The organism is Pseudomonas orientalis (assembly GCF_002934065.1).
GTDB classification, from domain to species: Bacteria; Pseudomonadota; Gammaproteobacteria; order Pseudomonadales; family Pseudomonadaceae; genus Aquipseudomonas; species Aquipseudomonas orientalis_A.
This window is the reverse complement of sequence record NZ_CP018049.1, coordinates 3665187-4587932: the sequence shown is the minus strand read 5'-3', so window position 1 is coordinate 4587932 and position 922746 is coordinate 3665187. Positions and strand designations below refer to the sequence as shown.

Annotated in this window: 795 protein-coding genes, 21 tRNA genes, 3 rRNA genes, 1 other RNA gene, 11 pseudogenes and 3 riboswitches (2 of these 834 running past the window's edge); of the genes and pseudogenes, 499 read left to right on the top strand and 332 right to left on the bottom strand. The window is 60.5% G+C overall.

Annotated elements, in window-relative coordinates:
- The 4 genes from BOP93_RS20625 to BOP93_RS20610 form a co-directional block, all read left to right on the top strand.
- Window positions 1–915 carry the 3' portion of an MBL fold metallo-hydrolase gene (locus tag BOP93_RS20625; RefSeq protein ID WP_104504466.1) on the top strand. 144 nt of this gene lie to the left of the window's left edge, so only the last 915 of its 1059 coding nucleotides appear in the window; its start codon lies beyond the left edge, outside the window; it ends in the stop codon at window positions 913–915.
- 109 nt (window positions 916–1024) lie between these two features.
- On the top strand, window positions 1025–1762 hold the full coding sequence (locus tag BOP93_RS20620) for a hypothetical protein (RefSeq protein WP_205885771.1): 738 nt from the start codon (window positions 1025–1027) through the stop codon (window positions 1760–1762).
- A 199-nt stretch (window positions 1763–1961) separates the two neighbouring features.
- Window positions 1962–3413: an amidase family protein gene (locus tag BOP93_RS20615; protein WP_104505337.1), complete on the top strand. Its 1452-nt coding sequence runs from the start codon at window positions 1962–1964 to the stop codon at window positions 3411–3413.
- Window positions 3414–3548: 135 nt separating this feature from the next.
- A complete protein-coding gene (locus BOP93_RS20610) occupies window positions 3549–4106 on the top strand; it encodes an AAA family ATPase (RefSeq protein WP_104504465.1) in 558 nt (185 codons plus the stop codon).
- On the opposite strand, the gene BOP93_RS20605 is transcribed toward BOP93_RS20610, so the two are convergent.
- The 7 genes from BOP93_RS20605 to argH form a co-directional block, all read right to left on the bottom strand.
- The gene (locus tag BOP93_RS20605; RefSeq protein WP_104504464.1) at window positions 4036–4416 is read right to left on the bottom strand and encodes a helix-turn-helix domain-containing protein; all 381 of its coding nucleotides are present in this window, start codon (window positions 4414–4416) and stop codon (window positions 4036–4038) included. The genes BOP93_RS20610 and BOP93_RS20605 overlap by 71 nt on opposite strands.
- Before the next feature lie 107 nt (window positions 4417–4523).
- On the bottom strand, window positions 4524–5471 hold the full coding sequence (locus BOP93_RS20600) for a hypothetical protein (protein WP_104504463.1): 948 nt from the start codon (window positions 5469–5471) through the stop codon (window positions 4524–4526).
- Between the two features lie 54 nt (window positions 5472–5525).
- The gene (locus BOP93_RS20595) at window positions 5526–6695 is read right to left on the bottom strand and encodes an MFS transporter (protein WP_104504462.1); all 1170 of its coding nucleotides are present in this window, start codon (window positions 6693–6695) and stop codon (window positions 5526–5528) included.
- Between the two features lie 152 nt (window positions 6696–6847).
- Window positions 6848–7669, bottom strand: a complete 822-nt coding sequence (locus BOP93_RS20590) for an ABC transporter substrate-binding protein (protein ID WP_104504461.1) — start codon at window positions 7667–7669, stop codon at window positions 6848–6850.
- Between the two features lie 25 nt (window positions 7670–7694).
- A complete protein-coding gene (locus tag BOP93_RS20585) occupies window positions 7695–8459 on the bottom strand; it encodes an amino acid ABC transporter ATP-binding protein (protein ID WP_104504460.1) in 765 nt (254 codons plus the stop codon).
- A gap of 25 nt (window positions 8460–8484) precedes the next feature.
- Window positions 8485–9363, bottom strand: a complete 879-nt coding sequence (locus BOP93_RS20580) for an amino acid ABC transporter permease (RefSeq protein WP_104504459.1) — start codon at window positions 9361–9363, stop codon at window positions 8485–8487.
- Window positions 9364–9508: 145 nt separating this feature from the next.
- On the bottom strand, window positions 9509–10936 hold the full coding sequence (argH, locus tag BOP93_RS20575) for an argininosuccinate lyase (protein ID WP_104504458.1): 1428 nt from the start codon (window positions 10934–10936) through the stop codon (window positions 9509–9511).
- A gap of 193 nt (window positions 10937–11129) precedes the next feature.
- Here argH and BOP93_RS20570 point away from each other — a divergent pair, with 193 nt between their 5' ends.
- From BOP93_RS20570 to BOP93_RS20560, 3 genes are all read left to right on the top strand, one after another.
- The gene (locus BOP93_RS20570) at window positions 11130–12089 is read left to right on the top strand and encodes a LysR family transcriptional regulator (protein WP_104504457.1); all 960 of its coding nucleotides are present in this window, start codon (window positions 11130–11132) and stop codon (window positions 12087–12089) included.
- A gap of 256 nt (window positions 12090–12345) precedes the next feature.
- Entirely contained in the window at window positions 12346–12633 is a 288-nt protein-coding gene (locus BOP93_RS20565; protein WP_065894994.1) for a type II toxin-antitoxin system Phd/YefM family antitoxin, read from the top strand.
- The gene (locus BOP93_RS20560) at window positions 12623–12910 is read left to right on the top strand and encodes a type II toxin-antitoxin system RelE family toxin (protein WP_420220239.1); all 288 of its coding nucleotides are present in this window, start codon (window positions 12623–12625) and stop codon (window positions 12908–12910) included. The genes BOP93_RS20565 and BOP93_RS20560 overlap by 11 nt, the downstream gene beginning before the upstream one ends.
- A 123-nt stretch (window positions 12911–13033) precedes the next feature.
- Here the strand turns inward: BOP93_RS20560 and BOP93_RS20555 are convergent, their stop codons facing one another.
- From BOP93_RS20555 to BOP93_RS20545, 3 genes are all read right to left on the bottom strand, one after another.
- On the bottom strand, window positions 13034–13681 hold the full coding sequence (locus BOP93_RS20555; RefSeq protein WP_065887762.1) for an HAD-IB family hydrolase: 648 nt from the start codon (window positions 13679–13681) through the stop codon (window positions 13034–13036).
- Window positions 13682–13754: 73 nt separating this feature from the next.
- Window positions 13755–14471: an HNH endonuclease gene (locus BOP93_RS20550; protein WP_104504456.1), complete on the bottom strand. Its 717-nt coding sequence runs from the start codon at window positions 14469–14471 to the stop codon at window positions 13755–13757.
- A gap of 99 nt (window positions 14472–14570) precedes the next feature.
- Complete coding sequence (locus tag BOP93_RS20545) at window positions 14571–15149, bottom strand: BRO-N domain-containing protein (protein ID WP_104504455.1); 579 nt, start codon at window positions 15147–15149, stop codon at window positions 14571–14573.
- A gap of 344 nt (window positions 15150–15493) precedes the next feature.
- Here BOP93_RS20545 and BOP93_RS20540 point away from each other — a divergent pair, with 344 nt between their 5' ends.
- Window positions 15494–17311, top strand: coding sequence for a deaminase (locus BOP93_RS20540; protein WP_104504454.1), 1818 nt, complete (start codon window positions 15494–15496; stop codon window positions 17309–17311).
- 90 nt (window positions 17312–17401) lie between these two features.
- Here BOP93_RS20540 and BOP93_RS20535 read toward each other — a convergent pair whose 3' ends face one another.
- Together BOP93_RS20535 and BOP93_RS20530 are read right to left on the bottom strand one after the other, a co-directional pair.
- On the bottom strand, window positions 17402–18652 hold the full coding sequence (locus BOP93_RS20535; RefSeq protein ID WP_065935234.1) for a ribonucleotide-diphosphate reductase subunit beta: 1251 nt from the start codon (window positions 18650–18652) through the stop codon (window positions 17402–17404).
- Between the two features lie 555 nt (window positions 18653–19207).
- Window positions 19208–19477, bottom strand: coding sequence for a DUF2790 domain-containing protein (locus tag BOP93_RS20530; RefSeq protein ID WP_065884417.1), 270 nt, complete (start codon window positions 19475–19477; stop codon window positions 19208–19210).
- Window positions 19478–19876: 399 nt separating this feature from the next.
- Between BOP93_RS20530 and acs the strand changes: the two genes are divergently transcribed.
- The 7 genes from acs to argR all read left to right on the top strand — a co-directional run bounded on the left by acs (window position 19877) and on the right by argR (window position 27896).
- Window positions 19877–21832: an acetate--CoA ligase gene (acs, locus tag BOP93_RS20525; RefSeq protein ID WP_104504453.1), complete on the top strand. Its 1956-nt coding sequence runs from the start codon at window positions 19877–19879 to the stop codon at window positions 21830–21832.
- A 696-nt stretch (window positions 21833–22528) separates the two neighbouring features.
- Window positions 22529–23314, top strand: a complete 786-nt coding sequence (locus BOP93_RS20520; RefSeq protein WP_065884419.1) for an ABC transporter substrate-binding protein — start codon at window positions 22529–22531, stop codon at window positions 23312–23314.
- A gap of 92 nt (window positions 23315–23406) precedes the next feature.
- Window positions 23407–24096, top strand: a complete 690-nt coding sequence (locus BOP93_RS20515; protein WP_053257623.1) for an ABC transporter permease — start codon at window positions 23407–23409, stop codon at window positions 24094–24096.
- Window positions 24093–24791, top strand: coding sequence for an ABC transporter permease (locus BOP93_RS20510; protein ID WP_065892692.1), 699 nt, complete (start codon window positions 24093–24095; stop codon window positions 24789–24791). Before BOP93_RS20515 ends, BOP93_RS20510 begins: the two co-directional genes overlap by 4 nt.
- Before the next feature lies 1 nt (window position 24792).
- On the top strand, window positions 24793–25905 hold the full coding sequence (locus tag BOP93_RS20505; RefSeq protein WP_104504452.1) for a succinylglutamate desuccinylase/aspartoacylase family protein: 1113 nt from the start codon (window positions 24793–24795) through the stop codon (window positions 25903–25905).
- Window positions 25906–25932: 27 nt separating this feature from the next.
- Complete coding sequence (locus BOP93_RS20500) at window positions 25933–26697, top strand: ABC transporter ATP-binding protein (protein WP_104504451.1); 765 nt, start codon at window positions 25933–25935, stop codon at window positions 26695–26697.
- 218 nt (window positions 26698–26915) lie between these two features.
- Window positions 26916–27896 (top strand): transcriptional regulator ArgR, encoded by a 981-nt coding sequence (gene argR / locus BOP93_RS20490; protein WP_104504449.1) that lies wholly within the window; start codon window positions 26916–26918, stop codon window positions 27894–27896.
- Between the two features lie 8 nt (window positions 27897–27904).
- On the opposite strand, the gene BOP93_RS20485 is transcribed toward argR, so the two are convergent.
- A complete protein-coding gene (locus BOP93_RS20485; protein ID WP_104504448.1) occupies window positions 27905–33793 on the bottom strand; it encodes a leucine-rich repeat domain-containing protein in 5889 nt (1962 codons plus the stop codon).
- A 294-nt stretch (window positions 33794–34087) separates the two neighbouring features.
- Between BOP93_RS20485 and BOP93_RS20480 the strand changes: the two genes are divergently transcribed.
- The 7 genes from BOP93_RS20480 to astE all read left to right on the top strand — a co-directional run bounded on the left by BOP93_RS20480 (window position 34088) and on the right by astE (window position 41885).
- Entirely contained in the window at window positions 34088–35308 is a 1221-nt protein-coding gene (locus tag BOP93_RS20480; protein WP_104504447.1) for an aspartate aminotransferase family protein, read from the top strand.
- Window positions 35309–35495: 187 nt separating this feature from the next.
- Complete coding sequence (gene aruF, locus BOP93_RS20475; RefSeq protein WP_003175655.1) at window positions 35496–36515, top strand: arginine/ornithine succinyltransferase subunit alpha; 1020 nt, start codon at window positions 35496–35498, stop codon at window positions 36513–36515.
- A gap of 51 nt (window positions 36516–36566) precedes the next feature.
- The gene (gene astA / locus BOP93_RS20470; protein ID WP_104504446.1) at window positions 36567–37592 is read left to right on the top strand and encodes an arginine N-succinyltransferase; all 1026 of its coding nucleotides are present in this window, start codon (window positions 36567–36569) and stop codon (window positions 37590–37592) included.
- Window positions 37589–39058: a succinylglutamate-semialdehyde dehydrogenase gene (gene astD, locus BOP93_RS20465; protein WP_162303235.1), complete on the top strand. Its 1470-nt coding sequence runs from the start codon at window positions 37589–37591 to the stop codon at window positions 39056–39058. The genes astA and astD overlap by 4 nt, the downstream gene beginning before the upstream one ends.
- Before the next feature lie 150 nt (window positions 39059–39208).
- Window positions 39209–40555 carry an N-succinylarginine dihydrolase gene (astB, locus tag BOP93_RS20460; protein WP_104504444.1) on the top strand — a complete coding sequence of 449 codons (1347 nt, stop codon included), beginning with the start codon at window positions 39209–39211 and terminating at the stop codon, window positions 40553–40555.
- 26 nt (window positions 40556–40581) lie between these two features.
- Entirely contained in the window at window positions 40582–40869 is a 288-nt protein-coding gene (locus BOP93_RS20455; RefSeq protein WP_003175651.1) for a hypothetical protein, read from the top strand.
- Window positions 40870–40880: 11 nt separating this feature from the next.
- Entirely contained in the window at window positions 40881–41885 is a 1005-nt protein-coding gene (astE, locus tag BOP93_RS20450; protein ID WP_104504443.1) for a succinylglutamate desuccinylase, read from the top strand.
- 132 nt (window positions 41886–42017) lie between these two features.
- Here astE and BOP93_RS20445 read toward each other — a convergent pair whose 3' ends face one another.
- Entirely contained in the window at window positions 42018–42527 is a 510-nt protein-coding gene (locus BOP93_RS20445; RefSeq protein ID WP_057723717.1) for a 6,7-dimethyl-8-ribityllumazine synthase, read from the bottom strand.
- Window positions 42528–42625: 98 nt separating this feature from the next.
- Window positions 42626–42795, bottom strand: a riboswitch (FMN riboswitch).
- A gap of 190 nt (window positions 42796–42985) precedes the next feature.
- Between BOP93_RS20445 and ltaE the strand changes: the two genes are divergently transcribed.
- The 8 genes from ltaE (at window position 42986) to mgtE (ending at window position 50736) form a co-directional block, all read left to right on the top strand.
- Entirely contained in the window at window positions 42986–43990 is a 1005-nt protein-coding gene (gene ltaE / locus BOP93_RS20440; RefSeq protein WP_104504442.1) for a low-specificity L-threonine aldolase, read from the top strand.
- A gap of 146 nt (window positions 43991–44136) precedes the next feature.
- Window positions 44137–46755, top strand: coding sequence for an alanine--tRNA ligase (gene alaS, locus BOP93_RS20435; RefSeq protein ID WP_104504441.1), 2619 nt, complete (start codon window positions 44137–44139; stop codon window positions 46753–46755).
- A 97-nt stretch (window positions 46756–46852) separates the two neighbouring features.
- On the top strand, window positions 46853–48094 hold the full coding sequence (locus tag BOP93_RS20430) for an aspartate kinase (RefSeq protein WP_057723714.1): 1242 nt from the start codon (window positions 46853–46855) through the stop codon (window positions 48092–48094).
- Window positions 48095–48268: 174 nt separating this feature from the next.
- Window positions 48269–48457 (top strand): carbon storage regulator CsrA, encoded by a 189-nt coding sequence (gene csrA / locus BOP93_RS20425; protein WP_003175645.1) that lies wholly within the window; start codon window positions 48269–48271, stop codon window positions 48455–48457.
- A gap of 62 nt (window positions 48458–48519) precedes the next feature.
- A tRNA-Ser gene (locus BOP93_RS20420) sits at window positions 48520–48610 on the top strand.
- 108 nt (window positions 48611–48718) lie between these two features.
- A tRNA-Arg gene (locus tag BOP93_RS20415) sits at window positions 48719–48795 on the top strand.
- A 73-nt stretch (window positions 48796–48868) separates the two neighbouring features.
- Window positions 48869–48945, top strand: a tRNA-Arg gene (locus BOP93_RS20410).
- A 348-nt stretch (window positions 48946–49293) separates the two neighbouring features.
- Window positions 49294–50736 (top strand): magnesium transporter, encoded by a 1443-nt coding sequence (gene mgtE / locus BOP93_RS20405; protein ID WP_065892684.1) that lies wholly within the window; start codon window positions 49294–49296, stop codon window positions 50734–50736.
- 95 nt (window positions 50737–50831) lie between these two features.
- Here mgtE and BOP93_RS20400 read toward each other — a convergent pair whose 3' ends face one another.
- The 3 genes from BOP93_RS20400 to BOP93_RS20390 all read right to left on the bottom strand — a co-directional run bounded on the left by BOP93_RS20400 (window position 50832) and on the right by BOP93_RS20390 (window position 51969).
- The gene (locus tag BOP93_RS20400; RefSeq protein ID WP_003175643.1) at window positions 50832–51158 is read right to left on the bottom strand and encodes an Arc family DNA-binding protein; all 327 of its coding nucleotides are present in this window, start codon (window positions 51156–51158) and stop codon (window positions 50832–50834) included.
- A gap of 392 nt (window positions 51159–51550) precedes the next feature.
- Window positions 51551–51730 (bottom strand): PA3371 family protein, encoded by a 180-nt coding sequence (locus BOP93_RS20395; protein ID WP_104504440.1) that lies wholly within the window; start codon window positions 51728–51730, stop codon window positions 51551–51553.
- A gap of 11 nt (window positions 51731–51741) precedes the next feature.
- Window positions 51742–51969 carry a hypothetical protein gene (locus BOP93_RS20390; RefSeq protein ID WP_065884437.1) on the bottom strand — a complete coding sequence of 76 codons (228 nt, stop codon included), beginning with the start codon at window positions 51967–51969 and terminating at the stop codon, window positions 51742–51744.
- A gap of 318 nt (window positions 51970–52287) precedes the next feature.
- Between BOP93_RS20390 and BOP93_RS20385 the strand changes: the two genes are divergently transcribed.
- From BOP93_RS20385 to BOP93_RS20355, 7 genes are all read left to right on the top strand, one after another.
- Window positions 52288–52364 (top strand) — tRNA-Arg (locus BOP93_RS20385).
- 513 nt (window positions 52365–52877) lie between these two features.
- Window positions 52878–54414: ribosomal RNA gene (locus BOP93_RS20380) — 16S ribosomal RNA — on the top strand.
- A gap of 124 nt (window positions 54415–54538) precedes the next feature.
- A tRNA-Ile gene (locus tag BOP93_RS20375) sits at window positions 54539–54615 on the top strand.
- Between the two features lie 10 nt (window positions 54616–54625).
- Window positions 54626–54701 (top strand) — tRNA-Ala (locus BOP93_RS20370).
- Between the two features lie 237 nt (window positions 54702–54938).
- Window positions 54939–57830 (top strand): 23S ribosomal RNA (locus BOP93_RS20365).
- Window positions 57831–57987: 157 nt separating this feature from the next.
- A 5S ribosomal RNA gene (gene rrf, locus BOP93_RS20360) occupies window positions 57988–58103 on the top strand.
- The 16S, 23S and 5S rRNA genes sit together here with 2 tRNA genes alongside, the layout of an rRNA operon.
- A gap of 344 nt (window positions 58104–58447) precedes the next feature.
- Entirely contained in the window at window positions 58448–59821 is a 1374-nt protein-coding gene (locus BOP93_RS20355; RefSeq protein ID WP_104504439.1) for an MFS transporter, read from the top strand.
- Window positions 59822–59877: 56 nt separating this feature from the next.
- Here the strand turns inward: BOP93_RS20355 and BOP93_RS20350 are convergent, their stop codons facing one another.
- The 4 genes from BOP93_RS20350 to flgA form a co-directional block, all read right to left on the bottom strand.
- On the bottom strand, window positions 59878–60627 hold the full coding sequence (locus BOP93_RS20350; RefSeq protein WP_104504438.1) for a flagellar brake protein: 750 nt from the start codon (window positions 60625–60627) through the stop codon (window positions 59878–59880).
- 96 nt (window positions 60628–60723) lie between these two features.
- The gene (locus BOP93_RS20345) at window positions 60724–61194 is read right to left on the bottom strand and encodes a flagella synthesis protein FlgN (RefSeq protein WP_104504437.1); all 471 of its coding nucleotides are present in this window, start codon (window positions 61192–61194) and stop codon (window positions 60724–60726) included.
- Window positions 61195–61242: 48 nt separating this feature from the next.
- Window positions 61243–61563, bottom strand: coding sequence for a flagellar biosynthesis anti-sigma factor FlgM (gene flgM / locus BOP93_RS20340; RefSeq protein WP_065884811.1), 321 nt, complete (start codon window positions 61561–61563; stop codon window positions 61243–61245).
- A gap of 141 nt (window positions 61564–61704) precedes the next feature.
- Window positions 61705–62469 (bottom strand): flagellar basal body P-ring formation chaperone FlgA, encoded by a 765-nt coding sequence (flgA, locus tag BOP93_RS20335; protein WP_065892955.1) that lies wholly within the window; start codon window positions 62467–62469, stop codon window positions 61705–61707.
- A 75-nt stretch (window positions 62470–62544) separates the two neighbouring features.
- Here flgA and BOP93_RS20330 point away from each other — a divergent pair, with 75 nt between their 5' ends.
- The 7 genes from BOP93_RS20330 to BOP93_RS20300 all read left to right on the top strand — a co-directional run bounded on the left by BOP93_RS20330 (window position 62545) and on the right by BOP93_RS20300 (window position 68807).
- The gene (locus BOP93_RS20330; RefSeq protein ID WP_104504436.1) at window positions 62545–63477 is read left to right on the top strand and encodes a chemotaxis protein CheV; all 933 of its coding nucleotides are present in this window, start codon (window positions 62545–62547) and stop codon (window positions 63475–63477) included.
- 43 nt (window positions 63478–63520) lie between these two features.
- On the top strand, window positions 63521–64348 hold the full coding sequence (cheR, locus tag BOP93_RS20325) for a protein-glutamate O-methyltransferase CheR (RefSeq protein WP_104504435.1): 828 nt from the start codon (window positions 63521–63523) through the stop codon (window positions 64346–64348).
- A gap of 312 nt (window positions 64349–64660) precedes the next feature.
- On the top strand, window positions 64661–65068 hold the full coding sequence (flgB, locus tag BOP93_RS20320; RefSeq protein ID WP_104504434.1) for a flagellar basal body rod protein FlgB: 408 nt from the start codon (window positions 64661–64663) through the stop codon (window positions 65066–65068).
- Window positions 65069–65071: 3 nt separating this feature from the next.
- Window positions 65072–65515, top strand: a complete 444-nt coding sequence (flgC, locus tag BOP93_RS20315; RefSeq protein WP_024076985.1) for a flagellar basal body rod protein FlgC — start codon at window positions 65072–65074, stop codon at window positions 65513–65515.
- A gap of 16 nt (window positions 65516–65531) precedes the next feature.
- Complete coding sequence (flgD, locus tag BOP93_RS20310) at window positions 65532–66251, top strand: flagellar hook assembly protein FlgD (RefSeq protein WP_104504433.1); 720 nt, start codon at window positions 65532–65534, stop codon at window positions 66249–66251.
- Window positions 66252–66282: 31 nt separating this feature from the next.
- Window positions 66283–67593 carry a flagellar hook protein FlgE gene (gene flgE, locus BOP93_RS20305; protein WP_104504432.1) on the top strand — a complete coding sequence of 437 codons (1311 nt, stop codon included), beginning with the start codon at window positions 66283–66285 and terminating at the stop codon, window positions 67591–67593.
- A 173-nt stretch (window positions 67594–67766) separates the two neighbouring features.
- Window positions 67767–68807, top strand: coding sequence for a hypothetical protein (locus BOP93_RS20300; protein WP_420220242.1), 1041 nt, complete (start codon window positions 67767–67769; stop codon window positions 68805–68807).
- A gap of 96 nt (window positions 68808–68903) precedes the next feature.
- Here the strand turns inward: BOP93_RS20300 and BOP93_RS20295 are convergent, their stop codons facing one another.
- A complete protein-coding gene (locus BOP93_RS20295; RefSeq protein ID WP_104504431.1) occupies window positions 68904–71795 on the bottom strand; it encodes a ribonucleoside-diphosphate reductase subunit alpha in 2892 nt (963 codons plus the stop codon).
- Window positions 71796–72370: 575 nt separating this feature from the next.
- Here BOP93_RS20295 and BOP93_RS20290 point away from each other — a divergent pair.
- Together BOP93_RS20290 and BOP93_RS20285 are read left to right on the top strand one after the other, a co-directional pair.
- A complete protein-coding gene (locus BOP93_RS20290) occupies window positions 72371–73096 on the top strand; it encodes a response regulator (protein ID WP_104504430.1) in 726 nt (241 codons plus the stop codon).
- A complete protein-coding gene (locus BOP93_RS20285) occupies window positions 73093–74703 on the top strand; it encodes an ATP-binding protein (protein ID WP_104504429.1) in 1611 nt (536 codons plus the stop codon). Before BOP93_RS20290 ends, BOP93_RS20285 begins: the two co-directional genes overlap by 4 nt.
- 81 nt (window positions 74704–74784) lie before the next feature.
- On the opposite strand, the gene BOP93_RS20280 is transcribed toward BOP93_RS20285, so the two are convergent.
- Window positions 74785–75501, bottom strand: coding sequence for a 4'-phosphopantetheinyl transferase family protein (locus tag BOP93_RS20280; RefSeq protein WP_104505334.1), 717 nt, complete (start codon window positions 75499–75501; stop codon window positions 74785–74787).
- 152 nt (window positions 75502–75653) lie between these two features.
- Between BOP93_RS20280 and BOP93_RS20275 the strand changes: the two genes are divergently transcribed.
- The 3 genes from BOP93_RS20275 to BOP93_RS20265 are packed head-to-tail and all read left to right on the top strand — an operon-like array spanning window position 75654 to window position 77998.
- Window positions 75654–75959 (top strand): hypothetical protein, encoded by a 306-nt coding sequence (locus BOP93_RS20275; RefSeq protein ID WP_104504428.1) that lies wholly within the window; start codon window positions 75654–75656, stop codon window positions 75957–75959.
- An 18-nt stretch (window positions 75960–75977) separates the two neighbouring features.
- Window positions 75978–76655, top strand: a complete 678-nt coding sequence (locus BOP93_RS20270) for a response regulator (protein WP_010208358.1) — start codon at window positions 75978–75980, stop codon at window positions 76653–76655.
- Window positions 76652–77998, top strand: a complete 1347-nt coding sequence (locus BOP93_RS20265) for an ATP-binding protein (RefSeq protein WP_057726436.1) — start codon at window positions 76652–76654, stop codon at window positions 77996–77998. Before BOP93_RS20270 ends, BOP93_RS20265 begins: the two co-directional genes overlap by 4 nt.
- A 20-nt stretch (window positions 77999–78018) precedes the next feature.
- On the opposite strand, the gene BOP93_RS20260 is transcribed toward BOP93_RS20265, so the two are convergent.
- Window positions 78019–79017: an AraC family transcriptional regulator gene (locus BOP93_RS20260; protein WP_104504427.1), complete on the bottom strand. Its 999-nt coding sequence runs from the start codon at window positions 79015–79017 to the stop codon at window positions 78019–78021.
- A gap of 339 nt (window positions 79018–79356) precedes the next feature.
- On the opposite strand from BOP93_RS20260, the gene BOP93_RS20255 reads away from it, so the two are divergent.
- The 3 genes from BOP93_RS20255 (at window position 79357) to BOP93_RS20245 (ending at window position 82407) form a co-directional block, all read left to right on the top strand.
- Window positions 79357–80688: a dicarboxylate/amino acid:cation symporter gene (locus tag BOP93_RS20255; protein WP_065884792.1), complete on the top strand. Its 1332-nt coding sequence runs from the start codon at window positions 79357–79359 to the stop codon at window positions 80686–80688.
- A gap of 139 nt (window positions 80689–80827) precedes the next feature.
- Entirely contained in the window at window positions 80828–81814 is a 987-nt protein-coding gene (locus BOP93_RS20250) for an XdhC family protein (RefSeq protein ID WP_104504426.1), read from the top strand.
- The gene (locus tag BOP93_RS20245; RefSeq protein WP_104504425.1) at window positions 81811–82407 is read left to right on the top strand and encodes a nucleotidyltransferase family protein; all 597 of its coding nucleotides are present in this window, start codon (window positions 81811–81813) and stop codon (window positions 82405–82407) included. Before BOP93_RS20250 ends, BOP93_RS20245 begins: the two co-directional genes overlap by 4 nt.
- A 450-nt stretch (window positions 82408–82857) precedes the next feature.
- Here BOP93_RS20245 and rne read toward each other — a convergent pair whose 3' ends face one another.
- Window positions 82858–86016, bottom strand: a complete 3159-nt coding sequence (rne, locus tag BOP93_RS20240) for a ribonuclease E (RefSeq protein ID WP_430758785.1) — start codon at window positions 86014–86016, stop codon at window positions 82858–82860.
- A 758-nt stretch (window positions 86017–86774) separates the two neighbouring features.
- Here rne and rluC point away from each other — a divergent pair.
- From rluC to BOP93_RS20220, 3 genes are read left to right on the top strand one after another with little or no spacing between them, the layout of a single operon-like run.
- The gene (gene rluC / locus BOP93_RS20230) at window positions 86775–87734 is read left to right on the top strand and encodes a 23S rRNA pseudouridine(955/2504/2580) synthase RluC (protein ID WP_065951059.1); all 960 of its coding nucleotides are present in this window, start codon (window positions 86775–86777) and stop codon (window positions 87732–87734) included.
- Window positions 87721–88383: an HAD-IA family hydrolase gene (locus BOP93_RS20225; RefSeq protein WP_104504423.1), complete on the top strand. Its 663-nt coding sequence runs from the start codon at window positions 87721–87723 to the stop codon at window positions 88381–88383. The genes rluC and BOP93_RS20225 overlap by 14 nt, the downstream gene beginning before the upstream one ends.
- Window positions 88384–88404: 21 nt before the next feature.
- Window positions 88405–89388 (top strand): S49 family peptidase, encoded by a 984-nt coding sequence (locus BOP93_RS20220; RefSeq protein WP_104504422.1) that lies wholly within the window; start codon window positions 88405–88407, stop codon window positions 89386–89388.
- Window positions 89389–89519: 131 nt separating this feature from the next.
- Here the strand turns inward: BOP93_RS20220 and BOP93_RS20215 are convergent, their stop codons facing one another.
- Window positions 89520–90098 carry a Maf family protein gene (locus BOP93_RS20215; RefSeq protein ID WP_104504421.1) on the bottom strand — a complete coding sequence of 193 codons (579 nt, stop codon included), beginning with the start codon at window positions 90096–90098 and terminating at the stop codon, window positions 89520–89522.
- Window positions 90099–90203: 105 nt separating this feature from the next.
- Here BOP93_RS20215 and BOP93_RS20210 point away from each other — a divergent pair, with 105 nt between their 5' ends.
- The 20 genes from BOP93_RS20210 to BOP93_RS20110 all read left to right on the top strand — a co-directional run bounded on the left by BOP93_RS20210 (window position 90204) and on the right by BOP93_RS20110 (window position 107935).
- Complete coding sequence (locus tag BOP93_RS20210) at window positions 90204–90734, top strand: YceD family protein (protein ID WP_057721115.1); 531 nt, start codon at window positions 90204–90206, stop codon at window positions 90732–90734.
- 13 nt (window positions 90735–90747) lie between these two features.
- Window positions 90748–90930, top strand: a complete 183-nt coding sequence (rpmF, locus tag BOP93_RS20205) for a 50S ribosomal protein L32 (protein WP_003179396.1) — start codon at window positions 90748–90750, stop codon at window positions 90928–90930.
- A 4-nt stretch (window positions 90931–90934) separates the two neighbouring features.
- On the top strand, window positions 90935–91945 hold the full coding sequence (gene plsX / locus BOP93_RS20200; RefSeq protein ID WP_104504420.1) for a phosphate acyltransferase PlsX: 1011 nt from the start codon (window positions 90935–90937) through the stop codon (window positions 91943–91945).
- Window positions 91946–92070: 125 nt separating this feature from the next.
- Window positions 92071–93009, top strand: coding sequence for an ACP S-malonyltransferase (fabD, locus tag BOP93_RS20195; protein ID WP_104504419.1), 939 nt, complete (start codon window positions 92071–92073; stop codon window positions 93007–93009).
- A 24-nt stretch (window positions 93010–93033) separates the two neighbouring features.
- A complete protein-coding gene (gene fabG, locus BOP93_RS20190; RefSeq protein WP_104504418.1) occupies window positions 93034–93777 on the top strand; it encodes a 3-oxoacyl-ACP reductase FabG in 744 nt (247 codons plus the stop codon).
- A gap of 191 nt (window positions 93778–93968) precedes the next feature.
- On the top strand, window positions 93969–94205 hold the full coding sequence (acpP, locus tag BOP93_RS20185) for an acyl carrier protein (RefSeq protein ID WP_003175607.1): 237 nt from the start codon (window positions 93969–93971) through the stop codon (window positions 94203–94205).
- Between the two features lie 128 nt (window positions 94206–94333).
- The gene (gene fabF, locus BOP93_RS20180) at window positions 94334–95578 is read left to right on the top strand and encodes a beta-ketoacyl-ACP synthase II (protein ID WP_057721119.1); all 1245 of its coding nucleotides are present in this window, start codon (window positions 94334–94336) and stop codon (window positions 95576–95578) included.
- Window positions 95578–96393 carry an aminodeoxychorismate lyase gene (pabC, locus tag BOP93_RS20175; protein ID WP_104504417.1) on the top strand — a complete coding sequence of 272 codons (816 nt, stop codon included), beginning with the start codon at window positions 95578–95580 and terminating at the stop codon, window positions 96391–96393. The genes fabF and pabC overlap by 1 nt, the downstream gene beginning before the upstream one ends.
- A complete protein-coding gene (mltG, locus tag BOP93_RS20170; protein WP_104504416.1) occupies window positions 96394–97515 on the top strand; it encodes an endolytic transglycosylase MltG in 1122 nt (373 codons plus the stop codon). It abuts the gene before it with no gap.
- Window positions 97516–97534: 19 nt separating this feature from the next.
- Complete coding sequence (gene tmk, locus BOP93_RS20165; RefSeq protein ID WP_104504415.1) at window positions 97535–98167, top strand: dTMP kinase; 633 nt, start codon at window positions 97535–97537, stop codon at window positions 98165–98167.
- Window positions 98160–99149 (top strand): DNA polymerase III subunit delta', encoded by a 990-nt coding sequence (locus BOP93_RS20160; RefSeq protein ID WP_104504414.1) that lies wholly within the window; start codon window positions 98160–98162, stop codon window positions 99147–99149. The genes tmk and BOP93_RS20160 overlap by 8 nt, the downstream gene beginning before the upstream one ends.
- Before the next feature lie 56 nt (window positions 99150–99205).
- Window positions 99206–100009 (top strand): TatD family hydrolase, encoded by an 804-nt coding sequence (locus tag BOP93_RS20155; protein WP_104504413.1) that lies wholly within the window; start codon window positions 99206–99208, stop codon window positions 100007–100009.
- A gap of 558 nt (window positions 100010–100567) precedes the next feature.
- A complete protein-coding gene (locus tag BOP93_RS20150) occupies window positions 100568–101221 on the top strand; it encodes a TetR/AcrR family transcriptional regulator (RefSeq protein WP_065883737.1) in 654 nt (217 codons plus the stop codon).
- A 117-nt stretch (window positions 101222–101338) separates the two neighbouring features.
- A complete protein-coding gene (locus tag BOP93_RS20145; RefSeq protein WP_065883735.1) occupies window positions 101339–102307 on the top strand; it encodes a GTP 3',8-cyclase MoaA in 969 nt (322 codons plus the stop codon).
- Window positions 102308–102525: 218 nt separating this feature from the next.
- Window positions 102526–103131, top strand: coding sequence for a DUF4823 domain-containing protein (locus BOP93_RS20135; RefSeq protein ID WP_104504411.1), 606 nt, complete (start codon window positions 102526–102528; stop codon window positions 103129–103131).
- 16 nt (window positions 103132–103147) lie between these two features.
- Window positions 103148–103708 carry a DUF1285 domain-containing protein gene (locus BOP93_RS20130; protein ID WP_104504410.1) on the top strand — a complete coding sequence of 187 codons (561 nt, stop codon included), beginning with the start codon at window positions 103148–103150 and terminating at the stop codon, window positions 103706–103708.
- A gap of 69 nt (window positions 103709–103777) precedes the next feature.
- Window positions 103778–104491, top strand: a complete 714-nt coding sequence (locus BOP93_RS20125; protein WP_104504409.1) for a GntR family transcriptional regulator — start codon at window positions 103778–103780, stop codon at window positions 104489–104491.
- Window positions 104488–105501, top strand: a complete 1014-nt coding sequence (locus BOP93_RS20120) for an ADP-ribosylglycohydrolase family protein (RefSeq protein WP_104504408.1) — start codon at window positions 104488–104490, stop codon at window positions 105499–105501. The genes BOP93_RS20125 and BOP93_RS20120 overlap by 4 nt, the downstream gene beginning before the upstream one ends.
- A gap of 57 nt (window positions 105502–105558) precedes the next feature.
- On the top strand, window positions 105559–107025 hold the full coding sequence (locus BOP93_RS20115; protein WP_104504407.1) for a purine-cytosine permease family protein: 1467 nt from the start codon (window positions 105559–105561) through the stop codon (window positions 107023–107025).
- Window positions 107018–107935 carry a PfkB family carbohydrate kinase gene (locus BOP93_RS20110; protein ID WP_104504406.1) on the top strand — a complete coding sequence of 306 codons (918 nt, stop codon included), beginning with the start codon at window positions 107018–107020 and terminating at the stop codon, window positions 107933–107935. Before BOP93_RS20115 ends, BOP93_RS20110 begins: the two co-directional genes overlap by 8 nt.
- A 115-nt stretch (window positions 107936–108050) precedes the next feature.
- Here the strand turns inward: BOP93_RS20110 and BOP93_RS20105 are convergent, their stop codons facing one another.
- Genes BOP93_RS20105 through BOP93_RS20095 form a run of 3 tightly spaced genes read right to left on the bottom strand, consistent with a single transcriptional unit; the run spans window position 108051 to window position 109136 of the window.
- Window positions 108051–108431: a Rho termination factor N-terminal domain-containing protein gene (locus BOP93_RS20105; RefSeq protein ID WP_104504405.1), complete on the bottom strand. Its 381-nt coding sequence runs from the start codon at window positions 108429–108431 to the stop codon at window positions 108051–108053.
- A 48-nt stretch (window positions 108432–108479) separates the two neighbouring features.
- Entirely contained in the window at window positions 108480–108746 is a 267-nt protein-coding gene (locus BOP93_RS20100; protein ID WP_065883719.1) for a hypothetical protein, read from the bottom strand.
- A gap of 51 nt (window positions 108747–108797) precedes the next feature.
- On the bottom strand, window positions 108798–109136 hold the full coding sequence (locus BOP93_RS20095) for a hypothetical protein (RefSeq protein ID WP_104504404.1): 339 nt from the start codon (window positions 109134–109136) through the stop codon (window positions 108798–108800).
- 191 nt (window positions 109137–109327) lie between these two features.
- Between BOP93_RS20095 and BOP93_RS20090 the strand changes: the two genes are divergently transcribed.
- The 6 genes from BOP93_RS20090 to BOP93_RS20065 all read left to right on the top strand — a co-directional run bounded on the left by BOP93_RS20090 (window position 109328) and on the right by BOP93_RS20065 (window position 115264).
- The gene (locus tag BOP93_RS20090) at window positions 109328–109807 is read left to right on the top strand and encodes a GNAT family N-acetyltransferase (protein WP_065883715.1); all 480 of its coding nucleotides are present in this window, start codon (window positions 109328–109330) and stop codon (window positions 109805–109807) included.
- Window positions 109808–109957: 150 nt separating this feature from the next.
- Entirely contained in the window at window positions 109958–110779 is an 822-nt protein-coding gene (locus tag BOP93_RS20085; RefSeq protein ID WP_104504403.1) for an SDR family oxidoreductase, read from the top strand.
- Window positions 110780–110811: 32 nt separating this feature from the next.
- Entirely contained in the window at window positions 110812–111792 is a 981-nt protein-coding gene (locus BOP93_RS20080) for a substrate-binding domain-containing protein (RefSeq protein WP_104504402.1), read from the top strand.
- Window positions 111789–113288, top strand: a complete 1500-nt coding sequence (gene araG, locus BOP93_RS20075; RefSeq protein ID WP_104504401.1) for an L-arabinose ABC transporter ATP-binding protein AraG — start codon at window positions 111789–111791, stop codon at window positions 113286–113288. Before BOP93_RS20080 ends, araG begins: the two co-directional genes overlap by 4 nt.
- 19 nt (window positions 113289–113307) lie before the next feature.
- Window positions 113308–114273, top strand: coding sequence for an L-arabinose ABC transporter permease AraH (gene araH / locus BOP93_RS20070; RefSeq protein WP_065887792.1), 966 nt, complete (start codon window positions 113308–113310; stop codon window positions 114271–114273).
- Window positions 114274–114460: 187 nt separating this feature from the next.
- The gene (locus BOP93_RS20065) at window positions 114461–115264 is read left to right on the top strand and encodes an IclR family transcriptional regulator (protein ID WP_104504400.1); all 804 of its coding nucleotides are present in this window, start codon (window positions 114461–114463) and stop codon (window positions 115262–115264) included.
- Here the strand turns inward: BOP93_RS20065 and BOP93_RS20060 are convergent, their stop codons facing one another.
- A complete protein-coding gene (locus BOP93_RS20060) occupies window positions 115265–116317 on the bottom strand; it encodes an NAD(P)-dependent alcohol dehydrogenase (RefSeq protein WP_065932499.1) in 1053 nt (350 codons plus the stop codon).
- A gap of 181 nt (window positions 116318–116498) precedes the next feature.
- On the opposite strand from BOP93_RS20060, the gene BOP93_RS20055 reads away from it, so the two are divergent.
- Window positions 116499–117392 carry an AraC family transcriptional regulator gene (locus BOP93_RS20055; protein WP_065932493.1) on the top strand — a complete coding sequence of 298 codons (894 nt, stop codon included), beginning with the start codon at window positions 116499–116501 and terminating at the stop codon, window positions 117390–117392.
- 122 nt (window positions 117393–117514) lie between these two features.
- Here BOP93_RS20055 and BOP93_RS20050 read toward each other — a convergent pair whose 3' ends face one another.
- Window positions 117515–119179 (bottom strand): electron transfer flavoprotein-ubiquinone oxidoreductase, encoded by a 1665-nt coding sequence (locus BOP93_RS20050; protein ID WP_104504399.1) that lies wholly within the window; start codon window positions 119177–119179, stop codon window positions 117515–117517.
- A 507-nt stretch (window positions 119180–119686) separates the two neighbouring features.
- Between BOP93_RS20050 and BOP93_RS20045 the strand changes: the two genes are divergently transcribed.
- From BOP93_RS20045 to BOP93_RS19975, 13 genes are all read left to right on the top strand, one after another.
- A complete protein-coding gene (locus tag BOP93_RS20045) occupies window positions 119687–120436 on the top strand; it encodes an electron transfer flavoprotein subunit beta/FixA family protein (protein WP_024076934.1) in 750 nt (249 codons plus the stop codon).
- Window positions 120437–120438: 2 nt separating this feature from the next.
- Complete coding sequence (locus BOP93_RS20040; RefSeq protein WP_104504398.1) at window positions 120439–121368, top strand: electron transfer flavoprotein subunit alpha/FixB family protein; 930 nt, start codon at window positions 120439–120441, stop codon at window positions 121366–121368.
- 72 nt (window positions 121369–121440) lie between these two features.
- Window positions 121441–122256 (top strand): substrate-binding periplasmic protein, encoded by an 816-nt coding sequence (locus BOP93_RS20035; protein ID WP_104504397.1) that lies wholly within the window; start codon window positions 121441–121443, stop codon window positions 122254–122256.
- A 9-nt stretch (window positions 122257–122265) separates the two neighbouring features.
- Entirely contained in the window at window positions 122266–122628 is a 363-nt protein-coding gene (locus BOP93_RS20030; RefSeq protein WP_104504396.1) for a DUF4398 domain-containing protein, read from the top strand.
- Window positions 122625–123428 carry an OmpA family protein gene (locus BOP93_RS20025; RefSeq protein WP_104504395.1) on the top strand — a complete coding sequence of 268 codons (804 nt, stop codon included), beginning with the start codon at window positions 122625–122627 and terminating at the stop codon, window positions 123426–123428. The genes BOP93_RS20030 and BOP93_RS20025 overlap by 4 nt, the downstream gene beginning before the upstream one ends.
- Window positions 123429–124155: 727 nt before the next feature.
- The gene (locus BOP93_RS20010) at window positions 124156–125595 is read left to right on the top strand and encodes a PLP-dependent aminotransferase family protein (RefSeq protein WP_104504394.1); all 1440 of its coding nucleotides are present in this window, start codon (window positions 124156–124158) and stop codon (window positions 125593–125595) included.
- 93 nt (window positions 125596–125688) lie between these two features.
- Window positions 125689–126180: a translation initiation factor 2 gene (locus BOP93_RS20005; RefSeq protein ID WP_104504393.1), complete on the top strand. Its 492-nt coding sequence runs from the start codon at window positions 125689–125691 to the stop codon at window positions 126178–126180.
- 160 nt (window positions 126181–126340) lie between these two features.
- Complete coding sequence (locus BOP93_RS20000) at window positions 126341–126595, top strand: YkgJ family cysteine cluster protein (RefSeq protein WP_104504392.1); 255 nt, start codon at window positions 126341–126343, stop codon at window positions 126593–126595.
- A gap of 41 nt (window positions 126596–126636) precedes the next feature.
- The gene (locus BOP93_RS19995) at window positions 126637–127242 is read left to right on the top strand and encodes an START domain-containing protein (RefSeq protein WP_104504391.1); all 606 of its coding nucleotides are present in this window, start codon (window positions 126637–126639) and stop codon (window positions 127240–127242) included.
- A gap of 79 nt (window positions 127243–127321) precedes the next feature.
- Entirely contained in the window at window positions 127322–127582 is a 261-nt protein-coding gene (locus BOP93_RS19990; RefSeq protein ID WP_104504390.1) for a hypothetical protein, read from the top strand.
- A gap of 217 nt (window positions 127583–127799) precedes the next feature.
- Window positions 127800–128141 (top strand): ribonuclease E inhibitor RraB, encoded by a 342-nt coding sequence (locus BOP93_RS19985; RefSeq protein ID WP_057721151.1) that lies wholly within the window; start codon window positions 127800–127802, stop codon window positions 128139–128141.
- 453 nt (window positions 128142–128594) lie between these two features.
- Complete coding sequence (locus BOP93_RS19980) at window positions 128595–130001, top strand: circularly permuted type 2 ATP-grasp protein (protein WP_104504389.1); 1407 nt, start codon at window positions 128595–128597, stop codon at window positions 129999–130001.
- Between the two features lie 38 nt (window positions 130002–130039).
- Complete coding sequence (locus BOP93_RS19975; RefSeq protein WP_104504388.1) at window positions 130040–130843, top strand: transglutaminase family protein; 804 nt, start codon at window positions 130040–130042, stop codon at window positions 130841–130843.
- Between the two features lie 130 nt (window positions 130844–130973).
- Here BOP93_RS19975 and BOP93_RS19970 read toward each other — a convergent pair whose 3' ends face one another.
- Window positions 130974–131780, bottom strand: coding sequence for a c-type cytochrome (locus BOP93_RS19970; protein WP_104505333.1), 807 nt, complete (start codon window positions 131778–131780; stop codon window positions 130974–130976).
- A 647-nt stretch (window positions 131781–132427) separates the two neighbouring features.
- Here BOP93_RS19970 and BOP93_RS19965 point away from each other — a divergent pair.
- The 3 genes from BOP93_RS19965 to BOP93_RS19955 all read left to right on the top strand — a co-directional run bounded on the left by BOP93_RS19965 (window position 132428) and on the right by BOP93_RS19955 (window position 136613).
- Window positions 132428–133633, top strand: a complete 1206-nt coding sequence (locus BOP93_RS19965; RefSeq protein ID WP_104504387.1) for an acetyl-CoA C-acetyltransferase — start codon at window positions 132428–132430, stop codon at window positions 133631–133633.
- A gap of 16 nt (window positions 133634–133649) precedes the next feature.
- Window positions 133650–135797: a 3-hydroxyacyl-CoA dehydrogenase NAD-binding domain-containing protein gene (locus tag BOP93_RS19960; protein ID WP_104504386.1), complete on the top strand. Its 2148-nt coding sequence runs from the start codon at window positions 133650–133652 to the stop codon at window positions 135795–135797.
- Window positions 135798–135881: 84 nt separating this feature from the next.
- Window positions 135882–136613 carry an amidotransferase gene (locus BOP93_RS19955; RefSeq protein WP_104504385.1) on the top strand — a complete coding sequence of 244 codons (732 nt, stop codon included), beginning with the start codon at window positions 135882–135884 and terminating at the stop codon, window positions 136611–136613.
- Here the strand turns inward: BOP93_RS19955 and BOP93_RS19950 are convergent.
- The 3 genes from BOP93_RS19950 to BOP93_RS19935 all read right to left on the bottom strand — a co-directional run bounded on the left by BOP93_RS19950 (window position 136591) and on the right by BOP93_RS19935 (window position 139534).
- The gene (locus tag BOP93_RS19950; RefSeq protein ID WP_065895469.1) at window positions 136591–137562 is read right to left on the bottom strand and encodes a magnesium and cobalt transport protein CorA; all 972 of its coding nucleotides are present in this window, start codon (window positions 137560–137562) and stop codon (window positions 136591–136593) included. The two genes, BOP93_RS19955 and BOP93_RS19950, sit on opposite strands and share 23 nt — an antisense overlap.
- Window positions 137563–137720: 158 nt before the next feature.
- On the bottom strand, window positions 137721–138443 hold the full coding sequence (locus BOP93_RS19945; protein WP_104504384.1) for a lysophospholipid acyltransferase family protein: 723 nt from the start codon (window positions 138441–138443) through the stop codon (window positions 137721–137723).
- 398 nt (window positions 138444–138841) lie between these two features.
- On the bottom strand, window positions 138842–139534 hold the full coding sequence (locus BOP93_RS19935; protein ID WP_104504382.1) for a crotonase/enoyl-CoA hydratase family protein: 693 nt from the start codon (window positions 139532–139534) through the stop codon (window positions 138842–138844).
- Window positions 139535–139854: 320 nt separating this feature from the next.
- On the opposite strand from BOP93_RS19935, the gene BOP93_RS19930 reads away from it, so the two are divergent.
- A tRNA-Ser gene (locus tag BOP93_RS19930) sits at window positions 139855–139944 on the top strand.
- Between the two features lie 189 nt (window positions 139945–140133).
- Here BOP93_RS19930 and BOP93_RS19925 read toward each other — a convergent pair.
- The 9 genes and pseudogenes from BOP93_RS19925 to BOP93_RS19885 form a co-directional block, all read right to left on the bottom strand.
- On the bottom strand, window positions 140134–140715 hold the full coding sequence (locus tag BOP93_RS19925; RefSeq protein WP_104504381.1) for a DedA family protein: 582 nt from the start codon (window positions 140713–140715) through the stop codon (window positions 140134–140136).
- 236 nt (window positions 140716–140951) lie between these two features.
- Complete coding sequence (locus tag BOP93_RS19920) at window positions 140952–141326, bottom strand: cytochrome c (RefSeq protein WP_104504380.1); 375 nt, start codon at window positions 141324–141326, stop codon at window positions 140952–140954.
- A 130-nt stretch (window positions 141327–141456) separates the two neighbouring features.
- Window positions 141457–141726, bottom strand: coding sequence for a short-chain dehydrogenase (locus tag BOP93_RS19915; protein ID WP_104504379.1), 270 nt, complete (start codon window positions 141724–141726; stop codon window positions 141457–141459).
- A gap of 334 nt (window positions 141727–142060) precedes the next feature.
- A complete protein-coding gene (locus tag BOP93_RS19910) occupies window positions 142061–143101 on the bottom strand; it encodes a DMT family transporter (RefSeq protein WP_104504378.1) in 1041 nt (346 codons plus the stop codon).
- A 68-nt stretch (window positions 143102–143169) separates the two neighbouring features.
- Complete coding sequence (locus tag BOP93_RS19905; RefSeq protein ID WP_065937034.1) at window positions 143170–143505, bottom strand: hypothetical protein; 336 nt, start codon at window positions 143503–143505, stop codon at window positions 143170–143172.
- Window positions 143506–143715: 210 nt separating this feature from the next.
- The gene (locus BOP93_RS19900) at window positions 143716–144294 is read right to left on the bottom strand and encodes a DUF4337 domain-containing protein (RefSeq protein ID WP_104504377.1); all 579 of its coding nucleotides are present in this window, start codon (window positions 144292–144294) and stop codon (window positions 143716–143718) included.
- 55 nt (window positions 144295–144349) lie between these two features.
- Window positions 144350–144715, bottom strand: coding sequence for a DUF2784 domain-containing protein (locus tag BOP93_RS19895; RefSeq protein WP_104504376.1), 366 nt, complete (start codon window positions 144713–144715; stop codon window positions 144350–144352).
- A 49-nt stretch (window positions 144716–144764) separates the two neighbouring features.
- Window positions 144765–145121 (bottom strand): helix-turn-helix domain-containing protein, encoded by a 357-nt coding sequence (locus BOP93_RS19890; RefSeq protein WP_104504375.1) that lies wholly within the window; start codon window positions 145119–145121, stop codon window positions 144765–144767.
- Window positions 145075–145317 (bottom strand): annotated as a pseudogene (locus tag BOP93_RS19885) (type II toxin-antitoxin system RelE family toxin); the annotation flags it as partial. The pseudogene BOP93_RS19885 and the gene BOP93_RS19890, both read right to left, overlap by 47 nt.
- Before the next feature lie 236 nt (window positions 145318–145553).
- On the opposite strand from BOP93_RS19885, the gene BOP93_RS19880 reads away from it, so the two are divergent.
- Complete coding sequence (locus tag BOP93_RS19880) at window positions 145554–146240, top strand: HAD-IA family hydrolase (protein ID WP_104504374.1); 687 nt, start codon at window positions 145554–145556, stop codon at window positions 146238–146240.
- A gap of 126 nt (window positions 146241–146366) precedes the next feature.
- Here the strand turns inward: BOP93_RS19880 and BOP93_RS19875 are convergent, their stop codons facing one another.
- The gene (locus BOP93_RS19875; protein ID WP_104504373.1) at window positions 146367–147113 is read right to left on the bottom strand and encodes a 3-oxoacyl-ACP reductase family protein; all 747 of its coding nucleotides are present in this window, start codon (window positions 147111–147113) and stop codon (window positions 146367–146369) included.
- Window positions 147114–147219: 106 nt separating this feature from the next.
- Here BOP93_RS19875 and BOP93_RS19870 point away from each other — a divergent pair, with 106 nt between their 5' ends.
- Window positions 147220–148149, top strand: a complete 930-nt coding sequence (locus BOP93_RS19870) for a LysR family transcriptional regulator (protein ID WP_104504372.1) — start codon at window positions 147220–147222, stop codon at window positions 148147–148149.
- A gap of 48 nt (window positions 148150–148197) precedes the next feature.
- Here the strand turns inward: BOP93_RS19870 and BOP93_RS19865 are convergent, their stop codons facing one another.
- From BOP93_RS19865 to BOP93_RS19855, 3 genes are all read right to left on the bottom strand, one after another.
- Window positions 148198–148926 (bottom strand): aspartate/glutamate racemase family protein, encoded by a 729-nt coding sequence (locus BOP93_RS19865; RefSeq protein WP_104504371.1) that lies wholly within the window; start codon window positions 148924–148926, stop codon window positions 148198–148200.
- 13 nt (window positions 148927–148939) lie between these two features.
- Window positions 148940–150469: an NCS1 family nucleobase:cation symporter-1 gene (locus BOP93_RS19860; RefSeq protein ID WP_104504370.1), complete on the bottom strand. Its 1530-nt coding sequence runs from the start codon at window positions 150467–150469 to the stop codon at window positions 148940–148942.
- Between the two features lie 466 nt (window positions 150470–150935).
- Window positions 150936–151670 carry a phosphoadenylyl-sulfate reductase gene (locus tag BOP93_RS19855; protein ID WP_065949848.1) on the bottom strand — a complete coding sequence of 245 codons (735 nt, stop codon included), beginning with the start codon at window positions 151668–151670 and terminating at the stop codon, window positions 150936–150938.
- Window positions 151671–151820: 150 nt separating this feature from the next.
- Between BOP93_RS19855 and thrH the strand changes: the two genes are divergently transcribed.
- Window positions 151821–152438 (top strand): bifunctional phosphoserine phosphatase/homoserine phosphotransferase ThrH, encoded by a 618-nt coding sequence (gene thrH / locus BOP93_RS19850; RefSeq protein WP_065887826.1) that lies wholly within the window; start codon window positions 151821–151823, stop codon window positions 152436–152438.
- A 154-nt stretch (window positions 152439–152592) separates the two neighbouring features.
- On the opposite strand, the gene pabB is transcribed toward thrH, so the two are convergent.
- From pabB to BOP93_RS19830, 4 genes are all read right to left on the bottom strand, one after another.
- Window positions 152593–153936 carry an aminodeoxychorismate synthase component I gene (gene pabB, locus BOP93_RS19845; RefSeq protein WP_104504369.1) on the bottom strand — a complete coding sequence of 448 codons (1344 nt, stop codon included), beginning with the start codon at window positions 153934–153936 and terminating at the stop codon, window positions 152593–152595.
- 100 nt (window positions 153937–154036) lie between these two features.
- A complete protein-coding gene (locus BOP93_RS19840; RefSeq protein ID WP_065887830.1) occupies window positions 154037–155023 on the bottom strand; it encodes an alpha-L-glutamate ligase-like protein in 987 nt (328 codons plus the stop codon).
- Complete coding sequence (locus BOP93_RS19835) at window positions 155023–156555, bottom strand: inactive transglutaminase family protein (protein ID WP_104504368.1); 1533 nt, start codon at window positions 156553–156555, stop codon at window positions 155023–155025. The genes BOP93_RS19840 and BOP93_RS19835 overlap by 1 nt, the downstream gene beginning before the upstream one ends.
- Window positions 156556–156560: 5 nt before the next feature.
- Window positions 156561–157097, bottom strand: coding sequence for an ATP-dependent zinc protease family protein (locus BOP93_RS19830; protein WP_057721177.1), 537 nt, complete (start codon window positions 157095–157097; stop codon window positions 156561–156563).
- A 265-nt stretch (window positions 157098–157362) separates the two neighbouring features.
- On the opposite strand from BOP93_RS19830, the gene BOP93_RS19825 reads away from it, so the two are divergent.
- The 6 genes from BOP93_RS19825 (at window position 157363) to prpD (ending at window position 165797) form a co-directional block, all read left to right on the top strand.
- Window positions 157363–158061, top strand: a complete 699-nt coding sequence (locus BOP93_RS19825) for a GntR family transcriptional regulator (protein WP_104504367.1) — start codon at window positions 157363–157365, stop codon at window positions 158059–158061.
- A gap of 13 nt (window positions 158062–158074) precedes the next feature.
- Window positions 158075–158968 (top strand): methylisocitrate lyase, encoded by an 894-nt coding sequence (prpB, locus tag BOP93_RS19820; RefSeq protein WP_057721179.1) that lies wholly within the window; start codon window positions 158075–158077, stop codon window positions 158966–158968.
- 36 nt (window positions 158969–159004) lie between these two features.
- The gene (gene prpC, locus BOP93_RS19815) at window positions 159005–160132 is read left to right on the top strand and encodes a bifunctional 2-methylcitrate synthase/citrate synthase (RefSeq protein WP_104504366.1); all 1128 of its coding nucleotides are present in this window, start codon (window positions 159005–159007) and stop codon (window positions 160130–160132) included.
- 203 nt (window positions 160133–160335) lie between these two features.
- Window positions 160336–162930, top strand: coding sequence for a Fe/S-dependent 2-methylisocitrate dehydratase AcnD (gene acnD, locus BOP93_RS19810; RefSeq protein WP_104504365.1), 2595 nt, complete (start codon window positions 160336–160338; stop codon window positions 162928–162930).
- A gap of 11 nt (window positions 162931–162941) precedes the next feature.
- Window positions 162942–164132, top strand: a complete 1191-nt coding sequence (prpF, locus tag BOP93_RS19805; RefSeq protein ID WP_104504364.1) for a 2-methylaconitate cis-trans isomerase PrpF — start codon at window positions 162942–162944, stop codon at window positions 164130–164132.
- Between the two features lie 180 nt (window positions 164133–164312).
- The gene (gene prpD, locus BOP93_RS19800; protein WP_104504363.1) at window positions 164313–165797 is read left to right on the top strand and encodes a 2-methylcitrate dehydratase; all 1485 of its coding nucleotides are present in this window, start codon (window positions 164313–164315) and stop codon (window positions 165795–165797) included.
- A gap of 46 nt (window positions 165798–165843) precedes the next feature.
- Here prpD and BOP93_RS19795 read toward each other — a convergent pair whose 3' ends face one another.
- From BOP93_RS19795 to BOP93_RS19775, 5 genes are read right to left on the bottom strand one after another with little or no spacing between them, the layout of a single operon-like run.
- Window positions 165844–166575 carry an alanyl-tRNA editing protein gene (locus BOP93_RS19795; protein WP_104504362.1) on the bottom strand — a complete coding sequence of 244 codons (732 nt, stop codon included), beginning with the start codon at window positions 166573–166575 and terminating at the stop codon, window positions 165844–165846.
- Window positions 166576–166577: 2 nt separating this feature from the next.
- Window positions 166578–167570 carry a serine O-acetyltransferase gene (locus BOP93_RS19790; RefSeq protein ID WP_065887839.1) on the bottom strand — a complete coding sequence of 331 codons (993 nt, stop codon included), beginning with the start codon at window positions 167568–167570 and terminating at the stop codon, window positions 166578–166580.
- 37 nt (window positions 167571–167607) lie between these two features.
- On the bottom strand, window positions 167608–168522 hold the full coding sequence (locus tag BOP93_RS19785; RefSeq protein ID WP_104504361.1) for a PLP-dependent cysteine synthase family protein: 915 nt from the start codon (window positions 168520–168522) through the stop codon (window positions 167608–167610).
- Between the two features lie 14 nt (window positions 168523–168536).
- Window positions 168537–170399, bottom strand: a complete 1863-nt coding sequence (gene moeB / locus BOP93_RS19780) for a molybdopterin-synthase adenylyltransferase MoeB (RefSeq protein WP_104504360.1) — start codon at window positions 170397–170399, stop codon at window positions 168537–168539.
- Window positions 170400–170422: 23 nt separating this feature from the next.
- Window positions 170423–171316 (bottom strand): DMT family transporter, encoded by an 894-nt coding sequence (locus BOP93_RS19775; RefSeq protein ID WP_162303233.1) that lies wholly within the window; start codon window positions 171314–171316, stop codon window positions 170423–170425.
- Between the two features lie 160 nt (window positions 171317–171476).
- On the opposite strand from BOP93_RS19775, the gene BOP93_RS19770 reads away from it, so the two are divergent.
- Window positions 171477–172901, top strand: a complete 1425-nt coding sequence (locus tag BOP93_RS19770) for a PLP-dependent aminotransferase family protein (RefSeq protein ID WP_104505332.1) — start codon at window positions 171477–171479, stop codon at window positions 172899–172901.
- Window positions 172902–173132: 231 nt separating this feature from the next.
- Here the strand turns inward: BOP93_RS19770 and ppsR are convergent, their stop codons facing one another.
- Window positions 173133–173951 (bottom strand): posphoenolpyruvate synthetase regulatory kinase/phosphorylase PpsR, encoded by an 819-nt coding sequence (gene ppsR / locus BOP93_RS19765; protein ID WP_003230310.1) that lies wholly within the window; start codon window positions 173949–173951, stop codon window positions 173133–173135.
- 178 nt (window positions 173952–174129) lie between these two features.
- On the opposite strand from ppsR, the gene ppsA reads away from it, so the two are divergent.
- From ppsA to BOP93_RS19725, 8 genes are all read left to right on the top strand, one after another.
- Window positions 174130–176505, top strand: coding sequence for a phosphoenolpyruvate synthase (ppsA, locus tag BOP93_RS19760; RefSeq protein ID WP_104504358.1), 2376 nt, complete (start codon window positions 174130–174132; stop codon window positions 176503–176505).
- Window positions 176506–176611: 106 nt separating this feature from the next.
- Window positions 176612–177601, top strand: a complete 990-nt coding sequence (locus BOP93_RS19755) for an alpha/beta fold hydrolase (RefSeq protein WP_104504357.1) — start codon at window positions 176612–176614, stop codon at window positions 177599–177601.
- A gap of 230 nt (window positions 177602–177831) precedes the next feature.
- A complete protein-coding gene (rraA, locus tag BOP93_RS19750; protein ID WP_104504356.1) occupies window positions 177832–178323 on the top strand; it encodes a ribonuclease E activity regulator RraA in 492 nt (163 codons plus the stop codon).
- A 25-nt stretch (window positions 178324–178348) separates the two neighbouring features.
- On the top strand, window positions 178349–179344 hold the full coding sequence (locus BOP93_RS19745; protein WP_104504355.1) for a zinc transporter ZntB: 996 nt from the start codon (window positions 178349–178351) through the stop codon (window positions 179342–179344).
- Between the two features lie 86 nt (window positions 179345–179430).
- Window positions 179431–179676, top strand: coding sequence for a CrfX protein (locus BOP93_RS19740; protein WP_065887847.1), 246 nt, complete (start codon window positions 179431–179433; stop codon window positions 179674–179676).
- A 2-nt stretch (window positions 179677–179678) separates the two neighbouring features.
- Window positions 179679–180503 carry a mechanosensitive ion channel family protein gene (locus BOP93_RS19735; RefSeq protein ID WP_034099717.1) on the top strand — a complete coding sequence of 275 codons (825 nt, stop codon included), beginning with the start codon at window positions 179679–179681 and terminating at the stop codon, window positions 180501–180503.
- A gap of 87 nt (window positions 180504–180590) precedes the next feature.
- Window positions 180591–181181 (top strand): RNA polymerase sigma factor SigX, encoded by a 591-nt coding sequence (gene sigX, locus BOP93_RS19730; RefSeq protein WP_057721193.1) that lies wholly within the window; start codon window positions 180591–180593, stop codon window positions 181179–181181.
- A gap of 107 nt (window positions 181182–181288) precedes the next feature.
- A complete protein-coding gene (locus BOP93_RS19725) occupies window positions 181289–182269 on the top strand; it encodes an OmpA family protein (protein ID WP_104504354.1) in 981 nt (326 codons plus the stop codon).
- 60 nt (window positions 182270–182329) lie between these two features.
- On the opposite strand, the gene cobA is transcribed toward BOP93_RS19725, so the two are convergent.
- The 8 genes from cobA to BOP93_RS19685 form a co-directional block, all read right to left on the bottom strand.
- Window positions 182330–183073, bottom strand: coding sequence for a uroporphyrinogen-III C-methyltransferase (gene cobA / locus BOP93_RS19720; protein ID WP_104504353.1), 744 nt, complete (start codon window positions 183071–183073; stop codon window positions 182330–182332).
- A gap of 10 nt (window positions 183074–183083) precedes the next feature.
- Entirely contained in the window at window positions 183084–185792 is a 2709-nt protein-coding gene (locus tag BOP93_RS19715; RefSeq protein WP_104504352.1) for a nitrate reductase, read from the bottom strand.
- Window positions 185792–186109 carry a nitrite reductase small subunit NirD gene (gene nirD, locus BOP93_RS19710; protein ID WP_057721197.1) on the bottom strand — a complete coding sequence of 106 codons (318 nt, stop codon included), beginning with the start codon at window positions 186107–186109 and terminating at the stop codon, window positions 185792–185794. The genes BOP93_RS19715 and nirD overlap by 1 nt, the downstream gene beginning before the upstream one ends.
- Window positions 186106–188559, bottom strand: coding sequence for a nitrite reductase large subunit NirB (nirB, locus tag BOP93_RS19705; protein ID WP_104504351.1), 2454 nt, complete (start codon window positions 188557–188559; stop codon window positions 186106–186108). The genes nirD and nirB overlap by 4 nt, the downstream gene beginning before the upstream one ends.
- A 224-nt stretch (window positions 188560–188783) precedes the next feature.
- Window positions 188784–190454 carry a bifunctional protein-serine/threonine kinase/phosphatase gene (locus tag BOP93_RS19700; RefSeq protein WP_104504350.1) on the bottom strand — a complete coding sequence of 557 codons (1671 nt, stop codon included), beginning with the start codon at window positions 190452–190454 and terminating at the stop codon, window positions 188784–188786.
- Window positions 190454–191665: a nitrate/nitrite transporter gene (locus tag BOP93_RS19695; RefSeq protein ID WP_065887854.1), complete on the bottom strand. Its 1212-nt coding sequence runs from the start codon at window positions 191663–191665 to the stop codon at window positions 190454–190456. Before BOP93_RS19695 ends, BOP93_RS19700 begins: the two co-directional genes overlap by 1 nt.
- A 185-nt stretch (window positions 191666–191850) precedes the next feature.
- Window positions 191851–192426 (bottom strand): ANTAR domain-containing response regulator, encoded by a 576-nt coding sequence (locus tag BOP93_RS19690; RefSeq protein ID WP_065887855.1) that lies wholly within the window; start codon window positions 192424–192426, stop codon window positions 191851–191853.
- Window positions 192427–192436: 10 nt separating this feature from the next.
- Window positions 192437–193663, bottom strand: coding sequence for a CmpA/NrtA family ABC transporter substrate-binding protein (locus BOP93_RS19685; RefSeq protein WP_104504349.1), 1227 nt, complete (start codon window positions 193661–193663; stop codon window positions 192437–192439).
- Window positions 193664–193902: 239 nt separating this feature from the next.
- Between BOP93_RS19685 and BOP93_RS19680 the strand changes: the two are divergent.
- From BOP93_RS19680 to BOP93_RS19660, 5 genes and pseudogenes are all read left to right on the top strand, one after another.
- A pseudogene (locus BOP93_RS19680) lies at window positions 193903–194739 on the top strand (secretin N-terminal domain-containing protein); the annotation flags it as partial.
- Window positions 194740–194845: 106 nt separating this feature from the next.
- Window positions 194846–195067 (top strand): FliM/FliN family flagellar motor switch protein, encoded by a 222-nt coding sequence (locus tag BOP93_RS19675; protein ID WP_104504347.1) that lies wholly within the window; start codon window positions 194846–194848, stop codon window positions 195065–195067.
- Between the two features lie 160 nt (window positions 195068–195227).
- Window positions 195228–195614, top strand: a complete 387-nt coding sequence (locus BOP93_RS19670) for a winged helix-turn-helix domain-containing protein (protein ID WP_104504346.1) — start codon at window positions 195228–195230, stop codon at window positions 195612–195614.
- Entirely contained in the window at window positions 195607–196068 is a 462-nt protein-coding gene (locus BOP93_RS19665) for a lytic transglycosylase domain-containing protein (protein WP_237140377.1), read from the top strand. The genes BOP93_RS19670 and BOP93_RS19665 overlap by 8 nt, the downstream gene beginning before the upstream one ends.
- Window positions 196069–196153: 85 nt before the next feature.
- A complete protein-coding gene (locus tag BOP93_RS19660) occupies window positions 196154–197173 on the top strand; it encodes a quinone-dependent dihydroorotate dehydrogenase (protein WP_104504344.1) in 1020 nt (339 codons plus the stop codon).
- Between the two features lie 299 nt (window positions 197174–197472).
- On the opposite strand, the gene rmf is transcribed toward BOP93_RS19660, so the two are convergent.
- On the bottom strand, window positions 197473–197688 hold the full coding sequence (gene rmf, locus BOP93_RS19655) for a ribosome modulation factor (protein WP_002553055.1): 216 nt from the start codon (window positions 197686–197688) through the stop codon (window positions 197473–197475).
- Between the two features lie 532 nt (window positions 197689–198220).
- Here rmf and rlmKL point away from each other — a divergent pair.
- Complete coding sequence (rlmKL, locus tag BOP93_RS19650; protein ID WP_065892350.1) at window positions 198221–200485, top strand: bifunctional 23S rRNA (guanine(2069)-N(7))-methyltransferase RlmK/23S rRNA (guanine(2445)-N(2))-methyltransferase RlmL; 2265 nt, start codon at window positions 198221–198223, stop codon at window positions 200483–200485.
- 270 nt (window positions 200486–200755) lie between these two features.
- A complete protein-coding gene (locus tag BOP93_RS19640; RefSeq protein ID WP_104504342.1) occupies window positions 200756–203137 on the top strand; it encodes a sensor domain-containing diguanylate cyclase in 2382 nt (793 codons plus the stop codon).
- A 9-nt stretch (window positions 203138–203146) separates the two neighbouring features.
- On the opposite strand, the gene dacB is transcribed toward BOP93_RS19640, so the two are convergent.
- Window positions 203147–204607, bottom strand: coding sequence for a D-alanyl-D-alanine carboxypeptidase/D-alanyl-D-alanine endopeptidase (dacB, locus tag BOP93_RS19635; protein ID WP_065887863.1), 1461 nt, complete (start codon window positions 204605–204607; stop codon window positions 203147–203149).
- Window positions 204608–204844: 237 nt separating this feature from the next.
- On the opposite strand from dacB, the gene BOP93_RS19630 reads away from it, so the two are divergent.
- Window positions 204845–205189 carry a YggL family protein gene (locus BOP93_RS19630; RefSeq protein WP_057721210.1) on the top strand — a complete coding sequence of 115 codons (345 nt, stop codon included), beginning with the start codon at window positions 204845–204847 and terminating at the stop codon, window positions 205187–205189.
- 37 nt (window positions 205190–205226) lie between these two features.
- Here the strand turns inward: BOP93_RS19630 and BOP93_RS19625 are convergent, their stop codons facing one another.
- Window positions 205227–206417: a benzoate/H(+) symporter BenE family transporter gene (locus BOP93_RS19625; protein WP_104504341.1), complete on the bottom strand. Its 1191-nt coding sequence runs from the start codon at window positions 206415–206417 to the stop codon at window positions 205227–205229.
- A 361-nt stretch (window positions 206418–206778) separates the two neighbouring features.
- Here BOP93_RS19625 and BOP93_RS19615 point away from each other — a divergent pair, with 361 nt between their 5' ends.
- Window positions 206779–207543 carry a GntR family transcriptional regulator gene (locus tag BOP93_RS19615; RefSeq protein WP_104504340.1) on the top strand — a complete coding sequence of 255 codons (765 nt, stop codon included), beginning with the start codon at window positions 206779–206781 and terminating at the stop codon, window positions 207541–207543.
- A gap of 140 nt (window positions 207544–207683) precedes the next feature.
- On the opposite strand, the gene guaD is transcribed toward BOP93_RS19615, so the two are convergent.
- The 4 genes from guaD to xdhA all read right to left on the bottom strand — a co-directional run bounded on the left by guaD (window position 207684) and on the right by xdhA (window position 213796).
- Window positions 207684–208988 carry a guanine deaminase gene (gene guaD, locus BOP93_RS19610; RefSeq protein ID WP_104504339.1) on the bottom strand — a complete coding sequence of 435 codons (1305 nt, stop codon included), beginning with the start codon at window positions 208986–208988 and terminating at the stop codon, window positions 207684–207686.
- A 7-nt stretch (window positions 208989–208995) separates the two neighbouring features.
- Entirely contained in the window at window positions 208996–209838 is an 843-nt protein-coding gene (gene xdhC, locus BOP93_RS19605) for a xanthine dehydrogenase accessory protein XdhC (RefSeq protein ID WP_104504338.1), read from the bottom strand.
- A 117-nt stretch (window positions 209839–209955) separates the two neighbouring features.
- Window positions 209956–212355, bottom strand: a complete 2400-nt coding sequence (gene xdhB, locus BOP93_RS19600) for a xanthine dehydrogenase molybdopterin binding subunit (RefSeq protein ID WP_104504337.1) — start codon at window positions 212353–212355, stop codon at window positions 209956–209958.
- On the bottom strand, window positions 212348–213796 hold the full coding sequence (xdhA, locus tag BOP93_RS19595; RefSeq protein WP_104504336.1) for a xanthine dehydrogenase small subunit: 1449 nt from the start codon (window positions 213794–213796) through the stop codon (window positions 212348–212350). The genes xdhB and xdhA overlap by 8 nt, the downstream gene beginning before the upstream one ends.
- A 280-nt stretch (window positions 213797–214076) precedes the next feature.
- Between xdhA and BOP93_RS19590 the strand changes: the two genes are divergently transcribed.
- The 9 genes from BOP93_RS19590 (at window position 214077) to BOP93_RS19550 (ending at window position 226234) form a co-directional block, all read left to right on the top strand.
- Entirely contained in the window at window positions 214077–214736 is a 660-nt protein-coding gene (locus tag BOP93_RS19590) for a GntR family transcriptional regulator (protein WP_104504335.1), read from the top strand.
- A gap of 2 nt (window positions 214737–214738) precedes the next feature.
- Entirely contained in the window at window positions 214739–218227 is a 3489-nt protein-coding gene (smc, locus tag BOP93_RS19585; protein WP_104504334.1) for a chromosome segregation protein SMC, read from the top strand.
- A 258-nt stretch (window positions 218228–218485) separates the two neighbouring features.
- A complete protein-coding gene (zipA, locus tag BOP93_RS19580; RefSeq protein WP_065892358.1) occupies window positions 218486–219349 on the top strand; it encodes a cell division protein ZipA in 864 nt (287 codons plus the stop codon).
- Window positions 219350–219435: 86 nt separating this feature from the next.
- Complete coding sequence (gene ligA / locus BOP93_RS19575) at window positions 219436–221793, top strand: NAD-dependent DNA ligase LigA (protein WP_104504333.1); 2358 nt, start codon at window positions 219436–219438, stop codon at window positions 221791–221793.
- A gap of 77 nt (window positions 221794–221870) precedes the next feature.
- Window positions 221871–223037: a zinc-binding metallopeptidase family protein gene (locus tag BOP93_RS19570; RefSeq protein WP_104504332.1), complete on the top strand. Its 1167-nt coding sequence runs from the start codon at window positions 221871–221873 to the stop codon at window positions 223035–223037.
- Window positions 223038–223307: 270 nt separating this feature from the next.
- Window positions 223308–223404: signal recognition particle sRNA small type (ffs, locus tag BOP93_RS19565), an RNA gene on the top strand.
- 126 nt (window positions 223405–223530) lie between these two features.
- Window positions 223531–223962 (top strand): hypothetical protein, encoded by a 432-nt coding sequence (locus BOP93_RS19560; protein ID WP_104505331.1) that lies wholly within the window; start codon window positions 223531–223533, stop codon window positions 223960–223962.
- Between the two features lie 5 nt (window positions 223963–223967).
- Window positions 223968–224243 (top strand): hypothetical protein, encoded by a 276-nt coding sequence (locus BOP93_RS19555; protein ID WP_104504331.1) that lies wholly within the window; start codon window positions 223968–223970, stop codon window positions 224241–224243.
- Between the two features lie 29 nt (window positions 224244–224272).
- Window positions 224273–226234: an AAA family ATPase gene (locus BOP93_RS19550; RefSeq protein WP_104504330.1), complete on the top strand. Its 1962-nt coding sequence runs from the start codon at window positions 224273–224275 to the stop codon at window positions 226232–226234.
- 10 nt (window positions 226235–226244) lie between these two features.
- On the opposite strand, the gene BOP93_RS19545 is transcribed toward BOP93_RS19550, so the two are convergent.
- On the bottom strand, window positions 226245–226970 hold the full coding sequence (locus BOP93_RS19545) for a retron system putative HNH endonuclease (protein ID WP_104504329.1): 726 nt from the start codon (window positions 226968–226970) through the stop codon (window positions 226245–226247).
- Entirely contained in the window at window positions 226967–228343 is a 1377-nt protein-coding gene (locus tag BOP93_RS19540; protein ID WP_333965090.1) for an AAA family ATPase, read from the bottom strand. Before BOP93_RS19540 ends, BOP93_RS19545 begins: the two co-directional genes overlap by 4 nt.
- 336 nt (window positions 228344–228679) lie before the next feature.
- Here BOP93_RS19540 and BOP93_RS19535 point away from each other — a divergent pair, with 336 nt between their 5' ends.
- Together BOP93_RS19535 and BOP93_RS19530 are read left to right on the top strand one after the other, a co-directional pair.
- Complete coding sequence (locus BOP93_RS19535) at window positions 228680–229726, top strand: N-acetylmuramidase family protein (RefSeq protein WP_065887876.1); 1047 nt, start codon at window positions 228680–228682, stop codon at window positions 229724–229726.
- A 1-nt stretch (window position 229727) separates the two neighbouring features.
- Entirely contained in the window at window positions 229728–230318 is a 591-nt protein-coding gene (locus BOP93_RS19530; protein ID WP_104504328.1) for a hypothetical protein, read from the top strand.
- Window positions 230319–230517: 199 nt separating this feature from the next.
- Here BOP93_RS19530 and BOP93_RS19525 read toward each other — a convergent pair whose 3' ends face one another.
- The gene (locus tag BOP93_RS19525; protein WP_065892363.1) at window positions 230518–231381 is read right to left on the bottom strand and encodes a LysR family transcriptional regulator; all 864 of its coding nucleotides are present in this window, start codon (window positions 231379–231381) and stop codon (window positions 230518–230520) included.
- Window positions 231382–231484: 103 nt separating this feature from the next.
- Here BOP93_RS19525 and BOP93_RS19520 point away from each other — a divergent pair, with 103 nt between their 5' ends.
- From BOP93_RS19520 to recR, 5 genes are all read left to right on the top strand, one after another.
- A complete protein-coding gene (locus BOP93_RS19520; RefSeq protein ID WP_104505329.1) occupies window positions 231485–232399 on the top strand; it encodes a DMT family transporter in 915 nt (304 codons plus the stop codon).
- A 97-nt stretch (window positions 232400–232496) separates the two neighbouring features.
- A complete protein-coding gene (dnaX, locus tag BOP93_RS19515; protein WP_104504327.1) occupies window positions 232497–234554 on the top strand; it encodes a DNA polymerase III subunit gamma/tau in 2058 nt (685 codons plus the stop codon).
- A gap of 43 nt (window positions 234555–234597) precedes the next feature.
- Complete coding sequence (locus BOP93_RS19510) at window positions 234598–234936, top strand: YbaB/EbfC family nucleoid-associated protein (RefSeq protein ID WP_057721228.1); 339 nt, start codon at window positions 234598–234600, stop codon at window positions 234934–234936.
- Between the two features lie 237 nt (window positions 234937–235173).
- The gene (locus BOP93_RS19505; RefSeq protein WP_104504326.1) at window positions 235174–236208 is read left to right on the top strand and encodes an NADP-dependent oxidoreductase; all 1035 of its coding nucleotides are present in this window, start codon (window positions 235174–235176) and stop codon (window positions 236206–236208) included.
- A gap of 66 nt (window positions 236209–236274) precedes the next feature.
- Window positions 236275–236877 (top strand): recombination mediator RecR, encoded by a 603-nt coding sequence (gene recR, locus BOP93_RS19500; protein WP_014719453.1) that lies wholly within the window; start codon window positions 236275–236277, stop codon window positions 236875–236877.
- Between the two features lie 401 nt (window positions 236878–237278).
- Here the strand turns inward: recR and BOP93_RS19490 are convergent, their stop codons facing one another.
- Both BOP93_RS19490 and fnr read right to left on the bottom strand, forming a co-directional pair.
- Entirely contained in the window at window positions 237279–237827 is a 549-nt protein-coding gene (locus BOP93_RS19490; RefSeq protein ID WP_065934967.1) for an adenine phosphoribosyltransferase, read from the bottom strand.
- Window positions 237828–237905: 78 nt separating this feature from the next.
- On the bottom strand, window positions 237906–238640 hold the full coding sequence (gene fnr / locus BOP93_RS19485; RefSeq protein WP_104504325.1) for a fumarate/nitrate reduction transcriptional regulator Fnr: 735 nt from the start codon (window positions 238638–238640) through the stop codon (window positions 237906–237908).
- 155 nt (window positions 238641–238795) lie between these two features.
- Here fnr and BOP93_RS19480 point away from each other — a divergent pair, with 155 nt between their 5' ends.
- Complete coding sequence (locus tag BOP93_RS19480; RefSeq protein WP_205885769.1) at window positions 238796–239290, top strand: hypothetical protein; 495 nt, start codon at window positions 238796–238798, stop codon at window positions 239288–239290.
- A 6-nt stretch (window positions 239291–239296) separates the two neighbouring features.
- Here the strand turns inward: BOP93_RS19480 and hemN are convergent, their stop codons facing one another.
- The 15 genes from hemN to ccoN (BOP93_RS19405) form a co-directional block, all read right to left on the bottom strand.
- Window positions 239297–240679 (bottom strand): oxygen-independent coproporphyrinogen III oxidase, encoded by a 1383-nt coding sequence (hemN, locus tag BOP93_RS19475; RefSeq protein ID WP_104504324.1) that lies wholly within the window; start codon window positions 240677–240679, stop codon window positions 239297–239299.
- A gap of 103 nt (window positions 240680–240782) precedes the next feature.
- The gene (locus BOP93_RS19470) at window positions 240783–241466 is read right to left on the bottom strand and encodes a sulfite exporter TauE/SafE family protein (RefSeq protein ID WP_104504323.1); all 684 of its coding nucleotides are present in this window, start codon (window positions 241464–241466) and stop codon (window positions 240783–240785) included.
- On the bottom strand, window positions 241459–241671 hold the full coding sequence (gene ccoS / locus BOP93_RS19465) for a cbb3-type cytochrome oxidase assembly protein CcoS (protein ID WP_057721235.1): 213 nt from the start codon (window positions 241669–241671) through the stop codon (window positions 241459–241461). The genes BOP93_RS19470 and ccoS overlap by 8 nt, the downstream gene beginning before the upstream one ends.
- Window positions 241672–241693: 22 nt before the next feature.
- The gene (locus BOP93_RS19460) at window positions 241694–244138 is read right to left on the bottom strand and encodes a heavy metal translocating P-type ATPase (protein WP_104504322.1); all 2445 of its coding nucleotides are present in this window, start codon (window positions 244136–244138) and stop codon (window positions 241694–241696) included.
- 112 nt (window positions 244139–244250) lie between these two features.
- Window positions 244251–244790: a FixH family protein gene (locus BOP93_RS19455; protein WP_104504321.1), complete on the bottom strand. Its 540-nt coding sequence runs from the start codon at window positions 244788–244790 to the stop codon at window positions 244251–244253.
- 15 nt (window positions 244791–244805) lie between these two features.
- On the bottom strand, window positions 244806–246209 hold the full coding sequence (ccoG, locus tag BOP93_RS19450; RefSeq protein ID WP_104504320.1) for a cytochrome c oxidase accessory protein CcoG: 1404 nt from the start codon (window positions 246207–246209) through the stop codon (window positions 244806–244808).
- Between the two features lie 338 nt (window positions 246210–246547).
- Window positions 246548–246706, bottom strand: a complete 159-nt coding sequence (locus tag BOP93_RS27500; protein ID WP_157943533.1) for a hypothetical protein — start codon at window positions 246704–246706, stop codon at window positions 246548–246550.
- Between the two features lie 116 nt (window positions 246707–246822).
- Window positions 246823–247800: a cytochrome-c oxidase, cbb3-type subunit III gene (ccoP, locus tag BOP93_RS19445; protein WP_104504319.1), complete on the bottom strand. Its 978-nt coding sequence runs from the start codon at window positions 247798–247800 to the stop codon at window positions 246823–246825.
- On the bottom strand, window positions 247797–247982 hold the full coding sequence (locus BOP93_RS19440) for a CcoQ/FixQ family Cbb3-type cytochrome c oxidase assembly chaperone (RefSeq protein ID WP_003193169.1): 186 nt from the start codon (window positions 247980–247982) through the stop codon (window positions 247797–247799). The genes ccoP (BOP93_RS19445) and BOP93_RS19440 overlap by 4 nt, the downstream gene beginning before the upstream one ends.
- Before the next feature lie 5 nt (window positions 247983–247987).
- Window positions 247988–248596 carry a cytochrome-c oxidase, cbb3-type subunit II gene (gene ccoO / locus BOP93_RS19435; RefSeq protein WP_025854274.1) on the bottom strand — a complete coding sequence of 203 codons (609 nt, stop codon included), beginning with the start codon at window positions 248594–248596 and terminating at the stop codon, window positions 247988–247990.
- Window positions 248596–250038, bottom strand: coding sequence for a cytochrome-c oxidase, cbb3-type subunit I (gene ccoN, locus BOP93_RS19430; RefSeq protein WP_065887893.1), 1443 nt, complete (start codon window positions 250036–250038; stop codon window positions 248596–248598). Before ccoN (BOP93_RS19430) ends, ccoO (BOP93_RS19435) begins: the two co-directional genes overlap by 1 nt.
- 421 nt (window positions 250039–250459) lie before the next feature.
- A complete protein-coding gene (gene ccoP, locus BOP93_RS19420; protein ID WP_104504317.1) occupies window positions 250460–251371 on the bottom strand; it encodes a cytochrome-c oxidase, cbb3-type subunit III in 912 nt (303 codons plus the stop codon).
- Window positions 251368–251568 (bottom strand): cbb3-type cytochrome oxidase subunit 3, encoded by a 201-nt coding sequence (locus BOP93_RS19415; protein ID WP_104504316.1) that lies wholly within the window; start codon window positions 251566–251568, stop codon window positions 251368–251370. Before BOP93_RS19415 ends, ccoP (BOP93_RS19420) begins: the two co-directional genes overlap by 4 nt.
- A gap of 3 nt (window positions 251569–251571) precedes the next feature.
- Window positions 251572–252180, bottom strand: coding sequence for a cytochrome-c oxidase, cbb3-type subunit II (ccoO, locus tag BOP93_RS19410; protein ID WP_104504315.1), 609 nt, complete (start codon window positions 252178–252180; stop codon window positions 251572–251574).
- A 10-nt stretch (window positions 252181–252190) separates the two neighbouring features.
- The gene (ccoN, locus tag BOP93_RS19405; RefSeq protein ID WP_104504314.1) at window positions 252191–253615 is read right to left on the bottom strand and encodes a cytochrome-c oxidase, cbb3-type subunit I; all 1425 of its coding nucleotides are present in this window, start codon (window positions 253613–253615) and stop codon (window positions 252191–252193) included.
- Window positions 253616–253694: 79 nt separating this feature from the next.
- Between ccoN (BOP93_RS19405) and BOP93_RS19400 the strand changes: the two genes are divergently transcribed.
- A complete protein-coding gene (locus tag BOP93_RS19400) occupies window positions 253695–254387 on the top strand; it encodes an alpha/beta family hydrolase (protein ID WP_104504313.1) in 693 nt (230 codons plus the stop codon).
- A 95-nt stretch (window positions 254388–254482) separates the two neighbouring features.
- Here the strand turns inward: BOP93_RS19400 and BOP93_RS19395 are convergent, their stop codons facing one another.
- From BOP93_RS19395 to BOP93_RS19385, 3 genes are all read right to left on the bottom strand, one after another.
- Complete coding sequence (locus BOP93_RS19395) at window positions 254483–256048, bottom strand: methyl-accepting chemotaxis protein (RefSeq protein ID WP_104504312.1); 1566 nt, start codon at window positions 256046–256048, stop codon at window positions 254483–254485.
- A 205-nt stretch (window positions 256049–256253) separates the two neighbouring features.
- Entirely contained in the window at window positions 256254–257045 is a 792-nt protein-coding gene (locus BOP93_RS19390) for a CPBP family intramembrane glutamic endopeptidase (protein WP_104504311.1), read from the bottom strand.
- Window positions 257046–257148: 103 nt separating this feature from the next.
- On the bottom strand, window positions 257149–258054 hold the full coding sequence (locus BOP93_RS19385) for a DMT family transporter (RefSeq protein ID WP_104504310.1): 906 nt from the start codon (window positions 258052–258054) through the stop codon (window positions 257149–257151).
- Window positions 258055–258207: 153 nt separating this feature from the next.
- Here BOP93_RS19385 and aceK point away from each other — a divergent pair, with 153 nt between their 5' ends.
- Entirely contained in the window at window positions 258208–259923 is a 1716-nt protein-coding gene (gene aceK / locus BOP93_RS19380) for a bifunctional isocitrate dehydrogenase kinase/phosphatase (protein WP_104504309.1), read from the top strand.
- Window positions 259924–260134: 211 nt separating this feature from the next.
- On the opposite strand, the gene BOP93_RS19375 is transcribed toward aceK, so the two are convergent.
- Entirely contained in the window at window positions 260135–261217 is a 1083-nt protein-coding gene (locus tag BOP93_RS19375) for a hypothetical protein (protein ID WP_157943532.1), read from the bottom strand.
- Between the two features lie 192 nt (window positions 261218–261409).
- Window positions 261410–262144 (bottom strand): hypothetical protein, encoded by a 735-nt coding sequence (locus BOP93_RS19365; protein ID WP_104504304.1) that lies wholly within the window; start codon window positions 262142–262144, stop codon window positions 261410–261412.
- A 303-nt stretch (window positions 262145–262447) separates the two neighbouring features.
- Here BOP93_RS19365 and hrpA point away from each other — a divergent pair, with 303 nt between their 5' ends.
- From hrpA to BOP93_RS19345, 4 genes are all read left to right on the top strand, one after another.
- Window positions 262448–266359, top strand: a complete 3912-nt coding sequence (gene hrpA, locus BOP93_RS19360) for an ATP-dependent RNA helicase HrpA (protein WP_104504302.1) — start codon at window positions 262448–262450, stop codon at window positions 266357–266359.
- Between the two features lie 685 nt (window positions 266360–267044).
- Window positions 267045–268166, top strand: coding sequence for a beta-ketoacyl-ACP synthase III (locus BOP93_RS19355; protein WP_065894405.1), 1122 nt, complete (start codon window positions 267045–267047; stop codon window positions 268164–268166).
- A gap of 38 nt (window positions 268167–268204) precedes the next feature.
- Window positions 268205–268819: an RNA polymerase sigma factor gene (locus BOP93_RS19350; protein ID WP_104504300.1), complete on the top strand. Its 615-nt coding sequence runs from the start codon at window positions 268205–268207 to the stop codon at window positions 268817–268819.
- Entirely contained in the window at window positions 268813–269046 is a 234-nt protein-coding gene (locus BOP93_RS19345; protein WP_065887906.1) for an anti-sigma factor family protein, read from the top strand. Before BOP93_RS19350 ends, BOP93_RS19345 begins: the two co-directional genes overlap by 7 nt.
- 103 nt (window positions 269047–269149) lie before the next feature.
- Here the strand turns inward: BOP93_RS19345 and BOP93_RS19340 are convergent, their stop codons facing one another.
- Window positions 269150–270472, bottom strand: coding sequence for a putative porin (locus BOP93_RS19340; RefSeq protein ID WP_104504298.1), 1323 nt, complete (start codon window positions 270470–270472; stop codon window positions 269150–269152).
- A 286-nt stretch (window positions 270473–270758) separates the two neighbouring features.
- Between BOP93_RS19340 and BOP93_RS19335 the strand changes: the two genes are divergently transcribed.
- From BOP93_RS19335 to BOP93_RS19325, 3 genes are all read left to right on the top strand, one after another.
- Window positions 270759–271883 carry a GNAT family N-acetyltransferase gene (locus BOP93_RS19335; protein ID WP_104505327.1) on the top strand — a complete coding sequence of 375 codons (1125 nt, stop codon included), beginning with the start codon at window positions 270759–270761 and terminating at the stop codon, window positions 271881–271883.
- Window positions 271884–271960: 77 nt separating this feature from the next.
- Complete coding sequence (locus BOP93_RS19330; RefSeq protein WP_065894401.1) at window positions 271961–272239, top strand: BrnT family toxin; 279 nt, start codon at window positions 271961–271963, stop codon at window positions 272237–272239.
- A complete protein-coding gene (locus BOP93_RS19325; RefSeq protein ID WP_065887908.1) occupies window positions 272217–272465 on the top strand; it encodes a BrnA antitoxin family protein in 249 nt (82 codons plus the stop codon). The genes BOP93_RS19330 and BOP93_RS19325 overlap by 23 nt, the downstream gene beginning before the upstream one ends.
- A 122-nt stretch (window positions 272466–272587) precedes the next feature.
- On the opposite strand, the gene BOP93_RS19320 is transcribed toward BOP93_RS19325, so the two are convergent.
- The 4 genes and pseudogenes from BOP93_RS19320 to BOP93_RS19310 form a co-directional block, all read right to left on the bottom strand.
- Complete coding sequence (locus BOP93_RS19320; protein WP_104504296.1) at window positions 272588–274420, bottom strand: ABC transporter ATP-binding protein; 1833 nt, start codon at window positions 274418–274420, stop codon at window positions 272588–272590.
- A gap of 82 nt (window positions 274421–274502) precedes the next feature.
- A complete protein-coding gene (locus tag BOP93_RS19315) occupies window positions 274503–275066 on the bottom strand; it encodes a peptidylprolyl isomerase (RefSeq protein ID WP_065887910.1) in 564 nt (187 codons plus the stop codon).
- 3 nt (window positions 275067–275069) lie between these two features.
- Window positions 275070–275326 (bottom strand): annotated as a pseudogene (locus tag BOP93_RS27910) (alpha/beta fold hydrolase); the annotation flags it as partial.
- Window positions 275327–275358: 32 nt separating this feature from the next.
- Window positions 275359–276282 carry a LysR family transcriptional regulator gene (locus tag BOP93_RS19310; protein ID WP_104504294.1) on the bottom strand — a complete coding sequence of 308 codons (924 nt, stop codon included), beginning with the start codon at window positions 276280–276282 and terminating at the stop codon, window positions 275359–275361.
- Window positions 276283–276331: 49 nt separating this feature from the next.
- Between BOP93_RS19310 and BOP93_RS19305 the strand changes: the two genes are divergently transcribed.
- The 4 genes from BOP93_RS19305 to BOP93_RS19290 all read left to right on the top strand — a co-directional run bounded on the left by BOP93_RS19305 (window position 276332) and on the right by BOP93_RS19290 (window position 279004).
- Window positions 276332–276646: a 3-phosphoglycerate kinase gene (locus BOP93_RS19305; protein ID WP_104504292.1), complete on the top strand. Its 315-nt coding sequence runs from the start codon at window positions 276332–276334 to the stop codon at window positions 276644–276646.
- 151 nt (window positions 276647–276797) lie between these two features.
- A complete protein-coding gene (locus tag BOP93_RS19300; protein WP_104504290.1) occupies window positions 276798–277397 on the top strand; it encodes an FMN-dependent NADH-azoreductase in 600 nt (199 codons plus the stop codon).
- A gap of 203 nt (window positions 277398–277600) precedes the next feature.
- The gene (locus BOP93_RS19295) at window positions 277601–278476 is read left to right on the top strand and encodes a carboxylate/amino acid/amine transporter (RefSeq protein WP_104504288.1); all 876 of its coding nucleotides are present in this window, start codon (window positions 277601–277603) and stop codon (window positions 278474–278476) included.
- A 66-nt stretch (window positions 278477–278542) separates the two neighbouring features.
- A complete protein-coding gene (locus BOP93_RS19290) occupies window positions 278543–279004 on the top strand; it encodes an Lrp/AsnC family transcriptional regulator (protein ID WP_104504286.1) in 462 nt (153 codons plus the stop codon).
- On the opposite strand, the gene BOP93_RS19285 is transcribed toward BOP93_RS19290, so the two are convergent.
- Genes BOP93_RS19285 through BOP93_RS19265 form a run of 5 tightly spaced genes read right to left on the bottom strand, consistent with a single transcriptional unit; the run spans window position 278996 to window position 283575 of the window.
- A complete protein-coding gene (locus BOP93_RS19285; RefSeq protein WP_104504284.1) occupies window positions 278996–279679 on the bottom strand; it encodes a phenylalanine--tRNA ligase beta subunit-related protein in 684 nt (227 codons plus the stop codon). The genes BOP93_RS19290 and BOP93_RS19285 overlap by 9 nt on opposite strands.
- A 4-nt stretch (window positions 279680–279683) precedes the next feature.
- Window positions 279684–280910: an ATP-grasp domain-containing protein gene (locus tag BOP93_RS19280; RefSeq protein ID WP_237140375.1), complete on the bottom strand. Its 1227-nt coding sequence runs from the start codon at window positions 280908–280910 to the stop codon at window positions 279684–279686.
- Window positions 280911–280913: 3 nt separating this feature from the next.
- On the bottom strand, window positions 280914–282095 hold the full coding sequence (locus BOP93_RS19275; RefSeq protein WP_104504282.1) for an MFS transporter: 1182 nt from the start codon (window positions 282093–282095) through the stop codon (window positions 280914–280916).
- A gap of 5 nt (window positions 282096–282100) precedes the next feature.
- Entirely contained in the window at window positions 282101–282415 is a 315-nt protein-coding gene (locus BOP93_RS19270) for a Rieske 2Fe-2S domain-containing protein (RefSeq protein ID WP_104504280.1), read from the bottom strand.
- An 11-nt stretch (window positions 282416–282426) separates the two neighbouring features.
- Entirely contained in the window at window positions 282427–283575 is a 1149-nt protein-coding gene (locus tag BOP93_RS19265; RefSeq protein WP_237140374.1) for an iron-containing redox enzyme family protein, read from the bottom strand.
- A gap of 455 nt (window positions 283576–284030) precedes the next feature.
- On the opposite strand from BOP93_RS19265, the gene BOP93_RS19260 reads away from it, so the two are divergent.
- Entirely contained in the window at window positions 284031–284588 is a 558-nt protein-coding gene (locus tag BOP93_RS19260) for an RBBP9/YdeN family alpha/beta hydrolase (protein WP_104504278.1), read from the top strand.
- A 43-nt stretch (window positions 284589–284631) separates the two neighbouring features.
- On the opposite strand, the gene BOP93_RS19255 is transcribed toward BOP93_RS19260, so the two are convergent.
- On the bottom strand, window positions 284632–285921 hold the full coding sequence (locus BOP93_RS19255) for a mechanosensitive ion channel family protein (RefSeq protein ID WP_104504276.1): 1290 nt from the start codon (window positions 285919–285921) through the stop codon (window positions 284632–284634).
- Between the two features lie 192 nt (window positions 285922–286113).
- On the opposite strand from BOP93_RS19255, the gene BOP93_RS19250 reads away from it, so the two are divergent.
- A complete protein-coding gene (locus BOP93_RS19250; protein WP_104504274.1) occupies window positions 286114–287460 on the top strand; it encodes a DEAD/DEAH box helicase in 1347 nt (448 codons plus the stop codon).
- Between the two features lie 73 nt (window positions 287461–287533).
- On the opposite strand, the gene BOP93_RS19245 is transcribed toward BOP93_RS19250, so the two are convergent.
- The gene (locus BOP93_RS19245) at window positions 287534–287809 is read right to left on the bottom strand and encodes a hypothetical protein (protein WP_065896261.1); all 276 of its coding nucleotides are present in this window, start codon (window positions 287807–287809) and stop codon (window positions 287534–287536) included.
- Between the two features lie 154 nt (window positions 287810–287963).
- On the opposite strand from BOP93_RS19245, the gene BOP93_RS19240 reads away from it, so the two are divergent.
- Window positions 287964–288365: a transcriptional regulator gene (locus BOP93_RS19240; protein ID WP_104504272.1), complete on the top strand. Its 402-nt coding sequence runs from the start codon at window positions 287964–287966 to the stop codon at window positions 288363–288365.
- Between the two features lie 225 nt (window positions 288366–288590).
- Here the strand turns inward: BOP93_RS19240 and BOP93_RS19235 are convergent, their stop codons facing one another.
- The 3 genes from BOP93_RS19235 to BOP93_RS19225 form a co-directional block, all read right to left on the bottom strand.
- Window positions 288591–289457 (bottom strand): DUF6279 family lipoprotein, encoded by an 867-nt coding sequence (locus BOP93_RS19235; RefSeq protein ID WP_104504270.1) that lies wholly within the window; start codon window positions 289455–289457, stop codon window positions 288591–288593.
- A gap of 66 nt (window positions 289458–289523) precedes the next feature.
- Window positions 289524–290246, bottom strand: coding sequence for a TorF family putative porin (locus BOP93_RS19230; RefSeq protein ID WP_104504268.1), 723 nt, complete (start codon window positions 290244–290246; stop codon window positions 289524–289526).
- 207 nt (window positions 290247–290453) lie between these two features.
- Window positions 290454–290633, bottom strand: coding sequence for a hypothetical protein (locus tag BOP93_RS19225; RefSeq protein WP_003193095.1), 180 nt, complete (start codon window positions 290631–290633; stop codon window positions 290454–290456).
- Between the two features lie 324 nt (window positions 290634–290957).
- Here BOP93_RS19225 and BOP93_RS19220 point away from each other — a divergent pair, with 324 nt between their 5' ends.
- The 3 genes from BOP93_RS19220 (at window position 290958) to BOP93_RS19210 (ending at window position 293886) form a co-directional block, all read left to right on the top strand.
- Complete coding sequence (locus tag BOP93_RS19220; protein ID WP_104504266.1) at window positions 290958–291794, top strand: CvfB family protein; 837 nt, start codon at window positions 290958–290960, stop codon at window positions 291792–291794.
- 53 nt (window positions 291795–291847) lie between these two features.
- The gene (locus tag BOP93_RS19215; protein WP_104504264.1) at window positions 291848–292246 is read left to right on the top strand and encodes a DUF2177 family protein; all 399 of its coding nucleotides are present in this window, start codon (window positions 291848–291850) and stop codon (window positions 292244–292246) included.
- A 197-nt stretch (window positions 292247–292443) separates the two neighbouring features.
- On the top strand, window positions 292444–293886 hold the full coding sequence (locus BOP93_RS19210) for an NCS1 family nucleobase:cation symporter-1 (protein ID WP_104504262.1): 1443 nt from the start codon (window positions 292444–292446) through the stop codon (window positions 293884–293886).
- On the opposite strand, the gene BOP93_RS19205 is transcribed toward BOP93_RS19210, so the two are convergent.
- Window positions 293798–294997, bottom strand: coding sequence for an MFS transporter (locus tag BOP93_RS19205; RefSeq protein ID WP_104504260.1), 1200 nt, complete (start codon window positions 294995–294997; stop codon window positions 293798–293800). The genes BOP93_RS19210 and BOP93_RS19205 overlap by 89 nt on opposite strands.
- 104 nt (window positions 294998–295101) lie before the next feature.
- Here BOP93_RS19205 and ptrR (BOP93_RS19200) point away from each other — a divergent pair, with 104 nt between their 5' ends.
- Both ptrR (BOP93_RS19200) and BOP93_RS28000 read left to right on the top strand, forming a co-directional pair.
- Window positions 295102–295995 (top strand): putrescine utilization regulator PtrR, encoded by an 894-nt coding sequence (gene ptrR, locus BOP93_RS19200; RefSeq protein WP_104504258.1) that lies wholly within the window; start codon window positions 295102–295104, stop codon window positions 295993–295995.
- A 143-nt stretch (window positions 295996–296138) separates the two neighbouring features.
- Complete coding sequence (locus BOP93_RS28000; protein WP_017737772.1) at window positions 296139–296261, top strand: PA1414 family protein; 123 nt, start codon at window positions 296139–296141, stop codon at window positions 296259–296261.
- 116 nt (window positions 296262–296377) lie between these two features.
- Here the strand turns inward: BOP93_RS28000 and BOP93_RS19195 are convergent, their stop codons facing one another.
- Entirely contained in the window at window positions 296378–297760 is a 1383-nt protein-coding gene (locus tag BOP93_RS19195; RefSeq protein ID WP_104504256.1) for a sodium:solute symporter, read from the bottom strand.
- 158 nt (window positions 297761–297918) lie between these two features.
- A complete protein-coding gene (gene speB / locus BOP93_RS19190; RefSeq protein ID WP_104504254.1) occupies window positions 297919–298869 on the bottom strand; it encodes an agmatinase in 951 nt (316 codons plus the stop codon).
- A 149-nt stretch (window positions 298870–299018) separates the two neighbouring features.
- On the opposite strand from speB, the gene BOP93_RS19185 reads away from it, so the two are divergent.
- Together BOP93_RS19185 and BOP93_RS19180 are read left to right on the top strand one after the other, a co-directional pair.
- Window positions 299019–299912, top strand: coding sequence for a LysR family transcriptional regulator (locus BOP93_RS19185; protein ID WP_104504252.1), 894 nt, complete (start codon window positions 299019–299021; stop codon window positions 299910–299912).
- 5 nt (window positions 299913–299917) lie between these two features.
- Window positions 299918–300511 carry a tRNA-uridine aminocarboxypropyltransferase gene (locus BOP93_RS19180; RefSeq protein WP_104504250.1) on the top strand — a complete coding sequence of 198 codons (594 nt, stop codon included), beginning with the start codon at window positions 299918–299920 and terminating at the stop codon, window positions 300509–300511.
- A gap of 6 nt (window positions 300512–300517) precedes the next feature.
- Here BOP93_RS19180 and BOP93_RS19175 read toward each other — a convergent pair whose 3' ends face one another.
- Window positions 300518–301792 carry a glycerophosphodiester phosphodiesterase gene (locus tag BOP93_RS19175; protein WP_104504248.1) on the bottom strand — a complete coding sequence of 425 codons (1275 nt, stop codon included), beginning with the start codon at window positions 301790–301792 and terminating at the stop codon, window positions 300518–300520.
- Window positions 301793–302036: 244 nt separating this feature from the next.
- On the opposite strand from BOP93_RS19175, the gene cysM reads away from it, so the two are divergent.
- From cysM to BOP93_RS19150, 5 genes are all read left to right on the top strand, one after another.
- The gene (gene cysM, locus BOP93_RS19170) at window positions 302037–302939 is read left to right on the top strand and encodes a cysteine synthase CysM (RefSeq protein WP_065884490.1); all 903 of its coding nucleotides are present in this window, start codon (window positions 302037–302039) and stop codon (window positions 302937–302939) included.
- The gene (gene rlmD / locus BOP93_RS19165) at window positions 302939–304291 is read left to right on the top strand and encodes a 23S rRNA (uracil(1939)-C(5))-methyltransferase RlmD (RefSeq protein WP_104504246.1); all 1353 of its coding nucleotides are present in this window, start codon (window positions 302939–302941) and stop codon (window positions 304289–304291) included. The genes cysM and rlmD overlap by 1 nt, the downstream gene beginning before the upstream one ends.
- A gap of 120 nt (window positions 304292–304411) precedes the next feature.
- Window positions 304412–306658 (top strand): GTP diphosphokinase, encoded by a 2247-nt coding sequence (relA, locus tag BOP93_RS19160; protein ID WP_065893746.1) that lies wholly within the window; start codon window positions 304412–304414, stop codon window positions 306656–306658.
- Between the two features lie 67 nt (window positions 306659–306725).
- Complete coding sequence (gene mazG, locus BOP93_RS19155) at window positions 306726–307559, top strand: nucleoside triphosphate pyrophosphohydrolase (RefSeq protein WP_104504244.1); 834 nt, start codon at window positions 306726–306728, stop codon at window positions 307557–307559.
- Window positions 307560–307584: 25 nt separating this feature from the next.
- Window positions 307585–308130, top strand: a complete 546-nt coding sequence (locus tag BOP93_RS19150; RefSeq protein ID WP_057011833.1) for a DUF2058 domain-containing protein — start codon at window positions 307585–307587, stop codon at window positions 308128–308130.
- 67 nt (window positions 308131–308197) lie between these two features.
- On the opposite strand, the gene BOP93_RS19145 is transcribed toward BOP93_RS19150, so the two are convergent.
- The 7 genes from BOP93_RS19145 to purM form a co-directional block, all read right to left on the bottom strand.
- Window positions 308198–310315 carry a TonB-dependent receptor gene (locus BOP93_RS19145; protein WP_104504242.1) on the bottom strand — a complete coding sequence of 706 codons (2118 nt, stop codon included), beginning with the start codon at window positions 310313–310315 and terminating at the stop codon, window positions 308198–308200.
- The gene (locus BOP93_RS19140) at window positions 310312–311535 is read right to left on the bottom strand and encodes an MFS transporter (RefSeq protein WP_104504240.1); all 1224 of its coding nucleotides are present in this window, start codon (window positions 311533–311535) and stop codon (window positions 310312–310314) included. Before BOP93_RS19140 ends, BOP93_RS19145 begins: the two co-directional genes overlap by 4 nt.
- Window positions 311525–313450 carry an IucA/IucC family protein gene (locus BOP93_RS19135; protein ID WP_104504238.1) on the bottom strand — a complete coding sequence of 642 codons (1926 nt, stop codon included), beginning with the start codon at window positions 313448–313450 and terminating at the stop codon, window positions 311525–311527. The genes BOP93_RS19140 and BOP93_RS19135 overlap by 11 nt, the downstream gene beginning before the upstream one ends.
- Before the next feature lie 215 nt (window positions 313451–313665).
- The gene (locus BOP93_RS19130) at window positions 313666–313854 is read right to left on the bottom strand and encodes a hypothetical protein (RefSeq protein ID WP_104504236.1); all 189 of its coding nucleotides are present in this window, start codon (window positions 313852–313854) and stop codon (window positions 313666–313668) included.
- A 359-nt stretch (window positions 313855–314213) separates the two neighbouring features.
- On the bottom strand, window positions 314214–314927 hold the full coding sequence (locus BOP93_RS19125) for a DUF3108 domain-containing protein (RefSeq protein ID WP_104504234.1): 714 nt from the start codon (window positions 314925–314927) through the stop codon (window positions 314214–314216).
- An 8-nt stretch (window positions 314928–314935) separates the two neighbouring features.
- On the bottom strand, window positions 314936–315586 hold the full coding sequence (gene purN / locus BOP93_RS19120) for a phosphoribosylglycinamide formyltransferase (RefSeq protein ID WP_104505324.1): 651 nt from the start codon (window positions 315584–315586) through the stop codon (window positions 314936–314938).
- Window positions 315587–315597: 11 nt separating this feature from the next.
- Window positions 315598–316656, bottom strand: coding sequence for a phosphoribosylformylglycinamidine cyclo-ligase (purM, locus tag BOP93_RS19115; protein WP_104504232.1), 1059 nt, complete (start codon window positions 316654–316656; stop codon window positions 315598–315600).
- Between the two features lie 341 nt (window positions 316657–316997).
- Between purM and BOP93_RS19110 the strand changes: the two genes are divergently transcribed.
- From BOP93_RS19110 to BOP93_RS19090, 5 genes are all read left to right on the top strand, one after another.
- On the top strand, window positions 316998–318038 hold the full coding sequence (locus tag BOP93_RS19110; protein WP_104504230.1) for a DUF2066 domain-containing protein: 1041 nt from the start codon (window positions 316998–317000) through the stop codon (window positions 318036–318038).
- A gap of 68 nt (window positions 318039–318106) precedes the next feature.
- Window positions 318107–319180: an AI-2E family transporter gene (locus tag BOP93_RS19105; RefSeq protein ID WP_065884497.1), complete on the top strand. Its 1074-nt coding sequence runs from the start codon at window positions 318107–318109 to the stop codon at window positions 319178–319180.
- 205 nt (window positions 319181–319385) lie between these two features.
- Window positions 319386–320090 carry a DnaA regulatory inactivator Hda gene (hda, locus tag BOP93_RS19100; RefSeq protein ID WP_065884498.1) on the top strand — a complete coding sequence of 235 codons (705 nt, stop codon included), beginning with the start codon at window positions 319386–319388 and terminating at the stop codon, window positions 320088–320090.
- Window positions 320091–320303: 213 nt separating this feature from the next.
- Window positions 320304–320933 carry a C40 family peptidase gene (locus BOP93_RS19095; protein ID WP_104504228.1) on the top strand — a complete coding sequence of 210 codons (630 nt, stop codon included), beginning with the start codon at window positions 320304–320306 and terminating at the stop codon, window positions 320931–320933.
- A 144-nt stretch (window positions 320934–321077) separates the two neighbouring features.
- Complete coding sequence (locus BOP93_RS19090) at window positions 321078–321617, top strand: C40 family peptidase (protein WP_065934936.1); 540 nt, start codon at window positions 321078–321080, stop codon at window positions 321615–321617.
- Window positions 321618–321756: 139 nt separating this feature from the next.
- Here BOP93_RS19090 and BOP93_RS19085 read toward each other — a convergent pair whose 3' ends face one another.
- Window positions 321757–323070: a PQQ-dependent sugar dehydrogenase gene (locus BOP93_RS19085; RefSeq protein ID WP_104504226.1), complete on the bottom strand. Its 1314-nt coding sequence runs from the start codon at window positions 323068–323070 to the stop codon at window positions 321757–321759.
- Between the two features lie 99 nt (window positions 323071–323169).
- Window positions 323170–323426, top strand: a riboswitch (cobalamin riboswitch).
- Between the two features lie 79 nt (window positions 323427–323505).
- On the opposite strand from BOP93_RS19085, the gene cobO reads away from it, so the two are divergent.
- From cobO to BOP93_RS19015, 13 genes are all read left to right on the top strand, one after another.
- On the top strand, window positions 323506–324117 hold the full coding sequence (cobO, locus tag BOP93_RS19080; protein WP_104504224.1) for a cob(I)yrinic acid a,c-diamide adenosyltransferase: 612 nt from the start codon (window positions 323506–323508) through the stop codon (window positions 324115–324117).
- Window positions 324114–325520 carry a cobyrinate a,c-diamide synthase gene (locus tag BOP93_RS19075; RefSeq protein WP_104504222.1) on the top strand — a complete coding sequence of 469 codons (1407 nt, stop codon included), beginning with the start codon at window positions 324114–324116 and terminating at the stop codon, window positions 325518–325520. The genes cobO and BOP93_RS19075 overlap by 4 nt, the downstream gene beginning before the upstream one ends.
- On the top strand, window positions 325517–326167 hold the full coding sequence (gene bluB, locus BOP93_RS19070; RefSeq protein WP_065895743.1) for a 5,6-dimethylbenzimidazole synthase: 651 nt from the start codon (window positions 325517–325519) through the stop codon (window positions 326165–326167). The genes BOP93_RS19075 and bluB overlap by 4 nt, the downstream gene beginning before the upstream one ends.
- A complete protein-coding gene (gene cbiB, locus BOP93_RS19065; RefSeq protein WP_104504220.1) occupies window positions 326164–327072 on the top strand; it encodes an adenosylcobinamide-phosphate synthase CbiB in 909 nt (302 codons plus the stop codon). Before bluB ends, cbiB begins: the two co-directional genes overlap by 4 nt.
- Window positions 327065–328054: a threonine-phosphate decarboxylase CobD gene (gene cobD / locus BOP93_RS19060; protein WP_104504218.1), complete on the top strand. Its 990-nt coding sequence runs from the start codon at window positions 327065–327067 to the stop codon at window positions 328052–328054. Before cbiB ends, cobD begins: the two co-directional genes overlap by 8 nt.
- Complete coding sequence (locus BOP93_RS19055; protein WP_104504216.1) at window positions 328051–329502, top strand: cobyric acid synthase; 1452 nt, start codon at window positions 328051–328053, stop codon at window positions 329500–329502. Before cobD ends, BOP93_RS19055 begins: the two co-directional genes overlap by 4 nt.
- A gap of 550 nt (window positions 329503–330052) precedes the next feature.
- Entirely contained in the window at window positions 330053–330574 is a 522-nt protein-coding gene (gene cobU / locus BOP93_RS19045) for a bifunctional adenosylcobinamide kinase/adenosylcobinamide-phosphate guanylyltransferase (protein WP_104504214.1), read from the top strand.
- Window positions 330571–331626 (top strand): nicotinate-nucleotide--dimethylbenzimidazole phosphoribosyltransferase, encoded by a 1056-nt coding sequence (gene cobT, locus BOP93_RS19040; protein ID WP_104504212.1) that lies wholly within the window; start codon window positions 330571–330573, stop codon window positions 331624–331626. The genes cobU and cobT overlap by 4 nt, the downstream gene beginning before the upstream one ends.
- On the top strand, window positions 331623–332198 hold the full coding sequence (cobC, locus tag BOP93_RS19035) for an alpha-ribazole phosphatase family protein (RefSeq protein WP_104504210.1): 576 nt from the start codon (window positions 331623–331625) through the stop codon (window positions 332196–332198). Before cobT ends, cobC begins: the two co-directional genes overlap by 4 nt.
- Window positions 332199–332200: 2 nt before the next feature.
- The gene (locus BOP93_RS19030) at window positions 332201–332929 is read left to right on the top strand and encodes an adenosylcobinamide-GDP ribazoletransferase (protein WP_104504208.1); all 729 of its coding nucleotides are present in this window, start codon (window positions 332201–332203) and stop codon (window positions 332927–332929) included.
- Between the two features lie 42 nt (window positions 332930–332971).
- Window positions 332972–333376, top strand: a complete 405-nt coding sequence (locus tag BOP93_RS19025; RefSeq protein WP_065884512.1) for a MarR family winged helix-turn-helix transcriptional regulator — start codon at window positions 332972–332974, stop codon at window positions 333374–333376.
- A gap of 53 nt (window positions 333377–333429) precedes the next feature.
- Window positions 333430–334638: an MFS transporter gene (locus BOP93_RS19020; RefSeq protein ID WP_104504206.1), complete on the top strand. Its 1209-nt coding sequence runs from the start codon at window positions 333430–333432 to the stop codon at window positions 334636–334638.
- A 150-nt stretch (window positions 334639–334788) separates the two neighbouring features.
- Window positions 334789–335340: a glutathione peroxidase gene (locus BOP93_RS19015; protein WP_104504204.1), complete on the top strand. Its 552-nt coding sequence runs from the start codon at window positions 334789–334791 to the stop codon at window positions 335338–335340.
- A 69-nt stretch (window positions 335341–335409) separates the two neighbouring features.
- On the opposite strand, the gene BOP93_RS19010 is transcribed toward BOP93_RS19015, so the two are convergent.
- From BOP93_RS19010 to BOP93_RS18995, 3 genes are all read right to left on the bottom strand, one after another.
- A complete protein-coding gene (locus BOP93_RS19010) occupies window positions 335410–336687 on the bottom strand; it encodes an OmpP1/FadL family transporter (RefSeq protein ID WP_104504202.1) in 1278 nt (425 codons plus the stop codon).
- Between the two features lie 492 nt (window positions 336688–337179).
- The gene (locus tag BOP93_RS19005) at window positions 337180–337404 is read right to left on the bottom strand and encodes a hypothetical protein (protein WP_010208698.1); all 225 of its coding nucleotides are present in this window, start codon (window positions 337402–337404) and stop codon (window positions 337180–337182) included.
- A 442-nt stretch (window positions 337405–337846) separates the two neighbouring features.
- Window positions 337847–338152 carry a hypothetical protein gene (locus BOP93_RS18995; RefSeq protein ID WP_104504200.1) on the bottom strand — a complete coding sequence of 102 codons (306 nt, stop codon included), beginning with the start codon at window positions 338150–338152 and terminating at the stop codon, window positions 337847–337849.
- A gap of 454 nt (window positions 338153–338606) precedes the next feature.
- Between BOP93_RS18995 and BOP93_RS18990 the strand changes: the two genes are divergently transcribed.
- Both BOP93_RS18990 and rmuC read left to right on the top strand, forming a co-directional pair.
- Entirely contained in the window at window positions 338607–338930 is a 324-nt protein-coding gene (locus tag BOP93_RS18990; protein ID WP_104504198.1) for a hypothetical protein, read from the top strand.
- Window positions 338931–339105: 175 nt separating this feature from the next.
- Window positions 339106–340470: a DNA recombination protein RmuC gene (gene rmuC / locus BOP93_RS18985; protein WP_205885824.1), complete on the top strand. Its 1365-nt coding sequence runs from the start codon at window positions 339106–339108 to the stop codon at window positions 340468–340470.
- A 127-nt stretch (window positions 340471–340597) separates the two neighbouring features.
- Here the strand turns inward: rmuC and BOP93_RS18980 are convergent, their stop codons facing one another.
- The 3 genes from BOP93_RS18980 to BOP93_RS18970 form a co-directional block, all read right to left on the bottom strand.
- Window positions 340598–344068: a hybrid sensor histidine kinase/response regulator gene (locus BOP93_RS18980; RefSeq protein ID WP_104504194.1), complete on the bottom strand. Its 3471-nt coding sequence runs from the start codon at window positions 344066–344068 to the stop codon at window positions 340598–340600.
- A 114-nt stretch (window positions 344069–344182) separates the two neighbouring features.
- Window positions 344183–344566 carry a YbaN family protein gene (locus BOP93_RS18975; RefSeq protein ID WP_057721315.1) on the bottom strand — a complete coding sequence of 128 codons (384 nt, stop codon included), beginning with the start codon at window positions 344564–344566 and terminating at the stop codon, window positions 344183–344185.
- A gap of 20 nt (window positions 344567–344586) precedes the next feature.
- On the bottom strand, window positions 344587–345174 hold the full coding sequence (locus tag BOP93_RS18970; RefSeq protein WP_057721316.1) for a YecA family protein: 588 nt from the start codon (window positions 345172–345174) through the stop codon (window positions 344587–344589).
- A gap of 277 nt (window positions 345175–345451) precedes the next feature.
- On the opposite strand from BOP93_RS18970, the gene recQ reads away from it, so the two are divergent.
- Complete coding sequence (gene recQ, locus BOP93_RS18965) at window positions 345452–347578, top strand: DNA helicase RecQ (protein ID WP_104504192.1); 2127 nt, start codon at window positions 345452–345454, stop codon at window positions 347576–347578.
- 121 nt (window positions 347579–347699) lie between these two features.
- On the top strand, window positions 347700–348134 hold the full coding sequence (locus BOP93_RS18960) for a MarR family transcriptional regulator (protein ID WP_104504190.1): 435 nt from the start codon (window positions 347700–347702) through the stop codon (window positions 348132–348134).
- 129 nt (window positions 348135–348263) lie between these two features.
- On the opposite strand, the gene BOP93_RS18955 is transcribed toward BOP93_RS18960, so the two are convergent.
- The gene (locus BOP93_RS18955; protein ID WP_104504188.1) at window positions 348264–350453 is read right to left on the bottom strand and encodes a patatin-like phospholipase family protein; all 2190 of its coding nucleotides are present in this window, start codon (window positions 350451–350453) and stop codon (window positions 348264–348266) included.
- 83 nt (window positions 350454–350536) lie between these two features.
- Here BOP93_RS18955 and BOP93_RS18950 point away from each other — a divergent pair, with 83 nt between their 5' ends.
- Complete coding sequence (locus BOP93_RS18950) at window positions 350537–350824, top strand: SelT/SelW/SelH family protein (protein WP_104504186.1); 288 nt, start codon at window positions 350537–350539, stop codon at window positions 350822–350824.
- A 2-nt stretch (window positions 350825–350826) separates the two neighbouring features.
- Here the strand turns inward: BOP93_RS18950 and BOP93_RS18945 are convergent, their stop codons facing one another.
- Window positions 350827–351708, bottom strand: coding sequence for a DMT family transporter (locus BOP93_RS18945; protein WP_104504184.1), 882 nt, complete (start codon window positions 351706–351708; stop codon window positions 350827–350829).
- A gap of 142 nt (window positions 351709–351850) precedes the next feature.
- On the opposite strand from BOP93_RS18945, the gene BOP93_RS18940 reads away from it, so the two are divergent.
- Window positions 351851–352660: a UDP-2,3-diacylglucosamine diphosphatase gene (locus BOP93_RS18940; protein ID WP_104504181.1), complete on the top strand. Its 810-nt coding sequence runs from the start codon at window positions 351851–351853 to the stop codon at window positions 352658–352660.
- Window positions 352661–352785: 125 nt separating this feature from the next.
- On the opposite strand, the gene BOP93_RS18935 is transcribed toward BOP93_RS18940, so the two are convergent.
- The 3 genes from BOP93_RS18935 to phhA form a co-directional block, all read right to left on the bottom strand.
- The gene (locus tag BOP93_RS18935) at window positions 352786–353979 is read right to left on the bottom strand and encodes an amino acid aminotransferase (protein WP_104504179.1); all 1194 of its coding nucleotides are present in this window, start codon (window positions 353977–353979) and stop codon (window positions 352786–352788) included.
- Window positions 353979–354335: a 4a-hydroxytetrahydrobiopterin dehydratase gene (locus BOP93_RS18930; protein WP_104504177.1), complete on the bottom strand. Its 357-nt coding sequence runs from the start codon at window positions 354333–354335 to the stop codon at window positions 353979–353981. The genes BOP93_RS18935 and BOP93_RS18930 overlap by 1 nt, the downstream gene beginning before the upstream one ends.
- A gap of 98 nt (window positions 354336–354433) precedes the next feature.
- Window positions 354434–355225 carry a phenylalanine 4-monooxygenase gene (phhA, locus tag BOP93_RS18925; protein WP_104504174.1) on the bottom strand — a complete coding sequence of 264 codons (792 nt, stop codon included), beginning with the start codon at window positions 355223–355225 and terminating at the stop codon, window positions 354434–354436.
- A 256-nt stretch (window positions 355226–355481) separates the two neighbouring features.
- Between phhA and BOP93_RS18920 the strand changes: the two genes are divergently transcribed.
- The 35 genes from BOP93_RS18920 to flhB all read left to right on the top strand — a co-directional run bounded on the left by BOP93_RS18920 (window position 355482) and on the right by flhB (window position 391875).
- Window positions 355482–357044 carry a sigma-54-dependent transcriptional regulator gene (locus tag BOP93_RS18920; RefSeq protein ID WP_104504172.1) on the top strand — a complete coding sequence of 521 codons (1563 nt, stop codon included), beginning with the start codon at window positions 355482–355484 and terminating at the stop codon, window positions 357042–357044.
- A 359-nt stretch (window positions 357045–357403) separates the two neighbouring features.
- Window positions 357404–358144: a flagellar basal body rod protein FlgF gene (locus tag BOP93_RS18915; protein ID WP_057721327.1), complete on the top strand. Its 741-nt coding sequence runs from the start codon at window positions 357404–357406 to the stop codon at window positions 358142–358144.
- A gap of 70 nt (window positions 358145–358214) precedes the next feature.
- A complete protein-coding gene (gene flgG / locus BOP93_RS18910) occupies window positions 358215–359000 on the top strand; it encodes a flagellar basal-body rod protein FlgG (protein WP_057721328.1) in 786 nt (261 codons plus the stop codon).
- A gap of 52 nt (window positions 359001–359052) precedes the next feature.
- Window positions 359053–359748 (top strand): flagellar basal body L-ring protein FlgH, encoded by a 696-nt coding sequence (flgH, locus tag BOP93_RS18905; protein ID WP_057721329.1) that lies wholly within the window; start codon window positions 359053–359055, stop codon window positions 359746–359748.
- Between the two features lie 6 nt (window positions 359749–359754).
- Complete coding sequence (locus BOP93_RS18900; protein WP_420220240.1) at window positions 359755–360864, top strand: flagellar basal body P-ring protein FlgI; 1110 nt, start codon at window positions 359755–359757, stop codon at window positions 360862–360864.
- 4 nt (window positions 360865–360868) lie between these two features.
- Window positions 360869–362134, top strand: a complete 1266-nt coding sequence (flgJ, locus tag BOP93_RS18895; protein ID WP_104504168.1) for a flagellar assembly peptidoglycan hydrolase FlgJ — start codon at window positions 360869–360871, stop codon at window positions 362132–362134.
- A gap of 10 nt (window positions 362135–362144) precedes the next feature.
- On the top strand, window positions 362145–364190 hold the full coding sequence (gene flgK / locus BOP93_RS18890; protein WP_104504166.1) for a flagellar hook-associated protein FlgK: 2046 nt from the start codon (window positions 362145–362147) through the stop codon (window positions 364188–364190).
- A 14-nt stretch (window positions 364191–364204) separates the two neighbouring features.
- Window positions 364205–365809: a flagellar hook-associated protein 3 gene (locus tag BOP93_RS18885; protein WP_104504164.1), complete on the top strand. Its 1605-nt coding sequence runs from the start codon at window positions 364205–364207 to the stop codon at window positions 365807–365809.
- A 279-nt stretch (window positions 365810–366088) separates the two neighbouring features.
- Window positions 366089–367018 carry a ketoacyl-ACP synthase III gene (locus BOP93_RS18880; RefSeq protein ID WP_104504162.1) on the top strand — a complete coding sequence of 310 codons (930 nt, stop codon included), beginning with the start codon at window positions 366089–366091 and terminating at the stop codon, window positions 367016–367018.
- A 264-nt stretch (window positions 367019–367282) separates the two neighbouring features.
- On the top strand, window positions 367283–368704 hold the full coding sequence (locus tag BOP93_RS18875; RefSeq protein WP_104504160.1) for a flagellin: 1422 nt from the start codon (window positions 367283–367285) through the stop codon (window positions 368702–368704).
- A gap of 79 nt (window positions 368705–368783) precedes the next feature.
- Window positions 368784–369134, top strand: coding sequence for a flagellar protein FlaG (locus BOP93_RS18870; RefSeq protein WP_104504158.1), 351 nt, complete (start codon window positions 368784–368786; stop codon window positions 369132–369134).
- An 81-nt stretch (window positions 369135–369215) separates the two neighbouring features.
- Window positions 369216–370610: a flagellar filament capping protein FliD gene (gene fliD / locus BOP93_RS18865; protein WP_104504156.1), complete on the top strand. Its 1395-nt coding sequence runs from the start codon at window positions 369216–369218 to the stop codon at window positions 370608–370610.
- Window positions 370611–370748: 138 nt separating this feature from the next.
- A complete protein-coding gene (gene fliS, locus BOP93_RS18860; RefSeq protein ID WP_104504154.1) occupies window positions 370749–371153 on the top strand; it encodes a flagellar export chaperone FliS in 405 nt (134 codons plus the stop codon).
- A gap of 25 nt (window positions 371154–371178) precedes the next feature.
- Entirely contained in the window at window positions 371179–371475 is a 297-nt protein-coding gene (locus BOP93_RS18855; protein ID WP_065884542.1) for a flagellar protein FliT, read from the top strand.
- A gap of 170 nt (window positions 371476–371645) precedes the next feature.
- Window positions 371646–373121, top strand: coding sequence for a sigma-54 dependent transcriptional regulator (locus tag BOP93_RS18850; protein ID WP_104504152.1), 1476 nt, complete (start codon window positions 371646–371648; stop codon window positions 373119–373121).
- Window positions 373122–373231: 110 nt separating this feature from the next.
- Window positions 373232–374443, top strand: coding sequence for a sensor histidine kinase (locus tag BOP93_RS18845; RefSeq protein ID WP_104504150.1), 1212 nt, complete (start codon window positions 373232–373234; stop codon window positions 374441–374443).
- A 7-nt stretch (window positions 374444–374450) separates the two neighbouring features.
- Window positions 374451–375827: a sigma-54-dependent transcriptional regulator gene (locus BOP93_RS18840; RefSeq protein ID WP_104504148.1), complete on the top strand. Its 1377-nt coding sequence runs from the start codon at window positions 374451–374453 to the stop codon at window positions 375825–375827.
- 271 nt (window positions 375828–376098) lie between these two features.
- A complete protein-coding gene (fliE, locus tag BOP93_RS18835; RefSeq protein ID WP_017134937.1) occupies window positions 376099–376428 on the top strand; it encodes a flagellar hook-basal body complex protein FliE in 330 nt (109 codons plus the stop codon).
- Between the two features lie 16 nt (window positions 376429–376444).
- Window positions 376445–378217 carry a flagellar basal-body MS-ring/collar protein FliF gene (gene fliF / locus BOP93_RS18830; RefSeq protein WP_104504146.1) on the top strand — a complete coding sequence of 591 codons (1773 nt, stop codon included), beginning with the start codon at window positions 376445–376447 and terminating at the stop codon, window positions 378215–378217.
- Window positions 378210–379226 carry a flagellar motor switch protein FliG gene (gene fliG, locus BOP93_RS18825; RefSeq protein ID WP_057721344.1) on the top strand — a complete coding sequence of 339 codons (1017 nt, stop codon included), beginning with the start codon at window positions 378210–378212 and terminating at the stop codon, window positions 379224–379226. The genes fliF and fliG overlap by 8 nt, the downstream gene beginning before the upstream one ends.
- A gap of 10 nt (window positions 379227–379236) precedes the next feature.
- A complete protein-coding gene (fliH, locus tag BOP93_RS18820) occupies window positions 379237–380001 on the top strand; it encodes a flagellar assembly protein FliH (protein ID WP_104504144.1) in 765 nt (254 codons plus the stop codon).
- Entirely contained in the window at window positions 379991–381349 is a 1359-nt protein-coding gene (fliI, locus tag BOP93_RS18815) for a flagellar protein export ATPase FliI (RefSeq protein WP_104504142.1), read from the top strand. Before fliH ends, fliI begins: the two co-directional genes overlap by 11 nt.
- A gap of 3 nt (window positions 381350–381352) precedes the next feature.
- Window positions 381353–381802, top strand: a complete 450-nt coding sequence (gene fliJ, locus BOP93_RS18810; RefSeq protein ID WP_057721347.1) for a flagellar export protein FliJ — start codon at window positions 381353–381355, stop codon at window positions 381800–381802.
- A gap of 735 nt (window positions 381803–382537) precedes the next feature.
- Entirely contained in the window at window positions 382538–382843 is a 306-nt protein-coding gene (locus BOP93_RS18800) for an STAS domain-containing protein (RefSeq protein ID WP_104504140.1), read from the top strand.
- Window positions 382840–384558: an ATP-binding SpoIIE family protein phosphatase gene (locus tag BOP93_RS18795; protein WP_104504138.1), complete on the top strand. Its 1719-nt coding sequence runs from the start codon at window positions 382840–382842 to the stop codon at window positions 384556–384558. The genes BOP93_RS18800 and BOP93_RS18795 overlap by 4 nt, the downstream gene beginning before the upstream one ends.
- A 30-nt stretch (window positions 384559–384588) precedes the next feature.
- Window positions 384589–384933, top strand: coding sequence for an Hpt domain-containing protein (locus BOP93_RS18790; protein WP_104504136.1), 345 nt, complete (start codon window positions 384589–384591; stop codon window positions 384931–384933).
- 83 nt (window positions 384934–385016) lie between these two features.
- Window positions 385017–386300, top strand: coding sequence for a flagellar hook-length control protein FliK (locus BOP93_RS18785; protein WP_104504134.1), 1284 nt, complete (start codon window positions 385017–385019; stop codon window positions 386298–386300).
- Between the two features lie 211 nt (window positions 386301–386511).
- Window positions 386512–387012, top strand: a complete 501-nt coding sequence (gene fliL, locus BOP93_RS18780; RefSeq protein WP_104504132.1) for a flagellar basal body-associated protein FliL — start codon at window positions 386512–386514, stop codon at window positions 387010–387012.
- Window positions 387013–387021: 9 nt separating this feature from the next.
- Entirely contained in the window at window positions 387022–387990 is a 969-nt protein-coding gene (gene fliM / locus BOP93_RS18775) for a flagellar motor switch protein FliM (RefSeq protein ID WP_065884557.1), read from the top strand.
- Between the two features lie 34 nt (window positions 387991–388024).
- Complete coding sequence (fliN, locus tag BOP93_RS18770; protein WP_104504130.1) at window positions 388025–388492, top strand: flagellar motor switch protein FliN; 468 nt, start codon at window positions 388025–388027, stop codon at window positions 388490–388492.
- A 1-nt stretch (window position 388493) separates the two neighbouring features.
- Complete coding sequence (gene fliO, locus BOP93_RS18765) at window positions 388494–388928, top strand: flagellar biosynthetic protein FliO (RefSeq protein ID WP_104504128.1); 435 nt, start codon at window positions 388494–388496, stop codon at window positions 388926–388928.
- Window positions 388928–389671 (top strand): flagellar type III secretion system pore protein FliP, encoded by a 744-nt coding sequence (gene fliP, locus BOP93_RS18760; protein WP_003192937.1) that lies wholly within the window; start codon window positions 388928–388930, stop codon window positions 389669–389671. Before fliO ends, fliP begins: the two co-directional genes overlap by 1 nt.
- Before the next feature lie 4 nt (window positions 389672–389675).
- The gene (fliQ, locus tag BOP93_RS18755) at window positions 389676–389945 is read left to right on the top strand and encodes a flagellar biosynthesis protein FliQ (RefSeq protein WP_057721355.1); all 270 of its coding nucleotides are present in this window, start codon (window positions 389676–389678) and stop codon (window positions 389943–389945) included.
- A 4-nt stretch (window positions 389946–389949) separates the two neighbouring features.
- Window positions 389950–390735, top strand: a complete 786-nt coding sequence (gene fliR, locus BOP93_RS18750; protein ID WP_065884559.1) for a flagellar biosynthetic protein FliR — start codon at window positions 389950–389952, stop codon at window positions 390733–390735.
- Window positions 390736–390738: 3 nt separating this feature from the next.
- Window positions 390739–391875, top strand: a complete 1137-nt coding sequence (flhB, locus tag BOP93_RS18745) for a flagellar biosynthesis protein FlhB (protein WP_104504126.1) — start codon at window positions 390739–390741, stop codon at window positions 391873–391875.
- A gap of 903 nt (window positions 391876–392778) precedes the next feature.
- Here flhB and BOP93_RS18730 read toward each other — a convergent pair.
- A complete protein-coding gene (locus BOP93_RS18730) occupies window positions 392779–393033 on the bottom strand; it encodes a DUF6124 family protein (protein WP_104504120.1) in 255 nt (84 codons plus the stop codon).
- 583 nt (window positions 393034–393616) lie between these two features.
- Here BOP93_RS18730 and flhA point away from each other — a divergent pair.
- The 14 genes from flhA (at window position 393617) to BOP93_RS18660 (ending at window position 407860) form a co-directional block, all read left to right on the top strand.
- Window positions 393617–395731, top strand: coding sequence for a flagellar biosynthesis protein FlhA (gene flhA, locus BOP93_RS18725; protein ID WP_104504118.1), 2115 nt, complete (start codon window positions 393617–393619; stop codon window positions 395729–395731).
- A 12-nt stretch (window positions 395732–395743) separates the two neighbouring features.
- Window positions 395744–397060, top strand: coding sequence for a flagellar biosynthesis protein FlhF (flhF, locus tag BOP93_RS18720; protein WP_104504116.1), 1317 nt, complete (start codon window positions 395744–395746; stop codon window positions 397058–397060).
- Window positions 397061–397165: 105 nt separating this feature from the next.
- Complete coding sequence (fleN, locus tag BOP93_RS18715) at window positions 397166–397999, top strand: flagellar synthesis regulator FleN (protein WP_003192912.1); 834 nt, start codon at window positions 397166–397168, stop codon at window positions 397997–397999.
- Window positions 397996–398736, top strand: a complete 741-nt coding sequence (fliA, locus tag BOP93_RS18710; RefSeq protein ID WP_049712165.1) for an RNA polymerase sigma factor FliA — start codon at window positions 397996–397998, stop codon at window positions 398734–398736. Before fleN ends, fliA begins: the two co-directional genes overlap by 4 nt.
- A gap of 167 nt (window positions 398737–398903) precedes the next feature.
- Entirely contained in the window at window positions 398904–399278 is a 375-nt protein-coding gene (locus BOP93_RS18705; RefSeq protein WP_015885173.1) for a chemotaxis response regulator CheY, read from the top strand.
- An 18-nt stretch (window positions 399279–399296) separates the two neighbouring features.
- Window positions 399297–400085: a protein phosphatase CheZ gene (locus BOP93_RS18700; RefSeq protein ID WP_057721361.1), complete on the top strand. Its 789-nt coding sequence runs from the start codon at window positions 399297–399299 to the stop codon at window positions 400083–400085.
- Window positions 400086–400096: 11 nt separating this feature from the next.
- On the top strand, window positions 400097–402316 hold the full coding sequence (locus BOP93_RS18695) for a chemotaxis protein CheA (RefSeq protein WP_104504114.1): 2220 nt from the start codon (window positions 400097–400099) through the stop codon (window positions 402314–402316).
- 50 nt (window positions 402317–402366) lie between these two features.
- Complete coding sequence (locus tag BOP93_RS18690; RefSeq protein ID WP_104504112.1) at window positions 402367–403506, top strand: protein-glutamate methylesterase/protein-glutamine glutaminase; 1140 nt, start codon at window positions 402367–402369, stop codon at window positions 403504–403506.
- Window positions 403506–404246 (top strand): flagellar motor protein, encoded by a 741-nt coding sequence (locus BOP93_RS18685; RefSeq protein WP_057721364.1) that lies wholly within the window; start codon window positions 403506–403508, stop codon window positions 404244–404246. The genes BOP93_RS18690 and BOP93_RS18685 overlap by 1 nt, the downstream gene beginning before the upstream one ends.
- A gap of 142 nt (window positions 404247–404388) precedes the next feature.
- Window positions 404389–405276 (top strand): flagellar motor protein MotD, encoded by an 888-nt coding sequence (gene motD / locus BOP93_RS18680; protein ID WP_104504110.1) that lies wholly within the window; start codon window positions 404389–404391, stop codon window positions 405274–405276.
- Window positions 405277–405326: 50 nt separating this feature from the next.
- Window positions 405327–406115, top strand: coding sequence for a ParA family protein (locus tag BOP93_RS18675; protein WP_065888353.1), 789 nt, complete (start codon window positions 405327–405329; stop codon window positions 406113–406115).
- Window positions 406115–406906 (top strand): CheW domain-containing protein, encoded by a 792-nt coding sequence (locus BOP93_RS18670; RefSeq protein ID WP_065888354.1) that lies wholly within the window; start codon window positions 406115–406117, stop codon window positions 406904–406906. Before BOP93_RS18675 ends, BOP93_RS18670 begins: the two co-directional genes overlap by 1 nt.
- Window positions 406907–406984: 78 nt before the next feature.
- On the top strand, window positions 406985–407467 hold the full coding sequence (locus BOP93_RS18665; protein WP_057721368.1) for a chemotaxis protein CheW: 483 nt from the start codon (window positions 406985–406987) through the stop codon (window positions 407465–407467).
- Window positions 407468–407860, top strand: coding sequence for a DUF2802 domain-containing protein (locus BOP93_RS18660; protein ID WP_104504108.1), 393 nt, complete (start codon window positions 407468–407470; stop codon window positions 407858–407860). It abuts the gene before it with no gap.
- A gap of 78 nt (window positions 407861–407938) precedes the next feature.
- Here the strand turns inward: BOP93_RS18660 and BOP93_RS18655 are convergent, their stop codons facing one another.
- The gene (locus tag BOP93_RS18655; protein WP_104504106.1) at window positions 407939–408673 is read right to left on the bottom strand and encodes a DUF6875 domain-containing protein; all 735 of its coding nucleotides are present in this window, start codon (window positions 408671–408673) and stop codon (window positions 407939–407941) included.
- Between the two features lie 213 nt (window positions 408674–408886).
- Here BOP93_RS18655 and yegS point away from each other — a divergent pair, with 213 nt between their 5' ends.
- Window positions 408887–409807 (top strand): lipid kinase YegS, encoded by a 921-nt coding sequence (gene yegS, locus BOP93_RS18650; protein WP_104504104.1) that lies wholly within the window; start codon window positions 408887–408889, stop codon window positions 409805–409807.
- On the opposite strand, the gene BOP93_RS18645 is transcribed toward yegS, so the two are convergent.
- The 3 genes from BOP93_RS18645 to BOP93_RS18635 form a co-directional block, all read right to left on the bottom strand.
- Window positions 409766–410425 carry a response regulator transcription factor gene (locus tag BOP93_RS18645; RefSeq protein WP_104504102.1) on the bottom strand — a complete coding sequence of 220 codons (660 nt, stop codon included), beginning with the start codon at window positions 410423–410425 and terminating at the stop codon, window positions 409766–409768. The genes yegS and BOP93_RS18645 overlap by 42 nt on opposite strands.
- Complete coding sequence (locus BOP93_RS18640; protein ID WP_104504100.1) at window positions 410422–411315, bottom strand: sensor histidine kinase; 894 nt, start codon at window positions 411313–411315, stop codon at window positions 410422–410424. The genes BOP93_RS18645 and BOP93_RS18640 overlap by 4 nt, the downstream gene beginning before the upstream one ends.
- Before the next feature lie 273 nt (window positions 411316–411588).
- Complete coding sequence (locus BOP93_RS18635; RefSeq protein WP_205885768.1) at window positions 411589–412038, bottom strand: hypothetical protein; 450 nt, start codon at window positions 412036–412038, stop codon at window positions 411589–411591.
- Between the two features lie 577 nt (window positions 412039–412615).
- Here BOP93_RS18635 and BOP93_RS18630 point away from each other — a divergent pair.
- Both BOP93_RS18630 and BOP93_RS18625 read left to right on the top strand, forming a co-directional pair.
- Entirely contained in the window at window positions 412616–413551 is a 936-nt protein-coding gene (locus BOP93_RS18630) for a chemotaxis protein CheV (RefSeq protein ID WP_065888359.1), read from the top strand.
- 40 nt (window positions 413552–413591) lie between these two features.
- Complete coding sequence (locus BOP93_RS18625; RefSeq protein WP_104504098.1) at window positions 413592–414395, top strand: MOSC domain-containing protein; 804 nt, start codon at window positions 413592–413594, stop codon at window positions 414393–414395.
- A 49-nt stretch (window positions 414396–414444) separates the two neighbouring features.
- Here the strand turns inward: BOP93_RS18625 and BOP93_RS18620 are convergent, their stop codons facing one another.
- Window positions 414445–414726, bottom strand: a complete 282-nt coding sequence (locus tag BOP93_RS18620; protein ID WP_104504096.1) for a pyrimidine/purine nucleoside phosphorylase — start codon at window positions 414724–414726, stop codon at window positions 414445–414447.
- 198 nt (window positions 414727–414924) lie between these two features.
- Complete coding sequence (locus BOP93_RS18615; protein WP_104504094.1) at window positions 414925–415467, bottom strand: exonuclease domain-containing protein; 543 nt, start codon at window positions 415465–415467, stop codon at window positions 414925–414927.
- A gap of 225 nt (window positions 415468–415692) precedes the next feature.
- On the opposite strand from BOP93_RS18615, the gene BOP93_RS18610 reads away from it, so the two are divergent.
- The gene (locus tag BOP93_RS18610; protein WP_104504092.1) at window positions 415693–416316 is read left to right on the top strand and encodes a TetR/AcrR family transcriptional regulator; all 624 of its coding nucleotides are present in this window, start codon (window positions 415693–415695) and stop codon (window positions 416314–416316) included.
- A gap of 91 nt (window positions 416317–416407) precedes the next feature.
- Window positions 416408–417196: a substrate-binding periplasmic protein gene (locus BOP93_RS18605; protein WP_104504090.1), complete on the top strand. Its 789-nt coding sequence runs from the start codon at window positions 416408–416410 to the stop codon at window positions 417194–417196.
- Window positions 417197–417776: 580 nt separating this feature from the next.
- Here BOP93_RS18605 and BOP93_RS18595 read toward each other — a convergent pair.
- Entirely contained in the window at window positions 417777–418328 is a 552-nt protein-coding gene (locus tag BOP93_RS18595; protein WP_005789991.1) for an RNA polymerase factor sigma-70, read from the bottom strand.
- 300 nt (window positions 418329–418628) lie between these two features.
- On the opposite strand from BOP93_RS18595, the gene BOP93_RS18590 reads away from it, so the two are divergent.
- The 3 genes from BOP93_RS18590 to BOP93_RS18580 all read left to right on the top strand — a co-directional run bounded on the left by BOP93_RS18590 (window position 418629) and on the right by BOP93_RS18580 (window position 435216).
- Window positions 418629–419381 carry a thioesterase II family protein gene (locus BOP93_RS18590; RefSeq protein WP_104504088.1) on the top strand — a complete coding sequence of 251 codons (753 nt, stop codon included), beginning with the start codon at window positions 418629–418631 and terminating at the stop codon, window positions 419379–419381.
- Between the two features lie 51 nt (window positions 419382–419432).
- Complete coding sequence (locus BOP93_RS18585) at window positions 419433–432329, top strand: non-ribosomal peptide synthetase (RefSeq protein WP_104504086.1); 12897 nt, start codon at window positions 419433–419435, stop codon at window positions 432327–432329.
- A 151-nt stretch (window positions 432330–432480) separates the two neighbouring features.
- Window positions 432481–435216, top strand: a complete 2736-nt coding sequence (locus BOP93_RS18580; protein WP_157943529.1) for a hypothetical protein — start codon at window positions 432481–432483, stop codon at window positions 435214–435216.
- Window positions 435217–435289: 73 nt separating this feature from the next.
- On the opposite strand, the gene dsbG is transcribed toward BOP93_RS18580, so the two are convergent.
- Genes dsbG through dsbD form a run of 3 tightly spaced genes read right to left on the bottom strand, consistent with a single transcriptional unit; the run spans window position 435290 to window position 438599 of the window.
- Window positions 435290–436051: a thiol:disulfide interchange protein DsbG gene (dsbG, locus tag BOP93_RS18575; RefSeq protein WP_104504082.1), complete on the bottom strand. Its 762-nt coding sequence runs from the start codon at window positions 436049–436051 to the stop codon at window positions 435290–435292.
- A complete protein-coding gene (locus BOP93_RS18570) occupies window positions 436027–436872 on the bottom strand; it encodes a TlpA disulfide reductase family protein (protein WP_104504080.1) in 846 nt (281 codons plus the stop codon). Before BOP93_RS18570 ends, dsbG begins: the two co-directional genes overlap by 25 nt.
- Complete coding sequence (gene dsbD, locus BOP93_RS18565) at window positions 436872–438599, bottom strand: protein-disulfide reductase DsbD (protein WP_104504078.1); 1728 nt, start codon at window positions 438597–438599, stop codon at window positions 436872–436874. The genes BOP93_RS18570 and dsbD overlap by 1 nt, the downstream gene beginning before the upstream one ends.
- Before the next feature lie 175 nt (window positions 438600–438774).
- Between dsbD and BOP93_RS18560 the strand changes: the two genes are divergently transcribed.
- The 5 genes from BOP93_RS18560 to BOP93_RS18540 all read left to right on the top strand — a co-directional run bounded on the left by BOP93_RS18560 (window position 438775) and on the right by BOP93_RS18540 (window position 443605).
- Window positions 438775–439455: a response regulator gene (locus BOP93_RS18560; protein WP_104504076.1), complete on the top strand. Its 681-nt coding sequence runs from the start codon at window positions 438775–438777 to the stop codon at window positions 439453–439455.
- A complete protein-coding gene (locus BOP93_RS18555) occupies window positions 439452–440774 on the top strand; it encodes an ATP-binding protein (protein WP_104504074.1) in 1323 nt (440 codons plus the stop codon). Before BOP93_RS18560 ends, BOP93_RS18555 begins: the two co-directional genes overlap by 4 nt.
- 124 nt (window positions 440775–440898) lie before the next feature.
- A complete protein-coding gene (locus tag BOP93_RS18550) occupies window positions 440899–441666 on the top strand; it encodes an N-acetylmuramoyl-L-alanine amidase (protein WP_104504071.1) in 768 nt (255 codons plus the stop codon).
- 234 nt (window positions 441667–441900) lie between these two features.
- Window positions 441901–443301 (top strand): aspartate aminotransferase family protein, encoded by a 1401-nt coding sequence (locus BOP93_RS18545; protein WP_104504069.1) that lies wholly within the window; start codon window positions 441901–441903, stop codon window positions 443299–443301.
- Between the two features lie 82 nt (window positions 443302–443383).
- On the top strand, window positions 443384–443605 hold the full coding sequence (locus BOP93_RS18540; protein WP_057721389.1) for an MbtH family protein: 222 nt from the start codon (window positions 443384–443386) through the stop codon (window positions 443603–443605).
- Window positions 443606–443712: 107 nt separating this feature from the next.
- On the opposite strand, the gene BOP93_RS18535 is transcribed toward BOP93_RS18540, so the two are convergent.
- From BOP93_RS18535 to minC, 7 genes are all read right to left on the bottom strand, one after another.
- On the bottom strand, window positions 443713–445884 hold the full coding sequence (locus tag BOP93_RS18535; protein ID WP_104504067.1) for a mechanosensitive ion channel family protein: 2172 nt from the start codon (window positions 445882–445884) through the stop codon (window positions 443713–443715).
- A gap of 66 nt (window positions 445885–445950) precedes the next feature.
- Window positions 445951–446127, bottom strand: coding sequence for a hypothetical protein (locus BOP93_RS27645; RefSeq protein ID WP_167400620.1), 177 nt, complete (start codon window positions 446125–446127; stop codon window positions 445951–445953).
- A gap of 598 nt (window positions 446128–446725) precedes the next feature.
- On the bottom strand, window positions 446726–448015 hold the full coding sequence (locus BOP93_RS18530; protein WP_104504065.1) for a M18 family aminopeptidase: 1290 nt from the start codon (window positions 448013–448015) through the stop codon (window positions 446726–446728).
- Between the two features lie 185 nt (window positions 448016–448200).
- Entirely contained in the window at window positions 448201–448836 is a 636-nt protein-coding gene (locus BOP93_RS18525) for a pseudouridine synthase (RefSeq protein ID WP_104504063.1), read from the bottom strand.
- Between the two features lie 200 nt (window positions 448837–449036).
- Window positions 449037–449291: a cell division topological specificity factor MinE gene (gene minE, locus BOP93_RS18520; protein ID WP_003175252.1), complete on the bottom strand. Its 255-nt coding sequence runs from the start codon at window positions 449289–449291 to the stop codon at window positions 449037–449039.
- A gap of 3 nt (window positions 449292–449294) precedes the next feature.
- Complete coding sequence (gene minD, locus BOP93_RS18515) at window positions 449295–450107, bottom strand: septum site-determining protein MinD (RefSeq protein ID WP_065887939.1); 813 nt, start codon at window positions 450105–450107, stop codon at window positions 449295–449297.
- A gap of 200 nt (window positions 450108–450307) precedes the next feature.
- Window positions 450308–451045: a septum site-determining protein MinC gene (gene minC / locus BOP93_RS18510; protein WP_065887940.1), complete on the bottom strand. Its 738-nt coding sequence runs from the start codon at window positions 451043–451045 to the stop codon at window positions 450308–450310.
- Between the two features lie 119 nt (window positions 451046–451164).
- Here minC and BOP93_RS18505 point away from each other — a divergent pair, with 119 nt between their 5' ends.
- Window positions 451165–452100, top strand: coding sequence for a lipid A biosynthesis lauroyl acyltransferase (locus tag BOP93_RS18505; RefSeq protein WP_104504061.1), 936 nt, complete (start codon window positions 451165–451167; stop codon window positions 452098–452100).
- Between the two features lie 160 nt (window positions 452101–452260).
- Entirely contained in the window at window positions 452261–453391 is a 1131-nt protein-coding gene (locus BOP93_RS18500) for a patatin-like phospholipase family protein (RefSeq protein WP_104504059.1), read from the top strand.
- A 108-nt stretch (window positions 453392–453499) separates the two neighbouring features.
- Here BOP93_RS18500 and BOP93_RS18495 read toward each other — a convergent pair whose 3' ends face one another.
- The 7 genes from BOP93_RS18495 to puuE all read right to left on the bottom strand — a co-directional run bounded on the left by BOP93_RS18495 (window position 453500) and on the right by puuE (window position 460494).
- On the bottom strand, window positions 453500–454285 hold the full coding sequence (locus BOP93_RS18495) for an outer membrane protein OmpK (RefSeq protein ID WP_104504057.1): 786 nt from the start codon (window positions 454283–454285) through the stop codon (window positions 453500–453502).
- Window positions 454286–454511: 226 nt separating this feature from the next.
- Window positions 454512–455858, bottom strand: coding sequence for a nucleobase:cation symporter-2 family protein (locus tag BOP93_RS18490; protein WP_104504055.1), 1347 nt, complete (start codon window positions 455856–455858; stop codon window positions 454512–454514).
- A 176-nt stretch (window positions 455859–456034) separates the two neighbouring features.
- Entirely contained in the window at window positions 456035–457318 is a 1284-nt protein-coding gene (locus tag BOP93_RS18485) for a urate hydroxylase PuuD (protein WP_104504053.1), read from the bottom strand.
- Window positions 457319–457369: 51 nt separating this feature from the next.
- The gene (locus BOP93_RS18480; RefSeq protein ID WP_104504050.1) at window positions 457370–457873 is read right to left on the bottom strand and encodes an ureidoglycolate lyase; all 504 of its coding nucleotides are present in this window, start codon (window positions 457871–457873) and stop codon (window positions 457370–457372) included.
- A 145-nt stretch (window positions 457874–458018) separates the two neighbouring features.
- Window positions 458019–459014, bottom strand: a complete 996-nt coding sequence (gene alc, locus BOP93_RS18475) for an allantoicase (RefSeq protein WP_104504047.1) — start codon at window positions 459012–459014, stop codon at window positions 458019–458021.
- Window positions 459015–459055: 41 nt separating this feature from the next.
- Window positions 459056–459571 (bottom strand): 2-oxo-4-hydroxy-4-carboxy-5-ureidoimidazoline decarboxylase, encoded by a 516-nt coding sequence (gene uraD / locus BOP93_RS18470; protein WP_065887947.1) that lies wholly within the window; start codon window positions 459569–459571, stop codon window positions 459056–459058.
- The gene (gene puuE, locus BOP93_RS18465) at window positions 459568–460494 is read right to left on the bottom strand and encodes an allantoinase PuuE (RefSeq protein WP_104504045.1); all 927 of its coding nucleotides are present in this window, start codon (window positions 460492–460494) and stop codon (window positions 459568–459570) included. Before puuE ends, uraD begins: the two co-directional genes overlap by 4 nt.
- Before the next feature lie 437 nt (window positions 460495–460931).
- Between puuE and uraH the strand changes: the two genes are divergently transcribed.
- Both uraH and BOP93_RS18450 read left to right on the top strand, forming a co-directional pair.
- Window positions 460932–461285, top strand: coding sequence for a hydroxyisourate hydrolase (gene uraH, locus BOP93_RS18460; protein WP_104504042.1), 354 nt, complete (start codon window positions 460932–460934; stop codon window positions 461283–461285).
- A 143-nt stretch (window positions 461286–461428) separates the two neighbouring features.
- The gene (locus BOP93_RS18450; RefSeq protein WP_157943528.1) at window positions 461429–466699 is read left to right on the top strand and encodes a dermonecrotic toxin domain-containing protein; all 5271 of its coding nucleotides are present in this window, start codon (window positions 461429–461431) and stop codon (window positions 466697–466699) included.
- Here BOP93_RS18450 and BOP93_RS18445 read toward each other — a convergent pair.
- Window positions 466674–467312: a LysE family translocator gene (locus tag BOP93_RS18445; protein ID WP_104504035.1), complete on the bottom strand. Its 639-nt coding sequence runs from the start codon at window positions 467310–467312 to the stop codon at window positions 466674–466676. The genes BOP93_RS18450 and BOP93_RS18445 overlap by 26 nt on opposite strands.
- A gap of 65 nt (window positions 467313–467377) precedes the next feature.
- Window positions 467378–468724: an NCS2 family permease gene (locus BOP93_RS18440; protein WP_104504033.1), complete on the bottom strand. Its 1347-nt coding sequence runs from the start codon at window positions 468722–468724 to the stop codon at window positions 467378–467380.
- A 309-nt stretch (window positions 468725–469033) separates the two neighbouring features.
- Here BOP93_RS18440 and BOP93_RS18435 point away from each other — a divergent pair, with 309 nt between their 5' ends.
- A complete protein-coding gene (locus BOP93_RS18435) occupies window positions 469034–469636 on the top strand; it encodes a glutathione S-transferase family protein (RefSeq protein WP_104504031.1) in 603 nt (200 codons plus the stop codon).
- A 105-nt stretch (window positions 469637–469741) separates the two neighbouring features.
- On the opposite strand, the gene BOP93_RS18430 is transcribed toward BOP93_RS18435, so the two are convergent.
- Entirely contained in the window at window positions 469742–470638 is an 897-nt protein-coding gene (locus BOP93_RS18430; RefSeq protein ID WP_104505322.1) for a LysR family transcriptional regulator, read from the bottom strand.
- 125 nt (window positions 470639–470763) lie between these two features.
- Between BOP93_RS18430 and BOP93_RS18425 the strand changes: the two genes are divergently transcribed.
- Genes BOP93_RS18425 through BOP93_RS18415 form a run of 3 tightly spaced genes read left to right on the top strand, consistent with a single transcriptional unit; the run spans window position 470764 to window position 473714 of the window.
- Entirely contained in the window at window positions 470764–472056 is a 1293-nt protein-coding gene (locus BOP93_RS18425; RefSeq protein WP_065887954.1) for a CitMHS family transporter, read from the top strand.
- 15 nt (window positions 472057–472071) lie between these two features.
- Window positions 472072–473397 carry an acyclic terpene utilization AtuA family protein gene (locus BOP93_RS18420; protein WP_104504029.1) on the top strand — a complete coding sequence of 442 codons (1326 nt, stop codon included), beginning with the start codon at window positions 472072–472074 and terminating at the stop codon, window positions 473395–473397.
- Window positions 473394–473714 carry an AtuA-related protein gene (locus BOP93_RS18415; RefSeq protein WP_104504027.1) on the top strand — a complete coding sequence of 107 codons (321 nt, stop codon included), beginning with the start codon at window positions 473394–473396 and terminating at the stop codon, window positions 473712–473714. Before BOP93_RS18420 ends, BOP93_RS18415 begins: the two co-directional genes overlap by 4 nt.
- A gap of 145 nt (window positions 473715–473859) precedes the next feature.
- Here the strand turns inward: BOP93_RS18415 and BOP93_RS18410 are convergent, their stop codons facing one another.
- The 5 genes from BOP93_RS18410 to BOP93_RS18390 all read right to left on the bottom strand — a co-directional run bounded on the left by BOP93_RS18410 (window position 473860) and on the right by BOP93_RS18390 (window position 476640).
- The gene (locus BOP93_RS18410) at window positions 473860–474231 is read right to left on the bottom strand and encodes a glutathione S-transferase N-terminal domain-containing protein (RefSeq protein WP_104504024.1); all 372 of its coding nucleotides are present in this window, start codon (window positions 474229–474231) and stop codon (window positions 473860–473862) included.
- Window positions 474232–474333: 102 nt separating this feature from the next.
- Window positions 474334–474879: a GTP cyclohydrolase I FolE gene (gene folE / locus BOP93_RS18405; RefSeq protein WP_057700852.1), complete on the bottom strand. Its 546-nt coding sequence runs from the start codon at window positions 474877–474879 to the stop codon at window positions 474334–474336.
- 76 nt (window positions 474880–474955) lie between these two features.
- Window positions 474956–475513 carry a Smr/MutS family protein gene (locus tag BOP93_RS18400; protein ID WP_003175227.1) on the bottom strand — a complete coding sequence of 186 codons (558 nt, stop codon included), beginning with the start codon at window positions 475511–475513 and terminating at the stop codon, window positions 474956–474958.
- A gap of 73 nt (window positions 475514–475586) precedes the next feature.
- Window positions 475587–475907 carry a hypothetical protein gene (locus BOP93_RS18395; RefSeq protein ID WP_065887960.1) on the bottom strand — a complete coding sequence of 107 codons (321 nt, stop codon included), beginning with the start codon at window positions 475905–475907 and terminating at the stop codon, window positions 475587–475589.
- A gap of 142 nt (window positions 475908–476049) precedes the next feature.
- The gene (locus BOP93_RS18390; RefSeq protein ID WP_104504022.1) at window positions 476050–476640 is read right to left on the bottom strand and encodes a cysteine hydrolase family protein; all 591 of its coding nucleotides are present in this window, start codon (window positions 476638–476640) and stop codon (window positions 476050–476052) included.
- Between the two features lie 239 nt (window positions 476641–476879).
- On the opposite strand from BOP93_RS18390, the gene prmB reads away from it, so the two are divergent.
- Window positions 476880–477788, top strand: a complete 909-nt coding sequence (gene prmB, locus BOP93_RS18385) for a 50S ribosomal protein L3 N(5)-glutamine methyltransferase (protein ID WP_104504019.1) — start codon at window positions 476880–476882, stop codon at window positions 477786–477788.
- Between the two features lie 454 nt (window positions 477789–478242).
- On the opposite strand, the gene BOP93_RS18375 is transcribed toward prmB, so the two are convergent.
- Together BOP93_RS18375 and BOP93_RS18370 are read right to left on the bottom strand one after the other, a co-directional pair.
- Window positions 478243–479046: a hypothetical protein gene (locus tag BOP93_RS18375; protein WP_104504017.1), complete on the bottom strand. Its 804-nt coding sequence runs from the start codon at window positions 479044–479046 to the stop codon at window positions 478243–478245.
- Window positions 479047–479145: 99 nt separating this feature from the next.
- Window positions 479146–480108, bottom strand: coding sequence for an alpha/beta hydrolase (locus tag BOP93_RS18370; protein ID WP_104504015.1), 963 nt, complete (start codon window positions 480106–480108; stop codon window positions 479146–479148).
- A 143-nt stretch (window positions 480109–480251) separates the two neighbouring features.
- Between BOP93_RS18370 and aroC the strand changes: the two genes are divergently transcribed.
- The 4 genes from aroC to BOP93_RS18350 all read left to right on the top strand — a co-directional run bounded on the left by aroC (window position 480252) and on the right by BOP93_RS18350 (window position 483516).
- Complete coding sequence (gene aroC, locus BOP93_RS18365) at window positions 480252–481343, top strand: chorismate synthase (protein ID WP_104504013.1); 1092 nt, start codon at window positions 480252–480254, stop codon at window positions 481341–481343.
- Between the two features lie 10 nt (window positions 481344–481353).
- Window positions 481354–482514, top strand: coding sequence for an MFS transporter (locus BOP93_RS18360; protein WP_237140373.1), 1161 nt, complete (start codon window positions 481354–481356; stop codon window positions 482512–482514).
- On the top strand, window positions 482511–483038 hold the full coding sequence (locus BOP93_RS18355) for an acireductone dioxygenase (protein ID WP_104504009.1): 528 nt from the start codon (window positions 482511–482513) through the stop codon (window positions 483036–483038). Before BOP93_RS18360 ends, BOP93_RS18355 begins: the two co-directional genes overlap by 4 nt.
- A 208-nt stretch (window positions 483039–483246) precedes the next feature.
- Window positions 483247–483516: a response regulator transcription factor gene (locus BOP93_RS18350; protein WP_104504007.1), complete on the top strand. Its 270-nt coding sequence runs from the start codon at window positions 483247–483249 to the stop codon at window positions 483514–483516.
- Window positions 483517–483578: 62 nt separating this feature from the next.
- Here the strand turns inward: BOP93_RS18350 and BOP93_RS18345 are convergent, their stop codons facing one another.
- A complete protein-coding gene (locus tag BOP93_RS18345; RefSeq protein WP_003172952.1) occupies window positions 483579–483857 on the bottom strand; it encodes a DUF3509 domain-containing protein in 279 nt (92 codons plus the stop codon).
- 381 nt (window positions 483858–484238) lie between these two features.
- Between BOP93_RS18345 and BOP93_RS18340 the strand changes: the two genes are divergently transcribed.
- From BOP93_RS18340 to BOP93_RS18325, 4 genes are all read left to right on the top strand, one after another.
- Window positions 484239–484754 carry an ankyrin repeat domain-containing protein gene (locus tag BOP93_RS18340; protein ID WP_104504005.1) on the top strand — a complete coding sequence of 172 codons (516 nt, stop codon included), beginning with the start codon at window positions 484239–484241 and terminating at the stop codon, window positions 484752–484754.
- Between the two features lie 41 nt (window positions 484755–484795).
- Entirely contained in the window at window positions 484796–485326 is a 531-nt protein-coding gene (locus BOP93_RS18335) for a hypothetical protein (protein ID WP_104504003.1), read from the top strand.
- A gap of 69 nt (window positions 485327–485395) precedes the next feature.
- Window positions 485396–485587, top strand: coding sequence for a PLDc N-terminal domain-containing protein (locus BOP93_RS18330; protein WP_003172956.1), 192 nt, complete (start codon window positions 485396–485398; stop codon window positions 485585–485587).
- Window positions 485588–485990: 403 nt separating this feature from the next.
- Window positions 485991–488078 carry an LTA synthase family protein gene (locus tag BOP93_RS18325; RefSeq protein WP_104504001.1) on the top strand — a complete coding sequence of 696 codons (2088 nt, stop codon included), beginning with the start codon at window positions 485991–485993 and terminating at the stop codon, window positions 488076–488078.
- Window positions 488079–488142: 64 nt separating this feature from the next.
- On the opposite strand, the gene BOP93_RS18320 is transcribed toward BOP93_RS18325, so the two are convergent.
- Window positions 488143–488295: a DUF3309 family protein gene (locus tag BOP93_RS18320; protein WP_003192767.1), complete on the bottom strand. Its 153-nt coding sequence runs from the start codon at window positions 488293–488295 to the stop codon at window positions 488143–488145.
- A 329-nt stretch (window positions 488296–488624) separates the two neighbouring features.
- Here BOP93_RS18320 and BOP93_RS18315 point away from each other — a divergent pair, with 329 nt between their 5' ends.
- Both BOP93_RS18315 and csrA (BOP93_RS18310) read left to right on the top strand, forming a co-directional pair.
- Entirely contained in the window at window positions 488625–489440 is an 816-nt protein-coding gene (locus BOP93_RS18315; RefSeq protein WP_104503998.1) for an SDR family oxidoreductase, read from the top strand.
- A 128-nt stretch (window positions 489441–489568) separates the two neighbouring features.
- Window positions 489569–489772: a carbon storage regulator CsrA gene (csrA, locus tag BOP93_RS18310; RefSeq protein WP_104503995.1), complete on the top strand. Its 204-nt coding sequence runs from the start codon at window positions 489569–489571 to the stop codon at window positions 489770–489772.
- A gap of 8 nt (window positions 489773–489780) precedes the next feature.
- Here csrA (BOP93_RS18310) and BOP93_RS18305 read toward each other — a convergent pair whose 3' ends face one another.
- The 5 genes from BOP93_RS18305 to mnmC form a co-directional block, all read right to left on the bottom strand.
- Entirely contained in the window at window positions 489781–490008 is a 228-nt protein-coding gene (locus BOP93_RS18305; protein ID WP_003192759.1) for a YheU family protein, read from the bottom strand.
- A 75-nt stretch (window positions 490009–490083) separates the two neighbouring features.
- Entirely contained in the window at window positions 490084–491283 is a 1200-nt protein-coding gene (locus BOP93_RS18300) for an osmoprotectant NAGGN system M42 family peptidase (protein ID WP_104503992.1), read from the bottom strand.
- A gap of 162 nt (window positions 491284–491445) precedes the next feature.
- Window positions 491446–493191, bottom strand: coding sequence for an N-acetylglutaminylglutamine synthetase (gene ngg / locus BOP93_RS18295; RefSeq protein ID WP_104503990.1), 1746 nt, complete (start codon window positions 493189–493191; stop codon window positions 491446–491448).
- A gap of 3 nt (window positions 493192–493194) precedes the next feature.
- The gene (locus BOP93_RS18290) at window positions 493195–494967 is read right to left on the bottom strand and encodes an N-acetylglutaminylglutamine amidotransferase (RefSeq protein ID WP_104503987.1); all 1773 of its coding nucleotides are present in this window, start codon (window positions 494965–494967) and stop codon (window positions 493195–493197) included.
- 133 nt (window positions 494968–495100) lie between these two features.
- Window positions 495101–497104: a bifunctional tRNA (5-methylaminomethyl-2-thiouridine)(34)-methyltransferase MnmD/FAD-dependent 5-carboxymethylaminomethyl-2-thiouridine(34) oxidoreductase MnmC gene (mnmC, locus tag BOP93_RS18285; protein WP_104503985.1), complete on the bottom strand. Its 2004-nt coding sequence runs from the start codon at window positions 497102–497104 to the stop codon at window positions 495101–495103.
- Between the two features lie 156 nt (window positions 497105–497260).
- On the opposite strand from mnmC, the gene pap reads away from it, so the two are divergent.
- The 13 genes from pap to BOP93_RS18220 all read left to right on the top strand — a co-directional run bounded on the left by pap (window position 497261) and on the right by BOP93_RS18220 (window position 510385).
- On the top strand, window positions 497261–498775 hold the full coding sequence (gene pap, locus BOP93_RS18280) for a polyphosphate:AMP phosphotransferase (RefSeq protein ID WP_104503983.1): 1515 nt from the start codon (window positions 497261–497263) through the stop codon (window positions 498773–498775).
- A 180-nt stretch (window positions 498776–498955) separates the two neighbouring features.
- Complete coding sequence (locus tag BOP93_RS18275) at window positions 498956–500143, top strand: thiolase family protein (protein WP_104503981.1); 1188 nt, start codon at window positions 498956–498958, stop codon at window positions 500141–500143.
- A 491-nt stretch (window positions 500144–500634) separates the two neighbouring features.
- Window positions 500635–501144 (top strand): fimbrial protein, encoded by a 510-nt coding sequence (locus BOP93_RS18270; protein ID WP_104505321.1) that lies wholly within the window; start codon window positions 500635–500637, stop codon window positions 501142–501144.
- Between the two features lie 50 nt (window positions 501145–501194).
- The gene (locus BOP93_RS18265) at window positions 501195–501755 is read left to right on the top strand and encodes a fimbrial protein (protein WP_104503979.1); all 561 of its coding nucleotides are present in this window, start codon (window positions 501195–501197) and stop codon (window positions 501753–501755) included.
- A 20-nt stretch (window positions 501756–501775) separates the two neighbouring features.
- Window positions 501776–504379, top strand: coding sequence for an outer membrane usher protein (locus BOP93_RS18260; RefSeq protein ID WP_157943527.1), 2604 nt, complete (start codon window positions 501776–501778; stop codon window positions 504377–504379).
- A complete protein-coding gene (locus BOP93_RS18255; protein ID WP_104503977.1) occupies window positions 504376–505137 on the top strand; it encodes a fimbria/pilus periplasmic chaperone in 762 nt (253 codons plus the stop codon). The genes BOP93_RS18260 and BOP93_RS18255 overlap by 4 nt, the downstream gene beginning before the upstream one ends.
- A 17-nt stretch (window positions 505138–505154) precedes the next feature.
- Window positions 505155–505736 (top strand): fimbrial protein, encoded by a 582-nt coding sequence (locus BOP93_RS18250; protein ID WP_104503975.1) that lies wholly within the window; start codon window positions 505155–505157, stop codon window positions 505734–505736.
- Window positions 505737–505746: 10 nt separating this feature from the next.
- Window positions 505747–506229, top strand: a complete 483-nt coding sequence (locus BOP93_RS18245; protein WP_104503973.1) for a fimbrial protein — start codon at window positions 505747–505749, stop codon at window positions 506227–506229.
- Between the two features lie 62 nt (window positions 506230–506291).
- Window positions 506292–506771, top strand: a complete 480-nt coding sequence (locus BOP93_RS18240; protein ID WP_104503971.1) for a fimbrial protein — start codon at window positions 506292–506294, stop codon at window positions 506769–506771.
- Window positions 506772–506782: 11 nt separating this feature from the next.
- Window positions 506783–507319 carry a fimbrial protein gene (locus tag BOP93_RS18235; RefSeq protein ID WP_104503969.1) on the top strand — a complete coding sequence of 179 codons (537 nt, stop codon included), beginning with the start codon at window positions 506783–506785 and terminating at the stop codon, window positions 507317–507319.
- Between the two features lie 42 nt (window positions 507320–507361).
- The gene (locus tag BOP93_RS18230) at window positions 507362–508330 is read left to right on the top strand and encodes a fimbrial protein (protein ID WP_104503967.1); all 969 of its coding nucleotides are present in this window, start codon (window positions 507362–507364) and stop codon (window positions 508328–508330) included.
- Window positions 508331–508400: 70 nt separating this feature from the next.
- Window positions 508401–509357 (top strand): fimbrial protein, encoded by a 957-nt coding sequence (locus BOP93_RS18225; RefSeq protein ID WP_104503964.1) that lies wholly within the window; start codon window positions 508401–508403, stop codon window positions 509355–509357.
- Window positions 509358–509431: 74 nt separating this feature from the next.
- A complete protein-coding gene (locus BOP93_RS18220; RefSeq protein WP_065883282.1) occupies window positions 509432–510385 on the top strand; it encodes a DMT family transporter in 954 nt (317 codons plus the stop codon).
- 584 nt (window positions 510386–510969) lie between these two features.
- On the opposite strand, the gene BOP93_RS18210 is transcribed toward BOP93_RS18220, so the two are convergent.
- Entirely contained in the window at window positions 510970–512358 is a 1389-nt protein-coding gene (locus BOP93_RS18210; RefSeq protein WP_065895472.1) for a class II fumarate hydratase, read from the bottom strand.
- Between the two features lie 181 nt (window positions 512359–512539).
- Here BOP93_RS18210 and BOP93_RS18205 point away from each other — a divergent pair, with 181 nt between their 5' ends.
- From BOP93_RS18205 to BOP93_RS18190, 4 genes are all read left to right on the top strand, one after another.
- Window positions 512540–513058 carry a DUF2059 domain-containing protein gene (locus tag BOP93_RS18205; protein ID WP_003175221.1) on the top strand — a complete coding sequence of 173 codons (519 nt, stop codon included), beginning with the start codon at window positions 512540–512542 and terminating at the stop codon, window positions 513056–513058.
- A gap of 6 nt (window positions 513059–513064) precedes the next feature.
- Entirely contained in the window at window positions 513065–513358 is a 294-nt protein-coding gene (locus BOP93_RS18200) for a BolA family protein (protein ID WP_104503962.1), read from the top strand.
- 147 nt (window positions 513359–513505) lie between these two features.
- Entirely contained in the window at window positions 513506–516280 is a 2775-nt protein-coding gene (locus BOP93_RS18195; protein ID WP_205885766.1) for an RHS repeat-associated core domain-containing protein, read from the top strand.
- Window positions 516281–516510: 230 nt separating this feature from the next.
- Complete coding sequence (locus BOP93_RS18190) at window positions 516511–519498, top strand: RHS repeat-associated core domain-containing protein (protein WP_104503960.1); 2988 nt, start codon at window positions 516511–516513, stop codon at window positions 519496–519498.
- A 39-nt stretch (window positions 519499–519537) separates the two neighbouring features.
- On the opposite strand, the gene BOP93_RS18185 is transcribed toward BOP93_RS18190, so the two are convergent.
- From BOP93_RS18185 to BOP93_RS18175, 3 genes are read right to left on the bottom strand one after another with little or no spacing between them, the layout of a single operon-like run.
- Window positions 519538–524112, bottom strand: a complete 4575-nt coding sequence (locus BOP93_RS18185) for a SpvB/TcaC N-terminal domain-containing protein (RefSeq protein WP_104503957.1) — start codon at window positions 524110–524112, stop codon at window positions 519538–519540.
- Window positions 524109–528932, bottom strand: a complete 4824-nt coding sequence (locus BOP93_RS18180) for a neuraminidase-like domain-containing protein (protein WP_104503955.1) — start codon at window positions 528930–528932, stop codon at window positions 524109–524111. The genes BOP93_RS18185 and BOP93_RS18180 overlap by 4 nt, the downstream gene beginning before the upstream one ends.
- A 44-nt stretch (window positions 528933–528976) precedes the next feature.
- Window positions 528977–531775 (bottom strand): Tc toxin subunit A, encoded by a 2799-nt coding sequence (locus tag BOP93_RS18175; protein ID WP_237140371.1) that lies wholly within the window; start codon window positions 531773–531775, stop codon window positions 528977–528979.
- A gap of 350 nt (window positions 531776–532125) precedes the next feature.
- Here BOP93_RS18175 and BOP93_RS18170 point away from each other — a divergent pair, with 350 nt between their 5' ends.
- The 6 genes from BOP93_RS18170 (at window position 532126) to BOP93_RS18145 (ending at window position 541769) form a co-directional block, all read left to right on the top strand.
- Window positions 532126–534879 (top strand): RHS repeat domain-containing protein, encoded by a 2754-nt coding sequence (locus BOP93_RS18170; RefSeq protein WP_157943526.1) that lies wholly within the window; start codon window positions 532126–532128, stop codon window positions 534877–534879.
- 131 nt (window positions 534880–535010) lie between these two features.
- On the top strand, window positions 535011–535952 hold the full coding sequence (locus BOP93_RS18165; RefSeq protein WP_104503948.1) for a rhodanese-related sulfurtransferase: 942 nt from the start codon (window positions 535011–535013) through the stop codon (window positions 535950–535952).
- A 3-nt stretch (window positions 535953–535955) separates the two neighbouring features.
- Entirely contained in the window at window positions 535956–536594 is a 639-nt protein-coding gene (locus BOP93_RS18160; RefSeq protein ID WP_065895479.1) for a DsbA family protein, read from the top strand.
- Window positions 536595–536601: 7 nt separating this feature from the next.
- Complete coding sequence (locus BOP93_RS18155; protein WP_162303231.1) at window positions 536602–538386, top strand: ABC transporter ATP-binding protein; 1785 nt, start codon at window positions 536602–536604, stop codon at window positions 538384–538386.
- A 71-nt stretch (window positions 538387–538457) separates the two neighbouring features.
- A complete protein-coding gene (locus BOP93_RS18150) occupies window positions 538458–540920 on the top strand; it encodes an EAL domain-containing protein (protein ID WP_104503944.1) in 2463 nt (820 codons plus the stop codon).
- Window positions 540921–540995: 75 nt separating this feature from the next.
- Window positions 540996–541769: a TenA family transcriptional regulator gene (locus tag BOP93_RS18145; RefSeq protein ID WP_420220227.1), complete on the top strand. Its 774-nt coding sequence runs from the start codon at window positions 540996–540998 to the stop codon at window positions 541767–541769.
- 21 nt (window positions 541770–541790) lie between these two features.
- Here the strand turns inward: BOP93_RS18145 and BOP93_RS18140 are convergent, their stop codons facing one another.
- Complete coding sequence (locus BOP93_RS18140) at window positions 541791–542717, bottom strand: GGDEF domain-containing protein (protein WP_104503940.1); 927 nt, start codon at window positions 542715–542717, stop codon at window positions 541791–541793.
- Window positions 542718–543022: 305 nt separating this feature from the next.
- Window positions 543023–544159 carry an FMN-dependent L-lactate dehydrogenase LldD gene (gene lldD / locus BOP93_RS18135; protein ID WP_104503937.1) on the bottom strand — a complete coding sequence of 379 codons (1137 nt, stop codon included), beginning with the start codon at window positions 544157–544159 and terminating at the stop codon, window positions 543023–543025.
- A gap of 100 nt (window positions 544160–544259) precedes the next feature.
- Here lldD and BOP93_RS18130 point away from each other — a divergent pair, with 100 nt between their 5' ends.
- From BOP93_RS18130 to BOP93_RS27485, 4 genes and pseudogenes are all read left to right on the top strand, one after another.
- Window positions 544260–545162, top strand: a complete 903-nt coding sequence (locus BOP93_RS18130; protein ID WP_104503935.1) for a LysR family transcriptional regulator — start codon at window positions 544260–544262, stop codon at window positions 545160–545162.
- 54 nt (window positions 545163–545216) lie between these two features.
- Window positions 545217–545292: transfer RNA gene (locus BOP93_RS18125), tRNA-Asn, on the top strand.
- A gap of 121 nt (window positions 545293–545413) precedes the next feature.
- Window positions 545414–546301, top strand: coding sequence for a ParA family protein (locus BOP93_RS18120; RefSeq protein ID WP_104503932.1), 888 nt, complete (start codon window positions 545414–545416; stop codon window positions 546299–546301).
- Window positions 546298–546399 (top strand): annotated as a pseudogene (locus tag BOP93_RS27485) (DnaB-like helicase N-terminal domain-containing protein); the annotation flags it as partial. The gene BOP93_RS18120 and the pseudogene BOP93_RS27485, both read left to right, overlap by 4 nt.
- A 161-nt stretch (window positions 546400–546560) precedes the next feature.
- On the opposite strand, the gene BOP93_RS18115 reads toward BOP93_RS27485, so the two are convergent.
- The 4 genes from BOP93_RS18115 to BOP93_RS18095 all read right to left on the bottom strand — a co-directional run bounded on the left by BOP93_RS18115 (window position 546561) and on the right by BOP93_RS18095 (window position 550588).
- Complete coding sequence (locus tag BOP93_RS18115; protein ID WP_157943524.1) at window positions 546561–546944, bottom strand: hypothetical protein; 384 nt, start codon at window positions 546942–546944, stop codon at window positions 546561–546563.
- An 829-nt stretch (window positions 546945–547773) separates the two neighbouring features.
- A complete protein-coding gene (locus BOP93_RS18105; RefSeq protein WP_237140370.1) occupies window positions 547774–548007 on the bottom strand; it encodes a TIGR03758 family integrating conjugative element protein in 234 nt (77 codons plus the stop codon).
- Window positions 548008–548009: 2 nt separating this feature from the next.
- Complete coding sequence (locus BOP93_RS28310) at window positions 548010–548168, bottom strand: RAQPRD family integrative conjugative element protein (protein WP_430758801.1); 159 nt, start codon at window positions 548166–548168, stop codon at window positions 548010–548012.
- A 458-nt stretch (window positions 548169–548626) separates the two neighbouring features.
- Window positions 548627–550588, bottom strand: a complete 1962-nt coding sequence (locus BOP93_RS18095) for a hypothetical protein (RefSeq protein ID WP_104503923.1) — start codon at window positions 550586–550588, stop codon at window positions 548627–548629.
- An 845-nt stretch (window positions 550589–551433) separates the two neighbouring features.
- Between BOP93_RS18095 and BOP93_RS27480 the strand changes: the two genes are divergently transcribed.
- Window positions 551434–551628, top strand: a complete 195-nt coding sequence (locus tag BOP93_RS27480) for a hypothetical protein (RefSeq protein ID WP_157943523.1) — start codon at window positions 551434–551436, stop codon at window positions 551626–551628.
- A gap of 15 nt (window positions 551629–551643) precedes the next feature.
- Here the strand turns inward: BOP93_RS27480 and BOP93_RS18090 are convergent.
- From BOP93_RS18090 to BOP93_RS18035, 12 genes are all read right to left on the bottom strand, one after another.
- Window positions 551644–552794 (bottom strand): IS3 family transposase gene (locus tag BOP93_RS18090; RefSeq protein WP_104502081.1). Its coding sequence is split into 2 segments (ribosomal slippage): window positions 551644–552560 and window positions 552560–552794, totalling 1152 coding nucleotides; the frame shifts between segments, so codons are not numbered across the junction.
- A 716-nt stretch (window positions 552795–553510) separates the two neighbouring features.
- Window positions 553511–554320, bottom strand: coding sequence for a diaminopimelate epimerase (dapF, locus tag BOP93_RS18085; protein WP_104503920.1), 810 nt, complete (start codon window positions 554318–554320; stop codon window positions 553511–553513).
- Between the two features lie 56 nt (window positions 554321–554376).
- Complete coding sequence (locus BOP93_RS18080; RefSeq protein WP_157943522.1) at window positions 554377–555582, bottom strand: MFS transporter; 1206 nt, start codon at window positions 555580–555582, stop codon at window positions 554377–554379.
- A 37-nt stretch (window positions 555583–555619) separates the two neighbouring features.
- Window positions 555620–555865 carry a phosphopantetheine-binding protein gene (locus tag BOP93_RS18075; protein WP_104503914.1) on the bottom strand — a complete coding sequence of 82 codons (246 nt, stop codon included), beginning with the start codon at window positions 555863–555865 and terminating at the stop codon, window positions 555620–555622.
- On the bottom strand, window positions 555865–557415 hold the full coding sequence (locus tag BOP93_RS18070; RefSeq protein ID WP_104503911.1) for an amino acid adenylation domain-containing protein: 1551 nt from the start codon (window positions 557413–557415) through the stop codon (window positions 555865–555867). Before BOP93_RS18070 ends, BOP93_RS18075 begins: the two co-directional genes overlap by 1 nt.
- A 4-nt stretch (window positions 557416–557419) precedes the next feature.
- Window positions 557420–558334, bottom strand: a complete 915-nt coding sequence (locus tag BOP93_RS18065; RefSeq protein WP_104503909.1) for a hypothetical protein — start codon at window positions 558332–558334, stop codon at window positions 557420–557422.
- Window positions 558331–559575, bottom strand: coding sequence for an aminotransferase class I/II-fold pyridoxal phosphate-dependent enzyme (locus BOP93_RS18060; RefSeq protein WP_104503907.1), 1245 nt, complete (start codon window positions 559573–559575; stop codon window positions 558331–558333). Before BOP93_RS18060 ends, BOP93_RS18065 begins: the two co-directional genes overlap by 4 nt.
- Window positions 559559–560899 carry a hypothetical protein gene (locus BOP93_RS18055; RefSeq protein WP_104503904.1) on the bottom strand — a complete coding sequence of 447 codons (1341 nt, stop codon included), beginning with the start codon at window positions 560897–560899 and terminating at the stop codon, window positions 559559–559561. The genes BOP93_RS18060 and BOP93_RS18055 overlap by 17 nt, the downstream gene beginning before the upstream one ends.
- Window positions 560900–560904: 5 nt before the next feature.
- On the bottom strand, window positions 560905–562071 hold the full coding sequence (locus BOP93_RS18050) for a Rid family hydrolase (RefSeq protein ID WP_104503901.1): 1167 nt from the start codon (window positions 562069–562071) through the stop codon (window positions 560905–560907).
- Window positions 562072–562129: 58 nt separating this feature from the next.
- Complete coding sequence (locus tag BOP93_RS18045) at window positions 562130–563065, bottom strand: chlorinating enzyme (RefSeq protein ID WP_104503898.1); 936 nt, start codon at window positions 563063–563065, stop codon at window positions 562130–562132.
- Between the two features lie 11 nt (window positions 563066–563076).
- Window positions 563077–563325: an acyl carrier protein gene (locus BOP93_RS18040; RefSeq protein ID WP_104503896.1), complete on the bottom strand. Its 249-nt coding sequence runs from the start codon at window positions 563323–563325 to the stop codon at window positions 563077–563079.
- Window positions 563326–563349: 24 nt separating this feature from the next.
- On the bottom strand, window positions 563350–564765 hold the full coding sequence (locus tag BOP93_RS18035; RefSeq protein ID WP_157943521.1) for a coproporphyrinogen-III oxidase family protein: 1416 nt from the start codon (window positions 564763–564765) through the stop codon (window positions 563350–563352).
- A gap of 462 nt (window positions 564766–565227) precedes the next feature.
- Between BOP93_RS18035 and BOP93_RS18030 the strand changes: the two genes are divergently transcribed.
- The gene (locus BOP93_RS18030; RefSeq protein ID WP_157943520.1) at window positions 565228–566157 is read left to right on the top strand and encodes a LysR family transcriptional regulator; all 930 of its coding nucleotides are present in this window, start codon (window positions 565228–565230) and stop codon (window positions 566155–566157) included.
- 585 nt (window positions 566158–566742) lie between these two features.
- On the opposite strand, the gene radC is transcribed toward BOP93_RS18030, so the two are convergent.
- The 5 genes from radC to BOP93_RS18005 all read right to left on the bottom strand — a co-directional run bounded on the left by radC (window position 566743) and on the right by BOP93_RS18005 (window position 570626).
- Window positions 566743–567237, bottom strand: coding sequence for a RadC family protein (gene radC / locus BOP93_RS18025; RefSeq protein WP_104503888.1), 495 nt, complete (start codon window positions 567235–567237; stop codon window positions 566743–566745).
- A 105-nt stretch (window positions 567238–567342) separates the two neighbouring features.
- The gene (locus tag BOP93_RS18020; protein WP_104503886.1) at window positions 567343–567813 is read right to left on the bottom strand and encodes a DUF3577 domain-containing protein; all 471 of its coding nucleotides are present in this window, start codon (window positions 567811–567813) and stop codon (window positions 567343–567345) included.
- A 342-nt stretch (window positions 567814–568155) separates the two neighbouring features.
- Window positions 568156–569523 carry a hypothetical protein gene (locus BOP93_RS27705; protein ID WP_205885764.1) on the bottom strand — a complete coding sequence of 456 codons (1368 nt, stop codon included), beginning with the start codon at window positions 569521–569523 and terminating at the stop codon, window positions 568156–568158.
- Window positions 569524–569808: 285 nt separating this feature from the next.
- On the bottom strand, window positions 569809–570141 hold the full coding sequence (locus BOP93_RS18010) for a hypothetical protein (RefSeq protein ID WP_104503884.1): 333 nt from the start codon (window positions 570139–570141) through the stop codon (window positions 569809–569811).
- A gap of 221 nt (window positions 570142–570362) precedes the next feature.
- Window positions 570363–570626, bottom strand: coding sequence for a hypothetical protein (locus BOP93_RS18005; protein WP_104503881.1), 264 nt, complete (start codon window positions 570624–570626; stop codon window positions 570363–570365).
- Between the two features lie 340 nt (window positions 570627–570966).
- Here BOP93_RS18005 and BOP93_RS18000 point away from each other — a divergent pair, with 340 nt between their 5' ends.
- Window positions 570967–571509 (top strand): tyrosine-type recombinase/integrase, encoded by a 543-nt coding sequence (locus tag BOP93_RS18000; protein WP_157943519.1) that lies wholly within the window; start codon window positions 570967–570969, stop codon window positions 571507–571509.
- A 272-nt stretch (window positions 571510–571781) separates the two neighbouring features.
- On the opposite strand, the gene BOP93_RS17995 is transcribed toward BOP93_RS18000, so the two are convergent.
- From BOP93_RS17995 to BOP93_RS17955, 9 genes are all read right to left on the bottom strand, one after another.
- Window positions 571782–573326 (bottom strand): M28 family metallopeptidase, encoded by a 1545-nt coding sequence (locus tag BOP93_RS17995; RefSeq protein ID WP_157943518.1) that lies wholly within the window; start codon window positions 573324–573326, stop codon window positions 571782–571784.
- A 56-nt stretch (window positions 573327–573382) separates the two neighbouring features.
- Window positions 573383–573922 (bottom strand): dihydrofolate reductase family protein, encoded by a 540-nt coding sequence (locus BOP93_RS17990; RefSeq protein ID WP_104503873.1) that lies wholly within the window; start codon window positions 573920–573922, stop codon window positions 573383–573385.
- 81 nt (window positions 573923–574003) lie between these two features.
- Window positions 574004–575050: a methyltransferase gene (locus BOP93_RS17985; RefSeq protein ID WP_104503871.1), complete on the bottom strand. Its 1047-nt coding sequence runs from the start codon at window positions 575048–575050 to the stop codon at window positions 574004–574006.
- An 83-nt stretch (window positions 575051–575133) separates the two neighbouring features.
- Entirely contained in the window at window positions 575134–576201 is a 1068-nt protein-coding gene (locus BOP93_RS17980) for a methyltransferase (RefSeq protein ID WP_104503868.1), read from the bottom strand.
- Between the two features lie 59 nt (window positions 576202–576260).
- Window positions 576261–576446, bottom strand: coding sequence for an MbtH family protein (locus tag BOP93_RS17975; protein WP_104503865.1), 186 nt, complete (start codon window positions 576444–576446; stop codon window positions 576261–576263).
- A gap of 66 nt (window positions 576447–576512) precedes the next feature.
- Entirely contained in the window at window positions 576513–577565 is a 1053-nt protein-coding gene (locus BOP93_RS17970) for a hypothetical protein (protein WP_104503862.1), read from the bottom strand.
- 28 nt (window positions 577566–577593) lie between these two features.
- Window positions 577594–581892, bottom strand: coding sequence for a non-ribosomal peptide synthetase (locus tag BOP93_RS17965; protein WP_104503859.1), 4299 nt, complete (start codon window positions 581890–581892; stop codon window positions 577594–577596).
- Between the two features lie 2 nt (window positions 581893–581894).
- Window positions 581895–585080: a non-ribosomal peptide synthetase gene (locus BOP93_RS17960; protein ID WP_104503856.1), complete on the bottom strand. Its 3186-nt coding sequence runs from the start codon at window positions 585078–585080 to the stop codon at window positions 581895–581897.
- Between the two features lie 13 nt (window positions 585081–585093).
- Window positions 585094–588174 (bottom strand): non-ribosomal peptide synthetase, encoded by a 3081-nt coding sequence (locus tag BOP93_RS17955; RefSeq protein WP_104503854.1) that lies wholly within the window; start codon window positions 588172–588174, stop codon window positions 585094–585096.
- A gap of 538 nt (window positions 588175–588712) precedes the next feature.
- Between BOP93_RS17955 and BOP93_RS17950 the strand changes: the two genes are divergently transcribed.
- Complete coding sequence (locus BOP93_RS17950; protein WP_104503851.1) at window positions 588713–589375, top strand: class I SAM-dependent methyltransferase; 663 nt, start codon at window positions 588713–588715, stop codon at window positions 589373–589375.
- Window positions 589365–590909, top strand: a complete 1545-nt coding sequence (locus BOP93_RS17945; RefSeq protein WP_157943517.1) for an FAD-dependent monooxygenase — start codon at window positions 589365–589367, stop codon at window positions 590907–590909. The genes BOP93_RS17950 and BOP93_RS17945 overlap by 11 nt, the downstream gene beginning before the upstream one ends.
- A 141-nt stretch (window positions 590910–591050) precedes the next feature.
- Here the strand turns inward: BOP93_RS17945 and BOP93_RS17940 are convergent, their stop codons facing one another.
- On the bottom strand, window positions 591051–591692 hold the full coding sequence (locus BOP93_RS17940; RefSeq protein ID WP_104503847.1) for a TetR/AcrR family transcriptional regulator: 642 nt from the start codon (window positions 591690–591692) through the stop codon (window positions 591051–591053).
- A gap of 121 nt (window positions 591693–591813) precedes the next feature.
- Here BOP93_RS17940 and BOP93_RS17935 point away from each other — a divergent pair, with 121 nt between their 5' ends.
- Window positions 591814–593031, top strand: coding sequence for an MFS transporter (locus BOP93_RS17935; RefSeq protein ID WP_104503844.1), 1218 nt, complete (start codon window positions 591814–591816; stop codon window positions 593029–593031).
- 1 nt (window position 593032) lies between these two features.
- On the opposite strand, the gene BOP93_RS17930 is transcribed toward BOP93_RS17935, so the two are convergent.
- Complete coding sequence (locus tag BOP93_RS17930) at window positions 593033–593473, bottom strand: hotdog fold domain-containing protein (RefSeq protein ID WP_104503842.1); 441 nt, start codon at window positions 593471–593473, stop codon at window positions 593033–593035.
- 134 nt (window positions 593474–593607) lie between these two features.
- Here BOP93_RS17930 and BOP93_RS17925 point away from each other — a divergent pair, with 134 nt between their 5' ends.
- From BOP93_RS17925 to BOP93_RS17910, 4 genes are all read left to right on the top strand, one after another.
- Window positions 593608–594246, top strand: coding sequence for a TetR/AcrR family transcriptional regulator (locus tag BOP93_RS17925; protein WP_104503839.1), 639 nt, complete (start codon window positions 593608–593610; stop codon window positions 594244–594246).
- A 51-nt stretch (window positions 594247–594297) separates the two neighbouring features.
- The gene (locus BOP93_RS17920; RefSeq protein ID WP_104503837.1) at window positions 594298–595509 is read left to right on the top strand and encodes a YeeE/YedE family protein; all 1212 of its coding nucleotides are present in this window, start codon (window positions 594298–594300) and stop codon (window positions 595507–595509) included.
- Window positions 595510–595640: 131 nt separating this feature from the next.
- Complete coding sequence (locus BOP93_RS17915) at window positions 595641–596183, top strand: cysteine hydrolase family protein (protein WP_104503834.1); 543 nt, start codon at window positions 595641–595643, stop codon at window positions 596181–596183.
- 4 nt (window positions 596184–596187) lie between these two features.
- Window positions 596188–597183: a GlxA family transcriptional regulator gene (locus BOP93_RS17910; protein WP_104503832.1), complete on the top strand. Its 996-nt coding sequence runs from the start codon at window positions 596188–596190 to the stop codon at window positions 597181–597183.
- On the opposite strand, the gene BOP93_RS17905 is transcribed toward BOP93_RS17910, so the two are convergent.
- The 3 genes from BOP93_RS17905 to BOP93_RS17895 all read right to left on the bottom strand — a co-directional run bounded on the left by BOP93_RS17905 (window position 597155) and on the right by BOP93_RS17895 (window position 599153).
- Entirely contained in the window at window positions 597155–597325 is a 171-nt protein-coding gene (locus BOP93_RS17905; RefSeq protein ID WP_065895488.1) for a DUF2986 domain-containing protein, read from the bottom strand. The two genes, BOP93_RS17910 and BOP93_RS17905, sit on opposite strands and share 29 nt — an antisense overlap.
- Window positions 597326–597413: 88 nt before the next feature.
- Window positions 597414–598442 carry an alpha/beta hydrolase family protein gene (locus tag BOP93_RS17900; RefSeq protein WP_104503829.1) on the bottom strand — a complete coding sequence of 343 codons (1029 nt, stop codon included), beginning with the start codon at window positions 598440–598442 and terminating at the stop codon, window positions 597414–597416.
- 99 nt (window positions 598443–598541) lie between these two features.
- Window positions 598542–599153: a transferase gene (locus BOP93_RS17895; protein ID WP_104503826.1), complete on the bottom strand. Its 612-nt coding sequence runs from the start codon at window positions 599151–599153 to the stop codon at window positions 598542–598544.
- Between the two features lie 524 nt (window positions 599154–599677).
- Here BOP93_RS17895 and BOP93_RS17890 point away from each other — a divergent pair.
- Window positions 599678–599980 carry a type II toxin-antitoxin system RelE/ParE family toxin gene (locus BOP93_RS17890; RefSeq protein WP_104503824.1) on the top strand — a complete coding sequence of 101 codons (303 nt, stop codon included), beginning with the start codon at window positions 599678–599680 and terminating at the stop codon, window positions 599978–599980.
- A gap of 1 nt (window position 599981) precedes the next feature.
- A complete protein-coding gene (locus BOP93_RS17885) occupies window positions 599982–600338 on the top strand; it encodes an addiction module antidote protein (RefSeq protein WP_065883237.1) in 357 nt (118 codons plus the stop codon).
- A gap of 54 nt (window positions 600339–600392) precedes the next feature.
- On the opposite strand, the gene gudD is transcribed toward BOP93_RS17885, so the two are convergent.
- Complete coding sequence (gudD, locus tag BOP93_RS17880) at window positions 600393–601718, bottom strand: glucarate dehydratase (protein WP_104503821.1); 1326 nt, start codon at window positions 601716–601718, stop codon at window positions 600393–600395.
- A 19-nt stretch (window positions 601719–601737) separates the two neighbouring features.
- A complete protein-coding gene (locus BOP93_RS17875) occupies window positions 601738–603099 on the bottom strand; it encodes an MFS transporter (RefSeq protein WP_104505316.1) in 1362 nt (453 codons plus the stop codon).
- 326 nt (window positions 603100–603425) lie between these two features.
- Between BOP93_RS17875 and BOP93_RS17870 the strand changes: the two genes are divergently transcribed.
- The 9 genes from BOP93_RS17870 to BOP93_RS17825 all read left to right on the top strand — a co-directional run bounded on the left by BOP93_RS17870 (window position 603426) and on the right by BOP93_RS17825 (window position 615851).
- Window positions 603426–604136 (top strand): FadR/GntR family transcriptional regulator, encoded by a 711-nt coding sequence (locus tag BOP93_RS17870; RefSeq protein ID WP_104503819.1) that lies wholly within the window; start codon window positions 603426–603428, stop codon window positions 604134–604136.
- A gap of 13 nt (window positions 604137–604149) precedes the next feature.
- On the top strand, window positions 604150–604845 hold the full coding sequence (locus BOP93_RS17865; protein WP_104503816.1) for a tRNA (adenine(22)-N(1))-methyltransferase: 696 nt from the start codon (window positions 604150–604152) through the stop codon (window positions 604843–604845).
- Window positions 604846–605106: 261 nt separating this feature from the next.
- Window positions 605107–607164, top strand: a complete 2058-nt coding sequence (locus tag BOP93_RS17860) for a methyl-accepting chemotaxis protein (RefSeq protein ID WP_104503813.1) — start codon at window positions 605107–605109, stop codon at window positions 607162–607164.
- 67 nt (window positions 607165–607231) lie between these two features.
- The gene (locus BOP93_RS17855) at window positions 607232–607858 is read left to right on the top strand and encodes a glutathione S-transferase family protein (RefSeq protein ID WP_104503811.1); all 627 of its coding nucleotides are present in this window, start codon (window positions 607232–607234) and stop codon (window positions 607856–607858) included.
- A gap of 418 nt (window positions 607859–608276) precedes the next feature.
- On the top strand, window positions 608277–610010 hold the full coding sequence (locus BOP93_RS17845) for an OPT family oligopeptide transporter (protein WP_104503808.1): 1734 nt from the start codon (window positions 608277–608279) through the stop codon (window positions 610008–610010).
- A 159-nt stretch (window positions 610011–610169) separates the two neighbouring features.
- On the top strand, window positions 610170–610571 hold the full coding sequence (locus BOP93_RS17840; protein WP_104503806.1) for a hypothetical protein: 402 nt from the start codon (window positions 610170–610172) through the stop codon (window positions 610569–610571).
- 49 nt (window positions 610572–610620) lie between these two features.
- Entirely contained in the window at window positions 610621–613185 is a 2565-nt protein-coding gene (locus BOP93_RS17835) for a hypothetical protein (protein ID WP_104503804.1), read from the top strand.
- Between the two features lie 152 nt (window positions 613186–613337).
- A complete protein-coding gene (locus BOP93_RS17830; protein ID WP_104503802.1) occupies window positions 613338–614744 on the top strand; it encodes an amino acid permease in 1407 nt (468 codons plus the stop codon).
- A gap of 21 nt (window positions 614745–614765) precedes the next feature.
- Window positions 614766–615851, top strand: a complete 1086-nt coding sequence (locus BOP93_RS17825) for a GlxA family transcriptional regulator (RefSeq protein ID WP_104503799.1) — start codon at window positions 614766–614768, stop codon at window positions 615849–615851.
- Window positions 615852–615919: 68 nt separating this feature from the next.
- On the opposite strand, the gene BOP93_RS17820 is transcribed toward BOP93_RS17825, so the two are convergent.
- Entirely contained in the window at window positions 615920–617686 is a 1767-nt protein-coding gene (locus tag BOP93_RS17820) for a S8/S53 family peptidase (RefSeq protein WP_104503797.1), read from the bottom strand.
- A 131-nt stretch (window positions 617687–617817) separates the two neighbouring features.
- Between BOP93_RS17820 and BOP93_RS17815 the strand changes: the two genes are divergently transcribed.
- The 5 genes from BOP93_RS17815 to BOP93_RS17795 all read left to right on the top strand — a co-directional run bounded on the left by BOP93_RS17815 (window position 617818) and on the right by BOP93_RS17795 (window position 622181).
- Window positions 617818–619272, top strand: coding sequence for an MFS transporter (locus BOP93_RS17815; RefSeq protein WP_104503794.1), 1455 nt, complete (start codon window positions 617818–617820; stop codon window positions 619270–619272).
- A 100-nt stretch (window positions 619273–619372) separates the two neighbouring features.
- The gene (locus tag BOP93_RS17810; RefSeq protein WP_104503791.1) at window positions 619373–620104 is read left to right on the top strand and encodes a BPL-N domain-containing protein; all 732 of its coding nucleotides are present in this window, start codon (window positions 619373–619375) and stop codon (window positions 620102–620104) included.
- 84 nt (window positions 620105–620188) lie between these two features.
- Window positions 620189–620902 carry a hypothetical protein gene (locus BOP93_RS17805; protein ID WP_104503789.1) on the top strand — a complete coding sequence of 238 codons (714 nt, stop codon included), beginning with the start codon at window positions 620189–620191 and terminating at the stop codon, window positions 620900–620902.
- 55 nt (window positions 620903–620957) lie between these two features.
- The gene (locus BOP93_RS17800; protein WP_237140369.1) at window positions 620958–621818 is read left to right on the top strand and encodes an HNH endonuclease; all 861 of its coding nucleotides are present in this window, start codon (window positions 620958–620960) and stop codon (window positions 621816–621818) included.
- Between the two features lie 129 nt (window positions 621819–621947).
- A complete protein-coding gene (locus BOP93_RS17795; protein WP_104503787.1) occupies window positions 621948–622181 on the top strand; it encodes a hypothetical protein in 234 nt (77 codons plus the stop codon).
- A gap of 59 nt (window positions 622182–622240) precedes the next feature.
- On the opposite strand, the gene BOP93_RS17790 is transcribed toward BOP93_RS17795, so the two are convergent.
- The 12 genes and pseudogenes from BOP93_RS17790 to BOP93_RS17750 form a co-directional block, all read right to left on the bottom strand.
- Window positions 622241–622963 carry a hypothetical protein gene (locus tag BOP93_RS17790; RefSeq protein WP_104503784.1) on the bottom strand — a complete coding sequence of 241 codons (723 nt, stop codon included), beginning with the start codon at window positions 622961–622963 and terminating at the stop codon, window positions 622241–622243.
- Between the two features lie 132 nt (window positions 622964–623095).
- Window positions 623096–623419 carry a hypothetical protein gene (locus tag BOP93_RS17785; RefSeq protein ID WP_104503781.1) on the bottom strand — a complete coding sequence of 108 codons (324 nt, stop codon included), beginning with the start codon at window positions 623417–623419 and terminating at the stop codon, window positions 623096–623098.
- A gap of 160 nt (window positions 623420–623579) precedes the next feature.
- Window positions 623580–624548, bottom strand: a complete 969-nt coding sequence (locus tag BOP93_RS17780) for a tetratricopeptide repeat protein (protein WP_104503778.1) — start codon at window positions 624546–624548, stop codon at window positions 623580–623582.
- A 157-nt stretch (window positions 624549–624705) separates the two neighbouring features.
- On the bottom strand, window positions 624706–625401 hold the full coding sequence (locus BOP93_RS17775; protein WP_104503775.1) for a DUF1963 domain-containing protein: 696 nt from the start codon (window positions 625399–625401) through the stop codon (window positions 624706–624708).
- 30 nt (window positions 625402–625431) lie between these two features.
- Window positions 625432–625683, bottom strand: coding sequence for a hypothetical protein (locus BOP93_RS28305; RefSeq protein ID WP_430758784.1), 252 nt, complete (start codon window positions 625681–625683; stop codon window positions 625432–625434).
- Between the two features lie 94 nt (window positions 625684–625777).
- Window positions 625778–626300, bottom strand: a pseudogene (locus tag BOP93_RS28300) (methyl-accepting chemotaxis protein); the annotation flags it as partial.
- Between the two features lie 54 nt (window positions 626301–626354).
- A pseudogene (locus BOP93_RS28295) lies at window positions 626355–626465 on the bottom strand (hypothetical protein); the annotation flags it as partial.
- A gap of 905 nt (window positions 626466–627370) precedes the next feature.
- Complete coding sequence (locus tag BOP93_RS17765; protein WP_083208009.1) at window positions 627371–627613, bottom strand: hypothetical protein; 243 nt, start codon at window positions 627611–627613, stop codon at window positions 627371–627373.
- A gap of 253 nt (window positions 627614–627866) precedes the next feature.
- A complete protein-coding gene (locus BOP93_RS28290) occupies window positions 627867–628730 on the bottom strand; it encodes a methyl-accepting chemotaxis protein (RefSeq protein ID WP_370636043.1) in 864 nt (287 codons plus the stop codon).
- A 3-nt stretch (window positions 628731–628733) separates the two neighbouring features.
- Window positions 628734–628922, bottom strand: a pseudogene (locus BOP93_RS28285) (HAMP domain-containing protein); the annotation flags it as partial.
- 832 nt (window positions 628923–629754) lie between these two features.
- Window positions 629755–629928, bottom strand: a pseudogene (locus BOP93_RS17755) (IS66 family transposase); the annotation flags it as partial.
- Window positions 629929–630143: 215 nt separating this feature from the next.
- Window positions 630144–631028, bottom strand: coding sequence for an AraC family transcriptional regulator (locus BOP93_RS17750; protein ID WP_065932594.1), 885 nt, complete (start codon window positions 631026–631028; stop codon window positions 630144–630146).
- 139 nt (window positions 631029–631167) lie between these two features.
- Between BOP93_RS17750 and BOP93_RS17745 the strand changes: the two genes are divergently transcribed.
- From BOP93_RS17745 to BOP93_RS17735, 3 genes are read left to right on the top strand one after another with little or no spacing between them, the layout of a single operon-like run.
- The gene (locus BOP93_RS17745; RefSeq protein WP_104505314.1) at window positions 631168–631911 is read left to right on the top strand and encodes an SDR family NAD(P)-dependent oxidoreductase; all 744 of its coding nucleotides are present in this window, start codon (window positions 631168–631170) and stop codon (window positions 631909–631911) included.
- A gap of 11 nt (window positions 631912–631922) precedes the next feature.
- Window positions 631923–632324, top strand: coding sequence for a VOC family protein (locus tag BOP93_RS17740; RefSeq protein ID WP_065932578.1), 402 nt, complete (start codon window positions 631923–631925; stop codon window positions 632322–632324).
- Window positions 632321–633298, top strand: a complete 978-nt coding sequence (locus tag BOP93_RS17735) for a saccharopine dehydrogenase family protein (protein ID WP_104503772.1) — start codon at window positions 632321–632323, stop codon at window positions 633296–633298. Before BOP93_RS17740 ends, BOP93_RS17735 begins: the two co-directional genes overlap by 4 nt.
- Before the next feature lie 34 nt (window positions 633299–633332).
- Here BOP93_RS17735 and BOP93_RS17730 read toward each other — a convergent pair whose 3' ends face one another.
- On the bottom strand, window positions 633333–634193 hold the full coding sequence (locus BOP93_RS17730; protein WP_162303220.1) for an AraC family transcriptional regulator: 861 nt from the start codon (window positions 634191–634193) through the stop codon (window positions 633333–633335).
- Between the two features lie 201 nt (window positions 634194–634394).
- Between BOP93_RS17730 and BOP93_RS17725 the strand changes: the two genes are divergently transcribed.
- The gene (locus BOP93_RS17725; protein WP_065884166.1) at window positions 634395–635144 is read left to right on the top strand and encodes a glucose 1-dehydrogenase; all 750 of its coding nucleotides are present in this window, start codon (window positions 634395–634397) and stop codon (window positions 635142–635144) included.
- Window positions 635145–635264: 120 nt separating this feature from the next.
- Here BOP93_RS17725 and BOP93_RS17720 read toward each other — a convergent pair whose 3' ends face one another.
- Both BOP93_RS17720 and BOP93_RS17715 read right to left on the bottom strand, forming a co-directional pair.
- A complete protein-coding gene (locus BOP93_RS17720) occupies window positions 635265–635567 on the bottom strand; it encodes a LysR substrate-binding domain-containing protein (RefSeq protein WP_237140368.1) in 303 nt (100 codons plus the stop codon).
- Window positions 635568–635693: 126 nt separating this feature from the next.
- A complete protein-coding gene (locus BOP93_RS17715) occupies window positions 635694–636293 on the bottom strand; it encodes a TetR/AcrR family transcriptional regulator (RefSeq protein WP_065932575.1) in 600 nt (199 codons plus the stop codon).
- A gap of 174 nt (window positions 636294–636467) precedes the next feature.
- On the opposite strand from BOP93_RS17715, the gene BOP93_RS17710 reads away from it, so the two are divergent.
- The 3 genes from BOP93_RS17710 (at window position 636468) to BOP93_RS17700 (ending at window position 638319) form a co-directional block, all read left to right on the top strand.
- On the top strand, window positions 636468–637208 hold the full coding sequence (locus BOP93_RS17710; RefSeq protein WP_104503767.1) for an SDR family NAD(P)-dependent oxidoreductase: 741 nt from the start codon (window positions 636468–636470) through the stop codon (window positions 637206–637208).
- A gap of 205 nt (window positions 637209–637413) precedes the next feature.
- Window positions 637414–637899, top strand: coding sequence for a nuclear transport factor 2 family protein (locus tag BOP93_RS17705; protein ID WP_104503764.1), 486 nt, complete (start codon window positions 637414–637416; stop codon window positions 637897–637899).
- Window positions 637900–638022: 123 nt separating this feature from the next.
- The gene (locus BOP93_RS17700) at window positions 638023–638319 is read left to right on the top strand and encodes an SDR family NAD(P)-dependent oxidoreductase (RefSeq protein WP_205885762.1); all 297 of its coding nucleotides are present in this window, start codon (window positions 638023–638025) and stop codon (window positions 638317–638319) included.
- A 294-nt stretch (window positions 638320–638613) separates the two neighbouring features.
- Here BOP93_RS17700 and BOP93_RS17695 read toward each other — a convergent pair whose 3' ends face one another.
- Both BOP93_RS17695 and BOP93_RS17690 read right to left on the bottom strand, forming a co-directional pair.
- Entirely contained in the window at window positions 638614–638826 is a 213-nt protein-coding gene (locus BOP93_RS17695; RefSeq protein ID WP_104503761.1) for a DUF6124 family protein, read from the bottom strand.
- 353 nt (window positions 638827–639179) lie between these two features.
- Complete coding sequence (locus BOP93_RS17690; protein ID WP_104503759.1) at window positions 639180–639536, bottom strand: hypothetical protein; 357 nt, start codon at window positions 639534–639536, stop codon at window positions 639180–639182.
- A gap of 215 nt (window positions 639537–639751) precedes the next feature.
- On the opposite strand from BOP93_RS17690, the gene BOP93_RS17685 reads away from it, so the two are divergent.
- The 4 genes and pseudogenes from BOP93_RS17685 to BOP93_RS17675 all read left to right on the top strand — a co-directional run bounded on the left by BOP93_RS17685 (window position 639752) and on the right by BOP93_RS17675 (window position 643214).
- Complete coding sequence (locus BOP93_RS17685; protein WP_104503756.1) at window positions 639752–640645, top strand: helix-turn-helix domain-containing protein; 894 nt, start codon at window positions 639752–639754, stop codon at window positions 640643–640645.
- 99 nt (window positions 640646–640744) lie between these two features.
- A pseudogene (locus BOP93_RS28280) lies at window positions 640745–641461 on the top strand (PAS domain S-box protein); the annotation flags it as partial.
- A 45-nt stretch (window positions 641462–641506) separates the two neighbouring features.
- Window positions 641507–642013: a methyl-accepting chemotaxis protein gene (locus BOP93_RS28275; RefSeq protein WP_430758800.1), complete on the top strand. Its 507-nt coding sequence runs from the start codon at window positions 641507–641509 to the stop codon at window positions 642011–642013.
- Window positions 642014–642176: 163 nt separating this feature from the next.
- The gene (locus BOP93_RS17675; protein ID WP_104503751.1) at window positions 642177–643214 is read left to right on the top strand and encodes a GGDEF domain-containing protein; all 1038 of its coding nucleotides are present in this window, start codon (window positions 642177–642179) and stop codon (window positions 643212–643214) included.
- A gap of 143 nt (window positions 643215–643357) precedes the next feature.
- Here BOP93_RS17675 and BOP93_RS17670 read toward each other — a convergent pair whose 3' ends face one another.
- Complete coding sequence (locus BOP93_RS17670) at window positions 643358–644359, bottom strand: SLAC1 anion channel family protein (RefSeq protein ID WP_104503748.1); 1002 nt, start codon at window positions 644357–644359, stop codon at window positions 643358–643360.
- Between the two features lie 116 nt (window positions 644360–644475).
- Here BOP93_RS17670 and BOP93_RS17665 point away from each other — a divergent pair, with 116 nt between their 5' ends.
- Together BOP93_RS17665 and BOP93_RS17660 are read left to right on the top strand one after the other, a co-directional pair.
- The gene (locus BOP93_RS17665; protein WP_104503746.1) at window positions 644476–645432 is read left to right on the top strand and encodes a GlxA family transcriptional regulator; all 957 of its coding nucleotides are present in this window, start codon (window positions 644476–644478) and stop codon (window positions 645430–645432) included.
- A gap of 115 nt (window positions 645433–645547) precedes the next feature.
- Window positions 645548–646111: a nucleotidyltransferase family protein gene (locus tag BOP93_RS17660; RefSeq protein ID WP_104503744.1), complete on the top strand. Its 564-nt coding sequence runs from the start codon at window positions 645548–645550 to the stop codon at window positions 646109–646111.
- Between the two features lie 392 nt (window positions 646112–646503).
- Here BOP93_RS17660 and chrA read toward each other — a convergent pair whose 3' ends face one another.
- Entirely contained in the window at window positions 646504–647769 is a 1266-nt protein-coding gene (chrA, locus tag BOP93_RS17655; RefSeq protein WP_104503741.1) for a chromate efflux transporter, read from the bottom strand.
- A gap of 127 nt (window positions 647770–647896) precedes the next feature.
- Between chrA and tspO the strand changes: the two genes are divergently transcribed.
- The 3 genes from tspO to BOP93_RS17640 are packed head-to-tail and all read left to right on the top strand — an operon-like array spanning window position 647897 to window position 649545.
- Entirely contained in the window at window positions 647897–648337 is a 441-nt protein-coding gene (gene tspO, locus BOP93_RS17650; protein ID WP_104503739.1) for a tryptophan-rich sensory protein TspO, read from the top strand.
- Window positions 648337–649290 (top strand): alpha/beta hydrolase, encoded by a 954-nt coding sequence (locus BOP93_RS17645; protein WP_104503737.1) that lies wholly within the window; start codon window positions 648337–648339, stop codon window positions 649288–649290. Before tspO ends, BOP93_RS17645 begins: the two co-directional genes overlap by 1 nt.
- A gap of 30 nt (window positions 649291–649320) precedes the next feature.
- On the top strand, window positions 649321–649545 hold the full coding sequence (locus BOP93_RS17640) for a hypothetical protein (protein WP_104503735.1): 225 nt from the start codon (window positions 649321–649323) through the stop codon (window positions 649543–649545).
- Window positions 649546–650096: 551 nt separating this feature from the next.
- Here BOP93_RS17640 and BOP93_RS17635 read toward each other — a convergent pair.
- From BOP93_RS17635 to BOP93_RS17625, 3 genes are read right to left on the bottom strand one after another with little or no spacing between them, the layout of a single operon-like run.
- Window positions 650097–650861, bottom strand: coding sequence for an ABC transporter ATP-binding protein (locus BOP93_RS17635; RefSeq protein ID WP_104503733.1), 765 nt, complete (start codon window positions 650859–650861; stop codon window positions 650097–650099).
- Window positions 650858–651862: a FecCD family ABC transporter permease gene (locus BOP93_RS17630; protein WP_104503731.1), complete on the bottom strand. Its 1005-nt coding sequence runs from the start codon at window positions 651860–651862 to the stop codon at window positions 650858–650860. The genes BOP93_RS17635 and BOP93_RS17630 overlap by 4 nt, the downstream gene beginning before the upstream one ends.
- Window positions 651859–652869 (bottom strand): ABC transporter substrate-binding protein, encoded by a 1011-nt coding sequence (locus BOP93_RS17625; RefSeq protein WP_104503728.1) that lies wholly within the window; start codon window positions 652867–652869, stop codon window positions 651859–651861. Before BOP93_RS17625 ends, BOP93_RS17630 begins: the two co-directional genes overlap by 4 nt.
- A gap of 115 nt (window positions 652870–652984) precedes the next feature.
- A riboswitch (cobalamin riboswitch) is annotated at window positions 652985–653178 on the bottom strand.
- A gap of 23 nt (window positions 653179–653201) precedes the next feature.
- Here BOP93_RS17625 and BOP93_RS27895 point away from each other — a divergent pair.
- Window positions 653202–653291, top strand: a pseudogene (locus tag BOP93_RS27895) (outer membrane lipoprotein carrier protein LolA); the annotation flags it as partial.
- A gap of 7 nt (window positions 653292–653298) precedes the next feature.
- Here the strand turns inward: BOP93_RS27895 and BOP93_RS17620 are convergent.
- The gene (locus BOP93_RS17620) at window positions 653299–654228 is read right to left on the bottom strand and encodes a DNA/RNA non-specific endonuclease (protein WP_104503725.1); all 930 of its coding nucleotides are present in this window, start codon (window positions 654226–654228) and stop codon (window positions 653299–653301) included.
- Window positions 654229–654362: 134 nt separating this feature from the next.
- On the opposite strand from BOP93_RS17620, the gene BOP93_RS17615 reads away from it, so the two are divergent.
- Together BOP93_RS17615 and BOP93_RS17610 are read left to right on the top strand one after the other, a co-directional pair.
- On the top strand, window positions 654363–655424 hold the full coding sequence (locus tag BOP93_RS17615; RefSeq protein ID WP_065884131.1) for a M4 family metallopeptidase: 1062 nt from the start codon (window positions 654363–654365) through the stop codon (window positions 655422–655424).
- A 28-nt stretch (window positions 655425–655452) separates the two neighbouring features.
- Complete coding sequence (locus BOP93_RS17610) at window positions 655453–655752, top strand: protealysin inhibitor emfourin (protein ID WP_065884129.1); 300 nt, start codon at window positions 655453–655455, stop codon at window positions 655750–655752.
- A gap of 158 nt (window positions 655753–655910) precedes the next feature.
- Here the strand turns inward: BOP93_RS17610 and BOP93_RS17605 are convergent, their stop codons facing one another.
- A complete protein-coding gene (locus tag BOP93_RS17605; protein WP_104503723.1) occupies window positions 655911–657302 on the bottom strand; it encodes an aldehyde dehydrogenase family protein in 1392 nt (463 codons plus the stop codon).
- Between the two features lie 104 nt (window positions 657303–657406).
- On the opposite strand from BOP93_RS17605, the gene ptrR (BOP93_RS17600) reads away from it, so the two are divergent.
- Complete coding sequence (gene ptrR / locus BOP93_RS17600) at window positions 657407–658279, top strand: putrescine utilization regulator PtrR (RefSeq protein WP_104505313.1); 873 nt, start codon at window positions 657407–657409, stop codon at window positions 658277–658279.
- Window positions 658280–658429: 150 nt separating this feature from the next.
- Here the strand turns inward: ptrR (BOP93_RS17600) and BOP93_RS17595 are convergent, their stop codons facing one another.
- Window positions 658430–658639 carry a hypothetical protein gene (locus tag BOP93_RS17595; protein WP_043047518.1) on the bottom strand — a complete coding sequence of 70 codons (210 nt, stop codon included), beginning with the start codon at window positions 658637–658639 and terminating at the stop codon, window positions 658430–658432.
- Between the two features lie 100 nt (window positions 658640–658739).
- Window positions 658740–659936 carry an amino acid aminotransferase gene (locus tag BOP93_RS17590; RefSeq protein ID WP_104503717.1) on the bottom strand — a complete coding sequence of 399 codons (1197 nt, stop codon included), beginning with the start codon at window positions 659934–659936 and terminating at the stop codon, window positions 658740–658742.
- Between the two features lie 342 nt (window positions 659937–660278).
- On the opposite strand from BOP93_RS17590, the gene uvrB reads away from it, so the two are divergent.
- The 12 genes from uvrB to BOP93_RS27890 all read left to right on the top strand — a co-directional run bounded on the left by uvrB (window position 660279) and on the right by BOP93_RS27890 (window position 670492).
- Complete coding sequence (gene uvrB, locus BOP93_RS17585) at window positions 660279–662294, top strand: excinuclease ABC subunit UvrB (RefSeq protein WP_065884123.1); 2016 nt, start codon at window positions 660279–660281, stop codon at window positions 662292–662294.
- Between the two features lie 206 nt (window positions 662295–662500).
- Window positions 662501–663982 (top strand): glutamate--tRNA ligase, encoded by a 1482-nt coding sequence (gene gltX, locus BOP93_RS17580; protein ID WP_104503713.1) that lies wholly within the window; start codon window positions 662501–662503, stop codon window positions 663980–663982.
- Window positions 663983–664129: 147 nt separating this feature from the next.
- Window positions 664130–664205 (top strand) — tRNA-Ala (locus BOP93_RS17575).
- 78 nt (window positions 664206–664283) lie between these two features.
- Window positions 664284–664359: transfer RNA gene (locus BOP93_RS17570), tRNA-Glu, on the top strand.
- Between the two features lie 49 nt (window positions 664360–664408).
- Window positions 664409–664484: transfer RNA gene (locus BOP93_RS17565), tRNA-Ala, on the top strand.
- Window positions 664485–664562: 78 nt separating this feature from the next.
- Window positions 664563–664638, top strand: a tRNA-Glu gene (locus BOP93_RS17560).
- A gap of 181 nt (window positions 664639–664819) precedes the next feature.
- On the top strand, window positions 664820–665359 hold the full coding sequence (locus BOP93_RS17555) for a TetR/AcrR family transcriptional regulator (RefSeq protein WP_104503710.1): 540 nt from the start codon (window positions 664820–664822) through the stop codon (window positions 665357–665359).
- Window positions 665360–665373: 14 nt separating this feature from the next.
- Window positions 665374–666207, top strand: coding sequence for an alpha/beta fold hydrolase (locus BOP93_RS17550; RefSeq protein WP_104503708.1), 834 nt, complete (start codon window positions 665374–665376; stop codon window positions 666205–666207).
- Between the two features lie 39 nt (window positions 666208–666246).
- The gene (locus BOP93_RS17545) at window positions 666247–666681 is read left to right on the top strand and encodes an acyl-CoA thioesterase (protein ID WP_104503706.1); all 435 of its coding nucleotides are present in this window, start codon (window positions 666247–666249) and stop codon (window positions 666679–666681) included.
- A 55-nt stretch (window positions 666682–666736) separates the two neighbouring features.
- Window positions 666737–667696: a tRNA dihydrouridine synthase gene (locus tag BOP93_RS17540; RefSeq protein ID WP_104503704.1), complete on the top strand. Its 960-nt coding sequence runs from the start codon at window positions 666737–666739 to the stop codon at window positions 667694–667696.
- A 599-nt stretch (window positions 667697–668295) separates the two neighbouring features.
- Window positions 668296–669453 (top strand): hypothetical protein, encoded by a 1158-nt coding sequence (locus BOP93_RS17535; protein ID WP_104503702.1) that lies wholly within the window; start codon window positions 668296–668298, stop codon window positions 669451–669453.
- 88 nt (window positions 669454–669541) lie between these two features.
- On the top strand, window positions 669542–670492 hold the full coding sequence (locus BOP93_RS27890) for a hypothetical protein (protein ID WP_237140366.1): 951 nt from the start codon (window positions 669542–669544) through the stop codon (window positions 670490–670492).
- 66 nt (window positions 670493–670558) lie between these two features.
- On the opposite strand, the gene BOP93_RS17525 is transcribed toward BOP93_RS27890, so the two are convergent.
- Together BOP93_RS17525 and BOP93_RS17520 are read right to left on the bottom strand one after the other, a co-directional pair.
- Window positions 670559–673837 (bottom strand): EAL domain-containing protein, encoded by a 3279-nt coding sequence (locus BOP93_RS17525; RefSeq protein ID WP_104503699.1) that lies wholly within the window; start codon window positions 673835–673837, stop codon window positions 670559–670561.
- 65 nt (window positions 673838–673902) lie between these two features.
- On the bottom strand, window positions 673903–674793 hold the full coding sequence (locus BOP93_RS17520) for a LysR family transcriptional regulator (protein WP_104503697.1): 891 nt from the start codon (window positions 674791–674793) through the stop codon (window positions 673903–673905).
- Window positions 674794–674932: 139 nt separating this feature from the next.
- Between BOP93_RS17520 and leuC the strand changes: the two genes are divergently transcribed.
- The 19 genes from leuC (at window position 674933) to BOP93_RS17425 (ending at window position 693899) form a co-directional block, all read left to right on the top strand.
- Window positions 674933–676351 carry a 3-isopropylmalate dehydratase large subunit gene (leuC, locus tag BOP93_RS17515; protein WP_104503694.1) on the top strand — a complete coding sequence of 473 codons (1419 nt, stop codon included), beginning with the start codon at window positions 674933–674935 and terminating at the stop codon, window positions 676349–676351.
- Window positions 676352–676361: 10 nt separating this feature from the next.
- The gene (gene leuD / locus BOP93_RS17510) at window positions 676362–677006 is read left to right on the top strand and encodes a 3-isopropylmalate dehydratase small subunit (RefSeq protein WP_065884100.1); all 645 of its coding nucleotides are present in this window, start codon (window positions 676362–676364) and stop codon (window positions 677004–677006) included.
- A 130-nt stretch (window positions 677007–677136) separates the two neighbouring features.
- Window positions 677137–677901, top strand: a complete 765-nt coding sequence (locus BOP93_RS17505) for a class I SAM-dependent methyltransferase (protein WP_104503692.1) — start codon at window positions 677137–677139, stop codon at window positions 677899–677901.
- Window positions 677902–677954: 53 nt separating this feature from the next.
- Window positions 677955–679037 (top strand): 3-isopropylmalate dehydrogenase, encoded by a 1083-nt coding sequence (gene leuB / locus BOP93_RS17500; RefSeq protein WP_003192555.1) that lies wholly within the window; start codon window positions 677955–677957, stop codon window positions 679035–679037.
- Window positions 679038–679101: 64 nt separating this feature from the next.
- Complete coding sequence (gene asd, locus BOP93_RS17495) at window positions 679102–680214, top strand: aspartate-semialdehyde dehydrogenase (RefSeq protein WP_069786616.1); 1113 nt, start codon at window positions 679102–679104, stop codon at window positions 680212–680214.
- Window positions 680215–680462: 248 nt separating this feature from the next.
- The gene (locus BOP93_RS17490; RefSeq protein WP_065894108.1) at window positions 680463–681473 is read left to right on the top strand and encodes an aspartate-semialdehyde dehydrogenase; all 1011 of its coding nucleotides are present in this window, start codon (window positions 680463–680465) and stop codon (window positions 681471–681473) included.
- A 161-nt stretch (window positions 681474–681634) separates the two neighbouring features.
- The gene (locus BOP93_RS17485; RefSeq protein ID WP_104503690.1) at window positions 681635–684190 is read left to right on the top strand and encodes a FimV/HubP family polar landmark protein; all 2556 of its coding nucleotides are present in this window, start codon (window positions 681635–681637) and stop codon (window positions 684188–684190) included.
- Between the two features lie 170 nt (window positions 684191–684360).
- Entirely contained in the window at window positions 684361–685185 is an 825-nt protein-coding gene (gene truA / locus BOP93_RS17480; protein WP_065887082.1) for a tRNA pseudouridine(38-40) synthase TruA, read from the top strand.
- Window positions 685186–685249: 64 nt separating this feature from the next.
- Window positions 685250–685882, top strand: a complete 633-nt coding sequence (locus tag BOP93_RS17475) for a phosphoribosylanthranilate isomerase (RefSeq protein ID WP_104503688.1) — start codon at window positions 685250–685252, stop codon at window positions 685880–685882.
- Window positions 685883–686126: 244 nt separating this feature from the next.
- Window positions 686127–687047, top strand: coding sequence for an acetyl-CoA carboxylase, carboxyltransferase subunit beta (gene accD, locus BOP93_RS17470; protein ID WP_005789754.1), 921 nt, complete (start codon window positions 686127–686129; stop codon window positions 687045–687047).
- The gene (gene folC, locus BOP93_RS17465) at window positions 687044–688351 is read left to right on the top strand and encodes a bifunctional tetrahydrofolate synthase/dihydrofolate synthase (protein WP_104503686.1); all 1308 of its coding nucleotides are present in this window, start codon (window positions 687044–687046) and stop codon (window positions 688349–688351) included. The genes accD and folC overlap by 4 nt, the downstream gene beginning before the upstream one ends.
- Window positions 688335–688997, top strand: a complete 663-nt coding sequence (locus tag BOP93_RS17460; protein WP_104503684.1) for an SPOR domain-containing protein — start codon at window positions 688335–688337, stop codon at window positions 688995–688997. Before folC ends, BOP93_RS17460 begins: the two co-directional genes overlap by 17 nt.
- Window positions 688998–689253: 256 nt before the next feature.
- Window positions 689254–689811 carry a CvpA family protein gene (locus tag BOP93_RS17455; protein WP_104503681.1) on the top strand — a complete coding sequence of 186 codons (558 nt, stop codon included), beginning with the start codon at window positions 689254–689256 and terminating at the stop codon, window positions 689809–689811.
- A gap of 40 nt (window positions 689812–689851) precedes the next feature.
- The gene (gene purF, locus BOP93_RS17450) at window positions 689852–691357 is read left to right on the top strand and encodes an amidophosphoribosyltransferase (RefSeq protein WP_104503679.1); all 1506 of its coding nucleotides are present in this window, start codon (window positions 689852–689854) and stop codon (window positions 691355–691357) included.
- 64 nt (window positions 691358–691421) lie between these two features.
- Window positions 691422–692633 (top strand): O-succinylhomoserine sulfhydrylase, encoded by a 1212-nt coding sequence (locus BOP93_RS17445; protein ID WP_104503676.1) that lies wholly within the window; start codon window positions 691422–691424, stop codon window positions 692631–692633.
- Between the two features lie 11 nt (window positions 692634–692644).
- Window positions 692645–693409: an SDR family oxidoreductase gene (locus tag BOP93_RS17440; protein WP_065892472.1), complete on the top strand. Its 765-nt coding sequence runs from the start codon at window positions 692645–692647 to the stop codon at window positions 693407–693409.
- 100 nt (window positions 693410–693509) lie between these two features.
- Window positions 693510–693585 (top strand) — tRNA-Val (locus BOP93_RS17435).
- A 55-nt stretch (window positions 693586–693640) separates the two neighbouring features.
- Window positions 693641–693717 (top strand) — tRNA-Asp (locus BOP93_RS17430).
- A gap of 105 nt (window positions 693718–693822) precedes the next feature.
- A tRNA-Asp gene (locus BOP93_RS17425) sits at window positions 693823–693899 on the top strand.
- A 158-nt stretch (window positions 693900–694057) separates the two neighbouring features.
- Here BOP93_RS17425 and BOP93_RS17420 read toward each other — a convergent pair.
- Complete coding sequence (locus BOP93_RS17420) at window positions 694058–695341, bottom strand: NAD(P)/FAD-dependent oxidoreductase (RefSeq protein ID WP_104503673.1); 1284 nt, start codon at window positions 695339–695341, stop codon at window positions 694058–694060.
- Window positions 695342–695525: 184 nt separating this feature from the next.
- On the opposite strand from BOP93_RS17420, the gene BOP93_RS17415 reads away from it, so the two are divergent.
- Window positions 695526–695602 (top strand) — tRNA-Val (locus BOP93_RS17415).
- Between the two features lie 205 nt (window positions 695603–695807).
- Here BOP93_RS17415 and BOP93_RS27475 read toward each other — a convergent pair.
- The gene (locus BOP93_RS27475; protein ID WP_157943516.1) at window positions 695808–696122 is read right to left on the bottom strand and encodes a hypothetical protein; all 315 of its coding nucleotides are present in this window, start codon (window positions 696120–696122) and stop codon (window positions 695808–695810) included.
- Between the two features lie 156 nt (window positions 696123–696278).
- Between BOP93_RS27475 and BOP93_RS17405 the strand changes: the two genes are divergently transcribed.
- The 4 genes from BOP93_RS17405 to BOP93_RS17390 all read left to right on the top strand — a co-directional run bounded on the left by BOP93_RS17405 (window position 696279) and on the right by BOP93_RS17390 (window position 699085).
- Window positions 696279–696992: a DUF969 domain-containing protein gene (locus tag BOP93_RS17405; RefSeq protein WP_065896102.1), complete on the top strand. Its 714-nt coding sequence runs from the start codon at window positions 696279–696281 to the stop codon at window positions 696990–696992.
- Complete coding sequence (locus tag BOP93_RS17400) at window positions 696989–697939, top strand: DUF979 domain-containing protein (RefSeq protein ID WP_065934055.1); 951 nt, start codon at window positions 696989–696991, stop codon at window positions 697937–697939. Before BOP93_RS17405 ends, BOP93_RS17400 begins: the two co-directional genes overlap by 4 nt.
- Window positions 697940–697946: 7 nt before the next feature.
- A complete protein-coding gene (gene pcp / locus BOP93_RS17395) occupies window positions 697947–698576 on the top strand; it encodes a pyroglutamyl-peptidase I (RefSeq protein ID WP_104503671.1) in 630 nt (209 codons plus the stop codon).
- A gap of 62 nt (window positions 698577–698638) precedes the next feature.
- The gene (locus BOP93_RS17390) at window positions 698639–699085 is read left to right on the top strand and encodes an anti-virulence regulator CigR family protein (RefSeq protein ID WP_104503669.1); all 447 of its coding nucleotides are present in this window, start codon (window positions 698639–698641) and stop codon (window positions 699083–699085) included.
- 7 nt (window positions 699086–699092) lie between these two features.
- On the opposite strand, the gene BOP93_RS17385 is transcribed toward BOP93_RS17390, so the two are convergent.
- The 3 genes from BOP93_RS17385 to BOP93_RS17375 are packed head-to-tail and all read right to left on the bottom strand — an operon-like array spanning window position 699093 to window position 701464.
- Entirely contained in the window at window positions 699093–700493 is a 1401-nt protein-coding gene (locus tag BOP93_RS17385; RefSeq protein ID WP_104503667.1) for a heavy metal sensor histidine kinase, read from the bottom strand.
- Entirely contained in the window at window positions 700490–701161 is a 672-nt protein-coding gene (locus tag BOP93_RS17380; RefSeq protein WP_104503664.1) for a heavy metal response regulator transcription factor, read from the bottom strand. Before BOP93_RS17380 ends, BOP93_RS17385 begins: the two co-directional genes overlap by 4 nt.
- A gap of 42 nt (window positions 701162–701203) precedes the next feature.
- The gene (locus tag BOP93_RS17375) at window positions 701204–701464 is read right to left on the bottom strand and encodes a DUF2790 domain-containing protein (RefSeq protein WP_104503661.1); all 261 of its coding nucleotides are present in this window, start codon (window positions 701462–701464) and stop codon (window positions 701204–701206) included.
- Between the two features lie 207 nt (window positions 701465–701671).
- On the opposite strand from BOP93_RS17375, the gene BOP93_RS17370 reads away from it, so the two are divergent.
- Window positions 701672–702367: an HAD family hydrolase gene (locus BOP93_RS17370; RefSeq protein ID WP_104503660.1), complete on the top strand. Its 696-nt coding sequence runs from the start codon at window positions 701672–701674 to the stop codon at window positions 702365–702367.
- On the opposite strand, the gene BOP93_RS17365 is transcribed toward BOP93_RS17370, so the two are convergent.
- Window positions 702349–702609 carry a hypothetical protein gene (locus BOP93_RS17365; protein WP_104503658.1) on the bottom strand — a complete coding sequence of 87 codons (261 nt, stop codon included), beginning with the start codon at window positions 702607–702609 and terminating at the stop codon, window positions 702349–702351. The genes BOP93_RS17370 and BOP93_RS17365 overlap by 19 nt on opposite strands.
- Before the next feature lie 205 nt (window positions 702610–702814).
- A complete protein-coding gene (gene csrA / locus BOP93_RS17360; RefSeq protein ID WP_003192511.1) occupies window positions 702815–703009 on the bottom strand; it encodes a carbon storage regulator CsrA in 195 nt (64 codons plus the stop codon).
- Window positions 703010–703269: 260 nt separating this feature from the next.
- Here csrA (BOP93_RS17360) and BOP93_RS17355 point away from each other — a divergent pair, with 260 nt between their 5' ends.
- Complete coding sequence (locus BOP93_RS17355; RefSeq protein WP_104503655.1) at window positions 703270–703635, top strand: SPOR domain-containing protein; 366 nt, start codon at window positions 703270–703272, stop codon at window positions 703633–703635.
- Between the two features lie 31 nt (window positions 703636–703666).
- Here the strand turns inward: BOP93_RS17355 and BOP93_RS17350 are convergent, their stop codons facing one another.
- The 3 genes from BOP93_RS17350 to BOP93_RS17340 all read right to left on the bottom strand — a co-directional run bounded on the left by BOP93_RS17350 (window position 703667) and on the right by BOP93_RS17340 (window position 705894).
- Window positions 703667–704356, bottom strand: a complete 690-nt coding sequence (locus BOP93_RS17350; RefSeq protein WP_104503653.1) for an endonuclease — start codon at window positions 704354–704356, stop codon at window positions 703667–703669.
- A gap of 4 nt (window positions 704357–704360) precedes the next feature.
- On the bottom strand, window positions 704361–704612 hold the full coding sequence (locus BOP93_RS17345) for a DUF1654 domain-containing protein (protein ID WP_173667473.1): 252 nt from the start codon (window positions 704610–704612) through the stop codon (window positions 704361–704363).
- A gap of 193 nt (window positions 704613–704805) precedes the next feature.
- Entirely contained in the window at window positions 704806–705894 is a 1089-nt protein-coding gene (locus BOP93_RS17340; RefSeq protein WP_057721561.1) for an asparaginase, read from the bottom strand.
- A 451-nt stretch (window positions 705895–706345) separates the two neighbouring features.
- Between BOP93_RS17340 and BOP93_RS17335 the strand changes: the two genes are divergently transcribed.
- Genes BOP93_RS17335 through BOP93_RS17305 form a run of 7 tightly spaced genes read left to right on the top strand, consistent with a single transcriptional unit; the run spans window position 706346 to window position 713313 of the window.
- Entirely contained in the window at window positions 706346–707305 is a 960-nt protein-coding gene (locus BOP93_RS17335) for a sugar ABC transporter substrate-binding protein (protein ID WP_104503651.1), read from the top strand.
- 57 nt (window positions 707306–707362) lie between these two features.
- Window positions 707363–708916, top strand: coding sequence for a sugar ABC transporter ATP-binding protein (locus BOP93_RS17330; RefSeq protein WP_104503648.1), 1554 nt, complete (start codon window positions 707363–707365; stop codon window positions 708914–708916).
- Window positions 708913–709890 carry an ABC transporter permease gene (locus BOP93_RS17325; protein ID WP_065887162.1) on the top strand — a complete coding sequence of 326 codons (978 nt, stop codon included), beginning with the start codon at window positions 708913–708915 and terminating at the stop codon, window positions 709888–709890. The genes BOP93_RS17330 and BOP93_RS17325 overlap by 4 nt, the downstream gene beginning before the upstream one ends.
- Before the next feature lie 3 nt (window positions 709891–709893).
- Window positions 709894–710916 (top strand): LacI family DNA-binding transcriptional regulator, encoded by a 1023-nt coding sequence (locus tag BOP93_RS17320; RefSeq protein WP_104503646.1) that lies wholly within the window; start codon window positions 709894–709896, stop codon window positions 710914–710916.
- Between the two features lie 23 nt (window positions 710917–710939).
- The gene (gene rbsK / locus BOP93_RS17315) at window positions 710940–711857 is read left to right on the top strand and encodes a ribokinase (RefSeq protein WP_104503643.1); all 918 of its coding nucleotides are present in this window, start codon (window positions 710940–710942) and stop codon (window positions 711855–711857) included.
- A complete protein-coding gene (rbsD, locus tag BOP93_RS17310) occupies window positions 711854–712258 on the top strand; it encodes a D-ribose pyranase (RefSeq protein ID WP_104503641.1) in 405 nt (134 codons plus the stop codon). Before rbsK ends, rbsD begins: the two co-directional genes overlap by 4 nt.
- 26 nt (window positions 712259–712284) lie before the next feature.
- Window positions 712285–713313 (top strand): nucleoside hydrolase, encoded by a 1029-nt coding sequence (locus BOP93_RS17305; RefSeq protein ID WP_104503639.1) that lies wholly within the window; start codon window positions 712285–712287, stop codon window positions 713311–713313.
- A 31-nt stretch (window positions 713314–713344) separates the two neighbouring features.
- On the opposite strand, the gene BOP93_RS17300 is transcribed toward BOP93_RS17305, so the two are convergent.
- On the bottom strand, window positions 713345–713551 hold the full coding sequence (locus BOP93_RS17300; protein ID WP_104503637.1) for a hypothetical protein: 207 nt from the start codon (window positions 713549–713551) through the stop codon (window positions 713345–713347).
- A gap of 156 nt (window positions 713552–713707) precedes the next feature.
- On the opposite strand from BOP93_RS17300, the gene BOP93_RS17295 reads away from it, so the two are divergent.
- Window positions 713708–714016: a hypothetical protein gene (locus tag BOP93_RS17295; RefSeq protein ID WP_104503635.1), complete on the top strand. Its 309-nt coding sequence runs from the start codon at window positions 713708–713710 to the stop codon at window positions 714014–714016.
- Window positions 714017–714161: 145 nt separating this feature from the next.
- Window positions 714162–714482 (top strand): I78 family peptidase inhibitor, encoded by a 321-nt coding sequence (locus BOP93_RS17290; protein WP_065952947.1) that lies wholly within the window; start codon window positions 714162–714164, stop codon window positions 714480–714482.
- Between the two features lie 72 nt (window positions 714483–714554).
- On the opposite strand, the gene BOP93_RS17285 is transcribed toward BOP93_RS17290, so the two are convergent.
- The gene (locus tag BOP93_RS17285; RefSeq protein WP_007905882.1) at window positions 714555–714767 is read right to left on the bottom strand and encodes a cold-shock protein; all 213 of its coding nucleotides are present in this window, start codon (window positions 714765–714767) and stop codon (window positions 714555–714557) included.
- A 289-nt stretch (window positions 714768–715056) separates the two neighbouring features.
- Entirely contained in the window at window positions 715057–715371 is a 315-nt protein-coding gene (locus BOP93_RS17280) for a hypothetical protein (RefSeq protein WP_083203163.1), read from the bottom strand.
- Between the two features lie 366 nt (window positions 715372–715737).
- Between BOP93_RS17280 and thrS the strand changes: the two genes are divergently transcribed.
- From thrS to BOP93_RS17225, 11 genes are all read left to right on the top strand, one after another.
- Window positions 715738–717660, top strand: coding sequence for a threonine--tRNA ligase (thrS, locus tag BOP93_RS17275; RefSeq protein WP_065887180.1), 1923 nt, complete (start codon window positions 715738–715740; stop codon window positions 717658–717660).
- On the top strand, window positions 717660–718211 hold the full coding sequence (gene infC / locus BOP93_RS17270) for a translation initiation factor IF-3 (protein WP_169960276.1): 552 nt from the start codon (window positions 717660–717662) through the stop codon (window positions 718209–718211). The genes thrS and infC overlap by 1 nt, the downstream gene beginning before the upstream one ends.
- Before the next feature lie 59 nt (window positions 718212–718270).
- Window positions 718271–718465, top strand: a complete 195-nt coding sequence (gene rpmI, locus BOP93_RS17265; protein WP_002553160.1) for a 50S ribosomal protein L35 — start codon at window positions 718271–718273, stop codon at window positions 718463–718465.
- 29 nt (window positions 718466–718494) lie between these two features.
- Window positions 718495–718851, top strand: a complete 357-nt coding sequence (gene rplT, locus BOP93_RS17260) for a 50S ribosomal protein L20 (protein WP_003192488.1) — start codon at window positions 718495–718497, stop codon at window positions 718849–718851.
- A 109-nt stretch (window positions 718852–718960) separates the two neighbouring features.
- Window positions 718961–719977, top strand: a complete 1017-nt coding sequence (pheS, locus tag BOP93_RS17255; protein WP_104503633.1) for a phenylalanine--tRNA ligase subunit alpha — start codon at window positions 718961–718963, stop codon at window positions 719975–719977.
- Between the two features lie 26 nt (window positions 719978–720003).
- Window positions 720004–722382, top strand: a complete 2379-nt coding sequence (gene pheT, locus BOP93_RS17250) for a phenylalanine--tRNA ligase subunit beta (RefSeq protein ID WP_104503631.1) — start codon at window positions 720004–720006, stop codon at window positions 722380–722382.
- A 3-nt stretch (window positions 722383–722385) separates the two neighbouring features.
- Window positions 722386–722688 (top strand): integration host factor subunit alpha, encoded by a 303-nt coding sequence (ihfA, locus tag BOP93_RS17245; RefSeq protein ID WP_002553164.1) that lies wholly within the window; start codon window positions 722386–722388, stop codon window positions 722686–722688.
- Window positions 722669–723025: a MerR family transcriptional regulator gene (locus BOP93_RS17240; protein ID WP_003174972.1), complete on the top strand. Its 357-nt coding sequence runs from the start codon at window positions 722669–722671 to the stop codon at window positions 723023–723025. Before ihfA ends, BOP93_RS17240 begins: the two co-directional genes overlap by 20 nt.
- 90 nt (window positions 723026–723115) lie before the next feature.
- A tRNA-Pro gene (locus tag BOP93_RS17235) sits at window positions 723116–723192 on the top strand.
- 325 nt (window positions 723193–723517) lie between these two features.
- Complete coding sequence (locus BOP93_RS17230; protein WP_104503629.1) at window positions 723518–730147, top strand: DUF3320 domain-containing protein; 6630 nt, start codon at window positions 723518–723520, stop codon at window positions 730145–730147.
- A 305-nt stretch (window positions 730148–730452) separates the two neighbouring features.
- Entirely contained in the window at window positions 730453–731346 is an 894-nt protein-coding gene (locus BOP93_RS17225) for a hypothetical protein (RefSeq protein WP_237140365.1), read from the top strand.
- Window positions 731347–732245: 899 nt separating this feature from the next.
- Here BOP93_RS17225 and BOP93_RS17220 read toward each other — a convergent pair.
- Window positions 732246–732668: a winged helix-turn-helix transcriptional regulator gene (locus BOP93_RS17220; RefSeq protein WP_065892488.1), complete on the bottom strand. Its 423-nt coding sequence runs from the start codon at window positions 732666–732668 to the stop codon at window positions 732246–732248.
- 113 nt (window positions 732669–732781) lie between these two features.
- Here BOP93_RS17220 and BOP93_RS17215 point away from each other — a divergent pair, with 113 nt between their 5' ends.
- On the top strand, window positions 732782–733516 hold the full coding sequence (locus BOP93_RS17215) for an SDR family NAD(P)-dependent oxidoreductase (protein ID WP_104503625.1): 735 nt from the start codon (window positions 732782–732784) through the stop codon (window positions 733514–733516).
- Between the two features lie 70 nt (window positions 733517–733586).
- Here BOP93_RS17215 and BOP93_RS17210 read toward each other — a convergent pair whose 3' ends face one another.
- Window positions 733587–735065, bottom strand: a complete 1479-nt coding sequence (locus BOP93_RS17210; RefSeq protein WP_104503623.1) for a trypsin-like serine peptidase — start codon at window positions 735063–735065, stop codon at window positions 733587–733589.
- Window positions 735066–735348: 283 nt separating this feature from the next.
- Between BOP93_RS17210 and BOP93_RS17205 the strand changes: the two genes are divergently transcribed.
- The 5 genes and pseudogenes from BOP93_RS17205 (at window position 735349) to BOP93_RS17190 (ending at window position 742787) form a co-directional block, all read left to right on the top strand.
- Entirely contained in the window at window positions 735349–736989 is a 1641-nt protein-coding gene (locus BOP93_RS17205) for a methyl-accepting chemotaxis protein (RefSeq protein ID WP_104503621.1), read from the top strand.
- A 147-nt stretch (window positions 736990–737136) separates the two neighbouring features.
- Window positions 737137–737910, top strand: a pseudogene (locus BOP93_RS28270) (PAS domain-containing protein); the annotation flags it as partial.
- 102 nt (window positions 737911–738012) lie between these two features.
- Window positions 738013–738450: a methyl-accepting chemotaxis protein gene (locus BOP93_RS28265; RefSeq protein WP_244653295.1), complete on the top strand. Its 438-nt coding sequence runs from the start codon at window positions 738013–738015 to the stop codon at window positions 738448–738450.
- A gap of 85 nt (window positions 738451–738535) precedes the next feature.
- Complete coding sequence (locus BOP93_RS17195; RefSeq protein ID WP_162303219.1) at window positions 738536–740305, top strand: putative bifunctional diguanylate cyclase/phosphodiesterase; 1770 nt, start codon at window positions 738536–738538, stop codon at window positions 740303–740305.
- Between the two features lie 76 nt (window positions 740306–740381).
- A complete protein-coding gene (locus tag BOP93_RS17190; RefSeq protein WP_104503615.1) occupies window positions 740382–742787 on the top strand; it encodes a TonB-dependent receptor in 2406 nt (801 codons plus the stop codon).
- Between the two features lie 344 nt (window positions 742788–743131).
- Here BOP93_RS17190 and BOP93_RS17185 read toward each other — a convergent pair whose 3' ends face one another.
- Together BOP93_RS17185 and BOP93_RS17180 are read right to left on the bottom strand one after the other, a co-directional pair.
- Window positions 743132–744472 carry an LLM class flavin-dependent oxidoreductase gene (locus tag BOP93_RS17185; protein ID WP_104503613.1) on the bottom strand — a complete coding sequence of 447 codons (1341 nt, stop codon included), beginning with the start codon at window positions 744470–744472 and terminating at the stop codon, window positions 743132–743134.
- A 1-nt stretch (window position 744473) separates the two neighbouring features.
- Entirely contained in the window at window positions 744474–746666 is a 2193-nt protein-coding gene (locus BOP93_RS17180; RefSeq protein ID WP_104503611.1) for a TonB-dependent receptor, read from the bottom strand.
- Between the two features lie 207 nt (window positions 746667–746873).
- Here BOP93_RS17180 and BOP93_RS17175 point away from each other — a divergent pair, with 207 nt between their 5' ends.
- Window positions 746874–747914, top strand: coding sequence for a LacI family DNA-binding transcriptional regulator (locus tag BOP93_RS17175; RefSeq protein ID WP_104503609.1), 1041 nt, complete (start codon window positions 746874–746876; stop codon window positions 747912–747914).
- A 62-nt stretch (window positions 747915–747976) separates the two neighbouring features.
- Window positions 747977–748591, top strand: coding sequence for a TetR/AcrR family transcriptional regulator (locus BOP93_RS17170; protein WP_065887195.1), 615 nt, complete (start codon window positions 747977–747979; stop codon window positions 748589–748591).
- Between the two features lie 645 nt (window positions 748592–749236).
- Here BOP93_RS17170 and BOP93_RS17160 read toward each other — a convergent pair.
- Entirely contained in the window at window positions 749237–751987 is a 2751-nt protein-coding gene (locus BOP93_RS17160; RefSeq protein WP_104503607.1) for a beta-glucosidase, read from the bottom strand.
- A 509-nt stretch (window positions 751988–752496) separates the two neighbouring features.
- On the opposite strand from BOP93_RS17160, the gene BOP93_RS17155 reads away from it, so the two are divergent.
- From BOP93_RS17155 to BOP93_RS17060, 20 genes are all read left to right on the top strand, one after another.
- The gene (locus BOP93_RS17155; protein ID WP_104503605.1) at window positions 752497–752721 is read left to right on the top strand and encodes a hypothetical protein; all 225 of its coding nucleotides are present in this window, start codon (window positions 752497–752499) and stop codon (window positions 752719–752721) included.
- A 148-nt stretch (window positions 752722–752869) separates the two neighbouring features.
- The gene (gene gspE, locus BOP93_RS17150; protein ID WP_104503602.1) at window positions 752870–754600 is read left to right on the top strand and encodes a type II secretion system ATPase GspE; all 1731 of its coding nucleotides are present in this window, start codon (window positions 752870–752872) and stop codon (window positions 754598–754600) included.
- Entirely contained in the window at window positions 754597–755799 is a 1203-nt protein-coding gene (gene gspF / locus BOP93_RS17145) for a type II secretion system inner membrane protein GspF (protein ID WP_104503600.1), read from the top strand. Before gspE ends, gspF begins: the two co-directional genes overlap by 4 nt.
- A 20-nt stretch (window positions 755800–755819) precedes the next feature.
- Window positions 755820–756245 carry a type II secretion system major pseudopilin GspG gene (gene gspG, locus BOP93_RS17140; protein ID WP_083203132.1) on the top strand — a complete coding sequence of 142 codons (426 nt, stop codon included), beginning with the start codon at window positions 755820–755822 and terminating at the stop codon, window positions 756243–756245.
- A gap of 9 nt (window positions 756246–756254) precedes the next feature.
- Window positions 756255–756686: a type II secretion system protein gene (locus BOP93_RS17135; protein WP_065895707.1), complete on the top strand. Its 432-nt coding sequence runs from the start codon at window positions 756255–756257 to the stop codon at window positions 756684–756686.
- Window positions 756683–757045, top strand: a complete 363-nt coding sequence (locus tag BOP93_RS17130; RefSeq protein WP_065892509.1) for a type II secretion system protein — start codon at window positions 756683–756685, stop codon at window positions 757043–757045. Before BOP93_RS17135 ends, BOP93_RS17130 begins: the two co-directional genes overlap by 4 nt.
- Window positions 757042–757671: a prepilin-type N-terminal cleavage/methylation domain-containing protein gene (locus BOP93_RS17125; protein WP_104503598.1), complete on the top strand. Its 630-nt coding sequence runs from the start codon at window positions 757042–757044 to the stop codon at window positions 757669–757671. The genes BOP93_RS17130 and BOP93_RS17125 overlap by 4 nt, the downstream gene beginning before the upstream one ends.
- Window positions 757668–758393 carry a general secretion pathway protein GspK gene (locus BOP93_RS17120; protein ID WP_065935416.1) on the top strand — a complete coding sequence of 242 codons (726 nt, stop codon included), beginning with the start codon at window positions 757668–757670 and terminating at the stop codon, window positions 758391–758393. The genes BOP93_RS17125 and BOP93_RS17120 overlap by 4 nt, the downstream gene beginning before the upstream one ends.
- Entirely contained in the window at window positions 758390–759433 is a 1044-nt protein-coding gene (locus BOP93_RS17115; protein ID WP_104503596.1) for a PilN domain-containing protein, read from the top strand. The genes BOP93_RS17120 and BOP93_RS17115 overlap by 4 nt, the downstream gene beginning before the upstream one ends.
- Window positions 759408–760019, top strand: coding sequence for a type II secretion system protein GspM (gene gspM / locus BOP93_RS17110; protein ID WP_104503594.1), 612 nt, complete (start codon window positions 759408–759410; stop codon window positions 760017–760019). Before BOP93_RS17115 ends, gspM begins: the two co-directional genes overlap by 26 nt.
- Window positions 760016–760540 carry a general secretion pathway protein GspN gene (locus BOP93_RS17105; RefSeq protein WP_104503592.1) on the top strand — a complete coding sequence of 175 codons (525 nt, stop codon included), beginning with the start codon at window positions 760016–760018 and terminating at the stop codon, window positions 760538–760540. The genes gspM and BOP93_RS17105 overlap by 4 nt, the downstream gene beginning before the upstream one ends.
- Window positions 760537–762756: a type II secretion system secretin GspD gene (gene gspD / locus BOP93_RS17100; RefSeq protein WP_104503590.1), complete on the top strand. Its 2220-nt coding sequence runs from the start codon at window positions 760537–760539 to the stop codon at window positions 762754–762756. Before BOP93_RS17105 ends, gspD begins: the two co-directional genes overlap by 4 nt.
- A 587-nt stretch (window positions 762757–763343) precedes the next feature.
- Window positions 763344–765737 (top strand): TonB-dependent receptor plug domain-containing protein, encoded by a 2394-nt coding sequence (locus tag BOP93_RS17095; RefSeq protein WP_104503588.1) that lies wholly within the window; start codon window positions 763344–763346, stop codon window positions 765735–765737.
- A gap of 19 nt (window positions 765738–765756) precedes the next feature.
- A complete protein-coding gene (locus BOP93_RS17090) occupies window positions 765757–766728 on the top strand; it encodes an amino acid ABC transporter permease (protein ID WP_104503586.1) in 972 nt (323 codons plus the stop codon).
- Window positions 766721–767494 (top strand): amino acid ABC transporter ATP-binding protein, encoded by a 774-nt coding sequence (locus tag BOP93_RS17085; RefSeq protein WP_104503584.1) that lies wholly within the window; start codon window positions 766721–766723, stop codon window positions 767492–767494. The genes BOP93_RS17090 and BOP93_RS17085 overlap by 8 nt, the downstream gene beginning before the upstream one ends.
- Before the next feature lie 18 nt (window positions 767495–767512).
- Window positions 767513–768436 carry an ABC transporter substrate-binding protein gene (locus tag BOP93_RS17080; RefSeq protein ID WP_104503582.1) on the top strand — a complete coding sequence of 308 codons (924 nt, stop codon included), beginning with the start codon at window positions 767513–767515 and terminating at the stop codon, window positions 768434–768436.
- An 11-nt stretch (window positions 768437–768447) separates the two neighbouring features.
- Entirely contained in the window at window positions 768448–770031 is a 1584-nt protein-coding gene (locus tag BOP93_RS17075) for a flavin monoamine oxidase family protein (protein WP_104503580.1), read from the top strand.
- 57 nt (window positions 770032–770088) lie between these two features.
- On the top strand, window positions 770089–770511 hold the full coding sequence (locus BOP93_RS17070) for a RidA family protein (protein ID WP_104503578.1): 423 nt from the start codon (window positions 770089–770091) through the stop codon (window positions 770509–770511).
- Window positions 770512–770688: 177 nt separating this feature from the next.
- Entirely contained in the window at window positions 770689–771081 is a 393-nt protein-coding gene (locus tag BOP93_RS17065; RefSeq protein WP_104503577.1) for a DUF4398 domain-containing protein, read from the top strand.
- A gap of 10 nt (window positions 771082–771091) precedes the next feature.
- Window positions 771092–771865, top strand: a complete 774-nt coding sequence (locus BOP93_RS17060; protein ID WP_104503575.1) for an OmpA family protein — start codon at window positions 771092–771094, stop codon at window positions 771863–771865.
- A gap of 24 nt (window positions 771866–771889) precedes the next feature.
- Here the strand turns inward: BOP93_RS17060 and BOP93_RS17055 are convergent, their stop codons facing one another.
- The gene (locus tag BOP93_RS17055) at window positions 771890–772726 is read right to left on the bottom strand and encodes a 5'-nucleotidase, lipoprotein e(P4) family (protein WP_104503573.1); all 837 of its coding nucleotides are present in this window, start codon (window positions 772724–772726) and stop codon (window positions 771890–771892) included.
- Window positions 772727–772898: 172 nt separating this feature from the next.
- On the opposite strand from BOP93_RS17055, the gene BOP93_RS17050 reads away from it, so the two are divergent.
- Window positions 772899–773318, top strand: a complete 420-nt coding sequence (locus BOP93_RS17050; RefSeq protein WP_104503571.1) for a chemotaxis protein CheY — start codon at window positions 772899–772901, stop codon at window positions 773316–773318.
- Between the two features lie 3 nt (window positions 773319–773321).
- Here BOP93_RS17050 and BOP93_RS17045 read toward each other — a convergent pair whose 3' ends face one another.
- From BOP93_RS17045 to BOP93_RS17035, 3 genes are all read right to left on the bottom strand, one after another.
- Window positions 773322–774527: a DUF1835 domain-containing protein gene (locus tag BOP93_RS17045; protein WP_104503569.1), complete on the bottom strand. Its 1206-nt coding sequence runs from the start codon at window positions 774525–774527 to the stop codon at window positions 773322–773324.
- 152 nt (window positions 774528–774679) lie between these two features.
- On the bottom strand, window positions 774680–774922 hold the full coding sequence (locus BOP93_RS17040) for a hypothetical protein (RefSeq protein ID WP_104503567.1): 243 nt from the start codon (window positions 774920–774922) through the stop codon (window positions 774680–774682).
- 68 nt (window positions 774923–774990) lie between these two features.
- Window positions 774991–776067: an aldo/keto reductase gene (locus BOP93_RS17035; protein WP_104503565.1), complete on the bottom strand. Its 1077-nt coding sequence runs from the start codon at window positions 776065–776067 to the stop codon at window positions 774991–774993.
- 203 nt (window positions 776068–776270) lie between these two features.
- Between BOP93_RS17035 and BOP93_RS17030 the strand changes: the two genes are divergently transcribed.
- The 4 genes from BOP93_RS17030 to BOP93_RS17015 all read left to right on the top strand — a co-directional run bounded on the left by BOP93_RS17030 (window position 776271) and on the right by BOP93_RS17015 (window position 779784).
- Window positions 776271–776903: a glutathione S-transferase family protein gene (locus tag BOP93_RS17030; RefSeq protein WP_104505311.1), complete on the top strand. Its 633-nt coding sequence runs from the start codon at window positions 776271–776273 to the stop codon at window positions 776901–776903.
- Between the two features lie 16 nt (window positions 776904–776919).
- Window positions 776920–777840 carry a LysR family transcriptional regulator gene (locus BOP93_RS17025; protein WP_104503563.1) on the top strand — a complete coding sequence of 307 codons (921 nt, stop codon included), beginning with the start codon at window positions 776920–776922 and terminating at the stop codon, window positions 777838–777840.
- On the top strand, window positions 777840–778724 hold the full coding sequence (locus tag BOP93_RS17020) for a LysR family transcriptional regulator (RefSeq protein WP_104503561.1): 885 nt from the start codon (window positions 777840–777842) through the stop codon (window positions 778722–778724). Before BOP93_RS17025 ends, BOP93_RS17020 begins: the two co-directional genes overlap by 1 nt.
- Window positions 778725–778803: 79 nt before the next feature.
- Window positions 778804–779784: a pyridoxamine 5'-phosphate oxidase family protein gene (locus tag BOP93_RS17015; protein WP_104503558.1), complete on the top strand. Its 981-nt coding sequence runs from the start codon at window positions 778804–778806 to the stop codon at window positions 779782–779784.
- 53 nt (window positions 779785–779837) lie between these two features.
- Here BOP93_RS17015 and BOP93_RS17010 read toward each other — a convergent pair whose 3' ends face one another.
- Entirely contained in the window at window positions 779838–780113 is a 276-nt protein-coding gene (locus tag BOP93_RS17010; protein ID WP_104503556.1) for a DUF6124 family protein, read from the bottom strand.
- Window positions 780114–780665: 552 nt separating this feature from the next.
- On the opposite strand from BOP93_RS17010, the gene BOP93_RS17005 reads away from it, so the two are divergent.
- Both BOP93_RS17005 and BOP93_RS17000 read left to right on the top strand, forming a co-directional pair.
- Complete coding sequence (locus BOP93_RS17005; RefSeq protein ID WP_205885760.1) at window positions 780666–781787, top strand: type III secretion protein; 1122 nt, start codon at window positions 780666–780668, stop codon at window positions 781785–781787.
- Between the two features lie 116 nt (window positions 781788–781903).
- The gene (locus BOP93_RS17000; protein WP_237140364.1) at window positions 781904–782761 is read left to right on the top strand and encodes a hypothetical protein; all 858 of its coding nucleotides are present in this window, start codon (window positions 781904–781906) and stop codon (window positions 782759–782761) included.
- Here BOP93_RS17000 and BOP93_RS16995 read toward each other — a convergent pair.
- Both BOP93_RS16995 and BOP93_RS16990 read right to left on the bottom strand, forming a co-directional pair.
- A complete protein-coding gene (locus BOP93_RS16995; RefSeq protein WP_157943514.1) occupies window positions 782758–784182 on the bottom strand; it encodes an efflux transporter outer membrane subunit in 1425 nt (474 codons plus the stop codon). The genes BOP93_RS17000 and BOP93_RS16995 overlap by 4 nt on opposite strands.
- Window positions 784182–784976 carry a helix-turn-helix transcriptional regulator gene (locus tag BOP93_RS16990; RefSeq protein ID WP_104503552.1) on the bottom strand — a complete coding sequence of 265 codons (795 nt, stop codon included), beginning with the start codon at window positions 784974–784976 and terminating at the stop codon, window positions 784182–784184. Before BOP93_RS16990 ends, BOP93_RS16995 begins: the two co-directional genes overlap by 1 nt.
- 487 nt (window positions 784977–785463) lie before the next feature.
- Here BOP93_RS16990 and BOP93_RS16985 point away from each other — a divergent pair, with 487 nt between their 5' ends.
- On the top strand, window positions 785464–791736 hold the full coding sequence (locus BOP93_RS16985; protein WP_104503549.1) for a non-ribosomal peptide synthetase: 6273 nt from the start codon (window positions 785464–785466) through the stop codon (window positions 791734–791736).
- A gap of 670 nt (window positions 791737–792406) precedes the next feature.
- On the opposite strand, the gene BOP93_RS16975 is transcribed toward BOP93_RS16985, so the two are convergent.
- The 3 genes from BOP93_RS16975 to BOP93_RS16965 all read right to left on the bottom strand — a co-directional run bounded on the left by BOP93_RS16975 (window position 792407) and on the right by BOP93_RS16965 (window position 796467).
- On the bottom strand, window positions 792407–793924 hold the full coding sequence (locus BOP93_RS16975) for an ArnT family glycosyltransferase (protein WP_104503545.1): 1518 nt from the start codon (window positions 793922–793924) through the stop codon (window positions 792407–792409).
- A gap of 21 nt (window positions 793925–793945) precedes the next feature.
- Window positions 793946–795601: a lipid IV(A) 4-amino-4-deoxy-L-arabinosyltransferase gene (gene arnT / locus BOP93_RS16970; protein WP_104503543.1), complete on the bottom strand. Its 1656-nt coding sequence runs from the start codon at window positions 795599–795601 to the stop codon at window positions 793946–793948.
- Between the two features lie 188 nt (window positions 795602–795789).
- Window positions 795790–796467: a histidine phosphatase family protein gene (locus BOP93_RS16965; protein WP_163032601.1), complete on the bottom strand. Its 678-nt coding sequence runs from the start codon at window positions 796465–796467 to the stop codon at window positions 795790–795792.
- 280 nt (window positions 796468–796747) lie between these two features.
- Here BOP93_RS16965 and BOP93_RS16960 point away from each other — a divergent pair, with 280 nt between their 5' ends.
- The 10 genes from BOP93_RS16960 to BOP93_RS16910 all read left to right on the top strand — a co-directional run bounded on the left by BOP93_RS16960 (window position 796748) and on the right by BOP93_RS16910 (window position 810319).
- Window positions 796748–797416 (top strand): ABC transporter ATP-binding protein, encoded by a 669-nt coding sequence (locus tag BOP93_RS16960; RefSeq protein ID WP_057721635.1) that lies wholly within the window; start codon window positions 796748–796750, stop codon window positions 797414–797416.
- Window position 797417: 1 nt separating this feature from the next.
- Window positions 797418–799880: an ABC transporter permease gene (locus BOP93_RS16955; protein WP_104503541.1), complete on the top strand. Its 2463-nt coding sequence runs from the start codon at window positions 797418–797420 to the stop codon at window positions 799878–799880.
- A complete protein-coding gene (locus BOP93_RS16950) occupies window positions 799870–800934 on the top strand; it encodes a lipocalin-like domain-containing protein (protein WP_104503539.1) in 1065 nt (354 codons plus the stop codon). Before BOP93_RS16955 ends, BOP93_RS16950 begins: the two co-directional genes overlap by 11 nt.
- Before the next feature lie 146 nt (window positions 800935–801080).
- Window positions 801081–802523 carry a hypothetical protein gene (locus BOP93_RS16945; protein WP_104503537.1) on the top strand — a complete coding sequence of 481 codons (1443 nt, stop codon included), beginning with the start codon at window positions 801081–801083 and terminating at the stop codon, window positions 802521–802523.
- Between the two features lie 838 nt (window positions 802524–803361).
- Window positions 803362–804285 carry a substrate-binding domain-containing protein gene (locus tag BOP93_RS16935; RefSeq protein WP_104503535.1) on the top strand — a complete coding sequence of 308 codons (924 nt, stop codon included), beginning with the start codon at window positions 803362–803364 and terminating at the stop codon, window positions 804283–804285.
- A 62-nt stretch (window positions 804286–804347) separates the two neighbouring features.
- On the top strand, window positions 804348–805856 hold the full coding sequence (locus BOP93_RS16930; RefSeq protein ID WP_104503533.1) for a sugar ABC transporter ATP-binding protein: 1509 nt from the start codon (window positions 804348–804350) through the stop codon (window positions 805854–805856).
- Window positions 805822–806814 carry an ABC transporter permease gene (locus BOP93_RS16925; protein WP_065885041.1) on the top strand — a complete coding sequence of 331 codons (993 nt, stop codon included), beginning with the start codon at window positions 805822–805824 and terminating at the stop codon, window positions 806812–806814. The genes BOP93_RS16930 and BOP93_RS16925 overlap by 35 nt, the downstream gene beginning before the upstream one ends.
- A gap of 27 nt (window positions 806815–806841) precedes the next feature.
- Window positions 806842–807921: an alcohol dehydrogenase catalytic domain-containing protein gene (locus tag BOP93_RS16920; RefSeq protein WP_104503531.1), complete on the top strand. Its 1080-nt coding sequence runs from the start codon at window positions 806842–806844 to the stop codon at window positions 807919–807921.
- A gap of 2 nt (window positions 807922–807923) precedes the next feature.
- A complete protein-coding gene (locus tag BOP93_RS16915) occupies window positions 807924–809456 on the top strand; it encodes an FGGY-family carbohydrate kinase (protein WP_104503529.1) in 1533 nt (510 codons plus the stop codon).
- Window positions 809457–809593: 137 nt separating this feature from the next.
- A complete protein-coding gene (locus tag BOP93_RS16910; RefSeq protein ID WP_104503528.1) occupies window positions 809594–810319 on the top strand; it encodes an SDR family oxidoreductase in 726 nt (241 codons plus the stop codon).
- Here the strand turns inward: BOP93_RS16910 and BOP93_RS16905 are convergent.
- The 7 genes from BOP93_RS16905 to BOP93_RS16875 all read right to left on the bottom strand — a co-directional run bounded on the left by BOP93_RS16905 (window position 810316) and on the right by BOP93_RS16875 (window position 819226).
- Window positions 810316–811320 (bottom strand): LacI family DNA-binding transcriptional regulator, encoded by a 1005-nt coding sequence (locus BOP93_RS16905; RefSeq protein ID WP_065892579.1) that lies wholly within the window; start codon window positions 811318–811320, stop codon window positions 810316–810318. The two genes, BOP93_RS16910 and BOP93_RS16905, sit on opposite strands and share 4 nt — an antisense overlap.
- Window positions 811321–811378: 58 nt before the next feature.
- Window positions 811379–812242, bottom strand: a complete 864-nt coding sequence (locus BOP93_RS16900) for a LysR family transcriptional regulator (RefSeq protein WP_065892578.1) — start codon at window positions 812240–812242, stop codon at window positions 811379–811381.
- A gap of 79 nt (window positions 812243–812321) precedes the next feature.
- Window positions 812322–813578, bottom strand: a complete 1257-nt coding sequence (locus BOP93_RS16895; protein WP_104503527.1) for a Vps62-related protein — start codon at window positions 813576–813578, stop codon at window positions 812322–812324.
- Between the two features lie 238 nt (window positions 813579–813816).
- A complete protein-coding gene (locus tag BOP93_RS16890; protein WP_104503526.1) occupies window positions 813817–814572 on the bottom strand; it encodes a proteinase in 756 nt (251 codons plus the stop codon).
- Window positions 814573–814679: 107 nt separating this feature from the next.
- On the bottom strand, window positions 814680–816092 hold the full coding sequence (locus BOP93_RS16885; protein ID WP_104503525.1) for an efflux transporter outer membrane subunit: 1413 nt from the start codon (window positions 816090–816092) through the stop codon (window positions 814680–814682).
- Window positions 816085–818058 carry a MacB family efflux pump subunit gene (locus BOP93_RS16880; protein WP_104503524.1) on the bottom strand — a complete coding sequence of 658 codons (1974 nt, stop codon included), beginning with the start codon at window positions 818056–818058 and terminating at the stop codon, window positions 816085–816087. Before BOP93_RS16880 ends, BOP93_RS16885 begins: the two co-directional genes overlap by 8 nt.
- A gap of 1 nt (window position 818059) precedes the next feature.
- Window positions 818060–819226, bottom strand: a complete 1167-nt coding sequence (locus BOP93_RS16875) for an efflux RND transporter periplasmic adaptor subunit (protein WP_104503523.1) — start codon at window positions 819224–819226, stop codon at window positions 818060–818062.
- A 256-nt stretch (window positions 819227–819482) separates the two neighbouring features.
- Here BOP93_RS16875 and BOP93_RS16870 point away from each other — a divergent pair, with 256 nt between their 5' ends.
- The 5 genes from BOP93_RS16870 to BOP93_RS16850 all read left to right on the top strand — a co-directional run bounded on the left by BOP93_RS16870 (window position 819483) and on the right by BOP93_RS16850 (window position 824530).
- A complete protein-coding gene (locus BOP93_RS16870; protein ID WP_104503522.1) occupies window positions 819483–819965 on the top strand; it encodes a sigma-70 family RNA polymerase sigma factor in 483 nt (160 codons plus the stop codon).
- Between the two features lie 120 nt (window positions 819966–820085).
- On the top strand, window positions 820086–821423 hold the full coding sequence (locus tag BOP93_RS16865) for a lysine N(6)-hydroxylase/L-ornithine N(5)-oxygenase family protein (RefSeq protein WP_104503521.1): 1338 nt from the start codon (window positions 820086–820088) through the stop codon (window positions 821421–821423).
- 100 nt (window positions 821424–821523) lie between these two features.
- Window positions 821524–822744: a putative DNA modification/repair radical SAM protein gene (locus BOP93_RS16860; protein WP_065891856.1), complete on the top strand. Its 1221-nt coding sequence runs from the start codon at window positions 821524–821526 to the stop codon at window positions 822742–822744.
- Window positions 822741–823574, top strand: coding sequence for a TIGR03915 family putative DNA repair protein (locus BOP93_RS16855; protein ID WP_104503520.1), 834 nt, complete (start codon window positions 822741–822743; stop codon window positions 823572–823574). Before BOP93_RS16860 ends, BOP93_RS16855 begins: the two co-directional genes overlap by 4 nt.
- Before the next feature lie 62 nt (window positions 823575–823636).
- On the top strand, window positions 823637–824530 hold the full coding sequence (locus tag BOP93_RS16850) for a GNAT family acetyltransferase (RefSeq protein ID WP_104503519.1): 894 nt from the start codon (window positions 823637–823639) through the stop codon (window positions 824528–824530).
- Between the two features lie 128 nt (window positions 824531–824658).
- Here BOP93_RS16850 and BOP93_RS16845 read toward each other — a convergent pair whose 3' ends face one another.
- The 5 genes from BOP93_RS16845 to BOP93_RS16825 form a co-directional block, all read right to left on the bottom strand.
- Entirely contained in the window at window positions 824659–825678 is a 1020-nt protein-coding gene (locus BOP93_RS16845) for a branched-chain amino acid aminotransferase (protein WP_057721658.1), read from the bottom strand.
- Between the two features lie 205 nt (window positions 825679–825883).
- Window positions 825884–827263 (bottom strand): dihydrolipoyl dehydrogenase, encoded by a 1380-nt coding sequence (gene lpdA, locus BOP93_RS16840; RefSeq protein ID WP_104503518.1) that lies wholly within the window; start codon window positions 827261–827263, stop codon window positions 825884–825886.
- Between the two features lie 4 nt (window positions 827264–827267).
- Window positions 827268–828527 carry a dihydrolipoamide acetyltransferase family protein gene (locus tag BOP93_RS16835; RefSeq protein WP_104503517.1) on the bottom strand — a complete coding sequence of 420 codons (1260 nt, stop codon included), beginning with the start codon at window positions 828525–828527 and terminating at the stop codon, window positions 827268–827270.
- Window positions 828528–829586 carry an alpha-ketoacid dehydrogenase subunit beta gene (locus BOP93_RS16830; protein WP_065884833.1) on the bottom strand — a complete coding sequence of 353 codons (1059 nt, stop codon included), beginning with the start codon at window positions 829584–829586 and terminating at the stop codon, window positions 828528–828530.
- 1 nt (window position 829587) lies between these two features.
- Window positions 829588–830823: a 3-methyl-2-oxobutanoate dehydrogenase (2-methylpropanoyl-transferring) subunit alpha gene (locus tag BOP93_RS16825; protein ID WP_104503516.1), complete on the bottom strand. Its 1236-nt coding sequence runs from the start codon at window positions 830821–830823 to the stop codon at window positions 829588–829590.
- A gap of 195 nt (window positions 830824–831018) precedes the next feature.
- Between BOP93_RS16825 and bkdR the strand changes: the two genes are divergently transcribed.
- Complete coding sequence (gene bkdR / locus BOP93_RS16820; protein ID WP_065891861.1) at window positions 831019–831507, top strand: Bkd operon transcriptional regulator BkdR; 489 nt, start codon at window positions 831019–831021, stop codon at window positions 831505–831507.
- 120 nt (window positions 831508–831627) lie between these two features.
- On the opposite strand, the gene BOP93_RS16815 is transcribed toward bkdR, so the two are convergent.
- Window positions 831628–832491 carry an MBL fold metallo-hydrolase gene (locus BOP93_RS16815; protein ID WP_104503515.1) on the bottom strand — a complete coding sequence of 288 codons (864 nt, stop codon included), beginning with the start codon at window positions 832489–832491 and terminating at the stop codon, window positions 831628–831630.
- A 94-nt stretch (window positions 832492–832585) separates the two neighbouring features.
- Here BOP93_RS16815 and BOP93_RS16810 point away from each other — a divergent pair, with 94 nt between their 5' ends.
- From BOP93_RS16810 to BOP93_RS16790, 5 genes are all read left to right on the top strand, one after another.
- Window positions 832586–832921 carry an ArsR/SmtB family transcription factor gene (locus BOP93_RS16810; protein ID WP_057007617.1) on the top strand — a complete coding sequence of 112 codons (336 nt, stop codon included), beginning with the start codon at window positions 832586–832588 and terminating at the stop codon, window positions 832919–832921.
- A 51-nt stretch (window positions 832922–832972) separates the two neighbouring features.
- Window positions 832973–834217 carry an FAD/NAD(P)-binding oxidoreductase gene (locus tag BOP93_RS16805; protein ID WP_104503514.1) on the top strand — a complete coding sequence of 415 codons (1245 nt, stop codon included), beginning with the start codon at window positions 832973–832975 and terminating at the stop codon, window positions 834215–834217.
- A complete protein-coding gene (locus BOP93_RS16800) occupies window positions 834218–835030 on the top strand; it encodes a sulfite exporter TauE/SafE family protein (RefSeq protein WP_065933992.1) in 813 nt (270 codons plus the stop codon). It abuts the gene before it with no gap.
- A 163-nt stretch (window positions 835031–835193) separates the two neighbouring features.
- Window positions 835194–836840, top strand: a complete 1647-nt coding sequence (locus BOP93_RS16795) for an MFS transporter (protein ID WP_104503513.1) — start codon at window positions 835194–835196, stop codon at window positions 836838–836840.
- Entirely contained in the window at window positions 836837–837982 is a 1146-nt protein-coding gene (locus tag BOP93_RS16790) for an HlyD family secretion protein (protein WP_104503512.1), read from the top strand. The genes BOP93_RS16795 and BOP93_RS16790 overlap by 4 nt, the downstream gene beginning before the upstream one ends.
- Window positions 837983–838042: 60 nt before the next feature.
- Here the strand turns inward: BOP93_RS16790 and BOP93_RS16785 are convergent, their stop codons facing one another.
- The 9 genes from BOP93_RS16785 to copC all read right to left on the bottom strand — a co-directional run bounded on the left by BOP93_RS16785 (window position 838043) and on the right by copC (window position 846746).
- Complete coding sequence (locus BOP93_RS16785; RefSeq protein WP_104503511.1) at window positions 838043–838948, bottom strand: aldose 1-epimerase; 906 nt, start codon at window positions 838946–838948, stop codon at window positions 838043–838045.
- A 102-nt stretch (window positions 838949–839050) separates the two neighbouring features.
- Entirely contained in the window at window positions 839051–840331 is a 1281-nt protein-coding gene (locus tag BOP93_RS16780; protein ID WP_104503510.1) for a TRAP transporter large permease, read from the bottom strand.
- Between the two features lies 1 nt (window position 840332).
- Window positions 840333–840860, bottom strand: coding sequence for a TRAP transporter small permease (locus BOP93_RS16775; protein ID WP_104503509.1), 528 nt, complete (start codon window positions 840858–840860; stop codon window positions 840333–840335).
- Window positions 840861–840924: 64 nt separating this feature from the next.
- On the bottom strand, window positions 840925–841887 hold the full coding sequence (locus BOP93_RS16770) for a TRAP transporter substrate-binding protein (RefSeq protein ID WP_104503508.1): 963 nt from the start codon (window positions 841885–841887) through the stop codon (window positions 840925–840927).
- A gap of 51 nt (window positions 841888–841938) precedes the next feature.
- Complete coding sequence (locus tag BOP93_RS16765) at window positions 841939–842814, bottom strand: SMP-30/gluconolactonase/LRE family protein (RefSeq protein ID WP_104503507.1); 876 nt, start codon at window positions 842812–842814, stop codon at window positions 841939–841941.
- Between the two features lie 29 nt (window positions 842815–842843).
- The gene (locus BOP93_RS16760; RefSeq protein ID WP_104503506.1) at window positions 842844–843659 is read right to left on the bottom strand and encodes an NAD-dependent epimerase/dehydratase family protein; all 816 of its coding nucleotides are present in this window, start codon (window positions 843657–843659) and stop codon (window positions 842844–842846) included.
- Window positions 843660–843984: 325 nt separating this feature from the next.
- On the bottom strand, window positions 843985–845247 hold the full coding sequence (locus tag BOP93_RS16755; protein ID WP_104503505.1) for an OprD family porin: 1263 nt from the start codon (window positions 845245–845247) through the stop codon (window positions 843985–843987).
- A 272-nt stretch (window positions 845248–845519) separates the two neighbouring features.
- On the bottom strand, window positions 845520–846377 hold the full coding sequence (copD, locus tag BOP93_RS16750) for a copper homeostasis membrane protein CopD (protein WP_104503504.1): 858 nt from the start codon (window positions 846375–846377) through the stop codon (window positions 845520–845522).
- 3 nt (window positions 846378–846380) lie between these two features.
- Complete coding sequence (copC, locus tag BOP93_RS16745; protein ID WP_104503503.1) at window positions 846381–846746, bottom strand: copper homeostasis periplasmic binding protein CopC; 366 nt, start codon at window positions 846744–846746, stop codon at window positions 846381–846383.
- A 116-nt stretch (window positions 846747–846862) separates the two neighbouring features.
- Here copC and BOP93_RS16740 point away from each other — a divergent pair, with 116 nt between their 5' ends.
- Window positions 846863–847483 (top strand): TetR/AcrR family transcriptional regulator, encoded by a 621-nt coding sequence (locus BOP93_RS16740; RefSeq protein WP_104503502.1) that lies wholly within the window; start codon window positions 846863–846865, stop codon window positions 847481–847483.
- 104 nt (window positions 847484–847587) lie between these two features.
- Here the strand turns inward: BOP93_RS16740 and preA are convergent, their stop codons facing one another.
- The 3 genes from preA to hydA all read right to left on the bottom strand — a co-directional run bounded on the left by preA (window position 847588) and on the right by hydA (window position 851816).
- Complete coding sequence (gene preA / locus BOP93_RS16735; protein WP_104503501.1) at window positions 847588–848862, bottom strand: NAD-dependent dihydropyrimidine dehydrogenase subunit PreA; 1275 nt, start codon at window positions 848860–848862, stop codon at window positions 847588–847590.
- Window positions 848862–850229: an NAD(P)-dependent oxidoreductase gene (locus BOP93_RS16730; protein ID WP_104503500.1), complete on the bottom strand. Its 1368-nt coding sequence runs from the start codon at window positions 850227–850229 to the stop codon at window positions 848862–848864. The genes preA and BOP93_RS16730 overlap by 1 nt, the downstream gene beginning before the upstream one ends.
- A 147-nt stretch (window positions 850230–850376) precedes the next feature.
- Window positions 850377–851816: a dihydropyrimidinase gene (gene hydA / locus BOP93_RS16725; protein WP_104503499.1), complete on the bottom strand. Its 1440-nt coding sequence runs from the start codon at window positions 851814–851816 to the stop codon at window positions 850377–850379.
- Window positions 851817–852419: 603 nt separating this feature from the next.
- Between hydA and BOP93_RS16720 the strand changes: the two genes are divergently transcribed.
- Window positions 852420–853907 carry an NCS1 family nucleobase:cation symporter-1 gene (locus tag BOP93_RS16720; protein WP_104503498.1) on the top strand — a complete coding sequence of 496 codons (1488 nt, stop codon included), beginning with the start codon at window positions 852420–852422 and terminating at the stop codon, window positions 853905–853907.
- A gap of 159 nt (window positions 853908–854066) precedes the next feature.
- On the top strand, window positions 854067–855350 hold the full coding sequence (locus BOP93_RS16715) for a Zn-dependent hydrolase (protein ID WP_104503497.1): 1284 nt from the start codon (window positions 854067–854069) through the stop codon (window positions 855348–855350).
- Window positions 855351–855411: 61 nt separating this feature from the next.
- Here BOP93_RS16715 and BOP93_RS16710 read toward each other — a convergent pair whose 3' ends face one another.
- From BOP93_RS16710 to BOP93_RS16695, 4 genes are all read right to left on the bottom strand, one after another.
- Window positions 855412–855870 carry an REP-associated tyrosine transposase gene (locus BOP93_RS16710; protein WP_104503496.1) on the bottom strand — a complete coding sequence of 153 codons (459 nt, stop codon included), beginning with the start codon at window positions 855868–855870 and terminating at the stop codon, window positions 855412–855414.
- A gap of 205 nt (window positions 855871–856075) precedes the next feature.
- Window positions 856076–857494: an efflux transporter outer membrane subunit gene (locus BOP93_RS16705; protein WP_104503495.1), complete on the bottom strand. Its 1419-nt coding sequence runs from the start codon at window positions 857492–857494 to the stop codon at window positions 856076–856078.
- Entirely contained in the window at window positions 857478–858647 is a 1170-nt protein-coding gene (locus BOP93_RS16700) for an efflux RND transporter periplasmic adaptor subunit (protein ID WP_104503494.1), read from the bottom strand. The genes BOP93_RS16705 and BOP93_RS16700 overlap by 17 nt, the downstream gene beginning before the upstream one ends.
- Window positions 858637–861858, bottom strand: a complete 3222-nt coding sequence (locus BOP93_RS16695) for an efflux RND transporter permease subunit (protein WP_104503493.1) — start codon at window positions 861856–861858, stop codon at window positions 858637–858639. Before BOP93_RS16695 ends, BOP93_RS16700 begins: the two co-directional genes overlap by 11 nt.
- A gap of 205 nt (window positions 861859–862063) precedes the next feature.
- Here BOP93_RS16695 and BOP93_RS16690 point away from each other — a divergent pair, with 205 nt between their 5' ends.
- Window positions 862064–862474: a hypothetical protein gene (locus BOP93_RS16690; protein ID WP_104503492.1), complete on the top strand. Its 411-nt coding sequence runs from the start codon at window positions 862064–862066 to the stop codon at window positions 862472–862474.
- Here the strand turns inward: BOP93_RS16690 and BOP93_RS27640 are convergent.
- Window positions 862471–862632 (bottom strand): hypothetical protein, encoded by a 162-nt coding sequence (locus BOP93_RS27640; RefSeq protein WP_164485100.1) that lies wholly within the window; start codon window positions 862630–862632, stop codon window positions 862471–862473. The two genes, BOP93_RS16690 and BOP93_RS27640, sit on opposite strands and share 4 nt — an antisense overlap.
- A 211-nt stretch (window positions 862633–862843) precedes the next feature.
- Here BOP93_RS27640 and BOP93_RS16685 point away from each other — a divergent pair, with 211 nt between their 5' ends.
- On the top strand, window positions 862844–863506 hold the full coding sequence (locus BOP93_RS16685; RefSeq protein ID WP_104503491.1) for a peptidase C39 family protein: 663 nt from the start codon (window positions 862844–862846) through the stop codon (window positions 863504–863506).
- A gap of 120 nt (window positions 863507–863626) precedes the next feature.
- On the opposite strand, the gene pbpG is transcribed toward BOP93_RS16685, so the two are convergent.
- Together pbpG and folD are read right to left on the bottom strand one after the other, a co-directional pair.
- Entirely contained in the window at window positions 863627–864550 is a 924-nt protein-coding gene (pbpG, locus tag BOP93_RS16680) for a D-alanyl-D-alanine endopeptidase (RefSeq protein WP_057721691.1), read from the bottom strand.
- A 208-nt stretch (window positions 864551–864758) separates the two neighbouring features.
- Window positions 864759–865613 carry a bifunctional methylenetetrahydrofolate dehydrogenase/methenyltetrahydrofolate cyclohydrolase FolD gene (gene folD, locus BOP93_RS16675; RefSeq protein ID WP_104503490.1) on the bottom strand — a complete coding sequence of 285 codons (855 nt, stop codon included), beginning with the start codon at window positions 865611–865613 and terminating at the stop codon, window positions 864759–864761.
- A gap of 274 nt (window positions 865614–865887) precedes the next feature.
- On the opposite strand from folD, the gene BOP93_RS16670 reads away from it, so the two are divergent.
- The 11 genes from BOP93_RS16670 (at window position 865888) to BOP93_RS16620 (ending at window position 876289) form a co-directional block, all read left to right on the top strand.
- Window positions 865888–865964 (top strand) — tRNA-Arg (locus BOP93_RS16670).
- 32 nt (window positions 865965–865996) lie between these two features.
- A tRNA-His gene (locus BOP93_RS16665) sits at window positions 865997–866072 on the top strand.
- Between the two features lie 56 nt (window positions 866073–866128).
- Window positions 866129–866213: transfer RNA gene (locus BOP93_RS16660), tRNA-Leu, on the top strand.
- Window positions 866214–866290: 77 nt separating this feature from the next.
- Window positions 866291–866366, top strand: a tRNA-His gene (locus BOP93_RS16655).
- A 399-nt stretch (window positions 866367–866765) separates the two neighbouring features.
- The gene (tig, locus tag BOP93_RS16650) at window positions 866766–868076 is read left to right on the top strand and encodes a trigger factor (protein WP_104503489.1); all 1311 of its coding nucleotides are present in this window, start codon (window positions 866766–866768) and stop codon (window positions 868074–868076) included.
- Window positions 868077–868167: 91 nt separating this feature from the next.
- Complete coding sequence (gene clpP, locus BOP93_RS16645; protein WP_003174822.1) at window positions 868168–868803, top strand: ATP-dependent Clp endopeptidase proteolytic subunit ClpP; 636 nt, start codon at window positions 868168–868170, stop codon at window positions 868801–868803.
- A 112-nt stretch (window positions 868804–868915) separates the two neighbouring features.
- On the top strand, window positions 868916–870199 hold the full coding sequence (gene clpX / locus BOP93_RS16640) for an ATP-dependent Clp protease ATP-binding subunit ClpX (protein WP_017136464.1): 1284 nt from the start codon (window positions 868916–868918) through the stop codon (window positions 870197–870199).
- Window positions 870200–870390: 191 nt separating this feature from the next.
- On the top strand, window positions 870391–872787 hold the full coding sequence (lon, locus tag BOP93_RS16635; protein ID WP_065884860.1) for an endopeptidase La: 2397 nt from the start codon (window positions 870391–870393) through the stop codon (window positions 872785–872787).
- Window positions 872788–872936: 149 nt separating this feature from the next.
- The gene (locus tag BOP93_RS16630) at window positions 872937–873209 is read left to right on the top strand and encodes an HU family DNA-binding protein (RefSeq protein ID WP_003174819.1); all 273 of its coding nucleotides are present in this window, start codon (window positions 872937–872939) and stop codon (window positions 873207–873209) included.
- Window positions 873210–873440: 231 nt separating this feature from the next.
- Complete coding sequence (locus tag BOP93_RS16625; protein WP_104503488.1) at window positions 873441–875315, top strand: SurA N-terminal domain-containing protein; 1875 nt, start codon at window positions 873441–873443, stop codon at window positions 875313–875315.
- A 152-nt stretch (window positions 875316–875467) separates the two neighbouring features.
- A complete protein-coding gene (locus BOP93_RS16620) occupies window positions 875468–876289 on the top strand; it encodes a DUF2242 domain-containing protein (RefSeq protein ID WP_104503487.1) in 822 nt (273 codons plus the stop codon).
- Window position 876290: 1 nt separating this feature from the next.
- Here the strand turns inward: BOP93_RS16620 and aceE are convergent, their stop codons facing one another.
- Complete coding sequence (aceE, locus tag BOP93_RS16615) at window positions 876291–878951, bottom strand: pyruvate dehydrogenase (acetyl-transferring), homodimeric type (protein WP_104503486.1); 2661 nt, start codon at window positions 878949–878951, stop codon at window positions 876291–876293.
- Window positions 878952–879095: 144 nt separating this feature from the next.
- Here aceE and BOP93_RS16610 point away from each other — a divergent pair, with 144 nt between their 5' ends.
- The gene (locus BOP93_RS16610; RefSeq protein WP_104503485.1) at window positions 879096–879566 is read left to right on the top strand and encodes a MarR family winged helix-turn-helix transcriptional regulator; all 471 of its coding nucleotides are present in this window, start codon (window positions 879096–879098) and stop codon (window positions 879564–879566) included.
- A 21-nt stretch (window positions 879567–879587) separates the two neighbouring features.
- Here the strand turns inward: BOP93_RS16610 and BOP93_RS16605 are convergent, their stop codons facing one another.
- The 3 genes from BOP93_RS16605 to BOP93_RS16595 all read right to left on the bottom strand — a co-directional run bounded on the left by BOP93_RS16605 (window position 879588) and on the right by BOP93_RS16595 (window position 883096).
- A complete protein-coding gene (locus BOP93_RS16605) occupies window positions 879588–880595 on the bottom strand; it encodes a transketolase-like TK C-terminal-containing protein (protein WP_104503484.1) in 1008 nt (335 codons plus the stop codon).
- A gap of 331 nt (window positions 880596–880926) precedes the next feature.
- On the bottom strand, window positions 880927–881961 hold the full coding sequence (locus BOP93_RS16600; RefSeq protein WP_104503483.1) for an AraC family transcriptional regulator: 1035 nt from the start codon (window positions 881959–881961) through the stop codon (window positions 880927–880929).
- A 4-nt stretch (window positions 881962–881965) separates the two neighbouring features.
- Window positions 881966–883096: a carbon-nitrogen hydrolase family protein gene (locus BOP93_RS16595; protein WP_104503482.1), complete on the bottom strand. Its 1131-nt coding sequence runs from the start codon at window positions 883094–883096 to the stop codon at window positions 881966–881968.
- A 211-nt stretch (window positions 883097–883307) separates the two neighbouring features.
- On the opposite strand from BOP93_RS16595, the gene BOP93_RS16590 reads away from it, so the two are divergent.
- Both BOP93_RS16590 and BOP93_RS16585 read left to right on the top strand, forming a co-directional pair.
- The gene (locus tag BOP93_RS16590; protein WP_104503481.1) at window positions 883308–885347 is read left to right on the top strand and encodes an NADPH-dependent 2,4-dienoyl-CoA reductase; all 2040 of its coding nucleotides are present in this window, start codon (window positions 883308–883310) and stop codon (window positions 885345–885347) included.
- Window positions 885348–885401: 54 nt separating this feature from the next.
- Entirely contained in the window at window positions 885402–886292 is an 891-nt protein-coding gene (locus BOP93_RS16585; protein WP_104503480.1) for a 1-aminocyclopropane-1-carboxylate deaminase/D-cysteine desulfhydrase, read from the top strand.
- 535 nt (window positions 886293–886827) lie between these two features.
- Here the strand turns inward: BOP93_RS16585 and BOP93_RS16575 are convergent.
- From BOP93_RS16575 to BOP93_RS16565, 3 genes are all read right to left on the bottom strand, one after another.
- A complete protein-coding gene (locus tag BOP93_RS16575) occupies window positions 886828–887442 on the bottom strand; it encodes a cytochrome b (protein WP_237140363.1) in 615 nt (204 codons plus the stop codon).
- A gap of 111 nt (window positions 887443–887553) precedes the next feature.
- Complete coding sequence (phnX, locus tag BOP93_RS16570; protein WP_104503479.1) at window positions 887554–888381, bottom strand: phosphonoacetaldehyde hydrolase; 828 nt, start codon at window positions 888379–888381, stop codon at window positions 887554–887556.
- 30 nt (window positions 888382–888411) lie between these two features.
- Window positions 888412–889521 carry a 2-aminoethylphosphonate--pyruvate transaminase gene (locus BOP93_RS16565; RefSeq protein ID WP_104503478.1) on the bottom strand — a complete coding sequence of 370 codons (1110 nt, stop codon included), beginning with the start codon at window positions 889519–889521 and terminating at the stop codon, window positions 888412–888414.
- Window positions 889522–889632: 111 nt separating this feature from the next.
- Between BOP93_RS16565 and BOP93_RS16560 the strand changes: the two genes are divergently transcribed.
- Both BOP93_RS16560 and BOP93_RS16555 read left to right on the top strand, forming a co-directional pair.
- Complete coding sequence (locus BOP93_RS16560) at window positions 889633–890490, top strand: LysR substrate-binding domain-containing protein (RefSeq protein WP_104503477.1); 858 nt, start codon at window positions 889633–889635, stop codon at window positions 890488–890490.
- 99 nt (window positions 890491–890589) lie between these two features.
- Window positions 890590–891297: a YebC/PmpR family DNA-binding transcriptional regulator gene (locus BOP93_RS16555; protein ID WP_065884874.1), complete on the top strand. Its 708-nt coding sequence runs from the start codon at window positions 890590–890592 to the stop codon at window positions 891295–891297.
- A 533-nt stretch (window positions 891298–891830) separates the two neighbouring features.
- Here the strand turns inward: BOP93_RS16555 and BOP93_RS16545 are convergent.
- Together BOP93_RS16545 and zapE are read right to left on the bottom strand one after the other, a co-directional pair.
- A complete protein-coding gene (locus tag BOP93_RS16545; RefSeq protein WP_104505307.1) occupies window positions 891831–893120 on the bottom strand; it encodes a protein kinase in 1290 nt (429 codons plus the stop codon).
- 40 nt (window positions 893121–893160) lie between these two features.
- Entirely contained in the window at window positions 893161–894255 is a 1095-nt protein-coding gene (gene zapE, locus BOP93_RS16540) for a cell division protein ZapE (protein WP_104503476.1), read from the bottom strand.
- Between the two features lie 212 nt (window positions 894256–894467).
- On the opposite strand from zapE, the gene BOP93_RS16535 reads away from it, so the two are divergent.
- The 7 genes from BOP93_RS16535 to BOP93_RS16505 all read left to right on the top strand — a co-directional run bounded on the left by BOP93_RS16535 (window position 894468) and on the right by BOP93_RS16505 (window position 900798).
- The gene (locus BOP93_RS16535) at window positions 894468–894968 is read left to right on the top strand and encodes a Csu type fimbrial protein (protein WP_430758799.1); all 501 of its coding nucleotides are present in this window, start codon (window positions 894468–894470) and stop codon (window positions 894966–894968) included.
- Window positions 894962–895498, top strand: a complete 537-nt coding sequence (locus tag BOP93_RS16530; protein WP_104503475.1) for a spore coat protein U domain-containing protein — start codon at window positions 894962–894964, stop codon at window positions 895496–895498. Before BOP93_RS16535 ends, BOP93_RS16530 begins: the two co-directional genes overlap by 7 nt.
- Window positions 895499–895516: 18 nt before the next feature.
- Window positions 895517–896059, top strand: a complete 543-nt coding sequence (locus BOP93_RS16525; RefSeq protein ID WP_065885044.1) for a Csu type fimbrial protein — start codon at window positions 895517–895519, stop codon at window positions 896057–896059.
- 2 nt (window positions 896060–896061) lie between these two features.
- Entirely contained in the window at window positions 896062–896550 is a 489-nt protein-coding gene (locus BOP93_RS16520; RefSeq protein ID WP_104503474.1) for a Csu type fimbrial protein, read from the top strand.
- Between the two features lie 25 nt (window positions 896551–896575).
- On the top strand, window positions 896576–897364 hold the full coding sequence (locus BOP93_RS16515) for a fimbrial biogenesis chaperone (RefSeq protein WP_104503473.1): 789 nt from the start codon (window positions 896576–896578) through the stop codon (window positions 897362–897364).
- A 72-nt stretch (window positions 897365–897436) separates the two neighbouring features.
- Window positions 897437–899785, top strand: coding sequence for a fimbria/pilus outer membrane usher protein (locus BOP93_RS16510; RefSeq protein ID WP_104505305.1), 2349 nt, complete (start codon window positions 897437–897439; stop codon window positions 899783–899785).
- Between the two features lie 23 nt (window positions 899786–899808).
- On the top strand, window positions 899809–900798 hold the full coding sequence (locus tag BOP93_RS16505; RefSeq protein WP_167400618.1) for a Csu type fimbrial protein: 990 nt from the start codon (window positions 899809–899811) through the stop codon (window positions 900796–900798).
- Here BOP93_RS16505 and BOP93_RS16500 read toward each other — a convergent pair.
- A complete protein-coding gene (locus BOP93_RS16500) occupies window positions 900795–901532 on the bottom strand; it encodes an anti-sigma factor family protein (RefSeq protein WP_104503471.1) in 738 nt (245 codons plus the stop codon). The genes BOP93_RS16505 and BOP93_RS16500 overlap by 4 nt on opposite strands.
- Window positions 901529–902035, bottom strand: a complete 507-nt coding sequence (locus BOP93_RS16495) for a sigma-70 family RNA polymerase sigma factor (RefSeq protein WP_104503470.1) — start codon at window positions 902033–902035, stop codon at window positions 901529–901531. Before BOP93_RS16495 ends, BOP93_RS16500 begins: the two co-directional genes overlap by 4 nt.
- 171 nt (window positions 902036–902206) lie before the next feature.
- Here BOP93_RS16495 and BOP93_RS16490 point away from each other — a divergent pair, with 171 nt between their 5' ends.
- Together BOP93_RS16490 and BOP93_RS16485 are read left to right on the top strand one after the other, a co-directional pair.
- Window positions 902207–903289, top strand: a complete 1083-nt coding sequence (locus tag BOP93_RS16490; protein WP_104503469.1) for a catalase family peroxidase — start codon at window positions 902207–902209, stop codon at window positions 903287–903289.
- Window positions 903286–903825, top strand: a complete 540-nt coding sequence (locus tag BOP93_RS16485; protein ID WP_104503468.1) for a cytochrome b — start codon at window positions 903286–903288, stop codon at window positions 903823–903825. The genes BOP93_RS16490 and BOP93_RS16485 overlap by 4 nt, the downstream gene beginning before the upstream one ends.
- Window positions 903826–903842: 17 nt before the next feature.
- Here BOP93_RS16485 and BOP93_RS16480 read toward each other — a convergent pair whose 3' ends face one another.
- On the bottom strand, window positions 903843–904994 hold the full coding sequence (locus BOP93_RS16480; protein ID WP_104503467.1) for a M14 family metallopeptidase: 1152 nt from the start codon (window positions 904992–904994) through the stop codon (window positions 903843–903845).
- A gap of 463 nt (window positions 904995–905457) precedes the next feature.
- Window positions 905458–905808, bottom strand: coding sequence for a DUF6124 family protein (locus tag BOP93_RS16475; protein ID WP_104503466.1), 351 nt, complete (start codon window positions 905806–905808; stop codon window positions 905458–905460).
- 129 nt (window positions 905809–905937) lie between these two features.
- On the opposite strand from BOP93_RS16475, the gene BOP93_RS16470 reads away from it, so the two are divergent.
- Entirely contained in the window at window positions 905938–906573 is a 636-nt protein-coding gene (locus BOP93_RS16470) for a LexA family protein (RefSeq protein WP_104505304.1), read from the top strand.
- Here BOP93_RS16470 and BOP93_RS16465 read toward each other — a convergent pair.
- The 4 genes from BOP93_RS16465 to BOP93_RS16450 all read right to left on the bottom strand — a co-directional run bounded on the left by BOP93_RS16465 (window position 906570) and on the right by BOP93_RS16450 (window position 912214).
- Window positions 906570–908495 (bottom strand): acetyl/propionyl/methylcrotonyl-CoA carboxylase subunit alpha, encoded by a 1926-nt coding sequence (locus tag BOP93_RS16465; protein WP_104503465.1) that lies wholly within the window; start codon window positions 908493–908495, stop codon window positions 906570–906572. The two genes, BOP93_RS16470 and BOP93_RS16465, sit on opposite strands and share 4 nt — an antisense overlap.
- Entirely contained in the window at window positions 908492–909298 is an 807-nt protein-coding gene (locus tag BOP93_RS16460) for a gamma-carboxygeranoyl-CoA hydratase (RefSeq protein ID WP_104503464.1), read from the bottom strand. Before BOP93_RS16460 ends, BOP93_RS16465 begins: the two co-directional genes overlap by 4 nt.
- A 133-nt stretch (window positions 909299–909431) precedes the next feature.
- The gene (locus BOP93_RS16455; protein WP_104503463.1) at window positions 909432–911039 is read right to left on the bottom strand and encodes a carboxyl transferase domain-containing protein; all 1608 of its coding nucleotides are present in this window, start codon (window positions 911037–911039) and stop codon (window positions 909432–909434) included.
- 11 nt (window positions 911040–911050) lie between these two features.
- Window positions 911051–912214, bottom strand: coding sequence for an isovaleryl-CoA dehydrogenase (locus BOP93_RS16450; protein WP_065894891.1), 1164 nt, complete (start codon window positions 912212–912214; stop codon window positions 911051–911053).
- Window positions 912215–912364: 150 nt separating this feature from the next.
- Between BOP93_RS16450 and BOP93_RS16445 the strand changes: the two genes are divergently transcribed.
- The gene (locus BOP93_RS16445) at window positions 912365–914002 is read left to right on the top strand and encodes an AMP-binding protein (RefSeq protein WP_104503462.1); all 1638 of its coding nucleotides are present in this window, start codon (window positions 912365–912367) and stop codon (window positions 914000–914002) included.
- Between the two features lie 540 nt (window positions 914003–914542).
- Here BOP93_RS16445 and BOP93_RS16440 read toward each other — a convergent pair.
- The 3 genes from BOP93_RS16440 to BOP93_RS16425 all read right to left on the bottom strand — a co-directional run bounded on the left by BOP93_RS16440 (window position 914543) and on the right by BOP93_RS16425 (window position 917388).
- Window positions 914543–915442, bottom strand: coding sequence for a hydroxymethylglutaryl-CoA lyase (locus BOP93_RS16440; RefSeq protein ID WP_065896759.1), 900 nt, complete (start codon window positions 915440–915442; stop codon window positions 914543–914545).
- Window positions 915443–915458: 16 nt separating this feature from the next.
- Window positions 915459–915851 (bottom strand): MerR family transcriptional regulator, encoded by a 393-nt coding sequence (locus BOP93_RS16435; RefSeq protein ID WP_104503461.1) that lies wholly within the window; start codon window positions 915849–915851, stop codon window positions 915459–915461.
- Between the two features lie 601 nt (window positions 915852–916452).
- The gene (locus tag BOP93_RS16425) at window positions 916453–917388 is read right to left on the bottom strand and encodes a LysR family transcriptional regulator (protein WP_027606275.1); all 936 of its coding nucleotides are present in this window, start codon (window positions 917386–917388) and stop codon (window positions 916453–916455) included.
- 167 nt (window positions 917389–917555) lie between these two features.
- Here BOP93_RS16425 and BOP93_RS16420 point away from each other — a divergent pair, with 167 nt between their 5' ends.
- The gene (locus BOP93_RS16420; RefSeq protein ID WP_104503460.1) at window positions 917556–918785 is read left to right on the top strand and encodes an acyl-CoA dehydrogenase; all 1230 of its coding nucleotides are present in this window, start codon (window positions 917556–917558) and stop codon (window positions 918783–918785) included.
- Window positions 918786–918905: 120 nt separating this feature from the next.
- Here BOP93_RS16420 and BOP93_RS16415 read toward each other — a convergent pair whose 3' ends face one another.
- Both BOP93_RS16415 and xthA read right to left on the bottom strand, forming a co-directional pair.
- A complete protein-coding gene (locus tag BOP93_RS16415; RefSeq protein WP_104503459.1) occupies window positions 918906–920237 on the bottom strand; it encodes a substrate-binding domain-containing protein in 1332 nt (443 codons plus the stop codon).
- Window positions 920238–920501: 264 nt separating this feature from the next.
- The gene (gene xthA, locus BOP93_RS16410; protein WP_104503458.1) at window positions 920502–921314 is read right to left on the bottom strand and encodes an exodeoxyribonuclease III; all 813 of its coding nucleotides are present in this window, start codon (window positions 921312–921314) and stop codon (window positions 920502–920504) included.
- A gap of 169 nt (window positions 921315–921483) precedes the next feature.
- Between xthA and BOP93_RS16405 the strand changes: the two genes are divergently transcribed.
- Together BOP93_RS16405 and BOP93_RS16400 are read left to right on the top strand one after the other, a co-directional pair.
- A complete protein-coding gene (locus BOP93_RS16405) occupies window positions 921484–922134 on the top strand; it encodes a GNAT family N-acetyltransferase (protein ID WP_104503457.1) in 651 nt (216 codons plus the stop codon).
- Between the two features lie 64 nt (window positions 922135–922198).
- On the top strand, window positions 922199–922746 hold the start of the coding sequence (locus BOP93_RS16400) for an autotransporter assembly complex protein TamA (protein WP_104503456.1). It continues 1180 nt past the right edge of the window; only the first 548 of its 1728 coding nucleotides appear in the window; its start codon is at window positions 922199–922201; its stop codon lies beyond the right edge, outside the window.

Sequence of the window (922746 nt, the reverse complement as noted above, 5' to 3'; positions counted from 1 at the left end):
AACAAGCCGCGCACTACCCGGCCTGTGGGCGACATCCCGGTACAACGCCTGACCCGCGAACACCTGCTGGCGGCTTCTGATCACAGTGTATTCCGCCTGGGCCATTCAACCGTGCTGCTGAAAATGCGCGGTAAGTTCTGGATCACCGACCCGGTGTTCGCCGAGCGCGCCTCGCCGTTCAGCTGGGCCGGCCCGAAGCGTTTCCATCAACCGCCTATCAGCCTTGAAGAGCTGCCGCTATTGGAAGCGGTGATCCTGTCCCACAATCACTACGACCACCTCGACCGTACGGCTGTCGTCCAATTAGCCGACAAGACGCAGTACTTTCTTGCGCCTTTGGGGGTAGGAGACACGCTGGTCAAATGGGGCGTGGATGCCGGCAAGGTGCGGCAACTGGATTGGTGGCAAGGCACCGAAGTCGATGGCATTCGTTTTGTTGCCACACCGGCGCAACATTTTTCCGGGCGTGGCCTGTTTGACGGCAACCAGACCCTGTGGTGTTCCTGGGTGATGATCGATGATGCGCGGCGGATCTTTTTCAGCGGCGATACGGGGTATTTCGACGGTTTCAAGCGGATCGGCGAGCAATACGGACCGTTTGACCTGACCCTCATGGAGACCGGTGCCTACAACGTCGACTGGCCTCACGTGCATATGCAGCCGGAGCAAACATTGCAGGCGCATATCGACCTCAAGGGCCGTTGGCTGCTACCGATTCACAACGGTACGTTCGACCTGGCGTTCCACGCCTGGCACGAGCCGTTCGACCGCATCATGGCGCTGGCCTGGGAGCGCAATGTGTCGATCACTACACCGGCCATGGGGCAGGCGTTCAGGCTCAACCAGCCCGAGCGAGGGCATGCGTGGTGGCTGGACGTAGAGACGCATGATGCCAAAGAACACGCTGCCGGCTAATTGACGGGCGTGTGGAAAAAGGTATTTTCAGGGTGTTTCAACGCTGCGACAAACGTCGGAAGGGAGTGCGATGATCCCTCGGAAATTTAATTTCGGGGGATACGTTGTCATGAACGACGACTGCAAGAAACTATGGCGATTGGGCATACCCTGCTTTTCAGCGTCGCCGCATGCCTTTGCGCAGGAGGGCGCCGAACCTGGCTCTTCCACGACTCCCAAGGCGCGAACCGATAACGCCAGCCCCGGTGCTATCGTCTTCGCTGCCGGACGCGCCGAGGGAGCGGTGCTCATACCCGGCTACAATGCTCTGGCGCCCATGATCAAACCCACGCGAGACCCCGCTTTATCACTGGTGGCCATCAGTGGTGTCGACCCTACTGAGCCCGTGATGGTTGAAGTCCCCCTGGTGCAAAACAACAGTGCTTTTGGTGTCGCCCCGGTGCTGGATGGCTGGCGTATCGGCTACGCCGGCCGGTATGTACGCGGTGGTCATAGCGAACCCACAGAGCATAGTGCAACCTTGCGCCGAGCCTTCGCCATCCTGCGCCAAGCGGGGGTGGAGTTGGTGGCAGTGGACGCGCGGCGTACGGATGACCCGCTTGAGTCCGGCACTGCCATCGACGAGCTGGTGGCCAGCCATCGTTTGGATGCCTTGGTGTCAGACGAGCAGAGTCAGGCGTTTCATGCCGCTTGCAGAAGCGGATACCCCAGTGGCTGCCAGGCACTCGAAGAGGGGACTTGGCTCTGGTTTTATGGGGCCCGCTGGGCGGGCGACCGCGTGAAGGTTCTACTGCGTACTTACGCGCAACTGGTACTACTCGGTGTGCCTACAACGGGTATGGAATGATCATGCCGGGCAGCAGGATCAGTCTGTAAAGAGGCCCGTTAGCAGCCTCTTAGACTAGTGTTGGGCTATCGGCCGATAGCTCTCATTCAGTCAGTTACAGGGGTATTTCATGATCGGACCCGTTTCGGCAGGTGGGTGGGCATCAGGCTTGCTCCAAGAACTTTCAAATCCGCCGCAGGGCTTCAAGGGCGCCTGTCAAATGGCAGGGGAAATGGCCAGCCGCGGCGGGGTCACCTCAGAGTCACTGGTGAAAGACTCATTCAGACAAATCGCCAATATTGATCGTGGACTGCAGGGCGGTAACGCATTCGTGGAAACCAACCCGGATGCACTGAAGGATGCCAGGGCGCGCGATCTGGAGCGTAAAAAGGGCCATGTGCGCGGGTATTTGCACGGTGTTCCCATTGCGCTCAAGGACGTATTCGAAACCAGGGACCGTATGCAAACAAGCTCGGGCTCCAAGGCTCTGGTGGGGAAGGCCGCCTCAAAGAATGCCAAGGTCGTGGATAACCTGCTAAGGGCGGGGGTGGTAGTTGTAGGTAAAACGAATATGAGCGAACTGTCCAACTTCCGCTCTGAACTGCCGCTGGATGGCTGGAGCTCGCGAGGTGGTCAGACGCTCAATCCCCATCGCCTGGGAGGGCAGGTGGCAGGATCGAGTTCCGGTTCTGCCGTGGCGGTTGCCCAAGGGCATGTACCGCTGGCACTGGGGGTAGAAACCAGCGGCTCGGTTATTACGCCTGCGGCCTACAACGGCGTTTTTGGCTTGAAAACCTCCGTTGGCTTGCTGAGTACCGAGGGGGTCATGATCAGTTCACGCATGGATACGATTGGCACATTCACCCGCAATGTCTGCGATGCTGCAGAAGCGCTCAACGCCATGACCGAGACCCGTGCCTACACCGAAGGCCTGCGGTCCGATGCCTTGAAAGGTAAGCGGATTGGCTACACGCCTGTGCCTGAGTTGTCTGCAGAGGAGGCCAGCGACCCCGCGAAGCGGGCCGACCGCGAGCATTATTCGCAGGCGCTTGAGGTGTTGCGGTCTCAAGGTGCGATCCTGGTGCCCGTGGGAACGCTTGAGGATGGTGTCGAAGAGGGAACCTACACCGATTACAACGAAGCGTTGTTTTCAGACGTCAAACATCATATGGAAGAGTACCTTGCCGGACGCGAAGGCTTGCCTGTCAAATCGCTTACGGAGCTGATTGCATCCATTAAGCGTCACCAGCAACCCGGTGAGCCTGATCACAAGGTGCTGGAACTTATCAATGGCCTGGAAACGACTCAGGAGCAGCGCGATAAGCTGTGGGAGGCCATCCTGCCCGTTTTTCAGAAAACCATCGATGATCCGATGAAAGAGCACAAGCTTGACGCCATGGTGTCGAACTTTCTCTCAAACAATTATTTTTTCAGCGCTGCGGCAGGCTACCCGGGAATGTCCGTTCCATCGGGCATGGATGATGAGGGTATGCCAACGGCACTTTATCTTTACGGCGCGGCTGACAGCGAGGCCACATTACTGTCGGCTGCGTATGTTTATGAGCAAGCGACACAGGCGATCAAAGAGCCGGCTTTCCTGCCTGGCACTCCGTTTAAGCCAGCACCGGTAGCGGCAGATAACACGGCCGAGGTAACTGCCGGCAAAGCCTGACGCAGATCCAACCTCTGCTGAACCACGTGCAGCAGAGGTTGCCTCTGTGCGCAAACTCCGCACATCATGCGTGGAATCGCACCGTTGCGGGCCTGATGCCGGCATGGCTTAAACTCGACGTCATGGAGAGGAACCATGGCTTATAGAATTCACATCCTGGGTGCTGCGGGCGTAGGTGCCACCACCCTGGGCAAGGCGTTGGCCGAATACCTGAATGTGGCCTTTTTCGACTCGGACTTCTATTACTGGCAGCAAACCCCGGAGCCGTTCTCTGCTGCCCGACCCAAAGGTGAGCGCATCCGCCTGCTGCAGGAACACACCGCACGCCATGAAGGTTGGGTGTTGTCCGGCTCGCTATGCGGATGGGGGGATGCCCTGATCCCGCTGTTTACCCACGTGGTTTTTCTGCGCCTGGGCCCCGACGTCCGCCTGCATCGCCTGCGCGTGCGAGAACAACAGCGCTACGGCGACCAGATACTCGAAGGCGGCAGCCGCCATGCAAACAGCGCCGCATTTCTTGCCTGGGCTGCGCGTTACGACGATGGTAACCACAGCCTGCGCAGTTTGCGTCGGCATGAAAGCTGGCTGAAACCACTGAGTTGCCCGGTAATCCGGCTGGACTCTACGCACCATTCGGTTGAGGCGTTGTTGAATCAATTGATGCAGCGGGTGAGCCCAGCAACCGGGAAATAATCCCAGGTGCGGCAGGCTCGGCCGATACGACGTCGAACCGGCGTTTGCTCATTCCCCATCCGGGTGCAAACCCCGGGAAAAACACCAGCCCTTGGGCCTCCAGACAAAACGCCAGGGCCAGTCGAGTTTCATCCTCGACATCGCCATGGCTCTCCAGTTGTTGAACGGCCTGCACCGCCACGCCAGCCTGGCGGGCCAGTTCTTCGCGGCTCCAGCCCAACATGACACGGGCCTGGGCGCTGTGTTTGGCGGTGAATTGATGAAGGACGATCTGCTGTTCTACGAAAGAGCTCATTGCCAGAGAGGACATGGGGATTTCTCCAGGTTCGACAGGGGAGGCACAACTATACTGTGTTTTTATACAGTTGTTCCTACCGCTCATCAACTCAGGGCAATGGCTGGCGTTCCAGCCTGCGCCTACTCCACGCCGGGCGCCTCGCGAATGATCAGGTGATCCAGGTTTTCAATATTGGCACTGAATACCCCGAACGTCTGCTCGGGGTTCTTCTTGCTCGGCACGTGCTTGAGCTGCGGCGTGACGCCGTAGAAAAAGCAATACAGCGCGTGCTCGCTGGCTGCTGCGGCCTTGATCTGCTCCAGGAATGCCGTGCGCTTGCGATAGTTCTCGATGAGCTTTTTGCTCAGGTAGACGTTGACGGCGTAGGGCTTTTTGTCGAGCCATACCTTCTTTTCGAAGTCGATGCGAAAGCTGCTGGTGTAGTCCTTGATGGCCTTGATCCTGCCCCAGTAGATCAGGCCCTTGTTGTCCTGCAGGTATTCGATTTTTTTGAAGAGCGTCCAGTACGTCGCTGTGTGCTCGCCGATTTTCAACGGCATTGATTTGAGCTTGTCCTTGTCATCGATATTCGACACGTAGCACTCCACCGGGTGGGCGAATACGCTGGTTTTGTCCGGGGTGGTGTCGTTATTGCCGTGGGATGTGGCGACGCGATTTGAAGGGGCTTTCGTTGGTTCTTGCAGGGCGACGTTCTCGGTGCCTGTCAGGTGGCTCTTACGTTCGTATTGGCGCCGTGTCAGCACAAACTCTGACGGGAAGTTTTCCTCGCGATCGTCATCGCTTTCTCCGGTCGCGTTCCGGTGCGCGCTGGCGTAGCGGCAACCTTCGATATGCCGGGTGCCGGTCTTGTTCTTGAAGTGGGGCGTGCGCTTGTAGTTGACGTTCTTTGCGTTGAACGTACTCAGGGCATTGCCGGTATCGAACGCCGCGCGGCAGACATCGTTGGGGCAGAGAAAGTGGTCTGTGTCGGAATCGAAATCGGTGGTTTCGTCGAAATTCAGGTCTCGTACGTCATAGATTGACAGCTTGTCATCGAGACTCAGGCTGTAGGCCGTATCGAATTTCATGGGGCTCGGGTCCGTGAGAGGTTTGGCTATTAATAGCGAGAACCTGCGCAAATATCAGCAAGAACTTGCAACCCGTCGCCCACTCAGGAAACACAGGGTTCCGCCGGCTGCGGTCAATGCCGCCAGGGCATAAAACATGCTGGCCGGCGTCGCATTGATCAGCAGGTACCCACACATCACCGGGCTCATCGCTCCGCCGAACGCCGCCAGGTTCTGCGCGCCGTAGTAGCTGCCCCGCAGTGCATCGGGGGCGATGGTGTCGATAAACAGAAATTCTGCGGGGTAGATAATCATCTCGCCCAAGGTGAATACGAACATCGCCAGGCACCAACTGACCAGGCTGTCGGCCAGGCTGAACCCCATCAACCCGAGAATAAACAGCAAGGTGCCCAGCGCAATCCAGTGGCGTAACTGCTCGCGTTTGAGAAAACGGCCAATCTGGTACTGCAGCAAAATCACCGTGATGGCGTTGCAGGCCAGCACGGCGGACAGAATCTTTAAGGCGGCTGCGGGCTTGTAGGCAACCAGTAGAAACTGCGACAGATACAGGGTGTAGCGCCCGTGGACAATGGTGCTCAACAAACTGCCGCTGGTGAAGAGGATCAGCGTGCGGTCGCTGCGCAAGGTCTGCAGGGTGCGCAGAAAGCTTTGCGGTTTATGACGGCTATCCCGTGCGGTCGGGGCAATGCCGACCATCAGGAACAGGCTGCCAAAAGCAATTGCGCTGGCGATCAGGAATGGCGCCCAGGGCAGTTGGCCGGCGATCACCACGCCGACCATGGGGCCGGTGGCATAGCCGACGTTGGTCAGGGTGTAGCGCAGGGAAAACACTTTGGCGCGCTCACCCACCGCGAGGTTTTCGCTGATGATCGCCTTGGAACCGATCAGGAACAGCGCCGACGCGGCTTCAGTGATCACCAGGGTCAGCGTGGTGAGGTAGAGGTTGCTGGCAAACGTCAGCAACAGAAAACCGATGGAGCTGGAGAGCATGGCCAGGATCAGCAGCTTGCGCTTTTCCAGGCGGTCGATGATGTAGCCGCCGTACAGACCGAGCAACGTGGCGATAAACACGGCAACGCCCATCAGCAGACCGATGTCCTGCTGGTTGAGGCCCAGGCGGGTGCTCAGCCAGAGGGCCAGCAGTGGGCTGGTCATGGAACGGCTGACCACGATGGTCACCGAGCAAATCAACAGGCGGCGAATTACCAGGGAGTAGGTGGCCACGGCGGGGGAGAGCATCCTTGTTGTTGCTTAAGATCACACAGATCCAATGTGGGAGGGGGCTTGCCCTCGATGAGGGCGTGTCATTAAACGGATGTATAGCTGACCCACCGCAATCGGGGGCAAGCCCCCTCCCACATTTTCAGACCTCGTTTCTACTGGCCCGCATTGATGCTGATCTTCTCGACCGCACCTTGCTCCAGATCCCACTTCTTCAAAATCTTGCCGTAGGTCCCGTCATCGATCATGCCCTGCAATGCTTCACTGATCGCGGCGACCAACTCAGTATTGCTCTTCTCGATCCCAAGCCCGGTGAACTGCTTGGAAATCGCCAGCCCCACCGGCTTGTACTTGCCCTTGTCCAGCGACATCAGATAAGGAATCGTCTCGCTGCCCTGCATCGCCGCATCCAGGCGGTTCTGCTGCAACTGCGCACGCGCATCGGCCGAGCCTTCAGTACCGATTACCACGATCGCCGGCTTACCCGCCGCTTCGCAGTTTTCCTTGCTCCACGCGGTAATTTCCGACGGCCAGGTGGTCCGGCGGCTGGTGCCGACTTTTTTACCGCACAGGTCAGTCAATTCCTTGATCTCTTCACGCTTGGCCAGGGTGTACAACTGCGGGCCGCTGGTGAAGTAGTCGATAAAGGTCACCGATTTCTGACGCTCGGCGGTATCGCTCATGCCCGACAGCACGATGTCGACACGCTTGGTGGTCAGGCCGCTGAGCATCTGCTCGAAGCCGGTTTCCTGCCACTTGATCTTCACACCCAGACGTTCGGCCAGGGCGTTGCCCAGGTCGAAGTCAAAGCCGGTGAGCTTATTGGTGGCCGGGTCCTTGAAATCCATCGGCGGGTAGTTCGGCACGATGGCCGCGCTGATCTCACCCTTGTCCTTGATGGCTGCGGGCAAGGCCGCGAACACCGCGCTGGAAGCCATCAGGCCGGCGAGCAACGAAGGAATAAACATCTTTTTCATGGGGGCGTTCTCGTTAGTTTTTTAGTTAAGTGCGAACGGCAGAAATAAAGCTTTGGGTACGCGGGTTTTGTGGGCTTATTAGAATGTCTTCGGGGCTGCCGGCTTCCACAATCTGGCCGGCATCCATAAACACCATGCGGTTGGACACTTCGCGGGCAAAGCCCAACTCATGGGTGACCACGATCATGGTCATGCCGGTGGTGGCCAAATCGCGCATCACCGACAGCACTTCGCCTACCAGCTCCGGGTCGAGGGCTGACGTGGGTTCGTCAAACAGCATCAGCTTGGGGCGCATCGCCAACGCGCGGGCGATCGCCACACGCTGCTGCTGGCCGCCGGACAACTCCACCGGGTAGGCATTGTGCTTGTCCGCCAGGCCCACGCGGGCCAGCAACTCCAGCGCATCCTCGGTGGCCTCCTTGGGCGAGCGCTTGAGCACCTGGCACGGGCCTTCGATGATGTTTTGCAGCACGGTCATGTGCGGGAACAAATTGAAACGCTGGAACACCATGCCGGTGGCCAGGCGCTGCCGGGCGATCTGCACTTCGTTCATCTCGTGCAGCTTGTTGCCGACCACCCGGTAACCGACCAGTTCGCCGTCGACCCACAGGCCGCCCTTGTCGATTTTTTCCAACTGGTTGACGCAACGCAGCAGGGTGCTTTTACCCGAGCCGGACGGGCCGATGATGCACATCACTTCGCCTTGCTCGACCTCGATATTGATGTCGCGCAGCGCGTGATACTGGTCGTAATACTTGTTCAGGTTGACGGCCTTGACGATGCTTCTCATGGGGGCAAATCTCCTCAACCCAGACTTACGAACGCTTGCCGGCGCCGCGGGCAAAACGGCGCTCGAGGCGGCTTTGACCAAATGAAAGAACCGTCACCACCGCCAGGTACCAGATGCCGGCCACCATCAGCAGCTCCATGACCCGCGCGTTGGCGTAGTAGATGTTTTGCGCGTTGTGCAGCAGCTCCGAATACTGGATCACGCTGGCCAGGCTGGTCATTTTCACCATGCTGATGAACTCGTTGCCTACCGGCGGAATGATCACGCGCATGGCCTGCGGCAGAATGATCCTGCGCAGCGCCTGCAGGCTCGGCATGCCGATCGACTTGGCCGCTTCGTACTGGCCGGTGTCCACCGACAACAGCCCGGCGCGCACCACCTCGGCGGTGTAGGCGCCCTGGTTGATGCTGAGGCCGAGCAGGGCGGCCACGAACGGCGTCATCAGGTCGACGGTGTCGAGGCTGAACAGGCCGGGAATGGCGATCACCGGGAAGATCAGCGCCAGGTTGAACCACAACAGCAGTTGCAGAATCAACGGCGTACCGCGGAACAACCAGGTGTAAGTGATCGCCACGTAGCGCAGGATCGGGTTGGCCGACATGCGCATGATCGCCGTGATTACCCCGATGACCACGCCCAGCGCCATCGCCAGGATCGACATGATGATGGTATTGGCCAGGCCCCAAAGAATGGCTTCAGACGTCAGGAACTGCCCGATGTAGGACCATTCGATCTGACCATCGGCAAACGCACGCAACAGCGCCGCCAACGCAATCACGATCAACGTGGCAAAAAACATCCGCCCGTAATAACGCCGCGGTACGTGCTCGTACTGCGTGATATCGAACTGATTCTCGGACAACTTGCGCTCTATCTCCAAGCGCTCGGCCGGGGTTTGGTTCATGGTGATTCTCCAAAAATTTTGCTTGATGCTGATCGTTCCCACGCTCCGCGTGGGAATGCCGCCCCGGACGCTCCGCGTCCCGCGCATAATGTGGCGACGCGGAGCGTCACGGGATGCATTTCCACGCAGAGCGTGGGAACGATCGTCAAATCCTGAATCCCTGATAACTCTCAGCCCATACCTGCTGCTCAGCCAACGCCACCTTCAACCGCCCAATCTGCTCCTTCACCCGCTCCGGCGCCGTTCCGCCCCACCCATTGCGCGCCGCAATCGCCGCCTCCAGGGTCAAGCAATCGCGCACCTCAGGTGTGAGTCGCGCATCCACCTGCGCCAGCATCGCCGGCGAGGCTTCCCACAACTCAATCTCATGCTTCTCACAGGCCTGCACCAACGCGCCGGTAATCTCATGCGCTTCTTTAAACGGCACGCCCCGGGTGGCCAGCCAATCCGCCACCTCAGTGGCCAGGGTAAAACCCATCGGCGCCTGCCGCCGCAGCTCTTCGACCTGCACCTTCATGGTCGCGACCATCCCGGCCATCGCCGGCAACACCAGCAGCAAGGTGTCCACACTGTCCAACACGCTGTGCTTGTCTTCGCTCAAATCACGGTTGTACGACAGCGGCAACGACTTGAGTGTCGACATCAACCCGGTCAGGTTGCCAATCAAACGCCCGGCCTTGCCGCGCGCCAGTTCGGCAATGTCCGGGTTCTTTTTCTGCGGCATGATCGAGCTACCGGTAGCGTAGGCATCATCCAATACCACCCAGCGAAACTGGCGCGACGACCACAGGCAAAATTCCTCCGACAGCCGCGAAATATTCACCCCGAGCATGCCCGCCACAAACAGAAACTCCGCGACATGGTCGCGGCTGGCGACAGCGTCGATAGAGTTTTCGCACGGCCCGGTGTAACCCATTTCCTTGGCCGAATACTGCGGCTGGCGTGCAATCGCCGAACCCGCCATCGCCGCCGCGCCGAGGGGCGACAACGCCGTACGCGCGTCCCAATCCACCAGGCGCTGCACATCGCGCAGCATCGACTGCGCATGGGCCAGCAAGTGGTGGGCGAACACAATCGGCTGCGCCTGCTGCAGATGGGTGAAGCCGGGGCAGATGCTCTCAATATGCTGCTCGGCCTGCTCGACCAATGCCTGCTGCAACCCCAGCACCTCGGTGGCGATGGTGCGCGCATGGTCACGCAGGAACAGGCGCAGGTCGTTGGCCGTCTGGTCATTGCGCGAACGCCCGGCGCGCAGCTTGCCGCCCAGGGCGCCGAGGCGCTCGGTCAATACGCGTTCGATAAAGGTGTGAACGTCTTCGTCATCCAGGGTTGGATGCAGGCAGCCGGCGGCGAAGTCATCGCCGATACGGTCCAGGGCTTCCAGCGTGCGCAGGGTCTCCGACTCATCCAGCAACCCGGCGCGCTGCAACTCACGGGCATGGGCACGGGAGCCGGCCAGGTCGTAGGGTGTGAGGCGAAAATAACGCTCGGGGCAGCGTGACAACGCGGCCAATGCCGCAGACGGACCGGTCTTGAAACGAGCGCCCCAAAGGCGGTCGGTGGGCTGGGACATGGGTATTCCTCACGCTTGTTTTTAGAAGAGTCGGAGGCAGTAACAAGAAAATTTCAACGCGTTGGAACCGGCGTCTGACGCGCCGTATTCAAGGTTGCCAAGGGCGGATGTTTATGTTCATTATCGCCGCCTGGCTATGTTCAAGGATTGGGTTCAAGCCTGTTGAATATGGCACTCGAGGTCAACGCGCATTATGGAAACCCCACTTTCCACTTCTGGAAACCTGCCCCCCAAACCCGGCACAAGACCACCACTGCAACTGAGCGGGCTGGACTTCAAGTTGCTGCGGGTATTCATGGCCGTGGTCGAGGCCGGCGGTTTCAGTGCCGCGCAAAACGAACTGAACGTGGGCCTGGCGGCCATCAGCAAACAGATCTCCGACCTCGAGATTCGCATCGGCATGCGCCTGTGCACACGCGGCCGGGAAGGCTTCGGGCTGACCGAAGAAGGCAAGTTGGTGTATCAAGCGTCCATTGAGTTATTTACCTCAGTGGACAGTTTTCGCGACAAGCTTAGTTCAGCGCAAAACGAGCTGATTGGTGACCTTAGTGTGGGCGTTATTGATAACACCGTCTCCGACATTAACTCGCCGCTTATTGCCGCCTTGCGCACCTTGCACAGCGAATCGCCAAAGATCAGATTGCGCCTGCACGCCTCGCAATTGGATGAAGTTGAACGCGGCGTCGTGGAAGGGCGCCTGGTCGCCGGCATCGTCCCGGTGTACCAACGCCGCGAAGAGTTCGACTACTTCCCACTCTACGAAGAAAAGGCCCACGCCTACTGCGCCGTAGGACATCCGCTGTTCACCGCAAACGACATCCCGCCCGAGGTACTGCGCCAATACGAAGTGGTCAACCACCGCTACGCCATCCACCGAGACAAGCCCAACTTCGTCAACCACGACAGCCAGTCGGCCTCGGCCTCCCAAGTGGAAGCCGTCGCCATCCTGATCCTCACCGGCCGCTTCCTGGGCTTTCTACCGGAACACTACGCCGCGCCGTTGGTAAGGGAAGGGCGCCTGCGCGTACTGTGCCCGGAGCGGGTCCACCTGAGCACCGCGTTCAACCTGATCCTGCGCCACAACGCGCCAAGAAGCCCGATGGTGAAAGCCTTCGCCACGGCGCTGGGCGTGGACCTGAAGACGCCGCTCTAAGCCCCGCCAAAGATCAAATGTGGGAGGGGTGGAGCTTTAGCGAGGCTGCGATGGGATCACCGCGTTCTAGCTGGCGAGCGCGCTATTTGTAGCGACATATTTTCTGCATAGGCGGCAAGCCTATTGTCTTCAACATCCCGTAGGAGGGTGTCTATGCATCAAACAAAAATCACTTCAAGGAACCTCTCCGTCAGCCGCTTGTGAGTAAGCGAAAAAAAGACCAAAATAACGACCTGTTTTAAAAGGAGAGATCTCCATGCAACTTGTTTTGGCTGACGTGGCCGTCAGCGTATCCGAACTCAAAAAGAACCCTTCATCCGTCATGAACGGAGCCAACGGCTCGGCGGTGGCTGTCCTCAACCATAATCGCGTGATGGGTTATATGGTCCCGGCTAGCGTATACGAGGCGATGGTTGAGCGCCTTGATGAGCTGGAACTGGTGCAATTGGTCAAGGAGAGGCTGGACGCCAAGGAGGCACCGATTCGGGTGTCCCTTGATGAGCTGATTGCTGAGGCAGAGGCGGATATCGCCAATGGGCATTGAGTTTAGTATTGAGTGGGATCCGAAGGCGTTAAAGGAACTCAAGAAACTGGACGGTACAATTCGTCATCAGTTTTTGCGCAAACTTCAGGAGCGCCAAGATCACCCGCGGGTTCCAGCTGACGCGCTTTATGGAATGAAGGATTGCTACAAAATCAAATTACGTGGTGCCGGCTTTCGGCTGGTCTACCGTGTTGAGGACGATCGAATAGTCATCCTCGTATTAGCGGTGGGTAAGCGGGAACGTAGCACTGTCTACGATTCGGCCAAGAGCCGATAAGCAACCGACGAGGTCTGTTTCACAGCCCCTCCGTACGCTACGTAACCCGGTGGTAGAGTTCACCCGGCTATTTCAGAAAGTTGAGGGGCCGGAAAGCTTTTCGCTGTTCGTCTAGACGGCGCATCACCGCTGCAACCGAGCCCGCCTTTTCTTCTTCGCATGAAAATGCCGAAAATGCGCATCCTGCGCCGCCGCCAGCAACTCCCGATCCCCACGAGTATCGCCCCAGGCCCTGAGCCGATACTCCCCCAGGTCCCCATACACCGCTTCAAGCCGCAGCACCTTGTTCTCACAGCGGCAATTATTCCCCGTGAGCTTACCGGTCAGCACCCCGTCCACCACCTCAAGCTCAGTCCCGATCAAGCGGATCCCCAGCCGATCGGCAAACGGCTGCAACACCAACGCCGGCGACGCCGAACACAGCGTCACCACCGCGCCCGAGCCCAACTCCTGCTCCACCGACAACACCCCCGCCGGACGCATCAACCGCGCCCAATTGCGCTGGCAATACTCCTCGGCCTTCTGCTGCACCCACGCCTTTTCCACCCCGGTCATAAAGGTGCGGATCAACTGCGCCTTCAACTCATCCCGGCTGATCTGCCGCACCAAAAAACGCAGCCCCGGCACGGCCAGCTTCACCATCCGGCCATAAAACGCGCCAGTGCCAAAGGCAAACTTGAGGAACGGCACGAAACTGTCGTGGTGGGTGAGGGTGCCGTCGAAGTCAAAGACGGAGAGTACTTTGGCGTCGATGGGGCCGGCTTCGAGCATGTCTGGGTTCACGGGTTGGCCTCGGTCCTATCTAGTATTTTTTCGAATGTGCATCAGGTGTGACAGCAGGAGTCTACTCCCGTGCCAATCTTCCGACTTTGGCGTAAAGCCCCTCGGTGAAGGCATCCCGATCGCTCGACCGGTGACAACGCTGATGGCAATTGGGGCACAAGGCTACAGCATTGGTGATGCGATCCGAACCCTTCTGGGCGAGGTGCTTGACGTGATGTACTTCAAGAAATGGCTGGCCGTTGTCTAGCGTGAACGGTGCATGTAGGCCACAGCCTTCACAAACACCTGCTGCCTGCTGACGTACCCAAGCCCGCACTTCCGGATCGCGCACGTAGGATGTGCTGGCGGTACTGACTTGTTGCGGCGTAGTGATGCCTTCGGGCTTGGTCTTGATAGGTTTGCTTTGAAGCTTCGCTGCACGCCGCTCAAGTAACTCTTCGTCAAACGTTGGGGCGCTGTCTTGAGATTCAACGACTCCCCGCTGCGCAAGTATTCGGACGATACGAGAGACGATTCTTGAGCCGACATTATTTGCAGCTGTGTAACCAGCAATCGGTTTCTGATTCAGGGTTTCGAATACGGCGGAAATATTGCGCATGCGATAGTCGACTGACGCTGAAGACCTCGCGCTCAGCGCACCGGAACGTAAAAGCTCGTGTTCGACTGATTTTTTATAAGGCTGGCCAGCATCCTCCAGCTTCAACATCTTGAGATAAGCATCGACGGAAGCTTCAAGCTCCTCGTCGCTCCATCCGGTATTACCTTTTTGCGTATCCATACAGCCGCCGAGGGTAGAAAACCCTCGGACGATACTGAGTAGCCATTACTGCGTCTACGAAATTTCCTACGGATTGGTCGGAGTTGACTGTCGTGTTCGTCAGCAAATTCGCTGCTTAATTCGGAAAGGCTGCATGAGCTTGCGCCACCACGGAGTTTTTGAGAACTGTAGCCGATGGGTCCGGTTGACCAACAGGTAAGGCATATCCCGCAGCCTAATCCAGCCTTCGTCCTGCCAATGCAGCAAGTTCAAAGACATCTCCGGCCAATCCAGCATGCTCAGCAACGGTCTCTCTACCGTTCGTGGCTGACGCTCATCTCGCAATGTTGGAACCACTTCATGAGTGAGCCAGCTGCGTAACAGGCGATTCCCCGGTGTGTAGTGATAGACCAGCAGCGCGTAAGCGCCGGATTCGCTGATCATCAGCATTTCTTCCGGTTGACCGTGGAACAGTAGGGTTACCGTTCTTCGCTGGTCTTCATCGAGCTTGCGAGTCGTTCGCTCATCCAGATACCAGCCCATCAACCGCCCAAGATCGCGGGCACAAAACCAAGGCTGGTTTTCTAAAAGAAGGGCATGTAATGGATGGGTATAACGAGTGAAGACGGTGGCAATGAATGGATCAGGTATCACTACCCTCTCGTTGGCAGATGAGTCGAGCAGGTATTGACTACGCATTTCTATGACCTCTACGTGTTTTATGGAAGGGCTTGGCCCAACGTAGAGCGTGGATTAAAGAAATTCCAACGGGCATCGCCTCAACGCAGTATGAGTTCCGCAGGAGCTGAGGCCCGCCGGATTGTTGACTGTGCATGAGGGTTGCTTCTACGTTGGGCGTTTCTTAGGCACCTGAGATGAGGCTAGCTGTAAACCAAGACTACAAACAACTCCCCACGGGATGCAAATAAGTAAGAAATTTCCTTTTTTCTGCGCAGACGTGCAATACGTGATCTATGATCTAGCGGCCATTTGCCACTTTTTCAGATCGTGTTCTCAACGAATTGCTGTGTAACGAGGAATCTATGGAAAGTAGTACTGCGTCAGCAATTGATAATATATATAAAGAGACAAAGAATTTTCTCATAATTGGCTTGACTGGTCGTACAGGATCCGGATGTACTACCGCAGCTAAAATATTATCTTCTGGTGAGATAAATGTTCCTGCTGAAGGTTATGAAGGGTTAACTGCCAATGAATTAAAAAAGCATAGGATCATAAAAAGATATATTGATGGAAGCGGCTGGCAACCATTTTATAGAATTGAGGTGAGCTGTATTATTACATATCATTTATCTATTCTCTCAGTTCGTGCATTTAGCAGTTATTTGGCGAATTTTTTCCCCGACTTTTCTAGGCAAGATATAGTTGCGGCATCCAAGATTTTTCATGCGGTAAGAAAAAAGGTGGTTAAACTTAATTTGACCTATGGGGTGCTTGCTTCAAATCACGTTTTAGATTGGTTTGATCTTTACCTGGAAGAGTTGCCGATAATAACTGATAAGTTGAGAGTTGTTTTAGGTGGCGCAAATTTTACTCGGCTTTACCAAAAGACTGGCGACAATATAAGAGCGTCAGCGCGAGCTGATGAATCGAGATTTTTTGCGGGGGAAATATTTAATTTTCCTAAACATATTAATTTTATTATTAAGGTTGTTCGAGCTAAAACGAAATTGGATGGTTTGCCTTGCCGCATCGTGATTGATGCGATTAGGAGTCCTTACGAGGCATTCTTTCTAAAGCGCAGATATGCGAATTTTTATTTGTTCTCTATTAATACGACAGATGTTGAAAGGCGTCGTAGTTTGCGAGAATTTCGAAAGCTTTCAATTGAAGTGATTGCTGAGATAGACGCTAAAGAATATCCCAGTAAGCTCTCAGGAGCAGAGAGATTCATTGCGCAAAATATGCAGGAATGTATAGAAAATTCTGATGTTCACATTCATAACTCTAAGGGCAGTGAATTTAATCACAATGATTTAGTGAGTCAGTTGGCTTGGTATGTAACGCTGATGGCTAGGCCGGGAATTATAATGCCTACGTCTTTAGAAAACTGTATGCAGATAGCGTATACGGCAAAGCAAAATTCTGGCTGTATATCTAGACAAGTTGGGGCGGTTGTAACAGATGAGTCTTATAGTATTAAATCAGTCGGTTGGAATAGCACGCCTCAGGGGCAGACACCCTGTATATTGAGAAGTGCAGAGGACTTATTGCTGGGGTTAAATAAAGAGGACTACAGTGATTACGAGCAAAAGGATCCTAAGTTTAGAGCTGCATTGAGTAATAAGTTTTCCAAAATAATCGCCAGGAGTGGACAGGGGGATAGGAATCTATCTTACTGTTTTAAGGGTATACAAAATGAGATAGAGGGTGAGAAAAACCAAGTTCATACCCGATCTTTACATGCTGAAGAAAACGCATTTATGCAAATATCTAAGTTTGGAGGACAAAGACTTTCGGGCGGAATATTGTTCACTACAGCTAGCCCGTGCGAACTTTGTGCAAAAAAGGCATATCAGCTTGGGCTAAAGAAAATTGTTTATATAGATCCCTATCCTGGAATTGCTACTGACCATATTTTATCAGCGGGATCAAAACGTCCAGAACTCGAGCTCTTTAGAGGAGCGGTGGGACGAGCTTTTTACCAACTATACCAGCCTTTAATGCCCTACAAAGATGAGGTGGAGTTGGTTTTTGATTTGGGTGTGTATCATGACCCTAAAAAGCCATCGAAAAGTTTTCTGTTAGGTGAAAATTCTAAATTGGCCGAGCGAAATGACTTTCTTGAGAGTGAGTTGGTTCGGCTGAACGCTATTTTGAGTGGTGGAGGGGTGGTTTAAAGTCTTTTGAATTCGGGTAAGTAAGCCCTGGTAATCAGGGCTTACCAACCTCATTGGTCAGCATTGGCCAAATGCTATTTTTCTTTATAACTAATCCCAGCTCAACGCCCCACCCGTCTGATACTCAATCACCCGAGTCTCAAAGAAATTCTTCTCTTTCTTCAAGTCCATAATCTCGCTCATCCAAGGGAACGGATTCGTCGTCCCCGGATACTCTTCCTTCAACCCAATCTGCGACAGGCGACGGTTAGCGATGAACTTGAGGTAATCCTCCATCATCGCCGCGTTCATACCGAGAACACCGCGAGGCATGGTATCCCGCGCATATTCAATCTCCAACTGCGTGCCCTGCAGAATCATCTGGGTCGCTTCTTCCTTCATCTCGGCATCCCACAAGTGCGGGTTTTCGATTTTGATCTGGTTGATCACATCGATGCCGAAGTTCAGGTGCATCGACTCATCGCGCAGGATGTACTGGAACTGCTCGGCCACGCCGGTCATTTTGTTGCGGCGGCCCATGGACAGGATCTGGGTGAAGCCGCAGTAGAAGAAGATGCCTTCCAGCACGCAATAGTAGGCAACCAGGTTGCGCAGCAGCTCTTTGTCGGTGTCGACGGTGCCGGTTTCGAACTTCGGATCGGAGATCGAGCGGGTGTACTTCAAGCCCCAGGCGGCCTTTTTAGCGACCGATGGGATCTCGTGGTACATGTTGAAGATCTCGCCTTCATCCATGGCCAACGATTCGATGCAGTATTGGTAGGCGTGGGTATGGATCGCTTCTTCGAAGGCCTGGCGCAGGATGTACTGGCGGCACTCGGGGTTGGTGATCAGGCGGTACACGGCCAGCACCAGGTTGTTAGCGACCAGGGAGTCGGCGGTGGAGAAGAAGCCGAGGTTGCGCATGACGATGCGACGTTCGTCGTCGGTCAGGCCTTCGGGGTTTTTCCACAGGGCGATGTCGGCGGTCATGTTGACCTCTTGCGGCATCCAGTGGTTGGCGCAGCCGTCGAGGTATTTCTGCCAGGCCCAGTCGTACTTGAAGGGTACGAGCTGGTTGAGGTCGGCGCGGCAGTTGATCATGCGCTTTTCGTCAACGGCGACGCGGGCGGAGGCGCCTTCGAGTTCGGCGAGGCCTTCGGCGACGTCGAGTTTGTCCAGTTCGGCCTTGGCGCGTGCGATGGCGGCCGAATCACTGGCGGTGACGGCGCGGGCTTCGATGGCGGCGGCGGCGCCGGCTCCGTCGAGGCGGTCCATGTTGGCTTCGGTGGCGTGGCCGGCGTTGGCGCCTTTAGCGGCTACTTCGCCTTCTTCTTCTTTGTCGAATTCGTCCCAGCTCAGCATGACGTGTCGTCTCCTGCGTGAGGGCTCAAAGGTGCCCGTGTGAAACCGGATGGTGGGGTGTTCACACGGCCCTGAGGCCGCGGTGGATCTTAAGGAATCGTTTGTTGCAGCAGCTCGCGCAGGCAAATAAACGGAAATTGCGTAACGGGTACTGCATGAGGCTTGAGGTGCGGAGCGGTAGGTGCAGGCTCCAGCGGAGGCCTCAGGTCTGGCTCTTCATCCCTGTGTAAAGGGATATTGCAGGCCCGATTTACCCGCGCATTATAGGGAAAAAAACGGGTTTGTGTTGCGGCGGATGGTCACTTGCAGGCGCCAAATTAGCGTGGTTTACGGCCAAAGCGTGTGTTTGCGAGGCTTTGCCGGGATTGGATTTTTTTGACGGGCGGTGTGAGGGTTTTTATAGGGGGGCGCAGGCAGGGCTTTATAAGGTGGGTGCGGCGGCTGACGCTATCGGGAGCAAGCCCCCTCCCACATTTTGATCGCGGTGTTTCAACGGTCGGGCCTTGGCCGCAAGAGCGATTTCTTGCGGCATTAAGCATCCAACTTGAAAACCGATTATCCGTTAGAGCAACCATTGCCCATCACATGATAATTAAGAATATGACGCTGACCTTGCGAGTCTTCATATTCCATCTTCACCGGTACAACTTCACACACTTGTGGAATATCACTCATGGACACTACTTTGGCGACGTCCAGGTGGGTGCTGTAGGTGTAGTCCTCGACAATCGGCGCGTTGCCGCCAGCCAGCTCCGTCGGGGCTTCGTCGGCCAGGGCGGCGGTGGCGCACAGGCTGCTGAGGGCTAATACTACTAAAGCTTTCATTTCTCTATTTACCTTCTTCAGGGCGAAAGGGGTCACGGGCCCTTGTGAGGCCACGTGTGTCACTTGAAAGTTGGGAAGTTCGGATTAACGTTGCCTTCGTGGGGGCTGTTACGGTGTTAATCAGAGTGCCTTGGTTGGCGGAGTTGATTTTAGGCGCCCGGGTTATATTCATATACCCGTGGTTTTGATAAACACTTTTGACGGTTTTTGTAACAATCCCTCGATGGAGGTTTTTTCAGCAGGCCGCCAAGCGCCACAGGACCCGGGCCAGAGCGGGATACCGGCATAGCTGGGCAATTTGTAGGGTCTTGTTACTACCATCGTCGAATGGTTCTATAGGCCTACCCCGGCTACAACAGGGGCCATACAACAACAACTATTGTCACCGAGGTAAGAAAGATGAGTGCGGCTTCCCTGTACCCCGTTCGTCCCGAAGTAGCAGCCAACACGCTGACCGACGAGGCGACCTACAAGGCGATGTACCAGCAGTCGGTGGTCAATCCCGATGGTTTCTGGCGCGAGCAAGCCAAGCGTCTCGACTGGATCAAGCCTTTCACCACGGTGAAGCAGACCTCGTTCGACGATCACCATGTCGACATCAAGTGGTTTGCCGATGGCACCCTGAACGTTTCCTACAACTGCCTGGACCGCCACCTCGCCGAGCGTGGCGACCAGATCGCGATCATCTGGGAGGGCGATGATCCTGCCGAGAGCCGCAACATCACCTACCGCGAACTGCATGAACAAGTCTGCAAGTTCGCCAACGCCCTGCGCGGCCAGGATGTGCACCGCGGCGATGTGGTGACTATCTATATGCCGATGATCCCCGAAGCCGTGGTCGCCATGCTGGCCTGTACCCGCATCGGGGCGATTCATTCGGTGGTGTTCGGTGGTTTCTCGCCGGAAGCCCTGGCCGGTCGTATCATCGACTGTAAGTCGAAGGTGGTGATCACTGCTGACGAAGGCATTCGCGCGGGTAAGAAGATTCCGCTCAAGGCCAACGTCGATGACGCCCTGACCAACCCGGAAACCAGCAGCATCCAGAAGGTCATCGTGTGCAAGCGCACCAATGGCGCGATCAAGTGGAACCAGCATCGCGACATCTGGTACGAAGACCTGATGAAAGTGGCGGGCACCGTGTGTGCGCCCAAGGAGATGGGCGCCGAAGAAGCGCTGTTCATCCTCTACACCTCCGGCTCCACCGGCAAGCCCAAGGGCGTGCAGCACACCACCGGCGGCTATCTGCTGTATGCAGCCCTGACCCATGAGCGCGTGTTCGACTACCGCCCGGGCGAAATCTACTGGTGCACCGCCGACGTCGGCTGGGTCACCGGCCACACCTACATCGTTTATGGCCCGCTGGCTAACGGCGCGACCACGCTGCTGTTCGAAGGTGTGCCGAACTACCCGGATATCACGCGGGTGGCGAAGATCGTCGACAAGCACAAGGTCAACGTCCTCTACACCGCGCCGACCGCGATTCGCGCGATGATGGCCTCGGGCACCGCCGCCTGCGAAGGCGCCGACGGCAGCAGCCTGCGCCTGCTGGGTTCGGTGGGCGAGCCGATCAACCCGGAAGCCTGGGACTGGTACTACAAGAATGTCGGCCAATCCCGTTGCCCGATTGTCGACACCTGGTGGCAGACCGAAACTGGCGGCAACATGATGAGCCCGTTGCCGGGTGCCCATGCGCTCAAGCCGGGTTCGGCCGCGCGTCCGTTCTTTGGCGTGGTGCCGGCGCTGGTGGACAACCTGGGCAACCTGATCGAAGGTGCGGCCGAAGGCAACCTGGTGATCCTCGATTCGTGGCCGGGCCAGGCGCGTACGCTGTTTGGCGACCATGACCGTTTCGTCGACACCTACTTCAAGACCTTCCGCGGCATGTACTTCACCGGTGACGGTGCGCGACGTGACGAGGACGGTTACTACTGGATCACCGGGCGTGTGGACGACGTGCTCAACGTGTCCGGCCACCGCATGGGCACCGCCGAGATCGAAAGCGCCATGGTCGCCCACCCGAAAGTCGCCGAAGCGGCGGTGGTGGGGGTGCCGCATGACATCAAGGGGCAGGGCATTTACGTCTACGTCACCTTGATCGGCGGCGAAGAGCCCAGCGAGCAACTGCGCCTGGAGTTGAAGAACTGGGTGCGCAAGGAGATCGGCCCGATTGCTTCGCCGGACGTGATCCAGTGGGCGCCGGGCTTGCCGAAGACGCGCTCGGGGAAAATCATGCGGCGGATTCTGCGCAAGATTGCCACGGCTGAATATGACGGGCTGGGGGATATCTCCACCCTGGCCGACCCGGGTGTGGTTGCGCAGTTGATTGAGACGCACAAGACCATGAACGTCGCATAAAGCGGGGTAGGTGGGACAGAGCCCCATTCGGCGCAGGCCGGGTGGGGCTTTTTTATGGGATCCTGCACACAGTGAAGGTCCCTTGTGGGAGGGGGCTTACCCCCGATGGCAGTGGGTCAGTGGAGCATGTATCAGCTGGCACACCGCTATCGGGGGCAAGCCCCCTCCCACATTTGGATTGCATTTCAAGGCATGTGCAGAGGGTGGTCTGGCAGACCTGCATAACCAACAAGCCAATAAATATCGATTTGCGCAGTAGGACATTTCTGAATGTTACCGTCGAACGCAAATGTGTAACCCTGCGCCCTGGCATGAGGCGAACGGCTACGTCCGTGCCTCGAAAAACCGCGTTTCAGACACCCCCGCAAATAAGATTAAACGCCACACTTGCCGTGCCAGAAGGGTTTGCGAATAATAGGCCCGCAATTTGCAGCATTAGCTGGTTTAATATCTTTTGTCTCTGCATAAAATCCAGAGGCTGTCAATGGGCTGGAACCGCTTTCTCGATGCTTCTGTAAATTGTTGTCGCATTGAGGAAATATCGGCTTTCCGCCTGTCGTTAGAATGCCGATCACTCGCTCGTCGTCGCTGGCACTCTCTGGCGCAGGACGCTGCAACGCTATTCGGTTTCACCTTCGCCGCATCGTGGGCCATGGCTCATACTGCTGTTTTGCCCTATACCGATGGAGTCCCAAGATGAAGAAACTCGTGCTGTTGGGCGCCCTGGCGCTGTCCGTGCTGTCCATGCAGGCTTTCGCCGAAGGCAAGCCACTGAAGATTGGTATTGAAGCCGCTTACCCTCCGTTTGCCTCGAAGGCGCCGGATGGCAGCATCGTCGGTTTTGACTACGACATCGGCAACGCCCTGTGCAAGCAGATGGACGTGAAGTGCACCTGGGTCGAGCAGGAATTCGACGGCCTGATCCCGGCGCTGAAAGTGCGCAAGATCGACGCGATCCTGTCGTCCATGTCCATCACGGAAGACCGCAAGAAGTCCGTTGACTTCACCAACCGCTACTACCTGACGCCGGCGCGCCTGGTGTTGAAGGAAGGCACCACGGTCAGCGACAGCCTGGATGAACTCAAGGGCAAGAAGATTGGTGTGCAGCGCGGTTCGATCCACGATCGTTTCGCCAAGGAAGTGCTGGCTCCCAAAGGTGCCACGGTTGTGCCTTACAGCTCGCAGAACGAAATCTACCTGGACGTGGAAGCCGGTCGCCTCGACGGCACCGTGGCTGACGCCACCCTTTTGCAGGAAGGTTTCCTCGACACCCCCGCCGGCAAAGGCTACGCGTTCACTGGCCCATCGTTCACCGACGTCAAATACTTCGGCGACGGCGTAGGCATCGCGGTACGCAAGGGCGACCAGGAAAACCTGGACCGTATCAACGCCGCTATCACCGCGATCCGTGCCAACGGCGAGTACAAGAAAATCCAGGACAAGTACTTCAACTTCGACATTTACGGGCCTGAAGCCAAGTAAATCGTCGCAGCTGTCTGTCTGAAATGGCGCAAGCAACAGAACACTCTGAAGTTTGCGCCATTTTTTCATCCCCCTTTTCGAGGACCTGAATCATGTTGAAAGGCTACGGGGCCGTTATCCTCGATGGCGCATGGTTGACGCTTCAGCTCGCCTTGTCGTCCATGGCCCTGGCCATTGTTCTGGGTCTGATCGGGGTCGCGTTACGCCTGTCGCCGGTGCGCTGGTTGGCCTGGCTGGGTGACTTGTACTCCACGGTGATCCGCGGGATCCCCGACCTGGTGCTGATCCTGCTGATTTTCTACGGCGGTCAGGACCTGCTCAACCGCGTCGCGCCGCTGCTCGGCTACGACGACTATATCGACCTGAACCCCCTGGCCGCCGGTATCGGCACCCTGGGTTTCATCTTTGGCGCCTACCTGTCGGAAACCTTCCGCGGCGCCTTCATGGCCATTCCCAAGGGGCAGGCTGAAGCCGGCCTGGCGTATGGCATGAGCAGCTTCCAGGTGTTTTTCCGGGTGATGGTGCCGCAGATGATTCGGCTGGCGATCCCCGGTTTCACCAACAACTGGCTGGTTCTGACCAAGGCGACTGCGCTGATTTCAGTGGTGGGCCTGCAAGACATGATGTTCAAGGCCAAGCAGGCGGCCGACGCCACCCGCGAGCCTTTTACCTTCTTCCTCGCAGTGGCAGCGATGTACCTGGTGATTACCAGCGTGTCGTTGCTGGCCCTGCGCTACCTTGAGAAGCGCTACTCGGTAGGCGTAAGGGCGGCTGATCTATGATCTTCGACTACAACGTCATCTGGGAGGCCATGCCGCTGTACCTCGGCGGCCTGCTGACCACCCTCAAACTGCTCGCCATCGCGCTGTTCTTCGGCCTGCTCGCTGCCTTGCCCCTGGGCCTGATGCGCGTGTCCAAGCAGCCGATCGTCAATGGTGCGGCGTGGCTGTACACCTATGTGATTCGCGGCACGCCGATGCTGGTGCAGCTGTTTTTGATCTACTACGGGCTGGCCCAGTTCGAAGCGGTGCGGGAAAGCTTCCTGTGGCCGCTGCTGTCCAGCGCTACGTTCTGTGCGTGCCTGGCGTTTGCGATCAACACCAGCGCCTACACCGCCGAGATCATCGCCGGTAGCCTCAAGGCCACGCCCAATGGCGAGATCGAAGCGGCCAAGGCCATGGGCATGTCGCGCTACAAGCTGTACCGCCGCATCCTGTTGCCGTCGGCCCTGCGCCGCGCGCTGCCGCAGTACAGCAACGAAGTGATCATGATGCTGCAGACCACCAGCCTGGCCTCCATCGTCACCCTGATCGATATCACCGGTGCCGCGCGCACGGTGAACGCCCAGTATTACCTGCCGTTCGAAGCCTATATCACCGCCGGCGTATTCTACCTGTGCCTGACATTCATCCTGGTGCGCCTGTTCAAGTTGGCCGAGCGCCGCTGGCTGAGCTACCTGGCTCCACGGAAGCATTGATATGGAACGTATCGATCACCTGTTGCCCTGGGGTCACCTGGGCTGCGAACGCCAGCTGAGCGTGTTTCGTTTCGGCAGTGGCGAGCGCAAGGCCTATATCCAGGCCAGCCTGCATGCCGATGAATTACCCGGCATGCGCGCGGCCTGGGAGCTGAAAAAGCGCCTCACCGAACTGGAACAGCAAGGCGCGCTGAACGGCGTGATCGAGTTGGTACCGGTGGCCAACCCGATGGGCTTGGGCCAGTTGCTGCAAGGCAGTCATCAGGGCCGTTTCGAGGTGGGCAGCGGCAAGAATTTCAACCGCGATTTCGTTGAGCTGAGCGAACCGGTGGCCGAGCGGCTGCAAGGCAAGCTGGGCGATGACCCCCACGCCAATGTGCGCATGATTCGCCAGGCCATGAGCGATGTGCTCACGGCCTTGCCCGCGCCAGGCAGCCAGTTGCAAGGCATGCAACGTATCCTGCTCAGCCATGCCTGCACCGCCGACGTGGTGCTCGACCTGCATTGCGACGCCGAGGCCGCGCTGCACATGTACGCACTGCCCCAGCACTGGCCGCAGTGGCGCTCGCTGTCGGCGCATTTGAATGTGAAGGTCGGCCTGCTCGCGGAAGATTCCGGCGGCAGTTCGTTCGATGAAGCCTGTTCGTTGCCCTGGCTGCGTTTGTCGCGCGCGTTTCCCGACGCACAGATTCCGCTGGCCTGTCTGGCGACAACGCTGGAGTTGGGCGGCCAGGCTGACACCGGCCGCGATGAAGCGGTCTTCCACGCTGAAGGCATCCTGGCGTTTCTGGCCGAGCAAGGCCTGATCAAGGGCGAATGGCCGGCGCCGCAACACGAAGCGTGCGAAGGCATGCCGTTCGAAGGCACCGAATTGCTGTTCGCGCCCCACGCCGGGGTGATCAGTTACCTGCGTAAGGCCGGTGACTGGGTAGAAAAGGGCGAGCCGATTTTTGAAGTGATTGACCCCCTGCAAGACCGCGTGAGCGTGATTCACGCCGGTACGTCGGGGGTATTGTTTGCCGTTGAACGGCTGCGTTATGCCCAAGCGGGTTTCTGGCTGGCCAAGGTGGCGGGGCGCGAAGCGCTGCGTCACGGGCGCTTGCTCAACGACTGACCACCTGTTTTTGTGAGAACCGACCGCATGTACAAGCTTGAAGTCCAAGACCTGCATAAACGCTATGGCAGTCATGAAGTGCTCAAGGGCGTGTCCCTGGCCGCCGCAGCTGGTGATGTGATCAGCATCATCGGCTCCAGTGGTTCGGGCAAAAGTACGTTTTTGCGCTGCATCAACCTGCTGGAGCAGCCCCACGCCGGCAAGATCCTGCTCAACAACGAAGAGCTGAAACTGGTCGCGACCAAAGACGGCGCGATGAAGGCCGCCGACCCCAAACAACTGCAGCGCATGCGTTCGCGCCTGTCCATGGTGTTCCAGCATTTCAACCTGTGGTCGCACATGACCGCGATTGAAAACGTGATGGAAGCGCCGGTGCATGTGCTGGGCGTGTCGAAGAAAGAAGCCCGTGAAAAGGCCGAGCACTACCTGGCCAAGGTCGGCGTGGGCCATCGCAAGGATGCGTTCCCCGGCCACATGTCCGGCGGCGAGCAGCAGCGCGTGGCAATCGCCCGTGCCCTGGCGATGGAGCCTGAGGTGATGCTGTTCGACGAGCCGACTTCGGCGCTCGACCCTGAGCTGGTGGGCGAAGTGCTCAAGGTCATGCAGGACCTGGCCCAGGAAGGCCGCACCATGGTGGTGGTCACCCACGAAATGGGCTTTGCTCGTGAAGTGTCGAACCAGTTGGTGTTCCTGCACAAAGGCATTGTCGAAGAGCGCGGCAACCCGAGGGAAGTGCTGGTGAACCCGCAGTCCGAGCGGTTGCAGCAGTTCCTCTCCGGTAGCTTGAAATAATCAAGACTGCCACTCAACCCCTGTAGGAGCGAGCTTGCTCGCGAAGATCGTCAACGATAACGCGGGAAGCCTGATACCCCGCGGCGTTCTAAGGTTTTTCGCGAGCAAGCTCGCTCCTACAGGAGAGCAGGTCTTCATTGTTTTTGAGATTTGTGTTGGTTTACGGGCTAGCATTGGCCCACGGCTTCTTTCACTGTTTTCGCTTCGGATAGCACTCCATGACCGCCCACAAAATTGGTTTCCTGATTTGGCCCAGCACAAAAGCACTCACGCTTGCGCTGGCTGAGGAGGCCTTGCGCGTCGCCCAGCGGGTGCATCCGGAGGTGGTTTACGAGCTGTCTTTTTTGCTCGCCGAGCCGGCTACCCCGGGTGCCTGGCAACTGCCCGGCGAGCCATGGGCCGGTAAGCTCGAAGGTTTCCAGAAGCTGTTCCTGCTGGCGGACGAACCCCCCACCATCATTGCGTCCCAGCTCAGCACCGCACTCAAGCAGCTGGTTCGGGCCGGGTGTGTGATCGGTGGTTTGTCGGCCGGTGTCTACCCGCTGGCCCAGCTGGGTTTGCTCGACGGCTACCGCGCCGCCGTGCATTGGCGCTGGCAGGACGATTTTGCCGAGCGCTTCCCCAAGGTCATCGCCACCAGCCATCTATTCGACTGGGACCGTGATCGCTTGACCGCCTGTGGTGGCATGTCGGTGCTCGACCTGCTGCTGGCGGTGCTGGCCCGTGACCACGGCGCCGAGCTGGCCGGTGCGGTGTCGGAAGAACTGGTGGTCGAGCGCATCCGCGAGGGCGGTGAGCGCCAGCGCATCCCGTTGCAAAACCGCCTGGGTTCCAGCCACCCGAAGCTGACCCAGGCGGTGCTGTTGATGGAGGCGAATATCGAAGAGCCGCTGACCACCGATGAGATCGCCCAGCACGTGTGCGTGTCGCGACGACAACTGGAACGGATCTTCAAGCAATACCTCAATCGCGTCCCCAGCCAGTATTACCTGGAACTGCGCCTGAACAAGGCGCGCCAGATGTTGATGCAAACCAGCAAGTCGATCATCCAGATCGGCCTGTCGTGCGGCTTCTCCTCGGGGCCGCATTTCTCCAGCGCTTACCGCAATTTCTTCGGCGCCACGCCGCGGGAAGACCGCAACCAGCGGCGCAGCAGCAGCCCCTTCGAGTTGTCGTCGGTGCCCTCAGAGCGCGGCTGATTAAACAGTCAGTCCTCGTCTGGTACAGGCAGGCCCACCACCAGCGCCCTGCCTTGGGAGTCCAAGGTGGCGGCTGTGACCTGGAAGTCCACACCTGTGCGTTGGTAGTACTGACGCAAGCGCTCCATGCTTTGCGCCGACAGTGGGTTGCCGCTCAAGTCGCTGTCGCCATTGAAGGTTGCTGACGTCTCCAGCAAGTCCTGGGGTATCTCTCGGATTGCGTTATCGCTCAGGTCCAGCGTTTGCAGTTGATCCAGGCCAAATACGCCCTCTGGAACTTCGCTCAGTGCCGCGTTGCTCAGATACAGCGCAGCCAGTTGGTTCAGCGAGCTGACGTCAGGGGCGTGACCCAGGGGGTTGTTGCTCAAATTGATAAACTCAAGTTCGGTCGCCCCCGTCAGCACGCCCCGGGTTTCGGGTGTCAGTCGGATTGCGCACTCCGTTATCTCCAGTGTGGAGAGCTTGGGCATCCGCTGGATCGCTTTCGGCAGGGTGCCGAGGGAGCACTTGCTCAGTTTGAGGGTTTGCAGATGGATGAAGCTGCGCAACGTATCGTCGACACCAGTCGTGGTGCCGTTGCCGTCCAGTTGGAACGAGGTCACGTGGTCGAAGTTGGCGTTCAACTCCGGTAAATCGCCGAGTATCGGTGTGTCGAGTAGGACCTGGTGGGTCAGCTCATCGTCCAGGCTTTCTTCATCTTCGGGGGCTTCTCGCCGCCACGCCTGCTCCAGCAGTGCCTTGAAGTTGCGCCGCCTCAGTTGATCCTGGGCGCGGGTTTGTTCGTCAATAGGCACATCCAGGATGGGGTGCCGATCCGGTACAGCCTGCACCCACACCTGCAGGTCGTTGCTCAGTCGCTCGTACTCAGCTTCCAGGCGCGCCAACGTAGGTTCGATTGCCGCCATGTCGCCGGGCAGGCGGAAGATGAAACGGTCTGCCTCATTATCCAGAAACGAGGGGTATAGCCGCTGCGTGCGTATGCGTTGTGATTCGGATGCCTGGGCGGCGAAGCTTTCCCCGGTGCGCTGGCAGTAGCGTTTGATCGACTCCAGGGTTTGGGGTGTCAAGGGGTTTGCGGAAAGGTCCAGGCTACTGGTGGTTGAGGCCGGCATGGAAAAAAGTGTCTCGGGCAGTTCCTCGATGGCGTTCTGGCTCAAGTTGACTGACTGGCGTGGCGTGTCGCCCAGCAGGCTAGGGGGTACCTGCATCAATCCGGTGTCTTTGAGCGAGATCTTGCTCAGATTGGGCAGGTGACTGAAATCCGGAGTGCGTACCAGCGCGTTGTGCGCCAGGTTCAGGTATTCGAGGCGGGTCATGCCTTGCAAACCCGTTACGCTGGTGGGGCTCAGTTCTATTGAGCAGCGTGGCAGCGCCAGGATGGATAGTGCCTGCTGGCTGAACACCTGAGCAGGGATGTCGCCGAGCGTCACGTTTTTGATGTCCAGGATACTCAGGGCCGGGAAGCTTTCGATAAAGGCGGTTGACCCCATCGGGCTACCGTTGCCTTTGATGGTCAGTGAGCCAACATGCTTAAAGCGCGCGTTCAGCGTGGGTAGCTCGCCCGCGAGCGTTGCGGGGATTTCCAGCGTATGGACGAATTGAGTGTCTTGGTGGCGGGGGTCCCTGCGCCAGCTCTGCTCAAGCAATGCGCTGAGCTCACTCCGCCGGGTGGCTTCCAGTGGCGGCAGCTGCGGTTGTTGTGCCCAGTGCTTGAGCTCGGACTGCAGCGTATCCAATTCACCGGCCAGCCTTGCCAGTTCGCGCTTACCCGCTTCCAGGTCGCCTGGGAGGCTGTAGATAAACTGGTTGATCTGGTTGGTGTCCAGTGAGGGATACAGCATTTTTGCGTCGCGCGTATCCACTGCCGGAGCATCGACCTCCCAGTAGGTGCCGTGCTGCTGGTAATAGGCTTTAACACGCTCAAGGGTGGCCGATGACAGAGGGTTGTCAGACAGGTCGAAGGCAACGCTGATATGCGACGGCAGGTCGAACAGTGGCTGCGGTAATTCTCTGATCTGGTTACCGCTGAGAAAGGCCGCGCTAAGGTCGTTGCGAGTGAGCAAGCCAGGAGGGAGGCGATCGATGCCGGTTTCGGACAGGTCCAGGGTGTTCAGCTCGTTCATCGCGTCCACGCTGGGCACCCGACCCAAAGGGTTTCTATGCAGGTCCAGGGTTTGCAATTGGGTCATCGAGGCGAGCTGGGCCTGGCTGTGCGGCGTCAGGGCAACTGCGCAGTCGCTCAGGCTCAGTACGTTCAAGCCGCGCATTTGAGGTACGGCTGCTGGCAGGTTGCCTAAGGGAATGCCGTCAACGCTCAAGTGACGCAGTCGGGGAAAGTGGCCCAGGAACGCCGCTGCTCCTTGTGTGTGATTGCTGCCTGACAGAGTCAGCATTGATACGTGATCGAAGTTGGCGGACAGTCGCGGAAGTTCTCCACGAATATGGTAGTGCAAGTTCAGTCGATAGCCGTCGCGCGTCGGGTCTTCAAAGTAATCATCGACGGACGACTCCCTGCGCCAGCAGCGTTTGAGTTCGCGGGCGATGTGTTCGCGATTGCGTTGCTCGTACTGACGCTGGCGTGAGCTGAGTAGGGGGCCGTTACCGGGGTCCTGAAGCGGAATGTTGCGTTGCCAGGCATTGAGGTCACGTTCCAGTTGGCTGTATTCGATGCTCAGTGCCGCCAGGCCGGCGCGTGCACCGCCAGGCTGTGAGTGCAAGTGGTTCACCAGGGTCATCAATTGTTGTTCGCCAAGTCTGGGGTACAGGTGGTGCGCGCGATCAAGCAAGTTCGTAGGGCCTAGCGGCGCGGGCGCCCGGGCACGATAGCCGTTGTCGCTGCCCAACAGGCGCAGGGTTTCAGTGACGCTTTCCGGCTTGCTTTCAGGGGTGAGCAGTGTGCGCAGTTCACTGCGGGGCAGTGGCGCTTGCCGCAGGCGCTGCTTGAGTTGTGCGCCGTCGTGGATGCCAAGGCCAAGCTGGTCGCGCTGCTTATCGGGTAGGGCACTTAGCACGGCTGAGTAGAGGTCGGTCTCGCTCCAAAGGGCTCCCTGTTCATTGTGGGGCTGGTAGCGGCCGGCTTCAGTACGCACCAACGTGCGTTGGATCGGGGCGTCATCTGGACCGATCCGCAGCCAAGTCGGCCCGGTCAGCGAGTGGTGACGAGCCTCTAGCTGTACCTCGCCAGACCAGCCTGGCAGTGTGCGCAGGGAGTTCAGTGCCAGGCGATCAGTGTCCAGGGAGGGCGGCGCATTCAGGTGCTGACCTTCATAGGCGCGGTTGAGCCGTACTTCATTCAACGCGGTGCGTGCCAGTTCGGCCAGGCGCGGGGGCGTGTTTCGTTCGTGCAGTGCTTCAAGTTCTGCACCGCTGGCCTCGCTCACAAGTGTTTTCGCAACGCTTATAGGCAGTTCAGGCGTGATGGTGAGCAATTGCTGGGTAAGCGGTTCGGTGGTGGCTTGCAACGTCCCATAACGCGAGTCGAACAACGCGCTGCGCTGGCTATCGGCAATGTCCGCCAGCTTATGGCGTAGCAGGTGGGCGCGGCGATCCAGGCTGAGTTCGGGATCGCTGGCGCGCTCACCGAACTGCGCACGGATTTCTTCGGCGCTCATCCCACGCAGGACGGTTTTCAGCAAGTCGCCGTTCTCCAGCTGGGCCTCAAATACCTGAATCACTGGCATGCGCTCATCACCGAACTCCCAGGCTGTTTGCCCCTTGTCGTTGACGATGCGCAAGGCTTTGGTGGGCGGCCACGAGCCGTGGGTGGTCAACACTTGCAAGGTGTCTTGTGGGTCAATCAGGTGGTACACCGCCGGGTCGTCGCTGCGTAGCTGATCGATCAGCCGCTGGATGCTGCGGTCGATGCGCAGACGACTCAAGGTATCGTCCAGTAGCGGTGATAGAGGCTCGCTGTTGACGTGCATTTTGCGCACGACACCCTCATCCACGCCGCTGATGTGCAAGGCCAGTTCCCGGTCAGCTTCGCTTAAATCCTGCACGCTGTGCCCCAGTCTGCGCAGCAACGTGTGCTTGTCCCACTGCAAGGGCTGTTCGAGTTCGGTGTGCCACGCGCCGGCGCCGTTGTGTCGCACAATCGGGCGATAGGCGTCAGGGCGGCTGGGGTGTTTGATGTAGTAAAACTCACCGTCCGGACTTTCTTCCACGGTGTACAGCTTGTTTTCCAGTGGCAGGATGGTTTCCTTGCGTACCTCGTGCAGGCCCAGCTCGTTGATACCCAAGCGCGTTGGCAACGATGATGGGTACTCATAGGGCGCTAGGTCCGGTTTCCAGTAGCGTTTGGCGCCGTTGGCCAGGCTCACCGGTTTGAAGCTGTCAATGTACGCGAGGACGTTTTCGGGCAGCACTTTGCGCAGCTCGGCCGGGCCAATTTGAGTGCCCGCAGCGAAAGCACCCATCTGCACCAGGGATTCCAGCACGCTCATCAGATGACCGAAGGCTTCCTTGCCCAAGCCTTCAGCCCAGTCGATCACGCCTTCAAACACGTCATTGAGCAGTTGATAAGCCATATAGCCCAGCATCAATTCGCCCAGGCCCGGCACAAAGGGGGCGACCACCATCAGTGCGGCGTTGAGGATCGAGGAAGCCACATCGACGAAAGAGTCCCAAAGCCGCCAGCGCGCCTCACGATCGACGCTGGCGGTAGAGACGGCCAGTGTGCGGGCGTCGTTGAGAATCTTGTCGAGTTTGCGACGGTACAGATGCAACCAGGGGTCGCCCCAGACGGGCTGCGCATCAAACTGTAGCTTGGGGTCTTCGATGGGAGTGCTGCGCCAGGGCGATTGGCCGCTGCCCCCGACCGGTGGGTGCCAGGTGATGCGTGCCAGGCGCTGGCTCAAGCCGGAAAAAAACACCCCGCGTTGGGCGTGGGGTACAAAGCGGCTGAAGAAGGTTTGGTAGTCGCGGTCGCGCAGTTGCCGGGTCAGTTCCTGTTTGAATGCCAGGGGCGAGGCGTATTCCTTGAGCGGATGCTGCGGATCATCTGGAACGTATGCCACCAGGCGTTGCGGCGAGCGGGGTCTCTCAAGGTCGGGAGAGAACAGTTGAATGCCGGTCAGCGCAATGTCCATCATGCGCAGCTCCTGGCAGCGCAACGGTTGGCCGTTGAGCCTGAGGTTGGGCGTGCCAGCTATCAGCCCTTCGATCAAGTCAGCATAGTCGTCGCTGATATCGTCCTTGATACGTGCCAGTTGCACGGCTGCATGCAGGGCTGCTTTCTGGCTGGCGTCGACCTTCAGGCGCAATACCGCAGCGGCAACCGGGTTGGACATGCCCAGCTCATCGTTGAGGTAGCGGGCGTAGCGGGCACCCATGTCCAGGTCACGGCACAGGCTGGCGAATGCCTGGATCGATAGCACGCGTTTGATCTGCGGCAACGTGTCGAATTGCCCGCTGGCCGAAGGCTGCGTGATAAAGGTCGAGGCAGGCTCGTAGGCGTCGGCCAGGGTTTCCTTGTGTTCAAAGTTATGCAGGGCGGCGTCGAGCAGCGAAACCGTCCAGGTGCGCGCTGCACCGGAGCGTATCGGGAACCAGGGAGTACGATCAGGGATATACAGGCGTAAATAGGTTGTCTCGACGTTCAGGCCCAGGCCGTAATCGGCTTTCAATGCCTGTTCGAGGATCGGCTTGGCGAACGCCTTGGCGTCCTGCAGGTGCTGCAATGCCCGATCTACGCTGTTCTGTGCCTCCCAGTGGGCACCGGTCAGTCGCGCGAGCGCGGCGCGTTGTTCGGCACTGCCCGGCAGCTCTTGTGGCTGGGTGGCGGCAAGTGCCTGGCGTTTGTCGGCGCAGGCATTGCCGAGCCAGGAGGGCAGGGTGTCGGTCAACAATTGATAGTGGCTGTCGGGCAGGCGGGTATCGGAATAATCGAGGTTCGTCATGGAGCGGGTCCGTGCAAGTCATGAAGCCCGCAGTAAACCAGCCGGTTACAGAGGGGGGACTTTAGATAGTTAGGGGGCGCAACCCTTTCACTGGATAACCCTGACGCAAACCTGGCGCAGCGTTTAAACTGCGCCATTGCGACGCTATTTGTCGCATTGGCGTAAACCCGCTAAAAACGCGGGTTGGCGCTATAAGAAGTTGTCGCTTGGCGGCAAGGCCCTACTGAAAACTGTCCTTACAATCCCTGCATCGCCCGCCAGTTCCAGGCAGGCGTTCCTCTTCAGGAGACTCCGATGTCCGTTGAGCAAGCCCCGGTGCAACGTGCCGATTTCGACCAAGTGATGGTGCCCAACTACGCACCTGCTGCCTTTATCCCTGTACGTGGCGCAGGTTCGCGCGTGTGGGACCAGGCCGGTCGTGAGCTGATCGACTTTGCCGGCGGCATCGCGGTCAACGTATTGGGCCACGCCCACCCGGCGCTGGTCGGTGCACTGACCGAACAGGCCAACAAGTTGTGGCATGTGTCCAACGTCTTTACTAACGAGCCGGCGCTGCGCCTGGCTCATAAGCTGATCGATGCCACCTTTGCCGATCGCGTGTTCTTCTGCAACTCCGGCGCCGAGGCCAATGAGGCTGCGTTCAAGCTGGCCCGTCGTGTGGCCTTTGACCGTTTCGGCAGCGAGAAATACGAGATCATCGCCGCGCTGAACAGCTTCCATGGCCGTACCCTGTTCACCGTCAACGTCGGCGGCCAGTCCAAGTACTCCGATGGTTTCGGGCCGAAAATCACCGGCATCACCCACGTGCCTTACAACGACCTGGCTGCACTGAAGGCCGCTGTGTCGGACAAGACGTGCGCGGTGGTGCTGGAGCCGATCCAGGGCGAGGGCGGTGTGTTGCCGGCCGAACTGGCTTACCTGCAAGGCGCCCGCGAACTGTGCGACGCCCACGACGCGCTGTTGGTATTTGACGAAGTGCAAACCGGCATGGGCCGCACCGGCCACCTGTTCGCCTACCAGCATTACGGCGTGACGCCGGATATCCTTACCAGCGCCAAGAGCCTGGGTGGCGGTTTCCCGATTGCCGCGATGCTTACCCGTGAAGACCTGGCCAAGCACTTGGTGGTCGGCACCCATGGCACCACCTACGGTGGCAACCCGCTGGGCTGTGCGGTGGCTGAAGCGGTGATCGACGTGATCAACACCCCCGAGGTGCTGGCCGGCGTGAATGCCAGGCATGAGCTGTTCAAGGCGCGCCTGGAGCAGATCGGCAAGCAGTACGGCATCTTCACCGAGGTGCGCGGCATGGGCCTGCTGATCGGTTGTGTGCTCAGCGATGCGTTCAAAGGCAAGGCCAAGGACGTGTTCAACGCCGCCGAGAAAGAAAACCTGATGGTCCTGCAAGCTGGCCCGGACGTGGTGCGTTTTGCGCCAAGCCTGGTGGTCGAAGAGGCGGATATCAAGGAAGGGCTGGATCGTTTTGAACGCGCTGTAAAAACGCTGACGCAAGGCTGATACACATTTATCGGCCGGACCGGATCAAATGTGGGAGGGGGCTTGCCCCCGATGGCGGTGGATCAGTCACCTGATTTATCAACTGACAAACTGCCATCGGGGGCAAGCCCCCTCCCACATTGGATCTAAACGCAGATCCCGTGTCCGGTATTTTTTCTATGAGTTTTTCGAGTTAAGGAGTGACACCATGCTGGTGATGCGCCCCGCGCAAATGGCTGACCTGGGCGAGGTACAGCGTCTGGCTGCGGACAGCCCGATTGGTGTCACTTCCTTGCCGGATGACGTTGAACGCCTGAGCGACAAGATCGCCGCCAGCGAAGCGTCCTTCGCGGCAGAGGTAAGTTTCAACGGTGAAGAAAGCTATTTCTTCGTACTTGAGGACACCGAGACGGGCAAGCTCGCCGGCTGCTCGGCCATCGTTGCTTCAGCCGGCTACTCCGAGCCGTTCTACAGTTTTCGTAACGAAACCTTCGTGCACGCCTCCCGCGAGCTGAAGATCCACAACAAGATCCACGTGCTTTCCCAGTGCCACGACCTGACCGGCAACAGCCTGCTCACCAGTTTCTACGTGGTGCCCGAACTGGTCGGTTCGCCCTGGTCGGAACTTAACTCCCGTGGCCGCCTGCTGTTCGTCGCCAGCCACCCCGAGCGCTTTGCCGATTCGGTGGTGACCGAGATTGTCGGCTACAGCGACGAAAACGGCGACTCGCCGTTCTGGGACGCCATCGGTCGCAACTTCTTCGACCTCAATTACGCCGCCGCCGAGCGCCTGTGCGGGCTGAAAAGCCGCACCTTCCTCGCCGAGCTGATGCCGCACTACCCGATCTACGTGCCGCTGCTGCCGGACGAAGCCCAGGAAGCCATGGGCCAGGTGCATCCGCGGGCGCAGATCACCTTCGACATCCTGATGCGCGAAGGCTTCGAAACCGACCATTACATCGACATCTTCGACGGTGGCCCGACGCTGCACGCACGGGTGTCGGGGATTCGCTCGATTGCCCAGAGCCGCGTGGTGCCGGTGAAAATCGGCGAGATGGTCAAGGGTGTCGGCCGCCAGTACCTGGTGAGCAACGCGCAGTTGCAGGATTACCGTGCGGTGATGCTGGAGCTGGACTATGCGCCCGGCAAACCGGTGACCCTGGACCTGGCGGCAGCCGAAGCGCTGGGTGTTGGCGAAGGCGCCAGTGTGCGCCTGGTTGCGGTTTAAAAAGAGAGTTTCGCGGGTGGCTGACAACAGCGGCCCGTTCGAGGAGATAGCATGATCGTTCGTCCCGTACGCAGCAGCGATTTACCGGCCCTGATTGACCTGGCGCGCAGCACCGGCACCGGCCTCACCACCTTGCCGGCCAACGAAGAGCGCCTGACCCATCGCGTGGGCTGGGCCGAGAAAACCTTTCGCGGCGAAGCCGGGCGCGGCGATGCGGACTACCTGTTCGTGCTGGAAAACGATGAAGGCCGCGTGGTGGGCATCTCCGCTATCGCCGGCGCCGTCGGCCTGCGCGAGCCCTGGTACAACTTCCGGGTGGGGTTGACTGTCAGCGCCTCCCAGGAACTGAATATCTACCGCGAAATTCCGACGTTGTTCCTGGCCAACGACCTCACGGGCAATTCCGAGCTGTGCTCGTTGTTCCTGCACGCCGATTACCGCAACGGCCTCAACGGCCGCATGCTGGCCAAGGCGCGCCTGCTGTTTATCGCCGAATTCCCGCAATTGTTTGGCAACAAGATCATTGCCGAGATGCGCGGCGTGTCCAACGAGGCAGGGCGCTCGCCGTTCTGGGAGAGCCTGGGCCGCCACTTCTTCAAGATGGAGTTCAGCCAGGCCGACTACCTCACCGGCGTCGGCAACAAGGCCTTTATCGCCGAGCTGATGCCGAAGTTTCCGCTGTACAGCTGCTTTCTCTCCGAAGACGCGCGCAACGTGATCGGCAAGGTGCATCCGGACACCGAGCCGGCGCTGAGCATGCTCAAGAGCGAAGGCTTCAGCTACCAGGGCTACGTGGATATTTTCGACGCGGGCCCGGCGGTGGAGTGTGAAACCAGCAAGATTCGTGCGGTGCGCGACAGCCAGTCGCTGGTGCTGGCCATCGGCACGCCGGGGGACGACGCCACGCCGTTCCTGATCCATAACCGCAAACGCGAAGACTGCCGCATCACCGCCGCGCCGGCCCGTCTGGCCGCAGGTACCCTGGTGGTCGATCCTCAGACCGCCAGGCGCCTGCAGTTGGTGGTCGGTGATCAAGTGCGCGCTGTTGCGTTGTCTGCTGCTCGGGAGTCGAAATAATGAATTCGTTGTACATCGCAGGTAGCTGGCTGGCCGGCCAGGGTGAACTGTTTGAATCGCGTAACCCGGTGACCCAGCAGGTGCTGTGGAGCGGCAATGGCGCGACGGCCGAGCAGGTCGAGTCCGCCGTGCAGGCTGCGCGTCAGGCGTTTCCAGGCTGGGCTCGGCAGTCGTTGGAAGAGCGCATCGGGGTGCTCGAAACCTTCGCCGCCACGCTGAAAAGCCGCGCTGATGAAATTGCTCGCTGCATCGGTGAGGAAACCGGCAAGCCGCTGTGGGAATCGGCGACTGAAGTCACCAGCATGGCCAACAAGATCGCCATCTCGGTGCACAGTTATCGCGAGCGTACCGGCGAGAAGAGCGGCCCTCTGGGCGACGCCACCGCTGTGCTGCGCCACAAGCCTCACGGTGTGGTGGCGGTGTTCGGCCCCTACAATTTTCCCGGTCACTTGCCGAACGGGCACATCGTCCCGGCGCTGCTGGCGGGTAACACCGTGCTGTTCAAGCCGAGCGAGCTGACGCCGAAAGTCGCCGAGCTGACCGTGCAGTGCTGGATCGAAGCGGGTTTACCGGCGGGCGTATTGAATCTGCTGCAAGGTGCGCGGGAAACCGGTATCGCCCTGGCCGCCAACCCAGGCATCGACGGTCTGTTCTTCACCGGTTCCAGCCGCACCGGCAACCACCTGCACCAACAGTTCTCCGGGCGTCCGGACAAGATCCTGGCCCTGGAAATGGGTGGCAACAACCCGCTGGTGGTGGACGAAGTGGCCGACGTGGATGCGGCGGTGTACACCATCATCCAGTCGGCGTTTATCTCCGCCGGCCAGCGCTGCACCTGCGCCCGTCGCCTGCTGGTGCCCGAAGGCGCCTGGGGCGATGCGTTGCTGGCGCGTCTGGTGGCGGTCAGCGCCGCCATTGAAGTGGGCGCGTTCGACCAGCAACCCGCGCCGTTCATGGGCTCGGTGATTTCCCTGGCTGCCGCCAAAGCCTTGATGGGCGCCCAGGAACTGATGTTGGCCAATGGCGCTGTGGCGCTGCTGGAAATGACCCAACCCCGGGACCAGGCCGCCTTGCTGACCCCGGGCATCATCGACGTGACCGCAGTGACCGAGCGCGAAGACGAAGAACTGTTCGGCCCGCTGTTGCAGGTGATTCGCTACGCGGATTTTGCCGCGGCGATTGCCGAGGCCAACGACACTCAGTACGGCCTGGCCGCCGGCCTGCTGTCGGATTCCGAGGCGCGTTACCAGCAGTTCTGGCTGGAAAGCCGCGCCGGCATCGTCAACTGGAACAAACAACTGACCGGCGCCGCCAGTACTGCGCCGTTTGGTGGAGTAGGGGCCTCGGGCAACCATCGCGCCAGTGCGTATTACGCGGCCGATTATTGTGCGTATCCGGTGGCGTCGCTGGAGACCCCGAATTTGGTGGTTCCAGCCACGCTAACACCTGGCATTACGCTTATTTGAATGTGGGAGGGGGCTTGCCCCCGATGGCGGTGTATCAGTCACCTGATTTATCAACTGACAGACTGCTATCGGGGGCAAGCCCCCTCCCACACTGAATCTGTGGTGTGTTGAAGATTGCCTATAAGAACAGATGTTCGTGGAGCCTCGCCGATGAAATCCTATGAAGTCAATTTTGACGGTCTAGTGGGGCCGACCCATAACTACGGCGGCTTGTCCTTCGGCAACGTCGCGTCCCAGAGCAACAGCCAGCAGCATTCCAACCCCAGGGAAGCGGCGTTGCAGGGGCTGCAAAAAATGAAAGCGCTGATGGACATGGGCTTTGTGCAAGGCGTGCTCGCGCCCCAGGAGCGCCCGGATGTGGCCGCTCTGCGCAACCTCGGTTTCAGCGGCACCGACGCTCAGGTCATCGAGCAGGCGGCCAGGCACGCCATGCCGTTGTTGGTGGCGAGCTGCTCGGCGTCGAGCATGTGGGTGGCCAACGCCGCCACCGTCAGCCCCAGCGCCGACACGGCGGATGGCCGCGTGCATTTCACCGCGGCCAACCTCAACTGCAAATACCACCGCAGCATCGAACACCCGACCACCAGCCGCGTGCTGGGGGCGATGTTCGCTGACCAGAAGCACTTCGCCCACCACGCGGCATTGCCGGCGGTGGCACAGTTTGGCGATGAGGGCGCGGCCAATCACACGCGCTTTTGCCGTGAATACGGTGAGGCCGGCGTCGAGTTCTTTGTGTTTGGCCGCAGTGCGTTCGATGCTCGCTACCCGGCCCCGCAAAAATATCCGGCGCGCCAGACCCTCGAGGCGTCCCAGGCGGTTGCACGTCTGCACGGCCTGAAGGATGACGGCGTGGTCTACGCCCAGCAGAACCCGGCGGTGATCGATGCCGGTGTATTCCACAACGACGTGATCGCGGTCGGCAACGGCGAGGTGCTGTTCTACCACGAGGACGCGTTCCTCAACACCGAACAGATGCTCGCCGAACTGCAGGGCAAGCTGGGCAAACTGGGCGGTAACTTCCAGTCCGTGTGCGTGCCGCGCTCCCAGGTCAGTGTTGAGGATGCGGTACGGTCCTACTTGTTCAACAGCCAACTGCTGACACGTCCCGATGGCTCGATGCTGCTGATCGTGCCGGAAGAATGCCGCGCCAATCCGCGCGTCTGGGAGTACCTGCAACACCTCACGGCCAGCGGCGGCTTGATCCGCGAAGTGAAGGTGTTCGACCTCAAGCAAAGCATGCAGAACGGCGGCGGCCCGGCGTGCCTGCGTTTGCGTGTGGCGTTGAACGAAACCGAACTGGCGGCGGTGAATCCAGGCGTTATCATGACCGCGCCCCTCTACGACACCCTGACCCAATGGGTCAACAGACACTACCGCGACAGCCTGCGCGAAACCGACCTGGCTGACCCGCAACTGTTGCTTGAGTGCCGGACGGCACTGGATGAACTGACGCAAATCCTTAAACTGGGCTCGGTTTATCCTTTCCAGATCAATTAACGCCTTACCGCTGAGATATTTTATTTATGACCGACACCCTGAAGCTGATCCTTGAAGACACCGACGGCACCCAGCTGGAAACGTCCTGCACCCGCGTTGCCGTGGTCTGGCAGGGCAAGGAGATCTGGATCCAGCACGATGGCCGTGGCCAACTGCTGATCGGCGTAGATGTGGAGGAGGGCGACGCCGAGTACGCCAATCTGCTGATGCGCCCACTGGCCACCAACCTGATGAGCCTGCAACTGGAAATGGAACCGGCCGACGTCGAAGGTGATGACGATGATCACGTCCACGGCCCAGGCTGCAACCACTAAGGAAGCTGCTTATGCTCGCCCTTGGCAAACTGCTTGAACTGACCCTCGCCGGTCGCGAACCGGCGCAAAAAATTCAACTGACTGTCGACGGCGTGCAGATGCGCTGGCTCAGCGAGGGCGCGCTTGAAGTGCGTCCGCCGCAGGCTGCAGACAATGGCAGCGACCTGCTGTTGTCCTCCGGCATCCACGGCAACGAAACCGCGCCGATCGAACTGCTCGACCGCTTGTTGCATGGCATCGCCCGTGGGGAGATCAAGCCCCGCACCCGTATTCTGTTCCTGTTCGGCAATCCCGAGGCCATGCGCCGCGGTGAGCGTTACCTTGAACTGGACATCAACCGGCTGTTCAACGGCCGGCATGAAAGCAACATTGGTCCCGAAGCCATGCGCGCCGCCGAACTTGAACAGTTGGCCCGCAGTTTTTTCAGCCAGCCGGGCCGTTCGCGCCTGCATTACGACCTGCACACCGCGATCCGTGGTTCGAAGATCGAGCAGTTTGCGCTGTATCCGTGGAAAGAAGGGCGCCAGCATTCGCGCCGTGAGCTGGCACGCCTGCGCGCTGCCGGAATGGAGGCGGTGCTGCTGCAGAACAAGGCCTCTATCACGTTCACGGCGTTTACGTATGAACAGTTGGACGCCGAGGCTTTCACCCTGGAACTGGGCAAGGCGCGGCCGTTTGGGCAGAACCAGGGCGTGGATGTTTCCCGCCTGGAGCAGCGCCTCAAGCACATCATCGAAGGCACCGAGCCTGAGTCCGACAGCCTCGACGGCTTGAAGCTGTTCGCCGTTGCACGCGAAATCATCAAGCACAGCGATGCTTTCCTGCTGCATTTGCCGGCTGACGTGGAAAACTTTTCGGAGTTGGATAAGGGGTATCTGCTGGCCGAAGATGTGGCCCAAACCCGCTGGGTGATCGAGGAGGAGGGTGCGCGCATTATCTTCCCTAACCCGAAGGTGAAGAATGGTTTGCGCGCGGGGATATTGATCGTGCCGACCACGGATGCCGACCTGGCCTAGCTCTCAAGCCTTGCCTGGGCCCAAATGTGGGAGGGGGCTTGCCCCCGATAGCGGTGCTTCAGCTACAGATGAACTGACTGATACACCGCCATCGGGGGCAAGCCCCCTCCCACATTGGTTCTCTGGTGTTGCTTAGACCGCTACAGCACGAGGCTCGCTACGACGGATCGCCCGCACCTTATGCAGCGTATCGGCGCACGTACGCGCAGCTTCCTGGCCTTTGTGCACGAAGTGCTCGTAGAAGAACGTGGTGTGTTCGCTGCCCCCGTGGAAGTGGTGTGGGGTCAGGGACACCGAGAACACCGGCACTTCAGTTTCCAACTGCACCTGCATCAGGCCGCTGACCACCGATTGCGCGACGAATTCATGACGGTAGATCCCGCCATCCACCACCAGCGCGGCGGCGACGATACCGGCGTAACGGCCAGTCTTGGCCAGCAGCTTGGCGTGCAGGGGCATCTCGAAGGCGCCGCCGACTTCGAAGAAATCGATGTCCGATTCCTGATAACCCTGGGCGATCATTTCGGCGAGGAAGCCTTTGCGCGACTGGTCGACAATATCCTTGTGCCAGCAGGCCTGGATAAACGCGACACGCTCGCCGTGATGGTTTTTGCTTTTGCTGTCGATTGCGGTGGGTTGCATGTTCTGACTCCTGTTTAAGAAAAAAACAGGGCGTTATGAATCGAATGGGATTTAAGGGGACGCGTGCGCGAACAGGCGCGCGGGCCCTTAGGTGCCAATCCCGTTCTCTCTTCATCCGGACTATGACCGTCGGCCCCGGGATCACACCGGGTCTGCTGACCTTGTCGCCGTCCTGCCTGAGCAGTTCGAGGCGCCAAGCGCTCGCGGGCTATGCACATTGCGCGCAATTACCGCCGGTGGGGAATTGCACCCCGCCCTGAGAACGTTGCCACCAGAACCCTGGCGGCGCAGAGTTTTTAACATGGTTTTTCAAAAACTGCACGGTTGCCGTATCGATAAGCTATATCGGTTTGTTTGGTTGGTATTCGATTGAATGCAGTGGGGGCTTGATATTGCGTGGCTTTGCCCGCAGTAATCACTCACAAAAGGACTTATCCATTCCGTTAGAGGCCCCCTTCATGACCGTGATCGACCTGCGCAGCGACACCGTGACCCAACCCACCCCCGGTATGCTCGATGCGATGGCCAGCGCCGTCAGCGGTGATGACGTCTACGGCGAAGACCCCAGCGTCAACCAACTGGAGGCTGAGCTGGCCAGGCGCCTGGGGTTCGACGCTGCGCTGTTCGTGCCCACCGGCACCATGAGCAACCTGCTGGCGTTGATGGCCCACTGTGAGCGCGGTGAGGAATACATCGTCGGGCAACAGGCCCATACCTACAAATACGAAGGGGGCGGGGCGGCCGTGCTGGGTTCGATCCAGCCGCAGCCGCTGGAGGTGCAGCCAGACGGTTCCCTGGACCTCGACCAAGTGCTGGCGGCGATCAAACCCGATGATTTCCACTTCGCCCGCACGCGCTTGCTGGCGCTGGAAAACACCATGCAAGGCAAAGTGCTTCCATTGGCATACCTGGCCAGGGCGCGGGCGTTTACCCGTGAACACGGCCTGGCGTTGCATCTGGACGGCGCGCGGCTCTACAACGCAGCGGTCAAGCTGGGCGTGGACGCGCGTGAAATTGCCGGGCATTTCGACTCGGTGTCGGTGTGCCTGTCCAAGGGACTCGGCGCACCGATCGGCTCGGTGCTGTGCGGTTCCACAGCGCTGATCGCCAAGGCGCGGCGCCTGCGCAAGATGGTCGGCGGCGGCATGCGACAGGCCGGTTCCCTGGCGGCGGCGGGCCTGTATGCCCTGGATCACCAGGTACAGCGATTGGCCGATGACCACGCCAATGCGCAGTGGCTGGGGGATGCGTTGCGCCAGGCCGGTTATACGGTGGAGCCGGTGCAGACCAACATGGTCTATGTGCAGATGGGCGACCGGGCGCAGGCCCTGAAGGGCTTTGCCGCCGAGCGCGGGATCAAGTTGAGCGCCGCGCCGCGTCTGCGCATGGTCACGCATCTGGATGTCAGTCGGGCGCAGATCGAACAAGTTGTGCAGACATTCGTCGCATTTTCGCAGAAATGACAGTGCAGGCCGTCTAATTGACTGTTTCTATCACATAAACACGCTGTACCACCGGCAAAGGGCCGATATAATGCGGCCCTTTGCCGTCGCTTCGTCTGATGATGTTGCGCACTGGCCTTTGGCCGCAGCCTCCGTGGAAGAACCTAATGAAAAGCGCAGAAATCCGTGAAGCCTTCCTTCGCTTCTTCGAAGAGCAAGGCCACACCCGTGTAGCTTCAAGCTCCTTGATCCCAGGCAATGACCCCACCCTGCTGTTCACTAACGCGGGGATGAACCAGTTCAAGGACTGTTTCCTGGGTCAGGAAAAGCGCGCCTATACCCGCGCCACCAGCAGTCAGAAATGCGTACGCGCCGGCGGCAAGAACAGCGACCTGGAAAACGTCGGTTACACCGCGCGCCACCACACCTTCTTCGAAATGCTGGGTAACTTCAGCTTCGGCGATTATTTCAAGAAAGATGCGATCACCTTCGCCTGGACTTTCCTGACCGGCGTGCTGAAGCTGCCCAAGGAAAAGCTCTGGGTGACCGTCTATGCGACGGATGACGAAGCCTATGACATCTGGACCCAGCAAATCGGCGTGCCCGCCGAGCGCATGATCCGTATCGGCGACAACAAGGGCGCGCCTTACGCTTCCGACAACTTCTGGACGATGGGCGATACCGGCCCGTGCGGCCCCTGCACCGAGATTTTCTATGATCACGGCGCCGACATCTGGGGCGGCCCACCGGGTTCGCCGGATGAAGACGGCGACCGCTATATCGAAATCTGGAACAACGTGTTCATGCAGTTCAACCGCACCGCCGATGGTGTGCTGCATCCGTTGCCGGCACCGTCGGTGGACACCGGCATGGGGCTGGAGCGGATCAGTGCGGTCATGCAGCACGTTCATTCCAACTATGAAATCGATCTGTTTACCAACCTGTTGAGCGCCTCGGCTGCGGCCATCGGCTGCGCCAATGAAGGGCAGTCTTCGCTCAAAGTGGTCTCGGACCACATCCGTTCCTGCGGTTTCCTGATTGCCGATGGTGTACTGCCGTCCAACGAAGGCCGTGGGTATGTACTGCGCCGCATTATCCGTCGCGCCTGCCGTCACGGTAACAAACTGGGTGCGACCGGCAGCTTCTTCTACAAGATTGTGGCTGCGTTGGTCGCCGAGATGGGCGACGCCTTCCCGGAACTCAAGCAGCAACAAGCCAACATCGAGCGGGTGCTCAAGGCTGAGGAAGAGCAGTTCTCCAAGACCCTGGAGCATGGCCTGAAGATTCTGGAGCAGGATCTGGCCGAACTCAAAGGCACCGTGGTGCCGGGCGACGTGGTGTTCAAGCTCTACGACACCTACGGGTTCCCGATGGATCTGACCGCCGACATCGCCCGCGAACGCGAGCTGACCGTCGATGAGGCAGGTTTTGAGCGCGAGATGGAGGCCCAGCGTGTGCGCGCGCGTTCGGCCAGCTCGTTTGGCCTGGACTACAACACCTTGGTCAAGGTTGATGTACCCACCGAGTTCATCGGCTACAAGGCAACCGCTGGCTCCGCCAAAATCGTTGCCATTTATAAAGACGGCAAGTCAGTCGATGTGCTGAACGAGGGCGATGAAGCGGTTGTGGTCCTGGACCAGACGCCGTTCTACGCTGAGTCGGGTGGTCAGATCGGTGACTGTGGTTTCCTGGGTTCGACGTCCGGTCGTTTCGAGGTGCGCGACACCACCAAGACCGGTGGTGCGTTCCTGCACCATGGTGTGTTGGTACTGGGCAACCTGGTCGTGGGTGCGCCGGTCGATACTCAGGTCGATGCCGATGTACGGCATGCAACCGCGCTGAATCATTCGGCCACTCACTTGCTGCACGCTGCGTTGCGCCAGGTGCTCGGTGAGCATGTCCAGCAGAAGGGGTCGTTGGTCGATAGCCAGCGCCTGCGTTTCGATTTCAGCCATTTCGAAGCGATCAAGCCTGAGCAGATCAAGGCGCTGGAAGATATCGTCAACGCGGAAATTCGCAGGAACAGCCCGGTTGAAACCGAGGAAACGGATATCGAGACCGCCAGGAACAAAGGCGCCATGGCGCTGTTCGGCGAGAAATACGGCGACCAAGTGCGCGTACTGAGCATGGGCGGCAGTTTCTCGGTGGAACTGTGTGGCGGTATCCACGCCAATCGCACCGGTGACATCGGCCTGTTGAAAATCATCAGCGAAGGCGGTGTGGCCTCGGGTGTACGCCGTATCGAAGCGGTGACCGGCGCTGCGGCGCTGGCCTACCTCAATGCCGCCGAAGAACAACTCAAGGAAGCGGCCGGCCTGGTCAAGGGCAGCCGCGACAATCTGATCGACAAGCTGTCCGCCGTGCTTGAGCGCAACCGCGCGCTGGAGAAACAGCTGGAGCAATTGCAGGCCAAGGCAGCCAGTGCCGCAGGCGACGATCTGTCGGCCTCGGCGGTTGACGTCAAGGACGTAAAAGTCCTTGCGGCGCGCCTGGACGGTCAGGACGGCAAGGCATTGCTGGCCCTGGTCGATCAGTTGAAGAACAAGCTCGGCCGCGCAGTGATCCTGCTCGGCAGTGTCCATGAGGATAAGGTCGTTCTGGTTGCCGGTGTAACCAAGGACCTGACTGGCCAACTCAAAGCCGGTGATTTGATGAAGCAGGCTGCTGCGGCAGTGGGCGGCAAGGGCGGTGGTCGTCCGGACATGGCGCAAGGCGGTGGTGTGGATGCCGGCGCCCTGGACGCGGCCCTGGCCTTGGCCGTGCCGTTTGTCGAGGCAGGTATTTAAGGCGCTGTTAATGAGCCCATGGTTTAGTCGTGGGCTCGCTCGGTTGCTGGAAGATTCGTTTATTGGGCGCCCCTTTACGGGCTGAGGCGGCTTAGAAATGGCTTTGATCGTACAGAAATTCGGAGGCACCTCGGTCGGTTCTGTCGAAAGAATCGAGCAGGTCGCTGACAAGGTTAAGAAGTTCCGTGATGCTGGCGACGACCTGGTGGTGGTGCTGTCGGCCATGAGCGGCGAGACCAATCGCCTGATCGACCTGGCCAAGGCCATCAGTGGTGATCAACAGCCGCTGCCGCGTGAGCTGGATGTCATTGTGTCCACCGGTGAGCAGGTGACTATCGCGTTGCTGGCCATGGCGTTGAACAAGCGCGGTGTGCCGGCGGTGTCCTACACTGGTAGCCAGGTGCGCATTCTTACCGACAGCGCGCATACCAAGGCGCGCATCCTGCAGATCGACGATCAGAAGATTCGTGCCGATCTGAAGGCTGGACGCGTGGTGGTTGTAGCCGGTTTCCAGGGGGTGGACGAGCAGGGCAATATCACTACCCTCGGGCGTGGCGGTTCGGATACCACGGGCGTGGCGCTGGCAGCGGCTCTCAAGGCTGACGAATGCCAGATCTACACCGATGTGGATGGTGTCTACACCACCGATCCGCGCGTTGTGTCCGTGGCCCAGCGCCTGGACAAGATCACCTTTGAAGAGATGCTGGAAATGGCCAGCCTCGGTTCCAAGGTGTTGCAGATCCGTGCGGTGGAGTTCGCCGGCAAGTACAACGTTCCGCTGCGCGTACTGCACAGCTTCAAAGAGGGTCCGGGCACCCTCATTACTATTGATGAAGAGGAATCCATGGAACAGCCGATCATTTCCGGCATCGCTTTCAACCGCGACGAAGCCAAGCTGACGATCCGTGGCGTGCCAGACACTCCAGGTGTGGCCTTCAAGATCCTCGGCCCTATCAGCGGTGCGAATATCGAAGTCGACATGATCGTGCAGAACGTTTCGCACGATAACACCACCGATTTCACCTTCACCGTGCACCGCAACGAGTACGATGCGGCCGAGCGTATCCTGCAGAACACGGCGAAGGAGATCGGCGCCCGTGAAGTGATCGGTGATACCAAGATTGCCAAGGTATCGATCGTGGGCGTGGGCATGCGCTCCCACGCCGGTGTTGCCAGCCGCATGTTCGAGGCGCTGGCCAAGGAAAGCATCAACATCCAGATGATCTCCACATCGGAGATCAAAGTCTCGGTGGTGATCGAGGAGAAGTACCTGGAGCTGGCTGTGCGTGCGCTGCATACCGCTTTTGAGCTGGACGCTCCGGCCCGACAGGGCGAGTGATGCGATGCCAGAAAGGCGCGGCTTACCGCGCCTTTCATTTTTTTGTTGAGCGCATGTTCTTTTGCGTGGGCTCGACAATACTTAGGCGGTAGGGCTATGGCCGTCTGGTTGTAGGTCCAATGCCTTTTTTTTGCAGACTGTTGTTCCTGAAATGAATTGCGTGAGGTGAAAGGTATGTTGATTCTGACTCGTCGTTGCGCAGAAAGCCTGATTATCGGTGATGGCGAAATCACCGTGACCGTGCTCGGCGTCAAAGGCAATCAAGTGCGTATCGGGGTTAACGCTCCGAAAGAGGTAGCGGTCCATCGCGAGGAAATCTACCTGCGGATCAAGAAAGAGAAGGACGAAGAACCAAGCCTTTAATTTTTATCGTTTTTTATGTTTGCAAACGGGGAGGAACGTGGTTAATATACGCCCCGTGTTGCGGAGAGCTGGCCGAGTGGCCGAAGGCGCTCCCCTGCTAAGGGAGTACACCTCAAAAGGGTGTCGGGGGTTCGAATCCCCCGTTCTCCGCCATTATTTGCTTAGTACGTTGCAATCTGGTTTTTTCGGTAAGTTGTTGAAAATACTCGAAAAAATAGCTTTACATAGAGATTGAACGGCCTATAATGCGCGGCAACAAATGCACTCGTAGCTCAGCTGGATAGAGTACTCGGCTACGAACCGAGCGGTCACAGGTTCGAATCCTGTCGAGTGCACCATTTAAGAGTTGGTTGCAGTAATGCAGGTGACTTGGCTCCAACCAGTTGTGATCTGGTCTAAAAAGCACAATCTGCACTCGTAGCTCAGCTGGATAGAGTACTCGGCTACGAACCGAGCGGTCACAGGTTCGAATCCTGTCGAGTGCACCATACAAACAAAAAGCCCGCCTAGTGCGGGCTTTTTGCCGTCTGGGGTTTGTGTAGGTTTTATCCTGGCGTAGGCCTTTTTCGATTTTCCGTGTGTTTTCCCTTCCGGCTGTGTCGTCGCAGTTCATGGATGCAGCCAATACTCAACTTTGGCTTGCAAGCGCTTGTTCTTTCCAGTTTTTTGACGTTAAAAGCGGTTGGTCGGTGTATCATGCGCCGGTCAGCCCCGCCGGGGCTTATGGACCGCCTCCATGGACTTACCCAGTAGTTACTCAGTACCCCGCTTTACCAATCATGAATTGACTGATTGATCCTTCCGGCGCGCTCCGCTGCTGGGAGTGGAGTTCGCCTATGACCGAAGTAGAAGTAAAGAAAACACAAGAAAGCCTGCAGGATCGTCTGGCTCAAGTTATCGAGCTGCTGCAGCGCCAGCGCGTGGTCGAAGACCTCACGCACCGCCAGGAAGGTCCGCACCATGACCGCGTCGAAAACCTGGTGCACCGGCAAAATCTTGTCGAGTTGCAACGTAAGCTGGATGACCTGCACTCCGCCGACGTCGCTTACATCCTCGAAGCCTTGCCGTTGGATGATCGGCTGACGCTATGGCAGCTGGTCAAGGCTGATCGCGACGGCGACATTCTCCTCGAAGTATCCGATTCGGTTCGCGAAACCCTGATTGCCGACATGGACGATCATGAGCTCCTGGCCGCGGCCAAGGAGATGGACGCGGACGAACTGGCCGACTTGGCGCCTGAATTGCCGCGTGATGTTGTTCATGAGCTGATGGAGGCGTTGGACACTCAGCAGCGTGAGCGTGTGCGTTCGGCGTTGTCTTATGATGAAGACCAGGTCGGCGCGCTGATGGACTTCGAGATGGTTACCATCCGCGAGGATGTCAGTCTGGAAGTGGTGCTGCGTTACCTGCGTCGTCTCAAGGAGCTGCCGGGCCATACCGACAAGCTGTTTGTGGTCGACTACGAAGGCATCCTCAAGGGCGTATTGCCCATCAAACGCCTGCTGGTGAATGATCCGGAGAAGAGAGTTGCTGACCTGATGGCCAGCGATACCGTGAGCTTTCATCCGGATGAAGATGCCTACGACGCGGCCCAGGCGTTTGAGCGTTACGACTTGATCTCGGCCCCGGTGGTCGACAAGAACGGCAAGCTGATCGGCCGTCTGACAATCGATGAAATCGTCGACTTGATTCGTGAAGAGAGTGAAACCGAAGTCCTCAACATGGCAGGTTTGCGTGAAGAGGAAGACATTTTTGCGTCAGTCTGGCGTTCGTTGCATAACCGCTGGGCGTGGCTGGCCGTCAATTTGATTACCGCGTTTATCGCGTCCCGCGTGATCGGGCTGTTTGAAGGCTCCATCGAAAAGTTGGTGGCCTTGGCAGCATTGATGCCAATAGTGGCTGGCATCGGCGGCAATTCCGGTAACCAGACTATTACCATGATCGTACGTGCCATGGCCTTGGATCAGGTCAGTACCGCTAATTCTTCGCGTCTGTTGCGCAAGGAATTGGCGGTGGGCCTTATCAATGGCCTGGTATGGGGCGGAGTGATAGGGGTGGTGGCTTACTTGCTATATGGCAGTTGGTCGCTGGGCGTGGTGATGACCGCCGCCATGACCCTCAATTTGCTGTTGGCTGCCTTGATGGGGGTTCTGATCCCCATGACCTTGGCGCGTCTGGGACGCGACCCTGCCATGGGGGCCAGTGTGATGATTACGGCCATGACCGACAGTGGGGGATTTTTCATCTTCCTGGGCTTGGCCACCATCTTCCTGCTCTGACCTTCCCTGCGAGGGCAATTCTGCCCTCGCTCCCCTTGCTCAAATTCCAGGCAAAAAAAGCCAGCATATAGCTGGCTTCGGCTTTCAAGTGTAAATCAATTGGCTTCTGCGGCCGCCTCTACGTCGTGCGCGATCAGCGAAACGAGAGCATTTTGCTGGCGGTGGGAAAGCTGACGAAAACGCTGCAGCAGTTCGCGTTCGTGCAGTGACAGCTCTGGGCTGTCCAGGCGCATGCTCAACTCGTCACCCAAGGCACCTTCCTGAATAAGGCTCTGTTCCAGGCGAGCGATGATTTCGGAGTTCATGCTGCGATGATGATTGCGAGCCACCTCGGCAATGCGTTCCCGCATTCCGTCTGGCAGACGTACGACGAACTTGTCAGCCGTACGGCTGGAATAAATTGCCTGTTTCAATGGGCGCATATATTTAACCGGTTAGTTCAGGGGAGCGGTTTTTGGAATTGGCCGCAAGATGAGTGTTAAGACAAGGCTCACGACCAAAGTTCAACCCGAATTGCAAAGAGGCCGCATCATGCCTCAGATTTGACATTTCCTTGGCGTCAATTCTGTGACAAATATTGAACCGCCTACAGGCTTTATGCCAGCACTGATTTGCATTTTTGCGGACTGGTTGGAAAAGTTTCTGCTCGGATCGGACATTCCTGATCTTCACGCAAACCTGTCCTGCATCGGGTTGAAGAGCTTGTGCCGGAAGCAGTATGGCCTTTTGCCCTCATCTATAAGGGTAGTGGCAGTTTGCTCTTTTACTAGCGCGGGGCGACGTAAGGTAGGGGAGGGGCTTGAGGCGGGGAGGGCTAGCGCAGCACTGGGTCGAATTTGATCCGGCGACCAATGGCGAGCGACACGATCAGCAGGCAGCCGAACACAGCGCTGGCGATAAATGCGAGGGTCGCGCTTTCTCGCATACCGTTACTCAAGCCCAGTAGGGCGGTGAGAAGCATCAAGCAAAGAAATAACCATGCAGATTTGGACATGAGTAGCGCTCTCAAAATACCCAGTGTTCAGATGCTGGGGCGTCTTGCGTGCCTTGGGCCAAGCGAATGGGTGATTGGGCGTTGGCAGTCATCACCGCCAACTGTGGACGTTGCTGCAGATGGTGGGGGACGGGTTGATTGATCTGAGCGGTGTCTTGTAAATCGGCAGGCTGGAAGTGAAAGGTTGCCAGCGCGGCCAGTGCCAATGCGTTGAGGCCGAGCAAAAGGGCGCTGTTCATGATTTCTTCTCCGTATGCCTGTGTCAAATCGGGTTGGTAGAAGAACTATTGCAGCTCTCGTGCCAACTATTAGTTCAATATAAACAACGGCTTGCGGGTCATCCGAGGTTGTGGTGCATTGCAATTTGCAATGATGGCAATTTGCTGGGATGCAATCTGCACGATAGGCGGGGCGAGCGAATGTAGTGGCGGCACCACATATATGGCTGCAGGATTGGCCTACGATCAAAAAGCCAACGGATGACATGACAAACTTTACCGTGGCCGTTAACATGCACGCCGTCCGTCGCTGAGCCTTTGACTCGACGACCGCGACACGTCCCAGTAGCTCAATTGGATAGAGCATCCCCCTCCTAAGGGGAAGGTTGGCCGTTCGAACCGGCCCTGGGACACCACCTCCTTAGTCCTCCGTATAAATGACCTCCGCTACCTTGGCTCGCCATACTCTCTCCCGAAAGGGATGTATTCAGCTCGTTGAGCAGTAAGCCAACGCTTCCAATACGCTCCGTTTGTTCGTCTTCTATATAGAAGGACAACGACCTTGAAAGAGATTTCCTTTTTTTGATTTAATTGCTTGACGCCCTTGAGGGATTCTGTAGAATTCGCCTCCCGCTTACGAGAGATCGCAAGCGCAAGTGGTTGAAGTTGTTGAAGAATTCTTCGAAAACTTCTGAAAATAACCACTTGACAGCAAATGAGGCTGCTGTAGAATGCGCGCCTCGGTTGAGACGAAACATCTTAACCAACCGCTCTTTAACAACTGAATCAAGCAATTCGTGTGGGTGCTTGTGGGGTCAGACTGATAGTCAACAAGATTATCAGCATCACAAGTTACTCCGCGAGAAATCAAAGAATAACCAACGATTGCTGAGCCAAGTTTAGGGTTTCTTAAAAACCCAAAGATGTTTGAACTGAAGAGTTTGATCATGGCTCAGATTGAACGCTGGCGGCAGGCCTAACACATGCAAGTCGAGCGGTAGAGAGAAGCTTGCTTCTCTTGAGAGCGGCGGACGGGTGAGTAAAGCCTAGGAATCTGCCTGGTAGTGGGGGATAACGTTCGGAAACGGACGCTAATACCGCATACGTCCTACGGGAGAAAGCAGGGGACCTTCGGGCCTTGCGCTATCAGATGAGCCTAGGTCGGATTAGCTAGTTGGTGAGGTAATGGCTCACCAAGGCGACGATCCGTAACTGGTCTGAGAGGATGATCAGTCACACTGGAACTGAGACACGGTCCAGACTCCTACGGGAGGCAGCAGTGGGGAATATTGGACAATGGGCGAAAGCCTGATCCAGCCATGCCGCGTGTGTGAAGAAGGTCTTCGGATTGTAAAGCACTTTAAGTTGGGAGGAAGGGCAGTTACTTAATACGTGATTGTTTTGACGTTACCGACAGAATAAGCACCGGCTAACTCTGTGCCAGCAGCCGCGGTAATACAGAGGGTGCAAGCGTTAATCGGAATTACTGGGCGTAAAGCGCGCGTAGGTGGTTTGTTAAGTTGGATGTGAAATCCCCGGGCTCAACCTGGGAACTGCATTCAAAACTGACTGACTAGAGTGTGGTAGAGGGTGGTGGAATTTCCTGTGTAGCGGTGAAATGCGTAGATATAGGAAGGAACACCAGTGGCGAAGGCGACCACCTGGACCAACACTGACACTGAGGTGCGAAAGCGTGGGGAGCAAACAGGATTAGATACCCTGGTAGTCCACGCCGTAAACGATGTCAACTAGCCGTTGGGAGCCTTGAGCTCTTAGTGGCGCAGCTAACGCATTAAGTTGACCGCCTGGGGAGTACGGCCGCAAGGTTAAAACTCAAATGAATTGACGGGGGCCCGCACAAGCGGTGGAGCATGTGGTTTAATTCGAAGCAACGCGAAGAACCTTACCAGGCCTTGACATCCAATGAACTTTCCAGAGATGGATGGGTGCCTTCGGGAACATTGAGACAGGTGCTGCATGGCTGTCGTCAGCTCGTGTCGTGAGATGTTGGGTTAAGTCCCGTAACGAGCGCAACCCTTGTCCTTAGTTACCAGCACGTAATGGTGGGCACTCTAAGGAGACTGCCGGTGACAAACCGGAGGAAGGTGGGGATGACGTCAAGTCATCATGGCCCTTACGGCCTGGGCTACACACGTGCTACAATGGTCGGTACAGAGGGTTGCCAAGCCGCGAGGTGGAGCTAATCCCACAAAACCGATCGTAGTCCGGATCGCAGTCTGCAACTCGACTGCGTGAAGTCGGAATCGCTAGTAATCGCGAATCAGAATGTCGCGGTGAATACGTTCCCGGGCCTTGTACACACCGCCCGTCACACCATGGGAGTGGGTTGCACCAGAAGTAGCTAGTCTAACCTTCGGGAGGACGGTTACCACGGTGTGATTCATGACTGGGGTGAAGTCGTAACAAGGTAGCCGTAGGGGAACCTGCGGCTGGATCACCTCCTTAATCGACGACATCAGCTGCTCCATAAGTTCCCACACGAATTGCTTGATTCATTGAAGAAGACGATAGAAGCAGCTTTAAGCTCCAAGCTGATAGCTCTTAGCTAATCAGTTACGCGCTCGAAATTGGGTCTGTAGCTCAGTTGGTTAGAGCGCACCCCTGATAAGGGTGAGGTCGGCAGTTCGAATCTGCCCAGACCCACCAATTTTGTTATGGGGCCATAGCTCAGCTGGGAGAGCGCCTGCCTTGCACGCAGGAGGTCAACGGTTCGATCCCGTTTGGCTCCACCATTAACTGCTTCTGCTGTTAGAGTTTAGAAATGAATATTCTGAAGTGAATATTGATTTCTAGTCTTTGATTAGATCGTTCTTTAAAAATTTGGGTATGTGATAGAAAGATAGACTGACCGTTACTTTCACTGGTAACGGATCAGGCTAAGGTAAAATTTGTGAGTTCTCTTAAACGAGAAATTCGAATTTTCGGCGAATGTTGTCTTCACAGTATAACCAGATTGCTTGGGGTTATATGGTCAAGTGAAGAAGCGCATACGGTGGATGCCTTGGCAGTCAGAGGCGATGAAGGACGTGGTAGCCTGCGAAAAGCTTCGGGGAGTCGGCAAACAGACTTTGATCCGGAGATGTCTGAATGGGGGAACCCAGCCATCATAAGATGGTTATCTTACGCTGAATACATAGGCGTAAGAGGCGAACCAGGGGAACTGAAACATCTAAGTACCCTGAGGAAAAGAAATCAACCGAGATTCCCTTAGTAGTGGCGAGCGAACGGGGACTAGCCCTTAAGTGGCTTTGAGATTAGCGGAACGCTCTGGAAAGTGCGGCCATAGTGGGTGATAGCCCTGTACGCGAAAATCTCTTAGTCATGAAATCGAGTAGGACGGAGCACGAGAAACTTTGTCTGAATATGGGGGGACCATCCTCCAAGGCTAAATACTACTGACTGACCGATAGTGAACTAGTACCGTGAGGGAAAGGCGAAAAGAACCCCGGAGAGGGGAGTGAAATAGATCCTGAAACCGTATGCGTACAAGCAGTGGGAGCCCACTTTGTTGGGTGACTGCGTACCTTTTGTATAATGGGTCAGCGACTTATTTTCAGTGGCGAGCTTAACCGAATAGGGGAGGCGTAGCGAAAGCGAGTCTTAATAGGGCGTCTAGTCGCTGGGAATAGACCCGAAACCGGGCGATCTATCCATGGGCAGGTTGAAGGTTGGGTAACACTAACTGGAGGACCGAACCGACTACCGTTGAAAAGTTAGCGGATGACCTGTGGATCGGAGTGAAAGGCTAATCAAGCTCGGAGATAGCTGGTTCTCCTCGAAAGCTATTTAGGTAGCGCCTCATGTATCACTGTAGGGGGTAGAGCACTGTTTCGGCTAGGGGGTCATCCCGACTTACCAAACCGATGCAAACTCCGAATACCTACAAGTGCCGAGCATGGGAGACACACGGCGGGTGCTAACGTCCGTCGTGAAAAGGGAAACAACCCAGACCGTCAGCTAAGGTCCCAAAGTTATGGTTAAGTGGGAAACGATGTGGGAAGGCTTAGACAGCTAGGAGGTTGGCTTAGAAGCAGCCACCCTTTAAAGAAAGCGTAATAGCTCACTAGTCGAGTCGGCCTGCGCGGAAGATGTAACGGGGCTCAAACCATACACCGAAGCTACGGGTATCACGTAAGTGATGCGGTAGAGGAGCGTTCTGTAAGCCTGTGAAGGTGAGTTGAGAAGCTTGCTGGAGGTATCAGAAGTGCGAATGCTGACATGAGTAACGACAATGGGTGTGAAAAACACCCACGCCGAAAGACCAAGGTTTCCTGCGCAACGTTAATCGACGCAGGGTTAGTCGGTCCCTAAGGCGAGGCTGAAAAGCGTAGTCGATGGAAAACAGGTTAATATTCCTGTACTTCTGGTTATTGCGATGGAGGGACGGAGAAGGCTAGGCCAGCTTGGCGTTGGTTGTCCAAGTTTAAGGTGGTAGGCTGGAATCTTAGGTAAATCCGGGATTCTAAGGCCGAGAGCTGATGACGAGTCATCTTTTAGATGACGAAGTGGTTGATGCCATGCTTCCAAGAAAAGCTTCTAAGCTTCAGGTAACCAGGAACCGTACCCCAAACCGACACAGGTGGTTGGGTAGAGAATACCAAGGCGCTTGAGAGAACTCGGGTGAAGGAACTAGGCAAAATGGCACCGTAACTTCGGGAGAAGGTGCGCCGGTGAGGGTGAAGGACTTGCTCCGTAAGCTCATGCCGGTCGAAGATACCAGGCCGCTGCGACTGTTTATTAAAAACACAGCACTCTGCAAACACGAAAGTGGACGTATAGGGTGTGACGCCTGCCCGGTGCCGGAAGGTTAATTGATGGGGTTAGCTAACGCGAAGCTCTTGATCGAAGCCCCGGTAAACGGCGGCCGTAACTATAACGGTCCTAAGGTAGCGAAATTCCTTGTCGGGTAAGTTCCGACCTGCACGAATGGCGTAACGATGGCGGCGCTGTCTCCACCCGAGACTCAGTGAAATTGAAATCGCTGTGAAGATGCAGTGTATCCGCGGCTAGACGGAAAGACCCCGTGAACCTTTACTATAGCTTTGCACTGGACTTTGAATTTGCTTGTGTAGGATAGGTGGGAGGCTTTGAAGCGTGGACGCCAGTCTGCGTGGAGCCAACCTTGAAATACCACCCTGGCAACTTTGAGGTTCTAACTCAGGTCCGTTATCCGGATCGAGGACAGTGTATGGTGGGTAGTTTGACTGGGGCGGTCTCCTCCTAAAGAGTAACGGAGGAGTACGAAGGTGCGCTCAGACCGGTCGGAAATCGGTCGTAGAGTATAAAGGCAAAAGCGCGCTTGACTGCGAGACAGACACGTCGAGCAGGTACGAAAGTAGGTCTTAGTGATCCGGTGGTTCTGTATGGAAGGGCCATCGCTCAACGGATAAAAGGTACTCCGGGGATAACAGGCTGATACCGCCCAAGAGTTCATATCGACGGCGGTGTTTGGCACCTCGATGTCGGCTCATCACATCCTGGGGCTGAAGCCGGTCCCAAGGGTATGGCTGTTCGCCATTTAAAGTGGTACGCGAGCTGGGTTTAGAACGTCGTGAGACAGTTCGGTCCCTATCTGCCGTGGACGTTTGAGATTTGAGAGGGGCTGCTCCTAGTACGAGAGGACCGGAGTGGACGAACCTCTGGTGTTCCGGTTGTCACGCCAGTGGCATTGCCGGGTAGCTATGTTCGGAATAGATAACCGCTGAAAGCATCTAAGCGGGAAACTAGCCTCAAGATGAGATCTCACTGGAACCTTGAGTTCCCTGAAGGGCCGTCGAAGACTACGACGTTGATAGGTTGGGTGTGTAAGCGCTGTGAGGCGTTGAGCTAACCAATACTAATTGCCCGTGAGGCTTGACCATATAACACCCAAGCAATTTGACTACTCTAACGAGCATCAGATTGCGGTGTGTGAAGACGAGATGAACCGAAAGTTCGACGCTCACAAAACACCGATTGCTGTCACATACCCAATTTGCTGAAGCGAGGCCATGTGGTCACGACTCAGTACCCGAATTTCTTGACGACCATAGAGCATTGGAACCACCTGATCCCATCCCGAACTCAGCAGTGAAACGATGCATCGCCGATGGTAGTGTGGGGTTTCCCCATGTGAGAGTAGGTCATCGTCAAGATTAAATTCCAGAACCCCAATTGCGAAAGCAGTTGGGGTTTTGTTTTGGGCGATCGAAAAAATTGCCTCTGTCGAGCATGCTCAACATCTTATGGACCGCTCTATTCAGGGCTTTTATGGCAGATATCCAGACACCAGTCGAACCTTGCGCATGATCCAGGTTCACAGGTGGTGCGCTGTGTATTTATCTCCACTCTATGTACCTCGCAGCTATGCAGTCAGCGTCTGAGCTGGTAAGCAAAATAATCCCCGGAAATGGCCCATGCCGTCTGTCCGGACCCGACCACCGCGGACTATCATGCGATAGCCCTGTCCCCTCACTGCAAGGAGCCGCTCGGAACGCCGATGCGCCAGATCTGGAAATCTTTTCGAGCCCTTTATTTCGCCTCCTTGATGATGCTGATCGGCTCCGGCCTGCTCAGTACTTATTTGGCCTTGCGCCTGGCCGCCGACCATGTCGACAGCCTGTGGGTGGGTGCGCTGATGGCGGCCAACTATTTTGGCCTGGTGCTGGGCGGCAAGATCGGGCACCGTTTGATCGCTCGTGTCGGGCATATACGGGCCTACGCTACATGCGCCGGGATTGTCGGCGCGGCTGTGCTGGGCCATGGGTTGATCGATTGGCTACCTGCCTGGATCGTGCTGCGGATGATTGTGGGCCTGGGGATGATGTGCCAGTACATGGTCATTGAAAGCTGGCTCAATGAGCAAGCGGATGCCAAGCAGCGTGGCGTAGTGTTCAGCGGCTATATGATCGCTTCCTACCTCGGTCTGGTGCTGGGTCAACTGATACTGGTAATGCATCCCCATCTGGGGCTTGAACTGCTGATGCTGGTGGCGCTGTGCTTTGCCCTGTGCCTGGTCCCCGTGGCTATGACCCGGCGTATTCACCCGGCGCCGCTGCATCCGGCACCGATGGAACCGCGTTTCTTTATCAAGCGTGTGCCACAGTCCCTCAGCACGGTGTTGGGTGCCGGCTTGATAGTCGGCTCGTTCTATGGCCTGGCGCCGCTCTATGCCTCCCAGCAGGGGTTGACGACTGAGCAAGTCGGTCTATTCATGGGATCCTGTATTTTTGCTGGACTGCTCGTGCAGTGGCCACTGGGCTGGTTGTCGGACCGCTATGACCGCGCTCTGCTGATCCGCTGCTTCGCCTTGTGCCTGGCGGTGGCGGCGTTGCCCTTGGCGATCATGACTCAGGTACCTTTGGAAGTGCTGTTCGTGGCGGGCTTTTTTTGTTCGCTTGTGCAGTTTTGTCTTTACCCGTTGGCCGTGGCTTTTTCCAACGATCATGTGGAAGGTGATCGTAGGGTATCGCTGACCGCTATGTTGCTGGTGACTTACGGAGTGGGTGCCAGTATCGGCCCGCTTCTGGCGGGTGTGGTAATGAAGCTGTTCGGCAGCCAGATGCTGTACGCGTTTTTCAGCCTGTGTGCGTTGATCCTGGTATGGCGTATACGGCCCAAGGCGGTGACCAACTTGCATCAGGTGGACGATGCGCCGTTGCACCACGTCGCAATGCCTGACAGCATGTCCAGTTCGCCGCTGGTGGCCGCGCTTGATCCGCGGGTGGATGAACAGGTGGTACAGGAGCAGATGCAGACCACTGTTCCTGACCTGGAACCCGAACCTGCCGTCGACGAGCCGGCTGCCGAGATTGCGCCTGAGTCAACCGACCCGGAAGAACATCCCCATGACTTGAGTCGAGCGCGGCCCTAACGAAAAACGGGCAGATCCTATGAGGGTCTGCCCGTTTTCTACAGAGTGTTCAAGGCTTAGAAGTCGTCGTCTTTGTCGAAGCGTCGAGCTTCACGTTGCAGCTGATACACAAAGCGTTCTACTTGGCGCTGCACTAAACCGCTCATGTTATGAAAGCGCACGCCGGCAAAAGTGGTGTTGATCCTGTCTTCGAAATGCAGGTAACGCAACTCGACAGAGGTGGTCATGCTGCCGAATGGCAGCGCGGCGATGAAGCGGTCATAGACCTGGCCCAGTTGCAGGCGTTCGGTGATGTCGCCTTCAAAGCGCAATTTGCACCCAGTGGCCGAAATGTCGAGCAACTTGCCGTTGATCGGAGCCTTAAGCTTTTCGCCACCCAGTTCAATATTGACCAACTGCGCCAACTTCAAGGCCGCGCGGAATGCATCACGACGCTGATGATAGACCACCTCGCTGGGCATGCTGCCCCTGTAGATACGGTGACCGTCCTTCTCGCTGATGCTCAGCGTGCCATTACTGTCCCAGGCAACCCTAACGCCATCATGGAAACCTTCGATGCGGAACGGTTCGCCATTTTCGAGGTGACGCTCACCGTCACGTGGAATCATCTCGTCCAGTACCAACGTCTTGCTGTCTTTGTCGATATCTACAAGATAGCTTTGGAAGCGTTGGCTGCGTTCATGGAACGTAATGATCAAAGGATCATGGCTGTCTTGAAGCATTCGCAGCGTGCTGGCGATTTCCAAAGGCGTAGTAAGGACCTTCGGTGGCTGCGGTGCATCTTCCGCATTAGGGGCGTTGAACACGGTTGTTCCATCTCCAGGCAAAATACGACTACACGCAAGAATGGGCATTTTGCCAGTATGTAGCGCACCTTGGATAGGTCACGCTTTAAACCGGCGTCAGGCTTGGCTGCGGGTGCTTGGCTTGACCAGGCGCGAAGTGGAGCCTTGGGCGTTATACAGGGCCGGGGGCTCGCCGCCGTGAAGAATACGTAACTGATTGGCCGTGGTGGCTTGCTGAAGCTGAATCGACTGGCCGTTGAGCAGGTTGGCTTCCTGGCACTGGGTGAGCAGCTGATTGAGTGCTTTGCTTTGCGTCAGCAACTGATCGCCGACCGAGGAATGACTTGCCAACTGTGCCAGGCCGTCGTGATCGGCGGGCAGGCCCAGGCTGTTGAGGATCTCGCTGCGCTTCGTGCCGTGCTGTTCGAGCAGCACAATCAGCGATTGTTTGCGTGCGAGTATTTCTTCGAGCAAAGGCATATCCCGGCCATACAGGGCCAGGGACTCTTCTTTTAGCAGCTCGAGCAGTTGTTGCGTCGGCGCCAGATCATCAATGATCAGTTGAAGCAAATGTTCGTCGTGGTGCATGGCTGGCCTTGGGTTTTAAGCGTCCAGAAGCCCAGCGCAGGCCTTTGCCTAGCGCTCGGCTTCGAAGTTAAGCAGCTTGCTGGCTACACGGTTGCTGTCGACTGTGTAACTGCCATCGGCGATAGCCTGTTTCAACTCGGCCACGCGGGCTTTATTGACAACCGGTTGATCGCGCAGCGAGTCAGTGACCTTCTGCAACTGCTGAGCCTCATTACTCAGGTGAACCGACTCCCCACTCTGGCTCGCACTCGCCTGCTCTGCCTTGGCCGGCAGGGGCTGGGACTTGGCTTCTACGTTTTCCTTGCCGGCAGTACGCGTAGTGCCTGACGTCGTCGGGGTGTTATTTAAACGGCTGAAATCAATGACCATGATCAAAAAACCTCTGGGTATTTGGACGCTTGCCATGTTTTCGGCAATACCCGGACAAACTTTAGGCGCGAATGACAATAAATCTCCGCACGGAGCACTCTATGCACAGTGTAGGAAAACCTGGCGCCCCGTACCAGTCATCTATAACGCCACCTCGACTTGGCCCGGAGCTGTCACTCGCGCCTTGATCACGCGGTTGGAGTTGAGGTTCTTGACGCGAATCTGTTCGCTCATGCCACCGTTGGACAGCGCTTCCCCCGGCATTTTTACGTTCAACCCGCCGCTGCTGGCGGAAATCACGACCTGGTCACCTTTACGAATGACTTCAGCCTGCTCCAGGTGAACCAGGGTAATCACTTGGTCGGTGACCACTGGTCGGGTGAGCCGCTGCCCGATCGCCTGGTCCAGGGAGGTCAGGTAACCCTGGTTGATCAGGCTGATATCCCGTTCACGCAGTGCAACGTCGTCATCGCCAATGATGCCGGTGCGCTTCAATGGTCGCGCCACCACGACAACGTCGCGGAACAATTTGACTTGAGCCGGCACAAAAACAGTCCAGGGCGAGGCGCCCTCACACCGTACCTTGACGGTTACACGGCCAATAGGCTGGGCCGGGCTTTCCAGCGTGGCTGTCAATTCCTTGTCACACATCGGCATGCGCAGGCGCGGGTCCAACTGATTGACCTGGATCTCATAGCGCCCCGGTGTCTGGGTGGTCTCCAGATAATCTTCTACAGTGTATTCAAGAAAGCCCTGGGTGACGCCGATAAGGAGATCAGGCAGGGTGACGTTGTCGGCGCGAGCGGTGACGCCCACGCCCCAGACAAGCAGCGCCATCGCGGCGCAGAGCAATCTGCGATACTTTGGGCGGCAAGCGCGTCGGGAAACTGTCGTTTTAATATCCATAGCCAACCAAATAGCAAAGCTCGTGCCGTTTAGTGTTGGGTACGCATCGTACCTCTGGGATTTAGGAGTCTGGGCATGGCAGGTGTAATGGATTCAGTAAACCAGCGCACACAGCTGGTAGGGCAGAATCGCCTGGAGTTGTTGCTTTTTCGCCTGGACGGCAAGCAGCTGTACGGGATCAACGTGTTTAAAGTGCGCGAAGTGTTGCAGTGTCCCAAGCTGACGATCATGCCCAAGTCCAGTCCGGTGGTGTGCGGCGTGGCCAATATACGTGGCGCGACCATCCCCATTCTTGACTTGGCGATGGCCACCGGGTCCTCTGGTTTGCAGGACCGCGAAAGCCCGTTCGTGATCATTACCGAGTACAACACCAAGACCCAGGGGTTCCTGGTGCGCTCGGTGGAACGTATCGTCAACATGAACTGGGAAGAGATCCATCCACCGCCCAAGGGCACCGGCCGCGATCACTACCTGACGGCCGTGACGCGGGTGGATAACCAACTGGTGGAAATCATCGACGTGGAGAAGATCCTCGCCGAGGTAGCGCCCACGTCGGAGACCATTTCCGTCGGGGTAGTGGATGCCGAGACGGCGCACAAGGCGGTGTCCCTGCGCGTGTTGACCGTGGATGATTCATCTGTCGCGCGCAAGCAGGTCACGCGCTGCCTGCAAACCGTCGGCGTCGAGGTGGTGGCCCTCAATGACGGTCGCCAAGCCCTGGACTATTTGCGCAAGTTGGTGGACGAAGGCAAGAAGCCGGAAGAAGAATTCCTGATGATGATTTCCGACATTGAAATGCCGGAAATGGACGGATACACCCTCACGGCTGAGATACGCAGCGATCCACGCATGCAAAAATTGCACATCATCCTGCATACTTCGTTGTCGGGGGTATTCAACCAGGCGATGGTCAAGAAGGTCGGTGCAGACGACTTCCTGGCCAAATTCCGGCCTGATGACCTCGCATCCCGGGTAGTCGACCGGATCAAGGCAGCAGATCACGGCTAGGGGCGTTTCCTCTGGCGATCACACGATTTAAGAGGCGGTATCAGTGTCTACGGGTAATTTGGATTTCGAACAGTTCCGGGTTTTCCTGGAAAAAGCCTGTGGCATATTGCTCGGTGAAAACAAGCAGTACCTGGTATCCAGCCGTCTCAACAAGCTGATGGAACAGCAGGGCATCAAGTCCCTGGGTGAGTTGGTCCAGCGGATCCAGGGGCAGCCGCGCAGCGGGCTCAAGGAGATGGTGGTCGATGCCATGACCACCAACGAAACCCTGTGGTTTCGCGATACCTACCCCTTTGAGGTGCTCAAGAACAAAGTGCTGCCGGAAGCCATCAAGGCCAGCCCTGGCCAGCGCCTGCGTATCTGGTCGGCGGCATGCTCCTCGGGGCAGGAACCCTATTCGATCTCCATGTCCATCGACGAATTCGAACGGACCAACATGGGCCAGTTGAAAGCCGGCGCGCAAATTGTGGCGACGGACCTGTCCGGCAGCATGCTCACCAACTGCAAGACTGGTGAGTACGACAGCCTGGCCCTGGGCCGAGGCCTGTCCCAGGAACGCCTGCAACGCTTCTTTGACCCGAAGGGGGCAGGGCGCTGGGCGATCAAGGCACCGATCAAGAACCGCGTCGAGTTCCGCTCGTTCAATTTGCTCGACAGCTACGCCAGCCTGGGCAAGTTCGACATGGTGTTCTGCCGCAACGTGCTGATCTACTTCTCGGCCGAAGTGAAGAAAGACATCCTCTTGCGCATCCATGGCACGCTCAAGCGCGGCGGGTATCTATTCCTCGGGGCTTCAGAGGCCTTGAACGGATTGCCCGATCACTACCAGATGGTCCAATGCAGCCCGGGAATCATCTACCAGGCCAAATAACAACAGTTACGCGGTAAAGATTTGGGAGGGGGCTTGCTCCCGATGGCGGTGGGTCAGTCAGCTATTCATGACATGACACACCGCTATCGGGGGCAAGCCCCCTCCCACATTTGTTTCGCGGCAATTTCAACGGGGAGCGGCAATCCTTCCATTGCCGCTTTACTGGCGCCACGCGGAAAGCACTTGCCGCTTTTCTGGCATCGCCACTGGCATTTCTCCCGCAAACCCATGATATACGGGGCTTGAGCATATTGGCATGCACCTTGCTATAACCCTGCTAACGAACAGCAGGTCAGCCTAAAGGTCTCCGCCATGAGCATCAGCTTCGATAAAGCGCTCGGTATCCACGAACAAGCCCTGGGCTTCCGCGCCCAGCGTGCCGAAGTCCTGGCCAACAACATTGCCAACGCCGACACCCCGAACTACAAGGCTCGGGACCTGGACTTCTCCGCCGTGCTCGCTGCACAGCAGGACAAAACCAAAAACGGCACCTTCGCCTTGAACATGACCAACAACCGTCATATCGAAGCGCAAGGCCTGAGCAGTGGTGATGAGTCGCTGTTGTACCGCACGCCGATGCAACCGTCGATCGACCAGAACACCGTCGATGCTCAACTGGAACAATCGAACTACGCCGAAAACTCGGTGAACTTCCAGGCTAGCTTTACCCTGCTCAACAGCAAATTCAAAGGGCTGATGTCAGCCCTGCGTGGAGAATAAGCCATGTCCCTGTCCAGTGTTTTCAATATTGCCGGCAGTGGCATGAGCGCGCAGACCACGCGTTTGAACACCGTCGCCAGTAACATCGCCAACGCCGAGACCGTGTCCTCGAGCATTGACCAGACTTACCGTGCCCGCCATCCGGTGTTTGCCACCATGTTCCAGGGCGGCCAGAGCGGCGGCAGCGATTCGCTGTTCCAGAACCAGGATGCCGCAGGGCAAGGCGTGCAGGTGCTCGGTGTGGTCGAAGACCAGAGCAACCTCGAAGCGCGTTACGAGCCCAACCATCCGGCCGCGAACGAAAAGGGTTATGTCTACTACCCCAACGTCAACGTGGTCGAGGAAATGGCCGACATGATCTCCGCCAGCCGTTCGTTCCAGACCAACGCGGAAATGATGAACACCGCCAAAACCATGATGCAGAAGGTCCTGACCCTGGGTCAGTGATAAGGGGCGCCAAATAATGGCCATCGTTGATACCTCGAACAACTCAGCGGTCCAGGACCTGTTCAATTCCAAGGTCAAGGACGCGTCAAACAATGTAGCGAATGTTTCCAAGGCCGCCACCGGCAACCAGGCGTTGGGCAAGGATGCATTCCTGCAACTGCTGGTCACCCAGCTGAAAAACCAGAACCCGTTGTCGCCACAGGATAACGGTGCGTTCGTGGCCCAGTTGGCGCAGTTCAGCAGCCTGGAAGGCATCAACACCCTGAACGACTCGGTAAACAACATCTCTAGCAACTTCAGCTCTTCGCAGGCGTTGCAGGCTTCGTCGCTGGTGGGACGTTCGATCATCACCCAGACCGACAAGGCGCTGGTCGATACCAGCAAGAGCATGACCGGTTCGGTGGCGGTGACGGCGGCGACGGGCAACGTCTCGGTCAAGATCACCGACAAGGACGGCAATGTGGTGCGCACCCTCGATATGGGCGCCCAGAGCGCGGGTTCGTCGGACTTTATCTGGGATGGCAAGAACGACAACGGTGAGGTCGCTCCAGCGGGTACTTACACCTTCGCGGCCTCAACCAAAAACGACAAGGGCGACGCGGTTGCCCTGGCCACTTCGCTGCCGGCCACGGTAACCAGCGTAACGCTGAGCAAGACCGGCGGCGAAATGCTGCTCAACCTTGCAGGCGGCATGGGCAGCGTCAAGCTGTCGCAAATTCAGACTATCGGTACATAGAGCCGGCTAACGACGGCAGAGGGAGAGAAACATGTCTTTTAATATCGGCCTTAGCGGCCTCTATGCGGCCAACAAACAACTGGACGTGACCGGCAACAACATCGCCAACGTGGCGACCACGGGCTTCAAGTCGTCCCGTGCGGAGTTCGCGGACATCTACGCGGCGTCCAAACTGGGCACCGGGCAGAACAGCATCGGCAATGGCGTGAACCTGGCGGCGGTGTCGCAGCAATTCACCCAGGGCGATGTGAATGGCAGCGGCGGCATTCTGGACATGGCGATCCAGGGCGGCGGCTTCTTCGTGCAGAAAGGCAGCGACGGTTCGCTGGAGTACACCCGCAGCGGTGCCTTCCGTGCCGACAAGGACGGCTACATCACCAACAACACCGGTACCTCGCGCCTGCAAGGTTACGCGGCGGATGATGACGGCAAAATCATCAAGGGCGGCCTGACCGACCTGCAACTGAACCTGACGAACTTGCCGCCCAAGGCCTCCACCAAAGTGGACTCCACCAGTAACCTGAACTCCTCGGAGCCGGTGATCGATCAAGCGGCCAAGCCGTTCGATCCCACCAAGACCGATACCTTCACCACGCAATACAGCACCACCTTGTACGATTCCCAGGGCAACGCTCACCCGATGGTGCAGTACCTGGTGAAAACCGACGGCAACAAATGGAATGCCTACACCCTGATCGACGGTCGCAACCCCGATGGTTCGGCTCCAACCGGTACGCCCTCGACGCCACCTGTGGCGTCGACCCTGACCTTCGATGGCGCAGGCAAGCTCACCAGCGTCGTGACCGGTGGTGTATCCGATAAGACCCTTACCGTTGCCGGCTGGGTCCCGGGTACGGTGACCAATGGCGTGTGGAAGGCTAACGGTGCGGACGCCAACCCAGGTGGGATTGCCGTCAACATGGCCAACATTACCCAGTACAACTCGGCCACCTACCGCAACCCTCCGGTCACCGACGGCTATGCCACCGGCCAGATCACCGGCCTGAAGATCGACGGTAACGGCGTAATGTTCGCCACCTTCAGCAACCAGCAGAGCAAGGCCATCGGCCAGATTTCGCTGGCCAGCTTCAACAACGAACAAGGCCTGCAACCTGCCGGCAGCACCACCTGGAAAGAGACCTTCGCTTCAGGCCAACCGGGTTACGACACCCCGCAAGCGGGCACCCTGGGCTCGATCGTGGCCAACTCCCTGGAGAACTCCAACGTCAACCTGACCAACGAGTTGGTGGACCTGATCAAGGCCCAGAGCAACTACCAGGCGAACGCCAAGACCATCTCCACCCAGAGCACCATCATGCAGACCATCATTCAGATGACGTGATTCGCCAGCGTTTCACAGGAAGCCCCTCTTAAGAGGGGCTTTTTTGTGGGCGTAAGAAAATAGCCTGATGTGCATCAGGTTACTCATTGAAATGCTGGAGGAAGGAACGCGGTATCCCCGTTCTGCCACTGATCGGCCAGGACCTGAGAGGTTCGCCAATCAAGGGGACGGGTATGTGGAGTTCAGGTGTTTTCGGGCCCGGCGCTGGAGGCGCAGTGTTTGGGCGCGAGGAGGTGCGTGGGGGTTCAACCCCGGTCACGCCAGGCGGCGAAGTGATCGCGGTCAAAAAGTTGCTGAACGAAATGTTCGATGCGCAGCAAACCGGAAAAACGCAAGCGGTTCAAGACGCGCGCGATAAATTGAACAAGCTGCGCGAGCAACTGGGCGATGAAAAATTCAAAGAGATTCTCAACAAGCTCATCAATGATGCTGATGACAAGTTTCTCGAGTTTCTTCGGCAGTTGTTGAAGGAATTGTTTCCCGATGAAGATGTAACGCCACCCGCGCCATCACCCACGCCGCCTGGTGGCGGTGGTGGCCGAGGGGGTGGGCGAGTAAGCCCGGGCGGGTTCGGCCCCAGCGAGTCCATGAGTAACAAGCCGATCACCGAAGGCTCAAAGCATTTCAACTACAAGCCTGACAAAAGCAATCCAGGGAAAAAACCAGACAACATCTGGAGTGGTTTCAGCCAAGGACCTGATGGTAACTGTGTCACCGTTTCCGCCATAAAAGCCGCAATGATGCAGTTCGGTCAAAAACCCACAGATGTCTTCAAGGATGTCAAGGAGACGAGCAGTGGTTATGACGTCACGATGCGAGATGGCTTCAAGCTTTCATTGACCAAAGACGAAGTGAGGCAGGCTGCGACACACGCTCGTTTCAAGGGCGATGATCCAGCGATGATGACGGATGCCAATTTTATGTACGCCGCGAGTGCCAAGCGGGCGCAGATGGAAAACAATGATGGCACCGCAGGTCGCAGTTTCCAGGCTGCGATGAACAGCCTCAACGACGGTGAGTATTCTCGTGAAGGTCTTGATCGGCTGGGTCTGAAAGGTCACTACAGGCCGGCCACGGATTCCGACTTGAGAAGCAGCAAGGTGGGGACGGTGGAGTACGGCGGTCATTCGATGGCCGTGATCAACGGTCGGATTGAATTGTGGGGGCAGCGGGGCGGTGTGCCTCAGTCGGGCATCGCGACCGTATTGTTCTAAGGCACAGACACGTTTTTTTTGAGCAAAAAAAAGCCCCCGATACAGTGTGTCGGGGGCTTTCCAGCCTCGGGCGGTTAACCCCAAGTCGGGCTCAGCTTACTGGCAAGCCTCACAATCCGGCTCATCAATCGCACAAGCCTTAGGCACTGGCGCAGGTCCGGCCGGAGCGGCGAGAACCGAGTCATCACCATGGTTGCCGCTGGACACAGCGTTCAGCTTGCCGGTGTTGATGGTCGACTTCTCGGTGCTGGTCGCGGCCAGGGCACGGAGGTAGTAGGTGGTTTTCAGGCCACGGTACCAGGCCATGCGGTAGGTCACGTCCAGCTTCTTGCCCGAAGCGCCGGCAATGTAGAGGTTCAGCGACTGTGCCTGGTCGATCCACTTCTGACGACGGCTGGCGGCATCAACGATCCACTTGGTGTCCACTTCGAACGCAGTGGCGTAGAGCTCTTTGAGTTCCTGCGGGATGCGTTCGATCTGCTGCACGGAACCGTCGTAGTACTTCAGGTCGTTGATCATGACCGAGTCCCACAGGCCGCGGGCTTTCAGGTCGCGGACCAGGTACGGGTTGATCACGGTGAACTCGCCCGACAGGTTCGATTTCACATACAGGTTCTGGTAGGTCGGTTCGATCGACTGCGACACGCCAGTGATGTTGGCGATGGTTGCGGTCGGTGCGATGGCCATGATGTTGGAGTTACGAATGCCTTTCTGCACGCGGGCACGTACCGGCGCCCAGTCCAGGGATTCGTTCAGGTCAACATCGATGTACTTCTGGCCACGCTGTTCGATCAGGATCTGTTGCGAGTCCAGCGGCAGGATGCCCTTGGACCACAGCGAACCCTGGAACGTCTCATAGGCGCCGCGCTCGTCGGCCAGGTCGCAGGAAGCCTGGATCGCGTAGTAGCTGACCGCTTCCATGGACTTGTCGGCGAACTCGACGGCAGCATCGGAACCGTAAGGAATGTGCTGCAGGTACAAGGCGTCCTGGAAGCCCATGATGCCCAGGCCGACCGGACGGTGCTTGAAGTTGGAGTTCTGCGCCTGTGGCACCGAGTAGTAGTTGATGTCGATAACGTTATCGAGCATGCGAACGGCGGTGTTGACGGTGCGTTCCAGCTTGGCGGTGTCCAGCTTGCCGTTGACGATATGGTTCGGCAGGTTGATCGAGCCCAGGTTGCAGACGGCGATCTCGTCCTTGTTGGTGTTCAAGGTGATCTCGGTGCACAGGTTCGAGCTGTGGACCACGCCCACGTGCTGCTGCGGGCTGCGCAGGTTGCACGGGTCCTTGAAGGTCAGCCATGGGTGGCCGGTTTCGAACAGCATCGACAGCATCTTGCGCCACAGGTCTTTGGCCTGGATGGTCTTGAACAGCTTGATCTTGCCAGGGTACTGGGCCAGGGCTTCGTAGTACTCGTAACGCTCTTCGAAGGCCTTGCCGGTCAGGTCGTGCAGGTCCGGTACTTCGGACGGCGAGAACAGAGTCCACTGACCGTCATCGAAGACACGCTTCATGAACAGGTCAGGGATCCAGTTGGCGGTGTTCATGTCGTGGGTACGACGACGGTCATCACCGGTGTTCTTGCGCAGCTCGATGAACTCTTCAATGTCCATGTGCCAGGTTTCCAGGTAGGCACATACAGCGCCTTTGCGCTTGCCACCCTGGTTCACGGCAACGGCGGTGTCGTTCACCACTTTGAGGAACGGCACAACGCCCTGGGATTTACCATTGGTGCCCTTGATGTACGAACCCAGTGCACGCACCGGCGTCCAGTCGTTGCCCAGGCCGCCGGCGAATTTGGACAACATGGCGTTGTCGTGGATCGCGTGGTAGATGCCCGACAGGTCATCCGGCACGGTGGTCAGGTAGCAACTCGACAGCTGTGGACGCAGGGTGCCGGCGTTGAACAGGGTCGGGGTCGACGACATGTAGTCGAAGAACGACAGCAGGTTGTAGAACTCGATTGCACGGTCTTCTTTCTGCTTCTCTTCGATCGCCAGGCCCATGGCCACGCGCATGAAGAACACTTGCGGCAGCTCGAAGCGGATCCCGTCCTTGTGGATGAAGTAACGGTCGTACAGGGTTTGCAGGCCCAGGTAGGTGAACTGCTGGTCGCGCTCGTGGTTGATCGCCTTGCCGAGTTTTTCCAGGTCGAAGGTGGCCAGGATCGGGTTGAGCAATTCGAATTCGATGCCCTTGGCGATGTAAGCCGGCAGGGCCTTGGCGTACAGGTCGGCCATCTCGTGGTGGGTGGCGCTGTCGGCCACGCCCAGGAAGCCCAGGCCTTCGGCACGCAGGGTGTCCATCAGCAGGCGCGCGGTGACGAACGAATAGTTCGGCTCGCGTTCAACCAGGGTACGGGCGGTCATCACCAGGGCGGTGTTGACGTCGGTCAGGGCCACGCCGTCGTACAGGTTCTTCAGGGTTTCGCGCTGGATCAGGTCACCGTCGACTTCTTCCAGGCCTTCGCAGGCCTCGGTGATGATGGTGTTCAGGCGGCCCAGGTCCAGTGGCGCAAAGCTGCCATCGGCCAGGGTGATGCGGATCGACGGGTGGGCTTGCACGGCTTCGGCGGATGGCGCGTGTACGGCACGTTCCTTGGCGCGCGAATCGCGGTAGATCACGTAGTCACGGGCAACTTTCTGCTCGCCGGCACGCATCAGGGCCAGTTCAACCTGGTCCTGGATTTCTTCGATGTGGATAGTGCCGCCCGATGGCATACGACGCTTGAAGGTGGCGGTGACTTGTTCGGTCAGGCGGGCAACCGTGTCGTGGATGCGCGACGAAGCGGCAGCGGTGCCGCCTTCAACTGCAAGAAACGCTTTGGTGATGGCGACGGTAATTTTGTCATCGGTGTAAGGAACGACAGTGCCGTTACGCTTGATCACACGCAATTGGCCAGGTGCGGTGGCGGCCAGATCCAGATTCGAATCAGCGGCCTGCGGCACGGAGCCCTGCGGGTTCTCGCGAGTTGTGTCGGTTTGCATGGGGGGTTGTCTCCACGTTCTATATTTGATTGCGAGTGCCAGGCTTTCCTGCAACACCCGTACCGTTTTCCATGTCTCGGATGAAAAACAGCTGCCATCCGCGTGAGCGGTTTGGTCTACTGAAAATCGGTTGGTTCCACGTTGCGCCAGCAATAAAACGCTTGAATTTCGAGTCGCTTATGTGGTTGGGCAGTTTTCTCAAAAACCCTACATGTAGGGTCTCTTGAAGTGCCGAGGTACAAGATAATGCGTTTTACGGGTGTTAGCAACGCACTAACCTGTGGATAACACTGTGAGTAAAATGTGTAAGAAAGGGTGAATGGCTGTGTAGGCCGCATTACTACTGGATTGCGCCGTTTGTCATTAAATGTTTCGACGCCAAAACAAGCTGGCCATTTTCGGAGGGCGCGAACCCTATCACAAAAAAACGCCATGACCGAATCGATTTCCCGACTTGTGCTTATGGGTTGGCCCATGGCTACAATCGACCCTCGTTATGCCCTCAATACATGACAAACAGGCTGTGCCTGGACCGTCTCGGCCGGAAGAATTTCCTATAACAATGAGGACAACCCATGGGACAGGATCCCTGGCAGGTATTGATCGTCGAGGATGACGAACGTTTGGCCGAGCTGACCCGCGAATACCTGGAGAGCAACGGCCTGCGCGTGTCGGTGGAGAACGACGGTGCCCTGGCGGCGGCGCGCATCATCGCCGAGCAGCCTGACTTGGTGATCCTCGACCTGATGCTGCCGGGCGAAGACGGCCTGAGCATCTGCCGCACGGTACGCCAGCGCTATGACGGTGTGATCCTGATGCTGACGGCGCGCACCGATGACATGGACCAGGTGCTCGGCCTGGACATGGGCGCCGATGACTACGTGTGCAAACCCGTGCGCCCGCGCCTGTTGCTGGCACGTATCCAGGCCTTGCTGCGGCGCAGCGAACCGGCGGCAGCGGTGGTGGTGGAGCACCAGCGCCGCCTGCAGTTCGGCCCGTTGGTGGTGGACAACGCCTTGCGCGAGGCCTGGCTGCACCAGGGCGGCATCGAACTGACCAGTGCCGAGTTCGACCTGCTGTGGCTGTTGGTGGCCAATGCCGGGCGTATTCTCACGCGTGAAGAAATTTTCATCGCCTTGCGCGGCGTCGGTTACGACGGCCAGGATCGGTCGATTGACGTGCGCATCTCACGTATCCGCCCCAAGATCGGCGATGACCCGATCCACCCGCGCTTGATCAAGACTATCCGCAGCAAAGGCTACCTGTTTGTGCCCGAAGCCGCTGCCGACATGCCACTGTGAACTCGATCTTCCTGCGCATCTACGGCGGCATGTGCGCCGCGCTGATCCTGGTCGCGCTGCTGGGGGTGCTGGCCCTGCACTTGCTCAACGATGTGCGCAGCGGCCAATACCGCGAGCGCCTGGCCCATGGCACGTTCGCGTTGATGGGCGACAATCTGCGGCCCATGAGCGCCATCGAACGCCAGCGCGCATTGGCGGTGTGGGAGCGATTGCTGGGCATTCCGTTGCAGTTGCGCACCTTCGCCGACGCGCAGCTGGACATGAGCCAGCGCAAGCGCCTGCAACGTGGCCAGGTCCTGGTGGAGCAGACGGGGCCCCATGCTGCGCGGGTACTGCGTCTGGTCAGCGAACAGGAGCAATGGGTGCTCACCGGCGAAGTGCAGCAGATCAGCGAGCAATTGGCCCGCGCCACTATCTACCTGCTGGCCGACGAACTGGTGCGGTTTCCGGTGGCCGAGCAGCCGCAACGCCTGGCTGACCTCAAGCAGGCCAAGGGCTTTGGTTTCGAGATGCACCTGATGACCCTCGACCAGGCCGATATGGACGACGACCAGCGCCGTCGCGTGGCCGAAGGCGATACGGTGATGGCCCTGGGCAAGGGCGGTGATTCGATCCGTGTGTTTGCCGGCATGGTCGGCACGCCGTGGGTGCTGGAGATCGGCCCGCTGTATCAAATGAACCCGTACCCGGCGCAATGGCTGATCCTGATCGCGCTGATCGGCCTGACCCTGATCGGTCTGATCGTCTACCTGTTGGTGCGCCAGCTCGAGCGCCGGCTCAAGGGGCTGGAGGCGGCGGCCACGCGCATCGCCAAGGGCAACCTGGAGGTTCGCGTACCGGCGCGAGGCGTCGACTCGGTGGGGCGGTTGGCGGCGGCGTTCAACGGCATGGCCGAGCACTTGCAGCAGTTGCTGGCGATTCAGCGTGAACTGGTGCGCGCAGTGTCCCACGAGCTGCGCACGCCGGTGGCGCGCCTGCGCTTCGGCCTGGAGATGCTGGGCGACGCCACCACCGCCGAGGCCCGGCGCAAATACCTGGAGGGCATGGACGGCGATATCCAGGACCTCGATGGCCTGGTCGATGAGATGCTCACTTATGCCCGCCTGGAACAGGGCGCGCCGGCGTTGGACTTCCAGCGCGTCGACCTCGATGCGTTGCTTGATCAGGTGATCGGCGAATTGTCGCCACTGCGCCCGCAGGTCAGCGTCACCCGGGGGATTTACCCGTCATCGGCGCATCGGGAGGACGCCTGGGTCGATGCCGAGCCCCGCTACCTGCACCGCGCCCTGCAGAACCTGGTCAGCAATGCCATGCGCCACGCCAAGGGCCAGGTGTTGATCAGTTATCAGGTAGGCCAGGTGCGTTGCCGTATCGACGTGGAGGACGATGGCCCCGGCATACCGGAAAGCGCCTGGGAACGTGTGTTCACCCCGTTCCTGCGCCTGGACGACAGCCGCACCCGCGCCTCGGGCGGGCACGGCCTGGGGTTATCGATTGTGCGGCGGATTATCTATTGGCATGGCGGGCGGGCGTTGATCAGCAAGAGCAACAACCTGGGCGGGGCGTGTTTCAGTCTGAGTTGGCCCAGAGAACAGGGGAAACCCTGAGACCGCCATCGGGGGCAAGCCCCCTCCCACATTTGGAATGCATTCCCCTGTGGGAGGGGGCTTGCCCCCGATAGCGGTCTATCAGGCGCCAACCGCCACCAGACTCAACAACTGCTCCCCCGCCACCCCAAATTGCCCCTCCAATTCCTTGCCATGGCACCACTCACTGGACAGCTCCGTGAGCAACCGCAGCCGCACATGCCCGGCCTGCGACCATTCCACCACTTCGGCATGCTCAAAATAAAAGCGCTTGTGCACGAGCGGGTAGAGCGCCTTGAACAGACTCTCCTTGATCGAAAATGTCAGCGTCACCAGCAGGGCGGTGTGCTCGCGCGGCAGGCTGGCCATTCGTTGCATTTCATCGGGAGTAAGTATCTCACCCGCCAGGCGTTGCGCCCGTTCCAGCGTCAGCAGGTTCTCCAGGTCCATTCCCAGCCCGCGCCACTGCGCCTTGTGCGCGACGATCGCCGCGGCGTGGCCGGTGCTGTGGGTAATGGAGCCACTGATGTGCGCTGGCCAGATCGGCGCGCGGTCTTCGCCGATGGCCGGCACGCAATCGAGGTTATCGAGTCGCCGCAGCGCTTCGCGGGCGCACAGGCGGCCGGCGAGGAATTCCGCCTGGCGCTTGGCCACCGAACGCTGGATGCTCGCCGGTGGCGGCACGGCGCTGCGCTGGAAATCACCGGGGTTCAATAAGGCCGGGTCGAATCGCGTGCTCAGGAACACCGTGCCCGGCAAGGGAGCAGGCAGCGGCCAATGGGCATCGAGTGGGGTACAGCAGGCGGGTAGGGGCGTCATGCGCGACATTTTGCCGAGTTGGCGCGTCAGTGCATAGTCCGTGGTGCATAGCAGGTTGCGGTTCAGTCCGGGTTCAGAGCCCGTTCAGGGGGAGTTCAGGGGCGCTTGCGTAGTGTGGACCCCACAGCCTGAACGCTTACGAGGTAACCACCATGACTGCGATCAAGAAACTGCTGTTGGCGTTGACCATGCTCAGTGCCACCGCCGGTGTGCAAGCCAGCGATAGCACGTTTGCCGGCTTTGGCCGAGAGAAAAGCAAAAAAGCCAGCAACCTGATCCATCGTGTCAGCTTCGAAGAGATGAACGTTCAGGCCGCACCGTGGGGCCAGTCGTTGGTTACAGCGCCTCAACCGGGTTACCGCATCGGTTACGCGCCTCAGTCTGGCCACTACAATGGCATTAAACTGCGCCCGCAAGACCTGCAGGGCCGCTATGATATCCCTCGCTCGGACTGTTGAATTGCCTTGGAGAGCCTTATGAAATTGCTGGTGGTGGAAGATGAGGCGCTGTTGCGTCATCACCTGTTTACCCGCCTGACCGACAGCGGCCACGTCGTCGAAGCCGTGGCCAATGCCGAGGAAGCCCTGTACCAGACCGGCCAATTCAACCACGACCTGGCGATCATCGACCTGGGGCTGCCCGGCATGGGCGGCCTGGACCTGATCCGGCAACTGCGCACCCAGGCCAAGACCTTTCCGATCCTGATCCTGACCGCCCGCGGCAACTGGCAGGACAAAGTCGAAGGCCTGGCTGCCGGTGCCGACGACTACGTGGTCAAACCGTTCCAGTTCGAAGAGCTGGAGGCGCGGATGAACGCCTTGCTGCGCCGCTCCAGCGGTTTCACCCAGTCCACCATCGTCGCCGGGCCCCTGCTGCTGGACCTCAATCGCAAGCAAGCCTCGCTGGACGAACAACCGCTGGCGCTGACCGCCTACGAGTACCGCATCCTCGAATACCTGATGCGCCATCATCAACAGGTGGTGGCCAAGGACCGTTTGATGGAGCAGCTCTATCCCGATGACGACGAGCGCGACCCGAACGTCATCGAAGTGCTGGTCGGCCGCTTGCGCCGCAAACTGGAAGGCCCGGCCGGGTTCAAGCCGATCGACACCGTGCGCGGCCTGGGCTACCTGTTCAATGAGCGCTGCCGTTGATTCGCTCGCTCCGTGTGCGCCTGATGCTGGCCGCCGCCACCCTGGCGGTGCTGTTCATGCTGGGCTTGTTGCCCGCCATGCAAGGTGCTTTCAGCCTGGCGCTGCAGGATTCCATCGAGCAGCGCCTTGCGTCGGATGTCACCACACTGATCTCTGCGGCACGCGTGGAAAATAACCGGCTGCTCATGCCGGCGCAGTTGCCCGATGAGCGTTTCAATCTGACCGACAGTCGCCTGCTCGGCTACATCTATGACCGGGAAGGCCACCTGGTATGGCGCTCGCGGGCGACCCAGGAAGAAAACATCAATTACAAGCCGCGCTACGATGGGCGCGGCAACGAATTTGCGCGCATTCGCGAAGCCAACGGCCAGGAGTTCTTCGTCTACGACGTCGAGGTCCGTCTGTTGGGCGGCAAGAGCGCGGCTTTCAGCATCGTCGCCTTGCAACCGGTGCGTGAATACCAACTGACCCTCGAAGGCCTGCGCGAGAATCTCTACCTGGGGTTCGGCGCGGCGTTGCTGGTGCTGTTGACGCTGCTCTGGCTCGGCCTGACCTGGGGGCTGCAGGCCCTGCGGCGCCTGAGCCAGGAGCTGGACCAGATCGAAGGCGGCACCCGCGAAAGCCTCAGCGAAGAGCATCCCCGGGAACTGTTGCGCCTCACCGGTTCCCTCAACCGTTTGCTGCACAGCGAGCGTGAGCAGCGGGCGCGCTACCGCGACTCCCTGGATGACTTGGCCCATAGCCTGAAAACCCCGCTGGCGGTATTGCAGGGTGTGAGCGAAGACATGGCCCAGCGCCCCGAAGAACGCAGCCAGGCGTGGGTGCTGCAATCTCAGATCGAGCGCATGAGCCAGCAGATCGGCTACCAATTGCAGCGCGCCAGCCTGCGCAAGAGCGGCCTGGTCCGCCACCAGGTCCGCCTGGAGCCGGTGCTGCAAAGCCTGTGTGACACGTTGGACAAGGTCTACCGGGACAAGCGCGTCACCGTGTCCCTCGACCTGCCGGACGCGTGCGACGTGCCCATCGAGAAAGGCGCCCTGCTCGAGATGCTCGGCAACCTGCTGGAAAACGCCTACCGCCTATGCGTCAAGCAGGTCCGTATCAGCCTTGTGGAACACCTGGACGGCAGTGAACTGTGCATCGAAGACGACGGCCCCGGTGTGCCACCGGACCAGCGCGCACGGATTCTGCAGCGTGGTGAGCGGCTTGATCGTCAGCATCCGGGGCAGGGCATCGGGTTGGCGGTGGTCAAGGACATCATCGAGAGCTATCACGCGCGGTTGACCCTGGGTGATTCGGCGCTGGGGGGCGCGGCGTTCAGGATTCACTTTCCGGCCTTGTGAGGGGCTGGCAAGCTTCCCTTTTAACCTTCCTGCGCGCGATACGCCCCCGGCGTCAAACCGGTCCACTTCTTGAACGCCCGATGAAACGCCGACGGTTCCGAAAACCCCAACTGTTCTGCAATGTCCTGCAAGGATAAGTCCGCTCGCCCCAGGTGGTAGATGGCGATATCGCGCCGTAGCTCATCCTTCAGCGCCTGAAAACTGCTGCCTTCTTCACGCAAATGCCGGCGCAGTGTCTGTGGACTGATATGCCAGTGCTCGGCGACCGCCTCCAGGTCCGGCCAGGGCGTGCGATCACGGCTCAGCAAGCGGCGCAGTTGACTGCTCAGGCTGTCGCCCTCATCCGGTCGAGACAACAAGTCGGCGGGGGAGCGCTGTAAAAAGTGTTTGAGGGTGCGTTCATCCTGCAGCAGCGGCAGGTTCAGGTAACGGCTGGGAAACACCAGGCTGCTGCTCGGCGCCGCAAATACCTGGGGGCATGGAAACAGCAGGTCGTATTCACCGGCGTGGGCCGGCATCGGATAACTGAAGGTGACCTGATGCAGCCGAATACGCTGGCCGATCAACCAACTGCCCAGGCGATGCCAGATCACCAGCATGCATTCACTGAGAAAGTGGTCCGGGTCCCACAGGGGGGAGTCGTCCAGGCTCAAGCGAACGCTGTCGCCTTCGCGTGTCAGTTGCCAGCGTGGGCCGTGGGGGAACAGGCTGTAAAATAACAGGCCGCGTTCCAGTGCCTTCCCCAGCGTGCGGCAGTGAATCAGCGCGTGACACATCATGGCGAAGGTGCCGCGCTTGCTCGGCGCCTGGGCGAAACCCAGGTATTCGTCATCCAGCGCCAACCAGAGCATTTGCAGCAACCGGGTAAATTGCTCCGGAGCGATACGCGCACGGGGTTCGCTCAGCAGGTCGGGCGTGATACCCACCTGCTGCAGCAGGCCCGAGTAGTCGTAACCGGCGCGACGCGCGCCCCCCAGGGCAGCGCGGGCGAAGTGACTGGCGATGGTGCGTTCACGCATGACAGGGCCTCGTCCATGGAGTGGCCGAGGGTAGCCATCACCCCGGCGGGGTCGCAAGGCGGATATCCGCCAAATTGTAGGACGAGACAGGGTGGGTCGGCGGAAATCCGCCACTTGGTTTCGCGCTCGCCAAGTATCGGCCAGCCCCCAGCCCTGATGTCCAAAGGCTTTCATCGCTTTCATGCAAAGTGGCACGCTGTTTGCGATAAGGATCATAGCGCAGGATTGTTCCTACAGGCCTCGCCAACAACAAATCCCTCCAGTGCAGGAGGGTTCGCAATTCAAGTGTCGTGGGCAATGGCGGATATTTGCCACACGGTGCGATTGAGGAACTTTGCAATGACGACTCGTCAGCCAATCTACAAATCCCTGTATTTCCAGGTGATCGTCGCAATCGTTATCGGTATTTTGCTCGGTCACTTCTACCCGCAGACCGGCGTGGCCCTAAAACCACTGGGTGACGGCTTTATCAAGCTGATCAAAATGGTCATTGCCCCGATCATCTTCTGCACGGTGGTCAGCGGTATCGCCGGCATGCAAAGCATGAAATCGGTCGGCAAGACCGGCGGTTACGCGCTGCTGTACTTCGAAGTCGTTTCCACCATTGCGCTGCTTATCGGCCTGATCGTGGTCAACGTCGTGCAGCCGGGCGCCGGCATGCACATCGACGTGGCCACCCTGGACGCTTCGAAAGTCGCGGCCTACGTGACCGCCGGTAAAGACCAGAGCATCGTCGGCTTTATCCTCAATGTCATCCCCAACACCATCGTCGGCGCCTTCGCCAACGGCGACATCCTGCAAGTGCTGATGTTCTCGGTGATCTTCGGTTTCGCCCTGCACCGCCTGGGTGCCTACGGCAAGCCGGTGCTGGACTTCATCGATCGTTTCGCCCACGTGATGTTCAACATCATCAACATGATCATGAAGCTGGCGCCCATCGGTGCCCTGGGCGCCATGGCGTTCACCATCGGTGCCTACGGCGTAGGTTCCCTGGTGCAGTTGGGCCAGTTGATGATCTGCTTCTACATCACCTGTGTCCTGTTCGTGGTGGTGGTGCTGGGCGCCATCTGCCGCGCCCACGGCTTCAGCGTATTGAAGCTGATTCGCTACATCCGCGAAGAGCTGCTGATCGTGCTGGGTACTTCGTCTTCGGAATCCGCACTGCCGCGCATGCTGATCAAGATGGAGCGCCTGGGCGCGAAGAAATCCGTAGTTGGCCTGGTCATCCCGACCGGTTACTCGTTCAACCTGGACGGTACGTCCATCTACCTGACCATGGCCGCCGTGTTCATCGCTCAGGCGACCGACACCCATATGGACATCACCCACCAGATCACCCTGCTGCTGGTGCTGCTGCTGTCCTCCAAGGGCGCTGCAGGTGTGACCGGCTCGGGCTTCATCGTGCTGGCTGCCACCCTGTCGGCCGTCGGCCACCTGCCGGTTGCCGGCCTGGCGCTGATCTTGGGTATCGACCGCTTCATGTCCGAAGCCCGCGCGCTGACCAACCTGGTCGGTAACGCCGTTGCCACCATCGTCGTGGCCAAGTGGGTCAAGGAGCTGGACACCGACAAGCTGCAAAGCGAGCTGGCATCCGGCGGTACCGGTATCTCCGAAACCCGCGAAATCGACGACCTGGGCGTGGCCGAAGGCCCTGCACCTGTGGTCAAGTAAGCTGCAGATGGCGTGAACTAACGCCGACTGCAACACACAAACGCCCCGACTGGTTCGGGGCGTTTGCGTTTCTGCGCGTCACGGCAGTGGCTTTTGTTTTACAGTGAATGAATCGGTTGAAACGCTTGCGGGAGGTTTTGTGGACAGTGTGGATCTGAATGTCCTGCGCAGCGTGCTTGAATGGCGCCGCGCCGGGCAACGTGTGGTGTTGTACAGCGTGGTGCAGACCTGGGGCAGCGCGCCGCGTCCACCGGGTGCGATGTTGGCCTTGCGTGGCGACGGGGTGGTGATCGGCTCGGTGTCCGGCGGCTGCATCGAGGATGACTTGATCGCGCGCTTGCAGGATGGCCGTTTGCCCGATAACGGCTCGCCCGTGCAGTTGGTGACCTACGGCGTCACCCGCGATGAGGCCGCGCGCTTTGGCCTGCCCTGCGGCGGCACCCTGCGCCTGACCGAAGAGCGGGTGGACGATTGGGCGTGGGTCGCGCAATTGCTGGCACGCTGTGAGGATCATCAAATTGTTGCGCGGGAGCTGGACCTGGCCACTGGCAAGGTGACCCTCAGCGCCGCGAGCAAGACCGATGTAGTCACCTTTGACGACCAGCGTCTGCGCGCCATCTATGGGCCACGCTGGCGCCTGCTGTTGATCGGCGCCGGGCAACTGTCGCGCTACGTCGCGGAAATGGCGCGCTTGCTCGATTTCGAAGTACTGATCTGCGACCCGCGTGAAGAGTTTGTGTATGGCTGGGAGGAACACCACGGCCGCTTCGTACCGGGCATGCCCGATGAAGCAGTGCTGAATATCCAGACCGACGAACGCACGGCGATTGTTTGTCTGACCCACGACCCACGCCTGGATGACATGGCCTTGCTCACGGCGTTGAATTCCAGCGCGTTCTACATTGGCGCCCTTGGTTCGCGGGTCAACAGTCAGAAGCGAAGGGAAAATCTGGCGGCGTTGGGATTGTCGGCAGAAGCCATTGCACGTTTGCATGGGCCCATCGGCTTGCACATCGGCAGCCATACGCCGGCGGAAATTGCCCTGTCGCTGATGGCGCAAATCGTCGCGATCAAGAACGGCGTGCAGCAGGCACATAAAAGATCGGATGCGGTGGTGGCCGGTTGATCGCCGCAATTATCCTGGCAGCGGGGCGCAGCAGTCGTTTTCGTGCCGTGACGGGACAGGACAAACTGTTGGCCTCTTGCGTGGGCCGTGACGGGGTGACGCGCTCGGTGCTCGACCACGTGCTGGTCAACTTGCCCCCCAGTGTGGGCAGGCGCTTGGTGGTAACCGCGTATGACCAGGCTGAAATCATACGTCTCGGACAAACACGTGGTTGCCAGGTGCTGACACTGAGCTCCACAGGCATGGCTGACAGCATCGCGCAAGCCGTTGCGGCCAGTAGCGACGCTGAGGGTTGGTTGATAGTGCTGGGAGATATGCCATTCATTCTGACCTCCACGATTGAAAGCGTGGTCGCCGGACTGACCGTCGATACCATCCGGGTGCCCGTCCATACGGAAAAGTATGGGCATCCTGTGGCCTTCGGAAGGGGGTGCGCTCAAGCACTGATGGAATTGTCCGGGGATGGCGGAGCCAGGCCTTTATTCGCTGCTTTTCAGGTTACGCCGGTGAATGTGATAGACCCCGGTGTGTTGTGGGATGTTGATGTGCCGACTGGCCTGCAATGGGAGCAGGTACGTGTGCCTACGAGGTGAGGTGGCGTCTTCCGATACTCAATTGCATGCGGTCTGATGGTTGCAATGCAGGGGCTCGCACTTAAATAAGGGCCTCTGGAGTAAGGCTCCAGAGCTCTTTAATTGCAAGCACGGAGTAATAGCCATGAAAGTCAGTCCAGGCTCTTCACAGCCCTTCATCCCTCCAGCGACTCAGTCCACGTCTGCTTCCAGCACGTCGAATAATTCAAAACCCGAAGTCAAGGAAGAATCGAAAACTCAAGGGCACTCTTCGGAAAAAAGCAGGCCTATGATGCCGCTCAGTTCTGGGCAACGACTCCTTGAACAAGCGTCAAATCGTTACGATAAGATGTCGGGAGGCATGGGATGGTGAGTGCACATCGAATGTGATCATTCAGTTTTTCCTTTTTTCGATTTGAATAAAAAGCCCCGCCTGATCACTCAGGCGGGGCTTTTTAATGGCTGATGGAATCAGGCGAGTGGTTTAGGCTCGTGCTCTTCTTCCTGGGCCTTGTGCTCTAACGCTGCAGCAGCAGCGGCAGCCTCGGCTTCCTTGCGACGACGACGCACTTCACGTGGATCGTTCGGCGCACGGCCGTTTTCAGTCAGGGCGCTTGCCGGTGCAGCTTCAACCACCGGAGCAGCGACTTCAGCCACTACCGGCGCTTCAACCACGGGTGCAGGCTCAACGACTGGAGCGGGCTCAGCCACGGGGGCAGTCTCGACCTCCGGGGTCGGCTCGGACACTGCGACATCAGCAACCGGAGCCGGAGCCTCTTCTACCACGGGGGCAGGAGCGGGCGCGTCAACCGGAGTGGCAGGTTCGGCAGTCCATTGGAAGGCGGTCTGCTCTTCGCGAACTTCACGCACGGCCGGGGCAGCTTCTTCGACAACCGGTGCTTCAACAACGGCTTCAACCACTGGCTCAGGCTCGACGACCGGGGCGACTTCAACGGCAACCACTTCGGTCACAGGTTGAGCGTCGCGAACCGGTGCCACTTCCACTTCCGGAACCACTGGGGTTTCGATTGGGGTAGTAGCTTCAACCACCGGTGCTTCAACCAACGGCGTCTCGGCAACGGGCGCTTCTACCGCGGCGGTCTCTTCGACGGCTGCGGTGGCGCGCTCGGCCTGTTCGTGAGCCTGGGCTTCAGCTGGGGCGCTGATGACCGAGCTGGCAACGGCAGCGGTAACGGCCAGGCCGGCAGCCAGGTCGGCACCGGTAGGTTTGTTGTTGGCAGCTTCTGCATTCTCGCTGGTTTCTTCCGAGCCTTCGATCACGTTGCCGTTGGCATCACGCTGACGCTCACGACGGTTGCTGCGACGACGCTGACCACGGGAGCGACGGCGTGGGCGATCGCCTTCGGCGTTGTCCTGGCCCTCTTCCTGCAGTTGCTCTTCGCCGGTCAGCACTTCTTCTTCACTGGCGGCAGCGGCCTGTTCGGCGCGTGGTTGACGCTCTTCACGCGGGGCGCGTGGTTGACGTTCCTCACGTGGCGCGCGCTCTTCACGCGGCTGGCGAGCCGGGCGTTCTTCGGTGGCAGTGGCAGTAGCAGCGGCAGCGGCGACGGCAGGCGCTGCGTCCAGAGGCTCGCGCAGCTCACGTACACGCTCTTCACGCTCGCCACGCGGCTTGCGATCTTCACGTGGGGCGCGCGGGGTGCGCGCACGTTCCTCGCGTGGTGCGCGTTCTTCGCGGGCTACGGTCGGGGTTTCTTCACGGGCTTCGCGAGGGGCACGCTCTTCACGTGGCGCGCGCTCTTCACGCGGGGCTCGTTCTTCGCGCGGCTTGCGCTCTTCATCGCGACGACCGTTGCGGTTACGGCTCTGCTGACGACCATTGCGACGCTCTTCGTTACGCGCAGGGCGTTCGGTGGCGGCTTTTTCAACCACAACCGGAGCGGCGGGCTCTTCCTTGGTGGCGAACAGGCTGACCAGCGACTTCACCAACCCTTTGAACAGGCTTGGCTCAGGCATGGCGGCCGGCGCGGCAACCGGAGCGGCAGCTTCGGCCGGTACCGGTGCATTGGCGCGGGCCGGTGCGGTTTTCACGGCGGCTTCCTGGCGGACCAGGGTGCGAGTCGCAGCGGCTGGCTGGACTTCTTCCACTTCGGCGGCCGCTGCGGCGATTTCGTAGCTGGACTGGCCGCTGTGGGCTTCCGGGCTGTCATCACGCAGGCGCTGCACTTCGAAGTGCGGCGTCTCGAGGTGATCGTTCGGCAGGATGACGATACGGGCGCGGGTGCGCAGTTCGATCTTGGTGATCGAGTTGCGTTTTTCGTTGAGCAGGAACGCGGCAACCGGAATCGGCACTTGTGCGCGGACTTCGGCGGTGCGGTCTTTCAGGGCTTCTTCTTCGATCAGGCGCAGGATCGCCAGGGACAGCGACTCAACGTCACGGATGATGCCGGTGCCGTTGCAACGCGGGCAGACGATGCCGCTGCTCTCGCCCAGGGATGGACGCAGGCGCTGACGGGACATTTCCAGCAGGCCGAAGCGCGAGATACGGCCCACTTGTACGCGGGCGCGGTCGGCTTCCAGGCATTCGCGGACTTTCTCTTCCACGGCGCGCTGGTTCTTGGCCGGGGTCATGTCGATGAAGTCGATCACGATCAGGCCGCCGATGTCACGCAGGCGCAGCTGGCGGGCGATTTCTTCAGCCGCTTCCAGGTTGGTCTGCAGGGCGGTCTCTTCGATGTCGCTACCCTTCGTGGCGCGCGCCGAGTTGATGTCGATGGACACCAGGGCTTCGGTCGGGTCGATCACGATGGAGCCGCCGGAAGGCAGTTCGACCACACGCTGGAAGGCGGTCTCGATCTGGCTTTCGATCTGGAAACGGTTGAACAGCGGAACGCTGTCTTCGTACAGCTTGATCTTGCTGGCGTACTGCGGCATCACCTGGCGGATGAAGGTCAGGGCTTCGTCCTGGGCTTCAACGCTGTCGATCAGCACTTCGCCGATGTCCTGGCGCAGGTAATCGCGGATGGCGCGGATGATCACGTTGCTTTCCTGGTAGATCAGGAACGGCGCGGAACGATCCAGCGAGGCTTCTTTGATGGCGGTCCACAGTTGCAGCAGGTAGTCGAGGTCCCACTGCATTTCTTCGCTGCTGCGGCCCAGGCCGGCAGTGCGCACGATCAGGCCCATGTCGGCAGGGGCGATCAGGCCGTTCAGCGCTTCACGCAGTTCGTTGCGCTCTTCGCCTTCGATGCGGCGGGAGATGCCACCGGCACGCGGGTTGTTCGGCATCAGCACCAGGTAGCGGCCAGCGAGGCTGATGAAGGTGGTCAGGGCAGCGCCCTTGTTGCCACGTTCTTCTTTTTCGACCTGGACGATGACTTCCTGGCCTTCGCTCAGGACGTCCTTGATGTTCACGCGGCCTTCAGGGGCTTTCTTGAAGTACTCGCGGGAGATTTCCTTGAGGGGCAGGAAGCCGTGGCGCTCGGAGCCGAAATCGACAAAGGCAGCCTCAAGGCTTGGTTCGATGCGAGTAATACGGCCTTTATAGATATTGGCCTTCTTTTGCTCGCGTGCACCGGATTCGATATCCAGGTCGTAGAGGCGTTGGCCATCTACCAGCGCAACACGCAACTCTTCGGGTTGAGTTGCGTTAATCAGCATTCTTTTCATGTTGTACCGTCGGTTTCCGGGCTGCCGGAAACGGCGTTCGGCACACACGACTTCTCACGGTCGGTGTCAGGTGCGTCAAGAGTGGTTGGCCACTCCAGTGTCCAGCAAAACCTGCCAATTGGGCGGGTATCGCGACGGACGCGTCCTGCTTGTTAGCGGTGGTGACAAAGGCACCACTTCAACAAAAGCTAAGGTCAGGAGGAGGAATCAACCGGCGACTGTGGACGAGATGAAGCGTCTAAATATAAGCCTAGTGCTACACGGTCCGACGGTTGTGCATCTCCACCCTACACGTATCCCTGATAATTCGGGTGCTGCCGCGCGCAGAATCCGCAGCGGGTTGGCATTTACCGTGTTCTCCAAAGGGGAGTCCACGCTCATGGCTAAACAAGACTAGGTGTGGGCGATTGCGCTCTCACTCAGCTCTTAACAGGCGTTGTTTCCGAAGCATTCGCCATGGTCTGGCTCGGGACTGACTGCACTTTGTGAACTGGCCGTAAATATCGGCGCAGGACGCGAGTATTCACTCTGCGTACCGCACTCGCTTCAGGCCTCATGTCACCTGCGCTTGTTACAATCTCAAGCCTTCCAGGGTGGCGAACGCCCCGTAGGACGGCCTCGCGTCCTGATGAATTGCGATGGTCAGGGCCGGCAGTTTGCCGCAAGTCCTCTGTCCAGGCCGCTTTTGGCGGCGTTCGCGACTATAGCAGCAATGATTAAGTGCTTCAATTCCATAAAAAATTGTTATCATCGCCGCCATGACCACTACCGCCCCCCAGACCCCCAGCGTCCAGCTGCTCGAGGTCTCGCCGGAATATGCCGGCCAACGCATCGATAATTTTCTCCTGGCCAGGCTCAAAGGCGTGCCCAAGACCTTGATCTACCGCATCTTGCGCAAAGGCGAAGTGCGGGTGAACAAGGGTCGGATCAAGCCCGAGTACAAGCTGCAGGCGGGCGATATCGTCCGTGTGCCGCCGGTGCGCGTGCCTGAGCGCGACGAGCCCGTGCCGCTGGCCCAGGGCCTGTTGCAGCGCCTGGAAGCGTCGATCGTGTTCGAAGATAACAAACTCATCGTGATCAACAAACCCTGCGGCATTGCCGTTCACGGCGGCAGCGGTCTGACGTTCGGCGTGATCGAAGCCTTCCGCCAGTTGCGCCCGGATGCCAAGGAGCTGGAGCTGGTTCATCGCCTGGACCGCGATACGTCCGGCCTGTTGATGATCGCCAAGAAGCGCAGCATGTTGCGCCACCTGCACACCGCCCTGCGTGGCGACGGTGTGGACAAGCGCTATATGGCGCTGGTGCGTGGCAACTGGGCCAGTTCGATCAAGAGCGTGCGTGCGCCGTTGCAGAAGAGCAACCTGCGCTCCGGTGAACGCATGGTGGAAGTGGACGAGGAGGGCAAAGAGGCCCTGACCCTGTTCAAGGTGCTGCGCCGCTTCGGCGACTTCGCCACGCTGGTCGAGGCCAAGCCGGTCACCGGGCGTACCCACCAGATTCGCGTGCACACCCTGCACGCCGGTCACTGTATTGCCGGTGACACCAAATACGGCGACGAGGATTTCTCCAGGGAGATCCGCGACCTGGGCGGCAAGCGCCTGTTCCTGCATGCCTACATGCTGACCGTGCCGCTGCCCGATGGTGGCGAGCTGAAGTTGCAGGCGCCGGTCGATGAGATGTGGGCCAAGACCGTGGAGCGTTTGAGTGTCGCACCGTGATTACAAGCTGCTGATTTTCGACTGGGACGGCACCCTGGCCAATTCCATTGGCCGCATCGTTGAGTCGATGCACAGCGCCTCGAACCGCTCGGGCTTTGAGTTGTGCAGCGACCTGGCAGTCAAGGGTATTATCGGCCTGGGTTTGCCCGAAGCGATTCGCACGCTGTATCCGCAGATATCCGACGCCGAGCTGATCGCTTTTCGCGAGCATTACGCCGAGCACTATATTGCACTGGAGGCCGAGCCTTCGCCGCTGTTTGAGGGTGTGGTGCAGTCGCTGGAGGCGTTCCGTGCCGAGGGTTATCACCTGGCCATCGCCACAGGCAAGGCGCGTCGCGGGCTGGATCGGGTGCTCAAGGCGCACGGCTGGGAAGACTATTTCGACATCACCCGTGCGGCGGATGAAACTGCCAGTAAACCTCACCCTCTGATGCTGGAGCAGATCCTGGCGCATTGCGGCGTATCGCCGCGCCAGGCGTTGATGGTGGGCGATGCATCCTTCGACCTGATGATGGCGCGCAATGCGGGTATGGACAGCGTGGCGGTCAGCTACGGCGCCCAGTCTGCGGATGCTCTGCAGCCATACGAGCCCAGGGTCACGATCGATCATTTTTCTCAATTGCAGGCCTGGCTCAGCCGGGCTCGATAAGTCTTTGCTGGGGTTGATGGCATGAGTGACGAGTGGAAAGCGCCGGAAAAAGCGCAAAACGCTGATGACAAAAGCTGGAAGCTGCTGGAGAAAACCCTCCTGGCCAGCGTCCAGGAGCAACGCCGCGCGCGCCGCTGGGGGATTTTCTTCAAGCTGCTGACCTTCACTTACCTGTTGCTCATACTGGCGCTGTTCAGCCCGTTGATGGACATGGAAAAGAGCGCCACCCGTGGCAGCCAGTACACCGCCTTGATCGAGGTGCGCGGGGTGATCGCCGACAAGGAGCCCGCCAGCGCCGACAATATTGTCAGCAGCCTGCGCGCGGCGTTCGAAGACCCCAAGGTCAAGGGCGTGATCCTGCGTATCAACAGCCCCGGCGGCAGTCCTGTGCAGTCGGGCTATGTGTATGACGAGATTCGTCGCCTGCGCGCGCTACATCCGGACACCAAGCTGTATGCGGTGATCTCCGACCTGGGGGCTTCGGGCGCTTATTACATCGCCAGTGCCGCCGACCAGATTTACGCTGACAAGGCCAGCCTGGTGGGGTCCATCGGGGTGACGGCAGCCGGTTACGGGTTTGTCGGCACCATGGAGAAGCTGGGCGTGGAGCGTCGCACCTACACCTCGGGCGAGCACAAGGCGTTCCTCGATCCGTTCCAGCCGCAGAAGGCGGATGAGACCGCGTTCTGGCAGGGCGTACTCGACACTACTCATCGCCAGTTCATCGCCAGCGTCAAGCAAGGGCGTGGCGATCGGCTCAAGGACAAGGAGCATCCGGAGCTGTTCTCCGGGCTGGTGTGGTCGGGCGAGCAGGCGCTGCCGCTGGGCTTGATCGACGGCCTGGGCAGCGCCAGTTCGGTGGCGCGGGATGTGGTTGGCGAGAAGGAGTTGGTGGATTTCACGGTTGAGGAATCGCCGTTTGACCGCTTCTCCAAGAAGCTCGGTGCCAGCGTGGCCGAGAAGCTGGCCCTGTACATGGGCTTCCAAGGGCCGAGCCTGCGCTGATATCCCAAGCCAGCTGCAGATCAAAATGTGGGAGGGGGCTTGCCCCCGATGACGGTGTGTCAGCGCTAGATAAGCTGGCTGACCCACCGCTATCGGGGGCAAGCCCCCTCCCACATTTGGTCGGTGTGTACTCAAGGAATTAGTACGCCTTCGGTCAGCAGCATGTCCACCAGTCGAATCAGTGGCAGGCCAACAAGGCTGGTGGCATCCGGGCCGTCAGTGCTCTGGAACAGGCTCACACCCAGCCCTTCGGCCTTGAAGCTGCCCGCGCAGTCATAGGGTTGCTCGATCCGCAGGTAGCGCTCGATGCGCTCCGCGTCCAGTTCACGCATCTGCACGGTAAACGGTACGCAGTCGACCTGGCAGTGCCCCGTCTCGCTGTTGAGCAGTGCCAGGCCTGTAAGAAAGCTCACACGCTTGCCGCTGGCCGCCAACAATTGCTCGCGGGCATTTTCAAAGGTGTGGGGCTTGCCGATGATCCGGCCTTCCAGTGCCGCTACCTGATCAGAGCCAATGATCAAATGCCCGGGATGGCTGGCGGCGAGGGCGCGCGCTTTCTGTTCGGCCAGGCGCTTTACCAGCTCAAGGGCTGACTCACCCGGGCGATGGCTTTCATCGATATCCGGCGAGCTGCAGGTGAACGGCAAGTGCAGGCGGCTCAGCAATTCCCGACGATAAACCGAGCTGGACGCGAGTAATAAAGGCAGCATATACGTCTCCTCAAGACAGCCGCAGATTCTAGCGGCGTGACCGGCTGACGCACAGGGCTGAATTTCCTTTGACATGGCCGGGTGCATCCCTATAATGCTGCGCCTATGTTGAATGACCCGATTCCACCTCACGTTGACCCGCGCAAATTGGCTGATCGTGGCACTTCCCTTCAAGGTGAATTGCCGCTGGCCGATTTGGAGAGACTCTGCGACTCGCTTTCCGACACTGTCGGTGCGGTCCAGGCCAAATTCGTTTTTGAACGAGATGAACGTAAATCTGTGGTAATTCACAGCCTTATCGACACCGAAGTCAAAATGGTTTGCCAGCGTTGTCTTGAGCTGGTCACCCTGCCGATCCACAGCGAATGCAGTTATGCCGTGGTGAAGGAGGGTGCGAATACCCAGTCGTTGCCGAAAGGTTATGACGTGCTGGAACTGGGCGAAGATCCTTTGGATCTGCATGCACTGATCGAGGAGGAGCTTTTGCTCGCCTTGCCCATTGTGCCTGCTCATCATCCGGAAGAATGCCAGCAGCCGGCGGGCCTCGATGACGAGCCCGAACCGAGCGAGGACGAGGTAACGCGGTCCAACCCGTTCAGTGTATTGGCGCAGTTAAAGCGTGACCCAAACGTTTAGGAGTTAATCAATTATGGCTGTTCAGCAGAACAAAAAATCCCGCTCCGCCCGTGACATGCGCCGTTCGCACGACGCTCTCGAGGCTAGCACCCTGTCCGTTGAAAAGACCACCGGTGAAGTTCACCTGCGTCACCACGTATCGCCAGAAGGCGTTTACCGTGGCCGTAAAGTGATCGACAAGGGCGCTGACGAGTAATCACTTGTCTGCTCAAGTCATCGCGATTGACGCAATGGGCGGGGACTTCGGTCCCCGCAGCATTGTTCAGGCCTGCATTGCCAGCCTGTCTGCTACGCCCTCGCTGCACCTGACCCTTGTCGGTCAACCTACCCTTATTGAAGAACTGATTGCCAGCCATCCGGCGGTGGATCGCGCGCGCCTGACGGTTACGCCGGCCAGCGAAACCATCACCATGGACGAAAAACCGGCAGCGGCCCTGCGCGGCAAGCCCGACTCCTCCATGCGCGTGGCCCTGGAGCTGCTGCGCGACGGCAAGGTGCACGCCTGTGTCAGCGCCGGCAATACCGGCGCGCTGATGGCCCTGTCGCGGCATGTGCTCAAGACCCTGCCGGGCATTGATCGGCCGGCGATGGTGGCGGCGATTCCCACTCAGAAAGGTTATTGCCAGTTGCTGGACCTGGGGGCGAATGTCGATTGCAGTGCCGAACATCTGTTGCAGTTCGCCGTGATGGGTTCGGTGGCCGCCGAAGCGCTGGGCGTGGTCCGGCCAAGGGTGGCCCTGCTCAATATCGGCACCGAGGACATCAAGGGCAACCAGCAGGTCAAGCTGGCCGCGACCTTGCTGCAGGGCGCGCGGGGTTTGAACTACGTAGGTTTTGTCGAAGGTGACGGCTTGTACCGTGGCGAAGCCGACGTGGTGGTGTGTGACGGCTTTGTCGGCAACATTCTGCTCAAGTCCAGTGAGGGCTTGGCAACCATGATTGCCATGCGTATCGAAGCCTTGTTCAAGCAGAACCTGGCAGCGCGCATGGTCGGCGCCCTGGCGCTGCCGTTGATGCGTCGTCTGCAGGCCGACCTGGCGCCGGCTCGGCATAATGGCGCGAGTTTTCTGGGGCTGCAGGGCGTCGTGGTGAAAAGCCATGGCTCGGCGGGTGTCGAGGGCTTTCAGAGCGCGATTGCACGGGCCGTGATCGAAATTCAGGACAACCTGCCGCAACGCCTGCGCGGCCGCCTGGAGGACTTGTTGCCTTAGGCGAATCGGCCCGGGAGTGCTTAAATGTGACCGGCCAGTTCAATTGACCATCCAATCTGTCAGTTTCGCGCGCTCCCATCGTAGGTGTGCGCATTTTGACGACCAGATCATTAGGGGCTTGTTACATGTCTACATCCCTCGCATTCGTCTTTCCAGGGCAGGGTTCGCAGTCCCTCGGCATGTTGGCCGAGCTGGGCGCGCAATACCCCCTGGTCCTGGATACTTTCAAGGAAGCTTCCGACGCCCTGGGTTATGACCTCTGGGCGCTGACCCAGCAGGGGCCGGAAGAGCAACTCAATCAAACCGACAAGACCCAGCCGGCCATTCTGACCGCTTCGATCGCCCTGTGGCGCGTGTGGCTGGCCGAAGGCGGCGCACGCCCGGCATTTGTCGCCGGTCACAGCCTGGGCGAATACAGCGCCCTGGTCGCGGCGGGCAGCCTGACCCTCGGTGAAGCGGTCAAGCTGGTCGAGCGTCGTGGCCAGTTGATGCAGGAGGCCGTTCCGGCCGGGCAGGGCGGCATGGCCGCGATCCTGGGCCTGGACGATGCCGTGGTGATCGAAGCCTGCGCCGAGGCGGCGCAGGGCGAAGTGGTCAGCGCCGTGAATTTCAACTCTCCTGGCCAAGTGGTCATCGCGGGTGCCAAGGCAGCGGTCGAACGCGCCATCGAAGGCTGCAAGGCCCGTGGTGCCAAGCGCGCGCTACCGTTGCCGGTCAGCGTGCCGTCACACTGCGAGCTGATGCGCCCGGCGGCCGAGCGTTTTGCAGAGTCCATCGCCGCGATCAACTGGCAGGCGCCGCAGATCCCGCTGGTGCAGAACGTCAGCGCGGCGATCGCCCCGGACCTGGACACCCTCAAGCGCGACCTGCTGGAGCAACTCTACAAGCCGGTTCGCTGGGTTGAATCGGTCCAGACCCTGGCCGCCAACGGTGCCACCGAACTGGTTGAGTGCGGCCCGGGCAAAGTCCTGGCCGGCCTGAACAAGCGTTGCGCCGACGGCGTATCGACTGCCAATCTCAATACCCCGGATGCCTTCGCTGCCGCTCGTGCGGCGCTGGCCTGATCCCCGAACTTAGGAGAAGCCTGCATGAGTCTGCAAGGTAAAGTTGCACTGGTTACCGGCGCAAGCCGTGGCATCGGCCAGGCGATCGCCCTGGAACTGGGCCGTCAGGGCGCCGTCGTGATCGGCACCGCCACGTCCGCCTCGGGTGCCGAGCGTATCGCCGCGACCCTGAAGGAAAACGGCGTGCAGGGCACCGGCCTCGAGCTGAACGTGACCAATGATGAGTCCGTGGCGGCCGTGCTGGCTGAGATCACCGCTCAGTTCGGTGCCCCGGCAATTCTGGTGAACAATGCCGGTATCACCCGCGATAACCTGATGATGCGCATGAAAGACGACGAATGGTACGACGTGGTCGATACCAACCTGAACAGTCTGTTCCGCCTGTCCAAGGGTGTTTTGCGCGGCATGACCAAGGCGCGCTGGGGTCGAATTATCAATATTGGCTCCGTAGTGGGTGCCATGGGCAACGCCGGCCAAGTAAACTACGCTGCGGCCAAGGCCGGTCTGGAAGGTTTCAGCCGTGCACTGGCGCGTGAAGTCGGCTCGCGGTCGATTACGGTAAACTCGGTGGCCCCAGGGTTCATCGACACCGATATGACCCGCGAACTGCCCGAAGCACAGCGTGAAGCCTTGCTGACGCAGATTCCGCTGGGCCGTCTGGGCCAGGCCCAAGAGATCGCGAATGTGGTCACTTTCCTGGCATCCGACGGTGCGGCATACGTGACCGGGGCTACAATTCCGGTGAACGGCGGGATGTACATGAGTTAAATTGTGACGGATCGCTTCAAAAATATGTCATACGAGCTGTCTAAAATCCGTTATAAAGCTGCAACTTAATTTATAGGCAGGTGGTCGAGCGGGTACAGGGTGAAGCTTTCGGTTGAAAAACCGAAATGGCTTTCTATACACTTACCCACTGGCCAGCTGCCTGAATTTGTCCATTAGGAGTTAAACAAGGTATGAGCACCATCGAAGAGCGCGTCAAGAAAATCGTCGCCGAGCAACTGGGCGTTAAGGAAGAAGAAGTGGTCAACACTGCTTCCTTCGTAGAAGACCTGGGTGCCGATTCCCTTGACACCGTTGAGCTGGTGATGGCTCTGGAAGAGGAATTCGAGACCGAAATCCCGGACGAAGAAGCTGAAAAAATCACTACTGTTCAAGCTGCCATCGACTACGTTACTAGCCACCAGGCGTAATAGTTTGTAGTCGTCGCCTGCTGTCAGGGAAAAACCGCACTGCTGTAACGGCGTGCGGTTTTTTCTTTCAGCGGTGACGAAAAGTACGCTGCGAAGCAAAGTGTCGTCATTAGAAAAAGGAGAGTGCTGTGTCGCGTAGACGCGTCGTAGTCACCGGTATGGGTATGTTGTCGCCACTGGGCACGGATGTGCCAAGCAGTTGGCAGGGCATTCTGGCTGGCCACAGTGGTATCGGTCTGATCGAACACACGGACCTTTCTGCCTATTCCACCCGTTTTGGCGGCTCGGTAAAGGGTTTCAATGTCGAGCAATACCTTTCGCTCAAGGAATCGCGCAAGCTCGACCTGTTCATTCAATACGGCCTGGCAGCCGGTTTTCAGGCAGTGCGTAACGCCGGCCTGGAAGTCACCGACGCCAACCGTGAGCGCATCGGCGTGGCCATGGGTTCGGGGATAGGCGGCCTGACCAATATCGAAGAAACCAGTCGCACGCTGCACGATTCCGGTCCCCGTCGAATTTCACCGTTCTTCGTGCCGGGCTCGATCATCAATATGATTTCCGGTTTCCTGTCCATCCATTTGGGGGCACAGGGGCCTAACTACGCCATCGCAACGGCGTGCACCACGGGCACTCACTGCATCGGCATGGCGGCGCGTAACATCGCTTATGATGAAGCTGACGTGATGATTGCCGGTGGCGCCGAGATGGCTGCCTGCGGCCTGGGCATGGGCGGCTTCGGCGCGTCCCGTGCGCTGTCGACCCGCAACGATGAGCCTACCCGTGCCAGCCGTCCGTGGGACAAGGGCCGTGACGGTTTCGTGCTGTCCGACGGTGCCGGTGCCCTGGTATTGGAAGAGCTGGAGCATGCCAAGGCGCGCGGTGCCACCATCTATGCCGAGCTGATCGGGTTTGGCATGAGCGGCGACGCCTACCACATGACCTCGCCACCGTCCGACGGTGCCGGTGCCGCGCGCTGCATCACCAATGCCCTGCGCGATGCGAAGGTCAATGCCGACCAGGTGCAGTACATCAATGCCCATGGCACGTCGACGCCGACCGGCGACCTGGCGGAAGCCGAAGCCATCAAGTCGGTGTTCGGCGAACACGCCTACAAGCTGGCGGTCAGCTCCACCAAATCCATGACCGGCCACCTGTTGGGCGCGGCGGGTGCGGTCGAGGCGATCTTCAGTGTGATGGCCATCAAGGACCAGGTCGCTCCGCCGACCATCAATCTTGATGAGCCGGACGAAGGCTGCGACCTGAACTTCGTGCCGCACGAAGCGCAACCGATGCCGATCGACGTGGTGATCTCCAACTCGTTCGGGTTTGGTGGCACCAACGGCTCGCTGGTGTTCCGCCGGTTCGCCGAGTGATGCACAGCTGGGTCGACGGTCAGCCAGCGGACAGCGTGCCTCTGAAAGATCGCGGCCTGGCGTATGGCGACGGTGTGTTTGAAACCATCGCGGTCAAGGCCGGGCAGCCGCTGCTGTTCGACCGTCACCTGCAGCGCCTCGATGAGGGCTGCAGGCGCCTCGCATTGGCGGTGGATCACGCTCTGGTCCGCAGCGAAGTGCTGACCTATGCCGCAGCCCTTGGCGATGGCGTGCTCAAGTTGATCCTGACCCGTGGCGACAGCCAGCGAGGTTACGGCATCAATCCCGATGCCGTTGTACGCCGTATCTTGCAGGGTGGTCCGCCCGCCCTTTATCCCGAAAGCCATGGAACCGACGGCATCCGCCTGTTCCCGTGCGCCACCCGCTTGGCCGAACAACCGCTGCTGGCCGGGCTCAAACACCTGAACCGCCTTGAGCAGGTCATCGCCCGCGCCGAATGGCGGGATGCCGAGCATGCCGAAGGCTTGATGCTGGATATATCCGGGCGTGTCATTGAAGGCGTGTTCAGCAACCTGTTTCTGGTGCGCAACGGCGTGTTACTTACCGCTGATCTGAAGCGTTGCGGCGTTGCCGGGGTGATGCGTGCCGAGATCCTGGCCCAGGCGCAAGCCCTGGGCGCCCCGGTGGCCGTGGCCGATATTGACATCGAGCAGTTGCGCCAGGCCGACGAAGTCTTTGTGTGCAACAGCATTTATGGCATCTGGCCGGTACGCGAGTGCGCCGGGATGAGCTGGTCGGTTGGGCCGCTCACCCGTAAACTGCAGGGCATTGTTCGCGCACTATTGGATATCTGAGTGATACGAAAACTGGTTGTACTGCTGCTGATCGGTCTGTTCTCGGCGGCTTTGCTGTTAGGCGTCTGCGCCTGGAAATACAACGCTGCCTTGAAGCAGCCGTTGCATTTGACCCAGGAGCAACTGCTCGATGTACCGGCCGGGGCGACGCCCACCGGCACCTTCAATCGTCTGGAAGCCGATGGCGTGCTCGACGGCGCCTTCTGGCTGCGTCTCTACTGGCGCTTGAACCTCGAGAACCAGCCGCTGCACAGCGGCGAGTACCGAATGACCCCGGGCCTCACCGCCGAAGGCCTGATCGGTCTTTGGCAACGTGGGGAAGTGGTTCAGTACAGCCTGACATTGGTTGAAGGCTGGAACTTCCGCCAGGTACGCTCGGCCCTGGCCAAGCATGACAAGATCGTGCAGACCCTCGCGGGCCTCAGTGACAGCGAAGTGATGGACAAGCTCGGCCATCCTGGCGTGTTTCCTGAAGGGCGCTTCTTTCCGGATACCTACCGCTTCGTGCGTGGGATGACGGACGTCGAATTCCTGAAGAAAGCCTACAACCGCCTGGACGATGTGCTGGCCCAGGAGTGGAGCCGGCGCGCCGCTGATGCGCCTTACACCGAGCCCTATCAAGCGCTGATCATGGCCTCCCTGGTGGAAAAGGAGACCGGTGTGCCCGAAGAGCGTGGGCAGATTGCCGGTGTGTTCGTGCGTCGCATGAAGCTGGGCATGATGTTGCAGACCGATCCCACGGTGATCTATGGGCTGGGTGAGCGCTACAACGGGAAGTTGACCCGCGCCCATCTAAAGGAAGCCAACCCTTATAACACCTACATGATCGCTGGCCTGCCGCCGACCCCCATTGCCATGGTGGGCCGCGAGGCGATTCATGCCGCGCTGAACCCGGTGCCGGGCAGCAGCCTGTATTTCGTCGCCCGTGGCGATGGCAGCCATATTTTCTCGGATGACCTGGATGCGCATAATGCCGCCGTGCGTGAGTTTCAACTCAAGCGCCGCGCCGATTACCGCTCCAGCCCGGCACCACAGGCCAAGCCGCTGGAAGACACGGTGCCACCGGTTGATGTACCGGTAGAGCCCGCGCCGGACACCAACGCCCCGCAAAGCCCGCAATGACTCTGACTAAGGACTGCCTGTGACTGGCTTGTTTATGACCCTCGAAGGCCCGGAAGGCGCCGGCAAAAGCACCAACCGCGATTACCTGGCCGAGCGCCTGCGCGCCGCAGGCATCGAAGTGGTGTTGACCCGTGAGCCCGGCGGCACGCCGCTGGCCGAGCGCATCCGTGAAGTCTTGCTGGCCCCGGGTGACGAGCCGATGAATGCGGACACCGAGCTGCTGCTGGTGTTCGCCGCCCGTGCCCAGCATCTGGCCGAGGTGATCCGACCGGCCCTGGCCCGCGGCGCCGTGGTGATCTGCGACCGTTTTACCGACTCCACCTACGCCTATCAAGGCGGTGGTCGCGGCTTGTGCCTGGAGCGTATCGCTGCCCTGGAAAGTTTCGTACAGGCCGACCTGCGCCCCGACCTGACCCTGCTGTTCGATCTGCCAGTGGAGGTGGGCATGGCCCGCGCCAGCGCGCGCGGTCGCCTGGATCGTTTCGAGCTGGAAGGCCAGGCATTTTTCGACGCCGTGCGCACTGCGTTCCTCGAGCGTGCCAAGGCAGAGCCTGCGCGTTATCACCTGCTCGACGCAGCGCAACCGCTGGCTCAGGTGCAGCAAGCCCTTGATGCGCTGTTGCCCGCCCTGCTGGAGCGCGCCCGTGGCTGAAGCCTACCCGTGGCAGGACGGCCTCTGGCAGCAATTGGCCGGCCGTGCCCAGCATGCTCACGCCTATTTGCTGCACGGCCCGACAGGTATCGGCAAGCGTGCCCTGGCCGAGCGCTTGATGGCCAGCCTGTTGTGCCAGCGCCCCGTTGACCTGCACGCCTGCGGCGCATGCAAATCCTGCCTGCTGCTGAAGGCCGGCAGCCACCCCGATAACTATGTGCTGGAACCTGAGGAAGCGGACAAAGCGATCAAGGTCGACCAAGTGCGCGATCTTGTCAGCTTCGTGGTGCAAACCGCGCAGATGGGCGGGCGCAAGGTGGTACTGATCGAGCCGGTGGAGGCGATGAACATCAACGCCGCCAACGCGTTGCTCAAGAGTCTGGAAGAGCCGTCCGGCGACACCGTGCTGCTGTTGGTGAGCCATCAATCCAGCCGCTTGTTGCCGACCATTCGCAGCCGTTGCGTGCAACAGGCGTGTCCGTTGCCGAGCGAGGCCATGAGCCTGCAATGGCTGGCGCAGGCGCTGCCCGATTGCGCCGAGCAGGAACGGATCGAATTGCTGACCCTGGCCGCAGGCTCCCCGCTTGCGGCGGTGAAGCTGCACGCCCAGGGCGTGCGCGAGCAACGGGCACTGGTCGTAGACGGTGTGAAAAAGCTGATCAAACAGGAACTGTCCGCCACGCAATTGGCCGAAAGTGCGTGGAAGGACATTCCCCTGCTGCTGCTGTTCGACTGGTTCTGCGACTGGTCCAGTCTGATCTTGCGCTACCAGTTGACCCAGGACGAAAACGGCCTGGGTTTGCCGGACATGCGCAAGGTGGTGCAATACCTTGCGCAGAAAAGTGCGCAGGACAAGGTGCTGAGCATTCAGGACTGGATTCTCGCCCAGCGTCAGAAAGTGCTCGGCAAGGCCAACCTCAACCGCGTGCTGTTGCTTGAAGCATTGCTGGTCCAATGGGTCGGCTTGCTCGGCCGACGTTAATTTCCTTGGCCGACGGGTGTATCGTCGGCCAGACACTACTCAAGTTGTAATTGCCCATGCTCGTAGACTCCCATTGCCATCTCGACCGCCTTGATCTCGCCCAGCACAACGGCTCCCTGGACGCCGCCCTCGACGCTGCGCGCCAGCGCGGGGTAGGGCACTTCCTGTGCATCGGCGTCAGTGCCGAAAACGCCGCTGATGTCAAAGCTCTCGCTGATCGCTACGCCGATGTGGATTGTTCGGTGGGCATCCACCCGCTGGACCTAAAGCCCGGCCAGGCACCGGCCCTGGACTGGCTGCTCGGCGAACTCAATCACCCGCGCGTCGTCGCCATTGGCGAGACCGGCCTGGATTACCACTACGAACCCGAAGCCGCCGACCTGCAGCAGGCCTCATTCCGCCTGCACCTGCAGGCTGCGCAACACACCGGCAAACCGGTGATCGTCCACACCCGTGGGGCCCGCGCCGATACCCTGGCGCTCTTGCGCGAAGCCGCGTTGCCGCAGGCCGGTGTGCTGCATTGCTTCACCGAGGATTGGGAGATGGCCAAGGCCGCCCTGGACCTGGGGTTCTATATTTCCTTGTCGGGCATCGTTACCTTTCGCAATGCCGACGCGCTGCGTGATGTGGCCCGCCAGGTGCCTGCCGACCGGCTGCTGGTGGAAACCGATTCACCGTACCTGGCACCGATCCCCCATCGCGGCAAGCCGAACCTGCCGGAATATGTGCGTGACGTGGCGGATTATCTGGCGATGCTACGCGGCGAATCCTACGAGCGCTTCGCCGAGCAGACCACTGAGAACTTCAGGCGGCTGTTTCCATTGGCCCATGTGGCCGGCGTTACTACTTCTGCGACGTAGCGCGCTTGCCTTGCACTGTAGGAGCGAACTTGCTCGCGAAAAACGTCAACGATAACGCGTGCATCCTGGATAAACGCGGTGTCTATGAGTTCTTCGCGAGCAAGCTCGCTCCTACAGGAGAAAACCGCAGGCAAAAAAAACCCGGGTTCTGGGGGGTGAATCCGGGCTAAGACCATTAGGAGTAAACAAGGGCACACAGTCCGTCGGTACCCAGGTCGACGCTTCACTTGGGGGAGATGTCGCGCCGACACTTGAAGTATTGATCACTCTCGGATTCAGTCCAGTCTCGATTGATCGTTTTTTAAACAGATTTGGAATACGCGCGCTTTCCTTGAGTTCTCATTGAACGGATGTGCGCGTTGGAATCTCGCGTATTGTTTCTGACTGATATTCCATAAATCGTTGGCGTACTGAAAGTAAAGTGCATGCCGGGTTCACATAGGCGTTGCCCAACGACCGTTCAGTCGGGATAATCCCTCGCATCGGGTAAATCGTATCGCCACGTATCCGTGGCCTGCGCAACCCTTCCTATTTCCGACCTTTGCAGACCTCTTCCTCATGCATAAAGAACCCCGTAAGGTCCGTGAGTTTCGCCGCCGTGAGCAGGAAATTCTCGACACCGCACTCAAATTGTTCCTCGAACAAGGCGAAGACAGCGTCACCGTCGAGATGATCGCGGATGCCGTGGGTATCGGCAAAGGCACGATCTACAAGCACTTCAAGTCCAAGGCCGAGATTTACCTGCGCCTGATGCTCGACTACGAGCGTGACTTGAATGAGCTGCTGCATTCGGCCGATGTCGACAAGGACAAAGAGGCCCTGTCCCGTGCCTATTTCGAGTTCCGCATGCGCGATCCGCAGCGCTACCGCCTGTTTGACCGCCTGGAAGAAAAGGTCGTCAAGGGCCACCAGGTACCGGAAATGGTCGAGGAACTGCACAAGATCCGCGCCTCGAACTTCGAACGCCTGACCTTGCTGATCAAGGGCCGTATCAGTGAAGGCAAGCTTGAAGACGTGCCTCCCTACTTTCACTACTGCGCCGCCTGGGCCCTGGTGCATGGCGCCGTGGCGCTGTACCACTCGCCGTTCTGGAGCAATGTGCTGGAAGACCAGGAAGGTTTCTTCCAGTTCCTGATGGATATTGGCGTGCGCATGGGCAACAAGCGCAAGCACAGTACCGAGCCGCCGGCGGTGGAGTCGCCCTCCACCTGATGATTTACTGCCACGCGCAGGACCCCGGGAATATACTCAGGCAAGGCCCCCTTGCTAAAAGTTGATTTATCAGTCAGCTTTTAGCGCGCCCCGATTCATCCTCTGCCGGAGTGGTTCATGATCGTCGATCGTCAAGGCAGGCGATTTCGCAATTTGCGGATCAGCCTGACCTCAGCCTGCAATTATGCCTGTACCTATTGCGTGCCCAATGGCAAGCGGCTGGTGGCTGCCCAGGACGAACTCTCGGCCCAGGCCATGGCGCGGGGCGTGGCGTACCTGATCGAAGCGGCCGGCATCGATCGCCTGCGGATTACCGGGGGTGAGCCGCTGGTCAGTCCCAAGCTGGAAGCCTTCATGGGCGCCGTGGGGCAGATGGGGCTCAGCGATATCAGCCTGACCACCAACGGCCAGTTGCTGGCGCGCAAGCTGCCGCTGCTGGTGGACGCCGGTATCCGGCGCATCAACGTGTCCCTGGACACCCTGGATGCCGACGCCTTTCGCAGCATCGCCCGTGGTGGCGACCTGGCCACTGTGCTCGACGGCATGGACCAGGCCCGCGCGGCTGGGATCAAGATCAAGGTCAATATGGTGCCCTTGCGCGGCCAGAACCTGGACCAGGTGCTGCCGTTGCTTGATTACTGCCTGGAGCGGGGCTATGAGCTGCGCTTTATCGAATTGATGCGCATGGGCCACTTGGCCAAAGACTCCAACGCCTTCCTGCAGCAATTCGTCAGCCTGCAGCAATTGCTCAGCCTGATCGGCGAACAGCATGAATACCTGCAAGCCAATGCGCCCGTCGACGCCACGGCCGTGCGCTATGAAGTGCCGGGCAAGGGCTTCTTTGGCGTGATCGCCAATGAGAGCGTGCCGTTCTGCCGCACCTGTTCGCGGTTGCGGCTGTCGTCCACGGGGTGGTTGCATGGTTGCCTGTCTTCGAGCAATCGTCACTACGTCGGCGACCTGCTGGACAAACCGCGCCATCAGGCACTGCCGGCGCTGCAAGGGCTGCTGATGAAGGCCTTGGGCGACAAGCAGGAAGTGGCCTTCTCGGGAGGCGCGACGGTGATGAAGATCATTGGCGGCTAACTTGTGGATGCGGCCTGTAGGAGCGAGCTTGCTCGCGAACAACGTCAACGATAACGCGTGCCTTCTGAATGAGCGCGGTGCCTGTGGGTTTTTCGCGAGCAAGCCTGCTCCTGCAGGGCATCAGGGCTTGCCCCCTCCCACATTTAAATCAAGCTGGCGCAGATTCTGCATCTCACGCCCATTCGCCGGTTTTCCGTCACCGGCTTCTGGAGGATAGGATGCGTAGTCTGGTTTTGTTGCTGGCGTCGTTGGCACTCAGTGGTTGCATGACCGTCGGCGATATGGCCGAAGGCACCCGCTATCAGATGAGCGACGCCGGCTTGCTCGACCACAGTGATACGCGCCGCACCGCTTCAATTCGTGTGCAGCCGGACTCCTTCATCTTTATCGCCCAGGGCGCTTTCGTGCCGCCCGGCAGCGCGTATCCGCGCCCCAACGTGGTGGCCGAGGAAGCCTTCAACGGCTTCGTCGAATATTTCCCCATGGTGCGTCGCGCCCGTCAGCCCGAAGGCCTCGAACAGGCCATGGCCGAAGCGCGCGGGGTGGGGGCTCATTACTTGCTGTATTGCCGTTTTGCGGCAGCCGACGACCGTATCGGCAACGCCGATGAGTGGACCGACCAGCAAGCCCTGGACCGCCTTGGCCTGGACAGCGGCGTGATCCAGATCATGTTGATCGAGACCAGCACCCAGTATTTGATTGATACTGCACGCATTCGCAGTCGTGGCGGTTTACTGACGTTCCACGACAATACGCCACAAGATCTGATTGCCCGGCCGCTGGCCCAGTACGCCCGAAGCTTGCTCGGCATGAGCAATCAGTAAGCCTGAGGAGACCCCCATGACCGATACCGCCAAGGCCAATGATCTGTTGGCGCAACTGCCCAAAGGTAAAGGGCCGGCGCCGGTGCATCTGTGGAACCCGGATTTCTGCGGCAATATCGACATGCGCATCGCCCGTGACGGCACCTGGTTCTATCAGGGCACGCCTATCGGGCGCAAACCCATGGTCAAGTTGTTCTCCAACATCATTCGCCGCGATGGCGATGATTATTTCCTGGTCACGCCGGTGGAAAAGGTCGGCATCACTGTCGATGACGCGCCCTTTGTCGCGGTCACGCTTGAGGTGCAAGGGCAAGGCGAAAGCCAGGTGCTGCGCTTCTCCACCAACGTAGACGAACAGATCGAGGCCGGCCTTGAGCACCCGCTGCGGGTGGTGATCGATCCGCTCACCGAGGAACCGGCGCCTTACTTGCGTGTGCGCAGCAACCTCGAAGCCATGGTGCACCGCAACGTGTTTTATCAATTGGTCGAGCTGGCCGTAAGCCGTCCGATCAACGGTCAGAACTGGCTTGGCGTATGGAGCAATGGGCAGTTTTTCCCGATTGGCCTGGAGCCCTGAGGCCGGTTTTTTATCGTGCAGTAATAATTTGCTTGCTGGAGACAGCGCCTTTCGGGTATCAATTTGTACATGATTAGACATGTTCGATTCGATAAGAAAAAACGCGTCGTCGACGAGCTCATCCGCCGTATCGAGGGTGGGGTGATGGCCGACGGTTTCCTGTTGCCGGGTGAACACCAATTGGCCGAGGAGTTTGCGGTCAGTCGTGGCACCCTGCGCGAGGCGCTGGCCGAGCTCAAGCGGCGTAATTACATCGCCACCCAAAGCGGTGTCGGCTCCATTGTCACCTTTGACGGCATGGGGCTCGACCAGCGCCACGGGTGGGCCCAGGCCCTGGCGGACACCGGCGCGCAAGTCAGCACCGAGGTGCTGCGCTTCGAAGCGGTGACACGCCCGGACCTGTCCAGCCGTTTCGGCAGCGAGCAGTTTATCGCCCTCGACCGCCTGCGCCGCACCGCCGACGGTACGGCGGTGTCACTGGAGCGCTCGCTGATGCCGGCCACCGGCGACCTGGAAAGCCTCCCGCGCATCGGCCTGATCGACCATTCCCTGACCATCACCCTCGCAGCCTACGGCTATGTGGGCGCCACGGGCGACCAATGGATCGGCGCCGAGGCCCTGAGCGATGAAGACGCCCAATTACTCGGCCGTCCGTCCGGCACGGTATTTCTCAAGGCCTCGCGCACCACCTATGACCGTCGCGAGCGTTTCATGGAGCATGTCGAAAGCTTGCTCGACCCCGTGCACTTTCGTTTGCACCTGCAATTCGGGGCGTCCAAATGACTGCTGAAAACCGCGCGCTTGGCGCGTTTTATGGCCTGGCCCTGGGCGACGCGCTGGGCATGCCCACCCAATCCCTGAGCCGTGAGCAGGTCCGGCAGCGTTTCGGCGCCATCACCTCCCTGCAAGATGCTGGCCCCGACCAACCCATTGCGCCAAATATGCCCGCCGGTTCCATCACCGATGACACCGAGCAGGCGATCCTGGTGGCTGAGTTGTTGGTGGAAGGCCGCGGTGCGATCGAGCCTGGCGTACTCGCCCGACGCCTGATCGACTGGGAAGCGGCCATGCGCGCCAAGGGTTCCCAGGACCTGCTCGGGCCCTCCACCAAGCGTGCGATCGACATGATCCTCGCGGGGCACACCCCCGAAGAATCCGGGCGCTACGGCACCACCAATGGCGCAGCCATGCGCATCACACCGGTGGGCATCGCCGCCGATGTCAGCGACCCTGCACGGTTTATCCAGGCGGTGATCCAGGCCTGCCAGGTCACCCACAACACCAGCCTGGGCATTGCCAGCGCGGCGGCGGTCGCGGCGGTGGTCTCGGCCGGTATCAATGGTGTCGACCTGGGCGAAGCGCTGAACATCGGCACCCAGGTGGCGCAACAGGCCGAACACCATGGCCACTGGGTTGCCGGCGGACGCATGTCGACCCGCATCAGTTGGGCACGCACCCTGAGCGTCGGCAGCGGCGACAACGCGCTGTTCACCGACTTGCTCTATGAATTGATTGGCACCTCCGTCGCCTCCCAGGAGTCGGTGGTGGTGTCGTTCGCCCTCGCGCAGCAAGTGGCATCGGGCGACATGAACGCGTTCGAAGCGCTGTGCCTGGCCGCGAGCCTGGGCGGCGACACCGACACCATCGCCGCGATCCTCGGCGCCATGCTTGGCGCGTGTCTGGGGATGCAGTGCTGGCCCGGGCCGTTGATCGAGCAGGTCAAGCAGGTCAATAGCCTGGATGTGCAAGTGCTGGTTCAAGACCTGCTCGCCTTGCGCCAGGCATCACGTTGATCCGCCATTGAAGCGTTGCCACAACCATAACAATACAGGCACCAGGAGCCCCACCCCATGAGCAGCACCTCTTCCGGCCAAAGCGCCGGGCAATTGGAAACGCGCGGCATCGAGCCGGTCCCGGAAGGCGAGTGCAACGGGCATCCGCTGCAACTGTTCTGGGTCTGGTTCGCGGCCAATATCAGCATCCTCGGCTTGCCGCTGGGTGCCACCCTGGTTGCGTTTCGCGGCCTGGCCATCTGGCAGGCGATCATCGTCGCAATCCTGGGCGCTGCCGGTTCCTTCGCAGTGGTGGGCATCATTTCCATCGCCGGTCGCCGTGGCCGCGCGCCCAGCCTGACCTTGTCCCGCGCCATCTTCGGCGTACGCGGCAATATCGGGCCGACCCTGGTGTCGCTGATGTCGCGCCTGGGCTGGGAAACGGTCAACACCACAACGGCCGCGTTTGTGTTGCTGTCGCTGTGCTCGATCCTGTTTGGTTCCCCGGTGGAAGCGAAAAGCGCGCCGTTGCTCACCCTGATCTTCATCGCCGTTTTCGTGCTGCTGACCCTGGCCGTTTCCGGCCTGGGCCATGCCACCTTGCTGGTGATCCAGAAATGGGCGACCTACGTGTTCGGCGCGCTGAATATTCTGGTGGGCGGCTTCCTCTGCGCCACCATCGACTGGAGTGCGGTATTCAACGCCACGCCGGCGCCGCTGAGCGCCATGATCATCGGCATCGGCACCATGGCGGCCGGTACCGGTATCGGTTGGGCCAATGCCGGTGCCGATATGTCGCGTTACCAGCACCGCAGCGTCAAGGCCGTGCGCCTGGTGGCCTCCGCCGCGTTCGGTGCGGGCATCCCGCTGGTGTTGCTGATCACCCTCGGTGGCTTGCTGTCGGTGGGTAACAACGACCTGGCCTCGGCCACGGACCCGATCATTGCGATCCGCGACATGCTGCCGACCTGGATGGCAGTGCCGTACCTGATCACCGCGTTCGGCGGGCTGCTGTTGTCGAACAACCTGTCGGTGTATTCAGCCGGCCTCACCACCCTGACCCTGGGCCTGAAGGTCAAGCGCGTGCATGCGGTGATCGTCGACATCGTGGCGATTTTTGCCGGCTCCATTTACTTCATGCTGATCGCCGACAGTTTCTACGGTCCGTTCATCACCTTCATCTCCTTGCTGGCGGTGCCGATTACTGCCTGGGTGGGGATTTTCGTGGTCGACCTGATCCACCGTCACTACTACAGCCCCAAGGATTTGCTGGATGTCAGCCCGAGCAGCGCCTACTGGTATCGCGGCGGTGTGGAGTGGCGCGCATTTGGCGCCTGGGCGCTGGCCATCGTGCTGGGGTTCAGCTTCACCACCATCGGCACCACCGCCGAAAACATCTGGTTTGCCGGGCCGCTGTCCGATTCCTGGCTGGGCCATAACGGCCTTGGCTGGATTGTCACCTTCCTGGTGGCCGGCGGCGTCTATGCCGTACTCGGCGGCGCTGCCGATCGACGTCCCGCGTTAGTCGAGCGTCCCAATGTCTAGATTGCTGCACACCGGACAGGTCATCGTCGACCTGGTCATGGCCCTCGATACCTTGCCGCCGAGCGGGGGCGACGTGTTGGCCAGGTCGGCCAGTTTCGAAGCCGGCGGTGGCTTCAACGTCATGGCCGCCGCGCGGCGCAATGGTTTGCCGGTGGTTTACCTGGGACGTCACGGCAGCGGCCGCTTTGGTGACCTGGCCCGTGCTGCGATGCAGGCAGAAGGCATTGAAATGGCACTGCCGGCCAGCAGCGGCCAGGACACCGGCCTATGCGTCTCCCTGACCGAAGCCACCACGGAGCGCACGTTCATTTCCCACCTCGGCGCCGAGGGGGAATTGAGTGCCGATGACCTGGCCCAGGTAGCGCCGCGCGGCGATGACTATGTGTACGTCAGCGGTTACAGCCTGCTGCTTGAGGGCAAGGCGCAGGCGCTGATCGACTGGTTGCTGGCGCTGCCGCGCGAGATCGGGGTGGTGTTCGATCCAGGCCCGCTGGTCAAGGCGCCGGACTCGGCCTTGATGCGTGCGCTGCTGCCGCGTATCGATATCTGGACCAGCAATGGTCCGGAGGCCCTGGCTTTCACTGGCGCCATGGACATCGCCGCCGCGTTGCCCGAATTGGGCCAGCACCTGCCTGCCGAGACCCTGCGGGTGGTGCGCGATGGGCCGAATGGATGCTGGGTAGGGCAGGCGGGCGACATCAGGCATGTGCCGGGTTTCAAGGTGCAGGCGGTGGACAGCAATGGCGCGGGGGATGCGCATGCTGGGGTGTTTATTGCGGGATTGGTGAACGGTTTAGCGCCGGCCGTGGCAGCACGGCGGGCAAATGCGGCGGCGGCGTTGGCAGTAACGCGCTGGGGCCCGGCTACCTCTCCCGGCACCTCTGAAGTTGACGCATTGCTAGCTGAGTAAACACGGACAAAAATGTGGGAGGGGGCTTGCCCCCGATAGCGGTGGGTCAGTTATAGATGAGCTGACTGATACACCGCTATCGGGGGCAAGCCCCCTCCCACATTTGAAGCTATGTTCAACCGGCCTTGCGCAGCGCTTGGATTAGCTCATCCTTGCGCATGGAGGAACGCCCGGGAATATTCCTGGCCCGCGCTTCCTTCATCAGGCTTTCCTTGGTTTGCGTACCCAGCGACGCACGACTGCCGCGAGGATGTCCCTCACGGCTGGCTGCCGCGCGCTTGGCTGAATCCTGCTGGTCCTGTTTCTTCTTGGCCGGCGCCTTGCGCTGACCGGACCCGCCGGCTTTTTCGCCACCGCCGGATTGCTTGTTGACGGTGGCCCAGGCACGGGCTTCGGCTTCGTCCTTGGACAGGCCCTTGTGCTCATAACCGTCTTCGATATGAGCGGCCTTGCGTTTCTGTTCGGTGGTGTATTTGGCTTTGCTTCCACGAGGCATCGCTAAACTCCTTCCGGCCCCAGCGGCGGGGCCAGACCACAAATGAAATCACTGCAAGCCTTGACCCTCGAGCTTGCGCGCCTCATCCACACCCGACGCGGTCAATTTGATCGGCAGGTTCAACGAATATTCACCGGCGTCGTCGGTGGTCACATGTCCATCCTTGATCAGCCCGCGGTCCTGCAGGAACGCCAAGACACTGGCGACTTCTTTTCCGCCGCGGTAGTTATCCAGCACCTCCTTGCCCAAGCCTTGCGGATGAGCGTGCAGCAGGCGGGTGAGGACTTCTCGTTCAAGGTTTCTATCAACGTTCATGTGTACCTCTTCACTGGGAAATGATCGGGTGTCGAGCGTGTCAGGCAGGGATCAAGGTGCAGGCTGTTTTGGTGCGCCTGGCAGGTTCGAATCGTCGCCTTTATTGATCTTCGGTTCATTCACCGATGAGCCCATTTTGCCGTTGCCGACGGCAGCAGGTGCCTGGCGCTGGGTATCGTGACCCTGGGTGTGCGGGTCGGCGGCATTGGTGTTGTCGATGATCGCGCCGCCATTGGTGTCGAGACCGGTGCCCATGGACTTCTGCGATTCGGTGGTGGCGTCAGGCGTTGGATCGGTCGGGCCGGTCGCTGCGGTGGCGGCAAACGCGCTCAACGATGCAGCAGACAGCAGGCCGGTGAGGGCGAGGGCAGCAAATTTGGAATTTTTCATGAGGGTGTCTCCATATGATTAATGTCCTTACCCTTGATTGGTCAGCCGCACTTTGCTGTTGGTGCCTTGATGGCGACGAACGGTCTTACGCGGCCTGTAAGAATTTGTGTACCCGCCATAGGGAAATTGCGCTGCAATCAGTCATCAAAGCGTCTTAGTATGTGGGCTTTGAACTTGCCCAAGGCGCGCCCATGACCATCGAGATTCGCCCCGCCGTACCCAGCGATGCTGCGCAGATCCTGACTTTCATCACTGAACTGGCCGAGTATGAGAAAGCCCGGCACGAAGTGGTCGCCAGCGTGGTGGATATCGAACGCAGTTTGTTCAGTGAGGGCTCCACCGCCCACGGCCTGATCTGTTCGCGCGACGGCCTGCCGATTGGCTTTGCGGTGTTCTTTTTCAGCTACTCCACCTGGCTTGGCAGTAACTGTCTGTATCTGGAAGACCTTTATATCAACCCGGAACAGCGCGGCGGCGGGGCGGGCAAGAAGTTGCTGCGCCACCTGGCCAGGATCGCCTGCGACAACGGCTGCGGGCGCTTCGAGTGGAGCGTGCTGGACTGGAACGAGCCGGCGATTGCGTTCTACAAGTCCATCGGCGCGCAGCCCCAGGAAGAGTGGGTGCGCTACCGCATGGAAGGCAATGCGCTGAGGGATTTCGCCCAGGGCTGACAGGCGCGTGGAACCGGCCCTATACGGCCGGTTTTTTTTATAGGTTTGTTCACATTGTGGGATGTAAATTTATATATTGAGATGTTTCAAGCTGTGGGTTTATAGTCGCCTGCATCAGCACTCACTGCCAAAAATAAAACAGGTGAAGCGATGCAGGCACAACCGTTGTCCCTACCCGCCGTGCCCGAGCCCACTTACGGCGAGCGACTCAAGCATAAGGTGGTGATCATCACCGGCGCTGCGCAAGGCATTGGCGAGGCCATCGTGGCGTGCTTCCAGGCGCAGCAGGCGCGGTTGGTGATCGCGGATATCCAGGCCGACAAGGTCGAGAAAGTCGCGGCCCATTGGCGCGAACGCGGCGCCGAGATTGTCGCGCAGGCCGTGGATATCACTTCCACAGAGCAATGGCAGGCACTGGTCAATGTGGCCATCGAGCGCTTCGGCCGCGTGGACGTGCTGGTCAACTGCGCCGGGGTCAATGTGTTTCGCGACCCGCTGCAAATGACCGACGAGGACTGGCGCCGCTGCTTCGCCATTGACCTTGACGGCGCCTGGTACGGTTGCCGCGCGGTGCTGCCGCACATGATCGAGCAGGGCATCGGCAACATCATCAACATTGCGTCCACCCACTCCAGCCACATCATTCCCGGCTGCTTTCCCTACCCTGTGGCCAAGCACGGCCTGCTCGGCCTTACTCGCGCCCTTGGCATCGAATACGCGCCCAAGGGCATCCGCGTGAATGCCATCGCCCCGGGCTATATCGAAACCCAACTCAACGTCGACTACTGGAACGCGTTCCCCGACCCCCACGCCGAGCGCCAGCGCGCGTTCGACCTGCACCCGCCCAAGCGCATCGGCCAGCCCATCGAGGTGGCGATGAGCGCGCTGTTTCTGGCGACCGACGAGGCGCCCTTTATCAATGCCACCTGCCTGATGATCGATGGCGGGCGGTCTGTGATGTACCACGACTAAACCGTTTTCCAATAACAACAATGAGGTGGTCCATGTTCAAGAAGACACTCGGTGCTGTGGCGCTTGCGTTGGCGTTCAGTGGGTTCGCATCCGCTGAAGAAGTGAAGATCGGCTTCCTGGTCAAACAGGCCGAAGAACCCTGGTTCCAGACCGAATGGGCCTTCGCCGAAAAAGCCGGCAAGGAGCACGGTTTCACTGTGATCAAGATCGCCGTGCCGGATGGCGAGAAAACCCTGTCGGCCATCGACAGCCTGGCCGCCAACGGCGCCAAGGGCTTTGTGATCTGCCCGCCGGATGTGTCCCTCGGCCCGGCCATCGTCGCCAAGGCCAAGGTCAACGGCCTCAAAGTGATGGCCGTGGACGACCGCTTCGTCGATGCCAAGGGCAACTTCATGGAAGACGTGCCGTACCTGGGCATGGCCGCGTTTGAAGTGGGCCAGAAACAGGGCGCCGCCATGGCCGCCGAAGCGAAAAAACGCGGCTGGGACTGGAAGGACACCTACGCGGTGATCAACACCTTCAACGAACTCGACACCGGCAAGAAACGCACCGACGGCTCGATCAAATCCCTGGAAGAAGCCGGCATTCCCAAGGACCATATCCTCACCGCCGCGCTTAAAACCCTCGACGTGCCCGGCAGCATGGACGCCACCAATTCGGCCCTGGTCAAGCTGCCCAGCGGCGCGAAAAACCTGATCATCGGCGGCATGAACGACAACACCGTGCTCGGTGGCGTACGTGCCACTGAAAGCGCCGGCTTCAAGGCCGCCAACGTGATCGGCATCGGCATCAATGGCACCGACGCCATCGGCGAATTGAAGAAAGCCGACAGCGGCTTCTTCGGCTCGATGCTGCCAAGCCCGCATATCGAGGGCTACAACACCGCGCTGGCGATGTACGAGTGGGTCACCACCGGTAAAGAGCCCGCCAAATACACCGCCATGGACGAAGTGACCCTGATCACCCGCGCCAACTTCCAGGAAGAACTGACCAAGATCGGGCTGTGGAAATGACCGCTGCGGCCCTGCGTTTTGACGGTATCGGCAAAACCTTTCCTGGGGTCAAGGCGCTCGATGGCATCAGCTTCACCGCGCACCCGGGGCAAGTGCACGCCCTGATGGGCGAGAACGGTGCGGGTAAATCGACGCTGCTGAAGATCCTCGGTGGTGCCTATATTCCCAGCAGCGGCACGGTGCAGATCGGCGAGCAGGTCATGGCCTTCAAGAACGCCGCCGACAGCATTGCCAGCGGCGTGGCGGTGATTCACCAGGAGCTGCACCTGGTGCCGGAAATGACCGTGGCCGAGAACCTGTTCCTCGGGCATCTGCCGTCGCGTTTTGGCGTGGTCAACCGCGGTGTGCTGCGCCAGCAGGCGCTGGCGTGCCTCAAGGGCCTGGCCGATGAAATCGATCCCCAGGAAAAGCTAGGGCGCCTGTCCCTGGGCCAGCGCCAACTGGTGGAAATCGCCAAAGCGCTGTCCCGTGGCGCCCATGTGATTGCCTTCGATGAGCCGACCAGCAGCCTGTCCGCCCGCGAAATCGATCGCTTGATGGCGATCATTGCGCGCCTGCGCGATGAGGGCAAAGTGGTGCTCTATGTCTCCCACCGCATGGAAGAAGTGTTCCGTATCTGCACTGCGGTGACGGTGTTCAAGGACGGGCGCTTCGTGCGCACCTTCGAGGACATGAGCGCGCTGAGCCACGATCAGTTGGTGACCTGCATGGTCGGCCGCGATATCCAGGACATCTACGACTACCGCCCGCGCGAGCACGGCGAAGTGGCGCTCAAGGTCGACGGCCTGCTCGGTCCCGGCCTGCGCGAGCCGATCAGTTTCAACGTGCGCAAAGGCGAAATCCTCGGCCTGTTCGGCTTGGTGGGGGCAGGGCGCACGGAACTGTTCCGCCTGCTCAGCGGCCTGGAGCGTGCCAGCGCCGGCCACCTGGAGTTGTGCGGTGAGCCGCTGCAATTGCGCTCACCGCGCGATGCCATCGCGGCCGGCGTGCTGCTGTGCCCGGAAGACCGCAAGAAGGAGGGCATCATTCCGCTGTCCAGCGTCGCCGAAAACATCAACATCAGTGCCCGGGGCGCGCATTCGGCGTTCGGCTGGCTGTTGCGCGATGGCTGGGAAAAGGGCAACGCCGAGCATCAGATCAAGGCGATGAAGGTCAAGACGCCCAGCGCCGAACAGAAAATCATGTACCTGTCCGGCGGCAACCAGCAGAAAGCCATTCTCGGCCGCTGGCTGTCGATGCCGATGAAGGTGCTGCTGCTGGATGAGCCCACGCGCGGTATCGACATCGGCGCCAAATCGGAGATCTATCAGATCATCCACAACCTGGCAGCCAACGGCATCGCAGTCATCGTGGTGTCCAGCGACCTGATGGAGGTCATGGGTATTTCCGACCGCATCCTGGTGATGAGCGAAGGCACCCTCACGGGCGAGTTACCTCGCGACCAGGCAGATGAAGCACGACTGCTGCAACTGGCACTTCCGCGTACGCGGGCTTGAAGAACAAGAGGACGCAGGTATGTCTCAGGTAAAAACGGCAAAAGGCTTCTGGCCAGGGTTCAATCAACGCAAGTTTCTCGACGACTGGGTGATGCTGTTGGCCGCCTTGGGCATCTTCGTGCTCAGTGCGCTGTTCATCGACAACTTCCTTTCGCCGCTGAACATGCGCGGGCTGGGCCTGGCGATTTCCACGGTGGGCATCGCCGCATGCACCATGCTGTTCTGCCTGGCGTCGGGGCACTTCGATTTGTCGGTGGGCTCGGTGATCGCCTGCGCCGGCGTGGTGGCGGGCATCGTGATCCGCGACACCGACAGCGTGATGCTCGGCGTGTCGGCGGCCCTGGCCATGGGCCTGGTGGTGGGGCTGATCAACGGCATCGTCATCGCCAAGCTGCGCATCAACGCGCTGATCGCGACCCTGGCGACCATGCAGATCGTGCGCGGCCTGGCCTACATCTTCTCCAACGGCAAGGCGGTGGGGGTGATGGATGAAGGCTTCTTCGTGTTCGGCAACGGCCAACTGATGGGCGTGCCGGTGCCGATCATCATTACCGTGTTGTGCTTTGTGTTCTTTGGCTGGCTGCTCAACTACACCACCTATGGGCGCAACACCATGGCCATCGGCGGTAACCAGGAAGCGGCGCTGCTGGCGGGGGTCAACGTTGATCGCACCAAGATCATCATCTTTGCCGTACACGGCCTGATCGGCGCACTGGCCGGCGTGATCCTGGCTTCGCGCATGACCTCCGGCCAGCCGATGATCGGCCAGGGTTTCGAGCTGACCGTGATATCGGCGTGCGTGCTGGGCGGGGTGTCGTTGAGCGGTGGTATCGGCATGATTCGCCATGTGATTGCCGGGGTGTTGATCCTGGCGATCATCGAGAACGCGATGAACCTGAAGAACATCGACACGTTTTACCAGTACGTGATTCGCGGTTCGATCCTGTTGCTGGCCGTCATCATCGACCGCATGAAGCAACGCTGATCCCAAGCCATATGAGGATCAACATGTGGGAGGGGGCTTGCCCCCGATGGCGGTCTATCAGGGGGCAGATGTGCAAGCTGACCCACCGCTATCGGGGGCAAGCCCCCTCCCACATTGGATGCCCTGTGTTCAGACGGGCAGCTTTTGCCATAATGGCGCCGTTTTCGTACTTCCCAATAGGCCCGATATGCAGGAAAACGCTCACTCCCCCGTCAAAGACACCGCCCCCACCGGCACCCAGACCCTGCTGCGTGGCCTGGGCGTGGTGCAGGCGGTGGCGGCCGGTGCGCGGGATCTGAAAGAGATCGCCCGCCGTATCGGTACCACCCGCAGCACCACTCACCGCCTGGCCAGTTGCCTGGTGGAGGAGCGTTACCTGCGGGTGGTTCCGCAAGTCGGTTACCTGCTGGGCCCCAAGCTGATCGAACTGGGGTTCCAGGCGCGCGAAGAACTGCCGCTGGTAAACCTGGCCGTGCCCTACCTGGACGAGTTGTCGGCCCTCACCGGCGACACTATCCACCTGGCGATTCGCGAATACGACGAAGTGCTCTACCTGCACAAGAACCCCGGCCGCAACGGTCCGGAAATGCGCTCGCGGGTGGGCCATCGCATGCCACTGGCGCGCACCGGCATCGGCAAGGCGTTGATGCTTGATGACAGCGTGGAGGAATGGCAGCGCCTGTACGACGTCAGCCTGCCGGCGGGGGGCAGGAACCTGCAATGGCCGCAGCACCCCGAGCAGTCCTGGGCGCAGTTCGAGCAGCGCATGCATGAATACGTGGTGGGCGGCTATGCGTTCGATCTGGAAGACAACGAACCGTCGATCCGTTGCGTCGCGGCACCGGTGCGCGATGCCAGCCGGCGAATCGTCGCCGGCATCAGCATCGCCAGTACCGTGCCCTACATGCCGCTGGAGAAAATGGCCGAGCTGATCCCTGTGATCAAACAGGTCGCGGCCCGGCTCTCGGCGCAACTGGGCGCGAAGGCCTGATCAGGCCTTCAGGGTCGCCATGTCGATGACGAAGCGATACTTCACATCGCCGGCGATCATGCGGGCGTAGGCCTCGTTGATCTGGCGGATGTCGAGCATCTCGATGTCGCAGGTAATTCCATGCTCGGCGCAGAAATCCAGGACTTCCTGGGTTTCGGCAATGCCGCCGATCAACGAGCCGGCCAGCACTTTACGGCCCAATACCAGTTTGGCGGCATTGACGGGCGGGTCCACCGGCTCGATCAGGCCGACCAGGATATGCACGCCGTCAAAGCGCAGCACGTCGAGGTAGGGGTTCAGGTCATGCTGCACCGGGATGGTGTCGAGCAGGAAGTCGAAATGCCCGGCGGCGGCTTTCATCTGTTCGGCATCGGTGGACACGATCACATGGTCGGCACCCTGGCGACGGCCTTCTTCGGCCTTGCTTGCCGAGCGCGTGAACAGCGTCACTTCGGCGCCCATGGCCTTGGCGAACTTGATACCCATATGGCCCAGGCCGCCCATGCCGAGAATCCCGACCTTGTCGCCGGCCTTCACACCATAGTGCTTGAGCGGCGAATAGGTGGTGATGCCCGCGCAGAGAATCGGCGCAGCGCTGGCCAGGTCGAGCTTGGCCGGGATCTTCACCACGAAGTGTTCGCTGACCACGATGCTGTCGGAGTAACCGCCCATGGTGTTGCTGCCGTCCACGCGGTCCGGGGTGGCGTAGGTCATGGTCGGGCCTTCGAGGCAGTATTGCTCCAGATCCGATTTGCAGGCGTCGCAGTGGCGGCACGAATCGACCATGCAGCCCACGCCCACCAGGTCGCCGACTTTATGGGAGGTGACGCTGGCGCCGACGGCAGTGACCTTGCCGACGATTTCGTGGCCGGGCATCAGCGGGTACACCGCGATGCCCCATTCGTTGCGCGCCTGGTGGATATCGGAGTGGCACACGCCGCAGTAAAGAATCTCGATGGCCACGTCATCGGCGCGCGGGCTGCGGCGTTCAAACGACATGGGGGCGAGGGGAGTGGTGGCCGACTGGGCGGCGTAACCGATCGCTGTGTACATGAGGAAACCTCGCAAATGCATTGAAAAGTGAGGCGGGCCATTTTCCTCACTGACCCTGTGGACGGCCATGGCGATTGCTCCGAGTCTCATGCCTATTCGTCCGACAGTGCCCCTTGTTTGGATGCATGTGGCGCCAGACCTGCGATGATGTTCTTATCCCTTTTTCGCGAAGTTTTTTGCCATGCTGTTGACCCGCCATCTCGACGCTAACGCCACCCTGGTTTCCCTGATCGAGGGGCTTGCCTCCCGCGACGGCTTTTCGCCGACTCACTTGCCTGGCGTAAAGGTGTTGCGTGCCAGTTGCGACGTGGCGCGTGGGCCGCAGATCTACGAGCCGAGCCTGATGTTCGTGGCTCAGGGCAGCAAGGTCGCCTATCTGGGCCCGCGTACGCTGGAGTACGGCGCCGGGCACTACCTGATCCAGGCCATGCCGGTGCCGTTCGAATGCGAGACCTTTGCCATGGCCCCCGGGGCGCCTTTGCTCGGCGTGACGGTGGGGATTGATCGCGTGGTGCTGGGGGAATTGGTCATGGCGATGGGCATGCAAGCCGGACCGCCGCCGGCGGCGCAGACCCTGGAGTCGATGAGTTCGGTGGTGCTCGATGACGCCATGCGCGGGTGTGTCGAACGGCTGTTGCAGTGCCTGCACGATCCGCTGGAGAGCCGGATCATGGGCCCTGCGCGGGTGCGCGAATTATTGTTCACTGCACTGCGCGGTCCCCAGGCCGATGTGTTACGTGCATTGGTGGAACAGCAAGGGCAGTTTTCGCGGATTGCCACGTCCCTGAACCACCTGCATGCCCATTACGCCGAACCGCTGAATATCGAGACGCTGGCCGGTTTTGCGCACATGAGTGCGTCGACCTTCCACGAACACTTCAAGCGCTGCACCTTGTTGTCGCCGGTGCAGTATCTCAAGCGCCTGCGGCTATTGAAGGCCCAGCAACTGCTGCTGGTGGAGGGGGTGAGCGTGGCGCAGGCGGCGCATGGCGTGGGGTATCAGAGTACGTCGCAGTTCAGTCGCGAGTACAAACGCTACTTCCTGCGTAACCCCGGCGAAGAACGGGCCGCTTGAGCGTCCCTGACACAATCAGGTTAAAAATGTGGGAGGGGGCTTGCCCCCGATAGCGGTGGTTCAGCCACAGATAGGCTGACTGACACACTGCCATCGGGGGCAAGCCCCCTCCCACATTTGATTTACATATTCGGGTAAGTCGGCCCGCCCGCACCTTCCGGGGTTACCCAGGTGATGTTCTGCGAAGGGTCCTTGATGTCACAGGTCTTGCAGTGCACGCAGTTCTGGGCGTTGATCTGGAAGCGCTTTTCGCCGTCTTCTTTAGTCACCACCTCATACACGCCGGCCGGGCAGTAACGCTGCGCCGGTTCATCGTAGAGCGGCAGGTTGGTGCCGATCGGGATACTCGGGTCTTTGAGCTTGAGGTGGCACGGCTGTTCTTCTTCGTGGTTGGTGCCGGAGATGAACACCGAGCTCAGTTTGTCGAAGCTCAGCTTGCCGTCGGGTTTGGGGTAGTCGATCTTCTGGCTGTCCTTGGCCAGCTTGAGGCAGGCGTAGTCCGGCTTGGTGTCGTGCAGGGTGAAAGGAATTTTGCCGCCAAAAATGTTCTGGTCGAGCCAGTTGAAGCCGCCGCCGACGATGGCGCCGAATTTGTGCACCGCCGGGCCGAAATTGCGGCTGGCGAACAGTTCTTCGTACAACCAGCTGGCTTTGAAACCGTCGACATACGCGGTCAGTTCGTCACCGCCTTCGGACTCGGCAAACAGGCGGTCGGCCACTGCGTCGGCGGCGAGCATGCCGGACTTCATCGCGGTGTGGCTGCCCTTGATCTTGGCGAAGTTCAGGGTGCCGAGGTCGCAACCGATCAGCGCGCCACCCTTGAAGACCATCTTGGGCAGCGAGTTCAGGCCGCCTTTGCAGATCGCGCGGGCGCCATAGCTGACGCGCTTGCCGCCTTCCAGGTATTGGGCCAGCACCGGGTGATGCTTGAGGCGCTGGAACTCATCGAACGGCGACAGGAAGGTGTTGCTGTAGGACAGGTCGACAATCAGGCCTACCACCACCTGGTTGTTTTCCAGGTGATACAGGAACGAGCCACCGGTGTTCTCGTTGCCCATGATGTCCAGCGGCCAGCCGGCGGTGTGCACCACCAGGCCCGGCTGATGTTTGGCCGGATCGATTTCCCAGATTTCCTTGAGGCCGATGCCGTAGTGCTGGGCATCGGCGTCGCTGTCCAGGTTGAAGCGCTGGATCAGTTGCTTGCCGATATGCCCGCGGCAGCCTTCGGCGAACAGGGTGTACTTGCCGCGCAGCTCCATGCCCGGGGTATACAGGCCTTCTTTGGGCTTGCCTTCGCGGTCCACGCCCAGGTCACCGGTGATGATGCCGCGCACCACGCCGTTTTCATCGAACAGCGCTTCCTGGGCGGCGAAGCCTGGGTAGATTTCCACGCCCAGGTTCTCGGCCTGCTGGGCCAGCCAGCGGCACAGATTGCCTAGGGAAATAATATAGTTGCCTTCGTTGTGCATGGTCTTGGGCACAAAGAAGTCGGGAACCCGGGTGGAGGTATCGCCGCTGCGCAGTACATAGATGTCGTCACGCACCACCGGCGTGTTGAGCGGGGCGCCGAGTGCTTTCCAGTCCGGGAACAGTTCGTTCAGGGCGCGTGGTTCGAACACGGCACCGGAGAGGATGTGTGCGCCCACTTCGGAGCCTTTCTCGACCACGCAGACGCTGATTTCCTTACCGGCTTCGGCGGCCTTCTGCTTCAGTCGGCAGGCGGCGGACAGGCCCGCCGGGCCGGCGCCGACGATGACCACGTCGAATTCCATGTATTCGCGTTCCACAGGCTATCTCCTACTCAAGGCTCAACAGGCTTTTTTTCTAATGGGTGGAGGTTCGGTAGTGGTCATGCGGCAACGGCACGACCCACCTTTCTCTCTAGGTGGCGCATTATATCTACACCACTGGCAGCGTCCAATACAAACGTTTGTTTGAATTGCCCGCAGGCTAGGTAAATCAAAGCAACGCGGCTTATGACTGACCATTTTGCCGTATTGACCAGAATAGGCGTTCCGGTCAATATACGGTCGGTTTTGCGCTGACCGTAGGCAGACTGCAGGTTTCAAGAGCACGTCCAAAAGCAAGACAGGTGACGCGTGCCCAGACACTGGCGCGCAGTTTACATGCTGCGATAAAGAATGACCTCTCAGTCACCCCTGACGAACGGTCATCACTTCCCGTGAGCAAGGTCATCCGCCGAGGTTTTTGGAGGTGCCCTTGTGTGCCGATGAGCATCAACCGCCAGGTTCGCCTAGGCGACTTTCTTTTCACCGGAGAGTAACGAGGAATCCATGAAGGTTCTTGTAGCTGTCAAACGCGTTGTCGATTACAACGTGAAAGTTCGCGTCAAGGCGGACAATTCCGGCGTCGACCTTGCTAACGTCAAGATGTCGATGAACCCATTCTGTGAAATCGCCGTGGAAGAAGCCGTACGCCTGAAAGAGAAAGGCGTGGCGACCGAGATCGTCGTGGTTTCCATCGGCCCCACCACTGCCCAGGAGCAATTGCGTACCGCCCTGGCACTGGGCGCCGACCGCGCCATCCTGGTCGAGTCCGCCGAAGAGCTGACCTCGCTGGCCGTTGCCAAGCTGCTCAAAGCCGTTGTCGACAAGGAACAGCCGCAGCTGGTGATCCTTGGCAAACAAGCCATCGACAGCGACAACAACCAGACCGGCCAGATGCTGGCTGCACTGACCGGTTACGGCCAGGGCACCTTCGCGTCCAAAGTGGAAGTGAGCGGCGACAGCGTTGCGGTCACCCGTGAGATCGACGGCGGCGCGCAGACGGTTTCGCTGAAACTGCCGGCGATCGTCACCACCGACCTGCGTTTGAACGAGCCGCGTTATGCGTCCCTGCCAAACATCATGAAAGCCAAGAAAAAGCCGCTTGAAGTGCTGACTCCGGACGCTTTGGGCGTTTCCACCGCCTCCACCAACAAGACCGTCAAAGTCGAAGCGCCGGCTGCACGCAGCGCCGGCATCAAGGTCAAGTCGGTGGCTGAACTGGTCGAGAAACTGAAAAACGAAGCGAAGGTGATCTGAACATGACTATCCTCGTAATCGCCGAACACGATAACAAGGTGCTGGCCCCGGCCACACTGAACACCGTGGCCGCTGCCGCTAAAATCGGTGGCGACATCCACGTACTGGTAGCCGGTCAGGGCGCTGGCCCGGTGGCTGAAGCCTCCGCGAAAATCGCCGGTGTGAGCAAAGTGCTCAACGCCGACAACGCTGCTTACGCGCACCAGTTGCCGGAAAACGTTGCGCCGCTGGTTGCAGAGCTGGGCGCCGGCTACAGCCACATCCTGGCTGCCGCCACTTCCAACGGCAAAAACATCCTGCCACGCGTTGCCGCGCAGCTGGACGTTGACCAAATCTCCGAGATCATCTCGGTCGAAAGCGCCGACACCTTCAAGCGCCCGATCTACGCCGGTAACGCCATCGCTACCGTGCAGTCCAACGCTGCGGTCAAGGTCATCACCGTCCGCGCCACCGGCTTCGACCCGGTGGCCGCTGAAGGCGGTTCGGCTGCCGTTGAAGCCGTCGCCGCTGCCCACGACGCCGGTACTTCCAGCTTTGTCGGCGAAGAACTGGCCAAGTCGGATCGCCCGGAGCTGACCGCTGCCAAGATCGTCGTTTCCGGCGGGCGTGGCATGCAGAACGGTGATAACTTCAAGCACCTGTACGCCCTGGCCGACAAGCTGGGCGCAGCGGTCGGCGCGTCCCGCGCAGCCGTTGACGCAGGCTTCGTACCCAACGACATGCAGGTCGGCCAGACCGGCAAGATCGTTGCGCCGCAGCTGTATATCGCGGTCGGTATCTCCGGCGCGATCCAGCATCTGGCCGGTATGAAAGACTCCAAGGTGATCGTTGCGATCAACAAGGACGAAGAAGCACCGATCTTCCAGGTGGCCGATTATGGCCTGGTGGCGGACTTGTTCGAAGCCGTTCCCGAGTTGGAGAAGCTGGTCTAATCCAGTCGCTTCACTTATAAAGAGCCCGGTCTTGTGACCGGGCTTTTTTTTGACGTGTAGGAGCACCTCGCCATGCAACTGCGTTCCCTGATCCCGCTGCTGGGCCTTACGCTGCTGCCGACCTTGTCGCTGGCGGCCGGCAAGTGCGAGCGCCTGGTCATTACCGGCAGCCCGGATGCACCGCCGTTGCTGTGGCGCGACCCGCAGGACCCGACTCACCTGATCGGCGCCACCGCCGATGTGCTGCAACAAGTAGCCACGGACCTGGGCCTGAAAATCGACCTGCTTTACGGCGGCAAGCGCACCATGGCCCTGGAGGAAGTGCGCAGCGGGCGCATGGATGTCCTCGCCGATGCGCCGTTGAACCTCGGCGAGCTGGAAAACCTCGACTACATCCACCCGGCGTTGATGCAGATCGATTACCTGGTGTGGACACGCAAGGACTCGCCCCTGGTCTACACCACTGCTGCCGACTTGCACGGCCATAAGGGCGCCGCCTCGGAGCGCGCTCGCCTGAGTGCCGGGTTTGATGCCTTTGCCGGCGAGCAGTTGACCTTGCAGCGTCTGCCCAGCCTGACGCCAGCCTTCCAGAAGCTGTTGCTGGGGGAGGTGGACTATGTGCTCGCCAGCCGCTATTCCGGCATGGCCATGGCCCAGACCCTGGGCATGAACAATGACCTGGTCGCGCGCGAAGTGCCGATCGACCAGCCCGGCCTGTACCTGGCCATCTCCCACAATTCGGCCTGCAATGATCCGTGGCTGCGCGGACAGCTGGCTAAAAAGATGACAGAATTGCCCGCGTCCGGTGCCGCGGAAGCCGCGTTGCAGCGCAATCTCGAGCGCTGGAAGGCGCAATTGCAACAACCCGTCGGTACCCCAACAAAGTAGGGATTTTCAGTGACTCTTCGACCTCTTTTCGCGGCCCTGGCCGTTGTCGCCCTGGCGGGATGTGCCACCGATCCTGCGCCGATTGAACAAATGCGCCTGACCCAGCAAGCCCTGGAACAAGCCAACGCCGTCGGCGCCAATACCGATGAATCGCCCGAGCTGAAACTGGCTGAAGAAAAATTTGCCAGAGCCCAGGGCAACATGGCCGACCAGTCCTACAAACACGCACGCATGCGCGCCGAACAGGCTGAGCTGGATGCGCGTCTGGCCGAGGCCAAGGTGCTGACGGGCAAGAGCCAGGAACAATTGAACGTGATCAACACCCGCATCGCGCGCCTGCGCAAGCAGTTGCAGCTGGGAGAAGCCCAATGATCCGCGGTGTGAGTGTGGCGTTACTGCTGAGCAGCGCGGTGCTGGGCGGCTGTGCCAGCCAGCCCAGTAGCGAGCAGGCGTTGCGACAGGCCGGCAATGACTTTCAGTCGGTCAAGGAAGACGCCAATGTATTGCGCTTCGCGCCCAAGGATGTGATCCGCGCCGGGGAGTCCCTGGCGCGTGCCGATCGCCTCTCCAGCTACTGGGGCAGCGGCGCCGACGTGGTGCATTACGCCTACCTGAGCCAACGCTACAGCGCCATCGCGCGGGAACACACCGAGCAGGGGCTGAACGCCGAGCGCCTTGCCAAGCTCGAGCTGGAACGCCAGCGCCTGCAATTGGCCTTGCGTGAAAGCAAGTTGGCCAGCGTGCAGCAGCAGGGCAAGTGGGTCGAACAGCAAATCGCCAGCCTGACCACCCAGACCGAGCGTGGCCTGGTGATGACCCTTGGCGATGTCTTGTTCGATACCGGCGAAGCCGAGTTGCAGAATTCGGCCAACCGTACGGTGTTGAAGGTCGTGCAGTTCCTGCAACTGAACCCCAGGCGCAAGGTGCGCATCGAGGGCTACACCGATGATACCGGGGGCGAACGTGACAACCTGAACCTGTCCCGTGACCGTGCCCAGTCGGTGGCAGATGTGCTGATTGACCTGGGGATCGACGAAAAACGCATCCAGGTCGAGGGGTATGGCGACAAGTACCCGGTGGAGGCCAATGCCTCCGAGCGTGGCCGTGCGCAGAACCGTCGGGTGGAAATTGTGTTCTCCGACGAAAAAGGCCAACTGGGCGCCGCTCGCTAAGAACCAGGCCCGGATCAAAATGTGGGAGGGGGCTTGCCCCCGATTGCAGGGGTCCAATCACAGATGTGTCTACTGACACTCCCTCATCGGGGCATAGGCATCTACACAACTCTGTAGCGCCCAACCGTAACCACGATGCGAAGCGAGTCGCTCTTGATCTTGATCTTGATCTGCTTTTGATCTTGATCTCAGGCGCCCCGTTAAACCACGCTGGCCGAACGCAGGCTTGAATCCGTGGGTAACCCGGCAGGACGCCGGGTTAGCCGCACTGGGCCAGGGATGGCCCATTGCGGCGGCCCACGGATTCAAGCCGGAGAGAGGGCACACCGAGCCTAGGCGAGGTGCCGAGTGGTGGGGCAAGAGCCCTTTGGTTACTTTGGGGCTTTTCCAAAGTGACCCGCCGTCAGGGCGGAACCCTAAGTAGCCGTTACCGCAGAAACGGATATGTACTCGATCTGATCCAACATCCTGGTCGGCCCAGAGGCCGCCATCGGGGGCAAGCCCCCTCCCACATTTGGACCGGGATCGACACCAACATCCTGGTTGGCCCAGAGGCCGCCATCGGGGCAAGCCCCCTCCCACATTTCGTCAGGTGTACGCCCTTACAGTTTTTTCTGTCACTGCGGCCCGTGCTCGACTATTGTGGCAACTGTCCCCGTACACTTCTAAACTGTGCCGGTATGTTTCACACAAAAATAAAATACCCCGTGAAATCGAGTGCTGCGTCATGACCAATCTGTTGCTCTACCAACGTATTGCCCAGCAATTGGCTGAGGACATCCGGCGTGGTGTCTATCAGCCGGGGGAGCGTGTGCCTTCGGTGCGCAAGATGAGCTCTCAGCTCAATGTGAGCCATGCCACGGTATTGCAGGCCTATGCCAACCTGGAAGACCAGGGGCTGATCCGGGCGCGGCCACAATCGGGCTATTACGTGCACCAGACACCGGCACTCACGGCGCCGACGCCGGACATCGCGCGGGTTGAACGCCCGGGGCTGGTCACCCGCAGCAGCATCATCCAGCAAGTGCTGGTCGAGTCGCGCCGCGAAGGCGTGTTCCCCTTGGGCGCGGCGGTGCCGAGTGTGGATTACCTGCCGGTACGGGCGCTGCACCAGCAACTGGCCAAGGTCACGCGCTTCCAGAGCCCGCGTGCTTTCAGCTACATGTTCAGCCCGGGCTTTGAACCGCTGCGTCGTCAGGTGGCGATTCGCATGCGCGATGCCGGTGTAGTGGTGGACCCCTCCGAAGTGGTGATCACCCACGGCTGCGTCGACGCCTTGCAGATGTCCCTGCGGGTGCTGACGCGCCCCGGCGACTTGATCGCCGCCGAGTCACCGACCTATTACGGTTTGCTGCAACTGGCCGATCTGCTGGGCCTCAAGGTCATCGAAATTCCCAGCGACCCGGCCACCGGAATGAGCCTGGAAGCCCTGCAACTGGCTGCCAATCAGTGGTCGATCAAGGCGCTGGTGCTGACCACGCGCCTGAGCAATCCGTTGGGCGGCACCATGCCCGAAGAGCGGCAGAAGCAGTTGCTGCGCCTGGCCTCGGATTTCGATATCCAGATCGTCGAGGACGATATCTACGGCGAGCTGATGTTCGAACTGGGTCGCACCAAGGCCCTGAAAGCCTATGACCGGCTTGACCGGGTCATCTATTGCTCGAGTTTTTCCAAGACCTTGTCCCCCGGCGTGCGCATCGGCTGGATGATCGCCGGCAAATACCAGCAGGAAATCCAGCGCCTGCAGATGTTCAGCACCCACTCGGCGTGCAGCGTCACCCAGATGGGCGTTGCGGCTTACCTGGAGAATGGCGGTTACGACCGGCACCTGCGTTACATTCGCCAGGAATACCGCAAGAACCTCAGCGCCTTCCAACTGGCAGTGCAGCAGTATTTCCCCGAAGGTACACAGATGACCCGCCCGACCGGCGGCTTTATCTTGTGGGTCAGTTTGCCGGGGAGGGTCAATACCCAGGAACTGCACGTGCGCGCCCTGCAACAGGGCATCAGCATCGCCCCAGGGCTGATTTTCAGTAATACGGAGCAGTTCAACCACTGTATCCGGCTCAATTGCGGCACCCCGTGGAACCGCGAGGCAGAGCGTGCGCTGATGACCCTCGGCATGCTTGCCAGCCAGTTGTGCCAGGAGACGGCAACGGGCTTTTGAGCGGGGCAATGGGGACAAGATTGATCTGCGTGCTTGTCATGCCACGCACAACAAGCGAGCATATGGCCTTCTGCCGTTAATGCTGTTGGCGATATGACATCTATTTTTCGCGCTGTCTGGATGATTGGCTTGTTAAGCCTGTGCAATGTTGGCACTGCGCTGGCGGCATCGCCCGTCACGCAATCCCATACTGCCGCGAGTGCCGAGCAGAACACCGCTGCGCAAAAACCGGCCGCGGTAAAGAAAGCGCCGCAGACGAAGAAAAAAACCGCCAAGTCTAAAAAACGCGCACCGATAGCGAGCAAGTCCAAGTCCGCCCGCGAAGTCGCCCAGACCAAGCTGCCACCGGCACAGTTGGACCTGTCTTTGCCATCGGACATGGTCAGGCTGTTGCAACCCATCGGCACCATGCCCAAGCCCAAGAGCGTGCCGCTATTGCCACCGATGTTCAGTGAAAGACCTTCCGACAACAGCGCATTCCAGATCAATGGCCGCTTGCTCAGCAACGAGATGAAGCTGCAATTGCGTAACGAAGAGCGGCGTGACGTGGAAGGTGCCGCGCTGGATTTCGAATTCAAGCAATAAACGTCTGACTCTCAGTGACTCACGCTCCCGACCATCTGTCGCAGACTGGTCGGTCACCTGTGTTTTGTACGAAAAACCCCTGTTGGACCATTTTAAAACGGCTGTTTAAGGGCGTACTCTAGCCCGGCCATCCCATTGAGTCGTCGAGGACCTGCTGGTCATGAAATGCCGTGAAGGCTGTGGCGCTTGCTGCATCGCTCCCTCCATCAGTTCGCCGCTGCCGGGAATGCCCCAGGGCAAACCCGCGGGAGAACGCTGCCTGCACTTGTCGGTCGAACACCTGTGCCAACTGTTCGGCCAACCGGAGCGACCGGCGGTGTGCAGCGATTTCAAGGCAGATATCGACGTCTGCGGCAGCAACCAGGCCGATGCCATCCGCTTGATCGGCTGGTGGGAGCAGATGACGGCGGCTTGATGGGCTTTACTATCGGAACTTCAACAATAAGGAATACATCGATGGGTTCGCTGAAACGAATGGCTGTGGTCTGCGGTTTTACAATGATGTTCGCGGGCGCTGCCCAGGCCGAGGATTGGCAAGTGGCCAAGGACGAGGACGGGATCAAGGTGTCCCTGAGCGAAGTGGCCGGTTCCAAGTACAAGGCCTATCGCGGGGTGACGGTGATCAAGGCGCCAGTGGCAAAGATCGTTGCGCTGCAGGAGGACGTAGCGGGTGCCTGCAAGTGGATTCATGAGTGCAAATCGCAAAAGCTCGTCGACAAGAAAGGCGATGAAGCCTGGACCTACACCCAGTTCAAGGCGCCGTTCCCGGTGACGGACCGTGATTCGTACATCCATGTCACCACCACCCGGTCCGCTGACGGTACCGTCACCCGTAAACTGGAGGGTGTGCCGACCTACAAGCCTGAAGAGAAAGGCTATGTGCGGGTGGCCCAGGTGGAAGGTTCCTGGACGCTGGTGCCCAAGGGTGCCAACGAAACCGAAGTGACCTATCAGGTGCACACCGAGCCGGGCGGCAGCGTGCCGTCGTGGTTGGCCAACAAGTTTGTGGTGGACGCGCCGTTCAACACCTTGAAAGCCTTGAAGGAACACGCCGAGAAGTAAGCGCGGCGAATCCTGTGCCTCCTGCCTTGAGTGGAACGTTTGGTGAAGCCTCAAGGTCCAGATAGATGTGAGCCCACACATGGGTTTTATCGAGGAGGCACCGATGCCGAAGTGGAACATTTCTTTCATCAATGACCGTGGTGAGCCGGTAGTCGAGCAATTTGACTGCGATCATGAGCCGACGCTGGAAGAGGCTGCACAGCTGGTGCGTGTACGCGTGTCGCCGGTATTGGAAAAGCTGGACCTCAACGATCTTGCCGATCGTGTTCCCGATCCTACGGTCAAGAGCTTGCACGACCAAAACGGTATCAAAGACCTCAGGGTCGAACCCGCCGCCTGAATATTCCCTGCACGGCATCCTTGCGCCTCTGGTGCAGGTGGTAGCTTCGCGCTACTCTGCAATCGAGATCAGCGAATCAATCGCTCAGGTCTGGTCTTGTCAGCTACATGCTTGTTTTCCTGCGGTGGTCATTGCCGTGGTACCCGCGCCAGTAGCGCGCGGGCTTCAGCTTCAGGAAGCACGGAAAGTCTATCCATCAGTCTGAGGAGGACGTTTCATGAGCACAGCCTATCAAGAAGACATCAGCACCAACGTTCTGCGCCGCATGAAAGAAGGCGGCTTCGACTTCTCACGCTTTCACCCCATCGAGTTCTACGCCATTTTTCCTGATGAAGAACGGGCGCGCAGGGCTGCGGGTCGATTTCGTGGAGAATCGCTGAACGCCCAGGTCAGCGCACGCGACGATGGTGCCTGGTACTTGGAGTTGAGCAAAATCATGTCTGCAACCTACGACGGTATAGGAGACTTCGAGCAGGACTTTGAGGCAGTGGTAGAGCCGCTTGGCGGGATCATCGAAGGCTGGGGCGTCAAGCAGGAGGTGCGTGGGTTACCCATGTAGCGTTTATGAGCAACACAGCACATCGGCTGACCTTTGGGTCGGCCGATTTTGTTTGGGCTGCCCGCCAATGTTCGCAACGTGCCGCGCGCTTTGTGTGCGCCCAAAAAAAAGCCACCCGAATAGGGTGGCTGAAAGGGAAGATCGAGGAGCCGATCAGTACACGAGCTGACACGGTACTGGCTGTGCAAAGGGTTTAGCTGTAGGACATGTCCTTTTCAGCCGATGGAGATGATTATCCGCAGGTGCGGGCGGGCAGTGAAATCAACTCTGACTATGCTGGTGATAGTCAGAGGTCGCATCGCCATGAAGCGTGCGGCGAAACTCCGGTGATTACGCGCACCAGGACGGTGCAGTGAGAATCCCCGGGTTGTCCAGGTTTTTGATTTTCAAGTGTTTATGCCGCTGGCACGGGCCTTGCGAAGGTCCTTGCGTCCGGGTGACAAGGAGTACGGCATGATCCGCACTTACGATGAAATGTACGATGGGGCAGGGCAGGTCCGGCCCCATTACCGCCAGTTCGCCCGTTGGTTGGCCGATACCCCAGCCGAACTGCTGGCCCAGCGTCGGCGCGAGGCCGATTTGCTGTTCCATCGTGCAGGGATCACCTTCACGCTTTATGGGGACGAGCAAGGGACCGAGCGCTTGATTCCCTTCGACACCATCCCCCGCAGCATCCCGGCGAGCGAATGGCGAATGGTCGAGCGCGGCTGTATCCAGCGGGTCAAGGCGCTGAACATGTTCCTCGCTGACCTGTATCACGAACAACGCATCATCAGGGCCGGGATCATTCCCGCCGAACAGGTGCTGGCCAACGAGCAATACCAGTTGGCCATGCAGGGCCTGAACCTGCACCGTGATCTGTATTCCCACGTCTCCGGGGTCGACCTCGTTCGCGATGGCGACGGCACCTACTACGTACTGGAAGACAACCTGCGTACGCCGAGCGGCGTCAGCTACATGCTTGAAGACCGCAAGATGATGATGCGCCTGTTCCCGGAGCTGTTCGCGGCCCAGCGTATTGCTCCGATTGATCATTACCCCAACCTGTTGCTCGACACCCTGAAAAGCGCCAGCCCCCTGGATAATCCGAGCGTGGTGGTGCTGACCCCGGGGCGCTTCAACAGTGCGTTTTTCGAGCATGCCTTCCTCGCCCGGGAAATGGGCGTGGAACTGGTGGAAGGCGCCGATTTGTTCGTGCGCGATGACCGCGTATTCATGCGCACCACCGACGGCCCCAAAGCGGTGGACGTGATCTATCGGCGTCTCGACGATGCGTATCTCGACCCGCTGGCCTTCAACCCTGCTTCGATGCTCGGTGTGCCGGGCCTGCTGGCCGCCTACCGCTCGGGCAATGTGGTGCTGGCCAATGCCATCGGCACCGGGGTGGCGGATGACAAATCGGTCTATCCCTTCGTCACTGAGATGATCCGTTTTTACCTGGGTGAAGAACCGATCCTGCAGAACGTTCCGACGTTTCAATGCCGTAAGCCCGACGAATTGTCCCACGTCCTGGCCCACTTGCCCGAGTTGGTGGTCAAGGAAACCCAGGGCTCCGGCGGCTACGGCATGCTGGTGGGCCCGGCGTCCACGGCGGCGGAAATCGAGGCGTTCCGCGCACGCATCAAGGCCAAGCCCCACGCTTATATCGCCCAACCCACCCTGTGTTTGTCCACCTGCCCGACGTTTGTTGAAAACGGCATCGCGCCGCGGCATATCGACCTGCGCCCGTTCGTGCTGTCCGGCAAGGACACCCGCGTGGTGCCCGGTGGCCTGACCCGCGTTGCGCTGCGCGAAGGTTCGCTGGTGGTCAACTCGTCCCAGGGTGGTGGTACCAAAGACACTTGGGTGGTCGAGGACTGACCTATGTTGAGTAGAAACTGTTCCTACCTGGAGGCGGCATGAGAATTTCCATCAGCCACGAAACCACCTACCGCTACGAAGACCAGGTGCGCGCCAGCATTCAGTATCTGCGCCTGACGCCCCACGACAGCGAGCGCCAGCACGTGCTCAGCTGGCAGCTTGACCTGCCGCGCCCTGTGCGGGCGCAAGTGGACCCGTTCGGCAACATCCTGCATGTGCTGACGCTGGACGAACCTCACGACTCCATCATCATCGGCGCCCGTGGCCAGGTGGATATCGACGAGCTGCGCGAGGCCGAACATGAGAGCCAGTCGGCCTTTCCGTTCCTGCGCTGCACGCGCCTGACCGAGCCCGACGAAGCCCTGCACGGTTTTGCCCGGCAGCACTGCCACCAGCGTCGTGACCGCACGGCCCTGATCGACCTGATGCAGGCCTTGAACCAATCGATGCGCTACACGCCGGGCGCCACCCAAGTCGACACCTGCGCGGCTGAAGCCTTCGCCGGCCACGCGGGCGTCTGCCAGGACCATACCCATGCGTTCCTGGCCTGCGCGCGCAGCCTGGGCATTCCGGCGCGGTATGTATCAGGGTATTTGTACACCGAAGACACTACGCACCTGGCCAGCCATGCCTGGGCCGAAGCCTGGCTGGATGACGCCTGGTACAGTTTTGATGTGACCAACCAGTTGGCCCGGCCGGAGCGGCACCTGAAGCTGGCCGTGGGCCTGGACTATCTGGATGCCTGCCCGGTGCGCGGCATGCGCCGTGGGGGCGGGCATGAGCAGATGCATGCCAAGGTGTTCGTGGCGCCGACCCCGGTGATCTCTGTCCAGCAACAATAATCAGCGACTGAACGCAGTTCAAATGTGGGAGGGGGCTTGCCCCCGATGGCGGAGTGTCAGTCACAGCATCTGTGTCTGACCCCCTGCCATCGGGGGCAAGCCCCCTCCCACATTTTGATCTGCGCAAGCCTCAAGGCTGTTGCTTGCGCCCCGCCATATGCCGCAAGTACCCCACCAGCAGATCCAACTCGTCGTCCGGCAACACACTGGCCGCAAACGCCGGCATCTTCGCCTGCGGCCAGTGCCGCAGGCTCTGCGGGTCGCGAATGTACCGCTTGAGGAAATCGCCGCTGAAATATTCAGTGGGGTTGTAGGGAATATTCAGATCCGGCCCCACCTGTGCATCGCCGGCCCCATTAAGGCGGTGGCAGGCCAGGCAGTTCTTCTGAAACAGCGCAAAGCCGTGATTGATCGGGTCATCCGCCGGCAACGTCGGGTCGGGTAACAAGGCGGGGAAGCGCTCGGCGACCGTCTGTAATTGCTTGATCCTGGAGATCTGGAAGGGCCACTGCTCCGGGCTGACATGCCCTGCCTGCGGGTCGGTCCACACCAGATAGAACGGCCCGGCGCTCGGTTTGCCTGGCGTCAGGGCGGGCCAGGGATGGGCCGGGTCTTCCACTGCCAGCCAGGCGCGCGCGCCGTTTTTTTGCAGCAGGGGCGCGGCGGCGAGTTCAGCGGCAAAGCCGTCAAGGGCGATCGCTTGCAGATGGCTCGCAGGGTTCAAGCCCTTCAGGAGAACCGCCAAAGGCACCGCGCGATAGGTCATGGTGCGCTTGTAGGAAACATCATCGACAACCTGCACCGTCTGCGCGTCGGGGTGCTTGAGCAGGTCCGAGGTCTGCCAGGTCTTGCTGGCGTGGTCCAGTTCAATGGTCAATTGCGCGGCCCAGGCGGGCAGGGCCAGCAGCAGGGCAACGAAGGCGAGGATCAATTTCAAGGGATAGCCCGGGTTCGCAGTGGCAGAAAACGCACGATAGCGCAAATCCGCACGCAAAAAGACAGCCCCCGCAACGGGACCGCTATTCGCAATGTCCCGGCAGGTGCTGCCAAAAGCTGCAGTCCCGATACTGTGGGTGCGCGCAACAGGTCGCTCGCGTCGTCACCCGATAACCTTGGTTAAATTGGGCAAGATCAGAATCAGTGTGGTGGCGAACAGAATAAGTCCCGCCTGACGTACTTTCGAATGTTTGAACATGGCTGACTGCCTTTTGTTGTTATTCCTGAGCGTCAAATGCGTGCCGGTTAATCCAGTATCGCGATCTGGCGTGACACTTTTCTTACAACCGCTCCAGCAAAACCCGGCAGCAGCTTCTTACAGATTCAACCTTAGAGCCCTCGTTCTTCGGCGCTTAGATCCATTTCATATCAACTCATCACGTTTTCTGCTTAAAACGGCATGAGGCCTAGTGCCATCTTGGCGCCAACCCCAAGGCTAGACAGCTAAAACGATTAACCCGGGGTTTCCCATAGCTGCCTACCGTTCGTCCGAGCGAGGGGGTCAAAAGCATTGAGCGCATCCGTCATTGAAACCGTGTCAATCGGGCCTAAGGTAAGGGCATACGCCCACTGTGGTTCGAGGACATCATGACCCAAGCTTTGATCTTTGATGCGATACGCACGCCCCGTGGCAAGGGCAAGGCCGACGGCGCCCTGCACAGCGTCAAGCCGGTAAACCTTGTCGCCGGCTTGCTCACCGCGCTGGCGCAGCGTAGCGATCTCGACACTCGCCAGGTGGACGATATCGTCCTCGGCTGCGTCACCCCGGTGGGCGATCAGGGCGCCGATATCGCCAAGACCGCCGCGCTGGTCGCGGACTGGGACGTCAGTGTTGCCGGCGTGCAGATCAACCGCTTCTGCGCCTCGGGCCTGGAGGCGGTCAACCTGGGGGCGATGAAAATACGCTCCGGATTTGAAGACCTGGTGGTGGTCGGCGGTGTCGAATCCATGTCCCGCGTGCCGATGGGCAGCGACGGTGGCGCCTGGGTACTCGACCCGCAAACCAACCTGCACAGCCACTTCACGCCTCAGGGCATTGGTGCCGACCTGATCGCTACCCTGGAAGGCTTCACCCGCCAGGACGTGGACACTTTTGCCCTACAGTCGCAGCAGAAAGCCGCCAGGGCGCGGGCAGACGGTTCCTTCAACAAGTCGCTGATCGCGGTGCAGGACCAGAACGGCATCGTGCTGCTGGACCATGACGAATTCATTCGCGGCGACTCAACCCTCGAGGGCCTGGGCAAGCTCAAGCCCAGCTTCGAAATGATCGGCCAGATGGGCTTCGACGCCACTGCACTGCGGGTCTACAGCCATGTGGAACGCATCGACCATGTGCACACGCCGGGCAACAGCTCCGGCATCGTGGATGGCGCCGCGTTGATGTTGATCGGTTCCGAGGCCAAGGGGCGCGAACTCGGCCTGCAACCACGGGCGCGCATTGTCGCCACGGCCGTCACCGGCACCGACCCGACCATCATGCTCACCGGCCCTGCACCGGCCACCCGCAAGGCGCTGGCCAAGGCCGGCCTGCGTGTTGAAGACATCGACCTGTTCGAGGTCAACGAAGCGTTTGCGTCGGTCGTGCTCAAGTTCATCAAGGACATGGGGATCGACGCCACCCGCGTCAATGTCAATGGCGGCTCGATCGCCATGGGCCACCCCTTGGGCGCCACCGGCTGCGCGATCCTCGGCACCTTGCTCGACGAGCTGGAAGTACGTCGGCAGCGCTACGGCCTGGCCATCCTGTGTGTCGGCGGTGGCATGGGCATCGCCACCGTCATCGAACGTCTCTGAGCCAAAGGAACCTGTCATGACCGACGCCATTCGTTACGAAAAAGGCCAGGACCAGATCGTGGTGCTGACCCTCGACATGCCCGGCCAGAGCGCCAATACCATGAACGCGGCGTACCGTGAAGCGATGGCGGCCACCGTTGCGCGCCTGGAGGCGGAAAAAGACACCCTGGCCGGGGTGATCATCACCTCGGCCAAGAAAACCTTTTTTGCCGGTGGCGACCTCAATGAGCTGATCCAGGTCGACAAAGCCCACGCCAAGGCTTTCTACGCCGACGTAGGCGTGTTGAAGGCCCAACTGCGCAGCCTGGAAACCCTCGGCAAGCCGGTGGTGGCCGCGATCAATGGCGCGGCGCTTGGAGGTGGCTGGGAGATCTGCCTGGCCTGTCATCACCGGGTCGCGCTGGACGACACGTCCGTGCAGCTCGGCTTGCCGGAAGTCACCTTGGGCCTGCTGCCGGGAGGTGGCGGGGTGGTGCGCATGGTGCGCCTGCTGGGCCTGGAAAAAGCCCTGCCGTATCTGCTCGAAGGCAAGAAAGTGCGGCCGGCGCAGGCACTGCAGGCGGGCCTGATCGATGACGTGGCGGCAGACCGCGACGAACTGCTGACCAAGGCGCGCGCCTGGATCCTCGCCAACCCGCAGGCCAGGCAGCCGTGGGATAACAAGGGCTATCAGATTCCCGGGGGCACGCCGTCGAACCCGAAAGTCGCGCAGATGCTCGCCATTGCGCCGTCGATTCTGCGCAGCAAGACCCAGGGCTGTTTCCCGGCACCGGAGAAAATCCTCTGCGCCGCCGTGGAAGGCGCACAGGTGGATTTCGACACCGCACACCTGATCGAAACCCGCTATTTCACCGAGCTGGTGACCGGTCAGGTGGCGAAAAACATGATCGGCACGTTCTGGTTCCAGCTCAATGAAATCAACGCCGGCCGCTCGCGACCACAAGGTTTTGCGCGGTATGTGACGCGCAAGGTCGGCGTACTCGGCGCCGGCATGATGGGGGCGGGCATTGCTTACGTCAGTGCCTGTGCGGGCGTTGACGTGGTGCTCAAGGACATCAGCCTGGCCGCTGCCGAGAAGGGCAAGGCCCATTCGGCGGCGTTGCTGGACAAGAAAGTCAGCCGTGGGCAACTGACCGCCGAGCAGCGGGAAACCATCCTGGCGCGGATTCACCCTGCACAGGATGACGCCGACCTGGCTGGCTGTGATTGGGTGATCGAAGCGGTGTTCGAAGACCGCGAACTCAAGGCCAGGGTATCGGCCGCCGCACAACGCGTGGTCGGTGCAGACGCGGTGATCGCCTCCAACACCTCGACATTGCCCATCAGCGGCCTGGCGAGTGCGGTGCCCGACCCTGGCAAATTCATCGGCCTGCATTTCTTCAGCCCGGTGGACAAGATGGCCCTGGTGGAAATCATCAAGGGCGCCCACACCAGCGACGAAACCCTGGCTCGGGGTTTCGACTTCGTACTGCAAATCAAGAAAACCCCGATTGTGGTCAACGACAGCCGCGGCTTCTTCACCTCGCGGGTATTCAGCACGTTCACCAATGAAGGCATCGCCATGCTCGGCGAAGGCGTGGCCGCGCCGATGATCGAGACCGAAGCGCGCAAAGCCGGTATGCCGGTAGGGCCGCTGGCGGTGTCCGATGAAGTGTCCCTCAGCCTCATGAGCCATATCCGACAGCAAACCGCCAAGGACCTGCAAGCGCAGGGCAAGGCAGCGCCGACCCATCCGGCGACGGCGGTGATCGATCTGCTGGTCAACGACCACAAGCGCACGGGCAAAGCTGCGGGTGGCGGTTTCTATGACTATCCGGCAGGCGCCCAGAAGCGCCTGTGGCCCGAACTCAAGACGCGGTTCGAACAGCCCGATAAACAGATTTCGCCCCAGGATGTGCGCGATCGCTTGTTGTTTATCCAGGCCATCGAAACCGTGCGCTGTGTGGAGGAGGGCGTGTTGATGTCCACCGCCGACGCCAATATCGGTTCGATCTTCGGCATTGGCTTCGCGGCCTGGAGTGGCGGCGCGCTGCAGTTTATCAATCAGTACGGCCTGGACGACTTTATCGCCCGGGCGCGCTATCTGGCCGAGCAGTACGGGGAGCGTTTCGCGCCACCGGCGTTGTTGCTGGAGAAAGCGGCACAAGGCGCAACCTTTTGCTGATCAACCAGGGGCTTGCTTTGCAGATACCTTTCAAGGCACGCTCTGGGGTGTTCAATATTCCCATCGCCGTGTCAGGTATTTTTTATGTCGCTACGCGTCTGCATCCTGGAAACCGATATCCTGCGTCCGGGCCTGATCGATCAGTACCAGGGCTACGGGCAGATGTTCAAGCGCCTGTTCGCCAAGCAGCCGATTGCCGCCGAGTTTGTGGTGTACAACGTGGTGCAGGGTGAATACCCGCCGAATGACGAAGTGTTTGACGCGTACCTGATCACCGGCAGCAAGGCCGACTCGTTCGGCACCGATCCATGGATCCAGACCCTCAAGACCTACGTGCTCCAGCGCTATGAACGCGGCGATAAGCTGCTGGGTATTTGCTTCGGCCATCAGTTGCTGGCGTTGCTGCTTGGTGGCAAGACCGAACGCGCCAGCCAGGGCTGGGGCATGGGCATCCACGATTACAAGCTCGATGCCAAGGCGCCTTGGATGAGTCCTGAAGTACCGGAACTGACGCTGTTGATCAGTCATCAGGACCAGGTCACCACCTTGCCGAAAAATGCCACGGTCATCGCCTCCAGTGAGTTTTGCCCCATCGCGGCGTATCACATCGGTGACCAAGTGCTGTGCTTCCAGGGCCACCCGGAATTCGTTCAGGACTATTCCCGCGAACTGCTAGAGATACTTCAGACAACTCTGGGCGAAAAGGTCTACACCAACGGCGTGGCCAGCCTTGAGCGCGACCACCACGGTGCGACCGTGGCGGAATGGATGATGCGCTTTGTGGCGCAAAAACCTAAAGCCAACCCGACCGTTTGAAGCTCGCCCACAGGCTGGTGCAGCCCACCGCAATAAACCCGAGCACTGCAAAGTAGCCGTAGTGCCATTGCAGCTCGGGCATGTTCTGGAAATTCATCCCATAAATCCCCGCCACCGCGGTGGGGAACGCGAGGATCGCCGCCCAGGCGGCGAACTTGCGCTGCACCACACTCTGGCGCGAGGCCTCCAGCAGCACGCCGAGCTCGATGGTCTGGCTGGCAATGTCGCGCAGAGTCGTCAAGTCTTCCATCTGCCGCGTGACGTGGATCTGCACGTCACGGAAGTAGGGGCGCATGTTCTTGTCGATAAACGGAAAGCTCAGCTTCTGCAACTCCTGGCTGATCTCCACCATCGGCGCCACATAGCGCTTGAGCCGCAGCACGTCGCGGCGCAGGCCGTGGAGGTTCTGGATATCGCGCTCGCTCAGGGAACTGCACAGCACATTGCGCTCCAGTTCATCGATCTCGGCGTGGATCGCTTCGCTGACCGGCTGGTAGTTTTCGGTGACGAAATCCAGCAAGGCATAGAGTACGAAATCTTCCCCATGCTCCAGCAACAACGGACGCGCCTCACAGCGCTGGCGCACAAAACCGTAGGACGCCGAATGCCCGTTGCGGGCGGTGATGATGTAGCCATTGCCGGCGAAGATATGGGTCTCGATAAACTCCAGCTTGCCGTTCTCGCGCACCGGTGAGTACGTGACGATAAACAGCGCGTCGCCGAAGGTTTCCAGCTTCGGGCGACTGTGTTTTTCCATGGCGTCTTCGATCGCCAGCTCATGCAGGTTGAACTGGTGCTGCAGGTTGGTCAGTTCCTGGGCGCTGGGCTCTTCCAGGCCGATCCACACAAAGTGGCCGGGTTTGGCGGCCCAGGCTGCACCTTCGTCGAGGGTGATATCCGTGACTTTCTTTCCGGCGCTGTAGACGGCGGCGGCAACGACTCTACCCATGGTGCTGATCACTTCTTATCTGGATGACAGGTGTTGGGCAGCTTAGCGTGAATGGCGTTCCCTGAAGTGATCGTTCCCACGCTCTGAACTGATCGTTCCCACGCTCTGCGTGGGAATGCCTCCCGTGACGCTCCGCGTCGCCCGCACGGCGCAGGCGTTCAAGCGCCTTGCAGTTCGCGATCCATCTGCGCAATGCACGCATCCATCTGCGCCTGACACGCCTGCATCAACGCCGGAACGTCGTCCGCCGTCATCCCCACAGTAGGAATCGGCGCCAATGAGCGTATGAGCACCTCGCCACTGTTCCAGCGATTAAGGCGCATCTGTATGACGTAGTTGCTGACACACACCTGCACGATCGGCACACCGGCCGCAATCGCCATATGGAACGCGCCCTTTTTGAACGGCAACAACCCTTTGCCCAGGTTGCGCGTGCCTTCCGGAAATACCCAGATGGACGTGTCTTCATGCTGCAGGGTACGGGTGGTGGTGAGCATGGCCCGGCGTGCCTTGTGTGCATTGCCGCGGTCGATCAACACATTGCCGGCCAGCCAGAACAACTGGCCGAACAACGGCACCCATTTCAGGCTTTTCTTGGCGATGCACACCGTACGGTGCGGCACCACGGTACCGAGCACAAACAGATCGTAGTTGGACTGATGGTTGGCGATCACCACGCAGGTGCCGGGCTTGTTGCGCAGCGAGTCGACATCCGTCCGCACCTTCAAGCGCAGTATCCACATGGCGGGCAGTGCATAGAGGCGGGCGCAGAGGCGACTGTTGTCAGGATTGAACGGGCGGCATACCCCTATGAGCACGCCCACTATCCCGGCGAGCATAAAGTGCAGGCCCATCAACAACATACGTAACAGAAAAAGCATCGACACGGCCCATCGAAACAAAAGGTGGCGCAGTGTACGGATGTGCACTGTATTCGGCAATTGCCCCTAAAGACGTAGGAGATAGGCGATGTTTAAGCGCATGTTTCAACATGGGCCGATAAAGCCTGTCTAGAGCGGCGCAGGCTGTTTCGGCTTTGGCTGTAAGAAAAAGCCCGCCTCGAGGTCGTAATGTCGTTCAGTTAAGTAAGGCTTTTTGTAGGAGCGAGGGGGGCGCCTAGCTCTTGCTCGCGAAAAACCACAGGCGCCGCGTTCATTCAGGAAGCACGCGTTATCGTTGACGTTTTTCGCGAGCAAGCTCGCTCCTACAGGGGGCGATGTACGCTTAACTGAACAGCATTACGACTCAAGGTCGGGCTTTGGCACAGCAGGTTCAGGCATTACATCAGCACATGACCTTGATCCTGGATAATTGCATCGTCCAACGCCTCCAGCAGCGCCTTGCGCACCTTCAGCTTGGTCTGCTTGTGCGCGTTCATATTGATCTTCTTCAACTGCCGCGCCGCTTCCAATGCCGCCGCGTGCAATGCTTCCGGCGCCACCACCTTGTCGAGGAAGCCCGCCTGCAACGCGCCTTGCGGGTCGAACATTTCGGCATTGATCACCGAGCGATGAAACGCCGACTTGCGCAGACGATCCCGCGCCAACTCGATCCCGGCGTGGTGCATGGTCATGCCGATCGCCACCTCATTCAGGCCAATGCTGAACGGCCCTTCAACCCCAATCCGGTAATCCGCCGACAGCAACAGGAACGCCCCCTTGGCCACCGCATGCCCAGGGCACGCCACGATCACCGGGAACGGGTGCGACAACAGGCGCCGCGCCAGCGTCGAGCCAGACGTCACCAGGCCGATGGCCTCTTTGGGGCCGGCCGTCATCACCTTCAAATCATAACCACCCGACAGAATCCCCGGTGTGCCCGTGATGACCACCACCGCCCGATCCTTCTCCGCCTGGTCCAGCGCCGCATTGAACGCACTGACCACCGCTGGAGAAATGGCATTCACCTTGCCGTTGCTCAGGGTCAGGGTCGCGATACCGTCTTCGAGGTGGTAGGCAATCAACTCACTCATGACGCGATTCCTTATAGGGCTTGTTATAGAAGAATGCAGCAGACGTTACCCACCGCGCCCGCGCCGGTAAAGCGCCGTGACTGACTGCCCAGTCAGGCTTTTGCTTCACAGCTGGCAGCAGAGCGCCTGAAGCAGGGCACAACAGCCAGCGTAGACCATCCCGATTCATGCCCGAGATTGGCACAATCACCACCGTACACCGAGCATGTTCCGGCATACCGGTCTAAGCGCATGAAAATTCTGAAAAAAACCTTTGCCATCAGAAAGGCTTTCGACTACATTAGCGCGCCTCGACAGACTGAACTGGTTTGCCGAGATACGGTGAAGTGTCCGAGTGGCTTAAGGAGCACGCCTGGAAAGTGTGTATACAAGAAATTGTATCGAGAGTTCGAATCTCTCCTTCACCGCCACATTGTTACGAAAAAGCCCCGTTTTACGGGGCTTTTTTGTGCCTGCTGATTTTGTTCCATCTTCTGCACCCAGTCGGAGTCTGGAAGGCTAGCCTCGCCGTCAGGTGACGCTCGCGGTAGCGCTTTATCCAGGCATACAGGCTATGCGTCGACACACCCGGACGAGCCGCTACATCAGCAGCTTCTGTCTCAACGCTGCGACGCCCTGGATCGTCTTCGCCAATACCGCACCACTGCCGCCAGGGACACCAGTGCTACCACCGCAAGGAAGATCGGCAGGCGATAGGGCTTCAAGTCGCCAAAGAAGTGCTGCAATGCTTCGCCGGCCCAATAGCCGGCGCCGACGAACAGGGTGGCCCAGATTGCCGCACTTGGCACATTGATCAGGGCGAACTTCCAAGGCGATAGCCCACTGGCACCGATCACGATGGGCCCCACCAGGCGCATGCCGTAGAGAAAGCGCACGGTGAATACCGAGATCGTCGGATAGCGATGGATGAGGTTTTCTACCCGTTCGATGGCTGACTGGTGACGCTTGAGTTTGGGCAGCAGACGCTGCCCGGAATAACGTCCGGTCCAAAATAGCAGTTGATCACCGAGTATCCCCCCGGCGGTGGCCCACCCGATCACATGCAGCACTTGCAAGGTGCCCTGGTGCGCAGCCATTCCGCTCAGGATAAGAACGGTCTCGCCTTCGAGCAGGCAGCCCAGGAAGATGACCCAGTAGCCGTAGCCAGCGATCAGCGCATTTAGATCAAGATGTTCGAGCACGGGTTGGTCCTTGTCACTTCACACGGAAAAGCCGTGCCGGGATTCTTTGCGCTTGCTTTGAGGTATCCGCGACAAAAAGGTTTCGACAATATGGCTGGCGCTTATGGCCGGCGTTTTATTCAGGTCCACTACCTATGGCGAAGTCGCGTTCAGTGCACCCGTCTTGGGGCGGTACCTTCCAATGATTGCAGCTACCAATTGCCGTTACAGGGATGACGAACGTGCTCACCTTCAAGTCATCGGCTTTTTGAGATGACACCACCTATATATTCATTCAAATCGCGAAAGTCCTTAACGCTCCAGGCGTGCGGCGGTAGCTTCACGCCATTCTCCCGCAAGGTTTTCGGAATCAAGTCTCCATTTGGACGAAGTATTATCGACGACACGATAACGCCCGGGTAATCATGCAGCCGCTTTTTGAATGTGGGCGTTGTGAGATCCGGAGTAGGCGGTGTGCTTTTAGTCGCCAGCGGCCCCGTGCCTTTGATATCGGCTCCGTGGCACATGGCGCACCTTTGCAAATAAAGGGTTTTGCCATTGGTATTGTCTGCGACAGATAGCGTGGTGTAAGACAGTAGAACTAGAAGCATGGAGATGTATAAGGCTTTCATTTTTATAGGTTTAACCGAAGGGCGAGTCTTGATTTTCTGCACCTTGAGCTGAAAAGTAAAACAAACCCCTGATTTTGCGAAAAATCATGGGTTTTGTTATTTCTGCGGTTTGAAAATGTGGCGATCTAGGTCATGCGCAAGGCATGTCCATCCGCCGCCCAATGACGTCCAGCAAATCGCATCCGTCGCGTAGTGGTATTGAGCAGAGCAACGCGAAATCGCTGAGTACGACAGCATCACTGCTGATGTCACTGCGTAGTGCGAGGTTTTCAAGGACTTGGGTAACGGCGCGGAGTCGATAGGTTGCAGCGTCGAGAAGTATTTCCAGCGGCGCGGTGGTGTCGACAAAAAGTGCAGGGGGGGCGCTGTCGTTGTTGGTGAGGGCGATGTATTGGTTCATCTGTAACTCCGGTTGTCAGAGGAAAGCAGCCACACATTTGTCGCCAAACAAAAGGGTGGCAGCTGTACGCAGGTTGGCGAACCGGGACAATCGGAAACCGGCAGACCCGAAGGTCTCCCGCGCACAGCTACCGTCGAGCAGCTTATTGCGCGCAGAAGCATCCCGCAAATATGCGGAACATTTCTGTCGATTTATCGTCGAGTCGCCAAACCCGGTCACCCTATGAGTGACCGAGTGACTATAGGCATCGTAATTTTGAAACGGGAGCCCCCCGTTTCTGCGCGGCGTGTAGGACGTTGCCCAAATCCGTCATCAACAAGCGTGTTAATCGTCATCAATGCCTATGCCGATGATGCACATCCGGAAAATGCGCATGGCTATGCCTCATCACCCCATGTACATGCACATGACTGTGGGGCACCTTCGGGTCCCACTCAAACCCATGTTCATGCTGATGATGTTCATCATGCACATGCCGATGCCCATGTTCCGTCGCGTCATGCAGATGCTCGTGGGCATGTCGCTCCGTCAGGTGCAGCCACACCCCCACGGCCATCAGCGCCGAGGCAATCCAGAAGGCCACGGTTAAGGATTCTCCGAAACCCAGCAACGCCACTGCGGCGCCGAGGAAGGGCGCCGTCGAGAAGTAGGCGCCGGTGCGCGCGCTGCCCAGCCCGCGCAGCGCCAGCACGAACATGACCAGGCTGACTCCATACCCCAGGAACCCAACCGCCAGGATAGGCGCCAGTTGTGCGATGCCCGGAACCTGCGCGCCGAGGTAAAGCGCCAGGCTGCAATTGACCAGCCCCGCAATCAGGCCCTTGGCGCCGGCGATAAACAGCGCATCGGAGGCGGACACCTTGCGCGTCAGGTTGTTATCAATCCCCCAGCACAGACACGCCAACGCTACGGCAAGTGGCCCGGTCCAATCCTGGCTGGCGCCGCCAACGCCGGTCCATGACAATGCCACGCCGCCGAGCACGATGGCGAGCATGCCGAGGATGATGCGGCGGTCTGCATTTTCCCTGAAGACGACCCAGGCGATCACCGCGGTGAGCACCGATTCAAGATTGAGCATCAGCGAGGCGGTAGCGCCAGCGGTGCGGGTCAGGCCGAACATCAGGGCGACGGGACCGAGAATACCGCCGAAGGCGATGGCGCCGAGTAACCAGGGCCATTCCGAGCGGGTCAGGCCGGTGGGTGCCCAGCCGCGATCGCGGATCAGGCGTACGCCGGCCAGGCCAATGCCGCTGCCGAGGTAGAGCAGGCCGGCGAGCAGTACGGGCGAGAGGCCCAGGCCGAGGCTTTTGGCGAGCGGGGTGCTGGCGCCGAACAGGGCGGCGGCCGCGAGGGCGTAAAGGATACTGAGGTTCATGGGCCATCCTCTGGAGTCAGGCCCATGATACGTCGCTTGCCAGGCTCAGCGCTCTGGCAGCCGGATACTTATTGCGCGGTTTTCAACTTGATCACATCACCGGAAATCTTGGTGGTGTAGCCATTGAGGACCCAGGCCCAGAACCATTTTTCCTGGACTTGGGTGTTGATCATCGCGTCGCCGCCTTTGGCCTTGATGGCTGCATCCTGAGCGCGCACGAAGCGGCTGTTCTGGCCGATCGGGATAACGCCCAGCAGCATGATGCCGGTGGCGCTGGCTTCGCTGTGGCCCAGCACGGTGTATTGGCTGGCGTCGTATTGCTGGGTTTTCATGGCGGTGCCGGTGCAACCTGCCAGGGTGAGACCAAGAACGGCTGCTGCAACTACTTTACTGACGTACTTCACGCGTAACTCCATGGGCTGAATCTCGAGACTCAATTCTCGAGGCGCGACACTTTAATCGCTCAGATGGCGGATTGAAATCAGTGCGCCAAGGTTTGTGTAGACGATCAGGCCGCCATCCGGGGGCAAGCCCTAATGCCAGTCAGTTAGGCTTTTTGTAGGAGCGAGCAAGCTCGCTCCTACAGACGGTATTAGGCCAAGCCCCGCCCACCGTCAGAGATGCAGCCAGGCCAGGCTGCCGAGTACCATGGCCACGCCGCCGGCCGTGTACGCCATGCGCTTGAGCCATTCCTTGCGCGTGAGCAAGGTAATTGCCGCCAGTGAGATCGCGATCTGAATCGCCGTCATCGCCTGGGCCCAGCGATGGTGCTGGTGCAGCGCTTCCTCGGATTTGCGGTCCCATTCCAGGGAGGTGGCTTCAAGCTTCTCGGCTTGCTTGCGCACGTCTTCTTTCTGGCTTTTATAGCGCTGGATTTCGTCGTTGTAGTGGGCGGCATCCACACCGGGAATATGCGTGGCCAGTTCCGCCAGGTTCTGGCGGCTGGATTTGGCCTGGTAGTAATTCCACTGGTTGGCGGCTTCGGTCTTGATGATCGCGGCGTTGTTCTTGTCCATCGCCGCCTCACTTTCGCTGGAGCCGGCCTGGTAGCTGAGCATGGCGCCAACGGTGGCCATGATGGCGGTCATCACCGCGATACGGCTGGCAAAGGTGTCGCCCTGGCCGTGGGCGTATTCGGTGGTGTGTTCGAGGTGTTTTTCGTGGGGGCTGGGGACTTCGAAGGCTTCGGACATGGCGGCGTCTATGAAGAGGGCAGAGGGAGCCTGATTCTTCACCAGTGCGGCTGTCTCAAGCCTGTCGATGACGCTGGATCAGGCGCCCATACACCACAATGTTGATCAACAGCACCAGCGCGCCCAGGCCCAGCTGGATCTGCGGCGTGAGCCCGGCCGGGTAAATCAGCGCGAGGATGTAATGTTCGATGAAGCCTGCGCCATAACCCTCCTGCCCAGCCATGTGGCGCAACAGGTTTTCCCAGCGGGTGAGCGGGCAGGGCAGATGAAACACCTCGACGGCAACGCCCCAGGCGGCTGCGGGCAGGTGCAGCCAGATCAGCGGTCGCCATTTGAGCGCCAACAGGCCACCGAACAACACGAACAGGATGAAGCATAAATGGAACAGCACCAGGCTGTCGGCGGCTAGACGGTAGAGCATGCTTGGGTTCGCTTTGAGGGCGTCGAAGGCGCGGGCTTTGGGGATGAGGTTATAACTCAAGTTGACAGGCGTTTATGCCAAAGGCCTTGGCGATTTTTTCCCGGGTGGTTCGACGTGGTTTGGTGACCGCTTCTTGCTGGGCGAATGCCGATTGTGAAATGCCCAGGCGCTTGGCAACTTCATCCTGGGTGAGGTTCAAGTGCTCGCGCCAGGCCCGTATGGGTGTCGCTCCCTCTACCAGGCGGCTGACGACAGCGTGGGGAATCAGGTTCGGGTCGTTTTGCCGGGCCAGGTAATGTTCATAGGGGATCACCACAAAGGCTGGCTTGCCCTCGATATTGTGGATGATCTGTACGGCAGTAGGTTCGTTCGTCACGTTTCTTGACCTCTTGAATGCTGACCACATGGATGTCGCCGTCCCAGTCGAAAAGGACGCGGTAATTACCTACCCGCAACCGATAGCCGTGTGGGTGGTTAACCAACGCCTTGACGTTGACTGCATCGGGCATGCGCTCAAGCGCTGACACCGCATTGCGTACCTGTTGCTGATGGTAGGTATGCAACCGAAGCAGTTGTTTGACCGATTTGCGGGTCCAGTGGATCTAATTCATTGGAGGTTAATAAGTCTTTTATAAGGTTTGCAAGGTGCATTTTCAGATTGTAGTCAAAGGCAGATCACTGTTCACTCACAAACCCTAGACGGCCGCGGGCGCGCCAGCGGATAAAACTGTTGCTTGGTATGAATGCCTTATCGGGGCTTCACCAAGGTTGCTTGCAGGCAACCAGGGCCGCTATTGTGCTGAATCCTTTTAGTCTTCCCCCCAGGGTTTCTGTTGTGATGAACGCACCGCGTACCGCTGTCCCGATCAAGGCTGTGATTTTCGACATGGACGGGTTGTTGCTGGATACCGAAGGCATCTACACCGAAGTCACGCAAATTATTGCCGAACGCTACGGCCGCACCTATGACTGGAGCATCAAGCAGCACATCATCGGGCGCGGTGCACAGGACCTGGCCGACTACGTCGTCAAGGCGCTGGACCTGCCGATCACACCGGCCGAGTTTCTCGAGATTCGCGAGCCGCTGATGAGCGAGCGTTTCCCCAAGGCCCTGGGCATGCCTGGCGCCGAGGCGTTGGTGCGGCATTTGAAGGCGCATCACATTCCGATTGCCGTGGGCACCAGTTCGTCGCGCAATTCGTTCGGCCACAAGACCACCTTGCACCGCGAGTGGTTTGGCCTGTTCGACACCATCGTCACCGCCGACGACCCGGAAGTCGGCGCCGCCAAGCCTGCGCCGGATATCTTCCTCACCGCAGCGCGTCGCCTGGGCGTGGCGCCTGAGGATTGCCTGGTGTTCGAGGACTCGCCGTTCGGCGTGACGGCGGCGAAAGCGGCGCACATGACCGCCATCGCCGTGCCCGATGAAGCCATGGCTGACAGTAAATATCAGCATGCCGACCAGATCATCCGCAAACTGGCGGACTTTGATCTGGCGGCCTATGGCTTGCCACCCATGTCCTGATTCAGCACAGGGCTGAAAATGTGGGGGGCTTGCCAGTTGGTTAAGCGTACACCGCCCTTTGTAGGAGCGAGCAAGCTCGCTCCTACAGACGGCATTAGGGCAAGCCTATGCAGTGTTGTAAAAATCTCAGGCGCTGAACCCCCCATCGATGGTCAGGCTGGCACCGGTGATATAGCCCGCTTCCGGCCCGGCAAGATAGGCCACAAAACTGGCAATCTCCTCCACATGGCCATAGCGCCCCACCGCCATTAGCCCGATCAGGCTCTCGGCAAACTCACTGTTCGCCGGGTTCATATCCGTATCCACCGGGCCTGGCTGCACGTTGTTGATGGTGATACCTCGTGGCCCCAGGTCTCGCGCCAACCCCTTGGTCAAACCTACCAGCGCCGCCTTGCTCATCGCATACGGGCCGCCACCGCCAAACGGCATGCGCTCGGCGTTGGTGCTGCCGATATTGATTACGCGGCCACCTTCGCCCATATGTCTGGCGGCTTCCTGGGTGGCAATAAAGACGCTGCGTACATTGACCGCCAAGGTCTGGTCGAAGTCTTCAAGCTTGAAATCTTCCAGCGGGGCGATAGCCAGCACGCCGGCGTTGTTCACCAGGATATCCAGGCGCCCGAACGCCTCGACGGTGGCGTTGACCGCCGTGCGAATCGCTGTGGCATCGGCGCTGTCGGCGTGGATTGCCAGGGCTTTGCCGCCTGCGCTGATCACGCTGTCCTGCAAGGCTTGCGCCTTGGCGGCCGAGCTGACGTAGGTAAAGGCAACGGCAGCGCCCTGCGCAGCCAGGCGCTTGACGATGGCCGCGCCGATGCCACGGGAACCGCCTTGAACCAAGGCGACTTTGCCAGTGAGGGTTGCAGTAGTCATGTCGATCTCCAAGTAGTTGATGAGCCGAGTATCGGCCTCACGCGACCAGGCCGGTAGAGCGTGATTGCTATAGTCTGTGTAAACCAAAAGTTTAGAGTGGCGGGTCATGGAGAGCTTTGGCAGTATCGAATGCTTTGTGCGCAGCGCCGAGGGGGGCAGCTTCGCCGAGGCTGCGCGACACCTCAGCCTGACGCCGGCGGCGGTCGGTAAAAGCGTGGCCAAACTGGAAGCGCGCCTGGGCGTCAGGCTGTTTCAGCGCAGCACCCGGCGCCTGACCCTGACCGAAGCCGGCAAGCTGTTCCTGGGCGAAGTCAGCGGGAGCCTCACGACGATTCAGAACGCCGTGGCCAACCTGGCCAGCGCCGAGGGGCGACCGGTGGGCACGCTGAAGGTGAGCATGGGTACGGTGTTTGGCAATCGCTATGTGATGCCGTTGCTGGGTGAATTCATGCGGCGCTTTCCGGCGATCAGCCCGGATTGGCACTTCGATAACCGCCAGGTGGACTTGATCGGCCAGGGCTTCGACGCCGCCATTGGCGGTGGCTTTGAACTGCCCCAGGGCGTGGTGGCGCGCACGTTGACCCCGGCGCACCGGGTACTGGTGGCGTCGCCGGCTTATCTGGCGCAACACCCCGCAGTGCGTGCGCCCGAGGATTTGTCGCGCTGCCACGGCATCCTGATCCGCTCGCCGCAGACAGGCCGGGTGCGCTCATGGCAACTGACCCACCGCGAGCGCGAGCACAGCCCACTGCTGCTCAAGCCCGCCATGACCATGAGTGATTCCGAGGCCGCCTGCTGCGCCAGCGCCCAGGGCCTGGGCATTGCGCTGGTCAGCCTGCCGATGGCCGTGCCGTTCCTCGACAGCGGCGCGGTGGTGCGGGTGTTGCCGGACTGGTATGTAGATGACGGCAATATCTCCATCTACTACGCCGAGCACAAGTTGCTGCCCGGCAAGACCCGGGCGTTTGTGGATTTTGTGATCGAGCAGTTTTCCGAGCAGCAATTGGGCCGCAGATTCAGTGCGGTCGCAAAGTAAACAGAATTCCAAGTGTGGGAGGGGGCAAGCCCCTCCCACAGTTGATCTTCAGTGGCCGAACTTGCCGGGCCAGCCCAGGATTTTCTTCGGCCTTGGCGCCGCATAGGTCCTGACCTTGGACGTCGACAACCCCAACCGCACCAGCGACTCAGCGATCGTCACCGCCGCCGTCACCCCGTCCACCACCGGCACCCCGGTGCGCTGGCGAATCTGCTCGTCCAGCCCGGCCATGCCGCCGCAGCCCAGGCAGATCACTTCCGCCTTGTCCTCAAGGATGGCCAGTTCCGCCTGGCGCACGATCGCTTCCATGGCCGCCACCGGGTCTTCTTCCAACTCCAGCACCGCCATGCCGCTGGCCCGCACCGAGGCGCAGCGCTGGTACAGGCCGGCGAGTTTCAGTCGGTCTTCGATCAGTGGCACGGTGCGGTCCAGGGTGGTCACCACCGAGTAGGCATGGCCCAGGAACATCGCCGTGCTGGCCGCGGCCTCGGTGATATCCACCACCGGCACGTTGAGCAATTCCTGCAAGCCTTCGCGGCCATGCTCGCCGTAGCCGGCCTGGATCACTGCATCAAACGGCTGGTCGTAGGCCATTACGCGGTCCATTACGGCGATGGCGGCCAGGTAGCTTTCAAAGTTGCCCTCCACCGACTCGGCCCCGAAGTAGGGGGTCAGCCCCACAATCTCGGTGCCCGGCGAGGCCACGCTTCTGGCCTGCTCAGCGATAGTCTGGGTGATGGATTCGGTGGTGTTGACGTTGACCACGAGGATTCGCATGGAATGTCCTTGTTTAATGACTGACGTTATCGACGGCAATGCTTTCGCCGCTGACATCGGCGTAGAACGGCTGGCGCTTGGCGATCAGCAGGTAGAGCAACCCTGCAATACCAGCGCCAAACAGCCAGGAGAACGGCGAAACGCTGGCAAACCCGGGCAACAACGCCAGCAGGATGGCAATCACCGCTGCCGGAACGAACGCCGCCACCGCGCGCAGGTTCACGCCCCGGCTGTAGTAATAAACCCCCTGCGCGTCTTCGCTGTAGAGTTGCGGTACATCCACCTGGCTTTTGCGGATCAGCCAGTAGTCGACCATGATCACCCCATACAACGGCCCCAGCAGTGCGCCCAGGCCGGACAGGAAATACACGATCACCAACGGGCTGTTGTAGAGATTCCACGGCAAGATCAACACCGCGACGGTGGCGCTGATCAGCCCGGCGCGACGGAAGTTCAGGTACCTGGGCGCCAGGTTGCTCAGTACAAACGCCGGGGCGACGAAGTTGGCCATGATGTTCACCGCCACCGTGACGATCAGGAAGGCCAGGCAGCCGAGCACAAGAAAGAAGGTATTGGGAATGGCGGCGATGATTTCGGTCGGGCTTTCGATCACCCGGCCATTGAGCTGGAACTGCCCGCCGCACAGCAGCACGGTGATGGCGGCGAACACCAGAATATTCACCGGCAGGCCCCAGAAATTACCCACCAGGATCGTCCTGCGGCAGGGCGAAGAGCGTGCGAAGTCGCAGAAGTTGAGGATCAGCGTGCCGTAGATCGCCAGCCACAGCGCGCCTCCGGCAAAGATATTGCGCCACATCTCGCCGCCGCTCAGCGGTTCGCGGATCGACCAGGCAATGTGGCCGCCTGCCTGGAAGTACATCCAGCCGGCCAGCGAGGCCACGGTGAGCAGAATCACCGGTCCGGCGAATCCTTCATAGCGACGTACCATTTCCATGCCATAGGCCAGGATCACCAATTGCACCAGCCAGATCGCCACGAAACACGCCCAGCCGAGCGATGACAGGCCGAGAATCGAGTTGTGGTCGTAGTCGGCAAACCCTGGATGAATCGCCGTCAGCAGCACCCGGAAAACCACCGATGCCAGGTAGGTCTGGATGCCGAACCAGGCAATCGCAATCACCGCACGAATCAACGCCGGAATCTGAGCGCCATGGATACCGAAGCTGATACGGCTGATTACCGGGAACGGCACGCCGGTCTTCTGGCCCATGTACCCCGACAGGTTCATGAAAAAGTACACCAGTGCCGCGCCTATCCCCAGTGACAGCAGAATCTGCCAACCGCCCAGGCCCAATGCATACAAGCCTATGGCGAATGAATAGTTGGCGATGTTGTGCACGTCATTGGTCCACAGCGCAAAGATGCTGTAGCGCCCCCAGCGACGCCCTTCGGCCTTGGTCGGCGCCAGGTCCTTGTTGTGCAGGCGTGGGCTGAGAACCAGCGGGCCGGGGCTGGCTGCCTCGGGATTGAGGGCGGAGGAGGGCAGATCCAATGCGATGTTATTCGAGAGGCTTGTACGCATTCCGGCGGGCTCCAGCACATCCGCAGCAATGCGGCAGATGGCAAAGTGTATGTAGGTTTTGTATTTATTGTATACAAAGCGTAACTACCCTTAAGCCACATGCGTGCCAGTTTTCGATCTATGAACGGCGTGGTTAATTTCGTTTTTATTGGATATTAAATAAATGGCTGAATTTAAAGCGATATAAATTGACCGTTCGAACAGCTATTTATTTTCTCAACGAGGGGGATTGAACCAGGGGAGCGGAAAAATTTAGAAAGGAAGTGTTACGTTTTGGTGCGCTTCGAGTTCGATTGCACACATAAATGGCACCGATGGTTACAGGTGTGTGTACATTCTAATCGCCAACGCGAATCCAATGTGGGAGGGGGCTTGCCCCCGATTGCAGGGGGCCAGTTACAGATGTGCCTACTGACACTCCCTCATCGGGGGCAAGCCCCCTCCCACATGTTTTACCGCATCAACTTCAAGCCTTGCTGATGATGTTCCCCGCATGCAGCCCGCATTCCTTCTGCGTGGCCTCTTCCCACCACCAGCGGCCCTCACGCTCGTGCTGATTGGGCAATACCGGGCGGGTGCAGGGCTCGCAGCCGATGCTGATAAAGCCGCGTTCATGCAAGCTGTTATAAGGCAGCTCCAGCATGCGGATGTAACCCCAGACTTCCTCACTGGTCATCTGCGCCAACGGGTTGAATTTGTACAGCGTACGTTCCGGGGTCGAGAACGCCGTATCAATTTCCAGCGCGGCCACCTGACTGCGGGTGCCCGGGCTCTGATCGCGGCGCTGGCCGGTGGCCCAGGCGCGTACACCTGCGAGTTTGCGGCGCAACGGTTCGATCTTGCGAATGCCGCAGCACTCGCCATGACCGTCCTTATAGAAGCTGAACAGGCCTTTCTCCTTGACGAAGGGTTCCAGCTTGCTCTGGTCCGGCGAGATCAGTTCGATGTCGATCTTGTAGAAGTCACGCACCTGTTCGATAAACCGATAGGTTTCCGGGTGCAGCCGGCCGGTGTCGAGGCTGAACACCTTGACGTTCTTGTTCAGTTTCCAGGCCATGTCCACCAGCACCACATCTTCGGCGCCGCTGAAGGAAATCCACAGGTCGTCACCGAACTGGCTGAACGCCAGCTTGAGGATGTCCTGGGCGGACTTGTTGGCATAGGTCGTGGCGAGTTCAACGACGTCGAAGGCTTGGTTCATCAGGACGGTTCCTACAGGTCAGTGGCGCTGAGCGCTCTATAGGCGGCGATGGTATCAAAATCCGCCCTGCGTTGCGGCGGCGTGCTTGAATCGCTAGAGTTCGGCAGTCCTTTTGCTCGCTCAACTTGAATAATACGAACGGAGTGTCTTGTGGAAATTGCCTGTCTCGACCTGGAAGGGGTGCTGGTTCCGGAAATCTGGATCGCCTTCGCCGAAAAAACCGGTATTGAATCCCTGCGCGCCACCACCCGTGACATTCCCGACTACGACGTGTTGATGCAGCAGCGCCTGCGTATCCTCGACGAGCATGGGCTCAAGCTTGCCGATATCCAGCAGGTGATCGCGACACTCAAGCCATTGGACGGCGCCATCGAGTTCGTCAACTGGCTGCGCGAACGCTTCCAGGTGGTGATTCTCTCCGACACCTTCTATGAGTTCTCCCAGCCGCTGATGCGCCAGTTGGGCTTTCCGACCTTGCTTTGCCACCGCCTGATTACCGATGAAAGCGACCGGGTGGTCGGTTACCAACTGCGCCAGAAAGACCCCAAGCGCCAGTCGGTGCTGGCGTTCAAGACGCTGTATTACCGCGTGATTGCCGCCGGCGACTCCTACAACGACACCACAATGCTGGGTGAGGCTGATCGCGGAATTCTGTTCCATGCGCCAGACAATGTGATTCGTGAATTCCCGCAGTTTCCGGCCGTGCACACGTTTGAGGATTTGAAGCGGGAGTTTATCAAGGCGTCGAATCGGCCGTTGAGCCTGTAAGTTATCCGGCGCGGCTGATGGCCTCATCGGGAGCAAGCCCCCTCCCACATTCGACCGTGTCCCAACAGGACGCACGCGGGTAAATGTGGGAAGGGGGCTTGCCTCCGATGACGTCGGCTCCGTCACCGCCTAACCCCCGGAAGGGACTGCGCTTTTACAAACTTTCCAGGGTGTGTAACAACACCCGTACCTTGGTCAGCGACTCCTGATATTCCGCCTCCCACTGGGAGTCCGCCACGATCCCGCCGCCGCCCCAGCAGCACACCTGCCCGTCCTTGACCAGCAGGCTGCGGATGGCAATGGAGCTGTCCATTTCGCCGCGCACGTCCAGGTACATCAGTGAACCGCAGTACAAGCCACGTCGGGTCGGCTCCAGTTCGTCGATGATCTGCATGGCGCGGATCTTCGGCGCGCCGGTGATTGAACCGCCGGGGAAGCTGCCTTCGATGAGGTCGAGGGCATCCTTGTCGTCGGCCAGCGTGCCGGTGACGCTGCTGACCAGGTGATGCACGTTGGGGTAGCTTTCCAGGCTGAACAGCTCCGGTACGTTTACCGAGCCGATTCGGCAACTGCGGCCGAGGTCGTTGCGCAGCAGGTCGACGATCATCAGGTTTTCCGCGCGGTCCTTGGGGCTGGCCAACAGTTCGTCGGCGTGCGCGGCGTCTTCCTGGGGTGTCAGGCCACGGGGGCGGGTGCCCTTGATCGGGCGGGTTTCGACATGGCGCTCGCTGATCCGCACGAAACGCTCGGGCGACAGGCTCAATACCGCACCGTGATCCGGCAGGCTCTGAAATCCGGAGAACGGCGTCGGGCACGCTTGGCGCAATGCGCAGTAAGCCACCCAGGGATCACCGGCGCACGGCGCGCGAAAACGCTGGGCGAAGTTGACCTGATAGCAGTCACCGGCCTGGATGTAGTCCTGGATGCGCACGATGGCCTGGCGGTACGCCTCGGCCGTGAGGTCTGGCGCCATGGGGCCTTGCAGCGTGAAGCTGGCCGTTGACGCAGTGAATGGCCGACTGAACAAGGCAATCAGGCGCTGCCGCTCACGGTCGCCCAGTGTGGGGTGAAACACCAGCTGGCTGGTCTGCGCCTGGTGATCACTGATCAGCGCCCAGGCATACAGGCCCAGGCGCGCGTCCGGCAGGTGCAAATCGTCTACCGCCAAGTGGGGCATGTGTTCCAGGTGGCGGCCGAAGTCATAACTCAGGTAGCCGATCAAACCACCGGCAAAGGGCAGCTCTGCACCGGCGGGCAGCGCCGCTTCGCCCAAGTTCGTCAGGCTATCGCGCAAGCGTTGCAGGAAATTGTCGCCGCGCTCCTCAGGCTCAACCGCGAAGGTCGCCTCCGGCCAGGCGCTGAGCAGGTCGTAACGGCCACGCTCGGCAGCCGGCCGGCCGCTGTCGAGCAGCACCGCGCCAGGGGCATGGCGAATCGCCGAAAAGTACTCGGCGGGGTTGGCCCGATAGGGCAGCGGATGTACGGAACAGGTCGACATGCGGGGGTGGATCAGCCAGTGGCGCGAGGGAGAGGATTGTAGTCCCCTGTAGGAGTTGCTCCTAGAGGGGATGTCGGGGATAGACAGTTTGAAGACCGGATCAGCCTTCCACCGGCGGAATATGACCGAACATTTCCTGTACGAACTTCACCCGCTCTTCCACGGTTTCCGTCACGCCGGCGGCTTTCAGTTCTTCCAGCCGCGCCTCCACCGCATGGGTGCGCAGGGTCAGGCCGCAGTCGTTGGCAATCTGGATATTCAGCCCCGGCCGCGCATTCAGCTCCAGGATCAGCGGGCCTTTTTCCTGGTCGAGCACCATATCCACGCCGATATAGCCCAGGCCGCACAGCTCGTAACAGCCGGCCGCCAACTTCATGAAGCCGTCCCAGTTGGGCAGTTGCACGCCATCCACCGCATTGGTGGTATCGGGGTGCTTGGTGATGATGGTGTTCAGCCATGTGCCACGCAGGGTCAGGCCGGTGGCGAGGTCCACGCCCACGCCAATCGCGCCCTGGTGCAGGTTGGCCTTGCCACCGGACTGACGGGTCGGCAAGCGCAGCATCGCCATCACTGGATACCCCATCAGCACAATGATGCGGATATCCGGCACGCCTTCGTAGCTGATGCTCTTGAAGATCTGGTCGGGCACCACGCGGTATTCGATCAAGGCGCGGTCGCGGTGGCCGCCCAGGGAGTACAGGCCGGTCAGGATGCTGGAAATCTGATGCTCGATTTCTTCATGGCTGATGATCTTGCCGGACACCGTGCGATAGCGCCCTTCAAAACGGTCCGCCACCACCAGGATGCCATCGCCGCCGGCACCCTGGGCGGGCTTGATCACGAAGTCGCTGCGCCCGCCGATAATGTCGTCGAGCTTGTCGATTTCTTTCTCGGTGGAGATCACCCCGTACATTTGCGGCACATGGATGCCGGCCGCCATGGCCCGCTCCTTGGTGATGATCTTGTCATCCACGATCGGGTACAGGCTGCGCTTGTTGTACTTGAGCACGTAGTCGGCGTTACGCCGGTTGATGCCCATGATCCCGCGCGCCTCCAGGGCTTTCCAGGTCTTCCAGAAGCCGAACATTACGAGTCTGCCTTCAAGAACGCCTTGAAACGGACCAGCTCGGTCAGGCGATAACCGCGATAACGCCCCATGGCCAGCATGAAACCTACCAGGATCAGCAGGATCGCCGGGAAGGTGAACACGAAGTAGACCAGCTCCGGCACGCTCATGATGATGTGCGCCAGGGAGGCCGCGAACAGCGTGCCGATCGCGACTTTCAGCGCATGGTTGGCGCCGCGCTCTTCCCAGGTGATCGACAGGCGTTCGATGGTCATGGTCAGGATCACCATCGGGAACAGCGCCACCGACAGGCCTCGCTCCAGGCCCAGCTTGTGGCTGAACAGGCTGATGGCGGCAATCAGCACCACCACGAAGGTCAGCACCACCGACAGGCGCGGCAGCATCTGCAGCTTGAGGTGTTCCAGGTAGGACCTGAGCGACAGCCCCAGTGCGGTAATAATGGTGAACAGCACAATGCCGAAGCCCAGTTGCGTCTCGCGAAATGCCAGGGCAATCAGCACCGGGGTGAAGGTGCCGAGGGTCTGCAGGCCGATCAGGTTGCGCAGGATCAGGATCACCAGCACGCCAATCGGGATCATCACCATGATCATGAACGTCTGCTGGGTTTGCAGCGGCAGGCCGTACAGCGAGTATTCGAGAAAGTTGGCGTCGGTGTTTTCGTCGGTCAGCTTGGCCAGGCGAATGGCATTCATCTCGCTGTTGTTCAGGCTGAAGGTGACCATGGCTTTCTTGCCGCCATCGACCGTGATCAGGTTTTCGTCGCCGGTCCACCACAGCAGGCGGTCCGCGGGCAGGCCTTGTTCACCGGTTTCCGGGTTGAAGTACAGCCAGTCGTTGCCGTTGAAGCTGCGCAGCCACAGTTCAGGCGATTGCGGCTGGTCGGCGACGAGGCGGATGGTGTGGACCTTTTCCACCGGAACGTGGGCGATGGACAACAGCAATTCGACGATCTTGGCCTTGTGCGACGTCGACGGGTCGCCCGCCAGCAGCAGTTTCACATTGTCGTCGCTGAGGTTGTTGGTGCGCTTGATGGCTTCGGTGATGAACGTTTCGACGTCTGCCGAGTGCTGGCGAATCGGCGCGAGCAGGGCTTCGGCAGCGATTTTTTCCGGGCCTTCCACGGCAATGCTGTCGCGGAAGGTCGGGCCCTTGATCTTGACCTTTTCACCGCTATAGCGCTTGGTCAGCACCAGGCGGTAATACAGCGTCTGGTTACCCTTGGCGCGGCGCGCCGACCAGGTGACCTTGCGGTTGCCGTCGGCGCGGTTGACGCTCACCCCGTAGTTGTTCGAGATAAAACTCTCATTGAGGCTGACGAAATCGCGGCTCAACGGCGGCACGAACATCGAAATCTTCACCGGGTCCTTGGGATTGGCGACGAACTCGACCTTGGCGTCGATGTTCCACAAGTCGTCGGTGGCGTCCTCGGTGACAGGGATGCCCAGCACGAAGATCTGGTAGGCGGTGACCGAAATGCCCAGCACCACCAGAAGGGTGATCAGGATTTTCAGGTGCAGGGTCAAAGAGCGCATTCGGTTTACTCGGCGGTATGAGCGTCGGCGGCGCAGGCAGGTTTGCCTGCTGCATATTTAAGGCTGGGGTCGATCAGCGCATCAAAGCGCTTGAGCGCTTCGGAGCCGATCAGCAGCGGATATTGGAAGGTGCTGCGGTCGGTCAAGTTCACTTCGATACTGCGTAAAGCGCTGCCCATGCAGATATCCAGGGCAATCACCGGACGAGCGGTGTACTGCTTGTCCTCATCGGGGTCGTAGTCATCGGCGCGGCGCTTGATTTTGCTGACGCGGGCCAGGGGACGTTCGATGGGGTGGGAGTGGGCGGTATCGATGGCCAGGTAGAAGCGTACCCAGGATTCGCCGTTGCGCTTGAAGCGTTTGATATCGCGCGCACTCAGCGAGGCGGTCTTGGCGCCGGTGTCGAGTTTGGCCGCGACTTCCAGGTCGATGCCCGCCAGCTTGGCGTATTCGTTCAGGCCATACACCGTCTTCTCGGCGGCAACGCCAAGGCTCGGTATGGACAATAGGCATAACAATAGGGGGAAGGGCTTGAGTCTCATAATTCCTGAGGCGATGCAGTGCGAAATTCAAGGCGACTGGCATTACTGCGCAAGCTCCCTCGTGCGCCATTTCATCTTGAGATGTCAGGCAAAAGCGGCGGGCATTCTAACATGATGCTTTTTTGGCGCCAGCGCTGGCAGGCGGCCATGCTCATCAACGGCCAATAAGGTTATTAGAAGATTGTCGACAATGTTGATTTATTCTTTGACTAAGTAGTGAGTATTAGCTAGTTTTTGCCGCATTGCTTTTAAAGGTGTCGACAATATGCTGAGTCAATCGGAATTTCCGTCGGCGCTGTCGGATGAATCCCAAACCATGTCGGAAAACGTCTTCCGGCGCATCCAGGCCGCCATCGTCAAGGGCGAGATCGCCCCCGGCACGAAGATTTCCGAACCGGAGCTGGCGCGTACCTACGGCATCAGCCGTGGCCCGTTGCGCGAGGCGATTCACCGTCTGGAAGGCCAGCGCCTGCTGGTGCGGGTGCCCCATGTCGGCGCGCGGGTGGTGTCATTGAGTCACGCCGAGCTGATCGAGCTGTATGAAATCCGCGAGTCATTGGAAGGCATGGCTTGCCGGCTGGCGGCCGAGCGCATGACCGACGCGGAAATCGAAGAACTGCGCCAGGTATTGCACACCCATGAACGGGATGCCGCGTTCCAGGCCGGTGTCGGCTACTACCAGCAGGAAGGTGACTTCGATTTTCATTACCGGATCATTCAAGGTGCCGGTAACCGCACCCTGACCCAGATGCTCTGCGGTGAGCTGTACCAACTGGTGCGCATGTACCGCATTCAGTTTTCCACCACCCCCAACCGTCCCCGCCAGGCCTTTGCCGAGCATCACCGCATTCTTGACGCGATTGCCGATCGTGACGGTGAACTGGCCGAACTGTTGATGCGTCGGCATATCGGCGCTTCGAAACGCAACATCGCCCGTCACTTTCCGGACGGTGCTCCCCAATAAATAGAGGTGAGTCATGAGTTCCACGAACAAGAGCACCCCAGGCCAGCGTTTCCGTGACGCGGTCGCCAGTGAACAGCCGTTGCAGGTGGTTGGCGCAATCAATGCTAACCACGCCTTGCTGGCCAAGCGCGCCGGCTTCAAGGCAATCTACCTGTCAGGCGGCGGCGTGGCCGCCGGCTCCCTGGGCGTACCGGACCTGGGCATCACCGGCCTGGATGACGTGCTGACCGATGTACGCCGTATCACCGATGTGTGCGACCTGCCGCTGCTGGTGGACGTGGACACCGGTTTCGGTTCCTCGGCGTTCAACGTGGCGCGCACCGTCAAGTCGATGATCAAGTTCGGCGCCGCCGCCATCCACATCGAAGACCAGGTCGGCGCCAAGCGCTGCGGCCATCGCCCTAACAAGGAAATCGTCTCCCAGCAGGAAATGGTCGACCGCATCAAGGCCGCCGTGGACGCGCGCACCGATGACAGTTTCGTGATCATGGCGCGCACTGACGCCCTGGCCGTGGAAGGTCTGGAGTCCGCCCTGGAGCGCGCCGCCGCCTGCATCGAGGCCGGCGCCGACATGGTGTTCCCGGAAGCCATCACCGAACTTGAGATGTACAAGCTGTTCGCCTCGCGGGTGAAAGCACCGATCCTGGCCAACATCACCGAATTCGGCGCGACCCCGCTGTTCACCACCGAACAGTTGAAATCTGCCGATGTTTCCATCGTGCTGTACCCGCTCTCGGCCTTCCGCGCCATGAACAAGGCCGCCGAGAATGTGTACACCGCCATCCGCCGCGACGGTACGCAGCAGAATGTGATCGACACCATGCAAACCCGCATGGAGCTCTACGATCGTATCGACTACCACACCTTCGAGCAGAAGCTCGACGCGCTGTTTGCCGCGAAAAAATAACGGCTCTCTGAACAACTATAAAATGGGAGAAGAACCATGGCTGAAGCAAAAGTATTGAGTGGCGCCGGCCTGCGTGGCCAGGTGGCCGGGCAGACCGCACTGTCGACCGTGGGCCAGGCCGGTGCCGGCTTGACCTATCGCGGCTATGACGTGCGTGAACTGGCCGCCGATGCACAATTTGAAGAAGTCGCCTACCTGCTGCTGCACGGCGAACTGCCGACCCAGGCCGAACTGGCGGCCTACAGCGCCAGGCTGGGCAAGCTGCGCGACTTGCCGCAAGCGTTGAAGGAAGTGCTCGAGCGCATCCCCGCCGACGCCCACCCGATGGACGTGATGCGCACCGGTTGTTCGTTCCTGGGCAATATCGAGCCGGAAAAAGACTTCAGCGTGCAGCATGACGTCACCGACCGCCTGCTCGCCGCGTTCCCGGCGATCATGTGCTACTGGTACCGCTTCAGCCACGACGGCAAACGCATCGACTGCGTCACCGACGAGCCGAGCATTGGCGGGCACTTCCTGCACCTGCTGCATGGCAAGAAGCCGAGCGACCTGCATGTCAAAGTGATGAACGTGTCCCTGATCCTCTACGCCGAACACGAATTCAACGCCTCGACCTTCACCGCCCGGGTCTGTGCGTCGACTCTGTCCGACCTGTATTCCTGCGTCACCGCGGCCATCGGTTCCCTGCGCGGCCCGCTGCACGGCGGTGCCAACGAAGCGGCGATGGAGATGATCGAGCGTTTCGGTTCGGCCGAAGAAGCCGTCGAAGGCACCCTCGGCATGCTGGCGCGCAAGGACAAGATCATGGGTTTTGGCCACGCGATCTACAAGGACAGCGACCCGCGTAACGAAGTGATCAAGGGCTGGTCGAAAAAACTCGCTGACGAGGTGGGCGACACGGTGTTGTTCCCGGTGTCCGAAGCCATCGACAAGACCATGTGGGACCAGAAGAAACTGTTCCCCAATGCCGATTTCTACCATGCCTCGGCGTACCACTTCATGGGCATTCCCACCAAGCTGTTCACGCCGATTTTCGTCTGCTCGCGGCTCACCGGCTGGGCGGCGCACGTGTTCGAGCAGCGCGCCAATAACCGCATCATCCGTCCAAGCGCCGAGTACATCGGCGTTGAGCAGCGCAAGTTCGTGCCAATCGAACGTCGCTGAATGAGAGGGCCCACGGACCCGGGACTGGAATGCGATCAACGTGTGGGAGGGGGCTTGCCCCCGATAGCCGTGTGTCATGCAGCACATGTGTCGACTGATACACCGTCATCGGGGGCAAGCCCCCTCCCACCTTTTGGATTGCATTTCAATTTTCCGACCGGCGTAGGTCTTCCTTTTGCAATCACCGTGACCGAGTCCTGACGATGAACACTGAATTTCGCAAACCGCTCCCCGGCAGCCGCCTGGATTTCTTCGACGCCCGTGCGGCTGTCGAGGCAATCAGCCCCGGCGCCTACGCCACCTTGCCGTATACCTCACGCGTGCTCGCGGAAAACCTGGTGCGCCGCTGCGACCCGGCCACCCTCAACGCGTCCCTGAGCCAACTGATCGAACGTCGGCGTGACCTCGATTTCCCCTGGTTCCCGGCCCGCGTGGTCTGCCATGACATCCTTGGCCAGACCGCACTGGTGGACCTGGCCGGTCTGCGCGACGCCATTGCCCTGCAAGGCGGCGATCCGGCGCAGGTCAACCCGGTGGTGCCCACCCAGTTGATCGTCGACCACTCCCTGGCCGTCGAAGCCGGTGGTGCCGACCCCCAGGCGTTCGAAAAAAACCGCGCCATCGAAGACCGCCGCAACGAAGATCGCTTCCACTTTATCGAGTGGACCAAGAAGGCCTTCAAGAACGTCGACGTGATCCCGCCCGGCAACGGCATCATGCACCAGATCAACCTGGAGAAAATGTCCCCGGTGATTCAGGTACGTGACGGCGTGGCGTTCCCCGACACGTGCGTCGGCACCGACAGCCACACCCCGCATGTGGATGCCCTGGGCGTGATCGCCATCGGGGTCGGCGGCCTTGAAGCCGAAAGCGTGATGCTCGGGCGTGCTTCGTGGATGCGCCTGCCGGAAAGCGTCGGCGTGGAGCTGACCGGCAAGCTGCAGCCGGGTATCACCGCCACCGATATGGTGCTGGCGCTGACCGAGTTCCTGCGCCAACAAAAGGTCGTTGGCGCGTGGCTGGAGTTCTTCGGTGAAGGCGCATCGGCGCTGACCCTGGGCGATCGTGCGACGATTTCCAACATGGCCCCGGAATACGGCGCCACTGCGGCCATGTTCTACATCGACCAGCAGACCATCGCCTACCTGAAACTCACTGGCCGGGAAGACGAACAAGTCGCCCTGGTCGAACAATATGCGCGTCACACCGGTCTGTGGGCCGATGATCTCAAGGCCGCGCACTATGAGCGTGGCCTGACATTCGATCTCTCCAGCGTTGTGCGCAACATGGCCGGCCCGAGCAATCCGCATGCCCGTGTCGCCACCCGCGACCTGGCGTCAAAAGGCATCAGCGGGCAGTGGGACGAAGTGCCAGGGCAAATGCCCGACGGCGCCGTCATCATCGCCGCCATCACCAGCTGCACCAACACCAGTAACCCGCGCAACGTGATCGCCGCCGGCCTGCTGGCGCGTAACGCCAACAGGCTCGGGCTGACGCGCAAGCCGTGGGTCAAGTCGTCCCTGGCGCCGGGCTCGAAAACCGTGGCCATGTACCTGGAAGAAGCAGGCCTGGGGCATGAGCTGGAACAACTCGGGTTTGGCGTGGTGGCTTTTGCCTGCACCACTTGCAACGGCATGTCCGGCGCACTAGACCCGCTGATCCAGCAGGAAATCATCGACCGCGACTTGTACGCCACTGCCGTGCTGTCGGGCAACCGCAACTTTGATGGGCGTATTCATCCGTACGCCAAGCAAGCCTTCCTCGCTTCGCCGCCGCTGGTCGTGGCCTATGCGATTGCCGGCACCATTCGGTTCGATATCGAGAAAGACGTGCTGGGCCTTGATACCGACGGCAAGGAAATCCGCCTGCAGGACATCTGGCCAAGCGACGAAGAGATCGACGCGGTGGTCAAGGCGTCGGTCAAGCCGGAGCAGTTTCGCGCGGTGTACATCCCGATGTTCGCCATTCACGAAGACACCGGCCCCAAAGTCACCCCGCTGTACGACTGGCGCCCGCAAAGCACCTATATTCGCCGCCCGCCGTATTGGGAAGGTGCATTGGCCGGTGCGCGTCCGCTCAAGGGCATGCGCCCGCTGGCGGTGCTGCCGGACAACATCACCACCGATCACCTGTCGCCGTCCAACGCGATCATGCTCGATAGCGCCGCCGGCGAGTACCTGGCGAAAATGGGCCTGCCGGAAGTTGACTTCAACTCCTACGCGACGCACCGGGGCGATCACCTGACTGCGCAACGCGCCACCTTCGCCAACCCGAAACTGTTCAACGAAATGGTGCAGGAAAACGGCAAGGTCAAGCAGGGCTCCCTGGCGCGTATCGAGCCGGAAGGCAAGGTCACGCGGATGTGGGAAGCCATCGAAACCTACATGGAACGCAAGCAGCCGCTGATCATCATCGCCGGTGCCGACTACGGCCAGGGCTCGTCGCGCGACTGGGCGGCCAAGGGCGTACGCCTGGCCGGGGTGGAAGCGATCGCCGCCGAGGGTTTCGAGCGTATCCACCGCACCAACCTGGTCGGCATGGGCGTATTGCCCCTGGAGTTCCTGCCGGGCACCGACCGCCACACACTCAAGATCGACGGCAGCGAAACCTATGACGTGCTCGGCGAACGCACGCCGCGTGCGCAACTGACCCTGGTGATAAACCGCAAAAATGGCGAGCGTGTCGAAGTGCCGGTGACCTGCCGCCTGGACACCGCTGAAGAAGTGTCGATCTACGAGGCGGGCGGCGTGTTGCAACGTTTTGCCCAGGACTTCCTGGAATCGGCGGCGACCGCCTGAAGAGGATAACCATGGCACACGCAGCGCAAATCAAGATCCCCGCCACCTATATGCGTGGCGGCACCAGCAAGGGGGTTTTCTTCAGCCTTGAGGACCTGCCGCCATCGGCCCAGGTGCCGGGTCCTGCCCGTGACGCCTTGTTGTTGCGGGTGATCGGCAGCCCCGACCCCTATGACAAGCAGATCGACGGCATGGGCGGCGCCACGTCCAGCACCAGCAAAAGCGTGATCCTGTCCAGGAGCACCCGTGCCGGGCACGACGTGGACTACCTGTTTGGCCAAGTCTCCATCGACAAGCCATTTGTCGACTGGAGTGGCAACTGCGGCAACCTGTCGGCGGCGGTCGGTTCGTTCGCCATCAGCGCCGGCCTGGTCGACCCGGGCCGCGTGCCCCACAACGGCGTGGCCGTGGTGCGCATATGGCAGGCCAATATCGGCAAGACCATCATTGCCCACGTGCCCATCACCGACGGTGCGGTGCAGGAAACCGGTGATTTCGAACTCGACGGCGTGACCTTTCCCGCCGCCGAAGTGCAGCTGGAATTCATCGACCCGGCGGCGGAAGAAGAGGGCGGTGGCGGCTCGATGTTCCCCACCGGCAACCTGGTTGACGAACTGGAAGTGCCGGGTGTCGGCACCTTCAAGGCCACCCTGATCAATGCCGGCATCCCGACGATTTTCATCAATGCCCAAGACCTGGGCTACACCGGCACCGAGTTGCAAGGCGCGATCAACGGCGACCCGCAGGCCCTGGCGATGTTCGAGACCGTGCGCGCCTATGGCGCGTTGCGCATGGGCCTGATCAAACACCTGGACGAAGCGGCCCAGCGCCAGCACACGCCGAAGGTTGCGTTCGTGGCCAAGCCTGCCGATTACGTGGCCTCCAGCGGCAAGGCGATCAAGGCTGGCGATGTGGACCTGCTGGTGCGGGCCCTATCCATGGGCAAGTTGCACCACGCCATGATGGGCACGGCGGCGGTGGCGATCGGCACGGCGGCGGCGATTTCCGGCACCCTGGTCAACCAGGCGGCAGGTGGCGTGGAGCGCAACGCCGTGCGCTTCGGCCATCCGTCGGGCACCTTGCGCGTCGGTGCCGAGGCGACGCAAGTCAACGGTGAGTGGGTGGTGAAGAAAGCCATCATGAGCCGCAGTGCGCGGGTGTTGATGGAAGGTTTCGTTCGCGTCCCCGGCGACGCTTTCTAAATGTGGGAGGGGGCTTGCCCCCGATTGCGGTGTGTCAGTCGACATATTCATCAACTGACCCACCCCGATCGGGGGCAAGTCCCCTCCCACAATGGATTTCTATTCCAAGGCAGGCAACCAGACCTGCCCTGATGATCAACCGTGACCCTGAGGAATAAACCACCCATTTGGAGAACTGCCATGAGCGCCAACGTCGACCAGAACAACCGCCCCGACTACGACCAGGTCTTGCAGGACATTGCCGACTATGTCCTCACTTACCGGATCGAGTCCGAAACCGCCCTGGACACCGCACGCAACTGCCTGATGGACACCCTCGGCTGCGGCCTGCTGGCGTTGCGCTTTCCCGAGTGCACCAAGCACCTGGGGCCGCTCGTCGAAGGCACCGTGGTGCCGTTCGGCGCACGGGTGCCGGGCACTTCGTTGCGGCTGGACCCGGTCAAGGCCGCCTGGGACATCGGCTGCATCGTGCGCTGGCTCGACTACAACGACACTTGGCTTGCGGCTGAGTGGGGCCATCCTTCGGACAATCTGGGCGGCATCCTTGCGGTGGCTGATCATTTGTCGCAGAAACGCGTGGCCAATGGCGACGCGCCGCTGAGCGTACGCACGGTGCTGGAAGCGATGATCATGGCCCACGAGATCCAAGGCGTGATTGCCCTGGAAAACGCCTTCAACCGCGTCGGCCTCGACCATGTGCTGCTGGTCAAAGTCGCCTCGACGGCAGTCACCGCCAAGCTGATGGGCGCCAACCGTGAACAACTGCTCGCTGCCTTGTCCCATGCGTTTGTCGACGGGCAGGCGTTGCGTACGTACCGCCATGCGCCCAATGCCGGTTCGCGCAAGTCCTGGGCGGCGGGCGATGCGTCGAGCCGCGGGGTGCGTCTGGCGGATATCGCGATGCGTGGCGAGATGGGCATCCCCGGTGTACTGAGCGCGCCGCAGTGGGGCTTCTACGACGTTTTGTTCAGCCACACCAACAAGGACCTGGCCCTCAAGCCGGAAGAACAGCGCAGGTTCAGCCTGTCCCAGCCCTACGGCACCTACGTGATGGAAAACGTGCTGTTCAAGATCAGCTTTCCCGCTGAATTCCACGCGCAGACTGCCTGCGAAGCGGCGGTCATCCTGCATCCGCAGGTCAAGCAGCGCCTGCATGAAGTCGAACGTATCGTGATCACCACCCATGAGTCGGCCATTCGTATCATTTCCAAGGTTGGCCCATTGGCCAACGCCGCGGACCGTGACCATTGCCTGCAATACATGACCGCCGTGCCCCTGGCCTTCGGTGACCTGGTGGCCGAACAGTATGAAGACCCCTTCCATGCCGCCCATCCGATCATCGATGAGCTGCGCGGGAAAATGGTCATCGTTGAAGACCCGCGTTACAGCCGCGAATACTTGGAGGCCGACAAGCGCTCCATCGCCAACGCGGTGCAGGTGTTCTTCACCGACGGCACCTGCACCGAGCAGGTGGCGGTGGAGTATCCGATTGGCCATCGCCGTCGTCGGGTGGATGGGATTCCTCTGCTGGAAGCCAAGTTCAAAGCCAGTCTGGCGACGCGCTTCCCCGCGCAGCGCAGCGCCGAGATTTTTGCCCTGTGCAAGGACCAGGCACGGCTTGAGGCTACCCCAGTCAACCGTTTCATGGACCTGTTCATGATCTAGAAAACAACGCGGTCAATGTGGGAGGGGGCTTGCCCCCTCCCACATTTCAGCCTTCAAACCGCAAAATCACCCTGCGGTTATGCTTGCTCTTCTTTTCCATTTTCTCGCAGAACACCCGACCGATTTCCTCGGTATTGAGCACGTGGGTGCCGCCGCATGGCTGGATATCAATGCCGGGAATTTCAATCACCCGCACCGAACCCTGGATGACCGGCGGCGCAACGGCCTGGGTGCGGGTGATCTGCAGCAGGGTGGCGTACTCAGTGGCGGCCATCGACAGAGTTTGCACCGGGTGCGCCTGCTCGATCAGTGCGTTGAGGTCGCGGGTGATGCTGTCTTTGTCCAGGGTCATTTCCGGCAGGTCGAAATCCAGGCGGCCCTTGTCCGCGCTGATGCTGCAACCGGTGACGGGCGCGTCGATGATGGAACACAGCAAGTGCAGGCAAGTGTGCATCTTCATGTGCTGGTAGCGCCGCTCCCAGTCCAGGCCGGCGTCTACCTGGGCGCCGGCAATCAGTTGCGCCGGGCAATGGTCCACCTGATGCCAGATGATCGAGCGCAGCACCGGATCGCGCACCGTGCCGGTGACTTCCACGCGCGTGCCGTCGGCCAGGGTGAGGTGCCCGGTGTCGCCCGGTTGCCCACCGCCGGTGGGGTAGAACAAGGTGTGCTCCAGCGCGACGCCGTGCTCGCCGACGGCAAGCACCCTGGCGTTGAAGGCGTTTTGATAGGGCGCGCTGTCGAACAGCGTCAGGGTTTCCATGGTGTGCACGGACATGTTCAACCTCCAACGATCAATGGGCTGGCTTGCAACAGGTGACGCACCATCGCACTCAAGCCAGGGGGAGAGAGCAGGGTGATTTCGAACGCCGGTCCGCAGACTTTCAGGTTCAGCGGCAGGCGTGGCAGTTGTTCGCCGACGCCCTGGCGGTGCAGGCGAAATTGCAGGTGATGACGCTCCTTCACCGTGGGTTCGAGCATCAGCCCCGGCAGCGGATGAAAGTCGGCGTCCAGCACCGTGACCTTGTGCCCCGCGTCGACCTCGCCGACCACGTGCAGGCGCTCATCCAGGGCGAACGCACCGAGGTAGTTGCTGTGCTCCGATTCATCGTTTTTCTGCAACTGGATCTGGTTGACCACTTTGACCTTGGTGCCCGCCGGCACGTCCTGGGTAATGACGCAGGCCGGGCTGATAAACACGTTGTCACCGATCTGCACGTAGCCCAGCACCCGCGCCCCGGCGCCGACCTCGACATGGTTGCCCAGGCGTGGATGGCGCTTGCCGTCCGGGTTGTTGGCAATACCGCGGGCGCCCAGGGTCACGCCGCAGAGGATGTAGCAGTCGTGACCGATCTCGCAGGTTTCACCGATGACCGTGCCGTAGCCATGGTCCAGCACAAAGCGCCGGCCGATGCGCGCAGCCGGGTGAATCTCGGCCCCGGACAGGATCTTGCCCTGGTTGCTGAGCTTGAGCGCAATGCGGGTGAATACGCCGTGGGCGGGCTCCGGAAAATGCCACACCAGGTGCGCAAGCCGGTAGAACAACACCGCCTTGAACGAGGCATAGGATTCCAGGATCAGCTCACCGCGTCCGCGCGACGCCGGGTCGCGATAGGCGTAGGCGATCAGGTCTTCGGCTACCGCCTGGGCGGCGTTCTGGACCAGCGGCGCCAGGTGCGGTTCCAGCTGCTTCATCTGCCCAGGCGTCAGGGTCTGGATGAGGTGGGTCAGCAACTCATCGTGCAGCTGTTGCATGTCGATAAAGCCTCCCATGGAGGCACCCCCGCATTCTGGTTGGTTGGGTAACCGGCTATTCGAAACTGGGCAGGTAGCTGTCGGCATTGTCGTAGACCATGGTCAGCACCACCGTTTCGGGCGGCAGTTCCGGGGCGAGTTGGGCGATGGCGACCATGTTGGCGGCCGAGGACAGCCCCAGGCTGATGGCGTCGGTGCGCATGATGCGTTTGATCATCTCCAGGCACGCCCCATGCGACACCTTGAGCATGCCGTCCAGTACGTCGAGGTTGAGAATGCTCGGGATCAGGCCAATCGACAGGCCCTGGATGGCGTGCGGGGCGTGCCGGTCCTTGAGCAAGTCGCACTCCTCCGGCTCCACGCCCATGATGCGCAGTGCCGGCCAGGCGGCCTTGAGGGTTTCGCCGATACCGGTGATATGCCCGCCGGTGCCGATGCCGCTGACGAAGTAGTCCACCCGCCGTTCGCCGAAGGCGCGGAGGATTTCCGGCGCGGTGGTGTCGCGATGGGTTTGCGGGTTGGCACCGTTGCGCTGCTGGTTGAGCATCACGTAACTGGGGTTTTCCAACAGCAGTTCCATGCACTTTTCGCCGTGGGAATTGTTGCCCAGGCGGCTGTCCGAGAGCACCACCCTGGCGCCATACAAGCGCAGCAGCTTCTGTTTTTCGGGGCTGTAGTTGTCCGGGATCACCAGCACCACTTTGTAGCCGAGCACATTGCCCGCCATCACCAGGCCGATGCCGGTATTGCCGCCGCTGGGTTCAATGATGGTTTGTCCGCAGTCGCGCATCAGCACGCCCCGGCGCTCGGCGTCGAGGATCATGCCCAGGGCGATGCGCGCCTTGTGGCTGCCGCCCGGGTTGAGGGATTCCAGCTTGGCGTAGACCTCGATGCCGAGGTCTTCGGAAAACTGCGCCAGCCGCACGATCGGGGTTTGGCCGATCACGTCGAGAATGGAGTTATGCAGCATCAGTGGGCCCCCGGTCAGTACAGCGGCATGTCGGGTTCGACGTCGCGCACCCAATGTTTCATGCCGCCCTGCAGGACTTTGGTGTTGGCGAAGCCTGCCGCCAGCAAGGTGCTGGCGGCCTGCTCGGCACGCGTGCCGGCATAGCAGATCAGGTAGTGGGTGTTGTCGCGGCTCAGGCTGTCGAGCTGCTCATCCAGCTCGGCCAGGGGGATGTGCACCACGCCCGGCAATTTGCACACTTCCAGTTCGCTGGCGTCGCGCACGTCGAGCAACACGTCGGCGCTGCGGGGGTTGTCGATCACTTGCTTGAGCACGCGGGGCTTGATGTAGCGTTCTTCGGCCAGGGACGGTTGGCTCGGCACGGCATCCGCGCACGCCGCTGGCATGGCGGTCTCGCTGTGGCGCCGGTCGGAGCAGCACGGGCAGTCGGGGCGGCGCTTGAAGCGAATCTCGCTGAATTTCATGGCCAGCGCATCGAAGCGCATCAAGCGGCCGGATAGGGGTTCGCCAATGCCGATGAGCAATTTGATCGCCTCGGTCGCCTGGATCATGCCGACCACCCCCGGCAACACGCCGATGACCCCACCGGCGCTGCAATTGGGCGCCAGCTCTGCGGGCGGAGCGCTGGGGAACAGGCAGCGGTAGCACGGCCCGCCTTTATGGTTGAGCACGCTGATTTGTCCGTCGAAGCGATAGATGGCGCCGTATACCAGGGGCTTGCCCAACTGCACGCACGCGTCATTGATCAGGTAGCGGGTATCGAAATTATCCGTGCCGTCGATCACCAGGTCATAGGCGCCCACCAGTTCCAGGGCGTTGTCGGCAGTGAGCGCGGTATTGTGTGTGTTGATCTGGATGTGGGGGTTCAGATCCTGCAAGCGTCGTTTGGCGGACTCGACCTTGGGCATGCCCAGGGTGCTGTTGCCATGCACGATCTGACGTTGCAGGTTGCTGCTTTCCACCACGTCGAAGTCCACCAGACCCAGGGTGCCGATGCCGGCCGCCGCCAGGTACAGGCTGATGGGTGAGCCCAGGCCGCCGGTGCCGATGATCAGCACCCTGGCTTTTTTAAGGTTCAACTGACCTTCACGGCCGACGCCGGGCAGGGTGATATGGCGGACGTAGCGTTGCACTTCCTCATTGCTCAGGGTGTCGACGTCGATGCCGCCGGAGGTGGCGAGCAGTACTTCGATCCGGGCCTTTGCTGGCAAGCTGTCGTCAGCGTCGATCAGCTCCTCCTCGGCGGTGAACAGGAAGTGTTCCTTGAGCTGGTTGTTCTTCTCGTGAAACAGATGCGGGCGCAACTGTGGGTGACTGTCGCAGAGGTTTTCAATGACTTCGCGCAATGTCGATCCGGCGCCCTCGAGGGTCGATTCCGGCAGCTTTGCCACGCGAACCAGAATGTCGGGGAAAGAGACAGCGTTCATGGACAACTCCGTGTGCAGGTCGTTGAAAGGTTGAAGGGCGAACTGTTTGCCATCCCAGGCAAACAGCTTGGACCCCAGTGCCTGGCCCTGGCGAACATCCACCACCAGGTAGCTGACGGGGTAGATCGGCTCGCCCAGGAACAGCGCCTTGTCCTGGTCCTCATCACTGAAATAGGCACCGACATCCGGGTGCGAGTGGTAGATCACCACTACCGGGTTGTCGCTGCGAAACGCCTTGTTCAGCAGCAGTGTATCGGCGACCGAAAAGGTGTAGCCGTTGGCCGCACTGCGCGGGTACATCTGCGGATTCCTGTGGTGTAACTCGTTCTGGATATTGCTGCCCAGGTACACACTGCCGTCGGCAAAGATGAAACCGCAGCACTCCTCGGGATAGCTGCGGCTTGCGTGGGCGTAGATCTGTTCCAGGGCCTGGGGGCGGAGGACTTCCATGTTTCTCTCGCTTGGGTTGAGGGTCAATTTTTCTTCGCCAGCAGTTTTTCGATGGGCAGCTTGGTGATCGCAAAGCCGGCCAGCAGGATCGCCGAGTACAGCATCAGGTCACGGGAAATCTCCACGCCTTCGTACCAGGCGCCGATGATCACCGCGAACACGGGGAAGATGATGAACACGAAGGACAGGATGATCGGGCTCAGGCGCTTGAGCAGCATGAAATACACAATGAAACCACCCACCGAAGCGACCAGCCCAAGGTAGAACAGCGCGCTCCAGGAGCGCAGGGTGATGGCGTCGAAGGTCGGGTTTTCAAACCACAGGCCGGCCACGAACAGCATCAGCCCGGCAATGCCGATGGGCAGGGTGTTGTAGGTGATGACACTGATGGCGCTGCCTTTTTGCTTGGTAATCACGTAGCACAACGCGTGCATGATCGCGGCGGCCAGAATCGCCAGCACGCCGAAGAATTCGGCATGGTCCAAGTGCAGGCCCTGGCTCTTGATAATCATGTAGAGGCTGCCGAAACCGATGCCGATGCCGACCACCTGGGACAGGTAGATGCGCTCACGCAGGAACAGCGCGGAGAAGATCAGGATGAACACCGGCATGCAGCTGAACAGCAGGGCAGTCAGGCCGGACGAGACGTGCATCTCGCCGTAATTGAGCAGGTAGTAGGGAACGCTGAAGTAGGACAGGGTCACGAAGACGAAGAACCAGCGGCTTTCGCGTGGGAACAGAATCGGCTCACGGCGTACCAGGGCAAAACACAGGAACAACGGGAAGGCGATCAGGAAGCGCAGGCCTGCTGACGTCAGTGGCGGCACGCTTTCCACCGCAATCTTGATGCCCAGCCAGGTGGTGCCCCAGCTCAGGCACACGATCAGGAACATCACGCTGGTGATCAACCCGGCCAGCCACTGTTTGCGGGTTTTGGTTTTTGCGGTGTTTTCAAGAATGGCGGACATTGGCATCGTTTATTGCTTCCCTGAGCCGGAATTGAACTCTATATTGGACTTGTTATAAGTGATTCAATCCGGTGATTGAACCCGCAAAAGCACACTATTAGGGCGAATGATGACTGTCAAAACAAATATTGACATGGTGTCAATTATGCGTGAGGGGTTGTCCAACGGTCAGGGCGTGAAGTACAAGCGCCTGTCCGATGTCATGGAAAGGGGCATCCTTGAAGGCACGATTGAACCGGGAAGAAAACTGCCGCCCCATCGGGTGCTTTCCGACAATCTGGGTGTCACCATCGGCACCATCAGTCGGGCCTACGGTGAGCTGGAGCGGTTGGGGTTGGTGGTGGCGCGTGTGGGGGACGGCACCTTCGTGCGCAAGCGTGGGATGGAGCGCCAGCGTGACGAAGGCTTTCGCAACGTCAGCGAGGAGCCACGCCAGTATTTCGACATGAGCCGCAACATGCATATTCCGGGGCAGGAAACGGTATTCCTTGCCCAGAGCTTCCAGACCCTGTCGACCAACGGCAAATTTCTCCAGGACATCAGCGCCTATACCCCCGATGCGGGTCTGCCGCGCTATCGGGAAGCCGGTGCGCAATGGCTGGTACAGCGCGATTTCCATCCGATTCCCGAGCAGGTCATCTGCGTCAATGGCGGCCAGCACGGCTTGCTCTGCGCGATGATGGCGTTGCTGCGCGCCGGCGACACGGTGGTCACCGAGCAACTGACCTACCCGGGGCTGATCACCGCCGCGCGTATGCTGGGTGTGCGGCTGATCGGGCTGGAGATGGATGAAGAAGGCGTGCTGCCGGGCGCGCTGGATGAAGTCTGTCGAAATCACCGGGTTTCGGCGTTGTATTGCACGCCAACGATCCAGAATCCTACGACCGCCGTGTTGTCAGTCCCGCGCCGTGAAGCGTTGGCCAAGGTCTGCCGTGAACATAATCTGCTGATTCTTGAGGATGAGGCCCACGGGGTGCTGGTAGAGGATCGTCCTGCGCCCCTCAGTTATTTCGCCCCCGAGCGTACGATCCTGATCAGCAGCCTGAGCAAGGCGGTATCGGCAGGGTTGCGCGTGGGCTATGTGCATGCGCCGCCGGCGCTGGTCAGCCGGATTTCAGCGGCGTTGCGTTCGACCTGCTGGATGGCCACCCCGGTGACCCTGGAACTGGCGACCCAATGGATCGAAAACGGCACGGCGCAATACCTGCTGCGCCAGCAGATCAACGAGATAACCCGGCGCAAGGCCTTGGTCGAGGGCTTATTGAGCGGCCTGCAGTACCGCACTCACCTCAACAGCCCGCACTTCTGGATCGAAGTACCCGAACCCTGGCGCGCGTCGGAAATCGAGGCGGAACTCAAGCAGAACAACTACCTGATCGCGACCGCCGAAGCCTTTGCAGTGGGGCAGACGGCGGTGCCGCAGTTCATCCGGGCGAGTATTTGCAATACCTCAGGGGATGATCAGTTGCTGCGGGCGGGGTTCGATGCGCTGGCGACGGCGCTGGGGCAGGGAGGGGGAAGGTTTCACCTGTAGCCAGACTGACACAATTGGGTCGTGTGGGAGGGGGCTTGCCCTAATGCCAGTCAGTTAAGCGAACGAAATGCTCAGAGCAGCGAAGATCAAATGTGGGAGGGGGCTTGCCCCCGATAGCTGAGTGTCAGTCAGTGCATCAGGTGACTGATCCACCGCCATCGGGGGCAAGCCCCCTCCCACAGGTTCAGCGGCGTACCAGAAGTTTCGTTCGCACCGATAGGGCAATGCCGTTCACTTGAACCGCCGCTCCACACCTTTCTCCACAAGAATTTTCGCCGAAATCTCTTCCACCGAAAAATGCGTGGAATTGATGTGCGCAATATTCTCGCGACGGAACAGATTTTCCACTTCGCGCACTTCGAACTCGCACTGGGCGTAACTTGAATAACGGCTGTTGGGCTTGCGTTCATTGCGGATCGCAGTGAGGCGGTCCGGGTCGATGGTCAGGCCGAAGAGCTTGTGCGAGTGCGCGCGCAGGGCAGCGGGCAGCGTCAGGTGTTCCATGTCGTCTTCGGTCAGCGGGTAGTTGGCCGCGCGGATGCCGAATTGCATGGCCATGTACAGGCAGGTCGGCGTCTTGCCGCAGCGCGACACGCCTACCAGGATCAGGTCGGCCTTGTCGTAGTAGTGCGTGCGGGCGCCGTCGTCGTTGTCGAGGGCGAAGTTCACCGCTTCGATACGCTCCATATAATTGGAATTATGACCAATGGAATGGGACTTTCCGACGGAGTAAGAGGAATGTTCGCTCAGCTCCTGTTCCAATGGCGCCAGGAACGTGGAGAAGATGTCGATCATGAAACCATTCGACGTTGCGAGAATCTCACGAATGTCCTGATTGACGATGGTGTCGAAAATGATCGGGCGACAACCGTCTTTTTCAGCCGCCAGATTGATTTGTTGTACCATGGCCCGCGCTTTATCCACGCTGTCTATGTAAGGCCGCGTGAATTTGGCAAAGGTAATGTTTTCGAACTGCGCGAGCAGGCTCTGGCCCAATGTTTCGGCCGTGATGCCGGTGCCATCGGAAATAAAGAAAGCAGATCGTTTCATTTGAGTCCTGGGCCTTAAGCTGATGGCGAATCTTGGATATGATAGGCGCGATTTTGCCGTCCCGCAGTGGGCCGCATTCTCACTTATTTTCCAGGTCCAGGCCACAAGCGCTGGCGTTCGCTCCTACTGAGCAAGCCGCGTCCTGAGCTTTTCCAACACAGAAAGTGGAGAGATCACCTTGGTAGAGTACGTAGTTTCCCTCGATAAGCTCGGCGTCCATGATGTAGAGCATGTGGGGGGCAAGAACGCATCCCTCGGCGAGATGATCAGTAATCTTGCAGGCGCCGGTGTCTCGGTGCCGGGTGGTTTCGCCACCACGGCCCAGGCTTACCGTGATTTCCTCGAGCTGAGCGGCCTCAACGCCCAGATCCACGCCGCGCTGGACGCTCTGGACGTCGATGACGTCAACGCCCTGGCCAAAACCGGCGCCCAGATCCGCCAATGGATCATGGAAGCCGAGTTCCCCGAGAAGCTCAACGAAGAAATCCGCACCGCCTTCGCCACCTTGTCCGCCGGTAACCCGGACATGGCCGTCGCCGTGCGCTCCTCGGCCACCGCCGAAGACTTGCCGGACGCCTCGTTCGCCGGTCAGCAGGAAACCTTCCTTAATATCCGTGGCGTGGAAAACGTGATCCGCGCGGCCAAGGAAGTTTTTGCCTCGCTGTTCAACGACCGCGCCATTTCCTACCGCGTGCACCAGGGTTTCGACCACAAGCTGGTGGCCTTGTCTGCCGGTGTGCAGCGCATGGTGCGTTCGGAAACCGGCACCGCTGGTGTGATGTTCACCCTGGATACCGAATCGGGCTTCCGTGACGTGGTGTTTATCACCGGCGCCTACGGCCTGGGCGAAACCGTCGTACAAGGCGCGGTGAACCCGGACGAATTCTACGTGCACAAGCACACCCTTGAGGCCGGTCGCCCGGCCATCCTGCGCCGCAACCTGGGCAGCAAGGCGATCAAGATGATCTACGGCGACGAGGCCAAGGCCGGTCGTTCGGTCAAGACCGTTGAAGTCGACAAGGCCGAGCGTGCGCGTTTCTGCCTGAGCGACGCTGAAGTCAGCGAGCTGGCCAAGCAGGCGATGATCATCGAGAAGCACTACAAGTGCCCGATGGACATCGAGTGGGCCAAGGACGGTGACGACGGCAAGCTGTACATCGTGCAGGCCCGTCCCGAGACCGTTAAGAGCCGTACCTCGGCCAACGTCATGGAACGCTACCTGCTCAAGGAAACCGGCACCGTGCTGGTGGAAGGCCGCGCCATCGGCCAGCGCATCGGCGCCGGCAAGGTACGCATCATTAAGGACGTGTCCGAGATGGACAAAGTCCAGCCGGGTGACGTGCTGGTCTCCGACATGACCGACCCGGACTGGGAACCGGTGATGAAACGCGCCAGCGCCATCGTCACCAACCGTGGCGGGCGCACGTGCCACGCGGCGATCATCGCCCGTGAACTGGGCATTCCCGCAGTCGTCGGTTGCGGCAATGCCACCCAGCTGTTGAAAGATGGCCTGGGTGTGACGGTGTCCTGCGCCGAAGGCGACACCGGCTTCATCTTCGAAGGTGAGCTGGGCTTCGACATCAAGCAGAACTCCATCGACGCCATGCCGGACCTGCCGTTCAAGATCATGATGAACGTCGGCAACCCTGATCGCGCCTTTGACTTCGCGCAGCTGCCGAATGCCGGGGTAGGCCTGGCCCGCCTGGAATTCATCATCAACCGCATGATCGGCGTGCACCCCAAGGCCCTGTTGAACTACGACGGCCTGCCGCTGGACATCAAGGACAGCGTCGACAAGCGCATCGCCGGCTACAACGACCCGGTGGGCTTCTACGTCGAGAAGCTGGTGGAAGGCATCAGCACCCTGGCGGCGGCGTTCTACCCGAAAAAGGTCATCGTGCGACTGTCGGACTTCAAGTCCAACGAATACGCCAACCTGATCGGCGGCAAGCTTTATGAGCCGGAAGAAGAAAACCCGATGCTGGGCTTCCGTGGCGCCTCGCGTTACATCAGCGAGGCCTTCCGTGACTGCTTCGAACTCGAATGCCGCGCCCTCAAGCGTGTGCGCAACGAGATGGGGCTGACCAACGTCGAAATCATGGTGCCGTTCGTGCGTACCTTGGGCGAGGCGAGCCAGGTGGTCGACCTGCTCGCCGAAAACGGTCTGACCCGCGGCGAGAACGGCCTGCGTGTGATCATGATGTGCGAGCTGCCGTCCAACGCCATCCTGGCCGAAGAGTTCCTGGAGTTCTTCGACGGTTTCTCCATCGGTTCCAACGACCTGACCCAGTTGACACTGGGCCTGGACCGCGATTCCGGGATCATTGCTCACCTGTTCGACGAGCGAAATCCTGCCGTCAAGAAGCTGCTGTCCAACGCCATCCAGGCCTGTAACAAGGCTGGCAAGTACATCGGTATCTGTGGCCAGGGCCCTTCCGATCACCCTGACCTGGCCAGATGGCTGATGGAACAGGGTATCGAAAGTGTCTCGCTGAACCCCGATTCCGTGCTGGAAACCTGGTTCTTCCTCGCCGAAGGCCAAGCGTCCGCGTAAAGCCGCTACGTCAAAAGTGCCGGTCACCTGTCGAGGGTGACCGGCATTCTTATCTGTACAGGGCGGAATTCCTGCCTGACGCCGCCCTTTTTTGTGCAAGAGCATTATGCAAAGCAGCAGCAACCTGTTTCCCGTCGCCCTGATCAGCGCTGAACGTCGTGGCGACCTGAGTGAAGATGTGTACCGCCTCAAACCCGGCAACAGCCCCGACGCGACCGTCGAGCTGGCGGTTACCCGGTTGGGCATGGCCGATGTCCCGGAAAACCGGGGCACGCCGGTTATTTTCCTGCATGGCAGTTTTTCCAATCGGCGCTTCTGGTATTCGCCCAAGGGCATCGGCCTGGGGGCGCATCTGGCGCGGCGGGGATTTGATGTGTGGATTCCGGAAATGCGCGGCCATGGCCTGTCCAAGCGCAATCACGATTACGTGCGCAATCGTGTCGCCGATTACGCACGCTACGATCTGCCGGCCATTGGCGCCTTTGTGCACGAGCAAAGCGGGCAGGTGCCGCATTGGGTCGGGCATTCCCTCGGCGCCACGACGTTGGCTGCGGCGCTGGGTGGTCAATGCTTGAACGCGCAGTCAGTGGCCTCGGTGGCGTTATTTGGCTGCCAGGTCAGCCGCACGCATTGGCCGTTGAAAATTCCACCGGTGGAGTGGGGCGCTCGATTGATCCTGAAGCGTCTGGCCCAGGTGTCCGGTCCACGATTCAAGCGCGGACCGGAGGACGAGCCAGCCGGTGTGATGATCGAAGCGCTGCGCTGGAATGGCCTGTTCGGCCGCTTTGGCGATGCCGAGCGCGATTGGTGGAAAGGCCTGGCAGAGGTCGACGTGCCGCTGTTGGCAGTCAGCGCTGCGGGCGATCGGCAGGATCCGGACTGGGCGTGTCGCAAGCTGTTCGAGCAAGTCGGCAGCGAGCATCGCCAGTACCTGTGCCTGGGACGTCGACAGGGTTTTACCGACGATTTCGGGCATGTACAAATGCTGGTCAGTAAAGCCGCACAGGCCCAAGTCTGGCCCTTGGTGGAACGCTGGTTGAGAGACCCGTTGACACCTTTGGCCGGCACCCGGCCCGAGGTGGCTGTGGCAGTGTGAACACGCGCACTTGCGAGGCCGTTTCACTCTTGAGTGGTTGCGGCTAAGATATGACGCCTCAGGCGCTTCTGGTCATATTCAGTCGCGTAACGGCTATTGCGTTGCGTTGATTGTGGTTTGATCATGGCCGGCGCCAGTGGCTGGGCATTTAAAGAATGCCTGCTGCAGCACGTTTTTCCTGATGTAGCCGTGAGCTGTTCGACCCCTTCTTTGACGACAGGAGTTTCGCGATGGACCATTACGTGACCCCCGACCTGTGCGACGCCTATCCGGAGTTGGTACAGGTGCTCGAGCCGATGTTCAGCAATTTCGGTGGCCGAGACTCCTTCGGCGGCGAGATTGTCACCGTCAAATGCTTCGAGGATAACTCTCTGGTCAAGGCACAGGCCGAGCAGCCGGGCACCGGCAAGGTGCTGGTGGTTGATGGAGGCGGTTCGCTGCGGCGTGCGTTGCTCGGTGACCTGATCGCCGAGAAGGCCGCCAAAAACGGCTGGGAAGGCATGGTGATCTACGGTTGCATCCGCGATGTCGATGTCATTGCCCAGACCGACCTGGGCGTGCAGGCCCTGGCCTCCCACCCGATGAAAACCGACAAGCGTGGCCTGGGCGACCTGAACGTGGTGGTGACCTTTGCCGGCGTGACGTTCCGCCCGGGTGAATACGTGTACGCCGATAACAACGGGGTGATCGTCTCGCCCACCCCACTGAAAATGCCGGAATAAACCGCAGTAGTCGAAAGGGATGAGGATGTTCGAGGAAGACAACGCGCAGTGGGGGCTGGTGCATGCCCTGGTGCTGGACGGTAAAGGCGGTGCGCGTTCGATTGCCCGGACCGAGCTTGACGAGTTGCAACTGCAGCCCCAGGAAAGCCTGTGGCTGCATTGGGACCGCAGCCATCCGCAAACCCAGACCTGGCTGCGCAAATCCAGCGGTTTGAGTGAATTTGCCTGTGACCTGCTGCTGGAAGAAAACACCCGTCCGCGGCTGCTGCCGTTGCCCGATGCCGAATTGCTGCTGTTTCTGCGCGGTATCAATCTCAATCCAGGCGCGGAACCGGAGGACATGGTTTCGGTACGTATATTCGCGGCAGCCAATCGTGTGATTTCCCTGCGCTTGCGCCCGTTACGCGCCACCGATGAGCTGCTGGTGCAGTTGGCCGAGGGCAAGGGCCCCAGGACCGCGTCTGAACTGATCCTCTATATGGCGCAATACCTGACCAACAAAGTGCAGGATCTCGTCACTGGGCTGTCTGAAATCGTCGATACGGAGGAAGAAAAACTCGACGCCGACGAACGGTATACCCCCGAGCATGGCAGCGTCCTGCAGATCCGTCGGCGAGCAGCCGGGCTCAAGCGTTTCCTGGCGCCGCAACGGGATATTTTTGCGCAGCTGACGCGGATCAAATTGGCGTGGTTCTGCGATGACGATGCCGACTATTGGAACGAGTTGCACAACAGCCTGACCCGCTACCTGGAAGAGTTGGAATTGGCTCGGGAGCGCGTGGGGCTTGTACTTGAGGCCGAAGACCGGCGCCTGAGCCTGCGCATGAACCGCACCATGTACCGCTTCGGAATCATCACCGGCATTTTCTTGCCGATGAGTTTCCTGACCGGCTTGCTGGGTATCAATGTGGGGGGCATCCCGTTTTCCAGCAGCCCCTATGGATTCATGATTGCGTGCCTGCTGATGGTCTCGGTGGCGCTGGGTCAATGGTGGCTTTTTCGACGGTTACGCTGGGTTTGAGCTGAATATGAGCTGAACGTAGGAAAGGGTCGATGTGACCCGATGAATTTTACCCTCGTCTTTTAAATCACTTGCGAGAGGTCTCTATGCACGATCCGTTCGAACAGTCTTTGCGTGACATGCTCAATGCTTCGCCATCCAACCGGGATGACGATGCCTGCCTGGGCCGCGTACTGAAAACCGCCAACCGTCAGGTTGGGGCGGGGTCCCTGTTCGGTCTGCTCGGGCGTTGGGTACCGGCGTTGATGATGGCCCTGAACAACGGTTCGGCCCATGTATCGCCTGTTTCCCGGCATAAACCTCTTGCTCGCACTGCTGATAAGGCTGATTGAATATGGAACTTGATCTCTGGACCCAGAGCCTGGTCACTGCAATGACCGCATTGTGGACCAAGGTGGCGAATTTCATTCCCAACCTATTTGGTGCCCTGGTCCTGGTACTGCTGGGCTTTGTGGTGGCCAAGCTGCTTGACACCCTGTTGTCCAAATTGCTCGCCAAGCTCGGGCTGGACCGCCTGATGGCCGGTACCGGGCTCACCAAGCTGCTGGGCCGTGCCGGGTTGCAGGTTCCGATTTCGACGCTGGTCGGCAAGATCGTTTATTGGTTCGTCCTGCTTATTTTTCTGGTTTCTGCGGCTCAGTCCCTTGGACTTGAGCGAGTTTCAGCTACGCTCGACATGCTGGCACTGTATTTGCCGAAAGTTTTCGGCGGCGCGCTGGTGCTGCTGGTAGGCGTTTTACTCGCGCAACTGGCCAATGGCCTGGTACGCGGAGCCGCCGAAGGGGTCGGCCTGGACTATGCGGCTGGCCTGGGGCGAATTGCCCAGGGGCTGGTGATCATCATCAGTATTTCGGTCGCGATCAGCCAGTTGGAGGTCAAGACCGACTTGCTGAACCACGTTATTGTGATTGTTTTGATTACCGTTGGTCTGGCCGTTGCGCTGGCCATGGGCTTGGGAAGCCGGGAAATTGCCGGTCAGATTCTTGCGGGAATCTATGTGCGTGAGCTGTATCAAGTTGGGCAACAGGTGCGTGTGGGCGAGGTCGAAGGGCAAATCGAGGAGATCGGCACAGTCAAGACGACCGTGCTGACCGATGACGGAGAACTGGTTTCGCTGTCCAACCGGATTCTCCTGGAGCAGCAGGTCAGTAGCCGCTAAACCGGCAAACCCTGCTAATGTACGCCGCCGCGAACCCGGCTGACCGGGTTGCAGCGGACATTGACCTGACTGCCGGCACGACTTGTTTTGAATAAAGCCCAAACGCTGTCCACGCGCTATGACCCCCGTGAGCTCTCTGATGAGGAGTTGGTCGCGCGTTCGCACACGGAGCTGTTTCACGTAACACGCGCGTACGAAGAATTGATGCGCAGGTATCAACGCACTCTGTTCAACGTTTGTTCAAGGTATTTGGGGAACGATAGAGATGCGGACGATGTCTGTCAGGAAGTGATGCTCAAGGTGCTGTACGGCCTGAAGAACTTCGAGGGCAAATCGAAGTTCAAGACCTGGCTCTACAGCATCACGTACAACGAGTGCATCACGCAGTATCGTAAGGAACGGCGAAAGCGTCGCTTGATGGACGCGTTGAGTCTGGACCCCCTCGAGGAAGCGTCTGAAGAAAAGGCGCCGACACCCGAGGAAAAGGGCGGACTCGATCGCTGGTTGGTGCATGTGAATCCGATCGATCGTGAAATTCTGGTGCTACGTTTCGTCGCAGAATTGGAATTTCAAGAAATCGCTGACATCATGCACATGGGTTTGAGTGCTACAAAGATGCGTTACAAACGTGCTCTTGATAAATTACGTGAGAAATTTGCGGGCGAGACTGAAACTTAGTGCGTAGCAAATATCTCTTACGTGTAGGCAAGTTCTGTTAGACTTGTCGCCGAGTTGTCCCCCGGTTTGTGGGACTGCTTTACAATCACCAGATGGGGATTTAACGGATGAAACTGAAAAACACCTTGGGCTTGGCCATTGGTTCTCTTATTGCCGCTACTTCTTTCGGCGTTCTGGCACAAGGCCAAGGCGCAGTTGAAGGCGAGCTGTTCTACAAGAAGCAGTACAACGATAGCGTCAAGCACATCGAAGACGGCTTCAATCCTGGCGCTCGCATCGGTTACTTCTTGACCGACGACCTGTCCTTGAACCTGTCCTACGACAAGACTAACCACACCCGTTCGAACGACGGCACTGGTAGCCAGAAGATCAAAGGTGATACCGGCAGCCTGGTTGCCCAATACCACTTCGGTCAAGCTGGCGTTGACAGCCTGCGTCCATACGTTGAAGGCGGTTTCGGCCACCAGAGCCGTACCAACGTTCAGGCTGACGGCCACAGCGGTCGCGACCAGACCACTTTCGCTACCATCGGTACCGGCGTGAAGTACTACTTCACCAACAACCTGTACGCTCGTGCTGGTGTTGAAGCTGACTACGGTCTGGACAACGGCAAGTGGGATTACTCCGCACTGGTTGGCCTGGGTGTGAACTTCGGCGGTAACGCTGGCGCAGCTGCTCCAGCTCCTACCCCAGCACCAGCTCCAGAGCCAGTTCCAGAGCCAGAAGCTCCGGTTGCTCAGGTTGTTCGTGTTGAGCTGGACGTTAAGTTCGACTTCGACAAGGCCGTTGTTAAGCCTAACAGCTACGGCGACGTCAAAAACCTGGCCGACTTCATGGCTCAGTACCCGTCCACCAACGTAGAAGTTGCTGGTCACACTGACTCCGTAGGTCCAGACGCTTACAACCAGAAGCTGTCCCAGCGTCGTGCTGACGCTGTTAAGCAAGTCCTGGTTAAAGACGGCGTGGCTCCTAGCCGTGTAACTGCTGTAGGTTACGGCGAATCGCGCCCAGTTGCTGACAACGCAACTGAAGCTGGTCGCGCTGTTAACCGTCGCGTAGAAGCGTCGGTTGAAGCTACCGCTCAGTAATTACTGAGTAGTAAAGAAAAGCCCGGCTTAGGCCGGGCTTTTTTTCGCCTGCGATTTGTCTCAGGCGCTGGCAGCTGTCGCGACGTAAGCCAAGTGTGCCGCGCCGGCAACACGGCCAATCACCAGGATTGCCGGGCTCTTGAGCGCGAAAGCCTGCGCGTCCTCATGCATGGCGCACAGGTGGCTACGGCATTCACGCTGTCCGGGCAACGATGCATTTTCGATCATGGCCACCGGCATATCCGCAGCCATGCCGCCCTCCAGCAGCTGTTGCCGGATTTCCTCGAGCTTGGCCACGCCCATGTACACCACCAGCGTTGTCCCGCCTTCGGCCAGTGCGCGCCAGTTCAGACTGCTGTCATCCTGGGTATGCGCAGTGACCAGGGTCACGCCACGGCTCACGCCGCGAAGGGTCAACGGGATATCGCAATTCGTCGCTCCAGCCAGCCCCGAAGTAATGCCGTTGACCAGCTCCACCTCGATCCCACGCTCGCGCAGCCACGTCGCCTCTTCGCCACCGCGACCGAAAATGCATGGATCGCCGCCTTTAAGCCGCACCACACACTTGCCCTGGCGTGCATGGCGCAGCATCAGGCGGTGAATAAAGTCCTGCGGCGTAGAGCGACAGCCGCCGCGCTTGCCGACGGTGATCACGCGCGCGTCGGCGCAGTGTTCCAGCACTGCCGGGTTGACCAGATCGTCAATCAAAACCACATCGGCTTCATGCAGGGCCCTTACTGCCTTGAGGGTGAGCAATTCCGGATCACCGGGCCCGGCGCCTACCAGCCACACTTTTGCGCTCATGTTTTTTCCCTCACACACTGATTGCGATTGGCTGCGGGCTGGCGGCCAGCAGACGTTTGATTTCCGGCACGCAGGAGCCGCATTGCGTACCGCATAGCAATTCCTGTTTGAGCCCGGTCAGGTCCAGACCACGGGCAATCCCGGCGCACACCGCGACTTCGCTGACATGCTTGCAATTGCACAGGATCTTGCTGCTGCCGGCCGCTGCCCCCGGTGGCGCGCTCAGGGGCGCCAGGAGCCAGCGACGTAGTTGATCGTCGGTGCGGCCCTCCAGCCACAGGCTTTGCAGCCAATGCCGGGCCAGGGTTTCACCGGCCAGGCGAACCGCCGTGATACGGCCTTGTTCGATTTTCACCCGCTTGCCGATAGAGCGGCGCGGATCGTCGTAGGCCATCACCGGACCGTCGTGCAGGCCCAGCAACTGGTCGATGCGGGTGAGTATCTGCAGGTCGGGCGCCTCGGTATGGGCTGCACGTACCAGCAGCGCCGGCCGTTCACGTCCTGTCAGGCTTAGACTGACGTAGGCAAATGCTTCGCACAGCGGGCGCAGGACGTCGAAGTGTCGTTGCACGTCACCCTCGATCAGCGCAAACAGCTGCCAAGGCAGTTGCACCGCTTCCAGGCGCACACCGCTGTGTTTGAGTTCCGGCTGTTTCGACAATGGATCGAACGCCGGTTGGGTAAGCACATTCACGCCACCTTTGAGAAAACGGTCGCCCCAATGCATCGGCAGGAATGCTTGACCGGGGCGTACGCTATCATCGCTGGTGACCGCGACCACCACATTGCCCCGACGACTTTTCAGGTTGACCAGGTCGCCCTCCTTGAAGCGGTGACGGCGCATCTCGTCAGGATGCAGGCTCAACAGCGCCTCGCTGACATGCCCGAACAACTGCGCTGCGGTGCCGGTGCGGCTCATGCCGTGCCACTGGTCGCGCAGACGACCGGTGATCAGGGTCAAGGGAAAGCGTGCGTCACGCTGCTCCTTGGCGGCGCGATACGGGTCGGCGACAAACTGCGCGCGGCCGTTATCGGTGGGGAAAATCCCGTCGACGTAGAGGCGTGGCGTCCCGGCCTGTGCGTCCACGGGAAACGGCCACTGTTGCGGCCCGAGTCGGTCAAGCAGGGCATGGCTGAGGCCTGAAAAATCCAGGTCGCGCGTTTGAGTCAACAGCTTGAACTCGTCAAAGATCTGCGCCGGTTGCTCGAAGGCAAACAGGCTATCGAGCCCCGGCCGCAGATGGCGCTCCAGGCGCTGAGCGAAATCCACGGTAATCGCCCAGTCCGGTCGCGCTTCGCCCGGTGGAGTGATGGCACGGCGCACGTGGGAAATACGCCGTTCGGAGTTGGTCACCGTGCCTTCCTTTTCGCCCCAACTGGCGGCGGGCAGCAGCAGGTCGGCGTAGGCGGCGGTTTCGGTGGTTCGAAAAGCCTCCTGCAACACCACGAACGGACAGACCGCCAGGGCGGCACGCACGGCATTCTGGTCCGGCAACGATTGGGCGGGATTGGTGCAGGCGATCCACAGCGCCTTGATCTTGCCCGCCTGCACCTGTTCAAACAGTTCGATCGCGGTGAGGCCGGTGGCTGCGGGCAGTTGATCGACACCCCAATAGGCGGCTACTTCTGCGCGGTGTTCGGGGTTGGCGGCGTCGCGGTGCCCAGGCAGCAGATTCGACAAGCTGCCGGTCTCGCGCCCGCCCATGGCATTGGGTTGGCCGGTCAGGGAAAACGGCCCACAACCTGGGCGGCCAATCGTACCGGTGGCCAGGTGCAGGTTGATCAGCGCGCTGTTTTTTGCGCTGCCCGAGGTCGATTGGTTAAGGCCCATACACCACAATGACAAGAAGCTGGCGGAGGTGCCCACCCACTGCGCACACAGGCGCAGTTGCTCGACGCTGATGCCGCACAGTTGCGTGACCATTTGCGGCGTGTAGTCATGCACCAGGCGTTTCAGCTCGGCGAGGCCGTCGGTATGTGCCTGGATAAACTCGCGGTCGATCCAGTCTTCCCACAGCAGCAGATGCAAAATTCCATGGAACAGCGCGACATCCGTGCCCGGCAGGATCGCCAGGTGCAGGTCGGCCAAGTCGCAGGTGTCGGTACGCCGTGGGTCGATCACCACCACTTTCATCTGTGGCCGTCGCGCCTTGGCCTCCTCCAGGCGTCGGAACAGTACCGGGTGCGCGTAGGCCATGTTGCTGCCGACGATCATCACACAGTCGCTGGTCTCCAGATCCTCATAGCTGCACGGTGGTGCATCGGCACCCAGGCTGCGTTTGTAGCCCACCACTGCCGAGGACATGCACAGCCGTGAGTTGCTGTCGATATTGTTGGTGCCGACCAGCGCCCGCGCCAGCTTGTTGAAACTGTAGTAGTCCTCGGTCAGCAGTTGCCCGGAGATGTAGAACGCCACGCTGTCGGGGCCGTGTTCGGCAATGGTGCGGGCAAATACGTTGGCCGCATGTTCCAGGGCGGTGTCCCAGTCGGTGCGGGCGCGGGCCAGGTCTTTGCCCAGACGCAGTTCCGGGTATAAGGCACGGGCGTCGAGGTTTCCGGTCAGGTGCAGGCTGGCGCCCTTGCTGCACAGTTTGCCGAAGTTGGCCGGGTGGTGCGGGTCGCCTTGCACGCCGAGGATGCGGGTGCCGTCATGCTCGATCAGCACGCCGCAGCCCACCCCGCAATAACAGCAGGTGGACGCCGTAACCTCGCGGTTCATCACCCTGCATCCCGCAGGGCCAGCATCACTCGGCCGTTTTCCACGCGGGCGAGGTGATGATGGGCGCAACCGATATCCGGCGCCTGGGCTTCACCGGACGCCAGGTCGATCTGCCAATTGTGCAGCGGGCAGGCCACGCGTTTGCCATAGATCAAGCCCTGGGACAGCGGCCCGCCTTTGTGCGGGCAACGGTCATCGAGTGCGAAGACTTCATCGTCGCTGGTGCGAAAAATCGCAATGTCGCCCTTGGGCCCGTTGATGATGCGTGAGCCCAATGCGTTGATTTCTTCCAGGGCGCAGATATCCAGCCAGTTCATGCCGGCACCTCCAATTGCTTGACCGGGATCACATCGAATTCTTTTTTCAGCAGCGGCTGTTCCAGGCGTTCTTTCCAGGGGTCTTGCTCGAACGACAGGGAAAACTGCAGGCGCTCGTTGAGGGCCTGGCGCCGGGCCGGATCTTCCAGCACGGCTTTCTTGATATGGTCCATGCCGACCCGCTGCAGGTAGTGCACGGTGCGCTCCAGGTAGAAGGCTTCTTCGCGGTACAGTTGCAGGAATGCGCCGTTGTATTCGCGCACCTCTTCGGCGGTCTTGAGCTTGACGAAGAACTCCGCGACTTCGGTCTTGATCCCGCCGTTGCCGCCGATATACATCTCCCAGCCTGAGTCCACACCGATAATGCCGACGTCCTTGATGCCTGCTTCCGAGCAGTTGCGTGGGCAGCCGGACACCGCCAGCTTGACCTTATGCGGCGACCACATGTTGAACAGGTCGTGCTCCAGCTCGATGCCCAGTTGCGTGGAGTTTTGCGTACCGAAGCGGCAGAACTCGCTGCCCACGCAGGTCTTCACGGTACGGATGGATTTGCCGTAGGCGTGCCCGGACGGCATGTCGAGGTCCTTCCACACGCCGGGCAAGTCCTGCTTCTTGATCCCGAGCAAGTCGATGCGCTGGCCGCCGGTCACCTTGACCATCGGCACGTTGTACTTGTCGGCCACGTCGGCGATGCGGCGCAGTTCCGACGGATTGGTCACGCCGCCCCACATGCGCGGGACCACCGAATAGGTGCCGTCTTTCTGAATGTTGGCGTGGGCACGCTCGTTGATCAGGCGCGATTGCGGGTCGTCCTTGGCTTCGCCCGGCCAGGTGGAAATCAGGTAGTAGTTCAGCGCCGGACGGCAGGTGGCGCAACCGTTGGGCGTGCGCCAGTTCAGGTAGCTCATGGTGCCGGCGATGGTCAGCAGGTGCTGCTCGCGGATGGCCTGGCGGATCTGCCCGTGGTTGAGGTCGCTGCAACCGCAGATGGCTTTTTCGCTCTTGGGCTTGACGTCGGCGGCCCCGCCCACGGTGTTGATCAGAATCTGTTCCACCAGCCCCACGCAGGACCCACAAGAGCTGGCCGCCTTGGTGTGCTTCTTCACGTCATCGACGCTGAACAGCCCCTGTTCCTGGATCGCTTTTACGATAGTGCCCTTGCACACGCCGTTGCAGCCGCAGACTTCGGCGCTGTCGGCCATGCTCATGGCCTTGTCCTGGCCTTGATGGCCGACGTCGCCCAGCGCATTTTCGCCAAACATCAAGTGATCGCGAATCTCGCCAATCGCGTGGTTCTCACGGATCTGGCGGAAATACCAACCGCCGTCTGCGGTATCGCCGTACAGGCAGGCGCCGACCAGGATGTCATCCTTGATCACCAGTTTCTTGTACACCCCGCCGATGGGGTCGGAGAGGGTGATGGTCTCAGTACCTTCGCCGCCCATGAAGTCGCCTGCGGAGAACAGGTCAATGCCGGTGACTTTGAGCTTGGTGGAGGTGACAGAACCTTTATAGGTGGCGAAGCCCAACTGGGCGAGGTGGTTGGCGCACACCTTGGCCTGTTCGAACAACGGTGCGACCAGGCCGTAGGCAATCCCACGGTGGCTGGCGCATTCACCGATCGCATAGATGCGCGGGTCGTAGGTTTGCATCGTGTCGTTGACCAGAATCCCACGGTTGCAAGGGATGCCGGACTTTTCCGCCAGTTCGGTGTTGGGCCGGATACCGGCGGCCATCACTACAAGGTCGGCGGGGATGATGTCACCGTTCTTGAACTGCACCGAGCCGACGCGGCCATTGCCGGCGTCGTGCAGGGCCTGGGTCTGTTCGCACAGGCGAAACACCAGGCCCCGGCTTTCCAGCTCGGTTTGCAGCAGTTGGCCACTGGTCTTGTCCAGTTGCCGCTCCAGCAGCCATTCGCCGATGTGCACCACGGTCACGTGCATGCCGCGCAGCATCAAGCCGTTCGCCGCTTCCAGGCCGAGCAGCCCGCCACCGATGACCACCGCGTGTTTGTGGGTCCTGGCGGTGTCGATCATGATCTGGGTGTCGGCGATATCGCGGTAGCCGATCACGCCCTGCAAGGTGTTGCCCGGAATCGGCAGGATAAACGGCGTGGAGCCGGTGGCGATCAGCAGGCGATCGTATTCGGCTTCGCTACCGTCCTCGGCGATGACGCGGCGCTTGACCCGGTCGATCTGCACCACCTTGCGGTTGAGCAGCAGCTTGACGTGGTTGTCGAGGTACCAATCCAGATCGTTGAGTACGATCTCTTCGAAGGTTTGCTCGCCGGCCAGTACCGGCGACAACAGGATGCGGTTGTAGTTGGTGTGGGGCTCGGCGCCGAACACCGTGATGTCATACAGGTCGCTGCTGAGCTTGAGCAATTCTTCCAGGGTGCGAACCCCGGCCATGCCGTTGCCGATCATCACCAGTTTGAGTTTTTTCATGTCGCTCTCCGACCAATCACGCGCAAACAAAAAAAGGCGTCCCCGCTAGTTACCTAGCGAGGACGCCTTTGTCCTGGTCCCGTTCTCTCGGGAAGCTCGATCCTTCGACGTTGAAGGCGCGGCTATATGTGGGTTGTTGGGAAGGCTGATGCACCAGCTGTGCCAAGTGTCGATATCCCGGTTTTATTGCGCGTTAAACCCCAGGAAACGGAGGATTTTGCCCGTTAGTGGTGCAATAGCCAGAACAGCAGCACCACATTGATCAGCAGCGAAACCGTCGCCAGGGTCTGCCAGACCTTGAGCGGTTCACGCTCCAGCAACGGGCGCGGACGCACGCTCAGTTCGTGGCGGTCGGCCTGTTCCAGCACCAGCAGCCATTCTTCGGCGGTCTCATAGCGATGCTGCGGTTGCGCGGCGACGGCGCGTTCCAGGCTTGCGGGCAACCAGTCCGGCACATCGGGGCGGTAGCGGCTGGCGCTGACCGCTTGAGTGAAGCGCGGACGTTGGAAGGCCTCGATTTCGCCGTAGGGATAGTGGCCGGTCAGCAGGTAATAGAGCGTGACGCCGACGCTATACAAATCCTGTTGGGGTGTAGGACGCTCACCGCTGAACGACTCCGGCGCGATAAAGCTCGGGGTGCCGGGCAGCACGCTGGCGCGGTCTTGCGACAGCCCCGGGCAGTAGGCCAGGCCGAAATCCAGCATGCGCAGTTCGCCGTCGTCCCCCAGCAACAGGTTTTCCGGCTTGATATCGCGGTGCAGGATCTGCCGCCGGTGCAGCAGGCCGACCGCGCGCAGCAAGCGTTCGGCGATGGACTGCCATTGCGCCAGGGGCAACGGACCGTGGCGCTTGAACAGTTCGGCGAGGGTTTGCCCCTGGTATTCGCGCATCACGTAGTACAAATGCTGGCGCTCACCGGCGGCATGCACTTCAGGGAACGCGCGGCCGGCGACCCGGCGCAGAAACCATTCTTCTGAGAGCAGGGCCTGGGCGGCGTCAGTGTCGTTGTCGCGGCTTGATGCCAGGGTTTTCAACAGCCAGGGTCGCTGCTGATCATCCCGTACCCGATACAGCAACGACTGTCGGCTCTGCGCCAGCAGGCTTTGCACCTGCCAACCCTCAAAGCGTTGCCCGGCCTTGAGCGGTGGCGGCAGCGGCCACTGCTGCAACTGCACCAGTGCGTCGCCCAGCGTGGCGGCGCCGAGGGCGTCGATGCGCACCAGCAAGGCGCTGGCATTGTCCTGGCTTCCCGCCAGATGCGCGGCGTTGACCAAAGTGTTGACCGCCAGGTCCAGGTCGGTCTGCTCACGCAGAATCGCGCGGATGCTGTGGTCGCCCAAGGTGGCCCAGACACCATCACTGAGCAGCAGGAAGCACTCACCTGCGCGCAGTTCTCCATCGAGAAAATCCAGTATCAGGTGCTGGTCCAGGCCGAGGGCACGCTTGAGCACATGCTGCATGCCCGGCTGTTCCCACACATGGTCCTCACTGATGCGCTGCAGCTCGCCGTCCAGCCAGCGATAGGCGCGGCAATCGCCAACGTGGGCGAGGGTGAAACGCTGGCCGCGAAACACCAGGGCGCTAAGGGTGGTCAGCAACGGCTGACCGCCACCATTGGCTTGCAGCCAGCGGTTCTGTGCCACCAGCAAACGTTCCAGCGCCTGGGCCACGCCCCAGGTCTGCGGCGTGGCGTAGTAGTCCAGGGCCAGCGCCTGCAAGGTCGAACGTGCGGCCAGGCCACCGTCGGCGCATTGGCTGACGCCGTCGGCCAATGCGCACAGGTAGCCTTTGCTCGCGGCCAGTTCCGCCACGGGCGTGACCACCCGCAACGCGTCCTGGTTTTCTGCCCGTGGGCCGATCGCGCTGGCCTGGGCGATGCTCAGTTGCAGGCTCATCAGACGCGTGCGGCGGTCACGGCGGCCGAGCCCCAAGTGGTTCTCCAGCGGCGTTTGACGCCGTGCAGGCCAAACCAGGCCAGCACGCCAAGGCTGGCGAACAGCCACAGGGCCAGTTGGTAACTGCCGGTGCTCTGTTTGATCGCGCCCATGCCGGCGGCCAGTGCAAAACCGCCGATGCCGCCGGCCATGCCGATCAAGCCGGTCATGACGCCGATCTCACTGCGAAAACGCTGGGGCACCAGCTGGAATACCGCGCCATTGCCGGCGCCAAGACCGAGCATGGTACAGACGAAAAGCGCCAGCGCAGCGTAGGAACTGGGCAGATTGAAACCCACCGCGGCAATGCAGATCACCGCCACGCTGTACATGCCGAGCAGGGTCTTGATCCCGCCGAAACGGTCCGCCAGGGCGCCGCCCAGCGGGCGCATCAGGCTGCCGCCGAAGACACACGCCGCGGTGTAGTAGCCGGCGGTCACCGGGCTCAGGCCGTACTGGTCGTTGAAGTAGCCGGGCAGGGCGCTGGCCAGGCCGATAAAGCCGCCAAAGGTCACGCTGTAGAAGAACATGAACCACCAACTGTCGCGATCACCCAGGGCCTTGAAATAATCGGCCATCGCCTTGGCTTTCGGGCGTTGCGGGGCATTGCGCGCGAGCCAGGCGAACACGATCAGGGTGAGAATCAGTGGAATCAACGCGAAGCCGAATACATTGCTCCAGCCAAAGGCCGCCGCCAGCACCGGTGCCAGCAAGGCGGCAAACACGGTGCCGGAATTGCCGGCGCCGGCGATGCCCATGGCTTTGCCCTGGTGCTCGGCCGGATACCATTGCGAGGCCAGCGGCAGGGCGACGGCAAAAGAGGCACCGGCCATGCCCAGGAACATGCCCAGCAACAGGGCTTGCTCGTAGCTGTGAATGCCCAGTTTCCAGGCGCAGAACAACGCCACGATGACAATCACCTGGCCAATCAGCCCGGCGGTCTTGGGCGACAACTTGTCGGCCAGCATGCCCATGAGAAAGCGCAGCACCGCGCCCGCCAGGATCGGCGTGGCGACGACCAGCCCGCGCTGTTGAGTGCTCAGGTGCAAGTCGGCGGCAATCTGTACCGCCAGGGGGCCCAGCAGGTACCAGACCATGAAACTCAGGTCGAAATACAGGAACGCGGCAAACAGGGTCGGGGTGTGCCCGGATTTCCAGAAGCTTGATTTCATCACGCACCTCAACGGTTGGGGGGGGCTTGTCGGAAGACCTGGTGGCTCCATGCGCTGGGGCCGAAACGAAAAAAAACGCCGCCACCGGGTTCGCGTGGGCAAACCGGGTGTGCGACGTCTTTGTCGTTGATGGGGCAACCGCCGTTGGCTACCTGTAACGGTTCTTTAGCAAGAGCCGCGCCAGATCAGCCGAGCAGTTCGCTCATGGCAATAATCTGTTCGGCCACCTGAATCAGTTTCTGCTGGCGGCTCATGGCCTGGCGGCGCATGAGGGTGTAGGCCTCTTCCTCATTGCAGTCCTTCATTTTCATCAGCAGACCCTTGGCCAGCTCGATGCGCTTGCGTTCCGCCAACTGTTGATCGCGGGCGTGCAGCTGGGCACGCAGGGCCTGATCGCTTTCAAAGCGTGCCATGGCCACCTCGAGGATCGGTTGCAGGCGCTGGGCCTGGATGCCTTCGACAATATAGGCACTGACCCCGGACTTGATCGCCTGGCGCATGACAGTCGGGTCATGTTCATCGGTGAACATCACGATAGGGCGGGGCTGGTCCCGGCTGACCAGCACCACCTGTTCCATCACATCGCGGCCGGGTGACTCGGTATCGATCAGGATCACGTCGGGGCGCACTGTTTCGACGCGTGCGGGCAGGTCGATGGTCAGGCCGGATTCATCGATCACCTCAAAACCGGCCTCGGTCAGCGCGGCCTTGAGTCGGCCGACCTTGCGCGGGGTGTCGTTGATCAACAGGATTCGCAGCATGGTCGTGCTCCTAGCGCAGCGCTTGGCGGCTGATGTCATCCGCCAGGGCGTGCAGGCGGAAGCTGCGGGCATAGCCGGCGGGATCGGAGCCGTCCCAGATCCTGCCGTCGATCAACTGGCTGCTGCGCATGTCCTGGGCATGGGGCGGCACGCCCACGGCGCTGGCGGCTTGACGATACACATCCAGTTGTTGCACCTGGCGGGCAACGGCGAGGTAATCCGGGTCTTCGCGCAGCAGGCCCCAGCGGCGAAATTGGGTCATGAACCACATACCGTCGCACAGGTAAGGCAGGTTGACCGCGCCATCGGCGAAGAACCGCAGCGCATGCGGGTCCTGCCACTGGTTGCCCAGGCCATCTTCGTAGTGGCCCAGCAGGCGCGGCTCGATACAGTCCAGCGGTGCGTCCAGGTACTCGCCGGCGCTGAGCAGTTGCGCAGTGGAACGACGGTTTTGCGTGCTCGCTTCGATAAAGCGACTGGCCTCCAGAATCGCCATTACCAAGACGCGCGCCGTATTGGGGTACTGGTCGACGAAGGCTTGGGTACAACCGAGGACTTTTTCCGGATGATTCGGCCAGATCGACTGGCTGGTCGCCAGGGTGAAGCCCTGGTTCTGCTTGACTGCGCTGGCGCACCAGGGCTCACCGACACACAGGCCGTCAATACGACCCGCTTGCAGGTGCGCAACCATCTGCGGCGGGGGCACCACCACGCTGTCCACATCCCGCAGCGGGTGGATGCCCTGGCTCGCCAGCCAGTAATACAGCCACATGGCGTGGGTGCCTGTCGGAAAGGTCTGAGCGAAGGTGAGTTTTGTGCGGCTTTGGTGCACATGGCGGTCCAGTGCCTCAGGAGTGACCACGCCCTGCTGTTGCAGCCCACGGGACAGGTTGATGCTCTGTCCGTTCTGGTTCAACCCCATCAGCACCGCCATCGGGCTCGGCGCAACGCCACCAATGCCCAGGTGCACGGCATAGATCAGGCCGTAGAGACTATGGGCGGCGTCCAGTTCGCCGCTGACCAGTTTGTCGCGCAGGTTGGCCCAGGATGATTGGCGCTTGAGGTTCAGTGTGAGGCCGTAGGGTTGTGCAAACCCCTGGGTGGCGGCGACCACCAGCGAGGCGCAATCAGTCAGGGCCATGAAGCCCAGGTCCAGGCTGCTCTTTTCCGGGGCATCACTGCCGTTTACCCAGGCCAGCGCGGGGTTCAACGGGCTGCTGTCGACCGAATCGTTCATCAACACCTACCTTTTCTCGCAAAAAAAAGCGTCGCTCCCTCGGATGGTGGTAACAGCCATTGGAGGGAAACGACGCCTTTGTCCGTAGGCCCATGCCGTCGTTGGCGCGCGCCCTGATAGAGAGTGCGTAGCAAGGCACATGCCACGGGGCAGCCGTCAGCTTTTCATCATGATTGAACCTCGTCTGCCTCTCAGTATGGCCGCTCTTTTGCGTCCTACCGCCCCAGGAAAAATCCACGGTGCATGCTGATTCCCCCCTTACGACGAACCGCCACCGCCTCGGCAGCACGCTGCTGTGGCTCGCGCTGTTGCTGGTCAGCTGTGTGGCCCGGGGCGAGCCGTATCAGGCCAGGGATGAGAGCCTGGACAGTTTTTTCACGGCGTTGTCGGTGCCTTTGGGCATGCCCGTCGTGGTCAGCCAGAACGCGGCGCGCAAGCGTGTCAGCGGGACATTCGATTTCGACACGCCGCAGCAGGTCCTCGAGGCGCTGGCCCGGCAGGAAGGCCTTATCTGGTACAGCGACGGGCAAGCCGTGCACCTCTACAACGCGAGCGAAGCCAGAACCTCTGCGGTGTCGCTGCGCTACATCTCGGTCAACCGGCTGCGCGGCATCATGCGCCGCACGGGCATGGACGAGTCGCGCTATCCCTTGCGTGACAGCGGGGTGCGTACGTTCTACGTGTCCGGGCCGCCAGGCTATGTCAGTCAGGTACTGCGACTGGCGCAATTGACCGACCGGCAACGCAGTGAACTGCGTGTGGGGGCGCAGGCCTTTGGTGTGGTGCAGGTGTTCAATACCCACGTCGAGGATCGGCAACAGGGGAGCGGCGCAAACAAGGTCACGGTGCCGGGCATGGCCTCTGTCATTCAAGGCCTGCTGGCCAGTGAGCAGAAGGGCCTGCTGGCGGACAAGAACCTGACGCTGATCGCTTATCCGGACACCAACAGCCTCCTGATCAAGGGCAAGCCTGCTCAGGTCAGCCTGATCGAAAAACTGGTGGATGAATTGGATGTGCCCAAGCAAGTCAATGAAATCTCGTCATGGCGTGTGGAAGCTGGCCGTGACGAATCGAAGCCCCCGGCCGGGCCGCCGCCGTTGACGGCCGCGCAATATGACCTTGTGCAACGTGCGTTCGTAAGGCCGGGCCGCGAGCGCTCTCCCTGAATAAAGGCATTAGTCCATGTACCTGGAAATACTGCTGCAGGAGCAACTGATCAGCCGCAAGCGTCTGGCTGCTTTTGCGCCTGGGAAAGTCTTGCCGTTGGCGCCCGAGGTCATCCATTGCGTGGAAGTGCGAGTCAATGGGCAACTGATGGCGGTGGGTGAGCTGGTGCAGTTGGAGGACCGATTAGGGGTTGAACTGCATGAGGTGTACCAGGAGTGGTTGCCTCATTTGGGTTGAGTAGCGAATTGCCTTACGGCAAAACGCTTAAAGACGCTGACTGAATCGGGTTTTTCCTAGCGTGATACGCGAGTCAGGTTTTTATAGTCATGGCACCGGGCAAGTGAGCCATCACAGGAAGAATGGATTGAATGTCAGCAGTCGAGTATGCAGGTGTCCTATGGCCGTCATGATTGAAAAATCGACAAAGTTCTACGTTTTCGCGGGTTGGACCTTGCATGACGATGGTCGGCTGACAGGCAGGGAAACCGATATTCAACTGCCGCCCAAAGAGAGCAGCGTGCTTCGATTGTTGCTGGTTTCCGCAGGTGCCTTGATGACCAAGGATCGCCTGTTGGCGCTCGCCTGGCCTAGGGGCGAGGTGGCCGATGAGTCGTTGACACGTTGCATTTATGCTTTGCGCAAACACTTGAGCGCCGATAAGGGGTTTATCAAGACCGTGTATGGCAAGGGGTATCGTTTTACCTGTCCCGTGCAGGTGCAAGACGTTGAGTCAAGTCAGGTCATGCATGTGTGCGCGTCGTGCGGACAGATCAGCAGTGTCTAAGACGTGGGGCAGGGGCCTGCTAATCAGCCTGCTGCTGGGCAGCAACCAGGCCCTGGCCTACTGCTGGGATGAAGTGGCGCGTCGCTACGACTTAGAGCCCGAGTTGCTGCAGGCTATTGCGGCGGTGGAGTCGGGGTACCGTGCGCAGGCGATCAACTCTGCCAACGCCAATGGCACCCACGATATCGGTTTGATGCAAATCAACAGCAGTCAACTGCCTCGCCTGCTCAAGCTGGGCATTACCGAGGAACGACTGCTGAACGACCCGTGTCTGTCGGTGGAGGTCGGCGCCTCGATTCTTGCCGAGTTCGTCCAGCGTTTCGGCTATAACTGGACCGCAGTGGGCTCCTACAATGTGGGGCCGGGCGCCGGCGCGGAGCGTGACGCGTTGCGCCTGCGATACGCCGAAAAAGTCTGGGCACGTTATGAGGCGTTGATGGCCCATCGTAATTGAGGAGTGGGCGGCACGCCTCGCATGCAGCCCGTCTCCCCGGCTATAATCGCGCCACCTTTCGCCGCCATCCGAGTCTAGCCCGCCCATGTATACCCTGGCCCGCCAGCTGTTGTTCAAACTCTCCCCGGAAACCTCCCACGATCTGTCCCTGGACCTGATCGGCGCCGGTGGCCGTCTGGGGCTCAATGGCCTAGTGTGCAAGGCTGCGGCGAAAGTGCCGGTGTCGGTGATGGGACTCGACTTCCCCAATCCGGTCGGGCTGGCTGCCGGTCTGGACAAGAACGGCGCGGCCATCGACGGGTTTGCGCAGCTGGGTTTCGGTTTCGTCGAAATCGGCACCGTGACCCCCCGTCCGCAACCGGGCAACCCCAAGCCGCGGATTTTCCGCCTGCCGGAAGCCGAGGCGATCATCAACCGCATGGGCTTCAACAATCTGGGCGTGGACCATTTGCTGTCGCGGGTTCAGGCGGCGAAGTACAAGGGCATCCTGGGTATCAACATCGGCAAGAATTTCGACACGCCGGTGGAGCGTGCGGTGGACGATTATTTGATCTGCCTGGATAAAGTCTACGCCCACGCCAGCTACGTCACCGTCAACGTCAGTTCGCCCAACACCCCGGGCTTGCGCAGCCTGCAGTTCGGTGACTCGCTCAAGCAATTGCTCGAAGCGTTGCGCCAGCGCCAGGAAGACCTGGCGGTGCGCCACGGCAAGCGGGTGCCGTTGGCGATCAAGATCGCGCCCGATATGAGCGATGAAGAAACCGTGCTGGTGGCCCAGGCCCTGGTGGACGCGGGCATGGATGCGGTGATTGCGACCAATACCACCCTCAGTCGTATGGGCGTCGAAGGCCTGGCCCACGGTGACGAAGCGGGTGGTCTGTCCGGCGCGCCGGTACGGGACAAAAGCACCCATATCGTCAAGGTGCTGGCCGCCGAACTGGCAGGGCGCTTGCCGATCATCGCGGTGGGCGGGATCACCGAAGGCAGGCACGCCGCTGAAAAGATCGCGGCGGGCGCAAGTCTGGTGCAACTGTACTCGGGCTTTATCTACAAGGGCCCCGCGCTGATTCGCGAATCGGTGGACGCGATCGCCGCGTTGCGCTAAGGGTTCCAGAACGCTCGTTCCCGCGCGCCCCGAAGATCGTTCCCACGCTCTGCGTGGGAATGCCGCCCAGGACGCTCCGCGTCCAACTTTCAGCGCGCAAAATCCGACACTTGCGCAATGGTGACGCGGAGCGTCACGGGATGCATTCCCACGCAGAGCGAGGGAACGATCAGTTACAGGCAATAAAAAGGGCTCCCTGAAGGAGCCCCTGGGCCGAAGCCCGCCGCCCGGATAGGACGTGCGTGGTTAAGTCGCTATCTATCTATTCAAGTTGATGTGTCGGATTGTAAGTGCCCTGATTAGCCGACGGCGTGAAGTTCGTTGAGTCTGTGGATGCCCGCAGTGCCAGTCATACCGTCCCAGTTGTCGCCACGTCCTTCTCGCCAGCCATTGATCCAGGCTTGGCGTACCGACGGTAGAGTAAATGGGCAAAGCTCACGGGATTTTCCATGAACGCCATATTGATATCCGCGTAAAAATGCTCTTTCCAACGGATCACGCTTAAGTCTTCTCATAGGGTGTTTCCCTCACTTGTTGACTGTCTAGATATCCTTCGGCCTCGTCTGAGGCCGGGCAGAGTTTTTCTGCCGTTGGTGGGCTCGCTGCCGGCGTGGCGAGCCGATGTGTCGGCGTCGTTACGGCGCCAACCTGTGTTGAGTTCTAACCAATAGGTCACATGGATTCAATGATCGTTTTGTCATAAGCACGTAACGATAACGATGCTATAGCCATAAGCTGGGATGGCTTTTCGCCCCTTTTTTCAAGCAAAGCCAGCTATGATGTGCCCTGCGAAGGAAATGTGATTAATCCTTTGGTGAGAATGACCCCCTGTTGCAGTCGGTTATTATTCGACGAAGGGTAGGGATATTTCTTTTTGTTGCTTCAAATTCTTTTTCTGCACCGTCGATAAAGGCCCGAGGGCCCGTCAGACGGGGTGGAACGGCACATTCGTGCCACGCGAGCGCTCTTCAAGAAAAGTGCTTGATTGAAAACCGAGCCGGCGATGCGTCGCCCGTTCATTTATTGCTGAAAAGCCTGGAATGCCCCATGTCGGACCGTTTTGAACTCTTCCTCACCTGCCCCAAGGGCCTCGAAGGCCTGCTGATCGAGGAAGCCGTCGGGCTTGGCCTTGAGGAGGCCCGCGAGCACACCTCGGCCGTGCGCGGCATGGCCGACATGGAAACCGCCTACCGCCTGTGCCTCTGGTCGCGCCTGGCCAACCGGGTGCTGCTGGTCCTCAAGCGCTTCCCGATGAAGGACGCCGAGGACCTCTACCACGGCGTGCTGGATATCGAGTGGGCCGACCACATGGTCAGCGACGGCAGCCTGGCGGTGGAGTTCAGCGGTCACGGCTCGGGCATCGATAACACCCACTTCGGCGCGCTCAAGGTCAAGGATGCGATTGTCGACAAGCTGCGCACCCCGACCGGCGAACGCCCGTCCATCGACAAGATCAACCCGGACCTGCGCATCCACCTGCGCCTGGACCGTGGCGAAGCCATCCTGTCCCTCGACCTGTCCGGCCACAGCCTGCACCAGCGCGGCTACCGCCTGCAGCAGGGTGCCGCGCCGCTGAAGGAAAACCTCGCGGCGGCGATCCTGATCCGCGCCGGCTGGCCTCGCATCGCTGCCGAAGGCGGCGCATTGACCGACCCGATGTGCGGCGTCGGCACCTTCCTGGTTGAAGGCGCCATGATCGCCGCCGACATGGCCCCCAACCTCAACCGCGAACTGTGGGGCTTCACCACCTGGCTCGGACACGTCCCGGCGCTGTGGAAGAAACTGCACGCCGAGGCCACTGAACGTGCCGCTGTCGGCATGAACAAAACCCCGCTGTGGGTGCGTGGCTACGAAGCCGATCCGCGCCTGATCCAGCCGGCCCGCAACAACATCGAGCGCGCAGGCCTGAGCCACTGGATCAAGGTGTACCAGGGCGAAGTCGGCACGTTCGAGCCGCGCCCGGACCAGAACCAGAAAGGCCTGGTGATCTGCAACCCGCCGTACGGCGAGCGTTTGGGTGATGAGGCCAGCCTGTTGTATCTATACCAGAACCTCGGCGAGCGTCTGCGCCAGGCCTGCATGGGTTGGGAGGCGGCCGTGTTCACCGGCGCGCCGGACCTGGGCAAGCGCATGGGCATTCGCAGCCACAAACAGTATTCGTTCTGGAACGGCGCCTTGCCGTGCAAATTGTTGCTGATCAAGGTCAACCCCGATCAGTTCGTCACCGGCGAGCGTCGCACCCCGGAGCAGCGCCAGGCCGAGCGTGAGCAAGCGGCCTACGACCAGGCTCCGACCGAACCGGCAGAGCGTCAGTACAACAAGAACGGCAACCCGATCAAGCCGGCCCCGGCGCCGGTGGTCGAACAGGCGCGCCTGAGCGAAGGCGGGCAGATGTTCGCCAACCGCCTGCAGAAAAACCTCAAGCAGCTGGGCAAGTGGGCCAAGCGTGAGGGCGTGGATTGCTACCGTGTGTACGACGCCGACATGCCGGAGTATTCCATGGCCATCGACCTGTATCACGATTGGGTGCATGTGCAGGAATATGCCGCGCCCAAGTCCATCGACCCGGAGAAGGCCTCGGCGCGCATGTTTGACGCGCTCGCGGCGATTCCCCAGGCGCTCAACGTCGACAAGAGCCGCGTGGTGGTCAAGCGTCGCGAGCGCCAGAGCGGTACCAAGCAATACGAGCGCCAAAGCGCCCAGGGCAAGTTCACCGAGGTCAGCGAAGGTGGCGTGAAGCTGTTGGTCAACCTCACCGATTACCTGGACACCGGCCTGTTCCTTGATCACCGGCCGATGCGCATGCGCATTCAGAAGGAAGCGGCGGGCAAGCGTTTCCTCAACCTGTATTGCTACACCGCTACCGCCAGTGTGCACGCAGCCAAGGGCGGCGCGCGCAGCACCACCAGTGTCGATTTGTCCAAGACCTACCTGGACTGGGCGCGGCGCAATTTTTCCCTCAACGGGTTTTCCGACAAGAACCGCCTGGAACAGGGTGACGTGATGGCGTGGCTGGAAGCCAGTCGTGACGAGTTCGATATGATTTTCATCGACCCGCCAACCTTTTCCAACTCCAAGCGCATGGAAGGCATCTTCGACGTCCAGCGTGACCACGTGCAGTTGCTCGACCTGGCCATGGCGCGCCTGGCGCCGGGGGGCGTGTTGTACTTCTCGAACAATTTTCGCAAGTTCCAGCTGGAAGACAACCTCAGCGAACGCTATGCGGTCGAGGAAATCAGCGACAAGACCATCGACCCGGATTTCGCGCGTAACGCGAAGATCCATCGGGCGTGGAAAATCAGCGCACGCTGAGTAGCCAATGTGGGGAGGCAAGCCCTAATGCAAATCAGGTAGGAGCGAGCTTGCTCGCGAAAAACGTCAACGATAACGCGTGCTTCCTGAATGAACGCGGTGCCTGTGAGTTTTTCGCGAGCAAGCTCGCTCCTACAGACGGTATTAGGGCAAGCCTCCTCCCACATTTAGCGTGCGCATTTTTTACACTGGTCAAACCCCCGACGGATGGCTATAACTTAACGTCCAGCCAAAGTGACACCCCGCACGCTGGCGCTGTGAGTGTTGCCTATGCCGATGCAAGCCGTACGCCCGAAAATCCTTGGTTTTATCAGTGAACAGGCATCGGCTTGGCTGGTGGCATTGGTGGTCGTGGCAACGGGTAGCGCGCTGACCCTGGTCATCGCGTGGGCCGCTGCCGACCTGTATCAGCAACAGGTGCGCCAGCGCTTCCAGTTGCTGGTCAGCGAGCGCTACAGCCGGATTCAGGAACGCTTCGAAGACCAGGAGCTGCGCCTGGATAGCCTGCGGCGTTTTTTCGTCAATTCCGACGACGTGTCCCGCGCCGAATTTGACGGCTTCGCCCAGTCCCTGTTGTTGCACGCGCGTGCCTATGCCTGGGCGCCGCGGGTGTCCGGGGATCAGCGCAGCCAGTTCGAACAGGCCATCTCGCGCCAGCGTGGCGCACCTTTCACCATCCGCGAATTGAATTCGGCAGGCGAGCTGGCGCCGGCGTCCGAGCGCGATGAATACGTGCCGGTCTTATATAGCCAGACCCAGAGTCTGTTGGGCTCGCCAATGGGTTTTGATCTGCTGGCCCAACCCCTGCGGCGCGCTGTTGTCGAGCGCGCGCAAGCCAGCGGCCAGGCGGCGGTGTCCCAGCCCATGCAACTGGTGGGCCTGGAGCCGGCGTATGCCGCCGGGGTGCTGCTGGTGGCGCCGGTGCGCAAAACGGCCGATCCCCAGCCGTACGGCTATGTCATGGCGGTGATCAGCATGCGCCAGCTGGTGGCCGAGGGTTTGCCCAAGTCCAGCCGGGATAACCTGGTGATGCAGATCGTCGATACCTCCGACACTGAGCAGCGGGTGCTGTATGCGTCGAGCAATGTGCCGGGCGACAGCGATCTTGTCGCTGCCCGACGACTTACCCTCGGTGACCACGTCTACGCGCTGAGCCTGCGCGCCAGCGAGGTATTCGACAAGGCCAACCATTCTTCGACCCACACCATATTGGTCATGGGCGTGCTGCTGAGTGCGCTGCTCGCGGCTCTGCTCTATGTGCTGGTCAGCCAACGCCAGCGGGCGCTGGCACTGGTGGAGCAGCGTACCGCGCAGTTGCGCCTGCGTGAACAGGAACTGCGCGGCGCGCACGGCCAATTGCGCAGTGTGCTGGACGCGGCAACGCACGTCGCAATCATTGCCACTGACTTGCGCGGAGTCATCAACATGTTCAATGCCGGCGCCGAACGGATGCTGGGATTCAAGAGCGAACACGTGGTGGGCCACCTGACGCTGGAAAGCCTGCACCTGGCCTCGGAGCTTGAGGCCCGCGCCACGCGTTTGAGCGCGGCGCTGGGCAAGCGTATTACGCCGAGCCAGGCGATGCTGGTGGAAAGCCCGGACAGGCAGCACGACGCCCGCGAGTGGACGCTGGTGCGTGAGGACGGCAGCCCTTTGACCGTGAATATGCTGGCCACAGTGTTGCTGGATGACCATGGGCTGTGGGTCGGGCACCTGGCCATTTACCTGGATGTCACTGAGCAGAAACGTGCCTACGAGGCCTTGGCCGCACGGGATCGCTTGCTGAAAAAGCTCAGCGCCCATGTACCTGGCGGCATCTTCCAGTTCACCCTGGAGCCCCACGATCGCTGGCGCTTCATTTACACCAGCGAAGGCATGCGCGATATCTATGAAATCGAGCTTGGCGTGTTGCAGCAGGATGCGGGCAAAATCCTGGAGCGCATTCACCCCCAGGACCTCGAGCGGGTACGCGCGTCAATTCGCTTGTCGGCGCTGCAATTGAGCCATTGGCGCGAAGAATATCGCGTGCAGTTGCCCCAGCGGGGCCTGCGCTGGATTCGTGGCGAAGCGACCCCGGAAGAATTACCCGGCGGCGGTACGTTGTGGCACGGCTATGTGTCGGATATTTCCGATCTAAAGCGCGTGGAAGACGAATTGCGCACGCTGTCCATCACCGACTCCCTGACCGGCATCCACAATCGTCGCTATTTCCAGGACCGCATGAAAGTCGAACTGTTGCGCCTGAACCGCACATCGGGAGCGCTGTCGGTGATCATGCTGGATATCGACCACTTCAAACGGATCAACGACCAGCACGGGCATGGTATCGGCGACGACGTATTGCGCGAGCTGTGCAAGCGAATCAGCCAGCGCCTGCGCCGCACCGACGTGTTCTGCCGACTGGGTGGAGAAGAGTTCGTGGTGCTCTGCCCGCATACCGATAGCGCCCAGGCCTATTGCCTGGCGATGGAGTTGTGGCAGTCGTTGCGCAGTGTGCCGATGGCACCGGTGGGCGTCGTCACCGCCAGCTTCGGGGTCGCCAGCTGGCGGATCGATGAAGGCATCGATGGCTTGCTGCTGCGCGCGGATTCGGCTGTCTATGTCGCCAAACAGGCGGGCAGGGACCGGGTGGAACCCGCTCCCACAGACTGAACCGGTGCTCTAGAGCACCGGCGCGGCTGCCACTGCTTTCGGCTGGCGATACAGGTCAAGCAGCACCTGGTCCAGCACCGACGACGCGCCCCACGGCTTGGAATCGTTGAGAATCGCCACCACCGCCCAGGTGTTGCCATTGTTGTCGCGGCTGAACCCGGCGATGGCGCGCACGGTGTTCAAGGTGCCGGTCTTCACATGGGCTTCGCCGCGCATGGCGGTGGTCTTCAGGCGTTTACGCATGGTGCCGTCGGTGCCGGCGATCGGCAGCGAGCTGATGTATTCGGCGGCGTAGGGGCTTTTCCAGGCCGCTTGCAGCATGGCCGCCATCTCACGGGCGCTGACCCGTTCGGCGCGGGACAGGCCGGAGCCGTTCTCCATCACCAGGTGTGGCGCGGTAATGCCTTTTTTCGCCAGCCACTGACGCACCACGCGTTGCGCTGCCTTGGCATCGTCGCCGTCGGCATCGTTGCGAAACTGCGCACCCAGGCTCAGGAACAGCTGCTGGGCCATGGTGTTGTTACTGTATTTGTTGATGTCGCGGATGATTTCCGCCAGGTCCGGCGAGAAGGCACGGGCCAGCACCTTGGCATCCTTGGGCACCGGCGCCTGGATATCGCGGCCCTGGATGGTGCCGCCCAATTCCTTCCAGATCGCACGCACGGCGCCGGCGGTGTAGGTGGCATGGTCGAGCAGCGACAGGTAGGTCTGCGAGCTGCAACCGTCCGCCAACTGGCCACTGACGGTCACGGTCACACTGCCATCGGCGGCGGTCACCGGGCTGTAGCGCACGTCGCCGGTGCACTGTTTGGCGTTGGACACTTTCACCTGGTTGTCGATGCGAATGCTCGCAATCGGCGGCTCGACCGACACGATCACCCGCCCGGCATCATTGCGCGTCACGAAGCGCAGGGCCTTGAGGTTGACCAGCAGGGCGTCCGGCTTGACCAGGAACGGCTTGTTCTCGTCGTTGCCGTCATCATTGAACTCCGGCAATTGTGGCTGCTGGAAGAAGTTGCGATCCAGGACCAGGTCACCGGTAACCTGCTGTACGCCGTTGGCGCGCAGGTCGCGCATCAACAGCCAGAGTTTCTCCATGTTCAGCTTGGGATCGCCGCCGCCCTTGAGATACAGGTTGCCGCGCAACACGCCGCCACTGAGTACACCGTCGGTGTAGAACTCGGTTTTCCACTGATGGTTGGGGCCGAGCATTTCCAGGGCCGCGTAGGTTGTCACCAGTTTCATGGTGGAGGCCGGGTTCACCGAAACGTCGGCATTGAAGACGGTCGGCGTACCGGGGCCGTTCAAGGGCAACATCACCAGGGACAGGGCGGTATTTTGCAGTTTGGCCTTCTGAAGGGCCTGGGCAACACTGGGGGGCAGGGTGTTATTGACGGGGGCGGCGGTGGCATGCAGGGCCAATGGCAGAAGAACACCGGCGAGGAAAACGGAACGCAACGATTTGATCATAAAAAATAAGACCCTACTGCTGAGAAGGGTGAAAAAGGCGAGGGGTATACAAGAAAAATCCCTCATTGGTCATGAAAGTGTCGGCATTATGCCCCAAGCCGAGCTTACTTGTAGCTGAACGATAGCGGGTAATCCGGGTTTTTTTATCGGCCAAACGCCGCCCGTCCCAGAGAGTCGGGCAATTGCCGCCTTAAACTGCTAAAGTGCCGGCCGTTATTACTTAAGAGGATTGTTCCAATGGCGACTAACCGTTCCCAGCGTCTGCGCAAAAAACTGTGCGTTGATGAATTTCAAGAGCTGGGTTTCGAACTGAACCTGGACTTCAAAGAAGGCCTGAGTGAAGAAGCTATCGACGCTTTCCTCGAAGCATTCATCAAAGAAGCCATGGAAGCCAACGGTCTGGGTTATGTCGGCGGCGATGACTACGGTCTGGTTTGCCTGCAGAAGCGTGGCTCGGTCAACGAAGAGCAGCGTGCTGCCGTTGAAGCCTGGCTGAAAACCCGTTCCGAGCTGACCAAGGCTGAAGTCAGCCCGTTGCTGGACGTGTGGTATCCGGAAAAGCCGATCAACGCGGCCAAGTGATACTAAACAAAACGGCGACCTGAGGGTCGCCGTTTTTTTATGCCTTGCGCCCGTTCAGAATCAGCAGCGTCAACACTCCCGCCACAATCCCCCAGAACGCCGAACCAATGGAAAACAGCGTCAGGCCTGACGCGGTGACCATGAAGGTGATCAACGCCGCTTCCCGTTCCCTGGGCTCACTCATGGCGATGCTCAGGCCATTGATGATCGAGCCAAACAACGCCAGCGCCGCAATCGACAGCACCAGTTCCTTGGGCAACGCGGCGAAGAGCGCCGCCAATGTGGCGCCGAACACCCCGGCAATCCCGTAGAACACCCCGCACCAGACGGCAGCTGTATAGCGCTTGTTGCGGTCTTCGTGAGCGTGCGGCCCGGTGCAGATTGCCGCGCTGATGGCCGCCAGGTTGATGCCGTGGGAGCCAAAGGGCGCCAGCACCAGCGAGGCGAGCCCGGTGCTGGTGATCAATGGTGAGGCCGGCACGGTGTAGCCGTCGGCGCGCAGCACGGCGACCCCCGGCATGTTCTGCGAGGTCATCGCCACCACGAACAGCGGGATACCGATGCTGATGGTCGCCGCCAGCGAAAAGTGCGGCGTGGTCCATACCGGTGTCGCGACTTCCAGATGAAAGCCGCTGAAATCCAGCAACCCCATCAAGCCCGACAGCAGGGTGCCGCTCACCAGTGCGGCCAGCACCGCATAACGCGGCGACAGGCGCTTGATGATCAGGTAAGTGAAAAACATCCCCAGCACCAGGCCGGTGCGATGCTGCGCGGCGACGAAGATTTCACTGCCGATCTTGAACAGAATCCCCGCCAGCAACGCCGCCGCCAGCGACGCGGGGATACGCTTGACGAGTTTTTCAAAGCTGCCGGTCATCCCGCAGATCGTCACCAGCACTGCGCAGGTGATGTAGGCACCGATGGCCTCGCCGTAACTGACGCCGCCCAGGCTTGTGATCAACAGCGCCGCGCCGGGTGTCGACCAGGCGATGGTGATCGGCGTGCGATAACGCAGGGACAGGCCGATGCTGCACACCGCCATGCCGATGGAAATCGCCCAGATCCACGAGGAAATCTGCGCCGTGGTCAAACCGGCGGCCTGGCCGGCCTGGAACATCAGCACCAGCGAGCTGGTGTAGCCGGTCATCATCGCGATGAAACCGGCGACGATGGCCGAAGGTGAAGTGTCGGCCAGCGGGCGCAGCGGCGCTTGGGTGGCATCGGTCATGAAAGGGTGTTCCTTTTATCTGACTCCGCACGCGGTAGGAGCGAGCTTGCTCGCGAAAATCGCCAACGATAACGCGGGCAATCAGATTAAACGCGGCGCCCTTGGGTTCTTCGCGAGCAAGCTCGCTCCTACAGTGGGATGTCGTTCATGGGAAATCGTGGAATCAAGCCTAAACTCAAACGTAACGACCCATTGCAATACAGCCGGCGCCGCAAACAGCCGTACAGTGTGTTGGCGCATTGGGTTGTGTACAATGTGCCGTGTTTTCAGGCGATACTTGCCAGCGACTCCCTGTTGCCGTATTACCTTAAAGTTGTCGTATTACCGTTAATTCGCCGCCGTTCTCCCTACCCGAGTGCCCATGAACGAACAGTTGCAACCTCTCAAGAAACAACCGCGCGCCGGCAAGACCGGTCGCAGCGGAACCCAGGACGATATCGTCTACGCGCATATCTTCGAGGCGATCCTCGAACAACGCCTGGCACCTGGCACCAAATTGAGTGAAGAGGCACTGGGCGAAATCTTCGGCGTGAGCCGTACCATCATTCGCCGCGCGTTGTCGCGCCTGGCCCATGAGGGTGTGGTGTTGCTGCGGCCCAATCGTGGCGCGGTCGTCGCCAGCCCGAGCGTCGATGAAGCCCGCCAGGTGTTCATGGCGCGGCGTCTGGTGGAGCGGGCGATCACCGAGTTGGCGGTGCAGCACGCTACCGCCGAGCAACTGGCCGAGTTGCGCCAGATGGTCAACGACGAACGCGACAGTTTCTCCCGTGGTGACCGTGGCGCCGGTATTCGCCTCTCCGGCGAATTTCACCTGAAGCTGGCCGAAGCGGCGAAGAATGCGCCGCTGATCAGCTTCCAGCGCAGCCTGGTGTCCCAGACCTCATTGATCATCGCCCAGTACGAAAGCGGCAACCGCTCGCACTGTTCCTACGATGAGCACACCCAGTTGATCGACGCGATCGAAGCACGGGATGCGGGACTGGCGGTGGATTTGATGATGCATCACATGGATCACATCGACAGCAAGCTCAACCTCGATGAGGAAAGTGCGTCGGATGATTTGCATGCGGTGTTCTCGCATCTGTTGCAGACCAAGAAAGCGGGGCGCTCTTCGGTAAAACTGTAGTTTCCCTGATTCACCGGGGATAAAAATGTGGGAGGGGGCTTGCCCCCCGATAGCAGTGTGTCAGTCAATGCATAGGTTGGCGGATCCACCGCAATCGGGGGCAAGCCCCCTCCCACATTGGTTTTTTGGTGCCTCTGAAATTAGCGTTGGTGCACCAGATTGCCGGCCGCGTAGGTCTGCAATACCGCTCGATCATCCCCCAGTGTCATCAGCACAAACAGCGTCTCGGCAATGTTATTGGCCTGCTTCAAGCGGTAGCTGAGCAGCGGCGTGGCGTTGTAGTCCAGCACCAGGAAGTCCGCGTCCGTGCCCGGCTGCAAGGTGCCGATCCGGTCTTCCAGGCGCAACGCCCGCGCGCCGCCCAGGGTGGCCAGGTACAGCGACTTGAACGGGCTCAACCGCGCGCCCTGCAATTGCATGACCTTGTAGGCTTCATTCAGCGTTTGCAGCAGCGAGAAGCTGGTGCCGCCGCCCACGTCGGTGCCCAGGCCGACATTCAGTGTGTGCTTCTCGGCCATCGGCAGGTTGAACAGGCCACTGCCGAGGAACAGGTTCGACGTCGGGCAGAACGCCACGGCCGAGCCGGTCTGCGCCAGCCGGGCACACTCGTCGTCACACAGATGCACGCCGTGGGCAAACACCGAGCGTTCGCCCAGCAATTTGTAGTGGTCGTACACATCCAGATAGCCTTTGCGCTCCGGGAACAACTCCTTCACCCATTCGACTTCCTGCTTGTTCTCACTGATGTGGGTCTGCATGTACAGGTCCGGGTACTCGTCCAGCAGTTGCCCGGCCAGCGCCAGTTGCTCCGGCGTGCTGGTCGGCGCAAAGCGCGGCGTGACGGCATAGTGCAGGCGGCCCTTGCCGTGCCAGCGCTCGATCAGCGCCTTGCTTTCCTGGTAGCCCGATTGCGGCGTGTCGGTCAGGTAGTCCGGCGCGTTGCGATCCATCATCACCTTGCCGGCGATCATGCGCAGGTCGAGTTTTTCGGCCGCTTCAAAGAACGCGTTCACCGACTGCGGATGCACACTGCCGAACACCAGCGCGGTGGTGGTGCCGTTGCGCAGCAGCTCCTTGATGAAAATGTCCGCGACTTCCTCGGCGTGGGCCTTGTCGGCGAACTGGCTTTCACAGGGGAAGGTGTAGGTGTTGAGCCAGTCCAGCAACTGCTCGCCATAGGCGCCGACCATGCCGGTCTGCGGCAGGTGGATGTGGGTGTCGATCAGGCCGGGGGTGATCAATGCATCCTGGTAGTGAGTGATATCGATGTCAGCGGGCAACGTCGGCAGCAGGTCGCTGGCGTGGCCGAGCGCACTGATCTGGCCGTTATCGATCACCAGCAGGCCGTCTTCGAAATATTCGTAGGACGCTTCAATGCCCACGATGGCAGGGTCGTCGATGCTGTGCAGGATGGCGGCGCGGTAGGCTTTGCGGGTCAAAGGCATGGTGATCTCAATTGATAGCTTGGCTGCGGCGTGACACCGGCAGCAATTTGGCAATGGGTTCGGCGCTGGCGGTGTGCTGGCCGAAATTGGCGTTATAGGTGGCGATGATTTCGCCGGCGATGGAGATGGCAATCTCCACCGGCAATTTGCCCTTCACCTCGGTGAGGCCCATGGGGCAGCGCATGCGTTGCAGTTGCGCGGCATCGAAGCCGCGATCGCGCAGGCGGTGTTCGAACTTGACGCGCTTGGTCCGGGAGCCGATCAGGCCGAAGTAGGCAAAGTCATTGCGCTTGAGCAGGGCGGCGGTGAGTTCCAGGTCCAGCGCGTGGTTGTGGGTCATGACGATGCAGTAACTGCCCGCCGGCAAGTCGGCGATTTCGTCGACCGGCTCTTCGCTGACGATTTTACGCACGCCTTTCGGGATGTTCTCCGGGAATTCCTGCTCACGGGCATCGATCCAGCGCACCCGGCACGGCAGGCTCGCCAGCAACGGCACCAGTGCACGCCCCACGTGGCCGGCACCGAATACCGCGATGTGCGCCTGCACCTGGCCCATCGGTTCGAACAGCAGCACGGTGACGCCACCACAGCACTGGCCCAGGCTCGCGCCGAGGCTGAAGCGCTCCAGGTGGGTGTTCTGCTGGCCACGGGCGAGCATCTCGCGGGCGATCTGCATCGCCTTGTATTCCAGGTGCCCGCCGCCGATGGTGTCGAAGGTCTGCGCGGCACTGATTACCATCTTCGAACCGGCGTTGCGCGGCGTGGAGCCGAGCTCTTCGATGATGGTCACCAGTACGCAGGGCTCGCCCTGGTTCTGCAGGTCGGCGAGGGCGCTGATCCAGTTGTTCATAGTCACCTCTTGTGGTGTCTGTCAGGCCGTCATCGGGGGCAAGCCCCCTCCCACACTTGAAGGTATTCACAGTTCAAAATGTGGGAGGGGGCTTGCCCCCGATGGCAGCGCCTCGGTCTAGAGCGAAGCCAACTCGGTTTCGGTATCCACCGCCACAGCGGCGCTCAACTTGCGCATCTGCTCACACCCCCACAACACCCGCTCGGGCGTGGCCGGCGCGTCGATCTTCGGCTGCTGGCGATAATCACCCAGGCTCGCCACCGCATCCTTGATCGCGCACCACGAAGCAATCCCGAGCATGAACGGCGGCTCGCCCACGGCCTTGGAATGGAACACCGTGTCTTCGGGGTTCTTGCGGTTTTCCACCAGCTTCACCCGCAGGTTCAGCGGCATGTCGGCCACCGCCGGGATCTTGTAGCTGGCCGGGCCATTGGTCATCAGCTTGCCCTTGTTGTTCCACACCAGCTCTTCCATGGTCAGCCAGCCCATGCCCTGGATAAACCCGCCTTCCACCTGGCCGATGTCGATGGCCGGGTTCAACGAAGCGCCCACGTCGTGGAGGATGTCAGTGCGCAGCATCTTGTATTCGCCGGTCAGGGTGTCCACGATCACCTCGCAGCAGGCCGCGCCGAATGCAAAGTAGTAGAACGGCCGTCCGCGCGACTGGCTGCGGTCGTAGAAGATCTTCGGAGTCTTGTAGAAGCCGGTGCTCGACAGCGAGACCTGGGCGAAATACGCCTGCTGGATCAGCGCCTCGAAGCTCAGGATCTGCTCACGCACGCGCACATGGCCGTTGCGAAATTCCACATCCGCTTCGCTGACGTCGTACTTGCGTGCGGCAAATTCCACCAGGCGCTGCTTGATGGTTTCGGCGGCGTTCTGGGCGGCCTTGCCGTTCAGGTCGGCACCGCTGGACGCTGCGGTTGGCGAGGTGTTCGGCACTTTGTCGGTGTTGGTCGCGGTGATCTGCACGCGGTCGATGTCGACCTGGAACACTTCGGCCACCACCTGGGCGACCTTGGTGTTCAGGCCCTGGCCCATTTCGGTTCCGCCATGGTTCAGGTGAATGCTGCCGTCGGTGTAGATATGAATGAGCGCGCCGGCCTGGTTGAGAAAGCTCGCGGTAAACGAGATGCCGAATTTGACCGGGGTCAGCGCCAGGCCTTTTTTCAGGATCGGGCTGTGGGCGTTGTACAGGCGAATCGCTTCGCGGCGCTCGGCGTACTGGCTGCTCGCCTCCAGCTCGGCGGTCATTTCTTCGAGCATGTTGTGCTCGACGGTCTGGTAGTAGTGGGTGACGTTGCGCTCGGTCTTGCCGTAGTAGTTGGCCTTGCGCACGGCCAGCGGGTCCAGCGCCAGGTGGCGGGCGATGGCGTCCATCACTTCCTCGATGGCGACCATGCCCTGGGGGCCGCCGAAGCCACGATAAGCTGTGTTGGAGGCGGTGTTGGTCTTGCAGCGATGGCCGTTGACCGTGGCATCGCCCAGGTAATACGCGTTATCGGCGTGGAACATCGCACGGTCGACAATCGAGTTGGACAGGTCCGGCGAACAGCCGCAGTTGCCGGCCAGCTCCAGGTTGATGCCGTGCAAACGGCCGTTGTCGTCAAAGCCCACGTCATATTCGATGTAGAAAGGGTGGCGCTTGCCGGTCATCAGCATGTCTTCGACCCGCGGCAGACGCATCTTGGTCGGCTGCCCGGTGAGGCGCGCCACCACCGCGCACAGGCAGGCGGGGCTGGCGGCCTGAGTTTCCTTGCCGCCAAACCCGCCGCCCATGCGGCGCATGTCGACGACGATCTTGTTCATCGACACATCGAGCACTTCGGCCACCAGTTTCTGCACTTCGGTGGGGTTTTGCGTGGAGCAGTACACGATCATGCCGCCGTCTTCGGTAGGCATCACCGAAGAAATCTGCGTCTCCAGGTAGAAATGCTCCTGGCCGCCGATATGCAGCGTGCCCTGGATACGGTGTTTCGCGCTCGCCAGCGCGCCGGCCGCATCACCGCGTTGATGGGTGTGGCTGTCGAGCACGAAGTGTTTGTTGCGAAACGCCTCGACCACATCCAGCACCGGCTCCAGGTCTTCGTATTCGATCACCGCCGCCATCGCGGCTTTACGCGCGGTCTCAAGATCGCGGGCGGCCACGGCCAGCACCACCTGGCCGACGAACTGCACGGTGTCGATGGCCAGCAGCGGATCGCCGGGCATCAATGGGCCGATGTCCTTGAGGCCCGGTACGTCTTCGTGGGTAATCACGATGCGCACGCCGTCGAAGGCGTAGCAGGGCGCGGTGTCGATGCTGAGGATTTTCGCGTGGGCGCGGTCGGACAGGCGCGCATACAGGTGCAGCTGGTTGGGAAATTCGAGGCGGTCGTCGATGTACTGCGCCTCGCCGCTGACATGCTTGGCGGCGCTGTCATGCCTGACGCTGCGGCCGACGCCGGAGGTCAGGTCCTGGGCAAACAGCTCGGCCAGTTCGGCCTGGGTTTTTACCACGGCGTGATGGTTAGACATAAGCGGTCACCCGAGTCTCGATGTGCGGCGTTTGCAGTTCGATGAAGTATTTGCGCAGCAGGTTCTGCGCGCTGAGCAGGCGGTATTCCTTGCTGGCGCGGAAGTCCGACAGCGGGGTGAAGTCCTCGGCCAGGGCGGCGCAGGCTTTTTCCACGGTAGCGGCGTTCCAGGTGGCGCCGACCAGTACCGTTTCGCAGTGCCTGGCGCGCTTGGGGGTAGCGGCCATGCCGCCGAAGGCGACGCGGGCCTCGCTGATCACACCGTTGTCGAGCTTCAGGTTGAAGGCGGCGCAGACGGCGGAAATATCGTCGTCCAGGCGCTTGGACACCTTGTACGCGCGAAACAGTGAATGGCCCTTGGGCACGATGATCTTCTCGATGAATTCGCTGTCCTGGCGGGCAGTGACGCGGTAGTCGATAAAGTAGTCTTCCAGCGCCAGGGTGCGGCGGGTCTGGCCCTTGCACAGCACAATCTGCGCACCGAGGGCGATCAGCAGCGGCGGGGAGTCGCCGATGGGCGAGGCGTTGCCGATATTGCCGCCCAGGGTGCCCTGGTTGCGGATCTGCAGGGAGGCGAAGCGGTGCAGCAAGTCGCCAAAATCGGGGTATTCGTGGTGCAGTGCGGTGTAGCAGTCGGAGAGGGCGGTGGCGGCGCCGATTTCCAGGCGGTCGTCGAAGGATTCGATGCGCTTCATCTCTTCGATATTACCGACGTAAATCATCACCGGCAGGGTGCGATGGAACTGGGTGACTTCCAGCGCCAGGTCGGTGCCGCCGGCCAGCAGGCGGGCTTGCGGGTAGGCGTCGTAGAGATCGGCCAGGTCGACGACCGTCAACGGCACCAGGCAGCGTTTGTCGCCGCTGTTGAGTTCGCCGGTTTGCGTTGGTGCAATCGCCTTGAGCTGCGCGATGGTCTGGGCTTCACGGCTGTCGAACTGGTCCTGGGGCTTGTTGCAACAGGCCTGTTCGGCCGCCGCCAGAATCGGGCGGTAACCGGTGCAGCGGCACAGGTTGCCGGCCAGGGCTTCGTGGGCTTTCTGGGTGTCGGGCGCGTCGCTGTTCTTTTGCAGGGCAAACAACGACATCACGAAGCCCGGGGTGCAGAAGCCGCACTGCGAGCCGTGGCACTCGACCATCGCCTGCTGCACGCTGTGCAGTTGGCCCTGATGCTTGAGGTCTTCGACACTGATCAGTTGCTTGCCGTGCAACGACGAGACAAAGGTCAGGCACGAATTGAGGCTGCGATAACGGATCTGCTCAACGCCTTGATCGTTGCGGTGCAACTCGCCGACCACCACGGTGCACGCACCGCAGTCGCCGCTGGCGCAGCCTTCCTTGGTTCCGGATTTGCCCACATGCTCACGCAAATAGTTGAGCACGGTCAGGTTGGGGTCCAGGGCGTGCTCGCTACGGAGTTCCTGGTTAAGTAAAAACTGGATCACGGAAGGCCTCGCAGACTCATTATTGTTGTTAACCGCTTTGCGCCGAATCTAGTCATGTCTGACTTTTCGGTCAATGGTTTTCTGACCTAAGGGTCAAGAAAATCCGGTCACAACACATTCAATTATGGTCCAGTCTTCTGGAACCGGTGTTTTCAGGGGCTTATGGCGGTTCAGACTTGCGTGTTTCATGCCAAATTCGCCGCCGTGGGCGTAGCGCCATCAGCGGGCCAATGCGCTACACTGCCGCGCTTGTACCGATAGAAGATTTTGAAGGGAAAACATGACGTTCAAGGCGCCGGACAGTCTCGCCGAGCAAATCGCTCACCACCTCGCCGAACGTATCATTCGCGGCGATCTCAAGCCTGGGGAGCGGATCCAGGAACAGAAGGTCACGCTGGCGCTGAATGTCAGCCGTGGTTCCGTGCGCGAAGCCTTGCTGATCCTCGAACGCCGGCACCTGATCGCGATCCTGCCGCGCCGTGGCGCTCACGTCACCGAACTCACCGCACACAAGGTGCAGAGCCTGTGCACGTTGATGGGCGAGATGTACATCCTGCTTGGCAATGCAGTGGCCGAAGGCTGGCAGACCCAGGCCGACATGGCGCCATTCCTGCAAATCCAGCAGCGCCTGATGGGCAGCTACGAGCGCCAGGACATCCGTGCCTTTGTCGAAGAAAGCTTCAATGTGATGCGCGCCGCGTACCCCTTCGCCAACAATCCGTACCTGCAGGAGACCGTCGAGAACCTGCAGCCGGCGATGAACCGCGCCTATTACCTGGCCCTTGACCAGCGCAAGGCGGAAATGAGCGAGTACCTCGCGCTGTTCGAACAACTGCTCGCGGCCGTGCTGGCCCGCGACCTGGCGCAGATCCGCCTGGTGCTGTCGGCCTACTGCCAGCGCAGCAGCTCGCTGGTCATCGCAGCGTTGGCGGACGCCTAAACGTGCGGCTCAAGTGCATCAAACTGGCGGGGTTCAAATCCTTCGTCGACCCGACCACGGTGAACTTCCCCAGTAACATGGCGGCGGTGGTCGGGCCCAATGGCTGCGGCAAGTCGAATATCATCGACGCCGTGCGCTGGGTGATGGGCGAGAGTTCGGCGAAAAACCTGCGCGGCGAGTCGATGACCGACGTCATCTTCAACGGCTCCACCAGCCGCAAACCGGTGAGCCAGGCCAGCATCGAACTGGTGTTCGACAACTCCGACGGCACCCTGGTCGGCGAGTACGCGGCCTACGCGGAAATCTCCATTCGCCGTAAAGTCACGCGCGACAGCCAGAACAGTTATTTCCTCAACGGCACCAAATGCCGTCGACGCGACATCACCGATATCTTCCTCGGCACAGGCCTGGGCCCGCGCAGTTACTCGATCATCGAGCAGGGCATGATCTCCAAGCTGATCGAAGCCAAGCCCGAAGACCTGCGCAACTTTATCGAGGAAGCGGCCGGCATCTCCAAATACAAGGAGCGCCGCCGCGAGACCGAAAACCGCATCCGCCGCACCCATGAAAACCTCGCCCGCCTGACCGACCTGCGCGAAGAGCTGGAGCGCCAGTTGGAGCGCCTGCACCGCCAGGCGCAGGCGGCCGAGAAGTATCAGGAATACAAGGCCGAAGAGCGCCAGCTCAAGGCACAACTGTCGGCCCTGCGCTGGCAGGCGCTGAACGACCAGGTCGGCCAGCGCGAAGCGATCATCGGCACCCAGGAAGTCAGCTTTGAAGCGCTGGTGGCCGAGCAGCGCAACGCCGACGCCAGCATCGAACGCCTGCGGGACGGGCACCATGAACTGTCCGAACGCTTCAATCTGGTGCAGGGCCGCTTCTATTCGGTGGGCGGTGATATTGCTCGGGTCGAACAGAGCATCCAGCACGGCCAGCAACGCCTGCGCCAGTTGCAGGACGATCTGAAGGAAGCCGAACGCGCACGCCTGGAGACCGAGTCGCACCTGGGCCACGACCGTACCTTGCTGCTGACCCTGGGCGAAGAGCTGGACATGCTCACCCCCGAGCAGGAAATCACCAGCGCCGCCGCCGAAGAAGCCGCCGCCGCCCTGGAAGAAGCCGAAACCGGCATGCACGGCTGGCAGGAGCAGTGGGACACGTTCAACCTCAAATCCGCCGAACCGCGTCGCCAGGCCGAGGTGCAGCAGTCGCGTATCCAGCAACTGGAAACCAGCATGGAGCGCCTGGCTGAACGTCAGCGCCGCCTGCAGGAAGAGCGCGTGTTGCTCGCCGCCGACCCGGAAGATGCGGCGATCATGCAGTTGAGCGAGCAACTGGCCGAAAGCGAAATGACCCTCGAAGAGCTCGAGGCCAGCGAAACGCAGCAAGTGGAACGCCTCGAGCAATTGCGCCAGCAATTGCACACCGCGACCCAGGCGCAGCAACAGGCCCAGGGCGATCTGCAGCGCCTCAACGGGCGGCTGGCTTCATTGGAAGCCTTGCAGCAAGCCGCGCTGGACCCCGGCACCGGCACCGCCGAATGGCTGCGCGACCAGCACCTGGCCGAGCGCCCGCGCCTGGCCGAAGGCTTGAAGGTCGAGGCCGGTTGGGAGCTGGCGGTGGAAACCGTGCTGGGCGCCGATCTGCAAGCGGTGCTGGTGGATGATTTCGGCGGCTTCGACCTGGCCGGTTTCACCCAGGGCGACCTGCGCCTGCTCAGTCCCGCAGCCGATGGCACGCGCGTGCCGGGCAGCCTGCTGGACAAGGTCGAGGCGGCGATTGACCTGTCGCCGTGGCTGGGCCAGGTCAAACCGGTCGAATCACTGGAGCAGGCCCTGGCCCAACGCGGCCAGCTAGCGGCCGGCGAGAGCTTGATCAGTCGCGACGGCTATTGGGTCGGCCGCCACTTCCTGCGCGTGCGCCGTGCCAGTGAGGCCGAAAGCGGCGTATTGGCCCGTGGCCAGGAAATCGTCAACCTGAGCGCCGAGCGTGAAGAGCGCGAGGCCACCCTGGAAAGCCTGGAAAGCGAACTGCAAACCCTGCGCGCCACCCAGCGCCAGCAAGAGACCGGCCGCGAGCATCTGCGCCGCCTGTTGCAGGACGAGGCGCGCCAGCAAGGCGAATTGAAAGCGCAACTGTCGGCGAGCAAAGCCAAGGTCGAGCAACTGACCCTGCGCCGCACCCGCCTTGACGAAGAAGTCGCCGAAATGGGCGAGCAGCGTGCCCTGGAGCACGAACAGATCGGCGAAGCGCGCCTGCTGTTGCAGGAAGCCCTCGACAGCATGGCCCTGGACACCGAGCAGCGCGAACTGCTGCTGGCCCAGCGCGACAGCCTGCGCGAACGCCTCGACCGCGTGCGCCAGGAAGCCCGCCAGCACAAGGACCACGCGCACCAACTGGCGGTGCGCCTCGGCTCGCTGCGCGCCCAGCACACGTCCACGGCCCAGGCCCTTGAACGCCTGGAGATGCAATCGGAACGCCTCTCCGAAAAGCGCGAGCAACTGAGCCTCAACCTGGAGGAGGGCGAAGCGCCGCTGGAAGAACTGCGCCTCAAGCTTGAAGAGTTGCTCGACAAGCGCATGAGCGTCGACGAAGAACTCAAGACCGCGCAGATCGCCCTGGAGGACGCCGACCGCGAACTGCGCGAGGCTGAAAAGCGCCGCACCACGGCCGAACAGCAATCCCAGCTGATTCGCGGACAGCTCGAACAACAGCGCATGGAGTGGCAAGCCTTGACCGTGCGTCGCAAGACTTTGCAGGACCAGTTGCTCGAAGACGGCTACGACCTGCACGGCGTACTCAACACGCTGACCGCCCAGGCCAACGAAAAAGACGCCGAAGAAGAACTTGAGCGCATTGCCGCGCGTATCCAGCGACTGGGCGCGATCAACCTCGCGGCCATCGATGAGTACCAGCAGCAGTCCGAGCGCAAACGTTATCTGGATGCCCAGAACGCCGACCTGGTCGAAGCGCTGGACACCCTGGAAAACGTGATCCGCAAGATCGACAAGGAAACCCGCAACCGCTTCAAGGATACCTTTGATCAGATTAATGGCGGTTTACAGGCGTTATTCCCAAAAGTTTTCGGTGGTGGCAGTGCCTACTTGGAACTGACGGGCGAAGATCTACTCGATACAGGGGTAACGATCATGGCGCGGCCACCGGGCAAGAAGAACAGCACCATCCATTTGTTGTCCGGCGGCGAAAAGGCCCTGACGGCCCTGGCCCTGGTATTTGCCATCTTCAAGCTGAACCCGGCGCCGTTCTGCATGCTCGACGAGGTCGATGCACCGCTGGATGACGCTAACGTTGGACGCTACGCTCGGCTGGTCAAGGAGATGTCCCAGACGGTGCAGTTCATCTATATCACCCACAACAAGATCGCCATGGAAATGGCCGATCAATTGATGGGCGTGACGATGCATGAGCCGGGCTGTTCGCGTTTGGTCGCCGTCGATGTGGAAGAAGCGATGGCGATGGTGGAATCCTGAGGTCTGTCAGGAAGGAATTTTACAGCACGCTGTAGGATGGTTTACCAGTCTGGGAAAAGTGGCAAATGGACATATTTGCTCAAGGCATTTTGACAGACGGTGTAAAGTTATCTTTGGTCGTGCTAGTTTAATGTCAATTTTTCGTATGCGTGGGCAAAACGTCAGTCAGAACATAGAGTTGGCGCCACGTTTTAAAGCGGTTTGCACGGTGCTAAACCCCTTATTTTTCAGCATTTTTTATTAGAGGCACGGGATTACATGGAAATCGGTCTGCGCGAGTGGCTGATCGTCATCGGCATCATTGTCATTGCCGGTATTCTTTTTGATGGCTGGCGCCGCATGCGCGGTGGCAAGGGCAAGCTTAAATTTCGCCTGGACCGAAACCTGTCCAACTTACCTGACGACGACGGCAGCGCCGAGCTGCTGGGGCCGCCCCGTGTGCTGGATACCCACAAGGAACCGCAGCTGGACGAGCACGACTTGCCGTCGATGAGCGCGCCGGTGCGTGAGGCCCGCGAGCCTTCGTCCAAGCGTGGCAAGCGCGGCAGTGCGGGCGTGGCCGAGCCGCATCAGGGCGACCTGAACCTGGACGTCGACGAAGGCCCGAGCTTCAGCAGCCGCGATGATGATTTCCCGGATGAAAACGGCGGCAAGGCCCCATCGCGCCAATCGGTCAACGATCAGCCGGCCGCCGAAGAAGTGCTGGTAATCAGTGTGATCTGCCGCGATGCCGGTGGCTTCAAAGGCCCGGCCCTGTTGCAGAACATCCTTGAGAGCGGCCTGCGCTTTGGCGAGATGGATATTTTCCACCGTCACGAAAGCATGGCCGGCAACGGCGAAGTGCTGTTCTCCATGGCCAACGCGGTCAAGCCCGGCACCTTCGATCTGGACGACATCGACCTGTTCAGCACCCCGGCGGTCAGTTTCTTCCTCGGCCTGCCCGGCCCGCGTCACCCCAAGCAAGCGTTCGACGTGATGGTGGCTGCGGCCCGCAAGCTGTCCCAGGAACTCAACGGCGAGCTCAAGGACGATCAACGCAGCGTCCTCACCGCCCAGACCATCGAGCATTATCGTCAGCGCATCGTCGAGTTCGAGCGTCGCGCCCTGACACAAAAACGCTGAGGATTACGCCTCGGCGTTGTCGGATAGAATAAGCGCACTACCATTTGAGCAGCTTCGGCTGCTCTTTTGCTTTTTGAGAGAACACCATGACCGCCGCCCATACCCGCATCCTCGAACTGCGCGCTGAACTGGATCAGCACAATTACCGTTACCACGTCCTCGACGAGCCGAGCATTCCGGACGTTGAGTACGACCGCTTGTTCCGTGAGCTCAAAGCCCTGGAAGCCGAACATCCGGAGCTGGTGACGCGTGATTCGCCGACACAGCGGGTCGGCAGCGCGGCGTTGTCGGCGTTTACTCAAGTCAGGCATGAAATCCCGATGCTCAGCCTCGGTAACGCCTTCGATGAAGCGACCATGCTGGAATTCGATCGCCGGGTGACCGAGGGCCTGGATCTGCCGGCCGGGGACTTGTTCGCCAGTGTCGAATACAGTTGCGAGCCAAAGCTGGATGGCCTGGCGGTCAGCCTGTTGTATCAGGATGGCGAACTGGTGCGCGGCGCCACTCGTGGCGACGGGACCACCGGCGAAGACATCAGCGTCAATGTGCGCACCGTGCGCAACATCCCGTTGAAGCTGCACGGCAGCGGCTGGCCGGCCACCCTGGAAGTGCGCGGTGAAGTGTTCATGTCCAAGGCCGGTTTCGAGCGCCTGAACGCTTCGCAACTGGAAGTCGGCGGCAAGACCTTCGCCAACCCGCGCAATGCAGCGGCCGGCAGCCTGCGCCAGCTGGATTCGAAGATCACCGCCAGCCGCCCGCTGGAATTCTGCTGCTATGGCATCGGCCAAGTGACGGCGGATATCAGTGACACCCATATCGGCAACCTCAAGCAGTTGCAGAAGTGGGGCATGCCGATCAGTCATGAACTGAAACTGGCCAAGGGCATCCAGGAATGCCTGGACTACTACCGCGACATCGGCGAGCGGCGCAACAGCCTGTCGTACGAGATCGACGGTGTGGTGTTCAAGGTCAACAGTATTGCCGCCCAGCGGGAACTGGGCTTCCGCGCCCGCGAGCCGCGCTGGGCCATTGCGCATAAATTCCCTGCCATGGAAGAACTGACCGAGTTGCTCGACGTGGAATTCCAGGTCGGCCGTACCGGCGCCGTCACGCCCGTGGCGCGGTTGAAACCGGTCAAGGTCGCCGGCGTGACCGTGTCCAACGCCACCCTGCACAACATGGACGAAGTGGCGCGCCTGGGCCTGATGATCGGCGACACGGTGATCATCCGCCGCGCCGGGGATGTGATCCCGCAGGTGGTCTCGGTGGTTACCGAGCGTCGTCCGGAACACGCGCGTGCGGTGCAGATCCCCAAAAGTTGCCCGGTGTGCGGTTCCCACGTGGAACGCACGCAACTGGTCAAGCGCAGCAAGGGCAAGGAAACCGTCAGCGAGGGCGCGGTGTACCGCTGCGTCGGGCGGCTGGCCTGTGGCGCGCAGCTCAAGCAGGCGATCATTCATTTCGTCTCGCGCCGCGCCATGGACATCGACGGCCTGGGCGACAAGACCATCGAACAACTGGTGGATGAAAAACTGATCGGCTCGCCGGCCGACCTCTACAAACTCAAGTATGAGCAGATCATCGACCTGGAAGGCTTTGCCGATATTTCCAGCAAAAAGCTGATCGCCGCCATCGAAAACAGCAAGACGCCGACCCTGGCGCGGTTTATCTACGCCCTGGGCATTCCCGATGTGGGCGAGGAGACCGCCAAGGTGCTGGCGCGCTCCCTGGCGTCCCTGGAGCGGGTGCAGAAGGCCTTGCCGGAAGTGCTGACGTACTTGCCGGACGTGGGCCTGGAAGTGGCGCACGAAATCCACAGCTTCTTTGAAGACAGCCATAACCAGGAGGTGATTGGCGCGCTGCTGTCGCCCGATGAATGCGCCCTGCAAGTGCAGGAGCAGGGCGACCTGAGCGCCGAGTTCGCCGCCAGCACCACCCTGGGCGGCCTGCTCGACAAGCTGCACGTGCCCTCCGTGGGGCCGGGCGCGGCGCAGAAACTGGCGGACAAGTTCGGCAGCCTCGAAGGCGTGATCAAGGCCGACTGGCTGGACATGCGCCAGGCCCTGCCCGAGAAGCAGGCCAAGGCCGTGCGCGACTTTTTTGATAGCGAAGACAACGCCAGCCGCGCCCTGGCCATCGAGCAGCAGCTCAAGGACTTCGGCATGCACTGGCAGAGCGAGAAAAAGGTCGTCGAAGGCCTGCCGGAAGCCGGCCACACCTGGGTGCTCACCGGCTCCCTGGAGTTGATGAGCCGCGACGTGGCCAAGGACAAGCTCGAAAGCCTGGGCGCCAAGGTGGCCGGTTCCGTTTCGGCCAAGACCCACTGCGTAGTGGCCGGGCCGGGCGCCGGTTCCAAATTGGCCAAGGCCAGCGAACTGGGGCTCACAGTGCTCGACGAAGAGGCGTTCGTCGCTTTCCTCGCCAAGCACAACATCTCCGTCTGATGATCGTTCCCACGCTGCGTGGGAACGATCCTGCGAGGGAAATGATCTAGTCTCAGTCACCCCTGGGAGAGATCGCCATGTTTCGCTACTTCGAGCAACTCAGCACGCGCATCGCCGCACCGTTCATGGCCGGATCCTCGCGTAACAGCAAGGTATGGCAATGCCGCTGCGGCCAGTCCTTGTTCTTTCGCAACAGCCAGTGCCTGGCCTGCTCGGCGCTGCTGGGCTATCACCCGCAGCAAAGCCGCTTGTCTTCACTGCAACCAGGTCCGGTGGCTGACACCTGGCTGCTGGACGCCGACCTCGACGCCGGCGCCTTTCGCCGCTGCGCCAACCTCCAGACCCCGGCGGCCTGCAACTGGCTGATTCCGGCGCACAGCACCTCGGCCCTGTGCGTAGCGTGCAGCCTGAACCGCACCATCCCGGACTTGTCCATCGCGGAAAATCCCGAGCGCTGGCGCAAGGTGGAAACCGCCAAGCGTCGACTGGTGGCCCAACTGATCAGCCTGGGCCTGCAGGTGGTGCCCAAAAGCGTCAACGAAGACACCGGCCTGGCGTTCGACTTCGTCGGCATCGACCTGCAGGGCAATGCGCCCACGACCGGTCACGCCAACGGCCTGATCACCCTCGACATCAAGGAAGCCGACGACGCCCATCGTGAAAAGATTCGCGTACAGATGCACGAGCCCTATCGCACCTTGCTCGGTCACTTCCGCCATGAGGTCGGCCACTATTACTGGGACCGCCTGATTGCCAACAGCCACTGGCTCGAGCCGTTTCGCAATCTGTTCGGCGACGAACGCGCCAGTTACGCCGACGCGCTCGATCAGCACTACCAGAACGGCCCACGCCCGGACTGGCAGCAAACCTGCGTCAGCGCCTACGCGACCATGCACCCCTGGGAAGATTGGGCCGAGACCTGGGCGCACTACCTGCACATGATGGACGCGGTGGACACCGCCCTGGGGTTTGGCATGAGCGCTCGGGAGATGGATCTGGATTACCAGCCGTTTCCCCTGACCACCCTGTACGACCCCGAACACCCTGGTGGTGCGGCATTCCTCTCCTTCGTCAACGCCTGGATCGAACTGGCCGGCATGCTCAACGAACTGTCCCGCGCCATGGGCCAGCCGGATTTCTACCCCTTCGTGCTGCCGCCAGCGGTAATAGCCAAGTTGCACTTTATCCACCTGGTCATCCAGGAAGAGGGCGGCAGGGCCGATGAGGTCCTGCAGGCACAATGATGAAAATGTGGGAGGGGTCAAGCCCCAATGCCAGTCTGTAGGAGCGAGCTTGCTCGCGAAAAATTCACAGGCACCGCGTTCATTCAGAAAGCACGCGTTATCGTTGACGTTTTTCGCGAGCAAGCTCGCTCCTACAGAGTGGCTGGGAGAGCGTCATCGTTGAAGGCCATGGCAAGTACTTGAAGCTTCTCATTTTTTACGGTTGTAACTTCCGATCAGATCGGTACAATGGCCCCGCTTGCCGAGAGGCCAGCGTCGTTATGGTGACCCCATCGGTCCCCCCGCAACGATTACCCGTGAACCTGGTCAGAGCCGGAAGGCAGCAGCCACAGCGGGAACATTGTGTGCCGGGGTGTGGCTGGTGGGGTTGCCTCCATAACGCTCCCCCTGAGCTCCCTTCTCACAGTCAAATCCAAAAAATGCTTTAAAGCCGTCTGCCATCTAGCAGTCCATGGCGGCATACTCTATTGCCTTGCATTTGGAGATAGCACACGTGGAACAAGTCGATGACCTCACTCGCGAAAAATTGCGGGAGTGGCAGATGCGGCGCTTGGAAATCAAGGACCGTATTCAATCGCACCCTGAGCAGACTCTTGAATTGTCGAGGGTGCTTGATCTCATGGACGATGAGCACGCAGAGATTCTCAGCCGGTCCGAAATAATCCGAACCGCAGAATCGGCTTCTGAAGTCGCTACTGCCGGAGAGATACCGCCTCCTTTGCAAACCGACTACAAGGTGGAGCTTAAGATATCTGCATGCAACGCTCAGGATTTAAGAAGACTGCTCGACATCGCCTTCTACGAATTGCAGCAGCAGATTGAAGCAAAGAAGACATTGGTGGCCAGTGACCGACGGCGATACGGGGGCGGCATGTCGGGCACATTAGGCGACTATAACTTTGAGCTAAGCATCGGAAAGGAATAGCCACGATGGTTGATTCGTTTGTTCCAAAGGTGCCGAACTGGATGGATGCTCGGACCCTGGCAGAGCATCTGGTGCCTCTTCTTGAATATTACGACGTGAAATGGCGGGGACACGGTTTTATTTATGTCAACCATGAAAGCTACAACATCGTTACCGCCCAGCAGATTTTGGCTGACTTGAGTACTGATCTCGGCGTATCGGTACACGAAGTGCATTCCAGATTAATTGCTTTAGGGTGGCTTAACGACGTGCGCTACATCGTAGTGAATGAGCAGCACTGACCGCACAATGCGCCTGACCCCGAGGAAGTATGCAACCGGAACATTTCGATTTATCTAGCCCGGTCTTTTTGCCTGTTACGGAAGAAACCTGTGCAGCCCTGCTGGGTTCCGAAAGCGCAAATGTATTGGCTGGGCTGACGGATCCGGAGCTAGCCGCGGTGCTGGTCATCCAGAATTTGGCGCAGGCTCCGGAGAAAGAGCTGACCTGTACTGGCGCTGAGCGCATCCTGGCCAAATTGATCGGCTGGGCGGTAGACGCTTCCACCTCCAGCGCACCGACGTTGCTATCCGAAGCCCAACGACTATTTGATCCTCGCAAATTGTATTTCGGCCTCAACGTCATCAAAGACTTGAAGCTGCGCCTGCTCTTGGCTGAAGAAATCGCGGCGCGTGATTATTTGCTACCCACCGGCAAATGGGATTTTGATTACAAGGTCCGGCATTTGCGCGGTAATGACCCGTTCAGCCAGCAGATGATTACACCCAAGCACCGTGAGCACTGGCTTAGTTCGGCCCAAGACAAACTGGTGAGAACTTTTCGCGCAAATTTGAATGAAGACTTGCACGTTCAGGGGTACGCAGGGATCGGTAAAAGTCACTTGCTTGGAGCGTTAATGGAGTGTCTGCGTCCTGAAAAAACGCTGGTATTGGCGCGCACTGGCGCAAAATTGGCGACACTGCGCGAGCGTATGGGCCTGGCACCGGACAGCAAGACCGGATCAACATTTGCTGCTTTTGCTAAGGCCCTGTTGCATGGCTCTCGGCCAGTCGACGTTAGCCCGCCGCTCAAGTCACCCAGCAAGCAAGCCGTGGCAGAGGCCTTGGATATCCACGGTTGGCGTAGTCATGATGGCCAAACGACTCTCGACGTTTGTCTCAAAGTACTCGAAAACTACTGTCAATCAGGTCATCACAGCCTGTCCGCCCGGCATTTCCCTCACTTCAAGCAAGCCTTGTCCAACGTGGATGCTCAGGTGTTATTGGAGTATTCCAGTCGCGTGTGGACCTACCTTGAGCGTAATACACAATGGGCCTCCCAGATTGACTTCCCGGCACTGCTTCTGATAAAGCGTGCCTGTCTGGCAGGCAGCGCAGTGCCACCCCGGTATACCCATGTGCTGATTGACGAAAGTCAGGATATTCCTTCCTCTTTATTGCAGATCATCGAGCGCGGCAGGCAGGTATTGATCACGCTGGGCGACGAGTATCAACTGGCCAAGGGAGAGATGGTCAGAAGAAAGCGTGAAGTTCGGCACTGCGATATCAGCTACTCCGTGCGTTCGGGTCGCAATGTGGAGCGCTTGGTCAATCCGTTGATCAGTGTGCATTCTGAGAAGAGCAAGATCCCCTTCGAGGGCGCTCGTGATGCCGACGTCGGCATCGAGCATTACCCTGAGGGTTTTGTGCCGCCAGAAGGTTGCGTGGTGTTGACTGCCTCCCACTGGGACACAATGAAATGGGCCATTCAGCTGCATCAGGCCAACTGCCCGTTCGGGTTCCCTGACAGAAGAACGCAGCAGGATCTCGCGAGCTTCATGACCAGCGTCGTTGCGCTCTTCAAGCCGGACTTTTACAGCTCCGAACACAGCTCCGAGGGCCTGCATGCTTATTTTAATGACATGGATGACTGGCAGCAGGTACGCAAAGCAACTCAGTTCGATGAGTCGTTTCTATGGATCGAGAACGAATTAGAAAGCGGTTTCAACGCCGCAGATATCACGCGCTTGAACCGCCTCAGCGGTCATTCCGGTAAACACTGCATGCTGATGCTGGCTCAAGACGCGGGTGGCATGGAGTTCGACCGGGTGCTGCTTACTCCCGAGTTGTTGACCAATGTGAGGTTCAAGGATGCCTATGCATTCGATCAGCGACTCTGTGAGGTATATATCGCGATTTCCCGTGCCAAGATGCAGCTATATCTTCCCTATGATGTAGTCGAGTGGATTGACTACCAAAAAGAACAGAAAACTCGTGAATTGCATGGCTTTTGAATGCCTTGAGCTAATTGAAGTCAACGGAATTTTGTTCCAGGACTTCCTCTGCAATTTCCCCGAAAAACATCCGTGTGAGGCTGAAGAAAGGACTTAGCTGTTTGCCGCGAGGAATGAGGTCTATACCTGCAAGGCAATGTAGGCTCATATCTTGGTCAATATGATCCTCGAATAACAACTGCAATTCGTCCCACCATTGCTGACGCAGGTTCTGAAGGAAGGGGCTATTCAAATTGAGCAGACCGATGCTGTATACAGCTCGGTCTTCGTCCTGTGCGGATAACTTATCGGCGGGCACTATGCGGCCATCGGACAGATAGGAGAAAAAACGGCCGCAGTCGGGTTGATGGCAGGAAACAAAGCGGTTGATATCAACGGCATCCGATTTTCCGAGGGCGTGTCCGCCGAATACCTCTGATGCCCGACCCTTGAATGCATGTAAATCTGTCCCACTGTCCAGAGCGGAAGAGGCGAGGTTGCTATAGTCAAAAGTACGCGCAGGGTTCTGACTCTTGTTTTCGACGTGTTCTATATGAACCCCCAGGCCGATCTGGTCGGGTCGAATCTCGCTGTAGCAACAGAGGCCATACTGCTCTTCCAACAGATAGGCTAGAACCTGCTGTTTATACCCAAACCCTGACCATCGACTGTCCGCCTCTTTGGCTGAGGCAGGTGGATTTGCATGGGAGTGGTTCAATTGATAGGGACCATGGCCACGTTTGCGTACAGCTCTCATCTTTTAAGCGCTCTCTGCCGTTTGATGCTGCGCTGTAGACGCTGAAGCTGGGGGTGCTGGGGGCTCAATGCTTCTGTAAGCCGTTCCATCAATTCAATGGCAGACTCTTCGTCGTATCGCCCCTTGTCTACCCATTCGGTAAGTAGTAACAACTCAGGCTTTTCAATGACCGGCGGCTGAGGATCTACTTGCATTACGCTGTGCAGAACGCTGCTGCTCGGTTCCCCATAAGTCATCGCCAGGGGAGGGGAGGCGACCAGATTGCCTTGTACATCCTTGCCAATCACTCGAATGTTTTCGCGCCGCACTGTACTCAAAACTTGCGGACTGTGTGTGGTAACAATGAATTGCATGGCCGGAAATGCCTCACGCAATGAACTCAGGATGGTTTGTTGCCAATGAGGGTGGAGGAACATGTCAACCTCATCGATTAAAGCGATGCCGTGCGTTTTCAAAGGTGCTTCAGCCCCCAGGTGCGGATTCAGCTTGCAAGCCCGAAAGGCGAGGTCCGCAACCATAGCGATGGCGTTACGCAGGCCATCGCTCAGCATTTCCACGGGCAATATGCCTTGTTCAGGATGATGCATGATCAACTGTTGTTGATGGCTCTCGCTGTACTCCAAGCTGTGCCAACCGGTTGGAGTTTGAATTAAGCGATCAATCGCCTCTTTGATCGATTTGATGATCTGCCCGAATCGGACGCCAAGTTCAGACAACCGTGCATTGCGTTCAAGGGCGACCACTTGAGCTTCCCGGTAGCTGCGATAGATCCAGCTATACCATGCTGTAAAGGTTTTGAAGCTTGACGAATAAGAGAGGCAATTCAGATAGCCCGATGTTCTGGAGTATTCGGATTTATCCAGAGTGGTTTGGGCCGCAGCCGAGGTAAAGCGCCCCTCAAACCAGAGCCGCGAGGTTCCCAGATAAGTGACTAGCGGTAATACGACAAGCTCATCACGACGTACTTTTTCCTGAAGTAATTTGCCGTACCCCGTCAGAGCTTTAGAACCGGCGCCTGCGAGCGTGTTGGTCGATTTTTTCAAGCTCGTGCGTTGTTGTAACCAATGACGTTCCGGTTTGCCATCACCCCACGGGCCCGACGCCTCTATGATACTGGGTATTTGGGGTTCCATATTGTCGTTGGTAAGGCGGGCTAGGCGTACGTCATCTATCTGAATTGTCGCGGATTTTCCGGTCTGGCTGCCGAGGTCAAAACCTTTCACAAAAGGCCATAAGGCAACCCTGGCGGCATCCAGAATTGTGGTTTTTCCGCCTCCGTTGGAAGCAATCAATACGGTCAGATGGGGGTCGAAGTCGATCTCGAACTCTCCAAAGCAGCGGTAGTTCTGCACGCGCAGTTTGTCGAGCCTCACAGTCGTTTCTCCGATTTGATTATCTGACCAGGCATAGGGTCGTCCTTATGCATTCCTGGGTGGTACAGCATACTAGAGGGGAGAAAGAAAACGCTAAGTAAAGCCGGGTGGAATAACCGTTTATTCTTGAATGTCTGCGGGCTTTCTTTGGCCGTCAGACGAAACTGCCGCCAGTGATGTCCCCGATCGATAGCTGTCTCACAACTTTTCCAAACCTCTCTGGACAACCCCCAGGCACCTTGTTAGCTTGCGCCGGCCACTTGTTTCAGAGTACGACAAGGGCGTGGACTTGATATCGAAGCGCAATCGCTTCTTTAACGCACAAGGATGTCCGTCATGAAAAGCCTGCAAGGGTTGCCTCGTCTTATCAGTGCCTCGGTCGGTACGCCCGGTAAAGCCCGCAACTTGCCTGCCGATGTTCAGTGCATCCAGTATCTATTCAACCTGATCATTCCCAAGCTGGGTTTCGCCCTGCCCGAAAACGGCAAATGCGACGGCCAACTGGTGCAGTGCATCAGCCAATACCAGTTCCGTCATCTCAAGTACGCCCACCCCGATGGCGTGATCGACCCTACCGGTCGTACCTTCAACAGCCTGATCGAAGAGGCGCTGAAGGTGCCGGTGACGGCCTTCCCGACGATGCGCATTCCGAGCTTCCTCAATGCCTTCGGCAATAACAATGCCGATGCGGTGCAGGCCACCGTCAATGTCTACCTGAATCAGGTGCGTGCGGTGATCGAGGCCGAACGGCGTAACCGGCAGTTGATGATGCAGTCCACCTGCGATGGCGGTATGACGCTCAGTGACACTGACTTTCAGAACGCCGCCAAGCAGTTGGGCAACGGGATTTCGGTGAATGTCATCAAGGCGTTCGCCACGATCGAGTCGGGCGGGAAGGTGGGGTTCGGGCCGGCAAAGTTGCCGATCATCGCCTTCGAGGGCCATCACTTTCGCAAGTACACCAAGCACATTTACGACCAGTCGCACCCGCTGCTGTCGTACGTCTACAAGAAAAAAGCCGGCCCGCAATGGCAGGCCAACAACAAGGACCAGGTCAAGGCCTGGGAAACCATGGCTACCGCGTTTGCCCTGGACCAGGAAGCGGCGTTGCTGTCGGCCTCGTGGGGCATGTTCCAGATCATGGGGTTCAATTTCGCGTCTTGCGGATTCAAGACCGTGTTCGAGTTCGTGGCGGCCTTGAAGATCAATGCCGGCAATCAGCTCAAGGCTTACCTGAGCCTGTGCGGCAAAAATACCGCGTTGATGACGGCCATGAAAAACAAGGACTTTACCGCCATGGCGCGCAACTACAACGGTGAGGACTACGGCAACTACGACGTGCTGATGAAGCAGGCCTACGACGTACTGGAAGGGAAGAAATAAGATGATGCGTTTACTGGCGATGGGTGTGTTGTCGTTATGCGTCGTGGTGCCTGTGTTTGCAGGGCCTGCCGCGTTGCAGTCGGGCAAGTACGAGGGGCTGATGCTGGCGGTGACGCCGCAGCAGCAGGTCGAGGGGTTCTATTCGGAGGCGATGGGCGAGGGCGTGACGCGGGGGTGCAGCTTCTTTCTGCAAGGTAAGCCCGAAGCGCTGACCACCTGGCGCGACGCGGCTTATCCCGGCAGCGTAGCGGCAGCGGCCGACGGCGTGACCCTGACCGTGGAGCAAGGTCGCCAGCATCCAGGTTGCATCAACGTGTTGATGCCGGACATCGCGACGGGCCTGGCGTTGAGCCAGACCGCGCGGAAAAAATGGATCGGCCTGGTGACGATATCGGCGCAGAAGGCTTACCTGTTGAAAACGCCGGGCGCCAAAGCGACAAAGCGGCCCTACATCGTCAAACATGATGTGGTGGGGGTGCTGGCGTTCAAGGACGGCTGGGCGCAGGTGGAATTTATCAATGCTGACGAGCGTTCGTTCACCGGCTGGATCAGCCAGGACCAATACGCACGGTTGGCTGCGCCGCAGCTCTAAAAAATGTGGGAGGGGGCTTGCCCCAATGCCAGTCAGTCAAGGCTTTTGTAGGAGCGAGCTTGCTCGCGAAAAACTCACGGGCACCGCGTTCATTCAGGAAGCACACGTTATCGTTGACGTTTTTCGCGAGCAAGCTCGCTCCTACAGGGGGCGGTGTACGCTTAACTGACTGCAAGCCCACTCCCACATTTGGACTGTGTCAGCCGAAGGTTTCGCGCAGCAGTCCGGCGAACGCGTCCCGTGCCAGGTGCCGCTGGGTGTCCGTGTGCCAGAACAGCAGGTTGTCCACGGGCGCCAGCGCTTCAAAGCGATAGGACGCCAACGGGTTGGCCTGCTCATAGCGCGCCAGAATGCCCTCGGGCGCCAACGCCACGCCAATCCCCGCGCTGACGCAACCGATGATCGTGCCCCAACTGGCATAGCTGGCAATCGCCGGCTTGAAGTCCTGAGGCTTGAGCCAGTTTTCCAGGGCGGCGCGGTAGGGGCAGCCGGGCGGCCACACCAATAATGTGCGGCCGGCCAGGTCTGCTGCGCCGGTGATGGGCGCGCTCGACGCGCTGGCGATCAATACCAGGCGTTCGCTGTAAACCACGCTGTGTTCCAGCTTCGGGTGTTTGCCACTGGCGGCTACCAGCGCCACATCGAGGCGATGGTGCTGCAGGTCGTCCAGCAACTGCGCCCAGGCGCCGGTGACCAGTTCCAGGCTGACCTCAGGGTAGCGCCGGTGGTACTCGGCCAGCAGCGGCGGCAGGCGCCCGCTGGCGCTGGACTCCACCGCGCCGATGCGCAGCGTGCCGCGAGGCGTCGCCGTGGCATCCAGCGCGCGTTTGGACTCCTCCACCAGCGCCAGGATGCGCTCGCAATAATCCAGGAAAATCTCCCCGGCGGCGCTGATCGCCAGCCCGCGTCCGGCACGGATGAACAAGGGCGTGCCCAACTCGCTTTCCAGCTGCTTGATGCGCGTGGTGATGTTGGACGGCACGCAGTGCAATTGCAGGGCGGCCTGCGCCACGCTGCCGGTTTGCGCCACGGCTCGCACCATTTTCAGTTGGGCCAGTTCCATTGCTCAGTTCCAGTGATCTCAGAAGTCAGAAACGCTTAATTGTGCTGCGCCTGGCGCGGGCCAAGACTGATGGCATTCCTTTCCTGTGCCCCGGATGCCGTCGATGAATGCCCCATCTCCTGTGAAGCTTACGCTAGTCGTTGCCGTCGTGATTCTCTGTTGGGCGTATTCGCCGATTGGCGTGCACATCGGCTTGCGCAGCTACAGCCCTGGTCAACTGGCGTTGCTGCGTTTCCTGATCGCCTCGGTGTTCATGGGCGCGGTGGCGCTGGTGGCGGGCATTGGCCGGCCGCGCCTGCGGGATTTGCCGTGGCTGCTGGTGCTGGGTTTTTTCGGGGTGTTCCTGCACCACACCTGCCTCAATAGCGGCCAGCAATGGGTGACCGCGTCGGCGTCCAGCGTGCTGGCGCAGTCGGCACCGCTGTTCAGCGTGTTGATTGCGTTTTTCTGCCTGAAAGAGCGGGTCAGTGCCTGGCGCTGGGGGTGTGTGCTGTTGGGCTTGTGGGGTGTGCTGGTGGTGATCCGGGGCGATCATGGCATGGCCGAGATGGACCCACGCGGTTTGCTGATCCTGCTGGCGGCCCTGTCCTGGAGCGTGTATTTCGCTGTCCTGCGACATTACGCTTACCGCTACAGCCCGCTGACGCTGGCCTGCTATATGGTCTGGTCCGGCACCTTGATGCTGTGCGTGAACCTGCCAGGTCTGCCCGCTGCAGTGGCACGGGCACCGCTGCCGGACAACATGGCGGTGCTGGTGCTCGGTATTTTCCCCAGTGCCCTGGCCTATCTGGCCTGGGGCTACGTGCTCAAGCACGTTGAAGTCAGCCGCGCCTCGGTGGCGATGTACCTGATCCCACCCGTAGCGATGATCATGGCGGCGATGCTGCTGGGCGAGCGCATGACCCTGCAGGTGTTGATGGGCGGGCTGATGGTGCTGGCCAGTGTCGCTGCTATCGGCCTGGAGGCGCGCTGGGCGCGTTCTTTGCGGCGTACAGCCGGTGCAGGATCAGGCCTCTGAGGAGCGCTTAGTCAGATAAGACGAGCGTGCCGGATGCAATTTCCCCCTTGCTCCGCTAGCATTACCGCCTCCCGCTTCCCAGTTGCGACGGTTTTCGATGAGTTATCAGGTTCTTGCACGTAAATGGCGTCCGCGCTCGTTCCGCGAAATGGTCGGCCAGACCCATGTGCTCAAGGCTCTGATCAATGCCTTGGACAGCCAGCGGCTGCACCACGCCTACCTGTTCACCGGTACCCGCGGCGTGGGCAAGACCACCATTGCGCGCATCATCGCCAAATGCCTGAATTGTGAAACCGGTATCACCTCGACGCCGTGCGGCACCTGTTCGGTGTGCCGCGAGATCGACGAAGGGCGTTTCGTCGACCTGATCGAGATCGACGCCGCGAGCCGCACCAAGGTCGAAGACACCCGCGAACTGCTCGACAACGTGCAGTACGCACCGAGCCGTGGCCGCTTCAAGGTCTACCTGATCGACGAAGTGCACATGCTGTCCAGCCATTCCTTCAACGCGCTGTTGAAGACCCTGGAAGAGCCGCCGCCCTACGTCAAATTCATCCTGGCCACCACCGACCCGCAGAAACTTCCTGCGACGATTTTGTCGCGGTGCCTGCAATTCTCCCTGAAGAACATGACCCCCGAGCGGGTGGTCGAGCATTTGACCCACGTGCTGGGTGTCGAGAACGTACCGTTCGAAGACGACGCACTGTGGTTGCTGGGCCGCGCTGCCGATGGCTCGATGCGGGATGCCATGAGCCTCACCGACCAGGCCATCGCCTTTGGTGAAGGCAAGGTCCTGGCCGCCGATGTGCGCGCCATGCTTGGCACGCTGGACCACGGCCAGGTGTTCGACGTGCTGCACGCGCTGATCGAGGGCGATGCCAAGGCCTTGCTCGAAGCCGTGCGCCACTTGTCGGAGCAGGGGCCGGACTGGAATGGCGTGCTCTCGGAAATCCTCAACGTGCTGCACCGCGTCGCCATCGCCCAGGCATTGCCTGAGGCGGTCGACAACGGCCATGGCGACCGCGACCGCGTGTTGGCGCTGGCCCAGGCGCTGCCGGCCGAAGACGTGCAGTTCTATTACCAGATGGGCCTGATCGGCCGTCGCGACCTGCCCCTGGCGCCGGACCCGCGCGGGGGCTTCGAGATGGTCCTGCTGCGCATGCTGGCCTTCCGGCCCGCCGACTCGGCAGATGCGCCGAGACAGCCGCTAAAGCCAGTGGGGATCAGCCAGGCCACAGCTGATTCCGCCAAACCAGTGGCTGGTGCGGCGGTCGTCGCGCCAGTGGCGGTTGCACCCCCAGCGGTTGCCGAGCCGGTGGTTGCCGCCCCGGTGGCCGAGCCTGAAGCGCTGATCGAGGCTGAGCCTGAGCCGCAAATCGCCCCGGTGGTGGATCTGCCCTGGAACGACCCGGTTGAAGCGCCCGTCGAACCCGAGCAACAGCCCGCCGTGGAGCCGGTACTGGACACCACCGGCGAGCAGCCCGAACTGACGCCAATGCCCGCGCCGACCCCGGACAGCGTAGTGCTGGATGCGCCGGAGTGGGTATCGGCGCCGGTGCCGGAGCCGACTGTGGCCCAGGTCGAGGCGGCCACCCCCGGTATCGACCTCGACGACGAACCGCCGCTGGACGAAGACTACATCGAGCCGGACATGGATTCGGCCTACAGCTACCTGGACGAACTCGCCAGCGAACACACCGCCGAGCCCGCGCCCGAGCCGGAAGTGGAGCCCGCTGCGGCCCCGGCCACCGGCCTGGCCCTGCAATGGCTGGAATTGTTTCCAAAGTTGCCGATCTCCGGCATGACCGGCAGTATCGCCGCCAACTGCACGCTGATTGCCATCGACGGCGACCACTGGCTGCTGCACCTGGACCCGGCCCACAGCGCCCTGTTCAATGCCACCCAGCAGCGCCGGCTCAACGACGCGCTCAACCAGTACCATGGGCGCACGCTGACCATCGCCATCGAGCTGATCAAGCCCGAGCAGGAAACCCCGGCCCAGGCTGCGACGCGTCGACGCCTGAACCGCCAGCGCGACGCCGAGGCGTCGATCCAGGCTGATCCGCTTATCCAACAAATGATGCAACAGTTCGGTGCGGTCGTCCGTCACGATACTATTGAACCTGTCGAAGCCCCGGCGCCCCAGGCGTCATGAACCGGGCGACTCTTTTGATCCACGTACTTTTGAGGTGATTCCCATGATGAAAGGTGGCATGGCCGGCCTGATGAAACAGGCGCAGCAGATGCAGGAAAAGATGGCCAAGATGCAGGAAGAACTGGCCAACGCCGAAGTCACCGGTAAAGCCGGTGGCGATATGGTCAGTGTGGTGATGACCGGTCGTCACGACATCAAGCGCGTCAGCATCGACCCAAGCCTGCTCGAAGGCGTCAGCGATGACGACCGTGAAGTGCTGGAAGACCTGTTCGCCGCTGCCGTCAACGACGCGGTGCGCAAGATCGAAGCCAGCAGCCAGGAAAAAATGGGCGGCATGACCGCCGGCATGCAACTGCCACCGGGCATGAAGCTGCCGTTCTGATCGGCAGGCTTTAGCTGCACTCCAATGCCAGGCCTCGTGCCTGGCATTTTTGTTTGTGCCTGGTGATCGTTCCCACGCTCTGCGTGGTAACGCCGCCAGGGACGCTCCGCGTCCCGCCGGGTGACGCGGAGCGTCACGAGGATGCATTCCCACGCAGAGCATGGGAACGATCTGAACCCCAACCGCCTCCCGATGGTCTGCACCCTATACCGATGCATTCGCTAAAGGAGCCCCTTCATGCCTCAAGAATCCACACTGAACCAACGCATTGTGCTGGTCTCACGCCCTCAAGGCGCGCCGACCCCGGAAAATTTCCGCCTAGAACGCGTAAACCTGCCAGAGCTGGCCGACGGCCAGGTGCTGCTCAAGACACTCTACCTGTCGCTGGACCCCTACATGCGCGGACGCATGAGCGACGCGCCGTCCTACGCAGCGCCCGTGGAAATCGACGATGTGATGACCGGTGGTGCGGTCAGCCGTGTCGAGCAATCACGCAACCCGAAATTCGAGGTGGGCGACCTGGTGGTCGGTTCTACCGGCTGGCAAAGCCACAGTATCTCCGATGGCCGCAACCTGATGCCGGTGCCCAACGGCCTGGCCAGCCCGTCGATGGCCCTGGGGGTGCTGGGCATGCCCGGTATGACCGCCTACATGGGCCTGATGGACATCGGCCAGCCCAAGGCCGGTGAAACCCTGGTCGTGGCTGCGGCCTCCGGCGCAGTGGGCTCGGTGGTGGGCCAGGTGGCCAAGCTCAAGGGCTTGCGCGTAGTCGGCGTTGCCGGTGGTGCGGAAAAGTGCCGCTATGTGGTCGATGAGCTGGGTTTCGATGCCTGCATCGACCACAAGAGCGAACACTTTGCCGACGAGCTGGCCCAGGCCTGCTTCAATGGCGTCGACATTTATTTCGAGAACGTCGGCGGCAAGGTGTTCGATGCCGTGATGCCGTTGTTCAACCCCAAGGCGCGGGTGCCCCTGTGCGGGCTGATCGCCGGGTATAACGCCCACGAGGCGCCAAGCGGCCCGGATCGTCTGCCGGCGCTGCAGCGCACCTTGCTGACCAAGCGTGTGCGCATCCAGGGCTTTATCGTGTTTGACGACTACGGTGATCGCCAGCCGGAGTTCCTCAGCGCCATGGCGCCCTGGGTTCGCGAGGGCAAGATCAAGTTCCGCGAAGACGTGGTCGACGGCCTGGAGCAAGCGCCCGAAGCGTTTATCGGGTTGCTCGAGGGGCGCAACTTCGGCAAGTTGGTCGTGCGCGTCGCGCAGGATTGAGCATTTGACGCTAATCCGAGGCGCGGGTATAAACCGCGTCTCGTTGTTTTGTCGGACCCTTCGCCCATGAGCTTCAGCCCCCTGATTCGCCAACTGATCGACGCCCTGCGTACCTTGCCGGGCGTCGGCCAGAAAACTGCCCAGCGTATGGCGCTGCAACTGCTGGAGCGTGATCGCAGCGGCGGCACCCGCTTGGCCCAGGCCCTGAGCCAGGCCATGGAAGGCGTGGGCCACTGTCGCCAATGCCGCACCCTGACCGAAGAAGAGCTCTGCCCGCAATGCGCCGACCCACGACGCGACGACACGCTGCTCTGTGTGGTGGAGGGGCCAATGGACGTGTATGCGGTGGAGCAGACCGGCTACCGCGGGCGTTACTTCGTGCTCAAGGGCCATCTGTCGCCGCTCGATGGCCTGGGGCCGGAAGCCATCGGCATTCCGCAACTGGTGGCGCGGATCGAAGAACAGGGCACCTTCACCGAGGTGATTCTGGCGACCAATCCTACCGTTGAAGGCGAAGCGACGGCGCACTACATCGCCCAGTTGCTGACCAACAAGGGGCTGATCACCTCACGTATTGCCCATGGCGTGCCACTGGGTGGCGAGCTTGAACTGGTCGACGGCGGCACCCTGGCGCACTCGTTCGCCGGCCGCAAGCCAATCGCCCTCTAAAGCCACAGCAGGACAAACTGTGGGAGGGAGCATAGGCATCTACACAACTCTGCAGCGCTCACCCGTAACCACGATGCGAAGCGAGCCGCCCTTGATCTTGATCTTGATCTGCTTTTGACCTCAGGCGCCCCGTTAAACCACGCTGGCCGAACGCAGGCGAGGTGCCGAGTGGTGGGGCAAGAGCGTTTTGCTTACTTTTGCGCTTTTCAAAAGTGAGCCGCCGTCAGGGCGGAACCCTAAGTAGCCGTTATCTAAATAATGGATATGTACTCGCTCCAATCCAACATCCTGGTCGGCTCAGAGGCCGCCATCGGGGGCAAGCCCCCTCCCACATTTGATTTGTGAACACAGTCAAAACTGTGGGAGGGGGCTTGCCCCGATGAGGCCCGTCCTGACAACGACTACCGCTCGGTCAACCCAAACTGCGTCAGGCAGAACGTGGCAATCCCCATATCCTCCAACCGCTGCGACCCACCCAGCTCCGGCAAATCAATAATCGCCGCCGCTTCAAAGATCTGCGCACCCATGCGTCGCACCAGGTTCGCCGCCGCAATCAGGGTGCCGCCGGTGGCGATCAAGTCATCGAACATCAACACCGAGTCACCTTCGCACAGGCTGTCGGCGTGCACCTCAAGCAGCGCTTCGCCATATTCGGTCTGGTAAGCCTCGGCCAACACGTCAGCCGGCAATTTGCCTTGCTTGCGAAACAGGATCAGTGGCTTATTGAGCTGGTACGCGACAATCGAGCCGATCAGAAAGCCACGGGCATCCATCGCGCCGATATGGCTGAAGTCGGCTTCGACATAACGCTGGGCAAAGCTGTCGGCGACCAGGCGCAGGGCGCGGGGCGACTGGAACAACGGCGTGATGTCACGGAAGATCACCCCAGGCTTGGGGAAGTCGATGACGGGGCGAATCAGGGATTTGATGTCGAACGAATCGAAAGTCATCGTCGAAGGGTCCTGGGCGGAAAACGGACCCGAAGTATACCTGCGGCCTTGCCGGTTCGCTCGGCCGCAGAGCGCTGATCACCCTTCCAGGGCACCACCGGCCAGGGCGCACAACTGAATGGGATCGAGGATATGCACCTCTTTGCCCTCGGCGGCAATCAACGCGTTCTGCTGGAAGCGGGTAAACACGCGGGACACGGTTTCCACCGCAAGGCCCAGGTAATTGCCGATTTCATTGCGCGACATGCTCAGGCGGAACTGGTTGGCCGAAAAACCACGGGCGCGAAAGCGCGCCGACAGGTTGACCAGGAAGGTCGCAATGCGCTCGTCGGCGGTTTTCTTCGACAACAGCAGCATCATCTGTTGATCGTCACGAATCTCGCGGCTCATGACGCGCATCAACTGACGGCGCAGCTGTGGCAGTTGCAGGGCCAGTTCATCAAGGCGCTCGAAAGGAATTTCGCACACGGATGTAGTCTCCAGCGCCTGCGCCGACACGGGATGCATTTCGGTGTCCATCCCCGACAAACCGACCAATTCGCTGGGCAAGTGGAAGCCGGTGATCTGCTCTTCGCCGCCGTCACTGAGGCTGAATGTCTTTAACGCGCCCGAGCGTACTGCGTAGACGGAATCGAACTTGTCGCCTTGGCGAAACAGAAACTCGCCTTTTTTCAGCGGGCGGCCACGTTTAACGATGTCGTCCAGCGCTTCCATGTCTTCCAGATTCAGCGAAAGTGGCAGGCAGAGGGGGGCCAGGCTGCAATCCTTGCAATGGGCCTGGCTGTGAGCGCGCAGTTTGACTGGCTCGGACATTTCTTAAATCCTTGTGGGAAAACACACATAAGACGTAAGGGTAACGCACTGGGGGTAGCTGAGGCCAGCGTGTACGAAAAGCCTCGGCGTTATAAAGGTTCGTGTGTCGTGGCCGATACAAAGTAACGATACCTTTTGAATTCGGAGCCAGACCCATGATTTCCATCGGTGCAAATACCCCGGCAAGCCTCAGCGCGCTGCCTTTGCCGGAGCCGAAAGACCAGGTGGCAGAAGCGAAGTCGGCGGCGGCTGCCAAAGAGTTGAAGGACGCCACGTCGGCGCCCCTCAGCACCAAGACGGAAGAAGGCGTGAAAGTGACGTTTTCCGGCGCTGCCTTGCTGGCGATCAGTGACACCAAGAAATCCAACAGCGATATCGAGGAAAGCGGCCTGCCCGACGATGTCCAGCAGGTCTTGAAGATGATCCGCGAGATCAAGAAACAGATTGCAGAAAAGCAGGCCGAACTGGCCGCCGTCATGGCCGATAAAACCCTTTCTCCGGAGCAGGCCAGGGTCAAGGTCAATAATCTGCAAAGTGCACTGGCTGCGTTGAACGCGAGCCTCGTCACGGCGCAGGGTTCGTTGAGCAAGGCCATGAAGGGGCTCAGTGGCGACGACGCAATGAAGGCCGCCTCACTGGCGATGGCGTAGGTATTCTCAGATCACCCGCGAGAAACGCTGCCGATTCTGGTGCTCGAGGTAGGCATCGAACACCATGCACACCGAACGCACCAACAAACGCCCGGCCGGCAGTACACGAATGCCCTGGGCGTCCAACTCGATCAGACCGTCGGTGGCCATCGTCTCCAGTTGCGGCCACAGCTCGGCAAAATAACCGCGAAAGTCGATGTTGTACGCCTGTTCGATCCCCTCGAATCCCAGGCTGAAATTGCAGATCAATTGCTGGATCACATCCCGCCGCAAACGGTCATCCGTGGTGCAGATCAAGCCTCGGCTGGTCGCCAATTGCGCGCCCGCCAGGGCGTTCTGGTACGCGTTGAGGTCACTGCTGTTCTGGCAGTACAAATCGCCGATCTGGCTGATCGCCGACACGCCTAACCCAATCAGATCGCAGTGCCCGTGGGTGGTGTAGCCCTGGAAATTGCGTTGCAGCCTGCCTTCTTCCTGGGCGATGGCCAGTTCGTCGTCCGGCAGGGCAAAGTGGTCCATGCCGATATAGCGGTAGCCGGCCTGGGTCAGTTGTTCGATGGTGGTTTGCAGCATCAACAGTTTTTCTGCCGGCGAGGGCAGATCATCGGTATTGATCCGCCGCTGGGGCATGAAACGCTCGGGCAGGTGTGCGTAGTTGAACACCGACAGGCGGTCGGGTTGCAGGCGGATGACTTCCTCCACGGTGCGCGCAAAATTCAGCGGCGACTGCTTGGGCAGGCCGTAGATCAGGTCGATATTGATCGAGCGAAATTGCAGGGTGCGCGCCGCGTCGATCACCGCGCGGGTTTCTTCCAGGCTTTGCAGGCGATTGACCGCCCGTTGCACCTCGGGGTCGAGGTCCTGCAACCCGATGCTGACGCGGTTGAAGCCCAGTTCGCGCAGCAGGCCCATGGTCGCCCAGTCGGCTTCGCGAGGGTCGATCTCGATGCCGTAGTCGCCCGAATCGTCCTTGAGCAAATTGAAGTGCTGGCGCAGGTGTGCCATCACCTGGCGCAATTCGTCATGGCTGAGAAAGGTCGGCGTGCCGCCACCCAGATGCAGTTGTTCCACCGGCTGTTTGGGGTCGAGGTGGCAGGCGACCTGCTGGATCTCCTGCATCAGGCGTTGCAAATAGGCCTGGGCGCGACCACGGTCCTTGGTAATCACCTTGTTGCAGGCGCAGTAGTAGCAGATGTTCGCGCAGAACGGCACGTGCACATACAGCGACAATGGCCGGGTGGCTTTGCGACTGTCGCGCAGCGCATGGAGCAGGTCGAAAGTGCCGACCTGGCTGTCGAATTGTACGGCCGTGGGGTAGGACGTGTAGCGCGGCCCCGCCAGGTCGTAGCGATGAATCAGATCGGTGTCCCAACGAATGGCGTCGAGCATGCGGGCGGTCCCCCGGTTTGGCTGGTGGGCCGAGTCTAGGGGCTGGGTGGGGCGGGCATGTTGATTTGCATCAACGGGGAGCGGCGCTATGCCACAGGGCCGGTCAATGCCCCATCAGCCAATGCTGGTGCGGCCCGGGCAGGGTCCAGAGCCCGAACAGCACCACCAGCAAGCCACCGGCCATGCGCACGCTGCGCCTGCGCAACAGCGCGGTGACACGTTCGGCGGCCAGCCCGGTCGCCAGCAATACCGGCCAGGTGCCCAGGCCGAACGCGAGCATCAGCAGCGCGCTGTCCAGCGCATTGCCCTGGCTTACGGCCCAAAGCAGGGTGCTGTAGACCAACCCGCACGGCAACCAGCCCCACAGCGCGCCCAGCAGTAGAGCGCGGGGCAGGCTGGACACCGGCAGCAGGCGGTTGGCCATCGGCTGGATATGTCGCCAGAGGCCGCGACCGAGGCTTTCGAGACGGGTCAGGCCGCTCCACCAGCCGGCCAGGTACAGGCCCATGCTGATCAGCAGCAGCCCGGCGAGCACCCGCATGAACATCGCCGCCGGGCTGTTGGCCACGGCCCAGCCGGCCAGGCCGATCAGCAACCCCGCTGCGGCGTAACTTAAGATGCGTCCCAGGTTGTACGCCAGCAGCAGGCGAAAACGGCGGCTGCGCTGTTCCCTGGGAATCGCCAGGGTCAGCGCGCCCATCAGCCCGCCGCACATGCCCAGGCAATGGCCACCGCCGAGCAGGCCGAGGATCAGCGCAGAGGCCAGCAACGGCGCCAGCTCAAGCATGCGGCGGTTCCTTGGGCGGCTGTTCGGCGCGGTTGGCTTCGTCGATGGCGGCCAGGTGATTGGGGTCCTGGTCGTCGAACAGCACACTGTGGGCCGGGCCGTCGAGGTCTTCGTACTGGCCGCTGTCCACAGCCCAGAAGAAGATGTAGATGGCCACGCCCACTAACAGCAGCGCCGCCGGAATCATCACGTATAGAGCTGGCATCTGCACTCCATGCCCGCGCGGCTCACGCCGGCAGCGGGCGATTGATCAAGGGGGCGCCAGCGGCCGGCGCGCTTGGCAGGCGCGTCAGGCGCAGGGCATTGAGCACCACCGTCAACGAACTGAGGGACATGCCGATTGCCGCCCAGATCGGGGTGATCCACCCCAGGGCCGCGAACGGCAGCATCAGGCCATTGTACAGACCGGCCCACAGCAGGTTTTCGATGATGACTCGACGTGTGCGTCGCGCCAGGGAGAACGCCTGCACCAGCGCCTCCAGGCGGTTGGACAACAGCACCGCATCGGCGCTGGTCTTTGCCAGGTCGGTGGCCGAGCCCATCGCCACGCTGATATCCGCGGCGGCCAGCACGGGCACGTCGTTGACGCCGTCGCCGAGCATCAGCACTGTGCGGCCCTCTTGATGCAGGCGTTGCAGCACCTGCAGCTTGTCGTCGGGACGCAGGCCGCCGTGGGCTTCATCGATGCCCAGCTCGGCAGCGACACTGGCGACCATCGGCGAGCTGTCTCCCGACAGCAGCAAGGTGCGCCAGCCGCGCACCTTGCACGCCGCCAGCAGCGCAGGCGCGTCGCTGCGCAGGCGGTCGTCGAGCACGAACCAGGCGAGCGCGCCGCGTTGATCGCCCAGCAGCAGCCATTGCCCGGCTTCGTCCGGTGACGCCGGGATCGGGCCGGCGCTGAGTTCACAGACAAACCCGGGTTGGCCGATGCGCAACAGGCGTTCGCCCACACGTCCTTGCAGACCGAGGCCGGGGCTGCTCGATACGTCATGGGCCGCCAGGGGCGCTCGGCCAAAGGCGCGGGCAATCGGGTGTTCGGAGCGGTTTTCCAGTGCGGCGGCGAGGCCCAGGCACTGGTCGCTGTCCAGTTCGCCCAGGGGCCGGATGGCGCGTAACGCCAGGCGTCCTTCGGTGAGCGTACCGGTCTTGTCGAAAATCACCGTGTCGATCTGGTTCAGCCCCTCCAGCACATGGCCGCGGGTCAGCAGCAACCCAAGGCTGTGCAGGGTGCCGGTGGCGGCAGTGAGGGCAGTGGGTGTCGCCAGGGACAGCGCGCACGGGCAGGTGGCGACCAGCATGGCCAATACAATCCAGAACGCCCGTGATGCATCCAACTGCCACCACACCAGGCCGATCACTGCAGCCGCAATCAGGGACGCCAGCAAAAACCACTGTGCGGCGCGGTCGGCGATCTGCGCCAGGCGCGGTTTCTCGGCCTGGGCACGCTCCAGCAAGCGCACGATGGCGGACAGGCGCGTGTCGTGGCCGAGGGCGCGCACCTCGACGGTCAGCACGCCTTCCACGTTGAGGGTGCCGGCGGTGACCGCATCGCCGACATGCCTAGGCTGCGGCAGGTATTCGCCGGTGAGCAGGGATTCATCGACGCTGGACTGGCCTTCGACAATCACACCGTCCGCCGGCAGCACCGCGCCAGGGTGCACCAGCACCCGGTCACCCACGGCCAACTCGCCCAGCAGGATGCGCTCGCTCTGGCCGTCCGCGCCCAGGCGCAGGCACGAAGCGGGCAGCAGGTTGACCAACTGCGCGGTGGCGGCGGCGGTGCGCTCGCGGGCACGCCGTTCCAGGTAGCGTCCGGCCAGCAGGAACAGCGCGAACATGCCGACCGCGTCGAAGTACAGCTCACCCACGCCGGTGATCGCCGTCCAGATCCCCGCCAGATAAGCCCCGCCAATGGCCAGGGACACCGACACGTCCATGGTCAGGTGACGCGTGCGCAGATCGCGCAGCGCGCCTTTGAAAAACGGTGCGCAGCTGTAGAACACGATAGGAGTTGTCAGAAACATCGCAACCCAGCGCAGGATCACATGCAGTTCGGGGCTGAGGTCGATATTGAATTCCGGCCAGGTGGCCATGGTCGCCATCATGGCCTGGAACCACAACAGCCCGGCAACACCCAGCTGGCGCAGGGCCAGGCGATTCTCGCCGGCCAGTTGTTCGGCGGCACGGTCCGCTTGATAGGGGTGGGCGGCATAGCCGATATGGCGCAGTTCACTGAGCACCTGGCTCAACGGTAACTGCCCGTCGGCCCAGCGCACATGCAGGCGGTGGTTGGACAGGTTCAGCCGTGCCTCGGCCACGGCGGGCAGGCCGCGCAGGTGTTTCTCGATCAACCAGCCACAGGCCGCGCAACTGATGCCTTCCATGAGCAGGGTGATTTCAGCGAGTTCGCCTGTGTGGCGCACGAAGGGCTTTTGCACGTCGGCGCGGTCGTACAGCGCCAATTCATCGAGCAGTTGCACCGGCAAGGCCTCGGGGTTGGCCGAGGCTTCGCTGCGGTGCCGGTAGTAGCTTTCCAGCCCGCCCGCCACAATCGCCTCGGCCACCGCCTGGCAACCCGGGCAGCAGAGTTCGCGACGCTCGCCGAGGATGTCGGTGGTGAACCGGCTGCCGGCGGGGACGGGCAGGGCGCAGTGGTAGCAGGGGGTGGTCATGGTCGGGATCTTTGGTGGCTGGAAGGGCCTCATCGCGGGCAAACCCACTCCCACAGGGGTACGCGTTCCAATGTGGGAGTGGGCTTGCCCGCGATGTGCGAAGCGCGATTTTTTACTTTTCCAGGTCTTCGGCACCTTGCAACGGTTCGTCTCCGAGCAGCAAGTCCTTGTCGTGGCTGACCTCTTCTTCTTCGAACAGACGCCAGGTCTTGTCGCCTTCCACGCCGAGCAATTCCACGAAGCGCCGGCCTTCGACCTTCTCGGTGACCTGGCCGATATAGCGGCCGGGCTCGCTGTCGCTGCGGGTCAGGTTGATCTTGCGATCCTTCTCTGGCTGGGTCGGGGAGATCAGGTTCAGTTCCAGCGTGTTCGGGTTGCTGTAGCCGGTCAGGCGCAGTTCGACTTCACCGGTCAGTTCGTCCAGGTGCAGCTTGCCGCGCAACTGGAGGGTCTGGGCCAGGCGTTCGCGGTCCAGGGAGCGGTTGATGCCTTTGCCGGCCTCGTAATAATTGTCGTTGACCAGGTTGTCCGGGTTATTCACCGCGATGGTCACCATGGACAGGGTCAGGGTCACCGAGCAGGCAAGGATGCCGATGATGATCCAGGGCCAGAGGTGCTTGTACCAAGGGCTTGCGGCAGTGGTTGCGGGCATTCTTGTATTCCCTGTCTAACGAACTTGTGGGCCGATGAATCGGCTCTTGGCTTCAATGTGAACGCTGGTGTCGTCGGCATCCTCGAGGATGAACGTCACCTCGTTGGTGCTCGACGGCAATTGCTCGGGGGCGCTCGATAACTCCACCGGCATGCTGACGATGTCGCCGGCGGCCACCTTGATTTCGCGCCGGCCTTGCAGCTTGAGGTCGGGCAGGCCGGCGGCGTCGAGCACGTAGGTGTGGTCGCGCTGGTCCTTGTTCATGATCTTCAGGCTGTAGACGTTCTCGATGCGGCCTTCGGCGTTTTCGCGGTACAGCACCCGGTCCTTGCTCACGTCGAAGCCCACCAGCGAACGCATGAAGAAGGCGGCCACCAGCAGGCTGATCATCGCCAGCAACACCAGGGCGTAACCGATCAGGCGCGGACGCAATTTATGGGTTCTCTGCCCGGACAGATTGTGCTCGGTGGTGTAGCTGATCAGGCCGCGCGGGTAGTCCATCTTGTCCATGATGGTGTCGCACGCGTCGATACAGGCGGCGCAGCCGATGCATTCGATCTGCAGGCCGTCGCGGATGTCGATACCGGTTGGGCACACTTGCACGCACATCGTGCAGTCGATGCAATCGCCCAGGCCCTGGGCCTTGTAGTCGACCCCCTTCTTGCGCGGGCCGCGCACTTCGCCACGGCGTGGGTCGTAGGACACGATCAGCGTGTCCTTGTCGAACATTACGCTCTGGAACCGCGCATACGGGCACATGTAGATACACACCTGTTCGCGCAGCCAGCCGGCGTTGCCGTAGGTGGCGAGGGTGAAGAAACCGACCCAGAAGTACGACCAGCCGTCGGCCTGGCCGGTGAAGAAGTCCAATACCAGTTCGCGGATCGGCGAGAAGTAGCCGACGAAGGTCATACCGGTGACAAAGCCGATCAGCAGCCACAGCGTGTGCTTGCTGAACTTGCGCAGGAATTTGCCGGCGCCCATGGGCGCCTTGTCGAGCTTGATACGCTGGTTGCGGTCGCCTTCGGTGACCTTTTCGCACCACATGAAGATCCACGTCCACACGCTTTGCGGGCAGGTATAACCGCACCACACGCGTCCGGCGTACACCGTGATAAAGAACAGGCCGAATGCCGCGACGATAAGAATGCCCGAGAGCAGGATGAAATCCTGGGGCCAGAAGGTGGCGCCAAAAATGAAGAACTTACGCTCCGGCAGGTTCCACCACACCGCCTGGTGACCGCCCCAGTTCAGCCACACGGTGCCGAAGTAGAGCAGGAACAGTGCGGCACCGCCGAGCATGCGCAGATTGCGGAACAGGCCGGTGAAGGCGCGGGTATAAATCTTCTCTCGCGAAGCGTAGAGGTCGACGCTTTTGGCAGGCGGGGTAACGTCGTGTACCGGTATCTGGTCGCTCATCATTGCATCCCACGGCGGTGGAGATTTGCCTCGGCCAGTACGTGCCAACCGCGGTCAAATTGGGGGTGTTGCAGTGGCCTAATGATACGCCCCCGACGGTGCGCAAAGGGTGCGACCTTTGGTCGCGTTGGGGCAAATCAATTGATGGTGTAAGTGACCTGGATCAATTGACTTGTTGAGTATGGACGGTTTTTGCTGTTGTGTTGGGCGGGCAGCCCCTGAAACCGTTCACTCAAGAGACCCGGTCTTCATAACAAAACAGGTCGAATGTGTCGCGGGCAAGCCCGGCTCCTACATTTGATCTTTGGTATTTTCAGAATGGGGGCCGCTTAAGTGAGTCACTGATCGAACTGCTGCCTGGCAATAATGGTTGCACGCTCAGGGGTGAATTCGATGTTGTCATCAGGCATTTGCAGCATGTCGGCAATATTTGCAGCACCCGCTTCGTTTACTTCTTCCTGATTACTTTGCTGGAGTATGGCGTTGTCTTCGTTCATGCATCAGTCTCGATTGAAAAAGTCGCCTTCAAACTTAACGCCTGTCGCTTGTCGTAGCAATAAACAACAAAGCCCCGACAGTTTTCGCTGAGCGGGGCTTTGTTGTGTTCGAGGACTTACTGCTCTTCAGCCTTCTTGTCCCCGTGGGACAAGCTGTACACATACGCCGCCAGCAAGTGCACCTTGTCATTGCCCTGCAGTTGCTCCTGCGCCGGCATCTGGCCCTGGCGACCGTAGCGGATGGTCTGCTGCAACTGGGCGAAGCTTGAGCCGTAGATGAACGCACCCGGGTGCGTCAGGTCCGGTGCGCCCATGGCGGGGGTGCCTTTACCCGCCGGGCCGTGGCAGGCCACGCAGTTGGCGGCGAAGAGTTTCTCGCCGTTGGCCACGTCGGCCTTGGCGCCTTCCGGCAGTTTGCGGCCGTCGAGGTTGGTCACCACGAACGCCGCTACGTCCGCCACGCCTTGTTCGCCGATCACTTCAGCCCAGCCTGGCATGACCGCGTGGCGGCCTTGCATGATGGTCTGCTTGATGGTTGCCGGGTCGCCGCCCCAGCGCCAGTCGGCGTCGGTGAGGTTGGGGAAACCGTAGGCGCCCTTGGCGTCGGAACCGTGGCACACCGAGCAGTTGGAGGCGAACAGCCGACCGCCCATCTTCAGGGCTTGCGGGTCCTTGGCGACCTCTTCAATCGGCATTGAGGCAAATTTGGCGAAAATCGGCCCGAACCTGGCCTCCGACCTGGCCATTTCCTTTTCCCACTCGTGCACGCCGGTCCAGCCGGTCTGGCCGTTGGCGAATGGGGTTTGCTTGTCGTTGTCGAGGTAGTTGTAGCCCGGCAGCAGGCCTTTCCAGTTGCCCAGGCCGGGGTACAGCGCTAGATAACCCAGGGCGAAGATGATGGTGCCGACAAACAGCATGAACCACCATTTGGGCAGCGGGTTGTCGTATTCCTCGATACCGTCGAACGAGTGGCCGACGGTCTCGTCCGTCTGCTCGGCGCGCTGGCCCTTGCGGGTCGACAGCAGCAGCCAGGTCAGGGCGAAGATGGTACCCAGACTGAGGACTGTGACGTACAGGCTCCAGAACGTAGTCATTCTTTGTTACTCCTAGACGCTTGCTCGACGTGCTTGATGGCTTCGGGATCATCTGCAAAGGGCAGCATGGTCGCGTCGTCGAATTCCGATTTGCGCCGGGGGCTGAACACCCACAGCGCCAGGCCGATAAAGGCCACCATCACCACAACGGTGCCCAGGCCACGAATCATGCCGATATCCATGCCGGTCACCGTTTGCTTTTGATGAGGGTGCCAAGGCCTTGCAGGTAGGCCACCAATGCGTCCATTTCGGTCTTGCCTTTTACGGCTGCGGCCGCACCGGCGATGTCTTCGTCGGTGTAGGGCACGCCCAGGGTGCGCAAGACTTCCATCTTCTTCGCGGTGTCCTTGCCGTCGAGCTTGTTTTCCACCAGGAACGGGTACGCCGGCATTTTCGACTCAGGCACTACGTTGCGCGGGTTGTACAGGTGCGCACGCTGCCAGTCATCGGAGTAACGCCCGCCGACACGGGCCAGGTCCGGGCCGGTGCGCTTGGAGCCCCACAGGAATGGGTGGTCCCACACGCTTTCACCGGCCACCGAGTAGTGGCCGTAGCGTTCGGTTTCGGCGCGGAACGGGCGGATCATCTGCGAGTGGCAGCCCACGCAGCCGTTGGCGATGTAGACGTCGCGGCCTTCCAGTTCGAGGGCGGTGCGCGGCTTCATGCCTTCGACCGGCTTGTTGGTCACGTCCTGGAAAAACAGCGGGACGATCTGGGTCAGGCCACCGATGCTCACGGCGATGACCATGAAGAAGGCCAGCAGGCCGATATTCTTCTCGACGACTTCATGCTTCATCAGTGGGCTCCCACAACGGCGATCTTGGCGGCGGCTTCAGCTTGCGCCGGGTCGGAGGCGCGTACGGTGCGCCAGACGTTGTAGGCCATGAACAGCATGCCGGCGGCAAAGAACGCACCGCCCAGGGCGCGGACGATATAGCCCGGGTGGCTGGCTTGCAGCGCTTCGACGAAGGAATACGTGAGGGTGCCGTCATCATTGATCGCACGCCACATCAGGCCCTGGGTGATGCCGTTGACCCACATCGAGGCGATGTAGAGCACGGTGCCGATGGTGGCCAGCCAGAAGTGCGTGTTGATCAGCCCGACGCTGTGCATCTGCGCGCGGCCGAACAGCTTGGGGATCATGTGGTACAGCGCGCCGATGGAGATCATTGCCACCCAACCCAGGGCCCCGGCGTGTACGTGGCCGATGGTCCAGTCGGTGTAGTGGGACAGCGAGTTGACGGTCTTGATCGCCATCATCGGCCCTTCGAAGGTCGACATGCCGTAGAACGCCAGGGACACCACCAGAAAACGCAGGATCGGGTCGGTGCGCAGCTTATGCCAGGCGCCCGAGAGGGTCATCATGCCGTTGATCATGCCGCCCCAGCTTGGCGCCAGCAGGATGATCGACATCGCCATGCCCAGGGACTGTGCCCAGTCCGGCAACGCGGTGTAGTGCAGGTGGTGCGGACCTGCCCAGATATACAGGGTGATCAGCGCCCAGAAGTGCACGATGGACAGGCGATACGAGTAGATGGGGCGTTCGGCCTGTTTCGGCACGAAGTAATACATCATTCCAAGGAACCCGGTGGTCAGGAAAAAGCCGACGGCGTTATGCCCGTACCACCACTGGATCATCGCATCCGTCGCGCCGGAGTAGGCCGAGTAGGACTTGAACAGGCTCACCGGCAAGGACGCGTGGTTGACGATATGCAGCATCGCCGTGACCAGGATGAACGCCCCGTAGAACCAGTTGCCGACATAGATGTGCTTGGTCTTGCGCTTGACGATGGTGCCGAAGAACACCACGGCATAGGTCACCCACACGATGGCGAGCAAAATGGCGATCGGCCATTCCAGCTCGGCGTATTCCTTGGTCGTGGTGTAGCCCAGAGGCAGGCTGATGATGGCGCCGACGATGACTGCCTGCCAGCCCCAGAAGGTGAAGGCGGCGAGGCCATCGGAGATCAAGCGCGTCTGGCAGGTGCGCTGCACGACGTAATAGGAGGTGGCAAACAATGCACAGCCACCGAAGGCGAAGATCACCAGGTTGGTGTGCAGCGGGCGCAGGCGGCCGAAGGTCGTCCAGGGCAGGTCGAAATTCAATTGCGGCCAGACCAGTTGCGAGGCGATGAACACGCCGAGCCCCATGCCAAGAATTCCCCAGACCACCGTCATGATGGCGAACTGGCGAACCACCTTATAGTTATAAGCAGTCGGACTGATTGCTGTGCTCATTCTAAGGTTCCACGGTTTAAGTATTTTTATAGGTAAAATCGGCCGCAAGTATGTAGAAAGCGAGGGGCCATTGCAACGCAATGACTGACCTGTATCAAGGCGTTCCACGCCAGATTCTGCGCACTTTCCCTGTTTTGTGTAAGGACAAAGTCATAAATCCAAAGCTGATCAAGTGGACAGGAATTTTCGAGGGCGCAACGGATACCGTCGCGTACGCCAGGATTGGCCCACTGCAGGAACAAGCGTAGACCCGAAAGCGAGGAGGGGACAGTTGGGTTTTGGTGGGGTGTGACACTTGGTCGCGAATGTTGCGACACGGTAGGAGCGAGCTTGCTCGCGAAAAACGTAAAGGCAACGCGATAGACCAGACTGACCGCGTTATCGTTGACGTTCTTCGCGAGCAAGCTCGCTCCTACAGGTGCTAGTGGGTCAGGCTATACACATAGGCCGCCAGCAGATGCACCTTGTCATTGCCTTGCAGTACGTCCTGCGCCGGCATCTGGCCCTGACGGCCATGGCGGATGGTCTGCTGCAATTGCGCCAGGCTGGTGCCGTAGATAAAGCCGCCTGGCTCGGTCAGGTTTGGCGCGCCCATGGCTTCCACACCATGCCCTTGTGGGCCGTGGCAGGCGACGCACGTGGTGCTGAATGCGGCTTGGCCGGCGGCCAAATCGGCGTTGTTGTCCGCCGGCAAGGGCAACTTGGCCAGGTCGTGACGCACATAGGCGGCGACATTTTTCACCCCATCCTCGCCCAGCACTTCGCCCCAGGCCGGCATCGCCGCGTGGCGACCGTTCATGATGGTGGCCTTGATCGCTTCGGCCGAACCGCCCCAGCGCCAGTTGTTGTCCGCAAGATTCGGGAAGCCATACGCGCCCTTGGCATCCGAGCCGTGGCACACCGCGCAGTTGGACGCGAACAGGCGACCGCCCATCTTCAAGGCTTGCGGGTCTTTGGCGACTTCTTCCACGGGCATGGCCGCGAATTTGGCGAATATCGGCCCGAACTTGGTGTCGGCCCTGGCCATTTCCTTGTCCCACTCCTTGGCCGACGTCCAGCCGTCTTCATAGCCCGGCAGTACGCCTTTCCAGTTGCCCAGGCCCGGGTAGAGAATCAGGTAGCCGACGGCAAATATCAGGGTGCCGACGAACAACATGAACCACCACTGGGGCAGCGGGTTGTCGTATTCCTCGATTCCATCGAAGGCGTGGCCCATGGTCTGGTCGACGCTGCCTTTGGTTTCGCCCTTGCGGGTGCCGATCAGCAGCCAGGTCAGGCCAATCAGGCTGCCGAGGGTCAGTACGCAGATCCATGTACTCCAAAACAGGGTCATGGCTGGTCGCTCCTTGTTGCAGGCTCTTCTTGAGCATTGTGTGGAGAAGGCTCATCGGCGAACGGCAGCAGGCGCGCCTGCTCGAACTCCGCGTTGCGCCGGTTGTTGAACACCCACAGCGACAGGCCGATAAAGGCGATGGCCACCACCAGCGTGCCGAGGCCGCGGATAGTGCCCGCATCGAATTCAAATCCCATGGCTCACCTCTTGCTCTTGATGGCAGTGCCGAGCACTTGCAGGTAGGAAACCAGCGCGTCCATCTCGGTCTTGCCCTTGAGGCTGGCGACCGCGCCTTTGATGTCGTCGTCGGTGTAGGGCACGCCGAGGGTGCGCATCACGTTCAACTTGGTCTCGGTGTGGCTGCTGTCGACGGCGGCGGTGACCAGCCACGGATAAGCCGGCATTTTCGACTCCGGCACCACGTTGCGCGGGTTGTACAGGTGCGCGCGGTGCCAGTCGTCCGAGTAGCGCGCGCCGACGCGGGCCAGGTCCGGACCGGTGCGTTTGGAGCCCCACAGGAAGGGGTGATCCCACACGCTTTCACCGGCCACCGAATAGTGACCGTAGCGCTCGGTCTCGGCGCGGAACGGGCGGATCATCTGCGAGTGACACTGCACACAACCTTCGCGGATGTAGATGTCGCGGCCTTCCAATTGCAACGCGGTGTAGGGCTTCATGCCTTCGACCGGCTTGTTGGTCACGTCCTGGAAGAACAGCGGGACAATCTGGGTCAGGCCACCGATGCTCACGGCGAGCACCATCAGCAGCATCAACAGGCCGACGTTCTTTTCAATCGTTTCGTGTTTCATCACAGACTCCTCAGGCCAGCTGCGCGACAGGGACGGCTTCGACAGGCTGCACCGAGCGCACGGTGCGCCAGGTGTTGTAAGCCATCAGCAGCATGCCGCTGAGGAACACCGCGCCGCCCACCAGTCGCACGATGAAGCCAGGGTGACTGGCCACCAGGGTTTCGACGAAGGAGTAGGTCAAGGTGCCGTCTTCGTTGACCGCACGCCACATCAGGCCCTGGGCGATGCCGTTGACCCACATCGAGGCGATGTAGAGCACGGTGCCGATGGTGGCCAGCCAGAAATGCGCGTTGATCAGGCCGAGGCTGTACATCTGCTCGCGACCGAAAACTTTCGGGATCATGTGGTACAGCGCGCCGATGGAAATCATCGCCACCCAACCCAGTGCCCCCGCGTGTACGTGGCCGATGGTCCAGTCGGTGTAGTGGGAGAGGGCGTTGACGGTCTTGATCGCCATCATCGGGCCTTCGAAGGTCGACATGCCGTAGAACGCCAGGGACACCACGAGAAAGCGCAGGATCGGGTCGCTGCGCAACTTATGCCAGGCGCCGGACAGCGTCATCATGCCGTTGATCATGCCGCCCCAACTCGGGGCCAGCAGCACCAGCGACATCACCATGCCCAGCGACTGTGCCCAATCCGGCAGCGCGGTGTAGTGCAGGTGGTGGGGGCCGGCCCAGATATACAGGGTGATCAGCGCCCAGAAGTGCACGATGGACAAGCGATAGGAATACACCGGGCGTTCGGCCTGCTTGGGCACGAAGTAGTACATCATCCCGAGAAAGCCTGCGGTGAGGAAAAAGCCCACAGCGTTATGGCCGTACCACCACTGCACCATGGCGTCCGTCGCACCGCCGTACAGCGAGTAGGACTTGGTCAGGCTGACCGGGATTTCCAGGTTGTTGACGATATGCAGAATGGCCACGGTGATGATGAACGCGCCAAAAAACCAGTTACCGACGTAGATATGCTTGGTGTTGCGCTTCATGATCGTGCCGAAGAACACGATGGCATAGGCGACCCAGACGATGGTGATCAGGATGTCGATCGGCCATTCCAGCTCGGCGTATTCCTTGGAGCTGGTGTAGCCCAGCGGCAGGCTGATCGCAGCCAACAGGATGACAAGCTGCCAGCCCCAGAAGCAGAACGCGGCGATTTTCGGCGCGAACAGCGTTGTCTGGCAGGTGCGCTGCACCGAGTAGAAGGAGCTGGCGAACAGCGCGCAGCCGCCGAAGGCGAAGATCACTGCGTTGGTGTGCAGCGGGCGCAGGCGACCGAAGCTGGTCCAGGGCAAATCGAAGTTGAGCGCAGGCCAGACCAATTGGGCCGCGAGAAAAACCCCGAGCCCCATGCCGACGATGCCCCACACCACCGTCATAATGGCGAATTGGCGGACCACCTTGTAGTTATAGGCGGTACTTAAAGTAGTGTTCATGGTTCCCCATCCACGGTTCAACCCAAGCAGATGCGGCACTTGGGCTGGAGTTATAGGCAGACTAAAAAGCGAGGCAAGCATGGGCAAAGAGCACAAGGCCAGTATTGACGGGGATCAATGGGCGCACTGTGTGCGCGAACGCGGCTGGCTGTGGGATGCCGCCACGGGCATCCCATCGGGCCAGCCCGTCACCTTGATCCTGGCCCACGGCGCCGGTGCGCCGATGGACTCGGCATTCATGAACCACATGGCTGCGCGCCTTGCCGGGCATGGTGTGAACGTGGTGCGCTTCGAGTTTCCCTACATGGCCCAACGTCGATTGGACGGCGGCAAGCGCCCGCCGAATCCGGCGCCGAAACTGTTGGAATGCTGGCGTGAGGTGTATGCGCAGGTGCGACGTCATGTCGCTGGGAAACTGGCGATTGGCGGTAAATCCATGGGCGGGCGCATGGCCAGTTTATTGGCCGATGAACTGGGCGCCGCCGGGTTGGTGTGCCTGGGGTATCCGTTCTATGCGGTGGGCAAGCCGGAGAAACCCAGGGTCGAGCATTTGGCTGCGCTTACGACGTCGACGCTGATTGTGCAGGGCGAGCGGGATGCGCTGGGTAATCGGGCGGCGGTGGAGGGGTATGCGTTGTCGCCGAGCATCGAGGTGATGTGGTTGGTGGCGGGGGATCATGACTTGAAGCCGCTGAAGGCGTCGGGATTTACCCATGAGCAGCATCTGGACGCGGCGGCGGTGCGCGTGGCTGAGTTTCTGGGTGCCTGTTAGGGACCTATCGGGGGCACGCCCCCTCCCACATTCGACCGAGTTCCAACTTTGGAATGTGGTCAACATGTGGGAGGGGGCTTGCCCCCGATAGCGATTTACCGGTTAAAACGCTCTACCAGCGAATACTGGGTATTGGCGGTATGCGTCAGCTCTTCACTCAACTGCGCCGAGTTCATCGCCTGTTCCGAGGTCTGGTCCGCCAACAGCGCAATCGTGCTGATATTGCGGCTGATCTCTTCAGCAACCGCGCTTTGCTCTTCGGTCGCAGCGGCGATCTGAGTGGTCATGTCGGTAATATTGGCCACCGCCTCACTGATGCCCACCAGCGCCTGATCCGCTTCCATCACCCGTGCCACACCTTCTTCGGCCTGGCGATGCCCGGCGTCCATGGTTTGCACGGCAGCGCTGGCGGTGTGCTGCAGCTTGGCGATCAGGGCATGGATCTGCCCGGTCGACTCGGTGGTGCGTTGCGCCAACTGGCGCACTTCATCAGCCACCACCGCAAACCCACGGCCCATCTCGCCGGCACGCGCCGCTTCGATGGCGGCGTTCAACGCCAGCAGGTTGGTCTGGTCGGCGATACCTTTGATCACATCCACCACACCGCCGATTTCGTCGCTGTCCTTGGCCAGTTGCGTGACGGTCACGCCCGTCTCGCCCACGGCCACCGACAGGCGCTGGATCGCCTCGCGGGTTTCCCCGGCAATATCGCGGCCACGGCCGGTCAGGCGATTGGCTTCCTGGGTGGCGTCCGCCGTGCGCTGCACATGGCTGGCGACTTCCTGGGTGGTCGCCGCCATCTGGTTGACCGCCGCGGCCACCTGCTCAGTCTCAACGCGTTGGCGCTCCAGGCCGCTGGAGCTGTTGTGCGCCAGGGTGTTGGATTGCGCAGCCTGGTCGTTGAGGTGTTCGGCGGTGTCCTGCAGGCGGGTAAGGCAGGTCTTCAGACGCGCCTCCTGGCTGAGGATCGACATCTCCAGGCGCGCCTGGGCGCCACGGCTGTCGGTGTACATTTGCGCGATCAGCGGGTCGGAGGTGGTCTGCTCGGCCAGGCGCAGCAAACGCTTGAGGCCGCGCTGCTGCCAGCTCAGGCCGAGCAGACCCAATGGCACCGACAACCCTGCCGCCAGGGCAAAGCCCCACTGGGAGGTGAGGGTGGCACCGATCATGAAGCTCAACTGGCTGACCAGGATAAACGGCAGCCAGTCCTGCAGTACCGGCAGCCACTTGTCCCGCTGGGGAACGGCCGACTTGCCCTGGTTGATGCGTTGATAGAGCGCTTCGGCCCGGCGGATCTGCTCGGCGGTGGGCTTGATGCGCACCGATTCGTAGCCGATCACCTGGTTGCCGTCGAAAATCGGTGTCACATAGGCGTTAACCCAGTAGTGGTCACCGGTCTTGCAGCGATTCTTGACAATGCCCATCCATGGCAAGCCTTGTTTGAGCGTCGACCACATGTGTGCGAACACCGCCGCCGGAACATCCGGGTGACGCACCAGGTTGTGCGGGGCACGGATCAGTTCGTCGCGGGTGAACCCACTGATTTCGACAAAGGCGTCGTTGCAGTAGGTGATCACACCCTTGGCGTCTGTGGTGGAGATCAACCGTTGCTGAGCGGGGAAGGTACGTTCGCGCTGGGTAACGGGTTGGTTATTACGCATGATTGTTCAATCCGCAAGGCTTTCACGGGTTATCGGCCATGCAGGGCGTTTATTTAACTTATTTTTGCAACAATCCTGCGAACGGCGTTGCCCCTGTAGAAGCGAGCTTGCTCGCGAAACACTCAAGGGCAACGCGTTCATCCAGGATGCCCGCGTTAGCGTTGAAGTCCTTCGCGAGCAAGCTCGCTCCTACAGTAAGGCAGGTTTAGCCGGCGAGCATCGGGTAGGTGAACAACCCGAAGTGCAGCAGATTCAAGCCAAAATGCGTGGCAATCGCCGCGCCCAAACCACCAAAGCGATAGGCCAGGCCGTAACCCACGCCGGCAATACTCGCCAGCAGCATCCACTGCCAACCCGCAGCAAAATGCACCAGGCCGAATAACAGCGAGGCCAGCAGCAGCGCGAGGTTCTCGCCGTAGGGCAGGTGTTTGAAGCGCCGACTTAGGCCGCCCTGGATATACCCGCGAAACAGCGCTTCTTCGACCAGCGTCACCAACAGCAGATTATTCAACACCCACAGCCACGCCTCGTCCGGCCATTTCGGCGCCCAACTGATCATCCCTAGCAGCGCTGCACCACCCAGGGCGGCGATGGCGGCCAGGGTCAGGGCCACGGCCGTGACGCAGATCGACAGGCGCAATGAACGCCGCGCCACGATCCATGGGCAGGCCAGCAATAACCAGAAGCCGATCAGGGGTTTGTCCTGGTTCAGGTACATCGAGAACGGCACGGCGTCCGGAGTGAAGCGCTGGGGCGCAATGCCGCGGCCATTATGGAAACCCGGCAGCCAATGCATCGCCAGGCCCAGGGCCAGGACGATAAACAAGCCGTGGCCCAGGTAGCGTGCCCAAGGGTTGCGTTGCTGGCGTACGGCATACCCGGCCACCAGCAACAGCGCCACTGAGACCGCCGCCAGCACGCCCAGTTGGCCGTAGCTCAAGGCCAGGACATAGCCAATGGAAAGCAGCGTGAGGTACAGCCAGGGCAGAGCAATCATGTGAAGTCCTTCGAAAAAAACGGCCGGCATTATAGCGAGCGGTCCGGCTCGACGGAATGAAAACGCCTCCATGGCCTGAAGTATCCGGGAGCCGCGCGTGCATTCAGGCTGCTCGTGGCTCGCGCCTACTTTTGTGTGGCCGCAGCACCAGCCACAGCGCCCCTGCAATCAGCACCCCACCGTACAGGTGAGCCATGGACAGCGGCTCATCCAGCCACAGCGCGCCCCACAACACGCCGAACGGCGGGATCATGAAGGTCACGGTCATCGACTTGACCGGACCGATGGATGACAGCAGGCGAAAGTACAGAATGTAGGCAAAGGCCGTACACACCAGGCCCAACCCCAGCAACGACATCCACACCTGCCACCCACCCCAGCTCACCGGTGGCTGGCTGATAGCGCTGTAGGCAAACAACGGCAGCAAGAACAATGTGGCGCCGAGCATGCTGCCCAAGGCCGACAGGCGGCTGTCCAAACCGCCGCGTTGATCCAGCCAGCGCCGTGCCAGAAAACCGGCAAAGCCATAGCAGGTGGTCGCCAGTAGGCACGCCATCGCGCCCATCAACAATTCCATGTCAAATGCCACCGGCCCCGCACGTGTGAGCACGGCTACGCCAAACAGCCCCAAGGCTACACCCGCGATTTTCGACGGTGTCAGGCGTTCACTGAAGAACAGCCCGCCAATCAGCACGCCCATCAAGGGGGTGGTGGCGTTGAAGATCGCTGAATAACCCGCCGGCAATACCTGGGCCGCCACCGAGTACATGGTTGCCGGAATTCCGGAGTTGATCACGCCCAACAGCAGGACGGTCTTGAACTTGCCCTGGAAATCCCAGCTCACGCGCATCAGTGCAAGAATCACCAACAAGCCGGCGGCAGCGATCGATACGCGGAAAAACGCGGTCGGCACGGTGCCGATTTCCGGCGCGATGATGCGCATGAACAGGAAACTCGCACCCCAGATGGCGGCCAGTCCCAGCAAGTAGAGGGTGTCGACAGGTTTCACGGAAAACTCCTACGCAATCAGGCGGGGGAGTGTTGCCCAGCGTCCCGGTCGACACAATCGCTAAGTAGCGTCGCCGATGAAAAATCGGCCTTCTCCTGCCTCGCTTCACTGGCTAAGCTCAGGGCTTCCCGCAACCCGTTCGAGGTTTTCCGCATGTCGCAGCCCGCCCTTGCTATCGCCCGGATGATCCTCGACGGTTTCGACGACTACCGTGAGCACTTTCGCCAAATTACCGATGGCGCGCGCGAACGCTTCGAAAAAGCCCAGTGGCAGCAAGGGCAGGCCGCTTCGGCGGCGCGCATCAACCTCTACGAAGATAAGGTGGGGGAGGTCACGGCGCGTCTGCGCGCCGCTTTCGATGCGGGCACGTTGCAGGACATCGACCTGTGGCCCCTGGTGAAAAGTGCCTACATCGGCCTGATCGACCTGCGCTTTGACGATGAGCTGTCCGAAACCTGGTACAACTCGGTGTTCTGCGGCCTGTTCAGTCATGACCTGATCAGCGACGGCTGCATGTTCATTCATACCACGCGGCCCAGCCAGCAGCGGGCGCGGGCTGCGCAAACCCGCACCTACACGCCTGCGGGCAAGATGGCGGACATGCTCGCGCAGATTTTCGCGGACTACCGCTTCAGTGAGCCCTACGCCGACTTGCCTGCCGACCTGCGACGCCTGGAAGCGCAACTGCGGGAAAACCTGCCGGACTGGGTGTGCAAAGACCCGGACCTGAACGTCGAGCTGTTTTCCTCGGTGCTCTACCGCAATAAAGGCGCCTACCTCGTCGGACGTATCTACACCCGCGACGAACAGTGGCCGTTGGTGATCCCGTTGCTGCACCGCGAAGAACGGGGAATCCAGATCGATGCGTTGATCACTGATGAAGCCGACGTGTCGATCATCTTCTCCTTCACCCGGTCGTACTTCATGGTCGATGTGCCGGTACCTGCGGAGTTCATCGGCTTTCTCAAACGCATCCTGCCCGGCAAGCACATTGCCGAGCTATACACCTCCATCGGTTTTTATAAACACGGCAAGTCGGAGTTCTATCGCGCCCTGATCAACCACCTGGCTACCACCGATGACCAGTTCATCATGGCCCCGGGTGTGCGCGGCATGGTCATGAGCGTGTTCACCCTGCCGGGCTTCAACACCGTGTTCAAGATCATCAAGGACCGTTTCTCACCGTCGAAAAACGTCAACCGCGCCACGGTGATCGAGAAGTACCGGCTGGTCAAAAGCGTCGACCGGGTAGGGCGCATGGCCGATACCCAGGAGTTCGCCGACTTCCGCTTTCCCTTGAGCAAGTTCGAGCCCGAGTGCCTGGCCGAGTTGCTGGAAGTCGCCGCCGGCACGGTCCAGGTAGACGGCGACACAGTGCTCATTCGCCACTGCTGGACCGAACGGCGCATGACCCCGCTCAACCTCTACCTCGACAACGCCAACCCCGCCCAGGTGCGCGAAGCCCTGGAGGACTATGGCCTGGCGATCAAGCAGTTGGCGGCGGCGAATATCTTCCCTGGCGATATGCTGCTCAAGAACTTCGGCGTCACCCGTCACGGCCGTGTGGTGTTCTACGACTACGATGAAATCTGTTTTCTCACCGAAGCCAACTTCCGCCACATTCCCACGCCGCGCACTCCCGAGGATGAAATGGCATCGGAACCCTGGTACTCCATCGGTCCGCTGGATGTGTTCCCCGAAGAGTTTCCACCGTTCCTGTTCGCCGACGCCGGCCAGCGCAGGTTGTTCGATGAGTTGCATGGCGAGTTGTACAACGCCGATTACTGGAAGGGCCTGCAGGAGGCCATTCGGGTTGGGAAGGTGATTGATGTGTTTCCATATCGGCGCAAGTGGGAAGGCATGTCTTGAGTCACCGGGTCTGCGCGATTGAGCCAGCGCTACGGCGTGGCCCAAACAGTCCGCATGGGAGACTGATTTTTTTTGCCCATTCGACAAGGCGGATAAGGCCGTGCGGCCCCATTTGATTGACCGTCTCAAGGCCGCACGACGTCTGCGCCAACCTGTTCCTCTTCAATCGATCCAGGCGGGCCTGGGTGTATCAGGCATTTTCTCTATCGCGTTATTGATGTGAAGCGGTCATGCCATGAAGGGCCAGATTGTTAGCCAGATCTGTATAGATATTGCGCAAGTCGGTGTTCAGTTCAGCCACCAGCGCTCGCTGTTTATTGCTTTCTTTAAGTTGACTGATAGCCGCCTGCTTGACGTGCATGCTGGTATTGGAATGAACCAGTGACTTGAACTGCGCGCGCTCCTGGGCACTGTCAGCTTGTTCCGTGCGGGGCACTGCGTTCAGTTGTACAAAGCCCTTTTCGATGACGGCCAGTTCCAGTTTGATTCGGCGGTTGTTTGGCGCAGTCAGCAGCAGCGCGGGGTTCATGCCCTCGATCGAGCTGCCATCAAGATTGCCGTTGCGCCAGGCATCGCGCAAATTCACCAAGGCGCCCCGTGCGGCATCGACTGCCTGGGACGAGAGTTTATCCCCCAGGCCGTTGCGCTGTGCGGTATCGACGGTGCGGTCCAGTCGGTGGAGTGTCAGTTCCACCGATGCCAGTTGCTTGTGCCGCTCGAGATTCTGCTCCAGGCGTTTGCGCTCCGGAACCAGGCCGATGGAGGATTTGAACTGGCTGCTGCCTTTCAAACGGCCCGTCGCCCATGCATTGCGATAATCGGTCATGGCGTTGCGTTGTTTGAGAAAGAGGTCTTCCTCGGCGTGAGAGAGGGGGAGCGGCTGTTGCTGGATGTGGCTATCCAGCAGCGCAATCTCTTTGTCCAGGACGTTGATATGTTTGACCGCCTGTTCCAGGCCGTGCCCACTCAACTGCTTGCTCAGTGGTGCAGGCTGCAGGACGGCAACCGTTATCGGGTCCAGCTCGCAGGGCGGTGGCGGGGCGGCGGTGGCCCACGCTGCGCGTCGATCCAGCAGGGCAGTGCGTTGCTCCACGCGAGCTGCCAGTTGCGCGTAGCGTTGCTGGAGGACTTGCAGGCTTGTCCTGTCATCTGGTTGCACGGCGAAATGGCTGCGGCTTTGCTGGTCGAAGGTTGCAAGCGCGTCATTAATCCTTGAAATATGCATCCAGGCTTGAAGCTGATGGCCTCTGTCCTGCGGTGCACTCTCCGGCATGGGACTGACAGGGCTGAACAACGTCTGTTCAAGCCGCCGGGCGTTGTCGAGTATGTGTCGGTGCCCTTGCCCTACCAGGCTGTTGACCACCGCTTCATGGATAGCGCGGGTCTGCTGGAACAGCTGGCCCACGGTGGAACCAAGTGGGTTGGAGGGAAATACTTCTGGTCTGGTCATAATGGCATCTGCGCTACGGTTGAGTGGTAGTGGGCCTCAAATGTCTGCGTTCTTCAGTTCTTCAGCCAATCTGTAGACCTGTGCCAGGATTGGAGATGCGCTCAGCGGGTCGGGCAGGTAAACGTCTCGGTATTCGGCTTGCGCAATATTCCACAGGTTGTCTATCGCTGCTTTCAGGTCGTTCTCCTTCAATGCTCGCGGAACAGTGAGGCACTGGCCGGCCAATTGAGTGACCAGCTGCGATGACCCAGCGAAAGCGCCGTTGGCCCAGGAATTTTTGAGGCTACCTATCTTGCGCCAGAGATTCCCGACGGTTTCCAGATCAATCGATGTTCCCTGCTCCTGGCCATGGCTCATCAACAATACGCCCAGTTGTTCAGCCCGCTCGAGCAGGCGGTCGAGGCGGTGCACATGTTTGACTGCCTGGGACAGCGCCCTTCCTGACAAATGGGGAGAAAACTGTGTTGCATCCTGATGGGTGGAGGTGTTGGCTGTGTCTTGCTCGTCGTTTGCGTCACGTGCGGGTTGAGGGCTGATGCTGTTCGTCGCCTGCCAGTAGCTGGGCGGGAGCGATGCAGGTCGTTGTGATTCGAGCTGCCTGACCGAGTCCGGGTGCGTATCTTCGGCGTACATTTGCAGCGTGTTGAAATAGGCCTGAGCACTGCGAGCACGCTGTTCCAGGGCGGGGTCCTGCTCCTCCGTATAAGCGGGGACCGTATGCAATGTCCATGTCGTCGGGAAAGTGGGCGATTCCGCAATGGGTGTGGGCATCAGGTTTTTCCTTGGCGAGCAGCGGAGAGTGGGAGTGCAGGTGTTGTCGCAGTAAAGCGCGCCGGACTGTGGCCAAGCCATATGAAGAGCTCTGATAGCCCTGTATGAAGAGTCTGATGAGGGGGTGGGGTGGGGCGTGCTCGTCGGGCTCAGAATAGCCTGCTGCACGCCTAGGAAACTGCCTTGTTACGGTGATGAAAGAGCCTGGTTCGTTCACAAGGTCAGAAATCTGCGACAATTGCCGCCTTACGATCATGTCACCGCAGGCTCACCTGCCTCACTATAAAGACCTTTGCGTACCTGATGACTGACCAAGCCCCCACCCTCGACCAACTGCTCGACACCCTCGATCACGCCATGCTCGCCGACCGCCACCGTTTGCGCCGGCAGTTGCTTGAGCTGCGCAAAAAGCCCGACGAGCAAAAGCTGGCGCAGTGGGTGGCGCGCATGCAGGCATCCTGCGCCCAGGTCACGGCGCGGCGTGCGAGCCTGCCGGTGATTCGCTACGACGACAGCCTGCCGATTGCGGCCAAGCGTGACGAGATCAAGGCGGCGCTGAACAAGCATCAGGTGCTGATCATTGCCGGCGAGACCGGCTCGGGTAAAACCACCCAGTTGCCGAAGATCTGCCTGGAAATCGGCCGTGGCCAATACGGCCTGATCGGCCATACCCAGCCACGCCGGATCGCCGCGCGCAGCGTTGCCAGCCGTGTCGCCGAAGAACTGGCCACCCCGCTCGGCGCGTTGGTCGGCTATCAGGTGCGCTTCGAGGACCAGAGCGATTCCAATACGCTGATCAAGCTGATGACTGACGGTATCCTGCTGGCGGAAACCCAGAACGACCGGTACCTGGAACGCTATGACACGATCATCGTCGACGAAGCCCACGAGCGCAGCCTGAACATCGACTTTCTGCTCGGTTACCTCAAGACGCTGTTGCCGCGCCGGCCCGACCTGAAAGTCATCATCACCTCGGCCACCATCGACCTGGAGCGTTTCTCCAAACACTTCGACGACGCGCCGATTGTCGAGGTCTCGGGCCGCACGTTCCCGGTCGACACCTGGTACCGCCCGCTGACCCTGGAACAGGACGAGGAGGGCAACCGCGTCGAGGACGACCTCACCGTCGACCAGGCGATCCTCGCCACCCTCGATGAAATCGCCGCCTATGAACGCAGCGCACGGCGCAGCCCTGGCGATGTGCTGGTGTTCCTGCCCGGCGAACGCGAGATTCGCGACGCCGCCGAGATGCTGCGCAAGGCCCAGCTCAAGCACACAGAGATCCTGCCGTTGTATGCGCGCCTGTCACCGGCCGAGCAACAGCGTATTTTCCAATCGCACCCGGGCCGCCGCGTGGTACTGGCGACCAACGTCGCGGAAACCTCGTTGACCGTGCCGGGCATTCGTTATGTGATCGACAGCGGCACCGCGCGCATCAGCCGCTACAGCTACCGCGCCAAGGTGCAGCGCCTGCCGATCGAGGCGATCTCCCAGGCCAGTGCCAACCAGCGTAAAGGCCGTTGCGGCCGGGTCGAGCCGGGCATCTGCATTCGGTTGTACAGCGAAGAAGACTTTATCGGGCGCCCGGAATTTACCGACCCGGAAATCCTGCGCACCAACCTCGCCGCTGTGATCCTGCAGATGCTGCACCTGCGCCTGGGCGAAATCACCGACTTCCCGTTTATCGAACCGCCGGATGGCAAGGCCATCAGCGACGGTTTCAACCTGCTGCAGGAGCTGTCGGCGGTGGACCGCAACAGCCAGCTCACGCCGTTGGGCCGCCAGCTGGCGCGCCTGCCGGTGGACCCGCGCATGGGCCGCATGCTGCTCGAAGCCGCCAAGCTGGGCAGCTTGCAGGAAGTGCTGATCGTGGCCAGCGCCATGTCGATCCAGGACCCGCGCGAGCGTCCGCCGGAGCGCCAGCAGGCCGCCGACCAGGCCCATGCGCAGTGGAAAGACGCGGATTCGGACTTCGCCGGGCTGGTCAATCTGTGGCGCGGCTTTGAAGAACAGCGCCAGGCACTGACCGCCAGCCCGCTGCGCAACTGGTGTCGAAAGAACTTCCTCAACTACCTGCGCCTGCGCGAATGGCGCGACTCCCATCGCCAGTTGAGTTTGATCTGCCGCGACATGCAGTTGACGATCAACAAGGAACCGGCCGATTTCCCGAAATTGCACAAGGCGGTGCTGTCCGGCTTGCTCAGCCAGATCGGCCAGAAGACCGAGGACGGCGACTACCTGGGCGCACGTCAGCGGCGCTTCTGGATTCATCCCTCCTCGGGTATCGGCAAGAAACGCCCGCAGTGGCTGATGACCGCCGAACTGGTGGAAACCACCAAGCTGTATGCGCGCATGGTGGCCAAGATCGACGCCGACTGGATCGAACCGCTGGCCGGGCACTTGATCAAGAAAAACCATTTCGAACCGCATTGGGAGAAAAAGCGCGGCCAGGTGGTGGCGTTTGAACAGATCACCTTGTTCGGGCTGATCGTGGTCGGACGCCGGCCGGTGCATTACGGGCCGATCGATCCGGTGGTGTCGCGCGAGCTGTTTATACGCGAAGGGCTGGTGCGTGGGGAAATCCAGTCGCGAGCCAAGTGCCTTGCGGCCAACCAACAACTGCTGGAGCAGCTCGACGAACTGGAAGCCAAGGCGCGCCGACGCGACATCCTGGCCGACGAAGAAACCCTCTACGCCTTCTACGATGCGCGCCTGCCGGCAGAGATCCATCAGACGGCGACCTTCGACAGCTGGTACAAGGTCAACAGCCAGAAAGACCCGCAACTGCTGATCATGCGCGAGGAAGACGTGCTGGCCCGCGAAGCCAGTGAAGTCACCGCCGCGCATTACCCTGACACCTTGCACCTGGGCGACCTGGCCCTGGCCTTGAGTTACCACTTCGAGCCCAACCACCCGCGTGACGGCGTCACTCTGCGCGTGCCTGCGCCATTGCTGCCGGCATTGCCCGCCGAGCGCCTGGAATGGCTGGTGCCGGGGGTGATCGAAGCCAAGTGCATCGCTCTGGTGCGCAACTTGCCCAAGGCGCTGCGCAAAAACTTCGTGCCGGTGCCGGACTTCGTTAAGGCGGCGCTGCAGCGCATCGAGTTTGGCCAGGGTTCTCTGCCCCAGGCGCTCGGCCGCGAACTGCTGCGCATGACCGGTGCTCGGGTCAGCGACGAAGCCTGGGCCGAGGCGGCGCAACAGGTGGAAAACCACCTGAAGATGAACCTGGAAGTGGTCGACGGCCAGGGCAAGTTCCTTGGCGAAGGCCGTGATTTGGCAGAGCTGACGGCGCGTTTCGCCGAGGCCAGCCAGGCGGCACTGGCGGTTCCGCAAACGGCGAAAAGCCAGCAGCCGGTGGAGGCCAAGGTGTTTGCGGCGGTCGCTGAGAAGACCCAGCAGAACATCGCCGGCCTGTCGATGACGGTATACCCGGCGCTGGTGGAAGAAAACGGCACGGTCAAGGAAGGGCGTTTCTCCACGGCCGCCGAGGCCGAATTCCAGCACCGCCGTGCCTTGCAGCGTCTGTTGATGCAGCAACTGGCGGAACCGGCGAAATTCCTGCGCGGCAAATTGCCGGGGCTGACAGAGTTGGGCCTGATGTACCGCGAACTGGGGCGCATCGATGCGCTGGTGGAAGATATCCTGCTCGCCAGTCTTGATACTTGCGTACTGGAAGGCGAAGCCACTTTACCGCGCGATGGTGCCGGGCTGGCCGCGCTGGCCGAGCGCAAGCGTGGCGGCTGGACCGAACACGCCGAGCGTCTGGCGCGCCTGACCCTGGACGTGTTGAAACTCTGGCATGGCCTGCAAAAGCGCTTCAAGGGCAAGATCGACCTGGCCCAGGCGGTGGCTTTGAACGATATCAAGCAGCAACTGAGTCATCTGGTGTACCCAGGGTTTGTGCGCGAGACCCCGGCGCAGTGGTTCAAGGAACTGCCGCGTTACCTCAGGGCCATCGAGCTGCGCCTGGAAAAACTGCCGAGCCAGGTGCAGAAGGACCGTGTGTGGAGCACCGAACTGAGCGGCCTGTGGACGCAATACCAGAACCGCCTGAACAAACACACCCAGGAAGGCAAGCGCGACCCGCAGTTGGAGCTCTATCGCTGGTGGCTGGAGGAATATCGAGTGTCGTTGTTTGGCCAGCAATTGGGCACCAAGGTGCCGATTTCCGATAAGCGTCTGAGCAAGCAATGGAGCCAGGTAGAGCCCTGAAATATCCCCGGTTTCCAGCACTGAGCAGGGTCAAATGTGGGAGGGGGCTTGCCCCCGATGACTGAGTGTCAGCCACTGATGCCTTGACTGATAAACCGCCATCGGGGGCAAGCCCCCTCCCACATTGTGAGCTGTGTGCAGCCGGACTATCGAGGAAATTTCCGACAAGGATCTGGGTCCAGTACCGCAGCAAGCAACTGGTAACACGGTCCCACTGTGGGAGGGGGCTTGCCCCCGATGACTGAGTGTCAGCCACTGATGCCTTGACTGATACGCCGCCATCGGGGCAAGCCCCCTCCCACATTGTGAGCTGTGTGCAGCCGGACTATCGAGGACATTTCCGACAAGGATCTGGGTCCAGTACCGCAGCAAGCAACTGGTAACACGGTCCCACTGTGGGAGGGGGCTTGCCCCCGATGACTGAGTGTCAGCCACTGATGCCTTGACTGATACACCGCCATCGGGAGCAAGCCTCCTCCCACATTTAACGGTGTCTGTCCGGGAAGTGGCGCCAAACCCCGGTGTTTGTGGCAAACTTCGCGCCCATAAATGCCGGGATCGTCGTAGCAGCGACGCGATGGAATAAAGCGTTGCCAGTTTGATGCCTGCTGGACGGAATCAAACGACCTAAAGTTTGGTACGACGGTACCAATATCTTCTGCCTGACAGATTTAGAGGAACGACCGTGCATAACGTCGTCATCAGCGGCACTGGCCTGTACACCCCGGCCAACAGCATCTCCAACGAAGAGCTGGTGCAGTCTTTCAATACCTATGTGCAGCAGTTCAACAGCGAAAACGCTGCGGCCATCGAGCGCGGCGACGTGCAGGCGTTGACTGAGTCCAGTGCGGCGTTCATTGAAAAGGCCTCGGGCATCAAGAGCCGCTTCGTGATGGACAAGGACGGCATCCTTGACCCTCGGCGCATGGCCCCACGCTTGCCCGAGCGCAGCAACGACGAATGGTCGGTGCTCTGCCAGATGGCCGTCGGCGCCGCCGAACAGGCCCTGCAACGCGCCGGCAAGACCGCCGCCGATATCGATGGCGTGATCGTCGCCTGTTCCAACCTGCAGCGTGCCTACCCGGCCATCGCCATCGAGGTGCAGGAAGCCCTGGGTATTGAGGGCTTCGGTTTTGATATGAACGTGGCGTGTTCCTCGGCCACCTTCGGGATCCAGAATGCCGCCAACAGCATCCAGCTGGGCCAGGCCCGGGCGATCCTGATGGTCAACCCGGAAGTCTGCACCGGTCACCTGAATTTCCGTGACCGCGACAGCCACTTCATCTTTGGCGATGCCGCCACGGCGGTGATCCTCGAGCGGGCCGACCTGGCGACCTCCGAGCACCAGTTCGACGTGGTGAGTACCAAGCTGCTGACCAAGTTCTCCAACAACATCCGCAACAACTTCGGCTTTCTCAACCGCACCGCGGAAGAGGGCGTCGGCGCGCCGGACAAACTGTTCGTACAGGAAGGCCGCAAGGTGTTCCGCGATGTTTGCCCGATGGTGGCCGAGTTGATTGGCGCGCACCTGGCGGAAAACCAGCTGGGCGTCACCGATGTGAAGCGCTTCTGGCTGCACCAGGCCAACCTGAGCATGAACCACCTGATCGTGAAGAAACTGCTGGGCCGCGAGGCCTCGGTGGAAGAGGCGCCGGTGATCCTCGATACCTACGCCAATACCAGTTCGGCAGGCTCGGTGATTGCGTTCCACACGTATCAGGACGACTTGCCCAAAGGCGCCGTGGCGGTGCTCAGCTCGTTCGGGGCGGGCTACTCCATCGGCAGCGTGATCCTGCGCAAACGCTGATGGCGGAGCGGGTCTGCGGGTTTACAGTGAGGTGTTGAATGGCAGCAGCGGACGACACGCATCTGCTTGAACGCCTGCTCAAGGGCGAGCAGCGGGCCTACAAGGAGTTGGTCACCACGTACCAGAGTGCGATGCGGGCGGTGGCCTATGCCATCGTCGGCCAGCGGCATGCCGATGAAGTGGTGCAGGACGCCTGGCTGTCAGTGGTCCGCAACCTCGCCAGGTTCGAAGGGCGTTCCAGCCTGAAGACCTGGCTGCTGACGATCACCGCGAACGCCGCCAAGGGCCGCTACAAGCAAAGTCGTCGGGAGGTGTTGCTTGACGACCTGCCTTCTCCCCATGGAACCATCGGTGATGAACGCTTTACGCCTGACGATGGGCACTGGGCCGTAGCCCCGTATGCCTGGCACCAGGACACGCCGGAAGCCTTGCTCACCGAAGAGGAATTGCGCGACTGCCTGGAGCACACCCTGCTGAGCCTGTCCGAATTGCAAAGCAGTGTGCTGGTGCTACGTGAACGCCAGGGCCTGGAGCTGGAGCAAATCTGTAATCTTCTGACGCTCTCACTCTCCAATGTGCGTGTGCTGCTGCATCGGGCACGGCTTAAAGTCTTTGCCACAGTGGAGCATTTTGAGGAAACGGGCGAATGTTGACGTGTAAGGAGCAAGTGGCACGTTCCAGTGACTACCTCGATGGGCAATTGACCTTCCGAGAGCGTCTGCTGGTGCGTCATCACTTGATGTTCTGCCCGAACTGCCGGCGCTTTATCCGTCAGATGCGCCTGATGCAGGCGACGTTGCGGATCATGCCGGACGAGCCGGTGAAGGATGCGGATGCGCTGGCCGAGCGGCTCGCTGCCGAGCGGCGTAAAGATGTGTAGGAGCGAGCTCGCTCGCGAAAAACGTCAACGATAACGCGGGTATCCAGGATAAACGCGCTGCCTGTTCGTTCTTCGCGAGCAAGCTCGCTCCCACAGGGTGAGGTTAGAACTTGGCTTCAGCATCCAGCTGCAGGGTGTTGGTGTTGGCATCACGCTGGGTACGGCTGGCGTAGTCAGCCTTGGTCAGGAAGTACGTGGCGCCCAGGGCGAAGTTCTTGTCGATGTCGTAGCTGACCTTCATCTTGTGACCGCGCGAACCGGTGGTGCCGTTGGCGAAGTCCGAATCGGTGAAGGCGCCTACCACTGCGTCACGTTGCGTATCGCGGTAGTTGTAGTCGAGGTTGAAACCGAACACCTTGGACTTGGCACCCACCAACCAGGCGGTGTCCTGATCGGTCACGGCATCGTTGTTTTTCACGTATTGGCCGTAGAAGGCCAATGGCACTGCCAGGCCGCCGATGTCGGCCTGGGCAAAGCCTTCATACAAGCGGAATTCGTTATTGGCCGAGTTGCCGTTGACCGCCAGTGCGCAAGGCGTGGTGGTGGTCGTGCAGCGGCTGTCCTTGTCGTTCTGGTAGGCGTAGACACTGCCGCCCAGGGTCATTTTCAGGTTGTCGGTCAGCGAGAAACGCGTGCCCAACTGGCCGGATGTCAGGCGCAGGTCGTGGCGAAATTGCACGCCGTCGCCGTCGACGTTGTCCTTGAGGTTGTAGTTGCCCAGGCTGCCGAACAGCTCGGCGCTGCCGCCAAGCGGGTATTTGTAGGTGACGGCCAGGCCTTCGGGGTTGATATCGCTGTCCCAGATCACATCGCCCATGCTCACCCACGGTTGCAGCATCTTGCCGCCGATCACGTGCAGATTCTTGATCTGGTCCGGGTGGTAGTCGATATAGCCGAGGTCCAGCCAGATCGATTTCTTATCGAAGTAACCATCCTGGTCCTGGTTGGTGGAACGCGCATCGTCACCGCCGCCCGTGGCGATACGGATACCGGTGTCCACCTGCGGGTTGATCTCGGTGTAGGCACCCAGGCGCGCGCGGATACGTTGACGGTCCTTGTCACGCCCACCGTTGTTGGGCTCGCCATCGATCTTGATGGTTTCCTGGCGAAAGCGCACATCGCCCTTGAACTGAGTCTTGGCGGCCCAGGCCAGCTTCTGGTCGAAGCTGCTCAGCTCGTTGGTCTTTTTCGCGGTGGCCGCGATCTGTTCGTTGGTTTCCTGTTGGGCCTGGCGTGCGATCTGCTGTTCTTTCTGGTCCTTGGCCAACTCGTTCTGCAATTCGGTGTACTGCGAAGCAGTGATCTGGCCGTTGGCCTTGAGCATGTCGAGCAACTTAGCGTCGACTGCAGCGCTGGCCGGAACGCTCAGGGCCAGTAACAGGCCGCCGCACAGGACCGCCGCAGTTTTAGTGGAAGCAAGACGCATATCAATCTCCGAAAGTGAGGAGGGGTAACAAACCCTCCAGGACACAACCGACCGATGACGGACGGAAAAAAGGCCACCTGGCAAACCCGGGTGCTCTAAAAACAGGCGTCAGTATCGCGACGGTTTATGACGGAGTAGTGGCTAAGTGATTTCATCTCCATGACAATTGGTTTGCCCACGGAACTATTGATTTGGAGTTGTGTCCTGGGTTTTTTCCGGGTGTGCACTCGGCTGTGATAGGCGATACTCGCCAGGCTTTCACGCCCAAGACACAGAGAAGATGCCGATGCCGCTGCAACGCCTGGACAGCCTGTCCGACATCACCCCGCAGGCCTGGGATGCCCTGGCGCCGCAGGCCCAGCCATTCGTGCGGCATGCGTTCCTGAGCGCGCTGGAAGACAGTGGCAGCCTGGGGGCCCATTCGGGCTGGCAACCGGAGCATTTGCTGCATTGGGAAGGCGAGCGGCTGGTGGCGGCATTGCCCGGTTATCGCAAGTGGCATTCCTATGGCGAGTACGTGTTCGATCACGGGTGGGCCGACGCCTGCGCACGCGCCGGCATCGACTACTACCCCAAGCTGCTGACGGCCGTACCGTTCAGTCCGGTCAGCGGCCCGCGTTTGCTGGCAGCCAATGCCGAGGACGGCTTCGAACTGTTGAACAGCCTGCCCGGTTACCTGGAAATCGAAGGGCTATCCAGTGCCCATGTCAATTTCACCGACGCGCTGGCCGATGACGCACTGGCCCGGCAACCTGGCTGGTTGCAGCGCCTGGGCTGCCAGTTCCACTGGCAGAACCGTGGCTACCGCGACTTCCAGGATTTTCTCGACGCCCTGAGTTCACGCAAGCGCAAACAGATGCGCAAAGAGCGCGAACAGGTGGCGGGGCAGGGTATCGAGTTCGAGTGGTTGCAGGGCCATGAACTGAGCGAAGCCCAGTGGGATTTTGTTTACGCCTGTTACGCCAACACCTACGCGGTACGCCGCCAGTCGCCCTACCTGACCCGGGCGTTTTTCAGCCTGCTGGCCGAGCGCATGCCCGAGGCGATCCGCGTGGTCCTGGCCAAACAGGGCTCACGCCCGGTGGCGATGGCGTTCAGCCTGATCGGCGGTGACAGCTTCTACGGCCGCTATTGGGGCTGCCTGGCAGAGTTCGACCGGCTGCATTTCGAGACCTGTTTCTACCAGGGCATGGACTATGCCATCGCCCACGGCCTGCAACGCTTCGATGCCGGTGCTCAAGGCGAGCACAAATTGATTCGTGGCTTTGAACCGGTGATTACCCGCTCGTGGCATTACCTGCGCCATCCGGGACTGAAAAACGCCGTGGAGGATTTCCTCGAGCGCGAGCGAGTGGGCATCCTGGCGTATGCCGAAGAGGCGAGGACGGCGCTGCCTTATCGGCAGGCTTGAGCCACCGGTCTGGCAGAACTGGTCAAAGAAGCCGAAATCGCTATTCTGTATGTACAAAAGTACATACAGGACGTGCCATGCATTTTGAGTGGGATGATTCAAAAAACAAGGCCAACATTGCTAAGCACGGCATCGATTTCAACGACGTTCCGGATATCTTCAGACATCCAATGCTGGCCTTGCGCGATGATCGAGCGGATTATGACGAAGAGCGTTGGATCAGTATTGGCTGGATCAAATTATTGATTGGTGTTGTCGTATACACCGAGCGGTGTGGTGATGTGATCCGTATCATTTCCGCCCGAAAAGCAACCAAGAAGGAGGCCAAATATTATGACGCAAACATCGAAAACTGATTGGGAGCGCCTGGCCAAGATGAGCGACAAAGATATTGATACCAGTGAAATTCCTGAACTGGATGCTGAGTTTTTTCGACGTGCTGAACTGCGTGTTCCTGTGAAGCAGGCGGTCACCATTCGACTTGATGCGGATGTTTTAGAGTGGTTCAAAGGTCAAGGCACTGGCTACCAAACCCGCATTAACCAGCTTTTGCGCCAGTACATGCAGGCTCATCAAGGCTGATCAATACGTCAAAAGTTCCGCCCTGCCTTATCGGCAGGCCTGACCGTAAGATCGTTCCCACGCGGAGCGTGGGAACGATCAAGGCCCGCTCTCATTTTTGAGTCTTGTGGGTCTCGATGCCTTCAATCGATGCCAACGAACCCACCCGTCTGGTGCTGCCACAACCGCGCATACAGCCCGCCATGGGCCAGCAGTTGGGCGTGGCTGCCGCTTTCGGCGATCTGGCCTTTCTCCAGCACGACCAGGCGGTCCATCCGTGCGATGGTCGACAGTCGGTGCGCAATCGCAATCACGGTCTTGCCCTGCATCAGGGTTTCCAGGCTCTCCTGGATCGCGGCTTCCACCTCGGAGTCCAGTGCCGAGGTGGCTTCGTCCATGATCAGAATCGGCGCATCCTTGAGCAGCACGCGGGCGATGGCGATCCGCTGGCGCTGGCCGCCGGAGAGTTTCACCCCACGCTCGCCCACATGGGCATCCAGCCCGGTACGGCCTTCGGAATCCGACAGCAGCGGGATGAACTCGTCGGCGCGCGCCTTGTGCACGGCGGCCCAGAGTTCTTCGTCGGTGGCCTGCGGCTTGCCATACAGCAGGTTGTCGCGGATCGAGCGGTGCAGCAGCGAGGTGTCCTGGGTGATCATGCCGATCTGCGCACGCAGGCTTTCCTGGGCAACTTCGGCGATGTCCTGGCCGTCGATCAGGATGCGGCCACCTTGCAGGTCGTAAAGGCGTAGCAGCAGGTTCACCAGAGTCGACTTGCCTGCGCCGGACGGCCCGATCAGGCCGATCTTCTCCCCGGCCTTGATCTCAAGGTTCAGGCCGCCAATGATCCCGCTCTGCTTGCCGTAGTGGAAATCCACCTGCTCGAAGCGCACCAGGCCGTGGGGCACTTCCAGGCGCGGGGCGTCGGCGCGGTCGACCACCGCGAGCGGCTGCGCGATGGTCTTGAGGCCATCCTGCACGATGCCGATGTTTTCGAAAATGCCGTTGACCACCCACATGATCCAGCCGGACATATTGACGATGCGAATCACCAGGCCGGTGGCCAGGGCAATGGCGCCGACGGAAATCAGCGACTGCGTCCACAGCCACAGGGCGAGGCCTGTGGTGGTGACGATCAGCAGGCCGTTCAGGACGGTGATGACCGCGTCCATGCTGGTGAGCACGCGCGCCGCCAGTTGGGTTTTTTCGGTTTGCTCGACAATCGCTTCCTTGGCGTATTCCTGCTCATTCTGCGTATGGGCAAACAGCTTCAAGGTGGTGATGTTGGTGTAGCCGTCGACGATGCGGCCCATGAGTTTGGAGCGTGCTTCGGAAGAGATCACCGAACGCTCCTTGACCCGCGGTACGAAGTAACGCAATGCCAGGCAGTAGCAGACGATCCAGATGATCAACGGAATCATCAGTCGCCAGTCGGCCTCGGCAAACAACACCAGCGAGGTGATGGCATAGATCGACACGTGCCAGATGGCTTCGGCCGTTGCCACCGCAGAGTCACGCAACGAGTTGCCGGTTTGCATGATGCGTTGGGCAATGCGCCCGGCGAAATCATTCTGGAAGAAATTCAGGCTCTGTTTGAGCACGTAGCTGTGGTTCTGCCAGCGGATCAGGCTGGTCATGCCGGGGTTGATGGTCTGGTGCACGAGCAAGTCATGCAGGCTGTTGAAAATCGGCCGCAGCAGCAGGGCGACCACGGCCATCCAGATCAGCTCGGTGCTGTGCACCTGGAAGAAATTCGCGGGCGGCGTGCCCTGGGCCAGGTCGATGATGCGGCTCAAGTAGCTGAACAGCGCGACCTCGATCAGCGCACCGACCAGGCCCACCACCAACAGCGCGGCAAAACACGGCCACACCTGGCGCAGGTAGTAGAGGTAGAAGGGCAGGACTTTATCGGGCGGGGCCGCGCTGGGAGCATCGCGGAAGATATCGATCAGTTGTTCAAAACGACGATAGAGCATTAGGCTTGACGCCCGCCGTGCGGGCTCTCCTTTCAAATGCGCACGTCACCTTGTGGGCAACGTGCGGAAGTTCCCGCTGACCTCAGTCGATGCGCTTGGCCGACTTGATCAAAACAGGATCGATTGGCACGTTCTGCATGCCTTGCTTGGTGGTGGTCTGGGAGTTGACGATGACATCCACCACGTCCATGCCCTTGACCACCTTGGCAAATACCGCGTAACCGGCATCGCGGCCCGGGTCGAGGAAGGCATTGTCGGCCACGTTGATGAAGAACTGGCTGGTGGCCGAGTTCGGGTCATTGGTGCGGGCCATGGACAAAGTACCGCGCACGTTGTGCAGGCCGTTGCTGGCTTCGTTCTTGATCGGTGCTTCGGTCGGCTTTTGCGACATTTGCTGGGTGAACCCGCCGCCCTGGACCATGAAGCCAGGGATCACACGGTGAAAAATCGTGTTGGTGTAGAAACCCTTGTCGACATAGGCGAGGAAATTCTTGGTGCTGATCGGTGCCTTGACCGGGTCGAGTTCGATTTCAATGTCGCCGTTGGTGGTGGAAATCAGTACGTGGGGCGCCTTGGCCGGTTCGGCCGCCATCAGGTTGGCAGCGAACAGAACGGAACCGGCAAGGAAGGCGATTTTTTTCAGCATGGGTCAGTGATCCTGGGTAATGGCGTCGACCGTCTTTAGAAAGTCGAGCAGGCTAGCGTTAAAGACTTCGGGTTGATCCAAGGGCGCGGCATGGTGGGAAACATCGATCACCACCAGTCGCGCATTGGGCAGCAGTTTTACATAGATTTCTTTCTGCGCCACGGGATGTAGTCGTGGTCGGCGTTGACGGTCAGGGTTTGGACAGATGATTCTGGAACGTTGTTCCTGTCGCCACAGCCCACAATCGCGTCGAAGCGCGCGGGATTGAACCAGGCCATGGATGAACTCCGTTTCAGGCTTGCCGGGGGGCCGCGAAGGGCGCATCCAGCGGAGCGGTATCAAAGGTGCGCAGCAATTCCACGAGGATCTGCGTCGCCGGCCCCAGGGGTTTGTCCTTGTTCGAATACAAATAGAACGTGGGGTGGCGGCTGCCGCCCTGTTCCAACGGCAGTTGCTTGAGCACGCCTTCGGTAAGTTCGCGCTCGATCATGTGCCGGGGCAACCAGGCAAAGCCCAAGCCGCTGCCCACAAACGCGGCGGCGGTGGCCAGGCTGCCGACGGTCCAGCGTTGTTCGGCGCCCAGCCAACCCACATCCCGCGGTTGCTGGCGCCCGGAGTCGCGGATGACCACCTGCATCTGGCTTTCCAGGTCCTGGAAGCTCAACTCGCGGTTCATGCGGTGCAGCGCATGCTCGGGATGGGCCACGGCGATGAATTCCACATCGCTCATTTCGGTGCCCAGGTAACCGGGAATGCTGAAACCGCAGATCGCCAGGTCAGCCACGCCTTCTATCAAAAGCTCCTCGACACCGGACAACACCTCCTCACGCAAGCGTACCCGGCACCCTCGGCTCTGCGGCATGAAAGCGGTCAGGGCACGTACCAGGCGCGCGTTGGGATAGGCCGCGTCCACGACCAGGCGCACTTCGGCCTCCCAGCCTTGTTCCATATGATGGGCGAGGTCTTCCAGCTGGCTGGCGTTTTTCACCAGTTGCCGCGAGCGGCGCAGCAGCACTTCACCCGCGTCGGTGAGGACCGCCTTGCGCCCGTCGATGCGCAGCAGCGGCACGCCGAGTTGGTCCTGCATGCGCGCCACGGTGTAGCTCACCGAGGACTGCGAACGGTGCAGCGCTTCGGCCGCCTGGGCGAAGCCGCCATGGTCGACCACGGCCTGCAACGTGCGCCATTGATCAAGGGTAACGCGGGGCGCTTTCAAGATGAGCTCCTCTTGTCCTAAGCTGGCGGTCCTTATTGGAGACTGCCGAATGAGAAAATTGTGTTGTGTGTGGCTGGCGCTGCTGCCGATGAGCGCGTTTGCGTACCCTATCGACGTGACCAAAAAGATCGACGGCGTGAGCATCGACTACACCGCGTCCGATGTGGACGGCGATATCAGCTCGATTCAGCTGAATAACTACGGCACCCAAGATGCGCTGTGCTCTGTAACCTTCACCAACGGCCCTGAAGCGCCGCGTCGGCGCACCGTCACCGTACCCGCCGGCAAAAGCACCAACACCACGGTCAAGTTCAACCGCGCGATCATCAAGATGCGCATCGCCCTGGGGTGCGCGCCGAAATAAAACGAAAGCGGAGCACGCCTGTAGGCATGCTTCGCTTATAAACAAATTTATAGATGGTTTATAGCAGTTTTTTGCGCTTTTTAATCGAAACGGCCATGGTTAATCTTTTCTGCATCGACTTACAGCATTTACCGATGGAGCCTACATAACCATGTCCAACGTTCTGATCATCGAGAGCAGCGCCCGCCAGCAGGATTCGATTTCCCGCCAATTGACTCGGCAGTTCGTCAGCCAATGGCAGGCCACTCACCCGGACGATCAGATCAGCGTGCGCGACGTGGCGCTCAACCCGGTGCCTCACCTGGATGCCAACCTGCTGGGCGGCTGGATGAAACCTGCCGAACAGCGCAGCCCGGTCGAACAGGCCTCGCTGGACCGCTCCAACGAATTGACCGACGAACTGCTTGCCGCCGACGTACTGGTGATGGCGGCGCCGATGTACAACTTCGCCATCCCCAGCACCCTCAAGGCCTGGCTGGACCACGTCTTGCGCGCTGGGGTGACCTTCAAGTACACCGCCACCGGGCCCCAGGGTTTGCTGACTGGCAAGCGCGCCATCGTGCTTACCGCTCGTGGCGGCATTCACACCGGCGCCACCTCGGACCACCAGGAACCTTACCTGCGCCAGGTCATGGCCTTTATCGGGATTCACGACGTCACCTTCATTCATGCCGAAGGGGTGAACCTGAGCGGCGATTTCCAGGAAAAGGGCATCAACCATGCCAAAGCCCTGCTCGCGCAGGTGGCTTGATCCTTTAATCGCCAGATAATCCCCCGGTGTTTATCTAGCGCCACGCAACCCCTTCATGTACGCGTACCGAACCTCCCTTTGCACTTGTTGCTCCTGAGTGCTCCCGCCCGACTGCCGCTTCAGCGAGGTCGGGTTTTTTTTGCCTCGAGTTTCTTCGCGCATCGAAAAGCTTTAATGTCGCGCCCATTCGGAACGAGGCGCACATGGGCTATCTACTGGTTGTCACCCTGATCCAGGCATTTTCCTTCAGCCTGATCGGCGAATACCTCGCCGGTCACGTCGACAGCTACTTCGCGGTACTGGTGCGCGTGGTACTGGCCGGGTTGATCTTTCTTCCACTGACCCGCTGGCGCTCGGTGGCACCGGCGTTCATGCGCGGCATGTTGGTCATCGGTGCGCTGCAATTCGGCGTGACCTATGTGTGCCTGTACCTGAGCTTCCGGGTACTGACGGTGCCGGAGGTGCTGCTGTTCACCATCCTCACGCCGTTGCACGTGACCTTGATCGAAGATGTGCTCAACCGGCGGTTCAATCCCTGGGCACTGGTCGCCGCACTGGTGGCGGTGGCGGGCGCGGCGGTGATTCGTTTCGACCAGATCACCCCGAACTTCCTGATGGGCTTCCTGCTGCTGCAACTGGCCAATTTCACCTACGCCGCCGGGCAAGTCATGTACAAGCATCTGGTGGCACGCTATCCGAGTGATCAGCCGCACTACCGGCGTTTCGGTTATTTCTACCTGGGTGCCTTGCTGGTGGTGTTGCCCGCGTTCCTGCTGTTCGGCAAGGCGGACTTTCTGCCCCAGGCGACGCTGCAATGGGGCGTGCTGGTATTCCTGGGGCTGGTCAGCACCGCGCTGGGCATGTACTGGTGGAACAAGGGCGCTTGCCTGGTCAATGGCGGCACTCTCGCGGTGATGAATAACCTGCACGTGCCGGTGGGGTTGCTGTTGAACCTGCTGATCTGGAACCAGCATGAGCCGCTGGGAAGACTGGCCCTGGGCGGCCTGGTGATTCTGGCGGCGGTGGCGGTCAGTCGATTGGGTATCAAGCCCGCCGCTGGCGTAAAGTCTGCGACCTGAGGTGCCAGCGATGTGTGAGCGGTAGTGAAAGTGTGTTATCGAAAGGAACGGTGTGGGGGTGGCAGAGTGGACAAGGTTGATGAACTGATAATAGCTGCCTTGAAGGATGACTCCCGCGTCAGCCTGGCGGAACTCGCGCGCCAGGTCCACAAGTCTCGAACCGCCGTGGAGTCGCGGGTTCAGAAACTGATCGAAAAGGGCATCATCCTGGGCTTCACCATCAACGTCGCTGACGATGATCAAACCCTGCAATCGGCATTCTTGATGCTCAAGCTCAACGGTAGCAGTTGCCACCTGGTGTTTCCGAAAATCCATCAGTATCGCGAGGTGGTGCAGGCCTATTCATTGTTTGGCGACGTGGACATGATGCTCGAGGTGCGCTACCGCAATTTCGAAGAGTTGATGGTATTCAAGGAAAGCCTGCTCAAGATCGAGCATGTGAACGAGGTGGTGGTCAACCCGGTGCTCAAGGCCTGGCGCCAGCCGCTACCGTCGCGAACGGCAGCGGCTGGCGCCCGATCAGGCTGACGCGTGGTGGTGGACGGTTTCGAGAAAGTAATGATTCAGGGCGGGCATTGTCTGGCGCAGGGTGTCCACGAATTCTGCGATGACCGTCTGGTTGAACTCAAGCGTGGTGTCGTCATGCCCCAGTACCACCACCAGCAGGCTGGATGATGCGTCGGTCAGTCTGAAATCATGGGCATCGGCATCGACTTTGCCGATGCTCGCCAGGGGCACGTCGCCGCAGGTGTAGACGATGTCGCCTGCGGGGATCATCACGTCCTTCTTGGCAAACAACGGGCGAAAGGCCCGCGGTTGCGGCGAACGCATGACGTGAATATCGTCCCGCTGATGATAGGTGTGTACGCCTATGCTGACGCCGTGCCGGATCGCCACGGCATTATAGGCATCGACGACGTTATTGATGGGGCGCACACCGTTGGCGATGAAGCGGCGCAGCAGTTTTTCGTTGGCGCTGACTGTGTTGGTGTAGCCGAGCTTTTCAAGCTGACGGGCAAAGCCTTCGTAAACGGGATTCGAATCCAGTTCGTTGAGGTGTGAGGCCACGTGGTTCAAGTTGCTCTGCAGGAGACTGACGAAACTCTGGTCGTCAGACACGCTGATGTTTTCGACAACGGCGGCGCAGGCATTATTGAGGCCCAGGTCGAGGGCTGACTGCTGGATGATCAAACGACTTTTCATGCTCTTAGCTCCATAGCTTCTTGCGCAGAAGATCGGTGCTGGCATCCAGCTGTTGCAGGCTTGGGTGCTGCAACCAGAACAGCCCGGGGCAGGTGGCGAAGTCGATTGTTACCGGCGTGGTGTCCCCCGGGCTGATAAAGAAGCGATGGCCGCAATAGGCTTCATCCTGCATGGCGCTCTGCAGCGCCTGCGGGGACGGGGCGGTAAAGGTGCGGCGCTCGTCGGAACAGAAAAAGCCGATACGGCCATGGCTGATTTCACGTGCGGCGCCGGCCGGCGGGCGGGGCCGGCCGAGGTAGCTGTCGATGGCCAGCGACAGCAGGTCCGGCTGGTACACCTGTTGAAACAGCAAAGGGGCGATGCCGCCATGCAAGCGGCCGCCTGCTTCAATCATCACCGGTCCCGTGTCCGACCAGATGATTTCCATATGAATCGGCCCGATCTCGATGCTCAAGGCCGCCGCTGCCAGGCGGGCGTAGTCGATCAGCGGTTGCAGCGCTTGTGCCTGGGGATCAAGGGTGTCCAGGCTTTCGTAGACAAACTTGCTGCCGTTTTTGTGGACCTTGGTGTATTTGCACACCGTGGCGATGGTGTACTCGCCGTCAAAGGCGACCATGTCCACCACGTATTCCGGGCCCGATACGAACGGCTGCACGATGAACCCGAGGTTGAACTCTCCAAGGTCGTTTTTCTGCCGCCAGGCTGCATTATTCAAGGCGGTTTCCACTTCGTGCCTGCCCTGGGCGAACACCACGCCTTCGGTGGCGGCCGAATTCAGTGGCTTGACCACATAGGTGGCCGCTTCCTCCAACGAGTCGACCACCTCGCGAATGCGGCTTGGCGAACTCAGTAGTTGGGACGCAATGTTCGCCAATCCCTTGTTCTTGAGCGCTTGCTGCATGGAAAATTTGTTGCGCCGCAGGTCGCTGGTGATGCGACTGTTGCCCGCAATACGCAGCACTTCGGTGAGGTAGTCGGTGAGGTAGATTGCGGTTTCGCAGCCTGCGATTACCGCGCTCAACGACTGTTTCTCCAGAGTTTCCAGCAAGCTCTCTTCCCAGTGGTAAACCTCTTCGAAATTTTCCCTGATCAGGTCATCGGTGAAGTGCTTGGGCAAGGTGTCGGTGGAAATCACCGCGATACATTTCACGCCCTGGGCCCGGAGCAACGGGGCGTAGAGTTTGCCGGTGGAGAACGGATCGACGATCAGTACGGTTTGCAATTGAGGCATTCCTTATTCAAGGGTCGCGGTGGCCGGGACCGCCGGCGTGAGGTTCCACGCCAGCACGGCGGCAGCCAACAGGCCGGCGGAGACGATCATCAGCAGGCGCGCACCTTCCAGCCCGAGGAATCCCGTAGTGGTAAAAAACGTCAGGATCATTGGCGCCGAACCGCTGACCAGCAGGTAGTAGAGCGAACTTTTTGCCGCGATCACGTCGGCCACCCGAGCGTTGGGCGCCGACTCGATCAGGTTTTTACGCAACTGGATGCGCAGGCTGTTGATGCAGAAGCCCAGCAGGAACGCGGCCACCATCATCACGTAGAGGTTCTGGAAATACACGATTGCCACGTCGGCCAGCAGCACCAGGAGGATGGCGCTGTAGCTGTTGAGCTTGATACGTGGCAGCACCGCCGCACTGAAGGCACCCAGGCCCGCCAGGCCGCTGGCCACGCCGAACAGGGTGGCGTTCCACTCGTTTAGCTTTTGAAACACGATTGGCACCAGGCTGTTGAAGGCGCCGATATGGAACCCGATCATGCTTAACACAATGATCAGCACGTAGAGGTTTCGCGGCAGGTTCAGCGCCTGGACCACGGGGCTGTCGCCGGCCTGCTCGGTGGTGTCGGCGCCGGGCGTGGCCTGTACGAACAGGATCGCCGCCAGCGAGACAATCGCAGCCAGGCTGATGATCTGGAGGGTCTGGCTGACGGAGAACACGTCCACGATCACCCCGCCCAGCAGTGCGCCGCCAAAGGCGCCGATCTGGATGGACGTTTGCATCAGCCGCGCCGAGGTGTCGCTGTCGGTGGCGCCGGCCAGTACCAGCTTGGTATTTTTCGACTCGAGGGTGCTGATGGTGAAGTAGTCGGTGACACCGACCACAAAGGCGATTGCCAAAAAGCCGATGGGCAACACGGCGGCGTCGGTGAACGACAGGCCAAGCACGGCGGCGAACGCGGTCAGGCGGATGTACAGCAGGCGTCTCATGCTCAGTTCAATGGTGAAGAATTTGCCGATGTATTGTTCGCACACATACGGCACCACGGTCGCCACGCACAGCGTAGCCCCCACCAGGAATGTCGAGCCGGTGGTTTCCAGGCCGAACCAGACCATGGCAATCACAATCGCCATGTCCAGGCCGGTAAACAGGGTCACGATCGAGTAGAACGCTGTCAGTGTTGATTTAGTGGTCATAGGGCTCAGTCGTAACGAGAAAGTTTGAGTAAAGGCACGCACCGTTCGGTGTCACCGACGACGGTACTGAACTGGTTTCTGACGCGAACGGTGGGGGGCGACTTCTTTTCCAGGTTGCACACCTTGTAAGCGTTGTCGTGCCAGGGGCAGATCACACTCTGCCCGTCGCCGCTGGTTTCACCCATGTGCAACGGGCCGCCGCGATGGGGGCAAGTGGTCGGCAGCAGCTGCGTCGAATAGGTATGGCGCTTGAGAAAATAAGTGGTGTCTTCCACGGCCACGTAGTTGGCGTCGGTCAGGTTCAGGCGGATAGCTTTCATGGGGTGCCTACTCAAAGTGCCGTGACGGTATAGGTGCAGGATGGGCTGATGACGCGCGTGCCATGCAGCATGCCCTTGGGAATCACCACGCCTTCCCCGGCCTTCAGGCGCACGCTGAGGTCCGGGCTTGCGACAAAATCCAGCTCGCCGGTTTCAACCCAGAACAGCTCGTCATTGGGGTGGGTGTGGGGCACCGAGAGTTCGTGCTCGGCCTCGGTAATGCGCAGGTCCACCGGCTTCTGGCCGTGGTGGGCGGCAGCCAGTGCACGGTGTTCATCCAGCTCGTCATGCCATTTGATATGGGCGTAGAGCTCTTCATCGGCGATGTCCTGCAGCAATCTGAACTCTTCGAAACCGCGGACCAGGTCGGGAATGATCTTGCTGCCAAATTGCTTGATCATCGGCAGGATGAGGCGCTGCAGGGCCATTCTTCCGTGATGGACATCGATGTGTGAATGTTCATCGAAATAGTCGGTGGAGACGCTGTCGCCGAAAATCGCCTTGATGGCGCTCGACTGATGCTTGGTGGTGAGGGCCAGGGTGGCCTCGGTGTAATACATCGCGCCGATGTAGCGGAACAGCTCGCCATGGTTGGCGGACACATAATGGAAGTAGTTGGTCAGCGACAAGGAACCGGCGGTGTAGAACTGCCAGTAATGGTGCACATGATGAGACATGCCCATGTCTTTGAGCATGTCTTCAAAAATGGTGCTGTGCTTCTTTTTATCGACGCCGTAGCCATATTCATCAATCAGGATCTTGAACAACTCGCTGGTGTACACGCCGCAGTTGCCCAGCACATTACGCGCCATCGCCGAGGCTTCACTGAGGAAGTCGCCGGCGCATTGGGTCATGAAAAAACGCGCGGCACGTTCAGGGTTGCGGCTGCTGGTCAGCACCTTGTGCAGCTTGGACTCCGACTGAGCAACATCCTCCAGGACCTTGTCGGTGTGTGCGACAAATGAATCCAGGCACCACGAACCGTTGATATGCACTTCTTGCTTGAGCCAGTCATACAAGTACTGTTCGAGCAATGGACGGATCTTCTTGCCGCTGGCGGCGTGGTCGGGGTTGTAGAACTGTTTGAACGCCTTGAGATCAAGTTCCATGGGCGGCTTGGGCAGAAACACCAGGTCCTGCTCATAGATATTCAATAACAAACGTTGTGCCAATAAATGATGGCTGTCTGAAAGTTGATCGCTTGTTAGACGAGTACTGATAATGACGTCTGATATGTCCTGCGGCCGAGAAGGGCGCTGGAAGGGGCTGTTGGTATAAAAGCTGCGCGGCTGAGCAAACGCGTGGGCATTCCCGTAGTGGTTGAGCGCCTCGGCATCCGAACTGAGTGCGAAGTGGGGCGCATCATCTGACAGCTTAGTTGTCCATAACATAAGAAATGCCTTTTGGCTGATTTGTTCGATGGCCAGATGCTATAGATTTGGTTTTTCTAAAAACAGATTGAAAATTGGGTGCGTAGATAGTGAATTTCACTAAACCAATAGGTGGAGTCTGCTTTGTGTTTTGAGTGAGTTGATTTATTTCAGGGCGACGACTAGACATGTTCGCCAGCTTTTTTCAGGCATGCGGGCTAATAGGGTCTTGAGGGAGAGGGAAGATGACAGTCAGCGTTTTGGTCCTGCCGGGCCTGTTCAACTCCGGTGAAGCCCATTGGCAATCGCAATGGGAGCGTCAGTTCCAAGGGTTGCAGCGTGTCGAGCAGCAGGACTGGCAAACGCCGGTCGCTGCCGATTGGGTGGCGCGCCTGAATCAGGCGATAGAGGCGGCTGACAGCGAGGTTGTGCTGGTCGCGCACAGCCTGGCGATTACCCTGATCACGCGCTGGGCGGCGCAGTATCCGCAGTCGAACAAGGTGAAGGGGGCCTTGCTGGTGGCACCGAGCGATACCGAGGCGGACTCGTACCCGGCGGGCACCACCGGTTTTATCCCGATGTCGATGCAGCGCCTGCCTTTTCCCACGATCGTGGTGGCGAGCACCAACGACCCCTACGTCACCCAGGAGCGGGCGAAAGCGTTCGGCGAGGCATGGGGCAGCGAACTGGTGTGGGAGCAGGACGCCGGCCATATCAACGGCGACGCGGGGTATGGGCCTTGGCCGAAGGGCTTGGAGTACCTTTACCAATTGACCGGTGACCCGCAGTTCCAGCTGAAGTAGCGGCCACTGCGAGGCGGCGGTCAAGCCCCTCGCCGCTCACCTGTCAGTGTTCCAGGGTTTCCACGGCCTGGGCATTCTGCGTCATCGCAAACAGCCCGCCGCGCAGGTCCGTGCCGCTTGGCTGCTGATACAGGCTCAAGCCGAACTCCGGCAACACCGCCAATAAATAATCGAAAATATCCCCCTGGATGCGCTCGTAGTCCGCCCACGCCGTGGTGCGGGTGAAGCAGTAGATTTCCAGCGGCACGCCCTGGGCGGTGGTCTGCATCTGGCGCACCATGCAGGTCATGTTCGGCTGGATGTCCGGGTGGCTTTGCAGGTACGCCAGGGCGTAGGCGCGAAAGGTCCCCAGGTTGGTCATGCGGCGGCGGTTGGCCGACAGTTGCGCACTGTGGCCCTGGGCCTCGTTCCAGGCCTTGAGTTCGGCCTGCTTGCGCCCGATGTAGCCGGTGAGCAGGTGCACCTGGGTCATGCGTTCTTCTTCGTCATCGCGCAGAAAACGCACGCCGCTGGCGTCGATGAACAGGCTGCGCTTGATGCGCCGGCCGCCGGAGGCCTGCATGCCGCGCCAGTTCTTGAATGACTCGGACATCAGGCGCCAGGTGGGAATGGAGACGATGGTCTTGTCGAAGTTCTGCACCTTGACCGTGTGCAGTGTGATATCCACCACATCCCCGTCGGCACCGACCTGGGGCATTTCGATCCAGTCGCCGACCCGCAGCATGTCGTTGCTGGTCAATTGCACGCTGGCGACGAACGACAGCAGCGTGTCCTTGTACACCAACAGGATCACCGCCGACATGGCACCCAGGCCCGACAGCAGCAACAGCGGCGAACGGTCGATCAGGGTGGCGACGATGATGATCGCGCCAAACACGAACAGCACCATCTTTGCCAGCTGCACATAGCCCTTGATCGAGCGGGTGCGCGCATGTTCGGTGCGCGCGTAGATATCCAGCAGCGCGTTGAGCAGGGCACTTATCGCCAGCACCATGAACAGAATGGTGATCGCCAGGGCCACGTTGCCGATGAACAGGATGGCGGTCTTGCTCAGGTCCGGCACCAGGTACAGGCCGAACTGGATCACCAGAGACGGCGTCATCTGCGCCAGGCGATGGAAGACTTTGTTATGCCGCAGATCATTGAGCCAATGCAGCGCAGGCTGCCGGCCGAGTAATTTGACCGCGTGCAGGATGAGGTAACGCGCCACACGCCCCACGACGAAGGCCACCACCAGCAATACCAGCAAGCCGAGGCTGGAATGCAGGACCGGGTGTTCATCGAGGGCGCCCCAGAGGTCTTGGACGTTGAGCCAGAGCTGTTTGATATCCATGGATTAACCGATTCTTCTGTAAGACAACACGGGCCGATTAGAGCATTTAAGTGCAACAAAGTTGACGCCACGGACAAAATCGCTGACAAAAAACCAGCTGATTAGCACCGTTCGCGTAAAGAAACTCGGTTTGGACGCCCGAAACCGGTAACCTATGCAGCTGATATTTTGTATTTCTTCGAGGTAGCACCCGTGTTTTCCCAATTCGCCCTGCACGAACGCCTGCTCAAAGCCGTGGCCGAGCTTAAATTTGTCGAGCCTACGCCTGTGCAGGCAGCGGCCATCCCGCTCGCGCTCCAGGGGCGTGACCTGCGGGTGACGGCGCAAACCGGTAGCGGCAAGACCGCTGCTTTCGTCCTGCCGGTGCTCAACCGCCTGATCGGCCCGGCCAAGGTCCGCGTCAGCATCAAGACCCTGATCCTGCTGCCGACTCGCGAGCTGGCCCAGCAGACCCTGAAGGAAGTCGAGCGCTTCTCGCAGTTCACCTTCATCAAGTCCGGCATCATTACCGGTGGCGAAGACTTCAAGGTCCAGGCCGCCATGCTGCGCAAGGTCCCGGATATCCTGATCGGCACCCCGGGCCGCATGATCGAGCAACTCAATGCCGGCAACCTCGACCTCAAGGAAGTCGAAGTGCTGGTGCTTGACGAAGCCGACCGCATGCTCGACATGGGCTTTGCCGACGACGTGCAGCGCCTGGTGGCCGAATGCGTCAACCGCCAGCAGACCATGCTGTTCTCCGCCACCACCGGTGGCTCGACCCTGCGCGACATGGTCGCCAAGGTGCTGAACGACCCCGAGCACCTGCAGGTCAACAACGTCAGCGACCTGAACGCGACCACGCGTCAGCAGATCGTCACCGCTGACCACAACGTGCATAAAGAACAGATCCTCAATTGGCTGCTGGCCAACGAGACCTATCAGAAGGCTATCGTCTTCACCAACACCCGCGCCGCTGCCGACCGGATCTACGGGCGCCTAGTGGCGCAGGAATACAAGGCGTTCGTGCTGCACGGCGAAAAGGACCAGAAGGACCGCAAGCTGGCCATCGATCGCCTCAAGGCCGGCGGCGTGAAGATCCTGGTTGCCACCGACGTTGCCGCGCGCGGCCTTGACGTGGATGGCCTGGACCTGGTGATCAACTTCGACATGCCGCGCAGCGGCGACGAATACGTGCACCGTATCGGCCGTACCGGGCGTGCCGGCAACGATGGCCTGGCCATCTCGCTGATCTGTCACGGCGACTGGAACCTGATGTCGAGCATCGAGCGCTACCTCAAGCAATCGTTCGAGCGCCGCACCATCAAGGAAGTCAAAGGCACCTACACCGGGCCGAAGAAGGTCAAGGCCTCGGGCAAGGCCGTCGGGGTGAAGAAGAAAAAGACCGACGCCAAGGGCGACAAGAAGAAGGCCGGCGCCAAGTCGCCGACCAAGCGCAAGATCGCCAACCGGCCGAAGACCGACAACCTGTCGCTGGTCAGCAAGGACGGCATGGCCCCGCTCAAGCGCCGCAAGCCGCAAGCGCCGGCTGCCGAGTAACATCCGTCTGACCGATCGTTCCCACGCTCCGCGTGGGAACGCCTCCCGGGACGCTCCGTGTCCACGCCTGCATTCAGCTTTTGGCTTTAGCCGCCGCTTCCTTGAGTTCCTTGAGCCGCGCATCAATCAACTGGCACTTGTCGGGAAATTCCGCGCTTTCGGTGTCCAGGTCCATTTTCTGCAACTCGTCATTCATCTCTTTGGCCTTGGTCGGGTTTTGCTCGGTGAGCTGGGTGACTTCCCGCGCCAGTTGCTCGCGCTTGGCGGTGGCTTCCTCAGGCGTGCAGGCCCAGGCGGGCACGCTGCTCAGCAGCGTAGCGGCGACGGCCAGGTTCATCAGGGTTTTCATGGGCGACCTCCTTGGCGATTGTGTACGGTTGAGGGGGCGAACGTCGGGAAAGTTCAGCGAAATGACGCCCGTCGATCAGGCTGAACGGCGGCTGACCTGGCGTGTCACACCTCCAGACGGGCTACTTTTCCGTGGGCCTGCAGGAGGAATCAGGATGACGACTTACAACTGGGATCTGATCGAACGTCTGCTGCATGAAGTGCAAAACGGCGAGGGTAGCTTTGCCCCGCGCAAATATGCCGAGCAGGAAGCGGCAGAGAAGGCTACGGCGGGCGAATCCGTAGGCAACCTGGATGCGCTGAAAAAGACGGCTGCCGATTACGAGGCGCTGTTGCTCAAGCGTGGATTTATCGAATCGCGTCCGCAGGAAGAAGGCGGCAATGGTGAGAACTTCATTTTGACCCCGCGCGGTTCGAGCCTGCTTTCCCTGATCGACAGTTCCATTCCAGGCGAACACCATCCACGTCATGTGCTGGACCAACAGGAAGATGCGCTGGACGAAGCGACCTTTGATCAGGTGGCCTCAAAGGCCGCAATTGCCGGCGGCGCCATCTGAAGACCGCGCATTACCCTATGGGAAGGGGCTGTCAGTGTAGGAGCGAGCTTGCTCGCGAAAAACTTACAGGCACCGCGTTCATTCAGACAGTGCGCGTTATCGTTGATGTTTTTCGCGAGCAAGCTCGCTCCTACAGACGGCGGTAGAGCTTGCCCCGATAGCGGTTTGTCAGTTACCAAAGATAATTCTGGCCCGCCGCTATCGAGAGCAAGCCCTCTCCCACATTTAAACCGAGGCAGCCTTGAGGCATTTGAGGGCCTTGAAGTCGTTGCGTACGCTGTCGATTTTCTGAATCAGCTTCATGCGCTGTTGCTCAGTGCTCTGCGCCATCAAATCCACAATCAGGCTACGCGCCGCAGCTTCGGTCTGTGCATAGGCAGTCCGGTACTCGGGTGTCCAAAGGCTTTCCCGGTCCACCAGTAACTGCTGCATTTTTTGCGCAAAACCAGGACCGTTGCGCTGCTGCACCGCCTCGCTGAATTGCGCCTGCCAATGGGCACGGTTGCCGATCCACGCGCTGTTCTGGTCTCCCAGCGCCACAGACCAGGCCATCACCCGTTGCTGCTGGCTGGCGCTGAGTGGGCCGATCCAGGCGTCCAGACGCTTGCTCATGCGCTCGGCGCGCTCCTTGATCTGCCGGGCCAGCGGTGGCTTGAGGTATTCGTCCTGGCGCTTGCGCAGATCCTTGGCCAGGGCCTCATTCATCTCTTTGACCTGCTGATCGTCCAGACCTTGCAGCAACTGAACCGCAGACGGGGTAATTTCACGCGCGATCTCGGCGATTGCCTGTTTGGCTTCGACGGTGCGGGCCTGCAAGGCGGCGTCGGTGACCTGATTGCTGTCGACCATCTGTTGCAGACGGTCCAGCCAGTCCAGGTAACCCGGCAATTGCGTGGTGCAGTGCCAGGCCAGGTGTTCCTTGAGCGTGTCGTTGAACCAGCTCTTCTGCCCGGCGTTCATGTCCAGGTAGTCGTTGAGGGTCCAGGGGATGATCACGTCAAGGTTACGGTAGGCCAAGCCCACCCGATTGCAGCCGGCGAGCGCCAGGCTCAGGGTCAGCATTAACACCAGAAGTTTGAGCCGACGCAACATGGGCGGGTCCTTGCACGGATAGGGTTAATGCATGTGAACCTGCGCAGGGTGCGACAGTTCAGCCCATCAATAAAACGACCGGACAGCCTTCAGGGTCAACAGGCCGTCACATTGCGAATTGTGTCCGGAGTAGGCCGAGCAGTCACCGCCACTGAGGCTGGAGTTGCTGTAGATCAGGTCCAAGTCCACTCCTTTCCAGGCTCGGGACAGTTGCACCGACCAGTCGCTGAAGCTGCTGATAGCGCCGTTCTCCACCGACACCGGTGTGCCCAGTTGATGGGTGGTGTATTTCATGCTGACGCCGATGCCGAAAGGCTGGGTGCCACCGAGGTCGGCGAACAGCGTGCTGTCCTGGCGGTCCGGGTCGTTGCTGAAGGACACGCCGAAACGGTTGCCCAGCAAGTTCAGGCCACCATAAAACGCTTGGCTGTCGAGGGGGCTGACCTTGGGGTAGCTGTAGTGAATCAAGCCCACTTCGTAGCCCAGGGTCTGGTCGAAGGGGTGTTTGAAGCCCATATAGGAATCGACTTCAAGGGTGCTGGGCGAGGACAGCCCCATGTTCGGTGAAAACTGGCCGAAGTACAGGCCGCTGTCGTGACTCAGGTCCAGCCCGCCATGGAACGCATCGCTGCCGGGGGAGGTCGGCTTGACCAGGCCCTGGGCCATGGTGCGGCTGGGGGTGGTACCCAATTTAATGTCGAAGTCGCCCAATTCGCGCTGGAAAATCTGCGCTTCGGCGAGCGGACAAGCGGCAAGCGCGCTGACCAGGAAAATGCAGGATTTGAGCATGCTTCACTCCATGAAAAGCGAGGAGCAGTGGGGAGGAAATTTGAGCAGATGCCCGTGCTAGACGTGTGCAAGGATACCGGCGAATGCCCGCAGGTGAGGCCCGTTCGTCGATTAGCGCGAGGATCAAGGTGCTGCGAAGGTGTCTCGGGCTCTAGTCCTAGCGCCTTGAAGGCAAGACGCTTAGGGACCAGGTGCGTTGCGCGGGGATTACTTTTTGCCCAGGCTGATCTGCTTGGACGGGCCAAAAGTCTGACCACTCACGCCCTTGGCAATTTGCTGGATTTCGCCACCGGATTTGAGAAACGCAGCAATCTGGCTGTTGATCGATTCGCTGGTTTCAACGGCGGGAGCTGGCTTTGCTTTGCTATTGGATGCTTTTACGCGCATGGCGGCCACTAACCTGTAGAAAATTAACTTGGCCAGGCATCGTACAGGAATTACTTGACAATTGCTTGGCAAATATCCTCTGGGAATTAAATGTCGCCTCTGCAAAAGACCGAACTTGAGCAACCCAATAACCCGCTAACTGACTGTTTTAACTCGAAAGCTTGAAACGTGCAGGCGCTGGCGACGGGTAAAATTCGCAGGATTGATCAGACGAGCGGGGCACTGCCATTGCATGGCCACGTCGGCCTGCGGATTTTGCAGGCGCGCGCGCGTGTCTGGCTCAACTCGGGTAGAATGCCGCCCACGCAATGAGGGTATCTGGAAATGGCTTTAGTCGGGCGCTACAACAGCTTGCAAGTGGTTAAACACACTAACTTTGGTTTGTACCTGGATGGTGCGCAAGACGGTGAAATCCTCTTGCCTAATCGGTATATCCCCAAGGACATTCCCAGTGAAGATGAAGACTGGCTTAACGTTTTCATTTATCTGGACAGTGATGACAAACTTATCGCCACCACTGAAAAACCCAAAGTTCAAGTGGGCGAATTTGCCAGTTTGAAAGTGGTGGAAGTCAACAGCATCGGTGTGTTCCTCGATTGGGGGCTGCCCAAGGATCTGTTGCTGCCTTATTCGGAAGAAAAACGTCAGCTGAGCGCCGGTGAATACTGCGTGGTGCATGTCTATCTCGACAAGCACACCCGGCGCATCACCGCCACCGCGCGCCTTGATCGCTACCTGGACAAAACGCCGGCCAATTACCAGGTGGGTCAGGAAGTCGACCTGTTGGTGGCCGAAGCCACGGACATGGGCTTCAAGGCGATCATCAACAACAAACACTGGGGCCTGATCCACAAGAACGAAGTGTTCAAGTTCCTGCGCCCGGGCAAGGAGGAGAAGGGGTTTATCAAAGAGATCCGCGCCGATGGCAACATCAGCCTGAGCCTGCAGCCGGTTGGTCAGGAAGCGGCTTCCAGCCTCAACTCCAAGATTCTTGCCAAATTGCGTGACAACAACGGCACCTTGCCGGTCAGTGATAAAAGCGATCCCGCCGTCATCAGCAGCTTGTTCGGCGTGAGCAAAGGCAACTTCAAAAAGGCCATTGGTGCGCTCTACAAGCAGGGGCAGATTGTGATTCATGCCGATCGCATTGAACTAAGCTGAGTGCGGTTGGCTCTGCTGTAGGAGCATGCTTGCTCCTACAGTGGATCGGTCAGATGTCGAAGAAAACGTTGTTTGCCTATCTCGGTACCCTGGTCGCATTCCTGGTGCTGGACGGTCTCTGGCTGGGCGTCCTCATGGGGCCTGCCTACAAGAGCCTGCTCGGCTCGCTGATGCTCGATCAGCCCCGGCTGTTGCCTGCCGTCGTGTTCTATCTGCTGTATGTCCTCGGTTGCGTGATATTCGTTGTCTTGCCCAGCGCGAGTTGGCAACGCGCTGCGCGTTTGGGGGCCTTGCTGGGGTTGGTGGCCTATGGCACTTACGACCTGAGCAATTGGGCCACGCTGCAAGGCTGGTCCGCCGGCCTGGCGGTAATGGACATGGCGTGGGGGACTGTGCTGACAGCGATCTGCTGCACAGTCGGCTATTTGTGTGCACAACGAGTGCGCCACTGATTGTGTACAGGATTTTCGTGCACCGTTGTTGCGCATAGCTGTCTTATCTAAACCTTTATAGTGTCTTTGGAACGCCGTTCCACGGGTATTGTGTGCCATTGGCACGCATTCTGCTGACTGCCTCGTATACAACCCATATCGCCTACCGTATGCATATCGCTACGGCAACGCAGGGCGATATTTCGAGGAGTCCCGCGATGACCGACCAATTGCCCAAAGGCTACAGCTGGCGGCTGTATAACCAGGACCTTGGCCCACTGCCGCAAAAATGGACCTGGTACAACATCTTCGCCTTCTGGATGAGCGACGTGCACAGCGTCGGTGGCTACGTGTTCGCCGCCAGCCTGTTCGCGCTGGGGCTGGCGAGTTGGCAGGTGTTGATTGCCTTGCTCGCGGGCATTTGCATTGTGCAACTGATCGCCAACCTGGTGGCCAAGCCGAGTCAGCAAGCGGCGGTACCTTATCCAGTGATCTGTCGGCTGGCGTTTGGCGTATTTGGCGCGAATATTCCTGCGGTGATCCGTGGCCTGATCGCGGTTGCCTGGTACGGGATTCAGACGTACCTGGCGTCGAGTGCCTTGATCATTGTGGTGCTGCGCTTTTTCCCGTCGATGGCTGTGTATGCCGAGCCGCATTTTGCCGGTTTGTCTTACCTGGGCTGGTTCGGGTTTCTCACCCTGTGGGTCTTGCAGGCCGCTGTGTTCTGGGCCGGCATGGAGTCCATCCGCCGTTTTATCGACTGGGCCGGCCCGGTGGTGTACGCGGTGATGTTTGCCCTGGCCGGCTGGATCGTCTGGAAAGCGGGCTGGGCGAATATCAGCTTTACCCTGGCGGAAAAGTCGCTGTCGGGCTGGCAGGCGTTCGGTCAGGTGATCGTGGCGACAGCGCTGGTGGTGTCGTACTTCTCCGGGCCTACCCTTAATTTTGGCGATTTCAGCCGCTACTGCCGCAGTATGCAGGACGTGCGCCGTGGCAACTTCTGGGGCCTGCCGGTGAACTTCCTGGCCTTCTCCCTGGTAACCGTGGTGATCGTCTCGGGCACCCTGCCAGTATTTGGCGAAATGTTGCATGACCCCATCGCCACGGTGTCGCGCATCGACAACAGCATGGCCGTGCTGCTGGGCGCCTTCGCGTTCGTGACCGCCACTATCGGCATCAATATCGTCGCCAACTTTGTCTCGCCGGCGTTCGACTTCGCCAACATTGCGCCGAGCAAAATCAGCTGGCGTGCGGGTGGAATGATCGCCGCCGTGGCGTCGATCTTTATCACGCCGTGGAACCTGTTCAATAACCCGCTGATGATTCACTACACCCTGGACATCCTGGCCGCGTTTATCGGGCCGCTGTTCGGCATCCTGCTGGTGGATTTTTACCTGGTCAAAAAGCAGCAGATCGACGTGGATGCGCTGTTCGATGACAGCCCGAGCGGACGCTATTACTTCGACGGCGGGGTGAACTGGACGGCGGTCAAGGCCTTGGTACCGGCGACGCTGGTGGGCGTCGCCATCACCTTCACGCCGGCGTTGCAAGGCATGGCCAATTTCGCCTGGTTTACCGGCTGCTTCCTGGGAGGGCTGTTTTTTCTGCTACTGGCACGGCGTGAGCAGGTGCGCTTGCCGACCCCTCTGGTCGCTGGCTGAGCACGACACCGCCGGCCACCAGCAGGCCGCAACCGGCAATCACCAGTGCCGGTTGCAGGCCGCCGCTCAGGTGGCTGCTCACCGAGGCCAGCAGCGGCCCGCTCAATTGGCCGATGGCAAAGCTGGCCGTCAACAAGCCGGTGCTGCGCTGGTAGCCGTGGGGCGCTATCTCGCGCAGGCGCGCCATGACCAATTGCATGCACGCCAGAAACGGTGCGCCGCACAGCAATACTCCCAGCGCCAAGCCCCAGGCATTGCCCAGCAGGCACGTGAATACGCCGGCCGCCTGCAGCCACAGCGTGGTCATCAGCCAGCGCCGGGTGGTGTTCGGGTCCTTGCGGCGCAGGCTGGCTATCACAACGCCCATCGCTGCGGCCAGGCCAAAGCACGGCCAGAACAAGTCGGCCTGCCAGGCGCCCTTGAACTGCGCACTGGCCATCTGCGACAGGAAAGTTGCTGGAATGATGTAGCCCAGGCCGAACAAAAAGTAGATCCAGCCCAAGTGCGCGATGCTGCCGTTATTACCCGCGTTGGAGGCGGGCGCAGCCAGCGTGGTCGGCGTTGGCAGGAAGGGCAGGATGGCCAGCAGCATCACCAGTGCCACCGCGCCATACACCAACCACAGCGTCGCGGAGCTTTGCCCCAACAGGTTGGACCCCAGCGCCAGCAGTCCGGTGAGCACAATGCCCAAGCCAGGTCCTGCGAACACCAACGCTCCCAGGCGTGGCCTGCCGGCAGCAATCGCCAGCGGCTGGCTCAGGCTGGTAATCATCACCAGGGCCCAGGCGCTGGCGACACCGGTGCCGAAACGCAGCAGCAGGTGCGGCCAAAAGCCGTGGGCCCAACAGGACGCCAGGGTCAGCAGCACGCAGAGCCACAACCCGCCGTACAACCGCCCCTTAATATGATGATGACTGCGGGCGAAGATCGAGTCCACCGCACCGACGAAGTAACCCAGGTAATTGGCGGCCGCGATCAACCCGGCGCCGGTCAGGTCGATCTGACCTTCGCTGAGCAAATGCGGCATCTGCGGGGTAAGGGCAAAGCGGCCGATGCCCATGGCCATCATCAGGGCGACAAAGCTGGCGGTTAAGCGAATCAGCGGTGACATGTGCACGTGTCCTGCGGGAAAGCGAAGACCGTCAGGCTAAAGCGGATTGACTTTCTGTAAAAATGAATAATAGTGAGCAACTTGTTCAGTTTTGGAGAAAGGCTATGGAGTTCAGTCAACTGCGCATCTTCCAGGCGGTAGCGGAAGAGGGCTCCATCACCCGCGCCGCCGAGCGCCTGCACCGTGTGCCGTCGAACCTGTCGACCCGGCTCAAGCAAATGGAAGAACAGCTTGGCGTCGAGCTGTTCGTGCGTGAACGCCAGCGCTTGCAGCTTTCTCCTGCGGGTAAAGTGCTGCTGGACTACAGCACCCGCTTGCTGGCGCTACATGACGAAGCTCACGGCGCCGTGCAGGGCGGGCAACCGGCCGGTGATTTTGTTCTCGGCAGCATGTACAGCACGGCGGCAATTCACTTGCCCAAACTGTTGGCGCGTTATCACAAGGCCTACCCGATGGTGAACCTGCAGGTGCAATCCGCGCCGAGCGGGGAACTGCTGGAAGGCTTGATCACCGGACGGCTGGATGCGGCGCTGGTGGATGGTCAGTTGACGATTGCCACGCTCGATGGCGTGCCGCTGTGCGAAGAGCGCCTGGTGATCATTTGCGAGGCCGACCACCCACCGGTGCGCAGCCCTCAGGACGTGGTCGGCCGCTCGGTGTTCACCTTCCGCCGCAGCTGCGCCTATCGCACCCGCCTGGAGACCTGGTTTTCCCACGAGCGCGTGGCCATGGGCCGCGCCATCGAGATCGAGTCCTACCAAGGCATGCTCGCCTGCGTCATCGCCGGCTCCGGTGTGGCGTTGATGTCCGAATCGATGCTCGACAGCCTTCCCGGCAAGGACAGTGTGTCCGTTCATCCGCTCACTGGGCCTTTTGCCACTGCTACCACCTGGTTGATGTGGCGAAAGGGTATGCTCGGCGCTAACCTCAATGCATGGATCGAGCTGCAGCAGTCGAGCCAGGCAGAGAGTGCGCAGGACAGGCGCGAGATTGCTTGAACGATCCGACAGGATTCAGATCCATTCAGTAATAGTTCGTTGTGGTTTTGCGCAAGCAATACCTAGGACTTAGGGCTACCATAAGTGTAGGAAAAGGCGACAGAACAGGCGCCTACTCGTATTACCCTCAAAGGGGGCAAATCATGAAAGAGAAAATCCAAACCTGGCTCCATGACCTTGGTGTTGCGCTGGGCTTGATCGAGCCTCCACTGCAGCCGGTACCGATTCGTACCGACGATGAGCAGCGCCGCCCTCGTCGGCGTTGATCCCAGCCAACCCAGGATTCCTGTGGGAGCGGGTTTGCTCGCGAATACGTTGAGTCAGTCGATAAATAGTTGACTGATTTAGCGCATTCGCGAGCAAGTCCGCTCCCACATTTGTTTCAAGCCACCCCTGCCGCCACCGCCCCCGGTTTACGCGACACCACACTCACCAGCACAAAACTCACCAACGCCACCGCGAGGCTGTAATAAATCGGGGTGTTTGCATCCAGCCCATCCTTGAACATGAATACCAGCGCGGTCACGAACCCCAGGGTCATTGACGTAATCGCTCCGGCGGTGGTCGCGCGTTTCCAGAAGATCGCGCCGATCAGCGGAATCAGCATGCCGCCCACCAGCAGGTTATAGGCCAGGGTCAGGGCGCTTATTACATCGTTCACCACCAGTGCTATGCCCAGCACGGCGATGCCGGTCAGCAGGGTGAACAAGCGGTTGACGCCCAGGCTCGACTGCTTGCCGCCGCGCAAACGTGGCAACAAGTCTTCGGTCAACACAGTGGACGCGGCAAGCAAGGCTGCGCTGGCCGTGGACATCATCGCCGCCAGCGCTGCGGCAATCACCAGGCCGCGAATGCCGTCCGGCAGCGAGGCTTTGACGATGGCCGCGAACGCGTTGTTGACGTTGTCCAGGTCCGGGATCAGCACATGCGCTGCCATGCCGATCAAGGCGCACACCAGGCCATATACAATGCAATAGAGCCCGGCGAAGGTGCCGGCATACCGGGCGACTTTTTCGTCGCGGGCGGTGAATACGCGCTGCCAGATATCCTGGCCGATCAGGATGCCGAAGAAGTAGATCATGAAGTAGGTAATGATTGTGTCCCAGCCGATTGCGGTGAAGCTGAAACTCGATGCCGGCAGCTTGGCCAGCAATTCATCCCAGCCGCCGACCTGGTACAGGCAGATCGGCAGCAGAATGAACATCAGCCCCACCGTCTTGATCACGAACTGCACACTATCGGTCAGGGTCAGCGACCACATGCCGCCGATGGTCGAATACACCACCACCACACCACCGCCCAACAGCACCGAGATCCAGAATGGCAGGCCGAACAGCACCTGCAGCACAGTGCCGATGGCCAGGATCGAAGTCACCCCGATCATCAGCGCGTAGGCCAGCATGATCACTGCGCTGGCCTGGCGCGCCATGGGGTTGTAGCGTTTCTCCAGGACCTGGGTGACGGTGAAGATTTTCAGCTTCAACAGCGGCTTGGCCAGGAACAGGTTCAGCGCAATGATCCCCGCGCCCAGTGCGGCGCACAGCCAGAAACCGGAAATACCGTGCACATAACCCAGGCGCACGGTGCCGACGGTAGAGGCACCGCCCAATACGGTGGCGGCCATGGTGCCCATATACAGTGATGGTCCCAGGTTGCGGCCGGCCACCAGGTAGTCTTCATGGGTCTTGGCGCGGCGCATGCCGTAGTAGCCGAGCACGAGCATGCCGGCGGCGTAGATGAGTACGACGAATAGATCCAAAGCCATGACGGTGATTCTCCGATTATATTTTTTATGGACGATCAGGCGGCAGTCGGCTCGGCAAACACGCGAGCCAAGGTCAGGTACATCCGGGAACCTGTGGATCCCCAGGATTTCAGTGTGCAAATACCGTTTTTATTCTGTTGAAAGCACGTTCGCGCTCATCAGCGATGCGTCACGCCGGGCAGTACACAAAGCATTTCATACAGCAGGTTGGCACCCAGCAACGAGGTGTTGCCGGTGGTGTCATAGGGCGGCGACACTTCCACCAGGTCACAACCAATCAGGTCCAGGCCCTGGCAGCCACGAATGATTTCGATCGCCTGAATGGTGGTCAGCCCGCCGATTTCCGGCGTGCCCGTGCCCGGTGCCCAGGCCGGGTCGATGCCATCGATGTCGAAGCTCAGGTATACCGGGCCGCCGCCGACCTTTTCGCGCACTTGGGTCATCAGCGGCGCGAGAGAGTGATGCCAGCATTCTTCGGCCTGGACCACCCGGAAGCCCTGCTTGCGGCTCCAGTTGAAGTCTTCAGCGGTGTAGCCCTGGGCGCGCAGGCCGATCTGCACCACACGGTCGCAATCGAGCAAACCCTCTTCCACGGCGCGGCGGAAGGTGGTGCCGTGGGCGATTTTCTCGCCGAACATATGGTCGTTGACGTCGGCGTGGGCGTCGATATGCACCAGCCCGACCTTACCGTGTTTCTTGTGGATCGCCCGCAGGATCGGCAGGGTGATGGTGTGGTCGCCACCCAGGGTCATGGGGATGACGTCGTGCTCGAGGATTTCATCGTAGGCCTCCTCGATGATGCGCACGGCGTCCAGCAGGTTGAAGGTGTTGATCGCCACGTCGCCAATGTCCGCAACCGACAGCGAATCGAACGGCGCAGCGCCGGTGGCCATGTTGTACGGGCGGATCATTACTGATTCGGCGCGAATTTCCCGAGGCCCGAAGCGGGTGCCGGCGCGCAGCGAGGTGCCGATGTCCAGGGGCACGCCTATAAAGGCCGCGTCCAGGCCCCTGGCGGTTTGCAGGTGGGGCAGGCGCATCATGGTGGCAATGCCGGCGAAGCGCGGCATTTCGTTGCCGCCCAGTGGTTGGTGGAAAATCTTGTCCACGGGATAGCCTCATCGTTGTTGTGTTTGTTGGCGGTCGATTCTGCAAAAAGCCACGGGTGGGAAGAATCGGCGGGGGCAAATACTTAGTTCAGGTTTTTCTAAACTAATGCAGGCGGGTAGACTGCAGGCATTGATATCCGGAACCTGCCATGGCCAACGCCTTGCCCGACCTCAAACTTCTGCGCATTTTCGTCTGCGTCGTGCGGCACCAGGGGTTCGCCAATGCCCAGCAGGCACTCAACCTGTCGACGTCAGCCATCAGCACCTACATGAGCCAGCTCGAATCGGCGTTGGGGCTGGTGCTCTGTCACCGTGGGCGGGGTGGCTTCAGCCTGACCAGCAAGGGCGAGCTGTTTCATCAGGAAACCTTGCGTTTATTAGGCGAACTGGAAGGCTTCGAACAATATGCCGCCGCGTTGAAGGGCGAATTGCGCGGCACGCTCAAGCTCGGCGTGCTCGACTCCACCGTCAGCGACAAAGCGCTGCCGTTCGCCGAGGTGATCGGCGCCTACAGCCTCGAGCATCCGGCGGTACATTTGCATCTGTCGGTGATGAGTCCGTATGAGCTGCAACTGGGGGTGCAGGACAATCGCCTGGACCTGGCCATCGGCGCGTTCTCCAACCGCATGAGCGGGCTGATCTATATGCCGCTGTATCGCGAGCAGCACTGGCTGTATTGCAGCACCCGGCACCCGTTGTTCAACGAGCGGCGTATCCCTGAGCAGGTCATCACCCAGCAACGTATGGTCGGGCGTGGTTACTGGAGCCAGGCCGAACTGGCGCGCCACGGCTTCAAGCACAGCGCCGCCACCGTGGAAAGCATGGAGGCGCAGTTGATCCTGGTGCTGTCCGGCGCCTACATCGGCTACCTGCCCGAGCACTACGCCCAGGCCTGGGCCGACAAGGGCGACCTGCGCGCCCTGTTGCCGGCCACCTTCGGCTACCAGGCGCCGTTTTCGATGATCATGCGCCGCGGGCGAAGCCGCGAGCCGCTGATCCAGACCTTCCGCGATCTACTTAAAGCCCAGCTCAACCAGGCCTGAAAAACATGTCCAGACCCCAGTGTTCCCGTTGTCTCAGGCCCCTCAGCCACTGCTTGTGCTCGCTGATCCCCAGCCTCGACAGTTGCACTCGCGTGTTGCTGTTGCAGCATCCGAGCGAGGTCAGCCATGCGCTCAATACCGCGCGACTGGCGGCGTTGGGGCTCACCCATGCGCAACTGGTGGTGGGGGAAGTGTTCGATGATCTGGAGACGTTATTGAATCCGCCCGGTTATCAGGCGCGTCTGTTATTCCCGGCCGATGATGCGCAGTCTTTGCAAGCCTATGAGCCTGGTGATCAGCCGCTGCTGCTGGTGGTGCCCGACGGCACCTGGCGCAAGGCGCGCAAACTGCTGCACCTCAACCCTTTGCTGGCGGCCTTGCCCCGTGTGACGTTGCCCGCCGGCGGCGTTTCCCGGTATCGGCTGCGCAAGGCGCCCGGGCCTGGCGCTTTGTCGACGATAGAGGCGATTGTGCAGGCATTGCAGGTGTTGGAAGCACCGGTATCGTTTGAGCCGCTGCTAAAACCCTTCGAGGCGCTGATCGAAGGGCAGATCTCGGCGATGGGTGCAGCGGTGTTTCAGCGAAATCACGCGCAATAAGAAGCCTTATTCCGACACGAGTTTTGAGTAGGCAATCGGTTTTTTTGCCCCTGTTTTCAGGATCGAACTGTTGTCATGTTGATCATCAGGTCGATAGAAATAAAACGCGTCGCCACCCTCCGGTGTTTTTTTATACAGCATCTGAATGCCTACACCGCCCAGCAAGATGCTGGATTCCAGCAAGACTTTCCGCGCGTCATCAACGTTGTCACATTTGAAAAACGTTTCAGCTTGCTTGCTCAACTCGAGGAGTACGTGGGAAAAGTCGCGATTGTCGCCGTATTGCCTGAAGTCTGAAGTGGAGGCGTGGATGGCCTTCTTCCCTGACGCGGCAAGTTCGACGATCGGCGCGCGCAAATCCCACAGGATCCCGTCGTAGCCTTGAAACCCATTGCCCTCCACCAGACTGCGCAGATTGTTCGTGGCGTTGGTTTGATACTTCGCGTTGGGATCTTTGAGGGAGAAGTCCTCCTTCATGTTTTCTTTGCCGAACAAGTCCGCTGTTTTGATGCCGGGAGCGATGTTTATTCCGCTCAAGCCACGCTGCTCGGCCTCAGCTTTCAACTCCTTGAGCGCCTCGTGTTTGAACGAACAGAAAATGATGCTTTCCGGGGCAAGTTTCTGCATGTTCCGCCCACCCTGTTCCACGAGATCAAGCATGGAAGACACGGCGGTTTCATCTTTCAGTTCGATATTGAGAATGACCGGTTTTTTGCCGTACGCAATAAGTGTCTGGTTCGCATCGTTGACCAGTTCGATAACTGACGACAGCGTAGGTGTGACTTCACCCTTGCGTCCAATAGGGATTTTTTGCAGTTCATCGGCTGTCTTTTGCCCAACCAGATAGGACGCCTTGGTTTCGCCCTCGGGCAGTTTGGCGCCGCTGCGATCAGCGCCGAACGCGTTACGCCAGATCTCATCGTCATGGGTGACCATCACGGTGCCGTCTTTGGCTTTGAAAATATCGATTTCAACCGCATCGGCGCCTTGGACAATCGCAGCTTTGATTGCTTGGAGGCTGTTCTCAGGATGAAGTCTCTGCGGAAATGTCGAGCCAAACACGCTTGTTGGGCCCGTTCCGCGATGGGCGGTCAGCATCAGGTTGTGTCCCGTGCGTTCTTTGAGAAGTTCGCTGTGGCATCGAGATTGAAGCATCTGCTGTACGTCATCGGCACTCAGACGGGTCAGGGCGCCGCTATCAACTGCGGAGCCTGGCGACGCTCGCAGGCTGACGGCATCAGACGTTGCGGGCGGGAGTTGAGACCTTGCGAGGAGAGTCATGGTTTCACCCTGTCTTTGGATAGTTCACATTCCTGTCGGCGTGATCAACCTGGCTGCCCGTGATGGCCAGCGTCCTTGTTGCCTCGGATAAGTGGTTGGCAGGGGCGCTCAGTTCCTTGGCCCGACTCGGGTGAAACACAAAGCGTTATAGCTTTACCTTATAAGCACCACACTTTGCGTGATATGGCCTGCCGACCTTTCCCGGTATGATGTCCGCCCCCGCAGTCTGGATTGCGAATACGCCATGACCTTGCAGTACCCAACAATCGCCGATTGCGTCGGCAACACACCCCTGGTCCGCTTGCAACGCATGGCGGGTGACACCAGCAATACCCTGTTGCTCAAGCTTGAAGGCAACAACCCCGCCGGGTCCGTCAAGGATCGTCCGGCGCTGTCGATGATCACCCGCGCCGAACTGCGCGGGCAGATCAAGCCGGGAGACACGCTGATCGAAGCCACCTCGGGTAATACCGGGATCGCCCTGGCCATGGCCGCCGCGATCAAGGGTTACAAGATGGTGCTGATCATGCCCGACAACGGCAGCGCCGAGCGCAAGGCGGCGATGACCGCGTATGGCGCCCAGTTGATCCTGGTTACCCAGGAAGAGGGCATGGAAGGCGCGCGCGACCTCGCCGAACGCCTGGCCGCCGAAGGCCGTGGCCTGGTGCTGGACCAGTTTGCCAATGGGGATAACCCCGAAGCGCACTACACCAGCACCGGCCCGGAAATCTGGCGCCAGACCCAGGGCACCATCACCCATTTCGTCAGCTCCATGGGCACCACCGGCACCATCATGGGCAATTCGCGCTACCTCAAGGAGCAGAACCCGGCGATTCAGATTGTCGGCCTGCAACCGATGGAAGGCGCGGCCATCCCCGGTATCCGCCGCTGGCCCGAAGAGTATTTGCCCAGGATCTACAACGCCACGCGCGTGGACCGCATCATCGACATGGCCCAGCGTGAAGCCGAAGACACCACCCGCCGCCTGGCCCGTGAAGAGGGCATCTTCTGCGGTGTGTCGTCCGGTGGTGCGGTGGCCGGTATGTTGCGCCTGTCCGAAGAAGTGGAAAACGCGGTGATCGTCGCGATCATCTGTGACCGAGGCGACCGCTACCTGTCGACCGGCATCTTCGACGAACCCAACTGATGGCCAAGCACGAGAGAGGCCTGCGTTTCCAACCGACGGGCGGCAGCCGGGCCCCTCAGATTCCCGTGGGCAAGAAACAACGCCTGACCATCGAACGCCTGGCCAACGACGGGCGCGGCATTGTGTTCTTCGAAGGGCGCACCTGGTTCGTCAACGGTGCGCTGGCCGGTGAAGAAGTCGAAGCGCGGGTGCTGGGCGCCCACGGCAAGGTGGTCGAGGCGCGCACCGAACGTGTGTTCACGGCCAGCGAACTGCGCCGTCCGGCGCCGTGCCCACATTTTGGCCGCTGTGGCGGCTGCAGCGTGCAACACCTGCCCCATGCCGAACAACTTGCGCTGAAACAGCGCATGCTCGCCGAGCAATTGTCCCGTGTGGCCGGTGTCGAACCGCAAGCGTGGGCTGCGCCTTTGAGCGGGCCGGAATTCGGCTACCGGCGCCGCGCCCGTGTGGCCGTGCGCTGGGATGCCAAGGCGAAGCAGCTTGAAGTAGGCTTCCGCGCCGTGGCCAGCCAGGACATCATCGCCATCGATGATTGCCCGGTACTGGTACAGGCCTTGCAACCGATCATGCAGCGTCTGCCGAACATGCTGCGCCGTTTGAGCAAGCCTCAGGCGTTGGGGCACGTGGAGTTGTTCAGTGGTACGGCCATCGCCGTGTTGCTGCGGCATATGGCACCGCTGTCCGAGGCGGACATGCAGGTGTTGAAAGAATTTTGCACCTTCCATGATGCCCAGTTGTGGCTGCAGGGCGAGGGCCAGCCGGAGCCGGTCGAGCCGGGTAACGCGCTCGGTTTCCGCCTGGAGGCGTGGGACCTGGAGCTGGCGTACCGGCCGGGTGATTTTGTGCAGGTCAATGCCGGGGTCAACGAGGCGATGGTCGCCCAGGCTCTGGAATGGCTGGCGCCGCAAGCCGATGAACGGGTGCTGGACCTGTTTTGCGGGCTGGGCAATTTTGCCCTGCCACTGGCCAGGCAGGTACGCGAAGTCGTTGCCGTGGAAGGCGTGCAGACCATGGTGGAGCGTGCGGCACAGAATGCCCTAAGCAACAATTTGCATAATGCACGGTTTTTTCAGGCCGATTTGTCCCAGCCCCTGACTGACGCGGAATGGGCCAAACAGGGCTTTTCTGCGGTACTCTTGGACCCACCGCGCGACGGTGCCCAGGAAGTTGTGCGCAGACTTGCCACCCTGGGGGCCAGGCGCCTGGTGTATGTGTCCTGCAATCCGGCGACGCTGGCGCGGGACACGGTTGAGTTGGTCAAGCAAGGCTACCGGCTAAAGCGTGCCGGGATCCTCGACATGTTTCCGCAGACAGCGCATGTCGAGGCCATGGCGTTATTTGAAGCGGGCTAGGATGCCCGTTTAATCCGACTGGCCTGCAGTCTCCAGGGCCGTGAACTGCCAGGGAATCTGCAGCAAGGTCGGCGATGATTTTTGGCGCATCCAAGGTGCGTCGTAGGGAAGGTAAGCAAGATGGTACAGGTGAGAGCACACCAGCCGATCAACACCGACGGCAGTATCAATCTCGAGGCATGGCTGGATCATGCCGTCAGTGTCGACCCGGCACTGGACCGTGAAGCCTTGAAAGCAGCCTGCGAGTTCGCTCGTGAGTCTGAACAGCAGGACAATGCGGCCAAGAACCTGTGGGCGGAGGGCACTTCAAGCTTTCGTACCGGGTTGGAAATCGCCGAGATCCTCGCCGATCTCAAGCTGGACCAGGATTCGCTGATTGCCGCCGTGCTCTATCGCGGCGTGCGCGAAGGGCATATCCCGTTGCCGACCGTCAGCCAGCGTTTCGGCGCAGTGGTGGCCAAGCTGATCGACGGCGTGCTGCGCATGGCGGCCATCAGTGCCAGCCTCAGCCCGCGCCAGTCCATGGTGCTGGGGACCCAGGGCCAGGTGGAAAACCTGCGCAAGATGCTGGTGGCGATGGTCGACGACGTCCGCGTCGCGCTGATCAAGCTGGCTGAACGTACCTGCGCGATCCGTGCGGTGAAAACCGCCGACGACGAAAAACGCAACCGCGTTGCCCGCGAAGTCTTCGACATCTACGCGCCGTTGGCGCACCGCCTGGGCATCGGTCATATCAAATGGGAGCTGGAGGACCTGTCCTTCCGCTACCTCGAACCCGATCAATACAAACAGATCGCCACGCTGCTGCATGAGCGGCGGCTCGACCGCGAGCGCTTTATCAGCGACGTGATGGGCCAGTTGCGTGCCGAGTTGCAGGCCACCGGCGTCGATGCCGACATCAGCGGCCGCGCCAAGCACATCTATTCGATCTGGCGCAAAATGCAGCGCAAGGGCCTGGCGTTCAGCCAGATCTACGACGTACGGGCCGTGCGTGTGCTGGTGCCGGAAATGCGCGATTGCTACACCGCGCTGGGGATCGTCCACACGCTGTGGCGCCACATTCCCAAAGAGTTCGACGACTACATCGCCAACCCCAAGGAAAACGGCTATCGCTCGCTGCACACGGCGGTGATCGGTCCTGAGGGCAAGGTGCTCGAAGTGCAGATCCGCACCCACGCCATGCACGAAGAGGCCGAGTTGGGCGTCTGCGCCCATTGGCGCTACAAGGGCACCGACGTCAAGGCCGGGTCGAACCAGTACGAAGAGAAGATCTCCTGGCTGCGTCAGGTACTGGAGTGGCACGAAGAACTCGGCGACATCGGCGGCCTGGCCGAACAGCTGCGCGTGGATATCGAACCGGACCGGGTCTACATCTTCACCCCCGACGGTCACGCCATCGACCTGCCCAAGGGCGCCACGCCGCTGGACTTCGCTTACCGCGTGCACACCGAAATCGGCCACAACTGCCGTGGCGCCAAGATCAACGGGCGCATCGTGCCGCTCAACTACAGCCTGCAAACCGGTGAGCAGGTCGAGATCATCACCAGCAAGCACGGCACGCCGAGCCGCGACTGGCTGAACCCGAACCTGGGGTATATCACCACCTCACGGGCACGGGCGAAGATCGTCCACTGGTTCAAGCTGCAGGCCCGCGACCAGAACGTCGCCGCCGGCAAGACCCTGCTCGAACGCGAACTGGCGCGCCTGGGCCTGCCGCAGGTGGACTTCGACAAGCTGGCCGAAAAGGCCAACATGAAGATCGCCGAAGACATGTTCGCCGCCCTCGGTGCCGGCGACTTGCGCCTGGCCCAGTTGGTCAACCTGGCCCAGCAACTGGTGGAGCCGGAGCGTGGCAACGAGCAGTTGGAACTGATCCCGCGCAAGGCCACCGGCTACAAGCCCGGCAAGCGTGGCGATATCCAGATCCAGGGCGTGGGCAACCTGATGACGCAAATGGCCGGCTGCTGCCAGCCGTTGCCCGGCGACGCCATCGTCGGCTACATCACCCAGGGCCGCGGCGTGAGCATTCACCGCCAGGACTGCGCCTCGGTGCTGCAATTGGGCGGGCGCGAGCCGGAGCGGATCATCCAGGTCAGCTGGGGCCCGGTGCCGGTGCTCACCTACCCGGTGGACATCATCATCCGCGCCTACGACCGTTCCGGTTTGCTGCGTGACGTCTCGCAAGTGCTGCTCAATGAGCGGATCAACGTACTCGCGGTCAACACCCGCTCGAACAAGGAGGACAACACCGCGCTGATGTCCCTGACCATCGAGATTCCGGGGCTCGACGCGCTGGGGCGGTTGCTGGGGCGGATTTCCCAGCTGCCGAACATCATTGAGACGCGGCGCAATCGCACCCCTGGGTGAACGCAGTTAAATAATGTGGGAGGGGGCTTGCCCCCTCCCACACTGGATCTTCAGTGGAAAGAGATCGATGTATTCACTAGACGACCTGCTACACCTGATGAACCGCCTGCGCGACCCGCAATACGGGTGCCCGTGGGACATCAAGCAGACCTACGCCACTATCGTGCCGCATACCCTTGAAGAAGCCTACGAGGTGGCCGATGCCATCGAGCGCGGCGACTTCGATCATCTGCAAGGCGAGCTGGGCGACCTGCTGTTCCAGGTGGTGTATTACAGCCAACTGGCGCGCGAAGAAGGGCGCTTCGAATTTGCCGGCGTGATCGACAGCATCACCCGCAAGCTGATCCGGCGTCATCCCCATGTGTTCCCTACCGGCGATCTTTACGCACCGCTGGATATCCCGCAGTTGAGCGAAGAGCAGGTCAAGCAGCGCTGGGAGCAGATCAAGGCCGAGGAACGCGCGGAAAAATCCGACGCGCCTGAGCAACTGTCCCTGCTTGATGATGTGCCCACCGCCTTGCCGTCGCTGTCCCGTGCCGCCAAATTGCAAAAGCGGGCCAGCCAGGTGGGTTTCGACTGGCCGTCGGCGTTGCCGGTGGTGGACAACGTACGCGAAGAGCTGGATGAAGTGCTCGAAGCCATGGCCGATAACGACGCGGCGGCGATTGCCGATGAGGTGGGTGACCTGTTGTTCGCAGCGGTCAACCTGGCCCGTCACCTCAAGGTCGACCCTGAAACCGCGCTGCGCGGTGCCAATGCCAAATTCGAGCGACGTTTCCGATTTATCGAACAGGCATTGCGCGACACGCACCAACCCATAGAAGATTGCACCCTCGAAACGTTGGACGCCCTGTGGGGCGAAGCCAAACGCCACGAAAAGAATGTATCCAGCTGCGGTTGAGCAGTTGCCCAAGTGAGTAAGTACCATGAGCCTTTCCCTTCGCGACCAGTTGCTCAAAGCAGGTCTGGTCAACCAAAAGCAGGCCAAGCAGGTCGGCAAAGAGAAGCAGAAACAGCAGCGCCTGGTCCACAAGGGCCAGGCTGAGGTCGATGACACCCAGGCGCGCCTGGCCGCCGAGGCGCACGCCGAGAAGGTCAAGCGCGATCAGGAGCTGAACCGCCAGCAGCAGGAAAAAGCCGAGGCCAAGGCCCGTACGGCCCAGGTCAAGCAATTGATCGAAACCTCGCGGCTGCCAAAGTTGACCACCGAGGACTACTACAACTTCGTGGATGACAAGAAGGTCAAGCGCCTGTCGGTCAACACGCTGATGCGCAATAAGCTCAGCAATGGCTCCCTGGCCATCGTGCACCACGGCGGCGGCTACGAAGTGATCCCGCGTGAAGCCGCGCTGAAGATCCAGGAGCGCGCGCCGGAACGTATCGTGCAGCTCAACCTCCTGACCGAAAGCCAGGTGCCGGATGAGGATGATCCGTACGCCGCCTACCAGATCCCGGATGATCTGATGTGGTAAGGCCGTAGAAACAACAAACCCCGCCAACAGGCGGGGTTTGTGTTTTTAGCGTGCAGCGCCTGCCGGATTACCAATCCACCGCGTAGCTCAGGCTGAAGGTGCGACCTTCGGCATTCGGGTACGGTGCGCGGGCGTTGGCCTGGGCGAACATGTTCTGATAGTTGCGGTTGGTGAGGTTGTACACCGCACCTTCGAGGCGACCGACCGGCAGCCTGACCGAGCCCAGCAGGTCAACCAGGGTGTAGCCCTGGATATCGCGACCATTGTTGTCCTTGAAGGCAGCGTCATAATTGGCCAGGCGCATGCCCTGCAGGCGCAGGCTGTAGTCGTCACGCTGATAGCCGACAAAGGCGGTGGTCTTGGCCGGGGAAATACGCGTGGCGGGCAGGTCGATCCATTTGCCGTTCTGCTGGGTTTCGCCTTTGGAATATGCGTAGGTGCCGCCTACCGACCACTGGTCGGTGACGTTGTACGTCAGGCTGGTTTCGATACCGCGCACGCGCTCTTTCTGATTGATCAGGCGCAGCACGCGGTCATTGGCGTCATAGAACTGGGTGACATCCGAGGTGTTTTCATACGCCGTGACATTGGCCAGCCACTTGTCCCAGTTGCCACGCCAGCCCAGCTCATAGCTGTCGACCTTCAGCGCCTGGGCGTTGAGGTCCTGGATGTTGTAGGTGCTGTTGACGTCACGCAGGAAACGCTGGATATCCGGCAGGGAGAAACCCTGGCTGAAGTTGGCGAACACGTCCTGGTTTTCACTCAGGTGGTACACCGCGCCGAGGTTGTAGAGGGTGTCGTCATACTTGAGGGTGCCGCCCGGCAGTGTTGCACGGTTGCCCGTCTGAACGATCTCGCCGTAGGCGATGCTGTCGTCCACATCGCTCTCGATCCATTCGCGGCGCACGCCACCGCGCAAGGTCCAGTCGCCGATGTCATAGGACAGTTGGCCGAAGATCGCCTTGGTGGTGGTCTGGATGTCCGGGCCCAATTCGAAGGTGGTACCGGTCTTGGTATACGTCAGGCCGTTGACGCGGTATTGGTCGCCGCGTTGGCGCGAGGTTTCGTGATCATAATCGGCACCCCACACCAGGTTGCCGGTCGCGGGGCCGATGTCCGGCATCTGTGTGTCGATGGCTGCGCGCAGGCCATATACGTCCTGCACGCTGTTGTTGTCCGAGACGCCGGCCCGGCCCCGGGACAGGTCAGGGAAGAACAGCGCATCCGCGCGGCGCCAGTAACTTTCCACCTGCAGGCCCTGGCCGTAGAAGTCCTTGTCGGCGTAATTGAGGTTGACCGCCTGGTTGTGGGTGGACGGCTGGTCATCCAGGTCCAAACCCTTCACCGCGACGGCCTCGCTGGTGATGCGCGGGTTCTTGGTGTAGCGGGTGTCCTGTTCGTCTTTGTAGTCCTGCAGCGACAGGCTGATCTTCTTGTCGTCATCGAGCGCGTAGCCGAAGCGACCCTGCAGATCGTAGGTGTCGGTGTCCATGTTGCTGCCCTGGGACGTGTCCTGGGGAATGCGCTTGCCATTGCCGTCGAACTGGTCGTTGCGTTGCACGGTGTTGCCCGACACGTACCAGTCCAGCGGGCCCTGGCGGCCTGTTGCGCTCTGGAACGCCTGGTAGGCAAAGCCCTTGCGGCTGAGGTTGTCGCCGGCCGTCATGCCGATCTTGCTGCTGAAGGCCAGGTCTTCACCTGTGTTGCGCTTGGTGATGATGTTGATGATGCCACCCGATGCGCCGGCGCCGTAGACACTGCTGGCGCCGGAGATCACTTCGATGCGCTCGATACTTTCCGGCGCCACGCTGTTGAGCTGGCGGAAGTTGTCGCGCGTGGCGTTCTGGGAGACCCCATCGATCAGGATCAGCGTATTGCGCCCGCGCAGCGTCTGGCCGAAGTTGCTCATGCCGCCACTGGAGGGGGCAATGCCGGGGACCAGTTGCCCGAGAATATCGGCAACCCGGCGTCCCGCCGACGTCTGCTGGCGGATCTGTTCTGCGTCGATCACCTGCACCGAGCCCGGGATCGCCGCGATGCTGGTTTCACTGCGCGTGGCCGAGACCACCGTGGCCTGTAATTGCAGGCTGGTGGCCGCTGGCGTTTCTTCAGTCTGATCGGCCCAGACGGGGGCGCTGATCGACCCGAGCAGGGGCAACAGAATCGCCCATTGTGTTGTATTCATGACCTTGCCTTTGAGTTATTAGTATTGACAGAAAAATCGGACATTTGAGGTGTGCGGGTGAACGCACGAATCGCGCGGATGCCCACGGCAGCCAGGGCGTACGTCAGTGCCACCAGCCAGAAGCTGTGCGCCAGGCCCACCATTGCCATGCCGATGCCACCCAGCAGCGCACCGCACAACGCACCGGCCTTGGCGGCGCTGTTGCCCATGCCCAAGGCAAATCCCTGCTGGCTGGGGGCAACGGTGTTGGCGATCAAGGTGTAGGCGACCGGCAGCAACGCACCCTGCCATACGCCCCACAGCAGGCGGCTGGCAAGGAACCCCAACCATTCCCCGGCCATGGCCGTGAAGGCCAGGGTCAGGGCGCAGAACCAGGTGACCCATTCGATGATGTGTAGCGTGCGCGCGGGTGAGTGCCGGTCAAACAAGCGCCCCCACAACGGCGCGGACAGCGCCAGGGTCAGCGCGCTGGCGGCGTAGCTGGCGCCGATCAGCCACGCGGGCGCGTGCAGAACATCGGCGACATACAAGGCATAGAACGGTTGCGGCATCATCTTGGCGGCCTGGATCAATACGATGATTCCCAGCATCGCGCCAAGCCAACCTTTGGGAAGTGCAGCGGGCTTGGACGTGAGCGCAGGTCTGGAGCGTGGTGAATCGCTGGGCAGGAACACGCTGATTATTGCGCACATCAGGCAGACTGCGGTGGCGCTGTAGCACAGCAAAGCGAAACCGGATATATCCATCAGCCAGCCACCCAGCACCGGCCCGGCCAGGGAGCCCACGGCGGTGGCTGATTGCAGCCGTGCCAGAATATGTCCGCGGCCGCCGTCGCCGCAGCACGCCAGCGCATAAGCCTGGGCCGCCGCGATGAAGCCGGCCAACGCGCCTTGCGCCACACGGATGAGCACCAGCAGCCAAGGGTCGTAGGTGACGGCGGCCAGCGCCTGGCATACCGCCAGCGCCAGCAACGCGCGGATGATCATCGGCTTGTGGCCGGTACGGTCACCCAGGCGCCCCCACATGGGCGTGAGGATCATCGCCGCCATCATCGGCCCGGCGTACACCAGCGAAGAAAGCAGGCCGGTGTAGTGGGCGTTGGCAGTGCCGAGCAGCTTCTGGATCTGCAAGGGCCAGAAAGGCCCGCTCATTTCCATGGCGCCCATCGACACCAGCTGAATCACCACCAGCAAGCGCAGCGCAGTGCTGTTAGCCGACATTGGCGGCAGTGCTCAACGGGTTGGGCAGGCGCCCGACGATGTCGGCATGGCTTTCCATCAGCCGCATGCGCATAAACGACTTGGCCGGCCAGTCCTGTTCCAGCAAAGCGGCCCGTTCGGTCCGCCAGCGTTGCGGTTCGACCTGGCTGCGCACGTCATCGAAGCACTGGCTGACCTGTGCTGACAGTTCGTCCCACAGCAGCGCCTGGGCAATATCGAAGTGGCGGGCGCAGAGCAATACCAACTCGCCCAAATGGCACATGAACACCGTGTGCAGCAACTTGTCACGCACGAAACCGGCGTCGTCGTACAAGGTCATCTTCGGGTCGTGCAGTTCGATGTCCAGGCCTTGGGCGTGCAAGGTCTTGCGGTCGATGCGGATATCGCCGAAATCGCGCAGCAGCAGGCGACTCACGTTTCCGTCAGCGCCCATCACCATAAAGGAATTCTGTTGATGGGCCTCGAAGGCCACGCCATAGCGCAGGTACATGCCCAGCAGGGCGGGCACTGCGATGGAGGCATAGTCCCTGAAGAAGGCGCGGATGGCCTCTGCGTCGTCCGTGCCTTTGCTCAGGCGCACCCACTGGCGGAGCAGCGGCTGACCATGCTGGTCGGTGGCGAACAGGCTGCCTACCGGAATGGCCATCTCGCCCGTTTCGAGCAGGCTTTGCGGGTTGTCGCGGTAGAGCACGGCCAAGTGGCGGGAATGTTCGTCATTCACCGGTTGTGGCTTGAAATGCATGCCGAGGCGTTCGGGCACGATGCTGAGCAGGCGCTGGATGTCGGGCTCGCGCGCCAGGATCGTCTGCAATAGATGGCTGATCCGCGGGCCCATGCGTGCCGAGCGGGGTGACACGGTGCGCTGCACGCTGGTCAGGCGCAGTGACACCGGCAGCTTGACCATGGGCGCGTCGCTGCGGCCTTCAGGTAGGACGGTCCTGAACGACATGGTCGGGTGCGCCGTGAAGGCCACGATGTCGGTCAGCACCAGCAGCCGGTCGGCAATTTCATTGGCGAACAGGTGTGGTAACTCCTGGCGAGCTTGCCAGGGGTGGGCAGGCAGCGGCAGATAATCGCTGGCCTCAAGGCCCTGGGCGGTCAGTTGCGCCGTCAGTTGGCGAGCGGCCTGGGGGAACTGGTGTTGCCACCACTGCCAGTAGTCTGCGGTGCCGACCAGGCTTTCGACATGGGCGTACTGGCGGTGCAAGGCACACAGCAGGACCGGGAAGCGTGCTTCGAACTCCGGTGAGAAATCGATCACCTGTTCGGTGCCCAGGCCCAGCTTCGTCTTGTAGTTGGGGTGCCAGGGATGGCCGAGCGTGCCCCATTGCTCAAGCACTGACGTCGGGTTGCCAACGCCTGGGTCATTCTTCAGATAGACGAGCAGGTTGTCTTGATGCACAGGGTCCATTGCGGCATGCAACTGGAGCGTCCATTGCTCGTGAAAGGCCAGGCACAGGGTATCGTTGATGAAGCTGTCGTCGATCTCCGTGTTGAGACGGTCCAGGACCTCGGGGTCGGCAGGCGACTCGAGGCGGGTGTTCAGTAAGCTCAGCAACTGCGACGGAAACTGGACCCTCTGTTCGGGCTGCCCAGCCCGCACCACGCTGACGTTGCCGCGCAAATCCCAGCTGGCCATGCGGCCGGGGCGCAGATGTTCGAAGCGCACGCGGGTCTGATCGGGCAGCGCCAGCCAGCAGTGGCCGTGTTCGTCATGACTGAGTGTGTCTGGATCAAGCAGGCCTTCACGAAACAGTGCCTGGATCAGACGCTGGAAACTGCGTTCGCAGGCTGGCGCCAGGGTGGCGACCAGCGTATCGATCGTTATGTGTCTGGCTTGGAATTGACGTGTGGCGAGTGCTTCACCCCAGCGGCCAAGCAGGGATTTTTCCGGTGTGGTGACATGTCCGTGCATCAAGTCAAACTCCGTTTCCGTGGGGTCGAGTAAAAGCGCAGCGATACTATCGAGAATCATTACCAAATGTCTATTTGTTGTTACGCTTTTTGCGGAAACGATTATTCAGGGGGCGAACGGCGTGTTTTAAAAACGAAAACCCCGCTCAAAAGGCGGGGTTCTCGTTTGCAGGCGGCCCGGCTGCGTGGGCCGGACGTCTACGCGATTTCGGAATTTCAGGAGCCTTGTGCCTGGCGTTTCATCTCGAGCGATTCAAGTTCGTTTTTATAATTATGAGCATCGCTCTCGTTGTGAAACATGCCGACCAGCAAATCTTGTTGATGTACATCCCAGATGTGAATCCCGTGGCCTACCGCTTCATGGGACATATGTTCATCGTCGCGTTCAGTTACTTTTACAGTCATCTGCTTGCTCCAATCTCTGGTTGATCTGCGGCAAGTCGTCGCAGGCCTTTGTTATATGATTTGTTAGCTTGCTAAGTAAACCGGTTTTGCGTGCAACAATTCATTGCAGGAAACGCAACAGTGCTGCAGGCCATGTAAACCGTGGCATTTGGTCGCAGGGGTGTGGGTTAGATGACAAAAGTTTCATGTTTTTGGGGGCAGGCTGCTGACGCCATCGGGGGCAAGCTCCCTCCCACATTTGAAATGCAATTGAATGTGGGAGGGGGCTTGCCCCCGATGGGGCCAGAAGCTTCACAGCAAATATCCAGGCGAAAAAAAGCCCCGCATTCAGCGAGGCTATTTTCAACTCATCAGGCCAATCAGCTACCTTTGACAGCCTTACCGTCAACAGTGCCATCCTGCAGCATGATGTTGTATTCCTTACCGTCCGTCTCAACCTGACGCAAGGCAACCAGAATGCCGCCCTGGTCCTTGGCAAACCACATCTGCGTGATGCGCTTGCTCTGGGAAGGGTCACGTACGCGTTCAACCTTGATCGCGTCGATGGCGCCGACCTTGGTCTGGACCTTTTCCGGGCCGATGACGCGGAAATCGTAGGTATCGACATCAGTGCCTTCGGCCACTCGGTAGCTCATACTTTTCTTGCCGGCCGCCACGTCGCGCTGGAGGGCGAGTTGATAGGTGGACTTGTCGAGCATGCCGCTTTCGAGGGTGACGTTAACCGGGTCCTTGTTTTCAAAGCCGGTGATTTTCTTGGTTGCCTGGTCGAAATCCAGGTTGATCTTCTTGGCTTTGCCCAGGCCGCCGCGCTCGAAGCTGTAGCTCTTGGGTTGCAGGGTGTCCTTGTCGAACAGGATCACGCTGGTTTCGGTCAGGCTGGCAATCATCATCGAGGCCTTGAAGTTCAAGGTCCACGTGCCGTCGCCGTTCTTGGTCAGGCTGCGTTCAGCCGAACCGCTCATGGGCAATTGCTTCCAGTCGGCGGTGTAGCTGACGGAGAAGGGGTGAAGGTCTGCCGCTTGCACGGCAGGCAGAGCGAACAGCGCAAAAGCGAAAAGCAGGGCGCGACGCATAAAATCTCCTAGGTTCGAATCAAGTGGCCGCTGGCCGCGAGTAACTGACCGTCCAATAATGCTCCCTGTTCACCAAGAATCAACCGACCCTCGACAAACCAGCGAACGGCCAGCGGGTAAATCCTGTGTTCCTGGGTGTGAACCCGTTGCGCAAGCGTCTGCGCCGAGTCGCCTGACTCTACCGGAACCACTGCCTGTACGACCAGAGGCCCGCCATCGAGTTCCTCGGTGACAAAGTGCACGGTGCAACCATGCTCGCTGTCACCGGCATCAAGGGCGCGCTGATGGGTATGCATGCCTTTGTACCTGGGCAGCAGGGACGGGTGGATATTGAGCAGGCGCCCTTCGTAATGGCGCACGAAATCCGCGCTGAGAATGCGCATGAAGCCGGCGAGCACCACGAGCTTGGGGTCGAAGGCGTCGATCAGTTCGATCAAGGCCTGGTCGAAGGCCTCGCGACCTTCGAACGCCTTGTGATCCAGCGAGCGGGTCTGGATACCCGCGTCCCTGGCACGTTGCAGGCCATAGGCGTCGCTGCGGTTGGAAATCACCGCAGCGATGCGCACCGGACTGTCGCCGGTCAGTGTGCTGTCGATCAGGGCCTGCAAGTTACTGCCGGTGCCGGAAAGCAGCACCACGACATCACCTGTCGCGTGCATCCGCGCTTGCATCAATGGGCCTTGAGGTTCTTCAGTTCAACCTGGGCTGCGCCTTCGGCAGCCGTGGCGATCTGGCCGATGACCCAAGGTTGTTCGCCGGCTTCACGCAATACGTTCAGCGCGGTTTCAACGTGTTCCTGGGCCACGCAGATGACCATGCCCACGCCGCAGTTGAGCACGCGGTGCATCTCGGTTTCGTTGACGTTGCCTTTCTCTTGCAGCCAGTCGAAGACTGCAGGGCGCTGCCAGCTGGCCACGTCGACAATCGCCTGGGCGCCTTTTGGCAGCACGCGTGGGATGTTGTCCAGCAGGCCGCCGCCGGTGATGTGGGCCATGGCCTTGACGGCGCCGGTGTCCTTGATCAGCTTGAGCAGTGGCTTGACGTAAATGCGCGTCGGGGCCATCAGCAGGTCGGTCAGTGGCTTGCCGTCGAGCTGGATGTTCTCGATGTCGGCGCCGGACACTTCGATGATCTTGCGGATCAGCGAGTAGCCGTTGGAGTGCGGGCCGGAGGACGGCAGGGCGAGCATGGCGTCGCCGGCAGCCACTTTGGAGCCGTCGATGATCTCGGCTTTTTCCACCACGCCGACGCAGAAGCCTGCCAGGTCGTAGTCTTCGCCTTCGTACATGCCTGGCATTTCAGCGGTTTCGCCGCCCACCAGGGAGCAACCCGACAGTTCGCAGCCGGCGCCGATGCCGGTGACCACCTGGGTCGCGGTCTCGACATTGAGCTTGCCGGTGGCGTAGTAGTCGAGGAAGAACAGCGGCTCGGCGCCGCATACCACCAGGTCATTGACGCACATGGCAACCAGGTCGATGCCGATGCTGTCGTGCTTGTTCAGGTTCAGGGCAAGGCGCAGCTTGGTGCCCACGCCGTCGGTGCCGGAGACCAGTACAGGCTGCTTGTAGCCGGCCGGGATTTCGCAGAGGGCGCCAAAACCGCCCAGGCCGCCCATGACTTCGGGGCGCGCAGTGCGCTTGGCGACGCTCTTGATGCGTTCGACCAATGCTTCACCGGCGTCGATGTCTACACCGGCGTCCTTGTAGCTCAGGGAGGGTTGCTTGCTCATGATCCAGGCCTTTAGGGGGGATTTCTGGGTAACGACCGGGCGGGTGGGCACTTTTGGCAAAGGCCCAGCCGTTGACGGTCTGCGAAGGCGCGCGATTTTATCAGGCTTGAGGGGCAGCGGCCATCCTCGGGCCGACGGGCAGGGCATATGTGCTTAAAAAAATCCCGAATCGGCGCGCTAATGGGCCGTATTAAGGTATAGCCTTGAACCCGCTATCGTTATGACAGTATGAAAACTTGCCGAGACCCGTGAATGTTTTACCGGTCGCTGGGTCACAGCCTTGCCAAACCGAGATCACGCGGTCTGTTCCAGCCGCTAAATTTGTCGTTCGGGAATCTTCCATGCGTCTGTGTAAATTCTTTTTTGTAGGCTGCTTGTCGTTGGTCAGCCTGGCGAGTCATGCCGAAACCCTCAATGGCCTCTATCAAGTCCTCGAACCGGTCAGCAGTCAATCGCCCCAGGAGCGCGACCAGGCCACCCAGCGCGCCGTGCAGACCCTGGTCATCCGCCTGACCGGTGATGCCAAGGCCGCCGAAGGCCCGGGCCTGGCGGCGATCCGCAAGGACCCGCAGCAAATCATCAGCCAGTACGGCTACGACGCCGGTCCGCCGGAAAGCCTGCAAGTGGATTTCGACCCGGTCAGCACCGATCGCGCCCTGCGCGACGCCGGGTTGGCGATCTGGGGCAGCAATCGACCTTCGATCCTCGGCTGGTGGCTGAACGACTCCACCGACGGCAGCAGCCTGGTCGGCGACGGCCAGGCCGTGGCGCAGGCGCTGCGCCGGGCGGCCCAGCACCGTGGCTTGCCGCTGCGCCTGCCGCTGGGTGACCTGGACGAACAGGTCGTCGCCACCGCGCCGAATCTGGAAAGCGCAGATGCCACGCCGCTGCGCGCCGCCTCCGAGCGCTATGGCGCCGATGCGTTGCTGGCGGTTCATGCGCGCCAGGAAGGCAGCCAGTGGCAGGCCAAATGGCGTTTGTGGCTGGGCGACAAGACCGAGCAGGGCAGCGTGCAGGGGGCTGATACCGCCGCGGTCGCCGATGCCGTATTGCTCGCCGTCAGCCAGACGCTGGCACCGCGCTTTGCGGTCAAGCCGGGGGTCAGCTCCGAGCAGTTGCTTGAGGTGCAAGGCATGAACCTGGAGCGCTATGCCGCGCTGGGTCGGTTGCTCGAGCCCTTTGGTGGTCAGCCGCAGCGGGTGGAGGGCGATCGTATTGTGTATCGCGTCAATGGCAGCGCCGACCAGTTGCGCACCCAGTTGAGCCTGGCCAAATTGCAGGAAGTGCCGGCCGGTGAAGCCCCGGTCCAGCAACCGCCGGCCGACGGCGCACAACCGGCCGCGGCGCCGGAGCCTCAGGCGCAGTTACGTTTTCATTGGTAAATGAATAAGTGGGTAAGCGGTCTTCCTTCTATATAGAAGAGGGAAGCCAATAAAAGAGGAAGTGATTCATGGCGGATACGCGTCGTTGGGTGTGGCTTGGCGGGATTGTCCTGCTGTGCGTTTTTGTGTTCTTGCTGCATTCGATCCTGACGCCATTTCTGGTGGCGTTGTTGCTCGCCTATCTGTTCGATCCCGTGGTGGATCGCCTGGAGAAAGCCGGCCTGTCGCGAACCTGGGGTGTAATCGCGGTGTTTGCCTTGTTTACCCTGATCATCACCGCGCTGGTGCTGGTGTTGGTGCCGATGCTGGCCAAGCAGCTGTATCGGCTTTACGAGCTGGCACCACAGATGCTCGACTGGTTGCAGCACACGGCTATGCCGTGGGCCCAGGCCAAGCTGGGGCTGTCGGACGGGTTCTGGAAGTTCGACAAGGTCAAGGCGGCAATCAGTGAGCACATGGACAAGACCACCGATATCGTCAGCATGGTGCTCAGTCAGGCAACCGCCTCCAGCCTGGCGCTGATCGGCTGGTTGACCAACCTGGTGCTGATCCCGGTGGTAGCGTTCTACCTGCTGCGTGACTGGGACATCATGATGGCCAAGATCCGCAGCCTGCTGCCGCGCGACCGCGAGGAACGCATCGTGTCCCTGGCCGGCGAGTGCCATGAAGTCCTGGGCGCGTTCGTCCGCGGGCAACTGCTGGTGATGCTGGCGTTGGGCATCATCTATGCCGCCGGCTTGATGGCGATCGGCCTTGAACTGGGTCTGTTGATCGGCCTGATCGCCGGCCTGGCCGCGATCGTGCCGTACATGGGTTTCGTCATCGGTATCGGCGCGGCGCTGGTGGCGGGGCTGTTCCAGTTCGGCGGCGACCTGTACCCGATGCTCGGGATCGTCGCGGTATTCATGGTCGGTCAGGCGCTCGAAGGCATGGTATTGACGCCGCTGCTGGTGGGCGACCGCATCGGCCTGCATCCGGTGGCGGTGATCTTTGCGATCCTGGCGGGCGGTGAGCTGTTCGGCTTTACCGGCATCCTGCTGGCGCTGCCGGTGGCGGCGGTGATCATGGTGCTGGTGCGGCACGTTCACGATCTGTACAAGGATTCGGATGTGTACACGGGGGTTGAAGACCCCGATCTGTAAGCGCAGCATCACAAACCCGGCTCATCGCCGGGTTTGTTGTTTATGGGGGTGGGTGCGTCAAACAATTCGCGTAAAACCAGCAGGTTAACGCAAACCTTTGATTTTGCTTATGGTCTGCTGCATTGTGCGCCCGGCGCCACGCGTATAAACTTTGCAAACTTTACACAGAGGCCACTCACGGTTCGATGGGAGCCGTTCAGTCAGCATGAAACCGATTCAGCTGCCCCTAGGTGTGCGTCTGCGTGACGACGCTACCTTTATCAATTACTACCCAGGCGCCAATGCTGCTGCACTCGGCTATGTCGAGCGCCTCTGCGAAGCCGACGCCGGGTGGACTGAAAGCCTGATCTATCTGTGGGGCAAGCATGGCGTAGGGCGTACCCACTTGCTGCAGGCTGCGTGCCTGCGCTTCGAGCAAATGGGCGAGCCGGCGGTCTACCTGCCGTTGGCCGAACTGATGGACCATGGTGTGGGGATATTCGACAACCTCGAACAATATGAACTGGTGTGCCTGGACGACTTGCAGGCCATTGCGGGCAAGGCGGATTGGGAAGAAGCGCTGTTTCATCTGTTCAACCGCCTGCGCGACAGCGGCCGGCGCCTGTTGATCGCCGCATCCACCTCGCCGCGTGAACTGCCGGTGAAGCTGGCCGACCTCAAGTCGCGCCTGACGCTGGCGTTGATCTTCCAGATGCGCCCCCTGTCCGACGAGGACAAATTGCGCGCCCTGCAACTGCGCGCTTCGCGTCGCGGCCTGCACCTGACCGACGAGGTCGGGCATTTTATCCTCACCCGTGGCACGCGCAGCATGAGCGCCTTGTTCGACCTGCTCGAACAGCTCGACCAGGCCTCATTGCAGGCCCAGCGCAAGCTCACCATCCCGTTCCTCAAGGAAACCCTCGGCTGGTAGCCAGCCCTTGCGTTTCCAGGCTTTCGGCAAGTTCCAGGCGCCAGAAAACCTGCGTTGGTGCCGGTTTAGCCACGCAAAAGACTGGTATCAGGGATCAAGGGCTTAGATGGCATAGTCCAAACAAGAAGTCACAAAGAACTCGATTGAATTTGCAAATCGATGTGATAGCGGGCATAGTCTCGCCTTCTTTACACATCAGCCACGGTCGTGCCCATGCTAAATCGCTTCGCACCCCTCGTGCCTCTCGCACTCGTTACCCTGTTGTTTGGTTGCGCCTCCCACCCCCAGCAGGTGGTAGAACAGCAAAAACCACAGGTTCAAAATCAGGCTAAATTCGTTGCTGCACAGTCTGCTTCTGTTTATGAAGAAGAGCTGGCAACCGAAAAAGAACTTGCCGATTTCTCCGGCAGCAAGCCTTACCAGCTTCCCGTTCTGGCCGACAGCATTCTCGAACGCGGCATGTCCCTGATCGGTACCCGTTACCGTTTCGGCGGCACCTCCGAGGCCGGTTTCGACTGCAGCGGTTTTATCGGCTACCTGTTTCGTGAAGAGGCCGGTATGAATCTGCCGCGCTCCACACGCGAAATGATCAACGTGAAAGCACCGTTGGTCGCGCGCAACAACCTCAAGCCCGGTGATCTGCTTTTCTTCAGTACAGCCGGTCGCGGTCGTGTCAGTCACGCCGGTATCTACCTGGGCGATAACCAGTTTATCCACTCCAGCAGCCGCCGTAGCGGTGGGGTGCGGGTCGATAGCCTGGGCGACAGCTACTGGAGCAAAACCTTCATCGAAGCCAAGCGAGCACTCGCCATGGCCCCGTCTACGGTGACCGCCAGTAAGTAAAGTTAAAGTGATACTTGAAGTTTGACGCGTAAGCGCTAGAATCCCTGGACATTGCTGTAATCCGTTCGCGCGAGCCCTGCTTGCGCGTTCTGGTTTTCAGCGTTCGGCAGCGAAAGCCGCATCCAGTCCAGGATTGTTCTGCACATGTCGACCTCGGCCCGCCTCATTCTGCTTGTTTGCGCCGCGCTCCTCAGCGCCTGCGCGAACCGTCCACCGCCGCCCGCTCCCGTAGCGGTCAAGCCCAAGCCGGTGTTCAACTATTCGACCCAGAATTTCTCGCCTGCCGCTGAAGACGTGCTCTTCCGCGCGCTGGGCCTGGTGGGCACGCCGTATCGCTGGGGCGGCAACACCCCGGACTCGGGCTTTGATTGCAGCGGGCTGATTGGTTTTGTCTACCGTGACGCAGCCGGTATCACCTTGCCGCGCACTACCCGCGAGTTGATCGTGATGCGTGCTCAGGACGTCAGCGAGCAGAACCTGCAAACCGGTGACCTGTTGTTCTTTGCCACCGGTGGCGGTTCGCGGGTCAGCCACGCCGGGATCTACGTGGGCGAGGGCCGTTTTGTGCACGCACCGCAGACCGGCGGTACAGTGAAGCTGGACACGCTGTCCAAGGCGTATTGGCAGAATGCTTACCTGAGTGCCAAGCGCGTACTGCCGGCCAACCTGGCACGCAATCCCTGAATCAGACATAGACCCGATTCAAATGTGGGAGGGGGCTTGCCCCCGATGAGGGAGGGTCAGTTGATAAATTTTCAGCTGACCCACCGCCATCGGGGGCAAGCCCCCTCCCACATTGGTTTTGTATCTGTCTCGGAAATATTTATTTGGCAGCAGACACCCGCCACACCTTGTTCCCCACATCATCCGCCACCAGCAAATCCCCTTGCTGATCGATCACCACGCCCACCGGCCGGCCCATGGCGTTCTCATCTTTATCGAGGAACCCGGTCAGCACATCCACCGGCTTGCCCTTAGGCTGCCCGCCCTCGAACGGCACGAAAATCACCTTGTAGCCGCTGTGCGGCTTGCGATTCCACGAGCCATGCTGGCCGATGAACGCACCGTTGCTGAACTGCGCAGGAAGTTTGTTGCCGGTGGCGAAGGTCAGCCCCAGCGACGCGGTATGCGGGCCGACCGCATAGTCCGGCGCAATGGCTTTGGCCACCAGTTGCGGGTTTTGCGGGGTGACGCGCACATCCACATGTTGGCCGTAGTAGCTGAAAGGCCAGCCGTAGAAGGCGCCATCCTTGACTGAGGTGATGTAGTCCGGCACCAGGTCACTGCCGATCTCATCGCGTTCGTTCACCGCCGTCCACAGCTTGCCGCTCTGGGGTTCCCAGGCCATGCCGTTGGGGTTGCGCAGGCCGGAGGCGAAAATACGATGCTGGCCCGTGGCGCGGTCCACTTCCCAGATCGCCGCCCGGCCTTCTTCGGCTTCCAGGCCGTTCTCACCGACGTTGCTGTTGGAGCCGACGCTCACATACAGCTTGCTGCCATCCTGGCTGGCCACCACGTTTTTGGTCCAGTGATGGTTGAGGCTGCCACCCGGCAAGTCGACGACCTTGGTGCCGGCCGCCTTGATCGCGGTTTCGCCAGGCTGATAGGGGAAGCGCAGCAACTTGTCCGAGTCGGCCACGTACAGGTCGTTGCCGACCAGGGCCATGCCGAACGGTGAGTTGAGGTTTTCCAGGAACACCGTGCGCGTTTCGGCAACGCCGTCGTGGTCGGCGTCGCGCAGCAGGGTGATGCGGTTCGGGCTTGGCACACCCGCGCCGGCGCGGCCCATGACTTTTTCCATGACCCAGCCGCGCACGCCTTTGCTGTCATCCGGCTTGGGCGGTGCGTTGGTCTCGGCCACCAGTATGTCGCCGTTGGGCAACACATAGAGCCAGCGCGGATGCTCCAGGCCCTCGGCGAATGCAGCCACCTGCGTGCCGGCAGCGGCGGTGGGCCTGGCGCCGTCGGGCCAGCCGACCGCCGGCGCGATGTTCACGGTGGGGATCAGCGTCTTGTTCGGTTCCGGCAGCTTGGGCGAGGGCCCGGTGCCATCGGTCACTTGCAGGGTTGAGCTTTCTCCGCAGGCGGCGAGGGTGCCGGCCAGCATGATCAGTAAGGCAAGTCTGGTTTTATGCATGGTGTTCTCCTGAATACCTGTAAGGGTAGAGAAGCACATCACCTTGATGGTTCAAGTGCAGGGCCAGCTTTAATTGACGCTCCACCCCCAACCCACTAACCTTCGCGGCTTGTTCCAGGTGCTCTGTGGCGTTTGCGTCGACGGAGTGAAACAGGGAAGCCGGTGAGTGAGCGCACTTGTACACAGTGCTGCCGCAATTCCGGCGCTGCCCCCGCAACGGTAAATGAGTCAAGACGGCGTTGTTAGCCACTGTATCGCAGGCGATATGGGAAGGCGCGCCGTCGGCCTGCACGGTCTTTTACACAGACAGAGCGCCACTCATGAGCCCGGAGACCGGCCTGAAACATTCAACAGCATCACGGTGGGCGATGCTTGGCTGTCTGTTTTTCTTTTTTCCTGCCCGCCGTTTTTGTCCAGCCCCAACGGAGAGCTGCCATGACCGATACCCCCGACCGCGAAGAACGCCACCTGGCGCGCATGCTGCGCAAAAAAGCCGTGATCGATGAACGCATCGCCAATTCGCCCAATGAGTGCGGTTTGCTGCTGGTGCTGACCGGCAACGGCAAGGGCAAGAGCAGCTCGGCCTTCGGCATGCTGGCCCGGGCCATGGGCCATGGCATGCAGTGTGGCGTGGTGCAGTTCATCAAGGGGCGTCACAGTACCGGCGAAGAGCTTTTCTTCCGCCGTTTCCCCGAACAAGTGCGCTTCCATGTGATGGGCGAAGGCTTTACCTGGGAAACCCAGGATCGCCAGCGCGATATCGCCGCCGCTGAAGCGGCCTGGGCGGTGTCCAGGGCCATGCTGAATGACCCCTCCATCGGCCTGGTGGTGCTGGACGAACTGAATATCGCCCTCAAGCACGGCTACCTCGACCTGGACCAGGTGCTCAGCGACCTGCAAGCCCGTCCGCCGATGCAGCACGTGGTGGTCACCGGCCGGGGCGCCAAGCCTGAACTGATCGAAATGGGCGACACCGTCACCGACATGGGCATGCTCAAGCACGCGTTCCAGGCCGGTATCAAGGCTCAGAAAGGCGTCGAACTTTGAATCAGCCCCGTCATTGCCCGGCCGTATTGATCGCCGCACCGGCGTCCGGCCAAGGCAAAACCACGGTCACCGCCGCGTTGGCGCGCTTGCACCGCAACCTGGGGCGCAAGGTCCGCGTATTCAAATGCGGGCCGGACTTCCTTGACCCGATGATTCACGAACGCGCCAGCGGTGCGCCGGTGTATCAGTTGGACATGTGGATGGTCGGCGAGCAGGAAAGTCGTCGCTTGTTGTGGGAAGCGGCGGGGGAGGCCGACCTGATCCTGATCGAAGGCGTGATGGGCCTGTTCGACGGCACCCCGTCCAGCGCCGACCTGGCGCGGCATTTCGGTGTGCCGGTGCTGGGGGTGATCGACGGTACGGCCATGGCGCAGACCTTCGGCGCGCTCGCGTTGGGCCTGGCACGCTACCAGCCGGACCTGCCCTTCGCCGGCGTGCTCGCCAACCGCGTCGGCACGCTGCGCCATGCGCAGTTGCTGGAGGGCAGCCTGACCGAAGGGTTGCGCTGGTACGGCGCGTTGTCGCGCGAAACCGGCATAGAACTGCCCAGCCGGCACCTGGGCCTGGTGCAGGCCAGCGAACTGAATGACCTCGACGCGCGCCTGGACGCCGCCGCCCAAGCCCTGGGCAGCAGTTGCGAAGTGGCCGTGCCGCCGCCGGTGACGTTTGCCGCGCCCGCCGTCATCGCGGCCGAGCCGCTGCTCGCCGGGGTGCGCATTGCGGTAGCCCGTGACGAAGCCTTCGCCTTTACCTACGGCGCCAGCCTCGACCTGCTGCGGGCAATGGGCGCGCAGCTCACATTCTTCTCGCCCATTCACGATCATGCGCTGCCTGACGTCGACAGCCTGTACCTGCCGGGTGGCTATCCGGAATTGCATCACTTGGCGCTGGCGCAAAATACCGCGATGCTTGAGGCAATCCGCGCCCATCACGCCGCCGGCAAGCCATTGCTCGCCGAGTGTGGCGGCATGCTGTACCTGCTCGACTCGCTTACCGATGTCGACGGCAACCGCGCCGAACTGCTCGGCCTGCTGCAGGGCGACGCCGTGATGCAAAAGAAATTGGCGGCCCTGGCGCTGCAAAGCGTGGAGCTGCCCGAGGGCACGTTGCGCGGGCATACCTATCACCACTCCCTGACCAGCACTGAGTGCGAGCCGATCGCCCGCGGGCTCAGCCCCAATGGCGGGCGCGGGGCCGAGGCGGTGTATCGGCAGGGGCGGATGACGGCCTCCTATGTGCACTTTTACTTTCCGTCGAACCCGGCGGCGGTGGCCGCATTGTTTGCGCCAGGTCCCGACACCGCTATCGGGGGCAAGTCGAATCGTCGCACCGCCCCTCCCACAATTGACCGAGTTGAAACCCCATCCAATGTGGGAGGGGGCTTGCCCCCGATGAGGCCATGACTGACCACGCCTTCCCCGAGGCCGACCGCCAAGCCGTCTACCGCGCCATCGCCGAGCGCCGCGACATGCGCCATTTCAGCGGCGGCAGCGTCGCGCCTGAATTACTGCAACGCCTGCTCCAGGCCGCCCACCAGGCGCCGAGCGTCGGCCTGATGCAGCCGTGGCGGTTTATCCGCATCAGCGACCGTCAATTGCGGGGCCGGATTCAACAACTGGTGGAAGAAGAACGCATCCGCACCGCCGAGGCCCTGGGCGAGCGTTCCGACGACTTCATGAAGCTCAAGGTCGAAGGCATCCACGACTGCGCAGAGGTGCTGGTGGCGGCACTGATGGACGATCGCGAGCGGCACATCTTTGGCCGGCGCACCTTGCCGGAAATGGACATGGCGTCCTTGTCCTGCGCGATTCAGAACCTGTGGCTGGCCGCCCGCGTCGAGGGCCTGGGCATGGGCTGGGTTTCGTTGTTCGAACCCCAGGCCCTGGCCGACCTGCTGGGCTTGCCGGCGGGCGCCAAACCTCTGGCGGTGCTGTGCCTGGGACCGGTCGCCGCATTCTATCCGGCACCGATGTTGCAACTCGAAGGCTGGACCGAACCTCGGCCATTGAGTGACATGCTGTATGAAAACCTGTGGGGAGTGAGTCAATGAGTGTGGCCTTGCTGTGTGTCGCCGCCGTGGCGCTGGATGCGCTGCTGGGCGAGCCCAGGCGCTGGCATCCGCTGGTGGCGTTCGGCAATTTTGCCGGGCGCATCGAGCAGCGTTTCAACACGGGGGGCCGGGGCTGGCGCAGTCATGGCGTGACTGCATGGTTTATTGCGGTGGTGCCGCTGACCCTGCTGGCCACCGCATTATCCTGGGCGCCTTATATCGGTTGGGTGCTGGAAATCCTGGCGCTGTACTGCGCCTTGGGCATGCGCAGCCTGGGTGAGCATGTCAGCCCGGTCGCCCAGGCCTTGCGCAGCGATGATCTGGAAGAAGCGCGCAAACGCGTGAGCTATCTGGTCAGCCGCCAGACCAGCGAGCTGGATCGCACCGAAGTGGCTCGCGCCGCCACTGAGTCGGTACTCGAAAACGGCAGCGACGCCGTGTTCGCCGCACTGTTCTGGTTTGTGGTCGCCGGCGTGCCGGGCGTGGTGCTCTATCGCCTGAGCAACACCCTCGACGCCATGTGGGGCTATCGCAACGAACGCTTTGAGCGCTTCGGCTGGGCGGCGGCGAAGATCGACGACGGGCTCAACTATATTCCTGCACGTCTGGTGGCATTAACCTACGCGCTGCTGGGCAAGACGCGGCTGGCGCTCAGATGCTGGCGCACCCAGGGGCCGACCTGGGACAGCCCCAACGCCGGCCCGGTGATGGCCGCTGGCGCCGGCGCGTTGGGCGTGGAACTGGGTGGCGCGGCGATCTATCACGGCGAGGTGCACCAGCGCCCGCCGTTGGGCGAAGGCCCGCCGGCCGACGCTGACGCCATCGACCGCGGCTGGCAACTGGTGCAGCGCGGCGTTTGGTTGTGGCTGCTGATCCTGTGCGCGGGGGCGCAATTTTATGCTTGAACATGGTGGTCGGCTGCGTAAGGCCGCAATTGAATACGGGATCGCCGAAGCGGATTGGCTCGATTTGTCCACTGGCCTGGCGCCCTGGCCGTGGCCGATCCCGGAGATTCCTGTGCGCGCCTGGGCGCGGTTACCCGAAGCCGATGACGGCCTGGAGAAAGTGGCCAGCGACTACTACGGCGCCGCCCAAGCGTTGCCGGTGCCAGGCTCCCAGGCCGCGATCCAGTTACTGCCGCGCCTGCGCCGTTCGGGCAAGGTCGGGGTGCTGTCGCCGTGTTATGCCGAGCACGCCGAGGCCTGGCGGCGTGCCGGTTATGTGGTGCGCGAAGTGCAGGAGCAGGAAGTCGACTTCTTTCTCGACGGCCTCGACGTGCTGGTGGTGGTCAACCCCAATAACCCCACCGGCTTGAACCTGGCCCCTGAGCGCCTGCTCGACTGGCATGCGCGGCTGGCCCAACGCGGCGGCTGGCTGGTGGTGGACGAGGCCTTCATGGATGTTACTCCGCACTTGAGCCTGGCCAGCCACACCCATCAGGTCGGCTTGATCGTGTTGCGCTCGTTCGGCAAGTTCTTCGGCCTGGCCGGGGTGCGCCTGGGTTTTGTGCTGGCCGAGCGCAAGTTGCTCAAGTTGTTGGCCGAACAGGTCGGACCGTGGGCGGTCAGCGGGCCCACACGGGTGATTGGCCAGCACTGCCTGCGCGACAACGCCGGGCACACCCGCCAGCGTACCCGTTGCCTCGAGGCCGGCCAGCGACTGTTCGACCTGCTGGAACGTCAAGGCTTTGAACCCCACGGAGGCTGCGCCTTGTTCCAGTGGTTGATCACACCGCATGCCGAACGCTTGCATGAATTCATGGCCCAGCGCGGCATCCTGCTGCGCCTGTTCGTGCACAACAGCAGCGTGCGTTTCGGCCTGCCCGACAGCGAGGCCGACTGGCAGCGCCTCGAGACGGCCCTGGCCGCCTACAAGGACGCGACATGAGTACGCTGATGGTGCAGGGCACCACCTCCGACGCCGGTAAAAGCACGCTGGTGACCGCGCTGTGTCGCTGGCTGGTGCGCCAGGGCATTGCAGTGGCACCGTTCAAGCCGCAGAACATGGCGCTCAACAGCGCGGTGACCGCCGAAGGCGGCGAGATCGGCCGCGCCCAGGCCGTACAGGCCCAGGCCGCCCACCTGGCGCCCCACACCGATATGAACCCGGTGTTGCTCAAGCCCAACAGCGACACCGGTTCTCAAGTGATCATCCATGGCCGCGCCGTGACCAGCATGAATGCGGTCGCCTACCACGACTACAAGGCGATCGCGATGCAGGCGGTGCTGGCCTCCCACACACGGTTGAGCCAGGCCTATGCGGTGGTCATGGTCGAAGGCGCGGGCTCGCCGGCCGAAATCAACCTGCGCGCCAATGACATCGCCAACATGGGCTTCGCCGAGGCCGTGGACTGCCCGGTGCTGTTGATCGCCGATATCAATCGCGGCGGGGTGTTCGCCCATCTGGTCGGCACCCTGGAGTTGTTGTCCCCCAGCGAGCAGGCACGGGTTCGGGGGTTCATCATCAACCGTTTTCGCGGTGATATCGCGCTGCTGCAGCCGGGGCTCGATTGGCTGGAGGCGCGCACCGGCAAGCCGGTGGTGGGTGTGCTGCCCTATGTGATGGACCTGCACCTGGAGGCCGAGGACGGCATCGATCAGCGCCAGATCGACAAGGCCGCCCAGGTGCTCAAGGTGGTGGTGCCGGTGCTGCCGCGCATCAGCAACCACACGGATTTCGATCCGCTGCGCCTGCATCCCCAGGTGGACCTGCAATTCGTCGGGCCGGGCCAGCCGATCCCGGCCGCCGACCTGATCATCTTGCCGGGGTCGAAAAGCGTGCGCAGTGATCTGGCGTATTTGCGTGCCAATGGCTGGGATACGGCAGTGGCGCGGCATTTGCGTTATGGCGGCAAGGTGCTGGGCATTTGTGGCGGGTTGCAGATGCTTGGCGAGCAGGTGCACGACCCGCTCGGTCTGGAAGGAGCCGCCGGCTCCAGCGACGGGTTGGGGCTGCTGGCGTTCAGTACCACGCTTGCGCAGGAGAAGCAGCTGCGCAATGTGCGCGGACGGTTGTTGTTGGAGGATGCCGAGGTCAGTGGGTATGAGATCCATGCGGGGGTGACGAGCGGCGGGGCGCTGTCGAATGCTGCTGTGCGGCTTGATGATGGGCGCAGTGACGGTGCGCAGAGTGCCGATGGGCAGATTCTCGGGACGTACCTGCATGGCTTGTTCGAAACCCCGGCCGCGTGCAGTGCGTTGTTGCGCTGGGCGGGGTTGCAGGAGGTGCAGGAGGTGGATTATCACGCGCTGCGTGAGCGGGATATCGAGCGGTTGGCGGATTTGGTGGAGCACCATCTGGATACGGACTTGTTGCGCAGACTGTGCGGGCTTTGACGGTGTGTACGCGGACAGAATGTGGGAGGGGGCTTGCCCCCGATGGCGGCCTCAGGGTTGGCCAGTATTTTGGATCAGATCAAGTACATATCCTTTATTTAGGTAACGGCCACTTTGGGTTCCGCCCTTACGGCGGCTCACTTTTGAAAAGCGCAAAAGTAAGCAAAACGCTCTTGCCCCACCACTCGGCACCTCGCTTTGGCTCGGTGTGCCCTCTCTCCGGCTTGAATCCGTGGGCCGCCGCAATGGGCCATCCATGGCCCAGTGCGGCTAACCCGGCGTCCTGCCGGGTTACCCACGGATTCAAGCCTGCGTTCGGCCAGCGTGGTTTAACGGGGCGCCTAAGATCAAGATCAAGAGCGACTCGCTGCGCATCGTGGTTAGGCTTGGGTGCTACTGAGTTGTGTAGACAGCCGCGGACAAAATGTGGGAGGGGGCTTGCCCCCGATGGCGGTGGGTCAGTTATCGATGTATTCACTGTTACCCCCTCATCGGGGGCAAGCCCCCTCCCACATTGTTCGGTGGCGCGGGCCTTGGAAGGTATGTGCTCATGTATCAATTGATTCTTGGCGGCGCTCGCTCGGGCAAGAGTCGTCTGGCTGAAAAGCTCGCCGTCGACAGCGGTCTCTCCGTGATTTATATCGCCACCAGCCAGCCGCTGGACGGTGAGATGAATCAGCGCGTTGCCCTGCACCGTGAACGTCGTCCCGATCACTGGGGCCTGATCGAAGAACCCGTCGAGCTGGCGCGTGTGTTGCGCGAAAACGCCGCTGCCGGCCATTGCCTGTTGGTCGACTGCCTGACTTTGTGGCTGACCAATCTGTTGATGCTCGAGGATGCCGAGCGCCTGGCGTTCGAGCGCGATCAGTTGCTGCAAACCCTGGCGTCGCTGCCGGGTGAAATCATTTTTGTCAGCAACGAGACCGGACTGGGTGTCGTGCCGCTGGGCGAATTGACTCGCCGTTATGTGGATGAAGCCGGTTGGCTGCATCAAGCCTTGGCCGAGCGGTGTCAGCGTGTGGTGCTGACGGTGGCCGGCCTGCCCCTGACTTTGAAAGGTACTGCGTTATGACCGATTCCTGGTGGCTCAACCCCTGCAAGGCCATCGATGCTTCTGCGCAGGAACAGGCGCGGGACCGTCAGCAGCAGTTGACCAAGCCCGCCGGTTCCCTCGGCCAGTTGGAAGCGCTGGCGGTGCAATTGGCCGGTTTGCAGGCCCGGGTCAAACCGTCGGTGGATCAACTGTGGATCGCGATTTTTGCCGGCGACCATGGCGTGGTCGCCGAAGGTGTGTCGGCATTTCCCCAGGAAGTGACCGGGCAGATGCTGCACAACTTTGTCAGCGGTGGCGCGGCCATCAGCGTGTTGGCCCGGCAACTGGACGCGCAGTTGGAGGTGGTCGATCTCGGCACGGTGACGCCCTCCCTGGCGTTGCCCGGCGTGCGTCACCTGAATATCGGCGCGGGCACGGCCAACTTCGTCAACGGCCCGGCGATGACCCAGGCTCAGGGCAATCAGGCCCTGCAGGCCGGGCGAGACAGCGCACACCGCGCCCTGGAAAACGGCGCACAGCTGTTTATCGGAGGCGAGATGGGCATCGGCAACACCACCGCCGCCAGTGCCTTGGCCTGTGCGCTGCTCGATTGCCCGGTGAGTGAACTGACCGGGCCGGGAACGGGTTTGAATGCCCAGGGTGTCAGTCATAAGGTGGCGGTCATCGAGCGCGGCCTGAGACTGCACGGGGCCCAGCGCGACGACGCGCTGCAGACGCTGTTCAACCTGGGGGGCTTTGAAATCGCCGCGCTGGTCGGTGCCTATCTGGCCTGCGCCCAGGCGGGCATCGTGGTGCTGGTGGACGGGTTTATCTGCAGCGTCGCCGCAGTGGTCGCCACGCGCTTGAACCCGGCATGCCGTGACTGGCTGGTGTTCGGCCATCGTGGCGCCGAGCCGGGCCATCGCCACGTGCTGCACAGCCTTGACGCGCAGCCTCTGCTCGACCTGGGCCTGCGCCTGGGCGAAGGCAGCGGTGCGGCGTTGGCGGTGCCGCTGCTGCGCCTGGCCTGTGCGTTGCACGGGCAGATGGCGACCTTCGCCGAAGCGGCCGTGGCGGACCGCCCGGCATGACGTTGCACCTGGATGTGCTGCGCCACGGCGAAACCGAGTTGGGCGGCGGCCTGCGCGGCAGCCTGGATGACTCCCTGACGGCCAAAGGCTGGGAACAGATGCGCGCCGCAGTCGCAGGGCGGGGGCCGTGGGACCGGCTGATCAGTTCGCCGTTGCAACGCTGCGCGCGCTTTGCCCAGGAGCTGGGCGAGCGCCTCAACCTTCCGGTCAGCCTGGAAAAAGACCTGCAGGAGCTGCACTTCGGCGCCTGGGAAGGGCAGAGCGCGGCGGCGTTGATGGAAACCGATGCCGAGGGGCTGGGCTTGTTCTGGGCGGATCCCTACAACTTTACGCCGCCGGAAGGTGAGCCGGTGGACGCGTTCTCCGAGCGGGTGCTGGGTGCTGTCTCACGTCTGCGCCAGGCTCATGCCGGTGAGCGCGTGCTGTTGATCAGCCACGGAGGGGTGATGCGGCTGCTGTTGGCGCGCGCGCGCGGCTTGCCTCGTGAACAATTGCTGAATGTCGAAGTCGGCCATGGCGGGCTGTTCAACTTGCAAGTCGCGACCGATGGCACGTTGAAGGAAGGAGGCTGACCATGCTGCCATTCTGGATCGCCCTGCAGTTCCTGAGCAGCCTGCCGATTCGCCTGCCGGGCATGCCGCAGCCGCAGGAACTGGGGCGTTCGTTGCTGTTTTATCCGCTGGTGGGCCTGCTGTTCGGCCTGCTGCTGTGGGGCCTGAACGGTGTGTTGACGGGCACGCCACTGCTGCTGCACGCCGCGCTGCTGTTGAGCGCCTGGGTGCTGCTCAGCGGCGGCCTGCACCTGGACGGCCTGGCGGACAGTGCCGACGCCTGGCTGGGTGGCTTCGGCGACCGCGAACGCACCCTCACTATCATGAAGGACCCACGCAGCGGGCCCATTGCCGTGGTCACTCTGGGCCTGGTGCTGCTGCTCAAGTTCACTGCGCTGGTGACGCTGATCGAGCAGCACAATGGCGCTGCGCTGATTCTCGCGCCGCTGATCGGCCGGGCGTCGATGCTGGCACTGTTTCTCACCACGCGTTACGTGCGCGCGGGTGGTTTGGGGCAGGCGCTGTCGGATCATTTGCCCAGGGTAGTCGGCCAGCAGGTGCTGATCCTCAGCGGACTGGCCTGCATCCTGATCGGCGGGTTCAACGGTGGGCTGGCGGTGCTGCTTGCTGCCGTGTGTTTTATCGGCTTGCGCCAGGTGATGATCAAGCGCCTCGGCGGCACCACCGGCGACACCGCCGGCGCCCTGCTGGAACTGCTGGAAACGGCTGTGCTGATCGGGCTGGCGTTGTAACACTTTCTTGCATTTGCACAACTCCGGGTATATACACGCTCCATGCTTGCCTCCCAATGTTTATGCACCAACCTGCGACGTGCCGCCCGTGGCGTCAGCAGGCATTACGACGGCGCCCTCGACGGCTTCGGGATCAACGTTGCGCAGTATTCCTTGCTGTGCAACCTGCAACGTCTCGATCAGCCGAGCATTTCCAGCCTGGCCGAAGCCATGGGCCTGGACCGCAGCACCCTGGGGCGCAATCTGCGCGTCCTGGAAGGTGACGGCCTGGTGCGGTTGGTCGAGGGTGATGACCTGCGCAATCGCCTGGTGGTATTGACCGAGGCGGGCCAGCAGCGTTTGGCGGCGGCCCTGCCGGCATGGGAAGCGGCACAACAGAAATTGATCGATCAGCTTGGCGCGCAAAAGCGCGAAACCCTGTTGGCCTTGCTGGATGAACTGGCCTGAACGGCGGTTTGTTCGGCTACAAGCGGGTATATACCCGCGATGGAGAATAAGAAATGACCTCGATGTGGCGCACCAGTGGCTGGGTTCTTTTGGGGAGTGCGCTGATCCTGGCGTTGTCGTTGGGCGTGCGGCATGGCTTTGGGCTGTTCCTGGCGCCGATGAGCAGCGAATTCGGCTGGGGGCGTGAGACGTTCGCTTTTGCCATTGCCTTGCAGAACCTGATCTGGGGCCTGGCACAGCCGTTCACCGGGGCCTTGGCCGACCGCTTCGGCGCGACCAAGGCGGTGTTTGTCGGCGGCGTGTTGTACGCCGTGGGCCTGGTGTTGATGGGCATGTCGGATTCGGCGTGGTCATTGTCCCTGAGTGCCGGGTTGCTGATTGGCATCGGCCTGTCCGGCACTTCGTTTTCAGTGATTCTCGGCGTGGTTGGCCGCGCCGTCGCACCGGAGAAACGCAGCATGGCCATGGGCATCGCCAGCGCCGCCGGCTCCTTTGGCCAGTTCGCCATGGTGCCTGGCACCCTCGGCTTGATTGGTTGGCTGGGCTGGTCGGCGGCGCTGCTGGCACTGGGCTTGATGGTGGCGTTGATCCTGCCGCTGGTGGCCATGCTCAAGGACAAACCGCTACCGGTGACGGTCGGTCAACAAACCCTGCGCGAAGCGTTGAAGGAGGCGTGCTCCCATTCCGGGTTCTGGCTGCTGGCCTTCGGCTTTTTCGTTTGCGGATTCCAGGTGGTGTTTATCGGTGTGCATCTGCCGGCGTACCTGGTGGACCAGCATCTGCCGGCCACGGTGGGCACCACGGTGCTGGCCCTGATTGGCCTGTTCAATGTGTTCGGCACCTACACCGCCGGCTGGCTGGGTGGGCGCATGTCCAAGCCGCGCTTGCTCACCGGCCTGTACCTGTTGCGTGCGGTGGTGATCGTGCTGTTCCTGTGGGCGCCTGTCACCGAGGTCACGGCTTACCTGTTTGGCATGGCCATGGGGTTCCTCTGGCTCTCCACCGTACCGCTGACCAACGGCACCGTTGCCACCTTGTTCGGCGTGCGAAACCTTTCGATGTTGGGCGGGATTGTGTTCCTGTTCCATCAGCTCGGCTCGTTCCTCGGTGGCTGGCTGGGCGGGGTGGTCTATGATCGAACCGGTAGCTATGACCTGATCTGGCAAGTGGCGATTGCGCTCAGCCTGCTCGCGGCGGCGTTGAACTGGCCGGTGCGTGAACGACCGGTGGCGCGTGTGCAGGCGCAACTGGAGGCGGCATGAGTGCAGCACTGCGCTGCTTGATCCTGGCGACGACGCTGGGGTTGCTGCTGCTGGCCTGGTGGGGCTGGCAGCAAGGCGGCCTGGCGTTGATGCAGTTGGGCATGGCGATCTGTTAAGTTCTGTGTCTGAACCGAATCAAGGACCTTTGATATGTTGATGCGCTGGCTCGCTCTACCCGTCCTGATGGCTGCCGCAAGTGTGGCCCTGGCCGCCAACTGCCCGCCGCTGCTGGAGGGCCAATTGCCCAAGCTGCGGGCCAAGGAATCCATTGACCTGTGCCAGCGTTTTGCAGGCAAGCCTTTGGTGATCGTCAATACGGCGAGCTTCTGCGGCTTCGCTCCTCAATTCAAAGGCCTCGAAGCCTTGTATCAGCGTTATAAGGGCGAAGGGCTGGAGGTGATTGGCGTGCCTTCCGACGACTTCAAGCAGGAGGCCAAGACCGGTGAGGAAACCGCCAAGGTCTGCTACGTCAATTACGGCGTGACCTTCACCATGACCGAGCCGCAGAAGGTCAAGGGGCCGGACGCGGTGCACCTGTTCAAGAGCCTGGCGCAGCAGACCGACACGCCGCCGAAGTGGAATTTCTACAAATACGTGGTGGATCGCCAAGGCAAGGTGATCGCCAACTTTTCCAGCCTGACCAAGCCTGACAGTCCCGAGCTGATCAAGGCGGTGGAGCAGGCGATAGCTTCCAGGCCCTGATACAGGATCGTCCATTGAAAAGCCCCGCCTCCTTTGCAGGAGAGCGGGGCTTTTTTATACCGCCATGAATCAGAAGCGGTAGGTCATGCCCAGGCCGAAACCGTTGGCACTGTTCTCATACTTGGCGTTGTAGCTGGCCAGTTGGTTGGAGCGTGCAACCTTGACGTCCTCTTCCTTCAGGTAAGAGTAAGCCACGTCGATGGTCATGTTCGGCATGACCTCGTAGCCCAGGCCCAGACTGAAGATGGTGCGGTCGCCGGTAGGAATGCGCGGCGAGCGGTCAGTGTTGTTAGTCGGCGACTGGTCGAACGTCAGGCCGGTACGCAATACCACCTGCTTGGTCAACTGATACGAAGTACCCACGGCATAAGCCCAGGTGTCGTGCCAGTTCTGGTCTTCCTTGATGGTGCTGACCAGGCCGGGGGCCAGCGCGCCACCCGCTGCGGCAGTCACGCCTTCGTTCTTGACGGTGATGTCTTTCAGGCGGCTCCAGCGGGTCCAGGTTGCACCGGCGTAGAGTTTCCACGCATCGGTCAGGTCCTGGGTCACCGACAGGTCGTAGGACTCAGGCGTGTCGATCTTCAGCGAGGCGTCGTAGCGATTGCTGCGCAGGAACGGCGACGTCGCGGTCGGTGCGGTGACTTCGGTGTGGCCGTCCAGCTTGTAGCTGACCTTGGAGTGGTAGGTCAGGCCGACGCGGGTGGTATCGGTGGCTTGTACCAGCACGCCGATGTTGAAGCCCAGCGCGGTGTCGTCACCCTTGATCTTGATGTTGGTGTCGGGGGCGCGAGGGTTCAGCGTCAGGTCCGATTCCAGGGTACCGGCAATGCGGTTGATGGTCGGGCCAAAACCCACGGAAACGCGATCGTTGAAGGCGTAGCTGACCGTCGGTTGCAAGGTCATGACTTTCACTTCGCTTTTGCTGCCGAAGCCACGGCCCTGGAAGCCGCTTTCGTAGTCAGTTATCAGGCCGAACGGCGCATAGACGCCGAAACCCACAGACCACTGATCGTTGAGTTTATTGGTGTAGAAACCGAAAGGGACGGCGGTGAATGGCACCATATCGCCTTTGTTGCTACCGGCGGAGCGACCGCTGGTATCGCTCAGGTCGGTGGAGGCATCGATGGCTGCGACACCGCCGGTGATCTGCTGGCCGTTCAGGCGAGCCATACCGGCAGGGTTGCCATAGACCGTGCTTGCATCATCGGCAGAAGAAGAGCGACCCGCGAAACCGGTACCCATCCCGCTGACGCTCTGTTCGTTCAGGGCGAAGCCGCTGGCGAACAGTTGGGAGGAGGCCATGGCAACGGCGAGGCTAAGTGTGGTCTTGAGCATTACTTTTTTCATTATTAGAACTCCGTGTGATCACCGCTGCGGAAAGTATCAATAAATTTCACATCGCGCTATAGGCTGTAATGCGGGAGATAGAGCGGCTTTGTAGGACAATCCGACCAGATTTGTGCTTTTTTGACGAATCTTGCAAATTGCCCGGTCAGCAGGTCACCTGTTTCATGGGCGAGACACAGGTTTGCCAGGCCTGGGAGAAATCTCGCAATTGGCTTTGAGGGCGAAATATTTCTAATGAATGACGGGCCCGAGAAGGCGGGCTTGGCAGCGGTGGATCGGATCTCAGGCCCGTCGCAAGCGGATCATGCCGCTTGAGTTGAAGTGTAGTGTCAAATTTATCCTGTAAAGGGCTGTTTTTAAAACATCTTCTTTATCCAGTTATAACGGTTATATCTATTTGTGATTAGTAAAAAACTGCCTGGCTAAATTCCAGGCAATAAAAAACCCTGTTTTTCAGACAGGGTTTTTTTGTGTTTCAGCGACTCGGGTCGATCAGGCAATCAATGCCTGGCGGGTACGCTCGATCACGGCCTGCAGCGGTTCTGCGCTGGAGTATTGATCGGGGTACAGGCGTTCGCTGTGACGAGCGATGCCGTGTTCGTTGACCAGGGTGAAGCTGAAGCAGCCTTTGCGAGCGGCCATGATCAGGCAATTCATTGGGGCAAAAGCGTTGGTGAGGGTGCGGATGGCATCCTGAGTATGGATTTGAGCGTTCATATTATGGGTGTTCCTACAAATGACACAGATAAGAACCGTGCCGTATTAAAACGTTCCAGTGACGTTGATCACCATTGATCAAACGAAGAACCCGACTGGAACAAAGCAGCCAGTTTGAAGCGCTATTGAATAAGGCGCGCTTGGGCTGGCAGGTAGGTACTTAGGAGGGCAGGCAACACAACAGGGGCAAAGGTTCTGGGCCCGGGGTGAAGATCCTGATCAATTTGCAGGTTGGTTCGGTCAGAGTATGGAGACTTCGCGACACCCTTTGCTTGTTCAAAGGCCGTGTCGTCGCAAGTGATACCTGGAAACCATCGAGGTGGTCGATCCCATGTGGTTCAAGGGATATGTTCGACCAGAATTGACTTTCAGCTTGGTACTAACGCCGCGGATAGTAACGGATCGAAACAAGGAAGGGAAGTGGTCGGATAAAAAAAACCGATCAGCCCCCCAGCAGCCCGCGCCAGACCAGCACGGTAATGGACGCGGCCAAGGTACAACCAAGCCCGTAGGCGGCGAGAGTCAGCCTCAAGGACTGGCCGGTCTCGATGACCCGCATGACATCGCGCATGTCGTCGATCCTCCCTTCTCCCAGTTCAATGCACAGACTTATCGCGGTCAGCGCGGCGGATACCAGGATAGCGATGGCAAACAGCGCGCCGTCCGGAGACGGTAGCAGCGCATTGATGCCCAGTGCCGTCGCGCAGATGGCCAGCAGCAACGCGGCGAATAACAGAATTCCTTTCATCGGCCCTGCACGGTTGCGTTGTCGGTGGGGAAGTGTGGCGAGCCGCGATCGCTTTGAAAAGTCCCCAGGCTTGCTGGCGGTAACATTTTCCGAAGGTGTCGGATCAAAAAAGCCGGCAATATGACCTTTGACGGGGTAGTTGTGCACATTAGTCGCAGCGCGTGTAACTTCATTGGTCACCGCCCTGAAGCCTGTCCATTTGCCTGTAATCAAAATTTAAGTCAATGAAAAATCTCGCTTTTTTTTATTGGTGAAAAAATCGTCAGTTTGACTGCGGCCCCCGTTCCATGGGCCTTTGCGCGAGTTAAAGCCGGGTTGTCCACTGAGTTATCCACAGCTTCTGTGGATTGTCCCAAGCGCTTGCTCTAGAACGGGCGTGCAGGCATTTTTGAGCTTTACCTGTACGAAAAAAAGAGTAGAGTGGCGCGCCTTCCGTTCTGTCCCACAGTGCTTTATGAAGTTTCGCTCAGTATCACCTTCTGTTACCGACACTCCTCAAACTGTTACCGCGCGCAAGCGCTTCTCTTTGACAGTCGCCTTGTGGCTGCTCGACAGCCCGCGCCTGGGGCAGAGCACCAACATCAAGCACTTGGCTGGCCGTCTGCTCAAGCAGCCTGCCCGCGAAGGCGTGGTGGCCGCGCAGAGCCGCCTGGGCCAATTAATGTGCCGTGAATGCGGAAATGCCCGCGACCGGCGTATCGGTCAGGATCTGCTGCGGTCGGCGGCCCGTGCCGGCGACCGTCGCGCCCAGCGCGAATTGGGCCAGGGCGAAGACTGAGCTGTCCTCCCGTGCCTTGCTTGGTTAACCTTGCTCTTTTTGGGTAATGGCAGAAATGGCTATGGTGTTTGACTGGACCAGTGTCGCCCTCGGGTTTGCCGGCGCAGCGCTGCCTTTATTGGCGTGGTGCTGGCAGATTCAACGGCGGCTGACCGCGCGCACCGTCGGCTGGGAGTTGCTGCAAGAGCGCCTGGCCACCGCGCAACTGGCCCAGGAAGGGCTTGCCGCGCAGTTGGACGCCAGCCGCGACGAGATCAGCGATCTGAGCCAGGCCAACGCGGCCAAGCAGGCCGACCTGGCTGCGGTACGCCGCGAAGTCGAGCTGTTGCAGATCGACCGCGATAACGCCCGCGACGCCGCCCACGCCTGGAATATCGACCGCAGCGCCAAGGAAACCGAACTGCGCCGCCTTGACGCCCTGGCCGCGGCCTTGCGCGCCGAGCTGCGGGAACAGCAGGACAGCCATCAACAACGCCTCGCCGACCTGCAAGGCTCCCGGGATGAGTTGCGCGCGCAGTTCGCCGAACTCGCCGGGAAGATTTTCGATGAGCGCGAACAGCGCTTTGCCGAAACCAGCCAGGAGCGGCTCGGGCAGTTACTCGACCCGCTCAAGGAGCGCATCCAGTCCTTCGAGAAGCGCGTTGAAGAAAGCTACCAGAACGAAGCCCGCGAGCGTTTTTCCCTGGCCAAGGAGCTTGAGCGCCTGCAGCAATTGAACCTGCGCCTGTCGGACGAAGCCACCAACCTGACCCGCGCCCTTAAAGGCCAGAAAACCCAGGGTAACTGGGGTGAACTGATCCTCGAGCGAGTGTTGGAGCATGCGGGCCTGGAAAAAGGTCGCGAGTACCAGACCCAGGTCAGCCTCAAAGGCCCGGATGGCGAACGCTTCCAGCCGGACGTGCTGATCATGTTGCCGGGCGACAAGCAGGTGGTGGTGGACTCCAAGGTCAGCCTGACCGCCTACCAGCAGTACGTCGCAGCGGATGACGAGGTGATTGGCCAGGCGGCGTTGAAACAGCATGTGCTGTCCTTGCGCAATCACGTCAAGGGCTTGGCCGGCAAGGATTACAAACGCCTGGAAGGCTTGCACAGCCTGGATTTCGTGCTGTTGTTCGTGCCGATCGAAGCGGCGTTTTCCGCAGCGCTGCAAGCCGAGCCGAACCTGTTCCAGGAAGCCTTTGATCGTCATATCGTGATTGTCAGCCCGACCACCTTGCTGGCCACCCTGCGGGTGATCGACAGCCTGTGGAAGCAGGAGCGCCAGAGCCAGAACGCGCGGGAAATCGCCGAGCGCGCCGGTTGGCTCTATGACAAGTTCGTACTGTTCATCCAGGATCTGGACGAAGTGGGTAATCGCCTGCAGCAGTTGGATAAAGCCTACAGCGCGGCGCGCAACAAGCTGACAGACGGACGTGGAAATCTGGTCAGCCGTACCGAGCAGCTAAGATTGCTCGGCGCCCGAGCGAGCAAGAGCCTGCCGGCGGATCTGCTCGAAAGGGCGATGACCGATTCTGACGGCGTAGCGCATCTTCCTGAGTAAAACACAGGCCAAAAATGTGGGAGGGGGCTTGCCCCCGATTGCGCAGTGTCAGTCGCCAGATCTATTGGCTGATGCACCGCCATCGGGGGCAAGCCTCCTCCCACATTTTGTGCAGAGTACACTTGAATTAAAGGGGCAAATGCCGACTCAACAGCGCCCGCAACGCCGCCGGTTTCACCGGCTTGGCCAGGTAATCCAGTCCCGCCGCATGCACTTTGGCCACCATCTCCGCACGGCCATCGGCACTGATGACCACGCCCGGAATCGGCTCGGCCAATTGGGCGCGCAGCCAGCCCATCAATTCAGTTCCGGTCTCGCCGTGGTCCAGGTGGTAATCCACCAACGCGATTTGCGGGCGCATGCCTTCAGCCAACAGGGCTGCGCACTGTGCCTGATCAGCAGCGGTCCACACCTCGCAACCCCAGCGGGTCAGCAAGCTGCGCATGCCGATCAGGATGCTTTCTTCGTTATCCACGCACAGTATTTGCGCGCCGCTCAGTGGCAGGCCATTTTCCTGCGCGGCCTTGACCGGTGCAGCGGTTTGGTTGCGCGCCAGCGGCACGCGCACACTGAACACGCTGCCCTTGCCCGGCCACGAGCGTACGCTCAGGCGATGGCCCAGCACGCGGCACAGGCCGTCGGCGATCGCCAGGCCCAGGCCCAGGCCCTTTTCGGCGCGGGTCTGGTGACTGTCCAGGCGCTTGAACTCTTCGAAAATCACTTTCTGTTTATCCGGCGGGATGCCAGGGCCACGGTCCCAGACTTCCAGGCACAGTTGGCCCTGGCGGCGACGTACGCCCAGCAGCACCGGCCCGTCAGCATAACGAAAAGCGTTGGTCAGAAAATTCTGCAGGATCCGCCGCAGCAACTTGATGTCGCTGTCCACCCGCAGGCGACTGCCGCGCAAACGAAAGCGCAAGCCTTGCTCATGGGCCAGCGCCTTGAATTCGGCGCCCAGGGTGTCGAACAACTCGTTAAGGACGAACGGCTGGCGTTGTGGATTGATCTTGCCGTTCTCCAGGCGTGAGATATCCAGCAAGTCGCTGATCAGATCCTCAGCCGAGCGCAGCGAACTGTCCAGGTGCTGCACCAGTTGCCGAGCCTCGCTGGAAAGGCCTTCGTGCTGGTGGGACAGGGCAGCGGAGAACAGGCGTGCGGCGTTCAGCGGTTGCATCAGGTCATGGCTGACGGCTGCCAGAAAGCGGGTCTTCGACTGGCTGGCGGATTCGGCCACGCCCTTGGCCTCGGTCAGCGCGACATTGAGCTGCGACAGCTCATGGGTGCGCTCGGTCACCCGCTGTTCCAGACCCTCATTGGCCTCGGTCAGCGCCTGTTCGGCTTCGCGGAACGCGGTAATGTCGGTGAAACTCATGACAAAACCGCCGCCTGGCATCGGATTGCCGATCAGCTCGATCACTCGACCGTTGGGAAACAGCCGCTCGGACGTGTGCGCACGGCCCTGGCGCATCCAGTGCAGGCGTCGCGCCACATGCACCTGCGCCTCACCGGGGCCGCACAGGCCGCGCTCGGCGTTGTAGCGGATGATGTCGGCAATCGGCCGGCCAACGCTGATCAGGCCGTCGGGGTAGTTGAACAGCTCCAGGTAGCGCCGGTTCCAGGCCACCAGCTTGAGCGACTGATCCACCACGCTGATGCCCTGGGTAATGTTTTCGATCGCACCCTGCAGCAGGGCGCGGTTGAATTGCAGCACTTCGGAGGCTTCGTCGGCGATCCGGACCACGTCCTCCAGTTGCATGTCCCGCCCTTCAATGGCGGCTTTGACCACGGCGCGCGTTGAGGACGCACCCAGTACGCCCGCCAGCAAACGCTCGGTGTGGGCGATCCAGTCGTTGTCGGCATTCTGGTTGGGGTTGAAGCCTTTGCCCTGGCGATAGGCAAACCGGATAAAGCTCTGCTGGGCCCGTTCTTCACCGACAAAGCGCGCCGAGAGGCTGAGCAGGTCGCTGATCTGTACCGACAACATGGAACGGGCGCTGGCGCGCTGGCTGATTTCCTGACCGATAAAGCGCCCGGCCTGCCAATGCTCCGAGACCCGCGTGCGCGACAGCATCGACACCCATACAAACAACGTGAAGTTACCCGCCAGGGAGAACACGGTGCCCAAGGTCAGCGAGGTCACGGAAAAGCCGAACGGATGCGAGTGCATCCAGGTCAGGCCGGGGAACAGGCTCAGCGACCAGCCCAGGCTTTTCGCGGTAACCGGCAGGACCAGGGTGTAGAACCACAGGAACGTACCCGCCGCCAAACCTGCAAATACCCCGCGTCGGTTGGCTTGTTTCCAGTACAGCGCACCGAGCATCGCCGGTGCCAGCTGGGTCACGGCGGCAAACGCGATCTGGCCGATGGTCGCCAGGCTCGCGGTGGAACCCAGCAGTCGGTAGCTCACATAGGCCAGCAGCAGGATGATCACGATGCTGACCCGGCGCACCGACAGCATCCAGTGGCGGAACACTTCGAAGGGCCGTTCGGCGCTGGAGCGGCGCAAGAGCCAGGGCAGCAGCATGTCGTTGGAGACCATGGTCGACAAGGCAATGCTGGCCACGATCACCATGCCGGTGGCCGCCGAGGCGCCGCCGATAAAGGCCAGTACGGCGAGGGCCGGGTGGGCTTCGGCCATCGGCAGGCTGATCACGTAGGAGTCCGGCAGCACCGAACCGGGCAACAGCATCTTGCCGCCGAGGGCGATGGGGATCACGAACAGCGCGGCAAGGATCAGATAAGCCGGGAACACCCACTTGGCCAGGCGCAAGTCCTGCGGGTCGATATTCTCCACCACCGTCACATGAAATTGCCGGGGCAGGCAGATGATCGCCATCATCGCGACGCCGGTCTGCACCACCATCGACGGCCAGTTGATGGTCTCTTTCCAGTATTCCTCCAGGCGCGGTGCAAGCATTGCCTGGCTGAACAGGTCGCCAAAACCGTCATACAGCCCGTAGGTCACAAACGCACCGACCGCCAGAAACGCGAACAGCTTGACCAGCGCTTCAAAGGCAATTGCCAGTACCATGCCCCGGTGGTGTTCGGTAGCGTCGAGGTTGCGCGTACCAAACACGATGGTGAACAGCGCCAGCACCAGCGACACCACCAACGCAGTATCCTGGGCCCGCGTGCCGGTGGTATCGGGCCCGGCGCCGATCAACAGGTTCACACCGAGCACGATGCCTTTGAGCTGCAGGGCGATATAGGGCAATACGCCGACCAGGCAGATCAACGCCACCACCACCGCCAGGGACTGGGATTTGCCGTAGCGTGCGGCGATAAAGTCGGCGATGGACGTGATGTTTTCCTGCTTGCTGATCAGAATCATCTTCTGCAGCACCCAGGGCGCCAGCACCAGCAACAGCACCGGCCCCAGGTAGATCGGCAAAAATGCCCACAGCTGTTCGGCCGCCTGGCCCACGGCACCGAAGAACGTCCAACTGGTGCAATACACGGCCAGCGACAGGCTATACACCCACGCTCGCATACGCGGTGGCAGCGGCGCATGGCGGCGGTCACCGTAAAAGGCGATGGCAAACATAATGGCCATATAGGCCAGGGCAACGGCGGCGATCAGCCCGCTGGACAGCGTCATGGTAACTCCGAGCATAGGGACACCCGGGCGGTGCGGGCCCGGTCGGACAGTCTCGCATGATGCCTGGGGTTAGTCAGTGTCGACCAAGGTCTGAGCGCGACGTGATGTCGCGGCTTATCGAGGCGGCAGGGTTTTCTGGCGCAGGATGTAAATCGTCACCAGCACCGCGCTGGTCAGCATGAACCCGCGTGCCCACGGCAATGGCACCAGGTAGCAGGACACGGCGATGCTCAGCCACATCAGCCCGATGGCGTAGACCTTGCCCTTGAGCGGGATGCCATTGCCGTCCAGGTAATCACGGATCCAGGGGCCCAGGCGCGGGTGTTCCACCAGCCAGTGGTAGAAACGCGGAGAGCTTCGAGCGAAGCAGGCGGCGGCCAGCAGGAGAAAGGGTGTGGTCGGCAGTACCGGCAGGAAAATGCCGATCACCCCGAGCGCTACGCTCAGCCAGCCAACGGCCAGCAGCGCGTAACGCAGGAGCGGCGAGCGCTTGCCCATGGGGTCCACGGGCAAGCGACTCAGTGGTGACGTGGCTTGAGGATCGCCGGTTTTTCGTCAGGCGCGTTGCACAGCAGGTACAGCGCGGTGAGGGCTTCCGGGATCTGCACGATCATGTCGTCCATCAGGTTGGCGTCGGCGGCGATATCGGAAAACTCGGCTTCTTCTTCAAACAACCCCGAACCGACCATGATCGGCAGCAGCATTTCGCTGACTTCTTCCTCGGCGGTTTCGAACCAGGCGGCTTCGCGCAGGAACACGCCTTCCATGAAGCCGATGCACCAGCCGCGCAGGTCGGAGTCGTCCGGATCGTCGCCCAGGTCCAGTTCGCACGGCAGCTCGAACTCTTCATCGGAAGCCAGCTGGCGACTGATGTGGGCCTTGAGCGCCAGCAGGGTGGCTTCGATTTCTTCGCGCTGAGCGTCGTCGGCGTAATGAGGTTCTTCGGCGAACAGCGCGTCGATCCACTCACGGTCGGGGACGACTTCGGAGCAGATCGACAGCGCGGTCAGGTAGCCGTGGGCGGCCACATAGTCCAGCGCCTCGTCATGCAGCTCATCGGCGTCGAGGAAGGCTTGCAGGCGGGTTAGTTGCTCAGCGAAGGACATTGAAGAATTACCTTGGGAATAAACGATGCTGAATTCTAGGCGTTCTTGCGCGCCCAAGCCAGTCGCCATGCAGATTTGCCGGGTTTTAGAGACGGGCTGCAATTCGTCAGTGGTGTCCTTTGGCGGATGGCGCTCGGGTATACTGCCGCGTTTTGTGATGCCCGTGCAGGCCAGGCGCCAGTCCGCGAAAACTTCGCTTACGGATTATTTTCCGTGAAGGCGTATTTTTTCGGCCAGCCTGTACAGAGGGTTTCGGGACTATTTTTTGGAGTTATACATGCTCGAGCAGGCTCAACGCGTCCTCAAGGACATCTTCGGCTACGACAGTTTTCGTGGCCGCCAGGGTGCGATCATTGAGCGCGTGGCCAGCGGCGGTGACGCGCTGGTCCTGATGCCTACCGGTGGCGGTAAATCGTTGTGCTTCCAGGTGCCGGCGCTGTTGCGCAATGGACTGGCGGTGGTGGTGTCGCCGCTGATCGCGTTGATGGACGATCAGGTCGCCACCCTGGAAGAATTGGGTGTCGCCGCCGCTGCCTTGAACTCCACCCTCAGCGCCGAGCAGCAGCGCGACCTGGCCGCGCGAATCAAGCGCGGCGAAGTGAAGATGCTCTACCTGGCGCCGGAGCGGTTGGTGCAGCCGCGCATGCTGGCGTTCCTGCAGAGCCTGGAAATCGCCCTGTTCGCCATCGACGAAGCCCACTGTGTGTCGCAATGGGGCCACGATTTTCGCCGCGAATACCTGCAGCTCGGTCAGCTGGCGGAGCTGTTCCCCGATGTGCCGCGTATCGCCCTGACCGCCACCGCCGACAAGCGTACCCGCGAAGAGATCGTCGAGCGCCTGCATTTGCAGAGCGCCGAGCGTTTCCTGTCGAGCTTCGACCGACCGAATATTTTCTACCGCATCGTGCCCAAGGAGCAGCCGCGCAAGCAGTTGCTCGCGTTTCTCTCCGAGCGGCGCAGCGATGCGGGTATCGTCTATTGCCTGTCACGCAAGAAGGTCGATGAAGTCGCCGCGTTCCTCTGTGAACAGGGTTACCCGGCGCTGCCTTATCACGCCGGCTTGCCCAATGAAACACGCTCGGCGCACCAGAAGCGCTTCCTCAACGAGGAAGGCCTGATCATGGTGGCGACGATCGCGTTCGGCATGGGGATCGACAAATCCAACGTGCGTTTCGTGGCACACATGGACCTGCCCAAGTCTCTTGAGGCCTATTACCAGGAAACCGGCCGCGCCGGCCGTGACGGCCTGCCGGCGGATGCCTGGATGGTCTACGGCCTGCAGGATGTGGTGATGCTCAAGCAGATGCTGCAGAACTCCGAAGGCGATGAGCGCCACAAGCGTCTGGAGCAGCACAAACTCGACGCCATGCTCTCGCTGTGTGAAGAGACCCGCTGCCGCCGCCAGACGCTGCTGGCGTATTTCGATGAAGACATGCCGCAACCGTGCGGCCACTGCGATAACTGCATCGATGGCGTGCAGACCTGGGACGCCACCGAGCCGGCGCGCCAGGCGTTGTCGACGATCTACCGCACCGGCCAGCGCTATGGCGTCGGTCACCTGGTGGATGTATTGCTGGGCAAGGACAACGAAAAAGTCCGCAGCTTCGGCCACGAGAAACTCTCGGTCTACGGCGTCGGCAAAGCGCGTGCCGAAGGCGAATGGCGTTCGCTGTTCCGCCAGATGGTGGCGCGCGGGCTGGTCGACATCGATATCGAAGGCTACGGCGGTCTGCGCCTGAACGACAGCTGCCGGCCCTTGCTCAAGGGCGAAGTCAGCCTGGAGCTGCGCCGCGACCTCAAACCGCAGACCGCCGCCAAGACCAGCACCAGCCAGGCCAGCCAACTGGTGCGTGGCGAGGAGCGCGAACAGTGGGAGGCCTTGCGGACCCTGCGGCGCAAGCTGGCGCAGGAGCACAGCGTGCCGCCCTACGTCATCTTCCCCGACTCGACCTTGCTCGAGATGCTGCGCGAGCAGCCCACCAGCATGGCCGAAATGGCCAGGGTCAGCGGCGTGGGCGCACGCAAGCTGGAGCGTTATGGCCAGGCCTTCCTCGAGGTGCTCGGCGGCCAGGCCGAAGCACCGAAGGAAATCGCCGATATCCGCCACGAACTGATCAGCCTGGCCCGCGCCGGCATGACCCCGATCCAGATCGCCGGCCAACTGCAATGCTCGGAAAAGAATGTGTATACGTTGCTGGCCGAAGCCATCGGCAAGCAGCAATTGTCCCTGGAGCAGGCCCTTGATTTGCCGGAGGATTTGCTTGGCGAAATCCAGGATGCCTTTCTCGACGGGGAGGGCGAATTGCCACCTGTCGCGGAGATCGCGCCGCTGTTTGCCGGACGGGTTCCCGAGGGTGTTTTGTACTGCGTACGTGCCGCTTTGCAGTCGGAATTCGAAATTTAGTGTGGCGATTACGACAATGTAACGAATCAGTACATACCGGGCCTTGCCTCCTGGCATGGCTCATGCTTAGCTGACTAATAATTAGCCACACTTTATTTTCAGTCTAAATCATGAGTTTTTTATGCCGTTAACCGATCAACACCGTTTTGGCATGCAGTTGGCGCAAATGTCCCGAGGTTGGCGCGCCGAGCTGGACCGCCGTTTGGCGGGGCTGGGCTTGTCCCAGGCGCGGTGGCTGGTGCTGCTGCACCTGGCCCGCTTTACCGAAGCACCTACCCAGCGTGAGCTGGCACAAAGCGTCGGCGTGGAGGGGCCGACCCTCGCGCGTCTGCTCGACAGCCTGGAAGGCCAGGGCCTGGTGCAACGCCAGGCGGTCGTGGAAGACCGCCGCGCCAAACGTATCCTGCTGTGTGACACCGCCCGCCCGTTGATCGACCAGATCGAGACCATCGCCACGCAACTGCGTCATGAACTCTTCGTTGGGGTGGACGAAGCGGATCTGCGCGTATGCATGCGTGTCCATGGGCACATCCTGGCGAATCTGGAAAAGTCCTGATTCCAAGTCCATTGAAGATCAAAAGGTGGGAGGGGGCTTGCTCCCGATGGCGGTGGTTCAGTTAGAGCATTTTTGACTGACCCACCGCCATCGGGAGCAAGCCCCCTCCCACATTTACTCTGCGCTGTGTCAGAAAGTCTGCCCGAGGTTCAGGTACACCGCCTTCTGGTTGTCATCATTGAACCCATAGCTGAAATTCAACGGCCCCAGGGGCGTATCAAAGCCGAGGAAAATGCTCGCCGCGTTGATATAGCCGCTGTCGAATTCGTTGTCATTGTTCCATGCCCGGCCGCGTTCCACCGAGGCGCCGAGGTACAGCGGAAAATCCAGCGGCAGGTACGAGCGTGGCGTCAGGCGGCGGTAGTACACCGCGCGCATCAGGCTGATGTTCTGGGCCGAGATCGCGTCCTGGCGAAAGCCTGACAATTGTCGCGCGCCGCCCAGCAGGAAGCTGGACACCACCACATCCGAATCATCCAGGGTGCGTCCGTAGCGGCCACCGAGGATCAGGGTGTCGGGGCCGTGGCTCATGGCTTTGTCCAGCTTGAACTCCCATTGGCGGTAGCGCTGGTCCGAACCCAGTCCGGGCGCGAACTCACGGAAGGCCAGGCCGATGTCTTCGCCGGTGTGCGGAAAGTAGACGTTATCGAAAGAATCGAACGAGTATTTCAACTCATAGAAACCTTCGCTGAAGCTCACGCTCGGCAGGTCGCGGTCGCCGATGCGCACGTCCGCCTTGCCCCAGGCTTCTCCCACGCCGAAGCGGATCTCGCCGCTGTTGCCGATCTGCCGCCCGACGTTCAGGCCGAAACCGTAGCGCTCCAGCCGGTATTCGGAGATGGGGTCGTTGTCCAGGGTCAGCTCGACGTTCTGCGCCTGAGCCCGGATATAGGGCGCGATGAAGTAGCGCGAGCCGGTGTCCATTGGTTGGTAAAACTCGCTGTACAGCTCCTGCCGGTCGCCGATCTGCACCCGCGTCAGCCATTCGGCGCCGAGGTGGTTGATCCCGTTCACCCGGTAACTGGCGCCGAGGTTGAAGGCGCTGTCGCCGCGCATGTCATCCGACAGGTTCAGCCCCAGACGCAGGTAGTCGGTGCCGCTGCGCTTGCCGCGCGCGCTGATGACCAGGGTATTGTCCTTACCCTTTTTCACCACGCGGTATTGCACCTGCTCGAAGTAATCCAGGCCGTACAGCGTGCCCATGTCCGATTGCAGGCGGCCAAGGTTGAGCGGTTCGCCCAATCCTTGGCGAATGTAGTAGCGGATCACGTCGTCGCTGACCTTGGAGTCGTTTTCCACGTCGATTGCGGTAATGATCGGGGTGCGCTCGCCCGGCGTGCGGGCGGCGGTCAGTTGCGGGTCGACAGGCTCGGCGGGGCGCAGGTGCGCCAGGCGCAGGTCAAGGGCGCGAGTGGCGCGGTAGCCGGCGTCGATCATGTCTTTGGCGCGTCCGAAATCGGTCACTCCGTAGGCCGCCAGGGGCGGTTGGATCAACACGTCCCTGGGGTGCAAGGCCTTGAGTTGTTCCTCGGAATTACGCCGGGTCATCAGAGTGATCGACTGGTTGAGCACATCGACCACGGTCGCCAATTGCTTGCGTGAGCGCAACGGCGTGCCGATGTCCACCACGATGGCGATGTCCACGCCCATTTCCCGCGCCACGTCCAGGGGGATGTTGTCGGTCATGCCGCCGTCGACCAGCAGGCGCCCGTCCAGCTCAACCGGAGCGAATACCGCGGGGATCGACATGCTGGCGCGTATCACCTGGGGCAGGTGGCCCTTGCTGAACACGACTTTTTCGCCTGTGGTGATGTCGGTGGCCACGGCGCGGAACGGAATCGGCAGCTTGTCGAAGTTACGTGTGTTGCTGCTGTGGGCGAACATGCTTTCCAGCAGCAGCGCCAGGTTCTGGCCCTGGATCACGCCCAGTGGCAGGCCGAGGCTGCCGTCGTCGCGGAAGCTGAGTTTCTGCTTGACCAGGAAATCGCGGTCATCCTGTTTGCGCCTGAACGGCACGTCTTCCCGGGGCGGTGCGTCGGACAAGGCCTGTTGCCAGTCGATACCGAGGGCGAGCTTTTCCAGCTCGTCGATCTTGTAGCCCGAGGCGTACAACCCGCCAATCACCGCGCCCATGCTGGTGCCGGCAATCGCATCGACCTGGATGCCTTGTTCTTCCAGCGCCTTGAGCACGCCGATATGCGCCAGGCCACGGGCGGCGCCGCCGGACAGCACCAGGCCGATTTTCGGGCGCGGGCTTTCAACGGCGTCGGCGAGAAGGGGAAGCAGGCACAGGAACAGGCAGGACAACAGGCGGCGCATCATCAATCTCGAGGCTGGGCGATAAAGGCCGGTATTATAGCCACTCGATCCGCCCAAGCCGTCACCCAGGAGCCTTTCACGTTATGTCCGCCAGCAGACCCGAGATAGTGATCACCTATTGCACCCAGTGTCAGTGGCTGCTGCGTGCCGCGTGGCTGGCCCAGGAATTGTTGAGTACGTTTGCCGAGGACCTGGGCAGGGTGTCGCTGGAGCCGTCAACCGGCGGCGCGTTTCGTATCACCTGCGACGCTGTACAGATCTGGGAGCGCAAGGCCGATGGCGGTTTTCCGGAAGCCAAGGTGCTCAAGCAGCGTGTGCGCGATCAGATCGACCCGCAGCGCGACCTGGGGCATAACGACCGCACGCAGTGACGTCAGGTCGCCTGCGGCTGCCTGCCCTGGCTCGCGCTGCCCATCAGGCCGGACAGCACTATGGCGACGATGATCAACGCGCCACCCAGCAGCATGCGCAGGGTGGGCGTTTCGGCAAACAGCAGCCAGGCCACCGTGATGCCATAGACCGGTTCCATGGCAAACACCACCGAGGCGGTGCGCGCCTTGATCACGGCCAGGCTGGCGACGAACAGGCTGTGGGCAAGGCCCGTACAGAACACCCCGAGCAGGCCGATCCACAGCCAGTCCAGGGCGCGCACATCCGCCAGCCCCGGCGCCGCCACGGGCAACAGGCAGACCGCGACCACCACGTTCTGGCACAGCGCGGCCTGTACCGCTGGAATGCGTCCGGAGCTGGCGCGGTTGTTCAATGACAACAAGGCGAACAGCAGCCCTGATGCGATGCCCCAGAGCAAGCCGCCCGTGGCTTCGCTGGCCAGGTTGAAGTCCGGGGTCACCAGCACCAGGCCGATGCTGACCAGCGCTACCAGCACCATTTCATTGGCGCGAATCCGCTCGCGGAAGATCAGCCCTTCAAGCACCACCGTAAACGCCGGGAAGGCAGCAAACCCCAGGGTCGCCACCGCCACCCCGGCGACCTTGACGGCGATGAAGAAGGTCACCCAGTGCGCGGCAAGCAGCACGCCGCTGACCAGCAGGCGGCGCCAGTCGCGCATCTGCAGTTGTTTCCACGGCGCATTGCTGGCAAAGCGCGCGAACACCGCCAGGGCAATCACCGCAAACGCGGCACGCCCGAATACGATGATGGCCGGCGAGGCGGCCGCCAGTTTGCCGAACACGCCGGTAAGGCCGAACATCAATGCGCCGATATGCAGGGCGCCGAGGGCTGAGCGGGGAGTCATTGCGATCCTTGAACCAAGGGGTAACAGGGGCGCAGTCTACAACGCCTGCCGGGCAATGCGCTGTCATCAGACTGACGCGCCGCTGTCATGGGCTATTCACCGCCAGGGCGCAAGCTCGCGAAAACAGCGTCGAGGGACTCCCATGACCCGTGCCGAATTCGCCAAGCCCAGCCGCAAGCAACGGGTGCGAACCCTGTGGATTTCCGACGTGCATCTGGGCACTCGGGACTGCCAGGCCGAGCATCTATCGCAGTTTCTCAAGGGTTACCACGCCGACAAGGTGTACCTGGTGGGCGACATTATCGATGGTTGGAAAATGCGTGGCGGCATGTATTGGCCCCAGGCTCACACCAACGTGATCCGTCGCCTGCTGACCATGGCCAAGCGCGGCACCGAGGTGATCTATGTCACCGGTAACCATGACGAGTTTCTAAGGCGCTACTCCAAGCTGATCCTGGGCAATATCCAGTTGGTGGACGAGGCGGTGCACGTGACCGCAGACGGCCGCCATCTGCTGGTGATTCATGGCGATCAGTTCGATGTGATCACACGCTATCACCGCTGGCTCGCCTTCCTTGGCGACTCGGCCTACGAATTCACCCTGACGCTGAACCGCTGGCTCAATCACTGGCGCGCGCGCTATGGCTACGGTTATTGGTCGCTGTCGGCGTACTTGAAGCACAAGGTGAAAACCGCCGTGAGTTTTATCAGCGATTTCGAAGAGGCCATCGCCCACGAGGTGACCAAGCGCGAGTTGCACGGCGTGGTGTGCGGGCATATCCATCATGCCGAGATTCGCAAGGTGGGCGAGGTGGATTACCTGAACTGCGGGGATTGGGTGGAGTCGTGCACGGCGTTGATCGAGCACTGGGATGGGCATATCGAGCTGTATCGGTTGGCGGATGCGCAGGCCAAAGAGGCACTGCTTAAGGCTGAGAGGGTCACAACCTGAAGTCTTGACTGGGTCAAATGTGGGAGGGGGCTTGCCCCCGATAGCGGTGGGTCAGCTAAATATAAGCTGGCTGATCCACTGCCATCGGGGGCAAGCCCCCTCCCACATTTTTAATTCCTGTGTCTTCAGCTTGAGACGTCGGCGATGGCTTGGGCCAGTAGCGTCAGCCGTGTGGCATCAACCCCGGCCACATTGGCCCGGCCCGAACTGACCATGTACACACTGTGCTTCTCCCGCAGTTGCCTGACCTGCTCGGCACTCAAGCCGGTGTAGGAAAACATCCCGCGCTGGGTGCCGATATGCGCAAACCGCTCAGCCAGGCCGTGGGGCGCCAGCGCGTCCACCAGCCCGACGCGCAATTGCGCAATGCGTGAACGCATGGCTTCGACTTCGTCGCTCCACTGCTGTTTGAGCCCGGCATCGCCAAGGATGGTCGCCACCACAGCTGCACCATGATCCGGCGGCGTCGACCACAGGTTGCGCGCCGTATTGGCGAGCTGGCTGCGCACGTCCGTGAGCTTCTCGGCATCCGCCGCACACACGATCAATGCACCCACGCGGTCGCAATACAAACCGAAGTTCTTCGAGCACGAACTGGTGATCAATACTTCCGGCAGCTCGGCGGCAAACAGGCGCACCGCCCAGGCGTCCTGCTCCAGGCCGTCGCCGAAGCCCTGGTAGGCAAAGTCGATCAGCGGCAGTAAATGGCGCTCGCGCACAATCTGCAGCACCTGGCGCCAGTCATCCCGGGACAGGTCGAACCCGGTCGGGTTGTGGCAGCAGGCGTGCAGCAGCACCACATCGCCCTTGGGTACAGTGTTCAGGGTGGCGAGCATCGCCGCCACGTCCAGGCGATTGTCGCTGCTCACGTAAGGGTAATGGCTGACCTTGAGCCCGGCCTTGGCGAAGATGGTTTCGTGGATCGGCCAGGTCGGATTGCTCAGCCAAACGCCACGGCCAGGCAGGCTGTGGGCGATAAAGTCGGCACTCAGGCGCAGGGCGCCGGTGCCTCCTGGTGTCTGGGTGGCGCCGGCACGACGTTCGGCGATCAACGCCGAATCGGCGCCCAGCACCAATTCGCTGATCAGTCTGCCAAACGCTGCGTCGCCGTGACCGCCGATGTAAGTCTTGGTGACCTGGGAATCGACCAGGCGCTGCTCGGCACGTTTTACCGAGTCTGGAATCGGCGTCAGGCCCTGATCGTCCTTGTAGACACCCACGCCCAGATCGAACTTGTTCGGGTTGGCATCCTGGGCATACAGGTCCATGAGCCCGAGGATCGGATCGCCAGGTACGCGGCCAATCGCATCGAAGTGCATTACTTGCGGCCCTCGGCGCTCTTGGCCACTTCATCGGTGCGCGCGGCCATGATGAAGTCGTTGCGGTGCAGGCCCTTGATGGAATGGCTCCACCAGGTCACGGTGACCTTGCCCCATTCGGTGAGCAGGCCAGGGTGATGGCCTTCGGCTTCGGCGATTTCACCCACGGCGTTGGTGAAGGCCAGGGCGAACTTGAAGTTCTTGAACAGGAAAACCTTTTCCAGTTGCATCACGCCGTCGCGCACTTCGATGTTCCAGTCCGGGATCTGTTTGATCAGCACCGGCAGTTCTTCATCGCTGACTTGCGGGGCGTCGGCGCGGCAGGCTTCGCAATGGGCTTGGTTCAAGGTGGTCATGAAGGTGTCCTGAATTCGAATGATTGAAGGTCAGTGGGCGTTACCCTAAAGCAACGCGGGGCCAGGGAACAGACTCACCTGGCCTGAAAATGCACAGCTCAAGCAGCCTTGGGCTTTGGCGGAAATTTCGGTGCGTGCAGGCCCAACTGCTTACCACGCTCGACCATGCCCATGATGTCTTCCTGCGCCACGTCGAACAGGCGCTTGAGCTCGGGCAAAACGAAGTACAACGGCTGCAGGATGTCGATGCGATAGGGCGTGCGCATCGCCTCCAGCGGATCGAACGCCTGGCGTTCAGGCTCATCCGACAGGCAATACACACTTTCCTTGGGCGAAGACAGAATGCCGCCACCGTAGATGCGCAGGCCTTCGGGTGTGTTCACCAGGCCGAACTCGATGGTCATCCAGTACAGGCGCGCCAGGTACACCCGTTGCTCCTTGGTGGCCGCCAGGCCGAGCTTGCCGTAGGTGTGGGTGAATTCGGCAAACCAGGGGTTGGTCAGCAGCGGGCAGTGGCCGAAGATCTCGTGGAAAATATCCGGCTCTTGCAGGTAGTCCAGTTCTTCGCGGGTACGAATAAAGGTTGCCACCGGAAACTGCTTGCTGGCGAGCAACTCGAAGAAGGTCTGGAAGGGGATCAGCGCCGGCACGCGGGCGACTTGCCAGCCGGTAGTATCGGCCAGCACTGTGTTGATCTCGCCCAGCTGCGGGATGCGATCCAGGGGCAGGCCGAGCTTGTCGATGCCATCCAGGTATTCCTGGCAGGCACGGCCCTCGATCACCTTCAACTGGCGCGTGATCAGGGTCTTCCACACCGCATGTTCTTCTGGCGGGTAGTGGATAAAACCTTGCGCATCGGGCTCGCGGGCCACGTAGTGCGTCTGCTTCATACGGCTCTCCTGCTAGGCATTCGTTCTTGTTATGTCCTGCTGTGTGTCTATTGATAACCCGCGCGCGGCGAGTTTTCACCGGGTTCAAAAGTCTATGGGTAAGAAAAGTTACCGCATTTCGTAAACTATTCGTTACGGATGTGTGACTCTTCGCGGCATTGGGCTGGGAAAAGCTTGCGCACTGTCACATAATCTTGACGACTATCTGCGTCCAGCGGCAAAAAGACACGGCGCCTACTCACCTTCGGACCTTTTCATGCGTATCAAAGTGCACTGCCAGAACCGCATCGGCATCCTGCGGGACATCCTCAACCTGCTGGTGGAGTACGGCGTGAACGTCGCCAAGGGCGAGGTTGGCGGCGAGCATGGCAATGCCATCTACCTGTTCTGCCCGAACCTGGTGAACATGCAGTTCCAGGCACTGCGCCCGCAGTTTGAGGCGATCGGCGGGGTGTTTGGCGTGAAGAGGGTAGGGCTGATGCCCAGCGAGCGCCGGCACATGGAGCTCAATGCGCTGCTGGGCGCCCTGGAGTTTCCGGTGCTGTCCATCGACATGGGCGGCTCCATCGTCGCGGCCAACCGGGCGGCGGCGCAGTTGCTGGGTGTGCGTGTGGACGAAGTGCCGGGTATTCCGCTGTCGCGCTACGCCGAGGACTTCGACTTGCCGGAACTGGTGCGGGCGAGCAAGTCGCGGATCAATGGCCTGCGGGTCAAGGTCAAGGGCGATGTGTTCCTGGCCGACATCGCGCCGCTGCAGTCCTCCGAACACGATGACAGCGAAGCCATGGCCGGCGCGGTGTTGACCCTGCACCGCGCCGATCGGGTCGGCGAGCGTATCTACAATGTACGCAAGCAGGAACTGCGCGGCTTCGACAGCATCTTTCAGAGTTCCAGGGTGATGGCTGCCGTGGTTCGCGAAGCCCGGCGCATGGCGCCTTTGGATGCGCCTCTATTAATAGAAGGCGAAACCGGTACCGGCAAGGAATTGCTGGCCCGCGCCTGTCACCTTGCCAGCCCGCGTGGCCAATCGCCATTGATGGCGCTCAACTGCGCGGGCTTGCCGGAGTCGATGGCCGAGACCGAGTTGTTCGGCTACGGCCCCGGTGCATTCGAAGGCGCCCGGGCCGAAGGCAAGCTGGGGCTGTTGGAGCTGACGGCGGGCGGTACGTTGTTTCTCGACGGCGTAGGGGAAATGAGCGCACGCCTGCAGGTCAAATTGCTGCGCTTTTTGCAGGACGGTTGCTTTCGTCGCGTGGGCAGCGATGAAGAGGTGTACCTCGACGTGCGGGTGATCTGCGCGACCCAGGTCGATCTGTCTGAACTGTGCGCGCGCGGCGAATTTCGCCAGGACCTGTATCACCGCTTGAACGTACTTTCGTTGCATATTCCGCCGTTGCGCGAATGCCTTGATGGGCTGGCGCCGTTGGTCGAGCATTTTCTCGATCAAGCCAGCCGGCAGATCGGTTGCCCGTTGCCCAGATTGGCGCCTGCCGCGATGGACAAGCTCAGCCACTATCACTGGCCGGGCAATGTGCGGCAGTTGGAAAATGTGCTGTTCCAGGCGGTGTCGTTGTGCGAAGGCGGGACAGTCAAGGTTGAGCATATTCGCTTGCCCGATTATGGCGTGCGTCAGCCGCTTGGCGATTTTTCGCTGGAGGGTGGGCTGGACGCAATCGTCGGGCGGTTTGAAAAGGCCGTGCTCGAAGCCCTGTACGCCGAGCATCCCAGCAGCCGACAACTGGGCAAACGCCTGGGCGTTTCCCACACCACCATTGCCAACAAACTGCGCGATTACGAAATCCTCAAGACCGACAAATAACCAATGTGGGAGGGGGCTTGCCCCCGATGGCAGTAGGTCAGTTATAGATGAGCTGACTGATACATCGCTATCGGGGGCAAGCCCCCTCCCACAGTGTATCTTCGAAGGTTTGAGCATTTTGTTCGCTTTACTGACTGGCATTAGGGCAAGCCCCCTCCCACATTAATTTGCGCCGTTGCCGTAAGCGGCAGTAGTCCGCCGTTTTTTCGACTATCCCTCCCTCCCTGTTTTCAAACACCTTCGAGCAAACCCCCGCCGCGCCTGGACTTCACCCTCTTTTTAAAAGTTGGTTCGCAAATTGCTTAAGCCTCCTCAGTACAACGGTGGGCGGCAAGCGTCCGTCAGAAAGAGGATAGAGCGTGGACAAGTACCTTTATGTGGCAATGACCGGCGCCAGCCAGAATGCTCTGGCGCAGAAGGCCCATGCCAACAATCTGGCGAACATTTCCACCAATGGTTTCCAGCGCGACCTGGAGCAGGCGCGCTCGATGCCGGTGTTCGGTGACAGCTTTCCGGCGCGGGCCTTTGCCCTGACCGAGCGGCCCGCCACTGACTTCACCCCCGGCGCGATGATCGAAACCGGGCGTGACCTGGACGTGGCCGTCAGCGGCGACGGCTGGATGGCCGTGCAAACCCCGGATGGCGGCGAAGCCTACGTGCGCAGCGCCAGCATGAACGTGGATGCGCTGGGCGTACTGCGGGCCGGCAACGGTATGCCAATCATGGGCAACGGCGGCCCGATTGCCGTGCCGCCGCAGCAGAAAATCGAAGTGGGTTCCGACGGCACCATCAGCATCCGCGCCATGGGCGAGGGGCCACGGGTGATGGCGGAAGTGGACCGCATCAAGATGGTCCAGCCCGACCTCAAGAACATGACCAAAGGCCTGGACGGCACCATCCACACCAAGGATGGCCAGCCGGCCCAGGCCGACGCGAACGTCAAGCTGACCTCGGGCTTCCTGCAGGCGAGCAACGTCAATGCCGTTGAGGAAATGACTGCGGTACTGGCGCTTTCCAAGCAGTTCGAGCTGCACATCAAGATGATGAACAGCGCTAAAGAAGACGACCAGGCCATGACCCGCGTCATGCAGATGAGCTAACAGCCTTAGCCAGCTTTTACATAAACAGTGCAGCACGGCGCCAACAAACAGGCGCACAGAGGAGAACAGCATGCTTCCGGCTCTATGGGTTGCCAAAACAGGTCTGTCCGCCCAGGACACCAACCTGACGACCATTTCCAACAACCTGGCGAACGTGTCGACCACCGGTTTCAAACGTGATCGCGCCGAGTTCCAGGACTTGCTCTATCAGATCAAGCGCCAGCCAGGCGCCCAGTCGACCCAGGACAGCGAATTGCCGTCGGGTCTGCAACTGGGTACCGGTGTGCAGATCGTCGGCACCCAGAAAAACTTCAGCGCCGGTAACCTGCAACAGACCGGTCAGCCGCTGGACATGGCGATCAACGGCCGTGGCTTCTTCCAGATCCTGCAACCGGATGGGACCACGTCCTACACCCGTGACGGTACCTTCCACCTCGACTCCAACGGCCAGATCGTGACCGCCAACGGTTTTGCCCTGGAGCCTGCCGTCGTGGTTCCGGCTGACGCCAAGACGTTCACCGTCGGCAACGACGGTACCGTGTCCATCACCGTGGCCGGCAACCCGGCGTCGCAAGTGATCGGCAACCTGCAAACCGCTGACTTCATCAACCCGGCCGGCCTGCAGGCCATGGGCAACAACCTGTTCCTGGAAACCGCCTCCAGCGGCGCGCCGCAAATCGGCACCCCTGGCCTGAACGGTTTCGGCACCACGCTGCAGAGCACCCTGGAAACCTCCAACGTCAGCACGGTCGAGGAGATGGTCAACATGATCACCACCCAGCGCGCCTACGAGATGAACTCCAAGGTGATCTCCACCGCCGACCAGATGCTTTCGTTCGTTACGCAGAATCTGTAATCAGTCTATGGGGCGCCTTCGAAAGCGCCTGCAACACCGTGAGGTTAGGGTCATGAATCGCTTTGTTTCTGTTCTGGCATTGAGTGGGATCGCCGTACTTGCGGGCTGTGTCGCCCCGTCGCCGAAACCCAATGACCCGTATTACGCGCCGGTGTTGCCGCGCACGCCGTTGCCGGCGGCGGCCAACAATGGCTCGATCTACCAGGCCGGTTTCGAGCAGAACCTGTACAGCGACCGCAAGGCGTTCCGGGTCGGTGACATCATCACCATCACCCTGAACGAGCGCACCCAGGCCAGCAAGAACGCCAACTCGCAGATCGGCAAGACCAGCAAGGCCAGCCTGGGCCTGACGTCGTTGTTCGGCGGCGTGCCCAACACCAATAACCCGCTGGGCAGTGGTGACCTGAGCCTCGACGCCGGTTACAGCGGCGACCGTGCCACCAACGGCAAAAGCGCGGCGGCCCAGGGCAACACGCTGACCGGTTCGATCACCGTGACCGTGGCCGACGTCTTGCCCAACGGCATCATCGCCGTACGCGGTGAAAAGTGGATGACCCTCAACACGGGCGATGAGCTGGTGCGCATTGCCGGCATGGTGCGCGCCGATGACATTGCCACCGACAACACCGTACCGTCGACGCGGATTGCCGATGCGCGCATTACCTACTCGGGCACGGGTTCGTTTGCCGATGCAAGCCAGCCGGGCTGGTTCGACCGTTTCTTCCTTAGCCCGTTGTTCCCTTTCTAGGTGGCCATCTTGAACTTCAAACACCTGCTGGTGGCGGCATTACTGCTTTGCGTGAGCGCCGTCGCCCAGGCCGAACGCCTGAAGGACATCGCCAGCATTTCCGGCGTGCGCTCCAACCAGTTGATCGGCTACGGGTTGGTGGTTGGTCTCAGTGGTACGGGTGACCAGACCACCCAGACCCCGTTCACCCTGCAGACTTTCAACAACATGCTGTCGCAGTTCGGCATCAAGGTGCCTGCGGGGTCGGGCAACGTGCAGCTGAAAAACGTCGCGGCGGTGTCGATCAGCGCCGACTTGCCGGCGTTTTCCAAGCCGGGGCAGGTGGTGGACATCACTGTTTCGTCCATCGGTAACTCCAAAAGCCTGCGTGGCGGTACCTTGCTGATGACGCCCCTCAAGGGTATCGACGGCAACGTCTACGCCATCGCCCAGGGCAACCTGGTGGTGGGCGGGTTCGACGCCGAAGGCCGCGACGGTTCGAAGATCACCGTCAACGTGCCGTCGGCCGGTCGCATCCCCGGTGGCGCCACGGTTGAACGCACCGTGCCGAGCGGGTTCAACCAGGGCAACAGCCTGACCCTGAACCTCAACCGTTCCGACTTCACCACCGCCAAGCGCGTGGTCGACAAGATCAACGACATGCTCGGCCCTGGCGTGGCCCAGGCCATCGATGGCGGTTCGGTGCGCGTGACCGCGCCCCTGGACCCAAGCCAGCGCGTGGACTACCTGTCGATCCTGGAAAACCTGGAGGTGGACCCCGGCCAGGCGGTGGCCAAGGTCATTATCAACTCGCGCACCGGCACCATCGTGATCGGCCAGAACGTCAAGGTCTCGCCTGCGGCGGTGACCCACGGCAGCCTGACCGTGACCATTACCGAAGACCCGATCGTCAGCCAGCCCGGGCCATTGTCCAATGGCCAGACTGCCGTGGTCCCACGTTCGCGGGTCAATGCCCAGCAGGAAGCCAAGCCGATGTTCAAGTTCGGCCCCGGTACCACCCTGGACGAGATTGTCCGCGCGGTGAACCAGGTGGGCGCCGCCCCCGGCGACTTGATGGCGATCCTCGAAGCCCTGAAACAGGCCGGCGCCCTGCAAGCCGACCTGATCGTGATCTGAGGCCATGGTCATGGATATGCGCAAGAGCGGTCTTACCAGCACGGCGGACTCGGGGTCCTACTCCGACCTGAACCGGCTTAACCAGCTCAAGGTCGGCGACGACAAGAACAGCGACGGCAACATGCGCAAAGTTGCGCAGGAGTTCGAGTCGTTGTTCTTGAGCGAGATGCTCAAATCCATGCGTTCGGCCACCGAAGTCCTGGGCAAGGACAACCCGATGAACACGCCGGCAGCCAAGCAGTACCAGGAGATGTACGACCAGCAACTGGCGGTATCGATGTCCCGCGAAGGCGGCGGTATCGGCCTGGCCGACGTACTGATGCGCCAGATGCAAAAGAACAAACCGGTGGACGCCCAGGCGGCCACCTTGCAGGGCCCCGCCGCGGTTGAAGCGGTGAAGAAGGTCGAGGTGCCGACCGAAATTGCCGCCGGTACCCAGGCCGAGGGGCCGCTGGGGCGCTCCAATGGGCAGCGTCCGTTGTGGGCTTACCGCGTCGCCGAGCCACAGCCCGGTGCCGTTGCGTCCCACAGCAACGATATGGAGCTGATGAATCAGCGCCGTATCGCCTTGCCGAGCAAACTGACCGACCGCCTGCTCGCAGGTATCGTGCCGAGCACCCAGGTCGAAGCCAAAGTCGCGCCACTGCGCAACAGTGCCGCCGATGACAACGTGATCAACAGCAGCGCGCGCAGCGTTGCCGTACCGAGCGGCAAGATGCAGGTCTACGGCCGCGCCATTGCCCAGCCACCGCTGGCACCGGCGAAGAAGGCCTTCAGCTCGCAGGATGAGTTCGTCGCCACCATGCTGCCGATGGCCAAGGCCGCCGCCGCGCGGATCGGTATCGATCCTAAGTACCTGGTGGCCCAGGCCGCCCTGGAAACCGGTTGGGGCAAATCGGTGATGCGCGCCGAAGACGGCAGCAGCAGCCACAACCTGTTCGGCATCAAGGCCGGCCAGAGCTGGCAGGGCGGTCAGGCCCGCGCGATCACCAGCGAGTTTCGCGACGGCGCGATGGTCAAGGAGACGGCGCAGTTCCGCTCCTACAGCTCCTATCAGGACAGCTTCCATGACCTCGTGACCCTGCTGCAAAGCAATGATCGCTATAAAGAAGTTGTGAAATCAGCCGATAACCCGGAACAGTTTGTACGCGAGTTGCAAAAAGCCGGTTATGCAACCGATCCGGCCTACGCCAGCAAGATTTCGCAGATCGCCAGAAACATGAACAGTTACCAGAATTACGCTGCCGCTGGCGCAACCACACATTTATAAGGTCTGAACCATGAGTTTGCTCAGTATCGGGATGTCAGGGCTCAATGCCGCTCAAGGATCGCTGTCGGTCTTGAGTAATAACATTGCCAACGCCAACACCTCGGGTTATTCGCGTCAGCAGACCACGCAGAATGCCAATGCCAACAACCCCTACGGCGGCGTGTACATCGGCAGCGGCACCACCCTAGCGGATGTGCGTCGGGTGTATAACGAGTTCCTCGATGCGGCCTACCAGAACAGCACGGCGCTGAGCAACGATGCCAAGGCGTATGCCAGCCAGGCCAGCGCCATCGACAAGACCCTGTCGGACAAGACCACCGGCATGTCGTCGGTGCTCAGTGCGTTCTTCGCCGCTGTGCAGACCTCGGCGGCCAACCCCAGCGATGTGTCCGCCCGGCAAGTGCTGCTGACCAGTGCCCAGACCTTGAGCAATCGTTTCAACTCGATCGCCGGCCAGTTGAACGAGCAGAAACAGTCGATCAACGGTCAACTCGGCACCATGAGTGATCAAGTCAACCAGTTGACGACCTCTATTGCCTCGCTGAACAAGCAGATCACCCTGGCCCAGGGCTCCGCCAGCAGCGCCCCGGCCAACTTGCTGGATGCGCGCAACGAAGCGGTGCGTTCGCTCAATGAACTGGTCGGCGTGACCACCAGTGAAAAAAACGGCGTGTTCAGCGTCAGCACCGGCACCGGCCAATCCCTGGTGCTGGGCGATCAGTCCAATACGATTTCGGCGGTCTCGAGCAACAGCGACCCAAGCCAGTACACCATCGTGCTCAATGCCGGCGGTGGTACGGCGATCGACCTGGGCAATGTGCTCAGCGGCGGCAGCATCGGCGGCCTGCTGCGTTATCGCAGTGACGCGCTGATGCCGGCCATCAATGACCTGGGGCGCATCGCCCTGGCCACTGCCGACACCGTCAACAGCCAACTGGGCCAGGGCCTGGACCTTAACGGCGACTTCGGTTCGTCACTGTTCAAGGACATCAACAGCGCGGCCGCCATCGCCCAGCGCAGTCAGGGCGCGATGGGCAACAGCAGCGGCTCGGGCAACTTGAACGTGAGCATCAGCGACACCAGCAAGCTGTCGACCTACGACTACAAAGTAACTTTCACCAGCGGCAACAACTACAACGTCGTGCGTTCCGACGGCAAGGCCATGGGCGCGTTCGATACCAATACCGCGCCGCCGCCGGTAATTGACGGTTTCACGCTGGCGCTTGATGGCAAGGGGCCGATAGCGGCGGGCGACAGTTTCAAAGTCAGCCCTACGGCCAGTGGCGCGGCAAACATCGGCACCGCTTTGACCGATGCCAATAAAATTGCGTTCGCCGGGCCGTTGCTGGGCGAGGGCAGCAAGACTAATCAGGGCACCGGCAGCTTTACTCCGCCGACTCTGACCCTGCCGATCAATATTCATGGCGGCGCCGACACTGCGCAACTGCGTACCGGCATCGAACACTCGATGCCGGTGAAGATGGTCTTCGGCAAGCCTGCGGCTGACGGCACCCAGGGCTACACACTCAATGACGCCCAGGGTAATCCGATCGGAACCGGCACCATCGTTCCCGGCCAAAGCAATAAAATCACCGTCGATGTACCGATGCGCGATGCCAACGGCGCACTGCTGGTGCCGGCCAAGAGCTTCAAGTTCGATACCACGGTCGGCGGTTTGCCTGCCAACGGTGACAGCACCACGTTTTCCTTCAATGCCTCGGGCAAATCGGATAACCGTAACGCCCAGGCGCTGCTCGACTTGCAGACCAAGGCGACGGTTGGCATGTCCGATGGCAGTGGCGGCGGTGTAAGCCTGGTGACGGCGAACAGTCGGCTGGTCTCGACTGTCGGCGCCAAGGCCGCTTCGGCCAATACCGACACCACCGCCACCGGTGCCTTGCTCAAGGCCAACCAGGATGCGCGCAACTCGGTGTCCCAGGTCAACCTGGATGAAGAGGCGGGCGATATGATCAAGTTCCAGCAGTACTACACCGCCTCGTCGCAGATCATCAAGGCTGCGCAAGAAACCTTCAGCACACTGATCAATAGTCTTTAAAGGAGTCTGGGACGATGCGTATTTCCACTGCTCAATATTTCGAAACCAGCTCGGCCAAGTATTCGGATAACTATTCCAGTGTGGTGAAGGCCCAGGAGCAGGCGTCCACCGGCGTGCGCGTGCAGACCGCTTCCGATGACCCGGTCGCTGCGGCGCGTTTGCTGATGCTGCAACAGCAGAAAGACATGCTCAGTCAGTTCAACGGCAACATCACCAGCCTGAAGAACTCCCTGACCAACGAAGAAAGCGTCTTGGGTTCGATCAATGATGCGCTGCAAAAAGCCAGCGAGCTTGCCCTGCGCGCCGGCGGCTCGCTCAGCGATGCGGATCGCAAATCGATTGCCGGCGAGATTGGCGCCATCGAGGACCAGGTGCTGGGCTTGCTCAACAGCAAGGATTCGTCGGGAAATTATCTGTTTTCCGGTTCCAAGACTTCGACCCCGCCCTACAGTCGCAACAGCGACGGCACCTACAATTATCAGGGCGACGAAACGCCCCTGAGCCTGCAGGTTTCCGACACGCTCAAAGTCAATGCCGGTGATACCGGCAAGAGCATCATGGGCGGCGCCATCAACTCGGGCCGCACCCAGGCGACCTGGATCCCGCCTGCCGTGGTACCGCCGGCGACAGCACCGGTGCCTAACGACAATAAAGTGGCGTTGTCGGCTGGCCTGGTGACGTCGGAAACCGACTACACCAATAAATTCGCGGATGGCCAGCCTTACCAGCTGACGTTTACCAGCAGTACGCAGTTCAAGGTGTCCGACCGAAACGGCAATGACATCACCTCCGAAATTGCCGGCAACGGCAGCTTCGACGCCACCAAGGAGGAGGGCTCCACGGTGAGCCTGCGCGGGGTGAATTTCGATATTACCTTCAACCTCAAAGACGTCGCTACCGGGCCGGATTCCGATGCACTGGTCAAAGACCGCTCGTTCAGCCTGGGCGCCAAGCCGGACAGTTTCAGTGTCTCGCGTACGCCCAGCAACGCCTCTACCGCGCAATTGACCAACGCCAGCGTAATTAACCAGGCGGCCTATGCCAGTACCTTCCCGGCCAACAGCGGGGCGGTGATCAAGTTCACCAGCGCCACGGCCTATGACGTGTATGCCCAGCCCTATACCGCAGACAGCAAGGCGATTGCCACCGGTGACACTGGCGGCGCTGCCACTGTCACCGCCGCCGGGGTGAAGTTTGATGTCAGCGGCACGCCGCAGGCGGGTGATCAGTTCGCGGTGTCGGCCAGCACCCAGAAGACCCAGAACGCGCTGGATACCTTGAGCCAGCTGCGCCAGGCTCTGGAACAACCGGCAGACGGCAACCCGGCAGCGATGCTCAAGCTGCGGGACGCGCTGGATGCCTCCATCAGTAACTTTGCCAACACCCGCACCCAGATCGACGGTGTGCGCGGTTCCATTGGTGCGCGTCAGAATGCTCTGGATATCCAGACCAGTGAAAACACCAGTATCGGTCTGGCCAACACCAGCACCATGAGCGACCTGGGCAATATCGACACGGCGCAAGCGGCGATCAACCTGACGTTGCAGCAGACCATGCTGCAGGCTTCGCAACTGGCCTTCGTGAAAATTTCCCAATTGAGCCTGTTCAACAAGATGTAAGTGCGCAACAGAGCAGCTCGACGGCCCAGCCTGGAAACAGGTTGGGCCGTTGTCGTTTATGGGGTTAATTGTTTGAAGGTTTTGCATAAACCACACAAAATTGAGTGACCTGTGAGTCATAAAGCGCATCTTCACTGTATCGTGTGAAAAGGATGAGTCGTCACAGGATCCTTGCGGGACGGCTTTCAGCGAATTTTTATGGGGTTATCCCCTTTATTGTCAGCACTCCGGGCATAGGCCCTGGGGTGTTCTCCAGCTATTTAGTATTGGGAAGCCACAATGATTGGCATAAAAAGCATCGCCAGTTACGTGCCGGCGGACGGTATCGATAACTACGCCCAGGGTGCCAAATTCGCCAAGGATGAAGAATTCATCATCGGCAAGATCGGGTCGGCGTTCCTGCCGCGCAAGGAAGCCGCGCAGGAAACCTCAGACCTGTGTGTAGAAGCGGTCAACGCGTTGTTTGCCAGCAACCCGGACTTGACGCGCGAGTCCATCGACGCGGTAATTGTCGTCACCCAGAACGGCGACGAAGAAGGGCTGCCCCACACCGCCGCCATCGTCCAGGACAAACTGGGCCTGCCGACCCATGTGGCCGCCTTCGATATTTCCCTGGGTTGTTCCGGCTATGTGTATGGCATCTACGCGATGAAGGGCTTCATGGAAGCCACCGGCCTGAAAAACGGCCTGCTGATCACCGCCGACCCGTACTCGAAAATCGTCGACCCGGAAGATCGCAACACCACCATGCTGTTCGGCGATGCCGCCACCGCCACCTGGATGGGCGAAGACGCGCCGTGGTTGCTCGGCAAATCCAAGTTCGGCACCGACGGCTCCGGCGCGCCGCACCTTAAGGTCAGCGACGGCGTGTTCTTCATGAACGGCCGCCAGGTGTTCAACTTTGCCTTGCTCAAGGTGCCGGCGCATTTGCACGAGCTGCTCGACGAGTCGGATCTCAAGGCCGATGACATCGATGCATTCTGCATTCACCAGGGCAGTGCGGCCATCGTTGACGCCGTGGCGCGCCGTTTTGAAGATGCGCCGGTGGACAAGTTCATCAAGGACATGGTCGAGACCGGCAATACCGTGTCGTCGAGCATTCCGTTGCTGCTGGAAAAGCACGTGATGGATGCCACCTGGAAGCGCGTGGCGATCAGTGGATTTGGCGTGGGCCTATCCTGGGGCTCGGCGATTCTGTATCGCCCATGAGCCGTTGAGGGTCGTATAAAAAAACGCCGATGATCGAAAGATCATCGGCGTTTTTTATTTGGCGCCAGAAAAGCCAATGAAACCGGGGTTTTCAGTCTCGCTAACTGCTTGAATTGCAAGGGCTGGCACAGGGCTAGTAAAAAAAATCAAAATAACCCTCAAGCAACCGGCTACCACGACGATAACTATTACGTAGGTTCTCAGGCCACACCCGGCGGTTGCCAGGGCCGGAAGCCGCAGTATCCATCCATCGAGGATTTCGTCATGGCTTTAACAGTAAACACCAACATTGCTTCCATCACTACCCAGAACGGCCTTGGCAAAGCGGCCAACTCGCTGCAAACCTCCATGCAGCGTCTGTCCACTGGCCTGAGCATCAACAGCGCTAAAGACAACGCCTCGGGCCTGCAGATCTCCAACCGTCTGACCAGCCAGATCAACGGCCTGGGTCAAGCTGTAAAGAACGCCAACGATGGTATCTCCATCGCGCAAACCGCTGAAGGCGCAATGCAGGCTTCGACCGACATTCTGCAAAAAATGCGTACCCTGGCTCTGTCATCGGCTACCGGCTCCCTGAGCGACGCCGACCGTACTTCCAACCAGGAAGAATACCAGGCGCTGACTTCGGAACTGACCCGTATCTCGCAAACCACTACGTTCGGTGGCCAGAAGCTGCTCGACGGTTCGTACGGTACCAAAGCCATCCAGGTTGGTGCCAACGCCAACGAAACCATCAACCTGTCCCTGGACAACGTTGCTGCCAACAACATCGGGTCGCAGCAGATCAAAAGCGTCGGCGTTGCACCTAGCACCACAGGGGTTGCCGGTGGTGCTATCGGTATCACCGGTAATGGCCAGACCGCTTCTGTTACCGTAGCAGCAGGCGCATCGGCTAAAACCATCGCCAGCCAACTGAACGGCGCTGTAGGTGGCCTGAGCGCTTCCGCCAGCACTGAAGCTCAATTCAGCGTGGGTGCTGCCGCCAAGACCGCGCCTGCTACCTTCACCATGACTGTTGGCGGCCAAGCCACCACGTTCACCGGTGTTACCGATACCGCCAGCCTGGCTGACCAGCTGAAATCCAACTCCGCTAAACTGGGTATCAGCGTCAACTATGACGAATCCAAAGGCACCCTGTCGGTCAAGTCCGACTCCGGTGAGAACCTGAACTTCAGCGCCTCCACTGACGCCGGTTCGATCACTGTTGCTACCAAAGACGGTAAGGGTGCCTTCGGTACCGGCGTCGCTCTGGCCGACGGCCTGATCGCTACCGGTGCGGTGAACCTGGACTCGTCCAAAGGCTACGCCCTGAACGGCGCCGGTGTAACCGGTCTGTTCGCCGCAGCAGGTACTGCCGCAGCTTCCGCCAAGACCACGGTTGCACAGACCGACGTCAGCAGCGCTTTCAACGCACAATCGGCCATCGCGGTACTGGACAAGGCTATCGGCGGCATCGACAGCACACGTTCGGGCCTGGGTGCTGTTCAGAACCGTCTGACTACTACCGTGGACAACCTGACCAACATTCAGAAAAACTCCACCGCTGCACGTTCCACCGTTCAAGACACCGACTTCGCTGCTGAAACAGCTGAGTTGACCAAGCAACAAACCCTGCAGTCGGCTGCTACCGCGATCCTGTCGCAGGCCAACCAACTGCCATCCGCTGTACTGAAGCTGCTTCAGTAATAGCGTCGCTTGGTAACTGACGGAAGGGCGCGTTTACGTGCCCTTTCGTCTTTTTCGGTTGTTGTAGAGGAGATTGGACATGGACATGAGTGTAAAGCTGGCCTCGTCTTATCCACCGGTAGCCCCTCAAGGCCCGGCCACTGCGGTGGTTGCGGACAAAGACAACGCCAAGGTCGAGGCGATCGCGCCGGCCGCCGGTGAGCCGAAGCGGGCTGACCTGGAAAAGGCAGTCACCGATATTCGAGAATTCGTACAAGCGGCCCAGCGCAAACTGGATTTTTCCATTGATGATTCCACCCATCGGGTCGTGGTCAAGGTCATCGCCACTGAAAGTGGCGAGGTGATCCGCCAGATTCCGTCGGAAACGGCCTTGAAGCTTGCACAGAACCTGGCCACCGCCAGTCATGTGCTGTTCGATGAAAAGGTCTGAACTGGCATGAAACTTGTTGCGTTGCTTTCTTGAAGTGCGGTTCGTCAAGAAAACGCCAGCAGCCGTATTAGGAGAAAGACGATGGCGAGTACAACGGTAAACGGTGTGGGTTCTGGTATCGACATCCAGGGCATCGTCAAAGCCCTGGTCGACGCCGATCGGGCGCCGAAGCAGACCCAGATCAACACCCAGTCACAGAAAGCGACTACCCAGTTGTCGTCGATCGGCAAGATCCAGTCGGCGCTGGACGCCTTCCGTGGCGCCATCAAGAGCATGACCGACGACAATAGCTTCAGTGGCCTGACCGGCACTTCGTCAAATGAAAAGGTCGCGACCATGACCACCGCTCAGGGCGCTGCCAACGGCAGTTTCAATCTGGTGGTCAATAAACTCGCCCAGCCTTCCAAACTGTCCACGGTCACCCTGGCCGGCGGCGCTTCGACAGTGGTCAACAAGGGCACTGCCGCCACCACCCTGACCATCTCCCAGTCGGGCAAGAAGTTCGACCTGAGCGTGGCGCCGGGCGCAACCCTGCAGCAAGTGCGTGACTCGATCAACACCCAGTTCGGCACCGTCGGGCTCAGTGCCAACATCGTCACCGACTCCACCGGTTCGCGCATGGTGTTGACGTCCACCACGGGCGGGGTCGGCTCGGACCTGACGCTGTCGGGCAACTCGGGTATCGATACCGGCTACAAAGTGATCGATACGCCGCAGAACGCCGAGTACACCATCGATAACGTGCCCTATACATCCAAGACCAACAACATCACCGATGCGGTGAGTGGGGTCAGCATCAAGCTGCTGTCGGTTTCACCTCCCGTGGATACCAAGGACCCGGACGGGCCGAAGGCAACCACGACGATTTCCGTGAGTACCAGCACCGCTGCGCTCAAGTCCGGGGTCAAAGGCTTTGTTGACAGTTATAACGCTTTGCTCAAGGCGATGAATGCCGAAACCAAGGTGACCAAGGACGCGGCGGGTAACTCCGTATCAGCGACCTTGACCGGTGACGCCAACATGCGCTCGCTGCAAAGCGCCTTGCGCGCCGAGTTCAACGCTTTGTCCGGGAACGGCACCATCAAGTCCCTGGCACAATTCGGTATCAGTACCGACTCCGGTACCGGTCTGTTGACGATGGACGACAAGACCTTCGACAAGATCGCGCTCACCAACTCTGCAGATATCAGCAGTATGTTCAGCGGCAAGACCGGGTTGCTGGCACGCATGACCAATGCCACTGAAGGTTATGCCAAAGCGACCACCGGTATCTTCGCGACGCGCACGACCGCTCTCTCCGATAGCCTCAAGACCTTGAGCAAGGACCAGGCGGAACTGGACGTGCATGTGGCGGATCTGCAGGCCAGCCTGACACGCAAATACGCGGCGATGGATTCGCTGGTCGCCCAGTTGCGCCAGCAAAGTAACAACATCATGGGCACGCTCAACGCGTTGAATAACCAGAAAAACACTTGATTTTGAAGCATGTGGAAGCCCGGCCTGTCTGCCGGGCTTTGTTTTTTTCGGGGCCGTCCGGGTTAAAGTTTTCTGCGATCCCGTCGACATATTGGTTACTGAAATCCTTTTCGCTGTCGCCTGTTACGAGGTAGAACCATGAATCCCATGCGCGCCCTTCGCCAATACCAGAAGGTCAATTCCCACGCTCAGATCTCCGAAGCCAGCCCGCATCGCCTTGTGCAGATGCTGATGGAGGGTGGCCTGGACCGCATGGCCCAGGCAAAGGGTGCGCTGGCGCGTGGAGATATTGCGCAAAAGGGCCTGATGCTCGGCAAAGCGGTCGACATCATAATCGGTCTGCGCGACGGTCTGGACGCCGAGAAAAGCGAAACCCCAGGGTATGTCCAACAACTGGAAAGTCTGTACGCATACATGACCAACCGCCTGATGGAAGCCAATCTGCATAACGATGCCGACATGATCGACGAAGTCGCCAAGCTGCTGATCACCGTCAAGGAAGGCTGGGATGCCATCGCTGCACCCCAAGGCGCCGCACAGTAAGGCCACCGGCCTTGAGGAACACGTCATGAGCCACGCACTGCAACGCATAGATGAAACCCGTGAAGCCCTGGTCGACGCACTCGCTGCGCGCAACTGGGACGCCATCGGCGAACTGGACCTGGGCTGTCGCAACGTGATCGATGACGTGCTCAGCCAGGCGCCGGTGGACGAGGATGCGCTGCGGGAAAAGCTGGAGAGTCTGTTGGCGGTTTACCAGCAGCTGCTTGAAGTGACGACCGGCGAGCGCCAGGCGATTTTTGAAGAGATGTCGCAGATCAACCAAGCTAAAAATGCGTCAAAGGTCTACCATCTGTTCGGCTGATAGAGGCTCAGTTGGTCCGAACGGCGCGTCATATATTTGACTGTGCCAGCATTTTTGACTTAACTAGTGTTGTTTTCAGATTTCAGACGTCTAGTAGGTAATAAGTCTTACAGACGTCTTGATTGCCCTCATTCCAGGGCAGGAAGTTTTACTAGGGAAGTTGCTATTGCATGTGGCGTGAAACCAAAATTCTGCTGATCGATGACGATAGCGTCCGCCGCCGCGATTTAGCGGTGATTTTGAATTTTCTCGGTGAAGAAAATTTGCCCTGCGGTAGCCATGATTGGCAGCAGGCGGTCAGCTCGTTGGCCTCGAGCCGTGAAGTCATTTGTGTGCTGATCGGGACGGTAAACACTCCTGGCGCTGTTTTGGGCTTGTTAAAGACACTGTCAACCTGGGATGAGTTCCTTCCTGTGTTGCTGATGGGCGAAATTTCTTCCGTCGACCTGCCGGAAGACCAGCGTCGCCGCGTGCTGTCCACCCTGGAAATGCCGCCCAGCTACAGCAAATTGCTCGATTCCCTGCACCGCGCCCAGGTCTATCGCGAGATGTACGACCAGGCCCGCGAGCGCGGCCGTCACCGTGAGCCCAACCTCTTTCGCAGCCTGGTCGGCACCAGCCGCGCCATCCAGCATGTGCGCCAGATGATGCAGCAAGTGGCCGATACCGACGCCAGTGTGTTGATCCTGGGCGAATCGGGCACCGGCAAGGAAGTGGTCGCGCGCAACCTGCACTATCACTCCAAACGCCGCGACGGACCGTTCGTGCCGGTCAACTGCGGGGCGATCCCGGCAGAGCTGCTGGAAAGCGAATTGTTCGGCCACGAGAAGGGCGCCTTTACCGGGGCGATCACCAGCCGTGCCGGGCGTTTCGAGCTGGCCAACGGCGGCACGCTGTTTCTCGACGAAATCGGCGACATGCCGCTGCCGATGCAAGTCAAATTGCTGCGCGTGCTGCAGGAGCGCACCTTCGAGCGTGTGGGCAGTAACAAGACCCAGAGCGTGGACGTGCGCATCATCGCCGCCACCCACAAGAACCTCGAAAGCATGATCGAGGTCGGCAGCTTCCGCGAAGACCTGTACTACCGCCTCAACGTCTTCCCGATCGAGATGGCGCCGTTGCGTGAGCGCGTGGAAGACATCCCGTTGCTGATGAACGAATTGATTTCGCGCATGGAGCACGAAAAACGCGGCTCCATCCGTTTCAACTCCGCCGCCATCATGTCGCTGTGCCGTCATGGTTGGCCGGGCAACGTGCGCGAGCTGGCCAACCTGGTGGAGCGCATGGCGATCATGCACCCCTACGGTGTGATCGGCGTGGTCGAGTTGCCGAAGAAATTCCGCTACGTCGACGATGAAGACGAGCAGATGGTCGACAGCCTGCGCAGCGACATGGAAGAGCGCGTGGCGATCAACGGCCATACGCCGGACTTCGGTGCCACGGCCATGTTGCCGCCCGAAGGCCTCGACCTGAAAGACTACCTCGGCAACCTGGAGCAAGGCCTGATCCAACAGGCCCTGGACGACGCCAATGGCATCGTCGCCCGTGCCGCCGAGCGCCTGCGCATTCGCCGCACCACCCTGGTGGAGAAGATGCGCAAGTACGGTATGAGCCGCAAAGAAGGGGATGAACAGGCGGATGATTGACGCGTGTTTTTCAGCGCCTTGATTTATAAGTAGATTTTTTTCGGCACGGGTATTGCTACAGCCCTCGCAACGTTCCGTTTAACTGACGGTCAGCCAAGCGAGAGAGCACCATGCCCCACGCCGCCCAACTATCTGCAGCCCCTGCCATCCAGGGGCTGATTTCGCCTGTAGAGCCGCCGACCCGCCAGGGTCTGGAACAGGCGTTCTCGCAGTTCAACCAGATGTCGAGCCAGCTGACCGATTCCTACAGTCTGCTTGAAGCCCGGGTATCCGAGCTCAAAGGCGAACTGGCGGTGGTCAGTGCCCAGCGCATGCAGGAATTGGCCGAGAAAGAACGCCTGGCCAACCGCCTGCAGAACCTGCTCTCGCTGTTGCCCGGTGGCGTGATCGTCATCGACGACCAGGGCCGCGTGCGCGAAGCCAACCCGGCGGCCTGCGACCTGCTCGGCCTGCCGCTGGAAGGCGAGCTGTGGCGCCACGTCATCACCCGTTGCTTCGCGCCGCGTGAAGATGACGGCCACGAAGTGTCCCTCAAGGATGGGCGTCGCCTGTCCATCGCCACCCGGTCCCTGGATGCCGAACCGGGCCAGTTGGTGCTGCTCAACGACCTGACGGAAACCCGTCACCTGCAGGATCAACTGGCGCGCCATGAACGTTTGTCGTCGTTGGGGCGGATGGTCGCTTCCCTGGCGCATCAGATTCGTACGCCGCTGTCGGCGGCATTGATCTACGCCAGTCATTTGACTGATGAGCAATTGCCGGCGGCCACCCACCAGCGTTTTGCCGGACGTCTCAAGGAGCGCCTGCACGAGCTGGAGCACCAGGTGCGCGACATGCTGGTGTTTGCCCGTGGCGAATTGCCGCTGACCGACCGCGTGACCCCGGCCGCGTTGATGCAAGCCCTGCAAGCGGCGGCCGCCACGCATACCGAGGGCGCCAGCCTGCGCTGGCAATGCGACAGCCACCAGGGTGAGGTGCTGTGCAATCGCGACACCCTGGTCGGCGCGCTGCTCAACCTGATCGAAAACGCCACCCAGGCCAGCGGCCCGGGTGCGCGCCTCAAGGTGCACCTGTACCGCCGCGAGCAAACGCTGCGCCTGTGCATCAGCGACAGCGGCAGTGGTATAGCGCCGGCCGTGCTGCAGCGCCTGGGCGAGCCCTTTTTCACCACCAAGACCAACGGCACCGGCCTGGGCCTGACCGTGGTCAAGGCAGTGGCACGTGCGCATCAGGGAGAATTGCAACTGCGTTCCCGGTTGGGGCGCGGCACCTGTGCATTGATGACCTTGCCGCTGTTTTCCAGAGCGGCAAGCGCGGAGTAAAAGGATCATGACTATCAAGGTTTTACTGGTTGAAGACGATCGCGCCCTGCGTGAAGCATTGGCTGACACGCTGCTGTTGGCGGGCCATGACTACCGCGCGGTCGGCTCTGCCGAGGAAGCCTTGGAGGCCGTGGAGCGGGAAACTTTCAGCCTGGTGGTCAGTGATGTGAACATGCCCGGCATGGACGGCCATCAGTTGCTCGGCCTGCTGCGCGCGCGCCAGCCGCAATTGCCGGTGCTGCTGATGACCGCCCATGGCGCCGTGGAGCGGGCCGTGGACGCCATGCGCCAGGGCGCGGCGGATTATCTGGTCAAGCCGTTCGAACCCAAGGCGTTGATCGAACTGGTGGCGCGGCATGCGCTTGGCGTCATGTCGACGGTGGAGGGCGATGGCCCGATTGCCTTCGAGCCGGCCAGCGCGCAGTTGCTGGAACTGGCGGCCCGGGTTGCGCGCAGCGATTCCACCGTATTGATCTCGGGGGAGTCCGGCACCGGCAAGGAAGTGTTGGCGCGTTATATCCACCAGCAATCCAGTCGGGCGCGGCAGCCCTTTATCGCGATCAACTGCGCGGCGATTCCGGACAACATGCTCGAAGCCACCCTGTTCGGCCATGAAAAGGGCTCGTTCACCGGCGCCATCGCGGCCCAAGCCGGCAAGTTCGAGCAGGCCGACGGCGGCACCATTCTGCTCGACGAAATCTCGGAAATGCCCCTGGGCCTGCAAGCCAAATTGCTGCGCGTGTTGCAGGAGCGCGAAGTGGAGCGGGTGGGCGCGCGCAAACCGATCCAGCTGGATATCCGCGTGGTCGCCACCACCAACCGCGACCTGGCCGGCGAAGTGGCGGCAGGGCGCTTTCGCGAAGACTTGTTCTACCGTCTGTCGGTGTTCCCGCTGGCCTGGCGCCCGTTGCGCGAACGCCCGGCGGATATCATTCCCCTGGCCGAGCGCCTGCTGAACAACCACGTCAAAAAAATGAAGCACGCCCAGGCGCGGCTGTCGGCCGAAGCCCAGGCCTGCCTGGTCGCTTATCCATGGCCCGGCAACGTGCGCGAGCTGGACAACGCGATCCAGCGTGCACTGATCCTGCAGCAGGGCGGCTTGATCCAGCCCCAGGATTTCTGCCTGGCCATGGGCAATGGCGTGGCGCCGTTGCCAAGCCTGGCGCCTGCACCGCTCGCCGCCGAAACCGAATCGGCCGGCGCCCTGGGCGATGACCTGCGCCGCCGCGAATTCCAGATGATCATCGACACCCTGCGCGCCGAGCGCGGCCGCCGCAAGGAAGCAGCCGAGCGCCTTGGCATCAGCCCGCGCACCCTGCGCTACAAGCTGGCGCAGATGCGCGACGCCGGGATGGACGTGGAAGCGTACCTGTTCGCCACCTGAATTCCCGGCGATGCCGTTTGTAGGAGCGAGCTTGCTCGCGAAAAACGTCAACGATAACGCGTGCTTCCTGGATGTACGCGGCGTCCATGAGTTTTTCGCGAGCAAGAACTAGGCGTCCCCCTCGCTCCTACAAAAAACGTGCGGTAACAAGGTCGACAAGCTTTGTCGCCTTTTCTTACGAGTTGCTACAGAGCTGGCACCCTTGTTGCACCTCCCCCTGGTAACCGCTGCGTAGTGTCAAAAAATTGCGGGTCGTCGGAGAGAGAAGTTCATGAGCCAGGGTATTGAGTTCAATCGGTTGATGTTGGATATGCGCTCCATGCAAATGGATGCCATGGCTCAGCCGAAATCCGTCGCGCCAGCGCCGGAATTGGGCCAAAGCAGTTTTGCCGACATGCTCGGTCAGGCAATCAATAAAGTCAGTGATACCCAGCAGGCCTCCAGCCAGCTGGCGACGGCGTTCGAGATCGGTAAAAGCGGCGTGGACCTCACCGATGTGATGGTCGCCTCGCAGAAGGCCAGTGTGTCGTTCCAGGCCTTGACCCAAGTGCGTAACAAGCTGGTCCAGGCTTATCAAGACATCATGCAGATGCCGGTTTAAGGGCGAGAGTTAACTCATGGCTGAAGCAATCGACAACGTACCCGCCAAGGTAGACGGCAAACCGCCGCTGTTTGGCCTGTCGTTCCTGGAAAATCTCTCCGAAATGACCATGTTGCGTCAGGTGGGCCTGATGGTCGGCCTGGCTGCCAGCGTGGCGATTGGTTTTGCCGTGGTGCTGTGGTCGCAGCAACCTGATTACCGGCCGCTGTATGGCAGCCTGGCGGGCATGGATTCCAAGCAGATCATGGAAACCCTCGCCGCCGCCGACATCGCCTACACCGTGGAGCCCAACTCCGGCGCCCTGCTGGTCAAGGCCGACGATGTGGCGCGTGCGCGGATGAAACTGGCGGCCGCCGGCGTGACGCCGTCCGACAGCAACATCGGCTTTGAAATCCTCGACAAGGACCAGGGCCTGGGTACCAGCCAGTTCATGGAAGCCACCCGCTACCGTCGCGGCCTGGAAGGCGAACTGGCGCGCACCATCTCCAGCTTGAACAACGTCAAGGGTGCCCGTGTGCACCTGGCCATTCCGAAAAGCTCGGTGTTCGTGCGTGACGAACGCAAGCCCAGCGCCTCGGTACTGGTCGAGCTGTTTTCCGGGCGTTCTCTTGAGCCTGGCCAGGTGCTGGCGATCGTCAACCTGGTGGCCACCAGCGTTCCTGAGCTGAGCAAGTCGCAGATCACCGTAGTCGACCAGAAGGGCAACCTGCTCTCCGACATGGCCGAAAACTCCGCGCTGACCCAGGCCGGCAAGCAGTTCGATTACAGCCGCCGCATGGAAAGCATGCTCACCCAGCGCGTGCACAACATCCTGCAGCCGGTGCTGGGCAACGACCGCTACAAGGCGGAGGTGTCCGCCGACGTGGATTTCAGCGCCGTCGAATCGACATCCGAGCAATTCAACCCGGACCAGCCCGCCCTGCGCAGCGAGCAGTCCACCAGCGAACAACGCACCGCCAGCAATGGTCCGCAAGGCGTGCCGGGTGCTCTGAGCAACCAGCCGCCGGCACCGGCTTCGGCACCGCAAACCACTGGTGGCGCCGCTGCCACCGCTGGCGCGATCGCCGCTGGCCAACCGCTGCTGGACGCCAACGGTCAACAGATCATGGACCCGGCCACCGGCCAGCCGATGCTCGCACCGTACCCGGCGGACAAGCGTAACCAGTCCACCAAGAACTTCGAACTCGACCGTTCCATCAGCCACACCAAGCAGCAGCAGGGCAAGATCAATCGCCTGTCGGTGTCGGTGGTGGTCGATGACCAGGTCAAGGTCAACGCCGCTGACGGCGCCGTTACCCGCGCGCCATGGAGTGCCGATGAATTGGCGCGCTTCACCCGCCTGGTGCAGGACGCCGTCGGTTTTGACGCCAGCCGTGGCGACAGCGTCAGCGTGATCAACATGCCGTTCTCCGCCGAGCGCGGCGAAGTGATCGCCGACCCTGCGTTCTACACCCAGCCGTGGTTCTGGGACATCGTCAAGCAAGTGCTGGGGGTGTTGTTCATCCTGGTGCTGGTGTTCGGCGTGCTGCGCCCGGTGCTCAACAACATCACTGGCGGCAACAAAAAACAACTGGCCCTGGCCGGCGGCGACGTCGAATTGGGCGGCATGGGTGGCCTGGACGGCGAGTTGGCCAACGACCGCGTCAGCCTGGGCGGTCCGCAAAGCATCCTGTTGCCAAGCCCGAGCGAAGGCTATGACGCTCAGTTGAACGCAATCAAGAGTCTGGTGGCAGAAGACCCGGGCCGTGTGGCCCAGGTCGTGAAAGAGTGGATTAACGCTGATGAATGATCGAGTCGCTGTGGCCAAGCTTTCCCGGGTCGACAAAGCCGCCGTGCTGCTGCTGTCGCTGGGCGAAACCGACGCTGCCCAAGTGCTGCGCCACATGGGTCCCAAAGAGGTCCAGCGCGTGGGCGTGGCCATGGCGCAAATGCGCAATGTGCACCGCGAGCAAGTCGAACAGGTGATGAGCGAGTTCGTCGAGATCGTCGGCGACCAGACCAGCCTGGGCGTCGGCTCCGACAGCTACATTCGCAAAATGCTCACCTCGGCTTTGGGCGAAGACAAGGCCAACGGCCTGATCGACCGCATCCTGCTGGGTGGCAACACCAGTGGCCTGGACAGCCTCAAGTGGATGGAGCCGCGCGCGGTCGCTGACGTGATCCGCTACGAGCACCCGCAGATCCAGGCCATCGTCGTCGCCTATCTGGACCCGGATCAGGCCGGTGAAGTGCTCGGCCACTTCGACCATAAAGTGCGCCTGGACATCATCCTGCGCGTGTCCTCGCTGAACACCGTGCAGCCGGCGGCGCTCAAGGAACTCAACACGATTCTGGAGAAACAGTTCTCCGGCAACTCGAACGCCTCGCGCACCACCCTGGGTGGCATCAAGCGGGCGGCCGACATCATGAACTTCCTCGATAGCTCGGTCGAAGGTCAGTTGATGGACTCGATCCGCGAGATCGACGACACCCTGTCCGGCCAGATCGAAGACCTGATGTTCGTGTTCAACAACCTGGCCGATGTCGACGACCGTGGCATCCAGGCGTTGCTGCGCGAAGTGTCGTCCGACGTACTGGTGCTGGCGCTCAAGGGCTCGGACGAGGGCGTCAAGGAAAAGATCTTCAAGAACATGTCCAAGCGCGCCTCCGAATTGCTGCGCGACGACCTCGAAGCCAAGGGCCCGGTGCGCGTCAGCGACGTGGAAACCGCGCAGAAAGAAATCCTCACCATTGCCCGCCGTATGGCCGAAGCCGGAGAAATCGTTCTCGGCGGGAAGGGCGGCGAAGAAATGATTTAAGGCGCCCTGCATGTCGAACAAAGATGAGACGCCCAGCGATCTGATTCGCGCGCGGGATGTCGGCGGGTTCGACATCTGGTCGTTGCCCAGCTTCGACCCCCACGTGCCGCAGCCGGAGCCTGAGCCGGTGGAGGAACCGCCGGCACAGATGGAAGAAGTGCCGCTGGAAGAAGTCCAGCCACTGACCCTTGAAGAATTGGAAGCCATCCGCCAGGAGGCCTACAACGAAGGCTTCACGGCGGGTGAAAAAGATGGCTTTCGCAGCACCACCCTCAAGGTCCGTCAGGAGGCTCAAGAGGCCCTCAGCGTCAAGCTGGGCAGCCTGGAGCGCTTGATGGGCAACCTGTTCGATCCCATCGCCGAACAGGACTCGCAGCTGGAAAAATCCATGGTCGGCCTGCTGCAGCACATCACCCGCCAGGTGATCCAGCGTGAACTGGTGCTTGATTCGAGCCAGATCGAAAGCGTGATGCGCGAAGCCCTCAAGCTGCTGCCCCTGGGCGTGGGCAATGTGCGGCTGTACATCAATCCGCAGGATTTCGAGCAGGTCAAAGCCTTGCGCGAGCGCCATGAAGAAACCTGGCGCATCGTCGAAGACGCCGCGCTGCTGCCTGGCGGTTGCCGCGTCGAGACCGAGCACAGCCGCATCGATGCCACGGTGGAGACCCGCATCAGCCAGATCATGGCCAAGCTGCTCGACCAGTTGCATGAGCAGGCGCTGCACCCGGCCGAGCCTGACCTGAGCGTTGACCTGGACGCCCCCGATGCGCCTTGATCGCACCAGCTTCGCCAAGCGCCTGGACAGCTATGCCGAGGCCACGCAGTTGCCCGGCCAGCCGATCCTCGAAGGGCGCCTGTTGCGCATGGTCGGCCTGACGCTTGAGGCCGAGGGCTTGCGCGCTGCCATGGGCAGCCGCTGCATGGTAATCAACGACGACAGCTACCACCCGGTGCAGGTCGAAGCCGAAGTCATGGGTTTTTCCGGCAACAAGATTTTCCTGATGCCGGTGGGCAGCCTCGCCGGTATCGCTCCGGGTGCCCGTGTGGTGCCCCTGGCCGACACCGGGCGCTTGCCGATGGGCATGAGCATGCTCGGGCGCGTACTCGACGGTGCCGGTCGTCCGCTGGATGGCAAGGGCGGCATGAAGGCCGAGGACTGGGTGCCGATGGACGGCCCCACCATCAACCCGCTCAACCGCAACCCCATCAGCGTGCCGCTGGACGTGGGCATTCGCAGCATCAACGGTTTATTGACGGTCGGTCGCGGCCAGCGCCTGGGCCTGTTCGCCGGTACCGGTGTGGGTAAATCGGTGTTGCTGGGCATGATGACGCGCTTTACCGAGGCCGACATCATTGTGGTCGGGCTGATCGGCGAGCGCGGCCGTGAGGTCAAGGAATTCATCGAGCACAGCCTGGGTGAAGAAGGCCTCAAGCGCTCGGTGGTGGTGGCCTCCCCGGCGGACGATGCCCCGCTGATGCGCCTGCGCGCCGCCATGTACTGCACGCGCATCGCCGAATATTTTCGCGACAAGGGCAAGAATGTCCTGTTGCTGATGGACTCGCTCACCCGTTTCGCCCAGGCCCAGCGTGAAATCGCCCTGGCCATCGGTGAGCCGCCCGCGACGAAGGGCTATCCGCCGTCGGTGTTCGCCAAGCTGCCCAAGCTGGTGGAGCGTGCCGGTAATGCCGAGGCCGGCGGAGGCTCGATCACCGCGTTCTACACGGTGTTGTCCGAAGGCGATGACCAGCAGGATCCGATTGCCGACTCGGCGCGGGGCGTGCTCGACGGGCATATTGTGCTGTCGCGGCGCCTGGCCGAAGAGGGGCACTACCCGGCCATCGATATCGAAGCGTCTATCAGCCGGGTGATGCCGGCGGTGGTCACGCCGGAACACATGGCCCGCGCGCAGTACTTCAAGCAGCTGTGGTCGCGGTATCAGCAGAGCCGCGACCTGATCAGCGTCGGCGCCTACGTGGCCGGTGGCGATCGCGAGACCGACCTGGCCATTGCCCTGCAACCGCAACTGGTGACCTATCTGCGTCAGGGCCTCAACGACAAGATCAGCATGGGCGAAAGCGAAGCGCATCTGCAGTCCATCTTCGCTCCCGCGCCGGGCGGCTAAGCCATGGCCAACAGCCGCGCCGCGCGCCTGGCCCCGGTGGTGGACATGGCCGAAAAGGCCGAAAAAGCCGCCGTGCAGCGCCTGGGGTATTTCCAGGGCCAGGTGCGCCTGGCGGAAAGCAAGCTGGGCGACCTGGAGCGCTTTCGCCTTGAGTACCAACAGCAGTGGATCGAGCGCGGCAGCAAGGGCGTGTCGGGCCAGTGGCTGATGGGGTACCAGGGCTTTCTCAATCAGCTGGAAACCGCCGTCGGCCAGCAGCGCCAGAGCCTTGCCTGGCACCAGAACAACCTCGATAAAGCCCGCGAAAGCTGGCAGGCGGCGTTCGCCCGCGTCGAAGGGTTGCGCAAGCTGGTGCAGCGTTATATCGACGAAGCGCGGGCAATTGAAGACAAACGCGAGCAAAAGTTGCTGGATGAATTGTCCCAACGCCTTCCCCGCCAGGAACAGTTCTAACCAACGCAGCAGGAAAAAATGTGGGAGGGGGCTTGCCCCCGATGGCGGTGTGTCAGTCAAAAGATGCAGTGACTGATACTCGGCAATCGGGACATAGGTATCTACACAACTCAGCAGCGCCCAACCGTAACCACGATGCGAAGCGAGTCGCTCTTGATCTTGATCTGCTTTTGATCCTAGGCGCCCCGTTAAACCACGCTGGCCGAACGCAGGCTTGAATCCGTGGGCAACCCGGCAGGACGCCGGGTTAGCCGCACTGGGCCAGGGATGGCCCATTGCGGCGGCCCACGGATTCAAGCCTGCGTTCGGGCACACCGAGCCTGGGCGAGGTGCCGAGTGGTGGGGCAAGAGCCCTTTGGTTACTTTGGGGCTTTTCCAAAGTGACCCGCCGTCAGGGCGGAACCCTAAGTGGCCGTTACCTAAAGAATGGATATGTACTCGATCTGATCCAACATCCTGGTCGGCCCGGAGGCCGCCATCGGGGGCAAGCCCCCTCCCACATTTGGACCTCGGAGCGTCAGGTAGATACGCGTTAGCTCCCTCGCCACAGGTGCGGTGTCGCACCAAAATTGTGTAGATACCTATGCCCTGATAGCGGTGTGTCAGTCTCAATATTTTTGACTGATGCACCGCAATCAGGGGCAAGCCCCCTCCCACATTTGAACGGCTGTGTTGCTCAGATCGAGTTCGCCTGCTACACCTTGTTGCACAGACCCATGACAAGGAAGCAGTCACATGTCAATCGAGTCAGAAGTATCCCTGGACGGGAAGAAGTTGACGATCTCAATCAAGGGCCGGTTCGATTTCGGCAGCCACCAGGCATTTCGCGATGCCTACGAGCGTTACTACAAGGTGCCCGAGTTGTATGTGGTTGATCTTAAGGAAACCACCTACATGGACAGCTCGGCCCTGGGCATGCTCCTGCTGCTCCGGGACCATGCCGGTGGCGATGAGTCGCAAGTGCACGTCAGCAACAGCAGCCACGACGTGCGCAAAATCCTCGCCATTTCCAATTTCGACAAGTTGTTCGATATATCGTGAGAGTCCTGGCCCCCTTATCCGAGCCGCTGACCATCCTGATTGCCGAAGACAGTGCCGCCGACTTGCTGTTGTTGTCGACCATCGTGCGGCGTCAGGGTCACCATGTGCTCACCGCCACCAATGGCGAGCAGGCCGTTGAGCTGTTTGCGCGCGAGCGTCCGCAGCTGGTATTGATGGACGCGATGATGCCGGTGATGGATGGTTTTCTCGCCGCGCGCTGGATCAAGCAGTTGGCGGGCGAGCAGTTGGTCCCCATCATCTTCCTGACCTCCCTGCGCGAAAGCGCCGCACTGGCCGAGTGCCTGGATGCCGGCGGCGACGATTTTTTGCCCAAGCCCTACAACCAGCTGATCCTGGCCGCCAAGATCAACGCCATGGACCGTCTGCGGCGATTACAGGCCACGGTGCTGCAGCAGCGTGACCAGATCGCCCGGCACAATGATTACCTATTACATGAACAGCGCGCCGCCAAGGCCGTGTTCGACAAGGTCGCGCATTCGGGGTGCATCAACGCGGCGCCGAATATCCGCTACCTGCAATCGCCTTATGCGCTGTTCAATGGGGACCTGTTGCTGGCCGCTTATACGCCGTCCGGCGACATGCACGTGTTGCTCGGCGATTTCACCGGCCATGGTTTGCCGGCGGCCATCGGTGCCATGCCCCTGGCCGAAGTGTTCTATGGCATGACCGCCAAGGGCTATGGGCTGACGCAGACCCTGCGCGAGATGAACGCCAAGCTCAAGCGCATCCTGCCGGTGGACATGTTCTGCTGCGCCACCCTGCTGTGCCTGAGCACCGAGCGGCGCGTGGTGGAGGTGTGGAACGGCGGCATGCCCGAGGGCTATGTGCATGAGGTCGCCACCGGCAAGCGCACGCCGTTGATGTCGCGGCATCTGCCGTTGGGCGTGCTGTCGGCCCAGGCATTCGATGACAGCACCGAAGTCTGGCCAATGGCCCTGGGCGACCGTGTGTTCCTGCTTTCCGACGGGGTGCTGGACACCGCCGATGCCAATGACCAGCTGTTCGGCGCCGAACGTTTGCAGCAGGTGTTTGCCGCCAACCGCGAGCCCGACCGCTTGTTCGAGGAGATCGAGCAGGCGCTGGCGGCCTTTCGCGGTGAGGCACGGGACGACGTCAGCATGGTTGAAATCACTTTGCTGTCCGGCCAACCGGTCCGTGTGGCCGAACCGATGTATTCCGACAGTGGCCAGTCGTGCCCGCTGAATTGGTCGGTGAGTTTCGAATTTCGCGCGCAGACCCTCAGGCGCTACAACCCATTGCCGTATCTGCTGCAATTGCTGTTGGAGGTCCACGGCCTGCGTGAGCAGAGCGGCGCGCTCTACACGGTGATGGCCGAGCTGTATGCCAATGCCCTCGAACATGGCGTACTGGGGCTGGATTCACAGCTCAAGCGCGATGCCGATGGGTTTGCGCAGTACTACCGCCTGCGTAATGAGCGGCTGGCGCACTTGAACAGCGGCCATATCCGGGTGCATGTGCAGGTGTCCCCGACTGCGCAGGGCGGCAAAATGACGCTACGTGTCGAGGACAGCGGACCTGGCTTCGATGTTGACGAGGTGCTGGCGCGGCCGCAGGATGCTGACCGTCTGTCCGGCCGCGGCTTGAACCTGGTGCGTCAACTGAGCGGCGACGTACGCTGGTCCGATGGCGGGCGCTGCGTCTGCGTGGAGTTTTGCTGGAAGGCTCTGGCATAATCCATCAATTCTTGATCAAGGAGCGAGCAAGTGGTTGATCTACATCTGGACCCGGACGTGTTGTCAGGTTTAAAGGAAGTGATGGAGGACGAGTACCCGAAATTGCTGGATACCTTCCTTCATGATTCCCAGGAGCGCGTCACCGCTTTGCGCAAGGCGCGCGACGATGCCAAGGCGCTGGGGCGCATAGCGCATAGCTTCAAGGGCAGCAGTGGCAACCTGGGCGCGGTGCGCCTGGCGCAGTTGTGTCAGCGGTTGGAGCTTGAGTCGGTCGAGCCCGCCTCCAATCTGGGTGCGTTGGTTGATCAGATTGATCTTGAGTTCGCGCTGGTCAAGCCGATGTATGAATCGGAGCGCCAGCGTTTCAGTGCGTGAGCCTTCGCTGCAAACCTGGCCCGACTTTTGCTCTATCTCCTGATACTGCATCCCCGACCCCCATGCAGTGGAGACCTTTACCTATGCCAGTCGCCCCCAATTCGCTCCTTCAGGCTGCCCCTGCGGCCAAGCCTCAAGCGCCTGCCGCCACCCCTGCGGCAGCGGCTGCGGACCCACGGGACAAGGGCCCTGGCTTCGCTCAAGTGTTCGCCAACCAGGGCGCCAAACCGGCGCTGAAAACCGACAGCGCCTCGGGTAAATCGGCGCCTGCAGCGGCGGACGACACCTCTGCCGCCAGCACGCCGGCGCTTGCCGATAGCGGCAATCCCTTGCCTGTCAAGCCGTCCGATACTGACGACGCGGCCGACGACACACCCGCCGACCCGTCCCTGACGCAACAGCCCGCGACGGATGCGCCGGTGGATCCGGCCTTGATCGCCACGGTCACACCCGTCGCCGTCCCGCTGCAAACCCCGGCACCTGCGGTGGCCGTGGAGGACGACACGCCTCAACCGGTGGCTGCCGCCGTCGCCGTGATCAATGAGGCCAAGCCGCCGGCGTTCGACCCCGCAGCCGACCCGCTGGACGCCATGCCTGCCGTGCGCCTGGCGATGGAGCAGGGCGGCCATGTGTCCGCCAGCAGCCAGGCACCGCAGAAAGCGGCGCCCACCACGCCCCAGGATCAACCGACCGCCGCGCAGAATTTCGCGGCCGGCCTGGCCACGATGGTTGACCAGCAAGCCACCAAGGACAGCACCGAGCAGGGCGGCGACAAAGCCTTTGGCGCGCTGATCGATGACGGCCTCAAGGACCTCAAGGACGCCGGCAGCGACACCCGTGTCGACGACTTTGCCAACCGCCTGGCCGCGCTGACCCAGGCCGCCACGCCGAAAACCGCCAACGCCTTGCCACAGGTAGTCAACGCCCCGCTGGCCATGCACCAGAGCGGCTGGACCGAAGAAGTGGTCAACCGCGTAATGTACCTCTCCAGTGCCAGCCTCAAATCGGCCGAAATCCAATTGCAGCCGGCCGAACTGGGGCGCCTGGATATCAAGGTCAACATGACGCCCGACCAGCAGGCTCAAGTGAGTTTCATGAGCGGCCATGCCGTGGTGCGTGAAGCGCTGGAAAGCCAGTCCGGCCGCCTGCGCGAGATGTTCGCCCAGCAAGGCATGGGGCAAGTGGATGTGAACGTGTCCGACCAGTCTCGGGGGCAGGAGCAGCAGCAACAGCAGGGCCAGGCGCGGGGTGTGAGCGCCAGCGCAGGACGCGGTGGCGACAGCGGCGGCCAAGTGGAGGTGGCCGAGGCAGTCGCGCCGGTGACTCAGACAGTGATCGGCTCCAGCGCCGTCGACTACTACGCTTGACCCGAGTCAAATAGAGAACCCGATGTGGGAGGGGGCTTGCCCCCGATAGCAGTGTGTCAGCCAACAAATCTGTTGCTGATACACCACCATCGGGAGCAAGCCCCCTCCCACATTTGATTTGTGTTGTCCTGGTGTCAGACAACTCTGGCATAACACTTGCTCTTGCCTATCCGTAGATCTATGAATCCCCGAATAGTGACGGATTATTGGCATGGCGAAGAGCGACGACGCAGCAACTCCCCCCGCAGGCAAAGGCAAGCTCAAGCTGATCCTGCTGATTGTGCTGGGCCTGCTCCTGGCCATTGGCGCCTCGGTTGGCGGCACCTGGTACATCATGCACAGCAGTGCAAGCAAACCGGCACCCGCCGCCGACACCGCCACTAACGTCAAGCAACCGGCAATCTTCGAACCGATGCTGCCGGCCTTTGTCGCCAACTACAATCAGAACGGTCGCCAACGCTACTTGCAGGTGAGCATCACCTTGCTGGCGCGCAACCAGGCGGACCTGGACGCGCTCAAAGTGCACATGCCGGTGATCCGCAACAACCTGGTGATGCTGTTCTCGGGCCAGAGCTTCGACAGCCTGGCCACGCCGGTGGGCCAGGAAATGCTGCGCCAGAAGGTCACTGCCAGCGTGCAGGAAGTGGCCCAGAAAGAGCTGGGCAAAGTCGTGGTCGAGCAGGCGCTCTTCACTAACTTCGTATTGCAGTAGGATCACGACATGGCCGTGCAAGACCTGCTGTCCCAGGATGAAATCGACGCGCTGCTGCATGGTGTGGACGATGGTCTGGTACAGACCGAAATGGCTGCCGAGCCCGGCAGCGTCAAAAGTTACGACCTGACCAGCCAGGATCGCATCGTCCGTGGACGCATGCCGACCCTGGAAATGATCAACGAACGTTTCGCCCGCTACACCCGCATCAGCATGTTCAATATGCTGCGCCGCTCGGCGGACGTGGCGGTGGGTGGCGTGCAGGTGATGAAGTTCGGTGAATACGTGCACTCGCTGTACGTGCCCACCAGCCTCAACCTGGTCAAGATCAAGCCGTTGCGTGGCACCGCGCTGTTCATCCTTGACGCCAAACTGGTGTTCAAGTTGGTGGACAACTTCTTCGGCGGCGACGGCCGTCACGCCAAGATCGAAGGCCGTGAGTTCACGCCTACCGAACTGCGCGTGGTGCGCATGGTGCTGGAACAGGCCTTCATCGACCTGAAGGAAGCCTGGCAGGCGGTCATGGAAGTCAATTTCGAGTACATCAACTCGGAAGTGAACCCGGCCATGGCCAACATCGTCGGGCCGAGCGAAGCCATTGTGGTCTCCACCTTCCACATTGAACTCGATGGCGGTGGCGGCGACCTGCACGTGACCATGCCGTACTCGATGATCGAGCCGGTGCGCGAAATGCTCGATGCCGGTTTCCAGTCCGACCTCGACGACCAGGACGAACGCTGGGTCAAGGCTCTGCGCGAAGACCTGCTGGACGTCGATGTGCCCCTGAGCGCCACCGTCGCCCGTCGGCAGTTGCGCCTGCGTGACATCCTGCACATGCAGCCGGGGGACGTGATCCCCGTGGAGTTGCCGGAAGAACTGATCATGCGCGCCAACGGCGTGCCGTCGTTCAAGGTCAAGCTCGGCTCTCACAAAGGCAACCTGGCGTTGCAAGTGATCGAACCGATCAACCGCCGCTGATCAACATTCATTTTTGCTACGCCGAGGACAAGTAATGGCTACCGAACACGAAAACACTTCCGCCGAAGACCAGGCCCTGGCTGACGAGTGGGCTGCGGCCCTGGAAGAAACCGGCGATGTCGGCCAGGACGACATCGATGCGCTGCTGGCCGCCGACGCCGCCTCCGCGCCGGCCGGCAAGCGCCTGCAGATGGAAGAATTCGGCGGCGTGCCGAAAAACAACGATCCGGTGAGCCTCGACGGCCCGAACCTGGATGTGATCCTGGATATTCCGGTGTCGATTTCCATGGAAGTGGGCAGCACCGAAATCAACATCCGCAACCTGCTGCAGCTCAACCAGGGCTCGGTGATCGAGCTGGACCGCCTGGCCGGCGAGCCGTTGGACGTGCTGGTCAACGGCACGCTGATCGCCCATGGCGAGGTGGTGGTGGTCAATGAGAAGTTCGGCATCCGTCTGACCGACGTGATCAGCCCGAGCGAACGCATCAAGAAGTTGCGCTGAAATGAAGTACTCGATGGCAGGACTGTGGCTGGCGCTGCCATTGAGCGCGCTGGCGGCCGAGCCGGTCGCGCAAGCGGCGGCGGCCCCTGCGGTCGGCAGCGTCGGCGGGCAGTTGACGCAATTGCTGCTCGGCCTGTTGCTGGTGATCGGCCTGATCTTTGTGCTGGCCTGGCTGATGCGCCGCGTGCAGCGTATCGGCCCGGGCAATGCCCAGGTGATCGAGCTGGTCGGCTCGCGTGCCCTCGGCCCGCGGGACCGGCTGGTGCTGGTGCAGGTGGGCGAGGAGCAGATCCTGCTCGGCATCACCCCCGGGCGCATCACCCCGTTGCACGTACTCAAGACCCCGGTGGACGCGGCCACGACCGGGGCCGCCACACCAGAATTCGCCCAGCGCCTGATGGAATTGCTGGGCAAGGATCAGAAGGATAAGAAGTAATGCGCGTTTTATTGACGCTCATGCTGTTGCTGGCCGCACCGATGGCACTGGGCGCCGATCCGTTGTCGATCCCGGCGATTACCCTGGGCACCAATGCGGCCGGCGCGCAGGAATACTCGGTCAGCCTGCAGATCCTGCTGATCATGACCGCGCTGAGTTTTATCCCGGCGTTCGTCATGCTGATGACCAGCTTTACGCGGATCATCATCGTGTTCTCGATTCTGCGTCAGGCCCTGGGCCTGCAGCAGACGCCGTCGAACCAGATCCTCACCGGCATGGCGCTGTTTTTGACCCTGTTCATCATGGCGCCGGTCTTCGACAAGGTGAACCAGCAAGCCCTGCAGCCTTACCTGGCGGAAAAGCTTACGGCCCAGGACGCGATCGACAAGGCCCAGGGCCCGATCAAGGACTTCATGCTGTCGCAGACCCGCTCCAGCGACCTCGAGTTGTTCATGCGCCTGTCCAAGCGTACCGACATTGCCACCCCGGACCAGGCGCCGCTGACGATTCTGGTGCCCGCCTTCGTCACCTCGGAATTGAAGACCGCGTTCCAGATCGGCTTCATGATTTTCATCCCGTTCCTGATCATCGACCTGGTGGTGGCGAGCGTGCTGATGGCGATGGGCATGATGATGCTGTCGCCGCTGATCATCTCGCTGCCGTTCAAGATCATGCTGTTTGTGCTGGTGGACGGCTGGGCGCTGATTATTGGCACCCTGGCCGGCAGTTTCGGGGGGGTATAGGGCTATGACGCCTGAAGTCGCTGTTGACCTGTTCCGTGAAGCGCTGTGGCTGACCACCCTGATGGTCGCGGTGCTGGTGGTGCCGAGCCTGTTGGTCGGCCTGCTGGTGGCGATGTTCCAGGCCGCCACCCAGATCAACGAACAGACCCTGAGCTTCCTGCCGCGCCTGTTGGTGATGCTGATCACCCTGATCGTCGCCGGCCCGTGGCTGGTGCAAACCTTCATGGAATACATCCTGCAGCTGTACGGCAGTATTCCGCAGTTGATCGGCTGAGTCGATGCAATCCTTATTGGCCCTGACCGACACCCAGATCAGTACCTGGGTGGCCTCGTTCATCCTGCCGATGTTTCGCGTCACGGCCATGTTGATGGCCATGCCGGTGTTCGGCACCACCCTCGTGCCACGGCGTGTGCGTTTGTATTTCGCGGTGGCCATTACGGTCGTGATCGTGCCTGGCCTGCCGCCGATGCCGCCGGTCAATGCCCTTGACCTCAGTGCGCTGCTGCTGATTGCCGAACAGATCCTGATCGGCGCCATGCTGGGCTTTTCCCTGAGCCTGTTCTTCCAGGCGTTTGTGGTGGCCGGGCAAATCATCTCGGTCCAGATGGGCATGGGCTTTGCGTCCATGGTCGACCCCACCAACGGTGTATCGGCGGCGGTGATCGGGCAATTTTTGACCATGTTGGTGACCTTGCTGTTCCTGGCCATGAACGGCCATTTGGTGGCGTTCGAGGTGCTGACCGAAAGCTTCACCACTTTGCCGGTGGGCTCGGGGCTGGTGGTCAACCATTTCTGGGAACTGGTGGGGCGCCTCGGCTGGGTGCTGGGCGCGTCCTTGCTGCTGGTGTTGCCGGCCATCACCGCGCTGCTGGTGGTCAACATCGCGTTTGGCGTGATGACCCGCGCAGCGCCGCAACTGAACATTTTCTCGATCGGCTTCCCTTTGACCCTGGTGATGGGCATGGGGATTTTCTGGATCGGTTTGGCCGACATTCTCAATCAGTATCAACCGCTGGCGACCGACGCCCTGCAGTTCTTACGCGACCTGGCACGGGCGCGCTGAGCCATGGCCGAGAGCGAGAGTGGTCAGGACAAGACAGAAGACCCCACGGAGAAACGTAAAAAGGACTCCAGGGAAAAGGGTGAGATTGCACGCTCCAAAGAACTCAATACCGTTGCCACCATGATGGCCGGCGCCGGCGCCTTGCTGATCTACGGCGGTGGCTTGGCGCTGGACTTGCTGGAGCTGATGAAGCACAACTTCACTCTGCCTCGGGAGGTGTTGCTCAACCCCGATTCCATGGGCCTGTACCTGTTGCACTCGGGCAAGATCGCGCTGCTGGCGGTGCAGCCGATTCTGATTACGTTGCTGCTGGCCGCGCTGATTGGCCCGGTCGCCCTGGGCGGCTGGCTATTCGCCGCCAGCAGCATGGCGCCCAAGTTCAGCCGCATGAACCCGGGCGCCGGCCTCAAGCGCATGTTTTCCACCAAGGCCCTGGTGGAACTGCTCAAGGCCCTGGCCAAATTCATCCTGATTCTGTTCGTGGCGGTGACGGTGTTGTCGTCCGACATCGACGATCTGCTGCGCATCGCCCATGAACCGCTGGAGTCGGCGATCATTCACAGCCTGCAAGTGGTGGGCTGGAGCGCGTTGTGGATGTCCGCCGGGTTGATCATCATCGCGGCGGTGGACGCGCCGATCCAGTTGTGGGAAAGCCACAAGAAACTGCTGATGACCAAGCAGGAAGTGCGCGACGAACACAAGGACCAGGAAGGGCGCCCGGAGGTCAAGCAACGCATCCGCCAACTGCAGCGCGAAATGTCCCAGCGCAAGATGATGGCCTCGGTGCCCGACGCCGACGTGATCATCACCAACCCGACCCACTACGCCGTGGCCCTCAAGTACGACCCGGAGAAGGGCGGCGCGCCGATGCTGCTGGCCAAGGGCAGCGACTTTACCGCGCTGAAAATCCGCGAAATCGCCGTGGCCAACGACATCCTGCTGCTGGAATCCCCGGCACTGGCGCGCTCGATCTTCTACTCCACCGATCTGGACCAGGAAATCCCGGCCGGGTTGTACTTGGCGGTGGCCCAGGTGCTGGCCTACGTCTACCAGATCCGCCAATACCGGGCGGGCAAGGGCAAGCGGCCTGATCCGCTCAAGGACCTGCCCATCCCGCCGGATTTGCGTCGCGACTCCTGAACGCTGCGGCGCACTGTAGGAGCGAGCTTGCTCGCGAAAAACTCACCGTCGCCGCGTTTATCCTGACTCCCCGCGTTATCGTTACCCACCTTCGCGAGCAAGCTCGCTCCTACAGAGGTGTGCGCTCTACCTGTCAACTTTGACAGTAGCCAATACGCCGCCTTCACTGTTTGATACAGCGATGAGCCACGCAGCCATGCGCGGCTCGGGAGGCGGTGATGGACAGGGGCACGGTCAGGTGGTGCGATGCGGTCAAGGGCATTGGCTTCAAGGCTCTGGATCGCGATGGCAATGAGGTTGCCGTTCAGTCGACAGCCATTGAAAGCGTTGAATCCCCACAGGCGCCTCCCAGGCAGCGATCCTTGCGCACGCCTGAAAAGCCCTCGGATGCATGATCCGCCATATCGCCTGCCTACCACCCATCGTCGAACCACGTCTACCTGTCAACTTTGACAGTAGCCACGCGGGGTTTGACACGGTTTCATTTACACATCAGGACTGCGCGCATGTAGTACACGAGATGCAGGGAGAACGGTATTGAAGGTGGCGACGGGGACTGTCAGATACTACGTTTGGACCAGGGGCGATTGGTTGATCAAACCCGACTGCTGTGAAGAGGACGTGTTTATCAATGGGAAAGATTGGCGCGGCACTGCGCTGTGGTTTGGTAAGCGCGTGGAGTTTCAAATGGTCCACCGACCCGTGGGGATCTATGCGTTGCCCGTCAAGCCGTGCAACCCAGGTGAACCGGGTCTCAACTGACGTTGATCGTTCCCGCGCTCCCGCGTGGGAATGCATCCTGTGACGCTCTGCGTCACAACGTGCTCAGGGCTTGAGCCGTGCGCGGATGGCGGGACGCGGAGCGTCCCAGGCGGCATTCCCACGCAGAGCGTGGGGACCGCGTTATGCGCTGTTTGCGGTGCCCAACATTCCGCCGTCACCGTGCAAACGATCAGCCAGTAACTGCGCCAGTTCGATCAACTGCGCGACGCCAAGCAATTCCTCTCGTTTCGAGCCTTCCAGGTCAAAGGCCAGGTCGCAGCTCAGCGCATTGGCCGAGGCGAGGGTTTCGCTGAGGTTGACCAGCAGGTCTTCGCTGCTGATGCCGTCGGCTACGGTAAACAGCCGGATGGGGGGATTTGGGGTGGGTTTGATCACTGTGAATATCCTCGGTAAAGGTGGAGCTGCCACTGATCGCCGCGATGCGATGGAGGGTGGCAGCTGTGCGCAGGTTCGCGGACCGGTTACCAAGGAACCCGGCATACCCGAAGGTATCCCGCGCACAGCCACCATAAGGGCCGCACAGTAAACGACAAAAAATCGCTGACTGAAAGCGGACAATGGTGCTTCTGCGCATTGGTAAACCGGGCCGCGACGCCCGTCCGCTGCGTTTGCAGCGGTGTACGGAGACTAGAGAGCGGGTTTCCTAGGAGCAACCCCAAATCCTTGTCGGAAATTTCCTTGGCATTACCTGGCTGCACACAAAACCAAATGTGGGAGGGGGCTTGCCCCCGATCGCAGTGTGTCAGTCAACAAATCCATAGCTGATACCCCGCTATCGGGGGCAAGCCCCCTCCCACATTTGAATGGATTCAGGCCCGATGGCCTGGGGCGCTTGGCAGGTTGTCAGGGCCCGAAAGCAAAGTTGGAAGGCTTCTTGCAATACCGCTTCCAGGACGCCTCCCAGCGTCAAAACTTTGCTTCAAGGACACGAGGAATACCGGTGGTAGATCGCTCTCAAATGCTCAGTACGGCCCGTGGCACCCTGACTGACCTGTCGCGGGGCAATCTGGGTGTACCGTTGTTGTTGCTGGTGATGCTGGCAATGATGATGTTGCCGATGCCGCCATTCCTGCTCGATGTGTTCTTCACCTTCAACATCGCCCTGTCGGTGGTGGTGCTGCTGGTCTGTGTGTACGCCCTGCGGCCGCTGGATTTTGCGGTATTCCCCACCATTCTGCTGGTGGCGACCCTGCTGCGCCTGGCGCTGAACGTGGCGTCCACCCGTGTGGTAATGCTCCACGGCCAGGACGGCCACGCCGCCGCCGGTAAGGTGATCCAGGCCTTCGGTGAGGTGGTGATCGGCGGTAACTACGTGGTCGGTATCGTAGTGTTCGCGATCCTGATGATCATCAACTTCGTGGTGGTGACCAAGGGCGCCGGGCGGATTTCCGAGGTGAGTGCGCGGTTTACCCTCGATGCCATGCCTGGCAAACAAATGGCCATCGACGCCGACCTCAATGCCGGCCTGATCGACCAGAACCAGGCCAAGTCGCGCCGGGCCGAAGTCGCCCAGGAGGCCGAGTTCTACGGCTCCATGGACGGTGCCAGCAAGTTTGTGCGCGGCGACGCCATCGCCGGTCTGTTGATCCTGTTCATCAACCTGATCGGCGGCATGGCCGTGGGTATCTTCCAGCACGGCATGACCTTTGGCGATGCGGGCAAGGTATACGCTTTGCTGACCATCGGTGACGGTTTAGTGGCGCAATTGCCATCACTGTTGTTATCCACAGCCGCAGCGATCATGGTGACCCGTGCCTCGGGCTCCGAAGACATGGGCAAGCAGATCAGCCGCCAGATGTTCGCCTCGCCCAAGGCGCTGGCCGTGGCTGCCGGTATCATGGCCGTCATGGGCATCGTGCCGGGCATGCCCCACTTCTCGTTCCTGAGCATGGCGGCCCTGGCCGGCGGCGCAGCCTACCTGTTCTGGAAAAAGCAGAATGCAGTCAAGGTCCAGGCCCAGCAGGAAATCGCGCGCCAGCAGGAACTGCTGCCATCCCCGGCCCGCGCCCAGGAAACCAAGGAGCTGGGTTGGGACGACGTGACCCCGATCGACATGATCGGCCTGGAAGTCGGCTACCGCCTGATTCCGCTGGTGGACCGCAACCAGGGTGGCCAGTTGCTGGCGCGGATCAAGGGCGTGCGCAAGAAGCTGTCCCAGGACCTGGGCTTTTTGATGCCCACCGTGCATATCCGCGACAACCTCGACCTGGCCCCCAGCGCCTATCGCCTGACCTTGATGGGCGTGATCCTGGCCGAAGCCGAGATCTACCCGGACCGGGAGCTTGCGATCAACCCAGGCCAGGTGTTCGGTACGCTCAACGGCATTACCGCCAAAGATCCGGCTTTCGGCCTGGAAGCGGTGTGGATCGAAGTCAGCCAGCGCAGCCAGGCACAGTCCCTGGGTTACACCGTGGTCGACGCCAGCACCGTGGTCGCCACCCACCTCAACCAGATTCTTTACAAGCACTCCCACGAGCTGATCGGCCACGAGGAAGTCCAGCAATTGATGGGCTTGCTGGCCAAGGCCTCGCCAAAACTGGCCGAAGAGCTGGTGCCGGGCGTGCTGTCGCTGTCGCAGTTGCTCAAGGTGCTGCAGGCTTTGCTCGCCGAACAAGTGCCGGTGCGGGACATTCGCAGCATTGCCGAGGCCATCGCCAACAACGCCGCCAAGAGTCAAGATACTGCCGCGTTGGTGGCCTCGGTGCGCGTCGGTTTGTCCCGCGCAATCGTGCAAAGCATTGTAGGCGTTGAGTCTGAGCTGCCTGTTATCACCTTGGAGCCAAGGTTGGAACAGATATTGCTCAATAGTATTCAGAAGGCAGGGCAAGGCCAGGAAGAAGGGGTTTTGCTGGAGCCAAGCATGGCTGAAAAGCTGCAGCGTTCGTTGATCGAAGCCGCACAGCGTCAGGAAATGCAGGGCCAGCCGGTGATTCTGCTGGTGGCCGGTCCGGTTCGCGCGATGTTGTCGCGCTTCGGGCGCCTGGCAGTACCGAATTTGCACGTGTTGGCTTACCAGGAAATTCCTGACAATAAGCAAGTGACTATCGTCGCGACAGTAGGGCCCAACGGCTGAGGGTAGTGGGTTATGCAAGTGAAGCGTTTTTTCGCCGCCGATATGCGTCAGGCCATGAAGTTGGTCCGCGATGAGCTGGGCGCCGATGCCGCGATTATCGGTAACCGTCGTATTGCCGGCGGTGTCGAGCTGACGGCTGCCCTGGATTACACCCCCCAGGCCCTGGCGCCACGCGTGCCGAACATGGAGCTTGAAGACGAGCTGCGCAAGACCGCTTCGCGCATCGTCTCGGCCCAGGCCGAACTGAGCATGCGCGGCGACAGCGACGCCACCACCAATCGCCAGTTGTTCGCCGGCCTGCCGCTGACCGCCGCCGAGCCGCTGGTGGAACCCACGTTTGTCGAACCGCCCCGTCCCGCCGCGCCAGCCCCGGTCGCTGCGGTCGATCAGCGCGTGTTCGATTCGATGCGCTTTGAACTCAATGGCTTGCGCGAGCTGCTCGAAGTGCAGCTTGGCTCTTTAGCGTGGACGCAACTGCAGGGCAGCAAGCCGCAGCAGGCCAACCTGTGGCGTCGCCTGCAACGCATCGGCCTGTCCGGCCCGTTGTCCCGTGATCTGCTGGCGCTGACCGCCGAAGTCGAAGAGCCGCGCCAGGCCTGGCGCATGCTGCTGGCGCACCTGGCGCGCATGATCGCCACGCCGGAAATCGAACCCCTGGAAGAGGGCGGTGTGATCGCCATGGTCGGCCCTGCCGGCATGGGCAAGACCACCACCCTGGCCAAGCTGGCCGCCCGGTATGTGCTCAAGTACGGCGCGCAGAACATCGCGCTGGTGAGCATGGACAGCTATCGCATCGGCGCCCAGGAACAGCTCAAAACCCTGGGCCGCATCCTCAATGTGCCGGTGACCCACGTCGACCCGGGCCAGTCCCTGGCCAATGCCCTCGACCCGTTGCTGCGCAAGCGCGTGGTGTTGATCGATACGGCCGGCCTGCAAGCCAGCGATCCGGCCCTGCGCATGCAGCTCGAAAGCCTGGCCGGGCGTGGCATCAAGTCAAAAAATTACCTGGTGCTTGCAACCACCAGCCAGAAACAGGTTCTTACCGCTGCCTACCACAGCTATAAACGCTGCGGCCTGGCCGGTTGTATCCTGACCAAACTGGATGAAACCGCCAGCCTGGGCGAAGTATTGAGCCTGGCAATCAGTCATGAACTACCGGTCGCCTACCTGACCGACGGGCCGCGGATTCCGGATGATTTGCATCTGCCGCGCCGTCATCAGTTGGTCAGCCGTGCTGTCAGCGTGCAAATGCAAGACGAGCCTAGCGAGGAAGCGATGGCCGATATGTTCGCCGACCTTTATCACAACCCGGCAAAGCGGGTGGGATGAGGCAGGATGAACACCGTGAAATGTACCTACATCGATGGCCTGCAAGCGATACACGCGGCCAAGCCATGTAGCCTGCGTCTAAGCAAGACAAGGTAAAGAAATAAAATGGGCAGCATGCATCCCGTACAGGTGATCGCGGTGACCGGCGGCAAAGGTGGCGTCGGCAAAACTAACGTGTCAGTGAATTTGTCCCTGGCCCTGGCAGAGCTTGGCCGTCGCGTCATGCTGCTGGATGCTGACCTGGGCCTGGCGAACGTGGACGTTCTGCTGGGGCTGACACCCAAACACACGCTGGCCGATGTGATCGAAGGCCGCTGTGAGCTGCGCGATGTGCTGCTGCAGGGCCCCGGTGGTATCCGCATCGTGCCGGCCGCCTCGGGCACCCAGAGCATGGTGCACCTGAGCCCGGCGCAGCATGCCGGCCTGATCCAGGCCTTCAGCGATATCGGCGACAACCTCGACGTGCTGGTGATCGACACCGCCGCCGGGATCGGCGAGTCGGTGGTCAGCTTTGTGCGCGCAGCTCAGGAAGTGTTGCTGGTGGTGTGCGACGAGCCCACCTCGATCACCGACGCCTACGCCCTGATCAAACTGCTTAACCGTGACTACGGCATGAACCGCTTCCGCGTGCTGGCCAACATGGCCCAGAGCCCCCAGGAAGGACGCAACCTGTTCGCCAAGTTGACCAAGGTCACGGATCGTTTCCTCGATGTGGCTTTACAATACGTCGGCGCCGTTCCCTATGACGAGTGTGTGCGCAAGGCCGTGCAAAAGCAGCGTGCGGTCTACGAAGCGTTCCCTCGTTCGAAGTGCGCACTGGCGTTCAAGGCCATTGCCCAGAAGGTCGATACCTGGCCGCTGCCCGCCAACCCGCGGGGGCATCTGGAGTTTTTCGTTGAACGATTGGTGCATCAGACGAGCGCAGGACCGGTGCTATGACAGCGAACGGCTACAACGCCTACAAGAAATCCGCCCGTGACAGCCAGGGCGAGTTGATCGAGCGCTATGCGCCATTGGTCAAGCGCATTGCTTACCACCTGTTGGCACGCCTGCCCGCGAGCGTCCAGGTCGAAGACTTGATCCAGGCCGGCATGATCGGCCTGCTCGAAGTGTCGACCAAATATGACGCGAGCAAGGGCGCCAGTTTCGAGACGTACGCGGGTATCCGTATCCGTGGCGCGATGCTCGACGAGGTGCGCAAAGGAGACTGGGCGCCACGTTCGGTACACCGCAATACGCGCATGGTCAGTGACGCAATTCGCGCAATTGAAGCAAAAACTGGTCGTGACGCTAAAGATCATGAAGTTGCGGCCGAACTCCAATTGAGTCTCGACGATTATTACGGGATTTTGAACGATACCTTGGGCAGCCGCCTGTTCAGTTTCGACGACCTGTTGCAGGACGGCGAACACGAAGGGCTGCACGAGGACGGCGCGAGCGCGCATATGGAGCCGTCGCGCGATCTGGAAGATGAACGTTTCCAGGGCGCGTTGGCGGAGGCCATTGCCAATTTGCCGGAGCGCGAGCGCCTGGTGTTGGCGCTGTACTACGACGAAGAGCTGAACCTCAAGGAAATCGGTGAGGTCCTGGGGGTCAGCGAATCGCGTGTCAGCCAGTTGCATAGCCAGTGCGCGGCCCGCTTGCGGGGGCGGTTGGGAGAGTGGCGCGCGCGCTGACAGGCAGTGTGGGGACACTGCAGACGCTACCGCGAAGGTTTCGGCCTTTGCGGATTCGCTCCGTGGTGCCCTGGGCAGTCCTTTTTGTGTAACGCCTGTTGATTGAAGTGGCGTGTCCAGGTGCTGGGCGCGTTTAAGACTGCTTGGAGGTCGAATTGGACAAGAACATGAAAATCCTCATCGTTGATGACTTCTCAACGATGCGGCGGATCATAAAAAACCTGTTGCGTGACCTTGGGTTCACTAACACGGTCGAGGCGGATGACGGCATTACGGCGATTCCGATCCTCAACAGCGGCAGCATCGACTTTCTGGTAACCGACTGGAACATGCCGGGCATGACCGGCATCGACTTGCTGCGCCATGTGCGCGCCGATGAAAAGCTGCGCAGCCTGCCCGTGTTGATGGTGACCGCCGAAGCCAAGCGTGAACAGATCATCGAAGCCGCCCAGGCCGGGGTCAACGGTTACGTGGTCAAGCCATTCACAGCGTTGGCCTTGAAAGAGAAGATCGAAAAAATCTTCGAACGCATCCACGGCTAATGCCATCGCGGGGGAGCTATGGAGCATAACGAAACGTCACAGGGCGACTTTGAGTCGACCCTGAAAAAGCATGCTCACCAGTTGGTCGACAGCCTGGAAAAAGGCCAGTTCGCCGACGCGGTGCAGTTGATCCATGAGCTTAACCAGACCCGTGACCGCGGCCTGTACCAGGAGGTGGGCAAGCTCACACGCGAGCTGCACAGTGCGATCGTCAATTTCCAGATTGACCCGCGCATGCCCCAGGCCGAAGAAATTTCGCAGATCACCGATGCCACTGAACGCCTGTCCTATGTGGTCAGGCTGACCGAGGCGGCGGCCAACCGCACCATGGACCTGGTGGAAAACGCCACGCCCCTGGTCAACGGCATGGCCAGCGAAGCCCAGGCCTTGAGCCTGGATTGGGGCCGCTTCATGCGCCGCGAAGTGGGGGCTGAAGAGTTTCGTGAGCTGGCCCGTCGCGTCGACGGTTTTCTGTCGCGCAGCGAACAGGAAAACCGCACGGTGGCCAGCAACCTCAACGATATTCTGCTGGCCCAGGATTACCAGGACCTCACAGGCCAGGTGATCAAGCGGGTGACCCAACTGGTCACCGAAGTGGAAAGCAACCTGCTCAAACTGGTGCTCATGGCCGGCCAGGTCGACCGTTTTGCCGGCATCGAACATGACCGCGAAGCGATCCTCTCGGAAAAAGATCCACAAAAACATCTCGCCAAGGGTGAAGGTCCGCAGATTCATGCCGATAAACGTGAAGACGTCGTATCCGGTCAAGATGACGTAGACGATTTGCTGTCCAGTTTAGGCTTCTAAGGAGCACCCACATGAGCTTCGGCGCCGATGAAGAAATCCTTCAGGATTTCCTTGTAGAGGCCGGCGAAATTTTAGAGCAACTGTCCGAACAACTGGTTGAGCTGGAAAGCCGCCCGGATGATGCGAACCTGCTCAATGCAATTTTTCGCGGTTTTCACACTGTAAAAGGGGGCGCCGGCTTCCTCCAGCTCCATGAGCTGGTGGAGTGCTGCCACATCGCCGAGAACGTCTTCGACATCCTGCGCAAGGGTGAGCGCAAGGTTGACTCGGAATTGATGGACGTGATTCTCGAAGCACTGGATGCGGTCAACGGCATGTTCAGTGAAGTGCGCGAACGTGCGCCGATCACGGCCGCCACTCCGGAACTGCTGGCCGCCCTGGCGCGCCTGGCTGAACCGGCTGCCGAAGCGCCTGCGGTGCAAGCCGAGCCTGAGCCGGTGGTGCAAGCCGAAGCGGATGTGACCGACAGCGAGTTCGAGCAACTGCTCGACTCGCTCAATGCGGTCAAGGCCGAGGCTGAGGCACCGGCTGCAGCAGCGCCGGTCGCTACGCCGACCAGCGAAGACATTACCGACGCCGAATTCGAATCCCTGCTCGACCAATTGCATGGCAAAGGCCAGTTCGCGGCAGACGCCGTGGCCCCGGTGGCACCGCCTGCGGCGGCGCCCGCCAATGCCAGCACCGATATCACCGACGATGAATTCGAGGCATTGCTCGACCAACTGCATGGCAAAGGCACGTTTGTCGCCGAAGCCTTGCCGCAAGTCGCGGCCACCGCCACCGCGCCAGCTGCTCCGGCCGTCAAGGCGGAACCGGCTGAACCGGCCGGCGACGGGCTGATCTCCGACAACGAATTCGAAGCATTGCTCGACGAGTTGCACGGCAAGGGCAAGTTCACAGAAGTGGCCGCGGCCGCTCCTGCCGCCGCAGCGGTCGCTACGCCCGCACCGGTTGCCGCCAAAGCCGCGGCGCCGGCTGCCAAGCCCGCGCCAGCAGCGGCTGCGGCGCCAGCTCCGGCGCGTGCTGCCCCGGCGCCGGTCGCGGACAAACCTGCCAGTGAAGCCGAAACCACCGTGCGCGTGGACACCGCGCGCCTGGACGACATCATGAACATGGTCGGCGAACTGGTACTGGTGCGTAACCGCCTGGTGCGCCTGGGTCTGAACAGTGGCGACGAAGCCATGCAGAAGGCCGTGTCGAACCTCGACGTGGTCACCGCCGATCTGCAGACCGCCGTGATGAAAACGCGGATGCAGCCGATCAAGAAAGTCTTCGGCCGCTTTCCGCGCCTGGTTCGCGACCTGGCGCGCCAGCTCAAGAAAGAAATCACCCTGGAGCTGGTGGGCGAAGAAACCGACCTCGACAAAAACCTCGTCGAGGCCCTGGCCGACCCGCTGGTCCACTTGGTGCGCAACGCCGTCGACCACGGCGTGGAAACCCCGGAAGAACGCGAAGCCTCGGGCAAGCCACGCAATGGCAAGGTGATCCTGGCGGCGGAGCAAGAGGGCGACCACATCCTGTTGTCGATCACCGACGACGGCAAAGGCATGGACCCGACCATCTTGCGCAATATCGCGGTCAAGCGCGGCGTGATGGACAAGGACGCCGCCGACCGCCTGACCGACACCGAGTGCTACAACCTGATCTTCGCGCCGGGTTTCTCGACCAAGACCGAGATTTCCGACGTGTCCGGGCGTGGCGTCGGCATGGACGTGGTGAAGACCAAGATCAGCCAGCTCAACGGCTCGATCAATATCTACTCGACCAAGGGCCAGGGCTCCAAGATCGTCATCAAGGTGCCGTTGACCCTGGCGATCATGCCGACCCTGATGGTGATGCTGGGCAACCAGGCGTTTGCCTTCCCGCTGGTCAACGTCAACGAGATCTTCCACCTCGACCTGTCGCGCACCAACGTGGTGGACGGCCAGGAAGTGGTGATCGTGCGCGACAAGGCCTTGCCGCTGTTCTACCTCAAGCGCTGGCTGGTGGCGTCGGCCAAGCATGAAGAGCAGCGCGAGGGCCATGTGGTGATTCTGTCGGTGGGCACCCAGCGCATCGGCTTTGTGGTCGATCAACTGGTGGGCCAGGAAGAAGTGGTGATCAAGCCTTTGGGCAAGATGCTGCAGGGCACCCCGGGCATGTCGGGTGCCACCATCACCGGTGACGGTCGCATCGCGCTGATTCTCGATGTTCCGAGCATGCTCAAGCGTTACGCCGCACGGCGTATTTGATTCTGGCGGGGCAGGGCGCGCGAGTGCCCGCCCCGTCTAACGGAGTGTTTATGGCAGTCAAGGTCCTGGTGGTGGACGATTCGGGTTTCTTCCGCCGCCGCGTCTCGGAGATTCTTTCCGCCGATCCAACGATCCAGGTAGTCGGCACGGCCACCAACGGCAAAGAGGCGATCGAACAAGCCATTGCGTTGAAGCCGGACGTGATCACCATGGACTACGAAATGCCGATGATGGATGGCATCACGGCCGTGCGTCATATCATGCAACGTTGCCCGACACCGGTATTGATGTTCTCCTCGCTGACCCACGAAGGCGCCCGGGTGACCCTGGATGCGCTGGATGCAGGCGCGGTGGATTTCCTGCCGAAGAATTTCGAAGACATCTCGCGCAACCCCGAGAAGGTCAAGCAGATGCTGTGCGAGAAAGTGCACAGCATTTCACGCAGTAACCGTCGCAGCCTGTTCAGCGCGCCAGCCCCTGCGCCGACGCCTGCACCCGTAGCTGCAGCCGCGCCGGCGTCGTCGTTCAACCGCCCCGCGCCGGCACCGGCACCGGCAGCGCGTATCGCGCCGGCAGCCCCCAGTCGTGCCGCGGCACCGAGCGCCCATTCGCCCGCGCCCAAGCGCAAGGCCTACAAGCTGGTCGCCATCGGCACGTCCACCGGCGGCCCGGTCGCCCTGCAGCGGGTATTGACCCAACTGCCGGCCAACTTCCCGGCGCCGATCGTGCTGGTGCAACACATGCCCGCCGCGTTCACCAAGGCCTTCGCCGAGCGCCTGGACAAGCTGTGCCGCATCAGCGTCAAGGAAGCCGAGGACGGCGACATCCTGCGCCCTGGCCTGGCGCTGCTGGCGCCGGGCGGCAAGCAGATGATGGTGGACGGCCGTGGTGCGATCAAGATCCTGCCGGGCGACGAGCGCCTCAACTACAAGCCGTGCGTGGATATCACCTTCGGTTCGGCGGCCAAGTCCTACGGCGACAAAGTTCTGGCGGTGGTGCTCACCGGCATGGGCGCCGATGGCCGTGAGGGCGCGCGCCTGCTCAAGCAGGGCGGCAGCGCCATCTGGGCCCAGGACGAAGCCAGCTGCGTGATCTATGGCATGCCCATGGCCATCGTCAAGGCTGACCTGGCCGACGCGATCTACAGCCTGGACGACATCGGCAAGCATCTGGTGGAGGCCTGCCTCTGATGGATGTCTTGAGCCTGATCGGCATCACTCTGGCGTTTGTCGCCATCATCGGCGGCAACTACTTGGAAGGCGGCCACCTCGGCGCCCTGGCCAACGGCCCGGCGGCGCTGATCGTCATCGGCGGCACCGTGGGCGCGGCGTTGCTGCAGTCGCCCCTGAGCTCGTTCAAGCGCGCCATGCAGATCCTGGTCTGGATCATTTTTCCGCCACGGGTCGACATGCCAGGCGGCATCGACCGCGTGGTCAACTGGAGCCTCACCGCCCGCAAGGAAGGCTTGCTGGGCCTGGAAGGCGTGGCCGATGCCGAACCCGACAGCTACGCCCGCAAGGGCTTGCAACTGCTGGTGGACGGCGCCGAACCGGAGGCGATCCGCAGCATCCTCGAGGTGGATTTCTACACCCAGGAAAGCCGTGACATCAATGCGGCCAAAGTGTTTGAAAGCATGGGCGGTTACGCGCCGACCATCGGCATCATCGGCGCGGTGATGGGCCTGATCCACGTGATGGGCAACCTGGCCGACCCTTCGCAACTGGGCAGCGGCATTGCCGTGGCGTTTGTCGCCACCATCTATGGCGTGGCGAGCGCCAACCTGGTGTTGCTGCCGGTGGCGAGCAAGCTCAAGTCGATTGCCATGCGCCAGTCCCGTTACCGCGAAATGCTGCTCGAAGGCATCCTGTCGATCGCCGAGGGCGAAAACCCGCGCTCCATCGAACTGAAGCTCCAGGGCTTCTCGGATTGATGGGTATGAACCTTGTAGGAGCGAGCTTGCTCGCGAAAATCGTCAACGATAACGCGGGTATCCTGGATAAACGCGTTGCTCTCGGGTTTTTCGCGAGCAAGCTCGCTCCTACAGTGGGGCGGGTGTGTGGAGGGGGGTGCCTGTGAGCCGTCGCCGTCGCGAGCCTGAAGAACACGTCAACCATGAACGCTGGCTGGTGTCCTACGCGGACTTCATCACCCTGCTGTTTGCATTTTTCGTGGTGATGTACTCGATCTCGTCGATCAACGAAGGCAAGTACAAGATCATTTCCCAGGCATTGGTCGGGGTGTTCAACGATTCCGAGCGCGCGCTCAAGCCGATTCCCATTGGCGAAGAACGGCCCAGGACGGTGACGCCGGCCAAGCCACTGGTCAACGACAGCGATGAAACCGCCGCCGGCATCGGCGGCACCAGCGACCCGCTCAAAAGCATCGCCGACGATATCAGCGCCGCCTTCGGTGACCTGATCAGGTCCAACCAGATGACCGTACGCGGCAATGAGTTGTGGGTGGAGATCGAGCTCAATTCCAGCCTGTTGTTCGCCAGCGCCGATGCGTTGCCGAGCGACCAGGCCTTCACCATCATCGACAAGGTGGCGGCGATCCTCAGGCCGTTTGAAAACCCGATTCACGTCGAAGGCTTTACCGACAATGTGCCGATCAGCACCGCGCAGTACCCGACCAACTGGGAACTGTCCTCGGCGCGCGCGGCGAGCATCGTGCGCATGCTCGCGATGCAGGGGGTCAACCCCCAGCGCCTGGCGTCGGTGGGCTATGGTGAGTTCCAGCCGGTGGCCAATAACGCCACGGCCGAAGGCCGCGGGCGCAACCGGCGCGTGGTGCTGGTGGTGTCACGTAACCTGGATGTACGCCGCAGCCTGACCGGCACCGGCACGGCGAATGCAACACCGGATGCCGCGTTGAGGCGTGCTGGCACACAAACTGCACCGGCCCCTGCAAAGTCGCCGGTGCGGACAAGCTCCGTCAATTCTCCGTCACCGGCTCAATAACCCATGCAATGTCTCGGTCGCGCCTGTGCCCGCCGGGAGGAATCAACCGAATGAGAGTCTGGGCAGTTGCCAATCAAAAGGGTGGAGTCGGCAAGACCACCACGTCCATCGCTTTAGCCGGCTTGCTGGCCGAGGCAGGCAAGCGCGTGGTCGTGGTCGACCTGGACCCCCACGGCTCCATGACCAGCTATTTCGGCTACGACCCGGATGCGCTGGAACACAGTTGCTACGACCTGTTCCTGCACAAGGGCAGCGTGCCGAGCGACTTGCCCCGGCAACTGCTGCTGCCCACCAGCAGTGACAGTATTTCGCTGTTGCCGTCCAGCACCGCCCTGGCCACCCTTGAGCGCCAGTCGCCGGGCCAGAGCGGCCTGGGCCTGGTGATCGCCAAGACCCTGGCGCAACTGTGGCAGGACTTCGACTACGCGATCATCGACAGCCCGCCGTTGCTCGGCGTGCTGATGGTCAATGCGTTGGCGGCCAGCCAGCAGTTGGTGATCCCGGTACAGACCGAGCACCTGGCCGTCAAAGGCCTGGAGCGCATGGTCAGCACCCTGGCGATGATCAACCGTTCGCGCAAACAGGCGCTGCCGTACAGCATCGTGCCGACCTTGTTCGACCGGCGTACCCAGGCGTCTCTCGGCACCCTGCGCGTGCTGCGCGATGGCTACCCGGACAGCATCTGGAATGGCTACATCCCGGTGGACACGCGCCTGCGCGACGCCAGCCGCGCCGGGCTTACGCCGTCGCAGTTCGACGGCAAGAGCCGTGGCGTACTGGCGTATCGGGCGTTGCTCAAGCACCTGCTGTCCCAGCAACTTGTGGCGCAGGTGGCGTGATGAATCGTCCCGTTCAATACAAGACGCGGCCGCAACTGGCACTGGAATCCTACCTGGATGCCTTGCTGCAGGACGCGACCGCCGAAGAACTGCCGGAACCGATCCTGGTGCCGGAGCCGGTCATTGAGGTCGAAGCGGCGCTGGATGAGTTCCAGTTGGCGGTGCTCGAGGAGCAGGCCCGCGATGCCCGGGTCGAGGCGCTGCCCGTGGTGCTGCCGATCACGCCTGAGGTGGTGGCGCCGGTGGTGGTCGAGCCGATCGTGCAAGTGCACCTGCCGCCGAGCATCACGCCGCCGCCGGTGACCGGTGACGGTCGCCCGTCCTGGGCCGCCGAGCCGTTCGAGTGCCTGCTGTTCGACGTCGCCGGCTTGACCCTGGCGGTGCCGCTGGTGTGCCTGGGCTCGATCTATTCCCTGGAAGGTCAGGAGCTGACCCCACTGTTCGGGCAGCCGGAGTGGTTTCTCGGCATCCTGCCCAGCCAGGCCGGCAATCTCAAGGTGCTGGATACTGCGCGTTGGGTGATGCCCGACCGCTACCGTGACGACTTTCAACAGGGCCTGCAGTACGTGATCTCCGTGCAGGGTTACGAGTGGGGGCTGGCGGTGCATCAAGTCAGCCGCTCGTTGCGCCTGGATCCGAACGAAATCAAATGGCGCAGCCACCGTGGCCAACGGCCGTGGTTGGCGGGCACCGTGATCGAACACATGTGCGCATTGCTCGACGTCGCCGAACTGGCCGAGTTGATCGCCAGTGGCGCAGTCAAGACGATGGCGCAGAACAAACGCAGTTGATTGGACAATAAAGGTCGTGCGGTTGCGCGGCCCATTAGCACACACGCCGTCGATAGCGGCATTTGAGGGGTCAGAAAGATGAACAAGTCAGCGTCCGCACAAGGTTTGGATGATCCGATCCTGCAATGGGTGACCTTCAAACTGGACAACGAGTCCTACGGCATTAACGTGATGCGCGTGCAGGAAGTGCTGCGCTACACCGAGATCGCCCCGGTACCGGGTGCGCCGAGCTACGTGCTGGGCATCATCAACCTGCGCGGCAACGTGGTGACGGTGATCGACACGCGCCAGCGCTTCGGCCTGGCACCGACCGATGTCAACGACAACACGCGCATCGTCATCATCGAAGCCGACAAGCAAGTGGTCGGGATCATGGTCGACAGCGTCGCCGAAGTGGTCTACCTGCGCCAGTCGGAAGTGGAAACCGCGCCGAACGTGGGCAACGAAGAATCCGCCAAGTTTATCCAGGGCGTGTGCAACAAGAACAACGAGCTGTTGATTCTGGTTGAGCTGGACAAAATGATGAGCGAGGAAGAGTGGTCGGAACTGGAGAGCATCTGATTGTTCCTTGAGGCGGCGGTGATTGTCCTGGCCCTGTTATGGGCCGGGACCTTGGCATTCCTGCTGCGCTACATGCGCCAGCAACGCGAGTTGGCCCTGCAACAGGCCGAGCGCGATGCGGTGCGTGACCGGCGCATTCTGGAGCTGGTCAAACGCGTCGATCATTTCCAGCAGACGGTGGTGCGGGTCGGCGATGAGGTGCATGAACTGCGCGCGATTCTCGGGCCGTTGCCGGACAAGTTGGTGCAGTTGGAACAGCGCGATCCTTCGAACCTGTCATTTGCCCAGGCCGCCAAGCTGGTGGGCATGGGCGCGACCGTGGATGAGTTGACCCAGTCGTGCGGGTTGACCCAGGCCGAGGCGCAGTTGATGAGCAAGTTGCACAAGAGCTGAGCCTGTTTGGCCGACAGGCACCGGCCAGGCATCACACGCGCACCCATTGCGTCTTGCCCGCCAATGCCAGTCCTGTCGCTAGCTCACCCTCGAGTCGGTGGTGCGGTGTTCAGCCAGGGTGCGTTCAAGGATGACAACCTGGTCCGGATCCAGGCCAAAGCGTTCGCGGTGTTTGAGCGTCCGTTCGAGTGTGTCCAACCCCGCAGCGCCGTGGCGTTTCAAGTAGGCGTTAACGTAGGCCTGCGAATCTGCAAGAAATACAATGTCGAAATCCACCATCTCCCTGACCACCAGTAGCGGTATGGGCGAGGTCAGTGGCCGGAACTCCGAATTCCTGAGGCCAGGTTTTTTGCAGGTGGAATAGAACTCGCCAAGCATTAGACCCGCGTCAAGAAAGGCGGGCTTCAACATGGCGTGAAACTCGTCGACTTTATGTTCCGGATGAATATCAGGAAAGACGGCGACAATAGTCTTGAATTGGGTTTTATCACCTTCTGTCGGCGCTGCCCGGTTGAAGTGGTCAATTAACGACAGCATGTCTTCGCATACGGCCTGGTCGCAACGGTCGCGCGTCGCCAGTTCGGTCAGCCAGAACGTTTCTCGTTTTATCGCGTTGGGCGTCCAGGGACAGACTACGCCGGGGCGTCCGATGTCCGCGCTGGGCTTGCACAGGTATTCACTGGACCAGCGTGCGATGTGCTGCAAAGGGCTGAGTGTTGAGTCGTCCTCATGCGCTGAGTTGATCAAGTTGGCAATGGGGATCAGTTCGAGGGGTGTCGAGTGATTTGTATGTTGGGGTTCTATCTTCATCATGTTCGCCGCTCGTTTTGGTTGAAGTCTGGAGAGGTGCGTGCACGATGAGGTTGAGGGAGTGCGGCCACGGTACGAAGGTGCAATGTCCTGGGGCCGTGTACGAAATCTTTGAGCCCAGAGTAAGGTCGTCACTAATTTCCAATCCCCAGTGACTTTTTCCTGCTGTTTCAGGGTCAACATCCTTCAAGCACCTTTGAACCAGGAGACTCCCCCATGACAACCCCCAAGGCCCTGTTAATCCTCCACGGCAAGCAAGCCCTCAACGAGGACGTGCGCAGCGCCGTGCAGGCCAGGCGCAAGCAGGGTTGGGAGCTGGCGGTACGGGTGACGTGGGAGGGCGGCGATGCGCTGCGCCTGGTCAACGAGGCATTGGAAAACGGCTATACCCATATCATCGCCGGCGGTGGCGACGGCACCTTGCGCGATGTCGCCGAAGCGATGGCGCAAGCCGGCACCGACGCCAGCCTGGTGTTGATGCCCCTGGGCACCGCCAACGACTTCGCCAAAGCCGCCGGCGTGCCGCTGGAGCCGGCCGGCGCCCTGGCGTTGCTGGATGTCGAGCCAAGGGCAATCGACCTCGGCCAGGTCGGCGGGCAGATCTTCCTGAACATGGCCACCGGCGGTTTCGGCAGCCAGGTCACTGCCAACACCTCCGAAGACCTGAAGAAAGTCCTCGGCGGCGCCGCTTACCTGTTCACCGGCTTATCGCGCTTCAGTGAATTGAAGGCCGCCTACGGTGAGCTGGAAGGCCCGGATTTCCACTGGAAAGGCGAGCTGCTCGCGCTGGGCATCGGCAACGGGCGCCAGGCCGGCGGCGGGCATGTGCTGTGCCCCGGCGCACTGGCCGATGACGGGTTGCTCGACATAAGCATCTTGCCGGCGCCCCAGGAAGTGGTGGGCACCCTGCGCGAATTGATGAGCAACGGCTGGGGCCTGGACACCATGTTCGTGCGCGCTCGTCTGCCGTGGGTCAATATCAAGGGCGCGCAAGGCTTGTACATCAACCTCGATGGCGAGCCGCTGGAAGGCGACGACCTGCATTTCGAAGCCTTGCCCAAGGCCCTGCGGGTGCACCTGCCGCTGGGGTCGCCCCTAGTCGTCCAGGCTGATGATCTGCTCGCGCACCGCGAATAACACCAGGCCCGCCACGTCGAAAATCTGCAGGCGCTTCATGATTTGTGAGCGATGCGCCTCTACGGTCTTGATGCTCAAACCCAAGCCGTGGGCGATTTCCCGAGTGGACTTGCCGCGCACGATCAGGCGCAGGATTTCCAACTGCCGCGCCGTCAGGTTGTGGCTATGGGGGACGGGCGAGGCCGGACCGTGGCTGCGGGTCAGCGCCTGGTTGATCACGGTGTGGGCGATGGCCGGGCTCAGGTAGCGCTCGTTGTTGCGCAGGGCCCGCAGGGCGTGTTCCAACTCGTTGCCGGTCATGTCTTTGAGCAGGTAACCGTGAGCGCCCGACTCCAGCGCGCGCATGATCAAGTCGGGCTCGGTGTGCATCGACAGGATCAGCACTTTGCTCTTGGGGTAGGCACCCTTGAGTTGCTGCAGGGCGTCGAGGCCGCCGGTGTGTTTCATTGACAGGTCCAGCAGCACGATATCCGGTTGAAGGGCGCGAAACTGCTCAAGCAATTGCGCGCCATCGCTGGCTTCGCCAATCACATCATAGCCGGGAATATCCAGGATCAGCGCACGAACGCCGGCACGAATCAGCGCGTGGTCATCCACCAGGAGCAGGTTGCAGGTCACCGGGCAACCTCAGGCGCGCTGGCCCGTTCGAGTGCGCGTGGCGCCCAGGGAAACAATGCGTCGATCCGCGTGCCTTTGCCTGGCCGACTGCTGACGGACAAGGTGCCCCCCAGTTGATCCAGTCGCTCGTACATGCCCGCCATGCCGCGCTGGCCCTCCCTGCCTGGATCAACAGCGGGCGAAAAGCCCACGCCGTCATCGCAGATCATCAGCGACAGGCCTTCGGGCAGGCGTTGCAGGCGCACCAGCACGTTGTGCGCCTGGGCGTGACGGAGCATGTTGGTCACCGCTTCCTGGGTGATACGAAACGCTGCCACGGCCATTTCTTCAGGGATCCCTGCCAGGCGCTGCTGGCATTCCAGGCTCCAGCAGACCTGGGTGTTTTCCAGGGTCTTGAGCAGGTGCGCGCGCAAGCTTGCTTCCAGGCCCAGGCTGGCCAACTGGCGCGGGTTGAGGATGGCGGACACGTCGCGCACCTTGGCCAGGGTTTCGTTGAGAGTATTGCACAGCGCCGTGCATTGATCCTGCAGCTCTGGCGGCAGGCGACGCTGCAGCCATTCGCTTTGCAGCTTGGCGGCGGTCAGCAGTTGGCCGATGTCGTCATGCAGCTCGCGGCTGAGGCGATGGCGTTCGTTTTCCTGTACCTGCAACAGGCGATCGGCCAATTCCTGCGGCTGGAACTTGATGGATTTGCGCGAACGCCATTGGTGCAGGCCCACCACCGCCAACGTGGCCAGGTTGAGCAGCAGGATCAATAGCGACAAGGGTGAGGCGTGCAGGTACGCCCATGCGCTGGCAGACAACGAACACAGGCACAATGCGAGGATGATGCGGCGTGCAGTGCTGCGCGACACAGACCTTGAGAACAGTGGCTTGAGATTGGCGTACATAACGGATGAAGCCACTGAGGGTTCGCTGCGGGGAGACCGGTTGGCCGGGCTCGGTTTGGAATACGCTGCCGGATCGTTTTTAAACATGATGAAGTTGAGTTACTTCGAGTGGGGCATAGTACCACCCCTGTTACCGCTGGTCGCCTGATTGGTTTATGGCCCACGCAAATACTCTGGGTGGTATTCCCAGAGTTAAAAAGTGGAAGTTGTATTATTAAAGTTGGTTTGTGTCGCTTTTGGATAAGCGGTTATCAAATACGACCTGCAGAAAGCTTAGGCCCCGTGATGCAACCGTCGCTGCGGGTCATGACTGAACTCCTTTTGCGGAATCTGCAAGGCCACTGTCGCAATCAACGCTGTCTGCTCACTCTCGTCCAGGGGCAGTTCACCGGTGCGCGTGTCGATCAGCTCCAGTTGCCAGGCCAGCAGCGTCAGGCAGTCATGCAACGCATCCAATGCCTGATCATGCAGTTGCATGGGGCTCCGGGCGTTGGCAATGAGCGCTTGAAGGCGCCCCGAGAAATCACTGATCGCCTGCAGCGCCAGCTTGTCGGCCTTTTCAGCCAGCTTGGCCAGGCTGGTTTTCATGCAGTCGATGGCGTCGCTGTCATCACGGATCAAATGCAGATGGTTCAGGCACTCTTGCGACTTGACCAGCAGCTTTTCGGCCTCCAGCAGAAACTCGGGAAGTGCCGTTTGCCATTCGTTCGCGCTATTCATCATGCATGTCTCCGCAACTCAAGCTCGGGTGATGAGATATCGCACCGGGTGAATGGCTTAAAGCTAGCGCTGAAATAGGATTGAGGCTTGTAGGCTGCTTCCGATATTCCCGTAGGATGTTTATTGAAATGCCCACGAAAGTCGTGCGTAACCCCTGTTGAGCGGGATGACACGACTTCAGTTGCCGATACGTGAGTGCCGGGAAGGCCCGCTGGCCTATGGCTTGGGATGGCAAACAAAAGCCTGACTCCATTCATGCAATGAGAATGGCGTCACATTAATGGCTATTAGATATTGCGAATATCAGGTCGGGCCTGATTGCGCATAGGGGAATCCCCTATGCAGTGGAACCGAGCGTCGAATCGAGTGTCGCGCAAGGCGGCGACACAGCTGTGCAAGAGGGCTGATGCAGTAAACCATGATGTCAGTGTGACATCAATGTGTTTACATGGCATTTTACCAGGGTCAAGGTCTGGCGTTTGGCGCCGATAACTTGCGTATATGAACTGCACTCTCTCAGAACAACACTCTCAGAACTGCACCCACAGCGTGAAACCCACGTGCACACCAGGAGCTCTCAATGGCCGGCATTCTCGACACGGTAGATCAACGCACGCAATTGGTGGGTGAGAATCGCCTGGAAATTCTCATGTTCCGCTTGTTCGGGCGGCAGCTGTTCGCGATCAATGTGTTCAAGGTGCAGGAAGTGCTGCAACTGCCCAAGCTGACCCTGATGCCCCAGCGTCATCCCTTTGTGTGTGGTGTGGTCAACCTGCGCGGCCAGACCTTGCCGGTGATCGACCTGTCCCAGGCGATCGGCATGCGCCCGCTGGTGCCAGGTCCCAACAGCACCATCATCGTCACCGAGTACAACCGCTCGGTGCAGGCCTTCCTGGTGGGCGGCGTCGACCGCATCGTCAACATGAACTGGGAAGCCATCCTGCCGCCGCCGGCCAGTGCCGGTCGCCAGCATTACCTCACCGCCATCAGCAAGGTCGACGACCAGTTGGTGGAAATCATCGATGTGGAAAAAGTCCTCGCTGAAATCGTGCCCTACAACGCCAAGGTCTCCCGGGAAAAACTCGAAGACCCGGTGCTGGAACGCGCCCGTGGCCGCGAAGTGCTGCTGGTGGACGACTCCAACGTGGCGCTCTCGCAATTGCGTGACACCCTCGGCCAGTTGGGCGTGAAGATGCACATCGCCAGCGACGGCCTCAAGGCGCTGAACATGCTCAAGGCCTGGGCCGACAGCGGCCAGGTGATGACCGACAAGCTGCTGATGATCTTCACCGACGCCGAAATGCCCGAGATGGATGGCTACCGCCTCACCACCGAAATCCGCAACGACCCGCGCCTGCGTGGCCTCTATGTGGTGCTGCACACCTCGCTTTCGGGCAGCTTCAACGAGTCGATGGTGAAGAAGGTCGGCTGCGACAATTTCCTCTCCAAGTTCCAGCCCGACAAACTGGTGGATGTGGTGCGTGAGCGACTGATGCTGGACGAAGTGCCCGCCTGACCTTAGGGTATGACCCTTTGTTTCCCAGGAAAGCAGGCTCATGCTCCGTCTCAGCGCGTTGTACCGTTACCCCTTGAAGTCCGGTAAGGCCGAAGTCCTGCAGCAGATTGGCCTGGACAAGCTCGGGCTGGAAGGGGATCGCCGCTGGATGCTGGTGGACGAAGCCAGCGGGCGATTCCTCACGCAACGCGCCGTGGCGAAGATGAGCCAGTTGACGGCCCTGTGGAACCCGGCGGGCGGCCTGACCCTCAGCTCGCCGGGCCATGGGACACTGGACGTGGCACTGCCCGGCGCCGACGCGTTGCGCGGTGTGACCATCTGGCACGACACCCTGCGCGTGCCGGACGCGGGCGATGCGGCGGCGGCCTGGGTCAGCGCCTTCATCGGTAAACCGACGCGCCTGGTGCATATGCCCGTGGACCGCGCCCGCTTCACCCAGCATGGTTTCGGCGAGGATAGCGATCAGGTGGGCTTTGCCGACGGTTACCCCTTGCTACTGATCGGCCAGGCTTCCCTGGACGATATGTGCGCCCGCATCGGCCGGCCGATGGAGATGCTGCGCTTTCGTCCCAACCTGGTCATCGAAGGCGGCGCGGCCTTCGCCGAGGATGGCTGGAAACGCTTGCGCATCGGCGAGGTGGAGTTTCGCGTGGTCAAGCCCTGTTCGCGTTGCATCCTCACCACCATCGACCCGCAGACCGGCGAGCGCAGCCCGGACCGCGAGCCGTTCGCGACGCTCCAGGCCTATCGCAGCACCGAGCAGGGCGCGATGTTCGGCCAGAACCTGGTCAACGATGGGGTTGGGCAGTTGGAAGTCGGCATGCCGGTGACGGTGCTGGAATGAAAAAAGCCCGTCTCGCAGGAGACGGGCTTTTTTTGGCGCCGGTTAGCGTTCAGCTGCGGTATTCGCACAGGTAGGCGGTGTCTTCGGCGACCTTCAACTGGAACTTGCTGTTGGCGGGCACGTTGAACTGGCTGCCGGCAGCGAAGGTTTCCCATTCGGCATCAGGCAGTTTGACGACCAGGGCGCCGGAGATTACGTGCATGATTTCACGCTGGGCAGTGCCGAATTCGTATTCACCCGGGGCCATGACGCCGATGGTGGCCGGACCTTCCTTGGTGCCGAAAGCGATCGACTTGACGGTGCCGTCGAAGTATTCGTTGACTTTGAACATGGGTGAATCCTCGGAAAAAGGGTCAAAGCTTACGCCAACCCCTGTAGGAGCGAGCTTGCTCGCGAAAAACCTGAGAGCACCCCGTTAACCCAGATGCGCTGCGTTATCGTTGGCGATCTTCGCGAGCAAGCTCGCTCCTACAGGTGGCAGCATTAAGGCAAAAAGGTTGATCAGTATGCCCAAGCCTTTCAGAGCTGCCTAGACCGGCAAAATCAGCGGCAGCAGGCGCGCCGTGTTGCGCGCATCTTCCAGGGCGCGATGCTGCTGGCCAACGAACTGCATCCCCGCCAATTGCAGCGCGCCATTGAGCCCGAGCGGCTTGTCCAGACGGCGCGCCTTGGCGAAACGCTGCTTGAGGTTGACATGGGGCGTCTGGCCGAGCGCACTGGCCAGGCCATTGCGCTGCCATTCCAGCTCCAGCTGCACGCGATCATAATCGCCCCAGCTGGCCCAGCCTTCCAGGCGTGGCTGATGCTGGCCGAGCCAGCGTTCGAACAGCGGCCACACCTCGGTGATGGGCGCTGCCGCGTCGATGTTGGCCTGGGTGATATGGGTCAATTGGCGGCAAAAGGGCGTCAGCAGTGGCCGCCGCAGCGGTCGCACGAAGCGCTGGAAGTGATCCAGCTCGCGGCCCTGGCGGTTGACCAGGCTTGCGCCGATTTCGATGACCTCCATCTCCGTCACGGGCCAGCCGCCGTCATCCGTTGTGGCTTCAAGGTCAATAATCAGCCAATGAGGCATGCGCAGGTTCCCGTACTGTTCCTGTCCTGATGGGGATAGAGCGTAGCCGGGCCATGTAGTTCCGCCCAGGGGACTTATTCAATCTTCCAATGGCTGGTTGCGAGGCTGCCAAGCACACGCTTGGTTTGTAAACCCTGTACACCAGTTTTGCCCAAGCGCTTGCTTGGGTGACTGCCACGGCCTAAATTGCCCGCCAAGACGATAGTAGACATAAGGGAAAGCAGCATGGATGACCACCAAGCCCCGCGTGTGATGCGCACCATGGTCGACGGTGGCCAATTGACCGACCCCGAGAGTGCCCGGGGCAAGTTGCTGCAAACCGCGGCGCACCTGTTTCGCAACAAGGGCTTCGAGCGCACCACCGTGCGCGACCTGGCTGGCGCGGTGGGCATCCAGTCGGGCAGCATCTTTCATCACTTCAAGAGCAAGGACGAGATCCTGCGCGCGGTGATGGAAGAAACCATCCTCTACAACACCGCGATGATGCGCGCTGCGCTGGAGCAGGCGGGCACTGTGCGCGAGCGCGTGCGGGCGCTGATCCGCTGCGAATTGCAGTCAATCATGGGCGGCAGCGGTGAGGCGATGGCGGTGCTGGTGTACGAATGGCGTTCATTGTCTGCCGAAGGTCAGGCCCGGGTACTGGCCTTGCGCGACGTGTATGAAGACATCTGGCTGCAGGTGCTGGGCGAAGCCAGGGCTGCGGGCTACATCAAGGGCGACGTGTTTATCACCCGGCGCTTCCTGACCGGCGCGCTGTCCTGGACCACCACCTGGTTCCGCTCCCAGGGCAGCCTGACGCTTGAAGAACTGGCTGAAGAAGCCCTGCTGATGGTGCTCAAGGCGGATTGAGGCGCAGCTATCAATTTACTGGCAAGCGTTGTCTCTCCCGGGAAAAACGCCTAGCTTATCGCCATCATAGAATTCAACGGTGTGTGCCTAGATGTTTTCGCCATGGCGGCTGGCTGCAGGACTTACATTTTGGGCGCTGGGTACCGCAGGGTGGACGCAAGCTGGCGCCGCGCAGTTGGTGAGGGTCGGCGCGGCGCATTTTCCGCCGTATACCGTACGCCCTGAGCAAGGTGCCGATACCGGGTTGCTGCCGCAATTGGTCGAAGCGTTGAACGCCGTGCAAAGCGACTATCAGTTCGTGCTGGTGCCCACCTCCATCCCCAGGCGTTTTCGCGATTTCGAGCAGGGCCGGGTGGACATGGCGATCTTTGAAAACCCCTCCTGGGGGTGGACGAATGTGGCCCATACCAGCGTCGACATGGGGCTGGAAGACGCTGAAATCTTCGTGGCCGAGCGTGAGCCCGGTCGCGACCAGCGCTTTTTCGCCGACCTGGCCGGCAAACGCCTGGCGGTGTTCAGCGGTTATCACTACGCCTTCGCCCAGTTCAACCCCGACCCCAAGTACCTGGCCGAGCACTTCAACGCTACCTTGACGTATTCCCATGACAGCAACTTGCTGATGGTCGCGCGGGGGCGTGCCGATATTGCGTTGGTCACTCGTTCGTACTTGAGTGATTTCATGGTGCGCAACGCGGACATGGCGGACAAGTTCCTGGTGTCGGAGCGCATTGATCAGGTCTATCACCATTACGCGCTGCTGCGGCCCAAGGCGCCGATCACCGGGCCGGCGTTTGCCGAGTTGCTCAAGCGCTTGCGGGATAACGGCCAGATGCTCAGGATTTTCGCGCCGTATCGGATTGATATAACGCCACTGCGCTGAGGCCGCAGTTGATCAAGTGTGGGAGGGGACTTGCTCCTGATGGGGGCCTTGGAGCCGACCGGTATCTTATGACGGCCCCGGTCCAAATGTGGGAGGGGGCTTGCCCCCGATGGCGGCCTCTGGGCTGGCCGGGATGTTGGATCAGATCGAGTACATATCCATTATTTAGGTAACGGCCACTTAGGGTTCCGCCCTGACGGCGGGTCACTTTGGAAAAGCCCCAAAGTAACCAAAGGGCTCTTGCCCCACCACTCGGCACCTCGCCTAGGCTCGGTGTGCCCTCTCTCCGGCTTGAATCCGTGGGCCGCCGCAATGGGCCATCCATGGCCCAGTGCGGCTAACCCGGCGTCCTGCCGGGTTACCCACGGATTCAAGCCTGCGTTCGGCCAGCGTGGTTTAACGGGGCGCCTAAGATCAAGATCAAAAGCGCGGCGGCCTTAGAGCCGACCGGTATTTTGTGTCGATCCCGGTCCAAATGTGGGAGGGGGCTTGCCCCCGATAGCGGTGTGTCAGCTAAAACAGAGCTAACTGACACACCGCATCGCGGGCAAGCCCCCTCCCACAGTGGTTTGTGTGTTGTTCAAACCCTGCGCGCAAACGTATCGCTGTGGCTGCCCGACACTTTGCGGCAGTGCACCAGCGCATCGCGGATCATGAAGTTCACCAGTGTTGGCGAGACCCCGAGTTCCTTGGCGATGTCTTTCTGCGGCACGCCGTGCAGGCGGTACATCTCGAAGGCGTAGCGGGTGCGCTGTGGCAGTTCGGTCAGGGCGTCGGCGATGTTTTCCAGGGTGTTGAAATTGATGTGGGAGGTTTCCGGTGAAGCGCCGTGGATAACCACATTCAAGCCTTCCTCTTCGGTACCGGAGTATTTGAGCTCCAGGGCCTGCTTGCGGTAGTGATCGATCGCCAGGTTGCGCACGATCTGGAACAGATAACTCAGTTGTGCCTTGAACGAAGAGGTGATGGTCGGTGCCGATTGCAGCCGAAAGTAGGCGTCCTGCACCACATCCTCGGCACGGGAACGGCAGCCGGTAATACGCGCCGCGATCTTCACCAGGATAAGTCGATTGTCGACGAACGCCTGGAGAAGGGGTGAGTCGCACCTGCCTGTGGATACTTGTTCCGTCATGGAAATCACCTTGTTGCAAAGAGGTTAGGGGAGGGCATCCTTGCTGAGGCCTCCTACACATCGGGCAACAAATTATGCTGAATGATAATGATTGTCAAATGAGAAAACGAACTAATCTTACGCCTTCGCGAGAGGCGTGAGCCGCGTCTCGCTCGTCCCCGACGACTAATTATTTGCCGGGGCCGTCCGTTCTTCTGGGTGAAAGGTTCGTTAGCAAACGGCCAGGGATCAGCACCCGCAGGAGGGCGAAATGGGTTTTTATCGTGGACGCAGCGTGTTTCAGCTTGGGGTACTCGGGTGATGAGTGTGCCAACGCCGCTGCGTCTGTTCTGCCTGCCCCATTCGGGCGCCAGTGCCTCGGTCTACGCCCGTTGGCGCCGCGTGTTGCCAGATTGGTTGCAGGTGTGCCCGCTGGAGCTGCCGGGGCGGGGCATGCGCATGGGCGAACCGCTGCAACGCGATATCAAGGCCCTGGCCGCCCAGCTTGCGATTGAAATCAGCCGCGACCTGAATGGCCCTTATGCGTTGTTCGGCCACAGCCTCGGCGGCCTGCTGGCGTTCGAGCTGGCGCATGCCCTGAACGCGCGCAATGTGCCGGCGCCGCTGGCGTTGTTTGTCTCCGGCACCGCCGGCCCGGCGCGGCGCGATGTCAGCGACTACGCCATCGAAAAAACCGACGCACAGTTGATCGCCCGCTTGCGCGAGCTGCAGGGCACTGCGGAAGACGCCTTGGCCAATCCCGAATTGATGCAGTTGATGCTGCCGATCCTGCGCGCCGATTTCCTGCTGTGCGGCAGCTTTACCTATGGCGAACGCGAGCCGCTGGACGTGCCGATCCATGTCTTTGGCGGCAAGCAGGACAGCGTGCGCGCCGACCAATTGCTCGACTGGCAGCTCGAAGCCGCCAGCGGCTTTTCCCTCGACATGTTCGAGGGGCATCACTTCTTTCTCGTGCAGCACGAAAGCGTCGTGCTGCGCTGTATGCGGCGCTATGCCGAGGCCCACCTGGCCCGTTGGCGCAGTGGCGCGGCGCGCCAGCGCGTCGCCGGCTGAACCTCACCGATTTCCCGAATTTCCCGTAAGCCGATTTCAGGCAGGAACCCCATGATGGACGCCTTCGAACTTCCCCGCACTCTGGTCCAGTCTCTCCAGCGCCGTGCCGCGCAGACGCCGGACCGCCTGGCCCTGCGCTTTCTGGCCGAGTCCGCCGAGCACAGCGTGGTGCTCAGCTACCGTGACCTGGACCAACGCGCGCGCACCATCGCCGCGGCCTTGCAAGCCGATGTCGCGATGGGCGAGCGCGCGGTGTTGTTGTTTCCCAGCGGTCCGGACTATGTCGCGGCGTTCTTTGGTTGCCTGTACGCCGGGGTGATCGCGGTGCCGGCTTACCCGCCGGAATCGAGCAAGCGCCATCATCAGGAGCGCTTGCTGTCGATTATCAGCGATGCCGAGCCGCGCCGGCTGCTGACCATCGCCAGCCTCGCCGATGGCCTGGCGCAGATCGAAAACGCACCGCCGCTGTTGAGCGTGGACACCCTCGACCCACAGCTTGCCGAGCGTTGGGTCGCCCCCGAGTTGCAGCCCGACGACATCGCCTTCCTGCAATACACCTCCGGCTCCACCGCCCTGCCCAAGGGCGTGCAAGTCAGCCACGGCAACCTGGTGGCCAACGAAGTGCTGATCCGCCGCGGCTTTGGCATCGACCTCAACCCGGACGATGTGATCGTCAGCTGGCTGCCGCTGTACCACGACATGGGTCTGATCGGCGGCCTGTTGCAACCGATCTTCAGCGGCGTGCCGTGCGTGCTGATGTCGCCGGCCTACTTCCTGGCGCGTCCACTGCGCTGGCTCGAGGCGATCAGCGAATACGGCGGCACCATCAGCGGTGGCCCGGACTTCGCCTACCGTCTGTGCAGCGAACGGGTTAGCGAGTCGGCTCTGGAACGCCTGGACCTGAGCACCTGGCGCGTGGCCTATTCCGGTTCCGAGCCGATCCGCCTGGACACCCTGGAACGGTTCGGCGAAAAATTCGCCGCCTGTGGTTTCAGCTCGAATAATTTCTTCGCCTCCTATGGCCTGGCCGAAGCGACCTTGTTTGTCGCCGGTGGCCGCCGTGGCCACGGCATCCCTGCGCTGCACCTGGATGCGCAGGCGCTGGCCGCCAACCGCGCCGAGCCGGGGCAGGGCAGTGCGGTCATGAGTTGCGGCACCCATCAGCCGGACCACGCCGTGCTGATTGCCGATCCCCACACGCTCTGCGCGTTGGCCGACAATTGCGTGGGCGAACTCTGGGCCAGCGGCCCGAGCATTGCCCACGGTTACTGGCGCAACCCCGAAGCCAGCGCCCGGACTTTCGTCCAGCACGCCGGCCGGACCTGGCTGCGCACCGGCGACCTGGGGTTTATCCGTGACGGTGAGGTGTACATCACCGGGCGCTTGAAAGACCTGCTGATCGTACGCGGACACAATCTGTACCCGCAGGACATCGAGCAAACCATCGAGCGTGAGGTGGAGGTAGTACGCAAGGGCCGGGTGGCCGCCTTTGCGGTGAATGACCACGGCGTGGAAGGCATCGGCATTGCCGCGGAAATCAGCCGCAGCGTGCAGAAAATCCTGCCGCCCGAAGCGCTGATCAAGGCGATTCGCCAGGCAGTGGCCGAGGCCTGCCAGGAGGCGCCGTGCGTGGTGGTGTTGCTCAATCCGGGCGCGTTGCCGAAAACCTCCAGCGGCAAGGTGCAACGGGCGGCGTGTGCGCTGCGCCATGCCGATGGCAGTCTCGACTGCTATGCGCAGTTCCCCGACCTGCAAGCGCAGGCCAGTGATGCGGTGTTGGAGTCCGCCCTGCAAAATCAGATCGCCGCGATCTGGTGCGAGCAACTGCAGGTGCCGACGGTCGCCGCCGATGATCACTTTTTCCTGCTCGGCGGCAACTCCATCAGCGCGACCCAAGTGGTCGCGCGCCTGCGCGAAACCCTGGGCCTGGAGCTGAACCTGCGCCTGCTGTTCGAAGCGCCCACTCTGCAAGGTTTCGCCGCCAGCGTCGCGCGCCTGCAACAGGACGGCGGCGTTGCCCAGGGCGCGATGGCCTCTGTGTCGCGCCAGGACGACCTGCCGCAATCCCTGGCCCAGAACCGCCTGTGGATCACCTGGCAACTGGACCCGAACAGCAGCGCCTACACCATCCCCGGCGCCCTGCGCCTGCGCGGCGAGCTGGATGAAGACGCCGTGCGCTCAAGCTTCCAGCAGTTGATCCAGCGCCACGAAGCCTTGCGTACACGCTTTTACGAGCGCGATGGTCAGGGCTTTCAGCGAGTCGAGGCCGCGACGGATTTCGCGTTGCACGTCATCGACCTCAGCGACTTGCCCGATGACGAGCGCCAGGCGCGTGCGCAGCAGGTCCGCGAAGATCAAGCGCGTACCCGGTTCGACCTGGAGAAAGGCCCGCTGCTGTGGGTCACCCTGGTGCGTCTGGACGATGAGGACCATCAACTGCTGGTGACGTTGCACCACATCATCGCCGATGGCTGGTCGCTCAATATCCTGATTGACGAGTTCTCGCGCCTGTACGCCGCTGCCGTCCAGGGCCAGCCCCTTGAGTTGCCGCCCCTGACCCTGCAATACGCCGACTACGCCAGCTGGCAGCGCCAGTGGCTGGCCGCCGGCGAAGGCGAGCGACAGTTGGCGTACTGGAAGGCGACGCTGGGGGAGGAGCATCCGCCCCTCAACCTGGCCACCGACCACCCACGCTCGACGCAGGCGCGCAACAGCGCCGCGCGGCATACCGTACGCCTGGACGCGTCCCTCAGCGCCGCGATCGGCCAGACCGCGCGCGCCCATGAATCCACCCCGTTCATGCTGCTGCTGGCCGCGTTCCAGACCCTGTTGTATCGCTACAGCGGCCAGCGCGATATCCGCATCGGCGTGCCCAATGCCAATCGCCCGCGCCAGGAAACCCATGGCCTGGTCGGTTTCTTCATCAACACCCTGGTACTGCGTGCCGAGCTCGACGGGCGCCTGCCGTTCAACCAACTGCTGGCCGCGACACGCCAGGCTGCATTGGACGCCCAGGCCCATCAGGACCTGCCGTTCGAGCAACTGTTGGAGGCCTTCCCACAGGCGCGTGAACAGGGTCTGTTCCAGGTGATGTTCAACCACCAGCAACGCGACCTGAGTGCCTTGCGCCGCCTGCCGGGCCTGCTCGCCGATGAGCTGCCGTGGCACAGCCGCGAAGCCAAGTTCGACCTGCAACTGCACAGCGAAGAAGACCGCAACGGGCGCTTGAGCCTGTCGTTCGACTACGCCGATGAACTGTTTGACAGCGCCACCCTTCAGCGCCTGGCCGAGCATTACGTCCACCTGCTGCAAGCGGTCTGCGCGCAACCGCAGCACGCCGTGGGCGAGCTGGAGCTGAGCGCAGAGGACGAGCAACGCCCATGGAGCCAGGCGCCGTGCGCGCCGGCCCGGCAATGGCTGCCCGAACTGCTCAACCTGCACACCGCGGACACCCCGGCGCTGGTCTGGCAGGACGCCAGCTTGAGCTTCGCCCAACTGCACACCCAGGCCAACCGCCTGGCCCATTACCTGCGCGACAAGGGTGTGGGCCCGGACGTCTGCGTGGGCATCGCCGCCGAGCGTTCGCCGCAGTTGCTGATCGGTCTGCTGGCGATCATCAAGGCCGGTGGCGCCTATGTGCCGCTGGACCCGGATTACCCCGCCGAGCGCCTGGCCTTCATGCTCGAAGACAGCGGCGTACACCTGCTGTTGACCCAGACTTCGCTGCTCGAACGTCTGCCGACGACCCCAGGCGTGTGCGTGATTGCCATGGACAGCCTGCACCTGGACAGCTGGCCAAGCCAGCCGCCGGGCCTGCACCTGCACGGCGACAACCTCGCCTATGTGATCTATACCTCCGGCTCCACCGGCCAGCCCAAGGGTGTGGGCAATACCCACGCGGCGCTGGCCGAGCGCTTGCAGTGGATGCAGGCCGCCTACCGGTTGGACGCCAGCGACGTGCTGATGCAAAAGGCGCCGATCAGTTTCGACGTGTCGGTGTGGGAGTGCTTCTGGCCGCTGATCACCGGTTGCCGTTTGGTCCTGGCAGGCCCCGGCGAGCACCGTGACCCGCATCGCATCGCGCAACTGGTGCAGGAACATGGCGTGACCACGCTGCACTTCGTGCCGCCGTTGCTGCAGCTGTTTATCGACGAACCGCTGGCAGCCGAATGCACCAGCCTGCGCCGCCTGTTCTCCGGCGGCGAAGCCTTGCCCGCCGAACTGCGCGACCGCGTATTGGCACGCCTGCCGGCGGTGCAATTGCACAACCGGTATGGCCCGACCGAGACCGCGATCAACGTCACCCATTGGCACTGCGCCGTGGACGATGGCGAGCGCTCGCCGATTGGCCGGCCACTGGGCAATGTGATCTGCCGGGTGCTCGACGAGCACCTCAACCCGCTGCCGGCCGGTGTGCCGGGTGAATTGTGCATCGGCGGCATTGGCCTGGCGCGCGGTTACCTTGGCCGTGCCGGGCTGACCGCCGAACGCTTTGTCGCCGACCCGCTGGGCGAGGCCGGCGCGCGCCTGTATCGCACCGGCGACCGTGCGCGCTGGAGCCTTGAGGGTGTGCTTGAATACCTGGGGCGTCTCGATCAGCAGGTCAAGCTGCGCGGCTTGCGGGTGGAACCGCAGGAAATCGAAGCGCGCATGCTGGCGGTTCAGGGCATCGCCCAAGCGGTGGTGCTGGTGCGTGACGAGCAGTTGATCGGTTACTACAGCGGCCCTGTCGAACTGGATGCACAGGCGGTAAAAACCGCGCTGGCTGCCCGCTTGCCCGAGTACATGGTGCCTGCCTTCCTGATGTACCTGGACGTCATGCCCTTGAGCCCCAGCGGCAAGCTCGACCGCCGCGCATTGCCGCAACCCGTGTGGCAAACCCGCGAACACGTCGAACCCGAGACGCCGTTGCAGCAGCAGATTGCGGCGATCTGGCGCGAAGTGCTCGGCCTGCCGCGTATCGGCCTGCGCGACGACTTTTTCGCCCTGGGCGGCCACTCGTTGCTGGCCACGCAGATCATCTCCCGTACTCGTCAGGCCTGCGACGTCGAGCTGCCATTGCGCACCTTGTTCGATGCCAGCGAGCTGGGCGATTTCGCCGCACAAGTGGGCCTGATCCAGGCGTCGGGCCAACGCAACCAACAGACCGCCATCGCCAGGGTCGACCGCAGCGCGCCGGTGCCGCTGTCCTATTCCCAGCAGCGCATGTGGTTCCTCTGGCAGATGGAGCCGGACAGCCCGGCCTACAACGTCGGTGGCATGGCGCGCTTGCGCGGGGTGCTGGATGTGGGGCGTTTCGAGGCAGCCTTGCAGGCCCTGATCATGCGCCACGAAACCCTGCGCACCACCTTCCCGAGCGTCGATGGCGTGGCCTGTCAACACGTCTCGCCGCAGACCAACCTGCGCATGGACTGGCAGGACTTCTCGGCACTCAGCGAGACCGAGCGCCAGCAGCGTTTGCAGCACCTGGCCGATCAGGAAGCGCATACGCCGTTCAACCTGGAACGTGGGCCGTTGCTGCGCGCCTGCCTGGTCAAGGCCGGCGAGCAGGACCATTACCTGGTGCTGACCCTGCACCATATCGTCACCGAAGGCTGGGCCATGGACATCTTTGCCCGTGAACTCAGTGCACTGTACGAAGCCTTTATCGACGAGCGCGACTCACCGCTGGCGCCGCTGCCGGTGCAGTACCTGGACTACAGCGTGTGGCAACGCCAATGGCTGGAATCGGGCGAGCGTCAACGCCAGCTGGATTACTGGACCGCGCAACTGGGCCGCGAACATCCGCTGCTCGAACTGCCCGGCGACCGCCCGCGCCCGGCGGTGCAAAGTCATCGCGGCGAGCTGTACCGCTTCGACCTGAGCGATGCCCTGGCCGCCCGCGTACGCGCCTTCAACGCCGAACAGGGCCTGACCCTGTTCATGACCATGACCGCTACCCTGGCCGTGTTGCTCTACCGCTACAGCGGCCAGACCGACCTGCGCATCGGCGCGCCGGTGGCCAACCGTATCCGCCCGGAAAGCGAAGGGCTGATCGGTGCGTTCCTCAACACCCAGGTGTTGCGTTGCCAGCTCAATGGGCAGATGAGTGTGGCGCAGTTGTTCGAGCAGGTGCGTCACACCGTGATCGAAGGCCAGTCCCATCAGGACCTGCCGTTCGACCATCTGGTGGAGGCGCTGCAACCACCGCGCAGCGCGGCGTACAACCCGCTGTTCCAGGTGATGTGCAACGTGCAGCGCTGGGAGTTCCAGCAGAGCCGCCAACTGGCCGGCATGACCGTCGAGTACCTGGCCAACGATGCCCGCGCCACCAAGTTCGACCTCAACCTGGAAGTCACCGACCTCGACCATCGCCTGGGTTGCTGCCTGACCTACAGCACCGATTTGTTTGATGAGCCGCGCATCGCCCGCATGGCCGCGCATTGGCGCAATTTGCTGGAAGCACTGATCGATAATCCGCACCAACGCCTCAGCGAACTGCCGTTGCTCAGCGCCGCCGAGCAGCGCGCCCTGCAGGACAGCCTCGGGGTTGCAGCCGGAGAGCATCGTCTGGACCAGTGTATCCAGACCCTGTTCAGCCAGCAGGCGCGCAAGCGTGCCGCTGCGCCGGCGCTGACCTTTGCCGGTGTGACCCTCACTTACGCCGAACTCGACGCCCGCGCCAATCGCCTGGCCTGGATGCTGCGCGAACGTGGCGTCGGTCCGCAGGTGCGGGTCGGCCTGGCGCTGCCACGCTCGCTGGAAATGGTCGTCGGCCTGCTGGCGATCCTCAAGGCCGGCGGCGCCTATGTGCCGCTGGACCCGGAATACCCGCTGGACCGCCTGCACTACATGATCGAAGACAGCGGCATCGGCCTGCTGCTCAGCGATGCGGCGATGTTCCAGGCCCTGGGCGAGTTGCCGCACGCGCTGGCGTGCTGGTGCCTGGAAGATGACGCGGCCAGGCTGGAAAATTATCCGGCCGATGAGCTGCCGTTTATCAGCCTGGCGCAGCACCAGGCGTACCTGATCTACACCTCCGGCTCCACCGGCAAGCCTAAAGGCGTGGTGGTGTCCCAGGGGGAAATCGCCATGCATTGCCAGGCCGTGATCGAGCGTTTCGGCATGCGCCCGGACGACTGCGAACTGCACTTTTATTCGATCAACTTCGACGCCGCCACCGAGCGCCTGCTGGTGCCGTTGCTCAGCGGTGCCCACGTGGTATTGCGCGCCCAGGGCCAATGGGACGCCGAAGAGATCTGCGCGCTGATCCGCAGCCATCGCGTGAATATCCTCGGGTTCACGCCCAGCTACGGCAGCCAGTTGGCGCAGTGGCTGGCCACGCAACAGCAGACCTTGCCGGTGCGCATGTGCATCACCGGCGGTGAAGCACTGACCGGTGAACATCTGCAGCGTATTCGCGCGGCGTTCCAGCCTGAGCTGTTTTTCAACGCCTATGGCCCGACCGAAACCGTGGTGATGCCGCTGGCCAGCCTGGCGCCGCAACAGGTGGCGGAGGGCGCCGCCAGCGTGCCGATCGGCAGCATTGTCGGCGCGCGCGTGGCGTACATTCTCGACGCCGACCTGGCTCTGGTGCCGCAGGGCGCGAGCGGCGAGTTGTACATCGGCGGCGCGGGCCTGGCTCAGGGCTATCACCAGCGCCCCGGCATGACGGCGGAGCGCTTTGTCGCCGACCCGTTCACCGCCAATGGCGGGCGCCTGTACCGCACCGGTGACCTGGTGCGCCAAGGTGCCGATGGGCAGGTGGAGTACCTGGGGCGCATCGACCATCAGGTGAAGATTCGCGGTTTCCGCATCGAATTGGGCGAGATCGAAACGCGCCTGTTGGAGCATGCAGCCGTGCGTGAAGCGGTGGTGCTGGCGCTGGATTCGCCGAGCGGTAAACAGCTGGTGGCGTACCTGGTCAGCGACGCCGAGCACGGCGCCTTGCGCGACGCGGTGAAGGCCCACCTCAAGGCGCACTTGCCGGACTACATGGTGCCCGCCCACCTGATCGTGCTCGACAGCATGCCGCTGACCGCCAACGGCAAGCTCGACCGGCGCGCCTTGCCGCAGCCCGATCCTGAAGCGAATCGCCAGGCGTACGTGGCGCCACGCAATGCGTTGGAAAGCACGTTGGCGGCCATCTGGTGCGCGGTGCTGAACCTGCAGCAAGTCGGCCTCGACGATAACTTCTTCGAGCTGGGCGGCGATTCGATCCTGTCGATCCAGGTGGTCAGCCGTGCGCGGCAGGCGGGCATTCATTTCAGCCCGCGTGACCTGTTCCAGCACCAGACCGTGCAAAGCCTGGCCGCCGTCGCCACGCGCGTCGAGACGTTCAGCGCCGAGCAAGGTGTGCTCACCGGCCGCTCGGGCCTTACGCCGATCCAGCATTGGTTTTTCGACTCCGACATTCCTGCGCGCCAGCACTGGAACCAGGCCCTGGTGCTCAAGCCGCTGCAACTGCTCGAGCCACATCGCCTGGAGCAGGCCCTGCTGGCGGTGCTGGAGCATCACGACGCGCTGCGCCTGAGCTTCACCCAGCGCGATGCCCAGTGGCACGCCGAACACCTGAGCGTGCCCCAGGGCGGCGTATTGATGCAGGCGCAGGTGCGCGACATGGACCACTGCACCGCGCTGTTCACCGACACCCAGCGCAGCCTCGACCTGGCGCACGGCCCGCTGCTGCGCGCCTTGCTGGTGGACGGCCCGCAAGGCCGGCAGCGCCTGCTGATCGCCATCCATCACCTGGTGGTGGACGGCGTGTCCTGGCGCGTGTTGCTCGAAGACCTGCAAACGGTCTATCGCCAACTGAGCGCAGGCCAGTCCGTCAGCCTGCCGGCCAAAACCAGCGCGTTGCGCGATTGGGCCGCACGTTTGCAGGCCTATGCCCATAGCGAATCCCTGCGCGAAGAGCTGAGCCTGTGGCAAGCGCAACTGGCGGGCCCGGCGTTGGCGTTGCCGGTGGATCGCCCACACGGCGCACTGCGCCAGCGTGACGCCGAGACCGTCAGCGTGCGCCTGGACGTCGAGCGCACCCGGCAGTTGCTGCAACAGGCGCCGAGCGCCTACCGCACCCAGGTCAACGACCTGCTGCTGACCGCCCTGGCTCGCGTGCTGTGCCGCTGGAGCGGTCACGACGCAGCGTTGATTCAACTGGAAGGCCACGGCCGCGAAAGCCTGTTCGATGACATCGACCTGACCCGCAGCGTCGGCTGGTTCACCAGCGCCTATCCGTTGCGCCTGACCCCGCAGGCGGAACCGGGCGATTCGATCAAGGCGATCAAGGAGCAACTGCGCGGCGTGCCACATAAAGGCCTGGGCTACGGCGTGCTGCGCTACCTGGCGGACGAACCGTGCCAACGCAGCCTGGCCGCGCTGCCGAGCGCCGACATTACCTTCAACTACCTCGGCCAGTTCGACCAGAGCTTCGGCGCCGACGCGCTGTTTCATCCGCTGGAGGAATCCGCCGGCCTTGCCCACGACCCTGATGCACCGCTGCCCAACGCGCTGAGTGTCGACAGCCAGGTGTACGGCGGTGAACTGGTGCTGCGCTGGACCTTCAGCCGCGAGCGCTACGATCAGCAGACCATTGGCAAACTGGCCGAGGCCTATCTGACCGAACTGCAGGACCTGATCGCCCATTGCATCAAGGACGAATCCGGTGGCCTCACGCCGTCCGACTTCCCGCTGGCACGGTTGACCCAGGCGCAACTGGACAGCTTGCCGGTAGCGGCCGGCGCTATCGAAGATGTCTACCCGCTGACCCCGATGCAAGAGGGCCTGCTGCTGCACACCCTGCTGGAACCGGGCACCGGCCTGTATTACATGCAGGACCGCTACCGCATCAACAGCGCCCTCGATCCCGAGCGTTTCGCCCAGGCCTGGCAGGCGGTGATCGCCCGCCACGAAGCCTTGCGTGCCTCGTTCTGCTGGAACGTCGGCGAAGACATGCTGCAAGTGATCCACAAACCCGGCAGCACGCCGATTGACTACCTGGACTGGAGCGCCGACCCCGAGCGTGAACACGAGCCGCGTCTGCAAGCGCTGCTCAAGGCTGAGCGCGAGGCCGGTTTCGATCTGCTCAACCAGGCGCCGTTCCACCTGCGCCTGATCCGCGTGGGCGAGGCGCGCTACTGGTTCATGATGAGCAACCACCACATCCTTATCGATGCCTGGTGCCGTTCGCTGCTGATGAACGACTTCTTCGAGCTCTACCAGGCGCTTGGCGAAGGGCGCGACGCGCAACTGGCCACGCCGCCGCGCTACCGCGACTACATCGCCTGGCTGCAACGCCAGGACCTGGACGCAGCGCGCCAGTGGTGGCAGCGCAACCTGCAAGGTTTCGAACGCACCACACCGATCCCGAGCGACCGGCCGTTCCTGCGCGAACATGCCGGCCACAGCGGCGGCATGGTGGTGGGCGACTGCTACACCTGGCTGGATGCCCGTGACGGCGCGCAACTGCGCGAGCTGGCCCAGGCGCATCAACTCACCGTCAACACCTTCGCCCAGGCGGCCTGGGCCTTGGTGCTGCGGCGCGTGAGCGGTGATCGCGAGGTGCTGTTCGGCGTCACCGTGGCCGGGCGTCCGGTGGACATGCCCGAGATGCAACGCACCGTGGGCCTGTTTATCAACAGCATCGCGCTGCGGGTAAAGCTGCCTGCTGATGACCAGCGGTGCAGCGTGCGCCAATGGTTGAGCGGTCTGCTCGACAGCAATATGCAACTGCGCGAGTACGAATACCTGCCGCTGGTGACTATCCAGGAACACAGCGAACTGCCCAAGGGCCAACCGCTGTTCGACAGCCTGTTCGTGTTCGAAAACGCCCCGGTGGAAACCTCGGTGCTCAGCCATGCGCAAAGCCTGAATGCCACCTCCGATTCCGGGCGTACCCACACCAACTTCCCACTGACCGCCGTGTGCTACCCGGGCGATGACCTGGGCTTGCACCTGTCCTACGACCAGCGCTACTTCGATGAAACCACCGTGCAAGGCATGCTCGCCGAGTTCAAGCGCCTGTTGCTGGCGCTGGTGCAGGGCTTCCATGGCGACATGGCCGACCTGCCGCTGATCGGCGAGCAGGAGCGCGCGTTCCTGGTGGATGGCTGCAACCAGAGCGAACACGACTACCCGCTGGCGCGCAGCTATGTCGAGTTGTTCGAGGAGCGGGTGGCGCAGCATCCGCAGCGTATCGCCGCCAGTTGCCTTGGCCGGCAATGGAGCTATGAGGCGTTGAACCGGCGCAGTAACGGCCTGGGGCATGCGCTGATTGCCGCCGGTATCGGCCCGGACCAACCGGTGGCGTTGCTGGCCGAGCGTAACCTGGAGTTGCTCGGCATGATCATCGGCAGCTTCAAGGCCGGTGCCGGCTACCTGCCGCTGGACCCTGGCCTGCCGGGCCCGCGCCTGAGCCGCATCATCGACCTGAGCCGCACGCCCTTGCTGGTGTGCACCGAAGCGTGCCGGGAACAGGCCATCGAACTGCTCGACGGCGTCGACTGCCAGTTGCTGGTGTGGGAGGAAATCCCCGCCCGTGGCGAGAACCCGGGCGTCTATAGCGCCCCGGACAACCTCGCCTACGTGATCTACACCTCCGGTTCCACCGGCCTGCCCAAGGGCGTGATGGTTGAACAGCGCGGCATGCTCAATAACCAGTTGAGCAAGGTGCCCTACCTGCAACTGAGCGATGCCGATGTGATCGCGCAGACCGCTTCGCAAAGCTTCGATATTTCCGTGTGGCAGTTCCTCGCCGCGCCGCTGTTTGGCGCGCGGGTGGATATTGTGCCGAACGCCCTTGCGCATGATCCGCAGGGGTTGTTGGAGCATGTTCAGGCACACGGCATCACCGTGCTGGAAAGCGTGCCGTCGCTGATCCAGGGCATGCTCGCCCAGGACCACATTCGCCTCGACGGCCTGCGCTGGATGCTGCCGACCGGTGAAGCCATGCCGCCGGAGCTGGCGCACCAATGGCTGCTGCGCTACCCGCAGATCGGCCTGGTCAACGCCTACGGCCCGGCGGAATGCTCGGACGACGTGGCGTTCTACCGCGTCGACCTGGCCTCGACCCGTGGCACTTATCTGCCGATTGGCACGCCCACCGACAACAACCGTCTGTACCTGTTGGACGGCACGCTGGAGCTGGTGCCCCAAGGCGCCGTCGGTGAAGTGTGCGTGGCCGGCATCGGCGTCGGTCGCGGTTACGTCAGCGACCCGCTGCGCACCGCACCGGTGTTTGTACCGAACCCGTTCGGCGCACCGGGCGAGCGCCTGTACCGCACCGGCGACCTGGCGCGCCGACGCAGTGACGGCGTGTTGGAGTATGTCGGGCGGGTCGACCATCAGGTGAAGATTCGCGGCTACCGCATCGAACTGGGTGAAATCGAAGCACGCCTGCACGAACAACCCGAGGTGCGTGATGCGGCGGTCGGTGTCCAGGAGGGCGTCAACGGCAAGCACCTGGTGGGCTACCTGGTGCCGGTTGATGAAAGCTTAAGCCCAAGCGAACGCCTGGACCGTATCAAGCAACGCCTGCGCGCCGAATTGCCGGAATACATGGTGCCGCTGCACTGGCTGTGGCTTGAGCGCCTGCCGCTCAACGCCAACGGCAAACTCGACCGCAAGGCCCTGCCGGCCCTGGACATCGGCCAGTTGCACAGCCAGGACTACCTGGCACCGCGCAATGAACTGGAAACCACCCTGGCCGCGATCTGGGCCGAAGTGCTCAAGGTCGAACGAGTAGGGGTGCAGGACAACTTCTTCGAACTGGGCGGGCATTCATTGCTGGCCACGCAAATCGCTTCGCGGGTACAGAAGACGCTGCAGCGCGATGTGCCGCTGCGGGCGATGTTCGAATGCAGCACGGTGGCGGAGTTGGCCGAGTATATCGAGGGTTTGGCGGGCAATGAGATCAGTGCCGAGAAGGTGGATCGGTTGAGTGATTTGATGGCGGAACTGGAGGGTTTGTAAAGCAGCCGCTGGTCTGAAATGCCGAGGCTTTTGAGCAGAACTGTCAATTCTGACAGTAGGCAGGATTCCTGATCCACGTGTTAGATAACCGCAGTTTCCGGCCCGCAGGGCCGGGCCCGACGGTGATCTAATGCTGGACAGGAGTCTTATCGTGGCTAAAAAAACACTTCCTCAAGAAACCAGTACTTCCCAATCGATTGCCTCATCTTCGTATCGGCCAGCTGGCGCGGCAACCGAACTTGAAATGCGCATGGCTGAAATCGAACACGTAGACGGCGGTTTGCTTGACCCACTTGACGGCAAGAATGGGCTGACGGCCACCCTTTTTGCGCCGCAAGGCAGTAGTGATATCAAGTTCTTCTGGCGGTTGAAAAACTATGATCAACCCGTATTTGAGCCGCGTGTTCCCTCCGACGATGGCGACAAAGTCGACATTCCTTCGGACTGGGTAAGTCGAAGCATCGGCCAGCCGGTTGAATATTGGTATGAGGCGCTCGTTTACGGGGACCACCAGAGGTCAATTGTCGGAGAGGTGTTTGTTGAGGATCTTGAAGAAGATCAGACACAGGACGCGCTACCGGAATTTCCCCAAGAGGTGATCGAGTCAAACACCCATTGGCTGAGAATGCAGAGTTTTTCAGGCGATGGGCTCATTCGCTTCAAGGCTCCACCTATGCCGGTGAAAGGTATGCGCCTGTATTTGGTCGTTGTCGGTGACGAGCATTTGGTGAAGCCCGCATTCAGATGGTTGGAGTTTGGCCGGGCGATAAGTGCCGAAGAGGCGCATCCGAAACACCTGTTTGAATACCGAATCCCCAGAGGTTGGCTGGCGAGGAGAGAAGACTATTCGTCCGTTACACCTAGTTTGGCCTGGGTTTACTCGGGCAATCAGGGAGAGTTCGATACCCTCGACCCGATGAATCACACCGATCTACCGAAAAATGGCGAAGATTTACACTCGCGTCACACCACGCTTTTACGTGTGGACCCAGCGCTCGACTTGCCGCCGCCACACTTGCGCGAGTCGACGCAATACAACGGTGAGTGGTGCCTCAACCCCGAAAACACCCAAGAGGGAGGTGAGATCATCATCCCGGGTCTGGACACTTACAAAGATGACGAGGTCAGGTTTTATGTAAGCGGGCCCGGTTACGCGAAGAAACTGTTGGGTGATTTCAAGGTTGAACAGGACGGAGATAAGCCTTCCGCCAAATTGTCGGCTTGTGTGGTGGCGTGTTTCTTCATCAAGAAGATGACACTGACCTATGACCTCGCCGTCGTTGGGAAGGTACAGCCGTCCCAAGCGAGAGTGATCAGTGTTTTAACGCCCGAATTCGAACGCCCGCTGATTGAAGAGGCGAACCAGGATCGGATGCTGTGCCTCGATAACTTCCCGGGGGATGCGAAGGTGATAGCGCCGTTGGGCGCATATGGTGAGTGTGCGAGCCATTGCTGGATGTGGATCGATGCTAAATATGCAGATGGCAGCGCTTATCGCTTTGATATTCTGGACGGTGAGATTGTCACGGACGCCTGGAAAAGCGACGGCGTCAAGGCTGATATTCCAAGGGCTAAGTTGGAAAAGATCGGCGATTGCTCCACGTTCGAACTGCGCGTCAAGACCAGCTTTTGTAACGCGAGCGAACTGAAGGACGCCCTCGAATTCCCACCTGCAATATTCGCAATTCGCCAGCAGCCCCTGACGCCACGGGCACCCACAGTCAGGGAGGCACAGGGTGGTGTTTTGGTGCCGTGGAACGCTCGCGAAGGGGGGCATGTCGATGTGGTTTACGATGGCTATCAACCGAGCCACCAGCATACTGCCCAATGGTGCCTGGACGAAGCAGACAGCTGTTGGCCGCTGCTCTTGCAGGAAGGGGCAGCCGGCACGGTCACTTTCCTGGCGTCGCGCGAGCAGGTGATCAACAGCTTCCGCAAGAAGCCACTGATTACCTATACCGTGATCAACGCCTGCAATCAGATGGTGTCCGACACCCTGGAGTTGCAGGTCGGTGAGCCACTCATGCAGCGGCGTCCTCGTCCAGTGGTGAAACAGGCCACTGGCGACGTCCTGGATCTGCGTACCTTCCCTGGGAAGGATGCCGAGGTCATCGTCAAGAGTTCCGATGCCGACGTCGATTTGGCGTGGTGGTTTTTCATGGAGGGGCATTTCGGGGTTATGACGCTTACGGGGACTGCAGAAGATGGTTCTTCGATCACAATCCCTGTTATGGCGAGGCCCCTGGAAAACGGTGACAGGGATGGATTGTCGTGTCTGATCCTGCACTCGGAGTTGGAGAAGTTAAAAAGTCATACCAAGATCGTCATTAACTTTTCGCATTTCATCGGCCCAGATCCGGTGGGAAGCGTCGAGATCGAATTTCAGCCGTTGACGTTGAACTTCGTTAAAGCACTTTACGACTTCACTGACTTCGATCCAGCCGGCAAGGATTGGAACGGCTGGCAGAAAGGAAAGGGCGCCACGGATCCAAGAGACCTGTCGCGCAAGGCTGGGTCTGTACCAGGAGGGGCTACGGGCTACCTGTTGTGGGACTGGGGCTATACCAATACAACCGACCCTAGTACCCAGCGTGAGAAGCTGTTCAAGGTATTCAGTAATCTTGACGCGGGACGTAGCTATACGTTCAGTGCCTGGGTTCGTGATCCCGTGGGCAATGCTGCGAGTAAGCCCGGATTAGTCCTGGTTGACGAAGGGAAAGAGATTACGAAAGTCACTTTTCCCGCGGGCACTGCCTGGCAATTACTGGAAGGCGAATTCGTCGCCTCCTCAAGTACCGTGAGGCTTGCTCTTCACAATACGGTAATGGGGATAGGTCCGGTGAATGACTATGAGGTGACTCACCTTACGGTGAAGGAAAACATTTGATCGGCTAGGGTTGACGTGTATCAAAAACGAGGCCTCCAGTGATGGAGGCCTCTTTCGTCAGGCTTTGGATATTCTATTTAGGCCCCAAAATCTTCACCAACTTATCCGGCGACGGTGCCCCCTGCTGTTGCTGCAATGCGCCCTTGTCATCCAGGTAGAAAATCGCCGGCGTCGCCGACAGCTCCAATTCCTCCATCAACTTCATATTCCCATCAAGCCTGGCTTCAATATCCGCCGGGATCTTCGCCAGTGCCTGCAACTTGCTGCCCTTGCCGGCCGCCTCATGTTCTTCCAGGGCCTTTTGCGGGTCCTTGGCGGCAAACAGCGCGGCGGATTTGCCCGGGCTGTCTTCGCGGATAATCCCCACCATGATGTGGCGCAACTGCACCTTGCCGGCCTTTACCCACGGGCGGGCCTGTTCCCAGAACATGTTGCAGTACGGGCAGTTGGGGTCGCTGAACAGGTAGACGATGCGTGGCGCGTTCTTGTCGCCGTCCTGGATCCAGCTGCTGTTTTCCATCTTGGCCCAGACTTCCTTGGACATCGGCGCGTACACCAGTTTTTCCAGGGGCGCGCTGCTCAGGTCGTTGCCTTGGGTGTCGTACAGGTTGCCGGCGATCACGCTTTTGCCGTCGGCGGTCAGGTACAGCGCCATGCCACGGTTCTGGTACTGCGCGGCATAGCCGGTGAGGCCGCTGGGGGCGTCGAATTTGCCGAGGATCCTGGCACCCTTGGCTTCGATTTGCTTGATCGGCGCTGGCCAGTCTTCGGCCTGGGCCAGGGTGGCGGCAAGCGTCAGTGGCAGCAGGGTCAGCAGGTGGCGGAGGCGAGGCATGTGGGTTTCCTTTGTGGGACAGTGTCGAAGGGTTCCATGGCACGGGCCAGGCTGGCTTGGGACAGCTCACCCAGGTGACTGTTGATCAGGCGGCCGTCGGCTGTGTAGAACAAGGTGGTGGGCAAGGCCATGGAGCCGACGGCCTGGCCGAGGCGGCCGCTGGCGTCGAACAGCACGTTGTCCAGGTTCAGGCCCTGGGTAGCCAGGTAGGTGCTGACGCTTTGCATGCTCTCGGCCTGGTTGACGAACAGGAAGGTGACATCCGGGCGTTGATGTTGCGCGCGCTCCAGCACCGGCATTTCCCGGCGGCAGGGCGGGCACCAGGTGGCCCAGAGGTTGATCACCAGAGGGCCTCCTTTGTAGTCGGCCAGTTGCACCACGTTGCCGTTGGCATCGCGCAGGGTGATGTCCGGCAGTTGCGAGCCCTTGTCGTAGAGGTTCAGCGACAGGCTGGCCATGCCCCAGAACACCAGGCCGCTGATCACCCCGGCACTCAGAGGCTTGCGCAGGGCCGGGCGCCGCCAGCCGTAGGCCAGCGCACCGAGCACCAGCGCAATCACGCCGGGCCAGGCGAGGAAACCGCCGTCGCGCAGGTCGACCATTTGCAGCCAGTCGTTGCGGTAATCGCCCCAATACATCAGTACAAAGCTGACACGGGCGGTCAGCATGCCCAGCAGAAACAGGCTGAATAGCACCGATTCGGGGTTTTCCCCGCCACGCCTGGCCACACGCCAGCCCACCAGCGTGGCCAGAATCAGCGCGCTGATCAACAGGATGTGATTCAGGGCGATGGCGAAGGTGCCGATGGTGAGGGTCAGCATCAGCGCGCGTCTCGGGTGTGCGTCCAGCGTTGCAGGAAGGCGGCGGCATCCACCTCGCCGGTGATGCGCTGGGCCCGGCGTTCTTCACCGTCCGGACCGATCCACACGAAGCTCGGTGGCCCCGGCACCTTGTAGCGGCCGAGCAGTTCGCGGCTGGCGGCAGTGTCGGCGGTGACGTCCAGGCGCAGCAGGCGTACGTCTTTCAGGGCATCCATGACTTCCGGTTTGCCGAACACCTGTTTTTCCATGATCTTGCACGACACGCACCAGTCGGCGTAGTAGTCCACCAGCACCCATTGGCCCTGGGCCTTGGCGCTGTCGAGCTGGCTTTGCAGGGCGGCTGGGTTGTTGATGGTCGTGAACCCATCGTGAGCGCCTGCTGTGGCGGCGACCCGCGAGCCGCTGTAGACCTTCAGCGGTTGCCACAGCTCATCGCTGCCACCGGCCGCGCCTACCACCAGCACTGCGCCCCACAGGCCCAGCACCAGGGAGCCGGCGCCAAGCACTTTGGCGGCCAGGCCGTATTCACGCGCCAGCGTCCAACCGCAATAGGCCATGACCAGTGCCAGTGCGCCCCACAGGCCGATCCACAGGCTTTCGCCGACCACCGGACGGATCATCAGCACGGCGGTGCCGAGGAACAGGAAGCCGAAGATACCCTTGAGCACGTTCATCCAGGTGCCCGGCTTGGGCAGGAAGCGGTTGCCCACGGTGACCAGCAGCAACAACGGGATGCCGATGCCGATGCCCATGGCGAACAGGATCAGCCCGCCGTGCAGCGCATTGCCGCTCTGGGCGATATACAGCAGTGCGCCGGCCAGGGGCGCGGTCATGCACGGGCCCACCAGCAGGCCGGACAACGCACCGAGAATGCCGGCACCGACCAGGCTGCCACCGCTCTGCCGGCGGCTGACCGTGTCGAGGCGGTCACGCAGGAAGGCCGGCAGTTGCAGCTCAAAGAAGCCGAACATCGGCAGGGCGAGGATCACGAACAATGCGGCGAAACTGCCGAGGATCCACGGGGTTTGCAGCAGTGCGGCCAGGTTGCCGCCGAGCAGCGCGGCCATCACGCCCAGCGCCGCATACACCAGCGCCATGCACACCACGTAACTGCTGGCCAGGGCAAAGCCGCGACGCGGGCTGGCACCGCTGCCCACCACCATGCCGGCGAGAATCGGCAGCATCGGCAACGAACACGGGGCAAACGCCAGCAACAGGCCCAGGCCGAAAAAGATCAGCAGGCTCCAGCCCAGGCTGCGCTGTTGCAGGCCGCTGGCCAGGCTTTCGTCCTGGGCCTGCGCGGTGGCGGCGACGGCCGGGTTGCCGCCCAGGTCCACGGTGATCGATTGTGGCGGATAGCACAGGCCGGCGTCGGCGCAGCCCTGCCAGCCCAGCCTGACCTGGCCGGTGGCGTCGGCCGGGAGCTTCACTTCCAGGCCCTGGCGATACACTTGCTGTTCGCCGAAGAACTCATCGCTATGGGCTTCGCCCTGGGGCAGCACGGGCTTTTGCGCCAGGCCGTCGAATTTCATGCGCTGCTGGTACAGGTAGTAACCGTCGGCAATCTGCCAATACAGCTGGGTCTCGCCGCTTTCAAGACGCTCGGAAGTAAAGGTGAAGGCCTTGCCCACCGGGAGGAAATCGGGTTTGGACTCGAACGGGTTACCCGGTGCGGCCTGGGCGAACCCCGCCAGCAACACCAGCAGAAAAGTAAATAGATACCGCATGGTCCAGCCTTAATTCGATGCAAGTGAGGCACACAATGTGTGGCGTTGATTAACCGATGATTAACCGGCGCTATTCTAGAGTGTAGGAGTTATCGGGTGTTATGAAGTTAGCGGCATAATGCACGCTTAATCCGTGCGTTTTCTAATCACCCGCATCTTTCATGAAGGGCTCAGCATGCACGTACTGGTCTGCGAAGACGACGAACTGATCGCCAGCGGCATCGTGGCCGGCCTCACCGCCCAGGGCTTCACGGTTGAACGCGTGGCCACGGCGGCGGCGGCCAGGGCGATGCTCAGGGCGGCCACCTTCGACATCATGGTGCTCGACCTCGGCCTGCCCGACGAAGACGGCCTGAAGCTGCTGCAGCAACAGCGCAGCCAGGGCCTGGAGATCCCGGTGTTGATCCTCACCGCCCGTGACTCGGTGACCAACCGTGTCGACGGCCTGCAGGCGGGGGCCGACGACTACCTGCTCAAACCCTTCGACCTGCGCGAACTCGCCGCCCGCCTGCAAACCCTGCTGCGCCGCGTGGCAGGGCGCAGTGTCAACCTGATCGAACATGGCCGCCTGGCGTATGACCCCAGCAGCCGCGAGACCTTCCTGGGCGGCCAGCCGGTCGACCTGTCGCGGCGTGAACAAGCGCTGTTGCAGGCCTTGCTGCACAACAAGGGCCGCGTGTTGTCCAGCGAGCAGCTCAAGGACAGCGTCTACGGGTTCAACGACGAATTGGAAAGCAACGCGCTGAACGTGCACATCCACCATCTGCGGCGCAAATTGGGCAATGGCATCGTCGAGACCGTACGCGGCCTCGGCTATCGCCTGGGCCCGGCCGATGCGGGAGAGGATGCTTCGTGAAAAGCCTGCGCCTGCGCCTGACGTTCAAGCTCGGCGCCGCTTTTGTCGTGATCTGGGCCCTGGCGGCGGCCTGGATGCTCAACGACCTGCGCAATCAGATGATGTTTTCCCTCGACCAGCGGCTGGTCGCCTCGGCGCGCATGGTGGCCGGGCTGACAGAACAGATGCCGGGCCTGGCCAGCGTCGGCGCCGGCACCCATTTGCGTAGCGAACAACTGAGCGTACCGGGGGGCATGGCCTGCCAGGTCAGTTCCCTGCACGGCGAAATCCTGGCGCGCAGCCATACCACGCCGGATGAGGGGCTGGAGTCGCGCAAGAGTGGTTTTCGCGACCAGATGATCGATGGCGTGGGCTGGCGTAGCTTCACTCTGTCTCGGGGTGACCTGCTGATCACCACCGCCGACCGTCAGGTGGAACGTGAGGCGCTGAACCTGTCGATCCTGCTCGCGGCCTCGGTGCCGGTTGGCGTGGCCTTGCTGGGCTGTCTGTGCCTGCTGTGGCTGGGCATCGGCCAAAGCCTGGTGCCGCTCAACCGCATGCGTGACGCCTTGATGCGCCGCAGCGCCGACTCCCTTGAACCGTTGCAGATCCACCCGCTGCCCAGCGAACTCAAGCCTCTGCTCGACACCCAGAACCAGTTGCTGCAACGCATCGCCAAGACCATCGAGCGCGAACGCCGCCTGACCGGCGACGCCGCCCATGAGCTGCGCAGCCCGCTGACGGCGATCAAGACGCACCTGCAGGTGGCCCGTATGACCGAGGGCGCGGCCCGCGACCAGTCCCTGGCCCACGCCGAGGAAGGTGCAGACCGTTTGCACCGCACCCTGGAGCAACTGTTGCTGCTGGCACGGGTGGAGGGCAGCCTGTCGTTTGACGATGGTTTGCAGTCCAGCGCCGAGGAGGTCGCACGCCTGGCGATCCAGGATGCCAATGCTGGGGACAATTCGCGCATCGACCTGGTCCTGGCGGACGGCCTTGTTGACACGCCGGTGGACATGCCCGTGGGCCTGGCCGTGGCAGCCTTGCGCAACCTGCTGGACAACGCCTTGCGCCACACCCCGGCCGATACCCGGGTGGAACTGAAGGTGTCCTCCAGCGCCGACAAGGTGGTGTTTCGCGTGCGCGACCATGGCCCGCAGATTTCCAGCGAGGATCTGCAATACCTGACCCAACGCTTCTGGCGCAATGGCAGCAGCGAAGGCTGTGGCCTGGGCCTGGCGATCGTTCAGGCGATTGTGCAGCGCTGCGCGTGCTCGCTGACGTTCGACAGCCAGGCCGATGGCCTGCGCGTTGATCTGGGCATGCCGTTGCGACGCTGATCGCTTTTTCAGCAAGGGCTAAATAATTACCGCCCGCCTGACCTTCAAGTCTTCAGGATGGCGGTAATTTTTTTGCGCTTGTAAGGGCCGAATGATTCGGCCCGTATTGAAAAGGACGGATCTTATGTTGGTCATCGATACCAGTTTCCCCGCCAGGGATTTCAATGAACGTAACGGCGAGCCGGTAGGGCAGGTGATCCTGCACTACACTGCGGCGCCCTTTGAATCATCCTTGCGCACCCTGACCCAGAATGGGGTCAGCGCTCACTACCTGCTTCCCGATCCCGACGAACCCGCCTACCGCGCCGCTGGCTATGACGAGCTGCGTGTGTTTCGCCTGGTGGGTGAAGACAAGCGTGCCTGGCATGCCGGGGCGAGCCATTGGGGCGGGCGGGATAACCTCAACAGCCGCGCGATCGGCATCGAAATCGTCAACCTGGCGCGTGACGACAAAGGCGTGTTCACGTTCCCCGCGTATCGCGAGGAACAGGTGCAGGTGTTGATTGCGTTAGTGCGTGACATTCTCGAGCGTTATCCGCACATCGGTCCGGTCGATATTCTTGGGCATTCGGATGTGGCGTACTGGCGCAAGAGCGATCCGGGCCCTCGGCTGCCCTGGCGGTACCTGCATGAGGCCGGGGTCGGGGCCTGGTTTGATGAAGCCACCCGAGCGATGTACCAACGCCGGTTTTGCATGGGGCTGCCCCCGGAAGTCGAAGTGGAGCGTGCGTTTCAGCGCTATGGTTACAAACCGGCCTGGAATCGCCAGGCCTTTGAACTGCGCACCCGGGCGTTTCAGATGCACTTTCGGGCGCGCGATTATGGCGGGCGTCTGGATGCTGAGACCTGCGCGATCTTGTATGCACTGAATGAAAAGTACCGGGCACTCTAAAGCCCAGCGCAATTAAAAATGTGGGAGGGGGCTTGCCCCCGATAGCGGTGTGTCATTCAAAAAATAAGTGACTGAACCACAGCCATCGGGGGCAAGCCCCCTCCCACATTTGGATTTTCATTCATCAGTTACCTGACACCGGCCCCTAAATCCTCTTCTCGCTGATGCGTCTTCAGAACATGAAGTCCGTGCGTATTCCCCACTCCCACGGATCACCACCTGAGGGATCGAGAGATGTCAGTCGCCACCAGCCCCATCGAAGCCGCGCCTGTGCACGCCAGCGAGACGCTCTATCAGTTCGACGAAACCCCGCTGCTGGCCCGTCAGCGCCAGCAGGAGTCCAACGCCCGCAGCTACCCGCGGCGCATCCCATTGGCGCTCAAGCGGGCCAAGGGTATCTACGTGGAAGACGTGGAAGGCCGCAGTTTCATTGATTGCCTGGCCGGCGCCGGCACGTTGGCGCTTGGGCATAACCACCCGGTGGTGATCCAGGCCATTCAACAGGTACTGAGCGACGAGTTGCCATTGCACACCCTGGACCTGACCACACCGGTCAAGGACCAGTTCGTGCAGGACCTGTTCGGCCTGTTGCCGCCGGAGCTGGCGCGGCAGGCGAAGATCCAGTTCTGCGGCCCCACCGGTACCGATGCGGTGGAAGCGGCCTTGAAACTGGTACGCACCGCCACCGGGCGCAGTACGGTGTTGTCGTTCCAGGGCGGTTATCACGGCATGAGCCAGGGCGCGTTGAGCCTGATGGGCAGCCTCGGGCCGAAGAAACCCCTGGGCGCGTTGCTCGGCAATGGCGTGCAATTTCTGCCATACCCTTACGACTACCGCTGCCCGTTCGGCCTGGGGGGCGCGGAAGGGGTGCGGGTCAACCTGCATTATCTGGAAAACCTGCTCAACGATCCCGAAGCCGGCGTGTTGCCGCCAGCGGCGGTGATTGTCGAAGTGGTGCAGGGCGAGGGCGGTGTAGTGCCGGCGGATCTCGACTGGCTGCGCGGCTTGCGACGCATCACCGAACAGGCGGGTGTCGCGCTGATCGTCGATGAGATCCAGAGTGGCTTTGGCCGCACCGGCAAAATGTTTGCCTTCGAGCACGCGGGAATCATCCCCGACGTGGTGGTGATGTCCAAGGCCATCGGCGGCAGCTTGCCGCTGGCGGTGGTGGTCTACCGCGACTGGCTCGACACCTGGCTGCCGGGCGCCCATGCCGGCACCTTCCGTGGCAACCAGATGGCGATGGCGGCGGGGTCTGCGGTGATGCGCTACCTCAAGGAGCACGACCTGGCCGCGCATGCGGCGGCGATGGGCGAGCGCCTGGGCGAACACTTGCGCATCCTGCAGCGCGACTTTGCGCACCTGGGCGATATTCGCGGGCGTGGGTTGATGCTCGGCGTGGAACTGGTGGACCCCAATGGCACGTGCGACATCCAGGGCCATCCACCGGTGCATCGCCAGCTCGCGCCTGTGCTGCAACGTGAATGCCTCAAGCGCGGCCTGATCCTCGAGCTGGGCGGGCGGCACGGCAGTGTGGTGCGCTTCCTGCCGCCGCTGGTGATCACCGCCGCCGAGATCGACCGCGTCGCCGAGATCTTCGGGCGCGCCCTGGCGGCGGCGGTCGCCAGCGTCTAATTTTCCTGGCTCTTGATACGTTTCTACAGATATCAGTGCTGCGCATGGTGCGCAGCCGGCCTTTGAGCGACGGAGAACCGCAATGACCTCAGTATTTGACCGCGACGACATCCTGTTTCAGGTAGTGGTCAACCACGAAGAACAATATTCGATCTGGCCCGACTACAAGGCCGTGCCGGAGGGCTGGCGCACCGTGGGCAAGAGCGGCATGAAGAAAGAGTGCCTGGCCTATATCGAAGAGAACTGGACGGATATGCGTCCGCTGAGCCTGCGTCAAAAGATGGATGGCGCTGCACTCGCCTGAACACCGCCGTTCAAAAATGTGGGAGGGGGCTTGCCCCCGATGGCAGTGGATCAGTTACAGATGCATCAACTGACACACCGCAATCGGGGGCAAGCCCCCTCCCACAATTAATTCGCGTTGACTTCAGGCCTTTCTTTTTCCTGTCCCCCCGTCACCACCTGCACGCTCAAGCGCGGTGTCGCCAGGTCAAGCCCGGCTTCATCCAGATGCCGCTTGAGCGACAGGTTGAACGCCCGCGACACTTCCCATTGCTTGATCGGCGCGGTCTTGAACCGCGCGCGCAGGATGGCGCTGCCTGATTCAAAACTCTCCACACCCTGGATCTCCAGCGGCGACCAGATATTGCGGCGCTGCAGCGGGTCGTTACGCATGGCCTGGCCGACATCGCGCATCAGCTTGATCGCGTCGTCGATCTCCATGTTGTAGGGGATTGCCACGCGGAAGATCGCGTAGCCGAACTCGCGGGAATAGTTCTTGATGCTCTTGATTTCGCTGAACGGAATGGTGTGCACGATGCCGTCGATATCGCGCAGGCGCACGGTACGAATGGTCAGGCCTTCGACAGTGCCCAGGTGGCCGCCGACGTCCACGTAGTCATCGATGGCCAGGGAGTCTTCGATAATGATGAACAGGCCGGTGATCAGGTCCGCCACCAGCGACTGTGCACCAAAACCGATGGCGATACCGATGACACCCGCACCGGCCAGCAGCGGCGTGACGTTCATGCCCATGTTCGCCAGGGCGACGATGGCCGCAATGATAAAGATCGTCACGAACAGCACGTTACGGATCAGCGGCATCATGGTCTGCGCACGCGCATTGGCCAGGCCTTTGCGTGAGCGGGTCAGTGCGTGGTGGATCGCGGTGTCGCTGAGGATCCAGATCAGCCAGGCGAACAGCAAGGTCCCGCCCAGGCCGAACAGCTTGACGCTGACTTCATGGCCGTCGCCTTCGGTAAAGCGAATCATCGACAGGCCCCAGACCCGCAGCCCCAACTCGATAAACACCAGCCACACCACCAGATGCACCAGGGTGTAGACGAAGTTTTTCAGGCGGTCGGAGTACAGCGCATGGCGCTTGTGCCCGCGTTGCGGTTTGAGGGCGTGGCGTCGCACCAGCCCGTTGATCACCATGCACAACACCAGCAGCACCGTGCACAGCAGGGACTGGCGCAGGGCGGTGCTGCTGTCGCCGGCGGAAAGGAAGGTGGCGAACAGCGAAATGCCCACCAGCAACAGCGCCGGCAGGTACCAGAAGGTGCCGATGATCGAGAGGGTGTCGGTGAGGGCGCGACGCGTCAGACGGCGCGACAGCGGCTGGTTGCGGATCAGGTGGGCGATCGGCCGACGGAACCGCAGGATGAAGACGCCGGTGGACAGCGCGGCCATCACATTGGCAACCGTCGCAGCCGTATGCGCCAGGTGCTGGCCGAGCGCCGCGACCAGTCGCGGGTCGCTCAAGGCTTCGCCAAAGGCGGCAAAACTGCCGATCCACCACAGTGGGCGGAAGGCCTGGTGGCGCAGGATATACAGGGCGCGGTGGCGGTGCGGGCCGTCCAGCAGGGAAAACGCGATCACGCAGATCGCCGAAAAACAGGTGCCAACCACCAGGGCATAAGCCAGCACCATCGCCAGGGATTTGCCCAGGGACGAAGGCAGGGCGTAGCTCAGGTACACCGTGATCACCAAGGCGATCAACCACGGGCCCAGCTTGCGCAGGGCGAAGCGCAGCATGTCCCAGGTGCGTGGGTGTTGCGGCAGTTCCTCGGGCAGGCCGAAGCGTTCGCGCACGCGGTGGCTGAGCCAGATCAGCGCGGCGGCCAGCAGGCTCCACACTGCCAGGATCAGCGCAAAGCCAAAGATGATCGGCAACCATTCGTTGGCCGGCATCATCAATGCGCTGAGTTCATCCCTGGCCAGGTCGACTTCATTGGACCAGCGCCCCAGCGGGCTGTCGGCGCCGGAGAACTGTTGTTCAAAGCCCGACAGCGTGCTGCCGATCAGGCCGAGCACACCCAGCTCGGCCGCCGGCTGGGCTTTTTGCGTGGCGGCGCGCAGCTTTTTCAAGTCGCTCAGCAACTGGGTGCGCTGCTGGTCGTTCTCCAGGGTCTTGATCACCTCGTCCAGCGACTGCCCCAGGGGCACCTCGGCCTGGGGTTGAGCCTTGTTGGACCCGCCCAGCATCCCGGGCAAGCCCACCGCCTGGGCGGACGTCAGCGGCAGCATTATGAGCAGGGTGATCAGCAGGTAGCGGGGCAGGGCAAACAGACGGGAAAGCACGAGGCGGTCAACCTTGAAAGCGATGAATGGACCGAGTGTACGAGGCCGCTATGCCAGATGCGAGTGTCATTGCGCCAATTTGGCGAGGATCTTGTACACCACGGTGCCGAGGATCAGCAGCATGCCGACCCACATGCCGAATACGCCAAGGGGGTTGTCGCGGAAGTTGAAGCCGACGGCGAGCATGATCATGCCGACCAGGATGGGGATCAGCATGGTGTGGAACGAGGACATGGAGATCATGGGGGTGACGGCCTTGTCGCAGTGGAAGTTCTGACAAGTCTAGGCCCGATTGCGGAAAGTGCAGGTGATGCAGATCATTGTGGGAGGGGGCTTGCCCCCGATGGCGGCCTCTGGGCCGACCAGGGTGTTGGATCAGACCGAGTACATATCCGTTTCTGCGGTAACGGCTGCTAATGGTTCCGCTTTTACAGCGGCTCACTTTTGAAAAGCGCAAAAGTAAGCAAAACGCTCTTGCCCCACCACTCGGCACCTCGCTAATGCTCGGTGTGCCCGAACGCAGGCTTGAATCCGTGGGCCGCCGCAATGGGCCATCCCTGGCCCAGTGCGGCTAACCCGGCGTCCTGCCGGGTTACCCACGAATTCAAGCCTGCGTTCGGCCAGCGTGGTTTAACGGGGCGCCTGAGATCAAGATCAAAAGCGCGGCGGCCTTAGAGCCGACCGGTATCATTTGCCGGTCCGCGATCCAAATGTGGGAGGGGGCTTGCCCCCGATGGCAGTGGATCAGTCACCAGATGCAGTGACTGGCACTCCGCCATCGGGGGCAAGTCGAATCGTCGCACCGCCCCTCCCACATTTTTGACCGAGTCAGCCTGGCAGATCAGGGCAGGTCGCGGCTCGCGTAGAACGCACCCAGCACCTTCACCAGATGCGCCAGGTCATGACTGCCGCACAGCTCGCGAATGGAGTGCATGGCAAACGTGGGCAGGCCGATGTCGACGGTGCGCACACCCAGGTGGCTGGCGGTGATGGGGCCTATCGTCGAGCCGCAGCCCATATCGCTGCGTACTACAAAGCTCTGCACCGGTACTTCCTGGGCCATGCACAGGTGGCGGAAGAATCCGGCGGTTTCGCTGTTGGTGGCGTAGCGTTGGTTGCTGTTGACCTTGATCACCGGGCCGGCGTTGAGTTTCGGGCCGTGGTTGGCGTCGTGTTTCTCGGCGTAGTTCGGGTGCACGCCGTGGGCGTTGTCTGCCGACACCAACAGGGATTTCTGAATGGTGCGTACGAACTCTTCACCTTCTGGCAGCAGGCGGCGCAGGGTCTGTTCCAGCATCGGGCCATCGGCGCCGCAGGCCGAGCAGGAGCCGACTTCTTCGTGATCGTTGCACACCAGCACGCAGGTTTCTTCGGTGTCGCTGGTGAGCAGGGCCTGCAGCCCGGCATAGCACGACAGCAGGTTGTCCAGGCGCGCGCCGGCGATGAAGTCGCCGTTCAGGCCGATCACGGCCGCGCTTTGGGTGTCGTAGAAGCTCAACTCGTAGTCGAGCACCACGTCGGCATTGAGCCCATGCTCGCGCGCCAGTTGCTCGGTGAGCACGGCACGAAAGTCCACGCGCTCGTCACCGGCAAATTGCGCGAGGATCGGCGGCAGTTCGGTCTGGGCATTGATCGCCCATCCCTGGTTGGCCTCACGGTTCAGGTGAATGGCCAGGTTGGGAATGATCGCGATCGGCAGCTTGAAGTCGATCAGTTGGCTTTCGACCTTGCCGTCGCGCCGGAACGTCACGCGGCCGGCCAGGGACAGGTCGCGGTCGAACCACGGGGCCAGCAAGGCGCCACCGTAGACTTCCACGCCCAACTGCCAGAAACCCTGGCGTTGCAGCTCGGGCTGCGGCTTGACGCGCAGACAAGGGCTGTCGGTGTGGGCGCCGACCATGCGAATACCGTCTTGCAGCGGCGAGTGGCGGCCCAGTTTGAAGGCGATGATCGAGGAGTCGTTACGGGTTACGTAATAGCGACCGTTGGCTTCGGTAGTCCAGGTGTCGCGCTCGTCGAGACGCTGGTAGCCGGCCGCTTCCAGGCGCTGGGCGAGGGCGGCAGTGGCATGAAAAGGAGTAGGGGAGGCCTTGAGGAAGTCGATCAGGCCTTGATTCAACGAATCGCGCATAAATAGCTCCAGACAGCAATGCGCGGAGTTTACCGTATTGGTTTGACTCGGTGTCTAGAACTGACACAGAACAAAATGTGGGAGGGGGCTTGCCCCCCGATAGCAGTGGATCAGTTACCACATTCAGTGGCTGATGCACAGCTATCGGGGGCAAGCCCCCTCCTACATTTGACCTTGTTAACACCTTAAAAAGAGGCTGGGCACTCGAAGCGCAAGCGCTCGCCGCTCTGTGGATGCGTGAAGCTGAGCATGCTCGCGTGCAGGCACAGGCGTGGCCAGGCAGCCAGGGCCTGTTCGTGGGCGTACAGGCCGTCACCCAACAGCGGGTGGCCGATGGACAGCATGTGCACGCGCAACTGGTGCGAGCGCCCGGTGATCGGCGTCAGTTCGACGCGGCACCAGTCGCCGCAACGCTCCAGCACTTTCCAGAAGGTCAGCGCATGCTTGCCGAATTCGTGATCCACCACATGGCGCGGCTTGGTCGGTGGGTCATAGCGCAAGGGCAAGTCGATGCTGCCGCTGTCCAGTTCCGGCTGTCCCCATGCCAAGGCGGTGTAGGCCTTTTCTGTTTCGCGGTCGTGAAATTGGCGGGACAGTTCGCGGTGGGTATCGGCGTCCCGGGCCAGCAGGATAATGCCGGACGTTTCCCAGTCGAGCCGATGAACGATGCGAGCTTCGGGGTAGCCGTTTTCCTGCAGGCGGGTGATCAGGCAGTCCTTGTTGTCGTCGGCGCGACCGGGCACCGAGAGCAGCAGGGTCGGCTTGTTCACCACCAGGACAGCGTCGTCCTGATGCAGGATATGGATGTTGGACAGCGGCATTAAACAGCCTCGTAACAAACGCCAACGGCGGCTCCACTGACTGCCCCCTCACCCTGTAGGAGCGAGCTTGCTCGCGAAGAACCTGAGGCCACCGCGTTTCGCCTGAATGAACGCGGTGCTGTTGAGTTCTTCGCGAGCAAGCTCGCTCCTACAAGGTGAGGGGCCAGGTCGCAGAGCCGCCGTGGCGGCCGCCTGTTCGATCAACGATCAGGCAGGGTGATATTGAGTTCCAGAATCGAGCAGCTGCCGTCATTTTCCAGGGCGACATGCACGTCATCGTTACCGATATTGACGTACTTGCGGATCACCTCGACCAGTTCCTTCTGCAAGGCTGGCAGGTAGTCCGGGGTACTGCGTTGGCCGCGTTCGTGCGCCACGATGATCTGTAGACGCTCTTTCGCGACCGATGCGGTACTTGGCTTTTTGTTGGCACGAAAGAAGTCGAGAAATTTCATTGTTTAGTTGCCTCCAAAGATACGCTCGAAGAATCCCTTCTTCTTTACATCGAGGAAGCGGTGTTCCACGGTCTTGCCCAGCAGACGATCGACGGCATCGCTGTACGCCTGGCCGGCGTCGCTCTGGTCGTCAAGAATCACCGGCACGCCCTGGTTGGAAGCCTTCAGGACCGCCTGGGATTCCGGGATCACGCCCAGCAGGGTCACGGCGAGGATGTCCTTGACGTCTTCAACGCCGAGCATTTCGCCATTGCTGACACGCTCAGGGTTGTAGCGGGTCAGCAGCAGGTGCTCCTTGATCGGGTCCTGGCCTTCTTCGGCGCGCTTGGACTTGCTGGCCAGAAGGCCGAGCATGCGGTCGGAGTCACGTACCGAGGACACTTCCGGGTTGGTCACGACGATCGCTTCATCAGCGAAGTACATCGCCAGGTGAGCACCGGTTTCGATGCCGGCCGGGGAATCGCATACCACGTATTCGAAGGTTTCTTTCAGCTCGGCGAGGACTTTGCCTACGCCTTCCTTGGTCAGCGCGTCTTTGTCACGGGTCTGGCTGGCGGCCAGCACATACAGGTTCTCAAGGCGCTTGTCCTTGATCAGGGCCTGCTGCAGGTTGGCTTCGCCGTTCACCACGTTGACGAAGTCGTACACCACGCGGCGTTCGCAGCCCATGATCAGGTCGAGGTTACGCAAACCGACGTCGAAGTCGACGATGACTGTCTTGTGGCCGCGCAGAGCGAGGCCGGTACCGATAGCGGCGCTGGTGGTGGTCTTACCCACACCACCCTTGCCGGATGTAACCACGAGAATCTTGGCCAAGGTGTTTCACCCCTAAGGAAAAAGGACTTTCGGTCCCTGAAAAACATCTCTTGGAACTCGCTGCAGGCGGACAGCCTTTGTAGGGAAAAGCCAGGGTTTGCCCAGGGGAAACGCCAACTTCCAAATAGTCCTACGCAAGTATTGCCGGTTTCGCTTTGCTATCAGAGTCTAGAGATGCTTGGAAAATGCGGCAGTATCCGTTAAAGACGGATGATGTTCAACACATCGCCCGACAGGTTGACCTGTACCGAAGCGCCCCATAGCGGATCACGGCGCAGATCTTCGGAAACCTTGTACTGACCCGCGATGGAAACCAGCTCAGCGGTCAACTGCTGGCAGAAAATACGCGCTTTGGTATCACCCTTGATGCCGGCCAGGGCGCGGCCGCGCATCGGGCCGTATACATGGATGTTGCCGTCGGCAAGAAGTTCCGCGCCGGGGCTGACCGAGGAGACCACCACAAGGTCGCCGCCCTGGGCGTAAATCTGCTGTCCGCCGCGTACGGGCGAGGTGATGATCTTTGTAGGCCGGATCAAGGGTTCAGGTGGTTTTTCCGGTTTTTTCTTCTCTTCACCGACCAATGGTTCGAGCGGACGCTCGCGCGCACCGGACGGCGGCAATACTGGCAGTTCAATAGCGATGGCCGCGGCAATGTCTTCGATGCGGCTGGCGCGAATGGCCAGGGTACGCAGGCCATGGGAGCGGCACACGCGCATCAGGCCGGGCAGGTCGATGACGCCCTGGCCTGCTGGCAGTTTGTCCAGGGCCAGTACCAGCGGGGCATTGTTGAAAAAATTCGGCGCCAGGGCGACCTTGGCGGCCAGTTGGCGGTCAAGGGCATCAAGGTCGTTGCGGGCCAGTTCCAGCACGGTAATGGCGAGCATGCTGCCTTTCAGCTGGAACACGGGATCTTGGTCTAGCGGTTCGGTTTGGCTCATGGTCGGCTAAAGCGGCTTGTCACGAAAAGTGTCGAGACTTATAACGAGAACACTCACCCGCCGCAAGCCGAGTCGAACCGTTGTAGAATGCGCGGCCCTTGTCTTTACCGGAATCTGTAATGGATCGCCCGCGTTTTCGAGCTGTATTTCTTCACCCGCGTTTTTGGCCATTATGGCTGGGGCTGGGCCTGTTGTGGCTGGTCACCCAACTGCCGTACCGCGTGCTGCTGACCATTGGTCGCCTGCTGGGCGCCGGCATGTATCGCGTGGCCGGTGAACGTCGCCGCATCGCTGCGCGCAACCTGGAATTGTGTTTCCCGGAAAAATCCGCCAAAGCGCGCAAACGCCTGCTCAAGGACAATTTCGCCTCTACCGGTATCGCGTTTTTCGAGATGGCGATGAGCTGGTGGTGGCCCAAGCCGCGTCTGGCGCGCCTGGCCCATGTCGAGGGCCTGGAGCATCTGAGGCAAGCGCATCTGGAAGGCAAGGGCGTCATTCTGATGGCCCTGCATTTCACCACCCTTGAAATCGGCGCTGCCCTGCTCGGGCAGAAGCACACCATCGATGGCATGTACCGCGAACACGGTAACCCGCTGTTCGACTTTATCCAGCGCCGTGGCCGCGAGCGCCACAACCTCGATTCCCTGGCGGTGGAGCGCGACGACGTGCGCGGCATGCTCAAGCTGCTGCGCGCCGGCCGAGCGATCTGGTACGCACCGGACCAGGACTACGGCGCCAAGCAAAGTATCTTCGTGCCGCTGTTCGGTATCCAGGCCGCCACGGTAACGGCCACCAGCAAGTTCGCGCGCCTGGGCAAGGCCCTGGTGGTGCCGTTCACCCAGGAACGCCTGGCCGATGGCAGTGGTTACCGCCTGGTGATCCATCCACCGTTGACCGATTTCCCGGGGGAAACCGACGAAATCGACTGCCTGCGCATCAACCAATGGGTCGAAGCCTCGGTGCGCGACTGCCCCGCGCAATACCTGTGGACCCACCGGCGCTTCAAGAGCCGGCCACCGGGTGAACCCAAGCTGTACGAAAAACGCCGTCGATAACCCTGCTGTCACTGTAGGAGCGAGCTTGCTCGCGAAAAACCCAATAGCACCGCGTTCACCTGGGATGTACGCGTAATCATTGGCGATCTTCGCGAGCAAGCTCGCTCCTACAATGATGTGACGTTGTTAAGCCCAATTTTTTGCCACATGGAGTGACGCAATGCGCCCAGCTGAACCGGTCACAGGCTTGATTCTTTCCGGCGGTGGGGCGCGTGCGGCGTATCAGGTAGGGGTGTTGGCGGCGATTGCCGAGTTGCTGCCGCCGGGGGCGCCCAATCCCTTTCCGGTGATCGTCGGCACGTCGGCCGGGGCGATCAATGCGGTCACCCTGGCCAGTGGCGCGACGGACTTCACTGCCGCTATCGAGCGCCTTACTACGTTCTGGCAAGGCTTTCGCAGCCATCTGGTGCTGCGCAGCGACTGGCCGGGCGTGATCCGCCAGGCCAGTCGTTTTCTGTTTCATAGCCTGTTGGGCCTGGGCAGGCGATTTCCGGTGGCGTTGCTCGACAGTTCACCGCTGCGCGACTTGCTGCAGGACAAACTGCATCTGGCGGGCATCGATGAAGCCATTCGGGGCCAGCATCTGCACGCCGTGGCGGTCACCGCGTTCGGCTATGAATCCGGGCGGGCGGTGACCTTCTATCAAGGCGGCGGCACCATCGACGCCTGGCTGCGCCATCGGCGCATCGGCGTGCCGACGCAACTCACGGTTGAGCACTTGCTGGCCAGCTCGGCGATTCCCTTGCTGTTCGCCCCGGTGAAACTCGACCAGGAATACTTCGGTGACGGCGCCGTGCGCCAGTCGGCCCCGATCAGCCCGGCCCTGCACCTGGGCGCCAGCCGCGTGCTGGTGGTCGGCGTCAGCGGTAACCCGCGCGGCAACGAACCCTCGATGCCGCGCACCTATACCGGCCAGGAGCCGACCCTGGCGCAGATCGGCGGCCACATGCTCAACAGCACGTTCATTGACAGCCTGGAAAGCGATATCGAATTGCTGGAGCGCTTGAATCAATTCAGCGATGTCTCGCCCGAGCTGGCGGCGGTGGAGGTGCTGGTGATTGCGCCCAGCCAGCCGATCGACGAAATCGCGGCACGGCATCGCCAGGAATTGCCGGCGGCGTTGCGCATGTTCCTGCGGGGGCCGGGGGCGACCAAAACCAGTGGGGCGGGGGTGTTGAGTTACTTGCTGTTCGAGGCGGGGTATTGCAGCGAACTGATCGAATTGGGGCGCAAGGATGCGCTGGCCAAGCGTGAGGAAATCATCCGATTCCTCGGCCTGACGCAGAGCTGAATGTGGGAGGGGGCTTGCCCCCGATAGCGGTGTGTCATTCACAGTATCTGTGACTGAATCGCCGCCATCGGGGGCAAGCCCCCTCCCACATTTGTACAACAGTGTTTTTTAGAAATGGTATTTCACCAGGAAGCTTGCGGTGTCCTGGGTCGTCTTGAACGCACCCGAGTCCTCGATCCCGTACTTGTTCTTCCAATAGTCGTATTCAAAACCTACGTACAACTTTTTGTCGCCCCAATGCAGCGCTTTACCGAGGTCGTATTTGACCTGCGGGTTGAAGTGCAGGTTGGCGTGATAAGTGCCACGGGCGTTCTTGTCGTTGTCCACGACCCAGTCCATGAAGCCGTCGATCAACACATCGGAGCTGCCCACGGGAATGGTGTAGGACCACACCGGGGTGATCTGCCACACGCCGTCGCCAGGGCGGTTGCCTTCGGTCTGGCGCTGGTAGAAGTTCAGCTGGAAATAGTCGAAACCCGGAATATTCAAGTCAAACGCCGGGCCCAGCAGGTACGACTCGTTATCGCCTTCGCCGAACTCGTAAGTGAAGGCCAGCAACACATCCTTGATCGGGCCGAATGACAGGTCCTTGTCCAGGACTTTGCCGAACGACAAGCGTGGGCTGAACTCGCCGTAGTAGGTATTGGGACCGACGTTGCCGTCTTCCCTGCCGTTGTAGAAGATGCGGTCGAGGAAGAAGAAGTTGTCGCCGTACTTCCACGCGTCGGCATGTTCGAAGGTGACGGTTTGCTGGATCTGCGGGTTGACGGTAAAGCTCTTGCCCCACAGATACGTCAGGCTGTTGTTCTGCCACTGCAACACATCACCGGCCACGGCTTGACCGCCGGCCAGCAGGGATCCCGCCAGCATCAGGCCTTTGAACATAGGTTTCATTCGGTGCTCCCGAGTTAAAGTTTTATGTTTTTCTAATCTGGCGCTCTGATACGGCGCCTTGGGTATTGCTGAAAACTCGTCTGATTGGTCAGCTTTATGGCTACAGCAAAAGCCGCGCCAAGGCGGTAAAAAACCGTCGATTCAAGCGGGCGCGGAGAATACTGGCTCCCACGTCAGGGCTCAAGTGCGCCGTTACGGCGCGCACAGGGCGACAATGGGGCGTGCGTCAGGTGTGGACGTGCTCAACGGCAGGGCGCTCGGCACCGCCGAGAATGTTGAACAGGATATTCAGCGACAACGCGCTGAGGGTGGCCATGGCGATGCCACTGTGGGTGATCGGGCTCATCCACATCGGCAATTGCGCGAAGAATTCCGGGCGCACCACCGGGATCAGGCCCATGCCGATGCTTACCGCCACCAGCAACTGGTTGCGCCGGTCGGCAATGTCGGCTTCCTGCAGGATCTTGATGCCGGTCGCCGCCACCATGCCGAACATGGCAATCGCCGCGCCGCCCAGCACCGCCGGCGGTATCGAGGCCACCAGGTAGGCGGCCTTGGGCAACAGGCTCAGCACGATCAAAAACACCCCGGCCATGATCGTTACCGAGCGGCAGCGCACGCCGGTCATCTGCACCAGGCCGATATTCTGCGCGAACGAGGAGTGGGTGAAGGTGTTGAAAAAACCGGCGAAGAATGACGCACCGGCATCACACAGCAGGCCGCGTCGCAGCATCCTTGGCGTGACCTCCTGGCCGGTGATCTTGCCCAGGGCGAGAAACATCCCGGTGGATTCGACAAAGATGATCACCACCACCAGGCACATCGACAGAATGGGCGCCAGCTCGAACCGGGGCATGCCGAAGTGCAGCGGCGTCACCACCTGCACCCACGGCGCCTGGGCCAGGCCGCTGAGGTCGACCATGCCGATCACACCGCACAACGCGTAGCCCAGGCCCATGCCGATCAGCACCGAGATGTTCACCCAGAAGCCGCGCATGAAACGGTTGATCAGCAGTATGGTGACCAGCACCAGCGCGGCGACCGCCAGGTACACCGGCGAGCCGAACGTAGCGGCCGCGCTGCCGCCACCGGCCCAGTTCACGGCCACCGGAAACAGCGACAAACCAATGGCTGTAATCACCGTGCCGGTCACCAACGGCGGGAAAAAGCGCACCACCTTGGACATGAACGGCGCGATCAGCATGCCGAAGAACCCGGCGGCGATGGTCGCGCCGAAGATGCCCTGCAAGCCGATGCCGGGCATGCCGGCCATGGCGACCATGCTGCCGACGGCGGCGAAACTGGCGCCCATCATCACCGGCATGCGAATACCCACCGGGCCGATGCCGAACGACTGCACCAGGGTGGCAATACCGGCGACCAACAGGTCGGCGTTGATCAGAAAAGCGATTTCCTCACGGCTCAAGCCTGCGGCCTGGCCAATGATCAAGGGCACGGCGACGGCGCCGCCGTACATCAGCAAGACGTGTTGCAGGCCTACCAGAATCAATTGCAAGAGGGGCAGCCGCACCATGGCGGGCGCGGCAGGAGTCTGCGTTTCTAACTGGGACATGCAACACCTCGGATCTTTTTATTGTTGTGTTGTGTGGAGCGCAATCTTCAAAACACAGCAGTACCAAATGTGGGAGGGGGCTTGCCCCCGATGGCGGTTGATCAGTTACAGGTGTGCTGGCTGGCACACTGCAATCGGGGGCAAGCCCCCTCCCACATTGGAACTGTGTGAATCAATTAGTTGGTGCGGGCTCCTTGATTGATCCAGGTGCCGATCAGATCCCGTTCCTGTTGGGTCATTTGAGTAATGTTGCCCAACGGCATGATCTGGCTCGCCACGGCCTGCGCCTGAATGCGTGCAGCCTGCTGCTGGATCTGCTCAGGTGTGTCGAACATCACGCCCGCCGGTGCCGTGCTGAACAACGGGCTGGTGGGTTTGGCCGAGTGGCACACCGTGCAGCGTTGCTCGATCACGTGGTGCACCTGGCCGAAGTCGGTGCCGGCCTGGGCCGGTGCCGGTTCAGCGGCCGGTGCGGCGGGCGCGGCCGGTTTCAAGCCACCGCCCAAGGCGGTTTCCGGCAGGGGTTGGTACTCGATGGCAGCCGGTGCCTTGGCGATCGGTTCAGCCGGCTTGGGCCCGGTCACATAGGCCAGGCTGATCATCGCCAGCGCGCCCACCGGCAAGGTCCAGGCATACTTCTGGCTGTTGTGCCGGGTGTTGAAGTAGTGCCGCACCAGCACCGCCGCCACCGCAATCCCGGCGAGGATCAGCCAGTTGTATTGGCTGCCGTAGGTGCTCGGGAAGTGGTTGCTGATCATGATGAACAGCACCGGCAGGGTGAAGTAGTTGTTGTGGCGCGAACGCAGCAAGCCTTTGGCCGGCAGTGCCGGGTCCGGCGTGCGGTTCTCGGCAATGGCCGCCACCAGGGCGCGCTGGGCGGGCATGATGATACGGAACACGTTACCCACCATGATCGTACCGATCACCGCGCCCACGTGCAGGTAGGCGCCACGACCGCTGAACACCTTACTGAAGCCGTAGGCCGCCGCGATCAGCAGCACGAACAGGATCAGGCCGAGCAGGGCAGGGCGCTTGCCCAGGGCTGAGTCGCAGAGAAAGGAATAGATGAACCAGCCGGCGAACAGCGAGCCGATGCCCAGCAACACGCCTTCGGTGCCGCTCAATGCGCTGCCGGGGGCCAGCAGGTACAGCGTCGGGTTCCAATAGAACACCACGCACAGCAGCGCAACGCCCGACATCCAGGTGAAATAGGCTTCCCATTTAAACCAGTGCAGGTTGTCCGGCATGGTCGGCGGGGCCAGTTTGTACTTTTCCAGGTGGTAGATACCGCCACCGTGGATCGCCCACAAGTCACCGGCCAGGCCGCTCTTGGGGTTGACGCGGTTGAGGTTGTTTTCCAGCCAGACGAAGTAGAACGAAGCGCCGATCCAGGCGACGCCAGTGATCATGTGAACCCAGCGCACGCTCAGGTTCAGCCATTCCAACAGATGTGCTTCCACAGTCTTTACCTCTCGCCTGTCACCCTTGTTGTCGGGTGATCAGACCTTCTCTTATTGGTGGGGGGCGAGGATCAACCGCTCATCCTCTTCAAAAAAATGCTCATCGCAGTTATTGCCTGTGCCACTGCGATCAACCACCAGGAAGTCATCCCGCTTTTCGATCGTCAGCACCGGGTGGTGCCAGACGCCGCGATGGTAATTGATGCCCTGCCTGCCGTTGGTGACGAAGGCGCGGACCAAGCCTGATACAGGTGCATCGCCAAGGGGCGCGACCACGATCAGAAAGGGGTTGCCGAGCAGCGGAATGAAGGCCTGGCTGCCCAGCGGGTGTCGCTCCAGCATGCACACGGTCAGCGGCATATCCTGCGCGTCGGCGCGGAAAATGCTGATGATGGCGTGGTCTTCGGGCTGCGCCGTTTCGACCGTCGCCAGTTTGTGAAAGCGCATGGTCGACCCGTTGTTGATCATGAAGTGATCGCTGCCATCGGTTTCGATAACGTCTCCGAAAGGGGCGAAGGCTTCTTTGGTCAAGGGTTCGATCATCAGTGTGCGCATGGCTGTCTTCTTAATCTGGAGTTGTTATTGAATCTTTGTAGGAGCGAGCTTGCTCGCGAAAAACTCAAGGACACCGCGTTTATCCAGGATGGGCGCGTTATCGTTGACGGTCTTCGCGAGCAAGCTCGCTCCTACAGTCTCAGCATTACTTCGATACTTTGCCCAGGACGCGCAGGCGGCTCACACCGCCATCCGGGAACACATTCAGGCGGATGTGGGTAATCGGCCCCAGCGCCTTGAGCTGCTCGGCGAAGGTGTGTTCGGCGTGCATTTCCAGCTTCTGCGCCGGCAGCAGTTCGCGCCAGAACAGCGATTGGGTCTCGATCTGGCTGTCGGTGCCGCCTTTGACGAACGCGCCCTGGATCGAGCAAGTGTCCGGGTAGTTGCCCTTGAAGTGCAGGGTGTCGACGATGATTTTTTCGATTTCGCCGGGGTGCCCCAGCGCGACGATCACCCAGTCGTTACCTGGCGTACGCCGACGCGCGGTTTCCCAGCCGTCGCCCATGTTGATGCCACGGCCCGGGTTGAGGATGTTGCTCATGCGCCCGAAGTGTTCATCGGAGCAGGCCAGCGCGCGGCCACCGTTCAAGGCAGCAGCCAGGTCGACCTGTTCGTTGTCGCCCACGGCGGACCAGTCGCGGAACGGCACGCCGTACACGCGCAGACGGGCCACGCCGCCATCCGGGTAGATGTTGAAGCGCAGGTGGCTGAACGCCTGCGCGTGGTTGATCTCGTGGTAGTGATGGCTGTTGCCTTGCAGTTCGACGGCCGACAGCACTTCCACCCATTGGGTGTTCTCGTCAGGCTCGCCCGAAACCAGGAAGCAGGCTTCCAGGGACGCCGATGGTGGATAGTTGCCGGTGAAGAATGAAGTGTCGATGTCCACGCCTTTGATCGAACCCGGTACGCCGAGGCGGATCACCGCGCTGTCGTAGCCTTCGAAGCGCTTGCGGCGCGACTCCCAGCCGTCCATCCACTTGCCGTTATCATCGAAAACGCCCTCCTTCCACACAGCCGGAGTCGGCTGGAACAGGCGGTTGGCGTCGGCGAACCAGTCATCGGTCACGGAGATGATTTTGGTGCCCAGGCGGGCGTCGGCGAGGTTGACGAACTTCTCGAAAGGTACGGGTTGCGCTTTCATTCTTCTTGTCTGCCTTGGATAGAGTGGCTGGGGATGGTCGTTTAGAGGGTCAGTAAGCGGAACAGCGCGATCTTGTTGATCTCGTCCAGCGCGCACTTGAACTCGGCGTCGGCGGAGTTGTGGATGCGCGTTTCGAACGCGGCGAGGATCTGGTGCCGGTTGCTGCCTTTTACCGCCATGATGAAGGGAAACTTGAACTTGGCCTTGTAGGCCTCGTTCAGCTCGGTGAAGCGCGAGAACTCTTCGGCCGTGCATTGGTGAATACCCGCGCCGGCTTGTTCATCGGTGCTGGCTTGGGTCAGTTGGCCCTGGACGGCGGCGCGGCCTGCCAGGTCCGGGTGAGCGTTGATCAGGGCCAACTGGCTTTGATGATCAGCGCTCAACAGGATATCGCTCATGCGCTGGTGCAGGGTTTCGATCTGGTCGATCGACGCATCCTGGCCCAGGTCGTAGGCCTTTTCGGCGACCCATGGCGAGTGTTCGTAGATATCGGCGAAGGCCTGGACGAAGGCGTCACGGCTCAGGGTCGAGGGCGTCAGTGTCTGAAACGTGGTCATTTGGCGGCTCCCGTGAACGGGTGGGTTGCGTGCCAGTGACGGGCGATGTCGACGCGGCGGGTGAACCACACCTGTTCATGGCTTTTGGCGTATTCGATAAAGCGCTTGAGCGACGCCAGGCGCGCCGGGCGACCGATCAGGCGGCAGTGCAGGCCGATGGACAACATTTTCGGCGCCTCGGCGCCTTCGGAATACAGCACGTCGAAGGCGTCCTTGAGGTACTCGAAAAAGTCATCGCCCTTGTTGAAACCCTGCACCTGGGTGAAGCGCATATCGTTGGTGTCCAGGGTGTAAGGGATCACCAGGTGCGGCTTGCCGGTTGGCGTGTTGGGTTCCCAGTAGGGCAGGTCGTCGTCGTAGGTGTCGCAGTCGTACAGGAAGCCGCCTTCCTCCATCACCAGGCGCCGGGTATTGGGGCCGGTGCGCCCGGTGTACCAGCCCAGCGGGCGCTCACCGGTCAGTTCGGTGAGGATGCGGATCGCTTCAAGCATATGCTCGCGTTCCTGGGCCTCGTCCATGTACTGGTAGTCGATCCAGCGGTAGCCGTGGCTGCAGATCTCGTGGCCGGCGGCGACCATGGCGCGGATCACATCCGGATGGCGCTGGGCGGCCATGGCCACGGCAAAAATGGTCAGCGGAATATCGAATTCCTTGAACAGCTTGAGGATGCGCCACACCCCGGCACGGCTGCCGTATTCGTACAGCGACTCCATGCTCATGTTGCGCGCGCCTTGCAGCGGCTGGGCCGAGACCATTTCCGAAAGAAAGGCTTCGGACTCTTTGTCGCCATGCAGGATATTGCGCTCGCCGCCTTCTTCGTAGTTGAGTACGAACGACAGCGCGATGCGTGCCTTGCCCGGCCAGTGGGGGTGAGGAGGGTTACTGCCGTAACCGATCAGGTCGCGTGGGTAGTCAGCGCTCACTGCAGTCTTCCTTCTTGTTCGTGGTAGCAGATGTGTAACGGCCGGGCAGTGGAAAGACTGAGTGGCGTCACAGCGATGAGTGATTGTATACAACTTATCGCAAACTTTGTAAGCCTGCATTTCTGCATTTTTTTTGAATGGTCTTTCTTCCAACGCTTGCAAGAAACTTGCCTGACTGGTCAGCTAAAGGCGAAAAACTCCACTGTAGGAGCGAGCTTGCTCGCGAAAACCTGAGGGCGACATTTTTATCCTACGAGCCCGCGTTATCGTTGGCGTTTTTTGCGAGCAAGCTCGCTCCTACAGGGGATTGGAAGGCTGCGGAATTTATTGTGTACAATTTTTTAGAAAAGTGTCTTAATCAGTCATCGCCGGCTTTTTCACTGCCCTGAAAGAGTGCGGGTTTCTCTATGACTGACTTCGGGAGGCGCATACAAGCCATGGGACGTTTGACTACACACGTTTTGGACGCCGCGCACGGCTGCCCCGGCAGCGCCATCAAGGTTGAGCTGTATCGCGTCGAAGGCGCGCAGCTGGAACTGGTTGCCACCGCCATCACCAACAGCGATGGCCGTTGCGACGCGCCGCTGCTGCAAGGTGACGACTACCGCAGTGGCGTGTACCAGCTGCAGTTCAACGCTGGTGATTACTACCGTGCCCGCGGTGTGCAGTTGCCCGAGCCGGCTTTTCTGGACGTCGTGGTACTGCGCTTTGGCATCAGTGCCGAACAGGATCATTACCATGTGCCCCTGCTGATTTCGCCTTACAGCTACTCCACTTATCGCGGTAGCTGAGTCGTCACCTCGCTTCACACCCCAAAATGCTCTTCGTTGGTTTCGCCCGCGCACACTGCGGGCTTTTTTTGTTCAACTATCTAGCTCCTTTTGAATATCAGTAATGCCTAGTCTGGTTTTTTCCTCTTGGAGAAGAAAACACCATGACCTCGTTTCCTGAACACCCGGGTGCCGCGCCCTCTTCCAATGACTCGCTCGACGTTGCCGATGATGAATCGGTAGTTCTTCGTGAAACCGAGTTGCGGTCAATGCGCCACCAGCTAAAAGGGCTGATTAACACCTATGCTCATCCCAGCCGCCTGATCAATCAGCTTGATCTTGTTGACTCGCGATGCAGCGAGTCGGCAAACGCTCTCAAAAAGCTGCTGGGGCGCTCGCCAAAAGTCCTGAAAGTGGTCCGCAGCCAACTGCGCAAAGCGTTTGAAATTGACCCGGACAGCCTATTGTTCACCGAGATTAAGCAACTGCACGCGCCCCAGAAAGTCGACAGCTTGACCGATCGGGCAATGTTGTTGCTGGCTCGCCCCTCGGTACCTATCAATATCAATCAATTCACCACCCTCAGCGTCAAGGGAGAGTCTGGTCGCCGATTGCCCTATACACCCTTGGAAGCCCTGCGCAGAGTCATTGCGCTGGGGTTGCTTGAACGCTTGGGCCGCGCAGTAAGCGACTATTGGGGCGCTCTGGAGTACGGCTCGTGGCTTACGCGCCGGGAACGTTGGGTAGCGTTGTACCAGGTGCTCTTTGCTGACCGGGCCTATATCGCACGGCAACTGGACGAAATATCACGTGCGGGATTGGCTTTGGTACAAGCCGTGATCGATGCTCCGACCGCTGAAGCAAGGCAGCGCGCCGGCGGGGAGTGGGCCAATGTGCGAGTGGGGCAGTTGATGTGGCCGGGTACGCCTGCGGTGGCTATCCCCGCAGCCTTGCATTTCTATCGTGAGGGAGACCCCAGCGACGCGCCTCATGTCGTCTACCTACCCGGTGTGGCGCGAAATTTCTACGAGTACCCCTCTTTCGTCGCGCTTCAGTGCGGCTTGTTGGCGCTGGACAAGTCTTTCCTTAACGACCTCTGGCAGTGCTTGCCATTAAGTCGCCGCCATGTGTTGTGTCGGCCCGCAGAGTTGGCCCCGGTGTCCGGTGTCGTTCGCGGCCTGGAACTCATGGAGGATGCGCTGGCGCTTGGCGCGCAGGCGTTGCTGGACGGGCAATGGAGCAATGAATTGGCCTGTGCCGTGATGATCAATCACGACCATGTGCCTGCAGCAAAGCGGCCTCGGCCTTTGGAGGCAGCAGCTGTACTCGCACGTGTGGAGGGTAACAGGCAGCAGCTTATCGGCAGTGCTCGACTTGGCTTCCTTCGTGAGCAGTTGCTCAAATGGGACCAGCAACGACGACACACCGAAATAATCTTTGGCAGTGCTGCGCCAGGCTTGGCCCGGTACACCCTGAAGCATCAGGTCAAACGTTACGAAAAAGGATTGGTCGCGTTGCTGGATCCGGATGATCTGAGCAAGGATACGCCCGCGTATCAGGAATTTGTTTCTCTGGTGTCTGAGCTCAAGACCCATGGCCAAACGTTGGATAGGTTGGTGCAGGGTGCGCAGCAACGGCTGTTCGATGTGGCGTTTTGGGCTGAGCGCCCTGGTGGGGAGGGTACGTTCAGGCGGGGCACGTTATTCATGAACGCCCAAATCGAGGCGCTACGCTGTGAGGTTCAGTTGCAGCATCGACTCAAGCGCCTGAGCCGCGCGCATCGAGATCTGATCATCGAAGTCATTGAGCAGCCTTTGCCGTCCAAACGCCCCGACAGTCAAACCCAAGTGCTGTCGGTTGCGATTGGCAACGATCCGGATGCCTTCTACCCACTCCATAACATGTGGGTGGTGACCACAGCCCCGGCGGTGCGAGTGCCGTTGCGTCAGCTCCCGGTGGTTCTATGCGGTTTCGGAATGGAGGGCGGGGTTAAGGGCTTTTCCGGGCTGGACGCTCTGACCCAAAGCCTCAAGGCGAGCCTTAGCAGTCGGGATGGCTCCCTGTTGTGGGGCTATGTCGAGCGCGACAAGCGTAACGACTTGCGCGCACATGCGCAGCGTGAAACGTTGGCTGTGCGCTACCTTCCGGTCAATGGCAAGCCTGCAATGGCTTCGATCAAGAAATTGCTTGGATGCTACGATCGCTTGTACAACAGCACCGAAGACATCACGCGTTTATTCAGCGAAGTGAAGGATGCCGAGATGAGCCGCGCCTTGCTGATAGTTAAGCTGCAAGAGCAGCTTAAGGTTCCTCTCAGCGATGCCCAGAGTGTTGCTCAGGCCAATGTCGAGCTGTTACGGCAAGTCGCACTGCAAGCAAAAAAACTGCCCGTATGGCTTGAGCGCGCCTCGCAATACCTGCGTAAAAAATTCAGGCGTTCGCAGCGCCTTCACCTGAGCAGCGCCTTTGCATTCAAGACCAGGCTTGAACACCAACTGCCCGATCTGGAAACCTTCGCTCGTCGAGCCTTGACCGCTCGACTGCGGTTGGACGGCATACCTGCGCAGTTCGATATCGACCAGCCGTTCATCGATATCCCCGATGATGTTCAGGGCAGTTACTGTGGATGGACAAGTGGCTGTACCGTAGGTGATCGCAACATAAAATTAACCCCGACGCTTACGCGCACCACTTACAGTGTGTTGCAACTGACGCTGCATAACCTGGACCCGCTGGCGCCCTGGACACAGTGGCGACTCAATCATGCCCGGTTTTTGCAACCGCAATGGAAAGAACAACTGAATGCTGCTTACTTGATCCGTACGATGGCCTCGCTGGATATCGGCGGCCAGTATGACTCGTTGATCAACCAGGTTTTTTACCCGCCTGGCGATAAACGCCACACGCTTAGCGTAGGGCGTATTCCTGAGTTATTGAACCGCACGTTGCACGCCGGTTCTGAGCATCATCTGTTGTTGGCAAAGCAGCAGGGGCTGACGGAGACTGCGCAAAGCATTTTCAACACCGCGATGGCAGCACGCACGCCGCCGGACTTGTTGAAAAACCAGTATGAGTTGCAACTCCATGTGCTTCACCTGGTGGGACACACGATGCAGCATGACCGCTATATCGCAGGGATAGTGGTAGTGCGGGACCAGCGTTCGGGGCATTGCGTTGTCTATTGGCCAGACGCTCCGCCCGCGCTGGTCCTCACCGAGTACAGCAGCCTGAAACAAGCCCATGCTGAACTGAACCGTATTGGCGCGCAGCCTGAAAACACCAAGGTACTGGCTAGCCAGGTCGCACCCGGCTGGGCATTTCAGGCTATAACCCATCATCCGGGTAAGGTTAATACGCTCGGCGCTGCCACCTTTGTGGCTGATTTCATACCGGTTTTTGTCATGGTCAAAGGGATATGGCAGGGCATCCAGTTTGTTCGCTCCTTCAGTATCAAGCACCTGGAACCCACGGCGTTACCGGATGAGATTGAAAAGGTAACCCTTGAGCAGATTGCCAGTAAACCGCAGGATTGGCTGGCTATTGTCGCCACGTCCCACAGCAACGCTCTGGGATTGTTGTATGACGCAAATGTGCTGGAGTGCAAGCGTCGGGTCCAGGCTGCCAGTAATTCCGGCAAGGCATTGGATGAGTATCGCAGCCGTCGCCTGGGTGAGCAGAGCGAAACCACTAGGCGCCGACTGGTTGCCTTTTTTTCTCCGCTCTTCGGGATGTTCAATGATTTCTACGAGCTGCTGCTAGTGGCGCGGCGCTATCACCGTTTTGGCAATGCCCACGATGCAATTGACGTGGGCTTTATGAGTGCATTTCTGGTGATTGATCTGTTAATGAACTTTATACCCGGTCCCAAGATGCGTGGCGGTGCCGTAGTCGGCGTGAAGCGCGCTGCACCCAGCGTGTTACTGGGGCGAATACACCGTTTGCGCATGACCGTGCTCGGTGGGCTTTCCCGCTCGAAACCGCCCCCTCTGACTCAACTCAAAGTCTTCGATCGGTTTAAAGTCAAAACGATTCCCGAGGGCGCCGTGGCGTTGAAAGGGCCGGGTGAAAAAGGTGTCTATGTAAAAAATGGCGCGCTGTTCGTAGCGGATGACACCCACCATTATCCGGTTTACCGGCGCGACAATGAGCGGTCGTTGCGCCTGAAAAATAAACAGGTGCCGGGGGAGAATGAACTGATTCTAGACATCCATGAGGGCAGGGAATGGCTCCTCGGCGCTGACGCCCCTCAACCGGTGGCGGGGAGCAGTTCGGCAGCCCTTCAACCGTGGCCTGCAGCCGGGCCGAGCTGGCGGCCAGCCACTGCGCGCACGGTGACTGAAAACGCTATTGTTCAGTCGTCTGCAATGGGGGACAGCTGGTTCAGTTGGCGTATTTCACCTGAGTTGGACGCGGGTCTGGTTTCTGCGGCACCTGGGGTGTTTTACGTTGGGGTGGATGCCCGCAGGGGGGCTCACTATGTTCTCAGGGTGGCGCCTCTTTATACCCACGTGAGGGACCCTTCGAACGTTTATTACAGGTTGCTTCCCCGAGGTGATCAGGCGCCGTTGACGGGTATCGTGTTTATCACCAAGGACTGGGCGCCGGTTTCAGCCGCACGGGTTGATATTGGGCGTTGGACAACCACTGACATCGCGGAACAACCCCTCCCGGCGTCCTATAACACCCTTACGAACCAATGGCGGTTCCATGCGCCCTTGTTTGACAGGCCGTTGGAGCAGCATATCGGTACGGCATTCCCTACCATGACCGTCAATAGCCGAAGGTTCACCGCCCAAAGGCTGATTGAGTTGTCTGGCTCTACGCGCCAGGTAACGGCCACTCACTTGCTCAATGTGCGTTCGACACTGGACACGTGGTTAACCTCGACCCAGGGGAAGATTGGCCAGACAGATGATTTATTGCGAATGTTGCGGCCCACTGAAAAGCCGTACACCAGGATACACATCGGTTACGAAGGAGAAGCGCCTGGTTTCACCCGTGTTGATTTTCAGGTGTCTGGATTAGACCCTTCGCTTTTATTCGGTGGCCGGTCGGTCGCGGTTGAGCGAAGCACTGCCCAACGCGCGGCAATCAAGAGCGTATTGGAACAGCAGGGTTTCCATGTCCGCGAAGTGAAAGTGAAGCACGGTAGGGCAATGGATGATCTGATCGCGACTCATCCCAACTCAAACCAGCTGTACTACGTGTCACCCAGTTGGGTGGAGGAGGGCAGTATGCAGATAAATACCCGACTCTCGGATCTCTGGTTTAACGACGCACTCAGCAAACAGTCCAATGCGCTTTCATTGGAGGGCGTCAAGCTCGCGCTGGACGAAGGGCGCCTGGTTCGGATCGTGGCAGGCATTCAATGGCCGACCAAGAGGGCGCTTTCTCCCACCGTCTATTTCGTCAAAGTGAGCCCCTCGCCCCGATAAGCGATACCACGCCGGCGCTGCCGAACAAGGTGGCGCTGATGCGGTTGAACCAGCTTTGGCCCTTGCCGCTGCGCAAATACCGCGCAGCACCATGGGCACCCAAGCCGTAAGCCAACTTGCACAGCAGGTCGAGTACCGTCCAGGTGGCGATCATGATCAGTAATTGCGGTAAAAACGCCTGCTCGACGCTGAGAAACTGCGGCAGGAAGGCAGCGAAAAACAGGATGTCCTTGGGGTTGCTGGCGCCCAGTACGAAGGCCCGGCCAAACAACGCACGAAAGCGTGGCACAGGCGGCGATTGCGGAACTTCGGCGCCTTCGCTCGGCAGAAGCGATTGCTGCCAGCTTTGCCAGGCGAGATAGAACAGGTACAGCGCGCCGACGATCTTCAATGCGCTGAACAACTGCTCGGAGGCCAGCAATAGCGCGCCCAGGCCCAGGGCCGAGGCGCTCAGCAGACAGATCGAGGCAAACACCCCGCCCAGGAACGCCGGGTACGAGCGGCGCAGGCCATAGTTGAGGCTGTTGCTGATCATCAGCAGGGACAACGGGCCGGGGATCAGGATCACCACCAGCGCAGCGCCGCTGAACAGCAGCCAGGTATCCAGGTTCATCTACGTTTCTCCCTTCATGCAAAAGCCTCACACGAAGGTGAGGCGGTTTTTCAGCCGTTCCCGAACTACAGGAAGATGAACTTGGCGATAAAGATCGCGCACAGCACCCACAGGCTGACGGAAATCTCGCGGTACTTGCCGGTGCCGGCCTTGAGCGCCACATACGTGATGAAGCCCAGGGCGATGCCGTCGGCGACCGAAAACGTCAGTGGCATCATGATCGCGGTGACGATCGCCGGAATGCTGTCGGTGGCTTCATCCCAGTTGATATGCGCCATGCTCGCCATCATCAACATCGCCACGTATATCAACGCGCCGGCGGTGGCGTAGGCGGGAATCATGCCGGCCAGCGGCGCGAAGAACATCGCCGCCACAAACAGCACGCCTACTGTCACAGCGGTCAGCCCGGTACGACCGCCGGCTGCCACACCGGCGGCGCTTTCCACGTAGCTGGTCACGGGCGGCACGCCGACCATGGCACCGAATACACTGGAAGCGCTGTCGGCCTTCAGCGCGCGGGACAGGTTGTCGATCTTGCCATCGGCGTTCACCAGGCCTGCACGCTGCGCAACGCCCATCAGTGTACCCGCCGTGTCGAACATGTGTACAAAAAGAAAGGCAAATACCACGCTGATCATGCTCACATTGAACACACCCATCACGTCCATGGCCATCCAGGTCGGCGCCAGGCTCGGTGGGGTGGAGAGAATGCCGTTGTAATGCACCAGGCCCAGGCCCCAGCCGGCCAACGTGACGGCGATGATGCTGATGAGGATCGCGCCGAACACGCGGTGATAGCTGAGAATGGCGATCAGCAGGAAACACACCGCCGCCAGCAGCGGCGCGGGCTCGTGCAGGGAGCCGAGCTTGATCAGGGTCGCCGGGCTGTCGACGATGATCCCGGCGGTTTTCAGACCGATCACGCCGAGGAACAGGCCTACCCCAGCGCCCATGGCGTGGCGCAGGCTCACGGGAATACTGTTGAGCAGCCATTCACGGATGCGCGACAGGGTCAGGATCATGAACAGCACGCCGGAGATAAACACCGCGCCGAGGGCGGTCTCCCAGTGGTAGCCCATGGTGCCAACCACGGTGTAGGTGAAAAACGCGTTCAGGCCCATGCCCGGTGCCAGGCCCACCGGCCAGTTGGCGTACAGGCCCATCAACAGGCAGCCCAGCGCGGCGGCGATGCAGGTGGCGACGAACGCCGCACCATGGTCGATGCCCGCATCGGCCATGATGTTGGGGTTGACGAAGATGATGTAGGCCATGGTGATGAAAGTGGTAAGGCCGGCGATCAGCTCGGTCTTCACTGTGGTGCCATGCAAGCGCAGTTTGAACAGGCGTTCCAGCCAGCCGTGCTGCGGCGGGCTGAGGTCCAGGGTTGGGGCTTCGGTTTTGCGGCTATCCACAGCGCGTACTCCTCAATCGTTTTATTGTTATTTCCAGCGCCGGTCACACGAGTGGGCAACAGCGCTTTGAGGTACCGGCGGGTTTTGTTGACTGATAGATCAGGAACTCGCTCGAAGCGAATTATGCTTTTGTATACAAATAAAGCAAATAATGTTTTCGATTATCTGCACGGAAAGGGATGAAAGGCCGTCCACCACACCAGTCGGGCGGATTTATTCTGCGCAGCGCCTTGAAACAAACCGCGGATAGCCGCACTTTGTGGACGCAGGCGTTCGTTCCGGGCGCGTCAAGCGGCATAAGGGGAGCCCATGTACAAGGTTTATGGCGATTACAAATCGGGCAACTGCTACAAGATCAAATTGATGCTCAACCTGTTGGGCATCCCGTACCAATGGATCGATATCGATATTCTCAAGGGCGACACCCAGACCCCTGAGTTCCTGGCGAAGAACCCCAACGGCAAGATTCCGGTGCTGGAGCTGGAAGATGGCACCTGCCTGTGGGAGTCCAACGCGATCCTCAACTTTCTCGCCGATGGCAGCGATTTCTTGCCGAGCGAGCCGCGCTTGCGTACCCAGGTGTTGCAGTGGCAGTTCTTCGAGCAATACAGCCACGAGCCTTACATCGCCGTGGCGCGGTTCATTCAGCTCTACCTGAACATGCCGCAGGATCGCCTGGAGGAATACAAGACTACCCACAAGGGCGGCTACAAGGCGTTAAGGGTGATGGAGCGCCAGCTGCAAGCCACGCCTTATCTGGTGGGCGAGCACTATTCGATTGCCGATATTGCGCTGTATGCCTACACCCATGTGGCCCATGAAGGCGGGTTTGACTTGGCGCCTTATCCGGCGGTGCAGGCGTGGCTGCAGCGGGTGGCCAGTCATCCTCGGCATGTCCCGATGCTGGACTGATCATGCAATCAAAGTGTGGGAGGGGGCTTGCTCCCGATCGGGGGCGTGTCAGCAGATGAATTTTCAGCTGACACACCGCTATCGGGGGCAAGCCCCCTCCCACACTTAGTCCGAGGTTGGGTCAGATAATTGGTTATTTAGCAGTTGAAAGCAGCGCTGTGCTGCCGGGCTTAACGCCATCCCGCTGCGAGTGATCAACCCGATCTCCCGGTTCACGCCGGGGTGATCGATCGTTATCCGCTGCAACCCCTCCAGGCTGTCCGCTGCCGACTCCGGCAGCACACTGATCCCCAACCCTTGGCGCACCAACGCCAATACCGTCGACATGTAGTTGGCTTCCATGCCCGCGTTCAGCGTTAGCCGTGTCTGGTCAAACAGTGCGTCCACTTGCTCGCGCACGCTGCTGTCGCGTCCGGTCAGGATGATCGGCTGGTCAGCCAGTTGCGCCAGTGTCAGTGACCGATAGCGCGTCAGCTCATGGTCCAGCGGCACAAACGCGCACAAGCGATCATTCAACACCGGCACGAAGTCCAGGCCATGACTCAGGCGCGCGCGTACGCCGATGCCGAAATCCACCTCGCCGGAACGCACCTGGGCATGAATGCGATGGGCCACCAGGTCATGCAGGCGCACTTCAATCCCGGCGAATCGCTCGCGAAACAGGCGCAACGCCGGCGGCAGGCTGCCGGCGCACACCGAGGGCAGGGCGGCGATAGTGACCACACCCCGGCGCAGTGCGGCGAGGTCGCGGGAGCCGCTGACGATGTTGTCCAGGTCCAGCAGCAGTTTTTCCATGGGCCCCCGCGCTTCCTGGCCGGCGGCGGTGATGCTCACATGGCGCGGGCTGCGGTCGAGCAGGGCGACGCCGAGCCAGTCCTCCAGTTGCTGGACTTGCACGGTGAGGGCTGAGGGAGACAGGTGCAGCTCGTTGGCCGCCTTGGTGAAACTGCCAGTGCGCGCAACGGCGAGGAAGGCCTGGATGTGCTGGATGCTGTTTTTCATAAGGGCGGCTTCATTTTGTTTTTCCGAACATACCATGCCGAATATTCCAATTTACAAAGACTAACCCGCTTCCAATACTCCATGGAAAACAATAACCGGCCACCAAGGCCGCTCTGGAGTACCCCATGCTTGCAACCCTGGGCGTCATTACCATCCTCTGCCTGCTTGCCGCTGTCATGAGCAAGCGTCTCTCGCCCCTGGTGGCCCTGATTGCCTTGCCGATCATCGCCGCGTTGATCGGTGGGTTCGGCCTGCAAACCAGCGGGTTCATCATCACTGGCATCAAGAACGTCGCCCCGGTCGTTGGCATGTTTGTGTTTGCGATCCTGTTCTTCGGGATCATGACCGACGCCGGCATGCTAGATCCGATCATTGATCGCATCCTGCGCACGGTCGGCACGCGTCCTACACGGATTGTCGTCGGCACCGCGACCCTGGCGCTGCTGGTGCACCTGGACGGCTCCGGCGCGGTGACCTTTCTGGTGACGGTGCCGGCCATGTTGCCGTTGTACACCCGGCTGGGCATCGACAAGCGCATCCTGGCCTGCGTCTGTGCGATGGCCGCCGGGGTCAACTTCCTGCCGTGGACCGGGCCGGTGCTGCGCTCGTCCGCGGCGTTGCATGTGCCGGTGGCTGACCTGTTTCAACCGCTGATCCCGGTGCAGATCGTCGGGCTGATCTTTGTGTTCGCCTGCGCCTGGTGGCTGGGCCATCGGGAAGAAAAACGCCTGGGCCTCGGCGCCGGTTCCAGCGTCGACGCGGTGCCGCAACGGGTGCTCAGTGACGACGATATCAAGCTGCGCCGTCCACGGCTGTTCTGGGTCAACCTGATGCTCACTCTGCTGGTGATGGTGGTGATGATCGCCGGCTGGGTCGACCCGGTAGTGATGTTCATGCTCGGCACCGTGGTCGCGCTGTGCATCAACTACCCCAATGTCGACGCGCAGCGCGCACGTATCGACGCCCATGCCAAAACCGCCCTGACCATGGCCAGTATCCTGCTCGCCGCCGGCGTATTCACCGGCATCATGCAAGGCACCGGCATGCTCAAGGCGATTGCCGAAGTGGCGGTGGCGCAGATTCCCGCCGGCCATGGCAAGTTGATCCCGGCGGTGGTCGGCTTTATTTCCATGCCGTTGAGCATGTTGTTCGATCCCGATTCCTACTATTTCGGCGTGATGCCGGTGATCGCCGAAGTCGGCAAGGCGCTGGGCGTCGACCCGCTGCAAGTGGCCCAGGCCTCGTTGCTGGGCGTGCACACCACCGGTTTCCCGGTCAGCCCGTTGACCCCCGCGACCTTCCTGCTGGTGGGTCTGTGCAAGATCGAACTGGCCGATCACCAGCGCTTCACCATTCCTTTTCTGTTTGCCGCGTCGGTGCTGATGACCCTGACCGCGCTGCTTTTGGGCGTTATCTAAGAGGAGTTATCTGAGATGAAAACCTTGCGCATCGGCGCCGGCGCCGGCTACTCCGGTGACCGTATCGAACCCGCCGTGGAACTGGCCGAACAGGGCGACCTGGATTACCTGGTGTTCGAATGCCTGGCCGAACGCACCATTGCCCTCGCGCAACAGGCGCGTATCAGCGATCCGGCAGGCGGCTACGACCCCTTGTTGAGTGAGCGCATGCAGCGGGTGCTGCCCTTTGTCGGGCGGCAACCGGGTCGCCGCCGTCTGCGCGTGATCACCAATATGGGCGCGGCCAACCCGGTCTCGGCTGCCGTTGAAGTGCGGCGCATTGCCGGTGAACTAGGCGTGCACCTCAAGGTGGTGGCCGTGGTGGGTGATGACGTGCTGTCGGCGTTGCGGCCGGAGCAGATGCTGGACAACGGCCAGACCCTGGGCGCACTGGGTGACCGGTTGATTTCGGCAAATGCCTACCTGGGCGTGGAGGGCATTATCGAGGCCCTGCACGCTGACGCCGATGTAGTGATTACGGGGCGTGTGGCCGACCCGTCATTGTTTCTCGCGCCGCAGATGTTTGAATTCGGTTGGGCCACCGACGATTGGCTGCGCCTGGGCCGCGGCACTCTGGTGGGGCATTTGCTCGAGTGTGCGGGGCAGGTCAGCGGTGGTTATTTCGCCGACCCAGGCCGCAAGGATGTGGATGACCTGGCACGCCTGGGCTTTCCATTGGCCGAGGTCGACGCCGACGGACATGCCTTGATCACCAAAGTGGCGGGCTCCGGTGGGCAGGTCAGCCGCGCCACCTGCAGCGAACAATTGATCTACGAAGTGCACGACCCGCAAGCGTATCTGACCCCGGATGTCACGGCCGACTTTTCACGGGTGGGCTTTGTCGAGGAGGGCATTGATCGGGTGCGTGCCCAGGGGGCCGACGGTCGTGCCCGGCCTGAACAGCTGAAGGTCAGCGTCGGTTATCTGGACGGCTGGATCGGTGAGGGGCAGATGTCCTACGGCGGTCCGGGCGCTGTCGCGCGGGCGAAATTGGCGCGGGATGTGGTGCTCAAGCGTCTGGAACTGATCGGCGTGAAGGTGCAGGACGTACGCGCCGAGTTGATCGGAATGGACGCTTTGCACGGGCCGCGCAGCCACGTCGAGCCTTGGGAAGTGCGCCTGCGGGTCGCTGCCCGTTGCGAGGGTCGAGGCGACGCCGTGCGCGTCGGTAATGAAGTGGAAACCCTTTATACCAATGGCCCCGCTGGCGGTGGTGGGGCGAGCAAAAGCGTGCGCCAGGTGGTGGCGGTGGCGTCGTTGCTGCTGTCCCGTGACCAGGTCAAACCGAGGATTGAAGGATGAAACTGCACACGCTGGCCCATTCCCGCACCGGGGACAAGGGCGACACGTCGAACATCTCGATCATTGCCTATCGCGCCGAAGACTATCCATTGTTGTGCGAACAGCTGACGGCCGAGCGCGTGGCCGAATTCCTTGCCGATTTGCTGGCGCCCGGCGCCGCGCCGGTTCGGCGTTATGAATTGCCCAATGTGCAGGCGCTGAATTTTGTGGTGCCGGGCATTTTGCGTGGTGGCGTGACCCGCTCGCTGGCGCTGGATGCCCATGGCAAGTGCCTGGGTTCGGCGTTGCTGGACCTGGATTTGCCGACATCGAACTGAATGTGGGAAGAGGGCAAGCCCTAATGCCAATCAGTTAGCGCAGATCCCCTGTGGGAGGGGGCTTGCCCCCGATAACGGTGGGTCAACCAACATCAGTGTTTGCTGGGCCGACGTCATCGGGGGCAAGCCCCCTCCCACAGGCCAGTCAGATCGCGGCGAAGCGTTTGTCCAGGTAATCAATGATGACCTTGGAGTCATACATCCAGGTGGTCTGGCCGTTTTCTTCGATGCGCAGGCACGGCACCTTGATTTTGCCGCCCTGCTCCAGCAGGGTCTGACGGTCCTGCGCGTTATTTTTCGCGTCCTTGAGCGCTACCGGCACGTTCAGGCGGTGCAGGGTGCGACGGGTCTTCACGCAGAACGGGCAGGCATGGAACTGATACAGGGTCAGGCCCTTGGCCGCTGCATTCACCTGCGCCTGTTGTTCGGCGGGGCGCTGCCTTTTGCGCGGACGGGTCAGGAAGTCGCCGGCGATGATGATCTGGCCGAGGCCGATTCGAAGTGCTTTGACGAACATGGCTGAAAGCCTCTTGCCCATGGAGAAGGGGCCGCAGCTTACCTGAATTTTGCAGGCGAAAAAAAACCGGCGATGAACGCCGGTCTTTTCCTACGCAGCCGCTTACTTGATCAGGCTGAGAAATTCACTGCGGGTGGCCGCATTGTCACGGAACTCGCCCAGCATCACCGAGGTGATCATCGACGAATTCTGTTTTTCCACACCGCGCATCATCATGCACATGTGCTTGGCCTCGATCACCACCGCCACGCCGAGGGCGCCGGTCACTTCCAGCACCGCATCAGCGATCTGGCGGCTGAGGTTTTCCTGGATCTGCAGGCGACGCGCATACATGTCGACGATCCGCGCGACCTTCGACAAACCCAGCACTTTGCCGCTTGGGATATACGCCACGTGTGCCTTGCCGATAAACGGCAGCAGGTGGTGTTCGCACAGCGAGTACAACTCGATGTCCTTGACCAGCACCATTTCGCTGTTGTCGGAGCTGAACAAGGCGCCATTGGTGACTTCTTCGAGCGTCTGTTCATAGCCGCGGCAGAGGTACTGCATCGCCTTGGCGGCACGCTTTGGCGTGTCGAGCAGGCCCTCGCGGGAGACGTCCTCGCCGAGTTGGCCGAGGATCTCGGTGTAATTCTGTTCCAGGGACATGAAACTACCTGTGGGATGTTCGCAAAGCGCAAGGTTACGGTGGCGGACCCATCGCTGCAAGCCTGACGATGGCACTTTACTCGTCACGGCCTTCCATCATCGTACGCTTGAGCATCACATACACCGCGCCGGCCCCGCCGTGGCGGGCCTGGCACGAGGTAAAACCGAGCACCTGGGCATGCTGGCGCAGCCAGGTGTTGACGTGGCTCTTGATCATCGGCCGCTTGCCGTCCAGCCGCACGGCCTTGCCGTGGGTGACGCGCACGCAGCGGATTTCGAATTTGGTGGCTTCGGCGAGGAAGGCCCAGAGAGTTTCCCGGGCCTTCTCCACGGTCATGCCGTGCAGGTCGAGGCTGCCTTCGAACGGGATCTGGCCGGCCTTGAGCTTGCGCATCTGGCTTTCCTGCACCCCATCGCGGGCCCACATCAATTCATCTTCAGGGCCGACGTCGATCACGAACTGGTCCGACAAGCCATCCACGGTGGTGGCATCGGTGCGCACGGTCGCGGCCTGGCGCAGCTTGGCGATCTGCGCCCGGTCAGCCTTGGGCTTGCCGGTGTCGGCGCGGTCGTGCTTGATCGGCTTGACGCCGCGCAGCTCGTTCTTGAACAGGGAAAAATCGTCGTCTTGCATGTCAGCCTCCGCGAAGGGCGGCAGTTTACCTAAATCGCGGCGGCTGGGCGTGGCAAATACTATCCAAGCGCCATTAGTCGTGCTTTTTCATCAGGTGCGAGGCGATATTCAACGACAACGGCTGACGCATTTTCCGACGGCTGCGGCGCCATAGCCATACACCCAACCACAGCACCAACAGGCCGATCCCCAGCAGGATCGCCGAGCCGCCAGGGCTGGCATTCAGTTCGCCGAGTGCCGGCGAATGCCCAAACAGACCGGCGCCACCAGCGCCCGCCAACAGCAGACCTACGATCGCCAGCAACGCGGCAATGCCCGCCACCAGGCGCAGACGCCAATTGCTCGGGCCCTTTGGGCGCAAGCGGCGAGCATCAAAACCATCGGATATCTTCATTCCGACCTTTCCTCCAGGGTATCGGCCCTTCGACCGGAAGATACACAGGTTGTTCCTGTGCCCGAGGTAAATGCGCGAAATGAACAGGCTTTGCGGCTGAGCGGGGCAATGAACATGGGCACACCGCTCATCAGAGAGACGATCAGATCAGATCTTTGGTCAACGCCAGGGTCGCGAAGTTGTCGGCCATGATGGCCATTTCGGTTTGCTGCACCTGCTCGGCGCTGAGCACGCCGCCTTTGCAGGGCAAGTCGCGGGTGGCGCAGGCGTCTTCGACCAGGGTGCAGCGAAAGCCGAGGTTCTTGGCGGCGCGTACCGTGGTGCTGACGCTTGAATGGCTCATGAATCCGCAGACGATCAGATCCAGCGAACCCAGGTCCTGCAGGTGTTTTTCCAGGCCGGTGCCGTGAAAGGCGCTGGGCAGCAGCTTGCCGATAATGGTTTCGTCGCCTTCAGGCTCAAGGCCAGGGATGAACTCGCCGCGCTCGCCTTGCGGGTCGAACAGGCCGCCGACGGTGCCGAGGTGGCGCACATGCACAATCGGGCGTCCGGCGTTGCGCGCAGCGGTCACCAGTTGCTTGATGTTGCCGACCGCCGCGTCCATGCCCGAGAGGGCGAGTGGGCCGCTGAGGTATTCCTTCTGGGCGTCGATGATCACGAGGGTCGCATGGGCAAGGTTGGCAGCTGCGTAACCACGACCGCTGAGTTGAAACATCGTCTTTGGAACGGACATTCTGGGGCTCCTGTGAGGGGGGCTTTTGCGACATTGTCCACTGGCTGAGCGGTTCTGTGAATCGCTACCATCGTAAGGTACGCCGTTGCTGGCGTGCAGCCATGTCAAGAGGGTGGCTTGTTTAAGCCATTCGTGATGATTTGGATGAAATCCGACATACGGCAACGGCATTTCGTACATCGTCGGTACAGATGAACACTGTTAGAATCGCCAGTCGTTTTTTCCAGGAGTCTGCCCCCGTGATCACTTCCCGCCTGCGCACCTTGCGCGACCATATCCGTTGGGCTGTCAGCCGTTTCCATGGGGAAGACCTGTTTTTTGGCCACGGCACCGACAATGCCTGGGATGAAGCCCGGCAACTGGTACTCGGCGCTCTGCACCTGCCTTGGGAAATGGCTGACAGCTACCTGGACTGCAACCTGGAAGAAGAGGAAGTTTCCCACGTTCAGCGTTTGTTGCATCGGCGCATCCATGAGCGCGTGCCCACGGCCTACTTGCTCAAGGAGGCCTGGTTCTGCGGCATGTCGTTTATCGTAGATGAGCGCGTGCTGATTCCGCGCTCACCGATTGGCGAACTGATCGAAAACCGCTTCGAGCCTTGGCTGGCCCAGCCGCCGGCGCGCATTCTCGACTTGTGCACCGGCTCCGGCTGCATCGGCATCGCCTGTGCCTACGAATTCCCGGACGCTGAAGTGGTGCTGGGCGACTTGTCCTTCGAAGCCCTTGAAGTGGCCAATCAGAACATCGAGCGCCACTGCGTCGATGAGCGCGTGTATACCGTGCAGGGCGACGGCTTTGACGGGCTGCCGGGCCAGCGCTTCGATCTGATCGTGTCCAATCCGCCGTATGTGGACGCCGAAGACTTCGCCGATATGCCGGATGAATACCAGCACGAACCGGAACTGGGCCTGGCGTGTGGCGACGACGGCTTGAATCTGGTACGCCGGATGCTGGCCGAAGCGGCGAACCACCTGACCGAGAAGGGGTTGCTGATCGTCGAAGTGGGCAACAGCCAGGTGCATGTTGAAGCGCTGTACCCGGAAGTGGATTTCGCCTGGCTGGACTTCCAGCGGGGTGGGCATGGGGTGTTCATGTTGACGGCGCAGCAGTGCCGCCAGCATCAGGCCGTCTTTGCCGCCAGGATCTAACTGAAGAAGTACGGTCAATGTGGGCGGGGGCTTGCCTCCGATAGCGGCCTCCGGGCCGACCAGGATGTTGGTGTCGATCCCGGTCCAATGTGGGAGGGGGCTTGCCCCCGATGGCGGCCTCAGAGCCGACCAGAATGTTGGATTGGACCGAGTACATATCCGTTTCTGTGGCAACGGCCACTTAGGGTTCCGCCCTGACGGCGGCCCACTTTTGAAAAGCCGGAATGCCGGCCCAGTCAAAAGTAAGCAAAACGCTCTTGCCCCACCACTCGGATTCAAGCCTGCGTTCGGCCAGCGTGGTTTAACGGGGCGCCTAGGATCAAAAGCAGATCAAGGTCAAGATCAAGAGCGACTCGCTTCGCATCGTGGTTACGGTTGAGCGCTGCTGAGTTGTGTGGATACCTATGGCTATCGGGGGCAAGCCCCCTCCCACATTTGATTGCATTCCAGTCTGTTAACGGTGCGTGGCAATCCATATCAACAGCCCCGCCTGAAACACGGTAAACGCCACCAGGCAGGTGATGGTAAAGCGCAACCCGCTGTCCTCGCGTTTGAACTTGAGCACCTTTTCCTCTTCCTTGCGCAGCTTCACTTCCTGCTCGGCCAGGTTCTGCTCGGCCTGTTGCAGCATCTGCGCGGCTTCGAGGATTTCCACGAATTGCACCTTCTCGGTGTTCCAACTGTCCAGCACGTCGCTGACCTTGCCCGGCTGTACGTTGCCCTTGAGGTGCTGCACGTCGGCGTAGGCCACGTCAAAACCCTGGATGCGCAGGAAGTGATCGCGGCGCAGGCGCGTGGCTTCGTTGAGCGCGTCCTTGTTGGCCAGGTCCACGCCATCGACGCGGTAATGTGACCACCTCTTCTTGGCCCAGGCAGCGGCCTGGGCCACCAGGAAGCGGCCAAGACCGCGGTTCGCCGGTTCGATTTCCAGGCTGTTGCCCGGGCCGAAGTGCACGCGGTGTTTATCGTGATCCACCCAGATATCCAGCTGGTTCTGCTCGCGCCGTACACGCTGGCCGGGCAACTGGATCACCATGCGCAACAGGCTGTGATGCGAATCATGGCGCTCGGCGTAACCGAACTGCACAAACCGCAAGGGCCGCGCGCCGGTCGCACGGTCGATGGCCAACGGGGCGAGGCGCAGCATCTTGAAATGTTCGGCGTGCACGTCCGCCCACGGCAGCGCCGCAGCAGCGGCGGCCTCGGTTTCAGCCGGGGTGTCGGCGGTGAATTCTGGTGTTGCTTCAGTGGTTGTCATGCGGCGCGATCCTGTCCAAGCCCTGCGAGCCGACAGTCTTTTTACTGTCGACCCTGGGCTTATCGGCCGTTTTCCCCAGGACTGGAGGCAAATTGCCGGTTAACGGGGTTCAAGTCCGTTGATAAAGCGCACGATACGCTCGCCCAGTTCGGCGGCGAGAGGCAATTTGGGGTCGTTGTAGGAGGCCAGTTGCTGCTTGACGTTGTTGGGCACGATGCGCATCACGTGGTTCATGCCTTCGATCACGGTCAACTGTGCGTCGGGCTTGGCCTTTTTCAGTTGCCGGGCATCGCCTACGCCGACCTGGATGTCGTTGGTGCCCTGGATGATCAGGGCCGGCATGCTCAAACGGGCAAAGGCTGCCGACGGATCGGCGCGGAACAGGCTGATCAGATAGGGCTGCACGCTGGGTCGGAAAATACCTTCCAGCGGGCGCGGCACATTGGCATCGACCTGGCCGGCCTTGAGGTGATCGAGAATCTCATTGCTGCGCAGCAACAGGGCAGGGGGCAGGTGATCGGCCAGTTGCTGGCGAATCACTTGGTCGACCGGGCGCGCGCTGCCGGACAAGGAAATCACCCCGGCCGGATTCAATTGCGGCGCGGCGAGGGCGGCGACCAGCGCGCCTTCGCTGTGACCCAGCACAATCAGCGGGCCCATACGCTTGTCGGCCTTGAGCAGTTTGCCCCAGGCCACGGCGTCGGCCACGTAGGCGTCGAGGCTCAGGTTGCGTTCATCCGGCGTCGCAGCAAGGCTGGCGGCCACGCCGCGTTTGTCATAGCGCACGCTGGCGATATTGTGCCGGGCCAGCACCCAGGCCAGGCGCTTGAGGCTGTCGTTGCGCGCGCCGTCGGCGCTGTTGCCGTTGCGGTCGGTGGGGCCTGAACCGGCAATAATCAGCACCACCGGCACGGGTTGGTCGGACTGTGGCAACAGCAGCGAGCCAAACAGCTCACCGCTGCCGGTGTCCAGGCTGATGGGCCGTTGCAGCACGACGGGGGAGGCGGCCTGGGCCGCGACAGTAAAAAGGGTGAGGGTGAACAGCAGAACTCGCAGCATCATCGCGCCATCATTGGAGAGGTGCCGGTTGGACCAACGTCTACCGGTAAGGTTTCGAGGATGAACTAGTCGGTTAGCCTGCGTATACTGGCCGCCTTAAGTTATTACGGTTGACTTGATTCAACTGATTTCACGGAGCGCTCCGCATGTCCGGCAATACCTTCGGCAAGCTGTTCACTGTCACCACCGCGGGCGAAAGCCATGGCCCGGCGTTGGTCGCCATTGTCGACGGCTGCCCGCCCGGCCTCGAGCTGTCCGTGCAGGATCTGCAGCGTGATCTGGACCGCCGCAAGCCCGGCACCAGCCGCCATACCACCCAGCGCCAGGAACCCGACGAAGTCGAGATCCTCTCAGGGGTGTTCGAAGGCCGCACCACCGGTTGCGCCATCGGCCTGCTGATCCGTAATACCGACCAGAAGTCCAAGGACTACTCGGCGATCAAGGACCTGTTCCGCCCGGCCCACGCCGACTACACCTACCATCACAAATACGGCGAGCGCGACTACCGCGGCGGTGGCCGCAGTTCGGCCCGTGAAACCGCGATGCGCGTGGCGGCCGGTGCCATTGCCAAGAAATACCTGGCGACCCAGGGCATCGTCATTCGTGGCTACATGAGCCAGCTCGGCCCGATTGAAATCCCGTTCAAGACCTGGGACAGCATCGAAGACAACGCCTTCTTCTGCCCCGACCCGGACAAGGTGCCGGCGCTGGAAGCCTACATGGACCAGCTGCGCCGCGACCAGGACTCGGTCGGTGCGAAGATCACCGTCGTGGCCGAGGGCGTGAAACCGGGCCTGGGCGAGCCGATTTTCGACCGTCTCGACGCCGAACTGGCCCACGCGCTGATGAGCATCAATGCGGTCAAGGGCGTGGAAATCGGCGCCGGTTTCGCCTGCGTGGCCCAGCGCGGCACCGAGCATCGCGATGAGCTGACCCCGCAGGGGTTCCTCAGCAACAACGCCGGCGGCATCCTCGGTGGCATCTCCTCGGGCCAGCCGATCGTTGCGCACCTGGCGCTCAAGGCCACGTCGAGCATCACCACGCCGGGCCGCTCGATCGATGTGCACGGCAACCCGGTCGACGTGATCACCAAGGGCCGCCACGACCCGTGCGTCGGCATCCGCGCCACGCCGATTGCCGAGGCGATGATGGCTATCGTGTTGATGGACCACCTGCTGCGCAACCGCGGGCAAAACGCTGATGTACAGGTGGGTACGCCGGTGCTGGGCCAGCTGTGACGGGCTGGCAGTGACAGCCCTCCCTTATTGGCGCCTATCCAGCTTCTACCTGTTCTACTTCGCCCTGCTCGGGGCGACGGCGCCGTTCCTGGCGTTGTACTTCGATCACTTGGGCTTCTCCAGCGCGCGTATCGGCGAGCTGGTGGCCATTCCCATGCTGATGCGCTGCGTGGCGCCCAACCTCTGGGGCTGGCTGGGTGACTACACCGGCCGCCGCCTGGCCATCGTGCGGTTCGGTGCGGTGTGCACGCTGTTGAGTTTCTCGTTGATTTTCGTCAGCAAGAGCTACGCTTGGCTCGCGCTGGTCATGGCCCTGCATGCGTTCTTCTGGCATGCGGTACTGCCGCAGTTCGAAGTGATCACTCTGGCTCACCTGCAACAGCAGACGTCGCGCTACAGCCAGATCCGCTTGTGGGGTTCGATCGGCTTTATCCTCACTGTCGTGATCATGGGGCGTCTGTTTGAATGGCTGAGCGTGGACATCTACCCGGTTGTGGTCGTGGTGATCATGGCCGGTATCATCGGCGCCAGCCTGTGGGTGCCGAATGCGCATCCCGCCAGCCACGGCCAGCGCCTGGCCGGGGACGGCTTTGTGCGGCAATTACGCAACCCCGGCGTGCTGGCGTTCTATGCCTGTGTGGCACTGATGCAGATGAGCCATGGCCCCTATTACACCTTTCTCACGCTGCACCTTGAACACCTGGGCTACAGCCGTGGCGTGATCGGTTTGCTGTGGGCCCTCGGGGTGGTGGCGGAGGTGTTGATGTTCCTGGCCATGAGTCGCATCCTGGCGCGCTTTTCGGTGCGCCGGGTGCTGTTGACCAGCTTCCTGCTGGCGGCGCTGCGCTGGCTGCTGCTCGGCGCATTTGCCGAGTTTTTCTGGCTGCTGTTGCTGGTGCAAGTGCTGCATGCCGCCACGTTCGGCAGTTTCCATGCGGCGGCAATCGCCTTCGTGCAGCGCAGTTTCGGTGATCGCCAGCAAGGCCAGGGCCAGGCGCTTTACGCCGCATTGGCCGGCATCGGCGGTGCGTTGGGCGCGCTCTATGCCGGTTACAGCTGGAACCTGCTGGGCCCCACGCTTACGTTCAGTATCGCCAGCATCGCGGCCCTGGCTGCCGCCGTTATCATTGGCCTTCGATTGCAAGAGCCAAACCAAGGAACCGTGCAATGAGCTATGTCGCTGTCTATGACCTCACTACACCGGACACCCCGAACAAGGTGTTGACCCACTTCGATGACATTCAGTCGACCCTGGCCGCACACGGCGTGCGCTTCGAATGCTGGCAGCCCGGCACACTTGAAAAGGGCGCCAGTGAGGCGCAAATGATTGCGGCGTATCAGACGCAGATCGACGCGCTTGGCTACGCGCGCGCCGAGGTGGTCAGCATTACCGGCGCTTACACGAAAGAAACGCTGCAGGCTGAACGCCTGGATGAGCACACCTGTGGTGAGGACCAGGCGCGATTTTTCGTCGCCGGCCAGGGACTGTGCTCGTTGCGCATTGGCGAATATGTCTACGGCGTGCGGTGTGAGAAGAACGATCTGCTGATCGTGCCCGCCGACATGCCCCATTGGTTCGACATGGGCGAGCATCCTTATTGTGTGCTGCTGCATTTGTTCAACACCGTCGAGGGCTCGATGGCGAAGTTGACGGGCAATGACATCGCCCGTGGTGCTGCGAAATTGGACGACTAAGACAAATCTTTTAAATGTTCAACCCAGGCAAGTTGGAATTTGTTGTGGGAAGAAGCCTAAATACCTGTAGGGCTTGGCTGTTTATCCTCAGCCTTGGTTTCTCATTGCTCAGATTGTGTAACTCTCGCTTTATTCAATGTTCATGGCGCCTGTCAATAGGAAGAATCCGAAGGGTGGCAGCGCATCGGCATATAAAAAGGAGAGAGCAATGAGTCGCCCAGAGGAGATATCTCACCCGTTGGAAATTGTGCCAACGGTCATCAGACGACGCTTGAGTCTGCTCGGCAAGCCCCTCACCAAGACTGAACTGGAGATTCTGCGATGGGCCTCCGAGGGCAAGACCATTTGGGAGATGAGCAGAATTCGCTGCACGTCGGAGGCCACGGTTAAATTCCACCTGCGCAATATCTACGGCAAGCTCGATGTGAATAACCGGGTGCAGGCGATGAATGAGGCGACGCGTCAAGGACTGTGCTGACGGCATAAAAAAAAGGGCCGCGACGCTCAACGGCGTCGCGGCCCTTCTTTTTACGCTGGAGCTTATGCCGAATGGTAGGTCGGCAGGGCAAAGCGGTTCTGGCTTTGCAGCATCGAAATTTGCGGCAGCTCGCTGGCTTGTTCAGCCAGGTCGCGGCGGATGGCGCTGATGACCCAGGTCAGTTGGTCGGCGGTGTGCAGCTGCTGATACGAGATCGAGCGCTTGACCTGTTTGCCTTCGCTGTTACGCAGGGTCAACAGAATGCCGCCGTCCGGACGTGGTTGGGTGGTGACGTCGTAGTTGGAAAATACCGAAGCGAATTTATCTTGGATCAGGCTCATGTCTATCAGCTCCATTGGCTCAAGTTGGCAAGCATGGAGTGATAGGTGCAGTGATTGTGCCAGTATTGAACCTTCTAAAAATCCTTTATAAATCAGAAGCTTACAAATTTTTGAAATTTTCGTTTTCGTGCAATTTGCATGAAAGGCCATCGTGCATCCTGCATTTTGCGTTATCCAGGCAGTTAATTTTTACACCCAACTGCTCTTTTCCTACCGATTCTGACCACGCGTTTCCCGGATAAATCCCATCCAGGCCGCAGGCGGCCGGTAATCGGCTGCGCTATTGATTGTGCCTATGGCCGCTTTTGACAAAAAAGCCATGACAGCAGGGAACTCCATCGCGACACTGGGCGCCATATAAGCATCAGAAAGGAGCCCTACATGTCGACCCAGCCCAAACAAATGACCGATGACGAAGCCGCCGAGTTTGCCGAGCAGGTCTTCGACGTCGCCCGCAAGGGCGACGCCGCCATGCTCGCAGCACTGTTGGCCAAGGGCTTGCCGGCCAACTTTCGCAACCACAATGGCGATACGCTGTTGATGCTCGCGGCCTATCACGGCCACGCCGAGGCAGTGAAAGTGCTGCTGGAGTTCAAGGCCGACCCCCTGATCGCCAACGACAAGCACCAACTGCCGATTGCCGGTGCGGCATTCAAGGGCCACCTGGCGGTGGTCAGGGCGCTGATCGAAGGCGGCACCCCGGTTGAAGCGGCGTCTTCGGATGGGCGCACGGCGTTGATGATGGCGGCCATGTTCAACCGTGTCGAAATGCTCGACTACCTGCTCGGCCAGGGTGCCAACCCCAAGGCCACCGATGCCCAGGGCGCGACGGCGCTGGCGGCGGCGCAGACCATGGGGGCAGTGGATACGGCGGCGCTGTTGCAAAAACTGGTGTAGGCTACGCGCCCTCGAAAACCCGCCCGCCACAGGACCCGCCCATGAAAACCGCTCTCGTCGAACTTATCAGCAAAATCAGCGCTGGCGTCATGGGGGCGGACGAGGTGGTGCGTATCGCCGATGAAGCGGCGCAGGCCTACGCAGACCCTGTGGCATTCCTGGCGGCCAATCCGGATATCAACTACGACGACAGCTTCCCGATTGCGCTGGGGGAGTGGGTGGTGGTCGGCAGCCTGCCGGAGACGGTGCTGTTCCAGGCCGATACCTATGCAGACCTGTTTGCCCAGATCGTTGCCTCATTCGGCCCGGGCGTGGTGTTCAATCTAAAGCCCAAGCAATTGACCAAGACCGAAGACCTGACGGCGCTCAATCGCATCCAGATCCAGATGAGCGCCCTGAGCCCGGAAGACGGCGGCTATGTGCTGCTCGACTTCAGCCAACCGCTCGATGACGACTTCCAGGCCGTCTTGGTATTCGGCAATGACCTGCCGAGGGTGCTGGAACTGTGCGCCGAGGTCGGCATCAAGGCTGAGCCGTCATTGGAAGCCTTGAAGATTGCCGTTCACGTTTAAATAAAACGGAACCCCCGCCAGGGCTGACTATCCTACAAGGGCATGCCCCCAACACTTAGGAGCGACACCATGGGTTCGACTTTCAATGGCCTGATTGGCCTGATCATCCTCGCGCTGGACATCTGGGCGATCATCAATGTGTTCAAAAGCGGCGCGAGCACGGGCGCCAAGGTGTTGTGGATTCTGTTGATCCTGCTGCTGCCGGTCCTGGGCCTGATCATCTGGGCCATCGCCGGGCCGCGCGGTAACGTGCGGATCTAACGCCGCACTCGGTCAATGTGGGAGGGGGCTTGCCCCCGATTGGCGGTGGGTCAGCACTGTATCTGTTGCTGACCCTCCGCTATCGGGGGCAAGCCCCCTCCCACATTGGTTTTGCCGGTTTTGCCTACCCCCGCTGAATTTGTGTGTCGAAAGTATTCGCTGCACGAAATTTTCACATCCCGTCCAAGACAATTCGCCCGCTTTGTTCCTCTGCCAGGGCCCCAATCCCTGGGGCATTTAAAGCGGTGGCGAGCTCGCACGTTCAGTAATTAATAGCCTTGCCGGCCTTGATCGGGCACCATTTGCGCCACCGCGTTAACCACCCACCCCGGCCAGCCTGGGCGAGGGCGGACGCCACTGCATTAATTTCGCAACTTCAACTTCCAATGGGTCCTAAAACGACATGGCAAACCCGGACGCCCTGAATCAGCAGCGAGCTTCAAATCGCCTGCTGCAACCGACCGTCAAATCCCATCTGGCGTACACGCTGCTTTGCGCACTGGTCATGATGGTGATGTTCTCCCTGCTGCGCCTGGCGTTGCTGGTCTACAACCGCGAGATGATCCTCGACACACCGGCCTTGACCTTCCTGGAAGCGTTCGCCAACGGCCTGCGCCTGGATATCCGTCTGGTGATGTACCTGCTGGTCCCGCTGCTGCTGGCCTTGTTCAGCGTACGGGCGATGGCGGCGCGCGGGTTCTTCCGGCTGTGGCTGACCGTCGCGTCCAGCATTGCGCTGTTCCTGGGCCTGATGGAGATGGACTTCTACCGTGAGTTTCACCAGCGCCTCAACGGCCTGGTCTTCCAGTATGTGAAGGAAGACCCGAAAACCGTGGTGAGCATGCTCTGGTATGGCTTCCCGGTGGTGCGCTACCTGTTGGCCTGGGCGGTGGGCACGTTGATCCTGAGCATGGCCTTCAAGGGTGCCGACCGCGCAACGCGCCCGCGTGGCCCGTTCAGTGGCGGCAGCATCGGCACGCGCCAGGTGGCGCCGTGGTACAGCCGCATTGCGGTGTTCGTGGTGTGCCTGCTGGTCGCTGTGGTCGCCATCCGTGGCACCCTGCGCCAGGGCCCGCCGTTGCGGTGGGGTGATGTGTACACCACCGACTCGAACTTCGCCAACCAATTGGGCCTCAACGGTACGTTGTCGTTGATCGGCGCGGCCAAGGCGCGTTTTTCCGAGCATCGCGACAACGTCTGGAAAGCCACCCTGGAACAACCGCTGGCCACCCAAACGGTGCGTGACATGCTGGTGCTGCCGAGCGAGACGCTGGTGGATACCGACACCGCCGCCGTGCGCCGTGAGTTCACGCCGCCGGCCGAGAAGACCCTGCCGATCAAAAACGTGGTAGTGATCCTGATGGAAAGCTTCGCCGGTCACTCGGTGGGCGCCTTGGGCCGTCCAGGCAACATCACGCCGTACTTCGACAAGTTGTCCAAGGAAGGCCTGCTGTTCGATCGCTTCTTCTCCAACGGCACCCACACTCACCAGGGCATGTTCGCCACCATGGCGTGCTTTCCGAACCTGCCCGGCTTCGAATACCTGATGCAGACCCCCGAGGGCAGCCACAAGCTGTCGGGCCTGCCGCAGTTGCTGAGCGCGCGTGATTTCGACGATGTGTATGTCTACAACGGCGACTTCGCCTGGGACAACCAGTCGGGTTTCTTCAGCAACCAGGGCATGACCAACTTCATCGGCCGCAATGACTTCGTCGATCCGGTGTTTTCCGACCCGACCTGGGGCGTGTCCGACCAGGACATGTTCAACCGTGGCCTGGAAGAACTGAAGGCTCGCGAAGGCGGCAAGCCGTTCTACGCGCTGCTGCAAACGCTGTCCAACCACACGCCGTACGCGTTGCCGACGCCATTGCCGGTTGAGCCGGTCACCGACCGTGGCAGCCTCAACGAGCATTTGACGGCCATGCGTTACTCCGACTGGGCGTTGGGCCAGTTCTTCGAAAAGGCCCGCAAGGAGCCGTACTTCAAGGAAACCCTGTTTGTGGTGGTGGGCGACCACGGCTTCGGCAACGAGCAGCAGATCACCGAGATGGACCTGGGCCGTTTCAACGTACCGATGCTGATGATCGCGCCGGGCATGCAGGAAAAGTTCGGCGAGCGTGACCACACCGTGGGCACCCAGATCGATATCGTCCCGACCATCATGGGTCGCCTCGGCGGTGACACGCTGCATCAGTGCTGGGGCCGTGACCTGCTGAACCTGCCGGAAGGCGACAAGGGCTTCGGCGTGATCAAGCCATCGGGCAGCGACCAGACCGTCGCCTTGCTGACTGCTGACCGCGTACTGGTCCTGCCCAAGGAAATGCCACCGAAGTTGTGGCAATACGAACTGGGCGCCAACCCGACCGGCAAGGTCATTGCCGAGTCGCCGGACGAAGCGGCGCTCAAGCAGAAACTTGAGTCGTTCCTGCAAACCGCGACCAAGAGCCTGTTGGATAACACCGCAGGTGTGGTGGACGGCAAGCCGGACTAACTAACAAACCGGCAATAAAAAAGAGGCCTCATTGAGGCCTCTTTTTTTTACCCTTGGAAGGGGCTTATATCTTGCCGAGCAACAACAGCACCAGCAGAACTACCAGCACCACACCCAGGATACCCGACGGGCCATAACCCCAGTTACGCGAGTGCGGGAACACCGGCAGGCCACCCACCAACAGGAGAATCAGGATAATGATCAGAATCAGGCTCATGGTTTTATTCCTTATAGGCCTTCTGTAAAGACCGGTTATTCAGCGGGAGTCTCGTCCATCTGATAATGGACGGCTTATCAACTCCGACTCTGCCGCCTGATAAAAAATTCAGTATTTTTTTAAAGCATTTCGCTTGCTCGCTTATTTCTTTTAACACGGCCGCAACTACGCAACGTTAGTTGAAAAATATTGAACTTAGGCTATACGCAAGTATCCGACCGAGCCCGCGGTTTGCCTGGGGCATTCATCATTCTGATGGTGCGTGGGCGCGGCAGGAACCTTCGCTACACTGCCGATCACTTCCATCGTGAACCACAAGGCTACTTCCTATGCAAAACCGCATGATGATCACGGGCGCCGGGTCCGGTCTGGGTCGTGAAATCGCACTGCGCTGGGCCCGTGAGGGGTGGCAACTGGCATTGTCGGATGTCAGCGAGTCCGGCTTGCAGGAAACCCTGAGGTTGGTGCGCCAAGCCGGTGGCGACGGTTTTATCCAGCGCTGCGATGTGCGTGATTACAGCCAGCTCACCGCGTTGGCGCAGGCGTGCGAAGTGAAGTTCGGCGGCATCGATGTGATCGTCAATAACGCCGGCGTGGCCTCCGGCGGATTCTTTGCCGAACTGTCGCTCGAGGATTGGGACTGGCAGATTGCAATCAACCTGATGGGCGTGGTCAAGGGCTGCAAGGCGTTCCTGCCGCTGCTGGAAAAGAGCAAGGGCCGCATCATCAATATCGCCTCAATGGCCGCGCTGATGCAGGGGCCGGCCATGAGTAACTACAACGTGGCCAAGGCCGGCGTGGTGGCACTGTCGGAAAGTTTGCTGGTGGAACTCAAACAACAGGAAATCGGCGTGCATGTGGTCTGCCCGTCGTTTTTCCAGACCAATCTGCTTGATTCATTTCGCGGGCCGACCCCGGCGATGAAAGCGCAGGTGGGCAAGTTGCTCGAGAGTTCGCCGATTTCGGCCATGGATATCGCCGACTACATATATCAGCGCGTAAGCGAAGGCGAGTTCATGATTCTGCCCCATGAGCAGGGACGGTTGGCATGGATGCTCAAACAGAAAAATCCGCAGTTGCTGTATGACGAGATGACGCTGATGGCCGACAAGATGCGCGCCAAGGCGCAGGCCATAAAGGGCTGATGCGGGTGCAGTCTGTCAGTTAAATTACCTATGCGTGTAGGTGCCGCCTGATTTGGCCGCAAGCCATTGCTGGTCAGGCTTCAAACGAGCATGGTCAGGGTCCGGATATTCGAAAAAGGACGACCGCCATGCTGGTCTTGAGCCGTACGTCAGGCAAAAGCATTTCCATCGGTGATGATATCGCTTTGCACATTCTTGAAGTCAGCGCCAACCACGTTAAGTTCGGTATCGAAGCGCCGGCAGGGGTCAGCGTGCATCGCGCCGAGGTCTACCGCAAAATCCTCGAACGCCAGGCCAGCGCCGCTTGCCCGGTGCCGGTTCCCAACCCGTAGCGTCACGGTCAGTCAAACAGATGCTTGGGCACGTCGTGCTTGAGCATCAGTTGGCATTGCTCGCTTTCCGGGTCGAACACGATCAGCGCCTGACCCTTGGTCAGTGCCTGGCGCACGCGCAATACGCGGGTCTCCAGCGGTGTGTCGTCACCATTGTCGGTGCCATCGCGGGTGACGAAATCTTCGATGAGGCGGGTCAGGGTGTCGACTTCAAGCGCGTCGTAGGGAATCAGCATATAAGCCTCGGGGGTCAGGTCCCGGCGATGCTACTGTGCCGGGACCTTTGTTGCCAATATCAGGCGTGTGCAGTATCAGCTGCTGCCAACATCGGATTTGTGCCCGACCAGGCTGTCCACCGACGGCACCCGGGTATCGCTCTCCATTTGCGTCTCATGTTCGATCTGATGGCTGAAGCGGTCGAGAGAGCCTTGTGCCGGTTGCGCGTCGCTGGCAAATACCGGTGGGCTGAGTATATAGGCGCCAAGCAGCCGACTCAGCGCCGCCAGGCTGTCGATATGGGTGCGCTCGTAACCGTGGGTGGCATCGCAGCCGAACGCCAGCAGGGCGGTACGAATGTCATGCCCGGCAGTGACCGCCGAGTGCGCATCGCTGAAGTAGTAGCGGAACAGATCGCGGCGCACCGGCAGGTCGTTGTCCGCCGCCAGGCGCAGCAGGTGCCGTGACAGGTGATAGTCGTACGGTCCTCCGGAATCCTGCATCGCCACGCTCACCGCGTGCTCGCTGGAGTGCTGGCCCGGAGCGACCGGGGCGATGTCGATGCCGACGAATTCACTCACATCCCAGGGCAGGGCGGCGGCGGCACCGCTGCCGGTTTCCTCGGTGATGGTGAACAGCGGGTGGCAGTCGATGAGCAACGGTTCGCCGCTGTCGATGATGGCCTTGAGCGCAGCGAGCAGGGCCGCGACGCCGGCCTTGTCGTCCAGGTGACGTGCGCTGATGTGGCCGCTTTCGGTGAACTCCGGCAGTGGGTCGAATGCCACGTAGTCACCGACGCTGATCCCCAGGGAATCGCAATCGGCACGGGTCGCGCAGTAGGCGTCCAGGCGCAGTTCCACGTGGTCCCAGCTCACCGGCATTTCATCCACGGCGGTGTTGAACGCGTGCCCGGAGGCCATCAGTGGCAGCACGCTGCCGCGGATCACGCCGTTGTCGGTGAACAGGCTGACACGGCTGCCTTCGGCAAAGCGGCTTGACCAGCAGCCGACCGGCGCCAGTGTCAGGCGACCGTTGTCCTTGATGGCGCGCACGGCGGCGCCGATGGTGTCCAGGTGCGCGGAGACGGCGCGGTCAGGGCTGTTTTTCTGGCCCTTGAGGGTCGCGCGAATTGTACCGCGCCGGGTCATTTCAAACGGGATACCAAGCTCTTCCAGGCGTTCGGCGACGTAGCGCACGATGGTGTCGGTAAAGCCGGTGGGGCTGGGAATGGCGAGCATTTCCAGCAGGACTTTTTGCAGGTAGGCGAGATCGGGTTCGGGAATGGTTCGAGTCATGGAAACTCCTGATGAGTTGAGGGCATCGATGGTTTCGATGATGGGGTTGAGAGATTCGTTGACTGTGCCGGCCTCATCGGGGGCAAGCCCCCTCCCACCCTTGATGTGTGAACACAGGCAAATGTGGGAGGGGGCTTGCCCCCGATAGCGGTTTCACATTCCTCAGGGGGCCGGCTGACTGTGTGGGAACAATAAATCCACAAACTTCTCAGCGGTAGGTTGCGGTTCATGATTGGCCAGCCCGGCGCGCTCATTGGCTTCAATGAAGACGTACTCGGGCTGGTCGGCAGCGGGCACCATCAGGTCCAGGCCGACCATGGGGATATCCAGGGCGCGGGCTGCGCGCACGGCGGCATCCAACAGGGTCGGATGCAAAATAGCGGTGACATCTTCCAGGCACCCACCGGTGTGCAGGTTGGCGGTGCGGCGCACGGCCAGTTGCACGCCACGGGGCAGCACGCTGTCGTAGCTGTAGCCGGCGGCCTTGAGGGTGCGCTCGGTTTCCGCGTCCAGGGGAATCTTGCTCTCGCCATCGGTGGCGGCCTGACGCCGCCGGCTCTGTGCTTCGATCAATGCACGAATCGAATGCTGACCGTCACCGATCACTTCGGCCGGGCGGCGAATCGCAGCGGCGACCACCTCGAAGCCAATCACCAGAATGCGCAGGTCAAGGCCCTCGTGGAAGCTTTCGAGCAGTACCCGGCTGTCGAACTGGCGCGCCGCTTCGATGGCTTGCTGCATCTCCTCGAACGTTTGCAGATCCACCGCCACGCCCTGGCCCTGCTCGCCATCGAGCGGCTTGACCACGATGCGTTGGTGCTCATCGAGAAACTCGAGGTTGTCGTCGGCACTGCCCGCCAATTGCTGCGCAGGCAACTTCAAGCCGGCGGCCTTGAGCACCTTGTGGGTCAGGCTCTTGTCCTGGCACAGGGTCATGCTGATGGCGCTGGTCAGGTCGCTCAGCGACTCGCGGCAGCGCATGCGGCGCCCGCCGTGGCTGAGGGTGAACAGGCCGGCGGCGGCATCGTCTACGTGCACATCGATGCCACGTCGATGGGCTTCTTCGACGATGATCCGTGCATAGGGATTGAACCCGGCCTGCGGTCCGGGGCCAAGAAACAGTGGCTGGTTGATGCCGTTCTTGTGCTTGATGGCGAACGTGGTCAATGCACGGAAGCCCAGCTTGGCATACAGGCTCTTGGCCTGGCGGTTATCGTGCAGCACCGACAGGTCCAGGTAGCTCAAGCCACGGCTCATGAAATGTTCCACCAAGTGGCGCACCAGCACTTCGCCCACGCCGGGGCGGGTGCAGTGCGGGTCCACCGCCAGGCACCACAAGCTGCAACCGTTTTCCGGGTCGCGGAATGCTTTCTGATGGTTCAGGCCCATGACGCTGCCGATGACCGCGCCGCTGTCCTCATCTTCGGCCAGCCAGTACACCGGGCCGCCCTGATGGCGCGGCGTCAGGCGTTCGGCGTCGACCGGCAGCATGCCACGGCCCTGATACAACAGGTTCACCGCGTGCCAGTCGGCCTCGCTCTGCACCCGTCGGATACGAAAGCCGCGAAACACACGGGTGGCCGGGCGGTAATCACTGAACCACAGGCGCAGGGTGTCTGAAGGGTCGAGGAACAACTGCTGCGGATCGATGCCGAGGATCTGCTGCGGCGCGGCCACATACAGCGCGATGTCGCGCTCGCCGGGTTGTTCGTTGAGCAGTTCCTGGGCGAGGCTGGCCGGGTCGGGGAAGGTGTGCCCGATCAACAGACGCCCCCAACCGCAATGCACGGCAATCGGTTCGGGGCCTTGCGCACTGCCGTCTTCGGCCAGCCGGGCCTGGAGGCGCTCGTAGGTCGGCGCCTGGCCCTTGAGCAAGCGTTGGCTGTACGCCGCGGCGTTAGGTTTCATCGATCAGATTCCTTGTTCGCTGAGCCACAGGTTCAGCGCCGCCAGTTGCCACAGCTTGGAGCCGCGCAACGGGGTCAGTTGGCCTTGTGGGTCCGTCAGCAGGCGGTCGAGCATGGCGGGGTTGAACAGGCCACGGTCCTGGCTAGGGTCCAGCAGCAGCTCGCGCACCCAGTTCAGGGTGTCGCCTTGCAAATGCTTGAGGCCTGGCACCGGGAAGTAGCCTTTCTTGCGGTCGATCACTTCGCTGGGGATCACCCGACGCGCGGCCTCCTTGAGCACTTGCTTGCCGCCGTCGGGCAACTTGAACTTGCCCGGCACACGGGCCGACAGTTCCACCAGGCGGTAATCGAGGAACGGCGTGCGCGCTTCCAGGCCCCAGGCCATGGTCATGTTGTCGACGCGCTTGACCGGGTCGTCCACCAGCATCACCGTGCTGTCCAGGCGCAGGGCCTTGTCGACGGCGGCATCAGCCCCCGGCATCGCGAAGTGTTCGCGCACGAAGTCCCCGGCGGCGTCGTTGGCGGTCAGCCATTTCGGCGCGACGGTGGCGGCGTAGTCGTCGTAGCTACGGTCGAAAAAGGCATCGCGATAAGCCGCATACGGGTCGCTGGCGCCGTCCACCTGCGGGTACCAGTGGTAACCGGCGAACAGCTCATCGGCGCCCTGACCGCTCTGCACCACCTTGCAATGCTTGGCCACTTCCCGCGACAGCAGGTAGAAGGCGATGCAGTCATGACTGACCATCGGCTCGCTCATGGCGCGGAACGCGGCCGGCAGTTGCTCGATGATCTCGCTTTCGGCGATGCGCAACTGGTGGTGACGGGTGCCATAGTGCTTGGCGATCAGGTCGGAGTACTGGAACTCGTTGCCAGCCTCGCCGCCCGCGTCTTCAAAACCGATGGAGAAGGTCGACAGGTCTTGCACGCCGACTTCACGCAGCAGGCCGACGAGCATGCTCGAGTCGACGCCGCCGGAGAGCAGCACGCCGACATCCACGGCCGCGCGCTGGCGGATCGCGACGGCTTCGCGGGTGCTGTCGAGCACGCGATCGGTCCAGTCTTCCAGGGTCAGGTGTTTTTCATCCTCATGGGGGCCGTAGGGCAGGGTCCACCAGGTGTGCTGTTCGGTCTTGCCGTTGGCATCGATGCGCATCCAGCTCGCCGGCGGCAGTTTTTCAATGCCTGCCAGCAGGGTGCGCGGTGCAGGCACCACGGCATGGAAGTTGAGGTAGTGATTGAGTGCCACCGGGTCGAGGATCGGGTTGATATCGCCGCCCTTGAGCAGCGCCGGCAAGGCCGAGGCAAAGCGCAGGCGCTGGCCGGTGCGCGACAGGTACAAAGGCTTCACACCGAGACGGTCACGGGCGATGAACAGACGCTGGGCATCGCGCTCCCAGATGGCGAACGCGAACATGCCGTTGAGCTTGGGCAGAAGCGCTTCGCCCCAGGCGTGATAGCCCTTGAGCAGCACTTCGGTGTCACCGCCGGAATAGAAGGCGTAGCCGAGGGCTTCCAGCTCTTGGCGCAGTTCCGGGAAGTTGTAGATCGCGCCATTGAAGGCCAGGGACAGCCCCAGTTGGGCGTCGACCATCGGTTGGGCGGAGCCGTCCGACAGGTCCATGATTTTCAGGCGGCGATGACCGAGGGCAATCGGCCCCTGGGCGTGAAAGCCCCAGGCGTCGGGGCCACGGGGGGCGAGGTGATGCGTGATGCGTTCCACGGCTGCCAGGTCGGCAGGTTGATGATCAAAGCGTAACTCGCCAGCTAGTCCACACATAAGTTCCTTACCGGTTTTTCCGTTGGGGAGGGGTCAATACTCAATACGCCTTAAAGGGCGCGTACCCAGAAACTGACCCAGCGCTATGCGTGGAGTTTTAGATCAATAAGTTATAAAGCAAACTGCCATGAGGTCATCCGGCCTGCACTTTAGAGGCCTGTGATTGGCCGCGAACCAGGGCGCGCAGGGCAAATCGATTGGGATGACAGGCCTCGGCCACCGCGCTCGGCAAGGGCAGTGGTTCGTCACAGAGCCAGGCTGCCAGCAGTTCGCCGCACAGTGGCGCGGTGACCAGGCCGCGTGAGCCGTGCCCGCTGTTGATGTACAGGCCCGGCAGCCACGGGCAGGGTAGGTCTGGCACTTGCCGGGCGTCTTTGCCCAGTGCGGCGTACACCTGTGCAAAAGCCTCAAGATCAGCCAACGGGCCGACGATCGGCAGGTAGTCGGGGCTGGTGCAACGAAAGGCCGCGCGGCCCTGCAAGTGTTCCGGTGCCATCGCGTCAGCGTCCAGGCGTTGCAACAGGTCCTCGGAGATTTCACGCAGCATTTCCAGGTTGCCGGCATGTTCGGCGCTGGTGGGGGTTAGGTCCTGGTTATTGAAATCAAAACTGGCGCCCAGGGTATGCTCGCCCAGGCGGGCCGGTGCGACATAACCTTCAGCGCAGACCACGGTGGCCAGCGCCCGGCTTGCCGGCGTCTGCGCCAGGCAGGTGATTTGCCCGCGGATGCGCTTGAGCGGCAAGTCGGCGCTGGGTGCGAAGCGCTTGATCTCGGCAGCGCCGGCGAGCACGACCACGCTGGCACTGGCCAGTAGCCGATCACCGTCGCGCGCGCACCATTGGTCATCCACTCGGTCGAGCTCAAGCACCTCGCGGTGGGTGAGCACGTTAATCAAGGGGTGCGTTGCCTGCCACTGGCAGAGCGACGGTGGATGTACCCAGCCGCCTTCGGGGAAAAACAGACCGCCCTGGGCCACGTCGATCCCGGCGCATTGCCGGGCCTGATCGCGATCGACCAAGTGCAACAGTGCTGGGGGAAAGGCTGCCGCCAGTTGGGCCTGGCGCTCGCCTTCCCTGGCGTCGAACGCCAGTTGCAACACGCCGCAGTCGTCCCAGTCGACGCCACGGTGCAGCTGTTCGAGCAGGCGTCGGGTATGCCCGAAGCCGCTGAGTATCAGTTGGGACAGTGCCGTTCCGTGCGCTGAGAGCTTCAGGTACAGCACGCCCTGGGGATTGCCCGAGGCCTCTGCGGCCAGGCCGGCATGCCGTTCCAGCAAGCTCACCCGCCAACCCCGCGCCGCCAGGCTGGCTGCGGTGGCACAACCGGCCAGGCCGCCGCCGATGACCAGGGCGTGGCGGTCACCGGTGACCGGCGCCGGCCGTGCGAACCAGGGCTTGGCGCGGGCGGGCGCCGGACGGGCCTCGGGCCACCCCAGGAACTCCCCGCGCAGGATCTCCCACTTGTGGCCAATGCCGGGCGTGCGTTTCATCTTGAACCCGGCGGCATTGATCAGCCGGCGTACCCAGCCGGTGCTGGTGAAGGTGCTGATGGTCGAGCCCGGTGCGGCCAGGCGCGCCAGTTCGGCGAACAGCTCGGCGGTCCACATGTCCGGGTTTTTCGCCGGGGCAAAGCCGTCGAGAAACCACGCATCTATTTGCGCGTCCAGTTGCGGCAACTGCTCCAGGGCGTCGCCGATCAACAGGGTCAGGGTGACGCGACCGGCGTCCAGCACCAGGCGCTGAAAGCCCTGATGGATGGCGATGTACTGGGCCAGCAATTGTTCGGCGTAAGGTTGCAGCTCGGGCCAGAGGGCGAGGGCGCGTTGCAGGTCGGCATGGCTGAGCGGGTATTTTTCCACGCTGACAAAATGCAGGCGTGCCCCGGCCACCGCCTGTTGGTCGAATAACTGCCAGGCACACAGGAAATTCAAGCCCGTACCGAATCCGGTTTCGCCGATCACCAGGCGCCCGTCGGCCGGCAAGGCCGCAAAACGCGCCTGCAGGCGGTTCTGTTCAAGGAATACATAACGGGTTTCTTCCAGGCCCGACTGGTCGGAGAAGTACACGTCATCGAACACCCGCGAGTGCGGGCGGCCTTGGTCGTCCCAGTCGAGCTGGGCGTGGGTGATCGGGGTCATGGGGGGCTCGTATAGATAACGGCAGGTAACGACAAGGCGGCCATTCTAGCCGATCAACCGGTATTGAATTGATCCACGGCAAGCGGCGGTTGAATTTCCTCCCGCGTGTCGTTGCCCAATCCGCTAGTCTTGAGCCATCTTGAAACGGAGCTGCCCATGTTCGAATCCGCCGAAATCGGTCACGCCATCGACAAAGACACCTATGACGCCGAAGTGCCGGCCCTGCGTGAGGCCTTGCTGGAAGTGCAGTACGAGCTGCAACAGCAGAAGCGCTTTCCGGTGATCATTCTGATCAACGGCATCGAAGGCGCGGGCAAGGGCGAAACCGTCAAGCTGCTCAACGAATGGATGGACCCGCGCCTGATCGAAGTGCGCACCTTCGACCAACAGACCGACGAAGAACTGGCCCGCCCGCCGGCCTGGCGCTACTGGCGGCAGTTGCCCGCCAAAGGCCGCATGGGCATTTTCTTCGGCAACTGGTACAGCCAGATGCTGCAGGGCCGGGTGCATGGGCAGATCAAGGACGCGCGGCTGGACCAGGCCATCGCCGGTGCCGAGCGCCTGGAAAAGATGCTGTGCGACGAAGGCGCGCTGATCTTCAAATTCTGGTTTCACCTGTCCAAGAAGCAGATGAAGGCCCGGCTCAAGGCCCTGGCCGATGACCCGCTGCACCGCTGGCGCATCAGCCCGCTGGACTGGCAGCAGTCCAAGACCTACGACAAGTTCGTGCATTTCGGTGAACGCGTGCTGCGCCGCACCAGCCGCGACTACGCACCGTGGCATGTGATCGAGGGGGTCGACCCGCATTACCGTGGGCTGACCGTGGGCAAGATCCTGCTCGAAGGCCTGCAAAGCGCGTTGAAGCAGGCCAGGGTCAAGGCCAGTGGCATGAACCCGGCACCGCTGCCGTCGTCGGTGGACCAGATGAGCCTGCTCAACAGCCTCGACATGAGCCTGCGCCTGGACAAGGACGATTACGAAGAACAGCTGATTACCGAACAGGCGCGCTTTTCCGGCCTGATGCGTGACAAACGCATGCGCAGGCACGCGCTGGTCACCGTCTTTGAAGGCAACGACGCGGCGGGCAAGGGCGGAGCGATCCGCCGTGTGGCGGCCGCGCTGGACCCGCGCCAGTACCACATCGTGCCGATTGCCGCGCCCAGTGAAGACGAACGCGCCCAGCCGTACCTGTGGCGGTTCTGGCAGAAGATCCCGGCGCGGGGCATGTTCACCGTGTTCGATCGCTCCTGGTACGGCCGCGTGCTGGTGGAGCGCATCGAAGACTTCTGCACCCCGGCGGACTGGATGCGCGCCTATGGCGAGATCAATGATTTCGAAGAGCAACTGCGCGATGCCGGTGTGATCGTGGTCAAGTTCTGGCTGGCCATCGACAAGGACACCCAGCTGGAACGCTTCAAGGCCCGCGAGGAGATTCCGTTCAAGCGCTTCAAGATTACCGAGGATGACTGGCGCAACCGCGACAAGTGGGACGACTACCGCGCGGCGGTAGGCGACATGGTTGATCGCACCAGCACCGAGGTGGCGCCTTGGACGCTGGTGGAAGCCAACGACAAGCGCTGGGCGCGGGTCAAGGTATTGCGCACCATCAACCGGGCGCTGGAAGACGCCTTCGAGAAGACCGACAAGCACGACAAGAAGAAAAAGAAATAGCCTGAGCCTGACTCGGTGCAACTGTGGGAAGGGGGCTTGCCCCTCCCACATTTGATTGTCTGCAGGTCAGATAGACCTCATACGGCTTCCATGCTTTCGCATCCATGCAGTGAATGATCATCGCGGGCAGCCAGGCCCGCCTCTATCCTCGACCCACAACCACAAGATCGAGGTAGCCCCATGCGTGAAGTAGTGATCGTCGACAGCGTGCGAACCGGCCTGGCCAAATCCTTTCGCGGCAAGTTCAACCAGACCCGGCCCGATGACATGGCGGCCCATTGCGTCAATGCGCTGCTGGCCCGCAATGGCATCGACCCGGCCCAGGTCGAAGATTGCATCGTCGGCGCCGGCTCCAACGAAGGGGCTCAGGGCTACAACATCGGACGTAATGTGGCGGTGCTGTCGCAACTGGGCACCGGTACGGCAGGTATGACCCTCAATCGTTTCTGTTCGTCGGGCTTGCAGGCGATTGCCATCGCGGCCAACCAGATTGCCTCGGGTTGCAGCGACATCATTGTCGCCGGCGGCGTGGAATCCATCAGCCTGACCATGAAGAGCGTCAACACCGATCACTTGATCAACCCGCTGCTCAAAGAGCAGGTGCCGGGCCTCTACTTTCCCATGGGCCAGACCGCCGAAATCGTCGCGCGTCGCTACAACGTCAGCCGCGAAGACCAGGACCTGTACGCGCTGCAAAGCCAGCAGCGCACGGCCCAGGCCCAGGCGGATGGGCTGTTTGACGATGAAATCGTGCCGATGACGGTCAAGTACACCGTCGAAGACAAGCACACCGGTCAAGTGCAAGTGCTCGATGGGGTGGTGGACCGCGACGACTGCAATCGCCCCGACACCACCCTGGCCAGCCTCAGTGGCTTGAAGCCGGTGTTTGCCGAAGACGGTTCGGTGACGGCGGGTAATTCGTCGCAGTTGTCTGACGGTGCGTCGATGACCTTGGTGATGAGCCTGGAAAAAGCCTTGGCATTGGGGCTCAAGCCCAAGGCGTTCTTTCGCGGTTTCACCGTGGCCGGTTGCGAGCCGGACGAAATGGGCATCGGCCCGGTGTTCTCAGTGCCCAAGTTACTCAAGGCCAAAGGCCTGCAGGTGGCGGATATCGACCTGTGGGAGCTCAATGAGGCGTTCGCCTCGCAGTGCCTGTATGCACGTAACCGCCTGCACATCGATAATGCCAAGTACAACGTCAACGGCGGCTCGATCTCCATCGGCCATCCTTTCGGCATGACGGGCTCGCGGCAGGTGGGGCACCTGGTACGTGAGCTGCAGCGGCGGGAATTACGCTACGGCATCGTCACCATGTGTGTGGGGGGCGGGATGGGGGCGACCGGACTGTTTGAAGCCGTGCGCTATTGATGGTGGTTGCAGCGCGCTATTGAAGGGGAGCTTTGCTCCCCTTTTCTGTATCTGCCATTCAGGCATGTTCCTTGTTTTTTTGCCAAATAGTTAGTTGCAAAGCTTGCATAAGGATTGTTGTTTTAAAGGGCGTGTAGTCATATTCTTACGGACCCGTCTGGCGCTAAAAAATTCGCATTTAAACTTTATGTAGTCCTACTCCTTCAGTCATTTTAAAAGTTTTGGCAAATTGCCATAAATTTCCTGCAAGCCTTGATATACAAAGGCTACGTCATTAAGAGAAACGGCCGGCTTACTTGCTCAAGTGTAGAAGTGGACACTTGCCCGGCGTTGAGCGTACTTCTGAAGCGCAATACAAAAAGTTGGAAAAGCGCGTCAGAAGGTCCCCTCGACGCATGGGTCATACCGCTCGTTTAATCAGCCCTGCGCCTCTCGGTCGCAGGGCTCCTTAATGACACTCGTTAAGTGGGAATCTGTAGATGAATACCAAAATGAAAACTGTGCTGTTGTCTGTCGCTCTGCTGGCGGGTTCGATGTCGATGGCACACGCGGCGGATGGAACGGTGACGTTCATAGGATCGGTCCACTCAGGAGCCTGCTCTATCAAGCCTGACTCCGTCGACCAAACCGTTCGCCTGGGCGCGATCGCCAAGCACCAGTTGCAGGCGGGTGGCAAATCGGAAGCCCGACGCGTGCTGATCGAACTGGAAGGTTGCGACCTGGCCGGCCTCACTGACAACACGGTCACCACGACCTTCACCGGCGCGCCCTCCACGGTCGTGCCCGGTGCTATCGGTACGGTCGGCGGTGCGGGCAACTTGGGCATCATGATGACCCATGGCGGTGACCTGGTTAAGTTGGGGGTGCCTACCGCCCCGCAAATCATCAGCACGGGTGATAACACGCTGGAATTTGGCGCCTATGTACAAGGCGCCGCCACTGGGGACATCGTTCCCGGCGACTTCAGCGCGGTCACCAATTTCACCTTGGCTTATCAGTAAGTGTTGCCCCCGCCACTCCGCGTGGCGGGGGACGCTGACGGGAGATCCAGGTGAAAACATTCCTACGTCTGGCTATTGCCTCTTCATTGACGACGTTCATCAGCCCTTGTGTGGTCGCCCAGGCGTCTGCGCAAGGCGAGGGCGTCGTGTTGCTGGGAGGCCGAGTGGTTGATTCCGCCTGCGGGCTGGAACTGGCCAGTATCGATCAAACCATCGAAATGCCACCCGAACCGGTGGGACGGCTGCTGCGCAACACGCGGGGCGAAGATCATCCCTTTCAGTTGCGTCTGGTCAATTGCTCATTGACCCGCCCGGACCCGTTGCGCCCAGGTGTGAACCTGCCGGATTGGGAACACATGCGTGTGACGTTCGAGGGCCCCACCGACAGGGCAGGGCTCTCCTTTGCTGTGTCTGGCGACTCACAGGGGGTGGCTCTGCACATCGTCGACGCCGCCGGCCAGGAAAGTCTGCCGGGGCAACGCATGGCCCCGGTCCCGCTGGCCGAAGGTGACATGACCCTCAACTACCGGTTTTTCCTGGTTGGCAACGGCTTGCCCTTGGTGGTCGGGGCTCACAGTGCCGCGGTGCGGTTCAAGTTGGAATACTTTTGAACAGTGATGGACAGGCTTGCATGTTGAATACGTCGAAGATCAAAAATACGCTGCGTCCCGGGCTGTTCGGCGGGTTGATGTCACTGGCAGGCACTGCAATGGGCGCCGGGGATATCGAGTTCAATACCGACGTTCTCGACCTGAGCGATCGCGCCAATATTGACCTGTCTCAATTTGCGCGCAGCGGATTCATTCTGCCGGGTACTTACTCGATGGCTGTGCACCTCAATGCCCAGCCTATTGCTGAGCAATCGGTAGCGTTCTATCCCCCCGATAACGACCCCAAGGGCAGCCAGGCCTGTTTGTCGAGCAGCCTGGTTGAGCAACTGGGCCTGAAAGTGTCCGAAGCCGGCCAACTGCAGTGGTGGAAGGACGGCGAGTGCCTGGATATAACTGGCTTGCCCGGCATGGAGGTCAGTGGTGATTTGGCCACCTCCACCCTGAGCATCAACGTGCCCCAGGCCTACCTTGAATACAACGCTATCAATTGGGACCCGCCTTCCCGATGGGATGAGGGGGTGCCGGGACTGTTGGTGGACTACAGCCTGACGGCGCAGTCCAATTACCAGCGCAACGACGGCCAGCGCAGAAACCTCAGTGGTAATGGCACCGTCGGGGCCAATGCCGGTGCCTGGCGCCTCCGGGCGGATTGGCAGGGTCGCGTGGAGAGCGGTCGGCAGGAGGCGGCCGGCCCGCAAAAGCTGGAGTGGAGCCGCTACTACGCGTATCGCGCCATTCCGGCGTTGCAGGCGCGCCTGGTGGTGGGTGAGAGCTACCTGTATTCGGACCTGTTCGACAGCTTTCGCTTTACCGGCGCCGCGCTCAACTCGGATCAAAGCCAGCTGCCGCCCAACTTGCGCGGTTACGCGCCGGAGGTGGTCGGCGTGGCCAAGACCAATGCCAAAGTGATCATCAGCCAGCAGGGGCGCGTACTTTACGAAACCCTGGTTGCGGCGGGCCCCTTTCGTATCCAGGACCTCAATGATGCGGTGACCGGCAAGCTGGATGTGCGGGTGGAAGAGCAGGACGGTTCGGTGCACACCTTCCAGCTCAATACGGCCGGCGTGCCCTACCTGACCCGCCCTGGTCAAGTCCGCTACAAACTGGCGAGCGGGCGACCGTCGAATCTTCAGAACGGCTCCGATGGCGCGTTCTTCGGTACCGGGGAGTTTTCCTGGGGCGTGAGCAATGGCTGGTCGTTGTTCGGTGGCGGTATCACCGATAACAACTATCGGGCGTTGTCCGTGGGCGCCGGGCGGGACTTGCTGGCGTTCGGCGCCGTCTCGCTGGATGTCACGCAGTCGCGTGCCAACGTATGGAACGAGACGCTCTCGGGTAAATCCTACCGTCTTCAATACTCGAAGAACTTCGAAGAGTACGACAGCCAGGTGACCTTCGCCGGCTACCGCTTTTCCGAGAAGAACTTCCTGAGCATGAGCGAATACCTGGATGCCCGGCATTACGGGTTGAACGGCGAACTCGGCGGGCGTGGCGATTATCGCGACCCCATCGAGAGATGGAAGCCTATCGGTGGCAGCAAGGCGCTGTATACGGTGACGGTCAACAAGCAGTTTCGTGACCTGGGCGCCACCGTCTACGCCAGTTACAACAAGCAGACCTACTGGGATCGGCCGGACACGCATCGCTGGAACCTGTCGCTGTCGCGCTACTTCAACGTGGGCACCGTCAAGAACATGAGCCTGTCGCTGAACATGTACCGCACCCAGGAATATAACTATAAGGATAACGGCATGGCGCTGACGGTCAGCCTGCCGCTGGGGCGTACCGGCACACTCTCGCTGGATGCCAATCGAGCCGCCGGCAAGAACAGCTTTGCCTCGCGCTACAGTGATCGCCTCGATGAACGTAACAGCTACCAGCTCAGTGCCAGCGACACCTCCGCCAGCGGTTACCTGAGCCATATGGGCGACAACGTCGACATCGACGTGAGCGCCGGCAGGCAACAGGGCGGTTCCGGCAGCCTCGGTATCTCCGCACGCGGCGGCGCGACGCTCACGGCCCACGGTGCGGCACTCCATCGAACCACCAGCACCGGCGGCACCCGTCTGATGGTCGATACCGCCGGAGTGCCCGATGTGCCGGTGCGCGGTTATGGCGCGCCAACCCGCAGCAATGCTTTCGGCAAGGCCGTGATCTCGGATATCAGCAGTTATCAGCGCACTGCCGCCAGTGTTGACTTGGAGCGTTTGCCGAGCAATGTCGAAGCCACTCAATCAGTCACACAATTGACGCTCACCGAAGGCGCCATCGGTTATCGCTCGCTGGATGTGATTGCCGGTGAAAAGGCCATGGCGGTACTGCGCCTGGCGGATGGCAGCTCGCCGCCTTTCGGCGCCACGGTGCAGAACCTCAAGCAACAGGACACCGGCATTGTGAATGATGGCGGCGAGGTCTACCTGAGCGGCATCCAGGCCGGCGAGCAGATGACCGTCAGTTGGGGCGGCGACGCACGATGCCTGCTCACGCTCCCTGCCACGTTACCTGTCGACGGTTTGACCGACGCCCTGCAATTGCGCTGCCAGCCGGTAGCGGCCGACCCATCCCTGCCCGAGCCCGCCGGGCTGTCCGGCACGCCTATTGATATGGAGAACACCGCCTCATGATGCCCAATACACGTCGTCTATTTCCCACCCTCGCGCTGTTGGCCCTGGCCTTGAGCCAGAGCGCCAACGCTGCGGTGGGCCTGGACCGTACCCGCGTGATTTTCGACGGCGGCAAAGAAGCCACCAGTGTGAACATCACCAACAACAATACCCAGTTGCCTTATCTGGCCCAGGGCTGGATCGAGGATGAAACCGGTAAAAAAATCACCTCGCCGTTGATCGTGCTCCCGCCGGTACAACGCCTGGAGCCGGGCAAACAAAGCCAGGTGAAGGTCCAGGCGTTGCCGGCGGCCAAGTTGCTGCCGCAGGATCGGGAGACGGTCTACTACTTCAACCTGAGAGAGATTCCGCCGCGCAGCGACAAGGCCAACACCCTGCAGATCGCGCTGCAGACCCGCATCAAGTTGTTCTACCGCCCGCAAGCCATCGAGCCGAGCCAGCAGGATTTGTCCAACCCGTGGCAACAAAAACTGACCCTGACCCGTGAAGGCGATCAATACCGGGTGAATAACCCTACGCCCTATTACGTGACGCTGGTGGATGCGCGCAACAGCAAGGACGGCAAAACCGTGCAGGGCTTTGTGCCACTGATGGTGCCACCCAAGAGCGCCTTGCCCTTGGGGGCCATGGCCAAGGCACTCGGTACAAGCCCCTATCTGGCCTATGTGAACGATTACGGTGGCCGCCCGCTCCTGGCCTTCACCTGCACCGGCGACACTTGCACAGTGAGCCCGCAGGCCTCGTCGGCGAATGAGTGAGGGGGCTGGAGAACGTCATGACGTCGCAAAAAATGAAGGTGTTGGGCGGCCTGTTATGGGTCCTGGCGATAAGTGGGCAGGCCGCGGATGAGGACGATATCGAGGGCATGAGCGGCATGCTCAATGTGCTCGGCTCCATGCATGAGTCGCCTTGCAGCCTGGAAATGACGTCCCTGCACCAGACCGTCGATCTGGACGTGGTGTCGACCAGCCAGCTGCAACGGCCCGGTGACCAGGCCACGCCCAAGGCGTTTCAACTGCGCTTCACCGATTGCCTGCGCACCGCCGGCCGTATACGCAACGAGCGCACCGGCAACCTGACCTGGAGCGCTTACCAACCAGTGCTGTCGGTCACGTTCGAGGCGCCGGCCGATGCCGATGATTCACGGCTGGTCAAAGTGCAGGGCATCACCGGCATGGGCCTGCAGTTGACCGATGCCCTCGGCCGCGATGTGCAGTTGGGCTCAAGGGGCCAGCCGCTGTTTTTGCCCGTGGGCCGCAATACCCAGACCTGGAATGTACGGCCCACGCGCACCGCTGCGCCGTTGACCAGCGGGCCATTCAGGGCCGTGGTGGATTTCAGGCTCACTTATGAGTAGGGGGGCAACGATGGCTAAATCAATCGGCATGATTGCCGGCGGCGTATGGCTGGCGTTCAGCCAGGGGCTGCAGGCCGACACCAGTTTGACCATTCGTGCGGTGATCATTGCGCCCCCGCCGTGCGTCATCAACGGTGGCAGCACGCTCGACGTGCCGTTCGGCAACGACCTGCTGACGTCACGGGTCGATGGGGTCAATTACCGTCGCGGGGTGCCGTATACCGTCACCTGCAATTCGCCTTTCAGCAATGCGTTGAGCCTGGAGCTCAAGGGCACGGCGGCGTCGTTTGACAACCGCGCGCTCGCCACACGCAAGGCGGACCTTGGCGTCAGGCTGTTTGTGAATGGCGCCGACTGGCCGCTGAATACGGCGGTGAATTTCACCTATCCCAACTTCCCTGTAGTGCAGGCGGTGCCGGTCAAACGCGCGGGCAGCACGCTGACCGGCGGGGCCTTCGATGCTGCCGCGACGCTAGTGGTCGACTACCAATGATGCTGACCGCTGATAAGACAGCTGCTGATAAAACGGCTACTGAAAAAAAAGAGGAACGACCCATGACAGCTTGGCAACCGCGAGCCTTGCTCGCCCTGTGTGCCATCGGCCTGTGCAGTGGCGCGTCGGCCAACTTGACCTTCAGCGGAACGCTGAACGAACCGCCTCCCTGCACGATCGATGCGGGCAACACCATCGAGATCGACTTTGGCGATGTCGGGGTAAAGCGCGTCGATGGGGTGAGGTATCGCAGAGGGGTCGGCTACGCGATCAACTGCGGCACCGACACCCTGCCGTGGGCATTGAAATTGAGCGTCAACGGCACCCCCACGGCGTTTGACGGTTCAGCGGTGCAGACCAGCGTGCCTGCGCTGGGCATCCGGGTTTTTCAGAACAACCTGCCGTTTGCACTCAATACACCCCTGGACATCACCCTGTCGTCACCGCCGACTTTGGAGGTAGTGCCTGTGCAACAACCGGGTGCAACGCTGCCTCCCGCCAGGTTTACGGCGGTGGCCACGTTGTTGGCCGAATACCAGTAGGAGCTGAATCGATGCGATATCAAAGGGTTCAAACGGCAGGCCTGGCCGTTCTGCTCGGCGTCGGCCTGATCCCCCTGGGGCAGGCGGCGGACAATCTGCGCTTCAAAGGCAACCTGGTTGAAGAGGCCTGCACCCTGCGACCCGGCGACGAGGCCATCACCCTGGAACTCTGGGACCTCACCAGCAAGTACCTCTATCTCAACACGCGTTCGGTGGGTAAGCGTTTCAAGCTGCACCTGGAAGACTGCGACACCACGATCGGCAACTCGGTGACCATCACCTTCGGCGGTGCAGAGAACCGGGAGCTTCCCGGCTTGCTCGCGCTGGACGGTGGCAGCGGCGCCTCCGGCATTGGCGTCGGCATGGAGACGCTGAGCGACAAACCCTTGCCGTTGAATACCGTCAGCGACAAACAGGTGTTGAGTGATGGCAGCAACGCCATCGAGCTCAAGGCTTATGTGCGGGGCGAGCCGACCGCCATCAGGGATCAGACCATCGGGCACGGCGCCTACACGGTGACCTCAACTTTTACGCTGGACTATCCATAGGCTGTGGCTGGGGAGAGCAGAGCAGAGCAACGAGAGATTAAAATGAAACGACTTTATGGCGCTATGGTACTTCTTGTCCCGCTGAGTTTGGCCACGACCGTGCGAGCGGCTGATTGCCGCGTTAATGGCGGTGGGTGGCAATACGTTGGCGACGGTGGGATTCTGAACCTGCAGGTCCCTGTCACAGTCCGAGTAGGCTCGGACAGCACTCGCCTGATCCTTGAAGGCGCATGGCTGGAGTGCCGATTCACTCCCTCAGCTGCCCACCCGACACGCATAGACTTTTGGGGAACCTCTGCACAGGCCGGCCCCCCTTGGGTGCCCGGCCCGAAATTTACCCGGCAGGGTACCGGCTTACGCATCAACGGCGCGTTTTATAACACCCCGGTGCCGTTCGATATTCGGATCGCGACCATGCCAAACAATGGTGGGGCGTATCCCATCAATATAGCCCCCTACATTTTGCTGCGTAACGATCCGAGCAACCCTATCGAGGTTCGGATAGGGGACACCCTGGGCGCGTTGAACCTCCAGCAGACCAATAATTACAGTTCGGGAAGTACACGACTGGTGCTGACGTACACGGCCGCGAATAACTTCGGCATCTCTCCGTCCACCTGCACGATCAATAACAACAATCCGATCGAGATCAACTTCGGCACCGTCAACCAGCGAGCAATCGGGACTGACCCTTTGACAACATCCATCGTCAGCAACCGCAGGCTCACTTATTCCTGCCCGCAAGGCGGTATTAATACACCCATCACCATCACTTACAAAGGCAGCCCATCGTCGTTCGATTCACGTGTGTTGCTGATGAACAATCCGGACGTGGGCACGGCGCTTGTCCGCGCGGGTTCAGCGGTGCCTGTGAACGGTTCGTTCCTGACACATATCACCAACAGCACAGGGGGGGACGATGTGATGTTTACCCTCGTTCGGCGCAACGGGGCGTTACCGAGCGCGGGGGCCGTAAGCGGAAGCGGTGTGCTGGTGATGGGGGTGCCCTGATGCATTAGGCCAAGCCCGCACGTACAGAGGGATTCGCTGTTTTTTTTTCAGACGTTCGAGAGAGTTCAGGATGAAACAACTATCAGGAGCCTTCGGGCTATTTGTTCTGACGGGTATGACCACGACCGCGCAAGCGGTCGATTGCCGTGTCAATGGAGGGCCCTGGCAGAATGGCAACCCGAACCTGCAGGTCCCCGTTACTGTCACTCTGACAGCAGACCGCAGCAGGATCATGCTGGAAGGCGCAAGGCTGGAATGTCGATTTACCTACAGCGGAGGCCCAGCCTGGCACGCTGACTTTTGGGCAAGTGGGAGTACGGCAGGCACAGCCTGGACACCCGGCCCGAAATTTGTACGTGAAGGCACCGGGTTGCGAATCAATGGGTCCTTCTACAACACGCCGGTGCCATCGGGTATCGGGATAGCCACCATCCCCAATAACGGCACCTTTTATCCGATCAATGTCACGCCCTATATTCTGCTACGCAACTATCCGTCCAACCCGTTCGATGTGCGAATTGGCGATAACCTCGGTCTGTTGCGCCTCACCAGTTCGAACAACTACGACGGCACCCGGCCGCAACTCACGGTCACCTATACTGCGGCCAACAACTTCACCGTCTCCCCATCAACCTGCACGATCAACAACAACACTCCCATCGAGATCAATTTTGGCAACGTGCACCAGCGGGGGATAGGGACCGACCCGCTGACAACGTCCATCGTCAGCAATCGCAGGCTCACCTACTCGTGCCCGGATGGCGGGATCAATACACCCATCACCATCACTTACAAAGGCACCCGCACCGGGTTCGATTCGCGCCTGCTGCTGATGACCAATGCCGATGTGGGCACGGCTCTTGTGCGCAACGGCTCTGCCGTACCGGTCAACGGCTCGTTCCTGACCCGCATCACCAACAGCACCGGCGCCGATGATGTGACGTTTTCCCTGGTCCGTCGAGCAGGCTCGCTGCCGGCCGCCGGCCCCATCAGTGGCAGCGGGGTACTGGTGATGGGCGTGCCATGAGCACAGCGTGATACCCAAAGCGCACCGCATGCCCCTAGAATGCCGGCTCCACTTCCTCCGGCATTGGGGCACTCATGCACATCTCTTCGGGCCGCTGGGTCTACGGTTTTCTCCTGACCCTGTTGACCGCGCTGCTCTGGGGCATTCTGCCGATCAAGCTCAAACAGGTCTTGCAGGTGATGGACCCGATCACGGTGACCTGGTTTCGCCTGATCGTCGCGGGCAGTTGCCTGTTCATCTACTTGGCGTTCACGCGGCGCTTGCCCAGCCGCCGGGTACTTGGCCCCAGGGGCGGTTGGCTGGTGGCGATGGCCGTGTGCGGGCTGGTGGGCAACTACGTGTTGTATTTGGTGGGTTTGAAGATGCTGAGCCCCGGTACCGCGCAACTGGTGGTGCAGATGGGGCCGATTTTCCTGATGATCGCCAGCGTGTTTGTGTTCAAGGAGCGTTTCAGCCTTGGGCAGGGCGTGGGGTTGGTGGTGTTGATCATCGGCTTCGGGCTGTTTTTCAACCAGCGTCTGGTGGAATTGCTGACATCGATGGGTACTTACACCGCCGGGGTGCTGACGGTGCTGCTGGCGACCACCATCTGGATGTTTTACGCCTTGGGTCAGAAGCAGTTGCTGACGGTGTGGAATTCGCTGCAGGTGATGATGGTGATCTACCTTTCATGTGCGGTGTTGCTGACGCCCTGGGCGCACCCATTGGAGGCGCTGCAGCTGAGTCCGCTGCAAGGCTGGCTGCTGCTGGCATGCTGCATGAATACCCTGGTGGCCTACGGCGCCTTTGCCGAGGCGCTGGCGCATTGGGAGGCGTCGCGGGTCAGTGCGACCCTGGCGCTGACGCCATTGGTGACCTTTGTGGCGGTGGCACTGGCGGCGTGGTTGTGGCCGGAGTTTGTGCAGGCCGAAGCGATCAACGCGTTGGGGTATTTTGGCGCGCTGGTGGTGGTGATGGGCTCGGCGATGGTGGCGCTGGCGCCGTCGCTGGTGGCGGGGCTCAAGGCTCGGCGTGCGCGGTTGGTCTAGGGGTATGGAGAGCCAACTGTGGGAGGGGGCTTGCCCCCGATGGCGGCCTCGGGGCTGGCCGGGATGTTGGATTGGAACGAGTACATATCCATTATTCAGGTAACGGCCACTTAGGGTTCCGCCCTGACGGCGGCTCACTTTTGAAAAGCCGGAATGCCGGCCCAGTCAAAAGTAAGCAAAACGCTCTTGCCCCACCACTCGGCACCTCGCCTAGGCTCGGTGTGCCCGAACGCAGGCTTGAATCCGTGGGCCGCCGCAATGGGCCATCCATGGCCCAGTGCGGCTAACCCGGCGTCCTGCCGGGTTACCCACGGATTCAAGCCTGCGTTCGGCCAGCGTGGTTTAACGGGGCGCCTAAAATCAAAATCAAGAGCGGCTCGCTTCGCATCGTGGAGTGGTGTGGGGGCAGGCTTTAATGCCGGTCAGTTAAGCGTACACCGCCTTCTGTAGGAGCGAGCTTGCTCGCGAAAAACGCACAGACACCACGTTCATCCAGAAAACACGCGTTATCGTTGACGTTTTTCGCGAGCAAGCTCGCTCCTACAATGGGGATTAGGGCAAGCCTCTCTGCCAACCTTGGGTTCTCAGTGCCCGGCCTCCAGCATGTTTTCCGGGCGTACCCACTGGTCGAACTCTGCGTCGGTGAGGTAGCCCAGTTCCAGCGCCGCTTCCCGCAGTGTCAGCCCTTCGGCATAGGCTTTCTTGGCGATCTGTGCGGATTTGTCATAGCCGATATGCGGGTTGAGGGCGGTCACCAGCATCAGCCCACGTTCCAGGTGTTCGGCCATCTGTTCGGCGTCAGGCTCCAGGCCGGCGATGCAGTGTTCCTGGAAGTTGTTGCAGCCATCAGCCAGCAGGCGGATCGATTCCAGCAGGTTGTGGATGATCACCGGCTTGTACACGTTCAACTGCAGATGCCCTTGGCTTGCGGCGATGCCGATGGTCACGTCATTGCCGAGTACCTGGCAGGCCAGCATCGACAGGGCTTCGCACTGGGTCGGGTTGACCTTGCCGGGCATGATCGAACTGCCAGGTTCGTTGGCTGGCAATTTGACTTCTGCCAGCCCCGCGCGCGGGCCGGACCCCAGCAGGCGCAGATCGTTGGCGAGTTTCATCAAGGCCACGGCCAGGGTCTTCAGCGCACCGTGCAACGTCACCAGCGGCTCATGGCCGGAAAGGGCGGCGAATTTGTTCGGCGCGGTGACGAACGGCAGTCCCGACAGTGCGGCCAGCTCGGCGGCGATCGCCTCGCCAAAGCCATGGGGCGAATTGAGCCCGGTGCCCACGGCGGTACCGCCCTGGGCCAGCTCGCACACGGCGGGCAGGGCGCTGCGGATGGCGCGTTCGGCGTAGTCGAGTTGGGCGATGAACGCCGAGAGTTCCTGGCCGAAGGTGATCGGCGTGGCATCCATCATGTGGGTGCGGCCGGTCTTGACCAGTTTCATGTGCCGCGCCGCCAGCTCCGCCAGGCCGCCGGACAGCACCGTGATGGCCGGCAACAGCTGCTCGTGCACGGCCTTGACGGTGGCAATGCTCATGGCGGTGGGGAAGCAGTCGTTGGAACTCTGGGAACGGTTGACGTGGTCGTTGGGGTGCACCGGGCTCTTGCCGCCGCGGTTGCCGCCGGCCAGTTCATTGGCGCGGCCGGCGATCACTTCGTTGGCGTTCATGTTGCTCTGGGTGCCGCTGCCGGTCTGCCAGACCACCAGGGGGAACTGGTCGTCATGCTGGCCGTCGAGAATTTCGTCGGCGGCCTGTTCGATCAGGCGGGCGATATCGGCCGGCAGGTCGCCGTTGCGGTCGTTGACCCGGGCGGCGGCTTTCTTGATCAGGGCCAGGGCATGCAGCACCGCCAACGGCATGCGCTGCTCGCCGATGGCAAAATTCACCAGCGAACGTTGGGTCTGGGCGCCCCAGTAAGCGTCATCCGGGACGTGGACTTCCCCCAGGCTGTCGGTTTCGATACGGCTCATCGGGCACACTCCTTCAGGTTCGTTTGCGCAGTTTAGGCTGTGATTGGCCAAGGGGGTTCCCTAAAAGACGTTTCATCGATCAAACCACACCCGACACGGCCCGGGGTTGAGCCGCGAGGTTTTTTAGGCGCAGAATGGTCGCCCTTGGGGTCTTACCTCGCCAGCTAGAAAAGGAAACTCGATGACTCGTCTTCGTGCCATCTGTACCGCGGTTGCTCTGGTTTGCGCCAGCGGCCAGGTTTTTGCCGATACCGCCAGCCACAACGCCAGTGCCGAAGCCTTCCTTACCCTGGCCCACGCTGACAAGCTGGGTACCCCGGTGTACATGCAAGTGCAACAAATGTTCGCCCAGCGTTTCGAGCAGACCAAGGCGCCTGCCGCCAAACAGTCCGTACTCGACAGCTACCAGGCCAAGGCCAACGCCGCGTTGGACCAGGCCATCGGCTGGCCGAAGCTGAAACCGGACATGGTCAAGCTCTACACCACCAACTTCAGCGAATCCGAGCTCAAGGACCTGGTGGCGTTCTACCAGTCGCCACTGGGCAAGAAAGTCCTGGAAAAAATGCCGCAACTGACCCAGCAATCGGCCCAGATGACCCAGGCCAAGCTGGAAAGCGCCGTACCGGTGGTGAACAAGCTGCTGGAAGACATGACCAACGAGCTGGCGCCAAAAGCCGCCGCACCGGCCAAGAAGAAGTAAGCAGCAATGACCATGCAACAGCGTATCGAAACGGCCCTTGCCGCCCTGGCCCCGAAGCATTTGAGCGTGCTGGATGAAAGCCACATGCACAGCCGTGGGTTGCAGACCCACTTCAAGGCCGTGCTGGTCAGCGAGCAGTTCGAGGGGCTCAATCGCGTCAAGCGCCACCAGAAGGTCTATGCCACCCTGGGTGACCTGATGAGCGAGTTTCATGCGCTGGCGCTGCATACCTATACGCCCGAAGAATGGGCGACAATCGACGCAGCCCCGGCTTCGCCGACCTGCGCCGGCGGGCACTGAAACCTTTGAGGCCAGCGGGTGCCAAACCTGCTGGTCTCGATAGGTGCTGTCAGGATCTGGTTACACAAGGCTGCCTTTCAATACTCCCTTCCCGACGCCGGGACCTCTAGGATTTTGTGACCTTAGTGCAAAACAGGTCATGAATTCATGTTTAACGCTCTTCATCGAAATACACCTACCTTGACGGCCATTGACCCTCGCGGGTTAGCCGTGCGCACGGTGCAGTATCACCGCGCAACGCCTGCGGACTCCCCACAGCCGCGCGTCAATCGCCAGGTGTTTGGGGCCAGTGGTTTTTTACTTGAACAGTGGGACCCACGTCAGTTCGCCCTTGGCTCGGCGGGGGCGGCCACACAATCGAACCTTTACAGCCTTTCCGGCGAGACCGTGCGTACCCAGAATGCGGATGCCGGAAGGCGCTTGGTCTTGTGCGGCAGCGCCGGGCAACGGCTGCATAGCTGGGATTCACGCGGTGCGCATCAAGCCTTCGGTTATGACCGCTCGTTGCGCCCGGTGCAGGTGTCAGAGCAAGCCCAGGAAGACCTGTCACCGCGTTGTGTCGAACGTATGACGTACGCAACCGCAACCCCCGCCGAGGCCGTTGGTAATCGCTGCGGACGGCTGATTCGCCATGCGGACCCGGCAGGCGTGCTGCTGGTTGAGGCGTACGGGATCGATCAACGCATCATCAAGCAGACCAGACGGTTTCGCGCCGGCATCGAGCTGGTCGATTGGCCGCAAAGCGATGAGGCACAAGACCTGCTAGTGGAACGCCAGGCCTATACCACCACCTGGCGTTACGACGCTTTGGGTTCGCTGCTGGAGCAGAACGATGCCAAGGGCAATCGTCAGCATTGGCGCTATGGGCGGCAGGGATGGTCGCTGGAAGTGGCGCTGACGTTGAAGAATGGCGAGCGCCAGGTGTTGATGGATCAGCGGACTTACAATGCCAGCGGCCAGATCGTGTCCGAGCGGGCGGGTAATGACGTCACTAAAGTCGCCCGTTTTTCCGAGCAAGAGGGTCGGTTGCTGGAACTCAAGGTGTATCGCAAAGGGCAGGCCGCCGCACCGTTGCAGCAGCTTGTTTATGAATACGACCCAGTGGGCAACATTCTCAGCCTCAGCGATCTGGCCCAGCCGACTCAGTGGCACAGCAACGCCCGGATCGACGCGGTCAGTCGATACGAGTACGACACGCTTTATCAGTTGATCCAGGCCAGTGGCCGGGAAAACAGCGCCAGCACCGGCGGCCAGAAGCTGCCGGCAGCGGTGCAGTTCGGGGCGACGGACCAGGGGCTCTGGCGCAATTACACCCAGTATTATTCCTATGATGAGGCGGGCAATCTGACGCGCCTTCGACATGTGCCCTCCAGCGGCACAGGCTATACCCGAGACATGCAGGTAGCGGCGCTCACTAACCGCGCCGTGCCTGCCGTGAAAGGGCAGCAGGTTCAATGGGATGAAGTTTTCGATGCCAATGGCAATCAGCTGTCGCTCGACGGCGTACAGCAGGCCGCCTGGAATGTGCGCAACCAATTGACCTACACCACCCAGGTACAGCGTGAGAACGGTGACCCTGATGGGGAGAGTTACCTGTATGACAGTCAAGGCCTGCGCGCACTCAAGGTTCGCAGGCGTGAGGCTCGTACAAAACCCTACACCCAGGAAACCTGTTACCTGCCAGGCCTGCAGCTCCACAAGCAAGGAACACAGCGTTTCAATATGCTGGACATCGATACGGGCGGTGGGCGAGTCACCGTGGTGCAATGGGAGTCGGGCAAGCCCAGCGAGATGAGCACTCATCAGTTGCGATTCAGCGTTCTGGATCACCTCAAGAGCTGTGCGCTGGAACTGGACGAGCAGGCTCGGTTGTTGAGCCAGGAGCATTACTATCCTTATGGCGCAACGGCGTGGTGGGCAACCAGCAATATCGTGCGGGGGCACCATAAGGTTCGCCGTTACTCCGACAAGGAGCGCGATGCCACGGGCTTGTATTACTACGGCGCCCGTTATTACGCGCCGTGGTTGCAGCGTTGGATCAGCCCGGACCCGCTGGGCGATGTGGACGGCTTGAACCTGTATGCGATGGTTCGGGGCAATCCCGTGAGGTTCAGGGATGCCGATGGCACGCAAACGACGTTTGGCGAGCAATTCCAACCCGGTCGAGGGGATATCATTTTCGGCTTGGCCGCGACGATTACTGCCTACAGGAGTTTCTGGTCGAAGTTGAGTGCGCGCGGGGACGCGATGGTCGCCTATTTCTCAGGCGCGGAACTGCAGCGCTGGACTGCCGGGCTGGCGCCTCCCGTTCACGCCTTCGCTGCATTTCGCAACGCGAATGCGGAGCTATTCAGCGACTTGACGCAAGATCCACATGATCCAGCGAGAGCTAACGAACTCAAGGCCGAGCTCATTGAGCAGATTTCGGTCGGTGTGCGGCCGTTTTACGAGGGCATTGTTTTGAAGTATTCAGGGTGTACGTCGACTGCCTGCAACCAGCAATTCGCGAGGAGGTTTGTCGGTGATCTTACCGCAGGCAAGTATTCGCTCGAGGCGACGGCTCGCCAAACCATTGGCAAAAGCCTATTGGACATCCAGCAAAAAATCGTCACTCGAAGCAGCAAATCCGCTTTGGAAACCTTGACTAGCTCGCACAGTGCGGCGGTGATCCATTTCGCTCTCGACAATTTGGACATAGGCGCTGTCATCAGCAAGCAGGGGAGCAAGCGGGGGAGCGAGCATGGGGTATCTGCCACAGCCTCCGAGCTGCGCTGGCTCTATCGGCACAGGACGCAACTGGCAGGCCGTGTGCTGTTCTATCAAAACCAACAACGGGTCGACGCGCCTTGGGAGTCAAACGCGTCTGCTTGGGATCGCTACAAACCCAGACGTCCCCGGGGCGCAGGGCGGGCGGCACGCTGACCTAACGATTCAGCATGGGTGTCTACACAACTTTTATGAGTTGGCAAATACCCTGTGGGAGTGGGCCCACTTCCACATTTGATCTCCAAGAGCGCCGCCTCGACCCGCGTGAGCGGGTCGGGGCGATGCCAGTACCCGGACACACAAAAACATCCTCCCGCACCACCTTCCTCAACTCTCCCAACCCTAGGCTTTCGGGACTACTTATTCAGCAATAAGGTCTTGAGGTCATGTCTGATTCCATCCATCGAAACACGCCGTCCCTGGTCGCGGTCGACCCGCGTGGGTTAATTGTTCGTAACGTCGATTACCACCGCTCAAGCGCGGAGGTTGAACCGCAAGTGCGCATTCATCGTCAGGTATTTGGCAGTACAGGCTTGATGATTGAACAATGGGACCCACGGTTGTTTGCGCTGTCACGTGCACAGCCCGACACCGCGCCCAATCAACGCACGGTCTATAGCCTGGGCGGGCAAGCGTTGCGCACTGACAGTGTGGATGCCGGCTGGCGACTGACGCTGATGGGGGCGGCCGGGCACTTACTGGAAGAATGGGATGGGCGGGGCGCTCACCAGGCTCATCACTACGATCAATATCTGCGGCCGGTCGCGGTCTTCGAGCAGGCGGCCAGTGACGGGCAAGCGCTGTGCGTCGAGCGTCTTGCCTATGCTTCATCTTCGAATGAAGAGGCTGCACGCAACCGCTGTGGCCGAGTGATTCGCCACGATGACGGCGGCGGCTCGTTGTTTCACGAGCGGTATGGGCTGCACGCAGAAGTTGCTCAGCAGACCCGACGCTTTCGGCAGGCCGATGCCACGCTGGATTGGCCGCAGCTCGATGCACAACGCGAGGTGCGCCTGGAGCCCGAAAGGTTCCAGACATCCATTGGGTTCAACGCGCTGGGTGAGCGCCTGCATCACACGGACGCCAAGGGCAATCGCTTCGACTACGCCTACGGCATTGACGGCCAACCGGCGAGCATTATTGTGACGCCCAAGGACGGCGTGCGTACTCAGGTGCTGGGCCAGCGGCACTACAACGCAGCGGGTCAGGTGCTCAGCGAGCGCGCCGGCAATGGCGTTGTGCGTGCCATGCAATACGGTGAATCGGATGGTCGCTTGCAGCAAATGACCGCTCGTCTGCCCTCGCAACCCGGCGCATTGCTGCAAGACTTGCGCTACGACTATGACTGCGTTGGCAACGTCGTGCGGATCGACGACCTTGCCCAGCCGACGCAATGGTCCAGCAACACCCGAATCAGTTCGGCCAGCCTTTATGAGTACGACTCGTTATCGCAGCTGACCAAAGCCACCGGCCGCGAAACCGCCGGCAACACGGGAGGCCCGGCGTTACCGACGAGTGTGACGTTTGGCTCGGCTGACGACAGCGTATGGCGTCGCTACACCCAGCGGCTGCGCTATGACGCCGCCGGCAATTTGCTCGAGTTGCAACATGTGCCCAGCAGCGGCACCGGCTTCACGCGGCAGATGAGCGTCGCCGCGGGCAGCAATCACTTTCTGACGCAGGCCAACGGCAAGGCCGCGCCAGGGTTGGGCCAGGGTTTTGATCGCAACGGCAATCTGCAAGCATTGGCAGGCAATCAAAAGATGGACTGGGATGTGCGCAACCAGCTGGTGCGCCTCACGCACGTGCGGCGCGAGGGCGGCAACGACGATGAAGAACGTTACGCCTACGATGCCACGGGCCAGCGCATCCTCAAGCGTCGGGTCTCCCAGGCTCGGGGCGTGCTGCATACGGCCGAGGTGCGTTACTTGCCGGGACTGGAAATTCGCCATGACAGCGCAACGGGTGAGCAACTGAATGTACTCAACCTCGATGTGGGTACGACCACCGTTCGCGTCCTGATGTGGGATCGCCACCCTTCGGGGCGGCGTCAGGATACGCAGATCCGTTACGGCTTGTCGGACCACGTGGGCAGCAGCAGCCTGGAACTGGGCGAGCAGGCGCAACTGCTCAGCCAGGAAAGTTATTACCCCTACGGCGGGACCGCGTGGTGGGCGGCGAAAAGCGCCAGCGAGGCGAGTTACAGGTTCATCCGTTATTCGGGCAAGGAGCGCGATGCCAGCGGGCTGTATTACTACGGCTTCAGGTATTACGCGCCGTGGTTATACCGTTGGATCAGCCCGGACCCGACCGGCGATGCCGATGGCTTGAATCTGTACGCCATGGTTGGCGGTAATCCGGTTAGCAAGGTCGATGCGCAAGGGCTCGCCGCCGCACCGGCTCTGGAGGCGCCGGATGACAAACAGATACGCAGGCTTTCCATCAGCCGCAGGCTCGCGAATATAGGGAGGGTTATGCGCACGAGGATACAAGCGGCCTCGTCGGCAGCGATTCGCGATGGTTTATCCACCTATATCGCCAATGCCATCGCGACGGGCGTCGATCTGGCGGTCTTCAGCACCCTCCAGCCCACGGAGCAACGCAACCAAATCTTGCGCCTTACCGTGGCGGTGCTGGATGCAGTGTCCACGGCACATATGAGCACCGGTATCGCCGGCAACTGGACGCAATATGCGCCACAGATCGGTGCTGTTTTTGCAACTGGTGCGGGTATGGGGTATGCCATGCATGGCGACTCGATAGGTGATCAAGCCGGGCACACCTGGGACCCGGTGGCGGTCCAGCGGTTGGGCGGGCATGTGCGCGCGCTCTCCAGGGAACTGGTTCAGCAGGTCCTTCGTGGGCACGGTACCGGCGTCTCCTGGGGCAGCACACCCCTGCGCGGCAGGGTCACGCGTACCGCAGGAACGACGGCGGCCTATGGTCTTGCAACCGTGGCCAACGCTGTTTACGGCGGGGAAGTGCCCGCGCTGATGCAACCCAATGTCTCACCCTTAATAGAAGCCTACGATGCGGCGATGGGAACGATGATTCGTGGCGGTCACCCGAGCGCTGCCCACGACCCCCACGGCCTGACCGTGCAACTGCCGGACCCTGTCGCGACGGCGCATGGTGGGCTGAGCAGAATGTTCAATCAGGTGTGGACGCATTGGGCCGTGTCTGGTGTCGAGGCATTGGCCGTTGCGCTGACGGGCTTGCCCCAGGCCGCCCAAAGCCGGACCACTCGAACGATTGTCATGGCGGCCCGCGGCGTGATTGCATCACTGACCGAATGGCGCGGCTTTTTCGTAACGTTTGCCAGGCGCGGGTATACAACCTTTGCGTCGCGCTGGGGCACGGCCCGGCGATCCTGACGAGAAGATGAATGGGCCGGCGCAGCGGCCCATGGTTCGTCAGTCAGTCGTTTGGCTTGCGTTCAGCTCTTCATGGGTGTCGTTTTCGTCCTCATTGACGGTGTACCAGGCCCAATAGGTGGTACGCCGCATGAACCCCCCTGCAGTGAACGTCTGCGTCGGGCGTCCGAGGGGGTCATACAATTGCCGGTCGCTGTGGCCCAGCTCGCGCATGGAGTGATCCTTGACGTAGGCGTGGCTGTTGGCGAAGTAGGGGCGATAGACACGTATGACCAAGCCTTTGTTGTTGTATTCGACACGCTCGCTGACGCGCCAGCGGGGGTCGGCATCCACTTGGCGCAGCTTTTTCTTCGAGGTGCCGGATGTATCCGGCACCTCATCGACCAGCAGGTTGCCCTTGTCGTCCACCGCAAGGGCCTTGCCGGGTTCGGTCTTTTGCTTGGTCTGTAACGAGCGGCCGAAGCCATCCCAGCAGGTCAGGGTCATGCGAACCTGTTGTTCGGTATCGCCGGGGTAGCGGTCGGCTTGCAACATGAGCCTATGTACCGGCGTACGGCTGGCCTTATCGATCAACGCCTTGAGTTGTTTTTCACTGTCGCCGAGGGGCTGGCGACCACTACTCAGGCGCGCTCGCGCGCTCATGCGGATATGCCCGCTGGGGAGCAGATAGTCCTTGGTGATCCACTCAGGCTTGACGAGGGCCAAGTCGATGCTGCCCATCCAACTGAACGGGGCGTAGCAGTGCGCGCTGGCCATGTCTTGCAGCACGCTTGGCGCCTGTTCGATGGCTGATTCGGGCGTCACATTCTTGAGCGGGCGGTAGCTTTCCAGGGCGGCGAAACCCACTCTGAGGCTTTGTTCACGGCCGTAAAACGTGCTGGCGAGCAACTGCCCAAAACCGTCATAGAGCGCTTCTTGAATCGTGCCGTTCGGGTCGACGATTTTTGTAGGCAGCAGCAATTGATAGTCGTATTCGGCTTTGGTCACGCAACCGTCTGGGGTTTTTACCTGCAGGGTTTGCAGCAAGTAGGCGTCATATTGCAGGCTCGTTTCGCCGTGGGCCTCGGTGGCCCGCAGCGTCCTCAATCGATAAAACCGGCTGGGCTTGTCATAGCGGGGAAAGTGGCGGCGAATCGACCACAGTCGGTTTTCCTCGGGAGGCACCTCGCCGTCGAACAGAAAAAACATCGCCATGGTGTGATAACCGCTGTCGGTGAGCTTTTGCGTCAGGTCCACCTTGGGTTGGTTGGGCATGGCCGGAATGTCGTTGTAGACATGTAGGGCCTGGTCATCCAGCTCGGCGGTTTCCAGGTAGTCAGTCAATGCCTGGGCAGTGGCGACGCCAGGTTCCAGGGTTTTACCCGAACCACCGGCCTGCCGGTAGTACTGCAGCGACAAGCCGCTCAGTGTGCGGCTGGCCCCTGCGGCCAACGGCCCGACGCTGGTATCGATGAACACCTCATAGGCGATACGCGCAGGGTCCAGCCCGCCAGACACCGGCGCCTTGTCGAGCACCAGGGCGTTGTGTCGTTGGCGGTAGGGCAAGGCCAGGCACCACTGCTGTGCGTCGTCCAGATGAATGGGCTGCGCCAGCGTTTCGCTCAGGTAATAGAGCTGTTGCGCGTTGTCGTGGGTATCGCGCCACCAGCGCTGCTGGTGCTCATCCACCAGCACGGCGGGCGGCGGGCTGTCGGCGGTGGTACGGCGGGCATAATGCACGGTTACGCCATGCACCAGGCAGCCATAGGCATCCCAGCGCAGATTGATCTGGTGCTGGCAGACGGGATCGTCTTTCACGCCTTCATATTGATAGCTGATCGACTCCAGGACCAACGGCAGCAAACAGGCGTAGGGCGTATGGGCACTCGCCGGCGCCAGTTCACGGACCAGATACCGCTGTTGCGTGACTGCATAGGGCACGGTGCCTTGCGCCGGGTCCGCTGCTGCCACCTCCACCCGTAGCACACTGCCGCTGAGTGCGCGTGCCACTTCGCGTGCGAGCAGTGGTGCAGGATCGCTGATCAAGTCGTCGTGATGATCCAGCGGCTGTGCCTGAGCTGTCCCCCTGTAGCGACTGACCAGCGTGCGGCCGGGAGCCTTGGCGTGCAGGTCGTGAGTACTATGGCCGAGGCTGGGCATGTCAAGGGATTGCCCGGTATGAAACCAGGTTTTGCTGAGCACGGGGGCGCTGGAACCCGGGGCGTGGGGGGCATCCTTGCGGCTGTCGGTGTCGGTTTGCAGCAACAGCCCAAAGCCACGAAACTCACGGTCCACGCGGTCGTAATAAGCCTGACGATAGCGCATGCGCTGGGTCAGTTGGTTGCCGGTAATTTCGTCTCGTTGGGTGTGTTGGCTGACCAGCATCAGCGCAAAGGGTAACTGGCTGATAGCAGGCTGGCCCTTGGCATGCAGCTCGCGTTTTTCGTCCAGCCACTCCTGAGCACTGCTGCGATATTTGATCGCAGCCTGGGCGCCCATGTTGTTGTCGGTGCGCATGAGTAGCCAGGGCTTGTGGCTGAAAAAGTCATAGCGCCAATGGATGGGGGTCTGGTGGGCGGCGGTCAGGATCAGGCTAGGGCAGCCACGACCGCTCACGTCGACGATGTTGACCTGACAGTGGTCGTCATACTGCACACCCTCTGGCCACGGGACTTTGATCGCCTGTGCCTCGAAGCCGTTGCCGCCTTTATTGAGGAAGATACACAGGTGGGCGGCGCTCAAATACAGCAAGTCCGTAGCGCCACCTCCATTAAGGTCGACGAGCAGTACATTGGCTGACTTGAACGTTTCATAACGCAACGGCAACGTAGCCAGCACAAACCCTCGGGCAAAGCGTCCTCGACCCAGGTTCGGCCAACATTTCACTTCGTTATGCCGGATACGCACCAGATGCTGTTGGCCCGTGGCGAGTACATCGCTGAACGCCACCAGTTCGTTGGGCGAGGCGGAAACGATCGGCAAAGCGTCGTCGAGCGTATGAGGCACCTCGATGGCGGGTTCGAAGCCTTTTTTTCGGCGATTGGCATACAGGCGCACGCTACGGGGGCCGATCATGGCAACGTCAGGACGCCCCGCCCCCATCAAGTCGGCGAGTATTCCCTGGGGATGGAAAAATTCCGACGGGAACGCATCGAACGGCGTGAAGGTTGACCAGTTGCGCTGCTCGTCCAGGCTGAAAAAGCCGCTCATTCCTGGGTGGGCAACCAGCCAGTCCAAACGGCCATCACCGTCCACATCGGCCAGCGCCTGGTGGATGGGCCGGGTGCTGTCGGCGACCGGCACCCGCGCCAACTCCTGGGCCGCGCCGTAAATCACCGCGTCGCTGGGTTTGGTGTGCTGCGGCCTGAGCGGTTCACGGTAGTACCAACTCTTGTCAGCGCGATACAACACACCGGGTATGCCTTCGCCATACAGATCGACCAGTTGATAGCGATCGCTGTCATGCAGCCCGGGCAGCGAACTGAAGGGCTTATACCCGCTCTTGTCCACCTTGAGCCGGCTCGATTGGTAAAAACACTCCAGCGGCGGGCGGCTCACGCTATTGCCCGCGCTGTCGAAGGCTTGCTCATGGACCCCGCTCAACAGGCTGACATGGCTGGATGTGCGGTATTCCAGTAGCAGGCGCCTGGACAGCACAGGGTCGAGACCCATTTTTGTTTCTTTAGGGAAGTGGTGAAACATCAGAATCTGGCTGCAGCGGCGCAGGGTGCGTAACTCAAAGCCAAAGGCAAAATCCGAGCAGGGATCGGGTCGTGTCGGCCACTCCAGGATTTTCTGATACGTCGGCCGCTTATCCAACTCAAGGTCACGTTCGCCATAGTCAAAGAGCAACTGAAAGTGCCAACCCATGCCCGGCTCATCGTCGGTCTTCCAGAGGTAGAGCTGTTCCTGCTCCTTGGCGGTGAAGTTGCCGTAGCAGACGCGCTCCAGGTAACGCTGGGCTCGACAGTCCCTCGGGTAGCGTGAGGGATCGGTTTCTTTTTTGTAGTGATAATAAATGTGTTCGCCGTGGGTATTCAGGCTTTCCTGCAACAACCATTGCGCCACATGGTGCGGGTGGTCCGGATCGGCAATCCGGGCCAACGGGGTTTTTCCGTAAAAGTGCTGACTGCCATTGGCACTCTGTATCAACCAGAAGCCGGCCGTGTCGGTTGCCGATTGCCAGTGTTCGATACGGTCGAAGCGGGTCTCGATCCTGGGGAAGTGGCGGGTCACCGTATACGTGGTTGGCAGTGCCAAACCGTTGAATGAGGCGAGGCGGCGGCTGCTGATCGCCCCCTCGGCATCGCGTTCCGGTAGCCAGATTTGCGCGTCGGGGCCCACCAGCACATCGTGCGGCGTGTACGCTGGCACGCCATGGGTTGTACGTCGGCTGACGGCGCCAAGAGGCACTCCCCAGCCCAGGCCGAAGGGGCCGTTACCGGCGCCGCTTTGGTAGGTCAGCGACATGGCCGGCGCGTAGCCGCGCGCGGGGGAGATCGGCAAGGGAATTTCAAAGGTGGCCATTCCGCTGGCACCGACATCGCCCCAGCCTTTGCCGGTGCCTTGAATGGCAGCGCCGCCTTTGGGCAGGGCCGGGGTATTGACCTGGAGGTTGAGCGTATCGTCGTTCATGCCTTGCCCCCGCTGGCAGCCGGCACTCTGGCGGTGTAACGCAGGTGAATGACGATATCGTTGATCGATTCGAGTAGGGCTTTTTGCTGGGTGTGATTGGGGAATTCCAAGGTCCAGTCGGAGATGGCCCCGGTGTATTCGAAGGGCAAGTAGCGATCGTGACTCTCAAAGTTGAGGGTGAACAGGCCGTTGTCATCCAGGCCGGTGGACAGTGCGATTTGCTGATGGGCACGCATGTCGCGGCGCCGCTCGCCTGTGGGCAATACGATTTCGTTGTTGGTCTGGGTCAGTATTGCCTTAATGTCTTCATAGGGGCCTAACGTCGCGGGCAACGACACGCTGATGCCTTTTATTCGACGCAGGATGTGGTGGGGATAATCCTCTTCAAACAGAGCCTCGGACAACTTGAAGCACAGCGTGCCCTTATCGACCAGTTGCTGTTTGTGCCTCGCCCAAGTGCCTTGCATACTCGATGATTGAGTGCCGGTTGTACCGGTTGTGGTCGTGGTGACTTCGCAATCGATCATGCGATGACGCAGGGAGAGGGTCTTGACGATCTCCAGGTCCCGCACGTTATGGTTCACATAGGCCGCATTCATCTTCAATAGCGACAGCTTCAGGGCTTCACCCGCCAGGTAGCCGCGGTAGTTATTGTTCCAGGCACCGGGCTGGATAAACGTGCTCGCATAGTCTGCGACTTCGTACTGCCGGCACGCTTGCGCGGTGCGGCACAGGGAAAGGCTCAGGTCATAGACTTGGTAGTAGAACTTGCTCAGTTGTACATTGAGCCACTCATACAGTTGTGCCCTGGTAAAGCGCTTGGCCAGCAATTGATAGTTCGACCAGGCCTGGGTCAGGGAGGTCTCGGCCAGGCGTAATTGCAGGCGCGTGGCTTTTTCCTGCTCGGCATAGGCTTGTAACTGGGCATCGACCTGGGCCAGTTCGAGGCGGGCCTGATCCTGGGCATGCGCCCATTCTTGCTCTCGACGGTTGAATTGCTCGGAACGATCCAGGTCTGCGGCAGTGCCGCGCAACGCCGTCGCGACGCCTTGAGCCAAGGCTTGGGCGGCATAAAACGGGCCCTCCCAGCGCGACCCGCCGGTACTTGTACCAAAGATGTTCGGCGCGATCATCGCGATGCCGGCCGCGGCGGCGGCGGCGGAACCTGTGGCCTCGAATCCGCTACTGATCAGGTAGAGTTGGCCTGCGTGCGCTTCTGCGGGGCTGATGCCTTCGGTGAGCAGGCGTTCGTAGTGGCGCATCCGGGATTCGATCATGCTACGACTGGCGCCGAGTGCCTGGCGGTTTTTCTCGTCGAGCAACAATGCCTGGTGTTGTTGGGTGACGACGATATTGGCCAAGTCCCAGGCTTGTTGTTGCTGCAACTCCAGGTATTCAGCCTGTTCCTTGCGCTCAATCAGGCTCAGCATCGTATTGCCGAATTGAATCACCGCCTCGGTTGCCGTGAGCGCGTGGCCCAGCATGATCTGGAAGCGATAATGGCCGACTTGCGCGTCAATGAACGGCGCTGCGCCTCCTTCACCGAAGGCACCGCTGCTGCGGCTGGCCAACAGTTTCAGAGGTGAGAGCGGGCTTGCGTACAGCGACAGGCGCAAGGGTTTGCCAGTGATATCGAGATTGTACCGCAGGTTATGCAGGCGACTTTCGAGCTTGTCCCAGCGCGCTACCAGCTCGGTGTTGAAGGGTAGGCGCAGATTATCGGTGTCCGTGAGCGAAGCCAGTGTGGTGCCTCCGGTCGCAGGGTTGACATTGATGGGTGGGTTTGTTTGCTCCAGTGCTACCAGGGCTTTAGAGCGTTTCGTCGTCAAATTTTCGAGGGTGATTTCATTCCACGGTTCAGTGGTGGTGACACGGGGGCGTGGCCCGAGAAAGTGGTTGGCTCGCGTGTACCAGAGTTTGGCCTGGGTCAGGCTGTCGGGGGTGAGCTGCCGATAGGCTGCATCACCACGATTGAGCACTATATCGAGATAAAGCAGGTAGATTGCTTTGCGAAAATGCACCGGTGAGCGAATCGCCAGTTTGTGTGGGTCGTGAGTGACTGAACCGGGAAGCGGACCCGTACGAACGAGCTCGTTGAACCCCCAAAATGCAGGGCGCTCGCTGTACTTATCGGCCAACCGCCCTGGGTCGAAGATGTATTTGAGCCAGGTTTGGGCTTCGACATACTGCTGCTCCTGATTCAGGCGGTGGGTAACCAGCCAGGGCACGTACAGGAACAGCTCCCAGAAGTACTTGCCGTGAGCCCCGTTAAAGTCAATGTCCTCTGCTGCTCCATCTGGCGTGAGTGGAGGTTCTTGCCACGTCTTCGGCGTTAACGAAAACAAATGCTCAAGACTGACATTGGCCTCCTTGACCAGATTGCCGGCAAAACAGGTATTCATGCGCAGGCGGGGGGGCGTGTCGGCAGACGGGGTGGAGGTGCTCGTCGGGAAATCAATAAATTCGGCGGTGCCGAGTTTTTCCGATGTTTGTCTTTTGATCGTCGGCGCCAGTTGTTGATTGAACGTTGTGCCAGAGGTGGAAGGGGCCAACGTCAAGGTGGTCGCTTTCAGGGCATAGCCGAGAATTGTCGAGTCGTCTTCTTTGGCAGGCTCAAGCGTCGCCACCCCATGTATCAGGGTGATGCCCGACGTTATTTCCGCCGTTGTCACTGGAATACGCGCCGTGACCCGATGCCCGGTGGGTAATTCGGGATTTGATCCGGTGAGGCTTTCGTGGGCAGTGTCCTGATAGTTGATGATTTGATGTGAGTTGGCATTGATTTTTTCGGTGAATGGATAGTCTTTAAAATTGGCTCTCATGATGATGTGCTTATAGACACGTAAATTAGATGTGCTCACGTTGGGCCTTTTGATGGTCAACGTATTCTGTGCGTGCAACGACGTTTCTTTGTTCGGTTCTGTGTATTTTCTGTAGCGGTTAAGGGTGACCTGGATGGAGTTTTTTGGACTTGTGTATAAACTGATGAACGCATTCTTGTCGATATAATTATTTTCCAGCGAGACGGTTTCCCCGTCTTTGGAGTTAGCGCTAATGAGTAACCCGTTCTCGATATGTACAGCGTTGGGGAACTCGTCATGCGTGACCGTGTTTTTAAAATAAAGAGCGTAAAAATCAGTGTTTAACTCGTCAGTTGAGCCGGTAATGTTAGAGCCACTGGTCAGTTTAAGCTGAGTGGCTTTCGGATCATCCAGTGCGTCTTCTACTCTCAGTGTGATGATAATATCCTTAGGGCCTGCTTTTGTTAATGTGACGCTGTACGATTGCCGGAAATTTTTATTGAGGGTGGAAGTAAATACGAGTTCATTGGTGTTTGAATCAAAAGAGACGTCACGTGTTTCTGGGTTTTTTATTTTTTCTCGATTTTTTTCAAAGTTCCAATGGTTGTTGTTTTCGGTAATTGTTTCCTCCTTGGGGGAAATCGAGTGCTTGTTTGGGGGCGTCACCTTGAACTGCAAGTTTCCTTGGTTTTTATGAGCAAAGAACGTGAGGTATTGTCGGGCGGTGTCAGGCAGCAACTCACTGTAGTACCCACTCACGCTTTGATCTTTGCCTTTAACTACAGCCTGCACTTTTGTCTTCTGCGACGGATCGAAGTGTTCCAGGAGTCGGTTTATCTCTTCCTCCGCCTTTGAGCCGGGCAGCACGCTATAGCGCTCAGGGCTGCCGCCATCGGCGATGGTGGTGATGTTGAAGGACTGGTCGACGTGGACAGCCTGGAAAAACTTTCCAATAAAGTTCTCCTGCTGTTTGGGGTCTTTGCGGCTGGTAGCCAGCACACTTAAAAACAATACCGGGGGGCCGTTACTGTCGACGATAGCTACCGTCTGCGTAATGGTTTTCAGAAAGGCAGAGGTCAATGCGTTGACGTCTTCGGTGGCGCAGTGCTCCTCAATACAGGCTTTGGGTGCGCTCCAACTGCCATCGTGCTTTTTATAAGAAAAATTGAGACGAAATTTGACGTAGCGGCTGTTGATCCATTCGGGCAGCTGTTTTTTCTCTGAGTCTGCTTGCGCCGGTGAAACGGAACTGGTGGGGGCGGGTTTGATGCATTCGGCCCAGATGAAAAATAACCGGTTATTGAAGTACACCGGCCGGATACTTTGCTCGGCGGTGGCGTCGGAGACCGACAAGTTGATTTTCTCCCAGTCTGACCAAGCGTCCTGAAAAGGTACCGGCCCTGCGCGCTTGGACAGGTCGAGGGAGCGCCAGTAATAGGTGTTTTCGGAACTCGATTTACCGACGAAGTAATAGGTGCCGCTATGCAGCTTGCTCAAGTCGGCGTCGATATAACCGTTGATCGTGCGTATGTTGGCGGTTTCCTCGAACCTGGCCAGGTAATTGTGAACCGCCGTGGTGACGGTATCCGCTTGAATTCGATACTGGCTCAGGTCGTTTTCCAACTGTTCAAAGCTGTCGGTCTTGTCACGCCGTAATGTCGGGTCCAAATAGTTGGCGGGGTGATAGCGCAACTGCTGGTTGGCGTTCCAGAGCGCGTAGGTGTGCAACTGTTCGCGCCATAAGGTGTCCTGTTGCGCGGTCATGCCCTGCTTTTCATAGCCCGGTTCCAGGCCGAGCTGGATGCGCGTGATGTACTGCTGCAGGCTGGAGATGGCACAGGCTACCGGACTGGTCGGTACGGCTTGGCTGACTTGTACGTCGAGCAGCCAGTATTCGTAAAGATCGTCCGCCTGGGTGATTTTTTCCTTTAATTCGGGAGGTACCTTGTAGGTCAGGTAGTACGCGAGCATGGCGTCGCGCAGGCTTTCATTGAGCTGTTGATTAAGCGAGTGAGACATGATCAATCCTTGAGCGGGTCGAATGTGAGTAGGGTGTGAGTGGGTTATGGATACGCACTTGTGACCGCCTCACCGACGCTCTTCCAGTCAGCCAATGTAGAGTCGGCTTTCAGTTCGCTGGCTTTGATCAGCATGTTGGCAGGCAGGCCTGTGTCGATGCTGGCTTGGCGGCAGCGCATCACCCAGTCCAGGCGGTTCATTGAGGTAATGCGTGGAGGTTTCAGTTGGCTGCTGAAGACATCGATTTCACTGGCACTCCAGCCTAAAAGCTGAGCGAGACGCTCGTTCGTTTCTTCACTGGTGTTCTGCGCAGCGCCGTTGGGCAGGGTATTGGCTTGTTCGAAATAGTTGAGCAGCTGCTCTTCCGTCAGGCCGCAGTGGTGGATGCAATGTTTGAACTGCTGCATGAGGTAGAGGTTGTAGGGGGTCAGTTCAAGCAGCGAAGACACCTTGTACTGCTTCGTGAGCCAGTGCGGATTGACCAGGAACTGGTGAAGTGCTTGTGGGCTGAGGGGCAGTTGCAGAATATCGGCGGCGTGAGGTAACCGCAGTATCAGATAACTGAGGGTTTGCAGCGGCGCAGCAGCGGGGGCATATAAACGCAGGAAATGCTGGTCATTGTCGTATTTTTGATAGCCGTTGGCATTGCTTGGCGCATGGAGGACGGCTTGGATGATTGCTTTAAGGCGTAGATATAAAGCCCACAACTCATCACGCGCCGTGCTCAGCAGTGTGTTGAGCTTAGGCTTCGCTTGGTCGATAAAGTGTGTCGTACGGTCAGGCACAGTGCTGATTTGAACGGAAGAGAGCACTTGATCAAGCGCTGTCTCGATGCTGGTACTGGGACGCATCCGTTGCAGCGCCGTATAGGCCAAGGATTCCCAGTCAACGGCGGGTAAACGACCTGTTTCATCATCGGGTTGCTGAGGAAGATCAAGCCGGTGCAACGCGTCGGAAAGAGACGCTTGGTCATAGCTGGCGAACTCCTTCAATAGCTGATTGATGATCGGGTCCTGGACCTGGCGATCCAGCAATAGCTGGCGTCTGAGCAGCGCCAGGCTGCTGCCGTTTTCTTTAAACCAACGGCTGGCCCACTCCAGGTGCATGAGCATGTCGAGAAAGTCATTCGTGCCCTTCGGTTTGTTGCGCAACGTTGGGTTGCGCAACTGCATGAGGAAGTTCGCATTCCCGAGCATTTGCACCAACTGTCGGCATTCCACGACCGATAACCCGAACAGGCGAGCGATTCTCGCTTGCCGATAGATCTCGCTGACCGTCTCGATCGTACGGGTTGCAGGCTTGTTGGGGTTGATCAGTAGTTGAAGCGAATCCTGGGTGTCTTGCAGGCCCAACCCGGCGCAGAGCTGTTGCCGGGTGGTACCGTCGAACGTAGCGCTGTCCAGGTACAGCGGAGGCAGGGCGGAACCCGTGCGATTGAATACCTGGTCGAACAATGACACGCGGTCGCCTGAGGCATGAACGGGTAATTGATGAAGCAGGGCGGCAAACTCTTCGGCTTGCAACGTGTAGCGTTTGCTCAAAAAGCAAAAGACCCCCAGCGCCCGGAGGGTGTTATGGGTGATCAGCAGCGTGCTGTTGCGATGGCCTTCGCAGCGCATGGCGCTGACTATCAGGGTGTCCAATTGCGCGAAAGGCACGCCGAGCCAGCGCTGTAGACGAATCATGCGTTGCAGCCTGTCAAAGCGCTCAAGGCTAACGCCGGTCAGCTTGGCGTTGACCAGGTTGATAGCGGGTGTGGTCGTGCCGTTGATGTAGCACGCACCGTAGGCGAGGCCGGGGTTTTGCTTGCAGTTAGGCGATAGGCGGGGTGACTCAGTCTGTTGTGCAAGCAGCGCCTGAAGTTGGTCGGCATCCAGTTGGGTATGGTTCAGAAAGTCAGTGAGCTTCTCTGGTCCTGTCAGATCTATCGTCCAGTTGTAAAACTGGAGATGGAACTTTTTCACCTTTTGCTCCTTTTCCTCTTTTTCCACCTCTGTTTCGGTGACCCATTTAGCTTTCAGCATTGTCTGTTGTTGAGGGCTCAACCCCGATAACTGACATTGGACTTCGTTGTTCTGTTCGCCGACCTGCCCGTAAGTGCTGGTTTCTCCCGCCAAAGGCAACTGACGACTGATGCGATAGTTCAACTCACCCAACGCCGGCTTGTCGCCCGACAGGCCCTGCTGGCATTGCTGATGGTGCAAATGATAGGGCAGAGAAAACGGATACCAGGTTTCACTCAGCACCCTATAGGTATCTTCTTCTTTGGCCTGCGCGATATTTTTGAGCAGGATCTGGTTGACGATCGACAACATGGGAACCTGGCTCGAAACGCTATGTTGGTTGATCACCTGGTCTTTGAGTTCCGGGCGTCGCTGCGACAGCTTGAGCGCGTTTGCGTCCTTGGTATTTTCTTCCAGCTGCAGGGCGAACAAATAGAGCGCCCGCAGGTAGGCAGTCGGTGAATCGAGCGCTGCAATAGACGAACTGGAGCAGAACTGGTCCCACTTTTCCTTGAACAAGGCGTGGTAGGTCGCGCTGGTCTCGGGGGGCAGACTGCGTTTATTGCGCGGTGAAGAAGGGGGGGACGAGACTTGCTGTTCGCGAAATAGCGTTTCCAGTTGCGCGGCGGCGCTCTGGGCCTTGAGGTACACCGTGTGGGCATCGTCATCGTTGTACGTTGCCAGTTGCTCGGCAAAGGCGCTTTCGGACAATCGCACGATGTCCAATACCGAGTTGAGGTTGAGGCGCCGCAGGGCGGTCTTGAAATCATCCCGACCCGGGGCAGGAGGGCGTGAGTGATCAATCAGCTTGGCGAGCAAGGGGCTGCTGTCGGTTTGCATGTTCATACGTTCCTTCACGCCCGCCGAGGGCGCCGGCGGGCAATGAAAAACGCTATCACGCAGGTTGACGGGGCCAGGTATAGGTATTTACAGGCGTCGTCGGCGCACGCCGGTTGAGGTGCCCATACACCGATACCACCTCTGTGCAAGACATGGGCCCTAGGCTTTTCTGACCATTGTGCAACTCAGGCCATGTGATCATGTCTGCTTCACTTCATCGAAATACGCCCTCGCTTGTAGCATTCGACCCCCGTGGGTTGACGGTCCGCAGTGTTGCTTATCTGCGCGCTACCCCCCAGGCTGCGCCGACGGCCCGTGTCAGGCGTCAAGTCTATGGGGCCAGCGGCCTGATGCTTGAGCAGTGGGACCCTCGCCTGCATACCCTTAAATCGCGTGAACCACTGATCGAGGCGAATCAGGTGTCGGTGTACAGCCTGTCCGGGACGCTGATCCGTAGCCACGATGTGGACGCCGGCATGCGGCTGATGCTGGCGGCGCCATCCGGGCAACTGTTGCAGGCCTGGGACGGTAAGGGGGCCTATCAGCGCCACGACTACGATGACTTGCAGCGTCCGGTGGCGGTGTTCGAACAGGCAGCCGATGAAGAGCGACCCTGGTGTGTCGAACGCCTGGTATATGCCCGCCCAACGCCAGAGCACCGCGCCCTTAACCGCGTTGGCCGTCTGGTGTGCCATGCCGACCCGGCGGGCACCCAGGTGTTTGAAGAGTATGGGATGAGCGGACAAGTGCTTCGGCAGACGCGGCGGTTTCGCGAGGCGCTGGGCGTTGTTGACTGGCCACTTGCTCAGGCCGATCAAGACGAGCAGCTGGACGGCGAGCGTTACACCACACGCTGGATATTTGATGCCCTCGGCGGCACGCTGGAACAGGTCGACGCCAAGGGGAATGGTCGGCAGTTTGCCTACGGGTTGGACGGACAGACGAAACATATTCATCTCGCCTTGAAAAGTGGCACGCGCAAAACCGTGATAGATCGCTACGTCTATAATGCCGCCGGTCAGGTGGAGACGGCCCGGTTGGGCAATGGCGTGAGCAGTCTGGCCGCCTATCGGCCCGAGGATGGCCGTATGAACCGGTTGATGGCGTACCGCCAAAATGAGCCGACGGCACCGTTACAGGATTTGCACTACGACTATGATCCCGTGGGAAATGTTTCGACGCTGCGGGATCAGGCGCAACCGACCCAATGGGGCCACAACACGCAAGTGAATGCTGCCTGTCGCTACCAATACGACTCGCTGTACCAACTGACCCAGGCGACAGGCCGGGAAAGTACCGCCGCCGCCATCACCCCAGCATTGCCTGCGCGTATTTCGTTCGGTTCGACCGATGCCGGTTTATGTCGCAACTACACCCAGCACTATGCTTATGACGAGGGGGGCAACCTGACCCGTTTGCGGCATGTGCCGTCCAGTGGCGTCGGTTACACGCGCGACATGCAGGTCGCCAGTGGCAGTAATCGCGCGTTGTCCAGCGAGCATCCGGTTGGCGAGTGGGCGCAGGGTTTTGATGCCAATGGCAATCAGCAACGGCTGGGACGTGGTGTCGCGATGGCGTGGAACGTGCGTAATCAGTTGTCCAGGGTCACGTCAGTTGTGCGCGACAAAGCAGACTCGGATGAGGAGGCTTATGTGTATGCAGGCGACGGCCAGCGTGCGCTCAAGCTCACTCACCAACAGGTTGCCGGCAGTCGACAAACGGCGCGTGTCTATTACCTGCCAGGCCTGGAAATTCGCCAGCAGCCGTTGCGTCGACTGAATGTATTGCGCCTTGAAGTACCGCGCTGCACGGTGGAGGTCTTGCAATGGGAGCCGGGACTTGATGAGAGGGCCGACGGTGAACCCCTGCGTTTCTGCCTGACCGATCAGCAGTCGAGCCATGGGTTGGAGCTGGGTGAACAGGCCGAGTTATTGAGTCAGGAGAGCTATTTTCCGTATGGGGGGACAGCGTGGTGGGCGTCGCGCAACGCGGTGCAGGGCAGTTACAAAACCCGTCGATATTCAGGCAAGGAGCGCGACGGCAGCGGTTTGTATTACTACGGTTTTCGCTATTACGCCCCCTGGTTGCAGCGCTGGATAAGCCCCGACCCCGCAGGGCGCGCGCAGCTGAATCCTTATCTCATGGCGTTTAACAACCCGGTCACGTTCGTTGATTCAATGGGATTGCAGCCTACCGACATGGAAAATCCTCAGATACAGGACGATATCATGCTCATCCTGATTCTGGCCTTGCTGGGCCTGGGGGCGGGAGCGCTGCTGGGCGATGCGAGGGCGGGGGCTGCCGTGGGGGCTCTGATGGGCGGTGTGCTGTTTGGTACCAGCCGCTTCATTATCTATCAAAGTGCGCAGCCGCAGGCCGTGGCCAGGGCAGCGCAACAGCAGGAGGAAGATTTCGGCAGGGCCGTTTCGGAGATGGCGATCGCTGCGGCGGAGGACGCGCGGCTGAGTTACGAAGAAACGGAGCGGCTGGTGAATTTTGCCTATGCGCGCCGTCATGGTGAAGAAGGCATTACCCTTATGGTCCACCGGCATCAGGGGACCCTGCGTGGCTACGTGGGGCCTGTGGACGAGTCGGGAGGCATCGAACGCGCACTGGGGGGGAATCGTAACCCGATGCCGGAGTTGAGACGCATGGGCTATGGCGCGATAGTGCTGCGACGTCCAGCACGTGAGCCCGCTGCCGCGAGCGGTCAGCAGGCGGTGCCGAGCGCGTTCGAGGTTGGGGTGACCACCCAGGTAGCTGGCTCAAGTCGCGCACGCCGTGGTCGGCAAGCACTGGCGCAGGTGCCGTTGGTGGCGCCGGCGGTAGCGAGAGCCGCTACCCCGCAGATGGAGTTCGATACCGCAAAGCTTGTAGATGCCCAACTATCGGGGCGCGAGGGCCGCAGTATTGCCCTTACCTTCAGCCACTTGCGTGAAGGGCGTTTCGGCGCGGTTCATTGGCATCCTCACAGAGACCAGCTATGGTCCGCTGATTTGCACGGCTATGCCGCTTCTCGTGGGCGTGGTCCCTATCGTTTGATGTTAAGCCATCTCGGCGGCCAGCGGTACCGAGTAGAGGGGATACGTAACCCACACCGCTGAGGGCATATCAGCGGCTGCGTGCCGATGCGATGGCGCCTCAGTTTTGCTAGAATGCGCGCCGCGCCGCCTGACCGACGCCTTTTTGCATCCGGTTCACCCCTTACGAGGGTAGCCACCTGGAGAGATTACCCATGACTCAACCGATTGTCGTGGCGGCACTGTATAAGTTCGTCACCCTCGAAGATTACGTCGCCCTGCGCGAACCACTGCTGCAGGCGATGGTCGACAATGGCATCAAAGGCACCTTGCTGATCGCCGAAGAAGGCATCAACGGTACCGTTTCCGGCAGCCGCGAAGGCATTGATGGCTTGATGGCCTGGCTGAAAAAAGACCCGCGCATGGTCGACATCGACCACAAGGAATCCTACTGCGACGACCAGCCGTTCTATCGCACCAAGGTCAAACTCAAGAAAGAGATCGTGACCCTGGGTGTACAAGGCGTCGACCCGAACAAGAAGGTCGGCACTTACGTCGACCCCAAGGACTGGAACGCGCTGATCAGCGACCCCGAAGTGCTGCTGATCGACACCCGCAACGACTACGAAGTGTCGATCGGCACCTTTGAAGGCGCGATCGACCCGAAGACCACCAGTTTCCGCGAATTCCCCGACTACATCAAAGCCAACTTCGACCCGGCCAGGCACAAGAAAGTCGCCATGTTCTGCACCGGCGGCATTCGTTGCGAGAAAGCGTCGAGCTATATGCTCAGCGAAGGCTTCGACGAGGTCTATCATCTCAAGGGCGGTATTCTCAAATACCTTGAAGAGGTGCCGCAGGAAGAGACTAAGTGGCAGGGTGACTGCTTTGTGTTCGACAATCGTGTCACTGTGCGCCACGACCTGAGCGAAGGCGACTACGATCAATGCCATGCCTGCCGCACACCGGTCAGCGTAGAAGACCGCGCGTCCGAGCACTACGTGGCCGGCATCAGTTGTCCGCATTGCTGGGATAAGCTGCCGGAGAAAACCCGTCGCAGCGCCATCGACCGGCAGAAGCAGATCGAACTGGCGAAGGCCCGTAACATGCCGCACCCGATTGGTTTCAACTACAAGCAAACCCCTTCCGAGGCTTGAACCATGTCCGCGCGCCTGCTCTATGTAATGGACCCGATGTGTTCCTGGTGCTGGGGCTTTGCCCCGGTGGCGCAGGCGCTGGTTGAGCAGGCCCGGGCGGCCGGCGTGGAGTTGCACCTGGTGGTGGGCGGATTGCGCACCGGCAGTGGCGCGGCGCTGGAACCGACTACGCGGCGCTATATCCTTGAGCACTGGCAGGCGGTGACCGACGCCACCGGCCAGCCGTTCAAGCGCGAGGGTGCGTTGCCCGAGGGGTTTGTCTATGACACCGAGCCTGCGTGCCGCGCCCTTGTCACTGCGCGCAGCCTGGCGCCCGATTGCGCCTGGACGCTGCTGGGGCTGATCCAGCATGCATTTTATGTGGAAGGCCGCGACGTCACCTCTGCCCACGTGCTGGTGGAACTGGCCGAGCAGGCCGGTATTCCGCGGATCGAGTTTGCCGGCGAGTTCGACCGCGCCGAGCAGCACGCGGCCACGGCAGCGGATTTCACCTGGGTGCAGGATTTGGGTATCGCCGGTTTCCCGACCTTGCTGGCCGAGCGCAACGGCCAATTGGCGCTGCTCACCAATGGTTACCAGCCGCTGGACGAGTTGTCACCGTTGCTCGCCCGATGGCTGGAGCGCGCTACCTGTGCGGGATGAGTCAACCATCAGCGACCGCCTGACCTGGGCGGAAATCCGCCGCCTGGCCCTGCGTCACCGCAAATCCCTGTGGATCGCCAACAGCGTCGCCGTGCTGGCGACCTTGTGCAGCGTACCCATCCCGTTGCTGTTGCCGCTGCTGGTCGACGAAGTGCTGCTGGGCCATGGCGACGCCGCGCTCAAGGTGATGAATCACGCGTTGCCCCTGGGCTGGCAGAAAGCCGCCGGTTATATCGGCCTGATGCTCTTGATGACCCTGGCCCTGCGCTGCGGCGCACTGGTGTTCAACGTGGTGCAGGCGCGGCTGTTTGCGCGGCTGGCCAAGGACATTGTCTACCGCATCCGCGTGCGCCTGATCGAGCGGCTCAAGCGCATCTCCCTGGGCGAATATGAAAGCCTGGGCAGCGGTACGGTGACGACACACCTGGTCACCGATCTGGACACCCTGGACAAATTCGTCGGCGAAACCCTCAGCCGCTTCCTGGTGGCGATGCTGACCCTGGTCGGCACGTCGGCGATTCTGGTGTGGATGCACTGGCAGCTGGCGCTGCTGATCCTGCTGTTCAACCCCTTGGTGATCTACGCCACGGTGCAATTGGGCAAGCGCGTCAAGCACCTGAAAAAACTCGAAAACGACAGTACCTCGCGGTTCACCCAGGCGCTGACCGAAACCCTGGATGCCATCCAGGAAGTGCGCGCCGGCAACCGTCAGGGCTTTTTCCTCGGGCGTCTGGGCCAGCGTGCCCGGGAAGTGCGGGACTACGCCATTCACTCGCAATGGAAAACCGATGCGTCCAGCCGCGCCAGTGGCTTGCTGTTCCAGTTCGGTATCGACATCTTCCGCGCCGCCGCCATGTTGACCGTGCTGTTTTCCGACCTGTCCATTGGCCAGATGCTCGCGGTGTTCAGTTACCTGTGGTTCATGATCGGCCCGGTGGAGCAGTTGCTCAACCTGCAATACGCCTACTACGCGGCAGGCGGCGCGCTGACGCGCATCAACGAACTGCTGGCCCGCGCCGACGAGCCGCAATACGCGGGAGGTGCCGATCCCTTCCGCGGGCGTGCGACTGTCGGTATTGAAGTGCATGGGCTGGATTTCGGTTACGCCGATGACCTGGTGCTCGACCAATTGAACCTGACCATCGCGCCGGGGGAGAAGGTGGCGATTGTCGGCGCCAGCGGCGGCGGTAAAAGTACCCTGGTGCAACTGTTGCTGGGCCTCTACACACCGCAGGCCGGCAGCATTCGTTTTGGCGGCGCGAGCCAGCAGGAGATCGGCCTGGCGACCATCCGCGAAAACGTCGCGGTGGTGCTGCAGCACCCGGCGCTGTTCAACGATACCGTACGCGCCAACCTGACCATGGGCCGCGAGCGTACGGACCAGGCCTGCTGGCAGGCACTGGAAATCGCCCAGCTGGATGCTACCGTCAAGGCATTGCCCTTGGGCCTGGACAGCGTAGTGGGGCGTTCCGGCGTGCGTTTTTCCGGTGGCCAACGGCAACGCCTGGCCATCGCGCGCATGGTGCTGGCCGAGCCCAAGGTGGTGATTCTGGATGAAGCCACCTCGGCGCTGGATGCGGCCACCGAGTACAACCTGCACCAGGCGCTGGCGCGGTTTCTCAGTGGGCGTACTACACTGATCATCGCCCACCGGCTCTCGGCAGTGAAACAGGCCGATCGTGTATTGGTGTTCGATGGCGGGCATATCGCCGAGGATGGCGACCATCAGCAATTGATTGCCGATGGCGGGCTGTACGCCAAATTGTATGGACACCTGCAACAAGTGCGTTGATTTGGCTTAGGCTGTGCGATCGGGAGCGGATTTTCGCGTGCGTATTGAGCTGTGCATGTGCAAGGGACTTCATGAAGCAAAAGCGGACTCTCGGAACGCCACGGCTGCTGGGCATTGTCTGGCCCTTTATTGCCGTTGTGCTGTTCCAGGCATTGTTAGGCTGCGTCAGTCTCTACGTGCTTTCGGCGGTGCGTGGCTATGTGGCAGGTGAAAGCCTGTGGTCCAAGGGCCAGAAAGACGCTATCTATTACCTGACCCTCTACGCCGATGACCGCGACGCGGCGACCTATCTCAAATATCAGCAAGCGATTGCGGTGCCTCAGGGCGGGCATGAGTTGCGCATCGCCTTGGACAGCCCAACCCCGGATATACCGGCCGCGCGCCTGGGAATCATCAAGGGCGGCAACCACCCGGACGACGTCTCCAGCCTGATCTGGCTGTACCTCAACTTTCGCCATTTCAGCTACTTGGAAAAAGCCATCGAACTCTGGACGGTGGGCGACGGCTATCTGTTGCAACTGGACGAACTTGCTCGCCAAATGCATGGCGCCATTGCTGCTGATCGGGTCGATGCCAGCGATGTGCGGCTGTGGAAGGCGCGTATCACGGCAATCAACGAAGGTGTGACGCCGGCGGCCAAGGCGTTCAGCGATGCCTTGGGCGAAGGCTCGCGGATGATCCTGCGCCTGCTGTTGATCACTAACCTGGCCACGGCCCTGGGCCTGATCGTCCTGGCGCTGCTGCGCACGCACAAATTGCTGGCCCAGCGTCATGCGTTTGCCGATGCCCTGCAGGCGGAGAAGGAGCGGGCACAGATCACCCTGGAGTCGATTGGCGACGGGGTCATCACCACCGATGTGGACGGTGCGATTGCCTATATGAACCCCGCCGCTGAAGCGCTGACCCACTGGAAGTCGGCCCAGGCCCAGGGCCTGCCGCTGGCGGCGTTGTTCAAGCTGCTGGATGAAAACGCCGAGCCGGACGGCTTCACCCTGCTTGAGCACATCATCAAGGGCGAACTCAGTGGCGGCAGTGAACATTCCAAGCTGATCCAGCGCCTGGACGGCAGCACCGTCTCCGTGACCCTGGTGGGCGCGCCGATTCGCAGCGCGGGCAAGGTCAGTGGCGCGGTGCTGGTGCTGCATGACATGACCCAGGAACGCCAGTACATCGCCAATCTTTCCTGGCAGGCCACCCACGATGCCTTGACTGGCCTGGCCAACCGGCGTGAATTCGAATACCGCCTTGATCAAGTGCTGCAGCAGGTGGCGCGCCAGCAGAACGGTCGGCATGCCTTGATGTTCCTCGACCTGGATCAGTTCAAGCTGGTCAATGACACCTGCGGCCATGCCGCGGGCGACGAATTGCTGCGACATATTTGCGCGCTGCTGCAATCGGACCTGCGCGAAGGCGATACCCTGGCGCGGCTGGGCGGCGATGAATTTGGCATCCTGCTGGAAAATTGTCCGGCACCCGTGGCCGAGAAAATCGCCGAGAGCCTGCGCCACACCGTACAGAGCCTGCATTTTGTGTGGAAGGGCCGGCCGTTCATGACCACCGTCAGCATCGGCCTGGTGCATATCTCGCAAGCGCCCACCACCCTGGAAACCTCGCTGCGCGCCGCCGACATGGCATGCTACATGGCCAAGGAAAAGGGGCGTAACCGGGTGCAGGTGTATCATGCCGACGACTCGGAGCTGTCCATACGCTTCGGCGAAATGGCGTGGGTGCAACGCCTGCACATGGCCCTGGAAGAAGACCGCTTTTGTCTTTACTCCCAGGAAATTTCGCCGCTGGGCCATACCGAAGCGGGTACCGGGCACATCGAAATACTTTTGCGCCTGCACGACGAAGCGGGGCGAATCATCCTGCCCGACAGTTTCATTCCGGCCGCCGAGCGTTACGGCTTGATGACTTCACTGGATCGCTGGGTGGTGGAGAACGTATTCAAGATCATTGCCCGTTGCATGCATGAGCGTCCGGGCCGACCCATGGCCATGTGTGCGATTAATCTGTCAGGCATAACCATTGGCGATGATGATTTTCTCGGGTTTTTGCGTGAAAAATTCGACACTTACAGCATTCCCCCGGAAATGATTTGTTTTGAAATAACTGAGACCAGCGCTATCGCCAATTTAGGCAGTGCAATTCGTTTTATTAATGAACTCAAGGCGTTAGGGTGCCACTTTTCCCTTGATGATTTTTGCGCCGGAATGTCCTCATTCGCCTATCTCAAACATTTACCTGTAGACTTCTTGAAGATCGATGGAAGTTTCGTAAAGGATATGCTGGACGACCCGATTAACCGCGCCATGGTCGAAGTGATCAATCACATCGGCCATGTCATGGGTAAACGCACAATTGCCGAGTTTGTTGAAACGTCGCAGATCGAACAGGCGTTACTTGAGATAGGTGTGGACTACGCTCAAGGCTATTTGATCGAGCGCCCGCAATTGTTTACCTGTGATCGCCTGCAGTGCCGACCCGTGCGGCCGCAGCCCCTGTTATTCAAGGCGCCCGGTACATTCCGCTGAAACTTGCCGGTCTGTACATCACACTTAAAAAGGAGCCCTACAGTGATCGACACATTCAACAGAACCGGCCCGCTTATGGAAGCCTCGAGTTACCCCGCCTGGGCCCAGCAATTGATCCAGGACTGTAGCGAGAGCAAGCGTCGGGTTGTCGAACACGAACTGTACCAGCGCATGCGCGATAATACGCTCAGCGCCAGGACCATGCGCCACTACCTGATCGGGGGCTGGCCTGTGGTGGAGCAGTTCGCCTTGTACATGGCACAGAACCTCACCAAGACCAAATTTGCCCGTCATCCTGGCGAGGACATGGCGCGACGCTGGCTGATGCGCAATATTCGCGTGGAACTGAACCACGCCGATTATTGGGTGAATTGGGCGCGTGCCCATGGCGTCAGTCTTGAAGACCTGCAGGCCCAGAACGTGCCACCGGAGTTGCACGCACTGAGCCATTGGTGCTGGCACACCAGCTCGGCTGACTCGTTGATCGTCGCGATTGCCGCCACCAACTACGCCATCGAGGGCGCGACGGGGGAGTGGTCCGCCGTGGTCTGTTCCACCGGCGTGTATGCCGCTGCCTTCCCCGAGGAAGAGCGCAAGCGTGCGATGAAGTGGCTGAAGATGCACGCCCAGTATGATGACGCGCACCCCTGGGAAGCCCTGGAAATCATCTGCACCCTCGCCGGCACAAACCCGAGCGCAGCCCTGCAGGTGGAGTTGCGACAGGCCGTGTGCAAGAGCTATGACTACATGTATCTGTTCCTGGAAAGTTGCATGCACCTGGAACAAGAGAAGGAAAAGGCGCCGGCGTTCGTGCGTGAGCGCCAGGCCCGAGTCGCCAGCGAGGCGTGATGCACAGGCAATGGCGGGGGGTTACCCCGCCATTGCCAGACGATTGCGGCCTGCGCGCTTGGCCACGTACAAGGCATTGTCGGCTCGGCGCAGCAGGCTTTCAGCCGACTCAGCCGCCAGTAACGTCGAGCAGCCGAGGCTTACCGTCAATTCGATTCGCGTCCCTTCTACCCAGTAGTCCTGGGCCTGCGCCGCCTGGCGCAGGCGTTCGCCGACCATCCGCGCCGCATCACGGCCGGTGTTGGACAGCAGGATCAGAAATTCTTCCCCGCCAAACCGAAACACCATGTCCACGTTGCGCAGCTGGCCCTTGATCGCCGCAGCCACGCCGCGCAATACGCTGTCGCCGGCGGTATGGCCATGGGTGTCATTGATGCGCTTGAAGTGGTCGATGTCCAGCATCAACAGAGACAGCGGGTGCATGTGCCGCCGCGCCATGTCGATTTCCCGTTGCAGCGTCTGGTCCATGGCAATGCGGTTGCCGGTTTCGGTCAACGGATCGCGCAAGGCGCTGCGGGTGGCGGCGCGGTAGAGCAGGGCATTGCGCATCGGGTAAAGCAAGGCGGCCAGCAGGGATTCCAGCTGGCCCAGTTCCTCTTCCAGAAAGCGCTGGTTGCGGCGGAAGACCAACTCGCCCAAGTGCTCGCCGTCATGGCTCAAGGTGTAGCTCACCGAATGATGGCCGCGATGGCCGAACTCCAGGCGCAGGTCAGTGGTGACGTGACGGTACTGCAAGGCATCCAGCGGCACCAGGCGCTGGATTTCGCGAAAGAACAGGCCAAGGATGCGTTCCGGCTCGAGGCTGGTTTGCAAGTGCTGGTTAAGTTGCTGGCGGAGCTGGCCAAGCGTGGCGGGGCGAGGTGAGCGCAGGGATGGCTGACCAAATCCCAGGCGTTGCAATTTGGCACTGTCAAAGTCAATTGCGTTGGTCTGGGTGGGTGTTTTCATAGGTGAGCGGCCTCTAAGCACATGACTGTCTTACAGGCGGATGAGAGTGGCAAGTGCCAGGCGTCTTACTGGTCCTTCAGTTCCGTAAAACAGTAAGGATCAGTTTAAATCGCTTTACGCCGGGTTATAAGCCCGGGGCACTGCCACACGTCTTGTCATCGCTTGACCTGCTTGAAGGGTGTTAGAGCCAGATTCGTGCCAAATCGTTTTATTTAATAAATAGCTATATGAATCAATTGACTGCCCTGGCTCGAAAAACAGTCGGCAGCGCGTGGCGTCATTTATCTGGCTGGGCAGTCAATGGATTACGGGGCTACCAGCGTGGAACTGTCGATTTGTTCGATCGACGTGACACCGGTCAGCGTCATCGCCACGCGTATTTCCCTGGCGAAGATATCCAGCAGGTTTTCCACCCCGTTCTGCCCATCGGCGGCCAACGCGTACACGCTGGCGCGCCCGAGCAGGCAGGCCTTGGCCCCCAGGGCAAGCATGCGCACCACGTCGAGCCCGGAACGAATGCCGGAATCCACCAGCACGGTGAGGTCATCGCCGACGGCCTCGGCAATCGGTGGCAACGCCTTGGCGGTAGACAACACGCCATCCAGCTGGCGGCCGCCATGGTTGGAGACCACGATGCCGTCGGCTCCGAAGCTCACGGCATCCTTGGCATCCTGTGGGTCGAGGATGCCCTTGATGATCATCGGCCCCTTCCAGAAGTCGCGAATCCACTCCAAATCTTTCCAACCGATCGAGGGATCGAAGTTGTTGGCCAGCCAGCCTATGTAGTCCTCCAGGTGCGTGGGTTTGCCCAGGTACCGGGAAATATTGCCCAGGTCATGGGGACGGCCCATCAACCCTACATCGAAGGCCCATTGCGGCTTGGTCATGGCTTGCAGCATTCGCCGCTGCGCCGCATAGGGGCCGGACATGCCGGAGTGGGCATCACGATAACGCGCGCCCGGGGTAGGCATATCGACGGTAAACACCAGTGTCGTCACCCCCGCCGCCTGTGCGCGTTCCAGGGCATTGCGCATGAAGCCGCGGTCCTTGAGCACATACAGCTGGAACCATATCGACTGCGGGCTTTGCGATGCGACTTCCTCAATCGAACACACCGACACCGTCGACAGGCAGAAGGGTACGCCTTTGTTCGCTGCCGCCTTGGCCGCTTGCACTTCACCGCGCCGTGCATACATGCCCGTCAGGCCGACCGGGCTGAGGATGACCGGCATGGCCTGCTCCTGGCCGAACAACGAGGTTTTCAGACTCAGGGTGTCGACATTGCGCAAGATGCGCTGGCGCAGGCTTATCTCGGCCAGGTCCGAACTGTTGGCCCGCAGCGTGTGCTCGGCGTAGGCGCCGCCATCGATATAGTCGAACAGAAAGCGCGGCAACTTGCGCTTGGCGGCAGCGCGGTAATCGGATGCGGACGAAATGATCATGTACAGGGGCTCCACTCGGCGAAGCGCTCAACGATAAGCAAAATTCTGGCATGATAAAAACAACTTTTATCGCTGCAATCGAGTCGCAAAGGGAATACTGATGAATCTGCGAACCCTGCGGGCGTTTGTTGAAGTGGTGCGCCAGGGCGGGTTTTCCCAGGCGGCTGACGTGGTGTCCCTGACCCAGTCCACGGTCAGCAAAGCGGTCAAGACGCTGGAGGAGGAACTGGGCACCCCGTTGCTTAATCGTCTCGGCCACCGGAACGAACTCACCGCCGCTGGCGAAATTGCCTACCGTCGCGCCTTGGTGATGCTGGCTGAACGCACCGACCTGATTGCCGAGATCAACGACCTGCGCGGCCTCAAGCGCGGCGTGCTGCGCATCGGCCTGCCGCCGGTGGGTTGCGGCGTACTGTTTGCCGCAATGTTTGCCACCTACCGCACGCGTTACCCCGACATCGACATCGAACTCACCGAGTACGGCAGCAAAAAACTGCGCGAATGCCTGGAGGCGGGGGAGGTCGACCTGGCGGCATTGCTGCTACCGGTGGATGAGTGTTTCGACTACCAGCCGGTGCGCAACGAACCGCTGATCGCCGTGCTGCCCGTCAACCATCCATTGGCACGCCGCGAACGCATCGACTTCACTGACCTGGCGGACTCTGCGTTCATCCTGTTCGAAGCCGGTTTCGCCCTCAACGCGAAAATCCTCGCCGCCTGCGAACGCAAGGGCGTCGTGCCAAAGGTGACGGCCCGCAGTGGGCAGATCGACTTTATCGTCGACCTGGTCGCCGCCGGTCTGGGCGTGGCGTTCCTGCCGCGGATGCTGGCGCACAAACACCAGCACGCCGGCATTGCCCTGATCCCCCTGGACGAACCCCACACCGACTGGCACATCGCCCTGGCCTGGCGCTCCAGCGCCCACTTGCCACCGGCAGCCAGGGCGTGGCTGGAACTGGCCAGGGAGCAGGCGGCTTCGACCGGTCAGCCTTTGCAGTCGTGAAAAATGTTAGAGGAGGCTTGACTTCTTCTTTTTAATCAGTAACATACGGCGCATTCCGCGATAGCTCAGTTGGTAGAGCAAATGACTGTTAATCATTGGGTCCCTGGTTCGAGTCCAGGTCGTGGAGCCAGATAGAGAAAAGCCTGTAGAAATACAGGCTTTTTTTTGCGTGGGATTTGACCCAGCAAACCAAACGCTTAGCGCGCTTCCCATGACGCCATCTCTAATCCTTCGATTCAGAGGTAAGGCTAATGAAAGTCGCTGCAGTCGTTTCAACCAAAGGCGGGCCGGGGAAAACCACGGTTGGCGCCAATCTAGGCGCGTTCTGCGCCGACGCGGGTCTTCGGACCTTACTCATCGATCTCGATACCCAACCGTCACTGTCCTCGTTCTATACGCTAACCCATGAGGCGCCGGGCGGGACCTACCAACTGATCGCCAATAACGAGACGCGTGCCGATCAGGTCATTTCCAAGACCTGCATCCCTAATCTCTCATTGATCCATTCGAATGATCCGTTAAATCAGCTTGGAAGTTTGTTGCTTCATGCTGCTGATGGGCGCTTTCGCCTCAAGAATCTAATACCGGCGTTCGCTCAAGATTTCGATTTGATCCTTGTAGACACCCAGGGTGCACGCTCCATTGTCCTTGAAATGGCGTTGCTAGGCGCTCAGATGGCTATTTCTCCTATCACTCCCGATATGCTGACTGCGAGGGAGTTTCAGCGCGGAATGCTCCAGCTTTATAGAGATGTGGAGCCTCTGGCAGCGCTGGGCGCTACGACACCCTTGCTCAATATCGTGATCAATAAGCTTGATGCTACTAATGACGCAAATCTGATTTACCACACGCTAGCCGAGACCTTTTCTGATCACCCCAAAGTGCGAATGCTTCATACCACAATCCCTGCAGCGGTGAGCTTTCGCCGTGCTGCGACTGAAGGAATTCCAGCACATCGTCTGGAGTATCGGCTTCCGACTCACCGCCGCTCTCCAACGGCGTTCAAGGTCATTAAAGACCTTTCAATAGAGCTGTTTCCCGAGTGGCGGGCGAAGTTTGATGCGCTGAACGAGGAGCGCCTTAGTCAGATCTTGTCGTTGCTCTCGAAAAGGGTTGTCTCGGGGAGAGAGGCAGTATGAGTCTGCTTGATTTGGTTCCACCTCACTCGATAGAGGCCGAACAAGGCGTTATCGGTGGGCTTATGCTCGATAATTCTGCTTGGGATCTCATCGCGGACATGGATTGCTCCTGCATGTAGATGTCACGCGAGCAATGTTAAGAGGAGCATCAAGCCCGTCAGCCAGGAAACAGAATTACAGAGCCGGTGTTTTGCCCCTTAAGAACCGCTTACACACCAAATTCATGAGACCTGATTCCACTGGAATCACTTTCTACGGGCTAAGGGTTCACGCCTGGCTTCAGCAAATCCAAGATTGCTTTGACGCCTTCACGGCCCGTCATAAGGCTTTCAGCACTCGGTTTTTCACATCTAGCGGTGAGCTCAAGGGACTGGATAGTCCCTTGTTTTGAGGTTCTGGGCCGACCACATGAATCGCCCGAAGGCATACCGCTACCACGCTCAACGGGCTGATTGAATTCCCCACGCTGCGCTTTTTGAATCATGCCGAACAGATAGCCTCCCGGATTTCGAATCTCTGTGTTGGCACAACGCGCCGACCACTGATCCAACACCTGCTGCTGCAACTCAAAATCCATTGTGCTAAGCGCTACCATCGCGTTTCGCCGTTGTTCAGCTGCAAGCTGGAGGAATGGCTCTGGCAAGCGGATTCCCTCGCGTGCCCGCGGTACTGTGTTTTTACAAACCTTTGTATTCGTACTAGTTCTGGATGAGTTCGGAATCCGAACGCAGGTGAACGTGATTCCGAACTGAGTCAGTTTGACTGAGTTCGGAATCGTTTTTACTGAGTTCGGATTCACTTGAGCCCCGCACAACCGTCGAAGACTTGGCCCAGCTCTGTTGCTCTATACGCTGCTGCAACCGCTCCAAGTGTGAGGGCAAAGCGTTTTCACGCAGGTATGGATCGGCGGAAAGTTCTTGAATGACATGAGCGGCAACATCGCGAATGCATTTGTTGGCATGCCCAAGCCCTTCGTTCACCAATTCCAGGTACCCCAATCGCTTTCAACAATATGTTCCAGCGGTAACGCCACCTCGCGAGCAATGTCCTGCACTAGCTCGTAGACGGCCTGACGCAACCCCTCTGGTGATTCAGCAGCCCGTTCGATGTACCAGAGGTCAGCGACCGGATGCACACCGCCAGCCTGAATGGGTATAGACCGAAGGCAAGACTCTTGGAAGGTTGGGACCGTTTCGCCTGTGGCTTGAGCCAACTGTGCTTTGATCGCTTGTGGGCGGGCAGTAGCACCTGAGATCGGTGAGAGCGTATTAGAAGCGATTCGCTGCTGGTGCTCGGCCTCGGACAAACGAAGTCGGGGTTGCTCAACTTGCACCACCAAATCTGGCTGGTGTACCTGCTTACCAGCAACCTCCCTTGAGGGCATAGAGCGAAAGGCGGTGAGTGAGGTTTTTGAACAGTGAGCGAGCATGCATGGTTGCCTCCAATGGCGATGGTTGAATATTGAGGCTGCGTCAGTGCAGCAACAGGAACGTGAGTAGGATGTAGATGAGGGTTACTTTCATGGTTATGCCGACGAACTTGGCCTGTGAGATCTGGCCGCTGGCCCAGCCTCTGTAGCCGCTGCCGAGCGCCCAGGCGGCAAACACCAACGCACTGGCGAGTACCAAGCCGATGAAGAAGGTTGTGCTCTGCTGCGGCGTGAAGCCGCCCATGGCCTGGAACGCTGTGAGCTGTTGTGGGCTCATGCTCATGGCTGACGTTGGCCCGACCGCGTGTAATGCCCAGTTAATTCGGGTGGATGTCGAGGTTGAGCGCGTGAAGGCGTGAGGTAGCCGCTGATGCCCTGCCGGATCAGATCGAGGTCTGCTGATAGGCGAGCGTAGTCAAAGGTGTATCGGGCTTGGATATCGATGACCGTATTCGTGCTGGCGACGATAGACGATCTACTGCATCAAGCTGACGAAGGATGAGGGTGAGCAGTTGATGTTCTTCGCTCGCCGGCGCTGCCAGCGCTATAGGCGCCGAAAAGCACGCTAGAAGCACAACCGTACCGAGAGATGGGTAGGATGAGGGCATTGAGGCTATCCAGGCGCAGAAGATTTTTCTGAGTGTCTCGCATGGGGTTTCCCTTGCCAGTACGGAAACTGGTTTGGTCTGGGAGTCTTTCGTGAAGCGGTTGGCGTATGGCTGGAACAAGCCGGAGCGTCTTGTTTGCTGGTCGTTTGTGGTGCGGCAATTGGAGGAAAGCAGGTAATCAGTACAGGGCGCACTGATGAGGATGGTCAAAAGACCGTTTTCGTTTCCTTCTGAAAAACCGGAGAAGCCCGACTATGGCCACTAATCGAGCTTCTCTGGCTTTATCTATCAGTGATCAAGGGCCCCGAGCATTTGCGTAACGCTCCGAGGTTTTGCTCTTGGCATGACTTGCCCTACATATGCGTAACCATGATCAAGGGCTTTGCGACGGAGACTCTTGTCGCGTTCCAACGCAGCCTGGATATTGTTGATCCGTTCTTTTTGGGTTTGCAGCGCTTCAACGAACCCCTTCAACCGTGTCGCTACCTGGTGGATGTCATTAAGGTCCGTGACGCCTGAAAGCCATTCCGAAACAGCCACCGTAAAAGGGAGGCGGGGGAAGAATGGGAAGGGCGCTGGGGTCTGGTAGCCAGCGTGCAGCATGACCAAACCTGCCAGAATGTCGGAAAGCTGAAGTGTGTCCAGGTAGATGTCATCAAATGCCTCACCAAGGCTGTGAGTAAAAATCGCACCAGAAATGGCGAGCGGACCGTAGTACGACAGCTCTGGAAAGCGTTGAGCTATAAGAGCTGCCACATTATCCGCATTCTGGATTAGCGCGGAGTTGCCAGAGGCCTCTAATAAAACTCCGCCAAGCTTCTCCATTTCGACCGAAGACAATTCAGCCTTGCACGCAGCTAAGAACTCACCCGATTTCCCTGCATTCTGCAGCAGCGATTCGGCAGCCTTTTTTTTACGGTCCAGTATGCTGAATGCCCGTTTTTGAAAGTCGATTGACTTAGGCGGGAGGAAAACCCGATTTGGCGCTTCCCGAAAATCGGCGAAAAAATCCTTGCGGCCTGCATTAGGATCCGCGCGATAGTCTGGGAACAACTCGGGCATATCGTTTTCGGACAGCCAGCGAGTGGTGTCGTAATACGTAGTTTCAAGACTGCTCGGGTTGTCGGCGTTTTTGCGCACGGGCTCACCATCCAAAGCCCATTGCACCGAAGGTGCTCCTACCACTTTTTGGTAGCCGAGCCCTGAAGCAAGCAACCTTGGGATCAACATCAAGTCGGACGTCTGTACCTGGGGCTGTTTAAGAGGATCATTGATAGCGCCTACTGGCTGGCTTGCTCCAGGTTTCAGCGTGAACACTGGTGTATTCCCCTTGGGATTCGCAATGTATGGAATATCCCTTGATGAACCCCGCTGAATGTAGCGTCCCGTTATGACATCGGAAATGCCTTCTGCCACTTCAGCATCAGTCAGGTACAGGCGAGGAAGGACGCCCCCATGTGTTTTGTGCCGAATAGCACGACCTATGCATTCGCCTGACTCCACAAAGATCCAGATTACCTCGTGATCGAGAATCTCGAGGCCGCTTTTGACGTATACCTCTAACGGTATCCACGATTGGGGAATGAGTTGCTTGGACAAGAAGCTATCCAGGGCTTCGTCGCTACCTACAGGAAACTGTTCGTTCGGATCGACAATGGACCGATGAAGCTTCGAATCGCGAATGGCGTTGTACAGGTTAATGAAACTGGGCCAATGGAACGCATGGCCGCTAGGTTGAACAGCCAGCTCGAAGCTAGGCGCCCCGTTGTTGAAGAACCGCTGTTGTTCGGTATGCCAACGGACATTGGTACTTGCTGGCGGCTCAGGAGCGTCAGTTACTTGACCAAGACGAGCTTCGAGCTGCTTTCCCCGCTGATGCTCAACGCTTGACTCATCAATGGACAACCTATGCAGGCCCGCTCTGCCTGCTCGTTCCCACGCTTCAAGAAGAGAGACTTTGGTCAGTTTACTGAAGCCAAGAGCAACAGAAAGTTGAATGTCCGCGCGGGTGATTGTGCCCGGGGGAGGGAAAGGATATTTCCCGGCGCAGGTCGTTAAATCATGCGTATCATCGTAGTCAAGACACTTGGCGAACAGCTCGCGTAAGCTATCAGGATTTTGTGTTTTGGCTTCCAAATCACGATCGCGGAAAGGTTTTTTTGGGTCGATGCTGCCTAGCCCACGAAATAGGCTCTTAGCGATATCTTTGAATTTCGAACGGTCGTGTTTCTGAAAAGGAATTCGGTTCATCACATGTGCCTTTGAAGGTTGCACAGACGAAATGTCCATGCATACGGTAGCGCGATGACTCTGTGGTTGCTGGCTGACCCGGTCGGTGCGCAAAACCGAAACTTCTCGGTGTGACATTACCTACTGGTACTGGGGGTAGAGCTTTACTGCTGATGTTCCTGGGTTCCTGTCTCGAGATCACACGTATCAAGCCATGCCAGCGGCCCTTTTCGAGACCCCATCAGCATAGGTGAATCAGAAACGTGATGGCAAGTGGAATTCGCAAAGTCTTGATCCCGAATCATGACGAGCGGATGGGCTGAACATATTGAGCGGAGATAGCGTTACACCAGACGGTCCGACATTGGTTATGTGGTGATACACGTCCTGCGAGAGCAGCAATCAGCCAATAGAAGCCGTTGCTACTTCCTGGCTGCGGATGTTTTTGTCCTTGCAGGGTATTGCCCCATTGTCGTGGTGAGGCGTTCCTTCGACGCATACTCGAGACTAGCGAGTCGCTGATATGACAAATGCTTGGGTTCATTTGACGGAGCGCTGACGCTCTCGCTTCTAGCCCGCTAGCGAGCATGAATTCGATAGTTTTATACCTACCAATGGCAATTCATTAACTTTTAGCGCAGGCACCTCGCAGTTTTGGCCGTAGGCTTGCTAGCTCAAAGATAAAGATTCAACAACAAAAGAGAGTGAGCTCAGGTACTCTCATAAGCTTCTTAAGCAATTTGATAATGCCGGTTGTGTGCAGTTGCATTACGGATGCGGAGCTCATCAATTAACAGGAGGTTAAAGTTGGATGATTTTTCGCAGAGAGCGTGTGGCAGCGTGAGAAGCCGCCGTATGAGAATTTTTTGATTATCACGCTGGTCGTTGTGGTCGCATTATCGGTCACAGCAGCACTGGTGCAAAATCGCGGGCTGCAGATTGATGTTAAGCCTAATGGAGTCGGCTTAAAACTCGAGCGGGCTAAGCATTCGGCAGCTCCTAATGTCACCCACAACGACGGTTCTCCCATCGTTACCGCACCGGGAGCAAGTGTTGAGTGAATCGCCCCGGGTTTTCTAGACACTCTCAAGGCTCGCTGCGTAACGCTTTTCAAACTCTACCGGTGACAGCTGATTGTTGAAACTGTGGCGTCGTTTTGGGTTGTAAAACATCTCGATGTAATCGAACACATCATCTCGAGCATCCTGGCGTGTAGTGTAGATTTTACGCTTGATCCGTTCCCGCTTCAGCAACTGGAAAAAGCTCTCCGCCACAGCGTTGTCGTGGCAATTACCTCGACGACTCATGCTGGCTACCAGGTTGTTAGCTTTCAAGAAGCTTCGCCAGTCTGAGCTGCTGTACTGACTGCCTTGATCCGAGTGGATCATCACCTCTTGCTTCGGCTTACGTCTCCAAACCGCCATCAGCAGTGCATCAATGGCTACGTCGCTGGTCATCTGCGACTTCATTGACCAACCAATGATCTGGCGTGAAAACAGATCGAGCACCACGGCCAAATACAGCCAGCCTTCATATGTTCGGATGTAGGTAATGTCTGTGACCCAAACTTTGTTGGGTTCTCTGACATCGAATTGGCGCTTCAGTAAGTTCGGTGAGGCAACGGCTGGCTTACCGCCGTATTTTCCAGGCCTCCGTCGATACCCAGTCTGAGAACGTAAACCTTCAAGGCGCATCAACCTAGCCACCCGGTGACGGCCACAGCTCTCACCAACCTCTCGCAGGTCATCATGGATCTTTCGATAGCCATAAACGCCACCGCTTTCCAGCCAGGAGTGTTTGATCAATCCAAGCAGTCGCTGATCGTCCTTGGCTCGCGCAGATTTTGGTTCTGATAGCCACGCGTAGTAGCCGCTGGGATGAACCTTGAGCGTCAGGCAAAGCCGTCGAATCGCGTAATGACCCGCTTGCTGCTTAATAAAGGCGTACTTCAGCCGCACTCCTTGGCAAAGTACGCGGCGGCCTTTTTTAAGATGTCTCGCTCCTCCGTCACCCGTTTCAGCTCGGCACGTAGACGACGAACCTCAGCGCTCTGATCATCCTCCTCAACGCGCTGTTCCTGAGGCTTGGTGTAGCGCTTAACCCAGGCATAGAGGCTGTGCACAGACACACCCAATCGTGCAGCCACCTCCGAGACAGGAAGCTGCTTTTCGGTCACTTGCTTGACCGCCTGGATTTTGAATTCTTCGGGATAACGCTGGTTGCTCATGGCACCTCCTAATGGGCCTCATTTTAAGGCTTGGAGGTGTCTACGAAACTAGGGGCGATTCACACTGATGGATGTCAGCGCGTCATATAAGGCAAGCGATAGGTTCATTATGTCTCCTGCGATTGGCAAGTGACGTATAGACCCCACCTGACGGCAGGTCCCGTCATAGTGAGGGTTGGTGCATTCGGCCGGCGAGAATGTCGACGACTGTTCGCGTTACCGAATGCTTTGCGAACTGCAGCTGATCAACGCGGGTAGCGTGGTGACTTTCAGGATCCATGTCACCTAGGCAGGTGCTGTCTACGAAAGCGAACCAGTCCAGATAATCGACTTAAACGTTATGGCGATCCAGCCAGACGTTTCTTGAAATCTTGTAGGAAGCATGCGGCATATAGTGAGCTGCGCGTTCTGGATCCGTTGGGGGGAGCTAATGATAGCCAAATTGATCCGGTTTGCCTGTGGCTCCGTCTTAGATTTATGACTGGTGTTCTGTAAGTCTATCGCTGTAATTTGCACTAGTCACTAATATGATAGGCTGGGCATGCGACGAAATAGTAAAGAACTTTATCCCTTAAAAATATAGAGCCTGAATACTAAGTTCGATATTAGGGCCGCTATAGTGGCGGCCATGGGGTGAATGGAAGGTTTAACGTTACATTGCATAATGGTTTGAGTTTGCACTCTGTATTTTCGTGCGTTCGGTATCACTAATGGCCCTAAAAATCCTCTTGGACAAGGCATTCAGTATCCAGTGAGTAGTCTCCGACTTTGCACACTGGACCTTGCATCAGAACGTGGTAGTCATTGTCAAGTTCGATATTAATTACACCTCCGGGCATTCGCACGGCGACCTCAGCATCGACCAAACCAAGTTTTCGAGAAACAGCCGCTGCCGCACAACTGCTGGTGCCTGAAGACAGTGTATAGCCTACGCCTCGTTCCCAGATCTGCACCTCGAGATTTTTCCTGTCGATAACTTTTACAAACTGGACATTGGTACGATCGGGGAAAATAGAGAGATTCTCAATGATTGGCCCCAGATTTCTAGCTAATATCTCCGTCGGTTGCGCAACAAATATGACGCAATGAGGATTACCCATGGACACGGGACTTAATAGAAGCTCTGTTCCATCGATGAGAAAGGTTGACTCGGTAGTTTCTATAAAGCGGGCCGTACCCATGGCAATCGATATACGCTTGCCTTCATCCAGTACCTGACATCCAACCACGCCTCCCTTTGTGGAAACCTTAAAGTGTGAGCTCGCAACAATGCCCTGATCCCACAAATAGCGACAAAATATTCGCAAGCCATTTCCACTTTTTTCTGCCTGCGAACCATCAGTGTTGTAGATACCTACCGATAGCATCTCATCGGCATTGATCAACGGAACCAATATCCCATCACTGCCCAAACCATGGTGGCGGTCACAAATTCTAGATATTTCCTGCTCGGTAAAGCAGAAAGGGGTTGATGCTGTATAAACTAAGTAATCATTACCCGCAGCGTGATATTTGGAAAACTGCATAATCAGACACCGAACTAGTCAAAGTAGAATAGTGTTTGACTATAGCATAGGCGCGGCTAGGGGCCACTGGGTGTAGGGAGACACACCCGCAGGCTTGGTCGCATAGCGCACAAGGAACCACCAAGCAGTATGCAGAAGGCCAGCGAATAGCACAGGCCGCTCACGCCAAAGGCAGAAATCATCAGACCACACCACGCCGGACTGATTGCCGCACCAAGACTGGCCAGATTGTGAGCCGCGAAGTAACTACCCTTTAACTCTGGAGGACTGATTGAGTCAATATATAAATATTCAGCTGGTTGTATGAGAATCTCTCCAATCGTGAATATAAACATCGATAGGCACCAGAAAACCAAATTTTCGGCCATTGAAAATCCAAGCAGTCCGATGGAGAAGAAAAAAGCACCGATTAGCACAATTCTGTTCAATGATGTGAGAGTTATGTAACGGCTGGCGAAGTGTTGCAGGAATATAACGACAAGTGCATTTGTTAATAGTAGATAAGACAGTATTTCCATGCCTTTCGCGGCTGGGTATTTGTACAGCAATAACAAGGATAGAAAAAAGGTAAAACGACCATGGACAATAGTGTTGAAAAATGAACCTACAGTGTACAAAACTAGATTTTTATCTCTTCCAAGTACCTTCAGGACCTGTGAGAACGATGGTCGATTGACTGGCTGCGATTGGGCTGGTTGCTGCTTGGCCAAAAAACTGAGAACGAAAACTGCGGCTAGACTTGCAGAAGCCGCCACCAGCATTGCTAACGCAATCGACTGTGCGACCAGATATACGCCCAAGACAGGACCTATGGCAAAAGCTACGTTCGTTAGGATATAGCGATAAGAAAACGCAGCTACTCGCTTTTCTGTATCAAGGTAATCAGCCAGCATTGCCTTTAGCCCAATGCTGAAAAGCGCGGCTGCGAACTCCATGAAAATAAGCAGTATCCCGACCAAGAGCACCATTTGAGCGAAAGGCAGAACGCCAACCGCTACTGCCAGAATCATTAAGGTTCCGATTGAAAGGTACAATCGGTTGTAGTTGTCGAAGGCCAAACCTACCGGCAGTGAGAGCACTGTGGCAACTAGCATTGTCAAGCTCAATAGGACGCCTGATTGCCAGCTGCTCATACCGAACTGCGTGGTGAGTAGGAGCACGATCAAAGGGCTTGCAATACCTTTGCATAGGTCGTAAAGCAACGAGCTGAGCAACAACCTCTGAAGAGGTGAGGAAAGATATTTCAGTGAAAGGGTGGGCATGCGCGACATCCAGATCCGTGGAACGTATTTTACTGGGCTACCGTTGACCAGCACACAGGTCATGGAGTGCGGCAAACGTCAGCTTATGCAGGTCCGCCAACATATCGTAGTCGAAGACAATGTGGAATTCGTCCTGAAGATGAGTGATTAATAAGATCATGCCCATCGAGCTTATTCCTTGATCATGCAAGGGCAAATGCGCGTCGATTTGCTGAGCCAGATTAGGAAACAAATGAAACAACAAGGCTTCGAGACCGAGAGCGGCTATATTTTCATCACTCATCACAGATCAACCTCTGAATTTATTCGTGCAGCCAGCGCTTTTCGATCCACCTTTCCATTCTGGGTAAGAGGGAAGTTGTCGGTTAGGGTAAAGCGCGAAGGAATTGTCGCGCGGCCGATTTGCTGTGCACACGTCATTGTGATTACCCCCACATTCAGCGGACCGTCAGAGATCAAGAAGGCATGCAATTCATCGCTAACCTTACCTGGCACCTTCATGACCACGGCGTCTTTGACACCAGGACAATTGCGTAGAGCCAGCTCGACTTCTTCGAGTTCGACACGTACGCCGTTGATTTTTACCTGATTGTCTTTGCGTCCCAGGAATACGACATCCCCTGAAGGCAGAAACCGGGCTAGGTCGCCGGTCAGGTAAAAGCGAATAGGACCGACGTCCTCCACTTCCAGCGTTCTAAACATTTTTGCTGTCAACGACTCATTGTTCAAATAGCCATTGCCCACACAAATGCCGCCAATGATCAACTCACCGGTCTCTCCCTGCGCGACCGACTGCAGATCATCGTCGACAATCGCAATATGTGTCCCTGCTATAGGCCTACCGATCGGGATAACTGCTTGGTCGTAGCCTCTCTGAGGATTGAACACTAATGTTCCGATGGTTGCTTCTGTAGGGCCGTATCCGTTATAGATGTGACACTCAGGTAGTCTCCCATGCAAGGCAGAGATCAAATCAACCCCCCACGGTTCGCCACAGCAGACGATATGTCGCAGCTGATGGCAGTTTTGAATCGCTGGGCTCGACAGAAGGTGCCTGAGCTGACTCGGCACCATTATGAGCATCGTGACAGCGAAACGGCCGATGCACTCTGTCAAATAGTTGGGAAAATTGACCAGTCTGTGATCTGGAATGAACACGGCTCCACCAGAGAAGAATGGAAGAATCGATTCTTGTATGGACGGATCAAACGAAAAGGGAGTTTTCAGTGCCGTGACATCGGTGTGATCGAGTGAGTAATAGTCACGCGCCCATTGCAGCCTATTAAAGAACCCCTTTCTCGTTAAACTTACACCCTTCGGCACCCCAGTCGTGCCGGAGGTGAATATCAAATAGGCTGTGGCGTCGGACAATTGCTCTGGAAAAAAATCAAACCTATCATGCTGCACTTCGCACGCAAACAGCGTGGCGAGATTACAGCATCGCTCCGTAGCGCCAGGCATTGGTGTATCGGTTATCAGGAGCGCCGGCTGCGCAATGTCACAAATTATTCGCTTTCTTTCATCAGGTAGACTCGTTGCCACCGGCAGATAAATGAGACCCGCCAGCAGGATACCCAAAACAATGATCGGGTAACGCAATTGCAGGTCTAGATGCACGCCGATTACGTCCCCGGGACTTAATCCTGCTTCAAAGAAGTATGCATGAAGCTTGAGCAGCTCTGTCCTAGTCTCCTGATAGGACAAACGCGTTTGCGCATCGAATACGGCCGTATTCGTGGCCCGTTCTTCGATGATTTTTTCCATGTGTTGAATTAGAGAAAAATCTACGGGATAGGCTACTCCACTCATTACCGTCGAAACCGCCTTGTTCATCTTGTCACTTCCTTTTGGCCGGCTTGCGGACCAGTCCTATGCCCTGATGAAGGTCGGCGTATCCTAGTAACAAGTAATATTCATCAAGGTGTGTTTCCGTCTGCGCAATCTCTGCCAGCGCCATCAGGTAGTCGCTGGAAAAGCAATGCGCAGAGAGAGTAGCCTGACCCGAAAAATGTAAGTGCGCCGGCAACGCCAAGCTGTTCATCAGCATATTGACGACGGGCAGGTAAAAATTGGGGGTGACCACCTTAGTGAGGTCTGAGACTTGCAAGCCGTGTTTGGCTAGTATGTCCTTCAGCTTTTTGCCGATCTCTGGCAGATTACCCCGGAAAAACGAACTGTCATTTGTCGAGCGACCAAATCCGCAAACAACGTCCAGCAGAGTCAATGACGACGGCCCTTTGTTCGACAGGATTGCTGCACTGGCTGCATCGCTGAACATGCAATTACTGTCGAAGCGTTTCGATTCACCAGCCGAAGTATCCGCCGTAACCAGTAGTACCCTGTCAGCCCTAGACGACTCGATCATGGCGCTGGCTAGGTGCAAACCATTGAACAGGCTATTGCATCCGCTGAGGGTCAAACCGGTAACTGGGATGTTGCTGATTGCACAACGGCTCATCATCTCGTCCAAGCGATCGTTGCCTTGCATGAAATCACCAGAAAAACGACTGGAGCATAGGACAAGATGGTCCGTACTCTGTGCAGCCGAAGACCTGCCCACAATTTTCTCGATCACTCGTTCAGCTAGGTCCAGGGCATTGCCCGTGGTGCGGTGGAGGCTGTGCCAGCCCATTAAGTGAGGTGCATCAGGCAGCCCATAATGTCGACGTTTCTGATCAAAATCCTCCACTTTATTATATGGGAAGCGGTGCTCGCCGAGTGTGCTGTCAATATCATTGATAAAGATCGTCATAGCGTGACGCTCTTCGGAAAACAGAAGCGCACGGCAGAGAGCTTTTGCCGCAACTGGGCGAACACAACAGTTGCCTCACCCTTGAAAGCCACGGAAAACCGGACATAGCTTTGTCCTGAAACCTCATAAGGAATGGTCAAAATGCCGTGTTCTGCTGCCAAGTAATGAGAAAATTTCGCCGCATTTTCAAATTCTGCGCCATCGACCACTCCAAGCGGACATTGCACATAGACAAAAAAAGCACCATCCACATTTTGGATGCTGAAGCCGCTTGCCGCGAGTATATCTATTAAAGCGCGACGGCGTTCGGCGACGCACTCGGATAGCGCTTCAGAGATCTCCTGATCATTGATTACGCCAGCCACTGCATCTAATAGAAGCTTGGGTTGCCCGCTCTCTTGCAGTAAACCAAGCACGCGTAAAGGTTCGATGATTTCCGACGCAGCTAGAATAAAGCCTAGGCGCCACCCGGGGATCTGGAGAGACTTAGATAACGAATGCACCTCAATACAATGCGCTGCCGCACCCGCACCGCGGAAAAAATTTCCAGTTGGCTGCGTGGCCGTCAGCAGGCCTGAGTAGGCGGCATCGTTAATAAGCAAGATATTGTGTCGCACGCATATCTCAAGCAGCAAATCACATTCATCTTGCGAGGCGATCTTACCTGTAGGATTGTTAGGATAGTTCACCGCCAGTATCTTGGCCTTGGTCAGTAGTGTGGGATCTAGGCTCTCCAGATCAGGCACGAAGTTGTTTTCCGGTAGGAGAGGCATGTGGACCACCGTTCCTCCAAGACGTTGTGCCATGACAGAAAAAATCGGATACGCAGGAGTCGTAACCAGGATCACATCGCCTGGGTTGATAAGTGCAAGGCAAAGTAGATTGAGCGCCGACTTGGAGCCGCTTGTTGGGAGTACTTGCAAAGATAGGTCAGAATTTGCAAATCGTGTAGAGCGCTTTAAGCAAGCGGTTTGATAAGCTGGATGGTCATAGACATACCCGTGACAACCAGTTATGCCTGCCAATGCAGACAATGCGCTCGATAGTTTTTCAGCTGGAGGAAGGAATGCGTCGGCTACACCAAAGTCTAAAAGTAACGGTCCTGAAAGCGACGACTTGAAAGCGCGGACCCAACTAAAGAAATCATCACTGTCAGAGCTCAGATTTTTATCACGATAAAAATCGTTGAAGCGGACCAAGTTCATATTTTTGCTCGATGAATAGTTAATAGTGCGAATCATTAAAGTTGGTCAAGTGCGCTGTGCCAATGAACAAGCCGTGGTGGCTGTAACCCTGTACATGATTTAGTGAATGACTTAGCATGTCATAAATGTATATTAGCTCGTTGGAAAACAGCAGAATATAGCGTCCATTATCTGATGTTTCTATCCAGATTGGCATGTGTCCGAGTAAGGTGCAGAAATGTAAACCTTCTGCTTCTATAGGCTCATGATTGAAAAGCTGCTCTTCCCTGTGCAGGTGTAACGAGCTTTCCAAAAGTATATGAAAGCGGTTGGGGTACGCACTGAGTACAATATAATTCTCGCCTTTATAACTGAAAAGCTTATGACTGGTCAGGCGATAAAGTCCTTTTGGATGGTAGTGTTTAGAAAACTGCAATTCTCCTTTGCGGATCCTGCCGCCCAAGAGCTTCGCTTCTCCATGTAGTATTAGCTTCCCATGCGCCTTAGACAGGTTGTGGCATGATAGGTAAAAGCGCTCAGGGTCCGCTCGCGAGAATTCAATATGTCCTGGCGTTTTCCCATCAACTTCATTCGCACGGACTGAACCGGAATTTTTCTCAATGAGGTAGATTCTATTGGTTTGAAGACCTGCTAGTTCGTATTCCCGCCACAGACTATAAGTAGCAAAAGGATCCTCCTCTAGCACAGGCGCAGATCCTTGGGCGGTCAAACAGAATTCAGTCAATATCACATAGTCAGGATCAGGAGTTTGTTTAACTTCATGAATGGCTTCCAAAGTCTTCAATGACGCTAGTTTTCGCGGTTTATTCCAAGCGGTATCAACGGAATATAATTCGGTTTCAAGTTCAAGTTTCTCCCCTCCGTATACACGCAGACGTTGCTGCATGTCCGTCACTGTATAAAGGTATTCTCCATTTACACGATCCAGCGAGTTCTGAGCAGACATCATCCTAGGGATGAACGCATCTTGCTCTGACATATGTCCTACCTGCTGCTGAGAGAAATCGATTTCCCGTGCATAGCTGCAGTTATGCATACCAACCACAACTCTGCCGTCTGCCAGCTCAAGCCCTTCATGCGGCTGTACAAAGCTAAATGCTACAGCGGTACTGGACTTGCAAGCATAGGGGAAATTGCTGTTGGATAAATTCTGTTCGATATACTTAGAAAAGGTTGCAATATAATTGTCTATACCAACAACGCAGCTCTTGATCGTCCTCTGCGCGAAGTCAACTAGGTAGTAGCATTCTTTGTTTTCTCTGAGCCCGGCAATGAACACTCTTCCTGTGAGATCAGCAGGAATGGTCCAGTCGGTTGGAAAGTTTTTCTCGAAAAATTCTGCATTGTCTGTAATAGCCATTTTAGTCACCCTGGCATCACGGCCGTTGCTTCGATTTCGACAAGTAGTTCATTCCGGCAAATGTCCGCTTCGACGTATGTCGCAATCGCCCGGGCAGGAAGCAGCGACTCGCATATCGACTGGACAACGGCAAAGTCGTCGCGGTGCTTCACATACACCGTATAGCAAACCACGCACTCAAGCCCTGTTCTGGTGGGATAACAGTCGTAATCAGACAGCAAGCGCGCACATAAGAGTAGGGAAATATTATCTATTGTTTGTCTGGTTTGACGTTCAATATCGGCTAAGTAAACACTCTTCGCGCCAATTATACTCGCAGTACCCGACACGAAGATCATCGCTTCTGCCGCACCCAGGATCGCCATGGCACGGGAAAATAGAGGAGCAACTAGGCTTTCCTCCTTCGGGTAATCAAACGCACTGGCCTGACGTCTATTTTCTAAAGAGACAACACGATAATTACCCTTGGTCTTTACCTTGCAAGATAGATAACCTAGGTTAATTGAGGTGCTGTGAGTACCGATCCCGGTACTGGCTGGAAATTTAGTTTTTTTCTCCCCGGAGCTCAGCTTCAACTCGTTAAATACTTCCCGACGTGCGGCGTTTACAATCTGATAGCGCGTGTGATCGTGAGGTCCTTCGGTTATGTTGCCGATGTAAATCCACGTTCTGAGAAGATCCTCTATCGAATGCCCCTGTCTCTCACTGGCAAACAAGCAATCATAGAATTGTGAAGTGAATGATGAAGTTAATTGTGCATTCTCAACCGTATTCAAGTTTTTGGCCGAAAAGCTCCAGTCCAAACTATTGGCCTTTACGGGCAGCGCGCTTTCTGATGTACCAGTTGAGCGCTCCTCTTGTCTGATCATCCACACGTTAATCTGTACCTGGCCAAGCAACGGCGGTTGGACGACGATTTCGGTTCGCTGAACAAGCGCGCCGAAGTGAACGCCAAACTGATTATCAATCTTTTCGAGCTGCCATTGATCGCTCACAGCAACGAATAGGCGAAGCACATCACTACCGGGCGCGCCGGGAGTGGACAATGCCAAGAGCTCAGACAAACAAACTTTGAAATCTTCGGCTGCACATTGTGCTCCCTGAAAAAAATGATTCGAGCCGGCAAAATTTACAGATAGTGTTTGACACCAGGAAGAAGTACGATTGTCCATTGATCATCTCCATATCGCTGACGCGTAAATATGTTTACCAAATTCGGAACGAATCACCTCAAGGGATTCTATTGAGTTGCTTACCTCGAGTGGTGTGTGAGCGAACACGGTTATGGCCAAATTGATCTTCCCCGCCGACAATAACAGTTCCATATTTTTCAAGGCTCACCGTTCTGCCGAACTCAGTTAGGGTGTCGGCGTCCGGATAAACTTTTACTGATGTAGGGACGTACCTAGCTGCATATCCCAAACGAGGCGTTTTGGTTTCGCCTAGGTGTGGAAGTGAACCATGCAAGAGAGTCGACCAAAAGATTATGAATTCACCCTTTTTCATCGTGAAGTAAATAGCTTTTGACTCGTCCGGACTCCAATCTGGATCTACTTGAAGATCCCGATAGTCGTAGCCATAAAAGCCTCTACGAACATTATTCTTCGTAATTCCAAACTTGTCTTCGGCATAGGTTGTCGACTTGGTTTCGTCGTAAAATCGTGTGTGCTGCGTCCCTGGAATAATGCCCATCGGACCCATGTCCAGCGTGACATCGGATAAGGCTGTCCAAACTGTGATTGTCCCCCCCTCCGTAGCACCATCAGGCCAGCGAAGGGCATCTTTGCCTCCGTTAAGCCCAGCAAACGTATCGCCTTGGTGCCAATCGGTTCCCTCATCACCCGGATACTTTGGGAAGAACTCGGATCGCCAGCACGCTACATCGCGGCCCAACAAGCATTGGAGTTTACTGACAATGGCAGGATGGCAGATATGATCTGCGAGTTCCTCTATATCCAAGTGACGGTCGTAACTCGAGATGGGGTCCTTGTTGTTCTCTGCCTTACCAAACACGGACATAGAATAGTCAAAAGTTTTAAGTCTGGCGCTGCGCCACAGGCTGTCAATTTCCTCCTCGGAATAGGCTCGAAACGGTCCGAGGTATCCTTCATTTTTGAAAAATTCAACCTGCGCTTCACTCAGTTCAAAAACCTGATCGTTGGTCATGGTTTATTCCCTTATAAGTTTATTCGAGTAATAGCTTGTTTCTTAAGCGTTTCTGCGATGGCTTCTATTGATGCTCCTTTAGCGAGAATCTCTAAACCAATCCCAAGATCAAAATATTTATTCAGCTCGTCGACTAGTATTACCATTTGCAAAGAGTTGATGCCTTGGTCAAATAATTCAGTTCTCTCGTCGAAGATTTTAATTTCAGAAATATTTGAAAGGATTTCAACTATTTTCTCAGTTATCAGTAGATCAGGCATATGCAGGCCCCGTTGTTCATCTGGCTAAATATTGACCGCAAGTATGTTTTTTGCCGATCTGATTTTCCCATCGACAAAGGCTTGGGCTAAATCATCAATAAGCCAATGTATTAGCGAGTCTCCCGCTGGGGTGAAGACTACCCACTCGGCCTCGTCAACTGCCAACCCCATTTGCTTCCATGACTCGATCAAAAGCTCAACTGCAAATCGATTCGAACCGCTTTGCGTTAACAGATACTCTCGCTTCACCCTGCTGAATACACGGATATACCGCATGAACTTCACCATGAAGCGCTCTTGCTCATTGAATAGCGTGCCTCCAGCTAGTGGGAGTCGTCCACCGCGTATACTTTGCATCCAACTGTCTAGTGATTCACTATTTTGCATCCAGTGAGCCGATGCCGTCGAAAACGCCCCCATACCCAAGCCGAAGTACGGCACGACAGTACTCCAATTCTCAATCATATTCTCCCAAGAGCTAATGGCGTTAGACTGCTTGTTCTTAACAAACCACCCCAGTGGACTTTCGCTGTAACCACATGACTCTAGGTAGGTCTTGCCAAGGAAATACATTTGCCTTGCCGTTTGCTCTTCAATGGTTGGCCAAGGTTCCTGTTGAGCGAGGCGATAACTTTTAGTGCCTGGGAACAGTTCGTTTCTGTAAAAGGTTATGGATGGAACGTTAAGGCTGACCAAGTCTGCAAGAGTCTGGAATACCGACTCCAGAGATTGCCCTGGCATGCCGTATAACACATCTGTATTAACTAGCTCAAAGTTGTCGAGGGTTGCTGCGACTCTATCGAATAGCTTCTCCCTTGGCAAAATCCGGCCCTCGCGTTGTCGTAACTCGGTGTTCGTTGATTGCACACCGAGGCTGATCCGGTTGACTCTTGAACTTAGCAGCTTAAGTTTTGAGTCGGTTAGCGTGGCCGGACTCGCTTCCAAGGTAATCACGGCATTGTCGGCCAGCCTACTACGCTGCAAGGTTCCGTCGACTAGGGACGCCAGCAATTCGTTATCAAGAATGGACGGCGTGCCTCCACCAAAATAAAGGCTGCTGGCCGGCACCTTATTTAGGCCTAGCTCGTTATAGATATCGAGTTCTCGGAGAATAACCTCTATGTATTCTCGCTTTTCTTCTGCCCTTGGGCTTCTGGAGTAGGCTAAGTCACAGAACGAACAGGACTGAATACACCAAGGCACACCTAAGTAGAGTGCTGTCCGTTTTGTAGATATCAACTCGTTAGATATCTCTTGTTCCGCTTGTTTCGGTTTCAGTCTGGCATTCGTACTTCGATCAGCCATTTGTCGAAGATTGTCGAAACGGTGGCTAAAGGCGTTTCGACCTGCCCAGAAGTGCATCGGAATATGCTGGTAACAATGGGCCATTCGATCCATTGTTTCGGTCAGTAAATCGTCGAATAATTTATTATCAGGCATGGCGATACACAACCTCCTTCGTGATTCCTTCAACCCAAAATCCATGGGCAATTCTTATGCAAGAACGACTACGGCACGGCGATATTCTGTTACCTAATCCTCCGCTGTCAATATATGTCAAAAATGAATAGGTCGCTAAATATTTGATATGTGTTGGTCGTAAGTATCGTGGAGGTCCAGAACACAATGCGCTTAGTGATAGGTGTGTGTTAAATAGGAGTGCGTGTTTTAGAAGGATCTATTAACTATTCGTTAAACAACTCGCGTTAGGGAGGGTGAGTGTCGTAAATCTAATAATAGTTGTATGCGTGATAAAACTGAGGAGTACTCACTGTGAAAAATAAGTCGTGCAAAGTTTGTGTTTCAGTGTTTGTTCTTTTCTCAATTTTTGACCGTGCTTGTCTAGAAAAATGAAAAGCTCATGCGCTAATGATGTCATCAATTCTCATTCATGGATGTGGTATGAAAATTATTTTCCGACACGTAGAAATATTTAAGGCCGTCATGGTTACAGGCACTGTTACCGGCGCTGCTTTGGCGCTGGAAACGTCACAACCCACAGTCAGTCGTGAACTTTCTCGTTTCGAGGATATTATTGGTATGCGTTTGTTCGAACGCTCTAAGGGGCGTCTCAAGCCGACGGCGCAGGGCATGGCGCTGCACTCCGAAATATTGAAAACTTACGAGGGATTGTCGCGTATCAACGCGGCAGCCTTATCTATACGACTCGGGTTGCGAGAGAAAATTAATATAATTAGTCTTCCAGTGCTTTCACAAACTGTTCTACCAGCAAGCCTTGCCCGATTTCTACAGCACTACCCTGACATTAACCTGAGCCTAACAACTCATGACTCTCCTGATATTGAGAACCTGTTGGCCAGCCAAGTCTATGACATCGGATTAATCGAGGGGATGAAAGCGCCGCTGGGCACCAGTATTGAGCATCTGATGGACGTCGACGAGGTGTGTATTTTGCCAACTGGCCATCCATTGTCGGCGCACACGGTTATAGATCCTCGTTCTTTGAGCAACTATCCCTTCGTGCATTTAGCTCCCAGCGATCCCTATCGTCATCACTTAGACGGTCTGTTTGCTAAGCTGGGCGTCTCTCGTACCAGCATTATTGAGGTCGACAATGCGGCTGCAATCTGCCAGATGGTACTTAGCGGAATTGGTGTTTCAATAATTAATCCGTTGGTGGCTAACACCTTCTTAAGCCAAGGTTTGGTTATCAGACCGCTGTCTGTCTCGGTCCCGTTTAGTATCAGCCTCGTTAGGCCCTTGCAACCAGGCGCTTCGCTGATCGTAGACCATCTTGCCGGTTGCATACGTACTACGTCTATAGAACTTCGTACCCTAGAACAGCCACGGAACATTGTTGCTGTTACCTAAATCTACGCCAGACTTAAAGTTATAGCTCTGCCAAGCCTCAACGCGGTCAAACGAATCTGGCGCATAGGATAATGGGACTGCCTTCATAATGATGATCGGCTAGGACTCAGAGTAAATTGCGGGATCCTATGCGCTGGACGTTTTTAACGTATTGAAGCTAGCAAACACCCCCGTCTTTTCGAACTGATCAATGCAAACATTTCCCACCTCCCTATCTGATGTTTCGATAGTTTTTTCATCAAAGCATTGCTCTATGAACCTATTGAGTGAGCTGATGGCGAAAACTGCATTCAGTGGCCCTAAATCCATGGGCGAGGGCATCGAGAGTAAAGTATGTGATGATTTAGTTTACGGCAAGCATGAACGCTCCACATTTTGGGAGTGCTAATTTCTGATTACCTGGGAGTGACCAGGATGTGGATAGCTCTCAGTTTTGAGATTCAGTTGGCTAGCTATCTATTCACATCCATGATCATAGTCATGAGCCTGAGCATGCCCCGTTAAAGAAGAGGAATTCCTGCGTGGTGTCTACTGATGGTGGAGTAAGGAAGAAGCGGGCGCCCAAGTGGGGCGTCTTAACTAAGATCAAAGCCAACCACATTCCGCAAAAGAGAGGGATGTGCCTTCTCCTATGATTAAATGGTCGAGTAGTCGTATGTCCATGAGCTCTAGACACTCTTTCAAATGCTTGGTAAGCCTGCGATCTGCCTGGCTAGGGTTGGTGCATCCAGAAGGATGACTATGAGCAACGATGATAGCCGCTGCGTTCAAAGCTATTGCCCGTTTGGCTATTTGCCTCGGATAGATAACGGCTGCATTGATGGTTCCGTGAAAGAGCACCTCAAATTTGATGGGTCTGTGCACGCTGTCCAAGTAAATGACAGCAAAGACCTCATGCTCCATCTTTGCGATTTGTAGCTTAAGGTAGTCGGCTACTTCCTGAGGCTTTTCAAGCTTGGGCCCTCGAGTAAACAGTCGCCGATCAAGCACCTCTAAAGCGGTGTTGATCACCAGGTCCTCATCCTCACGGCATTCGATCGCTAACACCGCCTGCCCGACTTGAGTGTAGAAAACGCTCATCAAAACCTCTTTAATAAGTCACGGAGGTTCGCGTTCCCGGAGAGAATCGTGTTCCCCCAGAGTTAGGTGTTGGCGCCTGGGAAGGCGCCTTGGATAGGTGGTCGGTCAGTCGTCGCTTTCAGCAAGTTCTGAGCGGTCCATGACAACGTCGGAGGAGGCTTTCTGTGTGGTGTCCTTGGGCGTAGCCCTGAACACAGTTTCGCCGTTGATTCTGAGCATGGAGATGTAGAGCAGCCGGCCTTTGAGGCTCGCGCCTGGCTGACCTTTTTTATCCCCTTTTTGGTAAGTAAAAGGTGAGATCCAAATATCACCTATCGTGAAACTCACTAGGACTTTGTCGCCCGAGTTGATTTCTTCCTTGCAGTGACGAATCAGCATATCCGCTTCAGTGCCAGTTACCCGGCAATCAATATAAGTGTATTCAGCGTCATGGGTGGCACCGTGCAGCGCATCCACGGTGACCGCCATAAAGGGGTCAGCTTTTCGAACGCGAACCTCACGAGCCCGACACAGATAGCCTATACCGCGTGTGTGCAGGTCGAAATATTTGGTTTCGTTAGTGAACGGTTGACGCATGGGTTTCTCCGTTTTACATCGAAAACGAGAAATCACTCGCCCCAGGGGAAGATGATTCCCCGCTGGGTGGTGTGGTATGCATTCAACGTCGAAAGCACTGACATTAGGCCGCATAACAATGAATGCGGGAGCGGCCGTTTGTTGATCGACGCACACTGTGTGCGCTGCAGTTTTCTAGATCAGAACTGCCTTTACCATGTTGCCGACAACGTCAGCAGGCACACGGGAAGGATGAGAACGTCAGTAGGCTTTGTATAGTGGTGGATGTCGATACAGTTTGTAGGAGCGATCATCCTCGTGTCGGTCGTCTTCGATCCATGGCATCGCTAACCTACCCATGACTCATTCTGTTTTCGTCCCAGCTGCACGAATATTTCTGAGTTCTTTCGCAATGGCAGTGGCTTGCTGTAGAGCCGTGCGGTCAAGGAACGAAGCGTTCAGATCAAAAGTAATCGCGTCATCGTCGTAGCTTTCCTTGATCGAATAGGGGCCGAACAAGATATCAACCATGCCTTCAACATGTGGTTGGAAGCGTGACAATGGATTGCGGCTGTCGTCACCGTTATGTATCGCAATGGCGGAGCCGTTGTCGCTATACATTTCCCAAAGAGTGGCTGGGTTGCGTTCGCCGCTGATCCACTGCTTAGATCCGGTGAGGTTCCCCTTGTCCACCAGGGGAACACGCATGAGGTAGTTCACCACGCCTGGATCCTCAATACGATAGAACGGCGCCCTGTAGTCCGGCTCCGTACTCAGTACACAATCAATACCCACCTGCACATCGAAGAATGCTATCTGCCCAGCATTTGCTCGGACGTCGTACAAAAGGTCTAGGAGCTTTGGGTTGTCTCGGTCTTCCTGAGAAGGACAGAAGGTATAGCGGCCCTTGATCACCGGCATGGCTATCAAATCTGGCGTTACTGCAGTGACTGTAGAATCCGGCACATGAGGAACGATACTCACCGGTATTTCTCTTCCTGATTCTTTATCAGGTGCAGGCACGCTAGATTTTGGGGCATCTACGTCGTCGGCAGGGGGAGACTGCCATAACGCCCATAGAGCTGGTATGGAATAGCCTGATAGTGTTGCCAGGTTGCTAGGCAGCGTAGTCACAGCGACTAATAAGCCGAAAGCGATAGCAAGCCCAGCAAGGGTTCGTTTACCCCAGGACGGTCTCGATTTGATGATCTTAGTCGTCATCGAGGACCGGCCGCGAAGCTTGAGAGTATGGCTACGGAGGATGAGCCATCGCATGCGTAAACGGTCCCGCGTAAAAGCTGTCTGATCGACAACGCTTGATGCTCGGCAGCAACTTGCGTAGTCCAGAAATATGCGGTCAAGCCAGTCACCTTGAGTGATGTCCGCTGGGCTATCGAACACACCCCAGAGGATAGGTTTGACTGGGTTTGGGTAAAGCGCGTAGGGATAAATGAAGACTACGACATGACCGAAAGTCGTGTCCTGAGAGACCACTAAAGCTGCACCACCCTCTACCTGAATCTCCTTTTGATCTTTGATTGAAAGAGGGTGGTTACCAGCCCATAGCTGCACCATTCGCTGGTCATCAATTTTCAGGACGTAAAGGTGCTCAAAATAATCGTGCCTGGCCTCTTGAGCGTGAGCATTCATCTTTTGCTCGATCACGGAAGCATGAAGCGCCCAAGTCCGCATGCGGGTCTGCGGTGTTGCCTTTCCAGCAAAAATACTCATCAAACCCTCAAAGACTTCTTACGCTTCATAGCAACGGGGATCTCAACCAACTTGCAATTCGCGAGAGCCGCTAACGTGCATAGAAAGCACGTAGGGTTTACGAACATCGGCGAGCGCTGCTACATCCGGGCGGAAGCCCAAGCAGCAAAGTTCAGGCACGCTTGGTTCGTAGGGCAACGATTGAAAATCGCCTCGAAAGAGGCATGCAAATCAGTCAGTCAGACTCACCAAGTATGGAGGATCGCGACGGCCGGAGCCAGGCCGTCGCTGTTTGAGCTCAGTCGTTCAAATTACAGCTTTGAGTTCTGCCATACGCAGGTAGTGGATTGCCTCATGCTCAACGTGACGAGCATTACCAGAGATCTCCCCAAGCATCTCTAGCAGCCACCCAAGGTTGCGAATGTGTAAATCATCCAAATCTCCGACACAGACACCGATTGCGGCACCTACTGCACTGATGCCAAGTTCAGCTGCCAGTGCTGAGTTAGCAGCTCCAGCTTTCAAGACTTGAAGCCTTGCGACTTGATCATCGGTAGGTTGAGCGTTGGGGTTCAATGCTAGTGCTGAAAACTCAGTCAGCATGTCGGGGAGGAGGGCAGTGATTGAGGGCGAGCTCATCAGGATCCCTCCGAGGCGTTCATCAAGTCGCAAAAGTCGTTGTGCGCTATTTCACCGATGAAGGTGATTGGCCGAACAGATTGCGCTTTCGCCTCCTGAATCTATCTGCGGTGGGTCTGCACAATCTTTGTAAGCTGCGTTGTTCGACAGTACTTTGGAGAGCTCGATAATGGTCAGCAACTGGTTCTCTAGGCGATCGGGAAGGGTTTCTACTCGGCTCATCAGTGCACCTCATCCTTTGCTTGGCCAATTACCTCTTCGAACTGGTGCTGATAGTCCTCGTGCAAGCAATCCAGGCCTCCTGCCTGATCCATGCAAAACAACTCGCCCATCCGTGCCATGTGAAAGGCATCTGACTGCTCGCTGACGATTGTCTTCAGTGCCTTGAAATTGGCCTCAGCTGATTTCAGCGCTTGGTGGGCGTATTCCAGTGCACTCAAGGATTCGTCGGAAATCGAAATCATCTTGTTGAGTGAGGTAGTCATTGAGCGGCCTCCCGATGTGTTTGTTTTGTCGTTGGTATACGGCTCCAGGTCAGCGTTGAAACGGTTTCAGACACTCCATGTATTTCTTGCCGGGCCTGTTCTTGGTCGGCGTCGCTAAGATAGGTGGGGTTATCCGCTGTTTCCCATGCCTCAGAGATCGCTCGTTCTATCTCCAAAGCTAGGCACTGGATTGCGCGAAGGTATCCTTCCAAATGTTCATCTCGGATAGCACAGGAATGTGGTGAGATATCGCTTAGGATGGCGTTGGTAATCAATACATCAGTGAGCGCACTGAGCCCCTGATGCACGGATCATTCTCGTAGGGATGGCGCGTTCCGAAATGAAGACGCTTGCAATGGCATCGCTCCACCCTGCGTGGTTCTGGCGAACGGTGTTCGAGACGTTTTACTACACGGGCATCCGAGCGAATGAGCTGCTGAATCTTCGTCCCCAAGATGTGGATATGGATAGCATGCAATTCTGCATTCACCCTGAGGTTTCCAAGAATTTCGATGAGCACTTCGTACCTATACACAGCAAGCTTGCCAAGCACCTGAGGATCTTGCTGTTGAATGCTAAAAAGCGCGGCATCAAATCCAATGAGCAGCTCTTCAACGTCAACAAATTTTCACAGCGCCATATGCGCAGAACGATGGATATGAGCCAGCTGTCACGGTTTTATACATCGCTGAGCCGCAAGCTTGGGGTGCATGTGAGCCCGCATCGTTTCAGGCATACAATTGCTACCGATTTGATGAAGCAGCCCAAGAGTAATCTTCATATCGTCAAGGATTTGCCAGGGCATCGAAGCATTGCAACTACCTTGAAATACGTACACGTCGACGTTGACCAGGTAAGGCATGCATTGGAGATGATGCGGTAGCTGACTCCTACCGTCTCCTTTTCCTACAGCCCAATGAATTACCCTGCTTTGACAAGCTAATCCAACGCGACTAACTTTCATGGCGTGATGCGTTCATGCGCTCGCGCTACACAGCGTTTCTATGTCTCCACCACGTTTTTCGTGGCACCGGTTTGACTAACAGGTAGCAAATGACTGTTAATCATTGGGTCCCTGGTTCGAGTCCAGGTCGTGGAGCCCGATAGAGAAAAGCCTGCAGCGATGCAGGCTTTTTTTTGCGTGGGATTTGACCGTCAGGCCCGGGCGTTGCCACTGGGTGCGTCTCTCTTATTCCTAAGGGTTCGTGCGATGAGGCCTGCCATTCCCACCGCCAGCAGACAGAAGGGTAGACAGGCAATGATCCCTGCAATGATCGGCATTTCAAGACCGGATGAAACCAGGTAGATGATGGGCGCGTAGAGTATCCCGCAGGCATAGGCGTTCAGCAGCATGATTGAGTAGCCGATGCTGGAGCTTGGCATCAACATGGCGCAAGCCAGCAGCAGACTTGGAATGACGACCAGATAGGCGACGCTGGGAACGGAGTACGCAAGTGCAGCACTGGCGATGCCGAGCAGCGCAACAGCGGTGGGGCGCAGCACGGAATGCTTGCCCTGATGCCGAGCGTTGATACGCCAGCTCAGCGCCCAAAGACCGCAGAGCACGAGCGAAGCGATGCCCAGGCCAAGCATGGTGAGCGAGTTGATGACCAGCAGTGTGCCGCCAGGTAGCGGGAAATAAGTTGCGTCCTCGTCAGCGCTCAGGGAGGAGAGGTCTGTGCCGTGGATAAAGTGGTTGCCCACCTCTCGTACTGTTTTCTGGTAGCGAAACAAGGTCTCTGGTGCAAGGTTGTCTACCGTGTCACTCATGTGGTGGTAGTGTTCAAAACCCTCGACGACCGCAAAATTCAACCCCGCGATATTATGTTCCCTGAATACGGTGAAGTCCGTGTCGTTTTGCAGCATCTTGTAAATGAGCGGGGTGAATGAGAAAGAAATGATGCCCTGTACCCCTTCGTTCAGGGTTTTGATCAAGCTGTAATCCTTCTGTGACGTCTCGAACAACAACGGGATGCCCTGGTTACCTCTGGCCTCAAAGTTCAACACCAGGCGTATTTCCTCACGCTCCGTCCTGCTGAGCTGTGATACGTAGTGCTGCGCCCCCAGCAGGCCCAGTTCTTCGCCGTCGGTGAGCAGGAAGATAACGTTGTTTTTGGCGTCGCTGCGGGTAATGCTGTCCCGCATCAGCTGCAGTATCGAGGCGACGGCCATACCATCGTCACTGGCCCCCGGTGCGGTTCCGACGCTGTCGTAATGCGCCATGAACAAGACGGTCGCGGTGGCTCCCTGTACGCGGCGTGAGGCTATCAGGTTGGTTCCCTGGCCACTGTCACCTTCCCGCAGGCCGGAGCGAATTCGCACTTCCTGTTCAAAACTGTCCGCGCCGACGCGCGCCAGTTCGGCATCGAAGGCTTGTCGCTGGTGCTCGTTCAGCTCGGCGTAGAGTACTTTTTGCCGGTTTACCATGCGGTCGATGGTAAAACGAAAGGGTTGCTCGGCAACTTGGTAACCCATGCCCGCTATCGTTTCCAGCAGGTAGCGCCTGACAACGGCCTGACGTGCTGATGCAGTGGGGTGGGGGGAGGCGGCGATGACGCCCAGGTTATTGCGTACATTCAGATAGCCAATATCGCGGGCATCGACCGTTGTCAGGGCGCCAGGTTTCACCATCCCTGTTCCCTGAACGCTTGCCCAGACAACGAGGGCAAGCAAACATAAACTCAATAACAAAGGTTTCACTGGCTTCTTCCTTAGGGCCGATGCTGCGAATGCCGATACACGATGGTCTGTGGGCGTTAATCCATTTTCACGTCCAGAACGCACTCAATGGCACCGCTCTTCAGCGTGCGCTGTTTTCGCAGAACGACCTCAAGCGCGTGGTCAACCGGCAGTACCGGAACGCCACTGCCCAGGAAGACCGGAATGGTGGTAATAAACAGCTGCTGCAGTTCTCCGGCGTTGGCGAAACAAGCGGCTGTCTTGCCGCCACCGACCAGCCAGACATTCTTACCCTTTGCCGCAGACCTGGCCCTGATCGCAATGTCCCTGGCGTCGCCCTTTACGAAGGTGATATTCAGGTTGGGGTGGGCTGACAGGTCCTGGTTACTCATGACGAAGGCTGGCACATCCTGGTAGGGCCAGTCATCGGGAGCGTTCGACATGATCCAGTCGTAGGTTTGCGAGCCCATGACCACCGCCCCGACCGTCTCATAGAAATCGTCATAGGGCGTTGCATCATCCCCCAGCGCGAAATTGTCCAGCCAATCCAGCTTGTGCTGCTCAGTAGCAATGTAACCGTCCAGCGTGGCAGCTACGTAATAGACCAGCGTCGACATGTAATTTCCTCATGAACAGGCAGGCGGGGAATAACCCACTGATAAAAAGCCCCTCTGCAACGTGGCAAGGGGCAAGGGCGATCATTTTTTAGGGTAGGCGAATAGAATGCCATTGCCACTTGGAAGGCGCTTTACCTGCTCGACAATAAAGCCGCTGCTTTCAATGAGGGTTCTGAACTCAAGCTCTGTGCGCTCCTTGCCACCTGCGATACCGAACAAGGACAGCATATACAGATCCATCATCGCGCCCGTAGGATTAGCTTGCGCGCTTTCATCCTGGTCGATCACCAAGTCCACTACCACCAATTGTGAATGGTCCGGCATGCTTCGCTTGCAGGTGGCCAAAATGGCCTGGCAGTCTTCATCGCCCCAGTCGTGCAAGACATGGGAGAGCAGGTAAACGCTGCCGTTGTCGGGCAGGCTCTTGAAGAAGTCACCGGCGACGATTTCGAAACGGCCGGTTTTTCCAAGTTTTTGCAACTGTTCGAGGGCGATCTGTGCCGCGACGGGCAAATCGAAGAGTGTGCCTTTGCTCTCTTTCCACTTGTCCAGCATGTGCATCAGCAAATGCCCCGAGCCCCCTCCGACATCGATAATATGCTCACCCTCGTGGAGGTCGATGTTCTCCAGTATCTCGGGGATTTCCAGATCCAGCCCCATGTCCTGGGACCGGTCAAAGATTGCCCGGCGTTCCGGATGTTGTTCGAAATACTCGAACAAACTGCTGCCATATTGTGTCTTGAAGCTGGATTCGCCGGTTCGGATTGTTTGCGCCATGCCGCGCCAGGCTTGGCCCATTTCACCGTTGATCAACAGAGCACTGGGTTGGGCGGAAGCGAAGGCGTCATGGGTCAGACTGGCGCCCAGAGCGGTCAGGGAAAACCCTTCGCCCGTTTCATTCACCAGCCCGAAGGGCTTCAAGGCCTTCAACAGGCGCGACAGGGCGCTGATATGGGTGTGTGTCTGTTCAGCCAGTCGTTCTATGGAGGTTGGCTTGCCGACGGCCTGCATAACGTCAGGCAAGCGCAGTTCACAGAAGGTCTGAATGGATTGTGAAATAAGCTGGCTGTATAAAAGCTGTCTTATCTGCTGCGGCATCGCCACAGTTGTCTCGCTTTGCCTTGCCATGTCGGTGTCCTATCGCCAGGTAATGCCAATACGAAGAGGTTGAATTGACTCCTCCGACCCCAGTGGGGTCGGAGGAGGCAGGATTACTTGTACGCCACGATAATGCCGTGCGGTGTCCAGCCTGGAATTGCGGTACGCACTGGGTTCGTGAAGCCGGCTTCCGCCAGGCAGTCCTCATACTGTTTCCAGGAATAGATCATGCCGCCCTCGGCAGGCAGGCAGGCAAAGTAGACACTGTCCAGTGCGGCCATGACCGGACCGTCGCCTTCGTCGTTGGACATGGAGTTGAAGATAACCACGCGCCCGCCTTCAGGCAGCGCGTCGTACGCCTTGCGCAGCATGTGGGTGTTTTCTTCGAGGGTCCAAATTACCAATTGGTGGGCAAAGAGGATGCAGTCGTAACCTTCGGGGAAGGGCTGGTGCAGGATATCCAGTGCCTGGGCTTTTACCCGGTTGCTGAGTCCGGACTCACTGATTTTGCCTTGAGTGACTGGAATGGAGTTGTCGATATCCAACACCGTCACGTTCAGGTGCTCATTGTGTTTTGCCAGGGCGATGGCATTGACGGCATCACCGCCACCGGCATCCAGCAATTTATTCACGCGCGACAGGTCGAGGTGTTTAACCAGGTCCTGGTTGGCCAGTTCTGACCACGAACGCATATATCGATAGAACACCGTTTCCAGTTTGGGATTCTGGTGCAGGCGATGATAAAGATCGCGCCCTTCGCCTGGGAAACGCTGCAGACCGACGTTGGTGTTTTTCTGCAGCGACTCGGTAAAGTCTAATTGGCCTTCATAGACGATGTAGTTTTCAAAGGCCACGGTATCTTTGAAGCGTTGCCAGTCATCCGTGGCCATCAGGGACTCAACCACATCCGCATTGCGGTAGATGCCGTTTTCCTTGACCAGCATGCCCAGGGAGGTGGCGCCCAGCAGCAGAATATCCGCGGCGCGTTCCTGCAACTTCAGCCGACTGCTGATGCTTGCCTTGGTGGCTTCGCGCAGGTCGCTGACATGCTCGAACAAATCCAGTTCGCAGCTGGCTCGCAGGTATTGAAAAGCGGCGTGACCGAAAAGAATGCCCGACAGGCCCGGCATATCCAATACCTGAGGCTTGACGTGATCGGTGGTGCGATGAGTAGCAGTCATTTTTTCTTCCTTGCTTGGGTTAATTGATGTTCACGCAACCTTTTTGCATCGCGTTGCATCTATGCCGTCGGCTCTGGCCAGATCTGCGCGATATGTTTCAAGCAGTCCGCACGTGACCCCTTGAATCCTGCTTCGGCCCAACCCGACGGAATGTCCCTCGCGCTTGGCCATATCGAATATTGCTTGTCTGCATTAACAACGACCACACACGGCACTGTGTCGTCGTCTCCCAGAAATGTCGGCATGGTTCTCTCCTTTGCTTTCCCGTATATCGGACCGGTTTCGATGGGGCGTCAGGTGCACTCAGGGCATCAACCCGCTCCGGGGCAACCTTTTGTCTTGAGGTATTTCAATCTTGATTTCTTCAAGTTTTCCAGCACCTGGCCAGCGGTGTTCGTGGCGTTTTCCTTGGCCAACAAACTGGTGTTTTCTTCACCGACGAACTTTTCGCAAACTCCCCGATGGGCGCTGTAGACCTGCGTCAACACGGTTCGCATACGTTCCGCCAGATGGGGATAGGTCTGTTCAATAAAGTTCCAGGCTCCAGTGGATTGGCGCATGGAACGAATCATCACCACATGGTCACGCCAGTTGATGCCGCTCATCTTGGGCGGCGCGATCGGCGGCATGAGCGTCGGTCTGATTTGGCTGACGTATTGTTGTGAGTTCAGGTCGGTTGAGAACTCAAGCGTGATGCGCGAGATATTCATCAGTTGAATAAGCCGATTGGCCTGCGCACACGCCAGTTCGAGATCCTCGTCGTGGGCTGCGCTGATCAGGAGGTTGGTGCACAGGCTCATGCCTTGGCACAGGGCCATGAACATCAGGTGGCCGCGTACCCAGCGTCTCAGCGGGTCCTGATCATCTTCCTCGAGCTTGCTGTTCGGTGCCTGGAACATTACGCGCGATTCGGACATAAGACGGGGGCAGGCAATCGTCTGCAGGATCATCTGCACGACCGACATCATGTCGCTCCACTCCAGCTGATCCAGGCTGGTGCCGCTGCGCTGCACCAACTCGCCCGTCTGAATCGCCGCATCCAGGGTTGCCTTGACCATCAGGGCAACCGTATTGCCCTGGTGCCGTTCGATGCCGAAGGCAATATCGTTGTCTCGGTTTTCCTGGTTTTCCCGTGGATCATCGGTCATCAGCCCCGTGGAAGCGCAGGGCAGATGCGCCATGACTTCCCGTAGCGTGCCGAGATATTGCTGAAGATTTCGCGGCTGTGGGCCAGCCTCGAGATACTCCAGGATCTGCCGTGCCATCGCCGCAGAAGGGGCAAGTTCTCGCTCCGTGGTCGGCAGGTTTTCCGGGCAGCCCAGGATGAAGGGCGCATGTGCAATGGGAAAGGCTATCGGTTCCATGATATTTGTCCTGTCTCTCATCAATCCGCTACGCGCCTGGCTTGGCCATGAACCCGGTGTCTATCAGGTAGCGCAAAATTGCGTGCGCGTAGGCTTTTGTCGTTTTCGACAGGACGATGTCCGAGGAGGCCAGCAGCTCCAGGGTCTGCCTGCATTCCAGTGCGGGATTCACTTCATGGATGTAGTCAGGATCCAACGCGCGGTGGGGTTGCGGATCGGCATCCCTGATCAAGGGCACCAGCGGGTACAACAGGTGCCCGGGCGGTACGCTCAACGCTTGCTGTCGGCCATGTTCGAAGTCGACCAGTTTGAATTCATAGCCAAACTCGCGAATCCAGTCGCAGAACTGGCGAATGGTGACCGGCGCCGGGTTGAACAGGTGGAAGAACTTGTCCCTGGCTTCCGGCTGCAGGGATATGTGCACGATCGCTGCGGCGACGTAGTCCACAGGCACTATGTCGAAGATGCGTGGGTAATCCGGCACGATGCCCAAAGGAAGGAAACCTCGTAGCGCCACCAGCAGGTAATCGATGCTCTGCGAGGCGCCCGTTTCGGTATGACCCAGGATCAACCCCGGACGGAAGATGCTGACCGGAATACCGCGAGCGAGGCCAAGATTAGCGACCCCCTCGGCTACCCACTTGCTGCCGGTATAGCCCACTGGCACGCCGACGGCGGAACGCAGCGGAGCATCATCCTCAATGAAGGGGCGAGGAATGTGGGTGGCCAGGAGAGTGTCCACGGTCGAGACATACTGCACACTCTTGAGCCGAGTGGTGCAGGCCAATTCCAGAATGGTCTGCGTGCCTCCCACGTTCGTGGCTTTGAGTGCACTGTAGGGATAGACAAAGTTGACCAGAGCACCGTTGTGATAAATCACATCGACTTCTTCTGCCAGCATTTGCCATTGATGCTCACTCAGGCCCAGGTTCGGCAACGCCAGATCGCCGGCGACGTACTCCACACGATGCAGTTCGCTGTCCACGTCAATGCGATAGGCATTCAGGCCTTCCTGAATCCTGGTTTTTGCATGCTCGGCATTTTTTGCGCGGCACAGGCAGATGACGCGGCTCTGGGTGCGCTTGAGCAACTGTTCAATCAGGTATAGCCCAAGGTAGCCCGTGGCCCCGGTCAGGAACACGACAGAAGGCTGATACCAGTTGGCATGCGGTAAGCCATCCGGCCGCACGTGTTCATCCAGATAGATGTCCTGCTCCAACGTTTGTGCATGCTGGCGTGTCAGGAGCGCTGTCAGGCCTTCTCGGCGATAGATTTCAATGGCCTGCGCCACTGCTGCCGGTGTTGGGGTGAGGAAAAATTCATGCAGTGGGATCTGCACTTGGTATTTGGCTGCGAGGGTGCCAGCCAGGCGTGTGAGTAGAATCGAGTTACCACCTTGCTCGAAGAAATCCGTGTCAGGCGCTATCTCTGCGAGCTCGAGGACGTGTGCAAAATCCTCGATGACCGATTGTTCCAGGTCGGTGCGTGGCGCACGGCTTTGCCTCGCCGTGGGTTCAGTCGGATGAGGCGCCGCCAACTGATTCAGCTTGAGCATATCGACCTTGCCGGTCGCGGTTCTTGGCAGTTCATCCAATAGCAGGAGCTGGCTGGGGATCAAATGAGACGGCAAGTGGCGCACCAGTTGCTGTTTGATGCTGTCACTTTGCTGGCCTGGGAATTGCTCGATGGCTGCCACGAGCCGTGCATGCTCGGTTCCTGCATGCTGGGCGAAAACGATGGCCTCCTTCAGCTCAAGTGCCTGGCACAACAGATGAGCCACTTCGTTGAGTTCAATGCGATGGCCACGGATTTTTACCTGTTGATCGCGGCGTCCCAGATAGCTGATTGCGCCCGAAGGCCAGCGTCGTCCCAGATCGCCCGTTGCGTATACGCGTCCGTTACCAAATGGGTTGGGCAGGAAGCGCTGCGCGGTCTGCGCAGGATTGCCCAAATAGCCCCGGGCCAGGTTCCGGCCCGCAAGCATGATTTCCCCTGGGACACCGGGTGGGACTGGATAGAGATCCTGGTCAACGATGTAAGCTTGGGCATTGTCAATTGGATAACCGATTGGAAGGGCGCCAGTGCCGTTTTCCTTGATCGCAAAATACAGCGCATCAATCGTTGCTTCGGTGGGCCCGTAAAGGTTAGCCACGTCTGCCTGCCAAACCTTTTGAATCTTGCGTGCCAGTTCGGGGTTAAGGACTTCCCCGCCACTGAGCACTAGCTTGACCGCTCGGCAGTCATTGGCGAATGGGTGGTCGATCAGCGTACCGAGCAGACTCGGTACGCCGCCCAGAACGCTGACGTCATGGCGGATCATCAGATCGAGCAGCGCGGTGCTGTCCTCCATGGTCCTGACATCCGCCAGCACAATGGTGCCACCGGTCAGCAGCGGCCAGAACACCGCCCAGACGCTGGGATCGAAGCTGAACGAATGGTTATGCAGCACGTTGTCCTGTGGCGTCAGGGGCCAGGTTCGTTGTCGCCAGAAAATGTTGTTGACGACTTGCCGGTGCTCCACGATCACCCCCTTGGGCGTGCCGGTGCTGCCCGAGGTGTAAATCAGGTAGGCAGCATCGCGGCAACTGAGCCCCTGGGGTGTTTCCCAATGAATATCGGGATCAAGCGCCTCCATGCGTATCGTCGCGACTTCTGGCCAGCCCTCTATGGATTGCTGATCGGACGTAATGACCAGTGTGCAGCCACTGTTTTCAATCAGATAACGGATACGGTCGATGGGCAGGCGGGGGTCGATGGGCAAAAATGCATGACCTGCTCGCAGTACCCCCAGCAGCGCTGTAATGAATTCAGCCGACCTGGGCAGCGCTACGGCGATGATGCTGCTTGGCCCTGGCACGTGCTGGCAGACGTTGGCCGCCACCACTGCAGCCCTCGCCCATAACTCGCCGTAGCTGAGCTGCTGACTGTTGTCGATCACTGCAATACCGTGCGGGGATTTTTCCGTGCTGGCGGCGACCAGCTCGGTCAGCGTCAACTGCGCCGGCGTTGTGTGGGCGCCCTGGGCTTGGGCCAGAACAGCCTGCTGCAGGTGCTGGCCCATCAGCGCAACCGTTGCGATTGGCTGCTCGCCGGGCGCTGACAATACGCTGATGAGCGCCTGGGCGAGCGTTTCGACCTGGCTCGAGTTCAGTACGTCGCAATCGTAATCCAGCGTCAGGCCGAGGGTGCCGTCTTTTATCCAGCAGGAGATAAACAGATCAAGGTCGCCGCTGGGTTGCCTTGCAGGCAGACGCGTGAGATTGCCGGTGCACGGGGAGAACTGTTGGACATCGTCCGCAATCAATTGTACGGCGGTCTGGAAGTAGGGGGTGCGACTAAGGTCGCGCTTTGGCGGGCACACTTGCAGCAATGTGGAAAAGGAGGGCCGATCGTTGTCAATGAGCTGCTTATGCACTTGGAGTCGCAGTTCTGCCAGGGTGCTCCCATCCGGCATATCGGCGCGCACGGGCAGGAAGGTTTGCAGCGGGCCGATCAAGTTGGCATGCGTCTGGTCACGCACCTTGATTGCGCAAAGCGCCGATTGCGACCCCTGCCAGCGCATTAGCACCGTCAGCCAGCCAGTCACGAGATCTGCCTCTACAACGGTACGGTTGTCCCACTCACTGAGCACTTCATGAACCTGACGATCCGAGCCCTTGATTGCGTTGCGGGGATTTTCGGTCGGGATTTGCGTGGCGGCAGGTGCCTGCAGAGTGATTCCCCATTGATGCCATTGTTCAGTGATCTGCGGGTCCTGTGCGAGTGCCTGTTCTCGGTGAAACACCTCGGCAAGCGCCCCCATGGCAGGGTGCTGAAGATCGGGCTCGGGCTGGAAGAGACTCTGGGCGATGAGCTGTAAGGCGTGTTCGTCCACTACGATAGGGTGGCCAACCAGTTGCAGTTCATGGTGTTGTGCGTCAATTCGAATAATAAACGCGCGCAGTAATGGCCCCTTGTCGAGTTCGAAGGCGGCACTCAGGAGCCTGGCCATCTCGGTATCGGACGGCCTGTGATCGAATAACTCCAGTTTGACCAGGCCCGTAGGCATCAGAAGCCTGACAGGACGCCCCAACACTTCGACAAACAGGCTACGCAGCGCCTCGCTGTGTGAGGTCCACGAACTCAAATTCTGTTGTACGACGGCGAGGTCGACCGTGCCGGTGAAGGCATAGCGCACCGTCACTGGCAACGTGGCCGTGCCCGCCAATTGGGCGATTAGCCAGAGGCGTTTTTGTTCGCTGGACAGTGGGTAGGCACCGAGTGCGTCGCGGGCGGCAGGCAGCGCGCGTAGTGCGGCCTCGAAAGCATCGATCATGGGGCTGTGCATGTTTATTTCTCCTGGGCGTCGGCCGTGCTGCCGGCGTTGTGTTGAAGGCTGATGGCGGTAAATTCCCAATCACCTTTCATGCTGTGTGCAGCCAGCCCTTTTTCGAATGTCATGGAGTCCAGCGTCGCAGCCACACGGGCGATCGTTGGAGAGAAATAGATATCTGCGATAGGTACGCGCCGTCCGAACGTGGCTTCGATGCGCTCGACCATGCGCGCCACCAAAATGGAGTGGCCGCCTACCTGAAAAAAATCATCCGTAACGCCGATATCCTCTCGATTGAGCAGGTCGCACCAGATCTGTTGAACCTGGGTCTCGGTTTTACTGCCGGGGGCTACCCTCTGGCTGGGTGCTTGCAGCCTGACGGCCTGATGCATAAGGCGCTTTCTGTCACGCTTGCCGTTATAGGTAAGGGGAATGCCTTCTATCCTGAAATACTCGGTCGGTAACCACGCCTCAGGCAGCGTTCGGCGTAATATCTCGAGCCAGTGCCCGATATCGATCCTGCTGGCATCGGCTGTTGTGCAAAGCTGGACGAAAGCCTGTATTGCACGACTTGCATCCTGGCCATGGACTTGGGCGGCGGCATCGCGTACCCCAGGCAATCCTCTGAGTGCTGCCTCGATTTCTCCCAACTCGATACGATGTCCGCGTAGCTTGACCTGGTCGTCACGTCGACCGATGTAAACCAATGAACCGTCCTGCTGCATGCGCACTCTGTCACCGGTCAGATATGCGCGTCGGCCTGCGGCGATGGGGTCTGGGACGAACTGCTTCGCTGTTTCAACCGGGTTGCGATAGTAGCCCCGGCTGACGCTGGGACCGCAGACCAGTAATTCGCCAATTACCCCTCTGGGAACACTGTGCAGGTTGCGATCCACGACGGCCAATCGCGTACCCGGGACAGGATTGCCCAGTTGCACCGGATCGCCGGGTTTGAGCTGAAAAGCCGTGGACCAGATTGTCGTTTCGGTCGGTCCATAAAGGTTCCACAGCGTCATGCCGGGCAGGCATAACCTGTCTGCCAGATCCTGTGGCAGCGCCTCACCACCGCACAGCATGGTCAGCCGCTCCTGGGGTTGCCAGCCTGTCGCCAGTAACAACCTCCACGTCACTGGCGTAGCCTGGACAAACGTGATCCGGGGATCGGCGAGGTAGCCTGCGAGCTTTTGCATGTCCCGTTGGGACTGAGCGGCGGCGATCTGTACGCTGGCGCCCTGGACCAGGGGAAGCAGCAGTTCCAGTAGCGAAATGTCGAAGGAGAAAGTGGTCAGCGCGAGCATCCGATCACTCGGTTTCAACGCCAGCAACTGACCAAATGCGTTCAGGGTAGAGACCAGGTTGGCCTGACTGACGTGCACCCCTTTCGGTTTGCCGGTCGATCCGGAGGTGAACATCATGTAACCGGAATGGGGACTGGCATCCGTCGCGTGCTGCTCGGACGGCGCTGCGGCTTCGGCAAATAACGCGCTCATGCTCAACGTGACGGGTTGCCCAAAATGATCAGGTGCGCTGTCGTCAGTAATCAGCATGACCCCTTCGAGTTCCGCCAGGATGCCCAGCAGACGCTTTTCGGGCAGGTCCCTGGACAGCGGGACGTAGACACCGCCGACTTGCCAGATCGCCAACATGGCGACTACCCACGGGTTGCCGCGCTCGCCGATAATAGCGATCAGCTTACCGGGCTCGGCGCCCAGGGTGCGTAGAGCTGCCGCCGCCTGCAGGATCTGCTGACGCAACTGTGCGTAGGTCAATTCGCCGCTTTCATCACGCAGCGCGATCGCATCGGGTTGGCGCTCACCCAAGGCGAGCAGACGGGCAGGCACACTGGAAAAATTGGCTGTGGCCGCAGGCGTCTGCCCTTGCGAGTCCGGCGGTCCCAGCAGTACGGCACTCAGGGCGGCGTGGGGCGCCATGACGAATGCGCGCAGCACGCTGGTGAGCATGCGGACCATATCTTCGGCGGCCTCGGTGTCGATAGAGTCCGTGGCGTATTCCAGGAAGCCACTGATATTGAGCTCATGGTCCTCAAACAGGAACAACGACAAATCGAGGCGTGCGGCACCGGTATCCACATCCGACACGGTCAGTTTCAGGTCGCCGGTATCCAACGTGCGTTGTACGCCCTGCTCATAGCCAAACAACACTTGGAACAATGGCGTCATTCCCGCTTGCCGTGTATGGCCGACGCTTTGCAGTACTTGCTGGAAGGGCGTTTCCCCGTGCTCGATCAGTTGGGTGAGATCCAACTGGATCTGTTGGAGATAGTCTATGACGCTCTGGTCCTGAGCGTATGTGCTGCGAAATATGCACATATTGGACAGGTAGCCGATCATCTGGGCCAGTTCCGGGCGCAGACGATTTGAGGTTGGCACCCCGATGAGAATATCGTCCTGTTCGGCCAAACGGTGCAGGACGACGCAGTAGGCCGCCAAGAACACTGCTGCGCAGGAGATGCCCTCGGATCTGAACCTTTGGCGCAGTGCCTGCCATTGATGGTGGCTGAACTCGACGGGAATTCGTGCGCCGGCAAATGTCTGTTGTTCGCTCCGTTTGGGCAGTGTCGAAATGTCCAAGACAGTCGGAGCATCGGCCAACTGTTTGCGCCAGTATTGGAGCCCGGTATAAGTGTGTTGTCGTGACCAGGTCGCGTAGTCGACGAATTGCAGGGCCTCATCGTTCGGGTCGGCGGGCGAGCCTGTAGGGTCCGTGTAAACGGTAACGATTTTTTTCAGCAACAGTTGCAGAGAGATACCGTCGCAGACGATATGGTGTGTGCAGATAACCAGTTCATGCTGTTGGTCGCCGGTTTTTATCAGCAGCAGGCGGTACAGTGGTGCTGTGCCCAGCGACCAGCCGCGTTGGACTTCCATGTTGATCAGGCGTTTGAGCGCAGGTGCATCGTCAATGCATTCCACATACCGAACGGGCAGTGTGGCCGAGGGTGAAATCACTTGGCGGAGTTTTTCGTTATCGTAAGCGAACGAGGTTCTTAATATTTCCTGGGAGGCCGCTACCTGGTTGACCGCGCGCTGCAACTTCAGTGTATTTAATTCCCCGGCAATAGAGACCCTCATCGCCAGGGTGTAAGCCAATTGGGAGCGTTGGTTCAGTTCGTTCAGAAACCAGATCTGTTCCTGGCCATGTGACACAGGGAAAGTTGCAGTCCGGCATGTATCAGCGCTCATGCGGTACTCCTGATTAATGATGAGAAATCTTTCTATCAAGGCGTGGAATGGGCGCAGCAGCGGGCCGTGCACGCGCCGAACATTGCAGTGTTTGAATAAAGTCGGCCTGTAGTTCTATGGTCGGCCTTATCCAGAGGTCATGCAGGGGGATATGAATATTGAATTCTTTTCTCAATAAGCCCGTTAAATGGGTAAGGGAAAGCGAGTGGCCGCCAATGTCCAGAAAGTTTTCATGTAATGCGACAGGGTGGCCAATGATTGCCTGCCAACAGCCCGCGACGCGCTTTTCCACGTCGCTCGCTTCTCGTGTCTCGTGTTCTTTCGCAGTTAAAGGGTTGAATGTGAAGAGCTGCGATCTATCGATTTTGCCGTGTTTGTTTCTCGGCAAGGCTGCTAAAAAGATCACGTGGTCGGGTACCGCGTAGTAGGGGAGTGCGCCATGTAAGTATTGTTTAATGCGGGCGCGCTGTTCGGATTCATCTTCGCTTGGTTCTTTCAGGCAGACAAACGCTACGATGCTGCGCTGCTGTCCTTTCGGAACTACGACCACCGCGCACTCACGAATGAACTCAATGGCCTGTAGCGCCGACTGGACGGGGCCCAGTTCAATCCTGAAACCACGTACTTTCACCTGGTCATCCTGCCTGCCGATAAAATCCAGGCGACCGTCAGGTAACCAGCGCACACGGTCTCCCGTTCGATAGCAGCGCAAACCATCCGGAGCAGGTAAAAATGAGGCGGCACTACGCACGGGGTCGCTGACATAGCCTTGCGCCACGCCGTGTCCGTGAATGATCAGCTCGCCAGGCACACCAATACCCACGCTCTGCATGTGTTCATCCACGACATCCACCCAGGTACCCAGCAGTGGATAACCGATCGTTATCTCCTGCTGAGCGGGTTGGATCACCAGGGCGGTGGAGTAAGTCGTCGTTTCCGTCGGGCCGTAGAGGTTGACGATGCGTGTGGTCGGCAGCTTTTTCTGGAGTCTCAGGTAAAGGTCCCGGCTCAACGGTTCCCCAGCGAGGTTCAGCATGCGCAGGGAGGGCTCCAGTACATCATGCTGTAACAAGACGTCGGCTACCGACGGAACCGTATTAATCAGCGTGATGCCTGCCAGTGGGGCCGGATTGTCGATCAGCGACATGACCGAGGACACAGGTCGGACGCAGCCACCGACCACCAGCGGTGCGAACATCTCGAAAATCGACAGATCGAACGTGGTCGGGGTTGCGGCCAATGTTTGCGCCAGGTACTCGGGGCCACAATCCTGAGCCGCCCAGCGCAGCAGGTTAGCTGCATTGGCATGGGTAATCGCCACGCCCTTGGGTTCGCCGGTGGAGCCGCTGGTGAACAGGATATAGGCTTTCGCTTGAGGCTGGGATTGATCCAGCAGCGGTGCCTTGGGCATCGACAGCAGGTCGGGCAAGGACCAGCAGGACGCCAAGTGATCGAAACGAGTCATGCCTTGCTGGTCTGTGAGGATCGCACGACACCGCGACTTGAGCAGAATCGACCGGTTCAACTCGTCGGGGTTTGCTTCACTGAGAGGAACATAGCTCCCACCGCAGGCCATGGTCGCCAGCAGGGCCGGCACGAGATTGATATCGCGAGGCAAGAGTATCGCCAGAGTTTGTCCGGGCTCGAACCCGCGCAGGCGCATGGCTGCCGATAGCGTGGCGACTCGACTGGCCAATTGGCCATAACTGAGGGTGGCCTCGGGCGTTTGCAGTGCAGGACTGTTCGGCGAGAGAATGGCTTGTCGTAGAAAGGCGGCCACCAGTGTCTCTGATACGGGGCCCGGTCTGGCTGGAGCCCGGGCTTTCGGCGGGTGCAACAGGCATGCAGGCAGCGCTGACAACCGGGCCTGCGGATCTTGCACCATTGCCCCCAGTATCTCGGCGAACTGACCGGCTATCGCATCGGCAAGCCAGCCGGGATGCTGCGCGGGATCCACCTCGACACGTCCATGCAACTGACCGTTATGGCGCGTCAGCAACAGCGCTGTGGCGAAGGGGCCGATGCTCGCGGGAGGCTCTACTGCGGTCAGCGTCATCTCGCCCAACTGGACGGTGCCCAGTCCCAGCAGGGCGGCCGCCAACCCTCTCGGCATGCCGGGCATATCCTGCTGCAAAATCACGGCGTTGGACGGGACGGTCGGTGTCCACCCTTGCGGCGCCATGAGCTCCGCCAATTCCGGATAACCGCCATTCAGACTGGCTCTTGACGCCTCATCCAGGCGCTTGGCGGTATGTCTGACAAAATCCTCCACGCTGTCGTCGCCCGTAACAAAAGGCACGGCAAGCGTATTGGCGAAGTAGCCTACTGCGTCCTTGTTGCCCCTGTTTCGGCCATGGAATGTTACCGCCAGCGGTACGGTTTGACTCTGCCCGATTCTGGACAGGGCCAATATGTGCGCCGCGAGTAGAACCGTATAGGGGGTCACCCCGCACGTTGCGGCCAGTCGGGCCAGGTTGGCGGTATTTTCCCGGTCGATGACAAAGGAGGACAGTACTGCGCGGCGTCGCATGTGGGCTTGCTGGGAGCCCATGGGCAATGAAAACGACGTGTGCTGCGGCATTTGGTTGCGCCAGAACTCAACGTCGATGACAGGAACTGTCGGCCTTGGCGCCACGGTGACGCCGGGGCGGTCTTTACAGTCTTCGGCAAAATCACGAATCAGCAGGCCGACAGACCACAGGTCGGCGATGGCGTGATGAATGCGGAAAACCAGGTAGCGTTGCCCGTCGCTACGCTCAACGACTTCGGCGTGGAACAAACGCTCGGATTCCGCCCCAATGTGCTCGCGGTCGGGAGCCAGCAGTGCTTCGGTTGATGCTTCATCGCAAGTGCGCACAAAACAGTAGCGTAATGCTTGCGGCGAGGTCTGTTCAATCCAGTAAGTGCCGTTGCGCATGATAAAGCGCTGCCGCAAAGAGGCATGCCGCTCGGCCACGCGTTCGATACGCGATACCAACTGTGCAGTGGAGAGGTCGGTGCTCACATGAAAGGCGACTTCAAGTAATAAGCCAGGCAGGTTGGCGTCGATGGACTGCTGTAAACAGAGAACCTTTTGGCGTAATGAAGCGTGCACCGTATACCTCTCCTTGGTAATGGAATAAGCGCTTTAACTTATTCTGCTGGTTTTACCACAACAGCAACGACATTATTTTTGTGTGGCTTGTAAAACATCCTTGATTACAAGCGTCAGGCAAATGTTTTTAGTTGGTTCGGCCTGTACCATGTGGTTGTGGCGACGCGGTCCATAATTGCCCATTTAAATTTAAAAGCAATTGGTGAGAAAGTAACAGGATATTACGGCGCCCCCGAAATGGGGGACAGAAAATAGAGTACTGGGGACGCATGAAAAGTCCTTTATTCAGGCAGCTTCCGCGGATCAATGGAGGTTTCAGGTGCGTGTTTTCTATACGTGCAGGTGGAGTGAGAGGCCAGCCGGTGGGGGCGCAAGGTGGAGGCTCGCTTATACAGAAAAATAATATTAAGGTGGAATAATGCCAGCCGCTAAATATTAATTGTCGGTGGGCGGCTGCTTATTGTATTTATTGTTTTATCTGGCGGATTTCTCCACCAGAGTCCGTTGGGTAATGGTTGCCATATAGGGATATTCAGCAATGCCTAAGGCTTTTTTTGGCGGTAAAAGAAATCGGAATCCGGGCTTTGTACACACGTTTAGTCGCATCGCACCGACTTATGAAGCGCGGTATGGCAGCAAGTTGAACCAGTCACACGATGAGTGCCTGCGGATCGTGAGCCGGTGGTTATGCACTTTAAGCCCTGAGCGTGTACTGGACATTGGTTGTGGGACCGGTGCACTGATCGAACGCATGTCCGCCCAGTGGCCCGATGCATGTTTCACGGGCATCGACCCGGCCCAAGGCATGGTGGACGAGGGCATGAGGCGTCGACCGTTCGCCTCGTTCGTCAAAGGCGTTGCCGAAGCCTTGCCGTTGCCCTCGCAAAGCATGGATCTGGTGGTGTGTTCGATGTCGTTCGGCCATTGGGCTGACAAGGTAGCCGGCCTGAACGAAGTGCGTCGCGTGCTCAAGCCACACGGTATTTTCTGCCTGGTGGAAAACCAACCGGCAGGTTGGGGATTGACTACCTTGATCAACTGGGTAGTGGGAGCTCTGGCAGATTACCGGTCAGAGCATGAAGTGGTCGAGCTTGCGCAGACTGCTGGGCTCAAGAGCATGGAAACGCTCGTTACCGACCAGCACGTCATTGTCGCCATTTTCCGTCCTATCGATGGAGAGGTGGATAATCATGCCCGTTAAAAAGGAACAGGTCCTGGTCGTGGGGGCGGGGCCCGTCGGATTGGCTGCGGCTGCGGCGCTGGCTGAATCAGGGATTGAGGTTGACCTGATCGATAAAAGAGCGATGGCCTCCCCCCATTCCCGTGCGTTTGGCTTGGAGCCGGTCACCCTGGAGTTGCTCAATGCGTGGGGCCTGGCAGACGAGATGATACGTCGGGGAATCGTCTGGGCAAGCGCACCGCTGGGAGACAAGTCTGGGAGGACGCTCTCGTTTTCCAAACTGCCTTGTGAGTACCCTCACATGGTCATCATCCCGCAATCCGAGACCGAGGCCGTATTAACCGACTGGGCTAACCGGGTGGGCGTGAAGCTCAGGCGTGGGCATGCTCTGAAAACCCTGGCTGTCGGTGATGCACAGGTTGAGGTCACACTGGAGCACCACGAAACTGGCAGTGTGCAGCAGCGCAGCTACGACTGGGTACTGGGCGCCGATGGGGTTAACAGTTCTGTGCGCAGGCTCCTCGATATTCCGTTTGTTGGGCAGGACTACAAGCACTCCTTGGTGGTTGCTGACATTGTCTTGAAAAAGCCACCTTTACCTGCGGTACACGCAAGGTCTGTCTCCAGGGGGCTGGTCGCCTTGTTTCCATTACCCGATGGTAACTATCGCGTCAGCATTGAAGACAACGAGCGCATGGATGTTCCGGTCGAAGAACCGGTCACCCATGATGAAATTGCCCATGGAATGAGCGATATCCTGGGGACCGATTTCGGATTGGCGCATGTGCTGTGGAGCGCTCGCTATCGCAGCCAGCAGCGCCTGGCTGCTCAATACCGCCTGGGGAGGGTGTTTCTGCTGGGAGATGCCGCCCACACTCATGTCCCCGCAGGTGGGCAGGGTTTGCAAATGGGTATCGGCGACGCGGCGAACCTGGCCTGGAAGCTGGCAGGGGTGATACAGGGCAAATTGGCGCTGGATATTCTGGACAGTTACGAGGCCGAGCGTAAGCCTATTGCGGCGGCGGCATTGCGCAATACGGATCTGCTTTTCCGCTTCAATACTGCTTCAGGCCCGGTAGGTCGGATGATTCACTGGATTGGGCTGCAGGCGACACGGGTCCCGTATGTGGCGAAGAAGGTGGTGAGTTCACTGGCGGGAGAGGGCGTGTGCTATGGCAGTGTGCGGTGCAAAGGCGATCACCGTTTGGTAGGTCGACGTCTGCCCTTGCTGGACCTGATTGTCGAGGGTCGGACATTGCCGCTACAGAACGTGACGCAGTTGCTGCGCGGAGGCCGGTTTGTCCTCGTGCATTATCGTGCCCCAGGGCTGGCGGACGATCTTCGAAGGGATTTTCCGGGATTGGAAATGGCATCCATCAGCGAGCATTCGCCTAACAACGGTTTTGACGTTGGTGAGGGTGCCCTCGTCAGGCCGGATGGTGTGGTGATTTGGGTCGGTAGCCAATCGATGCTGGCCAGGCAGCGTTTGGGGCAGTGGCTGCTGCACGATCCGGTTCACCACGGTTTTCGCGGCACCGTTGTGACTGACAGCTAGCAACTGACTGTGCGTCACTTACGCCTACCATCAGTCTCGACGATCGCCTCTTTGGCAGCACCCTATCGCCATGAAGACACTGACTCAATGACATCTCGCCCTCGTCCCCGTAATGTCGGATCAGCGTCGGGCTGGGCTTTCCTATGACGCAGCGTTGCGATGGGGCGAGGCAGTTGCGGCGGCGATATCCCAGGCCAGCATGATCTGGGATATCGCTGCATCGATAGCGGCGTGGGGAACGTTGTCCCGTGCCTGGATCGACACACCTTGCAGGAAACTGTCGAACACCGTCGCCATTGCTGCAGCATGAAGGGTGTCGGGCAGGGATCCGCCGCTGATTGCGCGTTCAACGCACGCCACGATCCCAGCCCGCGTGCGTGCCCGTGACTGGGTCAGCGCATCCGCCACGCGGGCGTTCTCGGGGCTCGGCGCGCTCATCACACCGAGTGTCACCATGCAGCCCTTGGGGTGGGCGTTGTCACACTGCATGCGGGCCGACTGGCGCAGTGCAGTCTCGATGGCCTGGCGCGGTGGCAGGGTTTCGTCCCACAGGCACTCGGTGACTTGGGCGTAGGTCGCCAGGTAACGCTGCACGCACTCACCGAACAGCGCTTCCTTGGAAACGAATGCCGCGTAAAAGCTCGGCGCGGAGATGCCGCCGCCCAGGCCGGCCTTAAGCTGGGCGAGCGACGTGGCGTCATAACCGTGTTGCCAGAACAGGTGCATGGCCTGCTCCACGGCCTGCTCACGATCGAAGGTACGGGGCCTGCCCATTTGTGCCATGGCGAGAGTCCTTTGGATAACCACATAAATACTAGTCGATACATAAATCGTTGACAATGCGCTGTGCTCGCCTGCAACATTTGTATCGATCAGTATTTAAGTTGGCTCAAGGAGTTTACCCGTGACCCCTTCACTCAGTGTATCGACGTCATCCGAACGTCTGCCCGTCGGCGCTTTGCTCGCCCTGGCCATGACCGGCTTTATCTGCATCGTCACTGAAACACTGCCCGCCGGGCTGTTGCCGTTGATCAGCGAGGGCCTGGCGATTTCACCGTCCATGGCCGGGCAGATGGTCCCCGCCTATGCGCTGGGCTCGGTGTTGGCGGTGATCCCCATGACCATCGCCACCCGTGGCTGGCGACGACGCAATGTGCTGTTGCTGACCATTGTCGGCTTCCTCCTGTTCAACTCCGTCACTGCGCTGTCGTCCCACTATGGCGTCACGCTGGTGGCGCGCTTTTTTGCCGGTGTGGCGGCAGGGTTGGCCTGGAGTCTGCTGGCCGGTTATGCACGGCGCATGGTCGCGCCCGCGCTACAGGGTAAAGCCCTGGCATTGGCGATGGTGGGTACGCCGATTGCGCTGTCCCTGGGGGTGCCGCTGGGGACCTGGCTCGGCGGGTTTCTGGGCTGGCGGACCACCTTTGGCCTGATGTCGGCGCTGACGCTGGGGTTGATCGTGTGGGTACTGGTGAAAGTCCCGGATTACCCGCCGCAGCCCGCGCACCAGCGTCTCTCCCTCGGCAAGGTGTTGACCACGCCCGGCGTGCGCCCGGTACTGGCCGTGGTCATCAGCTGGATGCTCGCCCATAACATTCTGTACACCTACATCGCCCCATTCCTGGCACCGGCCGGGCTGGCGCAGCGGGTGGATCTGGTGCTGCTGGTGTTCGGTATTGCCGCGTTGGCGGGTATCTGGCTGACGGCCAGACTCGTCGAACCGGTGCTGCGCAACACTGTCTTGGCGAGCCTGGCGACCTTTGCGGCAATCAGTGGCGTGTTCGGTTTTCTAGGCAACCAGCCGCAGGTGATCTACCTCGGGGTGGCGGTCTGGGGTTTGAGCTTCGGCGGTGCCGCCACCTTGCTGCAAACCGCCCTGGCCGATGCCGCAGGTGATGGTGCGGATGTCGCGCTGTCGCTGAATGTGGTGGCCTGGAACAGCGCGATTGCCGGCAGCGGGGTGGTGGGGGGCGTGCTGCTTGACCGTTGGGGTGTGGCCTCGTTTGCGTGGGTAATGCTGGTGTTGGCGGGCGTGGCGCTGGTGATCGCCTGGTCGGCGCATGCCCATGGCTTCAAACCGGGACGGCGGTCTGCCGATGGGCCTGCGGCGGTGGGGCACTGAGTTAAGCCAGTTTCACATTCATGGTGATGTGAGCGGTGAATACTTTGATGTCGCCTTTATCGAACACCTCTACGGGTACGATCTTGTCTCCGGCGGTTTGCCAGTCGATGGCACTGCCATCGGCGACCGCGCGAATGTCTGTTTTCGCCTTGGCCAGGTAGTGCACGGTCATGCCTTTGGGAATCCAGCGTGCGCCAGCGGGAATGGACGCGTCGGTCATCATCCCGCCGGCCAGTTCGGCGGCGTTGCACAGCGCAATCGCGTGCACCGAAGCCAGGTGGTTGGTGATTTCCTTGCGAAACGGCACGTTGACCACCGCGTGGTTGGGGCGCAACTCAGCGATCTCGGGCGTGATCGTGCTGAAGTACGGTGCCATTTGGCAGGCCAGGTTGCTGAACGCGGCAGGGCCTACGCTGTTGAACATGCTCAGTGCTTGGCTCATGTAACTGTCCTCATGATTGGTTTACAGAATAATATTCTGTAACGGAACAATATTCCGTTGGTTTGCTGCGTGTCAAGCCAGGCTTTCTCTGCCGCCCGCAGAACCTATAGACTCTTTTCATTTGGCGTCCCTGCATGCATTCCATCGACCTTATCGAACGCACCTTCCCGGGCAGGCGCAGCGACCTCAAGCGCACCATCCTGCGCGAGGCGCTCGCGTGTTTTAACGAGGCGGGCATTGAAGCGACGAATATCGAAACCATCCGCGCCCGGTGCGACACCAGCGTGGGTGCCATCTACCACCACTTCGGCAATAAAGAGGGGTTGGTCGCGGCGCTTTTTTTTGCGGCGCTCGAGGACCAGGCCAGCCTGCGCGACCGTTATCTGCAAGCGGCAGATACCGCTCAAGCGGGCGTGACCGGGCTGGTGTACAGCTACGTCGAGTGGGTGACTGAACAGCCGGACTGGGCGCGGTTTGTGTTCCAGAGTGGCTTCGCCGTGTCCAATGGCCCGTTCAGGGACGAACTGGTTTCACGCAATAAACACCGCAACCAACAGTTGAAGGAGTGGATGAGTGAGGCAGGGCGCAAGGCGCATTTCAGCCACTTGCCCGCCGAACTGATCCCTTCGCTGATCATCGGCGCGGCGCAGAGCTACTCGCGCGCATGGTTGTCGGAGAAGGTCAGGAAGAGCCCCTGGGAGTACCGTGAATTGCTGGCTGAGGCCGCGTGGAACTCGATCAACCCAGGCGGCGCGAGCGACGTCAGCGCCTGACCGCCATCACGCCGGGTTTATACTGGCCACCTTCAAACATGTGAGATTCCCATGAGCACCTCTCTTTCCCTGACGCCGGCACGCAAGCCGGCCGCGCCCCTTGTGGCTTTTATCATCCTGGTGGCAGGCGCCCTGTTCCTGCAGAACGCGGTGGGCATGCGCCAGGTGTTGTTGCTGATCGTCGGCGCCGCCTTGGGCCTGACGCTGTACCACGCCGCCTTCGGGTTCACTTCGGCCTGGCGTGTGTTTATCAAGGAGCGGCGCGGCGCCGGGCTGCGCGCGCAGATGGTGATGCTGGCGCTGGCGGTGGTGCTGTTCTTCCCGGCGCTGGGCGCGGGAACCTTGTTCGGTCAGCCGGTGGTCGGGCTGGTGGCGCCGGCCGGGGTGTCAGTGGTCTTCGGCGCGTTTATCTTCGGCATCGGCATGCAGTTGGGCGGCGGTTGCGCCTCGGGCACCCTGTTTACCGTCGGCGGCGGTAACGCGCGCATGCTGGTGACCCTGTTGTTCTTTATCTGCGGTTCGTTGATTGCCACCCATCACGTCGACTGGTGGTTTGCCTTGCCATCGTTTGCGCCGGTGTCCATCGTCAAAAGTTTTGGCGTACTGCCAGCGTTGCTCCTGAGCCTGGCGGTGTTCGGGTTGATTGCGTGGGTGACTGTGCGTCTGGAGAAGGGCCGTCATGGCCAGCTTGAAACCGGCGCAACCAGCGAGCATCAAGGGCTGCGCCGATTCCTGCGCGGGCCTTGGCCGTTGGTCTGGGGGGCTATAGGCCTGGCATTGCTCAACTATGCCACGCTGGCCCTGGCCGGGCGGCCGTGGGGCATTACTTCAGCGTTCGCGCTGTGGGGCGCCAAGGTGGCGAGTGGGCTGGGTGTAGACGTAGCCAGTTGGGCGTTCTGGCAGATGCCGGCCAACGCCAAGGCCCTGGCCGCGCCGGTTTGGGAAGACATCACCAGCGTCATGGACATCGGCATCGTGCTTGGCGCGCTGTTGGCCGCAGGCCTTGCCGGGCGTTTCGCGCCGAGCTTGAAGATACCGGCGCGCTCGTTGATTGCGGCGGTCATCGGTGGCCTGTTGCTCGGCTATGGCTCGCGCCTGGCGTATGGCTGCAACATCGGCGCCTATTTCAGCGGCATCGCTTCGGGTAGCCTGCATGGCTGGCTGTGGCTGGTGGCTGCATTTATCGGCAACAGCGTGGGCGTGCGGCTGCGACCGTTCTTCTTCGCGGGCGAACGGCGTCAGGTGGCCTTGAGCGGCTGCTGAGCGAGCGATTGCAGGTTTCCTGGTATGTCCGAATCCGTCCTGAGTCGGTCCGTCTCGCACCTGTTGCTGTCTTGCGAGGGGCTTTAGCATAGTTTGCAGATGCCCCCCATATCAGCCTTGAAGGACCTACCATGAGCCGCAGAGCCCTGATCGTAATCGACGCCCAGCATTCATTCCTGCACACACCTTACTGGTCCGAAAACGACCTGCCCAACTACCTGGAAAACCAGCAGGCCCTTATCGATGGCTGCGTTCAACAAGGTATCCCGGTGGTGCAGGTGTTTCATGTGGAAGACCAGGGCCACTTTTCGCTGGCATCGGGTAACGTCAGGGTATTGAGCGAGCTTGCGATCGATCCGCAGTTGGTCATCCATAAGCACTACCACAGCGCCTTCGCCGGTACGCCGTTGGCTGCGCGCCTCATCGAGATGGGCGTTACCCGTTTGATCATCAGCGGCATCCGTACCGAACAGTGCTGCGAGACCACCACGCGGCAGGCCTCGGACAGCGGTTTTGGCGTCGACTTCGTCAGTGAGGCCACGCTGACCTTCCCGATGACCCATGCACGCAGCGGCCGGGTGTACACCCCAGCCGAGATTCGCGAGCGTACGGAGCTGGTGCTGGAAGGTCGGTTTGCGCGCATCGTCACCGTCGCCCAGGCATTGGCGGGGTGAACCAATGAGCGTGCCGGTGCTGTTCGTGTTGTTGCCCAATGTGCTGATGCTGGATCTGGCCGGGCCTGCCGAAGTGTTGCGCCTGGCCGCGCAGATGGATGACCCGGCTGCGGTGGATTTCGAGCTGCACTACGTCAGCCCGGTGCCGTCCCTGCACAGCTCCATCGGCTTGCCGTTGACGGGGCTGGCACCTTTGCCGGCCAGTTTGGCGCCCGGCACCCTGGTGGTGTTGGTGGGCTCGAGCATGAGGGGAGACGAAGCCGGCCTGCGCGCCTTCGAATCCGCCAGCGACAGCCTGGTGCAGTGGCTGCAAACGGTGTTTGCGCCGTCTGCCGAGCATTTGATATGCGTGTGCGCCGGCGCACTGACGGCCGCACGCGCCGGGCTGCTTGACGGGCGCCAATGCACCACGCACCACGCGCTGTGTGCCACCCTCCAGGCCCTGGCGCCCAGGGCACGGGTCCTGGAAAACCGCCTGTATGTCACCGATGGCCCGGTCAGTTGCAGCGCCGGTATCACAGCCGGTATCGATATGATGCTGCACCTGGTCGCCGAGCGCGCCGGGCCCAGACTGGCATGCGCCGTCGCGCGGGATATGGTGGTGTACCTGCGCCGCAGCGGCGCTGACCCGCAGTTATCGCCGTGGATCACCGGACGCAATCACCTGCACCCGGCCGTCCATCGCGTACAGGACGCCATTGCCGCTGCCCCTTGTGAGGCCTGGACCGTCACCCGCATGGCGAGCCTGGCCTGCACCGGCAGCCGCCACCTGGCGCGCCTGTTCCACGAGCATGTCGGCATCAGCCCGCTGGATTACCTGCACCGTCTGCGCCTGGCCGTGGCGCGTGAGCTGCTGGTGGCGTCGAGCCTGGACATCGAAACCGTTGCCGAGCGCGCAGGCTTTGGCTCGGCGCGTCATCTGCGGCGTATCTGGGGCAAATATGAAGCGGGCACGCCGTCGGCAATGCGCCTTATTGAGCAGGCGTCTCGGCGGGCGTGATTGGGGCTTGAGCAGCCTCGGCTTCCAGCTTCAAACGGTCCGCCTTGCTGATGTATTTATCTTTGCTCTTCGGCGCCAGTTTGGCGTTGGCCTTCTTGGCTTTGGCCTTGAAAAGCTGCTGGAGTTTTTTCTGGCGGTTCATGTGCGTTGGCCTGGCAGGTAAAGGCGCGAATGATACCAGCTATAAAAAACGCGGATTGAAAGGTTTACCCGCCAGGGATGCCACATGATCAATGTGCGAGGAACGCGCTGATCAGCGTGATCACCTGTTGCTGAATCTGCGCCCTGGACCTTCCGGCCTCGCTGTCTCGGCAAATCATGCTGTCACCGGGCACCTCCTCGTCGAGTATCGCCGCCGCGCCGGGTTTGCACTGCGCCATAAAGCTGAAGTGGCTCGCGTCGCCGATTTCCACGTACTGCGTGGATGCTTTCGGCAGCCGCCTGGCCAAGTCGGCAGACTCCAGCCCCACAGCCATGTCCTCCGAGGGCACGCCTCCAGCAATCACCAGCGCCGGCACGGGCAGCGCGGCCAGGCTGGCATCGGTCATCCCCCGCGACAGGCCCAGGTCCAAAGACACCACGGCGGCAACGCGCTTGTCGCTTAAGTCAGCGGCCAGTTGGGCTTTGCCATCGGCAACGCCGGTAGGGTTCATTTGCGCGTAGCCGATGCAACCGCCCAACTTGGGATGGGCCAGGCAGTCCCGGGCGAACAGATCCGCATCGAAACGCGCACCGGCGATTTCCAGCACCGTCCAGCCACCGAGAGAATGGCCCACCGCCGCAATCCGGTGTTGCGCCACCGCGCCAAATTGCGTTGGCTGCGCAAGCACCGCATCGATGGCGCGGCTCAGGTCTTTGGGCCGTTGCCATAACTGCGCCGCTGCGTCTGCACTGCGATCCTTGGTGGTGGTGCCCGGATGATTCACCGCCGCCACAATATAACCCTGCCGCGCCAGCGCACTCGCCAGCCACATCTGATTGCCCCAATTGCCGCGATAGCCGTGGGAAAGCACCACCAACGGGTGCTCACCGCCGGTCGGCGGCGCATCGGGCACGGCCAGGGCGCCGAAGAACACCGCGTCGTCTCGGATCAACCGGGGAGCGGTTCTGATTGCCGTGGGGTACCAGACGGCCATTTCCAGCGCGCGCTGGTTGCGTGCGTCGGGCAGGGTGGTGCTTTTGAAACCGATGGGGTTGTCGTTGGCGAATGCGGGAGTGATCAGACCAATCAGGAGCAAGGCGGCGAGGGTGATTTTCACTGGTTTTTTCGTCCTTGAAGTGAGCGGCGCAGCATGATCTGAAACGGGCAGTTTGGGTAGCGCGCAAGTGGCGTGATCACTCTTCCGCGATGCCGCTGCTTAGTCGTAGGCGAACTGATCAATCAACCCCAAGCGCGGAATACGGCTGTTGGGCTGCAAGAGTGCGCCGGGAGCTATCACTGCGTTTGCGCCAATCTTGCAGCCATCGCCTACCAGGGCGCCGAATTTGTTCACGCCCGTCTCAATGACGGCATCGGCATAGCGGATTCTGATAGCCGCGCCATCCAGTTCGTTACGGTAGTTGGCGATGATTGCACCGGCTTCAATATTGACGCCTTCGCCGATCACCGAATCGCCGACAAAGTTGAAATGCGCCAGCTTGCTTGCATCAAGCATGAAGCTGCTTTTCAGCTCGCAGCTTGGGCCCACGATGCAGTGTTTGCCCAGATAAACGCCGCCACGCAGGTAGGCGCCTGCGGCGACGAACGAGCCTTCACCGATGATGTTCGGCCCCTTCAGCACAGCGCCTTCTTCGACGGTGGCGCTTTCATGGATGGCGCAGTTTGCGTGACGGCGGTAGCCTGCGCCGAGGCGTGAAAGCAAGGCCTGGACGTGGTTTTCGCAGTCCTGCGTCACCCGCCAGGCGGCGATAGGGCCCAGGTCAAGCGAGGGCCATTGCGCAATGAATGTGCTGATCTCAGGGAGCTTCATGGAGAGTTTTTCCGGTGCGTGAGAAGGCGGGTTCAGGCCATATCTTATAATGGTCTGCCCCGGATTTGGCTAATGGCGCGCAAGGCGCGATGTGGGAGGGGGCTTGCCCCCGATGGCGGCCTCTGGGCTGGCCGGGATGTTGGATTGGACCGAGTACATATCCATTATTCAGGTAACGGCCACTTAGGGCTCCCAAGCCTGCGTTCGGCCAGCGTGGTTTAACGGGGCGCCTGAGATCAAGATCAAAAGCAGATCAAGATCAAGAGCGACTCGCTGCGCATCGTGGTTAGCGGGTTAGCGTTGGGCGCTACAACGTTGTGTAGATACCTGTGCCCCGATCGCGATGCGCCGCCTGATTGGGCTTCAGGTCGGGATTGTTTGGAGGGAGCGCAGCGAAACAAGCGCTAATAGTATCGTCCGGCTGCCTGCGCGGATGCTGGTCTAGGATTTTTTCTTGCGGCTCTCAACGGAATAAAAATTCACTGGCATCTACAAGTAGTAGCCAGTAGGCTACATGTGAATCTGTGACCAATACGATCGGCAGGACGCCCGAGTTCGATGCATGGCTCGACGGCATGAAGGATATTTGCGGAAAGACGGCGGTGCTGGCGCGTCTGGATCGAGCCGAAGAGAACAATTTTGGTGATTGCGCCCCTGTCGGCGACGGCCTGAGCGAAATGCGTGTTTTTGTCGGGCCAGGCTACAGGATCTATTTTGTACGCACGGGCATCGCCGCTTACCTGATGTTATGGGGCGGCGATAAAACCGATCAAAAAAGAGCAATCAGACGGGCAAAAGAAATCCTCGATGCCCTGAGAGGTAGATGAAATGAGCGAATCGACATTCAAACCCGAGGACATGCCAATCCTCGACCTTGATACATCCGGTACCCGCGTCTACGAAGCTTCGCGCTTTCTCGACAGTCCGGAGACCATCAGTGCCTATCTTGCGCAGAGCATGAAGGCCCAAGACCCGCAGATCCTTATGAAAGCACTGGCTGAAGTCGCCAAGGCCCAGGGTGTGAACAAAGTGGCCGAGGCGGCGGGGGTTAATCGGGAAAGTCTTTATAAAACCCTTAAGGGCGGATCCAAGACGCGCTATGAGACGATCCAGAAGTTGATGGTGGCGTTGGGGGTGGAGCTGACGGTGCAGCCGATTGTGAGCAAAAAGGCCCACAGACCTTAATGCCGGGCATGCCATTGGCAGGAACGAGCCAGCTCGCTCCCGCATAAACTGGCTTTACCGCACCAGGCAAGGCTGCTTGTTGTTGAAGCGCCATCCCGGAACCAGGAACTGCATCGCCACGCTGTCATCCCGCGCGCCCAGGCCCATGCTTTTGTACAGTTCGTGGGCCTTGGCCACGGCATCCATGTCGATATCCACCCCGAGGCCAGGCTTGGCCGGCACTTTCACGTAGCCGCCTTCGATCTTCAGCGGCTCCCGGGTCAGGCGTTGGCCGTCCTGCCAGATCCAGTGGGTGTCGATCGCGGTGATCTCGCCCGGCGCCGCTGCCGCTACCTGAGTGAACATGGCCAGGGAAATATCGAAGTGATTATTGGAGTGCGAGCCCCAGGTCAGGCCCCATTCGTGGCACATCTGCGCCACGCGCACCGAGCCTTGCATCGTCCAGAAGTGCGGGTCGGCGAGGGGAATGTCCACCGATTGCAACTGAATGGCGTGGCCCATTTCGCGCCAGTCGGTGGCGATCATGTTGGTGGCGGTTTTAAGGCCTGTTGCACGACGGAATTCGGCCATGACTTCGCGGCCCGAATAGCCGTTTTCCGCGCCGCAGGGGTCTTCGGCGTAGGCCAGGACGTGATGCTGGTCGCGGCACAAACGGATGGCTTCCTTGAGTGACCAGGCACCGTTCGGGTCGAGGGTGATGCGCGCGTCCGGGAAGCGCTCGGCCAGGGCGGTGACCGCTTCGATCTCGGCATCGCCACTCAAAACACCGCCCTTGAGCTTGAAGTCGTTGAAGCCGTATCGGGCCTTGGCGGCTTCGGCCAGGCGCACCACAGCGTCGGCCGTCAGGGCTTTCTCATGGCGCAGGCGCAACCAGTCGTCATCGGATTCTGCCTCGTTGCGGTAGGCCAGGTCCGTGGCGGTGCGGTCGCCGACGTAGAACAGGTAACCGAGCATCTTCACCGCATCGCGTTGCTGCCCCTCGCCCAGCAGAGCGGCCACCGGCACCTCGAGGAACTGACCGAGCAAGTCGAGCAGCGCCGCCTCCATCGCGGTAACGGCGTGAATGGTGATACGCAGGTCAAAGGTTTGCAGCCCACGGCCGGCAGCATCCCTGGAAGCAAAGGTGCTGCGCATCTGGTTGAGGATGCGCTGGTACTGACCGATCGGCTGGCCGATCACCAGGCTGCGCGCGTCCTCCAGGGTTTCGCGGATGCGCTCGCCGCCGGGCACTTCACCCACGCCGGTGTTGCCGCTGCTGTCCTTGAGGATCACGATATTGCGCGTGAAGTAAGGGCCGTGGGCGCCGCTGAGATTCAGCAGCATGCTGTCGTGACCGGCGACCGGGATGACGTCGAAATGGGTGATGACGGGAGTATTCATGGCAAGGTCCTTAATACGCTCAAAGAGGTTTGCTGATGGCGTTGGCGGTGGGCGCAATGCCGGGCGACATCAGCCCGGCGCAAGGTGAGGTCCTGGCGAAGAACACCAGGACGGCCGCGAGCACCGAGGTGCCGGCCAGGCCGTAAAGCCCGCCCTGGATCGAGCCGGTGGTTTGCTCCAGGAAGCCAAAGGTGGTGGGGGCGACGAAGCCGCCCAGGTTGCCGATGGAATTGATCAGCGCGATCACTGCAGCGGCGATGCGCACGTCCAGGTAGCCCTGGGGAATCGGCCAGAACAACGAAGACGCGGATTTGAAACCGATGGCCGCAAAGCAGATCGCCACGAACGCGAAGATCGGCCCGCCCGTGGTGGACATGAACATCCCGGCCGCTGCGATCAACAAGGCTGCCGCGACCCACGCCTGTTGGAACTTGAACTTGCCGGACAGCGTTGCGAAGGCGTACATGGCGATGATCGAGATCAGCCAGGGAATCGAGTTGAAGAAGCCCACTTGTATATCACTCAGGTCACCCATCTTCTTGATGATGCTCGGCAGCCAGAACGTTGCTGCATAAATCGTCAGTTGGATGAAGAAATACAACACGCAGAACAGCAGGATCTGACGGTCCTTGAGCAGTTTGCCGAGGGTCGGTTTGACCGTGGTCAGGGCTTCGCGGTCACGCTGTTCCTGATCAATGGCCGCAACCAGCGCATCCTGTTCTTCGCGGCTCAGCCACTTGGCGTCATGGGGCTTGGAGTCCAGCCAGAACCACACAAAGAAGCCCAGCGCCACCGAGGCCAGGCCTTCGATGGCGAACATCCATTGCCAGCCGTGCAAGCCGAAGCCTTCGATCTGTAACAGCGCACCCGACAGCGGGCCCGAGATCAATGACGCCACCGCAGAACCGCTGAGGAAGATCGCAATGGCCTTGCCGCGCTCAACCCCGGGCAACCAGCGCGTGAAGTAGTAGATCACCCCGGGAAAGAAGCCTGCTTCAGCCACACCCAGCAAAAAACGCAGGATGTAGAAGTGGGTTTCGTTCTGGATGAACGCCATCAGCGTGGCGACGATGCCCCAGGTGAACATGATGCGGGTCAGCCAGATGCGTGCGCCGACCTTTTGCAGCAGCATGTTGGACGGCACTTCAAACAGCGCGTAGCCGATGAAGAACAGCCCGGCGCCGAAGCCATAGGCCGCCGCGCCGATGCCCAGGTCGTGCTCCATGTGCGTGCGCACGAAGCCGATATTGACCCGGTCGATGTAGTTGAGGATGAACATGACCACGAACAGCGGGAGCACATGGCCCTTCACTTTGCTCACGGCGCGGGTGAGCACCGAGTCGGTTTCTGGTGCAGCGGATGCATGGCTGGAATGGTTCACGATGGAAAACGCCCCCTGATTTGTTTTTATGCGGGTTGTGGTTTTGTTGCCAGACATCATACAAGTTGTTTTTTGAAAATCGCAATGCGCCGCAATGAGTATTTGTTCTCATAAAGGCGCGGGTGGAATGATATTTTGGTTATTTACTCGTGCTATTAGGGGTTTTCTATCATCGGAGCACGGCTCGGTCGGCAGGATGTTTCGGGGCGGAATAGCGGTCTATCAGTTTGGTTGTCATACAAGTTGACTGTCTCTTGAATCAACTCGGCGTCGTCGGTGAACGGGATGTTAAGCTCCCACCAGCCCAACCCCGTGGACCCTTAGCGATGCCCATTGAAAACGCACCTCCCGTGCGCCGACGCTCCACCAACCTGGCCCAGGGCGTGGTCGATGCGCTGACTCAGCGCATCCTGCTCGGCCAGCTCAAGCCGGGCGAAAAACTGCCGTCCGAATCCACCATCGTGCTTGAGCATGGGGTGAGCCGCACGGTGGTACGCGAAGCCATCTCCAAGCTGCAGGCGTCGGGGCTGGTGGAGACGCGGCACGGCATCGGCACGTTCGTGCTGGAGCAACACGCTCGGCAGGGTCTGCGCCTGCACGTCGACACCGTCGCCAGCGTGCGCCACATGCTGGAACTGCGCCTGGGTCTGGAGGTGCAGGCGGTGGCGTTGGCCGCGTTGCGCCGTACCGACGCGCAACTGGCCCATATGCGCCAGGCGCTGGACGACTATCAGGCCTGCCTGGCCAACAACGACAGCTGCGTGGAAGACGACAAGCGCTTCCACCAACTGATCGCCGAAGCCACCGGCAATACGTTTTTCAGTGAAATCATGCAGCACCTGGGCGCCGCGATGATCCCCCGCACCCAGGTCAAGGCTGACGAGCGCGGCGGGGCGGATTTTGCCAGGCTGGGTCAACTGGCGAGCCTGGAGCATGAGGCGATCTTCAATGCAATCAAGCGCCAGGACTCGGATGCGGCGCGGGCGGCAATGGTGCTGCATCTGACCAATAGCCGCGATCGATTTTCCGGCGAATGAAAAGGAACCCGCGTTGAACCCACACACATTGTCCCTGCGTCTGGAGCGCGTGGCGGCGCACGTGCCGGCCGGCGCGCGCCTGGCCGATATCGGCTCGGACCATGGCTACTTGCCGGTGGCGCTGATGCGGCGTGGCGTGATTGCCGGCGCGGTGGCGGGGGAGGCTGCAACCACGCCCTTTCATGCGGCCCGGCGCACCGTGCGCGACAACGGCCTTGAAGCGCACATCAGCGTGCGCCTGGCCGATGGTCTGGCGGCCATCAAGTCGGGCGACGCCATCACGGCCGTCAGTCTGTGCGGCATGGGCGGCGAGACCATTCGTGACATTCTCGACAACGGCAAGGCGCGGTTGAATGGCCAGGAGCGCCTGGTCCTGCAACCCAATGGCGGCGAGTATCCGTTGCGCCACTGGTTGATGCACAACGGCTACCGCATCGTGGGCGAAGAGCTGCTGCACGAGAACCGCTTCTACTACGAAATCATCGTCGCCGAACCGACCGGGCCTGTGTCCTACACCGAACAACAGCTGTATTTCGGACCGCTGCAGTTGCTGGCGCGCAGTCCCGCGTTCGTGGCGAAGTGGCAGCGCTTGCTGCAGCAGAAACAAAAGACCCTGGCCAGTTTCGAGAAAGCCAGGCAGTCGGTGCCGGAAGAGAAAGTCCACGGGATCGCCCGGGAAATTCAGTGGATCACTCAACTGCTGACCTGAAGATCGTTCTTGATTGTCAGCGCTCGACCTCTCCCGCGTCGCGCCGTGTCCCCGGCGGTTACAGGCGCGCGCCCGATAATGAGTGCTTTCGCCCCATTTTCGCGCACTGATCAAAGGTTTCTTAGCGCCATCGCACGTGTCGTCACGCTTGTATCTCACGGCCCAGATCTTGCTTGAGCCAGAGTAATCAATGACATGGCATTTTGCCGGTAGTCATTCCCGGCTGTGAAGTGTGGGGTTGTTCAGGGGAGTTCGTAGGGCATGCAAAGACTTTTATCACCCGGTATCCGTCTGCTCGGGCGGTTCGGTTTCGCGCGTAAGTTCCAGGTGCTGTTCCTGCTATTCATGCTGCCGCTCGCCGGCAGCCTGTGGATGATCGGCCAGGACTACCACGACAAACTCGCGGTGATTTCCAGCGAACAGTCCGGCGTGCGCCAGCTGTTGGCGCTGGACCTGCTCGATGGGCAACTGAGCGCCCAGCGCAACCTGGCCGCCCGTTGGAAAGCCCTGGATATCCTGCATACGCCGACCCCTGCCGCCCAGGCCGCGATGGCCAAGGTGGATGCGGGCAGCCCGCTGATTCAGCAAGGCCTGCAAACCCTGGGAGACGCCCTCAAGACCCATCACGCCAGCGCCGCTACCCAGGCGCGCTTCGACACGCTGCAGGCCGCGGTCAAGGGCATGGACACCCAGGCCCTGCGCACCGTCGGCTGGTGGCCGGATGGCTACGATCGTTTCACCGCCGCCCTGACCGCGATGCAGTCGCTGCGCGAACAGATCACCCTGGACGCCGGCCTGATCCTCGATCCCTGGCTGGAAACCTACCTGCTGATGCAGATGTCCAGCCAGCACACACCGGACCTGATCGAGCGTATCGGCCGTACGGCCAGCGTCGGCCAATCCTCCATTGCCTCGGGCCAGTTCACCCTGCAAAGCCGCTTGCAGATGCGTGACCTGCGCGGCCGCATCGGCGATGCGCGGGACCAGTTGGTCAAGGCTGCCACTGCGCTGAAGGCCAAGCAATACCCCGGCCTTGAACCCTGGACCGAACAATACGACGCCAGCCTGCAACGCCTGGACAGCGAACTCAAAACCCTCGACGACGGCGTATTCGGCGGCACCATCAAGCTCGACAGCGCTGCGTTCGATCAAAGTGTCGACGCCATGCTCGCGGCATTGGGTGCGCTGCGCAGCCAGTCGCTGCACTCGCTCGATGCACGCTTGAGTTACTACCGCGAGCAATCGTTGCAGCACTTCATTCCCGTGGCGGCCACGTTCAGCCTGTTGGCGTTGGCGGCGCTGTACCTGTTCATCTGCCTGCAAGCCTCGATCCGTCGCAGCGCCAGTGGCATCACCACGCTCGCCGAGTCCCTGCGTGACGGTAACCTGCACGTCGAAGTGGCGGTGCAGGGGCGCGACGAACTCGCCGCCATCAGCACGGCGCTCAATGTGGCCGTGGTGCAACTGCGCACCAGCCTGCTTGGGGTCAATCATGAGACCGAGCAACTGGGCGCCACCGTGCTGACCCTCAGCGCGCAATCGGGCAGCACCCTCACCGACGTCGAAGACCAGCGACACCAGATCAGCCAGATTGCTGCGGCCGCCACCCAATTGGCCGCCACTTCCCTGGGCGTTGCCAAAAGCTGCGAGCAGGCGGCCGACAGCGCCCGGCACACCCGCCGTATCGCCGAAGACAGCAGCCGCGACAGCCAGCGCACCACCGCCAGTATCCAGCAACTCAACCAGCGCCTGAGCGACACCGCCAATGCCCTGGAACAGGTCAGCCAGCAGGGCCAGCAGATTCAATCGGTGGTCGACACCATTCGCGGCATTGCCGAACAGACCAACCTGCTGGCCCTCAACGCCGCCATCGAAGCCGCCCGCGCGGGTGAGCAAGGCCGAGGGTTTGCTGTGGTCGCCGATGAGGTGCGCAGCCTGTCGCAACGCACCCAGGCGTCCACTGCGCAGATCGCCGGCACGGTGGACAGCCTGCGCGCCACGGTCAGTCAGGCCGTCAGCCTGATGGGCGCCGCGTGCGAGCAGGCGCTCACCGATGCCGAATCCGTCACCGGCCTGGGCACGCGCCTGGGGGAAATTGCCGGTGCCGTGCAGCACGTCACCGACACTTTGGCGCACATCGCCGCCGCCGTGGAAGAACAGGCTGCGACGGCGGACGAAGTGAGCGGCAATATCCAGCAGGTCGACCAGGCGGCCGGGCGTCTGCTTGACGGCGCACGGGCGGTCAATCAGGCGGCCGACAGCCTGCGCCAGGGCAGCCGGGCGTTGAGCGACAACACGGCGCGGTTTCGATTGGGATGAGGCGAATTCAGGGCACTCCACTGCGGTCGTGTAGTCTTCTCCTTAATCCCAATGGAGCTGCTCCCCTATGATTACCGTCCATCACCTTAACAATTCGCGCTCCCAGCGCATCCTCTGGCTGCTGGAGGAGTTGGGCCTGCCTTACCAAATCAAGCGCTACCAGCGCGACCCGAAAACCAACCTCGCGCCACCCGAGCTCAAGGCGATTCATCCCTTGGGCAAATCGCCAGTGATCGAGGACGGGGCCCGCGTATTGATTGAGTCGGCGGCCATTATCGATTACCTGATTCGTCGTCACGGCAAGGGACGGCTGCAACCCGATCCGGCCAGCGCCACCTACGACGATTACGTGCAATGGCTGCATTTTGCCGAAGGCTCGGCCATGCTGCCGCTGATGCTCAACCTCTACGTCGGGCGCCTGGGTGAAGCCGGCGCGCCGCTGCACCCGCGCATTGAATCGGAGTTGGCCAACTACCTCGGCCACCTTAATGACGTGCTTGGGCAAACGCCGTATCTGGTGGGTGACGAACTGACGGGGGCGGACATTCAGATGAGCTTTATCGGCGAAATCGCCAAGGCCCAGGGCAAGTTGCAGGCGTATCCGAACCTTGCGGCGTGGGTGGACAGGCTTCAGCAGCGACCGGCTTATCGCAAGGCGGTGGAGCAGGGCGGCGAGTACGCGTTTGCTAAATGAATTCAGTGTGGGAGGGGGCTTGCTCCCGATGGCGCCTGTCAGCCAACGGTTATCCAGCTGATACACCTCGGTCCAAATGTGGGAGGGGGCTTGCCCCCGATGGCGTCCTCTAGGCCCCCGATGGCGTCCTCTAGGCCGCCGCAATGGGTCATCCCTTGCCCAGTGCGGCTAACCCGGCATCCTGCCGGGTTACCCACGGATTTAAGTCTGCGTTCGGCCAGCGTGGTTTAACGGGGCGCCTGAGATCAAGATCAAAAGCCAGATCAAGAGCGGCTCGCTTCGCATCGTCGTGGTTAGCGTTGGGCACTACAGCGTCGTGTAGACACCTATGACTACCGGGCAAGCCGCATCGATGAACCTTCGAGCCTTTCAGCGCTCACTTATGAGGTGGCACTGTTTTTCGTCGAAAGGAATCTGCATGCACCCCACCTCGGCAATCACTCCCGTAGAACGTGAACTCAGCCTGCGCGCGGTCATCACCGGGATCCTGCTCGGTATCCTGCTCACGCCGTCCAATGTGTACGCCGGCCTCAAGATCGGCTGGTCGTTCAACATGTCGATCATCGCGTTGCTGATCGGCTACGCGATCTGGCAGGGCCTGGCCAAACGCTCTGCTGCGCCATTGCCGTGGACGCTGCACGAAAGCAATATCAACCAGACTGTCGCCTCGGCCGCGGCGTCGATCATTTCCGGTGGGCTGGTCGCGCCCATCCCGGCCTACACCTTGCTCACGGGCAACCAGCTGGAGGCGATCCCGATGATCGCCTGGGTGTTTTCCGTGAGCTTCCTGGGGATCTGGATCGCGTGGTACCTGCGGCCCTCGTTGCTCAACGACAAGGCGTTGAAGTTTCCCGAAGGCATGGCCACCCTGGAGACCCTGCTGCATATCTACAACCACGGTCGCGAAGCGGCGACTCGCTTGAAAGTGCTGCTCGGCGCGGCGTTGCTGTCGGGGTTGGTCAAGTGGGTGGACACCTTCCTGTGGGCGTTGCCGCGTTGGTCGCCGACGGCCCAGTTGGAACGCCTGACGTTTACCACTGACCCGTCGCTGTTGCTGCTCGGTTTTGGCGGCATCATCGGCCTGCGCGTGGGCCTGACCTTGCTGCTCGGCGCCTTGCTGGCCTGGGGCGGGCTGGGGCCCTGGCTGTTGGCGCACGGGCTGGTGCACGTTGCGCCGGGCAGCAGCGGGCCGCAATTCGCCGCACTGGTGGAGTGGCTGCTGTGGCCCGGCGTGAGCTTGATGGTCTGTTCTACCCTGGCGTCCCTGGCGATTCGCTTGTGGGGATTGCACCGAACCACCCGCGCGGACGGCGGCACGCCCTGGACCCTGCCGAAACGGGGCCCGGCTGCCGGGTTTGCCCTGGCGATCATCCTGGTCGTGAGCCTGCAGGCGTTGTTGTTCGGCATCAACCCGTGGATGGCGCTGCTCACCATCCCCCTGGCCATCTGCCTGGCCGCCGTGGCCGCGCGGGTGGTGGGCGCCACCGGCATTCCGCCGATTGGCGCAATTGGGCAATTGTCCCAGCTGAGCTTCGGCATCGTCGCGCCGGGGCAGGTGCCGATCAACCTGATGAGCGCCAACACGGCCGGCGGTTCGGCCGGGCAGTGCACGGACTTGATGAATGACTTCAAGGTCGGCAAGGCGATTGGCGCCACGCCTCACAAGCAAGTGATCGCGCAGATCCTGGGGATTTTTGTCGGCAGTATCGTCGGCGTATTCGCCTATCTGGCGCTGATTCCCGACCCACAGACCATGCTCCTCACCGAACAATGGCCGGCCCCGGCCGTCGCCACCTGGAAAGCGGTGGCGCAAACCCTGACCCACGGGCTGGACTCGTTATCGCCGAGCATTCGCTGGGCCATCGCCATCGCGGGCTTGATCGGCGTGTTGCTGGGTGTGCTCGACAGCACCTTGTCTGCGCATCGCGCGCGCTACCTGCCCAGCGCCGCCGCCCTGGGATTGGCGTTTGTACTGCCGGCGTCCATTTCGCTGATGATGGCTTTGGGAGCGGTGCTGACCTGGCTGGTCAGCTGTCGTCGGCCACGTCTCACCGAACGTTTTGCAATTACCGCGGCGGCCGGTCTTATTGCCGGCGAGAGCATCACCGGCGTTGGGGCTTCGTTGTGGCAAATGATGGTGCAGGCGGGCTGATAGGCAAATCGCGCAGCTATTGCCCAATGGAACTGTTCGTGGACGGCCGCCACTCATCTCTCGCCTGTCTCACGTTCGCTGAGCAGGGCGCCAACGGATAACTCAGGGACGCCAGTTATAACTCCAGAAGCAAGGCTGCTTACGCTGAGGGGATAGGCTGTGAGTTCTGATATTGCGAAAACACTCCGCGAAACCTTGTTGGACCTTGGCGTACCCCAGGAACGCCTCGGCTCCTTTGATCGCCACTCCTCGATCGCGCTTAACTTTAAAACGATCAGCCCGATCATGCTCACTGCCGACCGTCATGGGGTGTGGATGTGGAGTGAGTTGAAAAATCTGAACAGCGCCACGCTGAATATCCATGCGGAAAAACTGCTGCTTTCCCTGCAACACGCATTGCCATCGGTGGTGACCGGCCAGCCGGTGTTGGGCAAAGGTCTGCGCGGTTACGAAGTTAAAGCGCTGCTGGACGATGCGTGCACGGGGTCGGCCAAAACACTGCAGATTGCGTTGGATGGTTTTTTCAACCTGATGACATCGCTGCACAGTATTTTCAAATAAACCGTCGCAACGACGCTCGCCACCTTATTCAAAGGTAGAGGCAACCACTATGCTGATCAATAATGATAACGGCTCCAGCGCGGCGGCCCAATTGCAGGCTAACGCTGGTAATCGGGTATTGAAGAATATCGAGTTTGTGAAGAACTTCGACTCCATAAAAAACAAACCTATTGAAGTCACTTCCAATGCCCTGCCCACAGTCACGCTCAAAGCCGACGGGCAAGAGCGCCCCGTCGGTTTTCTGTACGACGGCCCGCAGGTCGCGCAAATCAGGAACGGTGCTATTTATAACGCCGTGATTGACAGTGATATCGTTGAAAAACACTCTCAGGACCGTATCGCGCCGGGCAAGGCGTCCATCAAGGACGGCGCGCTGAGCCTGGGCTTGAACAGGTTCAGGATCGCGGGGCCGGCTGAAACCGAAACCCAGAAGATCCTTACCCGACTGCGCGGCCTTATCGATCCGGAGCAGCGTAGAGCCGAGCTGACCAAGCTGGTCGCCAACGGCTCGCCGCACGCAGCCGACGGTTCGATGAGGCTGAAAATGGTCAACGACCCGGTGCGGCGCGCGTTCGAAAGTTACTATGCCAAGCATGCCCTGCAAGATTATTTCCGTTCGCCGGACACCTATAAAACCTTTGTCGCTATCTCAAACAATCAGGTCAATTACATCAAGGACAATTATGCGTCTGCGCCGTTGTTCGAGAAATACGAGGCGGCTTGGAAGAACCAGCGTTTCGACACGAGCATCGAGGGTTTGGATCAACTCCAGGGGTTCTATACGCGTGCCGAGAAAACCCTGGAGACCTTGAATATCTCGCCCGAGGCCAGGACGGCCTTGTTTGATATCTACAAACACCGTTATTTAAGTTACGCGCTGAGGAATGAGCCGGATGTCGCGGCAAAACTCCCGGCGGGCCATTGGGACAGCGTATTTGATCCCATCAAGGCACCCGGAAAAGGCCGTATTGAACTCAACGCCCGAGAAGGTAATTTGTTCAGGCAGGCAGACAGTCATAACGTCGGTATTTTGCGAAATATCGATGCGACCCCCCGGGACTTGCGCCTGAATGAGCCTTTCAATATCAAATATGAAAGCGATTACCAGAGCCAGTTGCTGGCCGGCGCCAGCACCCGTTGCCCCGACAGGCTTGAGATGCAGGATCCCGAGCATCCGGATGCATCCAAGCCGGGTTCTTATGTGAAGACCTTGTTTGAAAAAGGCACGGGGACTTACGTTAACGGGCCGTCGGGTTCGATTGTGATCGAACAGGGGGCGGTGCGTGCCTGCAAGGATGTGCATGCCAACACCCGCCCGGACGACCTTGAAACCTATTTGGCCATTCAAGCCGCGCTGTTCATTTACGTGGATGGCGGGCATTCGATGGATGAAATTTCATATGCGCTGAGCCATCCGGCTGTACGCGACAAATTGCTCGAAGCCTTCCCGGGAAGGCCCGGCTTCGAGCACATCGGCGATAGGCTTTTCATGAATGACAGCGCCCTGGAAAACGCCGCCAGGGACGCCGCTGTCTTCAATGATGTGCTCAAGGCCAAGGACGCCGTGCATCAACACATCACCCATGGCAACCCGGCGGGCCAGGCCGCTCAGGCGACCACCAAAGCGTTGGCGCTGGCGCAGACCGTCGCAGCGAGAAACGTGCTCTACAAACCCAGCGACGTCCTGACTCAAGAGCTGGCCGGCGTCGCCAGCGTATTGCACCGGGTGGTCTCGAACCTGAGCCCCCAGCATCAGAACCTGCTCGGGGCTCATTTATTGGGGGAAGGCAGGCTGCTGGCGGGACAAACAACCGATGACTTGCTGGCTGCGTTGGCGCGCGCCGGCAGCGGTGCGGCAAGCGCCACCGATAGAGCGGTGGCCATCGCATTGATGGGCGATATCGGCGGGTTTTACACCACCCCCGGCAACGCGGACCCGGGGCTGATGACGGCGCTCAACCGGCAGCTCCAGACACAGGGACTGGAGGTGCCCGATGCCGCCGCTGTCCAACGTATGCGCGAGCACGGTGGCTCTGCGGCGGTAGGTCCGGACAAGCGCGCTGAACGAAAAGTCCGTGCGTTCGATTCACCTGCCGACATGCCTTTTCGAGCAGGCGTGCATAACAGCGGGCTGGAGGCGGATAAGGCGCTCAATGTGCCTGCATCCGAGCGTATTCCTGACAATCGCTGGGCGGTTTTCGATATCGGTAAGGCCCGCGTCAAGGAAACTACCGAGCCGCTTGTCGGGCATATGTCAGCCTCGCCGGCCGAAATTTTGCAGACCTGGGACATGCTGCGCGGGGTGAGCGCGAGCGATCAATACGTGGGCGCGCTGCCCGCTCGGGACGGTAGCGGGCTCACGCCTATGTCGGATTTGACGCCGGCCGAGCAGGAGCAGCGTTATGCGCGTGCGGCTGGGGCCGGCGCGTTTTTGGTCGGCTTGGGTTATCACAGCGCAGTCGAAGTGCTTGAGGGAACGTTGGTTTATACCGGGCAGAGCATCAGAGGCGAAGGCACACTGGACCCCTCCCAGCGTGACTCCGCGCATGTCTTCGGGCACGGAGCGGCCACCGAACTCATGAGCGAATTATTCAAGGCCGGTACCGCAACCTGAGGAGCGGTCGGTTGCAGGCGCTGGCTCGCCAGCCGCCGCAACCGATCGACAAATGTCGAGATCAGACACGACGATGGCGTACTCAGGCTACTTTGGCCCGGCGCAGCGCCCTTAAGGTGAGGGGTATTGGTCGCCCGAGAACAACAAAAACAATGAATAGCCTAAATTCCAACGATTCCAACGGTCAGTTGGCGCAAGGTTTCAAGCCGCGCCACGTCACCATGTTGTCCATCGCAGGCATCATCGGCGCGGGGTTATTTGTCGGTTCCGGCCATGCCATCGCGGCGGCGGGGCCGGCGGTGTTGCTGGCGTATCTGTTCTCCGGCCTGCTGGTGGTGCTGGTGATGCGCATGCTCGGGGAAATGGCGGTGGCGCGTCCCGACACCGGTTCCTTTTCTACTTACGCCGACCAGGCCATCGGCCGTTGGGCGGGCTTCACCATCGGCTGGTTGTATTGGTGGTTCTGGGTGTTGGTGATTCCGATCGAGGCGCTGGCTGCCGGTTATGTACTCAATCAGTGGTTTCCCCAGGTCGATGCGTGGCTGTTCGCCTTGTTGTCGATCATCCTGCTGGTGATCACCAACCTGTTCAGCGTGGCCAAATATGGTGAGTTCGAGTTCTGGTTCGCGATGGCCAAGGTGATCGCCATTATCGGGTTTATCGGCCTGGGATTCAGCGTGCTGATGGGCTGGGTGCCTGATCACCAAGCCAGTGGCTTGAGCCGGTTGATGGAGGAGCACGGTGGTTTTGCGCCTAACGGTTTGTCGGCGGTGGTCGGGGCGTTCATTACCATCATGTTCAGTTTTATCGGTACGGAGGCGGTGACCATCGCCGCGGCCGAATCGAGTAATCCGGCGCAGAACATCGCCAGGGCGACACGCTCGGTGATTTGGCGCATCGGTGTGTTTTACCTGCTGTCGATCTTCGTCGTTATCTCCGTGGTGCCCTGGAATGACCCGTTGCTGGCGTCCGTGGGTTCCTATCAGCGCGCGCTGGAATTGATGAACGTCCCCAACGCCAAATTCATGGTTGACGTGGTGGTGTTGATCGCCGTTGCCAGTTGCATGAACTCCTCGATCTACATCTCCTCGCGCATGCTGTTCTCCCTGGGTAAACGCGGTGACGCGCCTGCGGCGCTTAAACGCACCTCAGCCGCGGGCGTGCCCAGGGCGGCGGTGATTGCCAGCACCATCATCGGCGCGGGGGTGACGCTGCTGAGCTACTTCATGCCCGCCGGTCTGTTCCAGTTTCTGCTCGCCAGTTCCGGCGCCATCGCGTTGCTGGTGTACCTGGTCATCGCCATCTCGCAACTGCGCATGCGGCGGATGCTGCTCAGGCAGAACGTCGAACTGGCCTTTCGTATGTGGCTGTTTCCCTGGCTGACTTACCTGGTGATCGTGTTCATCTGCGCGGCGTTGGCCGTGATGATGGTGACGCCGGAGCACCGCACCGAAGTGTCCTCGACCATTGGCCTGGCCTTGCTGATTTCCTTGATCGGCGTGGTCACGGCGCGTCAGCACGGGCAGTCGGCCAAGGCCATTGTGGTTGAGCCCTCCTGATCATGCGTGCGGAGTACTGTGATGGAACCTGACGCGCCTGCCTGCAAGACCCTCGGCTTTTTGCTGCTGGACCAATTCACCCTGATATCGCTGTCCTGTGCGGTCGAGCCCTTGCGCATGGCCAATCAACTGGCCGGTGAGGAACTCTATCGCTGGCGCACCCTCAGCCTTAACGGTGAACCGGTGTGGGCGAGCGATGGCGTGTCGGTCACACCGGATGCGGTGGCGCATGAACAGCGCGACCTGGATGCCGTGATCGTGTGTGGCGGCGTGGGTATCCAACAGGCCGCCACACCCGCGCACATCACTTGGCTGCGCAACCAGGCACGTCTGTACTGCAACCGCCTCGGCGCGGTGTGCACCGGCAGTTGGGCGCTGGCCAGGGCGGGCTTGCTCGATGGTTTCCAGTGCAGCGTGCATTGGGAACTGATGGCCTCCATGCAGGAAGCCTTTCCCCGTGTCACGGTCAGCGCCAGCGTGTTCTGCCTCGATGGCAATCGCTTCACCAGTTCGGGCGGCACCGCCCCGTTGGACATGATGCTGCACCTGATCGGACGCGACCACGGGCATGAACTGTCGGCGGCGATTTCGCAGATGTTTGTGTACGAGCGCATCCGCAACGAGCGCGACACCCAGCGCGTGCCGCTCAAGCATCTGCTGGGCACGCAACAGCCCAAGCTGCAGGAAGTGGTGGCCTTGATGGAAGCCAACCTGGAAGAACCCATCGACCTGGATGAACTGGCCGCTTTCGTCCAGGTATCGCGGCGCCAGCTGGAGCGCATGTTCCAGCGCTACCTGTACTGCACGCCATCGCGCTACTACCTCAAGCTTCGCCTGACCCGGGCTCGCCAGTTACTCATGCAGACCCCTATATCGATGGTGGAGCTTGCGGCGATCTGCGGCTTTGTGTCCACGCCGCACTTTTCCAAGTGCTATCGGGACTTCTTCGGCGTGGCACCCAGTGACGAGCGCTCGGACATGCGTCTGCGCCTGCCGATTGCGCCGCGCCCTGTGGCCAGGCCGGGGGCGCCGGCCAAACCCAAGAACATACTGGAGCAGGCACGGGAAGAGTCGACTTTTGCCAGTGTGAAGCTTCAGCGGCGTTGAGGTGGGGGGCTGCTGCGCGATAGCCCTGGCTCAGGCGGCCAAACTATCGATTATGCCGCCGCTCGCCATTACCGCACCCGCGTGCGACTCTGCACCGCCAGGTCCAGCGCCTTTTGCATATCCAGCCGCGCCGAGCGCCCCACATCCTTGTCATTGAGCTGGTAATTGCGCTCCGACGGCAGGATCGGTGCCGTGAGGTCCTGGGCGTCGCTGCGTTCGAAGTCATGGTTATCGCCGATCGCCAGGGCGCTGCGGCGCAACAGCGTGCGCAACTGTTCCGGCTGCAACTGCGGGTTGATCGACAGCATCGCCGCCAGCAGGCCCGCGACCATCGGCGTGGCGTAGGAGGTGCCGCAATGCACGGCGCCCTCCTGGTCGGCGTCCTTTGTTGAGGCGTGTGCACAGGCGGCGGCGGTGATGTCGACGCGCATGTCCACGTTCGAGGAGCTGCGCGTGACGGCGTAGGCGGGGTCATCGACGGCGACGTGGTCGCGCTCGTTGCGCTGGTGCCCACCCACCACCAGCAACTGCTCGGTGATGAACGAGGAGGGCAGGCGGTACTCGTCGCTGCCCGAGAAGGCCGAACCGTTACCGGCGGAGTTCACCACGATCACGTCGGGGTGTTCCTTGCGCAGCCACAGGAAGAACTCTTCGAGCAGTTCTTCGTAGCCGCTCATGGCTATTCCTGAACGCACCAGCGAGTCGACGTCATGGCCGTTGACGTCCTTGGTGCCGACGCGATGAACGCCCCAGCTCCAGTTGAGCACGCGCACGCCGTCCTCCACGAGATTGACTGACGCAGCGATGTTTGCGGTAATTCCGGCATCGGAGTTGCGCTCGACAATCACATCAAAGCCGCCGCCGGCCTTGTCCAGGCCACGCAAAAAGCCGGTATTGCCGCCGTTGTTCCAGCCTGCCGCGAGGATGCCGGCGACGGTGGTGCCATGGCTGTCCGCCGAACCCGTATCGCCCGCGTAGACGCATGTGCGCCGGGGCGCGCAGGCGCCCAGGTAGTCAGCGAAATCTGCCGTGTCGAAATCCACGCCGCGCTCGATCACCCCGATGCGCACCGGTTGCGGCACGATGGGCGTGTGCTGGCCGGGGATGCGTCGCTGGTAATAGGCCACCGCATCGAGAAAGCGGTTCGCGGCCCATTCATCGGAGTCGGGCGCCGGCTTCTTCGGCGCCTCACGGCGAGGGGCGGCTTGCTCGGCTGCTTCGGCGGCGGACTCTTCGATGACCACCGCATCGACGCCTGTCTCGCTGCCCAGGCGCAGCACCAGGGCGTCGCGCTGGATCAGGTCGGTGGCGGGCAGGCGCAGTTGAAAAACGTTCAGCGGCGCGATACTGCCCACCACCGTCGCCCCGTATTTGCGCGCCAGGCGCTCGGCTTCCTGGCGGCCATTCTGGTCTTCTTCGATCAGTACGCTGACCAGATCGACATAGGTGGTCAGGCCGTCCATGTTTTTCGCCACTTCGCTGGGCCCGGCGGCCACTACCTGGCTGTTGCGCAGGCTCAGCCAGGCGGCGTTGCTGGCGCGCGGGCCGTCTTCGAGCCACAGCGGGCCGCTCTGGTAGCGGCGGCTATCGAGCCGCAGGCGCAGGTGGTCGCCGTCGCGCTGCACAGCATCTTGCGGCAGCACCGTGCCGCCCAGTTTCAATTGCGCGGTGGTATCGCCCATGCCGCGCACGCGCAGGCACCAGTCCTGCTGTTGGTTTTCCAGCAGGTCACCGCAGCGTTTCAGTTGCTCCAGGCGCAGCGGTTCCTGGGAGGCGAGCGCCGTACCGGCGGCCAGGCTCAACAGCATCGCGAAAGCAGCAGGGGTCAGGGGCATCAGTGGGTTCCTTGCCGGGGCTTGATAGTGCGACTGCGCCAGCCGCCCCTTCGTTCAGCGCAACGGCGTTGAACTCCCTCTCGAAAGACTCACTCATAACTGACGAGGCACTGCACATGACGGATGTGACAATGACCCAACCACACTCAAATACCCCTGGCGCGCTGTTCGAAACCGACCTGCCCGCACGCCTGGACCGATTGCCCTGGGGCCGCTTCCATACCTTGCTGGTGTTTGCCCTGGGTATTACCTGGCTGCTCGACGGCCTGGAAGTGACCCTGGCCGGTTCGGTGTCCGGCGCGCTGAAGAGCAGCACGGGCCTGAACTTCAGCAACGTCGACATCGGCCTTGCCGGTGGCGTCTACATCGCCGGCGCAGTGCTGGGTGCGCTGCTGTTCGGTTGGCTCACTGACCGCCTGGGCCGGCGCAAACTGTTCTTCATTACCCTGTGGCTCTATGTGGGCGCCACCGCCGCCACGGCATTTTCCTTTAACCTGGAAAGCTTTCTGCTGTTCCGCTTCCTCACCGGCATGGGCATCGGCGGCGAATACACGGCGATCAACTCGACCATCCAGGAATTCACCCCGGCGCGTTATCGCGGCTGGGTCGACCTGACCATCAACGGCACCTTCTGGCTGGGCGCCGCCCTCGGTGCCGGCGGCGCCATTGTGCTGCTTGACCCGCAGATCGTCGGCGGCGACCTCGGCTGGCGCCTGTGCTTCGGCATCGGTGCCGCGTTGGGCCTGCTCATCCTGGTGATGCGCCTGTGGTTGCCGGAAAGCCCGCGCTGGTTGCTGATCCACGGCCAGCACGCCGAAGCACAGCGCATCGTCGACGGCATCGAAGCGCGCCTGCGCGAACAGGGCCATGCGCTGGCACCCGTCACCAGCCCGCCGCTGCGCCTGCACGCCCGCGACCACACGCCATTGGCGGAGATCTTCCACACCCTGTTCGTCAGCTTCCGCCGCCGCGCCCTGGTCGGTATGACCCTGCTCACTGCCCAGGCATTCTTCTACAACGCGATCTTTTTCACCTACGCGCTGGTGCTCACCGACTTCTACCAGGTGCCCGCCGAGCGTGTCGGCTGGTACGTGCTGCCGCTCGCCCTCGGCAACTTCTGCGGGCCGCTACTGCTCGGGCGGCTGTTCGACGTGATCGGCCGGCGCGTGATGATCAGCTTTACCTACGCCACCTCCGGCGTGTTGCTGGCGCTCAGCGGCTACGCCTTCCAGCAAGGCTGGTTCGACGTGACCGAGCAAGCCATCGCGTGGATGGTGATTTTCTTCTTCGCCTCGGCAGCGGCAAGTTCGGCGTACCTGACCGTGGCGGAAACCTTTCCCCTGGAGATACGCGCGCTGGCGATTGCGGTGTTTTACGCGTTCGGCACGGGGCTGGGCGGGATCATCGGGCCGACGTTGTTTGGCGAATTGATCCAGACGCAGCAGCGTAGCAGCCTGTTGATCGGCTACCTGATCGGCGCGGCGCTGATGCTCATTGCCGCGGTGGTGCAGGCTATTTGGGGCGTGGCGGCTGAACGCAAGGCCCTGGAGCAGGTGGCGCGACCGTTGTCGCAGGCGGCTGGGTGAGGGGCATTTCAATGGCGGTTGCTTACAACTGTTAACGGTTTCCAAGGGCTGTTCGATTTAGGCTTGGGTACGTGAACCCATCCGCAAAGAGCGTACCCCCATGAACCTGCACATCATCGCCGCCACGTTTCTGGTTTTCGCCGCCGCTCAGGCGCAGGCCGCCACGCCGATCACCCATGTGGCCATCTACCGGGGCCCGGCAGGCTGTGCCGACTGTTCACAAAACGTCAAAGCGGCGCTGCTGCGCCTGGACCCGCATTACCAGATCGATTTTGTCGGCGCCGATGAACCGGTCGACATCACCCCGCAAACCCTTGCGCGCTACGACCTCTACGTGCAACCGGGGGGCGGCCAGGACATCCCGGCCGCGCTGGACAGCCTGGGCGACGCGCGCGCCGATGCCATCCGCGATTACGTCGCCGGGGGCGGGCGCTACCTGGGGTTGTGCATGGGCGCTTACCTGGCCGATGACAACAACCTCGGCTTGATTACCCAGGACCTCGACAGCGAAGCAGGCCGGCCAGGCTTTGAAGTGAGCGGCATCGAAGACGCCGCCGTGCGCGTCACCTGGGACGGCAAGCCGGATACAGTGTTCTACCAGGATGGCCCGTACTTCCCCAAGGCCACCTCGGCCTCTGCCTATACCACCCTGGCGACCTACGAGAACGGCGACGTGGCGGCCGCGCGTTACACCTATAAAAAGGGCGTGGTGGTGCTCAGCGGTCCCCATCCGGAAGCCGGGCAGGCGTGGTTCGAGGACGCCGACATCCCACTGGACAAAATGCCGCGTGGGGACCTGTTCGGCACGCTGATACGCAGCGTGCAAGAGTAAGGCTTGCGCACCGGAGCGGGGCCTAAAGATCGAGCCCTTCGCGTCGATACCCTTCATGAACCCGCCAATCATGGACCGATTGAAATGGCCCTCTCCGTCAGCGCTGCCCATATAGCCCCTTCCAACGCGCGTCTTGCGCCTTCCGAGCAGAACCTCACGCCTCAGGCACCGCCCGAGGCCGCCAGGCAAGCCTTGGCAAGCGCCGGTCCGGCGGCCGTCTACCATCCCAGCGAAGCCGCCCAAACCCTGCGCGAACCCCTGCAGGTGATCGACACCTGGGTCGGCCGATCCGAATCGCCTGAGTTTCCTCGCTTTGCCGAGCGTTTCAATGGTGCACAAGCCGTGCTGAAAAGCGCCTTCACCACGTTCGAATCAGCCTTGGCCAGCACCGCGCCCGACCTGGCCGGAACCGATTATGGCTTTACCGTCGAGGCCGATGGCCGCCTGAAAGTGCTCGACAAGGCCGGTCAGCTAGGCGAAGCGAACATCAAACGCCTCACCGTTCTGCTCAACGGCTCCGCTGAGCTGAAAACCGCCGCCGTGGCCTACCGCGACGCCACCATCGACATGATGGACGCCAGCTCGCCCTGGTCTGGCAGCGTCATGGGCTACTACAGTGTGACCAACGAAAACTTCGCCAAATCCATCGACCTGGCGCCGATGCTCAGAACCTATGATCCGTCGGATCTGACGGACATCAAGGACCGGTTTTTGATGACCCAGTTGGCGTACAAGGGGGAGCGGGCGACGGAGGAGACGGAGAGGGCGATGTATGAGCGGCGTGGGTGGCAGGCGTGATCACGTTGCATTCTGATGTATCGATGGTCATTCAATAATCTAATTAGGAGGAGCAGTGGAGCGACGTCTTGCGAAAAATATCTCTATTCTTTTGTCCGCTGCCGCAGGAGACGGGGAAAGTAGATACAACCTTGAGCGCTCTCACGCCCCGGGTAAGTTGAGTGACTTTCACCAGTGGGCGGATGGCAAGCCGTGTGAAGGCGCCTTTCTGTTCATGGATCAACTAAGCGTTGGGATATGGGTGTTACTTATAGATTGGCGAGAAGATGGGAACTTCTACGTCGTTATTTTCCCTCATTCCAGATCGGGCCCGGTCGCAGAGATACATCGAGTTGAGGGCCAAGGTGATGAGATGACCTTCCGCTGGAAGTATTCGCCCAGGAAAAGAGACGATAAAAATGATGAGCGCAAGCGTTACTTCATCGAATCCTTCCTATCTGATGTCGTAGACATTTCTGTCCCGGCAGCACCGAATGAAGTTGATGATTTTCTCAGCGAACTTTTCGCCTTGGCGCATAGCCGACAAAAAGCCGACGCTCTGGATCCGGATAAGCCCGGCACACGTGACGGTTTCGTTGAAGGAAAGATGAAGCAGAAACTGCATTTTTTCAGAGAACGAAATGGGGAACTCGTTCGCCAAGCAAAGCGACTGGCGTTGAGCAAATATGGGCGCCTGATATGCGAGTGCTGCGGTATGGATTTTCAGAAAATTTACGGAGAAGTGGGTGTTGGCTTTATTGAGGCGCATCACACAAAACCCGTCAGCTCGCTGCACAAGGACGGTGAAAAAACGCATCTCGAGGATTTAGCCCTGGTGTGTGCCAACTGTCATAGGATGCTCCACCGACGCAGGCCCTGGCTGGAAAGACATGAGCTGAAGCAACTGATGGATGAGAGCCATACGCTGCCAGCTTGATGTTTAAGCGGGGGAGGGTATTTACCCACTTTCGGCGCAAAGCAGCCCCTTTCTTTGTCAGCTGGTCTACCATGCCCACCACGGCAGTGGTCCTATGCGCTACCGTTCATTTTTCTTAAAGGTACCGCCATGTCCATCGACCAAATCTCCCTGCCCAAAGGCGTAGGCCCGTACGCCGCCAAACTCCTCGACGCCATCACCGGCGCTGCCACCCACGAACAACTCAACCGAGCCGGCGGCAAGGCCGAAGGGTTTGTGTTGGGCCTGGAGTCCACCAAGGCCATCAAAAGCCAGATCGCCGAGTCGTTGTACGTGGCTTACGATGATGCGGCGAGCAATCGTGCCGGCGAGTTGAAGGGCTGAAGGTGCGTTGGTCCCTGATGCCGGTTTTTCCGCAACCAGGGCCCAACTCAGGGAAACACTCAGGTTGGTTGCCGGTCCTTGCAGTCCACGGCCAGTTCGGTAAGGGCGATCATGCGCTCGTAGCGCACAATAATGAATTGGGCGTAGCAGCACATGACGAAGAAAAAGGTATTGGTCGCCGCTATCGCCAATAACCACTCCGTACGCTCGGCGATGCCGACCCTGACCAACATATCGTTCAGGTTGGAAAGGGCGACGATGAGCGCCAACAAGCCCGGGAGAATACCGACTTTCTCCAGCGCGCCCGCCACCATATGCGTGCGCTTTTCCAGGCTGTCGCGCTCGCTTTTCAGTTCCAGCGCACCCAGTTTCAGCGTCTCGCGCGAGAGGGTTGCCAGTTCCGGTAAATAACGGGCCTCCACCTGCATCAGGGTTTTGACGTTCAATTCCAGCAAATTGGCGAAGGGCGCGGTGAACACTTTTTTCAGCGAGTCGCGGTACAGCAACACCCCCAGCAACGGGTAGAAAAACATCGCCAGGTAAGATACCGCAATCAGTCCCGCACTTACGTTGTACAGCCAGTAGGCTTGAGTCCATTTGCCAATAATGGTCAGCGGTATGGCCAGAATCGATGGCCCGACCAGGGCAAACCAGAAGTAGGCCCTGTCAAGCCGGGCATCTTTGCCCGCCCGACTTTGCTGGCGTTTGCTGCGCAGCGCTTGTTTGTAGGATCGTTCGATCTCGGCGTTGATCTGCAGGTATTTTTCGATTTCCGTGGTCACTGGCTTTCCTTCATGCCTGCTGGGGGATATGCGTTTGCGCCCCTCTACGCTTAAGTAAATCTATAATAAAAGGCCCATTCCTCTCTCTCACAGTACTCTGGAAACAGTATTGGCCTGTCGTTGATTAATTCTTTATAACGTGCCTTTTTCAGTTTTTTTATTGAATTTCCATGTTATATATTTTATTAAAATCCCGCCAAAAATTTTCTGCCATGTGTTCTTGAATTCAGCGTGAATTTTCAGTTCAGTACTACACTTTAGAATTTCCTCAAGTTTTTCGTAGTGATATACGCATTTCAATCGAACTAATTTTTTGGGTTCGATTTCGGTTTTTTCAAGGTCGAAATCCTGCAGAAGTACTGAGTGAGTTTCGCCGCACTCACAGGTAAACTGCATGGGGCTTCCCAGATTCTCAAGTAGATAAAGATGCAGAAGGGTCTTTTTTTTGTCGGTCATATTGTGCTCAGTTGATATGTGGGTGATTGCATTGTGTTACGGGTTAGTCTGGGTTATTAAATAAATCTGTTCGGTTTTTGCTGTTGCTAAGAATATTTGCACTTATTTTGCTAGATCAGGGCAGAGTATCGATTTTTAGTATCGTCTAAACTCAGGTTCACTAGCCTTCCAATGTCCGAAGCTTTTCCTCGAAGTAGCGGATTTGTGCAAAGTCTTCGGGGTCGACCTGTCTGAGTATTTGCAGCGCTTTTGTATAGGCCTCGCGCGCTTTGGCGGTGTCACCTTCAGCCTCGTAGACTCTTGCCAGGTTGAAGTAGCGCAAAATCACTTTGGGGTGGTTCTCTCCGAACGTTGCGCGGTCACTGTTCAGCGCCTTGGTCAGGTAGGTTAGCGCTTTGTCGTACTGGCCCAGGCCGCGATAGGCGTCGCCGAGGTTGTTCCAACGGATGGCGACCGTCGGATGCCGGGGCCCGTGCAGGGCCATGTCGATGTCCAGTGCCTGCTGAAAAAGCGGCAGTGCGGCCTGGTGGTTGCCCTGGAGGTTATAGGCATTGCCCAGGTTGTTCAGTGACACGGCGACCGAAGCGTCGTGGTCTCCCACTATTCGCTTTCTCAGCGCGAGATTTTTGCGCAGGTTTTCGAAGGCCTCTTCATATCGGCCCAATTTGCTCTGAGCGGTACCGATGTTGTTATAGGTATCGGCAATCAGCAGGTCATCTGCGCTCAGAACCGCGAGGCGCATTTTCAAGGCTTTTTCATAGTAGCCCAGGGCAATGTCCAGATTGCGTTGTCGTTCGTGCAAATAACCGAGGTTGTTCCAGTAGGTCGCCTGTTGTGCGATGGATACCTGGCCATTCTGTTTAGCCGCCTCCAGTGCCTGGGTAACCAGGCGGATCGCGGTGCGGTCATCACCGAGCGCGGAGACTGCCAACGCCTTGATATTCAACACCTCGGGGTTGGCCGGATCGGTTTGAAGCACGCGATCCGCTTCCTCAATCGTCGCCCGGTATTGTTGCGCTTCGAAGAGGCTTACCGCTTTGTCGCTCGCTGCCACTGTGGCGGCTTCGGCGCAACACATCATGACGAGCAGTGACCACGGTAATAGAGCTTTCAGTCCATGAAGGTGCATGAGGGGCCTTTCAACGATCCGTTATTTGCAGTGATGCTAAGGCGCTCATGGTTTACAGACAAATTTAAATGTCTGGTTTGGAACGGCGCAGCTGCATTTGGGGAAATTGGCTCAGCTTCATGCGTGTGCGGGGACTGCGCTTGCGCCTCTTCAAGCCTCAGTAAAAATCATAATAAAACGCCCATTCCCCAGTCTCAACGTGCTTCCAGAACATCAGGCTCCCATTGTCGACCACATTCAAATTGATCTTCGCATCCGACGAAATCTGGAAGACAAACTCAAAGCCTTCGCCCGGATCCACCCCTGACTGGCAAAACGACGGATAGCCGCCAATTTTGTGTTCGTAGGTGTGAGTGACCAGGTCGTAGTAGCTCTGCAGTTCGCCTACGCGTTGCAGCTCGAGTATCGCCTGCTCAACATCAGCCGGTACGCCGCCGCCATCCCACAGCGGAAAATCTTCCGGCACGACCTGGGCGTTCAGCGCGAAGGCTTTGAGAAACGTACCCTCCACCGGCAGCACCTTGCGCACCAACATATCCTGTGGCCCGTATTCGCGGATCACCCAATTGTCGCCCATGGGCTCAAAGGGTTCGGGAAATGGATTTGAAATAAATACCGTCAGCACACGCACTCCCGTCAGTAACGGGCTGATGAAGGGCAGGGCGGGCAGGTAGAACTGGGCATAGGGCAGCAACGGCTGCCCTGCCTGATTGACCGGCACGCCTTCATCGGGACGGAACAGGAAGACGTTGCCTAGCCAGCTTTCTTCGTCAGTACCGAGAGGGCGGAAGCCCCCGGCGGTGAGTTTAAGTGTGGGGCGGGCCAGGTGGTGTTTGATTTGTTGGAGGTCCATGGGGGAGGCGTCCTTGCTATCAGGTATTAGCTAGGCACTCAGGCGTGCCGTCACTTCATTCAACTGTCCAGACAACCCGTGAAGGTTGTGGCTTGCCGCTTCGGTGCGCTGCACATTGTCCAGGTTGGTACTGGCAATCGAGGTGATTTCGGTGAGGTTGCGCGAGATGTCTTCGGCCACAGAGGTTTGCTCTTCGGCGGCGGTAGCAATCTGACGGTTCATGTCGCGAATGGCTTCCACCGCATGGGTGATGCGCTCCAGCATGACACCGGCCTGATTCACTTGCGCGACACTTTCTTCACTGCGCGTCTGGCCGCTTTCAATCGCCTTGGCCGCGTCTTCCGCGCCGGTTTGCACGGTCTATTGATCTCGATGATCGATGTCGCCGTACGCTGAGCCAGGCTGCGCACCTCGTCTGCGACTACCGCAAAACCGCGTCCTGCGTCACCTGCACGGGCTGCTTCGATCGCCGCGTTCAGTGCCAGCAAGTTAGTCTGCTCGGCGATGCCGCGAATGACCTCCAGCACCTTGCTGATGCGGCCACTGTCGGTTTCCAGGCGACGGATCACGGTGGCGGTGTTGACGATCTCGCCACGCATCTGGGTGATGGTGTGAATGGTGTTGCTCATGACTTTTTCGCCCTGCTGCGCGGACTGGTCGGCATCATCGGCCGCCAGTGCGGCATCGGCCGCATGACGTGCCACTTCCTGGGCGGTGGCGGACATTTCGTTCATCGCCGTCGCCACTTGGTCAGTACGGTTGAACTGCTCGTTGGTGCCGCTGGCGATGAGGCCGGCGATGGCGCTCAACTCGCCACTGGCGCTGTCCAGGTCATTGGCGCTGCGCTGCAGGCGGCTGAAGGTTTCGGCGAGAAAGTCGCGCAGGGTGTTGGCGGCCATGGCCAGTTTGCCTAACTCGTCTTTACGGGCACTGGCCACGCGTTCGGCAAATTTGCCTCGGCTCAACTGCTCCACGTAGTCGATCAGCTTGCGGATGGGGTCAACCAGATTGCGGTTGATCAACCAAAGGCTCAACAGGCCGATCAACAGCCCCGAGGCGAGCATCACGGTAGTCCCCACCATCACCGTGCGATCGGCTGCTGCGCTGATCAGCGCCGATTGCTCGGTGCCTTGCTGACGCAGTTCGCTGACCAGTTCGCTCATCTGATCGCTGGTGGCGCGGTCCACACCTTTGACGGCGGCGTCGCCTGCGGTCGGGTCCGCCCCGGCGGCGATATAGGCATCGCGACCTTTTTGGTAGGCGCTGCCCAACTGACGGTGTTCGTCACGCAGGCGTTCGATGCGGGTCTTGAGTTGGCCGTCCAGGCCCTTCTGGCTGGCCAGCTCGCCGAGGATCCCCTGTACGTCGCGCTGACGGTCTTCGAATTGCTTCCAGTATTTATCCAGGTCCGCCGGCTGCTTGCCCCGTAGCAATACGTTTTTCCACTCCTGAACCTGCACCTTGAACTGCAAGTTGGCCTCATCGATCAATTGCGAAGTATGCAGCGGACCTTCGATCAGGTTGGCGTAGTTTTGCACGCCGTTGGACAGAAAATGAAAGCAGGCCAAGGCAATCAGCAATATCGCCAGCAGACTGGCGCTCAGCAGCGTGAGGATTTGAGCTCTCAGGGATTTTTGCAGCATGGGTTGATACTCATGACAGGTTTGAGGGTGCGCCGGGTTGGGCGTGAAAAAGACGTCCGAACTTCCCTGTCTGCGGTCGAGGTTGGCGGCTGTGGGCGCGCAAGCTGTTAGCCTTGTCATCAGCGTGGTAGAGCGGTTCTTGAGGGTAGTTCGACCGGCGGCGTTAGGAATTTTTGTTGTGTTTCCCCTGGAGATATTCTGTTGTTTGGAGTGGAGATGAAGGGCGGCTTTCGGCGTAGCGAGGTCCCAATGTCGTTACCGAAAGACGCCTTTCGACACAAAGCGGACGTCGAGGGCGAGCTTCTGAGAATGCTCGCTAAGACGATTTACGCGGCAAAAGTAAGCACTCTTGCCTCTTGAGTATCCGCTATGAACGCATTGACTTGCTCTTGCGGATGCGGGGAAAGTTCTGGGTATTCATCTGCAAGGTATTCGATGACCGTATCTTCTTCCCAAGGGCCGAGCGAAGTCATGTAATCAGGGTACTGATTTTGAATTTCTCTCCATGATTGGTAAGGATGCTTGGAGAGCAACATGATTGTTCGGGTGTAGATAATATGAATCTGCACGAATCTATTTCCGTATGTTGACGTCTGGGACACCGCCAGACGAGTTTATATCCTTTTCAAGATTGCCTTCCTGTTGGCAGCTTCTCCCTGAATAACGTGGTGGGCTGGACGTCCGCTTCTGGCCGATAGTTGCCTATCGCGGCAGGCTCAAAACGGCCAATTGCTGCCGCATAAATGGTCGCCGGTTGAATTACGCGAGGCGGGATAGCCGCCCACCAGCAAGCTTTCCAGCTTCGCTACTAACAAGGAAACTTTATATGCGGAAGCGACCTACCAGCGCGTTAAGGTCCAATGCCAAGCGCGATAATTCATGGCTCGCAGAATTGGTTTGCATCGCTCCTGCTGCTGACTGCGCTGAGAGATCACGGATGGCTATAAGGTTACGATCAACTTCGCGCGCCACCTGAGCCTGCTCCTCTGCTGCGCTGGCGATCACCAGGTTCCGCTCGTTGATCTCACCGATTGCAGAGAAGATTTCCTCCAGCACGTTACCGCTGGCTTGGGTGATAGTGAGGTTGTCTTGAGCCTTGGCCGTACTTGAACGCATGACATCGGCAGCCTGCTCGGCGTTGCTTTGCACCATGTCGATCATCTGCTCAATTTCACGAGTCGATGCCTGAGTACGATGAGCCAGCGTGCGGACTTCATCGGCTACGACCGCGAAGCCACGCCCTGCCTCGCCGGCACGTGCGGCCTCGATGGCTGCGTTCAGGGCCAGCAGATTGGTCTGTTCGGAGATTGAGCGGATTACATCCAGTACTGTGCTAATGTTTTGCACCTCACTGGCTAGGTTCTGGATACGTCTAGCACTGTCTTGGATCTCCGACGCCATCAACTTTGTTCCTTGGATATTCTCCCGCACTTGCGCTCGGCTCTTCTGGGAGAGATTGTCGGAAGCGGAGGCAGCTTGTGAGGTGGATGTAGCGTTACGCGCTACCTCTTCGACCGCGCTGGTCATCTCGGTTACTGCAGTTGCCGCCTGCTCTAGCTGCTGGTCCTGCTGCTGCAGGCCGCGGTTGCTTTCTTCTGTTACTACATTTAGTTCTTCGGCAGCGGAAGCCAACTGCGTGGCAGAACTGGCGATCAGGCTGAGCGTCTCGCGTTGACTAACCTGCATCTGCTGTAGTTCGGTAAACAACTCGCCAATCTCGTTACGTCCAGGAACCATAACCGGCTGAGTCAAATCTCCACCGGCAATGCGTCGGAAGTGTACGCCTGCCTCACGCAGTGGGCGTAAAACGCTGCTGGAGATAAAGCCCCAACACAGCAAAGCCAACGCCAAGGTCACTACGGCTAGAGTGATCGCCATAGTCTGCGAGACTTTAAGACGATCAGCCGACTCTGCCATTATCTGTTTGCTACGGGTATCTAGCTCATCAACCAATTTGACGCGTACAGCTTGTAGTTTGGTCATGCCTTTGCCCGCGGCAATATTCACCTGAAAGTAATCCTTCGCCGACTGTGCACGTGTAGCTGCCCGCTGGCCGACGACGGCGTCGCCGTACTCGGTAAACGCAGCCTTAAGCTCACGGACATAGCCTTTTAGGGTCGGTTCGGTGATGTCGGCGGTGGAGGCCTCAATCTTGGCAATGGCCTCCTTCCAGATAGCCTCACTTAGAATCAGGCGGGCCTCGGCATCCTGCTGACGCCCGGCCATGATTTCTATAAAGGCCGAGGACACGTTGGCACTAGTGCGAATTGCTAACAGCAAGGAGTTGTTGATTCCATCAATCTGACTCGTCGCCCGATCCAATTCGCTGATCTGATCGTGGCTGCGCTCGGATGAATGCCAGTTGTTAACCACCGAAAACAACAACGTCAAAACGAACGTGAACAGTACAACGACCATTCCAGTGCGGACTTTGAGATTGGGAAACATCGCGCTAGCTCCAAGGAAAAGCCCAGAGAGGGCTCTAATGCTTAAGTATCTGACGTATATAGAAAAGCTATAGGCCATGGAATCGCATTTTGGGCGATTAGCGGACAGTAATTTTTATGTCTTTGGTCTGAGGTGAAAGGCTACAGGCCGAGAGCGGGTCAAATATGGCACATGGAAGGTTGTGTGGTTTGAAAATGGTAAGAGGAGCTTAGATCGGCGCTACAAGTACCGGCTTGCAAAGCCGGCAGGTTTAGGCGCTTCAATCCATTACGGGGACGGCTTTTTCGGGCCGAATTTGTCGCCGTAAATCTGGTTCAAGGTCGCGGATCTTATTTTCGATTTCGTATAGCAACTGGATAGAGCGCAGTGCCTGCTCGGCGAGCATATTTTTGTTCGTGGAGTGCAGGTCGGAGAATTTGCGCCGTGCATGGGCCATTCAATCGAATTCAGTGGTGAAAGGTGACAGATTTATTTTTCTTCCGGAATGACCGCTTCTGGCCGATAGCAGCCTCGTGGGCATGTGTATTTAAGCAGGGCGTTCAACGTCTTCTATCCCCGTTGCTACAAATTCGTAAATTCCACTGGGTTAATTCCCCCAACGTGGCGGGTATGGCTGTCACCTAGGAAGCCACAACTGCATTCGCAGTGATCCTAGGTCTTTGTCGCTTCCAGGATTCTCCCCGCGTCCCTCGCTGGAGGTAATCCGAACACTCGTGCGTAATCTCGACTGAATTGGGTCGCGCTTTCATAACCAACCTCGAATGCCGCCGACGTGACGCTTTTGGCACTGGCGATGATCAGCATGCGCGCTTGCAGCAGGCGTACGCGCTTTTGATATTGCAAGGGGCTTAACGTAGTCACTGCCTTGAAATGACGATGGAACGCCGAGACGCTCATAGCCGCTCGCTGCGCCAGGCTCTCGACCCTGATGGGTTCGGCGTAGTCACGGCGAATCCATTGGATGGCCTGGTTTACCCTGGCCATGGCCGTGTCGGGCGCCGCGATCTCTCGCAACATCCAGCCATGAGGCCCTTGCAGCACGCGAAACAGAATCTCGCGCTCATACGCAGGGGCGAGTGCCGCGATGTCGTCAGGCTTGCCCATCAAGCGCAGCATCCGCACCCAGGCGTCCATCAATTCGGGTGTGGTAGCGGCGACCGAAAAGCCAGGATCGTGATCGTGTCGCCCGGCAGGTTTGGGCAGGTCCGCCAGCAGTGTCGAAAGCACCATGGGATCGAGTGTCAAGCTGATCGCCAGGTATGGCTCGCCGGTGACGGCAGGGTGGACAGCCCCCACAGCTGGTAACTCGATGGACATGACGAAATAGGTGGCCGGGTCGTACCGCAACGTACGGTCGCCCACCGTCATGGTTTTACTGCCCCGCAAAATCAGGTTGATCATCGGGTCGTAGACCGCAGCGAGCATGTGCTCCGGGATCTTGCCCTGGACCATCGCCACGCGCGGGATGCCCGTCTCGGTGCGACGGTTTTCGGCCTTGGCGGCGAGGGTGCGCAGTTCATTCAGTTGGCTGTTCATGCCGGGCATGCTGACGTGGCTTTGGTGCGCAGTGCAAGCGAAAAGCAGAAACAGGCAAGTTTGAAGCAGGAACCGTCGCGCTCATCAAGCCCCAGTCCCTTACCGTGGAGGCTCATTCAACGAGCAGCGGAGCATGATCATGAGCGTAATCGTCATCACAGGTGGCAGCCGCGGTATAGGTGCCAGTGCAGCGGAACACGTAGCGCAACGCGGCATGGGCGTCATCCTCACCTACAACGCTCACCCAGAGGCTGCGCAGGCGGTCGTACAGCGCATCGAGCAGGCGGGCGGTAAAGCCGTTGCGCTCAAACTCGATGTTGCCGACGTTTCCAGCTTCCAGGGTTTTCGCAGCAGTGTGACCACGGTCATTCAGGAAGTCTGGGGCACGACAGTGCTCGCAGGCTTGGTGAACAACGCGGGCTACGGTCTGCTCAATCCGCTGGAGTCAGCCACCGAGGCGCAGTTTGACGGCCTCTTTAATGTTCACCTCAAAGGGCCATTCTTCCTGACTCAGGCGTTGCTGCCACTGCTGGGAGAGCACGCGAGCATTGTCAATCTGACCAGCGCCACGACCCGCGTGGCCACCGCCGGGGTAGCGCCTTATGCAGCCTTCAAGGGCGGGCTGGAGGTGCTCACCCGGTACATGGCCAAGGAGTTCGGCGAGCGCCGTATCCGCGCCAATGCGGTTTCCCCAGGTGCGATTCGTACCGAGTTGGGCGGTGGGCTCAACGATGAGTTCGAAGACCTGCTGGCCGGGCAGACGGCACTTGGCCGGGTGGGTGAGCCCGAAGATGTTGCACGGGTCATCGCCATGCTGCTGTCGCAAGAAGGCGCCTGGATCAACGCTCAAAGCATCGAAGTCGCTGGCGGCTACATTATCTGAGAGGTGTCACCATGCTGGATCATATTTTCCTGTCGGTCAGCGACATTGCACGCTCTATAGCTTTTTACGAAGCGGCGCTCGCGCCGTTGGGCATCACAGCTCGATTGGACTACGACGGCTTGGATGGCCCGCCCGGGCATCCTGACCTGAAGGGGTTTGGCGCCAATGGGCGGATGTTCTTCTGGTTGCGCAACGGCGTCGTCGAAGGGCGGGCGCTGCATGTGGGGTTCGTCGCACACAGTAAGGCCGAGGTTGAAGCCGCCTATGCTGCGGCGCTAAACAATGGCGGTGACGACAACGGCGCACCTGGCGCGCGTTTGCACTACGATCCCGATTACTACGCCGCCAATGTGCTGGACCCGGACGGGTACAGCTTGGAATTCGTCTTCAAGAACTGGCAGCACGTCCAATGAACACACTTCTGATTTATGGCGCCACGGGCTATACCGGCCGCATGGCTGCCCATCGGGCCAAGGCACTGGGTCTGCCTTTCGAAATAGGCGGTCGCAATCGCCAGGCTCTGGTCGATTTCGCCGATCAGCTTGAAGTGCCTTATCGCGTGTTCGAGGCAGACGCCGATGCTGCGCGTTCGCTGTCGGGCATCAGTGTGCTGCTGAACTTCGCAGGCCCCTTTGCGCATACGGCTCCAGCTCTGATGGCAGCGTGCATCGTAGCCAAGGTCGACTACCTGGATATCACCGCAGAGATCAATATTTATCGGCTGGCCGAGCAATTAAGCATGCAAGCCGCCACGGCAGGAGTGATGCTGTTGCCCGGCGTTGGCTGGGATGTTGTTCCCACTGATAGCCTCGCGGCGCACGTTGCCCAGCGCGTCACGAATCCCCTGGCGTTGAGCATCGCACTCCAGGTACCGGGATCGATGTCCCGGGGGTCGGCGATGAGCGTTGGCGAGATCATCGGCGCGGGTGTGCTGGCGCGAATCGATGGCGTACTGATCTCGACCCCGGACGCCCAGCCACGCCATTTTGATTTTGGTGACGGCGAGGCCTTGTGTGTGCCGTTGTCATTCGGCGATTTGGTGACCGGTTGGCATACGACACGGATACCGAACATCGCGATGTTTGTGCATATCTCCGGTGATGCGTTTCCTGAGGGTGATTTGTCACTGCTGCCCGATGGTCCCAGTGCTCAGGAGCGTGATGCCCATCGAGCCCGCGCTGTGGTCGAGGTGATAGCGGAAGATGGCAGCAGGGTGTGTTCGAGGATCGAGACGGTAAACGGATATTCCTACACACCGCTGGCGGCCATCGAGGCGGCGCGGCGCGTTCTGGACGGTGACCGACGCTCCGGCTTTGCAACGCCCGTAGGCGTTTTTGGTAACAGGTTCGCCGAGAGCATTCCCGGAACGATCATCACCGATCTCTAGGTGCGATGCCCCGTTTTCACGAAACGGGTTTTGCCTAGGCCGCGGGCGGCAGTTTGAATCTTGCTGCATCGCGCGCCGGCGGCAGACCAAAAAGCCGTGCGTATTCGCGGCTGAATTGCGAAGCGCTCTCGTAGCCCATGGTGTAGGCAATCGAGGTGGCATCTCGCGTGTCGAACAGCAGCAACCAGCGTGCCCTCAGCAAACGCAGGCGCTTCTGGTATTGGATGGGCGTCATGGCGGTCACCGACTTGAAATGGCGGTAGAAGGCCGCCACGCTCATATCCGCCATCATAGCCAGCGGCTCCACGCGAAATGGCTCTGTGTAATGTTCGCGGATCCACAGGGTCGCCCGTCGGATTTGCGCCAGTCGACCCTCCGGACGCGCAACGTCTCGCAGCACCCCGCCCAGGGGGCCCTGCAATGCGCGGAACAGGATCTCGCGCTCGGCCATGGGACCCAGAACCGCAGCCTCATGGGGGTGATCCATCAAGCGCAGCATGCGCAACCAGGCATCGATCATCTCGGCCGGTGCCTGCACAGGTTCAAAGCAGGAGCCTCTGGAGGGCTTGGCGGTGCTGGGGTCTTCAAACAATAGCGTCGAGATCACCACCGGATCTAGGGTGAGGCTGACAGCGAGATAGGGTTGGTCGGTGGCGGCACTGTGAATCTGCCCCGTCGCGGGTACATCCACGGGTACCAGAAAATAGCTGCCCTCCACGTATCGAGATACGGCATCCCCTATCGACAGCGTCTTTTGCCCCTGAAGCACCAAATGCAGCATGGGCTGATAGACCTGGTCGGCGCATGCCTCGGCGCGGACCATTTGCACGCGTGGCAATCCCGTATCGGTCCATTTATCGTGTGCGCGCATCACGATGCTGCGCAGTTCTGCCATTGCTTTGTCCATGGCTGAGAAGATGATCTTGTTATCGGGACAGCGCAAGCCGTGTGAGAAGAATAGGCAAGGATGTGCGAGAAACCGGCATACGGTGGAGCAGGCGGGGGGCGAATACTAGGGCACGTAGTTCGTTGCGTTCCGGCCAGAGACCGGTGGCGACGAGCCTTCAGTAGAACCCTGACTCAGAGAAAATCAAACATGAAACTCGAAGGAAAAATCGCGGTAGTCACAGGCGCCTCCAAAGGCATCGGCGCGGGCATTGCCAAGGCACTCAGCGCTCAGGGTGCGACAGTCATCGTCAATTACGCATCCAGCCAGATCGAGGCCGGGGCCGTAGTCGCACACATCACCGAGCAGGGAGGCAGCGCCTATGCCTTACAGGCCGACATGAGTATAGGCGCCGATGTCGTGCGTCTGTTCGATACCGTAAGGGCTGAGCATGGAACCCTGGATATTCTCGTCAACAACGCGGGCTTGGCGGTGTTCCAGATGATCGATGACCTCACCGAAGAGGCCTTCCACAAACAGTTCAATCTCAACGTGCTGGGCTATCTGCTGGCAGTGCGCGAGGCGGTCAAGCTGCTAGGAGCGAGTGGGAGCATCATCAATATCAGTTCCATCCTCAGCACCGACCCCTACCTGGCCTCCAGCGTCTACTCGGCCACCAAGGGGGCCGTCGATACCTTGACCTTTGCTTTGGCGCGCGAGTTGGGCGTACGGGGCATCCGGGTCAATTCCATCCTGCCAGGGCATACCAATACGCCAGGTACCCACGGTAACTTTGCCGGAGAATTGGGCGAGAAGCTGCTGGCAGGAACGCCGCTAGGGCGCTTCGGTGAGCCGGAAGATATCGCTGCGCTTGCCGTCTTCCTCGCATCCGAGGATTCGCATTGGATCACCGGAGAGTCCATTCGCGCTTCGGGCGGCGTGCGCGGGGTTGGTTACTGACCGTTGCGATGAGAGGGCAACACGTGAGGCCACGCGTTGCCGGTGTCATTCAAGCCATCACATGCGGGTGCGTCGCAAAACATTCGACCAGCCAATCGACAAATGCCCGCACTCGCACGCTCAGATGCCGATTGGGCATGTACACCACCGAAAGGGTATTGGCGCGCGCGAGGGATGGCAGAGCGGTTCGCGCGCAGCGAGGTAGGCAGGGGCCGCATAGGTGACGAATTCCACGCTGCCCAAGCGACGGGCGATCAGGGAGGAGTCGCGAAGATCACCGCCGCGAATGACACAGTCGATGTTTTCGCTTGCCAGGTCTGCGGTGCGGTCGCTGGCATCTATTTCGATCTGGATGTTGGGGTAGTGGGCGTTGAAGGCTGCCAGTGCCGGTATCACCAGGTGCGTGGCAATGGTCGTGCCCATGTGGCGACTACGCAGCCAGCGTTTGGTGGGGCCGTATGCGGCCTACATTACGGGCGCAACGCTGAATGTGGATGGTGGGCAGAACAGCTGAGTTCGGAATGTGGGACGCTATGGTGGGCGTGTGTGCTAACGGGTCATTTGCTGCTCTTTATCCAGCTCATGAGCAATGAACCGGCCCGCCGTCTGCGCGGCCTCGATCAGCCTTTTACGCGGCATTCCGTTACACGCCGCAGAGGATAGCCCGCGCAGGGTAATCGAAAGGTAGTCGGTAAGGCATTGGGCTTTTTCAGGCAGTGCCTGATCAAGATAATCCCGAATTACTTTGATTCCTCCGTCCGCCAACGTTTGCGCCATCTGGCGGGCCAACTCGTCGTCCGCGCGCATGCCCTCAGTGATCATACAGCCTCGCAGAACACTGTCCTTTCCATACTGCTTCGCCGCCGCGACCAGCAAGGCGGCGAGTGCTTCAGGCACTGGCCGGTGCGGCGCTAGCAGTTTGTCCAACGGTAAAGCGTGCTCGCGGGCATAGCGCTGCATGGCCTTCTCGAACAACTCAGCCTTGCTGCCATACGCGGCATAGAAGCTGGGCGGCTTGATATCCATGGCTTCGACCAGATCGGTGAGGCTCACCGCGTCGAAGCCGTGTTCGTGGAACATGGCTTGGGCGATGGCGACTCCAGCCTCTCTGTCGAAGGCAGGGCGGCGTTGGCGGATTTTGTCGGTCATGTTGATCTCGTTGGCGTGGTCGCGATTGTAGCGACCGCTATATGCCGGGGCAACTGTGCTGAGCTGAACGGTGAATTTATATAGTGGTCACTAAATATCTTGCTTCATGCTCTAGAGCTATATAGTGTTCGCTATATAAATTCATTCCTCCTCAGCATTCACTGGAGCATCAGCATGCAGTTTCAAGACAAAGTCGTTCTCGTCACCGGAGGATCCTCGGGATTGGGCCTTGCCATCGCCCAAGAACTGGCGGGGCAGGGGGCCACAGTGGTGATTACCGGGCGTCGGCAGGAGCAACTGGACGAGGCATTATCGAAGCTCGGGGAGCGGGCCAGCGCAGTGGTCGCGGACGTTTCGGTAATAGCCGACCTCGCTGTGCTGTTTGATGCAATCAAGACCCGCCATGGTCGAATCGATGTGCTCGTCGCCAATGCAGGTATGGGCGAGATCGCTCCGCTCGGCAGCATCACAGAGGCCTACTTCGACCGCGTGTTCAACACCAACGTCAAGGGTGTGACCTTCACCGTTCAGGGAGCGCTGCCGCTCATGGGCAAGGGCAGCAGCATTATCATCATCGGCTCCACAGCCTCCATTGATCCCGGTCCTGGCCTGAGCGTATACGGTGCAACCAAAGCTGCACTGCGCACGCTGGTCAGAAGCTGGACGCTCGATATCAAAGGCAGCGGGGTGCGTATCAACCTCTTGAGTCCGGGCCCCGTGGATACCCCATCACTGCGTCATATGCTCGCGGAACACGCTGAGGCGGTGATCGAGTCCTTGAGTGAAAAAAGCACCATCGGACGTATCGGCCAAGCTCATGAGATTGGCGCTGCCGTGGCCTTCCTGGCCAGTGACGCCGCCAGCTATATCAACGGTGTCGAACTGTTCGCGGATGGCGGAGCGTCGCAATCCTAGATCACTGGATCGCTGCGGACCTCGGGGTTTAACCGCAGGGTTGATCCCATTTCGTCCCCCGCCACAAGGCTGACAACTCGCTTATCAAAATCATTGTTCGTCTGACGCCATATTGGATTGCCGCCAAGGTCGTCTGCCGAGCGCATCAAATGTATGGCCGCCGCTATACATCATTCCTTTGTGGGCTAAGGCCCCGGAGAGAGTCATGACCTACTCACCAGAAATACTCGCACGTCTCGCCGCCGAGAGCGCCATTCACCGCCTTCACGCCACCTATATCCATCGTCTTGATAGCGGAGATTTCTCGGGTGTCGCCGAGGTGCTTCAGCATGCGGTGATTCATGTGCTTGGCAACGAGGCCTCGTCGGTTGAAGGGCTGTTGGGTTTCTTCGAGACGGGCCTACAGATACATGCCGATGCCACGCCCCGCACGTGGCATTCGATCACCAATGTGCTGATTGATGTCGGTCCTTCGGGCGATAAAGCGAGTTCTGCGAGTTACTACACCGTGCATCAGCAACTCGACGGCTTTCCATTGCAGCCTATCTGCGCCGGCAAGTACATCGACCAGTTCGAGCTGCATGATGGGGAATGGCGGTTCACTCGTCGTGAGGTGACCTTGCGGTTTGCCGGCGACCTACGGCACCACGTCCAGGGGGCTCAAAGTGATGCGGTAGCCCAGACCTCCTGACAGGAAGACAGGCTCCATGCCCGGCTTGTGAGGCGGCTCGGGTATGGGGGGGCGGGCTCTTCAAGTTGGCAGCCTAGAGCCTTGCAAAAGGAAGAGCATCTTTATATTTCGAGGACTATCGCGATGAATAACAAACGACAGGCGCTCGTCACCGGCGCAAATAAAGGCATTGGACTGGCGATTGCCAAAGGGCTTGCCGAGGCTGGGTTCTTTGTCTGGATCGGCGCTCGCGATCGGAGCCGTGGCGAGCAGGCCGTTGCCCAGTTACGTAATATCGGGCTCGATGCAGACCTCTTGGATCTCGACGTTGCGGTCGAAGACAGTGTGTATCGAGCTGCAGCGATTCTGTCCGAGCAAATCGGTGCGCTGGATATCCTGGGCATGTGCGGACCGACCTCAATGGTAACTCGGGCATTTTGACGCCTGAAGAAGGGGCGGCGACAGTTATCAAAATGGCGCTGCTGGGTCTCGATGGCCCCACTGGTGGTTTTTTGGAAGTCACGGTCGGCAGCCCTGGTAGTCGCGTGAAGGCCCGTCACTGCGAGTTGATGGTTCATTCGTGCCATGCCCGAAGAATTCACCAGTCCGCTTTTGGCCGAAAGCTGCCGCATTTTGTGTCATTCGACGCAGCCATCAAAAGCAAATCGCCGCGTCGTCGTACGTGCGTACAACGACTCGGCGAGTAAAGTGTCTTTCGAGTTGGATGCTTGAAAATCAGCCTGTACACGGCATTTCGCGGTCGAGCAATCGGGCGATTAGCAGTACGCCCAGTTCGCTCAGTTGGTGGATTGCCATGGCGATGTCGCGGTGTTTGCCGTTGAGGTCTTCAGACAGGTCGAGCAGCAGGGTGCTGACGCTGGTGAAGGTTTCGTAGCTGTTGGTGATGAGGGTTTCGTTGGTGGCGTTGGGGGCGACGGTGAATAGCATGTTTGAATTCCTGAGTGTGGCTACTGCCCTTTAGCTACTAAACAGAAGGGTGGCAGCTGTGCGCAGGTTAGTAGACCGGGGAATCCAAACGAAAGCCGGCGCACCCTAAGGTGCCCTGCGCACAGCCACCATCAAGTACAGACAGGAATGTCTGATTGATGCAGCTCATGCACTTTTGTTTGGATAAACCTTCAGGCTACTAAACCCGATCGCCGAGACCTTCAGCGACCGAGCCACCTTAATCACGGCCATCCCAGCGCACAAGCCGGCGGATTCTGACCCATGCGTAGGCAAGGGAGCAAGGCGTTGCAGGGGGTTGGGATTTTTCCTGCGGGCTTCGGCATCAGGTCAGGTTAGCGACGCGCCAACCGCGCACGCCAGTCGCCCTCGTGTTGCAGGCGGCAGTCTTCTTCGCAATCAACGTGCACGCAGCGCTCCATCGGCAAGGGCGGCACGTCAGCTTCGTGCAGCGCCGTGGCGGTCAGTTCGCGCATGCGTCTGTCGGCACCGCCGCTGAGGGCGAGTGCCTTGTTGGCGCGGGTGTCGAATACCCAGGTCACGCGCAGGCTTTGGGGGAAGGCGCTGTAGTCGACGGTGTGGGTCAGCCAGTCGAAGCCCGGGATTTCGGCTTTGGCGGTTTCGCAGGCCTCGGTGAGGGCGGCGATCAGTTGCCGTTCCAGGCGGGCGCAGTCGCGTTTGGTCAGCGGCATCGGGGCTCCGGTTGTATGTGGTTGCGTGGGGCAGGCCCGGCCCCTGTGCGACTCTGCTTTGTCGATCAGACGCGGCTTCAATCGAACGCGCTTGAGGCGAGGCAAGGCCGTAAAACATTTTTGGGGTGAATCAGCCAGCCGTTGGAATACGCATATACTACCGGCATTGTGAGCAGTAAAAATTGTTTCTATATAGAGAGGGTTGTTTGACGTCGATGAAGACAGCTGATCTGCTTGAGTATTTGGAAGAGACCAGTACCGAAATGACCCGAGGCAATATAGATGAAGCGATGCTCCTTCATTTCGATTTGATAATGGAACGCTATCGGAGCAAACCTTTTTTCTATAAAAACCTGTTGAAATATGACAGGTTCATGGTCGCGCTGTCTTTAATCGGCTTTGGCTACAAAGATGAACAAGTTCCCTTGTCCGAAGTTAAAGCTTTTTGCCAGAAACGCGGCTATATGTCTCGCAACAGTCTGGATGCCTATTTCTCCTTTCTAGTGGTCAGCGGCTATATGAGCGTTCAGCTCCATGTTCAAGATGGACGCTTGCGTTGTTTTCATCCCACGGATAAAACATTGCGCGATGCCACGCCAATCATCAAGTCATATTTATTGCCATCGCAGATGATCCTTCCTTACGACAGTTGGTTCCCGAGCTTGGCAACGTCCGTGGATTTATTACGAATCTATGCTCGGGGGTTTACCAGAATACTGGAGTCGGATTTCCTGCTTGATAAACTTTTACCTGAGGCAAAATGGATTCTTAATCGCGATGGCGGTCATTTGCCAATGCTCGCGCTGTACACGGATGCCTTGCGCAACGGGTCGCTGGAAACCGGTTACAAAGTGTCATCCTATGTGGAACTCTCGCAATGTCTTGGCGTGTCAAAAACGCACATGCAACGCATGATCAAAGAGGGCGAGTTACAGGGCTACTTCAAATGCGATAAGCGTCTGATTGTGTTGAGTCCGGCGTTTGTTGAGTTAATGAGGCGGGCCATGTCGATATGTTTCGCAATCACGCGGGTGAGTATGGAACTGGGTGTGGCTGAGCACGGGGTTAAGAATAGGTCTGTGGATACTTGCAGTTTGTTGAGGGCGTGAGCCCGATATAAGCGCCTTGTTTTATTCGGCCGTCCTCTCGAAAACAGTGGTAACCACCCGCATTGTCCTTTTTTACACTCGCTCACACCGGAGGTCAGTGTGTTCAATCGTCGAATCAAGAATGCTCTCCTTGACTGCCAGGAGGAACTGACGACGTCCCTCGGTACGCTCGCCAGCATCGAATCGGTCTTTCTCTCCATACGTGTTGATGGGGCTGGGCGAATTATCTCGGCCAATCAGCGGTTTGCGGCGACGCTGGGGTATTCGCTGGAAAGACTGTCGAATATGACAGTGAGTGATATCACGGATGAGCCGCACAACGATTTTGCCCCGAACCTGTGCGCCATCGAACGGCAACGCTATCGGGCCGCCGACGGCCGTGCTGTGATGCTCGATATCGGTTGGATTATGGCGGCAAACCGTACATTTCAGGGCTACGGCGTCGTTGCGCCCCCTCCTGCCCAGGACGAACGGGAGGCTATCGAAATGTTCAGCGCGCTGGACCGTTCGATGGCGATGATTCAATTCAACCTTGCGGGTGAAGTCATTTATGCCAACAAGTCTTTCGTTCAGACCATGGGTTATAGCCTTGCCGAGATAGAGGGCAGGCATCACCGTATTTTCTGCCTGGCGGAGGACGTGGCTTCGGCGGATTACGCCGAGTTCTGGAAGACTTTAAACAAAGGCGTGTTTCACGCCGGGCGCTTTCGCCGGGTGGATAAAAGCGGAAACGTGGTGTGGTTGGAAGCCACTTACAATCCCATCAAGGACGCTGCCGGCCGGGTTTATAAAATAGCCAAATTCGCCAGCGTAGTGACCGCGCAAGTGGAGAAGGCCGATGGAGTCAAGCGCGCCGCTACAATGGCTTATGACGTGTCGTTGGCCAGCGATGTAAAAGCTAACAAAGGTATGGATCTGGTCGCGGATTCGGTGCTTGGTGCTCAAACTATTGCGCAACAGATGGCCTCAGTAAACGACAGCATGACCGCGCTTGAATCCCAGTCGCAGTTGATCGGTTCCATCGTTGACACCATCGGCGCGATTGCCACCCAGACCAACCTGTTGGCGCTTAACGCTGCCATCGAAGCGGCACGCGCTGGAGTACACGGACGAGGTTTTGCGGTGGTGGCGGATGAAGTGCGCAAACTCGCCGGCCGCACCAGTTTAGCCACGCAGGAGATTACGGGCGTGGTACGGCAAAACCGTGAATTGGCCGCTCAAGCCGCAGTGCGTGTCCAGTGCAGCAGAGACCAGGCTGACGTTTTGCTGAAATTATCCGAGCAGGCAGGCGTGGCAATGGCTGATATCCAGCTTGGTGCCAGGCAAGTCGTGGAAGCCATTGGCAGGGTCACCAGCGACCTGGATTAAGTTCTCAACGTGCTGCGCAATAGTGTTTACGTAGCCGACGCAGTGTTATATGCATTTTCTGATTAAGGAGGGTGTTACCCGTCAAGGATCGTTTGCGTCATGGATTAACGCTCGCCCGGACATTTAACATACATCCAGGTCATTTTGGCAAAGGAGTTTCAGGATGCCGGCGATTTTCAAGATCAGACCAAGAATGCGAACACTGCTATCACCCGCTGTGAACATGATTGAAAGGGTGGGGCTGGTTGCCTGGATAGGGGTTCTGCTGATAGACCCCATGACGACGCTGGACGTGCCAAACATTATTATCACGCTGTCGCTGTTAGGGGTCTGGTATGTTCATCGCATAACCGCTCACTTCTGGATCTGGAGAGTGCTTGGCGTTCTTTATATTGTGTTGTTGTCATTGGGTTTTGCGCACGTCATTGATGCCAATGCGGAGCTACGCGTTTTCACCCTTCCGCTTGCTGTAATCATCGTGGTGAGCAGCGCCATCCTGTTTGTTGCAGTTCAAGACTATTTCCTGTCTGCGCTGCTGGTCTGGGTAATCATGTGGCCCACGCTTGATGTCGGTTTGTATAACGGACTCGAAGTGTATCTCGCCATTTTCTGCATCGCGTCCATGTCTGTCGGCTTTACTCTCAGCTTTACCTATTTAAGGAACATGCGTTCGGTCCTGTTGGTGGAAAGCGAGTTCAGAACGTTGGCGGAGACCGACTTCCTTACTTCCATTCTCAACCGACGCGCCTTCATGGCGACCTTCCAAAGTGCATTGGCGGGAGGGCGCAGCGGGTATTTCATCATGTTGGATATTGACGGTTTCAAACAGAAAAACGACCAGTACGGTCACGATGTGGGAGACAAGATTTTATGCGCCATGGCCGCTTGCCTGAAATCGACTCCAGGCAGCCACAGTGTAGGGCGGCTCGGCGGGGAGGAGTTCGGTGTCTTGTTGCTGGGGGACAATGACGCCGTCGCCCATGAATATGCGTTGCGCCTATTGGCAAACATCCGTTGCAGCGTATTGCCTCCGCATCAATACACCTGCAGCGCGGGGGTCGCGCCGTTCTCGGCGACATCGGACATGTCAGCAGTGCTCAAATGTGCGGACATCAATATGTATAAAGCCAAGCATGACGGTAAAGATCGAGTTTTTCAGAATGGCAAACGCATCAAGCCGCTGCTTCCTGCGACTAAATGATGATGAGGGGGCTCCGGTTGCACGTGGTTGCGCAGGGCAGGGACGGTGCTGGCGTGCGCCATACCGGCGGTCGCGTCAGTCGATGAAACCTGTGGGGCAAAAAAAAGCGAGCCGATGAAGGCTCGCCAAAGGGAGGTAAACGGTCAGTTGGCAAGCAGTTTGCCGCTGAACAGGCTGATCAGGGTTTTCACCATCAGCACGGTGAGTACCACCGTGAGGAACAGCAGGATCGCTGCGGCGATGACCATCAGCACGCTGCTTTCCTGGGCATGTGCATATTTCAGTGCCGCATTGCTCAGGGCTGCGATGGGAAAGCTGATTGCCCACCACGAAGGGGCAAAGGGCACATCGCGACGGAACACTTTGAAGCTCAGCACCACGAACAGGAACAGGCCGAAGTAGAACAACACGCTGGCAAATCGGTCGATCTCGCCGAATACATTGGTGTACGCCAGGAAACCTACTTCAAAAGGTGCAATCAGGACCATCAGCGAAGGCACCATGCCTTTGGCCAGAGGGGCTTCATGCACCAGTCGCGAAAAAATCCGGGTGAAGAAAACCAGCGCCAGCACCGCACCCACGGCGAGGGCAAACAGGTTGAACTCAGCCGCCCAGGCCATGGGCATGTGCGCGCCGGTGACCGCGATATCGAGGGTGGCAACACCTGGAATCAGCCAGGCAGGTACGGCATTCAACGCGTCCTGGTTGCCCGACAACAGGCGCAACACCACGAAGCCTGCGAGCAACACGGTCAGTAAGCTCCCCAGTATCCAGAGCGCCTGTCCGAGCCATTCATTGTGGGGCGCGGCGACTGCCGACAGCAGCAACACTGCAATGGTGACGGTGCCAAAAAAGTTACTGGCGATCGGATGGTTGAACTCGGCTTTTACCGCGCCAGGATGTCTCGCCCATTTGGTCAGGTAACCCAAGGTCAACACCACGAATACCAGGCCGGCCAGGGCACCAATCGCTTCACCCAACGCGCCGCCGACGCCGTAATACTGCCCGCTCAAGCGCCACGCCAGGCTCAGGCCGGCCAAGCCCATGACCGAGCCAAACAAATTGACAGGCAGGTTCTTGATGGACGTCGTGCCGGTGTGTACCGCTTGAGCAGCAGCGGCGCTGGGGGGGGATGCAGTGTTCATGGCAGTCTCCTGTTTGACTGAATTTGCTGTTGAGGCTATTTTCAGCCAAATGAGCCGCTGGCTGAAAGAGTTGTATAGCGACGTATTCAGCCAATTAGTCGACGAGGACAGACATCATGCGCATAACGCTCCTGGCATTCCCCCGCGTGCAACTGCTGGACGTCGTCGGCCCTGCCGACGTTTTTGCCGAAGCAGCCAGGCAACTGGGCAATCCACGTGCCTATCGGGTCGAGGTGATCGGTGCCGACAAGGGGATGATCAAAAGCTCAAGTGGTTTGAAGCTGGGTATCGACGAAACCTTCAAAACTCATAAAGGCAGGATCGACACCCTGCTCGTGGCCGGCAGCCCCCACATCGACGAAATTGCGCATGACCCTGTGGTGCAGGATTGGCTGCGCCGGCAGGCGAAATCCGTACGTCGGATCGGCTCGGTCTGCAGCGGCGCTTTTCTGCTGGCCGCCGCTGGCCTGCTCGACGGCCGCCATGTCACCACTCACTGGAATTCCAGCGCAAAACTGGCGGAGCAGTACCCGCAAACCCGCGTCGACCCGGACAGCATCTATATCAAGGATGGCAACATCTACACCTCGGCCGGGGTCACGGCGGGCATGGACCTGGCGTTGGCGCTGGTCGAAGAAGACCACGGCCGAGAACTGGCGCTCAGCGTTGCCCGTGAAATGGTGATGTTCTTCAAGCGGCCTGGGGGGCAATCGCAGTTCAGCGCGCACCTGGCGGCACAGACCGCCGAACGCAGCGTGATTGCAGACGTGCAGAATTATGTTGTGGAGCACCTGAAGACCGACTTGAGTGTCCCCGTCCTGGCCGCCCGCGCCGGTATGAGTGAGCGCAACTTTGCCCGTATCTTCAAGGCCGAAGCCGGTTCGACCCCGGCCGAATTTGTCGAACTGGCGCGGATCGATACGGCCAGGCGGCTGATCGAAGGCTCGGACGTATCACTCAAACGCTTGGCCGACACCGTCGGCTATGCCAATACGGATGGGTTCAGAAGGGCATTCAGGCGGCGTCTCGGCGTGGGGCCAAGTGATTACCGAAAGCGCTTTTCATCGGTGTAATCTTACTTCAGCGCGCGCTTCCGGCCCGATAACACTCACGTGGAAGGCCTGGCGCGTAAACGCAGATAGGGCGTTTTCGGCGAACACATTCGAGCCGGATTACCTGGGAGTTTCCATGACATTGACCGTCAACACCTTCCTCGAACTGGCCATGGCCAACCCCATCAACGTCGAGATCACCGCGCGCTTGCCGGCGTTGGACGTGCCGCAGTGCATGCTCACGGCGGGCTGTCTGTTCCAGGCGGTGTGGAATCATCAGGCGCAGCGGCCGGCGGATGCAGGGGTGAAGGACTATGACGTGTTCTACTTCGATGACGACCTGTCCTACGAAGCGGAGGACGCGGTGATTCGAAGGGCCGAGGCGTTGTTCCAGGACCTGGGCGTGAACGTGGAGGTCAAGAACCAGGCGCGCGTTCACCTCTGGTATGGGCAGCGCTTTGGCCGGCCATACCCGCAGTTGCAGTCGGCTCGGCAGGGGGTGGACCGGTATCTGGTGGCAGGCACGTGTATCGCTTTGGACATTGCTACCGGTGAGGTATATGCGCCCTATGGGTTGGCGGATGTGGAGCAGGGGCTGCTGCGGATCAACACGCTGCATCCGGAGCCGCAATTGTTTGCTGAAAAGGCCAGAAGTTATCAGTCGCGCTGGCCCTGGCTCAGGATTGTGGAGCCGGAATGAGAATGGGGTGATGCAGGGGCTGCGGTTTGACGGGCGACCGAGGCGATCCCATCGCAGCCTCGCTGGGGCTCGACAGCTCCCACAGTTTGATCGGTGTCAGGCAGGATAGCGTGTCCGAGGGGCAGTGCGGATCAATCGTCGCGGCTATTCGATTCTCGTTCTTCAAATGCAGACCGCACTGCTTCCACGATTCGTTCGGCCAAGGGCGCGCGAAAGCGTTAAATTTGCGTTTATGAAAACGCTAATACACCCTCAAATTTGTTAATGAATCCATCGTTTTCGGTGAAAACGCTAACAGCCCTTGCAGGTGCGATGCGGGTTTGTGGGCTCAAAAGGACACCGAGGCGATCCCATCGCAGCCTCACCGGGGCTCGACAGCTCCCACCTTGATCTCAACCGCCGGCCAGGTTGAGCAGGTATCCGATGGCGGCACTTGCCGCGACTACCAGCCACGGTGGTAACTTCCAAACCATCAACGCCGCCAGGGCGAGCAGGGCGAAGGCAAGGTCGTAGACGTTGAAAATCGCGCTCGTCCACACCGGTTGATACAGCGCCGCCAGTAGCAGGCCCACCACCGCTGCGTTCACGCCGGCCAGTGCGGCTTGCGTGCGCGGGCTGCTGCGCAGGCTGGCCCAGAAGGGCAGTGCGCCGAAGATCAGCAGAAACGACGGTGCGAAGATCGCCAGCAGGGCGATCAGGCCGCCCAGCCAGCCGTTCGGGGCGTGGCTCATCGAGGCGCCGAGAAAAGCTGCGAAGGTGAACAGCGGGCCGGGCACGGCTTGGGTGGCGCCGTAGCCGGCGAGGAACAGGTCGTTGCTTACCCAGTGCGTGGGCACCACTTGGGCTTGCAGCAACGGCAGCACCACGTGACCGCCGCCAAAGACCAGTGAGCCGGTGCGGTAGAAAGCATCGACCAGGGCGAGCGTGGGGTGGGTGACCCAGTCAGCAAGGATCGGCAAGCCTACCAGCAACAGCAGGAACAGCGCCAGCCACAGCGTTGCGGCGCGGCGGCTGATGGCGATGGGCAGCGCGTCGGGCTCGGCGTGGGGCTCGGGCTTGAACAGCAGCAGGCCGGCCACGCCCGCCGTGGCGATGACCCCGACCTGGCTCCACGCGGACGGTTCCAGCAGCACCAGGGCGGCAGCGCCCAGCATCAGTGTGATCCGCGCCCAGCCCCGACACAGGTTGCGCGCCATGCCCCATACGGCCTGGGCCACCACTGCCACGGCGACCACTTTAAGGCCATGCAGCACGCCATTCGGAAGGGCGGCGCCATAACGCGACAGGCCCAGGGCAAACAGGATCAGGGCGATGGCCGACGGCAAGGTGAACCCGGCCCAGGCTGCCGCCGCGCCGGCATATCCTGCGCGCGACAGGCCCAAGGCAATGCCGACCTGGCTGCTGGCCGGGCCGGGCAGGAATTGGCACAGGGCGACCAGTTCGGCGTAGCTGCGCTCGCTGAGCCAACGCCGGCGGGTGACGAACTCTTCGCGAAAATAGCCCAGGTGCGCAATCGGCCCGCCAAAGGAAGTGAGGCCCAGGCGCAGGAAGATCAGGAACACAGACCAGGGCGTGCTGCGGTGAGTGGAAGCCAAGAGGGGGCACTCTGATGAGGGGGTCAACACTTTGATTCGCGATGGTTTGGCCACCTTACCCATTTTTCATGACGCGTAGAAGCGATGGCCTGGCTGTCATTTTTACCGCGTATAGGGAATTTATGCGCGCCCGTTCGAGTCACTGAAAAACACAGTGTTGCTTTCCATCATTGCCCCTCAAGGACCGACCATGACCTTTTTCATCTTCCTGCTCGCCTGCGCCGCCGCCGCCAGTACCGGTGTGATCTTCAAACCCGGCGCCTGGTACGAATCCCTGGTCAAGCCCAGCTTCACCCCGCCCAATTGGCTGTTCCCGGTGGCGTGGACCATTATCTACCTGCTGCTGGCCTGGGCCGGTTACCGCTTGAGCCGGATCCCCGGCAGCGAAATGGTGCTGGCGCTGTGGGCGGCGCAGATTGCGTTGAACACGCTGTGGACGCCGGTGTTCTTCGGCGCGCACCGCTTGCTCGCCGGGATGGTGATCATTGTGTTGCTGTGGCTGACCGTGGCGGCGATGGTGGTGCTGGCGGTGCGCCAGGACCTGATTACCGGCTTGATCCTGTTCCCTTACCTCGCCTGGCTGTGTGTGGCTGCGGCGTTGAATTTCTCGATTTTGCGGAATAACCGTTGATGGCTTACCAACTCTGGCCCGTCAGCGAGGCCGAACTGGTGCAGATGCGCCGTTTCAATCAGAAGCTGGCGTGGATGCCGCGCTTCAAGGTTCGCAACCGCGTTACCCCACGTGTGATCCAGGCACTGCTGCGCACTAGCCAGCGTTTCAAGAAGCCGCCTGTGGTGGAGCGCCGGCTGGTCGGCGGCGTGCCGGTGCGCATCATGCGGCCCGACGGGGCGCCCAAAGGCGTGGTGCTGGATATCCATGGCGGCGGCTGGGTGATCGGCAATGCGCAGATGAACGACGACCTCAACCTGGGCATGGTGCGTGCCTGCGACGTGGCAGTGGTGTCGGTGGACTACCGGCTGGCGGTCAACACGCCGGTCGAGGGCCTGCTGGAAGACTGCCTGGCTGCTGCGCGCTGGCTGTTGGCGGACTGCACGGAGTTTGCCGGGTTGCCGGTATTTTTTGTTGGCGAGTCGGCCGGTGGGCATTTGGTGGCGGCGACGTTGCTGGCGCTCAAGCAATGGCCGGCGTTGCTCGAACGCGTCGCTGGCGCGGTGTTGTACTACGGCGTCTACGACTTGACCGGCACGCCCAGCGTGCGCGCGGCCGGGCCGCAGACGCTGCTGCTGGATGGGCCGGGCATGGTCGCGGCGCTGCGCCTGCTCACGCCGGGCATCAGCGACGAAGCACGTCGACAGCCGCCACTGTCACCCTTGTACGGCGACTTCTGCGGCCTGCCGCCGGCGTTGATGTTTGTGGGCGAGCTGGACCCGCTCAAGGATGACACGCTGCTTATCGCCGAACGCTGGAGCGGGGTAGAAGCGCATGTGCTGCCGGAGTCGGCCCATGGCTTCATTCATTTTCCGGTGGCGCTGGCGGACAGCGTGTTGGCTTACAGTCGCAAATGGATAACGCAGCACCTGCATCGCGTGGGAACTAAAAAACTGATCGCTGAGTCAGGTTAATCAGTTGTTTCTCATTATGAGGATTCCCCAATGCCTGCTTACACCTTGAACTACCGGTTCAATGACGAACCGCGCACTCATGCATTTGACCTCAAACAGTCCGAGTTGCCTGTGCATGAAGCGGCGGTGCATTTGCTGCAGTTGCATTTTGGTGATGCGGAAAACGGCTTGATCCTGCCTGCTGCGGATGCGACGCCGGAGGAAATCCTCGAGCAGGCGCAGGTGGTGGGAATCACCCATATCAAGGTGGAATGAGCCCGCCAATCCGGTAGTGCAGGCGACACCGATGCGCTGGCCTCTGGTGTTCCAATGTGGGAGGGGGCTTGCCCCCGATAGCGGTGGGTCAGTGACTGATGCTTTTGCTGACACGCCCTCATCGGGGGCAAGCCCCCTCCCACATTTGGATCACTGTGCTCCGTCGATCGGGTCCGTCAGGTAACGTCTCTGCGCGCCAATTCGGCAGGGCAGGCGACACCGATGCGCTGGCCTCTGGTGGTCCAATGTGGGAGGGGGCTTGCCCCCGATGAGGGCCTGTCAGCAGCCTATTTTTCAGCTGACCCACCGCCATCGGGGGCAAGCCCCCTCCCACATTTAACGGTGTTGCCTTCCCCAGCGTCGAACGCCGTCAGCCTTGCATCTCAACCGCCGCCGCCGAATCCAGCCATTGAAAACTCGGACAATGTGGGAGGGGCTTGCTCCCGATAGCGGTGGGTCAGTTACTGATGCTTTTGCTGACACGCCCTCATCGGGAGCAAGCCCCCTCCCACATTTGGATCATTGCCAGCTCTGTGCCGCCGTCACAGGGTTCAACTGCAGCGCAAGCGCAGGATTTGCGCGCGGTCGAACGGGTCCGTCAGGTAGTGCCCCTGCACCCCGAACGTCTCGTGTAACCGCTGCGGCGTCAGCACCTGCAGCGGTGTGCCCAGCGCCACCAGGCGCCCAAGGTCCAGCACGGCGAGGCGGTCGCAGGTCAGAGCCTGGTTCAGGTCATGCAGGGCGATCAAGGTGGTGACCGGCAAACCCTGCACACCTTTGAGGATCGTCAGTTGATGCTGGATGTCCAGGTGATTGGTCGGCTCATCCAGCAACAGGATTTGGGGCCGTTGCGCCAATGCGCGGGCGATGTGCACGCGCTGGCGTTCGCCGCCGGAGAGGCTGCGCCAGGCGCGGTGGCTCAAGTGGGTGGCGTCCACGTCGTGCAGGGCCTGGCGCACGATGCGGTTGTCTTCATCCGACCACGGGCTCAGTGCCGACAGCCACGGCGTGCGGCCCAGGGCCACGGCGTCGAACACGCGGATGGCGTCGTCAGTGTCGGCTTGTTGTTCCACCACGGCCAATTGCTGCGCGATGGCGCGGCGGGACAACTCACCCAGGCGCTTGCCGCCCAGGCGCACCTCGCCGCTGGCCGGGGGGCGCAAACCGGCGAGCAACTTGAGCAGGGTGGATTTGCCCGAACCGTTCGGCCCGACGATGCCGAGGGTTTCTCCCAACTGCACGTCCAGATGAATATCGCGCAGCAACTCGGCGTCGCGCACCTTGAAGCCCAGGCTGGTGCAGCTCAGTACCGTCATCGTGCATTTCTCCGGCCGATCAGGATCAGCGCAAACACCGGCGCGCCGACCAGTGCCGTGACCACGCCCACCGGAATCACCTGGCCCTTGATCAAGGTACGCGACAGCACATCCGCCGCGATCAGGAACAAGGCGCCGCCCAAGGCGCTGGCCGGCAGCAGGCGCGAGTGCCCGGTGCCGAGCATCAAGCGCACGGCATGGGGGATCACCAGTCCGACAAACCCGATGGAGCCGACAATCGACACCATCACCGCCGTGACCACCGCCGCGCAGCCCACCAGCGCGACCTGCACGCGGCGCACCGGGATGCCCAGCGCGGCCGCCGAATCGGTGCCGAAGGTAAACGCATCCAGCGCACGCCGGTGCCACAGGCACACCACCAGCCCCGCAACCGCCACCGGCACCGCCAGCCACACCGACGGCCAGCGCACGCCGCTGAGTTTGCCCAACAGCCAGAACATGATGCCGCGGGCCTGTTCGGAACTGGCGGATTTGGTGATCAAGAATGCGGTAAGCGCATTGAACAACTGCGAACCGGCAATGCCGGCCAGGATGATCTGGCCAGTACCGCTGGACGAGCCGCTGGCCCGCGCCAGCAGGATCACCAGTGCGAACGCGGCCATGGCGCCGACAAAGGCGCCCGCCGATAACGAAATCAAACCGCCGCCCACCCCGATCAGCGCGATCAGCACCGCACCGGTCGAGGCGCCGGCGCTGATGCCCAGCAAATACGGGTCGGCCAGCGGATTGCGCAGCAACGACTGCAGGATCACCCCGCAGGTCGCCAGGCCCGCGCCACAGGCACCGGCGACCAGGGCGCGGGTCAGGCGGTAGTTCCACACCACGCCTTCATCGATGGGGTCGAGCACATAGCCGGCCGCCCACAGTTTATTGGCAAGCACCTGGAGCACCACCTGCGGCGAGATAGCGGTTTCGCCGATGGCCACGCCGGCAAGCAGGGCGATCAGCAGCAGCGTGAGGGCGAGCAGGGTTCTTATCATTGCGGCAGGTTGTAGCCGTCGATGGCGGCGGCCAGCTGTTCCAGGCCGTCGAAAGTGCGCAGGCTGGCCTGCAGCGCCAGGGCGTCAAGGATGATGATGCGGTTGTGCTTCACTGCGTCCATGTTGCGCGTTACCGGGTCGCTGCGCAGGAACGCCAGCTTCTTTTCATGGTCGTCGGCGGGATAGCGGCGGCGGTCCATGCGCGCGATCACCAGAAAGGTGGGGTTGGCCTTGGCGATGGTTTCCCAGCCGACGGCGGGCCACTCTTCATCGGACTGCACCACGTTGCGCAGGCCGAGGGTTTGCAGCATGAATTGGGGAACACCTTTGTGGCCGGCCACGTAAGGGTCGCTGGCCATTTCGGCGCTGGAGAACCACACCAGCGCGCTGGCCTGCTTCAAGCCTTTGCCCTGCGCGGTGGCGATTGACCTTGCCAGGCGCGCCTTGAGTTCATCGGTCAGTTGCTGGCCGCGCGCCTGCACGTCGAAGATCTCGGCCAGTTGGCTGAGACTCTTGTAGATCGTCTCGATGCGAAACGGCTCCAGCCGCGTGCCATCGGCGCCCACCAGGTTGTCCTTGCCTTCGCAGTCGGAAGGCAGCAGGTACGTGGGGATATTCAGTTCATGGAACTGCTCGCGAGTGCCCACCACACCTTGGGGGCCCACCACCCATTCCAGCTCGGCGGCCACCAGTTGCGGGCGCTTGGCGATCACCGCCTCGAAGCTCGGCTCGTTATTGGCCAGGCGCTCGATGCTGTCGTTCTGCGCCTTGTACTGCGCCAGTACATCGTTGAACCACAGCGACGTGCCGACCACTTTATCGCCCACGCCCAGCGCATACAGCATCTCGGTGGCGGCCTGGCCGATGGTCACGCTGCGCGCAGGGGCTTGCGCAAAGGTGATGGAGCTGCCGCAGTTCTCGACGGTCAGCGGGTAGTGGGTCGGTGCGGCTTGGGCCAGGGTGCAGACACCCAGGCCGATGATCAGGGCCGTAACGCGTGGCAGCATGGGGCAGTCTCCATTTGAACCGTCGGTGAAGCAGAGCAGGGACGGTTCGGAAATACACCCGCGCGCGCCGCCGGCCGGGCAGCGCAAGGATGGCCTTCCCGGACACCCCGCCGGTTAGTGAGTCACTTGGCCGGCAGGTCTCCTGACTGATGCGTCGTCGCCAGGCTCCGGCCTTCCCGGACGACGTCCAGTGGCAGTGGGGAGCAGGCTCAGCACCTACAGTTGCGGGGGCAGTTTCGATTGACGTCGCGGGCGGCGTTTCGAATTCCCTATTAGTCCCGTGTGGGAACCGGCGGCGCTATGGTAGTCGATCACGGCCTGTAGGAGCGAGCTTGCTCGCGAAGGACGTCAACGATAACGCGGGCAACCGGATGCCTCGCGGTGCTCGAAGGTGCTTCGCGAGCAAGCTCGCTCCTACAGTGGGTCTGGTCAGAGACGTATATCCTGCGGCCCCTGGACCAGCGCTTCGATCCGCGTCCCCGTGGCGCGCTCTTCGTTGCTGAAACCGTCGTAGTCGGCCAAGTTGCCGAAGCGGATGCCGGTCAATTGTTCGATCTGCAACACGCTGCGCCGGTAGGTTTTGAGCGGGCCGAAGACCAGGTCCAGTTGGTCCAGTTCGCGGCGCTGGTCGATCATGTATGCGCTGGCGGACGGTTTGCCGTCATCGCTGAGGTAGGCCACCACTTTCCAGAACGCCTGGGGGATTTTCACGCCACGGTACACGCGGTCGTCGTCGGCGAACACCGGCCCGCTGAAGACGCTGGCGCGGGCTTTCCAGCGCTGGGTGTTGTCGAGAATGTAGTCCTCCAGCTCCAGCCAGGTCTTCTGATTGAAGCCGCTCATCTGCGGTGAGCAGTTGGTGAAGTGAAAGGTGTCGAGGTTGGCGGTGTTCGCCTCGTCGCCCCAGTTGGGGTCCTGGCGCCGCACCAGGTGACCACGGTCCAGGCCATTACCGGCGTAGAGGTCTTCGCCAACCTGGGCGTCGAGGGGCAGGCGGCCATCGTAGGCCCAGGTGTCGTTGCTGCGCACGATATCCACGTGCTTGTCGCCGTCGATGTTGACGCCGACATACAGCGCCAGGCGTCGCGAGCGCGACATGCTGATGGAAAAGTGCGTGTAGTCCAGGCGCCCGGGCTGGGCATCGCCTGCCAGGGCCGTGTCCAGCGTGGGCCAGGGCACTGCGAAGCTACCGAGAAAATCCTCGGCGTAACCGCGCCGGTTTTGCAGGTCCTTGGCTGCGGTGACGCGCGGGGTTGCGGCCCTGGCCTCCAGCAGGGAAGGGGCGGGCGCGATCAGAGGGCGAAGGTCGGCAAGCCTTGGGCGGTAGGACAGGTCAGTTTTGACGTGGCGTGCGGGCATGGGGTATTCCTTATGGGCCTCGGATAAACACGACTGCAACATGATTTCATGACAATTTGGCCCAGGTGGTAAACCCGCGTCTATCATGAAGTCGTCAACCGGCCGTTCACCACACGCCAAAAAGGAGCCAGCTTATGTGTGTTCGCCACCCGCGAAATCCGATTTTCTGTCTGATCCCGCCGTACATGCTCGACCAGATCGCGCGCCACGGTGACAAAGCCCAGCGTGAGGTTGCGCTGCGCACGCGCGCCAAGGACAGCACGTTCCGCTCGTTGCGCATGGTCGCCGTGCCCGCCAAAGGCCCGGCCCGCATGGCGCTGCTGGCGGGCGCCGAGAAACAGCGCTCGATCTACAGCGCCGACAATACCGACAGCCTGCCCGGCAAGCTGATCCGTGGCGAAGGGCAACCTGCCAGCGGTGATGCCGCAGTGGACGAGGCCTACGACGGCCTGGGCGCGACCTTCGATTTTTTCGACCAGGTGTTCGATCGCAATTCCATCGACGATGCCGGGATGGCGCTGGACGCCACCGTGCACTTTGGCCAGGACTACAATAATGCCTTCTGGAACTCGACCCAGATGGTCTTTGGTGATGGCGACCAGCAGTTGTTCAACCGCTTTACCGTGGCGCTGGACGTGATTGGTCACGAGTTGGCGCACGGGGTGACCGAGGATGAAGCCAAGTTGATGTACTTCAACCAGTCGGGTGCGTTGAACGAGTCGCTGTCGGACGTGTTCGGATCGCTGATCAAGCAGTACGCGTTAAAGCAAAAGGCCGAGGACGCCGATTGGCTGATCGGCAAGGGGCTGTTTACCAAAAAGATCAAAGGCACCGCGCTGCGCTCGATGAAGGCCCCCGGCACGGCGTTTGACGATAAATTGCTGGGCAAGGACCCGCAGCCGGGGCATATGGATGACTTTGTGCAAACCTATGACGACAATGGTGGCGTGCACATTAATTCCGGCATCCCCAACCATGCGTTCTATCAGGTTGCTACGCGTATTGGCGGGTTCGCCTGGGAGCGTGCCGGGCGTATCTGGTATGACGCCCTGCGTGATTCGCGGTTGCGGCCGAACTCGGGGTTTCTGCGTTTTGCACGTATCACTTACGATGTCGCCGGGCGCCTTTATGGCGCGAACAAGGATGAGCAGAAGGCCGTGAAGGAAGGTTGGAAAGCGGTCGGTATCAACGTCTGACACTCCGCCAGGGCGGTGAGGAACAGCCATGCGAATCTCGATCAAGGAAAACGGCGGCCCGGCGTTCTTTCCGGGCTTGGCCAAACCTCGCAGTGTCGAGCTCGATGCACTGCCCGAGCAGGATCAGCAGGAGTTGCGGCAACTGATCGAGCAGTCGAAGTTTTTCCAGTTGCCGCAAAGTACTCAACCCTCCGGCAATCCTGGGCAGGTGCATTACACACTCACCGTGACCGAGGGCGAGCGTGAACACACGGTGTGCGTATTGGCGCCGGTGAAGTCGCAGGCACTGGACGGGTTGGTGCAGTGCGTGCGGAGGCATATTCGCTGATTGCTTAGAATAGGTACGGCCTCCAAGGTTGTCTGGATCCAAATGTGGGAGGGGGCTTGCCCCCGATAACGGTGTGTCAGTGACAGATGTCTGGCTGATCCACCGCCATCGGGGGCAAGCCCCCTCCCACATTTGATGTGTGTTGAAGCCAGGGCTGTTTATTGACGATCGAGCCACACCGTCTGCGCATTACAGAACTCGCGTACGCCGAAGTGCGACAGTTCGCGTCCGAATCCGCTTTTTTTCACGCCACCAAACGCGACGCGCGGGTCGGAGACGCTGTAGGCGTTGACGAAGATCCCACCGGTTTCCAACTGGTTGGCGATGTCCTGCGCTTTCGCCGGGTCGGCGGTGAAGATACTGGCGGTCAGGCCGAACTCGCTGTCGTTGGCCAGTGCCACCGCATGGTCGGCGTCGCGGGCGGTGATGATGGACGCGACGGGGCCGAACAGTTCCTGTTTGAACGAGGTCATCTGGTCGGTGACGTCAGCCAGTACAGTGGGCTCGTAATAGTTGCCTGCGCCAGCCACCTTGTGGCCGCCCAGCAGCAGGGTCGCGCCTTCTTCGAGGGTGGCCTGGACCTGGTCGTGCAGCTCATCGCGCAGATCGAAGCGCGCCATGGGACCGATGTAGGTGGCAGGCGAAGTCGGGTCGCCCATCACCAGGTTGCGGCTGGCCTCGACGAACCTGGCGGTAAAGGCTTCAACCACACCTTCCTCGATGATCAGGCGCTTGGCGGCGGCGCAAACCTGGCCGCTGTTCTGGAAGCGGCCGATCAGCGCGGCCTGTACGGCGGCGTCGAGATCGGCGTCGTTGAGCACGATGAACGGGTCGGAGCCGCCCAGTTCCAGCACGCACTTCTTCAGTGCCGCACCGGCCTGGGAGCCGATGGCGATACCGGCGCGCACGCTGCCGGTGAGGGTGACGGCGGCGATGCGTGGGTCGGCAATGGCGCTGGACACACCCTCGGTGGGGACGTTGATGACCTCAAACAGGCCTTCAGCAAAGCCAGCCTTGTGGAACGCCTGCTGGATCAGGTAGGCGCTGCCCATCACGTTCGGCGCGTGTTTAAGCACATAGGTGTTGCCGGCGAGCATCGTTGGCACGGCGCCGCGCAGCACTTGCCATACCGGGAAGTTCCACGGCATTACGGCAAGGATCGGCCCCAGCGGGCGGTATTCGATCCGGGCGCTGCCGTTGTCTACCAGGGTCGGCTCCGGTGCGAGCATGACGGGACCGTGTTGCGCATACCACTCGCTGAGCTGGGCGCATTTCTCGATTTCGGCGCGGGCCTGGGCGATGGGTTTGCCCATTTCCAGGGTAATCATTTGGGCCATGGCTTCGGCCTGGTCACGCAGGGCACTGGCCAGGGCCAACAGCAATTGCGCGCGCTGGTCGACCGGTTGGCGGCGCCAGGTGAGGAAGGCAGCGGTGGAACGGTCGAGCGCGGCATCCAGCTGCGATTGGCTTTCATATGCGTAGCTGCCAACCGTTTCGCCATCGGCCGGGTTGATCGACAAGGCGTGGGTCTGATGAGCAATAGCGTTCATGGCACCGTCCTGCTGGGGTGATGGGATGGAGGCCAGCGTACGGTGCTGGATCTTTTCTGGAAAATGAATAATATTAAGCAATACATTCACGAATGGAGAATGAATTGGATCTGGTGCAACTGGAAATCTTCAAGGCCGTTGCCGAACAAGGCAGCATCAGCGCCGCCGCACAGTTGATTCACCGGGTGCCGTCGAACCTGACGACCCGGATCAAACAACTGGAGCAGGATCTGGGCGTGGAGTTGTTTATCCGCGAGAAAAGCCGCCTGCGCCTGTCACCGGCCGGGTGGAATTTCCTTGGCTATACGCGGCGTATTCTCGATCTGGTCCAGGAGGCCCGCGCCACGGTGGCGGGGGAGGAGCCTCAGGGCGCCTTTGCCCTCGGCTCGCTGGAAAGTACGGCGGCGGTGCGTATTCCTGCGTTGCTGGCGGCGTATAACCAGAAGCACACTAAGGTCGAGCTGGACCTGAGTACGGGGCCGTCGGGCACGATGATCGAAGGCGTGCTGTCCGGGCGTTTGACCGCAGCCTTTGTCGACGGCCCGGTGCTGCACTCCACGCTGGAGGGCGTGGCGGTATTTGAAGAGGAGATGGTGGTGATCGCGCCGCTGTACCATGCGCCGATCACGCGCGGGCGGGATGTGTCCGGCGAGAATATCTATACCTTTCGCTCCAACTGCTCGTATCGGCATCACTTCGAGCGCTGGTTTTCACAGGACGGCGCGGTGCCGGGCAGGATCTTCGAGATTGAGTCTTACCACGGCATGCTGGCGTGCGTCAGCGCCGGGGCAGGGCTGGCGTTGATGCCGCGCAGTATGCTGGAAAGCATGCCGGGGGCGGCGGCGGTCAGCGTGTGGCCGCTGGCGGACAACTTCCGTGTGTTGAATACCTGGCTGATCTGGCGCCGGGGCACAGTGTCGCAAAGCTTGAACAGCTTCGTAAAACTGCTGGAAGAACGCGGGCTTGCAGCAGCCTGAATCGAATGTAGGAGCGAGCTTGCTCGCGAAAAACGTCAACGATAACGCGTAATTCCTGGATAAACGCGGTGGCTGTGAGTTTTTCGCGAGCAAGCTCGCTCCTACAACATCGGGGGCAAGCCCCCTCCCACATGTTGGTTCCTCTTGCGCTCAGCCGCCGAACTGGAAGGTGCCCATGGCCAGCTTGGCCATGATCGCCGTGGCGCCCAGTTGCACCAGCCACAACGCCAGGCCACCGAGGAACACCCCCAGCGCCACTTGCAGCACCAGGCTTTTCTGGCGCTTGGCTTGCGGCGCGCGTGGAGCATAGTCATGCAGTTCGTCGCGGTCGGCACGCAGATCCAGGTCGTCGTTTCTCATAGGGCTCTCGCAGCAAAGGGGCAGTCGTTGTCCAGTCTAGTGGGTTCGCCAACAAAAAGGGGGAAGCCCTTGGCTTCCCCCTCGTTCAACACTGGCGGGTTTACAGCACCTGAACGATTGCCTGTGTGACCGCAGCAATGTTCGACTGGTTCAGCGCTGCCACACAGATACGGCCGGTGTCCAGTGCATAGATGCCAAACTCGCTGCGCAGGCGGGTCACTTGCTCAACCGTCAACCCGGAGTAGGAAAACATCCCACGCTGGCGACCGACGAAGCTGAAGTCGTGGCCGGGAGCAGCCTTGGCCAGTTCGGCCACCATCTGCTCGCGCATGCCGCGGATGCGCAAGCGCATTTCGGCCAGTTCGGCTTCCCACTGGGCGCGCAGTTCGGGGTTGTTCAGTACCGCTGCGACGATCGCCGCGCCGTGGGTCGGTGGGTTGGAGTAGTTGGTACGGATCACACGCTTGACCTGGGACAGGATGCGCGCGCTTTCTTCCCTGGAGTCGCCGACGATGGACAAGGCGCCCACGCGTTCGCCGTACAGGGAGAACGACTTGGAAAACGAGCTGGACACAAAGAAGGTCAGGCCCGACTCCGCGAACAGGCGCACTGCGGCGGCGTCTTCGTGGATGCCGTCGCCGAAGCCCTGGTAGGCCATATCAAGGAATGGCACCAGGTTTTTGGCCTTGACCACGTCCAGTACGTTCTGCCAGTCAGCCGGGCTCAGGTCGACACCGGTCGGGTTGTGGCAGCAGGCGTGCAACACCACGATGGACTGTGGCGGCAGGGCGTTGAGGTCTTCGAGCAGGCCGCTACGGTTGACGTCATGGCTGGCGGCGTCGTAGTAGCGGTAGTTCTGCACCGGGAAACCGGCGGTTTCGAACAGTGCGCGGTGGTTTTCCCAGCTCGGGTCGCTGATGGCCACCACGGCGTCGGGCAGCAACTGCTTGAGGAAGTCGGCACCGATCTTCAGCGCGCCAGTGCCACCCACGGCCTGCACGGTGACTACGCGGCCGGCTTCGAGCAGCGGCGACTTATCACCGAACAGCAGGGTTTGCACGGCCTTGTCGTAGGCCGCAATGCCGTCAATCGGCAAGTAGCCACGGGCCGCATGTTGCGCAACGCGAATGGCTTCCGCTTCGGCAACGGCACGCAAGAGCGGAATCTTCCCCTCCTCGTTGCAGTAAACGCCCACGCCCAGGTTGACCTTGGTGGTTCGAGTATCGGCGTTGAATGCTTCGTTGAGGCCCAGGATTGGATCGCGTGGTGCCATTTCGACAGCGGAGAACAGGCTCATTTTTGCGGCAGCTCTATGGGGGAAGGGAGGGACGTGTCGCGCTCCAGCCGGTTGCACTAGAGCGGTGCACAAACGGGGAGCTAGTATAGAGGCCATCACGGCTGAGGGCGACAGCGGAAATGGCTTTTCGGCCAAGTTTTTCGGTTTAATGGCCGACCGTTAGTCTTATTGCAGATTGATCCCGGACGGCAGGTAGGATGATTACCTTGAAACCCGTCGCATTCGTCACCACTACTACGGCTATCATGGTTTTTTCCTGCAACCTGCGATGATTATTCGTGGGCTGCTGAGCTATTTCGTCCCTGGCGGTATTGAGTCTGGGGTGACCACACGAGGTACGTTATGTCGGATTTCCAGCTCGTCACCCGTTTTGAACCCGCCGGCGACCAACCGGAAGCCATTCGCCAGATGGTCGAAGGCATCGAGGCCGGCCTGGCGCATCAGACGTTGCTCGGGGTGACCGGTTCAGGCAAGACGTTCAGCATCGCCAACGTAATCGCACAGATCAATCGCCCGACCCTGGTGCTGGCCCCCAATAAAACCCTGGCCGCGCAGCTGTATGGCGAGTTCAAGGCGTTCTTTCCGAACAACGCAGTGGAGTATTTCGTTTCCTACTACGACTACTACCAGCCCGAGGCCTACGTGCCGTCCTCCGATACCTTCATCGAGAAGGATGCGTCGATCAACGATCATATCGAGCAGATGCGGCTGTCGGCGACCAAGGCCCTGCTGGAACGCAAGGACGCGATCATCGTCACCACAGTGTCGTGCATCTACGGCCTGGGCAGCCCGGAAACCTATTTGAAAATGGTGCTGCACGTTGATCGGGGCGACAAGCTCGACCAGCGCGAACTGCTGCGGCGCCTGACCAGCTTGCAGTACACTCGCAACGACATGGACTTTGCCCGCGCCACGTTCCGCGTGCGCGGCGATGTGATCGACATCTACCCGGCCGAATCCGACCTGGAGGCGATCCGCATCGAGCTGTTCGACGATGAAGTCGAAAGCCTGTCGGCCTTCGACCCGTTGACCGGCGAGGTGATCCGCAAACTGCCGCGCTTCACCTTCTACCCGAAAAGCCACTATGTGACCCCGCGTGAAACCCTGATGGGGGCGATCGAGGGCATCAAGGTGGAATTGGCCGAGCGCCTGGAGTACTTGCGTTCCAACAACAAGCTGGTGGAAGCCCAGCGCCTGGAGCAGCGCACCCGTTTCGACCTGGAGATGATCCTGGAGCTGGGCTACTGCAACGGCATCGAAAACTATTCGCGCTACCTGTCGGGCCGAGAGTCCGGTGCGCCGCCACCGACACTCTACGATTACCTGCCGCCGGACGCATTGCTGGTGATCGACGAGTCCCACGTCAGCGTGCCGCAAGTGGGTGCGATGTATAAAGGCGACCGTTCACGCAAGGAAACCCTGGTGGAATACGGCTTCCGCCTGCCATCGGCGCTGGACAACCGGCCGATGCGTTTTGACGAATGGGAAGCCATCAGCCCGCAGACCATCTTTGTCTCCGCAACGCCTGGCAACTACGAGGCCGAACACGCCGGCCGGGTAATTGAACAGGTCGTGCGACCGACCGGCCTGGTCGACCCGCAAATCGAAATCCGCCCGGCGCTGACCCAGGTCGACGACCTGCTGTCGGAGATCAACAAGCGCGTGGCCCTGGAAGAGCGCGTACTGGTCACCACCTTGACCAAGCGCATGTCCGAAGACTTGACCGATTACCTGGCCGACCACGGCGTGCGCGTGCGCTATCTGCACTCGGACATCGACACCGTGGAGCGCGTGGAAATCATTCGGGATCTGCGCCTGGGCACCTTTGATGTGTTGGTGGGTATCAACCTGCTGCGCGAAGGCTTGGACATGCCCGAGGTATCGCTGGTGGCGATCCTGGACGCGGACAAGGAGGGCTTCCTGCGCTCCGAACGTTCGCTGATCCAGACCATCGGCCGCGCGGCGCGTAACCTCAACGGCCGGGCGATCCTGTATGCGGACCGCATCACCGGTTCCATGGAGCGCGCGATCGGCGAGACCGAGCGTCGTCGCGAGAAGCAGATTGCGTTCAACCTGGAACACGGCATCACCCCCAAGGGCGTGTTCAAGGATGTGGCCGACATCATGGAAGGCGCCACCGTACCCGGCTCGCGCAGCAAGAAGCGCAAGGGCATGGCCAAGGCTGCCGAGGAAAGCGCCAAGTACGAGAACGAACTGCGCTCGCCGAGTGAAATCACCAAGCGGATTCGGCAGTTGGAAGAGAAGATGTATCAGTTGGCGCGCGATCTGGAGTTCGAGGCGGCGGCGCAGACCCGGGATGAGATTGGCAAGTTGCGCGAGCGGTTGCTGACTGTTTGATCTGGGGTGACTTTACTGGCCTCATCGGGGGCAAGCCCCCTCCCACATTTGACTGTATTCACACATTCAGATGTGTGAACCCCATTCAGTGTGGGAGGGGGCTTGCCCCCGATGGCCGCGCCTCGGTCTCCCGGAATCACCCAAGCTGGTGTTACCATTCGCCCCTTGTTTCAATTTTCAGTTTTATCGCCCATTCGAGACCTGCCATGACCACCGTCCGCACGCGCATTGCGCCATCGCCTACTGGGGATCCCCACGTCGGCACTGCTTACATCGCCCTGTTCAACTACTGCTTTGCCAAGCAGCACGGCGGTGAATTCATCCTGCGGATCGAAGACACCGATCAACTGCGCTCGACCCGTGAGTCGGAACAGCAGATTTTCGACGCCCTGCGCTGGTTGGGCATTACCTGGGCCGAAGGCCCGGATGTCGGCGGCCCCCACGGCCCGTATCGCCAGAGCGAGCGCAGCGACATCTACAAGCAGTACACCCAGCAACTGGTGGACATGGGCCACGCGTTCCCCTGCTTCTGCACCGCCGAAGAGCTGGACCAGATGCGCGCCGAGCAACAGGCCCGTGGCGAGACGCCGCGCTACGATGGCCGCGCGCTGCTGTTGTCCAAAGAGGAAGTGGCCGCGCGCCTGGCCGCCGGCGAGCCCCATGTGATCCGCATGAAAGTGCCAAGCGAAGGCGTGTGCGTAGTGCCGGACATGCTGCGCGGTGATGTCGAGATTCCGTGGGACCGCATGGACATGCAGGTGCTGATGAAGACCGACGGCCTGCCGACGTACTTCCTGGCCAACGTGGTCGACGACCACCTGATGGGCATCACCCATGTGCTGCGCGGCGAAGAATGGCTGCCGTCGGCGCCCAAGCTGATCCTGCTCTACGAATACTTCGGCTGGGAACAGCCGCAGCTGTGCTACATGCCGCTGTTGCGTAACCCGGACAAGAGCAAGCTGTCCAAGCGCAAGAACCCGACGTCGGTGACCTTCTACGAGCGCATGGGCTTCATGCCTGAAGCCATGCTCAATTACCTGGGCCGCATGGGCTGGTCGATGCCGGACGAGCGCGAGAAATTCTCGCTGCAGGAAATGGTCGATCACTTCGACCTGTCCCGCGTTTCCCTGGGCGGGCCGATCTTCGATATCGAGAAGCTGTCGTGGCTTAACGGCCAGTGGTTGCGTGATTTGCCGGTAGAAGAGTTCGCCAGTCGTGTGCAGCAGTGGGCACTCAACCCCGAGTACATGATGAAGATCGCGCCGCTGGTGCAGGGCAGGGTGGAAACGTTCAGCCAGGTCGCACCGCTGGCCAGCTTTTTCTTCGCCGGTGGCGTGAACCCGGAGGCCAAGCTGTTTGAATCGAAAAAGCTCTCCGGTGACCAGGTGCGTCAGTTGATGCAGTTGATCCTGTGGAAGCTCGAAAGCCTGCGCCAATGGGAGAAGGATGCGATCACCGCGACGATCCAGGCGGTGGTCGAGTCGCTGGAGCTGAAGTTGCGTGATGCCATGCCGTTGATGTTTGCCGCGATTACCGGTCAGGCCAGTTCAGTGTCGGTGCTCGACGCGATGGAAATCCTCGGCCCGGACCTCACGCGTTTCCGTCTGCGCCAAGCCCTTGATTTGCTTGGTGGTGTTTCGAAGAAAGAAAACAAAGAGTGGGAAAAGCTGCTGGGCGCTATCGCTTAAGCGCACGGCTTTAAGGACGAAACCCCGGTTTTCCGGGGTTTCGTCGGTAAGTGATTGTTATCCCGGCAAAAAATTTTGAAAATTGTTGAAAATAAATTTGACACGTTTCGAAACCGCCATTAAGATTCGCCCCGTCCTCACCGATGAGGGGCTATAGCTCAGCTGGGAGAGCGCTTGCATGGCATGCAAGAGGTCAACGGTTCGATCCCGTTTAGCTCCACCAATTTACAGGTTCAAGGTCTGGCCACACCGTCCTTGAATCGATCGGCACTCAGCGCCGATCAGTTGTACAGAAGGTTTTGTCCCCTTCGTCTAGTGGCCTAGGACACCGCCCTTTCACGGCGGTAACAGGGGTTCGAGTCCCCTAGGGGACGCCAGTTTCAACAAGCAGCTCGAAAGGTCTGCTGCGCCGCCAGGCGAAAAATCGGGGCTATAGCTCAGCTGGGAGAGCGCTTGCATGGCATGCAAGAGGTCAACGGTTCGATCCCGTTTAGCTCCACCAATCTACAGGTTCAAGGTTGCGGCCACACCGTCCTTGAATCGATCGGTCTTCGCATCGATCACTGTACAGAAGGTTTGTGTCCCCTTCGTCTAGTGGCCTAGGACACCGCCCTTTCACGGCGGTAACAGGGGTTCGAGTCCCCTAGGGGACGCCACGATTACCCGCTTTGCGGGATTTTTAAGGGTCATTCAATTATTGAATGGCCCTTTTGTTTGTCTGGCGTTCGGCCAAGTCTTTTCCACTTCCTTTCTTCTGTTCTGACCAATGGTCATGCTTGTCGCTTGCGCAATATTATTATGGTAATAATATTCAACCCATGAGAGACGGAGGCTTTGATGAGCGATAAAAAAGCACAAACACGCGAACGCATTCTGCAGGCCGCCAGCGCGGCATTGGTCCAGCGTGGCCCGGCTGAGCCGAGCGTCGGCGAAGTCATGGGAGCGGCGGGGCTGACGGTGGGTGGTTTTTATGCGCACTTCGAAAGCAAGGATGCGCTGATGCTGGAGGCCTTCACTCAGTTGCTGGCCAAGCGCCGCGCGGCTATCGAAGACCTGGACACCCAATTGACCGGCGAAGAGCGCCGAAGCCTGGTGGCGGCGTTTTACTTGTCGCGTAAACATCGGGACTCCACCGGCGAGGCGTGCCCGTTACCTGCGACGGTTGGCGAAATGGGCCGTTTGCCGGACGAATTCCGTCAGGCATTGAGCGAGCATTGCGAACTGATGGCCGCCCAACTGGCGGCCACCCCGGAGGATACCGACAAGGCCCTGGCCGACATGGCGCTGATGGTCGGCGGCCTGACGCTGGCGCGGGCCCTGGGTCCAGGCGAGTTGTCCGATCGCGTGCTGCGCGCTGCCAAGTCGGCGGTACGCTGAAGAGGATTCAGAGCATGGGCGGCTTGAGCTGGATTCGTGTCTTCAATGGCACTGTCGGCCGACTTGCACCGCAAATGGTGGCCGGTCGGATGCGTCGCACTTTCATGACGCCCCGTGCGCTGCCGCCGCGCGCGTGGGAGCTGCCGGTGCTGGCGCAATCGCAGCGCATTACCTTGCGTTTCGGCCTGTCGGCGCTGTGCTGGGGGCAAGGGCCGACGGTGCTGCTGATGCACGGCTGGGAAGGTCGGCCTACGCAATTCGCCAGCCTGATCACGGTGTTGGTGGAGGGCGGATACTCGGTGATTGCGCTGGACGGTCCGGCTCATGGGCAGTCGCCGGGGGGTGAAGCACACGTGCTGCTGTTCGCCCGCGCCATGCTCGAGGCAGCAGCTGAGCTGCCCCCGCTGCATGCGGTGGTCGGCCACTCCATGGGCGGTGCGAGCGCGATGCTGGCGGTGCAGTTGGGGCTGCGTACGCAGGCGTTGGTGAGTATCGCCGCGCCTTCGCGGTTCCTCGATGCGCTGCGCGGTTTCACGCGCATGATGGGGTTGCCGCCGCGCGCACGTTCGGCGTTTATCCAGACGGTCGAACTGGCATTCGGCATGCCGCTCAAGCACCTGGATGTCGCGCACTACCAGATGAACCTTCCCGGCCTGATCGTGCATGCCGAAGACGATACGTTCGTCTCGGTCAAAGCCTCGCAGACCATCCACGATGCCTGGCCAGGCAGTCGCCTGATGCGCCTGGAGCAGGGCGGGCATCAGAAGGTGCTGGCCGATCCACGGGTAATCGAAGGTGTACTCGCCCTGTTGGCGAGCTGTCATGTACAGGAGCGCCAGAGCGCCTGATACACTGCGCCCGCCGACATCAATCGACTGGAGCAAGGCATGGGCTGGGATCTGGCAACGCCGTTCATCATCGACCTGCAGGTCGCCGCTGAGGACATCGACGGCCTGGGGCACGCCAATAACGCGGTGTACGTGTCCTGGCTGGAGCGTTGCGCCTGGCGCCATTCCCAGCGCCTGGGGCTGGACCTTGTCGAGTACCGCCGCCTGGACCGCGCCATGGCGGTGGTGCGTCATGAGATCGACTACCTGGCGGCCGGCTACGAAGGCGATGAACTGCAACTGGCCACCTGGATCGTCGATTGGGATCAGCGCCTGAAGATGACGCGCCGCTTTCAGCTGGTACGCCCGCGTGACGGTGCGACCTTGCTGCGCGCGCGCACCACGTTCGTTTGCATCGAACTGTCCAGCGGCAGGCCCAAGCGCATGCCCGCCGAGTTTATCGAGGGGTACGGGCCTGCGCTGACAGGGGGTTAACGGTTGTCGTGGGAAACCCAGTAAACTGCGCCACGATTTTTGTTGAGTGTTTTCCATGCAAATTGCCTTGGCGCCCATGGAGGGGTTGGTCGACAACATCCTGCGGGACGTGTTGACCCGCGTGGGCGGTATCGACTGGTGCGTGACCGAATTCATCCGCGTCAACGACCGCTTGCTCACCCCCGCCTATTTCCACAAGCTCGCTCCGGAACTGCTGCAGGGCGCCCATACCGCCGCGGGCGTGCCGCTGCGCGTGCAATTGCTGGGGTCTGACCCGGTCTGCCTGGCGGAAAACGCCGCCCTGGCCTGCGAGTTGGGTTCGCAGGTGATCGACCTCAACTTCGGCTGCCCGGCCAAGACCGTCAACAAGTCCCGCGGCGGTGCGGTGCTGCTCAAGGAGCCGGAGCTGCTTAACCGGATCGTCGAGCATGTGCGCCGTGCGGTCCCGGCGCACATCCCGGTCACCGCCAAAATGCGCCTGGGCTTCGACAGCCCGGATGGCGCATTGGTCTGTGCCACGGCGCTGGCCGAAGGCGGGGCCGCGCATATCGTGGTGCATGCGCGCACCAAGACCGATGGCTACAAGCCGCCCGCCCATTGGGAGTGGATTCCGCGGGTGCAGGAGGTGGTCAAGGTGCCGGTGTTTGCCAATGGCGACATCTGGAGCGTCGACGATTGGAAGCGTTGCCGCGAAGTCAGCGGCGCCGAAGACATCATGCTTGGCCGTGGCCTGGTGGCGCGTCCTGACCTGGCGCGGCAGATCGCGGCGGCGCGTGCAGGGCAAGAGGTGGTGGAAATGACATGGGCGCAGATGCAGCCGATGCTCCAGGAATTCTGGACCCAATCGGTGGCGCAATTGACCGAGCGCCAGGCACCCGGCCGCTTGAAGCAGTGGCTGGCGATGCTGACGCGCAACTACCCCGAAGCGGTGGAGTTGTTTACCGCCCTGCGCCGCGAGACCGACCTGGAGCAGGTCAGTCGCCTGCTGGGGATGCCACATCCGGCGGCTGCCTGAAACCAGGCAATCGAGCTTTTGTATTTGACTTCCATAAGGCGCCACTGCAGGCGCCTTTTTTACGCGTGCGAGTTAACACAAAACATGGGCAAGTAAATACGTGGAATGTTATCGGCGAGTGACATTCCTACAGAGTATTAGCACGTGTGACCACACTTTCGTATCGGCAAAGCCATAAATCAAGGCTTGGCGGAAAATGTTCGTGAGGCAAAGTCTGATAATACGCGTTGGTTTCCTTATATGAGCTGCGATTTTCGGAACTCGATAGCTCAACTTTCCACGAATGGAGGGACTGAAGCAGCGCTGTTGTTTTTCAGTCAATAAAACTATCACTCTCCCTGACCCTTAATCGGTCGGGTTGTATGAAATAAAGGAACGTGCGTATGTCTATGTCGATTAACACTCCGCCACGGGTAACCGTTGATACCTCTGCTCTTGAACAGCCAGCGGTTTCGAACACTACAGTTATTCTAAAACCGGCCGCTCAGTCTCTTGGTACAACACCTCTTCAGACGCCACTGCGTCCCGACAATACGGCGGTCACCCCTGAGACCGCGCTGAGGCAGTTGTTCGATATGCTTGAAGGTATCTTCAGAGCCATGCGCGACATATTTTCGGGTAAACCACCGGTCAAACCCGACTCAGGCAAATTACCCGTTGCACCGGACACCAGCAAAGAACTGGTCAAGCCGGACGCAGGCAAGCAACCCCTGAAGCCGGATACCAGCAAGGAGTTGATCAAGCCGGACGCAGGCAAGCAACCGGTGCTGCCGGATACCAGCAAGGAGTTGGTCAAGCCGGACGCAGGCAAGCAACCGGTGCTGCCGGATACCAGCAAGGAGTTGGTCAAGCCGGACGCAGGCAAGCAACCGGTGCTGCCGGATACCAGCAAGGAGTTGATCAAGCCGGACGCAGACAAGCAACCGGTGCTGCCGGATACCAGCAAGGAGTTGGTCAAGCCGGACGCAGGCAAGCAACCGGTGCTGCCGGATACCAGCAAGGAGTTGGTCAAGCCGGACGCAGGCAAGCAACCGGTGCTGCCGGATACCAGCAAGGAGTTGGTCAAGCCGGACGCAGGCAAGCAACCGGTGCTGCCGGATACCAGCAAGGAGTTGGTCAAGCCGGACGCAGGCAAGCAACCGGTGCTGCCGGATATCAGCAAGGAGTTGGTCAAGCCGGATGCGGGCAAGCTGCCAGTGAAACCGGATACCAGCAAAGAGGTGGTCAAGCCGGACGCGGGCAAGCAGCCGGTGTTGCCGGATACCCGCAAAGAGCTTGTGAAACCGGACGCAGGCGGGCTGCGGGTGCTGCCACAACCTAATGATCCATTGGTCAACATGCCTGGTGGGAATAAACCGCACCCCATGCCGCTCCCTCCAACGGTACCCAGGCCCGAGATAAGCGTAAACAACGACCCCAAGACAAACGTCAACGTGAATGTGGTTGTCGGCGGTCATTGCCACTGCCCTGATGGAAGTGTCTTGCCGGATCACGTCCCGACGCCCAGGGTTTCTCCGGATACGCGGCCCCAGCCACCCGTGTTGCCGTATGCCAGGCCGCAGTCAACCGTGCTTGCGCGCAACCTCCCAAGGCCTGATGTGCCAACGGATACCAAACCGCAACCCCCTGTATTGCCGGACGCCAAGCCAACGCCCTTGCCCGACGCGCCCACTCCGGATCTGACCAGTCCGGGTCCTGTTGAAAACCGAACGGCTGACAGGCATGGCCGCTTTAATCGGCTAAGTTCCAGGTTTTAAACACCGTCATCGCGTTTTGGTCTTTTTATAAGTGCAGGCATTTTTTCGAGCATGTATTTCGAAGAGATGCCTGTATAGGGAGAACTCTATGTCACGCTTTCCAATTAATAACATTGCGCGGGTCATTGATGTAAGGCAGTCATTATTGATCAATGCGCTCAGCGCAAGTAATGAATCCACTGTTCAATCAAACGTCAGTCAGGCATCGGTCAGGGGAACGCCTGATATAAGGTTGGGTGATAGATCGCAGCGTTCGGTGGGCGTCGGGAATGACGTGCAGGCAGTCAACGCCGTGGTGGCTTTATTTACTTCTTTTTTTACTCAGTTGCTCGCGCTGGTAGCTGATAAAAAAGAAAAGAATATACCTGACGCTGTGCCTTCACCGGTTGTTCCGCAAGTAACCCCCCAACCGGTGTTGCCGAAACCGGATGCCGCGGCTGACATTCCGGGTTTGTCCAACAAGCGCGGTGGCGCGAAGCCCGACAATATCTGGAGTGGCTTTCGCCAGGGCCCGGACGGCAACTGCGTGACGGTGTCGGCGATCAAGGCTGCGATGCACCGATTCGGACAAAGCCCTACGGACATTTTCAAGGAAGTGGCCAAAACCAATGACGGATACCATGTCGTCATGCGCGATGGATTCAGGCTCACATTGACTGACCGCGAATTGGCCGAGGGCACCCGAGGCGCTAAATTCAGCGGGCCCGACAAGGGCATGCTCAAGGATGCGCAGTTCCTGTTTGCTGTCAGCGCCAAGCGTGCGCAGATGGAAAACAACGACCGTACGGCCGGTCGCAGTTATCAGGCTGCGATTCGTAGTCTGAACGACGGGGAGGATGAAAGCGGTCCGGGCGAAGGCTTTCTGCGCCTAGGGTTGAAAAGCCACATGAAGAGAGTGCCGGTGCGTGAACTTGCCCAAGGTCAGATAGGCATGTGCAACCGTACCGGGCATTCGGTGGCCGTCATCAACGGTCGCGAAGAGTTATGGGGCAAACAGGGGCGAGTTCCGACCCATGGTCAAGCTGTGGCACTGATTTGACCGTGATGCACCTGGGCAGGGATAACCCAGGGTGCATTTTGTTTCAACGCTGCGTTTCAAAAACGCCTATTCCAGTAACTGCCTGAATCCCTCTATCGGCAATGGCCGGCTATGCAAGTACCCCTGATACAAATGGCATCCAAGTTTCTGCAGGAACGCCAGTTGTTCCACGGTTTCCACGCCTTCGGCAATCACTTCCAGATTCAAGCTGCGGGCCATGGCGACAATGGCGCGGATGATTTCAGCGTCATTGGGATCGTGAGTCGCGTCGCGCACAAACGACTGGTCGATTTTCAGCGCATCCACCGGCAAGCGCTTGAGGTAGGTCAGGGATGAGTAACCGGTGCCGAAGTCGTCCATCGCGAAGCTCACGCCGAGTTTTTTCAGACGACGCATCTTCATTACCGTGTCGTCCAGGTTCTGGATCACGATGCCTTCGGTGATTTCCAGCTTCAGCAAACTGTAGGGCAGGTGGTGTTGCGTGAGGCTGCGCTCGACCCGTTCCACAAAGTCGTTCTGGCGAAACTGCCGCGGGCTGATATTCACGCACAGACTGAAATTCAACGGGTCCACCAGGCCTTCGGCAATCAACTGCGCCAATGCGCTGCACGCTTCATCGAGGATCCAGGTGCCCACCTCCAGGATCAAGCCGCTGTCCTCCAGCACCTTGATGAATTCCGCCGGCGACTGCGCCCCCAGTTGCGGGTGCTGCCAGCGCACCAGGGCCTCGGCGCCGACAATCTTGTTGCCGCGCGCATCCACCTGAGGCTGGTAGTGCACGCTGAATTCACCGCGCGACAGGGCCAGGCGCAGGTCGGTTTCCATGCGCAGGCGCTCGCTGGCGGTTTTCTGCATGCTGGTGTGAAACATCTGAGTTGTGTTGCGCCCCGAATCCTTGGCGCGGTACAGGGCGATGTCGGCACGCTTGAGCAGGTCGGCGGGGGTGGTGCCATGGTCGGGGATCAGCGCCACGCCGATGCTTGGCGTCACCTGCAAGCGGTGGCCGTCGAGGAACATCGGTTCGGAGAGCAATTCGCGCAAGGTATCAGCCAGCGCCTGCACCTGGCCGCTGACTTGCGTGCGTGAGCCCTCCAGGCCGCTGAGCAGCACCACGAACTCGTCACCGCCCAGGCGCGCCACCGTATCTTCTGTGCGCACGCTGGCTTCCAGGCGCGCGGTGACGATTTTCAGCACGGTATCGCCCACCGGGTGACCGAGGGAGTCGTTGATGTGTTTGAAGTGGTCGAGGTCGAGGAACAGCAGGGCGCCGCGCAGGTTGTGGCGCTTGAGCAGGGCGATCTGCTGGCTCAGGCGGTCCATCAGCAGCGCACGGTTGGGCAGGTTGGTCAGCGGGTCGTGATAGGCCAGGTGGCGGATCTGCGCCTGGGCGTTTTTCAACAGGCTTACGTCACGTGCGGTCAATAGCAGGCACGGCGTTTCATTCAAGGTAATCGGCTCGACCGACACCTCCACCGCCAACACCTCGCCACGCTTGTTGTGCCAAAGCATTTCAAGATGATGGATGCGCCCCTTGATCTGCAGTTCGGCCAACAGCGCGGTGCGCTGGTTTTCATCGGCCCAGATGCCAATCTGGTACAGGGTGAGGCCGATGGCTTCTTCGGCGCGATAGCCGGTCAGGCGACAAAACCCATCGTTGACCTCCACGTAGCGACCCGTGTCGCGCTCGGTGATCGAAATGGCGTCGGGGCTGGAATGGAAGGCCTTGGCAAACTTCTCTTCGCTGGCCTTGAGCGCCGCCTCCGAGCGTTGTTGCTGGGTGATATCGCGCAGGGTCGTGACGATGCACGGCTGCTCATTGACCTTGACCAGGCGGCTGGAAATCACACAGGTCAGGCTCTGGCTGTTCCTGGCATGCACCACGATGGCCACATTGCTCAATGACTGTTCGCGAATCACCCGCTGGATGCGTTGCAGGCGCTTGTTCGATTCATCCCACAGGCCGATCTGCTCGGCGCTTTTGTCGATCACTTCGGCGGCCGTCCAGCCAAACGTCTGGGTGAACGCCGGATTGATCTCGATAAATTCGCCACTGTCCAGGCACGTGACGCAGATAGGGTCGGGACTGGCCTGGAACAGGCTGGCGAATTTTTCTTCGGAGGCGCTCAGGCGTTGCTCGCGCTCCACCTGATCGGTGATATCGAGCAAGGTGCCGGCCATGCGCAGGGGCTTGCCGGATTCATCGCGATACAGACGTGCGCGGCTTTCCAGATAGCGCACGCTGCCGTCCTCGGCGGGCACGCGGTAGGTCAACTGGTAGTTTCCACCTGGGCCTTCACGCAGGCTGCGGTAGGCGTGGCGCATGTCCTCGCGATCCTTGTCGGTCATGCCTTCAAAAAACGCATCGAAGGATTCGTGGAACGGTTCGCACGGCAGGCCATGGAGCTGGGCGGCACGCGCCGAGCCGTAGAGCATGCCGGTAGGGATGTGCCAGTCCCAGGTGCCCAATTGTGCCGAGTCCAGCGCCAGGTCCAGACGCTCCTGACTGTCCTTGAGCGCTTGCTCGGCGTTTTTGCGCTCGGTGGTGTCGAGGAAGGTGCTGATCAGATAGGCCTCTCCGTCCAGTTCGACTTTTTGCGCACTGAGCGTGCCATCGTGGATCTGGCCGTTGCTGGCGCAGAACTGCACTTCCATGGTGATGGATTCACCTTTGCGCTGGGTCGCCTTGACCAGGTGCGTGCGTTGCTCCGGGTGACGCCACAGGCCCAGTTCCAGGGTGGTGCGGCCAATGACTTGCGCCACCGGCCAGCCGAACAGCAGTTCGAAATGGTGGTTGGCTTCGCTGATCAGACCATCGGTCTGGCGCGTCAGCAGCACCATGTTCGGACACAGATGGAAAAGCGTGGCGAAGCGTTTTTCAGAGTGGCTGAGGGCGTCTTCCCGCTCGCGCTGGTGAGTGATCTCGCGGATCACCCCGATCATTCGGCGCCTGCCATTTTTGTCCGGTACCAGGCTGCCGTTGATTTCCAGCCAGTGCAGGCTGCCATCAGGCCATTGGATGCGGTGATGCATGGCCTGTTCGACCGGTTCGCCGGCCAGCACCGCATGAAATGCACGCACGACGCGGGCGCGGTCTTCCGGCGCCAGCAGGTCGAGGTAATTGAGGTCGTTGGGCAGTGGCTGGCGCGGGTCGTAGCCAAACAATGCCTGGGTGCCCCTGGACCAGCTGATTCTCCCCGTGTCGATTTCCCAGCACCACGCGCCCAGCCGCGCGGCATTGAGCGCCGACAGCAGTTGCGGGGCACTGTCCCAGCGTTGTTCCGCCTCTTGTGGGTCCAGGGCGTAGATACGGGGCAGTGGTGGCACGGAATCGACGGGGTTAGGCATTATTCAAAGGGCCTTGCTCGATGGGAAGACAGCGCGGTCTGCTTGAAACCCAAGGTCGCACAAGGTCATGCCGGTATCCCTGGCGGATCGACCTGTGCATCCAACAGGCTCATGAAAGCCCGCGCAGCGTTCGACAGTGTCCTTTCGGTGTGCACGATATAGCCTAGCTGGCGACGCAGCTGTATGCCCGGCAAAGCGATACTTGCCACCTGATCATCCAGCATGGTACGCGGCAACACGCTCCAGGCCAGGCCGATGGACACCATCATCTTGATGGTTTCCAGATAGTTGGTGCTCATCGCGATGTTCGGCGTCAGGCCCTGGGCCTCGAACAGGCGGCTGACAATATGGTGGGTAAAGGTGTTGCCGCCGGGAAACACCGCGGGGTGTCCGGCGATATCGGCCAGGCTGACGGAGCCGTTGCTGATCAGGCTGTGTTCGGGAGCCACCACGAAATCCAGCGGGTCGTCCCACACCGGTGTCGCGCGCACCAGGTTGTGCGGCTCGGGCGCCAGGGTGATGACCGCCACTTCGGCGCGGCCGTGGAGGATTTCTTCGTAGGCCACCTCCGAATCGAGGAATTGAATATCCAGCGCCACGCTCGGGTATTGCCGAGTGAAGGTGCGCAGCACCGGCGGCAGGCGATGCAGGCCGATATGGTGGCTGGTAGCCAGTGTGAGGCGCCCGCTGACTTCCCCGGTCAGGTTGGTCAGGGCACGACGGGTGTCATCCAGCACATTCAGGATCTGATAGGCGCGCGGCAGCAAGGCCCGCCCGGCTTGGGTCAGGCCCACTTCGCGACCCAGGCGATCGAACAGGCGCACCTTCAATTGTTGCTCCAGGCCGGCAATGCGTTTGCTGATGGCCGGTTGGGTCAGGTACAGGCGTTCACCGGCGCCGGAGAAGCTGCCGGTCTCGGCGATGGCGATAAAGGCGTTGAGGTTGGCCAGGTCCATGGTGCTATTCCAGTTGGTAATCCAAAGCATAAAAAATATGAATTTGAGTTATTTAATGTAGCGCCATACCATCAGCCTCACAAGCCAAAGGGTTATTGAAAGCCCGGCGCATAGAAACACCGCTGATGAGGACCGACTGATGGCCGGCAAAACGCTTTACGACAAGCTTTGGGATTCCCATGAAGTGAAACGTCGCGATGATGGATCGTCGCTGATCTACATCGACCGTCACATCATCCATGAAGTGACCTCGCCCCAAGCGTTCGAAGGCCTGCGGCTGGCCGGTCGCAAGCCATGGCGCGTCGACTCCATCATCGCCACCCCGGACCACAACGTGCCCACCACCCCAGAGCGCAAGGGCGGGATTGACGCCATTGTCGATACGGTGTCGCGCTTGCAGGTGCAGACCCTCGACGACTACTGCGATGAATATGGCATCACCGAATTCAAGATGAATGACGTGCGTCAAGGCATCGTCCACGTGATCGGCCCGGAGCAGGGCGCGACCTTGCCGGGCATGACCGTGGTCTGCGGCGACTCGCACACCTCCACCCACGGTGCGTTCGGCGCCCTGGCCCATGGCATCGGCACCTCCGAGGTGGAGCATGTGTTCGCCACCCAGTGCCTGGTCGCCAAGAAAATGAAGAACATGCTGGTGCGCGTGGAAGGCACTTTGCCGTTCGGCGTGACCGCCAAGGACATTGTGCTCGCGGTGATCGGCAAGATCGGCACCGCCGGCGGTAACGGCCATGCCATCGAATTCGCCGGCAGCGCCATTCGCGACCTGTCCATCGAAGGCCGCATGACCATCTGCAACATGTCCATCGAAGCCGGTGCCCGCGTGGGCATGGTGGCGGCGGACGAAAAGACCGTCGAATACGTCAAGGGCCGGCCATTCGCTCCGCAGGGCGCTGATTGGGACGCCGCCGTCGAAGCCTGGAAAGACCTGGTCTCCGACGCCGACGCGGTGTTCGACACCGTGGTCGAACTCGACGCTGCGCAGATCAAGCCGCAAGTCAGCTGGGGCACGTCGCCGGAAATGGTGCTGGCCGTTGATCAAAACGTGCCGGACCCGGCCCAGGAGACCGATCTGGTCAAGCGCGGCTCCATCGAGCGCGCCCTCAAGTACATGGGCTTGAAGGCCAATCAGGCGATTACCGATATCCAGCTGGATCGCGTATTCATCGGCTCCTGCACCAACTCGCGCATCGAAGACCTGCGCGCCGCTGCCGTGATCGCCAAGGGCCGCAAGGTGGCGTCGACCATCAAACAAGCCATCGTGGTGCCCGGTTCGGGTCTGGTCAAAGCCCAGGCCGAGGCCGAGGGTCTGGACAAGATCTTCCTCGAAGCCGGTTTCGAATGGCGTGAGCCGGGGTGCTCGATGTGCCTGGCAATGAACCCGGACCGCCTGGAGTCCGGCGAGCATTGCGCGTCCACCTCCAACCGTAACTTCGAAGGTCGGCAGGGCGCCGGTGGGCGTACCCACCTGGTCAGCCCGGCCATGGCTGCCGCCGCCGCCGTCAACGGTCGTTTCATCGACGTTCGCGAATTGATCTGAGGAATACCCGATGCGTGCTTTTACACAACACACAGGTTTAGTCGCGCCGTTGGACCGTGCCAACGTGGACACCGACCAGATCATCCCCAAGCAGTTCCTGAAGTCGATCAAGCGCACCGGTTTCGGCCCCAACCTGTTTGACGAATGGCGCTACCTGGACGTGGGTTATGCCTACCAGGACAACTCCAAACGCCCACTGAACAAGGACTTCGTACTCAACGCCGAGCGTTACCAGGGCGCCAGCGTGTTGCTGGCCCGGGAAAACTTCGGTTGCGGCTCCAGCCGTGAACACGCGCCGTGGGCACTGGAAGAATATGGCTTTCGCAGCATTATCGCGCCGAGCTATGCGGACATCTTCTTCAACAACAGCTTCAAGAACGGCTTGTTGCCGATCATCCTGAGCGACGCCGAAGTGGATGAGCTGTTCCAGCAAGTGGAAGCCACTGTGGGCTACCAGTTGACGGTGGACCTGGCCGCACAGACCGTGACCCGTCCGGATGGCAAGGTGTACCACTTTGAAGTGGACGCCTTTCGCAAGCACTGCTTGATCAATGGCCTGGACGATATCGGCCTGACCTTGCAGGACGGCGATGCGATTGCGGCGTTCGAGAGCAAGCACCGGGCGAGTCAGCCGTGGTTGTTTCGCGATGCCTGATCTGCGGTAAGCAGGACCGCCGTCATCGGGGGCAAGCCCCCTCCCACAGGAAAACGCATTCCAAATGTGGGAGGGGGCTTGCCCCCGATGAGGCCAGTGTTAACAACACAAAAAGCCAAGGACAAGCCCCATGACCACCACCGCCCACACTCAAGTCGTGCAAAAGCAATTCGGCGAACAGGCCGCCGCCTACCTGAGCAGCGCCGTTCACGCCCAGGGCACCGAATTCGCGCTGCTCCAGGCCGAACTGGCCGGGCAGGGCAGTGCACGACTGCTGGACCTGGGGTGCGGTGCCGGCCATGTCAGTTTCCATGTCGCGCCGCTGGTTAAAGAAGTGGTGGCCTACGACTTGTCCCAACAGATGCTTGATGTGGTGGCCGCCGCTGCGCAAGATCGCGGTTTCACCAATATCAGCACCGTGAACGGCGCCGCCGAGCGCCTGCCGTTCGCCGATGGCGAGTTCGACTTCGTGTTCAGCCGCTATTCGGCGCACCACTGGAGCGACCTCGGCCTGGCCCTGCGCGAAGTGCGTCGGGTGCTCAAGCCGGGCGGCGTGGCGGCGTTCGTGGATGTGTTGTCACCCGGCAGCCCGTTGCTGGACACTTACCTGCAAACCGTCGAAGTGCTGCGCGATACCAGCCATGTGCGTGATTACTCCGCCGCCGAGTGGATGCGCCAGCTCAGCGAAGCCGGCCTGCATGTGCGCAACAGCAGCCGCCAGCGCCTGCGCCTGGAATACAGCTCCTGGGTCGAACGCATGCGGACCCCGCCGGCGTTGCGCGCAGCCATCCTTGAGCTGCAACAGGCAATGGGCCAGGAAGTGCGCGATTATTACGAAATCCAGGCCGACGGCACCTTCAGCACCGACGTACTGGTGGTGTGGGCCGAACGCTGATTGATTTTTTCCGACCTGCCCATGGGCAGGTCGCTCGATGAAATGAGGAACCCATGAGCAAGCAGATTCTGATTCTCCCTGGCGACGGTATTGGTCCGGAAATCATGGCCGAAGCGGTCAAGGTGCTGGAGCTCGCCAACAGCAAGTACAGTTTGGGCTTCGAACTCAGCCACGACGTGATCGGCGGCGCAGCCATCGACAAGCACGGCGTGCCCCTGGCTGACGAAACCCTGGACCGTGCCCGCGCCGCCGACGCTGTGCTGCTGGGCGCCGTGGGCGGCCCGAAATGGGACAAGATCGAGCGGGATATCCGGCCTGAGCGCGGCCTGCTGAAAATCCGCGCGCAACTGGGCCTGTTCGGCAACCTGCGTCCGGCCATCCTCTATCCGCAACTGGCCGACGCCTCGAGCCTCAAGCCGGAAGTGGTGGCGGGCCTGGACATCCTTATCGTGCGTGAGCTGACCGGCGGTATCTATTTTGGTTCGCCACGCGGTGTGCGCGAGTTGGAAAACGGCGAGCGTCAGGCCTACGACACCCTGCCGTACAGCGAAAGTGAAATCCGCCGTATCGCCCGTGTCGGTTTCGACATGGCCCGCGTGCGCGGCAAGAAGGTCTGCTCGGTGGACAAGGCCAACGTACTGGCGTCCAGCCAACTGTGGCGCGAAATTGTCGAAGAAGTGGCCAAGGACTACCCGGACGTCGAGCTGAGCCACATGTACGTCGACAACGCCGCCATGCAACTGGTGCGTGCGCCCAAGCAATTCGACGTGATCGTCACCGACAACCTGTTCGGCGACATCCTGTCCGACCAGGCGTCGATGCTCACCGGTTCCATCGGCATGCTGCCGTCGGCCTCCCTGGACACCAATAACAAAGGTATGTATGAGCCGTGCCACGGTTCTGCACCGGACATCGCAGGCCAGGGCATTGCCAACCCGCTGGCGACCATTTTGTCGGTGTCGATGATGCTGCGTTACAGCTTCAACCTGGGCGATGCGGCGGACGCGATCGAGAAGGCCGTCAGCCTGGTGCTGGATCAGGGTTTGCGCACCGGCGATATCTGGTCCCAGGGTTGCACCAAAGTCGGGACGCAAGAAATGGGCGACGCTGTAGTCGCCGCGCTGCGGAATCTGTAATCTCTCGGGCCCGCTTGCAGTTGTTGCTGCAAGGCGGCCCACTTTTTAACAAGGTGTAGTTGCGATGAAACGTGTAGGTCTGATCGGTTGGCGCGGTATGGTCGGTTCCGTGCTCATGCAGCGGATGCTGGAAGAGCAGGATTTCGATCTTATTGAGCCGGTGTTTTTCACCACGTCGAACGTAGGTGGCCAAGGGCCGTCCGTGGGCAAGGATATTGCCCCGCTCAAGGATGCCTACAGCATTGAAGAGCTCAAGACCCTCGACGTGATTCTGACCTGCCAGGGCGGCGACTACACCAGCGAAGTCTTCCCCAAGCTGCGCGAAGCCGGCTGGCAGGGCTACTGGATCGACGCTGCCTCGAGCCTGCGCATGCAGGACGATGCCGTGATCATCCTCGACCCGGTCAACCGCAAGGTCATCGACCAGCAACTGGACGCCGGTACCCGCAACTACGTAGGCGGCAATTGCACCGTCAGCCTGATGCTGATGGGCCTGGGCGGCTTGTTCGAAGCCGGCCTGGTCGAGTGGATGAGCGCCATGACCTATCAGGCGGCCTCCGGTGCCGGCGCGCAGAACATGCGTGAGCTGATCAAGCAGATGGGCGCAACCCACGCCGCGGTTGCCGACCAACTGGCCGACCCAGCCAGCGCGATCCTCGATATCGACCGCCGTGTGGCCGAGGCCATGCGCAGCGAAGCCTACCCCACCGAGAACTTCGGCGTGCCATTGGCCGGTAGCCTGATCCCGTGGATCGACAAGGAACTGCCGAACGGCCAGAGCCGCGAAGAGTGGAAGGCCCAGGCCGAGACCAACAAGATCCTCGGTCGCTTCAAGAACCCGATCCCGGTGGACGGCATCTGCGTGCGCATCGGCGCCATGCGCTGCCACAGCCAGGCCTTGACCATCAAGCTGAACAAAGACGTGCCGATCGCCGATATCGAGGGGCTGATCAGCCAGCACAACCCTTGGGTCAAGCTGGTGCCGAACAACCGTGATATCAGCATGCAGGAGCTGAGCCCGACCAAGGTTACCGGCACCCTGAATGTACCGGTGGGCCGTCTGCGCAAGCTGAACATGGGCAGCCAGTTCCTTGGCGCGTTCACCGTTGGCGACCAGCTGCTGTGGGGTGCGGCTGAGCCGTTGCGCCGCATGCTGCGGATTTTGCTCGAGCGTTGATCGCTGCATGCTTGTTCCGCAAACCCGCGCTCTGGTGACAGGCGCGGGTTTTTTATTGCCTGCCAGGGCCTCATCGGGGGCAAGCCCCCTCCCACAGTTGACCGAGTTCCAACCTTGAAATGAGGGCAAATGTGGGAGGGGGCTTGCCCCCGATAGGGCCCTCAGCCACTCCACAAGCCCCAGGCCAATTGCCTCACTCCCAGGCACCCGGTAAAGTGCCGCTCCCCCGCACTGCCCGAGGCAACCCCATGACCCAGACCTTTGAAATCGCCGTGATCGGCGCTACCGGCACCGTTGGCGAAACCCTGGTGCAGATTCTCGAAGAGCTGGACTTCCCGGTAGGCACCCTTTATTTGCTGGCGGGCAACAATTCCGCCGGTGCTTCGGTGCCGTTCCGGGGCAAGAACCTGCGGGTAAAGGAGGTCGACGAGTTCGATTTCAGCAAGGCGCAACTGGCGTTCTTCGCGGCCGGCCCGGCGGTGACCTTGAGCTTCGCGCCGCGCGCCACGGCCGCCGGTTGTTCGGTGATCGACCTGTCTGGCGCGTTGCCTGCCGAACAGGCGCCGTACGTGGTGCCGCAAGCCAATGCCCATGTGCTCAAAGGCTTGAAGAAACCGTTTCAAATCGCCAGCCCGAGCCCGTCCGCCACTCACCTGGCCGTGGTGCTGGCGCCGTTGCGTGGCCTGCTGGATATTCAGCGCGTGAGCGTTACCGCCAACCTGGCCGTGTCTGCGCTGGGCCGCGAGGCCGTGAGTGAGTTGGCCCGCCAGACCGCCGAGCTGTTGAATGTGCGTCCGCTGGAGCCGACCTTCTTCGATCGGCAAGTGGCTTTCAACCTGCTGGCACAAGTCGGCACTCCAGACGCCCAGGGTCACACGGCGCTGGAGAAACGTCTCGTGCATGAATTGCGCGCCGTACTGGAAACACCTTTACTGAAAGTGTCCGCCACGTGCATTCAAGCCCCGGTGTTTTTCGGCGATAGCCTGGCTGTGTCGCTGCAGTTGGCGGCGCCGGTCGATCTGGCTGCGGTGAACGAGGCCCTTGAGGCTGCGCCGGGAATCGAGCTGGTCGAGGCGGGCGACTACCCGACGGCGGTAGGCGATGCGGTGGGCCAGGACGTTGTTTATGTAGGACGAGTACGCGCGGGTGTCGACGACCCTGCTGAACTAAATCTGTGGCTGACGTCAGATAACGTACGCAAAGGCGCTGCGCTCAACGCCGTGCAAGTGGCGCAGTTGTTGATAAAAGGCCTTGCGTAAAAGATACTTGGCGTCAATTTGTAGATTGATTCTCACCAAGCGCTATGCTTGGCCCAAAGCGGAACACAAGCGCGTCGGTGACCTATCGGCTCGCCATGCCTTATGGCAGCGGTTACCAACCTTCTCGCAAGCCGGGAAGTGTTCAGACAAAGGATGAGGCTATGGTTCAAGTTCGCAAACTGGTGTTAGCAATAGCGGCCGCCTCGGCGCTGTCCTCCGGTATGGCGCAGGCGCTGCAACTTGGGGAGATGACCCTCAAGTCGAAGTTGAACCAGCCGCTGTCGGTGGAAATCGAGCTGCTCGACGTCGGTGGCCTCACGGCGTCCGAGATCACCCCGAGCCTGGCGTCCTCCCAGGCGTTCGTCGATGCCGGTGTCGATCGCCAGGCATTTCTCGACCAGCTCACCTTTACCCCGGTGGTCAATCCCAACGGCCGCAGCGTGGTGCGAGTCACCTCCGACAAGCCGCTGCCCGACTCCTATGTGCGCTTCCTGTTGCAGGTGCAATGGCCTAATGGCCGCCTGATGCGTGACTACAGCGTGCTGCTCGATCCCGCCAAATTCGACCAGCCGACTCCGGCTGCCAGCGCACCGGCGCCACGCCTGAATGCGCCGAGCGGCACCGCGTCCGCCGTCAGCAAGCCTGCGCAACATACCACCACGGCTCGCGACACTTTGTGGGAAATTGCCGAGAAAAACCGCAATGGTGGCTCTGTGCAGCAGACCATGCTGGCCATTCAGGCGCTTAACCCGGATGCCTTTGTCGACGGCAACATCAACCGCCTGAAAACCGGCCAGGTCCTGCGCCTCCCGGACACCGTGCAAAGCACCGCGCTGGCGCAACCCCAGGCGATCGCCGAAGTGACTGCGCAGAACGCCGCTTGGCGCCAGGGCCGCCGTACCGCCAGCCAGCAAGTGGCGGGTAAGGCCCAGTTGGATGCCACCAAGCGCACCGAGACGGGCAATGCGCCGTCGAGCACCAACGCCAAGGACAACTTGAGCCTGGTGTCGGCCCAAGCAGCCAAAAAAGGGGCGAACGGCAAGGCGGGCGACAGCCGTGTGTTGAGCGACAAGCTGGCGATGACTCAAGAGCAACTGGACACCACCCGTCGCGATAACGAAGAGCTCAAAAGCCGCGCGGCAGATTTGCAAAGCCAGTTGGACAAGCTGCAGAAGCTGATTCAGCTGAAAAACGATCAACTGGCCCGGCTGCAGGCCGAGAAGGGCGATGCAGCGGCGCCCGTGACGGCAGCAGCAGCGCCAGAGGCGGCGGCGATGCCGGCGCCGTCGGCCGATGAACCGGCGCCTGCCGCACAAGCCCCAGTTGCCGCACCGGCTCCGGAACCGGCCACGCCGGTTGCCGCGCCTGCAACCACCGAAGGCAAATTCAATGAGCTGTTGACCAACCCCATCGTGCTCGGTGTGCTTGGTGGCGCAGCCGTCATCCTGGCGTTGCTGCTCCTGCTGTTGTGGGTGCGCCATCGCAACGCCCGTCTTGAAGAAGAGAAGCACCTGCGCATGGCGCGCGCGCTGGCTGAAGAGCCGGAGTTCACATCGAATCTGGAGCGCGACCTGCCCTCCGACAGTTTCGAAGGCCTGGAAGTGGCGCCGCTGAATGCTGCGCCCACGCCTACGCCTGCACCCACGCCTGCGCGCGCCCCGGTGGTTGAGCCGGTCGTGCCGAGCGTCGCCTCGGTGCTTGCGCCGCTGGCGGTTGCGGTTGCCCCGCAGAACGCCAGCGATGCGCTGTCCCAGGCCCAGTCCCATATCGACCGTGGCCACCTGAACCAGGCGGCCGATGTACTTGAGCAAGCGATCAAGCGCGAGCCCAAGCGCAGCGACCTGCGTCTGAAATTGATGGAAGTGTACGGGCTGCAAAATAACAAGGACGGTTTCGTCAGCCAGGAGCGTCAACTGGTGGCCAACGGTGAAAACCATGCCCAGGTCGAGCAGCTCAAAAGTCGTTTCCCGGCCATGGCGGTGTTGGCGGCAGGCGTAAGTGCAGCAGTGGCCGCTGCGGCCCTGGACGCGCAGTACGTCAAGGACTTGCTGGAAGACAAGCCGGCCGCATCGCAGCCAGAGCCCGTGGACACCGATTTCGACCTGAGCCTGGACGAGCTGGAGGCGGCATCGCCGGCTGAGGTCAACGACGATCAGCAGACATTCGAGGCGCTTCTTCAGCAGCAGACGGCAGCCAACGCCAGTGCCGATGACCTGTCGGACTTCGACCTGGATCTGCAACTGGATGCACCGGCGTCCGCGCAATCGGATGATGACTTCCTCTCCGGGCTCGAAGAGCAGATGAAGGATGCGCCTGCCGTCGAGCCGCCGACCCTGGCCCCTACGGCCCTGGATGACTTCGATTTGCCTGAGGATTTCGACCTCTCCCTGGCGGACGAGCCCGAATCGGCGGCCAAGCCGGACGCCTTCGCGTCGGAGCTGGATGACGTCAACGCCGAGCTGGACCGTCTGTCCCAGAGCCTGGAGCATCCCTCCATCGAGCCATCGTTCACGGCTGAGGATGCGGCGCTCGGTGACGATGAGCCCGAGTTCGATTTCCTCTCGGGCACCGATGAGGTCGCCACCAAGCTGGACCTCGCCCAGGCTTACATCGACATGGGCGATGCCGATGGCGCCAAGGACATCCTGTCCGAAGTGCTGACCGAGGGCAACGAGAGCCAGCGCGGCGAGGCCAAGGAAATGCTCGGCCGAATCTGAGGGCTGATAAACATCCACTGTGGGGCAGGGCGTGCTTCTCCCCACAGTTGGCTTGGCGCCCTTCCCCAACAAAAGCGCCCGTCGCGCAGCCGTCGCCTTTATAATGGCCACCTTCGCGCAACTCATCAGGCTCTCAGTTCTTGGCAAATATAGATAACGCGGCCGCCGAAATGGCGGCCGCAGGCTTTTACCGCATCGCCCTCGGCGTGGAATACAAAGGCTCGCGCTATCGCGGCTGGCAGCGCCAGGCATCCGGCGTGCTGACGGTGCAGGAAACCCTGGAAAACGCTTTGTCGAAAGTCGCTGACTCGCCGGTGTCGCTGATGTGTGCCGGGCGGACCGACGCAGGGGTGCATGCCTGCGGCCAAGTGGTGCATTTCGACACCCAGGCCGAACGCTCGATGAAGGCTTGGGTAATGGGCGCCAATATCAACCTGCCCCATGACGTCAGCGTCACGTGGGCCAAGGTCATGCCGGCGCATTTTCATGCGCGTTTCAAGGCCATCGCCCGACGCTACCGCTACGTGATCTACAACGATCAGATCCGCCCGGCGCACCTGAACCAGGAAATCACCTGGAACCACCGCCCGCTGGATGCCGAGCGCATGGCCGAGGCCGCGCAGCATCTTGTCGGGGTGCATGATTTCAGCGCATTCCGTGCCGGCCAATGCCAGGCCAAATCGCCGATCAAGGAAGTCCACCATCTGCGCGTGACCCGTCATGGCAAGATGATTGTGCTGGATATCCGTGCCGGGGCATTCCTGCACCACATGGTGCGCAACATTGCGGGTGTGTTGATGACCATCGGTACCGGCGAACGTCCGGTGGAGTGGGCCAGGGAAGTGCTGGAAAGCCGCGTGCGCCGTACCGGTGGAGTGACGGCGCATCCGTTCGGCCTGTATCTGGTGGAGGTGGAGTACCGTGACGAGTTCGAACTGCCGGAGCGTTTTATCGGGCCACACTTCCTCACCGGTTTCAGCGAACTTGGCGGCTGACGCCCGCAAGCGCTTTTGTTACCATCCGGGACTTTCTCGGTTCAATCCCTGAGGTTTCTACGATATGTCAGCCGTTCGCAGCAAGATTTGCGGGATTACCCGCATCGAAGACGCGCTGGCGGCGGTCGAGGCGGGGGCGGATGCCATAGGTCTGGTGTTCTACGCCAGGAGCCCGCGCGCGGTGAATGTGTTGCAGGCGCGGGCCATCATCGCCGCGCTGCCACCGTTCGTGACCACCGTGGGCTTGTTCGTCAACGCCAGCCGGTGTGAACTCAATGAAACCCTGGATGCCGTGCCACTGGACATGCTGCAGTTTCATGGCGACGAAACCCCGGATGAATGCGACAGCTATCAGCGTCCCTATATCAAGGCGCTGCGCGTCAAGGCCAGCGACGATATCGCTGCAGCCTGTGCCGCTTATACGGGCGCGCGCGGGATTCTGCTGGACACTTATGTTGAAGGCGTTCCCGGCGGTACGGGCGAAGCGTTCGACTGGTCGCTGATCCCGGCGGGCTTGAGCAAGCCGCTGATCCTGGCCGGTGGGCTCACCCCCTTGAACGTTGGCGCGGCCATCGAGCAGGTTCGGCCGTATGCCGTGGATGTCAGCGGCGGGGTTGAGCAGGGCAAGGGCATTAAGGATCACGCCAGGATTCGCGCATTTGTGCAGGCCGTGCGCAACAGCAGCGGTGCGATGTGACGGCTGGCAGTCTGCCGCCGTCCATAACTACCACTGTGTAAAACAGCACCGGCGCCGCCTGCGGGAGGCCCGGAAACGAAGTGGCAACCCTGCGCTGGCAGGTTGTCTGGAAGGCTGAGGATACAGGCGGGAAATGGCTGGTCGAACCCCTGACCCCGTCCCGCCGGTATCATCGCCACATATGAATTTAGCTCAAGGGCATACGCGGGGCTGTGTTCAAGCCACCGGTACTGGAGAAAGAAGCATGAGCAACTGGTTAGTAGACAAACTGATCCCCTCGATCATGCGTTCCGAGGTGAAGAAAAGCTCGGTTCCTGAAGGTCTGTGGCACAAGTGCCCGTCCTGCGACGCGGTGCTGTATCGCCCGGAGCTGGAAAAGACCCTGGACGTTTGCCCCAAGTGCAACCACCACATGCGTATTGGCGCGCGCGCGCGTATCGACATCTTCCTCGACGCCGACGGCCGCAACGAACTGGGCGCTGACCTAGAGCCGGTCGACCGTCTCAAGTTCCGCGACAGCAAGAAGTACAAGGACCGTCTGGTCGGTGCGCAGAAGCAGACCGGCGAGAAAGACGCGCTGATCTCCGTCAGCGGCAAGCTGCTGGGCATGCCGGTGGTGGTCTCGGCGTTCGAGTTCTCCTTCATGGGCGGCTCGATGGGTGCCATCGTCGGTGAGCGTTTCGTGCGCGCCGCCAACTATGCCCTGGAAAACCGTTGCCCGATGATTTGCTTCGCCGCCTCCGGTGGCGCGCGTATGCAGGAAGCGCTGATTTCCCTGATGCAAATGGCCAAGACCTCGGCGGTATTGGCGCGTCTGCGTGAAGAAGGCATTCCGTTCATCTCGGTATTGACCGACCCGGTATACGGCGGCGTTTCCGCCAGCCTGGCGATGCTGGGCGACGTGATCGTCGGCGAGCCCAAGGCCCTGATCGGCTTTGCCGGCCCGCGCGTGATCGAGCAGACCGTGCGTGAAAAATTGCCGGAAGGTTTCCAGCGCAGCGAGTTCCTGCTCGAACACGGCGCCATCGACCTGATCATCCCGCGCGGTGAGCTGCGGCCACGCCTGGGTAACCTGCTCGCGCAAATGATGGGCCTGCCAACGCCTGTCTACGTCGCGCCTAAAGTCGAGCCGATTGTGGTGCCGCCGGTGCCGGCTAACCTATGACCCAACGTACCCTGGGCGAATGGCTCGCCTACCTCGAGCAGTTGCATCCGTCCGCCATCGACATGGGCCTGGAGCGCTCGCGACAGGTAGCGGCCCGCCTGGGGTTGGGGCGCCCGGCACCGCGTGTTATCACCGTAACCGGCACAAACGGCAAAGGTTCGACCTGCGCCTTTGTCGCTGCGTTGCTGCAGGCCCAGGGGCTGAAAGTCGGCGTCTACAGTTCGCCGCACCTGCTGCGCTATAACGAGCGGGTGCAGCTCAATGGCGTCGACGCGAGCGACGCGCAACTCTGCGAAGCCTTCGCCGCCCTCGATGCAGGGCGTGGCGACATTTCCCTGACCTATTTCGAGATGGGCACCCTCGCGGCGTTGTGGCTGTTCGAGCGTGCGCAACTGGATGTCGTCGTGTTGGAAGTGGGTTTGGGCGGGCGTCTGGACACGGTCAACGTGGTGGATGCCGACATGGCGCTGGTCACCAGTATCGGTGTCGACCACGTCGACTACCTGGGCGATACCCGCGAATCCGTGGCTTACGAAAAGGCTGGGATCTTTCGCCCGGGTAAACCCGCGCTGTGCGGTGATATTGATCCGCCGCAACCCTTGCTGGATAAGGTACGTGAGCTGGATTGCCCGTTCTTCCTGCGTGGGCGCGAATTCAAGCTGGAGATCGGCGATCAGCATTGGCAGTGGTCCGGGCGCGATGCCCGGGGCCAGACAGTAGCATTGCGCGATTTGCCGCTGCTGAACCTGCCGATGGAAAATGCCGCGCTCGCGCTGCAAGCCTATCTGTTGCTGGATCTGCCGTGGGACGCCGGGCAAATTGCCGCAACCCTACTGGCGACGCGGGTCGTGGGGCGCCTGGATCGTCGCACCGTCGAGTGGCAAGGCAAGCGTCTTAACCTGCTGCTGGATGTGGGTCATAACCCTCACGCCGCCGAATATCTGGCGCAGCGGCTGACGCGCACGCCATTGTCCGGCCGTCGCCTGGCGGTGTTCGGCTTGCTGGCCGACAAGGATCTTGATGGCGTGGTTGCGCCGTTGCTCGCCAGCGTTGAGTCCTGGGCCGTTGCGCCGCTGGATACGCCGCGTAGCCGTGCGGCGGCTGAACTGCAAATCGCCTTGCAGAACCTTGGTGCGCCGGTGGCGTCGTATGCAAGCGTCACTGCCGCCCTCGAGGCGCAATGTGCGGTGGCGACGGCCGACGACGAGATTCTGTTGTTCGGATCATTTTATTGTGTTGCCGAGGCGCTCGAATGGCTGGCCCGGCGCTCCACGGAGGAAGCTGCACATGGCATTACTCGATAGCGCATACAAGCAGCGAATGGTCGGAGCCCTGGTGTTGGTGGCATTGGCGGTGATTTTCCTGCCGATGCTGTTTTCCCGTCAGGACGAACAGCGCCAGGTGGTGGTTGAAGCGCCCGCTGCGCCCCAGGCGCCGGTGGTGCCCCAGGTTCAGCTGGAACCGGTGGTGGTGCCTGAACCGCAGGCGCTGCCTGAGCAGGAGTCGGTGCCGGCCGATGCCGAGGTCGCAGCACAGCAGGCACCGTCCATGCCGGTGCAACCGAGTGTTCCAGTGGTCAAGCCGGCTCCGGCTGCGCCTGTCGCAGCCGCCAAGCCCGCCACGCCGACGCCTGCGCCCAAGCCGGTCGCGCCACAGCCTGCCGCGCCGGGCAAGCCGGACGTAGGTCAGAGTCGTATCGACCCGAATGGGTTGCCGATCAGTTGGTCGATTCAAGTGGCCAGCCTGGGCAACCGTGAAGGCGCCGACGCGTTGCAGAAAAAGCTGCGCGCCCAGGGTTACAACGCTTATATCCGCAGCGCCGATGGCAAGAATCGGGTGTTTATCGGGCCTCTGATCGAGCGCGCCGAGGCGGATCGCCTGCGGGATTTGCTGGATCGTCAACAGAACCTTAAGGGGTTTGTGACCCGGTTCCAGCCCGAGCGCGGCTGATTTCGAAACGGTTTGAGCCTGAAATGCAGTCAAGTGTGGGAGGGGGCTTGCCCCCGATAGCGGTGGGTCAGTCAGCACATCTGATACTGAGCCACCGCCATCGGGGGCAAGCCCCCTCCCACATTGGTTTTCAGTGGTCTTGAAATGGTGTTCACACTGCCCAATCTATTGATTTGCAAAGCACCCGTAATCACCGCTTACCGATAGCCCGGCGCTCTGCTAAAATGCGCCGCCTTATCCGTACGTAGGCTGCACTGTGCCATTTACCTGGGTTGATTGGGCGATCGTTGCAATCGTCGCCATCTCCGCGTTGATCAGTCTGAGCCGCGGCTTCGTCAAAGAAGCACTGTCGTTGCTGACCTGGATCATTGCAGGAGTCGTCGCCTGGATGTTCGGTGGTTCATTGTCGATCTACCTGGCCGGGTACATAGAGACACCTTCGGCCCGCGTCATCGCGGGCTGCGCCATCATGTTCATCGCCACGCTGCTGGTGGGGGCAATGGTCAATTATCTGATTGGCGAGTTGATACGTGTCACCGGCCTGTCCGGGACCGATCGATTTCTCGGCATGGCCTTCGGCGCCGCGCGTGGCGCATTGCTGGTGGTCGTGGCGGTCGGGCTGTTGAGCCTGGGGCCGGTACAGCAGGATGCGTGGTGGCAGGAGTCGGTACTCGTGCCAAAATTTCTATTGGTTGCAGATTGGTCCAAGAACCTCATTCTGGGGTGGAGCAGTCAGTGGCTGGCCAGCGGAATCAGCGTACCCGCTGATCTTCCGTTCAAGGAACACCTCTTGCCGGCCAAAACGCCTCAGTAAGAGTGTTCAGTCAAGATTCATTAAGTAGGGGTTGCGTCGCATGTGTGGCATCGTCGGTATCGTCGGTAAGTCGAACGTCAATCAGGCGCTGTATGACGCGCTAACCGTCCTCCAGCACCGCGGCCAGGACGCTGCCGGTATTGTGACCAGCCACGACGGCCGGTTATTCCTGCGCAAGGACAATGGCCTGGTACGTGACGTGTTCCACCAGCGTCATATGCAGCGCCTGGTCGGGCACATGGGCATTGGCCATGTGCGTTACCCGACCGCCGGTAGCTCGACCTCGGCCGAAGCTCAACCGTTCTACGTCAACTCGCCTTACGGCATCACCCTGGCGCACAACGGTAACCTGACCAACGTTGAACAGTTGGCCAAGGAGATTTACGAGTCCGACCTGCGCCACGTCAACACCAGTTCCGACTCGGAAGTGCTGCTCAACGTGTTCGCCCACGAGCTGGCCCAGCGCGGCAAGCTGCAGCCCACCGAAGAAGACGTGTTTGCCGCGGTGATCGACGTGCACAACCGGTGCGTCGGTGGTTATGCCGTGGTGGCGATGATCACCGGTTACGGCATTGTCGGTTTCCGTGACCCCCACGGCATTCGCCCGATCGTGTTCGGCCAGCGTCACACCGACGAAGGCGTCGAGTACATGATCGCCTCCGAAAGCGTATCCCTGGATGTGCTGGGCTTCACGTTGATCCGCGACCTGGCACCGGGTGAAGCGGTCTACATCACCGAAGACGGCAAGCTGCACACCCGTCAGTGCGCGGTTGCGCCGACACTCACACCATGCATCTTCGAACACGTCTACCTGGCGCGTCCGGACTCGATCATCGACGGCGTATCGGTCTATAAAGCTCGACTGCGCATGGGTGAGAAGCTGGCCGAGAAGATCCTGCGCGAACGTCCCGAGCACGACATCGACGTGGTCATCCCGATTCCGGATACCAGCCGTACCGCTGCGCTGGAGCTGGCCAACCATCTGGGCGTGAAGTTCCGCGAAGGTTTCGTCAAGAACCGCTACATCGGCCGTACCTTCATCATGCCCGGCCAGGCGGCGCGCAAGAAGTCGGTGCGCCAGAAGCTCAACGCCATCGAGCTGGAGTTCCGTGGCAAGAACGTGATGCTGGTGGATGACTCGATCGTGCGCGGCACCACCTGCAAGCAGATCATCCAGATGGCTCGTGAAGCCGGTGCGAAGAACGTGTACTTCTGTTCTGCGGCGCCTGCCGTGCGCTACCCGAACGTGTACGGTATCGACATGCCGAGCGCCCACGAACTGATTGCCCACAATCGTTCCACGCAAGACGTGGCGGATCTGATCGGTGCCGACTGGTTGATCTACCAGGACCTGCCTGACCTGATCGAAGCGGTGGGCGGCGGCAAGATCAAGATCGCCGAGTTCGACTGCGCCGTGTTCGATGGCAAGTACGTGACCGGTGATATCGATGACGCCTACCTGAACAAGATCGAGCAAGCGCGCAACGACTCGTCCAAGATCAAGACCCAGGCGGTCAGTGCGATCATCGATCTGTACAACAACTGAGTAGACACCGGCCCTGAGGGGCCGGTTTTGTATCTTAAATAAAGAATATGTGAGGAGTGGCAGCATGAGTCAGGAATGGGATGCCGGTCGGTTGGACAGCGACCTCGATGGCGTAGCTTTCGATACCCTGGCTGTGCGCGCCGGCCAGCACCGTACCCCGGAAGGGGAGCACGGTGACCCGATGTTCTTCACCTCCAGTTACGTGTTCCGCACGGCGGCCGACGCCGCCGCGCGCTTCGCCGGTGAGGTGCCGGGCAACGTTTACTCGCGCTATACCAACCCGACCGTACGTGCGTTCGAAGAGCGTATCGCCGCTCTGGAAGGGGCTGAACAGGCGGTGGCGACGGCGACCGGCATGGCGGCGATACTGGCGGTGGTGATGAGTCTGTGCAGTGCCGGCGACCACGTACTGGTGTCGCGCAGCGTATTCGGTTCGACCATCAGCCTGTTCGAGAAGTATTTCAAGCGCTTTGGTATCGAAGTGGACTACGTACCCCTGGCGGATTTGTCCGGTTGGGCGGCGGCGATCAAGGTCAATACCAAGCTGCTGTTCGTTGAGTCGCCGTCCAATCCGCTGGCTGAACTGGTGGATATCGCCGCGTTGTCCGAAGTGGCGCACGCCAAGGGCGCGATGCTGATCGTGGATAACTGCTTCTGCACCCCGGCCCTGCAGCAGCCGTTGAAGTTGGGCGCGGACATCGTGGTGCACTCGGCCACCAAGTTTATCGACGGCCAGGGCCGTTGCATGGGTGGCGTAGTGGCCGGTCGCAGCGAGCAGATGAAGGAAGTGGTGGGCTTCCTGCGCACCGCCGGCCCGACCCTGAGTCCGTTCAATGCGTGGATCTTTCTCAAAGGCCTGGAAACCCTCAGCCTGCGCATGAAGGCCCATTGCGCCAACGCCCAGGCCCTGGCCGAGTGGCTGGAACAGCAGGACGGTATCGAGAAGGTGCATTACGCCGGCCTCAAGAGCCATCCGCAGCACGCATTGGCCCAGCGCCAGCAGCGCGGGTTCGGCGCGGTGGTGAGTTTTGAAGTCAAGGGCGGCAAAGAGGGCGCCTGGCGCTTTATCGATGCCACGCGCCTGATCTCGATCACCGCCAACCTGGGTGACAGCAAAACCACCATCACGCACCCGAGCACCACCTCCCACGGGCGCCTGGCGCCGCAGGAGCGGGAAGCCGCGGGCATCCGTGACAGCCTGATTCGCATCGCGGTCGGGCTGGAAGATGTCGCCGACTTGCAGGCAGACCTGGCCCGCGGGCTGGCGGCTTTGTGATCGAGTGGTCCATGGAGGCCGCAGCGGCCAGTAATGGGCGCGTTGCGCTGGTGACCGGTGCGGCGCGCGGCATTGGCCTCGGGATCGCGGCGTGGCTGATCAGCGAAGGCTGGCAGGTGGTGTTGACCGACCTGGACCGCGAGCGCGGTTCCAAGGTGTCCAAGGTGCTGGGCGAGAATGCCTGGTTTATCACCATGGACGTGGCTGACGAGAAACAAGTGGCCCAGGGTGTCGCCGAGGTATTGGGGCAGTTTGGGCGCCTGGATGCGCTGGTGTGCAATGCGGCGGTGGCCGATCCACGCAATATCACCCTGGAAAGCCTTGACCTGGCGTACTGGAACCGCGTGCTGGCAGTCAATCTCAGTGGGCCGATGCTGCTGGCCAAGCATTGCGCACCGTACCTGCGCGCCCATGGTGGCGCTATCGTCAATTTGGCCTCGACACGGGCCCGCCAATCGGAGCCGGACACCGAAGCCTACGCGGCGAGCAAAGGTGGCCTGCTGGCGCTGACGCACGCCCTGGCGATGAGCCTGGGGCCGGAAGTGCGGGTCAATGCGGTCAGCCCCGGCTGGATCGATGCGCGAGATCCTGCTGCGCGGCGGGCCGAGCCGCTTACCGATGCCGACCATGCGCAGCATCCGGCGGGCCGGGTAGGGACGGTGGAGGACGTGGCGGCCATGGTAGCGTGGCTGCTGTCGCGCCAGGCCGGGTTTGTCACCGGACAGGAGTTCGTGGTGGACGGCGGCATGAGCAAGAAGATGATCTACAGCGAGTAGGGCGGTCTTGAAGCATTTTTGTCTTTTTCAGAAAAACTTCAAGCGGGCTATTGACTTAGGTCCGCTATCTGCGTAAATTTCGCGGCCTCAACGAAGCAAAGGGTGATTAGCTCAGCTGGGAGAGCATCTGCCTTACAAGCAGAGGGTCGGCGGTTCGATCCCGTCATCACCCACCACTTCTTGAGAGTTTTGCCCCAGGGCAAGACGCAACGTTAAAGGTTGCACCGACGCGCAGCGGTAGTTCAGTCGGTTAGAATACCGGCCTGTCACGCCGGGGGTCGCGGGTTCGAGTCCCGTCCGCTGCGCCATATTTCCCAGGTTCGAATTTTCGAATTTGAGATTGAACAGCTAAGGCTGATCAGTCAGATGTTTAAAGGTGATTGAGGTTTAATGCTCAATCAGCCAAGCGATACGCAGCGGTAGTTCAGTCGGTTAGAATACCGGCCTGTCACGCCGGGGGTCGCGGGTTCGAGTCCCGTCCGCTGCGCCATATCAGCTTCAAGGCCCGCTGAACGCCTCGAAGCACAAGCGAAGCCATTGGCTGCCCTTGATTCGATAGCAAAGACCCTGGTCGAAAGACCGGGGTTTTTTGTGTCTACGATTTGTCTAGTCCAGGCGAGGAGCCGGCGAACCGGCGCCCGTCGTTCATCAAAAACCCAGCTTGTCCCGCAGCCCGTAGTACCAAGCGCCCATTGCGGCAAAGGGCGTGCGCAACAGCTGTCCACCCGGGAAGGGGTAGTGGGGCAGGTCGGCAAAGGCGTCAAAGCGCTCGGCCTGGCCTCTTAATGCCTCGGCCAAAACCTTGCCCGCCAGGTGCGTATACGTCACGCCATGGCCGCTGCAGCCCTGTGAGTAATAGATGTTGTCGCCGAGGCGGCCCACCTGCGGAAGACGCGACAGGGTCAGCAGGAAATTGCCGGTCCAGGCGTAGTCGATCTTCACGTCCTTGAGCTGCGGGAACGCCTTGAGCATCTTTGGCCGGATGATCGCCTCGATATTCGCCGGGTCCCGGGCGCCATACACCACGCCGCCGCCGAAGATCAGGCGCTTGTCGCGGGTGAGGCGGTAGTAGTCGAGCAGGTAGTTGCAGTCTTCGACACAGTAGTCCTGCGGCAACAAGGTCCTGGCCAATTCGTCGCCCAGTGGCGCTGTGGTAATCACCTGGGTGCCGCACGGCATTGATTTGGCCGCCAGCTCCGGCACCAGGTTGCCCAGGTAGGCATTGCCCGCAACGATGATGAACTTGGCCCTGACCTTGCCTTCGGCGGTATGCACCACCGGGTTGGCGCCGCGCTCGATACGCACGGCGGCCGACTGCTCATGGATTGTGCCGCCGAGGGACTCGACGGCCTCCGCTTCGCCCAGTGCCAGGTTGAGTGGGTGGATATGCCCACCGCTCATGTCCAACAGGCCGCCTACATAGTTGTCACACGCCACGACTTCGCGGATGCGACGCTCGTCCAGCAGTTCCAGTTGCGTATGGCCGTAACGCTCCCACAGGCGCTTCTGTGATTCCAGGTGGCCCATGTGCTTGCTGTTGAGCGCGGCGAACACGCCGCCATCCTTCAAGTCGCACTGGATCTGATATTTGGCCACGCGCTCACGAATGATCCTGCCGCCCTCGAAGGCCATCTCGCCCAGCAACTGCGCCTGCGTGGGCCCGACGCTGCGCTCGATGACATCAATATCGCGGCTGTAGCTATTGACGATCTGCCCACCATTACGACCGGACGCACCAAAACCCACCTTGGCGGCTTCCAGGATCGTCACGCGAAAGCCGTTCTCGAGCAAAAACAGCGCGCTGGAAAGACCGGTATAACCGGCGCCAATCACACAAACATCGGTCTCGACCTCACCTTGCAGTACCGGGCGCGGCGGAGCCGCGTTCGCGGAGGCGGCGTAATACGACTGGGGGTAGGGGGTGTTCGCCATCCTGGAACCTCTGTTTTATATTTTTTACGAGTGCGACGATGCTACCTGAGTTGAAAATAGCCTGCCAGCCACGCGTAATTCGCGGGCGTCTGGCCCGCGAATAAAAAATTCGCATATTCATAGGGTTAGCTGCAAAAAAGATGTTGACACCCCTACGGAATTCCGTAGAATGCCGCCTCACAGCAGGCACGTAGCTCAGTTGGTTAGAGCACCACCTTGACATGGTGGGGGTCGTTGGTTCGAGTCCAATCGCGCCTACCAAACAAAATCCGCTCTGCTGGGCGGTCTGGAAGGGCTCACCGAAAGGTGGGCCCTTTTTTGTTGTCTGGAATTTGATCGTTCCCTCGCTCCGCGTGGGAATGCATCGCGTGACGCTCCGCGTCACCATTGCGCAGATCTGAATTTTGCACTGAAAGCGGGACGCGGAGCGTCCAGTGAGGCATTCCCACGCAGAGCATGGGAATGATCAGGTCAACAGCGTCTTGCGGCGCTTTTGGGGCGCTGGTGTTTCGGTCAACAGAAGAGCGTCGCCACCGACAGCAGACAAATGATCTGGACCACCATCTGGCAGCGTATCTCGCCAATTGCTGTCGCCATACTGCTCATCTGACCGGCATACATAGCTGGAGCCCTCATTGTCGGCAATAGCACCCTGGATGCTGCGCAGGCGCATCATCGTTGAGTATAGGGCGAATCCCGAATCCCTCCAGTTACCCAATCGCGCAGTACCAATATCCACAAAATTTATTGGTTTGCAGCAACAGTTTTTCTTGTTGGACACCTCCCGCCTCAAGGCAGCAAAGTTGCCGCCACTGCTCGACCTTCCGGGTCAACAATAAAAAAAACCAGCCGACTGCACGCCACTTTCATGCTGTGAGCCCTTTGCTCACATCCTGCTGTAATGGCGCCGCAGCGCGCACTAAAGGACCTCTTCGCCATGCAAACTGTTGTGAATTTATGGCCGTTGATCGGCGTACTTGTCATCGTGGTCGGCTTTGTATTGCGCTTCAATCCGTTGCTGGTGGTTACCGCCGCCGCTATCGCCACCGGGCTCGCCGCCCAGTTCCCGCTGGAGAAAATTCTCGCCACCATGGGGGATGGTTTCCTCCAGACCCGTGCGCTGCAATTGATCCTGTTATTACCGCTGGCGGTGATTGGCCTGTTGGAGCGACATGGCCTGCGCGTGCATGCACAGAATTGGATCGCCCGTTTCGAGCGCGCGACGGTGGGGCGTCTGCTGATCATCTATCTGTTTGTACGTGAATCCACTGCGGCCATGGGGCTGACCAGCCTGGGTGGGCATCCGCAGATGGTGCGGCCATTGCTCGCGCCGATGGCCGAAGGTGCGGCGGAAAAACGCTACGGCAAGCTGCCGGACAAGCTGCGTCACAAGGTATTGGCGATGTGCGCCGCCACCGACAACGTGGGGCTGTTTTTCGGTGAGGACATCTTCGTCGCCTTTGGTGCGATCGCCTTGATGCATACCTTTCTGCTGGGCTCGGGGATCGATGTGGAGCCGCTGCATATTGCGGTGTGGGGCATCCCGACGGCGATCTGTGCCTTTATCATTCATGCCATTCGACTGCATCGGTTCGATCGACGGTTGACCCGTGAGATGAGCGCCGCCCCCTCGGTGGAGGCCGCACAATGATTATTTCCATTCAATACCTGTACTGGCTGGCCGGTGTGCTGTTGCTGATCACCGCCGGCATGATCCTGCTGGATCGCACCCATCCCAAGCGTTGGTCGACATCGCTGTTCTGGCTGCTGTTTGCCATTCCGTTCCTGGTGGGAGAGCGCCTGCCTTCGGTGGTCATCGGTGGCGGCATTGTGGTGATGGCGTTGATTGCCGGCCTGGGGGGCGTCGGCCGTGGTCAGCATGCGCAATTGCATGACAAGGCGTCCCGCGCCAGTGCCGCTCGCCTGGGTCACAAGCTATTCATACCCGCGCTGGCCATTCCGCTGACCACGGTGATTGGCTCGGTATTGCTCAAGCACACCGAAATCGGCGGTGTGCCGCTGCTCGATCCGAAGAACACCACCTTCGTCTCGCTCGGCATCGGCTGCCTGATCGCCCTTGGCCTCGCCTGCTGGCTGACCCGCGATACGCCCGTGCAGGCCTTGCGCGAATCGCGTCGCCTGACCGAAGCCCTGGGCTGGGCCATGGTGCTGCCGCAGATGCTGGCCATGCTCGGGCTGTTGTTCAATGAAGCCGGGGTTGGCACGGCGGTCGCCCACGTCACCACCACGTACATCAATCTGGATTTCAAATTGGTGGCGGTAATGGTCTATGTGCTGGGCATGGCGTTGTTTACGGTGATCATGGGCAACGGCTTCGCGGCGTTCCCGGTGATGACCGGCGGCGTCGGCGTGCCGGTGCTGGTGGGCATTTACGGCGGCAACCCGGCGGTCATGGCTGCGATCGGCATGTTCTCCGGCTACTGCGGTACGCTGATGACACCGATGGCGGCCAACTTCAATATCGTGCCGGCAGCATTGCTGGAGCTGCCGGACAAGAACGCGGTGATCAAGGCCCAATTGCCCACCGCGTTGATGATGCTGGTGGTCAATATCGTGCTGCTTTATCTGTTGATGTGAGGCCAGGATGAAAACCCTATTGCTGACCGGCTTCGAGCCTTTCGACCACGACGTGGTGAACCCCTCCTGGGAGGCGGTGCGCCTGCTGGAAGGGGTGGAACTGAGTGATGACGTGCGGATCGTCGCGCGCCGATTGCCCTGCGCTTTCGCCACTGCTGCAGAGAGCTTGATTCAGCTTATCGAGGAACTGCAACCGGCCATGGTCATCGCGACCGGCCTGGGGCCCGGGCGCAGTGACATCTCCATCGAGCGCGTCGCGATCAACGTCAATGATGCGCGCATCCCGGACAACCTGGGCGCCCAGCCAATTGACACGGCAGTGGTGGAGGGCGGCCCGGCCGCTTACTTTTCGACATTGCCGATCAAGAGCATGGTCAGGGCGGTACGTAAGGCCGGTATTGCGGCCTCGGTTTCGCAGACAGCGGGAACTTTTGTGTGCAATCAGGTGTTTTATCGATTGCAACACGCGCTGGCGGGCTCTGCGGTGCGCAGTGGGTTTATCCATGTGCCGGGCTTGCCCGAGTTCGGTCAGCCGTCGATGGAGTTGCCTGTGTTGGTGGAGGGCTTGCGCCTGGCGGTCTTGGCGGCTTGGCAAACCCAGGCGGACATCGTGGAAACAGGTGGTCGGGTGAGCTGATTCAATACGGGATGGAGTAGCCTCGACTACAGTTACGCAGGCATCCATCTGGGAAGTACACCATGATCAAATCCTCGAAGCTTGTCTCTGTCGCGTTGTCGCTCGCAGTATTTGCAGGCAGCGGTACGGCCCTGGCCGATCCCGGCAATGGCAAAGGCCAGGGCAATAATAAAGGTAATAACTCGGCGGGGCAGGGGCACGACAAACCTAAAGGCAAGGGTCCGGCCGGCAACCACGGGCCCAGCGTTGATCGAGGCAGCGTGCTGAGCCTGGTGGGCGGTAACCGAGATTACTGGAGTCCGGGGCCTGCTTTGCCGCCGGGTATTCAGAAAAATCTGGCTCGCGGCAAGCCGTTGCCGCCCGGTATCGCGAAGAAACTCGATGGACGCCTGGCGGGGCGCCTGCCCCATTACGATGGGTATGAGTGGCAGCAGGCGGGTACCGACTTGATATTAGTAGCCATTGCCACCGGTATCATCTACGAAGTCCTCAACGGGGCATTCGATTGATTGGATTTCACGCTTCCCGTGCGGGGAAAAACAACTCGAACGTCGTCATGCTGTCTTCACTGCTGACGCGATACCGCCCGTTATGCAGTTGCATGATGGTGGCCACGATCGACAGCCCCAGCCCATTGGATTGAGAGGACCGCTCGCGGGACTCATCCACCCGGTAGAACCGTTCGAACAGCCGCGGCAGATGCTCGGCGGGAATGGTCTCACCCTGGTTGCTGACCCTTACGTTGACGCCCTCGTCGGTTGCAATTGCCTGGACGCTCAGCGCCGAGCCCGGCGCTCCATACTTGATGGCGTTGGCGCACAGGTTCGCCAGGGCGCGGCGCAGAAGCATCGGCTCAGCCCAGATCACGCCTTTGCCCTGGACAACGATGTGCATGCCCGCGTCAGCGGCCAACCCTTCGAAATAATCGGCGATGCGCTCCACCTCGTCCGTTGCGTCCAGCGCGTGGCGTTGGCGCAACGCGCTGGCCGGGTCCGTGCGTGCCAGGAACAGCATGTTGTCGAGCATCCGCGCCAGGCGTTCGAGTTCTTCGACATTGGACGCCAACAATTGCTGGTAGCTTTCGATACTGCGCTGCTGCTGCAAGGCAACCTGGGTTTCGCCGAGCAGGTTATTGATCGGCGTGCGCAGTTCGTGGGCCATGTCGGTCGAGACCTGGCCCAGTTGCACAAAGCCCTTGGACAAACGCTCAAGCATGGTGTTGAACGACTCGATCATCGGTAGCAGTTCTTTCGGGGCGCCCTCGCTGTCGAGGCGCTCGGCCAGGTTGCCGACGCCGATTCCTTGCGCGTGCCGGGCCAGGCGGCGCAAGGGCAGCAAGCCGCGATGCACCAGCAGGTACCCGGCCAATGCCAGGATGATCGCAGCGATGCTCGCCAGGATATAAACGCTCAGTCGATAGCTGGCGAGTACCACGGTGCGCTCGGTCATCAGGCGGCCGCTGGTGACTTGCAGGCTGCCCAGGTCACCGGCGTTGATGGTCGCGGCGACCGTCGAGAAGGGAATGCCGTTGAGCCCCGGCAAGTGCTGTACATCGCTCAGCGCCAGTACGTGATTCCCGGGCACCGGCTCTATCGCAGGCAGTTCGATATTGGCCGGGTTCACCAGCAGCAGGGGTTGTTGTCCGGGGGCCGCGATGCTCAATACGGATTCACGGTTGCCGAGCATGTTCTGGAACAACTCGGGCTTGGTCTTGATCAGGTCCAGGGTATTGCTGTCGCTGAGCAGGTTGCGCAGTTGATCGACTCGGGAGATCAGCGCGGTGTCGTCGCGGCGGATCAGCTCGCGCTCCAGCTCGCGGTACAGTGCCACGCCCAGGGTGGCCAGCAAGGCAAAGGCGAGCAGGGCGAAGATCAGCGCCAGGCGCAGGGTCAGTGAGTAATGACGACTGCGGCTCATGGCTGGGTATCGAAGCGGTAGCCGATGCCACGCACACTGTGGATCAACTTGAGTTGGAACGGGTCGTCGATTTTCAAGCGCAGGCGCCGCACGGCCACGTCGACCACGTTGGTGTCACTGTCAAAATTCATGTCCCATACCCGCGAGGCAATCAGCGAGCGTGACAGCACTTGGTCCTGGTGAGTGGCGAACAGGTGCAGCAGGGCGAATTCTTTATTGGTCAGGGTAATGCGCGTGCCGGCACGCGTGACGCGGCGCTTGAGTACATCGATTTGCAGGTCGGCGATGTGCAGGTGTTCTTCTTCCCGCGTCGGGCCGCGCCGGGTCAGGGTGCGCAGGCGCGCGACCAGTTCGGCGAAGGAGAAGGGCTTGATCAGATAATCGTCGGCGCCCAGCTCCAGGCCCTTGATGCGGTCAGCGATATCATCGCGGGCGGTCAGGAACAGCACCGGCGTATCGGCCTCCCTGCGCAGGCGGCGCAGTACTTCCCAGCCATCCATTTTCGGCATCATCACATCGAGCACGATCACGTCGAACGGCGTTTCCAGGGCCTGGTGCAAACCGTCCACGCCATCGCGGGCCAGGCTGACGCTGTAACCCAGTTCCTGCAAGCCATTGAGCAGATAGTTGCCGGCCTTGGGTTCGTCTTCGACTACGAGGATGTTCATGGGAAATGCCCTGATTCAATGGGTTGCGCCAGTTTAGCTCGATCAATTGTCACTGGCGCAACCGATGCCTTGCACCCGGTAATCCAGCACGTGTTCCCGGTCCTGATGATCCAGGTAGCGCAGTTGCGCCGGGACGATACCGCATTGGCCATAGGTGTCGGTACTGGAGAGCACCTTGGCCACATCCAGGTGGACGAAAAAGCCGGTTCGATCATGGATCACGGAAGCGGCTGGGGCGGCGTCGGCGGCAAATACCGAGGTGGTGGCGAACAAGGCAATCAAGGCGAGGGCAAACCGTTTCATGGCCAAATCTCTCTGTGAAGGATGGCTGCCGGGGCCGGCAGTGAGTTCACAGTAACCAGGCGACCTGAACAGCCAACCAACAGGATGATGACAAGTTCGTCATTCAAGGTTTGGGGCGGGGCGCCTGGCAACGTTTACAAGTGGCGAGGTGAACCGTAGATTGCATGGCATCGATCATTTGCTTGAACACCTGGGGGAAGCCGCGTCGTGTCCAGCCAAAATCCTGCCGTATTTACCCGGCGCTACCGGGCCTTTCTGTTCGATATGGACGGAACCCTGCTCAACTCCATTGCCGCTGCCGAGCGGGTATGGAGCCGTTGGGCCGAACGCCATGGCCTGGATGTGGAGGCGTTCCTGACCACCATCCATGGCGCCCGCGCAATCGATACGATCACGCGCCAGGCGTTGCCGGGCGTGGACGCTCAAGCCGAAGCGGCGTGGATCACCGACGCTGAAGTGAACGATGTCGAGGGCATCGTGGCGATTGGCGGCGCGGCTGAGTTCCTCAAACGCTTGCCTGCCGAGCAGTGGGCGCTGGTCACGTCTGCGCCCAGGGCCTTGGCCCTGCGTCGAATGGAAGCTGCGGGTATTCCCGAGCCGGCGATAATGGTGACGGCCGAAGATGTCGCCAGCGGCAAGCCCGATCCGGCGTGTTACGTGCTCGGTGCCCAGCGCCTGGGCGTGCCGGTGCAGGATTGCCTGGTGTTCGAGGATGCGACGGTCGGCATTCGAGCCGCAGAAGCGGCGGGAGCGGATGTGATGGTGGTGACCTCGACGCACCTGGCTCCCATGGCGACTGAACATGCCTGTATCGATGGGTATGAAGGGCTGCAGGTCCTGCAGGAAGCTGATGGCCTGCTGACTGTGCGGGAGCGGGGAGAAAGTCAGCGTGTCGCTTTTTGATGGGTGCGATGGGCCTCGCGCTGGCACAGCTTGCGCAAGATTGTCTTTTGAATGGGCTTGAGGCAGAACGCAAACAGGTAGGCGCAGAGGAGTAATGCCAGGTCCAGCCAGGAGTGGTCAGTCGCGTCGAAAGCCCCCTCGACTTCCCATCGCAGTCCATACCCGAGCGCCAGAAAAATCAGGCCTATCAGCAAGGTGATCGTCCAGGACAGGGAAACCATGGGTGTGACGGTTGGCCTCATCGACGTGCTCCTGAATACATTCGGACCGCAGGATGGCGTGGGATTTGGCTGCAAATGATGCAACAAGTTCCTGGCATCATGGCAGTTTCATCTTGCAGCGCGGGGGCATGTTCGAGGCGTACAGCTTGGATAAATAAGGCGAACGGGGCGATCGGGTTTTCGCCAGCCGTTACGGTGAAGCAAAAGGCTGGCTACTGGAGGTGCTTCAAGGCGTCTGGTTTTTGTCCGGCGCAGTGAGGCCGGCCTGGATGCGCTGATAAATTTCCTCGCGATGCACGGCAACATCCTTGGGGGCGTTGATGCCGATTCGTACTTGCTGGCCGCTAACGCCCAGGATGGTGATCGTAATATCGTCACCGATGTTTATGCTTTCACCAACTTTGCGGGTGAGTATAAGCATGGACTTCTCCTTGATTACTTTTAAGGACACATGTTCAGACAGGGCAGGTGTCGGATGTGCGTAGCTTACTGCGAAGCGCTTCCCTGTGACTGCCTCTTTTAGGACGCATAGAGGCGACATTAATTCCCATGGCGGCATCATACAGGTCGCGATACATGATTCGCATTGTTTAAGCCAACGTTTATGACGGCCAGAATAGACAGTGAATGGTAAAGTCGCCTCTTTATCTTCAAAGGAGCAGGGCAGTGCGTAAAGTAGCGATGGCAATTGCGGTGTTGGCATTGGCCGGATGCGGCGAAGGCAAGCCTGTCAATGCACCCAAGGCCAAGCCTGTCGTGACCGAAAGCCAGCCACAGAGCGGTGCGATTGCCGCGCAGGAATGGGATATATGGGTGGGGTCGCCGGATCACAAGCTGCAAGCGATCACTGACTTGACCGCTTGGTTGCTGGAGCACGGTTTCAATTTTTATATCGTGAAGGCAGACGGCAAGGATCAGGTACTGCTTGGCCCGTTTGCCACCAGGGCCGAGGCTGAGGCCAAGCAGGTACTGCTCAACGAAAAGATGGCGCGGGCCAAGAAAAACGACACCGTGTCAGAGATCATCGAACACAAGGTCGCGCAATAACGGGGCGGATGGGCGCCAGGTGCGCCCCTCTTCATCCGCAGGCCTTCAGATTTACCGGGCCGACAAACTCATTGCCTCGGCCCATCACACAGCCCACCGTCTGGTTGCGCTGGCGCTCCCAGTGTTGCACCGGGTAGGTCTTGTTCCAGGCTTCATACAGTTGGCGATCCTGTTTCGACAGGCGCAGGCCGTATTGCTTGCTCATATAAAAATAGGTGCGTGCGATCATCCCGCGAATCGATGGGCGCGGCATGACCTTCTTGGCCTTGAAGTCCACCTGGGTGAGGCATGAACCGTATTGCCCGCTTTGCACCGGCAGCCAGCCGAAGCTGAAGTTGTTACGGTCGCCGTTCACCTCGCCGATGCTCGGCACCAGATTATGCAGGTCTGCTTCGGCACGCTTGAACACGTCGTCATGGCGCGTGCAGTTTTTACGCCCGCCATCTTGCCAACACTGGCGCTGATGGCCGATCTGCCAGGCGGGCACAATATGTTCCCATTCGATGCGCGCAGCGCGGTTGGCGTTCTTGCGTGGAATATATCCGCAGGCTTTCAGGTCTATGCGGTTGCCGGTGTATTTGCAGCCGCAATAAAACTCGGTGGATTGGGGGGCGTAGAGCTTCCAGGCGATTTTCTTGGCTTCACTGAAGGTTCGTGGGGCTTGGGCGTTGGCGGTGACAGTAAAAAACAGGCAGCACACAGCGAAAAAACGGACACTCATTCAATCAATCTTCCTTCGGCACAACCCAGAAAATCTGCACGCCGCCGTCATCCCTGTAGGCGAGGGTGACGTTGTCGTTTTCCGCAATTTCTTCAAGCAGGCGCGCCCACTCGTCCTCGGGCTCATCCGGCAAGCGGAAGATCAACGCTGCCTTGGCTTTCTGGGCGTTGGTCGAATTAATGATCTTTTGTACGCGAATGGCCAGGCGTTGGTAGGCGTCAGGCGTTGCGGGTGCTGCGGAGGAGGGCTTTGCCACGGAGTATTCCTTAGTAAGCTGTACGCACATACAGTATTTAACTGTAGGTGTTTTCGCAACTGCTTAAATTCAAAGACATCCGTCTGACAGCAAATTTGGAAATTTGCTGTGATCTGCTGCGAGAAGTTTTAGGTGTGAACCTGATGTGGCGAGCAAGCAATTTACCTCGCCACAATGTCAGGTAGGTGTGGAATCAGTATTCCCAGAACATCCGTTGCAGCTCTTTGCTGTCCTGGGTCTTGGTCAGGGCGACCATTGCCAGGATGCGGGCCTTCTGCGGGTTCAGGTCAAGGGCAGCCACCCAGTCGTATTTATCGTCTGGCTGTTCAGCGTTACGCAGCACCATGCCACCGGCATTGACGTGCGAAGAGCGAATGATCTGCACGCCTTGTTTGCGCAACTCCACCAGCGCCGGAACGACCTTGGACGACACCGAGCCATTGCCAGTGCCAGCATGGATGATCGCTTTGGCGCCCGCTTGGGCCAAAGCTTTATAGGCGGTGTCGCTCACGTTGCCGTAGCCGTAGGCAATTTCAACGTCAGGCAGGCTCTTGATGGTCTTGATGTCGAATTCCGAATCCATGGTGTGACGCTTGGCCGGCAGGCGGAACCAGTAGGATTTGCCTTCAACGACCATGCCCAATGGCCCCCATGGGCTCTTGAACGCCTCCGTCTTGATGTTGATCATCTTGCTCACGTCGCGACCTGACTGGATCTCGTCGTTCATGGTCACCAGCACGCCTTTGCCGCGCGCGTCCTTGCTGCCTGCGACGGCAACGGCGTTGTACAGGTTGAGCATGCCGTCCGCTGACATGGCAGTGCCTGGGCGCATGGAGCCGACCACGACGATAGGCTTGTCGGTTTTTTCAACCAGGTTAAGGAAGTAGGCGGTTTCTTCAAGGGTGTCGGTACCGTGGGTGATCACGATGCCATCCACGTCCTTGCTGTCGGCCAATTCGGCGACGCGGCGACCCAGTTGCAGCAGGTTTTCGTTGTTGATGCTTTCCGACGCAATTTGCATCACTTGTTCGCCGCGTACATTGGCGATCTGGCTAAGCTCAGGAACGCCGGCGATCAATTGTTCGATACCAACTTTGGCTGCCTGGTAGGTAGCGCTGTTGGCCGCACTGGCGCCCGCGCCAGCAATGGTGCCGCCAGTGGCGAGGATCACCACATTGGCGAGCTTGGTCTTGCTTTCGACTTCTTTTGCCTGAGCGGCAACAGGGAACAGCAGCAGGAGGGCTAAGGCCCCGGGAACAAAGGATTTCAATGCAGATTTCATTATTTTTCTCTCTGGTTTTTGATGAGTGCGGTAGCAGATTTATCCAGAACACCCGGGCGATTCTGAACGCCTCGAGGTGCTGAGAAAGAGCAGGATTTGTACCAGGCCAATGGTGAATGAGTAGATAAAATAACTTATTGATTTAAAACAACTTAAATCGCCTGTTCAGGCTAGTCTGACGCGTTGCTGTCCGGCTTTCCGAACACGGGAGTCATTAATGTTCGGTTGCCCGAAAGCCCTGACGGTATTTACGTTGGACCCTTGTGTGAATCGTCGCCAGCCCTGTCGTTTCAGACACCGCCAGAGTGAACGGCATTTTCAGGATGAAAGGTTGGCGACGGGCGTTGACAAATCTCGACAAGGTTCTCATAGTTCTGACAACGCAAACGTTTGCGAGATGTTTCTTCGGTGCAAACGTTGCTCACAATAATCATAAGATCGGAGTACACCCATGAAGCTGCCATTTGCAGGACGTCTTCTCGCTGTCGCCGTGCTTGCCGCTGCATCCGCTGCCTTGCCTCTCTCTTCTGCATTCGCTGACGACACCGCCGCCAAGCCCAAGGTCGGCCTGGTGATGAAGTCCCTTGCCAACGAGTTTTTCGTGACCATGCAAGAGGGCGCCAAGGACTACCAGAAATCCCACGCCGCCGACTTCGACATGATCACCAACGGCATCAAGAACGAAACCGACACCAGCGCCCAGATCGATATCGTCAATCAGATGATCCTGGCCAAGGTCAACGCCATCGTCATCGCACCCGCCGACTCCAAGGCGCTGGTCACCGTGCTGAAGAAAGCCTCGGATGCCGGCATCAAGGTGGTCAACATCGATAATCGTCTGGACCCGGACGTGCTGAAAAGCAAAAAACTCGATATTCCCTTCGTAGGCCCGGACAACCGCAAAGGCTCCAAGCTGGTCGGTGACTACCTGGCCAAGCAACTGGCCGCGGGCGACAAGGTCGGGATCATCGAAGGCGTGCCGACCACCACCAACGCCCAGCAGCGTACCGCAGGCTTCAAGGATGCGATGGATGCGGCAGGCATGAAGATCGTCTCCACTCAATCCGGTAACTGGGAAATCGACCAGGGCCAGAAAGTCGCCTCGGCGATGCTGAGCGAATACCCGGACCTCAAGGCGCTTCTGGCCGGTAACGACAACATGGCGCTGGGCGCCGTCTCCGCCGTCCGCGCGGCAGGCAAGGCCGGTAAAGTGCTGGTGGTGGGCTACGACAATATCGAAGCCATCAAGCCGATGCTGCAGGACGGTCGTGTGCTGGCAACTGCCGATCAGGCCGCTGCCCAACAAGCCGTGTTCGGCATCCAGAATGCGCTGAAGCTGGTCAAGGGCGAGAAGGTCGATGCCACCGATGGCGTGATCGAAACCCCGGTCGAACTCGTCCTCAAGAAGTAATTGCGGCGGTAGCCAACAGCGCCCGCTCGTCCTGAGCGGGCGCCTGGAGATTTTCCTATGTCATCTTCCGCCCCGAACGCTGTCCTCTCGGTCAGCGGCATCGGCAAGACCTATGCCCAACCGGTTCTCTCCGACGTCACGCTCACGCTCAATCGTGGTGAAGTGCTGGCGCTGACCGGTGAAAACGGCGCAGGCAAAAGTACCTTATCGAAGATCATCGGCGGGTTGGTCACACCGACCACCGGCAACATGCAGTTCAATGGTCAGAATTATCAACCCGGCAGCCGCACCCAGGCCGAAGCGCTGGGTGTGCGCATGGTTATGCAGGAACTCAACCTGCTGCCGACGCTGACGGTGGCTGAAAACCTGTTCCTGCATAACCTGCCCAGCCGGGGTGGCTGGATCAGCCGCAAACAGTTGCGCACGGCCGCGACCGAAGCCATGGCCCAGGTTGGCCTGGATGCAATTGACCCGGACACCCTGGTGGGCAGCCTGGGCATCGGTCATCAGCAAATGGTCGAGATTGCCCGCAATCTGATTGGTGACTGCCATGTACTGATTCTCGACGAACCGACCGCGATGCTCACTGCCCGTGAAGTCGAGATGCTGTTCGAGCAAATCACCCGCCTGCAGGCCCGGGGCGTGGCGATTATCTATATTTCCCATCGGCTTGAAGAGTTGGCCCGTGTGGCCCAGCGCATTGCCGTATTGCGCGACGGCAAGCTGGTTTGTGTCGAGCCGATGGCCAATTACAACAGTGAACAACTGGTGACCCTGATGGTCGGGCGCGAGCTAGGCGAGCACATCGATCTGGGGCCGCGCACTATCGGCAAACCCGCCTTGACAGTGAAAGGCCTGACGCGCTCGGACAAGGTCCGCGACGTATCTTTCCAGGTGCGCGTCGGCGAAATCTACGGTATTTCCGGCCTGATTGGCGCCGGTCGTACCGAGTTGCTACGCCTGATTTTCGGTGCCGACCCGGCCGACAGCGGTACAGTGGCGCTGGGGCCGCAGGCCAATGTGGTCAGCATTCGCTCGCCGGTCGACGCGGTCGCTCATGGCATTGCCCTGATCACCGAAGACCGCAAGGGTGAAGGCCTGCTGCTGACTCAGTCCATCAGCGCCAACATCGCCCTGGGCAACATGCCGGAAATCTCCGCTGGCGGGCTGGTTAACAGGCGCGATGAAACCGCCCTGGCCAAGCGCCAGATCGACGCCATGCGCATCCGCAGTTCCAGCCCGGCGCAATTGGTGTCCGAGCTGTCGGGCGGTAACCAGCAAAAGGTGGTGATTGGCCGCTGGCTGGAGCGCGATTGTTCGGTGATGCTGTTCGATGAGCCTACGCGCGGCATCGACGTCGGCGCCAAGTTCGACATTTATGCCTTGCTCGGCGAGTTGACGCGCCAGGGCAAAGCGCTGGTGGTGGTCTCCAGCGATCTGCGCGAGCTGATGCTGATTTGTGACCGCATCGGCGTGTTGTCCGCCGGACGCCTGATCGAGACATTCGAGCGCGACCGCTGGACCCAGGACGAATTGCTTGCCGCCGCCTTTGCCGGCTATCACAAACGTGACGCGCTGCTCAACGAGGCAGCGCCTAGGAATACCCCATGAAAACAACCACTTCCCCTGGTAAAGCGGGCGGCAACTTCTACGGCCTGGGCACCTACCTGGGCCTGGCGGGTGCGTTGCTGGCGATGATTGCGCTGTTTTCCGTACTCAGCGATCACTTCCTGTCCTACGACACATTCAGCACCCTGGCCAACCAGATTCCGGACCTGATGGTGTTGGCGGTGGGCATGACTTTCATCCTGATCATCGGCGGCATCGACCTCTCGGTAGGCTCGGTACTGGCGCTGGCGGCCTCGGCGGTCAGCGTGGCGATTCTCAGCTGGGGCTGGAGCGTATTGCCGGCCGCCGTGCTGGGCATGGGTTGCGCTGCATTGGCCGGCACGCTTACCGGTTCCATCACCGTGGCCTGGCGCATTCCGTCGTTTATCGTATCCCTCGGCGTGCTGGAAATGGCCCGGGGCGTGGCTTACCAGATGACCGGCTCGCGCACCGCTTATATCGGTGACTCGTTTGCCTGGCTGTCCAATCCGATCGCGTTCGGGATTTCGCCGTCGTTCATCATTGCGCTGCTGGTGATCATCGCCGCCCAGCTGGTGCTGACCCGCACCGTGTTCGGTCGTTACCTGATCGGTATCGGTACCAACGAAGAAGCGGTGCGCCTGGCCGGCATCAACCCCAAGCCCTACAAGATCCTGGTGTTCAGCCTGATGGGCCTGCTCGCCGGTGTGGCCGCGCTGTTCCAGATCTCGCGCCTGGAAGCGGCGGACCCGAATGCCGGCTCAGGCCTGGAGTTGCAAGTGATTGCCGCCGTGGTGATCGGCGGTACCAGCCTGATGGGCGGGCGCGGCTCGGTTATCAGCACGTTCTTTGGTGTGCTGATTATTTCGGTACTGGCGGCGGGCCTGGCGCAGATCGGCGCGACAGAACCCACCAAACGCATCATTACCGGTGCCGTGATCGTGATCGCCGTGGTCCTTGATACTTACCGCAGCCAGCGCGCCAGTCGGCGGGGCTGAGCCATGGCAACGATCAAGGATGTGGCGGCGCTGGCGGGCATTTCCTACACCACGGTGTCCCATGTAGTGAACAAGACGCGCCCGGTCAGCGAACCGGTGCGCGTCAAGGTCGAGGCGGCGATCAAGCAGTTGGACTATGTGCCCAGCGCAGTAGCGCGCTCGCTCAAGGCCAAGACCACGGCAACGATCGGGCTGCTGGTGCCCAACAGCCTCAACCCGTATTTCGCGGAACTGGCCCGGGGCATTGAGGATTACTGCGAGCGCAATGGCTATTGCGTGATCCTCTGCAACTCCGACGACAACGCCGAAAAGCAGCGCAGCTATTTGCGCGTGTTGCTTGAGAAACGCGTCGACGGCTTGATCGTGACCTCGGTGGGCGGCGATGACAGCGGCCTTGCCGCTGGCTTGAGCGCGGTGCGCACGCCCATGGTGATCGTCGACCGGGCGCTGGACGGTATCGATGTCGACCTGGTGCGCATCGATCATGAAGAGGGTGCTTACCTGGCGACCCGGCACTTGCTTGAATTGGGTCACCGTGACATTGCCTGCATCGCCGGCCCCGCCCATACGCGCGTGGCGCAAATGCGCCTGGCAGGCTATCGGCGTGCGCTGCGCGAGGCGGGCGTTGAAACGGTCGCCGAGCGCATCCGCGAAAGTGATTTCACCAGCACCGGCGGTTATGCCGCCGCCGTGCAATTGCTTACGCAGCAACCGCCCAGTGCGATTTTTGCCTGCAACGACATGATCGGTTTTGGCGTGCTTCGCGCTGCTGCAGAGCGCAATATTCGCGTGCCGGGCGAGCTGTCGGTGATAGGTTTCGATGACATTCAAATGGGCCGCTATGTCTATCCTGCGTTGACCACGGTCGGGCAGTCGATCGTACAGCTGGGTGAGACAGCGGCCGAATTATTACTGCGACGTATAGCGACACCCCAACTGCCGGTCGATCAACGCATCGTGACACCAAGCATTGTCTTGCGTGAGTCGACGGCGCCGTTGGCGGGTGTGTTTGCCCAATACCGCTGAACCGAATTGATGAGTACTGATGTATGCCAGCGAACGTAGTGGTAGTAGGCAGCTTGAACATGGATCTGGTCACCCGCGCCAGTCGCTTGCCGCGAGCCGGTGAAACGCTGATCGGCCAGACGTTTTCCACCGTCCCCGGTGGCAAGGGCGCCAATCAGGCCGTCGCCCTGGCGCGCCTGGGGGCGGATGTGGCCATGATCGGGTGTGTCGGCAGCGATGCCTATGGCGGCCAATTGCGCGATGCGCTGTTGGTCGAAGGCATCGACTGTCAGGCCGTCAGCACCGTGGACGGCTCCAGTGGGGTCGCGCTGATCGTGGTGGATGACAGCAGCCAGAACGCGATTGTGATTGTGGCGGGCAGTAACGGTCAGTTGACGCCCCAGTCGTTGACGGCCTGCGATGCGGTGTTGCAGGCTGCCGACGTGATCATTTGCCAGCTTGAAGTGCCGATGGACACCGTTGGGCATGCGCTCAAGCGCGGCCGCGAGTTGGGCAAGACGGTGATCCTCAACCCGGCGCCGGCCAGTGGGCCCTTGCCGGCCGAGTGGTATGCCTCGATCGACTACCTGATTCCCAACGAAAGTGAAGCCAGTGCCTTGAGCGGTGTTGCGGTCGATTCGCTCGACAGCGCCAAGCTCGCCGCGACAGCGTTGATCAAGGCCGGCGCCGGTAAAGTCATCATCACCCTTGGCGCTCAGGGCGCACTGTTTGCTGACGGCAACAGCTTCGAGCACCTGGTCGCACCCAAGGTGCGGGCAGTGGACACCACCGCTGCCGGCGATACCTTCGTAGGTGGCTTTGCCGCCGCACTGGCTGCCGGCACGAGTGAAGCCGAGGCCATCCGTTTTGGCCAGGTTGCTGCAGCGTTGTCGGTGACCCGTGCCGGCGCCCAGCCTTCCATTCCTACGCTGCACGACGTACAAGGTTTTGTGCCCTCATGAAAAAGACACCTCTGCTCAATATCGCCCTGTCCCGCGTGATCGCGTCATTGGGGCACGGCGACATTCTGGTCATCGGCGATGCCGGTCTGCCGGTGCCTCCCGGCGTCGAATTGATCGACCTGGCGCTGACCCAGGGTATTCCGGATTTCATCAGCACCCTGCGCGTCGTGCTCAGCGAAATGCAGGTGGAAAGCCATGTGCTGGCTGAAGAAATCCTGCTCAAGCAGCCTCCCGCGCTGGTCGAGCTCAACGTGCTGGCAGAGCAGGCTGCGCTGGGCGAGCGACGCCTGCTCAGTCATGACGCGTTCAAGCAATTGAGCGGCAGGGCGCGCGCGGTCGTGCGCACCGGCGAATGTCAGCCTTACTGCAACATTGCGCTGGTATCCGGCGTAACCTTCTAGAGTCACCCTACGACAAGGAGTGTTTTATGCAACGTGGTCTTCCCTCCCTGAAAAACCTGTTCCGGAGTGTTCTGCTTTTGTCCGCGCTTACAGCTGCAAGCGCCCAGGCGGCGGAAAAAATCGACCTGATCATCGATACCGATCCCGGTGCCGACGATGTGGTTGCTTTGCTGTTCGCCATGGCTTCCCCGGAAGAACTGAACATTCGCGCACTGACGACAGTGGCCGGCAACGTGCGCCTGGACAAAACCTCCCGCAACGCTCGCCTGGCGCGCGAGTGGGCAGGACGCGAGGACATCCCGGTTTATGCGGGTGCTCCAGCGCCGCTGCTGCGCAAGCCGATCTATGCCGAGAATATCCATGGCAAGGAAGGTATCTCCGGCGTCACCGTGCACGAGCCGAAACAAGGTCTGGCTGAAGGCAATGCCGTGGATTACCTGATCAAGACCCTGACGAGCGCCAAACCCCACAGCATCACCATCGCCATGCTCGGCCCGCAGACCAACCTGGCCCTGGCATTGACCCAGGCACCGGAAATCACCCAGGGCATCAAGGAAGTGGTGGTGATGGGCGGTGCGCACTTCAATGGTGGCAATATCACGCCAGTGGCCGAGTTCAACCTGTTCGCCGACCCGGTGGCTGCAGAAATTGTGCTTAAAAGTGGCGTGAAGTTGACCTACTTGCCGTTGGACGTCACTCACAAGGTGCTGACCAGCGAGGCGCGTCTGAAGAAGATCGCAGACCTGAACAACAACGCGAGCAAGGTCGTCAGCAATATCCTGAACGAGTACGTCAAGGGCGATATGGAACACTACGGCATTCCTGGTGGCCCTGTGCATGACGCCACGGTGGTCGCCTACCTGCTCAAGCCATCGCTGTTCAGTGGTCGCCAGGTCAACGTGGTTGTCGACAGCCGCGAAGGTCCGACCTTCGGCCAGACCATTGTCGATTGGTACGACGGCCTGAAGCAGGACAAGAACGCGTTCTGGGTCGAGAACGGCGATGCCCAGGGCTTCTTCGATCTGCTGACCGAGCGCCTGGCGCGCTTGCAGTAAACCGCTTGGCGGTCGGCGTTCGCCGGCCGCCTCATTCGCGTTCTTGTGCGCCCATGTGGTCGGCCGGGTATTTCTCGAATACCTGGCCGATGAAGGCGTGAGCGCCCTGGGTGCCGAGCTCCTTGACCAGCAGGTCGATACCAATGATCGCCAACTCCTCCGCACTACCGGGGCTGTAGAAGCTTTGCCCCTGGGGCCATTTGGCTTTGATATCGGCTTGGAGCGTTACGGTGGTCATGGGGAGTCTCGCGGGCTGTAAGTACTGGGCAATGCGCTGGCGTGCGGCTGCAGCGGGCGCAGTTAAGCATTTTGCGCGGGGTTTGGCACTGCTACTTAGGCATGAGGGAAGGGGTGTGCAACACTGTCGGCCTGTTTATTGGCCGGGACATACCGCGTGCAGATCGATTTGAATAAGCCTGAGAGCCTGACGCTGGCAGCTGTGCGCCAACTGATTGCCAGTGCCAGTGACGATGAACATACCCAGCTGCGGGTCACCAAGGCCGGTGTCGCCTATATCTCTTCAGGAAAGGTTGTGGGCGGTGTAGATATCGAAGGGCTGCTGTTTCGCTTGGAGACTTGGGCAAAGGGATCCGGGTATGTGGGAAATGTGGCTGCCAGTGACGAGGTCTGGGTAACGCAGATTTTCAACGCACTCAAGCAGAACTGGCCAAGGCCGTCGTCCGACTACATTGATATCTACTGAGGATTTTCATATCTAGTCACGATTGAGCGGACGCTTGCCAGATGTGTCTCAGGCAGACTTGCCTGTGAGGCGTTAACGTCTTGAAACCAATCGGTTCAATCGCTGTCGCACGATCTCTGTTCACTTTTTTATCATAGGAGGCTTCATGCCTTGGAAGCTCGCATCATTCGGTACTTTGTTGGCGGCGCTCGCATTGGCGGGTTGCAGCACCCCGGGTGCCTCTGAGCCAGGCAAAGATGCCAGCGTGACCGATGCCGGTCATAGTCGCTGTGAGTCGAAGGCCGCCGAGTACACAATCGGCCAGAAAGCCTCGCCTCAACTACTGGAGCAGGCGCGTACCCGTGCCGGTGCACAAAATGCACGTATCCTCAAGCCCAACGACATGATCACGCTGGAGTATCGCTCCGACCGCTTGAACCTGAATGCCGACGATAATCTGGTGATCACACGGGTCAATTGCGGCTGATAGCCTGCGGCTTTTGCAGTGCCCATAAAAAACCCCGTCACATGGACGGGGTTTTTTTAGCTCAGCGGAGAATTACTCGGCGCGAACCTGTGCTGCTTGCATACCCTTTTGGCCTTTCTCAGCCACGAAGGAAACGGTTTGGCCTTCTTTCAGGCTTTTGAAACCGTCGCTTTCGATAGCTTTGAAGTGTACGAACAGGTCGTCACCGCCACCTTGAGGAGTGATGAAGCCGAAGCCTTTTTCATCGTTGAACCATTTAACGGTGCCGGTTTGGCGATTAGACATGGTGTATCTCCAAGAAACATATATTTTCAGTAGTGCTGTGCTGCTCAGGCCAACTGGGCACACAGGGCTATCATAGTCGAAATGTTCGACTTGGGAGCCCCCCCAAGGCATTGTTTGCTAATCAATCGCGTTGCGTTCAATCCAGATTCTGGCTGAGAGCCCCGGCCTACGGGGCTTTGCGGCGAAATATCAGCTATTAAAAAAAGCCGTAAAAGCTACGTAATTTGTGAGAAATAGCAGTTTTTAGGCAGTTTTTTTGGCAAAAAAGACGCTTGGTCAGCGGCCGTTCTTACTTTTTCTTGACGACTTTGCAGGACGAAATAGCCGCTACTGCTTTGTTCTTGAGCTCCGGGCTGGCGTTCTGGTTGGTCATCAGCTCTTTGATTTCCGCAGTGCTCAATTCGGCGTTGATCTTGTTGGCGCCACATTCGCAATGATCTTTGGCGGTTTTGGCGTCCACGTTCTGGCTGGCCGCAGCGCTGCAGTCTTTGACGAACGCGTCACGGGCGCCGTCTGGCCAGTTCGATGGCGCCGCGGCTTGCGCGCCGAGCGAAAGGAATGCCAGGGAAGCGGCGAGGGCGAGGGTCGAGGTAAAACGCATCATGGGATGCTCCTTTGGGGCGAGGACGAACGGCGATTCTCGGGGTGTTTGAGGCGTGACGTACAGCTCAAGTTCACTTTTGCGGCCCTAAAGCATGGAATTTGCCTTTACCCCGGTCGTGGCGGCGCGATGACCGTTCATCTGTGCTAGCATCGTGGGCTTGGCTTTTTCCAGGCGTGCCATTTGCCGCCTTGCCAGGGCTCTTTTTTGTTCACTCCAGTCACTCTGGTTCGATTATCGGTTGGCCGAAAGGCTCCTGCCGCTGTAAGGCAGGCGTTCAGCATTGAACGGCCTGGTGTTGGATCTTGTACTGGCTCATCCCAACCCACGTGACCTTTGGTAGGGGTCACCACTAGGAGAGGAGGCGCCATGCCAACTATTACTCTACCCGACGGCAGTCAACGTTCATTCGATCATCCGGTTTCCGTAGCCGAGGTCGCCGCATCTATTGGTGCCGGCCTTGCCAAGGCCACCGTGGCCGGCAAGGTTGACGGCAAGCTGGTCGATGCCAGTGACCTGATCACCTCCGACGCCAGCCTGCAGATCATCACGCCCAAGGATCAAGAGGGGCTCGAGATTATTCGCCACTCTTGCGCGCACCTGATCGGCCATGCGGTTAAGCAGCTGTACCCAACCGCCAGGATGGTGATCGGCCCGGTAATCGAAGAAGGCTTCTATTACGACATCGCCTACGAGCGTCCTTTCACTCCGGACGACCTGGCGGCCATCGAGCAGCGCATGCACGCGCTGATCGAAAAAGATTACGACGTGATCAAGAAGGTCACCCCGCGCGCCGAAGTGATCGACGTGTTTACCGCCCGTGGTGAAGACTACAAGCTGCGCCTGGTGGAAGACATGCCGGACGAGCAGGCCATGGGTCTGTACTACCACGAAGAATACGTGGACATGTGCCGTGGCCCGCACGTGCCGAACACGCGCTTTCTCAAGTCGTTCAAGCTGACCAAGTTGTCCGGCGCCTACTGGCGCGGTGACGCGAAGAACGAGCAACTGCAACGCATCTACGGCACCGCCTGGGCCGACAAGAAACAGCTGGCCGCGTATATCCAGCGCATCGAGGAAGCCGAAAAGCGCGATCACCGCAAGATCGGCAAGCGCCTGAACCTGTTCCATCTCCAGGAAGAAGCGCCGGGCATGGTGTTCTGGCATCCGAACGGCTGGACCCTGTATCAGGTGCTTGAGCAGTACATGCGCAAGGTTCAGCGTGAAAATGGTTACCTCGAGATCAAAACCCCGCAGGTCGTCGATCGCAGCCTGTGGGAGAAATCCGGGCACTGGGCCAACTACGCCGACAACATGTTCACTACCCAGTCGGAAAACCGCGACTACGCCATCAAGCCGATGAACTGCCCTTGCCACGTGCAGGTGTTCAATCAAGGCCTGAAGAGCTACCGCGAGTTGCCGATGCGCCTGGCCGAGTTCGGTGCCTGCCACCGCAACGAGCCATCGGGTGCGCTGCACGGCATCATGCGTGTGCGCGGCTTTACCCAGGACGACGCCCATATCTTCTGCACCGAAGAGCAGATGCAGGCTGAATCGGCCGCGTTCATCAAGCTGACCATGGACGTTTACCGCGATTTCGGCTTTACCGAAGTCGAGATGAAGCTGTCCACTCGTCCGGAAAAACGCGTCGGCTCCGACGAACTCTGGGATCGCGCCGAAGCTGCACTGGCCGCAGCACTCGACAGCGCGGGCCTTGCGTACGACCTGCAGCCGGGCGAGGGCGCGTTCTACGGTCCCAAGATCGAGTTCTCGCTGAAAGATTGCCTTGGCCGTGTCTGGCAGTGTGGTACCCTGCAGCTCGATTTTAACCTGCCGATCCGTCTGGGAGCCGAATACGTCTCCGAAGACAACAGCCGTAAACACCCGGTTATGCTGCACCGGGCGATCCTCGGCTCGTTTGAAAGGTTTGTGGGGATCCTGATCGAGCACTACGAGGGCGCGTTCCCGGCGTGGTTGGCTCCGACCCAGGCAGTGATCATGAATATCACTGATAAACAGGCAGATTTTGCCGCTGAAGTTGAAAAAACCCTCAACGAAAGCGGATTTCGTGCCAAGTCCGACTTGAGAAATGAAAAGATCGGCTTTAAAATCCGTGAGCATACTTTGCTCAAGGTTCCCTATCTTTTGGTTATCGGAGATCGGGAAGTCGAGATGCAGACTGTCGCTGTGCGTACTCGTGAAGGTGCTGACCTGGGCTCGATGCCCGTCGCCCAGTTCGCTGAGTTCCTCGCGCAAGCGGTTTCCCGGCGTGGTCGCCCAGATTCGGAGTAATTACTATTAAGCGTGAAATGAGACAAGATAAACGAGCTGCACCGAAAGCCCCGATCAACGAGAATATCTCGGCACGCGAGGTTCGGTTAATTGGGGCTGAGGGTGAGCAGCTTGGGATTGTGTCAATTGAAGACGCGCTTCTTAAGGCTGAAGAAGCCAAGCTCGATTTGGTGGAAATTTCCGCCGATGCTGTACCACCTGTCTGCAAGCTGATGGACTACGGCAAATCGATCTTCGAGAAGAAGAAGCAGATTGCCGCAGCCAAGAAAAACCAGAAGCAGATCCAGGTTAAAGAAATCAAGTTTCGTCCAGGGACGGAGGAAGGGGATTACCAGGTAAAACTGCGCAACCTGGTACGTTTCCTGAGTGATGGGGACAGGGCCAAGGTATCCTTGCGATTCCGCGGCCGTGAGATGGCCCACCAGGAGCTGGGGATGGAACTCCTCAAGCGGGTTGAAGCTGACCTGCTCGAGTACGGTTCGGTCGAACAGCATCCTAAGATGGAAGGACGCCAGCTGATCATGGTCATCGCCCCGAAAAAGAAGAAGTAATCAACAGGGCACGGCAGGCCTTCTGATTATGTTTATCAACTGAATGCGGAGTACCGAACATGCCAAAGATGAAAACTAAAAGTGGTGCTGCTAAGCGGTTTCTGAAAACTGCTAACGGCATCAAGCACAAGCACGCTTTCAAGAGCCACATCCTGACCAAAATGTCGACCAAGCGTAAGCGTCAACTGCGCGGTAGCAGCTTGCTGCATCCGTCTGACGTGGCAAAAGTCGAGCGCATGCTGCGCCTTCGTTAATTTTGGTTCAAGAATAGAGGAAGTAACTCATGGCTCGTGTTAAGCGTGGCGTCATGGCCCGTAAGCGTCACAAAAAAATTCTGAAACTTGCTAAAGGCTACTACGGCGCGCGTTCACGCGTATTCCGTGTTGCCAAGCAAGCGGTAATCAAGGCAGGCCAATACGCCTACCGTGACCGTCGTCAGAAAAAACGTCAGTTCCGCGCTCTGTGGATCGCTCGTATCAACGCTGGTGCACGTGTTAACGGTCTGTCCTACAGCCGTTTCATCGCTGGCCTGAAGAAAGCGTCCATCGAAATCGACCGTAAGGTTCTGGCTGAACTGGCCGTGAACGAAAAAGCGGTGTTTGCTGCGATTGTCGAGAAAGCTAAAGCCTCCTTGGCTTAAGTACCCCCGACAGTCACTCTGGGTTACTCCTGTAGCCCAGGGTGGTAAACGTCATAAATAGGGGAAGAGCCTTCAAGCTCTTCCCCTATTTTGTATCTGGAGTCTGTACATGGAAAACCTGGACGCGCTCGTCGCCCAAGCCCTTGAGGCTGTGCAAAGCGCTGAAGATGTAAACGCCCTGGAGCAAATCCGGGTTCACTACCTTGGAAAAAAAGGTGAATTGACTCAGGTGATGAAGACCCTGGGGAATTTGCCTGCAGAGGAGCGTCCGCAGGTCGGCGCGCTGATCAACATTGCCAAGGAGCGCGTCACCGAGGTTCTCAATGCGCGCAAGGCGTCGCTCGAGGAGGCCGATCTTGCGGCCAAGCTCGCCGCCGAGTCCATTGATGTGACCTTGCCTGGCCGTGGCCAGGCCTCGGGCGGTCTGCATCCGATCACCCGGACTCTGGAACGTATCGAGCAGTTTTTTACCCATATCGGCTACGGCATTGCCGAAGGCCCTGAGGTCGAAGACGACTATCACAACTTCGAGGCGCTCAACATCCCAGGCCATCACCCGGCCCGGTCGATGCACGACACCTTCTATTTCAACGCGAACATGTTGTTGCGCACCCATACCTCGCCGGTACAGGTCCGCACCATGGAAGCGAACAAGCCGCCGATCCGCATCGTCTGCCCGGGCCGTGTGTACCGTAGCGACTCCGATATCACCCATTCGCCGATGTTCCACCAGGTCGAAGGCCTGCTGGTCGATCGCGATATCAATTTCGCCGACCTCAAAGGCACCATCGAAGAATTCCTGCGGGTGTTCTTCGAGAAAGAGCTGGCGGTGCGTTTCCGTCCATCCTTCTTCCCGTTCACCGAACCATCGGCTGAAGTCGATATGGAATGCGTGATGTGCAGCGGCAAAGGCTGCCGCGTCTGCAAGCAGACCGGCTGGCTGGAAGTGATGGGGTGCGGCATGGTCCACCCTAACGTGCTGCGCATGTCCGGGATCGACCCGGAAGAGTTTTCGGGCTTTGCCTTCGGCATGGGCGTTGAGCGTCTGGCCATGCTGCGTTACGGCGTGAACGACTTGCGTCTGTTCTTCGACAACGACTTGCGGTTCCTCGCGCAATTTCGCTAGTCGTAACGAATCTTTAGGAGAGCAGGATGAAATTCAGTGAACAATGGCTGCGCGGCTGGGTAAGCCCGCAGGTGGATCGCGACGCGCTGGTTGCGCGTCTGTCGATGGCCGGTCTTGAGGTCGATAGCGTCACCCCGGCCGCCGGTGTATTCAGTGGCGTGGTGGTGGGCGAGGTGCTGAGCACCGAGCAGCACCCGGATGCCGACAAATTGCGTGTGTGCCAGGTCAGTAACGGCGCAGAGACCTTCCAGGTCGTGTGCGGAGCGCCCAATGTGCGCCCGGGCCTGAAGATCCCGTTCGCCATGATCGGTGCCGAACTGCCGGGCGACTTCAAGATCAAGAAGGCCAAGCTGCGCGGCGTCGAGTCCAACGGCATGCTGTGCTCCCAGGCTGAGCTGCAGGTGGGCGAAGGCAACGACGGCTTGATGGAGCTGCCGGCCGATGCGCCGGTTGGCCAGGACATTCGTGCTTACCTGGAATTGGAAGACGCCAGCATCGAGGTCGACCTGACCCCGAACCGTGGCGACTGCCTGTCCCTGGCCGGCCTGGCCCGTGAAGTGGGTGCGCTGTACAACGTGCCTGTCACCCGTCCAGTGGTTGCCAGCGTGCCAGCCGTGCACGACGAAGTGCGCTCGATTGAAGTGTTGGCGCCAAACGCCTGCCCACGTTACCTGGGTCGCGTGATCCGTAACGTCGACCTGTCCAGGCCAACCCCGCTGTGGATGGTTGAACGCCTGCGCCGCGCTGATGTGCGCAGCATCGACGCGGCCGTCGACATTACCAACTATGTGATGTTGGAGCTGGGCCAGCCGCTGCACGCGTTTGACCTTGCCGAAATCCAAGGCGGCATCCGCGTGCGTATGGCAGAGGAAGGCGAGAAGCTGGTACTGCTCGACGGCCAGGAAGTCAGCCTGCGCGCCGACACCCTGGTCATTGCCGACCACTCCCGCGCCTTGGCGATTGCCGGCGTGATGGGTGGCGAGCACAGCGGCGTCTCCGCGACCACGCGTGACGTATTCCTTGAAAGCGCGTTCTTCGACCAGATCGCCATCGCCGGCAAGGCCCGTTCCTACGGCCTGCACACCGATGCGTCGCACCGCTACGAGCGTGGCGTGGACTGGCAGCTGGCCCGTGAAGCCATGGAGCGCGCCACTGGCCTGCTGCTGGACATCACCGGTGGCGAAGCCGGTCCGATAACCGAGACCGTCAACGAGCAGTACCTGCCATCCATTGCGCCCATCACCCTGCGTGCCAAAAGCGTCGAGCAAATGCTTGGCCTGGTGATTGAGCCAGCCGAGATCGAGCAACTGCTGTCGGCCCTAGGCCTCTCCATCTCTGCGGGTGGGGAAGGGCAGTGGCACGTTGAAGTACCAAGCCATCGCTTCGATATCAGTCTGGAAGTCGACCTGATCGAAGAACTGGCTCGCCTGTACGGCTACAACCGTCTGCCGGTGCGCTACCCGCAAGCGCGCCTTGCGCCACAACCGAAGGCCGAGGCGCGTGCGCACCTGCCTGAGTTGCGTCGCCTGCTGGTGGCTCGTGGTTATCAGGAAGCGGTGACCTACAGCTTCATCGATCCAAAGCAATTCGAGCTGTTCAACCCGGGTGTCGAGCCGCTGTTGCTGGCCAATCCGATTTCCAATGACATGGCGGCCATGCGCTCGTCACTGTGGCCAGGCCTGGTCAAGGCGCTGTCTCACAACCTGAACCGTCAGCAGGATCGCGTGCGCATGTTCGAAAGCGGCCTGCGTTTCGTCGGCCAACTCGATGGCCTGAAGCAAGAGCCGATGCTGGCCGGTGTGGTCTGCGGCAGCCGCCTGCCGGAAGGCTGGGCACAGGGCCGCGACGCCGTGGACTTCTTCGACGTCAAGGCTGACGTGGAAGCGGTACTGGGCTTTGCCGGTGCGCTGGATGCATTCACGTTCCTGCCAGGCAAACACCCGGCGCTGCACCCAGGCCAGACCGCGCGCATCGAGCGCGAGGGTCGCTTGGTCGGCTTTGTCGGCGCCATTCACCCGGAACTGTCGAAAACCCTGGGTCTGGACCGTCCAGTCTTCGTTTTTGAGCTGGTCCTGGCTGAAGTTGCCTCGGGCAAGATGCCTAAATTCAGCGAGTTGTCGCGCTATCCTGAAGTGCGTCGTGACCTGGCGCTGATCGCCGATCGTGAAGTCGCCGCCACTGCCGTTCTGGAAGTAATTCGAGAAAATGCAGGGGAATGGCTGACGGACCTCAGGCTATTTGACGTCTATCAGGGTAAAGGCATTGATCCGCATAGAAAAAGCCTTGCAGTTGGCTTGACCTGGCAGCATCCATCGCGCACTCTTAATGACGATGAGGTGAATACCACGACACAAAATATCCTCACCTCGCTCGAACAAAGGTTGAACGCCACGTTAAGGAAGTGACGTATGGGGGCTTTGACGAAAGCTGAGATGGCGGAACGTCTGTACGAAGAGTTGGGTCTGAACAAGCGCGAGGCCAAGGAATTGGTCGAGCTGTTTTTTGAGGAGATCAGGCACGCTCTGGAAGACAACGAACAGGTCAAATTGTCCGGTTTCGGCAATTTTGACCTGCGGGACAAACGCCAGCGGCCTGGCCGCAATCCAAAAACGGGAGAAGAAATCCCGATCACGGCTCGCCGTGTGGTCACCTTTCGTCCAGGGCAGAAGTTGAAGGCCCGAGTTGAGGCTTATGCTGGAACCAAGTCATAACGACGAACTACCCGTCATCCCGGGCAAACGCTACTTCACCATCGGTGAAGTCAGCGAGCTGTGTGCGGTAAAACCGCACGTGCTGCGCTATTGGGAGCAGGAGTTTCCTCAACTCAACCCCGTCAAACGCACCGGGAACCGTCGGTATTATCAGCGCCAGGACGTGCTGATGATCCGACAGATCCGCGCATTGCTGTACGACCAGGGGTTCACCATCAGCGGCGCGCGCCAGCGCATGTCCGGTGATGAAGCCAAAGACGACACCACCCAATACAAGCAACTGATCCGCCAGATGATCTCCGAACTCGAGGATGTGCTGGTGGTGTTGAAAAAGTGATTCAGGCTTTTAAAATACTTCCACATTTCAAAAGCTTGCGGTATATTCCGATTCGCTTCGTTAAGAAGCAAACCCAGTAACACGCCTAGTCGGGGCGTAGCGCAGTCCGGTAGCGCACTAGCATGGGGTGCTAGGGGTCGAGTGTTCGAATCACTCCGTCCCGACCATATAATTCAAGGGGTTGCGAGATTTTATCTCGCAACCCCTTTTTGTTTTTAAGTGTTTTTACCCCACAGAACACCCGGCTCTTGATGGATTTTTCGATGTGATACCACTATCGAAATTTGCCCGATGGACTTCCGTCCTTTTTCGATATTGAGCTGTGTCGGGCGTAGTATCTGACGTTCGATGATGGCCTGGGAGAACAGTGACGACCAAAGGCACATTACGGCTGTGACTATAAGAGATATCATCCCGCCATCAGCTCAAGAGGGGCTCCCTGGCCGGTCAGTTTCGGCACTCCCTTGAGCATAACGACAAGGATTGTTGCGCATGGACGATATCGTTCAGCCCCTCACACCCCAAGAAGAAGCCCCGCCTAAGGAAGTAAAGGTCCTTGCCACCTTGGTAGCAAAGCTAAATCTTGCAGATTTCCAGAACGCTATCCCTGTGATTCGCGAGCTTCGTATCTCGAACGAAACGAATAATCGTTTCGCCAATGCCACTCTTACGCTTAGCTCTGCCCCCGAGGTATTTAAGTCCAAGATCTGGCGGATCGACGAGATCGCTGCAGATAGCTTCCGGGTCATACCTGGGCTTGATCTTGTCTTGGACGGCCCGTTGTTGAGTCGCCTGACAGAGTCAGAAATGTCGACCTTTACATTTGTCCTCGAAGCCGATGACAAGGAGGCGGAGAGCGGTCGCAAGGAAGTTGCTCGGCTTGAACAGGTCGTAGACCTTTTGCCCAGAAACCAGTGGGGCGGATTGCGGCATATACCAGATATGACTGCGGCTTTTGTTCAGCCGAATGATGCAGCGGTTGAGCGGTTGCTCAAGCAGGCGGCCGAGTTGCTTCGTCTTAGCGATAAGCCGTCGGCACTTGATGGATATGAGGGTGGCCCCAAAAGAGCTTGGCAGTTGGCGTCGGCAGTGTGGGGCGCGGTGGCGCGCATGAAGCTCGACTATGCGTTGCCGCCGGCCAGCTTTGAACAATCAGGACAGAAGATTCGTAGCCCCAGTCAGCTTGCTGACTCCGGGTTGGCTACTTGTCTCGACCTGACTCTGCTTTTCTGCGCAGCATTGGAGCAGATTGGTCTTAACCCCGTGATCGTATTCACCCATGGCCATGCTTTTGCTGGTTTGTGGCTTAAGCCAGAAGAGTTTACGACTGCCGTGGTGGATGATGTCACTGCAGTACGTAAGCGGGTGAAGCTTCAGGAGCTCGTGCTGTTTGAGACCACTCTTATTACCCACGCCTCGATACCGCCATTCTCTTATGCGGTAGAGATGGGCACGAAACAGGTAGCCGAAGACGCTGAAAGTGTTTTCGAGATGCTGCTAGATATCCGTCGCGCCCGTTTGCAACGTATCAAACCGCTCGCCAGCTCAGAGGCCCAGATTGCACGTGTCGCCGTTGCTGAGTCTGATGAAGCCCCATCGCTTCTTGTGGAGGAAGGGATTGGCATCGCCGATGACAATATTAAGGTGCAGGTTGAGGATCTGTCTAAGCTCGACCCAGCAGATCGCCTCGGCCGGTGGCAGCGAAAGCTTCTGGATCTGTCGCTTCGAAATAACTTGCTCAATTTCAAAATGGGTAAGCGAGCGCTGAAGCTTGAATCTCCTGATCCCGGTGCTCTCGAGGACATTCTTGCAAGTGGACAGTCTCTGAAGCTGCTTACCAGGCCTGACCTGATGGATGGCGCAGATCCGCGTGAGCGCACACTCTATGAACAGCGTGAGCGAGAAGATGTTCGCCGTCGTCATGCTGAAGATGCTCTCAAGCGTAGGGAAGTATTCGTTGCGCTGACGTCCGCCGAAATGGATGTCCGGTTAACTGAGTTATATCGAAGCGCTCGTACTGCTTTGCAGGAAGGTGGCTCCAACACGCTTTTCCTGGCTATCGGTTTTCTTAGCTGGACGCGTGAGGATAGGGCCGGACAAAAGTACAAAGCGCCACTGGTCTTGGTTCCTGTCACTTTGGAGCGTAAGAGTGCGCGTTCTGGATTCACCATGGTGCTGCACGATGATGAGCCTCGTTTTAACCCGACTCTGATCGAGATGCTGCGTCAAGACTTTGAACTGGGCTTAGGTTCGCTGGAGCAGGAACTGCCTCGGGACGACTCCGGTCTGGATATCGTAGGCATTTGGAACAAAGTTGGTCATGCGATTAAGGACATCGCTGGCTGGGAGCTTAACGAGGACGTTGTGCTCTCGATGTTCTCATTTGCCAAGTATCTCATGTGGAAGGATCTTGCCGAGAATGCAGAGCACCTTCGACAGAGTCCAGTAGTCCAGCATCTTCTGGATACGCCACGCGATTCGTTCATCTCCGATACCCCGTTTCCGGAGGCTGAGTCTCTGGACCGTGATTACGGCCCGACTGATGTGTTCTGCCCACTGCCATCTGATTCATCTCAGCTTGCGGCTGTGATGGCCGCAGCCAAGGGTAAAGACTTCGTTCTCATCGGCCCACCTGGCACGGGTAAAAGCCAAACGATTTCCAACATGATCGCCCAGTCGATCGCTCAAGGGCGCCGGGTGCTGTTCGTGTCTGAGAAAATTGCTGCCCTGGATGTCGTGTACCGGCGCTTGCGTGAAATCGGTCTGGGTGAGTTCTGCCTTGAACTTCACTCCAGCAAAGCTCGGAAAACGGATGTCCTTGCTCAGTTACAGTCGGCTTGGGAAGCGAAAGGGCAGGTAGATGCTGCCGCATGGGAGGTGGAAGCGCAGCGGCTCGCGTCCCTGCGTGACAGCCTCAATATTTATGTCGAGCGTCTGCATCGCCGGCACCGCAACGGCTACACCATCTACGATGCCATCGGGACGGTGACATCGGGTGTTGATGAGGCAGTAGCTCCACTTGGTTGGCCATCTCCGGAAACGCATGATCAGAAGGCCATGCTTGAACTTCGAGAGCTGGGCGACCGCCTTGAAGTGAACGCACAGGCTGTGGGTTACAGTCAGCTGGCAGGCAACGCTTTGTCAGGGGTAGGCCAAGCAGAGTGGTCGCCTCATTGGCAGCAACAATTCGTGCAGGCGGCTCGTGACGTGCTTCCCGCTGTGCTTGAAGTCCAGAGAGCTGCCGATCGCTTTGTTGAGCTGTCTGGGCTTCCTGTTACGGAGTACACCCCAACAGCGCTTGAGGGGCTATCGATCCTTTCTCGAGCACTTCCTGCTGCCGCTGGGCATGATTGGCGTTTCGCACTGCGCCCCGATGCTCGCTCGATTTCTAAACGTCTGAGTGACGGCTGCACTTGGGTCGACGAACACCGGGACATTAACTCCAGACTCTCATCCCTCTGGTCCTCTCGTATTATTGCTGAAGCTAAACAAGGCATTGATTTGCTGCAGCAACGCCGCGCTACGTTCGTTGATCTAGGCTCGGCCTGGCCAGAAAATGTCACTGACGTTCTCGGGCAAGCTGTCACATTGCTGTGTCAGATAGACGACCTCAAGCACCAGCTAACGGCGTCCTACGTTGATGCGATTGAAGTACTTGATACCGAACTCCTGCTGCGCGAGTGGAAAGACGCGGAGGAGTCTTTCTGGCCTAAGTCTTGGTTCGGAAAACGCCGCATCGCTGGGCTATTGGCTCCGACGCAGACGTCAACAGGTGAAGTCGACAATGGCAAGGATCTCGCTACTTGGGTAGAGATTCGGTCGGTGCGTCGAGCAATCGATGAGCTGGAGCCAGGTCATGAGTGTGTTGCTGTTTGGCAAGGTGCCAAATCCGAAGCAACGCATCTCGCGACAGCGATCAAGCTGCAAGAGGCTATGCGGCTTCAGAAAAGTAATTCTGCCTGGATCGATGACGGCTTGCAGTTGGTTGAGCAGGGCCAGCTAGGTGATGGCCTGAAGGAGGAACTCCGCCGGCTGCGTGCGCTGACTCGTCTCGATGCTGGGTTAGATGAGCTGGTTGATCTCAGCTCAGCAACTAGCTCTCTCTGGAGCGGTTTGACCACGGATATTGACGTGCTGACTGCAGCTCTGCGCTTCCAGGCTGAACGACGTGGCATAGAAGAACGCGGTCGGCTTGTCGACGACCATCCTCATGTAGAGGAGGGGCGTTGTGGCTCGTCGTTAAAAGCTGATTTTGAGTTGCTCAAGAACAGAGCAGCAGTTGAGCGAGAGTTGGTGGATCTGGCCGATCTGCGAGAAATCGTTCCTGTCTGGAATGACTTGAAAACGAAAGTTGATGTCGTGCGTAGTGCGGCAGCGTTTCAGGGGGAGATGGCTACCGCGGTGGCGAAGCTGGCACTCAATCCTGAGCAGGTCGCGGCCTACAAAACATCGCTTCAAACTCTGTTGGGGGATGGTAACGCACTACTTGAACCGGAGGCTGCTATAGCCAATGCCGGTGTTGCTCTTCGAGAAAAGCTTGAGTTGCTACAGGCGCGAGCGGCGCACCTGACGGCTGTCGGTCATTTCACCGAAATGGGCGTCATCGAAACTGCTCACCTGGCGCTAAGTGATATCAAGACAAACTGCGAAACTGTCGTCTCGTCTGAATCGCGCCTTAAGGCATGGTGCGCTTGGCGGAAGGTTCGCGATGAAGCCTACGCTGTCGGCCTGGCGCCGATTGTTCAATCGATGGAAACAGGAGCCATCAGCTCTGGAAAAGTCCGTCGTGTATTGGAAGTAAATTACGCCCGCTGGTGGCTGAATACGACGGTCGATAATGAAGAGGTGATCCGGACGTTCGTCAGCGTGGAGCATGAGCAACGAATTCGCGATTTCCGGGCTTTGGATGACAAGTTCACCGAGTTGACCAAGGACTGGCTCCGGGCTCGGCTATGTTCCGACCTACCAAGCCAAGACAGTGTAAGTCGCTCTTCAGAGTGGGGCGTTCTGCGACATGAGATGGGCAAGAAGACCAAGCACATCCCATTGCGGGAGCTAATGAGTCGTGCGCCAGAAGCGCTAACCAAGCTGACTCCATGTTTGCTCATGAGCCCTCTATCCATTGCTCAGTATCTGCCTCCTGCCTCGACGCCGTTCGATCTCGTTATCTTCGATGAGGCATCTCAAATACCTGTCTGGGATGCCATCGGCGCAATGGCCCGAGGGAAGCAAGTGGTGATGGTGGGCGACCCCAAACAGCTCCCTCCGACTTCGTTCTTTAACCGAGCGGAGTCGACCGCTGAAGATGAGGATGTAGAGGCTGACCTCGAGAGTATTCTGGACGAGTGCATCAGTGCCAATCTGCCAATGCGTAATCTGAACTGGCACTACCGTAGCCGCCACGAAAGTCTGATCGCTTTCTCGAACCAGCGATACTACCAGTCGAAGCTGGTGACTTTCCCATCACCGTTTACGGCCGACAAAGCAGTACGGTTATGCCCAGTCCCGGGTGTATATGACAAGGGTGGGTCGCGAACAAACTTAATTGAAGCAAGATATTTAGTTGCTGATTTGGTTGCCCGCCTACAGTCTCCGGCCTTCCGCGAAAGCGGGCGGACCGTGGGGGTCGTAACCTTTAACGGCGAGCAACAGAAGCTCATCATGGACATGCTGGATGAGGCTTGCCGGAAAGACCCATCACTCGATTCGTATTTCGCTGAGTCCGAGCTGGAACCTGTGTTCGTCAAGAACCTTGAGAGCGTTCAAGGCGATGAGCGAGACATCATCTATTTCTCGACCACCTACGGAAAAGACGCTGCCGGTGTGCTTTCCATGAACTTCGGTCCGATGAACCGCCCTGGTGGTGAGCGTCGACTGAACGTGGCAATAACCCGTGCTCGCCAGGAGCTTGTGGTGTTTTCGACCTTGCGCCCAGAGCATATTGATCTAGCTCGTACGCAAGCGATCGGGGTTCGAGATCTTAAGCACTTCTTGGAGTTTGCAGAGCGTGGCCCACGGGCTCTTGCAGAGGCTGACTTTGGTAGCGTGGGTAGTTTCGACAGCCCATTCGAAGAGGCGGTTGCAGCGGCCTTGGCTAAAAAGGGATGGCAGATATTTACCCAGATTGGCGTTTCCTCCTTTCGAATAGACCTTGGGGTTGTTCACCCTGATGCACCTGGACGGTACCTTGCCGGGATTGAATGTGACGGTGCTACCTATCACCGCAGTGCGACCGCTCGTGATCGTGACAAGCTCCGTGAATTTGTACTGCGTGGACTTGGCTGGGAGATCGTTAGGATATGGTCGACGGACTGGTGGGTTGATGCAATTGGAACTGCCGAAAAGGTACATCAACGGCTGAACGAGATTCTAGCGGATTCCCGAGCCAAGCAGGCTGTCATCGATGCAACTCAAGAGGCAGAGCGACTGAAAATCGACGCAGCTATGGCTGAGGTCGTTGAGGTAGCAAGTCAGGTTACTGTGGTCGCCACAGTGGATAGTGTGGTCGAATCCAATGACCCCTCAGGCGCGTTGCCTGATTTGAAGTACGCCAAGGCTGCATCTATCACACCAGATGAGGATGTCCTGGCTTTTGCTCGTCCCCTTGAATATTTGATTTATAAAGAAGCCGACCCTCGTCAGGCGGTAGGGTTGGTCGATCCAGATCAGTTCTTTGAGGCGAGTTACACGGAAACGTTGGAGCAGATGATTGCTCATGTCGTAGCGGAAGAGGGACCGGTTCTGGACACGGCGCTCGCAAGGCGCATTGCCCGTGCTCATGGCTGGGTACGAACCGGCTCACGGATACGTGATCGCGTTGACCAAATTGCCCGGGCACGATTCCGTTCACATGAAGAGGAGCAGACAGGAGTCTTCTTCTGGCCTACTCATATCGAGTCGGATACCAGTGTCGTCTTCCGTAAGCCCGGCGACGAAGATTCCACGAGAGGGCTATCTGAAATCTGCCTGCCAGAACTGCGTGCTTTGGTTGATGAGATGGTACAACGGGGGCACGAAGGGGAGTCCTTGATATACGCGGTCGCGAAGGAAGCTGGTGTAAGCAAGCTTGCTCATGCAGGACGTCAGCGAATTGAGAAGGCCATACGTCAAACGGCGGAGTAGCGAGAAAAAAGGGGGGCCGTGAAGGTACCCCTTATTTGTGAATAAATGGCCCAGCCCTCGCTCTGTGATGCGTGGAGTATATATGCCCTCCTTCTGGGTTCCCTGGTATTTTCAGTTTCCAGGTGTTCAGGTGATTCAGGCAGAACCAGGAGCTATGTTAATGTGCCATCACATTAACGGTATGGAGAGTCGTGATGGGTTGGAAAGGGACTGTACGCTCGTTGCAAGCGTCTGCGCGGCGATCAGAGCGTAACGCTCATCGCCGTCAGCGTGAACTTGAAAAGCGACAGAAAGAGTACGCAAAGATGGAAGCGCTGGAACAAGCAGCGTATGAAGTTGAGGTGTACGAAAATCACGTAGATATCATCCTTTCAATGCACAAGGAGTGTGCCGAGGCTGTGAAATGGAAGCGACTTCTCTCCAATCCTGAACCTAGACAGCCACTCAAGAGCGGTACTCTTGAACAAGAAGCTACGCACGCGGCCGCTACGTATCACCCTAATTTCTGGGCCCGGCTCTTCAAGCTAGAGGCTCGTCAGCGTGCAGCCCTTAAAAGCAAGATTGGCGCCGCGCAGGCGGAAGACGAAAGGCGATATCAGGCTCAGCTTGATGAATGGAAAACTGCCCATACCGAGTGGGCAGAGGAGAGGGACATTGCGATCCGTATCTTTGATGGTGACCGTCAGGCCAAGCTAGATGCCATCGAAGCTTTCGAGTCGTTTGCAGAAATATCACACCTCGGCTCAGCTATTCAGATGATTGTTCATGAAGGTGGTGTCCTAGAAGCCAAAGTCGCTATCCATGGCTCCGACGTGATTCCTACCGAAATCAAATCTCTACTCAAAAGCGGCAAGCTGTCGACCAAGGCTATGCCTGCGGGGAGGTTCAACGAACTTCATCAGGACTACGTGTGCAGTTGCGCCCTGCGAGTAGGTCGAGAGTTGTTGGCAATCCTGCCGGATGACCTAGTCATCGTCACCGCTCTGGACAATGTGCTCAACAGTTCGACAGGTCATATGGAGGAGCAGCCGATTCTGAGTGTTGCGTTCTCTAGGCCAACTGTTGATGGACTCAACCTCGAAACCATCGACCCGTCTGATGCGATGAAGAATTTCGTCCATAACATGAGCTTCAAGAAGGGCGCTGGATTCTCGGCTGTTGCCGCCCTCGATGCTCGGCGCTTCGCCGTGACCGTATAACTGAATCATCTGAGAATCCAGAAAATGGCATGGCAAGCATGAAATAAATTGGCTTGTACGCAGGCATATTGGGAGCGTTGGTATCAGTGGCGGCGCTCGTCCTACCGACCCCTGCGGTTTCGCACAGCTCCAGCGGTAACAACAGTCCGGTCATTTCTGGCAATGGCAATAACGTCAACTATCAATCCGGCTTCCCTGATATTGAAACGATAAAAGCCCAGCGTCCTAATATCAGTGATCAACAATACGCTGCAATTAAGTCCGGTATGACATATGAACAGGTGCTGAATATCGTCAAGACTCCTGGTAAGGAGGCTGCTAGCAGAGGCAATATGCGTGAGGGACGGAAGTTTACGTATACATGGTGGTGACGTTGATAAACGGCAAGGTTGAATCCACGTCACATTGACGCGACTCATAGTATTGCATCGCCAAGTAGCTTAATGGATACCAGGCGACGCACTTCAGTATTGATCTATTTGCTCCGAGGCTTACCGGCATCACTCCGTTTGTCTCGAATTTGACCATCTTGATTTCGCGAGCGAGGCTGTTGGCCACCGCCGGGCTTCGGAACGGTCACATCTTTGTTGATAGGGCGTCGATCGGTCATCGTAAATTTCCTACGAGTGTGGTTTTTACACCTAATCTCCTAAGCGACTTTCACTAAAACACTTCATATGGTGGTTTGTGTTTGTCGTAAGCACAATATAGCGCGTTTTTTTACGTTGGCAATGATGAGTGTTCTAATCACTCCGTCCCGACCATAATACAAAGGGCCGCGAGATTTTATCTCGCGGCCCTTTTTATTGTTCGTTTTTTTACCCCTGTAAACGGTAGGTTCTCAGTTGAATCATCACCGCATCTTGTGATGCGAATCTCTGGCCAACCCCCCGTGCCGCCTATGGCACCAATTCTGTCTGAGTTTTCTCCATCTTTCTCTGCGGTTCGTCTGCATCCCGCTCGGCCAAGGCATCGCGCTGGGCGAAGATGCCTGCCATTTGCGCTGCGTTCTCGGTTCCCCAGGTGCACAGCGGGATGATCGCATCGGCCAGGCTACGGCCGAGCGGGGTCAGCGTGTAGTCCACGCGCGGGGGCACTTCCTTATAGTCGTTGCGTGCAAGCACCTGATCGGCTTCCAGATCCTTCAGCTGCTGGATCAGCACCTTGTCGCTGACGCCAGGGATCAAGCGCTTGAGTTCGCCATAGCGTTTCGGGCCGTCGCGCAGGAAAAACAGGACCAGCGGTTTCCACTTGCCCGAGATGATGCGCAGCGTGGCGTTGAGCCCACAACCGGTGTCGCAGATTTCAGTTGTTTTCGTCATTTTTTGATACTTACCAAAAGGTGCATACTTGTTCTTAGGTTATCAGCGCTGCATCCTCGTCTCAAGCAAGCAATTTCCTGCTTGGGTATAACCTCCAACGAAGGATGCACGTCATGACCAGACTGAATGGAAAGACCGCCGTGATTACCGGCGGCGCTACCGGTATCGGCCTTGCCGCAGCAAAACGCTTTATCGAGGAAGGGGCCTTCGTCTTTATCTTCGGCCGCCGCCAGGACGCGCTCGACGCCGCCGTGGCCGAGCTCGGGCCCAATGCGCGTGCGGTGAAGGGCTCGGTCTCCGATCTGGCCGACCTTGATCGACTCTACGCGGCGGTGAAGGCCGAGCGCGGAACCCTCGACATCGTTTTCGCCAATGCCGGGGCGGGAAGCCCGCTTGCGCTCGGCAAGATCACCGCCGAGCACATTGACGAAACCTTCGAGACCAACGTGAAGGGCGTGATCTTCACGGTCCAGAAGGCGCTGCCGCTGATGGCGCAGGGCGGTTCGATCATCCTGACCGGATCGAGTGCCGGCACCACAGGCGCTCCGGCATTCAGCGTCTACAGCGCGAGCAAGGCGGCCGTGCGCAACCTTGCGCGGACTTGGGCGCAGGACCTGAAGGACACCGGTATTCGCGTAAACGTGTTGTCGCCGGGGCCGACGGCTACCGAACTCGCAAAGGCAGCGCTAGGCGAGGAAGGCATGAAGGTTTTCGCCTCGATGAATCCGCTCCAACGCATGGCCGACCCGCAGGAAATCGGCGCGGCAGCCGCGTTTCTCGCGTCGCAGGACAGCAGCTTTATGACCGCCAGTGAGGTTGCCGTCGACGGCGGTCTGGCACAAATCTGATTCGCTACACCCGGGCGGTCACTCAGTGTCGTCGCGCAAGCCTTTACGGATGCAAGACGGGTCAAAGGCTTCAACCATCCGTTGCACCTTTGATCACGTCTGTACGAATGGCCGACGGTTGCCCGGCGCTGTTACGCGCATAGCTGCATAGCGTGATCGGCAGCTCGGCTATATCAAGAAAAATGCCATCCGTGGCCAGGGTGTAGCGATCGTCGTCAATATCGCCGCAGAGGGTGCTGATCGCCGGGTTCACGCTGTAGTAGTAATGCCGGTTAAAACCGTTGTGCTGGTTTTCCCAGGCGATGTGATAGCGGTGCTTGAGCTGCGGGGCCGGTGCCGGGTTGGTCAGGAATACCGAATGGGTGAACACATTGCGCAGCAATGCTTCGGTCAGCGGCTGCTCGGCCTTTTGCACGCCGAGTATGCATAGCACATGCGGCCCCAGCGCTGGGCCGATGGGCTGGTCGATATAGGCCTCGTCAGAGCCGGCAGCGACTTGGTAGCCGTGCGTGCGTGCGCAATCGCTGAGGTCATTCACGGCCTTGAATCGGTAGAACGGCTCCTGGATCGAGAACCTCAGGTTCCAGGTCGGACGGGTAATTTGGTCGGCGGCGTCACGTTGCAAGTGCACATACGGTTTCAGATTCCACGGCTCGTCCAGCGTGATGTCAACGGCCTTGAGCTGGCAGGTTGGGGTGTCGTTACGGAAAACACCGTCTACAAAGCAGTAGTACACGTCATTGGCGGGATAGCTGTAGTTGAATTTGGCCGCTTCGCACGCCGAGTTGTTCTGGCAGCTGTTGAGAATGTCCTTTTGAATGGCAGACGCGACCTTGCTGATGATGCTGGTGATTTCATTGGTGTTGCGGTCCAGCATCGGGCTGCCGGAGCTGCCTGGGCGCAGACCGTTGCAGCGGTTGTGCAAGGCGCTTGGAAACACGCCGGGGTGTTCGGCAAAACTGTTCAGGGGCGACTCCACGCAGACACTCATGCGCAGGCCCTTTTTCAGAAAGCCGGTCGGCGCGCCCACGTTGATCACTTCTCGACCCGATGTCTGACGATGAGAGGCCAGCTTGAGTGGCATGATCGCGCTGGCCACCAGCGCGGCCAGTGACGTATCCAGTTCGAGTATGGCCAGGTCAGTGCCCGCCATGCTGCTCCAATGTGCTGTCTTGACGGCGTAGGTGGCATGCCGTTCGGGGGTGTCATGAAAGTAATTGAAGGTCACATCGGCGTTGAATGCCTGGCGGATGCGCGCTGTACCGTAGCTGTAGAACACACAATGCCCGCTGGTCAGCACATACGCCGGGCCGACGGCCTTACCCCGGCGATTGCGCGTGTCCAGCAGAACGGCATTGCAGGTCTGGCCCAAGGCGTTTTTCAGTGAGCCGATGCCGGTCCATTGCGGGTACCGTTGGTTTTTATTTTCAAGTGCCACCGAAGGTGACTGTTCGGTAAGGCCCTCGGCCAGGTCTCTGGCGTGGCCAGGCCAGACAGTGCTCAGCAATAGGACATACAGAAAGGCGCAAGCGATGTGAGTCGGTGCCATAAGGGGCCTCGGCAAGGAAGTCATTGATTGGCTGAAACTACCCAATCAGGCCAAGGCCGGTGACATACAGGGCTATTGCGTGAGCCCTTGGCGGGGTCCTCAGTCGCCGTTTTACTTAGGTTCCGCGTGATAGCACTGAGCTATCAATGCAGTGCGTAATACTCAATGGATTGCTTATCCGGCATCGACGTATCTTCAACCCACCCAGCGTGATTGGCTCACCGCGCCCCTCGCGTCATCCGCATCAATCCAGTCCCATGACGGGCATATTCCAGAGTAAGCCATGAAGAAAACGCTTTCGTTGGCCACACGCATAGGGCTGAGTTTCGCAGCCATCCTGGCACTTCTGATGTTGATCACCGCCATCGGCATTCAGCGCGTTGGCTTCATCGATGCCACGTTGGGCGATGTCGGTGAAAACGCGGCAAAGGTGCAGCGCTACGCCATCAACTTCCGTGGCAGCGTGCATAACCGCGCCATTGCTATCCGGGATGCGGTGCTCGTGACCAGTGACCCTGATCTGGACACATACTTGTCGCAGATCAAAGCCCTGGAGCAAGCCTACGCCGACTCGGCGGCGCCGATGGATCAGTTGTTCACGCGCGCAAGCGTGACGGGCGAAGAGCTTCGCCTGCTGACCGCAATCAAGGAGATTGAACAACAAACCCTCACATCCACGCAGGCGGTCATTTCACTGCGCCGAGCGGGGGACATTCCCGCAGCCCAGGCGCTGCTGATGCGTCAAACGTCTTTGGATTACAGCGAGTGGTTAAAGCGCGTGAATGCGCTGATTGACTATGAAGAGGCATCCATCAAGGCCAAGCTCGGCGCGGTGCAGGAAACGGCCAGCCAGTTCAGTACCCTGATGTTGATCGCGACCGGTATTGCCCTGCTGCTGAGCATCACGTTATCGGCGGTGATTATTCGCTTCGTTAAATCGACATTGGGCGCGGAGCCCACTGAGGTGGCATTGGCCATTGAGCGTCTGGCGGCGGGTGATCTGAACCAGACGATTTCCACTGATTACCCCAAGAGCGTGATGGGAGTGCTCAAAGACGCGCTTGTGCACTTGGCGCAGACTATTCAACAAGTGCGCGGGGCAGCCCAGGAGGTCAATCATTCCTCCATCCAACTGTCGGCCACCTCGTCGACCAACAATGACCAGATCAACCTGCAAACCCATGAAGCCGAGCAGGTGGCTACGGCCATCACGCAAATGGCCGCGACGGTCAGCGAAGTATCCGGGTATGCCGCGCAGGCGGCTGATGCTTCCCGCCTGGCCGACATCGAAGTGGAAAACGGTAATCGATTGGTTGCCAGCACTGCCGTTGCCATTGACCAACTGGCAATAATGCTGGAGCAAACCACGGGTACCGTAAATCAGGTATCCAAACACAGTGAAAATATCGAGTCGGTGATCGATGTCATCAACTCCATCGCCGCTCAAACCAACTTGCTGGCGCTGAACGCTGCTATTGAAGCGGCGAGGGCAGGAGAACATGGGCGCGGATTTGCGGTGGTCGCTGATGAAGTGCGCTCGCTGGCCAACCGTACCCAGCAGTCCACCGAGGAAATTCGGGAGATGATCAGCACGCTGCAATTGGGGACAGAAGCCGCTTCGCAAACCATGCGCAACAGTTGCGAGCTGGCAAGCCAAACCGTCACACAAACCCGCAGCGCGCAGAGTGCGCTGGCCAGAATCAGCGAGCAGGTTGGCGCCATCAGTCATATGAACGCCCAGATTGCCAGCGCCTCCGTACAGCAGAGTGGCGTGGCCGATGATGTCGCTCAAAACATCAACCGTATTCACGGCTCCACCGTGCAATCAGCCACCGGCTCGCATCAGGTTGCAACCGCGAGCATGGAACTCTCGCAACTGGCGGATCGCCTTACGGCGAAAGTGGCATTCTTCACGGCGGCTTAGGGCGCCAGGTTGGCGCAGGACGGCGTCGTTGACACGTCGGGGGCGCAGGTCGGTACTTTAACGCCCCATCATTTATCTGCGTCGAACGGCCTCAATATCATGCAGGCGGTGCCGATAGACTTGTTATGACCCTATAGGCGGTTTTCCATGTTCAATACCAAACTCAAGAACCAGCTTCACGCTCAGACGGCAGAGCTGTTGGAGTTGCGCCAACTGCGCGATGGCCTGAACCGCGAAATGCTGACGATGAGTATCGACCCGACATTCAAAATTATCGCATGCAACGAACATTTCGCAGGCGCCTTGGGCTACAACCAGGATCGGCTCGTGGGTCGTGCCATGGCTGATGTTGTTCCGCAGTACGTATCCAAGCTTCCGTGCTTCCATAACTTTCGAGCAGCGGTAGCGGCGGGCAAGTCCATCTCTGATGAATACAGGTACCTGCACGCTGACGGTTCCCTGGTGTGGCTTCACGCACATTGGCAACCTGTAAAGGATGAAAGTGGCAGGTTGAGCCATGTGACCTGCCATGCCACGAACATCACTTCGCGCGTGGAACAAGCGTCGGAAAATACATCCTTCATCGATGCATTACTTCGTTCGACGGCAGTGATCGAATTCGATCTTTCCGGGCATGTACTCATGGCCAATGAGCAGTTCCTTAAAGCGATGGGCTACAACCTGAGCCAGGCAAAGGGCAGTCACCACCGTATTTTCTGCAGGCCGGAGGAAGCGTCGTCGCAGAAATACAAAGAGTTCTGGTCTACCTTGAATAAGGGTGAGTTTGTCGCCGGGCGATTTGAGCGTGTTGACAGCAGCGGTAGGACGGTATGGCTGGAAGCGACGTATAACCCGGTTTATGACACCGAAGGAACGCTCTGCAAGGTCGTCAAGTTTGCGACGGTTATCACCGACCAGGTTGCGCGTGAACAGGACGTCAGTGAAGCAGCCCAAACGGCATTTGAGATCTCCCAGCAGACGGATGTGACTGCTCAGCGCGGAGCCGTCGTAGTCAACGATACGATGCACACCATGCGTAAAGTCGCGGGTGATATGCAGGCGGCCTCCGGCGGGGTAGAGGCGCTCGGCAAGCAGTCGTTGTTGATCAGCTCGATCATTCAGACGATCAGCAGTATTGCGCAGCAAACCAACCTGCTGGCATTGAATGCGGCGATTGAAGCTGCTCGCGCAGGTGAGCAGGGGCGAGGCTTCGCTGTGGTAGCCGATGAAGTTCGACAACTGGCTGGCCGCACCAGTACCGCGACTGAAGAAATCGCATCGGTTGTGTTGCAGAACCAGAAGCTGGTGGAACAAACCGTCGCTGAGATGGCAAACAGTAAGTCCCAGGCAGAGCAAGGCCTTGAACTTGCCACGCAGGCCGGCCAGGTCATTGTTGAAATTCAGGATGGCGCCAAGAGAGTCGTCGAGGCGGTGGGCAGGTTCGCGACTCAAGTGGCTTAGGTCGCGCAGGAATCGTCGGTCGCACTGCGTATGCATTCGACGTCGAACAATCGTCCTCTATCTCATTACCTTCGTTGAGAGTCTGATGGAACACGCTGAAGATCTGTCAACCCTTGAGCAACGTCGTCTTCTGCGTATTCGAGAGCTATGTCTGCTCGACGATCAGCGCGATGGTACGTTTGATCAAATCGTTGCGCTCTGTGCTGAATACTTCCGGGCACCCATCGTGCTCATTTCAATTGTGGATGAACACAAACAGTGGTTCCGCGCCAAGGTCGGCGTGAGCATCAATGAAACGCCCCGCAGCGAATCTTTCTGTGCTTATACCTTGTACTCCCATGAGCTTCTCGAGGTGCTGGACGCGACGCTCGATCTGCGTTTCCAGGACAATCCCCTGGTCACCGGGCTTCCAGGCATCCGCTATTACGCGGGCGCGCCCCTGACCACTGACGACGGTTTGGGTCTTGGCGCTCTGTGCGTGATCGACACCGTCACTAGGCCAATGATGAGCGAGCAAGATGCCTCAATGCTCAGGCATTTGGCTGGACTGGTGATGAGTCGAATCATTGCGCTCAGATCGGAAAACTATGTTGACCCGGCCACAGGCCTGTACAACCGCGCTCGGCTTGAGAGCGACATCGGCAATGCTCAGAATCGCGCAGAAGTCTGCAGTATCGTCGTGATTGATGTGATTTCTCCCGACTTTTTGAACGAGGTGGTCAAGACGTTGGGCTATGAGTTCTCTTTGGAGTTGATGCTGGCTATCAAGGAGCGCCTGTTAGGGATTGTCCCATCCGAATCGCGGCTTTACAAAATCAGCCCTACACGGTTCGGCCTTATTTTGCCGTACCCCATTGCAGAAGCTGTCAGCAAAGCCATTATCAATGACTACATCACGCCGGTACTGTGCCACGACATTCCTTTGCAGATGACCGTCGGCGTGGGCTTGTTGAAACTTGAGGGGGCAGGCAAGTCGCCGCATGAGTGTCTACGTCTGGCGATCAGCGCCGCCGATGATGCCCGGGATCGAATGGTTGGCTGGGGTTACTACGAGGATAAACTGGACGCTGCGCAGCAGCGCACTTTTATTATCCTGAGCTCGCTGGCAACGGCTATAGCCAGCGATGAACAATTCAGAATGGTCTACCAGCCTCGTATTGATATCGGCAGCGGAACATGCACGTCGGTTGAGGCGCTGCTGCGCTGGGAGCACCCGCTTCTGGGGCCAATCGGACCTTCAGAGTTCATCCCGCTGGCTGAAAAAACAGCGTTGATGGGGCAGATCAGTCTGTGGGTCTTGCGAAACACGATCGACCAGGCGGCTCAGTGGCAGCGTGAGGGCTTGAATTTCAAGGTGTCGATCAATGTCACGGTGCAGGATATTGAGTCTTCAATATTCATAAGCGCGCTGGTCCATAGGGTTCGACAGGCTGATTTCGATCCTCGGTTACTGGAAGTGGAGTTGACTGAAAGCGCCCGCATAGGTGATTTCGACAGCGTGCTGCTCCATCTCAATCAGCTGCGTGCGTTGGGTATCGAGATTGCCATTGATGACTTCGGAACGGGCTACAGTAACTGGTCCCACCTGCAACGGCTGCCCGCCAGTGTCGTTAAATTGGATCGTTCACTGATTGAAAACCTGGTTCAGCAGCCCAGGAGCCAGTGCCTGGTACGCACAATTATCAAACTTGCCCATTCGCTGGGGTACCGCGTTGTGGCTGAAGGTGTTGAGACCCTTCAAACGTATGAGCTTGTCCGTGAGTGGGGGTGTCATGAGGTTCAGGGATATTTGATCGCAAGGCCGATGGAGGCGGCGGCGATACCTGGATGGTTATCTCATCGCGCCCAGGAATAATTATTCAACTGCAGGCTGTCCCTTTTTTTCACCTCGCCTGTCATTCCAGGCAGTGAATAAAATCGAGAGCCTTCCCATGCCCGCAGTCCCCGCCCTGTCCTTGCGTCCCTTACTGAAACTGAGCCTGATGCTCAGCCTCAGCACCAGCCCGCTGTTCATCCCGTTCAGTTACGCCGAAGACGCCGGCGCCCGTCGCAGCTACCAGGTACCCGCCGGCAGTTTGAGCGCGGCGCTGACGCGTTTCGCCGGGCTGGCGGGGGTCAACCTGTCGGTCGATCCGGCGTTGGTCAGCGGTCGCAGCAGCAGTGGCCTGTCCGGCGATTACGCCGTGGAGGAAGGCTTCGCGCGGTTGCTGCAAGGCTCCGGCCTGCAATTGCAACCGATGGGGGAGCAGGCGTATGTGCTGGTGGCGGTGCCGGAGGGTGCGAGCTTGCAATTGGCGCCGACGTCGATCGTGGGCACCACGGGGCTGGCCGACGGCGACTCCTATGCCGGTGGTCAGGTGGCGCGTCGTGGTTCGCAAGGGCTGCTGGGCGCGCGGGACTTCATGGAAACGCCGTTCAGCATGACCACCTACACCGCCGATGCGGTGAAGAACCAGCAGGCGCGCACCCTCGGCGATCTGATCGCCAGCGACCCTTCGGTGCGCGCCACCAATCCGGCCGGTGGGCGTTATGAGCAGTTCACCATCCGTGGGTTCAGCCTGTTCAACAGCGATGTGGCCTACAACGGCCTGTACGGTGTGTTGCCGACTTACACCATCGACATGGAAATGGCCGACCGCGTCGATATCCTCAAGGGCCCGACGCAGTTGATCAATGGCATCTCCCCACGCGGCAGTGTCGGCGGCGGGATCAACGTGGTGCCCAAGCGGGCTACCGACAAGGACATCAATTCGTTCACCGGCAGTTGGGCTTCCGACAGCCAGGCCGGTGGCGCGGTGGATATCGGGCGTCGGTTTGGCGAGGACAACAAATTCGGCATCCGTTTCAACGGGGTGAAGCAGGCCGGGGACACAGAGTGGGACCATCAGTCGGTTGATCGTGAAATGGCGGTGCTCGGCCTGGACTTTCGCGGCGAGCGCCTGCGCCTTTCCACCGATATCGGCCGTACCGAGCGCGACACCGACGCGCCCCAGGAGCGTGTGCAGGTCGGCGCCAATGCCAGGGTGCCGAGCGCCAATGACGTGCGACGCAACTACGCGCAGTCCTGGAGCAAGGCCAGTACCAACGACACCTTTGGCACGGTCAACGGCGAGTTCGACCTCAGCGACAGTGTGATGCTGTACGGCGGGGTAGGCGCGCGCAAGAGCAACCATGACTTCCTGCGCCACGCAGTGTCGGTCACCAATAACGCCGGGGATTTCAGCGTGCTGCCGCGTGATTTTACCCGCGATGAGAACGTGCGCACCGCCACTGCCGGCGTGCGCAGCTGGTTCCACACCGGGCCGGTCAGTCATGAAATCAACCTGGCGGCCAGCTACTTCTATATGGACTTTGAAAACGGCGGCGCGCGGTATGCGGCGGCGCCGAGCAATCTCTACAACCCGGTCCAGACCCGGGTGCCCTCGCGGCCGACACGCTTTGATTCCAAGGTCTATACCGAAAACACCTTCAGCGGCGTGGCCTTGTCCGACACCCTGGGCTTTTTCGACGACCGCTTGCTGTTGACCCTTGGCGCGCGCTGGCAGCGGGTGCAGGTGGACGACTGGACCGACAACGTCAAAGGCGCCACCGCCTACGATGAAGAAAAAATCTCGCCCTCGGGCGGCGTGCTGTTCAAGGCCACCGACAAACTGTCGTTGTACGCCAACTATATGGAAGGTCTGAGCCAGGGCAAGGTCGCACCGTCCACCTCGATCAACGAGGACGAAATCTTCCCGCCCTTCATCAGCCGTCAGATCGAAGCGGGTGCCAAGTACGACGCCGGTGCCTTTGCCGTGACCGCCGCGGTGTTCCGTATCAAGCAACCGGCGTATGAGACCAACGCCACCTCGCGGGTGTTCGGCCCGAACGGCAAGCGCCAGAACAATGGGGTGGAATTGAGCGTGTTCGGCGAACCACTGAAGGGGTTCCGCCTGCTCGGCGGGGTGATGTACATCGACAGCGAATTGACCCACACCACCAACGGCACGTTCGACGGCAATCGCGCGCCCGCCACGCCCAAGTACAACGTGAACCTGGGCGCCGAGTGGGACGTGCCGACGCTGGAAGGCCTGACCCTGACCAGTCGCGGCATTTACTCCAGCTCACAGTACCTGGACCAGTCCAACGTCAAGCAGATCGACGCCTGGAACCGCATCGACGTGGGCGCGCGTTACGCGTTCAAGGTCGATGACAGGCACATCACCCTGCGCGCCAATGTGGAGAACGTCGCCGACAAGCGCTACTGGAGTTCGGCCGGCGCCTCGGATGACAGCGAGCCGGGATTGACCCTGTCGACACCGCGTACCTACCTGTTGTCGGCCACCGTCGATTTCTGAGGGCTGTAAACACACATCAACCTGTGGGAGGGGGCTTGCCCCCGATGGCTTTCTGTCAGCTATAAATTATGTGGCTGACACACCGCAATCGGGGGCAAGCCCCCTCCCACATTTGATCTCATAGCGCCCGGGACCGAGTGGTGCCAAGACGATTTGCGGGCCGCGTCAAATTGAGGTTTTCCCGCAGTGTAGTGCCTGCCTGTTGTCGGCAACCGCCGATTTCTGAGGGATGTGACACACATCAACCTGTGGGAGGGAGCTTGCCCCCGATGGCTTTTTGTCAGGTATGAATTATGTGGCTGACACACCGCAATCGGGGGCAAGCCCCCCTCCCACATTTGATCTCATAGCGCCCGGGATCGAGTGGTGCCAAGACGATTTGCGGGCTGCGCCAAACCGAGGTTTTCCCGCAGCGTGCTGCCGCTGTATTCGCGACGAAACACACCGCGCCGTTGCAGTTCCGGCACCACCCAGCGGGCCACGTCCTCCAGCCCGCCTGGCAGGTGCGGCACCAGGATATTGAAACCATCCGCCGCGCCGTTTTCGAACCAGTGCTGCAGCTCATCGGCAATCTGCTCCGGCGTGCCGATCAGGCTGTAGTGACCGCGTCCGCCGGCAATCCGCCGCCCCAGTTGCGCCAGTGTCAGCTGTTCACGATGGGCCATCTCGCTCAACAGTTGCTGGCGGCTGCGTTGCCCGCTGTCGGTCAAGGGCAGCGCCGGCAGCGGTCCATCCAGCGGGTAGCCGGACAGGTCGAAATTACCCAGCATGCGCCCCAGCAAAGCCACGCCCACCTGGGGCTCGACCAGTTCCTGGAACGCTTCGAATTTCGCCCGGGCCTCGGCCTCGGTGTGCCCGACCACCACCAACACGCCCGGCATGATTTTCAGCGAGTCCGTCTCGCGCCCGTAGCGGCCCAGGCGCCCTTTGAGGTCGCGGTAAAACGCCTGAGCATTGGCCAATGAGGTTTGTGCGGTAAACACCACCTCGGCGGTCTGCGCCGCCAGTTCGCGGCCGGTTTCCGAGGAGCCGGCCTGCACGATCACCGGCTGGCCCTGGGGTGAACGCGCCACGTTCAGCGGGCCTTTGACCCGGAAATGTTCGCCCACATGGTCCAGTACATGGCATTTGCGCGGGTCGTAATAGCGCCCGCTGGCCTTGTCGCGCACGAAGGCGTCGTCGTCCCAACTGTCCCACAACCCCGTCACCACCTGATGAAATTCCCGGGCGCGGCTGTAGCGTTCGGTGTGGCCCAGGTGTTCATCGCGGCCGAAGTTCAGCGCTTCGGCGGCGTTGTCCGAGGTCACCAGGTTCCAGCCTGCGCGGCCGCCGGACAGATGATCCAGCGAGGCGAATTTGCGCGCTACGTGGTAGGGCTCGTTGTAGCTGGTGGTGGCGGTGGCGATCAGGCCGATATGCTCGGTCACGGCGCTGAGCGCCGAGAGCAGGGTGAGCGGTTCGAAATGATCCGACCGCGCCATCCGGCTGGCGACTTCACCGGTGGCGGCGGCAATGCTGTCGGCCACGAACAGGGCGTCGAACTTCGCCGCTTCCGCTACCTGTGCCAGGTGCTTGTAGTGGGCGAAATCCAGCCCGGCATTGGCCGGCACATCCGGGTGGCGCCACGCGGCCACATGGTGCCCGGTGGCCATCAGGAACGCGCCGAGTTTGAGTTGACGGCTCATGCTAGAAATCCTTGCGCAGTTGCACGCCGACGTAACGTTCATCGTCACGGGGCACGGCGCGGTAGATGTAGTTGCCGCCGCTGGCCAGCAGCGGTGAGTAGGACTTGTCGACCAGGTTCTTCGCCAGCAGCGCCACGCGCCAGCCATGGGTGTAGTCGGCCAGGGCCACGCTGGCGTTCCAGATGCCATACGCACCTTGCTTGGTATCAAGGTTCTGGCTGATGTCGTACTGCACTTCGCTCTGCCAGCTGTAGTCGGTGCCCAGTTCGATATCCAGGCCGTTATCCAGGGGGATGCTGTAGTCGGCGCGCACGTAGCTTTTCCAGTCCGGGCTGTACGGCAGGGGTTTGCCATTCACGTTGCAGGTGGCCGCCGCGCCTGGCGGGCATGCGAATTGGTCGATGCGCGCGCGGGTATAGGCCAGGGCGCCGGAGAGCTTGAGTTGCTGGGTGGCCTGCAGCGCGTAATCGAGCTCGACCCCTTCGGTGCTGACGCTGCCGGCGTTGATCAGGCGCGTCACCACCTGGCCTGCGACCGTGTCGAAAAAGTTGGCCTGGTAATTGTCGTAGTCGCTGTGGAACACCGCCAGGTTGGTGGTCAGGCGGTTGTTCCACGCGCTGGTCTTGATCCCGGCTTCCCAGGTGTTGGAGGTTTCCGGTTTTAACGCCTCGGTGTCACGCGGCTGCATGTTGAAGAACACGTTGTACGCCGGGCCTTTGTAGCCACGCGAGTAAGTCAGGTAACTGGTGACGCTGTCGCTCAGGTCGTACTGCACACCGAGGCGGCCCGACCACCCGTCCTCGTCCACCGAGCCGGAACTTGCGGTGGCCGGTTGAATGCCGCTGATGGTGGTGGACGAGGTGGACACGCGACGGTGGTCGTACTTCAAGTCGTCATGGGTATAGCGCAACCCGGCGATACCGCGAAAGCGCGAGGTGAAGTTGAGGGTGGTCTCGCCGAACGCCGCGTAGCTGTCGCTGGTGGTGCTGTAGTCGGCGATGCCACGGTCGATGCGCGTAGTCGTGGTGAGGGTGCGCCGGTAGGTTTCCTCGTCCTTGCCATGCATGTAGAACAGGCCACCCACGTACTCGAGGAACTCGCCCTTGGGTGAGGCCAGGCGCAGTTCCTGGGAGTATTGGTCGAACGCCAGGTCGCCCTTGTCGGCGGTGCCGGGGAAGGCGGCGCTGACCGTGCCGAGGCGGTCGCCGTCCTGATACTGGGTGTTGTCCCAGCCGCGCCAGGCGGTGATCGAGGTCAGGGTGTAGTCGCCCAGGTTCCAGTCCAGTTGGGCCGACAGGCCCTTGTTGGTGTCTTGCACATGGCTGCGGGTATCGGTGTTGATGCCGCGGTTGTCGCTGGAGGCGCGAACCGGGCTCAACGCGTTGCCGAACGCCGGGCTCAGGGACTGGCTGACCACGCCATTGGGTGCGTCATCGTGGGACTGCATGTAGTCGGCGATCAGGGTCAGCTTCACGTCGTCATCGGGCGTGAATTCCAGCTTGCCGCGAATGCCCTTGTGGTTGTAACCGTTGACCTCCTGGCCGTTGTGGCGGTTGTCGACGTTGCCGTCGTAGCTGCCGAACAAGGTACTGATCGAGCCCTTGAGCACCTCCGGCACCAGGCTCCCGCCGATACCGAAGCGGGTGCGGCTTTCATTGCCGCTGTAGAACGACTGATCGATAAAACCATGGGTCTGCTCAGTCGGCGCCTTGCTGGTGATGTTCAGTACCCCGGCCGAGGCGTTCTTGCCGAACAACGTGCCTTGCGGGCCGCGCAACACTTCGATGCGCTCCAGGTCCAGCAGGTCGAGGGTGGCCTGGCCGGGGCGGGCGTACACCACGCCGTCGATGACCGTGGCCACCGTCGGTTCGACGCCGGGGGAGGTGGAAATGGTGCCCACACCGCGTACGAACAATGAGGTGTCCTTGTTCGAGGCGCCGGTGCGGAAATTCAGCGACGGCACTTGCTGCGCGATGCTCGCCACGCCATTGCGGTTGTCGCGTTCCAGTTGTTCGCCGTCGAGCACCGAGACCGCCACCGGGACTTTCTGCAGCGACGCTTCGCGCCGGGTCGCGGTGACGGTAACGGCTTTGAGCGTGAGTTCCGGTTCGTCGCCGGCAAAAGCGCCGGGGACGGGAAGGGCGCTCAGGCCAGCCAGAAGCAGTAAATGGGTGTGCCGTGGAAAAGTGTGCATGCGATGCCCGCTCGAAAAGTGCCCTGGTCCGCTGCGGTTCTGCGACCGCCAGCGCCTGTGTGGATGTCTTGGGCATTCGCTCGAGCGAGTAGCAGACAATGCGCTTTGTTAGCGCTAACATCGGCATTATTGAAGGCTCGCGTTTAGAGCGTCAAATACTAAAAAATTAGTTTTATATTCTTTTTGGTTTTTTACTGGATGCCCCCCGTGACTGAAGCAAAACCGCGCAAACGCCGTGGCGCCGGCCGCGTCACCCTGAGCACCGTCGCGCACCAGGCCGGGGTGTCGGCGATTACCGTGTCGCGGTATTTCAATCAGCCGGAGCAAGTCTCGCCCGAGCGCCGCGAACGTATTGCCGAGGTGGTCGCCGCACTGGGCTATGTGCCGAATCTGGTGGCCGGTGGCCTGGCCTCCGCACGGGGCCGGATCGTGGCCATGGTGATCCCGAACATCTCCGGGCCGATCTTCGCCAATACCCTCCAGGGTTTCAGCGATACCCTCAGCCGGCATGGGTACCAGCTGTTGCTGGCGTCCAGTTATTTCAGCGCCGAGCAGGAAGAAAGTGCGGTGCGTGCCTTTCTCGGCTGGTCGCCGGCGGCGTTGGTGCTGACCAGCCGTTTTCACAGTGCGGGCACCGAAAAGATGATCGCCGACGCCGATATCCCCGTGGTCGAAACCTGGGACTACGTGCCCGAGCGCAAGCCGTTGCAGATCGGTTTTTCCCACTATGAAGTCGGCGTGACGGCCGCGCGGTACCTGCACGCCAAGGGCCACCGACGCATCGCTTTCGTGCACAACAGCGCCGCGGGGGACCTGAGCGCGCGTGAGCGGGGCGAGGGGTTCGCCGCGACCCTGATCGAACTGGGCGTGCAGCCCTGGGTCTTCGCTCCCGACGCCGACCGCGCGCCCTTTGAGGCGGGCAAGCAGGCGATGGAAAGCCTGATGAGCCATGCCACACCGCCCGACGCGATCTTCTTCGCCAATGACAACCTGGCCGCCGGCGGCTTGCTGGCAGGGCAGCGTGCCGGGTTGAAAATCCCCCAGGACTGCGCGGTACTCGGTTTCGGCGATTACCCGTTTGCCGAAATGCTATTGCCGAGCCTGAGCACCATCAAGCCGCCGGCGTTGGACATTGGTGTGCTGGCGGCCACGCGGATACTGGAAAGCCTTGGCGTACTGGCGGTGGTGGATGAGGTACAGCGCTTGAACCTGTTGGACTGCAGCCTGATCGAACGCGAAAGCGCCTGAGCTTTATTTGCGGCCCAGGGGCAATTTGGATAGGGTGCAAGCCTGCCCACAAGGACGTTCCCATGACTGAACCTGCCCCTAAAACCCGCCGCGCACCCAAGGGTGAAAAACGCCGCGAAGAGCTGCTGGACGCGGCCTTGCAGGTGTTCTCCCTGGAGGGCTACAGCGGCGCCTCCGTGGCCCAGGTGGCGGCGATTGTCGGTATTTCCGTGGCTGGCCTGCTGCATCACTTTCCCAGCAAGATCTCGTTGTTGATGGGCGTGCTGCAACGCCGCGACGAAGTCAACCAACGGATTGCCGATGAAGTACGCGCCGAGAAGTCGTTGAGCGGGTTGCTTGGCAGCCTGCGCGCGATCAACCGCTCGAATGCCACCGCGCCTGGTGTGGTGCGTGCATTTACCATTTTGAATGCGGAAAGTCTGCTTGATACGCAACCGGCGTGGGGCTGGTTTCAGGAGCGCTATGCGGGGATCCAGCGACGACTGCAGGGGCAGTTTGCAGACCTGGTGGCGGCGGGGGAGGTGCGCAGTGACGTGGACATTGCCGGGCTGGTGGAAGAGATCCTGGCCATGATGGATGGCTTGCAGATCCAGTGGCTGCGCTTTCCGGAGCAGGTGGACCTGGTGGCGCGGTTCGATGCCTACATTGCGCGGGTCGAAGCGGCCATTAGAGCCTGAGTCGATCCCGGTCCAAATGTGGGAGGGGCGGTGCGACGATTCGACTTGCCTCCGATGGCGGCCTCTGGCTGGCCGGGATTTTGGTGTCGATCCCGGTCCAATGTGGGAGGGGGCTTGCCCCCGATGGCGGCCTCTGGGCCGACCAGGATGCTGGATCAGACCGAGTACATATCCGTTGCTGCGGTCACGGCTGCTATGGGTTCCGCCCTTACGGCGGCTCACTTTTGAAAAGCGCAAAAGTAAGCAAAACGCTCTTGCCCCACCACTCGGCACCTCGCTTAGGCTCGGTGTGCCCGAACGCAGGCTTGAATCCGTGGGCCGCCGCCACGCGCCATCCATGGCGCGGGGCGGCTAACCCGGCGTCCTGCCGGGTTACCCACGGATTCAAGCCTGCGTTCGGCCAGCGTGGTTTAACGGGGCGCCTGAGATCAAAAGCAGATCAAGATCAAGATCAAGAGCGGCTCGCTTCGCATCGTGGATACCCGATTGATCGTTCCCACGCTCCGCGTGGTAATGCATCCCGTGACGCTCTGCGTCACCTGTACGCATTGAGTTGTCGGCGGAACGCGGAGCGTCCCAGGCGGCATTCCCACGCAGAGCGTGGGAACGATCATGTGGCAGGGGGCTTGCCCCCTTCCACAGGGATCAGTTGCCCGCAGCACTGCCCTGGCTGCTGTCATCGCTCATGTCATAGCCATCACCGTCGCTGGTGCCGCTATCCCCTTCATTTTGATGCAGTACGCCGCCGGTCTTCACCGTCGATTCACGCAACGTCGAGTTCAGCGCCGAACGCGGCAGCGGGTTGCTGGTGGTGGTCGACAGTTCCTGGCGGAACGGGTTGACCAGCTTGGCGTTCAGGCGGATGTCCTGGGACGAAGCGCCCACCGACAGGTTGAAGCTGTCGGCATCCACCACCCACTGCTTGCTGGCCACATCGTAGTAGGCCAGCGAGCGGTCGTTGAGCTCGATGGTCACGCGCTTGCTCTGGCCAGGCTTGAGGAACACTTTCTTGTAGCCCTTGAGCTCCTTGATCGCGCGTTCGACTTTCGGGTTGTTCTGGCCCACGTACAGCTCGGCCACTTCGGCGCCGGCGACCTTGCCGGTGTTGGCCAGATCGAACGACACCTTGATCGGCGCACCGGCCACGGCGACGCCAGGGCTGACGCTGATGTTGCTGTAGCCGAAGGTGGTGTACGACAAGCCATAACCGAACGGATACAGCGGCTTGATGCCCTTCTTCTCGTAGCCGCGATAGCCCAGGAACAGGTCGTCCTTGTAGCTCATCTCGCTCAGGGTTTCCTGATTGTCGAACTTGGGGAAAGTCGCGTAGATCGGGTTGTCTTCGATGTTGCGTTCGATACTGATCGGCAGCTTGGCCGACGGGTTGACCTTGCCCAGCAGGATCTCTGCCAGGGCCTGGCCGCCGTTCTGCCCAGGGTAGAAGGCGTGCAGGGCGGCCGGCACCTGGTCGATCCAGTCGCTCATCTTCAAGCCGGTGCCGCCGTGCAGGGTGACCACGGTGTTCGGGTTGACCTTGGCAATGCTCTGGATCAGCAGGTTCTGGTATTCCGGCAGGTCGAAGCTGTGGTCGAAGCCTTCGCCCTCGTATTCATTGCTGTTGCCGGCTGCCACCAGTACGGCGTCGTACTGCGCCAGGTCCTGTGGCGCAACCAGCGATGCCCAGCTCATCTGCACGCCAACCAGGCCGCCCATGGTGGAGAGGTAGCCGTTGCGGCGCGAGTATTCGAGCTTGATGTCGACCGGTTTGCCGGCTTCAAGATTGACCTTGGCGAACACCGGGATGGTCGGCGGAATGCTGTTGTTCGGCAGCGGCTTGCCGTCGCCGTTGTCGAGGACTTTCTTGCCGTTGACGTAGAGGCGTACCGCACCGTCGGCGCGGACTTTGAACACCTGTTCGCCGCTGACGGTCGGGGTGATCTGGCCGCTGTAGCGAATCGACGTGGCGGCAGTGTCGCCATTGACTGGCAGGCTGTCGGTGGACCAGTCGAGGTTGACGTGGGTGTCAGTGCGGGTGGCGGCCGGGTCACCGGACCAGTTGGTGTTGCTGAAGAACTCGGTCTTCAGGCCTTTGACACTGTTGCCATTGCTGTCGGCATGGGTCCAGCTGGAGGTGGCCGGGTCCAGCGACAGCCCGTCGATGAACTCGACCTTGGCGCCTGGCGCCAGTTGCTGCAAGCCGCTCAGCTCGCTGATGTAGTTGGCGGCCATCACGTTGGCGCTGCCGAAACCGGTAGGCGGCGCGTACTTGGCCAGGGTGCCGACCACGGCGATGCGCTTGACCTTCTTCGCGTCCAGCGGCAGCAGGCTGTTCTGGTTTTTCAGCAGCACGATGCCTTCGCGCGCGGCATTGAGCGCCGTGCGGTTGCTGGTGGCGCTGTTCATGTTGTGGCTGGTCAGCGGGGCTTTGCTGTCGAACTTGTACAGGTAGATCTGCTTGAGGATGCGGCGAACCTTGTCATCGATGGTCGCGCTGCTCAGCTCGCCACTGTCCAGGTACGGCTTGAGGACGGTGCTGTTCATCTGGTAGCCCATCATGTCCAGGTCAGTACCGGCCTGTGCCGCCGGCAAGCCGTCGACCACGGCGTTGTAGTCACTCTGGACGAAACCCGGATAGCCCCATTCGGTTTTCAGGATGTCACGCATCAGGTGCTTGTTCTGGCATGCGAACTCGCCGTTCACCTTCTGGAATGCACACATCATCATCGCGACTTTGCTGTTCTTCGAGGCGGACTCGAAAGGCGGCAGGGTCATCTCGCGCAGCACGCGCTCGCTGATGGTTTCGTTGAGATGGAAGCGGTTGCTTTCCTGGTCATTGGCGGCGAAATGCTTGGCGTTGGCCCACACGCCGCGCGACTGAATCCCGTTGATCACGGCCGGCCCCAGGCTGGCGCCGAGGAAGGGGTCTTCACCCGACAGATACTCGAACGCACGGCCGCTGTACGGCATGCGGTACAGATTGATGCCGGGGCCGGTGACGAACTGATAACCGCCGCTGGCGGTGTCGTAGCCCAGGGCACGGCCCAGGTCGATGGCGCGACGCGGGTTCCAGCTGGCTGCCAGGTTCGGACCGGACGGGTACACCACGCCCTGGGCGTTGCCTTCACTGGTGTAGCGCACGCCGACACCGCCGTCGGCACCGTGGATCTGCGGGATGCCGTATTGGGTCAACGGCTTGACGTCCCAACCGCCAGTGCCGCCGATGTAGGCGAGTTTCTCTTCCATGGTCATCTTCGCCAGGGTTTTATCCGCGGCCTTTTCTGCGCGGCTCACCCTGCCCTCATCCAAGGCCGGGCTGGTGGCCGCATGCACCTGGGACACGGCCAGTGCCAGCAGGGCAAATGCCGACTGCGCACCGATCATTTTGCGTTTGTTCATGGGTTTCTCCGACAACTGTTTATTGAAAATAGGGTGCCAAAACGCGCGCTTCACACAGCGCGCCTGTCACTTTTTTACGGGCAATAGTCAGCCTTGATCGCAATGTTTAACCGATGGCTAATTGCAACTACTTGGCAGGTTTCGCAGTATTAAAAGTTTAATAATTGTATGGATTGTTATTGTGAGTAGTGTCTAAGTGGTATCACGCGATGGCGTTTTGAACCGCAAAAACTGCATAATTAAGGCAATTCTTGCAGTTATAAGTCAAACAAAAGCTAATTTTTGCGTGAAATAAGAAATATTTCCTTACCTTTCGGAACTAAGGCTAAACCTACCAGTCGATTGGTTTAAGAAAATATATGGCGGCATGGCAAACTAGTGGCGTTGCCCGGTAGTTCTAAAAGGCCATGTTTTATACAAGCTGTCATACACAACGCTTTGGTGTAGGGTCTTGATCGAATTCAAGGCGCCACTTGAGCTGTCCGCTGTTTTTGAACTGGAGAATGTTTATGAAAATGTCCCTGTTGGGTGCCGGCCTCGTGCTGGGCGTTGCACTGAGTGGCGCGGCCATGGCCGCTGAATCAACCGACGCCGATGCGACGTCGGGTGCTGCCGATTCCACCGTGCTGACCCAGACCCACGACGCCAAGGCGGCGAAAAAGCAGAAAGCCGAAACCACCAAGGGTGGCCGCCCTTTGAAAAGCAGCCAGGCCGCGCCGAAGACCTCGAACTAACCGCGGTCCCCTGTGGGAGGGGGCTTGCCCCCGATAGCGGTGTATCAGTCAGCATATGCGCCAACTGGTCCACAGCTATCGGGGGCAAGCCCCCTCCCACAAGGGGTTCCTGCAGTTGTGTAGAACATTGCCCCTCAGATAGCTGCTTATGCCAAGTCCCTCAACGCCCATCGATGCCTGCCAGATGCACGTCCCGGATACCGAACAAGTCTGCGCGTGGCTGATGCAACAGGCCGGGTTGAAAACCGTGGACCTGGAGCGCGCCCGGCGCCTGTCCCAAGAGAGCGCCGACCCTGAATTACTTGGCCTGCTGACCCGCCTGGGGTTGGTCTCCGAAGTCGAACTGGCCCGCGCCTGGGCCGACTTGCTCGGCGCGCCGCTGCTGCTGGCCGACGCCGCGCCGCCCTTGCTTGACCCGTTACCGAGCCTGACCGAGCGCTTTATGCGCCACTACCAGGTGGTGCCCGTGGGCTGGAGCCAGGGTGGCCTGCGCGTGCTGGCGGCCAACCCGTCGCTGGTCTACCCGTTCCAGGCCCTGGCCTATGCCTGCGGCGTGCCGGTGTGGCTGGCGGTCGGCCCGCGCAACGAGGTCGAAACCCTGATCGAGCGCTACTACGGCCAGGGCCGCTCGGCCATGGGCACGCTGATCGAAAATCTCGACGAGCACAGCGGCGCGCTGGAAGACATCGAACACCTCAAGGACATGGCCTCCGAGGCGCCGGTGATTCGCCTGGTCAACCTGATCCTGCAGCGCGCGGTGGAACATCGCGCCTCGGACATCCATATCGAACCCTTCGAAAACCAGCTCAAGGTGCGTTACCGCATCGACGGCGTGCTGCACGAGGCCGAGGCGCCACCGTCGAGCTCATCCGCCGCGGTGATTTCGCGGGTGAAAATCATGGCGCGCCTGGACATCGCCGAGCGGCGTCTGCCCCAGGACGGCCGGATCATGCTGCGCATCCAGGGCAAGGAACTCGACCTGCGGGTGTCCACGGTGCCTACCAGTTTTGGCGAGTCGGTGGTGATGCGTCTGCTTGATCGGCAGACCGTGCAGTTCGATTTCCAGAGCCTGGGTTTTGATGGCCAGCGCTTGGAAACCTTCCTTGAAGTGCTGGAGCGTCCCCACGGGATTCTGCTGGTCACCGGCCCGACCGGCTCGGGCAAGACCACCACGCTGTACACCGCGCTGTCACGGCTCAACACCGCCGAGCGCAAGATCATCACGGTTGAAGACCCGGTCGAATATCAACTGGAAGGCATCAACCAGATTCAGGTCAAGCCAGCCATTGGCCTGGACTTTGCCGGCGCGCTGCGCTCCATCGTGCGTCAGGACCCGGACGTGATTATGATCGGCGAAATCCGCGACCTGGAAACCTGCCGCATCGCTATTCAATCGTCGCTGACCGGGCATTTGGTGCTGTCCACGTTGCACACCAACAGTGCGGCGGCGAGTATCACGCGGCTGCTCGACATGGGCGTCGAAAGCTACCTGATTGCCTCGACCGTCAACGGCATCCTGGCCCAGCGCCTGGTGCGCCGCCTCGACCCGGCCACCCGGGAAGCCTTCGAAGCACCGCCCGAGCTGATCGCCGAGCATGGCCTGGACCGCTTTACCGATGAGCGCCCGATCATGCTTTATCGGCCCCGCGCCGACACGCCGGGCGGTGGTTACCACGGCCGCAGTGCAATCACCGAGCTGCTGGTGATGAATGAAGAACTGCGCAGCCTGCTGATGCGCCAGGCCGATGCCGCCACCCTGGAAGCCGCCGCCCGCCGTGGCGGCCTGCGCACCTTGCATGAAGAGGGCCTGCGCCAGGCCGTCGCCGGCGTGACGTCGTTGGAAGAAGTATTGCGTGTGACCCGAGGGGAGGGCACGTGAGCCTGTTCAAATACCGCGCCCTCGACAGCCAGGGCGCCGCGCAACACGGCACGCTCGACGCCAAGGACCACGACGCCGCCGTCGCCCTGTTGCACAAGCGCGGGCTGCTGGTGTTGCAGGTTGACGTCGCCGGTGCGCAAGGGCTGCGCAATGCCCTTGGCCGTGGTCAGTTGAGCGGCGCGGCGCTGGTCAGTTTCACCCAGCAACTGGCCACCCTGCTGGGCGCCGGCCAGCCGCTGGAGCGCTCGCTGGGCATCCTGCTCAAGCAACCTGGCCAGCCGCAGACCCGCGCACTCATCGAGCGTATCCGCGAACAGGTCAAGGCCGGCCAGCCGTTATCCAAAGCGCTGGAGGAAGAGGGCCGCCAGTTCTCGCCGCTGTACCTGAGCATGGTGCGCGCGGGCGAGGCGGGCGGCGCCCTGGAAAACACCCTGCGCCAGCTCAGTGACTACCTGGAGCGCAGCCAATTACTGCGCGGCGAGGTGATCAACGCGCTGATCTACCCGGCCTTTCTGGTGGTCGGCGTACTCGGCTCGCTGGCGCTGCTGCTGGCTTATGTGGTGCCGCAGTTCGTGCCGATCTTCAAGGATCTGGGCGTGCCCATTCCGTTGATCACCGAAGTGATCCTCGGGCTCGGCCAGTTTCTCGGGGCCTATGGCCTGGCGGTTTTCGCCGGGTTGATCGTCACGATCTGGACGCTGGCCGCACGCCTGCGCGACCCGCAGCGCCGTGAGCGTTATGACAGGCGCGTGCTTGGCCTCCGTGTGATCGGCCCGCTGCTGCAACGGGTCGAAGCGGCGCGGTTGACGCGCACCCTCGGCACCTTGCTGAGCAACGGCGTGGCGCTGCTGCAGGCGCTGGTGATCGCCCGGCAGGTCTGCACCAATCGCGCGCTGCAAGCGCAAGTCGCCCAGGCCGCCGAATCCGTCAAGGGCGGCGGCACCCTGGCCAGTGCCTTCGGCGCGCAGCCGCTGCTGCCCGACCTGGCGCTGCAAATGATTGAAGTCGGCGAACAGGCCGGCGAACTCGACAGCATGCTGCTCAAGGTCGCCGATGTGTTCGACGTTGAAGCCAAGCGCGGCATCGACCGCCTGCTCGCCGCGCTGGTGCCGTCGCTGACCGTGGTCATGGCGGTGCTGGTGGCGGTGATCATGCTCGCGATCATGCTGCCGCTGATGAGCCTGACCAGCAATATATGAACCCTCAAGGATCCTTACCCATGCGCCAAAACCGATTCAAGCCCGCCCGCCGCCAGGGCGGTTTTACCCTGCTGGAAATGCTCGCCGTGATCGTGCTGCTGGGCATCGTCGCGACCATCGTGGTGCGCCAGGTTGGCGGTAACGTGGACAAGGGCAAGTACGGTGCGGGCAAGGCGCAACTGGCCAGCCTGAGCATGAAAATCGAAAGCTACGGGCTGGACGTCGGCTCGCCGCCCAAGTCCCTGCAGCAACTGGTCGACAAGCCGGGTAACAGCGCCGGCTGGGCCGGCCCGTATGCCAAGCCGTCGGACCTCAAGGACCCGTTCGGCCATGCCTTCGGCTATCGCTTCCCCGGTGAGCACGGCGCGTTCGACCTGATTTTCTACGGTCAGGACGGCCAGCCCGGTGGCGAAGGCTACAGCGCCGACCTGGGCAACTGGGAATAACCGCTGACCATGGCCAACGCCCAACGTGGTTTTACCTTGCTGGAAATGCTGGTGGTAATCGTCTTGATCAGCATCGCGGCCGGCCTGGTGGGTTTTGGCCTGCAACAAGGCCTGCGCGCCGCCAAGGAGCGCCAGGCGGTCGGGCAGATGGTCGAGGCGTTGCGCAGCACGCGGGCGCGGGCGATTGTCAGCGGCACCCCGCAAAGCACGTCGTTCGACTTGCGCAGCCTCAGCTTCCAGGCCCCGGGCCGCCCGAAAAAACACTGGCCGGCCGACCTGCAAGTCACCTTGCACACGGCCGAACATGCAGGCTCGGCGGTGGAGTTCTACCCCGATGGCAGTTCCACCGGCGGCAACCTGTTGTTGGCCAATGGCAGCCGGCGCTGGCGCATCGATATTGGCTGGCTGACCGGCAGCGTGCAGTCCAGGGCGCTGCCATGAAGCGCCAAGCCGGGTTCACCCTGCTGGAAATGCTCGCCGCGCTGACGCTCATGGCTATCTGCAGCACGGTGCTGCTGGTCGCCTTCGGCCAGAGCGCGCGCTCGTTGTTGCACGTCGCCCACAGCGACCGCCTGAGCCATGCTGCCGTCAGCGTGATGGACCAGGAAGCAGCAGGTCCCCTGGCCAATGGCGTGCGCCAGGGCGATCTGGACGGCATCGCCTGGCAACTGCGCATCGCCCAACAGCCCACCCGGATCGGCCAGCCGCAGTTGTTTCGCCTCGACCTGACGGTCAGCGAGGGGCCGCGCCACGCCAGTTTCAGCACCTTGAAACTGCGTGCGGCAGGGGCCGGTTTGTGAAGCGCCGTCAGCAGGGCTTCACCCTGCTCGAAATCATGATCGTGCTGAGCCTGCTCGGCGTGTTACTGACCCTGGTCGGTGGCGCGCTGCTGGGGGCCAATCGCGCGGTGCTCAAGGCGCAGCGCTACACGGTCAGCCTGGATGAAATGCGGGCGGCGCAGCAGTTTTTGCGCACGGCGATCAGCGAGGCGCTGCCCCTGGACGTGACCGAGGACGACAGCCAGACCGACGGGTTTTTCGCCGGCAGCCCACAGCGCATGCAGTTTGTCGCGACCCTGCCGGGCGTGCTCGGTGGCGGGATTCAGCGCTTCACCCTGCAGTTGACCGGCGCCGAGGCGCAGCGCGATTTGCAGGTGGCGTTCGCGCGGTTTGAGTCTCCAGCGCAGGTCAGCGTACCGGCGTCGCGCAGTGAGCCACAGGTGTTATTGAAAGGGGTTGAAGATCTGCAGTTCAGCTATCGCGGCGTGTCGCCCAAGGGCAACGCCACCGGCTGGATCAGCGAGTGGCCGTGGACCCGGCGTTTGCCCTCGGCGGTGCGGATTGCGGCGCGCGTCAATGGGCCGGTGCCCTGGGTCACCCAGGTGATCGCGCTGCGCTTGAACCTGTCGAGTGGGGGCCCCGAATGATCCGGCATCAGCGCGGTGTCGCGCTGCTGCTGGTGCTGTGGGTGCTGGCGTTGCTCAGCCTGCTGCTCGGCGGCCTGGCCGGCTGGGTGCAACTGGAAATCCGCCAGGCGGCGTGGCACCGCCAGCACACCCAGGCGGTGTTGGCCGCCGAGGCGGGCGTGGCGCTGGCGCTGCAGGGCCTGGCCGACCCTTTGCAGCGCAAACAGTGGATCGCCGATGGGCGTGAAATCCCGTTGGTGTTCGACGATGCACAGTTGCACGTCAGCCTGCGCAGCGAGCGCGGCAAGTTGTACTTGAACAGCGCCGAGGTCGGCGATTTCGCGCGGCTGGCCCTGGCCTGCGGTGCGACCCAGGCCCAGGCCGGCCAACTCGCCAAGGACCTGGAGGTACGACGCCACCAGGGCCTGGCGCCGTTCAGGGTCATAGAAGAAGTGCGGCAATTGCCGGGCATGACCCAGGCGCTGTACAGCGCGCTGGTTCCCGAGATCAGCCTGTGGAGTGGCCTGGACCGGCCCGATCCGGCCTTCGCCAGCACGCTGATGCGCCGCGCCTTGAACCTGCCGCACCTGAGTGCGGTGGGCGCCGACCCCGGTGAGGTGCTGGTGATCGACAGCCGCGCGCAACGCCCCGGCGGCTACCACGCCCAGTTGCAAGCCACCGTGTTATTGAGCCCCGCGCAAGGCAGCGCACAACCTTATCGAGTCTTACGTTGGCAAGAATGAACGAACACTTATCCGCACGGCTGCACCTGCTGACGGAGCCCATCACCCAGCGCTGGCGCGGCAGCCTGTTGCAAATGGGCTGGCGGCTGTGGCTCAAGGAGCTGCGTGGCTGCCTGCCGGCCTGGCTGTCGCTGCAGGACATCCCCGAGCATGTGTACCCATGGCCGCTGACCGCGCCCGTGTCGCCCGTGGCCGGCGAGGCGCGCCAGGTGCTGTTGCTGGCGCCCTCGGCGGTGCTGGTGCAAGCCTTGCAGTTGCCCCCGGCGGCGGCGCGCAACCTGGCGACGGTGGTGGGGTATGAACTGGACCGTTTTACCCCGTTTGATGCGGCGCAGTTGTACTTCGTCGCGCGCCAGGAGCGGCGCACTCCGACCCACGTGCACGTGACGCTGGTGGCGATCCTGCGCGAGCGCCTCGACCAGATCCTCACGGAGTGCGCCGCCCTCGGCTTGCAGCCACACGCGGTGGATGTGGCGGACGCGGCGGGCGTCCCGATGGGCATCGACCTGCTGCCGGTACCGCTGCGTCCACGCCAGCGCCCGGCGGGCAAAGGCCTGCAACGCAGCCTGCCGTGGCTGTGCGGCGCCTTGCTGATTGCCGCCATGCTGCTCTGGCTCAACGACCGCCAGCGCGTGCTCGACAGCATGCAGCAAAGCGTGCGCGCGCAAAAAGCCCAGGTCGCCGAAATCCAGGCCCTGCGCCAGCAACTGCTCAATACCCGTGGCGCCGCGCAGTATCTGATCCGCCGCAAGACCGCCCAACCGCCGCTGGCCGGGCTGCTCAACGAGCTGACGGCCTGCCTGCCGTCCGACACCTGGATCGACCAGTTGGAAGTCAACGACGGCGCCGACGTTTCATTCTCCGGGCAAAGCGCCAAGGCCAGTGCCCTGATCACCCGCATCAAGGGCTGCCACAGCCTGGAAAATGCCCAGTTCGAAGGGGTGATCCAACCCGACGCGCAAACCGGCAAGGATCAATTTTCCTTGCGCGCCCACCTGCACCAGGAGGCCGCCGATGCGCCGACCACTGACACCCCGTGAGCGCCGTGGCGCAGCCCTGATCGGCCTGGCCCTGGTGCTCGGCGCCGCGTATTGGCTATTGGTCGACAGCTGGTTCGCCGGCCCCTTGCGCGAGATGGGCGAGCAGGCCGAGCAGCTGCGCGAACAGCAGCAACGCTACGCCGGCATATTGCGCCAGGGTGATTCCCTGCGTCAGCAACTCGAGGAGGCCCGCCAGGACCCGGCCAGCAGCACCAGCCTGCTGCCCGGCGATGACCCCAGCGCCGTGGCGGCGGACCTGATGCAACGCGTCGCCGACCTGATCAACAGCCGCGCCGGCCTCGGTGGCGGCTGCAGCCTCACGCAGCGCATGCCGATCACCCCCGAGCAGGACGACAGCGAACCCTACCGCCAAGTCAAAGTCAGCCTGACCCTGAACTGCGCCATCGAACCCTTGACCGCGATCCTGCACGAGCTGGAGTACCAGCGCCCGTTCCTGTTTGTCGATGAGATGAGCATCCGCCGTGGGCCGAACGCGCCCGCCAGCGGTGGTGCCGGTCAACTGGTGGTGCACCTGCTCGTGCGTGGCTACCTGCAACCGGCTTCCGCCGCGCAGGTGCGCCGATGATCAACGCACTGCGTCCCCTGGAGTGGCTGTTGCTCGGCGTGGCCGGGCTGTTGGGCCTGTTGATGGTCGGCATCCTCAGCAGCATCGGCGATGCGCCTGAGTGGTTGCCGGCGCCCGAACCCGATGCGCGCGCCAACGCCCCGGCCAAGGTACTGGTGGCCCCGAGCGCAACCCTGGAAAGCCTCGCCGGCACCTGGCAGGCGCCGCTGTTCAGCCCTGACCGCAGCCCTGACCGCGCGGTTGGCCAAGCCGCCGTCTCCAGCCTGTCGAGCCTGACGCTGACCGGCATCGTACTGGACGGCGACCTGCGCGTCGCACTGCTCAAACGCGCGGACGGCCCGCCACTGAAAGTCCACCAGGACCAGACCCTGCCCAACGGCTGGCGCCTGGAACACCTGACACCCCGCGAAGCCCGCTTTGTCCTCGACGGCCGCACGCAGACCCTGAGCCTGCGAGGCCTGCGCCTGCCGCCGCCGTCGACCACACCCCCGATTACCCTTCCTCACGAGTCCGCCCCTTGATCGATACATTCCCCGGCGCTTTGCGCACCACCGTGTTTTGCCTGGCCACCGCCGTTTCCCTCGGTGGCTGCGGCACATTCCCTGAGCATCTGGACCCGGACGAGGCCTTGTTGCATGAGGCGATGCAGGGCACCGGCGCGCAACGCCCGCCCGTGGACCCGGCCAGCGAACAGGCCCCGGTCGACAGCAGCCAGCCCCAGGCCAAGACGCCGCCCCAGCGCCAATTGATTCGCGGCAACCAGCAGTTCGTGCGCCAACCCACAGCGGCGCCGGCCGGCAAGGCGCAGGCGGGCGGTGACATCGTGTTCAACTTCGCCGACCAGCCAATCGAGGCGGTGATCAACAGCGTGATGGGTGACCTGCTGCATGAGAACTACAGCATTGCCCAGGGGGTGAAGGGTAACGTCAGCTTTTCCACCTCCAAGCCGGTGAACAAGGAGCAGGCGCTGTCGATTCTCGAAACCCTGTTGTCGTGGACCGACAACGCCATGATCAAGCAGGGCAACCGCTATGTGATTTTGCCGGCCAACCAGGCGGTGGCGGGCAAGCTGGTGCCGCAGATGCGCGTGGCGCAACCGTCCAACGGCCTGTCGGCGCGACTGTTCCCACTGCGTTATATCTCGGCCACCGAGATGCAGAAATTGCTCAAGCCGTTTGCTCGCGAGAATGCCTTTCTGCTGGTTGACCCGGCGCGCAATGTGCTGAGCCTGGCCGGTACGCCGGAAGAGCTGGCCAACTATCAGGACACCATCGACACCTTTGACGTGGACTGGCTCAAGGGCATGTCGGTGGGCGTGTTCGGCCTGCAACGCGCCTCCGTCGCCGAACTGATGCCCGAGCTGCAAAAAATGTTCGGGCCCGACAGTGGCATGCCGTTGGCGGGCATGGTGCGGTTCTTGCCGATCGAGCGCACCAACTCGGTGGTCGCGATCTCGTCGCAGCCGCAGTACCTCAGCGAAGTCGGTGACTGGATTCACACCATCGACGAAGGCGGCGGCAACGAGCCGCAGATGTATGTGTACGACGTGCGCAACATGAAGGCCACCGACCTGGCCAAGTACCTGCGGCAGATCTACGGCAGCGGCGCGATCAAGGACGACGCTCCGGCCAAGGTCGCGCCTGGTTTGCGCACCGCGACCCTGTCATCGCCCGGCACCAACAGCACGTCCGGCAACACGCCTGGCGGCTTGAGCAATAACCTGAATAACAACCAGCCTGCCGCCGAGGATGAGGAGCAGGAGCCACAAGCCGAGGACACTGCCGAGCAAGACACCACCGAAGGCGCGCCGGCCAAAAGCCTCGACGCCGGCACCCGCATCACCGCGCAAAAAAGCAGTAACCAGCTGCTGGTGCGCACGCGCCCGGTGCAGTGGAAGGAAATCGAATCGGCGATCAAACGCCTCGACAATCCGCCGCTGCAAGTGCAGATCGAGACGCGCATCCTTGAGGTCAAACTCACCGGTGAACTGGACCTGGGCGTGCAGTGGTACCTGGGCCGCCTGGCCGGCAATTCCACCAGCACCACGGTGGCAAACGCCTCCGGCAGCCAGGGCGCGCTGGGCGGTGGCGGGGCCGGGCTGGGGGCGGCGGATTCGTTGTTCTATTCCTTCGTCAGCTCCAACCTGCAAGTGGCCCTGCACGCCCTGGAAACCAACGGCCGCACCCAGGTGCTGTCGGCACCGTCGCTGGTGGTGATGAACAACCAGCCAGCGCAGATTCAGGTGGGCGATAACATTCCTATCAGCCAGACCACGGTGAACACGGGGACGTCTGACACTACCTTGAGCAGTGTGGAGTATGTGCAGACGGGTGTGATCCTGGATGTGGTGCCGCGCATCAATCCGGGTGGCCTGGTGTATATGGATATTCAGCAGCAGGTCAGCGATGCGCAGGACCAGGCGGCGTCGAGTAATGACACGCCGAATAATCCGCGTATTTCCACACGGTCGGTGTCGACGCAGGTGGCGGTGCAGAGCGGGCAGACGGTGCTGCTGGGGGGGTTGATCAAGCAGGACAATGCGGACTCCGTCAGTGCCGTACCGTACCTGGGCAAGATCCCCGGTTTGCGCTGGTTGTTCGGCAACACCAGCAAATCCAAGGATCGCACCGAATTGATCGTGCTGATCACCCCCCGTGTGATCACCAGCAGCAGCCAGGCGCGGCAGGTGACGGACGATTATCGCCAGCAGATGCAGCTGCTCAAGCCCGCTAACTGAAGGAACGTGGTTGAAAATGTGGGAGGGGGCTTGCCCCCGATGGCAGAGGGTCAGCTACAAATTTATCAACTGACACTCCCTCATCGGGGGCAAGCCCCCTCCCACATTTCTAACCGAGTTCCGACATTAGACATCGGTCGGCTACCAGGCCGCCGCGCTTCTGCTTTTGATCTTAGGCACACCTAGCCTAGGCGAGGTGGCGGAACCCTAAGCAGCCGTTACCTAAACAACGGATATGTACTCAATGCAACATCAAACATATGAATAAAAATTCAAAGAAATAATGAAATATCAGAATATTAGCTTATGCCCAAATAGCATTATATTTTTAAAATCCATTCCGTTATGTTTGATCGCAACAGCCTACCCCAGACCCCGGATGGTACCCAGCGTGATTCAGATTCTGCGCACCTGACGGGTAATCCCCCGCAGCAGAATCGTTGGAACGGAGTTCGACGTATGTTGCCCCTTCAAACCCTTCGCTCGCCCCACACCTAGTTCAAACCGCACCTGCACCTTCAACACCGGCCATGCCGCGCCAGGCGCGTGCCTGCCCGACCCTGCGATTTGAAAAACCGGGAATAGCGATGAAGCATGTTCTACCCCCCACCGCCGCCTTGACCTTGTCCCTGCTGGCCGCCGCAGTCCAGGCCCAGGACGACAGCACCTTGTCCGCCGTCGTCGTCACCGGTAACCGTGGCGCCGAGCAGCGCACCGTCACCAGCAGCCCGGTGCCCATCGATGTGGTCAGCGCCAAACAGCTGCAAAGCACCGGCAAGCCCGGGTTGATGGAAGCGCTCAGCGCAGTGATCCCCTCGCTGACCCTGCCGGAGAAAACCGGCTGGGACGCCAGTGGCATTGCCCGTGCCCCCAACCTGCGTGGTTTGAGCGCCGCCGAAGTGCTGGTGCTGGTCAATGGCAAGCGCCGCCATACCAGCGCCACCCTGAACATCAACGGCATCAACACCGGCGCCGCACCGGCCGACCTGGATTTGATCCCCATCAGCGCCATCGACCATGTGGAAGTGCTGCGCGATGGCGCCGCCGCCCAATACGGTTCCGACGCCATCGCCGGGGTGATCAACGTGATCCTCAAGGCCGACACCCGCGGCACCTCGGTGACCCACGCGGGCCTGGGCTATGACGGCAAGAAGCAGACCGTGCAGCAAAGCCTCAACAAAGGCTTCGAAATCGGCGACGGCGGTATCGTGCAACTGGCCCTGGATGCGCGCAGCCAGAATGACGACAACAAGGCCAGCGCCAACGGCTACACCTATGAACAAGCCTACGGCCTGGCCGGCAAGTCGACTTACGGCGGCTACGGCACGCCCAAGACCAACCTGCTGACCCTGGGCTATAACGCCGAACTGCCGATCGACGACAGCCTCAGCCTGTACTCCTTCACCACCTACTCGCGGCGCAAGGCCGAGCAGGGCCAGAACTTCCGCCTGCCGACCATCACCAACACCATCACCACCGGGCCCAATGGCTATCCTTCCGGCTACACGCCCACCTGGTATATCGATGAAGACGATTTCCAGGCGGCCTTCGGCGGCAAGGGCACCGTCGGCGAGTGGGACTGGGACCTGTCCACCACCTACGGGCGCAACGAAGCGGAGCAGGGCACCACCCACAACCAGAACCCGTCCCTGGGCGAGGCCACGCCGAACAGCTTTACCTCCGGCACATGGATTTCCACCGAGCTGACCACCAACCTGGACTTCAAGCGCGGCTTCGACATCGGCCTGCAAAAACCGCTGGACCTGTCCTATGGCTTCGAGCATCGGCGTGACACTTATGAGGTGCAGGCGGGTGACTACGCGTCCTATGCCAACGGCGGCTACTGCTTGGCGCCGGGCAATTGCGCCTCGTCCGGGGCCCAGGTCACCAACGGCATTTCCCCTGATGAAGAAAGCAGCGCGTCGCGCAACAGCGTCGCCGGTTATGTCGACGCGGGCTTCAACCCGCTACCGGACTGGTACGTCGGCACCGCCGTGCGTTATGAGCATTACAACCAGGGGGTGGGCGCCACCCGCAGCGGCAAGCTGACTACCCGCTACGACTTCACCCCGCAATTGGCGGTACGTGCCACCGTGAGCAATGGCTTTCGTGCGCCGTCCCTGGCCAACAGCCTGTTCAGTGCGCGCTCGACCACCTATGGCGTGGTGGATGGGGTGTACCAGTCGATCAACTACGGCGTCCTGCCGGTCGGTTCGGCGGCGGCCAAGGCCCTGGGCGCCGAGGACCTGAAGCCCGAACGCTCGACCAATTTCAGCCTTGGCTTGATCCTAACACCCACCGACCGCCTGAGCTTCACCGCCGACGCCTATGTGATCAACCTGCGCGACCGCATCACCCTCACCGGCACCCTGCTGGGGCCCGAAGTCACCCAGGTGTTGCAGAACAACGGCGTCAACTCCACCTCTGGCGGCCAGTACTTCATCAACGGCGCCGACACCCGCACCAAGGGCCTGGACCTGGTCAGCAGCTACAACCAGGACCTGGGCGCATTCGGTGCAGTGAAGTGGACCGCCGCGTTCAACTGGAACCAGACCAGAATCCTCAACTACAAGGAATCGACCAACATCCTCGGCACTTCCTATGAGCTGATGGATCGCCAGGCGCGCAACCTGATCACCGGCGTGCAACCGAGCACCAAGCTGATCCTCGGTGGTGACTGGAGCATCGAGCGCTTCAACTTGAACCTGGCCCTGACGCGTTACGGCACCTACAAGGAAGTGAATGCTTCGGCCGATCGCGACCTGGACCGGGTCTACAGCGCCAAATGGATCACCGACCTCGACCTCGGCTACAACCTCACCAAGGACCTCAACGTGGCCATCGGCGCCAAGAACCTCTTCGACCTCTACCCCAAGAAACAAGGCGTGCCGAGCAGCACCATGCTCGCCAGCTACGGCACCTATTCGCCCTACGGTTTTACCGGCGGGTACTACTACACCCGGCTGACTTATGCCTTCTAAGGCCTGCGAGGAATAGACCATGCCCATTGTCGCCAAACCCTTCGAGCTGATCGATGAAGTCAACCCTTACCCGCGTCACCAGCGCCGTGTCGCCACGCCGATCAAGGCCTTGCAGGTAGTGCCGGCCCGGCATCCCTGGCGCTGGGCCGGGTCGATCTTTGCCGCGCTGGTGCTGCTCGTCATCGTGCATTCCCTGGCCACCAACCCGCGTTGGGAGTGGGGGGTGTTCGGCCAGTGGTTCTTCTCGCCCTCGGTGCTGCGTGGCTTGGGGCAGACGTTGTTGCTGACGCTGCTGAGCACGCTGTTCAGCATTATCCTCGGCACTGCGCTGGCGCTGGCGCGGTTGTCCGGTTCGCCGTTGCTGGCGGCGCTGGCCTGGGGCTATATCTGGTTTTTCCGCTCGATGCCGGCGCTGCTGGTGTTGATCATCCTCTACAACTTTGCCTACCTCTACGACCACATCGTGGTCGGTGTGCCGTTTACCGAGGTGGTGTTCGCCGAATGGTCGACGGTGGATGTACTCAGTCAGTTTACCGTGGCCGTGCTGGGCTTGAGCCTGATGCAGGCGGCGTACGCGGCGGAGATCATCCGCGGCGGCCTGATCGGTGTTGAGGCCGGCCAGCATGAAGCGGCGGCGGCGCTGGGGCTGCCGGCGTCGCGACGCATCTTTCGCATTATCCTGCCCCAGGCACTGCGCTCGATTCTGCCGTCGGGGTTCAACGAAATCATCGGCCTGGTCAAGGGCACGTCGATTGTCTACGTGCTGGCCCTGCCGGAGCTGTTCTACACCGTGCAGGTCATCTACAACCGCACCCAGGCGGTGATCCCGCTGCTGATCGTGGCGACGGTGTGGTACCTGATCATCACCACCGTACTGACCAGCGCCCAGTATTACGTCGAGCGCCATTTCGCCCGCGGTACCGCGCGCGTGCTGCCGCCGACGCCGCTGCAACGGCTGCGCCATTGGCTCAAGGAGAAAGCCCATGGCTGAGGCACGCGCAGGGCGTATCCAGATCCAGGGCGTCGGCAAGCGTTTCGGCAACCAGCAGGTGCTCGACAACATCGACCTGACGATCGACCCGGGCAAGGTCACGGTGATCCTCGGGCCGTCCGGCTCGGGCAAGTCCACCTTGCTGCGCACCATCAATCACCTGGAAAAAATCGACAGCGGGCATATCACCATCGACGGTGAGTACGTCGGCTATCGGCGCAAGGGTGACCTGCTCTTCGAGCTTAAGGAACGCGAGATTCTCAAGCGACGCATCGACGTGGGCTTCGTGTTCCAGAATTTCAACCTGTTCCCGCACCTGACCGCCTGGGAAAACATCGCCGAAGCGCCGTTGGCCCACAAGCGCTGGAGCAAGGCCCTGGCCCGGGACAACGCCGCCGAGTTGCTGGCCAAGGTCGGCCTGGCGGACAAGCTCGATGCCTACCCGCGCCAGCTCTCCGGTGGCCAGCAACAGCGCGTCGCCATCGCCCGCGCCCTGGCGCTGGACCCCAAAGTACTGCTGTTCGACGAACCCACCTCGGCCCTCGACCCGGAACTGGTGGGCGAAGTGCTCGACGTGATCAAGGGCCTGACCCGCTTGGGCGTGACCCTGGTGATCGTCACCCACGAAATCGGCTTTGCCCGCGAGGTGGCTGACCACGTGGTGTTTCTCTGCGACGGCCAGTTGATCGAAGAAGGCCCGCCCGAACAGATCTTGCGCCAACCCCGACATCCCCGCACCCAGGCCTTTCTCGGCAAGGTGCTTTAGTTCAAGGAGTGACTGCCCATGTTTACCCATCCACTGCATGTGGCCGTGCTGGCGTTTGCCGTCGGCACCGCGCAACAGGCGTTCGCCGTGCAGCAGGTCGACCTCAGCCCGGACCGCCCGCGCATTCATGCGCCCCGTAACGAAGCGGCGATCGCGCAGATCCCGCCGGGCTTCAAGTTCGCCCAGCCGGGCAAGTTCACCGTGGCCGTGTCCGGCGTGGCCGGGCCGCCTCTGGCGCTGCTGGCCAGCGATGACAAGACCACCATCGGCAGTGAAGCCGACACCGCGCAGTTGGTCGCCGACAGCCTCGGCCTGCAACTCAATGTGGTGCAGACCAGTTGGGAAGACTGGCCCCTGGGCGTCAGTTCCGGCAAGTACGACGCGGTGATCAGCAACGTCACCGTGACCGAAGCGCGCAAGAAGCGCTTTGACTTCGCCACCTATCGCCAGGACGTGCTCGGGTTTTATGTGAAGAGCACCAGCCCCATCAGCGAAATCAAACAGGCCGCCGACATTGCCGGGCTCAAGATCATCGTTGGCTCCGGGACCAATCAGGAAAAAGTCCTGCTGGCGTGGAACGAGGCCAATGAAAAGGCGGGCCTCAAGCCTGCGCTGTTGCAGTACTTCGACGACCAGGCCGCCGCGCAACTGGCGGTGCAGTCGGGACGCAGCGATGCGTTGTTCGGGCCCAACTCGGTGTACGCCTATTCGGCGGCGATCACCGGCGGCATCAAGCGTGTCGGCACCGTCAACGGCGGCTGGCCGTTGCAGGCCGATATCGCCGTGACCACGCGCAAGGACAACGGCCTTGTCAAGCCGATCCACACCGCCCTGGAAGGTGCGATTGCCGGCGGCCAATACGCCCAGGTGTTGCAGCGCTGGGGGCTGGATGTGGAGCGCGTCGATAAATCGCTGATCAACCCGCCGGGCCTGCCGGATTAGGAGTATCGAACATGGGACTGACACGACGTGAAGCGCTGTCCAGCATTGCCGCCGTCGGCGGTGAGCAGGCGGCCAAAGACGCCTTGGCCGCATTGGGCCTGGGGCCGTCTTCGCACCGGCGGCCGCAACCGCTGAAACTCAAGGACGGCCTGGGGCAGGGCACCCGCGTACTGGTGCTGGGCGCCGGGATTGCGGGGCTGGTCAGCGCGCTGGAACTGAGCCGGGCCGGGTTCACCGTGCAGGTGCTGGAGGCCCGCGACCGTGTGGGTGGGCGCACCTGGACCCTGCGCAACGGCGACCGCGTGGACTACACCGATGGCCGCTCGCAAACGGTAGCCTTCGATCCGGGCCAGTATTTCAACGCCGGCCCCGCGCGCATTCCCAGCCAGCACCGTACGATCCTCGACTACTGCAGCGAACTGGGTGTGCCGCTGCAAGTGCTGGTAAACAGCAGCCATGGCGCCCAGGTGCGGCCGGACCTGCAACAACCGGCGTTCACCGTCGGCCAGGCGGTCAATGATGCGCGCGGCCACCTGTCCGGCCTGCTGGCCAAGGCGGTGCAGCGCGATGCGCTCGACGACGTCTTGACCGGCGAGGAACGCACGCGCCTGCTTGCGTTCCTTCAAGTGTATGGCGACCTGTCCCAGGCGCTGGCCTACGAAGGCAGCTTGCGTTCCGGGCACCTTGAGTCGCCCGTGCACCCCGGCGCACTGCCTGCCAGCGCGCAGCCGATAGGGCTTGAGCGCCTGCTGCATCCCGAGCTGTGGGGCGCGCTGCTGCACACCGAATTCCCGGAGTTCTCGGCGACCATGTTTCAGCCGGTGGGCGGCATGGACCGCATCACCGAGGCGTTCTACCAGCGCGTGCGCGAGCAGGTGCAACTGGGCGCCCAGGTGCGACAGATTCGCCAACTGGAAGACGGCGTCGCGGTGACCTATCACGACCAGCACAGCGGCCGTGAACAGGTGGTGCGTGCCGATTACCTGGTATCCACCTTGCCCCTGCCATTGCTGGCCAGGCTCGACACCGATTTCAGCGACCCGGTCAAAGCCGCCTTGCTCAGCACCCGCAACGACCAGGCAACCAAAGTGGCGTGGCAGTCGCCGCGCTTCTGGGAAACCGATTACCGCATCTATGGCGGCTTGTCCTGGGTTGAACACCCGGCGCGCCTGCTGTGGTACCCGAGCAACGACCTCAACACCCGCGACGGGGTGCTGGTGGCCGGTTACGTCACCGGAGAGGGCGCCGACGCGTTCGGCGCGCAGTCGTTTGCCACGCAATACGCCACCTCCCGGCACGCCGTGGAACTGCTGCATCCCGGTTATTCCACGCAACTGCGCCACCCCTTGGCGGTCGCCTGGGAACAGATCCCCTACAGTGAAGGCCCATGGCTGCAACGCGAGCACTTCCCCGCCGAGGCCAGCGCATTGCTGGAACAGGCCCACGGCCGCGTGTACTTCGCTGGCGACGGCCTGGTGCAGAGCGGCGTGGGCATCTGGCAGGAATCGGCGGCCAACTCGGCGCGGCATGTGGTCGCGCAGTTGGCTGAACGGGTGACCCGGCAACGTCACATTGCGGCATTGGCGGCGTCATAACGGTGTGGCAAAGGCGGTCTTTGAAACCTGTGTAGACATCCAATAAGGAGCAACACAATGAGCGACAGCATTCAACGCACCAGTATCGGCGATTTCCCCATCTCGCAAACCGTGACCGTGCCGGCCTCGGCCAGCCTGGTATTCGTCAGCGGCACCTTGCCGGACCCGGCCGACCCGAACGTTGCCGGGGTCTACGGCAACACCGAAGTGCAGACCGTGTCGGTGTTCAAAAAACTGCGCAACATCCTTCAGCAGCAGGATCTGGACCTGGGCGATATCGTGCAATTGCGGGTCTTCCTGGTGGGCGCCCCGGAAACCGACGGCAAGCTGGACTTCGCCGGATTGCAGCGCGGTTACACGCAGTTCTTCGGCACCCCCGAACAACCGAACAAGCCGGCGCGCACGGCGTTGCAGGTGGTGGCATTGCCCTTGCCCGGGGCATGGGTGGAAGTGGAGGCGGTGGCTGCCAGGACGGCGTGAGCCCAGGGCAGACTGCCACTTTTTTCCGAGAAAATCCCTACAGGTATCTGGGAGTTTTCATTCTTCTCACCCGTGTTTTTCCTCCTAGGATGGCGCCATCGCTTGACCACAAGCGAGACGGCAACGGGGCCCGTTTTTCGGGCCCCCAGCCATATGAATAGGCTTAGGAGTCAAAACATGAGGATCACCCGTGTGAGCAAACGCCTGCGCCGCTCGGCCTGGGCGGTGATCGTTGCGGCAACATTGGCCGGCTGCGCCACGCCGCTGCCGCCGACGGAAAAAATCTCCCTGGCCCGCGACTCGGTGGGGCGTGCCCTGGCGGCACAAGCCACGCAATTCGCACCGCTGGAGATGAAGACCGCTCAAGATAAACTGGCGCGTATGGAGCAAGCCATCGGCGAAAGACACTACGTGGAAGTGGACGCGCTGGCCGAGCAGATCGAAGTGGACGCCAACCTGGCCGAGACCAAGGCCAACACGGTGCGTAAACAGCAGGTCCTGCAGCAGGCACGCGAGGGCATCCAGGTGCTCAAGCAGGAAATGCTCAACGCCCCCGCGACCACCCACTGAGGATTCTTCCATGCGTGCCACTTACTTCATTCCCGTTCTGTCCGCCTTGGCGCTGGCCGTGGCCGGTTGCGCCACGCCACCCGAAAACGCGCAACTGCTGCAAGCGCGCAGTCAGTTCTCCAGCTTGCAGCAAAAGCCTGAGTCCAACACCCTGGCGGCGGTCGAGACGCGCATCGCCTCGAATGCGCTGGACCGCGCCAATCAGGTGTCGCTGCATGATCGCACCGACCCGAAGATCGACCAGTTGGCGTACCTGGCGTCGCAGCGAATCGCCGTCGCCGAACAGACCATCGCTGGCCGCAAAATCGATGCGCAGCTCGACAACATCGCAGTCGACCGCACCCGGGTGCAACTTGACGTCAGGACCGCACAACTCAAGGCTTTGCAGGCCATGAAGGCACAACCGTCGGAACGCGGCCAGGTGATTACCTTTGGTGATGTGCTGTTCGATACCGCCAGGGCCGACCTGAAGCCGGGTAGCCAGCGCGACTTCCAGGGGCTGGCGAACTTTCTATTGCAGAACCCCGAGCGCCAGGTTCGCGTGGAAGGGTTTACCGACAGCACCGGTGGCGACGCTTTCAATCAGACCTTGTCCGAGCGGCGCGCCCAAGCCGTGGCCCGCGGCCTGGAGCGGTTCGGCGTGGGCAGCGAACGCATCACGGTGGTGGGCTACGGCAAGCAGTACCCGGTGGCCGATAACCTGAGCGCGCAGTCACGCCAGCTGAACCGCCGTGTGGAAGTGATCGTGTCCAACGACGGCTCGGCGGTCAGCGCACGCCGCTGAGTCGAGCGGGAGCAGCTCGCACCGCTATTCCTGCACCTGCAACGCCTGCTGTTTGAGCCTGCGTTTTTGCTCGAACGGCAACTTCTCATTGTCCCCATAGGGCGCGCTGTACCAGTTGCCGTAAGTTGGATTGGGCAGCAGGAACCAGCGCTGCCCCAGCCAATTCACGTAGGGTTGGACCGCCTTGCGCTGGGCCGCCAGCGTGTTGTGTTCGGCCTGTACGAAATCGCCCAGGGAATCACCCGCCATCAACAGCACCCGTGCATGGCCGGCGACCCATTGGCGCCGGCAATTCTTGCCATAGCCAGCGCTCTCGCAGTGGCCGATGGGTGTACTGGCCGCCAGGATTTGCTCATCGCTGTCAATCGGGAAACCGCGCAGGCGCAGGTTCCTGGCCGTGGCCGCAACCTGGCTGTGTTCGCGGTTGGTGAGGTAATAGACCTTGATGCCTTTTTGCCGGGCCGCCTGCAGGAACGCCACCGAGCCGGGCAGCGCCCGGGCCTTGGCCTGGTCGACCCAGGTGTTCCAGCGGTCATAGGAATAAACTTGGTTGTTCAGAATGTCGCGGGCATTGAGTGGCACGTTGTCCAGCAGGGTCTCGTCGATATCGACCACCACAGCCGGTGGCAGGCCTCTCAGATCTCGCGCAGGGAAGGGCAGGGCATCCCAGGTGGGATCGACCAGGGCGACATCGAGCTGGCGGGTGGCGTTGGCGAAAAGCTGACGGTAGATCAGCTCGTGCTCGATGGAGGTCTGGGTCCAGAGCACGGCGTCGAGTTGGTCGTTGGGCGGTGGGTGTTGCTGGCAGCCCGCGAGGGCGCCGGTGAGCAAGCAGAGGCTGGCGAAGAACAGGTTGCGCATGGGGCTTGATCTCGAAGAGCGTGGAGGCGTTGTTAGTCCACTAGTCTAATCACTTGCAGGGCATGCGGTTCCTTGCTGTTTAGGAATCGTCTTAAAGCCACGCTTGATCCCTGGCAAGTAGTGTATCCGGCGTTGAACGATCATCGTTGCCGCCTAGCTGCCAGGTTTGCCTATGTCCAATAAGACGTTACGCTTTCTGATTGCCGAGGGAGAACATTTACAGCGTATCAAGATCGAGAAAATGCTCAACCAGTTGGGCTATTACCGTATCGCTCCCTTGAGCTCATTCGACGAGGTGCAGGCGTTGACGCGTTCGAACGGCGTGACGTTCGATCTGTTGATCATCAACACAGCCTTGATGCGCGGTCACCCGATCGACCCGCTGAAGTACTGCCGTGAAAACCTGATGATCAGGCATGCGCTGATCTATGACGGGGAGTGCGCGCAGCGGTCGGTGATGCCCGTGTCGGCCAGCCAGACCTTGCATCTGTCCCTGTCGCAATCGCCGGATTTCAATGCCCTGTGCCGGTGTCTTGAAACGCTCGACCCGGCGGCGATGGCGCGCGTCGCCGGGATGTCACCCAAGCGTTGAGCCTTAGCTATACCAGGTGGGCAGGTTATCGCTGCCGATTCGCCAATGGGGCTGCCGTGGCCTCAGGCATACACCGCCGATCCAACGTTCATAGCCGGCGTGGTCCATCCAGTTGCTGTCGCCCTTCAATACGGCATGCCCCAGGGGCGTTAACGCCAAGTGGCGCCGAGGCCATGGCTGCTCAACGTCGGTTTGCACCAGCAGCGGCTGTTCGCCATCGATCAACGGCCGCAAAAGCGCATGAAACATCATGTCGCCCAGGAACGGCAGCGGTTCGCGCTTGGCCATCAGTTCTGCGAACACCCGGCCAAACGGCACCGGCCCGGCTTCGGCGATATAGCCCAGGGCCAGGCGTTCGGTCAGGGACAAGCCATCGCGGGTGCCAGGCAACTCCTGCAACTGGCGCAGCAGCGCCGGCGCGAGAAAGGGCAGGGCGCTATGCTTGCCGTGAGCGAGTTCGGCCCATTGCACGGGAGACGGCGCGCAGTATGCCGTCCACGCCTGCTTGGCCAGTTGTAACGCCGCCTCATCGACCAGCCGCCGCTGCGGCCACAGCCAGGCGAGCACATCGGGCGCCAATTGGCCGATGCCGATAAACCGCTCCACACCGGGAATGCGGTCGACCTCGATCAGTTCAAGTTTGGGCGGTAACCGTTCAACACCCGCCAATGCGCGTATCAGAAACAGCTGGTCGTAAGCATCCGCTTCACACCACAGCACGCTGTGCTGCGCCGTGGTCAGGGTTTCAAGTCGGGCATATTCGTCGGCCAGTCGTCGCGTCACGTCAGGTTCATTCAAACCAAATGCGTGGCTGATGAACGCGCTGCGCAAGGTTTGGTATTCATCGCCAGGCAGGTCGCGTACCGGGCCCATGCACAGCGGGTCAGTCAGCATCTGGAATTGCCCAGTGAATCCCGCCACGTGCAGGCTGTGGGCGATGTCATTGCCACACCTCCAGTGGGCGGTGCGGGCTTCGTCGCTGGCAATGAAGTCGGGGTGGTGTGCGGCGAAGTCCAAGGCGTCGACATGAGCCTTGAGCTTGGGCCAACTGCTGAAACCCAGCGCTTTGGCGATCTGCCATTGGGCTTGGGACAAGTTGGCGTTGGGATCCTCGCGCTTGAGGTGCCGTAACAGTTCCTTTGCGCGCTTGCGCTGCTGCTCAAGGTTGAGGCGGCCGTTGGTAGTAGAAGCAAAAGGGCGTTGCGACATACGAGCTCCTTGCACAAACCTTTTCCGCTTTAAGGTTGGGAGTCGTAGAAATGAGGTCGAGCTGTGATGTCCTGGGCGCAGCCCTTTCCGCGGAAGGTGGCGTAGAGAGCGCCAGTCGGGAAATATAGGCAGTGTGGCGGCCGATTGCAAACTCAGACCGGTTCATCGGACTTGCGATCAATCCAGTGAGTCTTGATGCCCTTGGCCCAGGCCACTGTGTAGAAGCAACTGAGCAACACAATGCCCCATTGCTCGGCATTGATCGACGACCAGAACCAGAATGGCTGGCCGGCCATGCCGAACAGGCAGGCGTAGCGGCGTACGTTGAGGCGTTTGCTCTGGCTGAACCAGATGGCGACGACGCCGAGGGCGGCGATCATGAGTTGCGCGATCAAAGCGATCTCCCTAGGCAAAGGTGAGAGGGTGCAGGCCTCTCCCACCGGTTGATTGCGGCGCGCAGGGGCTATTTGTCCTTGCGCGCATCCATGGTTTTCTGATGCTCGGCAAGGAACGGTTGTTCCGCCGGATCGAAGCGATCAATCCCTGCGGTAAACCGATGCCAGTACGGATACAGCGGCTGGCGACGCGTCACGGCCTCGATGCGCGAAGATTGTTCTTCGGTCAGTTTCAGCTCGGTCGCCGCGAGGTTGTCGCGCAGGTGCTCTTCGGTACGGGCGCCCACGATCAGCGAGGTGATCCCCGGACGGTCCTTGAGCCACGCCAGGCAGGTGCGCGCCACCGACACGCCGTGTTCATCACCCACGGCAGCCAGGGTTTCGATGATGTCCAGCGCGCGTTCCTGGTCATGCACGTAGGGTTCCGGCCAGCCGCTGCCCTGGCGGGTATTGGCCGGTGGTTTATGGCCGCGCCGGGTCGAGCCGGTCAGCAGGCCTTCGCCCATCGGTCCCCACACCAGCGTGCCGATATTCTGGTCCAGCGCCAGCGGCAGCAGCTCGTACTCGGCCTCGCGGGATTCGGGGGTGTAGTAGATCTGCTGGGTGATCGGCTTGAGCATGCCGTGCAACTCGGCCTTGCCCAAGGCCTTCATCATTTGCCAGGCGGTGAAATTGCTGGTGCCGAAGTAGCGGATCTTGCCCGAGCCCACCAACAGGCGCAGCGCTTCAAGGGTTTCTTCGATGGGCGTCAGGCCGTCCCAGTTGTGCAGTTGGTACAAGTCGATATGGTCGGTGCCCAGGCGCTTCAAACTGGCTTCACAGGCGCGAATCAGGTGGTAGCGCGACGAGCCGGAATTGTTCGGGTTCTGGTCCACCGGGCTGCGGCCCTTGGTCGCCAGCAGGATGTCGTTGCGCTTGTCGCCCAGGGCTTTACCCACCACTTCCTCGGCCAGGCCATGGGAGTAAAGGTCGGCGGTGTCGATCATATTCACCCCGGCGTCGAACGCGATATCGAACATGCGCCTGGCCTGGGGCACATCCACCGCGCCGCATTTTTCGAACTCGGCACGACCGCCAAAGGGCACCGTGCCCAGGATGATTTCCGAGACCAGCAGGCCGGAATGGCCCAGTTGTCGGTATTGCATGTTGCCTCCTACATTGCGTTGCACGTGAAGGTGTGAACGATGGGAGGGGCGATAGTTTGAATTTTTTTATGGATATCTTGTGGTCGGCTTAGCACAGGATTGTTTCATCAGGTGAAATGCTGGATTGTCATTCCTGGCCATTCCGCTAAGTCCGGAAGGGGCGGAATATGCCTGGCGTCGATACCTACTCCTTGGAGCCTTTCATGACCCAGCCTGCGATCAAACTGTACGGTTTCCCCCTGTCCGGCCACTCCCACCGGGTCGAACTGATGCTGTCCCTGCTGGGCCTGCCTATGGAATTTATCCTGGTGGACCTCAAGCAGGGCGCCCACAAAACACCCGAATTCCTCGCCACCCTCAACCGCTTCGGCCAGGTGCCGGTGATTGACGACGGCGGCACGGTGCTGGCCGACTCCAACGCGATCCTGATGTACCTCGCCAACACCTATGGCAACGGCCAGTGGCTGCCCGCTGATCCGGTCGGGCAGGCACGTGTGCAGCGTTGGCTCTCGGCGGCGGCCGGTCAATTGTATGCCGGGCCTGCCACGGCGCGCCTGGCTACGGTGTTTGGCGCCCAGGTGGACACGACCGTTGCGATCAACCACGCTCACGCCCTGTTGCACGTGGTGGAGCAGCAATTGGGCGAGAGTCGCTTTCTGGCCGGTGACTTGCCGAGCGTTGCCGATATCGCCTTCTACACCTACGTGGCCCATGCGCCGGAAGGCAACGTGTCGCTGGCCAACTATCCTCAGGTGCGCGCTTGGCTCGCCAGCCTTGAAGCATTGCCGGGTTTCGTCGCTATGCCGCGCACCGTGGTGGGGCTGCAATCAGCGTAATACTCAAGGGGTGTCGATGGACCGCTTTCATGAAATGCAGGTGTTCGTCGCGGTGGCCGAAGAGGCAGGCTTTGCCGCCGCCGCGCGGCGTCTGAACACCTCGCCGCCCAGCGTGACCCGGGCGATTGCCGCCATGGAACAACGCATCGGCACCCAACTGCTGGCGCGTACCACCCGCAGTCTGCACCTGACCGAAGCCGGGCAGCGTTACCTGGAAGACTGTCGGCGCATCCTTGCCGAGCTGAGCGAGGCCGAGGAAGCGGCGGCGGGCAGTTATTCGATCCCCTGCGGCCAACTGAACGTGACCGCCCCGGTGCTGTTCGGCGAGCTGTTCGTGGCGCCGGCGCTGGGGGAGTATCTGGACCGTTTTCCCCAGGTGAGCATCAACGCCCTGCTGGTCGACCGCGTCGTCAATATGAGCGACGAAGGTGTCGACGTCGCTGTGCGTATCGGCGATCTGCACGAGCCGGGGCAGCAGGCGATCGAGGTAGGCGAAGTGCGCCGGGTGGTGTGCGCATCGCCCGCTTACCTGGCCCGGCAGGGGCGACCCCAGCGGCCCGAACACTTGCATGGAGCGAAGATCGTCGCCTCGTCCGCCAGTCAGCGGGTGAGTGAATGGGCCTTTGTCGACGACGGCCTGTTGCTGACGGTGCCGATCGAACCGCGCCTGGTGGTCACTGCAAACAATGCCGCGATCAACCTCGCGCGGCTGGGGTGGGGCATGACCCGGGTGCTGTCCTATCAGGTCGCGGCGGCGGTGGCGGCGGGTGAGCTGGAGATTGTCCTGCAGGACTTCGAGCCGGCCGCGCTGCCGATCCGGGTGGTGTTCCAGAACAACGGTCGACTTCCGGCCAAAGTCAGCACCTTCGTGGATTTTCTGGCCGAGCGCCTTGGGCATGACGTGGCCCTGAAGCCGATGAAGCCGGCGCGCGGCTGATGGAACGCTATCGCGATATGCAATTGTTCGTGGCGCTGGCAGGGCAGCCGAGCCTGGCAGCGGCGGCGCGCTTTGCGCAGGTCTCGGGCCCGACCCTGGTGCGCGCGATTGCGCGTCTGGAAGCGCGTTTGCGTGTGGGGTTGTTGCAGCGCAGCACCCGTGGGGTCAGCCTCACCGACGCAGGCACGGCCTATCTGGCCGACTGCGTGCGGCTGCTGGCGGCGGTGGAGGCGGCTGAAGCCTCCGCCAAAGGGCTGCACAGCCAGGCCCAGGGCAATCTGCGCGTATTCATGCCGCTGCTGTTCAGCCGCTATGTAATGGCGCCGGTACTGGCCGCGTACATGGAGCGTTACCCACGGGTGCGCCTGGTCGCCCACTACCACGACTACTACCCGAACCTGCATGAAGAAGGGCTGGACGTGGCGGTGCTGGTGGGCGAGTTGCCCAGCTCTTCGTTGATCGCGCGACCGGTTGGGCAGGTGCGGCATATCCTCTGCGCCAGTCCCGGCTACCTTGCCAACCACGGCGAGCCGCTGCATCCCGATGCCCTCAGGCAGCACCATCTGATTGCCCATGCCGACCCGGTGCAGTGGGACTTTGCGCACTATCAGCTCAAGGCCCGTGCACGTCTGCGCTGCGCCACGGTGCAGGGCGCGATCAATGCGGCCGTGAAGGGTGCGGGGTTGCTGCGTTGCCTGAATTACCCGGTGCACGAGCACTTGGCAAGCGGCCGACTGCATCGCGTACTGCAGGGCTTTGAGCTGCCTGCGGTGCCGGTGCAGGTGGTGTACCGCGAAGGCCGCCATGCGTCGATGCGCGTGCGCAGTTTTGTCGATGACTGTGTAGCGGCATTGCGCGGGCACCCGGCATTTCAGTTGGTGTAATAGTGGATTGCCTGGGGTGGTGATTCTCTCGGCGGCGGATCAGGTACAGCATCCTATTATCCAACGAGAGGTGATCGCCATGAACTCAATCGAGCAATCCCCCTGGCATGCCGGCGAACGGCAACTGCAGGCCAGTGCCGGCGTGGCCGAGCGCATGGCCGTGATCGGCCCCAAGGTCATACGTGATCATCTGCCGGAGCAGCATCGCGATTTCTATCCCTTGCTGCCTTATATAGTGGTAGGGACGGTGGATGAACAGGGCATCCCATGGGCGACGATGCTCGAAGGTGCGCCAGGGTTCACGCATTCACCTGATCCGTACCGGTTGCAGATCGACAGCCTGGCGTGCAAAAGCGATCCGGCTCGCGCTGGCATCACGGCTGGCGCAGCCGTCGGTGTGCTGGGCATCGACCTGAACACACGGCGGCGCAATCGCATGAATGGTCGCATTGGCGCATTGGATCATGAAGGCTTTGCGGTCGACGTGGTGCACAGCTTTGGCAACTGTCCCAAATACATCCAACTGCGCCCGGTCGATACGATTGTACGCAAACCTGGCAGCGTGGCCGAGCGCAGCGACAGCCTGGATGGCGGCGCGCAGCAGATGATCCGCAACGCCGACACCTTCTTCGTCGCCAGCTACGTCGACCTGCACGGCGAACGTTCGGTGGACGTTTCCCATCGCGGCGGCAACACCGGGTTCGTGCGGGTAGAAGGCAACGTGCTGACCATCCCGGATTTTGCCGGCAACCTGTTCTTCAACACCCTCGGCAACCTGCAAGCCAACCCTGTGGCGGGGTTGTTGTTCATCGATTTTGAATCGGGGGATGTGCTGCACGTGGCGGGGCGTACCTCGCTGATTCTCAGCGGGCCTCAGGTGGCCGAGTTCGAAGGTGCGCAGCGGTTATGGACGGTGACCGTGGAGCAGGTGATCCGGCGTCCGGCGGCCCTGGCATTAAGTTGGCAGTTCGCAGCGTTTTCACCCCATAGCCTGGCGATGGGACGCTGGCAGCCAGGCGCGGTCGCAGATCAAATGCAGGAGCTGTCACAGCCTCGCTGAAGCTCGGCAGCTCCCACGGGGGTTGCACTTTGCTGGTGGGTGGGCGTTCCGGATCAGGCCACGGGGCATTCCCGGTTCAGCGCATCGTCCACCAGCAGCTTCGCTATTTCGACCATCTGCACCACCGCTAATAGATGCTTGCGACTGGCGCCATCCAACTGTTCGGCGCAGTCGTGTGCGCAAACAGTCGCTGACTCGAGCATTTCGCTGGCATTGCTCAAGGCGGCTTCGGTGCTGAGGCCGGGGCGGACGGTGAAGATGACATCCGGGGGTAATTGCGGCTTGTCATCCGAGCGGGATGGCGGGGGATTGGGCGTGACTTTTTTCATGGTGAAGCTCCTATGAATGAGCACCTCCATTTCGCTACCACACGACGTAAGGAGGCGACTGTACACGGGGTGGTAGACCGGTCATAGAAACCCGGCAGGCCGAGGCCTCCCATGCACAGCCGCCACAAAGCAGCCCGCACAAAAAAACGCCCGTGAGCGTTTTGGGGTCTATGAAAGAACTGGGCTACCACACCCGTTCGCTGATTTTGCAGCGACCCGCGAAGGTTAGCGGCGGGGTTGATCGGAAGCAACCCGAAAGTTGCGTAAGAGCGGTCCGACAAGCGTGATGCCTCTGCGCCCGCTGAATGTTGCACTGCACCTGTGGCACAGGTTGTTCGGATGAAAACCCCGAGCTCGCGGAGTTTTCCGATAGAAATCAGCCGAAATCGAAGGATGTTGTTACCTGTTGCCCACTATGGCATCAGGAACCTTTCCTACCGACTTACCACGCATGAGTACTTGTTGAACTCAATGCCCAAGGGTGACGGTTGGCAAGTCACGCATCTAATCGCACCGCGATTTCTATCCTTTTGTTAAATGAGGCTACATACAATGGTCACGCTCAACACGGCTGACGGTAGACAGGCTTATTCGGTTTATGCGACTTCTCAACAGCCTGATAAAACACCTGATCCATTCAATCGTTTTGGCCAGGTGCCTGCACATCGTGCCATTGGCCAAGTGTCCAACTTCCAGCGCAATGATCAGGAAATGACTGAGCTGTTGAAGTTGCTGAGTACCTTGGTGGCAACGCTTAAAACCTGGACGAACAATGAGAACGCACTGCCCACGCCTCCCATCGCCGTGATACCCAAACCGCTGATAAATGTCGGGCCCAAGCCACAGATTGATGTCGCGCCAGCCCCCCAGACGGTGCAACTCGACAAGCGCGTGTGGAAAGAACAATTGGCACCGTTCATGAATCGATCGAATCTGGCCACCAGCCGAAACGCTTTTGATACCGAACTTATTGACATGTTTTCCGATAGCAACAGGGACCCTTCAACTACGTTCTTGTCTGAAAAAACCAAAGGTCAAAAACCCGACGATATCCGCAACGGACTGCGCGCCACGTATGAGAACTTTCCCTATCTGGGCACCACCGGCAGAGAAGAGCACGTGGCGGCGATTAAAGTGGCCATGGCCACCTTCGGGCAAAGCCCAGCCGGGATTTTCAAGGACGTCATCAAGAGTGGGGACGGCTACGACGTAACGATGAAAGACGGCTTCAAGCTTCATATCACCGGTGAAGAGCTTCAGTTGGCAGCCAACGCGGCGAAATTCAGTGGCGGTGATGAAGGGATGATCAAGGATGCGCAATTTCTGTTCGGTGTGATGAGCAAGCGTCAATATATGGAACTGGAGCGCAACAACGCAACGGACCGGTTCTTCAGCCTCTATGGCAAAGACAGCGCGTACCATGCCCAACGTACTTATCCTGGGGTGCTGGCGTCAGCGGGACAGGGCATCGACGGTGACACGGCGCTGACCTATCTGGGGCTCAAGGAGCATGTGCAGGTGATGGATGCCAATGCACTGGGCACGCATATTGGCGTGCCATTGGACAAAGGCGGGAGAAACAAGAATGGCGCCATTTTTGAAGGTGTCATGGAAGGACAGTTATACAATAAGCCGGTTTCGCCATCACTGAAAGTTGTCACCCTTCGCGGTTGAATTGAGTCAGTCAATCTATTAAGTCTGCAGGGTGTTAATGCAGCGTAGCGCCGGAGTGATCATGGCGCCCAAGCGATTGTGCGCCTTTTTTTAATGGGTTATACGAGTGATTGAATATGTTTGTGTCTAACGTTAATCATGCTGCCTCGGGTTACGCTGAGGCGAGCAATGCCCTGAATGCATCAGGGTTTTCCAATGAAGTTACTCCCGCCAGCGCCACCGAACAGCTGAGTAACCTGGTAAATGAGCTGGAGCGTTTATTGGGAGTATTATCGGCTCGATTTGAATCAACGATCAAAGTAAGACCGTCACCTGCGCCGGCTGTCAATAATCTGCCTTATGATCGCGAGGTGACCCCCGACGAATTTATAAGAGGAACAGCGGCGAATACGGGCGTCAAACCCGGTGATATTTTTAAAGACTTTTATCAGACAATAGAAGGTAATTGCGTGACCGTATCGGCCATTAAAGCCGCCATGATGAGATTCGGCCACAACCCTCACGGTATTTACAAGTCCATACACGCCACCGACGCCGGTTATCATATTGTCATGCGTGATGGATTCAAGCTGGATATCACCCATGATGAGTTGGAAGAGGCCAAAGCCGGTGCGAACTTCGGCGCCGACCAACCCAACGACGTACTGGTCAATGCGCAGTTCTTATATGCGGTCAGCGCCAAGCGGGCCTATCACGAAAATAATGACGGCATTGGCAAGCAGAGCTTCGCCGCAGCCATGCGCAGTTTGAATGACGGTGAGTATCCGGGACAGGCGCTGCGCCGTCTGGGTCTCAAGGACTTCGTTGCCCCCGCCAGTCTTGAAGACTTCCTGAGTGGCGCTATCGGTACGGTTGACAGCGGCGCCCATTCGATGGCCGTCGTCGATGGCTATCTGGATGTTTACGGACTCAAGCAGCCCATGCGTGACCGTGGCTGGAGCAGCGGTCGCGTGATTGGTCTGAAACTGCTCTAGCGCGCCATTGCAAGGCTTGGCGGCTGATCCCACGCGCCGCCCAGCGCGGTGTACAGGTTCACCTGTGCCACCAGTTGCGCCAGGCGATCGACAATCAGCGCCTGCTGTGAATTGAACAACGCGCGCTGCGCATCGAGAAAGGTCAGGTTGCTGTCGACGCCACTGCGGTAGCGGTGCTGGGCCAGGTCGTAGTAGCGCTGGTTGGCGGCGACAAAAGCTTGTTGCGCGTCCAGTTGGTCGTTGAAGGTCTGGCGCGCCGCGAGGCCGTCGGCGACTTCCTGGAAGGCGGCCTGGATGGACTTTTCGTATTGAGCCACCGTGATGTCCTTCTGCAGCCTGGCGTAATCAAGGCTGGCGCGCAGGCTGCCGGCGTTGAAGATCGGCAGGTTGATTTGCGGCTGGAACGTCCAGGTGCCCGCACCGCCCTTGAATAAACCCGAGAGTTGCGTGCTGGTGCTGCCGGCGTTGGCTGTCAGGGTGATCGACGGGAAGAACGCGGCCCTGGCTGCGCCGATGTTGGCGTTGGCCGCCTGCAACTGGTATTCGGCCTGGAGAATATCCGGGCGCCGTTGCAGCAGGTCTGAAGGCAGCCCGGCAGGCACGCGGGCCACCAGGTCCTCGGACAGTGCGCGTGCGGGCAGGTTGGCCTCCACCGGGCCGCCGACCAGCAAGGTGAGGTTGTTGAGGTCCTGTGCCACCTGGCGTTCATAGCGGGCCACGCTGGCGCGGGTGCTTTCCACCGCCGTGCGCGCCTGTACCACATCCAGCGCCGAAGCCTTGCCGGCGGTTTTGCTGCGGCGGGTCAGTTGCCAGCTGCGGTCATTGGCCGCCAGGGTCTGCTCGGCCAGGGCCAGCAGTTCCTGGTCGGCACGCCAGGTCAGGTAAGCGTTGGCGACATTGGCCACCAGGCTCAACTGTGCGCTGCGCCGGGCTTGTTCGGTCCCCAGATAAGTCAGCATGGCCTGTTCGCTGAGGCTGCGCACGCGGCCGAACAGGTCGAGTTCATAGGCACTCAGGCCCAGGGTGGCGGAGTAGCTGGAGGTGATCGCCGACTTGCCCGTGCCTGTCACATCCTCCGGTAATTTCTGACGCTTGCCGGCCCCCGTGGCAGACACCGCCGGGAACAGGTCGGCGCGCTGGATGCGGTACTGCGCCTGGAATGCCTGCACATTCAGCGCGGCTACCCGCAGGTCACGGTTGTTGACCAATGCCGCGTCGATCAACGGTGGCAGCGCCGGGTCGTGGAACAGCTGGCGCCAGTCCGAGGCTTCGGGCAGCGTGCCGGCCTGCGCCTTGCGGTACACCCCATCCTGGGGATAGTGGGTCGGGACGGGCGCGGCGGGCCGCTGATACTCGGGGATCAACGAACATCCGCCGAGCATCCACGCTATGCCAACGGCGCTAAGGGTGAATTTATGCATCAGGCGCCCACCATCCATTTGGCCAGGCCGTGTCGGCCACTCACGCCGAGCTTGGCGGCGGCGCGCTTGAGGTAGGTTTCAATCGAGCTGTTTTTCACACTGAGTTTTTCCGCGATCTGCGGCACGGTGCCGCCGGTCAACAGGCCCAGGCAAACTTCCTGCTCGCGGGCCGAGAGGGTGATGTCGCTCAGCGACAAGCGCTTGTAGAACTCACGCTGCAATTGCGATTGCTCCAGCCCGTTGTGCCCAGGCTCCACCTCGGCGTGCGGTGCCTGGCGCAGGATCTGCACGTGGCGCTCCATCAGCGGCAGCAAGGTCTCGGACAGACATTTGAGAAACGACAGTTCCGCCAGGGAAAACCCGCGCTCGGCGGGCGGGCGATAGAACGAAATCACACAGCGCCGATGGCCCTGGCGCGAGACCAGGTTGCACTGGTGCGAACTGCCGCGCGGGTGTGCGCTGTTGGCCTTGGCTTTCATCTGGATCAGCAGCGGGTCCTGCATACGCAGCATCTGTCGCAGCAAAGGGTGGTCGTCAAGCGCGTGCAGGGTCTGGGGCGCGGGCAGGTCCTGGTTCAGGCCGGCACTGCCCAGCAGTTGGATATCCAACACGCTGTCACGCAGCTCATCGAGGCTCCATTCGCTGAGGTCTACCAGATGAATCGGTATCCATTGGTCCACCAGGTGCAGCATGTTCGCGGCGAAATTTTCCTGACCGCTGCTTGAAATCAGCTCGCCCATTTCGGCGTAGAAATGTGGGCCCTGGGTGTCGGTGATACTCGGGGTCAGACTCATAGCCATCTCATCCTTGATGTCGAAAACCGTCAACGGACGCCCTGGGTCTGTTCGGGGCGCTCCGTACTGCTTGAACGTAACTCGGCGTTCGAGATTTCATTTAGCCATAGCGATTTGTCCTACGTATGTAGCGGAAACGAGGGACACAAGCTGCCATAAAATCCGCGTCATTAATTCGACGCTTCCTACAGCTAACTCAGCATACGAGGAGGAGGGGCGAATCTTTAGAGCTGATTAACTTATTGATAGATAAATAAAATATGTAAATTAAAAAATATTTTTCAAATGAAGCGTCGGACAGATATAGCCAATTTCCTACAAGGCTTTCATCGTTTCAGCAGCGAACCCTCAGCCAAGCCCCTGTATCCGTTTGGATGTCCGGGTTTCGGGTGTCAGACGCCCTTCCTTCGCCATGCTCCAATCCAGCCAATTCGTGGTAATGGGCGACCCTGCGCGGCCAGTGCCTGACCCCCATGAGAAGGACCTTATGACGCAACTTTCCAGCCCGCCGGCGAGCTTCCCCCTTACTGCCGCGCAACAGGACATCTGGCTCGACCAACTGCGTGCGGGCGATTCGCCGTTGTATAACATCGGCGGCTACGTTGATCTGGCCGGCGCCATCACACCCGAATGGGTCCAGCGCGCGGTCGAGCTGCTGGTGGCTCGGCACGACGCATTGCGCATCCAACTGCACCGCGACGCCGACGGCTTGCCCCGGCAAACCTTCACCGCCGGATGGGCTGTGGACGTAGCGCAGTACGACTTCTGCGGCTTGCCCGACTCCGACGCCGCCGCCCAGTCCCTGATCCAGGCCCAAATGGCCCGGCCTTACGCCATGAGCGGCGAACCGTTGTTTCGCTTTTTGCTGGTCAAGCTCGACGACGACCATTACCGCCTGGGGACCCAGGCCCATCACCTGATTCTTGACGGCTGGGGGTTCGGCCAGATGCTGCAATCCCTCGCCCAGCTGTACACCGCGGTGCAGCATGGCCGTCAACCGGAAGGGTTGGCACCGTCCTATATCGACTTCATCGACACTGACCAGCGCTACCGGCAATCGGCCCGCTACGCGCGCGATCGCGACTATTGGCTGGACAAATACCAGGTGCTGCCCGAGCCGCTGCTCACGCCGAGGCACACCGCCAAGGCCGCGAGCAACACCTGCGTGCAACCCTTCCCGATGGCGCTGCTCAAGCGCATGGAACACATGGCCAGCCGTTACCAGGCTTCGGCGTTCCATGTGTTGCTGGCGGCGCTGTACGTGTATTTCACCCGTACCGGCCAGCGCGATGAATGGGTGGTGGGCCTGCCGATGCTCAACCGCTCCAACGCGCGCTTTCGCGCCACGGTCGGCTTGTTCGCCCAGGTCAGCGCGGTGCGGTTGCAGTTCAGCGAAGACTTGAGTTTCGCTGACCTGGTGCGCGGGGTGCGCGATCAGCTCAAGCAGGACATGCGCCACCAGCGCTTCCCCCTCAGTGAAATGAACCGCGAGCTGGGCCTGCGGCGTACGGATCGCGGGCAATTGTTCGACTTGTCGGTGTCGTTCGAGCAGGACGACCACGACCTGCTCTACGGCCAGGTGCAGGCCCGTGCGGTCAAGGTGTCCAACCACCATGAGCCGCTGCCGCTGGCGATCCACTTGCGCAGCAACCGCTATCAGGACACGGCGTGCCTGCATTGCGTCTATAACGAGGCGTACTTCGAGCAGGGCGACATGCAGGCCTTGGCACAGCGCCTCACCGGCTTGCTGGAGCAGGGCCTGGCAGACACGACGCTGACGGTGGGCGAGTTTGCGTTGCTGACGCCACAGGACCAGGCCCGCTTGCAGCAATGGAATGCCACCGCGCAAGCCAACACCACGCCGCAGACCCTGCACGGGCGTATCGAGGCTCAAGCCGAACGCACGCCGCAGGCTGTCGCGGCGGTGTACCAGGGACGGCAGCTGACTTACGCGCAACTCAACCGGCAGGCCAATACGCTGGCCCATCAACTGTTGGCCCACGGCCTGCAACCGGATGACCGCGTCGCGGTGCTGGCGCGACGCGGCCTGGAGACCCTGGCCGGGTTGCTGGCGGTGCTCAAGGCCGGCGCCTGCTATGTGCCGATAGACCCGGCCCATCCCGCCGAGCGCTTGAATTATCTGCTGCACGACAGCGCGCCCGTGGCGGTGCTGACCCAGCGCGACCTGTTGCATCGCCTGCCGGCCCTGGGTGTGCCGGTGCTTGCGCTGGACGCCTCCAGCGACCCCGGCGCCGACGGCAACCCACAGGTTGCAGTGACGCCGTCCCACCTTGCCTATGTGATTTACACCTCCGGCTCCACGGGCTTGCCCAAGGGCGTGATGGTCGAGCACCACAGCGTGTCCAACCTGGTGGACTGGCATTGCCAGGCCTTCGACCTGCACGCGGGCAGCCATACCGCCAGTGTCGCCGGGTTTGGTTTCGATGCGATGGCCTGGGAAGTCTGGCCGGCGCTGTGCGTTGGCGCGACCCTGCATCTACCGCCCGCCCACGATGGCGCGGAAGATATCGATGGGCTGCTCCAGTGGTGGCGCGCCCAGCCATTGGACGTGTGTTTCCTGCCCACACCGGTGGCCGAATACGCGTTCGGCCAGAACCTGGCGCACCCCACCTTGCGCACCTTGCTGATCGGCGGCGACCGCCTGCGCGGGTTCAACCGCGCGCAACGCTTCGACGTCATCAACAACTACGGCCCGACCGAAGCCACCGTGGTCGCCACCTCCGGGCGCGTTGACGCCGGCCAGCCGTTGCACATCGGCGCGCCCATTACCAATGCCCTTATCTATCTGCTGGATGCGCAACAACGGCCGGTGCCGGTTGGCGTCGTGGGGGAGCTGTATGTCGGTGGCCAGGGCGTGGCGCGCGGCTACCTGAACCGTCCTGAATTGACGGCCGAACGCTTTCTCGACGACCCCTTCAACGGCGGCCGAATGTACCGCAGCGGTGACCTGGCGCGCTGGCTGCCGGACGGCAGCCTTGAATACCTGGGGCGCAATGACGACCAGGTGAAGATCCGGGGCGTGCGTATCGAACTGGGGGAAATCGAAGCGGCCCTGGCGACGCATCCGTCGATCAAGACCGCCGTGGTGGAATATCGCGAAGGGCAATTGCTGGCCTGGTTCATCGCGCATCACCCGGTGGACATCGAAACCCTTCGCGCCCATCTGCACGTCTCGCTGCCCGATTACATGCTGCCGGCGGCCTACGTTCATCTTGAGGCGTTGCCCCTGACCGCCAATGGCAAGCTCGACCGCAAGGCGTTGCCGGCGCCGACCCAGGCGGCCTTTGTCACCCGCCGCTATGAGGCGCCCCGCGAGGGCGTCGAAACCACCCTGGCGCAGATCTGGGCCGAATTGCTGCAGGTGCAGCAGGTTGGCCGGCACGACCATTTCTTCGAACTGGGCGGACACTCGCTGCTGGCGGTGCAGCTGGTGCAGCGCATGCGCGAGGCGGGCCTGCAGGCCGATGTGCAGGTGTTGTTCGGCCAGCCCACCCTGGCCGCGTTGGCGGCGGCCAGTGACGGCGGCGAAGTGGCGGTGCCGGCCAATCGCATCCCGGCCGGTTGCACGCAGATTACAGCGGACATGCTTGCCCTGGCCGACCTCGACCAGCCCAGCCTGGACCGCATCGTCGCCGGCATCCCCGGTGGTGCCGGCAATGTGCAGGAGATCTACCCGCTGGCGCCGCTGCAGGAAGGCTTGCTCTATCACCACATCACCGATGAGCGCGATCCCTACCAGCAGCATGCGATGTTCAGTTTTGCGCGCCGCGAGCAGTTGGACGCGTTTGCCCAGGCGCTGCAACAGGTGATCGACCGTCACGACATCCTGCGCACCAGCCTGGTGTGGGATGCCCTTGAACAGCCGATGCAGGTGGTGTGGCGGCACGCGCAGTTGCCGTTCGAACCGCTGCGTGACCCCGCCCGGCCGCTGGACCTGCGCCACGCGCCGCTGATGGCCCTGGATTACGGCGAAGAACCGCACCAGCAGCGCTGGGTGGCCAGGCTGCGCTTCCATCACTTGGTCAACGACGCCACCTCGACCACCGTGCTGGTGGACGAAATTCGTGCCCATCTGCTCGGTCAACAGGCGCAGTTGCCGATGCCGGTGCCGTACCGCAACGTGGTCGCGCAGACCCGTTCAGTACAGCGGCAAGCGGCCCACGAGGCGTTCTTTCGTGAGCGCCTGGCGGACGTGGATGAACCGACGCTGGCCTTCGGCTTGCAGGAGCGCCAGGCCGATCGCGCTGAAATCGAAGAGTGCGTGCAGGCGCTCGATGCATCACTCAACCAACGCCTGCGTGCCCAGGCTCGCGCGGTTGGGGTCAGTGCCGCCAGCCTGTTTCACCTCGCGTGGGCGCAGGTGCTCAGCCGCGTGGCCGGCCGCGAAGATGTGGTGTTCGGCACGGTGTTGCTCGGTCGCCTGCAAGCGGGCGAGGGCGCGGATCGTGCCCTGGGCATGTTTATCAACACCTTGCCGCTGCGCGTGCGCCTGGCCGGGCAAAGCGTGGCAGACGCATTGACCGACACCCATCAGCAACTGAGCGCCTTGCTCGTGCATGAGCAAGCTTCGTTGGCCCTGGCCCAGCGTTGCAGCAGCGCCGCGCCGCTGTTCAACAGCCTGCTCAATTACCGTCACACCAGCGCCGAGCCGGCGTTGAACCTGGTGCCGGGCATCGCCTTGCTCAGCAGCGAGGACATCCTCAGTTATCCGCTGATGCTCACGGTGGACGACATCGCCAGCGGCTTTCGGCTCAAGGCCAAGGCGCCGCGTACAGTGGGGGCCGAGCGTGTGCTGGGTTACCTCGCCACCGCGCTCGGCGGTCTGGTCGAGGCGTTGGAACAGGCGCCGGCCACCCCGGTGCGCGATGTGCAGGTACTGCCCTCCAGCGAGTTGCAACAGCTGCTGGTGGACTTCAACGCCACCGTCACCGCCTATCCCGAAACCCTCACCGTGCAAGCGCTGTTCGAGGCCCAGGCGCGGCAACTGCCGGATGCCGTTGCGGTGCAGGCAGGCACGCAGCAACTGACCTATGGCGAACTCAACGAACGCGCCAATCAGTTGGCCTTTCACCTGCGCGAGCACGGTGTAAAGCCCGATTCGCGGGTGGCGCTGTGCGTCGAACGCGGGCTGGACCTGGTGGTGGGTTTACTGGGGATTCTCAAGGCCGGTGGCGCTTATGTGCCGTTGGACCCAGGCTATCCCCGCGAGCGCCTGGCCTACATGCTGCAAGACAGCCAACCGGTGGCGCTGCTGCTGCAGGCCGCCACCCGTGATTGTGTGCAGGATGTGGGGGTGCCGGTGATCGATTTCGACCACCGCAGCTGGCACCAGGCACCGGCCGACAACCCGGTGGTGCCGGGTTTGACGGTCGACCACCTGGCCTACGTGATGTACACCTCCGGCTCCACCGGCACCCCCAAGGGCGTGATGATCGAGCATCGCGGCCTGGGCAACCTCATGCACTGGGGCTCCCGGCTGTGCCCGCCGACCGCGGGTGGTGCCTTGCTGCAACGCGCGCCGTTCAGCTTTGACGGCTCGGTGTGGGAGCTGTTCTGGCCGCTGACCCAGGGCATGCGCCTGGTGCTGGCGCGACCCGACGGGCATCGCGAGCCGGCGTACCTGGCGCAGGTAATCCGCGAGCAGCGCATCAGCGTGATCAAGTTCGTGCCGGCGATGTTGCAGCAGTTTCTCGAATTGGAAGCGTCAGCCCTGTGCACCAGCCTGACCGACGTACTGTGCGGCGGTGGCGAGCTGACCGAGGCCCTGGCGCGCGGGGTGCAGGCGCGCTTGCCTGGCGTGCGCTTGCATAACGTGTATGGGCCCACCGAAGCCACGGTGGACAGCAGTGCGTGGACCCTGGAACCGGGCGCGCCGGTGCCCGCGCTGCAACTGCCGATTGGCCGGGCGATCGACAACACCCGCCTGTATGTACTGGATGACTATGACAGACCGGTGCCGATGGGCATCAGCGGCCAACTGCACATCGGCGGCGTCGGTGTTGCCCGTGGGTACCTGGGCCTGGCCGAGATGACTGCCGAACGCTTCATCGACAGCCCCTTCGTCGCCGGCGACCGGCTGTATCGCACCGGCGACCTGGTGCGCTACCTGCCGGACGGCAACCTGGAATTCCTCGGGCGCAACGACTTCCAGGTCAAACTGCGCGGCGTGCGCCTGGAGCTGGGCGAGATCGAAGCGCGCCTGGCCGCTCATCCGGCCTTGCGCGAAGTGGCGGTGCTGATTCGCGACGAGCGCCTGGTGGCCTACTTCACCCTGCGCGAGCAGGCCCCCGGGCTGGACGCGTTGCGCGCCCATGTGCTGGAACAGCTGCCTGAATACATGGTGCCGGCTGCCTTCGTGCAACTCGAGAGCCTGCCGCTCAACCCCGCCGGCAAACTCGACCGCAAGGCCTTGCCGGAGCCGGGGCTGGAAGCGGTGATCAGCCGCGCCTATGAAGCGCCTCAGGGCGAGGTGGAAAACCTGATGGCCACGATCTGGGCGCAGGTGCTGAAACTGGAACGGGTAGGGCGGCACGACCACTTCTTTGAACTGGGCGGGCATTCGTTGCTGGCGGTCAACCTGGTGGCACGCTTGCGCAAGGCCGGGCTGGAAGTGGATGCGCGGACGCTGTTCAGCCAGCCGACATTGGCGCAACTGGCGGCGCGCACGGTGCCGCAAGCACCGCCGGTGGAAGTGGCGCAAACCGCCATCCCCCAACTCAACCGCCGCCGCCGAATCTAGGAACACTGTGGGAGGGGGCCCGATGACGGAGTGTCAGCAGTGGATGTATCAGCTGACCCACCGCCATCGGGGGCAAGCCCCCTCCCACATTTAACGGTGTTGCCTGCCCCACCATCGAACGCCGTCAGCCGTGCGTCTCACCCGCCGCCGAATCCAGGCACTGAAACGCGGACACTGTGGGAGGGGGCTTGCCCCCGATGACGGAGTATCAGCAGTGGATGTATCAGCTGACCCACCGCCATCGGGGGCAAGCCCCCTCCCACATTTAACGGTGTTGCCTGCCCCACCATCGAACGCCGTCTGCCTTGCATCTCAACCACCGCCGCCGAATCCAGGCACTGAAACGCGGACACTGTGGGAGGGGGCTTGCCCCCGATAACGGAGTGTCAGCAGCGGATGTACCAACTGACCCACCACCATCGGGAGCAAGCCCCCTCCCACATTTAACGGTGTTGCCTTCCCCACCGTTGAACGCCGTCAGCCGTGCGTCTCACCCGCCGCCGAATCCAGGCATTGAAACAGCCGTCTGTAGGAGCGAGCTTGCTCGCGAAAAACTCACAGGCACCGCGTTCATTCAGAAAGCACGCGTTATCGTTGACGTTTTTCGCGAGCAAGCTCGCTCCTACAAAAAAGCCTTGACTGACTGGCATTGGGGCTTGCCCCCTTCCACTCAATGCCCGTCGGGAATAAACGCCACGCTCCCCCCCGACCGTCTCTTGAATAACCGCTCGCCATTGTCCGGCTGCGTCGTGATCACCTGATGATCAGCCGCCAAAAATGCCAACGGCTGGGGGGCTTCCCGGGAGTACTGCGCAACGATAATCGTGTGCTGCGGATCAAACCCCTGGCCGCTGGTTTTCTCAAGCCAGGCCATGAACGCGGCGCTGTCGCCCTGGCGCGGGAAGTCTTGGATTTCGCTGACGTAGTAGAACGGCTTGCCGCCGTTTTGCAGGTACATCGGCAACTTGTTGTCCACTTCCACCAGCACCAGTTGCCATTGGTTCCAGGGTGCGCTTTTCACGGCTTGAGCGCGTACATCCTCGGCAAAGCGAGTGACACCACCGCTGCCGGTGCTCCAGGGGTAGATCACGCCCAGCACCAACAACATCAAGGCTGCGGCAATGCCGAAGCTTTTTTGCCAGCGCGGCCAACGGGCCGGCTGTTGGTGCAGGCGTTCACTCAGCCACCAGGCGCCGAGCAGTTGGGCAAAGGGCACCAGGGGCAGTACGTAGTAGCTGCGTCGGCTGCCGCTGGCGGTGAAGAATACGAACAACAGGCCCAGGCCCCACACCAGCCAGCGCACGTTGGGCGGTGTACGGCGCCAATGACGGATGGCGAGCCACGCGCCAAGCATCCAGCACGGCGCCCACGGCAGGGTGTAGGCCGGCAGGTAGATCAGGTAGGTGTAGATCGGGCCCATATGGTCGAAGGGGTCGAAGAAGCGCACCACGTTTTCGCGAAACACCAGTTGCAGGCCGCTCTCGCCGTAGGTGGGCGCGCCGTAGAGATGGGACAGTACGAAAGGAATCGCATAGAACGCGCCGGCGATCAGCAGCGCCAGTACCAGCCTCGGGTTGAGATGGCGTTTGTAGCGCTGCTGGCTGAGCAGATGCGGCAGCAGCACCAACCCCGGCAGCACGAACCCGATCAGGCCCTTGAACAGCGACGTTGCCGCCAGCAGCAAAAAGAACACGGTATAGCGCCCCAGCCGGGTGTCGTCCGGCCCGCGCCAATACCACCAGACCGCCGCCAGCACGCCGCACACGGTCAGCACATCGGCGGTGGCCACGCGGGCCCAGAACAGGAAGTAGAAAGTGGTGGCGAACATCCAGCCGGCGATCAGACCGGTGCCTTTGCGAAACAGTTGTTCGCCGATCAGGTACACCAGCCAGATGCTCAGCCAGGCCGCAATCACCGATGACAGGCGCAGTGACCAAGGGCCCAGGCCTCCCATGAGGTTGGCCAAACCGGTGATCAGCCAGTAGGAGGGCAGGGGTTTGTCGTAATAGGGTGCGCCCTTAAGGTACGGATCGAAGTAGTCACCGCTTTGCAGCATCTGCAGGGCGATGTTCGCCCAGCGCGTTTCCGGCCCCCACAAGTCGCGACTGCCCAGGCCCAGCAGCAGGAGCAAGGCCGAGACACCGAGCAATAACGCGAGGGCGCCGCGTTCGGTTTTCCATAAGCGCATGGGCTGTTCCTGTGAGGGTGATCAAGGTTGTTGGGGGTAAATCGTCAATACCAGGTTGCCCTTGCGGTAGCGCTTGCCACCGGGCGGCAGTTGACCCTCCTCAAGGTGCTCGCTGGTGCTCTTGACGCGCATCAGCACGCCGACCGAACCCTGTGTGCGTGCCTCGCTCAACCAGGTCTGAACGTTGTCCAGGGTGACCTTGCGCGGTTGCGACTCCGGGTAATCCAGGCCGTAGCGCAGCTCGCCCGCCGTGTTGTAGAAGGCTACCTGCGGCCGGCGCAGGCGCCACGCCAGGGCCGACGCCGAGCCTAGTTCGTTGCTCAGCAAAGCATGGGTGTGTTGCAGTTCATCCAGATGCTCAAGCACGAACTGGTCGGGCATTTCGTTGTCCGCGATGATCTGCGGCATGCTCGCCGGCAGCAGCGCCACCAGCAGGCCGATACCCAGGGCCGGCATCGCCCATAACGTCAACGGGCGCATCGCTTGCAGCAGGTTGGCCAGGATCCAGCCGAGCAGCACGATAAAGGCCAGGGACAGGTTGAACATTTCGGCGTGGCTGTTGCTGTAGATCGGGTTGGCGATCTGCAGGTAAATCAGCGCCACCATGGCCGTCATGCCGAGGATGAAATTGAGCGTGCCGTTGATGAAGATCGCACGGGTTTTGCGCTGGTTGAGCAGGTCGATCAAGGCATGGCCCATCAGCAACGCCAGGGGTAACAGGCACGGCATGATGTAGGTGGGCAGCTTGCCGCTGCTCAGGCTGAAGAAGCCCAGGGGCAGCAACAGCCACAGGGCCAGAAAGGCTATGGCCGGCTCGCGCCTGTGTTTCCAGGCGTTGAGCAGGGTGGCGGGCAGCAGACCGGACCAGGGCAGGCACGCCACCACCATGATCGGCAGGAAAAACCACCCTGGCCGCACATGCTGTGCAGTGTCCGAGGCGAAGCGGCGGATGTGTTCATGCCAGAAGAAGAAACGCCAGTAATCCGGTTCGCGCCCATGGATCGCCAGCGCCCACGGCAGGCAGACCAGCACCGCGACCAGGATCGCCAACGGGCCGTAGCGCAGCAACTCGCCGACGCGGCGCTGCCAGATCATATAAGGCAGGGCGATCAGCACCGGCAACAGCCACGCCAGAAAGCCCTTGGTCATGAAGCCCACGCCGCAGGCCAGTCCCAGTACGGCCCAGGCCCCCAGGCGCGCGCGCGGCGTGGTGCCGGCGAGCGCAAACCAGAGGGCGACCAGGCTCAGGTTGACCCAGAACGTGAATTGCGGATCGAGGTTGGAATACCCGGCTTGCCCGGCCACCAGGCCAAAACTCATGTAGAGCAACGCGCAGGCAAAACTTTTGCGCGGGTCGTTCCACAGGCGGCGGGCCATCAGGTAGGCCAGCAGCACGCTCAACGCCGAGGTCAGGACAGAGGCGATACGTACGCCGAACAGGTTCTCGCCAAACACGGCCTGGCCCAGGGCGATCAGCCAATAACCCGCGGCCGGTTTCTCGAAATAACGCACCCCCATGAAGTGCGGTGCTACCCAGTTGCCGCTGATCAGCATTTCCTGGCTGACCTGGGCGTAGCGGGTTTCATCCGGGGTCCACAAACCGTGCAAACCCAACGGCAGCACCAGGAAAATCACCAGGCCAAGCACCAGCACCGGCAAGGGCTTCAATCGGGTCATGAACACCTCGCTGCTTGATGTTCAGGGGCAGGCGCGAAGTTTGAATAATCAACGGCGTCGAACATTAAGATAATCACTGATTCATCAGAAAAGTTAGGGCGTCCTGAACTAACAGGCGCGCTTAACATGCCAGACGCGGGCTGTCGTTTTGCTGAACGCACTACTCGGCTATATGTAAAAAAGTGTATTTAAAGTTGTTTCAGTGCGGCCGCCCATTCCTGACTTTTCATAGTGCCCAAGGCTTTGAGTTTGCCGTCGGGCAATACCTGCACGAACACGGCGCTGCCGTACTCGGCAGCCCGTGCATGGGGATAGCCGAGGGCCTCCTGCAAGTCACTCATGCAGGCGCTGTGGGTGATCAGCATCAGGTTGCGCCCCGCCTGTTTATGGCTGAGGGCTTCTTCGCCCATGGCGTCACCGCAGATGGCGAGGGGGCCGGGGGACAGCTCGGTCTTGCCGAACATGAACAACGACGTTTGCGCGGTGCGCGTGGTGGGGCTGCTGAGCACGTCGGTGCGCTCCATGCCCAGTGTTTGAAAGGCGCTGCCCAGGGCGGCCGCGCGTTGCGTGCCATTGACCGTCAGGCCGTCGGCGGGTCCGTAGCAGGGATTGTCCGAGCGATCACAACGCTCTTCATGCCGCACCAGCACGATCAGGTCGCCGTTGCGCCAACCGGCCAGCACCCCGGAAGTGACCAGGCGGTTGCCTGTGCCCAGATCCTGCGGTGACCTTGGCCAGAATAAAAAAGCGCTCAGCAGCAGGGCGAATACGATGACGCCCGCCACCGGCACGCGGAATTTTCTCAGGCGCTGTAACCTCGCCCTTCGGGGTTTGGTCAGGGTAATGTCTGCCACGCTGTTCACCATAGGTACACGTAATTGTTTTGTTGTTAAAAGACCGGCGCAACTCATACGGCAGATGTTCCTGGTGGAGCAAAAGCCTGTCACAAGGCTGCTGTCTTTCAGCTGAACATACGGGTATTAAGAAGCAACGCGTGGGGCAACTTTAAAGTTGTCTGTTAGTACTGCGAGGGTGGGGAATTTAAAGTGTTCGGAGTGGGCAGGCGGTGAAATCAATGTGAAAAAATTGCGTGGGAACGTCCATCAGCCGTTATTCTCGTTTGCAGTCCTTAACCCGAGCGTTCGTATGTTGCAGGTAGAAGGTGTTGTTAAAAATTACGCCACCCCCCAAGGCCCGCTGACTGTCCTCGCGGGTGTCGACCTGCACCTGGGGGCACGCAGCAGCCTGGCGCTGATGGGCGAGTCGGGCAGCGGCAAAAGCACGTTGCTGCACCTGGTGGCCGGGCTGGATCGGGTGGATGGCGGCAGCATTCTGATCGGCGACCAGCGCCTGGATCGCCTCAACGAAGGGCAACTGGCCCAGTGGCGGCGCACCGAAATCGGCCTGGTGTTCCAGCAGTTCAACCTGATCGGCAGTTTGCGTGTGGAGGACAACCTGGCGTTTCAGGCGCGCCTGGCCGGGCGGTTCGATGCGCAGTGGCAGGCGCAGTTGGTGGAGCGCCTGGGCCTGGGCGATTTGCTCAAGCGTTACCCGGAACAGCTCTCCGGCGGCCAGCAACAGCGGGTGGCGGTGGGGCGTGCGCTGGCGTCGCGCCCCGGCTTGTTGTTGGCCGATGAGCCCACCGGCAATCTTGACGAAACCACCAGCGATGAGGTGCTGCAACTGCTGCTCGACCTGTTGCGCGATAGCCCTACCAGCCTGTTGATGGTCACGCACAGCCCGCGCCTGGCCGCACGCCTGGATCAGCAGGTGGTGTTGCATCACGGCCGCGTCGTGCCGATGGAGCCGCGCTGAGATGGCAGTGTTCTATTGGGCGCTGCGTGCGCTGTTGAGCCATTGGCGGCGCCACCCGGTGCAGTTTTTCAGCGTGCTGACCGGCCTGTGGCTGGCCACCGCGTTATTGACCGGGGTGCAGGCCCTCAACAGTCAGGCGCGGGACGGCTACGCGCGGGCCAGCCAATTGATCGGCGGCGAACCGCAAGCCAGCCTGAGTGCGCCGGACGGTGCCGGCTTCGCGCAAGCCGTGTTCGCCGAACTGCGCCGTGCCGGGTGGCCGGTGTCACCGGTGGTGCAGGGGCGGGTGGTGCTCAAGGGGCATGAAGAGCAGCGTCTGCAATTGATGGGCATCGAGCCGGTGTCGTTGCCCGGCAGCGGCAGCGTGGCGGGGCAACGCTTGAGCCAGGCGCAGATACTGGCGTTTTTCGACGCGCCGGGGCGCACCTGGATTGCCGCGCAAACCTTGCAGGCGCTCGGCCTGCATGAGGGCGAGCAACCGCTGACGGCCAACGGGCAACGCCTGCCGCCGCTGCAAGTGCAGCCGGACATGGCCCCCGGCATGCTGCTCACCGATATCGGTTTCGCCCAACCGTTGCTCGACATGCAGGGCCGGCTGTCGCGCCTGCTGCTGGACAACACCTTCGCCGCCCGTCATCCCACGCCACCTGCCGGGCTGCAACTCAAACAGGGCGACGACAACAACCTTTCGCGCCTCACCGAAAGCTTTCACCTGAACCTCGACGCCCTGGGCTTTTTGTCCTTTGTGGTGGGGCTGTTTATCGTGCATGCGGCAATCGGCCTGGCCCTGGAGCAGCGCCGGGGCCTGCTGCGCACCTTGCGTGCCTGCGGGGTCAGCGCGCGCATGCTGATCCTGAGCCTGGGCGTGGAGCTGGGATTTCTGGCGCTGCTGGGCGGCGTGCTCGGCGTTGCCAGCGGTTACCTGCTCGCCAGCCTGTTACTGCCGGATGTGGCGGCCAGCTTGCGCGGCCTCTACGGCGCCGAAGTCGCCGGCCAACTGAGCTTGAGCCCCTGGTGGTGGCTGGCAGGCCTGGGCTTGAGCCTGCTGGGGGCGTTGCTCGCCGGGGCCAGCAGCCTGTGGCGCGCGGCACGCCTGCCGCTGCTGGCGCTGGCCAACGCCCAGGCCTGGCACGAAGCCCACGGGCGTTGGCTGCGACGCCAGGGCTGGGTGGCGGGCGTGGCGCTGGTCGTTGCGCTGCTGGCGCTGGTCTGGGGCAACAGCCTGACCGCCGGGTTCGTGCTGATGGCAGCCTTGCTGCTGGGCGCCGCACTCGGCCTGCCGGTGCTGCTCAATGGGGTGTTGAAGGGCGTGCTGGGACGCAGCCGTTCGGTGCTGGGCCAATGGTTCCTCGCCGACTGCCGTCAGCAATTGCCGGCCCTGAGCCTGGCCTTGATGGCATTGTTGCTGGCCCTGGCGGCGAATATCGGTGCGGGCTCCATGACGTCGGGGTTTCGCAGCACGTTCAATAACTGGCTGGAGCAGCGTCTCACCGCCGAGCTGTACCTCAACCCGCAAAATCCGGCCCAGGCGCAGCACTTGCAAACCTGGCTGGCGCAACAACCACGGGTGCGCGCGGTGCTGCCCGGCTGGCAAGTCGCGGTGCAGTTGCAGGGCTGGCCGGCGGAGGTGTTCGGCGTGGTCGACGACCCCACCTATCGCCAGCACTGGCCGCTGCTGGAGGCGGCAGGCGCACCCTGGGACCGCTTGCTGCAGGACGACAGCGTGATGCTCAGCGAGCAATTGGCGCGACGCTTGAACGTGCGCCTGGGCGACAGCGTTCAAGTCCCCACGCCCCAGGGCCCGTGGGCACCGACAATCGTTGGCATCTACGCCGACTACGGCAACCCCAAGGGTCATCTGCTGGTCAACGCCAAGCACTTGCTGGCGCATTGGCCGACGCTGTCACCGGTGCGCTTCAACCTGCGCGTGGCACCTCAGGATGTGCCGCCGCTGGTGCGGGACGTGCAGCGTGAATTCGACCTGGAAGACAGCCGCGTCATCGATCAACAGCAACTGAAGGGGTGGTCCAGCCAGGTCTTCGAGCGCACCTTCGCCGCCACCGCCGCGTTGAACAGCCTGACCCTTGGCGTGGCGGGTGTGGCGCTGTTCATCAGCCTGTTGACCCAGAGCCAGAGTCGTCTCGGCCAACTGGCGCCGTTGTGGGCACTGGGGGTCACGCGCCGCCAACTGATGCTGCTCAACCTGGGCCAGACCTGGCTGCTGGCGGTGCTTACCCTGATACTGGCGTTGCCCTTGGGGCTGCTGCTGGCGTGGTGCCTGGATGCGGTGATCAACGTGCAAGCCTTTGGCTGGCGCCTGCCATTGCAGGTGTTCCCCGGGCAGCTGGCGCAGTTGATGGGCCTGGCGATGCTTGCCACGCTGCTGGCGTCGGCCTGGCCATTGTGGCAGCTGTACCGCAGCCGCCCGGCGGATTTGTTGAGGACGTTTGCCCATGAAGATTAAAGCGTTGGTGTGGGTGGTGTTGCTGCTGCTGAGCGCGTGCGACAAGGCGCCCGAACCCGAAGAAAGCTTCGCCGGCCTTGGCAGCGATGCCGCCGACTTTGTCCAGGTGGTGCCCGGCAAAGTATTTTCCTTCCCCGAGGATCACGGCCCGCACCCAGGCTTTCGCATCGAATGGTGGTACGTCACCGCCAACCTCAAGGATGCACAGGGTAATGTGTTCGGTGTGCAATGGACCTTGTTCCGCAATGCCGTCAAAGCCGGGCCACCGCAACCGGGCTGGCGCGATTCCACCATTTGGCTCGGCCATGCCGCCGTCACCTCCGCCAGCCGCCACTACGCCGCCGAGCGCTTTGCCCGGGGCGGCGTCGGCCAGGCCGGGGCGCAGGCGCTGCCGTTCAACGCCTGGATCGATGACTGGAATTTCGCCACCCGCCCTGGCGCCGCCAACCCCCTGGCCGATATGCAACTCAAGGCCAGTGGCGCGCAGTTCGCCTACGACCTGCAACTGACCTCCAGTCGCCCGCTGGTGCTGCAGGGCGACCACGGCTACAGCCGCAAATCCGACCAGGGCCAGGCGTCATACTACTACAGCCAGCCGTTCTTCAGCGCCAACGGCAGCGTCACGCTCGACGGCCAGACCTACCAGGTCAGCGGCAACGCCTGGCTCGACCGCGAATGGAGCAGCCAGCCCCTGGCCGCCAACCAGACCGGCTGGGACTGGTTCTCCCTGCACCTGGACCGAGGCGAACAACTGATGCTGTTTCGCGTGCGGCAAAAGGACGGCGGCGGCTACCTCACCGGCACCTGGATCGACGCCCAGGGACACACCGAGACCCTGCACAACGCGGATATCCAACTGGCGCCGCTGACCACCACCGAGATTGACGGGCGCAGCATTCCCACGCGTTGGTCGCTGAAAATTCCCGGCAAGCACCTGGACATCACCCCCGAGGCCGTCAATTCGAAGGCGTGGATGAACCTGGGCATTCCCTATTGGGAGGGGCCGGTGAAGTTCGACGGTGGGGTGGGGTATCTGGAGATGACGGGCTACTAGCTGATTGATTGGCCCCCTCGGAACGCTCAACCCACTCTCAAAAAAACTACTGTACATAAAACCAGTATTGTCCTAGAGTCCATCCCAGGTGACCGGATGTCGCCGATCACCTGAGCTTCTATTTTTTAACTATGGATGGATAAAAAATGAAATCGAAAAAAGCCCTTATGCTGGGCGCGGCCATGATGGCCTCCTGCTTCGTCTCGGCCTGCGCCCTGGCTGATCAAGCGCCTTCGAAACTCAGTGCCGACGCGGTCAAGCAGGCCGTGAACACGGCGCTCAAGTCCGGCGGCAAGCTGGACGCGTCGAAGGTGTCGCCTGAGCTCAAGCAAAAACTCTCAGTGGCCAAGTCCGGCCAGTCTAAAACGGTGACCAAAGCCCTCAAGTCCGCGCCGTTCGACAGCGTGGTCGGTGAGCTGAAGAAACCGGCGCAAAGCCAACTGAAAAGCGCGGCGGTTGCAGCGTTTGAACCGCTGTTCCCCACCCTGGATATCAACACGCTCTACACCGTCGATGGGGTGCAGGCCGGTAACGAGTTTGCCTACCACTTCAATCTGGCGCAGAACGCGCGGGTGCTGGTGCAACTGGTCAACCAGAGTGCAGGGGCGGACATGTCGCTGACCCTGTTCCAGGATGACGGCCAGGGCAATCTGAGTGTGGTGGGTTCTTCGGACGCCGCAGGCAATGCCGATGAATACCTCAACGGTGTACTGTCGGCAGGTGACTACTACTGGTACATGGTGGCCAAGGTCGCCGATAACGCGCAGTTCAGTTTCGGCGTGGCGGTGGACAGCAACATCGACGCGTTCGAGCCCAACGACAGCGCGCAAACCGCGTTCGTATTGCCCGACTCGATGAACAAGGTCAGCGGCAACCTCGACAATGCCGGCGATGTCGATTACTTCGACTTCAAGGCGGTACGTGGGCAAAGCGTGAGCATGTACCTGGCGGGCGACGAGGAGGGTAGCCGTAACCAGTGGATCTTCGACCGCTTCGATGGCGCCAATTGGATTACCGTGCCGGCCGGCTCCACCTCGACCTATCCGAGCGTAACGCCGGGCACCACCGTGAAGGTGCGTGTGCGGGCCAATCCGGCGGTGGCGCAGGACCCGAGCAAGTATTACCAGTTGAGCCTGGGCTCCACGCCGCGCCTGAACACCAGCAGTGTCAAGGGTGACAACATCGTACGGGTGCCGGTGAGCGAAATGCCGCTGGCCACCCAGACCGCGCGGCTGCTGAATTGGTCGACCCAGTGGTCGGACTCCACCGGTGCGCCGCTGCTGGGCGTCACCCCGGTGTTGCGCGTGGATAACCACTTCGTCGACTTTAACTACCGCTGGGTCGACTACAAGGCGACCACCAACAGCGCGGGTGTCTCCCAGGCCACGGCCAATATCGGTACCTGCTTCGGTGATTACACCACGGTGATCAACGACAGCAGCACCGGCGTACCGTACACCTGGAGAACCACCTACAACCAGGGTGGCTGGCGCATCGAGCTGGCCGAATTTCCTGGTGTGGGCGTCGGTGGTAACAACGTGCAATACGTCAGCCTGGGGCATATCTGCACCCAGGACATCATCCATTGATTCAGTGATGTGAAACGCAAGGGGCAGCCTCCAGGGGCTGCCCCTTTTTTGCGCCGTGTGCCGCACATTTTTGCAGGCTGTAACAATTCGAATGTGGGAGGGGCGGTGCGACGATTCGACTTGCCCCCGATAACCAAAGGTATCTACACAATTTTGGTGCGACACCGACCCTGTGGCGAGGGAGCTAACGCGTATCTACCTGACGCTCCGAGGTCCAAATGTGGGAGGGGGCTTGCCCCCGATGGCGGCCTCTGGGCCGACCAGGATGTTGGATCAGATCGAGTACATATCCGTTTCTGCGGTAACGGCCACTTAGGGTTCCGCCCTGACGGCGGCTCACTTTTGAAAAGCGCAAAAGTAAGCAAAACGCTCTTGCCCCACCACTCGGCACCTCGCTTGGGCTCGGTGTGCCCGAACGCAGGCTTGAATCCGTGGGCCGCCGCAATGGGCCATCCATGGCCCAGTGCGGCTAACCCGGCGTCCTGCCGGGTTGCCCACGGATTCAAGCCTGCGTTCGGCCAGCGTGGTTTAACGGGGCGCCTGAGATCAAGATCAAAAGCAGATCAAGATCAAGAGCGGCTCGCTTCGCATCGTGGTTACGGTTGGGCGCTGCTGAGTTGTGTAGATACCTATGCCCCGATGAGGCAGTGTCAGTAAATGCATTGCTAACTGATATATCGCTATCGGGGGCAAGTCGAATCGTCGCACCGCCCCTCCCACATTTGGATCGGGTCTGACCAATGGCCCCTTGCGCGGACCTAATTTCCTTGTTAGCTTCTGGCAAAATGTTAACGATAACATTTGCTCTAAAAATAAAAACAAAACAGAGACCCACGCCATGAAAATGCTCCCGAAAACCCTGTGTTTATTGGCTGCCAGCATCACTCTGGGCAGCGTTTCCCCTGTGTTTGCCGAAGCCGCCAAGCCGATCCGCATCGGCGCCTCCTTCCAGGAGATCAACAACCCCTATTTCGTCACCATGAAAAACGCCCTGGAAGAAGCCGGCGCGAGCATCGGGGCGACATTGATCATTACCGACGCCCGGCATGACGTGTCCAAGCAGGTCAGTGACGTCGAAGACATGCTGCAAAAAGGCATCGATATCCTGCTGATCAACCCGACCGATTCGGTCGGTGTGCAATCGGCGGTCAAGTCCGCCCATGCTGCCGGTGTGGTCGTAGTGGCAGTGGACGCCCAGGCGGAGGGCCCGCTGGATTCTTTCGTCGGCTCGAAAAACTTCGATGCCGGTTTACAGGCCTGTGAGTACCTGGCCAGGCACATCGGCGACAAAGGCAATATCGCCATCCTCGACGGCATTGCCGTGGTGCCGATCCTCGAACGTGTGCGCGGTTGCAAGGAGGCGGTGGCCAAGCACCCGGACATCAAGATTGTCAGCATCCAGAACGGCAAGCAGGAACGTGACCAGGCGCTGACCGTCACCGAAAACATGTTGCAGGCCCAGCCCACCCTCAAGGGCATTTTCAGCGTGAACGACAACGGCTCCCTCGGCGCGCTGTCGGCCATCGAAGCCAGCGGCATGGATGTGAAGCTGGTGAGCGTCGACGGTGCGCCGGAAGCGATCAAGGCAATCCAGAAACCCGGCAGCAAGTTCATCGCCACCTCGGCCCAATACCCCCGAGACCAGATCCGCCTGGCCCTGGGTATTGCCCTGGCCAGGAAGTGGGGCTCGCAAGTGCCCGCCACGATCCCGGTGGACATCACCCTGATCGACCAGGCCAAGGCCGGAAACTTCAGCTGGTAAACCCCTGCGCCCCACGTCCGTCGTGGGGCGCAGGTCTTCCTTCTGAGTACGAGGCCTTCGGTATGAGCAGTCTTCTGAAGCTGGAAAATATCTGTAAACGTTACCCGGGGGTGCAGGCCCTCCAGTCCATCAACCTGCAAGTGGAGCGCGGCGAAATCCACGCGTTGCTCGGGGAGAACGGCGCGGGCAAATCCACCCTGATGAAGATCCTCGGCGGCGTCGAGCATCAGGATGAAGGGCAGATCCTGATCGACGGCCAGCCCCGGCAATTTGCGACCTACCGTGATGCGATTGCCGCCGGCATCGGCATTGTGTTCCAGGAATTCAGCCTGATTCCCTACCTCACGGCGGTGGAAAATATCTTCCTCGGCCATGAGCTGAGCAACCGCTTCGGCCTGTTGCGTAAACGCGAAATGCTTGAGGCCTGCGAGGCGTTGTTCAAGCGCCTGGGCGTGTCGATCAACCTGGAATGCGCCGTCCGGCACCTGAGCGTGGCCGAGCAGCAGTTCGTCGAGATCGCCAAGGCCCTGGCCCTGGATGCGCGTTTGCTGGTGCTCGATGAACCTACTGCAACGCTGACGCCCAGCGAGGCCGAGCTGCTGTTCGAGATCATGCGCGAACTCAAGCGCCAGGGCGTGGCAGTGATTTTCATCTCGCACCATCTGGAGGAGATTTTCCAGGTGTGCGACCGCATCAGTGTGTTACGCGATGGCGGCAATGCAGGCGTCACCGCCGTGGCCGACAGCGATATCGACCGTCTGGTCGAGATGATGGTCGGCCGCCGCCTGGAATGCAGTTTCCCGTCCAAGCCCAGCACCGCACGCGGGCCTTTACTGCTGGAGGTCAAGGACATCCAGCTGGTGCGCAACGGCCCGCATAACCGCTTTGACTTGCACAGCGGTGAAATCCTCGGCTTTGCCGGCCTGGTCGGTTCCGGTCGCACCGAACTGGCCCTGGGCATGATGGGCGCGCTGCCCTCGGTGAGCAAAGACGTGTGGCTGCGCGGCGAAAAGGTCAGCCTCGACGACCCGGCCCAGGCGCTGGCCCATGGCATCGGCCTGCTGCCGGAGAGCCGCAAGAGCGAAGGGCTGATCACCGACTTCAGCATTCGCGAAAATATCTCGTTGAACAACCTGCCCAAATACCAGAACGCCGCGGGCCTGATCGACACGGCCAGGGAATGCGCCAGCGTCGAAGCGCTGATGCGCCAGCTGTCGATCAAGGCGCCCAGCGCGGAAAGCCGCGTGTTCAACCTCAGCGGCGGCAACCAGCAAAAGGTGGTGATTGCCCGCTGGATCAACCACCACTGCGACGTGCTGGTGTTCGACGAACCCACCCGGGGCATCGATGTGGGCGCCAAGGCGCAGATCTACGCGCTGATGCGCAGCCTCACCGAACAGGGCTACGCGATCATCATGATTTCCTCCGAACTGCCGGAAGTCATCGGCATGTGCGACCGCGTCGCGGTGTTCCACAAGGGCGCGATCGTCAAGGTGCTGGAAGCGTCCGCCGTCAATCCTCAAGAGGTCATGCGCCATGCAACAGGGGGCTCAAGTGAATACGTCCATTAATACCGCAGGCACCGGCCGGTTGCGCCTGAACCTGGCGCGGTTGCTGCGCTCGCCGGCGTTTTATCCCTTTGTCGGGCTGGTGGTGGTGACCCTGGTGATGATTCTCGCCAGCGACACCTTCCTCACCGCCGGCAACCTGTCGAACATTGCGCGCCAGGTGTCGATCAACGCGATCATCGCGGTGGGCATGACCTGCGTGATTCTTACCGGCGGCATTGATCTGTCGGTGGGGCCGGTGATGGCGCTGTCCGGCACGCTCACGGCCGGCTTGATGGTCGCGGGGCTGCCGCCGGGCCTGGCAATCGGTGCCGGGATGCTGGTGGGTGTGGCGTTCGGCATCGGCAACGGCCTGTTCGTGGCCTACCTGCATATGCCGCCGATCATCGTGACCCTGGCGACCATGGGCATCGCCCGGGGCCTGGGGCTGATGTACACCGACGGCTATCCGATTTCCGGGCTGCCGGAGTGGTTCGCGGTGTTCGGCCGGGCCAGCGTGTTCGGCATCCAGGTGCCGATTCTGATCATGCTGCTCACTTACCTGGCGGCCTATGTGCTGCTGCAGCACACGCGCATCGGTCGCTACATCTACGCCATCGGCGGCAATGAGGAGGCGGTGCGCTTGTCCGGGGTACGGGCGGCGCGCTTCAAATTGCTGGTGTACGGCATCAGTGGCCTCACCGCAGCGATTGCCGGGCTGGTGCTGACCTCACGCCTGATGAGCGGCCAGCCGAATGCCGGTGTGTCGTTCGAACTGGATGCGATTGCCGCCGTGGTACTGGGCGGTGCGTCGATTGCCGGCGGGCGCGGCGTGATCATCGGCACCTTGCTCGGCGCCATGTTGCTCGGCGTCTTGAACAACGGCTTGAACATGCTCGGCGTATCGCCTTACGTGCAGAGCGTGATCAAGGGCGCAATCATTTTGCTGGCGATCTTTATCAGCCGTCAGCGCCATCGCTAACTCTCTATCCACACAGGAACGAACACCATGGACAAGCACACTGATATGCAAGCCGTCGTCTGCCACGGCCCCAAAGACTACCGCCTGGAACGCATCGGCAAACCCCGGGCGCGGCCCAATGAACTGGTGATCCGCATTGCCGCCTGCGGCATCTGCGCCAGCGATTGCAAGTGCCATTCCGGCGCGGCGATGTTCTGGGGCGGCGACAATCCCTGGGTCAAGGCGCCTGTGGTGCCGGGCCACGAGTTTTTCGGCTATGTGGTGGAGGCGGGCGAGGGCGCCGAGGAGCACTTCGAAGTGACGGTGGGCGACAAGGTGATCGCCGAGCAGATCGTGCCTTGCAGCAAGTGCCGATTCTGCAAGTCGGGTAAATACTGGATGTGCGAAGTGCACAACATCTTCGGCTTTCAGCGTGAGGTCGCCGAGGGCGGTATGGCTCAATACATGCGCATTCCCAAGACGGCCATCGTGCACAAGATTCCCGAGTCGGTGTCCCTGGAAGACTCGGCACTGGTGGAGCCCATGGCCTGCTCGATCCATACGGTCAACCGTGGCGATATCCAGCTTGACGACGTGGTGGTGATTGCCGGCGCCGGCACCCTCGGCCTGTGCATGGTGCAGGTGGCGGCGCTGAAGACGCCGAAGAAACTGGTGGTGATCGACATGGTCGACGAGCGTCTGGAGCTGGCGAAAAAGTTCGGCGCCGATGTGGTGATCAACCCGTCGCGGGACAACGCTCGCGCAATCATCAACGGCCTTACCGATAATTACGGCTGCGACGTGTACATCGAGACCACCGGCGTACCGGCCGGCGTCACCCAGGGCCTGGACCTGATCCGCAAGCTCGGGCGCTTTGTCGAATTCAGCGTGTTCGGCGCCGAGACCAGCGTGGACTGGTCGATCATCGGCGACCGCAAGGAGCTGGACGTACGCGGCGCCCACCTGGGCCCGTATTGCTACCCGATTGCCATCGACCTGTTCGAACGCGGCCTGGTCACGTCAAAAGGCATCGTCACCCATGACTTCCCGCTGGATGACTTCGCCGAGGCCTTCGAGCTGGCCAACTCGACCAAGTCGATCAAGGTGCTGTTGAAGCCGGTGCTCTGACGATGAACTACGTGATGGGGGTAGACATAGGGACCCAGAGCACCAAAGCGCTGCTGGTGGATGCCCACGGCACGATCATCGCCCAGCACAGCCAGGGCTATCGCGTGGATACGCCGAAAGTGCGCTGGGCCGAGCAATGGCCGCAGGTCTGGCTGGATGCGGTCGAGGCGTGTGTGGCGCAGTGCATGCTCAAGGCCGGTGTCGCGGCGCAACAGGTCAAGGCGTTGTGCATCAGCAGCCTGTACGGCGGCTCGGGCATCGCGGTGGATGCGCAGATCACACCGTTGCACCCGTGCCTGATCTGGATGGACCGTCGTGCCGGTGAGCAAGTGGCGTGGGTGCGTGGGAATGTCGACCTGGACCGAATGTATGCGGTCACCGGCAACTCGCTGGACAGCTACTACGGCTTCACCAAGATGCTCTGGCTCAAGCAGCACCAGCCTGACGTATGGGCCAACACGCGCTACCTGCTGCCGCCCAACAGCTATATCAACTGGTGCCTGACCGGCGAGCTGGCGGTGGACCACAGCAGCGCCGGCAATATCGGCGGTGTCTACGATGTGGTTGCGCGCGGCTGGTCGGGCGAGATGCTCGATGCACTGGGCATCCCGCCGGCGATGATGCCGGAGCGGTTGCTGTATTCCGGCGAGGTGGTGGGCGGTTTGCTTCAGGACTGGGCCGCGCGCCTGGGCCTGCAGGCGGGCACGCCGGTGCTCGCCGGTGGCGTGGATGCGGCCATGGCGACCCTGGCGGCCGGCGTCACCCAACCGGGCAACCATGTGGCGATGATCGGCACCAGCATGTGTTGGGGCTACCTCAACCAGCGGGTGGACGCGCAGCACGGGTTGGTGAGCATGCCCCACGTCTATAACGGTCATCGCGACCTGTACATCTTTGGTGGGGCGATCACCGCAGGGGCATCGGTCAGTTGGTTCCGCGAGCAATTCTGCCAGGCCGAGGAGCAACAGGCCCGGGCCAGCGGCGAGGACAGCCTGGTGTTGCTCGAGCGCAGCGCGATGAATATCCCGGCGGGCAGCGAGGGCCTGTTGTTCCTGCCGTACCTGATGGGCGAGCGCAGCCCGGTGTGGGACGACCGCGCCAGCGGCAGTTTTGTCGGGCTGAACCTGTATCACACGCGCATCCACCTGTACCGCGCCGTGCTCGAAGGGGTGAGTTTTGCCCTGCGCCACAATATCGAAGCCGGCACCCGGGGCGCACATTCCCTTGACCCGCGCTTGATCGTGGTGGGCGGTGCGAGCCATTCGGATGTGTGGATGCAGATCATCGCGGACGTGACGCGCTACCCGGTGTACACCATCGTCCAGGAAGTCGAAGCGGCGCTGGGGGCGGCGTTGCTGGCAGCGCACACGGTGGGGTTGGTCAGTGATGAGGCGATGGACAAGGGCTGGGTGCAGTTGGCATTGCGGGCGCAGCCAAAGCGGGAGAATGTCGCGGTCTACGACCAGGCGTTTGCCGAGTACCTGAAGCTGTATCCCGCGCTGAAACCGATCATGCATAACCTGCAGGCCAGCTGACCCGACAGGGTCAAACATGTGGGAGGGGGCTTGCTCCCGATGGCGGTGTAACAGTCGCCCCCGGTGTTGAATGACACACCGCTATCGGGGGCAAGCCCCCTCCCACAGGGATCACCATTGTTTCGGGAATTATATTCATGCAGGCTACTTTCGACTTCACTCACCAGCGCATCCTCGTCACCGGCGCCAGCAGCGGCATCGGCCGCGAAATCGCCCAGCAGCTGATCGCCAGTGGCGCCGAGGTCTTCGCCCTGGGCCGCGACGCCCAGGCCCTGGCCGAACTGGGCTGCCACAGCCTGAGCGTGGATATCGCCGACAGCGCCGCACTCGACCACGCCCTGAATAAGCTGCCGGCGCTGCACGGCCTGGTCAACTGCGCCGGCATTTCACGCCTGGAGCCTGCCGCCGCCATCAGCGCCGAAGCCTTCGACCAGGTGATGCAGGTCAACGCCCGCGCCGCGGCGCACGTGGCCAGCCGCGTGGCGGCGAAAATGATCGAAGAGAACATCGCCGGCAGCATCGTCAACGTCTCAAGCCAGGCCTCGCTGGTGGCGCTGGATGATCACCTGAGCTACTGCGCCTCCAAGGCCGCCCTCGATGCGATCACCCGTGTGCAATGCGCCGAATGGGGCCGCTTCGGCATTCGCGTCAACAGCGTCAACCCCACTGTCACCCTCACGCCGATGGCGACCATGGCCTGGTCCGATCCGGTCAAGCGCGACCCGGCACTGGCCGCCATTCCCCTGGGCCGTTTTGCGCACACCGTGGACGTCGCGTTGCCGGTGCTGTTCCTGCTCAGCGATGCGGCCAGCATGATCAGCGGCGTGAGCCTGCCGATTGATGGCGGCTATACCAGCCGTTAGCCGTTCTCCAACTGCCCGGCGATGACCACCTTGTCCCGTGGCTTGTGCGGGTCTTGCAGGCGATCGAGCAACAGGCGCACCGCGCTGCTGCCGGCCAGCGACGCATCGTGGGCCACGCAGGCGATGGGCACGCCGAAAATATCGGCGAAGGGCAGGCGGTCGATGCCGCAGATGGTCAGGCTGTCGTGGGCGATGTTGTGCATGCGCAACGCGCGCAGGGCGCCGAGGGTGATCAATTGGTTGAAGCCCATGATCGCGTCCGGCGCCGAGTGCGCGGCGAGGTAGTCGAGGGTGTGCAGGTAGGACGGCATCAGCGTGTAGTCCCCGGCCTGCACCTCGACCTGCACCTGGGGATGCTCGGCCAGCACTTCGCGCAGGCCCTTGAGGCGTTCGACGGTGATGCGCGAGTGTTCGGGGCCGGTCAGCACCAGCAGGCGCTTGAGGTCCGGGGTCTGGCGCAACAGGTAATGCGCGGCCTGGATGCCGCTGTGGTAGTTGTCGAGCACCACGCGGCTGAACGGGCTGTCGTGGAGTGTGCGGTCAAGCAGCACCACCGGGGTCTTGCCGTTGCCCAGGCGCTCGAGATAGTCGGGCTGGTAGCTTGGCTCATCGGAGACCGGCGACAGGATGATCCCCGCCACGCGATAACCCAGCAGGGTATCGACGGCCTTGCTTTCCAATTCTTCGAGCTCATCGGTGTCCACCAGCATGATGGTGTAGCCGTGCTTTTTCGCTTCGCGGGAGATCGCCTTGATCATCTCGCTGTAGAACGGGTTGTCCACCGATGCGGTGATCACGCCGATGATCAGGCTTTCACTGCGCTTGAGCCCGCGCGCGAAGGCATTGGGCACGTAGTCGAGTTCGCGCGCCACTTCCAGAATGCGCGCCAGGGTGGCGGGTTTGACCAGGTCAGGTTTGCTCAACGCCCGGGACACGGTGATGGTGGTCATGCCCACCCGTTTGGCGATGTCGCTGATGGTGACGGACTTTTTCTTGTTCATCGGTAAGGCTGCAAGAGGACACACCCGCAGGCTAGCATGCGCGCCGGTGCAGGGTGATTCAAATCAGCGGGTCCCAGCGCTGCGACCAGTCACCTTCGGCCTTGACCACTTCGCGCAACAAGGTCAACGCCTGCTGCAGCACCGCCGAATCCCGTGCCCGCGAATACACCAGGTACGTCGGGAAACTGAATTCCGGCGCCTTGGCCACCCGCTGCATCACGCCGCTGTCCAGGTAGCTCTGCACCACGCGCGTGCGGAAATACCCGGCGCCGCCATTCTCCAGGATGTACTGCAACGCCAGCGGCCCCAGGTTGAAACTCACGGCGGCGCGCGCGTGGTCGGGCAGGGCGGCGTCGTGCTGCTGGCGAAAACCCTGGCCCCAGTCGATATACACATAGGGCTCGGGTTGGCTCGTCAGTTGCACCAGGATCAGTTTTTCTTCCAGCACCTGCTCCACCTGCAAACCCGGCCAGTATTGCGGCTGGAACACCAGCGCGGCGTCGAGCACGCCCAACTCCAACTGGCGCAACAGGTATTCGCCCTCGCGAATTTCGGTGCGCAGGGCATGCCCGGGGATATGCTCGCGCAGCGCCTTGGCCCAGCCGAGCATCAGCGGGTTGCACAGGCTGACCTCACCGCCGATATGCAGCACATTACGATAGCCATCGGGCAACGGCAGGTCGCGGCGCGCCGCTTCCCAGGTCTGCAGCAACTGGTTGGCGTACACCACAAAGGCCTCGCCGTCGGCGGTCAGGCGGGCACCGGCGCGGTTGCGCACGAACAGCGTACTGCCCAACTGGTTTTCCAGGTTTTTCACCCGCGCAGTGATGGCGGTCTGGGTGACGTGCAGTTTCTCCGCCGCGGCGGCGAGGCTGCCGCAGCGGGTGATTTCGAGGAAGGTGCGTGCCAGCTCGATGTCCATGTCGGTTCCGAAATCAAAGGAAAGTCGGCGCCATTGTAGGACGACTGGCGGCAAAGGGTGAGCGCAATGGCGCGTTCACTCAGGGCAGGATAATTTCGGCGGACGTTTCTCCTGCTATGGAGCGGCTGACCCTGACGGTATTGCCCTGGGTCGCAGGGTATTCGCTCCAGTACAGGCTGTTTTCATTGCTTCGGGTATACATCTGGCCCACCTGGCGCCCATCCGCCCTGAGCAGGCGATAGTCGCTGTTGATCAGGTAGACCGCCACCGCCTTGTGAGGCCCCAGGGTGCACCAGACGGTGTAGGTTTCGGATTTGGCCCAGCCTCGGGTTTGCGTGCTGACATGGGTGACGCTCAGGCTGATTTTTGCAGAGGCCTTGAAGAAACTGGCGAATTGCAGTTCGACGCTGCTTTCTGTGCCGACGGTCTGCGAGGTGCTCTCGGTGGTCGACCCATTTTCGATGCGGGTACTCGCCCAGTTATAGCGTTGTACGGTCGAAGTGTTGTTATGCGCATGGTTGAGCAACACGTAGTAATCCTTGCGCTCCAACTGGTAGTAGGGCGTCTGGATCAACTGTTCCATAGGGGTCAGGTCGGGGTCTTCGATAGTGAACCAGGGCAGTTGGGTGACATAGGCCGTGGTGGTTTTTTCGAACGCTGAAGGCTTGGCGTAGCTGTGCAGAATGGGGGCGACGCTGGGCGCCGTCGATTCAATCAGCATATGTGCGCGCAGGGCATGCACGGGGGGACTGGCCAACGGTCGAGCATAGCCCGGCTGGCCCATGAAAGTGGCGGCGCTGAAATACACTTCAGCCGGTGGCGCAGTGGGCGGCTTGACACTCCAGGCGGAAAAATCCCCGGGTGCGCCGGTGCCTCGATCGCTCCACAGCAGTTCGTCGATGTGCGACGTGACCGGCAGATCATCACGCAGGCACCGAACCGCATTCACGGAAGGCTCAAGCAGGCCGTTGCCAACGACCAATCCCATTGCCACATAGCCTTCAGGCGGCACCGGGCGCCAGATCGACACGTTGTACCCCGGTTGCTCAAAGGCCCATACCCGTTCGAAATCCGTGGGTGGCTTCAAGGCGGTACCCGTGGGGCCATTGGCATCCGCGACCACCGGCATCGCCTGGACGCCGTCGATGGTGTTGAAATTATCTTCAAGCCTGTCGCCGATCGGGTAGTAGCCAGCCAGCTTCGGAGGTATGCGAGGGCGCCAGAGACCGGCGGGCGCGTCGCCAAAATGCCCATCCTCGCGACGCCGGTTGTTCCAGAGGTGAGTAAAGTTGTTAGTGAAGTTGATCAGCAAGTCTTTGTATTTAAGGGGGACCATCGGGATCGCTCTGTTCAGTCGGGAAACCCCTGGCAGCTATCAGGCCGCCGGAAGGTTGAGTACGCTGGACAGTTGATACCTGCTGGAGAAGCGGGGAGCGGTAGATAGCTATGATTGGAACGCAGTGCAAATGTGGGAGGGGGCTTGCCCCCGATAGCGGTGCGTCAGTCACAGATGTATTTACTGACACTCCGTCATCGGGGGCAAGCCCCCTCCCACATTGGGTTGTGTGGTGAACTCACTCCCAGCCGCCACGGTCGAGACACCGGGTGTTCGCCGGAGGCTGTTTGCCGTAGGCCAGAAACTCCCCGAGCCAGCGGCTGACGCAGCCGTCGGCAGTGGCCTGGGCGGGTTCCTTGAGCAGCAGCGAGTCGACGCCGGACGCGCTCGGTTCGCCGCGCCCGGCGTTGACCAGCACCATGCGTGCGATGCGTTCGGGAAACAGCGTGGCGTAGCGGTTGCCCAGGCGCGCCGCGTCGGCATTGCCGACGTAGTTGAGCCGGGACTCGCCCAGTTGCCCGCGCACATACTCCATATCCTCTGCCGCCTGTTCGACGGCGTCGCTGCCTTTGAGGTCGCGGCTGCTCAGTTCGATCATGTCGTAGCGGTCGACGAGCATGCGATACGCCGGGGTGGCGTAAGACTCCCAGCGGCCGGCCAGGTGCAGGGCAAAGGTGGTGTTTCTGGCCGTACGCGGATCGCCGGACTGGATAAACACCACGCCCTCGCGGTTGAGCGGGTCGCGCGCGCCGACGCGTGTCACGCTCAAACGCAGGCGACCGCGGCCAGGGGCGGCATGGTCGCGGGGCACCGTCACCAGGCCACATTGGGTACGGGCGAGTACGTCGGGGTCGAGCTGCTCGAACACCGGGAAGGGGCAATCGAGTAACCAATCAATGGCGGTGGGCGCGATCAACGGCTCGGCCAGGGCCAGGTGTGCGATCACCCAGCCGCCGAGGCAGACCAGGCATTTTCCAACAACGCTGGATTTCATTAGAAGGTCCCGGGAAGCCGTGTGAAGTCGGCTTTTTTACCAAGGACCTTGGGTCTAATAATGTAAGGCGATTAAACGGATCGTGTACGAAACTGGAGTTTCGTTTATCAGGTGCCGCTATTCCAGCCACCGCCCAATGCTTTGTACAACGCGATGCTGGCTTGCAGGCGCGACAGCCGCAGCTGCACGTCCAAGTCCTGGGCCGCGTACAACGTGCGTTGGGTCTCCAGCACTGTGAGCAAATCCTCGGCGCCCGCCTGGTAGCGGCTTTCGGCGATCTGGAACGCAGTCCGGGCCTGTTGCAGCTCTTCGGTTTGCCATTGGCGTTGCTGGTCGAGGCGGCTGATGCTGCTGAGGGCTTTTTCCACATCGGCAAAGCCGTTGATGATCGCCCCACGGTAGGTTTGCAGCAGCTCATCCTGACGCGCACGGGCCTTGTCGCGTTCGGCGCGCAAACGACCGTTGTTGAAGATGGGGGCCACCAGGCCCGAGGTCAGGGTGTAGAACGGGCTGCGCAGGATATCGTCGGCCTTGTACGCGCCCGAGCCAAGAGTCGCGCCCAAGGTCACCGCCGGCAGCATCGCCGCACGGGCTACGGTCACGTCGGCACTCGCCGCCGCCAGCTGTGCCTCGGCCTGGGCGAGGTCGGGGCGCCGGCTCAATAACTGGCTCGGTACGCCGGGCCCGATGCCTGGCCAGGTCAGTGCCTGGAACGCCTCGTTGCCCAACTCCAGCGCCTGCACGGGCCGGCCGAGCAACGCGGCGAGGGTGATGCGCGCATCTTCGGCCTGTTGCTCGACCAACGGCAGTTGCCGTTGCTGGCTGGCCACCAGGCTTTTCTGTTGCGCCAGTTCCAGGGCCGTGGCGGAACCGGCGTCGTAGCGGGTTTGCACCAGCTCCAGCACCGTGCGTGCATTCGCCAGGTTCAGCTCGGCGATCTGCACGCGTTGGCGTGCGGCCAGGGTTTGTGCGTAGCGGTCGGCGACGTTGCTGAGCAGGGTCAGTTCGACATTGGCCTGATCGAACTGGCTGGCTTGCAGGCTCTGCAGCGCGCTGTCCCTGGCAGCGGCGCGACCGCCCCAGAAGTCGAGTTCGTAGCTGGCCGTGAGGTTGGCGTCATAGCTGGTGACGGTTTTATTGCTCTCGGTGGCGTTCAGGTCCGAATTGCCGCTGCCGCGCAACAGCTTTTCACGGGTGGCCGTGAGGTTGAACTTGACCTCGGGCAGCAGCGGCGCCCCGGCAATCACCGCCGTGGCCTGCGCCTGGCGCACGCGGGCCATGGCGGCGGCCACGTCGAAGCTGTCACGTCGCGCCTGATCGATCAGGCGGTTGAGCGACGGACTGCCAAAGTGCGTCCACCAGCGCTGGTGGGTGGCTTGGCTGGCCGTGTTTTCGGCATAGTGCCAGGCGGCGGGCGGCGCAACGCCGCTGTCGACGGCGGGCGGGGTACCGGCGCAGGCGCTGAGCAGCAGGCACAGGCTGAGCAGGGAAAGCGGCGTGGGAAGGGAGGGTTTATTCACTGGTCAATGCCTTAACCGGATCGAGCCGGGCAGCTTTACGGGCCGGCATAAAGCCGAATACGACGCCGGTGACCAGTGCGCAGCCAAACGCGCCGAGCATCGCCACCAGGGAAAACTGCACCGCCACTTCGGCCAGTACCAGCACGCCGCCCACCAGCAGCGCCAGGGCGATACCGAACAAGCCGCCGACCACCGAGAGCATCACCGCCTCGGTGAGAAACTGACGCAGGATGTCGCGCTGGCGGGCGCCGGTGGCCATGCGGATGCCGATTTCGCGGGTGCGTTCGCGCACGGTCATCAGCATGATATTCATCACGCCGATGCCGCCCACCAGCAGGGAAATCGCCGCAATCGAACCGAGCATCAACGACAGGGTGTTGGCCGTGCGCGCCTCGGCCTGGATCATCGCGGCGTTGTTGGTCAAGTGGTAGTCGTCCTTGCCGTGGTGCAAACGCTTGAGCAACTGATCGATGGCCTGCTCGGCGGCGTTCACCCGGGTGGCGTCGGCGGCGGCAATCACCACGTACTCCGGGTTGTAGCTGCCGAACAGACGAATGCTGGCGGCGGAGTAGGGGATGGCAATGCGATCGTCGCTGTCCTTGTTGCCCGAGCTGGAGCCTTTTTCCTGGAGCACGCCCACCACCTGGAAGGGCACGTTTTCGATCAGGATGTATTGGCCGATGGGGTTGACCAGGCCTTTGAACAGCTTGTCGCGCACCCGTGCGCCGATCACCGCGACGGTGGCGGCGTTGCGTTCGTCGGCCTCGGTGAAGTAGCTGCCCTCGACCACCGGCCAGTTGAAGATGGTTGGGAAATTAGTGTCGTTGCCGCCCACATAGGCCATGTAGTCAATGTTGCCGAAACGCACGCCGGCTTCGGCGCCGTTGACCGGCATGATCCGTTTCACCTGCGGCAGGGTGGCCAGGGCGGCCACGTCGGCGGGGGTGATGATGCCCAGGGGCGTGCGCGGGTTGGGCGACGAACCGCTGACGTACAGAATGTTCGAGCCGAACGCGCCCATCTGCGCCATGACCTGGCGCTTGCTGCCTTCACCCACGGCCAGCATGACCACCACCGAGGCCACCCCGATAATGATGCCGAGCAGGGTCAGCGCGGTGCGAAACCGGTTGATCCACATCACGCGCCAGGCCGCTTGCAGCGCGTCGAGCAGTTCGGCTTTCCAGGCGCCGTTGTGTTCGGCGCCATCGGCCAGGCGCTGGCGCAGGTCCACGGCTTGCAGCGCAGCGCTGTTCGCGGGGGCGGGCGCCTCGGTGTGAGGGGCGGGCGAGTCGCTGATGATCAGGCCGTCGCGAATCTCGATGATGCGGTTGGCCCGCGCCGCCACTTCGCGGTCATGGGTAATCAGGATGACCACATGGCCCTGGCTCGCCAGTTCGTCGAGCAGGGTCATCACCTCGGCGCCGCTGTGGCTGTCGAGGGCGCCGGTGGGTTCGTCGGCGAGGATGATATGCCCGCCGTTCATCAGCGCACGTGCAATGGACACCCGTTGCTGCTGGCCACCGGAGAGCTGGTGCGGACGGTTGCCGGTGCGCTCGGCCAGGCCCAGGCGGGTGAGCAGGGCATTGGCGCGGGCGTGCCGTTCGCCGGCACTGATACCGGCATAGATCGCCGGCATCTCGACGTTTTCCTGGGCCGATGCCGACGGGATCAGGTGGTAGCCCTGAAACACAAAGCCGAACGCTTCGCGGCGCAGCCAAGCCAGTTCGTCGCTGCCCAGTTGGGCGACGTTTTCCCCGGCGAACAGGTAGTCGCCTTCGCTCGGGCGGTCGAGGCAACCGAGGATGTTCATCAACGTCGACTTGCCGGAGCCCGACGCGCCGACGATGGCGACGAATTCCCCGGCGTGGATCGACAGGTCGATGCCGCGCAGCACGTCGACCTGCGGGCTGTCGCCGCCGCCGTAGGATTTGCGGATATGCTTGAGTTCGATCAGTGGCGTGGTCAACTCAGCCCCCGCTGCCGTCGGCTGGGCCGATCAACAGGTGATCGCCTTCGTCGAGGCCCTCCAGCACCTGCACGCGCAGGCGGTCGCTGATGCCCAGGCGCACCGAGCGCTGCTCGATGCTGCCGTTTTTCGCCACCACCCGGGCGAGTTGCGTATCCGCCGTAGGCACGCCTTGCAGCGCGGCGACCGGCACGGTCAGGGCGTCCTTGACTTGGCTGGCGACGAAAAACACCTGGGTGGTCATTTCCGCCATCAGTGCGTTATCGGCGTTGTCGACGTCCAGTAACACCGTGTACAGCACCACGCGGCCGGTGCCGCTCTTGCTGTTGCTCGGGCTGCCGCTGCCCTGGGTTTCGTTCAACGGCTTGGGCGGGATTGGCAGGATCTGCCGCACGGTGCTGGTCCAGCGCCGGCTGCCGCCGCTCAAGGTGGTGAAATACGCACTCATGCCGGGTTTGACATGGCCGATATCCGCCTCGGACACTTCGGCCCACACCGTCATCGGCGACAATTTGGCGATGCGCAGGATCAGCGGCGTTTGTTGTTGGGCGTTGAGGGTCTGCCCGACCCGCGCATCCACCGCCACGACGGTACCGGCCATCGGCGCGTAGATGCGCGTGTAACCGAGTTCCGCTTCGTCGCTGCGCAGGCTGGCCCGGGCCTGGCGAATCTGGGCCAGGAACATGTCGACCCGCGCCTGGGTGGCGTCCAACTCGGCCCTGGCGGTTTGCACATCTTCTTCGCGGGTGGCGTTACCGGCGCTCAGGCGTTGCTGACGCTGGTATTTCTGGCGCGCCAAGGCGTGCTGGGCTTTCTGCTCCTGCAATTGCGCCTGCAGGTTTTCGATGGCGTAGCGGCTGGCGTCGAGCTTGGCTTTTTGCGTCGACGGGTCGATCTCCACCAGCAACTGGCCTTCCTTGACCTGATCGCCGGCCTCGACGTGGATCTTCTGGATCTGCCCGGAGGCCTGTGCGCCGACATCCACATAGCGACGTGGTTGCAGGGTGCCCAGGGCCGTGACGCTGTTTTCGATATCGCCCCGGGTGACCGTCACGGTGGCCAAACTGTCGCGGCCCGGCGCAAGGCCTTGCCAGGTGGCAAACGCAACGATGGGAATCAGGCACGCCACCACAAGCAGGGCGCGTCGGGCAGGTCGAGGGCGTTTCATGCGTAGGTTCCAGCCAGGAAAGATCGGGGCGCAGTCGCGCAGAGCTGACAGGTAAACGAAGAAAATGCCCGGGGATTTAGGCTGTTACACGCGCGGTTACAGGTTGCATGAAGAAAAAAATCGACCGTTGATGCGAGACTTCTTTAAAAGTAGATGAGAATTACTATAAATTGCACACACTCAAACTGCCATCATTGATGGACGTGTTCCTATACAGGTTGGCACCGTCCGCACCACGGCCATGGAGCCAGGAGTCATGTTGGAAAACTACTATCGCGAGCTGGTGTGTTTCCTCAACGCCAAGCTGGGCAACCGACAGGTGGCCGAGGATGTGGTGCATGACGCGTATGTGCGGGTGCTGGAGCGCTCCAGTGACACGCCGATCGAACAGCCGCGCGCGTTCCTGTACCGCACTGCGCTGAACCTGGTGATCGACGGCCATCGGCGCAACGCCCTGCGCCAGGTCGAGCCGCTGGAGGTGCTGGACGCTGAAGAACGCTTCGCGCCTTGTTCACCCCACACCAGCCACGATCAGAGCCAGCGCCTGGAGATGCTCGAGCGTGCCCTGGCCGAGTTGCCGGCGGCCTGCCGCGACAGTTTCCTGATGCGCAAATTCGACGGCCTGTCCCACCTGCAAATCGCCGAGCGCCTGTGCATTTCCCGCGCCCTGGTGGAAAAGCACATCGTTAATGCCATGAAGCACTGCCGGTTGCGCATGCGTGAGTGGGAAGCGCACTGAAGCGCTGTTAGTTAAATTTTATTTCACTGTCCTCGTTTCCTATCAACACACGGCCTGTTGTTCAGGCCATGAAGGTATTCCCGCCCCAACCGCCAAGGGGCTTATCCAGAGGACACTGGAATGACACAGGCAATTGCTTCGCCCGCGGTTCACGACCTGATCGGTATCGGCTTCGGCCCTTCGAACCTGGCGCTGGCCATCGCCTTGCAGGAGCGTGAGAAAGCCCAGGGCAAACTGGACGTACTGTTCCTCGACAAACAGGCCGACTACCGCTGGCACGGCAATACCCTGGTGACCCAGAGCGAATTGCAGATTTCCTTCCTCAAGGACCTGGTGACCCTGCGCAACCCCACCAGCCCGTATTCCTTCGTCAATTACCTCAAGGCCCACGACCGCCTGGTGGACTTCATCAACCTGGGCACCTTCTACCCGTGCCGCATGGAGTACAACGACTACCTGCGCTGGGTCGCCGGGCAATTCCAGGCCCAGGCCCGCTACGGCGAAGAGGTACTGGCCATCGAGCCGATCCTGCACCAGCAACAGGTTGAAGCGCTGCGCGTGATTTCCCGCGATGCGCTGGGCGAGCAGCATGTGCGCACCACGCGCTCTGTGGTGGTCAGCGCCGGTGGCACGCCGCGTATTCCCGAGGCGTTCAAGGCGCTCAAGGGCGACAGCCGGGTGTTCCACCATTCCCAGTACCTGGAGCGCATGGCCGGCCAGCCGTGCGTCGATGGCAAGCCGATGCGCATCGCGGTGATCGGCGGTGGTCAGAGCGCCGCCGAAGCGTTTATCGACCTCAACGACAGCTTCCCGTCGGTGCAAGTCGACCTGATTCTGCGCGGTTCGGCGCTCAAGCCGGCGGATGATAGCCCGTTCGTCAATGAAGTGTTCTCGCCGGCCTTTACCGACCTGGTGTTCCAGCAAGTCGGCGCCGAACGTGAGCGCCTGGTCGCCGAGTACCAGAACACCAACTACTCGGTGGTGGACCTGGACCTGATCGAGCGCATCTACGGCATCTTCTATCGCCAGAAAGTGTCCGGCATCGCGCGCCAGGCATTTCGCACCATGACCGTGGTCGAAAAGGCCACCCCCGGCCCGCTGGGCATCGAACTGACGCTGCGCAACAACGCCACCGGCGAAACCAGCGTGAGCCACTACGACGCGGTGATCCTCGCCACCGGTTACGAGCGCCAGATGCACCGCGAACTGCTCGCGCCGCTGGAGGCCTACATGGGCGATTTCGAAGTGGCCCGCGACTACCGCATCGTCACCGACGAGCGCTGCAAGGCCGGGATCTACATCCAGGGGTTCAGCCAGGCCAGCCATGGTTTGAGCGATACGTTGCTGTCGGTGCTGCCGATTCGCGCCGATGAAATTGCCGCGTCGTTGTACGAGAATGATCGCAACCGTGGCACCGCGCGTTCGGTGCAGGACCTGCTGCTCGCCACTGCAAGCTGATCGGCTTCTGTAGGAGCGAGCAAGCTCGCTCCTACAGGCGGTACTTGTGACAAGGAGTTGCTGCTGATACTGTACAAAAAACCAGTATCGGTAGCTCTCCATGCAGTTGATCGAAAAGCTCAGCATTCTCGCCGACGCCGCCAAGTACGACGCTTCGTGCGCCAGCAGTGGCGCGCCCAAGCGCAGCTCCGAAGGCAAGGCCGGGCTGGGTTCCACCGATGGCATGGGCATTTGCCACAGCTATACGCCCGATGGCCGTTGCGTGTCGCTGCTCAAGGTTTTACTCACCAACTTCTGTCTCTACGACTGCCAGTATTGCGTCAACCGCCGTTCCAGCGATGTGCCCCGCGCGCGCTTCAGCCCGGAAGAGGTGGTCACCCTGACCCTGGACTTCTACAAGCGCAATTGCGTCAGCGGTTTGTTTCTCAGTTCCGGCATCATCCGCTCGGCCGACTACACCATGGAGCAGTTGGTGCGGGTCGCCAAGCTGCTGCGCGAGGAGCACGACTTTCGTGGCTATATCCATCTCAAGACCATTCCCGAAGCCGACCCCGCATTGATCGCCGAGGCCGGGCGCTATGCCGACCGCCTGAGCGTGAATATCGAACTGCCCACCGATGCCAGCCTGCAAACCCTGGCGCCGGAAAAGCAGATCGTCTCGATCAAGCAGGCCATGCAGACCATCTACACCGGTGAACAGACGGTGCTCAACGAACCCCGCGCACCGCGTTTCGCGCCGGCCGGGCAGAGCACACAGATGATCGTCGGCGCCGACGACACCGATGACAGCACCATCCTGCACGGTGCCGAAGCCTTGTATGGCAACTACAAACTGCGCCGTGTGTATTACTCGGCGTTCAGCCCGATTCCCAACAGCCCCAAGAGCGTGCCCCTGGCTGCGCCGCCGTTGATGCGCGAGCATCGTCTGTACCAGGCCGACTTTCTGTTGCGCAGCTATGGCTTCAGCGCCAATGAACTGTTCGAAGGCCCCGGCGACCTGGCCCTGGATATCGACCCCAAGCTGGCGTGGGCCCTGGAGCATCGCGAGGTATTCCCCCTCGATCTTAACCGCGCCGAACCGACCTTGATCGCGCGTATCCCCGGCATTGGCCTGCGCACCACCCAGCGCCTGGTGGACCTGCGCCGCGAACGCAAGATCCGCTTCGAAGACCTGGCGCGCATGCGCTGTGTGCTGGCCAAGGCCAAGCCATTTTTCATCACCAGCGATTACCACCCACAGCAGGCCGATAGCACCAGTGTGTTGCTGCGCGAACAGCTGCGCGATCGCCCGCAACCGCAACAGATGGGGTTGTGGGGATGATCAGCCTGGAATGCGACAACCTGTTCAGCACCTGGCGCGAACAGGCGCGCTGGCTGCTCAGCCATCAGGTCGACCCCAGCCAGGTGAGCTGGGGCGCAACCGAGGTGGCGGATCTGTTTGCCACCGACGAGCCCATTTCTTCCGGGTTGGGCCCGTTCCAGGCGCGCATTCCCAAGGCCTTGTTGCAACTGCTGGAGTCGGCCGCCTGTTACCACGGCGATCAGCGTTGGAGTTTGCTCTACGAAGTGTTGTGGCGGGTCAGCCATGGCGACCGCACGGCCATGCTGGCCGGTGACAAGTTGGGCAGCGAGTTGCAGCGCCGCATCAAGCAGGTCAGTCGTGAAGCCCATCACTTGCATGCGTTTGTGCGGTTTATTGCACTGCCGGCCGAAGCGGGCCCCGAGCTGCCGGAGTACGTGGCCTGGCACGAGCCGGCCCACGATATTTTGCACAGCGCCAGCCAGCATTTTATCGGGCGCATGGGCCGGCATCGCTGGATGATCGCAACGCCCCTGGATGGGGTGTATTACGACGGCGAGCAATTGATTCACCAACGCCGGTGCCCCGAGGCGTGGCAGCAACTGGCGCAGAATGTCGAAGACCCGCACAGCGCCATGTGGTTGACCTATTACAGTCACATCTTCAACCCGGCGCGCTTGAACCCCAAGGTGATGGAAGGGCATTTGCCGAGCCGGTTCTGGAAGAACCTGCCGGAAGGCAAGTTGATTCCGGGGCTGATCAGCGAGGCGCGCACGGGCAAACAGAAAGATGGGCAGGCCAGGCTGGTGGGCACCAAGCCCGGCAAACGCATTTCAAGCGGGCACAGTTAGAAAATAGGGGTGGGGACTTGGTATGGTGGTGCCTGTCAGAGCGCCCGCAGCCAGGAGCAATCATGTCTACCGCTGTTCGTCTTGCCCAAACCACCGATGCCGAAGGCATCAGCCAGGTCATCCTGGCGGCCTTGCACAGCAGCAATGCGCAGGATTACCCGGCGGATGTGATTGCCCGCGTGGCGAGTAATTTCAGCCCCGATGCCGTGCTGGCGCTGCTCAAGCGCCGTGTCGTGCTGGTGGCCATCCAGGATCAGGTGATCGTCGCCACCGCCGCCCTCGACGCCAACGTGGTGCGCTCGGTATTCGTCAACCCGGCGCTGCAAGGGCAGGGCATTGGTCGGCTGTTGATGATCGAGATCGAATTGCGCGCCCGCGAAGCCGGAGTGACGGTGTTGAGTGTGCCGTCCTCGCTGACCGCCGAGCCGTTCTACAGCAAGCTGGGGTTTCACACCGTGCGCGATGTCTATCATGGCAATGAACGCACGCTGGTCATGGAAAAGGCCCTGCTGTCCCGGCACCCCATCGGCCCGTATCGCGACCGTCAGCACCGTGCGCAGGTGATCGAGTTGTGGCAGGAGGCATTCGGCTATGACACCGCGCATAACCTGCCGAGCCTGGCGATCGATAGAAAGCTGGCGGTCAATGACGGTTTGTTCTTTGTCGCGACCGATAAAAAGGCCGTGATCGGCACGATCCTGGCCGGCTATGACGGCCATCGCGGGTGGCTGTATTCGGTGGCGGTGCGTGCCGATTATCGTCGCCATGGCCTGGGGTCGTCGTTGGTGCGTTACGCGGAGCAGGCGTTGACGGCGTTGGGTTGCATGAAGATCAACCTGCAGATCACCGGCGGCAATGACGCGGTGGTGGGGTTCTACGAGGCGTTGGGATATGGGGTGGAACCGAGGATCAGCATGGGCAAGAAGATTGCCGGGAATATCCCTGCCCAATCTTAAGAACACTGGAGATCAAATGTGGGAGGGGGCTTGCCCCCGATTGCAGTGTGTCAGTCACCGAAAATATTGACTGATCCACCGCTATCGGGGGCAAGCCCCCTCCCACATTGGGTTTTGCGTTGTGGCTATCAGACCTTGACGATCCAACCCGCCGGCGCTTCAACGTCACCGGTCTGCACGCCCGTCAGTTCTTTGTAGAGCTTCTGGGTAATCGGGCCCACTTCGGTTTCGCTGTGGAACACGTGCAGCTTGCCGTTGTACTGGATGCCGCCGATCGGCGAGATCACCGCCGCGGTGCCGCAGGCGCCGGCTTCCTTGAATTGATCCAGCTTGTCGATGAACACTTCGCCCTCGACCACGGTAAGGCCCAGGCGGCTCTGGGCCAGTTCGATCAGCGACAGGCGGGTGATGCCCGGCAGTACCGAAGGCGACTTCGGCGTGATGAACTGGTTGTCGTGGGTGATGCCGAAGAAGTTGGCCGAGCCGACCTCTTCGATTTTCGAATGGGTCATCGGGTCCAGGTAGATCGCGTCGGCGAAACCGGATTTTTTCGCTTCCGAGCCCGGCATCAGGCTGGCGGCATAGTTACCGCCCACTTTCGCCGCGCCGGTGCCCTGTGGGGCGGCGCGGTCGAAGGTGGAGATCTGGAAGTTGTGGGGCACCAGGCCGCCTTTGAAATAGGCACCGACCGGGATGGCGAACACCGAGAAGATGAACTCCGGCGCGGTGCGCACACCGATGTTGTCACCGGTGCCGATCACGAACGGGCGCAGGTACAGCGCGCCGCCGCTGCCGTAAGGCGGGATGAAGCGCTCGTTGGCCTTGACCACTTGCTTGCAGGCTTCGATGAAGTCTTCGGTCGACACATGCGGCATCAGCAGGCGGGCGCAGCTGCGCTGCATGCGCGCGGCGTTCTGGTCCGGACGGAACAGGTTGATCGATCCGTCCTTGCAGCGGTAGGCCTTGAGGCCTTCAAAGCACTGCTGGCCATAGTGCAGGGCGGTGGAGCCCTCGCTGATGTGCAGCACGTTGTCGTCGGTCAGGGTGCCTGCTTGCCATTCGCCGTTTTTCCAGACCTGGAGAAACCGCTTGTCGGTCTTGATGTAGTCAAAACCCAGCTTGTCCCAATTGATGCTTTCGTTACCCATGACACCCTCTAATCTCTGGTCAAGTCGGATTTTTTTCTGGATGGGCTCAACAATACTGCATTCTTGGCCGGTGTGGGAGCGGGCGGTTGGACCATTCCACATCTCTATTGGCTGATCCGCTGCTATCGGGGGCAAGCCCCCTCCCACATTTAAAATGCATTCCAAATGTGGGAGGGGGCTTGCCCGCGATGGCCTCGCCACGGTTTTACAGATGCAACGCATGCCCCAACGCCCGCAACGCCGCTTCCTGCACGGCCTCACCCAAGGTCGGATGGGCGTGGATGGTGCCGGCCACATCTTCCAGGCGTGCACCCATTTCCAGGCTCAGGCCAAACGCAGTGGACAGTTCCGATACGCCGGCTCCCACTGCCTGCCAGCCGACAATCAGGTGATTGTCACGCCGCGCCACCACCCGCACGAAGCCGGTTTTCGACTCCAAGGTCATGGCCCGCCCGTTGGCGGCGAACGGGAAGCTCGACACGATGCAGTCCAGGCCGGCAGCTTTGGCCTCGTCCGGGCTCTTGCCCACCACCACCAGTTCCGGGTCGGTAAAGCACACCGCCGGAATCGCCGCCGGGTTGAATTCGCGGGCTTTGCCGCTGATCAGTTCGGCAACCATTTCACCCTGGGCCATGGCCCGGTGCGCCAGCATGGGCTCGCCGCTCAGGTCGCCGATGGCATACACATTGCGCATGCTGGTCTGGCAGCGGCTGTCGATCTTGATCGCGGCGCCGTTCATGTCCAGGTTCAGCGCTTCGAGGTTGAAGCCCTGGGTGTTGGGTTTGCGACCCACGGCCACCAGCACCTGATCGGTTTCCAGCGACAGGGTGTCGCCATTCGGATCGCGCACTTGCAGGCAGTTATCGGCAAAGCCGGTGACGCTGTGCTTGAGGTACAGCTTGATCCCGAGTTGCTTGATCGATTCGTTAACCGGCTGGGTCAGCTCGGCGTCATAGGCCGGCAGGATGCGCTCCTGTGCTTCGACCACACTGACTTCGGCGCCGAGCTTGCGGTAGGCGATGCCCAGTTCCAGGCCGATGTAACCGCCGCCCACCACGATCAGCCGCTTCGGTACGTGGCTCGGAGCCAGCGCTTCGGTGGATGAAATGACCGGCCCGCCCAGCGGCAGCATCGGCAGCTCGACGCTTTTGGAACCGGTGGCCAGCAGCAGGTGTTCGCACTGGATGCGCTGCTCGCCGACGTCGACGGTCTTGCCGTCCACCACCTTGGCCCAGCCATGGATCACCTGCACCTTGTGCTTTTTCAACAACGCGGCGACGCCGGTGGTCAGGCGGTCGACGATGCCGTCTTTCCATTCCACGCTTTTGCGGATGTCCAGGGTGGGCACGTCCACTTCGATGCCCAGTGGCGAGCCCTGGCTGTGGTGTACCGTCTGCTGGAATTGCTCGGCCACATGGATCAAGGCCTTGGACGGAATGCAGCCGATGTTCAGGCAGGTGCCGCCCAGCGCCTGGCCTTCCACCAAAATGGTCGGGATGCCCAGTTGGCCGGCGCGAATCGCGGCCACGTAACCGCCAGGGCCGCCGCCGATAATCAGCAGCGTGGTGTGTAGTGTCTGAGTCATGCCCTTACTCCAGGAACAGGCTGGCGGGTTGTTCGAGCAGGCCGCGCACGGCCTGGATGAATTGCGCCGCGTCCATGCCATCGACCACACGGTGATCGAACGAGCTGGAGAGGTTCATCATCTTGCGCACCACGATCTGGCCTTTTATCACCATCGGCCGCTCGACGATGCGGTTGACGCCGACAATCGCCACTTCCGGCAGGTTCAGCACCGGCGTGCTGACAATGCCGCCCAGCGCGCCGAGGCTGGTCAGGGTGATGGTCGAGCCCGACAGCTCTTCGCGGCTGGCCTTGCCATTGCGCGCGGCGTTGGCCAAACGCGCGATTTCCTCTGCCGTGCCCCACAGGCTGCGGGCCTCGGCGTGGCGCACCACCGGCACCATCAGGCCGACGTCGCTCTGGGTGGCGACGCCCACATGCACGGCGCCGAGGCGGGTGATGACCTGGGCTTCGTCGTCATAGCGCGCGTTGATCTGCGGGAAGTCGCGCAGTGCCACCACCATGGCGCGCACGATAAAGGGCAGCAGGGTCAGCTTGCCGCGCGTGGCGCCGTGTTTGTCATTGAGGTGCACGCGCAACTCGTCCAGCGCGGTGACGTCGATTTCTTCCACGTAGCTGAAATGCGCGGCGCGGCGGGTGGCGTCCTGCATGCGCTGGGCGATCTTGCGGCGCATGCCGATCACCGGGATCTGGTGCTCGTCGTTGCGTTCGGTGTAAGGGTTGGCAGCGCTCGAAGGTGCGCGCGCGCCTTGCTGAAGGTAAGCCTCAAGGTCCTCATGCAGGATTCGTCCGGCCGGGCCGGAGCCCTGTACCAGGCGCAACGGGATACCCGCATCCAGGGCATGTTTACGCACGGCGGGGGAGGCCAGCGGGCGCTCATTGGCCTCGCGGGCCACCGGTGCCTGGACCTTCGCGGCGGCAGGCGCGGGCTTGCTTTGAACCGGTTCCGGCTTGCTCTTCAGCACCGGCGCGGCTTTCTCCACCGGTGCGGCCACGGCCGGCGCGTCCTTGGCGTTACCGGCGCCTTCCACTTCAATGCTGATCAGGATACTGCCCACCGCCATGACTTCACCCGGCTCGCCGCCCAGAGAAATCACCTTGCCGTGGACCGGCGAGGGAATGTCCACCATCGCTTTGTCGGTCATCACATCCGCCAGCACCTGGTCTTCAACCACCAGGTCGCCGACCTTCACATGCCATTGCGACAGTTCAACTTCGGCGATGCCTTCGCCAATGTCCGGCATCTTGATAACGTGCGTGCCCATTCAGACCTCCATGACCCGTTTCAACGCCGCGCCCACTCGGGACGGGCCTGGGAAATACGCCCACTCCTGCGCGTGCGGGTAGGGCGTGTCCCAGCCGGTGACGCGCTCGATCGGCGCTTCCAGGTGATGAAAGCAGTGCTCCTGCACCAGGGCGACCAGCTCGGCGCCAAAGCCGCAGGTGCGCGTGGCTTCGTGCACCACCACGCAACGGCCGGTCTTTTTCACCGACTTGACGATGGTGTCCAGGTCCAGCGGCCACAGGCTGCGCAGGTCGATGACTTCGGCGTCGATGCCGGTTTCTTCGGCGGCGACCTGCGACACATACACGGTGGTGCCGTAGGTCAGCACGGTCACGGCCGAACCCGGACGCACGATGGCGGCCACGTCCAGCGGCACGGTGTAGTAGCCGTCCGGCACTTGCGCTTGCGGGTGTTTCGACCACGGGGTGACCGGGCGGTCATGATGGCCATCGAACGGGCCGTTATACAGGCGCTTGGGTTCAAGGAAGATCACTGGGTCATCGTTTTCGATGGAGGCGATCAGCAGGCCCTTGGCGTCATAGGGGTTGGACGGCATCACCGTGCGCAAGCCGCAGACCTGGGTGAACACCGCTTCGATACTCTGGCTATGGGTCTGGCCGCCGTAGATGCCGCCGCCGCACGGCATGCGCATGGTCAGGGGCGCGGTGAACTGGCCGGCCGAGCGATAACGCAGGCGCGCGGCTTCGGAGATGATCTGGTCGGTGGCGGGGTAGACGTAGTCGGCAAACTGGATTTCCGCGACCGGGCGCAGGCCGTAGGCGCCCATGCCCACCGCCACGCCGATGATGCCGCTTTCGGAAATCGGCGCGTCGAATACCCGCGAGCTGCCGTACTTGGTCTGCAGACCTTCGGTGCAGCGGAACACGCCGCCGAAGTAACCGACGTCCTGGCCGAACACCACCACGTTGTCGTCCCGTTCAAGCATCACATCCATGGCCGAGCGCAGGGCCTGGATCATGGTCATGGTGGTGGTGGTCATGGCTGTTTCCAGTTCGATGCTGTTGTTGTGATCGTTCATGTCAGACCCCCAGCTCTTGACGCTGGCGCTTCAAGTGCTCCGGCATCTCTTTATAGACGTCTTCGAACATGGTCGCGGCGCTTGGAATCTGACCACCGGCCAGGGTGCCGTACTGTTCGGCCTGTTTTTGCGCGGCGATGACTTCGGCTTCCAGTTCGGCGCTGACCGCCGCGTGTTCCTCGTCGGACCACTGGCCAATCCTGATCAGGTGCTGTTTGAGGCGGGCAATCGGATCGCCCAATGGGAAGTGACTCCAGTCATCGGCGGGGCGGTACTTGGACGGATCATCGGAGGTGGAGTGCGGACCGGCGCGGTAGGTCACCCACTCGATCAGTGTCGGCCCCAGGTTGCGGCGGGCACGCTCGGCGGCCCAGGCGGAGGCGGCGTACACGGCGATAAAGTCGTTGCCGTCCACGCGCAGGGAGGCGATACCGCAACCGACGCCGCGTCCGGCGAAGGTCGTGGCTTCACCGCCGGCAATGGCCTGGAAGGTGGAGATTGCCCATTGATTATTCACCACGTTGAGGATCACCGGGGCGCGGTAGACGTGGGCGAAGGTGAGGGCGGTGTGGAAGTCGGATTCAGCGGTGGCGCCGTCGCCGATCCAGGCCGAGGCGATCTTGGTATCACCCTTGATCGCCGACGCCATGCCCCAGCCCACACCCTGTACGAACTGTGTGGCGAGGTTGCCGGAAATGGTGAAGAAACCGGCGTCCTTGACCGAGTACATGATCGGCAACTGGCGGCCCTTGAGCGGGTCGCGTTCGTTGGACAGCAGTTGGCAGATCAGATCCACCAGCGGCACGTCGCGGGCCATCAGGATGCTTTGCTGGCGGTAGGTGGGGAAGCACATGTCGTCGATATTCAAGGCCAGGGCCTGGGCGCTGCCGATGGCTTCTTCGCCAAGGCTCTGCATGTAGAACGACATTTTTTTCTGGCGCTGGGCGACCACCATGCGGTTGTCGAAGATGCGCGTCTTGAGCATCGCGCGCATGCCTTTGCGCATGATGTCAGCCGAGACACCCTCGGCCCACGGCCCGAGCGCCTGGCCCTGGTCGTCGAGCACGCGGATCAGGCCCTTGGCCAGGTCGGCGGTGTCGGCCGGTTCTACGTCGATGGCGGGTTTGCGTACCAGGCCGGCGTCGGTCAGGCGCAGGTAGGTGAAGTCGGTCTTGCAGCCTGGGCGGCCCGAAGGTTCGGGAACGTGCAGGCGCAGCGGTGCATACGGCTGGGTCATGGCTTTCTACGCTCGATCTTGTGAATTTCTTGTAGTGGGCGCGCTAGCTGACAGTCAGTCTTCGGGTAGAAGAAATCTTGTCCTACAACAATCATAGGCGTGGCGTAGAAGAATATTTATCTGTGTTTCGTTGCGCTCAGGATCATTTAAGGATAAAAAATCTGCATAAACATAATAAACAGGTGATTTTGTCTCATGCGCAAACTGGACCGTACCGATATCGGCATTCTCAATGCCCTGCAGGAGAATGCCCGTATCACCAACGCCGACCTCGCCCGTTCGGTCAACCTGTCGCCCACGCCGTGCTTCAACCGGGTGAAGGCGATGGAAGAACTGGGCCTGATTCGCGAGCAGGTCACGCTGCTGGACGCCGACCTGCTGGGGCTGCATGTCAACGTGTTCATCCATGTGAGCCTGGAAAAGCAGAATGAACTGGCGTTGCAGCAATTTGAAGGCGCAATCTCGGACCGGCCGGAAGTGATGGAGTGTTACCTGATGGCCGGCGACCCGGATTACCTGATCCGGGTGCTGGTGCCGACGATCCAGTCGCTGGAGCGTTTCATGATGGATTTTCTGACCAAGGTGCCGGGGGTGGCGAATATCCGCTCCAGTTTTGCCTTGAAGCAGGTGCGCTACAAAACCGCGCTGCCGTTGCCGGCCAACGGCATAAACCTGGGCTCCTGATTCAACACGGAACAACATGTGGGAGGGGGCTTGCCCCCGATAGCGGTGTGACAGTCAGCTTATCTGTAGCTGACCCACCGCCATCGGGGGCAAGCCCCCTCCCACATTTTTTACCGCATTTCAAAGTTGGTTGACGGGAATCTTGAGGTAGGTGACGCCATTGTCTTCCGGCGGCGGCATGTGCCCCGCCCGCACATTCACCTGGATCGCCGGCAACAGCAGCGTCGGCATCCCCAGCCCGGCATCCCGGGTGGTGCGCATCGTGACAAACGCCGCCTCATCCACGCCGTCATGCACATGGATATTCTGCGCGCGCTGTTCAGCCACCGTGGTCTGGCACTTGGCATCGCGGCCCTCGGGTGGATAGTCATGGCACACGTACAGCCGGGTTTCAGGCGGGAACGCCAGCAGCTTGCGCATCGACGCGTACAACTGCCGCGCATCACCGCCGGGGAAGTCGCAGCGGGCGGTGCCGACATCGGGCATGAACAGCGTGTCGCCCACCAGTATCAAGCGGCCATCGATCAGGTAGGCCATGTCCGCCGGGGTATGCCCGGGTACATGCAGCGCCTGGGCCTGCAAGCCGCCGATATGAAAGATTTCATCCGGCGCAAACAGGTGATCGAACTGCGAGCCATCGACACGGAACTCCGGCTCCAGGTTGAACAGGTGCTTGAACACACCCTGCACCTTGCTGATGGACTGGCCGATCGCAATCTTGCCGCCCAGGGTGCGGCGCAGGTACGGCGCGGCGGATAGGTGATCGGCGTGGGCGTGGGTTTCCAGCAGCCACTGCACCTGCAGGCCATGCGCGCGCACGAAGGCAATCACCTTGTCGGCCTGTGCGGTATCGGTGCGCCCGGACGCCGGGTCGTAGTTGAGCACTGAATCGACGATGGCACAGGGGCCGCCATCGGCTTCATAGACTACATAGGTGTAGGTCGACGATGCCTCATCCAGAAAGGCTTGAATCAACGCTGGCATGGCGGCTGTCTCTGCTTGGGAAAAATGTGGTTACAATCAGTTTACGTTTAAACATAATGTCTTGAGCTTAAGTGAGATGAAGGAACCGAGGCAAATGGAATCTACGTTGAGTGAGGGCGAGGTCGCCCAGTTGCGTGCATCGGCGTCCAAGGCCTGTTCCTTGCTCAAGGCGCTGGCCAATGAAGACCGCTTGTTGATCCTCTGCCAGTTGACCCTGGGCGAACGCAACGTCGGCGAGCTGGAAGCCCAGACCGGCGTGCGCCAGCCCACGCTGTCACAACAGTTGGGCATCCTGCGGGACGAAGGGTTGGTCGCCACCCGTCGGGAAGGTAAATACATCTTCTACGGGCTGGCCAGCCACGAAGTGATTCAAGTGATGAAGACCCTGTCCGGCCTGTACTGCGGCGCGGTGATAAAAAGCTGGGCGTGACGCCATCCGGCAGCGACCCTTGTGTGCATTGACTGAAAAAGGCAGTAGACAATGACCGAACAACACTGGGGACCCACCATCAGTGGCGATATCGTCGTCATCGGCGGCGGCTCGGCAGGCATCGGCCTGCTGGCCAGCCTGCTCAAGCGCGACCCGCGGCTGAACATCATCCTGATCGAACCCAACGACTTCCATTGCTATCAGCCCGCCTGGACCCTAGTGGGCGGCGGCGCCTACGACCTGCGAAAGACCCGGCGCCCGCTGGCCGACGTACTGCCCAACGGGGTCACCTGGATCCAGGCCGCCGCCAGCGAGTTATTGCCTGACGAGCAGACCCTGGTGCTCGACAGTGGCCAGCGCGTCACCTGGAACAACCTGATTGTCTGCCCGGGCCTGCGCCTGGCCTGGGAAAAGATCGAGGGCTTGCAGGATACCCTCGGTCGCCACGGCGTCACCTCCAACTACAGTTACGAACACGCGGCCTACACCTGGCAACTGGTGCAGCAGCTCAAGGGTGGCAAGGCGCTCTTCACCCAGCCGGCCATGCCGATCAAGTGTGCCGGTGCGCCGCAGAAAGCCATGTACCTGTCCTGCGATCACTGGCTCAAGCAGGGCAGCCTGAAAAACATCGACGTCGAATTCAACCTGGCCGGTGCCGCGCTGTTCGGCGTGGCGACCTTTGTGCCGCCGTTGATGGAGTACGTCGAGAAATACAACGCACGCCTGGCGTTCAATGCCAACCTTGTGAAGGTCGACGGCCCGGCGCGCAAAGCCTGGTTTGAAGTCAAGGACGCAGAGGGCAACGTGAGGGTCGAAGAGAAAACCTTCGATATGCTCCACGTCGTGCCGCCGCAAGTCGCCCCGGATTTTATCCGCCAAAGCCCGCTGGCCGACGCCGCAGGCTGGTGCGAAGTAAACCCCCACAGCCTGCAGCACCTGCGCTATCCGCACATCTTCAGCCTGGGCGACGTGTGCGGCACCTCCAACGCCAAGACCGCCGCAGCGGTACGCAAGCAGATCGTGGTCGTGGCCGAGAACCTGCTGGCCCTGCGCAAACAAGCGCCGCTGCCGCTCAAGTACGACGGCTACGGTTCCTGCCCGTTGACGGTGGAGAAGGGCAAGGTGGTGCTGGCCGAGTTCGGCTATGGCGGCAAGCTGTTGCCGACCTTTCCCCTCGACCCCACCCAGGCGCGCCGCTCGATGTGGTTCCTCAAGGCCACGTTGCTGCCGTGGTTCTACTGGAACGGCATGCTCAAGGGCCGCGAGTGGCTGACCCGCCTGAGCAAGGTGGACTGAATGCTGCTGGCCAGTGTGTTGGGTGTATTGATGGGCCTGGTCATGGGCCTGACCGGCGCGGGCGGCGGCATCCTCGGGGTGCCGGCGCTGGTGTTGGGACTGGGGTTGACGATGACCCAGGCCGCGCCGGTGTCCTTGCTTGCGGTAGGCGCAGCGGCGGCGGTGGGGGCGATTGACGGCCTGCGCCATGGCCTGGTGCGTTATCGCGCCGCGTTATTGATCGCCTTGCTGGGCGCGCTGTTTTCACCGCTCGGTGTGTTCGTCGCTCATCAACTGTCGGAGCCGGTGCTGATGGGCTTGTTCAGCGCCCTGATGGTGCTGGTGGCCTGGCGCATGGTGCGGCGCGAAAAGGTCGAGGCCGGGCCGAGTGACCATGGCGCGGCGTCCTGGGGCCAGAAGAACTGCATGCTCAACCAGCAGACCGGACGCCTGGCGTGGACCGCCAAATGCACTGCCACCCTGGCGGCACTGGGCGCGGTGACCGGCGCGGTCTCGGGTTTGCTCGGCGTGGGCGGCGGTTTTCTGATCGTACCGGCGTTCAAGCAACTGACCGATGTGCAGATGCGCGGGATCGTCGCGACCTCGTTGATGGTGGTCAGCCTGCTGTCGTTGATCGGTGTGGTGGGGGCCTTTCATGCCGGGGTGAACATCGAGCCGGTGGGCTGGGGATTTATTGGTGCAAGTATCGTCGGCATGCTGGCGGGACGTCGCTTGTGTTCGGTGATTCCAGCGCGGGCGTTGCAGGTGGGGTTTGCCGGTTTGTGCGTGCTGGTGGCGGCTGGAATGCTGATGAATGCTTTGCTCCGGACCTGATGATCGTTCCCACGCGGAGCGTGGGAACGATCAAAAAGGAACGATCGACTGAACGGTGTTGACCGTGCACGCTTGATAGATGGCGAGATGAACGTACCTCAGGTTACTGTTCTCCCAGTAATGGCTTCACCGGCCTTGCACGTCGGTTCATCAAGGTCACCGAATGGATAAATACACCCCCCACACCTGGCAGCCCCACGAGCGGCCGAGCCTGCCCGGTTCGCCGTCGACGCCGCTGCACCCCACCCACAAACGCTGGCTGTTTGCGCTGGTGGGTGTGCTGGTGGCAATCACGGGTGGCCTGGGCAACGCGTTGGTTATCGCCAACCTGCAATACCTGCAAGGCGCCCTGGGCGCGACCACGGCGGAAATGGCCTGGCTACCCGCCGCCTATGTGATGACCAACGTGTGCATGAACCTGCTGCTGGTGAAGTTTCGCCAGCAGTTCGGCCTGCGGGCGTTTACCGAAGTGTTCCTGGTGTTGTATGCGCTGGTGACCTTCGGCCACTTGTTCGTCAACGACCTCAACTCGGCCATCGCCGTGCGGGCGGCCCACGGCATGGTGGGGGCGGCGCTGAGTTCATTGGGCTTGTACTACATGATCCAGGCGTTCCCGGCCAAGTGGCGCTTGAAAGCCCTGGTGCTGGGGCTGGGCACCGCGCAGCTGGCGTTACCCCTGGCGCGGCTGTTCTCCGAGGATTTGCTGCAAATCGCCGAATGGCGCGGGCTGTACCTGTTCGAGCTGGGCCTGGCGCTGATCTGCCTGGGCTGTGTGTTTCTGTTGAAATTGCCGCCCGGCGACCGATTCAAGACCTTCGAAAAACTCGATTTCCTCACCTTCGCGATCCTGGCCACCGGCGTTGCCTTGCTCTGCGCGGTGTTGTCCTTGGGACGCATCGACTGGTGGCTGGAAGCGCCCTGGATCGGCATCGCCTCGGCCTGTTCGCTGGTGCTGATCATGGCCGGGTTGGCCATCGAGCATAACCGCGCCAACCCGATGCTGATGACGCGCTGGCTGGGCAGCGGCACCATGATTCGCCTGGCCCTGGCGGTGATCCTGATTCGTATGGTGCTGTCCGAACAATCCACCGGTGCGGTGGGTTTCATGCAGATGCTGAACATGAGTTACCAGCAGATGCATACGCTGTATGTGGTGATGCTGGCCGGGGCGATCGCCGGGCTGGTGGTCAGTGCATTGACGATCAATCCGGCGCATCTGTTGATGCCGCTGATCATTTCCCTGGCGCTGATGGCGACGGGGTCGGTGATGGACAGTTTTTCCAGCAACCTGACGCGGCCGCAGAACCTGTATATCAGCCAGTTCCTGCTAGGCTTCGGCGGGACCTTCTTTCTCGGGCCGACCATGGTGCTGGGCACCAAGAATGTATTGACCAACCCGCGCAACCTGGTGAGTTTTTCGGTGATGTTCGGGATTTGCCAGAACCTCGGCGGTCTGATCGGCGCGGCGTTGCTCGGCACCTTCCAGATCGTGCGCGAGAAGTACCACTCGAGCATGATTACCGAACATCTGACCTTGCTCGACCCCCGCGTCGCGGCGCGGGTACAGAGCGGCGGCTCGGCCTATGGTGGTATCGTTGCCGACCCGGAACTGCGCAACCTCATGGGCATTCGCAGCCTGGCCACGGCGGCCACCCGCGAGGCGAACGTCATGGCGTACAACGATGTCTTCATGCTGATTGCGATTATCGCGATCCTGACCATGATCTGGATCTTTATCCGCAGCCTGTGGCTGATGAGCACCACCAAAGCAGCAACCCCTCCTGTTCAACCTGTCGGCGCCTCTTCATGACCGAACCCACGACCACGACCACCAACGCCATCGCTTCCACGCCCGAGGGCACCACGCCACCGGGCGCCGCCGTGACCGAACCGCGCTCGTTGCGAGTACGCATCCTTTCGTCCCTGGGCTTTGCCGCGGTTGCCATTGTCGGGGTGTTGATCGTGCTGTACGCGTGGCAGCTGCCCCCGTTCAGCAGCGCCGTGGAAACCACCGAAAACGCCTTGGTTCGTGGGCAGGTGACGATCATCGGCCCGCAGCTCAGCGGTTATGTATTCGAAGTGCCGGTGCAGGACTTCCAGTATGTGAAAGCCGGTGACCTGCTGGTGCGCCTCGATGATCGCATCTACAAGCAGCGCTTGGACCAGGCCTTGGCGCAACTGGCGGTGCAGAAGGCTTCGCTGGCCAATGTGGTGCAGCAACGCAACAGCGCCGAAGCGACCATCAAGTTGCGTCAGGCCGCGCTGGTCGACAGCCAGGCCCAGGCGCGCAAAAGCACCGCCGACCTGCGCCGCAACGAAGAGCTGATCAGCGACGGCTCGGTGTCCAGGCGTGAGCTGGACGTGACCCGTGCCGCCAATGCCCAGACCGTCGCCGCCGTGGCCCAGGCCCAGGCCAGCCTGGAAATCGCCCGGCAGGACCTGCAAACGGTGATCGTCAATCGCGGCTCCCTGGAGGCGGCGGTGGCCAGCGCGGAGGCGGCGGTGGAATTGGCGCGGATCGACCTGTCCAACACCCGCATCACCGCGCCCCGGGATGGCCAGTTGGGGCAGATCGGCGTGCGCCTCGGGGCCTACGTCAACTCCGGCGCGCAGTTGATGGCGCTGGTGCCCAAGCAGTTGTGGGTGATCGCCAATATGAAGGAAACCCAGATGGACAATGTGCAGGTCGGCCAGCCGGTGACGTTTACCGTGGATGCGTTGAACCACCGCAGGTTTCACGGCACGGTGCAGCATATTTCCCCTGCGACCGGCTCGGAGTTCAGCCTGTTGCAGGCGGACAACGCCACCGGCAACTTCGTCAAGATCGCCCAGCGCGTGCCGGTGCGGATCACCGTGGACCCTGACCAGGCCGAGAGCGAACGGTTGCGGCCGGGGTTGTCGGTGGTGGTGAGTATCGACACTGCCGGGCGCCTGAAAAACTCACCCCCCTGACCCTGACACAACAGGGAGCAAAATGTGGGAGGGGGCTTGCCCCCGATAGCGGTGTTTCAGTCAAAGATGCTCAGACTGACCCACTGCAATCGGGGGCAAGCCCCCTCTCACATTTGGAGTGTATTTCAGGTTGAAATTGAGGTGGGTTGACTGGCCTTGTTCCAGCAGCTTCAGGCCCGGTCTTCCCGGCAGGTGATGGGCATTTACCGGATGGCTTACCGGCTCGATGCAGAAAAACTCCAACCCTGGCGGGCAATACAGCAGGAAGTAATCGGCGCCGGTGGCCTGGCATTCGAGGCTGTAGCCAAGCTGCGGTTGCTCGATCAGGCAGTGCCCATCCCAGCCAACAAATCCATTGTCCACCAGGCTTTGCGGCAGCGTTCTGGTTTGCCTGAAATCCCAATCCTGCGGCACCGCCGTCAATTGCGTCGGCAGCTTGGCCGCATCGCTCATCCACACCTGCGACGCTTTTGCCTGCAATCGCGTATCCGGACGACGCGGGAAATACGGATGCAACCCCAGCCCATGCCACGCCGTATTTTCGGCCAGATGAGTCACGCGCAATTCAATCGCCAGCACACCGTCGCGCAACCGAAACCGTTGCTCTGCGCGGTACGCGAACGGTGTGTCGCAGAGTAAGTGCAGCACCACTTCATCGGTGGTTTGGCTGCTCACTTGCCACGCCTGTTGCCAGGCCGAGCCGTGAATCGGCAGCGGGTCGGTGAGGCTATTGGGCTTGAGCGCCAGCCAGCCGCGTGGGTTGTCGAAGCCTCCCTCGGCGACACGGTTGGACCAGGGCGCCAGTGGGTAGCAGCCCAATTTTCCCGGCAGTCCGGTATTGATCGCCTGCTCATCGCTATGGCGCAGCAGCGGTTGGCCGGTGGCGCGTACCGTCCAGTTCACGATGGCGCCGCCGATGGCCGGGGCGAGCACCAGATGGGTGAAGGGGTCCGAAAGCTCAATCACGATTGACCTGCCCTAAGGAAATGGTAAATACCGCGCTGCTCAAAATGTGGGAGGGGGCTTGCCCCCTCTCACATTCATGCATCCTTGTTCTTGAAATTGGGTTTATAGCACCACGCTCGGCAACCACAGCGACAGTGCCGGAATATAGGTCACCGCCATCAGCACCAGGAACAGCACCGCATAAAACGGCAGCAGCGCCTTCACGGTCTTCTCGATACTGACCTTGCCCACCGCCGCGCCCACGAACAACACCGCGCCCACCGGCGGGGTGATCAGGCCAATCCCGAGGTTCACCAGCATGATCATGCCGAAATGCACCGGATCGACGCCGATGCCCAGGATCACCGGCAGCAGGATCGGCGTGAGGATCAGGATCAGCGGCGCCATGTCCATCACCGTGCCGAGCAACAGCAGCATGACGTTGATGCACATCAGGATCACGTAGCGGTTGTCCGACAGGGTCAGGAACAGCGTGGTGATCTTCGCCGGGATCTGCATCAGGGTCATGATGTAGCCGAAGCTGGCGGCGAAGGCGATCAGGATCATTACGATAGAAATGGTGCGCACCGTGCGGTGCATCAGCTTGGGCAGCTCGCGCCATTTGTAGTCGCGGTAGATGAACATGGTCACGAAGAACGCCCACAGCACTGCAATCGCGGCCGACTCGGTGGCGGTGAAGATACCCGACAGGATGCCGCCGAGGATGATCACCATGGCCATCAGGCCCCAGAGCGCATCGGCGGCGATCTTCAGCGCCTGCTTCAAGGGGATGACTTCGCCTTTGGGGTAGTCGCGCTTTTTCGCGAATATCAGGCACAGCACCATCAGGCACGCGCTCATCAGCAGGCCCGGTACCACGCCGGCCATGAACAGCGAAGCGATGGAGACCGTGCCGCCCGCTGCCAGCGAATAGAGCACCGAGTTATGGCTGGGCGGCGTCAGCAGCGCCTGCACCGAGCCGCTGACCGTCACGGCTGTCGCAAACTCCCTGGGGTAGCCGCGGCGTTCCATCTCCGGAATCAGCACCGAACCGACCGACGCGGTATCGGCCACCGATGAGCCTGAGATCGCGCCGAAAAACGTCGAGGCCATGATGTTGACCAGGGATAGACCGCCGCGCACAAAGCCCACCAGCACGCCGGCAAACGCCACCAGCCGCCGCGACATGCCGCCCTCGGCCATGATCGCGCCGGCCAGCACGAAGAACGGGATCGCCATCAGCGAAAACTTGTTCACCCCGCCCGCCACCTGGATCATCAGGGCCTGGAACGGGATGTCGATCCACCATGCGCCGATCAGCGCCGACAAACCCAGGGCGTAGGCCACCGGCATGCCGATCAGGATCAAGGCGATAAAACTGCCCAACAGAATCAATGCGTCCATATCAGGCGGCCCCTTCGCTTTCTTCTATCAGATCGAAGCGCACCACGCGCCGGTTGCTCTGGTCGCCCAGCAGCAGTTTCTCAATCACGAAGATCAGGGTCAGCAAACCGCCAATCGGAATCGGCATATAAGTGATGCCGACGCGCAGGGTAGGGATGGCGCTCATGAACTGGTTCCAGGTGGACAGGCACAGCTTGGTGCCCCAGATCGTCATGAACAGACAGATGGTGCCCATCAGCAGTTGCGAAACAATGCCGACGGCGCGGCGTTGGGTGGCAGGCAAGCGGTCGGTGACCATGGCCACCGACATATGCGCACCGGCGCGGTAGCTGGCGGCGGCGCCGATAAAGGTGAACACCAGCATCAGCAGGATGGCGGTGGGTTCCGGCCAGCTTGAGCCGGTGCCGAGGATGTAGCGGGCGAAAATGCCCCAGGGAATGATCAATGCGACCCCGAGGACCGAAAGGCCGGCGACCCAGATGCAGGTCATGTAGATGCGGTCATTGATGCGCAGCAGTAGATTCTTCATGGCGTTCACCGTAACCGGGCGCGTCGGTGTCGACCGCGCCGGGCCTAGCTGGGGGGGAAGGTGCTTACTGAACGGCGTCGATACGCTTGATGATGTCGGCGTAAGGCGCGCCGTACTTGGCACGAACCTGCGCGGTGGCGTCATAGAAGGGCTTTTTGTCGACGGTGATGAACTCGACACCGGCGGCCTTGAGCTTGGCTTCACTGCTGGCGGACTTGGCGTCCCACAACACGCGCTCGTCAGCCTGGGCGGCCTTGGCGGCTTTCTTGACCATGTCCTGCTGCGCGGGGGTGAGCTTGTTCCAGGTGATCTTCGACATCACGATGGGCTCGGGCAGGATCAGATGCTCGGTGAGGGTGTAGTACTTGGCGTTCTGGTAGTGGTTGTGCTCGAGCAGTGTCGGCGGGTTGTTTTCCGCGCCGTCTATCACGCCGGTCTGCAAGGCGCTGAAAATTTCGCCGGTGTCCATGGCGATGCCATTGGCGCCCATCGCGTTGAAGGCATCGATGAACAGCGGGTTGCCCTGCACGCGAATCTTCATGCCCTTGAGGTCTTCGATCTTGCGCACCGGTTTCTTGGTGTAGAGGTTGCGCGTGCCGCCGTCCATCCAGGCCAGGGCGACCAGGCCGAACTCGGAGTGGGTGATCTTGGCGAGGATTTCATCGCCGATTTCGCCGTCGATGACCTTGCGCATATGTGCCTGGTCACGGAACACGAAGGGCAGGTTGAACACATTGACGTCGGGCACCACCGGGCCGACGATGCCGAGGCTGACGCGGGTCATCTGCACGGCGCCGACCTGGGCCTGTTCGACCACTTCCTTCTCGGAGCCGAGCACGCCGCCCGGGAAGTACTTGAAGGTCAGTTCGCCGTTACTTTCCTTGGTCAGGGCCTTGCCCATGTTTTCTTCGGCGACGACGGTGGGGTAGCCGGCGGGGTGGATGTCGGCAAATTTGATTTCCAGTGCGTGGGCGGCGCTGCTGAGGGCGACGAGTGTGGCGGCGAGCAAGGTGCGTTTGAAGTCCATGGGGTTTCATTCCTGTCTTGTTATTGTTGTATTCAAGGCACAGCGATGCAGCTAGAGGATGAAGCGGGGTTCGGGCAGTCCCTGGACGCCGGGGTTGAGGGCGAACACGCCACCGGACAGTGATTGCTCACTCGTGTCGTCACGGATCGAGGTGACGTACAGCGTGTCCAGGCGACTGCCGCCAAAGGCGCACATGGTGGGTTTCTTTACCGGTACGTGATGGGACTGGTCGAGGCGACCGTCCGGGGTGAAGCGGTGCACCAGACCGGCGTCGTTGGCGCAGATCCAGTAGCAGCCGTCTGCGTCTACCGCTGCACCATCCGGCCGACCGAGGTGTCGATGCATGTCGACAAACACGCGGCGGTTGGACGGCGTACCGGTATCAATGTCGTAGTCGAAGGCCCAGATTTGTTGCACCAACGGGTGTGAATCCGAGGCGTACATCGTACGGCCGTCAGGGCTGAAGGCCAGGCCGTTCAAGGTAATGAAACCGTCCAGTTGGGCATGGGGCGTCGAGCCGGCCGCGTAGCGATACAAGATGCCTTCGGCGGCGTTCAGGCCCATGTTCAGCACCATGCTGCCGGCCCAGAATCGGCCCTGGCGGTCGCAACGCCCGTCGTTGAGGCGCATGTCCGCGCGTGGATGCTCGACCCCGGCCAGGAGCGTGGTATCGAGGCTGCCATCGCTGTGCGAGGTCAGCTGGAAAAACCCGGACTCCATGCCGGCGACCCAGTTGCCCGCGTCAGTGCGGGCAATACAGGCGAGCATCTGCGGGGCTTGCCACGTTGCAACCTGGCCCGTGGCCGCGTTCCAGCGCTGTAGCCGACCGTTGGGGATATCCACCCAGTACAGGGCATTTTCCTCGGGCACCCACACCGGGCATTCGCCCACGGCGTTGCGGGCGTCGACAATCAATTCTGCACTCATCGCCACTCATTCCCTTGGGTTACGTGAACTCAGTCACCGAACGGGCCTGCCGCGCAGAACGCGCCGCCCTGATAGATTCTGGCCGGGTCATCGTCCGCCACCGGCGGCTGGGCCTCGACCTGGGCGCGGAACACTTCGGAGCTGTCCCTGGGGGCAAAACCCAGGTGCGCGGCATAGCGGTTGTCCCACCAGGTGTCGAGGTTGTCCGACATGCCGTAGACCACGGTGTGCCCCACGTCCGGCGTGTACAGCGCGCGTTCGAGCAGTTGGGTCAGGTCGTCGAAGCTCAACCACGTGTGCATCATCCGGCGGTTCTGTGGTTGCGGGAACGACGAGCCGATACGGATGCTCACGGTCTGGATGCCGTAGCGATCGAAGTAGAAACTCGCCATGTCTTCGCCATAGGACTTGGACAGGCCGTAGTAGCTGTCCGGACGGCGCGGTGAATGGGCATCGAGTTGTTCGCCCTGCTTGTAGAAGCCGATCACGTGGTTGGAGCTGGCGAAGATCACACGCTTGACCCCATGACGGCGCGCGGCTTCGTAGATGTGGAAGACGCCACTGATATTGGCACCGAGCACTTCTTCAAAGGGACGCTCCACCGACACGCCGCCAAAGTGCAGGATCGCATCGACGCCTTCCACCAGATGGTGCACGGCTTGTTTGTCGGAAAGATCGCAGGGTTGCACTTCTTCATGGGCGGCGGCGGGGGCCATGTCGGCGATGTCCGACAGGCGCAGCACATTGGCGTAGGGCCGCATGCGTTCGCGCAGGACTTTACCCAGGCCACCGGCGGCGCCGGTGAGCAGGATGCGGTTGAAGGGAGTGGGGCTGATGGTGGTCATGGGCATTCCAATTTTTGTTGTAGGTTGTCGTATGACTATGCGGAAATAGTGTGAGGGATTCCCTGTGTTGTCAACGCCCATCCAGCCAGTGAGATCAAATGTGGGAGGGACTGCCTGCAAATACATCGTTCACTGGCCACCGCTGGCTTTTGTAGGAGCGAGCTTGCTCGCGAAAAGCTCACAGGCACCGCGTTCATTCAGGAAGCACGCGTTATCGTTGATATTTTTCGCGAGCAAGAGCCAGGCGCCCCCTCGCTCCTACAGAGAGCGGTGTACAAGCCCCCTCCACAGTGGTTTTGCGGTGGCTGACAGACCGCCCGCGACCTTACAGCAGTGATATCGGATAGCTGACAAAGATCCGATTCTCATCGAATTCGTTGTTGCTGAAATCCCGACGCATGGTCGAGTTCCTCCAGCGCACGTTCAAATTCTTCAACGCACCGCTCTGTACGGTGTAGGCCAGCTCGGACTCGCGGCCCCACTCCTTGCCATCGGTAATCGCGCCGGTATGCACGTTACTGCCGCTGATGTAGCGGTTCATCATGGTCAACCCGGGAATGCCGAGCACCACAAAGTTGAAGTCGTGGCGCAGTTGCCAGGATTTTTCCTTGGCGTTGTCATAACTGGCGTTGTAGCTGTCGTTGGCCAGGGTGCCGCCGCTGGTGCCGTTGATGCGCATCCACGCACTGTCGCCGGTGAGTTTTTGCAGGCCGACGTAGAAGGTGTTGCCGCCGTACCTGGCCGAAAGCAGGGCGAAGGCGGTCTTGTTATCGAGGTCGCCGGCCAGCGCGCTGCCGTCTTCCTTGCCATTGAAGAAACCGAGGTTGGCGCCCAGGGTCCAGTCGCCCACCGGCTGGCTGTGGGTGAGGTTGAGGTACTGTTGCTGGTAGATATCGGTGAGCTCGGCGTACCACAGGCCGACCTGGGTGCGCTTGTCGTTGAACGTGTATTCGCCGCCGCCGAAGTTGAAACGGTCGGAGGTGAACGCGGCTCTGCCGTTCATGAACATGTCTTCCATGCTCGCGTCGTTGCGCGGGCTGTTGCCGCGGAACTGGCCACCGTAGAGGGTCAGACCGGCAATCTCGTTGGACGTCACCTGGCCGCCGCGGAAGGTCTGGGGCAGGGAGCGACCGTCATCGGAGCGCAGGATCGGCAGTACCGGCATCCATTCGCCGACCTTCAGCTCGGTCTTCGATAACCTGGTTTTCAGCGCCACGCCCAGGCGTCCGAAGTTATCGGCCGGGCGGCCGTCATCGTGCACGGGCAGCAACTGGGTGCCGGCGGTGCCTTTGCCACCATCGAGCTTTTGCGAGTACAGGCCCAGTACGTCAATGCCCAAACCCAGGGTGCCACGGGTATACCCGGACTTGGCGTCGAGAATGAAGTTCTGCGTCCACTCTTCGGCCTTGCCCTGGGGATTGGTGGGGTCGGTGAAGTTGCGATTGAAGTAGGCATTGCGCAGGTTGAGCGTGGCTTTCGCGTCTTCGACGAACCCTTCGGCGTGGGCGGTGAGGGGCAATGTGAACGCGAGGCTGCCGAGGCTGATGAACCCGAGGCGACAGGAGGAATTGCGGGCGAATTGACGCACAGTGAGGCTCCCTTTCTTTTGTTGTTTTTATTATTTGTCATACGTCGTCGTACAACATTGGGCGGGATATTTGCGGGGTTTTCAGGGTGTGTCAAGCAGAAGTTATATGATGACCTGCCGGGCCTGGATAATGCCTGGATAAAAAGTTGGCACGGTCAACTGTGGGAGGGGGCTTGCCCCCGATAGCAATGTGTCAGTCACATTAATTTCAACTGATATACCGCCATCGGGGGGAAGCCCCCTCCCACAGTGGATCGAGTTCGACTTGGTTTTTATCCCGCCATGACCATCGGAGGCAGGGTGCCAAGGACTGAAACGGCGGCGACTGCGCAGACCCCCAGCAGCCATTCCACCATCACGCTGGCCTTCAAGCTGGCCAGCCGCTGTTCGCAGCTATCAAGGCGCAACCGGTTCAGCAGCGCCAGCGCCAACATGCCCAGCACCAGCATCACCTTGATCAACAGAATCAGGGCAAAACCACTGAACAACGGAGTGGGCCACAGCTGCCCGGTGAGCACGCGCACATTGATCAAACCGGTCACCAGCAGGCCGGCAACCAAGGCGTAACCCACGCCGCTGAAGCGCCGCAGGATTGGCCGCAGCGTAAACGGCTGTGGCTGTCGGAGGATCAACACCAACAACAGCAAACCACCCAGCCAGGCGCCTACGCACACCAGGTGCACCACCTGATTAAGGATCAATAATTGCCCACTCAGTCCATTGAGCATGGCGCCATGACCGACAGGCGCCAGGGTCGCCAGCAGCAGGGCGATCAACGGTAAGTGCAGGGCTGACTTGGGCTTGATCAGGGCGATCACCAGCAGCAGGTTCAGCAGCAGGTGCCAGGTCCACACCTGGCCAAAGAAGGTTTTGCCCAATACCAGTTGGACCGTCGCCGGTTGCAGCGCCGCGTCCCAACCGCCGGCCATGCTGGCGGTGATCAACAACAGCCACGCGATCCCGGAGCCCAGCCCCACCCAGGCCAGGCCACGGGTGATGCGCAACAATTGCCGGTCGAGTGCCGGGAGCGTAGCCGTCCCGAGCAGCAGAGACCTGAACACACAGGCCCCGAACATCAGCAGCACGACGATGAAATGCAGGAAGCGGCACAGCACCAGCAGGGTTGCCATGAATTATTGGCCGACCTTGAAGCTGTAAGTGCCTTCGCTCTTGTGGGTGTCGACGGAGACCGCGTGCCATTCGACTGTGTAAGTGCCGGCCGCCAGCGGAGCGGCAGGGGTGACCACCAGGGTTTTCTTGTCGGTGTCCGGGGTTTCCAGGCCATTGATCGCGATTTCCGTCCCGTCCTTGCTCAGGGACACCTTGGTGAAGGTCGCTTCGACGCCTTCGCTGAATGTCAGGCGCAGCTCTTTCGGCGCGGTCACGCTGCTGTCTTTGGCTGGCGTGGTGCTTTCAAGGTGCGCATGGGCAAATGCCGCGGACGCGCCCAGCAGGGAAGCGAGCAGGGCGACGGTTGTCAGGGACTTCTTGATCAACATTGTTCAATACCAATCAGAGGATAGAAGGCGCCAGTGTACGAAGTTTCGGTTCGGCGTGTCGCCCCGATCTAGAGCCAGTGGTAGTCTCTAGGTCGTGTTGTTGTCAGGGAGCCCTTATGGGCAATCACAAGATCGGCATTCGACGGGTCAACGTCGAGAAAATCCTGCTGGCAGCGGAGAAGGTCTTCGCTGAAAAAGGCTATGGCAGCACCGCCATGGCCGACATCGCCAAAGAAGCGCAACTGCCGCGCTCGAATCTGCATTACTACTTCACCACCAAGAGCGAGCTGTACAGCGCGGTGCTGTTCGACCTGCTGGAGGTGTGGAAACAGGACGCCCTGAGTTTCGAAACCTTCGATGACCCGCGCGTGGTGCTCAGCAGTTACATTCGCGCCAAGATGCAGCGCTCGCGCACGCGGCCCTATGGCTCGAAAGTCTGGGCCAATGAAATCATCCACGGCGCGCCGACCCTCGGTGAGGCGCTGGATGAAAGCCTGTACGACTGGGCCAAGATGAAGGAAGCGAAAATCCGCCAGTGGGTGCAGGACAAACGCATCCTGCCGGTGGAGCCGTCGAGCCTGCTGTATATGATCTGGGCGTCGACCCAGCACTATGCAGACTTCGATCACCAGGTGAATATCTTGAATGATCACCAGCCGTTGTCGGATATGCAGTTCGAGCGGGCGATTCAGACGGTGACCGGGGTGATATTGCGCGGGATTGGGTTGCAGCCTTGAGTTTTGTAGTGGGGCTGGAGGCCTCATCGGGGGCAAGCCCCCTCCCACAGTTGGAATGCATTCCAATGTGGGAGGGGGCTTGCCCCCGATAGCGGTCTACAGGCCTACACCGCCTCCCGATAAGGATTGCGCGGGTCCTGGGTCCAGTTCAAAAACGGCTTGCCCGTGTCGATCGGCACCATCTCGATGCAGTCGGCCACCGGGCAGGTGATCTGGCACAGATTGCAGCCCACGCACTCGTCATCGATCACCTCATATTTATGCGTGCCATCGGCCTGCTTCAAACTGGCGATGGCCTGGTGCGAGGTGTCCTCGCAGGCGATATGGCAACGCCCGCAGCCAATGCACGCCTGCTGGTCAATCTTCGCGATCACCTGATAGTTGATATCCAGGTATTTCCAATCCGTAGTGTTGCCCACCGCGCGCCCGGAAAATGCCTGCAAGCTGGTGTAACCCTGGCTGTCCATCCACCGCGACAAGCCATCCTTCATTTCCTCAACGATACGAAACCCGTGCAGCATCGCGGCCGTGCACACCTGCACCGCGCCGCAGCCGAGGGCGACGAATTCGGCGGCGTCACGCCAGTTACCGATGCCGCCGATACCGCAGATCGGCAGGCCCTGGGTCTGCGGGTCGCGGGCGATTTCGGCGACCATGTTCAAGGCAATCGGTTTGACCGCCGAGCCGCAATAGCCGCCATGGGTGCTTTGCGTGCCGACCATGGGCAGGGCGACCATGCGTTCGAGGTCGACGCTGGTAATGGAGTTGATGGTGTTGATCAGCGACACCGCATCGGCGCCGCCAAGATACGCCGCGCGCGCGGCCACGCGGATGTCGGTGATGTTGGGCGTGAGCTTGACGATCACCGGCAGTGAGCAATAGGTCTTGCACCAGCGCGTTACTTGTTCCACATACTCCGGCACCTGGCCGACCGCCGCGCCCATGCCGCGTTCGGGCATGCCATGGGGGCAGCCGAAATTCAGCTCGATGCCGTCGCAACCGGTGGCTTCTACCAGCGGCAGGATGTTTTTCCAGGATTGCTCGACACAAGGCACCATCAGCGACACGATCAGCGCGCGGTCCGGCCAGTCCTTTTTGACCTGGGTGATTTCGCGCAGGTTGATCTCCAGGGAACGGTCGGTGATCAGCTCGATATTATTGATACCCAGCACTTCGCGATTGGCCCCGTAGTGGGCCGAATAGCGCGACGACACATTGACCGCCGCCGGGTCTTCACCCAGGGTTTTCCACACCACGCCGCCCCAGCCGGCCTCGAACGCGCGCACCACGTTGTAGGCTTTGTCGGTGGGGGGAGCGGAGGCCAGCCAGAACGGGTTGGGGGCTTTGATACCGGCGAACACAATCGACAGATCGGCCATTACGCGGCCTCCACATTGAGCATGAGTTGGGCATGCATGGCCTCGGCGGCCAGCTTGCCGTGTTGCACCGCCTGCACGGTGAGGTCCTGGCCGAGGCTGACGCAATCACCGCCGGCATAGACCCCGGGAATGCTGGTGCGCAGGTGTTCGTCGACAAAGATGCGTTCGCCTACGCGATGCAGCTGCCGGGCCAGTGGGTCGTGCAGCGCTGCGTTGTCAAAGCCTTGGCCGATGGCCTTGAAGATCGCGTCGGCGGCCAGTTCGAACGTTTCGCCGGTGGGCTGCAGGCGACCGTTCTCCATGTGTGTGCGGGCAAAGCGCATGCCGCGGACTCGGCCCTCGTCGTCAAGCAAGACCTCTTCGGGCTGGGCCCAGGTCAACAGGCGTACCTGATTGGCCTTGGCGATGTCCTGTTCATGCTGGGTCGCGCCCATGTCGGCCACACCACGGCGGTACACGAGGTTGACGTCGCGGGCGCCGAGGCGCGCCATCTGCACGGCCATGTCGATGGCGGTGTTGCCGGCGCCAAGCACGATGCAGCGGTCGGCCAACGGCAGTTGGGTGAGGTCGTCGGCTTGGCGCAGTTCGCGGATGTAGTCGGTGGCGGCGAGCAGACCGGGGGCGTCCTCGTGGGGCAGGCCCAGGTGCTTGCTGGCCGCCAGGCCGAGGCCGAGGAACACCGCATCGAATTGCGTGTGCAGCTCACTCAAGGTGAGGTTGTCGCCCAGGCGCTGGCCGTGACGCAGCTCGATGCCGCCGATTTGCAGGAGGAAATCCAATTCCTTCTGGGCGAAGTCGTCCACCAGCTTGTACTTGGCGATGCCGTATTCATTCAGGCCACCGGCTTTTTCCCGGGCTTCGAAAATCACCACATCATGACCATGCAAGGCGGCGCGATGGGCGCACGCCAGACCGGCAGGTCCTGCACCGACCACGGCTATACGTTTGCCGGTGGGCGCGGCGCGCTGGAAGGGGTGTTCGCTGAAGTGGGCGTTGTCCACCGCGTAGCGTTGCAGCAGGCCGATCAGCACCGGGGCGCATTCTTCGGCGTTATTGCGCACGCAGGCTTGCTGGCAAAGGATCTCCGTGGGGCAGACACGCGCGCAGCTGCCGCCCAGGATGTTGGCCGAGAGGATTTTCTGCGCGGCGCCTTGCACGTTTTCGGTGTGGATATTGCGGATGAACGAGGGGATATCAATGTCACTGGGGCACGCGTTCACGCACGGTGCGTCGTAGCAATACAGACAGCGCGAGGCTTCCAGTCGGGCCTGGCGGGCGTTGAGGGGCGGCGCCAGATCGGTGAACTGACTGGCGAGGGTGGCCCCGTCGTCGCGGGGGTGGGGGAGGTGGGTCAGCGTCTGGATCACGGTAGTGGCCTCACGGTTTTTTTTGGATTGCCTCTAAGTGGGCATTTTTGTTGCCTTCACTGGCCTCATCGGGGGCAAGCCCCCTCCCACACTTGATCGGGTTCACATAGATCCAATGTGGGAGGGGGCTTGCCCCCGATAGCGGTCTCAGCGGTTCACAGCCACAGGCCTGGAATGCTCCGCCCGCTTGCTCAACTGCTCAAACACCGACGGATACGCCGGCCGCTGCACATACCGCCCGGCGCCCCGCTCGGCGCGCAGGTCGCCATCGGCCCAGACCAGCTTGCCCTGGCTGATGGTATGGCTCGGCACGCCGCGTACGGTCTTGCCTTCGAAGATGTTGAAGTCGACCTGCTGATGATGGGTCTTGGCGGAAATGGTACGCGTGCCCTCAGGGTCCCATAGCACCAGGTCGGCATCGGCGCCCACGCGGATCGCGCCTTTGCGCGGGTAGAGGTTGAAGATCTTCGCAGTGTTGGTGGACGTCAGTGCGACGAATTCCTGCATCGACAGGCGCCCGGTGTTGACGCCCTCGTGCCACAGCAGCGCCATGCGGTCTTCGATGCCGGCGGTGCCGTTGGGGATCTTGCTGAAGTCGTCACGCCCGACGGCCTTTTGTTCGGCGCAGAAGCAGCAGTGGTCGGTGGCGGTGGTGTGCAGGTTGCCCGATTGCAAACCGTGCCAGAGTGCCTCCTGATGCCCGCGCGGGCGGAACGGCGGGCTCATCACGTAGCCGGCGGCGGTCTGCCAGTCGGGGTGTTGATAGACGCTGTCGTCCAGCAGCAAGTGGCCGGCGAGCACTTCGCCGTAGACCGCCTGGCCCTTGCCCCGCGCATAGGTGATTTCGTCCAGGGCTTCCCGGGTGGAGACGTGCACCAGGTACAACGGCGTGCCTAGGGTCTCGGCAATGCGGATCGCCCGGCTCGCCGCTTCACCTTCCACCTGGGAAGGGCGTGACAGTGGATGCGCTTCCGGCCCGGTGATGCCCTGGGCCATCAATTTGCGTTGCAGGTGGTAGACCAGCTCGCCGTTTTCCGCATGGACCGTGGGCACCGCGCCCAGTTCGAGGCAGCGCTCGAAACTGGCCACCAGGGTGTCGTCCGCCGCCATGATCGCGTTCTTGTAGGCCATGAAATGCTTGAAGCTGTTGATGCCGTGGTGGCTGACCAGTTCGGCCATCTCCTCGCGTACCTGGTCGCTCCACCAGGTGATCGCCACATGAAAGCCGTAGTCGGACGCCGACTTCTCGGCCCAGCCGCGCCATTGGTGAAACGCCTCCATCAAGGACTGCTGCGGGTTGGGAATCACGAAGTCGATGATCGAGGTGGTCCCGCCCGCCAGGCCCGCCGCCGTGCCACTGAAAAAGTCTTCACTGGCCACGGTGCCCATGAACGGCAGTTGCATATGGGTATGGGGATCGATGCCGCCGGGCATCAAGTATTGGCCGCTGCCATCGAGTGTTGCAGTGCCGGCGGGAACATCCAGGTCTGTGCCAATTGCACGTATCAGACCGTCTGCGCAAAACACATCGGCGCGGTAACTTTCATCATGGGTAATAACGGTGGCGCCACGGATCAACAGCGACATGTCGAGTTCCTCACAGGCTTGACCGGCTTGTGCCAGTTCTAAGTGTTGTAATACGGCATCGCCGATGTCGGATTGATTCCTGTCATCGGTGACAGGAATAGAAACTAGCCCGAGTTTTTCGATTGGGCAAGAATATTTTTATTCGTCTTTTGTGTTGTTTAATTATTTGATTTATATAGATAAAAATCAAAAATCACCAAAATGAAGCAACCAGTTACCATTTTGACGCACTTGACAGGTTGCTGATTTGAACAACATTTCTTATTGCAAATCAGCCGCTTGAGAGACAGCGCTTGACGAGGCCGGCAAATAAAAATAATTGTGTTGCACCAGATTGAGTCCTGAAGGTTCGGATAACTTTCCTGTTGTGGCGCCTGAGTCGCACGGCAAGTTCCGAAGAGGCCCTCGGGCAATCGGATAAAGCTGATAAACATCAGCCAGTTATATATGCAGTGTGGGTCGCGAAGCAGTTGTCGGCACGGTAATTGAGTGCAGTGGCGGCTGGCCGGGCCTGAGATGTCATGTTGTCGACGAGGTACTCCGGCCACCTGCCTTAACCGTGCAGGTGAGCAACAATAATTTTAAAAAAACCGTGGAGCGGCCATGCAACAGAACAGATCGCAAGTCACCGAACGCAACGGCCTGTACGAACTCGACGCCGGCCCCGACGTCCTCGACAGCCCGCGCTACAACCACGACATGGCACCGACCAAGGTGCACGAACGCACCTGGAACAAGTGGCATATCACCGCGCTGTGGGTCGGCATGTCGATCTGTGTGCCCACCTACACCCTGGGCGGTGTGCTCACCGCGTACTTCGGGTTGTCGGTGGGCGAAGCGCTGATGGCGATTTTGCTGGCCAACATTGTGGTGCTCATCCCACTGACGCTTAACGCATTTCCGGGTACGAAGTACGGCATTCCCTTTCCGGTGCTGTTGCGCTCATCGTTCGGCATCCTGGGCTCCAATGTGCCGTGCCTGATCCGCGCGCTGGTGGCGTGCGGCTGGTTTGGCATCCAGACGATGTTCGGCGGGCTGGCGATTCATCTGTTTCTCGGCTCGATTTTCGAGGGCTGGAAGTCCCTCGGCGGCACCGGCGAGGTGATCGGGTTCATGCTTTTCTGGTGCCTGAATCTGTGGGTGGTGTTGCGTGGCGCCGAGTCGATCAAGCGCCTGGAAACCCTGTCGGCGCCGCTGCTGGTCGCCGTGGGCGTTGGCTTGCTGGTGTGGGCGATGCCGAATGTGTCGATCAGCGAGCTGATGGCGATCCCGCCCAAGCGTCCCGAAGGGGCGAGTCTCACCGGTTATTTCATGGCCGGCCTCACCGCAATGGTGGGGTTCTGGGCCACGTTGTCGCTGAATATCCCTGACTTCAGCCGCTATGCCAAAAGCCAGAAGGACCAGATCCTCGGGCAGATTTTCGGCCTGCCGCTGACCATGTTCCTGTTCGCCGCCCTGGGCGTGATCATGACCGCCGCTTCGGTAAAACTGGTGGGGGTCAGCGTGTCCGACCCGGTCACCCTGATCGGGCATATCCAGAGCCCGGTGTGGGTCGCCGTCGCCATGGCGTTGATCATCATCGCCACCTTGTCGACCAACACGGCGGCGAACATCGTTTCGCCGACCAACGACTTTCAGAACATCGCGCCCAAGCTGATCAACCGCACCACGGCGGTGATCCTGACAGGGTTGGTGGGGTTGGCGCTGATGGCCCATGAGCTGCTGAAAAAACTCGGGCTGATCGTGTCCGATGTCAGCCTGGAGACGGTGTATTCCAACTGGTTGCTCGGCTACTCCAGCTTGCTCGGGCCGATTGCCGGGATCATGGTGGTGGACTATTTCATCACCCGCAGACAGCAGCTGGATCTGGCGGGGCTCTACCGTGACGACGTGTACCCGGCCTGGAACATCAGCGGTTTTATCGCGTTCGGCGTGCCGGTGGTGCTGACGTTGCTGTCCCTGGGCAGTGATGCGTTCAGCTGGTTCTACAGCTATGGCTGGTTTACCGGCTCGGCGTTGGGTGGGGTGTTGTATTACGCGCTGAATGCCAGGCGCGCGATCACGCCAGTCGCAGCCAAATCATCTATGTGAATACGGTCAAAAATGTGGGAGGGGGCTTGCCCCCGATTGCAGTGTGTCAATCAGCTCACCTGTAACTGAACCACCGCTATCGGGGGCAAGCCCCCTCCCACATTTTGACCAGTTTTCACTGTTGGAATCGTGTCAATTCAAGCCTGAGGAGATCCCCCCATGAACGCTGCCCTCGACGTTCTGCAATCGACCCATCAGCACATCAACCGCGACCGTTTGTGGCAGTCGCTGATGGACCTGGCCAAGCTCGGCGCCACCCCCAAGGGCGGGGTGTGCCGCCTGGCCCTCACCGACCTCGACCGCAAGGCCCGCGACCTGTTCGTGCAATGGTGCGAGGAGGCCGGCTGTACCGTGAGCGTCGACGGCATCGGCAATATTTTCGCCCGGCGTCCGGGGCGCAACCCCGACCTGCCGCCGGTGATGACCGGCAGCCATATCGACACCCAGCCCACCGGCGGCAAGTTCGACGGTTGCTTTGGCGTGTTGGCCGGTGTGGAAGTCCTGCGCACCCTCAACGACCTCAAGCTCGAAACCGAGGCGCCGCTGGAAGTGGTGGTGTGGACCAACGAAGAAGGCTCGCGCTTTCCCCCGTGCATGATGGGCTCCGGGGTGTTCGCCGAGAAGTTCAGCCTGGCCGACACCCTGGCCAAGGTGGATGTGGACGGCGTTTCCGTTGGCGAGGCGCTGAACGCCATCGGCTATGCGGGCACGCGTGCCGAGAGCGGGCACAAAGTCGGTGCTTATTTCGAAGCGCATATCGAACAAGGGCCGATTCTCGAGGATGAGAAAAAAACCATCGGCGTGGTACTCGGAGCCCTCGGGCAGAAGTGGTTCGACCTGAAGTTGCGGGGCGTTGAAGCGCACGCGGGGCCGACGCCGATGCACCTGCGCAAGGATGCCCTGGTGGGTGCCGCCGCAGTGGTCGCCGCAGTGAATGCTGCGGCATTGGGGCACCAGCCCCATGCCTGCGGGACCGTGGGTTGCCTGCAGGCGTATCCCGGCTCGCGCAATGTGATTCCCGGCGAGGTGCGCATGACCCTGGATTTTCGTCACCTTGAGCCGGCGCGGCTGGATTCGATGATTGCCCAGGTGCGCAAGGTGATCGATGACACCTGCGCCAGACATGGGTTGAGCTTTGAACTGGAACCTACCGCTGACTTCCCACCGCTGTATTTCGACCAAGGCTGTGTGGACGCCGTGCGCGATGCGGCCAATGGCCTGGGGTTGTCGAACATGGACATTGTCAGCGGGGCAGGGCACGACGCGATTTTCGTCGCCGAGCTGGGCCCGGCGGGGATGATCTTTGTACCGTGTGAGGGTGGCATCAGCCACAACGAAATCGAGAATGCCGCGCCGGATGACCTGGCGGCGGGGTGTGCGGTGTTGTTGCGTGCCATGGTGGCGGCTTCAGCAGCCATCGCCAGCGGCAAGCTTGCGGCTTGAAATGTGGGGGAAAAATGTGGGAGGGGGCAAGCCCCCTCCCACATTTGAACTGTAGTGGACGTTAGATCCAGATGGCATCCCACAGCGGATAGTCGCCAATCCGCTCCACCAACCCTGCGCGCAATGGATTGGCCACTACATAGCGGGCCATTTTCACCAGGTCATCCTCCTTGCGCAGCGCCCGGTCGTGGAAGCCCTCCTGCCATAGCCGGCCCTTGCGTCCGGTGGCGCCGTTGACGCAGCGCGTGCTCTTGGATTTCACCTGTCGCATCAGATTCGCCAGTGAGCCTTTTCGTAGCTCGATAATCCAATGAAAGTGGTCGGGCATCACCACCCACGCCAAAGAGTTCGCCAGCCCTTGGTACTGAGCCAGGCGAAACTGCCAGACGACCAGGCGACCGAGATGGAAGTTGTTGAATATCGGTATGCGTTCGTGAGTGTTGGTGGTGATGAGGTAGATACGGTTAGGTTCGCTGAAACGCCCGATGCGCAAGCGGTGTGACGCCGGTAAATCTGCCATTCCCTGGCCCTCTCAACAAGTGTCTAGAGAGGCTAGGTTGCCGAGCAAGAGGCTGGTGGGCAGGCTTTTGGCAGGATGTGTCTGGAAGGCCGCTATCGGGGGCAAGCCCCCTCCCACAGGGGCTCGGCTCGGTTCATACATTGTGTGTCTGGCGCGGAACCAGTGTGGGAGGGGGCTTGCCCCCGATTGGATTTCAATCACAGCATCAGGCGCCAGGTTGCCACCCACCCCCCAACGCCGTCACCAACCCCACACTCGCCTGCAACTGCCGTGTCTGCACCGCCTGCAAGGTTCGCTGCGCCTGCAAGGCCGCTGTCTGCGCGGTGACCACATCCAGATAACTCACGGCTCCCGCCTCATAGCTGTTTATCGCCAGCGCCTGGGTGTGCTGCGCTGCATCCGCTGCTGCCTGTTCGTCCTGGGCCTGCTGCCGCAAGTCGCGCAGTTGTGCGAGGTTGTCTTCCACCTCACGCACGGCTTTCAACACCTGGCTGCGGTACTGCGCCGATGCTTCTTCAAATTCGGCCCTGGCCTGGCGTTCGTTGGCGCTCAAGCGTCCGCCATCAAGGATGGGCAGGTTCATCAACGGCCCCAGCGCCCAATAGCGATTGCCCGCTGAAAGCAGATTGCCCACGCCCTGGGTCTGGCCGCCAATCAACCCGGTCAGACTGAAATCCGGATACCACGCCGCCTTGGCCACGCCGATGGAGGCATTGGCTGCGAACACTCGTCGTTCCGCCGCTGCGATATCCGGGCGCCGCTGCAGCAGGAGGCTCGGCAGCTGCGATGGAATCCCTGGCAAGGCCATTAACTGCGGGCTGGGCGGCAATGAAAAGTTGCTGGCCGCCACGCCGACCAATTCGCCGATGGCATGCTCGATCAGGTTGCGCTGCCCGCGCACTTCATCCAGCTGCGCCTTGGCCTCGGCCAGTTGATTTTGTGCACGGGTGAGGTCCAGTTCCGACGCGATCTGGCCTTCATAACGGCTGCGGGTGAGTTGCAATGCCTGGCTGAAATCCTCCAGCGAGTTCGTGAGAATCCGGCTCTGCGCATCCAGCCCATTGAGTTGCACATACAGCGTTGCCAGCTGGCGTTGCAGGCTCAGGCGCGCCGCGGCCAGGTCATCGCCGGATGCCTGGGCCTGGGCATCGCCGGCCGCGACCTGGTTGCGGATCCTGCCCCACAGGTCCAGCTCGTAGCTCAACGAGAATCCGGCGGTGTCGCTGTTGTACACCGACGGTTGCGTGGTGCCGCGCAACGGCCTCGAATCCGATTGGCGCTGGCGCAACGGCTGGGCGCTGGCGGTGAGCTGTGGAAACAGCCCTGCATGCAGTTGACTGGCATACGCCTGGGACGCATCGAAATGCGCCAGCGCCGCGGCCAGGTCCGGGTTGGCCGCGAGCAGTTGCCGTTGCAGCGCATCGAGCGTTGGGTCCTTGTACAGCTTCCACCATTGCGGCGCCAAGGTGTCGGACGGCTGCGCGCTGTGCCACGGGCCGTCGCTGGTCTGTTCGCGGTAACCGGCCGGCAGGTCAACCGACGGCACGTGGTAGACGGGTGCCATGGAGCAGCCTTGCAAGGCCAGTAGCATCAGTGCCGCAAACGGGTTAAGCCTTGGGCGCATGGGCACCCCCGGTGGCGTCGGCCAGTTGGACCGCGTCGCCTTCGCGCAGGGCATCGGGCGGGTTGTCGATGATGCGGTCGGCGGGTTTCAGACCCTGGTCGATCACCAGGCGTTCGCCCAGGTCCAGGCCGATATGAATGGCTTGCAGGTGCACATGGTTGTGCCCGTCCAGTACCGCGACCTGGGTGCCCTGGGCACGGAAGATCAACGCGCTGGCCGGGATGCTCACACCGTGGGTGTCCGCCGGAATCGGCAAGGTCGCCTCGGCATAGTCGCCGGGCAGCAGTTCACCGTTCGGGTTGTCGACGACGAACTGCGCGAGCAGGGTGCCGGAGCGTCGGTCGATGGCCGTGGAGTCGCCGATCAGGCGCGCTTTGAAGTGCTCGCCCGGATGTTCGGGCACCGTCAGCTCGGCTTCCAGGCCTGGGTGGATGACCGCCGCGTAGTTCTGTGGCACCGGCACGTACAGGCGCAGCTGGTGGGTGTCGGCAAGGCTGAACAGTTCCGGGTCGCTGTCGGTGTCGGCCTTGATCAACTGGCCGATGTCGGTATTGCGCGCGGTGATGGTGCCGGCGAAGGGCGCACGCAGGGTCTTGTAGCTTTCCAGTGCGCACAGCCGCGCATAGTCGGCGGCGGCCGCCTGGGCATTGGCTTTGGCGGCGGCGGCATCCGAGGTTTTCTCATCGGCTTCCTGGCGCGACACGGAGTGGCTGGCCAGCAGGTTTTGCCAGCGCGTTGCAGTGGTGGCGGCCAGGCGTGCATTGGCCTGTTCCTGGACCAGGTGGGCGTGGGTTTGCGCCAGTTGCTGGTCAAGGTCCGGGCTGTCGATTTGCGCGAGGATTTGCCCGGCCTGGACCTGGCTGCCGATATCGACTTTCCAGTCTTTCAAATAGCCGCTGACCCGTGCATGGATCGGCGCCTTGCTCCAGGCCTCCAGGTGCGCCGGCAAACGCAGCGTATCGCCGGCGGCATTCTGTTCGGGCTGGAACACCATAACCTGGGGGATGGCCGCAGTTTCAGTCCAGGCGGTCACCGATTGTTCATGCAGCGTGCGGACATGCAAGCCGTTGGCGACCAACAGGGCGGCCAGGGTCAGGCCGCCGACACCCATGAGCATCAGACGCTTGCGCGAGGGTTTTTGATCAGACGACATGGGACGTTTCTCCAGCAGTTGCGCGAGTAGGGTGACGACCGTGGACCAGGCTGAAGACCACGGGAACAAACAACAAGGTGGCGACGGTGGCGAAGATCAACCCACCGATCACGGCGCGGCCCAGCGGCGCGTTCTGTTCCTCGGACAGCGCCAGGGGCAGCATGCCGATGATCATCGCCAGGGCGGTCATGCACACCGGGCGAAAGCGCGTGTAACCGGCTTCCATCGCCGCTTTCAAGGCATCGCCATGTTCGGCCAGGCGTTCACGGCAGAAACTCACCACCAGGATCGAGTTGGCGGTGGCCACGCCCATGCACAGAATCGCGCCGGTCAGGGCGGGCACCGATAGCGAGGTGCTGCTGAGGAACAGCATCCACACGATCCCCGCCAACGCTGCGGGCAACGCGGTGATGATCACGAAGGGGTCGGCCCAGGATTGGAAGTTGACCACGATCAGCAGGTAGATCAACACCACGGCGCCGAGCAGGCCGAAGCTCAAGCCGCTGAACGCCTCGTGCAGCGCATCGATCTGCCCGTGCAGGCTGATCGTCGCGCCTTTGGGGCGCATGGACGCGGTGTCATCAAGGACTTTTTGTACATCTCGGGCGACGCCACCGAGGTCGCGGCCCTGCACGTTGGCATACAGGTCCAGGGTGGGTTCGATGTTGTAGTGCGTCACCACCGCCGGGCTGTGTACCCGCGAAATAGTCGCCACGCCGCCGAGGATCTGGGACTGGCCATCGGCACCGGTTACCGGCAAGGCCTCCAGCGAAGGCAGGCTGTCGAGGCGGTATTGCGGCGTTGCGGCCACGATCGAATAGGACACGCCATTGGCCGGATTCAGCCAGAACGTGGGCGCCACCTGGGAGCTGCCGGCGAGGGAGGCGACCATGCTGTTGGTCACGTCTTTTTCGGTGATGCCCAGGCCATTGGCGCGCAGGCGGTCTACATTCACCTGCAGCGATGGGTAACCGGTGGACTGTTGGATACGCAGGTCAGCGATGCCCGGTACGTGTTGCAGGCGCCGTTCGAGTTCCACGGCATAGGCACGGTTTTCGGCATCGTTGCGTCCGGAAATCTTCACGTCCAGCGGTGCCGGCGCGCCGAAGTTGAGGATCTGGCTGCTGATGTCCGCCGGCAGGAACGCAAAGTGGCTGCCGGGGAAGCTTTGCGGCAGGGCCTCACGCAGTTTTTTCACGTAATCGGCGGTGGGCGCGTGGTCCTTTTTCAGCGTGACCTGGATATCGCCGTCCTGCGGGCCGATGGTGCCGCTGTTGCTGTAGGCCATGTCGATGCCGCTGAGCGGGATGCCGATGTTGTCGACGATCGTGTCCAGCGCTTGTGCCGGGATCACCTCGCGAATCCGCGCTTCGATGCGGTCGAACGCGGCGGCGCTTTCCTCGATGCGCGTACCCAGCGGCAGGCGCACATGCAGCGCCAGTGCGCCGGCATCGGTGGCCGGAAAAAAATCCTGGCCCAGGCTCGGCAGCAACACGAACGAGGCCAGCACACAGGCGAGGAATCCGACGATAAAGCGCTTGCGCGCGCCGAGTGCGAGCATCAGCAGGCCGTGGTAGGTGTCGCGGATATTCGAGAAATGCCGCTCGAACCCTTGCTGGAAATTCAGCACGGCTTGCAGCGCGGCATGGCGCGGCTTGCGGTGCTGTTCGCCCTCGTGGTGGTTGATGAATGGGTCTTCCGGATGATGCCCCAGGCCTTGCTCCGGTGCGTGGGGCTTGAGCAGAAACATCGCCAGCGTCGGCACCAGGGTGCGCGAGAGAATGAACGAACTGGCCATGGCAAAGATCACCGCCAGCGCCATCGGCCGGAACAGATACCCGGCGATGCCCTGCAGCAGGAACATCGGCACGAACACGATGCAGATGCACAGCAGCGAGACGAACGCCGGGCCGACGATTTGTGCGGCGCCGTCGAGGATCGCCGTTTTCACCGCCTTGCCTTGTTCCAGGTGCCAGTTGATGTTTTCGATGGTCACCGTGGCGTCGTCCACCAGAATGCCCACCGCCAGGGCCAGGCCGCCCAGGGTCATCACATTCAGGGTTTGCCCGCTGACCGCCAGCAGCGCGATGGCCGACAGCACCGCCAGGGGGATCGATGCGGCAATGATCAGCGTCGAGCGCCAACTGCCGAGAAACAGCAGGATCATCGCGCTGGTCAGCAGGGCGGCGATGATGCCTTCCTGGGCCACGCTGCCCACCGACTGCTTGACGAACACCGAGGCGTCGCCCAGCAGTGAGGTCTTCAGCGACGGCGGCAGGGTTTCGTTGATGCGCGGCAGCATCTGGCGAATGCCGTCGATGATCGAGAGCGTCGAGATACTGCCGTTCTTCAAGGCCGGCATCAGCACCGCACGGTGGCCGTCGACGCGCACGATATTGGTCTGCGGGGGCGAGCCGTCCCGTACATGGGCCACTTGGCCGATGGTGATGATCGCGCCGTCGACGTTCTTGACCGGCAAGTCGTTGAGCTCATCAATGGCCTTGGGGCTGTTGTTCAGCAGGATCGTGTATTCGTTGGGGCCGAGCTTGGCGGTGCCCACCGGGATGATCTGGTTCTGCAATGCCAGCGCATTGCCTACGTCCTGGGCCGACAAACCCTTGGCCGCCAGGGCCTGGGGGTCGAGGTCCAGGGTGATCTGGCGCTGCTTGCCGCCCATCGGCGTGGGCATCGCCAGGCCGGGCAGGGCGCTCAGCGGCAGGCGGATATTGTTCTGCACCAGGTCGCGGATTCTCGCCTCCGACAGGCTCGGGCTGGAGAACGCCATTTGCAGGATCGGCACCGTGGAGGCGCTGTAGTTGAGGATCAGCGGCGGCGTGATACCCGGTGGCATTTGCTTGAGCACCGTCTGTGATACCGCCGTGACCTGGGCGTTGGCGGTGCGGATATCCACGCCGGGCTGGAAGAAGATCTTGACGATGCCCATGCCTGGCAGGGATTGCGATTCGATATGTTCGATGTCGTTGACGGTGGTGCTCAGGGAGCGTTCGTAGGTGTAGATCACCCGCCCGGCCATGGCGTCCGGCGACAGGCCGTTGTATTGCCAGACCACGGCGACCACGGGGATACCGATATCGGGGAACACATCGGTGGGCGTGCGCAGGGCCGCCATGGGCCCGATGATGCAGATGAATATGGCCAGCACGATAAACGTGTACGGCTTGTGCAGTGCGGTCTTTACCAGCCCGAGCATGCGTGAGTCTCCGAGAAAAGCAGGATTGCAAACCTCGGCAGTCTTGCCCGACCCACCTAACACGTACCTTTCAGCCAGGTGAAGGAACATTTAGGTAATGGCTGAAGATCGTTTCATTTGTATTCATTTGTTCTACAAACGGCGGCTCTTCAAGCTTGCCAGCCATCGGACACGCCTTTTTACTGATGCGCTTTGGAGCCCTGCCATGTCACCGAGAACCCTGTTGTTGATTCCCACCCTTGCGGCTGTCGTACTGTTGTCGGCGTGTGCCGGCCCGATCCCCAAGGCCGACCCGAGCCAAGCCTGGATCGGCTTGAAAGAAGAGGCACCGAATGACTTGTTGGCCGAGCGTCTCGATGGCAAGCGCGTCGATGACGGGCGCTACTTCGAAGTGAGCCCCGGAGACCATCGCCTGGACGTGACGTTGTTCGAGGAAGAGCCCGGCGACGATAACCAGCAGGACTGCCAGGGCCGGGTCGAGTACAAACATTTCAAGGCGGGTGAGCATTACACCCTGGAGGAATCGAGCCTGGGGACTACCGTGCGCGCAGCGCTCAAGGATGGCCACGGCAAGGAGGTCGCCGCCACCCAGGACTTCAATTGCATGCCCGGCTAGGCGTGATGCGCCGTCGCCTTGTTCGGCTTGGCGGGCGCGGCGGGTTTGACGTGGGGGTGATGGTGCCGGCGGGTCACGCGCATGACCCCCCACAACATGGCGGCGGCCACCGCCAGCCAACCGCAGATCAACAGGAAAATCGTCGTTGCAAGGCTCATTCAGGCCTCCCTTCACCCCGTCCGGGGTACACACAGTCTTCTCAATGGACAGTCTAGCTACCCGGCGGTTGCCTGCTATTGACCAATGGTCGTGTCCGTCCAACTTGTTTGCTCTATGGCGGGCGTTTTATCGACGCGTGAGGCTATACCCGTGCCCAAGAGCATCCTATGATCGGGGCCCTCACCGGCAGTTGATCAAGAGAGTCAAACATTGCGCTTACGGTCGAACCTCAAAACATCCATCCTGCTGGCCTGTGCCTTGGGGCTGATGGCCTGTTCCAGCCAGCCGTCGAAACTTCCCGGCCTGCCGGAGCGGGTTGAACTCAACGGCGTGCCGACCTTTCGCAGCGAGGCTTATCAGAGCGGTCCTACGGCTCTGGCCAGCATGCTGTCGCAACAAGGCATTGTCATGACACCGGGGCTGCTCGATAAGCCACTGCACCTGCCGGGCGCCGAGGCGGACCTTGAGCGCAACATGCCAAAGCTGGCGCGTGAGTACGGGCTGATGGTGTATCCGCTGGATGCCGGGCTCACCGCTGTGTTGGCGCAGGTGGCGGCCGGTTACCCGGTGATGGCGCGCGTCAACTCCAGCTTCTGGTCCGGGCCACGCTATGTCGTGGTGGTGGGGTTCAATCAGCAGAAGAGCACGGTGCTGCTGCGTTCCGGCAGGGAGCGGCGATTGATGATGGGCTTCAGTGACTTTGAGTCGGCATGGAAGAGCGCGGGTCATTGGGCGATCCTGACCCAGCGTCCGAGCCAGTTGCCGGCGAATGTGGATGCGCAGCGTTGGCGGGAGGCGGCGAATGCCACGGCCCAGGCCGGGCAGGAACAGGCGGCGGCCCAGGCGCTAAAAGTCCTGGCAGAACGCAAATAAATAAAAATGTGGGAGGGGGCTTTGCCCCCGATGGTGGTGGATCAGTAGATATTCATGTATCTGACCCACCGCTATCGGGGGCAAAGCCCCCTCCCACATTTGATTTCTGTTGTGAGTGAGTCAGCGACGCACTTCTGCCACTCCCGCGCGGTTCTTCAGATTCTTGTCAGCCTTGTAGCGCAGCGCCACATCCGGTACCGCGCCGCCCTTGCCGGTCTCGACCCAGCTGCGAATACGGCTGGCATCGGCAAAGTGAGTGAACTTGCCAAAGGCATCCAGGATCACCAGCGACACCGGGCGGTTGCCCATGCTCGTGACCAGCACCAGGCAATGCCCGGCCTGGTTGGTAAAGCCGGTCTTGGTCAGCTTGATATCCCAGTTGGCGCGATTGATCAGGTGATCGGTGTTGGAAAAGCCCAGGGTGTAGTTGGGCTTGCGAAACGCCACGGTCTTTTCCTTGGTGGTGCTCAACTGGCTCAACATCGGGAATTTGCGCGCGTAGGCCAGCAACTTGCTCAGGTCGCGGGCGGTCGACACGTTATGGATCGATAGGCCGGTAGGCTCCACGTAATGGGTGCTGGTCATGCCCAGCGCCTTGGCCTTGGCGTTCATCGCCGCAATAAACGCCGCGTAGCCGCCCGGATAATGGTGGGCCAGGCTCGCGGCGGCGCGGTTTTCCGAGGACATCAATGCGATCAGCAGCATCTCCTTGCGCGGCATCTGGCTGCCGATCTTCACGCGGGAGAACACCCCTTTCATCTCCGGCGTGTCGGTGATGTTGATATCGATGTATTCATCCATGTTCTGCTTGGCTTCCAGCACGATAAGGCCGGTCATCAGCTTGCTCACGGATGCGATGGGCACCACCACGTCGGGGTTGCTGGCATAGATCACTTTGTTGGTCTGCAAATCCACCAGCATGGCGCTGCCGGAAGCAATTTGCAGTTTGGAGGCGTCACGCGGGGCCAGGGTGGATTCGGCGGCGTGGGCGAAGGTGCCTGCGAAAGCAAAAAACAGGCTGACAAGAGAAAGACGAATTTTCACGCGGATGAACTCGCTAAAAAGTAAGGAAATACCGTTTGGGAAACGGGTTTTATGAAAAATGGCGTTACATTCTAGGAGTATGGATCAGAAACTGTCGAATGTTCTTCCAGAACCAGACGAAAGTGCTTAAAAACTAAGAAAAAACAGTTTTTCTTCAGGCAATAAAAAGCCCCGCGCTAAGGCAGGGCTTTTTCAGTACGTATGGTTATTAGCTGTGCAGCGTTTCCGCCGCATACAGCGTGTTCTCCAGCAGGCACGCCCGGGTCATCGGGCCTACGCCGCCTGGAACCGGGGTGATCCAGCCGGCGCGGGGCAGGGCGGTGTCGTAGACCACGTCGCCGACCAGCTTACCGTCGTCCTGGCGGTTGATGCCCACGTCAATCACGATGGCGCCTTCCTTGATCCATTCACCTTTGACCAGGCCCGGCTTGCCGGCGGCGACCACCACCAGATCGGCGCGGCCAACGTGGCCGGCCAGGTCCTTGGTGAAGCGGTGGGTGACGGTCACGGTGCAGCCGGCCAGCAACAGTTCCATGGCCATCGGGCGACCGACGATGTTCGAGGCGCCAACCACGACGGCGTCGAGGCCATAGAGATCGACCCCGGTGCTTTCCAGCAACCTCATGATCCCCTTGGGCGTGCAGGGACGCAGCAGCGGGATGCGCTGGGCCAGGCGACCGACGTTATAGGGGTGGAAACCATCGACGTCTTTGTCCGGGCGGATGCGTTCCAGCAGTTGGGAGGCGTCCAGGTGCTCGGGCAGCGGCAACTGGAGCAGGATGCCGTCCATGTCCGGGTCATCGTTGAGGCTGTCAATCAGGTCGGTGAGGGCCTGTTGAGTGGTGTCCGAAGGCAAGTCGTAGGCTTTGGAGATAAAGCCCACCTCTTCACAGTCTTTACGCTTGTGCGAGACATAAACCTGAGAGGCAGGATCGCTGCCGACCAGGATCACCGCGAGGCCGGGCGTGCGCAGTCCTTGCTGGCGACGCTCGGTGACGCGTTTGGCGATCTGCTGGCGCAGGCTGGCGGCGATTGATTTGCCGTCGATAAGTTGTGCAGTCATTACGCGTGATTAACCATCGAGAGGGAGAAGAAAAGTGCGCGCATTCTCGCACGCCAGGGCGCGAGGGCAAAGGCGCTTGGTCTGCAAATTGGCCTAAGCCCTTAAATAAAATCAGTTTTTTTCAAAAAAGATTTGACGGGTTTCAGGTCGCTCTATACTATTCGTCGCACTTGTCGGGCACAGCCTAGCACTGGTTAGAAAGTCGAGCAGAATTGTTGTCCTGCAAGGCTGGAAACACTTAGTTTGTAATCCTCCAAGAGTACAGATTAATCAGGCGCCCGTAGCTCAGCTGGATAGAGCATCCGCCTTCTAAGCGGATGGTCGCAGGTTCGAGTCCTGCCGGGTGCGCCATTAGGCAGCTTTGGCACAAGTAGCGCTATATGGTGGGCGTAGCTCAGTTGGTAGAGCACGGGATTGTGACTCCCGTTGTCGAGGGTTCGATCCCCTTCGTCCACCCCATATTTTGAAAGGCGCCAGATTAATCGTCTGGCGCCTTTGCTTTAAGAGCTTCAAGCGCGGATGTGGTGGAATTGGTAGACACACTGGATTTAGGTTCCAGCGCCGCGAGGCGTAAGAGTTCGAGTCTCTTCATCCGCACCAAATAAAGCTCGGTCCCGTCGAAAGGCAGGGAAGGGTTCAACAAAGAAGTAGTTTGGTTTCTTTGTTAACGCAATATGGTGGGCGTAGCTCAGTTGGTAGAGCACGGGATTGTGACTCCCGTTGTCGAGGGTTCGATCCCCTTCGTCCACCCCATATTCGAAAGGCGCCAGATTTAACAGTCTGGCGCCTTTTTTGGTTTTGGCCGCTTGATATGTCAACGGTTGCAGGTAGTGGGCTCCATCGGCAGCGCGTTTCGTCGTATTTGTGTGTCTCGATGATGCCGCGTTGCCCGTTCGCGCCGTTCGCGGGGCGGACCGTCAGGGAGATGAATGGCTGCTTTCTCTCTATATAGGAGTGCGGCGCAGAGCCCTGGCGCAATTGGCTGTATTTGTCACCGGGGCGAGGTACTTCAGTGCCTTCGTACCGATAAATTGCCGGCTGTTTTCAGGTGTATTTTCAGTAGGGTGACTTCTTGAGTTTGACCCACTAGAATGCATGCCCTTGATTGGGGTCGGAAATGGCCGGCTAATGTCTGTGCAACGAGGAATATCCATGCAAGTTTCTGTTGAAAATACTACTGCTCTCGAGCGCCGCCTGAGCATCACCGTGCCGGCAGAGCGTATCGAGACTGCGGTCAACAAGCGTCTGCAGCAGACTGCCCAGAAGGCCAAGATCGCTGGTTTCCGTCCAGGCAAAGTGCCGATGAGCGAAATCAAGCGTCGTTTTGGTGCCGATGCGCGCCAGGAAGCTGTAGGTGACGTGATCCAGGCCTCCTTCTACGAAGCCGTTGTCGAGCAGAAGCTGAACCCGGCTGGTTCGCCGTCGATCGAACCCAAGTCCCTGGAAGCTGGCAAGGACCTGGAATACGTAGCGACGTTCGAAGTGTTCCCTGAGTTTGAAGTGGCCGGTTTTGAAGGCATCGAAATCGAGCGCCTGAGCGCCGATGTCGCTGATTCGGACCTGGACAACATGCTGGAAATCCTGCGCAAGCAGAACACCCGTTTCGAAGTGGCCGACCGTGCCGCCCAGAACGAAGACCAACTGAACATCGATTTCGTTGGCAAGGTTGACGGCGAAGTGTTCGCTGGCGGCTCCGCCAAGGGCACTCAGCTGGTGCTGGGCTCCAACCGCATGATCCCGGGCTTCGAAGATGGCCTGGTTGGCGCCAAAGCCGGTGAAGAGCGCGTTCTGAACCTGGAATTCCCTGCCGACTACCAGAACCTGGACCTGGCCGGCAAAGCCGCCGAGTTCACCGTGACCGTCAACAGCGTTTCCGAGCCTAAGCTGCCAGAACTGAACGAAGAGTTCTTCGCCCAATTCGGCATCAAGGAAACTGGCATCGAAGGCTTCCGCGCCGAAGTTCGCAAGAACATGGAGCGCGAGCTGCGTCAGGCGATCAAGTCCAAGGTCAAGAACCAGGTCATGGACGGTCTGCTGGCCGCCAACCCGATCGAAGTGCCTAAGGCCCTGCTGTCCAACGAAGTGGATCGCCTGCGCGTACAAGCGGTTCAGCAGTTTGGTGGCAACATCAAGCCTGACCAGTTGCCGGCCGAGCTGTTCGAGGAGCAAGCCAAGCGCCGCGTCGTGCTGGGCCTGATCGTGGCTGAAGTGGTCAAACAGTTCGACCTCAAGCCTGACGAAGACCGCGTCCGCGAAATGATCCAGGAAATGGCTTCGGCCTACCAGGAGCCTGAGCAGGTCGTGTCCTGGTACTACAAGAACGACCAGCAGTTGAACGAAGTACGTTCGGTTGTGCTGGAAGAACAAGTTGTGGATACTGTTCTGCAGAAGGCTAAGGTGACCGATAAAGCGGTCTCTTACGAAGAAGCAGTCAAACCGGCGGAAGCAGCACAAGCCGACTGATTGTCCAACTCGTTGGAAATTCAACCATAAGCCAGCCTCGCGCTGGCTTATGCGTTTTCAAGACATGACTATTTGGGAGTAACTGCAGAGCATGTTCCGTAATTCCTATATTCAGCAGAACTCTGATATCCAGGCCGCAGGCGGCCTGGTCCCGATGGTTGTCGAGCAGTCCGCTCGTGGCGAACGCGCCTACGACATCTACTCGCGCCTGCTCAAGGAGCGAGTGATCTTTCTGGTCGGCCCGGTAGAGGACTACATGGCCAACCTGATCTGTGCGCAGCTGCTGTTCCTTGAAGCGGAAAACCCGGACAAGGACATCCATCTCTACATCAACTCGCCGGGCGGTTCGGTGACGGCGGGCATGTCGATCTACGACACCATGCAGTTCATCAAGCCAAACGTATCGACTACCTGCATTGGCCAGGCCTGCAGCATGGGTGCATTCCTGCTGACCGCCGGCGCCGAGGGCAAGCGTTACTGCCTGCCGAACTCACGCGTGATGATTCACCAGCCACTGGGCGGTTTCCAGGGCCAGGCATCGGACATCGAAATCCATGCCAAGGAAATCCTCTTCATTCGTGAGCGCCTCAACACGCTGATGGCCAAGCACAGCGGGCACACTCTTGAGGAAATCGAGCGTGATACCAACCGTGATAACTTCATGAGCGCTGAAGCTGCCCGTGAATACGGGTTGATCGACGCAGTGATCGAAAAGCGCCCCGCTTAATATAAGCCACTCAAAATAGGGCTGGTCGGCATGTCCGACCACTGGCGGGCTTGAAAAAGCCCGCATAAGCCTTCATCTTGTGTTGCAAGCCTATCGGATTTGGATCGAACGAATGACTGACACCCGCAACGGCGAGGACAACGGCAAGCTGCTCTATTGCTCCTTCTGTGGCAAAAGCCAGCATGAAGTACGCAAATTGATTGCCGGCCCCTCGGTGTTTATCTGCGACGAATGCGTCGACCTGTGCAATGACATCATCCGCGAGGAGGTGCAGGAAGCCCAGGCCGAGAGCAGTGCGCACAAACTCCCATCGCCTAAAGAAATCAGCGGCATCCTTGACCAGTACGTCATTGGTCAGGAGCGTGCAAAGAAGGTTCTGGCCGTAGCGGTGTACAACCACTACAAGCGCTTGAACCAGCGTGACAAGAAAGGCGACGAAGTCGAACTCGGCAAGAGCAACATCCTGCTGATCGGCCCTACAGGCTCGGGTAAGACCCTGCTTGCGGAAACCCTCGCTCGCCTGCTGAACGTTCCGTTCACCATCGCCGACGCCACCACCCTCACCGAGGCGGGCTACGTGGGCGAAGATGTCGAGAACATCATTCAGAAACTGCTGCAGAAGTGCGACTACGACGTAGAGAAGGCCCAGATGGGTATCGTCTACATCGATGAAATCGACAAGATTTCGCGCAAGTCGGACAATCCGTCGATCACTCGGGATGTTTCCGGTGAAGGCGTACAGCAAGCCCTGTTGAAGCTGATCGAAGGCACGGTCGCTTCGGTACCGCCCCAGGGCGGCCGCAAGCATCCGCAGCAGGAATTCCTGCAGGTCGATACGCGTAACATCCTGTTTATCTGTGGCGGTGCGTTTTCCGGGTTGGAAAAGGTCATCCAGCAGCGCTCCACCCGTGGCGGCATCGGTTTCGGCGCGGAAGTGCGCAGCAAGGAAGAAGGCAAGAAGGTAGGCGAGTCCCTGCGTGAAGTCGAACCTGACGATCTGGTCAAGTTCGGTCTGATCCCGGAATTCGTCGGCCGTCTGCCGGTCCTGGCGACGCTGGACGAGCTGGATGAGGCGGCGTTGATTCAGATCCTTACCGAGCCGAAAAACGCCCTGACCAAGCAGTACGCCAAGCTGTTCGAGATGGAAGGTGTGGACCTCGAGTTCCGTACCGACGCGCTCAAATCAGTGGCCAAGCGCGCACTGGAGCGCAAGACCGGTGCACGTGGTCTGCGCTCGATCCTCGAAGGCGTGTTGCTCGACACCATGTACGAAATCCCCTCGCAGTCCGAGGTGAGTAAAGTGGTGATCGACGAAAGCGTTATCGAAGGCAAGTCCAAGCCACTGTATATCTATGAAAACAGTGAGCCGGCTGCCAAGGCTGCACCTGACGCATAAGCGTCTTTGCAGTGGCGGTACAAGCAAGGGGCCTTTTTGGGGCCCCTTGTTTTTTTGGGGTGTTTTTGCGTGACGGCTGATTAAATCGCGTTTATTCATGCGTTTAAGTGCTGGCATTGAGCTTGTTTTTTTTGCATGCAACCCCCATCTTGGTTTCAAGTTTATTTTTCAACTGTCATAGAGGCGAAATCATGAAGACAACCATCGAATTGCCTCTCCTGCCGTTGCGTGATGTCGTCGTCTATCCGCACATGGTTATCCCGCTGTTCGTGGGGCGCGAGAAGTCTATCGAAGCCCTCGAGGCCGCGATGACGGGCGACAAGCAGATCCTGCTGCTGGCCCAGAAGAATCCTGCCGATGATGATCCGGGCGAAGACGCCCTGTATCGCGTCGGCACCGTTGCAACTGTCCTGCAATTGCTCAAGCTGCCCGACGGTACCGTCAAGGTGCTGGTGGAAGGCGAGCAGCGCGGTGCGGTCGAGCGTTTCATGGAGGTCGACGGCCACCTGCGCGCCGAAGTGGCGCTGATCGACGAAGTCGAAGCCCCCGAGCGTGAATCCGAAGTATTCGTGCGCAGCCTGCTTTCGCAGTTCGAACAGTATGTGCAGCTGGGCAAGAAGGTCCCGGCGGAAGTCCTGTCGTCCCTGAACAGCATCGATGAGCCGAGTCGCCTGGTCGACACCATGGCGGCGCACATGGCGCTGAAAATCGAGCAGAAGCAGGACATCCTCGAAATCATCGACCTGTCGGCCCGTGTCGAACATGTGCTGGCACTGCTCGATGGTGAAATCGACCTGCTGCAGGTCGAGAAGCGCATTCGTGGCCGCGTGAAGAAACAAATGGAGCGCAGCCAGCGCGAGTACTACTTGAATGAGCAGATGAAGGCCATTCAAAAAGAGCTCGGCGACGGCGAGGAAGGCCATAACGAGATCGAAGAGCTGAAAAAGCGTATCGATGCCGCCGGCCTGCCCAAGGACGCGCTGACCAAGGCGACGGCCGAGCTGAACAAGCTCAAGCAAATGTCGCCGATGTCGGCCGAAGCCACCGTGGTTCGCTCCTACATCGATTGGCTGGTGCAGGTGCCGTGGAAGGCCCAGACTAAAGTGCGTCTGGACCTGACCCGTGCCGAGGAAATCCTCGATGCCGATCACTACGGCCTTGAAGAGGTCAAGGAACGGATCCTCGAATACCTTGCCGTGCAAAAGCGCGTGAAGAAGATTCGTGGCCCTGTGTTGTGCCTGGTCGGTCCTCCCGGGGTGGGTAAAACCTCTCTGGCGGAATCGATCGCCAGTGCGACCAACCGCAAATTCGTACGCATGGCCCTTGGCGGCGTGCGTGACGAAGCGGAAATCCGCGGCCATCGCCGGACATATATCGGTTCGATGCCAGGAAGATTGATTCAAAAGATGACCAAAGTGGGCGTGCGCAACCCGCTGTTCCTGCTCGATGAAATCGACAAAATGGGCAGCGATATGCGCGGCGATCCTGCGTCGGCGCTGCTTGAGGTGCTCGATCCCGAGCAGAACCACAACTTCAACGACCATTACCTGGAAGTCGATTACGACCTGTCCGACGTAATGTTCCTGTGCACCTCCAACTCCATGAACATTCCGCCGGCGTTGCTGGACCGGATGGAAGTGATTCGCCTGCCGGGTTACACCGAAGACGAAAAGATCAACATCGCCGTCAAATACCTCGCGCCCAAGCAGACCTCGGCCAACGGTCTGAAGAAAGGCGAGATCGAGTTTGACGTCGAAGCGATCCGTGACATCGTGCGCTATTACACCCGCGAGGCCGGTGTACGGGGCCTCGAGCGTCAGATTGCGAAAATCTGCCGCAAGGCGGTCAAGGAACATGCACTGGAAAAACGCTTCTCGGTGAAAGTGACGGCCGACGCGCTGGAACATTTCCTCGGTGTGCGTAAATTCCGCTACGGCCTGGCCGAGCAGCAGGATCAGGTAGGGCAGGTGACTGGCCTGGCGTGGACCCAGGTGGGCGGCGAGTTGCTGACGATTGAAGCGGCCGTCATCCCGGGCAAGGGGCAGTTGATCAAGACCGGCTCCCTGGGCGATGTGATGGTCGAATCGATCACCGCCGCGCAGACCGTGGTGCGCAGTCGCGCCAGGAGCCTGGGCATTCCCCTGGACTTCCACGAGAAGCACGACACCCACATCCATATGCCGGAAGGGGCAACCCCGAAGGACGGTCCCAGCGCGGGTGTAGGCATGTGCACGGCCCTGGTGTCGGCATTGACCGGCATTCCGGTGCGTGCCGATGTGGCGATGACCGGTGAGATCACCCTGCGTGGCCAGGTATTGGCCATCGGTGGTCTGAAAGAGAAATTGCTCGCCGCGCACCGGGGTGGAATCAAGACCGTGATCATTCCCGAAGAGAATGTCCGCGACCTGAAGGAAATTCCAGACAATATTAAACAGGATCTTCAGATCAAACCGGTTAAATGGATTGACGAAGTCCTGCAAATTGCGCTGCAATACGCGCCGGAGCCCTTGCCGGATGTGGCTCCGGAGATTGTCGCGAAGGACGAAAAACGCGAGTCGGATTCCAAGGAAAGAATTAGCACGCATTAAAGTGTTGGAGCCTGGGGGGCTTCCTTGACAGATTTTTAGAGCCCTTGTTATAAAGCGGCTCTTAAGTGTCTGTTGGCCATCCAGCACTGGTTTTTGCTTTTTACCAAAAAACTTAGAATCATACTCATAGATATATAAGGGGACTTAGAGTGAACAAGTCGGAACTGATTGATGCTATCGCTGCATCCGCTGATATCCCGAAAGCTGCTGCCGGCCGTGCGCTGGACGCAGTAATCGAATCCGTCACTGGCGCTCTGAAGGCCGGCGACTCCGTGGTACTGGTAGGCTTCGGTACTTTCTCTGTGACTGACCGTCCAGCTCGCACTGGCCGTAACCCACAGACCGGCAAAGCACTGCAAATCGCTGCTGCCAAGAAACCAGGTTTCAAAGCCGGTAAAGCCCTGAAAGAAGCCGTTAACTAAGCTTCGATCAAGCCTTTGCTTACCCGGGTCGGACGCTGGTCTGGCCTGGCAGCGGAGCGGTAGCCGGCCCGAGTATCCATCGGGTCGCCACGCCGGGGGTCAGAGTTAAAACCCCCGTCCGCTCCGCCAGTTACGAGAAGGCGCATCCTCGGATGCGCCTTTCTTCTATCCGGATTCTACCCACGCTCCACGGTTGCCTATTTTTGATGTTCAACCGTTTCTGGGGGACGCATGCTGCAAAATATCAGGGACAATTCACAAGGCTGGATTGCCAAGACCATTATCGGGATCATCGTCGCATTGATGGCGTTCACCGGTATCGAGGCTATTTTCCAGGCTTCGGGTAATAACAAGCAGGACGTGGCCAAGGTCAACGGTGAGGAAATCACCCAGACCGAACTGAGCCAGGCCGTTGATATGCAACGGCGCCAGCTGATGCAACAACTGGGCAAGGATTTCGATGCTTCCCTGTTGGACGAAAAACTGTTGCGCGATGCGGCCCTCAAGGGCCTGATCGATCGCAAGCTGCTGCTGCAAGGCGCGGCGGATTCCAAGTTCGGCTTCTCGGAAGCGGCCTTGGACCAGGTGATCCTGCAGACGCCGGAGTTCCAGGTGGATGGCCAGTTCAACGCCGAGCGCTTTGACCAGGTGATTCGTCAACTGGGCTACAGCCGCCTGCAATTCCGTCAGATGATGACCCAGGAAATGCTGATCGGCCAGGTTCGCGCAGGCATCGCCGGCAGTGGTTTCGTGACCGATGCAGAGGTGCTGGCATTCGCCCGTCTGGAAAAACAGACCCGCGATTTCGCCACCGTCAATATCAAGGCTGACCCGGCAGCGGTGAAACTCACCGACGCCGAAGTCAAGGCCTACTACGACCAGCATGCCAAGGAGTTCATGACTCCGGATCAGGTCGTCATCGACTACCTGGAGCTGAAGAAGTCGTCCTTCTTCGACCAGGTCACCGTCAAGGACGATGAGCTGCAGGCCGCCTACGAGAAAGAAACCGCCAACCTCGCTGAACAGCGTCGTGCCGCGCACATTCTGATCGAGGTCAACGACAAGGTTACCGAGGCGCAAGCCAAGGCCAAGATCGAAGAGATCCAGGCGCGCCTGGCCAAGGGCGAACAGTTTGACGCCCTGGCCAAGGAGTTCTCCCAGGATCCGGGTTCGGCCAACAATGGCGGTGATCTCGGCTTCGCCGGTCCCGGCGTGTACGATCCGGACTTCGAAACGGCGCTGTACGGCCTCAAGCAAGACCAGGTGTCCGCGCCGGTGCGCAGCGCCTTCGGTTGGCACTTGATCAAGCTGTTGGGCGTTGAAGCGCCAGAAGTGCCGACGTTCGCCAGCCTGAAAGACAAGCTGACCCGCGAGCTCAAGACCCAGCAGGTTGAACAGCGGTTCGTCGAGGCGACCAAGCAATTGGAAGATGCGGCATTCGAAGCGTCCGACCTGGCCCAGCCGGCGTCCGACCTGAAATTGACCGTACACACCTCGGCGCCGTTCGGCCGTGAAGGTGGCGAAGGCGTCGCGGCCAACCGTGCCGTGGTCACCGCTGCGTTCAGTCCGGAAGTGCTGGATGAGGGGGCCAACAGCAGCGCCATTGAGCTGGACCCGGAAACCATCATCGTGCTGCGCGCCAAGGAACACCTCAAGCCCGCCCAGCTGCCGCTGGAAAAGGTTGAGGCGGCGATCCGCACTCAGATGACCAAGGAGCGCGCGAGCGCTGCCGCCAAAACCCATGCCGACGAGTTGATCGCCAGCCTGCGTGATGGCAAGACCGCACTGGACCAGCCGATTGACGGCCAGGCCTGGAAGGTGACTGAAGCGGCCACCCGTGCCCAGGAAGGCGTCGACCCTGCCGTGCTGCAAGCGCTGTTCCGCATGCCCAAGCCAGCGGCCAAGGACAAGCCGACCTTCACCGCCGTCACGCTGCGCGACGGTAGCCTGATGATCGTGCGCTTGAACGGCGTCAACGAAGCGGCGGCGCCTACGGACGAAGAAAAAGCGCAATACCGCCGCTTCCTCGCTTCCCGTATCGGCCAGCAGGACTTCGCGGCATATCGCAAGCAGCTGGAAACCCAGGCAGACATCAAGAAGTTCTGATGTCGGCTTGAATAAAATGACCCCGTCCTGAAAAGGCCGGGGTCTTTTTTTGCGCGCATTAAAGCCTGTGACGTTTTACCGACAGGAATGCGCGCGCCCACCCCTCGTTCTGTTGCACAATACCGCCCGGACTGTTTTTCTCAGGATTTTCGATGTTGACATCATTTCACTTGCGAAACCTCGGGTTGGCGCTGGTGCTGGCGGGCGCGGCGGGTTGCTCGTCACCCAAGACCGCTATTTATGAACATGAGAATTTCGACGACTCCGGTACGTTTTCCCGCGATTACCCGGTGAGCGATGTGGCCGCCTGTGAAGCGGCGCGCCGTGCCCTGCTCAGCCAGGGCTATATCATCACCAGCAGCGATCCGAAGCTGGTGGCCGGTAACAAGAGTTTCCAGCAGACCGGCGAGACCCACCTGCAGATCAGCTTCAACGTGGTGTGTGCCGCTGATGGCAAAGGCAGCAATCACTCGACGATGTTTGCCAACGCGTTGCAGGACCGCTATGCGCTGAAGAAGGTCAACAACTCCGCAAGTCTGGGGGTCGGGGTGCTGGGTTCGGTGTCGATGCCGATCGGCTCCACCGATGACTCGATGGTCAAGGTGGCGAGCGAGACTGTCTCGGCGCCCAAGTTCTATGAGCGTTACTTTGCCTTGGTGGATGTGTTCCTGCCCCAGGAAGTGAAGCAGGCGGCGCATATACCCGAGAAGCCCAAGGATGAGCTTGGCATACCGGAACCGAAAGCCGCGCCGGCCGCCGAGAAGCTTGAGACACCGCAGGAGACGCCGGCAACCCCAGCCGCTGCGCAGCCACTGGCGCCACCACCCGAGGCTGCGCCTATCGCGCCGAGCGTAGAACCAGCACCGCAAGCGGCACCAGAGACACCGGCTATAGAGTCCGCCCCCGCGCCGACCAACCCCAGCCTGCCGGCGCCGACAGAGGCAATTCCTGCCCTGCCAACGCCGGTCCAGTAACTCAGACCGTTACGGGGTCAGTCTTGTCGACGTTGATCCCGTAGCGGTTGATAGCCTCTGTGATTTTGTCCCGACCGATCACACCGTCATCCGCCAGTGCCTTCAGCGCCGCCAACACGATGAAGTGGCGGTCCACTTCAAAAAACTCGCGCAACGCTTCCCGGGTATCCGACTGCCCGAACCCATCGGTTCCCAGCGCCACAAAGCGGCGGCCGTGTACGAAGGGGCGAATCTGATCGGCGAATAATTTCATGTAGTCGGTGGCTACCACTACCGGCCCGGTTTTGCCGGCCAGGCAGTTTTCCACGTAGCTCTGGCGTGGCTCGCTTTCCGGATGCAGCAGGTTCCAGCGCTCTACGGCGTGGCCGTTACGGCGCAACTCGGTCAGGCTGGTGACGCTCCACACGTCACTCTCTACAGCGAAATCTTCCCGGAGCAGCGACGCTGCGGCGATGACTTCACGCAGGATCGAACCACTTCCCATCAGTTGAACCCGAGCATCCGCGTGTGTGCTCAGCGGATACATCCCTTTGAGAATCCCATCCTCCACGCCTTCAGGCATTGCCGGGTGCGGGTAGTTCTCGTTGAGCAGGGTGATGTAGTAGTAAATGTCTTCCTGTTCAATATACATGCGCCGCATGCCCTCGCGAATAACCACCGCCAGCTCGTAGGCAAAGGTTGGATCGTAGGCCACGCAGCACGGCACTACCGAGGCCAGGATATGGCTGTGCCCGTCGTCATGCTGCAACCCTTCACCCATCAAGGTGGTGCGCCCGGCCGTGGCACCCAGCAGAAAGCCGCGGGCGCGCGCATCACCTGCCGCCCAGGCCAGGTCGCCGACGCGCTGGAAGCCGAACATCGAGTAGAAAATATAGAACGGCACCGTCATCAGGCTGTGGTTGCTGTAGGACGTACTCGCCGCGATCCATGAAGAAATGGCCCCTGATTCATTCAGGCCTTCCTGCATGATCTGTCCGTCCTTGCTCTCCTTGTAGTAGCTCAGTTGCCCGGCGTCTTGCGGGGTGTAAAGCTGGCCGACGGCAGAATGAATGCCGATCTGCCGGAACAGGCTTTCCATGCCGAAGGTGCGCGACTCGTCCGGCACGATGGGGACGATCAGCTTGCCCAGATGCGGGTCTTTGAGCAGGGTGCCGAGGATGCGGACAAACGCCATGGTGGTGGAGATGGCGCGCTCGCCGGTGTCCTTGAGTTGAGTGGCGAATGCGGACAGGGGCGGGACAGTCAACGGGGCAACGTCAGTGTGCCGGGCCGGCACATACCCGCCCAGCGCCTGGCGCCGGGCATTGAAATAGCGGGCTTCCGTGCTGTCGGCCGCCGGCTTGAGGTAAGGAATTTCGTCGAGCAGGTCATCGGCCACTTCCAGCCCGAAGCGGTCGCGGAAGGCTTTTACCGCGTCGGCACCCATTTTCTTCAATTGATGGTTGATGTTCTGGCCTTCGCCGGCTTCGCCCATGCCGAAGCCCTTGACGGTCTTGGCCAGGATCACCGTGGGCTGGCCCTTGTGGCGCACTGCGGCGGCGTAGGCGTTGTAGACCTTGAGCGGGTCATGGCCGCCCCGTGAGAGTTTCCAGATATCGTCGTCGGACATGTCCTCAACCAGTGCGAGTAACTCCGGATATTTGCCGAAGAAATGCTCGCGAACATAGGCGCCGTTCTGGGATTTGTAATTCTGATAATCGCCGTCCACGCATTCCATCATGCGCTGGCGCAGCAGGCCGCTATGGTCCTTTTCGAGCAATGCATCCCAGCCACCGCCCCAGATCACCTTGATCACATTCCAGCCGGCGGCGCGGTACACACTCTCGAACTCCTGGATCACCTTGGCGTTACCGCGCACCGGGCCGTCCAGGCGCTGCAGGTTGCAGTTGACGACGAAGATCAGGTTGTCGAGTTTTTCGCGACCGGCCAGGGAAATGGCGGCCAGGGATTCCGGCTGGTCCATCTCGCCGTCACCGAGGAACGCCCATACCTTGCGACCCTGGTGTTGCTTGAGGTCGCGAAACTCCAGGTAACGCATGAAGCGCGCCTGGTAAGCAGCCGTGATCGGCCCCAGGCCCATGGACACCGTAGGGAATTGCCAGAAGTCCGGCATCAGCCGTGGGTGAGGGTAGGAAGACAGGCCTTGGCCACCGGCTTCGCGGCGAAAGTTATCCAGTTGGGCTTCGTTGAGGCGGCCTTCCAGATACGCGCGGCCGTAGATGCCGGGGGAGGAGTGGCCCTGGATGTACACGAGGTCGCCGTCGAAGGTGTCTGTTCGGCCACGAAAGAAATGGTCGAAGCCTACGTCGTACAGCACAGCGGCTGACGCGTAGGTCGCGATATGCCCACCCACGCCTGAGTGTTTGCCGGCACGCAAGACCATCGCCATGGCGTTCCAGCGGATAAACGCATTGGTCCGCCGTTCAATGTCCAGGTCGCCGGGGTAGGGCAGTTGGCGGTCGGCAGCGATGGTGTTGACGTAAGGAGTGGTCACGCGCCCGTAAAAGTCGCCATGGCGCGCCACGTCGAAATCCAGCAACTGGTCGATCAGGTAATGGGCGCGAGGGCGGCCTTCGGCCGACAGCACCGATTCGATGGAGTCGAGCCACTCGCGGGTTTCCTGCGGATCGTGGTCCAGGGATGCGGCGTTATTCGGATTCATATGAGGCTCCAGGGTAGGCGGATTCCGGGCGGCGAACGCCTTGTGGGCGCGCTGCGATATAGTTGCAATTGCAACGACATGGCGGAATTTAGCCCGGGATGAGCTACTATTGCAACCTTCTTGAAATTCCCCGGATGGTGTTGCATGTCGTCGAAAGAGCCGGATGTATGGTTCCGTTTTGTCAGGGCCCACAGGACGGTCATCCGTGAGATCGAGCGCCGGCTGACCGAGGCGCAACTGCCGCCGTATGCCTGGTACGACGCGCTGTGGGGCTTGGAAAGCGGTCCTGAAGGCACCCGCCGTATGCATGAATTGGCCGATGTGCTGGCCATTGAGCGTTACAACCTCACGCGCCTGGTCGACCGCCTGGAAAAGGACGGCCTGGTGGTGCGTTCACGTTCCGACGGCGATGGCCGCGCAGCGTTTGCCTCGATCACCGAGGCCGGCCGTACGCTGCGCAAGAAAATGTGGAAAATCTACGAAAGCACCGTGGATGAGCTGTTTTTGTCGCAAATCGAGCCTGAGCACCGTCAGGCCTTTGCCGATGCACTGCAGCGTACGGCGGGGTTGGCGATGGAGGCGGGCGTGCAAACCCGTGGCCGGCGCAAAACGTAAATGGGGTGAACCGTGGCGAGGTCATTTCAGGTCATACCGTTGCAGGGCGTGTTCCACCTTGTGTGTCTCGATGTGCCCTTCATCGGCCAACGCTTTTAATGCCAGCACTGCAATCCAGTAGCGGTTCGGCGCGGCTGCCTGTACCGAGCCTGCGCCCAGCGCCACGAAGCGCGTGTCGATATGCGCGGCCAGTTGGTCGACCACCACTTGTGGGTAGCCGGTGACGGCAAGCACCGGTGTCCGGCTCCCCGCCAGGCAGTCGCGCAGATGGCTGCTGCGCCTGGGCGCGCAGGGATGCAGGCGGTTCCAGCGCTCGGCGGCCGCTGCCTCGCGGGCCAGTCGGGTGTAACTGGGGCAACTCCATACATGCGCCGTGATGCCCCATTGCTGCTCAAGCAATTGCGCGGCCTGCATGACCTCTTCCAGGGCTCGACCGGCACCCAGCAAGCGCACGTTCGCCACGTCGGCAGTTTGCCGCACGGGATACATGCCCTTGATCGCACCTTCGCGGTCCAGCGTCTGCGGCGCGAGGGTGCTGGGCTGATCATGCAGCGCCAGGTAATAAAAGCCCGGCTGGCCATCCACGTACAGCGTATGCAGCCCTGCCAGCACGATGGCCTGGGCCTCTTCGCCCGAGGCAGGGTCGTAGGGCGTACAGCGTGGATGGCTGGCCAGCCACAACGACAGCGACGGTTGCGCGCCCTTCGGCCATGGGGATGGCTGGGTTTCGCTGTCATTGCACAAAATGCCGCGCTGGTCGGTCCGGTGTGACAGTGCGCACAGCTGCGCAGACGAGGTGGCGCTGTGCAGGTAGAGCAGCGGTTTTTCCCCGGTATTGCGCGCAAACCAGGTGGGCCAGTTACCCGGGCGCCGACTGCGCGACTGGCCGCGAATCACCCAGGCCTGGCGGCTGGATTCCAGCGCGCCGGCCATGCTCAAGACCGTGTACAGCGGTGAGCTGCGCGAGCAGGCGCAGGTGTCGAGTGCGTCGATGCACAGCTGCGCAGCGAGTGCGGTAGAGGCGGGCATGGGGGTGGCTCCTGGCGACAGAGGTGCCTACCCTAATGGAATTGGCCTTATGATTGCAATTGCAATGATTGCAATAGTGCCTCGATCTTCCGACTAAATCAGTCCGCCGCCGCCGCGTTTAATCTTCACGTGCGGGAACATCATGGCGCAGACATTTTTTCGTCATGACGGCACTTTAGTCTGGTCGTGAAGGTCATTAATTGCGCTGGCATTTTTAACTCAACAAGGAGTCCACCATGGACGATTACCAGGAAGAACTGCTGGAGTACCAGGCATTCGAACTCGACCCGCTGGACCCGGTCGACGACGCCACCGAGCTGTAGGGCCGACTTCAGGCGGAATGCCGCTGACTGCGGCGAAATTCCCCTGGGGTCTGGTTGTTCCAGCGCCTGAAGGCGCGTTGGAAGGCTTGGGCCGAGGCAAACCCGAGCAAGTAGGCGATCTCGCCAAAGGCCAGTTCCGTGTCGCGAATGTAGGTCATGGCCAAGTCGCGGCGGGTATCGTTGAGAATCGCGCGAAATTGCGTGCCTTCGTCGGCCAGTTTGCGGCGCAGGGTCCAGGTGGGCAGCTTCAAGCGTGCCGCCACTTCTTCCAGGTCGGGTTCCCGGCCACCATTGAGCATCGGCCCCAGCAGTCGAGTAATACGCTCGCGCAGGCTGCGGGTGCGGGTCAATTGCTCCAGTTCCCTTTCACACAGCTGTAACAACAGGTGCCACGTGCTCGGGCAGTGCTGCGGGTTGCGCAGGGCCAGGGTGGCCTGGGTCAGGCGCAGTTGATTGCGGTCGGCGCCGAACTGCACAGGACTGTCCCCCAGCACGCTATACAAATGGCTGTATTCGGGGGCCTGGAATTCGATTTCGATGCGTTGGGCCTGCACCGACTGTTGCGCAAGGCTCGACAGTTGATGCAGCCAGCCGGCGATGATCGAGTCCACCACAAAGCGGTTATAGGCGTTGTAGGGACTGATGGAATAGAACCGCAGCCAGGCGCCTTCGGCGTCTTCATGAAAGCTCGATTGCCCACGGTAGTTGGAGCCATACAGTGGTTCGAAGCGCGTCAGCGTGCGCGCGGCTTCGCGTACCGTCGGTGCCTGGGCGGCGGTGACACCGGCGAGCCCGGCCTGGCTCAGGCGACTGAGCTGACCCATGCGCAGGCCCAGGCCCGGATCGCCGGTCAGTTGAATGGCCGCATGCCCCAGGCGCATATAGCGCGGGATCGACAGGCGCGCACCCGCTTCGGCCAGGCGTGCCGGGTCCAGGCCGTATTGCAGCAACAGGGGGTGCGGGTCCAGGCCGTGGCTGTGCACGGCATCGGCCAGGGTGTGCACGAAGCCCACCGACAGATCCCCCAGGCGCACCGGCTTCACGCGGTTACAGCCAGATATTGAGCAGGCGCGCGCCACGGGCTTCGCCGTCGGCGAACAGTTGCCCGTTGCGGCTCAGGAAGCTCTGCCCGGCGCTGCCCAGGTCCCAGAACTGGCCACGCAAAAACACGCTCATGCCCGCTGTGGCCTGGCTGATCGGTGGTTGGCTGATCAGGGTCAGGCGGCGCCAGGCCTCGCCCTCGCTGGTTTCTTCGGGCTTGAGGCTGACTTCCGAAGGGGTCGACACGCTCTTGAAGCCGCGCCACGGGCGGTCCCAGGTGTCACGCCCGGTCACATAGGCCGGCACGGCAATCAACTGGGCACCTTGTTCGTTGAGCTTGCGGTAGTTGTCCGGGTACCAGCTGTCGCTGCCGATCAGCACGCCCAGGCGCCCGGCCGGGGTGTCGACCACGCTGACGATGTTTTCATCGCCGGGTTCGATAAAGCCGCGCTCGTCGTAGATCGGATACAGCTGACGCTGCGGCTGGCCCAGGGGCAAACCATCGGCGGCAAAGACCACACTGACGTTGTACAGCGCACCATGGCCGACCTGCAGTTGCCCCAGATTCACACTGGGGTTGGGCAGGGCGATGGAACCGGCCACCAGGGTCACGCCGAATTCTTTGGCCAGGCCGCCAAACAGCACTTGGTAATCGCGTGCCATACCGGCGGCTTTCATGCGCAGGTACGCATCATCCATGCGGTTGTCGCCGGTGGCGCTGATCCAGGCGCGCAGGAACTGCACCGGATTGCTGATCGACAGCCAGTTCATCGCGTCCTTGAGGTGGGTGGCCTGGTACAGCTCGTTTTTCTCGCCGGCGAGCATCAGCCAGGTGCCGACATGCTCCGGCAGCACGACGACGGTCTTGTCGTTGATCAAGCCCTGTTCGCGGGCCTTTTGCAGGTAGGCCGAGAGCTTCAGGTGCAGGCGCTCCAGGCTCTGGTAATCGGCGGGGAACAGCTCCGGCTGGATGCCCAGCAGGTTGCCACGCTCGGCCGGCTGGCCTTCATTGACCGCGAGGGTGATGCGCAGGTCTGACAGGTAATGCGCCACAGGGCGCTCCTGGGTCCAGACCAGATACGCGGCGAGGGCGGCAACCAGGGCCATGGTGACGGTGAATATGAGTAATTTGCGCATGGGGCAACAGACAACAGACCGGGGGCAGGGTTCGCGACTAGGGTAGGGCTCCTGGCCCGGCTTGCCAAGGGTGGCTGTGCATTTGGATCAATAAGTTGTCAGTTTCAGTCATTGAGCGGTAGGTGATCGCCTCTTAGTCTGTGGGACATAAACCGATGGGGTGCCATTCGAGCCCTCCACGTCCCGTGATGATCCGTTGTGGAGCTGTACCATGACCGCTGCTGCCTACCCGCACCTGCTGGCCCCGTTGGACCTGGGTTTTACCACCCTGCGCAACCGTACCCTGATGGGCTCGATGCACACGGGCCTGGAAGAAAAGCCCGGCGGTTTCGAGCGCATGGCGGCGTATTTCGCCGAGCGCGCCCGGGGCGGCGTCGGCCTGATGGTGACCGGCGGCATCGGCCCGAACGATGAAGGCGGCGTGTATGCCGGTGCGGCCAAGCTGACCACCGACGAAGAGGCGCAAAAGCACCGGATCGTCACCCGCGCCGTACACGACGCCGGTGGCAAGATCTGCATGCAGATCCTGCACGCCGGGCGTTATGCCTACAGCCCCAAGCAGGTGGCGCCGAGTGCGATCCAGGCGCCGATCAACCCGTTCAAGCCCCGGGAGCTGGACGAGGAGGGCATCGAGAAGCAGATCCAGGATTTTGTCACCTGCTCGCGGCTGGCCCAGGTCGCCGAGTACGACGGCGTGGAAATCATGGGGTCCGAAGGTTACTTCATCAACCAGTTCCTGGCCGCCCACACCAACCATCGCACCGACCGTTGGGGCGGCAGCTTTGAAAACCGTATGCGCCTGGCCGTGGAAATCGTGCGCCGGGTGCGTGAAGCGGTCGGGCCGAATTTCATCATTATTTTCCGTCTGTCGATGCTCGACCTGGTCGAGGGCGGCAGCGTCTGGGAGGAAGTCGTGCAGTTGGCCAAGGCCATCGAGCAGGCCGGCGCCACCATCATCAACACCGGTATCGGCTGGCACGAAGCGCGTATCCCGACCATTGCCACCAAAGTGCCGCGCGCCGCGTTCAGCAAGGTCACCGCCAAGTTGCGAGGTGCGGTGACGATTCCGCTGATCACTACCAACCGTATCAACACGCCGGAAGTCGCCGAGCAGATTCTCGCCGAGGGCGATGCCGACATGGTCTCGATGGCGCGGCCGTTTCTCGCCGACCCGGAGTTCGTCAACAAGGCCGCTGCCGGGCGCGCCGACGAGATCAACACCTGCATCGGCTGCAATCAGGCGTGCCTGGACCACACCTTCGGCGGCAAGCTGACCACCTGCCTGGTCAACCCGCGTGCGTGCTATGAAACCGAACTCAATTACCTGCCCGTGCAGCAGATCAAGAAAATTGCGGTCGTCGGTGCCGGCCCTGCCGGACTGGCTGCTGCTACCGTGGCTGCCGAGCGTGGGCATCAGGTGACCTTGTTCGATTCGGCCAGCGAAATCGGCGGCCAGTTCAACATCGCCAAGCGCATACCGGGCAAGGAAGAATTTTTCGAGACCCTGCGCTACTTCAAGCGCAAATTGCAGACCACTCACGTCGAGCTGTGCCTCAACACCCGTGTCGATGTGGCGCAACTGGTGGCGGGCGGTTATGACGAGGTGATCCTGGCCACCGGTATCGCACCACGTACGCCGGCGATTGCGGGTGTGGAGAACGCCAAGGTGCTCAATTACCTGGACGTGATCCTGGAGCGCAAGCCGGTTGGCAAGCGCGTGGCGGTGATTGGCGCGGGCGGTATCGGTTTCGACGTGTCGGAATTCCTGGTGCACCAGGGCGTGTCCACCAGCCTGGATCGCGAAGCGTTCTGGAAAGAGTGGGGCATCGACACTCAACTTGAGGCCCGTGGCGGCGTGGCCGGGATCAAGCCCGAGCGCCATGCACCGGCGCGTGAGGTGTTCCTGCTGCAACGCAAGACTTCCAAGGTCGGCGACGGCCTGGGCAAGACCACCGGCTGGATCCACCGTACCGGCCTGAAAAACAAACAGGTGCAGATGCTCAACAGCGTCGAATACCTGAAAATCGATGATGAAGGCCTGCATATCCGCATCGGCGCCGAGGGCGAGCCCCAGGTGCTGGCGGTGGACAACGTCGTCATCTGCGCCGGCCAGGACCCGCTGCGCGAACTGCACGACGGCCTGGTTGCCGCCGGGCAGAATGTGCACCTGATTGGCGGTGCCGATGTGGCGGCCGAGCTGGACGCCAAGCGCGCCATCAACCAGGGTTCGCGCCTGGCCGCCGAGCTGTAAGTCGACGAAAGGGGCGGTGTTAGACTACCGCTCCTTTTCATTCAGAGACTTGCGATGGGTCCTTTCGACTGGCTGCCTCACGCGCCCCTTGAACCTGTGCAGCTCGACTGGCTGAACGGGGTCGAGTTGGCCATGCTGCGCCTGGACCGTATCGACCCACTGATCAGCGGCAACAAGTGGTTCAAGCTCACCGAACACCTGAACCTGGCGCGGCACGCGGGGGCCAGCGGGGTCATCAGTCTCGGCGGGGCGTACTCCAACCATCTGCACGCACTGGCGGCGGCAGGCAAGCGCTTTGGCTTTCCCACGGTCGGCCTGTTGCGCGGCCATCCTCAAGACACACCCACCGTGCTCGACCTCAAGGCGTTCGGCATGCAATTGCATTGGCTCGGTTACGGCGGTTATCGCGCACGCCATGAGCCGGGCTTCTGGTTGCCCTGGTGCGAGCAGTATCCCCATCTTCATCCGGTACCCGAAGGCGGCGGCGGGCTGGCCGGTGCGCTGGGCTGCGCGGTGCTGGTCGAGCAGGCGCGGGCGCAGTTGAGCCGGCTCGGCTGGGCGGATTACGACGCCTGGTGGCTGGCAGCTGGTACCGGGACGACCCTGGCCGGCTTGGCACTGGCCGAGGCGGGCAAGCGTACGGTCTATGGCGCATTGGCAGTGCCGGACGATCACGGTGTCGCGCAGAACGTAAGTGCCATGGTGCACAACGGTTACGAACTGATCGACGCCAGCCGAGGCGGCTTTGCCAAGGTCGATCCGCTGCTGCTCGATTTTATCGAACGCACCGAACAGGCCAGCGGTGTGCCGCTGGAGCCGCTCTACACTGGCAAGGCGCTGCTGGCGTTGAAGCAACAGATCGAGGCCGGACGCTTCGCCCCCGGCACCCGCCTGATCTTCATCCACACCGGCGGCCTGCAAGGCCGCCGAGGTTTCAATGCCTAGAGCAGACCCCTTGTGGGAGGGGCCCCGATAGCCATGGGAAATCGCCACAACGCTCTAGCAGCCCACGCTAACCCCGTAAATCTGGAGCGTATAAAATCCCTCAAAACACTGGAGATCCAAATGTGGGAGGGGGCTTGCCCCCGATGGCGGTGGGTCAGAGACAACAGAGCTGGCTGACACACCGCATCGGGGGCAAGCCCCCTCCCACATTTGGACCGGGATCGATAAAAAACACCGGTCGGCTCCAAGGCCGCCGCGCTTTTGCTCTTGATCTCAGGCGCCCCGTTAAACCACGCTGGCCGAACGCAGGCTTGAATTCGTGGGTAACCCGGCAGGACGCCGGGTTAGCCGCACTGGGCCATGGATGGCCCATTGCGGCGGCCCACGGATTCAAGCCTGCGTTCGGGCACACCGAGCCCAAGCGAGGTGCCGAGTGGTGGGGCAAGAGCGTTTTGCTTACTTTTGCGCTTTTCAAAAGTGAGCCGCTGTAAAAGCGGAACCAGTAGCAGCCGTTACCGCAGAAACGGATATGTACTCAGTCTGATCCAACATCCCGGCCAGCCCCAAGGCCGCCATCGGGCGCAAGTCGAATCGTCGCACCGCCCCTCCCACCCGGCATCATTCGCAACGCCGTATTATCGCGCAGCACATAGTGATGAAAGATCCCCGCCAACGCATGCAGCCCGATCAGCCAGTAACCGATCTGGCCAAACAGCACATGCCAGCCTTCAATCTCCTTGGCCAATGCCTTGTTCTCAGCGATCAGCGGCGGCAACTCCATCCCGTAGAACATCACCGAATGCCCCTCGGCGCTGACGATCAGCCAGCCCGCAATCGGCATGCCGATCATCAACCCATACAGCGCAACGTGGGTCAGCGTCGCCAATAGGCGCTGCCATGGCGGCGGCGCCGGCACGATCTTCGGCGCCACGCCCAAGCTGCGGGCGAACAGGCGCAGCCACACCAGCACAAACACGGTCAGGCCGAACATAAAGTGCATTTCGACGATCAGCGTGCGCGCACCGCTGCCTTTGGGGAACTGGCCGCGTAACTCAATGCAGGCGTAGACCACCGCCAGGAGCACCACCATCAACCAGTGCAATGCAATCGACATGGTGCTGTAGCGCGTATCGGAATTTTTCCACGGCATCGTTGGGTTCCTCACTTATCAGGGCAACCTTCCGTTCTTTGACGGAGTGGTTCAACTGTATGCCTGTTTGAAGCGCTTGGCCCGTAGTGAATGCCGGTGCATTGACCTTCGTCAGTGGCTTTGCGGCATTTCCCCGCGAGCCAGGCGTGCGTTGATATCGGCGATGACCTGCGGCATATCGGTAATAGTGTCGATCAGGTAGTGCGGGCGTGAGCCTTCGAACATCGCTTCGATACGCCGGCGCTCGCCGGCCAGTGTGGCGCTGTCCAGCGCCCGGAACTGCTCGTAAGTCAGGCCCAGGGCGTTGCCGGAGCAGGTCAGCGCCACGGTCCACATGCCGGCACGGCGGCCTTCGAGGATACCCGGTACGGTGTCGTCGACTTTCACGCACGCCGCCACATCGTCAATGCCCAGCGCGATCACGTTGGCCAGCGCCTGGGCCGGCCACGGGCGACCATTGGGCACTTCGTCGGTGGCGACCACATGGTCGGCCACGTAGCCGTTGCTGGCGGCCAGGGCGACCACCTTGTCCATCACTTGTTTGGGGTAACCGGAGCAGGAGCCGATCTTGATGCCCTGGGCGCGCACGCCGGCGAGGGTGTCGAGGGCGCCGGGAATCAGCGCCGAGTGCTCGGCGATTTTCTCGATCTGCAGTGGCATGAAGCGTTGGTAGATGGCGCTCACGTCTTCGTCGGTCGGCGTGCGGCCGAAGGCCTTGCGGTAACGTTGCGCGACTTGCGGCTGGTCGCAGAGGGTGCGGATGTGGTCCCACTTGCCCATGCCCATCGGGCCACGGGCTTCTTCGATGGACACCTGTACGCCGAACTCGGCAAAGGCCTCGACAAAAATCTGCGTGGGCGCAAAGGAGCCGAAGTCGACCACGGTGCCGGCCCAGTCGAGGATGACGGCCTGGAGGGAGGTGGGATTTTGATAGTTCATGGTTCAGATCCTGTGAGGTAACGGGGGCAATCAGATGTCCAGCACGTCCATTTCCTGCAGCGCCTCGGCGATGGCGTTGACCGCCGCCTGCATGCCGGTCGCGTCGACATGGCCGATGCAGCCCACGCGGAAGGTGTCGACCTGGGTCAATTTGCCCGGATAGAGGATGAAACCTTTGGCCTTGACCCGTTCGTAAAAGTCCTTGAACTGGTAGCGCGGGTCTTTCGGTGCGTGGAAGGTAACGATGATCGGTGCCTGGATCGCCGCCGGCAGGAAGGTGCGCAGGCGCAGTTCGGCCATGCCGTCCAGAAGTGTCCGGCAGTTATTGGCGTAGCGTTGATGGCGGGCGGGCAGGCCGCCTTCTTCGTGGTATTGCAGCAATGCTTCGTGCAGGGCGGCGACCACGTGGGTAGGCGGGGTGAAGCGCCACTGGCCGGTGCGGGCCATGTAGCCGTGCTGGTCGAACAGATCCATTGCCAGGGAATGACAGTTGCCTGCGGCGGCGCCCAGCGCGGTCTTTTCAGCCAGGACAAAGCCCATGCCCGGCACGCCTTCCAGGCATTTGCCGGAGGCTGCGATCAATGCGTCGAAGGGCACTTGGCGCGCATCGATCGGCAGCGCGCCGAAGGAGCTCATGGCGTCGATGATCAGGCGCTTGCCGTGGCGTTTGATCACCTCGGCGATCTGCGCCAGTGGGTTGAGGATGCCGGTGCTGGTTTCGCAGTGGATCAGCGCGACATGGGTGATCGCGGCGTCGGCGTGCAGCAGTCGGTCCACATCGGCGGCGGTGGTGGGTTGGTCTTCCGGGGTTTCGAAGGTGCTGTAAGCGCGGCCGAGCACTTCACAGATCTTCGCCAGGCGCTTGCCGTAGGCGCCGTTGATCAGCACCAGCACCTTGCCGTTACGCGGCACGAGGGTGCCGATGGCAGCTTCGACGGCGAACGTGCCGCTGCCCTGCAACGGCACACAGTGGTGGCTGTCGGCGCCATGGATGATCGCCAGCAAGTGCTCGCACACGCTGGCGGTGAGTTGGTTGAAACGCTCATCCCATGAACCCCAGTCCACCATCATCGCCTGGCGTGTGCGGTTGGAAGTGGTCAGGGGGCCGGGGGTCAGCAGGAGCGGCGCGGCAGGGGTCATCTCGGGTCCTCGTAAAACAACGGGTCGACTCTAGGGCACCTAAATTGCAGTTTGGCTTGTTATCAATCAAATTGTTTGTTGTTATACGAGCTATCAGTGAGGCCGATAACCATGAACCTGTTCCAACTGCGCGCATTCGATGCGGTGGCCCGCGAGGGCAGTTTTACCCGTGCGGCCGCCCGGCTGTTCATCAGCCAGCCGGCGGTGACCGGGCACATCAAGGCGCTGGAGGAGCATTATCAGATCCCGTTGCTGCGCCGCACTGCGCGGCGGGTCGAGTTGACCGAGGAGGGCGCACGCCTGGCGGCGATCACCCGGGCGATCTTCGGCCTGGTGGATGAGGCGCAGGCGATGCTCGAAGCCAACCGCCAATTGCTCACCGGGCGCCTGGAAGTGGCGGCGGACGGCCCGCATCTGGTGATGCCGATGATCGCCCGGCTGCGCGTGCTTTATCCGGGCGTCACGGTGAATCTGCGCCTGGGCAATGCCCAGGAAACCCTGGCGGCGTTGTTGTCCGAGCATGCCGATGTGGCGGTGCTGACCGAAGTGGAGCCGCGCAATGGCCTGCACCTGCATCCCTTGGGCGAGTCGCGTATTTGCGCGCTGGTGCCGGCCGTGCATCCGTGGGCGGGGCAGGCCGAGGGCATTGCACTGTCGGCGTTGAACGAAGAGATCATGGTGTTGCGCGAGCCCGGTTCCATTACCCGGCGTACCTTTGATGAGGCGTGCCTGGCTGCCGGTGTGCGGCCCAGGGTGCTGCTGGAACTGGACAGCCGGGAGGCGGTGACGGAGGCCGTTGCGGCCGAGCTGGGCCTGGGGGTGGTGTCGTCGATGGAGGTCAGCCGCGACCCACGCGTATGTGCCGTGCCGATTCGCGGTGACGGCCTGCAGAACCGGCATCTGCTTGGCTGCCTGGAGCGGCGCCGGTCGTTGCGCTTGATCCAGGCCTTTTTCAAGTTGGCGCCCTGAGGGTTTTTTGGTGGAACGATGCGTGGCTGCGCTATAAACTCTGCCCCCAAAGCGCCGGCCAGTAGACGTTTCGGCGCCATGGAAAGTAGAGAGTGAGTCATGGGCGCACAGTGGAAAGTCAAACATAAAGAAGCGGCAGCCAATGCCAAGGGCAAGATTTTCGGCAAGCTGGTGAAAGAAATCACCATCGCCGCCCGCAACGGTGCGGACACCTCGACCAACGCTCACCTGCGTCTGGTGGTGGAGCAGGCCAAGAAGGCCTCGATGCCCAAGGAAACCCTGGACCGCGCGATCAAGAAGGGTGCCGGTCTGCTCGGTGAAACCGTGCAGTACCACCGTGTCACCTACGAAGGTTTCGCCCCGCACCAGGTGCCATTGATCGTCGAGTGCGTCACCGACAACATCAACCGCACCGTGGCGGAAATCCGTGTGGCGTTCCGTAAGGGCCAACTGGGGGCTTCCGGCTCGGTGGCCTGGGACTTCAACCACGTCGGGCTGATCGAAGCGTCGCCGGACACCCCGGACGCTGATCCGGAAATGGCCGCCATCGAGGCCGGGGCCCAGGACTTTGAAGACGGCGAGGAAGCAGGCACCACTTTGTTCATCACCGAAACCACCGACCTGGATGCCGTGCAGAAAGCCTTGCCGGAGCAGGGATTTACCGTGCTGTCGGCGAAGCTGGGCTATCTTTCGAAGAACCCGGTCAGTGGGTTGACCGATGAGCAGATGGCCGAGGTCGAGGCGTTCCTGGAAGGCCTGGATAACCATGATGATGTGCAGGATATGTTTGTCGGGCTGGCTGGCTGATTCTATCTGGATGCATGCAATCCAAATGTGGGCAGTTAAAATGTGGGAGGGGGCTTGCCCCCGATGGCGGTCTCAGGGCCGACCAGGATGCAGGATCAGTCCGAGTACATATCCGTTTCTGCGGTAACGGCTGCTTAGGGTTCCGCTTTTACAGCGGCTCACTTTTGAAAAGCGCAAAAGTAAGCAAAACGCTCTTGCCCCACCACTCGGCACCTCGCTTAGGCTCGGTGTGCCCTCTCTCCGGCTTGAATCCGTGGGTCGCCGCAATGGGCCATCCATGGCCCAGTGCGGCTAACCCGGCGTCCTGCCGGGTTACCCACGGATTCAAGCCTGCGTTCGGCCAGCGTGGTTTAACGGGGCGCCTAAGATCAAAAGCAAAAGCGCGGCGGCCTTAGAGCCGACCAGTATCGTGTGTCGATCCCGGTCAAAATGTGGGAGGGGGCTTGCCCCCGATGCGGTGTGTCAGCCAGCTCTGTTGTCGCTGACCCACCGCCATCGGGGGCAAGCCCCCTCCCACATTTGTTCCAGTGGTGTCAGAGCGCGCTCAGCACGACTTCGATCTCGTCGAAACTCGGTCGCGCCAGCACGTGCGGCTGACAGCAGCTCATTTGCAGTTCAACCAGCTCCTTTGCGACCACCCCCTCGACCCGCTCCAGCAACTCCCCCAGCAGCACGCCGAACGCGCGTACTTCAATGCGCTGCAGCGCCTTGGTTTCCAATGTGTCCGCCGTGGCATGGAAGGACGCCGCGCCAAAGTCCCCCAGCAAACAATCACCCGCTGCATTCCACAAAATATTGTGGCCATACAGGTCGCCGTGGGTAATGCCGTGCCGGTGAAGGTGCGCGGCGACTGAGGCGATACCGCGCGCCAGGCGCAGTGCTACGTCCAGGCTGAAACGGGTGTCGGGTGCGTAGATGTCCCGCGTGCAGGACGCCAGGCTTGGCAACGCCGCGAGGTTGCGGTAACTCGGGTCGATCAGGTCCATCACCAACGCGGCCTGGTGATCGGGGTGATCGCTGACGCGGCCTTCGACCTTGATCAGGTTGGGATGCAGCCCGGCGGCGATGCAGGCTTGCATTTCATGCAGCGGTGAACCGTCGCTGGTGATGCTGCCTTTGTACAGTTTGACCGCGACCGGCAACGCCCGGGGTTTCCACAGCGCCTTGCGAATAATCCCCGAGGCCCCTTCGCCGAGCACTTCGCCCAGTTGCAGTTCGGCCCAGGGAATGTCCGGTGTTGCATCAGCAGCCACCTCAACGGCCATTTCCACCGGATTGCCGGCATACGCCAGCCACGTCAGGCTCGGCAGGGTCAGCAGCCACTGCGGCAGGTGCGTCAGGCGGTTGGACGCGATGCGGATCAACTCAAGGTTTTCGCACTGGGCCAGGCTGGACGGCAGTTGCGTCAGTTGGTTGCCGGCCAGCATCAGCTTTTGCAGCAGCGGGCGTTGGCCCAGTTCGTCAGGTAACTGGCTGATGCAATTGTCAGTGAGGATCAGCCAGCGCAATTGTGGCGGCAGAGCGGCTGCCGACACCTGCTCGATACGGTTGGCCTTGAAGCCGATCATGCTCAGTTGGGCACAGCGGCCCAGGCATTCGGGCAGTTCGGTGAAGGCGTTGTCCGAGCAGAACAGCACGCGCAGGTGCCGCAGGCGGTGCAGGTCGTCCGGCAGGCTGCTCAAGGCGTTGCCCGTGAGGTTGAGGATTTCCAGCGAGTCGGCCAGTTCGAAGATTTCCCGGGGGAATTCGGTCAAACCGCAGGCCAGGTCCAGGCGGGTAGTGCCGGCCAATTGGCCGGCCTTGAGTTGGGCGAGGGTATTGATCAACGGCGCAGTTACTCGGCAAGGGGGCGTGAAAAGGCGCTCATGATACCGGGTCGCGCGCAACTTGCCTGCCGCATTGGCGTAATTGCCCCAGGCGGCTGGCGGTACGCGCAAGGTCGATGGCCTTGCCGCCCAGAGCCTGCTCCAGTGGCTGCGCGCCGATCAGGGTCAGCTGTTTGTCGCGGTCGTAAAGCACGTCTACCAGGTTGATAAACCGTTGCTGCACGGCAATCGGGCAGTCGGCCAGGTGGGGCAGGCCGTCGATGATCCAGTGGTCGAAGTCCTGGCACAGCAGCAGATAATCCATCACGGCGGTGAGCTGTTCGCACAGGTCGCCGAAGGTAAAGGCGATGCTGCGCGCTTCACGGCGGCGGCACTGCAATTGCCGGTTGCCAACGGTCAGGGGCAACGCCGGGCAATCGGCGGCAGGCAACCCAAGCGCCTCACGTTGCGCCACGCTGCCTGGCCAGAGGTACCTGCCCGTGCTGAAGCGCTGCTCGGCATGGGCCTGGGGCAGGCGGCGAAAGTCCTCGGGGGCACTGACTTCCAGCACGTCCATGCGCGCCGCGATCAGGTCGATCACCGGCTTGAAGCGCTGGTGATACAACGGGTTGGGCAGCAGGCCCTCGGGCGCATAGTTGGACGTCACCAGCACCAGCACACCGCGCTGGAACAAGGCCTTGAACAAACGGCTGATGAGCATCGCATCGCCGATATCGTGCACATGGAATTCGTCGAAACACAGGACGCGACAGTCCGCCAGCCGTTCGTCCAGGGCCACGGCCAGCGCGTCGTCCTGCGTGCGGTGCTGGAACATGCCCCGGTGCAGGTCGGCAAAAAAGTCGTGAAAGTGCACGCGCTGCTTCTCGGCAATCGGCAGCGCCTGGAAAAAACCATCGAGCAGCCAGCTTTTGCCGCGTCCAACCGGGCCGTGCAGGTACAGGCTGCGGGCGGGCCGGCCGCTGAGCAGGTGTTCGGTTTCGCGGGCCAGCGCGGCAATGGCGCGGGTCTGTCCGGCGCTGAGGGTATAGCCCTGCTGCTCAGCCTTGCGCCGGAAGAATGCAGTGATAGGCGATGCGCCCGCCGGTTGGGGGGTAGTGCCCAGCAGGCGGCGGATCAGGGAAAGCACGGTCAAGGCGCGTCACTCTTGTTTCGGTGGTCGCTCACTTTAGGACGCTCGCCACGATTTGACCAATACCAGGCGGCAGCCAGCCCTCCCGGAACAGCCGAACGCGGGGGTATTTCTGACCAGACTGGCAGATTTTCCCCAAGTGGCTACCCTTATACGCAGGAGCCACCCCTGTATAAGGATTTGGGGCAGTGAAGGAACGGACAGTATTGGCAGTCATGGGCATGATGCTCTGCAACACGGTGTTTGCGGCGCAGGTCCAAGTGGTGGTGCGCATCGATGTGCAGCGCGGTTGCCAGTTGGTGGGTACCACGCGCACTGCGGGCATCGAGCAGCTGGGCGTGTTGGATTTCGGCAGCGGCCCGCGTCTGGATGACCCGGCCGGGCCCTTGAGTGCGGCCCTGATCAGCCAGCGCCAGCCACGCCTGGAATGCAATCCCGATACACCCTATCAAGTGCGCGTTGACGGCGGCCTGCATGGCGGCGTTGGCGAAGTACGCTATCTGGTCAACGGCGCGCCTGCGAGCAAGCCCATCCCCTATCGCATTTATGCCGACGCCGCGCGGTTGATCCCGTTGCCGGTGGATGTGCCGGTCAGCGGTCGCGTGCCGGACAGCGGCTCCGTCGACCTGCCGCTGTTCGGCCGTATCGAACCGCTCAAGGACATTCCTGCCGTCGGCCGTTATTCCGACCTGCTCAAGGTTACGGTCACATGGTAATCCGCTACCTGGCCGTAACGGCTCTGCTGTTGCTGGCCGAAGACGCGCAAGCGGCCGCAGCCGGCGGGCAGATTCAGGCGCGGCTGGTGATCACCGCCAGCTGCGAGGTCAACAAGAGCGTCGAAACGGCGCCCGTGACGCCCGAAGGCGGGACTGCGATGCTGGATTTCGGCAGCCAGGGCCCGACGTGGAACGACACCCTGGGCGCGGCCGTTTCAGCGGGCGACAAAACTCCGCTGTCGGTGTCCTGCAGCCCCTCTGTGGCCAGCAGTTTCACGGTGACCATCGACGGTGGCACCAACGGCGACGGCATCACACGGCGCCTGAGCAACGGTCGCCAGTCCATTCCCTATCAGCTGTGGGCAGACCCTCTGGGTCGCAGCGCCTACAGCATCGGCGAGCAACGAAACTTCGCCATGACCCACGACACCCAGGTACCGATCCCGGTATTCGGCTCCGTGGTGGCGAATACCAGGGCCTTACCGGCCGGCATCTATACAGACACCCTGACGGTGACTCTGGATTGGTAAACCATGAGGATGGATATCATGCATGTACTCGTATCTCGATTGGGCGTTTGCGCCCTGGGCCTGGCGATGGCCTCCAGCCTCAATGCGGCGACCACCGTGACCGGGCAGATCAGCTCCAGCCTGACCTTGATTGCCAGCTGCCAGGTCAACGGCTCCGGTGCCGCGACCGGGCTGAACTTCGGTAGCCTCAACTTCGGTACGACCAATAGCTTGTTTACCAACGCCGATGCCCAGTTGCTGGGCGGCACCGGCACCGGCGGCGCGCTGTCGATCCTGTGTTCGGCCGGCACCACGCCCGCTGTCAAAGTGCGCGCCGGTGCCCATGACGGCGCCTCGCCGGGTGGTACTCGCGCGCTGGCCGATGGTGCGGGCAATTTCGTGCCCTATGACTTTTATACCGACAGCGGTTTCTCTTCGCTGCTGGCGGTCGATGGCGTGATTACCCTCGCCGCGAGTACCGGTGTGGCGCAAACCGTGGGCCTGTATGGACGTGCGGTGGGCAAGCCAGGCCTGCCCGCAGGCGTCTACACCGACACCGTGGCCGTGGAACTGACGTTCTGACGATGTGGCTCAGGGTGTGGTTGGCCTGTGGGCTGGCGTTGCCACTGCCGTTGTCGGCGGTGACCAGCCAGAGCTTTCAGGTCAGCGCTACCATCACGCCGGGTTGCCTGATCGTGGGCAGCGCCAGCAACTACGGCACGCTGACCTATGGCAGCTATTCGGCCCTGGCCACCAGCACGGTGACGGCGGCCCTTACCGGCGGCGTGACCCTGCAATGTACGCCGGGCGTGGCGCTGAGCATGAGTGTCGACGGCGGGTTGCACAGCGGCACCGGGCGCAATTTGCTGCACAACAGCGGCAGCGCGCGGGTGGCTTACCAACTGTTTCGCGATGCGGCGTTCAGCCAGAGCCTGGGGATCGGCCAGAGCATCAGCGTGAGCTACAGCGATGCAAACACCATCAGCCTGCCGATCTACGGGCGGGTGGTACTGCCGGGCAATCAGCCTGGGGGGACGTACAGCGACACGTTGCAGGTGCAGCTGTCGTGGTAGGGCTATGGGAATAAGGAGTGGTTTTATGCGTTCACCTTCCCGGCGGCTGTGGGCCGCGGGTGTTGTCTTGGGTGCCCTGTGCACGAGCGGGCTTGTGCAGGCGGCCAGCTCGGTGCTGATCTGGCCCATCGACCCGGTGCTGGAGGCCGACCAACAGGCCAGCGCGCTGTGGCTGGAGAACCGTGGCAGCGAGACGGCCAACCTGCAGGTGCGCGTGTTTGCCTGGAGCCAGAACGGCTTCGACGAGCAGTACCAGAACCAGCGCGATGTGGTCGGCAGCCCGCCGGTGGCCAGGATCGAACCCGGGCAGAAGCAACTGGTGCGCCTGACCCGCACCCGTGAAGTGCCTCCAGGCCGGGAGTTGGCCTATCGCATCATCATCGATGAAATTCCCTCGGCGCTGCAGGTGCCCGCGCCACCGGAGGGCAAGAATACGGCGGCGGCGATTCGTTTCCAGATGCGCTATTCGGTGCCCTTGTTTGCCTATGGCGCCGGCCTGTGGAGCAAGGACGACGCCACCCGCCAGCGCGATCCAAAGGGCGCCGGTCAGCCGCAACTGAGCTGGAAAAAGGTCAACGTGGCGGGGCGCAGCTATATCGAGGTGCGTAACCAGGGCGCCGTGCATGCGCGGTTGACCGATGCCTCGTTCAAACAGGGCGGCCAGACCCGGCCGCTGGTGGAAGGGCTGCTCGGCTACGTATTGCCGGGAGCGACCATGCGCTGGCCGGTGCCGGGTGATGTGCCGGGCGACCAGCCGCTGCAAGTCAGGATCAACGGTGCGACGCAAGTGGAGAGCCTCGCGCCGACACGATAAACGGTGTGTCGCGGGACGGGTGCGAGCCCGGGTTTTAACAGGATGGAGATGTCCATTGAAGGACGCAACGCCATGGTGAGTCGTGGTTGGACTCGTGGTATATGGCCATCAGTGGCAGTGGTAAGCGGGCTGTGGGGCGCTGCGGTAGCGGGCGATCTGCCGCCGCCGCCGAGCAGCATGGAGGCGGTCGCCGATGCACAGCTGTTTCTGCAATTGGTGGTCAACCAGATGGACACCGGCCGGGTCATCGCGGTCGAGCAACGCGCCGGGCAGCTCTTCGTGCCCGCCAGCGCCTTGCAGGACGTGGGCATGAAGCTGCCGGGTGACCCCGATGGCAGCGTGGCCCTGGACAGCGTGCCTGGCCTGCACAGCGATTACGACAGCAACGGCCAGCGCCTGCTGCTGGATGTGCCACCGTCGTGGTTGCAGGAGCAGTTCATCGGCAACCGCAACACCTACCCGCGCACCCAGGCCATGAGCAGCTTCGGCGCCTTGCTCAACTATGACGTGTATTTCAACGACACCGACGAGGGCGGCAGCTACCTTGCGGCCTGGAACGAGGTGCGTCTGTTCGATAACTGGGGCACCTTGTCCAACACCGGGCAACTGCGTCAGACCCTGTCCAATGGCATCAGCAACAGCACGCTCAACAACGGTTACCGACGCTACGACACCACCTGGCGCTTTTCCGATGATGAGCGGCTGCTCACCTACGAGGCCGGGGATGTGATCAGCGGTTCGCTGCCCTGGAGCAGCTCGGTGCGCCTGGGCGGGGTGCAACTGTCGCGGGACTTTGCCGTGCGTCCGGACCTGGTGACGTACCCCTTGCCGCAATTTGCCGGCGAGGCGGCGGTGCCCTCGTCGGTCGACCTGTTCATCAACGGCTACAAGACCGAAAGCGCGCAGCTGCAACCCGGGCCGTACACCCTGACCAACATCCCGTTCATCAATGGTGCCGGTGAGGCCGTGGTGGTCACCACCGACGCCCTCGGCCGCCAGGTGTCGACCACCGTTCCCTTCTATGTCACCAGCACCTTGCTGCAACACGGCTTGACGGATTTTTCCGTGGCCGCCGGGACCTTGCGTCGCGGTTACACCCTGCGCGATTTCGGCTACGGGCCGGGCGTGGCCAGCGGTACGTTCCGCTACGGCTATTCCGACAACCTGACCCTGGAAAGCCACGCCGAAGCCTCCAGCGACCTGACCCTCGGCGGGCTCGGCGGCAACCTGCGCCTGGGCAATTTCGGCGTGCTCAATACCGCCGTCAGCCAGAGCCGGTTCGACAGCCGCAGCGGCCGGCAACTGAGCCTGGGCTATCAGTACAACAGCGCGCGCTACAGCCTGATGTACCAACGTGTCGAACGGCGCGACGCGTATGCCGACCTGACCCTGGTCGACACGCCCTACGCTCGCCTCAGCAAGCGCAGCGAGCAAGTCACCCTGAGCCTCAACCTCGAGCGGTTCGGCAGCCTCGGCCTGGGCTATTTCGACGTGCAGGCGGCGGACGACTCGCGCACGCGGCTGCTCAACCTGAGCTGGAGCAAACCGCTGTGGCGCAACTCCAGCGTGTACCTGTCGGCCAACCGCGAAATCGGTGACAGCAACTGGGCGATGCAGGCGCAACTGGTGATTCCGTTCGACCTCAACGGCAGCCTGGCCTTGAGCACCGAGCGCGGCAAGGACGGCGCCAGCCGCCAACGCATCAACTACAGCCGCGCAGTGCCCAGCGAAGGCGGGGTGGGTTACAACCTCGGCTACGCCCAGGGCGACACCCCCACTTATCGCCAGGCCGATCTGACCTGGCGCTTGCAGTCGGTGCAGCTGCAGGCCGGTGTGTACGGCAGCAGCGAGGCCCAGACACGCTGGGCGGATGCCAGCGGCTCGCTGGTGTGGATGGGCGGTAACACGTTTGCCGCCAACCGCATCAACGATGCCTTTGTGGTAGTGAGCACCCAGGGATTCGCCGGGATTCCGGTGCGCTATGAAAACCAGTTGGTCGGCGAGACCGACAGCAAGGGCCACTTGCTGGTGCCCTGGAGCAGTGCCTATTACCGCGCCAAATATGAAATCGACCCGCTGAACCTGCCACCGAATGTGCAGAGCCCGAATGTGGAACAGCGCGTGTCGGTACGCCGTGGCAGCGGCTACCTGCTGGAATTTCCGTTGCGCCGGGTGCTCGCCGCGAGCATCACCCTGCTCGACAGCCAGCATCAGGAGTTGCCGCTGGGCAGCCTGGTGGTGCATGAGCAGAGCAACACCCAGGCGGTGGTCGGCTGGGACGGGCTGGTGTATCTGGAAAACCTCAGCGCCCACAACACGCTGCACGTCACCCTCGCAGAAGGTCGCAGTTGCCAGGCGAGCTTCGATATCGATGAGCATCAACAGGACGTGCCGCTGATCGGGCCGTTGGTCTGCCAATGAAGGATTGAACAGGGAGTGTTCGGGTGAGGGGCAAGGGATGGTTGTTTGGGGTAGCGCTGTTTGGTTTGGGACTGTTGTGTTCAGGCACGGCGTTGGCCGCGTGCTCGGTGGGGGCCACGGTGCCGGCCAGTTTCGGCTCGATCAGTTCGATGACCGTGCGTACCGCTGCGCAGACCAGCTCCACCACCAGCGCCGGGCTGAGTTGCACCTCGTCCCTGATTTCGCTGCTGGTGTCGACCGACCATTTCTACGCCACGATTACCTCGCCCCAGAGCGGCATGCGCGGGCCGACCGGGGATGTGATCGGCTACACGATTTATGGCACCAACAGCACCAGTTATCCGATCACCCGTGGGGCGCAGTTCGATTTTGGCGGCGCCGGCGGTATCGCCCAGATCATCGGCCTGATCGCGGGGCCGGGTCCGAAAAGCGTGCCGTTGTACCTGGGCAGCATCACCGGCAGCAATGTCGCCGCCGGCTTGTATACCGAGACGCTGAACATTGCCTGGAACTGGAACTATTGCTCGGGGGTCGGGCTTGGCGGTATCTGCCTGGGCCGTGATATTGGCAGCGGCACGGCGTCACTGACCGTGAGCATGACCGTGACCAACGACTGCCAGATCACCGCCCCCACTATCAGCTTTGGCAGCGCGCCGGTGGTCAGCGGTTTCGCCGCCGTGACCGGGCAGACCATCAACATCGCCTGCACCAAGGGCAGCGCCTACACGGTGGGCTTGAGTGACGGCCAGAACGCGGTCAGCATCGGTGGGCGGCGGCGCATGATTTCCGGCGGCAACTACCTGGCCTACGACATTTTCAAAAGTGCCGGAACCACCCGTTGGGGCAGCGTTGGCGCGGCGCGGCGGGCCAGTTCCACGGCGGAGGTCAACCCTGGCAATGGCTTGGGCACGGGCAGCCAGGTGTACAACTACAACGCCAGAATCTACACCGACCAGCCCACGCCGCCGGCCGGTATCTACCTGGACAACGTAGTGCTGGACGTGGGGTTCTAGAACTTCATTTGCTGCGCGCCGGCTTGATCCACTGGGCTGACCATCGCGTAGTTGTACCCGCCGCCCGACCAATAGTCAGCCTGCAAGCCGTCGGCGCTGCGGCTGCCGCGCGGCAGGAAGCCGTTGTTCGGACCCGGCGGACGGATATAGAAACTGATGCGCCGACCCTGCGGGTCTTCGTACAGCACCATGGCCGCTGCGCCTTGGTCGGTGGTGAGCAGGCGCCCGCTGACCGGCTTGAACCCCGCCTGGCTCAAGTCGGGCAAGCGATGGGCCTGGTTGAAGTAACGATCGAGCCAGGCCTGCATGGTGCTGCGGTCCTGAGCGTTGTAATCGGCGGGCATGATGCCGTCCTGGGCAAACAGGCGGTATGCCTGCATCGCATCGGCCATCGGCAACAGCGCTGGCTGGGTGGCCTCGCGGGCGTGCCAGCCGCCCAGTCCGCCGAGGCTCACAGCGATCAGCAGCAGCGCCGCGGTGGCGAGATGGCGGCGGGACCGTTGCCTGATGCGCTGACGAATCAGCGCCGGGTCCAATGCCGGGTTGCCTGGCTGTCGCAGGGCACCGCTCAAAGAGGCGCGCAGCAACTGTGCATCCTGTTGCCAGGCATGCACCTGGGCGGCCACATCGGGGTGGCTCGCCAGCCAGGTTTCAAGGGCACGGCGATCACTGTCCGGCAACTGGTGATCGACGTAGGCGTGTAAGTCACGTTCGCTGGGAGGCAGGCTGATCATTTGAGTATCCGCAGGGAAGGGCTGGCAATTTCGCCATCGCTGAGTTGACGCAAGGCCTGGCGGGCGCGTGAGAGACGCGACATCACCGTACCGATGGGCACGTCGAGTATTTCGGCGACTTCCTTGTAGCTCAAGCCTTCGACGGACACCCACAGCAGCAGGGCGCGCTGCTCGGCAGTGAGGTGGTCGAACGCTTGCAGGGTGGATTGGGCCATCACCGTACGCTCCACCGAGGGCTGCGCATCGTCGCGGCCGGTGAAGAACTCGAGCATGCGCGCGTAGCGCCGGCTGCGCCGATGGGCATCGAGGAATTGCCGGTACAGGATTGAAAACAGCCACGCGCGCAGGTCGCCTTCGATGCGCTTGTCGGCCCAGGCGATGATCCCTCGTTCCAGGGTTGACTGCACCAGGTCGTCGGCGCTGCTGGCGTTACGGGTCAGGGATACGGCAAAGCGCCGCAACCTGGGGATGAGTTCACGTAACTGTTCGTCGAGTTCATGCATGGGCGTCTGGCTGGCTACTACGCTGCTGGGACTGGAGAGACGTGCGGCGCTGAAGGTTATTCCATGGGCCGAAAAATAAAACGCGGCCAGGGAATAGAGTTTATCGGCGTGCGTCTCAATGCTCCGACCTTATGTTTCACCCCCTGAGGCCTCTGGCCCTGGAGTTCATTCATGGTAGATCACTCACCACCGCCTCGTCCTCCTTTAAGCACTGCTAGCCTGATCGCGCGACTCGCGGGTATCGGCGCCGTGGTTGCGGTTGTTGCCGGGGCATTTGCCTACGTCAACGGCACGCTCGACCCACAGCGTCTGCGGCCAAAAAACCTGGTCAATGCCCTGGAAACCAATAACGGTGTGCACCCGGGGTTTCGGCGTAACCATGCCAAGGGCGTGTGTGTGGCCGGGTACTTCGAGAGCAGTCCCGAAGTGCGTGCCTACTCCAGCGCCCAGTTGTTCAACGAGGCGAAAACCCCGGTGATCGGGCGGTTCGCCTTGCCCAGCGGCAACCCTTATGCGCCGGACAGCAGTGTGCCGATCCGCAGTTTTGCCGTGCAGTTCAGCCAGGCCAACGGCCAGCAGTGGCGCACCGGGATGAACAGCATGCCGGTGTTCCCGGTGGGTACGCCCGAAGCGTTCTACCAGTTGCTCAAGGCCGGCGCGCCGGACCCGGCCACCGGCAAGCCGAACCCGGCGAGCATGCCGGCGTTTTTTGCCGCCCACCCGGAGACGGCGGCGTTTCTGGCCTGGGTCAAAACCGCCAGGCCATCGGCCAGTTACGCGACCGAAACCTATAACGGCATCAACGCGTTTTACCTGGTGAGCGCCGACGGCAAACGCCAGGCCGTGCGCTGGACCGTGGTGCCACAGAGCCAGGATGCAGCGGGCGATACCGCGCCTGAGGGCGGCGATTTCCTGGAAAAAGACCTGGTGCAGCGCCTGGCTGCGGGGCCCCTGCATTGGCAGCTGAACATGACGCTGGCCAACCCAGGCGACCCGCTCGATGACGCCAGCAAGACCTGGACCGGTGCGCACAAGGTAGTCAACGCCGGCACCCTGGTGTTGCAGAGCAGCCAGCCACAAGCCGACGGCGATTGCCGCGATATCAACTTCGACCCGCTGATTCTGCCCAGCGGTATCGAGGCGTCCAATGACCCGTTGCTGGCGGCACGCTCGGCGGCCTATGCCAGTTCATACCTGCGCCGTGCCGGTGAAGTCAGTCCGTTGCACAGTGTCTCCCAGGAGTCGAAGCCATGAAGGTTCAACCACGATTTTTCGCCCCGCTGGCGCGTTTGCTGCACTGGCTGATGGCGTTGATGATCATCGCCATGCTGTTTATCGGCGCGGGCCTGGCGGCGTCGGTGTCTGAGCGGCACGAGTGGCTGATTCACCTGCACAAGCCGCTGGGCATCGCCATCCTGGCGCTGGTCGTGGTGCGCCTGGTGGTGCGTTTTTCCACGCGCCAACCGCCGCTGCCGACGGACTTGCCGCTGTGGCAAGTACTCGCGGCCAAGGCGTCCCATGTGGTGTTGTATGGATTGATGCTGGTGTTGCCGTTGTTGGGCTGGGCAATGATATCGGCCGCCGGTGACCCGGTGATGCTCAGCAGCTCCGTACAACTGCCGGCATTGGTGTCGGCGAATGCGCCGTTGTTTGCCCTGTTGCGCAAGGCCCACGGTTATCTCGCCTACCTGCTGTTCCTGACGGTGCTGGTGCACCTGGCGGCCGCGCTCTTTCACGGGTTGATCCGCCGAGACGGCGTGCTGCAAAGCATGACCGGCACCCGGCACTGATCAGCTTTGGCTGACAGTCAACGCACGTGGTCGATGATATCGGCCACGCTGCTCAGGACGTGCTTGCCCAATTGCCTGGAGCGCTCGCCTGACCAACCGGTTTGCGGATTGGGCGCGTCATCATTGTCCTTGAAGGGCATCTCCAGGGTCAGTGACAGGCAGTCGTATTTCTCACCGACCGCATTGCAAGCCAGGGTCATATTGGCTTCGCCCGGCAGGTCGCGGGTGTAGCCGTGGGTGGTCTGAAAGTCACGAGTCAGTTGGCTCAGGTGACTGCGCAAGTGTTTTTCCAGGGCTTCGATACGCGGGCTGTAGCCGGGGTTGCCTTCACAGCCGGCGGTGAACACGTAGGGGATTTCTTCATCGCCATGGATATCGAGGAACAGGTCGACGCCATATTTTTCCATCTGCTGTTGCACGAACAGGACTTCCGGGCTGAGTTCCTGGCTGGCGCTCTGCCAGGCGCGGTTGAGGTCCTGGCCCATGGCGTTGGTACGCAGGTGGCCATGAAATGCGCCGTCGGGGTTCATGTTGGGCACCAGGTACAGGTCGGCGACGGCCAGGAGCTTTTTCAACTCGCTATCACCGCTCTGCTGTAGGCGTTCGATTACCCCCTCCATAAACCATTCGGCCATGTTTTCGCCGGGGTGCTGCTGGGCGATGATCCAGACCTTGCGGCGGCCTTCGCCGCCTTTGCCACGGCGCAGCAGTTGGATATCGCGGCCTTCGACACTTTTACCGGTGGCCAGCAGCTTGACGCCGGCGTACTTCAGGGCTTGCTCGATCAACCAGTCGTGACGTTCACGGCTATAGGGTTCGAAGTAGGCGAACCAGGCGTGCTTTTCCCGGGTCTGCAGGCTGATATGCAGAATCTCGCCATCAAAGCGTGACGGCACGCGGAACCAATTGACATGGTCGTAGGACGCTACGGCGTTATAGCCAGTCCATGCGTGCTTGTAGGACGACCCGCCCGCGTTGCTCAGGCGAAACGTGTGGGTGTGGCCCACATGCATGCCTTCGGCCTTGAAGTGGAACCACTGATAATGTTGGCTGCGTGTGTCGGGTTTGATTGCCAGCAACAACTGGTAGGCATCGCTGGCATCCAGGACCTGGATATTGCCGCTGTCGAAGTCGGTGCTGATTTTGATGGACGTCAAGGCCACGGTCATAGTCTGGTTGCCTGAATATGAAGATGTGGCGGCTATCTTACACAGGCGGCAGGCAATGTCTGGAAGCAAAATTGTTGCACGGGGGAGGGGGCGTCATCCGTGACGCCGCCGCAGCTTAGGGTCTATGAGATTGATTCTCAAGCGCTAAATCGCGGAGATATGGCTTGAAGTGTTGGTGCGGCTTTCTTTTCGCAATAGTCTTTTGCTACCATCCGCGCCATCAAGCAACACACAGTCTTCATTAGCCTGAAGCCATGCCAGAAACAACTGGCAAAAAAAAGACCCGGCCAAAGAGCCGGGTCAAAAACCGTGATTAGCCTGATGAGGAGATATTCCAAGAGTCCGACCTAAGGTCTCTTGGTCTATCGACTGATCTCGCGATCAGCTGGGTCCAATAATAATCATTATCATTTGAGAGTCAAATGTTTTTATCCGTACGATAGAAATATTTTTCTCGCGCACGTCATGAGTTTTCTTGAACGTCCGACGTTCGCAACGACCGCTCCACCATCGCCTTCGCCATATCGATCAAATAAACCACTGAAAAGGCCAGGTCACGCTGATTGCCCTGATGGCTGCTCGCCGACTCGTAGGCGGTTGCCGCGGCACTGCGCAGCAGGTCGGAGGCATGCACCAGCGCTTCCTCCTGGCTGATGCCCGGTTTGAGGGTGAAAAAGGCTGCGTCCGATGCAGGCGCAGACATCTCTTCTTTCAAGTAATAGTCCAGCGCACGCTGTGCGGCGCCGCTGCAGCGCATGTCGTGCAGCTCAATGTTTTCAGGTATTTCAGGCAGGTGATACGGGCTCGTCGTCATAAGGGGCGGTACTCTGGGTGGGTGTCGAAAACCTTATATCGATGATAGTACGTATCGTATTTATGTCGTTTCATGGATTACTACAAACTGTTTATTGCCCTGGAAAATACGCGACGTATTGTCAGCGCCATGGATAACTGGATAGCGTTGGTGCGAGCCAACATGAAAGACCGCAAGGTCACGCAGGATGAACTGGCGGAGCGCCTGGGCATGTCCCAGGGCGGCGTAGGCCATTGGCTCAACAAGCGCCGCGTTCCGAGCATCGCCGACATGAACCGGGTACTGGCGGAACTGGGGCTGGGCTACCTCGAAGTGGCGCTGGAGATTCGCGAGCGGGCGGATACACAGGCGGCACTGGAGCACCATTACAACCCGTATTTTCGCTACCCGGTCAATGACTGGAACGGTGTGTGCGAACTGCGTGAAGCACGCGCCAGCTATGGGCCGGAACGCTTTGAATTGACCGATTACCACGCCCACGGCGATGCCTTCTGGCTGCCGGTGATCGGCGACGCCATGACCGCGCCCAGTGGCCTGAGCATCAGCGCTGGCATGCTGATCCTGGTAGACCCGGCCCTCGAGGCGCAGCCCGGCAAGCTGGTGGTTGTGCAATGGCTCGACAACCCCCAGGCCACTTTTCGCCAGTTGCAGGCAGACAGCGGCCAGCTTTACCTGGTGCCGCTCAATCCCACCTACCCCAAATTGCTGTTCACCGACGACTGCCGCATCCTGGGTGTGGTCGTGCAAGCGACGGCGAAGTTCTAGTCCGCCGGCTCCAGTTCCACCAGCGCAGTACCTTCGGCGACCATTTCCCCCTCCTGGCAAAACAGCGCCTTGACCACGCCCGTCTCAGGCGCGCGGATGCTGTGTTCCATCTTCATCGCTTCAAGTACCACCAGTTGCGCACCGGCTTCGACGCGTTGACCGATGTCCACCAGCACCCGCACGATGCTGCCGTTCATGGGCGCAGTGAGGCCGCCTTGAGGTGTGTGGCCGGCCTCGGCCGCCGCAATCGGGTCGAACAGGCTGATCGCCTGCAGCTCGCCATCCCAACGCAAATACACCGTGTCTTCAGTGCGCACCGCCAGATGGGAGCGGCGTATACCCTGATGCTCGATGACCAGTTGCTCGCCTGTGAGTGGCGAGGATTGCCCGGCCAGCGTGACCAGTCGATCCTGGCCATTACAGCTCAAATGCAGTGAAACCTGCGCCGGCAGTCCCGCGCGAAAGCCCTGGGTCGCCGCCCAGGGGTCGTCACCAGTCGGCAAGGTTTGCATAAAGGCCGAAGCTGCCGCCTGCCAGAACTCATCGCTCAACGCCCCGGCCACCGGCAGTAGATCAGCCTGATAGCGCGGAATAAACCCGGTATCCAGCTCGGTCGCGGCAAAGGCCGGATGACCAATGATGCGCCGCAGGAAGCCCAGGTTGGTCTTGAGCCCACCCACGACAAATTCGTCGAGCATGCTCAGCAAGCGCAGCCGCGCCTGTTCACGGTCCTCGCCCCAGGCAATCAACTTGCCGAGCATCGGGTCGTAGAAAGGCGAAACAATGTCACCTTGCTCGACGCCGCTGTCCACGCGCCGCCCGGCGCCTGGCCTGGACTCTCGGTACAGCGCCAGCCGTCCGGTGGCGGGCAGGAAGTCATTGGCCGGGTCTTCGGCATACAGCCTTACCTCAATCGCATGCCCCCTCAGCGGTACCTGCGCCTGGGTGATCGGCAGCACCTCGCCCTGGGCGACACGGATCTGCCATGCCACCAGGTCGAGGCCGGTAATCGCCTCGGTGACCGGATGCTCGACCTGCAGGCGGGTGTTCATCTCCATGAAGAAAAACTCGCCGCGAGCGTCCAGCAGGAACTCTACCGTCCCCGCGCCCACATAACCGATCGCCTGCGCCGCGCGTACCGCCGCTTCGCCCATGGCCCTGCGTTGCTCGGCACTGAGTCCCGGCGCGGGGGCTTCTTCCACGACCTTTTGATGACGCCGCTGTATCGAGCAATCGCGCTCATTGAGGTACAGGCAATTGCCGTGTTGATCGGCAAATACCTGGATTTCCACATGGCGCGGTTTGAGCAAGTATTTCTCCACCAGCATCTGCCCGTTGCCGAATGACGACAGGGCCTCGCGCTGGGCGGAGGCCAGGGCTTCTGCCAGCTGGCTGACATCCTCGACCACCTTCATGCCCTTGCCGCCGCCGCCGGCCGTGGCCTTGAGCAGTACGGGATAACCGATACGCGTACAGGCTTCGCGGAAGGTCTCCAGGTCCTGTGATTCGCCGTGGTAGCCCGGCACCAGCGGCACGCCGGCGGTTTCCATCAGCGCCTTGGCCGCCGACTTGCTGCCCATGGCGTCAATGGCCGAGGCGGGCGGGCCGAGGAAGATCAAGCCCGCGGCCTCGACGGCCCGGGCGAACCCGGCGTTTTCCGACAGGAAACCGTAACCCGGATGAATTGCCTGGGCGCCGCTGGCGTGGGCGGCGGCGATCAGTTTATCGATCTGCAGGTAACTGTCAGTGGCTTTGCTGCCGCCCAGGTCGACACGAATATCCGCCTCGCGGCTGTGCCGCGCATCACGGTCGATCGCACTGTGCACAGCCACCGTGGTCAGCCCCATCGCCTTGGCGGTGCGCATGACCCGGCAGGCAATTTCGCCACGGTTGGCCACCAGCACGCTATTCAGTGTACTCATGGATGCGGCTCCTTGGTTTGCCAGCTGGGTGCGCGTTTTTGCAGAAAAGCGCGCAAGCCTTCCTGGCCCTCGGCACTGACCCGGATACGCGCGATGGCGTTTTCACAGTAACGCCGCAGCGCTGGGGTCAGGGCACCGTTGCCCACCTCACGCAATAAGTCTTTGCTCGAACGCATCGCCGCCGGGCTGTTGTGCAGCAGGTTGGCGATCCACTCATCCATCCGTTGGTCCAACGTCTCGAGCGGGTAGCTTTCCGCCAGCAGGCCGATCTCTCGCGCACGCTGGCCGTCGAACCGCTCGGCCGTCAAGGCATAGCGACGGGCCGCGCGTTCACCGATGGCCTGCACCACGAATGGGCTGATCACCGCCGGTGCCAGGCCGATGCGCACTTCCGACAGACAGAACTGCGCGTCATCGGCACCGATCGCCATGTCGCAGCAACTGATCAAGCCCAGCGCGCCGCCGTAAGCGGCGCCTTGTACCACCGCCAGGGTGGGGATTTTCAGTTTGGCCAGGTTGTACATCAACTCGGCCAGTTCACGGGCGTCGTCCAGGTTGATGTGGTAATCCAGCTCGGCCGACTGCTGCATCCAGGCCAGGTCGGCGCCGGCGCTGAAGTGCTTGCCGCGCCCGCGCACCACCAGAAACCGCAGGGACGGGTCGCCCTGTACGTGGTCGAGGGCGATGATCAGTTCGCGGATCATCTGGGCGTTGAACGCGTTGTTCTTGGCTTCACGACTGAGCCACAGCGTGGCAAAGCCACGGCTGTCGGTGATCAGTTCAAGGGTGTTGAAATCGCTCATGCAAGAAGCTCCATGAAAATGAGAGGCCTCCTGTAGGAGCAAGCTTGCTCGCGAAGGTCGTCAACGATAACGCGGGTATCCAGGGTGCACGCGTTGACAGGACGTTTTTCGCGAGCGAGCTCGCTCCTACAGGTTACATGCGGAACACGCCGAAGCGGCTCGGCTCGATAGGCGCATTGAGGGCGGCGGACAGCGCCAGGGCCAGCACGTCGCGGGTCTGCAACGGGTCGATGACGCCGTCATCCCACAGGCGTGCGCTGGAGTAGTACGGATGGCCCTGGGTTTCGTACTGGTCGAGGATCGGCTGCTTGATCGCCGATTCTTCCTCCGCACTGAACGGGTTGCCGGCGCGCTCGGCCTGCTCGCGCTTGACCTGCACCAGCACGCCAGCGGCCTGTTCGGCGCCCATCACGCCGATGCGTGCGTTGGGCCACATCCACAAAAAGCGCGGGTCATAGGCACGACCGCACATGCCGTAGTTGCCGGCACCGAAACTGCCGCCGATGATCACGGTGAACTTCGGCACCTTGGCGCAGGCTACCGCCGTGACCAGTTTGGCGCCGTGCTTGGCGATGCCGCCGGCTTCGTATTTCTGGCCGACCATGAAGCCGGTGATGTTCTGCAGGAACAGCAACGGAATCCCGCGCTGGCAGGCCAGTTCGATAAAGTGCGCGCCTTTTTGCGCGGCTTCGGCGAACAGGATTCCGTTGTTGGCCAGGATCGCTACCGGGTAACCGTGCAGGTGCGCAAAGCCGCACACCAGGGTGGTGCCGAACAGTGCCTTGAACTCATCGAACACCGAACCGTCCACCAGCCGTGCAATCACTTCGCGCACGTCGAACGGCTGCTTGGCATCGGCCGGGATCACGCCATACAGCTCTTCGCCGCTGTACAACGGCGCGACGGGCGTGCGTTGGCGCAACTCGCCCAGCTTGCGCCAATTGAGGTTGGCCACGCTGCGGCGGGCCAGGGCCAGGGCGTGTTCATCGTTGTCGGCATAGTGATCGGCCACGCCGGAAATCCTGCAGTGCACATCGGCACCGCCGAGGTCTTCGGCGCTGACCACTTCGCCGGTGGCGGCCTTCACCAGCGGCGGGCCGGCGAGGAAGATAGTCGCCTGCTGGCGCACCATGATCGCTTCGTCGGCCATGGCCGGCACATAGGCGCCACCGGCGGTGCAGGAGCCCATCACCACGGCGATCTGCGGGATGCCCTGAGCGCTCATATTCGCCTGGTTGAAGAAGATCCGCCCGAAGTGCTCGCGGTCCGGGAAGACTTCGTCCTGGCGCGGCAGGTTGGCACCACCGGAGTCCACCAGGTAAATGCACGGCAGGCGGTTCTGCTCGGCGATGGTCTGGGCGCGCAAGTGCTTCTTGACCGTCAACGGGTAGTACGAGCCGCCTTTCACGGTTGCATCGTTGGCGACGATCATGCACTCGACGCCTTCCACGCGGCCGATGCCGGCAATCACGCCGGCGGCAGGCACGTCTTCGCCATACATCTGATGGGCGGCCAGTTGGCTTAATTCGAGGAACGGCGAGCCCGGGTCGAGCAAGCGATTGATACGCTCGCGTGGCAGCAGTTTGCCGCGCGAGGTGTGGCGTTCCTGGGCCTTGGCGCCGCCGCCTTGTTGTACCTGGGCGAGCAGGGCGTGCAGCGCGTCGACCTGTCGGCGCATCGCCGCGCTGTTGGCGACGAAGTCCGGCGAGCGTGGGTTGAGCTGGGTATGCAGGGTGGCCATGGGCAGCTCCTTCAGCGGGTTTCGTTGAACAGTTCGCGACCGATCAACATCCGCCGAATCTCACTGGTGCCGGCGCCGATTTCGTACAGCTTGGCATCACGCAACAGGCGCCCGGCGGGGAATTCATTGATGTAGCCGTTGCCGCCCAGGATCTGGATCGCATCAAGGGCCATTTGCGTAGCGCGTTCGGCGCTGTACAGGATCACGCCGGCGGCGTCCTTGCGCGTGGTCTCGCCGCGCTCGCAGGCCTGGGCCACCGCGTAGAGGTAGGCGCGACTGGCATTGAGTTGGGTGTACATATCGGCGACCTTGCCCTGGATCAGCTGGAACTCGCCGATGCTCTGGCCGAACTGCTTGCGGTCGTGGATGTAGGGCACGATCAGGTCCATGCAGGCCTGCATGATTCCGGTGGGGCCGCCGGAGAGCACCACGCGTTCGTAATCGAGGCCGCTCATCAGCACTTTGACGCCGCCATTGAGCACGCCGAGGATGTTTTCCTCGGGGACGTGCACGTCATCGAAAAACAGCTCGCAGGTGTTGGAGCCGCGCATGCCCAGCTTGTCGAACTTGCTGCTGCGGCTGAAGCCTGTCCAGTCACGCTCGACGATGAATGCGGTGATGCCATGGGCGCCCTTTTCCACGTCGGTCTTGGCGTAGATCACGTAGGTGTGGGCGTCGGGGCCGTTGGTGATCCAGGTCTTGCTGCCGTTGAGCACGTAGGCGTCACCGCGCTTGTCGGCGCGCAGTTTCATCGACACCACGTCGGAACCGGCATTCGGCTCGCTCATGGCCAGGGCACCGATGTGCTCGCCGCTGATCAGTTTGGGCAGGTACTTGAGTTTCTGGGCGTGGGTGCCATTGCGGTTGATCTGGTTGACGCACAGGTTGGAGTGGGCGCCATAGGACAACGCCACCGAGGCCGAGCCGCGGCTGATTTCTTCCATGCTCACCACATGCGCCAGGTAACCCAGGCCCGCGCCGCCGTATTCCTCCGGCACGGTGATGCCCAGCAGGCCCATGTCGCCGAACTTGCGCCACAGGTCGGCGGGAAATAGGTTGTCGATATCGATCTGGGCTGCGCGGGGCGCGATTTCCTTGGCCACGAAGGACTGCACCTGATCGCGCAGCATGTCGATGGTTTCGCCGAGGGCGAAGTTCAGGGACGGGTAACTCATGGACAGGCACCTTAATGTGAGCTTTTGTTGTTGTGTAGGCAACGCGCGGGGGAGGGCGCTGACCTTTACGTTAACGTAAGCTTGCGTTGCGGCGCTGTCAATCGTAGTTTACGTTTACGTCAACCTACAAAAAAGACAACAGGGGTCGTTATGGATCAACCGAATCCGAGCTACAGCCGTGGCTCCCAGGACAAGGCCTTGCTGGCCATGACCATTGGCGAGGCGTTCGATCGTACCGCTGCGCAGTATCCTGATGGCGACGCCTTGGTGGTCCGCCAACAACAGCGGCGCTACACCTGGCGGGAGCTGGCCGAGACGGTTGATTTGCATGCACGGGCGTTTCTCGCCCTGGGCATGCAAACCGGCGACCGCCTGGGCATCTGGGCACCCAATTGCGCCGAGTGGCTGGTCTGCCAGGTGGCGAGCGCGAAACTCGGGGTGATCCTGGTCAATATCAATCCGGCGTACCGCAGTAGTGAATTGGACTACGTGCTCAAGCAATCCGGCTGCCAGTGGCTGGTGTGTGCCGGTGCGTTTAAGACCTCCGATTACCACGCCATGCTCCAGGCGCTGAAGCCCGACCTGCGTGGCCTCATCAGCCTGGACCCCAATCCGCCGCCCGCATTCATGCCCTGGTCGCAACTGTCGGCGCTCGGTACCGATGTTCCGCCCGGGCACTTGCACAGTCGCCAGGCCAGCCTGCACTTCGACCAACCCGTGAACATCCAATACACCTCCGGCACCACCGGCTTCCCCAAGGGCGCTACCCTCAGTCACCACAATATCCTCAATAACGGCTACATGGTCGGCGAAAGCCTCGGGCTTGCCGCGCAGGACCGTTTAGTCATTCCCGTGCCGCTGTACCACTGTTTTGGCATGGTGATGGGTAACCTGGGGTGCATCACCCACGGCACCACCATGATCTATCCCAATGACGGCTTCGACCCCCTGCTGACGCTGACCGCCGTCGCCGAAGAGCGCGCTACCGGCCTGTATGGCGTGCCGACCATGTTTATCGCCATGCTTGATCACCCACGCCGCGCCGAGTTCGACTTATCCAGCCTGCGTACCGGGATCATGGCCGGGGCGACGTGCCCTATCGAAGTGATGCGCCGGGTCATCAACGAAATGCACATGAGTGAAGTGCAAATTGCCTATGGCATGACCGAAACCAGCCCGGTGTCGTTGCAGACCGGAGCCGACGACGATCTGGAGCGCCGCGTGACCACCGTAGGTCGCACCCAGCCGCAGCTGGAAAACAGGATCATCGACGCTGATGGCAACACCGTGCCACGCGGTGAAATCGGCGAGCTATGCACGCGCGGCTACAGCGTGATGCTCGGCTATTGGAACAACCCAGAAGGCACCCGCGATGCCATCGACGAGGAGGGATGGATGCACACCGGCGACCTGGCGACCATGGACGAGCACGGTTATGTGAGCATCGTCGGGCGCAACAAGGACATGATCATTCGCGGTGGCGAGAACGTATATCCACGGGAGCTTGAGGAGTTTTTCTTCACCCATCCGGCCGTGGCCGATGTGCAGATCATCGGTATCCCCGATGAACGCTACGGTGAGGAAATCGTCGCCTGGATCAAGTTCCACCCGGGGCAGGTGGCGAGCGAGCTGGAACTGCAAACCTGGTGCAAGGGCCGCATCGCCCACTTCAAGATGCCCAGGCATTTCAAGTTCGTGGACGCGTTTCCGATGACGGTGACGGGCAAGATCCAGAAATTCCGCATGCGCGAGATCTCAATCGAAGAGTTGCAAACACTCTCGCAATAACACACAGAAAGCACAAATGGGACCCGAAGGTCCCCTTTAATTTGTCGTTGCGTGCTCTTTTTTTATTATTGAGGGGCGGCCTGTTGTTGTTTTTGGTAGCCGTGACCCGTACCGCTGTTTTGGCGACCCCCATCCGGGGTCAAGAGCAAACGTATTTTTTTGAGCGCTGATCTGCTTTTTCGTAAACGATCCAACCAGTGGGTAGCTACCTGAGGTAGTTTTATTTTTCTCTAACCGGTTGCGGGTTTCGGCACGCCGTACCCTGCAAAGCACATCTTCTCCAAAAAAATCTGTTAGCTGCGTCTCTGCCGTGTTGTTTTTGTTATGTCAGAGTCGTTTCGTCTTATTTTTATTAGGTTTGGTGCTTTTTATTCTTGTTATGCCATAGAGATAGCAGAAGCCGTGCCAAGTTTTTAAAATCCTTTAAAATCAATGACTTGATTTTTTGCCAGGGTCTATTTTTTTGGATGGGCGGCGGATTATGTTCCCGCGTTACCCGTTATGCCGGGCTGCGGTAACACATTGTCACAGCTGTGCTACTCAACCGAGGTTACGCGCCTTCGCCACTCGCGATCCGCTTGCCCGTCCCAGCACCTGGCTGATCTGCTGGCCCGCGCCAATCAGGCGCTCCAGGTCGATGCCGGTGTCGATCCCGAGTCCATTGAGGAGGTACACCACATCTTCGGTGGCGACGTTACCGCTCGCGCCCTTGGCATAAGGGCAGCCGCCGAGGCCCGCGATAGAGCTGTCGAACACCTGGATGCCTTCCAGCAGGCTGGCGTAGATGTTGGCGATCGCCTGGCCGTAGGTGTCGTGGAAATGCCCGGCGAGCTTGTCGCGCGGCACCTGTGCGCCGACCACCTCGAACAGCCGCCGTGTCGCGCCCGCCGTGCCGGTGCCGATCGTGTCGCCCAGGGACACTTCATAACAGCCCATGGCGTACAGCTCGCGGGCGACAGCCGCCACCTGCTCCGCAGCAATATCCCCTTCGTAGGGGCAACCCAGCACACACGACACATACCCGCGCACGCTGACGCCGTGCTGCCGGGCCGCGGCCATGATCGGCGCAAACCGCTCCAGGCTCTCGCTGATGGAGCAGTTGATATTGCGTTGGGAAAACGCTTCGGACGCCGCCGCAAAGACCGCGACTTCCTTGACCCCCGCCGCCAGTGCATCTTCAAAACCGCGCAGGTTTGGCGCCAGCGCGCCATAGGTCACGCCTGGCTTGCGCTGGATCTGCGCGAACACCTCGGCGGAGCCGGCCATCTGCGGCACCCATTTGGGCGACACGAAACTGCCGACCTCGATATAGCTAAGGCCGGCGGCGCTCAAGGCGTCCACCAACCGCACCTTGTCGGCGACGCTGATTGGCTGGGCTTCGTTCTGCAATCCGTCGCGCGGGCCGACTTCCACCAGGCGTACGTGTGAGGGGAGGGTCATGGCGGTTACCTTCTTGTCAATGGCCGGCCTGGCGCATGGTGTGTGCCAGGGCCTGGGTGCAACGCTCTTCGGCGGTGTCCAGTTCCAGCTTCATTTGTTCGATATCCAGCAACTGTTGCTCAAGCTGTTCACGGCGCTCGGCGATCTTTGCCAGCATGCTGTTGAGTTGAATGTGGTTGCCGCTGGTGGGGTCGTAGAGCTCGATCAACTCGCGGCATTCGGCCAGGGAAAAGCCGATGCGCTTGCCGCGCAGGATCAGTTTGAGGCTGACCTTGTCCCGCGCCGAGTAGATGCGCTCCTGGCCGCGGCGTTCGGGGGCCAGCAGGCCTTGTTCCTCGTAGAAACGAATGGCGCGGGTGGTGATGTCGAGCTCGCGGGCGAGGTCGGAGATGCTGTAGGTGATGCTCATGGCGGTGCTCGAGAAAGGCTTGGCGCTAAGCTAATGTCAGGTTGACGTGAACGTCAAGGGCCCCCTTGCTGGTGCTCCACAATTCAATGTGGGAGGGGCTTGCCCCCGATGGCGGCCTCAGGGCCGACCAGGCTTTTGTGTCGATCCCGGTGCAAATGTGGGAGGGGGCTTGCCCCCGATGGCGGCCTCAGAGCCGACCAGGATGTTGGATTGGACCGAGTACATATCCGTTTCTGCGGTAACGGCTGCTTAGGGTTCCGCCCTGACGGCGGCTCACTTTTGAAAAGCGCAAAAGTAAGCAAAACGCTCTTGCCCCACCACTCGGCACCTCGCCTAGGCTCGGTGTGCCCGAACGCAGGCTTGAATCCGTGGGCCGCCGCCACGCGCCATCCATGGCGCGGGGCGGCTAACCCGGCGTCCTGCCGGGTTACCCACGGATTCAAGCCTGCGTTCGGCCAGCGTGGTTTAACGGGGCGCCTGAGATCAAGATCAAGAGCAGATCAAGATCAAGAGCGGCTCGCTTCGCATCGTGGTTAGCGGTGGGCGCTACGGCGTTGTGTAGATACTGCAAGCCCCCCCCACACTGGGGCCTCCTGCAACCTCAAGCCTGTTGCTTATCCAGTTTCTTCTCGTGGGCGGTGACTTGCTGGCACAACTCGATCATCTGTTCGCGCATCCAGCGGTTCGCCGGGTCCTGGTCGGTGCTTTCATGCCAGTACAGATGGGTTTCCACCGGCGGCACGTCATTGACCGGCAGGTTGAACCAGTGCAGTTCATGGCGACGGGCAAAGCGTTCGGGCACGGTCATGACCATGTCGGTCTGCTGCAATACTTGCGATGCCATCAGATAGTGCTGGGAGCGCAGGGCGATCTTGCGCTGGATGCCCATCTTGCCCAGGGCGAGGTCGACATGCCCCAGGCCGTTGCGGCGGCTGGAAATATGGATATGGGTCAGCGACAGGTAGTCATCCAGGGTGAATTTGTCCTTGCCCGCCATCGGGTGGCCCTTGCGCATGGCGCACACGTAGCGGTCTTCCATCAGCTTGACGTGACGCACTTGCGGGTCGGTGTTGAGCGGCGCATCCACGGCAAAATCCAGGCGCCCGGCGGCCAGTTCCTTGGTGGTTTCGCGGCGTTTGGACAGGAAACTCTCGATGACCACCGTCGGCGCGAGGCGGCGCAGGCGTTGGAACAGCAGCGGTAAAATCACCGCTTCGGTCAGGTCGGTCATGCTGATGCGATAGGTCTTGGCCGCCTGTTGCGGGTTGAAAATCCGGCTCTCCTGCACCGACACCCGCAGCAACGACAACGCATTGCGCACCGGGCCGATGATGTTCTGCGCCATCGGCGTGGGCACCATGCCTTGGGCCGTGCGCACGAACAGCGGGTCGTTGAAGGTCTCGCGCAGGCGTGCCAGCGCGTTGGAGACCGCCGGCTGGGTGATGCCGACAATCTGCCCGGCCCGGGTGAGGTTGGCTTCGGTGTAGATCGCGTCGAAGACGATAAAGAGATTGAGGTCGACCTTGCTCAGATTCATGGGGGTTGCGCTCTTATTATCAGGTGGCGATTTTTTACGTCTTCAGACGTCAATCATATATCGGTGATGAATGTTAATACACGCCGAGAATAGGCTAGGTAAATTATCAACGCTGTTCTAGCATCGATTGCATGACCTAAACAACCTCTCAGAGAAGGGAGCCGCTCATGGATTTCGCCTATTCGCCCAAGGTTCAGGAACTGCGTGAACGCGTCAGCGCATTCATGGACGCTTACGTCTACCCGGCCGAGCCGGTGTTCGAACGCCAGGTCAGCGAAGGTGACCGCTGGCAGCCCACTGCGATCATGGACGAGCTCAAAGCCAAGGCTAAAGCCGAGGGGTTGTGGAACCTGTTCCTGCCGGAGTCCGAGCTGGGCGCCGGCCTGACCAACCTCGAATACGCGCCACTGGCCGAAATCATGGGCCGCTCGTTGCTGGGCCCGGAACCATTCAACTGCTCGGCCCCCGACACCGGCAATATGGAAGTGCTGGTGCGTTACGCCAATCAAGAGCAGAAACAACGCTGGCTCGAGCCGCTGCTGCGCGGCGAGATTCGTTCAGCCTTCGCCATGACCGAACCCGATGTGGCCTCCTCGGACGCCACCAACATGGCCGCCCGCGCCGAACGCCAGGGCGATGAATGGGTGATCAACGGCAAGAAGTGGTGGACCTCCGGCGCCTGCGACCCGCGCTGCAAGATCCTGATCTTCATGGGCCTGAGCAACCCGGATGCGCCGCGCCACCAGCAGCATTCGATGATCCTGGTGCCGGTGGACACGCCCGGCGTGACAATCCTGCGCCCGCTGCCGGTGTTCGGCTACGACGATGCGCCCCACGGTCACGCCGAAGTGCTGTTCGACAACGTACGCGTGCCTTACGAAAACGTGCTGCTGGGTGAGGGGCGCGGGTTTGAGATCGCCCAGGGGCGGCTTGGCCCGGGCCGTATCCACCACTGTATGCGCTCGATCGGCATGGCCGAGCGCGCGCTGGAGTTGATGTGCAAACGCTCGGTCAGCCGCAGCGCCTTCGGCAAGCCGTTGGCGCGCCTGGGGGGCAATATCGACAAGATCGCCGACTCGCGCATGGAAATCGACATGGCGCGGCTGCTGACCTTGAAAGCGGCGTACATGATGGACACCGTGGGCAATAAAATCGCCAAAAGCGAAATCGCCCAGATCAAGGTGGTTGCGCCCAACGTGGCGCTGAAAGTTATCGACCGCGCCATCCAGATCCACGGCGGTGCCGGTGTGTCCAATGATTTCCCGCTGGCTTATATGTACGCCATGCAGCGCACCCTGCGCCTGGCCGATGGGCCGGATGAAGTGCACCGGGCGGCGATCGGCAAGTTTGAGATTGGCAAGTATGTGCCCAAGGAGCTGATGCGCGGCGGGCAGTGAGACCGCGTCGCCTGCTATCGGGGGCAAGCCCCCTCCCACATGTTGACCGTATTCACAAATCCAAGTGTGGGAGGGGGCTTGCCCCCGATGAGGCCGGTTTGAACACCCCAAAAACCAGCCTCAGTACACCCAGACCTCCACCCGCCGATTCTTGATCCGGCCTTCATCCGCCGTATTCGCCGCCACCGGCATCTGTGCGCCGAACCCGCGAGTATCGCGCAGTATCACGCCGCTTTTCACCAACTCCCGGCGCACCGCCATGGCCCGCAACTTCGACAGCAAGGCCGCCCGCTGCGGATCATTCTTGGCATCGCCAAACCCCACCAGCGTCACTTGCTTGTGCAGTTTGCCGTGGCTTTTCAGGTAGGCCACCACCGGCTGCACATCCTGGCGCGCCTTGTTGTCCAGGCTGGCGCTGCCTTCCTCGAAACGAAAGTTCACCGTCAAACGCTGGGCGTTGCGCACAATCGCCTGATACTCCTCGGGCATCGAGGCGCGGGGCTCCACGCCGATTGCCTGCACGTGCTGGGCGATAAAACCATTGGCCGCCACGATCGCCTGGCCCTGGCTGCTCTGGGCAAAGTCCACCAGTGCCTTGGCCCAGGGATTCTGCGTCGCCGGCGGCAGATAAACGTACAGTCGCCGTGACAGCGGGTAATCCTCGGTGGCGATCAGGCTGCCCAGTGGCAGCATCGGTTGCGAGTCTCCATCGACAACCGCCACCGTCTTGGCCTTGCGGACGTAGGGCAGCCCGATAAAACCGATGCCTTGAGGGTCCTGGCTGACCGCATCGGACAGCGCTTCACTGGATTCGAAACGCCGGGCCGACGCCACCAGCGGTGTGTCGCGGCGGTTCAGCACGAGTTCCTTGAAGGTGTCATAGGTGCCGGACCGGTCGTCGCGGGCGTACACATGAATGGCGCCGCCACTGCCGCCCAGGGCTTCCCAGGTGCTGATCTGACCATTGAAGATCTGCGCCAGTTGCTCGGTGTCCAGCGTGTTGAGCGGGTTGCGGGGGTTGAGGATGATTGCCAGGCCATCGATGGCGATCACCTGTTCGGCTTCCGGGCTTTTCAGGTCGCCCAGGGTTTCCAGGTCGACCAGTTCGCTGTCTTTGATCGGGCGCGACGATGCGGCGAGGTCGGCACTGTGGTTTTTCAGCGCGGCAAATCCTGTACTGGAACCATGGGCGGCTACGTCGATGCTCACGGTTTTACCCTGACGGGTCTTGCCGATCACGTGCTGTTCATTGGCGCCCTCGGCGGGTTCGATGCGCACGCCTTGCAAACCCTGGCGCTCCATCAACCCCTTGACCAGCGCCGGGCCCAATCCCGCGCCGATGGTGTTGGAACCCTGGATACGCAATGCCGGGCCTTGATCGGGAAGCGGGAGAGGGGCAGACACAGCGAAAAACGGGAACAGCGTCAGCAGTAACAGAACGCGCAGCCTCATGCCGGCACCTTTTTGCGCCAAAGGAAGTGCTGCGAGATTAAGTCAGTTGGATTGCAAACATATGACTGATACACCACAGAACAAAATGTGGAAGGGGGCTTGCCCTGGCCCTTTTGTAGGAGCGAGCTTGCTCGCGAAAAACTCACAGGCACCGCGTTCGTTCAGTAAATACGCGGTATCGTTGACGTTTTTCGCGAGCAAGCTCGCTCCTACAGAGGGCCAGGGCGTGCCCTCTCCCACAGTTGATCGAGTAGTGTCAGGGAATTAACTCAATTCCAACCAGATCGGCGCATGGTCCGACGGCTTTTCCAATGCCCGCAGATCATAATCGACGCCGGCATCCTTGACCCGTGGGAGCAAGCCGTTGGACGCCATGATCACGTCAATGCGCAGCCCACGCTTGGGCTCGTCCTCAAAGCCACGGCTGCGGTAATCGAACCAGCTGAAACGGTCGGTCACTTCAGGGTTCAGGTGACGGAAGCTGTCCACCAGGCCCCAGTTTTTCAGGCGGGCCATCCATTCGCGCTCTTCGGGCAGGAAGCTGCACTTGCCGGTTTTCAGCCAGCGTTTGGCGTTGTCGGCGCCGATACCGATGTCGCAGTCTTGCGGGGAAATATTCACGTCGCCCATCACCACCAGCGCCTGGTCATTACTGAACCGGCTTTCCAGCAGTTGCTGCAGGTCTTCATAGAAGCGCTGCTTGGCCGGGAATTTGGTGGGGTGGTCGCGGCTTTCGCCCTGGGGAAAGTAGCCGTTCATGATGACGACCGGGTTGCCGCTCTCGTCGGCAAAGGTGCCCCAGATAAAACGGCGCTGGGCGTCTTCTTCATCGGTGGCAAAACCTTTGTGCACATCCAACGCTTCCTTGCGCGAGAGCAGGGCCACACCGTAGTGGCCTTTCTGGCCATGGTAGTAAACGTGATAGCCCAGCGCCTGGACTTCGGCCAGCGGGAACTGGTCGTCGTGCACCTTGGTTTCCTGCAGGCCAATGACGTCCGGCTGGTGTTTTTCAATCAGCGCCGCCAGCTGATGAGGGCGGGCACGCAGCCCGTTGATATTGAAGGAGACGATTTTCATGGTCGGCGGTCCAGTCTGGCAAAAGGGCGATGCTAGCCGACAAGTCGGACGGGGGCCAGCGTGGCGGTAGGATGCATGCGCTGCTAATGTCTGGGAACGACTGGCGCTGCGCAGGTTCGTACCCATAAGAACGCCATCTTTTTGAATGGCGTCCAGGAGATTGATTGTTATGCCTGACACCTCGACGGCAGCTGCCGAGATTCGCCTGCTCAACAGCGGTTATTCCCGCGAAGCGCGTTCCCTGTTGTACCAGGCCTACCGTCACGAACCGACCTTCGCCTACATCTTCGAAGCCGAGCGTCCAGGTTATGAACAGCGGGTACGCGCAACAGTGCGCGAGCTGGTCAAGCAGCACTTCTTTCAGAAACTTCCGGCCATCGGCCTGTTCGTCAACGACCGTTTGATTGGCGTCGCCCTTATCGCGCCGCCGCAACGGCGCCTGGGCATCACCGAGAGCTGGGCGTGGCAGATCCGCATGTGGTTGAGCACCGGTGTGCGCGGTACGCGGCGCTACCTCGAATACCATCAGGCCGTATTGGCGTGCCTGCCCGGTGAGTCGGTGCATGTGTTGCCGTTGCTGGGTATTCACCCGCAGTTGCAAGGCCAGCACTATGGCGAACAATTGCTCGAAGCCGTCCACAATTGGTGCGCCGATGACCAGCACTCCTCGGGCGTGGTGCTCGACACGGGCAACTCCCGTTACCTGGATTTCTATAAGCGCCAGGGCTATGAGGAAATCGGTGAAATTGCCGTAGGACCTGTCTTGGAGCATGTGTTTTTTCATCCCAATCCCCAGGCGTCAAATGCTGCAACGGCCTGAGACAGAATTATTCAGATAAATCCGAGTTCAAAGTACCTCTCTCGCTCGTGTAGCATCCGCGCCTATGAAGTTTCCAGGAAGATTTACCAGCGGCTTGATTCTGCTGTTCACAAGCTGTGGCGCATTGGCGCAAAGCGAACTGGACGTGCGGATCAAACCCTCAAATGACGCGCTGAAAGCCAACATCGAAGGCTACATCGGCAGTGTTGGCGATCGTGACGAAGAAGCCCTGCTGCGATTCAGCCGTGGCGCCGAAGAGCAGGCGCGCAAAGCGGCCCAGGCGCTGGGCTTCTATCAGCCGCGGATCGCCAGCGAGGTGAAGGGCGGCAAGAACCCGCGCCTGACCCTGACCGTCGACCCCGGCGAGCCGGTGCACCTGCGCAACGTGACCTTGCGCGTCGATGGCCCGGCGGCGAACCTCAAGGCCTTTCGTGTGCCCGCCAGTGACGACCTCAAGCCGGGCGCGGTGCTCAATCACGGCCATTACGATGACGCCAAGCGCCTGATCCAGAATCAGGCGTCGCGCTATGGCTTTTTCAGCGGGCGTTTTACCCGTCAGAAACTGGCCGTAGACCCTCAAGCGGGCGTGGCTGACATCGAACTCGTTTACGA

Coding starts and splice junctions, on each gene's coding strand:
- BOP93_RS20620 (WP_205885771.1), top strand. CDS start 1,025: ATGAACGACGACTGCAAGAAACTATGGCGATTGGGCATACCCTGCTTT.
- BOP93_RS20615 (WP_104505337.1), top strand. CDS start 1,962: ATGGCAGGGGAAATGGCCAGCCGCGGCGGGGTCACCTCAGAGTCACTG.
- BOP93_RS20610 (WP_104504465.1), top strand. CDS start 3,549: ATGGCTTATAGAATTCACATCCTGGGTGCTGCGGGCGTAGGTGCCACC.
- BOP93_RS20605 (WP_104504464.1), bottom strand. CDS start 4,416: ATGTCCTCTCTGGCAATGAGCTCTTTCGTAGAACAGCAGATCGTCCTT.
- BOP93_RS20600 (WP_104504463.1), bottom strand. CDS start 5,471: ATGAAATTCGATACGGCCTACAGCCTGAGTCTCGATGACAAGCTGTCA.
- BOP93_RS20590 (WP_104504461.1), bottom strand. CDS start 7,669: ATGAAAAAGATGTTTATTCCTTCGTTGCTCGCCGGCCTGATGGCTTCC.
- BOP93_RS20585 (WP_104504460.1), bottom strand. CDS start 8,459: ATGAGAAGCATCGTCAAGGCCGTCAACCTGAACAAGTATTACGACCAG.
- BOP93_RS20580 (WP_104504459.1), bottom strand. CDS start 9,363: ATGAACCAAACCCCGGCCGAGCGCTTGGAGATAGAGCGCAAGTTGTCC.
- argH (WP_104504458.1), bottom strand. CDS start 10,936: ATGTCCCAGCCCACCGACCGCCTTTGGGGCGCTCGTTTCAAGACCGGT.
- BOP93_RS20570 (WP_104504457.1), top strand. CDS start 11,130: ATGGAAACCCCACTTTCCACTTCTGGAAACCTGCCCCCCAAACCCGGC.
- BOP93_RS20565 (WP_065894994.1), top strand. CDS start 12,346: ATGCAACTTGTTTTGGCTGACGTGGCCGTCAGCGTATCCGAACTCAAA.
- BOP93_RS20560 (WP_420220239.1), top strand. CDS start 12,623: ATGGGCATTGAGTTTAGTATTGAGTGGGATCCGAAGGCGTTAAAGGAA.
- BOP93_RS20555 (WP_065887762.1), bottom strand. CDS start 13,681: ATGCTCGAAGCCGGCCCCATCGACGCCAAAGTACTCTCCGTCTTTGAC.
- BOP93_RS20550 (WP_104504456.1), bottom strand. CDS start 14,471: ATGGATACGCAAAAAGGTAATACCGGATGGAGCGACGAGGAGCTTGAA.
- BOP93_RS20545 (WP_104504455.1), bottom strand. CDS start 15,149: ATGCGTAGTCAATACCTGCTCGACTCATCTGCCAACGAGAGGGTAGTG.
- BOP93_RS20540 (WP_104504454.1), top strand. CDS start 15,494: ATGGAAAGTAGTACTGCGTCAGCAATTGATAATATATATAAAGAGACA.
- BOP93_RS20535 (WP_065935234.1), bottom strand. CDS start 18,652: ATGCTGAGCTGGGACGAATTCGACAAAGAAGAAGAAGGCGAAGTAGCC.
- BOP93_RS20530 (WP_065884417.1), bottom strand. CDS start 19,477: ATGAAAGCTTTAGTAGTATTAGCCCTCAGCAGCCTGTGCGCCACCGCC.
- acs (WP_104504453.1), top strand. CDS start 19,877: ATGAGTGCGGCTTCCCTGTACCCCGTTCGTCCCGAAGTAGCAGCCAAC.
- BOP93_RS20520 (WP_065884419.1), top strand. CDS start 22,529: ATGAAGAAACTCGTGCTGTTGGGCGCCCTGGCGCTGTCCGTGCTGTCC.
- BOP93_RS20515 (WP_053257623.1), top strand. CDS start 23,407: ATGTTGAAAGGCTACGGGGCCGTTATCCTCGATGGCGCATGGTTGACG.
- BOP93_RS20510 (WP_065892692.1), top strand. CDS start 24,093: ATGATCTTCGACTACAACGTCATCTGGGAGGCCATGCCGCTGTACCTC.
- BOP93_RS20505 (WP_104504452.1), top strand. CDS start 24,793: ATGGAACGTATCGATCACCTGTTGCCCTGGGGTCACCTGGGCTGCGAA.
- BOP93_RS20500 (WP_104504451.1), top strand. CDS start 25,933: ATGTACAAGCTTGAAGTCCAAGACCTGCATAAACGCTATGGCAGTCAT.
- argR (WP_104504449.1), top strand. CDS start 26,916: ATGACCGCCCACAAAATTGGTTTCCTGATTTGGCCCAGCACAAAAGCA.
- BOP93_RS20485 (WP_104504448.1), bottom strand. CDS start 33,793: ATGACGAACCTCGATTATTCCGATACCCGCCTGCCCGACAGCCACTAT.
- BOP93_RS20480 (WP_104504447.1), top strand. CDS start 34,088: ATGTCCGTTGAGCAAGCCCCGGTGCAACGTGCCGATTTCGACCAAGTG.
- aruF (WP_003175655.1), top strand. CDS start 35,496: ATGCTGGTGATGCGCCCCGCGCAAATGGCTGACCTGGGCGAGGTACAG.
- astA (WP_104504446.1), top strand. CDS start 36,567: ATGATCGTTCGTCCCGTACGCAGCAGCGATTTACCGGCCCTGATTGAC.
- astB (WP_104504444.1), top strand. CDS start 39,209: ATGAAATCCTATGAAGTCAATTTTGACGGTCTAGTGGGGCCGACCCAT.
- BOP93_RS20455 (WP_003175651.1), top strand. CDS start 40,582: ATGACCGACACCCTGAAGCTGATCCTTGAAGACACCGACGGCACCCAG.
- astE (WP_104504443.1), top strand. CDS start 40,881: ATGCTCGCCCTTGGCAAACTGCTTGAACTGACCCTCGCCGGTCGCGAA.
- BOP93_RS20445 (WP_057723717.1), bottom strand. CDS start 42,527: ATGCAACCCACCGCAATCGACAGCAAAAGCAAAAACCATCACGGCGAG.
- ltaE (WP_104504442.1), top strand. CDS start 42,986: ATGACCGTGATCGACCTGCGCAGCGACACCGTGACCCAACCCACCCCC.
- alaS (WP_104504441.1), top strand. CDS start 44,137: ATGAAAAGCGCAGAAATCCGTGAAGCCTTCCTTCGCTTCTTCGAAGAG.
- BOP93_RS20430 (WP_057723714.1), top strand. CDS start 46,853: ATGGCTTTGATCGTACAGAAATTCGGAGGCACCTCGGTCGGTTCTGTC.
- csrA (WP_003175645.1), top strand. CDS start 48,269: ATGTTGATTCTGACTCGTCGTTGCGCAGAAAGCCTGATTATCGGTGAT.
- mgtE (WP_065892684.1), top strand. CDS start 49,294: ATGACCGAAGTAGAAGTAAAGAAAACACAAGAAAGCCTGCAGGATCGT.
- BOP93_RS20400 (WP_003175643.1), bottom strand. CDS start 51,158: ATGCGCCCATTGAAACAGGCAATTTATTCCAGCCGTACGGCTGACAAG.
- BOP93_RS20395 (WP_104504440.1), bottom strand. CDS start 51,730: ATGTCCAAATCTGCATGGTTATTTCTTTGCTTGATGCTTCTCACCGCC.
- BOP93_RS20390 (WP_065884437.1), bottom strand. CDS start 51,969: ATGAACAGCGCCCTTTTGCTCGGCCTCAACGCATTGGCACTGGCCGCG.
- BOP93_RS20355 (WP_104504439.1), top strand. CDS start 58,448: ATGCGCCAGATCTGGAAATCTTTTCGAGCCCTTTATTTCGCCTCCTTG.
- BOP93_RS20345 (WP_104504437.1), bottom strand. CDS start 61,194: ATGCACCACGACGAACATTTGCTTCAACTGATCATTGATGATCTGGCG.
- flgM (WP_065884811.1), bottom strand. CDS start 61,563: ATGGTCATTGATTTCAGCCGTTTAAATAACACCCCGACGACGTCAGGC.
- flgA (WP_065892955.1), bottom strand. CDS start 62,469: ATGGATATTAAAACGACAGTTTCCCGACGCGCTTGCCGCCCAAAGTAT.
- BOP93_RS20330 (WP_104504436.1), top strand. CDS start 62,545: ATGGCAGGTGTAATGGATTCAGTAAACCAGCGCACACAGCTGGTAGGG.
- flgB (WP_104504434.1), top strand. CDS start 64,661: ATGAGCATCAGCTTCGATAAAGCGCTCGGTATCCACGAACAAGCCCTG.
- flgC (WP_024076985.1), top strand. CDS start 65,072: ATGTCCCTGTCCAGTGTTTTCAATATTGCCGGCAGTGGCATGAGCGCG.
- flgD (WP_104504433.1), top strand. CDS start 65,532: ATGGCCATCGTTGATACCTCGAACAACTCAGCGGTCCAGGACCTGTTC.
- flgE (WP_104504432.1), top strand. CDS start 66,283: ATGTCTTTTAATATCGGCCTTAGCGGCCTCTATGCGGCCAACAAACAA.
- BOP93_RS20300 (WP_420220242.1), top strand. CDS start 67,767: ATGTGGAGTTCAGGTGTTTTCGGGCCCGGCGCTGGAGGCGCAGTGTTT.
- BOP93_RS20295 (WP_104504431.1), bottom strand. CDS start 71,795: ATGCAAACCGACACAACTCGCGAGAACCCGCAGGGCTCCGTGCCGCAG.
- BOP93_RS20290 (WP_104504430.1), top strand. CDS start 72,371: ATGGGACAGGATCCCTGGCAGGTATTGATCGTCGAGGATGACGAACGT.
- BOP93_RS20280 (WP_104505334.1), bottom strand. CDS start 75,501: ATGACGCCCCTACCCGCCTGCTGTACCCCACTCGATGCCCATTGGCCG.
- BOP93_RS20275 (WP_104504428.1), top strand. CDS start 75,654: ATGACTGCGATCAAGAAACTGCTGTTGGCGTTGACCATGCTCAGTGCC.
- BOP93_RS20270 (WP_010208358.1), top strand. CDS start 75,978: ATGAAATTGCTGGTGGTGGAAGATGAGGCGCTGTTGCGTCATCACCTG.
- BOP93_RS20260 (WP_104504427.1), bottom strand. CDS start 79,017: ATGCGTGAACGCACCATCGCCAGTCACTTCGCCCGCGCTGCCCTGGGG.
- BOP93_RS20255 (WP_065884792.1), top strand. CDS start 79,357: ATGACGACTCGTCAGCCAATCTACAAATCCCTGTATTTCCAGGTGATC.
- rne (WP_430758785.1), bottom strand. CDS start 86,016: ATGAAAAGAATGCTGATTAACGCAACTCAACCCGAAGAGTTGCGTGTT.
- rluC (WP_065951059.1), top strand. CDS start 86,775: ATGACCACTACCGCCCCCCAGACCCCCAGCGTCCAGCTGCTCGAGGTC.
- BOP93_RS20220 (WP_104504422.1), top strand. CDS start 88,405: ATGAGTGACGAGTGGAAAGCGCCGGAAAAAGCGCAAAACGCTGATGAC.
- BOP93_RS20215 (WP_104504421.1), bottom strand. CDS start 90,098: ATGCTGCCTTTATTACTCGCGTCCAGCTCGGTTTATCGTCGGGAATTG.
- BOP93_RS20210 (WP_057721115.1), top strand. CDS start 90,204: ATGTTGAATGACCCGATTCCACCTCACGTTGACCCGCGCAAATTGGCT.
- rpmF (WP_003179396.1), top strand. CDS start 90,748: ATGGCTGTTCAGCAGAACAAAAAATCCCGCTCCGCCCGTGACATGCGC.
- fabD (WP_104504419.1), top strand. CDS start 92,071: ATGTCTACATCCCTCGCATTCGTCTTTCCAGGGCAGGGTTCGCAGTCC.
- fabG (WP_104504418.1), top strand. CDS start 93,034: ATGAGTCTGCAAGGTAAAGTTGCACTGGTTACCGGCGCAAGCCGTGGC.
- acpP (WP_003175607.1), top strand. CDS start 93,969: ATGAGCACCATCGAAGAGCGCGTCAAGAAAATCGTCGCCGAGCAACTG.
- pabC (WP_104504417.1), top strand. CDS start 95,578: ATGCACAGCTGGGTCGACGGTCAGCCAGCGGACAGCGTGCCTCTGAAA.
- BOP93_RS20155 (WP_104504413.1), top strand. CDS start 99,206: ATGCTCGTAGACTCCCATTGCCATCTCGACCGCCTTGATCTCGCCCAG.
- BOP93_RS20150 (WP_065883737.1), top strand. CDS start 100,568: ATGCATAAAGAACCCCGTAAGGTCCGTGAGTTTCGCCGCCGTGAGCAG.
- BOP93_RS20145 (WP_065883735.1), top strand. CDS start 101,339: ATGATCGTCGATCGTCAAGGCAGGCGATTTCGCAATTTGCGGATCAGC.
- BOP93_RS20135 (WP_104504411.1), top strand. CDS start 102,526: ATGCGTAGTCTGGTTTTGTTGCTGGCGTCGTTGGCACTCAGTGGTTGC.
- BOP93_RS20130 (WP_104504410.1), top strand. CDS start 103,148: ATGACCGATACCGCCAAGGCCAATGATCTGTTGGCGCAACTGCCCAAA.
- BOP93_RS20125 (WP_104504409.1), top strand. CDS start 103,778: ATGATTAGACATGTTCGATTCGATAAGAAAAAACGCGTCGTCGACGAG.
- BOP93_RS20120 (WP_104504408.1), top strand. CDS start 104,488: ATGACTGCTGAAAACCGCGCGCTTGGCGCGTTTTATGGCCTGGCCCTG.
- BOP93_RS20115 (WP_104504407.1), top strand. CDS start 105,559: ATGAGCAGCACCTCTTCCGGCCAAAGCGCCGGGCAATTGGAAACGCGC.
- BOP93_RS20110 (WP_104504406.1), top strand. CDS start 107,018: ATGTCTAGATTGCTGCACACCGGACAGGTCATCGTCGACCTGGTCATG.
- BOP93_RS20105 (WP_104504405.1), bottom strand. CDS start 108,431: ATGCCTCGTGGAAGCAAAGCCAAATACACCACCGAACAGAAACGCAAG.
- BOP93_RS20100 (WP_065883719.1), bottom strand. CDS start 108,746: ATGAACGTTGATAGAAACCTTGAACGAGAAGTCCTCACCCGCCTGCTG.
- BOP93_RS20095 (WP_104504404.1), bottom strand. CDS start 109,136: ATGAAAAATTCCAAATTTGCTGCCCTCGCCCTCACCGGCCTGCTGTCT.
- BOP93_RS20090 (WP_065883715.1), top strand. CDS start 109,328: ATGACCATCGAGATTCGCCCCGCCGTACCCAGCGATGCTGCGCAGATC.
- BOP93_RS20085 (WP_104504403.1), top strand. CDS start 109,958: ATGCAGGCACAACCGTTGTCCCTACCCGCCGTGCCCGAGCCCACTTAC.
- BOP93_RS20080 (WP_104504402.1), top strand. CDS start 110,812: ATGTTCAAGAAGACACTCGGTGCTGTGGCGCTTGCGTTGGCGTTCAGT.
- araG (WP_104504401.1), top strand. CDS start 111,789: ATGACCGCTGCGGCCCTGCGTTTTGACGGTATCGGCAAAACCTTTCCT.
- araH (WP_065887792.1), top strand. CDS start 113,308: ATGTCTCAGGTAAAAACGGCAAAAGGCTTCTGGCCAGGGTTCAATCAA.
- BOP93_RS20065 (WP_104504400.1), top strand. CDS start 114,461: ATGCAGGAAAACGCTCACTCCCCCGTCAAAGACACCGCCCCCACCGGC.
- BOP93_RS20060 (WP_065932499.1), bottom strand. CDS start 116,317: ATGTACACAGCGATCGGTTACGCCGCCCAGTCGGCCACCACTCCCCTC.
- BOP93_RS20055 (WP_065932493.1), top strand. CDS start 116,499: ATGCTGTTGACCCGCCATCTCGACGCTAACGCCACCCTGGTTTCCCTG.
- BOP93_RS20045 (WP_024076934.1), top strand. CDS start 119,687: ATGAAGGTTCTTGTAGCTGTCAAACGCGTTGTCGATTACAACGTGAAA.
- BOP93_RS20040 (WP_104504398.1), top strand. CDS start 120,439: ATGACTATCCTCGTAATCGCCGAACACGATAACAAGGTGCTGGCCCCG.
- BOP93_RS20035 (WP_104504397.1), top strand. CDS start 121,441: ATGCAACTGCGTTCCCTGATCCCGCTGCTGGGCCTTACGCTGCTGCCG.
- BOP93_RS20025 (WP_104504395.1), top strand. CDS start 122,625: ATGATCCGCGGTGTGAGTGTGGCGTTACTGCTGAGCAGCGCGGTGCTG.
- BOP93_RS20010 (WP_104504394.1), top strand. CDS start 124,156: ATGACCAATCTGTTGCTCTACCAACGTATTGCCCAGCAATTGGCTGAG.
- BOP93_RS20005 (WP_104504393.1), top strand. CDS start 125,689: ATGACATCTATTTTTCGCGCTGTCTGGATGATTGGCTTGTTAAGCCTG.
- BOP93_RS20000 (WP_104504392.1), top strand. CDS start 126,341: ATGAAATGCCGTGAAGGCTGTGGCGCTTGCTGCATCGCTCCCTCCATC.
- BOP93_RS19995 (WP_104504391.1), top strand. CDS start 126,637: ATGGGTTCGCTGAAACGAATGGCTGTGGTCTGCGGTTTTACAATGATG.
- BOP93_RS19990 (WP_104504390.1), top strand. CDS start 127,322: ATGGGTTTTATCGAGGAGGCACCGATGCCGAAGTGGAACATTTCTTTC.
- BOP93_RS19985 (WP_057721151.1), top strand. CDS start 127,800: ATGAGCACAGCCTATCAAGAAGACATCAGCACCAACGTTCTGCGCCGC.
- BOP93_RS19980 (WP_104504389.1), top strand. CDS start 128,595: ATGATCCGCACTTACGATGAAATGTACGATGGGGCAGGGCAGGTCCGG.
- BOP93_RS19975 (WP_104504388.1), top strand. CDS start 130,040: ATGAGAATTTCCATCAGCCACGAAACCACCTACCGCTACGAAGACCAG.
- BOP93_RS19965 (WP_104504387.1), top strand. CDS start 132,428: ATGACCCAAGCTTTGATCTTTGATGCGATACGCACGCCCCGTGGCAAG.
- BOP93_RS19960 (WP_104504386.1), top strand. CDS start 133,650: ATGACCGACGCCATTCGTTACGAAAAAGGCCAGGACCAGATCGTGGTG.
- BOP93_RS19955 (WP_104504385.1), top strand. CDS start 135,882: ATGTCGCTACGCGTCTGCATCCTGGAAACCGATATCCTGCGTCCGGGC.
- BOP93_RS19950 (WP_065895469.1), bottom strand. CDS start 137,562: ATGGGTAGAGTCGTTGCCGCCGCCGTCTACAGCGCCGGAAAGAAAGTC.
- BOP93_RS19945 (WP_104504384.1), bottom strand. CDS start 138,443: ATGCTTTTTCTGTTACGTATGTTGTTGATGGGCCTGCACTTTATGCTC.
- BOP93_RS19935 (WP_104504382.1), bottom strand. CDS start 139,534: ATGAGTGAGTTGATTGCCTACCACCTCGAAGACGGTATCGCGACCCTG.
- BOP93_RS19920 (WP_104504380.1), bottom strand. CDS start 141,326: ATGAAAGCCTTATACATCTCCATGCTTCTAGTTCTACTGTCTTACACC.
- BOP93_RS19915 (WP_104504379.1), bottom strand. CDS start 141,726: ATGAACCAATACATCGCCCTCACCAACAACGACAGCGCCCCCCCTGCA.
- BOP93_RS19910 (WP_104504378.1), bottom strand. CDS start 143,101: ATGAACCTCAGTATCCTTTACGCCCTCGCGGCCGCCGCCCTGTTCGGC.
- BOP93_RS19900 (WP_104504377.1), bottom strand. CDS start 144,294: ATGTCCGAAGCCTTCGAAGTCCCCAGCCCCCACGAAAAACACCTCGAA.
- BOP93_RS19895 (WP_104504376.1), bottom strand. CDS start 144,715: ATGCTCTACCGTCTAGCCGCCGACAGCCTGGTGCTGTTCCATTTATGC.
- BOP93_RS19890 (WP_104504375.1), bottom strand. CDS start 145,121: ATGTGGTCAGCATTCAAGAGGTCAAGAAACGTGACGAACGAACCTACT.
- BOP93_RS19880 (WP_104504374.1), top strand. CDS start 145,554: ATGAACGCACCGCGTACCGCTGTCCCGATCAAGGCTGTGATTTTCGAC.
- BOP93_RS19875 (WP_104504373.1), bottom strand. CDS start 147,113: ATGACTACTGCAACCCTCACTGGCAAAGTCGCCTTGGTTCAAGGCGGT.
- BOP93_RS19870 (WP_104504372.1), top strand. CDS start 147,220: ATGGAGAGCTTTGGCAGTATCGAATGCTTTGTGCGCAGCGCCGAGGGG.
- BOP93_RS19865 (WP_104504371.1), bottom strand. CDS start 148,926: ATGCGAATCCTCGTGGTCAACGTCAACACCACCGAATCCATCACCCAG.
- BOP93_RS19860 (WP_104504370.1), bottom strand. CDS start 150,469: ATGCGTACAAGCCTCTCGAATAACATCGCATTGGATCTGCCCTCCTCC.
- BOP93_RS19855 (WP_065949848.1), bottom strand. CDS start 151,670: ATGAACCAAGCCTTCGACGTCGTTGAACTCGCCACGACCTATGCCAAC.
- pabB (WP_104504369.1), bottom strand. CDS start 153,936: ATGTCGACCTGTTCCGTACATCCGCTGCCCTATCGGGCCAACCCCGCC.
- BOP93_RS19840 (WP_065887830.1), bottom strand. CDS start 155,023: ATGTTCGGCTTCTGGAAGACCTGGAAAGCCCTGGAGGCGCGCGGGATC.
- BOP93_RS19835 (WP_104504368.1), bottom strand. CDS start 156,555: ATGCGCTCTTTGACCCTGCACCTGAAAATCCTGATCACCCTTCTGGTG.
- BOP93_RS19830 (WP_057721177.1), bottom strand. CDS start 157,097: ATGAGACTCAAGCCCTTCCCCCTATTGTTATGCCTATTGTCCATACCG.
- BOP93_RS19825 (WP_104504367.1), top strand. CDS start 157,363: ATGCTGAGTCAATCGGAATTTCCGTCGGCGCTGTCGGATGAATCCCAA.
- prpB (WP_057721179.1), top strand. CDS start 158,075: ATGAGTTCCACGAACAAGAGCACCCCAGGCCAGCGTTTCCGTGACGCG.
- prpC (WP_104504366.1), top strand. CDS start 159,005: ATGGCTGAAGCAAAAGTATTGAGTGGCGCCGGCCTGCGTGGCCAGGTG.
- acnD (WP_104504365.1), top strand. CDS start 160,336: ATGAACACTGAATTTCGCAAACCGCTCCCCGGCAGCCGCCTGGATTTC.
- prpF (WP_104504364.1), top strand. CDS start 162,942: ATGGCACACGCAGCGCAAATCAAGATCCCCGCCACCTATATGCGTGGC.
- prpD (WP_104504363.1), top strand. CDS start 164,313: ATGAGCGCCAACGTCGACCAGAACAACCGCCCCGACTACGACCAGGTC.
- BOP93_RS19795 (WP_104504362.1), bottom strand. CDS start 166,575: ATGTCCGTGCACACCATGGAAACCCTGACGCTGTTCGACAGCGCGCCC.
- BOP93_RS19790 (WP_065887839.1), bottom strand. CDS start 167,570: ATGGGAGGCTTTATCGACATGCAACAGCTGCACGATGAGTTGCTGACC.
- BOP93_RS19785 (WP_104504361.1), bottom strand. CDS start 168,522: ATGCTGCATAACTCCATTCTCGACGTGATCGGCCAAACCCCGATCGTG.
- moeB (WP_104504360.1), bottom strand. CDS start 170,399: ATGGAAGTCCTCCGCCCCCAGGCCCTGGAACAGATCTACGCCCACGCA.
- BOP93_RS19770 (WP_104505332.1), top strand. CDS start 171,477: ATGACTGTCAAAACAAATATTGACATGGTGTCAATTATGCGTGAGGGG.
- ppsR (WP_003230310.1), bottom strand. CDS start 173,951: ATGAAACGATCTGCTTTCTTTATTTCCGATGGCACCGGCATCACGGCC.
- BOP93_RS19755 (WP_104504357.1), top strand. CDS start 176,612: ATGCAAAGCAGCAGCAACCTGTTTCCCGTCGCCCTGATCAGCGCTGAA.
- rraA (WP_104504356.1), top strand. CDS start 177,832: ATGGACCATTACGTGACCCCCGACCTGTGCGACGCCTATCCGGAGTTG.
- BOP93_RS19745 (WP_104504355.1), top strand. CDS start 178,349: ATGTTCGAGGAAGACAACGCGCAGTGGGGGCTGGTGCATGCCCTGGTG.
- BOP93_RS19740 (WP_065887847.1), top strand. CDS start 179,431: ATGCACGATCCGTTCGAACAGTCTTTGCGTGACATGCTCAATGCTTCG.
- BOP93_RS19735 (WP_034099717.1), top strand. CDS start 179,679: ATGGAACTTGATCTCTGGACCCAGAGCCTGGTCACTGCAATGACCGCA.
- BOP93_RS19725 (WP_104504354.1), top strand. CDS start 181,289: ATGAAACTGAAAAACACCTTGGGCTTGGCCATTGGTTCTCTTATTGCC.
- cobA (WP_104504353.1), bottom strand. CDS start 183,073: ATGAGCGCAAAAGTGTGGCTGGTAGGCGCCGGGCCCGGTGATCCGGAA.
- BOP93_RS19715 (WP_104504352.1), bottom strand. CDS start 185,792: ATGAACCGCGAGGTTACGGCGTCCACCTGCTGTTATTGCGGGGTGGGC.
- nirD (WP_057721197.1), bottom strand. CDS start 186,109: ATGAACTGGCTGGATATCTGCGCCCTGGAAGAAATCAACGCATTGGGC.
- nirB (WP_104504351.1), bottom strand. CDS start 188,559: ATGAAAAAACTCAAACTGGTGATGATCGGCAACGGCATGGCCGGGGTT.
- BOP93_RS19700 (WP_104504350.1), bottom strand. CDS start 190,454: ATGAGCCTGCAACTGAGCATCGCCCAGGCCAGCGCGATCGGCCCACGG.
- BOP93_RS19695 (WP_065887854.1), bottom strand. CDS start 191,665: ATGAAATCAAGCTTCTGGAAATCCGGGCACACCCCGACCCTGTTTGCC.
- BOP93_RS19690 (WP_065887855.1), bottom strand. CDS start 192,426: ATGCTGCGAATCCTGTTGATCAACGACACCCCGCGCAAGGTCGGCCGA.
- BOP93_RS19685 (WP_104504349.1), bottom strand. CDS start 193,663: ATGAACGATTCGGTCGACAGCAGCCCGTTGAACCCCGCGCTGGCCTGG.
- BOP93_RS19675 (WP_104504347.1), top strand. CDS start 194,846: ATGTACCTGGAAATACTGCTGCAGGAGCAACTGATCAGCCGCAAGCGT.
- BOP93_RS19670 (WP_104504346.1), top strand. CDS start 195,228: ATGGCCGTCATGATTGAAAAATCGACAAAGTTCTACGTTTTCGCGGGT.
- BOP93_RS19660 (WP_104504344.1), top strand. CDS start 196,154: ATGTATACCCTGGCCCGCCAGCTGTTGTTCAAACTCTCCCCGGAAACC.
- rmf (WP_002553055.1), bottom strand. CDS start 197,688: ATGAGAAGACTTAAGCGTGATCCGTTGGAAAGAGCATTTTTACGCGGA.
- rlmKL (WP_065892350.1), top strand. CDS start 198,221: ATGTCGGACCGTTTTGAACTCTTCCTCACCTGCCCCAAGGGCCTCGAA.
- BOP93_RS19640 (WP_104504342.1), top strand. CDS start 200,756: ATGCCGATGCAAGCCGTACGCCCGAAAATCCTTGGTTTTATCAGTGAA.
- dacB (WP_065887863.1), bottom strand. CDS start 204,607: ATGATCAAATCGTTGCGTTCCGTTTTCCTCGCCGGTGTTCTTCTGCCA.
- BOP93_RS19630 (WP_057721210.1), top strand. CDS start 204,845: ATGGCGACTAACCGTTCCCAGCGTCTGCGCAAAAAACTGTGCGTTGAT.
- BOP93_RS19625 (WP_104504341.1), bottom strand. CDS start 206,417: ATGACCGATGCCACCCAAGCGCCGCTGCGCCCGCTGGCCGACACTTCA.
- BOP93_RS19615 (WP_104504340.1), top strand. CDS start 206,779: ATGAACGAACAGTTGCAACCTCTCAAGAAACAACCGCGCGCCGGCAAG.
- guaD (WP_104504339.1), bottom strand. CDS start 208,988: ATGCCTTTGACCCGCAAAGCCTACCGCGCCGCCATCCTGCACAGCATC.
- xdhC (WP_104504338.1), bottom strand. CDS start 209,838: ATGAACAACTGGATCAGCGCCCTCGCCGACCTGCAGAACCAGGGCGAG.
- xdhB (WP_104504337.1), bottom strand. CDS start 212,355: ATGTCTAACCATCACGCCGTGGTAAAAACCCAGGCCGAACTGGCCGAG.
- BOP93_RS19590 (WP_104504335.1), top strand. CDS start 214,077: ATGACGTTCAAGGCGCCGGACAGTCTCGCCGAGCAAATCGCTCACCAC.
- zipA (WP_065892358.1), top strand. CDS start 218,486: ATGGAAATCGGTCTGCGCGAGTGGCTGATCGTCATCGGCATCATTGTC.
- ligA (WP_104504333.1), top strand. CDS start 219,436: ATGACCGCCGCCCATACCCGCATCCTCGAACTGCGCGCTGAACTGGAT.
- BOP93_RS19570 (WP_104504332.1), top strand. CDS start 221,871: ATGTTTCGCTACTTCGAGCAACTCAGCACGCGCATCGCCGCACCGTTC.
- BOP93_RS19555 (WP_104504331.1), top strand. CDS start 223,968: ATGGTTGATTCGTTTGTTCCAAAGGTGCCGAACTGGATGGATGCTCGG.
- BOP93_RS19550 (WP_104504330.1), top strand. CDS start 224,273: ATGCAACCGGAACATTTCGATTTATCTAGCCCGGTCTTTTTGCCTGTT.
- BOP93_RS19545 (WP_104504329.1), bottom strand. CDS start 226,970: ATGAGAGCTGTACGCAAACGTGGCCATGGTCCCTATCAATTGAACCAC.
- BOP93_RS19535 (WP_065887876.1), top strand. CDS start 228,680: ATGAAAAGCCTGCAAGGGTTGCCTCGTCTTATCAGTGCCTCGGTCGGT.
- BOP93_RS19530 (WP_104504328.1), top strand. CDS start 229,728: ATGATGCGTTTACTGGCGATGGGTGTGTTGTCGTTATGCGTCGTGGTG.
- BOP93_RS19525 (WP_065892363.1), bottom strand. CDS start 231,381: ATGGAACTGGCCCAACTGAAAATGGTGCGAGCCGTGGCGCAAACCGGC.
- BOP93_RS19520 (WP_104505329.1), top strand. CDS start 231,485: ATGAATGCCCCATCTCCTGTGAAGCTTACGCTAGTCGTTGCCGTCGTG.
- dnaX (WP_104504327.1), top strand. CDS start 232,497: ATGAGTTATCAGGTTCTTGCACGTAAATGGCGTCCGCGCTCGTTCCGC.
- BOP93_RS19510 (WP_057721228.1), top strand. CDS start 234,598: ATGATGAAAGGTGGCATGGCCGGCCTGATGAAACAGGCGCAGCAGATG.
- BOP93_RS19505 (WP_104504326.1), top strand. CDS start 235,174: ATGCCTCAAGAATCCACACTGAACCAACGCATTGTGCTGGTCTCACGC.
- recR (WP_014719453.1), top strand. CDS start 236,275: ATGAGCTTCAGCCCCCTGATTCGCCAACTGATCGACGCCCTGCGTACC.
- BOP93_RS19490 (WP_065934967.1), bottom strand. CDS start 237,827: ATGACTTTCGATTCGTTCGACATCAAATCCCTGATTCGCCCCGTCATC.
- fnr (WP_104504325.1), bottom strand. CDS start 238,640: ATGTCCGAGCCAGTCAAACTGCGCGCTCACAGCCAGGCCCATTGCAAG.
- BOP93_RS19480 (WP_205885769.1), top strand. CDS start 238,796: ATGATTTCCATCGGTGCAAATACCCCGGCAAGCCTCAGCGCGCTGCCT.
- hemN (WP_104504324.1), bottom strand. CDS start 240,679: ATGCTCGACGCCATTCGTTGGGACACCGATCTGATTCATCGCTACGAC.
- BOP93_RS19470 (WP_104504323.1), bottom strand. CDS start 241,466: ATGCTTGAGCTGGCGCCGTTGCTGGCCTCTGCGCTGATCCTCGGCCTG.
- ccoS (WP_057721235.1), bottom strand. CDS start 241,671: ATGCCAGCTCTATACGTGATGATTCCGGCGGCGCTGCTGTTAGTGGGC.
- BOP93_RS19460 (WP_104504322.1), bottom strand. CDS start 244,138: ATGACCACCCCCTGCTACCACTGCGCCCTGCCCGTCCCCGCCGGCAGC.
- BOP93_RS19455 (WP_104504321.1), bottom strand. CDS start 244,790: ATGCCCGCAACCACTGCCGCAAGCCCTTGGTACAAGCACCTCTGGCCC.
- ccoG (WP_104504320.1), bottom strand. CDS start 246,209: ATGAGCGACCAGATACCGGTACACGACGTTACCCCGCCTGCCAAAAGC.
- BOP93_RS27500 (WP_157943533.1), bottom strand. CDS start 246,706: ATGAACGAAGACAACGCCATACTCCAGCAAAGTAATCAGGAAGAAGTA.
- ccoP (WP_104504319.1), bottom strand. CDS start 247,800: ATGACTACGTTCTGGAGCCTGTACGTCACAGTCCTCAGTCTGGGTACC.
- BOP93_RS19440 (WP_003193169.1), bottom strand. CDS start 247,982: ATGGATATCGGCATGATTCGTGGCCTGGGCACCGTTGTGGTGATGGTG.
- ccoO (WP_025854274.1), bottom strand. CDS start 248,596: ATGAAGCATGAAGTCGTCGAGAAGAATATCGGCCTGCTGGCCTTCTTC.
- ccoN (WP_065887893.1), bottom strand. CDS start 250,038: ATGAGCACAGCAATCAGTCCGACTGCTTATAACTATAAGGTGGTTCGC.
- ccoP (WP_104504317.1), bottom strand. CDS start 251,371: ATGACCCTGTTTTGGAGTACATGGATCTGCGTACTGACCCTCGGCAGC.
- BOP93_RS19415 (WP_104504316.1), bottom strand. CDS start 251,568: ATGGGATTTGAATTCGATGCGGGCACTATCCGCGGCCTCGGCACGCTG.
- ccoO (WP_104504315.1), bottom strand. CDS start 252,180: ATGAAACACGAAACGATTGAAAAGAACGTCGGCCTGTTGATGCTGCTG.
- ccoN (WP_104504314.1), bottom strand. CDS start 253,615: ATGAACACTACTTTAAGTACCGCCTATAACTACAAGGTGGTCCGCCAA.
- BOP93_RS19400 (WP_104504313.1), top strand. CDS start 253,695: ATGGGCAAAGAGCACAAGGCCAGTATTGACGGGGATCAATGGGCGCAC.
- BOP93_RS19395 (WP_104504312.1), bottom strand. CDS start 256,048: ATGCGTAATAACCAACCCGTTACCCAGCGCGAACGTACCTTCCCCGCT.
- BOP93_RS19390 (WP_104504311.1), bottom strand. CDS start 257,045: ATGATTGCTCTGCCCTGGCTGTACCTCACGCTGCTTTCCATTGGCTAT.
- aceK (WP_104504309.1), top strand. CDS start 258,208: ATGTCGCAGCCCGCCCTTGCTATCGCCCGGATGATCCTCGACGGTTTC.
- BOP93_RS19365 (WP_104504304.1), bottom strand. CDS start 262,144: ATGCCCACACCCATTGCGGAATCGCCCACTTTCCCGACGACATGGACA.
- hrpA (WP_104504302.1), top strand. CDS start 262,448: ATGACTGACCAAGCCCCCACCCTCGACCAACTGCTCGACACCCTCGAT.
- BOP93_RS19350 (WP_104504300.1), top strand. CDS start 268,205: ATGGCAGCAGCGGACGACACGCATCTGCTTGAACGCCTGCTCAAGGGC.
- BOP93_RS19345 (WP_065887906.1), top strand. CDS start 268,813: ATGTTGACGTGTAAGGAGCAAGTGGCACGTTCCAGTGACTACCTCGAT.
- BOP93_RS19340 (WP_104504298.1), bottom strand. CDS start 270,472: ATGCGTCTTGCTTCCACTAAAACTGCGGCGGTCCTGTGCGGCGGCCTG.
- BOP93_RS19335 (WP_104505327.1), top strand. CDS start 270,759: ATGCCGCTGCAACGCCTGGACAGCCTGTCCGACATCACCCCGCAGGCC.
- BOP93_RS19330 (WP_065894401.1), top strand. CDS start 271,961: ATGCATTTTGAGTGGGATGATTCAAAAAACAAGGCCAACATTGCTAAG.
- BOP93_RS19325 (WP_065887908.1), top strand. CDS start 272,217: ATGACGCAAACATCGAAAACTGATTGGGAGCGCCTGGCCAAGATGAGC.
- BOP93_RS19320 (WP_104504296.1), bottom strand. CDS start 274,420: ATGCTCTATCGTCGTTTTGAACAACTGATCGATATCTTCCGCGATGCT.
- BOP93_RS19315 (WP_065887910.1), bottom strand. CDS start 275,066: ATGCTGAAAAAAATCGCCTTCCTTGCCGGTTCCGTTCTGTTCGCTGCC.
- BOP93_RS19305 (WP_104504292.1), top strand. CDS start 276,332: ATGAGAAAATTGTGTTGTGTGTGGCTGGCGCTGCTGCCGATGAGCGCG.
- BOP93_RS19300 (WP_104504290.1), top strand. CDS start 276,798: ATGTCCAACGTTCTGATCATCGAGAGCAGCGCCCGCCAGCAGGATTCG.
- BOP93_RS19295 (WP_104504288.1), top strand. CDS start 277,601: ATGGGCTATCTACTGGTTGTCACCCTGATCCAGGCATTTTCCTTCAGC.
- BOP93_RS19285 (WP_104504284.1), bottom strand. CDS start 279,679: ATGAAAAGTCGTTTGATCATCCAGCAGTCAGCCCTCGACCTGGGCCTC.
- BOP93_RS19280 (WP_237140375.1), bottom strand. CDS start 280,910: ATGCCTCAATTGCAAACCGTACTGATCGTCGATCCGTTCTCCACCGGC.
- BOP93_RS19275 (WP_104504282.1), bottom strand. CDS start 282,095: ATGACCACTAAATCAACACTGACAGCGTTCTACTCGATCGTGACCCTG.
- BOP93_RS19270 (WP_104504280.1), bottom strand. CDS start 282,415: ATGAAAGCTATCCGCCTGAACCTGACCGACGCCAACTACGTGGCCGTG.
- BOP93_RS19260 (WP_104504278.1), top strand. CDS start 284,031: ATGACAGTCAGCGTTTTGGTCCTGCCGGGCCTGTTCAACTCCGGTGAA.
- BOP93_RS19255 (WP_104504276.1), bottom strand. CDS start 285,921: ATGGATATCAAACAGCTCTGGCTCAACGTCCAAGACCTCTGGGGCGCC.
- BOP93_RS19245 (WP_065896261.1), bottom strand. CDS start 287,809: ATGAAAACCCTGATGAACCTGGCCGTCGCCGCTACGCTGCTGAGCAGC.
- BOP93_RS19240 (WP_104504272.1), top strand. CDS start 287,964: ATGACGACTTACAACTGGGATCTGATCGAACGTCTGCTGCATGAAGTG.
- BOP93_RS19235 (WP_104504270.1), bottom strand. CDS start 289,457: ATGTTGCGTCGGCTCAAACTTCTGGTGTTAATGCTGACCCTGAGCCTG.
- BOP93_RS19230 (WP_104504268.1), bottom strand. CDS start 290,246: ATGCTCAAATCCTGCATTTTCCTGGTCAGCGCGCTTGCCGCTTGTCCG.
- BOP93_RS19225 (WP_003193095.1), bottom strand. CDS start 290,633: ATGCGCGTAAAAGCATCCAATAGCAAAGCAAAGCCAGCTCCCGCCGTT.
- BOP93_RS19220 (WP_104504266.1), top strand. CDS start 290,958: ATGGCTTTAGTCGGGCGCTACAACAGCTTGCAAGTGGTTAAACACACT.
- BOP93_RS19215 (WP_104504264.1), top strand. CDS start 291,848: ATGTCGAAGAAAACGTTGTTTGCCTATCTCGGTACCCTGGTCGCATTC.
- BOP93_RS19210 (WP_104504262.1), top strand. CDS start 292,444: ATGACCGACCAATTGCCCAAAGGCTACAGCTGGCGGCTGTATAACCAG.
- BOP93_RS19205 (WP_104504260.1), bottom strand. CDS start 294,997: ATGTCACCGCTGATTCGCTTAACCGCCAGCTTTGTCGCCCTGATGATG.
- ptrR (WP_104504258.1), top strand. CDS start 295,102: ATGGAGTTCAGTCAACTGCGCATCTTCCAGGCGGTAGCGGAAGAGGGC.
- BOP93_RS28000 (WP_017737772.1), top strand. CDS start 296,139: ATGAAAGAGAAAATCCAAACCTGGCTCCATGACCTTGGTGTTGCGCTG.
- BOP93_RS19195 (WP_104504256.1), bottom strand. CDS start 297,760: ATGGCTTTGGATCTATTCGTCGTACTCATCTACGCCGCCGGCATGCTC.
- BOP93_RS19185 (WP_104504252.1), top strand. CDS start 299,019: ATGGCCAACGCCTTGCCCGACCTCAAACTTCTGCGCATTTTCGTCTGC.
- BOP93_RS19180 (WP_104504250.1), top strand. CDS start 299,918: ATGTCCAGACCCCAGTGTTCCCGTTGTCTCAGGCCCCTCAGCCACTGC.
- BOP93_RS19175 (WP_104504248.1), bottom strand. CDS start 301,792: ATGACTCTCCTCGCAAGGTCTCAACTCCCGCCCGCAACGTCTGATGCC.
- cysM (WP_065884490.1), top strand. CDS start 302,037: ATGACCTTGCAGTACCCAACAATCGCCGATTGCGTCGGCAACACACCC.
- rlmD (WP_104504246.1), top strand. CDS start 302,939: ATGGCCAAGCACGAGAGAGGCCTGCGTTTCCAACCGACGGGCGGCAGC.
- relA (WP_065893746.1), top strand. CDS start 304,412: ATGGTACAGGTGAGAGCACACCAGCCGATCAACACCGACGGCAGTATC.
- mazG (WP_104504244.1), top strand. CDS start 306,726: ATGTATTCACTAGACGACCTGCTACACCTGATGAACCGCCTGCGCGAC.
- BOP93_RS19150 (WP_057011833.1), top strand. CDS start 307,585: ATGAGCCTTTCCCTTCGCGACCAGTTGCTCAAAGCAGGTCTGGTCAAC.
- BOP93_RS19145 (WP_104504242.1), bottom strand. CDS start 310,315: ATGAATACAACACAATGGGCGATTCTGTTGCCCCTGCTCGGGTCGATC.
- BOP93_RS19140 (WP_104504240.1), bottom strand. CDS start 311,535: ATGTCGGCTAACAGCACTGCGCTGCGCTTGCTGGTGGTGATTCAGCTG.
- BOP93_RS19135 (WP_104504238.1), bottom strand. CDS start 313,450: ATGCACGGACATGTCACCACACCGGAAAAATCCCTGCTTGGCCGCTGG.
- BOP93_RS19130 (WP_104504236.1), bottom strand. CDS start 313,854: ATGACTGTAAAAGTAACTGAACGCGACGATGAACATATGTCCCATGAA.
- BOP93_RS19125 (WP_104504234.1), bottom strand. CDS start 314,927: ATGCGTCGCGCCCTGCTTTTCGCTTTTGCGCTGTTCGCTCTGCCTGCC.
- purN (WP_104505324.1), bottom strand. CDS start 315,586: ATGCACGCGACAGGTGATGTCGTGGTGCTGCTTTCCGGCACCGGCAGT.
- purM (WP_104504232.1), bottom strand. CDS start 316,656: ATGAGCAAGCAACCCTCCCTGAGCTACAAGGACGCCGGTGTAGACATC.
- BOP93_RS19110 (WP_104504230.1), top strand. CDS start 316,998: ATGCGTCTGTGTAAATTCTTTTTTGTAGGCTGCTTGTCGTTGGTCAGC.
- BOP93_RS19105 (WP_065884497.1), top strand. CDS start 318,107: ATGGCGGATACGCGTCGTTGGGTGTGGCTTGGCGGGATTGTCCTGCTG.
- hda (WP_065884498.1), top strand. CDS start 319,386: ATGAAACCGATTCAGCTGCCCCTAGGTGTGCGTCTGCGTGACGACGCT.
- BOP93_RS19095 (WP_104504228.1), top strand. CDS start 320,304: ATGCTAAATCGCTTCGCACCCCTCGTGCCTCTCGCACTCGTTACCCTG.
- BOP93_RS19090 (WP_065934936.1), top strand. CDS start 321,078: ATGTCGACCTCGGCCCGCCTCATTCTGCTTGTTTGCGCCGCGCTCCTC.
- BOP93_RS19085 (WP_104504226.1), bottom strand. CDS start 323,070: ATGCATAAAACCAGACTTGCCTTACTGATCATGCTGGCCGGCACCCTC.
- cobO (WP_104504224.1), top strand. CDS start 323,506: ATGACCGATACCCCCGACCGCGAAGAACGCCACCTGGCGCGCATGCTG.
- bluB (WP_065895743.1), top strand. CDS start 325,517: ATGACTGACCACGCCTTCCCCGAGGCCGACCGCCAAGCCGTCTACCGC.
- cbiB (WP_104504220.1), top strand. CDS start 326,164: ATGAGTGTGGCCTTGCTGTGTGTCGCCGCCGTGGCGCTGGATGCGCTG.
- cobD (WP_104504218.1), top strand. CDS start 327,065: ATGCTTGAACATGGTGGTCGGCTGCGTAAGGCCGCAATTGAATACGGG.
- BOP93_RS19055 (WP_104504216.1), top strand. CDS start 328,051: ATGAGTACGCTGATGGTGCAGGGCACCACCTCCGACGCCGGTAAAAGC.
- cobU (WP_104504214.1), top strand. CDS start 330,053: ATGTATCAATTGATTCTTGGCGGCGCTCGCTCGGGCAAGAGTCGTCTG.
- cobT (WP_104504212.1), top strand. CDS start 330,571: ATGACCGATTCCTGGTGGCTCAACCCCTGCAAGGCCATCGATGCTTCT.
- cobC (WP_104504210.1), top strand. CDS start 331,623: ATGACGTTGCACCTGGATGTGCTGCGCCACGGCGAAACCGAGTTGGGC.
- BOP93_RS19030 (WP_104504208.1), top strand. CDS start 332,201: ATGCTGCCATTCTGGATCGCCCTGCAGTTCCTGAGCAGCCTGCCGATT.
- BOP93_RS19025 (WP_065884512.1), top strand. CDS start 332,972: ATGCTTGCCTCCCAATGTTTATGCACCAACCTGCGACGTGCCGCCCGT.
- BOP93_RS19020 (WP_104504206.1), top strand. CDS start 333,430: ATGACCTCGATGTGGCGCACCAGTGGCTGGGTTCTTTTGGGGAGTGCG.
- BOP93_RS19015 (WP_104504204.1), top strand. CDS start 334,789: ATGTTGATGCGCTGGCTCGCTCTACCCGTCCTGATGGCTGCCGCAAGT.
- BOP93_RS19010 (WP_104504202.1), bottom strand. CDS start 336,687: ATGAAAAAAGTAATGCTCAAGACCACACTTAGCCTCGCCGTTGCCATG.
- BOP93_RS19005 (WP_010208698.1), bottom strand. CDS start 337,404: ATGAACGCTCAAATCCATACTCAGGATGCCATCCGCACCCTCACCAAC.
- BOP93_RS18995 (WP_104504200.1), bottom strand. CDS start 338,152: ATGAAAGGAATTCTGTTATTCGCCGCGTTGCTGCTGGCCATCTGCGCG.
- BOP93_RS18990 (WP_104504198.1), top strand. CDS start 338,607: ATGAAGTTTCGCTCAGTATCACCTTCTGTTACCGACACTCCTCAAACT.
- BOP93_RS18980 (WP_104504194.1), bottom strand. CDS start 344,068: ATGACGCTGTCCAGCGGGCTGATCGCCGCCGTTGCCCTGGCCTATATG.
- BOP93_RS18975 (WP_057721315.1), bottom strand. CDS start 344,566: ATGGGCAAGCGCTCGCCGCTCCTGCGTTACGCGCTGCTGGCCGTTGGC.
- BOP93_RS18970 (WP_057721316.1), bottom strand. CDS start 345,174: ATGTCCTTCGCTGAGCAACTAACCCGCCTGCAAGCCTTCCTCGACGCC.
- recQ (WP_104504192.1), top strand. CDS start 345,452: ATGCTCGAGCAGGCTCAACGCGTCCTCAAGGACATCTTCGGCTACGAC.
- BOP93_RS18960 (WP_104504190.1), top strand. CDS start 347,700: ATGCCGTTAACCGATCAACACCGTTTTGGCATGCAGTTGGCGCAAATG.
- BOP93_RS18955 (WP_104504188.1), bottom strand. CDS start 350,453: ATGCGCCGCCTGTTGTCCTGCCTGTTCCTGTGCCTGCTTCCCCTTCTC.
- BOP93_RS18950 (WP_104504186.1), top strand. CDS start 350,537: ATGTCCGCCAGCAGACCCGAGATAGTGATCACCTATTGCACCCAGTGT.
- BOP93_RS18945 (WP_104504184.1), bottom strand. CDS start 351,708: ATGACTCCCCGCTCAGCCCTCGGCGCCCTGCATATCGGCGCATTGATG.
- BOP93_RS18940 (WP_104504181.1), top strand. CDS start 351,851: ATGACCCGTGCCGAATTCGCCAAGCCCAGCCGCAAGCAACGGGTGCGA.
- BOP93_RS18935 (WP_104504179.1), bottom strand. CDS start 353,979: ATGCACTTCGATGCGATTGGCCGCGTACCTGGCGATCCGATCCTCGGG.
- BOP93_RS18930 (WP_104504177.1), bottom strand. CDS start 354,335: ATGACCACCTTGAACCAAGCCCATTGCGAAGCCTGCCGCGCCGACGCC.
- phhA (WP_104504174.1), bottom strand. CDS start 355,225: ATGAAGCAGACGCACTACGTGGCCCGCGAGCCCGATGCGCAAGGTTTT.
- BOP93_RS18920 (WP_104504172.1), top strand. CDS start 355,482: ATGCGTATCAAAGTGCACTGCCAGAACCGCATCGGCATCCTGCGGGAC.
- flgG (WP_057721328.1), top strand. CDS start 358,215: ATGCTTCCGGCTCTATGGGTTGCCAAAACAGGTCTGTCCGCCCAGGAC.
- flgH (WP_057721329.1), top strand. CDS start 359,053: ATGAATCGCTTTGTTTCTGTTCTGGCATTGAGTGGGATCGCCGTACTT.
- flgJ (WP_104504168.1), top strand. CDS start 360,869: ATGGTCATGGATATGCGCAAGAGCGGTCTTACCAGCACGGCGGACTCG.
- flgK (WP_104504166.1), top strand. CDS start 362,145: ATGAGTTTGCTCAGTATCGGGATGTCAGGGCTCAATGCCGCTCAAGGA.
- BOP93_RS18885 (WP_104504164.1), top strand. CDS start 364,205: ATGCGTATTTCCACTGCTCAATATTTCGAAACCAGCTCGGCCAAGTAT.
- BOP93_RS18880 (WP_104504162.1), top strand. CDS start 366,089: ATGATTGGCATAAAAAGCATCGCCAGTTACGTGCCGGCGGACGGTATC.
- BOP93_RS18875 (WP_104504160.1), top strand. CDS start 367,283: ATGGCTTTAACAGTAAACACCAACATTGCTTCCATCACTACCCAGAAC.
- BOP93_RS18870 (WP_104504158.1), top strand. CDS start 368,784: ATGGACATGAGTGTAAAGCTGGCCTCGTCTTATCCACCGGTAGCCCCT.
- fliD (WP_104504156.1), top strand. CDS start 369,216: ATGGCGAGTACAACGGTAAACGGTGTGGGTTCTGGTATCGACATCCAG.
- fliS (WP_104504154.1), top strand. CDS start 370,749: ATGAATCCCATGCGCGCCCTTCGCCAATACCAGAAGGTCAATTCCCAC.
- BOP93_RS18855 (WP_065884542.1), top strand. CDS start 371,179: ATGAGCCACGCACTGCAACGCATAGATGAAACCCGTGAAGCCCTGGTC.
- BOP93_RS18850 (WP_104504152.1), top strand. CDS start 371,646: ATGTGGCGTGAAACCAAAATTCTGCTGATCGATGACGATAGCGTCCGC.
- BOP93_RS18845 (WP_104504150.1), top strand. CDS start 373,232: ATGCCCCACGCCGCCCAACTATCTGCAGCCCCTGCCATCCAGGGGCTG.
- BOP93_RS18840 (WP_104504148.1), top strand. CDS start 374,451: ATGACTATCAAGGTTTTACTGGTTGAAGACGATCGCGCCCTGCGTGAA.
- fliE (WP_017134937.1), top strand. CDS start 376,099: ATGAGCCAGGGTATTGAGTTCAATCGGTTGATGTTGGATATGCGCTCC.
- fliF (WP_104504146.1), top strand. CDS start 376,445: ATGGCTGAAGCAATCGACAACGTACCCGCCAAGGTAGACGGCAAACCG.
- fliG (WP_057721344.1), top strand. CDS start 378,210: ATGAATGATCGAGTCGCTGTGGCCAAGCTTTCCCGGGTCGACAAAGCC.
- fliH (WP_104504144.1), top strand. CDS start 379,237: ATGTCGAACAAAGATGAGACGCCCAGCGATCTGATTCGCGCGCGGGAT.
- fliI (WP_104504142.1), top strand. CDS start 379,991: ATGCGCCTTGATCGCACCAGCTTCGCCAAGCGCCTGGACAGCTATGCC.
- fliJ (WP_057721347.1), top strand. CDS start 381,353: ATGGCCAACAGCCGCGCCGCGCGCCTGGCCCCGGTGGTGGACATGGCC.
- BOP93_RS18800 (WP_104504140.1), top strand. CDS start 382,538: ATGTCAATCGAGTCAGAAGTATCCCTGGACGGGAAGAAGTTGACGATC.
- BOP93_RS18785 (WP_104504134.1), top strand. CDS start 385,017: ATGCCAGTCGCCCCCAATTCGCTCCTTCAGGCTGCCCCTGCGGCCAAG.
- fliL (WP_104504132.1), top strand. CDS start 386,512: ATGGCGAAGAGCGACGACGCAGCAACTCCCCCCGCAGGCAAAGGCAAG.
- fliM (WP_065884557.1), top strand. CDS start 387,022: ATGGCCGTGCAAGACCTGCTGTCCCAGGATGAAATCGACGCGCTGCTG.
- fliN (WP_104504130.1), top strand. CDS start 388,025: ATGGCTACCGAACACGAAAACACTTCCGCCGAAGACCAGGCCCTGGCT.
- fliO (WP_104504128.1), top strand. CDS start 388,494: ATGAAGTACTCGATGGCAGGACTGTGGCTGGCGCTGCCATTGAGCGCG.
- fliP (WP_003192937.1), top strand. CDS start 388,928: ATGCGCGTTTTATTGACGCTCATGCTGTTGCTGGCCGCACCGATGGCA.
- fliQ (WP_057721355.1), top strand. CDS start 389,676: ATGACGCCTGAAGTCGCTGTTGACCTGTTCCGTGAAGCGCTGTGGCTG.
- fliR (WP_065884559.1), top strand. CDS start 389,950: ATGCAATCCTTATTGGCCCTGACCGACACCCAGATCAGTACCTGGGTG.
- flhB (WP_104504126.1), top strand. CDS start 390,739: ATGGCCGAGAGCGAGAGTGGTCAGGACAAGACAGAAGACCCCACGGAG.
- flhA (WP_104504118.1), top strand. CDS start 393,617: ATGCTCAGTACGGCCCGTGGCACCCTGACTGACCTGTCGCGGGGCAAT.
- flhF (WP_104504116.1), top strand. CDS start 395,744: ATGCAAGTGAAGCGTTTTTTCGCCGCCGATATGCGTCAGGCCATGAAG.
- fleN (WP_003192912.1), top strand. CDS start 397,166: ATGGGCAGCATGCATCCCGTACAGGTGATCGCGGTGACCGGCGGCAAA.
- fliA (WP_049712165.1), top strand. CDS start 397,996: ATGACAGCGAACGGCTACAACGCCTACAAGAAATCCGCCCGTGACAGC.
- BOP93_RS18705 (WP_015885173.1), top strand. CDS start 398,904: ATGAAAATCCTCATCGTTGATGACTTCTCAACGATGCGGCGGATCATA.
- BOP93_RS18700 (WP_057721361.1), top strand. CDS start 399,297: ATGGAGCATAACGAAACGTCACAGGGCGACTTTGAGTCGACCCTGAAA.
- BOP93_RS18695 (WP_104504114.1), top strand. CDS start 400,097: ATGAGCTTCGGCGCCGATGAAGAAATCCTTCAGGATTTCCTTGTAGAG.
- BOP93_RS18690 (WP_104504112.1), top strand. CDS start 402,367: ATGGCAGTCAAGGTCCTGGTGGTGGACGATTCGGGTTTCTTCCGCCGC.
- BOP93_RS18685 (WP_057721364.1), top strand. CDS start 403,506: ATGGATGTCTTGAGCCTGATCGGCATCACTCTGGCGTTTGTCGCCATC.
- BOP93_RS18675 (WP_065888353.1), top strand. CDS start 405,327: ATGAGAGTCTGGGCAGTTGCCAATCAAAAGGGTGGAGTCGGCAAGACC.
- BOP93_RS18670 (WP_065888354.1), top strand. CDS start 406,115: ATGAATCGTCCCGTTCAATACAAGACGCGGCCGCAACTGGCACTGGAA.
- BOP93_RS18665 (WP_057721368.1), top strand. CDS start 406,985: ATGAACAAGTCAGCGTCCGCACAAGGTTTGGATGATCCGATCCTGCAA.
- BOP93_RS18655 (WP_104504106.1), bottom strand. CDS start 408,673: ATGATGAAGATAGAACCCCAACATACAAATCACTCGACACCCCTCGAA.
- yegS (WP_104504104.1), top strand. CDS start 408,887: ATGACAACCCCCAAGGCCCTGTTAATCCTCCACGGCAAGCAAGCCCTC.
- BOP93_RS18640 (WP_104504100.1), bottom strand. CDS start 411,315: ATGTACGCCAATCTCAAGCCACTGTTCTCAAGGTCTGTGTCGCGCAGC.
- BOP93_RS18635 (WP_205885768.1), bottom strand. CDS start 412,038: ATGATGAATAGCGCGAACGAATGGCAAACGGCACTTCCCGAGTTTCTG.
- BOP93_RS18630 (WP_065888359.1), top strand. CDS start 412,616: ATGGCCGGCATTCTCGACACGGTAGATCAACGCACGCAATTGGTGGGT.
- BOP93_RS18625 (WP_104504098.1), top strand. CDS start 413,592: ATGCTCCGTCTCAGCGCGTTGTACCGTTACCCCTTGAAGTCCGGTAAG.
- BOP93_RS18620 (WP_104504096.1), bottom strand. CDS start 414,726: ATGTTCAAAGTCAACGAATACTTCGACGGCACCGTCAAGTCGATCGCT.
- BOP93_RS18615 (WP_104504094.1), bottom strand. CDS start 415,467: ATGCCTCATTGGCTGATTATTGACCTTGAAGCCACAACGGATGACGGC.
- BOP93_RS18610 (WP_104504092.1), top strand. CDS start 415,693: ATGGATGACCACCAAGCCCCGCGTGTGATGCGCACCATGGTCGACGGT.
- BOP93_RS18605 (WP_104504090.1), top strand. CDS start 416,408: ATGTTTTCGCCATGGCGGCTGGCTGCAGGACTTACATTTTGGGCGCTG.
- BOP93_RS18595 (WP_005789991.1), bottom strand. CDS start 418,328: ATGACGGAACAAGTATCCACAGGCAGGTGCGACTCACCCCTTCTCCAG.
- BOP93_RS18590 (WP_104504088.1), top strand. CDS start 418,629: ATGAGTGTGCCAACGCCGCTGCGTCTGTTCTGCCTGCCCCATTCGGGC.
- BOP93_RS18585 (WP_104504086.1), top strand. CDS start 419,433: ATGATGGACGCCTTCGAACTTCCCCGCACTCTGGTCCAGTCTCTCCAG.
- dsbG (WP_104504082.1), bottom strand. CDS start 436,051: ATGCCTCGCCTCCGCCACCTGCTGACCCTGCTGCCACTGACGCTTGCC.
- BOP93_RS18570 (WP_104504080.1), bottom strand. CDS start 436,872: ATGCTGACCCTCACCATCGGCACCTTCGCCATCGCCCTGAATCACATC.
- dsbD (WP_104504078.1), bottom strand. CDS start 438,599: ATGCGGTATCTATTTACTTTTCTGCTGGTGTTGCTGGCGGGGTTCGCC.
- BOP93_RS18560 (WP_104504076.1), top strand. CDS start 438,775: ATGCACGTACTGGTCTGCGAAGACGACGAACTGATCGCCAGCGGCATC.
- BOP93_RS18550 (WP_104504071.1), top strand. CDS start 440,899: ATGTTGGTCATCGATACCAGTTTCCCCGCCAGGGATTTCAATGAACGT.
- BOP93_RS18545 (WP_104504069.1), top strand. CDS start 441,901: ATGTCAGTCGCCACCAGCCCCATCGAAGCCGCGCCTGTGCACGCCAGC.
- BOP93_RS18540 (WP_057721389.1), top strand. CDS start 443,384: ATGACCTCAGTATTTGACCGCGACGACATCCTGTTTCAGGTAGTGGTC.
- BOP93_RS27645 (WP_167400620.1), bottom strand. CDS start 446,127: ATGATCTCCATGTCCTCGTTCCACACCATGCTGATCCCCATCCTGGTC.
- BOP93_RS18530 (WP_104504065.1), bottom strand. CDS start 448,015: ATGCGCGATTCGTTGAATCAAGGCCTGATCGACTTCCTCAAGGCCTCC.
- BOP93_RS18525 (WP_104504063.1), bottom strand. CDS start 448,836: ATGCCGCTGTCCAACATCCATATCCTGCATCAGGACGACGCTGTCCTG.
- minE (WP_003175252.1), bottom strand. CDS start 449,291: ATGAAATTTCTCGACTTCTTTCGTGCCAACAAAAAGCCAAGTACCGCA.
- minC (WP_065887940.1), bottom strand. CDS start 451,045: ATGAGCCAAACCGAACCGCTAGACCAAGATCCCGTGTTCCAGCTGAAA.
- BOP93_RS18505 (WP_104504061.1), top strand. CDS start 451,165: ATGGATCGCCCGCGTTTTCGAGCTGTATTTCTTCACCCGCGTTTTTGG.
- BOP93_RS18500 (WP_104504059.1), top strand. CDS start 452,261: ATGCGCCCAGCTGAACCGGTCACAGGCTTGATTCTTTCCGGCGGTGGG.
- BOP93_RS18495 (WP_104504057.1), bottom strand. CDS start 454,285: ATGAAACCTATGTTCAAAGGCCTGATGCTGGCGGGATCCCTGCTGGCC.
- BOP93_RS18490 (WP_104504055.1), bottom strand. CDS start 455,858: ATGTCCCAGTTAGAAACGCAGACTCCTGCCGCGCCCGCCATGGTGCGG.
- BOP93_RS18480 (WP_104504050.1), bottom strand. CDS start 457,873: ATGCGCACACTGATGATCGAACCCTTGACCAAAGAAGCCTTCGCCCCT.
- alc (WP_104504047.1), bottom strand. CDS start 459,014: ATGAAAGCGCAACCCGTACCTTTCGAGAAGTTCGTCAACCTCGCCGAC.
- uraD (WP_065887947.1), bottom strand. CDS start 459,571: ATGACCACGTTTCAGACACTGACGCCCTCGACCCTGAGCCGTGACGCC.
- uraH (WP_104504042.1), top strand. CDS start 460,932: ATGGGACGTTTGACTACACACGTTTTGGACGCCGCGCACGGCTGCCCC.
- BOP93_RS18450 (WP_157943528.1), top strand. CDS start 461,429: ATGACCTCGTTTCCTGAACACCCGGGTGCCGCGCCCTCTTCCAATGAC.
- BOP93_RS18445 (WP_104504035.1), bottom strand. CDS start 467,312: ATGAACCTGGATACCTGGCTGCTGTTCAGCGGCGCTGCGCTGGTGGTG.
- BOP93_RS18435 (WP_104504031.1), top strand. CDS start 469,034: ATGTACAAGGTTTATGGCGATTACAAATCGGGCAACTGCTACAAGATC.
- BOP93_RS18430 (WP_104505322.1), bottom strand. CDS start 470,638: ATGAAAAACAGCATCCAGCACATCCAGGCCTTCCTCGCCGTTGCGCGC.
- BOP93_RS18425 (WP_065887954.1), top strand. CDS start 470,764: ATGCTTGCAACCCTGGGCGTCATTACCATCCTCTGCCTGCTTGCCGCT.
- BOP93_RS18420 (WP_104504029.1), top strand. CDS start 472,072: ATGAAAACCTTGCGCATCGGCGCCGGCGCCGGCTACTCCGGTGACCGT.
- BOP93_RS18415 (WP_104504027.1), top strand. CDS start 473,394: ATGAAACTGCACACGCTGGCCCATTCCCGCACCGGGGACAAGGGCGAC.
- BOP93_RS18410 (WP_104504024.1), bottom strand. CDS start 474,231: ATGTTCGTCAAAGCACTTCGAATCGGCCTCGGCCAGATCATCATCGCC.
- folE (WP_057700852.1), bottom strand. CDS start 474,879: ATGTCCCTGGAACAGAATTACACCGAGATCCTCGGCCAACTCGGCGAG.
- BOP93_RS18400 (WP_003175227.1), bottom strand. CDS start 475,513: ATGCAAGACGACGATTTTTCCCTGTTCAAGAACGAGCTGCGCGGCGTC.
- BOP93_RS18395 (WP_065887960.1), bottom strand. CDS start 475,907: ATGAAGATATCCGATGGTTTTGATGCTCGCCGCTTGCGCCCAAAGGGC.
- BOP93_RS18390 (WP_104504022.1), bottom strand. CDS start 476,640: ATGTCCGTTCCAAAGACGATGTTTCAACTCAGCGGTCGTGGTTACGCA.
- BOP93_RS18375 (WP_104504017.1), bottom strand. CDS start 479,046: ATGACAACCACTGAAGCAACACCAGAATTCACCGCCGACACCCCGGCT.
- BOP93_RS18370 (WP_104504015.1), bottom strand. CDS start 480,108: ATGATGCTGCGAGTTCTGCTGTTCACCCTCACCCTTTTTACTGTCGCG.
- aroC (WP_104504013.1), top strand. CDS start 480,252: ATGTCCGGCAATACCTTCGGCAAGCTGTTCACTGTCACCACCGCGGGC.
- BOP93_RS18355 (WP_104504009.1), top strand. CDS start 482,511: ATGAGCTATGTCGCTGTCTATGACCTCACTACACCGGACACCCCGAAC.
- BOP93_RS18350 (WP_104504007.1), top strand. CDS start 483,247: ATGAGTCGCCCAGAGGAGATATCTCACCCGTTGGAAATTGTGCCAACG.
- BOP93_RS18345 (WP_003172952.1), bottom strand. CDS start 483,857: ATGAGCCTGATCCAAGATAAATTCGCTTCGGTATTTTCCAACTACGAC.
- BOP93_RS18340 (WP_104504005.1), top strand. CDS start 484,239: ATGTCGACCCAGCCCAAACAAATGACCGATGACGAAGCCGCCGAGTTT.
- BOP93_RS18335 (WP_104504003.1), top strand. CDS start 484,796: ATGAAAACCGCTCTCGTCGAACTTATCAGCAAAATCAGCGCTGGCGTC.
- BOP93_RS18330 (WP_003172956.1), top strand. CDS start 485,396: ATGGGTTCGACTTTCAATGGCCTGATTGGCCTGATCATCCTCGCGCTG.
- BOP93_RS18325 (WP_104504001.1), top strand. CDS start 485,991: ATGGCAAACCCGGACGCCCTGAATCAGCAGCGAGCTTCAAATCGCCTG.
- BOP93_RS18320 (WP_003192767.1), bottom strand. CDS start 488,295: ATGAGCCTGATTCTGATCATTATCCTGATTCTCCTGTTGGTGGGTGGC.
- BOP93_RS18315 (WP_104503998.1), top strand. CDS start 488,625: ATGCAAAACCGCATGATGATCACGGGCGCCGGGTCCGGTCTGGGTCGT.
- csrA (WP_104503995.1), top strand. CDS start 489,569: ATGCTGGTCTTGAGCCGTACGTCAGGCAAAAGCATTTCCATCGGTGAT.
- BOP93_RS18305 (WP_003192759.1), bottom strand. CDS start 490,008: ATGCTGATTCCCTACGACGCGCTTGAAGTCGACACCCTGACCCGCCTC.
- BOP93_RS18300 (WP_104503992.1), bottom strand. CDS start 491,283: ATGACTCGAACCATTCCCGAACCCGATCTCGCCTACCTGCAAAAAGTC.
- ngg (WP_104503990.1), bottom strand. CDS start 493,191: ATGAAACCTAACGCCGCGGCGTACAGCCAACGCTTGCTCAAGGGCCAG.
- BOP93_RS18290 (WP_104503987.1), bottom strand. CDS start 494,967: ATGTGTGGACTAGCTGGCGAGTTACGCTTTGATCATCAACCTGCCGAC.
- mnmC (WP_104503985.1), bottom strand. CDS start 497,104: ATGACCCCGATCACCCACGCCCAGCTCGACTGGGACGACCAAGGCCGC.
- pap (WP_104503983.1), top strand. CDS start 497,261: ATGTTCGAATCCGCCGAAATCGGTCACGCCATCGACAAAGACACCTAT.
- BOP93_RS18275 (WP_104503981.1), top strand. CDS start 498,956: ATGCGTGAAGTAGTGATCGTCGACAGCGTGCGAACCGGCCTGGCCAAA.
- BOP93_RS18270 (WP_104505321.1), top strand. CDS start 500,635: ATGAAAACTGTGCTGTTGTCTGTCGCTCTGCTGGCGGGTTCGATGTCG.
- BOP93_RS18260 (WP_157943527.1), top strand. CDS start 501,776: ATGTTGAATACGTCGAAGATCAAAAATACGCTGCGTCCCGGGCTGTTC.
- BOP93_RS18255 (WP_104503977.1), top strand. CDS start 504,376: ATGATGCCCAATACACGTCGTCTATTTCCCACCCTCGCGCTGTTGGCC.
- BOP93_RS18250 (WP_104503975.1), top strand. CDS start 505,155: ATGACGTCGCAAAAAATGAAGGTGTTGGGCGGCCTGTTATGGGTCCTG.
- BOP93_RS18245 (WP_104503973.1), top strand. CDS start 505,747: ATGGCTAAATCAATCGGCATGATTGCCGGCGGCGTATGGCTGGCGTTC.
- BOP93_RS18240 (WP_104503971.1), top strand. CDS start 506,292: ATGACAGCTTGGCAACCGCGAGCCTTGCTCGCCCTGTGTGCCATCGGC.
- BOP93_RS18235 (WP_104503969.1), top strand. CDS start 506,783: ATGCGATATCAAAGGGTTCAAACGGCAGGCCTGGCCGTTCTGCTCGGC.
- BOP93_RS18230 (WP_104503967.1), top strand. CDS start 507,362: ATGAAACGACTTTATGGCGCTATGGTACTTCTTGTCCCGCTGAGTTTG.
- BOP93_RS18225 (WP_104503964.1), top strand. CDS start 508,401: ATGAAACAACTATCAGGAGCCTTCGGGCTATTTGTTCTGACGGGTATG.
- BOP93_RS18220 (WP_065883282.1), top strand. CDS start 509,432: ATGCACATCTCTTCGGGCCGCTGGGTCTACGGTTTTCTCCTGACCCTG.
- BOP93_RS18210 (WP_065895472.1), bottom strand. CDS start 512,358: ATGAGCCGTATCGAAACCGACAGCCTGGGGGAAGTCCACGTCCCGGAT.
- BOP93_RS18205 (WP_003175221.1), top strand. CDS start 512,540: ATGACTCGTCTTCGTGCCATCTGTACCGCGGTTGCTCTGGTTTGCGCC.
- BOP93_RS18200 (WP_104503962.1), top strand. CDS start 513,065: ATGACCATGCAACAGCGTATCGAAACGGCCCTTGCCGCCCTGGCCCCG.
- BOP93_RS18195 (WP_205885766.1), top strand. CDS start 513,506: ATGTTTAACGCTCTTCATCGAAATACACCTACCTTGACGGCCATTGAC.
- BOP93_RS18190 (WP_104503960.1), top strand. CDS start 516,511: ATGTCTGATTCCATCCATCGAAACACGCCGTCCCTGGTCGCGGTCGAC.
- BOP93_RS18185 (WP_104503957.1), bottom strand. CDS start 524,112: ATGAACGACGATACGCTCAACCTCCAGGTCAATACCCCGGCCCTGCCC.
- BOP93_RS18180 (WP_104503955.1), bottom strand. CDS start 528,932: ATGTCTCACTCGCTTAATCAACAGCTCAATGAAAGCCTGCGCGACGCC.
- BOP93_RS18175 (WP_237140371.1), bottom strand. CDS start 531,775: ATGCAAACCGACAGCAGCCCCTTGCTCGCCAAGCTGATTGATCACTCA.
- BOP93_RS18170 (WP_157943526.1), top strand. CDS start 532,126: ATGCTTGAGCAGTGGGACCCTCGCCTGCATACCCTTAAATCGCGTGAA.
- BOP93_RS18165 (WP_104503948.1), top strand. CDS start 535,011: ATGACTCAACCGATTGTCGTGGCGGCACTGTATAAGTTCGTCACCCTC.
- BOP93_RS18160 (WP_065895479.1), top strand. CDS start 535,956: ATGTCCGCGCGCCTGCTCTATGTAATGGACCCGATGTGTTCCTGGTGC.
- BOP93_RS18150 (WP_104503944.1), top strand. CDS start 538,458: ATGAAGCAAAAGCGGACTCTCGGAACGCCACGGCTGCTGGGCATTGTC.
- BOP93_RS18145 (WP_420220227.1), top strand. CDS start 540,996: ATGGAAGCCTCGAGTTACCCCGCCTGGGCCCAGCAATTGATCCAGGAC.
- BOP93_RS18140 (WP_104503940.1), bottom strand. CDS start 542,717: ATGAAAACACCCACCCAGACCAACGCAATTGACTTTGACAGTGCCAAA.
- lldD (WP_104503937.1), bottom strand. CDS start 544,159: ATGATCATTTCGTCCGCATCCGATTACCGCGCTGCCGCCAAGCGCAAG.
- BOP93_RS18130 (WP_104503935.1), top strand. CDS start 544,260: ATGAATCTGCGAACCCTGCGGGCGTTTGTTGAAGTGGTGCGCCAGGGC.
- BOP93_RS18120 (WP_104503932.1), top strand. CDS start 545,414: ATGAAAGTCGCTGCAGTCGTTTCAACCAAAGGCGGGCCGGGGAAAACC.
- BOP93_RS18105 (WP_237140370.1), bottom strand. CDS start 548,007: ATGAGCCCACAACAGCTCACAGCGTTCCAGGCCATGGGCGGCTTCACG.
- BOP93_RS18095 (WP_104503923.1), bottom strand. CDS start 550,588: ATGAACCGAATTCCTTTTCAGAAACACGACCGTTCGAAATTCAAAGAT.
- dapF (WP_104503920.1), bottom strand. CDS start 554,320: ATGCAGTTTTCCAAATATCACGCTGCGGGTAATGATTACTTAGTTTAT.
- BOP93_RS18080 (WP_157943522.1), bottom strand. CDS start 555,582: ATGCCCACCCTTTCACTGAAATATCTTTCCTCACCTCTTCAGAGGTTG.
- BOP93_RS18075 (WP_104503914.1), bottom strand. CDS start 555,865: ATGAGTGATGAAAATATAGCCGCTCTCGGTCTCGAAGCCTTGTTGTTT.
- BOP93_RS18070 (WP_104503911.1), bottom strand. CDS start 557,415: ATGAACAAGGCGGTTTCGACGGTAATGAGTGGAGTAGCCTATCCCGTA.
- BOP93_RS18065 (WP_104503909.1), bottom strand. CDS start 558,334: ATGACGATCTTTATCAATGATATTGACAGCACACTCGGCGAGCACCGC.
- BOP93_RS18060 (WP_104503907.1), bottom strand. CDS start 559,575: ATGATTCGCACTATTAACTATTCATCGAGCAAAAATATGAACTTGGTC.
- BOP93_RS18055 (WP_104503904.1), bottom strand. CDS start 560,899: ATGGCTATTACAGACAATGCAGAATTTTTCGAGAAAAACTTTCCAACC.
- BOP93_RS18050 (WP_104503901.1), bottom strand. CDS start 562,071: ATGGACAATCGTACTTCTTCCTGGTGTCAAACACTATCTGTAAATTTT.
- BOP93_RS18045 (WP_104503898.1), bottom strand. CDS start 563,065: ATGACCAACGATCAGGTTTTTGAACTGAGTGAAGCGCAGGTTGAATTT.
- BOP93_RS18040 (WP_104503896.1), bottom strand. CDS start 563,325: ATGCCTGATCTACTGATAACTGAGAAAATAGTTGAAATCCTTTCAAAT.
- BOP93_RS18035 (WP_157943521.1), bottom strand. CDS start 564,765: ATGCCTGATAATAAATTATTCGACGATTTACTGACCGAAACAATGGAT.
- BOP93_RS18030 (WP_157943520.1), top strand. CDS start 565,228: ATGAAAATTATTTTCCGACACGTAGAAATATTTAAGGCCGTCATGGTT.
- radC (WP_104503888.1), bottom strand. CDS start 567,237: ATGAGCGTTTTCTACACTCAAGTCGGGCAGGCGGTGTTAGCGATCGAA.
- BOP93_RS18020 (WP_104503886.1), bottom strand. CDS start 567,813: ATGCGTCAACCGTTCACTAACGAAACCAAATATTTCGACCTGCACACA.
- BOP93_RS27705 (WP_205885764.1), bottom strand. CDS start 569,523: ATGAGTATTTTTGCTGGAAAGGCAACACCGCAGACCCGCATGCGGACT.
- BOP93_RS18010 (WP_104503884.1), bottom strand. CDS start 570,141: ATGAGCTCGCCCTCAATCACTGCCCTCCTCCCCGACATGCTGACTGAG.
- BOP93_RS18005 (WP_104503881.1), bottom strand. CDS start 570,626: ATGACTACCTCACTCAACAAGATGATTTCGATTTCCGACGAATCCTTG.
- BOP93_RS18000 (WP_157943519.1), top strand. CDS start 570,967: ATGAAGACGCTTGCAATGGCATCGCTCCACCCTGCGTGGTTCTGGCGA.
- BOP93_RS17990 (WP_104503873.1), bottom strand. CDS start 573,922: ATGTCGACGCTGGTCTATTACGTAGCTGCCACGCTGGACGGTTACATT.
- BOP93_RS17985 (WP_104503871.1), bottom strand. CDS start 575,050: ATGGCAAGGCAAAGCGAGACAACTGTGGCGATGCCGCAGCAGATAAGA.
- BOP93_RS17980 (WP_104503868.1), bottom strand. CDS start 576,201: ATGACTGCTACTCATCGCACCACCGATCACGTCAAGCCTCAGGTATTG.
- BOP93_RS17975 (WP_104503865.1), bottom strand. CDS start 576,446: ATGCCGACATTTCTGGGAGACGACGACACAGTGCCGTGTGTGGTCGTT.
- BOP93_RS17970 (WP_104503862.1), bottom strand. CDS start 577,565: ATGGAACCGATAGCCTTTCCCATTGCACATGCGCCCTTCATCCTGGGC.
- BOP93_RS17965 (WP_104503859.1), bottom strand. CDS start 581,892: ATGCACAGCCCCATGATCGATGCTTTCGAGGCCGCACTACGCGCGCTG.
- BOP93_RS17960 (WP_104503856.1), bottom strand. CDS start 585,080: ATGAGCGCTGATACATGCCGGACTGCAACTTTCCCTGTGTCACATGGC.
- BOP93_RS17950 (WP_104503851.1), top strand. CDS start 588,713: ATGCCTAAGGCTTTTTTTGGCGGTAAAAGAAATCGGAATCCGGGCTTT.
- BOP93_RS17945 (WP_157943517.1), top strand. CDS start 589,365: ATGCCCGTTAAAAAGGAACAGGTCCTGGTCGTGGGGGCGGGGCCCGTC.
- BOP93_RS17940 (WP_104503847.1), bottom strand. CDS start 591,692: ATGGCACAAATGGGCAGGCCCCGTACCTTCGATCGTGAGCAGGCCGTG.
- BOP93_RS17930 (WP_104503842.1), bottom strand. CDS start 593,473: ATGAGCCAAGCACTGAGCATGTTCAACAGCGTAGGCCCTGCCGCGTTC.
- BOP93_RS17925 (WP_104503839.1), top strand. CDS start 593,608: ATGCATTCCATCGACCTTATCGAACGCACCTTCCCGGGCAGGCGCAGC.
- BOP93_RS17920 (WP_104503837.1), top strand. CDS start 594,298: ATGAGCACCTCTCTTTCCCTGACGCCGGCACGCAAGCCGGCCGCGCCC.
- BOP93_RS17915 (WP_104503834.1), top strand. CDS start 595,641: ATGAGCCGCAGAGCCCTGATCGTAATCGACGCCCAGCATTCATTCCTG.
- BOP93_RS17910 (WP_104503832.1), top strand. CDS start 596,188: ATGAGCGTGCCGGTGCTGTTCGTGTTGTTGCCCAATGTGCTGATGCTG.
- BOP93_RS17905 (WP_065895488.1), bottom strand. CDS start 597,325: ATGAACCGCCAGAAAAAACTCCAGCAGCTTTTCAAGGCCAAAGCCAAG.
- BOP93_RS17895 (WP_104503826.1), bottom strand. CDS start 599,153: ATGAAGCTCCCTGAGATCAGCACATTCATTGCGCAATGGCCCTCGCTT.
- BOP93_RS17885 (WP_065883237.1), top strand. CDS start 599,982: ATGAGCGAATCGACATTCAAACCCGAGGACATGCCAATCCTCGACCTT.
- gudD (WP_104503821.1), bottom strand. CDS start 601,718: ATGAATACTCCCGTCATCACCCATTTCGACGTCATCCCGGTCGCCGGT.
- BOP93_RS17870 (WP_104503819.1), top strand. CDS start 603,426: ATGCCCATTGAAAACGCACCTCCCGTGCGCCGACGCTCCACCAACCTG.
- BOP93_RS17860 (WP_104503813.1), top strand. CDS start 605,107: ATGCAAAGACTTTTATCACCCGGTATCCGTCTGCTCGGGCGGTTCGGT.
- BOP93_RS17855 (WP_104503811.1), top strand. CDS start 607,232: ATGATTACCGTCCATCACCTTAACAATTCGCGCTCCCAGCGCATCCTC.
- BOP93_RS17845 (WP_104503808.1), top strand. CDS start 608,277: ATGCACCCCACCTCGGCAATCACTCCCGTAGAACGTGAACTCAGCCTG.
- BOP93_RS17835 (WP_104503804.1), top strand. CDS start 610,621: ATGCTGATCAATAATGATAACGGCTCCAGCGCGGCGGCCCAATTGCAG.
- BOP93_RS17830 (WP_104503802.1), top strand. CDS start 613,338: ATGAATAGCCTAAATTCCAACGATTCCAACGGTCAGTTGGCGCAAGGT.
- BOP93_RS17825 (WP_104503799.1), top strand. CDS start 614,766: ATGGAACCTGACGCGCCTGCCTGCAAGACCCTCGGCTTTTTGCTGCTG.
- BOP93_RS17820 (WP_104503797.1), bottom strand. CDS start 617,686: ATGCCCCTGACCCCTGCTGCTTTCGCGATGCTGTTGAGCCTGGCCGCC.
- BOP93_RS17815 (WP_104503794.1), top strand. CDS start 617,818: ATGACCCAACCACACTCAAATACCCCTGGCGCGCTGTTCGAAACCGAC.
- BOP93_RS17810 (WP_104503791.1), top strand. CDS start 619,373: ATGAACCTGCACATCATCGCCGCCACGTTTCTGGTTTTCGCCGCCGCT.
- BOP93_RS17805 (WP_104503789.1), top strand. CDS start 620,189: ATGGCCCTCTCCGTCAGCGCTGCCCATATAGCCCCTTCCAACGCGCGT.
- BOP93_RS17795 (WP_104503787.1), top strand. CDS start 621,948: ATGTCCATCGACCAAATCTCCCTGCCCAAAGGCGTAGGCCCGTACGCC.
- BOP93_RS17785 (WP_104503781.1), bottom strand. CDS start 623,419: ATGACCGACAAAAAAAAGACCCTTCTGCATCTTTATCTACTTGAGAAT.
- BOP93_RS17780 (WP_104503778.1), bottom strand. CDS start 624,548: ATGCACCTTCATGGACTGAAAGCTCTATTACCGTGGTCACTGCTCGTC.
- BOP93_RS17775 (WP_104503775.1), bottom strand. CDS start 625,401: ATGGACCTCCAACAAATCAAACACCACCTGGCCCGCCCCACACTTAAA.
- BOP93_RS28290 (WP_370636043.1), bottom strand. CDS start 628,730: ATGCAGGTTAGTCAACGCGAGACGCTCAGCCTGATCGCCAGTTCTGCC.
- BOP93_RS17750 (WP_065932594.1), bottom strand. CDS start 631,028: ATGAACAGCCAACTGAATGAACTGCGCACCCTCGCCGCCAAGGCCGAA.
- BOP93_RS17745 (WP_104505314.1), top strand. CDS start 631,168: ATGAGCGTAATCGTCATCACAGGTGGCAGCCGCGGTATAGGTGCCAGT.
- BOP93_RS17740 (WP_065932578.1), top strand. CDS start 631,923: ATGCTGGATCATATTTTCCTGTCGGTCAGCGACATTGCACGCTCTATA.
- BOP93_RS17735 (WP_104503772.1), top strand. CDS start 632,321: ATGAACACACTTCTGATTTATGGCGCCACGGGCTATACCGGCCGCATG.
- BOP93_RS17730 (WP_162303220.1), bottom strand. CDS start 634,193: ATGGCAGAACTGCGCAGCATCGTGATGCGCGCACACGATAAATGGACC.
- BOP93_RS17725 (WP_065884166.1), top strand. CDS start 634,395: ATGAAACTCGAAGGAAAAATCGCGGTAGTCACAGGCGCCTCCAAAGGC.
- BOP93_RS17720 (WP_237140368.1), bottom strand. CDS start 635,567: ATGGGCACGACCATTGCCACGCACCTGGTGATACCGGCACTGGCAGCC.
- BOP93_RS17715 (WP_065932575.1), bottom strand. CDS start 636,293: ATGACCGACAAAATCCGCCAACGCCGCCCTGCCTTCGACAGAGAGGCT.
- BOP93_RS17710 (WP_104503767.1), top strand. CDS start 636,468: ATGCAGTTTCAAGACAAAGTCGTTCTCGTCACCGGAGGATCCTCGGGA.
- BOP93_RS17705 (WP_104503764.1), top strand. CDS start 637,414: ATGACCTACTCACCAGAAATACTCGCACGTCTCGCCGCCGAGAGCGCC.
- BOP93_RS17700 (WP_205885762.1), top strand. CDS start 638,023: ATGAATAACAAACGACAGGCGCTCGTCACCGGCGCAAATAAAGGCATT.
- BOP93_RS17695 (WP_104503761.1), bottom strand. CDS start 638,826: ATGCTATTCACCGTCGCCCCCAACGCCACCAACGAAACCCTCATCACC.
- BOP93_RS17690 (WP_104503759.1), bottom strand. CDS start 639,536: ATGCCGCTGACCAAACGCGACTGCGCCCGCCTGGAACGGCAACTGATC.
- BOP93_RS17685 (WP_104503756.1), top strand. CDS start 639,752: ATGAAGACAGCTGATCTGCTTGAGTATTTGGAAGAGACCAGTACCGAA.
- BOP93_RS28275 (WP_430758800.1), top strand. CDS start 641,507: ATGGCTTATGACGTGTCGTTGGCCAGCGATGTAAAAGCTAACAAAGGT.
- BOP93_RS17675 (WP_104503751.1), top strand. CDS start 642,177: ATGCCGGCGATTTTCAAGATCAGACCAAGAATGCGAACACTGCTATCA.
- BOP93_RS17670 (WP_104503748.1), bottom strand. CDS start 644,359: ATGAACACTGCATCCCCCCCCAGCGCCGCTGCTGCTCAAGCGGTACAC.
- BOP93_RS17665 (WP_104503746.1), top strand. CDS start 644,476: ATGCGCATAACGCTCCTGGCATTCCCCCGCGTGCAACTGCTGGACGTC.
- BOP93_RS17660 (WP_104503744.1), top strand. CDS start 645,548: ATGACATTGACCGTCAACACCTTCCTCGAACTGGCCATGGCCAACCCC.
- chrA (WP_104503741.1), bottom strand. CDS start 647,769: ATGGGTAAGGTGGCCAAACCATCGCGAATCAAAGTGTTGACCCCCTCA.
- tspO (WP_104503739.1), top strand. CDS start 647,897: ATGACCTTTTTCATCTTCCTGCTCGCCTGCGCCGCCGCCGCCAGTACC.
- BOP93_RS17645 (WP_104503737.1), top strand. CDS start 648,337: ATGGCTTACCAACTCTGGCCCGTCAGCGAGGCCGAACTGGTGCAGATG.
- BOP93_RS17640 (WP_104503735.1), top strand. CDS start 649,321: ATGCCTGCTTACACCTTGAACTACCGGTTCAATGACGAACCGCGCACT.
- BOP93_RS17635 (WP_104503733.1), bottom strand. CDS start 650,861: ATGACGGTACTGAGCTGCACCAGCCTGGGCTTCAAGGTGCGCGACGCC.
- BOP93_RS17630 (WP_104503731.1), bottom strand. CDS start 651,862: ATGATAAGAACCCTGCTCGCCCTCACGCTGCTGCTGATCGCCCTGCTT.
- BOP93_RS17625 (WP_104503728.1), bottom strand. CDS start 652,869: ATGCTGCCACGCGTTACGGCCCTGATCATCGGCCTGGGTGTCTGCACC.
- BOP93_RS17620 (WP_104503725.1), bottom strand. CDS start 654,228: ATGCCCGCACGCCACGTCAAAACTGACCTGTCCTACCGCCCAAGGCTT.
- BOP93_RS17615 (WP_065884131.1), top strand. CDS start 654,363: ATGTGTGTTCGCCACCCGCGAAATCCGATTTTCTGTCTGATCCCGCCG.
- BOP93_RS17610 (WP_065884129.1), top strand. CDS start 655,453: ATGCGAATCTCGATCAAGGAAAACGGCGGCCCGGCGTTCTTTCCGGGC.
- BOP93_RS17605 (WP_104503723.1), bottom strand. CDS start 657,302: ATGAACGCTATTGCTCATCAGACCCACGCCTTGTCGATCAACCCGGCC.
- BOP93_RS17595 (WP_043047518.1), bottom strand. CDS start 658,639: ATGAGAAACGACGACCTGGATCTGCGTGCCGACCGCGACGAACTGCAT.
- BOP93_RS17590 (WP_104503717.1), bottom strand. CDS start 659,936: ATGAGCCTGTTCTCCGCTGTCGAAATGGCACCACGCGATCCAATCCTG.
- uvrB (WP_065884123.1), top strand. CDS start 660,279: ATGTCGGATTTCCAGCTCGTCACCCGTTTTGAACCCGCCGGCGACCAA.
- gltX (WP_104503713.1), top strand. CDS start 662,501: ATGACCACCGTCCGCACGCGCATTGCGCCATCGCCTACTGGGGATCCC.
- BOP93_RS17555 (WP_104503710.1), top strand. CDS start 664,820: ATGAGCGATAAAAAAGCACAAACACGCGAACGCATTCTGCAGGCCGCC.
- BOP93_RS17550 (WP_104503708.1), top strand. CDS start 665,374: ATGGGCGGCTTGAGCTGGATTCGTGTCTTCAATGGCACTGTCGGCCGA.
- BOP93_RS17545 (WP_104503706.1), top strand. CDS start 666,247: ATGGGCTGGGATCTGGCAACGCCGTTCATCATCGACCTGCAGGTCGCC.
- BOP93_RS17540 (WP_104503704.1), top strand. CDS start 666,737: ATGCAAATTGCCTTGGCGCCCATGGAGGGGTTGGTCGACAACATCCTG.
- BOP93_RS17535 (WP_104503702.1), top strand. CDS start 668,296: ATGCGCGACATATTTTCGGGTAAACCACCGGTCAAACCCGACTCAGGC.
- BOP93_RS27890 (WP_237140366.1), top strand. CDS start 669,542: ATGTCACGCTTTCCAATTAATAACATTGCGCGGGTCATTGATGTAAGG.
- BOP93_RS17525 (WP_104503699.1), bottom strand. CDS start 673,837: ATGCCTAACCCCGTCGATTCCGTGCCACCACTGCCCCGTATCTACGCC.
- BOP93_RS17520 (WP_104503697.1), bottom strand. CDS start 674,793: ATGGACCTGGCCAACCTCAACGCCTTTATCGCCATCGCCGAGACCGGC.
- leuC (WP_104503694.1), top strand. CDS start 674,933: ATGGCCGGCAAAACGCTTTACGACAAGCTTTGGGATTCCCATGAAGTG.
- leuD (WP_065884100.1), top strand. CDS start 676,362: ATGCGTGCTTTTACACAACACACAGGTTTAGTCGCGCCGTTGGACCGT.
- BOP93_RS17505 (WP_104503692.1), top strand. CDS start 677,137: ATGACCACCACCGCCCACACTCAAGTCGTGCAAAAGCAATTCGGCGAA.
- leuB (WP_003192555.1), top strand. CDS start 677,955: ATGAGCAAGCAGATTCTGATTCTCCCTGGCGACGGTATTGGTCCGGAA.
- asd (WP_069786616.1), top strand. CDS start 679,102: ATGAAACGTGTAGGTCTGATCGGTTGGCGCGGTATGGTCGGTTCCGTG.
- BOP93_RS17490 (WP_065894108.1), top strand. CDS start 680,463: ATGACCCAGACCTTTGAAATCGCCGTGATCGGCGCTACCGGCACCGTT.
- BOP93_RS17485 (WP_104503690.1), top strand. CDS start 681,635: ATGGTTCAAGTTCGCAAACTGGTGTTAGCAATAGCGGCCGCCTCGGCG.
- truA (WP_065887082.1), top strand. CDS start 684,361: ATGGCGGCCGCAGGCTTTTACCGCATCGCCCTCGGCGTGGAATACAAA.
- BOP93_RS17475 (WP_104503688.1), top strand. CDS start 685,250: ATGTCAGCCGTTCGCAGCAAGATTTGCGGGATTACCCGCATCGAAGAC.
- accD (WP_005789754.1), top strand. CDS start 686,127: ATGAGCAACTGGTTAGTAGACAAACTGATCCCCTCGATCATGCGTTCC.
- folC (WP_104503686.1), top strand. CDS start 687,044: ATGACCCAACGTACCCTGGGCGAATGGCTCGCCTACCTCGAGCAGTTG.
- BOP93_RS17460 (WP_104503684.1), top strand. CDS start 688,335: ATGGCATTACTCGATAGCGCATACAAGCAGCGAATGGTCGGAGCCCTG.
- purF (WP_104503679.1), top strand. CDS start 689,852: ATGTGTGGCATCGTCGGTATCGTCGGTAAGTCGAACGTCAATCAGGCG.
- BOP93_RS17445 (WP_104503676.1), top strand. CDS start 691,422: ATGAGTCAGGAATGGGATGCCGGTCGGTTGGACAGCGACCTCGATGGC.
- BOP93_RS17440 (WP_065892472.1), top strand. CDS start 692,645: ATGGAGGCCGCAGCGGCCAGTAATGGGCGCGTTGCGCTGGTGACCGGT.
- BOP93_RS17420 (WP_104503673.1), bottom strand. CDS start 695,341: ATGGCGAACACCCCCTACCCCCAGTCGTATTACGCCGCCTCCGCGAAC.
- BOP93_RS17405 (WP_065896102.1), top strand. CDS start 696,279: ATGCAAACTGTTGTGAATTTATGGCCGTTGATCGGCGTACTTGTCATC.
- BOP93_RS17400 (WP_065934055.1), top strand. CDS start 696,989: ATGATTATTTCCATTCAATACCTGTACTGGCTGGCCGGTGTGCTGTTG.
- pcp (WP_104503671.1), top strand. CDS start 697,947: ATGAAAACCCTATTGCTGACCGGCTTCGAGCCTTTCGACCACGACGTG.
- BOP93_RS17390 (WP_104503669.1), top strand. CDS start 698,639: ATGATCAAATCCTCGAAGCTTGTCTCTGTCGCGTTGTCGCTCGCAGTA.
- BOP93_RS17385 (WP_104503667.1), bottom strand. CDS start 700,493: ATGAGCCGCAGTCGTCATTACTCACTGACCCTGCGCCTGGCGCTGATC.
- BOP93_RS17380 (WP_104503664.1), bottom strand. CDS start 701,161: ATGAACATCCTCGTAGTCGAAGACGAACCCAAGGCCGGCAACTATCTG.
- BOP93_RS17375 (WP_104503661.1), bottom strand. CDS start 701,464: ATGAAACGGTTTGCCCTCGCCTTGATTGCCTTGTTCGCCACCACCTCG.
- BOP93_RS17365 (WP_104503658.1), bottom strand. CDS start 702,609: ATGAGGCCAACCGTCACACCCATGGTTTCCCTGTCCTGGACGATCACC.
- csrA (WP_003192511.1), bottom strand. CDS start 703,009: ATGCTTATACTCACCCGCAAAGTTGGTGAAAGCATAAACATCGGTGAC.
- BOP93_RS17355 (WP_104503655.1), top strand. CDS start 703,270: ATGGCAATTGCGGTGTTGGCATTGGCCGGATGCGGCGAAGGCAAGCCT.
- BOP93_RS17350 (WP_104503653.1), bottom strand. CDS start 704,356: ATGAGTGTCCGTTTTTTCGCTGTGTGCTGCCTGTTTTTTACTGTCACC.
- BOP93_RS17340 (WP_057721561.1), bottom strand. CDS start 705,894: ATGAAATCTGCATTGAAATCCTTTGTTCCCGGGGCCTTAGCCCTCCTG.
- BOP93_RS17335 (WP_104503651.1), top strand. CDS start 706,346: ATGAAGCTGCCATTTGCAGGACGTCTTCTCGCTGTCGCCGTGCTTGCC.
- BOP93_RS17330 (WP_104503648.1), top strand. CDS start 707,363: ATGTCATCTTCCGCCCCGAACGCTGTCCTCTCGGTCAGCGGCATCGGC.
- BOP93_RS17325 (WP_065887162.1), top strand. CDS start 708,913: ATGAAAACAACCACTTCCCCTGGTAAAGCGGGCGGCAACTTCTACGGC.
- BOP93_RS17320 (WP_104503646.1), top strand. CDS start 709,894: ATGGCAACGATCAAGGATGTGGCGGCGCTGGCGGGCATTTCCTACACC.
- rbsK (WP_104503643.1), top strand. CDS start 710,940: ATGCCAGCGAACGTAGTGGTAGTAGGCAGCTTGAACATGGATCTGGTC.
- rbsD (WP_104503641.1), top strand. CDS start 711,854: ATGAAAAAGACACCTCTGCTCAATATCGCCCTGTCCCGCGTGATCGCG.
- BOP93_RS17305 (WP_104503639.1), top strand. CDS start 712,285: ATGCAACGTGGTCTTCCCTCCCTGAAAAACCTGTTCCGGAGTGTTCTG.
- BOP93_RS17300 (WP_104503637.1), bottom strand. CDS start 713,551: ATGACCACCGTAACGCTCCAAGCCGATATCAAAGCCAAATGGCCCCAG.
- BOP93_RS17290 (WP_065952947.1), top strand. CDS start 714,162: ATGCCTTGGAAGCTCGCATCATTCGGTACTTTGTTGGCGGCGCTCGCA.
- BOP93_RS17285 (WP_007905882.1), bottom strand. CDS start 714,767: ATGTCTAATCGCCAAACCGGCACCGTTAAATGGTTCAACGATGAAAAA.
- BOP93_RS17280 (WP_083203163.1), bottom strand. CDS start 715,371: ATGATGCGTTTTACCTCGACCCTCGCCCTCGCCGCTTCCCTGGCATTC.
- thrS (WP_065887180.1), top strand. CDS start 715,738: ATGCCAACTATTACTCTACCCGACGGCAGTCAACGTTCATTCGATCAT.
- rpmI (WP_002553160.1), top strand. CDS start 718,271: ATGCCAAAGATGAAAACTAAAAGTGGTGCTGCTAAGCGGTTTCTGAAA.
- rplT (WP_003192488.1), top strand. CDS start 718,495: ATGGCTCGTGTTAAGCGTGGCGTCATGGCCCGTAAGCGTCACAAAAAA.
- pheS (WP_104503633.1), top strand. CDS start 718,961: ATGGAAAACCTGGACGCGCTCGTCGCCCAAGCCCTTGAGGCTGTGCAA.
- pheT (WP_104503631.1), top strand. CDS start 720,004: ATGAAATTCAGTGAACAATGGCTGCGCGGCTGGGTAAGCCCGCAGGTG.
- ihfA (WP_002553164.1), top strand. CDS start 722,386: ATGGGGGCTTTGACGAAAGCTGAGATGGCGGAACGTCTGTACGAAGAG.
- BOP93_RS17240 (WP_003174972.1), top strand. CDS start 722,669: ATGCTGGAACCAAGTCATAACGACGAACTACCCGTCATCCCGGGCAAA.
- BOP93_RS17230 (WP_104503629.1), top strand. CDS start 723,518: ATGGACGATATCGTTCAGCCCCTCACACCCCAAGAAGAAGCCCCGCCT.
- BOP93_RS17225 (WP_237140365.1), top strand. CDS start 730,453: ATGGAAGCGCTGGAACAAGCAGCGTATGAAGTTGAGGTGTACGAAAAT.
- BOP93_RS17220 (WP_065892488.1), bottom strand. CDS start 732,668: ATGACGAAAACAACTGAAATCTGCGACACCGGTTGTGGGCTCAACGCC.
- BOP93_RS17215 (WP_104503625.1), top strand. CDS start 732,782: ATGACCAGACTGAATGGAAAGACCGCCGTGATTACCGGCGGCGCTACC.
- BOP93_RS17210 (WP_104503623.1), bottom strand. CDS start 735,065: ATGGCACCGACTCACATCGCTTGCGCCTTTCTGTATGTCCTATTGCTG.
- BOP93_RS17205 (WP_104503621.1), top strand. CDS start 735,349: ATGAAGAAAACGCTTTCGTTGGCCACACGCATAGGGCTGAGTTTCGCA.
- BOP93_RS28265 (WP_244653295.1), top strand. CDS start 738,013: ATGCACACCATGCGTAAAGTCGCGGGTGATATGCAGGCGGCCTCCGGC.
- BOP93_RS17195 (WP_162303219.1), top strand. CDS start 738,536: ATGGAACACGCTGAAGATCTGTCAACCCTTGAGCAACGTCGTCTTCTG.
- BOP93_RS17190 (WP_104503615.1), top strand. CDS start 740,382: ATGCCCGCAGTCCCCGCCCTGTCCTTGCGTCCCTTACTGAAACTGAGC.
- BOP93_RS17185 (WP_104503613.1), bottom strand. CDS start 744,472: ATGAGCCGTCAACTCAAACTCGGCGCGTTCCTGATGGCCACCGGGCAC.
- BOP93_RS17180 (WP_104503611.1), bottom strand. CDS start 746,666: ATGCACACTTTTCCACGGCACACCCATTTACTGCTTCTGGCTGGCCTG.
- BOP93_RS17170 (WP_065887195.1), top strand. CDS start 747,977: ATGACTGAACCTGCCCCTAAAACCCGCCGCGCACCCAAGGGTGAAAAA.
- BOP93_RS17160 (WP_104503607.1), bottom strand. CDS start 751,987: ATGAACAAACGCAAAATGATCGGTGCGCAGTCGGCATTTGCCCTGCTG.
- BOP93_RS17155 (WP_104503605.1), top strand. CDS start 752,497: ATGAAAATGTCCCTGTTGGGTGCCGGCCTCGTGCTGGGCGTTGCACTG.
- gspE (WP_104503602.1), top strand. CDS start 752,870: ATGCCAAGTCCCTCAACGCCCATCGATGCCTGCCAGATGCACGTCCCG.
- gspG (WP_083203132.1), top strand. CDS start 755,820: ATGCGCCAAAACCGATTCAAGCCCGCCCGCCGCCAGGGCGGTTTTACC.
- BOP93_RS17135 (WP_065895707.1), top strand. CDS start 756,255: ATGGCCAACGCCCAACGTGGTTTTACCTTGCTGGAAATGCTGGTGGTA.
- BOP93_RS17130 (WP_065892509.1), top strand. CDS start 756,683: ATGAAGCGCCAAGCCGGGTTCACCCTGCTGGAAATGCTCGCCGCGCTG.
- BOP93_RS17120 (WP_065935416.1), top strand. CDS start 757,668: ATGATCCGGCATCAGCGCGGTGTCGCGCTGCTGCTGGTGCTGTGGGTG.
- BOP93_RS17115 (WP_104503596.1), top strand. CDS start 758,390: ATGAACGAACACTTATCCGCACGGCTGCACCTGCTGACGGAGCCCATC.
- gspM (WP_104503594.1), top strand. CDS start 759,408: ATGCGCCGACCACTGACACCCCGTGAGCGCCGTGGCGCAGCCCTGATC.
- BOP93_RS17105 (WP_104503592.1), top strand. CDS start 760,016: ATGATCAACGCACTGCGTCCCCTGGAGTGGCTGTTGCTCGGCGTGGCC.
- BOP93_RS17095 (WP_104503588.1), top strand. CDS start 763,344: ATGAAGCATGTTCTACCCCCCACCGCCGCCTTGACCTTGTCCCTGCTG.
- BOP93_RS17090 (WP_104503586.1), top strand. CDS start 765,757: ATGCCCATTGTCGCCAAACCCTTCGAGCTGATCGATGAAGTCAACCCT.
- BOP93_RS17085 (WP_104503584.1), top strand. CDS start 766,721: ATGGCTGAGGCACGCGCAGGGCGTATCCAGATCCAGGGCGTCGGCAAG.
- BOP93_RS17080 (WP_104503582.1), top strand. CDS start 767,513: ATGTTTACCCATCCACTGCATGTGGCCGTGCTGGCGTTTGCCGTCGGC.
- BOP93_RS17075 (WP_104503580.1), top strand. CDS start 768,448: ATGGGACTGACACGACGTGAAGCGCTGTCCAGCATTGCCGCCGTCGGC.
- BOP93_RS17070 (WP_104503578.1), top strand. CDS start 770,089: ATGAGCGACAGCATTCAACGCACCAGTATCGGCGATTTCCCCATCTCG.
- BOP93_RS17065 (WP_104503577.1), top strand. CDS start 770,689: ATGAGGATCACCCGTGTGAGCAAACGCCTGCGCCGCTCGGCCTGGGCG.
- BOP93_RS17060 (WP_104503575.1), top strand. CDS start 771,092: ATGCGTGCCACTTACTTCATTCCCGTTCTGTCCGCCTTGGCGCTGGCC.
- BOP93_RS17055 (WP_104503573.1), bottom strand. CDS start 772,726: ATGCGCAACCTGTTCTTCGCCAGCCTCTGCTTGCTCACCGGCGCCCTC.
- BOP93_RS17050 (WP_104503571.1), top strand. CDS start 772,899: ATGTCCAATAAGACGTTACGCTTTCTGATTGCCGAGGGAGAACATTTA.
- BOP93_RS17045 (WP_104503569.1), bottom strand. CDS start 774,527: ATGTCGCAACGCCCTTTTGCTTCTACTACCAACGGCCGCCTCAACCTT.
- BOP93_RS17035 (WP_104503565.1), bottom strand. CDS start 776,067: ATGCAATACCGACAACTGGGCCATTCCGGCCTGCTGGTCTCGGAAATC.
- BOP93_RS17030 (WP_104505311.1), top strand. CDS start 776,271: ATGACCCAGCCTGCGATCAAACTGTACGGTTTCCCCCTGTCCGGCCAC.
- BOP93_RS17025 (WP_104503563.1), top strand. CDS start 776,920: ATGGACCGCTTTCATGAAATGCAGGTGTTCGTCGCGGTGGCCGAAGAG.
- BOP93_RS17020 (WP_104503561.1), top strand. CDS start 777,840: ATGGAACGCTATCGCGATATGCAATTGTTCGTGGCGCTGGCAGGGCAG.
- BOP93_RS17015 (WP_104503558.1), top strand. CDS start 778,804: ATGAACTCAATCGAGCAATCCCCCTGGCATGCCGGCGAACGGCAACTG.
- BOP93_RS17010 (WP_104503556.1), bottom strand. CDS start 780,113: ATGAAAAAAGTCACGCCCAATCCCCCGCCATCCCGCTCGGATGACAAG.
- BOP93_RS17005 (WP_205885760.1), top strand. CDS start 780,666: ATGGTCACGCTCAACACGGCTGACGGTAGACAGGCTTATTCGGTTTAT.
- BOP93_RS17000 (WP_237140364.1), top strand. CDS start 781,904: ATGTTTGTGTCTAACGTTAATCATGCTGCCTCGGGTTACGCTGAGGCG.
- BOP93_RS16995 (WP_157943514.1), bottom strand. CDS start 784,182: ATGCATAAATTCACCCTTAGCGCCGTTGGCATAGCGTGGATGCTCGGC.
- BOP93_RS16990 (WP_104503552.1), bottom strand. CDS start 784,976: ATGAGTCTGACCCCGAGTATCACCGACACCCAGGGCCCACATTTCTAC.
- BOP93_RS16985 (WP_104503549.1), top strand. CDS start 785,464: ATGACGCAACTTTCCAGCCCGCCGGCGAGCTTCCCCCTTACTGCCGCG.
- BOP93_RS16975 (WP_104503545.1), bottom strand. CDS start 793,924: ATGCGCTTATGGAAAACCGAACGCGGCGCCCTCGCGTTATTGCTCGGT.
- arnT (WP_104503543.1), bottom strand. CDS start 795,601: ATGACCCGATTGAAGCCCTTGCCGGTGCTGGTGCTTGGCCTGGTGATT.
- BOP93_RS16965 (WP_163032601.1), bottom strand. CDS start 796,467: ATGGTGAACAGCGTGGCAGACATTACCCTGACCAAACCCCGAAGGGCG.
- BOP93_RS16960 (WP_057721635.1), top strand. CDS start 796,748: ATGTTGCAGGTAGAAGGTGTTGTTAAAAATTACGCCACCCCCCAAGGC.
- BOP93_RS16955 (WP_104503541.1), top strand. CDS start 797,418: ATGGCAGTGTTCTATTGGGCGCTGCGTGCGCTGTTGAGCCATTGGCGG.
- BOP93_RS16950 (WP_104503539.1), top strand. CDS start 799,870: ATGAAGATTAAAGCGTTGGTGTGGGTGGTGTTGCTGCTGCTGAGCGCG.
- BOP93_RS16945 (WP_104503537.1), top strand. CDS start 801,081: ATGAAATCGAAAAAAGCCCTTATGCTGGGCGCGGCCATGATGGCCTCC.
- BOP93_RS16935 (WP_104503535.1), top strand. CDS start 803,362: ATGAAAATGCTCCCGAAAACCCTGTGTTTATTGGCTGCCAGCATCACT.
- BOP93_RS16930 (WP_104503533.1), top strand. CDS start 804,348: ATGAGCAGTCTTCTGAAGCTGGAAAATATCTGTAAACGTTACCCGGGG.
- BOP93_RS16925 (WP_065885041.1), top strand. CDS start 805,822: ATGCAACAGGGGGCTCAAGTGAATACGTCCATTAATACCGCAGGCACC.
- BOP93_RS16920 (WP_104503531.1), top strand. CDS start 806,842: ATGGACAAGCACACTGATATGCAAGCCGTCGTCTGCCACGGCCCCAAA.
- BOP93_RS16915 (WP_104503529.1), top strand. CDS start 807,924: ATGAACTACGTGATGGGGGTAGACATAGGGACCCAGAGCACCAAAGCG.
- BOP93_RS16910 (WP_104503528.1), top strand. CDS start 809,594: ATGCAGGCTACTTTCGACTTCACTCACCAGCGCATCCTCGTCACCGGC.
- BOP93_RS16905 (WP_065892579.1), bottom strand. CDS start 811,320: ATGAACAAGAAAAAGTCCGTCACCATCAGCGACATCGCCAAACGGGTG.
- BOP93_RS16900 (WP_065892578.1), bottom strand. CDS start 812,242: ATGGACATCGAGCTGGCACGCACCTTCCTCGAAATCACCCGCTGCGGC.
- BOP93_RS16895 (WP_104503527.1), bottom strand. CDS start 813,578: ATGGTCCCCCTTAAATACAAAGACTTGCTGATCAACTTCACTAACAAC.
- BOP93_RS16890 (WP_104503526.1), bottom strand. CDS start 814,572: ATGAAATCCAGCGTTGTTGGAAAATGCCTGGTCTGCCTCGGCGGCTGG.
- BOP93_RS16875 (WP_104503523.1), bottom strand. CDS start 819,226: ATGAAACGCCCTCGACCTGCCCGACGCGCCCTGCTTGTGGTGGCGTGC.
- BOP93_RS16870 (WP_104503522.1), top strand. CDS start 819,483: ATGTTGGAAAACTACTATCGCGAGCTGGTGTGTTTCCTCAACGCCAAG.
- BOP93_RS16865 (WP_104503521.1), top strand. CDS start 820,086: ATGACACAGGCAATTGCTTCGCCCGCGGTTCACGACCTGATCGGTATC.
- BOP93_RS16860 (WP_065891856.1), top strand. CDS start 821,524: ATGCAGTTGATCGAAAAGCTCAGCATTCTCGCCGACGCCGCCAAGTAC.
- BOP93_RS16855 (WP_104503520.1), top strand. CDS start 822,741: ATGATCAGCCTGGAATGCGACAACCTGTTCAGCACCTGGCGCGAACAG.
- BOP93_RS16850 (WP_104503519.1), top strand. CDS start 823,637: ATGTCTACCGCTGTTCGTCTTGCCCAAACCACCGATGCCGAAGGCATC.
- BOP93_RS16845 (WP_057721658.1), bottom strand. CDS start 825,678: ATGGGTAACGAAAGCATCAATTGGGACAAGCTGGGTTTTGACTACATC.
- lpdA (WP_104503518.1), bottom strand. CDS start 827,263: ATGACTCAGACACTACACACCACGCTGCTGATTATCGGCGGCGGCCCT.
- BOP93_RS16835 (WP_104503517.1), bottom strand. CDS start 828,527: ATGGGCACGCACGTTATCAAGATGCCGGACATTGGCGAAGGCATCGCC.
- BOP93_RS16830 (WP_065884833.1), bottom strand. CDS start 829,586: ATGAACGATCACAACAACAGCATCGAACTGGAAACAGCCATGACCACC.
- BOP93_RS16825 (WP_104503516.1), bottom strand. CDS start 830,823: ATGACCCAGCCGTATGCACCGCTGCGCCTGCACGTTCCCGAACCTTCG.
- bkdR (WP_065891861.1), top strand. CDS start 831,019: ATGCGCAAACTGGACCGTACCGATATCGGCATTCTCAATGCCCTGCAG.
- BOP93_RS16815 (WP_104503515.1), bottom strand. CDS start 832,491: ATGCCAGCGTTGATTCAAGCCTTTCTGGATGAGGCATCGTCGACCTAC.
- BOP93_RS16810 (WP_057007617.1), top strand. CDS start 832,586: ATGGAATCTACGTTGAGTGAGGGCGAGGTCGCCCAGTTGCGTGCATCG.
- BOP93_RS16805 (WP_104503514.1), top strand. CDS start 832,973: ATGACCGAACAACACTGGGGACCCACCATCAGTGGCGATATCGTCGTC.
- BOP93_RS16800 (WP_065933992.1), top strand. CDS start 834,218: ATGCTGCTGGCCAGTGTGTTGGGTGTATTGATGGGCCTGGTCATGGGC.
- BOP93_RS16795 (WP_104503513.1), top strand. CDS start 835,194: ATGGATAAATACACCCCCCACACCTGGCAGCCCCACGAGCGGCCGAGC.
- BOP93_RS16790 (WP_104503512.1), top strand. CDS start 836,837: ATGACCGAACCCACGACCACGACCACCAACGCCATCGCTTCCACGCCC.
- BOP93_RS16780 (WP_104503510.1), bottom strand. CDS start 840,331: ATGGACGCATTGATTCTGTTGGGCAGTTTTATCGCCTTGATCCTGATC.
- BOP93_RS16775 (WP_104503509.1), bottom strand. CDS start 840,860: ATGAAGAATCTACTGCTGCGCATCAATGACCGCATCTACATGACCTGC.
- BOP93_RS16770 (WP_104503508.1), bottom strand. CDS start 841,887: ATGGACTTCAAACGCACCTTGCTCGCCGCCACACTCGTCGCCCTCAGC.
- BOP93_RS16765 (WP_104503507.1), bottom strand. CDS start 842,814: ATGAGTGCAGAATTGATTGTCGACGCCCGCAACGCCGTGGGCGAATGC.
- BOP93_RS16760 (WP_104503506.1), bottom strand. CDS start 843,659: ATGACCACCATCAGCCCCACTCCCTTCAACCGCATCCTGCTCACCGGC.
- copD (WP_104503504.1), bottom strand. CDS start 846,377: ATGGCAACCCTGCTGGTGCTGTGCCGCTTCCTGCATTTCATCGTCGTG.
- copC (WP_104503503.1), bottom strand. CDS start 846,746: ATGTTGATCAAGAAGTCCCTGACAACCGTCGCCCTGCTCGCTTCCCTG.
- BOP93_RS16740 (WP_104503502.1), top strand. CDS start 846,863: ATGGGCAATCACAAGATCGGCATTCGACGGGTCAACGTCGAGAAAATC.
- preA (WP_104503501.1), bottom strand. CDS start 848,862: ATGGCCGATCTGTCGATTGTGTTCGCCGGTATCAAAGCCCCCAACCCG.
- hydA (WP_104503499.1), bottom strand. CDS start 851,816: ATGTCGCTGTTGATCCGTGGCGCCACCGTTATTACCCATGATGAAAGT.
- BOP93_RS16720 (WP_104503498.1), top strand. CDS start 852,420: ATGCAACAGAACAGATCGCAAGTCACCGAACGCAACGGCCTGTACGAA.
- BOP93_RS16715 (WP_104503497.1), top strand. CDS start 854,067: ATGAACGCTGCCCTCGACGTTCTGCAATCGACCCATCAGCACATCAAC.
- BOP93_RS16710 (WP_104503496.1), bottom strand. CDS start 855,870: ATGGCAGATTTACCGGCGTCACACCGCTTGCGCATCGGGCGTTTCAGC.
- BOP93_RS16705 (WP_104503495.1), bottom strand. CDS start 857,494: ATGCGCCCAAGGCTTAACCCGTTTGCGGCACTGATGCTACTGGCCTTG.
- BOP93_RS16700 (WP_104503494.1), bottom strand. CDS start 858,647: ATGTCGTCTGATCAAAAACCCTCGCGCAAGCGTCTGATGCTCATGGGT.
- BOP93_RS16695 (WP_104503493.1), bottom strand. CDS start 861,858: ATGCTCGGGCTGGTAAAGACCGCACTGCACAAGCCGTACACGTTTATC.
- BOP93_RS16690 (WP_104503492.1), top strand. CDS start 862,064: ATGTCACCGAGAACCCTGTTGTTGATTCCCACCCTTGCGGCTGTCGTA.
- BOP93_RS27640 (WP_164485100.1), bottom strand. CDS start 862,632: ATGAGCCTTGCAACGACGATTTTCCTGTTGATCTGCGGTTGGCTGGCG.
- folD (WP_104503490.1), bottom strand. CDS start 865,613: ATGACTGCACAACTTATCGACGGCAAATCAATCGCCGCCAGCCTGCGC.
- tig (WP_104503489.1), top strand. CDS start 866,766: ATGCAAGTTTCTGTTGAAAATACTACTGCTCTCGAGCGCCGCCTGAGC.
- clpP (WP_003174822.1), top strand. CDS start 868,168: ATGTTCCGTAATTCCTATATTCAGCAGAACTCTGATATCCAGGCCGCA.
- clpX (WP_017136464.1), top strand. CDS start 868,916: ATGACTGACACCCGCAACGGCGAGGACAACGGCAAGCTGCTCTATTGC.
- lon (WP_065884860.1), top strand. CDS start 870,391: ATGAAGACAACCATCGAATTGCCTCTCCTGCCGTTGCGTGATGTCGTC.
- BOP93_RS16625 (WP_104503488.1), top strand. CDS start 873,441: ATGCTGCAAAATATCAGGGACAATTCACAAGGCTGGATTGCCAAGACC.
- BOP93_RS16620 (WP_104503487.1), top strand. CDS start 875,468: ATGTTGACATCATTTCACTTGCGAAACCTCGGGTTGGCGCTGGTGCTG.
- aceE (WP_104503486.1), bottom strand. CDS start 878,951: ATGAATCCGAATAACGCCGCATCCCTGGACCACGATCCGCAGGAAACC.
- BOP93_RS16610 (WP_104503485.1), top strand. CDS start 879,096: ATGTCGTCGAAAGAGCCGGATGTATGGTTCCGTTTTGTCAGGGCCCAC.
- BOP93_RS16605 (WP_104503484.1), bottom strand. CDS start 880,595: ATGCCCGCCTCTACCGCACTCGCTGCGCAGCTGTGCATCGACGCACTC.
- BOP93_RS16595 (WP_104503482.1), bottom strand. CDS start 883,096: ATGCGCAAATTACTCATATTCACCGTCACCATGGCCCTGGTTGCCGCC.
- BOP93_RS16590 (WP_104503481.1), top strand. CDS start 883,308: ATGACCGCTGCTGCCTACCCGCACCTGCTGGCCCCGTTGGACCTGGGT.
- BOP93_RS16585 (WP_104503480.1), top strand. CDS start 885,402: ATGGGTCCTTTCGACTGGCTGCCTCACGCGCCCCTTGAACCTGTGCAG.
- BOP93_RS16575 (WP_237140363.1), bottom strand. CDS start 887,442: ATGCCGTGGAAAAATTCCGATACGCGCTACAGCACCATGTCGATTGCA.
- phnX (WP_104503479.1), bottom strand. CDS start 888,381: ATGAACTATCAAAATCCCACCTCCCTCCAGGCCGTCATCCTCGACTGG.
- BOP93_RS16565 (WP_104503478.1), bottom strand. CDS start 889,521: ATGACCCCTGCCGCGCCGCTCCTGCTGACCCCCGGCCCCCTGACCACT.
- BOP93_RS16560 (WP_104503477.1), top strand. CDS start 889,633: ATGAACCTGTTCCAACTGCGCGCATTCGATGCGGTGGCCCGCGAGGGC.
- BOP93_RS16555 (WP_065884874.1), top strand. CDS start 890,590: ATGGGCGCACAGTGGAAAGTCAAACATAAAGAAGCGGCAGCCAATGCC.
- BOP93_RS16535 (WP_430758799.1), top strand. CDS start 894,468: ATGGGCATGATGCTCTGCAACACGGTGTTTGCGGCGCAGGTCCAAGTG.
- BOP93_RS16530 (WP_104503475.1), top strand. CDS start 894,962: ATGGTAATCCGCTACCTGGCCGTAACGGCTCTGCTGTTGCTGGCCGAA.
- BOP93_RS16525 (WP_065885044.1), top strand. CDS start 895,517: ATGCATGTACTCGTATCTCGATTGGGCGTTTGCGCCCTGGGCCTGGCG.
- BOP93_RS16520 (WP_104503474.1), top strand. CDS start 896,062: ATGTGGCTCAGGGTGTGGTTGGCCTGTGGGCTGGCGTTGCCACTGCCG.
- BOP93_RS16515 (WP_104503473.1), top strand. CDS start 896,576: ATGCGTTCACCTTCCCGGCGGCTGTGGGCCGCGGGTGTTGTCTTGGGT.
- BOP93_RS16510 (WP_104505305.1), top strand. CDS start 897,437: ATGGTGAGTCGTGGTTGGACTCGTGGTATATGGCCATCAGTGGCAGTG.
- BOP93_RS16500 (WP_104503471.1), bottom strand. CDS start 901,532: ATGATCAGCCTGCCTCCCAGCGAACGTGACTTACACGCCTACGTCGAT.
- BOP93_RS16495 (WP_104503470.1), bottom strand. CDS start 902,035: ATGCATGAACTCGACGAACAGTTACGTGAACTCATCCCCAGGTTGCGG.
- BOP93_RS16490 (WP_104503469.1), top strand. CDS start 902,207: ATGGTAGATCACTCACCACCGCCTCGTCCTCCTTTAAGCACTGCTAGC.
- BOP93_RS16485 (WP_104503468.1), top strand. CDS start 903,286: ATGAAGGTTCAACCACGATTTTTCGCCCCGCTGGCGCGTTTGCTGCAC.
- BOP93_RS16480 (WP_104503467.1), bottom strand. CDS start 904,994: ATGACCGTGGCCTTGACGTCCATCAAAATCAGCACCGACTTCGACAGC.
- BOP93_RS16475 (WP_104503466.1), bottom strand. CDS start 905,808: ATGACGACGAGCCCGTATCACCTGCCTGAAATACCTGAAAACATTGAG.
- BOP93_RS16470 (WP_104505304.1), top strand. CDS start 905,938: ATGGATAACTGGATAGCGTTGGTGCGAGCCAACATGAAAGACCGCAAG.
- BOP93_RS16465 (WP_104503465.1), bottom strand. CDS start 908,495: ATGAGTACACTGAATAGCGTGCTGGTGGCCAACCGTGGCGAAATTGCC.
- BOP93_RS16460 (WP_104503464.1), bottom strand. CDS start 909,298: ATGAGCGATTTCAACACCCTTGAACTGATCACCGACAGCCGTGGCTTT.
- BOP93_RS16455 (WP_104503463.1), bottom strand. CDS start 911,039: ATGGCCACCCTGCATACCCAGCTCAACCCACGCTCGCCGGACTTCGTC.
- BOP93_RS16450 (WP_065894891.1), bottom strand. CDS start 912,214: ATGAGTTACCCGTCCCTGAACTTCGCCCTCGGCGAAACCATCGACATG.
- BOP93_RS16445 (WP_104503462.1), top strand. CDS start 912,365: ATGGATCAACCGAATCCGAGCTACAGCCGTGGCTCCCAGGACAAGGCC.
- BOP93_RS16440 (WP_065896759.1), bottom strand. CDS start 915,442: ATGACCCTCCCCTCACACGTACGCCTGGTGGAAGTCGGCCCGCGCGAC.
- BOP93_RS16435 (WP_104503461.1), bottom strand. CDS start 915,851: ATGAGCATCACCTACAGCATCTCCGACCTCGCCCGCGAGCTCGACATC.
- BOP93_RS16425 (WP_027606275.1), bottom strand. CDS start 917,388: ATGAATCTGAGCAAGGTCGACCTCAATCTCTTTATCGTCTTCGACGCG.
- BOP93_RS16420 (WP_104503460.1), top strand. CDS start 917,556: ATGGATTTCGCCTATTCGCCCAAGGTTCAGGAACTGCGTGAACGCGTC.
- BOP93_RS16415 (WP_104503459.1), bottom strand. CDS start 920,237: ATGAGGCTGCGCGTTCTGTTACTGCTGACGCTGTTCCCGTTTTTCGCT.
- xthA (WP_104503458.1), bottom strand. CDS start 921,314: ATGAAAATCGTCTCCTTCAATATCAACGGGCTGCGTGCCCGCCCTCAT.
- BOP93_RS16405 (WP_104503457.1), top strand. CDS start 921,484: ATGCCTGACACCTCGACGGCAGCTGCCGAGATTCGCCTGCTCAACAGC.